Raw genomic sequence first — 899,348 nt, 5'->3', positions numbered from 1 at the left:
GGTAGAAGCCGGCCGCGACACCCGCGGCGGCGAGCACACACAGCGCGAACGCTCCCGGACCCGAGTAGGCGATCGCGTACCGCGCCGTGTTCACGTTGTCCCGGTACAGGGTTCGTGCGCGGGCGATCGCATTGGTGAGGTGATCGTCGAGCGCGCGATAGGCGACCGCCGCGGCATCGGGATCGGTGCCGATCGCGACCCGGGTGGCACCGAGGTAGTCGCCGGTGGCCTCGCGCGCGGCGATCACCTGATGCGCCGAGATCCAGCGCCGGGCGTCACCGCGTGCACCGTCGACGGCGGCCTGGATCTCGGGATCCTGGGTGTCCATCTCCTCGAGTGTCTTCTGCGCCTGGCCGAGCGTCTGTGCGAACGCCTCCGGCGGCGTGCCCCGGCCCGCGCCGCGCTGCACCAACGCCATCGTCTCCATCGACCGCGCCTGCTGAGTGAGGGTGCGCGCCTGGGTGAGCGAGTCCACCGCCGCGGTGCCGCGTTGTTCGGCGCGGATGGAGTACGTCGACGACGCCAGGCCGGCGACCACCACCCAGAGCAGCGCGACGGTGAGCGCCGCGGCCGCCACCACCAGGCCGCGGTTGACCTGTCGCTGGGTGCGGCGTGCGAGATATTGATTGGTGAGGACGACGGAGGCCAGCGTGATCCCCAGGACGCCGTAGATCGCCCATGGCGGCGAGGCGAACTGCGAATGGGTTTCGCGCAGGTTGTCGGCTTCTTCGCGATAGAACGCCTCGGCCGCGGGCAGCAGCGTCTCCTGCATCAACGTCGATGCCGTCGCGAGGTACGCGGCCGCCACCGAGTTGTCGAGGCGGTTGTTGGTGCGCGCGGTTTCGACCAGGCCGGTGTACACCGACAGATTCATCGCGATCGTGTCGAGGTTCTCGTGTGCCCGCGTGTCCTCGGGCGGAAGGCTCGTCGCCGAGGTGACGAGCGACTTGCCCGCGGTGGCCAGTGCGAGGCGGTAGCTGGACTGGATCTCGTCGGCGGGCAGGCCGCCGGCGACGAAGGCGGCGTTCGCTGATTCGTTCGCCGTCGACAGGGAGCTGTAGAGCACCTGGGCGGCATGTGCGCGCGGCTCGTAATCGGCCAGGTTGTTCTGCAGTACGTCCGTGCGGGAGAGCTGGCCGGCCGAGGTGAACCAACCCGTGAACAGGCACATGGTGACCAGCACGATGGCCATCGAAACCAGTTTGCCGGGACTGGAGGTGAAGAACTCGCGGAGTTCGGCGAAGACCGAGGATTCGGGGAAGGACCGGAGGCGGAGCGACGTCAGCTGTCGATTCTTCGACGCCGTGGCCGTCACCTTCGCACCCCTTCCTTCGTGACCGTGGCAGCGGCCCGTTCCGCTGCGCCCGGCTCGTTCGACCCTATCGCGCGGGGCCGCCGATTCGTCGCTCATGGCGCGGCATTTTCGCCGCCCGTCGCCGCTTTCCGTCGGCTACGGTGGAGCCCATGTTGGGTGACGGGAACGGCTGGGTCCGCGACCCGGACGGTTCCCGCTACTGGGGCCGGTTCGGGGCCGCGGGTCTACTGGCGTTGTCGCCGGACGAGTCGAAGGTGTTACTGCAGCACCGGGCGTGGTGGAGTCACCAGGGCGGTACCTGGGCACTGCCCGGGGGTGCCAGGGATTCGCACGAGTCCGCGGCCGACGCCGCGCTCCGCGAGGCGTTCGAGGAGACGGGGCTGCCGCCCACCTCGTTGGAAGTGCTCACCGAGGTGGTCACTGCACGGTCGGAATCGGGCTGGACCTATACGACGGTGCTGGCCCGGCTCGTCGAACCGCGCGACCTCGTGCCGAACGAGGAGTCCACGGCGCTGGAATGGGTACACCTCGGCGCGGTCCCGGACCGCCGGCTGCATCCGGCGTTCGCGCAGAGCTGGCCCGGCTTGCAGGTCGAGGTGCAGGCGCTCAGCGAGCGCTGAGAGCAGCCGGCGAGGACGGGTCACAGGCCCGCGGCCACTCCGAACGGATTGTCGATCACGTAGCGCCACAAGCCGTCGGGGCCGCGGCGGATCACATCGGTCGCGGTGCCCGTGACATCGACCAGCGCCCCGGTGGCCGGAGACTCGCCCCGGATGATCCAATCGACGATCAGCAGCGCCAGTTCGTCCGCGTACTCGTGCACCTGTCGCACCGTGACCTGGATGGGGACACCGAGTGCCTGAAGCCGGGCATTGGTGTCGCGACGGGCCGCGCCGCGCAGTGCGAGCCCCTCACGCGTGATGAGAGGCGCCTCGGGTTCGTACACGGACTCCAGCATGTCGGGATCGCCCGAGTTGAAGGCCGTCGCGAAGGCGTCCGGGTGCCGTGCAGCATCGGTGGTCAGGCGGATATCGTGGGGGTCGTGAGCCATTCCACCACCGTGACAGCCCGCGGAGTAGCTCACCAAACGGTGAGTGCGCAGGGCCCCGAGGGCCCGGTGCGCGATGGAGTGGCGCCCGATGACCTGGTGCCCGACGGGCGGGGCAACCAGCGCCAACCCTCGCCGGACTGCCCGGTCGAGGTGGCGCTGGCGGCGATCTCCGGCAAGTGGACGACGCTGGTGCTCCGCGAACTGAGCCGCGCCGATCTCACCTACGGCGAACTGAAATCGGCCCTGCCGACCGTATCCGACAAGATCCTCGCCGATCGTCTCCATGCGCTGACGGGGCGCGGGCTCGTCGAACGCCGGGTCCGCCGTGGCTTTCCGAACCGGACCCGGTACCTCCTGACCGACGCGGGACGGGCGGTGCGTCCCCTGCTGGTCCAGCTGCACGCCACCGGCACCGAATTACAACGACTCACCCGCTGACCGCGGCGCGCAGAGCGCGCGCTGCGGCTTCGGGGTCGGCCGCCGCGGTGATCGCCCGGACCACCACGATCGCGTCCGCGCCCGCGGCGCTCACCTCGGGCACGCGGTCGAGATCGATACCGCCGATGGCGAACCACTTGCGTGCGGGCGCCGCAGTCGCGGTGGCTCGCACCAGGTCGAGGCCGGGTGCCGTGCGGCCGGGTTTCGTGGGTGTGGGCCAGCACGGTCCCGTGCAGAAATAGTCCACGCCGGTCTCCGTCGCCGCGGCGGTGGCTTGATCCGCATCGTGGGTGGAGCGTCCGATCACCACCTCGTCGCCCACGATCCGCCGGGCCACCGCGACCGGCAGATCGTCTTGTCCGAGATGCAGGACATCGGCGCGCGCCGCGAATGCGATGTCGGCGCGGTCGTTGACCGCTACGAGGGCGTCGTGCGCGTGTGCGATCTCCCGCAACTGCGACACCAGTTCGATCTCCTGCTTCGCCTCCAACGGGCCGTACTCGCGTTCGCCCGCCGAGCCCTTGTCCCGCAGCTGCACGATGTCGACGCCGCCGCGCAGGGCGGCCGCGACGAACTCCGCCAGATCGCCGCGCTCGCGGCGGGCGTCGGTGCACAGGTACAGACGGGCCGAGTCGAGGCGATCGCGCGGGGAGACCATGCGACCAGAGTAGGGTGGACGGCGAACACACGGGAGCCCCGGGCACGCATCGCGGACGAGGGGCTGAGAGTGGGGCACGCGCCGCCCCTGACCGTCAGACCTGATCCGGGTAATGCCGGCGAAGGAAGGACCGTGCGAGTGAAAAGCAATGTCTCCGTGGTGGGTGCGGGCATCGTCGGGCTGACGGTGGCCTGGTCGCTGGCCCGCGCCGGCGCGGCGGTCACCGTGTACGACCCCGAGCCGGGGTCCGGCGCCTCCTGGGTGGCGGGCGGCATGCTCGCGCCCTACTCCGAGGCCTGGCCCGGAGAGGAGCGCCTGCTCGCGCTCGGTGCCGAATCTCTCGCATTGTGGGACGACTTCGCAGCCGCCCTGCAGCCTTACGCCGACGGCACCCTGATCACCGCCCGCGGCACCGTCTGGCTCGCCACCGACGACGGCGACGCCGCGGATCTCGCCACCATCGCCGCGGCGGTCGGCGACGAGGACGTGTTCGAAGCGATTCGTCCCTCCGCGGCCATCCGCGCGATTCCCGGTGCCGCGCCGCGGATCCGAGCCGCCGCACAGGCACCGTCGGAGCTCGCCGTCGACAATCGGCTGGTACACCGGGCCCTGCTCACCGTGGGCGCCGCAGCCGGGGTGACGGTGCGAACCGAAACGGTGAACGCACCGTCACAGCTACCGGGTGACGCCGTGATCGTCTGTGCGGGCGCGGCTTCCGCCGACCTCCTGCCGGACTGTGGAGTGCGGTCGGTGAAGGGCGAGGTGGTCCGGTTGCGGCGCGGGCCCACCTGCTTGCCGCCGCCGACGGTGACCGTCCGCGCCCGGGTGCACGGCAGGCCCGCCTACGTGGTGCCGCGCGCCGACGGGGTGGTGGTGGGTGCCACCCAGTACGAGAACGACCGTGATCTGGCGCCTCGTGTGGGACCCGTCGTCGACTTGCTCGAGGATGCCTTCTCCGTACTGCCGTTCCTGCGCGAGTACGAGCTGATCGAGGTGACCGCTGGCCTGCGTCCGACGAGGCCGGACAATCTGCCGCTCATCGGGCCTGTGGACGGGCGGGTGTTCGCGGCCACTGGTCACGGCCGCAACGGGATCCTGCTGGCGCCGATCACCGGCGCTCGGGCGGTGGATATGGTGCTGAATCAGGAGGTGCACGCGTGGAGTTGACGGTGAACGGTGAGGACCGGCAGGTGCCCGACGGGACATCGGCGCAGGCGCTGCTAGAACTGCTCGGACTGCCCGACAAGGGGGTCGCGATCGCGGTGAACGGGGCGGTGCACCCGCGATCGGCGTGGGACGCAGCACTGCCGTCGTACGCCGACGTCGAGGTGCTCACGGCGGTTCAGGGTGGTTGATCGGCTCGTGATCGCCGGGCAGGAGTTCGGCTCCCGGCTGATCACCGGTACCGGCGGCAGTGCCAATCTTGAGCACCTGCGGGCGGCGCTCGCCGCGTCGGGTACGGAGTTGACCACGGTCTCGTTACGGCGCACCAGTCTTGCCGAGGGCGGGGGAGTACTGGACCTGATCCGCGAGCTGGGGATCACACCACTGCCGAATACCGCTGGCTGTCTGGGTGCGGCGGAGGCGGTGCTGACGGCTCGGTTGGCGCGGGAGGCTCTGGGTACGAACTGGATCAAGCTCGAAGTGATCGGCGACGACGAGACGTTGCTGCCCGACGCCGTGTCCCTGGTCGAGGCGGCCGAGGAATTAGTGGCCGACGGATTCGTGGTGCTGCCGTACACCAACGACGACCCGATCCTGGCCCGCCGTTTGCAGGATGTCGGCTGCGCCGCGGTGATGCCGGCCGGCTCGCCGATCGGCACCGGCCTCGGAATCCTCAACCCGCACAACATCGAGATGATCGTGGCGCAGAGCTCGGTGCCGGTGATCCTGGACGCGGGAATCGGCACCGCCAGCGACGCCGCCCGGGCGATGGAGCTCGGATGCGATGCGGTGCTTCTCGCCTCGGCCGTCACGCGGGCGGCGGATCCCGAGGCGATGGCGCGGGCCATGCGACTCGCCGTCGAGGCGGGCAGGCTGGCGCGCGCCGCCGGTCGGATTCCGCAGCGCCGGTGGGCGCAGGCCTCATCGCCCGTGGACGGCCGTCTGGGTACCTGATCCACCGGTGGGCAGCAGCGACTTCCGGAGTGCTGCCTCCAGCGTCCTAGGCCTCACCGACATCATAGATAAAGTGTTCGAATTGTGTTGCAGTCTCGAAACTTCCGAGTAGAATAGGAAGCGGGAGGGAGGCGGCGATGACCGAGGCGGTGTGCACGTCAGCGCAGTATCTGGATGCGCTCGCCGCCTTCGAACACGCCACTGAAATCCTTGCCTCCACGGACCCGGTGCTGCTGTCCTCCCCCGAAGTGTTGGAGGCGTTGTCGCGGCTGGAAGTTGCGGCGCGGAAGGTGCCGGTGGCGCAGCACGCACTGGTGCAGGTCGCGCACGAGCAGGGCCTGCCCGGCAGCCTCGGCTACACCGGCCTCAAGGAAATGTTGATCGATCGGTTACGGCTCGCCGGCACCGAAGCCCGCGACCGGGTTGCCGGTGCGCGAGGCCGAGCGATCGAGCACCTCCCATCCGGTGTTGCGCAGCCGCGGTTCGCGTTGACGATGGCGGCGCAGCGGCAGGGGGCGATCAGTGAACGGCACGCCCTGGTGATCGAGCAGGTGTTCCGGTCCTGCCCACCCAGTGTGGATCAGCCCGAGGTTCTGGAAGACATTCTGGTGACGGCAGCGCGGGAGGTCACCCCCGAAGACGTAGCCAAGGTCGGCCAGCGGGCGATCGAGTTGCTGGACCCCGATGGAGTGGAGCCGAACCCGGAGAAAGCACGCCGCGCCCGCGGACTGGAAATCGGGCGCCAGGACAAGAATCTGGTCTCCGACTTCGGCGGCACCCTCTCCGCCGAATGCCGGGCGTTGATGGAAGCGGTATTCGCGAAATACGCCCGCCCCGGGGTGCACAACCCGGACGATCCCGACAGCCCGGCTGAGGGCGCCACCGCCGACCAGTTGCACGAGGCGGCGGAGCGGGATCACCGCAGCCTCGCCCAACGCCAACACGACGCGTTGACGCACGCCCTGCGGCTCGCGGTCTCGTCGGGTGAACTCGGCCAGCACCGCGGACTGTCATGCGTTCCGATCATCACCATGGGCATCGATCAGCTCGAATCCGAGGTCGGGGTCGCGACCACCGCCACCGGCGGCAGGCTGTCCATCACAGACGCCATCCGCATGGCGGGCACCAACCCGAAATACGTCCTCCTCCTCGACCTCCACCAACGACCCCTGTTCCTCGGGCGGGAGAAACGCCTCGCCACCGCCGATCAACGGATCGCGCTCTACGGCAGCGAACACGGCTGCACCGCACCCGGCTGTGACGCCCCCGCGACGCGGACGCAGGTCCATCACGTCACCGAATGGCAGAACGGAGGCCGCACCGACATCACCGGCCTCACCCTCGCCTGCGATGCCCACCACAGCAAAGTCTCGCCGGCACTATCCGGGATGGAGACCGTCGTCGTGCCCGCAGGCGACTACGCTGGCCGCATCGGGTGGCGCCGCAACACCACCGCCGGCCCCCACAAGGTCAACCACAACCACCACGCCGCCGAGCTGTACTACCAAGCCCTCGAACGCTGGCACCGCACCCGCGAACAACTCCGCCAGCTATGGCGCACCCACGACCTGCGGGAACAGTACGAGGACCGGATCGGCAGCACCTACACCGACATCGACGCCCTCCTCGACAGCCCCCACGGCCCACCCCTGCTCGAAACACTCCTCGCCGAACACGACGCTGACAATGCCTGGCGCACACGTCCACCCGGCGACGCACCCCGCGCTGCCTGATCTGGTGCAGCAGGTCTGTGCCCCACGCCGTCACCGACACGAACCGCAGATCAACGCGGTGGATCAGACCGAGGCCAGATCGTCATCTCCCGTCGGGGCGGGCTCTTCCGCGGTCTCGACGATGTCGTGATCCTTGGTCTCGACCATGAGGTAGCAACACAGCACGCTCACGGCGGACAGCCCGGCGAGCATCACGCCCACCCACAGCACGTGGCCCTCCTCGACCAGCTTGGCGGCGATCAGCGGCGGGATCGCGCCACCGAGTATGCCGGCGAGGTTGTAGCCGAGACCCGCCCCGGTGTAGCGGTAGCGCTCGTGGAACATCTCCGGCAGCGCCGCACCGGCCGGGCCGTACGCGATCCCGAAGATCACCAGCGTGCCGATCAGGCCGAGTGCGTACATCGCCAGGTTCTTGGTGTCGAGAATCGGGAACAGGACCAGAGCCCACACCACCGCCAGTGCACACGAGGTCATGATCACCTTGCGCCGCCCGATCGTGTCCGAGTACACGGCCGAGGCGGCGATCGAGAGACCGAAGAACACCGCGGCCACCATTCCCATCGCCAGCACAGTGGTGCGCGGGAAGCCGAGATTCTTCGTCGCGTAGTTCGTGAGGAATGCGGTGCCCATGTAGAACAGCGAGAAGAGCGAGGCCAGCGCGCCACCGGCGATCAGGATCTCCTTCCACTGGAAGCGGATCGCATCCAGGAAGGGCAGCTTAGTGCGGTGGATCTCCTGCATCGCGCGCTTGCGGACCTCGGTGAACACCGGAGTCTCTTCGACGGTGAGACGCACCCACAGGCCCACCAGCACCAGCAGTGCCGAGAGCAGGAAGGGCACGCGCCAGCCGATCGTCATGAAGGCACTGTCGGCATCCTTGGTGTTGCCCGCGGTCACGGTGAACAGCAGGAAGGTGCCACTGGAGAGGAAGAACGCGAAGGCCGGACCCAGCTGCGGGTACATGGCGAACTTACCGCGCTGCCCCTTCGGGGCGTATTCGGCGGTCAGCAGCGTGGCGCCGGCCCATTCGCCGCCCACCGCGAAGCCCTGGAGGAAGCGCATCACCACGAGCAGCACGGGCGCCAGCGTGCCGATGCCGTTCGGAAACAGCCCGAAGACGCCGGTCTCGCTGCCGGGCAGCAGCCCGATGACGACGGTCGCGAAGCCCATGATGAGCAGGGTCCACACCAGCGTTCGCTTGCGGCCGATCCGATCGCCGAAGTGCCCGAACAGGATCGCGCCCACTGGCCGGGCGAAGAAGGCGACGGCGAACGTGGCGAACGAGGCCATCGTCGCCACACCCGGGCTCATGTTCGAGAAGAAGATCGTCGGGAACACCAGCGCGGCGGCGGTGCCGTAGATGAAGAAGTCGTAGAACTCGATCGTGGTGCCGATCGAGCTGGCCATCGCGACCCGGCGGAGCCGGGGCTTCGGGACAGTGGGGAGTTCGCGTGCGCTCAACTTCGCTCCTGGGGGTCGAAAGGACGTGCCAGAAACGTAGTGACAGCGGTCACATCAGCGGTACCCCCGAAAGGGGGTAGCCGCCTGTACTCACGGCAGAAGCCCCAGGCTGCGGGCTCGCGTGACCGATTCGAAGCGCGTCCGGGTGCCCAGCTTCTGGCCCGCGCTGCGCAGGTACGCCTTCACCGTCTCGGCGCCGATCGACAGTCGCTGCGCAACCTCGGCGTTGGTGCAGCCGAGGGCTACCTGGGCGAGAACATCCACCTCGCGTGCGGTGAGCGGTCGCTCGGGCGGTGCTTCGTCGGCATGGCGGCCGAGCCTGGAGATGCGCCCGCACGCCGACTCCAACCGGGCGCGCACGGCACCGTCGGCGATCTCCCCGGCGATCGTGCGCAGCTCTGAGAAGACCTCCCGCAACAGCTCCCGGTCGACGCCGCCGAGACCGGTGCGCTCGGCCGCCGCGGCCTCGGCGTACTGCACCCGGCGCTCGACCTCCTCACGGATCCGCAACTCCTGAGCAAGTTCTCGGACGGTGCTCGATACCGCGCCGAGTACGGTGTCTCCGAGTGTGCATTCGCGGCGGTCGGCGGCGTAGAACACGGCGCGCACCGTGTGGTTCACCGTGAGCGGCATCGCGACCATCGAGCGCAGTCCTTCTGCCGCCACGTGCGCGTGATAGTGCTGAGTGATGCCCGCAGTGCTGTAGTCCGTGACCGCCGTGGGCCGTCCGGTGCGCAGGACATGCCCGCCGAGCCCGGCGCCCCGTGCGACGGGCAGACCGTCGAGTGCCGTGGTGCGGAGACCGACCCCGCCACTGAGGATCACCCGGTCGGCGTCGACGAGACCGACGAAGGACACCGGAAGTTCGGTTCGAGTGCGAATGGTGTGAAGGGTCGCCCTCGCCCCGTCGAGATCGACGACCGGCGCGAGGCCGGCGGGGCGGGCGGTCATGAACGGTCTCCGGGGTTACGACATCAGGTGAATCATCATGACATGTCCGAATCTCGCACGTGGTCCGAATCGTGCAGGTCGGGGCGTGTAGACGCGGGCCGACCGGGCAGATCGGCGCAAGCGGCACCCACATCGCCGCGCACCAGCAGTCGTCAGGCACCGGCGGAGGCGGCCGCCGGTTGCTAGCGTGAATTCATGATCGAAGTCTCGGGGCTCACGAAAACGTACGGGGCCGTGCAAGCGGTCAACGACCTGTCGTTCGCGGTGCGGCCCGGCCGGGTGACCGGATTCCTCGGCCCGAACGGTGCGGGCAAGTCGACGACGATGCGGTGCATCCTCGGCCTCGATCGTCCGACTGCGGGCACGGCGACCATCGACGGCCGCGACTACGCCGCCATCGACCGACCGCTCACCCAGGTGGGCGCACTGCTCGATGCGAAATGGGTGCACCCCAATCGCACCGCGCGCAATCACCTGCGGTGGATGGCCGCCGCAAGCGGGCTCCCGGCGAGTCGTGCCGACGAGTGTCTGGCGATGGTGGGCCTGTCCGATGTGGCCGATAAGAAGGCCGGCGGCTTCTCCCTCGGCATGTCGCAGCGACTCGGCATCGCCGGTGCGCTGCTCGGAGATCCGCCGGTACTCATGTTCGACGAGCCGGTGAACGGTCTCGACCCCGAGGGCATCGTGTGGGTGCGCACGTTCATGAAATCGCTGGCGGCGCAGGGACGCACAGTGTTCGTCTCCAGTCACCTACTGGCCGAGATGGCCCTTACCGCTGATGATGTGGTGATCGTGGGACGCGGCCACCTGGTGTGGAACGGCACCATGGCCGACTTCATCGCGCAGAACTCGGAACACGCGGTGCGCGTGCGCAGTCCGCGGGAGAAGGAACTCGCCGAGGCGCTCACCGCCCGCGGCCTGAACGTGGCGGTCGCGGCGGAACCGGCGCCCGGAGGTGGTGGCCGCACCGTGCTCACCGTGCAGGGAGCGACCAGTGACGCGGTCGGAGAGATCGCGGCCGCCGCGGGACTGCCGCTCAGTGAACTCGCGCCGCAGACGAGTTCGCTGGAGCAGGTTTTCATGCAGCTCACCGGTGGTGCCGTGGAGTACCGGGGCCTGGGAGGTGCCGCATGATCGTGCGTGCCGCCCGCGCCGAGTGGGTCAAACTGTCCACCGTCCGCGCTACCAGGTGGACACTGGCGGCGTCGATCGCCTTCGGCCTGTTCATCGTGGTGCTCGTCGCGCTCGTGACCCGCAACAGCGAGTCCACGACCGAAGACGGGATCCATCTGGCTCTCGCCCCGTTCACCGGGCTGGGCGGCATCCCCGGCATCGCAGTGATCTTCTCGGCGGTGATCGGCATCCTGTCGGTGACCAGCGAGATCCGGTTCAACACCATCCGCACCACCTTCCTCGCGGTCTCGCATCGGCCGGTGGCGCTCGTCGCCAAGACCGTCGTCGTGGGCGTGGTCTGCGCGGTGGCCTTCTTCCTCGCGGAAGTGGTGGCGATGGCGGTGTTCCTCATCCTCGGCGGAGGCGGCGCCGGATTCTCACCCTTCGGTGACGGCGCCAGTGTGTACATCACGCTGCCGATCGCCGCGGCCCTCGCCTCGACACTGGGCCTCGCCGTGGGCACCGCGGTCCGCAATGCCGCCGGTGCCATCACGCTGCTCCTCGCGTACATGATGGTGGTCGAGTCCGTCATCGTCACGGTCCCGCAGACCCGAGGTGCGGCGCCGTACCTTCCGATGACGAACTTCGAGAACTTCCTCGGCACCGCGACGGCGACATCGGCGATCGACTTCCCATGGCCACCCGTCGGGTCGCTGGTCTACCTCATCGTGGTGATCGGACTGCTATGGGTCGGTTCCGTCGCCCTCATCACGCGCCGCGACGCCTGACGATGTGACCCGCGTCGCCGTACGGCGTGCGGAAAAACGCACGCCATGGCCCATGTGAGGATCACGTGAACTTCCGTCCCGCCACCTTTCGATAGATCGTTCGCAGTGCTACATAGGAAGGGTGACCGCGCAGCCGCCCGTCGTCGAGGAGGTGCCGCCGGCGACCGCCGATTCGTCCGGCGCCGCCGAGCGGCCTACCCCGACCCGCGCGAGTCGGCTCACGAAGGCGTGCACCGGGCGCGTCCCCCGCTACCTCGCGGTCGTGCTCGTCGCCTGGGTCGCGGCCGAACTGGCCGCGCTCTTCGGGGTACCGGCACCGTCGTTGCTCGCGGCCCTCGCCCTCGGGGCCGGGTTGCGGATCGCCCTGGGCCGGGAGATCTCCGTCCCCGCCGACGCGAGCAAGTGGACGCAGGCCTTCATCGGCGTCATGCTCGGCAGCTACCTCAACCTCGAGGCCATCCGCACCGTCGGGCCGGTGATCGCGCCCTTCCTGCTGATCTCGGTCTTGACCATCGTGCTGTCGATGTTCACCGCGTGGGCGCTCAGCCGCGCCGTGACCGCCCTCGACCAGCGGACCGCGACTCTGGGGCTCATGGTCGGTGGATCATCGGCGGTGGTCACCCTGTGCGACGAGCTCGGTGCCCGCAAAGACGTGGTGGGCGTGATGCAGTACTCCCGAGTGCTGCTAGTGAGCCTCACCGCCCCGTTCGTGATGACGGCGCTCGCCGGTACCGCCGCGGCCACCTCGCGGCAACGTGTCACGGATCTGCAGATCGTGGGACGAGGCGACCAGATCGCCGGCCTGTCGATCGCGATCGTTTTCGCCATCGTGGGCATGTGGCTCGGCCGCAAACTCCGATTGCCGGGCGGCGGCCTGATCGGTCCGATGCTGGTGGCCGCCGTGATCGGCGGCGCCCAACTCACCCGCGGCTTCGCCCCGCAGGGTGCGTTCAAGGAACTGCTGCTGATCGTCGTGGGCCTGGAAGTGGGGCTCATGTTCGACCGACGGATGCTCCGCCGGCTCGCGCACCTGCTGCCAGCCATCGGTGTGGGCATCCTCTTCCTGTGCGGTGTCGTGGCGTTGCTGGCCGCGGCGGCCGCCCGGATCACCGGGGTGCCGCTCGCCGACGCCTACCTCGCGACCACACCGGGCGGGATCAATGCGGTCGTCGCCAGCGCCGCGGGCAGCGGCGATGCGAACATGGCATTGATCGCGACCGTGCAGAGCTTGCGCCTGATCATCGTGGTGCTGGCGCTGCCGCTGATCGTGGTGGCGATGAACCGGTTGGCGATGCTCAAGCGTCCGGGCGCAACCGCCACGAAGCATTGACGGGGCCGTGGCCCGCACCGACCGGGTACGCGGCGGCCAGCGAACGGGTCACCCACTCCTTGCCGAAGGCGATCGCCTCGGGCACGGATCGGCCGTGCGCGAGCGCGCATACGGCGGCCGCGCCCAGGGTGTCGCCCGCACCGTGATCGTGGCGGGTATCGATCCGCTGGGCCTCGAACTCCACGAAGTCGGTGCCGTCGTAGAGCACGTCGGTGCTGGTGACCGCGGTTCGCAGATGTCCGCCCTTGACCAGCGCCCATCGCGGACCCAGATCGTGCAGCGCGCGAGCGGCGTCGCGCTGCGTGGCATCGTCGATCACCTCGATCCCGGTGATCAGCCGCACCTCATCGAGGTTCGGGGTGACCACCCACGCCAGCGGGAACAGTCGCCGCAGCAGTGTGTCCAGCGCCTCCGGCGAGAGCAGCGGATCGCCGTGCTGCGAGGCACACACCGGGTCCACGAGGAACGGGATGTGCTCGCCGATACCCACATCGGCGGCGGTCCCGGCGATGGCGTCGATGATGCCGGCGTTCGCGAGCATCCCCGTCTTCACGCCGCTCACCCCGATATCAGCCACCACCGCGAGGATCTGACCCGCCACCGTTTCCGGCGGAATCGCGTGGAAACCGGTGACTCCCAGGCTGTTCTGCACGGTCACGGCGGTCACGGCGCTGGTGCCGTGCACCCCGGTGAGCGCAAAGGTCCGCAGGTCCGATTGCAGGCCCGCGGCGCCGCCGGAATCGGAGCCGGCGATGGTCATCACGCGCACCGGCGTCTCGCCGGATCCGGGCAGGGGCAGGTGTTGCATGACCCTCAGGCTAGAACTCGGGCGCGATATCGACGCGCCACAGCGGGTTGACGGGACCGTGGCCCGCCCCGAGCGGATACGACCACCGCAGCCCTTCGGTGACCCAGGCCTTGCCGAACTCGACGGCTTCGGGCACCGCACGGCCGTGCGCCAGTGCCGCGGTGATCGCCGCGGCCAAGGTGTCGCCCGCGCCATGATCGTGGCCGGTGGGCACGCGGGGGCACACCAGTTCCACGAAGTCCTCGCCGTCGGTCAGCACGTCGGGGCTGTCGGGGCAATCGCGCAGGTGTCCGCCTTTGATCAAGGCCCACTGCACGCCCAGGTCCAGTAGTGCCCGAGCCGCATCGCGCTGCGACGCGCCGTCGCAGACCTCGATTCCGGTGATCAATCGCACCTCGTCGAGATTGGGGGTGGCCACGGTGGCGCGGGGCAGAAGGAGGGTGCGCAGCGCATCGAGTGCGTCCGTCGCCAGCAGCGGGTCGCCGTGCATCGACGCCGCGACCGGGTCGACCACCAATGGTGCGCCCCGTCCCTTCCCTATGTCCTGATCGTCAGCGGCGGCAGCGACCGCCTCGATGATCGCAGTGGACGCCAGCATTCCGGTCTTCGCCGCCTCCACTCCGATATCACCGGCGACCGAGCGGATCTGGGAGCCCACGATCGCCGGGGCGACCTCGCTGAAGTCCTGCACACCCACGCTGTTCTGCACCGTGATCGCCGTGACCGCCACGCAGGCGTGCACGCCGAGCATCGCGAAGGTGCGCATGTCCGCTTGAATCCCCGCGCCACCACCGGAATCCGATCCGGCGATCGTGAGCACGCGGTGCGGAGCGACGCCGCGCGCCGGGGTCGGCAGGGTCGACGGTGCGCCGACCGCCACCCGGCGCGGCCCGGTCACCGCTGCGCGGTCTCGAGCGGGATGTACACCCGGCCACCGGCGTCGGTGAATTCCTTCGACTTCTCCGCCATATCGGCGGCGAGCTTGGCGGCGATGTCCTCCTGCGTCACCAGGTTGTGCTCCTGCGCGTAGGCGCGCACATCGGCGCTGATCCGCATGGAGCAGAACTTCGGGCCGCACATCGAGCAGAAGTGCGCCGTCTTCGCCGGTTCGGCGGGCAGTGTCTCGTCGTGGAACTCACGGGCGGTGTCGGGGTCCAGCGATAGGTTGAACTGGTCCACCCAGCGGAACTCGAAGCGCGCCTTGGAGAGTTCGTCATCGCGGGACTGCGCGCCCGGGTGGCCCTTCGCGAGATCGGCCGAGTGCGCGGCGATCTTGTACGTGATCACGCCGGTCTTCACATCGTCGCGGTTCGGCAGGCCCAGGTGCTCCTTCGGCGTCACGTAACAGAGCATCGCCGTACCGGCCTGCGCGATGATCGCCGCGCCGATGGCCGAGGTGATGTGGTCGTACGCCGGCGCGATATCGGTGGCGAGCGGGCCGAGCGTGTAGAACGGCGCCTCCTCGCACAGCTCCTCCTCCAGGCGCACGTTCTCCACGATCTTGTGCATCGGCACGTGTCCGGGGCCCTCGATCATCACCTGCACGCCATACGACTTCGCGATCTTCGTCAGCTCACCCAAGGTGCGCAGTTCGGCGAACTGCGCCTCGTCGTTGGCGTCCGCGATGGATCCGGGGCGCAGGCCATCGCCCAGGGAGAAGGTCACGTCGTACTCGCGGAGGATCTCGCACAGCTCACCGAAGTGCGTGTACAGGAACGACTCCTCGTGGTGCGCGAGGCACCAGGCCGCCATGATCGAACCGCCGCGGCTGACGATGCCGGTCACCCGGTTCGCGGCCAGCGGAACGTAGCGCAGCAGCACACCCGCGTGCACGGTCATGTAGTCGACGCCCTGCTCGCACTGCTCGATCACCGTGTCCCGGTAGATCTCCCAGGTGAGCTTGGTGGGATCGCCCTTGACCTTCTCCAGGGCCTGGTAGATCGGCACCGTGCCCACCGGGACCGGTGAGTTCCGCATGATCCACTCGCGGGTCTCGTGGATGTCCTTGCCGGTGGAGAGATCCATGATGGTGTCGCCGCCCCAGCGGGTGGCCCACACCATCTTCTCGACCTCCTCGCCGATCGAGCTGGTGACCGCCGAGTTGCCGATGTTCGCGTTGATCTTCACCGCGAACGCCTTGCCGATGATCGCGGGTTCCAGTTCGGGGTGCTTGTGGTTCGCCGGGATCACCGCGCGACCGGCGGCCACCTCGGCACGGACGAACTCAGGGTCGAATCCCTCACGGGCAGCGACGAACCGGATCTCGTCGGTGATCACACCGGCGCGTGCCCAGGCGAGCTGGGTGCGGGCGCCGGCACCGCCGTTCTCGGTGGCCACGGGCTCGGGTTTCGCCCATTCATCGCGTGTCTTCGGCAGGCCCGCCTGCAGGTCGTGCAGCTGATCCTCCGAGGCGTACTGGGTGTACGGACCGGAGGTGTCGTAGACGTCGTGATGGTCGCCGTTGGTCAGCGAGATCCGCCGGAAGGGCACGCGCAGAGTGCCATTGCTTCCCGCGATAGCGCGATAACCCTTCTCGGATCCCTCGATCGGGCCGACGGTGACGGTATCGACGGGTGCGGAAACAGAGGGGGACATACGGGACTCCTTCTCCCTACGCCGGCATTACCCGGACAGGTTCGTTCGGTCGACGCCCGCGTCAGGCGTCCTCTCAGCTCGATGCGACGAGCTCCCGTGTGGTGTGCGCTTTCGAGGGTAACGCACATGGAGTCGGGTCTCAGGCGATACGCACGCCCCGTGGCAGGTTCCCCGCCGGAACCCGCAGGCGGCGGGCGGCGAAGGCCAGCCCGATTCCGCCGAGTGCCAGGTTCGCCAGCAGTCCCCAGTACCAGGTGCTTCCGACCGCGGACAGGTCATCGCGATAGCCGTAATAGTCACCGGTGCCGGAGGGAGAGTCGGTGGCACAACGCCGCTCCGGCGGGATCCGCTCGCCCGCGCGGAAGGCCGCCGCGGCATCGGCGACTTCGCCCAGTGCGGTCTCGCGCTGCAGAACGCGCCCGTCCCCGTAGGGGGATCTGAACCAGGTCTCGGACCGCCCGGGATCGTTCGCGCTCGCCGAGTCCGCTACGACCACCAGCGCGTTGGGGGCGACGATCCACCAGATGCGGTTCGTGTGCGCGACCTCCCGGGTGTACGGGTACTCACGGCAGGTCGAGCGGCCGGTGTCGCGGTCGTAGTCCCATTCGGTGCTGATCGTGGTCACCCGCTCGGTGGTGGTCGGAATGAGCACCGCGGCGACCGCGGGAAGCCCGATGAGCAGGAACAACATCGTCAGCTGGGTGATGGCGGCGGAACCGATCGGCCGGGCGAAAAGGGCCGAGAAGCCCAGCCCGATGCCGCAGTAGGCGAGGAATAGCAGTGCAACCACCACGATGCCGAGGATCGATCGCCACACCGGGTACGGCGCCTCGACCACGGCCCACACCAGGAACGGCGTCGAGATCGCCAGCAGCGCGCACGATGCGACCCAGGCGCCGAGCAGCTTTCCCATCGCGAGCTGCAGTCCACTCGCCGGCGTGGCCTGGACGACGGCGAGGGTGGCGTCCTTGCGATCGCCGTTGATCGACGTGGCCGTCATCGTCGGGGAGATCACCAGGCCCAGGAAGCCGACGAATCCGAGGACGAAAAAGTAGAGATTGGTGCCCCACTCGTCGCCCGGGGTGCCGTTGTTCCCCGTCGCGCTGAACCAGCGGGAGGCGAATACCACCAGGGCCACCGCCAGGAAGAAGGCACCGAGCAGGACGCGCCAGCGGGTGGCGCGGGTGCGCTGGCGCAGCTCCAACCCGACGAGCACGCCGACGGTCCGCCACCAATTCGTGAAGCGGCTCATGTGCGATCGGCCTCCAGTGCGAAGTACGAATCCTCCAGGGCGTTGGTGGCACGGGCGAACTCCACCACGTGCACCCCACCGGCGATCTGCTGCGCCAGGTGCGCCGCCGCGTCGGCCTCGGTATCGAAGGTGAGAAAGGTTCCGGCCCCGGCCGGTTCGCCGAGCTGCCGGATGCGCCACGTGCTCCGCGTGTTCTCCGGCGGCGGTTCGGTGCGGCCGCGCGCCATCATCACGACATCGTCGACCATCTCGCCGAGCTCGGAGAGGATGTGCGAGGAGACCAGCACCGCACAGCCGCCGTCGGCGAGCGCGCGCAGCGAATCGCGCAGCTCGAACCTGGACCGCGGGTCCATGCCGGAGGCGGGCTCGTCGAGCAGCAGGATCGGCGGCGAGTGCACCATCGCGCGCGCGAATCCGAGGCGTTGCTTCTGCCCGCGGGAGAGCACTTGCGCCGGCCGGTCGGCGAACTCGGCGAGGTGCACGCGTTCCAGCAGCTCGCGTGCCCGCGCCGTCGCCGCGCCCGTGGGCATGCCGTAGAGCTTGGCGAAGGTGGTGAGGATCTCAGTGGGAGTGAGGGAGTCCCACGTGCCGAACACGTCCGGCATCCATCCGACGCGAGTACGGAGGTCCTCAGGGACGATTGGCGCACCGTCGAGTTCGAGGGTGCCGCTCGACGGTCGGAGCAGGCCCGCCAGCATCAGCAGCAGAGTCGTCTTACCCGCGCCGTTCGGCCCGACGAGTCCGGTGATCCGCCCCGGCGGCAGCGTGAGGGTGGCATCCGCCACCGCTACATGCTGCTTGAAGGTCCGCGTCAGATTGCGTGCGACCAGCGACATTCGTCCACAGTAGCGTGCTGCGACATTCACGATCGAGAAATGTGACGGCTGTGAAAACACTCCCGTCGAGTTCGGCGGGATGTCAGAGTGTCGGCGTACGGTGAAGTGATCCGCATCACAGATGGAGGTCTCCATGCCTGACACGGTCGACGTTCCGCCGCCCACCTTGGAACTGGGCGAGCTGCGGCTCTACGACAATCCCGTGCGTGACCGGTATGAACTCTGGTCGCGCGATGAATTGATCGGTGTAGTGGGCTACGAACTCACCGACCACGGTGACGTGATCCTGCTGCACACCGTGGTGATGGAGAAATTCGGTAAGCAGGGCTTCGCTCGCGCCATCGTCTCCGGCGTGCTCGACGACGCCCGGTCGCGGGAGCGGCAGGTGATCCCGGTCTGCACCTACGTCCGTGGTTTCCTGACCCGGTTCCCGCAGTACCAGGATGTGGTCGTCTCCGCCCGCGCCTGAGTCAGCGCAGCGCTCGCAGGTAGCGGCGGCGGGCGATCAGCTGCGCGATCCGGAGCGCCGGATACGCCGTGCGCCAGAAGCCGCGTGGCGCCGGGCGCGTCAGGGAACGCACCGTGAGCACCACGTCGTCGCCGTCGCGATGCACCACGAACGCTTCCTCGCCGCACACGGGATGTCCGGGGAGAGTGCGGTAGGAGAACCCGACCCGGTCGCGGGCGTCGACCACGTCGACGACCTCGACCGGTTCGGTCACGGTGATGCCCGCGATGCGAGCGGTCACGGTGACCGGCTGTCCCGGGGCGACGGGCTCGTCGGTCGAGACCGCGAAGCCGCTCGCCGTCTTCACGCCCCACCGCAGGACATCGTGGGTGGCGCGGGTCCAGACTTCGTCGCCGGTGCCCACGCGGGCGCTCACCTCGGATCGCCGGTAGCCCGACGGGGCGCCCACCCACACCGGCTCGGCCGGCCGCGTCACGGTTCGGTCCAGTAGCCGTAGCCGTGATGCGCCACGAATCCGAGGCCCCGGTACAACGCGGAGGCAGCCGCATTTTCACGCTCCACCTCGAGGTAGAGGCGATCCGCACCGGCCTCGGCGGCGACGCCGCTCAACACGGTCATGATCCGCGTCGCCAGGCCCCGCCTGCGGCGATCTGGTGCGACCGCGACCGATGCGATCCCGCCCCATCGATTGCCCGCCGCATCGGCGGTCACCGCCAGCCGGCCGGCTGCCACCGTAGTCCCCGCGTGCCTGATCGAGGCGAACAGTGCCGCGCCGTCGACCGCGGTGACCAGCGATTCATCGGCCGCGGTGGCGGCGAGCCAGGCGGAATCAGGCCGGCTCTCAACGTCGACGCCCGCGTCGGACCCGCCGATCGCCGGACGCGTGAGAACGTCGGTCAGGTGACCGAGCTCCGGCGCCCCGCGAATCAGGCGATCGGAGAGCGACAGTCGGAGGGGCAGGCCGCGGGCGGCGAACCAGGCCCGCGGGCCGTCGAGCCGGGCGAGAGTCGCATCCGGGTGTAGGGGAGTGGCACAGTTCGCGCGATGTCCGGCGATCCCTGGGGCGGCGCGGCACAGCCAGCCGTCGATCCACTCCCGCTCGACCGACCACCACCCTCGCGCCCGGGCCAGGTCCAGCGATCGGATCTCGCTCGCCCGCACCGGCCTCGGCGGCACCGTCTTGATCGCGATGATGGCGGAGCGGCTGATCACGTGCTCCGCACCGTCGCGTTCGACGATCACCGGGTCACCGTCGTCAACCAGCCGACCGATCACATCAGTGGCCGCGCCGGTCTGCAGGAGATGGCGGACCACCACCCGGTCGCCGGGGGCCGGGGACATCAGTCGTCGTGCCCGAACGGATCGTCGACGGTGCCGGGCACCCAGGTCAGGCCCGGCGCGTTCCAGCCCTGCTTCTTGATGAATTTCTTCGCCTGCCGGGCGTACCGGCCCACCAGCACATCGGTGTAGAGGAAGCCGTCGAGGTGCCCGGTCTCGTGCTGCAGCATTCGTGCGAAGAAGCCGGTGCCCTCGATCTCGACCTTCTCGCCGTTGCGGTCGGTGCCGACGACCTTGGCCCAGTCCGCGCGGCCGGTCGGGAAGGACTCGCCGGGGACGGAGAGGCAGCCCTCCCAATCGTCGTCGGGATCGGGCATGGTCTCGGGGATCTCGGACGTGGTCAGAACGGGGTTGATCACCTCGCCGCGCCGCCGCTCGTGGGTCTCCTCGTCGGGGCAGTCGTAGACGAACAACCGCAGATCGCGGCCCACCTGATTGCCGGCGAGGCCCACGCCGTTGGCACGGTCCATGGTCTCGAGCATGTCATCGAGCAACGCGACGATCTCGGCGTCGGGCCGACCGTCGGCATCGAGCTCGACCGGCGTGGTCGGGGTGTGCAGGACAGGGTCGCCGACGATGACGATGGGAAGTACGGCCATAACCTACAAACTTAGTCGCCTCTCTCGGCGACACGCCCCCGCAGCCCCGTCGCGGCCCCCTCGGCCGTGGTTAGATTGTCGCGAACTACAGCAGTGTTATTTCGAATGCGAGGGGAACGCATGGAGGGCGCCGGCGCGGCCGCGCAGAACTTGGCCAATACGGACGCGCACTCCGACCAGCATCGTGGCGAGGACGGCCTGACCCGCCGCGAACACGACATTCTCGCCTTCGAGCGGCAGTGGTGGAAGTACGCCGGTGCCAAGGAGGACGCGATCAAGGAGCTCTTCGGGCTCTCCGCGACCCGCTATTACCAGGTGCTCAATGCCCTGGTCGACACCCCGGAGGCGCTCGCCGCCGACCCCATGCTCGTCAAGCGCCTGCGCCGCGTGCGCGCCAGCCGGCAGAAGGCTCGCGCGGCCCGCAAGCTCGGCTTCGAGATCACCTGATCCCGTACAGTTCAGTGTTGTGAGCAGTACTCCTAACAGCCGCCCCGTGCCGATCCGTGCGATCGTGATGATCCTGATCTCCCTGGCGATCCTGTTCGCCGCGATCGGTGTGCACGGCTTCGCGACCCGGGACGACGATCCGCAGGCCGCGCTGAACGCGCAGGAGGACAAGCTCAACGCGCAGGCGACCGGGGCCGCCGCGGCGCCCGCGGGTGAGAAGGGTGACAAGCCCGTCGTGTGCCTGATCGCCGTGAACCGGGCGCCCCTCGGCGATGCCACCGATCGCCTCACCAAGGCGGGTATGCCGCCTCGGGAGGACACCGACGTATGGCCGGCCCGCCCTGCGGCTCCCCGTGCCACCACCGTGTACTTCGACGAGGGCGGCGAGGATCAAGCGAAGACCGTGTCGTCCGTTCTCCCCGGATCGACCACCGTTGCCCGGCCCGATGGGCTCGCGGCCTGCGCGAACAGCATCGCCGTCGCGGTCGTGCGCAAGTAGTAGGTCCTCACCGCACCGGCCTAATCGGGCCCCGATATGATTTGCGCAAGCTCAGCCCAGGTAGCCGTTGCATAAGGAGTCTTCGATGACGAAGCGCCAGTACCTCGCCCCGATCGCGATCCTCCCGGTGGCGGCGCTCGCCCTCACGGGCTGTGTGAACAGCGAGAAGTCCGCAGGTGCGGGCGTGGGTACGACGCCCGCGGTCGTCAGCGGTGCCACTGTGCCCGCGGAGGGTCCGGTCCTGAGCAACGCACCGGGCCACGGTGAGGAGAAGCCCGGCGAGGGCGGCGCACCGTCGGCCGGGGCCGCCGAGGCTTCGCTCGTCAAGCCGGACGGCACCAGCGCGGGCAAGGCCACGTTCACCGAGAAGGACGGCGTCGTGGTCATCGACGTTCGTGTCACCGGACTGCCCGCAGGCTTCCACGGCATGCACATCCACGAGGTGGGCAAGTGCGAGCCCAACTCGGTGGCCAAGAACGGCGCTCCCGGCTCCGCCACCAACTTCGGATCCGCCGGAGGCCACTGGCAGAAGGCCGGTGCTACCGGCCACCCGATGACCGGTGATCTGGTCTCGATCTACGTCAATGCCAACGGCACCGGACAGACCGTCACCAGCACCGGCGCGTTCACCCTCGCGGATATCAAGAAGAACGCGGACGGCAACGCGCTGATGATCCACGAGAAGGCCGACAACTTCGGCAATGTGCCCGCGACGAAGTACGCGAACATCGTTCCGGGCCAGCCCGTGCCGGACGAGCAGACCCTCATGACCGGCGACGCGGGCGGCCGGATCGCCTGCGGCGTGATCAAGGTCGGTTAATCATCGAGCCCGTCGCCTTCCGGGCGTCGCCGCGGCCGACGATCGGCGTCGAGTGGGAATTCGCCCTCGTCGACCGGGAGACCGCGGATCTGGTCAGCCGCGCCGACGAGCTGTTCGACGGTGTGCGCGACGCCAGTGAAGAGATTGCGCCCCAGGTGCACTCGGAGATGCTGCGTAACACCGTCGAGGTGGTGACCGGGGTCTGCGAGAACACCGCCGAGGCGATGGCCGATCTGGCCTCCACGTTGACGGTGGTGCGCGGTGCGGCCGATGCGATGGGCGTCGACTTGTTCGGAGCGGGAACGCACCCGTTCGCGCAGTGGAATGCGCAGCAGCTCACCGACAATCCGCGCTATGACGAACTGATCGCCCGCACCCAGTGGTGGGGTCGGCAGATGCTCATCTGGGGCGTGCACGTGCACGTCGGCGTGAACCACCGGGACAAGGTGTTGCCGATCATCTCGGCATTGCTCAATCAGTACCCGCACCTGCTGGCGCTGTCGGCGAGCTCGCCGATGTGGGGTGGCCACGACACCGGCTACGCGAGCACCCGCGCGATGATGTTCCAGCAGTTGCCCACCGCAGGCTTGCCCTTCCAGTTCGAGCAGTGGAGCGAGTTCGAGCGCTTCGTCCACGATCAGAAGACCACCGGGATCATCGATCACCTCAACGAGATCCGCTGGGATATCCGGCCCGCCTGCCACCTCGGGACCATCGAGGTTCGGGTCTGCGACGGGATGTCCACCTTCGCCGAGCTCGAGGCGGTGGTCGCCCTGATCCACTGTCTGGTGGTGTGGCTCGACGGCCGGCTCGATGCGGGGGAGCGCCTGCCCACGCTGCCGCCCTGGCACGTCCAGGAGAACAAGTGGCGTGCGGCGCGATACGGGCTCGACGCCATCATCATTCAGGACGCCGACAACAACGAGCGACTGGTGACCGAGGACCTCGACGATCTGCTGGAGCAATTGACCCCTATCGCTCGTGGTTTGGGTTGCGAGCGGGAATTGCGAGCGGTACAGGATATCCCGCGACGCAAGGCCTCCTATCAGCGGCAGCGCGCCGTGGCCGGCGGGATCTGCAACGTGGACACCTACCGCGATGTGGTGCGCTCGGTGACCGGCGACCTCATCCTGCCGTGATCGCCGCCCACCTGCCTTCCGGCAGGCAGGGTTTCATAGTCGCCTGGTTCGCTCACGTTTCCATAGACGCATGCGTCTTTGTTTAATGATAATCATTATCGTTATCTTGTTGGGGTGAACCCCTCCCGTGCCGCCCGGCACCGCGCACCGCTGCTGGCCGGCGCGCTCGCCGTCGCCCTCGTGCTTTCGGCGGTGTTCGCGGTGTCCCACGGCGCCGCCACGATCCCGTTCGGCGATGTCCCCCGGCTGATCTGGGCCGCCGTGACCGGGGGGCTGCTGCAGCCGGAGGACCGCACCGCCTACTCCGTTGTCTGGGAATTGAGGGTGCCCCGCGTTCTGCTCGCGGCCCTCGTCGGCGCGGGACTGTCGATCGCGGGTGTCGCCTGCCAGGCTCTCGTGCGCAATCCGCTCGCCGATCCGTTCATCCTCGGTATTTCCAGCGGCGCCTCGGTCGGTGCGAGCCTGGTGGTCACCACCGGCGTCGTCGCCGGGCTCGGGATAGCCGGGACCGCCGGCGCGGCGTTCGGCACGGCGCTGCTCGCGTCCGGTCTGGTCTACCTGCTCAGTCGCTCGCCCGGCGGCGCGCTCAGCCCGGTCCGGCTGGTGCTCACGGGTGTGGTGCTCGCGTTCGCCTTCCAAGGCCTGGCCGGCGCGATCGTCTTCTTCGACCCCGTCGGTGACGCCGCACGATCGGTGATGTTCTGGCTGCTCGGCGGGCTGGGCGGCGCTCAGTGGTCGGTGCTCCCGCTGGTCGCCGCCGCGGTGCTCGCGGGCGCTCTGATCGCGGCACGGCTGGCCGGGACACTCGATGTGCTCGCCCAGGGCGACGAGGCCGCCGCCTCGCTGGGCCTCGACCCGCATCGTGCCCGGCTTCGGCTCTTCCTTCTCGTGGTGGCCATGACCTCCGTCCTCGTGGCGGTCGCCGGCACGGTGGGCTTCGTCGGCCTGGTGGTCCCGCACGCGGTGCGGATGATCTTGGGCCCCGGTCATTCCCGCGTATTGCTGCTGGCGCCCCTGGTGGGTGCGCTGCTGCTGGTCTGGGTCGACCTGATCAGCAGGCTCGTCGTGGCGCCACGCGAGTTGCCGCTCGGCATCGTCTCGGCGCTGGTCGGCGTCCCCGTGTTCCTCTACCTGCTGCGGCGACGCGATGGACTCCTCGGCGGTGCCGCATGAGGATCGACATCGACGGCGTGACGGTCGCACTGGGCGGTCGGACGGTGCTCAACCGCGTCCGGCTCGAGGTGGAACCCGGTGCGCACGTGGGACTCATCGGTCCCAACGGCAGCGGAAAATCGACACTGCTGCGCTGCCTCTACCGCGCGCTGACTCCCGACGCGGGGACCGTGCGCATCGGTGGCCGCGACCTTGCGACGGTCCACCGGCGCGAGGGTGCGCGCCTCGTCGCGGCCGTCACCCAGAGCGAAACCGGGCACCTCGGGTTCACCGCCGCGGAGACCGTCCTGCTAGGGCGATTCCCGCACGGCGACGCGGGTACGCCGGGGGCGCGCCGGGCGGTCGCCGCGGCGATGGAATCGACCGGCACCGGCCATCTGCGCGCGCGCAGTGTGCTCGACCTGTCCGGCGGCGAACGCCAGCGCGTCCTGATCGCGCGGGCGCTCGCGCAGGACACCCCGGTGCTGCTGCTCGACGAGCCGCTCAATCATCTCGACGTGCGGCATCAGATCGACCTACTGAGGTACGTGCGCCGCACCGACAAGACGACCGTCATGGCCATCCACGACATCGACCTGGCCGCCCAGAGCTGTGATCAGCTCGTGCTGCTCGATCGCGGCTCCGTGGTCGCGGCGGGTTCCCCGGCATCCGTGCTCGACCCGGAACGACTCTTCGCCGTCTACGGCATCCGACCCACCATCGTGCCCACCGCCGAGGGGCGGCCGCGCGTGAGCTTCGAGCTCTGACCCGAAAGGACACCATGCCCTCCCGTTCCCTGCTCGCCGCAGGCTTGGCTGCGATCATCGCGGTCACCGCCGCCTGCGGCGCCCGTACCGCCGACAACGGCGCCGATCGTATCGAGGTCACCAACTGCGGTGTACGCCAGCAATACCCGTCGCCCACGGCGGCCGTACCCTACGACGTCTCGGCCATCGAGAAGATGTTCGCACTCGGTCTCACCGACCGGATCAAGGGCATCGTCCTTCCGAAGACCGTCCACGGTGTGATCGCCAGGTCGCCGTACCGTGCCGAGTACAGCAAGGTGCCGATCCTCAGCGACGGCGTGCTTACCCAGGAGCCGCTCGTCGCGGCCCAGGCCGACTGGGTGTTCGCGGGCTGGCAGGCCGGCTTCAGTCCGGCCCGCGGAGTGACCCCCGAATCCCTCGGCAAGCTCGGCATCAACAGCTACATGCAGGAGGAGACCTGCTACAACTACGGTGACCGGCCCACCGCCCGCGACGCGAACCCGCTTGCCGATACCTACGCCGATCTGATCAATCTGGGTGCCGTGTTCCGCGTCCCCGACCGGGCCGCATCGCTGGTGGACAACCTGCGTGGCCGCGAGCGGGCTCTCCGGGAACGCGCCGACCGTAAGGAGGTGAAACCCTCCGTCCTGGTGTATGACTCGGGCACCGCCGAGCCCTACACCGCCGGTCGTCGAACCGCGGCCGACCAGGTGGTTTCGCTCGCCGGTGGGCGGTCCGTGACGCACGATGTCGATGCCCGGTGGACAGCCGTCGGTTGGGAATCGGTGGTCTCGGCACAGCCGGAAGTGATCGTGATCGTCGACTACGACAAACAACCCGCACAGCAGAAGATCGACTACCTGCGCACGCAGTCGCCGATCAAGGATTCACCCGCGGTGCGCGAGAACCGGATCCGTGTCATCGACTACGCCGAACTGGTGTCGGGGCCCCGCAACCTGGATGCAGCGGCGTCCCTCGCCGACTACCTCGAACAGAGCGGAGCCGCCCGATGACCGCACCCGCAACCGTGGCCCAGGTGGTCGAGTCGGCCCGGGAGGTCGCGGGCGACGAGGTGGCTCGCAGCGTATTCTTCGTGACCCACGGAACCCGTCTCGCCGGTAGCGCGCACCGCTACCGCAATCGGTACGTACTGGTGCGGGTCGCCGATGCCTTCGGCGCCTGTGCTTTCGAAGAGGGCGAACTCGACAGCAGCGTCGCCGACCTCTCCGGTGAGCCACTGGCCGCCTTGCTGGAGCATCGATCGCAGCCCGTGCGAATCGCGGCGGCCGATGCCGCGCTCGGGGCTCGTGCCCCGCACCGCGACGACCCCCGCGCCGAGCTGCGCGTTCTCCCCACCGGTACCCCCGATGTCCGCGCCGAGGCCCGCGACGCCGCCGTCGCCGAACTGCTCACCTTTCCCGCCGGCGCCCGGGTCGCGCTGATCGGGGTGGTCAACCCGCTCGTCGCGGCGATCCGTGAGCGTGGCGGTGAGCCTCTGCTCGCGGACCGGAACCTGGAGCGCACGCAGTGGGACGATCGCGTTTTCGCCGACCACCGTGAGGTGATCGAGCGGGCGGATGCCGTGGTGGCCACGGGAATGACACTGGGCAACGGCACTTTCGATGAGATTCTTGCGACGTGTCGCGCCCGCGACATCCCTCTGGCCGTCTACGCGCAGAGCGGCGCCGCGGTCGCACGCGCCTTCCTCGGCTCCGGCCTGTCTGCATTGTCGGCCGAGCACTTCCCGTTCTCCCAATTCTCGGCCGACGCCTCGCCGATGTACCTGTACCGGGGTGCGCGATGAATGCCCCCACCGCCGGGCCACTGCCCGATCGAGTGCTCGTCCGCGCGATCTGGCCGATACTCGCCGCCGCCGCGCTCGGACTCGTGCCGTTCACCATCATGGCCAACTTCCTCGTGGCGATCGCCGCCGACGCCCACGCCGGGGTCGACCTGATCGGCGGTCTCCGAGGGCTCGGCGGGGTCGCCGCGCTGGTCGTGGGGGTCGCTGCCGCGCCCCTGCTGGACAGGCTCTCCCGCTCTGCCGTCGCGGCGCTCGCGGTGCTCGTCCTCGCCGTGGGCTGCGCTCTTTCGCTGCAGGGCAGCACCACCGCGTGGGTCGCGTTCTGTCTGCTCATCGGGGCAGGGACCGCAGTGCTGAATCCGGCCCTGTCGGCGATGGCCGCGGATCGGTTCGACTCCGAAGCCGCGTCGGCGCGTGCCGCTACCCTGGTCTCCTCGACGATGACGCTCACCGCCGTGCTCGCCGCGCCGGTGCTCGCCCTGCCCGCCGTCCTGTGGGGATGGCGCGCCGATATGGCGGCGACCGCTGCGGTGCTCCTCGCGGTCGCCGTGCTCCTCGCCCGCCGCCGTGATCCGAACGGCGGGAACACCAGGGTGAGCTACCTCGAGGCGTTCCGCGCCGTCCGTTCGATTCCCGGTGCACCGCAGGTGCTCTCGATCTCCCTGCTGCGCACCCTCGCCTTCATGGGGTCACTGGCCTACATCGCGGCGGCCTTCGGCGAGCGGTTCGGCATCGGCACCGGTTGGTTCTCCCTGGTCTGGGCGACCAGCGGCCTCGCCTTCTTCCTCGGGAACTTCTTCGGGGGCAGGGTGATGCAGGATCGGAGTGCGCGCACCCTGCTCCGGTTCGCGGCCGCGGCCGTCATCGTCGCATCCGCCGCGATGACGCTCCTGTACACCGCCCCGATCGTCCCGGTCGCCTGGGCGATGGTCGCCGTGGTATCCGCGTCCCACGCCGTCATCGCGGCCGCCGTCACTACGACGTTGGTCAGGACCGCCGGTCCCGTGCGGGGGACCGTCCTGTCGCTCAACGGTGCGGCGCAGAGCATCGGGGTGTTCGCTGGAGCCTCCCTTGCGGGCGCCGCCCTCGCCGCGGGCGGCTGGACCGGGGTCGGGCTGGCCCTCGGTGCGGCCACGCTGCTCGCCTTGCTGTTCGCCTGGCGCGCGGTGCGCCGAATGCCGCTGTCGGAGACGATCTGATGGCGGGCGCCCGCGGCCGTGGTGTGGGACGCAGCACCGGCCACCACGGCGAATTCCTCCAGGGACGCTTCCACTGCACCGCGATCGGCGAATGTCCCGGCCTGGTAACTGTGCCGGTGCGCAGCCTCACCTCGGTCGCCGAATTCGTACCCGACCACACCGGCGCAGTCCGCGCACATTGTGCCCCCGGCGGAACGCGCCGCCTGCACAAGGCCCGCGCCGCGGCCCGGGCGACGATCGCGCACCTCCGCGAACGCGGTGAGATCCGTTTCACCGGAGGAGAACTGCGCATCGACAGAACGATCCCGGTCGGAATGGGACTCGGCTCATCGACCGCCGACGTGCTCGCCGCGGCACGGGCCGTCGCCGATGCTGCCGACGTCGAACTCGACACGCAGGCGCTGGCATTGCTCAGCGTCGCGGCCGAGGGGGCCTCGGATCCGCTCTGGTCCGACCGGCCGGTGCTGTTCGCGCACCGGCACGGACACGTGATCGAAGATCTCGGCGAGGCCCTCCCCGCCATGCTCCTGGTGCACTGCCGGCTCGGGGGCCCCGTGGACACGCTCGACCTGCCGCTGGCCGGCGCCGCCGGCATCACGGTGTACGAGGAGCTGCGTGAGGAACTTCGCGCGGCGGTCCGTGCCGGTGACGCCCGCGGAGTCGGCGCCGTCGCGACCCGGAGCGCCCGGCTCAACCAGAGCCGTCACTACAAACCCGGACTGGAGACCCTGATCGCGGTGGCGGACAGCGGCGGCGCACTCGGCGTCCAGGTGGCTCATTCCGGCAACGTCGCCGGTGTGCTGTTCCCGCATACGCATTCCTCCGAAGGTCTGCGCCGCACCCGGATCCGCGCCGCGGAACAGGGGCTGCGACTCGGTCCGCGGCCCGTCCCGATCGGAGGTGCGGCGTGAAGGCCGTCGGGCATATCGCTGCGGCGCTCAGCAATCCGGCGTTGATCCGGGCGCGCGACGACGGGTATCTGCTGCGCTTCGAATCGATGAAGGTGGCATCCGCTCGCGCGGCGCTCGCGGCGGCGATCTCGGCGGGGCGGGTGGCGCCGGGCGGCACCGTCATCGATTCCTCGTCGGGGATCTACGCCTACGCTCTCGCGCTGGCCTGCCATGAGGCCGGGATCCGGTGTCGGATAGTGGGATCGACCACGATCGATGAGACACTACGGCTTCAACTGATCGCACTGGGCGTCGACCTCGAACAGATGCCGCCGTCCGCCTCTCTCAAGCTGGATCAGGACCGCCGGGTGCAGCGCATCCGCGAATTGCTCGCCGAGAACCCGTCGCTGCACTGGATGCGGCAGTACCACGATCCGGTGCACTATCTCGGGTATCGCGACATCGCTCGCTCGGTCGCGGCCGAACTGACCCGCGCCGGTGCGGCCTCGGTGCGGTTGGTGGCGCCCGTCGGTTCCGGGGTCTCCAGTGGCGCGCTACGTCTGGGCTTCGAGGACGCCGGGCTCACCGTCGAACTGGTGGGCGTGCAGCCCTTCGGCAGTATCACGTTCGGGTCGGAGCACGTCGACGACCCGGACATGCTGATCGCCGGGATCGGATCGTCGATCCGGTTCGACAACGTGCGCCACAGGCTGTACGACGTGATCCACTGGATCTCCTTCGAGGTGGCCCGTTCCGGTACCCGCGCCCTGCTCTCCGAACACGCGGTGTTCGCCGGATTGTCCTCGGGTGCGGGCATGATCGCGGCCGGCCACGAACGGATCGCCGAGGACGGACCGCCCGTGGACGTCACCGTCCAGGTGCTGCCGGATACAGGGCACCGATACGCACCGGTGCTGTCGGGAGAGGTCGGGTCCGTACCCGCGGGGCCGGCCCTGGTGCAGCGCCCCGAGGATGTGGTGCTGCCGTGGTCCCGGATGCGGTGGGCCGGTCGCGCCGCGCCCCGCTAATCCCGGGCGCCGGTCTCCATATCGTCGACGGCGATCGTCTTGTCGCGTAGGCGCTGCTCCTGGTAGGCCACCCGTCCCACCCGGTGCGCCACCACCGGGGCGGTCAACAGGGCGAACAGTCCGGCCAGGATCAGCATCCACACGTCCACCGAGTGCCGCAGTAGCACCGCGGAACCACCGAGCAGGAGCAGCAGTCCCATGGTCTGCGGTTTGGTGGCCGCGTGCATGCGGGTGAGGGTGTCCGGGAACCGGACGATGCCGATCGCCGCCGTCAACGCGAACACGGCGCCGGTCAGCATGAGGGCCGCTGCGATCACGTCGAGAACCATCAGCGCTCACCGTCCTTCGGACTCTCGGGCTTGGCGGTACCGGCATCGTCGGGCACACGGAACCGGGCGACCGATGTGGAGCCGACGAATCCGATGAGCGAGAGCGCCACCACGCCGGGGATCACCGACGAGTTGCCGCTGTACGCCGCCCACACCGCGAGGCCGCCCATGGCGATCGCGACCAACGCGTCGACGGCCACCACTCGATCGAGAGTGTTGGGGCCCACCAGGAGCCGGTAGGCGGTGATGAACGCCGCGGCCACGAGGATCACGCCGGTCACTACGAAGACCACGGTCATGACTGCCCCTCCTGGGTCGCGCCGTTCTCCTTCTTCCGGCGGTAGTCGATCTCCGGCTGCGCCATCGCACGGGCGTCGAGCCGGGTCCGCTCGGCGAGCGAGACGCGGTGGTACTCCTCGTCGTCCACACCGTGCATCGGGCTCGCGTGCCACTCGTTGTCACGCTCGAAGGCGCTGATGCACAGCCGCTCCAGCCGCGCCGTGCTGCGGTAGAACTGCCGCACCGCCTTCTCACTGCTGACATCCACCACGTGCACGTACAACAGTCGGCGCTTGGTGTCGATGTCGAGCACCATCGTGCCCGGGATCAGGTTCATCATGTCGACCAGGAGTGTGAGCACCAGATCGGACTTGACCTCCACCTTCGCGCGCAGCACGGCGCTCATCGGCGGCGGTCCCGGCCGCAGCGCGAGCCACGCCACCTGCACCGACGACTTGATCATGTCGCCCACGAAGACGATCACCAGCTTGAGCAGCGAGCCGATGTGCACGCGGCCCTCCACCGGCACCGGCGGCAACGGTAGGAGCAGCAGGATCGCTGCACCCACCAGGAGGCCGGCCGCGATGTTGCCGGGCGTGATCCGGCCCCACAACATCACCCACACCGCGTCCAGCCACACCAGCTGTGCGAGTTTCGCGAGGACGGCCCGGCCGTCGTGCAGGTCGGGCAGGATCCGATTCACCAACCGCTTAGCCATGCCGCTCACCCGCCTGTCGACCTTCGGCGGGCACCACGGGCGTCCCGTCGGCGTACTTGAGCTCGCGCACCGCGTCCGGTCCGAGGACCGCCGCGACGTAGTCGGCGCGGCCGATGAGCTGCTCTGCAGCGCGGTTGGTCACGTCGAACATCGGGCCGGCCCACACTGCGATCGCCAGGCCCACCGCGAACAGTGCCGCCGTGGGCGCCACCATCCCGATCGGCATCCGGCCCGGGTCTTCCCGGTCGGCGAATTCGATCACGTCGCCGTCGTCGAGCAGGGCCTCCGGATGCGCCACCGCCAGCTGGCCCTCCGGTGCGTCCGCGCGGGCACGCCAGAACGCCTTCGTCCACACCCGGGCTACCGCGTACAGGGTCAGCAGGCTGGTGATCACGCTGCCCGCGACCAGGATCCACGCCAGCACCGAACCCACCTGCACGCCCGCCTCCAGCAGGCCCACCTTGCCGATGAAGCCCGAGAACGGCGGAATACCACCGAGGTTCAGGGCGGGCAGGAAGAACAGGATCGCGAGTACCGGGCTGGCCGCCGCGATACCGCCCAGGCGGCGCAGCGATGCGGCACCAGCCTGCCGTTCGATCAGTCCCACCACCAGGAACAGTGTGGTCTGCACCAGAATATGGTGCGCCACATAGTAGATCGCGCTACTGAGGCCCAGCGGTGTGGACAACGCGATACCGAAGATCATGTAGCCGATGTGACTGACCAGGGTGAACGAGAGCAGACGTTTGATATCGGTCTGCGCGATGGCGCCCAGGATGCCCACGATCATGGTGAGGAGCGCGGCCACCAGTAGGACATCGTCGACGGCGCCACCCGGGAACAGCAGCGTGTGAGCGCGGATGATGGCGTACACGCCCACCTTGGTCAGCAAGCCCGCGAACACAGCGGTTACCGGCGCGGGTGCCGTCGGATAGGAGTCGGGTAGCCAGGTGGACAGCGGGAACACCGCCGCCTTGATGCCGAACGCCACGAGCAGCACCGCGAACAAGGTGGTCCTCGTCCCCGACGGCAGGTCCTGCAGCTTGATCGCCATATCGGCCAGATTCAGCGTGCCGGTTGCGAAGTAGGCGTAGGCGATGCCGAGGAGGAACACCACCGAGGAGACCATCGACACCATCACGTACGACACGCCGGCCCGGATGCGGTCGGCACTGCCTCCCACGGTGAGCAGGACGAAGCTCGCGGCGAGCAGCATCTCGAAGGAGACGAACAGGTTGAACAGGTCGCCCGAGAGGAAGGCGTTGCACACGCCCGCGGCCAGCACCAGGTAGGTGGGGAAGAAGATCGACACCGGCTGGTTCTCGTCGCCGTCGCGGATACCCTGTCCCACCGAGTACACGAGCACGCCCAGCAGCACGACCGTGGAGACCAGCAGCATCATCGCCGACAACTGGTCGGCCACCAGCGTGATGCCGAGCGGGCTACCGCCGCCGTCCCGGTCGCCCCAGCCTCCCATGTTCAGCGCGATCGTGCCGTTGCGGTCGGTGTAGTAGAGCATCAACGCCGAGACCACGACCAGCGCGGTGAGCGAGATCAGCGCGACCAGCCGCTGCAACCGCGGATGCCGGCCGACCACCAGGCTCAGCGCCGCGGCCACCAGCGGCAGCACCGTGGGCAGCGGGAGCAGGCTCCGCATGAACTCTTCGGTCATCGGTCGTCCTCCTTCCGCTCTGCTGGTTCCTCGTGGATACGTGCCGGGATCGGCATCGCCCCCGTGTCCACCGCGTCGACCCGCGCCTTGCGCAGCTCCTCGGCGGTGAGCGGCTCACCGTCGGGACCGAATGCGTCGCCGAGTGCCGACGGTGCGCCAGTGATCGGGTCGTCCGAGGCGTCGAAGTCGGGGTCCTCCGATGCGCGATCGACATCGCGTTCGAGCACCTTGGTGTCTTCGGGGTCGTCGTCGACCTCGTCGTCGGTGTTGATGGTGAAGGAACGGTAGGCCAGCGCGAGGATGAAGGCCGCCATACCCATGGTGATCACGATGGCCGTGAGGATCAGGGCCTGCGCCAGCGGATCGGCCAGGGAATCGCGTCCCTCGGAGAAATAGCCCATGATCGGCGGGTTCCCGGGCGGGGAAGCCAGTGAGAGCAGAAGCAGGTTCACCGCGTTGCCGGCGAGGATGATGCCCATCAGCATCCTGGTCAGGCTGCGGTCCAGGATCAGGTACACGCCCGTGGCCATCATGACGGCGATCGCCGCGAACAGTCCGATGTCGACGATCATCGCGCACCTCCACCGGTCGCGACGGGCAACGGCGAGGTCTGGTCGGCGGGGGAGCCCTCCAGGTCGAGGCGGGCCCCGAGGCTGCGCAGCACATCGAGCACGAGGCCGACCACGATGAGATAGACGCCGGCATCGAAGATGAGCACCGTCACGAACTTCACGTCTCCGAAGACCGGCAGATGGAATTCGAAGGCCTGCGACGACATCGCGGGCGCGCCCACCAGGATCGAGACCACGGTGCCGCTCGCTGCCAGGAGCAGTCCGGTGCCCAGCACCTTGCCCGCGTCCAGGGGAAGCGTCTCACCGATCTCGTACCGGCCGCCGGCGAGGTACCGCAGGACCAGCGCGAGGCCGGCGGTCAGGCCACCGGCGAAACCGCCGCCCGGAGCGTTGTGCCCGGCGAAGAAGAAGTAGATCGACACCACCATGATCGTCGGGAAGACCATGCGCGAGGTGACCTCCAGGACCAGCGACCGGTGCCGCGGATCGCGCAATGCGCTGCCCCGCAGCCATGTGGTGCCCGGTGCCTCCGCCGCGGCGGCCGTCGCCTCCGACGACATCCGCGGCGCCGAGCCGAAGCGCCGATTGCGGAAGACCAGTGAGGCCACGCCCGTCGCCGCCACCAGCAGCACCGAGATCTCGCCGAACGTGTCCCAGGCTCGGATGTCGACGAGGGTCACGTTGACGGTGTTGTTGCCGTAGCCGAATTTGTAGGCCTGATCCGGCAGGCGTTCGGCCACCGGCGCGGCCACACGTGCCGCGCGGGCGGCGATGCCCACCACGACGACCATCGCGGCCACGCCGATGCCCAACAGCACGCGCATGGCCCGGGTCGGGCGGCTACCCGTGATCGGGGCTTCCGCCGGCAACTTGCGCAGCACCAGCACGAACACGACCAAGGTGATGGTCTCCACCAGGAACTGCGTGAGGGCGAGGTCGGGGGCGCCGTAGATCGCGAAGATCACGCCGGTGCCGTAGCCCGTGACGCTGACCACGAGCACCGTCGCCAGGCGGTTGCGCAGCACGACGGCCGTGAGCGAGGCGACGCACATCAGCACCGCCACTGCCATGAAGACCGGCGAGGCCTCGATCCGCAACTGCGGCTTGGCCCGCGCGCCCAAGGCGTACATGGCCATCGGCAACAGGATGAGGGTCAGCAGGATCGTGCCCTGGGTGAGCGGCAGCGAGCCTCGCTGCGTGGTCTGCGTGATGCGCAGCGAGACCACGTCGGCGGCGCGCAGGGTGGCGTCGTAGAGCCGGTCGGCGTTGCCGAGCAGCAAGCTGTTTCGGCGGCGCAGCCGGGAGAACGGGCTGTTCGGCTGCACGATCAGGATGCCGGTCGCCACGATCAGCACGGTGAGCAGCAGCGGTAGCGTGAAGCCGTGCCAGAGTGCCAGGTGGTACGGGTCGTCCGCGGGTGGGAACTGCGAATCCGGGTAACCGCTGAGCACGTGATCGAGCCACGGCGATGCGAAACCTGCCACCAGGCTCAGCACCGCGAGCAGAGCAGGGCCGGCGAGGAAGATCGGGCCCGGGGCATGCAGTTCGGCGACGGACCGGGTCGGCGCCACCTGCCCCTTGCGTCCGAAGGCGCCCCACAGGAAACGGATGCTGTACGCGACGGTGAGCGCGGAACCCGCGCACAGCCCGATCACCAGCAGCACCGGCAGTGGTTTCGGCAGGTCGGCGTGCAGCATCGATTCGAGCATCGCCTCCTTACCGACGAAGCCGTACAGCGGCGGCAGGCCCGCCATCGAGGCGGCGGCCAGCGCCGCGATACCCGCGAGCACCGGCTGCTTATCGCCGAGCCGGGCCAGGCGGCGGATATCGCGCGTACCGGCCGCATGATCGATGATGCCGACCACCATGAACAGGGTGGCCTTGAACAGCGCGTGCGCGGTGAGCAGAGTGATGCCCGCCAGCGCGACATTGCGTTCGCCGGTTCCGACCAGCACGAGCAGCATGCCCAGCTGGCTGACGGTGCCGAAGGCGAGGATCAGTTTGAGGTCGAATTCGCGCAGCGCGCGCCAGCCGGCCAGGATCATCGTGCTGATACCGAGCCCGAAGACGATCACCCGCCACGAGGTGAGGTGCGAGAACGGGGGCGCGATGAGGGCCACCAGGAAAATGCCGGCCTTCACCATGGCCGCAGCATGCAGGTAGCCGGACACCGGAGTCGGCGCCGCCATCGCGCCGGGGAGCCAGAAGTGGAAGGGCGCGATCGCCGACTTACTGATCGCGCCGATCAGGATGAGCACGACGCCGATCTCGACGCCGATCGAGATGGTCGACGGGTCGGCGACCGCCTGTGCGATCACCTCCGAGAACAGATAGGTGCCGTAGTGCTCGCCGAGCTCGATGATGCCGACCAGCATCGCGAGGCCGCCGAGGGTGGTGACCAACAGGGCCTGCGTCGCGGCGCGGCGGCTCGTCGCGCGTTCGGCGTAATAGCCGACCAGAAGGAAGCTCAGCACCGATGTGAGCTCCCAGAAGACGTACATGGCGAGCATGTTGTCGCTCACGACGAGACCGAACATGACCGCCATGAACGCCACCAACTCCGCCGCGAAGGTGGGGAGCTTGCGCGTATTGGAGGTGTCGGTGAAGTACCCGGCGCAGTACACCAGGATCACCGCGCCGATGCCGAGCACGAGCACGGACATCACCGCGGCCAGCGGCGTGAGCCGCAGGTCGAAGTTCATATTGAGCGCCTGGACCCAGCGCAGGGTCTCGGTGCGATCGGGTTCGCCGGATCGCGGCCACTGGGTGAGGATCCACACCAGGGCCGCGGCGGGCACGACAGCGAGGCCGAGGAAGCCGCGCGCGCCGAACCGGCCTACCACCACGGGGGCGGCTAAGGTCGCCAATGACAAGCAGATAAGGATGACAAGCAAGGGCACTCCGTCCTGTTTGAGCGGGGTGTCGTTCGCTTTGGCATCCTACCGGTGCAGTATGTCGGGAGCTGAAGGGACCAGATGACGGATCGTCCGACCACACGTTCGCGGGTAGCCGCTCGCCACCGGCCGCGCCGCGCGACGCGGGGCCTTGCGGCCGTCATGGCCGCCGGCGCGGTGCTCCTGAGTGCGGGATGCGGCGACGAGCCGGCGCAGCCCGCGACCTCGGTCTCGCTCCCCGCGTCGTTCCCCAAGGACGAGGTTCCGCTGGTCGACGGGACGCTCATCGACGCCGGTGAGCGTGCCCAGGGCGGCACCACCGTGTACAACGTGACCGTGCAGGCGCAGCCCGGTGGCTTCGATGTGGCGAAGAAGAAACTGACCGATGCGGGCTATCTGGCGCTCGGCGACGGTCCCGAGGGGGGCAGCCGGTCCGCTCAGTTCTCCGGCAAGGGCTATGTGGTCACCGTGAGCACCGTGGACGGCGGAGCCGTCCCCAATGCCGTCTACTACCTGATCAGCAAGGGCTGACCGCGTCAGAAACCGGCGATAATCTGGTCGCGCTGCTATTTGCGCTGTGACCTCGGATAGTGCCGGTTTCGGTAACCGGGCCGTGCACAGCGAAGCGTATGGAACCTCGTTTCTCCACAGCCCGTCGCCCCAGGCGTCCGATCGATGGTGTACCAGAGTGACGATCGATTCATGGACGCGAGGAATCTGGTGGTGCAGTGCGCAGCGGCCGACGGAGGCGTGGTCTCGCGCCGACGTCTCATCCAGGTGGGCATAGACGCATCTATCGTCGATGAACTGCGCAGACGTGGGGACCTGCGGGTGATTCGTCGCGGCTGGTACCAACTGCCCGGAGCGAGGTCCGATGTCGTCGCGGCGGTCCGTGCGGGTGCGGTGCTCACTTGCGTCTCCGCTCTCGCGTACCGCACCGGCGTATGGATTCCACCGCGGGACGGCCGACTCCACGTGCGATGGTCCGAGCACCGTTCCCGCCCACGATTTCCCCGGCAATGCCGTTCCTTCCACCCGTTGCGAACGCCGACGCGAGCGGTGGACCCGCTCGGAATCGCTCTGACGTGCGCGGCGAACTGCCTGCCCGCGGATATCCTCGTCGCCGTCCTGGATTCGACCTTGCGGATGCCTGTCCCGTTCACTACCGAGAATCTGCGCCGACTCTTCGCGAACGCGCCGCAGCGGGTGACCGGGCTGTTGGACCGGTTGGACCCGTACGCTGGTTCGGGCACCGAGTCGATCACCCGATTCCGATTGCAGCGCGCCGGCATTCGGGTGCGGAGCCAAGTTCAGATCCCGGGTGTGGGGCGTGTCGATCTCCTCGTAGGCGACAAGCTCATCATCGAGTGCGACAGCGAGGCCTATCACGGTGGGGCGCAACGCCGGGCGGATATCCGACGCGACCGGGCGGCCACCGTGGGGAACTATCGGATTCTCCGGGTGGACTACCACGACGTGATGGGTGGTTGGGACGGCTTCTTCGCCGAGGTCACCGCTGTGATCAAGCGCCGCCGACATCGCGGGGCACCCGACTTCTGAAACCGGCGCAATCCAGGCCGCAGTGACGCATATTTCCGCGAGTCCTCGAAAATCGCCGGTTTCAGAACGCTACGTGCTCCGGCGGTCCGCGTAGGCCTGGAGATCGGCGACCTGCGCCGGGTCCAGTGACGGACGCACCACCCGTCTGGCGGCTTCGACGTCGTCGGCGGTCACGGTGGCGGTGTCCATGTCCCGGCGCATCGCGGTGAGTGCGGCCTCTCGGAGCAGGGCGGTGCAGTCGGCAGCCGAGTAGCCGTCGAGTTGCTCGGCCAGGGCGGATAGGTCCACGTCCGCCAACGGAATTGCCCGCGACGCCGTTCTCAGGATCTCGGCACGTGCCTCGGCGTCCGGCGGCGGCACGAAGATCAGCCGCTCCAACCGACCCGGACGCAGTAGCGCGGGATCCACCAGATCGGGACGGTTCGTCGCGCCCAGCACCACCACGTCGCGCAGTGGTTCCGCGCCGTCGAGCTCGGTGAGCAGGGCGGCCACGACCTTGTCTCCCACACCGGAATCCGAGGACTGGCCGCGCCGCGGGGCCAGGGCGTCGACCTCGTCCAGGAAGATCAGCGACGGGGCGCTGCCCCGGGCCCGTGCGAACAGATCACGCACCGCCTTCTCGGATTCGCCGACCCATTTGTTCATCAGCTCCGCACCCTTGACCGCGTGCACGGACAACTGGCCGGAGGCGGCCAATGCCCTGACCACGAAGGTCTTTCCGCACCCGGGCGGACCGTAGAGCAGGACGCCGCGCGGCGGCTCCACACCGAGCCGGGCGAAGGTATCGGGGTGGCGCAGCGGCCACAGCACCGTCTCCGTGAGGGCCTGCTTCGTCTCGACCATATCGCCCACATCGTCGAGAGTGATCGATCCGACGGAGACCTCCTCCGCCGCCGACCGCGACACCGGGCGGATGACGCCGAGCGCGCCCACCAGATCGGGTTGGGTGATCGAGACCTTCTCGTCGGTGCCCACCACGCGGGCGGCGGCGCGGAGCGCACCCTCTCGGCACAGCGCGGCGAGATCGGCGGCCACGAATCCCGGTGCCTTGAGCGCCACCTCGTACAGATCCACATGGTCGGTCGGGGCGTCCTGGAGCAGGAGCGCAAGCAGTCGCTCGCGCTGCTTCGCATCCGGGAGGTCGATCGCCACCGTCCGGTCCGCCAGATCGGGTTCGCGCAGCCGCGAATCCACCTCACTCGGCGCGGAAGTGGTGGCGAGGAAGGCCACCCGCGGTGTCGCCACCGCCTTGCGGAGCTCGTCGAGAATCATGGTGGACACCGGCTCCCGCTGTGCCGGCAGCAGGGCCTCGATATCGCGGACCAGGAGCGCCGCTCCCGAACCGTCGACCGCGGCGCGCACCCGCGCGACCGCATCGCGGACCCGGGCGAGCCGGGCCTCGGGCTCCAGCGCTCCGGTGAAGGCACCGTCGAGCTCGATCAGCGGGCGCGGCGCGACGACGGAGCGGGCGACGGTGGCCTTACCGCCGCCCGTGGGGCCGGTGATCAGCACGCCGAGCCGGGCGGGCGCGCCGAGGGTGGCGAGCAGCTCCGGCTCGTCGAGAGCCAGGCTGAGCCACTCGGTGAGCCGCTTGACCGCGGTGTCGGCGCCCACCAGATCGGACACGGGGCGCACCTGCGCGGCATCCGCCTCGGCCTCGGGAAGTGGCTGTTCCACAGTGACCGTGACCTCGCCGCCCGCCGGCGCGGCACCGGCGTCATCGGCCCACAGCACCGCGGAATTCGGCTGTACCGACACCGGTCCCGGCGCCGGATCCACGGAGACCACGGTCAGCAGCTCGTTCGTCCACGTGATCCCGACCAGTCGCGAGAGCTGCTGCGTCGCATCCGCGTTCGACGTTCCAGGGCCCAGATCGCGGGGGAGCAGGGAGACGCTGTCGCCCGGCATCATCACCTTGCCCAGCAGCGCCTGCCGGAGCGCGGCACCGTCGAGGGCGTTGCGTGTGAGGGTCGAACCTCGCAGCAGCACCCGCTTGGCGCCGTACACGGTGGCGGGCGAGATCACCACCGTCGCGTCCTCGCGGAGCCCGCAGTTGGTGATCGTCAGCTCGTCGAGCAGGGCGGTTCCGGGTGCGGTGCCGGACGGGGCCGCTGCCACGACGGCGGCGGTGCGACGCGAGCCGAGGAGTTCGATCCCGTCCCATTCCCGCAGGCCGAGCGCGGCCAGCGCTTCGGGGTGGATCCGGACGATGCCCCGTCGGGCCTCCAGCGCGGAGGTCTGCAGGCGGACGGTGAGCGAAAGGTTCGGCACAGTGTCAACAGTAGAGCCCGCAGCGCAGCGTCGTCAGTCCTCGCGGGTGGGCCGGCGCAGGCCGAGGCGCGCGGCGGAGCGTCGCGTGCCCTGGTGGGCGGCCCGGCGCCGCGGGCGCACGGGTCGGCGCTGTTCGCGGCGCATGGCGCGCCGCTCGGCCGGTTTGCTGTCCCAGGCCGACGGCCGGGCCGCAACCCAGCGCTGCGAACGCCACGCGAACGGGATGTGCAGCAGGTAGACCGCCACCACGACCAGCAGCGCGATGTACGGATAGGTGAGGATCAGCGCGACCAGTCCCGCGACCGCGATCAGCACGCCTGCCGCCTTGGCGGGCTGCACCGTCATCGTCTTGAAGCTGGAGGTGGGGATCCGCGAGACCGTGAGCGCAGCGACGAACAGCGTCCATCCGCCCACCACCGGCGTACTCGACCACCAGCCCTCGCCCCATTCCTGGCGGGCGGCCAGCGGAGCCAGTACCAGCATCGCACCGGCCGGCGCGGGCACCCCGACGAAGAAGTCCTTGGTGTACGCGGGTGCGGTCGGATCGGCGGCGAGGGTGTTGAACCGGGCCAGCCGCAACACCATCGCCACCACGTAGACCAGCACCACGATCCACCCGGCGGGATTGCCGGGGAAGCACACGAAATACAGCATCAGCGCCGGAGTCACGCCGAAGTTGATCGCATCGGCGAGCGAATCCAGCTCGGCGCCGATCTTGGTGGACGCACTCAGCAATCGCGCCACGCGTCCGTCCAGGCCGTCCAGGATCGCGGCCACCACGACCAGTGCGATCGCCAGGTCGACCTTGCCCTCCGCGGCGAACCGCACTCCGGTCAGGCCCGCGCACAGGCCCGCCACCGTCAGGATCGACGGCAGGAGGAGGACACCGATGGGGCGCTGGGGGGTGTCGGCCGGCCCGGATTTCGTGGTCACGGCAGGTGCGCGATCACGGTCTCCGCGGCCACCGCGCGCTGACCGCTGTAGGCGGTGAGCTCGGTGCCCGCCGGGAAGTAGGTGTCGACCCGCGAGCCGAACCGGATGATGCCGTAGGTCTCGCCGCGCTCGAGTTGGTCGCCGACGGCGCAGTCGGTGCGGATGCGGCGCGCCACCAGACCCGCGATCTGCACGACGCCGACGGGGCCGTGCTCGGTGGCGAGCCGGACCGTGGTGCGCTCGTTGGCGTCGCTGGCCTCGGGGAGGTCGGCGGAGAGGAAGGCGCCGGGAGTGTGCACGACGGCATCGACGACACCGGCGAGCGGTGCGCGCTGAACGTGCGCGTCGAACACCGAGAGGAAGATCGACACGCGCGGCAGCGGTTGGTCGCCGAGGTCGAGCTCGGCGGGCGGCACGTGCGTGTCGACCAGCGTTACCTCGCCGTCGGCGGGTGCCACGGCGACGCCCTCGGCGGTCGGAGGCACGCGCGGCGGGTGCCGGAAGAATCCGGCGCACGCGGCGGCCGTGAGCAGTGCGGGGACGCGGATCCAGCCCTTCCGGTAGCCCACCGCCGCCACCGCGAGCGACCCCGCGATGAACGGGGTGCCCGCGGGGTGCAGGGGTGGGACGGTATGACGGATCAGCTCGGTGACGTGGCCCAGCCCGGTGGAGTGCTCGGTGAGCTGGCCGTCGACCGGCGTCTGGGGGCGACGCGCCACCTCGGTTCCTCTCGATTCACGGTCATGGTCGGGTCACAGTGTCTCACCCGAGGGGGTCAGCCTTTGCGACCGGTGACCAGCTTCACGACGAAGAGCAGGATGCAGGCACCGACCAGCGCCGTGACGAAGGTGAGGAACCAGCCGAACCCGCCGGTCTGCACGTCGAAGAGGCGCAAGACGTAACCCCCCAGCCAACCGCCGACGCAGCCGACCACGACGTTGAGGATGATGCCCTGTGACTTGTCGGTGCCCATGATCTTGCTGGCGATCCATCCGGCGAGGCCGCCGATGATGATCCACGCGAACCAGCCGGGGCTGAAGTTCTTCGACGCGAGCATGACGGTATCGGCGGTGTACTGGGTGATCATGACTGCCTCCTGAGGTCAGCGGGTCAGGTCGATGACGTCCACCGGCTCGCCTGCGGCCAGATGTTCGACCGCGGGCGGGATGTCCAACAGACAATCGGCCTTCGACAACCATCGTAGGTAGTGCGACCCCGGCCCACCGACAACCGAGACCGAATCGGTACCGTCGGCTCCCCGGACCAGCCGTCCGCGCTGGAATTGGCGCTTCCCGGGCACGGAATCGACTGCTTCTGCAAGCACGGCACGCCGCCGTGGACGGTCCGCCGGCAGGCCCATCGCCGCCCGCAGGGCGGGCCGGAGGAAGACTTCGAAGGACACCAGGGCACTGACCGGGTTACCGGGGAAGGTGACCACGGGGACGCGGACGCCGCCCAGGTCGACGGTGCCGCATCCCTGCGGCATCCCGGGTTGCATGGCCACCTTCGTGAACTCCAGGCCGCGCCCGGTGAAGGCGTCCTTGACCACCTCGTAGGCGCCCGCACTGACACCGCCCGTGGTGACCAGTAGGTCGACTCCACCGCGCGCCACCCGCTCGGCGAGCCGGGCGAGCAGCACGTCGGCGGAGTCCTCGACGAAGTGCAGGACCTCCGCGTCGGCCCCGGCCTGCGCCAGGGCTGCGGCCAGCATCGGCGCGTTGGACTCGTAGATCTGTCCCGGTGCCAGGGTGCCGCCGGGCTCGACCAGTTCGGAGCCGGTCGAGAGGACGAGCACGCGCAGAGGTGCGAGTACGGGCACCGTCGTGAGCCCGAGAGCCGCGGCAAGTCCGACGGCCGCGGGTCCGACGACCTCTCCGGCCGTGAGCGCGGTCTCGCCCGCGGCGATGTCGTCGCCGGCACGGCGCAGGAACCGGCCGGCCTGAGGCGCCACGTCGATCCGGACTTCGTCGGTTCCGCCGTCGGTGTGCTCGACGGGGACGATCGCGTCGGCACCATCGGGCACCGGGGCGCCGGTCATGATGCGGTGCGCCGTCCCGGGAACGAGCGGCGGTACATCGGTACGGCCGGCCGGAATGTCTGCGGCGACGGGAAGGACCGCGGCCGCGATCGCATCCTCGGTGCGCACCGCGTACCCGTCCATCGCGGAATTGGTGAACGGCGGCAACGAGATCGGCGCCGCGACATCCCGCGCAAGCGCCCGGTCCAGGGCGTCCGACGGAGCCGCCTCGATGGTGCGCGCGGCCGGGATCAGCGCGGCGACCGCGGCCCGGTGTTCGTCGACTGGTTTCACAGCGAGGTCAGCAGGATCGCCTCGGCGAGCGCGGTCCGCTCCAGTTCGCGGGGGTCGACCGATTCGTTGGGTGCGTGGATCCGGCACAGCGGCTCCTCGACGCCGAGCAGCGCGATCTCGGCGGACGGCGCGGCCTTGCGCAACCGCGTACACAGCGGGATCGAACCGCCCTGGCCACTGGTGACCACCTCGGCACCGTCGTAGGCCTCGGTGAGGGCGGCGCGCAGGGCGTCGTAGCCGGGGCCGGTGGTGTCGGCGGCGAAGGGCTCGCCGGTGGACTCCACCTCGGCGTCGACGTGCGCACCCCACGGCGTGTGCGCCTTCAGGTGCGCGACCAGCAGGTCGCCCGCGGCGCGGGGATCGGTGCCCGGCGGTACCCGCAGGTTCAGCAGCGCGGCGGCGCGGGGCGCGATCGCTGCTGCCGCAGTGGCGGTGGCGGGGGCGTCGAGGCCGATCACGGTGACGGCCGGTCGCGCCCAGAGTTGATCGCCGATCAGGCCGGAGCCGAGTATCTCGGTGCCGTCGACAAGCGCGGCGTCAGCGCGGAAGGCAGCCTCGTCGTAGGGCTCGCCGGCCCAGCGGGCGGAGGTGTCGAGGCCGTCGATCGTGGTGTTCCCGCGTTCATCGCGCAGCGTCGCCAGCAGCGCGATCAGTGCCGCGAGCGCATCGGGGGCGGCGCCGCCGAATTGGCCCGAGTGCAGGTCGGATCGGCCGGTGGTGAGTTCGACCCGCACGCTCGCGACCCCCCGCAGCGAGGTGGTCAGCGTCGGACGTCCCACAGCGACGTTGCCGGTGTCGGCGATGAGGATGAGATCGGCGTGGGCGAGGTCGGGACGCTGCGCGATCAGATCGTCGAGGCCCTCGCCGCCGCCCTCTTCGGACCCCTCGACGATGACCCGTACCCCCACCGGCAGGCCGCCCGTGGCCTCCCGCACGGCGCGCAGGGCGGTGAGGTGCGCGACCAGGTTGCCCTTGCAGTCGGCGGCGCCGCGCCCGTACCAGCGCTCGGCCCCGGCACCCGGGCCCGGGCGCGAGGTGAGGGTGAACGGATCGGATTCCCACTGCTCGCGGGGGCCGGGCGGCTGCACATCGAAGTGGCTGTACAGGAGCACGGTCTTGGCTCCGGCGGGCGCCGGGGTGTGGCCGACCACCGCGATCGATCCGTCCGATGTCGAGATCTGCTCGATGTTCTCGATCCCGGCGCCGCCGAAGGCGTCGGCGACCCAGTGCGCGGCGGCCCGGTTCGGTTCCTCGCCGAATTCGGGAGAGGCGTGCACGGAGGGCAGCGCGACCAGTTCCGCCAGATCGGCGCGGGCCTGCGGGAGAAGTCCGCGGACGATGTCTCGAACGCTGGTCTCGGTCATGGGGAAGCCTCCACCGTCGCAGGGAACCGTAGTCGGGCTCACGATAGCGCGGCTTAAGCCGCGCGTTGGTGCCCGCTGTTTGCATGGTCGCACCGCACCGTGTGCAACCGTACGGCGGTCGATGCGGTTCACCGTCGAATATCCTGCGTGCAGGTCGCACGGATCGCGAGGAGTGAGGGGACTCGATGAGGAAAGCGTATGCAGCCGTGGTGGCGCTGGCGGGGCTCGCTCTCGCCGGATGCTCGACGACGGTCGCCGGAACGGCCGTCGAGGATCCGTCGGCGGTGCCGCGGCCGGACACGGGGACATATCCGACGACGCCGCGGCAGGTGGGTCCGCCGAGCGCCGATATGGCACTGGCGTTGGAGGGGCGCCGCATGGCTGAGACGGCGCCGCGGATCAGCGATATCGATTCGGCCATTCGCTACGGCGGCAGTAGGTTCGCCGCGGGCAGGCTCATTGCCGGGCCGTCGAGTGTGCGCTCCACCTTCGGGCCCGTCGCGGACGGTGCGCTGGACCGACGCGAGCTGGGCTTCCTGATGGGCGCGAGCAACGTCCACAGCGGTGGGGCCGTCGATCCGAACGTCAAGAACCGCGCGGTGACCGCGGGTGTATTCCGTATGCCGGACGGCGCCGCGGCCGCGGCCGCGGTCACGCCACGGCTGCGCGATAAGGACAGTGCCTCCACTCCGGATCGCAACCCTGTCGACATCCCCGGCTACTCGGCCGCGATCGCGTACACGGCGGACTACAAGCTGATGAACCAGGACCCGTCGACGGTGGCCTTCCTCGCGTACAAGCAGTACGTGATCGCTGTCTACGGCAACTGGTCGCCGGATCAGGTCCGCGCGTACTTCGACCGACAGACGAAGGGACTCGACGGATTCACCCCGACACCGCTGGACAAGGTCGCGCAGCTCCCGATGGACGAGGCCGGGGTCGCCAAATACACGCTGGCACCCCCGCAGTCCGATCCGACCCGGGACGGCAGCATGCCCGCTACCGTCGCCCTCCTCGGACAGTCGGACCTCATCGCGTCCAAGAAGGACTTCGACGAGGCGGGGGTCGACGTCGTCGGTCAGGGCAGTAACACCGTGTACCGCGCCAGGGACGCCGCCGGTGCGACGCGGTTGAAGGATGCCTTCATCGCGGAGACGAACAGCGCCTACGGGGAGAAGCAGCCGGTGACCGCTACGGGAGTGCCCGGCTCCGCATGCCTGCGCCTGTCGCCGTACCCGGGCTCCGATTCCAGGTTCACCTACTGCGTCGTCGCCGTCGGGCGATATCTCGCGGAGGTGTCCGCCGTGCAGCAGAACCAGGCCTTCCAGGCACTGGGCGCTGGCTACCTGATGCTCAAGGACGCCCAGTGAGCTCAGCGACAACGCGAATGCGATTCTGCAGCACCGCGATCGCCGTCTCGGCCCTGGTTCTCGTGGGGTGTTCGACCACGGTCCGGGGAACCCCGGTAGCCGATGAAGCAGCGGTCGCCGCGCAACTCGACGTGGGCTCCTATCCGAAGAAGCCCCGCACCATTGCGACCCCGAACGACTCCACCGCGCGGGCTCTGGAGGCCAGCAGGCTGGCGGATACCGTTCCCTTGCTGCGCGAGATCGATCCCGCATTGCGGTACGGCGGAGGTGGATATCTGGGAGATCGCGGTGCGCTCAAGCTGTCCCTGTCGGTGTCGTCGTCGCTGAGCGATGCGGTCGGCGATTTCGAGCTCGGCGCCACCTTCTCGGCGAACGATCACAAGCCGGGCACGACTGGTAATCGAACCCGGGAGCTCACCGTCGCCGTCGTGCGGATGGCGAGCAGGGAAGCGGCAGCCAAGGCCGTCGCCTCGCCCGAGTTCCTGAAGCCGGGCCGCTATCCGGACACGGAGGAAAGGCCCGTATCGCTTCCCGATCGTCCCTCGGCGGTCGCGTTCTCCACGGAGTGGAAGACGCTGAAGAACTGGTCGGTCGAGGCGATCATGCAGGTCGGTGAGTACGTCGTCGGCGGGTTCGCCGCGGCGCCGACGGTAGCCGAATCTGCGAAGTATCTGTCCGATTTCCTTGGCCGGCAACAGAAGAACCTGGAGACCTTCGCATCGACCCCGCTGGACAGACTGGGCACGCTCAAGGCGGACCCGGAAGGTATCGTCCGCCTGACTCTGCCGTCCACGGCGGCCGGGGTGTGGGCAACGTCCGTGTCCGCCCTGGGGCGTTCGACCGATATCGAGTTCGCGCAAAGGGCATTCACGGAGACCGGCGTCGATCTCGTGGGATACGGCGGCAACTCCGTGTACCGCACCCGCGACGCTGCGGCCGCCCGTGTCCTCGCGGATAAAGAAGACGAGTGGAACCGCAGCACCTATCCGGCGGGCTCCGTGCCGACCACCATCACGGTCGCACCGGGCGCACGGTGCTGGACCCACCCTGAGTTCGAGGGGAGTAAGGACACCACGACCCAGTGCGCAGTCGCACGCGGACGGTACGTGGCATTCATCACCGACGGGCAGACGACGAAGGCGCTCCAGGCCGCGAACGCCTCGTATCTCGTCCTGGGGGAAGCGGACTGAAACACGGAGGGCGCGCGAGAATCCTCGCGCGCCCTCCGTGGTGTCCGTCCGCTATGCGGCTTCGGACTCCGTCTTGATGTGCGAGAGCGTCTGCTTCATCCCGACGAGCAGCCCGCGCTCGAAGTCCTCGTTGCCTCCGAGGAGCGCGCCGACCAGGATGCTGCTCACCGCGGTGGTCCTGCCGCCCGCGGCCTCGCGACGCTCGACGACGGTGACCTTGCCGTCCTCGGGCACCAAGGTGAAGCTCCACACGGTGTGGTTCTCGGCGACGCGGAAGGCGATCCGCTCGTTCTCCTTGAACTCGATGACCTTGGTGTTGGTGGGCCACACGCGCCAGCCCTGCTTGTTGATGTTCAGCATCCGGGTGCCCTCCTTGATGGGGCCGCCGAAAACGAAAACCTTCTTGCACTGCGGGCTGCGCTTGCCCATGCCTTCGAGGTCGGAGACGACCGACCAGACCTTCTCGATGGGGGCGTCGATCACGACGCTCGACTCCAGTACGGGGGTTGCCATGGTCGGATCCTACCCGGCGGTAGGAAGGCGCTGTGATCCATGCCGCAGCACGGTGCGGAGCCGGACCCGTGCGCCGCGCGCGCTGCGGCGGCTACCGGCCCTCCGTGGACGAACGTCTTCGACCTTGCACTCGGCACCGTCGAGTGCTAGAAACGACTTAGCACTCGGATTACGTGAGTGCTAGGTCGGGAAGGTGAGACCGGGCCCTCCGCGCAACCCGCGGGGGTGACACGCCGGGTCGTCCGTCGCGGGCATCGAATCGACCTAGAAGACGTGTCCAAAGTACGGGCCGAAACGGGCCCCTATCTGGAGGAATCACTTCGCAATGGCCAAGATCATCGCGTTCGACGAAGAGGCCCGCCGCGGTCTCGAGCGGGGCCTGAACGCCCTCGCCGACGCTGTCAAGGTGACGCTCGGCCCCAAGGGCCGCAACGTCGTTCTGGAGAAGAAGTGGGGCGCACCCACGATCACCAACGACGGTGTCTCCATCGCCAAGGAGATCGAGCTCGAGGATCCCTACGAGAAGATCGGCGCCGAGCTCGTCAAGGAGGTCGCCAAGAAGACCGACGACGTCGCGGGCGACGGCACCACCACCGCCACCGTTCTGGCCCAGGCGCTCGTGCGCGAGGGTCTGCGCAACGTGGCTGCGGGTGCGAACCCGCTGGGCCTCAAGCGGGGCATCGAGAAGGCCGTCGAGGCCGTGACCGAGCACCTGCTCAAGGAGGCCAAGGAGGTCGAGACCAAGGAGCAGATCGCTGCTACCGCGGGCATCTCGGCCGGCGACCCCGCCATCGGTGAGCTCATCGCCGAGGCCATGGACAAGGTCGGCAAGGAAGGCGTCATCACCGTCGAGGAGAGCAACACCTTCGGTCTCCAGCTGGAGCTCACCGAGGGCATGCGCTTCGACAAGGGCTTCATCTCCGGCTACTTCGCCACCGACGCCGAGCGTCAGGAGGCCGTGCTCGAGGACGCCTACATCCTGCTCGTGTCGAGCAAGATCTCGACCGTGAAGGACCTGCTGCCGCTGCTGGAGAAGGTCATCCAGTCGGGCAAGCCGCTCGCGATCATCGCCGAGGACGTCGAGGGCGAGGCCCTGTCGACGCTCATCGTCAACAAGATCCGCGGCACCTTCAAGTCCGTCGCCATCAAGGCCCCGGGCTTCGGCGACCGCCGCAAGGCGATGCTGCAGGACATGGCGATCCTCACCGGTGGCCAGGTCATCTCCGAGGAGGTGGGCCTCTCGCTGGAGACCGCCGGCCTGGAGCTGCTGGGCCAGGCCCGTCAGGTCGTGGTCACCAAGGACGAGACCACCATCGTCGACGGTGCCGGTTCGAAGGAGCAGATCGAGGGCCGGGTCTCGCAGATCCGCGCCGAGATCGAGAGCAGCGACTCGGACTACGACCGGGAGAAGCTGCAGGAGCGCCTCGCGAAGCTGGCCGGCGGCGTCGCCGTCATCAAGGCCGGTGCCGCTACCGAGGTCGAGCTCAAGGAGCGCAAGCACCGCATCGAGGATGCCGTGCGCAACGCCAAGGCCGCCGTCGAGGAGGGCATCGTCGCCGGTGGTGGCGCTGCTCTCGCGCAGTCGGGCAAGGTCTTCGAGACCCTCAACCTCGAGGGCGACGAGGCCACCGGCGCGAACATCGTCAAGGTCGCGCTGGACGCCCCGGTCAAGCAGATCGCCATCAACGCCGGCCTCGAGCCCGGCGTCGTGGCCGAGAAGGTCCGCAACTCGCCCGCTGGCACCGGCCTCAATGCCGCCACCGGCGTGTACGAGGACCTGCTGGCCGCCGGCATCAACGACCCGGTGAAGGTCACCCGCTCGGCGCTGCAGAACGCGTCGTCGATCGCGGCCCTGTTCCTCACCACCGAGGCCGTCGTCGCCGACAAGCCGGAGAAGGCCGGTGCCCCGGTCGATCCGACCGGTGGCATGGGCGGCATGGACTTCTAAGTCCCGCCACCCGGCTCGTAGCGAAAGGGCCCGGGCACCGATTTCACGGTGCTCGGGCCCTTTTCTATGCCCGGGATCCGTTCGTGCAGAAGAAGTTTTGGCATAATCGACGGTGAGTGATTCCGGGGAGACGAGAGGAAACGTCGTGACCACACAGACCCTGCAATTCCAGGCCGAGACCGATCAGCTGCTGTCGCTGATGATCCACTCCGTGTACTCCGAGAAGGACATCTTCCTGCGCGAGCTGGTCTCCAACGCATCGGATGCCCTCGACAAGCTGCGGCTCGAGGCCTACCAGGACAAGGATCTCGATGCCGATGTCTCGGACCTGCACATCGACCTGATCCCGGATGCCCAGGCGCGCACCCTCACGATCGCGGACAACGGGATCGGTATGACTCGCGACGATGTCGTCGAGCTCATCGGCACGCTCGCCAAGTCCGGCACCGGTGAACTCCGGCAGAAGCTGGAGGCCGCGAAGCAGGCCAAGGAACAGGGTGCGTCCGCCGAATTGATCGGTCAGTTCGGTATCGGTTTCTACTCGGCGTTCATGGTGGCCGACCGAGTCACGCTGGTGACCCGCCGTGCCGGTGAGAACACTGCCACCCGATGGGAATCCGAGGGACACGGCAGCTACACCATCACCGATCTCACGGGCGACGACGTCCCCCCGGCTCACGGCACCACGATCACACTGCATCTGCGCGCCGAGGACGACGACGACAGTCTGCACGACTACACCTCCGCACAGGTGCTGCGCAGCATCGTCCGCCGGTACAGCGATTTCATCGCGTTCCCGATCCGTCTCGTCACCGCCGCCCCGGAGGCCCCCGCGGAGGATGCCGACGAGGCCGGCGACACCGGACCCGAGACGCTCAACTCGATGCAGGCGCTGTGGGCCCGTCCCAAAGACGAGGTGACCGACGAGGAGTACGCCGACTTCTACCGGCACGTCAGCCACGCCTTCGATGAGCCGCTGGAGACCATCGCGGTCCGCGCCGAGGGCACCTTCGAATACCAGGCGCTGCTGTTCATCCCGACGATGCCGCCGTTCGACATGTTCTACCGGAACACGAAGCCGGGGCCCGCGCTGTACGTCAAGCGCGTGTTCATCATGGACCACTGCGAGGCATTGCTGCCCGGCTATCTCCGGTTCGTGACCGGTGTCGTGGACGCGCAGGACCTCTCGCTCAACGTCTCCCGCGAGATCCTGCAGAACGATCGCCACTTGGTGATGATCCGCAAGCGCCTCGTCAAGCGGATCCTCCAGACGATCACCGCGATGCAGGAGAACGAACGCGAGAAGTACGACACCTTCTGGTCGTCGTTCGGCGCGGTCCTCAAGGAGGGGTTGCTCGACGATCACGACAACCGTGACACCCTGCTCAAGGCATCGTCGTTCGCGTCGACCTTCAGCGCGGACGGAACCACGGGGCTGGCCGAGTACGTCTCGCGCATGCCCGAGGGGCAGGACGTGATCTACTACGCCACCGGTGAGTCTCGCTCGCAGCTCGAATCCTCGCCGCATCTGGAGGCGTTCGCGGCGAAGGGGTTTGAGGTACTGCTCCTCACGGATCAGGTCGATGAGCTGTGGACGCCCGGCGCCGAATTCGATGGGAAGCGGTTCGTGTCCGTCGCCAAGGGCGAAGCTGATCTCGGCGATGACGCACCGCAGGCCGAGGGCTTCGAGCCGCTCACCGAGTGGCTGGCCGGTGTGCTGGAGGACAAGGTCTCGGGTGTGCGGCTGACCTCGCGGCTCACCACGTCACCCGCCTGCCTCGTGGGTGGCGAGTTCGACCTCACGCCCCAGCTCGAGCAGATGTACCGGGCCAGTGGTCAAGAAGTGCCCCGCACTCGCCGGACGCTGGAGTTGAACCCGGACAACGATCTGGTGAAGTCGCTGCGCGATCGGGTTGCTGCCACCGAGAACGCAGGAGAGGACGAATCGCTCGCGGACGCCGCCGAGGTCCTGTACGGCACCGCGGTGCTCGCGGAGGGCGGCAGCGTCGCCGACCCGGCGGAGTTCGCGACCGTCCTCGCCCGAACCCTGGCGCGCACGGTGAGCTGAGCTCGTAACACAACGGTCAGGAGGTGCGCGCCACACGGGCGACGAGCGCGTCGATCGCTCGAACCGAGGGCGTGCCCTCCCTGGCCTGGTAGGCGACGACGAGTTGTCCGGGGGCAGCCGCGACCTCAAGAGTCGACCACTCCAACTCCAGCACCCCGAGGTCGGGATGCGCGATCACCTTGCCGCCGTTGGTCTTCGCTTGGACCTCACCTTCGCCCCACAATCTGGCGAAGAGATCGCTGCGTATAGACAACTCGCCGACGAGCTCGACGAGCCGCGGGTGCGATGGATTGGCGCCTGACAGCGCCCGCAGGTTACCGACGCTTTCCCGGGCGACGGTGTCGTAGTCCACGAAGACCGCCTGAGAACGCGGATCCAGGAATAGGGATCGAGCCATATTGTCGCCGACCCGCAGCCCGATTCCGCGGTGCAACTCCTCGCCCGCGGCGTTCGTTCCTATCAGGTCGAGCAGAGAATTGGTCACGATTGTCGGATTCGGCCATGAGTCGAGCAACCGACGCAACATGGGCGAGATGTCGTCGACCACGTCGCCGCCGCGATCGACGGGAAGAGCAGCGAGCCGCGCCAAGTGCGCGGCACCGTCGCCGTCGAGCTGCAGAACGTCGGCGAGCGCGCCAACCACGGCGGCAGAAGGCCTTCGGTCCCGTCCGCGCTCCAGGCGTACGAGATACTCGACACTGATCCCGGCGCGGGCCGCCACCTCTTCACGTCGCAAGCCGGGCGTTCGCCGTACGCCCATTGCGCGCAAGCCGAGTGTCGCTGGGTCGACCCTCTCGCGACGGGCCCGGAGGAACTCGCCGAGCAGGTTGTCGTCCACGCTTCTCACGCTACCGAATCGCCCGGGGGCAGCCAGGTAGCACGACTACCCCGTAGTGTCCCGGTCTGCCACCGTTGGTGCGGACCAGGCAACGTCCCCTGCCATGACCTACGACTTGCAGAATCGCACAGCACTCGTCACCGGCGCCGGATCCGGGATCGGAGCCGCTACCGCCGCCGCCCTTGCCGCGGCCGGAGCTCGCGTCGCCCTCGTCGGCCGCCGCGCAGATAGGCTCGCCACGGTAGCAGCGGAAACCGGCGGCGCCTACGCCGTCGCCGACGTCACCGACCGAGCTGGACTGGAGACAGCGGTCGCCGACCTCAGGCGTGAGGTAGGGCCGTTCGATCTCGTCGTCGCCAACGCGGGCACCATGCTGGCAGCCCCCTTCGACGCTGCGGACCCCAGCGAATGGGACCGGATGATCGCTACCAATGTGACGGGCCTGCTCAGCACCGCACGGGCGGCTATCAACGATCTGAGCGCCGCCGCACAGGAGGGGCCGGCAGATCTGGTGCTGATCAGTTCCATCGGCGCCGACGTGGTCATGCCGGGGTACGCGGTGTACTTCGCGACCAAAGCGGCCGTCACCCACCTGACGACCAATCTTCGCGCCGAGTTCGGCCCGCGCGGGGTACGCGTGCGCGCCATCGAGCCGGGGATGACCGCCTCCGAACTGGGACACGATATGGCCGATCAGCAAGCCCAGGAGTCCTTGCGACAGTTGGTGGCCGAGATTCCGCCGATCTCCGCCGCCGCGATCGGTGACGCTGTCGTGTGGAGTTCGGCGCTTCCTGTGAACGTCAACGTCGCATCGATGATTGTGCTGCCCACGGTGCAGGGTTGATCGGCGTACCGTCGAGGTATGGATGACGCCACCGCAGCGCGGGATGTCCTCATTGATGCGTTCGGTCGGCTTCTGGAGCATGCGGAGGCGGTGACCGGAGGTCTGGATACCGACATCGCGAATCGGCGGATCGTGCCGGGGGCGAACACTATTGCCTGGCTGGTGTGGCACAGCGCCCGGGTGATCGACGCGCAACTGGCGCCGATCGCCGGTGTCGAGCAGGTCTGGACCGGAGGAGACTGGTACGGCCGGTTCGGGCTCGACCTGCCGCCCGACTCCACCGGCTACGGGCATTCCCGCGCGGAGGCCGCGCAGGTCCACGCCGGCGAGCCACTGCTCGCCGGATACTTCGAGGACGTCTCCGCGATGGCGCGCCGGTACCTGGCCGGCGTGGGCGTCGAGGAGCTCGCCCGTGTGATCGACCCTGCGTGGGATCCGCCGGTCACCGTCGCCGTTCGGCTGGTGAGCATCGTCGACGACTGCGCCCAGCACCTGGGCGCAGCCGCCTTCCTCCGCGGGGTTCTAGAGCCCGGCGACCTGCGGTAACACCTCTGCACCGATCCATTCGACGTGCGCGAGGTCGCTCTGATCGAGCACCTGAAGGTACACGCGCTCGGCACCGGCCTCGGCGAACGTGCCCAGCTTGTCGACGATCTCGGTGGCGGAACCGGTGAGACCGTTGCTCCGCAGCTCGGGTAGCTCGCGACCGATGGTCGCGGCGCGGCGCGCGACCGTCGCCTCGTCGGGCCCACCGCACACCACCTGCGCAGCCGATTTCACGATCGACTGCGGATCGCGGCCGGCTGCCTCGGCGGCGGCATCGATTCGGGCCCACACCGCCGCGGCCTCCTCGACCGGGACGAAGGGCGTGTTGTACTCATCGGCGAACCGGGCCGCGAGCGCTGCGCTGCGCTTCTTTCCTGCGCCGCCCAGCACGATCGGTACGTGCGCCTGCGCCGGCTTGGGAAGCGCGGGGGAGTCGACCACCGAGAAGTGCTCGCCGCGGAAGGTGTACGGCGCTGTGGCCTCCCACAGTCCGGTCACGATCTCGAGGGTCTCCTCGAACCGCGCGAATCGCTCCTTCACATCGGGGAAGGGGATCGCGTAGGCGGCGTGCTCCTCGGCGAACCATCCCGCACCCAGGCCGAGTTCGACACGGCCACCGGACATCTCGTCGACCTGAGCCACCGAGATCGCGAGCGGTCCGGGGAACCGGAACGTCGCCGATGTGACCAGGGTGCCCAGCCGGATCGTGGAGGTCTCCCGGCCGATGGCGCCCAGAGTGATCCACGAGTCGGTCGGGCCGGGCGCACCGTCGACGTTCATCGCGACGTAGTGATCGGAACGGAAGAACGCCCCGAACCCGGCCGCCTCGGCGGTCCGGGCCACGGCGAGCTGATCGGCGTAGGTGGCGCCCTGCTGGGGTTCGACGAAGATGCGTAGCTCCATACCCCCACTCTGCCGCACCGCGGTCGACCGTGGGCGGCAGGCGGTCTGTTCCCTGACCCGTCGCTCATGGTTTGATAAGGCTGTCCTAAATTCTTGGAGAAGGGTGAACTATGACCAGGCATGTGCGGTACCTCGCCGCCGTTCTGTGCGCGGTGGGGCTGGTTGCGGGATGCGGAGACTCGGGGACCTCGAACGACTCGAAAGGGCCCGCGACCCGCACCGTGAGCACCGTCAAGGGCGACGTGCAGGTTCCCGCTGCGCCCCGGCGCGTGGTGCTGCTCAACTACAACCTGGCCGGCTATCTGTACGACCTGGGCCTGCCCGTCGTCTCCGTGGTCACCGAATACACCGACCGCGATATCACCACCGCCACGCCCTATCCGGCGTGGGCGGACGACTTCGCCAAGCAGGGTACGACGTTCATGAACTGGCCGGCGGCCGGGTACAACATCGAGGCGGTCGCGGCCGAGAAGCCCGACCTGATCATCGGCGGCGGTCTCGGCTTCCCGTTCAAGCAGGGCAACGACGCCTACGACAAGCTGACCGCGATCGCGCCCACCATCCTGGTGGACAACAAGCTTGAGAGCTGGCAGCAGCAGTACGAGTATCTGGCGAACGCCTTCGGCAAGCCGCAGGTCTTCCGCGAGGCCGTGACGAAGTACGACGCCCGCATCGCCCAGGTCAAGGCCAACATCACCCCGCCGCCCGGACCGGTGGCGTACCTATCGATGACCGCGCAGGGCAAGGCCTACGGACTGATCGAAAATCGCGGTGTCCCCGCCGAGTTCGCCAAGGTCGGCATCGAGGCGGCTCCCGTCTTCGCGACCGGCAGGTTCAAGCCGTACACCGCGGGCGGCGATTCGTACGAGATCACCCCGGAGCAGTTGCCGGCCACGATCACGCAGCCGTCGGTGTTCATCATCGGTTTCAGCGGGCAGACCTACACCGCGGATGCGCTGCGCGCACAGCCGGTGTACGCCGCGCTGCCGGCGTTCGCCGCGAACCGGGCCTTCGACCTGCCCTACTGGGTGCAGCGTCCCGATTTCGACAAGGCGATCGACACCCTCGGTGTGGTGGAGAAGCTGTTCGCGAAGTAGTTCGTCGTCCGCTCCCGGTTCGTGATCGGGCATTGCCGGGCACGCCGGGGTGAGGGGAAGGCGCGCGGGCGCTCGGCATTCGAGCGCCGCAGAACCGACCGATGGGAGTAGTGCATGAAGTGGAACGATTTCGTCCTGACCGTCGCCGAGACCGCGCAGGTCTCAAAGAGCCTGCTGCGCCTCGAATTCGACGTGGATCCCGCAGCGGGACAGGGCTATCAGCCGATCACGCCCGGCGATGAGTCCATCGCCTTCTACCTCTCGACCGATGGTGACGAACTGCGCACCCGGCGGTCGGACGATCCGTCGGCCCTCGGGGGGTGGGAGATCGTGGACACCGAGCGCAGCCAGGGGCACCGCAATTACACGGTGCGCCACTACGACCCGGCCGGTCGCCGGATGGTGGTGGACATCGCCGAGCACGATCACGGACCCGCGATGGACTGGTTCCGTGCCGCCCGTCCGGGTTGGCGACTGCTCGCCGCAGGCCCCCGATCCTGGTATTCGCCGCCCGCCGACGCGGGTCGGCACGTTCTCGCTGGCGATCTCGCGGCGCTGCCGGCGCTGGCCCGCATCCTGGAGCACACGCCACCGCAGATCCCGGTGACGGTGCTCGCCGAGGTGCTGGACCCGAGTGACACCGACTACCTGCCCGACCGGCCCAACACCGAAGTGATCGAACTGCTCGGCTCCGGCAATGGTGCCGGCCCCAGTGGATTGGCGGCCGCGCTCGGCCGCGTCGAGTTGCCCACCGACGCCTATCTGTGGCTCTCGGGTGAAGCGGCCGACACCCGCGCCGCCAAGAAGCACGTCCGCGGGCTGGGGTGGGCGCGAGGACGCGCCGACATCGTGGGCTACTGGCGGTACAACGCCGAGGAGTGGACCCAGCGATTCGAGGCCAGTGGCGGCGAACGGCTGCGTCAGGTGTTCGCCGACGCGCTGGCCGCGGGCAAGTCCCGGGAGGAGGCCACCGACCTCTACGAACGGGCGCTGGAGGCGGCCGGCCTCTAGGACGATTCTGGAGAAACGGCGAGGGCCCGGGAGCAGCAGTGCTCCCGGGCCCTCGGCGTACGGATGTCAGCCCGCGTTCTTCGCCGCCGTCTGCAACAACGGAACGTAGCGCTCCACCAGCCACGGCAGGTCGAGCACGTTCGGCGAGCTCACCGCGAACACCAGCGGCGGGTCGGTCAGCGGCACGTAGGCCTTCTTCTGCACCGCGGTCAGACTGGTGAAGACCGGGTTGGCCTCCACGCTCTGCTGGGTAGCGTCGAGGTACCACGAGGTCAGCACGTCAGCGTTGTACTTCGATACGTTCTCCCAACTCACCGGTGCGGCGAACTTGCCCGGCTGGGTGCTCTCCCGCAGCTGGGTGAGCGCGGGCAGCGGAGTGAAGCCGAAGCCGGCGAGCAGCTTGATCCGCGGGTCGGTATCGAAGTACAGGTTCAGGCCATCGGGCGTGGTGCCGCTCGCGGCGACCACCGTCTTACCGGCGAATCCGGGGTTCGCGGCCTTGACGTCCGCGATCTTCTTGTCGGCGTCCTCGATCAGCTTCTTGGCGTCGGCCTCCTTGCCGAGCGCCTTGCCGACGAGGGTGGTCTGATCCTGCCAGGACGTTTGCCAGTTCTTGCCGGGCTGCGCCACCGTCGGCGCGATCTTGCTCAGCTGTGCGTACTGGTCGGGCGTGAGGCCCGACTGCACCGACAGGATCACGTCCGGCTTGAGCGCCGCGATCTGCTCGATCGGAATCGACTTGCTGCTCTCCGGGAGCAACTCGGGTTTCGCATCGCCCAGTTTGTCCTTCACCCACGGCAGGATGCCGTCGACCGTGCCGGAGTCGGACTTCATATCGCGCATGCCCACCGGGATGACCCCGAGCGCGACCGCGGCCTCGGTGCTGCCCCAGCCGAGTGTCACGACGCGCTGCGGCTTCGACCTGATCTCGGCGGTGCCGAGCGCCGATTGGATGGACACGGGGAAGCCCGCATCCTGCGACGGAGCGCTGTCGCCGGACGAGCCGTTCGAGCCGCAGCCTGCTGTGACCAGTACGGCCGCGGCGGCGGTGACGGCGAGCGCAGCACGCGCTCGACGGAATCGAGGTGTCACCGGGATTTCCTTTCTTCTGCCCGCAGGAGTGCGGAGTTCAGGGCGCGCCCGATCTCGGTGATCGGGCCGGGTTGAGTCATGTCCTTGTGCTCGCAGTCGACGTCGTGGTTGACGATCGTGCCGGTGAAGTACGGCTCCCACAGGGGATAGGTCGCCGAGGTCGCGGGATTGCGTGCAGCGGTGAAGAAGAGGAGATCGCCGTCGACGGTGGCCTGATAGGGCTCGGCCTCCAGGGTGACCGCGTTGGCGAAGTTGTCGATCATCGCGTTCGGCGTCACCTCGGTGATCCCGGCCAGGGCACTGCCCTCGGAGCGGAGCACGTCGATCACTGCTTGGCGGGTGATCCCCTTGTCCACCAGGGGCTGCGGGTCGTAGCCCACCATGTAGAGCAGTGCCGCGAGCGCGTCCTGCTCGGTGGGGACGGTGGGCCACGCGTCCGAGGGGAACGAGTCGAGCATCGCCACGATCCCGACCTGCTCGCCGTCCGCCTGCAGTTCGGCCGCGATGGCGTGGGCGACGACGCCGCCGAGCGACCAGCCGACGAGGTGGTAGGGGCCGTGCGGAGCGATCTCGCGCATCCGCTCGAGGTATTCGCGCGCCATCTCCTTGAGCGTGGCCGGCGGACGACCGCCCGTCGCCAGGTTCGACGCCTGAATCCCGTACAGCGGGTAGCGCTCGTCGATGTGCCGGATCAGCCCCGCATAGCCCCAACTGATTCCACCCGCAGGATGGAAGCAGAAGATCGGGGCGCGGTCGCCCTGAGTGCGGAAGGGCAGAACCGTGTCGAGCCCGGAATCGTCCGCACCGTCGCCGGATTCGAGACGTGCGACGAGTTCCGCCACGGTGGGCGCCGCGAACAGGGTGGCCACGGTGACACCCACGGAGAACTCCGCGCCGATCTCCGTCATCAGGCGGGCGGCCAGCAGCGAGTGCCCGCCCAGATCGAAGAAGTTGTCGTCGATCCCCACCGCATCGAGCCCGAGTGCCTGCGCGAACAGGGCGCACATCCGCTCCTCGCGGGGTGTGCGCGGACCCCGTCCGGTGAGCTTGTGCGCCGAGGCGGGTTCGGGCAGCGACTTCGGGTCGACCTTGCCGTTGGGCAGGCGAGGGAACTCGGGCAGCGGTACGAAGATCGCCGGAACCATGTACTGCGGCAACCGCGACCGGGCGCGCCGGGTCAGGTTGTCGGCGTCGAAACTCTCGCCCTCCACGGTGATCACGTAGGCCACGATGCGTTCGCCCGAGACCGTCACCGCGACGTCCGCGACCGCGGGGTCGGCGCCGATCACGGTCTCGATCTCGCCGAGCTCGATCCGGAACCCGCGCACCTTGACCTGGGAGTCCGCGCGACCGGCGAAGTACAGCTGCCCGTCGTCGCCCCACCACACCAGGTCGGCGGTGCGGTACATCCTGCTGCCATCGGCCGCGAAGGGGTCGGGCAGGAAGCTCTGCGCGGTGGTTTCCGGCCGGTGCCGGTAACCCCGGGCCACCGAGGGGCCACCCAGGTAGAGCTCGCCGATCGTGCCGGGCGGCACGGGGCGACGGTGCGCGTCGAGCACGTAGGCCCGCTTGCCCGGGTCCGGGCGTCCGATCGGAACGGGACCGGTGTGCTCGGGGGAGATCGTGGCCAGGGTGGCGTTGACCGTGCACTCCGTGGGGCCGTAGGCGTTGTACAGCGTGCGGCCGGGTGCGAAGCGGGCGATCAGCGCCGGCGTCAGCTTCTCGGCGCCGAGCATCAGGTCGATTCCGGGCGCGAGGTCCGCGTCGGGCGGGAAGGCCGCCGCGAACGATGGCGGCACGCCCACGAAGTTCACCCGGTTCGCTTCGATGACGTCCAGGAGCGGGCGCCCGGGCAGCCGGTCCTCATCCCGCGCCACCACCAGCGTTCCTCCCGAGCACAGTCCCCACATCAGTTGCCAGAAACCGAGATCGAAGCTGATCGAGCTGAAGTGCAGGGCACGGGTGTGCGGCCCCATGCCGATCACATCGCGTTGCAGCACCAGCAGGTCGGCGATGCCGCGGTGCGTCACCTCCACACCCTTCGGCCGGCCGGTGGATCCGGACGTGTAGATCACGTACGCGAGGTCATCGGGTGTCGGCGCAGCACGCCGCACGTCCTCCACGGCAGGCCCGTTCGGTACGGCGAGCGCCGCGCCGGGTGCGAAGGCCCGCACGAAGTCGGCGTCCGAGAGGATCACCTTCGGCCCCGCATCCTCGATCATGTCGGCGAGCCGGTCCTCGGGATACGTGGGGTCGAGCGGAACGTAGGCGGCGCCGGTCCGCAGCACCGCGACCACGGCAGCCACCATCGCGGCCCCGCGAGGCAGTGCGACGCCCACCAGATCGCCCCTGCCGATGCCGAGCGAGACCAGGTGTCCGCCCAGCGCATCGGTCCAGGCGAGAACATCGCCGTAGCTGTAGGAGTCGGCTCCGCACACCAGCGCTTCGGCGTCGGGATCGGTGCGCGCGATCGGCAGGAAGACCGCCGAGAACTCGCGCACCGGCTCGTCGTGCGTGGGGTGCGACCACACGTGCAGATCGGCCCGCTCGGCATCGGTGAAGAGGTCGACGGTGTCGAGCGGCGCCGTCGGGTCCGCGGGGAGCGTGGAGAGCGCCACCAGGTAGCGGTCCAGCAGTCGCTGCGCGGTCGCCGCAGTGAACAGCTCGGTGGAGTACTCGAGTTCGACGTCGACGCCTTCGGCCGTCTCCACGCAGCGGAAGGCCAGATCGAACTTCGCGGTGTCGGTGCGCACGATGTCGGCGGTGAGTGCGGTGTCGCCATCGGTCTCGGCCCAGTGCGAGAGCATCACCTGGAAGAGCGGGTGCCGGCCGCTCACGCGGGGCGGATTGACCGCGTCGACCACGGCGTCGAATGCGGTGCCGGCGTGCGCGAACGCACCCAGATCGCGTTCGCGGGCATGCGTGAGGACCTCGCCGAAGGTGGTGGTCTCACGCAGATCCGTGCGCAGGACGACCGTATTGATGAAGCAGCCGATGAGCGCATCGGTCGCCGGATGGTCGCGTCCGGCGACGGGGGTGCCGATGCAGATATCGTCGCCGGCGCCGAAGCGCTGCAGCGTGACGGCGAGGGCGGCGTGCAGCGACATGAAAACGCTGGCATCGGCGAGCTCTGCCGTTGCGCGCAGGCGGGTGTGGTCGTCGGCGGGGAGGTGGGCGCGCACCGTCGCCCCGGCACCGCTGGGCAGCGCGGGACGCGCATGGTCCGTGCGCCACTGCGGTTCCACGGGGGCATCGCGGAGCGCGTCGGTCCAGTAGTCGAGGTCACGGCGGGTGGCGTCACCATCGGCCCGCTGGCGCAGCCACAGGGTGACATCGCGGTACGACGGTGCGTCCGTGGGCCAGTCGGCCGGTTCGGATCCGCCCGTCCTGGCGGCGTACGCCGCCGCGAACTCCTCGGTGAGCCGTTGTCGGGAGGCCTCGTCTCCGATGATGTGGTGCATCGCGATGCCGATTCCCTCCGGGGAGGCGAAGGTGCGCACCGGCGGGGCGACCGCCAGGTCGAATCCCTCCGCCAGTGCTCCGGCCACGGCGGCCCGGACATCGTCGACGGCCTGCGGCCGCGGCGACCAATCGAGCACCTCCTGCACCGGTGACCCGTTCAGCGCGGGGAATCGAGTGCGCAGGCTCTCCTGGCGCCGCGCGATGTCGGTCAACGCAGCCACCGCCGCGTCCACGTCCAGGTCCGTGCCGTCGGTGGGCCGGAGCACCAGCCCGAGGAGGTAGGCATCGGCACCGTCGAGCCGGGACAGCAACCACAGGCGTTCCTGCGCGGGCGACAGCGGAGTCGGTGCCGTGCCGGCGATTCCGGCGACGGGACCGTCGCCGGCCGGCGCGGAGCCGGTACCGGCGAGCGTGGCGATATCGCGCGGGGTCGGGGTGGCGAAGACGTCGGCGAGGCGCAGCCCGCCCAGGCCCGGGATGGTCGCAAGCCGGCGGACCAGGGTGACCGCCAGCAACGAGTGCCCGCCCAGGGCGAAGAACCCGGCGTCCGGGTGCACGGTCGGCACGCCGGTCACCTCCGCGAAGGCGTCGCACACGGAGGCGAGGGTGCTGTCCAGAGCCTCGTCGGCGGTGTTCGCTGCGACGGTGTCGAAGGCGATGGGGGGAAGTGCGCGCTTGTCGATCTTCCCGTTCACCGTCAGCGGTAGCTCGTCGAGTGCCATCACGGCCGACGGCACCATGTAGGCCGGGAGGCGCCCACGTAGGTGGGTGAGGATCTGCGCTTCGGCACCGAGGGGTGCCAGGACGTAGGTCACGAGGCCGTCCTCGCCACTGGGGAGGGCGGTGAGGATCGTGATCGCGCCGCGCACGTCCGGATGATCGAGGGCGGCGGCGTCGATCTCCGCGGGTTCGATACGGTGTCCGCGCAGTTGGACCTGATCGTCGGTGCGGCCGATGTATTCGAGGTCGCCGTCCCAGGTGATCCGGGCGCGATCGCCCGTGCGGTACATCCGGCCACCGCCCCGGGGATCGGCCAGGAACCGCTGCGCGGTGAGGTCGTCGCGGCCCAGGTATCCGGCGGACAGGCCGGGCCCGGCTACGAAGATCTCGCCGATCCGACCCGGGGGCACGGGGCGCAGGTCGTCGCCGAGGACGTAGGCCCGAAGGTCGGCGAGGGGTCGGCCGATGATCGAGGCCGCGCCGTCGGTCACGCGCAGCGCGTGCTCGGTGACATGCACCGTGGTCTCGGTGATCCCGTACATGTTCACCAGTTCGGGGCCGCTGCCCTCGATACCGGCGGTGACGTGGTCACCGAACCTGTCGAACCACGGCCGCAACCGGGCCGGTTCCAGGCGTTCGCCGCCGAAGATGACGTACCGCAGGCGACGGGCGGCCGCCGGGGCGATCTCGTGCTGCAGTGCGTAGAACGCGGCGGGGGTCTGGTTCAGCACGGTGATGCCGTGCGTCTCGATCAGTCCGGCGATGCGCGTGGGATCGGTGACATCGGCGGCCCCCGGCACCACGACCGCACCGCCGTGCAGCAGTGCGCCCCACAGTTCCCATACCGCGAAGTCGAAAGCGTAGGAGTGGAACATGATCCAGCGGTCCGTCGCGGAGAACCGCAACGAGGTGGCGGTGAACAGGCGCAGCACGTTGTGGTGACCGATCGGGACGCCCTTCGTGGTGCCGGTCGAGCCCGAGGTGTAGATCACGTAGGCCGTGCCGTGCGGGACGCGCGCCGCTCCCGGCTCGGGGGTCAGCGCGCTCACGCGGCCACCCTCGGTGACCACTGCGGTCGGCCCGGCATCGGCGACGATGAAATCGGCCCGGGCGGAGGGAGTCCCGGGGTCGACGGGCAGGTACGCGGCACCTGCGCGGAGTACGCCGAGGATCGCGGTGACCACTTCGGGGCCGCGGGGGAGCGAGATCTGCACCAGATCGCCTGCGACGACGCCCGCCTCGCGCAGGTGCTGTGCGAGCCGCTCCGAGGCGGTGCGCAGTTCGGCGTAGCTGGTGGCGGTCCCGTCGGTCCCGAGCACGGCGAGGGCGTCGGGTGTGGCCGTGGCGCGGTCGTCGAAGACATCGATCAGGGTGCGCTCGCCCGTGGCCGTGGACCATGCCATGGCGTCGGCGGGGGTGAACCACGTGAGATCGGCGACGGGGGTGTCCCGCTCGCGCAGGAAGTCCGCAGCGAACCCGGCGAGCCGGTCGGCATGCGCGGCGACCTCGGTCGCGGTGTAGGCGCTCGGGTTGGCCGCGACGTCGATCCGCAGTCGCTGACCGTCGGCGGTGCGCACGGACTCGACCGCGATGGAGACATCGCCGATCGGGCCCTCGGCGAGAACCTCGTAGTCGGCGGCGTTGTCGCCCAGGGTGAGCGAACCGGCGAAGGGCTTGACGTTCACCAGCACGCCGGGTCCGCAGCGGTGGTATGTGCCCGCGGCCAGCCAGGGCAGTGCGGATTCGGCGGCGGCCGCGACGGCGGCGGGGGTGTCCGACGGTGCGACGGTGAGCGGCAGGGCCGCGATCCAGGCGGCGGAGAGCGTGGACCCCATGGTCGACGGTGCGCGTCCGAGTACCGGAACACCCACGGTGACATCGGTTTCGCCGGTCAGGCGCGCGGTGTAGGCGGCGATCGCGGCGATCGCCCAGGGTGCCCACGGGCGGGGGAGGTCGGCGACGTCGAGGATCCGGTGCGCGCGCAGCGGTCCCGAGACGGCGGGGACGTCGGCGGAACTCCACCGGCTCAGTGCGGTGGGCTCGGTGGTATCGGCCCAGTCTGTCTCGCGTTCGGGACCCGGGACCGCCTCCGCCGCGGCCAGGCGCGAGCGCGGCGCGGTGGAACCCGTCGTCACAGCGGCGTAGTGTTCCGCGATCCGCCTGCGGAGCAGGGCGTAGCCGTATCCGTCGAGCACCAGGTGGTGTGCCCACAGGCACCACGCGACCCGCGGTCCGTCCTCGTCGGCGCGCGGTGCGATCTCGGCGATCACGGCACCGATCAGGCGTTCGCCGGCGGGATCGACCGCCCGATTCGCGATCGCCCGGAACCGCCGCCGGGCGACGTCCTCGTCGTCGACGGCGATCATCTCGATCGCGGGAACCGCATCGGCCCGGCTCCTGCGCGCCGGGATCCCTGCGGTCTCGGTGAATCGCACGCGGGCGGACCCGGACTCGTTGAGGGCGCGGCGGGTGGCCTCCGCGAGTGCGTCGGCGTCGACGCCCGGGCCGAAGAACGCCGTCTCCGCCGTGGTGTAGGGCGCGGGGTCGGATGCCGCATAGTGCCCCATCCACAGGTCACGGGCTGCATCGCCGAGGCCGGCTCCGTGAGCTTGGTGGGTGTCGCTGTCGATCGTGGACATGGCTCCCTAGGCGTCGAGAGGAACGGGGAGGATCGGTCACCCGTCGACCGATCACAGATTTGGTTTGGCTATGCTAACTTGAGACCAGGACTTCGAGCCACTCCCCGAGTGTCGGGAGCGGCGCCAGGTCGGCGAAATCGATATCGTTCCCCGCCGCGCGCCACCCCTCCACCAGGGTCATCATCCGCATGGAGTCGAGGCCGAGATCGGCGAGAACGGCGTCGTCGCCGAGTTCGGTGACGGGGACCTCCAGGATGGTGGCGATGTCCTGGCGGACGTCTTCGGTGGCGATGGGCACAGGGGTTTTCCTCTCCATGAGTGGACTCGGATCGTTCAGGTATGCCTATCCTATCCAGGGTGTGTTTTGTTAGAGAAGGAGACTCATGGCACAGCAAGAGGCGACAGTCGACGTCGTCGGTATCGGCGCCGGACCGTCCAACCTGGCGCTCGCCGCAGCGGTCGATGAGCACAACCGGGCCGGGTTCACGAACCTCGCGATGACGATCCTGGAGCGCAAGCCCCGGTTCGGCTGGCACCCGGGCATGCTGCTCGACGGCGCCACCATGCAGATCGCCTTCCTCAAAGACCTCGCGACCCTGCGCAATCCCCGCAGCCCGTTCAGCTTCCTGAGCTACCTCGAGGCGCGCGGCAGGCTCGTCGACTTCATCAACCACCAGACGTTCTTCCCGACCCGTGTCGAGTTCACCGACTACCTCTCCTGGGTGGCGGAGTCCGTCGATGCGCGCATCGACTACGGCAGCGAGGTGACCGCCGTCGAGCGCATCGAGGAGCCGGGGCCCGACGGTGCGCGCTGGACCGTGCGCTACACCGACTCCGAGGGCGCACACGAGGTGCGGACCCGATCGGTCGTGGTGGCCACCGGCCTCACGGAGCGACTGCCCGCGTGGGCCACGCCGGGCCCCCGCGTGTTCCACAATCATCGGCTGTTGGACCACATCGCCGTCGCCGCGTTCGACGAGGTCGCACCGCACCGCTTCCTCGTGGTGGGCGGCGGCCAGAGCGCCGCCGAAGTCGTGCAGTACCTGCACCGGACCTACCCCAACGCCGTCATCGAATCGGTGTTCAACTCGTACGGCTTCCAGCCGGCCGACGACAGCCCCTTCGCGAACAAGGTCTTCGACCCCGAGGCGGTCGACGACTTCTACGACGCCCCCGACGATGTGCGCGCCGAGCTGATGACCCGCCACGCGACCACCAACTACGGCTGCGTCGACCTCGAACTCATCAACGAGCTGTACGCGATCGAGTACCAGGAGAAGGTGACCGGCAACCGGCGCCTGCGCTTCCGGCCGGTCACCGTCGTGACCTCGGCGTCGCCCTCGGACGACGGCGTGCGGGTCGGTCTGCACAGCCGGATGACGGGCGCCGACACCGTCGAGGACTACACCGCCGTGGTGTGCGCCACCGGATTCCGCTCCCTGGGCGTCACCGAGGTGCTCGCCGGGGTCGCCCCCGAGCGGCAGCGGATCGACCGCGAGTACCGGCTGTCCGTCGACGGCGAGCTCGTTCCCGGTCTCTACATTCAGGGAGCCACACAGGAGACGCACGGCCTCGGCTCCACCCTGTTGTCCAACGTCGCGGTCCGGGCCGGCGAGATCTTCACCGATATCGTCGAGGGCCTGGTGCCCGAATCCACCATCGCATTCTCCAAGGGGGCATGATGCGCGTCGTCACCTTCGGCTTCCAAACCTGGGGCCACCGCACACTGTCCGCCGTCCTCGACGCCGGCCACGAGGTCACCCTGGCAGTGACCCATCCCGTCTCGAACAACCCGTACGAGCAGATGTGGAACGACTCGGTCGAGCAGCTCGCCACCGATCGCGGCGTCCCCGTGTTCCTCGCCAAGCGTCCCGACGCCGGCCTGTTGGAGGCGGTCACCGAGGCACAACCCGACATCATCGTCGCCAACAACTGGCGCACCTGGCTGCCGAAGTCGATCTACTCCCTCCCGCGGCTGGGCACGCTCAACATCCACGATTCACTGCTCCCGAAGTACGCCGGATTCTCCCCGCTGATCTGGGCACTCATCAACGGTGAGACGCACGTCGGCGTCACCGCGCACCTGATGGACGAGGGCCTCGACACCGGCCCGATCATCGCGCAGGAGTCCATCGCCGTCGGGCCGGCCGACCGCACCGTGGACCTGTTCCACCGCACCGTGGACCTGATCGGTCCGCTGGTGGCCCGCTCGCTGCGCGAGCTGGAGGCCGGCACCGCCGTCGCCGTGCCGCAGGACCCGGCCGCCGCCACCTACTTCCACAAGCGCTCCGACGACGACAGCTGCATCGACTGGACCTGGCCGGCGGACGCCATCGAGCGCCTGATCCGCGCACAGTCCGATCCCTACCCGAACGCGCACACCGTCTTCCGTGGTGAGCGGCTCGCGATCACGGCCGCCTCGGTGTCCACCAAGCGGTACGGCGGCACCCCCGGCCGCGTGTGCGTGCCCGACGGTGACGGCATCGCCGTGGTCGCCGGACCCGACGCCTGGCGCGGTGGCAACCCCGCCGTGATCATCGAACGCGTCCGCACCGCCGACGGCGCCGAGCACCCCGCCGCGAAGATTCTCGGAGACTCCGGGGCGTATCTCGGCTGATATGACCGACCACCGAACCACCCGCGCCGACAGCGTCGTCAGCGTCCCCGAGGTCGATGCCGACACCGGCCCCCGGACGCTGCTCTGGCGCAGCATGACCGCGCATCCGCGCTACATGATTCCGGCGGTGGCACTGTCGGCACTGCACCAGCTGGGCGAGATGCTCGTCCCGGTGATCGTGGGGCGGGCGATTGACCGCGGCGTCGCCACCGGCGACGGTGCGGCCCTGGTGCGCTGGATCCTGTTGCTCGCGGCCACCTTCGCGGTGCTCTCGTTCAGTTTCCGCTACGCCTCGCGGCTCGGCTGGATCGCGATGAACTTCGTCGACCACGGGCTGCGGATGCGGATCAGCGACCGGATCCTGGACCCGCGCGGATTGGGCGGGCCCCGCCGGATGCCGGGCGAACTGCTGTCGATCTCCTCGGCCGATACCAACGCCGTGGCGCGGACCAAGGGCGTGCTGATCTACCCGGTGGGCAACCTCGTCGGCATCGTGTTCGCCGCCGTCGTGCTGCTCACCATCTCCTGGCCGCTCGGGGTCGCCACGCTGGTCGGAGCGGTCGGTGTCGTGGTGCTCTCGGACCGCATCGGAGGGCCGCTGTCGAAGCGGGTCGCCGGCCAGCAGCGCGAGGCCGCCGGGGCCGCGGGCACCGCCGCCGATCTCATGCACGGCGTGCGGGTGGTCAAGGGCCTCGGAGCCGAAGACGCGGCGGTGCAGCGATACCGGCTGCGTTCGCAGAGCGCGCTCGCCGCCACGCTGCACGCCAATCGAGCCTCCGCGCGGCTCTCGGGGACGCTCACCGTGTTCGGCGGAGTCTTCGTGGCCGCGATCGCCGTGGTGGCCGGCGTGCAAGCCGTGAGCGGTGCCATCACCGTCGGTGAGCTCATCACCGTGGTCGGCCTCGCCCAGTTGCTCACCGAGCCCATGAACTTCATCGGCAAGGTCGCCAGCGTCTTGTGGGCGTCGGGAAAGGCCTCCGCCGCCCGAGTGCTGTCGGTTTTGCAGGCACCGTCGCTGCTGCCCGACCAGGGCGATGCGACGGTGCCCCCGGGCGCGCTCACCCTGCGGATCGGCGGAGACGACGTGCACGTTCCCGAGCGGGCACTCACCGTTCTCACGGTGCCGGCCGCCGATGCCACCGCCGTGACATCCGCGCTGTCGCTCAATGAGCCGCCGCCCGCCGGGCTCGCCCGCATCGGCGGCACCGACGTCGGCGATATCGCCCCGGACCGCCTGCGCCACGCGGTACTGGTGGCACCGCACCTGGGCGACCTGTTCGAAGGAAGCGTGCGCGACAACGTCGAGCTCGGCGGCGTCCACGAGCGCCGGCCCGACAGCCCCGTCACCCTCGACGCGGCAGTGCTCGCCGCCGGACTCGACGACCTGATCGCCGACGACGCCGACGGCGGAGCACTGAACGCCGATGTGGGAGAGGGCGGCACAGCCCTGTCCGGCGGGCAGCGCCAGCGCGTCGCCCTCGCCCGCGCGCTCTACGCCGACCCCGATGTGCTCGTGCTCGACGACCCGACCACCGCGGTCGACTCCGTCACCGAGGCCACGATCGTCGATCGGGTGACCCGGCTGCGCACCGGCCGCACCACGCTCGTGCTCACCGGCTCACCCGCCTGGCGGGCCGCCGCCGCGCAGCGGTCCGGTCCGACCGCCGAGGGGGTGCGGACATGACCACGACGGACTCCCGGCAGCATCTGACAGTGGCGAGCACCCGCCAGGTGCGGGCCGTCGTCGGTGCGGCCGCGCGGCCGCACCGCGCCCGGATCGTCGCCGCATTCGTGCTCCTCGTCGGCGGGGCCGGTGCGGCACTCGTGACGCCGCGGTTGATGGGCTCGATCGTGGACCTGGCGCAGTCGGGGACCGCGGTGTTCGGGCAGACCGGCACGGCCGCCGTCTGGCTGGCGGGAGCCGCGATGCTCATCGCCACGGTGCTGTCGGCGCTGCTCACCGCCATCGGTTTCGTGCTCATGGCGGGCGCGGTCGACCGGGTGATCGCGCGCCTGCGCGAGCGCGTGATCGACAGTGGCGTGCACCTGCCGCTCGGGCGTCTGGAGAAGGTGGGGCCGGGCGATCTGATCGCCCGCACCACCGACGACGTCACGGTGCTGACGCAGACCGTCAACGAGACCCTGCCGTCGATCACCGGCGCGGGATTCGCGGTCGCGGTGACGCTCGTGGGAATGGCCGCGCTCGACTGGCGGTTCTCTCTCATCGTCTTCGCGCTGGCGCCCGTCTACTACTTCGCCCTGCGCCGCTACCGCCGGCAGGCGCCGGAGAAGTACCTCGAGGAGCGCCGGCGGCGCGGCCGCCGGGCCGCCGAACTGCTGGCCTCGATCCGGGGGCTGCCGACGGTCCGGGCCTTCGGCCTGCAGAACGAGCGGCGCGCCCTCATCAGTGAGCACTCCTGGGCGGTGGTACGGCTCGCCGTCGTCATCCGGGTGATCAACAACCGGCTCTTCGGGCGCGTCAACTTCGCCGAATGGCTGGGGATGGCGCTGCTCCTGGGCATCGGTTTCCAGTTGGTGCGCATCGGGGATGTCACGGTCGGTATGGTGACCGCCGCGACACTGTACTTCCTCCGGCTGTTCGGGCCCATCGGCCAGCTCATGCTGGTGGTCGACCCCATCTCGTCAGCGACGGCGTCGCTGCAGCGTGTGGTCGGCGTGATCGTCGAGGCGGACGAGCTCACTGACGGACCCGTCGCGGCACCGGTGGAGCGAGCCCGCGGCGATCTGCGTGCCGAGCGCATCCGGTTCTCCTACGGCGGCCGCGACGTGCTGCACGATGTGGATCTCGATGTGGCCGCGGGGAGTACGGTGGCCGTGGTCGGCGCATCCGGCGCGGGCAAGTCGACGCTCGCGGCGATCCTCGCCGGTGCCCGACCCGCGGGTAGCGGCACCGTCCGGCTCGACGGCGCCGACACCGCGGGACTCGACCCCGCGCAGCGCGCCCGGCAGATCTGCCTGGTGACGCAGGACGTGCACGTCTTCGCCGGACCGCTCCGCGACGATCTGCTGCTCGCGCGGCCCGAGGCCGGCGACGACGAGCTTCTTGCCGCCCTGGACATGGCCGGCGCACGCACCTGGGCCGAAGAACTCGAGGGTGCGGGCCGCACCGGTCTCGACGTCGTCGTCGGTGCGCAGGGCGTCGCACTGACCCCGGTGCAGGCGCAGCAGGTTGCGCTCGCCCGCGTGGCCCTGCTCGACCCGCCGGTGGTGATCCTCGACGAGGCCACCGCCGAGGCGGGGTCGGCCGGTGCGGCCGAACTGGAGGACGCCGCGGAGCGGATCACCCAGGGGCGCACTGCTGTCGTGATCGCGCACCGGCTGGCGCAGGCCGCCCGCGCCGATGAGGTGGTGCTCATGAGCGGCGGCCGGATCAGTGAGCGCGGCCCGCACAGCGAGCTCGCCGCGGCCGGCGGCGCGTACGCCGAGCTATGGGCCGCATGGTCCCGTGGCCGGGCCGACGCCGATACACCCGATGAGGAGCTGACATGACCGCACGTGTGGATCACCGTGCCCGGCACCGGGAACGGATCGAGGAGGTGCTGGCCGGCGCTACGATCGGCGCCGACCGGGTGCCCTACCCGATCGGGCTCCGTGATCTGGAGGTACTGCGCACCACCCGGATCGGTTCCGCACTGATCCGGGTGACGCTCGGCGGCGAAGAACTCGACGGCTTCCTCACGTACGCCGCCGACGATCACGTGAAGTTCGTTCTCCCCGGCGAGGATGGCGTGCTGCGCCTCCCGCAGCGCAACGGCCTCATGCTGTCCTGGCCGCGCGACGCGCGGCCCGTCACCCGCGAGTACACCGTGCGCCGGTATGACGCGGCAGCGGGCGAGCTCGATATCGACATCGCCCTGCACGACGGCGGACTCGGATCCACCTGGGCCCAGACCGTGACCCCTGGGGAGCGCCTGCATGTGGCCGGCCCTCCCGGCGGTGTGGTGGTGCCGCCCGTCTACACCCGCTACCTGCTGGCCGGCGATATCACGGCGCTGCCCGCGATCGACCGGTGGCTCGAAGAGCTCCCGCGCGATGCGGCGGGCTGGGCGCTGATCGAGGTCGCCGATGCAGGCGAGGAGATCCCGCTCGATCCGCCGTCCGGTTTCGAGGTGCACTGGCTGCACCGCGGGGCCGCCGCACCCGGCACCTCCGATGTGCTCGAACGAGCCGTCGCCGCGCTCCCGCAGAGCGTGCCCGAAGGGGAGCGCTGGTACTGCTGGCTGGCGGGTGAAGCCGGCACGCTGAAACCGCTGCGCCGCTGGGTCGCCGATGCCTGGAAGCTGCCCCGGCACGACACCGACATCACCGGCTACTGGAAACGCGGCGTCGCCGACTTCGATGAGGACGATCACTGATGGCCCACACCTTCATCACCGGTGCCGCCTCCGGTATCGGGGCGGCGACCGCTCTGCGGCTGGCTGAGCACGGCCCCGTCGCCCTCGCCGATCGCGACGCCGACGGCCTGGTCGTCACTGCCCGGGCCGTGGCCGCCGCAGGTGGCGTCGCGACCTCCCACGTGGTCGATGTGTCCGACCGGGCGGCGGTGGTCGCGGCGCTGGACGCCGCGGAACGCACCACCGGCCCCGTCGACCGTGTTGCGCACTGTGCGGGCGTCCTCGTCGCCGGCCCGGTACTGGATGCGACGGAGGCCGACTGGGACACCGCGATCTCGGTGAACCTGGCGGGCACGGTCGCGGTGCTGACCGCTGCTGCCTCGCGGATGGCCCAGCGCGGCAATGGTTCCGTGGTCGTGGTGGGTTCCAATGCCGGTAACGGCCCCCGCGTGGGCCTGGGCGCGTACGGCGCCTCGAAGGCCGCCGCGCACTCGGTGACGCTCACGCTGGCGCTGGAGGTGGCCGACCGCGGGGTGCGAATCAACGTGGTGGCTCCCGGCTCCACCGCCACGCCGATGCAGACCGCTTTCGGCGGCGAGGCCGCGGTCCGCTCCGCGGTCGCCGGCGACCTGTCCCGGCACCGGCTGGGGATCCCGCTGGGCCGGATCGCCGATCCGGAGGACATCGCCGGCGCCATCGACTACCTGCTCTCGCCCGCCGCCCGGCACATCACGGCGCAGATCCTCACCGTGGACGGAGGCGCCACCGTATGACCGCTGACAACGACCTCACGACCGAGTACTTCCCGGCCGATGTCGCGGCGCGCTACCGCGCCGCGGGGTACTGGACCGACGACACCTTCGCCGATTTCCTGCCCGCCGCGGCGGCCCGCTTCGGTGATGCGGAGGCACTGGTCGGACGGGACCACCGCGGCGCCGCCGCGCGCCTGACCTACCGCGAGATCGACCGCGCGGCATCCGCCGTCGCCTCGGGTCTGCGGGCCCGTGGCCTCGGGCCGGGCGATCGCGTCGTGGTGCAACTGCCCAATATCGTCGAGTTCGTCCCGCTGCTCTTCGGCGTCTTCCGGATCGGAGCGATCCCGGTCTTCGCGTTACCCGCGCATCGTCGCAGTGAACTCGTGCACTTCATCGAGACGTCGGGCGCGAAGGCGTTGATCACCGCGGGCCGCGCAGCGGGCTTCGACCACCGCGACCTCGCCCGCGACGTGCTCGCCGAGCTCGACGGCCCGGGCCCGCTGGTGATCGTCGCCGACGACGAGCCGGCGGAGTTCGTGGGCCTCGCCGACCTCCTGGAGGGTGGACGCGACGCCGACGGCGCGCCCGCCGCGGTCGCCGCCGGCGCCCTCGCCTTCTTGCAACTCTCCGGCGGCACCACCGGTGTGCCCAAACTGATTCCGCGCACGCACGCCGACTACCTGTACTCGGTGCGCGAATCCGCGAAGATCTGCGGTCTAGGGCCCGACACGCGGTTCCTCGTGGTGTTGCCCGTGGCGCACAACTTCCCGATGAGCTCGCCCGGCATCCTCGGCGTGCTGTGGGCCGGCGGCACCGTGGTGTTGGGCAGCGACCCCGCTCCGTACCGCGCCCTGCCGTTGATCGAGGCCGAGCGGATCACCATGACCTCGCTGGTGCCGCCGGTCGCGATGCTGTGGCTGCAGGCCAGGCCCACCACCGATGCCGATCTGAGCAGCCTGCAGGTGTTGCAGGTGGGCGGCGCCAAGTTCCCCGTGGAGGCGGCGCGCCGCGTGCAGCCCGAGCTCGGCTGCCGCCTGCAGCAGGTCTTCGGTATGGCTGAGGGCCTGGTCAACTACACCCGCGACGACGACCCCGACGACCTCGTGCTCGGCACGCAGGGCCGTCCCATCTCGCCCGACGACGAGGTCCGGGTGGTCGATGACGACGGCGCACCGGTGCCCGCCGGTGCGGCGGGACACCTGCTGACCCGGGGCCCGTACACGATTCGCGGCTACCTGGGCGGTGTGGACGCCGCCTCGTTCGACGCCGAGGGCTTCTACCGCACCGGCGACATCGTGCGCCGCCTGCCGAGCGGCCACCTGGTGGTCGAGGGCCGGGCGAAGGACCAGATCAACCGCGGCGGCGAGAAGATCGCCGCCGAGGAAGTCGAGAATCACCTCGTCGCCCACCCGGCCGTGATCGACGCCGCCGTGGTGGCCGTCGCCGATGAATTTCTCGGCGAGCGCACCTGCGCGGTGATCCTCGGCGCACCCGGCGAGGACCGCCCCACCGTCCCCCAACTCAAGAAGTTCGTCCGCGAGCGCGGCGTGGCCGCGTACAAAGTGCCCGACCGGATCGAGTTCGTCGATGCGTTCCCCACCACCGGCGTCGGCAAGATCAGCCGGCGCGAACTGCGGCGCGCACTCGCCGACCTGGTCGCCGCGCGCACCGATACCGAGGAGAAGAAGTGAGCCTGCCGAAGACGGTCGCCTACGACCTGCCCGAGGTCGACTGCGCCGACACCGTCGAATGGACCCCCGACCCCGCCCGGGCGGTGCTCCTGATCCACGACATGCAGGAGCACTTCGTGCGGCCCTTCGAACGCGATCAGCAGCCGCTCGCCACTGTGGTTCCGAACATCGCAGCCCTGCTCGACGCGGCCCGCGTCGCCGGCGTGCCGGTGGTGTACACGGCACAGCCGGGCGATCAGGATCCCGAGGAGCGGGCGCTACTCATCGACTTCTGGGGCCCCGGCCTGTCCCCGGAGAACGAGGCGATCATCGACGAACTGGCGCCCGCGGACAGCGACGTGCTGCTGACCAAGTGGCGCTACAGCGCCTTCGCCAAGTCCGATCTCGCGGACCGGATGCGGACCTGGGGCCGTGACCAGCTGGTGATTGCGGGCATCTACGCCCACATCGGGATCATGACCACCGCGCTCGATGCCTTCATGCGCGATATCCAGCCCTTCGTGGTCCGGGACGCCGTCGCGGACTTCTCCGCCGACGAACATGCGCGAGCACTGCAGTACGTGGCCGGACGATGCGGCAGAGTGGAGACCACGGACAGCGTGCGAGAGGCACTTCGATGACCGATAGGACCGCCGACGGTGCGCGGCCCCACTTCGTGTTCGCCACCGGCGGCGCGGAGCGGGTGGGCACCGGCGTGGCCGCGGAGTACACCGACCCCCGGGTCGCGGCGGAAGCGCTGCGCAGCGGGATCGGCCGCGGATCGGGTGCCGTGGTCGGGGCATTGCCCTTCGACCTCACCGCACCCGCTGCGCTCACGGTCCCCGAGGCCCTCAGTACCCGCCATGCCCCCGACCTCCCGACGGCGCCGGACCTGCCGGAGCTGCCAGCGCTCACCCAGCTGGCCGAGATCCCCGCACCGGACGAGCACATCGCCCGGGTGCGCCGCGCTGTGGACCTGATCCGCCGCGGTGACCTGCAGAAGGTGGTGCTGGCACGTGCCGTCGACTTCGCCGCGGCCGAGCCCATCGACCCGCTGATCCTGGCCGAGGTGCTGCGCTCCCGCGACGCCAACGGCAACGGCTTCGCCGTGGACCTGAGCCCCGCCGGAACCGGCTTCGCCGGCCGCTGGCTGGTGGGCTCGACGCCGGAGATCCTGGTGCGCCGCGACGGCGACCGCGTGTCCTGCCATCCCTTCGCCGGTACCGCCACCGAGCCCGACGGCCTCCTGGAGTCGCCGAAGGATCGCGAGGAACACGCGTACGTGGTCGATGAGATCGCCGCCGCGCTGGGCCCGCTGTGCACCGCGCTCGACGTGCCGGCGGCACCGTCGGTGAGCCGCGCCGGGCCCGTGTGGCACCTGGGCAGCATGATCGTCGGGCGACTGAAGGACCCGTCGATCACCGCCCTCGACCTCGCGCTGGCGTTGCACCCCACGCCCGCGGTGTGCGGTTCCCCCCGCCTCGCCGCCGCCCGGACCATCGCCGAGCTCGAGGGCGACCGGGGCTTCTACGCCGGTGCCGTCGGATACACCACCGCGGACGGTGACGGGCACTGGCGCGTGACCATCCGCAGCGCGGAGCTCGACCCGGCCGGGACCCGGCTGCGGGCCACCGCGGGCGGCGGCATCGTGGCCGGGTCCGAGCCCGACGCCGAACTCGACGAGACCCGCAACAAGCTGCGCACCGTGCTGGGGCCGTTTCCGGTCACCGCGCTCGTGCCTTGACCGGCGCCGGGAGAAGGTGCGCCGGGACGGGATTCACGCGCCGTGGAAGGCGCGGTAGATCGCGGAGCCGTAGAACTCACCGATCCGGTCCGAATCGCCGCGCCACTGCGGCCCGGCGTCGTCGGGACGGTCCGCCAGCATGGTGCGCACCGCCGCTTCGCACGCGGAGACGAACAGCTCCATCAGCATCGGCAGCTTCTGGTCCAGATCCTGCATGTCCCACCAGCGGATCAGGGCCGGGCGGATCCAATCCTCGGCCTGTTTCGCGAGCGTGGCCCGCGCGCCCTGCACGCGGTGCACCACCTCGGGATCGGTGATCCCGGAGAACAGCAACTGCCAGGTGTCGGCGCGCTCGTTCACGGCCGCCAACAGGCCTTGCACGCCGATGATGAAGGCCCGCTCCGGGTCTTCGCCGTGCGCGTTGTGCAGCGAGGTGAGCACATAGGCCATCATCTTCTCGGTCTCGCGGTCGAGCAGCTCGGTGATGAGCGCGACCCGGTCCGGGAAACAGGAGTAGATCACCGGCCGGGTCACCTGCAGTCGATCGGCGACGGTGCCGATGGTCACCGCGGCGAGGCCGTCGCGGGCGGCGATCTCCAGCGCGGCGTCCAGCACCTGGGGACGGCGGCGCTCCGGGCCGAGGTGCTCGGCGCGGCGGCGGGATCCGGTGGTGGTCGACATCAGATCCACTTTACTCGGTACTCGCCACCGGGAACGTCTCGCGTTCACGCGGTGTTCACTCGTCCGACGGACGCCGACCGTAGCCTTCCGCGCGTGATGGATCTGGATCTGCCCGTGGGTATCGATTTGAGTGCCGTGAGCGGCCGCGAGGCGCTGCAGAAGATCGTGGATCTGCGGGCTACCGACGGCTTCACCGTCAACGACGACGATGACGACGATCCGGTGCTGCTGACGCCGGAGCGGCACGTGGTGGACACCTGGCGCGAGGGCTACCCGTACGGCGAACGGATGCGCCGCTCCGACTACGAGCGGGAGAAGCGGCTGCTGCAGATCGAGCTGCTCAAGTTGCAGCGGTGGGTCAAGGACACCGGTCAGCGTCTGGTGATCGTCTTCGAGGGGCGCGACGCCGCCGGCAAGGGCGGCACCATCAAGCGCTTCATGGAGCACATGAATCCCCGTGGCGCGCGGGTGGTGGCGCTGGTCAAGCCCACCGACCGCGAGGCGGGCGAGTGGTATTTCCAGCGGTACATCGACCACTTCCCGACGAACGGCGAGATCGTTCTGTTCGACCGGTCCTGGTACAACCGCGGCGGGGTCGAGCGGGTGATGGGTTTCTGCAGCGATGAACAGCATGAGCGCTGGGAGCATCAGGTTCCCCTGTTCGAGCGGATGCTGATCGAGGACGGCATCGACCTCACCAAGTTCTGGTTCTCGGTGACCCAGCTCGAACAGCGCACCCGTTTCGCGATCCGTCAGATCGACCCGGTGCGGCAGTGGAAACTCTCGCCGATGGACCTGGCCTCGCTCGACAAGTGGGACGACTACACCGCCGCTAAGGAGGAGGTGTTCAGCGCCACCGACACCGATCACGCGCCGTGGACCGTGGTCAAGAGCAACGATAAGAAGCGTGCTCGGCTCAACGCGATGCGCTACATCCTCAACAAGTTCGAGTACGACAACAAGGACCACGATGTGGTCGGGCCCACCGATCCACTGATCGTCGGCCGCGGCAAGGACCTGATCAGCGACTGATCCGCGGTCGCGGCGAGCTCGTCCAGTACGTTGGCATCCGTGCGTTCCTTCACGGCCTTCCTGCTGGTGCTGGTGGCGATCCTTGCCACCTTCGTCGCGGTGCCCGCGAACTGGGCCAAGCGCGAGGTTCTCGACCGCGACCGGTTCACGGCGCTGATGGAGCCGCTCGGTCGCGACCGTGCGGTGCAGGACGCGATGGCGCAGGAGATCTCCGAGCAGGTGCAACGGCTCCTCACCGAACAGGGCGATGCCCGGCCGCCGCTGGACTCGATCACCCCGTACGTCACCGCGTACACCCGCAGCCCGCAGTTCCCCGGTGCGTTCACCCAGGCCGTGGGGCAGGTCCATTCCTGGCTGTTGGTCGAACCGACCGCGGATCAGCGGATGAGCGGCGCGACCACGGCGGAGATCGACTTGGCGCCGATGATCCGGGACGTTGCGGCCGCCAACGGCGTCAAGGTCGCGGTGCCCGAGAAGGTGACCATCGACCTGTCCGGGACCGGCGCGAACCGTGACCTGTTCCGGGCCGGACGGTACGCGTCCGTCGCCGATACCGTGCGGCAGGCCGCATGGATCGCGCCACTGATCGCCGTGGTCGCCGGACTGCTCGCGCTGCTCGCGGCGCACCGCCGCGGGTTCCTCATCTTCTACCTGGGCCTCGGTATCGCCGTCGCGGCCGGCGTCACCTGGCTGCTGGGGGTGGCGGCACCGTCGTACCTGTCCGGACAGAGCGGTGCGGGCGCGCTGAGCCCGGCCGTCTTCGATGCGGCGATAGCCCAGATCGACCGCAGCATGCGCCCCTGGATCCTGACCGAGGCCGCGGTGGGCGGCGCGCTGGCCGCCGTGGGCCTGGTGTTCGGTGGACTCGGCGCGATCGCGGATCGCCGCGCCGCTCGGCGGGACTGGTGACCTCGCCGGCCCGGCGGCCCACGGTCGCCACGCTCACGTACCGGGACGGCGCCACGAATCCCGTCCGGATCTTCCGGGGGCCGGATCCGGCGGCGCCGTGCCTGATGATCTGGCCGGGGGTGAACGTGCCGGCCGGATACTTCGACGATCTGGGTCGGGCGCTGGTCGATGCCGGCTACAACGCGGTGGTCTCCGAGTTACGCGGGCAAGGTGATTCGCGTCCTCGTGGTGCCACCGGTGCGCACGGCTTCCAGGATGTGGTGGTCGAGGACTACCCGGCGGTGTCCGCGTTGGTCAAACAGAAGTTTCCGGATGCCAAGCGAATCCTGCTGGGGCACAGCCTTGGCGGCCTGATGGGCACGATGTACGCGGCCCGCGCTCGGCGCAATCTGGCCGGGGTCATCCTGATCGCCTGCGGTACGGGATATTACAAACTCGACGGACTGTCCGGAGCGGCGCGCCGGATCGGCACCTCGGTGGCGGCGCGCGCGGCGGCCCGGCGGGGGCACTGGTCGGGCCCCGACGGTCTGGGGGAGGTGCCCAAGGGCATCGTCCGCGATTTCGACCACCTGGTGCAGACCGGAGACTTCAATGTGGACGGCGCCGACGTGGACTACGAGGCCCGGCTGGCCGGAACCCGCACGCCGGTACTCACCCTGGCCGTCGCCGGTGACGAACTGGTCAGCGACCGGCAGTCGCGGTACGTCGGGGAGAAGTTCCCCGCCGAATCGGTGACGCACGAGCGTATTCCGGACCGGCTCGGCCACAATCAATGGATCGTCGAGCCCGATAAGGTGGTTCCCGTTCTCGACCGCTGGATCCGCGCCCTCGCCTAGGTCGGTCGAGCCTCCCGGGATCAGTTCGCGAGACCGGTGACGAGAACGGGATTGAAGGCGGGGGAGAGCCACGTGAGCAGCGAGATCATCCCCTCGCGGCTGATCGCCACGCATCCGAGTGTGGGCTGGCCGTCGCTCACGTGCAGGAACATCGCGCCACCCTTGCCCGGTGTGTGCGCGGGGTTGTTGTCGAAGTGGACGGCGTAGTCGTACACGGGACCGATGTCGTAGAGGTTCTCACTCTCCGGGCCGGGGCTCTGCGGCTGCACCACCATCCGGTCGTAGGTGGGGGAGTCGACGTTCCCGTCCCACCAGTGCTGATTCGTCACCTTGGTGTACGGCAGGGCGGTCCCGGGGTTGTCCTGCCGGCCGAATGCGAGATCGAGACGGAAGACGCCGAACGGGGTGCGCGGCACACCATCGGCGCCCTCGCCGATGCCCTGCTGCCCGACTTTGCCGGGTACGGGTCCGAAGACTCGGGTCCAGCCCTGCTCCAGTCTCGCCCAGGCGGAGACCTGGACGTCGGTCGAGCGCAGCGACGGTGCGGCCACGGTGATCACCTCCTGCGTCTCGGGCACGCCCGCCACCGCGGCATCGCGCAGCGCGCTATCGGCCTCGGCCGCAGCGGCGTGCGGAACGCTCAGCGATGACAGCGCGACGAGGGTCGGCAGAGCTCCCGCCAACCCCATAAGAAACTTCCGCCTCCTGAGCAACATGCGCCACAGTATGACACGGCGGCGCTGCGTGAACCAGGTCGATCCATTCGCTCCCGCGGAGGTTTCTCACTCCACCCGGGGTTGTAACTCCCGCACGAGGAGGAAACCTCCGCAGGAAGGCGGAAGGAGCACAGTACGGTCGGTGGGGTGACTACTGCCAGGGATCTGTGGCTGCTCGTGGCGCGGGCGAGTGTCGGGGTGATGTTCTTCATCAGCGGCTGGGGCAAGGCCGCGAACCCGAAGAAGTTCGCCGCCGACTTCGCGGCCTGGGGAATACCGGAACCGGACCTCGCGTCCACCGTCACCGCCTGGGCCGAGCTGATCCTCGGCGCGCTCCTCGTGCTGGGGCTGCTCGCTCGCATCGCCGCCGCGGGACTCGCGATCACGATGGCGGGTGCCATCTTCTACTCGGTGTGGCCGACGGTGATGGGCGCGTCGACCACGCCCACCGGATTCCTCAGCCAGTTCTTCTACAGCCCGGAGTGGCTGCTGTTACTGGTGCTGCTCGCCCTCGCAGGCGCCGGACCCGGCCGCTTCGCCCTCGACGAGCCGCTCGGCATCGAGGCCAGGTTTCAGCGCAGGTGATGTTCGACCCGCTCGACCTTCGCGGCGAGCTGGTCGGTATAGCCGGGGCGGACATCGGCCTTGATCACCAGCGAGACCCGCGGCGCGGTTTCGGCGAGCCGGTCGACGCAGGCCTTGATCACGGCCATCACCTCGTCCCACTCGCCCTCGATGTTGGTGAACATGGCGTTGGTCTCGTTCGGCAGGCCGGAGGCGCGGACGATCGCGACGGCCTCGGCGACCGCCTCCGCCACACCGCCGTCCGGCCCCTCCTCGCCGCCCATCGGGCTGATCGAGAACGCTGCGATCATGACAGCTCCTTCCACAGGAATTCGTAGGCCAGGGCCGCCATGAACGCCGCCTGCTTGTTATCGGCCGCGCCGCCGTGGCCGCCCTCGATGTTCTCGTAGTAGTTCACGTCGATCCCGCGCTCGCGCAGCGCCGCGATGAACTTACGGGCGTGCCCGGGATGCACGCGATCGTCGCGGGTCGACGTGGTGACCAGCAGCGCGGGCCGGTACCCGGCCGCGTCGTCGGGCAGGTTCTGGTACGGCGAGTACTCGCTGATGTACTTCCACTGCTCGGGATCGTCGGGATCGCCGTACTCGGCCATCCACGATGCTCCCGCCAGCAACAGATGGAACCGCTTCATATCGAGCAGCGGCACCTGGCAGACGATGGCGCCGAACAACTCCGGGTACATCGTGTACATCACGCCCATGAGCAGGCCGCCGTTGCTGCCGCCCATCGCGCCGAGCTGATCGCGGGTGGTGATACCGCGCTCCACCAGGTCCCGGGCCACCGCCGAGAAGTCCTCGTAGCAGCGCATCCGGTTCTCCTTGAGCGCCGAGGTGTGCCAGGTGGGCCCGTACTCGCCGCCGCCGCGGATGTTCGCCCGCACGTACACCCCGCCGCGTTCGATCCAGGTGCGGCCGGCACCCGCGAAATAGCCCGGCGTCAAGGAGATCTCGAATCCGCCGTAGCCGTACAACAGGGTGGGTTGCGGGCCGTTCGCCGGCTTGCGCACCACGAAATAGGGGATCTGTGTCCCGTCGGCGCTGGTGGCGAAGAATTGCTCGGCCACCACACCGTCGGCGTCGTACATCGCGGGCGTGGACTTGAGCGGTTCGACGGTGCCGCCGGCCTCGCCGTACAGCAGGCTGGGCGGCAGGGTGAACGAGCTCGCGGAGAGGAATACCTCGTCGGATTCCCGTGGATCGGTTCCGGCGACGCCGATCTCGGCCAGCGGAGGCAGCCCGGCCGTGGTCACCTCGGACCAATCCTTCGGGTCGAGCGTGCGCAACTCCGAGCGCACATCGTGCAGCGTCGCCAGCAGCAGGTACGACTTCGTCCAGGCGTAGCCCTGCAGGCTGGTGTGCGCGTCCGGGGCGAAGATCGTGGTGAACGTGCGCCCGCCCGCCCGGTACGCATCGAAGTCGAAGGCCACCAGAGCGCCCGGGTCGACCGTCCCCGACGGCAGCTGCCACGGCGACTTCGGCGACACCAGGAGGAGGTCGTGATGCACATCGGCCTCGGCGTCGGTGGGCACGTCGATCAGCTCCAACGCACCCGATCCCGGATCGAGCAGGTACTCCTCGTGGTTGTAGAAATCGGTGCTGCGACCCACGAAGTGCCGCTCGTAGCCCGGGGTGTCGTCGTACACGGCGCCCACGGAGACATCGGACTCCGCGCCCTCGTAGACGGTGACCGCCTCGGACAGCGGCGTGCCACGGTGCCACCGCTTCACCACCCGCGGGTAGCCGGAGTCGGTGAGCGAACCCGGCCCGAAGTCGGTGCCCACGTACACGCTGTCGGCGTCGATCCAGGAGATCCGGCTCTTCGCCTCGTCCAGGGCGAAGCCGCCGGCGTCGGGATCGAGGAACTCGCGGCGCGAGATGGAGAACTCCCGCACCACGGTCGCGTCGGCACCGCCGCGCGAGCGCGACACCAGCGCGCGGTCCCAGGGCGCACCGTCGGGCGACTCGCCGCGCAACACGGCGGCGCCGCCCCAGACCCAGTTCTCGCCGTCCTGCTCGCGCAGGGCGTCCAGGTCGATCACCACGTCCCACTCGGGAGAATCGGTGCGATAGGACTCCAGCGTGGTGCGCCGCCACAGGCCGTACGGGTGCTCCCCATCGATCCAGTAGTTCCACAGCCACTCGCCGCGCCGGCGCACCGACGGGATCCGCTCATCCGAATCGAGGATCGCGAGCACTTCGGACTCGATCGTCTCGAACCGCTCCCCGGCCAGCCGCGCCGCCGAATCGGCATTGCGTTCGCGCGCCCAATCCAGCGACGTGTCGGATTCCACTTCTTCGAGCCAGAGGTACGGGTCCATGATCTCCACACTAGGACTAGGCTGAATTCCGTGGCTGATCACTTTGACACTGTTGTTCTCGGCGCCGGCCCAGGAGGCTACGTCGCCGCAATCCGCGCAGCCCAACTCGGGCAGAAGGTCGCGGTCATCGAGGAGAAGTACTGGGGCGGTGTGTGCCTGAACGTGGGCTGCATCCCGTCGAAGGCGCTTCTGAAGAACGCCGAGCTGGCGCATACCTTCACGCATAAGGCGCAGCTGTTCGGCATCTCCGGCGATGTCTCGTTCGACTTCGGGGCGGCGTTCGACCGCAGCCGCAAGGTGTCGGAGGGGATCGTCAAGGGCGTTCACTTCCTGATGAAGAAGAACAAGATCACCGAGATCAACGGCTACGGCACCTTCGTCGACGCCAAGACCATCCAGGTCGGCGATCAGACGGTGACGGGCGACAACATCATCATCGACACCGGTTCGACGGTGCGCCTGCTCCCGGGCGTCACACTCTCGGACAACGTGGTCACCTACGAGGAGCAGATCCTCACCCGCGACCTGCCCGAGTCGATCGCCATCGTGGGCGCCGGCGCCATCGGCATGGAGTTCGCGTACGTGCTGAAGAACTACGGCGTGGACGTCACCATCATCGAGTTCCTCGATCGCGCGCTGCCCAACGAGGACGCCGATGTCTCCAAGGAGATCGCCAAGCAGTACAAGAAGCTGGGCGTGAACATCCTCACCTCCACCAAGGTCGAGTCGGTCGACGACCAGGGCTCGCAGGTGGTCGTGAAGTACACCGGTCCCAAGGGGCCGGGCGAGATCACCGTCTCCAAGGTGCTCATGTCGATCGGCTTCGCGCCGCGCGTCGAGGGCTTCGGCCTGGAGAAGACGGGCGTGGCGCTGACCGAGCGCGGCGCCATCGCCATCGACGACTACATGCGCACCAATGTGCCCGGCGTGTACGCGATCGGCGACGTCACCGCCAAGCTGCAGCTGGCGCACGTCGCCGAGGCGCAGGGCGTCGTGGCGGCGGAGACCATCGCCGGCGCGGAGACCCAAACCCTGGGCGACTACCGCATGATGCCGCGCGCCACCTTCTGCCAGCCGCAGGTCGCCTCGTTCGGCCTCACCGAGCAGCAGGCCAAGGACGAGGGCTACGACGTCAAGACCGCGACGTTCCCGTACTCGGCGAACGGCAAGGCGCAGGGCCTCGGCGACGCCGTCGGCTTCGTGAAGCTGGTCTCCGACGCCAAGTACGGCGAGCTGCTCGGCGGTCACCTCATCGGCCCCGACGTCTCCGAGCTGCTGCCCGAGCTGACCCTCGCGCAGAAGTGGGACCTCACCGTCAACGAGCTGGCCCGCAACGTGCACACGCACCCGACGCTGTCGGAGGCGCTGCAGGAGTCGATCCACGGCCTCGCCGGCCACATGATCAACCTCTAGGAGCATCCGTTCCACGGCGGCCCGGCACCGAGTTCGACGGTGCCGGGCCGTTCCCGTACAGCCACGCGTCAGTCATCGCAGGAGGAGACCGATGTTCCACGCCACGCCCGGGAAACTGCCCGCCGCCGATGCCCGCGAGCTCGCCGGGATCACGCTGCCGCCCGGCCGGATCGTCACCGCGGAGGAAGGCGACGGCGGCCCCGTCGCCTGGATCAGCGACGAGCTCCTGCCCACCGACGAGATCGACGAGCTGATCCGCGATCTGGCCGCGGTCTTCGAGCAGACCGGGCTGTGGCCGCTGCGCGCCAACGGGCTCGACGACAACGACCTCGCTCGTCCCTGGTTCGACGGTGAGCTCGACGGCAAGACCGCCGACGGTGCCATCCCGCAGGACGCGCTGACGGTGCTCACCCGCGGCGACGCGGAGTTCGCCGCGGAGTACCCGGATACCCAGCTGTCGGTGCCTCGCGTCACCGGCCTGGCGCCGGCGCAGCCCGGCCCCGACCCGGTGGCTGGGGAACTCGCGACCGGAGCCGACGGCGGGTTGATTCTGGTCCCCGTGGTCCGGCCGGCTGACGCCCCGGAGGCGCTCGGCTGGTGGGGTGCGACGAACATCGACTACGCCGGTGCCGATCTCGCCGCGGTGCTGCGGTCGTGGGAGGAGCGGTTCGGCGCGGTACTCGTGGGGATCGGCTTCGACACGCTGCTCGTGCAGGTGGGGCGGCGGCCCGAATCGGCCGCCCAGCTGCAGGCGTTGGTCTCGGAGCATTACGCCTTCTGCCCCGACAACATCGAGCAGGGACTCGAGCCCGACGAATACCGCGAGGGCCTCACGGAGTGGACCCACTGGCACTTCTGGTGGGACTGACCGGCGTTGTTGGACAGCCGGCGGTGCCCCCTGGCATCGTCGTGGGCGCGGCGTGGCGGAATCCACGGCGCCGGGTCAGGAAGGGGCATCGGTCACCGTGAATCCGTCTGCGCCGCGAAGGCATGCAGTGCACACGCACTGCCGGACGGAAGGTATCGATGAACAGTTCTGCGACATTGACCGACCGCTACCCCACGCGGCTGCCCGAGGCCGGCGCCGTCATGGATCGGCCCGACCCGGTGGTCTGGCCCGGACGCGACGGGCCGTGGGACGACGAGGCCGTGAACTTCTTCGGCGACAACGGTTACCGCACCGTGGAGGATGTGCTCGACACTCCGGACCTCGCGCAGGTGCGATCCGAGATCGACCGCCTGGCCACCGAACTCGGTGACGACGAACGCCTGATCCGGGAGAGCTCCAACGGTGATGTGCGCTCGATCTTCTCCGTGCACACGCTGAGCACCGAGATCGCGCGGATCATCGCGCGCGACGACGTGGCCGGAGTCGCCCGGCAACTCCTCGGCGACGATGTCTACGTGCACCAGAGCCGGGTGAACCTCAAACCCGGCTTCGCGGGAGGACCGTTTTACTGGCACAGCGATTTCGAGACCTGGCACGCCGAGGACGGCATGCCCACCCCGCGGGCGGTGAGCGTCTCACTGGCGCTCACTCCGAACACCCGGTTCAACGGGCCGCTGATGATCCTGCCCGGCTCACACCGCCGGTTCGTGCCCTGTGTGGGCGAGACACCGGGCGACTACCACCGCGAATCGCTCAAGTCCTACCGGCCGCCCTTCGGTACCCCGGAGGAGAGCGATATCGCCGCGATGGCGCAGCAGTACGGCATCACCCAGGTGACCGGCGGCGCGGGCAGTGCCCTGTACTTCGACTGCAACTGCCTGCACGCCTCCGCCGGAAACATCTCGCCCTTCCCGCGGTCGAACCTGTTCGTGGTGTTCAATGCGGTGTCCAATGCGCTGGAGGAGCCGTTCGCCGCGCGGTCGCGGCGACCGGACTACCTGGCCGCGCGGTAGTTCGTCAGGTCAGTGGTGGCCGACGACGTTGACCACGGTGCCGTCGGGGGCGCGGACGAAGAACCGGCGCGGTCCCCACTCCTCGCTGGTGAGCGGGTGCACGATCTCATACCCCGCTTGCAGTGCTTCGGAATACGCGGCGTCGACGTCGTCGGTCATCACCGAGATCGCCGAATCGGCCTGCGCGGTCTTGTCTCCGGTCACCAGCTGCACGCTCGCGGCGTGGTCGGGGGAGGAGAACCGGGCCACCCAGCCGAGGTTGAACTCCTCGTCGGACAGGCCGAGGAAATCGGCGTAAAACCCACGCGCGGAATCGATATCGCTCACCGGGATGTTCGTGATCACCTTGTGTACTCGCATGATCAGCGCTCCGGAGTGATGCCGAGGACGTCGATGGTGGTGGCGAGGCCGTCGTAATTGGTGGCCAACAGCACGATCTCGACGAGCTTGCGGTCGGTGTAGAACTCGGACAGGCGCGCCCACGTGTCGTCGGTCACGGCCTTGGTCTCGACCAGCTCGGTCACGGCGGCCAGCAGCGCGGCACTCTTGTCGTCCCATCCCGTGCCGTCGAAGATCCGCTCGAACTGGGTGTCGGTGAGACCGGCCTGCGCGCCGATCCGGCGGTGATGGCCCAGCTCGTAATCGCTGTCGCGCAGGTAGGCGACGCGCACGATCACCGTCTCCGATTCCGAGCGCCTCAGCGCACCGAACGGCATCAGCATCCCGGAGTAGCCGAGCCAGCCGAGGAACACCCGGCGGCTGCGGCCGAGAGTGGAGAACAAGTGCATGTCGTCGGCGCGGATCACCTTCGCACCGATCCTGCTGATGGCGTAATTGATCGGGCCGAGCTGGCGGAGACCGCCGGGAGTCACACGCGTCATGATTCGACGCTACTTGACCAGGTAGGGGCTCACCGTCGAGCGGTGCTCGTCGATATCGAGTGCTTTACCGATGGCGGGGAAGGCGCGTTGCGAGCAGCCGGCGCGCTCGCACACCCGGCAACCGGCGCCGATCGGGGTGGCGTTGGCATCGGAGAGGTCGAGACCACGGGCATACACCAGCCGGTGTGCATGCCGCAGTTCGCAGCCGATGCCGATCGCGAAGGTCTTGCCGGGCTGTCCGTACCGCGCCGCCCTCCGCTCGACGGTGCGCGCCACCCACAGGTAGTTGCGCCCGTCGGGCATCTCCACGATCTGGGTGATGATCTTGCCCGGCCAGGCGAACGTTTCGTAGACGTTCCACAGCGGGCAGGTTCCGCCGGATGCCGAGAAGTGAAAGCCCGTGGAGCTCTGCCTCTTGCTCATGTTCCCGGCGCGGTCGACGCGGACGAACGACAGCGGCACCCCGCGCAGGTTCGGGCGCTGCAAGGTGGACAGCCGATGCGCGATGGTCTCGTAGCTCACCGAGAAGAACGCGGAGAGTCGCTCGATGTCGTACTGGAACTCCTCGGCGGCGCCATGGAACTGGGTGTACGGCAGGACGACCGCGGCGGCGTAATAGTTCGCGAGCCCCAGTCGCGCGAGGCTGCGCGCCTCGTCGGAGCCGAACCCGGCACCGTCGATCAGGGCGTCGATCTCGCGTCCGCACTCCAGGAACGCGAGCTCGGCCGCCATCTTGAAGACCTGCTGCCCGGGGGACAGGTGCAGGTTGATCTCCAGCACCCGGGTGCGCGGGTCGTACCGGTGCAGCACCGTCTCGCCCAGGTCGACGCGGCGTCGGATGGAGACGTTGTGCACGGCCTCGAGACGGGTGACGATCTCGGTGCGCACATCCGAGCTGTGCATCCGCATCCGGGCGGTGAGCTCCTCGGCGGCGGTGTCGAGGTCGTGGAAGTAGTTCTGCTGCTGGTAGAAGAAGTCGCGCACCTCCTCGTGCGGGTTGGGGATCGCGCCGCGCGCGCCGGGATCGTTGCGGCCGTCGGTGACCTGGGCCAGTTGGTCGGCGGCACCGAGGTAGCGGCGGTGCAACGCGACCATGGCGCGGGCGAAGCCGGGGTGGTCCCGGGCGAGGTCGGACAGTTCCTCGGTGCTGGTCGGAGCGTCCACATCCATCGTGACCTCACGCAGCTCGGCGATGAGCCGGGTCTGGTCCTGCGAATTGAAGAAGCTGGTGTCCACGCCGAAGACGTCGGTGATCTTGAGCAGCACCGGCACGCTGAGCGGTCGCACGTCGTGCTCGATCTGGTTCAAGTACGACGGAGAGATCTCCAGGGCCTCGGCCAGCGACGCCTGCGACAATCCGCGCTCCTTGCGCAGACCGCGGAGCCGGGCACCGACGAAGGTCTTGGACATGCGGCGAATTTTAGCGGTGGACGCCCAGCTACCGGTGGGTTCGTCCGGTTCCGAGGCGTCTTCGCAGTGATGTGCATCACTGGGGCGACCCGGCGGCGGCGCTCGACGGCTACCGAACGGTAGCCCTGGGTCGCGGATCCCCTCGGCGGCCGTCGGCGACAAACTCCCAGTACGCGCGTACTTTTTCGACGAGCCCCGCCGGGGCGTCTTCGCAAGATTCGCAACTTCTCCCTGATTTCATGGCTTGATTTGGCATCGACGACCGTCTTGGCCTGCAGCTTTAGGTGTGGCACAGTGTGTGAAGGCGTTACGCCGGACGAGCGAATCGGGTTAGCGACATGCCCGAATCGCCGCGCTCCATCCCTCGGGGCACCGGCTGCCTTTCGATCACTGACGCAACTTTGAGAACGGGGAGCCAATGAGCACCGTCGGACAGCCCAGGACCGCCGCCGAGATCCAGCAGGATTGGGATACCAACCCGCGCTGGAAGGGCATCACGCGTGACTACACCGCCGAGCAGGTCGCGGAGCTCCAGGGCTCCGTCGTCGAGGAGCACACCCTCGCGAAGCGTGGCGCGGAGATCCTCTGGGAGGGCGTGACCAAGGGCGACGACAGCTACATCAACGCCCTGGGTGCCCTCACCGGCAACATGGCCGTGCAGCAGGTGCGCGCCGGCCTCAAGGCCATCTACCTCTCCGGCTGGCAGGTCGCCGGCGATGCGAACCTCTCGGGCCACACCTACCCCGACCAGTCGCTGTACCCGGCCAACTCGGTTCCCGCCGTGGTGCGTCGCATCAACAACGCGCTGCTGCGCGCCGACGAGATCTCCCGCGTCGAGGGTGACACCTCGATCGACAACTGGCTCGTCCCGATCGTCGCCGACGGTGAGGCCGGCTTCGGTGGCGCCCTCAACGTGTACGAGCTGCAGAAGGCCATGATCGCCGCGGGTGCCGCCGGTACCCACTGGGAGGATCAGCTCGCCTCGGAGAAGAAGTGCGGCCACCTCGGTGGCAAGGTGCTCATCCCGACCCAGCAGCACATCCGCACCCTGAGCTCGGCCCGCCTGGCCGCCGACGTCGCGAACACCCCCACCGTGGTCATCGCACGTACCGACGCCGAGGCCGCCACCCTGATCACCTCGGACGTGGACGACCGCGACAAGCCCTTCGTCACCGGTGAGCGCACCGCCGAGGGCTTCTACAACGTCAAGAACGGCATCGAGCCCTGCATCGCTCGCGCCAAGGCCTACGCCCCGTACGCCGACCTGATCTGGATGGAGACCGGCACCCCCGATCTCGAGCTCGCCAAGAAGTTCGCCGAGTCGGTCAAGGCCGAGTTCCCGGACCAGCTTCTGGCCTACAACTGCTCGCCGTCCTTCAACTGGAAGCAGCACCTGGACGACGCGACCATCGCGAAGTTCCAGAACGAGCTGGGCGCCATGGGCTTCAAGTTCCAGTTCATCACCCTGGCCGGCTTCCACGCCCTCAACTACTCGATGTTCGACCTGGCCTACGGCTACGCCCGTAACCAGATGTCGGCCTACGTCGAGCTGCAGGAGCGCGAGTTCGCTTCGGAGGCCCGTGGCTACACCGCCACCAAGCACCAGCGTGAGGTCGGCGCCGGCTACTTCGACCGCATCGCCACCACCGTCGACCCGGAGAGCTCGACCACCGCGCTCAAGGGTTCGACCGAGGAGGGCCAGTTCCACTAAGGAATTGGCGCGGTGACTCCTCGAGTCGCCACGATTGAACTACCGACTTCGGGGGCGGTCCCAACCAGGGCCGCCCCCGAAGTCGTATCACCACGCACTTTTTGAAGACATGGGAATTCTTATGACTGAGACTGTTTCGCGCGTCGGCGTCGTCGGCGCGGGCCAGATGGGCGGCGGCATCGCCGAGGTGTCCGCCCGCGCGGGTGCCGATGTGCTGGTCTGGGAGGCCACCGAAGAGCTGGCTGCCGGCGGTCGCGCCCGCATCCTCAAGTCGTTGGACCGCGCCGTGTCCAGCGGCAAGATCACTGAGCGCGAGCGCGACCAGGCCGCTGAGCGGCTGACGTTCACCACCGACCTCACCGATTTCGCCGACCGCCAGCTGGTGGTCGAGGCGATCGTCGAGAACGAGGCCGTCAAGGCGGAGATCTTCGGCACGCTCGACGAGGTCGTCACCGACCCCGACGCCGTGCTCGCGTCCAACACCAGCTCGCTGCCGATCCAGCGGATCGCCACTGCTACGAAGAACCCCGGCCGCGTGCTGGGCCTGCACTTCTTCAACCCGGTGCCCGTGCTGCCCTTGGTCGAGGTGATCAGCTCGCTGTCGACGTCGGAGACCGCGGCCGCTCGCGCCGAGCAGTTCGCGTCCGAGGTGCTGGGCAAGCAGGTCGTCCGCGCGACGGACCGCTCCGGGTTCATCGTCAACGCGCTGCTCGTGCCGTACCTGCTCTCGGCGATCCGCATGTACGAGTCGGGCTTCGCGACCGCCGAAGACATCGACAAGGGCATGATGCTCGGCTGCGCCCACCCGATGGGCCCGCTCAAACTGGCCGACCTCGTCGGCCTGGACACGGTGAAGTTCATCGCCGACGCGATGTACGCCGAGTACAAGGAGCCCACCTACGCCGCCCCGCCGCTGCTGCTGCGCCTGGTGGAAGCCGGCTACGTCGGCAAGAAGTCGGGTCGCGGCATTTACGAGTACCCCGCGAAGTAGGAAGTAGGTAGTCCCCTCGGGGTGTTGCCGAACCGGCAAGGAAACTTGCCGGTTCGGTCGTTGGTGGAGCACGGTGGATCCATGAACGAAACGCAGATCCTGGACACCGTTATCGTCGGCGGCGGGGCGGCCGGGCTCACGGCCGCGCAGGTCCTCGGCCGGGCGCGACGGGCCGTCACCGTCGTCGACGCGGGCGCGCCCCGCAACGCCCCGGCCGAGCACATGCACGGCTACCTCGGCCACGACGGCCTCGATCCCGCCGAGCTCCTGGCGATCGGCCGCCGCGAGGCGCAGGCGTACGGCGTGCGCATCCTGTCCGGCGTCGCGACCGCCGTGCGCCGCGATGGCGATCTGATCGAGGTGATCGTCGGCGACGAGGTGCTGCGCGCCCGCACTCTGCTGGTGGCGACCGGCCTCACCGACGTGCTGCCCGACATCCCCGGCGTCGCCGAGCGGTTCGGCCGCGACGCCATTCACTGCCCCTTCTGCCACGGCTACGAGGTGCGCGATCGGCCGCTCGCCGTACTCGGTGGCGAGAACGCCGCGATGTCGGTGCACCAGGCGCTGATGATCCCGCAGTGGTCGCGCGACCTGATCTTCTTCACCAACGGACTCGACATCACCGCCGACGACCGCGAGAAGATCGAGGCCCGCGGGGTGCGCATCGTCGACGGCACGGTGCACGACGTGATCGCTGACGACCGGCTCCGCGCCGTCCGACTCGCCGACGGCACTCAGATCGAGCGCGAGGCCGTCTTCGTCGCGCCGCGGTTCGTGCCGCAGGACGGACTGCTCCTGCAGCTGGGAGCCGAGCGCGGTGAGAACGGTTTCGTGCCGGTCGATCCGATGGGCCGGGTGCTGCCCGGAACGTGGGCCGCGGGCAACGTGGTCAACCCGATGGCACAGGTGATCGTGGCGGCCGGTGCGGGTTCGGTTGCCGCCGCTGCGATCAGCGCCCACCTTCTCGAGCGCGACATCGAGGCGGAGCTCGCCCGGGCGCGCCGGTAGTGGACTAGCCTCGGCGCCATGAACGCAGGGGTGCTCGACCAGGTGGAATCGATGCTCGACCGTGGTCGCCTGCGCCGTGCACCGCGGCGCGTGCACGGTTACCTCGACGTGCTCGGACCCGACGTGGAGCGGCCCACCGGACTCAGTCACGTGCTGATGAATGCGCCGGCGGTCGCGGCGGTGTACGAAAAGGCTTGGCGTCCGGCCTTCACCCGACTGTTCAGTCTCGGCGGCACGGGAACACTGAGCCGGCAGGACGTGCTGCTCGACGAACTCGGCTCCGGCGGAGACCGCCGCATCCTCGACGTGGCGTGCGGCCCCGGCCTGTACACGCGTCCGCTGGGCCGCAGGCTCACCGGCGACGGTGTCGCCGTCGGCCTCGATGTGTCCGAGCCGATGCTGCGGCGCGCGGTGCGCGATAACTCCGCCGATCGGGTCGCCTACGTTCGCGGTAGCGCCCTCGACCTGCCGTTTGCAGACGGGACCTTCGACACCGTCGTCTGCCTGGCCGCGCTGTACCTGATTCCCGCACCGCGGATCGCGGTCCGGGAGATCGTGCGCGTCACCGCGCCGGGTGGGCGAGTGGCCCTGTTCACCTCCCTGCAGACCCCACTGACCTCGGTGTTCGGGGCATCTGCCGAGAGGGCAACCGGGTTTCGATGGTTCGGCCGCGACGAGATCACCGGCTGGCTGCGCGAGGAGGGGCTCGCCGATGTGCAGCAGACCCTCAGTGGGCAGGGCCAGTTCGTGACCGGGGTGGCTCAGTCCGGATAGGCGGCGAGCAGTGCGGACCGCAGCCGATTCCGGGTGTACGGCAGCCACAGTGCCTGCAGCGGTACCTTCGGCGCATCGCTCAGATCACGGACGAGGACCTGTCCGTCGAATTGTTCGCCGACCGGGTCGGTCACGAAGGCGACGGCCCGCGGTTGGGTCAACACCGCGGTGACGGGTGGGGTTCCCTGCACCCGATTGACCACCAAATCGGGTTCGAATCCGGCTCGGCGGCATTGCGCTGCGAGAAAATCGGTATACGACGACGCGTGTTGCGGTGCCCATACCGTGATCGCCGAATCGGCGAGATCTGCCAGTTCGAATGAATTCCGCTGCGCCAGTGGATGATCGCGATGGAGCGCGATGCGCAGTGCGTGGTAGGTGAGCGTGGCCCCTGCCAACTCATCCGGGATGGTCGCGCCGCGTCGGACCACCAGGTCGACAGTGCCCTGCTGCAACTCCCGCGCCATCGCGGAGGGGAACAGTTCGCGCACGGTGATCGACGGTGAATCCGGATGGGCGATCAGGGGTTCCAGGAGTGCGTACGCCTCCTGTGCGGTGACCGCGGGGCTGCGCCCGACCACGAACGGTGGCGGGGCCGCGGCACTCGCCTTGCGCGCGGTGAGCGCGAGCTGGCGAGCGCCCGCGAGAAGGGTCGGCGCACCGTCGTACAGGGTGCGAGCGGCCGCGGTGGGCGAGAGGCGCCGACCCGAGCGCACGAACAACTCCACGCCGAGTTCGCGTTCGAGTTGTTTCAGCGCCGCCGACAGCGCCTGCTGGCTAAGGTGGAGCCTGGCGGCCGCGGTCGACAGGGACGGTTCCTCCATCGCGGCCACGAACTGCTCCAGCCGGCGGAGGTCGGGGACGCTATCTGCGGCGGGCATACTGTCATCCTTGCACAACCTCCTATTGTGAATTATCCAAGAAGTCTCGATTGTTGTTTGTTTAGCCCGCGCCTACGGTTGGAATCGCAAGACTTTCGACGAAACCGATGAACAGGGAGAAAGCACTATGAGCATCCTCACGGGCAAGTCCGCAGTCGTCGCCGGCGGCGGCAAGAATCTCGGTGGCCTGGTCAGCCGGCATCTCGCCGACCTCGGCGCGAACGTCGCCGTGCACTACAACAGCGCGTCGTCGGAGGCCGAAGCGCGCGAGACCGCCGCAGCGGTCGAGGCCGCCGGCGGCAAGGCGCTGCTGTTCCAGGGCGATCTCACCAAGCCGGCCAAGGTCACCGAGCTCTTCGACGCAGCCAAGCAAGCCTTCGGCGGGATCGATATCGCGGTCAACACCGCGGGTAAGGTGCTGCGTAAGCCGATCTTGGAAACGACTGAGGCCGAGTATGATTCGATGTTCGACATCAACGCCAAGGCCGCCTACTTCTTCATCAAGGAGGCGGGCCGCACGCTCAACGACAACGGCTCGCTGGTCACCGTGGTGACCGCACTGCTCGGTGCCTTCACCGACGGCTACTCCACCTACGCGGGCGGTAAGTCGCCGGTCGAGCACTTCAACCGCGCGGCCGCCAAGGAGTACGGCGTGCGCGGGATCAACGTCAACGCCATCGCGCCCGGCCCCATGGACACCCCGTTCTTCTACGGTCAGGAGACTCCCGAGCGCGTCGAGTTCCACAAGTCGCAGGGCATGGGCAACCGGCTCACCCTGATCGATGACATCGCGCCGATCATCGATCTGCTGGTCACCCCGGGTGGCCACTGGATCACCGGACAGACGCTCTTCGCGAACGGCGGCTACACCACGCGCTGATCGGCGTCGTCGCTTTACGATTGGGCGTCTTATCGTCGCCCATGAAGGAGGCACGAAGGTGACTGAAGGTCACGCACCGTCGGCGCTGCGCCACCGCCTGACCCGGATGACGGGCCGCGACCCCGATGAGGAGGGGCGCACCGCTACCACGCTGGAGCTGTTCTTCGACCTCACCTTCGTGGTGGTCTTCTCCCTGGCCGGCGTCCAACTGGCCGACGCCGTCGCGGAGGCGCACTACCTGACCGCCTTCTTAGGCTTCGGGTTCTGCGCCTTCGCGGCGATCTGGGCATGGATCAACTTCACCTGGATGGCGTCGGCGTTCGACACCGACGACTGGCTCTTCCGCGTGGTGACGATGCTGCAGATGCTGGGCATCTGCGTCCTCGGTCTCGGTGTGGCCCCGTTCTTCCAGTCCGTGACGGCCGGGGTCACGCCCGATAACGGCGTCATCGTGCTCGGGTACGTGATCATGCGCATCGCGCTGCTCGCGCAGTGGGCCCGCGTTGCGATCCAGTCCCCGCAGTACCGGCAGGCCGCGATCACGTACATCGTGGCCATCGTCATCGCGCAGATCGGCTGGATCATCTCGGCGCTCGCACCACTGACGTTCGGACAGTTGATCGTTGTCGGGCTGGTGCTCTACGTGGTCGAACTCGGCGGTCCGTGGATCGCCGAGCGCAAGCAGCGCACGCCGTGGAACCCGCATCACATCGCCGAGCGGTACGGTCTGCTGACCATCATCACCCTCGGTGAGGGTGTGGTCGGCACCGTGGTGGCGATGCAGGCGCTGGTCAAGGCGCAGAACTGGAGCTTCGATGTCGCGGTCTTCGGGATCGCCGCACTGGCGCTGAACCTGTGTCTGTGGTGGATCTACTTCTCCATCCCGGTCGCGCACGCGCTCGCGGCCAACAAGAACAAGTGCTTCCCGTGGGGCTACGGCCACATCGTGATCTTCATGGCGGTGGCCGCGGTGGGTGCAGGGCTGCACGTCGAGGCTCTCGGTGTGTCTCGCGAGGCGCACGTGAGCAACCTCGTGGTGGCCTCCGCGGTGGTCCTTCCGGTGGGGCTCGCCGTGCTCGGAATCGCCGTGATGGACGCGTATCTCACGGGATTCGACGGTAAGCGGGCGGTCACCATCGCGGTGACTCTCCTGCTGCTCGCCGCGGGCCTGGTCGCGGTGCACTTCGGCGCCACCCCGCTGGCGGTGGTGGTGTGGAGCGCCGTGGCCCTGGTGGTCCAGGTGCTCGCCGAGGAATTCTGGTCCACCGAGCGACGAGCCGAACGTATGGCCGCGTAGCGGTTTCCAGGATCGAGAAGGCGCGGCGGCGCGGGGCTCAGGCCTTCGCCAGCCGCGCCTTCTCCGCTTCCACATCGAAGTCGGCCGGCGGCCAATCCAGGTTCAGCTTCTCCAGCGCCTCGATGAGCAGCTCGGTGATGGCCAAGCGGGAGAACCATTTCCGGTCGGCCGGGATGATGTTCCACGGCGCACCGTCGGTATTGGTGCGGTCCAACATGGCCTGGTAGGCCTCCTGGTACCTGGGCCAGTAGCCGCGCTCATCGATATCCGCGGGGTTGTACTTCCAGTACTTGTCGGGCCGGTCGAGCCGCTCCGCGAGCCGCTGCTTCTGCTCGTCGAGCGAGACGAACATGGCGCACTTGACGATGGTGGTGCCCGCTGCGATCAGGTCCGCCTCGAAGTCGTTGATGATGTCGTAGCGCGGCTCCCAGACGGACGGCGGCACGAGATCGTGCACGCGGACCACCAGGACGTCCTCGTAATGCGAGCGGTCGAACACGCCGATCTGGCCGCCCTGCGGCGTCTGCTTGTGGATGCGCCAGAGGAAGTCGTGTGCGAGTTCCTCCTCGGTCGGCTTACCGAACGAGGCGGCCTTGACCCCCTGCGGATCGACCATCCCGATGACGTGCCGCACGATGCCGCCCTTGCCGGCGGTGTCCATGCCCTGCAGCACCAGCAGGATCGAGCGGTGATCGCCCGAGCGACCGTTCGCGTAGAGCAGTTCCTGCAGTTCGGAGAGTCGTTCACCGCGCTCGGACAGCAACTTCTCGCCGAGCGCTTTGTCACCGTCGAACCCGGGCTTGCCGCTCGTGTCGATCTCGGTGACCTGCGATCCCGCGCGCCAGCGCAGGGCCTCCGACGCGGATGTCTGCCAGCCCTCGTTCTTCGCCATTCCACAACACTAGCGGCACCCTTGACGCCCCCCACGCCTAAGTTTCGGGCAAGATCGACTCGTGACGGTGGCACCTGGGGCGACGAAACCCGCGTCGAGCCCGTTCGGCACTCCGGACGAGGCGAAGCGGCGGGACCTGCGCAAGATGAAGGCGGTCGCGCTCGGCTTCCTGCTGGGCGCGGCAGTGATCTATCTGTTCTGCGAGTACCTCGACACCTACGGCTCGGATCTGCCGATCGCCGGCCCCTGGGTCGGCTATGTGAAGGCGGCCGCCGAGGCGGGCATGGTGGGCGGCTTCGCCGACTGGTTCGCGGTCACCGCCCTGTTCCGGCATCCGCTCGGCCTGCCGATTCCGCACACCGCCATCATCAAACGCAAGAAGGACCAGCTGGGCGACGCGCTCGGCGGCTTCGTCGAGCAGAACTTCCTGACCCCGGATGTGATCGCGGAAAAGGTGGGCTCGCTCGAGCTCACCGACCGGGTCGCGAACTGGATGGCCGACCCGGACAATTCGCAGAAGCTCGGCGCCGAGGCCGCGAAGCTGGTCAAGGTGATGAGCGAGGTGCTCCGCGATGAGGACGTCGAAGCGGTGCTCAACAGCACCATCATCAAGCGGCTCGCCGAACCCGAGTGGGGACCGCCGATCGGGCGGCTCGTCGAGACGCTGCTGCAGGAGCAACGTCACCTGCCGCTGATCAATCTGCTCGCCGAGCGCGCGCATCACTGGGCCCTGGGCAGCCAGGGCGTGATCGACAAGATCGTCGATACCGACGGTCCGCAGTGGTCGCCCAAGTTCGTCAACTCGCTGCTGGGCGAGCGCATCTATCGCGAGCTCGTCGAGTTCACCTGGAAGGTGCGCAGCGACCCCGATCATGAGGTGCGGCACGCGATGAGCACCTTCCTGTGGGACTTCGCCTCCGACCTGCAGCACGATCCGCGCACCATCGCCAAGGTGGAGGACGTCAAGGCCGAGCTGATGGGCCGTGAGGAGGTGCGCACCGCGGCGCAGGCGGCGTGGCGCGCGGCTAAGCGCATGATCGAGGCCTCGGTGGAGGACCCGGATTCGACCCTGCGCTCGAAGTTCAGCGAATCGGCCGCCCGGTTCGGCGTGCGGTTGCGCGACGATCCGTCGCTGCGTGGCAAGGCCGACTACTGGGTGGACCGCTCCGTGCGTCACCTGGTCGCCAATTACGCCGGTCAGATCACCTCGATCATCACCGATACCGTCGCGCGCTGGGACGTCGACGAGGCCTCGGAGAAGATCGAGCTCCAGGTGGGCCGCGATCTGCAGTTCATCCGCATCAACGGCACAGTGGTCGGCTCCATCGCCGGCCTTCTGATCTACACCATCACCCAGTTGTTGTTCTGATTGCAATCATCGTGCTAACAAACTGCTTGCAAGAGTTAGCACTCGGTGTTAGCGTGGTGTCAGCCGCGCAGACGGGAGACCGGATATGACGGACCAGGCCGAACCGCAGGAGAAGTCGAGCGGGGAGGGTCTCGGCGAGTTCATCCGGGCGCAACGCATCGCGGCAGAGGTGTCCATCCGGCAGCTGGCCGAGAAGGCGGGAGTATCCAACCCGTATCTCAGCCAGATCGAACGAGGGCTCCGTCGACCGTCCGCCGATGTGCTGGGGCAGATCGCCAAGGCGCTGCGGCTGTCGGCCGAGGTGCTCTACGTGCAGGCCGGGATCCTCGAGGAGCGCCCGGAGTCCCCGGTGCGCGACGCGCTGATAGCGGACACGGCCATCACCGAGCGGCAGAAGCAGGCACTTCTCGAGATATACGAGAGCTTCCGCCGCGAGAACGAGACTGCACTGAAGGAGATCAACCATGACTGAGCAGACCCTGAAGACCCCCCTGTTCGCGACGATCGGCGCCGGCGACTACGCCTACGAGGCCGTGTCCGAGGTCATCGAGAAGTTGCGTGCCGCCGCGACCGACGCGTCGAAGGACTTCGACACCCGCGTCGCCGAGGCCAAGGCCAAGGTCGAGGAGGCCGCCGGTACCGCGACCGCCAAGCTGACCGACGCCAAGGACGGCCTGCCCAAGGACGTCGACGAGCTGCGCGCCCGGTTCACCTCGGACGAGCTGCGCAAGGTCGCCGCCGCGTACATCCAGGTCGCCACCGATATCTACGAGTCGCTCGCCGAGCGCGGCGAGTCGGCCTTCGAGCGCCTCACCTCGGGCTCGATCGTCGAGGACGCCACCGGCCAGGCCACCAAGGCCTACAACCAGGCCGTCGAGCTCACCGAGTCCTCGCTGGGCCAGGTCGCCGACGCCGCCAAGCAGGTCGGCGAGCGCGCCGCCAAGCTGGTCGGTCGCGCCAACGAGGAGGCCGCCGAGGCTGCCGACGAGGTCGCGAACAGCAAGTAATCCGCATCACTGATGGATGAGTCCGGGCGCCCGGCGGCATTGCCGCCGGGCGCCCGACCCTTACTCTGGTGACATGAATACTTTCTGGACGGGCTACTTCACCATGACCTCGGTCGCGCTGACCCTCGTCCAGTTGCTCGTGGTGGGTGCGGGACTGTTCGCGCTGTTCCACGCCGCCCGCACCCCCGCCGATGCCTTCACCGCCGCGAGCAAGTGGCAGAAGAACTACTGGATCATCACCCTGGTCGTGTGCACGCTGTTCGCGATGGCCTATCTGAACGGCACCGGTGTGATCATCGGTGCGATCGGCTCGCTCGTGTACCTGCTCGACGCCCGCCCCAAACTCGACGAGGTCCGGCGTCCCCGCTATTGAGTTTTAGTTAGTAGGGTTGGTTCCATGAAGAAATCCAGCAAGATCGCCCTCGGTGCACTCGGCGCCCTGGGAGTCGGCGCCGCGGGCGTCGCCGCGGGCGCCGCGGCCTTCGTACTGCGCGCCCCCGCCGTGCCGCAGGGCGCGAAGCTGATCGAGGACTACGCCGGCCCGCGGGACGACGGCTTCGTCGTCTCGGGCGACGGCACCCGGCTGCATGTGCGCAGCTGGGGCCCCGTCGACGGCCCGGTGGCCGTCTTCGTCCACGGCTGGACCTGCAACGTGGCGAACTTCCCCGGACAGGTCGAGCACTTCGTCGGCCGCGGCTACCGGGTGATCAGTTACGACCAGCGCGGCCACGGTGAGTCCGAGCCCGGTGCCTTCGCCTACACCACGGGCGTGCTCGCCGACGATCTGCACGCGGTGCTTGGTGCGGCCGTCCCCAAGGATCGCAAGGCGTTGCTCGTCGGGCACAGCATGGGCGCCATCACCATCATGGCGTGGGCGGGCAAGTACACCGACGAGGTCGCCGAGCGCGCTCATCACGCGGTCCTGGTCTCGACGTACGCGCGTGATGCCGTCCCCGGCTTCATCGGCGCCACCCTGCTCGCGCCGGCGAACCGCTTCGCACCGCGCGCCGTCGGCCGTCTCGGCGCGTCGGTGCTGGGATCGCCGATCAAGGTGCGGCACAACCGCCTCCACACCGCCGTCCTGCGCTACACCGCCCTGTGCGGCTACTCCTCGTACGGTGCGGTCCGCTACACCGAGGACATGGTCGCCACCTGCCCGTCCGACGTCCGCGCCGAATGGGGGCGCGTGCTCGCCGGTCTCGACGTGACCGACGGCCTGCAGAAGCTGACCATCCCCACCTCGGTGGTGGTGGGGCAGTTCGACCACCTCACTCCGCCCGCCGATGCCGAGACCATCGCCGCCGAGTTGCGCCTGACCGGACACCTCGACCGGTTCGCGGTGATCCGCGACGCCGGGCACATGCTGCCCATCGAGCAGCCCGAGAAGCTCAACGCCCTCCTCGACTCCATCGTCGACGAGGAGATCCCCGCCCCCGCGTAGGTCGAGAACCTACGCCGCCGCGGCCGTCGCGGCCGGTGCGGTCTCGGCTGGTGCGGTCTCGGCCGGTGCTGCCGCGGCCGGTGCGGTCTCGGCCGGTGCTGCCGCGGCCGGTGCGGTCTCGGCCGGCGCTTCGGTAGTCTCTTTAGTAGCCGTAACGGCTGCCGTCGCGCTCGGGGCGGCGGTGACACCGGCCTCCGTCGTGACCTCGCGTGCGGTGTTCTCCTGTGCGCTGCTCTTCCGCGCGGAAGTCTCCGCAGGGGAAGTCTCCCGCTCGGCGGGAACGGTCGGCTCGGAGGAGGTCGGCGCGTTTGCGCTCCGATCCGGCACCAGCGCCGCGTCCACCCGGGTGAGCAGGTCACGGACCGCCACGAAGGCCCCGTCGACCAACCCCGGAGTCTTGCTGACCGGAACGCCCATCCAGGATTCGAGCACCCAGCCGTCTTCGGGATTTCCCGACACGGTGACCGTCCCCGTGTTCTTCGGGAAGTTGGTGAGAACGGTGAACAGGCTTGGGTTCTTCACGTTCATCAGAGTCCAGATCAGCATAGTGCCGCCGTGCGTGAAGGCCACCGGGTGTTGCGCTCCGGAATCGTAGATGGTCTGGATCGCACCGTTGACGCGGCGCTCGAACGCGCGGCCGTTGGCGTCGTAGTCGCCGCCCGGCATCGGCACCGCACGCAGGCCGACGGTCCACAGTGCGGGTATCGCCATGACCACCGTTGCAGGCGAGATGATGCTGTGTCCCTGCGCGGGGCCCGCACTGATCTCACGCAGACCGGGGAGCACCTCCACCGCAAGTCCGGTCCGCTTTGCGAGCGGGCGCGCTGTCTCCCAGGTACGGGCGAGGTTCGAGGCGAAGATCCGGTCCACTCCAACCGCGGCGAGTGAGTCGACCACCGCCGCAGCCTGCTCGCGGCCGGTCGCGGTGATGCCCGGTCCCGGAGCCTCGGAATCGTGCACGCCCTTCCCCAAGAAGCCGCCGGCATTGGCCTCGGACTGAGCGTGCCGCACGAACGTGATCACCACGTCCCGGGCGGCCCACGCTGGGAACGCCCCGACGATCAGGAACAGCACGGCCAGGCCTGCTGCCAGCGCGGAGCGGGTGCGCTGGATCCCGTACTTCTGTGCCGCCATGGCCGTCTCCTTCGATCGCGCAGCAGCGTAGCTGCGGCCGCCGACGGCGACGGAGACTTCGGGTTAACTCGCGCGGTGCATCAGGAGAACACGACGGTCTTGCGACCGTGGACGAGGACGCGGTTCTCCAAATGCCAGCGCAGACCGCGGGCGAGGACCACCTTCTCGATATCCCGGCCGCGGAGCACCATGTCGCTGGCCTCGTCGGAATGGTCGACCCGGGTCACGTCCTGCTCGATGATCGGGCCGGCGTCGAGGTCGGCGGTCACGTAGTGGCAGGTGGCGCCGATCAGCTTCACCCCGCGGGCGAAGGCCTGGTGGTACGGCCGGGCACCGATGAACGAGGGCAAGAAGCTGTGGTGGATGTTGATCGCGCGGCCGGCCCAGTCCGCGCACAGGTCCGGTGGCAGTACCTGCATGAATCGTGCCAGCACCACCGCGTCCGGACGCAGCGCGTTCGTCAGCCGCGCGACCTCCGCGAAAGCGGCCGACTTGTCCTCGCCCGCACCCGGGAAGGGTACGTGGTGGAACGGAATGCCCAGACGCTCCACGAAGTCGCCGAGCTCGGGGTGATTGCCGATCACCGCGGCGATGCGCGCATCCAGCTCGCCGGTGGCGACCCGGCCGACGAGGTCGTGCAGGCAGTGCCCCTCCTTGCTCACCAGGACGACGATGTCCTTGGTTTCGGCGGTGGAGGTGAGCTGCCATTCCGTCTCGGGCCCGATATCGGCCGCGACCTCGGCGAACCGGGCGCGCATCTCCTCGAGCGGGATGCGGACGCTGTCGGCGCGCACGGCCTGGCGGGTGAAGAACCAGCCGGTATCGGCGTCGGAGTGGTAGGCGGCCTCGACGATCCATCCGCCCACATCGGCGAGGAAGGTCGAGATCCGCGCGACGATGCCCGTGGTGTCGGGGCAGCCGAGAGTCAGGACGTAGCGGGTGTCGCGGGTCACGACCGGTATCGTCTCAGACGTGCTCACCCGATCCGAAGTCGCCGCCCTCGTCGACCACACGCTGCTCAAGCCCGAGGCCACCGAGGAGGCTGCGGCTGCGGCCTACCGCGAGGGTGCGGAGCTCGGCGTCTACGCCGTCTGCCTGTCCCCGTCGATGCTGCCGCTGCGCGCCGCCATCGACGCTCAGGAGGCCGCGGCGGCGGACGGTCGCTGGGTACCCCGCACGTGTGTCGTCGCCGGATTCCCCTCCGGCAAGCACCACTCCCTGATCAAGGCCGCCGAATCCCGGATGGCGATCGAGGAGGGGGCGCACGAGGTCGACATGGTGATCGACGTGGGGCTCGCGCTCGCCGGCGACCTGGACCGGGTCTTCGCCGATGTGCTCACCGTGCGCGAGGCGATCGGCGCCGACCCGGTGCTCAAGGTGATCGTGGAGTCGGCGGCGCTGCTGGAGTTCGGCAGTGCCGATCTCCTCACCGAGGTGTGCAAGGTGTCGGTCAAGGGCGGGGCGTCGTTCGTCAAGACCTCCACCGGATTCCACCCGTCGGGTGGTGCCAGCGCGGAGGCCGTGTCCATCATGCGTGCCGCGGTGGGACCGACGGTGGGCGTCAAGGCATCCGGCGGTATCCGCACCGCCGATGCGGCCCGCGCCATGATCGACGCCGGCGCGAACCGCCTCGGCCTCTCGGGCACCCGCGCGGTACTCGACGGCTTCCCGGAGTAGTTCTACAGCCGCGCCGGCAGCGACGAGTAGCCGTACAGCGTCGAGAGCCCGCGCGGCGTGCCGGCACCGTCGAGCGCGAGATCCGGGTACCGCTCGAACAGCGCCCGCAACGCCACCGCGCCCTCCATCCGCGCCAGCGCCGCGCCGATGCAGGCGTGGATGCCGAAGCCGAAGGACACGTGCTTCTTCGCCTCGGGCCGCGCCACGTCGAACACCGCGGGATCGGCGAAGACCGCCGGATCGCGGTTGGCACCGGCCAATTGCAGCGAGATCATGGTGCCCGCCCGCACCGGCATCCCCAGTACCTCGGCGTCTTCCGCGGCGATCCGGGCCGTGCGTTGCACCGGGCTGGAGTAGCGCAGGATCTCCTCGACTGCGTTGGGCCACAGGTCGGGTTCGGCGCGCAGCCGCGCCAGTTGCTCCGGATGGTCGAGCAGCGCGACGATGCCGTTGCCGATCAGGTTCACCGTGGTCTCGAATCCCGCGCCGATCAGCAGCGCGGCGTTCGTCACCAACTCCCGGTCGGTGAGTTCGCCGCTCGCCGCCAGCAATGCGAACGGGTGATCTCCGCCGCTTTGCGCCGTGACCCGCGCGAAGTGCGCGGTCAGGTAGTCGTCGAGGCCACGCAGTGCACGGACGGCGCGCCAGTACACGGGCCACGACAGTCCCGGGTCGAGCAGGGGTGCCGCGGCCTCGCCCCACTCCAGCATGTAGTCGTCGTCGGCCTCGGGCAGACCTAACAGGCGTCCGATCATCGCGACGGGCAGTCGCGCGGCGTAGTCGATCACCAGGTCGGGTGAGTCCTTGGCCGCCATGGCATCGAGCAGCTGTGCGCTCACGGTGCGGGCCCGGTCGGTGAGCTGTTCGATGGCCTTCGGCGTGAAGCTGCGCGCGATGGGGTGCCGGTAGGCGGTGTGCGCGGGTGGTTCGCTGACCAGCATCGACGGCGGCTCGACCGGGTTCGGCAGGCCCAGTTCGGTGAGCTCCAGGACCCGCCGCAGGGGTCCGGGGAAGCCGAAGTCCGTGGGCTGGACGGTGCGGAACCGTTTGTCCCGCAGAATCTCCCGGCAGGCATGATGGTCGGCGGTGGTGATCCCGACCTCGCTGCGCACCAGCGTTCCGGCTTCCCGCAGCCGGTCGAACTGGGCGTACTGGGAGCCGGGTTCGGCGTAGCCGAGCAGCATCTGCGCCATCACATCCCCGCGCGCCGCGCGGCGGGGCAGGGCGTACCGGGGCAGGCCGTGCATGATCGCCCAGCGCACGCGCGTGGTGAGCGCGACGGCCGCCCCGGTTCGCATCAGATCACCGAACAGCTCACAGAACCCATATCGCCACTGCTCTCGATGTCCTTGGGCAGCACGTTCTTACCGGTGTAGGTCACCGAGACTCCCTGATCGGTCATCTTCAGATCGGAGGCGGTCAGGCCCTGCGGGGTGGGGATGTCGGCGATGGCACTGATCAACTGCTGCGCCAGATCGTCCGGCACACCGACACCGAGGATCGACGCCTTGCTCGCAGTGAGCACCACCTTGTTGTCCTTGAGGGTGGGCTTGAGGTTCACCGTGATCGGCACGATCAGCGCAGTGCCGGTGATCTCGATCTGGCTGGCGGATGTGTTGAGATTCACCGTGGGGTTGGTCAGCACACCCGTCTGCGAGACCTTGTTCTTGATGCCGTCGGCGGTGAAGGTGCCCTGAATGACGGCCTCGTCGACCCGGTTGTCGCCGCCCGGATCGACGCCCTTGAGCAGGATGTTCGCGTTGAGCCCGTCGGTGGCGTTGAGGCCCTGGGCGTCGATGTTGATCGACGGGATCTTGCCGCTGAGCTGCTGCAGCACCATCGGTGTCTTGGAGAAGCTCACCGAAACGTTGTTGGCCTTGGTGCCGTTCTTGACGTTGTCCTCCAGGCAGCTACTGACGCTGTTCCGGAAATACAGTTCGGAGCCGACGAGGATGATCACCAGCGCGGCGACGAGTCCCGCCGCAGTGAGACCGATGATCTTCGACTTCGACTTCTCCGAGCGCTGTGCGGGTGGCTGCGAGGGGCCCACATTCATCGGGCCGGGGTTGCCCGGACCGCCGGGACCGCCGGGGCCGGCAGGCGGAGTGGCCGCGCTCATCGGCACCGTCTGCTGCGGCGGGACCTGCTGCGGGCTGGCCGGCAGCGGCACCGTCTGATCCGAACCCGGCTGGGGCTGCGCGTGCCGCCCGGGCTGTTCCGGCTGTGGTCCGCCGATCCGCTCGGGGCCCGGCTGCTGCGGCTGCCGTGGCGGCTGCTGCGGGCGCTCCCAACCGCCGGGCGCGGGCTGCTGCCCGGGCTGGAACGGGCCGGAGTTATCGGGGATCTGCGGCTCAGGACGCTGCGGGTCGTTCGGGTTCGTATCCATCGGCTGCGATTGTTCCTCATTCATCGAAGGAAGGTGGGTAGGTACGGGACGGTCCGTCAGTCGACGGTGAAGTCCCTGCGGTTGGCGAGCACCGGGAGCGCCGCGCGAACGGTGTCGATCCGGTCGAGCGGAAGGTCGACGACGAGCAGTTCCGGCGCGTCGCCCGCGGCGGCGAGCACGGCACCGTCGGGCGCGACGGCGAGCGAGCCGCCCACCCCGCGAGGGGCTCCGTCGGGGTCCGGTGCCGTGGGCCGCGCCTGGTCGACGGCGACCACGAAGCTGGTGCTGTCGAGCGCGCGGGCGCGGGCGAGCGTGGTGAAGGCGTCGAGCTTGCCGGGGCCGTCGCCCCACGAGGCTGGCGCCACGATCACCCGTGCGCCGGCGTCGGCGAGGCTCGTGAACAATGTGGGGAAACGCAGGTCGTAGCACGTGCTGAGCCCGACAGTGACACCGTCCACGTCTACCGTGACCGCGCGGTCCCCGGGTTCGACGGTGCGTGATTCGGCGAAACCGAAGGCATCGAAGAGATGGATCTTGTGGTAGCCGGTGCGGCTGCCGTCGGGGGCGGCGCAGAGCAGGGTGTTGCGCACCCGGCCGTCGGATCCGGGGGTGAACATTCCCGCGATCACGTGTACCCCGGTCCGCGCCGCGGCGGCCGCGATCCGCTCGGCCCAGGGGCCGTCCAGCGGCTGCGCCACCGGCCCCAGGGGAACACCGAACCGGCACATCGTGGCCTCGGGGAAGACGGCGAGTCCCGCCCCCGCCTCCGCGGCACGGTGCAGGCCGTCCTCGACCAGCCCGGCGTTGGACGCCGGGTCGGACGTGGCCTCGATCTGCGCCAGCGCGACGGTCAGCGTTGTCATGCGCACCACACTACTGACTCGTGTTCGATAGGGGATCGTCGTCTGCGTTCACGAATTCTGTTGGTGCCGTCGCAGGCGAGGCCGCGTCCAAGCCCTGGAAGGCGACGCCGCGCGCCACTACGGTGCGACGAACGACCAGTCGACGGTGAGGAGGTTGTCGCGGACCGGGCGGCGCGGAGGCCGTGCTGCGCCGCCGGTCCGTTCCGCCAGCGCGGCCCCGGCGGCGCGCCAGCGGACCCGGTTGCCGTACGGCGCGTACCCGGCGGCGTGGTCCCAGCATTCGTCGGCCAGCGAGAACAGGGTGTGGATCCGTTCGTCCGGGACGTTGTGGTGGATCAGGGCCTTCGGCAGCCGCTCGGCCAGCTCCGACGGGTGATCGGTGTACCCGGGATGCCAGGCCAGCGTGAGGGTGCGCGGCCCGGACGAGTCGAGGGTGATCCAGCAGCATCGCCGGCCCAGTTCGTCGCACGTTCCCTCGATGAACACGCCGCCCGGGGCGAGCCGGTCGATCACCATCGACCAGGCCCCGCGCACTTCGGCCTCGTCGTACTGGCGCAACACATTGAAGGCGCGCACCAGGTTCGGGCGCAGCCCGGCCAGCTCGAACCCACCGCGGGCGAAGTCGACGCCGTCGCGGCCCGGGACCACCCGCTCCGGATCGATCTCCAACCCGGTCACCCGCACCGACGGGCTCACGCGCCGCAACCAGGAGGCCCATTCCAGGGTGGTGTTCGGACGCGCACCGTAGCCGAGGTCGACAGCCAGCGGCGCAGGCCCGTCGAGCGCGCGGGCCACGGCAGGGGAGTGCGCCGACCAGCGGTCGCTGCGGCGCAGCCGGTTGAGCCCGGTGGTGCCGCGAGTGATCCGTCCCTCGGGGGAGGGCACGCCGCTCAGTTGTTCTTATCGACCCAGTACTTGAGGTACTCGGCCTCGGCGCGGAACAGGTCCACCAGGTTGATCAGGATCAGTTGCTCCAACTTGGTGCCCACGAAGGGCACGAACACCTTCACCACCGTGGTGTACCGCATGGTGCAGCCGGTCTCGGTGTTGAACAGGTCGCACTCCCCCTTGAGGGACCCGGGGCCCGCGGGGATCGACGCCTTGTAGTCGCCGAGCGAGTGCTCGCCGTCCCATGCGCCGTAGAACTCCTGGCGCGTGATGATCATGTCCTTCTTCACCACGCCCTGCGCGATCGGCGGCAGGTACTCGTGCGGCAGGTTCTGCTTCTGGACGACGGTGATCCCCTCGTCGTCCACGTCGTCCACGTCGAACTCGGAGATCTCCGAGAGCGGGGTCAGGTTCCGGAAGTCCGTCATCTTCTCGTCCCAGTACTCCTTGGACGAGTACGCGTTGTAGAAGACCTCGGCGGGGAACGGGAAGCGCGCCGAATAGCTGAGACGTCGTGCCATGTCCGAGAACCTTACAGCTCAGGGGTGGTCAGCGATCCACTGCAGCGTGAACTCGCGCTCGTTCTCCATGAGCTCCTGCAGGTTCTCGATCACCAGCGACTCCACCTTGGAGGCGACGAACGGGATCGACACCGATGCCTCGCCGGCGGCGGTGATCCGGGCGGCGGAACCGTCGGAACCGGGAACCGCCTCCAGAACGGCGCTGCCCGACAGATGCGCCGGCACACCGTCGATGGTGGCCGAGAAGGTGCCCGCGCACCGGGCACCGTCGAACGGTCCCCACTCCTCGATCCGCTCGATCTGCAGGCCGCCGGGCTTGATCGCGGTGACCACCGACGGCAGCTTGTCGGCGCCGATCGTGTACGTGACCACCACGCGCGCCGACCGGCCGCCCGGGTTCGCGGCGTCGCCGGTCACGGCGAGCTCGGTGATCTTCGCGTCATCGCCGCCCACCTCGGCCACCCGCGCGGGCCAGTACTGCTCGTCGGTGAATGCGGCGTGCAGGGCGGCCGGGCTGGTGGCGTAGTCGAGCGAGCGCTCGAGGCGGGTGGTCATGGCAGTACACGTTACCGTTGCGGGGTGTCGATACTGCTGTCGGACTTGACCACGCTGCGCCTCGGCGGGCCGGCGCGGGGATACGTGCGGTGCACCACCGGCGCCGAGGTGGCCGCCGCGGTCGCGCGCTGCGACGCCGCCGGAGAACCCGTTCTGGTGGTGGGGGGCGGCTCGAATCTGGTGATCGCCGACGCGGGTTTCGAGGGCACCGTCGTGCACCTCACCGGCCGGGGCGTCGCGATCGACGGCACCAGGGTGACCGCGTTCGCCGGCGTTCTCTGGGACGAGGTGGTCGCAGCCACGGTCGGTGCTGGGCTCGGCGGCCTGGAGTGCCTGTCCGGTATCCCCGGCTCCGCGGGCGCGACCCCCGTGCAGAACGTGGGCGCGTACGGGGTCGAGGTCTCGGCCTGGCTCGACGCCGTCGAGCTGTACCACCGGGCCACCGGTGAAACCGCCTGGGTGCCGCCCGCCGACCTGCGACTGGCGTACCGCACCTCGCGACTGAAGGCCTCCGACTCCGACATCGTGCTGTCAGTGCGCTTCGCCCTCACCGACGGCGCCAGCGCCCCCATCCGGTACGGCGAGCTGGCCCGCGCTCTCGGGGTGCAGCCGGGCGCCACCGTGGACCCGCACGCCGCCCGCGAGGAGGTCCTCGCGTTGCGCCGCGGCAAGGGGATGGTGCTCGACGAAACCGACCACGACACCTGGAGCGTGGGCTCGTTCTTCACCAACCCGGTGCTCCCGGCCGTGGACGCACCTCGGGTGATCGACCGGATCGAGGCCGCCACGGGGCAGACGCCACCGCAGTACCCGGCCCCGGACGGGGTGAAACTGTCCGCCGGATGGCTGATCGAGCGAGCCGGATTCGGCAAGGGCTACTCTGGCGGCCGCAGCGGTGTCTCGCTGTCCACCAAACACACTCTTGCGCTTACCAACCGGGGCGCCGGCAGCACGGCCGAGTTGCTGTCCCTCGCGGCCGAAGTCCGAGATGGGGTATTCGCCCGATTCGGAGTCGAGCTGCATCCGGAGCCGGTCCTGGTCGGCAGTGACCTCCCAGCAACGCCCGGTAGAATCCATTAGATGTTCGACATGCTTCGCGCGCCCCTCGGGCGGCGCGCATTCCTCGGTGTCTCCGTCGCCTCGGTCGCCGCTGTGGCCGCCGCGTGCACCCGGTCCGGCGGCTCCGTGGAGTCGAAGGCGCAGGCACCCACCCTCAGTTACACCCCGACAGGCGACACCAAACCCGGACCGCTCAGCACCGTCTCCGTGAAAGCCGAGGGCGGCACGCTACGGCCCGGCGTGGCGCTCACCAACATCGCCACCGGCAAGTCGGTCAAGGTCGCCGCCACGCCCGACGGCACCACCTACACCGCTGCCGAGCCGCTCGGCTACGGCGCGACGTACCGCTGGTCGGGATTCGCCGACGGTCCGGGCGGCACCTGGACCACGCTCGACCACACCGTCTCGGTGGTCGACCCGGACTCCACCATGTCGGTGGTGGTCAACGTGGCCGACGGTGCCGAGGTCGGGATCGCGGCGCCGCTGATCCTCAAGTTCTCCGGCACCGTCCGCGACAAGGCGGCCGTCGAACGTGCCCTGAAGGTGACCACCACCCCGCCGACCGAGGGCGCCTGGGCCTGGCTCCCCGAGGACAACGGATCCCGCGCGCACTGGCGGCCCAAGGAGTACTACGCCCCCGGCACGAAGGTCGCCATGCAGGGCGCCCTGTACGGCCTCGACCACGGCGATCAGGTGTACGGCGCCGCCGACGTCACCAGCGAATTCACCATCGGCCGGGCACAGATCGTCAAGGCCTCGGCACCGTCGCACCGGATCCGGGTGATGCGGGGCGACCAGGTGTACCTCGACCTGCCCTGCTCCTACGGTGAGGCCGACCTGCCGCGCAACGTGACCCGCTCCGGTATTCACGTGGTGAGCGAGAAGCACGAGGACTTCGCCATGTCGAATCCCGCTGCCGGCTACTTCAACGTGCGTGAGCGCTGGGCGGTGCGGATCTCCAACAACGGCGAATTCATTCACGCCAACCCGCAAACCGTGGGCAACCAGGGTGCGTCCAACGTGACCAACGGCTGCATCAATCTGTCGTTGGCAGACGCCGAGTCGTATTTCCGCAGTGCGATCTACGGCGATCCGGTGGAGGTGAGCGGCACTTCGATCGAGCTGTCGGCCGCCGACGGAGACATCTACGACTGGGCCATAGACTGGCCCACATGGCAATCGATGTCGGCTCTGCACCGCACCTAGGTCCCGGGCGGACCGTCTCCGCCGATGTCGCGTGCACCGTGCTCGCGCCCACCGTGCTCGAGTACCAGGTGACGCTGGCCCGCGTCCCCGGTCTCGAGGTCCGGGAGTCCTTGCGGCTCACCGTCGACGGTGCACCGCACCCCGTGCACGAGGTGGACGGACCGCACGGCGCCCGTATCCACCGCGCACACGTCAGTGGCGGTGAGGCGCACCTGGAGTACCGTGCCGATGTGACCGGGCGGGCCCTGCCCGAACCGCATGACGACTACCTGCACTCGCTGTATCTGCGTCCTTCCCGGTATGCCCCCGTGGATCGCTTCTTCGGCTTTGCCGGCGCACAGTTCCCGGACCTGACGACCGATGCGGAGAAGGCGATCGCGGTGCGCGAGTTCGTCGCCCAGCGACTGGACTACCTGCCGGGTGTGAGCACCCCGCTCGACGGCGCCGCGGAAACGCTGCTCGCCTCGGCCGGGGTGTGCCGGGACTACGCTCACCTGACGGTCGCGCTGCTGCGAGCGCTGAAGGTGCCGGCGCGGATGACCGCGGTGTTCGCTCCGGGCTGCGATCCGATGGACTTCCACGCCGTCGCTGAGGCGCTGGTGGACGGTCGGTGGTACGTGCTCGACGCCACCGCCCTCGCGCCGCGCGCCACCATGATGCGGATCGCCACCGGTCGCGATGCGGCCGATATCGCCTTCCTCGACAACCACGGCGGCTCCATCCGGCTGGATCGCCTCACCGTCGATGCCACCGCGGAATTCGCTGCCCCGCCGGATGATCCGACGGCGCTGGTGGCTATGTCCTGAGCGTCAGCAGCTCGTCGAAGACGGCCCGGACGGCCTCCGGGGTATCCACGCGGAAGCGGGCTGCGGTCGCGCCGTCGCCCACCTTCACCGAGACGTCATCGGACGCGGTGAGCACTGCGAAGGCCTTTTCATCGGTCACGTCGTCGCCGAGATAGAGCACGGCATCGGCGCCGGTGCGCTCGCGCAGCACCGTGAGGGCCCGGCCCTTGGAGGCCTCCAGCACCGTCAGTTCCAGCACCGCCTTGCCGTCGGTGGCGTGCACGCCGGGCAGGGCGGCGGGGCCCCGTCGAGCGCGGTCGATCGCCTCCGAGCCGTTGCCGGCCGCTACGTTCCGTACGTGCAGCGCCCCGCCCAGCGGCTTGGGCTCGACGGCCGCGCCGGGGAAGTCCGCCGCGATCTCCCGGAGCTGCGCAAGCACCACCTCGCGGCGTTCCCGGGCGGCGTCGTCGAGGGCGCCCTCGAGTCCGTCCTCCCACTCGGCGCCGTGGCTGCCGACGGTGGTGATGGGCGAGGTGACGCCGGAAAGTCGTGCGAGCGTTGCCCGGTCGCGACCGGAGATCAGCGCCACCGCGACACCGGTGCGACCGGCCAGAGCGGTGAGAGCGTCCACGGTGCCCGGTAGCGGGAACGCGGCCGCCGGATCGGAGACGATCGGGGCCACCACGCCGTCGTAATCGGTGGCCACGAGCACCGTGGGCAGTGCGGCGAATTCGGCGAGCGCCGCGCGCAGCCCGGTCGCTGCGGCGGTCACTTCGGTGGGGCCTCGTCGACTTGACCGGACAGGGTCTGCAGGAAGGAACGGGCCCAGCGGTCCACGTCGTACTGCAGCACCTGGCGGCGCATGGTCCGGATGCGACGCTTACCGTCCTCCGGATCCTGATGCACGGCCTCGTCGATGGCGTTCTTCACACCCTCCAGATCGTGCGGGTTGCACTGGTACGCCTGACGCAGTTCGGCTGCGGCACCGGTGAATTCGCTGAGCACCAAGGCGCCCGACGAATCCGTGCGGCAGGCCAGGTATTCCTTGGCCACCAGGTTCATACCGTCACGCAGCGGTGTCACCAGCATCACGTCGGCAGCGCCGAAGAAGGCGACCAGCTCATTCCGCGGCACCGGCTTGTGGATGTAGTGCACCACCGGGTGCCCGACGCGCCCGAAGTCGCCGTTGATGCGGCCCACCTGCCGCTCGATGTCGTTGCGCATCGCCTTATAGGACTCGACCCGCTCGCGCGACGGGGTGGCCAACTGCACGAAAACGTGGCGTTCCGGATCGAGGCGGCCCTCCCGGTAGAGCTCACCGATCGCGCGCAGCCGCACGTCGATGCCCTTGGTGTAGTCGAGCCGGTCGACACCGAGCATGATCTTCTCGGGATTGCCGAGTTCCTTGCGCAGCCCCCGGGACCGTTTGCGGGTCTCCGGCAGCTTCGAGGTGGCGGCCAGTTCGGCGGAGTCGATGGAGATCGGGAAGGCGCCGACGCGCACGGAGCGGAAGCCGACCGTGACCACGCCGAACTTCGAGCGCACGCCGATGGTGTTCTTACTGGTGGGGTAGCCGGCCAGGCGGTTGGCGAGGTAGAGGAAGTTCTGCGCGCCGCCGGGGAGGTGGAATCCCACCAGATCGGCGCCGAGGATGCCCTCGATGATCTCGCGCCGCCACGGCATCTGCATGAACAGTTCGACGGGCGGGAACGGGATGTGCAGGAAGAACCCGATCTTCACGTCGGGGCGCAGCATCCGCAGCATCTTCGGGACGAGCTGCAGTTGATAGTCCTGAACCCAGACGGTGGCGCCCTTCGCGGCGACCTTGGCGGTCTCCTCCGCGAACCTGCGGTTGACCTCGACGTAGGTGTTCCACCATTCGCGGTGGTACTCGGGTTTGACGATCACGTCGTGGTAGAGCGGCCACAGGCTGCCGTTGGAGAAGCCCTCGTAGTGCTCCTCGACCTCCTGTGCGCTGAGCTTGACCGGGACCAGGAGCATGTCCTCGCCCTCGATGGGCTCGCCGCCGACATCGGGCGAACCGGGCCAGCCCACCCAGGCGCCGTTACGGGCGCTGAGGATGGGCTTGAGCGCGGTCACCAGGCCACCGGGGGCCTCTTTCCAGGTCAGGGTGCCGTCGGGCGCCCGTTCCACGTCGACGGGGAGCCGGTTGGCCACCACGATGAACTCGGCACCTTCGGGGGAGATCTCAGCGGCGGCCACGGTGGCTTAGGCCTCCTTGGGGCCGATGCCCAGCATCGACAGCAGCATCCGGCATTCGTCGGCGTCCTCCGCGTACGCGGCGACGACCCGCTGGGCCTGATGGGCGGTCTCGTCGGCTACGGGCTCCAGATCCTCGTCGCTGATATCCGTCGTCTTCGGGGGCATCTGCACACCTTCGCTAGTAATTGACAACCGGAAACAGTTTACCCGCGGACGCGTCGGAACGTGATTTTGGCGATCCGCGGCCGCCGGATCGTGCGGGCCGCCCACTCACCGAAGGTGACGCCGGCGGCCAGCGCACAGCCCACGGCCAGCGCGGTCGCCATGTTCGACAGCGCGGCGGTGGTCTGCCCCGCCATCAGTTCGGACAGACCGCGGTAGACGGCCAGACCGGGTACCAGCGGCGTGATGCCCGCGACGGCCACGATGATCGGCGGGACCACCGCGCGGCGGGCCAGGAGGCCACCGGCGAGACCGACCACGCTGGCGGCGGCGGTGGACGCGACGATCGGCCCCAGCCCCAGGTTGAGCATCGATCCGGCCACCAGGGCGCCCGCGCAGCCCGCCAGGAACGACGTGGTCAGGGCCCGCATCTGGGCGTAACCGGCCAGTGCGAACGCCGCGGCGGCGACACCGCCCGACACCACCAGGATCGGCAGCGGCGCGTAGTCGAACGGTGCCTGCTGCAACGGAGGCAAGGTGGCGCCCAGCTCGGAGGTGACCCGCAGTGCCATACCGACGCCCGCCACGACGCCGCCCGTGAACACCACCACCTCGAAGAACCGCGCGGCGCCGGTGACGGGTGCGCCGGTGATCGCGTCCTGCACGGAGCCCACCAGCGAGAGGCCCGCCATGAGAACGATGATCCCCGAGACGATGATCCGGTAGGGCTCGACCTCCCAGCCGTAGGCCAGCGAGAGCCGGTAGATCAGCGCGGCCGGCAGTGTCGCCAGGAAACCGCCGACCACCTGCTGGAAGAAGTACGGCAGTCCGAGCTGCCCGAGGCGCACGTTGACGGCGTAGATCAGCGCGGTGGAGACGAACGAGACCGCGGCCAGCGTCGCGGCGCCGCCCAGCAGCAGAGTCAGGGCTCCGGCCATGAGGGCCCAGCCCAGCGTCGCGACGGCACGGGGGTAGGGGTGCCCTGCGGTCATGATCGTCTCGAGCTCGCGCTGCGCCTCGTCGGGCCGGACGACGCCGCGGCCGATCCGCCGGACGAGAGTGTCGACCTGCGCGAGCCGGGTGTAGTCGAGGGAGCGGTGGTACACCGTGCGCAGGTAGGTCGACGGTGGCAGGCCCCGCCCGCGCTGCACGGACACGGTGATCGCGTTGTAGGTGACGGTCACGGTGCAGTCGTCGATGCCGTATGTCGCGGCCACGTAGCGCACCTGGGCCTCGGTATCGACGGCGCCCGTCCCCGAATCCAGCAGCACCTCGCCGACCTTCATCGCCACCTCCAGGACCTCGCCGACGGTCTCCGTGTCCCGGAGGTCGATGGGCTGGAGGGGAGTGACGACGGGCATCCCGGCCGTGTCCGCGGTGGCGGCGCGCCGGCCGGTGAGGGCCTGGACGCCGTGGGCGAGACGGTTGCGGAGGGCGAGCTTCACCTTCGGGGGACCTCCTCGATCGCTGCAGTACCGACCGTCAGCGTCTCACCCCACAAACACCGTTGTCACCCCCGGGGCGGTCAGCGCGCATCCTGGCCGTTTTCGCGGCTGGTCGGGTCGAGCGGCATCTGCTGAGGCTGCGCTCCACGCGTTCGGATCGAATCGCGAAACGCGTTGGTTGCCGCGACGTGTTCCTGCGCCGCCGTCAGGAGCTTCTCCCGCGCGAGCGCGTATGACTCGCGTGGCTCTGACGCGGTGAGTGTGCCCTCGAGATCGGTCATGAGCGTCAGTACGTCAATCGCCTGGCTGTGAAGATTGGTGAACTGCTGTACGAGCGCCTCATCAGTGATGAGGGTGCGCGCCCGTCCCAGGGATTCCTCGACTGCTTCGCCCCAGTACCGAACGTAGACGGACAGCGCTTCCTTGGATCCCCGAAGTTGTTGCTCTTCGGTGAATCGCCTTTCGGGCAGGTGTTCCGAGCACATGTGCTGGAAGCGGCTGTCGACGAGCGCTAGCGACCTGATGCATCGGTCGGCCTCAGTCATCATGGCACTGGCACGCGCTTCTCGCGCGATCGCATTCGCCTCGCTCGCTAGGCGATTTGCTCGGTTTGCTTTCCGGGATGATGAGGTCGCTCCGGCTGCAGCTACGACAACGGCGGCGATCGCTCCGACTGCGGAGAGCAGATTCCAGATCATGGACGAACCCTATTCTCCTTCGGAAGCTCGACTCCGGACTTCAGCGTGGCTCGCGGTGCCGACTCATCGGTGGAAGAGCGGCTGCGACGAGTCGGCAGCCAGCGTGTGGCGACGAAGCTGTGGAGCCCCCCGTCGGGATTGAACCGACGACCTTCGCTTTACAAGAGCGGTGCTCTACCACTGAGCTAGGGAGGCATGTGGCCGTGCGGCCACTGTTGCACAGCATATCGTTACCGCCATGACTGATTCGTATCAGACCATCAGCTGGAGCATCGACGACGACGGCATCGCCACGCTGGTGCTCGATCGGCCGGATGAGCTCAACGCGTTCAGCGTGACGATGGCGCGTGAGCTGACGGAGTTCTTCGAGGTCCACGCGCGGAGCGATGAGATCCGCGCCGTCGTGGTCACCGGCTCCGGCCGTGCCTTCTGCGCCGGCATGGACCTGACCGGTGAGGGCAACGTCTTCGGCCTGGACGAGACCATCGACCCACCGACGCCGGAGGCGTTCGCCGCCGCGTACGACGAGCCGCCGTTCCAGGACGGGGTGCGCGATACCGGCGGCAAGCTGACGCTCGCGATCTACTCGCTGCCCAAGCCGGTGATCGCCGCGATCAATGGGCCGGCCGTCGGCATCGGCGCCACCATGACGCTGGCGATGGACACCCGCCTGGCATCCACGAAGGCGCGAATCGGCTTCGTCTTCGGTCGGCTCGGCATCGTGATGGAGGCGTGCTCCAGTTGGTTCCTGCCCCGCATCGTCGGGCCCGCGACGGCGCTGGAGTGGGTGTACTCCGCCGATATCCTCACCGCCGAGCAGGCCCGTGAGGGACGGCTCGTCCGCAGCGTCCACGAGCCCGACGAGCTGGTGCCCGCGGCCCAGGAACTCGCGCGGTCGTGGGTGAAGGGACGATCGGCGGTCGGCGTCGCGATCAACAAGCAACTCATCTACCGCGGCTTGGGCGCCGCGACCCCGCTGGAGCAGCACCTCGCCGACTCGCTGGGCATGTATTACACGTCGATCGGCGACGGCAAGGAGGGAGTGGCGGCATTCCTCGACAAGCGTGTTCCGGAGTTCCGGTCCCGCGCATCCGAGGTGCCACGCATCGTCGCAGACTGACGATCCCGACACCACGGTTGTGGCGTGACGGTTCGGTGAAGGTCTGTCGGGGCAGAGGCGTGCCGCGGCGGGCGCCGCTATCGTCGAGGTATCCCACCCGGGGGATACGAGACGATCGGAGGCCGCTGTTATGGCGCACGCTGGAGACCTGCCCGAACCGCCGATCCTGGGCCGCATCCGCGACAGCCTCATCGGTGACGATCAGGTCTTTCCGGGGCCGTTCGGTCCGCGGCGTGTGACCTACGCCGATTACACGGCATCGGGCCGGTCGCTCACCTTCATTGAGGACTTCATCCGCAACGAGGTGCTTCCCCGGTACGCGAACACGCACACGGAATCGAGCGGAACCGGTTTGCAGACGACACGTTTGCGTGAGGACGCACGCCGTATCATCCGGGATGCGGTCGGCGGTGACGACGAGACGGTCGTCATCTTCACCGGCTCGGGCTGCACCGGGGCGATCGACAAGATGGTCGGCGTTCTCGGGCTGCGGATCCCCGACGGACTCGATCGCCAGTACGGGCTTACCGATCGGATCCCCGCCGCGGAGCGCCCCGTCGTCTTCATCGGACCGTACGAACACCACTCCAACGAGCTGCCCTGGCGAGAATCGATCGCCGACGTGGTGGTGATCGGACAGAACGCCGACGGACACATCGATATCGACGCCCTCGCCGCGGAGCTCGACCGCTACGCCGACCGTCCACTGAAGATCGGCTCGTTCTCGGCAGCGAGCAATGTGACCGGCATCCTCAGCGATACCAGCCGCATCAGCGCCCTACTGCATGCGCACGGAGCGCTCTCGTTCTGGGACTTCGCGGCCGCCGCCCCGTACGTGAACATCGAGATGTACCACGGGGACCCGGAACGGGCGCTATCGACCGGCGCGTTCAAGGACGCGATCTTCCTCAGTCCGCACAAGTTCGTCGGTGGCCCCGGCACGCCGGGCGTTCTCGTGGTCCGCCGCGAGCTGCTGAGCAACCGTGTCCCCGTCGTTCCCGGCGGTGGCACGGTGACCTATGTCAATCCCGATGACCATCGCTACGTCGACGATCCCGCCCAGCGCGAAGAGGCGGGCACCCCCGCGATCGTCGAATCCATCCGCGCGGGCTTGGTTTTCGGCCTCAAACAGGAGGTGGGGGTGGATGTGATCCACGCCCACGAGGAGAACCTGTTGCGGCGGGCCGTGCGGCGCTGGGAGGCGGAACCGGCGATCGAGATCCTGGGCAACCTCGACGCCGACCGGCTCTCCATCCTGTCCTTCGTGGTGCGCTCGCCTTCGGGGAAGTTCCTGCATCACAACTTCGTCGTGGCGCTGCTCAACGATCTGTTCGGGATCCAGTCCCGCGGGGGCTGTTCCTGCGCCGGACCGTACGGGCACCGGCTGCTGGGCATCGACCTGGACCATTCCCGCGAGTTCGAGCAGGAGATCTCGCGAGGCTGCGAGGGCATCAAGCCCGGCTGGGTGCGCGTGAACTTCAACTACTTCATCTCCGAGCAGGTCTTCGACTACCTCGTCGAAGCGGTGCTGATGGTGGCTCGCGAAGGCTGGCGTCTGTTGCCCGACTACCGGTTCGAACCCGACTCCGGCCTGTGGCGGCACCGTCGCGGTGCGATCGAGCCACCCGTTCGGCTCACCGACGTGGGCTACGACGAAGCGGGCCGGATGACCTACACCCAGCACGACGACCGTGCACCGGAGAGCGCGCTCGCGGGCTATCTGGCCGAGGCGCAGGCGATCTTCGCGGTATCCACTCCGGATATCAGCGCATCGGCCGCATTGTCGGCTGATTTCGATCACCTGCGCTGGTTCGACCTGCCGACGGTCTGCGTCGACCGGTGATCGCCGTCGCCGTCGCCGGCGCGAAGGCATACGATGCACGGCATGGAGATCCGTGACGCCCAGCCCTCCGACCTGCCGGCGATTCTCGTCATCCACAACGATGCCGTGGATAATTCCACTGCCATCTGGTCCGAGGAGAAGGCTGATCTGGCCGAGCGCACGGCCTGGCTCGCGGAGCGACGCGCGGGGGGTTTCCCCGTCCTGGTCGCGATCGTCGATGGCGAGCTCGGCGGCTACGCCAGTTACGGTCCCTTTCGCAGCAAGACGGGCTACCGGTACACCGTCGAGAACTCGGTGTACGTGGCCGACGGCTTCTACCGGCGCGGCATCGCCGAGGCCCTGATGAACGCGCTCATCGAGCGGGCGCAGCAGTCCGACGTGCACGTGGTGGTGGCGGCGATCGAAGAGTCGAACCACGCGTCCGTCGCGCTGCACCGCAAGCTCGGTTTCCGAGTAACAGGCCAAATGCCGCAGGTGGGCATCAAGTTCGGGCGCTGGCTCGATCTCGTTCTGATGCAGCGCATCCTCTGATCACTCCGACGGATGCGCCGTTGCGTTCTCAACGATCAGCTCGGCGAGTTCGTCGGGTCGCTCGTCGGGGATCCAGTGACTGACACCGTCGAGTACGACGAGCCGGAACGGGGCGTCCACGTACTCCTGCGCGAGTTCTGCCCCCTTGCGACTGAGTGCGATGTCACCGGAACTCCACACGTGCGTCGTCGGGCTGGTCACCGAGGTATTCGGCGGACGTGTACCCACGAAGGGCATGCCGCGATACCAATTGAGTCCGCCGCCCAATAGTCCGGGCGAGACGATTTCGTCGAACACCAGATTCAGGGCTTCCTCGGGCATTCCGGAGCGGCGGAGGAAGCGCGCGAACAGGTCCGGCCGCCGCGCTGCGAGCAGTTCCGGGAGCACCGGGATCTGGAAGAGCACCATGTAATACGAGCGCAGCGCCTGATCAGAACTGATGAATGAGCGCAGGAAGGCCATCGGATGGGGCACCGAAACGGTGGTGAGCGTGCGCACCGCCGCGGGGTGCTCGGCAGCCACCTGCCACGCGGTCGCCGCGCCCCAGTCGTGTCCCACGAGGTGCGCAGGCCCGGTCAGCCGCAGTAGTCCGGCGATATCGGCCACCAACTCCGAGCTGCGATAGTTGTAGCGGCGCTTCGGCTTCGCCGTCGCGGAATATCCACGTTGCCAGGGGATCACGGTGCGGTAGCCGCGTTCGTGGAGCGCCGCCGCGGTGCCCTCCCAGGACGTGGGCGTCTGGGGGAAGCCATGAAGCAGCACCACGATCTCGCCGCCGATCGGACCGGTGTCGACCACCGGGAAGGTCAGTCCCGCGCGTTGGAAGCTGGTGATCCGCTCTGTCATGAGCACCACTCAACCATCCGGGAGCGGCTTCGGCATCCGTCCCGGGGTGGACACTCGGTGTCGCGGATGGCGGGCATCCGGATCACGCCACGGTCGACCGGTCCCGGCCGCTGCCGGCCGTCTTCCGCACCTCGTAGCCACTCACGATCGATAGCCGGTTGAAGGCGTTGATCGCGATGGCGGCCCAGATCAGCGCGGCGGTCTGCTCGGTATCGAGTACATCCGTCGCGCGGTCGTACGCGATATCGGCGGCGTGGTGCGGCGGAAGGTTCGTCACTAGTTCGGCGATCTCGAGCGCCGCTCGTTGCTGATCGTCGAACAGTGCCGGGGCGTCGCGCCACGCGGGCAGCACCGCGATCTGCTGCTCCGTGAGGCCCGCCGCGATCCCGGCGTCGTGGTGCAGCGACAGGCAGTACGCACAGCCGTTGATCTGCGAGCACCGCAGATTCACCAGCTCCACCACCGTCCGGCTCAGGCCCGCGGCCGCAGCCGCCGCGCCGACCTCGGTCGACACCTCGATCAGCTTCTTGTAGGTCTCCGGTGAGGCCTTGTCGATCCGAACGCGTTCCGCTGCCATGCCTCTAGGCTAGTTCCATGAGCAACGTGGACCCGGATCCGCAGGAGATCGAATGCACCGCCGGGGGCGGTGCGAGCACGGTCGAGGTGATCGCCGCCCGCGAGGTCCCGCTGGGCGGTCCCAGAGCGATGACGGTGCGGCGCACCCTGCCCACCCATGAGCGGTCGATGATCGGCGCGTGGTGCTTCGCCGATCACTACGGTCCCGACGATGTGAGTGCCACCGGCGGTATGAACGTCCCGCCGCACCCGCACACGGGATTGCAAACCGTGAGCTGGTTGTTCGAGGGTGAGATCGAGCACCGCGACAGTGCGGGTGTGCACGCGCCGGTGCTCCCGGGCGAGCTCAACCTCATGTCCGCCGGCTTCGGTATCAGCCACTCCGAGGTCTCCACTCCGGCCACGCAGCGCCTGCACGGAGTACAGCTGTGGCTCGCTCTCCCGGACCGGGTTCGCGATGCACACAACGGTTTCCAGCATTACGCGCCGCCCACTGTCGTCCTGCCCGACGTCCGTGTCGAAGGGCCCGGCGGAACGGTCAAGGTGTTCATCGGTGAGCTCGCGGGAAGCGCAGCCGAGGTCTCGACCGCGACGCCGCTGCTCGGTGCCGAACTCGTACTCGCCCCGGGCGCGCGGGTCGCGCTCGCGGTGAATCCGGACTTCGAGCACGGCGTCCTGCTCGACACCGAGCGCCTGCTGTTCGACGGTGTCGCTCTCACTCGCGGTGATCTCGGCTACGTGGGCACCGGACTCGGGGGAATCCGGGTGCACAACCCCACCGATGAACCCGCCCGCGCTGTGCTGCTGGGCGGCACTCCGTTCGGCGAGGACATCGTGATGTGGTGGAACTTCGTCGGCCGCAGCCACGAGGACATCGCCCGCTACCGCGAGGAATGGCAGGCGCGGGACGCGCGTTTCGGCAGTGTGGACGGCTGGCGAGACGATCAGTATCTGCCCGCCCCGCCGCTGCCCACCACCCGACTCAAGCCACGAAAGAGGAGCCCCCAGTGACCGAATCGCAGGACCAGAACGTCGTCACCCGCAACGACGATGCCGGGCGCTACGAAATCACCGTGAACGGCGAACTCGCCGGGTTCACCGTTTTCATCGACCGCGGTGAGCAGCGCATCTTCCCGCACACCGAGCTTGACGAGAAGTTCTCCGGCCGTGGGCTCAGTTCGATTCTGGTGCACGACGCGCTCGTCGATACCCGGGCTGCTGGACAGCGTGTGGTCGCGGTGTGCCCGCTCGTGGCCAAGTACGTCAGCAAGCACGACGAGGTCGCCGACCTCGTGGACCCCGTGACTCCGGAGATCCTGCAGTTCCTGCGCTCGCGCGCATGATGCTCGGGCTGCGGCCGGCGGGCCGTGGCCCCGAACGATGTGGACCGGTTCACAGGAAACTGCCAGCGACCTGTCAGACCGCTCGGCGGGCGCGGGGGCACGATGGCGGTGTGTCCAGTGCGCAACATGACTTCCAGCCGCGGGTGCTCGTCGTCGACGACGAGCAGAGTATTCGGGAACTGCTGCAGGTGAGCCTCAAGTTCCAAGGATTCGACGTGACCGTGGCCCAGGATGGGCCGTCGGCGCTCGACCGGGTGCGCACGTTCCACCCTGATGTGATGGTGCTCGACATCATGATGCCGGGCATGGACGGCCTGGGCCTGCTCAAACGGCTGCGGCAGGACGGCATCGACGCGCCCGCGCTGTTCCTCACTGCGCGGGACTCGGTGGAGGACAAAGTCGCCGGCCTCACACTCGGCGGCGACGACTATGTGACCAAGCCGTTCAGCCTCGAAGAAGTCGTGGCCCGGATCAACGTGCTGCTGCGGCGCAGTGGGTTCGGGCAGAAAGAAGAGATCACCCGGTTGAAATTCGCCGATCTCGAACTCGACGATGAGACGCATGAGGTGTGGAAGGCCGGGGAGCTGGTCTCGCTCTCGCCCACCGAGTTCACCCTGCTGCGGTACTTCATGGTCAATGCAGGTGTCGTACTGTCGAAACCGCGGATCCTCGATCACGTGTGGCACTACGACTTCGGTGGCGACGTGAACGTGGTGGAGTCGTACGTGTCGTATCTGCGCCGCAAGGTCGACACCGGTGAGCCACGGCTGATCCACACGCTGCGCGGTGTGGGGTACGTGCTGCGTGAACCGCGGTAGCTCGATGGCCACCCGAGCCGGACTGGCCGCCCGGATACCGCTGCGCTTCTCGCTGGTAGCGGTGGTGGTGGGGCTGGTCTTCCTCGGACTACTGGTATCCGGTGCCGCACTCACCGCAGCGATGAAAGATCAACTGATCGCCCGCGAGGATCAGGCGCTGCGGCAGGCCGCCGACACCTGGGCCCGCCCGAAGCCGCGGAACTTCCCTGAACCGCCGCGCGGGGGGCCGCCCACACGCTTCTTCCAGGCGACCTTCCTCCCCGACGGCAGCCAGTTGCAGATCAGCAACCCCGATTTCACCGATAAACCGGACCTGACCGGTATCGACGACCTCGGCGGCGACGCGGTCACCGTCGACTCGGTGCGCAAAGACGGCCCGCAATGGCGCGTGGTGCAGTCACATTCGCAGTTCGGCGTCACCTTCGTCGCGGTCACGCTCACCGAAGTGAACTCCACGCTGAACACGCTGGTCGTCCTGGAGTTGCTGATCGGCGGCGGAGTGCTCACCATCGCGGGCGGTGTCGGCTACCTGGTGGTGCGCCGCTCGTTGCGTCCGCTGGAGCAGGTCGAAGCCACGGCCGAGGCGATCGCGGCGGGCGATCTGACCCGACGTGTGCCGGATGCGCCGCCGAACACCGAAGTGGGGCGGTTGGCGGCCTCACTCAACACCATGCTGCACCAGGTGCAGGACTCGTTCGGTCAGGTCGCGGCGTCGGAGGAACGGGCCCGCGCCGACGAGGAACGCATGCGGCGGTTCGTGGGCGACGCCTCGCACGAGCTGCGCACCCCGCTCACATCGATCCGAGGATTCGCCGAGCTGTACCGTCAAGGCGCCTCCGGCGATATCGACTTCCTCATGTGCCACATCGAATCCGAGGCTCAGCGCATGGGCTTGCTCGTGGAGGATCTACTGCTGCTCGCGCGCCTGGATGCGCGCCGGCCGCTCGCCTCGGAGCCCGTCGACCTGGCGGATGTGGCGGGGGATGTGGTGCACGCCGCGCAGGCCCGAGAACCGGGGCGCGACATCGACATCGAGATCGCCGGTGCTGACCCCGCCGGAGCCGTCACCGTCCGTGGTGACCGTGACCGGCTACACCAAGTGGTCACCAACCTGGTCTCGAACGCCTTGCGGCACACTCCCGACGACGCCGCGGTCCGTGTGCGGATCGCCGCCGACGATGCCTGCGCGCAGGTGCAGGTCGCGGACACCGGACCGGGCATGGAGCCGGGCGAGGCGTCCCGTGTCTTCGAGCGGTTCTACCGCACCGACTCGTCCCGCAGTCGCGGCAGCGGCGGTGCGGGACTAGGGCTCTCGATCGTGCACGGCATCGTCGACCGGCACGGAGGTACCGTCGCCGTGGACACCGCACCGGGCGCGGGTGCCACCTTCACGGTGCGGTTGCCGCGCTAGCGGTCAGACCGCCGCGAGCGCCTCGACGATCTTGGTCTGCGCCTCGTCGAGCGACTCGGGCGACGGGTTGGGATCGGCCTGGCCGAAGTCGAAGTCGTTGAGGGTGTACGCGGGGAAGACGTGCACGTGCAGGTGCGGGACCTCGAGGCCGGCGATCACCATGCCCGCTCGCGGGGCGTCGAAGGCGGCCTTCACGGCGCGGCCGATGCGCCGGCTCACCTCACTGATGTGATTCCACAGCGCGTCGTCGACGGACTCCCAGTGGTCGACCTCGGCGCGCGGCACCACCAGCACGTGGCCCTGCGTGAGCGGCGCGATGGTCAGGAACGCCACCACCTCATCGTCCTGGTACACGAACCGGCCGGGGAGCTCGCCAGCGATGATCTTGGAGAAGACGGATGCCATATCGCCAGGCTATCGGAGCAGCCCGCCGATGTCCGCCGCGGTGAGCAGAGCGACCAGCGCGGGTACCACCTTCTGCGGTGCCACGGTGTAGCTGCCACGTGTCTGCTTCTCGATCACGTTCGCGGCGACGAGCGCGCCGAGGTGGTGGTAGAGCTGGCCCTTCGATCCCGCGTCGACCAACTCCAGCAGTTCGGCAGCGCTGCGTGGGCCGCGAAGCAGTACCTGCACGATCTCGATCCGCGCGGGGTGTCCGAGCGCGCCGAGAACGGAGGCGAGCCGGTCTGCGGGCAGCGTGGTCGCTGCCCCGGCGGAGTAGTCGATGCGCCAGTTGACCTCGCCGTACAGAGCCACCTCGCCGGCGTAGCCGACGGTGCCCGTATCGGCCGGCGCGGGCTCGTCGGGCGACGTCCCGAGGGTCGCCTCGAGCGCGGCGACCCGGGCTTCGAGGTCGGCGAGGCGAGCATCGTCGGTCATGAGAGCAGATTACGTGCGCAGAGCGTAGGCCACGCGAGCGCGGGCCGCCTCGTTGGTCATCGCACCCAGCAGCATCTGCTGGTGCGCGCCGCTCGCCTTCGCGTCCTTGCGGACATCGTCGGCGGCGGCCCCGCGCACCATGAGCACGCCCACGGTCACGGAACCGTCGGGGCGGCGACCCTCGAAGGCCCCGGTGAGTACGCCCGGCAGCGAACCGCCCTTGAATCCGAGTGCGGACAACCCCTCCGGTGCCGCGCCTCGGAATTCGAGGAAGGAGCGTGCCGCCTCGGATCCGGGACCGAAACGGCCCGTGGCGAGGTCGCCGATCAGCCGGGCGAACGACGAGGCGGGCGCGGAATAGGTGCGATCCACGGCGGCTTCGATCGGTTCGCCGGCGCCGACGCTCGCGAGGAGCCCGTCGTAGAGGCCCTTGAGGGAGGGGATCGGTTCGGGCATGCCGTAGCGCGTCATCACCTCCCGCAGCGCGGCGTCGCCGAGCCGCGCACGGATCGCGTCGGGTGCGGCGCTGTCGGAGAACCGGATCATCACATCGGCGAGCTGATGCAGGGAGACGGTGCCCGACGCATCGTCGGGGACGCCGTTCGTCGCCGGGATGCCGAGGTAGTCGAGCGCTGTGATGTGAGCACCGCCGTCCAGTGGCGTGCCGCGGTAGGCGACGTACCACCTCTGCCAGTCGGCGACGGGGATGCGCTCGTTGAGGTCGATCCCGCCGGTGGCCGCGCGGCCGGTGAGCGCAGCGAGGTGGATCAGTTTCAGCATCGACGCGGTCGGCATGGCCACGTCGGCGCGGTGCGCGACGGTGCCGCCGCGCCCGTTGTCGATGACGAGCGAGACTTCGGCGCGGTGCTGCGCGAGGTATCCGGTCCAGCCGGCCGCCGTGCCGGTGTCTGCGGCGGGAGGTGCGGAACATGGTGCGGCGCTCGCCGTGGGGCCGGGGACGGTGACCAGTACAGCGGCGGCGATGAGGGCGATCGAGGTGCGGCGCATGATGCCTCCATGATTGACAAAACGGAATTCCGGAATAACGATACCCGTGCTGGTGTCGGGTGTACAGCCGCGCGCCGGTAAGGTCGGCGACGTGCGAGTACTCGTCATCGGCACAGGCGGCCGCGAACACGCCCTCCTCGACGCGCTGTCGCGCGACCCACAGGTCACCGAGCTGCATGCCGCCCCCGGTAATCCCGGCACCGCGGCGCTCGCCACGAACCACGACGTCGACGCCTCGTCGGGCGACGAGGTCGCGGGTCTGGCGCAGCGGCTCGGTGTCGATCTCGTGGTGATCGGTCCCGAGGTGCCCCTGGTCCTCGGCGTCGCCGACGCCGTCCGCGCCCGCGGTATCGCTGCGTTCGGCCCCTCCGGGGAGGCCGCGAAGATCGAGGGTTCGAAGGCCTTCGCCAAGGACGTGATGGAGGCGGCCGGCGTCCGCACCGCGCGCAGCGAGATCGTCGACAATCCCGCGCACATCGATGCGGCGCTCGACCGGTTCGGCCCCACCTGGGTGATCAAGGACGACGGTCTCGCCGCGGGTAAGGGTGTGGTCGTGACCGCCGACCGCGCCGCGGCCCGGGCGCACGCCGCCGACCTCCTCGAGTCCGGGCGACCCGCGCTCTTCGAATCCTTCCTCGACGGCCCCGAGGTCTCGCTGTTCTGCCTCGTCGACGGCGAGACCGTGGTCCCCCTGCTGCCGGCCCAGGATCACAAGCGCGTCGGCGACGGCGACACCGGCCCGAACACCGGCGGTATGGGCGCCTACGCTCCACTGCCCTGGCTCGCCGAGGGGGCGACCGAGGAGATCGTCGAGACCGTGGTGCGCCCCGTCGCCCGCGAAATGGTGCGCCGCGGTGTGCCGTTCTCCGGTCTGCTCTACGCGGGACTGGCGATGGGGGCCGAGGGGCCGGCCGTGGTCGAGTTCAATTGCCGTTTCGGCGACCCCGAGACTCAGGCGGTGCTGAGCCTGCTGGAATCGCCTCTCGGACAGGCGCTGAGCGCCACCGCAACCGGAACCCTTGCCGAGTTGCCGCCGCTCCAGTGGCGCGATGGTGCCGCGATCACCGTGGTTCTGGCGGCCGAGAACTACCCCGGTGCGCCCCGCAAGGGAGACGTGATCTCCGGCGCCGACGGGGCCGGGATCTATCACGCGGGCACTGCCCGCGACGCCGACGGTCGGCTGGTCTCCCATGGTGGCCGCGTGCTGAACGTGGTCGGTGTCGGTGATGACCTAGCCGCGGCTCGCGCGGATGCCTACGCCAAGCTCGACCGGATCAAGCTGCCCGGCAGTCACTTCCGCACGGACATCGGTCACCAGGCGTTGTAGCGACTGCAATCGGCGGATCGGCAGGGCCGCCGGTTCGACGATTTGCGCGAAACCGGCTTTGCGAGCCGGGAGCCCTGGCACCATGTCCAAGGTGACAGCCGCGACCACACCCAAGGGCGAGCGCCGGCGCGCGGCTCTGGTGGCCGCGGCCGGTGAGCTACTCGTGGAAGGCGGCTTCGAATCGGTGCGTCATCGCGCCGTCGCCCACCGCGCGCACATCCCGCTGGCGGCCACCACCTACTACTTCGAGTCACTCGGCGATCTGCTGTCGAATGCCGTGGCGTACGCGGGCGATCACGACATCGCAGCCGTCCGGGCACGGGTCGACGGCGTCAGTCGTCGGCGCCGCGGCGATGCCGCCCTTGCCCGGCTGATCGCGACCGTCTTCTTCGCCTGCGAGAGCGAGGCGGAGCGCAGCGCCCTCGTGTCGCGGTACGAGCGGCTCGTGGTGTGCACCCGTGACCCGCACCTCGCGCAGATGCAGGCGCAGGTGCGAGGCACGCTCGCCGAACTGCACGTCGAGGTCCTCGATCGGTCCGGGCGCCGCACCGATCGGGCACGCATCGAACGGTTGATGGCGATCGAGGACGGCGCCGCACTGGCTGCGTTCACCGATCACGGCACTGATGTGGCCCGCGCCGTTCGCGACGCCGTGGCCGCCGTGATCGATGATCTGGCGGCCCCGCTTCCGTGACGGGCGCCTCGCCGGTGCATGAGAGAATCGGTGCGTGAGCACCCCCCGTATCCCGAACGTCCTCGCCAACCGGTACGCCAGCCCGCGCATGCGGGAGCTATGGTCGCCCGAGTACAAGATCGTGCTGGAGCGCCAGCTGTGGATCGCCGTGCTCAAGGCCCAGCGCGACCTCGGGATCGACGTGCCCGACGGTGCCATCGAGGCGTACGAGGCCGTCGTCGATCAGGTCGACCTCGACTCCATCGCCGAGCGCGAGCGGGTCACCCGGCACGATGTGAAGGCGCGGATCGAGGAGTTCAGCGCGCTCGCCGGCTTCGAGCAGATCCACAAGGGCATGACCTCGCGCGATCTCACGGAGAACGTCGAGCAGCTGCAGATCCTCCGCTCGCTGGAATACGTGCGTGATCACGCGGTGACGGTCGCGGTGCGGCTCGGGGAGCGCGCGGCGCAATACTCGTCCGTGGTGATGGCCGGTCGCTCGCACAACGTCGCGGCCCAGGCCACGACCCTCGGAAAGCGCTTCGCGTCGGCCGCGAACGAGCTCCTGGTGGCCATCGCGCGCGTCGATGACCTCCTCTCCCGATACCCGCTACGCGGCATCAAGGGGCCCATGGGCACCTCGCAGGACATGCTCGACCTGCTCGGCGGCGATCCCGACAAGCTCGCCGAGCTGGAGGCGCGGGTCGCCGCGCACCTCGGGTTCTCGAAGTCCTTCGTCTCCGTGGGGCAGGTGTACCCGCGGTCGCTGGACCACGATGTGGTCAGTGCCCTCGTGCAGTTGGCGGCGGGACCGTCGTCGATGGCCACGACGATCCGGCTGATGGCCGGGCACGAGCTGGTCACCGAAGGGTTCCAGCCCGGCCAGGTGGGCAGCTCCGCGATGCCGCACAAGATGAACACCCGCTCGTGCGAGCGGGTGAACGGGCTGACCGTGATCCTGCGTGGCTACGGTTCGATGGCGGCCGAGATGGCCGGTGTGCAGTGGAACGAGGGTGACGTCTTCTGTTCCGTGATCCGCCGCGTGGCCCTGCCCGATGCCTTCTTCGCCATCGATGGACTGTTCGAGACGTTCCTGACGGTGCTCGCCGAGTTCGGTGCGTACCCGGCGGTGATCGAGAACGAACTGAACCGTTACCTGCCCTTCCTCGCCACCACCCGCGTGCTCATGGCCGCAGTGCGCAACGGCGTCGGTCGTGAGGTGGCGCACGAGGCGATCAAGGAGCACGCCGTCGCGGTGGCGCTCGCCATGCGCGAGGAGGGCAAGGAGCCCGACCTGCTCGACCGCCTGGCCGCGGATGATCGCCTGGGCCTCACCCGCGATCAGCTCGACGCCGCCCTCGCCGACCGTGCCGCGTTCACCGGCGCCGCCGAGGCCCAGGTCGCTCAGGTCGTCGCCGATGTCGAGGCTCTCGCCGCCGCATACCCCGACGCAGCGAACTACTCCCCGGCCCCGATCCTCTAACCCGATTGAACACTGTTACCGCGGCGCCGAACTGGGGCTTTCCTCGCGGTAACGGTGTTCAACGCGCGTCGCTCACCCCGCGGCGGGGAGCCGCAGCGGTGGGATCGAGGGCGAAGGTCCCCGCCACCCACGGGATCGCAGCTCCTTCTCGGTCCGGGCGAGGAAAGCTGGACGATTGCGCAGCAGCGTGTCGGAGGTGACGCGAATGATGCTCCACCCGAGACCGGTGATCGTGTTCCAGCGCGCGATGTCCACGCGCTGCTGCGGCACGGAGCGGTGGTAGGCCCCGTCGTATTCGATGGCGATCGCGTACTTCGACGATCCCAGGTCGACACGATAGGAGGTTCCCGGGATCGGTTGCTGGGGAACGAACATGTCGAATCCGGCGCGGTGGACGACGAGGCGGGAGTACGTCTCCCAAGGGGATTCGGCCCCGATGCTGGCCTCGTCGAGCACGGCGCGGACGCGCCGCCCGGCATAGAACCGTGGGTGATCGTCGAGGTACCGGATCATGTCGCGCTTGGTCGTGACGGACTGACCGGCCGAGTCGGTTCGCAAGCATTGATCGACGGCGACGATCGCCTCGTCTCCGGGCACGAAGCGGGCGAGGTCGATCGCGGTCCGAACCGCCGAAGTCACGTACCGATGCGACCGGACGTCGACGTCCGACGGTGCGAGATGACCGCACCGCACGACGATGCCCTGGCGCCTGCGCTGCTCGCGAAGCCAAATCTCCGGAGGATGCCCATCGGAGTAGGGGACTGCGTGCAGCGCTGCCGCCGTCCAGCCCGCGAAGACGGCTTCGGGGTAGGCGACCTGGAGTGCGTCGAGGATATCGCCGCCGGACGGTCCCTCCGTTCCCTCGCGCCGGACGCCGCGGATCACCGACACAGAGGCCCCGCGCAGCGCATGCTCAGTCGCCTCGCTGAGGAGGTCGTGTGTTCGCCGCATCATGTGAATTGGACGCGCAAGCGAACGGTCCGGATCCCTGCCGTCGCGATTGAACACCGTTACCGCGAGTCCGACCTGGGAAAACAGTCGCGGTAACGGTGTTCAATTGGGGAGGGGTGGGGGAGATAGGCTGGGGGAGTGCGTCCTGAACTGAGCGAATACACGCCGATCTATTCGGGCAAGGTCCGTGAGCTCTACGCGGTCGACGACGAGCACCTGCTGCTCGTCGCCAGTGATCGGATCAGTGCCTACGACTACATCCTGGACTCGCAGATCCCCGATAAGGGGCGCGTGCTCACGGCGATGTCGGTGTTCTTCTTCGACGCGCTGGGAGTGCCGAACCATCTCGCCGGCCCGGCCGACGATCCGCGGATCCCCGAGTCGGTGCTCGGTCGCGCGCTTATCACCCGACGCCTCGACATGGTGCAGGTCGAGTGCGTGGCGCGTGGTTACCTCACCGGCTCCGGTCTGAAGGAGTACAGGGCGAACGGCGAGGTGTGCGGGGTTCCGTTGCCCGCCGGGCTGGTCGACGGCAGTCGCATCGATCCGCCGATCTTCACTCCCGCCACCAAAGCGGCCGTGGGCGATCACGACGAGAACGTCTCCTTCGAGCGGGTCGCCGCCGACGTCGGCATCGACCTCGCCACGCGGCTGCGCGAGCTGACTCTGGACGTGTACTCCCGCGGCGCGGATATCGCCCGCGACCGTGGGATCCTTCTGGCCGACACCAAGTTCGAGTTCGGTCGCACCCCGGGCGGGGAACTCCTCCTCGCCGACGAGGTGCTCACTCCGGACTCGTCCCGTTACTGGGACGCTGCGCTCTACCAGCCGGGGAGGGCGCAGCCCAGCTTCGACAAGCAGATCGTCCGGGATTGGCTCACCGGGCCCGATTCCGGCTGGTCCACCGATTCCGGCACTCCGCCACCGCCGCTGCCCGACGATGTCGTGGCGCGCACGCGGACCCGATACATCGAGGCCTACGAACGCATCTCGGGTCTGAGCTTCGCCGACTGGCCGGGAGCCGCCGCATGACCGACGCCGTCCAGCCCGTCGCCAAGAAGGTTCCCAGTGAACGGACCTTCCACGGCGACACCGTGACCGACGACTACGCCTGGCTCGCCGACACCTCGAACGAGGAGGTGCTCGACTACCTCCACCGGCACAATGCCTACACCGAGGCTGCGACGGCGACGCAGGAGCCGCTGCGCCAGAAGATCTTCAATGAGATCAAAGCGCACACCCAAGAGACCGATATGTCGGTCCCGCAACGTCGCGGTGGCTATTGGTACTACGCCCGCACCAAGGAAGGCGCCCAGTACGGCATTCACTGTCGTGCACCGATCACCGGACCCGACGACTGGTCGCCGCCGATCCTCTCCGATCAGCCGCTCCCCGGCGAGCAGGTGGTGATCGACCTCAACGTGGAGGCCGAGGGGCATGAGTACATCGCCCTCGGTGCCGCGTCCGTCTCCACCGACGGCGAGTTGCTGGCGTACTCGCTGGACACTTCCGGTGACGAGCGATTCACCTTGCGCGTGCGCAACATCGGCACCGGTGAGGTACTACCCGATGTGGTCGAGGGCGTCTTCTACGGCGCCACGTGGGCACCCGATTCGCGGCACCTCTTCTACACCACCGTTGACGATGCCTGGCGCGCCGACAGTATCTGGCGCCACGAGATCGGTTCCGGTGCAGAGGATGTACGCGTCTTCCACGAGACCGATCAACGGTTCGGTGTGGGCGTCGGGCTCACCCGCAGCGAGCGCTATCTGATGATCGCCGCATCGTCGACGTTGAGCTCCGAGACCTGGGTCCTCGAGGCGACCGATCCGACCGGCGAGTTCCGCGTGCTCATCCCGCGACAAGAAGACGTCGAGTACTCCGCGGAGCATGCCGTGCTCGACGGCGAAGACCGGTTCCTCCTGCTGCACAACCGCACCGGCATCAACTTCGAGCTGGTCTCCGCGCCGGTCGACGCACCCGAGGACTGGACCGTCGTCGTGCCGCACCGAGACGACGTGCGCCTCGAGTACGTCGACGCCTACGCGCGCACCCTGGCGCTCGGCTACCGCCGCGCAGGCCTGCCCCGCCTCGCGCTCGCCGAAGCCACGACAGCACCGTCGTTCACCGAATGGGATCCGGGCGAACCGCTCGCCAACGTGGGCCCCGCGGCGAACCCCGAATGGGACGCGCCGCGCCTGCGCCTGGCGTACGAATCGTTCGTGACGCCGGGCACGGTCTTAGAACTCGACGCCGCGACCGGGGCGTCGACGGTGCTCAAGCGCGTCAACGTGCCGGGCTACGACTCCGCGCTGTACACCGCGGAACAGATCTGGGTGAGTGCGCGCGACGGCGCCGAGGTCCCGGTCTCGGTGGTGCATCGCAAGGACATCCCCGCGGGCGCCGCTCCGACCCTGCTCTACGGCTACGGCTCCTACGAGGCCACCCTGGATCCGTGGTTCTCCGTGGCCCGGCTCTCGCTCATGGATCGCGGCGTCGTGTTCGCCGTCGCCCACATCCGCGGCGGGGGCGAAATGGGGCGCGCCTGGTACGAGCACGGCAAGCAGCTGGAGAAGACCAACACCTTCACGGATTTCGTGGATGTGGCTCGGCATCTCGTCGACGCGGGGCGCGCGGCCCCCTCGAAGCTGGTCGCCATGGGCGGCAGCGCGGGCGGTCTTCTGGTGGGTGCCGTCGCGAACCTCGCGCCGGAATTGTTCTGCGGCATCGTCGCCGACGTTCCCTTCGTGGACCCGCTCACCTCGATCCTCGATCCGTCGCTCCCGCTGACCGTGGGGGAGTGGGACGAATGGGGTAATCCGCTGGAGAGCGCCGAGGTGTACCGCTACATGAAGGCCTACTCGCCGTACGAGAACGTCGAGGCCAAGGCCTATCCCGCGCTGCTGGTGACCACCTCGCTCAATGACACCCGCGTACTCCCCACCGAGCCGGCGAAATGGGTCGCGAAACTCCTCGATCACACCACCTCCGGTGAGCAGATCCTGCTCAAGACCGAGATGGTCGCCGGCCATGCGGGCGTCAGCGGGAGGTACGCCAAGTGGCGGGAGACCGCGTTCGAGTACGCCTGGGTCCTCGACAGGCTGGGTGCGGCCCAGTAGCTTCGTTCCCATGAAGTCTGCATTCGCAACAGTCCTGGCGGGTGCGGCCGTGCTCGCGGTCGCCGTGCCCGCCGCGGCGGCCCCGTCGCCGAATCCGGCACCGACGCCCACGGTGCCGCATCCCGCTGGCCCCAAGGTCACGTACTCCTACATCGGGCCGTCGACGGCTCCCGACTACCATCGCGAGTACAGCATCGTGGTGCACGACTCGAACGCGACGGTGCTCGCCGGGGGCTACGGCACCGTCGACCGCTCGGAGAAGCCGACCGCGACCGACAGTAAGCGGCTCGATTACCCCACGATCCGCGCACTGGTGCAGTCCGCGGGATCGCTGCCTCCGTCGGCGACCGGTACTCCGTGCCCCGGCGCCTCGACCTACCGGGTGAAGTACGAGATCGGCAAGGCGGCGCCGCGGGAGACCGTCGCCTACAGCTGCGCGATCGGTGACGCCGGGAACGTGGAGGCGCTCAAGCGCTACATCGCGCCGGTCGAGTCGAAATTCGATATGGAGCGCCTGCTGAAGTAGGCCCGCCGACGAGAAGTGCCCGGCCCCTTAGGGGACCGGGCACTTTTCGTATCAGGCGATGATCAGTGCGGGACGACCATCTGGCGCTCGGCGGCACCGGTGTCGGCGTCCTGCGTGCGGGGCAGGAAGAACGCCGGGATGATGCACAGCGCCACCAGGACCGCGGCCACGAAGTACGTGTTTCCGAAGGCCTCCGCCGCGAACGGCAGGTTCTTCTCGAGGAAGGCGTGGAAGCCGGGCTCCGTCATCTGGGCGATGCCGGCCTCGCGGGCCGCCGGAGTCGCGTTCTGGCCGAACGCGGCTGCGCCCGACGCGACCTCGCCGCCGGTCGGCAGCGGCATCTTCGGTCCCGCGTTCGAGAGCCAGTTGGTGAACAGCACCGAGAAGATCGCGGTACCGATCGACGCCGAGACCTGCTGCACGATATTGGTCAGCGTGCTGCCTCGCGAGATCGATTCCGGTGCCAGGGTGCGGATCGCGGCCGACATCGTGGGCATCATCGTCATACCCATACCGAGGCCCTGCACCAGCAGCGAGCCGCAGATCAGCCAGTAGCTGGTGTCCACCTCGAGCTGGGTGAACACGACCATGCCCAGGGTGATCAGGGCGAGACCGGTCATGACGAACTTGCCCGGGCCCATCTTGTCGGTGAGCACGCCGGCGACCGGCATCGTCATCATCGCGCCGAGACCCTGCGGTGCCAGCAACAGGCCGGCCATCAAGGTGGTCTCGCCACGGATGCCGATGAAGTACTGCGCGTACAGGATCGAGCTGCCGAAGAAGGCGATCGCGAACATGGCGAAGGTGATCATGGCCACCGTCATGTTGCGGTTCTTGAACAGCCGCAGGTCGAGCAGCGGCAGTTTGGCGCGCAGCGCCCAGAACACGAAGCCGATGATCAGCACCAGGCCGATGACGGTGGTCCAGATGACCCGCGGTGTGAACGCGGTGCCATCGATCCGCTGCGCCTCCGGGATGGAGGAGACACCGAACAGGAACAGCGCGAGACCGGGCGAGAGCAGCAGGAAGCCCACGAGGTCGAACTTCTCACCCTGGGCCGGCTCGTCCTTGGGCAGCACGAACCAGGCGTAGGCGATCGCGAGAACGCCGATGGGCAGGTTGATCAGGAAGATCCAGTGCCACGAGAAGGCCTCGATCAGCCAGCCGCCCAGGATGGGGCCGCCGATGGGGCCCAGCAGCATCGGGATGCCGAGGACGGCCATGACGCGGCCGATGCGCTCCGGGCCCGCAGCCCGGGTCAAGATCATCATGCCGAGCGGCATCAGCATGCCGCCGCCGAGACCCTGGATCACGCGGAACAGGATCAGCATGTCGATCGAGGTCGCGGTGGCGCACAACACCGAACCGGCGACGAACATCGCGGTGGCCGCCATGTAGAGGCGCTTGGTGCCGAAGCGGTCGGCGGCCCAACCAGTCAGCGGGATCACCGCGGCCAGGGCCAGGGTGTACCCGGTGATGGTCCAGGCGACCGTGGCCGGGTCGCTGCTCCACTGGGACTGGAAGGTGTTCTGGGCGACACCGACGATCGTCATATCGAGGATCGACATGATCGCGCCGAGGACGACCACGCCGGCCACCATCAGCACGCGACGGTCGAGACCCTCACCCGCGTGCGGGATCTGGCTCTTGTCGAGCGTGTTATCGGTACTCATGCGTTCTCTTTCATAGCGGTGAAAAAGGGGTTCGGGGGGATCAGGCCCTGGTCGAGGATCTCGGCCATCACGTCGTGCAGCCGCACCCGGAGCTCCTCGGGGAGGCGCTCCGCGAAACCCAGCACCTCACGGTGCTTGTCGCTGATCGCGGCCGCAAGTGTTTTTCGGCCGAGATCGGTGATGGTCAGATTCTTGATCCGGCGGTCCGAGGCGTCCTCACGCCGATCCACCATCTCGAGCTGAACAAGCTTCTCCACGTTCCGTCCCGTCGCGGCCACGGAGAGTCCCAGATCATCGGCGATGCGGTTGATCGGCTGGGGCTCCTCGGAGCCGGCGAGTTGGAGCAGGATGTGGAACTGGTGCGCGGTGATGTCCGAGGACAGCATCGTGCCCAGGCTCTCCTGCGTGACGTTGCACATGAGGCGGCCCATGAACTCCGCGAAGACCTCGGTGAGGGCCTCGGGAGACACGTCCCTGGAAGTTGCTTGCACCCCAAAACGGTAACTCTGGCGCAACCATTGCGCAAACGAGATAGATGTGTTCTGCGTTACATCCGGCGTACTGTGGCGGCCATGACCGCCCTGGATTCCATCGCTCTGACCTCTCTCGACGGTTCCGCCACCTCGCTCGCCGAGTACGCGGGACGCGCCGTGCTGGTGGTGAACGTGGCCAGCAAGTGCGGGCTGACCCCGCAATACGCGGGCCTGGAGGCACTCGCGACTCGGTACGCCGACCGTGGGCTGACTGTGCTCGGCGTGCCGTGCAACCAGTTCGCCGGGCAGGAGCCGGGCTCCGCCGAGGAGATCGCCACCTTCTGCTCCACCACCTATGGTGTGACCTTCCCGCTGCTCGAGAAGACCGACGTCAACGGTGACGCGCGTCATCCGCTCTACGTGGAGCTGGCCACGACCCCCGACGCCGAGGGGGAGGCCGGCGACATCACCTGGAACTTCGAGAAGTTCCTCATCGCGCCGGATCACGTCACGGTGCAGCGGTTCCGGCCGCGCACCGAGCCCGAGTCCGACGAGGTGGTCGGCGCGATCGAGGCCGTCCTCCCGAGCTGACCGCGCGCCGTTCAGCGACGCGCAACCTTTCGGTCCCCGAACAGAAATCTGGGCGGCCCACACTACGGCCATGAGCTCGCCGCTGTACGTCTCCGTTTCCAGCCTCTCCGACTCGACCCGACGCGAGGCCCAACGGTTCGCGGAACAGATGGACGAGCGAGGTGTTCGTGTCTCGCTCCTGGTCGCGCCGCGGCTGAAGGGCAAGTACCGGCTGCTCGACGATCCCGCGACCCAGGCTTTCCTGCGCGAGCGCCGCGCGGCGGGTGACGCGATCGTGCTCAACGGCTACGACCAGGCCGCCACCAAGCGCCGCCGCGCCGAGTTCTCCACTCTCGGCGCACACGAGGCGAAGCTCCGACTCGCCGCCGCTGATCGGGTGCTCGAACAGATCGGCCTGCGTACGCGCGTGTTCGCCGCGCCGCGGTGGAACGCCTCGACCGGTGCCCTGCTCGCGTTGCCGGGCGCGGGGTTCCGGGTGAACCTGGGCTACACCGCGATCACCGACCTCACGACCGGGACAGAGGAGAAGGCCCGCGTGCTCGGTATCGGCGACGGATTCCTCAGCGAGCCCTGGTGGTGCCGAGCCCTCCTCACGCAGTCCAATCGCATCGCCCGACGGGGCGGAACGCTGCGGCTCAGCGTGGATGCCCGGCGGCTCGCGTCGTCGACCGTCTCACGCACCGTGCTCGATGCAGTCGACCTGGCGCTGCATCACGACGCGGTTCCGCTGGTGTACGAGCACCGCGCGCGGGCCCTCGTTGCGGCCTAGAGCCTAGAAATCGGCCGACTCCTCTGTGCCCACCCGGACCACCTCGGCACCGTCGGGCCGCATCTCGGTGAGCCGGCCGAGGTAGATCCCGTCGCCCTCGGCGGAGAGCAGCGCGTCGTGGATCGGAACCGCGGCGGTCGGCGCGACCGCGCGGAAGAAGTCGATCGTCTCGCTGATCTTCGCCCACGGCGCACTGACGGGAAGCCCGAGAACGTCGACGTGCACGTCCTCGGGCACGTGCAGCGCGTCGCCCGGGTGGTAGAACCGCGCCGGCCGGGTCTCGTCGCCGAGCAGGAACGACGTGTTGTCGATCTGCGGGATGTCCGGGTGGATGATCGCGTGCCGGCCACCGACCGCGCGCGCGATGAGATTGCCGATGCCGTAGTCGTGGCCCGGGACCGCGGCGATCCAGCGACCGCCGCGCTGCGCTGCGGTGGTGGGGTCGGCGAACAACTGAGCCTGCGGATTCGCGTCGACGAGCGCGTCGATCCGCGCCGGATCGATGTGATCCGGATGCTGGTGGGTGACCACGATCGCGTCGAGTCCGGTGATCCCCTCGAAGCCGTGGGAGAAGTTGCCCGGATCGAAGAGCACCCGGGTCTCGGACATCTCCACGAGGACGCAGGAATGGCGGAAGTGGGTCAGGCGCATGGTCCCAGTATGCGCCGGTAAACTAACGCCGGACAGCGCGATCGACACCCCGAGCGCGTTTCGATACTTCGTGAGGAGCCGCACGTGGCGCGGATTGTGGTGGACGTGATGCCGAAGGCCGAGATCCTGGACCCGCAGGGGCAGGCGATCGTGGGCGCGCTGGGCCGCCTCGGATTCCCCGGGGTCTCGGATGTGCGGCAGGGCAAGCGGTTCGAGCTGGAGGTCGAGGGCGATCTCAGCGACGAGCAGCTGCAGCAGATCGCGGCCGACGTGCTCGCCAACACCGTGATCGAGGACTTCACCGTCACCCGGGTGAACGCATGAGTCCCAAGGTCGGCGTCATCACCTTCCCCGGGACGCTCGACGATGTCGACGCCGCGCGGGCGGTCGAGCGGGCCGGTGGCGAGGCCGTCGCGCTCTGGCACAAGGATCACGACCTCAAGGGCGTCGACGCCGTCGTCGTCCCGGGCGGCTTCTCGTACGGCGACTACCTGCGCGCCGGCGCCATCGCCTCGCTGGCACCCGTGATGACCGAGGTCGTCGAGGCCGCAGGCAAGGGGATGCCCGTGCTGGGCATCTGCAACGGCTTCCAGATCCTGTGCGAGGCGGGCCTGCTGCCCGGTGCCCTGGTCCGCAACGAGGGGTTGCACTTCATCTGCCGCGACGAGTGGCTGCGTGTCGATAACACGAACACCGCGTGGACCTCGCGCTACGAGCCCGGGGCCGACATCCTCATCCCGCTCAAGTCGGGCGAGGGACGGTACGTGGCCGATGAGGCCGTGCTCGACGAGCTCGAGGGCGAGGGCCGCGTCGCCTTCCGGTACGCGGGCGGCAATCCCAACGGTTCGATGCGCGCCATCGCCGGTGTCACCTCCGCGAACGGTCGCGTCGTGGGTCTCATGCCGCACCCCGAGCACGCCACCGAGGCGCTCACCGGCCCCTCCGATGACGGGCTGGGCATCTTCTATTCCGTCCTGGACGCGGTGCTCTCCGTCTGATGGCTGCCACCGCCGAAGGTCTGTGCGCGTTCGTCGACGCGTCACCGTCGCCGTTCCACGTCGTGCAAACGGTGTCGCTGATGCTGGAGGAGGCGGGCTTCACCCGGCTCTACGAGCACGACCCGTGGTCCGACCTCGGCAGGCACTACGTGATCCGCGGCGGCTCGATCATCGCCTTCGACGCAGGCGCGGCCGATGGCGAACGGTTGCTGCCGTTGCGGATCGTCGGCGGACACACCGACAGTCCGAATCTACGGCTCAAGCAGCACCCGGACCTCGTCTCCGAGGGCCTCGCCCAGGTGCGCCTGGAACCCTACGGCGGGGCGTGGCTGAACTCCTGGCTCGACCGTGACCTGGGCCTGTCGGGTCGGGTGGCGACGCCCGACGGTGAGCTGCTGGTCCGGATCGACGATGCGTTGCTGCGAGTGCCGCAGCTCGCGATCCACCTCTCCGAGAACCGTAAGGGTGTCGAGCTCGATCCGCAGCGGCACGTGAATGCGATCTGGGGCCCGGCGACGGGCACCGGATTCCTGGACTTCCTCGCGGACGCGATCGACGTCTCCCGCGGCGATCTGCTCGGCTTCGAGCTGATGACGCACGATCTGGCACCGTCGGCCCTGGTCGGCGCCGCAGGCTCGCTGGTTTCCGCGCCGCGCCTGGACAATCAGTGCACTTGCTACGCCGGCACCGCGGCCCTCATCGCGGCGGCGGGCGGCGATCAGGCCGTGCCCGTCCTCGCGCTGTTCGACCACGAGGAAGTGGGCTCGGGCTCCGATCGCGGCGCGGGCTCGGAATTCCTCCCGACGGTGCTCGAACGACTCGCCCTGGCGCTGGGACTGGACCGCGAGGACTACCTGCGGATGATGAGCGTGTCGGTGTGTGCATCGGGTGATATGGCGCACGCGACGCATCCGAACTACCCCGATCGGCATGAGCCCGGGCACCGCATCGAGATCGGCGGCGGCCCGGTGCTCAAGGTGAACCAGAACCTCCGGTACGCCTCGGATTCGGTGGGCGAGGCCGTGTTCGCACGCGCCGCGCAGCAGGCCGGGGTGCCGCTGCAGCGGTACGTGCACCGCGCCGACCTGCCGTGCGGATCGACGATCGGTCCGATCACTGCGACCCGCACGGGCCTGACCACGGTGGACGTGGGCGCGCCGCAGCTCGCGATGCACAGTGCCCGCGAGCTCATGGGAGCCGCGGACGTGCCGCTGTACGCGGCGGCGCTGGCCGGATTCCTCGCTCCGCAATGACTGCGGCGCTCCCCGAGTGATCTGGGTCTCCGGCGCGTCGATTAGTGTTCTGAGGCATGACTTCTTCGCCGCAGACACCTGCGACACCGTCGAGCCCGGACGATGGTGAGCACCTGACCCGTGCCCTGAGCAACCGCCACATCCAGCTCATCGCGATCGGCGGCGCCATCGGCACCGGTCTGTTCATGGGCTCCGGCAAGACCATCTCGGTGGCGGGGCCGTCGGTCATCCTCGTGTACATGGTGATCGGCTTCATGCTGTACTTCGTGATGCGGGCCATGGGTGAATTGCTGCTCAGCCGTACCGGTTACCGCAACTTCTCCGATTTCGCCGGAGACATCCTCGGCCCGTGGGCGGCGCACTTCACAGGGTGGACCTACTGGTTCTGCTGGGTGGTCACCGCGGTGGCCGACGTGGTGGTGATCGCGTCGGTGTACATCACGTTCTGGGCCAAGGATATTCCGCCGTGGATCCCGGCAGTCGTCGTGATCGTGCTGCTGATCGGCCTGAATCTGCCCACGGTGCGGGCGTTCGGTGAGACCGAGTTCTGGTTCGCGATGATCAAGATCATCGCCATCGTCGCGCTCATCATCGTAGGTGCCGTGCTCATCATCACCGGCTTCGAGCACGACGGTGCCCGTGCTTCGCTCGCCAACCTGTGGGAGCACGGCGGTGTGTTCCCGCAGGGCTTCATGGGGTTCGTGGCCGGCTTCCAGATCGCCGTCTTCGCCTTCGTCGGTATCGAACTCGTGGGCACCGCCGCCGCTGAGACCAAGAATCCCGAGAAGAACCTGCCGCGCGCGATCAACGCGATCCCGATCCGCATCCTGCTGTTCTACGTGGGCTCGCTGATCGTTCTCATGTCCGTGGTGCCCTGGGACCGATTCAGCAAGGACGAGTCGCCGTTCGTCATGCTGTTCACTCTCGCCGGGCTCGGCGCCGCCGCGCACCTGGTGAACGCCGTCGTGCTCACCTCAGCCATGTCCTCGGCGAACTCGGGTATCTACTCCACCTCGAGGATGGTCTACGGGCTCGCCACCGAGGGCGATGCACCGCGCATGTTCGCCAAGCTCTCCAGCCGCAAGGTGCCGCAGAACGCCCTCTTCCTCACCGGTGTGATGCTGCTGTCGTCGGTGGTGCTGCTCGGTTTCGGCTTGGACAAGTCCGCGGGCTTCACCGTGGTCACCACCGTTTCGTCGCTGTGCTTCATGTTCGTCTGGACGATCATCCTGGCCAGCTACCTGGTGTACCGATCACGGCGGCCGCAGGCGCACGCGGAGAGCAGGTTCAAGATGCCCCTCGGCACCGTGATGCCGTGGGTGGTGTTCGCCTTCTTCCTCTTTCTGCTGTGGGCCTTCACGCGCGAGACCGACACCCTGCAGGCCATGCTCGTGACACCGATCTGGTTCCTCATCGTGGGTATCGCGTACCTGATCCTGCGTCGCAATCCCGAACATCAGGCCGCTCGCGAGGCCTTCGCGGCGAAGGTCGAGGAGGAGAAGCGGGCCGCAGAGCAGTGGCGCGCAGCCAACGCCTGATCAGGTATGCGCCGCACCGGATTCGGCGGGTGCGGTGTGTTCCGCGGTGGCCACCGGCGTCACCCGCACCCAGGTGTCGTTGACGGCGGAGTTACCGGAGATGCGATCCACGCGGGAAGGATCGTGCAAGAGGTTCACGTTCTGTCCGGCCAATGCACCCGCCACGCGCCATCCGGTGCCGCGGTGGCCCCAGCCGTGCGGGATGGCCACTGTGCCGCTCCGGATCTCGTCCGAGATCTCGAGTGCCACGTCGATCGTCCCGGTGGTCGAGGTGACGGTCACCGTCTCCTCGTCCGTGACTCCGCAGCGCTGCGCATCGTCGGGATGCATGAGGACGGTGCACCGGTTCGATCCGGTGACCATCGTGGGCACGTTGTGCAACCAGGAGTTGTTGCTGCGCATCTGTCGGCGCCCGATCAGCTTGAGGTCGAAACCCTCATCGGCGCGCGTGTGCGAGCGCCCGGCGAGCGCATCGGGCAGGAGTCGCTTCGCCTCGGCGAGAAAGGACTCGGGCGCCAACTCCACTGTGCGGCTGCGGGTTGCGATCACGTGACGCAGACGGGGTTTGAGAGCGCCGAGGTCGATCCCGCCCACGCTCTCGCGCATGCGCTTGATGGTGAGGCCGCGGCGGCCGCGCCGGAGCACCCCGTAGGGGCCGAGCGCGATGGGCAGTGCCAGCATCCGCTCGGGGGTGAACAGGTCGGTGATCCGGCGCAGCGGTCGGCCGAGGAACCGTCGCGCCGGGACCGGCAGCACCTCCAGGATCAGCCGGTTGAGTATCTGCCAGTCGTCGAGGCCGCCGGCGGGCTTGTCCAGGATCTGATGGGTGTACCGCGCGTTGTCCCGGACGCTGAACGCCGCCACTAGTAGGTTGAAGCCGCCCCGTTCGAGGTGGGAGATCGGCGGCAGGATGAAGTCCGCGTGCCGGGTGGTCTCGGTGAGATAGATGTCGACCGAGACCATCAGGTCCAGGTCTGCGAGCGCCGCGTCGAGGCGCCCGCGGTGGGGGACCGACGAGACCGGGTTGCCGGCGTAGGTGATCATCGATCGCACCCGACCGGGACCCGGCACCGTGAGTTCGTCGGTGAGCGCGGCGATCGGGAGTTCGCTGCGGAACGCGGGGTAGCGGCCCGAACGATCGGTCCACCGGCCGTAGGCCACGGGGATGAACTTGGCGAAGCGCGGCACGTCGACCGGCGGTGTCGGGAACATCATGCCGCCGGGCCGGTCCAGGTTGCCGGTCACCACGTTGATCGCGGAGATCAGCCACGTCACCAGGGTGCCGGTCTGCTGCTGGCAGATACCGATTCGGCAGTACATCGCGGCCGAGCGCGCCGCCGCGTGCTCGCGGGCCAGTTGCATGATCGTCTCGGCGGTGACACCGGCGAGCGGTGCCATCGCCGCCGGTGTCGCCTCGGCGACGAGCGCCCGAAGGTCGGCGGCGCCGCGGGTCGATCGGGCGAGAACGGTCTCATCGCAGAGATTCTCGGCGAACAGGACATGCAGCACTGCCATCAGCAGGTACACATCGCCGCCCGGTTCTACGGCGACGTGCTGATCGGCGAGTTTCGCGGTCTCGGTGCGGCGGGGGTCGATCACGACCACCTTCCCGCCCCGGTCGCGGACGGCTTTGATGCGTCGCTTCGCGCCCGGCATCGTCGAGAGCGAGCCGTTGGAGACCGCGGGGTTGGCGCCTACGATCACCAGCCGGTCGGTGCGGTCGATATCGACGACGGGCACCAGCACATTCGAGCCGAGCATCCGCCAGGCGGTGAACTCGTGTGGGTACTGGTCGATCGACGAGGCGGTGTAGAAGTTGGGCGTGAGCAGGGCGAGTCGCAGCGCGAGGCCGTTGGCGACGCTGGTGTTGTGAGCTGCGGGGTTGCCGAGGTACATCGACAGTGCACGGAGGCCGTGTTCCTTGCGGATCGCGCGCAGCCGCTGCCCGATCTCGTCGAAGGCCTCGTCCCAGCCGACCGGTTCGAACTTCTCGCCCACGCGGCGCAATGGCGTGCGGAGTCTATCGGGGTCGTGGTGCAGGCCGCCCATCGCTGTGGCCTTGGGGCAGATGTAGCCCTTCGACAAGATGTCGTCCGGATCGCCCGTGATGCGGGTGACCTGGTCGTTCTCATCGGTCGTGACCAGAATTCCACAGTGTGCCTCGCAGAGGCAGCAGTGCGTGGGACGGGTGGTAGTGGGCATGGCTACTCCTTGGTCTGCCGCATCCACGGTAGCCGCCCGATGGGCGCGCCGTAGCCGATATGTTAGTAAGCGTTCTCAGTCCTGCTCGGTGAGCATCGGGGCGTCCGGGCCCAACGGGCGGTGCAGCAGCGAGCCGCGCGTGACGGCCGCGCGGCCGAATCTGGTGCGCAGCGCATCCATCGCGAGGTCGAGGTCGGCATCGTGCTCGCCGCCGTCGAAAGGGAGAGTGAGCTGGACCGCGCCGTGATTCTCCAGGTTCGCCAGCGACAGGCCGATCAGCGTGCATCCACGCTCCCGGATCAGTGGCATCGCCTCGTCGAGGAGCGCCCGCGCGGTGGCCAGCACGACCTCGGTGTGATCGGTGGGCTCGCGCAGTGATCGCGACCGGGTGATGGAGGTGAAATCGTCGAACCGCAGCCGCAGTTCCACCGTGCGGGTGACTCGGCCCGCGGCGCGCAGCCGCTCCCCGAGTCGGTCGATGATGGCGAGAGCGGTGCCCTCGATCTCGTTCTCGGACGTGATCCTGCGGCCCAGGGCACGCTGCGCGCCGATCGACTTGCGGCGCCGACCGGTGTCGATTCGCCGCGGGTCGTGCGCCATGGACAGTGCGAACAGGTGTCGGCCGGTGCCGCGGCCGAGCAGTTTCGCGAGCCGCTGCTCGCCCAGTGCCGCCATCTGCCCGACGGTGGTGATGCCGGCCTCGTGTAGCCGCGCCTCCGTCTTCGGGCCGACGCCCCACAGTCGGCGCACCGGGAGGGGGTGGAGGAATTGCAGTTCGCTGCCGGGCTCCACCACCAGCAGTCCGTCGGGCTTGCCGACTGCACTGGCCACCTTGGCCAGGAACTTGCTGCGCGCCACGCCGACGGTGATCGGCAGCCCGACTTCACGGCGCACCCGCTCGCGCAGTCGCTGTCCGATCTGGGCCGGCGTTCCGTCGATCCGGTGCAGCCCGCCGACGTCGAGGAAGGCTTCGTCGACCGACAGGCCTTCGACCAGCGGTGAGATGTCCCGGAAGATCTCGAAGACGCATCGGCTGGCCTCCATGTAGGCGTCGAACCGGGGCGGCATGGTCGTGGCGGTGGGGCACAGTGCGAGAGCCTCCCGGTGCGGCATGGGTGAGCGCACGCCGCGGGTCTTCGCTTCGTAGCTCGCGGCAAGCACCACCCCGGAACCGACGAGGACGGGACGGCGGCGCAACCACGGGTGGTCGCGCTGTTCGACCGACGCGTAGAACGAGTCCAGGTCGGCATGGAGGATCGTGGCCTCCGTCCGCTCCTGGTGCTCGATGTGCATTCGGTGATGATGCCGCGAGGGACTGACAGGTGTCGATCACTGCAGGAAAGAGGTGATAGCTGGTGAACTGACTCTGTAGTAATCTTACTCGCAAGTCAGATGCCCGTTCGCCCGCTTGAGGAGCTGAATGTGAATACCTACCTGGTCACCGGAGCAACCGGATTCCTGGGCCGCTGGATCGTGCCCCGACTGTTGGACCGCGACCCCGACGCCGTGGTGTACGCCCTGGTGCGGCCGCGGTCTGCCTGGAAACTCGACGAGTGGCGCGGCCGCTATGGTGATGATCGAGTGATCCCCCTGCACGGTGACCTCGCCGCCCCCGCCCTCGGGATCGACGGTGAACCGCCCGCCGCCGATGCGATCCTGCATCTCGGCGCCGTTTACGACATGTCCGCGGGCGACGCCGTCAACGACCGCATCAACGTCGAGGGTACGCAGTCGGTGATCGACCTCGCGACGAAACTCGGCGCCGAGCTGCACCACGTCTCGTCCGTCGCTGTGGCAGGCGATCACCCCGGCACCTTCAGTGAGCGGGATTTCGATCTGGGGCAGGGCTTTCCCTCGCCCTACCACCGCACCAAGTTCGAATCCGAGAAGCTGGTCCGCGACACCGACGGGCTGCGCTGGCGGGTGTACCGCCCCGCCGTCGTGGTCGGCGATTCACGGACCGGCGAAATGGACAAAGTCGACGGCCCGTACTACTTCTTCACCGCCTTCGCGGCGATGGCGAAGGTGCCCTCCGTGGTCCCGATGGTGTTGCCGGACACCGGCGATACCAACGTGGTCCCCGTCGACTACGTCGCCGACGCGCTGGTCGAGCTGATGTTGCGTCCGGGCGGGCAGGGCGAGGTCTATCACCTGGTGAATCCGGAACCGCAGAGTGTGCTGGAGTTGTACCGGGCGATCGCTCGTCCCGTGGGCGCGCCGCCCGCCATCGGCCGCATCCCCCGCAGGCTGGTCGACGGTGCGATCCGCGCCAGCGGTTCGCGGCGCACCCGCGTCGCCCGGGACACCGCCCTCAAACAACTCGGGATTCCACCGAAGGCCTTCGAGAACCTGGGCTTCACCGCCACGTACACCTCGGAACTCACGCGGAAGGCCTTGGCGGGCAGCGGTATCACCGTCCCGGACCTGCGTGACTACGGTCCCAAGCTGTTCACCTACTGGCGTGATCATCTCGACTCGTCGCGGCTGCGCCGCCGCGACGGCCTGGAGGGCCGCAACGTGGTGATCACCGGTGCCTCCTCGGGCATCGGCAGACAGACCGCGATCGACCTCGGTGCCCGGGGCGCGCGGATGATCCTGCTTGCGCGCAACGGCGATGAGCTCGTGGCGACCGCCGAGACCATCCGCGAGGCGGGAGGTGAGGCCTACACGTACCTGTGCGACGTGACCGACGGCGACGCCGTCGACGCCACCGTCGACCGCATTCTGTCGGATCACGGCCACGTGGACTACCTCATCAACAACGCGGGCCGCTCGATCCGCCGCTCGGTGCGGGCCTCCACCGGCCGGATGCACGACTTCGAGCGCACCATGGACGTCAACTATTTCGGCGCGGTGCGGATGATCCTGGCGGTTCTGCCGAGCATGCGGGCCCGCGGTTTCGGCCACATCGTCAACGTCTCCAGCATCGGCGTGCTCGCCCGCGGCCCGCGGTTCTCGGCCTACGTCGCCAGCAAGGCCGCGCTCGACGCTTTCACCGATGTCGCGGCCACGGAGACGCTCTCCGAGCACGTGACCTTCACCAACGTCCACATGCCCCTGGTGCGTACCGAGATGATCGCCCCCACCGAGGCGTACGCGAACGACTCGAGCGTGATCAGCCCGGAGCGGGCGTCGCGGATCATCATGCGGGCCATGCGTCGCCGCCCCACCCACGTCGACACCCCGGTCGGGGCCATCGCCGCCATAGGGAGGGCCTTCACCCCGCGCATCACCCGCCGGGTCCTCCACTTGGAGTACCTGTCGTCCGCGGATTCCGCCGCAGCGAAGGGGATCACGGCCACGCCGAAACCGTCGAAGGAGCTGTCCGCGGGTTAGGTCGACCGCGGGTAGGACAACCGGCGCAGAAGCCGTTCGGCCGGACCGTGCTCGCCCGCGCGTTCGAGCCGAACGGCCAGTGCCACTGAGACCAGCCAGGTAGCGACCGCCAGCAGCGCCACGGACCAGCTGCTCAAATGCTGGCCGAGGCCGAACCCCCAGGCGCACAACAGCGGTGCGAAGACCACGGACTGGAACAGGTAGAAACTCAGCGAGCGCTTCCCGACCGCTTGGACGGCCCACGGCACGCCGGCCTCGCGGCGCCGGCCGTTCGCCTCCACATGTGCTGCCGCCAGGCCGAACAGCGCGACGTAACCCACTCCGCCGAACAGGCCGCCCACCGAGTGGGCCTCGACGAAGGCGAAGTCGTAGCCGCGATCGATTCCGAGGCCGCCCACGTTCTGCAGCGCCACCACCAGGCCGCTGCCCCAACCGATGCCCAGGCCGACGACGGCCGCGCGGCGCAGCATCGGCAGGTGGCGAGCAGGCTCATCCAGCAGACGATGCCGCGCCGCCAGCATGCCGAGCAGTACCGAAACCGGAATGATCAAGCCGAACAGCGCGGTCGGCAGTCCGTAGACCGCCCACGCCGCGATCCGTGCCCACGCAGCGGCCAGCAGGTCGGGCTCGGCGTTCGCGGTGAGCGGCCACTCGTCGATCACGGACACGCCCCGTCCCGGTCCCTCGGCCGCGATCGCGGCCAGTGCAGGCCCGGCCGCGAGCAGTGCCAGCAGTGCGACGAGCACTCCGATCCATATCCGGAGGGTGCGGTCAGCGCGATCGAGGAACAGTCGCACGAGAATCAGGCCGATCAGACCGTAGCCGCCGAGAATGTCGCTGTACCACAGCAGCGCGGCATGAACGAAGCCGAACGCGACCATCCACCAGTGTCGCCGGCGCAGTAGTCGGCGCGCCTCGGTGTGGGGGACACCCGCCACCGTCTGCCGTCGGTAGAGCTGGACGATGCCGTAGCCGAACAGGAACGCAAACATCGGGTACACGCGGCCGTCGATGCCGATGATCGCCACCGTCTGTGCCACCCGGTCGGCGACGGAGCCCTCGGCGGTGTGGTTGCCAAACGAGCCCCGCGCCCCACCCCACAGGAAGGCCGGTGCATTCGCCACCGCGATCAGGAGCAACATCAAACCCCGGGCCAGGTCCGGCGCGACGCTGCGGCCCGTCATCGCGGTGGGCGCCGCGGCGGGAATCGGTGAGCTCATGTGGTCAACGTAAAGCCTGCCCCTAGGGCACGGTCAACATCACGCCTAGGATCGGCGGAGACGAAAGGACATGCGTATGGCCGAGCCCTCCATGACCGGCAGGATCGTCGCCGTCACCGGGGCGGGCGCGGGTATCGGCGCCGCCACCGCCCGGCTGCTGGCCGCCCGCGGTGCACGGGTGGTGCTGGGCGATCTCGACCGGGATGCGGCCGAGGCCGTTGCCGCCGAGATCCGCGAGACAGGAGGGCGCGCCGACGCGGTCACCCTCGACGTGACCGATGAGGCCTCGTTCGCCGCCTTCCTCGATATCGCCGAATCCGGCGGCACGCTGGACGTGCTGATCAATAACGCCGGCGTGATGTGGGTGGGCCCGTTTCTCGATGAGACCGCCGGGTCGGTGCAGCGGCAGGTGGCGGTGAACTTGGTCGGGCCGATCACGGGCACCCGGCTGGCGGCGCGAAGGATGCTCTCGCGCGGCCGCGGGCACATCCTGACGGTGGCCTCCGCCGCCTCGAAACTCAGCCCGGCCGGAGAAGCCACCTACAGCGGCACCAAGCACGGTGTCTACGGCTTCCTCAAGGCTGCGCGGCGTGAGTTGCGCGGCACGGGTGTGGAACTGAGCGTGGTGATGCCTGCTGTGGTCGACACCGCCCTCGCCGCGGGAACCACCACGGGCGCGGCGGCGATGCTCACCCCGGAGGCGATCGCCGCCGCCATTGCGGATACCGTGGCACGGCCCCGGTTCGAGGTGCACGTGCCGCGCACCGTCGGGCTGCTGCACCGATTGCAAACCGCCGCACCGCAGCCGGTCAAAGATGTACTCGATCGGTTCTTGGTTCCCGACCAAGTACGCTCCGCAGATCGCGCAGTCCGATCCGGTTATGAGCGTGACGCCCTCGGTGGCGCCGACTGAGTTTCGCTCATCCGGTCTGCAACGGTAGCGCGTTCGCGCCGCGCCGTGTTGAATGCTCGGATGGCAGCGCTGGGGGTCGGCCGCGCACGGGCCGGGTGGCTCGTGCGTCGAATGGGCGTCGCCACCCTGACCCTGCTGCTGGCCTCCGTGGTGATCTTCGCCGTCCTGCACGCGGTCCCGGGCGATCCCGCGGTAGCACTGGCCGGCGCCGATGCTTCACCCGCGACGCTCGCCGCATTGCGCGCCGAACTCGGCGTCGACCAGCCGCTGATCACGCAGTACCTGCGCTGGCTCGGCGGCGCGGTGAGTGGCGACCTCGGATCGTCGTATGTGATCGGTGGGCGGATCGATTCCCTGCTCGCCGACGGGTTGCGGAACACCGCCGCACTCGCTCTCGCCGCGTTGGCGATCGCTGCGCTGATCGCCGCGCTCCTCTCGTTCGCCACCGTCGCCTCGTCGGCGCGATGGCTGCGCGCTGCCGTCGCCGGATTCGAAGTGCTGGGAATAGCCTTGCCCCCCTTCGTGACCGGCGTACTGCTGGTGGAACTTTTTGCCGTGGTATGGCCGGTCCTGCCGGCAGGAGGCATCCCACCGCGAGGCTATTTCGCGGATCCGGGCATCACTGTGCAGTACCTCCTGCTTCCGGCCGTGTGCCTCGGTATCCCCGTGGCGTCCACCCTGACCAGGTTCTTCTCCGAGGCGTTGCGGACCGAGTGGGCCAAGCCCTACGTGCTCACCGCGCGCGCCGCGGGTGTCCCCACTCGGCGGATCCTGGTCCACGGCGCCGCACGCAACGCGCTACCGCCGGTGATCACTGTGTTCGGGGTCCAGGCCGGACAACTGATCGGCTCCGCCGTCCTGGTCGAGGCCATATTCGCGTGGCCGGGCCTGGGACAATTGCTCGGGCAGGGGATCGCCGCCCGTGACTACCCGGTCGTGCAGGCGGTACTGCTAGTCGCGGTAACCGCCTTCATCGTGATCGCACTACTCACCGATATCTCCTACCGGATTCTCGATCCCACGCGGAGAACCGGATGAAGCCCCCGCGCACGCTGATAGCGGGTGCGGTGCTCCTGATCGTCGTGGTTCTGGCCGGGCTACTGGCACCCCTGCTCGGCCTTGTCGACCCGCTGCATCAGATCCCCGGCGCGAATCTCCTGCCGCCCGGAGACGGCCACCCGCTGGGAACCGACGAACTCAACCGGGACGTGCTCAGCCGTGTGCTCTACGGTGTGCGGACCAGTCTCATCGTGACTTTCAGTGCCGTGCCGATCGCCGCTCTCGTCGGCATCGGGCTGGGGTTGTCGAGCACCGTCAGCCGTGCCCTCGACACCGTCCTGGCGCGGCTGTCGGATGTGGTCCTGGCCTTTCCCGCTCTGATGCTCGCCATCCTCATCACCGCACTGCGCGGGCCGGGCACCGTGACCGTGGTGATCGCGATCGCCGTCGCCGAGATTCCCGTCTTCCTGCGCCTGACCCGCGCCGAGGTGCTTCGGCTGCGGGAGACTCCGTACGCCGAGGCCGCACGCATCGCCGGGGCGTCCCAGGGCTGGATACTCACCCGGCACGTACTGCCCAATGCACTTGAACCGCTTGCCGTCCAGACCGCGCTCGCGCTGTCGTTGGGAGTCTTCGTCGAAGCGGGCCTGAGCTTCGTCGGCGTCGGTGTACGACCCCCGGAGCCCTCGCTCGGTTCCGTTCTCGCCGGGGCGGTCCACAACTGGGACGCGAACGCCGGATACGCCTGGGGGCCGCTCGTCGCGGTCGTCGCGCTCTCTTTGGCGCTCTTGCTGGTGGCGCGTGGATTCGCGGGGTGGCGTCGATGACCGATCCCGTGCCACTGTGCATCGAGCACCTCACCGTCAGCGGGCCCCAGGGCACGACCCTGGTGGACAGGCTCGACCTCGACATCGCGGCGGGCGAGATCGTCGCCCTGGTCGGCGAATCCGGCTCCGGCAAGTCGCTCACAGGACGCGCCATCCTCGGACTCCTACCCGACGGTGTGCACGCCACCGGCAGCATTCGGCTCCTCGGCCGGCAGGTGATCGGGCTCGCGGAAGCCGAACTGCGCGAGCTTCGGGGACCGGGTGCCGCCGTGGTGTTCCAGGAACCGCAGACCGCACTGAACCCCTCGCAGCGGATCTGGCGGCAGATCCACCAGGTGCTCCGGGCACACCGAAAGGTGAGTAGCCGGGTGGCGAAGCGACGAACCGTGGAACTCCTCACCGATGTGGGAATCCCCGACCCGGAGATCCGGGCGAAGCAGTATCCGCATCAACTCTCGGGCGGCCAGAAACAACGCGTGGTGATCGCGCTCGCGTTGGCGGCAGACCCGAAGCTACTGATCGCCGATGAACCCACCACCGCACTCGACGTGACCGTGCAGGCTCAGATCCTGCAACTGCTTCGAGATCTGCGCGACCGACGCGGCCTGGCCGTGCTGCTGATCTCGCATAACCTCGGCGTCGTCGCCGATCTGGCCGACCGGGTCACCGTGGTCCGGGCCGGGGCCACCATCGAATCAGCAGCCGTCGATGAGCTGTTCACCTCGCCGCGCGAGGGCTACACGCGCGAGCTTCTAGCCGCCGTCCCGCGGCTTCCGTCGAGTCCGGGCGCCGCGGCCGAGACCGTCGCGGCGCCGGTCGCGGACGTCCGCGACCTCCGGGTCGCGTTCGGCGGTGTACACGCGCTGGACGGTGTCGACCTCACCATCGGAGCGGGTGAGGTAGTCGGGTTGGTCGGAGAATCCGGCTCGGGGAAGACCACGTTGGGCCGAGTGCTGCTCGGCCTGGAGCGGGTCGGCGGCGGCGCCGTCGACATCGCCGCGCGTCGGCTCGCGGTGATTCACCAGGACCCCTACGCCGCACTCGATCCGCGCTGGACGGTGGAGCGGATCGTGGCCGAGCCGCTGCGCATCGGTGGCGAGCGCGACCGCGCAGTGCTCCGGGCCAGGGCGGCCGAGCTGATCGATGCTGTCCGACTCCCCGCCGAGGTGCTACGACGGCGCCCCCGAGAGCTGTCCGGTGGGCAACGTCAGCGGGTGGCCTTCGCCCGGGCGCTCTCGATGTCCCCCGAGCTGTTGGTGGCCGACGAGCCGACCAGCGCCCTCGACGTCTCGGTGCAGGCCGACGTCCTCGATCTGTTCCGGGACCTACAGGCGGAGTTCGGGTTCGCGTCGGTGTTCATCACGCACGACCTCGCGGTGGTCGGCCAGGTGGCGGACCGCGTGGTGGTGCTGCGGCGCGGGCAGGTGGTGGAGGAGGGGCCTGCCCGGGCACTGCTGGCGACGCCTCGATCGGACTACGTGCGTGAGCTGGTCGCAGCGGTCCCGCAGCCGGATCCTGGTGCCCAGCGAGCACGGAGAGAGAGGCGGGAGTGAGCGGAATCAGTCGCAGGACGGTGCTGTTCGCGGGATTCGGTGCCCTCGGCGTGAGTGTTCTGGGTTCGTGTTCCTCCGCCGTCGACCAGGCGCGCGAGGCGAACTCCGCTCCCGGGTCCGACGGTGGAACCCTGGTTCTGGGATCCCTATCCGATATCGACCCCAAGTCGATCTACAGCCAGTCCGTGACCACGATGGCACTCGGGCTATTGGTGTGGGACACCCTGATCCGCTACGACCGCGTCACCCGCACCCCGCGGCCCTCGGTGGCTCGCGCGTGGGCGTTCGCCCCCGATGGCCGGAGCCTGACGTTGCACCTGCGCGACGACGTGCGATTCCACAGTGGCCGTCTGCTCACCGCGAAGGACATCGCCTACGCGGTATCGGTGTACGCCTCCGATGCCGCGGGATCCCAGTTGCAGGGCGTCGCCAAGGCGATCGCCGCGGTGGACAGTCCCGATCCGCACACGGCGATCCTGCGGTTATCCCGGCCGGTGCCGAATCTGTTCGACCTACTGGAGTTCATGCTGCTCGTCGATTCGGAGACCGCCGCCGAACTGCGTGCGGGTACACGCTTCATCGGCACTGGACCGTTCCGCTTCGCCGACCGCGAGATAGCCAGTAGCGCCCGGTTGGTGCGCAACGGCGACTACTGGCGTGGCCCGGCTCGGCTCGACGGTGTCACGCTGCGCGTGGTCCGCGACTCGGGAGCATTGCTCACCTCGATCCGCGCCGGCCAATCCGATCTCGTGCTCGACGCCTCTCCGCAGGCACTGCGCCAATTCCGTGACGAGTCCCTGTATCGGATCACTACCGGCGACGTGTACGACGCCGCCTACTACGTGGGCGTCAATACGACTGATCCATCGCTCGCGGATAAGAGAGTGCGGCAGGCGATCTCGTACGCGGTGAACCGAGAGCGGATCGCGACGGAAGTCTTCGGCGGCGTGGCTCAGCCGAGTTCGGCGCCCTGGGCGCGGAGCTCGCCCGCCTACGATCAGGAGGACACCGGTCACTACCGCCGCGACCTCGAACGAGCCCGTGCCCTGCTCGCCGGGGCGAACGGGCCTCGTCGCCTCACGCTGAGTTACCCGACGGGCCTGGCCGTCGCGCCGGCCATCGCGGCGATCGTGCAGAACGACCTCGCCGACGTCGGGGTCGCAGTCGAGCTGGATCCTCGTGAACAGGCCGCATTCTCGCCCTTCCTCCGCACCGGAAAGGCTCAACTGTGGTTGGGCCCGCACGGGTTCGGGCAATCGGATCCCGCGACGCTGGCAGGTGGCGCCGCACCCTTCAAACCCGCCGGAAACCTGTCGAAATTCACAGCGCCCGAATACACCGCACTGGTGGCGCGGCTGCAGGACGGCGACGCTACTGCGCGGCCCGGCGTACTGCGCGAGTACACCGGGTACCTACTGGACCAGCAGTTCGTGATCGACCTCGTGGTCTCCCCGGCGACCTACGTCTCACCGGCGCGGGTGAAAGGTCTGGACTGGAACCTCTACAAGTACATCGACCTGCACGGCGTCACCATCCGCTAGAACCGCGCGCGCACCCCCGCGTCGGTGAGGCCGTAATCGGCTAGGGAATAGGTGTGATTGGGGCGGCGGGCACCGGTGCGGCTGGCATCGTGCATCGCCGACATCGAATCACGCGCGGCATCGGTGAGATCCAGGCCGAACGCATCGTAGATTCCGGCGACGGTGCCCAACGGGTCGCCCACCAGATCGCGGTAGTCCACGTCCACGAACTGATCGCCGCGACCCGCTGCCGTCTGCCGGGCGCGGGAATCCTCGAAGGCGGTGAGGCCGCGCGCCCAGGTGTCCAGCTGATCGGCGCCGATGGTCTCGGCGGTGAATGCCGTGGACCAGCCAGCGGTGGCGTGCTGGGCCAGTGAGCACACCGAGGCGATGATCGTCTCAGGGGCACGGTGCGTCTGCACCACGAGTGCGTCGGGGTACACCTCGAACAGCGCGTCCAGGGCGAACAGATGGCTGGGATTCTTGAGTACCCAGCGCTTGTCGGGTTCGCTCGAGCCGATCAGCTGCAGATTGCGCTTGTGCCGCCGGTACGCCGGAGCCCAGTCCTGGCGGGCCAGCCAGCGCGCGTACGACGGCACGTGCGCCAGGCACTCGTACGAGACCGAGTGCAGGGATTGTCGCAGCAGCTGCCAGCACTCCTCGACCTCCGAGGCCGACATGTAGTGCAGGCCCATGAATTCCGGGTGCTCGGTGTGGTGCTGTGCGTACTGCTCGTCGAGCAGGCGGTAGACCGGATCCTCCGCCCAGGTCTCTCGCGGTGGCCGGGCCTGGGGCACCTCGGCGAGCCACATCTGCAGGCCCTGATTGCCGGGATCCGCGTCCAGCAGGCGGTGCAGTGCGGTGGTCCCGGAGCGGGGGAGTCCGGTCACGAAGATCGGCCGGTCGATCGTGACCTCGGCGTGCTCGGGATGTGCGGTGAACGCGGCTTCGCTGATCAGCCTGGCCGAGAGCGCCCCGCGCAGGAAGACGCGGGAGATCTTCGACCCCTCGGGCGTGAGTCGGGCCTCGTCGCGGTAGGAGTCGAGCAGCACCTGGAGGGCGTCGCGATAGCCGTCGGACGAGTCGCCGAAGTCGCTCAGTCCGGTGCGGCGCATGGCGGATTCGTGAAGATCATCGACGGTGCCGACATCGGTTCCGGCATGGGATGTGGTCATGATGCGTCCTTTCAGGCGTGGTATTCGCCGCAGTTGACGTCGAGCGTCTGCCCGGTGATGCCGGACGCGGCGGGAGAAGCGAGGAACAGGACGGCGGAGGCCACCTCGTCCTCGGAGGGGAGTCTTTTCAGATCGGACCCCGCAGCGGCCTCGGTGTACTGGTCGTCGAGGCTCGGGCCGCCCTCCTGGGAGGCCCGGTACTCGAAGTAGGCGCGCAGGGTGTCGCCCCAGATCCACCCGGGCACCACGGAATTGATCCGGATGCCCTGCGGTCCGAGCTCGGTGGCCAGCGACTGCGCGAGCGCGAGCTGTGCAGTCTTTCCCGCTTTGTAGCCGCCGTAGCGTAGGTCGGAGTGGCGGATCACCATCGAATTCACGTTCACCACCGCGCCCTGCGCCTGCGCGAGGGCCTCCCGGAACGCCAGTACCGTGCGCAGCGCACCGAGCGCCATCAGGTTCACGCTCTCCAGGATGTGCGCGGGGTCGGTCTTCACCAGCCGTTGCATGGCGGGATAGGTGAAGGCGTTGTTGATCAGCGCATCGGTGCGGCCGAAGCGCTCGCGCACCTGCGCCGCGAGCGCGGCGAGCGACACCTCATCGGTGATGTCGGCGGTGATGGCGACGGCACCGTCGATCTGCGCTGCGGTGGCCTCGAGTCGTTCCGCCGTTCGGGCGACGAGTACGACCTCGGCGCCTTCCGCCGCGAACCGCTGCGCCAGGGTGGTGCCGAGTGCGGGTCCCGCTCCGGCGATCACGACAACCTTCTCAGCCAGGCCCAGCCCGCTCATCAGCCCACCATCCGCTCACCGATGAGGCGCTGCCGCTCCGCGATCCGCGCCCGCCAACGGTGCTCGTCGATCGTGTTCTGCGCGTGGAAGGGCAGATGCCGCGCCACGTCGTCGAGCGGGACCACGTGCGCGGTGGGGCCTTCGGTGACCGGACCGGAGGTACGTTGCCAGCGGAATTGCAGGTAGCCGCGGCGGTGTCCCACGGTCTCGATCCAGTTGGTGATGCCGGGGTTCTTGCCGGAGACCACGATCCGGATGTTCCCATCCGGGTCTACCTGCGCTTGGCTGCCGTTGAGCGAGGTCTGGTGGTTGATGTAGTCCAACGAGATGTACCAGAGACTGCCGAGCTGGAAGCCGACGTAGGGCGCGTCGCCACGGGGAACGGTGATGATCAACGCCTGGTCGTCGGCGAGATGGTAGTGGCCCACGGACGAGTACTGGGTGGCGAGGCCGCCCGGGGTGAGGCGCGGCGCGGAGAGGGTGTTCACCGGCAGCGGATCGTAGAACCACCGCGGGAACTGCAGCCAGGTCTTCACGCGGTTGACCAGTTGGGTGCCCGCGGCGGCGTAGCGCTTGCGAATGAGCTCGTCGGTGAGCGGCGGCGGGGCGGTACCGGTGGTGTCGGTGCGAGTGATCGCGAAAGTACTGCGCTGGGCCGACCAGTCGTCGAAGACTTCGCGGATCACCAGTTGTGCCTTACCCGGTGGCAGGTGGTAGTAGTCCGGCCCGGCTCGGCCGGGCCCGAATCGCACCGCGAACCGGCCGTCGGCGCCGATGGTGAGCTCGCGGTCGTCGAAGGCGACGGTGCTGGCGGGCACGTTCTCGTCGGTGTATTCGCCGCCTCCGAGTACCTGGAAGCTGATGTCTGCGGTGGTACCGCGACGGCCGGTGACCAGGTACTCGTGGGAACCGTCCACGCGTGCACCGAAGTACAGGGTGTCGGGATTGTCGAGCCCCATCTTGGTGAACGGTCCGGTGCCGCTGAGCAGGAACGGGTGGTCCTTGTCGAAATGGAAGGCGCCATGAATGCACGCGGCCACGCCCTGCGCCAGGTACTGCAGGCCTTCCAGGAGATCGGCCTCGGATTCGATGTGCGCAGCGGCGGCGACGAGAGCCTCGGCCTCGGCGATCGCCGAGGTGAGCGGTTCGGAGTACATTCGCACCTCAGGGGCTGGTTCAAATATGGACCAATGTGGTAGAACTTGTTTCAAAACCGTAGGCCCACGGAGCGGAGGGTGTCAAGGATGACGGAAACCGGCAGGACGTCGCCTCCGGCCGAGCGGGTGGTGGCCGTACTGGAGTTCCTGGCTCGGCACGAGACCGAGCGATTCGGCCTCTCCGAGCTCGCGCGTCGCGTCGGCCTCAGCAAGCCAACGTGCTTGGGAATCGTTACCACCCTGGTGGATTCGGGCTACTTGCTTCGCGACGAACGGGATAAGAGTTATCGGCTCGGCCCCGGTCTGATCCCGATCGGGCGGGCCGCCCGGAAGTCGCTGCGCGCCGACCCCGCGGGCGGCGACATCCTGGCCGGGCTGTGGTCGATGTTCGGCCATCCGGTTTCGCTGTCGGGCGTGGTCGGCGATCGGGTGACGGTGCTCGACGTAGCCGTCGATCCCGACCGGCCCGCCATCGTCCGGGTGGGAGACAGCTACCCGTTCACCCCGCCGATCGGCCTGATGTACGTGCTCTGGGACCGCACCGGGCGCCTGGAGGCGTGGCTCTCCCGAGACGTGTCCCGGCCAGATGGCGACCGGCTGGCCCGGGTGATCGAGACCTGCCGCGCCGACGGCTACCTGGTGGAGCTGCTCACCCCCGCGGGGCAACAGCTGTACCGGCTCATGGCGGGCGTGCCCGGTGACATTCCGGCGGAGCTGCGTGCCGTGCTCGGCGAAGTGGTGGCGGGCATCGGCGATCGGGTGTACCTGCGCGGCGAGAGTGAACCGGGTGAGCACACCGTGAGCGTGATCTCAGCCCCGGTCTACGACGGCGAGGGGGCCCAGGCCATGGTCGCCAGTCTCTACGTCAGCGCCGACCTCGACGAGGCCGGCATCGCCGAGCGTGCCGCGGCGCTCACGGCCGCGGCGGCCCGCATCACGGCGCGGATCGGCGGCGGTTAGAGCCAGCGATAGCGAACCTCCGGGCGCCCCCGACCGCCGTAGTCGGTGATCCGTTCGACCACCCGGTCATCGGCGAGCCGCTCCAGGTACCGCCAGGCGGTCACGCGGGATACTCCGGTCCGGCTCGCCACCTCGCCCGCGCCGAGGGCCTCGCCGGCATCGCGCACGGCAGCGGTGATCAGGCCGAGGGTCGACGCGGCCAGCCCCTTCGGGGTCGACGGCGCCGGAGCCGGATCGCGGAGCGCGGCCAGCGCCGCGTCGACATCACGTTGGTCCACATCGCCGCCGCCCAGCGTGCGACGGAAGTCGCGGTAGCGCTCCAGCTTCGCCGCGAAGGCCGCGAAGGTGAAGGGCTTGATCAAGTACAGCATCGCGCCGCGGGCCACCGCGGTGCGCACGGTGTCGATATCGCGTGCCGAGGTGATCACGATGACATCGGGCCGGGGTGACATCGCCGCGAGATCGCCGGCCAGGTCCAGGCCGCTGCGATCGGGGAGCCCCACATCGGCCAGCACCAGGTCTACCGGGTTCCCGGCGCCGGCGGCGCGGGAGACCGCGCGTATCCCGTCGGCCGCGGTGCCCACTGCACCCGCCACCTCGAAGCCTTCGATCCGGCTCACGTAGGCCACGTGCGCCTCCGCGATCCGCGGTTCGTCCTCGACGATCAAGACCCGCAGCTTCATCGCGTACTCCCCGGAGGCAGATGGACTTCGACGGTCGCAGGATTGCGGGTGGCGGTGATCGACCCACCGTATCGGCGCACCAGTCGATCGACCAGTGCGAGCCCGAGTCCGCGTCCATGCACCCGGCCGCTCGCGTCCTTGGTCGAGTAGCCGCGGGTACGAGCCCGCTCGAACTCCGCGGGGTCCATGCCGGCGCCGCTGTCGGCGACCGCCAGCGCCCATCCGGTCTCGTCCGGGCCGCCGGATATCTCGACCCATCCCTCCGGCCCCGCGGCGTCGACCGCGTTGTCGATGAGATTGCCGAGCACAGTGAGCATCTCGGATGCATCGAGCGGACCGCCGCCGAGTTCGGCGCCCTCGGCCACGGTGAGCTCGACGCCCGCGGCGGCCGCGTCGGCGATCTTGCCCACCAGCAAGGCGGTGACCGCCGGTTCGGCCGCGGTCGCGAGCCGGTCGATCAGGCCCTGAGAGGCGGCGAGATCGGCTGTGGCCACCTCGACGGCATCGTCGCCGCGCCCCAGCTCGATCATCGTCACCACCGCGTGCAGCCGGTTCGCGTTCTCATGCGCCTGCGCGCTGAGTGCCTCGGCGAAGGCGCGCACCGAGTCGAGTTCGCCGAGCACGCCCTGCAATTCGGTGCGATCACGCAGGGTGGTCACAACGCCGACGCGCCCCGTCGGGCCGGTCACCGGATGCCGGTTCACCAGGAGAACGCGGTCGCCGGTCACATGGAGTTCGTCGGTGAGGCCGCCGTCGCCGCGCAGTGATTCGGGCAGATCGGTGGCGTGCACGGCACCGTTCGGCAAGCCGAGAAGACGCCGGGCCTCGTCATTGACCACCGCGGCCGGTCCCGCCGGTGCGGAGTCGTCGAACACGATCACCCCCTCGGTGAGGGTGTGCAGGACCGCATCATGATGTTCGTACAGCTCGCGCAGAGCGGCCGGGGCCAGGCCGAGCGTCTGCCGCCGCACCCGGCGCTCGATCAACCACGATGCCGCGATCGCGAAAGCCAGCGCCAGCGCCGACACCAACAGCACTCCCGGCAGGGTCGCCGCGAGTTGATCGCCCAGCCGTGCCCGGGTCACGCCCGCGGAAACCAGGCCGACCAGGCGGCCGCCGTCGTCGTACACCGGCGTGACCGCGCGGATCGACGGGCCCAGCGTGCCGGTGTAGGTCTCGGTGAAGGTCTCCCCGGCCAGTGCGCGGTCGATGTTGCCGGAGAAGGGTTGCCCGATGCGCTCGGGATCGGCGTGGGTGTACCGGGTGCGATCGGGGGCCATCACCACGATGAAGTCGACCCCGAGCCGGCGAGCGAGGGCCGAGGTGCGCTCTTGCAGCGCCGCCGTCGGATCGGGCGAGGCGATCGCGCGTGCCGTCTCCGGCGAGGTGGCGACGGAGACCGCCACCGCTGTGGTCTGCTGCTGCGCGGCTCGGTCGCGCTCACCGCGATCGTCCCACACCACCAGGGCGGTGACCAGCACGGCGACGGTGATCAGCAACGCGACCTGGGCCAGGAACACCTGGGTGGCGAGCGACGGGGACCGTCGGGAATCCACTCGCGCACTCACCGCCCGTCCGCAATCCGTGCACCCGTTTCGTGCACACAATGAACACAAGCGTGTTCCAGGTCACAGTGTGCCGCACGATCAGAACTCGTCAAGCACGACGAAGGAGATCGCCATGACGGCAGCAACGGACAACGATACTTCCGGCGGGGCGGTGCGCCGCAAGAAGGACAAGACGCACTACCTGTACATCGCCGTGATCGTCGCGGTGATCGCCGGTGTGATCGTGGGAATGGTGTTCCCCGACTTCGGCAAGAGCCTCAAACCGCTCGGCGACATCTTCGTCGACCTGATCAAGATGATGATCGCTCCGGTCATCTTCTGCACCATCGTGCTCGGAATCGGCTCGGTGCGGGCGGCGGCCTCGGTCGGCAAGATCGGCGGTCTGGCGATGGGCTACTTCGTGCTCATGTCGACCTTCGCCCTCGGTATCGGCCTGGTGGTGGGCAATCTGCTCAAACCGGGCACCGGACTGAATCTGCCGTCGGAACCCGGCGGTGGCGCCAAGTACGCCGATCAGGCGCATGAGGCAGGCGGGACGTGGGACTTCATTCGCGGCATCGTGCCCGACACGATGTTCTCGTCGCTCACCTCGGGCAGTGTGCTGCAGGCGCTGCTGATCGCTCTGCTCGTCGGGTTCGCGCTGCAGGCCATGGGAGGTGCCGGAGAGCCGATCCTGCGCGGGATCGGCCTGATGCAGAAGCTGGTCTTCCGGGTGCTCGTCATGGTGCTGTGGCTCGCGCCGGTCGGTGCCTTCGGTGCCATCGCCGCGGTGGTGGGCGCCACGGGGTTCGAGGCCGTCAAGCAGCTCGCCTGGCTGATGGTGGCCTTCTATGCGACCTGTCTGCTGTTCGTCTTCGTGATCCTCGGACTGCTGCTGCGCTTCGTGGCGAATCTGTCGGTGTTCAAGATGGCCCGCTACTTGGCGCGGGAATACCTGTTGATCGTTGCCACCAGCTCCAGTGAATCCGCGCTGCCGCGCTTGATCGCCAAGATGGAGCACGCCGGTGTCGAGAAGTCGACCGTGGGCATCGTGGTTCCCACCGGATACTCGTTCAACCTGGACGGTACGGCGATCTACCTCACCATGGCCTCGCTGTTCATCGCCGACGCGATGGGGGCGCCGTTCTCCCTCGGTCAGCAGTTCTCGCTGCTGCTGTTCATGATGATCGCGTCGAAGGGCGCCGCAGGTGTGACCGGTGCGGGTCTCGCGACCCTGGCCGGTGGCCTCCAGGCGCACCGGCCCGATCTGCTCGACGGCGTCCCGGTGATCGTCGGCATCGACCGGTTCATGTCCGAGGCGCGCGCGCTCACCAACTTCTCCGGCAACGCCGTCGCGACGCTGCTGATCGGAACCTGGACCAAGACCATCGACCGTGACCGCGCGGTGGCCGTGCTCGACGGCCAGGTCCCGTTCGACGAGGCCACGATGGTCGACGATCACGATCCGACCGCAGCGGTCGAGGGAGGTTCGCCGGACGGTCGGGTGGAGGCCGGCGCCCGCCGTTGACAGTCGACGAGAACGCGTTCTAATCTCCTGGTATCACTAATGGACCGCTATGGTCCAAATATGAACCAATAGGAGAGTGATGAGCGCTCCCGCTGCATCGGTGTCGCGCACGATTGCCGCCCACCTCGCCCAGCTCGAAGCGGAGGCGGTGTACATCTTCCGAGAGGTCGCCGCCTCCTTCGAGCGCCCGGTGCTCCTCTTCTCCGGCGGCAAGGACTCGGTGGTCATGCTGCACCTCGCGGCCAAGGCCTTCTGGCCGGCCGCCATCCCGTTCCCGGTGCTGCACATCGACACCGGACACAACTTCGACGAGGTGCTCGCCTTTCGCGACACCCTCGTCGACAGGTTGGGGCTGCGTCTGGAGGTGGGCCGGGTGCAAGACGACATCGACTCCGGCGCCGTCGTCGAGCCGACCGGCCCCGGCGCCACCCGCAACCGGCTCCAGACGCACACCCTGCTGCGGAGCATCGCCGAACATCGCTTCGATGCCGCCTTCGGCGGCGCCCGACGCGACGAGGACAAGGCCCGCGCCAAGGAGCGCATCTTCAGCTTCCGCGACCGTTTCGGGCAATGGGATCCGCGCGCACAGCGCCCCGAGCTGTGGAACATCTTCAACGGCAGGCATGCCCGCGGCGAGCATATCCGCGTCTTCCCACTGTCCAACTGGACCGAACTCGACATCTGGCAGTACATCGCCGCCGAGTCGGTGGATCTGCCCGCGCTGTACTACGCGCACCGCCGTGCGGTGATCGAACGCGACGGGATGTTGCTGTCGACGGGGCCGCTGGTGCGCCCCGGGCCGGGGGAGACGTCCGAGATCCGGATGGTCCGCTTCCGCACCGTTGGCGATGCAACGTGCACGGGCGCGGTCGAATCCGCGGCGACCGACGCCCGTGCCGTGGTCGAGGAGGTGGCTGCCACCCGGATCACCGAACGCGGCGCCACCCGCGCCGACGACCGGATCTCCGAGGCGGGCATGGAAGACCGCAAGAAGGAGGGGTACTTCTGATGGAGATGGTGCGGATCGCGACGGCCGGAAGCGTGGACGACGGCAAGTCCACGCTCATCGGAAGACTGCTCTACGAATCGAAGTCGGTCTTCGAAGACCAGCTCGCCGCCGTTGCCGCGACCACCCGCGCGCGCGGTGAGGCCGGAGTCGACCTGGCGCTGCTCACCGACGGCCTGCGGGCTGAACGCGAACAGGGCATCACCATCGATGTGGCACACCGCTATTTCGCCACGCCCGCGCGCAAGTTCATCGTCGCCGATACTCCGGGGCACGAGCAGTACACCCGCAACATGGTGACCGGCGCATCCACGGCCGACGTCGCCCTGATCCTCGTCGATGCCCGGCACGGCCTCACCGCGCAATCGCGACGGCACACCTTCCTCATCTCCCTGCTCGGCGTGCAGCATGTGGTGCTGTGCATCAACAAGATGGACCTCATCGGATTCTCCGAGGAGAGATTCGACGAGATCCGCTCGGAATTCACCGCTTTCGCCGCCAAGCTCGAGGTGCACGACGTGCAGACGATCCCCGTCTCCGCGCTCCTCGGCGATAACGTCACCGAGCGCTCGGAGAACATGCCGTGGTACGCCGGGCCGTCGCTGCTCCATCACCTGGAGAACGTGCACGTGGTGAGCGATCAGAACCTGATCGACGCACGGTTGCCGATCCAATACGTGATCCGCCCGCGGGACACCGATTTCCGCGGTGTGGCAGGCACCATCGCGTCGGGCGCCTTCGCCGTGGGCGACGAGGTGGTCGCCCTCCCCTCAGGCTTCACCACCACCGTGGCGGAGCTGTACCGGCCCGGCGGCGTGCCGGCGGCCGAACTCACCGCCGGTGACGCCGTGTGCGTGCGGCTCGCCGATCAACTCGACGTCGGCCGTGGCGATATGCTGTGCCGCCCCGCCAACCGGCCGCAGTCCGCGGCCGAACTCGACACCATGATCTGCTGGTTCTCCGACACGGCACCGCTCGACACCGGGGCCGAATACCGGATGCTGCACGCGAACTCGACGGAGCTGGTGCGCGTCACCCACCTCGACTACCGGCTCGATACCACCACGCTGCATCGCGACACGTCCGCGACGAAGCTGCGGCTCAACGATATCGGCCGGGTGCATATGTCCGCGCGGCGTCCCATCCTGTTCGATCCGTACCGGCGCAACCGCACCACCGGTAGCTTCGTGCTGGTGCATCCGCAGACCAATGAGACCGTCGCGGCCGGGATGATCTCGGGTCCCACCGCGGCGAACTCGGCGGTGGTCTGGCACGGCGGCGCTGTCGACCGCGCCGAGCGCGCCACCCGTGGCGGCACGCTGTGGCTCACCGGACTCTCGGCCTCCGGCAAGTCGACCGTGGCCGCCGAAGTGGAACGGATCCTCGTCGCGCGCGGCATCCCGGCCTACCGGCTCGACGGTGACAACCTCCGGCATGGACTCAACGCCGATCTCGGCTTCTCCGCCGCGGACCGCGCCGAGAACGTGCGGCGGGTGGGCGCGGTCGCCCAACTCCTCGCCGATGCCGGGACCGTCGCGGTGGCCGCGCTCATCAGCCCGTACCGCGCCGACCGCGAGAAGATCCGGCGCGCGCACGAGGAAGCAGGGCTGCCCTTCTTCGAGGTCTACATCGACACCCCGCTCGAGCAGTGCGAACGCCGCGACCCCAAGGGCATGTACGCCCGGGCACGGGCCGGGGAGGTGGCCGACTTCACCGGAATCAGTGCGCCCTACGAGGCCCCCGTCGGCCCCGAACTCGTGCTCCACCCATCCGACGGCGGCCCCCTGGAACAGGCGCGGCAGGTGGTGGCGCGGTGGCTCGCGTTCAGCACCTCTAAACTGGGCGGGTGCACGTAGACACGGTCTCTGAAGCCGCCTCCACGCCCGACGTCGACCAGCCCTACCGCGAGCTCGGCCTCAAGGACGACGAGTACCAGCGGATCCGCGAGATCCTGGGCCGCCGCCCCACCGACGCCGAGCTCGCCATGTACTCGGTGATGTGGTCGGAGCACTGCTCGTACAAGAGCTCCAAGGTGCACCTGCGCTACTTCGGTGAGACCACGACCGACGAGATGCGCTCGGTGATGCTCGCCGGCATCGGCGAGAACGCCGGCGTCGTCGACGTGGGCGACGGCTGGGCCGTGACCTTCAAGGTGGAATCGCACAACCACCCGTCCTACGTCGAGCCCTACCAGGGCGCCGCCACCGGCGTCGGCGGCATCGTCCGCGACATCATGGCCATGGGCGCCCGCCCGATCGCCGTGATGGATCAGCTGCGCTTCGGCCCCGCCGACGCCCCCGACACCCGCCGGGTGCTCGACGGTGTGGTGCGCGGTGTGGGCGGGTACGGCAACTCCCTGGGCCTGCCCAACGTGGGCGGCGAGACCGTCTTCGACGCCTCGTACGCCGGTAACCCGCTGGTCAATGCGCTGTGCGCCGGTGTCCTGCGCACCGAAGACCTGCACCTGGCCTTCGCCTCCGGCGTGGGCAACAAGATCATCCTGTTCGGCGCCCGCACCGGGCTCGACGGCATCGGCGGCGTCTCCGTGCTCGCCTCCGAGACCTTCGACGAGGGTGAGAAGCCGAAGAAGCTGCCCGCCGTCCAGGTGGGCGACCCGTTCACCGAGAAGGTGCTCATCGAGTGCTGCCTCGACCTGTACCGCGAGAAGCTGGTCGTGGGCATCCAGGACCTCGGCGGTGCGGGCCTGTCGTGCGCCACTTCCGAACTGGCCGCCGCCGGCTCCGGCGGTATGCACATCGACCTGGAGAAGGTGCCCACCCGCGCCACCGGGATGACGCCCGCCGAGGTGCTCTCCTCCGAGTCGCAGGAGCGCATGTGCGCGGTGGTGACCCCGGAGAACGTCGACGAGTTCATGGCCGTCTGCGCCAAATGGGACGTGCTGGCCACCGTGATCGGCGAGGTCACCGACGGCCCGCACCTGCAGATCACGTGGAACGGCGAGACCGTGGTCGACGCGCCCGCCCGCACCATCGCCCACGACGGCCCCGTGTACGAGCGCCCCGTCGAGCGGCCCGCGTTCATGGACGAGTTGATCGCGAACACCACCGCCGGCCTGCGCCGCCCCGCCTCCGACGACGAGCTGCGCGCCACCGCGCTGAAGATGCTCGCCTCGCCCGCACTGTGCTCGCGCAAGTTCATCACCGAGCAGTACGACCGCTATGTGCGCGGCAACACCGTGCTCGCCGAGAACGCCGACGGCGGCGTGCTGCGCATCGATGAGTCGACGCAGCGGGGTATCGCCCTCTCGACCGACGCCTCGGGCCGCTACACCTACCTCGACCCGTACGAGGGCGGCCGGCTGGCGCTCGCCGAGGCCTACCGCAACGTCGCCGTCACCGGCGCCACTCCGAAGGCCGTCACCGACTGCCTGAACTTCGGCTCGCCGGAGGACCCGGGCGTGATGTGGCAGTTCCAGCAGGCCGTGCACGGCATCGCAGACGGCTGCGTCGAGCTGGGTATCCCGGTGACCGGCGGCAACGTGAGCTTCTACAACCAGACCGGCAGCACCGCGATCCTGCCGACGCCGGTGATCGGCGTGCTCGGCGTGATCGACGACGTCCGCCGCCGCATCCCGACGGGCCTGGGCACCGAGCCCGGCGAGACCCTGTACCTGCTGGGCGAGACCCACGACGAGTTCGACGGTTCGATCTGGGCGCAGGTCGAGCACGAGCACCTCGGCGGCGTGCCGCCCAAGGTCGATCTGCAGCGCGAGAAGCTGCTCGCCGACGTGCTCACCGCCGCCTCGCGCGACGGCCTCGTCTCGGCCGCCCACGACCTCTCCGAAGGCGGCCTGTGGCAGGCCGTCGCCGAGGCCGCACTGGCCGGAGAAACCGGCTGCCGCCTGATCCTTCCCGAGGGGGCGGATGCGTTCGTGCAACTGTTCTCCGAGTCGACCGGCCGCGTGCTGGTCGCGGTGCCGCGCACCGAGGAGACCCGGTTCGCCGCCATGTGCTCCGCCCGCGGTCTTCCCGCCGAGCGGATCGGCGTGGTCGACCAGGGCAGCGATGCGGTCGAGGTGCAGGGCCGGTTCTCGGTGCCGCTCGCCGAGCTCCGCGCGGCCCACGAGGGCACCCTCCCGGCGCTGTTCGCCTGATGACGGCACCGTCGAACCAGGACTCGTCGACCCCCGGGGCGCCCGACCCCGGGCTGCACACCGGCCTGCGGGCCCGGCACCTGATCATGATGAGCCTCGGCTCCGCGATCGGTGCGGGCCTGTTCGTGGGTTCCGGGCAGGGCATCGCCGCCGCCGGCCCGGCCGTGCTGCTCGCCTACGCGGTGGCCGGCCTCGTGGTGATCGCCGTGATGCGGATGCTCGGCGAGATGGTGGCGGCGGACCCCAACCCCGGCGCCTTCTCCTACTACGCCGGCCGCGCGCTCGGCCCCGGCGCCGGCTTCGCAGTCGGCTGGCTGTGGTGGGTGCAGCTGTGCCTCGTGGTCGCCGCGGAGGCGGTCGCGGCAGGCACCATCCTGCGCGGCCTGATCGGCGGCGGCCCGCCCGTATGGGTGTGGGCACTGCTGTTCATGGTCGTGCTCACCGGCCTCAATCTCGCGGCGGTTCGCGGTTTCGGCGAGTTCGAGTTCTGGTTCGCCCTGATCAAGGTCGTGTTCGTGGCGGTCTTCCTGATCATCGGCGTGGCCTTCCTGCTCGGATGGACGAGCGCCGCCTCACCCGGCCTGAGCAACCTGTCCGACTTCGCGCCGCACGGGGTCAGCGGCGTCGTCGCCGCGCTCCTGGTGGTGGCCTTCGCCTTCGGCGGCATCGAGATCGTCGCGGTCGCAGCCGCCGAGACCGAGGATCCGCAGCGCACCGTGGGCCGCGCCATCCGCGCCACCGTCTGGCGGATTCTCGTGTTCTACGTGGGCAGTGTCGCGGTGATCCTACTGGCACTGCCGTGGAACGACCCGGAGGTCAAGGAACAGCCTTTCGTCGCAGTGCTCAACGCCGCCGGCCTCAGCGCCGCCGGGAAGGTGCTCGGCGTGGTCATCGTGGTGGCGCTGCTCAGCTCGCTCAATGCGAACCTCTACGGCAGCTCACGGATGCTGTACTCGCTGGCCGAGCGGCGGATGGCGCCCGCCGCGGCGGGACGGGCGAACGCGGCCGGTGTGCCCGTCGTGGCGGTTCTCGCCAGCTCGGTGATCGGATTCCTCGCGGTGCCGGCAAGTTACCTCTGGGGTGCCGATGTGCTCGACCGGCTGCTCGAGGTGGTCGGCTCGACGTTGATCGTGACCTGGTTCGCGACGATCGCCTCCGAGATCGTGCTGCGCCGCCGGGCCGAACGCGACGGCACCCCGCTGCCGCTGAAGATGTGGGGCTACCCGTACCTGTCGTGGGCCGTGGCTGCACTGTTGTTCGGCATCGTGGTCCTGGCGATCGCGAACGACGGTGTCCGGGGCCAGGTTCTGTCCACCGCCGTCGTGGTGTTCCTGCTGTGGTTGGCGGGCACCGTGCGCGCCCGCCGTCAAGACCGCCTGGCGTCCTTGGAGCGGTAGAGCCCGGGGTCGGCGGCCGCGATCAACACCTCCACCGTGGTCCGCTCCGGCGATGAGGCGGTGACACCGACGCTGGCGCCGATGCGCACCGGCACGGTCACGTAGTCGCCGCGTGGCCCCGAGGCCTGCACATCCAGCGGGCGCGCGAGCGTGCGCTGTACCACCTCGACCGCATCGCGGGCGTGGAAGGGCGGCAGCACCAGCACCGCGAACTCGTCTCCGCCCACTCGATACAGTGCGCCCTTCCCAGCGAGCGCGGACTGCAATCGCCGGGTGACCGCGATGAGCAGTTGATCGCCCGCCGCGTGGCCCAGCCGGTCGTTGATGGACTTGAAGTCGTCGAGATCGACGAGGCAGAAGCCCACCGGGCCGGTGCGCACGGCCTGCGCGACCGCGGCCTCGAGGCTGCGCCGGTTCGGGATCCCGGTGAGCGGATCGTGGTGCGCGAGATGGTCGAGCTTGGCGTGCATCACGCGCAGTTCGGTGACATCGTGTCCCACCCCGACGATGAGGGCCGGGCGGCCGTCGTGCGACCGCACCCGGCTCAGCGCCCACCGGCCGACACTGATGTCGCCGTCGCTGATCAGGGTGCCGTGTTCCAAGAACCGGGTCGCGGATTCATCGTCGAGCTCCGATAGCTCGTCGAGCGTGCGCGCCACCTCCCGGGGATCGTCGGCGAGCAGGCGGCGCACGTCGTCACCATCCGGACCGAGCAATGCACGGTTCGATTCCATCAGCGCGGTCATCATCGGACTCGCCTCCAGGACCCGGCCCTCCTCGTCGGCGATGAAGATGGGGGAGCCGGCGTGCTCGAACATGATCCGGGTGCGGGCCTGCGCCTGCCGCGCGCCCTCCTCGGCGGATCTGCGGGCGAGGTCCGCCGCCCCGTAGACCAGTGCCTGGCCTTCGAAGATCCGGTCGGTCAGGGCCGAGGCGTAGCCGCCGGTGAACTCCGCGATGAGCTGCGCCGCGCGTCGCCGCGACCGATCCGACGGCTCGGGCGAGAGTACGTCGGGGACAGCGGCCACGATGCGGGCACAGGCGGTGGCGCCCAGCGGTTTCGTCACCTGTAACGCCACCAGGAGTTCGCCCAACTCGCGCCCGGCATCGACGGCGAACTCCTCTGCCTCCACGGCGTCGAGTATCCGCTCGAAGCCCTCGGTGAGTGCGGCTCGGTACTCCGATGCCGCGATCGGCAGATACACGTGATCGATCACGGCGTTGATGAACTCGTCCGCGAGGTGTTCGGCGATGTGCCCGCGTTGCACCAGGCCGCTGAGCGGTGGCACCGACTCCGGCATCGCGTGAACTCCTAGCGCAACTCGAACGCAGTGGTGGTTAACTTGCCAACATCATGACAGAGCCCGAGCAGTTCGCCGATCAGACGCCGGACCGGCTACAGATCTTCGGCGTCGGGCAGCCCACCCCGTCTCGGTTGTACGACTACTTCCTCGGCGGCACCAGCTACTCCCTGGCCGACCGTGCCGCGGGCCGCGAAATCGAGCGCCGCGCACCCCACTGGGCCATAGGAACCCGGCTGAACCGCTCCTACGTGCGCCGGGCCGTGCAGCTCATGGCGGATGCGGGCATCGACCAGTTCATCGACCTGGGATCCGGTATCCCCACCGGCCGCACCGTGCACGATGTCGCGCGGGGTATCCACCGAGACGCTCGCATCGTGTACGTCGCATCGGACCTCGTCACTTTCCAGACGGTGCAGTACCTCCTGGACGGCCACGATGGAACCGCCGTCATCCCCACCGATTTCCGCGACCAGGAATCCATCCTGGCGCACCCCGCCACGCGGAACGTACTGGACCTCGCACGGCCCGTGGGCCTGATCCTGGTGGGGGTCCTGCTGTTCATGCCCCCGGAGGAGGCGAAGGAGATGATCCAGCGCTACCTGCGAGCACTGGCCCCGGGGAGCTACATCGCGATGCTGGTGCTCACCGAGGATTTCTCCGACCCGGAGGTGGCGGCCGAGATCGACTGGGTGCGTGAGCAATACGAACTGACGGCGACCCCGTTGCACCCGTACACGACGCAACAGGGACGCGATCTCCTGGCGGGCACCGAGCCGGTGGAGCCGGGCTTCGTCCGGCACCCACTGTGGCGGCCGGAGCTACCGCCGTCGGCGGAGCAGCTGCGCTGCGGCCACACCTACGTGTGCGTGACCCGGGTTCCCTGACGTCCGGCCTCGTTCCGACCTTCGACGGGAATCAGGTCGCGGCGATCGGCAGTGTCGCCACGATTCGTCCGGACGGTGTCGCCGCCCCGCCCGGCGCCTCGATCGAGATGCCGAACGTGGTGGCACCGTCGAGCTGTGCGACCGTGGCCGTGGTGGTCGGCCGGACGTCCTGCTGCGTCATGGTGCCGCGCGAGCGCGCGCCGCCACCCGGGTCCATCAGCCACATCTGGTACACCGTGCCGTCCTGCGGCGGCGGGACGTCGTTCATGAGCACCACGCCCGCGTTCTTCTCGCGCGAATAGACCAGGGAGATCGTGGCATCGCCGATGCGCGCCTGCGTGGTCCGGGCGTCCGGTGCGGCGAGTACCGCGTTCGAGTCCGGCGCCCCGGGCGCGGAGTCGGTGCCCAGACCCCGTCCGACGAGTACGCCGACGGCGACCGCGACGATCACCATGGCGGCTGCGGCGAATGCCTGCACCCGGCGCCGGGAGCGAGGGGCCCCCGCCGCGGCGGACGGTGCGCGCAGTGGTGTGGCACCCGGCTCGGTGACGAGGCCGCCGAGGATGCGATCGAAGGTCTCCGGGGCGGGTTGTTCGGCGAAGGTCTGCGCCTGTGCCGCCATGGTCTCGCGGACGTCGCGCACCCGATCGTCGAAGTGCCTGAGGGTATCGGCGTCGGTCGTCTCCAGCGAGGCCTCCACCTGCCGGATCTCGTCCGTGTCGAGCGCGTAGAGCGCGTACGCCTCGGCGAGGTCCAGCAACTCGTCCGGAGGCAGGGACTGGGTGGGGTTCACGCCGGATCACCCGCCAGCGGGCCGAGGCATCGGCGCAGCCGTGCGATGCCGTCGCGGATCCGCGTCTTGATCGTGGGCAGCGGGGTATCCAGCTGCTCCGCCACCTCCCGGTAGGTGTGCCCGCCGTAGTACGCCAGCGTCAGCGCATCGCGCTGTGAGGAGCTGAGGGTGTCGAGGCAATCGACCACCGCGGTCGCATCCTCGTTGCGTTCCGCCGCCTCCGAGACCGTGTCGTGCGGGCGCTGGTAGGCGTCGGTGGCGAAGGTGTTCTCCCGGTCGCCGCGGGCGCGTTCGGCCCGCACCCGGTCCACTGCCCGACGGTGCGCGATGGTCACCAGCCAGGACTGGGCGGAGCCGCGCGCCGGATCGAAGTCCGATGCCTTGTGCCACGCCTCCAGGTAGACCTCCTGGGTGATCTCCTCGCCGTAACCACGGTCTCCGATCACCCGCACGGCGGTTCCGTACACCAGGTGTGCAGTCCGGTCGTAGAGATCGCGGAAGGCGCCGACGTCGCCGCCGGCCACCCTGGGCAGCAGCGCATCCGCATCCGATCGAGCTCGGGCCATCGACGCCCCTCCTTCGTTGCACCGAAGGGTACCGGGCGCCCGCCGCGCGGGCACCCGCACGGTGCGGAACGGGGGACGGCGCCGCGGCCGGGTCAGCGCCGTTCACGACGGGGTGGAAGGGGGACGAAGAAGGACGTGCGTGCGGCGTACTCGTCCCAGCCGGGGCGCTGGCTCATGAATCGCTCGAGCAGGCGGGCGCCCGTGGCGTGGACGAGGAAGTAGGTCATCAGAGCGGGCGACGCCACGGTGAGCACACCCGGCCACGCGCTCGCCGCGATCAGCCAGACGCCCCACCAGGTGCAGGCATCGCCGAAGTAGTTCGGATGCCGAGTCCACGCCCACAGGCCTCGGTCCATGATCGCCCCACGGTGCGCCGGATCTGCCTTGAACACCCGCAACTGGTGATCACCGACCGCTTCGAAGCCGATGCCCACCACCGCGGCCGCCAGACCGGCGGCCGCCACGATCAACGCCACCCCGGTCGTGGAGCCGGTCACCGCGGACACCTGCACGGGCAGCGAGACGAACCACTGCGCCGCACCCTGGACGACGAAGATCTTGCGGATCACCGTGCCGATACCGCCGCCCCCGGCGCGATCGAGCAGGTCCACGTAGCGCGGGTCCTCCCCCTTGCCCGCGGACTTGATCCACATGTGCCAGGACAGGCGCACGCCCCACACCGTGACGATCGCGGTGATCACCGCACCACGGATGCGGTCGCCGTCACCGAGGAACAGCGCGATCCACGCGACGGCGACGATTCCCGCGCCCCACGCCACATCCACCACGTTGTAGCGGCCGATCGCCCGGCCCACCGTGAACGTGATCGCCTGCACGGCGGCCAGAGCCAGCACCGACCACGCGGTGACCACCAGGAATCCGCTCATCGTGCGGCCTCCTCGGTGAGCACGATCTGCTGCACGTCCAGGTATCCCGAACGGAAGCCCGCCTCGCTGTACGCGAGGTAGAACTCCCAGAGCCGGCGGAACTCCGGGGAATCCGCGGGCGGCGGCAGGGTCTGCGGTTCGGTGCGGAAGCGCTCGCGCCAGAGCCGTAGCGTCTGGCCGTAGTGCGCACCGAACCGGTGCCGGGCGCGCACCGTCAGCCCCGCCCGGCCCGCGGCCGCGGCGATCGCCTCGGTGGAGGGCAGCATTCCACCGGGGAAGATGTACTTCTGGATCCAGGTGTACGTGTGCAGGGTGGCCAGCATCCGGTCGTGCGGCATCGTGATGGCCTGCAGGGCGATCCGGCCGCCCGGCGCGAGCACCCGGGCGAGCACGGCGAAGTACTCGTCCCAGTGGGCCGCGCCCACCGCCTCGATCATCTCCACCGAGACCACCGCGTCGTACCGGCCGCGCACGTCGCGGTAGTCCCGCAGCTCGATCTGCACGACATCCGACAGGCCCGCCTCGGCCATCCGGCGCCGGGCCAGGTCGCGCTGCTCCACCGACAGGGTCACCGACCGCACCGTCGCGCCTCTGCGCGCCGCCCGTAGACACAGCTCGCCCCATCCGGTGCCCACTTCCAGGACCCGGCTGCCCGGCCCTACCCCCGCAGCGTCCAGGAGCCGGTCGATCTTCGCCCGCTGGGCGTCCGCGAGGACGGCGTACGCCGGCTCGGCGACCTGTGGGGCGCGGGTGACGCCGGGCTCGCTGTCGGGAAGCTCAGTGGTGCAGAACAGCGCACTGGAGTAGGTGAGCGTCTCGTCCAGAAACCGGGCGAACAGCTCGTTGGAAAGGTCGTAATGGTGGGAGATGTTGTCCTGCACATGATCTTCCGTACCGACCTCGGTGTGCGGCCGGGCCACTGCGGCCAGCGGTCGCAGGAGTTGCACCCAGCGCGGGACGAGAGCCGGCATCCGCTCGGCGAGGGCCGTCAGTGCCGCCGCGAGGTCGGGGGAGTCCCACTCGCCCGCGACGTAGGACTCACCGAAACCGATGAGCCGGGCGGTGCCGATCCGCCGCGCCACGGCGTCCGGATCGATCAGCGTGAGAACCGGTCCCGCCGGGACCGGGTCGCCGGGCCGGATGAGATGCACGCCGGATCGGCGTGCGGCCCTGCGGAGCAGGATCCGCGCGCCGCGGCCGAGCACGGCGGCGCGAAGCCCGGTGGGCGCCGGGACGAAGGCGGTAGGGGCGGTCGAGCGTCGAGCTTCGAGTTCTGCGGTCACGGATTCGCTTCCTGTTCGACGGGTCCGGAACGGTGTGATGGTCCTCGCGCGCCGGGTGCGCGCGGGACGATCGGCAGGCCCTTGGCCCACAGCCGGATTCCGTGCCACCGGATCCGGGCGGCGAGTACCAGGGGGACGAGCGGTGCCCTCAGCTGCGCCCGCACGATATGCGGCACCGACGCTGGGCGCCGAGTGCCGCGCCAGGTGGCGACGAACGGGGCTTGGCCGGTGCGATCGAGCACCACGTCGATGGCGAGGCGCTCGGCGGGCTCCGGCGTGCGCAATCGGTAGCGGCCCTCGACGGGGTTGAACGGGGAGACGTAGAAGTCCTTGTCCACCACCGTGCCCGATGCTGCGTCGGCGCCCAGGACATAGGCATGGCGCCCACCGTAGGTGTTGTGGACTTCGGCGATCACCGCGCGCACGGCACCGTTGCGGTCGTGGCACCAGAACACTGTCAGCGGATCGAAGACGTAGCCGAGGCACCGCGCGTTGAGCAGGGCGGTGATCCGCCCCCCGGGCGGCAGGACGCCGTGCCCGCGCAGGGCGTGCTCGGCCCGTCCGCGGAGCGTGTCGGGGCCGCTCGGCACGGGGCCCAGGTGATCGTGTGCGCGGAATCCCACGAAGGGCCGCAGCCACCACGGCACCTCGGGTGGCGCGTCGACGTCGATGAACCAGCTCGCGCTCCGATACCGGAAGGTGTGCATCACCGGTGTCCTTCGGGCGTGGGTGATCTCGGTGTCGTAGAGTGCGGTGGTCATCGTCGCCCGTCCAGGATCGTGGTGGCGGCCCGCAGACCCGATGCGGCGCCGTCCTCGTGGAAGCCCCAGCCGTGATAGGCGCCCGCGAACGCGATCGTCGGGCCCGAGATCTCGGGGAGGCGCCGGGCCGCCGCCACCGACTCCGTGGTGAAAGCCGGGTGTTCGTAGTCCAATTCGGCGATCACCCGGCGCGGGTCCACCCGGTCGGCCCCGCCGAGTGTCACCAGCACCCGCTCCCCGGCCGTGGGCAGTCCCATCAGCCGGGTGAGGTCGTAGGTCACCGATACGGTGCCGGTGTCCCCGGTCGCCAGGTAGTTCCACGACCCCCGCGCGTTCTCCCGGCGCGGGAGCAGCGAGGCGTCGGTGTGCAGCAGACCGGGATTCGGTGTGTACGCGATCGCACCGAGGATCGACCGCTCGGCCGTCGTCGGAGCGCCGAGCAGTGCGAGAGCGTGGTGGGGGTGCACCGCGATCACGGCGGCGTCGAACTCGTCGGTGCGGCCCGCATCGTCGACGATCCGGACTCCGGTGCCGTGGCGGCGCACGCTGCGTACCCCGGTTCCGAGCCGCACGTCGGGCACCTGCGCGACGATCCGCTCGACGTATCGCGCGGAGCCGCCCACCACTGTGCGCCATTGCAAAGATCTTCCCACCGAGAGCATTCCGTGATTCGCCAAAAACTCGAACAGGTATCGCGCGGGGTAGGCGCCCACGTCATCGGGGGGACACGACCACACCGCCGCCACCAGGGGGAGCAGGAAGTGCCGCACCAGCCGGTCGCTGAGCCCGGTCCGGCGCACGAACTCGTCGAGCGGAAGGTCGGCTGCGGCGTCATCGGCCAGGTGACGCCGGGCAGCGCGGTGGAACCGCGGCACCTCTGCGAGCAGGCGCAGGTGGCCGAGGTCGGCGAGGTGTCGCGCCGAGGGGAGCAATCCGCGGACCCCCTTGCCGCCGGCGAACTCGACCCCGTGGGCGTCGTCGCGGATCGACATCGACATCTCGGTGTCACGGGTGGCCACATCCAACTCGTCGAACAGGCTGCACAGCACCGGGTAGGTGGTGTCGTTGTGCACGATGAACCCGGAATCGACGGACACCGGATCGCCGACGCCGATGTCCACGGAGTGGGTGTGCGCGTGCCCGCCCGGACGCGGGTCCCGCTCGTACAGCGTGACCGCGGCGTCGTGGCGCAGATGGTGTGCGGCCACGAGCCCGGATACCCCGCTCCCGATCACCGCGATCCGCCTGTTCTCGGTTCTCATGCCCGGTATTCGGAGCCGAGCGATCAGTGGATGGGCCCGGACGGCGTGAGATTTCCGACCTGTCCCGGATCGTCTGGCGAGGCTACCGTGAGGTCATGGGTATACGGCGATCAGCAGTCATCGAGGCACCCGTCGACGAGGTCTTCGCGTGGTTCTCCCGGCCCGGGGCGTTCGCCCGACTCCAGGCACCATGGTTGCCGATGCGGCTGCGGTCCCAGGCATCCTCACTCGCCGATGGTGTCACCGTGATCGATCTTCCCGGAGGCCTGCAATGGTTCGCGCGGCACGACCCCGCGGCCTTCGTTCCCGGGCGCCGGTTCGTCGATGAGGTCGCGGCCGATGGCCTGCGCTCGCTGCCCGTGGGCGTGTTCCCGTGGCGCCACGTCCACGATTTCGAACCCGTCGACGCCGCGCGCACCCGGGTGATCGACGAGGTGCGCACCCCGGTCCCCGAGCAGTTGCTGTCCGAGGCGATCGAGTTCCGGTACCGACGGCTCGCAGGAGATCTGGCAGCGCACCGCCGAGCCGCGCAGGCGGGTCTGCCGCCCTCGACGGTGGCCGTGACCGGTGCGTCGGGACTCGTCGGATCAGCGCTCACGGCGTTCCTCAGCACCGGGGGCCACCGGGTGCTCTCCTTGGTGCGGGGGGAGCCGCGCTCGGAGTCCGAGCGCGCGTGGGATCCGGCGGCGCCCGACCCGGCGGCGCTGCGCGGCGTGGATGCCGTGATCCACCTCGCCGGCGCAAGCATCGCCGGCCGATTCACCGACGCCCACAAGACGCTGATCGCGGACAGCCGTATCGAGCCCACCCGGCTGCTGGCCCGCGCAGCGGCACAAGCCGGTGTGCCGGTGTTCGTGAGCGCCTCCGCGGTCGGCTGGTACGGCCGGGACCGGGGCGATGAGCTGCTCACCGAGGACGCGGCCCCGCCCGAGGCTTCCGACTTCCTCTCCGACCTGGTGCGCCGATGGGAGGGCGCCGCCCATGACGGCGCCGGCGCCGACACTCGCGTGGTCACCGTGCGCACGGGCATCGTGCAATCCCCGCAGGGCGGCACCCTGAAACTCCTCTTGCCGCTCTTCCGGGCCGGCCTCGGCGGACGGCTCGGCAGCGGGGAACAGTGGCAGCCCTGGATCGGCATCGATGACCTCGTCGACATCTACCACCGGAGCCTCTGGGACGGTGGGCTTTCCGGACCGGTCAACGCCGTCGCGCCCGGCGTGGTGCGCAATAGTGCGTACACCCGCGAACTGGGCCGTGCGGTGCACCGCCCCACCCTGCTGCCCGTGCCCTCGTTCGGTCCGGCCTTGCTCCTCGGCCGCGAAGGGGCCGAGGATCTCGCGCTCGCCTCGCAACGGGTGCGGCCGACCGTCCTGGAGGACCGCGGACACCCCTTCCGGCACCCGGATCTCGGTGGCGCCCTGCGGCATCTGCTGGGAGGCTAGGCTCGGCGCATGCGCCTCAAGCCCGGTCGCCCACGCCTCGCCGACCACCGTAGGTACTTCGACGAGCCGCCCGCGACCCCCTCGGCGCCGGTCACCGTGACCTGGGCGGGCGTGACCACGCTCGCGTTCAGTGACGGCGACTCCGCGGTGATGACCGACGGATTCTTCACTCGCCCCTCTCTCGTCGCCGTAGGGCTGGGCAGGCTGTCCCCGTCGCGGCGCCGGATCGACGCCGCCCTGTCGCGACTGTCGATCGATGAGCTCGACGCCGTGGTGCCGGTCCACACCCATTTCGATCACGCGATGGATTCTGCTGTCGTCGCCGAGCGGACCGGGGCCGTCCTGGTCGGTGGTGCATCGGTCGCCCACCTGGGGCACACGCTCCCCGACGGGCGCGTCCACGTGGTCACCGACGCACAGGCACATCCGTTCGGTGCCTTCGATGTGACCCTCATCCCGGGCCGACACTGCCCGCCCGACCGCTACCCGGGCGCGATCACCGCGCCGGTGATACCGCCGGTCCGGGCGTCCGCCTATCGGTGCGGCGAGGCCTGGTCGATGCTGGTGTGCCACCGCCCGACCGGCCGCACCGCGCTCGTGGTGGGCAGCGCCGGATTCGTGCCGGGCGCGCTCGCCGGTCGCACCGCCGACGTGGTCTATCTGGGCGTCGGCCAGCTCGGGCTGCAGTCGCCCGAGTACATGCGGCAGTACTGGGCGGAGACCGTGCGCACCGTCGGCGCCCGGCGGGTGGTGCTGACCCACTGGGACGACTTCTTCCGGCCGCTCGACCACGAACTGCGCGCCCTGCCCTACGCCGGGGACGATCTGAACGCGACCATGGCGGTGCTCACCGGAGTGGCCGCCGACGACGGTGTCGCGCTGCACTTCCCGGAGCCGTTCCAACCGACCGATCCGTGGCGACCGGTGTAGCTCACCGCACCTCGATCCGGATCGAGGTGGGACCGGCCACGGTGCGTACCGCAGTACCACGGGCGCCGAGGAAGGACTGCTGCTGGTCGCCGTGCGAGGGATACGTGGTGACATCCGCGATCAACGATGGTGCGTCCCGGTCGATCCGGGCCGGGGGACCGGCACCGTCGCGCGCCTTGGCCGTGGCGAAGTCGACCTGCACGATGCACCGTCCGATCACCGGGACCTGTTCATCGACGCCCGTGCGAATGGCGACGTCGACCCGTGCAAGCCGCCAGTGCACCACCCCGTCGCCGGTGAAACCGTAGGTGGCGGAGTCGGAATCGACGACCACCGGCTCCGCGTGCAGCCACTGGTCGGCGTTCGATGAACCGGGGTGTGGCGCACCCGGGATCACCCGGGGGAGGGGGCCGCTGGGACCGACGGCATCCGGCAGCGGGTTGCCGATGGTGAGTTTCCCCGAGGTGGGACTATTCACGACACAGGGTGCCGATCGTGGCGGTGGGGCGATATCCCCGGCCCACGGACCGATCCCGCATCCGGCGAGGAACGCCGACAGCGACAGTGCCGCAATGCCGAGGCCGGTTCGCCACGCGGACCTCGCCATATCCCGACGGTACGCCCGAACGCGGCACGCGGTGGACGACTGTCGAAACCCTTCCCGGGAGAAGCGCCGTCACACCTCCCAGGTGTGCACCGGCGCCCCCTCGTGCATCAGCTCGACGTAATCGGCGAGCATGCCGCGCAGGGCCCGATCGCGAGACTCGCCCGCGGCTTCCCGCGCCGCCACCGCCGCGCGCTGCCAGGAGGAGCCGGTCTGCCGCTGCACACACCGTCCCTCCAGCAGTGTGAGGTAGCGGTCGCGCGAACGGGAACCCACGCCGTAGGCCCGGAGCCCCTCGTCGACCAGGGGCAGCAGGCGGCGAAGCACCAATTCGTCGGGCCGGATCCAGCCCACATTGGGCCAGTACAGACCCGCGTCGAAGCCATCCCGCGCACCGGAATGCAGGTTCTCGGTGGCAGCGTCGAAACTCATCTGCGTCCAGATCGGGCGGTCGGCCTCGACCAGTGCGCGCACCGTCCCGTAGTAGAAGGCGGCGTTCGCCATGGTGTCCACCACGGTGGGCCCCGCCGGCAGTACCCGGTTCTCCACGCGTAGGTGGGCGTGCCCGTCGACCACGTCGTACACGGGGCGGTTCCACCGGTACACGGTGCCGTTGTGCATGCGGAGCTCCGGCAGTTCCGGTGCCTCGCCGCGGTCGACCACTTCGAGCGGATCGACGTCGGTGCACACCGGCAGCAGCGCGGGGAAGTAGCGGGTGTTCTCCTCGAACAGGTCGAAGGTGGAGGTGATCCACCGCTCCCCGAACCACACCCGCGGGCGCACCCCCTGATTGCGCAACTCGATCGGCCGGGTGTCGGTGGCCTGTTCGAACAGGGGGATCCGCGACTCGTGCCACAGCGCCTTCCCCGCCAGGAACGGTGAGTTCGCCGCGATCGCCACCTGCACGCCCGCGATCGCCTGGGCCGCGTTCCAATGCGCCGCGAAGTCTTCCGGGGCCACCCGCAGGTGCAGTTGCAGTGAGGTGCACGCCGCCTCGGGAAGGATGGTGTCCGAGGTGATGTCGAGCCGCTCGCCCACGATCGCCCCGGGCATCGGCGCGCCCTCGATGTCGATCTCGATGTCCTCGCCGCGTGCCGCGAACACCTGCTCGTTGAGCAGGTCGTAGCGCGGATTCGCCGAGAACCACTGTTTCGCGAAGTGCTCCTCCCCGAGGGTCGGGAGCATCCCGATCATCACCAGGTGCGCGCCGCGCTCGCGGGCCCGGTCGTCGGCGCGATTGAGCGACGCGCGCAGCGAATCTTCGAGACTGATCGTGTGCTGGTCCACGAACGGCCGCGGCGCCACGTTGATCTCGATGTTGAACTGACCCAATTCCGTCTGGAAGTCCGGATCGGCGATGGCGTCGAGCGCCTCCGCGTTCGCCATCGCGGGTTCCATCGCGTCATCGACCAGGTTGAGTTCGACCTCCATCCCCAGCAGTGGTTCCGGTGGCGCACCGTCATCGGTGAACAGCCCCTCGGCCAACATGCGCGCGATGGCGTCCGTTCCGCGCTGCACCTGCCTGCGAAACCGCATCCGATCCTCGCGCGTGAAGTCCCTTGCGTCGACGTCCGCTCCCATGTCCGAAGCCTGACAGAACGGCTGCGCACGGAGGGGGAAAACCACGATCCCGCCGCCCGGCGGGTTCACAGCACTACAGGGCCGGTGTTAGGTTCGTTAATGTCGCTCACAGCTTCTACTCATCGCGTTTCGGGAGGAACCCACATGCACGCACTCCGACGGTCGGCGGTCGTCGTCGCCGCTCTGGCCATCGCAGCACCCGCCGGGGTCGCCCAGGCCGCTCCTGCGCCGGCGCCCGGTAAGCCGGCCACCCCGGCCGCCCAGTTGCTGCTGACCCAGGCCGAGTTCCCCGCCGGCTACGAGGTGCAGCAGGTCTCGGCCAAGGATCTCGCCGACGTACTGCGCGATGTGGGTAGCGGCCTGAACAAGGCCAAGGTCACGCCCGCGCACTGCGCACCGGTGGTCAACCGCGCCGACTTCGAGCGGTCGAGCAAGCTCCCTCTGGTGGTCGGTGTCAACAAGGCGAAGAAGGCCGCGATCTCCGAGGTTCTCGCCGAGGGTCAGAGCATCGACAAGGCGCTCGCGAACCCGGCCGGCTGCGACAAGGTGCGCGTGGAGATGAACGACATCGCCGGCACCAAGGACCGCGTCGTCCTGGACATCACCTCGACACCGGTGAACCTCCCGGGCGCACCCGCCGGCAGCAAGGCCGTGCTCGCCACGTCGACCGGCACCGTCACCGTCGATGGCAAGGCTAAGCCGATCAAGCAGGAGCAGTTGCTCGCGGGCGCGAACGTCCGTGGTTACGCGCTGCTCATCACCGGTTCGGGCGCCGGACCGAACCCCGTCGCCGACCGCGACGGTGTCGCCAAGGCTCTGGCCACCGGCATCAATAAGGTGCGCACCGCGCGCTAGATCCGCAGAAGGGGCAATAGGTGGGCCACCTCGCCCGCCCGCGAGCCGCTTGCCTGCACCTGAGCCGCCTCGGCGGCACCGTCGAAATCGATGGCACCGGTCACCAATCGGAGCCATACCCGCGGCACGCACTCGACCACGTTCGGGGGCGTGCCGCGGGTGTGCCGGGGCCCGTCGATGCACTGCACCGCCACGAACGGCGGCACCCGCACCTCGACCGACCCACCCGGCGCGTCCTGCGCCAACGTCCGCGCGGTGGTCCGCACGGCCGCCGCGACCGCTGCCCGCGGGGGCTCCGGCGCATCGTCGTTCTCGATCCAATCCCGCACGGCGAGCACGGCCGCCCGCATCTGGGCAGGGTCGATCTTCTTCGCCATGGCGGAAAACCTACTCGTCGATTCGATTCGGAGGCCTTCGCACCCGTAGAATCGGAACCGGCCCGCCCCAGCCAGCCTCAGGAGTCGCCGTGCAGCAGCTTCCGCTTACCGTCGTCGGACAGGATCAGGACGAGCAGGAGCCCCGCGAGGAATGCGGAGTCTTCGGCGTCTGGGCCACGGGGGAGGACGTCGCGAAGCTCTCCTATTACGGCCTGTACGCCCTGCAACACCGTGGCCAGGAGGCCGCGGGTATTGCCGTGGGCGACGGCCAACAGGTGCTGGTGTTCAAGGATCTCGGCCTCGTGAGCCAGGTCTTCGACGAGCAGACCCTGAGCTCCATGCCCGGCCACGTGGCCATCGGCCACTGCCGCTATTCCACGACGGGTTCCACCACGTGGGAGAACAGCCAGCCGATCTTCCGCACCACCAGCGCCGGCAACGGTGTCGCGCTGGGGCACAACGGCAACCTGGTGAACACCGCCGAGCTGGCGCAGCGCGCCACCGAGCTGGGCATCTCCGGGCAGGCCCCCGGGAACGCCGCCTCGTCCGACTCCGATGTGGTGGGCGCTCTGCTGGCCCACGCCGCCGCGGACCGCACCCTGGAGCAGGCCGCGATGGAACTGCTGCCCACGCTCAAGGGTGCCTTCTGCCTCACCTTCATGGACGAGCACACGCTGTACGCGGCGCGTGATCCGCACGGGGTGCGCCCGCTCTCGCTCGGCCGCCTGGACCGCGGCTGGGTGGTCGCCTCCGAGACCGCCGCCTTCGACATCGTCGGTGCCTCGTTCGTGCGCGACATCGAGCCCGGCGAGCTGCTCGCCATCGACGAGGACGGTGTGCGTTCCACCCGGTTCGCCGAGCCCACCCCGAAGACCTGCATCTTCGAGTACGTGTATCTGGCTCGCCCCGATTCGGTGATCCACGGCCGGTCGGTGCACTCGACCCGCGTCGACATCGGTCGTCGTCTGGCCCGCGAGCATCCCGCCGAGGGCGATCTGGTGATCCCGGTCCCCGAGTCCGGAACTCCCGCAGCTGTCGGCTACGCCCAGGAATCCGGTATTCCGTACGGCCAGGGCCTGATGAAGAACGCCTACGTGGGCCGCACCTTCATCCAGCCCAGCCAGACCATCCGGCAACTCGGCATCCGGCTCAAGCTCAACCCGCTGCGCGAAGTGATCCGAGGAAAACGCCTTGTGGTGGTGGATGATTCGATCGTCCGCGGCAACACGCAGCGGGCGCTGATCCGGATGCTCCGCGAGGCCGGTGCCGCCGAGATCCACGTGCGCATCGCGTCGTCGCCGGTGAAGTGGCCGTGCTTCTACGGTATCGACTTCGCCTCCCCGGCCGAGCTCATCGCCAACGGCGGCGGCGACGATTCGATGGAGGCGATGGTCGAGTCGGTGCGCGCCGCCATCGGTGCCGACAGCCTGGGGTACATCTCGCTCGACGAGATGACCGCCGCGACGGAGCACGAGGGCAGCTCGATGTGCCGCGCCTGCTTCGACGGGCAGTACCCGATCGCGCTGCCCGAGTCGACGTCGATGGGTAAGGCCGTGCTGGAGAACATGCTCAAGGCGGGTTCGCCCGAGGGTGATCCGCTGCGCGCCGAGAACGACAACGCCTCCGCGCTCCGACGTCCCTGACAGTGGGGTCGGGTAGCCTATGACCCCGTGACGGATTCCACTAACCAGCCCCCGCAGGGCGCCTCGTACGCCGCCGCCGGAGTCGACATCGAGGCCGGTGACCGCGCCGTCGAGCTGTTCAAGCCGCACGCCAAGCGCGCCACCCGGCCGGAGGTTCTGGGCGGTCTCGGCGGATTCGCCGGACTGTTCGCCCTCAAGAAGTACCGCGAGCCCGTGTTGGCCGCCTCGACCGACGGCGTGGGCACCAAGATCGCCGTCGCACAGGCCATGGGCAAGCACGACACCGTGGGCATCGATCTAGTGGCGATGGTCGTCGACGATCTCGTCGTGACCGGTGCCGAACCCCTGTTCCTGCAGGACTACATCGCTGTGGGCAAGGTGGTTCCCGAGACCGTCGCCGAGCTCGTCGGCGGCATCGCCGAGGGCTGCGTCCGCGCCGGCTGTGCCCTCCTCGGCGGCGAGACCGCTGAGCACCCCGGCCTCATGGCCGAGGGCGAGTACGACCTGTCCGCGACCGGCGTCGGCGTGGTCGAGGCCGACGAGGTGCTGGGCCCCGACAACGTCCGCGCCGGCGATGTGGTGATCGCCATGAAGAGTTCGGGCCTGCACAGCAACGGTTACAGCCTGGCCCGCAAGGTACTCCTCGACTGGGGCCACATGGACCTGGGCGGCTACGTCGAGGAGTTCGGCCGCACGCTCGGCGAGGAACTCCTCGAACCCACCGCCATCTACGCCCTCGATTGCCTGCGGCTCACCCAGGAGACACAGGTGCGCACCTTCTGCCATGTGACCGGTGGCGGCCTGGAGGCCAACCTCGCCCGCGTGATCCCGGACGGTCTGGTGGCCGACCTCGACCGCAACACCTGGAGCCCGTCGGCCGTGTTCGCCCTGATCGCGCAGCGCGGCCGGGTCGAGCAGGCCGAGATGGAGAAGACCTTCAACATGGGCGTCGGCATGGTGGCGATCGTCGCGCCCGAGGACGTCGATCGTGCGCTGGCCGTGCTCACGGCACGCCACATCGACAGCTGGGTGCTGGGCTCGATCAAGAAGTCCGACGGCTCGTCCACCGGTGCGGTGCTGAGCGGCTCGCACCCGAAGTTCTAGGCAGGCCGCGTTCGAGCGCAACGCTGTGAGGAACCGCGTCCCGGCTGGGGCGCGGTTCCTTGTGCGTTACAGGATGTGAGCGGTGGCGCGCGTCAGGCGCGGCGCCACTCCTCCTCGCGGTACGGCTCACCCGCGACGTCGCTCCACTCGGGGTGAGAGGCGAGCACATCGGCCTCGTCGTTCCCGCCACCCGCCAGCTCGTCTTGCAGCCTCTTCAGGTCGGTGCTGGGGGAGCTGTACTTGAGCTCCCGTGCAACCTTGGTCTGCTTCGCCTTTGCTCGGCCGCGGCCCATGGGGGACCCCCTTGCGCAATGAAGGGGCGGCCAGCTACCGGTTTGCCCGGTGGGTGGCGGCCCCTTTCTCCGTGTACAAATTCTTCCTGGGGTCCAGTTTAGCGTGCGATCGGCGATGGTGCTGCCGCCTGGGTGTCACTTTGCTCGATTGAGCGCCCTGCGGGCGTCCCGCTCCACCTTCGGTGGCAGGTCACGGCCGGTCAGGAGCGTTTCGAGCCGGTCCGGCCGTGTCGCACGGAACAGATCGCGCACCGTGGCGCCGTGTTCCGGGACGTGGATTTCGGTGACGGGGTCGCCGGCGGCCACCGGACCGGGGGTGAGCACCCGGAAGTAGGCGCCGGTGTCGGCCCGGGCGGTGAACCGCTTGAGCCAGTCGTCCTCGCCGGACCAGAGCGCGAAGGTCCGGCAGGGTGTGCGGGGGATGGTGGCCTCGAGTTCGAGGGTGTCGCCGATCCGCAGCCGGGTGCCCACCACGAGGTCGGTGGTGGGTCCGTCGACGCGCAGGTTCTCGCCGAACCAGCCGTGCGGCAGCGCGCGGCCGAGCTCGTCGGCCCAGCGCTCCGCCTCGTGCTGGGAGTACGCGTAGACGGCTTGCTCTTCGCCGCCGTGATGTCTGCGGTCGCAGACGTGGTCGGTGACCGGTCCCAGTGGCCCGACCTCGATGGGGCCCTCGGACGGACGCTTATCGATGGCGGTCCGCTGTTCCGGCTTGCGGGCGTCGAGCCGGTGCTCCGCGGCCACGACGCACACCGCGAGAATCCGGCTCACCGGTCGGCTCACCGGCCGCGCAGCCGGTCGACGGCGGACCGTCCGGCTTGCTCGGCGGTGTCGGCGGCGGGCGTGACGTCCGCGTCGATCGCGGCCGCGGCGCCACCCGCCTCGAGCTTCGCGTCGTCCGGGATGGTCCGTTTGATCAGAGCGAGTGCGATCGGGCCGTAGTCGGCGTGTTCGACCACGGTGCCGAGCCGCCCGACGGTGCGACCGTCCACCGTCACCGGGTCGCCGGTGGCGGGCGTGGCGTCGGCGGAACCGTCGAGATGCAGCAGCACCAGCCGGCGCGGCGGGCGGCCGATGTTGTGCACCCGCGCGATCGTCTCCTGCCCGCGGTAACAGCCCTTGTCCAGGTGGACCGCAGTGCCGATCCAATTCACCTCGTGCGGAATGGTCTTGTCGTCGGTGTCGAGTCCGGCACGAGCGTGTGCGGCGGCGACGCGGCGGGCCTCGTACGCCCACGTCCCGACCGGGCGGGCGCCCGCGGCGACGAGCGTGGTGATCGCGTCCGGGACGGCCGCACGCTCGATGATCAGGTTGACCTCGTCCGGCTCGCTGCGCCGCACGCCGGGCACCGCCTCCGCGACGGTCGCGGCGTCGGGGCCGAACACGGTGAGCACCGCGAGGTCGTCGCGCGCCTGCACCTGCACGTCGGCCCGGAACACCATCCGCTGCAGGTACGTGCCCAGATCAGGGGAGAGGGGCGCCTCCTTCGGCGCGAGCGTCGCGGGCTCGGTGTCGAGGTAGGCGGTCCCGTCGGAGTCGGTGACCCAGAAGTGGTCGAGTACCCGGCCGCTGCCGTCGAGGTTGAGGTTCTGTACCGACCCGCCGTCGGGGAGGGCGGTGAGGTGCTGACTGGTGATCGAGTGCAGCCAGGACAGCCGGTCGGGGCCGGTGAGCGTGATCACCCGCCGATTCGACCGGTCGACCACCGCGGCACCGCGTTCAGCAGCCCGTTGCTCACCGAACGGATCGCCGTAATGCCAGGTCACACCCGCATCCACGGCGTCCTCGGGATTCGCTATACCGGACACGACATGTTCGGAATCGACCACTACTCGACTCTACGCCCGCCGCCCGCACGGCCCGATTCCGCGTGCCCTAACCTTGCGGCCATGGCCGACGCTTCCGTGGTGGTGACCCTCGACGGTTCCGCCCACGATCCCGATACGCCACTGCTCTACGCCGACGATCTCGGGGCCGTCCGCGGGGATGGCTGCTTCGAGACGGTGTTGGTGCGCGGGGGTCGCCCGCTCAAGGCGCGTGCGCACCTCGACCGACTGGCCCGCTCCGCCGCCGCTCTCGGCCTTCCCGCGCCGAACGACGGTGCCTGGTGGGCGGCGATGGAACGCGCTGCGGTGCTCTTCGCCGAGAAGGCCGGGGAGAGCGTCGAGGGTGCGCTGCGGCTGGTCTACACCCGCGGTCGCGAATCCGATCCGCAGTCGCCGACCGCGTACCTGACGGTGGCGCCGGTGCCGGAACGGGCGCTCACGGCGCGGCGCGACGGTGTCTCTGCGATCACCCTGAACCGGGGCTACTCCACCGCTCTGGCGACGGACGCACCGTGGCTGCTACTGGGAGCGAAAACGCTGTCGTACGCGGTGAACATGGCGGCCACCCGGTACGCGGCCGACCAGGGCGTCGACGATGTGATCTTCACCTCCAGCGAGGGCCGTGTGCTGGAGGCGCCGCGTGCCACCGTGGTGGTGGCCCGGGGCCGTACGCTGGTGACCCCGCCCGACGAGCAGGGCATCCTGCCGGGCACCACCGTGGCGGCCCTGTTCGACGCCGCACAGGACAAGGGCGTCGCGACCGCGGTCGAGCCGCTGTTCCCGGTGGATCTGGTGATGAACGACGGGGTGTGGCTGATCTCGTCGATCACGTTGTGTGCGCGGGTGCACACACTGAACGGTCGTGCGCTTCCCGATGCGCCGATGGACGAGACCGTCCGGTCGTTGCTTGAGCTGGGTATCGAGAACACTCCCTGAAATCGGTTCGCGCGCGGGCATTTCCGGACAAACCCGGCAAGTCCAGCGGTATCGGCGTCGCGGGGCTAATGTGCCGTGGATGAATACGCAGGTCACCGACCGCTCGGGCGGTAACGAACTGGGGACGAGCCTTAAACCCCGGCACATCACGATGATCTCGATCGCGGGCGTGATCGTCGCGGGTCTGTTCGTGGGCTCGGCGAACGCGATCAAGCTGGCGGGCCCGGCGGTGCTGATCTCGTACACGCTCGCCGGCCTGTTGGTGATCCTGGTGATGCGGATGCTGGGCGAGATGGCGACGGCGCAGCCGGACACGGGCTCGTTCTCCACCTATGCGGAGCGAGCCCTCGGGCGCTGGGCGGGGTGCAGCATCGGCTGGTTGTACTGGCTGTTCTGGGTGCTGGTGATCCCGGTGGAGGCGACCGCCGCGGCGGTGATCATGGCCAAGGTGGTGGGCGGCCCGCAATGGTCCTGGGCGCTGCTCGTGGTGGTGCTGCTCACCGTGACGAACCTGCTGTCGGTGGGCAACTACGGCGAGTTCGAGTTCTGGTTCGCTCTGATCAAGGTGCTCGCGATCGTCGCTTTCCTGGTGCTCGGCGTGCTCGCGATCCTCGGCCTGCTGCCCGGTTCCGGTGTGTCCGGCGTGCATCACCTGTGGGATACCGGCGGCTTCATGCCGAACGGGGCGAGTGCGGTGATCGCGGCGATGCTCACCACCATGTTCACGTTCATGGGCTCGGAGATCGTGACCATCGCCGCCGCCGAGTCGCCGGAACCGGCGAAGGGGATCACCCGTGCGGTGAATTCCGTGGTGTGGCGGATCTGCCTGTTCTATCTGGGCTCGATCTTCGTGGTCGTGGCGCTGGTGCCGTGGAACTCGCTGGACTCGGCCACCGGCTCGTACCAGGCGGTGCTCACGGCGATGAACATCCCGGCGGCCGCGGGGATCATGGATGTGGTGGTGCTGGTCGCGGTCGCGTCGTGCCTCAATAGCGCGCTCTACACCGCGTCGCGGATGCTGTACTCGCTGGCACAGCGCGGCGACGCTCCCCGCGCCGCCGGCCGGACTACCTCTCGCGGGGTTCCAGCGGTGTCGGTGCTGGCGTCGATGCTGCTCGGATTCCTCGCCGTGATCGGCAACTACGTGCTGCCGGAAAAGCTGTTCGGTTACCTGCTCGCGACCACCGGCGCGGTGGCGTTGTTCGTCTACCTGGTGATCGCGCTCAGCCAGATCGCCCTGCGCCGCCGGGCGACGGAACCTTCGCCGCTGCGGATGTGGTTCTTCCCGTGGGCCACCTACGCAGTCATCGCCTTCATCGTGTTCATCATCGTCGCGATGATCATCGACCCGAGCCAGCGCAGCGCGGTGGGCCTCTCGACCGGCCTCGCGGTGTTCGTCGTCGCGGCGAGCCTGCTGCACCAGCGCCGCATGGAGCGACGGTCCGCCTCGGCCTCGTCGTAACGGGGGCACATTCGGTGCCTGCGGGTGGCGACGTGTGCTTAGTCTCAGTGCTTGGGATCGCGTCCGCTGGCTACTACCATTCGTAGTAGCTACTACGAGTTGTAGTAACCCGGGTCGGTGATGGCCGACCCGCCCTCAGCCCAGGGAGCGAGCACATGAGCGCACTGGACATCGCGCGCTGGCAATTCGGTATGACCACGGTGTTCCACTTCATCCTGGTCCCGCTCACGATCGGCCTCGCCCCGATGGTCGCCACCATGCAGACCCTGTGGCTGGTGACCGGCAAGAAGGCGTGGCTGCGCGGTACCAACTTCTTCGGCAAGCTCTTCCTCATCAATTTCGCCCTGGGCGTGGCCACCGGCATCGTGCAGGAGTTCCAGTTCGGTATGGCCTGGAGCGAGTACAGCAAGTTCGTGGGTGACGTCTTCGGCGCCCCGCTCGCGCTGGAGGGCCTGGTGGCCTTCTTTATGGAGTCCACCTTCCTCGGCCTCTGGATATTCGGCTGGACCCGGCTCCCCAAACTCGTACACCTGGGCTGTATCTGGATGGTCGCGGTGGGTGTGAACGCCTCCGCCTACTTCATCGTGGCCGCGAACTCGTGGATGCAGCACCCCGTGGGCGCGACCTACAACCCCGAGACCAGGCGCGCCGAGCTCACCAGCATCTGGGAGGTGCTCACCAACTCCACCACCTTGGCGGCGTTCCCGCACACCGTGTTCGGCGCCTGGCTCACCGGCGGCACCTTCGTCGCCGCGATCGGCGGCTGGTGGATGGTGCGCGGTATGCGCCGGGGTGATCCGGACGCGCTGGAGCTCGCCCAGATGTTCCGCCCGATCACCCGGTTCGGCCTCGGCGTCATGCTGGTCTCCGCCGTGGGCCTCGCGATCACCGGCGACGCGCAGGCCAAGCTCATGTTCGAGCAGCAGCCCATGAAGATGGCCTCCGCCGAATCGCTGTGCCCACCGAGACCGGGGCCAGTTTCTCGCTGCTCACCATCGGCACCCACAACGACTGCGAATCGGTGCAGCACGTGCTCTCGGTGCCCTACCTCACCTCGTTCCTCGCCAACGGCGATCCGAACTCGACCCTCAAGGGCGTCACCGAACTCCAGGCCGAGGCCGTCGAGAAGTTCGGACCGGGCGACTACCGGCCCAACCTGTTCGTCTCGTACTGGGCCTTCCGCGCGATGATGGGCTGGTCTGTCGGCTCGGGTGTTCTCGCCCTCGCGGGCCTGTGGGTCACCCGGCGCAAACGGATACCCGACCAGAAGTGGTTCAGCCGGATCTGCCTGATAGCGCTGCCGACGCCCTTCCTTGCGAACACATCGGGCTGGGTGTTCACCGAGATGGGCCGCCAGCCCTGGGTGGTGGTGCCGAACCCGAACGGCGACCAGTCGATCCGGCTCACCGTCGCCGATGCGGTCTCCGGCCATTCGACGCTGATGATGGCGTTCTCGCTGGTGACGTTCGCCGCCGTGTACGGGGTGCTGTACCTGCTGTGGTTCGCGCTGTTGCGCCGGTACGTGATCGAGGGGCCGCATTTGCACGACCCGGACGACCACGACGATGCCGACGACGAGGGCGTGGGTACCGACGACGATCCCGACGGTGCGCCGCCGGGTAGCGCCGGTAAGCCCGCGGACCAGCTGTCCTTCGCGTACTAGGAGTCAGACATGACACTTCCCGACTACTGGTTCCTCGCCATCGCCTTCCTATTCACCGGCTACTTCGTCTTGGAGGGCTTCGACTTCGGCGTCGGCATGCTCATGCCGATCATGGGGAACCGCCGCCGCCACCCCACCGACTACGACACCCGGCGACGGGTGCTACTCAACACCATCGGGCCGGTCTGGGACGGCAACGAGGTGTGGCTGATCACCGCCGGCGCGGCCATGTTCGCCGCCTTCCCGGTGTGGTACGCCACCGTCTTCTCCGGCTTCTATCTGGTGCTGCTGGCGATCCTCGTCGGCTTGATCGTGCGGGTCTGCGCCATCGAGTGGCGCGGCAAGATCAACGATCCGCGCTGGCGCGGCTGGGCCGACTTCGGCATCGGACTCGGCTCCTGGATCCCCGCCTTCGCCTGGGGGCTGGTGTTCGCGAACATCCTCGCGGGTGTGGAGCTCACTGAGCGCGGCAGGATGACATCCGAGGTCTGGGATCTGCTCAACCCGTACGGGCTGCTCGGCGGTATCGCTCTGCTCGGACTGTTCCTGCTGCACGGCGCGATCTTCGTGGCGCTCAAGTCCGACGGCGCGGTACGAGTGGACGCCCGCAGGCTCGCGAGCCGGATGTGGTTGCCGGTCACCGTGATCGGCGCGGCATTCGCGGTCTGGACCCAGCTCGCCCACGGCAAAGCGTGGACCTGGGGCGCGGTCGTCGTGGCAGCCACCGGACTGATCGCCGCGGGCCTGTTGATCCGGCGAGGCCGGGAGCTGGCCGCGTTCCTGTCCACCTCGGCCACGGTGGCCGCGGTGAGCGTACTGATGTTCGGCTCTCTCGCACCGAACGTGCTCAACGCCACCGACCCCGCACGGTCGATCAGCATCGCCGACGCCGCGTCCTCGCACTACACCCTGGTGGTGATGTCCTGGTGCACCATCGTCCTGCTCCCGATGGTGATGATCTATCAAGCGTGGAGCTACTGGGTGTTCCGCAAGCGAATCTCGGCCGAGCAGATCCCGCCGTCGATCGGCCTCAGTCCCCGTGTCTGAGACGGCGGTCGTCGAGACCGGCGCCGAGGGCACTGCCCGCAAGGGGCCCGTCGACCCGCGACTGCTGCGCTACGCCCGTGCATCCCGCGGACTCCTGGCGATCGTGGTGGCATGCGGCGTCGTGGACACGGCCGCACTCATCGCGCTGGCCTACGGCGTCGCCACGGTGCTCGCCAGATTGGTGACCGGCGCGACCGCGATGACGGAGCTGCGCGGCCCGGTGATCGCGGCCGCGGTCGCGGCCGCCGTCCGAGTGGCCGTCGCCTCCGTGCGCGGCCGCATCGAACGGCGTGCCGCCGACCGCACCGTCTCGCAGCTCCGGTCCGCCGCGCTGGGTGCCGTCGGGCCCGGCCGCCTGCCCGTGGGCGCCGACCGGGACGAACTGCGGACCGCACTCACCCGCGGCCTCGACGATTTGCCGCCCTATCTCACCGGATACCTCCCCGCACTCGCGCTCAGCGTGATCGCCACGCCCGCACTGGTGCTGGTGATCTTCCTCGCGGACCCGGTCTCCGGCGCCATCGCGCTGGGCACTCTGCCGCTACTGCCGATCTTCATGGTGCTCATCGGACTGCTCACCCGCGATCGCACCCGGCGTCGGCTGGCCGCGATGTCCCGGCTGTCCGCGCGGCTCCTCGACCTGGTGGCCGGCCTGCCGACACTGCGTGCGCTGGGACGCGAGCGCGGACCCGAGCGGTCGGTCCGGGAACTGGGCGATCGCAACGCGACGGAGACGATGGGCGCCCTGCGCATCGCCTTCCTGTCGTCGATGGCGTTGGAACTGCTCGCCACCCTGTGCGTCGCGTTGGTCGCCGTGAGCATCGGCCTGCGCCTGGTGTTCGGGAACATGGACCTGCTTCCCGGTGTGTTCGCCCTCATCCTCGCCCCCGAGGTGTACCGCCCGCTGCGCTCGGTGGGGGCCCAATTCCACGCCGCCGAACAGGGACTCGAGGCCACGTCCCGGGTGTTCGCCCTGCTCGACGCGCCGGCGCCCGCCGCCGGTCCCGGGACCGCTGTGACCGGGGTGATCGAGATCCGCGGCGTCACCGTGTGCGGCCGGGACGGTGCGGCCCCGTCGGGATTCTCCGCGGTACTGCGGCCCGGTACGGTCACGGTGCTCACCGGTCCGAACGGATCCGGTAAGTCCACGCTGCTCACTGTGCTGGCCGGGCTCACCCCGCCGGATGCGGGCACGGTGACCGTCGACGGTACGCCCCTCACCGGCGGCCCCGACTGGTGGAACCGGGTGGCCTGGTGCCCCCAACATCCCTATCTCGAACCCGGAACGCTGGCACACAATTTCACGCTGCTCGGTGCGCCGGGACCGGCGACGGTGCCGGGCGTCGTCGAGGAGACCGGTCTCGACGAGGTGGTGGCCGAGGCTGGCTGGGGGCGGCCCGTCGGCGTGGGCGGTTCGGGGCTCTCCGCCGGGCAGCGGCAGCGATTGGCGCTGGCCCGCACGCTGGCCGTGGGCCGCGATGTGCTGCTGTTCGACGAGCCGACGGCGCACCTCGATCCCGCCCACGCGCAGCGGGTGCTCGCCGCGCTGCGCACGCGTGCCGCGGGCGGCGCGCTCGTGGTGATCGTCGGGCACGACGCGCAAGTGCTCGCCGCCGCCGATCACGTCCTGGAGGTGAGCCGTGCGTGAGCTGCTGATCTGCCTGCGCGCCTTCCGGATCCGGCCGCTCGCCGTGGCCGGTGCCGTCGGTGCGGGTGTGCTCACCGCGGGCAGTGCGCTGGCCCTGGCGGGCCTCTCCGCGTGGCTGATCACCAAGGCATGGACCATGCCCCCGGTGCTCACCCTGTCGCTGGCGGTCACGGCGGTCCGAGCGCTGGGTATCACCCGTGGTCTCATGCGCTACGTGGAGCGCCTCGCGACCCACCGCATGGCACTGTCCGGGCTCACCGAGCTGCGCGTGGCGCTGTACTCCCGGTTGGCCGCGGCGGCCCCCGCGGAAACCGTTCGCCGCACCGACGGCGAACTCCTGGCCCGCACCGGATCCGATGTCGATGCCGTCGGAGACGCCCTGGTGCGCACGATCATTCCCGCCGCCGTTGCCGCGACCGTGTCCCTGGCCGCGGTCGGCTGGATGTGGTTCGTCGACCCCGCCGCCGGCGCCGTGCTCGCGGGCTGCCTCGTGCTGGCGGGCCTGCTCGCCCCCTGGCTCGTGGTGCGTGCAACGCGGGCCCGCGCCGCCGCCGAGTCCGCCGGCAGCGAGGCCTTCGGCGCCGCGGCTTCCGCGGTGCTCGACCACGCGGGCGAGCTCGCCGTGGTCGGCCGCCTCGACGAGATCCGGGCCCGCGCCGAGCGTGCCGAGACAGCCCGACGGTCCGCCGTCGACCGCGCCGCCCGGATCGGCGCCCTCGCCGATGCCGCGCTGCCGCTCGCCATCGGGATCGCCGCGGTCGCCGCGCTGCTGCTGGCCTCCGGCCGCGCCGGTCACGCGGATGCGACCACGCTGGGCATCCTGGTGCTGTTGCCGCTCAGTGCCTTCGAGGCACTCACGCCGCTGCCCGACGCCGCGCGACAGTATGTACGCTCCGCGGACGCCGCATCACGTCTCGCGCCACTGCTGACGCTGCCGCCGGTGCCCGGCGGGACGCTCCCAGCGCCCTCGCACCCCGCGCTCCGGCTGGGTGGTCTCACGGTGGCGCCGGGCGAGCGGCTCGTGGTCCGCGGTGATTCGGGCGCGGGGAAGACCACACTGCTGCTAGCGCTGGCCGGCCTGGACGATCGCGGCGGTGAGGTGCTCGTCGACGGCCGGCCCGCTGCCGACTTCGCGGATCTACCTGCTGCCGTGGCCTTCTTCGGCGAAGACGCACACGTCTTCGCCACCTCGATCCTGGAGAACTGCCGGGTGGCCCGCGGCGATGCGACCGAGGAACAGGCGCGGCGCGCGCTGGGTGCTGTCGGGCTGGGCGAGTGGATCGACGCGCTGCCCGACGGAGTGCGCACCCCGCTGGAGCACGGTACGGAGTCACTCTCCGGCGGCCAGCGCCGCCGACTGTTGCTGGCACGTGCCGTGGTCAGTAGTGCGCCCGTCGTGGTGCTCGACGAACCGACCGAACACCTCGATCGCGCCGACGCCGCCCGGCTGCTCGCCGAGATCCTCGAACCCGCCGGGCTCTTCCCCGGCCGCACCGTGGTCGTCGCGGGACACGCCGAACCGCCGGCTGGGGTGCCGGTCCACGAGGTCAGGCGGTGATGCCGGCGATCGCGGCGTCGACGGCGGCCTCGGCGAGCGGCCACTGCGCGTCGCCGGGGAGATGGTGCAGTGGTCCGCGGAGCGCCATCTCGGCGAATCCGTGCACCATCGACCAGCAACTCCAGGTGGCGGTCCGGCGATCCTCGGGGCGCAGCAGGCCTGCGTGCACCATGAGATCGAGGGCGTCGGAAAGTGCCGCGTACGGCGCGATGCCGGCGAGCGCATCGGGCGCGGGCGCCTCGTCGCCGAAGAAGCAGACCGAGAACCAGCCGGGTTCGGCGAGCGCGAAGGCGATGTAGCCCAGCCCCACCGCGCGCAGTCGTTCGACCGGGCCGCTACCGTGACCGATCGCATCCATGGCGCCGGCCATCCGTGCTTCGATCGCGGCGCTGACGGCACGCAGCAGCGCCAGCCGGTCCGGGAAATGCCGGTAGGCGGCGTTCGGGCTGACGCCCACTCGGCGGGTGACCTCACGAATGGTCAGTGCCGACGGTCCGCCGGTGCGGGTGACCTCGAGACCCGCCTCGACCAGGGCTGTCGCCAGGTCTCCGTGATGATAGGCCATTCCCTTGTGTCTCCTCCGCCGCAAGTGTACGGTGTGAACATAACAGATGTGTACGCTGTGAACATTTAGAGGAGTCCGTCATGACCACCACCTCACCCGCCCTTCCGCCCGTGGTCGACCAGCAGGCCTGGCAGGCCGCGATCGACGCACTCCGGATCCGCGAGAAGGCCGCGACCCGGGAGCTCGACGCCATCGCAGCGGAGCGCCGCAAACTGCCTGCCGTCGAGCTGCCGGAGTACGTGCTCACCGCCGAGGATGGCAGCAGGGTGACCCTCGCCGACGTCTTCGATGGTCACTCCCAGCTGCTCACCTACCACCACATGTGGACCGATGGGAACGACTGGCAGTGCCCGGGGTGCACCGGATTCACCTCGCAATACACCCGGCTCGACGCGCTCGACGCCTGGGATGCCCGGTTCGTGATCATCACCAACGGCCCGATCGACGAGGCGGTCGCCTACAAGAAGCGAGTGGGCAACCGCATGGATTGGTACTCCGCCGCGGGCAGCAGCTTCGGTGCCGATGTGGGTGCCGCACCCGGAGAGGGCTTCGCGCTCAACACCTTCCTGCGTGACGGGCAGACCGTCTATCGGGTGTGGAACACCGGCAGCCGCGGTACCGAGCAACTCGGCTTCCTCTTCGGCATCCTCGACGCGCTGCCCTATGGCCGACAGGAGCAGTGGCAGGACGTCCCGGACGGCTGGCCGCAGGGGCCCACCTACAGCAAGTGGGCGAGCTCGCAGGACATCGCCCGCTGGTACGGGGCCTGACCTGCGGCGACGCCCAGAGAATAATCCGTTGCCGGGCTCGCTGCCCGGGCGTAGCGTCGAGGACGTCAACGGAAAGGAGGTGATCCAGGAAATGGTGAATTTCAGGATCAAGGAGGTGGCTGACCGCTAGGCGGCCACCCACCTGAGATGACGGGAACCCCTTCGGCGCGTGAGATTCACGCCCGGAGGGGTTCTCCGTCTCGCGGCTTATCCAGGGCACGACGGCGTGAAATCCGTAGATCCCCGGAGCAATCCGGCGATCCAGCCCAGCCAGAGATCGGTCACGGCGGCCGGTGCCTCGTGCCCGCCGGGCACCACCACGTCCCGGACCGGCGTTCCCAGCGCGCACATCCGCGCGACCCCCTCGGCCGTCCAGGGCGTCGATACCAGGCGGTCGGCGTCGCCGCGGACCACGTATGTGGGCACGCGGTGTCCGCGCCGCGGCACATCGGTGCGTTCTTCCATGTTCCGGAACGTCCGCTCCGCCTGTGCCGAGGCGAATCGCGCATCACCGGCGCGGGCGGTCGCCGCGTCGGCCGGATCCGCCTGCCCGGTGCACTGTGCCGCGAGGCGGGGCGCGGCGGCCAGCAGATCGCCGCCGAGGAGCTGGTCGAATCCGAATCCCGGATCGCCGTAGCGCGCCGCCGACACCAGATACGGGAGAACCAGATACTGCTCCGGGGCGTTCAGGGTTCCGGCCGAGACGGCGTCCGCGAACCGGGTGATCAGTCCGGGGGAGAGCAGCACCGACCCCCGCAGATCGAGCTCCGGCGCGTATTGCGCCGCCGATTCCGCGGCGGATTCCGCGGCCCGGCCGCCCTGGGAGACTCCGACGAGAATGGTCCGATCCGCCAGGGGAAGCCCCGTCGCGCGGGCTGCGCGCACCGAATCGAGCACGTCGTAGCCCGATGAGACGGCATCGCCGTAGGGAGCCGCTCCAGGTCCGTCCAATCCCTGATAGTTGGTCATCACCACCGCGGCGCCCTGGCGCACCAACTGGGCCACGACCGGCGCCGAACCGAAGAGCGTGGGGGACGAGGTCGGGGCGCAGGAATTCGCGACGCCGGAGGTGCCGTGGCCGAAGGCCACCACCGGCCAGCCGCCCGCCGGAGCGGCCCCGGCCGGGAGGAAGAGCGCACCGGAGACCTCCACGGGACCCCCGGACGGTGCCGTCGAGCGGTATCGCAGGTAGGTCATCGAGCCCGCCGACACGGTCGCGGGATCGACTCCGGTGAGCGGCCGCTGGGTGAGCAGGGCACCCGGAGCCGGCGCGGCACTCGACGCCGACGGGCTCGGCGGCCCGCCGGGCGTCGTGCACGCACTGATGGACAGGCCCATGACGAGCGCGGTCGCGGCCACCCCGGCCCGGACGAGGATGCTTCGACTACCCACCCTCTAAGTTTATGCCCGTTCTCAGACGTGTGAGAGCTGGTCCAGGCGATCGCGGAGCAGGGAGAAATAGGTCCGCACCGATGCCTCCGCGGTAGGATTGCCGGGGTACATCGCCCGGAAATCGAGCCCGTCGGCGTCGCGATTGATCCACATGTACACCTCGCGCATCGGCGTCTCATTCGCGAATATGGAAACGTCGTGACTGCGCGCCAATTCGGCACCCGGAGTTCGCGTGATATCGATATACGACAGCATCGGGGCATCGAAACCGTGGTCCACCGGGAAGTCCGGGTCGTCGCGCAGCACGTCGATCACCGGGAACACCGGGAGCCGCTCGAGTTCCCGCGCGGTGGTCAGGGCCTGCTGAGCCGCCTTGACCAGGTCGGGGAAGTCGCCTCGTGTGGAGAACTGCACCGGGACCAGCGTGATGTACCACCCGACGGCCATGAGGTCCGTGGGGTCGGGGCGGTGCGACCGTGGCGCCATCATGGTGAAGAGATCGCTGCCCGTGAGCTCGCGTTCGAGTTCGGCCTGCACTGCCAACAGGGCGCTGCCCATGGCGCCACCGCACTGCTTCGCGGTGGCGGCGAAGGCGGCCACCCGCGCGGGGTCGAGGAACGCCGTTTCCACGGCGATCTGCGGTGCGATGCCGCGACCCGATTCGAGGCCCAGCGGAAGCGGGAAGCGGGGCATCCCACCGGCTCGCCGGACGATTTCGCGCCAGCGCGTCACCTCGGGATGGTCCGGGTGTAGGCCCCGTGCCCGTTCCCGCTGCTCCGCGCTGAAATCGCGGTAGGAGCGTACGGGGGGAGCCACGTACTCCCGGCCCGCCCGGATCGCGGCGTAGCGGGAGACCAGTTCGTAGAAGGAGATCGACAGCGAGATCGCATCGGTGAACAGGTGGTCGGCCGCGATCAGCACGGTGAACTGCGGGGCCGGCGAGTCGTCTTGCGCCGCCTCGATACCGGTGACTCCGAAGGCGAACGAGGACCACTCGTCGAGATCCGGGAGGGCGGTTTGCAGATAGTCCTTCGCGGTGACACCGGGGCCCGTGGTCTCGGAGGTGGCCACCACCTCGAGCTCCATGTCTTCGGGGCGGATGTACCGCGCTCGGTAGCCGCAGTCGCACTTGACGTACTGCGCGTGATAGCTGCTGTGCTGGCGCGCGTATTCGGTGAAGGCCTGCTCCATCGCCTTCGCGTCGTACACATCGTTCATCGTGAAAGTGACGTAGACGAGTCGCTGAATGGACTGTTCCTCGTCGGTGCCGCTCCGAAGGTGATCCTCTTGAATGAAAGACGGTTCGTTATCGGTCAATTCGGCCGCATTCATCGCCTCTCGTGAACGGCGGCTCGGAGCCCACACCGCCCATTCACCCAACGCGCAATCCCATTGCTGTGTCAGACCGGACATCATGCGACCGAGTGTGAGTCTGCTTACTCGCCGCCGCACTCCGGGGGCCCCGATGTGTGCGATAGTTCACATGAGAAACGGTCTTAACCCGGACATTTCTCGGGCCATTGAAGTTAGTCGCGGTTCTTATCGCTGAAGCGGCGCTGCGCGTGCGCCTGTCAGCCCGCGTAGCGGTTGAGTTTGGCCGACAGTCGGGGAATCAGTTCACCGTCGGCGTCGACGCGCTCCTCGACGTAGGCCAGCGCGCCGCCCTGCTCGACCAACCCGTACAGCCGTTTCGCGGCGCCTGCCAGCGGCGAGGTCTTACTTCGGATCACCACGTCGGTTTCGAGTTCCCAGGCGGTCTGCGAGACGGGCTTGCCGTAGTACAGCTCGACGATGCCGCTCGCATGGGTGACCAGCAACTCGATCTCGTCGTCGTCGCCGATCCGCCAGAAACCGGATTCGCGGAGGTCGGGCTCGGAGAACTCGCCCTGGTCGTTCAGCTTCCACGACCGCGATTCCCAGCTGAGGTAGTTCTGGCCGTCGTGGCTCACGATGATCTGCTGGCCGTAGTGGTAATCACCGGCTTGGTCGTGGCCTTCGCCCTCGCCGCGCCACACGCCGACCAACGGCAGCAGGCCGAGCAGACCGGGATGCAGATCGGGGCCCTGGCGCAGGTTGGCGGTATCGTCCGCCAGCGGTAGGCCGGGCAGATTCGCGATGTTCCGCGACGAGGTGGTCTCGGCGCGCTCGATCGCAGCGTCGAGCGCCTCCTGACCGGTGCCGGGAACGGCGTCGGACTGCTGCTCGTCGCTCACGGCGCTTACTGGCCGTCGGTGAGGACGCGGAAGATCACGAAGATGGCGAACGCGAAGATCGCGACCGACGCCACCGCCATCAGGATCTCGAAGAAGATGACCATGGACTCGATACTAAACCCCACCGCCGAGGCGTTCACATCCGCATGAGTCACGGTGATGGAACGCCGTGGGAACACGCTCCACGCGCCGCGGTCCGTCGAAGCCGCCGATCCGTTCGACCAGCAGGTCCACGGCCCTGCGCCCGATCGCATCCACGTTCTGTGCCGCCGCGGTGAGTCCGGGTGAGAACAGGTCGGACCATTCGAAGTCGTCGTAGGCCACCAGTGCCACGTCATCGGGCACGCGCAGTTGCAGCTCACGCAGCGCCCGCATCGTGCCCACGGTCATCTCGTTGTTGAGCACCACCAGCGCGGTCGGTCGCGGTGCCCGCGCCCGGAACATCGCGAGCGTCTGCCTGCGGGCCTCGTCGGCGCGGGAGTCGCCGCAGCGGATGTGGCGCGGTGCGGCGCGCAGTCCGGCCGCGGTCATCGCGCCGGTGAAGCCCTGGATCCGCTCGATCGTGGACTGGATACCGGGGTGTCCGGTGAGCACCCCGATGCGCCGGTGTCCGAGCTCCGCGAGATGTGCGGTGAGCCGGGCCACGGGCTCCGCGCCCTCGGAGGCGACCTGGTCGACATCGGCCGGGGAGAGCCGATCGATGAGTACCAGCGGCGTGCCCGCTCGGCGCACCGTCGGGATCGTCCCGGCCTCCGAATGGGGCGCCGGGGCCAGGATCATCCCGTCCACGCGGCGGTCGAGCAGCGATCCGACGAGCCGGGTCTCGATCTCCGGATCGTCGTGCGAATCGCCCATCATGAGTGTGTATCCGAGTTCGCTGGCCCGCGATTCGATGGCGCGCATCAGCGGTCCGAAATACGGGTTGCGGCCCGCCGAGATGCTCAGTGCCAGAACGCCCGAGCGGGACGTGGCGAGCGCGGTCGCGAGGGCGTTGCGGCGATAGCCCGTGGATTCGATCGCGGCGAGCACCGCGTCGCGGGTGCGGGGATCCACGCGCCGGGTTTCGTTGAGCACGTGCGAGACCGTGCTGATCGAGACGCCGGCGGCGGCGGCGACATCGGCCATGGTCCCCATGCATCGATTGTGCACCAGCTTCGGCACCGCGCAAGCGTTTGCGCAAACCCTTGCGCGGTGTTCAGCGGCGGGTATAGCGTCCGAATTCAGAACCGTCGTGTGACCCACGACACACCATCGTCGATCGGAGATCCCATGCCCAGCCGCAAGAGCGTCCGCGTGACAGCGATGTGCTGCGCGCTCACCGTCGGTCTCACCTCGGTCGCCGCCTGCAACCGGGACGGCGGCTCGTCGGGCGGTGACGGGGTGAAGGTCGGCCTGATCACCAAGACCGACACCAATCCGTTCTTCGTGAAGATCCGTGAGGCCGCGAAGGCGCAGGCCGATGCGAAGGGGGCGAATCTGGTCGCCCTCGCGGGCAAGTTCGACGGGGATAACGAGGGCCAGGTCGCGGCGATCGAGAACCTGGTGAGCCAGGGCGTCAAGGGCATCCTGATCACCCCCAATTCGTCGACCGGCATCCTCGCCGCGATCAAGAAGGCGCGCGATGCCGGCGTCGTGGTCATCGCGCTCGACACCGCCACCGAACCCGCCGATGCCGTGGACGCGACCTTCGCCACCGACAACACCGAGGCCGGCCGCCTGCAGGGCGCGTGGGTCAAGGGGGCGCTCGCGGGGGCCGCACCGAAACTCCTCATGCTCGACGGCACCGCCGGCAGCACCGTCTCCGACTTCCGGCACAAGGGCTTCCTCCAGGGCATCGGGCTCACCGAGAACGCCCCCGAGATCGCGGGCACGGAGAATACCAACGGCGATCAGACCAAGGCGCAGACCGCGATGGAGAACCTGCTGCAGCGCGTCCCGGATGCCAACGCGCTGTACACGATCAACGAGCCGGCCGCGGCCGGCGGCTACCAGGCCGCGAAGAAGGCGGGCAAGGCGGCGCAGCTGACCATCGGCTCGATCGACGGCAGCTGCGCCGGTGTGGACAACGTCAAGAAGGGCATGATCGGCGCTACCGTTCTGCAGTTCCCGGCGAAGATGGCGCAGCAGGGCGTCGACGCGGTGGTGGCCTTCGCCAAGGATGGCACCAAGCCGAGCGGTTTCGTCAACACCGGCTCGCAGCTGGTGACCGACAAGCCCGTGGCCGGAGTCGATTCCAAGGACACCGCGTGGGGTGCGCAGAACTGCTGGGGCCAGGCGTGACCCTGACCCGCCCGACCCTGGCGCGAGTCCTGCGGGAACCGCTCGCCGGACCGCTGGCGGCGCTGATCGTCGCCTGTGTGGTCTTCTTCATCCTCACTCCGCGCTTCGCGACGGGCTACAACATCTCGCTGATCCTGCAGCAGTCGATGGTGATCGGAATACTCGCCGTCGCACAATCACTGATCATCCTCACCGCGGGTATCGACTTGTCGATCGGAGCCACCTGCGTGCTCGGCACCGTGATCCTGGCGAAGGTGGCGGGCACCGACCCGGTACTCGCGATGGTGATCGCACTCGGCGCGTGCGTCGTGATCGGTGCGGTCAACGGGGCTCTGGTCACGCTGCTCAAGCTGCCGCCCTTCATCGTGACCCTGGGCATGTTCACCATCGTCGCGGCCGCCACCCAGCTGTACGCGGGGTCGCAGACCTACCGGGTGGCCGACGGGCCGCTGACCGCGCTCGGAACATCGTTCGACGTCTTCGGTTTCCCCCTGACGCTGGGACTGGTGGTCCTGCTTCTGGTGTACGGCGCCGCGTGGTACATCCTCACCCGCACGGCCACCGGACGGCACATCTACGCCGTGGGCGGCAATCCGGTCTCGGCGTCGCTCGCGGGAATCAAGACCACCAAGACGGTGTTCGGTGTGTACCTGGTGTCCGGTGTGATCGCCGCGATCGCGGCGTGGGCGGCCCTGGGCCGCATACCCACCGCCGATCCGAATGCCTTCCAGACCGCGAACCTCGACACGATCACGGCCGTGGTGATCGGCGGTACCAGCCTGTTCGGTGGGCGGGGCGCGATCCTCGGCACACTGGTCGGTGCGCTCATCGTCGGTGTGCTGCGCAACGGGCTCACCCTGGTCGGCATCGACAACCTCTATCAGAACATCGCCACCGGTGTACTCGTGATCGCTGCCGTTGCGCTGGACCAGATCTCGCGTCGGAGACTGCAATGACCGCCACCGTGTTGCAGGCCCGTGGCCTGGTGAAGAACTACGGACAGGTGCAGGCCATCGCGGGCGCCGACTTCGAGCTCCGCGCGGGCGAGGTGCTGGCGGTGATCGGCGACAACGGCGCCGGAAAGTCCAGCCTGATCAAGGCGCTCTCGGGCGCGCTCATCCCGAGCGAGGGCGAGATCCTGCTCGACGGTGCGCCGGTGCACTTCCGCAGTACCCTGGACGCCCGCAACGCGGGCATCGAGACCGTGTACCAGGATCTCGCCGTGATTCCCGCGCTCGATATCGCCGCGAACGTGTACCTGGGCAGGGAGATCCGTAAACCAGGAGTGCTCGGCACCGTCTTGCGGCAGCTGGACCGCAAGGCCATGCGCGAGGCCGCGGCGGCGCACCTCGCGGACCTCAAGATCGGCATCACCTCGCCCACGCAAGCTGTCGAGACGCTCTCCGGCGGCCAGCGGCAGGGCGTCGCGGTGGTGCGCGCCGCCGCCTTCGGGAAGAAGGTGATCATCATGGACGAGCCGACCGCGGCGCTGGGCGTACGCGAATCCGGGCAGGTGATCGACCTGATCCGGGAGATCCGCGACCGCGGCACCCCGGTGATCCTGATCAGTCACGATATGCCGCACGTGTTCGAGGTCGCCGACCGGATCCACGTGCACCGGCTGGGGCGCCGCGCCGCCGTCGTGGATCCGAAGCAGCGCAGCATGTCCGAGGTGGTCGCGCTCATGACGGGCGCCCTGGAGCCGACCGATGTGGAGGCGGCGGGTGGGCCGTGACACCCCGCAGGGGTTGTTCGTCGGGCTCGCCACCGTCGACGTGATCCAGCGGGTCGACGAGTTGCCCCGGCCGAACGCGAAGGTCACCGCGATGCGCCAGGATGTGGCCGGCGGAGGTCCCGCTCTCAATGCCGCTGCGACCTTCGCAGCCCTGGGGGGCGTCGCGGTGCTGGCGGCGCCCGTCGGTGACGGCCCGCTCGGCCATCTGATCCGGGACGACCTGCGGCGGTGCGCCGTCGAGTTGATCGATCTGGCGTCCCACGGTTTCGAGCCGCCCGTCTCCGCGATCACCGTGGACGCGCACACGGGCGACCGGCAGATCGTTTCCTACGACGGCTCGGGTTACCCGGACGTGGTACCGACGATCTCCGCCGACGGCTTCGATGTGGTGTTGCTCGACGGTCACGGCCCCGCGGCCGCCCGGTCCGCGCTCACCGCGGCGGTCGCCGCCGGGGTTCCCACGGTGCTCGACGCCGGCCGGTGGCGCCCCGTCTTCGCCGACCTGCTGCCGCGCGCCACCCATGTGATCTGCTCGGCGGACTTCATCGCACCCGAACCGATCTCGGGGCCGCGCACCGTCGCGGTGTCCGACGGGGCCGGGCCCATCCGATACGTCACCGACGGCGTCGCAGGCACGGCGCCGGTGCCGTCGGTGGCGGTGATCGATACGCTCGGCGCGGGCGATGTCTTGCACGGCGCCTTCGCGGCAGCGATCGCCCGGGGCGCCGCCGTCCCGGAGGCGCTGCATTCGGCCGCCGGGCACGCCTCCGACAAGTGCCGGCATCCGGGTGTGCGGGAATGGCTCGACACGGTGAGGAGGACGCGGTGACGGACACCTTCGAGCGACTGCTCGCGGACGCCCGTGCTCTCACCTCCCGGCCCGGCCGCACGATCCTCGGCATCACGGGGGCGCCCGCATCGGGAAAGTCCACCCTGGCGGAGCGTCTCGTCGAGGAACTCGGTGACGCGGCGGCGCTGGTGCCAATGGACGGGTTCCACCTCGACGACGCCGTGCTCCGCGCGCATGGCAGTTGGGGACGCAAGGGGGCCATCGACACGTTCGACGGGGCCGGCTATGCGCATCTGCTGCGGAGGCTGCGCGTGGCCGAGCACACCGTGTACGCGCCGCGCTTCGACCGCGGCCTGGAGGCCTCGATCGCCGGCGCCGTCGAGATACCGCCGACGGTGCCGCTCGTCGTCACCGAGGGCAACTATCTTCTCGCGGACACCGGTCCGTGGCCCGCGGCCCGCGCAGCCATCGACGAGGTGTGGTTCCTGCGGATCGACACCGGAATCCGCCGCGAGCGGCTGATCGAGCGGCACCGCCGGTTCGGCCGTTCGCTCGACGATGCTCGCGAGCGCGCGCTGGGCAGCGATGAGAACAACGCCGAACTCATCGAATCCGGTGCCGGGCGGGCGGACCGGATCGTCGTCCTGGACTAGCGGCGTGGTCAGCGCAGGATGTAGCCGAAACCGCGCACGGTGCGGATGTGCGACCAGCCGGCGGTGTCGAGCTTGCTCCGAATGCTCTTGATCGTACTGTCGACGATCCGATGCCGGGAGGCGTGACTGCCCACCGACTGGATATCGCAGAGCAATTCGTCGCGTGAGTGCGCGATACCGCGGTCGGTCGCGAGGGTGCACAGCACCCGGGCCTCGGTGGGAGACAGTCGCACCCGCATGCCTCGACGCGTGACCACACGGCTTTCGAGATCGATCCGAGTGTCGCTCTGCGGAATCGAGATGACCGTGCCGACGGTGCCGGGCGGCGGACCGTCGCCCCGGGCGCTCCGCCGTGCGACGGCGTGGATCCGGGCGTCGATCTGTCGTGGGGAGAGCGGAGTCACCAGATAGTCGTCGGCACCGGCGGCCAGCACAGTGCACACCGTGCCGTCATCACGGGAGTCGGCGTACCCGAGGATGGGAAGGTCGGTGAGCGAGCGCAGTCGCCCCACGGCCTCGATCGCGTCCGCTGTATCGCACTCCACGATGACCGCTTCAGCCTGCGGCAGAAAGGATCCCAGGTGTTCGAGGCTGGTCGACTCGTGGATCACGGTGAAGCCGAGCGAACGCAGGCCGCTCCGGGGGATCCGGGTGTCGTCCGAGATGTCGGAGATGTGAAGGATCTTCAGCATTGTCGCCTGATCGAGATGAGGTGCGTGCGACGGAGACGGATCGGGCGGAGGCCGGGGCGCATTGCGGCGTCTCCCCGGTCCTCCGCCCGTGATCGGTGGAGATCACGCGAAGCGCATGACCTCGCTGTAGACCGTCTTCATATCGTCGAAGGCGCGCGACGAGACGGTGAGGGTGGAGTAGGCGACGGCGTCGACGCTGCCGATGCAGCCCTCGATGCTCACGCGCTTCTCACCGAACCGGACACCGAAGTTCTCGCCGGGCTTCGGCTTCTGGATCGTCTTCGAACCCACGGGCAGATACACGATGCCGCCCGGCGCGGTCTTGATGACCTGGTTCTGAGTCAGGCCCAGCGAACCGCCGACGCCGACCAGCGCCGCACCCGCGGCGGGGATGCTGCCGGCGATCGCGCCCGCGGCGCCGATCGTCTGGTTCGAGCCGATCCAGGACTCGAAGCCGCCGTCCTTGACGCCGCAGGCGACGACGTAGCCGACCTCGACGGTGGCGGCCTCGATCTCACCGGGCGCCTTGGTGATGGTGCCCTCAGCCTTGCCGTCCACGTAGGCCAGGCGCGACTTGTTGTCACCGGCCAGCGGCGGGAACAGCCTCGCCTTGAGGTCGAACAGCGCGATCTGCGCATTCACGCCCTCGGACTTGATCGTCTGCTTACCGCCCTTGACGGGGCCGGACGGATTCTGCGGGGTGATCTGAGCGGAGGCGGGCCCCACGGACATCACCGAGACGGCGCAGGCCGCAGCGGCCGCGGCGGCCATACCAGTCTTGATTCGACGCACTTGTTCGACTCCTCTACACGGGCCTTCGTACGGCCACGACGCATTGACGAATTGAACCCAACCAGCCATAGCTGGATTTGCCAACCGCAAACTATGGTTCTTCATCATGTCGTCATAAACGCGGTCTATGTCGTCGCTGATGCCCCGAAGTCATCGCGCAGACCCGTCTCGCGCAGAGTCAGATTGACGCGGCCGTGGTTCAGGCCGCACCCCTCCGGCGCTGTTCCGGGGTGGACTGCCGTCACACCGTGAAAGGCCAACCGGGCCGGGCCTCCGAAGACGAACGCGTCGCCCGAGTGCAGCGGCACGTCGATGTAGGGCCGATTCCGATTCTCGGTGTTGCCGAACCGGAACGTGCAGGCATCGCCGATCGACAGGGAGACGACCGGTGCGCGAGAGACCTCATCCCGGTCCTGATGCATACCCATTCTGGCCCGATCGTCGTAATAGTTCACCAAGGCCGTATCCGGCGCGTATCCCTCGGCCTCGGCTGCCGGGTAGCCGGCGTCCGCGAGGACGCGGCGGCCGAGACGTGCCAGCCACGGCGGGAAGGCCAGCACACGTGCATCATTGACGTCCGTCGCACGCCGCGAGTATCGATAGGGTTGCCAATGCCAGCCCAGACACACCGTCTGCACCGACATCGGACGGCCGCGCACCGTCGCCGACCTGATCGGTACCGGTCCGCGTGCCCACTCCCGGAACCGATCGATGATCCAGGCCTGACTGTCGAGGTCGAGCCATCCTGGAATCAGCTGTGCGCCCGGCGAAATCGTCACAACATCGCTCACGCCGCGTCCAACTCCAACGCAGTGGCCTTCGCCTCGACGCAGCCCACGTACTGCCCGACGCCGCCACCGGATTTCACCACGCGATGGCACGGAACCACCACGGGCAGCGGATTGGTCGCACATGCGCTACCCACGGCGAGGACCGCGCCGGGATTGCCGACGAGCTCAGCGATCTCCCGATGGCTGCGGGGCTCGCCGTAGCCGATCTCGGGGAGATGGCGCTGCACCGGCTGCCGGAAACTCTGCGAGAGGGACAGATCCCGATCGAGGTCGAATGCCTTCCGGGGATGCTCGAAGTATTCATCGAGCTCTCGGGCCGCCCGGTCCAATCGGTGCGGGGCTGGCAGGATCCGGGGGACTGACCCGCTGAGCCGGGAAAGTGTGCTGGAATCGGCTGGAGCCGAGAGTAGTTCGGTGCTCTTCTCGCTCATGAGAGGTCCTCCCGTGAATGCGTGGTGCGCAGGTTCTTCAATCCGTCGGGGATCTCGGCGACCCAGACATCGGCGTCGGCCCGTGCGGCTCCGTCGGCGACGAGAAGGGCGCGCACCCGAGATCCGGGTGCGCGCCCTTCTGCAGGGGTCCGTTCGACTACGCCGAGACGGTGATGTCCTGGTTGTACACGCCGTTAGACTCCGGCGTGACCTGGATGTCGCCGTTGCCCACGGAGGACAGCGCGCGCAGCGTCCAGGTACCCGGTGCCGCGAAGAAGCGGTAGTCGCCGGTGCCCGAGGCCACGACCTCGGCCGTGAACTCGCCGGTGCCGTCCAGCAGCCGGACGAAGGCGCCCGCCACCGGGTTACCGGTGCCGTCGAGAACCTGACCGGTCAGCACGGTCTCCTTCTCGACATCGACGCCCGCGGGCAGATTCTGTCCCTGCTTCGGTGCTCCACACATACTTGATTACGCTCCCAGTTCGACCGGCACGCCGACCAGCGAACCGTATTCGGTCCAGCTGCCTTCGTAGTTCTTGACATTCTTGTGGCCCAGCAGCTCCTGCAGCACGAACCAGGTGTGCGAGCTGCGCTCACCGATGCGGCAGTAGGCGATGGTCTCCTTCTGGCCGTCCAGGCCGGCCTCCGCGTACAGCGCGGCCAGATCCTCGTCCGACTTGAAGGTGCCGTCCTCGTTGGCGGCCTTGCTCCACGGCACGTTGATCGCGCCGGGGATGTGACCCGGACGCTGGCTCTGCTCCTGCGGGAGGTGCGCCGGCGCCAGGATCTTGCCCGAGAACTCGTCGGGCGAGCGGACGTCCACGAGGTTCTTCACATCGATGGCCTCGACGACCTCGTCGCGGAAGGCTCGGATCGCATTGTTCGGCGCCTGCGCGGTGTAGGTGGTGGCGGGCCGCGAGACCGCGTCCGCGGTCAGCGCGCGACCGTCGAGCTCCCACTTCTTGCGACCGCCGTCGAGCAGCTTGACGTCCTGGTGGCCGTACAGCTTGAAGTACCAGTAGGCGTACGCCGCGAACCAGTTGTTGTTGCCGCCGTAGAGCACCACGGTGTCGTCGTTGCCGATGCCGCGCTCGGAGAGCAACGCGCCGAACTGCTCGGCGTTGACGAAGTCGCGACGCACCTGGTCCTGGAGATCCTTCTTCCAGTCCAGCTTCACGGCGCCGGCGATGTGTCCGCCGTCGTAGGCGCTGGTGTCTTCGTCGACCTCGACGAAGACGACACCCGGGGTGTCGAGATTCTGCTCAGCCCAGTCTGCGGAGACCAGGACGTCGGAGCGAGCCATGAGGATCCCTTTCGTTGATTCCATGGACGTATGGGTGAAGGGCGAAACCGGAGGGTTCGCTGCTTCGAATGTGCGCGGATGCGCTGGGAGGGCGGGGAGGAATGCACTGTTTGCGACGAGTGTGCGCCCGGCCCGGGATAGTTCGGGTCTAGCCCAGACAGCGACAACCGGCCATACGGCACAGATCGACCGCCAGGCGGCGGGTGAGCAGCAGCTCACAGTGGTTGCGCATGCGGCCAGAATACCGAACCCGCGATGATCGCGTCATGGGAGGTCCATCTCACGCCGCGGGACGGTAGAAACCGCCCGGGGTCACCGTGACATCGTCGGCCTCACCGAGCAGGACGACATCGGCGTTCTCGCCCCGGGCGCCGGTCGCCGCCACCGCGAAGGGCAGCGCCATCGCGGGCAGCGTGCGGGTGAAGGCCGCCAGTACCGCTGGTTCCTCCCCGGGCAGGAGATCGGCCTTCGCATGGTCCTCCGGGCCGGTGTAGATCCGCGTCGCCTGCACGTGGATCGCCTGACCCACCGCCGAGAAGTCCGCCGCCACCGAGATCAGCACCGTGCGTGCGGGTTGCTGCGGCGTCGGCAGCGGGATCTCGCCCGTCAGCACCACGCCCGTGGCCGACTTCACATAGCCGTCCGCCGGACTGCCCGCACCGGCCCGCTTCGGTGCCGGAGTGTGCACCTGGAGATCGACGATGCCCAGGTACCGGCCGAAGGTCTTCTGATCGAGCCGTACCCGCGACTCGATGTGTCCCGCGCGGATCGGAGTATCAGCGGTGAAGGTCGGCAGCACCGCCCCGGGGAGATCCACGGCGGTCAGTTCCGCCTCGATGCGCGCCTTCTTCGGATCCTTCGGGTCGCCCACCTGCGAAGGAACCGCGATCGTCAGCTTCGGGTGGTGCCCGCCCGAGGTGAGGTACGGGAACCCGCCGACGGTGACCTCGGGATCGGAATCGAGGTCGGCGGCCGCGCGCAGTTCTCGGGAGAGCCGGTACTCGGCGGTCGCCGCCGTGCCCAGTTCCGCGAGGAACAGAGCCACCACCAGTACGGCCAGTGCGATGAGTCCGCGCCGAATCCAGGACCGCCCCGATACCTGCGCCACACCGTGCCTCTCGTCGTCCCGAACCGCGTCCGGGCACTCCGTCCACGCACCGTGCCCTGACCACCGCTATTCTGACACCTGTTGTTTCGTCCGCCGTCATGCACCGGGGAGGGCTCGTTGGATCTCATCCTGCTCACGTCCGACCCGAATCCGGACGGAGTGTTACCCGCGCTGTCGCTGCTCGCGCACACCGTGCGCCCGCTGGCCGCAGACGTCTCCTCGCTGCTCGAGGTGGGTCCGGCCGACGTCGCGCTGGTCGATGCCCGCACCGATCTGGTGGCGGCCCGCGGTCTGTGCCGGCTGCTCGGCACCACCGGTGGCGGACAGATCCCGGTGGTCGCGGTGCTCACCGAGGGCGGTCTGGTGGCGGCGAACGCCGACTGGGGTCTCGACGACTTCCTCCTTCCGGCCACCGGCCCCGCGGAGATCGACGCGCGCCTGCGGCTGGTCGCCGGGCGGCGCATCGGCGGCGCCGAGGACGAGGTGGCCGACAAGATCACGCTCGGCGAACTGCTCATCGACGAGGGCACCTACACCGCGAGGCTGCGCGGCAAGCCGCTCGACCTGACCTACAAGGAGTTCGAACTCCTGAAGTTCCTCGCGCAGAACGTGGGCCGCGTGTTCACCCGCGCCCAATTGCTGCAGGAGGTGTGGGGCTATGACTTCTTCGGCGGCACCCGCACCGTCGATGTGCACGTGCGGCGCCTGCGCGCCAAGCTCGGCGCCGAGCACGAGGGCATGATCGGCACGGTTCGTAACGTGGGCTACAAGGCCGTGCGGCCCGCCCGTGGAAAGAACGACCGCGGCGATGACACCGGCGAGGAGTACGAGGAAGCCGAGGAGGCCTGATGGCCGAGGTGGTGCACGGACCCGTCGCCGATCCCGGGGCGGTGCTCGCACTCGTCGCCGAGGCCCAGGCGGCCGACGGAATCGGCCCCCTTTCCGAACAGTTCCGTCTCGGCGTCGCCGGCCCCGGTCCGCATGTGGTCGCCGAGGGTGGCTACGCCGGCATCGTGATCCCGCCCGCCGGCGGGCCCGGCGCCGTGGAGGCCGTGGTGGCACCGTCGCACCGCGGACGAGGCCTGGGCCGCGAGCTCGTGGCCACCGCGCTCGACGTGGCCGGGGCGGGCGCGACAGTGTGGGCGCACGGCGATCTGACGCCCGCCCGCGCCGTCGCCGCGCGGCTCGGCCTGACCCCCGTGCGCACCCTGCTCAACCTGCGCCGCCCTCTGGCCGACCTCGACCCGGCGCCGTCGGCCCCGGACGGGGTGACGGTGCGCACCTACGCCGGCCCGGCCGACGACACCGCGCTGCTGGCCGTGAACAACGCCGCCTTCGCGTGGCATCCCGAACAGGGCGGCTGGGGGCCCGAGCAGATCGCGGAACGGACCGGCGCCGACTGGTTCGATCCGGCGGGCCTGTTCCTCGCCATCGGCAGTGGGAGCGGGTCGGACGAAGCCGACGGGCGGCTGCTGGGTTTCCACTGGACCAAGGTCGCCGACCCGGCCACCGGACTCGGTGAGGTGTACGTCGTAGCGGTCGCACCGGAGGGACAGGGACGTGGTCTCGGGCGCCTGTTGACCTCCGTTGGCCTGCATTATCTGGCGGATCGCAAACTCGATACCGTCGAGCTGTACGTGGAGGGCGATAACGCTGCGGCCCTGCACACGTACACAAAACTAGGTTTTTCGGAACACGAAAGACATGTCGCGTACGCGCACTCGTAAGCCAGTCGACCGGCGCTGTTTCCTGTTCGTTCACCGCGCACACCCGAATCGGACACCCGGTGTCCCTAGGTTCGAGGCAACACCCGCATCGTGGTGCATCCGTCATGACCCCTAACCGGAGGAACTCGGTGAACTTCAAGCGTGGAACCATCGCGGCCGTGGCCGCGGGCGCAGCCCTGACCCTGACCCTCAGTGCCTGTGGCAGCGAGGAGTCGAGCGGCGCGTCCGGCAGCTCCGCCGCCGCCGGCGGCTCCGGCGTGCAGTGCGACGGCAAGCTGCAGCTCAAGGGCAGCGGCTCGACCGCGCAGGCCAACGCCATGACGGTCTTCAAGAACACCTTCGCCCAGGACTGCTCCGGCGCCAACGTCGACTACAGCGGCAACGGCTCGGGCCAGGGCATCACCGAGTTCACCTCCGGCCTGACCAATTTCGGCGGATCCGACTCGCCGCTGAACGCCGACCAGGCCAAGAAGGCGGAGGAGAAGTGCGGCGCGCCCGCCCTGAACCTACCGCTCGTCTTCGGCCCGATCGCCGTGGCCTACAAGCTGCCCGGTGACGTCGCCGTGAACCTGTCGGCCCCGACGCTGGCGAAGATCTTCAGCGGTGCGATCACCACGTGGAACGCCCCCGAGATCGCCGAGGAGAACAAGGGCGCCACGCTGCCCGACCTGCCGATCACCGTGGTCTTCCGCTCCGATGAGTCGGGCACCACCGAGAACTTCCAGAAGTACCTCGGTTCGGCCGCGCCCGCCGAGTGGTCCGCCGATAAGAAGGGCAAGGCCTTCAAGGGCGGCACCGGCCAGGGCGCCAGCGGCAACGCCGCCGTCGCGGCCACCGTGAACAAGGCCGAGGGCACCATCACCTACGCCGAGTGGAGCTTCGCCAAGGCGCAGAAGCTGCAGGTCGCGAACATCATCACCTCCGCCGGCCCCGAGGCCGTGAAGCTCTCGAGCGAGTCGGTCGCCAAGACCATCGAGGCCGCCAAGTTCAAGAACCCGGGCAGCAAGGACCTCGTCATCGACACCGAGGGCTTCTACAAGCCGACGGCCGCCGGGGCGTACCCGATCGTCCTGGCCACCTATGAGATCGTGTGCTCGAAGTACTCGGACGCCGAGCTCGCCAAGGGCATCAAGACCTTCCTCAAGGTCGCCGCGAGCAAGCCGGCGCAGGATCAGCTCGACGGCCAGGGCTACGCGCCCATCCCGGACTCGTTCCGGACCACGCTGCTCGCCTCGGTCGACTCGATCCAGTAGCGGGACTTCACAGTCAGCGTCGGACGAGGCGTCGCGCGTGACCCGCGCGACGCCCCGTCGGGCGGGAAGGTAGCTATCGTGATGGCGGAACAGGGACAGATGGCAACGGAAGATTCGGCGACGCGCGACGCGGAACCCGAGACGACATCCCACGCGGACACGGACACTGTTGTCGTGGGCGAGAAAGTGGACTTCACGGAATCGGCCGACTCCGGGCGGATGGAGAAGCTGTTCCGATGGGCGGCCTACGCCTCCGGTGCCCTTCTGGTCGCCGTCATCGCGCTGATCTTCCTGCAACTCGTCGTGCAGGCGATTCCCGCGCTGACCAAGAACAACGTCAACTTCCTCACCAGCTCGGAATGGCAGACCAACCCGAGCAACATGCGGTTCGGCATCCTCGAACTGTTCAAGATCACCGTGCTCTCGTCGGTGATGGCATTGATCCTCGCGGTCCCGGTGGCCGTGGGTATCGCCACCTTCCTGGTGCAATACGTGCCGGCGCGCCTGTCGCGGCCGCTGAGTGCCGTGATCGACCTGCTGGCCGCGGTACCGTCGATCATCTACGGCCTGTGGGGCATCTTCGTGCTCGCGCCCTTCCTGGTGCCGCTGCAGCGCTGGCTCAACGAGAACCTCGGCTGGTTCTTCCTGTTCAAGACCGGCAACGTGGAACTGTCGCTCGGGTCGACGGTGTTCACCGCCGGCATCGTGCTGGCGATCATGATCCTGCCGATCATCACCTCGATCACCCGTGAGGCGCTGCGCCAGACCCCGGTCGCGCACCAGGAAGCCGCGCTTGCCCTGGGCGCCACCAAGTGGGAGGTCATCCGGCTCACCGTGTTCCCGTACGGGCGCTCGGGCATCGTCGCCGGCTCCATGCTGGCCCTCGGTCGTGCCCTCGGCGAGACCATCGCGGTGCTGATCATCCTGTTCGCCGCCACCAAGAACTCCATCTGGTCGCTGTTCGACAGCGGCTACACCTTCGCATCGAAGATCGCTTCCGCCGCCGCTGAGTTCGACAACGTCGATCAGCGCGGCGCCTACATCGCCGCCGGCCTCGTGCTGTTCGTGCTCACCTTCGTGGTGAACGCGGTCGCCCGCTGGATCGGCGGGGGACGGGTGAACGGATGACCACCGCAGACCTGGATTCCGTCGCCAAGACGGACGTCGTCTTCCACCGCACCTCCACGTCGCGGCGGATCAAGAACAATGCCGCGGCGATCATCTTCGGCGCGTGCTTCCTCCTCGCGCTGGCCCCGCTGGTCTCGCTGCTGTACATGGTGATCGCCAACGGTCTGCCCGCGATCCTCGATCCCGAGTGGTGGACGAAGTCCATGACCCGGGTGGCGCCCGACTCCTACGCCGGCGGCATCCGGCACGCGCTGTACGGCACGCTCGTCCAGGCCGGCGTCGCCACCCTGTTCTCGGTGCCGATCGGTGTGATGGTGGGCATCTTCCTCGTCGAGTACGCCGAGGGCACTCGGCTCGGCCGGATCACCACCTTCATGGTCGACGTGCTCGCGGGCATCCCGTCGATCGTGGCCACCCTGTTCATCTTCGGCGTGTGGATCACCACCTTCGGCATGCCGCAGTCCGCGTTCGCGGTGAGCCTGGCCTTGATCCTGCTCATGGTGCCCGTGGTGGTCCGCTCGACCGAGGAGATGCTCAAACTGGTGCCGCACGAGCTGCGTGAGGCCTCCTACGCGCTCGGCGTTCCCAAGTGGAAGACCATCGTGCGGATCGTGCTTCCGACGGCCGCGTCGGGCATGGTCTCCGGCGTCTTCCTGGCCATCGCCCGCGTGGTCGGCGAAACCGCACCGGTGCTGCTGCTGGTGGGTATCAGCGACCGTATGAACTACGACATCTTCAACGGCAACATGTCGTCGCTGCCGCTGTTCATCTACGACCAGTACCGCAACAACCCGGGCGCCGTCGGCGAGTACCGCGCCTGGGGTGCGGCCCTGACGCTGGTCATCCTGGTCGGTATCGCCAGCGGTCTCGCGGCCCTGATGTCCCGGCTGCTCGCCCCCAAGACGAAGTAACAAGGAGAACAGTCATGGCGAAGCGCCTCGACATCAAGGACCTGAACATCTACTACGGCGCGTTCCACGCGGTGCAGGACGTCTCCCTCTCCGTCCCGCCGAACTCGGTGACCGCGTTCATCGGCCCGTCGGGCTGCGGTAAGTCCACGGTGCTGCGGTCGATCAACCGCATGCACGAGGTGACCCCGGGCGCCCGCGTCGACGGCCACATCACCCTCGACGGTGCCGACATCTACGGACCCGGCGTCGATCCGGTGGGCGTGCGCAAGACCATCGGCATGGTCTTCCAGCGGCCGAACCCGTTCCCCACCATGTCGATCCGCGACAACGTGGTCGCCGGCCTCCGGCTGCAGGGCATCCGCAGCAAGGCCAAGCTCGACGAGGTGGCCGAGCAGTCGCTGCGCGGCGCCAATCTGTGGGGCGAGGTCAAGGACCGGCTGAACAAGCCCGGTGGCGGCCTCTCCGGCGGTCAGCAGCAGCGCCTGTGCATCGCCCGCGCGATCGCGGTGAGCCCGGATGTGCTGCTCATGGACGAGCCCTGTTCGGCGCTCGATCCGATCTCGACGCTGGCGATCGAGGATCTGATCGGCGAGCTCAAGCAGAAGTACACGATCGTCATCGTCACGCACAACATGCAGCAGGCGGCCCGCGTGTCCGACCAGACGGCCTTCTTCAACCTCGAGGCCACCGGTAAGCCCGGACAGCTGATCGAGATCAACCCCACTGAGAAGATGTTCGCCAATCCGGAGCAGCAGGCCACCGAGGACTACATCTCCGGTCGATTCGGCTGATCCACGCTGTTCAGCGGTGCCCGGGGCCACGGCCGATCCCGGACCGCGACGGTCCACCGACCCGGCGGTACGGTGGGCGGATGACATCGCAGTACAGCACCGTGCTCCCGGGAGACCGGGTGGTCGCCCGGGTCCGGGACGCGGTGCTCGTGGTCGACGCGCCCGCGGTCGGCGGGCCCGACGAGGTGGCGGCACTGACCGCCGCGCTCGACACCGACGACGACATCACCAGGGCGGTGGCGGCGATCTCCGGCCCCGCGTTCGTGGTGGTGCAGGTGACCGAGTCCACCGTTCGCGCGCTCATCCACGGCGTCGCAGGCACACCCGTGGATCAGGCGCTCACCATCGCCATCTTCGGTTCCGCCGCGGCGGCCGCGCCACTGCACGCGCTGCGCGCCGAGGAGGGCTTCGTCGAGCGGGTCTCGCCGCTGCCGCCCGGCGCGGTGGTCACGGTCACCACCGGGCCGCCGCCGCCACCGGGCCCGGTGTGCGGGCCGACAGCCCTGCACCTGCTGCGGGGCGCCGTCCCCGGCGCGGGCGCGGTGCTCTGGTCGGATGCCTCCCTCGACGCCGGCGCCGATATCGATGCCGCGACCGATGTGTTCCCGGGCGATGCCCCGACCAACGAGGAGCCGACGGGCGTGAGCCCGCTGTTCGCGGCGACCGAACACGAGGTGGAGGTCGCGTCCGACGTCCCTGCGGCGGGACCGCTGGTCGAAGGACGGCGCTGCGCGTTCGGTCACCTCAACGCGCCGTTCGCCGCCTACTGCGGTCGGTGCGGCGCGCTGGTCGATCGGCGTGCGCCGCTGGAGACGGGGCCGCGCCCGCCGCTGGGCATGCTGGTCGCCGATGACGGTGCCGCCTACGTGGTGGAGGCCGATATGGTCATCGGCCGCGACCCGTCCGCCTATGTCGCGCAGCGTGGCGGCCGCTCGTTCGACGGCGCCGGCCGACTCGCGTCGGTGGTGCTGCAGGACCGCACGGGCGCGTTATCGCGCGCACACGTGGAGATCCGGATCGACGGCTGGCAGTTGCTCGCGGTCGATGTGGGATCGGCGAACGGCACGTGGATGCGGCCACCGGCCGCTGCCGCGCCGCTGCGGCTGCCGCCCGGTCAGCCGGTGCCGCTCACGCCGGGCACGGAATTGCACCTGGGCGGCCGGATCCTGCAGGTGCAGGATGGTGCGAGCGCCTGAGCCGGCTCAGTTGGAGATGTCGGCGGTGGGCTCGGCGTTGCCGGTGGCCTGGAAGATGACGCGGCGGCCGATCTCGACGGCGTGGTCGGCGAACCGCTCGTAGTAGCGGCCCAACAGGGTCACGTCGACGGCGGCGGCCACACCGTGCTTCCAGTCCCGGTCCATCAGCACCGTGAACAGGTGGCGGTGCAGATCGTCCATCGCGTCGTCCTGCTCCTCGATCTCCGCAGCCTGCTTCGGGTCCTGCGTGAGCAGCACCTCGCGGGCGGAGTTGGCGAGCTCGACCGCGAGGCGGCCCATCTCCGCGAAGTAGCCGTTGACCTCCTCGGGGAGCGTCTTATTCGGGAACCGGCGACGGGTGACCTTCGCGACGTGCAGCGCGAGCGCGCCCATCCGGTCGACGTCCGCGACGATCTGGAAGCCGGAGACCACGACGCGCAGGTCGCTGGCGACCGGCGCCTGCAGCGCGAGCAGGGAGAAGGCCTCCTCCTCGGCGCGGCGGCTCAGCCGGACGATCTCGTCGTGACCGGAGATCACCTCTTCGGCGAGCTCCAGGTCGGCCTGCAGCAGGGCGTTGGTGGCCTTCTCCATGGCCACACCCGACTTGCCGCAGATGTCACCGAGAATGTCATTGAACGCAGCCATCTGCTGGGTGTACGCGGTACGCATGAGCGCAGTATAACGCCCATTTCTGACGGTTTGTCGCTGTCAGCTGAGCGGTAGGTGAATGCGAAGTGAACGCGGCTTCACCCGCCGCTGGTCTCCGTCTCGGCGCCGGGCATGGCGGCCGCGTCGGCCTCCCACGGATCGTCGAGCCAGCCGTCCGGGAGCACCACCTTGCCGGGGGTGCCCTGCCGGCCGCGCGGACCCTCGGCGTCTTTCGGGAAGGGGACATCGCGCGGCAGCGTGTCGAGCAGCGCGCGCAGGTCGGTGAGTGTCTTGACGGTGGCGAGCCGGGTCCGCAGCTCGCCGCCGGCGGGGAAACCGCGCAGGTACCAGGCGACGTGCTTGCGGATCTCCCGCATGCCCTTGTCCTCGCCGTGGTGCGCGGCGAGCAGCTCGCCGTGCCGGTACATGATCTCGGTGACCTCGCCGAGATTCGGCGGCGTCGGCATCGGGGTGCCGTTCAGCGCCGCCGACAGTTCGGAGAACAGCCACGGGCGGCCGAGACAGCCGCGACCCACGACCACGCCGTCGCAGCCGGTGCGGTCCATCATGGTGACGGCGTCCTCGGCGGCGAAGATGTCGCCGTTGCCGAGTACCGGGACGGCGTCTCCGAAGTGATGGTGCACGTGCTCCTTGAGCCGGGCGATCTCATCCCAGTCGGCCTGCCCCGAGTAGCGCTGCGCGGCGGTGCGGGCATGGAGCGCGACGGCGACCGCGCCCTGTTCGGCGGCGATCCGGCCGGCGTCGAGGTGGGTGTGGTGCTCGTCGTCGATGCCGATGCGGAATTTCACGGTGACCGGGATGCGCCCGCCCTGCCCTCCGTCTTCGATGCCGCGCACGGCGGCGTCGACGATGCTGGCGAACAGGTTCCGCTTGTAGGGCAGCGCCGAGCCGCCGCCGCGACGGGTGATCTTGGGGACGGGGCAGCCGAAGTTCATATCGAGGTGATCGGCGAGGCCCTCCTCGGCGATCATCCGCGCGGCCTCATAGGTGTAGTGCGCATCCACGGTGTACAGCTGCAGGCTGCGCGGATCCTCGTCGGGGGCGAAGGTGGTCATGTGCATCGTGACCGGGTGCCGCTCGACCAGCGCACGAGCCGTGACCATCTCGCACACGTACAGCCCGGCCACGGTGCCGGTGCGTGCGCGCTCCAATTCGCGGCACAGGCTGCGGAACGCCACATTGGTGACGCCCGCCATCGGCGCCAGCACGACCGGCGAGTCGAGCTCGAACCGGCCGATGCGCAGCTTCGGCTGGGTGGCGGTGGTCATCGGTGGTGCTCCCTTAACGCGTTCACCTCCCGACGCCGGAGACGTCAGGAGGTGAGTGCGGTGATCGCGGAAGGTCAGGCGCTGGCGCCGGCCTTCTCCTTGGCGGCGGCCTTCTCCTTCTTCGCGGCCTCGCGAGCCAGCGACCGGTCGCGCATCTCCTCGAACTTCACGGCCGCACCCTCGAGCTCATCGAGGAAGGCCGCGAGCTCCTCGCGGGTGCGCTCGCCCTCGGGGCCGAAGTCCTCGCGCTCGAACACCTTCCACTTGCGCAGGACGGGCATGACGACCTCGTCCTTGTGCTGGCGCAGGTCGTAGATGCCGTGCTTGGCCATGAGCACGCCGTTGCGGCGGAAGTCGGGCATACCGGCACCGGGCATCTCGAAGTGCTTGATGGTGTCGGTGATCGCGCGAATCGCCTGGTCGGGGACCAGGTCCAGACCGGCGGCCGAGATGTTGCGGTAGAAGATCATGTGCAGGTTCTCGTCGGCCGCGATGCGCTGGAGCATCTTATCGGCGACGGGATCGGCGCACACCTTGCCGGTGTTGCGGTGGCTCACGCGGGTGGCCAGCTCCTGGAAGGTCACGTACGCCACCGAGTGCAGCATCGTCATCTTCTGCTCGGTGTGCTGTGCCACCTTGCCCTGCGGGTCCCAGCCGTTGGTCATGTGGATCATCCGGGCCTCTTCGAGCTTGACCGGATCCACGCCGCGGGTCACCACGAGGTAGTCGCGCATGGCGATGCCGTGACGGTTCTCCTCGGCGGTCCAGCGGCCCACCCAGTGACCCCAGGCGTCATCCATGGAGAAGTTCGCCGCGATCTCGCGGTGATACGTCGGAAGGTTGTCCTCGGTCAGGAGGTTGGTGATCATCGCGGCCTTGGCGACCTCGTCGAGCTTGCTCTCCTCGGGGTCGTAATCATGACCGCCGAGCGCGGCGTAGTTGCTGCCGTCCGCCCACGGGATGTAGTCGTGGGGGTTCCAGTCCTTGGTCATCGAGAGATGGCGGTTGACGTTGTCCTCGGCGACGCCCGACAGCTCCTGCAGGAGCTCGAGCTGAGTGAGTGGACGGGTCGACATCATTCCTCTTCCGACGTATTTCTGTTTCGAACTATCCGACAAGACTACGCAAATCACACTGTGGACTCAACGTAGCCGGAGGTTATGCGCTGGCTGCGGCCTGTTTCACCTGCCGGTCGCGCTTGGCGGCCTCGCGGGCGAGCGACCGGTCGCGCATCTCCTCGAACCGGCTCGCCTGCTTGTCGAGATCCTCCAGGTACGCGGCCAGTTCCTCCCGCGCTTTCTGGCCCTCGGGGCCGAAGTCGTCGCGCTCGAAGATCTTCCACTTGCGCAGGACGGGCATGACGACCTCGTCCTTGTGCTGGCGCAGGTCGTAGATGCCGTGTTTGGCCATGAGCACGCCGTTGCGGCGGAAGTCGGGCATACCCGCACCGGGCATCTCGAAGTGGGTCAAGATGTCGGTCACCGCACGCAGGGCCTGATCGGGAACCAGATCGATCGCCGCGCCGCAGATGTTGCGGTAGAAGATCATGTGCAGGTTCTCGTCGGCCGCGATGCGCTGGAGCAGCTTGTCGGCGATGGGATCGTTGCAGGCCTTGCCGGTGTTGCGGTGGCTCACGCGGGTGGCGAGCTCCTGGAAGGTCACGTAGGAGACCAGGTGCAGGATGCTGCGGGCCTCCGGGCCGGCGCCCGAGTGCCCCTGCGAGGAGACGCCGTTGCCCATGTGCGTCATGCGGAACTCTTCGAGCTTGACCGGGTCGACCGCGCGGGTCACCAGGAGGTAGTCGCGCATGGCGATGCCGTGCCGGTTCTCCTCGGCGGTCCAGCGGCCCACCCAGTGGCCCCAGGCGTGGTCCATGGAGAAGTTCTCGGAGATCTCGCGGTGGTAGCTGGGGAGGTTGTCCTCGGTGAGCAGGTTGGTGATCATCGCGGCGCGGGCCACGTCGGAGAGCTGCGACTGCGACGGATCCCAGTCCTGGCCGCCGAGTGCCGCGTAGTTGCTGCCCTCGTCCCACGGCACGTAGTCGTGCGGGTTCCAGTCCTTGGTCATCGACAGGTGGCGGTTGACGTTCGCCTCCGCCACACCGGAGAGCTCGTTGAGCAACTCCAGGTGAGTGAGTTCGCGTTGCATATTCCTCCGTCGCTCGGCGCACGGGCCGATTCGAGACACGTCCGGTTGGGATTCGCACACCGTGGTCTCGGTGTTACAGCGCATGGCCCGCTTCCTGCCGAAATACGCCGTGAATGTGTCCAAGGTAACTCCACGGCGCGGTTTGCCGAAGCACATTGCGGATCGGGTGACCGGTCGCACATTCTTCACCGGCGTCAGATCCAGCCGCGCTCCCGGGCCCGGAGGGTGGCCTCGTAGCGGTTGGCGACGCCGAGTTTGGCGACCGCCGACGACAGATAGTTGCGCGTGGTTCCGGGGGTCAGGTGGGCGCGGCGGGCGATCTCGTCGACCGAGGCGCCGTCGGCCGCGAACTCCAGGACATCGGCCTCGCGCGGCGTGAGCGGGGAGTCACCGGCACTGATCGCCTCGGCCGCCAGCTCCGGGTCGACGTACCGGCCGCCGTCGTGGACGGTGCGGATCACCTGTGCCAGCGTGGCGGCCGGGGCTGTTTTCGGCAGGAAGCCTCGGACTCCGATGGACAGGGCGCGTTTGAGATAGCCGGGGCGCCCGTGGCTGGTCACGATCAGGGTGCCCGCCCCGGGGGTCAGGCGGAGCAGTTCGGCGGCGGTGTCGATCCCGTCCATGCCCGGCATCTGCAGGTCGAGGACGGCGACCGCGGGCGGTAGTCCCTCGTCGATCCGGCGCCGCCACCGGGCCAGCAGCTCGGTGCCCGACCCCGCTTCGGCGGCCACGTGCAGGTCGTCCTCCAGGTCGAGGAGGGCCGCCATCGCCGTGCGGATCAGGTGCTCGTCGTCGGCGAGCAGTACGTCGATCATCGTTCCTCCCAGGTCACGGTGAGTACGAAGGCGCCGTCGCCGGCGGTGGTGTCGAGCCGTGCGCCCACGGTGTGCACGCGCTCGGCGAGTCCCGCCAGGCCCGACGGTGCGCCCCCGGGGGCCTCGGGCGCACCGTCGTTGCGCAGTTCCAGGCCGTTCGCCCGGAGCGCGAGCGTCGCGGATCCGGCGGTCGAATGTTTGACGATGTTCGTGGTGCCCTCGCGGACCGCCCAGGCGGCGGTCTCGTGGAAACGGGTGGGTACATCGTCCGGTGAGCCCTCGACGGTGAGCCGGCAGCCGGCGGCGGAGAGGAGGGAGCGGGCGCCGGCGACCTCGCCGGCCAGATCCACATCGCGGTAGCCGCGCACCAGCGATCGCATCTCCTCCATCGAGGTCACCGCGAGCGACTTCACCTCGTCCATCTCCGCGGCGGCGCGGTCGGTGGCGCCGGCGCGGGCCAGGGTGGCGGCGAGCTCGCTCTTGACGGCGACGGCGGAGAAGCCGCGCCCGACCACGTCGTGGAGATCGCGGGCGAAGCGCAGGCGCTCCTCGGCGACGTGCAGTTCGGCCGCCATATCCCGGCTCTCCTCCACCTCGGAGAGGATGTTCAGGCTCCACACCGTGGCCCTGGTGGTCCACATCAGCGCCACGGCCAGCGGTAGGGCGACGGCGAGGCGGAGCAGGGTGTCGGCGTCGCGCATGAGCACGGCGATGATCACCGCACCTGCCACGAGCAGCGGCCACGGGTGCCGTACGAAGGGCAGCACCGATCCGGCGGCGATCAGGTAGGTCAGAAAGGCGGTGACCGCGGCGTCGTTCGCGACCGGGCTCGGCGCCGCAAGGGCCGCGACCGCCACGGAGACCGTGAACACCGCGGCCTGCGCGAGCACGGCGAATCGCCAGGCGATGCGCCGTTGCTTGTCGTCGGCGCGCATGGACAGTTCGGGCTGGGCCTCGACCGCGGCGAGGGCGGCGATCCCGACGATGAGGATGCCCGCGAGTGACCAGGCGCGAATCCCGGTGACCGCCAGCATGATCAGGACGCTGACCAGAGCGCTCTGGAGCACTGCCCGGGTGTAGAGACGGAACTTGTCGGGCCCCGGCATGGCGTTCCACCATGCCGAGACCCGACGCAGCGGGGACGGGATCAACCGCGATCGTCCCAGCGGAACAACTGGTGAACCAGAGCCACCGAGATCACCGTCCATATGACCAGTGTGGCAAGCGGACGCCCGGTTTCGGCGAAGGTCGCCGCGAAGTCGAGGGCGGCGGCGTCGGTGGGCGCCCCGGGCGCGAGGCCGGCTTCGCCGAGCCGGATCAGGTCGGCGACGGCGGCGAAGGGAGTCCAGTCCGCGATCCGAGCCAGCTGGTCCGGGAGGATCGGGCGGATACCGGCCAGGCCGACCATCGAGAGCACCATGACGGGGATCGAGGTGATCTGCGCCGCCTCGGCGTTCTTGGTGACGGCACTGGTGGCCAGCGCCAGCAGCGTGAAGATCACCAGGCCGCCGATCAGCGCGATCAGCAGGAGCAGCGGGTTCACCGGCAGCGGTCCGCCGGCCGCGAACAGGGCCCCGGCCACGATGACGGTGCCGAGCAGCGTGAGAGCGGCACCCGGGACGGCGGGCGCTGCCAGGATCTGCAGGTCGCTGGCTTCGCCGGTGCGCAGGCGCTTGAGGACGCCCTCGGATCGGCGGGTGGTCACCATCGACAGCACCGAGTAGTACTGCACCATCAGCATGGCGGTGAGAGCGAACATCTCCAGGGTGTTGGCCACGCCGAGCGCGGTGCGTGGGCCGTCTCCGCCGCCGATGAAGAACAGCAGTAGCGGCAGGCCGATGGGGAACACGGTGCCCATGAACAGCAGCGTCTTGTTCCGTCGGAACTGCAGGTACTCCGCGTGCGCGAGGGCGCGCAGGGGGTGGCGGCCGTAGCCCACCCCCGGCCGGGTCGTCGAGGTGGTGGTGGACGTGGCAGTCATCGGGGGTCTCCGTTGGTCGCGTCGGCTACGGACAGGAACACCGATTCGAGCGACGGTGCGTGTGCCTGCAGGCCGGTGAGGGGCAGGCCGCGATCGGCGGCCCAATCGAGCAGGGTGTGCAGGTCGGGCTGGAGCCGGTGGGTTTCGACGGTGAGCCGCCGCGCACCGTCGGAACCGACGGCGCTGACCCGCGCGCCGGGCAGGACCGGCAACGCGGCGCCGGGATCGTCGAAGGCGATCACCGCGGGGTGGTCCTCGACGATGTCCCGCAGGGTGCCGAGGCGGGCGATCTCACCGCGATGCATGATCGCGATCCGGTCGGCGAGAGCCTCCGCTTCATCGAGGTAGTGGGTGGTGAGCACCATGGTGACGCCGTCGGCCTTGAGTTCGGCGAGCAGCCGCCAGGTGGCGCGCCGGCTCTCCGGGTCGAGTCCGGTGGTGGGCTCGTCGAGGAACAGCAGTCGGGGCTGGCCGATCAGGGCGCAGGCGAGGTCCACGCGGCGTTGCTCGCCTCCGGAGAGGGCGCGCACGCGCACATCGGCCCGGTCGGTGAGGTGGACCCGGGCCAGCACCGAGTCGGAGTCGGTGGGATTGCTGCAGGTCCCGCGCCACATCTGCAGGGTCTCGCGCACGGTGAGCTCGGCCGGGAGGCCACCGGACTGCAGCATGATGCCGCACAGCGGGCGCACCTCACGGCGATCGCGGAGCGGATCGCGTCCGAAGACGGTCAGTTCGCCCGCGCTCGGGGCGGCGAGTCCCTCCAACAGGTCGAGAGTGGAGGTCTTGCCGGCACCGTTGGTGCCGAGGAGGGCGAAGACCTCGCCGTGCCGGACGTCGAGGTCGACGCCGCGGACGGCCTCGAAAGCGTCGTTGCCGCTGCCGTACGTGCGGCGCAGGCCGGTCGCGGCGATCACGGTATCGGTGGTGGTGGCGGGCTCGGCCCGCAGGGCGGTCACGCGTGACCCCACGTGCGGCTGCCGAGCACCCAGCGCACGGCCATGTGGGCGGCGATCACCGCGGCGACGACGGCGGCGAGTGCGAGCGGCGGCTGGAATGCCGCGAACCCGACCGCCAGCACCACGAGTGTGATTACGATCACGACGATCTCGCGGCTGCGGGTGGCCGCCGGGCCGAACCGGACGGTGTCCATGAGCAGGTCGTGAGGGCCGGTTGCCGTCGAGCGGTGGTGCCGCTCGGGTGTCGATGAGTGGGAGAGGTGTCCGTAGTGACGATCTGTGGCGTTCATGTCTTCGAGCCTGGCCGGTCTTCGGTGCCGCCAGTAGTGCGCGCTGTCATGAGTTCCGCCGCGGTCGTCATGGGTCGGCCATGACATCCGTCATGGGGTGCGGCCCCACGCAGACATCGCATCGTCATCGAATCGTTGCTGTTCGTTCGCGTTCTCGACGCACGAGTGTCGGAACCTACACGCTGTGACGGCCGCATCGACCGAGATCGTGGAGCCCACAGCGGAGAAGGGCGTGCGCGCGAATCTCAGGCTGCGGGACAATGTGTTGTTCCTGCTGTTCGTGGTGCCGAACCTCGCGTTGCTCGCGGTGTTCACCTACCGGCCGCTGATCGACAACGTATTTCTGAGTTTCAAGGACTGGTCGCTGGCAAGTCCTGATCCGGCGACATGGATCGGGCTCGATAACTACCGCGAGTTCTTCACCAAGGCCGAGAGCTGGCAGGTGGTCTCGGTCACGCTGATCTTCACCGTGAGCGCGTTGGTGATCTCGATGGTGCTGGGGCTGGCGCTGGCGATGCTGCTGGATCAGAACCTCAAAGGCCGCAATCTTGTTCGCTCAGCGGTGTTCGCACCGTTCGTGATCTCGGGTGCGGCGATCGGTGCCGCCTTCTACTTCGTGTTCAACCCGCAGTTCGGTGCCGCGGCATCGATTCTGAGCTGGTTCGGCATCACCAGCCCGGATTTCTATCAGGAGCCTGGGTGGGCGCTGTTCCTGGTGACCTTCACCTACATCTGGAAGAACCTGGGCTACACCTTCGTCATCTACCTGGCCGCGCTGCAGGGCCTCAACAAGGACCTCGACGAGGCCGCGGCGATCGACGGGACGCCCACCTGGCGCAAGTTCTGGCGGGTCACCTTCCCGCAATTGCGCCCGGCCACCTACTTCTTGTCGATCACCGTGCTGCTCAACAGTCTTCAGGTCTTCGACATCGTCAACATCATGTTCCCGGACGGCGGCCCCCAGGGCGGCACCACGACCATGGTGTTCGACATCTACTGGCAGACCTTCCGCAACCAGCGCGCCGGCTACGGCGCCACGATCGCCACCATCATGTTCCTGGTGCTGCTGATCGTGACCGTGGTGCAGGTGCGAATGATGGACCGGGGGAACGACAAGTGAGCGCATCTCCCACCAGCAGCGCGGGCAGGAAAGCACTCGGCTATCTCGGCATGCTGGCCACCCTGGCGCTGGTCGCGGTGCCGGTGTACTTCATCGTGATCACCTCGTTCAAGGACCGGCCCGACATCTTCGTCTCGCCGGCCACGTGGTGGCCGCCCACCTGGTACCCGGACAACTACAGCTATGTCACGCAGGAGATCCCGTACTGGGACTACCTGCGGAACTCGGTGATCATCACCGCGGTGACCGGCGGTATCAAGTTCGTGCTCGGCGTCACCAGTGCCTATGCCCTGGTGTTCCTGCGCTTCCCATTCAAGAAGGTGCTGTTCGTGGTGATCATCGCCGCGCTCATGGTGCCCAACCAGATCACGGTGATCTCGAACTACGCTCTGATGGCCGACTACCGCAACACGTTCGTCGGTATCATCCTGCCGCTCGCCGGCGTGGCCTTCGGAACCTTCTTGCTGCGCAACCACTTCCTTTCACTACCGCGGGAGATCGTGGAGGCCGCGCGGATGGACGGTGCCGGGCACCTGCGCCTGATGTTCCGGGTGATCCTGCCCATCTCGATTCCCACCATGGTGGCCTTCGCGGTGATCACCCTGGTGAACGAGTGGAACGAATACCTGTGGCCCTTCCTCATGTCCGATAACGCCGCCGTGGCACCGCTGCCCGTGGGTCTGACCCTGCTGCAGAACACCGAACAGGGCGTGAACTGGGGCCCGGTGATGGCGGCCACGCTGCTCACCGCTCTGCCCATGCTCATCGTCTTCCTGGTCCTGCAGCGGCAGATGATCAAGGGACTCACCTCCGGCGCCGTCAAGGGCTGACCGGCGCACCACCGACGATCGAAACCATCCACCGAATCACCAAGGGAGCACTCATGGCCGACCTCAGCAGACGCGGATTCCTCGCGACCAGCCTCGCCGCCACGGCGGCCTTCGCCGCCGCCTGTGCGGGTTCCGGCGGGTCGGGCGGTGGCGGCAACTCGGGTGGCAGCGGCGGCGGTATCAAGCTGCAGTTCCTCACCAACCATCCGGGCAGCTCGAAGGCGATCGAGCAGAGCATCATTGACGAGTTCCAGAAGGCCAACTCCGGCATCACCGTCGAGCTGCTCGACGGCGGCAAGGACTACGAGGAGGTGGCGCAGAAGTTCCAGACCTCGCTGACCGGCGGCACGAAGCCCGACATCATCGTGGTCTCCGACGTCACCTGGTTCAACTTCGCGCTGAACAAGCAGATCGAGCCGCTCGACGGCCTGTTCGCCGGTGCCGGCCTCAACCCTGCCGACTACGTTGACTCCCTGCTGGCCGACGGCAAGTTCGACGGCAAGTACTACACCATCCCGTTCGCCCGCTCGACGCCGCTGTTCTACTACAACAAGGACGTGTGGAAGAAGGCCGGCCTCGAGGACCGCGGCCCGAAGGACTGGGACGAGTTCGTGGCCTGGGCGCCGCGCATCCAGGAGGCCATCGGCGGCGATAAGAAGGCCATCGTGCTGGCCGACTCGGCGAACTACATCGACTGGGTCTTCGAGGGCTGGAACTGGTCCAAGGGCGGTGCCTACTCGGACGGCTGGGACCTGAAGTTCACCACGCCCGAATCCGTTGCTGCCGCGCAGCAGCTCAAGGACGTGATCGGCAAGTGGGGCCGGCTGACCAGCAAGCCGGAGAACGACTTCGGTGCCGGCCTCGCCGGCGTCACCCTGCAGTCGACGGGCTCCCTGAAGACGATCACCACCACCGCGAAGTTCGAGGTGGGCACCGCCTTCCTGCCCGGCCCGCAGGGCAAGTCCTGCCCGACGGGCGGCGCCGGCGTGGCGATCGCCGCGGGCATCTCCGACGACCGCAAGGCCGCCGCGATGAAGTTCATCGAGTTCCTCACCAATGCCAAGAACTCGTCCACCTTCTCGCAGGGCACCGGCTACATGCCGGTGCGCAAGTCCGCGGTCGACGATCCGTCGATGAAGGAGTTCATCGCGAAGAACCCGAATTTCGGGACCGCGGTCAAGCAGCTCCCGTTCACCCGCAGCCAGGACAACGCCCGGGTGTTCGTGCCGGGCGGTGGTCGCGACATCGGGCAGGCGTTGCAGCAGATCGCGACCGGAGGTGACCCGGCGGCGGTGCTCGGCGCGCTGCAGAGCACGATCCAGGGCAAGATCGACTCGCAGATCACGCCGAAGCTGCCGAAGTAGTCCGGCGGTCGCGAACAAGGAGTAGGGAACACCATGGCAACGGTGCGTTTCGACGGTGCGTCGGTGCAGTACCCGGGGGCCGAACGGCCTTCGGTCAGCGCGCTCGACCTCGACATCGCCGACGGCGAATTCGTGGTACTGGTTGGGCCTTCCGGATGTGGGAAGTCCACCAGCCTGCGGGCTCTCGCCGGGCTTGAGGCGGTGACCGACGGCCGCATCCTGATCGACGATGTGGACGTCACCGCGGTATCGCCGAAGAAGCGCGACGTGGCCATGGTGTTCCAGAATTACGCCCTGTATCCGAATATGACAGTGGCGCAGAACATGGGATTCGCGCTCCGTAACGCCGGAGTCTCCAAGGAGGACACGGCGAAGCAGGTCAATGAGGCTGCGGCCATGCTGGAACTGGAGCCCTTGCTCGACCGCAAGCCCGCGCGGCTCTCGGGCGGGCAACGCCAGCGCGTGGCGATGGGCCGCGCCATCGTGCGGCATCCCAAGGTGTTCGCGATGGACGAGCCGCTGTCGAATCTCGATGCGCGGCTGCGGGTCTCGACTCGCTCGCAGATCTCCGCGCTGCAGCGCCGGCTCGGTGTCACCACACTGTACGTGACCCACGATCAGGTCGAGGCCATGACGATGGGCGACCGGGTGGCGGTGCTCAAGGACGGTCTGCTGCAACAGGTCGCACCGCCGCGTGAGCTCTACGACGATCCGGTGAACACCTTCGTCGCCGGATTCTTGGGTTCGCCGGGTATGAATCTGGTCACGGTACAGCGTGATTCCGATGGCGCGAAGCTGGCCGGTGCCACCGTGGCGGTACCGCGCACCGTCGGCGGTGAGACGCTCACCGTCGGCTTGCGGCCCGAGTCGCTCGATGTGGTGTCGCCGGACGCCGCTGGAGCGGCGCGGGGCACGGTACAGCTGGTCGAGGAGCTCGGCGCCGAGGCGCTGGTGTACGTGGCGGTCGACGGGCAGGACAAGCAGCTGGTCGCCCGGGTGGACCGGGCCAGCTCGCTACGTCCCGGCGACGCGGCCGGCCTGATCCCCGCGCCCGACCAGGCGTTGTTCTTCCACGCGGAGTCGGGCGACCGGCTGCGCTGAGCGGTCGGCGCGGAGGAAGGCGCGGCGCTGGGCGGTGGCCCGGTGCACGTCCAGCATGGTGTGCACCGCGCGGTCCCAGGTGTACTCCTCCGCGCGGGCGCGGGCGGCCGCGCCGTAGCCGCCGCGTGCGAGGACCGCGCGCACCGCGGTCGTGAAAGCGGCGCCCGTATCCGCCGATGGGAGACCGCAATCCGCGCGTGCGATCTCGGCCAGCGCCGAGTTGCGGGAGACCACGATCGGAGTGCCGGAGGCGAGTGCCTCCATCGCGGAGAGCCCGAACGTCTCGTGCGGACCGGGGCAGATCGCCACATCGGCGGCGGCCAGCAGATCGGCGAGGTCGCCGCGGTCGGCCAGGTGCCCGGTGAACGTGACCGGGAGGCCCGCGGCCTGGCGCCGGAGCTCGTCGAGCATGGCACCGCCGCCCGCGATCACCAACCGTGCCGATGCCCCGTCGGCGATCAGCGCCCGCAGCACCTCGATCCCGCGCGCGGGATGTTTCTCCATCGAGAGCCGACAGGATTGCACGAGCAGGATCTCGGCGGGCTGGTCGCGATGCGGCCCGCTCGCTGCGCTCCCGGCCCCGGTGGCCCAGCGTGTACGCGTGGTGGGGGTGGCTCGTTCGGGCCGGAACACGTCGAGGTCCACGCCGAGCGGCACCGTTGCCACATTGGGTGCATGGATGCGCGCGAACTCCTCGCCGGCGAAGGCGGTGGTGCAGACGACGGTGTCGTAGCTGCGGGCGGTGCCGAGGTTGGCGATATCCGAGGCCCAGCCGGCCAACCGCGGCGCGCCCAGGGCGATCATCCGATCGAGCCGCTCGTGGCTGATCATCACCGCGCCGATACCGCGAGCGCGAGCCCACGGCCCCATACCGCGCAGGGTGAGCCGATCGGAGACTTCGAGACTGTCGGCGCCGAGGCGGGGGAGTAGGCGGCGGATCCGCACCGGGTTGGCCGCTCGGTAGCCCTCGACCCGGAAGAACTTCGCCCCCGGCACGGTGATCCGCCGGACACCGGATTCGAGGAGCTCGTCGCAGTGCGCCGCGCCCGCCACGACCAGGGTCGCGCGGTGGCCGCGGGCCACGTATCCGGCGCCCAACCGGTCGACGGCCGTGCGCAGCCCGCCCGACCGGGGGCCGTAGAAGTTCGCCAACTGGACGATGTGCATTCCGCCAGGCTGCCCGGGTGGACAGGCGTAGGGGTGAACGCCCGGGAGCGGTTGGGCGAACTGTTCGAACTTGTCGGGCCCGAGGGGCACAATCCTTCCCATGACCGTTCGCCTGAATCCGTACATCAGCTTCGCCGACAACGCCCGCGAGGCACTGGAGTTCTACCGCGATGTGTTCGGGGGTGAGCTCGAGATCTCCACGTTCGAGGGTATGCCGCCGGAGATGGGAATCGATCCGTCCGAGGCCACGAAGGTGATGCACGGCCAGCTCACCACACCGGACGGCTTCACGCTCATGTGTGCCGACACGCCGGCCGGGATGCCGCGCACCGTGGGCGACGATGTGAGCGTCTCGCTCTCCGGAGACGATCTGGCCACGCTTACCGGGTGGTGGGAGAAGCTGTCGGCCAGCGGCTCGGTGACGGTGCCTTTCGTGCAGGCACCGTGGGGCGACACCTTCGGTATGTGCGTCGACGGGTTCGGCATCCACTGGATGGTCAACGCCGCCGCGAGCTGATGATGCGGCGCTGTTAGTCTCTTCCGTGGCGCCCCCCTAGCTCAATTGGTCAGAGCAGTGGACTTTTAATCCATTGGTTGTGGGTTCGAGTCCCACGGGGGGTACAAATCCCCGTCGCTATCCGCCGTACGGCGCCAGGGCGAATCGGCCCCAGGCGATGACGGCGAAGGCGGCGATGAACACCACGTCGCCGGCCATGTAGCCCCATTCGTCGCGGCGGAAGCGCGTGGTGGCAGCGCCCGCCATGAACAGCGCGAGCCCGCATGCGGCGATCGGTGACAGCACGTCGGCGACGCCCACCAGTGGCGGCAGGATCAGGCCGAGGGCGCCGGTTACCTTGATCGTGCCGATCGCCGTGAGGTGTCCGTCGCCGAAGTCGTCCACCCAGTGTTGATTCGGCCCGAGCGCGCGATACCGCTCCCGCGGGAGTGCCAGCAGTGCGGCCCCGCCGGCGGCGAATCCGGCCGCCAGGACGCCGGTGATGATCCACAGTGCGATGTTCATATCGGTCCTTTCGTTACGTTCGCCCGTTCGGGCTCGTCACTGTGCTGACGGATCATCACGTGGAAAGGTAACGACGATGGAACGACCAGCTCAGGCCGAGCGGTTCGAGGAACACCGCCCGCGCCTCACCGCTGTTGCGACGCGCGCTCTGGGGTCGCCGAGTGAGGCCGAGGACGCCGTCCAGGAGGCGTGGTTGCGGCTCGACCGGTACGACGGTGCGCCCATCGAGAATCTCGGCGGCTGGCTCACCCGCGTGGTGGGCCGGATCTGCATCGACATGCTGCGCAGCCGCACGGCGCGGGCGGAGTCCGAACTCGATGATGCCGCCGATCCGATCGTCACCGATGACGATGGGCCCGAAGACGTTGCGGTGGAGTCGGAGGCCGTAGGCCTTGCCCTGCTCGTGGTGCTCGACTCCTTGCGCCCGGAGGAGCGCCTGGCCTTCGTGCTGCACGACCTGTTCGCGGTGCCGTTCGCGGAGATCGGTCCGATCGTGGGGCGGACTCCGGATGCGGCGAAGATGCTCGCCAGTCGTGCCCGGCGCCGGGTGCAGGCAGGTCCGCGGCCGGCCGGGGAACGTCGCGAGCAGCGAGCGGTGGTCGACGCCTTCCTCGCCGCCGCTCGTGAGGGCGACTTCGACGCGCTCCTGCGCCTGCTCGACCCGGATGTCACGTGGACGGTCCACACCGCGCGGGGGCAGAGCGCGACCGTCGGCGCGAACGCGGTACTCGACGTCGCGCGGCGCGGTGACCCGAGCCGGATCACCGCCCGCCGCGTCAGCGTGAACGGCAGCCCGGGAATCCTGGTCTGGGGCCCGACGGGCCGTCCGGTCGCCCTCATGGCCTGTACGGTCGTGAGCGGTCGCATCGTCGATCTCGTATCGATCGTCGACGCAGCCCGTCTGGGACGGATGTCGCTTCCGAACCGGCCCGACGGTGCCGGACGCTGATTTCTGGCGCTTGACCAGGCGATTTGGGAAGTTGCTAGGATGTGCCATAAGCTATCCCAGCTCCCAACGGAACGCGGAAGCGGTGCGGCGAGCGGCTTCGGTCGCCCGAAGCGAGCCCCCTTCGTTTAGTGGCCTAGGACGCCGCCCTTTCAAGGCGGTAGCGCGGGTTCGAATCCCGTAGGGGGCACGTCGTAAGACGAAAAATTGCATATGGCCCTGTGGCGCAGTTGGTTAGCGCGCCGCCCTGTCACGGCGGAGGTCGCGGGTTCGAGTCCCGTCAGGGTCGCCATCCGAGTTCATGGACTCGGCGGTGACGGTACAGCCGGCACCGGACGGCCAGGTAGCTCAGTTGGTACGAGCGTCCGCCTGAAAAGCGGAAGGTCGCCGGTTCGATCCCGGCCCTGGCCACCACGAAAACCACCTGAGCAGTCAGGTGGTTTTTCTGCGTTCCGGGGTAGGCCGTGTTCGTGCGCGAGGCGGTGTGGCTCTATCCGCTGGATCTCGGTGACTGGCATTCGAACGCGGTGGTGGGGTGTGGACGTGATTGATGTGAGCAGTCTGCCGGGCATGCATGCGCGCTAGGGACACGAGGTGCGTATTCGGTCCGCGCGGGATGGGTGAGCAGGGATAGTGAACGTCGCCGTGGCGAGGGGAACCGGACGATGCTCGTCCGTCTGGAGTGTCCCGCCCGATTCGCAGCGAAGGAGGCAGCGGCATCGGGAGCGATGGAGCGGTAGGTATCGCCGGACGGGGTGATGTCCTTCACTCAGGAAGCGTCCGCAACCAGCTCACGAATGGCTGGGATCACCTCGCTCCACACCGATGGCGGCGGAACCTCGTGCCCCACCCCGTCGAGGCGGAGCAGGCGCGCACCGGGAATCATCGCGGCGAGCGCCTCGCCATGGGGGAGCGGGAACATCGGATCGTCAGCGCTGTGGATCACTAAGGCCGGCTGCGCGATCGACGACGGATCGGTATCACCCGCGGGTGAGGCGAGGAAGTGGTTGTTCATCGACGATTCCATGGTCCGGGTGCGCCGCACCTCGCGAGTGGCGATCTCCCGGACCCGGGCCTCGTCGAACCGGCCCACGGCCGCGTAGGGCCGCTCGACGTCCACCCGGTAGTCGATTACCGCGGCCTCGTCGGACCAGTCCACCGCGGGCGGGGGCTCGGTGAAGGTCACCGCCACCACCGGCAGGGGCGGCGGTAGCGGGCCCGGAGCTCCACCTGCCGGACTGGACTCCACCAGCGTCACCGACGCCAGTCGCTGGGGGGCTCGCACCGCCAGGGCCTGAGCGATCCCGCCTCCCATCGACATTCCCACCACGTGCGCCCGCTCGATCTCCAGGGCGTCGAGGATGCGTAGCGGGTCGGCGGCCAGATCATCGCCGGTGTACTCGGGATGTCCGGGCGGTGAGCTGCTCGACCCACCGCAATCGCGATGGTCGTAGCGGATCACCTGGAGGTCGGCGCCGCGCAGCTGGTCGCAGAACTCCGGTGTCCACCAATCCATCGACTGGCCGCCTCCGGCGATCAGCAGCACCGCGGGTGCGTCCGCCGGTCCGCGCCGGTCGACCGCGAGGTCCACGCCAGTGAGGTGAAGTGTCTGCATCGCCGCTCCCGTCGTCGCCTTCACGCTAGCGCTGACGCGCGCGATCAGTCGGTGAATCGGAACCGTACCGTCGCACCGATCGGCAGTTGCGCCAGCGCATCGAGATGATCCGGTGCCACGACTCCGATCACCGGGTACCCACCGGTCGTCGGGTGGTCGGCCAGAAAGGCAACCGGCAGGCCCGAGGGCGGAACCTGGATGGCGCCGGTGACCATCGCCTGGCTCTCCATATCGCCCGAACGCCGATCGAGTGGCTCTCCGGCGAATCGCACACCGATCCGGTTCGAGTCCGGTGTCACCGTCCACTCCCGGGAGGTGAACGCCGTCAGAGCCTCCGCTGGAAACCACTCGGAGTCCGGGCCGGCGATCACATCGATGACGGTGCCCACGGCACTCGGGACCGGTGCGGGGGCCTCGGGGGCACCGACCGCGGTGCGGGGCTGCCGGCCCACGGGAAGAACGTCTCCCGCTTCCACAGGGTCCGGACCGAGCCCGGACAGGACATCGGTCGCGCGGCTGCCGAGCGTGGTCGGAACATCGATGCCGCCGCGCACGGCGACCACGACGCGGAGCCCCGCCTCGGGGGGATCGATCTCCAGTACCTCCCCGGCCCAGAGCGGGAAGGCGCTGGCGCGTGGCACGACTCGATATCCGGCTTCCGTGGTCACCGCCACGAGGCTATCGGCACCGGTCACCGCGAGCACCTGGTCGACGGCGGAAGCAAGGACGAGGCCACCACCGGTGTTCTCCAGCACCGCCGCGCCGGCATCGTTGCCCACCAGCCGGTTCGCCTGGTCCGCTGCGCCGCGGTCGGCGACGCCGGAGCGGGTGATACCGAGCGGTGCGAGTGCGTCACGTCCGCGATCTTGGATCAGAGTCTGCGGGCCCACGGCATGGATACGCAGGCCCGCGGCATCGACAGCGGCGACCGGGCCCCGGGTGGTGGCCGGGACGGCCGCCACCGCGCGCACGGCTCGGAATCTGACCCGGGTGCCGGGCACGAGCATCGCGGGTGGGTCTCGATCCACGTCCCACAGCGGGGCGTCGGTGTGCCCGATCAGTTGCCAGCCGCCGGGGGAGGGACGAGGGTAGACCGCCGAGTACCCGCCCGCCACGGCGACCGTGCCGGAGGGCACGCGGACCCGTGGCGTCGGCCGACGCGGAACCACGGGACTCTCGAGATCGCCTCGCAGGTAGGCGAACCCGGGGGCGAATCCGACGAAGGCCACGTGCCACTGCTGCGCGGTGTGCCGCTCGATCACCGCCTGCGTGCCGACGCCCGTCAGCCGGGCGACTTCGTCGAGATCTTCGCCGTCGTACACCACGTCGATATCGACGATCGGTCCCGTCGATGGAACGTGTGGCGGTACGGGAAGTTCCCGTAGCGCTCGCGCCGCGGCCACGGTGGCGGCCGCGCTGGAGAACGTGACCGAGACGGTGGCGCCGCCCGCGACCACCGCGCGCTGTCCGGGGAGCGGCGCATCGGCCAACCGCTGTCGCAATGCTTCCACGGATCCGGCCGGGACTCGGATCTGCAGAGCCGTCCCGCCGAGACGGCGAATATCAATGGGCAGCATCGGTCTTAAGCGCGTCGGCCATGAGGTCCAGATCCGCGTGGTCGTCGGGGTCCCGGCCGAGGAACATCCCTGCGATCGTGACGAGCGCCGCGACGCCGACATACGCGGCGATCGACACCCACGTCTGCGTGTTCTTGTAGATCACGGTGAACAGCAGCGGAGCCATCGCACCGCCGACCACCCCGGCGAATGTGTACGCCAGCGAGCTACCGGAGTACCGCAGGCGGGCCGGGAACTGCTCGGTGATGAACGCGGCCTGGGGCCCGTACATGACGGCGTGCAGCATCATGCCGACGACGATGCCGAGCGTGAGCAGTGCGCGATTGTGGTTGTCCAGCAGGATGAACAGGATCGGTACCCAGATCGCGGTGAGCACCGCGCCGATGCCGTATACGAGCCGGCGGTTGACCCGGTCGGTGAGCCAGCCCGAGAGGGGCATCACGATGATCTGGGTGGCCGAGCCGATCATCACGGCAGTGAGCACCTCGCTGGTCCGGAAACCGAGCTGTTTGGTGGCGTAGGTGGCGAGGAAGACCGTCAGCAGCGAGTACAGCACGTCCGGGCAGACCCGGGAGAAGGCGGCGGCGACCAGGGCGCGGGGGTGCGTCGTGACCACCTCGGTGACGGGCGCGGCCGGCGGCTCTTCGCGGGCCATGAGCGCCTGGAAGACGGGGGTCTCCTCCAGCTTGAGCCGAATCATCAGGCCGAAGGCGACGAGGATCGCGGAGGCGAGGAAGCCGACGCGCCACCCCCAGTCCTGGAACGCGGCGTCGCTGAGGAACGCGGCGAGCGCGGCGAGCACACCGTTGGCCATGAGGTTGCCGACGGGGACACCGATCTGTGCCGCAGACGCCCAGAATCCGCGACTTCGCGGGTCGGCGAATTCGCTGGAGAGCAGGACGGCCCCGCCCCATTCGCCTCCCACGCCGACACCTTGCGTGAAACGCAGTAGCACCAGGATGATCGGCGCTGCGATACCCAGCGTGTCGTGGCCGGGGAGCAGTCCGATGAGTACCGTCGCAACGCCGATCAATAACAGCGTGGCCACCAGGACGTTCTTGCGGCCGATCCGGTCGCCCAACCGGCCGAAGACGATGCCGCCGATGGGCCGGGCGAAGTAACCCACCGCGAACGTGGAGAAGGATGCCACCAGGCCCATGTACGGGTCGTCGGAGGGAAAGAAGACGGCCGGGAAGACGACGGCCGAAGCCACGGAGTACAGGGCGAAGTCGTAGTACTCCAGGGAGGTGCCGGTGAGGCTGGCGATGTACGCCTTGACGGCGCCGGGTGGCCGGTTGGTCGCCGGTTCGGTACTGGTCATGAGGGATGGCCTTCCTCCGAGGGGTAACCGTATGTGTCGTCGGTTGCGACCAAACTAGGTGATTGTTGAACAATCCGCGCGCTGTATGGTCGGATTTGTTCAACAATGCGAGGTGGGGAGTGGGTCGTGGATACGGAACGACGGCGCGGCCACGCTGCGGCTCGCGCCACCGACGCACTGCGTTCGGCCATCGTCGGTGGCGAACTCCTCCCCGGTGACCGGTTGCGGGAGGAACCGTTGGCCGCGGACCTCCAGGTCTCCCGTAACACCCTGCGCGAGGCGATGCGGATCTTGGCCCACGAGGGCCTAATCGTGCATGAGGCGAACCGCGGCGCCACCGTCACCGTTCCCACCGTCGAATCGATTCGCGACCTCTACCGTGTGCGGCGCACCATCGAGGTGTACACGCTGCGCGAAGCCGATCCCGCGCATCCGGCCGCTGACCGCATGCGCGCCGCCGTGGACGCCGCCCTCGCGGCGGCCGCGACGAAGGACTGGCGCGCGGTCGGCACCTGCGACCTGACGTTCCACCGGGCGATCGTCGCCCTCGCCGACAGCCCCCGGCTGGATGCGGTGCTGCAGTCACTGCTCGCCGAGCTTCGCCTCGCGTTCGGCGTGGTCGACGATCCGCAGGCGCTGCACGCGCCCTTCCTGGCCGATAACGAGCGAATACTCGACCTGTTCGCCGCGGGTGCGTCGGATCGCGCCGCCGACGAGTTGGCCGATTACCTGGGGCGCTCCGAGGCCTTCCTGATCGGTGCCCAGAAGGAGCGTTCGCTCAGCTGAATTCAGCCTCGCACTCGTCCGTCTCGGGCAGGGACTGGCAGGCGAGGCGCACCCCGTTGTTCAGCTCATGATCATCAAGAGTGTCGTTGACCAGCATTCGTACTTCGCCGCGCCGGAGCGTGAAGGCGCAACCACCGCAGTTCCCCTCGCGACACACGTACGGGGCGTCGATACCGGCCGCCAGGAGGGTGTCGAGTAGGACCTGTTCCCGGGGCCAGGGCAAGGTGGTGCTGGCCCCGTCGAGAGTGACCGTGACGGTGGCCCCGTCGTCCGACGGTGCCGGTGCGGCAGGGGCGGCCACGTCGAACGGGTCGGCGGTGAGCGAGGTGAAGGTCTCGCGGTGGATCCGCCCCGCGTCGATCCCCGCCGCCTCGGCCGCGGCGGCCGCTGAATCCATGAAGCCGGCGGGACCGCAGATGTACGCGGCCCCGGCGGTGGGTGGAACGACGTCGCGGAGCGCGGCGGCCGACGGAAGACCGCGGTCGGTCTCGAACCAGTGCACCACGCGTAGTCGATCACCCTGCGCCGCAGCGAGATCGGCGAGTGATTCACGGAAGATCACCGATGCGGCGTCTCGGTTCGCGTACACGAGCGTCACACGCAGGGGCGACGACGCGAGCGCGGTGCGCAGGATCGACATGATCGGCGTGATTCCGCTGCCGGCGGCGAACAGAACCGGCTCCGTGGTGTGATCGCGCACTGTGAATGTGCCGCCGGGGCGGAGCGATTCGATGGTCAGGCCTGGTTTGGCGTTGTCGCACAGCCAGTTCGATGCGTAGCCGCCGGTGACGCGCTTGACGGTTACCTGGAGCTGGTCATCGAGCCCGGGAGTGCTGGAGAGGGAGTAGCAGCGCGGCGCCCATGATCGGCCGTCGTCCGGGGTGCCGGGGATGCGCAGGGTGAGGAATTGCCCGGGCCGGTAGTCGAACCGGTCCGTCCCAGGATGGGCGAAGACGATCGAGACCGCGTCGTGGGTCTCCTCGATGACGTCGATGATTTCGAGCTGGTGCGACCGGCTCGTGTCTGCTTCCACGGAGGAATCCCTTCTTTGCGGTCACCGCGAACGATACATTTCTAACCGTGCCATTGACAACTGGCACGGTTAGTGGTGGTCTAACGGCATGGACAAGGAAGTCGCGGCGCCACCGGTACCGTCCCGGGCCACGCGCCGCTCCGCGCTGACCGCCGTCGCCACCCGCTACGGATTGGGCGTGGTCAGTGGCCTGATCCCGATGAACCAGTCCGGCGTGTGGGTAGCTCGTGGGCTGGTCGCCGCGATCATGGGGGCCCTCGGCTCGAGCCCGCGGGGCACACGCGCCACCGCGGTCCGCACCCCGACGGTGCCCGGCGACTGGGTACTCGGGCCGGGCGTCCGATTCGGTCGGCGCGCCGTCTACTACATCCACGGCAGTGCCTATGCGATCTGCTCGGCGCGTACCCACCGCAGTCTCGCCGCTCGGCTCAGCGCCGTCACGGGCCTGCCGGTCTTCGTCGTGGACTACCGGCTCGCCCCCGAGCATCCGTTCCCCGCCGCGGCCGACGATATCGCGGCGGGCTTCGACTGGCTGCTCACTCAGGGCTACGCCGCCGGCGACATCGTGCTCGCCGGTGACTCCGCCGGCGGACACCTGGCGGTCGACCTCGTGGTGCAACGCGCCCGCGAGGAGGCGTCCCAACCCGCCGCCGTGGCCCTGTTCTCGCCGCTCATCGACCTGACCTTCGGGCTCGCCGCCGAGCAGGAGCGCACGCGCCGCGATCCCGCGATCACGGCGGCCGCGGCACGCCGCCTCGTCGACCTGTACACCGCAGGGATTCCCGATGATCACCCGCGTCTGCGCCTGGACCTCGCGTTCGCGGATCGTCTGCCGCCGTTCCTCATTCAGGCGGGCGGTGCGGAGATGCTCTCCGCTGACGCCCGGTACCTCGATCGCGAGCTCCGCGAGAACGGCGGCACCAGCACGCTCGAGATCTGGCCCGGTCTGATGCACGTCTTCCAGGCACTGCCCCGTCTTACACCCGAGGCCGACAACGCGCTGCTACGGGTGCGTGACTTCCTCGCCGCGACCGATCCCGTTGCGGCTGAAACCGACTCGAAGGCGGTCTCCTGATGTTCGGTATCGATCGCATCCTGCGCCGCCTGGTGCGCAATCCCGTCTCGGAGGACGCCCGCGCGGTGGTGACCGGCGCAGGCAGCGGCATCGGCCGCGCGTTCGCTGTGGAACTCACACGCCGCGGAGGCGAGGTGATTTGCGCCGACATCGACGAGACCCGGGCGAAGGAGACGGTGGCCCTGATCGCGACGAAGACCGGCCGGCCCGCGCACGCCGTGGCATGCGATGTCGCTGATCGTGCCCAGGTCGAATCGCTCGCGGTACTGGCACGCTCCGTGTTCGACGGTCCGCCCACCCTGGTCATCAACAACGCCGGAGTCGGCATCGGCGGCCGGGCCGTGGGCGAGATCGGTCTCGACGACTGGGACTGGGCCCTGGGCATCAACCTGTGGGGCGTGGTGCACGGCTGCGAGTTGTTCGCGCCGATGCTCCGCGAAGCCGGGCGCGGCGGCGTCATCAACGTTGCCTCCGCCGCCGGATTCGCCGCAGCACCGGCGATGGGCCCCTACAACGTATCCAAGGCGGGAGTCATGTCGCTCTCCGAGACCCTCGCCGCCGAACTCGCGGGCTCGGGTGTCAACGTGACCGTGCTCTGTCCCACCTTCGTCAAGACCAATGTAGCCAGGGACGGTCGCATCACTTCCGGCAGTAAGGATCTCGCCGGAAGACTCATGGAACTCACCGGGTTCTCTCCCGATTCCGTCGCCGCTCAGACCCTCGATGCCAACGACCTCGGACGTCTGTATGTGCTTCCGCAGTTCGACGCGAACGTGGTCTGGCACCTCAAGCGCCATTTCCCGGTCCCGTATGCGCGGGGCCTCGGACTGATCAACCGTTTCCTTCCCGCCTCCTGAAAGGACGACCCGCCATGGCCATGGACTTCGACACGATGCTGCAGATGATCAAGGACAAGCAGTGGGCGCTCGCCGACATCGACTGGGATGCGCCCGGTGCCGAGTTGATCGAGCCCGAGCTGCACGCCAAGCTCAAGCCCTTCCTCTCCGACCTGATGTGGATCGAGAACGTCGGAGCCCGCGGCTTCGCCGCGATGGCGAAGAAGGCGCCCACCCCCACGCTCAAGAGCATCTACGAGCACTTCCACGCGGAGGAGCAGAAGCACGCCAACGCGGAGCTGGCGCTCATGCGGCGCTGGGGCATGCTCGACGGCGACGAGATCCCGTCGCCGAACATCAACGTGCAGTTGGTGATCAACTGGCTCGATCAGCACTCGGACGGGATGTCGCTGTCCTTCCTCGGCACCGTGATCCCGATGCTGGAGGTGGCCCTCGACGGTGCGCTGATCAAATTCATCACCGACGAGGTGAAGGATCCGGTCGCGCAGGAGGTGTTCAAGCGGATCAACGCCGACGAGTCCCGGCACCTCGCCGTCGATTTCGAGGTAATGGACCTGCTGGGCCACGCCGACCTGCGCAAGCGTGCCATCGACTTCGTGGGCGGCTGGGTCAAGCCCTCCCTGCTCGTGGGCTTCCTCAGCTACGTGCCGCTGCTGAACAAGATGCGCGACAACATCGTCGACATGGGCGTCGACGAGGAGCGACTGTACGGCGCCATGCGGCGGTACAAGAACGTGGGCGAGCGCAGTGAATTCGTGCGCCGCCTGCCCATGTACCGGGTGGTGGCCTGGCACGGCGGTTGGGTGATCAACCGCTCCAACCGGCTCTATCACGTCCCGGCCGATGCGCTGGTCAAGGCCACCGCGCTGATCCCCTTCCCGCTGGTGCACCGCAAGCCCACCTGGTCGCAGGAACTGACCTACGAGCCCACCGCCTGACAAGGACCTCAGCCATGAGCATCTCCGTAGCCATCATCGGTGCCGGCTTCGCCGGGATCGGCGCCGCGATCCGCCTCCAGGACAAGGGCGTCGACGACTTCGTCCTGTTCGAACGCGACACCCGCGTGGGCGGCACCTGGCGCGACAACACCTACCCCGGTGCCGCCTGCGACATCCCGTCGCGCCTGTACTCGTACAGCTTCGCGCCGAATCCGGAGTGGTCGCACACCTACTCCGGCAGCGGCGAGATCCTCTCCTACATCGACACCATGGTCGAATCGGCGGGCCTGCGGTCACGGATCCGATTCGAGCACACGGTGACCGGCCTGGTGTACGACGCGGACGCGGGGGAGTGGACGATCTCCTTCGCCGACCGGGACCCGGTGCGCGCCCGCACCGTGATCGTCGCATCCGGCCCGCTCGCCAACGCCTCGTTCCCCGATATCCGCGGTATCGAGGACTACCAGGGTCACATGATCCACAGCGCCCGCTGGGACCACGACTACGACTTCGCCGGCAAGAAGGTCGCCGTCGTCGGCACCGGCGCGAGCGCCGTGCAGATCGTGCCCGAGGTGGTGAAAGAGGCGGCCTCGGTCAAGGTCTTCCAGCGCACGCCCGGTTGGGTCCTGCCCCGGATCAACACCGAGACCGGCGAATTCACCAAGCGGATCTACCGCAGCGTCCCCGGTGCCCAGCAGCTCGCCCGCGCCCTGTGGTTCTGGGGCCACGAATCGGTGGCGCTCGGCGTGGTCTGGAACACCCCGCTCACCCGCGTCGTCGAGGCCGTCAGCAAGCTGCACCTGCGGGCCCAGGTCAAGGACCCGTGGCTGCGGCGCCAGTTGACCCCCGACTTCGCCGCCGGATGCAAACGCCTGCTGATGACCAGCGACTACTACCCGGCCCTGCAGCGCGCCAACTGCAAGCTGGTGACCTGGCCGATCGCCCGGATCGCGCCGCAGGGGATCCGCACCGTCGAAGGGGTGGAGCACCGTTTCGACTGCATCGTCTTCGCCACCGGCTTCGACGTCTCCAAGGCCGGCACGCCGATCCCCATCACCGGCCTGGACGGCCGGGTGCTCGCCGACGAGTGGAGCGGCGGCGCCTACGCCCATCGCAGCGTCGCCGTCTCCGGATATCCCAACCTGTACTTCACCTTCGGCCCGAACTCCGGGCCCGGGCACAGCTCGGCCCTGGTGTACATGGAGGCGCAGATCGACTACATCACCGATGCCGTGTCCCAGTTGCTCACCGAGGACTGGAAGGCGCTCGACGTGCGCGCCGAGGTGCAGGACGCGTACAACCGCGACATCCAGCGCCGGCTCACCGCCACCACGTGGAACTCGGGCTGTCAGAGCTGGTACCTCACCGACGACGGCTTCAACGCCACCATGTTCCCCGGATTCGCCAGCCAGTACGTGCACCAATTGCGCCGCGTGGATCTGCGCGATTTCCGCATCCTGGTCCGCGAGGACGCCGAAGCGCCGGTGCCGGCCGGATAAACTGCAGGGATGACCGAGTACCGGATCGACGACCTGGCCCGCGTGTCCGGGACGACGACGCGCAACATCCGGGGCTACCAGGAACGCGGCCTGCTGCCCCAGCCGCTGCGGCGGGGCCGGGTCGCGATCTACACCGAGAAGCACCTGCGCAACCTGAAGGCCATCAACAAGCTGCTCAGCAGCGGGTTCACGCTCAAACACATCGCCACCTTCCTCACCAATCCCGGTGCCCGGATCGGTGATGCGCTGGAGCTCAACGAGATCCTCGACGAGCCCTGGTCGGCCACCGAGCGGCCGCTGCTGCGCCGCGACGAGTTGGAGGAACGGCTCGGGCCGCTCGACGACGCCGCGCTGGCCGGGCTGATCGCGGCGGGCATCGTCACCGAGACCGTGGAGGACGGCGTCTACGAGGCGGCCGATTCCCGGATCATCGGCAACCTGGGCCGCCTCGTGGACCGCGGCATGGAACTCGCGGTGCTGGCCGACGTGCACCAGCGGTTCGCGCAGAAGGTGACCGAGGCGGCCGAGGTCTTCATGACCGCGGCCCACGAGGAGGTGGACCGGCGGCGCGGCCCGGGCTGGTTGCCCGAGTCGGACGACGATGTGGCCTGGGCCGTCAGCCTTTTCGGCGCCATGCGCCGGGCGGGCACGGAGAACGCGCACGCCGCCCTCGACCGCGCTCTCGACGCCGCCCTCGACAGCGAGCTGCGGGCGCACCAGAACGCCGTCGATCACCGCGCCTCCACCGACGAGGCGGCGGGCTGAGCCTCACGCCGCGTAGCTGAGCGCGGCGGCCGCGACGGTCACCGTCGCGAGCGCCCCCGCCTCGGTACCGATCGAACGGCGGGTCCGCCGCACGGGCGTCGTCCCCGCTCGCACCGTGGTCACCCGGCGCTGCCACAGGCCCACCGCGAGCAGTGCCGCGAGGGCGCCCGCCTTCACCACCACCAGCACGAAGGCGGCGGAACCGGCCGCCGGGTGCCGGATCACGGCCGCCGCGCCGCCGCTGATCCCCAGCAGTGCGACCGCCGCGGGCGCCCACCGGCCGAACTCGCCCAGGGCCCGGGCCCATTCGTCCCGGCCGCGCAGCACGATCGGCATCGCGGCGAGGCCGCCGAACCACCAGGCCGCGGTGAGCACGTGCACCGTGACCACGGCCGCGCCGACGGCCGAGAGGCCGAGGTGCCCCGTCGCGGGACCGGCGGCCAGGCCGATCGCCGCCGCACCGACCGCGGCCCCGGCGGGGAGCCGGGAGCCGAGCACCCCGAGGAGCACCGCGACGGCGATGGTGACCGCGGTGGCGGGCACCGCGCGGATCTCGGCGACGAGCCCGGCCAGATCGACCCGCCACAGCGGCGCCCCGGTGCGGTCGGCGGCGGTCGCCACCAGGTTCAGGGCGGCGCACACCGCCCACGCCGCCGCGAGCCGGGGCATCGGCCCGGCGCTGCGCGACCGGCCGTCGGGCAGCCCGGCGAAGGCGCGGAGCACCAGCACACCGAGCAGGAGCATCCCGCTCAGATCGGCGGCCGCACGGAACCCGGCCGCGACGATCACGACGGCGAACGGTCGCGCCGGCGCCACCGCAGACCCGCCGCGACCGCTGCCGCCGCGAGGCCGACGGCGGCCGCGATGCCGAGCACCGGCGCGCCCCGATCCGGCTCGTCCGCGGGAGCCGCCGGACCCGCGCCGCCGTCGGCGGTGAGGGTGAAATAGGTGCTGCCGGAAACGGTGTGACCGTCGGCGGAGGTCACCCGGTAGCCGATGGTGTACTCACCGGCCGCACCGAGCCCCGTCAGGTCCGCACGCAGCGTCGTCCCGCTCACCACACCCGGCCCTGACGACCACACGTCGGCGGCGGCACCGGGGCCGGTGACCACCACCTCGCGGGCGCCGTCCTGGAGCGGCTCGTCGAATCGCAGCGTCACCGCGGACGGGGCCGCCGCGACGGTGGAACCGGTTGCGGGCGTGGCCTCGACGAGGGCGGCGTGCGCGGATGCGGACGGCAGCGCGAGGCTCATCTCGAAGGCGATCAGCAGGAGGGCGGCGAAGCCGCGGGCGAGGGATGTCATTTCATGTCTCCGTTCGGGTGGCCGGTGGTTCCGGCCGCGGTACGTGGGGAGGTGCCGTCGGCGGTGACCAGGAACTGGCCCATCATTCCGGCGTCCTCGTGGGTGAGCAGGTGGCAGTGGAACATGTAGGAGTACAGGGGATCCGAGTAGTCGGCGAAGCGCATCACCAGGGTGGCGCGATCGCCGGGAGCGAGGTACACGGTGTCCTTCCAGCCGCGGAGCGCGGGCGGCGGGGCGGAATCGTTGAACGAGGTCACCTGGAACTGCACGTCGTGCACGTGGAAGTTGTGCGGCCAGTTGTCCACGTTGCGCACCTCCCACGCCTCGGTGGCGCCCTCGCGTACCGCGAAGTCGATGCGGTTCATGTCCATCCGCAGGCGGTTGATCATGTGCCACTGCAGGTCGAACCGGCGGCGTTGCCCGGCGTCACCGGCCGCCAGGGGCGTGATCGCGGCGAGTGCCGCGGGCAACGGCGGCGAGGGACGTACCGCGCCGGAGCGCAGGGTGAGCACGTCGAGGGTGTCGTCGAATCCGAAGCGGGCGGCGATGTCCCGGTCGATGCGGCCGCGCTGGGCGGCGCCGGCCGGGAACGACCGGAGCACCACCGCATCGTCGGCGGCCATCTCGACCACGATCTCGGCGCGCTCGCCGGGGCTCAGGAAGATCCGGTCGAGCGGCAGCGGGCTGGGCAGCAGGCCACCGTCGGTGCCCACCAGGCTGAACCGCCGACCGTCGGAGAACCCCAGGTTGTAGCTGCGGCCCGACGATCCGTTGAGCAGCCGCAGCCGGATGCGGCTGCGCGGCGATGCGAGGTAGGCGCCCGCGATGCCGTTGGTGACGATCGTGGGACCCGTCATGCCCACGGCCTGCGTCAGGGTCTCGTCGAGCTGCCCGGCCGGGGTGAGCCGCCGGTCCTGGATCACCACCGGCACGTCGTCGACCCCGTACTCGGACGGCAGGCCGGAGGGCGCGGCACCGTCGAGCAGGAAGAAGCCGGACAGGCCGCGGTAGACGTGCCGTTCCGTGGTGCCGTGCGGATGCGGGTGGTACCAGAGCGTCGCCGGATCCTGGCGGACCGTCCACTCGGTGGTCCAGGTGGCGCCGGGCGCGATCGGCTGGTGCGGGCCGCCGTCGGCGCGCGCCGGCAGATGCATGCCGTGCCAGTGCACCGTGGTCTCCTCGGGCAGCGTGTTGTGCACCCGCACGCGCACCTTCTCCCCGTTCCGGGCGCGCAGGGTGGGGCCGAGGATCGCGCCGTTGAAGCCCCAGGTGCGGGTGGCGCGTCCCGGCGTGATCTCGGTGGTCCCGGCACCGGCGGTGAGCTCGAACAGCCGCGCGCCGTCGGCGTCGGTGCGCGACGGGGCGAGCGGCGGCACCGGCAGGGGACGCAACCCGTCGGCGGGCGGCGCGGTACCGGCGGGGGCCGCCGGGAAGCGCACCAGCGAGCACGCGCCGGCGAGCGCCGGAGCCGCGACCAACGCGGTGAGCAGTGATCGTCGCGTGACCGTTCGGCCTGCGGCGGAGGTGATCTCGTTCATGACCTCCATCGTCGGCCGCGGTGGGCCCTCGATTCCTCCGACCGCGGTACCGGCGCGGAGCGGTGATCTCCTCCCCGTGGCCCCTTGTGGACGGGTACGGGATCTGCTACCGAGCCGGTACGGTCGATTCGTGATGGACGCCATGGACGGGATCCGCCGGATGCGGTGGGTGCGCTGGGTGCCGCTGGTGGTGACCCCGGTGCTGCTGCTCGCCAGCACCTATCCAGAGCGGTTCCACGTGACCCCGCTGTACTGGGTGCTCTCGTTGCTCGCCGCGGCGATCTTCGCGGTCGGCGAGCGGTATCCGCTGGCCACCTCCCTCGCGGTGTCGGTGATCGGCGGTGTGCTGCTCACCCAGGAGGCGTGGGGGATGTCGGGCCTGGTCCCGTACCTCGCCGTGATCGCCCTGCTCGACCTCGCCGCCCGCGGCCGCGACGGTCGCGCCATCGCCCTCGGCGCCGTCGTCTGGGCCGGCGCGGTGACCGTGGACGCGCTCACCGACCCGTACGGCCGGTCGGGTCCGGCGCAACTCGCGGTCCAGTTGCTGGCGTACGTGGGGCTGCCGCTGGCCGCCGGGCTGTACCTGCGCAGCCGGATCCAGCTCGCCGAACAGGACCGCCGACGGATCGCCGCCGAGCTGACCGGCGCGCAGCAGACCGAGCGCGCGGCGCTCGCGCGCGAGCTGCACGACCTGGTGGCGCACCACATGGCGGCGATCATCATGCGGGTGGGGGTCGCCCGCACCCGCACCGCGGACGCCCAGTCGAAGGCGGTCCTCGACGACGTGCACGAGACGGCGTCCCAGGCGCTGGGCAACATCCGCAGCCTGCTGACCGCGATCCGGACCGATCAGGTCGGCTCGCCCACCGAGATCGACGATGTGCGCGGCGAACTGCGCGACGCGGTGCAACGCACCCGCGCAGCGGGATTCGCGGTGACCGACTCCGTCGACCTGTCCGGCGAAGCGCTGGACGCGATCGGCTCGCTCACCCTCGTCCGCGTGACCCAGGAGGCACTGACCAACGTGATGAAACACGCCGCCCCCGGCACCGCCGTATCGCTGACGGTCGCGCAGACGCCCACCGAGGTGATCGCCCGGATCCACAGCGACCTGCCTGAGCCGCACGGGAACCGCGGTGCGGGACACGGTCTCGACGGCATGGCCGAGCGGGCCAGGCTGGCCGGCGGCATCCTCGACGCGGGTCCGGTGGACGGCGGCTGGTCGGTCCGGCTGGTCGTACCGACCCGGGAGGCACGACAGTGATCCGGGTGCTGATCGTCGACGACCAGCGGTTGATCCGCGACAGCCTGCGCATGCTCTTCGACGGCGTGGACGACTTCGAGGTGGTGGGCGAGGCGCGCGACGGGCAGCAAGCCGGAGACGAGTTCGCCCGCACCCTGCCGGATCTGGTGCTGATGGACCTGCGGATGCCCGGCGCCGACGGGATCGTGGGGATCGAGCGGATCAAGGCGCAGGACCCGGATGCGGCCGTCGTGGTACTCACCACCTTCGACGACGACGATCATCTGTATCCCGCGCTGCGGGCCGGGGCCGCGGGCTTCCTCGCCAAGGACATCGCCCCCGAGGACCTGCTGGACGCGGTGCGCCGCACCCTGGCCGGCGACGTTCCGCTCTCGCCCGCCACCGTCAAACGACTGATCGGTCAGGCGCTGGTGGCCCGCACGGATGCGCCGGCGCCGGCCGCCGCTCCGGCCGAGTACTCGTTGACCGCCCGCGAGCGCGAGGTGCTCGCGCTGATCGGGCAGGGCCTGTCGAACGCCGAGATCGCCGCCGAGCTGCACCTGGCGGTGACCACGGTGAAGTCACACGTGACCAACCTGCTGGCGAAGACCGATTCCAGCACCAGGTTGCAGCTGGCCCTGCTCGCCGCTCACGGGTAGGGCAGCGTCGCGGCGCCGCGCGCGGTGAGCTGCATTGCCATCATCTGCACCTCTTCGGTCTGCTCCTTGACCATCGACATCGCGCGCTGGCGCACCGTGGGGGAGGCGCTGCTCTGCTGCACCGCACCGGCCATATCGATGCCGCCCTGGTGGTGGCGCGTCATCAGCTGCAGGAACAGGGTCTCCTGGGGCGCTCCGGTGGCATTGGCCAGCGCGGTGAGCTCCTCGCTCGACGCCATCCCGGGCATGCTGCTCGTACCCGGCATCTGATGCCTGGACGGCATAGCTGCCATATCGTGGCCGCCCGCGCTGGGGGCCGCGCTCGCCGGGGTCTCCGACATCCATGCCATGGGGTTCTGGTTCTGGATCGGCTGGCCGAGGATCTCCAACCAGCCCATGAGGATTCCCGACTCCCGGGACTGGGACTCCTTGATCTGCTGCGCGATGCCGCGGATATCGGGCGCGAGATCGGGGCGCAGCAGTTCGATCATCTGGGTGGCCTGCTGATGGTGCATCAGCATGTCCTGGGCGAAGCCGATATCGGCGGCGCTGAGCTGCTGCGGGCTGCCCGGGGCCTGCGGTGCGGGCCCCGGATCGCGCGTGGTGGAGGTGCCGATCGCGTAGCCGATCAGGGCCGCCACGATCGCCGCGGCCACGACGACGGCCACGCGCCGTGCGGACGGGGAGAGTGAGTTCATTGCGGGGAGTAGGCCTTCGGGTCGATGCGCAGCCGCATGAAGCCGTTGTCCATGCAGCTGACCATAAGATCGTTGCCGCGGAACTCCGGGGGCGACATGCACCAGTCCGCCGAGAGGTCGGCCCCCAGCAGGCGGCTCTGATCGTTGATGATCCCGTTCACGGGCGCCTGGCCCTGCAGGATCGACCGGGCGATCTGCAGCGTGTTCAGGATCGGCGGCGCCACGATCGAGCCGAGCAGCGCGTGCGTGGAGTTCGGCAGCTGCAGATTCTTTCCGGTCTGCGCGGGCGGGTTGAAGTAGGCGATCTCGCGGATCCTGTCGGGATCACGGATGTCGAAGACCCGGATACCGGATTGGATCCAGCCGCACGCCATGGCGGTGGGATCGTCGGGGCGGTCGATGGTGCAGTAGTGCGCGTCGTAGCCGAAGACGCCGTTCGAGGTGGCGCTCTGCGCCCACCGGTTCGCGTTCTTCGGGAGGTTGATCTCGAGCTTGATCTGGTTGCGCAGCTTCAGGTTCGACAGGTCGCTCAGGCTCAGGAGTTTGACGCCGCCGGAGCCGGCCTCGTCGACGACGTAGGCATAGGGTTTGCCGCCGTAGCTCGCGTAGATGGTGTGCTGGGTGATGATCCCGTCCAACCAGAACTGGCGCCCCACGTGCGGCACCGGCGCGGTGACCACGGTGCGGGGCTTGCGGTCCTGGATCGCCGAGACGTCGATCACGGTGATCCCGGCGACGGTGGAGGCGTACAGCTGGCGGCCGTCCGGGGAGAAGCCGACGCCGTGACCGAAGATGCCGGTGATGCCCGACCACACCACCATCGGGTTGGCGGGGTCGGTGATGTCGACGGCGCTGAGGTGACCGGCGACGGGGCCCGAAGCCCAGTAGGTCTTGCCGTCGGGGGAGAAATCGCCCTCGTGCGTGGTGATCGGGATGGGCATCCCCAATGCCGTCCCGGCACCGGGATTGAGCAGACGGGGTTTGGTGCAGTCCTGGGAGATGTCGTAGATCGCCATGTACCCGAACCCCGCGAGCAGCGGTACCGACGTGCCCACCAGCAGTCCGCGCTTCGCGTTGACCTTGAGCGACTCCCACGTGCCGGTGACCACGCCGAGCTCGTTGAGGACGGCCGTCTGCCGCGGATTCTTCGGATCGGAATTGTCGATCACCCGCACCCCCGGCCCGCTGCTCCCGGCGAAGTTCGTGGGGAAGGTGGTGGAGATGTAGGAGCAGTTCTTGTAACTCGGGCTGACGATGCCGGCACCGTCGCCCTGATACCGGCCGACCAGGTCGATGTTGCAGTTGTACCCCTGGGTGCTGCGACCGCTCTTGCGGTCCTCCAGCGGCACGTCGCCCTGGATGCCCTTCTCGGCGCGGTCGCCGGGGCGGCAGTCGGCCTTGGGGACGGACTTGTCCCACACATCGACCCACTGGTTGTAGCCCTGCGGCGCGGCCTGCGCCTGCGGCCCGACGGCCAGCAGCGGCAGGAGCAGGATCGCGATCAGCGCGAACCGGAGCGCGCCCCGTCGCGCGTTCGGGCGGGTGGATGCGGATCGTCGCCCCCGAGTAGCACCGTGCATGCGTCTCCATCGTCCCCAGTCCGTGCACGCCATCACCTGTGGCCGGGAGTGAGATTACGGCGCTGGGGGTTGGCTTTGGGGCGAACCGCAAAACTTCTTACTGAGGAGTCAGTTTCATCGCGGGGCGTCGTGCGCGGTTCAGTACAGGGCCTCGGTGTCGACCTCGTCGGCCTCCGCGGCGAGGGTCTCGGCGTCGGGCGCACCGTCGGGCTTCTCCCGGCCGGTGAGCAGCGACGCGACTGCGCCGATCAGGCAGACGACCGCCGCGAACGAGAAGGCGAGCTCGAGGCCCGACCGGAACGATTCGGAGATCAGGTGGGGGAAGAACTGCAAGCCGGTCAGGTGCTGGGACTGCTCGGCGGTCAGGTTGAGTTGAGCGAGGTGCGGGCCGAGCAGCTGCTGGATCGGGTTGTAGCCCAGGAAGGCTGCGAACAACACCGCGACCGGAGGTAGTGCGGCGATCTCGCTCGCGTACTGCGCGGGCACGCCGTTCGCCTGGAGCCCCGTCGACATGGCACCCGGCAGCGACCCCGCGAGCCCGCCGATCATCAGCGAGAAGAACAGGCCGATCGAGAGCACCATGGCCGCGTTCTGGAACGTGGTCATCATTCCCGATCCCGAGCCGCGCGACGTGGCGGGTAGCGAGTTCATCACCACGGCGCGGTTGGGTGAGCCGAACATCCCCATGCCGATCCCGTTGACGAAGAGGATCAGGGCGAACGCCCAGTACGGGAAGTCGACCGGCAGCGCGATCAGCGCGAGGAATGTGAGTGCGGTGATGAGCAGACCCGCAGCGCTCAGTGACCGTCCGCCGATCCGGTCCGACAGGGCGCCCGCGGCGGGGGCGGAGAGGAGGAACCCGACGGTGAGCGGGACCATGTAGATACCCGCCCACAGCGGGGTCTGCGTGTAGTCGTAACCGTGCTGTGGCAGCCAGATTCCCTGCAGCCAGATGATCAGCATGAACTGCAGACCGCCGCGGCCCAACGATCCGCACAGGTTCGCGACGTTGCCCCACAGGAAGTCCTTGCTGCGGAACAGGTGCAGGTCGAACAGTGGAGCCGGCACGCGTAGTTCGATGTAGCAGAACACCGCCAGCACCGCGGCACCGCCGATCAGGCAGGACAGGACGAACGGCGAACCCCATCCCATCGCGTCACCGCCGTAGGGCTGGATGCCGTAGGTGATGCCCACCAGCACCGCGATCAGTCCGACCGCGAAAGTGGTGTTGCCCCACCAGTCCATGGTGGCGGGGACTCGTTCGCCGCGATCCTCGAGCTTGAGATACGCCCAGATCGTGCCGACCACGCCGAACGGCACCGACACCAGGAACACCAGGTGCCAGTTGACGGGCGCCAGGACGCCGCCGATCACCAGGCCGAGGAACGAGCCGGCGATCGCCGCGACGCCGTTGATGCCGAGCGCGAGACCGCGCTGATTCTGCGGGAAGGCGTCGGTGAGGATGGCCGAACTGTTGGCCATGAGGAAGGCGCCGCCCACACCCTGCACCACGCGCCAGGCGATCAGCCAGAGTGCGGCGGCGGGGCCGTCGAACCAGGTGACCGCCAGGAATATCGACGAGACGGTGAAGATGGCGAAGCCCATGTTGTACATGCGGGCGCGGCCGAACATGTCGCCGAGTCGGCCGAAGGCCACCACCAGCACTGCGGTGACCACGAGGAAACCCATCATCATCCACAACAGATAGCTGGTGTTGCCCGGTTCCAGCGGGTTGAGGTGGATGCCCTTGAAAATGTCCGGCAGCGCGATCAGCACGATGGAACTGTTGATCGTGGCGATCAGCATGCCCAGGGTGGTGTTGGAGAGCGCGATCCACTTGTAGCCGTCGCGGGTGTCGATATCGCGGAACGCCAAGACTGAGTCCTTAAATTAGAAGAACTTATTTTCTTGGCCAGTCTAGGGATCGCCCCGCATGCCGTCTCGGCGGACCCGGGTCAGGTGCGCCATTCGACCTTTTCGACCTGTTTCGGCGGGAAGGGGGCCGGTGGCCCGAAGGGCTCGCCCGGGAGGGGGATCACCGAAATCGCTGCCGCGGGCTTCGGGTCGGGCACGCCGTCGGTGTTCAGGCGGAACAGCCATTGACGGTAGCCCTGCTCGTCGCGGCGGCTGCGCACCTGTACCCGCGAGCCGAGAGGCAGTGGCGCCAGGTACTCGATGATCGCCCGATGCGGGGCCAGCAGGATCGGATCGCCGTCGAGGTCGTCCTCCACCAACTGCCAGTACGAGGCGTTGTTCAGGTGCTGGAACGGATCGTAATCGGTGGCCCGGAGTGCGACCTCACGATCGGTGTCCGACGGCACCGGTGGCGCCTCGGTGTTGAGCGCCTTCCATCGCAGCCTGGTCTCCGCGACGTGCTTGCTCAGATACTCCATGCCGCCGTCGCTGATGTGCGTGGGCATTCCGGTATCGGCGTTGAACCGGATCCAGAAACTCTCCGTCTCCACATGCCCGCCTGCAGTGTCGCGCAGGGAGATCCGCATATTGCACCAGCGCGAGCTGGTCGACTCGCACCACCGGGTCAGCGTCACATCGGCCGGCCAGGTGAGCGGGGCCACCACATCGATGATGGTGCGCCGCACCAGCCAGTAAGGGTCGGTGGTCTCGAAGCCGCGATGAAACATCTCGTCGTTCGCCATGTCCTGCAGATAGCGAGCGACACCGTCGAGCCGCACCCGGCGCTCGGGATTCACATCGCCCGTGCGCACCGGCCAGGTCCGGGTGAACGACGGTCCGGGCGGTGCGTCCTGGAGAAACGTGTAGTCCGACGGTGTCGCGGCAGGCTTCGTCACCCGGCCGACCCTAGTCCTCCCGGGACGATTCCGGGGTGCGACGCCGCGTGATCAACAGTTGCGAGGTGCGCGCGCACAGCACACCGGCGGCGTCGGTCACCGTGACCTCCACGCTGAGCACCGTGCGCCCCAGTTTGAGCGGCTGGGCGACGGCGTTCGCCGTGCGATCGAGCACGGGGCTCAGGAAATGCGTGTGCGACTCCACCGTGGTCCAATCGCTGCCGTCCGGGAGGTTGAGGCCGACGAGCACGGCCGCAGCCAGGTCGCACAGGCTCATGATGGCGCCGCCGTGCAAGCCACCGCCCATTGTGGACAGTGGCGGTGCGAGATCGAGTTCGGCGCGGACCTCCGCGGTGTCGATCGCGGGGAACCTCACTCCCAAGGTGCGTGCGAACGGTGCCATCGCAAAGATGTCGTCGTCGGTCAATCGCATGGTGGTGCTCCGTTCTCTTCAATTCCTAGAACGATCGTGACAGAAATGGCAGGATGCGGGAAAGGATTCTCAATGAAGCTGTCAAGCAGCCGAGGCCGTGATTTGCGGTGCGGTGGGCTGCCAGGTGCGGTTGTCGCGGATGAGGGCGTAGAGAACGTTGACGCGCTTTCGGGCCAGGCAGATCGTCGCGGGAATGTGTTTCTTTCCCTGGGACCGTTTGCGTTGGTAGTAGGCCCGGGATTCGGGGTCGCAGCGGGTGGCGGTGACCGCGGACATGTACATCACTCGTCGCAGTCCGCGGTGATAGCGCTTGGGGGTGCACAGCCTGCCGGTGCGCTTGCCGGAGTCCTTGGAAACCGGGGCCAGGCCGGCCCACGCCGCGAGGTGATCAGCGGAGACGATTCGGCTGGGATCTCCGACGGCAGCGAGGAATTCAGCACCGAGACGAAAGCCCATGCCGGGCAGGCTCACGATCGCTTCGGCCAGAGGGTGTCGGCGAAATCGCTCCTCGATGGCGGCATCGACGTTCTTAATCCGCGTATCGAGGTCGATCACCCCCTGCGCGAGCTCAGCAACCAGCGCGGCGGCGACATCCTCCCCGGGCAGTGCCACGGTTTGCGCTTTCGCCGCCTCGACTGCAGCTTCGGCGATCTTGCCGGCGTTACGCACACCAGCGTCGGAGAGCATGCGGGTCAGCCTTACGACACCAGTTCGGCGCAGCACTTTCGGGCGCTGGTAGCGGGCCAGCAGCCTCACCCAGCCACGGTCGGCAGTCGGTTCCGCGGCGCGCTCGAGCGCGGGACTTACCGAGACCAGCTGCTGACGCAGCCGGTTGATCGTGCGGGTGCGGTCCGCGACCAAATCCGACCGGTGGGCGGTGAGCATCGCCAGCTCCGTGACCAGGCCATCAGCCGGAGTCAGCAGTGGCAGATCATCACCACGCATCCGTCCCTGATCAGCGATGACGCGGGCGTCTTTGGCATCGCTCTTCGCTTCGCCGCCGCGGTAAACCACCGATGCCTGCCACACCGCGCGGCCGGTCAGGTACCGCACCGAGTGCCCTGCGGCGGCGAGCATCGTCAACAACAACGTCGCATAGGGGCTGATCAAGTCCACAGTCCACGACACCGTTCCGCCGCGGCCATCAACCTCGGCGATCACCGTGGCGATCGCAGCTTCGTCGTTGACCACCTTGCGGGAGGAGACCACCTTGCCGGCGTCATCACAGACCGCGACCCAGTGGAACTCCTTGCCGACGTCAACTCCCACCCACCATCGATCCGGACCGGCCATCTCTGCGCTCCTATTCGCTTGTCTACCAGTGAGAACCCGATGGACAACCTCGCCAGCATTTCCTTAAACAAGCGATCACTCGCAGATCTCAATCAGCGGCCCGAGGACGTCCAGGCAGGCCGGGCGGCCAATCCTTTCAAGCCGCACCACGACAGGCCGGCAAAGCAGCAACGGCCACACCCGGCCCACCCGGGCTACAGCCGAACGTAATTCATCACGAATCAACTGCACCTACAAACTTAAGGAATCCGCAAGGAGGTTCGATGGGTCGGCCCGTGGATCACGCGCGTCGCGCACAGCTGCTCGACGCCGCTGTCGATGTGGTTGTCGCGCACGGTCTCGCGGACCTTTCGTTGCGCCCGCTCGCCGCCTCGCTCGGGGTATCCACCAGCACACTCACCCACCATTTCGGTTCGAAGGAACAGCTGGTGCAGGCAGTACTCGACCGGATCCGGAATCGCTTGAGCCTGGACGTGATCGACGGTGAGCCCGGACTCCCCGCCGCATTCCGGCGGGTGTGGCGGTACGGATCGGCCCCGGAGAACGAGGCCTACTTCCGCACCTTCTACGCCGCCTATGGACAGGCATTGCAGCACCCGGACCGATTCGACGACTTCCTGGGCCACGTGGTCGATGACTGGCGGATCGCCCTCGCCGCCGCGGCCCGTCGTGCGCCCGGCGACACCGCGATCACCTTGGCGATCGCCACCTTCCGCGGCCTTCTCCTGGACTTGCTGACCACCGGCGACCGGGAACGCGTGTGTGAGGCCGCCGATCGCTACGCCGCGACACTGCCGCTGTGCGAGACTGACCGGCGTGTCTGATGTGACGGTGGTGGGCGCCGGTGTGATCGGGTTGTCCTGTGCGGTGCGGTTGTTGGAAGCCGGGCATACCGTACGGGTATACGGCCGCGACCTCGCCCCCGACCTCACCTCCGCCGTTGCTGCGGCGGTCTGGGAGCCCTACCTCGTCGAACCGCGCGACCGGGTCGCCGGCTGGTCGGCCGCCGCGCTCGCCGAGTTCACCTCCCTCGCCGAGCGCGGAGCCGACGGCGTGGTGATGACATCCGGCACTGAGATCTTCCGGCAGCCGGTGGGAGAGCCGTGGTGGAGCGTTGCGGTTCCCGAGGTGCACCGGGTCGCCGAGCCCCGCCCCGGCTACGCGGAGGGCTGGAGCTTCGTCGCGCCCGTGATCGAGATGCCGATCTACCTGCCGTGGCTCGCCGGGCGGGTGTGTGAGCTGGGCGGCACCGTCGAACAGCGGACCGTGACTTCGCTCGACGACCTCGACGGGCCGATCGTCAACGCCACCGGTCTCGGCGCCCGTGATCTCGTGGGCGACGCGTCGATGGAAGCCGTACGTGGGCAGGTCGTCTATCTCGAACAGATCGGACTGGACCGCTGGTGGATCGACGACTCCTCTCTCGACTCCGGCGTGACCACCTACGTCATCCCGCGCAGCCGCGACATCGTGGTCGGCGGCACCGAGGACCACGGTGCCGAAGACCTGACCGTCGACCCGGTGACCGCCGAGGCCATCGTCGAGCGCGCCCGCACCCTTGTTCCCGAACTCGCCGGGGCGCGGGTGATCGGGCACAACATCGGCTTGCGCCCGGCTCGGCCGACGGTCCGCCTCGAACGCGTGGGCGAGGTGGTCCACTGCTACGGCCACGGCGGCGCCGGCGTCACCCTGAGCTGGGGTTGTGCCGACGAGGTGACGGCACTGATCGGCTGACGCGCGGCCGCGCCGGGACTACCGTCGAGGTATGTGCCGGAACATCACTGAACTGCGGGGACTCGAACCCGCCGCCACCGACGAGGAGATCGAGGCCGCCGCGCGGCAGTACGTGCGCAAGGTCTCGGGCGTGCAGAAGGTGAGCGATGCCAATCGCGAGGCCTTCGAGAAGGCCGTCGCGAAGGTCACCGCCGCCACGGAGGAACTGCTCGACGCGCTGCCCGCACGGCGCCAGCCGCCCAAGACGGTGCCGCCGCTGCGCCGCCCCGAGGTACAGGCGCGCATCGCGGCCCGCGCCGCCGGGGCCTGACGCATCGGAGTTGCGGGTGAGCGGTGGCGCCGCGTTCTCCACCCGGATCTCCACCCGGCGATGGAGGTGCGGGCGTCGCTGACCGCCCAGAATCACTTCCATGACCAGTGCCTACAGTGCCTTCGCCGGTGTCGCTTCCGGCGTGGCAGCCCTCGACATCCGTGGACTCACCAAGGGATTCACCACGACCGGCGGCGAGCGATTCCTCGCTGTCGACGGCATCGACCTCACCGTCCAGCCCGGAGAGGTGGTGGCCTTCCTCGGCCCCAACGGCGCTGGAAAGAGCACCACAATCGATATGATCCTCGGTCTGACCCGGCCCGACGCCGGTCGCGTGCAGGTCCTCGGGCTCACGCCCGAGGACGCAGTCCGGTCCGGCCGCGTGGCCGCCGTGATGCAGTCCGGTGGGCTGCTTCCCGCTCTCACCGTGCAAGCCACCGTCGACGTGATCGCCTCACTGTTCCCCGGCGCCGATTCCGAAGAAGTGATCCGCCGCGCCGGCCTCGATGAGGTGCGGCAGCGCACGGTGTCGACGTGCTCCGGTGGCCAGCAGCAGAGCCTGCGATTCGCGCTCGCATTGCTCTCGGACCCCGATCTGCTGATTCTCGACGAGCCCACCGCCGGTATGGATGTCGATGCTCGCCGCCGGTTCTGGGCCGATGTGCGAGCCGACGCCGCGCGGGGTACCACGGTGCTCTTCGCCACCCACTACCTCGACGAGGCGGACCACTTCGCCGATCGCGTCGTGATGGTGGCCCGGGGCCGTGTCGTCGCCGACGGCACCACCGCCGAGGTCCGCGCCCGTACCTCGGGGCGGGCCGTCTCGGCGGTCGTCTCGCGCGCCGGTGCCGATGCCGCGCTGCACACCGTGCCCGGCACACGAATAGTCGAAATCCGAGGCGACCGTACGGTGTTCGCCACACACCGACACGGCTCCCCGGGAAAGGCATCGTCGGACGATCTGGTGCGTTTCCTTCTCACCCGGACCGATGCGCGCGAACTCGAGGCGGTGAGCCTCGGCCTCGAAGAGGTCTTCGTTCAGCTCACCGCCGACGGAGAGGTAGCCCGATGACCGCCGATCACGCGGCACGTACCGGCCTCAACGCCCGATTCCTGCAGTTGGAGGTCCGCCGCCTGCTGCGGAACCGGCAGACTCTGATTTTCACCCTTGCCCTGCCCGCCGTGCTCTACCTGGCGCTGTATAAGCAGCGCTCCGGATTCGACGCGCAACTCGCGCACGGCGACTTCGCCGCCTGGATGATGATCGGCATGGCGGTCTACGGCGCCGCGGCCGCCGGTACCACGACCGCGGCGGCGGTCTCCGTCGAGCGCTCGGTGGGCTGGATGCGCACGCTGCGCCTGACTCCGTTGCGTCCCGAGGCGTACATCGCCACCAAGATCGTCAGCTCGATGGCGGTGGCCGCGCTACCGGTGATCGTGGTCGCAGTAGTGGGCGCCGCGACCGGGGCGCATGCGCAGCCGCAGGTGTGGGTGCTGTCGCTGCTGGCGGCGTGGATCGGCTCGGCGGTCTTCGCCGCGCTCGGCCTGGCGCTCGGTCTCGCCTTCAAGCCCGAGATCGTGCTGCACATGCCGGGTCTGCTGATGACGGCGCTGGCCCTCGCCGGAAACCTGTTCCTCCCGCTGTCGGGTGCCGCGCTCGCGTTCGCGAAGCTCACGCCGATGTACGGGGTGGCGACCCTGGCCAGGTACCCGCTCAACGAGGGCGCGCAGTTCTCGGGCGAGCACGTCTCCCTCCTGGGAGCGATCGCCAACGTCGCGGTGTGGCTGGCGATCTTCGGCGCCGCGGCGGTGGTGTTCTACCGGAGGGGCGGGGGCAGGCAGTAGAGGTCGATTGCACACCCTGCGGGATATACTTGGTGCGTGCCACGAAATGTCGATGCATCTCAACGTCGCGCTGAGATCGACCAGATCGTTTGGGAGATCATCGCCGATGAAGGGATCGCGGCGGTCACGCTCCGGTCGATCGCCAATCACGGTGGAATTTCGATGGGACGGGTACAACATTACTTTCGTTCGCGTGACGAGATTCTGCGGCATTCTCTGGAATCCTTGATCAGGCTCGCCCAGGATACGCTCACCGAATCGTCGTCTCCGCGTGATTCGCTCAACCGCCTCCTCACCCACGCGATTCCTCGTTCGGAAGCGGAAAGGCGGGGATCGAAGGTCTGGTACACGTATCTCGCCGAGGCCATCACGGACCCGTCCATCAGTGCGATCGTGAACACCGTCCTACAGGGCACGGAGGATCACGCGACCGCCCTGCTCGACGGCGATCGGATCCGCGCCCGCACCGTGCTCGCGGCCGCGGACGGGATCGCCTACCGCACGCTGGTGGGGCAGTTGACCCCGGCGCAGGCCGAGGATGCCATCGAGGCCCTGATCGGTCCCGCGTAGGCCGCTGCTACGGGCTCGGACGCGGCGCATCGGTGTCGAGCGCCCGGCCGTCAGCGGTCGAGCGCGTGAAGAAGAGCAGTGTTGCCGTACAGGCGTCGAGGGCGAACGTGGGGTCGGCGTGCGATTCATTGATCAGCGCATCCACGACGCCCCCGAGGGCGACTGCGTGCGCTCGGGGGTCGATCGACGGCGAATACTGGCCACTCTTCTGGGCCTGGGTGATCAGTTCCGCCAAGGGGCCCCAGCGGCCGGCGCTGTTGCGCGACACCCCTACCCCCGAATCCGAGACCTCGAGCCACCGCACGAGGAACCGAGCGCGTTCCGGACTCGTTGCGAAGTACCCCACCATCGAGGTGACGTACGCCTCCACCGCATCCGCGGGCGAACTCGCGGCCGCGACGGCTTTCCCGACGCTACCGGTCAGATCGGCGAGGACGGTGTCATAGGCCGCGCTCACCAGTTCGTTCTTGTTGGAGAAATGGTAGAGAACGGTCGCCTTGGAGATCGATGCCGCATCCGCGATTCGTTGCAAGGAGGTGTACGCGTATCCGTGTTCGGCGATCAAACTGATCACCGTCTGGATGATTTGTTCCTGGCGCGGTATTGAATCCGGGGATTGCACCGATGGCCTCATTCGCAGTTGTTTCCGAGTCGTAACACAATTGACGGATACGTCGTTGTTTTCGCAGCACTTCCGCTCGGTTCATCATACATGTGGTAATCGCACCAATTCCGCGCCTCGGTCATGTCAGGTCGAAGGTCTTTCCCCAAAGATTGAGATTCACCTCGGAGTTGCCGACCCGGACGGCGGCTACGGCGAAGAATTTCGCCTGCGCCCGCCCCAGACACCCGTCCACGCCGATCGTCTGATCCTGATACGTCAGCGAGCCCGTCGGCCCGAAGAAGAAGTAGCCCGGGCTCGCGGCACCCCACGGAGCGGTGGGCACCACCTCGGCGCCCGCGCGGGGTGCGGTCGGCGGGTCGTAGGTGAGGATCTGGGCGCCCACCGTGCCTGTCGCGAGCGCGACGGTGCCTCCCGTGCGTGCGGTGGCAGTCGGCCGGATCGAGCCTCTGCCATCCGTCCATTGCGCCCCCGAGTCGACGTTGGCCGTGAGAGAAGCGGTTGCGGTACCGATATCGGCCTGGCACCCGATCAGGTACCCGGCGACCAGTGTGCCGGAGATCGGTGCGGTTCCGCTCCGGTCGACCTTCACCGCCAGAGCCCCGGACACCCAGGCGTTGCGCGTGCTGGGAAGCGCCACCATCGCGGGCGCGGCGGTCGAGAAGTGGTTGGTGAGGGAGAGGGTGACGGTGACGCCGCCGATCCTCTGATGTGCGGTCGCGCTTCCCAGATCGCGACCGGGTGCGGCGTTCGCCTGGCCCGGGCCCGGCGATGCCAGTGTGAGCGCGATGAGGAGCGGGAGAAGGCCGGTGCGCCGTGTCATGCGCTCATCCGTTCCGGTGTGGCCTGACGACGCTCGATGACCCGTAGTACCGCCATTCCGGACCGCTCAATGGTGCGGAAACTCAGGTAGGCCAGGGCAATCGATATCGGAGCGACTATCGCCGTCGAGATCAGCCAGTCCCACCGACCACCCATCTGGGGTGGGAGAAGGTGCAGCCAGCGTAGGAGCCGGATCACCGGTTCATGGAGCAGGTAGAGCCCGTAACTCCACGTCCCCACGGCCACGAGCGGCCGCCAGTGCAGCCACCGCGGCGACACGCCCGCAGGGGCCAGCACGATGGCACCGATGATGAAGAATGCCGCGACGGCATGGAAGTTCAGGAAGAACGACGCTTCCACCGTGTTCACGTACAGTTCGTCCGGCCTCGGGTTCACCTTCGGTGGTTGCATCGCGCTGGCGGACATCACCACGATCAGTGTCCCGAACACGAACATCGTCCCGCGCCAGAGCGGACGGCGCACCACGCCTCCGCTGGCGACGATGAGGGCGAGTGCGCACCCGAGGCCGAAGATCGCGGCCTTGGAGAGCGGGCCGAACCACATCGAATCCGATGTGCCCAACCGATACCGCGGACCCACGAAGGACGCCCACCACACCCCGACGGCGATGAGTCCCACGGGCACTGCCCACAGCACCCCGAATCTCCACCGCCGCGGCAGCCGCGTGCACGCCCACGCCAGCAGGGGCGTCGCGAGGGCCATCGCCAGGTAGAAGTGGAACTCCACCGCCAGCGACCAGGCGGGGCCGTTGATGGAGAAGATGCTGTCGTCGCGGTAGACCTGCAGCATCGTCAGATGCAGTGCGAGATCCGTCCAGCGGCCCGGCAGCACCGGATTGGTGACCACCCAGACGGCGACGATCACCGCGATGTAGAGCGGCAGGAGGCGGGCAACGCGGTGCAGCATCAGTCGACGCCCGCTGCGCAGCGGCTTTCCCGCGAGCGCGTTGCGGGCAAGAGGCAGGAAGATCACGAAGCCACTGATCACGAAGAACATCGACACTGCGAAGTCGCTGGCCTTGGCGATGCGATCGCTCAGTTCCACCGTGGTGGCGATGCCCCCGATGATGCCCGAGCGCTGATTGTCGTAGCAGTGGTAGGCGAGAACCCAGAGGCCGCCGAGTGCGCGCACGACGTCGAGCGGATACCGGGTTCGGTTGTGCGCCCCGGGTGCCGCGGCGGCGATCGGCCCCGCGGGGCGATCGGTCGTTCCCGCGGCTACCCGCTGGACAAGGGTGGTCAACGGTCCCGCGACCACGAATGCCACGACTCCCAGGACGAAGACGGCGGAGTAGGGGATCACCGCGTGGTCGTTGATCAGAACGAATCCCCAGAGCGTGAACAGGAACACGTACAACAGGACGAGGTCCACGCGACGAGTCCGCTGCTCGTGGGTGATGCGCGACCACGACCACAGAGCCACCGATGCCTGGGCGAGCCCGATCGCGCCGAGCGCCCACCAGGTGGTGTCCAGTCCCGCGAGGTCGACGACGAGCAGGCACACCAGGCCGGCCGCGAGGGTGATGAGGACCGCACCGGTACTCGTCCGCCACCGCGGGATTGCGCGGATCATCGGCTACGCGGACGACGCGCGTTCGACGGCGCGGCGCTCGGCCAGATAGGCACGAGACTCCGGCCGGGCGAACAGGATCAGGATCACCACAGCCGCGATGACGAACGGGACCTGCACGGGGATCAGGGCTGACGGTGCCGTCGCAATGGTGAATCCACCGAAGATCAGTGACAGGACCTGAGAGATGATGATGATGCGCACGACCCGTGGCCGTCCAGCGGGCAGCTTGATCGCATAGATCGCGCACACCACCACGAGGAGCAGGTGGAACGAGCCCGTGCGGATGAGCTCCAGGAGCACCATCCGAGAGGCCTCGGTGGCGGTGTACTCGGGATGCGCGAGCACGATGTCCGCTCGGATCGATTCCCGGAGCGCTATCACGGCCACGATGGCGGCGGCATGCCCGATCGATACCGCGATGAGGAGCCATCGCGCCCACCGCAGGGCACGCGGCATCGCGTGCGGGGATACCGCACCGTCTGCGCCTGCGCGCCGGATCGTGTTCTCAGTCATGGCTCACCTCACACGTCGGTCCGGGAAAATCTGCGCCATGCCAGCAGGCTGAAGACGGCGATCCAGCCCACGAGGACGGCGACACCGCCGAGGGCACCGATGTCCTCGGTGCTGCCGGGTACCGGCGTCCCCGCGATACTGTGCAGCGCGGCGACGGGGGTGAACGGCTTCAGAGCCGCGTCCACGGCGGTCGGCATCGCCCGGAGCAGAAGCGGGATGACGGCGAAAACCCCGACGGTGGCGCTGATTCCCCACCCGAGGCTGCGGTGGATCAGAACGACGAGCGCGGCGAAGACGGAATAGAACACCGGCTGTAGCGAGAACCAGAACGCGTTTCGGACGAGGCCGTTTCCGACCACATCGAGCTCGCCGCCCGTGGCCGCCGTGCCGATCGCCACGCAGATCGCGACGGCGAGCAGCCCGACGGCCCAGCTCAACACAGCGATCACCGCGATCTTCGCGACGAAAACACGCCCGCGTCGCGGGGTGATGATGGCGGTGGTGATGGCGCCCTTCGTCGAATACTCGGAGGACACCACCAACGCCGCGAAGACGAACATCACGATCGTCACCGCGTACGCGCCGTAGAGGAACGCCGCCAACTGATTCGCCGGCGGGTAGTCCGACAACGACTTCCCCGTGGTCTGCGGCAGCGTGGTACCGCAGACCAGGGAGATGATCGCCGTGATCACGGGGGTGGACAGCAGGATCCACCGGAAGCTGCGCACCGAGACGATCTTGAGATACTCGCTGAGCATCACGTCCCAGAGCCCGGGGCTGCGGGTGGCCGGTGCGGGGACCGTGGACTGCGCCTGCGGCGCCGACTCAGACATCGTGGCTCCGGAGTCTACGAACAGCGAGGAGCCACGCCACGACGAGCCAACCGGCCATCATGAGCAGGGCCCACCAGACCGGAACATGTTCCGGCGCCCCGATCTTCGCCACTCCGGCGAGCGTGTCGAACCCGGCGCGGGGGAGCAGGGGGGCGACGACCTGCGCGATCTGGCCGGGCAGAGCGCCGGCGATCGCGGGCGCGACCAACATGACCACGAAGCCCAGACCGATCGCTCCCGCCGAGGACCGCAGAGCTACGGCGAACAGGCCGACGAGGACTGCGTAGTACACCGGCTGAAACGGCGTCGTGAGCAGGAGCCGGACGGCAGCGGGGTCACTGAGCGGCAACTGTTGTGCACCCGTGTGCGCCCCGATCGCACGGCCCAGCGAGACCGCCACGATCGCATCGACGATGCCCACGACGATACCGACGGCGACGGTGACCACGACCTTCGCGACGAGTACACGCACCCTGCGGGGGGTCACGGCGAAGGTCACCGTTCCCTGTCGCTTGGTGAACTCCGCACCGAAGAACGCCGCGGCTCCGATGAGCAGCACGATTCCTGCCGCGTCGAGACCCAAGAGCGGCACGGTGAAGACGTCGACCGCGGGGATGGAATCCACCGGCTCGGTCCGGGTCACGCTGAGTGTGGAACTCACCACCGCCGCCACCGCGGCACAGACGAACACTGCGAAGAACAGATTCACCTTCGATGCGCGCAGGGTCGAGTACTTCGTGAACTCGGAGGCGATCGTCTGCGGCAGGCCGGGAACTCCGCCGGATGCCGCAGGCCGCGCCTGCGCCGACGCCGCGGTCACGCCGGACCGCCCGGGACGCCGACCTCGTCGGATCGCGGGCTCACCCCTGCGGGTGCCGGTCCGCGGTCCAGATTCTGGGTCATGGCCAGGAACTGGTCCTCGAGGCTCGTGGCCCGCGGAGTCAATTCCTCGAGGACCACGCGCTCGTCGAGGGCGATCTCGCCGATCGTCAGCGGAGGGATCCCGGTCACCGATAGTCCGCCGGGTATTCGGCTCACGTCCGCTCCTGCGTGGCTGCGCAGCACCGGCTCCAACCGGTCGATCTGTGGGGACTTGATGGTCACCGATGTCTCGGCCCGGCGTTCGAACTCGTCGAGGGACTCGCTGACGACGAGCCGGCCCTGGGCGATCACGATCACGTGATCGGCGGTCTTCTGCATCTCGTTCATGAGATGGCTGGAGATCAGAACCGTTCCGCCGGCGGCAGCATGGCGGCGAAGCAGATCGCGCAGCCACACGATGCCTTGCGGGTCGAGGCCGTTCAAGGGCTCGTCCAGGATGAGGATCTCCGGCTCGTCCAGGATCGCCGCGGCGATCGAGAGGCGTTGCCGCATCCCCAACGAGAACTCGCCGATCCGCCGGTCGGCGGCGTCCGCGATGCCGACCGTCTCGAGCGTCTCGTCGATGCGGCTCTTGGGGATTGCCGCAGCACGCGCGATCCACGACAGGTGTGCCCGGGCGGTGCGTCCGGTGTTCACCGCTTCCGGGTCGAGGAGCGCGCCGACGTACTTCGTCGGATTCTCCAGGTCGCGGTACTTCCGGCCCGCGACGGTCGCTTCGCCGGCAGTGGGCGCGTCCAAACCGAGAATCATCCGCATGGTGGTCGATTTCCCAGCGCCGTTGGGCCCCAGGAATCCGGTGACGCGCCCCGGTTCCACGTCGAACGTCAGGTCGTCGACCGCGACGACGTCGCCGTATCGCTTCGTCAGACCACGTGCGCTGATCACTCTGATGATCCTCTCTCGCGCCAACAACGAACGCCGCACCCGCAAGGGCGTAGTGTCTACGCACGCTACCCCTGACCGATCGGTCAGTCAAGGGTCGCCAGCGGTTGCGAGGCACGAAGTACGCGGTTATAAGTAGTAGGCAATCACCCTCGCGCACAAGGTCACACGCGGCGCACAGCGGTACGCCCTTCCTCCGCTCCCGCAGCGCACCTCAACCGGTCAGGGAATCGAAATGAAGATCCTGTTCGTACCATCCGCCGAGCCCTCCCACGTGGTGGCCATGGCCACCACGGCGTGGGCGGCATGCGTCGCCGGACATGATGTGCGGGTCGCGGCATCGCCCGCGGTCGTCGACACGGTCGTCGGCGCCGGTCTGACGGCGGTCGAGGTCGGCGCCGACCACGGCATGGGAGAGATCCTGCAGACCCACGGCGCCGCCATCGAGAACGAGATCGCCGATTGGAGTGAGCCGTTCATCGACCGGCAGGACTGGGAATCAGTCCTGATCAAGTATCAGGTCGCGATTCCGTACGGCTTGGCGCTGTATGCCGAGCCGGTGCTCGACGACCTCGTCGCCTTCGCCCGGAGCTGGCAGCCCGATCTGGTGGTGTGGGATCAATTGGCGTACGCGGGACCGGTGGCGGCGCGTGCCTGCGGTGCGGCCCACGCCCGGCTGCTGTGGATGGTCGACGTCTATTCGTCGATGCGTGAGACCTTCCTGGCCTTGGCCGCGCAGCAGCCCTCGACGAGAACCGAAGATCCGCTGCGGGAATGGATCACCGGACTGCTGTCCCGGTACGGTCTGGACTTCGACGATGCGGTTCTCACGGGCGACGTCACCATCGACCAGATTCCGCCGAGCATTCAATTGCCTTCGGACACCGACCGGGTGATGATGCGGTATGTGCCCTACAACGGGCGATCAGTGATTCCGAATTGGCTACTCTCCCCACCGGAGCGCCCCCGCGTGTGCATTACCGGGAGCACCTCGTTCGGCACCGACACCGGCGGCGGGTTCCTCCCGTTCAGTGAATGCCTCGCGGCGCTCGCCGATATCGATGCCGAGGTGGTCGTGACGCTCGGCCGGACGGATCGATCCGAGATCGGGCCGGTTCCGGCCAATGTCCGGGTCGTCGACTTCGCACCGTTCAGCGCGCTGCTTCCTACCTGCGCAGCGGTGATCCACCACGGAGGGTTCGGTACATGGGCGACTGCGGCGAGCTCAGGAGTTCCCCAGTTGATCATCCCGATTCGTCACGGCGACTTGTGGATCCGCGGCGAGCGCACAGCCGCTGTGGGTGCAGCAGTGAACCGCCATCCCTCTGCCCTGACCGCGGCGGATCTGCGCGAATCGGTGACCCGTCTCATCGATCCCGATGGTGACCACCGCCGCGCCGCTGTCGCGCTCGCTGACGAGATCGCCGGTCTGCCTGCGCCCGCCGCTGTCGCGGAACGCTTCGGGTCGCTGGTCGAGACCGCGGTATGAGAGCGCTGACGAGATCACGCGCAACGTTCTGGTCCTTCGCGCTGCTCGCCGTGTCGCTGCTCGTCAGGCACGCCGCGGGAATGCTCGCTCCGATCGACTACGGGTACGCCGACCTCCATGTGTACGTGCGAGGCGCACAGGAACTGTTCACCGGGGCCCTGTACACCTTCGGTCTCGAAGGTTTCGGCCCGTTCCCGTTGGGGGGCCTGCTGCACGGGTAGGTGACATCTGATCTGTGGTGCCGAGGGGTGCCGCTGGAAGGATGTGCACTGTGCCTAAGCCGTATCCGAAGGAGTTCCGCGACGATGTGGTCCGTGTCGCGCGTAATCGTGAGCCGGGAGTCCGTCTCAAGCAGATCGCTGCCGACTTCGGCATTAGCGAGTCGTGCCTGATGAACTGGGTGAAGACCGCCGATGTCGAGGCCGGCTCCAAGTCCGGGAGCAGTGCGGCGCAGTCGGCGACCGAGAGGCAAATGCGTAAGCGGATTCGGCTCCTTGAGCAGGAGAATGAGGTCCTGCGTCGTGCGGCTGCGTATCTGTCGCAGGCGAACCTGCCGGGAAAATGATGTACCCGCTCGTGAAAGAGCTCGCCGACGACGGTGTTCCCGTCACGGTGTCGTGCCGGGTTTTGAAGCTCTCCCGTCAGCCTTACTACCGTTGGCTCGCCGCCCCGGTCCCCGCGACGGAGCTGGTCTAGGCGTATCGCGCGAACGCCCTGTTCGACGCCAGCGTTGATGATCCGGAGTTCGGTCACCGGTTACTCGCAGACGAGGCCCGCGCTGCCGGTGAGCCTATGGCGGACCGCACTGCGTGGCGGATCTGCCGCGACAACCGGTGGTGGAGCGTCTTCGGAAAGAAACGCTCGAGCAAGGGCGGCAAACCCGGGCCCGCGGTCCACGACGATCTATGCACCGTCACCGACGAGCACGGCAGGACTCGTCACCGGTTCACCGCAGATGCACCGAATCGGTTGTGGCTCACAGATATCACTGAACACAGGGCTCGGGAAGGGAAGCTGTATCTGTGTGCGATCAAAGATGCCTACTCCGGGCGGATCGTCGGCTACTCCGTCGACTCGAGGATGAAGGCCCGGCTCGCCGTCAACGCCCTCAACAACGCTGTCGCGATGCGCGGTGATGTCACCGGATGCATAGTTCATAGTGACAGAGGATCGCAATTCCGGAGCCGAAAATTCCGACGTGCCTTGGAATATCACGGACTACGCGGATCAATGGGCCGAGTCGCCTCCTGCGGCGACAATGCCGCGATGGAGTCGTTCTTCAGCCTGCTGCAGAACAACGTCCTCGACCGCCACTGCTGGGCCACCCGGCAGGAACTGCGGACCGCGATCATCACCTGGATCGAACGGACCTACCACCGCCGGCGCCGACAACGCCGCCTTGGACGATTGACACCCATCGCATTCGAGTCCACCATGAACCCGGCCGCGCCACACGCGGCCTGACCAACTTGTCACCTACCCGTGCAGCAGGCCCGGGCTTCACCTATCCGCCGTTCGCGGCGTTGGTGTTCACCCCTCTGTCATGGCTGCCCTTCGGGATCGCCGTGGCAGTCATGCAGGTGCTGACCGCGGGGCTGATGTTCGCGGGGATCGGGATCGCCCTCAGGATGATCGGGGTCGCCGCGACGCCTCGGCGCGTCGCACTGTGCACCGCGGCCGCGGTCTGGGCCGAGCCCGTGCGGCTCACATCCGACTACGGCCAGATCAATGTGGTTCTGGTGTTCCTGGTTCTGCTCGCTGCGTACCTGTCCCGCAGCGGCGCGTCCGGTGCACTCGCCGGCGTCGCTGCCGGCATCAAACTGACGCCGGCGATCACCGCTGCGTACTTCCTCCTATCCCGGCGCTACTGGGCGGTCGTGTGGACCGTCGTGAGCTTCGTCGCGACGGTCGGCGTGAGCATGCTGGTGGTTCCGCGGGAAACGCGTCTGTATTTCACGACCCTTGTTCATGACACGAGCCGGATCGGCCCGGCGACCAATGTGGTCAACCAGTCGCTGCGCGGCGCTGTGTCGCGCTTCGCCGGAACCGACATCGGCGGCGGGCCGGTCTGGCTCATCGCTGTCGCGCTGGCCGCGGTCGTCTGCGGCATCGCGTTCTACGCCGTGCATCGCCGCGACCCGCTCATCGGCCTGATCGTGGTGCAGCTGTTCGCACTTCTCAGCTCGCCGATCTCCTGGGCGCATCACTGGGTCTGGGCAGTGCTCCTCGTCGTGTGGCTCCGGTTCGGCGCGCTGCGCTCGTGGCGGCCGGCGAGGGTGATGAGCTGGTTGTGGATCGCTTACCTGCTGCTGGGCTGCAACATCTTCGAGATCACTGCTCGTGCGTTGGGAAGCAACGACGGTGATTTCCTCTACGGTGTGATGACCTGTCCCGAGGTCCTGCTCACCGTGGCCACGCTCGCCCTGCTAATCCGATCCCGGGACTACGTCGAGCCACGAGGCGAGAGCGGAACCCACGCCGCCGTGCAGTCCGGTTGGCCGCCGATACGCACGGCGGGCGGCTAGGCGGGGACGTACTTGTCCAAGATCCGATCGAGATAGTCCACCCGGGTGGTGTGGGTGAGCACGGGAACCGCGGCGTGCAGCTTCGCGACCGACACCACCGTCCGGGTCGGTGGCGCGTCCTGGACATCGACCAGCGGCTCGGTACCCATCCGCTGGGCGATTCCGCGCACGATATCGGGGACCGGTACGGGATTGCCGGACGCCACGTTGACGACGTCGTCCGCGACCCCGGCCGTGAGGAGCCCGTCGATCGCGGTCACCACGTCCTGGACGTCGATGACATCCCGGTGAGCGTGCGGCTGCACCCGCACCTGGCCGCCGCGGATCTGCTCGATGAGCGCGGGCAACAGCTGGTGAGGTCTTTGACCTGCGCCCATCACGTGACTGAGTCGCAGGATCAGGAACGGAATCGCCGAATCCGCCACCACGTGCTCGAGGTCCTGCTTGTGCAGACCGTAGGCGGAATCCCGCACCACCGCATCCGTTTCCCGCGCCGGCTGGGACGTATTGCCGTACATGGCGTGAGACGCCGTCGAGAGCAGTACCAGACGCCGGTCCTCTCGCCGGCACGCCTCGATGCTGTCGAGCACGAGGCGGCGCTCACGGGCGAACTGCTCGCGGTATCCGCCAGCGATGCTCGATACCCCGGCCGCGAGGACGGTCGCCGTGGTGTGCCGGTTCTCCAGTCGGCGTAGGTGTCCCGCGATGAATCCTCGTCCGATCACGTGCACGATCGCCGGCCGCCTAGACCGATACCGGTGTGCGGACGCGGCGGGCGTGTTGGGCGATCTGCTCGATCAACTCCGCGGTGCGCACCGTGCTCGCTGCGTCGCCGGGCCGATCGGGTGCGGGGTTCCCGGATTCGGCCGCGCGCACCGCTGCGACGAACGCTGCGACGGCGTTCGCGAACTGATGCTCGGCCGCGAGGAGCGTTTCTTCGATGTGATCCTGTTCCTCGATGCGAATCACCGGTCGTGCCTCGGGCGCAGGAGTGAATGCGCGATCGAGGGTGAGCCGGGCCCCGGATCCCCAGAGGCCGTACCGGGACCCGTACGCGTGCCGGAATCCGAAGGAGAGGTTGGCGATCACTCCATCGTCCGAGACGAGAAGGGCGCTGCCCGCGAGGTCCACGCCCGTCGTCGAGTCCGTGTCCAGCACCGCACCCGCCACCGTCAAGGCGTCTCCGAGAAAGTACTGTGCGGCCCGCACCGTGTACACCCCGACGTCCAACAGCGCTCCGCCGCCGAGGTCTGCTCGATAGCGCACATCGTCGGCGGCCAGAGGCGGAAAACAGAACTCGCTGTGGAAGTGCCGGAGCTCGCCGATGCGTCCCTCGTTCACCAACGCTCGTACGGTGCGGTGTTGTCCGTGCCGGAGGAAGGCGAAGTTCTCCTGCAGAACCAGGCCGCGCGCCGCAGCCAAGTCGACCAATGCCGCAGTGGCGCCGGCCGATGTGGTGAGCGGCTTTTCGGCGAGGACGTGTTTGCCGCTTTCCAGGCACGCCTCGATCCAGTGGTGGTGCAAGGCATTCGGTAGGGGTACGTACACGGCGTCGATGTCATCGCGGGCGAGGACCGATTCGTAGCCGACCAGAGCTTCGGCGCCCACGTTCTCCGCGTACTGCGCTACCCGGTCGCGATCCCGGCCGGCCACCGCGACGAGGACGGCGTCCGGCGCAGCGGAGATGGCGGGGATCGTTCGTCGTGCGGCGATCGACGATGTACCGAGCGAGGCGATCCGCAGCGGTGCCTCCGTCACGAAGCGCTCCGGTCCACCGGCGTGCGGTTCGACGCGCCCCACAGGCTGTACAGGCACGCCACGAGTGTGCGCGCCTGGACGTTCACGTAGTGGCTGTGCCGGATCAGATCGTCGAGCTGGTGCAGCGTCATCCACCGGAAGTCTTCGCCTGCCGCGGGTTCCAAGTCTTCCGGTGCCTCGACCAGGAGATAGCGATTACGGGCCCGGTAGAAGCGACCGCCCTCTTCCGACAGGACGGTGTCGAAACGGATCCGCTCCGGCGGCGCGGCCAGTACCGCGTCTGCGTAGGGCGGCAGCGCCTCGGCGGGAAGGTGTGCGTAGTTCTCGGGTGTGAACTGGACCGTTGGCGCCAGTTCACTGACATCGAGGTAGCCCGGTTCGGTGCGCGCATTCACCAGGACGTGCAACACATCGGCGACGTCGCGCACCAGGAAGGCGATGATCCCGGTGCCCACCGGATCGATCATCGGCTGCGTCCAGCCCGAAACCTCCCTCCGCTGTACTTCGACCTCCACGGCCATGACATCGAAGAACGCCCCCGAGGTGTGCGAGATCCGGTCGTCGGATCGCTCCCAATCGACGACGTCGTCGAGATTCATCCGGACCGCCGATACTTCGGCACGGCTGCGGGATTCCGTTACCCAGCTGAGGATCTCGGCGGTGGTATGGATGGCGCCGCGGTCCTTGCTGCTCGATCGTGCCAGCGCGGCGTCGAAGGCGCCGACCGCGAGTGGGTACATGCTCGACAATCCGTTGCCCGAGAACGGAAGACAGGACAACACCGTCCTGGAGTCCATGTTCACCAGATCGTCGACCAGGAGCAGCGAGTGCAATTGGCCTATGGTGAGCCAGCAGAAGTCCTCCAGCAGCGGAACATCGTCCGTCACCTCGACCACCACATTGCGGTTGCGCTTCTGGTAGAACCACGACCCCTGCTCGGATTGAAGGACATCGGCGATCACCCGGTGTCCGTGGGGTTGTCTGAAGTACTCGAGGTAGGGCACGGCATTGCCACCGTGCACGCGGGTGTAGTTGCTCCGGGTCGCCTGCACCGTCGGCGACAATTGCACACCGTTGCAGTTGCCCGGCTCCATCTTCGCCTGCATCAGGCAGTGGAGAACCCCGTCGAATTCCTTGATGATGATCCCGAGAATTCCTATCTCGGGCTGGTTGATGATCGGCTGTGACCAGCGGGGGACCGGCGCATCCGATTCCACGCTGACGGCGAGGCCCTCGACGGTGAAGAATTTCCCACTGGTGTGTCCGAGATTTCCCGTCCCGGGATCGAAATTCCACCCCTTCAAATCATGAAATGGGATTCTTTCGATATGGCTGCGGAAATTCTGTTGCGTTCATCGAGCCACGTCCAGAATTGGGCCTGAGTAGTGATGATCCCATCGACCGCCCACGCCGACTGAGCGATACGGATGGGTAAGGCTCTGTCATCCGTCCGCAGTTTGGTGACGCCTCGTTCTGGCCGCTCCACGCTCACTGGGAAGCCACCTTCCATGGGTCGAGAACCGCGGCTCGTGTGGATCGACGGATCCAACGACACAGGCCAACATAGTCAACCGATCGGTCAGGCGCAATAGTTAGGTTGCAGCACGATGCGTGCTCATGCGGCGGTCAGGCGAGGCTGGCAAAACGGACAGGAGGGGAGGAGTCGACGGGCGAAAATGAGCCCCAGATGTATTTTTCGGTCCTAATTATTAACGTCTAGTTAAGTCTGAGTGGACTCGAGGTCAACTCGCCAGGCCGATGGGATCGGGGTCACGGACTGTCCGATTCGTGGCGATTTCATCTGTAGCGGCGCAGAGTTTCTTGTCCTAGCATCGGTTCACGTTCGACCGCCTGTACTACGTACGGCCCGCAGCCCATGACCGGCACGACGATGTTCCCGGATAGGTTCATGCATGTGTAGTTCCCGCGCGCGTCTTCGCACGCCCCGATGCCCGGCGACGACCCCTGTCGCGGGGGCGGAGGGCGGCGGCCTGTGGTGGGTGGAGAACCCGGCGTGGGAGTGGCGATGGTGACCACGGAGAAAGTCGCCGTCGTGGGTATCTCGTGCACCTTTCCCGGCGGGGATTCCCCGAGTTCATGGTGGTCCTTCCTGGAGACCGGTGCGGAGGGCGTCGCCGACGCCGAGACGCTGGATGCCTTCGACGCGTGGCGGCTCGGCGCACCCCGCGGAGGCCTGATCGATGCGGTCACGGACTTCGATGCCGCGTTCTTCCGGATCTCGCCCCGCGAAGCGCGCGCGATGGACCCACAACAGCGAATCTTGCTGCAGTCCAGCTGGAAACTGCTGGAAGACGCACGGATCACGGATGCCGACCGGCGCGCGAACCGGATTGCCGTGTACGTGGGCGCGATGAGCTCCGACTACTCCGCCCTGGCGGCGAGGAGCGGCCGGGTGACCGATCGCCACACGCTGACGTCGACCGCGCGGTCGCTGCTGGCCAATCGCCTTTCCCACGCGCTGGGTCTCGGTGGCGAGAGTCTGACGGTGGACACCGGACAGTCGTCTTCACTCGCGGCGGTGCACCTGGCCGCGTCGGCGGTCGCACGCGGCGACACCGATATCGCCCTCGCGGGCGGAGTGAACCTGATCCTCGATCCGCAGGGAACCGAGACTGCGGGCGCATTCGGCGCGCTCTCGCCCGACGGTCGGTGCTTCACCATGGACGAGCGGGCGAACGGCTATGTCCGTGGCGAAGGCGTCGGCCTGATCGCGCTGAAGAGCCTGTCACGGGCCCGGGCCGACGGCGACCGCATCTACTGCGTGATAGACGGTTCCGCGATGCGCAGCGACGGCGCCGACGATGCCCTCACCGTGCCTGCGAGAGCGGGGCAGGCGAGAACGTTCCGCGCGGCCTACGAGAACGCGGGAGTAGATCCGGCAACCATCGAGTACGTCGAATTGCATGGAACGGGCACCGCGGTCGGAGATCCGATCGAAGCCCACGCACTGGGCGAGGTACTCGGTACGCCGCGCCGCGCTGCGGGGCGGGATCCGCTGCGCGTGGGATCGGTCAAGACGGTCATCGGACACCTGGAGGGCGCGGCGGGTATCGCGGGATTCATCCGGACCGCCCTCGCGATCCACCACGGCGTCCTGCCTCGAAGCGCGAACTTCGTGACTCCGAATCCCGCTGCGGCGCTGCATGAGAATCACCTCGCCGTTCAGGTGACGCCCGAGATCTGGGCCGGTCCCGGCCGCCGCGCCGCGGTGTCCGCGTTCGGTATGGGCGGCACCAATGTCCACGTCGTACTGTCCGCCGTACCGGCGCAAGCGGAGGAGGCGGCGGCCGGCGCGGACGACGGTTCCGGCGGTGCCCCCTCGGCACCGGACGCGACCGTCGTGCCCCTGCTGCTATCCGGCCCCGACGACGCCGCGCTGGCCCGGCAGGCCCGTACGTGGCACGACTGGCTCTCCGGTCGTTCCGACCGGGAACGCTCCGACGCCGCCCGCATCTCCCTGCTCCGTCCGCGGCTCGGCCGCACCGCCGTGATCGCGGAACCCAGCACCGCGGGGTGCACCGCCGAACTGGCGGCGCTGGCCGATTCGATCGCGGGCCCGTCGACCAGCGTCCTCGGGCAGGCCACCGGTGATGGCGCCGGCGCGGGCTCCGTGTCCTGGGTGTTCTCCGGCCAGGGCACGCAGCGCGCAGGCGCGGGCGCGGGCCTGTACTCCCAGCACCCCGTCTTCGCGAAAACCGTCGACCGGATCACGGAAGCGTTCATCCCGTTGCTCGGCGTCGACCTCCGTCGGTACCTCCTGGCCGAGCCGGACAGCCCCCTCTCCGCCGAACTGACCGACACCAGAATCGCCCAGGCGGCCGTGTTCACGGTCCAATCGGGACTGGCGGCTCTTCTCGGGGCGTACGGCGCCCGGCCCGATTCCGTGACGGGCCACTCGGTCGGGGAGTACGCGGCCGCCGTGGTGGCCGGGGTGATGTCCGAAGCCGATGCCGTGTACCTGGTCGCTCACCGGGGCCTGCTCATGTCGGCGCTTCCCTCCGGCGGCGGCATGGTCTCGCTGCGCGCAGACGCCGACGCGGTGGCCGAGCTGCTCGGCGCGGGCGACACCCCGGTCGAGATCGCGGCGGTCAACGCCGCCGATAACATCGTGCTGTCGGGAGAGAGCGACGCGATCGCCGAGGTGATCGCCGCGGCCGCCACGCGCGGCATCTCCGCCAAACCACTGCGCGTCAGCCACGCCTTCCACAGTCGCGCGATGGACCCCGTACTCGCCCCGTTCCGCGAGCACGCGACCGCTGTCACCCTGGCGGAGCCGACGATCCCGTTCGTGTCGACCGTGTCGGGGCGCGCCATGACGACCGAGCTCGCCGACCCCGAATACTGGGTGCAGCAAATCCGCCAGCCGGTGGCCTTCCACGCCGCCGTCACCGCCCTCGCGCAGGCCGGCACCAGAGGATTCATCGAGATCGGTCCGCAGTCCTCACTGACCGCCGTGATCGGCGAGACCGTCCCCGACGCCACGGCCGTGATTCCGGTACTGCACCACAGCAAGTCGGAACAGCAGACCCTGTCGACGGCGCTCGGCGTTCACGCGGTGACGACCGGCACCGGCCGGCGGACGTACGAGTTGCTCCGAGTCCACGGACAACCCCTGGTAGAGCCGCCGACCTACGAATTCGACCGCCGGCGCTACTGGGCCTTCGACGCCGAGACCTCCTCCGCAGAGACCGATCCGGGTGCGGCCGTGTTCGTCGGTTCGCCCGCACCGGACGCCCATGCCCGCCCCGAGCCCACAGCGGACCACGCCTCGTCGGATGATCCCGATGCTGTACCTCCCAAGACCGTTCGCGCCGCCCTCGCCGCGGTCCTCGGCGCCGATGCCGGCGAACTCGACCTCACTGCCACATTCACCGCGCTGGGACTCGATTCGATGGGTGCGGTGGAATTGGTGCAGCGGCTGCAGCCCTTCACCTCCACGCGGCTCACTCCCTCGGTGGTCTTCGATCACCCCACTCCCGCATCGCTCATCGCGTATCTCGGGTCCACCGATGGGGCCGCGGAGACATCGACGGCCGCGATCGCTTCCACCGCCGCGGATGACCCGGTGGTCGTCATCGCGATGGACTGCCTCCTCCCCGGCGGGGCCGACGGGCCCGCCGCGCTCTGGCGACTACTGATCGACGAGGTCGACGCGATCGGGCCGTTCCCCGACGATCGCGATTGGAACACCGAAGGACTGTTCGCCGACGACCCGTCGGTTCCCGGGACCAGCTATGCGCGTGAGGGCGGATTCCTGGAAGCCGCAACCAGTTTCGACCCCGCCTTCTTCGGACTGTCGCCGCGTGAAGCGACCGCGATGGATCCACAGCAACGGCTCCTGCTCCAACTCACCCATCGGGCTTGGGAGCGCGCAGGTCTGACCGAGGCAGACCTCCGCGGTAGTGACACGGGAGTGTTCGTCGGCGCCATGGCGCAGCCCTACGGCCCACCGATGGATTCAGCGGCGCCGGAGACCGAGGGGTATCTACTCACCGGAGTCTCTCCGAGCGTGCTCTCCGGCCGCATCGCCTATCACTACGGACTGACCGGCCCCGCACTCACCGTCGATACCGCGTGCTCGTCGTCCCTGGTCGCCGTGCATCTCGCCGCGCAGGCGATCCGGTCCGGCGCGTGCTCGCTGGCCCTCGCCGGCGGCGTCACCGTGATGCCGACGCCCGGAATGTTCGTCGAACTCTCCCGGCAGCAAGCGCTGTCGCCGAGTGCCCGGTGCCGTGCCTTCTCGGCGGACGCCGATGGAACCGGCTGGGGAGAGGGCGCCGGCCTGGTGCTGCTGACCCGCGCATCCATCGCGCGCACGCGCGGGATTCCCGTCCTGGCGGTGATCGAGGGCAGCGCGATCAACCAGGACGGCGCCAGCAACGGGCTGACCGCGCCCAGTGGAACCGCGCAGCAGCGGGTCATCGACGAGGCCACCCGGGCAGCCGGTGTCGACCTCGCGTCGGTCGACGCCGTGGAGGCCCACGGCACCGGTACCAAGCTCGGCGACCCGATCGAGGCGAATGCGCTGATCGCCACGTACGGGCAGCGTCCGGACACCGCCGACCCGCTGTGGCTCGGCTCGCTGAAGTCGAACGTGGGTCACAGTCAGGCGGCCGCCGGTGTGGTCGGGCTGATCAAGATGGTGCTGGCGCTCGGAGCGGAACGACTGCCGCGCACGCTGCACGTCACCGCGCCCAGCCCGTTCGTCGACTGGTCCGCGGGCCGGGTCGAGTTGCTCACCGAGCCGCGCCCCTGGCCCGTCACCCCCGGCCGGACCCGCCGCGCCGGTATCAGTTCGTTCGGTATCAGCGGGACCAACGCCCACCTGATCCTCGCGGAGCCCACCTGGCTCGAGGCCGATGACACTGCGGCGACCGCACTCCCGGCGCCGGCGAACCCCGGGGCCGATCGGCTTCACCTGCTCGCGGTGACCGCGCCGGATGCCGCCGCGCTCAGCCGGCGATGCACCGATCTGGCCGACTTCCTCGAGGGAACCGCCACCGATCTCGGGGATCTGGCGGCCGTGCTCGCGACGACCCGCACGCACTGGGCGCACCGGGTGGTGGTGCTCGCCGCGGACACGCCGACCGCCGTCGCAGCGCTGCGTGCCGCGGCGACCGGCGATCCGTTCTCGGGCTGCCGGGGTATCGCCGCGCCGGGCGAGACCACCTTCGTCTTCCCCGGCCAGGGCGCGCAGTGGCCGGGGATGGCGGCGGGGCTGATCGCGAGCGAGCCCGTGTTCGAGGCCGAACTGCGGCGGGCGGATGCCGTGATCGCCGAGCTCGCGGGCTGGTCGGTGATCGATGTGCTCACCGGAGCCCCCGGCGCACCGGACCCGGAGCGCATCGACGTCATCCAACCGGTGCTGTTCGCGACGATGGTCTCCCTCGGTGCTCTGTGGCGGTCCTACGGGGTCCGGCCCGACACGGTGATCGGGCATTCTCAAGGGGAGGTGGCCGCCGCGTACTTCGCAGGCGCACTGAGCCTGCGTGACGCGGCGACCGTGATCGTGGTGCGCAGCCGTGTCTCGCGTACCGCCGACGGTACCGGTGGCATGCTCTCGATTCTCGCTCCGCGCACGGAGGTTGCGACGCTATTGCGCGAATCCGGTGCGGCACTGGACATCGCGGCGGTGAACTCATCGCGATCGACCACAGTGGCGGGTCTGGCCCGGGATCTCGATACCTTCGCGGAGACCGTTGCCGCAGCCGGTTTCGACTGTCGACGGATACCCGGTGTCACCATGGCGGGACACTCACGGGTGTGCGAGCCGCTCCGGGAGGACCTGCTCGCGGGGCTCCAGGCGATCCGCCCCCGCCCGGCATCGGTCGAGATGCTCTCGACGGTGACCGCCGCCGAGGTGGACGGTGCAGCCCTCGACGCCGACTACTGGTACCGGAATCTCCGGGAGACCGTGGACTTCCACGGCGCGAGCCTCGCCCGGCTGGCCCAGGGACGCAGTGTCTTCATCGAGGTGAGCACCCATCCGCTCCTGGTCAACGCGCTCAGCACCACGATCGAGGAATCCTCGGCCGCGGGTGCGGGGGTCGGCACCCTCAGCCGCGGTGCCGGCGACCGGGCCACCTTCCTGCTCGCTCTCGCGCAGGCGTTCGTCTCCGGTGTGCCGGCCGACCTGCGGACGCGCGACGGCGACGGAGACCCGCTCGGTTTCCGGGACCGGGGTCTCCCGGCGCGACTACCCGCTTATCCGTTCGCGCGTACGCGATTGTGGTTGCCCGCCACGCCCGCCGGTGCGGTGGACGCCGCGGCACTCGGGGGCTCGGACGTGGCCGGCCCTCTGGTGACCGCGCGCCTGCACACTCCGGGTGCGGGAGGCGAGGTGTTCACCGGGCGGATCGCGGTCGACGACCCCGCCGCAGCAGTCGGTCTGCTGGTCGAACTCGCGCTCGAAGCCGGCGACGAAGCCGGATACGCTCTCCTCGCTCGGCTGGACGTCACGGGGCCGCTGCCCCCTGCGCGGGAATGCATCGCGCAGGTTCATCTGGCCGAGGTGGGCGGGGAGCGCACCGCCTTCACGATTCACGTCAGATCGACCGGTGGAGAAGACGACTGGGTCCAGGTGGCCGAGGGAGAATTGCGGGACAGTCCCGCGGTCGCCACCGTCCCGGACCCGCTGCCGGCGTCGGCGACCGTCGACCCCGAACTCGTCACCGGAACCGTCCATACGGGCGGCGCAGGTCCGGACGAGTCGCCGGTGTCGATCGCCGCGGTGCGGAGGGGCCCGGAGGCCCTGGACGTCGACCTGGACCTGCCTGACGACTCCGACCACCCGGACTCCGCCGCCGCGATTCTGGCGCCCGCACTGCTCGGTGCAGCGGGGACGCTGGCCGGCCACCTGCTCGATCCGGACGGTGCGGCCGCCCCTCTCGCCGTGTTGCGCGTCGAAGGCCTGGGCAGCCTGCTGCAAGGGGTGCGCGCCGTCCGGATCGCACTGCGCATGCGCGGCGGAACCGAGTCCGGAGCAGTGGTCGACATGACGATCACCGACCGCACCGGCGCACCGGTCACGCCCACCGCGACCTTGACGCTCGGCACCCCGAGGACGATGGCCGCATCCGCGATCGAGGCCCGGCGGACGATGTACGTCGTCGACTGGCGCGACGCCGCTCCGCACGACGTCGCAGTCGGCACGGGACAGGAGCGAGGGCCCGAGCCGTACCTCGTGCCCGACGGTACCGATGCAACTGCCCCGCAACGGGCACGCGAGGTGACCGAGACCGTGCTGGAGCGGCTCCGTGAGCATCTGGCCGCCGATGATCCAGAGGCCGTGCTGGCGATCCACACGCGGCATGCCGTGGTGACGGGACTCGAACACGAGGAAGCGAATCCCGTCCACGCCGCCGTCTGGGGGCTGGTCCGGTCCGCGCAGACGGAGACTCCCGGCCGCTTCGTCCTCATCGACAGCGACGGCCACCCGGATTCGGCGGCCGCAGTGTCGGCAGCCGGCCGCGCCGGCCATCCGCAGGTCGCCGTGCGTGCCGGCAGGCTGTGCCTGCCCCGGCTCCGGCGGTATTCGGAGCATCCGTCGGATTCGCCACGGCCGGCGAACAACGGCACCGTTCTCGTCACCGGTGCCACCGGCGGACTCGGCCGCATGGTGGCCGAACACCTGGTGCGAGAGCACGGAGTTCGCGACCTCGTGCTGGTGAGCCGCGGTGGACCGCGGAGTTCCGGCGCGGACGAGCTGATCGCGAACCTGATCGACCTCGGCGCGCGGCCCGAACTCGTCGCCTGCGATGCCGCCGACCGCGACGCCATCGCCGAGGTGATCGCCGGGATCACCGCCCACCGGCCGCCGCTGCGCGCAGTGATTCACACCGCCGGCGTGCTCGATGACGCCACCATCGCCAACCTCACCAGAGAGAAGATCGACGCCGTGTTCCGGGCGAAGGTCGACGCCCTGGAGCACCTCGACGAACTCACCGCCGATCTCGACCTCGACTACTTCCTGGTGTACTCGTCGATGGTCGCCTCGTTCGGCAATCCGGGGCAGGCCAACTATGCGGCGGCCAACGCGTACATGGAATCCCTGATCAGCAGGCGACGGCGACGCGGTCTCGCCGGTACGGCGATCGGCTGGGGCTACTGGGCCACCGACTCGGCGATGAGTGCTCACCTCTCCGAACTCGACATCAGCCGGATTCGGCGAACCGGTGTGATCCCCCTCGGCGCGGACCAGGGCATGGCGGTCGTCGATACGCTGCTCGCCGCGCCGGGGCAGGACGCACCGCCCGCGGTACTGGCGGTGCCCTTCGATCCCACCGTGATCACGAGCAGGGCAACCGATCCCGAACTCTCGCCGCTCATCCGATCGCTCGCGCCCCCGTCTCGCCGTCGTGCCGTCGCGACCCGAACGACTACCGGCACCGCCCTGCAGCGACTTCTCGCCCGCGCCCTGCCCGCCGAGTGGCGGCGCCTCACAGCGGAGCTGGTGCGTACCCAGGTTCGGACCGTACTCGGCACCGCTCCCGACTCCCCGCTCGACGGCGGCCGCGCTCTCCGGGACATCGGGTTCGACTCGCTCACCTCGGTCGAGCTCCGCAACCGGCTCGCGGCGGAGACCGGTCTGGCCCTGCCGACCACCCTGGTCTTCGACCACCCCACACCCGACCATCTCACCGACTACCTCCTGCGGCAGGTGGCCGAGGACGAGGAGGCGCCGGACGGTGTGGATGATGCCGCCCCCGACCGGCCGGACGCGTCGCCGCGGTCGCTCGACGACGACCCGATCGTGATCGTTTCCATGGCATGCCGCCTCCCGGGCGGGGTGCGCTCGGCCGACGACCTCTGGAACCTCGTGGCGCACGGGCGCCACGGGATCGGACCGTTCCCCGAGGACCGCGGCTGGCCGGCGGAGCTGTATCACGCCGATCCGGCGGCGAAGGGGCACAGTTACACCCGCCACGGTGGATTTATCTATGACGCAGCAGAATTCGATGCCGGATTCTTCGGGATGTCACCCCGGGAGGCGCTGGCCACCGATCCGCAGCACCGCCTGATGCTGGAGACCGTCTGGGAGGCGCTCGAGGAGGCCGCGATCGATCCGCATTCGCTGCGCGGCGCGAATGTGGGGGTGTACATCGGGTCTGTGGGCCAGGACTACGTCCATCTCGGTGACCGGGTCGACGAATCGCTCGAAGGATTCCTGGTGACGGGGCGCGCTTCTTCGGTCCTGTCCGGCCGGGTGTCCTACACCTTCGGATTCGAAGGGCCGGCGATCACCGTCGACACCGCATGTTCGTCGTCCCTCGTCGCGCTCCACCTCGCCGTCACCGCGCTCCGCCGGGACGAATGCGAGATGGCGGTCGTCGGCGGGGTGAGCATCATGGCCGACCCGGGGCTCTTCATCGAGTTCTCGCGGCAACGCGGGCTCGCCGCCGACGGCCACTGCAAGACCTTCAGCGAACAAGCGGATGGAACCGCCTGGGCGGAGGGCATCGGCGTGCTGCTCGTCGAACGACGCTCGCACGCGCTCCGGTACGGCCACCGGATCCTCGCCGAGGTCTCCGGTACGGCGATCAACCAGGACGGTGCCAGCAACGGGCTCACTGCCCCCAGTGGCCCGGCCCAGCGCCGGGTGATCGCGGCGGCACTCGCGGACGCGGGAGTCGCGCCGTCCGAGATCGACCTGGTCGAAGCGCACGGCACCGGAACTCCGCTCGGTGACCCGATCGAAGCCGGCGCGCTGATCGAGGCGTACGGCGAGCACCGTGACGGCGCCGCACCGCTTTACGTGGGTGCCTTGAAGACGAACACCGGGCATACGCAGGGCGCCGCGGGGATCGCCGGAGTCATCAAGACCGTTCTCGCGCTGCGGCATCAACTGATGCCCCGGTCGCTGTGGGGCCGCAACAGGTCCTCGGCGGTCACCTGGCAGGGCGTCGAGCTGCTTCCCGATGAGCGCCCGTGGCCGCACGGTGAGCGGCGGCGGCGGGCCGGCGTCTCCGCCTTCGGGATCAGCGGCACCAACGCGCACGTCATTGTTTCCGAGCCGGTGGTGCCGTCCGATACGCCGCACCGGGCGCCCGAGGGCGTGGCGCCGGAGGAGCTCGGACTGACCGTGTGGCCGGTGTCCGCGGACGATCCGGACGCGCTGTCGGTGCTACTGGAATCGGTGCCGCACGCACTGGAGCACACCGCGGATCCCGCCGATGCCGGCGCGGCGCTGACGACCGGGCGCGCGCAATTGACGCACCGTGCCGTACTCCTGCCCGGCGAACCCGAACCGATCGCGCGCGGTGCCGTCACCGATGCGGGCACGGTCTTCGTCTTCAGTGGTCAGGGCGGCCAATGGCTCGACATGGGACGTGCGCTGGCCGAGGCCAGCCCCACCTTCGCCTCCGCACTCGACGACGTCTGTGCAGCCGTTGATCGGTACCTCGACAGGCCGATTCGGGACATCATGTGGCACAGTGATTCCGGAGATTCCGGCACGGACGCTCTGCTCAACGACACGCGGTACAGTCAGCCCGCGATCTTCGCGATCCAGGTAGCCCTGCTACGTCTGGTCGAGGCGCTCGGGCTGCGACCCGATGCCGTGATCGGACACTCCGTCGGCGAGGTCGCCGCAGCGCACGCGGCCGGGATCCTCGGACTGGACGCGGCCGCCCGCTTCATCGCCGCACGGGGCACCCAGATGAGCGCAGCCCCGGCAGGCGGGGCGATGGCGGCGATCGCCGCCCCGCCGGACCGCGTGCACGGGCTGATCACCCGCGACGCGTCCCCGCATCATGGCACCGACCCCGTCGTGATCGCCGCGATCAACGGACCAGCCGCCGTGACGGTCTCGGGCTCCGCCGCCGCGGTCGCGGCGGCCGTCGACGCCGCCACCGCCGCCGGGATACGGACCAAGACGCTCCAGGTCTCGCACGCCTTCCACTCTGCGCAGATGGCCGCGGCCGCTCATGGACTCGCAGGCGTCGCCGACGAAATCGACTTCCAGAAACCGCGGATCCCGTTCCTCCCCACCGGCGGTCGATCACGGGCAGTGCACAACCCGGCGTACTGGACCGAACAGGTGACCGCGCCGGTCGACTTCCTCGGTGCGGTGAACGAGGCCGCCGAACGGGGACCCGCCAGATACCTGGTGCTCGGACCCGATAGTGCTCTCGTCGCCGCACTACGGGAGGCGACGAACGGATCCGTTGCCACCGCACTCATGTCCCCCAAGACCGGAACCACAGCGCAGGGTGCGGCCCGCGACGCCGCGACGGCGCTCGGCCGTCTCTGGGCCGACGGCGCACCCGTCACCTGGGCAGCCCTCTACCGCGACCGCGATCCGCACGCCGTGCGCATGCCCTCCTACCCCTTCCAGCGCAAGCATTACTGGATCATCCCGGACCGCCGCTCGGCATCGGCGCCCCCGACCGGACTGTGCTACGAATCCAGCTGGATCCCCATTCCGGCGGCGGCCGGCGGCGCTCCGGTCGACCGGGTGGTCCTCGCGGTGGCCGCCGACACCCACACGGATGTGGTCGACACCGTGCGGAAGGCCCTCCTGGAGGCCGGGCACGAGCCGATCGTGGCCACCGTCGACGAGATCGAGCGATCAACCATCGTGTCCGGTGCGACCACGGTGCTGGCCCTGCTCTCGTTCACCGATTCGGAGCGGGCACCGGAGGACACCCTTCGACTCGCCCAACTCGCCGAACGGTCCGGCGCCGCACTGGTGGTCGTCACGGGCGCCGACGGCGGCGCGCACACCGCCGTCGCCGCGCTGGCGCGCACCATCGGCCTCGAGGCCCCGCACACCATCAGCACGATCGTTCAGATCGCCTCGCCCACCGACCTTGCCCAGGCCGGCCGACTCGCCGGGATCATCGGTGGATCACCCGAGCGTGAGATCGCCGTCTCCACCGAATCCGGCATCGCCGGAAGGCGGCTCGTCCGCGTCGACTCCGCCGATACCGCACCGTTCCGCCCGAGCGGCACCGTCCTGATCACCGGCGGCACCGGAGGGCTCGGCTCCGAGATCGCCCGATGGTGCGCCCGGAACGGCGCGGAGCGGGTGGTGCTCGCGAGCCGCGGCGGTGAGCGATCCCCCGGCGCCGCGTCGCTCGTCGCGGAGCTCGACGAGCTGGGCACCGACTGCACCGTGCTCACCGCGGACTGCGGAGACCGTCCCGCCTTCCGCTCGGCCCTGTCCGCATTCGAGGGAGCGAGCGGCGGCGAGATCACGGCGGTCTTCCATGCGGCAGGAATCGTCGACTTCACGAGTTTCACGGCAACGGAGCCGGCTGATGTTCGCAGGCTGGCGGCGGGAAAAGTCACCGGCGCCCGTGTCCTCGACGAGTACTTCCACGACCGGGAACTCGACGCCTTCGTCCTGTTCTCATCGATCGCCGCCACCTGGGGCAGTGCGGGGCAATCCGCGTATTCCGCGGCGAACGGATACCTGGACGGGCTCGCGGCACAGCGGCGTGCGCGGGGGCTCGCCGCGATTTCCGTCGCCTGGGGACCGTGGGCCGAGGTCGGCATGATCACGACGGACGGCGTCGCGGACGCCCTCGACAAGCACGGTCTGATCGCGATGCCGGCCGCCGCTGCGATCGCCGCCCTCGCCGACACGCTGGGCAACCCCACGGTGGGCGCCGCGGTGGTGATCGCCGACGTCGACTGGCGGCGATTCCTCCGCACCTACTCCGCGACGGGCGACACCTGCCTGTTCGAGCTGGTGGCGAACGACCACGACGGCGAATCGGCCCGGCCGGACGACCGCAGCGACCATCCACGCCGGACACCGCAGACGCTGTTGGACCGCCTCGCCCAGTCACCCGTCGAAGCGCGCGACGCCGCAGTTCGCGAGGTGACGGACAGACTGGTCGCCGAGGTTCTCGGCGCCGCTACGCACTCCCGGATCGATGGCACGCGCGCATTCCGCGACCTCGGTTTCGATTCGCTCATGACCGTAGAGCTGCGGGACCGGCTCATCGCGGAGACCGGACTGGCGGTGTCGGCGATGACGATCTTCGACAACCCGAGCCCGCACGAGCTGCACCGCCATCTGCTCGGTCTCGTCAGCGCCGCGCTCGACCCCGACCCGCTGTCCCAGCTCGACCAGTTGGAGACCGGATTGAGCGCGCTGGCCGAGGACGATGCCCGCCGCACCGAACTCGCCGCCCGACTGCGCGACCTGGCGGACCGTTTCGCCGAGCCCCGGGCGGCGGCCGACGAACCGGCACCGGCGGAATTGGCCGATGCCGACGCGGACGCCGTGATCGCATTCCTGGACGGACTGGAGTCATGAGCGAAGCCTCCGAGATCACCGCAGCACAGCTCCTCGACCGCCTCAAGAAGGCGGCGGTCGACCTCAAGCAGGCCCGCGACGATCTCCGCGGGCTCCGTGCCGCCGCGAACGAGCCCATCGCCATCGTGGGAATGGGCTGCCGCTTCGGCGGAGGTATCGACTCGCCCACAGATCTGTGGGAGGCCGCGTGTGCGGGCGAGGAAACCGTCGAGAACTTCCCGACCGACCGGGGCTGGCCGGAGTTCGACAGCGCGAGCCGGCGCGGATCCTTCCTCCGCGACGCCGCGGGCTTCGACGCAGGCTTCTTCGGCATCGGCGGATACGAGGCGACCGCCATGGACCCGCAGCAGCGGCACGCGCTGGAGATCGCCTGGGAGGCCATCGAAGACGCGCGCATCGACCCACGGTCGTTGCGCGGCAGCCGAACCGCGGTGTACCTCGGCGCCACGTCGTTCGGCTACGGTGGCGACTACCTGGGCGCCGGCGACGGTCTCGCCGGACACCTGGTGACCGGCAACGTGACCAGCGTGCTGTCGGGCCGGATCAGTTACCTCCTCGGTCTGACCGGACCGGCGGTCACACTCGACACCGCATGCTCCTCGGCGCTCTACGCGGTGCACCTGGCCATGGCGGCGCTGCGATCGCGCGAATCCGATCTCGCGCTCGCAGGTGGAATCACGGTGATGTCCACCCCCGGCGTCTTCGCCGAGTTCACCCGACAGGGCGGGCTGGCCGCCGACGGGCGCTGCAAGTCCTTCTCCGCGACCGCGGACGGAACCGGATGGGGAGAAGGCGCCGGAGTCGTCGTCCTGCAGCGACTCTCGGATGCCATGGCCCAAGGACGCCGGGTTCACGCGGTCATTCGCGCCGGCGCCGTCAACCAGGACGGCGCCAGTAACGGTATGACGGCCCCGAGCGGGGCGGCGCAGCGGGCGGTGATCACGGCCGCTCTCCACGCTGCGGGCCTGGCGGCCGAGGACGTCGACGCCGTCGAAGCGCACGGCACGGGAACTGTCCTGGGAGACCCGATCGAGGCGTCCGCGGTGCTGGGTACCTACGGGCAGGGCCGCCCGCCCGGACGTCCCCTGTGGCTCGGGTCGATCAAACCCAACATCGGGCATACTCAGGCCGCCGCAGGTGCTGGGAGCCTGATCAAGGCGGCGTTCATGGTCGGTACCGGCGTCCTGCCCCCATCGCTGCACAGCGGTACACCCTCGGGCGTCGTCGACTGGTCGTCCGGGGCCGTCGAACTGCTCACCCGGGAACAGCGATTCCCGGATGCGGGCCGGGAGCGCCGAGTGGGCGTCTCCGGCTTCGGAATCAGCGGCACCAACGTGCATCTGATCGTGGAACAGGCCCCCGGCGATCCGATCGGCGACGCCGGTGTCCAGGCCGTGCCCCGAGCGATCGTACCGGTGGTCTACTCGGGCCGCACCACCGCGGCAGCGCGCCGCGCCGCGCAGGCGCTCGCCGCACGCCTTTCGGAAGCAGCCGGAGCCGAAGGGGCGGGCCTCCTGCGCGATCTCGCCTTCTCTCAGATCACCACCCGGGCGCATCACGAGGAGCGGGCAGTGGTCCTCGCGGATTCCGCTCCCGCGGCCGTCGCCGCCCTCCGAACACCACCGGCCACCGTGCGCGCGCTCGCCGAACCCCGGCCGGTCTTCCTCTTCCCCGGCCAGGGTGCGCAGTGGGCCGGTATGGGAACCGACCTGCTCGAGGGGTCCCCGATCTTCGCCGAACGGTTCGCGCAGTGCGCGGCCGCCCTCGCCGAATACACCGATCACTCGCCCTACGAAGGGCTTCGGGCCGCCGCCACGGTGGACACCGTCCAACCCACGCTCTTCGCCATGATGGTGTCGCTGGCCCACTTGTGGGCCGCACACGGGGTGCGGCCCACCGCGTTGATCGGCCACAGCCAGGGTGAGATCGCCGCCGCCGTCGTCGCCGGAGCCCTGTCCCTGGACGACGGTGCCCGTATCGTTGCGGTGCGCAGTCGCGCCCTGGTACCCGCCTGTGGGAACGGCGGTATGGCGGCGATCGCAGCCGCTCCGGGCGTCGTCGAGGACCTGCTCGCGTCCCGCCACTGGGACATCGATATCGCAGGCCGGAACGGACCCACCTCGACGGTGGTCTCGGGGCCATCCGACCAGCTCGAGCGGCTGCGCAGCGAACTCCTCGCCCGCGACATCCGGTGCTGGATCATCGATGTGGATTACGCCTCCCACGGGCGACAGATGGACCAGCTGCGCGAGCGGCTGCGCCGGGACATCGGCCCGGTCACGGCCCGCTCCACGGCGACCCCTTTCTTCTCCACGGTCACCGGAACGGAGATCGATACCGCCCGAATGGATTCCGACTACTGGTTCGCCAACCTGAGGAACCCGGTGCTGCTGCAGGACGCCGTGACCGCCGCCCACGACCGCGGCCACCGCGCCTTCGTCGAGATCAGCCCCCACCCCGTGCTCAACATCGCCCTGCTGTCCACCTTGGAGCAGTGCGCATCGACACCCACCGCGGTGCTGGCCACCCTGCGCCGTGATCAGGGCTCCTCCGACGACTTCCTCCGCTCACTCGCCGATGCCTACTGCGCCGGTCTCCCGGTCGACTTCGCCGGATACCTCGCCGGCGGACGACCGACCGATGTGCCGCACTACCCGTTCGAGCACCGCCGGTACTGGTACACCCCACCCCGTCGCACCGGCGGCGAAGGAGGCGACGACATCGGCGGCGCCGCCACGCTCGACCTGCCGGAGCCGGACGATTCCGGTTCGGAGAGCTCCGATCACGAAGCTGCCGCGTTCGCCGCGGAAATCCGGAGTCTCGGTGCGGCCCGTGGCCGGCGCGCGGTGGTCGCCGTCGTCCTGGAGGCGCTCGCGAGCGCGCTGGGAGCCGATGCCGCATCCGATCTCGCCGCCGACCGCTCGTTCCTCGACCTCGGGGTGGGATCTCTGGCCGCAGTGGCACTGCGCACCGCGCTCAGCGCGCGAACCGGACTCGCGCTGTCGACCACGATCGCCTTCGAGTTCCCGACTCCCGCCGCCCTCGCAGAGCACGTTCACAGCCGTCTCACCGGAGAAGCCGACGCTCCAGCGGCCGGAACCGAATCGAGCGCGACGGAGCAAACCGGTGCATCGCGCAGCCAGGATGCCGCGATCCTCGCCGAGTTGGCGCAACTCACCGAGGTCGACGACGACGACATCTTCGCCGCCCTCGACCGAGAGTTGGGATGACCCATGAGCGAGCAGGAAGCCAAGCTGCGCGACTACCTCAAGCGCACTCTCGCCGAACTGCGAGTGGTGCGCCGCGAACTCGCCGAGGCCACGGCGGGCGGCGGTGACGGCCGCCGGAGTGAATCTGGCGATCCCATCGCGATCGTCGGGATCGGCATCCGGTTCCCCGGCATCCACGGACCAGCGCAGATGTGGTCGGCACTGGAGCGGGGCGCCGACCTGGTCGGCTCGTTCCCCACGGACCGGGGATGGGATCTCGCCGGCCTGTACCGGCCACCGGCGGGGGATGACCCGCGCTCCGGTGAGCGGGAGCCCGGCACCAGCTACGTGGACGCAGGCAGCTTCCTGTCCGATGTCGCGGAGTTCGACGCCGAATTCTTCGGGATCTCGCCCCGTGAGGCGCTCGCCATGGATCCGCAGCAGCGGCTCCTGCTGCACACCGGTTGGGAGGCCATCGAGCACGCGCGCATCGACCCCACCTCCCTCGCCGGTGAGCGGGTCGGCGTCTACCTGGGCGCCACTGACCACGACTACGCGCGGGACCGCGCCACCTGGCCCACCGATATCGAGGGCAACGCGATGATCGGCCGCTCCGGGGCTGCCTCCGCCGGGCGCATCTCCTACACCCTCGGCCTCACCGGCCCGGCGATCACCGTCGACACCATGTGCTCGTCATCGCTGGTGGCGACGCACCTCGCCGTGCGGGCACTGCGCCAGGGCGAGTGCACCATGGCGCTCGTGGCCGGCACCACGGTGATGTCCACCCCCGAGGGCTTCACCGAGTTCAGCGCGCAGGGGGCGCTGAGCCCCAGCGGTCGCTGCCGGTCCTTCTCGGACGACGCCGACGGCACCGCATGGTCCGAGGGCATCGCCGCCGTCGTGCTCCAGCCTCTGAGCGAGGCCCAGCGGGACGGCCGCCGGGTGCTCGCGGTCATCGAGGGCTCCGCCGTCAACCAGGACGGTGCGAGCAACGGCCTCACCGCTCCGAGCGTGTCCGCGCAGCGCGATGTGATCACCGCGGCCCTCCGCGACGCCGGCCTCGACCCGGCGGACATCGATGCGGTCGAGGCGCACGGAACGGGCACGGTCCTCGGTGATCCGATCGAGGCGACCGCCTTGCTCCAGACCTACGGTGCGGCACCTGCGCGCCGTCGCCCGCTGCTGCTGGGATCGTTCAAATCGAATGTCGGGCACTCGGCCGCCGCTGCCGGTGTCGCCGGACTCATCAAGATGACCCTCGCACTGACCCACGGGTCTCTGCCCCGCACACTGCACGTGGACGCGCCCAGCACCAAGGTGGACTGGTCGCAGGGCGCCGTCGAACTGCTCACCGCGCCCCGCCCGTGGTCCGCGACGCCCGGGCGTCGTCGCCGCGCCGGTATCTCCGCCTTCGGCGCCAGCGGGACCAACGCGCACGTGATCGTCGCCGACGCCCCACCGGTCCCCGAGCCCACCGGACCGGATCCCGAGATACTGTCGTCCACCGGGGTCGGACGCGGCGCTCTGGCGTGGCCACTGTCGGCCCGGTCCGCGGCCGCCCTCCCGGCGCAGGCGCAGGCGCTGCTCACCGAGGTCGATTCCGCCTTCGCCGCCGACCATCCGGACGACGACGTCGCGCGGGAACGCTATTGCGCCGATCTGGCGCTCTCGCTCGCCGGCCGCACCCAGCACCCGCACCGCGTCGTGATCACCGGCGGCCCAGCACGACTCCGCGAGCGGCTCGCCGGACTCGCCCGCTCCGAGGCCGTTCCCGAGCCCGGCGTGGTCGCCGTCGACACTGCGCGCGACCGCCTCGGTCCCGTTTTCGTCTTCCCCGGCCAGGGCGGCCAGTGGGCCGGTATGGCCGCGGGCCTGCTGCGTGACTGTCCGGCGTTCGCCCACCGGTGGGAGCAGTGCGCCGAGGCGCTCGCACCGCACGTCGATTTCGACCTCAGCGACACCGTCGCCGATCCGGAGGGGGCGTGGCTCGAGGACGTGAGCCGCGTGCAACCGATCCTCTGGGCGACCATGGTGTCCCTCGCCGAGGTGTGGGCGGCGGCCGGGGTGCGCCCGGCCGCCGTGATCGGCCACAGCCAGGGCGAGATCGCTGCCGCCTGCGTGATCGGTGCGCTCTCGCTCGCCGACGGTGCCCGCCTGGTGGCCACCCGCAGCCGCCTTCTGACACGGCTGTCCGGTCGGGGAGGGATGCTCGCCCTCGGTGCGAACCGGGAGGAAGCATTGCGTCGGCTGATCCCCGGCGTCCAGCTCGCCGCCGAGAACGGTGCCGGGTCGGTGGTGCTCGCGGGTGCTGCCGACGCGTTACGACGCTACGCCGATACCGCGGAAGCGGACGGCATCCGCACGCGGATGATCCCGGTGGATTACGCCTCGCATTCCGAGCAGGTCGACGAGATCGCCACCGCCCTCACCGCCGCGACCGGTGACATCGTCGCCCGGGACGCGCCCGACTCCGAGTTCTACTCCACGGTGGCCGGCCGCACCGGCGAGCCCATCGCCACCGAGGCGCTCGGCGGCGGGTACTGGTTCGAGAATCTCCGGAATACAGTCGAATTCGCGACAGCAGTGCGCCGAGCGATCACCGACGGCTACGGACTCTTCATCGAGGTCAGCCCGCATCCGCTGCTGCTCACCGCGATCGGCGAGACGGCAGACACACTCGGCGGAGCGGACGATGTGGCGGTCGTGGGCACTCTCGCCCGCGACCGGGGCGGTCTCGACCAGATCTGGTACTCGCTGGGACAGGTGCATGCCGCCGGCGGTGCCGTGGACTGGGCGCGTGCGCTCGCCGCGTACGCGCCGCGCATCGTCGACCTACCGACGTACCGGTTCAGTACTCGCCGGTACTGGCTTCCGGACGGACGCGCGGCCCTGAACCGGTACGCGCCCAACCCGATCGGATCCGTCGACGAGTGGCGCTACCGCGTCGCCTACCTGCCCGTTGCGGCATCGACCGGATCACTGCCCGGCACCGTGACCGTGATCACCGATCACCACCGCACCGGCGCGGCCGACGCACTGCGGGCCGCGGGTGCCGCCGTCACCACCTGCCGGATCGGCGAATGGCGAACGGATGCACCCGCTGCCGATGCATCCCTGGTGCTGCTCGGCGGCGAGGCTGAGCCCACGGCCCACGGCGGCGCACAGTCGGTTCCACCGGCGCTCGCCGAGGCCTTCGAACTGGTGTCCCGGCACATCCGGGGACCCGCTCATCCGCTCTGGTTCGCCGGTGACGAAAGCGCCCCGGACGTCGCCGCCGCGTTCGCGCTGATCCGCGTCGCCGCTTTGGAATTCCCGAACCACATCGGTGGCACCGTCGATCTGCCCGACGGCGCCCTGGACGCCGACCGACTCCTCGCGGCTCTGAGGGGTGAACACGATCAGGTCTCGCTGCGCACGCCATCGGCCGGCGAGATCGGGGTGCGCCGCCTGCTCGCCGGGCCGTTCCCCGGGAGCGGACCGCGAACCGGTGACTGGACGCCACGCGGGACCGTCCTGATCACCGGCGCCACCGGTGGCATCGGTGGCCAACTCACCCGCTGGCTGGCCGCCCGCGGCGCTCCACGGATGATCCTGCTCAGCCGCCGGGGTGAGGCCGCACCCGGCGCGGCCGACCTGGCCGACGAGCTCGCCGCCGCAGGTGCGCAGCCGCGGATCGTGGCCGCCGATGCCTCCGATACCGACGCGCTGGTCCGGATCCGCGACGAGTACGCCGCCGCCGGAACGCCGATCACCTCCGTCTTCCATCTCGCCGGTGGCGGGACCCTTGCGGATCTCATCGACACCGACGCGGCGGAGTTCGCAGCGACCGCGCACGCGAAGATCGACGGTGCCCGGGCCCTGGACGCGGTGTTCCCGGATGTCGAGGACTTCGTGCTGTTCTCCTCGATCTCGGCGGTGTGGGGCAGTGGATCCCACGGCGCCTACGCCAGCGCCAACGCCTACCTCGATGCGCTCGCGCGCGGTAGGCGTGCCGCCGGACGAGACGCCGTATCGATCGTGTGGGGCATCTGGGACCCGGCGGACGGCGGAGGGATGGCTGCGAATCTGGTCCGTGAGCAACTGGCCGCCCGGGGGATCCCATTCATGGATCCGTCCCGATCACTGCGCGAACTCGGTGCCGTTCTCGGTGGCGACCCGCAGCCGGTCGAGGTGATCGCGGCCGTCGACTGGGAACGGTTCCTGCCGGTCTTCACCTCTGCCCGCTCCAGTGGCCTCTTCGACGAGCTGCCCCGCGGCGGTGTACCGGATGCCGGCGAATCACGTTCCGGCGGAGAACTGCCCGATCTCGCGCGCAGGGTGCTCGACCTGCCGGATCGTGAACGCGATGCAGTCGTCAGCGACGTGGTCCGCGACACGATCGCCGCGGTGTTGCGTCTCGATCCCGGCGAGGTCGATACCGAAAGGGCCTTCCGGGATGTGGGCATCGACTCGCTGACCGCGATCGACACCCGCAACCGGCTGCGCGCAGCGACCGGTATCCCGCTCCCCGTGACCATGGTCTTCGACCACCCCACGGTCACCGCGCTGGCCCGGTACATCACAGGGCGGCTGCTTGAAGGCAGCGAGGAGCCCACCGCACCATCGGTCGACCGAACGGCCCCATCGCCAGGTCGGGGGACGTCGGTGGACCTCACGACGCCGGCGGACGACCTGCTCGACGTGGACGAGATGGACATCGCGGACCTGATCCGCGCCGCGAACGACGCAGAGGAGGCGGCCCGATGACCGAGCACAACGCCGAGATCGTGGAAGCGCTGCGCAACTCGCTGAAGGAGACCCGCCGGTTACGCGCGCGGAACGCCGAACTCACCGACGCCGCCGGCCAGCCGATCGCGATCGTCTCGATGGCATGCCGCTACCCCGGCGGAGTCACCACACCCGAGGCGCTGTACGAGCTCGCTGCGGCGGGTCGGGACGTGGTCGGACCGTTCCCGGGGAATCGCTTCTGGGATCTCGACGGGCTCTACAGCGACGACCCGGACGAGGGCGGCACCTGCTACACCCGCAGCGGCGGATTCCTCTACGACGCGGACCGATTCGACCCTGGATTCTTCGGCATCTCGCCGCGTGAGGCGGCGACGATGGACCCCCAGCAGCGGATCAGTCTCGAGGTGGCGTGGGAGGCATGCGAGCGCTCGGGCCTTCCGCCGGAACGGATCCGGGGCTCCGCCACCGGCGTCTACGTCGGCTCCGCCTACCAGGGGTACGGCGAGGGCTGGAAAGACGTGGACGCGTCGATGCAGGGCCAGCTGGTCACCGGGATGTCCAATAGCATCGTCTCCGGGCGCCTGGCCTACACGCTGGGGCTCACCGGGCCCGCCATCACCGTCGACACCGCCTGCTCGTCCTCGCTGGTCGCCGTGCACCTCGCGGTCACCGCCCTGCGCCGCGGTGAGATCGACATGGCGCTCGCCGGGGGTGTCGCCGTGATCGGTGCCCCCATCGGCATCGTCGGCTTCGCGCGGCAACGCGGACTCGCCGCCGACGGGCGGTGCAAGGCCTTCGGCGCGAGCGGAGACGGCATGGGCTTCGGCGAGGGCGCCGGACTGCTGTTCCTGGTCCGGCTCTCGGATGCGGTGCGCGACGGCCTCCCGATCCAGGCCGTGATCCGGGGGAGCTCGATCGGCCAGGACGGAGCCAGCAACGGCCTTTCCGCGCCCAACGGGGTCAGCCAACGTGCCGTCATCGAGGCCGCCCTCGCGGACGCCCGGCTCCACCCCGACGACATCGACGCCGTCGAAGCGCACGGTACCGGAACGAAACTGGGTGACCCCGTCGAAGCCGACGCGTTGATCGCGACCTTCCGCGGGCGACCGGGGGACCGGCCGCTCTACCTCGGATCGGTGAAGTCGAACATCGCGCACGCCCAGGCCGCTTCCGGTGTCGCCGGGATCATCAAGATGGTGGGCGCCATGCAGCACCGCACGCTGCCCGCGACCCTGCATGCGCACGAGCCCAACCCGCTCGTCGACTGGGACGGCAGCGGTCTCGCGCTGCTCACCGAGACGCGTGCGTGGCCCGAGCGCGAAGCCCCTGCCCGCTGCGGTGTCAGCAGCTTCGGACTGTCGGGTACCAACGCGCATGTGGTCTTGGAGGCCCCCGCGGACTCCGGGGAACCGCAGGCGGCGCAGCCCCCGGCGCACCCGACGAGCACGGCGGTGGCCCTGCCGGTCTTCGCCCGCACACCGGGCGCCCTCCCGGGGCAGCGCGCGCGGATCGCCGAGATGGTCGGCGGTGCGGAGCCCGCCGACGTCGCGCTCTCACTGGCCCGCACCAGGGTCACCGGCGACCACGTCGCGATCGCGATCGGCACCGCGGCGGCGGACCTCGCCTCCGCCCTCGAACCCGCCGAGCCCGCAGGCGTCGCCTCGTCCGGGGCGACGCTCGTCACCGGATCCGCGCGCCGCCGCGGGGGACTGGCCTTCGTCTTCCCCGGACAGGGATCCCAGTGGCCCGGTATGGCGGCCGAACTGCTCACCGCCGAACCGGTGTTCGCGCGGGCACTCGCAGACTGCGACGCCGCGCTCGCGCCGCACCTCGACCGCACCATCACCGACCTGCTCACCGGGGCCGACGAGGAGTGGCTCGCTCGGGTCGACCTGGTGCAACCCGCGCTCTGGGCGGTCATGGTCTCACTCGCCGAACTGTGGAAGTCGTACGGAATCACCCCCGACGCGGTGATCGGACATTCGCAGGGGGAGATCGCCGCAGCCGTCGTGGCCGGTGCGCTGTCCCTCGACGACGGTGCGCGTGTGGTCGCCCTACGCAGTCGCGCGATCCTCGCGATGACCGGCGCGACGTCGATGCTCTCACTGCGCCTGACCGCCGAACAGGCCGAGGAGGCGATCGCCGGGTACGACGACGTCTTCCTGGCCGCGGTGAACTCACCGGAGTCGGTGATCGTCGCCGGTGCGCGCGCCCAGGTCGAAGACCTCGCCGCGGTGATCGCCGAACGCGGCGTCCGCGCGCGCCTGGTCAACGTGGACTACGCCTCGCACACGCCGTTCATGGAGCCGCTGGCAGCGCCGATCCAGCAAGTGCTCGATTCGCTCGCCCCGGTCGCCGCTGCGGTGCCCTTCTACTCCGCGCTCACCGGCGGCAAGCTCGATGGAGCCGAACTCGACGGCGACTACTGGTACCGGAACCTGCGCAACACAGTGCGGTTCGACGCCGCGACGCGAGCACTGGTGGATGCCGGCATCACCGATTTCATCGAGATCAGCGCCCATCCGGTACTGCGCGATGCGGTGGAGGAGACGGCGTTCACCGCGAGCGGTGAGGAGCGGCTCGCACCGAGCATCGGATGCCACGTCACTCTGCGCCGGGATACGGGGCATGCTCAGTTCCTCACCGCCGTCGCCGGGCTCGCCGCTGTGGGATACCCGGTCGATTGGGAACGTCAACCCGGTGTCGCCGGCGCGCGGGTCATTCCGCTGCCCACCTACGCCTTCGACCGCCGTTCATACTGGCTCGCGCCGCCGCAGCCCGCCCGGCCGGTCGCCGGCACACCGGCCCAGGCCGATTCGCGTCACTACCGGGTGCGCTGGGAACCCACGGTACTGACGGCACCGGCCCGGCCGGCCGGACGCTGGCTCATCATCGGCGACGGTTCGGAGCACGCCAAGACCTACGGCCACGCCCTGGCCGACCGCATCAGCGCAACCCTGGTGCACCCGGACGGCGGCGCCGGCGTCGCGGTCGATTGGGAGTCGGCGCTCCGCGAACACGCGGGCACGCACTGGAGCGCGGTCGTCATTCTCGCCTTCGACGCGGATCCGGCTGCGGTGTCCGGACGGTCGAAGGCGTTCGGCACCACCGTGGACATCCTCCGGGCGATCGGCACCTGTGGTCTGCACCAGCCCCTGTGGGTGGTCACCGCGAACGCGGTCGCCGAGGGCCTGCCCCCGGCGGCGACGATCCGGCCCGGCGCGGCACAGCTCTGGGGCCTGCGACGGATCCTGTTCGCGGAGGAGCCCGGCCGCGGCGGCGGCATCGTCGACCTCGCTCTGGACGACGCGGCCCCGGACGACCCCGCCGGCGATGCGGCCGAGATCGACTCCCTCGTCGCGGTGCTCACCGCCGACGAGACCGAGACCGGCGAACGGCAGATCGCGGTGCGCGCCGCGGGTCCGCTGGTCCGCCGGCTCGTACCGGCCCCGGCCCCGGCCCCGCACCGCCCCTGGACGCCTCGCGGAACGGTGCTGGTGACCGGCGGGGCAGGCGGCATCGGCGCCCACGTGGTGCGCGAGCTCGCGGCCCGCGGAGCCGAGCGGATCGTGATCGCCTCCCGCCGCGGCGCGGACAGCGCGCAGGCGCGTGCCCTCCGAGACGAGCTCGCCGACGCCGACGCCGAGCTCGACTTCGTGGCCTGCGATGTCTGCGACCGTGCGGCCGTCGCCACACTCGTCTCCGGGATCGACCGCTCCGGACCGGCGCTCACCGCCGTCGTGCATGCGGCCGGTGTGCTCGACGATCGTCTCCTGGCCGATCTCACACCGGAATCCGCCGATGTCGTCTTCGGCGCCAAGGCCGGCGGAGCGATCGCCCTCGACGAGGCGTGTGGCGACCGGCGCCTCGACGCCTTCGTCCTGTTCTCGTCCCTCGCCGGTTCCGCAGGGGGAGCCGGACAGGGCAGCTACGCCGCCGCCAATGCCCACCTCGACGCCCTGGCGGAGGCCCGGGCGGCCCGGGGCTCAGTGGCGACCTCCATCGGCTGGGGAGCGGTGGACGCCGGACTCGTGGACGCCGAGACCGCGGCACGACTACGGCGGGGCGGCGTGATCGCCATGCCGCCGGCCCAGGTGGCCGCCGACGTCTTCTCCTGCGCCGGCGGATCGTCGGCCACCGGAATCGTCGCCGATATCGACTGGCCCGCACTGATCTCCGTCAACCCCGACCTCGTGACCGACGCCGCGTACTCGGCCATCCCGGCGGTGCGCAAGGCACGCGCGGCCGAGTCTCCTGCGGTCGTAGACGTGGGCGCCGTCAGCAGCCGCGCCGACGTGGCGCCGGCGGTGACCCGGATCGTCGCGGAGGTGCTCGGGCTCGACTCCACCGATCAGGTGTCCGCCACCCGGTCGCTCCGGGACAGCGGCGTCGACTCCGTGAGCGCAGTCGACCTCCGCAACCGGCTGGCCGCACTGACCGGACTGAAGCTGGCCGTGAGCCTGGTCTTCGACTACCCGACCGTGACCGACCTCGCCGATCATCTCGCCGACCGGCTCTTCGGTGGGCGGGACGTCGCGGCTGCGACGGACCCGGTGCCGGCGATCCGGGACGACGCCGACGACCCGATCGTCATCGTCTCCATGGCGTGCCGCCTCCCCGGAGGCGTCGACAGTCCTGAGGCGCTGTGGTCCGCACTGACCGATGAGATCGATATGGTGGGCCCCTTTCCCGACGACCGCGGCTGGGACTTCTCGCGCTACGACCCCGATCCCGCGGTGCCGGGTACGTACTACGTCGAGGGCGGGGGCTTTCTTTACGATTGCGCCGATTTCGATCCAGCACCGTTCTCGCTGTCGCCCCGTGAAGCGCTGGCGATGGATCCGCAGCACCGGCTCCTGTTGGAGACCTCCTGGGAGGCCTTCGAACGTGCGGGGATCGATCCCACCGCGTTGCGCAATGAACTCGGCGGCGTCTACGTGGGAGCGAGCTACAACGACTACGGTTCCCGGAGCGGCACGGCCGCACCGGAATTGGAGGGCTATCTGGCGCTCGGCAGCGCATCGAGCGTGCTGTCCGGGCGGATCTCCTACACCTACGGGCTGCAGGGGCCATCCCTGACGGTCGACACCGCGTGCTCGTCATCGCTGGTGGCGCTGCACATGGCGGCCGAGTCGGTGCGCCAGGGCGAATGCGATTTCGCACTGGCGGGTGGCACCTCGGTGATGTCCACGATGGACACCTTCATCGAGTTCTCCCGGCAGCGGGTGATCTCCCGGGACGGGCGGTGTCGTGCCTTCTCCCGCGACGCCGACGGAGCGGGCTGGGCCGAGGGAGTCGCCGTCGTCGTGCTGGAGCGACGCTCGCGGGCCGTGGCTCTGGGGCACCCGATCCTCGCGGAGATCGCCGGGAGCGCAGTGAACTCGGATGGCGCCAGCAATGGTCTCACCGCCCCGAACGGTCCGGCGCAGCAACGCGTCATCACCGCGGCGCTGCGGCGATCGGGTTTGCGCACCGACGATGTCGACGTCGTCGAGGCGCACGGAACCGGTACACCGCTCGGTGACCCGATCGAGGTGGGCGCCCTGAGCGCCACCTACGGAGCCGGACGGCACCCGCAGCGCCCGCTCTATCTGGGTGCGCTCAAGGCGAGCACCGGCCACACTCAGGCGGCCTCCGGCCTCGCCGGTGTCGTCAAGACCGTGCTGATGCTCACTCACGGGACGCTTCCACGATCGCTGCACTCGGAAGATCTCTCGGACGTCATCGATTTCGACGGAGTCGCCGTACTACAGCAGGCGAGGCCATGGCCGGAGGTGAATCGTCCGCGGCGGGCCGCGGTCTCGGCCTTCGGGGTGAGCGGCACCAATGCGCACGTCATCCTGGCCCAACCCGGCACACCCGTTCCTGCGCCCTCCGACACCGTCGCCGCGGCACCGTCCGCCGCCACCCGTCCGATCCCGGTATCGGCCACCACCGCGGCCGCGCTGACGAAGGCGGTGGCGCTCGTGCGCGAGAGCGCGGACCGGCTCGGTGCGTCGCACGATGCGCTCGCGGCGGGCCTCGCCAGGCACCGGCCGGCGCTGGCACACCGCGCCGCGCTCTGGAAGGACCGGCTGATCACCGACGTCGCACGTACGCCGCGGGTGGGATTCGTTTTCAGCGGCCAAGGAACGCAGTGGACAGGCATGGGAGAGGCACTGGCGCAGCACTATCCGGCGTTCGCGGCCGCTCTCGACGAGGTAGCCGAGGCCTTCTCCGGGCTGCTGCCCAAGCCCCTGCTCGAGATCCTGCGCGAGCGCGACATCGATGACACCGCGCACGCACAGCCCGCGGTGTTCGCCGTGGAGGTGGCGCTGGCCCGGCTCCTGGAATCGTTCGGAGTGACCGCGTCCGCGGTGTGCGGGCACTCCATCGGTGAGGTCGCTGCGGCACATATCGCCGGGGTGCTCTCACTCGACCACGCGGCCCGGCTCATCGCCGACCGCGGCCGGCTGATGTCGGACCTCCCGGCGGGCGGAATCATGGCCGCGGTCGCGGCCCCGGAGGACCGGATCGTCGACCACCTGGCGCAGCGCTGGCCGGATGCCGGGACGCGGCCGGTCGCCATCGCCGCCGTGAACGGCGCCGCCGCGTGCGTCCTCTCCGGACCGGCCGACGCCGTGCGCTCCGTGACCGCCGAGTGGCGCGACCGGGGAGTGAAGACCACCGAATTGAGCGTCTCGCACGCCTTCCACTCACCGCTGATGGCACCGATGCTCGCGGAGTTCGGCGCGACGCTCGACGAGTTGGAATTCCACGACTCCACGATCCCGGTGGTTTCGTCCGTGACCGGTGGCACGCACCCGGTGGATTCCGCGGACTACTGGTCGCAGCACGTGGGGGCAACCGTGCGATTCGCCGACGCTGCGGACCGGCTGCGCTCCGAGCACGCGATCGACACCTTCATCGAGGTCGGGCCCGATTCCCGTCTCGCCGCACTGCTTCGTACCAGCTTCTCCGATCCCGGTAGTGGTGCCGCTGCGGACCTCGCGATCGTCGGACTGATGACGGCACGCACCGACGACATCGACCTGTTCGCCGAAGCGCTCGGCAGGCTGTGGACCCGCGGCGCACCCGTCGATCTGACCGCCCAGCCCACGGCGCCGGCCGTCGGCCCGCAGGCGCTGCCCACCTACGCCTTCGACCGGAGCCGGTACTGGCTGGAGGCCACCGCCGTCCCCGTGGCTCGCAGCGGACACCCGATTCTCGGCCAGCGGATCCGGCTGGCGGACGGTGCCGACGTCTACCCCGCGACGATCCGCGCCGCCGATCCGTCGCTCGCCTGGATCGCGGACCACACCATCCAGGGCTCCGTGATCTATCCGGGAACGGGACTGGTCGACCTGATGATCGCGGCGGGCACGGCGATCGATCTGCCTGTGCTCGACGAACTCACACTGCGATCGCCGGTGCGGGTGACCCCGGGATCCGATGTCGAACTGCAGATCCGGATAGCACCGGAGGAACGGAGCGTCGAGGGCCGCGCGTTCACCCTGCACGTCGCCACCGACAGCGGTGCCTGGACGGAGGCGGCCCATGGCCGACTCGCGCCCGTCGATCCGGCCCGGGAGTGCCCCGACGCCTCCGCGCCGACCGTCCCCGACGAGCCGGGGATCTCGATGCGGGCGCGGTACGCCGAGATGGCGGAGAACGGATTCGACTACGGACCCGCCTTCCGCGGACTCGACGCCGTGCACGTGTCCGAACCCGAGACCGGGATCACACAGGTGACCGGCACCGTGGCCCTGCCGGAGGGCGTCGGCGTTCGCGGATTCAGCATCCACCCCGCGCTGCTGGACGCCGCGCTGCACACGATCGCGTTCGCGGATCTGGACGGCCTCGACGGCGGACTCGTCCCGTTCTCCTTCTCCGCGACGCGGGTGCATCGCACCGGTGCCCGCACGGCGCGCGTGCGGCTGACCGCACTCGGGCCACGCACCGTCGCGGTGGACCTCTACGACGAGGCCGGCCAATCCATCGGCACGATCGGCGAACTCGCACTCCGGCCCGCGGCAGCGCTCACCCCGCCCGCCCGTGACCGGCCGCAGATCTACGACACCGTCTTCGAACCGCCGCAGGAGCTGCCGGACGCCCCCGGTAGCGCGGTACCGACGATCGCCGTCCTGGGGCAGCTCCCCTCGCAGGTCGACCTGGGTGAACCGGAACCGCGGACGTTCGCGGACATCGCCGAGATCCTCGAATCCGGCGCCGTGCCCGACCAGGTGCTGATCGCACTCCCGGGTGGGAGCACCGCAGAAGCCGACCCGGAGATCGCGACCGCGACCCACGCGGCCGGCACGGCCACGCTGGCTCTGATCCAGCAGTGGGCCGCAGCCGACGCGCTCTACCCGGCCACGCTGATCGCCGTTGCCACCCACTCGACGGACGGGGCCGACCCCGCCGCGTCCGCCGCTGCAGGATTGTGGAGGTCGGCCATCAACGAGTACCCGGGACAGTTCGGGATCATCGACATCGACGACGGGCCCATCCCGGCCGACACCGTCCGGACGGCGCTCACCCTCACCTCCGCCGAGCCGAACCTGGCGATCAGTGATGGCACCGTGCGGGTTCCCCGGCTACGGCCGGTATCCGACACCGAGACGGCGTCACCGGCGCGTCTCGATCACGGCACCGTCGTGATCACCGGGGCCTCGGGCACGCTCGGCGAAGCGCTGGCACGGCACCTCGCCCGCGAGCACCGGACACCGTCGCTACTGCTGGTCTCCCGACGCGGAGCCGATGCCCCCGGTGCCGCCGCGTTGGCAGAGGAGCTCGCCGGTCTCGGCACCCGCGCCGAATTCATCGCCGCAGACGTGGCCGACGCGGACTCCGTGCGCGCGATGCTCGCGCACGTGCCGACGCACGCCCCCCTCTCCGCGGTCGTCCACGCGGCGGGGGTCCTGAGCGACGGCGTGCTCTCGGCCATGACGCCGCGCCGACTCGCCGAGGTGTATCGCGCCAAAGTGGACGCCGTTCTCACCCTCCATCGCGCGACACGTCATCTGGACCTGGATGCCTTCGTGGTCTACTCGTCGATCGCCGGCGTCGTCGGAAGCGCGGGACAGGGCAACTACGCCTCGGCGAACGCCTTCCTCGACGCCTTCGCCCGCGGACCGCACAGTGGAGGCCGGACGGTCTCCGTGGCCTGGGGACTCTGGGCCGAGGCCAGCGGTATGACATCGGTGCTCGATGAGACCGACCGCGAACGCGTCTCTCGCGCCGGCCTGACCGGTATGTCCACCGCGGATGCGCTCGCACTCCTCGATGCCGCGCTCCCCGCACGTGATGGCGCGACTATCCGGTCCGCGCCGGTCATCGCGTCCTTCGACACCGCACAACTGGGCGAATTGGCCCGTTCCGGGGACATCCAGCCGGTGTTCCGTGCACTGGCCCCCGGCCGCCGCCGCGAACCGGTCGCGCCGCCCTCCCTGGCGCAGCGGCTCACCCGGGTTGCCGAGGAGGACCGGCTGGAGCTGGCCACCGACGCGGTGGCGGAGGTGGCCGCAACCGTTCTCGGTTACCGCAGCGCAGCGGAATTGGACACTCGGCGGGGGCTGCTGGAGCTCGGTTTCGACTCGCTGACGGCGATCGAGCTGCGGAACCGCCTCGGTGCCGCCACCGGCCTCCGGTTGCCCGCGACGCTGATCTTCGACTACCCGTCGGCGGCGGCGATCGCCGCGTACCTGATCGAGCAAGCGGTGCCGCAGGCGCAGATCGACGAGAGTGCCGCGCCGGGCGCCGCCGCGGGTGCGGGTGATCCGGACGGCCCGGACACGGGTGTCGAGGGTCCCCTCGCCACCGAGGTCCTCGCCGATGCGAGCGACGACGAGATCTTCCGGTTCATCGACAGCCTCGGTTAGGCCGGCATCCCCATGAGTGAAGAGAAGCTCCGCTCCTACCTGCTCAAGGTCACCGAGGACCTGCAGAAGACCAAGCGCGAACTGGACCGGACCCGTGCGGAGGCCACCGAGCCGATCGCGATCGTCGGTATGGGCTGCCGCTACCCGGGAGGAGTGGACACCCCCGAAGGTCTCTGGCGCCTCGTTCGCGACCGGGTCGACGCGGTCACCCCGTTCCCGGCCGACCGCGGCTGGGATCTCGACGGCCTGTACGACCCGGACCCGGATGCTGTGGGCACGTCGTACGCGCGGGAGGGTGGATTCCTCGCCGATGTCGCCGGATTCGACGCCCCGTTCTTCGGCATCTCGCGGCGGGAAGCCATCGCGATGGACCCGCAGCAGCGCCTGCTGCTCGAGGTCGCATGGGAGGCCCTCGAGCACGCGGGCATCGCACCGGCCTCCCTGGCGGGCACTTCGACCGGTGTCTTCGCCGGTGTCATGTACCAGGACTACGGTCGGCGACTGGCGTTTCCTCCGCCTGAGGTCGAGGGCTACCTCGGTGCAGGCGGGTCCGGCAGCATCGCCTCGGGGCGAATCGCGTACGTGCTCGGACTGGAGGGTCCCGCGGTCACGGTCGACACCGCGTGTTCGTCCTCGCTCGTCGCGGCCAGGCACGCGATGACCTCGCTCCGGCAAGGAGAGTCCTCGCTGGCGTTGGTCACCGGGTCCATGGTGATGTCCACACCGGTGGCCTTCGTCGACTTCGCCCGCCAACGCGGACTCGCCGCGGACGGCCGATGCAAGGCATTCTCGGACGGAGCCGATGGCACCGGTTGGGGCGAGGGGGTGGGCGTGCTCGTACTGGAACGCCTATCCAGCGCCCGTCGCAACGGCCGCCGGGTGCTCGCGCTGCTGGAAGGCGCGGCCATCAACCAGGACGGCGCATCGAGCGGGCTCACCGCGCCGAGCGGCCCGTCGCAACAGCGGGTGATCCGGGCCGCACTGGCCGATGCGCGGATCACGGCCGACGACGTGGACGTCGTCGAAGGGCACGGCACCGGCACGAGCCTCGGTGACCCGATCGAAGCCCAGGCAGTGCTCGCCACCTACGGCGCCGGCCGATCAGCGGGACTCCCGCCGCTGGTGCTGGGATCCCTCAAGTCCAATATCGCCCACACCCAGGCTGCCGCTGGGGTCGGAGGCATCATCAAAATGGTGATGTCGCTGCAGAATGCGACGATCCCGGCGACGCTGCACGCGGATACCGCGTCGACGCGGGTCGACTGGGATTCCGGCCGAGTCGAGCTGGCCACTGAAGCGAGGCCGTGGCCGGCTCACCCGGACCGGCCACGCCGGGCCGCTGTCTCGTCCTTCGGGTTCTCCGGCACCAATGCGCACGTGATCGTGCGGGAGGCACCCACTGACGACGCCGCGCCTCCGGCGCCCGAACCGACTCCGGACGCGGTACCGGAGGTGGAACCACCGGCGGTACCCCTGATCGTATCGGGTAAGGGGCAACGCGCACTGGCCGCACAACTCGACAAGCTCGCGGATTTCGTGACGGGAGAGGCGACCTCGATTCCGCCGGACACCCGGGCCGCCGATATCGCCTACTCGTGCGCCACCACCCGGTCGGCACTCAGTCACCGCTGGGCCGCCACCGTGCCGGTGGGCGCCTCGCCCGCCGTGATCGCCGAGAGGTTGCGTGCGGGCGCCGACGAGATCCGTAGCGCACCACCACGTCAGGTTCCGCCCTCCGGTCGAACGGCGTACCTGTTCTCCGGGCAGGGATCGCAGGCCGTCGGTATGGGTGCCGAATTGGCACACACCTACCCGGTGTTCGCGGCCGCCGCCGAGGAGATCGGCGCCGAGATCGCCCGCCAGACCGGAATCGACATCGCGGCAATCATGTTCGGTGATCCGGCGGTGTACGCCGCGGAGCTGGCGAGCACCCGGATCTCACAACTGGCGCTGCTCACTCACGAGGTCGCGATGTACCGGCTCCTCGAGTCCTGGTCGCTGACGGCCGATTACCTGATCGGGCACTCCATCGGAGAGATCGCCGCGGCGTACGTCGCCGGCGTGTTCACCCTCCCGGACGTGGTGAAGGTAGTGGCGGCGCGAGGCGAACTGATGGGCAGTACGGCGCCGGGAGTCATGGTGTCCGTCCGGGTCGACGAGCGCGAAGTCGCGGACGCCCTCGCCGCCGCAGCCCGTACCGGCGCCCCGGGCGTGGCGATCGCCGCCGTCAACGGCCCGCGCGCCACCGTGATCTCCGGTGCGGCGCAGGACGTTGCCGCGGTTCTCTCGCAGCCCGTGGCCGCGGCGTGGAAGACGAAGCGACTCGACACCGCGCACGCCTTCCACTCGCCGGCCATGGAGTCGGTGGCCGAACGGTTCGGCGAGATCCTCGCCGGAGTGACGATGTCCGCACCCCGGCGCAAGGTGATCTCCACGGTGACCGGCGCACCGGCGGCCGCGGCGGACGGAGACCTGGTGACACCGGAGTACTGGGTGTCGCACCTGCTGGGCAGCGTGCGATTCGGTGCCGCCGTGACCTCCGCCCTCGACAACGGCGTGACCCGGATGCTCGAAGTGGGGCCCGATGCCGCACTCACCTCGCTCGCCCGCGCGGCGGACACCGAGCGGCCACTGACCGCGCACCCGACGCAGAAGCGGCATCAACCGCAGGCGGTACAGCTCCTCGATGCCGTCGGTGCGCTCCACGCCTCCGGAGCCGATGTGAACTGGGAGGCGGTCTTCGGGCCGCACCACCCGCGGCGGGTGCCCCTGCCCACGTACGCATTCCAGCGCGAACGCCTGTGGCTCGAGGACGGTGGCGCCGACCACGTCGGGGGTCGGGAGCGGCTGGCGCATCCGATCCTCACCTCGGCGACGGAGCACCCGGGTAGCGGCGACATCATTGTGTCGGGAAGCCTGAGCCCCACCCGTATCCCCTGGCTACGCGAGCATGCCGTGGCAGGCACCCCCATCCTGCCCGGTACCGGGTTCCTCGACCTCGCCCTCAGCGCGGCGACGCATATCGGTGCCGATGTGATCGAGACTCTGACCATCGCTGCGCCGCTGTCGGTGGCCGACGAGGTGAGCATCCGGATCGTGATCGCGCCACCCGACGCCGACGATGCACGCCGTGAGGTTCGGATCTACTCCCGCGATCCCGGGCCACTGGCGGCCGAGCCCTGGCGACTGCACGCCACCGGTGTGCTCGGCGGCAGTGCCGCCCACGACGGCGACGTGGATTCCGGGGGCGGCGAGGGAAAGCGGCTCGCCGTCGAAGGCATGTACCAGCGCTTCGCCGACAACGGATTCGACTACGGTCCCGCGTTCCGTGCGGTGGTGGACGCGAGCGAAACCACGGGCGTGGTGCACGCCACCGTGCGGCTCGCGCCCGGCCTCCCGCAGGCCGGGCACGCCCTGCATCCCGTCTTCGCCGACGCGGCTTTGCATCCGATCGCGCTCTCGACCGCGCTGCTCAGCGTTACCGACGGGCGTGGCCGGATGCCGTTCGAGTTCACCGGGGTACGGCGCTACGGGCACCCGTCCGGTGCGACACCGACATCGGGCCGGGTCCGGCTCGAGGCCACCGGCCCCGACTCCGTCGCAGTGCGCATCGCCGATGATCACGGCGCGCCGGTGGTCACCATCGAATCGCTCGTGCTGCGCGCCGCAAGCCCCGCGGCGACCGGTGACGGCGCCGTCGGCGAGTTCTTCACCGTTGCGCAACGGCCACTTCCGGACGCGCCGGCCTCCGGGGCCGCTCGGATCGGGGCGCTCGGTCCCGATCCGGCAGGAATCGGCGAACTCCTGGACCGCTCGGGCGTGCACGTGGAGGCGTACGCCGATATCCCGGTGCTCATCGACATCCTGGGCACCGGAGCCCTGCCGCCGCCCGCGGTGTACGCGGTGATCGACCTGGCGGACCGCGGAACCGCCCGTGCGCGACAGCTGCGCGAGCGGCTCTGCGAGACCGCTGACCTCCTGCGCGCCTGGGTGACCACGGAGGAACTGGCCGCCACCCCTCTGGTTCTCGTGATCCCGCCGAGCGGGGACTCCGCGCTCGTCGCCGGGGTCCGCGGCCTGATCCGCAGTGCGCAGAACGAGAACCCCGGGCAGATCAGGGTGGTGACGCTCGACAGTGTCGAACGTCTCGGGGCGGCGCCCCTGCTCACCGCGCTCACCGCCGCCGAGCACCCCGAACTCACGATCGCGGACGACGGCACCGTCCGAGCGCCCGAACTGGAACCACTGGCTGTATCCGCTACAGGATCGTCGGCATGGGCCACCCGCTGGTCGGTGGGCACCGTCGTCGTCACCGGAGCGAACGGTGCTCTCGCGACGGAACTCGCGACGCACCTGGTGCGCGAACATCGCGTGACATCCCTGGTCCTGTGCAGTCGCAGGGGCGGATCCGCACCGGGCGCGGCTGGGGCGGCGACGACACTGAGCGAGCTCGGCGCATCGGTCCGGCACCTCGCCCTCGACGTCGGCGATGCCGATGCCGTGGCCACCGCGCTGGGGCCACTGGCGACGGAGATCACCGCCGTGGTGCATGCCGCCGGAGTGATCGACGACGCCACCCTCGCCGGCGTGGACGCCGACCGTCTGGACCGGGTTCTCACACCGAAAGCCGATGGTGCACTGGCACTCCGATCCGTCCTACCGCATGCCGATCTCGTGTTGTTCTCCTCCGCGGCCGGGACGTTGGGGGGTGTGGGGCAGGGCGCGTACGCGGCGGCCAATTCGTGGCTCGACGGATTCGCCGCCGATCCACCGGCGGGTGCCGGCCGCGTGATCTCGTTGGCCTGGGGGCCGTGGTCGGATGATCACGGCACCGATCCCGACGATGCGCCCCGCCCGAACCGATCGGGATTGCGGGCGTACACGGTGCCCGGCGGCCTCGCCGCGTTCGACGGTGCGCTCTCCCATGTGCACGGCACCGGACAGGGCGGCGCTCTCGTCCTGCTGCGGGTGGACCGGGCCGGCCTGCGGGCGAACAGCGGGTCTGCGGTGCCGCTGCTCGCCCGGATGGTCCCGCAGCGTCGCCGCACCGTGCCCCGTAGCCACGAGGCCGCGGCGGCCGAGAAGAAGCGTCCGAGCGACGTGCTGCACCGCGAGCTCGCGGTCGTGCTCGGTTTCGCACCCGACGCGGAGGTCGAAGCGGGCGCGGCGCTGTCCGACCTCGGATTCGACTCGCTCACCGCCGTCGACCTCCGGAACCGGCTCACCCGCGAGCTCGGCGTGCGCCTGCCGGCGACCTTGGTGTTCGACCACGAGACCATCGACGACCTCGGTACGTATCTGGACGGACTGATCGACGATACGAGCACGAGCGGCACATCGCCGGCGACCACGAGCGGTGAGGACGTCGCCGCCGAGCCCGGAGGCGGCCTGCTGCTGCCGATCTACAACCAGGTGTTCACCTCGGGTAAGTGGACGGAGACCTTCGCGTTCCTCCGCTCGGCGGCGGCCCTGCGCCCCGAGTTCAGCGGCCCCGCGGACATCGCGGAGGGACTACCCCGCATCGCGACCCTGGCGCCCGCGGTAGCCGGTGCCGCCCACCTGTACTGCCTGCCGTCGTGCATCGCCATGGGCGGGATCCACCAGTACGCGCGGATCGCATCGGCCTTGCGCGGGAAGCGGGGGGTCTCCGCCGTAGGCATTCCCGGATTCGGTGTAGGAGAATCGATCCCCGCCAGCATTGACGCTGTCGTGGCCGTGCAGGGCGAGGCCATCGCCGCGCACGCGCAGGCCGTCGGTTCCGATCCGGTGCTGCTCGGCTCGTCGGCGGGGGGCTGGTTCGCAGCGGCGGTCGCGGCCTATCTGGAGAACACCGCCCGGACCGTGGCCGGCGTCGTGCTCGTCGACACCTACCTGCCGCAGAGCAACCTGGTCGACCAGTTCGGCCTGGCACTGATGGACGGTATGGCCGAACGCGAAGGCACGTTCGTCACACTCACCGACGAGCGTCTCTCCGCGATGGGCTGGTACCTGGACATGTGGAAGCACTGGCAGCCCGATAGCCTCTCGACGCCGACCCTGCTTGCCCGGGCGACCGAACCGCTCTCCGCTGGGCTCGCCGAACTCGGCACCGACTGGCGCGCGAGTTGGCCGCACCGTCATCACGCGATCGACATTCGCGGCAATCATTTCTCGATGCTCGAACAACACTCCGCCGACAGTGCTGCGGCCATCGACGAATGGATCAGCAGCGCGGTCGACGCCGACCGGAAAGGCAGGGTGCTCTCGTGAGTATCGATCCGCTGTGGCTGCGCAACTATCACGACACACCGTCCTCGGCCCCGGTCGTGGTGTTCTTCCCGCACGCGGGCGGTTCCGCGAGCTACTTCCACCCGATCTCGGCCGCGCTGGCGCCCGCCGTGCGCTCCTTCACCGTGCAATACCCCGGCCGGCAGGACCGGATGCGCGAGCCCCTGATCGATTCGATCCCCGAACTCGCCAGCCGGGTGGTACCCGCGGTGGCAGAGGTGCTGGCGCTACCCGATGCGCGGTCGGTGACCTTCTTCGGCCACAGTCTGGGCGCCAGCGTCGCCTATGAGGTGACCCGCCTGCTGGAGGCCGGTGGCGGCCCGGCACCGGACCATCTCATCGTCTCCAACCGCGGGACACCGGACGATCCGCGGAATCTGGGTATCCATGCCCTTGCCGACGCCGATCTCGTCGCCGAGGTCGATATGTTGGCGGGCACCGCGCGGTCGGTGCTCGCGGATCCGGAGATCCTGGCGATGTTCCTGCCGGCCATTCGCAACGACTACCGGGCCGCGGAGACCTATGTCGGCCCCGCGACCCCGGTCCGGGCCCGCATCACCTCGATCGTGGGCGCGACCGACCCTCGGGTGAAGGAGACCGATATGGCGGGGTGGTCGCGCTACACCACCTCCGAGTTCGGCCATCGCCGCGCCGCGGGCGGGCACTTCTACCTCTCCGAGGATCCGGCCGCCTTCGCCGAGCTCATCACCGATGTGGTCACCTCCGCCGATCGCGATGCCGTTGCGGCTTCCTCGCGCGGATCCGATGGCGCGGCCCGGCCGCAATGACACCCGTCTCGTACCCCGTTCGTTCGAGTGAAGAGGAAGCCCGATGACCCGACTGTCCGAAGTAGCCGTCCTCACCGGGGACGAGATCGCGAATCTGACGCTCCCCGAGTCGTACCGGGCTGTGACCATCCACGCCGACGAGCAGGACATGTTCGACGGGGTAGACCCGTCGCAGCGCGACCCGAAGAAGTCACTGCATGTGGACGAGGTTCCGATTCCCGAGCTGGGCCCGGGAGAGGCCCTCGTCGCAGTGATGGCGAGCGCGATCAACTACAACACGGTGTGGTCGGCCATCTTCTCCCCGATCAGCACCTTCAGCGCGCTCAAGCGATACGGAGCGAAGTCCGATCTGACCAAGCGGCACGATCTGCCCTACCACGTTCTCGGTTCGGACCTGGCCGGCGTGGTGTTGCGGGTCGGACCCGGTGTCACCAAGTGGAAGCCGGGCGATCGAGTGGTCGCGCACTGCCTGCAGGTGGACCTCGAAGGCCATGAGGGACACGATGACTCGATGCTCGACGAGGATCAGAAGATCTGGGGTTACGAGACCAACTTCGGTGGCCTCGCCGATGTCGCTCTGGTCCGCGCGAATCAGCTGATGCCCAAGCCCGCCCACTTGACGTGGGAGGAGGCGGCCTGTTGCGGCCTGGTCAATTCCACGGCGTACCGGCAGTTGGTCTCACGCAACGGAGCGAACATGAAGCAAGGTGACACCGTGCTCATCTGGGGCGGAACAGGTGGCCTCGGATCGTTCGCGAACCAGTACGCGCTCAACGGAGGTGCGATCCCGGTCGCCGTGGTCTCCAGTCCCGACCGGGTCGCGCAATGTCATCGAATGGGCGTGGAGCGGGTCATCGATCGCAGCGCGGAGGGGTACCGGTTCTGGGACGGCGACGAGCCGAACTACAAGGACTGGAAGCGGTTCGGATCGCATATCCGAAGCCTGACCGGTGGCGATGATCCGGATATCGTCTTCGAGCATCCGGGGCGGGAGACCTTCGGAGCGTCGGTCTACGTCGCGAAGCGCGGTGGCACGATCGTGACCTGCGCCTCGACATCCGGATTCCGCCACGAGTTCGACAACCGGTACCTCTGGATGAACCTGAAGAGCATCATCGGAACGCATTTCGCGAACTATCGCGAGTCCTGGCTCGCGAACCGGATGGTGTGCAGGGGAACCATTCACCCCACCTTGTCGAGGACGTACGGACTCACGGACGCCGCGGACGCCGTGGCGGCCGTCCGATCCAATACCCATCAGGGCAAGGTCGGAGTCACCTGCCTGGCGGCGGCGCCGGGGGAGGGCGTCACGGACTTCGAAACCCGGACCAGGCACGCGAAGAAGATCGACCTGTTTCAGGGGCTCTGACGCGAGCATCTTCACCCCCGACAGCGGCGGTGTGCGTTCCCGACTAGGATTTCGCGCGTTGGAACAGTTGCTGGACTTCCTGATTCAGCTCGGACGGATACTGCATGGGCAGGGAGTGTGTTCCCTCGGGCCAGATCCGGACGGTGCTCGCCGGTAGCTTCTCGGCGGTCCGTGCCGCGGCGTCGGCGTCCGTCACAGAGCTCTTCGCCCCCAGTCCCACGAAGGTGGGCATGGTGAGGCGGGCGAGATCGTCGGAAGTCAGCTGCATCGGGGTGGGTAGCTTCGCGCGGAACCCTTCGGTGGCGGCATCGATCATGCGGCCGAGGGGCGAGTCCTCGGTGGACTCGGACCCCTGGGCACCCCCGATCACGGCGAGTCCCTTCTGACGCCAGGACTTGGGGAGGAAGGGGATCGACGATGGCAGCGTCGCGAGATACATCTGCCACCGCAATCCCGCGAAGACCAGGATCGGTTCCCACAGGCTCAACGTCGCGACGCGATCCGGGTGACGCGTTGCGTAGTTGGCGGCAGTCCATCCGCCGAACGAATGGCCGATCAGGTTCACCCGGGTGAGCCCCAAGCCGTCGAAAGTCTCGTTCAGCCAGGTGGCCTGGTCCTCGCCGTCGCGGATCGGCCCGATTTGCGCGCTCATCCCGGCGTCGCCGAGCGCATCGATCGCGTACACCATGTGTCCGGCGAGCAGACCGGGCAGATTCTGCGACCACATCGGTACGCCCGAGGCGCGGCCGGGAACGAGGACGATCGGATCGGTGCCGGGCCGCGACTCGCCGAACCGGTACACCCGCACGAACCCGTAACTCGTTCGCACATCCCGAGTCTCGGCTGCGGGTGGCAGATCGCCGAAGGCCTGCCGGTAATCGGTCAGATACGCCTCGCGGGCGGACGCCGAGCGCCAATAGCCCACTGGGCTCGGATCGCGGAGCAGATACAGCCCGGTGGCGCTGAGCGCCACGGCGATGACGGTCAACGCCGTTTTTTTGAGCCACCTGCGCATATCGGGCCTCCAGACGTCCGTGACTCCACGCTAGCATGGTTACGATGCGCTTGCATTGTGATGTTGTGCCGATCGGGGGATTCCTCTGTCCCGCCGTTACCGCGCTGTTCATATGGCGCCGTTAATCTGCGCACATGCGCGGAATCATCCTGGCTGGAGGCACGGGGAGCCGCCTGCATCCGATCACCATCGGCATCAGCAAGCAACTGACGCCCGTCTACGACAAGCCGATGATCTACTACCCGTTGTCCACGCTGATGTTGGCGGGAATCCGGGAGATCCTCGTCGTCACGACACCGGGTGACGCCGAGCAGTTCCGCCGCTTGCTCGCAGATGGATCCCAGTTCGGGATCGATATCCGGTACGCGGTACAGGAGCGCCCCGAGGGGCTCGCACAAGCGTTCACGCTGGGCGCTGACTTCATCGGGGACGAGAACGTGGCTCTGATCCTGGGCGACAACATCTTTCATGGCCCCGGTCTGGGGGCGCAATTGCGGCGGTTCGCCGTGGTCGACGGTGCCACGGTTTTCGCATACCGCGTCGCCGATCCGAGCGCGTACGGCGTGGTCGAATTCGATGGTGCCGGGCGGGCGATCGGCCTGGAGGGGAAGCCGAGCCGTCCGCGGTCCAAATACGCGGTGCCGGGCCTGTACTTCTACGACTCATCAGTGGTGGACGTGGCGAGGTCGCTGCGACCCTCCGCGCGGGGCGAGTACGAGATCACCGATGTCAATCGGCACTATCTGGCTCGCGGCGCCCTCGCTGTCGAGGTGCTGCCGCGCGGTACGGCGTGGCTGGACACGGGAACCTTCGATGCCCTCGCCGACGCCACGAGTTTCGTGCGCGCTGTGGAACAGCGGCAGGGAACGAAGGTGGGTGCGCCGGAGGAGGTGGCGTGGCGGAACGGCTACATCGACGACGAGCAGTTGTCCGCGCTGGCCGATGGGCTGTCGAAATCCGGGTACGGCGACTACCTTCGCGAGCTGCTGGACCACGATCGAGGGATGTGAATTACATCACATCGGCGTAGCCTGGAGGTATGTCCACTTCAACGGTTCGGACGCGTCCGAACATCCTCGAACGGGTGGAGTACCTCTGCGGGAAACACCTCCCTGATTCCATGCGCGAATGGGTGGTCCGGGACGCCACGGGGCCCGGACACAACCGCCGCTATTTCGTCCGTGGCACCCTCATGTTCCTGCCCTTCGCGGTGGCGCTCATGGTTCTGCCCTCCCCGTGGTGGGTGAAGGCCTCGTTGGCGGTCATGGTGCTGCTTCCGGCCCTGTACTTCTTGAGCGCGCTGCGCGCGGCGTATCTGCAGGAGTTGCTCGCCGATAACGACATCGATCCCCACACGCAGAGCGGTCGATGGCAGGTCGAGCACGACCGGCAGGCCGCCGCCTATGCGCAGAAGTACCGGGCCGGCGGCTAGCCTCGCCGGGTGACGGCCGAGCGATCATGGGAACCGGGCCACCTCCTGGACCTGCACGGCACCGTCGGCGTCCTGCGTCGCGGGCCGCGCGACCCCGCGTTCGCCCGCACCGCCGACGGTGCGCTCTGGCGCGCTGTGCACACCCCCGACGGTCCGGGAACGATCCGGATCCGCCAGGCGGGTGGCACCGTCACCGCGCAGGCGTGGGGGAGCGGGGCGCACTGGCTGCTCGATAGGGCACCCGCCCTCGCGGGCGCCGCTGATGATCCGTCAGCGTTGATCCCACGACACGACGTGGTGGCCCGTGCGGTCGCCGCATCGCCCGGCCTGCGGCTGACCCGGACCGACCGGGTGTGGGAGGCGCTCGTCCCCGCCGTTCTCGAGCAGAAGGTGGTGGGAGCCGAGGCCTGGCGGGCCTGGCGCTACCTGCTCCGGCGCGCGGGCACCCCCGCACCGGGGCCGGGCGATGGGGCCCCCGCCCTGTGGGTGCCGCCGCGTCGCGAGGACTGGGCGGCCATCCCGCCATGGGAGTGGCACCGCGCCGGCGTCGAACCCGTTCGCATGCGCACCGTGATCGGTGCCAGCGCCGTCGAGGTCGAACACCGTGCGGAGCGACTCGCCGCCCTCCCCGGCATCGGGCCATGGACGGTGGCCGAGGTCATCGGGCGCTCGCACGGCGACCCGGATGCCGTCCCCGTCGGTGACTACCACCTGCCGAGGATGGTCGGAATAGCGCTGGTCGGTGAGGCGTTGGACGATGCCGGAATGCTCGAGGTCCTGGCTCCGTACGCGGGACAGCGCGGGCGCGTGATCCGGCTCTTGGCCCGCGCCGGGGTGGACCGCGAACGCCGCGGCCCACGGGTGTCGGTCCGCGACTACCGGCGGTGGTGAACCGGGTCCGCGATCGGCGGAGGCGAACACTTTTGACCACTATGAGTTCATCCAGGTAAGCTTGGTCGCCGTGCCTGGTGAATGCCAGGACGATCGCTCGTGCCCATACTGCAGGCCGGACCTCCGGGACCACGTACGGACACGCGACACGCCCGACCTCGGGGTACGTGCGAGGCGGGTAGCTACTTCCCGGAAACGGGACTGACCAGCAGAGACGGCGAAAGCCGGAACTGCCGGTGGGGCCGCGCTGCGGAAGTCGCACCCTCGATGAGGGACGGCTTGCCCGGAGCTACAACCGCAGCAGTAGAGCCACCGGCCGGACGGCCGATGGCAGCCGAAACGAAGTAAGGAACCTGCGCTTCTATGCCAACTATCAACCAGCTGGTCCGCAAGGGCCGCCGGGACAAGGCGTCTAAGACGAAGACGGCCGCCCTCAAGGGCTCGCCGCAGCGTCGTGGCGTCTGCACCCGCGTGTACACCACGACCCCGAAGAAGCCGAACTCGGCGCTCCGTAAGGTCGCCCGCGTGCGTCTGACGAGCTCGGTCGAGGTCACCGCGTACATCCCCGGCGAAGGCCACAACCTTCAGGAGCACTCGATGGTGCTCGTCCGCGGCGGTCGTGTGAAGGACCTCCCGGGTGTTCGCTACAAGATCATCCGCGGCTCGCTCGACACCCAGGGTGTCAAGAACCGCAAGCAGGCGCGCAGCCGCTACGGCGCGAAGAAGGAGAAGGGCTGATGCCTCGTAAGGGACCGGCGCCCAAGCGCCCCGTCGTCAATGACCCCGTCTACGGCTCGCCCGTCGTCACCCAGCTGGTGAACAAGGTGCTGCTGGACGGCAAGAAGTCCACCGCTGAGCGGATCGTGTACGGCGCCCTCGAGGCGACGCGCGAGAAGACCGGTACCGACCCGGTGCTCACCCTCAAGAAGGCGCTCGACAACGTCAAGCCCTCGCTCGAGGTGAAGAGCCGTCGCGTCGGTGGCGCCACCTACCAGGTGCCGATCGAGGTGAAGGCCGGTCGCGCCAACACCCTGGCCCTGCGCTGGCTGGTGACCTTCACGCGGCAGCGTCGCGAGAAGACCATGATCGAGCGTCTCGCCAACGAGATCCTCGACGCGAGCAACGGCCTGGGCGCTTCGGTGAAGCGTCGCGAGGACACCCACAAGATGGCCGAGGCCAACCGGGCGTTCGCGCACTACCGCTGGTGATCTGATTCCGCGGGCCGGTCGCACCGGCCGGCCCGCGGAACACCGGAGCACCTGCTGCCGCTATCGCGGCGGAGTTCCAACCATCCTCTAACGAGAACGAGGCTTACCACCGTGGCACAGGAAGTGCTTACCGACCTCACGAAGGTCCGCAACATCGGCATCATGGCGCATATCGATGCCGGTAAGACCACCACTACCGAGCGCATCCTCTTCTACACCGGCGTGAACTACAAGATCGGTGAGACCCACGACGGTGCCTCGACCACCGACTGGATGGAGCAGGAGAAGGAGCGGGGTATCACCATCACCTCCGCCGCCGTGACCTGCTTCTGGAACGGCAACCAGATCAACATCATCGACACGCCGGGCCACGTCGACTTCACCGTCGAGGTGGAGCGTTCGCTGCGCGTGCTCGACGGCGCCGTCGCCGTCTTCGACGGCAAGGAGGGCGTCGAGCCCCAGTCGGAGCAGGTGTGGCGTCAGGCTGAGAAGTACGACGTCCCGCGTATCTGCTTCGTCAACAAGATGGACAAGCTGGGCGCCGACTTCTACTTCACCGTGCGCACCATCGAGGAGCGCCTCGGCGCGAAGCCGCTGGTCCTGCAGCTGCCGATCGGTGCCGAGGACGAGTTCGACGGCGTCGTCGACCTGCTCGAGATGAAGGCCATCACCTGGCGCGGCGTCGTCGAGATCGGCGCTGAGCCGACCATCGAAGAGATCCCCGCCGACCTGGCCGACAAGGCCGCCGAGTACCGCGAGAAGCTGCTCGAGACCGTCGCCGAGTCCGACGAGGCTCTGATGGAGAAGTACTTCGCCGGCGAGGAGCTCTCGCTCGACGAGATCAAGGCTGCGATCCGCAAGCTCACCGTCTCGCGCGAGCTGTACCCCGTGCTGTGCGGCTCGGCGTTCAAGAACAAGGGCGTGCAGCCCATGCTCGACGCCGTGATCGACTACCTCCCCAGCCCGCTCGACGTGCCCTCCATCGAGGGCCACGCCGTGGGCGACGAGGAGAAGATCATCTCGCGCAAGCCCAGCAAGGATGAGCCGTTCTCGGCTCTCGCGTTCAAGATCGCGGCGCACCCGTTCTTCGGCAAGCTGACCTTCGTCCGCGTGTACTCGGGTCACATCGACTCGGGTACGGGTGTGCTCAACGCCACCAAGGGCAACAAGGAGCGCATCGGCAAGCTCTTCCAGATGCACGCCAACAAGGAGATGCCCGTCGAGGATGCGACCGCCGGTCACATCTACGCGATGATCGGTCTGAAGAACACCACGACCGGTGACACTCTCTGCGATCCGGCGAACCCCATCGTCCTCGAGTCGATGACCTTCCCGGACCCGGTCATCAACGTCTCGATCGAGCCGAAGACCAAGTCCGACCAGGAGAAGCTCGGCGTCGCGATCCAGAAGCTCGCCGAGGAGGACCCCACCTTCTCCGTCGAGCTCGACGATCAGACCGGCCAGACCGTCATCGGCGGCATGGGCGAGCTGCACCTCGACATCCTCGTCGACCGTATGCGCCGCGAGTTCAAGGTCGAGGCCAACGTCGGCAAGCCGCAGGTGGCCTACCGCGAGACGATCCGCAAGACCGTCGACAAGCACGAGTTCACCCACAAGAAGCAGACCGGTGGCTCGGGTCAGTTCGCGCGCGTCATCATCAAGCTGGAGCCGTTGGAGGATGCCGAGGACGGCGCCACCTACGAGTTCTCGAACGCCGTCACCGGTGGCCGCGTCCCGAAGGAGTACATCCCCTCGGTGGACGCCGGTGCCCAGGATGCGCTGCAGTACGGTGTGCTCGCCGGCTACCCGATGGTGAACGTCAAGGTCACGCTGCTCGACGGCGCGTACCACGACGTCGACTCCTCGGAGATGGCGTTCAAGATCGCGGGTGCGCAGGCCTTCAAGGAGGCCGCGCGGATGGCCGGACCGGTCATTCTCGAGCCCATCATGGCTGTCGAGGTCACGACCCCTGAGGATTACATGGGTGACGTGATCGGCGACCTCAACTCCCGCCGTGGCCAGATCCAGGCCATGGAGGAACGCAGTGGTGCCCGTGTCGTCAAGGCACAGGTTCCGCTGTCGGAGATGTTCGGCTACATCGGCGACCTCCGGTCGAAGACCCAGGGCCGAGCGAACTACTCCATGGTTTTCGACTCGTACGCCGAGGTTCCGGCGAACGTGTCGAAGGAGATCATCGCGAAGGTGAACGGGGAGTAATTTCCTCCCCGCTCTCCGGAGCGTGGCGCCTCGGCGCCAGACTTCACGGCCCCGCCGTGGTGTCGAAAAACAACCGAAAGTAAACACCCTTGCCGGGCAACCGGTCCGGCAAGCACTCAAGTCCAGGAGGACATCAAGTGGCGAAGGCGAAGTTCGAGCGGACGAAGCCGCACGTGAACATCGGCACCATCGGTCACGTCGACCACGGCAAGACCACCCTGACGGCTGCCATCACCAAGGTTCTGGCCGAGAAGTACCCGGACCTCAACGAGGCCTCGGCGTTCGATCAGATCGATAAGGCGCCCGAGGAGAAGGCTCGTGGCATCACGATCAACATCTCGCACGTCGAGTACCAGACCGAGAAGCGCCACTACGCTCACGTCGATGCGCCGGGTCACGCCGACTACATCAAGAACATGATCACCGGTGCCGCGCAGATGGACGGCGCGATCCTGGTTGTGGCCGCCACCGACGGCCCGATGCCGCAGACCCGTGAGCACGTGCTGCTCGCGCGTCAGGTCGGCGTGCCCTACATCCTGGTCGCCCTGAACAAGTGCGACATGGTCGACGACGAGGAGATCCTCGAGCTCGTCGAGATGGAGGTCCGCGAGCTGCTGGCCTCGCAGGAGTTCGACGAGGACGCCCCCGTCGTCCGCGTCTCGGGCTACCAGGCGCTGCAGGGCGATGCCAAGTGGGTCGAGTCGATCGTCGAGCTCATGAACGCCGTCGACGAGTCCATCCCGGACCCCGAGCGTGAGACCGACAAGCCCTTCCTCATGCCCGTCGAGGACGTCTTCACGATCACCGGTCGTGGCACCGTCGTCACCGGTCGTGTCGAGCGCGGCATCATCAACGTGAACGAGGAGGTGGAGATCGTCGGCATCCGCGAGAAGTCGACCAAGACCACCGTCACCGGCATCGAGATGTTCCGCAAGCTGCTGGACTCGGGTCAGGCGGGCGACAACGTCGGTCTGCTGGTTCGTGGCCTCAAGCGTGAGGACGTCGAGCGTGGCCAGGTCGTCGTGAAGCCGGGTACCACCACCCCGCACACCGATTTCGAGGGCCAGGCGTACATCCTGTCGAAGGACGAGGGTGGTCGTCACACTCCGTTCTTCAACAACTACCGCCCGCAGTTCTACTTCCGTACCACGGACGTGACCGGCGTCGTGACCCTCCCCGAGGGCACCGAGATGGTCATGCCCGGCGACAACACCGAGATGACCGTCAAGCTCATCCAGCCGGTCGCCATGGACGAGGGCCTGCGCTTCGCGATCCGCGAGGGTGGCCGCACCGTCGGTGCCGGCCGCGTCACCAAGATCATCGCCTGATCTCGGTAGTCAGCCGTAAGCGGCGCCTCTCCCTTTCGAGGGAGGGGCGCCGTTTCGCGTTTCCGGGGACCGAAGGGCAGCGGTGGGCCGGACCTGCGGAATCGGGGTCCGCCGACGCTGTGCATCGGCGATAATCCGTTCTACATGTGGGCGTTGCCCACCCGGCGGAGGAGACGAGGCAAGGATGTCGAAGCTGACGAGGGGGCTGGCCGCGGTGGCTGTGGCAGTCGGACTGGCCACGGCGATGCAGGCACCCGCCCAGGCGGACGGCCGCCTTGATGAGGGGCGGTTCCTGGTGGTCACCAGCAACCTCCACGATTTCACCAAGCCCTTCGGTCTCGCCACCACCGATGCCCAGATGATCCGATTCGGCTACCAGGCGTGCGCGGCGCTCGATCGGAACCCGGCCAGCACCGTCGCGGCGACGCGGGCGTTGTACAACGACGAGCGTGCCTTCCCGCTGTGGGAGCGGCAGCAGCTGGTGTTCTACGCCGTGCAGTACCTGTGTACCCGGCATTGGGATCGGTACAAGACCTACCCGGACGGGTGGCGACCCACTCCGGCTCAGCGCTGACGGATCAGGGAGCGAGCGAAAGTCCAGGCGTAGACCGTCGATTCGAGATCACCGTCGATCGCGGCGCGCGTAGCCGATACGGCGGCGCGCTGGAGGAGCAGGTGCCGTAGCTGCCGCCCGTCGGGAGCGGGGCTATCGGCCGAGAGAGCGCGCGGCGATGTCCGGTCGGCGCGGAGTGCATCCACCAGCTCGTCCTCCACGAAGGCCAGGTGGTGACGGACCGCCGCAGGCAGCGGGCGCCGGGCGCGCAGGTAGCGACCGGCTTCTGCGAGCGTCTCGTCGAGGCCGGGCACGGGCCCGGGGCCCGCGACCAGTCGCTCCAGATCGCGGAGGAGGGCGCGCGCCTGCCGGGCGGCGTGATCGTCGTCCAGAGCCCGGATGAGAGCGACCCGTTCGGCGGAGGACACCACCGCGAACCGGTTCGCGCCGCCGTCGAAGACGGGGCCGAGGCGGCGCTCGCCCACGAGCCGCCCGGGGTCGGCCGGGTCGTAGTGCACTCGGCTGGGGTGGGTGGTGGCGATGCCGCGCACGGCGTAACCGGCGCCGGCCGCGTATTCGAGGAGTTGCCGCACCGGATCATCGACGGTGGCCCACGCGGTGGCGGCCGGTACGTTCCACAGCACTCGGACGCCCGACGGGATCAGGACCCCCGGTGGTAGCCACCCGGCGTCGGTGGTTGCCACGGCGATCACGTTCTCGTCCGCCGAGGAGAGATACGCTGCGGCCCAGTGCAACCCGGAGTCGGGTAGGTGCGGTCCGTCGCGCAGTGAACCGAGGATGGACGCGACCACCGCCCGGGCCTGCAGTACCGCCGGCGACGGGGTGAGCTTCTCCTCCGGTGCGATGTACCGGACGATCGGGACGGGTATGAGCACCGGTATGTCGATGATCGCCCCCTCGTGGTCGTGTGCGATCGCGAGTCTATCGGTCAGTCGGCGGCGACCGAGGTGAAGAAGTCCAGCAGCGTGCCCGGGGCGCCGTCGCCGAGCAGGAGATCGAGCATTCGGTTCGCCTCCGCCGCCGCGTCGGCGCTGCGCACGAACATCTCCGCCTCGTAGGCGGCGAGCGCGGATTCCGGGTCGCCGGGGTGCGCGACGATCTCCTGCGCGAGGCGCGCACCGTCGTACATGGCGAGGTTCGCCCCCTCCCCGGCGGGTGGCATGAGGTGCGCCGCGTCGCCGATCAGGGTGACGCCGGGGACGCGGTCCCAGCGGTGGCCCACGGGCAGTACGTGTAGCGGGCGGACCACCGGATCGGTGTCTGTCTCGGCGATCATCGCGACCAGCTCGGGTGCCCAGCCGGCGAACTCGTCGATCACCTGGAGGCGCACGGATTCCGGGGTGGCGGAGGTGATCCGGTCGAGCTGGTCGATGTCGTAGGCGAGCTGGAAGTAGGCGTGCACGATGTCGTCGGGTTCGCGGTGCGCGCCGATGCCGCGGCCGGGCGTGGGGGCGAACAGTGATCCGGGACCGACCACCGCCGCGGTGGCGGGATGCCGCGCCTCGACATCGTGCAGCTGCGTCTCGACGAAGGCCACGCCCGAGTACGTGGGGGAGATCGCTGAGACCAGCGGCCGGACCTTGGACCAGGCTCCGTCGGCCCCGACCAGCAGAGCCGTGGTGACCGAGCTGCCGTCCGCGAAGTCCACCTCGTGGCGGCCCGCGCCGAGCGGCCGGACACCGGTGACCTTGGCGCCCCAGCGCACGGTTCCCGGTGACAGGGAATCGAGCAGAATGCGGCGGAGCTCGCCGCGCAGGACCTCGGGGCGGCCTCCGGTGCCGTCGTCGGGCTCTTCGAGGAGGACGGTGCCGCGCGTATCGACCATGCGCGAGGCTTGCGCGCCATGGTTGACCAGCGCGAGGAATTCCGTGGTCAGGCCGGCGGCATCGAGCGCGGCCTGCCCGTCGGCCTCGTGGATGTCGAGAAGTCCGCCCTGAGTGCGGGCCAGGGGTGAGGTCTCGGCCTCGTACACGGCGGTGTCGATGCCGTGGACGGCCAGGACGCGGGCCAGGGTGAGGCCGCCGAGCCCCGCTCCGATGATGGTAATCGGTGTAGTCATGATGCTCTCCCTTCGATTGGCTGGAACAGCGTTCCAATGAAGAGAAGTATGGAACGGCGTTCCAGATGTGTCAAGATGGTGCCCATGGCCGGATCGGTGCGCCGGAGCGAGGCGCTGACCAAGGACGCGATCGTGACGGCGGCGATCGAGATCCTCGACCGCGAGGGCGAGACCGGGCTCACGTTCCGAGCGCTCGCCACCCGGCTGGAGACCGGCGCCGGCGCGCTGTATCACCATGTGGCGGGCAAGGACGAGTTGCTGGCCGCCGCGGCGGACCGGGTGATCGGCGCCGTCCTCGCCGAGGCGTCGGACCGGGACGATCCCGCAGCGGAAATCCGGGGATTGGCCCTCGGTCTCTTCGACGCCGTGGACGAGCACCCGTGGGTGGGGGCGAGCATGTACCGGGACCCGGCACAGAACGGTGCGCTGCGCGTCTTCGAGGCGCTCGGCAGCCGGATCGTGCGGCTCGGGCTGCCCGACGGTGCGCGGTTCGACGCCGCGACCGCCCTCCTCAATTACATCGTGGGGGCGGGCGTGCAGAACGCCGCGAATGCGCGTGCGTCCGTGGGTGGTCCGAGGCGGGAGGAGCATCTGGGCGCGATGGCGGACCGCTGGGACGCGTTGGACCCCGCCGAGTTCGCCTTCACCCGCAGTGTGGCCGCACGGCTGCGTGAGCACGACGACCGGGAACAGTTCGTGGCCGGGGTGGATCTGATCCTGGCCGGCGTGCGCGCAAGCTGACCCGGACGCGACGACGCCCCGCTGACCGGTGGTCAGCGGGGCGTCGGGCGATCGGTCTAGCCGCTCTTGCGGCGGAACTGCTGCTGGTGACTCTCCGATCCGTGCGGAGCCTGCGGCTTCGCGGCCCCGTCGAGGTGGGCGGATCCCTTGCGATTGGTCGCGTTCTTCCGTTCGAGTGCTTCCTTGAACTTGTCGGCGATACCGTCGTTCGTCATGGTGTCTCCTCTCGTCGGTGGAATCACGCTAAACCGGACACGCGAGGATGTCACCCGAGTTTCGCGGATCGGTTCGGTGGAGAGGGGAGTCAGGCCATGGGTGTGTACGTGATCACGGGGGCCGCGTCGGGTCTGGGGGCGGCCACCGCCGATCGGCTGCACGCTGCCGGGCACGGCGTGATCGGGGTCGACCTGTCGGGCGCCGATGTGGACGCCGACCTCGGCACCTCGGAAGGGCGGTCCGAAGCGGTCACCCGGATCGGCGAGTTGGTGGGGGAGAGTCCGATCGACGGCTTCGCCGCGTTCGCGGGGCTCGGCCCCGGGGCGGGGCGGACGGGATCGTCGCTGGTGTCGGTGAACTACTTCGGGGCCGTCGACCTGCTCGCCGGGATCCGGCACCTGCTGGCCCGCTCGCTCGCCTCCTCGGCGATCCTGGTCAGCTCGAATTCCACTACCACGCAACCTGGATGGCCGATGGAGCTGGCCGATGCCTGCCTCGCCGGCGACGAGGCACTCGCACGCGGTATCGCGGACTCCTACGGCGAATACGGCTCGGTACCCACGTATCCCGCGACCAAGGCGGCCCTCGCATACTGGCGGATTCTAGGGATCGTCGCAACACCGAGCCTGGTAGGGCCCACCATACGGAAGTGCTCCGCTGAGTATTCCAGCGGAGCGCTTCTGGGATCCGCGGTGCTCGTTGCATTACGTGCACGCATTCGCATATAATCATGCCTATGACGATGACGCGCACTGAGCACCTGGCACACGACCACTCCGACCATGCCCATGGACCCGACTGCGGCCACGAGGCTATCCAGCACGGCGATCACGTGGACTACGTCCACGATGGGCACCGTCACGCTCCGCATGGTGACCACTACGACGAGCACTGATCCAAACGCCGCACGATGTCCTACGCTCGCGATACGAGCGCGGGGCATCGGTGCTAGCGAGCTGTAATGAGGTCACGCAAACGCTCGGCTGGTGTCTTCCAGCCGAGCGTTTTGCGTGGTCGGCGATTGAGTTTCTGGGCGACGAGTTCGAGGTCTTCGCGGCCGTAGGCGCTCAGGTCGGTGCCTTTCGGGAAGTACTGGCGCAGTAGTCCATTGGTGTTCTCGTTGCTTCCGCGCTGCCAGGGTGAGTGGGGATCGCAGAAGTAGACCGGAACCCCGGTGGCGACCGTGAATTGTTGGTGGGCGGCCATCTCGCAGCCCTGGTCCCAGGTCAGTGATCCCCGCAAATGTCCTGGGAGATTTCCGATCAACGAAACCAGCACGTCACGGACTTCTTCGGCGGAGTGGCCGCCAGGCAGGTGGCCGAGCATGACGTAGCGGGTGGAGCGTTCGACGAGTGTGACGATCGCGGACTCGCTGCGAGTACCGACGATCAGGTCACCTTCCCAGTGGCCTGGCACGGCTCGATCCTCGACCTCGGCGGGCCGGTCGGAGATCATCACCATCTTGTCGACGAATCGTCTGGTGCGATGTTCGGCGCGGCGGTGGGGCTTGCGGCGGGTGCGGCCCGTTCGCAAGGCCATCGCGACTTCACGGCGCAGGCCGCCCCGAGCCTGAACGTAGATCGACTGGTAGATCGTCTCGACGCTCACACGCATACTTTGCTCGTTGGGGAACTCGGTCACTAGAGAGTGACATATCTGCTCTGGGGACCACTGGTCCTGCAGTTTGTTCTCGACGTAGTCCCGCAGCGGACCGGCCTGGGCCAGTTTCGCTGGCTTCGGCCGTGACCGGCTCTTTTCCCACCTGCGGTGCGCCTGATGCGGGCGATAGGCACCGTTGACAACGCCAGCGTCGATCTCCCGTTTGATCGTCGATGCTGGCCGGCCGAGCTCCCTGCCGATGGCCCGCAGCGATGCCCCCTCGCGGCGCATGTCAGCGATAGTTTCCCGCTCGGTCAAGGTCAGAAACCGTGGATGCAGGCTCCGCTGCCTCGGTGCATCCGATTCCACTCCGACCCACGTGACCGCACCTGTCAGGTAATCGATCTTGCGTCCGTCGGGATGGATACGAGTATCGCCAATCTTGCGCACCCCTCGATCCCAGTCCCCAGCAGTGCGAACGCTGACACCGACACGCCGAGCAGCGTCCGGCCGCAGCACCCCCTCACGGCGAAGCCGGTCGTACTCGGCCCGGCCGGGATGACCACCATTGCTAGTGCTCCCACGTCCACGCAGGCCCGCCCTGCGCATCCATCCAAACGCCGTATTCACTGTCACCCCCGCCGCCCTAGCAGCGACCGACACATTGCCGTCAGACACGTCCAATTCCTTGAAGAACCTCTTCTTCACCATCGGTGAATGCACGATCCCCGCAACTCCTTGCTATCCGCGGTGTTGCGGGGATCGCTAGAACCCACGACTTCGTGCGCGGCAACGCGGCCGAGTACATCCGGCACGGCATCCGGCTCAACGCGATCGCGCCCGGGTTCATCGATACCCCGATGACCAGGACCGGTCGCGAGGATCCGCAGACGGGGGCTGCGATGGATCAGTATCTGAAGCTGATTCCTGCCGGTCGTGCCGGGCGGCCCGATGAGATCGCCGCTCTCACGAGCTTTCTTCTCGGCCCCGACTCCGCGTACATCGTGGGCTCGGTGGTCTTCGCCGACGGTGGCCTGGACGCACAGCAGCGCCCGAAGGACTGGCCGCGGCCTGCGGTGTCGCCCGAGTAGGTACCTAGCCCTGGAGCTTCGTCAGGGCGGTCTCGACTGCCCTTCGGACGCGCGGGTTCTCGTCGTCGGCGTAGGCGGTGATGGCGTCGATGTCGTCGGCGGTGCCGATCTTGCCGAGGGCGCGAATGGCCTCCTGCTGAACGAACTCGATGGGTAGATACGAGAGCGCGACTTCACGGGATTCGGGGCGCCGGAAACGTCCGAGGTAGCGCACGAGCGCTATTCGCTTGCCGGTATCGAGGTCCGGCCGGCGAGCGAGCACGAGCATCCGGTCGTAGTCGTTCTTGGTGCCGATCCGGGCGAGAATCTCCATCGCGCGGATCTGCATGTGATTCTCCAGGGGTGGCGATGTCCGCTGGAGTTGGGCGTACACCGCGTCGGCAGCGGCTCGATTCCCCTTGGCGGCCGGATCGTCGAGCGCCGTGAGCAAGGACCGACGTAGGGCCGACCTGTGCGGCGTCTCCTCGCCGGGTACGCGGTCGTCGAGGTGGTCGAGCCAGTCGACGAAGACCGGGATGGCGGGCGGGACAGATCTCGCCGCTCGGTTCAGGTCGCCCACCGTGTACGCACGGACGCCGACCTCGTTGAGGTCCTGCATCAGCCTGATATCGAAGGAGTCCTTGCCGTTGACCAGATTTCGGCGATCGTAGTGCTCCATCCAGTCATCGCCCTGGGGCATGCCGTCGTACTCGAAGCTCATGGTGTCGGTACTCCTGTTCGTATCGAGTCCTTCGGAGCCGTGGGATCAGACGGCGGTGGAACCCAGGTGGGGTCCGGGATGAACGGTTGCGGCTCCTGGCCTCCCAGATTCTCGTCCAATTCCATGCGCAGCACGGTGATCTTGCCCTCCGATCGCAGCTTCTCAACGTCGGGGGACAGTTCCGTTCTGTGGTCGGTGATCAACGTCATGGTGTAGCCGTTCTCCTGCGCCCAGTTCGCCTCGTCGGTGATTTGCTTGTCATCGCGCCTGCTGATCGCGTTGACGTTCTTGACTTCGGTGAGTTGTTTGTTCGGTTCGTCCAGGAAGTCGGGAATGCGATAGCCCCCGCGACCGAGTGGGTTGCGCGGGTAAATTCGTTCCTTCTTGACACCGGGTGGGATTCCGGCGCGTCGCTCACCTTCGGCGCCCCGCCGGCGGTTACCTCCGTTGCCCGAGACGGGCTTGTCTGGTCGGGCGTAGCGGCCCAGCAGGGGCGCGAGATTGAGTTGGACAAGGCTGGTCACGTTGCCTTTGTTGGTGATCAGTGTGAGGTTGTCCGCCGCCTGTGCGACGAACCCGTCGAGCTCGTTCAACAGAGTCGTGACGTCGTTCGCCGCTTGATCCTTGAACTTCTCGACGGCGAAGTCCGCGGCGGCACTCGTCGCCGGTCCGCCGGGGAGATTCTCGAGCACGGCGATAATGATCCGCGCGTTGAGCAGGATGGCCTTGATCTGCTGCCGTTCGATATCGGACTTGCTCTGGGTGTGATCGCAGGAGCTCGCGATGCACTCTCCCCAGAGTTTCACCTCCTCCAGCGTCCTCGTCACGCGGTTCACGGCCTTGTCGATCTTCGGCACCTCGGCGGGAGGATCGGGGGTCTGGTTCATCGGCGGGACGGCGTCGATCAACTTGTCGAGGTTACCCGCGCTGGCCTTCCACGCGGTGCCCGCCGCCGCGATCTTCGCGACATCGCAATCGGCCCACTTCTTCTCGATCCGGCCCTCGATGATGCTCCAGTCGTCCGGGGTGTCGTTGAGACCGCCGGTCGAGCGCACCGTCGGATGGAGCGCGATGCTCAGTCCGCTGCCTGCGGGCAATGCGGGAGCGGTGGCGGCCGGGCGTCCCGGCGAATTCTCGTTCTGCACACGCACTCTCTCGGCACCGGCCTTGTGCGTCATCTCGCCGAGGTTGTCGGCGGCGATGGCGGTGAGCGAGGCGGCTTCGAAGACGTCGGACGCCGCCTGATCGTAGGCGGTGGCCCAGGCATGCCCCGCCGACGTGTGATTGCCGGCGGAGTTCGCCACGGTGGAGAGTTTGCCCTGCAGTGCCGTCAGCTCCGCCGCGATGTCCTTCCCCAGCTTCCGCATGGCGGCGGCGGTGTCGAAGTACCACTGCGGATCCACGTCCGTCATCGTCGGACGATCTCCAGGTTGTCCAGCATGGTGGCGAGATCGGCGTCGAATTCGGTGGTCTCGTCGGAGATCTGGACCGATGCCTCGATCATGTAGAGGGTTTCGTCGACCCGATCTCCGACCAGTGACAGTTGCATCGTCGATCCGGCCAGGAACCGAAGGCTCCCCTCGGCGTCGTCGTGGCGGGTCGCCTGGCCGACACGGATAGTGGCGGCGATGTCGAGAGCTCTTTCCGGCTGCCGGGTGATGACCGAGAGCTCGTCCGGCCCGCTGCTGTCCGCGGTTGACCACCGCGGCAGCTTCGGAATCTTCACCGTGATCGGGGCGTCGAGAGTGAACGCCTCGCCCGTCGGTTTCGTCGCATCGCAGCTCGACCGCTCGGGACCGTCGGCAGCACGCGGCTCGTGCGTGCCGCACGAGGTGACCAGAAGCGTCATCGCCACGAGCAGCCCGACGGCGCGGTGCCTCATGCGTCGAACATCTTCTGAATCACGCGATCGGCTTCCTCGTAGTTGCGTTTGCAGGTGGCCACGTGGTTGCGCAACGCCTGGAGTTCCTTGATGCGAGCCGTCATGTCCGACCGCCACTGCGCCTGGGTGGTATCGAAAGCCGTTGCCGCATCGCCCTTGTAGCCTTTGAGTACATCGTCTGCTGCGGAGCCGACTTCGGCGCATCCGGCCGTGATATCGGCGATCTGCTTGTCCAGAGCTTCGACGAAGTCACCCATCGCGGCGAGGTCGTACTTGTACCGCACGTCTACATCTCCAGATTGAGGACGCTGCCTCCGCCGGCGGTCTGGATATCGTCGCTGTTGTTCGACTCGGTCGTGGTGTACTCGGCGGCGGTCGAGGTCAGGAGTCGTGCGTACTCCTCCAGCTTGGCCACGTGCTTCCCGACGCCGGGGACGTGCTCCTCCCAGCGCTCCTGCATGACCTCGGCGGCCGACCCCTCCCATGTGCCCTGTAGGTCCGCGTGGGCGCGCTCCGCCGCGGTCAGCAGCGACTCGATCTGCGCCCGCTGGGCGTCGAATCTCGTCCCGCCCGTGCGCAGATCCGCCGGAACCACCTGTAGTCTCGTGTTCATTCTCGGCCCCCCAACCGATTGGTGGAACGACATGAGCTGGCGAGACGAAGCCTCCCCGCAGACTCAAGCCGATCTCGATTCCCTGTTCAACGATAGCGTGGAAGCTGCCGCCGATGTGCTCGAACGCGGCAATACTCTTACACCGTTTAGCTTGGTGATCACGGTCGATGGCAGTCGTTCGATGCGCCGGTTGGACGCCTCGGTCAGCTCGACGGACGAGGAGACCAACAGTGCGCGGCTGACCCTTCCGGACGACCGCGATCTGCTCCGCGCTCGGGCAGTGATCCTCGATGTGCGCGTGGTCGGTGCCGACACCGACGCGCTGAAGATCATCATCGAGCATCGTGACGGGCAGGCCCTCGACGCCGTGGTGCCGTACACCAACAGCGACGATGCTTTCCTGATCGACACCGACTCGATCACGATCGCTTTAGGCACGCAGCGTCTTTGGCGTCCCCGGGGGGCCACACCCAGCGAGTGACGACGAGGTCGCGCTCGCCAGGACCGCTACCGGGAGAGGAAGCCGCCCGGCCGTTCCTCCAGCGGCTGGCCCGCATACCGGTCGCTGCGGCGGGCCACCGGGGTCGGCTCGGATTCCGACGGTGGTCGCCGGGAGGACGCCACGAACTCATCGACCGCGTCGCCGAGGCGAACGTCGTCGTGGTTCAGTCCGGCCGTCAGGCGACGGCGGGCGTCCTCCGCCGCGGACAGCCGGCGGTGCATCTTCTCCTGCACCTGCTGCAGCGCACGATTGGTGGTCTGGGCGATGGACGCACCGAGTGCTTCCGGCTCCAGGTGCCGGCTGACAGGGTGCAGGGTGACGCGGCGGACCGTCCCGTCGCCGGATACGCACACCGTGACGGCCTGGTCGGGTGACCTGATCTCGGCAGTCATTGACTCCAGCTCCGACCGCATCGCCTGGAACGTCGCCGCCTGCGCCTTCAGGTTCTCGGCCATCGACGCGAAGAAGTCGTCGGTCATGAGCGGAGTCTTTTCAGTGCGGTGCGGGCCGCGCGGCGCACGTGGGGGTCGTCGTCGTTCTCGTACGGGGCGATGACGGCGATGTCGTCCGGGTTGCCGATCTTGCCGAGCGTGCGGATCGCTTCGGCCCGGACGATCGGCCGGTCCATGCTGGACAAGGCGGCCTCGCGGGATTCCGGGCGACGGAATCGACCGAAGTAGGCGACGATGGCCGAACGGCCGCCGTCGTGTATATCGGGTCGGTTGAAGAGGTCCATCATGCGCTGGTAGTCGTCTTTGGTGGCGATGCGCGCCAGGCTGGTGATAGCCCAAATCTGTGCGTATTCGGGGAGGGGGGGATCGGACCGCTCGATCTGAGCCGACAGTGCCTCGATCGCGGCTTGGTTGCCTTTCGCGGCGGGATCGTTGAGAAGGTTGATGAGACTGTGGCGTATCCCCTGTTTGTGCCGGGTTTCATCGCCGGGGATCCGCTCGTCGAGGTGGGTGAGCCAGTCGGCTGCTACGCCGACCGCGGGTGGAACGGTGGGCAACCCCACGATGTGATCGAGGTGGGTCACGCGGACGCCGACTGCGTCGAGGTCGTCGATCAGGCGTCGATCGAACCCGTCTTTGCCGTGGACGAACGACTGGGGATACCGGTCGAAGATCTCTTTCCAGTCCTCGCCCTCGGGCATCCGCGAGTATCGGAACAATTCGTCTGCGCTCATCGGGCCGGCACCCCCATCGGGCCGATTCCATCCGGCGACCTAACGGGGGCCGGATTCGTCGGTGACGGATCCGGGAGCGTGGGTTGCACTGGACCGGCGACGAGGTTCTCATCGAGCTCCATCTGCACGACGGTGATCTTGCCTTCGGAGACCAGCTTCTGCACGTCTTGCGAGAGAACTGTGCGGTGATCGGTGACCAGCGTCATGGTGTATCCGTTCTGTGCGGCCCAGTTTGCCTCATCGATTATCTGCTTCGAATCTTTACTCTTGATGTCGTTGACATTCTTGACTTCGGTGATCTGTTTCGTCACGTCGTTTCTGCCATCGGGAATGCGGTACTTCGGCTTCCCGACGGGATTCTGCGGGTAGATTCTCTGTTTGCCAGTAGCCGGATCTATCCCAGCCCGGCGCTCACCCTCGTTGCCGCGCGCGCGATTTCTTTGGTTGCCCTGGACGGGCACCTGTGGCCGCGCTTCTCGCCCCAGCAACGGTGTGAGGTACTTCCCGACAGCTGTCGTCACGTTCTCTGTAGGTGTCGTCATCGATGAGGGCGCGGTGTTGATCATCGTGAATTTCTCATCGGTGGTGCTTTGTACGGCCTTGTCTAACTCCTCTAGTTTCACATCGACCCATTCTGCGGTGTCCAGTTTTGCTCTTTCCTTTGCTATTGTCTCGTTCATCTGGCCGGCGGGTCCGCTGCTGCCGGTATTGAGCGTTGCGAGCATGAATTTCATTGTGCTGAGGAAGCCCGTGATCGATTGTCGAGTGGAATCGGACTTCGCCTGAACACTGTTGCATGCATGACCGATCGCGATCGACCATTGGGTCGACTTCTCCAGCATCGTGACGATGTTCGCGACCGCGGTGTTGATTTTGGCGACCTCGGCTGGAGCGTCGGGCGTATCGTTCGGCGTCCACGATAAGGACAGTTGGGCGTCCTGGATGCCGCGGTAGCTCGCCATCCACGATTCGCCGGCGATCCTGATCTTGTCGACATCGCAGTCGGCCCACTTCTTGGAGACGATGCCCTCGATGAGGTCCCAGTTCTCCGGCGGGTCGTTCAGTCCGCCGGTCGACCTGAACGGGGGATGTATCGACATCTCGAGCCCTCCGCCCGGTGGCAAAGCCGGAACATCGACGTCCGGCTTTCCGGGAGAGTTGGTGTTCTGCACGCGAACCCGCTCGGCGCCCGCCGCGTGGATCATCGCGCCCAGGTTGTCCGCAGCCATTGAGGTGAGCGAGATCGCCTCGAAGACGTCCGACGCCGCCTGGTCGTACTTCGTCGCCCAGGTGTGACCCGCAGACATGTGGTTTCCCGCGGAGTTGGCCACATTGAGCTTGTTCTGCAGGTCGGTGAGGCCGTTCGCCAGGTTCACGGACACCGCACGGACCGCGGTAGCGGCGTCGAAGTACCACTGCGGATCGACATCGGTCACCCCACACACCCCCAGCGTGTGCTCCGATGACCCCACTGCCGCCTCCCCGCGGACCGGAGGTCATCCCTCCGTGTTGTTCGTCAATGCTATCGGAGGCTTTGCGATCGTTCCAGCAATCGCGGCGCGCAGTCAGAAGGTGATGATCTGGCGGACGGCGGTGCCGTCGGCGAGGGCGTCCATGCCCTCGTTGATCTGATCGAGGGTGATCACACCGGAGATCAGCTTCTCGACCGGTAGCTTCCCGGCTCGCCACAGCTCGACGTAGCGCGGGATATCGCGCTGCGGCACAGCCGATCCCAGATAGCTGCCGATAATGGTGCGGGCCTCGGCGGTGAGCACCAGCGGGCTGATCTCCGAGCGCGCACCGGGATTCGGTAGGCCGACGGTCACCGTCTTCCCGCCGACGGCGGTCGCCGCCACCGCGGATTCGAACGCCCGAGGGTGCCCGGCGGCCTCGATCACCACCGGCGCGCGCACCCCGGCTTTAGTCAATTCCGCAGGGGTGTAGGCGGCATCCGCACCGAGTGCGCGCACCTGCTCCAGTTTCGCGGGCTGCGCGTCCACCCCGATCACGCGGCCGACGGCACCGTCGGCCTTGAGCGACAGGGCGGTGAGCACGGCGGCCATGCCGACGCCGCCCAGACCGATCACGATCACATCGTCGCCGTCGGTGGGTGTGCCGGCATTGAGCACGGCCCCACCGCCGGTGAGCACCGCGCAGCCGAGGACGGCGGCGATGTCCGGCGGCACGTCGGCATCCACGCGGGTCACCGAGCGCGCATCGACCACGGCGTGCGTCGCGAACCCCGAGACGCCGAGGTGGTGCTGGATCGGCTCGCCGTCGCGGGACAGTCGACGGCCGCCGCCCAGCAGCTCGCCCGCATTGTTCGCGGCGCTGCCCGGCGTGCACGGAAGTTGGCCGTCCGTACGGCAATGAGCGCATTCTCCGCAGCGGGGAAGGAAGGCCATCACCACACGATCGCCGACGGACAGACCGGAAACACCCGTGCCGAGCGATTCGACGATGCCGGCCGCCTCGTGTCCCAGCAGCATCGGAACAGGCCGCACCCGGTTACCGTCCACCACCGAGAGGTCGGAGTGGCACAGGCCCGCGGCCTCGATGCGCACCAGCACCTCGCCCGGGCCCGGATCAGCCAGGTCGAGCTCGGACACGGTGATCGGATGTGAGTCGGAATAGGGCCTGGCCCTGCCGATCTCCTCCAGCACGGCCCCGCGGATACGCATCAGTACTCGACCTCCAACTCCGGCGAGGTGGGCTTCGCCTGGCACCCCAGAATGTAGCCGTCCTCGGCGTCGTCGGGGTCGAGTCCGTCGGTCACGGCCATATCGACGGTGCCCTTGGTGAGTTTGCACAGGCATGTGGCGCACTCGCCGGACTGGCACGAGTAGGGCACGTCATGGCCGTTGTTGATCAGCACATCAACGAGGCTGTCCCCTTCGGGCCAGGCAACGGTGAACGTGGCTCCCAGGTTGTAGACGGTGACCTGGGGGGAGTCAGCGGTCACCTCCACCTCGTGCGGGACGATATCGGCGAAGGCATCGCCGGTGAGCGAGGCGTAGATCTCCTGATGGACCTGTTCGCGGGGGGTGCCGATCACCTTCGCGGCCTCCTTGCAGGCGGCCATGAACTCCTCGCGCCCACACAGGTACGTGGGCCGCGAGTGGTACGGCGTGAGCAGGGCGGCCAGCATGTCGGCGTCCGGGATGCCGCGTTCGGACTCCATCCACCAGATCACGGTGAGCCGCTCGTGTTCGGCGTCCAGCCGGGCGATCGCGTCGCGGAAGATCGTGGAGTCCGGATCGGCGTTGGCGTACAGCAAGGTGATCGGTTGCGTCCCCGCGGTGAGCGCCGCGGACAGGATCGACATGATCGGCGTGATGCCGCTGCCCGCGGCGAGCAGCAGGATCGGTACGTCCAGGCTCTCCGGTACGAACACCCCCGACGGTGGCAGCACCTCCAGTTCGGACCCCGGGGAAAGGTTGTCGCACAGCCAGTTCGATGCGTACCCGCCCTCGGTGCGCTTGACCGTGACGCCGGGCTGTCCGGTATCGAAGGGGGAGGTGTACAGGGAATAGGACCGTGCCACCGAGCCGGTCTGCTCGGACGGCACCCGCACGGTGATGAACTGGCCCGGCCGGTAGTCCCACTCCGCGTCGAAGACGAAGGACTTCGCCAACGCCGTCTCCTCGATCACATCCGTGACGGTGACGATCTGGCTACGGCTCGAATGGGGGGTCAGGCTCATGCCCTCCAGGTTATCGGGGCCCGGTCAGCGGACGAGGCGTGTGCCCTCGCAGGCGCCCGGGAGCGGGAAGCCGATGTTGGCGGTCGACCGGACCTTAATCGAGATGGTGCCGGAACCGGTGGCCACGAACGGGAAGTACGCCGATCCGCCGCCGGACCCGAGCGCGGCGACCTGATGCATCGTGCCGCTCGCGCCGGTGCGGGTGTTGCGCCAGTCCACGGTGACGTCCAGATTCGATCGGGGAGGTGGCGGGAACAGCGTCGCCGAGCGGCTGACCGACATCGCCATCTGCTCGGGGACCGCGACGGGCTTACCGTCGGGCCCGCTGCGCCACGCCTGACCGGCGGTGACCAAGATGGCATTCGGGTAGCCGCGGCAGACCTCGGTCTGCGCGACGGGGTCCTCCGCGTGCGCGGGGGCGGTGAGGAGCCCGGCTGCCACTGCGGTGGCGGCGCCGGCCGAGAGGATGATGCGGATGCTGTTCATATCGATCTCCTTCCTGGGAAAGAGATCGCTACGACCCGACGTGGCGTTTCACTCCCGGCGCAACCAGGCCGCGTGTTCGCGGCCCAGCTCCGTCGCCGGGGCGTCGCCGTAGATCCACTCCCGGCAGATCGCGTGCCAATCGGCCGACGATTCCAGGTTGCCGATCATCCCGAAGGTGAGTAGCTCGGCCCGGCGGGAGAACGTGTGTGCCGCGGGCATCCGGAGCGGGGGATCAGCGGGCGGCGGGGTGGTCGCGACGGCGACCGCGCGTTTGACCTCGGCCGGTGTGATGGTCGAGACGCCGGGCCGCAGGTGCCAGGGGGCCGAGAGCCGGAAGTAGCGCAGCAGGGTGTCGGGGTCGGGGCCCTCACCGCGCAGCGCGCCCACCGAACGCAGCAGGGCGGCGAGTTCGTCTCCGCGGCCTGCGTCGGCAGCCGTGAAACAGTCCCGCTCGAATGCCCCCGATTCGGGGCCCAGCGTCTTGTACAGCCCGTAATCGAGGAAGGCGAGGCGGCCGTCCGGGCATACCAGCACGTTCCCGGCGTGCGGATCGCCGCAGAACTCACCATCGCCGAACACGCCACCCACATAGAACCGGTGCAGGATCTCGCCCGCCCGGTCCCGGTCGGCTCGGGGTGCGGCCTCCAGGGAGCCGAACCGCTCGCCGGTGACGAACTCGGTGACCAGTACCCGCGGGCCACTGAGCTCGGGCAGCGGCGCGGGCACCCGGATGAACGGGTGATCCGCGTACCGTCGGGCGACCTTCGCCTGTGCGGCGCACTCACCCTGGTAGTCCAGTTCGGCCAGGATCGTCTCGCTGATCTCCATGAGTACCGACTCGGTGCGGATCGCGGTGGCGCGGCGGCCACGCCACATGGTCAGGAGGAGGCCGAGGTTCTTCAGGTCGGCGCGGATGGCGGCCTCGATGCCCGGGTACTGCACCTTGACCGCCACGTCGCGGCCGTCCGCGGTGACGGCGCGATGCACCTGCCCGATCGACGCCGCGGCCATCGGCTCGGGATCGATCTCGGCGAACGCCCCGCGTGGGCAGTCCGCGGCGATCACCGCGTCGATCTCACCGAACTCGGCGCCGGGAGCGCGGTCGGTCAGGGCGGTGAGCTTCTCCTGGAAAGCGGGCAGCGCGTGCTCGGGGACCAGGCCCAGGTCGACGGTGGCGAGCGCCTGCCCGACCTTCATCGCCGCGCCGCGCATCGACCCGAGCACCGCGACCAGGCGGTCGGCGGCGCGCAACGCCGCCTTCTCCTCGGCCGCCGCCCGCTGTTCCGGGGTGGTCGACCGCGTGGTCGCGCGGGTCACCGTCCGGTCGACGGCCTGGCGCGCCACCGCGCCACCCAGCTTCGCCCCGCGCCGCAGTCGCGTTGCCGGGTCGTCTTCGCTCATGCGCCCAGGGTAGTCGCGCATTGAAATCTCGCGGTATTCGAATACCATCGGTATCTATGACGCATGACGTGATCATCGTGGGCGCCGGCTTCGGCGGTATGGGCGCCGCGATCGAGCTGGGCCGGATGGGCATCGACGACGTGGTGATCCTGGAGCGTGAGGACGATCTCGGCGGAACCTGGCACGTCAACCACTACCCGGGACTCGCCGTGGACATCGCTTCGGTGACCTACTCCTACTCCTTCGAGCCGAACCCGAACTGGTCCCGGCTGTACGCGCCGGGGAGCGAGCTCAAGGCCTACGCCAGTCACGTGGCCGACAAGTACGGCCTGCGCCCGAAGATGCGCTTCGGCGTTGACGTCACGGGGGCGAGCTGGGACGCCGAGGCCTCCGAGTGGGAGGTCCGGATCGCCGGCGGTGAACCGCTGCGCACGCGGTACCTGGTGACCGCCACCGGATTCCTCAGTCAGCCCAAGCTCCCCGATATCGAGGGCATCGACGATTTCGCCGGCACCGTGATCCACAGCGCCAAGTGGGACGACGAGGCCGACCTCGCGGGCCGCAGGATCGGCGTGATCGGCACGGGTGCGACGGGTGTTCAACTCGTTCCCGAGCTCGCCAAGGTGGCTCGGCAGCTCACCGTGTTCCAGCGCACCCCGATCTGGGTGGTGCCCAAAGTCGACTTCGCGGTCCCGGCTCCGGTTCGCGGTCTGTTCGGTGCCGCACCTTTCACTCAGCGTCTCGCCCGTCTGGTCAACTCGGCAGTGCTGGAAGTGCTCAGCACCGTGGGCGTACTGAACTACAAGTACGGGCACCGGTTCAATGCGATGGCCGCCCAGCTCGCCAAGGCGCACTTGCGGGCGCAGGTGCCCGACAAGCGGATCCGTGCCGCGCTCACCCCGGACTACTCCTTCGGGTGCAAGCGACCCACGTTCTCCAACACCTATTTCCCGACGTTCTCACGAGAGAACGTGACGCTCGAGCCCACCACGATCCGCCGGGTGCTTCCCCGCGGAATCGAGATGGACAACGGCACCGTCCACGAGATCGACACCTTGGTATTGGCCACCGGGTTCTCGCTGTGGGAGAAGAACTTCCCCGCGATCGACGTGACCGGTCGGGACGGACGCAACCTCGGACAGTGGTGGCGTGAGAACCGATTCCAGGCCTACGAGGGCATGGCGGTGCCGAAGTTCCCCAATTTCTTCAGCCTGCACAGCCCGTACAGCTACACCGGACTCTCGTACTTCTGGACCATCGAGGCGCAGATGGTGCACCTGCGCCGCGTCCTCGAAGAAGCGCGTACGCGCGGGGCCCGCACCGTCGAGGTCACCGAACGGGCCAATGCCGAGTTCCTGGACACCATGAGTGATCGCCTGGGGCGCTCGGTGTTCCAGCTCGGATCCTGCGAAGGCAGCCGGAGCTACTACTTCGATCCGCACGGCGAGGCGACCCTGCTCCGCCCCAGCTCGGTGATCGGAGCACGCCGCGACGCCCGCACCTTCCCGATCGACGACTACGCGTTCAACTGAACCGGACAGCCCGGCTCGTGCCGGTCACGGGAGGTTGATGCCTCGCGGTCGGCGATGCGCGATACCCGATGACATTCACAATGTGATGTTTGAATTCGGTTCCGCGGGGAATAGATGTATGTGCAATTGCATCAGGCCCGTGCGTGTGCAGGTTTCGCCTTTGGCATACTGTGGCGATGCTCGCCGATCGGTACGATCCGAAATTCAACGCGTTCAACGCCATCCGTCTCCTGATGGCTCTGGGTGTGATTTTCTGGCATTCGTTCCCGCTGACCGGTCGTTCGATTTCCAATCCTGCGATGCATCAGCTCATGGATAGCGTCTGGGTCGACGGCTTCTTCGCGGTGTCCGGATTCTTGATCACCGGCAGTTGGGTGAGTCGGCCGCAGGTCCGCGCATACGTTGTTGCGCGCCTGTTGAGGATCGCCCCGGCGTTCTATGTCTGCCTGATCGTCACGGCCTATCTGGTAGCGCCGCTCGGTTTGTACCTTCAGCGTCGGGATTGGATGGCGCTGCTGACCAGCGATGCCCCCCCTGCAGTACATCTGGGCGAACATCGCGATCTGGATGATGCAGTTCGACGTCGGAGGTACGCCGGCGGACATCCCCTGGAGCGGCGCTTGGGACGGATCACTGTGGACGCTGGGGTGGGAATTGCTGTGCTATCTCGGCGTTCTCATCGCGGGGGTGGGCGGTTTGCTGAAGAGCTCACGCACCCGTTCCTGGGTCATAGTCGGGCTCTTCATCGCATCGTGGTTCGCGGTACTGCTCAAGACCGTCACCGAGGTGCACTGGACCGTGGCGTTCGGCTCGCGATTCGCCCTCATGTTCATGGCCGGAGCTGCGATCTATCAGTTCCGGCACCGGATTCCGTGCTCGTATCCGTACGTTCTGGTCGCCATGGTGATCACCGTGCTGTCGATGTGGCTTCCCGACTATCGCCTGGTCGGCGGAATCACCTGGGCGTACGTCGTGCTTGCGGTCGGAGTGCTGGTGAAGGTCTCCTGGCTGCGATTCGAGCGTTGGGACGTCTCCTACGGGGTGTACATCTATGCCTTCCCCATCCAGCAGTTGCTCGTGATCGCCGGTTTGGCATCGTTGCCGGTCCTGATATTCGGGATCGTGGCCACTGTCCCGACGTTGGTGGTGGCCCTGATCAGCTTCCTGGCGGTCGAACGCCCGGCACTTCGCCTCAAGAAGCGGTTGAATGCACGACCGGAGACTACGCGTTCAGCTGATCCAGCGCCGCGATGACGGCGTCGGCGGCCTTCGCCGGTGCACCCGATTTCGCCGGTGCCAGGTCGTGCGCCGCGGACACTTCGACCACGGTGGTGGGGCCGGTGACGAGCGCTGCGGCATCGGCCAGCTCGTGCGATGTGGCGAACGGATCGCGCTTGCCGTGCACGAACACGGTCGGAATCGCGATGTCCGGCAGATGGGCCGTGCGTGCCTTCTCGGGCCGGCCGGGCGGGTGCAACGGGTACGAGGACAACAGCAGCACGTCGGGGCGATCGGGGCCCTCCGCGACGGCCATCGACGCCATGCGCCCGCCGTAGCTGTGCCCGCCCCAGATCACGGGACCGTCGATCTCCAGTAGGCGTGCGGTCTCGGCGAAAGCCGCACGATCGGCGGCCTGCCCGGACGGTGACGGCGGACCCTTCGGGCGCACCCGGCGATAGGGCAGGTCGATGCGCAAGGTGCGCACCGCGCGTTGCGCCAATTCCTCACCGAGCAACCGCAATACGGCCGCGTCGCGGTTACCGCCCGCGCCGTGCGCCAGGATCAGCGTCGCCCGCACCGGGCCGTCGGGATCGTGAATAGAGAGCCACGTCACCCGCTCAGCCTACGGGCAAGTTAACGTGCATTCATGACGCAGACGAAGCAGGGTCCCCTCGCGGGCCTGAAGGTGATCGAGTTCGCAGGTCTGGGCCCCGCCCCACACGCGGCCATGCTGCTGGCCGACCAGGGCGCCGACGTGGTGTCGGTGCAGCGACCCGGCGTGGGCGTGGCCGGCCTCACGGGCAAGCCGCAGATGGTCAAGCGCGGCCGCACCATCGTCGAGGCCGACCTGAAGAATCCGACCGACATCGCCCAGATCCTCGAGCTGATCGATCGCGCCGATGTGATCGTCGAGGGTTTCCGGCCCGGTGTCATGGAGCGCCTGGGTCTGGGACCCGACGTGGTGCTCGAACGCAATCCGCGGATCGTGTTCGCCCGGATGACGGGCTGGGGCCAGGAGGGGCCGTTCGCGCAGCGCGCCGGCCACGATATGAACTACATCTCGCTCACAGGTCTGCTGCACGCGATCGGCCGCCAGGGCGAGCGTCCGGTGCCGCCGCTGAACCTGGTGGGCGACTTCGCCGGCGGCTCGATGTTCCTCGTGTTCGGTGTTCTCGCCGCTCTGTACGAGCGGAACACGTCCGGTAAGGGGCAGGTGATCGACGTCGCGATGGTCGACGGTGCCTCGCTCATCGGCCAGATGCAGTGGGACTTCCGAGGCCAGGGCATCTGGAGCGACGAACGCGGCGTGAACACCCTCGACGGCGGGGCGCCGTTCTACGACACCTACGAGACCTCGGACGGCAAGTACGTCTCCGTGGGCGCGATCGAGCCGCAGTTCTTCGCCGAGTTGCTCGCCAAGCTGGGACTGAAGCAGGAGGACCTGCCCTACCAGCTCGATCAGGCCCGCTGGCCCGAGCTGCGCGCCGCGCTGGAGGCCGCGCTCAAGACGAAGACCCGCGACGAGTGGGCCGAGATCTTCTTCGACTCCGACGCCTGCGTCGCGCCGATCCTCACCTTCGAGGAGGCGCCGAAGCATCCGCATATGGCCGCGCGAAACAACTTGCCGGAGGTGGGCGGCGTCACCGCACCGGCTCCGGCGCCGCGGTTCTCCCGCACCCCGGCGGCTGCCCCGGAACCGCCATCGGTGGATGTCGCGGACCCGTCGACCCTCTGGCGCTAGCCGGATCCGGGCAGTGGGCGCTAGCCGACGACGAGCGCGAGACCGGCGGCGTTGAGAGCGGCCGAGACGTCGTAGAACAGCGAGCCGTTGGGCTTGGACGCGCCGTCGAAGGTGGCGGCGCGCGAAGCCAGGCCGAGGGCGGCGTTGTCGGTGCTGCGCACCAGCGGGCCGCCGCTATCGCCGACCTGGACCCCGATGGTGGTGGCGATGTAGCCGTTGTCCACGCTGATCACCGTGCCGCAGCGCCAGCCCGAGCTGACGCCCTGGCTGCACACGGGGTCGCCCGGCTTGGCGACGCCGACGCTCGCCGGGCGAATCTTGCCTCCGGGGGTGGCGCGGGCGACGCGCGGATCGAGTTCGAAGACGCCCCAGTCCGGGGCGTTGGGCACGACGAAGGTGTCGGTCTTGGTCAGTGCCGGAGCCGAGGAGGCGACGTTGACGCCGGCGATGCGGCCGTCGACGACCACCCGCTGCCCCTGGGCGCCGCAGTGGCCGGCGTACACGCCGACCCGGGTGCCGTCCTGACGCTGACCGATGAAGCCGACGGTGCAGCCGCGGCCGTCGGCCACATTGCCGGTCATCTTGGTGACCGTGAGTACCGAGCTGCCGGGGGTGACCGAGGCGACCGGCTCAGCATTCGCGGCGGCGGGCACGAGCGCGACGACGGCGGCTGCGACGGCGAGGGACGCAGCGGAGGTCCGGGCGCGGGGCGCGGGGGTGCTACGCATGTCTCTCCTCGGTTCGGGGCGGTGCCCCGTCGGGGCGGGTGCGGCAAGCCTGTGCGACGGTAGCGTGCCACAGCCAACGCCCCGTGTAAACCGAGTTGCCTCTGTTAACTATAGAGACGTGTGTGATTGAAGAGGTAGAAAACGTCTACTTCGCGGGCTTTGGTGTGACCCAGGTGGTGATCTGGGCGTGCACCACCTCGGTGCCCTTGTTGTCGCGGATCGCGATGTCGACCACCACGTCCTGGCCCGCGGTGATCGCGTCCCAGTCGACCGGCTCCAGGAAGCTGGCGGTCGCCGTGAGCGACGATTCCGCCTTGGCCAGGTAGTCCACCTTCATCGACTTCGGCAACCAGCGATGGCTGGCCGGGGTGGACGCCTCCATCACCATCCCCATCCCGACCTCCGCCAGGTTGCAGGCGGCGATCGCGTGGAAGGTGCCGATGTGGTTCTGCACGAACCACCACTTCGGACCCTTGACCACGGCGTGGCCGTACTCGAGCTCCGCGACGTACGGCGTCACCGAGGCGAAGTAGGGGGCCTTGAGGGAGGCGCCGGCGGAGAAGGCGAGCTTGCCGAGCGGCTTATCGCTGAGCTTGCGCCACAGCTTGTACGTGCCGGTGGTGTCAGTCATGATCGCTACCTTACTCTGCGGTAAGTTCGAGCGTCGCGCGAGGAGATGTGCTCCACTTGAGAAAACCGAGCGACGGGGGACTACGGTGAGCGATCCGAATCAGTACGGCGGCGGTCCACAGCAGCCGTACGGCCAGAATCCGTACGGGCAGCAGCCGTACGGGCAACAGCCGTACGGGGCGCCGCAGGGTGGACCGCCGAACTACGGGTACCAGCAGCCGTACGCGCAACCCGGCTACCCCGGCTATCCCCAGCCCGGATATCCGCAGGCGGCGGGGCAGCCGGTGCCCATGGCTCGCCCGACCACGGTGCTCGCGGCGGCGATCGTGCTCATCGTGATCGGCGGCATCCTCGCGCTGCTGCAGGTGATCACCCTGATCGCCGGGCCCGCGGATTCGACCACCCCGGGCCTGGACGCCTCCACGGCGACCGCCATCGTGGTGGTCGCGGGGATCATCGGACTGGTCATCTCGATCGGTGGTATCGCGTCGGGCGTGCTGCTGCTGCTCAAGCGCAGCAAGGCCGTCGCCATCCTCGCCACTGTGGCGTCGGCGCTGATGCTGCTCACCTGCTGGGGCGTCATCGCCACCATCGCCGTCCCGATCCTGCTGTGGGCGCCGGCGGCGTCGAAGGCGTGGTTCGCCAACACCTGACGCCGATCAGCGCGGCGGCTGCGGGGCGTTCGCCGCCAGATCGTCGAAGCCGCGCGTGGCCAACCGGACGATCGTGTCCTCGATAGTGGGCCACCACTGCGATTTCACGTTCACCGGCGTGCCGTGGGTCGCGCCGTCCAGCGAGACCAGCAGTGCCTTCTCTCCGGCAGCCTGAGCCTTCTGGACGAAGTCGGTGGACTCCTGGGCCGGGACGATGCCGTCTCGGGTGCCGTGGATCGCGACCGCGGGCATCCCCGGATCGATCCGTTGGATCGGATTGGCCAGTGCGTACCTCTCCGGCACCTGATCCGGCATGCCGCCCAGCGCCATCCGCACGTGGTCGTTCATCCGCGACGATGTGCGCATGTCGAGCACGCCGGCCATCGACACGAATGCGCGCGGTACCAGCGCGGGCGCGCCGCCCGGCGGCCAGGTCACTCCGGGGGCGCCCGGCGGGAGCGTGCGCCGGGTGGCCGCCCACGCCGCGAGCTGACCGCCTGCCGAGTGGCCCACGAAGATCACGTTCGTCGGATCGAGCGCGGGCACCCGCTGTGCCAACGCAGGGATGAAGTCGGCGGCGTTGCCCACATCGGTGAACGTGGTGGGCCACCCGCCGCCCGAGCCCACGCGCCGATACTCGATGTTCCACACCGCCAGCCCCGCGGACTGCAGCTGGCGTGCGACATCGGCCATGTACCGCTCGGTGGCACGGGCCTTCCAGCCACCTCCGTGGATCAGCATCACCACCGGCAGACTGCGTGCATCGTGCCGGCCCGGTGGCAGGTAGAGCTTCCCGTAATTCTGTGCGGGGTCGGCGTTCGGGGCCGGGTAGGCGTAGCGCACGGCGTCGTCGCGCACGGGGGCCCGCGACGCGGACGCTGGAGCGGCCGGCGACGACGGTGCGGGATCGACGGTGCCGATGGTGCAGCCCGCAACCCCGGCGCACAGTGAACCCACGAGGATCAGCGCGCCCAGCTTCTGCGCGGCGCGCTGCTTGGTCATACTCGAATTGTTCCAGAGCGCGGCACCCCATGCGTGTGACGTTCGTCGGCCACGGGGGGGTGGACCGCCTGCGGATTTGAACCTGAGGCGGATCCAGTGCATACTGGTCAGGTTGCCTTCCGCGGGCGGCGTGGTCTGTTGCGACCGCGGCGTGTGCGAGAAGGTATCGCTTGGCACCCCTCGCGGGAGCCATCCGGTCCGAAAGGGCCCGCCCCACAGGGATAAGGCCCGGGGTGGAACCTGAGCGGCAGCGCGACACGCCCGACCGCGTGGACCGGAGCAATTTGACACATGAACAGCGTCGATCGACTCATCGAACCCGTGGAAGAGTGCGGGGGATTCCGCCCGCGGGCGGGGTTGTAAAGACCTGTGAAGTGTGCTGGCAAAACGTGAACACTTGACGGAAGAGGACACAGCGTGGCGGGACAGAAGATCCGCATCAGGCTCAAGGCCTATGACCATGAGGCGATCGACGCGTCTGCTCGGAAGATCGTCGAGACCGTGACCCGCACCGGCGCTCGTGTCGTCGGTCCCGTGCCGCTGCCGACGGAGAAGAACGTGTACTGCGTCATCCGCTCGCCGCACAAGTACAAGGACTCGCGGGAGCACTTCGAGATGCGCACCCACAAGCGGCTGATCGACATCCTGGACCCGACGCCGAAGACGGTCGACGCGCTCATGCGTATCGACCTGCCGGCGAGCGTCGACGTGAACATCCAGTAAGCGGCTGCGGAGAACTGATAATGACTGAGAACAAGATCAAGGGAATCCTGGGCACCAAGCTCGGCATGACCCAGGTCTTCGACGAGAACAACCGGGTCGTCCCGGTCACCGTCGTCAAGGCCGGGCCGAACGTCGTGACCCAGATCCGTACCGAGGCCACCGACGGCTACGACGCCGTCCAGATCGCCTTCGGCGCCATCGACCCGCGCAAGGTGAACAAGCCCGTCTCGGGCCAGTTCGCCAAGGCCGGCGTCACCCCGCGCCGCCACATCGCCGAGCTCCGCATCGCCGACACCTCCGAGTACGAGGTCGGCCAGGAGCTGGGTGCCGATGTCTTCTCCGGCGGCGAGTTCGTCGACGTGACCGGCATCAGCAAGGGCAAGGGCTACGCCGGCGTCATGAAGCGCCACGGCTTCGCCGGTCTCGGCGCCAGCCACGGCGCCCAGGCCGTGCACCGTGCCCCCGGTTCCATCGGTGGCTGCGCCACTCCGGGCCGCGTCTTCAAGGGCGTCCGCATGGCCGGCCGCATGGGCTCCGACAAGGTGACCACGCAGAACCTCACCGTGTTCAAGGTGGACGCCGACGCCGGCGTCCTGCTGATCAAGGGCGCCATCCCCGGTCGCAAGGGCGGCCTCGTGATGGTCCGTACCGCTGTGAAGGGTGGTGCTCGCGCATGAGCAAGCTGACTCTCGATGTCAAGACCGCCGATGGCAAGACCGACGGCACCGTCGAGCTCCCCGCCGCGATCTTCGACGTGGAGCCCAACATCTCGCTGATGCACCAGGTGGTCATCGCGCAGCTCGCCGCTGCGCGTGCCGGCACGCACTCCACCAAGACCCGCGGCGAGGTCCGCGGTGGTGGCCGCAAGCCGTACCGCCAGAAGGGCACCGGCCGCGCCCGTCAGGGCTCGACCCGCGCGCCGCAGTTCGCCGGCGGAGGCACCGTCCACGGACCGCAGCCGCGCGACTACAGCCAGCGCACCCCGAAGAAGATGAAGGCCGCCGCTCTGCGCGGTGCCCTCACCGAGCGGGTCCGCGAGGATCGCATCCACGTCGTCACCGAGCTGGTGGCCGGCCAGGAGGCGTCGACCAAGACCGCGCGCCTGTTCCTCGCCCAGCTGTCCGAGCGCAAGAAGTTCCTCGTGGTCGTCGGCCGCGAGGACCTGACCGCGCAGCGCAGCGTGCAGAACCTGCCGAACGCGAAGTGGATCTACCCCGACCAGCTCAACACCTACGACGTCCTCGACGCCGATGACCTGGTGTTCAGCCGCGAGGCTCTGGGTTCGTTCATCGCGAGCGCATCGAAGACCGAGGAGGCGAACGCCTGATGGCTACCGCAACCATCCCCGCCGACCCGCGGGACATCCTGCTCGCTCCGGTGATCTCCGAGAAGGCCTACGGCCTGATCGAGGACAACACGTACACCTTCCTGGTGCACCCGGACGCGAACAAGACGCAGATCAAGATCGCCGTGGAGCAGGTCTTCGGCGTCAAGGTCGTCAACGTGAACACCCTGAACCGCACGGGCAAGCGCAAGCGCACTCGCGCCGGTTACGGACAGCGCAAGAGCACCAAGCGCGCCATCGTGACCCTGAGCGCCGACAGCAAGCCCATCGATATCTTCGGAGGCGCGAGCTAAATGGCTATCCGTAAGCACAAGCCGACCACTCCCGGTCGCCGCGGCTCGTCGGGCTCGACCTTCGACGAGATCACCCGGTCGACCCCGGAGAAGTCGCTGATCCGTCCGCTGCACGGCCGTGGTGGCCGTAACGCGCACGGCCGCATCACCACCCGGCACAAGGGTGGCGGCCACAAGCGCGCCTACCGCGTCATCGACTTCCGTCGCCACGACAAGGACGGCGTCAACGCCAAGGTCGCGCACATCGAGTACGACCCGAACCGCACCTCGCGGATCGCGCTGCTGCACTACCTCGACGGCGAGAAGCGCTACATTCTCGCGCCGAAGGGGCTGGGACAGGGCGACGTCGTCGAGTCGGGCCCGAACGCCGACATCAAGCCGGGCAACGCCCTGCCGCTGCGCAACATCCCCGCCGGCACCGTGATCCACGCCGTCGAGCTGCGTCCCGGTGGCGGAGCCAAGATGGCCCGCTCGGCCGGTGCCAGCATCCAGCTGCTGGGCAAGGAGGGCGCGTACGCGACCCTGCGTATGCCCTCCGGTGAGATCCGTCGCGTCGACGTGCGCTGCCGCGCCACCGTCGGCGAGGTGGGCAACGCCGAGCAGAGCAACATCAACTGGGGCAAGGCCGGCCGCATGCGGTGGAAGGGCAAGCGCCCGACCGTCCGTGGTGTCGTCATGAACCCGGTCGATCACCCGCACGGCGGTGGTGAGGGTAAGACCTCCGGTGGCCGCCACCCGGTGAGCCCCTGGGGTAAGCCCGAGGGCCGCACCCGTAAGAACAAGGCGAGCGACAAGTTGATCGTCCGTCGTCGCAAGTCCGGCAAGAACAAGCGCTAGGAGGGAGTTAGAGAATGCCACGCAGCCTCAAGAAGGGCCCGTTCGTCGACGACCACCTCCTCGCGAAGGTCGACGTGCAGAACGACAAGGGCACCAAGCAGGTCATCAAGACCTGGTCGCGTCGCTCGACCATCATCCCCGACTTCATCGGTCACACCTTCGCCGTCCACGACGGTCGCAAGCACGTCCCGGTGTTCGTCTCGGAGAACATGGTCGGCCACAAGCTCGGAGAGTTCGCGCCCACGCGGACCTTCAAGGGCCACATCAAGGACGACCGGAAGGGTAAGCGCCGCTAATGAGCAACGACACAGTCGAAACCAACGCTGCGCCCCAGACCGCGTCCGCGACCGCCAAGTTCGTGCGCGTCACGCCGATGAAGGCCCGCCGCGTGATCGACCTGGTCCGCGGTAAGGACGCCGAGCAGGCGCTCGCCATCCTGCGGTTCGCGCCGCAGGCGGCCAGCGAGCCGGTCGCGAAGGTGCTCGCCTCGGCGATCGCCAACGCGCAGAACAACCTGGGTCTCGACCCGCGCACCCTGGTCGTCTCGGAGGCGTACGCCAACGAGGGCCCGACCATGAAGCGCATCCAGCCGCGTGCCCAGGGCCGTGCGTACCGGATCCGCAAGCGCACCAGCCACATCACGGTCGTGGTGGAGTCGCAGGAGTCCAAGAAGCCCGCCGCCAGCCGGAACCGGAAGGGAGCGTAAGCATGGGACAGAAGATCAACCCCCACGGCTTCCGCCTTGGCATCACCACGGACTGGAAGTCCCGCTGGTACGCCGATAAGCAGTACGCCGAGTACGTCAAGGAAGACGTCGCGATCCGCAAGAAGCTGACCGACGGCCTCGAGCGCGCCGGCATCAGCAAGATCGAGATCGAGCGCACCCGGGACCGCGTGCGGGTGGACATCCACACCGCGCGTCCGGGCATCGTGATCGGCCGCCGCGGCGCGGAGGCCGACCGCATCCGCTCCGAGCTGGAGAAGCTGACCGGCAAGCAGGTTCAGCTGAACATCCTCGAGGTGAAGAACTCCGAGGCTGACGCCCAGCTCGTCGCGCAGGGCATCGCTGAGCAGCTGAGCAACCGCGTGGCGTTCCGCCGCGCGATGCGTAAGGCGATCCAGTCGGCGATGCGTCAGCCGAACGTCAAGGGCATCCGGGTGCAGTGCTCGGGTCGCCTGGGCGGCGCGGAGATGAGCCGCAGCGAGTTCTACCGCGAGGGCCGCGTGCCCCTGCACACGCTGCGCGCCGACATCGACTACGGCCTGCACGAGGCGAAGACCACCTTCGGGCGGATCGGCGTCAAGGTGTGGATCTACAAGGGCGATGTCGTCGGTGGCCGGCGCGAGCTGGCCGCACCGTCGAACAACGATGACCGTCGTGGCCCGCGTCGCGAGCGCCCGCAGCGCCCGCGTCGCAGCGGCGCGTCGGGCACCACCGCCACCAGCACCGAGGCCGGCCGCGCCGGCGACGAGGCTGTGACGGCGGCTCCCGCTACGACCAACCAGGAGGGCTGAGATCCATGTTGATCCCCCGTCGGGTGAAGCACCGCAAGCAGCATCACCCCAAGCGCTCCGGCGCCGCCAAGGGTGGCACCACCGTGGCGTTCGGTGACTACGGCATCCAGGCCCTCGAGCCCGCCTACATCACCAACCGCCAGATCGAGTCCGCTCGTATCGCCATCAACCGCCACATCAAGCGTGGCGGCAAGGTCTGGATCAACATCTTCCCGGACCGCCCGCTCACCAAGAAGCCGGCCGAGACCCGCATGGGTTCCGGTAAGGGTTCGCCCGAGTGGTGGGTGGCGAACGTCAAGCCCGGTCGCGTGATGTTCGAGATGACCTACCCCAATGAGCAGATCGCTCGCGAGGCCCTGCGCCGCGCGCAGCACAAGCTCCCCTGCAAGACCCGCATCGTGACCCGAGAGGAGCAGTTCTGATGAGCAACACCGTCGCCGCTGATCTCCGCGGTCTCACCGCGGACGAACTGGTGGAGAAGCTGCGCGAGGCCAAGGAGGAGCTGTTCAACCTGCGCTTCCAGATGGCCACCGGACAGATGAGCAACAACCGTCGCCTGCGCACCGTGCGTACCGACATCGCCCGGATCTACACGATCCTGCGCGAGCGGGAGCTCGGCCTGGCGTCGGGTCCGGAGGGTGACGCCGCATGAGTGAGAACGGAAGCAATGTGACCACTGAGCAGCGCAACAGCCGCAAGGTCCGTATCGGGTACGTCGTGTCCGACAAGATGGAGAAGACCATCGTCGTCGAGCTCGAGGACCGTGTGAAGCACGCCCTGTACGGCAAGATCATCCGCACCACCTCCAAGGTGAAGGCGCATGACGAGGACGGCGTCGCCGGTGTCGGCGACCGCGTCCGGATCATGGAGACCCGTCCGCTGAGCGCCAGCAAGCACTGGCGCCTGGTGGAGGTGCTGGAGAAGGCCAAGTAAGGCCGGTTCCACCACCGCACAGACTCGAAGCCCCCGGCTCTTCCGCGAGGAAGGGACCGGGGGTTTCGTCGTTCAGCCGTCGTTGATCTCGTTGCAGGTGGCGTTGCGGTCGTGCACCGCGCAACCGGACCTACCCGCAGGCGCTCCGCAGCGCTCGTGCTGACGACGCCAGCGCGGCCTCGGCCGGACCGGCCTTGGCCCACGTCTTGTCCTCCGTGCCGCGGGTGATCCGGTCGGCCTTGAGTCCGTCGCCGTAGGCGTCGAGCTTGGTCTTGTAGTCCACCAGCAGGCCCCGGATGTTCGGGTTCGGGTCCGCGGTGGTGATGATCCCGGGCAACTTGCCGGACTCGGTCGCGATCGCCGCGATGTTCGCATCGAGGGTGGGCGTGATGCCGTCCCAGTTCGCCCCGGGGGTGCGGGTGTAGTCGGCCATCGCCTTGGTCGCCGCGAATCGGGTGTCGTACCCGGTGCGCCACGACGCGCACGCCGACTTCGCGGCGGAGGCGGCAGCCTCGGCCCGCGACGAGGCGAGCGTCGATTCGTAGGCCTGCACGGCCGTGGGGTCTGCCGAACCGGTGCCGGGTACCGTCGCGCATCCCGTCAGCGTCACGGTCCCGGCGGCGAGCAGTGCTGCCGCGATCCGCCTCGTCTTCCCTGCCATCGTCTACCTCCCCCGAGTCACGCGCAGATGCGTGCCTGTTCCCACATTCTTACCCATCAGCGCGGTGTCGGGAAGCTCCGGGGGCGTCACCACGCGCGCGGATGCGGGCCACGAGATGGACCTTTGCTATGCTGGTAGGTGATGCGGAACGCTAACGTTCCGCGCCGTCGTAGGGCTCCCGGGCCCACAGCCGTCTCGCCGCCCGCGGTTCGCAGACGCCTCCCGGTTCTTTTCTTGCGGCGAACGGACGCGGCCACCGCCGCCTTCGCCACCCACCAGCGTTAGGTACATCTCCGCCTTGACCACCTCTGTGACCACTTCTGTGTCCGCACCTTCCTTCACCGACCTCGGCGTGCCCGCCGGCGTCGTCGACGCCCTCGTCGCGATGGATCGGCCCACCCCCTTCCCCATCCAGGCCGATACCCTGCCCGACACCCTCGCCGGCCGCGACGTGCTGGGCCGCGGAAAGACCGGCTCCGGCAAGACGCTCGCCTTCGCGATCCCGCTGGTCGTGGCGGTCGACGAGGCTCGCGGCTCGCGCCGCCGGCCCGGCCGCCCCGTGGGCCTGGTGCTCGCGCCCACCCGCGAGCTGGCCACCCAGATCACCGCCACCGTGGAACCGCTGGCCAAGGCCCTCGGCCTGACCGTGACCACCATCTTCGGCGGGGTCAAGCAGTCCCGTCAGGAGCAAGCGCTCGCGGCCGGCGTCGATATCGTGGTGGCCTGCCCCGGCCGCCTCGAGGACCTGATGCGTCAGCGCATCGTCGATCTGTCCGACGTGGCCGTCACCGTGCTCGACGAGGCCGACCACATGGCCGACCTGGGCTTCCTGCCCGTGGTCACCCGGATCCTCGCCGCCACCCCGTCCGACGGGCAGCGCATGCTGTTCTCGGCGACGCTCGACAACGGCGTCGACAAGCTGGTGCGCAAGTTCCTCTCCGAGCCCGTGATGCACTCCGTCGATCCGGAGAACTCGCCGGTCGCCGATATGACCCACCACGTCTTCGAAGTGAGCGGCAAGGACGACAAGTCCGAACTGGTGCGCGTGCTCGCCTCCGGCATGGGCCGACGCATCCTGTTCACTCGCACCAAGCACCAGGCCAAGAAGCTGGCCAAGCAGCTCACCGCGCAGGGCATCCCCGCCCGCGATCTGCACGGCAACCTGAGCCAGCCGCAGCGCGACCGGAACCTGGAGGCCTTCAGCACCGGCGCCGCCCGCGTGCTGGTCGCCACTGATATCGCCGCCCGCGGCGTGCACGTCGACGACATCGAGCTGGTCGTGCACGTCGACCCGCCCGCCGAGCACAAGGCCTACCTGCACCGCAGCGGCCGCACCGCCCGCGCGGGCAGCGCCGGCACCGTGGTCACCGTGATGCTCACCGAACAGAAGCGCGACACCGTGGCCCTGCTCAAGAAGGCCGCGATCAGTGCGCGTCCCGTCGCGGTCACCGCGACCGCGCCCGTGGTGACCGAACTCGTGGGCGCGCCCGCACCGTTCGTCAAGCCCGCGCCGGAACCCGCGCCGCAGCAGCAGCGCCGGGCCGGCGGCGGACACGCGCCGGGCCGGGGTCGTGCCGGCCGCGGCAAGGGCACCGGCCCGCGGTCCGACGCAGCCGGACGCGGCCAGGGCGGGCAGGCCCGCGGTGGCCAGCAGCGTTCCGGGCAGCGCCAGGCGCCGTCGGGCCAGGGCCGGCCGCAGAGTCAGGGGCGCGCCCAGCAGCCCCGCCGCCGCGCCACCCGCCCCGCGGGCTGACCCACGGGGCTCCCGCGGCCGCATCCCTCATCGTCCCCTCCTCGACGTTCACACCCCCGGGCTCAGCCGCGGGGAACGGACGCCGGCGAGGGGACGACGCGTCGGGGCGACGGCTTATCCCTCCCGGCTGATCCGGAGCACCTCGTCCTCGGTGGGCGGAGTGGCCGGGTGGTGGCTCAGGCACATCGGCGCACGCAGCCGGAGTGTGTCGCTGCCCGCGCCCAGGTAGAAGTCACCGGGACCGAGACCGCCGATCGCATCGATCCGGCCACCGCGCGCGGCCGCCAGATCCTTGGCGGCCTGGATCTGCACCGGCGCATTGAGTTTGCCGTACAGGTGGGTGGCGCTGTTGCCCACGATCTTGTTGTGCAGGCCGGTCGGTGACTGCGTGGCGAAGACCAGCCCCAGACCGTACTTGCGAGCCTGCGAAGCCAGCAGCAGCGTCGACTCGGTGGACGGTTTCACCGCTCCCGACGGCGCGATCTGCTGCGCCTCGTCCATCACCAGCAGAGCCCCCAGCGGCCGGTCGCCCGCGGGATGCCGCTTGATCCAGGAGAACAGGGCCAACTGCAACTGGGAGACGAAGGTCTGCCGCTGCGTCTCGTCGGGCAGCCCGATCAAGCTGATCACCGAGACCCGCGCCCGCTTCCCGGCGCTCGGCGTGAGCAGTGCCGACGGGTCGACCGCCTGGCCTTCGCCGCCGAGCAGCGGATTGTTGATCAGCGCCGCCTGCAGGTTGTTCGCCATATCGGGTGCGAGTTTGTCGGCGCTGGGCAGAGTGCTGCGCGTCGAGTCCCATGCGCGCAGGAAATCGGCGAAGCCGCGGATATCGGAGCGCGTCACCTGCCGCCCGTAGCCGTGCAGCGCCTCGCGAAGGATAGCCCGCTGTTGCTCGCGGCGCTGACCAGACAGACCTATGTGCTGTTCGAGTGCGCCGGCGCACGCTTCGACCGCCATGTCGAAACCCTCGCGGGCCTCCTGTGCCTCCAGGTCGTCGCCCTCGATGCCCGACCGCAGCGCGGCGAAGTCCGGGATCGGTTGTAGCACCAGCGGTCTCGCCGAAGGCCGGTTCGGCGTCCACACCACGACGTCGGTGCCGGCGAGATAGGAATCGGCCCGCTCCCGGTCGCCGGGCCACCACCCTGCGGGCGGCTGTGGCCACGCCTCGCCGAGCCGGGACAGATCGTTGTTGGGGTCGAGAACGATCGCCGACGTGCCGCGCAGAGCGCACTCCTCGATCAGCCTGCGGATGAGCACCGTTTTGCCCGAGCCGGATCCGGCGAAGATCGCGATGTGCTTACGAAGATCGTTGGGGGACACGGTGATCACGGCGTCGTCCGGTGCGAGCCCCAGGCTCACCGGTTGTCCCGGTGCGGGTGACAACGGACCCGCGGGCGCGTCGCTCGACGGTGCCTGCACCCCGGTATCCGGTGCCGTCGCTGCGCGTGCGGGCTCCGGGCGAGCCGGCGCCGGGGCGCCGGAGAACATGAGATCGGCCATCGCGCTGGATAATCCGCCGATCTTGCCGACGGCGTCGCCCGGCACCAGTGCGCGGGCCCGGCGGGCCGCGTTCGAGGCGGCATTCGCGGTGGTCATGGGCTTGGCCTCGAGGCCCGCGAACAGTCGCAGCCCGTGCGCCGGGCGGCGCGCCGCGAGCCACTCGTCCAGGCCGTCGGGTGCGCGCTCGATGAGCCGACCCAACGCTTCCAGAGTCGCGAGATCGCCCTCGTCGAGCGGCAATTGCTGCGCGCCGCGCTCGACCGCGTCGGCGATCACCGCGGAGGCCTTCGGGCTGGTCGGCCACGGCGTGGACCGCAGCAGGAACAGCTGGCGGCGGTCCTGCCCGGCCACCAGGCCGGCACCGATCGCGGCCGACTGCACCCGGTTGGTCACCGCCACCGGGTTCGAGGCCGGCACCGCACGGAACGCCCAGTGTTGCTCGTCCTCGGTGCGCCCCGGAATCCGGCGCCGAAGCCGGGCATCGAGTTGCCTTCCGCCGCGCTCGATCTGGAAGCCTTCGCCGCCGTCCTCGCGGGTCCACGCCCGCAGCCCCGCGTCCAGCAGCCGCGCCATGGCACCGTCGGCCGCGGCCTGATCGGTGGCGACTTCGCCGACTCGGGCGCGCACCCGCAGCGCCTCGAAATCGGCGTCCAGCTTCGTCAGCAGATCCTCGGGGGCCGCCGCCGGTTCGACGGGCCGCGCCGCCGTCGCTGCCGGTGCGGGGCGAGCGGCACCGTCCTCGAACGTGGTCAGCTCGAACACCGACTGCGTCGCCAGACACGACCGGATGTGGCCGTCCACGCGGGTCAGCAGGTCGCGCGGGGTGTGGTGCACCGCCGTCGCGAAAGCCTCCGGCGCGACCGGCCAGGTGGGATGCGGTGGCGTGAAATCCTTCGCCCGATAGGCCGCGGTGAGGCGGCGCTCGACGATGGCGCGCGCCACGGCACCGTCGGGCAGCGATTTGAGCGGGCCCACGACGCGGAACCGATCGGCGACCGAGGCGGTGGCGCGGGTCTGCAGTGTCTCCCACGCGGTCGGCAGCATGCACGCGATCGTCACGGTGCGGTACAGCCCCTGCCGCAGCGCCATCAAGCCGTGGCCGATCTGCTCGACGACGTCGTTGTCGCCGGGCGCGCCGTCTGCGCCGGGGGCACCGAGGGTGGCCGCAGATTGCGCGAGCAGGGTGTCGATCTGATCGACCGCGAACACCGTCGCCCCGGTCTCGGCGAGGAACGCGGAGATCGCGCGCACCGTCTCGACCGCGGCGAATCCGTGCGCAGGCAGGCCCCAGTGCAGCCGCTGCGCCGCGGTCTCCTCGACCTCGATGTCGTCGAGGAAGGCCGATCCCAGGTCGGCGAGCCGGGAATCGGGAGAGGCGAGCAGGACCAGTGCGCGGAGTACGCCGTGGTACTGCCGGACCTGCGGCCGGCGGTTCGACATCGCAGTGACCAGCGCGTCGAGAGTGTCCGGGGTAGGTGCGGCGTCGCCGGAGAACTCGCGCCGCTGCGCTCGCGACAGGCCCGCTTCGTCCGAGAGTAGCCAGATCAGTTGCGCCAGCTGCGTCGGATGGTCGCGGGCCGGGCGCAGGAGCGAACTGCGCAGCGACGTCAGCGCCGCACGCCAGAAGTCGGACGAGTCCAGCAGTTCCAGCAGCACGAAATAGTGGCCGTGACTTTGCACCTCGTCGCGGAACCGGGTCAGCAGATGGGTCTTGCCGGTGCCCGCGTTGCCGGTGATCACCAGGCCGGTGGGGCACGGGCCGGTGGAGGCCACGGCGTCGCCCAGCGAATCCTCGAGATCGTCCCAGACATCGGTGTGCAGGCCGTCGACGTGCAGGTCGGTCGCCGAGTCCCACACCTCCTCGTAGGTGGGCGCCCAGTTCAGCCGGACGGAACGCAGCGCCGCGCGCTGGACGTCGGTCAGGCTCATCGGGTCACTCGGATCGCGTGCAGCTCGCGGCCACCCAGGATCAGCGCGGCGCCGCGATCATCGGCGGTGAGCGCCTTGAGGTTGTCCTCGGCCACGATGTCGACCCCCGGTTCCGGATACAGCTCGCGCAGCGCCGCGTCGACGGCATCGCGTGGCAGGTCGGGCAGGTTCGCCCGCAGTTCGCGCAGCGTCAGCCAGGCACCCGGACGAGGCGCGGCGCGCTGATAGGCGGCGCGGATGGTCTCGCCGGTCACGGCGCCGCTCGCTCCGGTCGCGGGCAGCAGAACCTCGCCCAGCGCGAGCGATTCGCGGCGCAGGTAGCGGCCCAGTCCGCCGGCCAGGGTGAACAGTGCCCGGGTCGACGGAGTGCTGCGCGCCGGGGGAGCGGACTCCATGAGCTCGGCGGCGGCGGCCCAGCCACGGTCGGTGAGGGAGAGCACCTTCGAGCGCCGCGGGCCGTCGGTCACCTCCAGCAGGCCGCGCCGCGTCAACTTGGCGCGCGAGGGCGCTTCCAGCGCGGGCCCGAGCTCCTTGAGGTCGGGATTGCGGACGGGGCCGGCGACCGACGCCAGTACCAGCAGCACCGATGCCTCGGTCCCGGTGAGCCCGGCGGTCAGGTCGCTCATCTCATCCCCTTCGGCGCGGTCTCGGTCACCGGAATTATGGCGGGTCCGCACTCGGCCCCGCACACGCACCCGTGAGCCCGACGGTACGCGGCCGGCCCATCGCGGACCGTCCGACGGGGGTCAGGCGCGGATTTGAAACTGACCTGCGGTTTCGCCTATCATGGACCGGTTGCCTGACGGCAGCACCGTGGTGTGCTGTCGCAGGTGGCGGACCGCGCGTGCTCGGGTCGGTAATCCGGCACGTATGAAAATCCAGGTCTGAGGAGACAAGCTAGTGATTCAGCAGGAATCGCGAGTGCGCGTCGCCGACAACACCGGTGCCAAGGAAATCCTGTGCATCCGTGTCCTCGGTGGCAGCTCGCGCCGCTACGCCGGCATCGGCGACATCATCGTCGCCACCGTCAAGGACGCGATCCCCGGCGGCAACGTCAAGCGCGGCGAGGTCGTCAAGGCCGTCATCGTGCGCACCGCCAAGGAGCGCCGTCGTCCGGACGGTTCGTACATCAAGTTCGACGAGAACGCCGCTGTCATCATCAAGAACGACAACGACCCTCGCGGCACCCGCATCTTCGGCCCGGTCGGCCGCGAGCTGCGCGACAAGAAGTTCATGAAGATCGTTTCGCTGGCTCCGGAGGTGCTCTGACATGAAGGTGCACAAGGGAGACACGGTCATCGTGATCTCGGGCCCCGATAAGGGCGCGAAGGGCAAGGTCGTCGAGGCCTTCCCGAAGGCTGACAAGGTCCTCGTCGAGGGCGTCAACCGGATCAAGAAGCACACCAGCACGTCCGCCACCGCGCAGGGTGGGATCGAGGTCAAGGAAGCCCCGATCCACGTCTCGAACGTGATGGTCGTCGACTCGGACGGCAACCCCACTCGGGTGGGCTACCGGACCGACGAGGAGACCGGCAAGCGCGTGCGGATCTCCCGCAAGAACGGGAAGGACATCTGAGATGACCACCTCTGAGAAGACCCAGCCGCGCCTGAAGGCGCGCTACCGCGCCGAGATCAAGGACGCGCTGAACAGCGAGTTCGACTACGCCAACGTGATGCAGATCCCCGGCGTCGTCAAGGTGGTCGTGAACATGGGTGTCGGCGACGCCGCCCGCGATGCCAAGCTCATCAACGGCGCCGTCAAGGACCTCGAGCTGATCACCGGCCAGAAGCCGGAGATCCGCAAGGCCCGCAAGTCCATCGCGCAGTTCAAGCTGCGTGAGGGCATGCCGATCGGTGCGCGCGTCACGCTGCGCGGCGACCGCATGTGGGAGTTCCTCGATCGCCTGACCTCGATCGCGCTGCCCCGTATCCGCGACTTCCGCGGCCTCAACGGCAACCAGTTCGACGGCAACGGCAACTACACGTTCGGCCTGAACGAGCAGTCGATGTTCCACGAGATCGACGTGGACTCCATCGACCGCCCGCGCGGTATGGACATCACCGTCGTCACCACTGCCACCAACAATGAGGAAGGCCGCGCACTGCTCAAGCACCTCGGCTTCCCCTTCAAGGAGAACTGAGCCATGGCAAAGAAGGCGCTGGTCAACAAGGCCAACAAGAAGCCGAAGTTCGGCGTTCGCGCGTACACGCGGTGCAACAAGTGCGGCCGCCCGCACTCGGTGTTCCGCAAGTTCGGTCTCTGCCGTGTGTGCCTGCGCGAGATGGCGCACGCCGGCGAGCTCCCCGGTGTGCACAAGAGCAGCTGGTGAGTGCAGCCCGGGCCTGACCCGGGTGAACTGACGCAGACGAAGGGCACGCATCCCCCGGTGGGATGCGTGCCCTTCGCTGTCGGCTGGGTATCACCGCAGACCAACCCGGGTTCGCGATCGCACAGAGAATGCGCGAGATGCGTCACGAAACGGCGAACAGACTTTCCCCGTTACCGCTGGGTTAACTATGATTTCACCTCATGTTGGTGCGTGCAGACCAGGCGCTACCACGCGGGCCGCGTGGGGAGCGGCCCGACCGTCGCTGGGGGCGGCGCGAGTGGACCTGGGTGGTCGTGGTCATGGTGGGCTTCGTGCTCGCCGTCGAGGCCGCCGCGATCTACTACGACCTGCGCGGCCCGGTGCGCCTGCTCAGCGATGACTTCTTCGGGCGCCCGGTGGCCGGTGAGGTGAAGGTCGCCGGTCTGGCGCTCGCCGTGATGTGCATGCCGCGCCGGTTCCGAGGGTGGTTCCTGGCCACCGTCGTCGGCGTGGAGATCCTGTTCAACATCCAGCGCTATCTCGCCGGCGAGCACCTGCACTTCGGCAACGGCGTGATGTGGGCGCTGGCCGGTTTGGCCGTCTACGCGCTGTGGCAGCTCAAGGGGCGCGATCAGGAGGTCACGCTCAAGGCCGTCGGCATCGCCGCGATCCTCATCGTGACCAGTCGGGTCGCCGGGGTGTGGCTCGAACTGACGATGCAAGCGCTGCCGTTCGTCGCCGACTGGTTCGTCGAGGTGGCCGACCGCGCGCTGGGGAGCCCGTCGTGGGTGATGGGCCGGTTCGTGAACGAGCACGAGTGGTACCTGTGGCTGATCACGAAGGTGTACACCTACCTGCCCGTGGGGGCGGCGGTGGTCGCATACTTCCAGCTGCGGCGCAGCTCCACCGAGGGCTTCCCCCGGCACCACATCGTGCGCTCGTTCATTTTGATCGGCGCGATCGGCCCGGTCGTCTACTTCCTCTTCCCCGTGGTCGGCCCCGCCTACGCGTTCGGCGGTCAGGTGCCCGGCGCCGCGTGGCTGGACGTGTGGCCGAACGTGGTGCCCACGTCGCTGGAGCCGATCTCCGCGTATTACAGCCAGCTCGCCCCGCGCAACTGCATGCCCAGCCTGCACACCGCCTGGGCCACGGCCATCCTGCTGCACGCGCTCCGCGGCCCACGGCTGCTCAAGGCCTTCGGCGTCTTCTGGTTCGTGTGCACCCTCTCGGCCACGCTCGGTATCGGCGCGCACTACGGCATCGATCTGGTCGCCGGTTTCGTCTTCGCGCTCACGCTCGAGACCGCGCTGGTGCGGCCGGAGGACGGCTGGCACCGTCGCCGGTTGCTCACCATCGCCGGGGGTGCGGGCACCTTCGCGGCGATCCTGGTGGCCACCCGCTACCTCAGCGTGCCGATGGCGCAGAGCGGTCCGGTGGCGGCGGTCCTGCTGCTCGGCAGCGCTGCCGCGATGGCCTTCGCCTACTACCGCGTGGCATTTCCGTCGAGCGGGGCGGTGCGCCTCGGAGCCGTGGTCGACGGTGCTGTGCCGACCGTGCTGCCGGGAGCGGTGGAGGCGCCGCGCCTGCGCGCGTGATCACGCGATAGGTTCTCCTGGTGAGTGGGAGTCGGCGGCGGGCGCGTGGACCGGTCATCGCGATCGTCGCCGCCGCCGCACTTCTCGGCCTCATGGCGGTGCGCCCGTTCGGCCCGATCCCGTTGCTGTTGCTCGGCGGTGTGGCCGCGGTGGCCATCATCATCGGCGTCTCCGGCGGGGGCAACCCCACCGCCGGTACGGCCGATCCGGTGCAACCTCGGCGCGCTCCCCGTCCGACTGCGCGTCCGTCGGCGCCGGCCGCTGCGCCCGCCCCGACCGCCCGGGAGCGGTGGGAACGCGCCCGCGCTCGGCACGACGAAGTCCTCTCCGAATACGGCGCGTACGAGCTGGATCCGGAGATGCTGCTGCGCTTCCCCGCGATGTGGGATCTGGGCGCCGCGAAGGTGATGGCCTTCCACGACGCCCTCGATCACGCGGGGTCGCTGCGCACCGACGACATCCCCGACGAGGCCCGCGCCGACGCCTACGCGAAGGCCGTCACCGACCTGCGCATCACCTGGATCGCCGCCGACCGCTACGCCCGCAGCACCGGTCGCGACAACCTCGCCGCCGAGGACGTCCGCGATCTGGACCGCGGGCTCAAGCTGTACCGGCATGCGCAGGCCGCCGAATCCGCGGAGCGTGCCGCGTATCTGGAACAGGTGGTCGCGACCATGGACCGGCTGGTCGACCGCGGGGTCCTCACCCGTACCCCGGTGATCCGCGCCGAGCTGGAGGGACGTGCGCGGAGGGCGATCGAAGGCTAGCCGTCCCGACGCGCCCGATGTCCAGTTTGTGACTGAAGTTGTAAATGGTGCGTATGGTATTGGTGTGGATATGACGCGCAGAGCGATGCTTGCCATGGCGGCGGCCACCGTCCCGGCGACGATGCTCGCCGCGCGAGCCGCGGCCGACCCGGGGTCGGGTGCGGGCTCGGGTGGAACGGTACCGGGGACCCCGGGAGCGGTGCCGTCGGTTCCCGCGACCCGGTGGACTCCCGAGCGGGCGCAGCAGTGGCGCGAGCAGGCCGGCTGGATGGTGGGCTGCAACTTCATCAATGCGAACGCGGGCAACCAGTTCGAGATGTTCCAGGCGCAGACCTTCGATACCAACCGGATCAACACCGAGCTGGCGTGGGCTCGCGGCCTCGGGATGTCGGTGATCCGGGTTTTCCTGCAGGACCAGTTGTGGACCGCTGACCCCGCCGGGTTCACGCAGCGCCTGGACACCTTCCTGTCGATCGCCTCGGCCAATGGCATCCGCACCATGTTCGTGCTGTTCGACTCCTGTTGGGACCCGAACCCCAAGCCCGGGGTGCAGCGCGAGCCCACACCCGGCGTGCACAACTCGACCTGGGTGCAGAGCCCGGGGGCCGCCGGCCTCACCAACGCCGACACCAGTGCCCTGCAGGCCTATGCCACCGGTGTGGTCAAGGCCTTCGCGAACGACCCGCGCGTGGTCGCCTGGGACGTGTGGAACGAGCCGGAGAACCTCGCGGACTCCTACCCGCTGAGCCCGCCTGACAAGGTGGCCCGCGTGGCGCAGTTGCTGCCCAAGGCGTTCGAGTGGGCCCGTGCCGGGAACCCGTCGCAGCCACTCACCTCCGGCGTGTGGGCCGACACCCGGCCCGAGATCCGCACGATCCAGCTGGAGCAGTCCGATGTGATCAGCTTCCACAGCTACGATCCGCCGGAGAAGTTCCGCTCGATGGCCGCAGACCTCGCCAAGGAGGGGCGCCCGCTGCTGCTCACCGAGTACATGGCCCGCGCGCAGGGCAGCACCATCGAGACCATCCTGCCGATCTGCAAGGAACTGAAGATCGACGCGATGCAGTGGGGCTTCGTGGCCGGCCGCAGCCAGACCTACTATCCGTGGGACTCGTGGAAGCAGCCTTATGTGGGTGCCCGCCAGCCGCGCGAGTGGTTCCACGACATCCTCTGGCCCGACGGTAGGCCGTACCGTGACTCCGAGGTCGCGACGATCCGGCAGCTCACTGCGGGCACCACTGCGCCGGCTCCCGCAACCCAGGCGCCCGCGCAGCCCGCGCCACCGCAGCAGCAGGCCGCCGCCCCGCAGGCGCCACAGCAGCCGCCCACGGCGCAGTAGCGGTCAATCCGCGCGGACGAATGTCCCGTCGAGCCGGTAGTAGGCATCGCTCGACGGGCCGAGCCCGAGATGGAGGACGGGTGGCGGGTTGCGCTGCCGGAGGGCGGACGACGAGGCGTCCTGGCCGATCTCCAGGCTGATGGCGTGGGTGTCCACCGTGGCGACCTTCCGCCGCTGCACCAGGTCGGCCCGCGCGGTGTCGATTCCTCCCGCGGTGACCGCGGTCAGGGCGAAGGCGGAGGAGGCGCTGCCGGTATCGGGTTCGAGCCGGACCACCGGGAACGTACCCACCGTCTCTTCGAGGGAGCCCGACCGGCCCCCTCCTCGGATGTCGATCTTCACGGTGCCGGGATCGGTGTGCGGCACCGCATCGGCCGTGGGCTTGTACACCGCGTACGACAGGCCGCCGAGCACCGGCTGCCTGGGATCGATACCGTTGCTGCGCAGCAGCTTCTCGGCGGCGGGCAAGAACCCGTCGACGCTGACCAAGCCCAGGTTGTCGGGGAGCGCACCGGTGTGATCGACCTCGACCTCCTCGCCGGACATGCTGAACGCGGCGACCAGCTTCCGGTCGGAACTGCGCCGCTGCACCTCGATGCCATCGGAAGCGTGCCGGAAGGAACGGTCGATGCCGATCCGGTCGGCCGCGGCCGTCACCGCCGCGGCGGCGCGGGTCAGGTCGAGGTGCGCGAGATCGGCGCGGCGGAACGTCGATTCGCCCCGGTCCCGGGACGGAGTCCGGCTCGGGTCGTACCACCGGTCGCTCGACCGGGAGTAGTTGGCGTACACGGATTGCCCTGCCGCCAGATCGAGAACGTAGACCTGCGTGGAGGTCTCGTCGATATCGATGCGCAGCACCGAGTCCGCCCCGCCGGGCAGGAGCTCGTCGGCCTTGTCGAGCGCCGCGCGCATCTCCGAGTTCGGGTCCGGCACGGGGCTGGCGGCGTGCTCGGCATCGACCGCCGGGGTGGACGACGAGCCGCGTGATTCCGAGATCACTGCGACGGCGGGAAGGCCCGCAGACAGCACCACGATCCCGGTGATGAGCAGGGTCACGGCCACCGTTCCCGACGGTGCGCGCCGCATCCGGTACGCGAGCCCCACGATCGCGGCGACGGTGCCGATCGCCCAGATCACCGCGGCCGTGCCGCTGCTCACGGATGCACCCACCAAGCCGACCGTGGTGGTCAGCACCAGGGCCACGGAGGCTGCGGACGCCTGCTTCGCGGTCAACTCGGTTTCGGACACGCGGATCAGCCTATCGGTCACGGGCGCACAGGAATCAGCGTGAGCCCAACACGTGTGTTCGCGAGTGCACCGAACCTACCGTCGCGCTATCGGGGCCGTCCGGCGCCGGGCACACGAGGAGACCGCCATGACCGCATCGACCACCGGCGCGCTGACCGCCATCATCGACGTCACCCGCGACGCCGTCACCCGCAACACCGCCAACGCCCACGTCGTCTTCTCCGCCTCCGCAGTGCCGAAGGGCACCGTCGGCAGCGTGAGTACCGCCCGCCAGCACACCCTCGCCGTCGATGAGCCGCCCACCCTCGGTGGCGAGGACACCGCGATCAACCCCGTCGAGGCCTACCTCGGCGCGCTGCTGGCCTGTCAGGTGGTCACCTACCGCTTCTACGCCGACAAGCTCGGGGTCACGATCGACGAGCTCGCACTGAGCGCTGAGGGTGACCTCGACGTACGCGGCTTCTTCGGCCTGGAAGACGGTGTGCGCCCGGGCTTCACCGCCGTCCGGGTGACGGTGAACATCTCCGGGCCGGATTCGGCGGATCGCTACCGAGAGCTCACCGACACCGTGGACGCGCACTGCCCGGTGCTCGATCTCACCCAGAACCCGACGCCCGTCACCACCACCCTCGTGGTCGGGTAGGCGCCGCGCCGCTACGCGGCGGGAGCCGCATTCGCCGCACCCGCTCCGCTCGACTCCGGGCCGGGAGCGGCACGTGTTTCGGCGGTCGTTGCCGGTTCGGTAGGTGCGGTCGCGGAACTCGGCGACGGCGTGGTCTGCTCGGTCGCGCCGACGGCGGGATTGGAATCCTCGGTCGTGCTCGGTTCCGGCTTCGCCGTGGACGGATCCGCGGCAGTCGTCTCCGGTGCGCGACCGGCCGCGTGGTCGGAGGGCGTTGCAGGGCTGGAGCTTTGGGTCGCCACCGCGGACTCCGGAATGCTGCTGGTCGCGGTGGATGCCGGGCGTGCATCGGCACCGTCCGGATCCACGTCCGCCGTGATACCGGCGGCGAGTGCGGCCGGTGCGGGCTCAGGGTCAGTCGCGGGTGTCTCCCGAGGCGCGAACACCGGCCGGGGCACCACCGAGACGGCGTCGACGTTGGGGCCGGGAGTGGACAGCAGGCGATTGAGGTCGGTATCGGGGATGGTCGGACCCGTGACCTGCGGGGAGGCGATCCGCATCCTGGTGACGAAGTCGCGCACGGGCTTGAGGTAGTCCACCGCGGTGACGGCCGTCTCGGGTGCACGGGTGATGTCAGTGGTGCCGCTGGCCAGGTAGTCGAGCACCGCGCGGTCCACGGTGGTGTTGCCGATGCGGAACACTCCGTGATCCCCGCCCTCGACGGTGATCAGGTGGCCGCCGAGTGCCTCGGCGAGACTCTCACCGCCACCGGTGGCGGGGTCGGTCAGGCTCTGCAGGAGCAGGGGCGCGGTGGTGAGACCGTCGCCCGACCAGGGTGCCGGATTCACGTAGCCCCAGCTCATATAGGTGAAGGCGCGCGCGATCGCCGCCTTGGCCCGGAGGGTGGGGGTCGACTCACCGGCGGCGCGCGCCCGCTCGAGATCCTGCAATGCTTCGTCGCGCAATGTCACGAACTTCGGATCAGGGGTGTCCCGGACGCTCCCCGTGCGCCCGAGCTCGGCCGAGCTGGCGTTGACCGCCACTCCCTGTGTCGCCGACAGGCCCTCCGCGGCAGTCGTCCCGGCGTGCCCGACGTACGGGGAGAGGGCGCCGACGCCGCGCAAGAGCGCCGTTGCCGCCGGATTGATCGTTGTGGGGTCCGCGAGCCGCGCCAGCGCCTTGGTATCGATGGGCCGCAGCACGAGATCGATCTGATCGGCGTACAGCGACCAGTTCCGGCGGGTGTACATGAAGGTCGTGGCGTTCACCAGGAGTGGGCTCTCCGGGTAGCCACCGGCCACGGCTGTGCTCGTGACTTCGCCCCGGCTCGCGGCGGCCGCGAGGCGCGCGGCGAAGTCACGCTTGGACGTGTCCCGGATCGTGGCGTTGAGATCGGGAAGGATCGCGTTCGCATCGGCGCGCATCGCCGGCGGCAGATCGTTCGCGCGCAGTTCCGGGGGAAGGTAGTTGAAGACCCACGACTTCGGGTCCTCGACGAGCCGGGCGCTGTTCCAGGCCGAGTACACCTTGTACGGAGTGTCGCCGAGTCCGAAGACGGAGTTGTTCGCCGCCGCCCAGTCGAAGAAGTCGTACAGGCGTCGCTCGAAGACCTCTTCGGCGCGGGCGTTCGCGAGCTCGCCGGCCCCGACGCCGCGCGTCACGGGGTCGATGTTCGAGTCCAGGATCATCTTGTCGACGTTGCGCGGGAACAGGGTGGCGTACGCGGCACCGAGTTCGGTGCCCCAGGAGGCGCCGTAGTAGTCGATCTTCTCGACGCCCAGCGCTTTGCGGAGTTCGTCCATATCGCGGGCGATGTTCTCGGTGGTCAACGTCTTCTTGTACGCGTCGTCGGCGAGGTCGGTGCAGGTCTGCGCCGTGCTGCACTGCAGGCTGGTGCCGTGCAGCAGGCCGCGCGGCTGCAGCCCGATCAGGATGTAGTCGCGGAACAGCTCGCGCGGGGTGGCGAACGTGTCGCCCCAGAAGTCCAGTGCCGAACCTCCCGGCCCGCCCGGGTTGCCGAAGATCACGCCCTTGGGGGTGCCGGCGGGGATGAACCCGGTCGCGAGGATGTCGAAGGATCCCGCCGCGGGATCCTGGTAGTCCACCGGCACGCGGATGGTGGTGCACTTCGCGACGGCACCGTCCGTGTTGACCACCTTGACGTCGCTGGGGCAGTCGCCCCAGGCGACGGAACTCGTCCCCGTGCTGGTGGTGGTGGCCGACGCGGTGAACGAGGTGACGCCGGGGGCGAGGGTGACGACCACGGCGACGGTGAGCGCGAGGCCGGCCGGTCGGCCGGATCCGCGGGCGAAGGGAGATTTCCGAGCGAACATGCGATTCCTTCACATGGGGCTGACAACGATTGTTTGCAGTTGTGGTTGTAGCACAACGTCGGTCTGAATTTCTCCCGATCGCGTCCGTATCGCACCCTTCGGCTCACCGATTCCGTCATATCGCCCCGTGTCGCCGATCAGGTGCGGCACGCGGTGCTCGTGTTACTCGCGCGTTAAGCCCTTGTTGCGGGTTGGGTCCGCGCCCGGGCGTGGTGCCAGAATCTCGGCATGCACCTGACCACGGGCGACACGGAGAAGCTGCTGCTGTCCGTCGCCGGCATGGTGGCCCGCGACCGGCTCAGCCGCGGCGTGGCCCTCAACCACCCCGAAGCCGTCGCGCTGCTCAGCACCTGGGTGATCGAGCGCGCCCGTGAGGGCCGTTCGGTGCCCGAGCTGATGGACGAAGGCCGCCGGGTCCTGACCCGCGACCAGGTGATGCCCGGCGTTCCCGAGATGATCACCGACGTCCAGGTCGAAGCCACGTTCCCCGATGGCCGCAAGCTGGTCACCCTGCACCATCCCATCGACTGAGGCGGCTGATGGCACACACGAGTGACTCCGGCCCGGGCGCGATCCGGGTGCGGCCCGGCACCGTCGAACTCAATCCCCGGCCCGACGGCGAGCGGATCACCCTGGTCTTCGTCAACACCGGCGACCGGCCCGTCCAGATCGGCTCGCACCTGCACCTGCCCGATGCGAACTCCGCGCTGGAATTCGATCGCAGCGCAGCGCACGGCTACCGCCTCGACATCCCGTCGGGCACCTCGCAGCGGTTCGAGCCCGGCGCCTCCCGCACGCTCGACGTGGTCACCATCCGCGGACTGCGCCGCGTGCCCGGCCTGCAGATCGGCCGCGACGTGGAGCTGGGGGCGATCTGATGCGCATCGACCGCGAGCGCTACGCCGCGATCTACGGACCCACCGCGGGCGATCAGGTGCGCCTCGCCGACACCGACTTGTGGATCGAGATCGAGAAGGATCACACCGTCGGCGGCGAAGAGGCCGTGTTCGGCGGCGGCAAATCGATCCGCGAATCCATGGCCCAGTCCGCCGTCACCCGCGCGCAGGGCGCGCTGGACACCGTGATCACCAACGCGATCCTCCTGGACTGGTGGGGCATCGAGATCGCCGACGTCGGAATCCGCGACGGCCGGATCGTCGCGCTGGGCCGGGCCGGAAACCCCGACGTGGCCGACGGTGTGCACCCGGATCTGGTGATCGGGCCGTCGACCGACGTGATCTCCGGCGAGGGCAAGATCCTCACCGCCGGCGCCATCGACTCGCATGTGCACCTGCTCTCGCAGTCCCAGCTGCACGAGGCACTGTGCACCGGTATCACCACGGTGGTGGGCGGAGGCACCGGTCCGTCGGAGGGCTCCAAGGCGACCACGGTGACCCCCGGCGCCTGGCATCTGGCTGCGATGCACCGTGCGCTGGACGGTATTCCGTTGAACATCCTGCTGCTGGCCAAGGGCAACACCGTCTCCGCGGAGGCTCTCAGGGAACAGGCCCTCGGTGGCGCCGCCGGATACAAGGTGCACGAGGACTGGGGCTCGACCCCGGCCGCGATCGACGCCGCCCTGCGCGCCGCGGACGACTGGGGCCTCCAGGTCGCGCTGCACTCCGACTCGCTCAACGAGGCGGGCTTCGTGCAGTCCACGATCGATGCCATCGCGGGCCGCTCGATCCACGCTTTTCACACCGAGGGCGCCGGCGGCGGACACGCGCCCGACATCCTCACCGTGGCCTCGCTGCCGCATGTGCTGCCCGGCTCCACCAACCCGACGCTGCCGCACACGGTGAACACCGTGGCCGAACACCTCGACATGCTCATGGTGTGCCACCACCTCAATCCCGCCGTGCCGGAAGACCTCGCGTTCGCCGAATCCCGCATCCGCGCCACCACGATCGCTGCCGAAGACGTGCTGCACGATATGGGCGCGCTGTCGATCACCAGCTCCGACGCGCAGGCGATGGGCCGGATCGGTGAGGTGGTGTGCCGCACCTGGCAGGTGGCGCACGTGATGAAGCACCGCCGTGGCAGCCTCGGCGGCGCTGCCGACAACATCCGTGCCAAGCGGTACGTCGCGAAGTACACGATCAATCCCGCTGTGGCGCATGGTATCGACCACGAGATCGGCTCGGTGGAGTCGGGCAAGATGGCCGACCTTGTGCTGTGGGACCCTCGCTTCTTCGGCATCCGGCCCGAGGTGGTGGTCAAGGGCGGCGCATTGGTGTGGGCCGCGCTCGGCGACCCGAACGCCTCGATCCCCACGCCGCAGCCGGTGCTCATGCGCCCCACCTTCGGCGCCGACGCCGGAGCCGATCACGCCGTCACCTTCGTCTCACCCGCGGCCCTCGACGACGGCCTCGCCGATCGGCTCGGGTTGCGCCGCAGGCTACTTCCGCTCGCGCCCACCCGCGCGGTCACCAAGGCGCAGATGCTGGGCGGCAACGATGCACTGCCCGATATCCGAGTCGAGCCCGATACGTTCCGGATCACCGTCGACGGTGACGAGATCCTGCCCGCTCCCGCCGCCGAGCTGCCACTCGCACAGCTGTACTCGATGTTCTGATGATCGGTACCCTGCCCTCCGGGGTGCTCGCGATGACGCTGGCCGACGCGCGGCTGCCGTCCGGGGGACACGCGCACTCCGCGGGTATGGAACCCGCTCTGCTGGCGGGGCTCCCCGCCGCCGAGGCGCTGCCGCTCGCGTTGGCACGCGCCCGCACCACCTCACTGGTCGAGGCGGGAACCGCCGTCGTGGCCCGGCATCTCGCCCGGTCCGGTGAAGACCTCGCGCCGGTCGAGGCGGCCTGGGCTGCGCGCACCCCGGCACCGTCGATGCGGGATGCGGCGCGCGTGCTTGGGCGCGGTTACCTCCGGCTCGCCCTGCGCCTGTGGCCCGACGATCCGGCGCTGCGCTCCCTGCCCCGCACCCCGGCCCGCGCGGTGGTGATCGGTGCGATGGCCGCCGCCGCCGGAACCGGCGCCGACGAGCTCGTGCGTACCGTGGTCTACGACGAGGCCGCGTGCGCGGCGGCCGCCCTGCTCAAACTCGAGCCGGGGGATCCGGTACTCGCCACCGAACTGGTGCTGCGCGTGTGCGCCGCCACCGAACCCGAGGTGAGCGCCGTCGCCGCGCTCACGGACCCGGCGGACATCCCCGCCGGGTCGACCCCGCAAGCCGAGGAGTGGGCGCAGGTCCACGCCGTGACGAACAAGAGGTTGTTCCGTGCCTGACCAGCTGCCCGATACCCAGAACCCCCCGCGCGCACTGCGGCTCGGTGTCGCCGGACCCGTCGGCACCGGCAAGAGCTCGCTCATCGCCACCATCTGCCGCACGCTGGCCGATCGGCTGCGTCTGGGCGTGATCACCAACGACATCTACACCGACGAGGACGCCCGGTTCCTGCGCTCGGAGGGGGTGCTCGAAGCCGACCGGATCCGCGCCGTCGAGACGGGTGCCTGCCCGCACACCGCCATCCGCGACGACGTCACCGCCAACCTCATCGCCGTCGAGGACCTGGAGGCCGACCACGGCCCGCTCGACGTGGTGATCATCGAGTCCGGCGGCGACAACCTGACCGCCACCTTCTCGCCCGCCCTGGTCGACGCCCAGATCTTCGTGCTCGACGTGGCCGGCGGCGGCGACGTGGCCCGCAAGGGCGGCCCCGGCATCGCCCGCGCGGACCTCCTGGTGGTCAACAAGACCGACCTCGCGCAGTACGTCGGCGTCGACGTGCCGCAGATGGTGGCCGACGCCACCGCTGCCCGCGAGGGCGGCCCGGTACTCGCGCTCTCCCGCACCGATTCCGCCTCCGTCGCGGAATTGGGGGAGTGGCTGCTCGGGCTGCGCACCCAGTACCTCGGCGGTGATCATGTGGCCGTCGACCCCGGGCCGATGGCTCCGCACTTCCACGCCGATGAGGAGCACGATCACGTGCACCCGCACGAACACGATCACGCGCACCCGCATACTCACTAGGTGAGCGCCGCAGCAGTCGCGGTCCGTGCCGCGTCGCCACGCGCGCACGTCGACCTGGTCGGGGGCACGGTCGTGCCCCGGCTGGTGTCGCGTACCCCCGCCGGCGCTCGCATCGCCCTGGTGGCCGGCGGCGCACTCCTGCTGCCCGGCGACGAGGTGCGGATCGACATCACGGTGGGCGCCGGCGCGAGCCTGGAGCTCGAGGACATCGGCGGCACCGTCTGTTACGGCGAGGCCGACGGTAGCGGACCCTGGTCCCGCTGGACGGTGCACGTCAGCGTCGAGGCCGGTGGGCGATTGAGGTGGGACGGTTTGCCACTCGTCGTGGCCGACGGTGCGCGGGTGCACCGTCGGACCTGCGTGGCGCTCGCCGAGGGCGCGACCGTCGTGCTCCGCGAGACCAGCGTGCTCGGACGCTCGCACGAGCGCGGCGGCGAACTGCGTGCCGAATTCGTCGCCGAAGACGGGATGCCCCTGCTCGTCGAGGATCTGCGCGTGCGCGGCGAAGCGCCCGAACCCGGCGTCCTCGGTGGGCGCCGCGTGTACGACACCGTGACCGCCCTCGGCTTCCGTCCGCCGGCGGTCCCCGGGCTCGATGTGCTCGACCTCGACCGGCCCGGCACCGTCGCCCGATACCTGGGCGATGAGGCGCACCGGAGCCCGCTCGAGGGCGTCACCGCTGCCTGGACAGATGGCTAGAGCAACGAAGAAGTATGCCCCGACCTGCAACTTCTCGCGAATGTAAACAGATCCCGGTGTGGAGTTAACTCGGCGTAGCGTGCCGGAAACATCAGCGCGGCGCGAGCGCAACACCACCTTCCTACGTTTTCCGCCAGGCGGCGATGCCGCACGGAAACGGAGGATCAGATGACCGATCAGCTGACACCGAAGGACACCGCCACGGCGATGCCTTCGGCGGAGCAAAGCGCGCTGCGGGAGACGCTCGAGGACTACACCCTGCGATTCGCCCCGCGCAGCTACCGCAAGTGGGGACCCGCGGTGGTCGCGACCTCGGCTCTCGGCGGCATCGCGTATCTCGCCGACTTCGCCATCGGCGCCAACATCGGCATCGCGGGCGGCACCGGCAACGCGCTCATCGGCATCGGCTTCTTCGCCCTGGTCATCGTGCTCACCGGCTACCCGCTCTCCTACTACGCGGCCCGGTACAACATCGACCTCGACCTGATCACCCGCGGTAGCGGCTTCGGCTACTACGGCTCGGTGCTCACCAACGTGATCTTCGCGAGCTTCACGTTCATCTTCTTCGCACTCGAGGGCTCGATCATGGCGCAGGGCCTCAAGCTGGGCCTCGGCATGCCGCTGTGGCTGGGCTATCTGGTGAGCTCGGTGATCGTGATCCCGCTGGTGATCTACGGCATGAAGAGCCTGGCGAAGCTGCAGGTGTGGACCACTCCGCTGTGGCTGGTGATGATGGTGCTGCCCTTCGGTTACCTGCTCTTCCAGCACCCCGACGCCATAGAATCGTTCTTCGCCTACAGCGGCACCGACATCGTGCGCGACGCCTCGGGCACCGTGATCTCCGCGACCCCTGCCGGCCACGGCGTCTCTTTCGCCGGCGCCATGCTCGCCGCCGGTGTGTGCCTGTCGCTCATCGCGCAGATCGCCGAGCAGATCGACTACCTGCGGTTCATGCCGCCCAAGACCGCCGAGAACAGCCGCAAGTGGTGGATCGCCGTGATCACCGCCGGCCCCGGCTGGGTGTTCTTCGGCGCCATCAAGCAGATCGTGGGCCTCTTCCTCGCGGTCTACCTGATCGCCCAGACCGCCGAGAACGCCGGTATCGCCAACGAGCCCGTGCACCAGTTCCTGGAGATCTACAAGGACTTCATGCCCGGCTGGCTCGCCATGACCCTGGCCGTGATCCTCGTGGTGATCAGCCAGATCAAGATCAACGTGACCAACGCCTACTCCGGCTCGCTGGCGTGGACCAACAGCTTCACCCGCGTCACCAAGACCTACCCGGGCCGGCTCGTGTTCGTCATCTTCAACGTGGCGATCGCGCTGGGCCTGATGCTCGCCGACATGTTCAGCTTCCTCAACAGCCTGCTGGCCTTCTACGCCAACTGCGGTATCGCATGGATCGTGGTGGTCGCGAGCGATATCGCGATCAACAAGTACCTGCTGAAGATCTCGCCGAAGGTGCCCGAGTTCCGTCGCGGCATGCTCTACAACGTCAACCCCGTGGGTTTCGTCTCGGTGATCGTTGCCGCGGGCCTGTCGATCATGGTGTTCTTCGGCCTGCTCGGGTCCACGCTGCAGCCCTACTCGCCGCTGGTCGCGCTGGTGCTGGCGCTGGTGCTGCCGCCGGTCCTGGCGCTGGCCACGCAGGGCAAGTACTACCTGCGGCGCACCGACGACGGCATCGATCTGCCGATGTTCGACGCCGACGGCAACCCGTCGGACGCGAAGCTGCTGTGCTGTGTGACCGGTATCGAATTCGAGCGGCCCGACATGATCGCCTCGAACGTGCCCGGCCCGAACGGGGAGAAGCAGTACATCAGCTCGCTCGCGCTCTCCTGCGACAAGTCCGGCGAGCACGTGCTTCCCGCGCAGAAGTAGCGGGCCACCGCTCCCAGCCGGGAGCTGGTGTCCCCGCACATCCTCGGCCTCCCTCATGCAGGTTCATGGGGGAGGCCGAGGCATGTGAGGGAGGCGTCACGGGTTCGACGGTGCGCGCGGCGGGCCGGACGCCGCAAGCGCGGCGTAGAAGGTCAGCAGCGAGGAGGCTCCGACGAAGTTGAAGCGCAGGTCGCGCGCCCGGAGGTGCGCGCCCACCGCCACGCTGAAATACAGCGTGAGCATCGTGGTGGTCACGCGGCCGAGCCGGGGGAATCTGGGCGCCGCCGCGAGCCCGACCGCCGACGCGGCCTTGACCAGCGGGAAGAACCAGCGATGCTCCTGCGGCCAGTGGACATCGTCGAGGCACCGGCGTACGTACGGGATCGGCGGCACGCAGATCGCCGCGTCCGTCGCCTGCAGGGCCGCAGCGAGCCGGTACAGCCGCGGATCGCGGAGAACGTCAGTACCTGTGCGCATGACCTCACGGTAGGCCGCCGATGCGGCCGTTCCGGGGCATTTCGCTGGACGTCCCGCCATCGTCGCCCCCGCGCCGCACCCATCCGCGGCTCCGGCGTGGCGTCCCCCATCGGACGATGCTCCGGGGGTGGGGGAGGAAACGCCAGCCGCTCCCCTCGGCGTCCCCCGCGCGGCGGACGGGTCGCGGATGGGCGGCGGCGACGGTGACGATTCGACTCTGACCGGCAGTTTCTCTACACTAGTGAGGTTGCCTGTCGTGCGTGAGCACGGCCGGCGCACCTCCCTGAACCGGCACGGATTCGTCCCGCCGGTCCGGAATCCCTGCGGGGCAACGGCTTCGCAGGACGGTTTGCTTCGTAGTAGGCCCACCGTCGGACGCATCAGGCCCGCGTATCCCGTGAGGATTGGCTGGCACCAGTGCGCCGTCGTTGCATGGGAACCGCTGCGAGAAAGGTAGACGAATCTGTCATGACCATGACTGATCCGATCGCAGACTTCTTGACCCGTCTGCGCAACGCCAACTCGGCGTACCACGACGAGGTGACGCTCCCGCATTCGAAGATCAAGGCGAACATCGCCGAGATCCTCAAGTCCGAGGGTTACATCACCGACTTCCGTACCGAGGACGCCGAGGTGGGCAAGAGCCTCGTCGTTTCGCTGAAGTACGGCCCCAGCCGTGAGCGTTCGATCGCCGGCCTGCGCCGCGTGTCGAAGCCCGGTCTGCGCGTGTACGCGAAGTCCACCAACCTGCCGAAGGTCCTGGGCGGCCTGGGCGTGGCGATCATCTCCACGTCCTCGGGCCTCCTCACGGACCGTCAGGCAGCCAAGCAGGGCGTGGGCGGCGAAGTCCTCGCTTACGTCTGGTAAGGGGACAACAAACATGTCGCGTATTGGTAAGCACCCCGTGGTCGTTCCCACGGGTGTCGACGTGCAGATCGCCGGCCAGGACGTCACCGTCAAGGGCCCCAAGGGCCAGCTGGCGCTGACCGTTTCCGAGCCGATCTCGGTGTCGAAGAACGATGAGGGCGCCATCGTGGTCGCCCGTCCCGACGACGAGCGGCGCAACAAGGCGCTGCACGGCCTGTCGCGGACCCTGGTCGCCAACATGGTGACCGGTGTGACCGAGGGTTACACCAAGAAGCTGGAGATCTACGGCGTGGGTTACCGCGTGGCGCTCAAGGGTAAGGACCTCGAGTTCTCCCTGGGCTACAGCCACCCGGTGCCGATCGAGGCGCCCGAGGGCATCACTTTCGCGGTGGAGAGCCCCACGAAGTTCTCCGTGTCCGGCATCGACAAGCAGCAGGTCGGCCAGATCTCGGCGGTCATCCGTCGTCTGCGTCGCCCCGACCCCTACAAGGGCAAGGGCGTGCGGCACGAGGGTGAGCAGATCCGTCGCAAGGTCGGAAAGACGGGTAAGTAACTCATGGCAACTCAGACTGAGAACATCAAGCGTGTCCCGGTGGGCAAGGACGTCTCGACTCGTCGTCGGACGAGCAAGGCCCGCCGCCACTTCCGCCTGCGCAAGAAGATCGAGGGCACCGCGGTTCGTCCGCGCCTCGCCGTCAAGCGCTCCAGCCGGCACATCCACGTGCAGCTGATCGACGACCTCAAGGGCCACACGCTGGCCTCGGCGTCGACCCTCGAGGCGGACGTCAAGGCCGCGGGCGGCGACAAGTCCGCTCAGGCCAAGAAGGTCGGCGAGCTGATCGCCGCCCGTGCCAAGGCCGCCGGTGTGGATGCCGTGGTGTTCGACCGTGGTGGCAACAAGTACCACGGCCGCATCGCCGCGCTCGCGGACGCCGCTCGCGAAGGCGGGTTGACGTTCTGATGCAGACCACCACCAAGTACTCCACCGAACGAAAGGCAGCCTGATGCCCGGACGTCAGCGTCGTGACGGCGGCAACAACGGCCCCGCCGGAAACAACGGTCCCGACAACAACAGCAACGACCGCCGCGGCGGTCGTGGTCGCGATCGCGACCAGCGCGGTGGTCGTGAGGCCGAGAAGAGCAACTACATCGAGAAGGTTGTCACCATCAACCGTGTCTCGAAGGTCGTGAAGGGTGGTCGTCGCTTCAGCTTCACCGCCCTCGTGATCGTCGGCGACGGCCAGGGCATGGTCGGCGTCGGTTACGGCAAGGCCAAGGAAGTTCCCGCGGCCATCCAGAAGGGCGTCGAGGAGGCTCGGAAGAACTTCTTCCGCGTCCCCATGATCGGCAACACCATCGTGCACCCGGTTCAGGGTGAGGCCGCGGCCGGCGTCGTGCTGCTGCGTCCCGCCAGCCCGGGTACCGGTGTGATCGCCGGTGGCGCCGTGCGTCCCGTGCTCGAGGCGGCCGGCGTCCACGACGTCATCGCCAAGAGCCTCGGCTCGGACAACGCCATCAACGTGGTCCACGCGACCGTCGCCGCTCTCAAGGAGCTGCAGCGTCCGGAGGAGGTCGCGGCTCGTCGCGGCCTGCCCATCGAGGACGTCGCTCCCGCGGGCATGCTGCGTGCGCGTGCAGGTCAGGGAGCGTAATTCATGGCACAGTTCAAGATCACCCAGGTGCGCGGCACGATCGGCACCAAGCAGAACCAGCGCGACAGCCTGCGGACGCTCGGCCTGAAGGGCATTCGTAAGAGTGTCGTTCGCGAGGACACCCCGCAGAACCGCGGCCTGATCCAGGTCGTGTCGCATCTCGTGGAAGTGGAGGAGGTGTAACCAATGGCTATCAAGCTGCACGATCTCCGTCCCGCCAAGGGCGCGAAGACCGAGAAGACCCGTGTGGGTCGCGGTGAGGGCTCCAAGGGCAAGACCGCCGGTCGCGGTACCAAGGGCACCAAGGCGCGCAAGAACGTCCCCGTGGCGTTCGAGGGCGGCCAGATGCCGCTGCACATGCGGCTGCCGAAGCTCAAGGGCTTCAAGAACCGCAACCGGGTCGAGTACCAGGTGGTGAACGTCGGCGACATCGCTCGCCTGTTCCCGCAGGGCGGCACCATCGGCATCGACGAGCTCGTCGCTGCCGGCGCGGTTCGCAAGAACCGCGTCGTCAAGGTGCTCGGCGACGGCGAGATCAACGTCAAGGTGGACGTGACGGCGACCAAGGTCACCGGCGCCGCCAAGGCGAAGATCACCGCTGCCGGCGGCTCGGTCACCGAGCTCGCCCCCTCGGCCGAGGCGTAGTCCGCCTCGTTCGACTAGCGTGAAGACCGCGGCAGGCGCCGGAAACGGGGCCTGCCGCGGTTCTTCTTTCACGACCGGTCGTCTCGTCCGCCTCCTGCCGGGCGACACCGCCGTGAACAGCCGCGATGGGTGCGGCTGTTAGAGTTCTAACGTTTGCAGGATTACCGATGAGGACACGCCGCTCCCGCCTGCGGGTGTAGCGCGTGTCCATGAGCGTGGGGTGGCCCGCCCGGGCCACCCGGCTGCCAGGAGGATGTGTGCTTTCGGCCCTAGTCCCGATCTTCCGGACCCCCGACCTGAGGCGGAAGATCCTGATCGTCCTGGGCATCCTCGTGCTCTACCGGTTCGGCGCCACCCTGCCGTCCCCGGGCGTGAACTTCCGCAACGTCAGTGAGTGCGTCGACGATCTCGCCAACGGCGCCAACGCCGACGTCTACTCGCTGATCAATATGTTCTCCGGCGGCGCTCTGTTGCAGCTGTCGGTGTTCGCGATCGGCATCATGCCGTACATCACGGCTTCGATCATCGTGCAGCTGCTGATGGTCGTGATCCCCCGCTTCGAGACTCTCCGCAAGGAGGGCCAGGCGGGCCAGGCCAAGATCACGCAGTACACCCGTTACCTCACGGTGGCGCTGGCGCTGCTGCAGGCCACCGCGATCGTGGCGATGGCCTCGCGCGGCAGCCTGCTGCAGGGCTGCACCAAGCCGATCCTCGATAAGACCGACATCTTCTCGCTGATCGTCATCGTGATCACCATGACCGCGGGCGCCGTCCTGGTCATGTGGTTCGGCGAGCTGATCACCGAGCGCGGCATCGGCAACGGCATGTCGCTGCTGATCTTCGCGGGCATCGCTTCGCGCCTGCCGGCCGACGGCCAGAACATCCTGCAGAGCCAGGGCGGCCTCACCTTCGGCCTCGTCCTGTTCGCGGTGTTCCTGATCATCATCGCGGTGGTCTTCGTCGAGCAGGGCCAGCGCCGGGTCCCGGTGCAGTACGCCAAGCGCATGGTGGGCCGCAAGATGTACGGCGGCTCGTCGACCTACCTGCCGCTGAAGGTGAACACCGCCGGCGTGATCCCGGTGATCTTCGCGTCCTCGCTGCTGTACCTGCCGCAGCTGATCATCCAGCTCGTCTCCGGTGGCCAGTCCACCGCCGGCTGGGTGCAGTGGATTCAGACCAACCTGGTCAACCCCGGCAGCTGGGTCCACATCGCCGTGTACTTCGCGCTGATCATCTTCTTCACCTACTTCTACGTGGCGATCACCTTCAACCCGGAGGAGCGCGCCGACGAGATGAAGAAGTTCGGCGGCTTCATCCCGGGCATCCGCCCGGGCAAGCCCACCGCGGACTACCTGAACTACGTGCTGCAGCGGATCACGCTGCCGGGCTCGCTGTACCTGGGCATCATCGCGATTCTTCCGAACCTGTTCATCGAACTCACCGGTAGCGGATCGAACATGAGTAACCTGCCCTTCGGTGGCACGATGGTGCTCATCATCGTGGTCGTGGCCCTCGACACGACGAAGCAGATCGAGAGTCAATTGATGCAACGCAACTACGAAGGATTCCTCAAGTGAGACTGGTTATTCTCGGCCCTCCCGGGGCGGGCAAGGGTACGCAGGCGGAGAAGCTGTCGGAGAAGTACGGAATCCCTCACATCTCCACCGGGGATCTGTTCCGCGCGAACATCAGCGAGGGCACCGAACTCGGTGTCGAGGCCAAGAAGTACATGGACCGCGGCGAACTGGTCCCGTCGTCGGTCACCGTCGACATGGTGCGTTCGCGTCTCGACGAGCCCGACGCCGTCAACGGCTTCATCCTCGACGGCTTCCCCCGGTCGACCGATCAGGCCGATTCGCTCGCCGAGATCCTGGTGCCGCGTAACGAGAAGCTCGACGCCGTGATCTCCTTCGAGGTCCCCGAGGACACCGTGGTCGAGCGCATGCTGGCCCGCGGCCGCGCGGACGACACCGAAGAGGTCATCCGCAACCGCATGCAGGTCTACGCCAAGCAGACCGCCCCGTTGCTGGACTACTACGGCGACTTCGTCACCCACATCGACGCCGTCGGCACCGTCGACGAGGTGCTCGCGCGGGTGACCACCCAGCTCGATAAGTGAGCAGGTTCCGCCGCAACAAGACCGTGCCCTTCCGCTCCGCGGGAGAGCTCGACGCGATGGCCGCCGCGGGCGCCGTCGTGGGCCGCGCGCTCGTCGCGGTCCGCGAGGCCGCCCGCGTCGGCGTTTCCACCCTCGAACTCGACGAGGTCGCCGAGACGGTGATCCGTGAGGCCGGCGCGACCCCCTCGTTCAAGGGCTACCACGGCTTCCCCGGCTCGATCTGCTCCTCGGTCAACGACGTGGTCGTGCACGGCATCCCCGACCGCTCGACGGTCCTGGCGCCGGGAGATCTGGTCTCGATCGATTGCGGCGCCATCCTCGACGGCTGGCACGGCGACTCCGCGTGGACCTTCGGCGTCGGCGAACTCGCCCCCGAAGACGAGGATCTGTCCGAGGCGACCCGACTCGCCATGGAGGCGGGGATCGCCGCGATGGTCGACGGTGCACGCCTGACCGACGTCTCGCACGCCATCGAGACCGCCACCTACGCGCAGTCCGCCCGGCTGGGCCGTGACTTCTTCATCGTCGACGGCTACGGCGGGCACGGCATCGGCCGGGAGATGCACATGGAGCCCTTCCTCGCCAACGAGGGCGACCCGGGGAAGGGGCCGCGGCTCGTCGTGGGCTCCACTCTCGCCATCGAGCCGATGCTCACCCTCGGTACCGCGGATACCTCCGTGCTGGAGGACGACTGGACCGTCGTGACCGACGACGGTTCCCGGTCCGCCCACTGGGAGCACACCGTCGCCGTTACCGCCGACGGTCCGCGCATCCTCACACCGCGTCCCTGACCTGCGGCGAGGACGGCGGGACCGACCGCGTATCGGTCGTGTCGGTGGGTGAGGGCTCGGCGAAAGGCAGCTCCGGCACCTCCTCGCCGTTCATCACTTTCCGCATCCGCTCGGTATCGAGCTGCCCCTCCCACTTCGCCACCACGAAGGTGGCCACGCAGTTGCCCAGCAGGTTCACCGACACGCGCATCGAGTCCATGATGCGGTCCACCCCCAGCAGCAGCGCGACCGCGGCGACCGTGATCTCGGGATGCCCGAGCGCGGTGACGGTGGCGGAGAGCGCGAGGAACGACGATCCCGGCACCCCGGCCATGCCCTTCGACGTGAGCATCAGGATCAACACCGCGGTGATCTGCTCACCGAGGGAGAGGTCGACGCCGAGCGCCTGAGCGAGGAACATCAGGCAGATCGCGAGATAGAGGGTGGCGCCGTCGAGGTTGAACGAGTACCCCGTGGGCACCACGAGTCCGGTGGCCGCGCGGGAGCACCCCGCATGGGTCAGCTTCTCCATGATCTTCGGCATCACGGCCTCCGTGGAGGCGGTGCCGAGCGCGAGCAGGAATTGATCTTTGGTGTACCGCAAGAACTTCCAGAGGTTGAGTCCCACCGCGAATCGCGCCACGAGCGCCAGCACGAGGATGAACAGAGCGGCGGCCACGTAGCAGGCGAGAATCAGTTTGCCGAAGCTGGCGAGGGAGGCGATGCCGTACTTGCCGATGATGCTCGCCATCGCCCCGAAGGCGCCTATCGGCGAGAGTCGCATGATCGCACCCATGATGGTGAAGAAGATCTGGCCGAGCTGTTCGATCGTGCGGCCGACGATGGTCGGGCCCGCCGTGCTGAACGTGGCGAGCGCAAGCCCGAACAGCACGGAGAAGAACAGCACCTGCAGGGTGTTGTTGGTGGCGAAGGCGTTGATCACCGACGAGGGGATCACACCCAGTAGGAATTCTGCGAAGTGCGGGAGAGAGCCGTCCTTGGTGGCCTTGTCGATGGCGGCGGCACCATCGGACAGGGTCGCGGGGTCGATCCGGAAGCCGGCGCCGGGGCGCATCACGTTGCCGACCACGAGGCCGAAAACCAGGGCGAACGTGGTCACCACTTCGAAGTAGAGCAGGGCTTTGATGCCGATCCGGCCCACCGACTTCAGGTCGCCGACGTGCGCGATGCCCACCACCACGAGACAGAAGATGATCGGCTCGATCACCATCTTGATCAGCGCGAGGAATCCGTCCGAGAAGGGCTTCATGGTCGCGCCGAACGCCGGCGCTAGCCATCCGACGAGGATTCCCGCCACGATTCCAACGATCAGCTGAGGGAACAATCGCCGGTAGATCGGCGTGCGTGACGGTGTGGGGGCGGCGTCCATCCCGGCACCGTAGGGGCGGCGTGTGTCGCTGCTATTGCGTCCCGGTTTCCCAGGCGGACAGTGTATTCGCGATCGCATCGCCCAGGGCGAACAAGGTGCTCCGGACAGCGGTACCGTCAGGTCGGGCAGAGAGCGCAATCATTGTCGCTTGACCCTCACGCGACGTGAGGGCAGAAGGTGATCGGTGTGAACGACGGGAAGCAGCAATTCCACACGGTGGGCGCGATCGCGCGCCTGACCGGAGTGAGTGTTCGCACGCTGCATCACTACGACGACATCGGGCTGGTGCCGCCCTCGGGGCGCACCGGCGCGGGATACCGCGTGTACTCCGATGCCGATGTCGAGCGTCTGCACCGGGTACTGACGTACCGGGAGTTGGGCTTCCCCCTCGAGCAGATAGCGACCCTGCTCGACGATCCGTCCGCCGATGCGATGGCGCACCTGGAGGAGCAGCGCAAGCTGCTCTCCGAGCGGATCGACCGTTTGCACCGGATGGTCGCGGCTGTGGAGGAGATGATGAACAGGAAGAGGGGCGGAATCACGCTCAGCGCTGAGGACCAGGCCGAGATCTTCGGTCACGACTGGCTCGGCGAGGGCTACGCCGAGGAGGCGGAGCAGCGCTGGGGCGACACCGACGCCTGGAAGCAGAGCGCCGAGCGCACCGCGAAGCTGAGTAAGGACGACTGGAAGCGGCTCAAGGCCGAGGGTGATGCCCTGGAGGCGGCACTGGCCGACGCGCTTGCGCGCGGCGTCGTCCCGGGCTCGCCGGAGGCGAACGCGCTGGCCGAGCGACACCGCGAGGGCATCAATCGCTGGTACGACTGCGATCACGCCATGCACGTGTGCGTGGCGCGGATGTACGTCGACGATCCGCGGTTCCGTCAGCACTACGAGGATGTCGCGCCGGGGCTGGCCCGGTACGTCTACGACCTCGTCGTCGCGAACGAGTAGTCGTGTCGGGCCGTTCGGGTGCTGTTCGCGGCACCCGAACGGCCCGAAACTTCGCGCTAGGCTGGCTGCGTGGAGTGGTTGCTACACAACTGGTGGTTGTTCTTCGTCTTCGGTGGCTCGATCAGCGCCGGTGCGAAGGGCGTCGCGGCCTGGAACGAGCGTCGCGCGAACCGCCGCCTGGAGCGCTACCGCATCAAGCAGGAGACCAAGGTCGCGATGGCGCAGGCCAAGGGAATGGGCCGGATCGACGCGGCGCAGGCCAAACGCGAGCTGGAACGCGTCACCGCCGAACACGATGCGGTGGATACCCGCTGGTTCGAGTACGAGACCGATCTCGCGACCATCCTCGACTATCCGATGATGATCGACCTGCGCGAGCCGCTCACCGTCGAATTCCACACCGCCAAGCGGCGCGCCGACCTCCTGCGTCCCGCGACCCCGGAGCAGAGCACCGGCATCGAGGAGTACCGGAACGCGGTACACGCCTACGCCGCCGCATTCGATGTGGCCGAGCAGGAGGCGCAGCGCCGCCGCCGCGGTGACTTCGATCCGATGGAGCAGGAGCGTCTGGCCCGGGCACAGCGGCTCCTGGCCGTCGCCCTCAACGGCGGCGCCACCGGGGCGGAGCGGCAGCAGGCCTACCAGCGGGCCCGGAAGGAACTCGAGGGCCTGCTCAACCTACCGCTGCCCGCAACCGTCGCTCTGGAGCGGCAGGTGCGGGCAGCGTTGGAGAGCTCGAACTAGTCGCGGCTAGGTGCAACCGCGGCGCACCGCGGTGGTCCAGGGGCCGTCGTCGGTGAGGACGGTCCGGATCGCGTGCCCCAGCCACCGCAGCGCGCGCATCACGTGCCCCCTACGACGCGCCGGCCGCGGCGGGAACCTGCGCTGATGCCGCGGCGGCGAGGCCCACCCGCAGATCGGCGAGGATGTCGTCGATGTGCTCGATGCCCACCGCGAGGCGCACCAGGCCCGGCGTGACGCCGGCCTCGAGCTGCTCCTGCTCGGTGAGCTGCGAGTGGGTCGTCGAGGCCGGGTGGATCACCAACGAGCGGACGTCGCCGATGTTCGCGACGTGGCTGTGCAGTTGCAGGGCGTCCACGAAGGCCTTGCCCGCGGGGACGCCGCCGGACAGCTCGAAGGCGACGATGGCGCCGGCGCCCTTGGGCAGCAGCGACTTCGCGCGCTCGTAGTACGGCGACGAGGGCAGCCCGGCGTAGATGACCTCGGTGACGCCGTCCTGACCGGAGAGGAACTCGGCCACCTTCTGCGCGTTCTCGACGTGCCGCTCCACCCGCAGGCTCAGCGTCTCGATCCCCTGCGACAGCAGGAAGGCGTTGAACGGGGAGATCGCCGGGCCCAGGTCACGCAGGAGCTGCACGCGGGCCTTGAGCGCGTAGGCGGGCTCGCCGAGGTCGGCGAAGACGACGCCGTGGTACGACGGGTCCGGCGTGGTGAAGTTCGGGTGCCGGCCTTGCGTCCAGTCGAACTTCCCGCCGTCCACGATGACGCCGCCGATCGCCGAGCCGTGGCCGCCGAGGTACTTGGTGGCCGAGTGCACCACGATGTCGGCGCCGTGCGCGAGCGGGTTGAGCAGGTACGGGGTGGCCACGGTGTTGTCGACGATGAGCGGTACGCCGTTCTCGTGCGCGACACCGGCCACGCCGGCCACGTCGAGCACGTGTCCGCGCGGGTTCGCGATCGTCTCGGCGAAGAAGGCGCGGGTGTTGGGGCGGACGGCGGCGCGCCACTGTTCCAGGTCGTCGGGGTTCTCGACGAAGGTGACCTCGATGCCCAGTTTGGCGAGCGTGTAGTGCAGCAGGTTGTAGGTGCCGCCGTACAGGTAGGGGGAGCTCACGATGTGGTCGCCCGACTCCGCGACGTTGAGGATCGCGAGGGTCTCGGCGGCCTGGCCCGACGCCACGAGCAGCGCCGCGACGCCGCCCTCGAGAGCGGCGATCCGCTGCTCGACCGCGTCCTGGGTCGGGTTCATGATCCGGGTGTAGATGTTGCCCGGCTCGGCCAGCCCGAACAGCGCCGCGGCGTGATCGGTGTTGTTGAACGTGTACGACGTGGTCTGGTAGATCGGGAGCGCACGCGCGTTGGTCGCACCGTCGGGCGTCTGCCCGGCGTGGATCTGCGTGGTCTCGAAGTGCCAGGCGGGGCTGTCCGGAGTACTCATGGGTGCGATCCAAGTGCAACCGCCGCTCACCGTAAAGACTTTGGCTCATACAGTAGGGAAATGGCCGGCGATGAGGTGGTGGCGCTCTACGACGACGCGGGGCGCCCGTACGGTGCGGCGACCCGCACTCGGGTGCGTGCCGCGAACCTGCGGCACGGCACCACTGCGATCCTGGTCTTCGACAGCGCCGACCGCATCTACGTGCACCGTCGCACCGCGGTCAAGGACGTCTACCCCGGTCTGCGTGACTTCTGCGCGGGTGGGGTGCTCCTGGCAGGGGAGTCGCCCGACGACGGTGCCGCGCGGGAGGCCTTCGAGGAGCTCGGGGTGCACGGCGTCGAGCTGGTGCGGGTCGGTACGGCCGATTACGCCGATCCGATGACCCGGTTCGTGTGCTTCCAGTACGTCTGTACCTACGACGGTGCGATCGTCTGGCAGCCGGAGGAGGTGTCCGGCGGTGAATGGATGACGCGTTCCGACCTGCTGGCGGCGGTCGCCGCCGACCCGGGCGACTTCGTGCCCGACTCGGTCGAGACCGCGCTGCACCTGGTGAAGGGTGGGGTGGCGCCGACGACGGGTTTCGGCCGGGATTCGTCCGACGAGTAGTCAGCGAGTAGAATGGGCAGGTAGCGCGGCGTTCGGTACATCATCGGCGCCGCATTCCCGGTGCAACCGGCACTGGGACCAAGACACAGGATCGTGGAGGGTATGGCGAAGAAGGACGGAGCCATCGAGGTGGAGGGCCGCGTCGTCGAGCCGCTCCCCAACGCAATGTTCCGCATCGAGCTGGAGAACGGGCACAAGGTGCTCGCCCACATCAGCGGCAAGATGCGACAGCACTACATTCGTATTCTGCCCGAGGACCGGGTCGTCGTGGAGCTCTCTCCGTACGACCTGACCCGCGGGCGCATCGTGTACCGGTACAAGTGATCCGGTAGCGCGCAGACGACGAAGGCCCACCCCGGCGGGGTGGGCCTTTTCTCGTCGCGAGTCCTCGGCGGCGGGTCAGACCGCGAGGCGCAGGCCGCCGGCCGCGCCGAAGATGAAGCCGAGATCCAAGTACTGGGACTGGCCGGCCGAGCTGCCGTCCTTGAACGAGCTGGTCGCGATGCCGAGCACGGCACCGTCGGCCATCCGGATCAGCGGCCCGCCGCTGTCGCCGTGATCGCTGCGCACATCCGACAGGATGCGGTTGCCGGCCACGTCGATCACCCTGCCGCACTGCCAGCCGGTGGTCCGGCCCTGCCGGCACACCTGATCGCCTACCACGGCGCGGCCGACGATGCGCGGGTTGACGGTGCCCTGCCGGTTGGTCAGCGGCACGCCCGGCTTGAACGCCAGGGTGGCCCAGTCGGGCTCGTTCGGGTCGATGACGCGGTCGTCGTCGGAGATCCGCGGGGACGCCGACCTTTCGACCTTGCCGACGTCGGCGATGGTGCGATCGCGGCCGGGCACCGGAACGGCGACGGTCTGGCCGGCGTTGCCGCAGTGTCCGGCGGTCACGCCGACGCGGCGGCCGTCCGGAGTGAGGGCCATGACGCCGAGCGTGCACGCCTGCACCTCGATGCCCTTGTCGGTCTCCTTCTGCACCACGTCGATCTCGGAGCCGGGGCCGATCACGATGTTCGGGGCGGCGGCGACGGGGCCGGCGGCGATCAGCACGGATGTGGCGGCACCGAGGGAAGCGGCGGCCACGACGCCGAGGCGCCGGGCGACGGAGAACTGCATGCTGGTCCTTTACGTCTTCGGGGCGTCAGTCCAGTGCGACGGGACGCAGATCTCCCGCTGAGCGATGACGATCCAGACGGTAGCACGATGCCCACCTCCGCGGATTTGGGCGCGCGGGCTTCGGCGCGTACACTGGATCATCGCGTGCGTGCGCGGGTCTTCGCGTGCGCCGTGACGCTGTGCCGGGCTCCCGGTGCGGCGCCGAAAAACACTGAACACAAGGGATAGGACTGACGTGAAGGTCAACCCCAGCGTCAAGCCGATCTGCGAGAAGTGCAAGGTGATCCGCCGCAACGGTCGGGTCATGGTGATTTGCGACAACCTGCGCCACAAGCAGCGTCAGGGCTGATCACCCGCGCTTTGAGCGGTTCGCCGCTTGAACTGCAGTTTTGATGAACTCTCCGCACCAGCGGGGGCAGACGAGCCCCTGTAGGACCCCCGGCGCGGAGGCCGGGGCCTCGGCCGGCGTGAAAGCGCCGGAACCACCGAGGACGGACGGGGAGCAGACCTCCGACGAAGAAGAAGGAAACGCCAACAATGGCACGTCTCATGGGTGTCGATCTCCCGCGCGAGAAGCGCATGGAGATCGCACTGACCTACATCTACGGCATCGGCCGTACCCGCGCGACTGAGATTCTGACCGCTACCGGCGTGAGCCCGGATCTGCGCAGCAAGGACCTCAGCGACGAGGACCTCACCAAGCTCCGTGACTTCATCGAGGGCACGGACTACAAGGTCGAGGGTGACCTGCGCCGTGAGGTGCAGGCCGACATCCGTCGCAAGATCGAGATCCAGTGCTACCAGGGCATCCGCCACCGTCGTGGCCTGCCCGTGCGTGGCCAGCGCACCAAGACCAACGCTCGCACCCGTAAGGGTCCGAAGAAGACCATCGCCGGAAAGAAGAAGTAATGCCTCCCAAGTCGCGCGCCGCTTCCGGCGCCAAGAAGGGCGCTTCGCGTCGCCGGGAAAAGAAGAACGTCCCGCACGGCCACGCCCACATCAAGAGCACGTTCAACAACACGATCGTCTCGATCACCGATCCCGCCGGCAACGTCATCTCGTGGGCGTCGTCGGGCCACGTCGGCTTCAAGGGCTCGCGTAAGAGCACCCCGTTCGCCGCGCAGCTCGCTGCCGAGAACGCCGCCCGCAAGGCGCAGGAGAACGGCGTCAAGAAGGTCGACGTCTTCGTCAAGGGCCCGGGTTCGGGTCGCGAGACCGCCATCCGCTCGCTGCAGGCCGCAGGCCTCGAGGTGGGCACGATTTCCGATGTGACCCCGCAGCCGCACAACGGTTGCCGTCCGCCCAAGCGGCGCCGGGTCTAGGGAAGGTAGGAGAGAGAAACCATGGCTCGTTATACCGGCCCTGTCACCCGTAAGTCCCGTCGTCTGGGCGTCGACCTCGTCGGCGGCTCGGAGGCCTTCGAGCGTCGTCCTTACCCGCCCGGCCAGCACGGCCGCGCCCGGGTCAAGGAGAGCGAGTACTTGCTGCAGCTCAAGGAGAAGCAGAAGGCCCGCTTCCTGTACGGCGTGATGGAGAAGCAGTTCTCCCGCTACTACCAGGAGGCCAAGACCGCCTCGGGTAAGACCGGCGATGCTCTGCTGCAGATCCTCGAGACCCGCCTCGACAACGTCGTGTACCGCGCCGGCCTGGCCCGTACCCGTCGTCAGGCCCGCCAGTTGGTGACCCACGGTCACTTCACGGTGAACGGCGTCCGCGTGGATGTTCCCTCGTACCGCGTCTCGCAGTACGACATCATCGACGTCCGTCCGAAGTCGCTCGGCACCACGCCGTTCCAGATCGCCCGGGAGACCGTCGGCGAGCGGACCCCGGCGGCGTGGCTCCAGGTGGTTCCGTCGACCCTGCGCATCCTCGTGCACCGCGTGCCCGAGCGTGAGCAGATCGACGTTCCGTTCCAGGAGCAGCTCATCGTCGAGTACTACTCGAAGTAAGTAGTGCAGGCCTGTCGGCGGATTCGCCGCCGGAGGCCATCAACGGGCGTCAAATAGCGGACGCCCAGAGAGAAGGAAACTCAATGCTCATCTCGCAGCGACCCACGCTCAGCGAAGAGGTCATCTCCGACGCGCGCTCGAAGTTCGTCATCGAGCCGCTGGAGCCGGGCTTCGGCTACACGCTGGGCAACTCGCTCCGCCGTACGCTGCTGTCGTCCATCCCGGGCGCAGCCGTGACCAGCATCCGCATCGACGGCGTGCTGCACGAGTTCACCACGGTTCCGGGCGTGAAGGAGGATGTCACCGACATCATCCTGAACCTCAAGGGCCTGGTCGTCTCGTCGGAGGATGACGAGCCGGTCACCATGTACGTGCGCAAGCAGGGTCCGGGCGCCGTCACCGCGGGCGACATCGTTCCCCCGGCGTCGGTCACCGTGCACAACCCCGATCTGCACATCGCCACCTTGAACGACAAGGGCAAGCTCGAGATCGAGCTCGTCGTCGAGCGGGGCCGCGGCTACGTGCCGGCCGTGCAGAACAAGGCGTCGGGCGCCGAGATCGGCCGTATCCCGGTCGACTCGATCTACTCGCCCGTGCTCAAGGTGACCTACAAGGTGGAGGCCACCCGTGTCGAGCAGCGCACCGACTTCGATCGCCTGATCCTCGACGTCGAGACCAAGAACTCGATGACCGCGCGGGACGCGCTGGCTTCGGCCGGTAAGACCCTGGTGGAGCTGTTCGGCCTCGCTCGCGAGCTGAACGTCGAGGCCGAGGGCATCGAGATCGGACCGTCGCCGGCCGAGGCCGACCACATCGCGGCGTTCTCGCTGCCGATCGAGGACCTCGACCTCACGGTGCGTTCGTACAACTGCCTCAAGCGCGAGGGTGTGCACACCGTGGGCGAGCTGGTGGCCCGCACCGAGTCCGACCTTCTCGACATCCGCAACTTCGGTCAGAAGTCGATCGACGAGGTCAAGGTCAAGCTGCACGCGCTGGGTCTGGCCCTCAAGGACAGCCCCGCGTCGTTCGATCCGTCGCAGGTCGACGGGTACGACCCGGCCACCGGTACCTGGAGCGACGAGCCGTCGTTCTCGGGCGACGCCGATGGCGATCAGGACTACGCCGAGACCGAGCAGCTCTGAGCTGACAAGCTCGTCAACACCCCACAGGAGAAACAATGCCTAGGCCCACTAAGGGCGCCCGCATGGGCGGCTCGGCCTCGCACCAGAAGCACATTCTGGCGAACCTCGCGACCGCGCTCTTCGAGCACGGCCGCATCGAGACCACCGAGTCCCGCGCCAAGCGCCTGCGTCCCTACGCGGAGAAGCTGATCAGCCATGCCAAGCACGGCAAGCTGGCCAACCGCCGCGAGGTCATGAAGGAGATCCGCAACAAGGACGTCGTGCACGTGCTGTTCGCGGAGATCGCTCCGGCCGTCGCCGACCGTCAGGGCGGCTACACCCGGATCATCAAGACCGAGAACCGCAAGGGCGACAACGCCCCCATGGCCGTCATCGAGATCGTGACCGAGCAGCTCGCCGCCACCGAGGCGTCGCGTGCCACCCGCGTCGCCGCCTCGCAGGCAGCCGCCAAGTCCGCCGCCGTCGAGGCGGAGGAGATCACGGAGTCCGCGAAGGGCTCGGAGGCTGACGCTTCCGAGGCTTCGGATCTGCCGGCCGGTGCGCATGCGCCGCTGGAGGATCCGAACGAGGCTCCCGAAGGCTTCCCGATCAAGGGCAACGCCGATTCGAAGCTGTACCACAAGCCGGGTACCCGGTTCTTCGACTCGACGGTCGCCGAGATCTGGTTCGCCGACGACGCCGCCGCCGAGGCCGCCGGTTACTCGCTGCCCAAGTCGCAGCAGACCGACTCGGAGTAAAGCACCACAACGAAACCCGCCGCACCGCCAGGTGTGGCGGGTTTCGTCGTCTCTCACCCCGCCCTTCCCGACTCAACAGCGTTAGCCCATAGCGCGACCTGGGACTTCCGCTGCATCCGGTGCTACGTACGTGCGGGTCAGGTGCGCGTCGCCGCGACGACGGCGTCGATCGTGGCCCGCACCGGCGATGAGCGTGACTCGCCACCGGTAGAGTCTGACCGCGACATGACTCGCTATCGCCTCGACATCGCCTACGACGGAACTGACTTCAGTGGTTGGGCCCGCCAGCCGGAGCGGCGCACCGTGTGCGGTGTGGTGGAGGAGGCCATCGGCACCGTTCTGCGCACACCCGTGCAGCTCACCGTGGCCGGCCGGACCGATGCGGGCGTGCACGCCACCGGGCAGGTCGCGCATGTCGACACCGATCTGGCCCTGCCCGAGGGCCTGGTGCGCCGGCTCGCGCGGATGCTGCCGCAGGATGTGCGGGTCACCGCGATCGCCGAGGCACCCGCCGAGTTCGATGCGCGCTTCTCGGCGCTGCGCCGGCACTACGAGTACCGGCTCACCGACGCTCCGTACGGCGCGAATCCGTTGCGTGCCCGGGACACCGCGCCGTGGCGGCGGCCGGTCGACGTGGAGCGGATGCAGGCGGCGAGCGATGCCCTGCTGGGCCTGCACGATTTCGCCGCGTTCTGCCGGCGCCGGGAGGGTGCGACCACGGTGCGGGAGCTACAGCGCTTCGCCTGGCGCCGGGACGCCGACGGGGTGTGCACCGCCGAGGTCTCGGCCGATGCCTTCTGCTGGTCGATGGTGCGGTCCCTGGTGGGCGCCGTCGCGGCCGTGGGGGAGGGGCGACGTTCCGTGGAATGGGTGGCGGGGCTGCTCGACGAGCGCGAGCGTTCCAGCGCGATCAACGTGGCCGCGGCGTGCGGGCTCACCTTGGTCCGGGTCGACTACCCCGCCGACGATGAACTCGCCGAGCGGAATCGGATCACCCGCGAGAAACGCGAGGTCGACGGCGCCGCGGGCGGCTGCTGCGGAGATTAGACCGCGGAAGTCGTCGGGGGTGCGGGCGACGAGGACGCCAGGCGCGCGCTGGGACGTCCGGACAGACGTTTGCCTTGAGTTCACGGTGCGGTCGCACGTGCCCTGGATACTCGGATGGCGTGAACCCCTTCGATGTCACCGGCTTCCTCGGGTCCGCGGGCCTGATCGGCTTGATCGTGCTGATCTTCGTCGAGACCGGTCTGTTGGTGGGCTTCATCTTCCCGGGCGACTCGATCCTGTTCACCGCGGGCATCTTCGCCGCGCAGCCGCAGCCCTTCGCTCAGCTGTGGCAACTGCTGGTGTTCCTGCCGCTCGCCGCGATCGTCGGCGACCAATGCGGATACGCGATCGGCCGATATGCGGGGCCGAAGGTGATGCGCGGCCGGGTGATGAACTTCATCGGCCAGGGACCCGTCGATAAGACGTACGAGTTCTTCGACAAGTACGGGCCGTTCACGGTGCTGTTCGCCCGGTTCATCGGCATCGTGCGCACCCTGGTGCCGGTGCTGGCCGGGTTCTCGAAGATGGACCACCGCAAGTTCACCCTGTTCTCGGTGCTCGGCTCGCTGCTGTGGTGCGACGGGATCGTGCTCCTGGGCTATTTCCTGGGCGGTATCCCGCTGTTGCGCGACAACCTCGAAGTGCTGTTCATCGGCTCCGCGATCACCATCATCGTGCCGATCGCGATCACCGTGATCACCCGCCGCCGGGCCCGCCGCCGCGAGGAAGCGGCACGGGAAGTCGCGGAAACCGCCCCCGCCGACCGATAGCGCGCTACCCTCCGTCGCATGATCGGGTTGGGGGACCCGGAGCGCATCGTCATCGACTGCGCGGGGGACGACTGGTACATCCACGGGGTCGACGGTGCCGTGCGCACGATCAGCGCGCCCGCCGACGTGGCCGAATTCGTCGCGCCCGCCGAGTCCGTGCGCCGGTGGACCGGATGGTTGTCCGAAGCGGTGTCCGGCGGACCTCCGGTGCGGGGCTGGACGGTCCTCGCACCGAGCGTCTTCGGTGCGCCCCGACGGGGCATCGTGGCGACGGCGACCGCGGCGCTCGGTGCGGATGCGACCGTCATCGCCCGCGCGGAGGCGCTGGTCCGTTCCAGAGGCGTGCTGTACTGCCGCCGCGCCCTCGTCGTGGAGTGTCGCGCTCCGGTGGCACAGGCACACGTCCTCGACCTCGTCGATGGGCACTGGCGCGCCGTCGCCGCGGCCTCCCACCCCGACCCCGCGACCGCGGCCCGGGCGGTGCTCGACGACGATGTCGATCAGGCCCTCATCGATGCTCCGCCGGATATCGAGGCGGTGGTGCGCGAGGCCCTTGCGGCAGCGGGTCTTTGGCGGGTGGTGCGGATCGACCCTACCGCCTCGGAGCCGCTCCTCACCCGGCCGGCACGGGAGCCCGGGCCCGAGCCGGACCCGGGCGAGCCGGAGCGGAACCACCGCGGCGCCTTGCGGATCGGCGTCGCGGTCGCCGGTGTGGTCGGTGTCGCCGCCGCTGCTGTCGCCTGTCTGCCCACCGGTGCGCCGAGCACACCCGAACGGCCGGTGAACCCGCCGGAGGCCTTCCAGCAGGTCGCCTTCGACGGCACCGTCGTCGACCTGCCCCGCGGCTGGACCATCACCGAACCCGCGCGCGGGCGCCGCGTTGCCGAAGCCGGCGACGGCCGCCGGGTCACGGTGGTCCATACCCGGCTGCGCGCGCCCACCGATCGCGCGACGGTGGCAGCTGAATTGCGCACCGCACTCGATCGTCGTGACGATCAGCGGATCTCGGATCTGGATCCGGCGGGTACCGTCGCCGGTCGTGACGTGATCGGCTATCGCGAGCGGCTCGCCGCCGACCGGATCGTGGACTGGTACGTCGTCGTCGCCGACGATGCGCAGCTCAGTGTGGGGTGCGAAGCGGGGCGCACGGCCGCGCCACTGGCCGGTCCGTGCGAGCGCGCGGTCAGGTCCGTGCGCGCGGATCCGAGCGATTCGCCCGATTCGTCCGGCGCGCGCCCCGGATCGGGGTTACGGTGACATCGCTTCGGGTCTTGGGGGAGACACGGACAAGGGGGAATTCATGAGTATCGCCACGTCGACCAACGGCGGGCTGCGGGTGCGCGCGAACGATCAGGGCACGCCACTGCAGATCACCATCGAACCCGGTGAGCTGCGCCGCGAGCCGCAGGAACTCGCGAACGCGATCGTCCGGCTGTGCGCCGAGGCGGCCACCTCGGCGGGGCTGGCGCGCCGCGCGGAGCTCGAGCGTGCGGGCGTCGCGGAGCCGGTGTTACGGGCGCTGCGATTACCCGAGCCGCCGCCCCGGACGCCGTCGGCCGTGGTGGACGAGGGGATCGACAGCTGGCTGCGGAGGGGCTGAGATGAGCGCGGAGATGGATCGCATCGAGGCCCGCGTCGTCCACCAGCTGGGTGTCATGCGCACGGCCAGTGAGGATCTCGACGAGGTCCGGGTCACGGTGTCCAGCCCTGACGGCTCGGTCCGGGTGGAGCTCGACGGCGTGTGCGCCCTGGTCGGGCTCACGCTGACGCCGGCGGCGCTCCGGCTCGACGGTGCCGTACTCGGCCGCCGGATCGTCGACACGTGTGCCGTCGCGGCGCGCGAGGTGGCGGCCCGGCGGGGTGCCGTGATGGAACGTTTTCACACCGATTTCGCCGAACCGGGATCCGAATCGCCCGTCCGTGCGTCCAACTTCTAGACGACCGAATCGAGAGGCAAGCACATGTTCATGGCCATCAACTCGGCGATCGCGGCCTTCGGGGCCGCGAACGCCGGTATCGGGATCTCCGTCGCTACGGCGGGTTCGGTCAACGCCGCGGCCAACGTCGCGGCTCTCAATCCCGCGCTGGGGCTGATCGGACAGGACTTCCTGGCCGCGTTCACCGCGGCGCAGACCAGCTACACCACCTCGGTGGCCGAGCTCGCCACCGTCTACGGCGGCATCGCGGCATCGTCCGCCGGCACCGTCGCCGCCTACACCGCGACCGAGGCCGGCAACGCCGCCACACTGCTCTCCACTGTGGTGTAGCGGTGGCGGAGCCCACGACGCCCGGTCCCACGGCGCCGGGGGTCGCCCTGGATCCTGAGATCCGGGCGATGCTCGATCGACCGGTGAACGAGGTCCTCGCCGCGCTCGGGTTGCCACCGGTGCCGGTACCGCCCGAGAACCCACCGCAGCAGGAGCTGCCCGCCGCGCCGAAGGGCGTGCCCGAGGCACCCCAGGTTCCAGGATTCGACGTGGCCGGTCTCGTCAAACCGATGACGGACCTGCTGTCCACGTTCGGATCCGGCAAGTTCTCGGGACTCGATCCGTCCAAGGCGCTCGAGGGTGCCTCCAAGGCGTTGGAGCAGGGGATGAGTGCCGGGATGCAGGCCGTGAGCGCGCTGAGCCAGGCCTGGCAGGGGCCCGCCGCGACCGCCGCCGCGGGTAAGGGGACACAGGCCGCCGCCGGTACCGGGATGGTCGCCGAGCAGGGAGCCGAACTGTCCACCGCGGTCGGTGAAGCCGCCGCGGTGGTCGGCCAGGGGGAGGCGGAACTGCAAGCCATCATCGATTCGTTCATGGCGGTGATCTCCGCGCTGGGTCCCTCACTGTGGCTGCCGCCGGGCCAGATCGCCGCCGTCACCGCCGCTCAGGAGCACACCGACCATGCGCTCGCCGTGGTCTCCCGGGTGAAGGCGCAACTGTCCGCACTCTCGACTCAGGTGGGCGCGGCCGGGCGCAAGGTTCCCGTCACCGCACCACCCGCCGCGGCGGCGACGGCGGCCGCGGAGGTGGCGAGCGCGGTGATACCCGCTGTGGTCTCGGCGGCCACCGGCGCAGTGTCATCGGTGGGCAAACTGGCGACCGACACGGTGAGCGGCGCGGTGCAGACCGTGGCCGGAATCGCGAGCTCGGCGGGTGAGGCGGTCACCGGCCTGCTCGAGGACCAGGCCGGCGATGAGAACGATATCGGCGGAACCGATTCCACGGATACTGCCCGCGGCGACTTTCCGGTGACGGGTGTGTCCGGGAGTGCCGGCGTTGGCGGTGCCGGCGGTGGAGGCGGCGGCGTGGGCGGTCTCGGCGGCGCGGGGGCGGTGAACGCCGCACTGGCTCCGGCTTCCCCGCAGTCCCCGGCCGGACGCACCCCGGCGGTCGAGGGCGGGGCCCGCACCGTTGCGACGAGCGATGTGGTCACACGCGGCGGTACGGGCGGCGCAATGATGCCGATGGGCGCCGCGGCCGGTGCGCGGCCCTCGCAGGGCGGCGATCACTCGGTGCCCGACTATCTGGTGACCGGTCACAACGGCGAGCAGGTCGTGGGTGAGCTGCCGCTGGTCGGACCGCAGGTGGTGGGCGATGCCGACGGCGCGACCGCCGTCTTCGATGAGCTGCCCGATGTGGAGCTGCGGTTGTAGCCACGATCGGACGGAACCGCACCGGACTCCGGTGCGTCTAATGACTGGAACGACTTCGGGGGGAGTGGAACACCATGAGCGACAGCAGACTCAGCATGGCGCCGCAGGAGGTCCGTGACGTGGCGCGGGGCATCGAGCGGATCGTCGAAGACCTGCGCGGTGCGCAGGAGCGGTTCGCAGCGCATGCCGAGCCCGCCGCCACCGGGCGTGACGAGGTCTCGACCGCGGTGGCGCGCACGACATCCGAGATAGGGGTGGCGCAGCGCGCGCTCGGCGAGACCGCCGTGACCGACCTGCGGGTGCTCGGTGAGGCACTCACGCGCCACGCGGATACGGTGCAGCGGCAGGACTCCGACCTCGCCGACACGGTGCGCCTGGAGATCTGACGATGCAGTCCGACCCGCAGCCGCCGGGCTTCACCGGCGTCGACTGGTATTCGCGCCCCACGGAGCGGCTCGCCGCCGAGCTGACGGGCGGAGCCGGAGCGGGTCCGCTGTCCACGGCGGCCCAGGAGACCGCACGCCTGGCCTCCGCCTACGGGGCCGCGGCCGTCGCGCTGGACAAGCTCCTGGTCAAACTGGACGCCTCGCTCGATGCCGGAGGCGTGACGGATGCTCGCGCGCGGAGCGGAACGGAGGCCGCTGCGGCCGCCGCCGACAAACAGCGCCGCCGCACCGGGCCGTTGCCCGAATACGCACGGTGGCTCGCCCGGCACGCGGCAGACCTCGCCGAATACGCGGCGAAGCTCGCCGGGCAGGCGGCGGCCTACGAGACCGCGGCCCGCGCGATGCCCTCGGTCGCCGATGCGGAACGCATGCGGACCGACCGGGAGACCGCGCAGGCCGCTGCTGCGGCGGGCGGCGCAGATCCTGCCGTGGCCGCACTCGCCGGTGCCGCAGCGGATTCGGAGCGGGTCGAGCAGCAGGCGCACGGTACGGCGGCTGCGGTGATGGTCGGATTCGAGAAGGCGGCCGTGCCGCTGAGCAAGGCCTGGCGGTTCACCGATGCTCCGAAGCTCAAGACCGCGGACAAGGCGCGGGAGAAGGGCAAGAGCAAGGCGGGGTCGGGAACCGGTGGTGCCGGCGGCGGAGGAGTGGGTGTTCCGCCCACGCCGCTCGGCGGGTACGCCGCGACCACACCACACCGCGAGCAGGGCGGTACTGCGACGCGGCCCGTCGCGGCGTCATCGACCGGGAACACCGGCCGCGGCTTCCCGATGATGCCGGCCGGCATGCTCGGCGCCGGTGCGGCGGCGGGAGCCGCGACCAGATCGTCGGTGCATCCGTCGGGAGCAGTGCCCTCGCACTCGGACGACGACCTGCCCGAGGCGTTCGTGGTGCACACGGCTCCCGGCGTGCTCGGCGACCAGGGCGATGAGATGGTCGAGGAGGCACTGTGACGGTGCATGCGGTATCCGCGCTCCGGGCCCGGTTCGGTACGGAGATCCCACCGGTGCTGTGGTCCCCACCGGATCCGAGAGTCGGATCAGAATCGTCCGCAACGCCTCCCGACATCGAGCTCTCCGATGACGAACTCGCCGCGTTGCACGTGCTCGTGCTGCCCGAGGTGCGGATCGAGGGGCGGGCCACCGGCGAACTGGGCGCCAAACTGTGTCTGGCACGGGCGCGCGAGATCACAGCGCGGGTGGTGCGCCGGGCGGGTACCGCCAGCGTCGACCTGCCGTATTGCGACGGCTCCGCGACGCAACTGGCCCGGCTGGTGGAACCACTGCTCGGCGCAGCGCCCGCCGCAGATCCGGTCGTGGCGGCGTCGTTCGCCGCGGGCCCGGGGCATACGGCTCTCACGTGCGGGGGCGATGCTGCCGAGATCGCGTCGGAACTGCGCCGGATCGGCGTGGAATCCGAGTCCGCGCGGCTCATCGGCCGCGCCTTCGCCACCTGCGTGCGGGCCTGTGAATTCACCCTGCATGTCGGTGAGCGGCGGCTACCGGTGACGGTCGCGGTGATCGACGGCGCCCCGGGCCGGATCGTCGCACTGTCGGCGAACGACGGACCCGGTGGGGACGGATGGATCGCGATCGCGGAGGGCACCGCCCACCGTATCGGCAAGGCGCTGCGGCGCGCCTGCGAAGAACTTCCCGGTGGCGGCTGGATGCCGTAGCGGGGGACGGACTGCGCCATCGGGGCGAGGTCCGACGATGCCGGCCCGGCCGGTGGGAGGAGAAGGAAAATGGGGACATCAGCCGAACTGGCCGAGATGAAGGCCGGCGCCGATTCGCTCGAGGAGCTCGGTGCGCAGATGAACAGCGTTCTCGCTCAGCTGCGCTCCGACGTGGAGATGACGCGCAGCGCCTGGGTGGGAACGGCGCAGATCGCGTTCAACACCGTGATGACGCGGTGGGACGAGAACACCATGAAGCTCAACACCGCGATCAACGACATCAGCTCGATGCTCGCCGGAAACACCGTGAGCTACAACACCACCGAAGCCGAGAGCGAGCAGGACTTGAACTCGATCGGCGCGACGCTGTCGCTCTGATCACGACCGAATACAGAAGGAGGAGAGATCATGTCCGGTGACTTCATCAAGTACAACTACGACGAGATCCGCAGCGGTCTCGACGACATCAACCGCAAGTACGGCCTACTCACCCAGCAGGGCGATTCGATTCGTCAGGTGCAGAACAAGTTCGACAACGCCTGGCAGGACGAGCAGTCCGCTACCGCGTACCAGGCGGTGCAGGCGAAATGGAACGACAGCTTCGAAGAGATCAATCGTTTGCTCAACAGCGTGAGCATGGCGGCGAGTAACGCGGTCGACAACATGCAGGCCACGAACCAGAAGGCGGCCAACGGCTGGCAGTCGGCCTAGTGGCGCGATGACGGAGCCCGGCGATCACGGTCGCCGGGCTCCGTCATTGTCTCGGCTCCGCTCAGGCCACCAGGCGGACCGTCGCCGCGCCGCCGTCGGTGCGTACCGTGAGCATGCCCGGCTGCGGCTGGCTGAGCACCACGTCGGCCTCCATCACGGGGGAGATGCCGAGCGTCTCCATCCGCCATACCGTGCCGGTGGGCTCCATCGAACCCGGTGTCAGGCCCGCTGCCGTCCCGTCCAACACCGTGACCGTGTAGTCGGCCGGTCCGAGTGCGGAGAATTGCGGGGCGGCCGGATACCGCCAGCCCGAGATCCACAGTGCCTCTGGGGCATTGGCCCATTTCACCAGGGGTGCCCACATCGCGGGCCGGCCGGTGACGATCAGCACGCGCGCCCCGGTCGCGACGGCTCGCTCGACGAGCTGCCGCGCGGGATCGTCGGCAACCGAGGCCCAGACCGTGCGCACGCCGGCCCCGTGCAGCCGAGCGGCGACCGGACCGCCGAAGGTGTCGGCGCCGAGCAGCTGGCCGCATCCCGCCAACGGAACGTGGAGCGCGCGTAGGGCAGCCGTAGCGCCGGTGACCTCGCTGTTGCCGGTCCGCTCGGCGGAGCCGATGGTGGCGGCGGGGTGCAACCATGCCGCGACCCGGACGCCCGACGACCGGCGGTCCCCGCGGTCGTCGCTGCGGCGCAGAGTGATACCCGCCGTCGCGTACGGGTCGGCACGGATCAGCAGATGGTCGAGATCACCCGCGGCGAGCGCATCCGGGTCGGCGTGCACTGCACCGGCGGGCTCTGTGACCACGAGTGTGGACAGCTGCGCGGCCCCCACGGGGATGGTCGCGATTCCCTCTGCCGCCAGTGCATCCGCGATCCGGCGAGCGGCGAGGGCGACCACGGCGCTCTCGTCGCCTCGCCGGCGCGCGATCGCCGCTGCACAGTCGGACGGGTCGATGGAGACGGCGATCCGCAGGTCGCTGAGCGCCCACCGGGCGATCGGGCCGAGCAGCGCCTGGTAGCGCTGCCGTGGTCCGACCGGGTTCGACGGTGCCCGGCCGCCGGCGAACACGACGTCGATCCTGGCGGCGGGGGTGTCGGCATGCCGGAGGGCACGCGAGAGCACATCGAGTGGTACTGCCGGGTCATCACGACCACGCAGTGCTATCACTCGCGCGGCGCCGGGTACCGGCGCGAGAACCGCAGTGAGCAGACCGTTCTCATGGCGAACGCCGATGTCACCGCCGCCGGGATAGGGTGCGGCGCCGGTGGCGTGGACGACCTTCGGCGGGCGGTGCAGACGCTGCGCCACCCACTCGGCAGCGGAGACACCGTGGCGCCGGGTGAGGCTGGCACCGCCGACCGCCAGGGCGGCGGTCGCTGCCGCCCAGTGCGGTGCGCCCGCCGCCGCCGCGCCGAGGCCGACGGCTGCCGCCGAGCCCTCCGCGAACAGGACCGCACCCGCGGCAGGCCATCTCCGGCGTTCCCACCGTGGGGGTGCCGTGAGCGCTGCGGGTGCGGTACTCGGCACCGAATGCGCGACGCCGGTGGTCCGTGACGAGAAAGTCTGTTCCATGAATCATCCCCCGATCCGGCCGTCTCCCCCGAAACGTGCCGCCGTGGCGACAAAATACCGTACTGTTCGGATCGCAAGGCTCGCTTTGGGGAAAGCGGGCCACGGTGCACCTTGGGGGAGGGGTCGAATCGATGCGACGTCAATTGACCACCCGTGCGCAGGTCAGCGGGTACCGCTTCGTGGTGCGCAGGATGGATCACGCACTATTGCGTCGCGATCCTCGGATGATCTCCGATCCGATGTCCTCGCAATCGCGCTCACTGATCGTCGGGCTGATCCTGGCCCTGGTAGTGACAGGCGGCTGCGGGTTGCTGGCACTGATCCGGCCACAGGGAGCGGTCGGCAACTCGAAGATCGTGCTCGCGAAGGAGTCCGGGGCCCTGTACGTACGGTCCGACGATGTGTTGCATCCGGTCACCGGACTCGCCTCCGCGCGGCTGGTGGTCGGTGAGGCGGCTTCGCCCGCCCAGGTCAAGGACAAGCGCCTGCAGAGCTATCGTCGCGGCCCCGAGGTGGGCATCATCGGTGCGCCGGCGCAGATTCTCGGACCGAGCGCGGCGTGGAAGGAGGGCGCGACCCCGTGGCTGTTGTGCGACCGGACCACGCCGGCACCGGTCGACAAGCCGGCGGAGCGCGACCGTCTGGACACGCTGGTGACATCGGTCGCCTCGGGGGACGCCGACGACGGCGCGCTGTTGGTGAGTCGGGAGGGGAAGTATCACCTGCTGTTCGGGGGCGTCCGTGCCGCGGTGAGCGTCGACGATCCCGTGATCCGCAGGGTCGCCGGCCTCGACGGTGCAAGCGCCCGATCGGTGAGTGCCGCACTGCTCAACGCCTTCGCCGAGACCGACCCGCTCGCCGTGCCCCAGATCGCCGGCCGGGGGCAGCCTTCCGCCGTGATCGCCGGGAGCGCCGTCGGCGATGTGGTCAAGGTGGCCGACGCCGACCGGGAACGGCTCTACGTGGTGCTGGCCGACGGGGTACAGCCGGTGGGACGGTGGGCGGCCGATCTGATTCGTGCCGGAGACGCCCGGGCCACGTCGATCGAGACCGTACCCGCGGCCGTGGTCGCCGCCGCGAAGACGGTGCGCAGCGTACCGGTGCGCGATCTGCCCGACCAGCGGCCGAAGATCCGTGGTCTCAAGGATGCCCCGGTGGCCTGCGTAGCCGCGGGCGCCGATGGAAAAGGCGGTGGCACAGTAGAACTTCGTACTTTCCGGGCGCTACCCACGCCCGGTGCTCCGGTCACGCTGGCGGCGGCCGATGGTGCCGGTGACGACCTCGACCTCGCCTATGTGCCGCCGGGTACCGGCGAATACGTGCTGGCGGCGCAGCCGGGTGGCGATCGTCGCGACGGCCTGTTCTACGTCTCCGATTCCGGTGTCCGATACGGTATTCCGAATGCCGAGGTGGCACAGATGCTGGGACTCATGCACCAGGCCAGACCGGTCGCCTGGTCCGTACTCGGTGCCCTGCCGGAGGGGCCTGACCTGGATCCGAAGTCGGCCGCGATGACTCGCGACGGAACGCCGATCACCATCAGTCGCTGATGATGTGGCAGGAATCGATCGCCTCCTCGGCCGGTTCATCGCCTCGCGGCCGTGGTCCGATACGAAGCGGGTAGTCCAACCGGGGCCCGCACGGATGGTCCATGCGGGCCCCGGTGTGGTGTTCTACTACCGGGGATTCCGACCGCGTCCCGGCTCAGCGACACAGCTCTTCTTCACGGACCAGATGGCCTGGATGTCTTCCAGACGGAATCGGCGGGTTCCACTGGGAAGGTCGACTGCGGGGAGCTTGCCGGAGGCCGCCCACCGATTGATGGTGCGGGGCGACACGCTGAGCATCCGAGCTGCATCGGAGGTGGAGACGAGCCGCGGAACTTTACTCACGGTCCGGTGCCTCGATGGTGGATCTCACCGCTACGCGAGTCGGATGATTTCGCTGTACGCCGTCTTGGCGTCGTCGAAGTAGCGGGTCGACAGTTTTCCGGTCGCATAAGCGACTGCGTCCACGCTGCCAATACATCCTTCGACACTGATTCGCTTCTCGGCGAATCGTACGCCGAATTTCTCGCCCGGTTTCGGATTCGCGATCTCTTTGACGCCAACAGGGAAGTATTGGATGGTTCCGGGCGCGGTCTTGATGACCTGGTTCTGACTCATTCCGAGTTGACCGTTGACCGAGCCTCCGACTCCTACGCCGCCCCAGGGGAATGGTCCGCCGAAACCGCCCCCGGCTCCTGCTCCGACCGTCGATCCAATCGATTGATTGGTGCCGATCCACGACTCGAAGCCTCCGTCTTTCACTCCGCACGCCACGACGTATCCGACTTCGATCGAAGCGGAGGTGAGCCCTTCGCCGGCGGTGATCGACGTTTCCGCCTTCCCGTCGACGTACGCCAGGCGTGATTTCTGGTCACCCGCCAGGGGTGGGAATATCCGTGCCTTCATGTCGAACAATGCAATTTTCGCGGCAGCGCCCTCGGAGTTCTTCAGGTACTGCACCGCCCCCTTGACGGGGCCTGAAGGCTGCTGCGGTGTCACTTGAGCTGCTGCGCCGCCGGCCGCGGCGGTTGAGGCGAACAATCCCACCAGCGCTGCGACGGTCGCAACGCGCGTCCGATACGTCAAGGTGAACCCTTCCTTTAGCTACGATTAGAGGCTTGCGAATAGTTTCGTGGGGGGACGGGGTAAGCAACTCGGTGCACTCGTCGAAATATGTAGATGACCTTCGCAACTTCTGCATTTCCGCATTTCACACACGTGCGCCCTCTGCGACGAAGGGTGTTTCATGATCTGCGTCACGGGTAACGAGCGCTGTGACCACTTGGCGCACCTGTCTGAATTGGGAGATCAGTCCCGGGATCGGAATCGGCCGAGACTGGTGAATGCGGCGCATTGCTCGCGCTGCGGTCCGCGGCTGAGTGCTCCGGGATTCTCCCGTCCTGCGCGTCTCACAGCGGCGATTTCCGCGGCGCCGTAGCCCGGGCGCGCAGGAAAAAATGCGGTGAATTCCGGTATTTCACGGTCGGCTTTCGAGCCGCATCGTCGTCCCGTGAATTGTGCGCGGCCGTGCGGGCGCGGAATTGTTCCTACGGCCGTCGGAGAGGGAGAACCGCGCGCTATTCGCTGATGGCCTCGCGCGGGCCGGTCGCCTCCGCGACAGCCTTCGCGGCCTCTCTGCCGGCGCGGTTCGCGCCGATGGTCGAGGCGGAGGGGCCGTAGCCCAACAGGTGCAGCCGGGGCTCGCCGGCCACCTCGGTCGCCAGCCGGCCGGTCATCACGATCCCGCCGCCCGGAGCCCGCAGGTTCAGCGGCGCCAGGTGATCCATCGAGTACCGGAACCCGGTGCACCACAGGATCACGTCCGCGCGCACGAGCGTGCCATCGGCGAGCAGCGGACCGTCGGGCGTCAGAGAGGCGAACATGGCCCGCCGCACCAGGATTCCGTCCGCGATGCCCCGGCGGATCGCATCATTGACCGGTAGGCCGGTCACCGAGACCACCGAACCGGGCGGCAGACACGCCCGCACCCGCTCGTCCACCCGGGCCACCGCGCGCCGACCCTTGTCCGGATCGAACGGCGTCTCGTCCCACTGCACCTCGCGGCGCGTGAACCACGCCGTATCCGCCACCTGAGCGATCTCCAGCAACAACTGCACCGCGGTGATACCGGCGCCCACCACCGCCACCGTCTTCCCCGCGAAGGGCTCTGCCGTGCGGTAGTCGTGGGCGTGCAATTGCTGTCCGGCGAACGTGCCGGCGCCCGGCACCGTCGGCCAGAACGGCCGGTCCCAGGTGCCCGTGCAGTTGATCACCGCCCGCGCGGTCTCGGCGTAGGGCGCACCGCCCAGCGTCCCGGACACCAGGAAGGGCGCGTCAGCGTCACCCGTGCGCGTGATCGACGCGACGTGCGCGGGCCGCCGGACCGGCAGCGCGAACCGCTTCTCGTACTCCCCGAAGTACTCGGCGACGCCGGTGGAAGCGGGGATGTCGTCGCACTGGTTGCCCAACGCGTCATGCAAACCCCAGCCCGGCAGATCGTGCACGTGGTTCGCCGCTTTGAGCGTGAGCGAGGGCCACCGCAGCCGCCAGGCGCCGCCCGGACCCGAATTGTGATCAAGAACCTCGAAATCGTTGATCCCGAACCTCGGGAGGAAGTAGGCGGCCGAGAGACCGGCCTGGCCTGCACCGACCACGACGACATCCTTCACCCTCGTAGCGTAGATTGCGGGCCATGATCGGATACACGTTGGAGGACCGGGTCGCCGTCATAGAGTTCCAGCGCCCGGAGGCGCGGAACGCCCTGAATCCCGAGCTCATGGATGGCCTGGAGGCGGCATTCGATCGCGCGGAGGCCGACGAGGCCTTCGTGATCGTGCTCACCGGCCAGGGCACGGTGTTCTCGGCAGGGGCGGATCTGCGGTCGGGGGCCGTGCTCGATAAGGGGTTCATGGCGCGGGTGATCCGGTTCTACCAGCGGGTCGAGAACATGAAGCAGATCGTGATCGCCGCGGTGAACGGTCCCGCGGTGGGGGCGGGTGTGCAGATGGCCATGGTCGCCGATCTGCGCGTGCTCGACCCCAGCGCCACCATCGCGATCCCCGCGGCCAAGCTCGGCGTGACCATCGACAAGTGGACGCTGCGCCGGCTGGTCGATCTGGTGGGCGGGGGCCACGCGCGCAGCGTGCTCATGGCGGCCGAGAAGCTGGGCGCCGAGCAGCTCGCCGCGCTCGGGTTCGCCAATCGCATCGGCGACCGCGAGGCGGCCCTCGACTACGCGCGCGGCATCACCAAGCTGGCGCCGCTGTCGCTGCAGAATTACAAGGCGCTGTTCAAGAACGACGTCGCCCGTGAACCGCTGACCGACGCCGATGAGGCCAGGTTGCACGCCGTCTGGGACTCCGAAGATCTGCGCGAGGCGCTCACGGCCCGATTCGAGAAGCGCGAGCCGCGCTTCTCGGGGCGCTGACATGCCGCGCCGGCGGTCCGCCGCCGCGCTCGCCGCAGGCACGGTGGGCGGAGGCCTGATCGGTGCCACCGGCGTGTACCTGCTGCGCGCCGGACGGGGCCTGAGGCGGTCCATGGGGGCGCAGGCCGACACCGTGTACACCAATTCCGATCCCGACAGTCCGCACGAGCGGTTCGAGCCGGGGAAGATCCTGCGCGGCGTTCTCGGCCGCGCCCGGCACGGCCAGGGGCGCCCGTCGCGGCCCATTCCCCTGGTCGCGCCGCTGAGCCCCGTGGACGCCGCGGATCTGGCCGTCACCTGGTACGGGCACTCCTCGGTGCTCATCGAGATCGACGGCTTCCGGGTTCTGGCCGATCCGGTCTGGGGTGAACGGGTGTCACCGTCGCCCACCATCGGCCCGTCCCGGCTGCATCCCGTTCCCGTGGCGCTGAGCGCGTTGCCGCCGATCGATGCGGTGATCATCAGCCACGACCACTACGACCACCTCGATCTGCCGACCATCGACGAGCTCACCCGCGACCGGGACGTGCCCTTCTGCGTGCCCATCGGCGTCGGCGGGCACCTCCGGGCGTGGGGTGTGCCCGAGGACCGGATCATCGAACTCGACTGGGACCAGAGCCACACCCTCACGCGCGACGACGGGCACGACGGCACCGACGAGCTCAAGGTGGTGTGCACCGAAGCACGGCACTTCTCCGGCCGCGGGCTGACCCGGAACTCCACCCAGTGGGCGTCGTGGTCGCTGGTGGGGCGGAAGGCGTCGGGCCAGGGGCACTCCGTGTTCTTCGGGGGCGACACCGGGTACACGGAGCGATTCAAGCTGATCGGCGACCATTTCGGCCCGTTCGACCTCACGCTGTTGCCGATCGGTGCCTACGATCCGCTGTGGCCCGATGTACATACCAATCCGGAGGAGGCCGTCGCGATCCACCAGATGATCGCGGGGCCCAAGGCGCCGCTGGTACCGGTGCACTGGGCCACCTTCAATCTCGCCTTCCACGACTGGTCGGAGCCGGTCGAGCGACTATTGGTGGCCGCGAAGGACGCCGGTATCACCACGGTGGTTCCCAAGCCCGGTGGCAGGGTCGACGGCATCGCGGCGGCGGCGGGCCGGATTCCGCAGGTAGATCACCACAGTGGAGATTCTTCGGGAACGCGAAGCAATGGAGACTGGTGGACCGAGGTCGGCTAGCCTGTGGCCATGGATTTCAAGGACATCGCAAACAAGGCCAAGGACGCACTGGGGAAGAACCCGGGTCTCATCGACAAGGCGGGTGACTTCGTCGACAGCAAGACCGGCGGCAAGTTCTCCGAGCAGGTGAACAAGGCGCAGGACGCCGCCAAGAAGTTCATCGACGACAAGGAGATTCAGGTCGAGCAGGAGGCGCGCGATCCGCAGGCGGATCAGCCGAAGCCCGATCAGCAGTAGTAGCTCTTTGTCGAGAAAGTAGCGTCAACGACTCATGGGTCGCCATCACGCCCCCGGTGCCACACCGGCGGCAACCCCGCGCGGCCGCACCTATCTGCGGTACGCGCTGGCCATCGGTCTGGTCGCCCTGCTGGTCGCGGGACTCGTCGCCATCTTCGGCGGCAAGGTCGTCAGCTGCGGCGAGAAATCCACCTTCACCGTGATGGCCGATCCCGCCCTCGTCCCGGCCGTGCGCGCCGAAGCGAAGGCGGTCACCGACAAGTGCACCAGTTTCACCGTCCGTGAGGTGCCCGATGCGCAGGTCGCGGGGCATCTTACGGGCGGCGGCGAGGTCTCCGATCTGTGGCTCGCACCGTCGCACACCCGGGTGGCCGCCGTCTCGGCCCAGCTCGGCCGCGACCTGCCCACCACGGAGGTGGCCAGTTCGCCGATCGTGCTGGCCGGCGCCAGCATCCCCGAGCCCACCAGTTGGCTCGACGCGCTGCAGGCGGCAACGATCCGCGCCGTCCCCGCCGATTCGCCGTACGCCACCGCGCCGGTGACCGCCGGGGTGTCCGAGGCGCAGCAGCCGGGCGCGAACCGGCAGGCCCTCACTGCGGCCCTGGCCCAGTACGCGCAGGCCGCCAAGCGCGTCGACGACGATCCGGTCCGCTCCGCCAAGGCCCAGGGCGGGGTCGTCGTGGTCCCCGAATACGCCTACCTCGCAGCGAAGAAGGACGAACCGGGCGTCTCCGCCGTCGTCCCGAAGAGCGGCGCCCCGCGCGACGATCTGCTGCTCACCGTGACCGCGGGCGGCGACCGCGCCACCGCCGCCAAGACCGGCGCCGACACCCTCGCCGCGGCCTTCGCGTCCGAGAAGGGCATCGTCGCGCTCGGTGAAGCCGGCTTGCGCGGCAAGGACCTGAGCCCTGCGCCGCCCGACGGCATCGGGAAGGTCGCCGGGCTGCCCGAACCGAACACCGACGAGCTCACCAAGGCCGAGCAGGCCTACGCCACTCTCGCAGTGCCGCTCAAGGCGCTCGTCGTGGTCGACACCTCCGGTTCCATGAACGAATCCGCCGGCGACACCACCCGCATCGGCATGCTCGCCTCGGGCTTCACCAAGGTGGTCACCCAGATCCCGGACGCCAATGCCGTGGGACTGTGGACCTTCTCCATCGGCAGCGCCACCCGCCCCGACTGGACCGAGGTGGTACCCACGGCGCGGCTCGACGCGCGCCGCGGTGACAAATCTCAGCGCCAGGCACTGCTCGACGGGGTGAACGCACTGCCCCGCAAGGTCGGCGGCGCGACCGGCCTGTACGACACCACACTGGCCGCGTATCGCCGCGCGGTGGAGAACTTCGACCCGGCGTACTCGAACTCGCTGATCCTGCTCACCGACGGCTCGGACGAGAAGCCGGGCGGGATGTCGCTCGATGATCTGGTCGCGCAACTGCGCACGCTGGTCGATCCGGCGCGGCCGGTGAACATCCACACCGTCGGAATCAGTAAGGACGCCGACTTGCCGGCCCTCAAGCGGATCGCGGACGCCACCGGCGGCACCGCGCAGGAGGCCGACTCCGAGCAGCAGATGCTCACCGACTTCGTGACGGCGATCGCCAAGCGCGCCAAATAGGCGTTGGTGCCCCCGACACGAATCGAACGTGCGACCTGATCTTTAGGAGAGATCCGCTCTATCCAACTGAGCTACGAGGGCGTGCGGCCACAGTTTAGCTTCGCTCGAACCATCGAAGGGAATCGGCGTGCCGTCCGGTATCACTGCGCTCCTCGTCGTCGTCCTCGCGGCACTGTTCCTCACGTACCGCCGGATCGTCGCGCGATGGGCCTCCCCCCGGGCGCGCACCGTCGCCACCGTGGGTCTCAGCGCCGCCGGGCTGCTCACCGTCGCGACGGCGGTCGGCCTGCTCGCGGGTGCCGGGGTACTGCCGCCCGGGCCGGTGCGCTGGATCAGCGCGGCCGGCCTCACCTGGCTCGCCGTGGTGTTCTACCTACTCATCGCCCTGCTGATCCTGGGCATCGCCTGGATCGGGGTGCGCGTCGCGGTGCGGCTGCGCCCGGGCTCCGCCGATGCCGGCCGGCGCCTACTGCGCACGCTCGCCGCCGCGGGACTCGTCGTCGCGGTGACCACCACGACCTACGGTCTGTTCGAGGCCGCGTCGCCCCGGATCACCCGCACCGACATCCCGTTGGCGGCGATGCCGTCCGATCCCGGCGCCCTGCGGATCGCGCTCCTCACCGACCTGCACGTGGGCCCGGTGCGTACCCGCGCCTTCACCCAGCGCGTGGTCGACGCGACCAACGCCCAGGAACCCGACATCGTGATCCTCGGCGGCGACCTGATCGACGGCACCGTCGACCGGATCGGCGACTACCTCGCACCCCTGAAGGACCTGCGGTCCCCCTTCGTCTTCGCCGTGACCGGTAATCACGAGTACTACGCCGACGACGCCCGGAACTGGGTGCAGCGCTGGCGCGAGGTGGGCGTGCGGCCGCTGCTCAACGAATCGGTCCGGATCTGGCGCGACGGTGCCCGCGGGGGATCGTCGATCAGGATCGTCGGCGTCAACGACCGCAAGGGCACGCCGCCACTGGCGCCCGATTACGACGCCGCCTTCGCGGGCATCGCCCCTGAGGAGTTCACGATCGCCGTGGCGCACGAGCCCAAACAGGCCGCCGAATTCGCCCGCCGCGGTGCCGATCTACAGCTCGCCGGGCACACCCACGGCGGCCAGCTCTGGCCCTTCCGCTACCTGGTCCAGCTCGACCAGCCGACCATCTCCGGCCTGGAAGAGGTCGATGGAATGCCGGTGTACACCAGCCGCGGCGCCGGTGCTTGGGGGCCGCCGGTGCGGGTGGCCGCGCCCCCCGAGATCGCGATCGTGAACATCACCTCGCGCTAGCCCCTCCGAGGCGGCATCATGAGCTTGCTCGAGAGAGGAGCCCCGATGGCCGACAGCGCGTCTCCCTTCGTCGATCCGGACTATCGCCGCCTGTTCGCGGCGCAGGTGGTGGGCCTGTTCGGCTCCGGCTTGACGACGGTGGCCCTGAGCCTGCTCGCGTATGAGCTCGCCGGCGCCGATGCGGCGGGCGTGCTCGCCACCGCTCTCACCATCAAGATGGCGCTGTACGTGGTGGTCGCGCCGCTCGTCGCCGCGCAGGCCTACCGGTTGCCGCGCCGCGCACTCCTGGTGGCCCTGCACGTGATCCGCGCCGCCGTCGTGCTCGCCCTTCCCGTGGTCACCGAGATCTGGCAGATCTATCTGCTGGTCGCGCTGCTCCAGGCCGCGTCCGCGGCCTACACCCCGACCTACCAGGCCGTGATCCCCGATCTGCTGCCCGACGAGCGGCAGTACACCCGCGCGCTATCGGCGTCGCAACTGGCCACCACGATGGAGACGTTGCTCAGTCCCATGTTGGCCGCGGCGGCCCTGCTGGTGATGAGCTACCAGTACCTGTTCGTGGGCACCGCGATCGGCTTCCTGCTCGCGGCGGCACTGGTGCTGCGCTCGCGAGTGCCCAATCCCGATGCGGCGCCGGAGGGCTCGTTCCTGCAGCGGCTCGGCTCGGGGACGCGGATCTTCGTGGCCACGCCGCGGCTGCGCGGGCTGCTGGGTCTGAATCTCACGGTGGCGGCGGCCGGTGCCATCGTCATGGTGAACACGGTGAACTTCACCCGTGACGAGCTCGCCGGGACCCAGGCGGATATGGCGCTGGTACTGGCCGCCAACGGCCTCGGGACGATGGTGGTCGCGCTGATCGTGCCGCGGCTGCTGGACCGGACCCCGACCCGCACCGTCATGCTCACCGGCGGTGCCGTACTGCCGCTGGCGTTGGCCGCCGCGGTCGGATTGTCACTGGCCGGTGACGGCACCTGGCGGTGGGCGGCGCTCGCCACGATCTGGTTCGCGATCGGCGCCGGGACCGCCGCGGTGGTCACACCGTCGGGACAGGTGCTGCGCCGCTCATCGAACGATGCCGACCGGCCCGCCGTGTTCGCGGCGCAGTTCTCGCTCTCCCACGTGGCCTGGTTGATCACCTATCCGCTGACCGGATGGCTCACCGGCTCGGCCGGGCTCACCGTGACGTGGTCGGTGATGCTGGTACTCGCCGTGACCGGCCTGGTCGTAGCAGCGCTCTCGTGGCCGCGTCAGGATCCGGTGGAGATCACCCACGCCCATCGCGAGGGCGACGTGGACCCGGCCGTGATCGCCGATGCGACGCCGGTGGGGGACGGCTGGTTCGAGCACACTCACGCCTACGTGATCGACGGTGCGCATCCTCGCTGGCCCGACCCCGACGGTCGGCTCATCGGCTAGAGAGCACCCTCAGCTGTCGCGGGCCTCGGCCGCGCCGCGAGAGGCGAGCTGATCGGCGAGCTCATTGCCCTCGTTGCCCGCGTGCCCCTTCACCCAGCGCCAATCGATCTCGTAGCGCGCGGCCACCTCGTCGAGCCGCTGCCACAGCTCCACGTTCTTGACGGGCTGCTTGTTCGCGGTCTTCCAGCCGTTGCGCTTCCAGCCCTCGACCCACTTGGTGATGCCGTTCTTGACGTACGAGCTGTCGGTATAGAGCACCACGGGGAACGGTTTGGTGATGGCCTCGAGCGCCGAAATGGCGCCCATCAGCTCCATTCGGTTGTTGGTGGTGTCCTTCTCGGCGCCGTACAGCTCCTTGGTGTGCTCCCCGAAGCGCAGCACCGCGCCCCAGCCCCCGGGCCCGGGGTTGCCCAGGCACGCACCATCGGTGTAGATCACGATCTCGTCCGCCACGATGATCAAGAGTATTCGGAGGTGGGCGCTACGGTGAAACCGTGCCGAACAATCACTACCACCACCTCGTCTTCGGTGACGATGCGCTGGCGCGACAGCGGGACAACGGTAGCTACGTGGCGTACGGCGCGCAGATGGAGCGCGGCGATGACGGTCCCCAGGAACTGTCCGACCGGGAGCTGCTGATGATCTCTCGCGCCGATCAGTTCTGCCTCGCCACCGTGACCCCGAACGGCTGGCCCTACCTTCAATACCGCAGTGGTCCTGCCGGATTCGTGCATCATGACCCCGCCAGTGGGAAACTGCGCTTCGTCGACCTGCCCGGCAACAACCAGTTCGTCACGCTCGGCAACCTCGCCGCCGACGACCGCCTGGCCATGTTCTTCGTGGACTACCCGCGGCGGATCCGGCTCAAGGTGTTCGGCCGCGGCACGGTGCTGCAGCGGGGCGAGGCCCGCGCCATCGAGATCACCGTCGAGGCCTTCGATTGGAACTGCTCACGCAGCATCATCCCGCGCTACGACCGCGCCTACCTCAAGGAACTCTCGCTCGCGCACCAGAAGGCGGCCGACGAGCGCGAGGCCGGACTGCATGCCGAGATCGCGCGGCTGCGCGCCCGCGTCGCCGAGCTCGAGGCCGGCAAATAGCAGGTCACAGGGGTTCGGTGGGCCCATCGTAGGTGTTCTGGCGCGGAATCGCCGTGGTCTGCGGATTCGGCGACACCCGCACCGGTCGCGGCGGCCGCTTGACCACCTGCGTCTCCTGCTGCGACGGGGTCACCGGGCCGGGCTTCGGGGGCACCAGCCCCGGCCAGTTCCGGTCCCACTCCGGGTCGGGCCGCCGCCGCGCCACCGGGGCGGCCACGGTGTCGTGCTGCTGGGCGGGCGGCGCCGGGACCGGGTTCGACGGTGCGCTCCGGGGCGACGGTGCCGGCGCTGCGGGCCGCGCCCACCGGGCGTCGGGCGCGAGGTGCGGCAGCGGCGGCGGAACCGGCTGCTGGACAACGGGCGGTTGGGCCGGCATCACCGCCGTCTGCGCAAGCGATTCGCCGGTCCGGCGCGCGATCAGCAGTAGGAGCGCCCCGGCACCGATCGCGGCGGCACCCGCGATCACCACGAACGGACCTGCCGCGGCGGCCACGTCGAGACCGAGCGAGACGCCCTGCACCTGCACCGACCGGCCGCCGGTCAGTGCGGTCAGCGCGTAGGCTGCCACCGCCGCACCCACGAGGCCGCACCCAGCGGCGATCGCGGCGGCGCACCGTCGCACCGTCCGGGGCGAGACGGTCGCCGCGACCGCGGCCAGCGCGATCGCCACCGCGCCGACGACGATCACCACCCATCCGGCCCAGGCCCCGTCGTTCGGGACCTGCGCGGCCACGTCCACCCCTCCCACCGCGGGTGCGGAGACATCGCCCAGCCCCGTGACCTCGGCGCGCACCTGTGCGGGAAGGCCCGGAAGCGAGGGCAGCGCGGCCGTCACCGTGAACCACGGGAGGAATGCCGAGGAGATCATCGCGGCGCCTCCGGCCACGGCGGCCGCGAGCCCCACGATCCGCGGGACGGCGGACGGGGCGGGCATCGAATCGGGCATTGTGGACCTCCTGTGGCGCGGTGCCCGCAACGCTAGGAGCAGCGGGTTGGCGGTCGCTGAAGTCGCGCCAAAGCCGTCGCGCCGCGCCGGTACACTGATCGAATGACACAACGTCCGAAAATCTGTCCCGCTGTGGTGCTCGGGTGACCGCCGCGGTGCAGTCGGGCGAGGAGACCCCCGACGCGAAGGGACGCGCCAAGACCCGCCGCAAGCTGATCCGGGCGGCGTACTTCGTGTTCGCGCAGAACGGTTACGGCGCCACCACGGTGAAGATGGTGTGCGATGCCGCCGGATTCACCCGCGGCGCTTTCTACTCGAACTTCACCAGCCTCGAGGAACTGTTCATCGAGGTCTGGCGCTACCACGTGCAATGGATCATGGATGTCATGGCGAAGGTGGTCGACGCCCACGTGGTCAAGGGCGCCGACTACGGACAGCTCATCGAGATGGCGGTGCGCGCGATCCCCGTGAACGAGCGCTGGCAGCGGGTGAACGGCGATTTCGTGGCCCTGTGTACCCGCACGCCGGAGCTCAACCAGACCGTGCGGGACGCACAGCAGATGTTGCTGGCCAATATGATTCCCACGGTGATGCACGTGCTGGAGGCCGCGGGCCGCAGGGTGACCGCGCCCGAGGCTCTGGGGTATGCGTTGCTCGCCGTGCACGAGGGCACCGCCAGTTACTGCGTCATCGATCCGGACAACGAGACGCTCAAGCAGAACCGGATCGATCTGCTCACCGCCACCCTGAACATGTACAGCGAGCCGATCGCTTGAGTCGCGCCGCGCTGCTGATCGGGATCGGCGTGGGCGATCCCGGCCACGTGACCATCGCCGCCGTCGATGCGATGCGTGCATCCGATGCGATCTTCGTCCTGGACAAGGCTTCCGCGTCCTCGCTGACGGGTATCAGGCAGGAGATCGTCGATCGGTACGCGCCCGGCACCGAGCTGGTCCTGGTCCCGGATCCGCCGCGCGACCGGTCGGCGGAGCGCGGCACCGACCGGCCCGACGACGCCTACGCGCGCAATGTGGATACGTGGCACGCGGCCCGCGCCGCGGCCCTCGCCGCGGCGATCACCGAGCACGTCGCAGACGGCGGCACGGCGGGCTTTCTGGTGTGGGGTGATCCATCGCTCTACGATTCCACCTTGCGGGTGATCGAGCGAGTCGGTGCGACAATGGATCTCATCCCGCGCGTGATCCCGGGGATCACCAGCGTCCAGGCGCTGACCGCGGCGCACACGATCCTGCTCAACCGGGTGGGGGAGCCGATCCACATCACCACCGGACGCCGCCTGGCCGACGATGACGGTCGCAACACGGTGGTGATGCTCGACGCCGACTGCACTTTCCGGGAAACCGCCGAGCCCACCGATCACATCTACTGGGGCGCCTATCTCGGCACTCCCGACGAGATCCTGATCGACGGTCCGGTCGGCGAGGTGGGCGAGCGCATCGCTCGCACCCGCGCGCAGGCCCGCGAGCGGCACGGCTGGATCATGGACGTCTACCTGCTCCGTCGACCGGTCTGAATCCGCTCGCGTACCGTCCGCCGGGGGAGCGGCCCCATCTCACCGCACCCACCCGCCCTGGTGAACGGCACGACGAGCTGTGCGCGGTACGAGCTGGGATAGTCCGGTTTGGCGGCCATCCCCAGGTCGGCGCTGGTGAAACGGCGGTGGCGATCCAGCACGAATGTTCCGAAGGCGTGATCCCAGATCAGCGTGAACAGGCCGAAGTCCACATCGCCCGCGCCCGCGTCGCGCTGATGGTGGAACCGGTGGCCCTCGTTGAGCGCGAGCACGTACCGCAGCGGGCCCACTCGGTAGTCCGCATTCGAGTGCTGCAACAGCAGCTGCACCGCGACCATCGCCGCCAGCGCCGAGGCGACGGATGCGGGCATCCCCAGCACCAGCAGCGGCGCGACACCGCCGAGGGTCTCCAGTGTCTGGTGCAGCGGGTGCTTCATCAATCCGTTGAGCCCGTAGCAGCGGGTCACGCTGTGATGCACCGCGTGCAACCGCCACAGCCAGCCGAACCGGTGGCTGGCCATGTGCACCACGGTGATCCCCAGATCGGCCACCAGTACCGCCAGCAGCACCTGTATCCAGAAGGGCAGATCGTGCGGCCACCACAGGCCCGGCCCACGGATCGCCGCCACTAGCGGGATCATCGCGAGCGAGGCCAGCATCAGCGACTCGTTGACCACCACGTGCGCCGCATCGCGTCCCGCATCGTCGTGGGAGCGGTTCCAGTACTCCTCGTACGGAATCAGCCGCTCGACTGTGAACGACAGCGCGATCGCGGCGAGGACGACGGCGATCAGCACCACCTTCGGTGCACCCGATCCGGCCAGCGCGATCACCGTGCCGTTCACGCCGACTATCATGAGCAGTGGATATCCATAGCGGACAAGGTTCTTCATACCGTCCAGATTCGCTCCGGACCCGGCCGAAGCGCTTGAACGGATCGATCGGGATCAGCCGAGTGCGGCGAGTAACTGCTGTGGTGAGAGCCCGAACATCTCTCGGCATACCCGGCTCGCGTGCGCACCGTCGGCGAAGCCCGCCGCATGGGCGGCATCGGTGATCGACGCCCCGCCCTGCACCCGGTCGGCCATATCGCGCAGCCGCGACCATCGCACCCACGCCGGGAAGGCGAGGCCCAGATCGCGCCGCCACAGCCGGCTCAGATGCGAGGGCGATACGCCGATCTCAGCGGCGACCTCGGTCAACGACAGCGCCTCGGATCGGCGCCGCGCCACCGCGTCCAGCGCCGATCGCACGTACGGATGGACGGGCCGCAGGCCGTCGTGCGCGGTCGCGAGCGCGTGCAGCTCCGCTGCGGTGGGCTCCTCCGGCAGGGTGACCGGAACGGCATCGGGATCGAGATACACGGTGAATCCGGCGGCGTCCGGTGCGACCGGTCCGATCGCGTGCTCCGTACCGGCCGGAATCACGAAGGCGGTCAGGCCATCCCGGACGATCGGCGGACCGTCGGACGGCCAGACGGTGACGGTCACGGTACCGGTCCGCAGGGCCAGCAACTGCCACGCCGCATGCCGGTGCCGGCCGGTGGAGCCCACGGCTCCGTCGTAGGCGAGGGCGCCCACGCCGAGGTGCACCGAGCCGGTCCAGCCGCTCCCGGCCCGGTTCCGCATCAATTGAGCGCGGACAGGACCCGGTCGGCCAGCTCGGGGCGGCACACCACGAGATCCGGCAGGTACGGGTCGGGATTGTTATAGGTGAGCTCGCTGCCATCGAGGCGACTGCAGTGCAGGCCCGCCGCCCGCGCCACGCCGACGGGAGCGCAGGAGTCCCACTCGTACTGGCCGCCCGCGTGCAGGTACACATCCACCTGCCCGGTGACCACTGCCATCGTCTTCACCCCGGCCGAACCGAGCGAGACGGGCTGCAGTCCCAACTGATCGGCCACCCGGAACATCCCGGGGGTGGCACGACTGCGGCTCAGGGCCAGATTGCCGGTGAGCGCACCGGTCGGCGCTGTCACCGTGTCGGAACGGAACACGGCGTCCATGGCGGGCAGCGAGACCGCGCTGTGCACGGGTTGCCCGTTCTGGGTGAGCGCGACGTGCACCGCGTAGTCCGGCCGGTGCGCCGAGTAATCACGGGTGCCGTCCAGTGGATCGATCACCCACACCCGGTCGGCGCGCAGGCGCTCGGTGGAATCCGGGGCCTCCTCCGAGAGCACCGCATCCTGCGGCCGGTAGCGGCGCAGGACCCGGGCGATCCAGGCCTGCGCGAGCCGGTCTCCGGTGTCACCGAGGATGTCGTCGTCGAGCAGTGATCCGTGGCGGATGGCCTGCAGGATGCGCCCGGCACCGTCGGCGATCTCCGCCGCGAGCTCGATGTCGGACAGTGCGCCGCCGCCGGAACGGCTCGAAAAGGTCATACCCCCACCCTAGAGTGGTGCCATGCCGGAGCTTCCCGAGATCACCGCCATCGCGCAGTACGTGGCCGAGAAGGCAGTGGGAACCACCGTCCGCCGCGTCGATGTGGCGGCCCTGTCCGTGCTCAAGACGTTCTCGCCCGGTCCGCACGAGCTGGTGGGAGCCACCGTGACCGGCACCGATCGGATCGGCAAGTACTTCGTGCTGTGGACCGAGAAGGAGGGCGCCAGAGTCGCACTCGTGGTGCATCTCTCACGCGCCGGGTGGTTGCGCTGGTCCGAGAAGCTCGCGCCCACCCCGCTGAAACCGGGTGGAAAGTCGCCGATCGCGCTGCGGGTGCACGTCGGGCCGGAGGGCGAGGGCTTCGATCTCACCGAGGCCGGCACGCAGAAGCGGCTCGCGGTGTGGATAGTCCACGATCCCAGCGAGATCGAGATGGTGGCCACCTTGGGGCCGGATGCACTCACGGTGAGCCGAGCGGAGTTCGGAGCGATTCTCGCCGGGTCCCGGGCGCAGCTGAAGAACCTGCTCCGCGATCAGCGCACGATCGCAGGCATCGGTAACGCCTACTCGGACGAGATACTGCACACCGCCAAGCTCTCGCCCTTCGCCGGCGCGAAATCGCTCGATGAGGCACAGACCGATGCGTTGTACGCCGCGATGCATACCGAACTCGACGATGCGGTGGCGCGCTCCGTGGGCCAGCACGTCGCCACCCTGAAAGCGGAGAAGCGGTCGGGGATGAAGGTGCACGGCCGCACCGGCAGCCCCTGCCCGGTGTGCGGAGACACCGTGCGGGAGGTGTCCTTCGCCGACCGCTCGTTCCAGTACTGCCCCACCTGTCAGACCGGCGGCAAGATCCTCGCCGACAGAAGGTTATCGAAGCTACTGAAATAGCCGCTGAACTGCGCAAATCGCCCTTTATGTAGGTGGCACCGGACTCGGCGAGAAGGAATGCCTTACCTTCTTAACCATGAACTGGGGTGATGCCGTCCCGAACTTCCTGATCGGCCTGCGAGAGGGTCTGGAAGCGGGACTGATCGTGAGCATCCTGCTGGCCGCCGTGAAGAAGTCGGGTGGTTCGCGGGTGCCGGTGTGGTTGGGTGCGCTGGGCGCGGCCTCGTTGTCGGTGAGTTTCGGCGCGGTGCTGACCTTCACCACGTCCGAGATGTCCGCGACCGCGCGCGAGGTCGTCGCAGGCACACTCAGCGTGGTCGCGGTGATCCTGGTGACGATCATGATCTTCTGGATGCGGCGCACTGCGGCCACCCTGTCGAAGGGGTTGCGTGGCGATGTCGAGGCCGCGATGGCGCTCGGCGCGGGCGCCCTGGTGCTCACCGCGTTCTTCGCCGTGGCCCGCGAGGGCCTGGAGACCACGCTGTTCCTGTGGACCGCGGCCCGTGCCTCGGGCGACGCCGTGGGCCCGGCCGTCGGCGCCACGCTCGGCCTGCTCGTCGCCTTCGGGCTGTGCGTTCTGCTCTACCGGCAGGCGGTCCGTCTCGACCTGGGGAAGTTCTTCGGGTACACCGCGGTCCTGCTCATCGTGGTGGCCGCGGGTGTGCTCTCCTACGGCCTGGGCGACCTGCAGAACGCGGGGGTACTGCCGGGACGCACCTGGATCGCCTTCGATCTGACGGGCACCGTCAACCCCGACGCCTGGTGGGTGGCGTTGCTGTCCGGGATCACCAATCTCGCGCCGAAGATGACGGTGCTCCAGGTGTTCGCCTGGCTCGCCTACCTGGTGGTCGTGCTGTGGGCCTTCCTGCGGACCACACCCGCGCCGCCCGACGCGCATCGCAAGAGTCGGTTCGAGACCTGGGCCGAGAGCCTCGCGGGCCGGCAGGTGTGGCCGGTGGCCGCGGTCATCGTGGTGGTGCCGCTCCTGGTGGCCGGTCTGATCATCGCCGTCCTGCCGTCGAAACCGGCCGTCGCCGAGTCGGTGACGGTGACCGCCGAGGACTGCGCCCGCGAGTTCAGCGGCGCGGGCCCGGGTCTGCAGCGGATCTCGGTGACCAATAAGTCGGGGAAGTCGGGCGAGATCAACCTCGTCGACGGCGGGGGAGCCGTGGTCGGCGAGATCGAGACCATCGGCCCGGCTACCACCGCCGACCTGTCCGCGACATTGGGCAACGGCACGTACCAGTTCGTCTGCTACCTCGCGGGCCAGCAACCCACCCGGTCGGCCCAATTCACCGTGACCGGCGGCACGGGCGAGGCGCCCCGGGCCGTCGACCGGGTGACCAAGGCTGATCTGGAGGGAGTGAACGCGAAGTACCAGGACTATGTGCTCGAGGTCCTCCCCGCGGTCGAGGCGGCGCTCGGCCGCGTCCGGTCCGCGTTGGCCGCCGGCGATGTCGACGGTGCGAAACGGGCCTGGCTCGACACCATGACCGCATGGGAGCGGGTCGGCGCCTCGTACAACAGCTTCGGTGCTGCCGGGACCGCTGTCGCGGGTCTGCCCGACGGGTTCGCCGGCGGGGTTCGCGATCCGGAGTTCTCCGGTATCCGGCGCATCGAGTACGGGCTCTACCGCGGTGAGACCCCCGCGGGCGTGATCGCACAGGTCGACAAGACCTCGGAGGGGCTGCAGAAGATCCGTGCCGATCTGCGCACCGACGACATCGCGGGCGATCCGGTGACGCTCACCAAGCGTGCACAGGAGATCCTGGAGGACGCGTTGCGCGACCACCTCACCGGAGTGAGCGATCAGGGTGCGCACGCGGGCTACGCTGCCACCGCCGCGAACGTCGACGCCACCCGTGCAGTGCTGCGGATCGTCGAGCCGCTGCTGGTGACGCGCGCCCCCGACCTGGTGCCCACCGCACGCCGTGAGCTCGACGAGGTGACCCGGGCCCTGGACGCGGTGAAGCGCCCGGACGGGACCTACCCGCCCATCGACGCCCCGCCGCTCGCCCTGCGACAGAAGATCAACGGCACCGTCGGCCAGGCGTTGGAGACGCTCTCGGCCGTGCCCAACCTCCTGGAGATGCCCAAGCATGAGCGATGACAACAACGACGGCGGTAGCAGCTCGGTCGGCCGCCGGAGGTTTCTGCAGGGCACTGCGGCCGGTGCGGCCGGTGTCGCCGCTGTCGGTGCGGTGCTGGCCGGTGGCGCGCGCAGCGACGCCCGTGGCACGGGCCCCGTGGTCAGCGATGCGTACCCCTTCGAAGGGGCACATCAATCAGGTGTACTGACGCCCGACCCGGCGAACAAGCAAGCGTCTCTCATGATCGCGGCGTTCGACGTCATCGCCCCCGATCGCGCAGGCCTGGAGTCCTTGCTCCGCACCGTGACCGAACGGGCGCGGTTCCTCACGCGGGGCGGTACTCCCGCCGACCTCGGAGTCGGAAAACCGCCGGCGGACAGCGCGGTGCTCGGCCCGGTGGTCCCGGCGGACGGGCTGACGGTGACCCTCGGCGTGGGCGACAGCCTGTTCGATGGCCGGTTCGGACTGGCCGGGGTGAAGCCGAAGCGGCTCACTCCGATGACGACCTTCCCGAACGACCAGCCCGATCCCGCGCAGTGCCACGGCGATCTGGTGATCGCGCTGTGCGCCAACAATCCCGATACCGTGCACCACGCGTTGCGTGACATCGCGAAGCACACTCGTGGCGCGATGCAGCTGCGATGGAAGATGCAGGGCTACGGCGCGCCGCCGCGACCGGGCGGGTCCCCGCGAAATCTGCTGGGTTTCAAAGACGGCACGGCGAATCCGACCGGTGGGCAGGCCGAGTCGTTGATCTGGGTCGAAGGTGGTGGCGATGAACCGGCCTGGACCGAGGGTGGTACGTACCTGGTGGTGCGGCTGATCCGCATGCTCGTGGAGTTCTGGGACCGCGTCTCGATCGCGGAGCAGGAGGGCATGTTCGGCCGGCGCCGCGACAGCGGCGCCCCGCTCGACGGTGCCGAGGAGTTCGATGAGCCCGACTACTCGAAGGATCCCGAAGGCGATGTGATCCCGGTGGATTCGCACATCCGCCTGGCGAATCCACGTGAGGGTGAGAAGACCGAGAAGCAGCGTTTGGTGCGCCGGTCGTACAACTACGACCTGGGTCTGGATGTGAACGGCAACATGGCCTGCGGACACGTCTTCATCTGCTTCCAACGCGATATCCAGGCGCAGTTCGAGGAGGTGCAGAAGCGGCTGATCGACGAGCCGCTCACCGACTACGTGACCCCCTTCGGCGGTGGATACTTCTTCGCGGTGCCGGGAGTGAAGGACTCGTCGGACTTCTTGGGCAGCGGGCTGTTCCGCTGACAACTCCGCCGCCGGACCGTGGGTGATGGTCCGGCGGCGGGGTTGTCGTACGAGCGGCCGGTGAGAGCCGCTACCGCGGCGTCGACTACTTGATCAGCTTGTCGGCGCCGTCGTTCGAGCCCGTCTCGGGGTCGTAATCGCCGAGCAGGAAGTCGCCTTCGGCGGCCTCGGACTCGATCTCCTCGGAGACGGCCTCGGCCTGTGCGAGAGCGGCGTTGCGTCGGGCGATGGTGACCGCGCCGCCGGCGACGGCACCACCGAGCGCGAGCGCGGCGAGCCACGGACGGTTCACGCGGTCGCCAAGCAGGTGGTCCACGGAGAACCGTCCGGGGCCGGTGAGGGCGAGCGCGGCGGCGGCGACGCCCAGCGTGACGGGGTACTCGTTGCCGCCGGCCTGCGCGTTGAAGCCGTTCGGACGGTGCACCTCGGAGGCGACCAGCATGGCACCGACGCCGCCTGCGGCTGCCAGTGGAGTCGCCGCGCCGAGGGCCAGGGCGGCACCGGCCAACTCGCCCGCGCCGGCGAGCGCGGCATTCGGCTTGCCGGGGGCGAAGCCCATCGACTCGAAGCCCTGTGCGGTGGCGTCGAGGCCGTGTCCGCCGAACGCGCCGAACAGTTTCTGCGCGCCGTGGTAAGCGAGGGCGCCTCCGACCGCGGTACGCAATGCCAGGAGGCCGAGATCGCGTGCGGTGTTCTTCTGTCCCATGTTCTGGTTCCCTTCGGAGAGGCTCGGTGACCGTGCGTGGTTCTGCGCGGTTCAACCGGACCGTGGTCCGAGTCATTCCTCTCGCCGCCGAATATGTCGCACATCACAGCCGCGCCATTCTTGAGGCCGTATTGTCGATCACGAATTCTCGGGGGTGGTTATGCGGCGGGGTAACCGAATCGTCGTCCTGGTCGTCGTGGCGGCGGTGTTGTCGAGCTGCGCCTCGGAGACCATCTTCTGCGGGGCTTCGGCACCGCAATCGTCGACGCCCACTGGCCACGACGATGCCGGTTCGCTCGCGGGCGATTACGGAGGGCACGGGCGTGGGCTCACGATCCGTGCTGACGGTACGGGTACGGGCTGGTTCACGAGTGTCTGCGGCCCGGACGGTGGCGGCTGTGTCGCCAATGTCTATTACGACGTCGTCGTCGAGAACATCCAGGCGAAGGCGGCAGATGCGAGTGCCGATCTGGCGATCATCGCCGCGCGGCCGGACCGAGCGCGAGCGATGTTGCCGCAGCGACAGCGGATCGTGCGTGATCCGACGAAGGACGAGATCATCGTCGGCGATGTCAGGTTCTGTGGGCCGAGGGCCGCACCCTTCGCCTGCGGCGCGTAGCGGCTACACCACCAGCTGGCCGGCCAGGTCGGGGGTAGCGCCCGCGCCGCCGGTGGCGTGGCGGTACGCGGCGCCGACGAGGTCGATCGCTCGGGACAGCTGGCCGACCGGGAGGGTGTACGGAATGCGGATGTTGCGTTCGAGCGCACCGTCGACCCCGAAGGCCGAGCCGGCGGCGATCCGCACCCCGAGCCCGGCCGCCGCAGCCGCCGTGGCGGTGCCCACCGGCCGCGGCAACGTGACCCACAGGCAGAGTCCGCCGACGCCGGCGGCGACCGTTGCACCGGGCAGGTGTTCGGCGACCCCCTCGAGCGCGACCGACCGTGCCAGGCGAAGGGATTCGAGTCGAGCGGGGAGGAAGTCGTCGAGGTGATCGAGGGCGTAGCCGGCGGCGAGTTGCTCGAACACCGCGCCTGCGAGGTCCATGTCGTAGCGGGCGGAGGTGAGTCCGTCGGGAGGTGTCTCGGTGCGGATCCAGCCCACCCGCAGGCCGGCCCAGACCGTCTTACTGGCCGAACCGATGGAGATGATCTGCGCGCCGCGTGGGGCGAGCGCCGCGAGAGGTGGGGGAGCGGGGACGTCGAGGCCCAGCTCGGCCATCGTCTCGTCGACGACGAGTGGCACTCGATACCGCGCCGAGATCTCGGCCAGCCGGGCGCGACCGGCTGCATCGAGCAGCAGTCCAGTGGGATTATGAAAGTCTGCGATGGAGAAGATGATTCGCGGATTCTGCTGCTTGACCACCGCCTCGAACTGATCGAGATCCCATCCGTGTGCGGGATGCAGTCCCACGGCGACGGGCCGCGCGTTGTGCCGGCGGATCGCCAAGATCGTGCCGTGGTGGGTGGGCTGTTCGATGAGCACGCGATCGCCGGGGTGCACCAGGGTGTCGAGCACGATGCGCAGGGCGTGCTGGGCGCCGGACGTGACGAGCACCTGCTCCGCCGCGGTCGGCAACCCGCGGTCGGTGTACCGCCGGGCAATCGACTCACGGAGGGCGCGGATCCCGCCGGGGTACAGGCCGATTCCCGCGAGATAGGGCGGGGCGCATTCGAGGGCGTGGCGATACCCGTCGTGCACGATCTGGTCGGGGGCCGACGGTGCCGCGATGTTCAGCCGGATCAGGTCGGCTTCGGAGCCGGTGTCTGCGGGTTCGGCCGGAACGGTGTGGGGCAGCGTGAGTACGCTGCGCGCCCCCTGTCTTGACTGCAGGTGTCCGCTGTCGCGCAGCTCGGCGTAGGCGGCGGTCACAGTGGTGCGGCTGACTTCCAGATGCGCGGCCAGCGCGCGTTCGCTGGGCAGGGCCGTACCCACCGATACGCGGCCGTCGAGTACCAGTAGGCGCAGTGCTTCCGCCAAGGCGAGATATGCCGGACGTCGGCCGTCCGGCCGCCAGGCCCCGAGTTGGCGCGTGAGTGTGGCGGCCCCGATGGTGCCAGTTGCCGAGAACATGGGGCCAGTATCGCAGAACTGGCTATGTATTCAAGATCCAATCATGGTCATGCTGAGTGTCATGATGGTGCGACTGATCAAGCTGTTCGTCGGTTTGTGGCTCTACGGGACCGCGATGGCCGCGATCCTGCGTGCGGGCCTGGGCAACATGCCGTGGGATGTTCTCCATCAGGGGATCGCCGACAGAGTCGGCATCTCTGTGGGCGCCGTGATCGTGGTGGTGGGCGCAGTGGTGCTGTTGGCATGGATCCCGTTGCGCGAGCGGCCGGGCTTCGGCACCGTCGCGAATGTCTTCGTGATCGGTATCGCGTTCGACGTGATGTCACCGTTGTTCCCGTACCGCCCGGCATTGGTGATCGCCGTTCCCCTGATGCTGCTCGGCATCGTCGGCAACGCTTTCGCGACGGTCCTCTACATCGGTGCCGAAATGGGCCCCGGCCCCCGCGACGGCCTGATGACCGGCCTGGTCCGCAAGACCGGATGGTCGGTACGGGTGGTGCGCACGTCGATGGAGGTCACGGTGGTGGCCATCGGATTCCTGCTCGGCGGAACGCTGGGCGTGGGCACCGTTCTGTACGCGGTCGGAGTGGGGCCGCTGATCCAGGTGTTCGCTCGCACCGGACTCGGTGGCCCACAGCTCGCGCGCCCCGCCGATAAGGTGGAGCAATGCGCATCCTCATCACCGGAGCCAGCTCGGGGCTAGGCGAAGGCATGGCCCGCACCTACGCCGAACGCGGCGAGGACGTGGGCCTACTGGCTCGCCGACTCGACCGGCTCGAGGCCCTCAAGGCCGAGATCTCGGCGGTGCCGGGCTCCGGCGCCGTCGAGGTCGGCGCGCTCGACGTCACCGACTTCGGTGCCGTGCCCGGCGCGATCACCGAGGTGGTGGGCCGGATGGGCGGCCTCGACCGCGCCATCATCAACGCAGGCATCGGGAAGGGGGCGCCGCTCGGCACCGGCAAGCCGCACGCCAACCTGGAGACCATCCAGACGAACCTCACGGGCGCGGTGGCCCAGATCGAGGCGGTGCTGGAGATCTTCCGTGCCCAGGGACGCGGGCACCTGGTGCTGATCAGTTCCATCGCCGGGCAGCGCGGAATGCCGAAGGCGCAGACCGCCTATTCCGCGAGTAAGGCCGGACTCACCGCTATCGGTGAGGGCCTCCAGGCCGAGTTCGCGGGCAGTGACATCACAGTGACCGTCATCAAGCCGGGCTTCATCGAGACTGACATCAACAAGGGCGTGAAGACCTCGATGAAGTCCTCCCTGGGCGATGGTGTGAAGGCACTCGTCAAGGCCATCGACCGTGAGCCTAAGGAAGCCGCCGTCCCCAGCTGGCCATGGGCGCCGCTAGGCGCCGTGCTTCGGCACGCGCCCGATGAACTGACGCGCCGCCTGATCTGATTTCTCACGCCGCCTGCGGTGGTGCGGTGGATCGGTGGAGATGTCCTGTCGGGGTGCGGGTTTCGACGGTGTGCCGTCCGCTGTCGTCGTGGACGGTGCGGCTGGTCCACCCTGTTGCTTCTTTGGCGTAGTTGCAGGCCGCGCACAATCCTTGCCCGTTGTCCAGGCTGGTTGCGCCGCCGTGGGCGTGCGCGGTGACGTGGTCGGTGTGCGCGATCGGTGCATCGCAGTACGGGGTCCGGCAGTACCGATCCCGCGCCGCGATCAACTCGGCGAGTCCGGAAGGGAACAGTCGTGACCGGGAATCCAGCCCGACGACGGCACCCGACTCCGGTTGCACATACAGCCGTTTGACCCACGCGACCGCGTGCTCCGACGCCCGCCCGACCAGATGCCGCGCGATCTCCGCGGGCAGCGTGCCGCCGCCGGAGAGGTGCGCGGTGCCAGGCTGATCGCCCAGCAGAACAGAGGCAGGGACGGTCAGGTGCACCGTCACCGGTTGCCCTTCTGCCGCCTCGCGGCCGGTGATCCGCGCGAAGGCGGTATCGGCCATGATCTGGGCTCGGCTGCGTGGTTCGCCGGGAGTGCCGACCGCAGCATCGGCGGCGGCCTTCACGGCGGCGTACACACCGACCGCTTGGGCGACCGGCAGCAGGATCGATACCCGCGCCATGCAATCCGGCGCCGGCCGGATCGTCACCCGACGATCCTTCGCTGCCAGCGCCGCACGATCCACGGTGGCCTGGGCGTCGAGCCGGTACGCGACCTGCTTGACCTGATCCTGCAACCGCTTCACGCCCAAACCGGCGGCGGCGAAAGATTCGCCGCACAACTCCGCATCGGCCTTGGACTTCAGCCGTGGCTCCAGATGGGAGAGGCCAGCGAGGATCACCTCCACCGCCTCCGGCGAAACATCACCGTCGCGCAGCCGCCCGAACGTCGCCGGCAGATCCTTCACGAGCGTCCGAGCCCGCGACAGCATCCCCGCAGCCCGATGCGGCGACACCCGCAACGCCAACGCGACCTCCGCCGCCACCCCCGCCTCCCACCGGTCCTGCGCCACCCCGGCCGCGATCCGCTCACACACCCGCACTCGCAACAACTCGGCGATCAACCGATACTGATCGAACACCACCCGCGCACGAGCCCGCTCCAACGCACCCAAACCGGCAATGGCATCGCCGCTCCTGTTGCAGCTGAACCTGATTCGTACTCCCCATCCATGCTCCAACGCTACGTCGGCCCACTGACAAGTTTTCGCACTGAGCGGAAGAATCAAACGTGTGTTCATGATGTGGTCGTAAGTACCCCGAGTCGACCCTGATGTGTCCCAGCTGGATCCCGGGGAACGATCCGGGGCCAGCCCGGATGTGCCGGACCTTCGAGATTCGTAGCGTCGAAGGCGTCGAAAGGTGGTGCGAAATGCGCACATTCATTCAGTCCCTCAGTGTGGCAGCCCTTGCTGCAACAGCCCTGATCGCAGGCACCGGCATGGCCGCCGCGACCCCCGACGATTACGACTACAAGAAGGGGAGTCGCGGCGCCGCCTGTTCCTACGCCGATGGCACCCTGGGCCTCGACGTGGACGCCGGTTTCGTGATCACCTGCCAGGGCGGTGTCTGGAACACTCCCAAGTCCTCGTGAACCGCACCGTGAGAACCGGTGCCGCGTACCTCGCTGCGCTCGTTGTGACCACCGGATTCGCAGCTCCGGCTCTAGCGCAGCCGATCTCGCCCGCTGGACGCCAGTCCGTCCAGCGGGCGCTCGACGCAATGGTCTCCGCGGGCTACCCCGGGGCGCAGGTCGTCATCACCGAACGCGGACGGGACTGGATCGCGAGCGCCGGCGTCGGCGACGCCGACCGGCGCACCCCGTTCCCCGCCGACGGTTACGTCCGGATCGGCAGCAATACCAAGGCCTACGTCGCCGCGGTGGTGCTGCAACTGGTCGCCGAGAACCGCATCCGGCTCGATGCGACGGTCGACAGCATCGCCCCCGGGATGCTCACACCGGGGCCTCCGGCCCCCGACGGCAGCAGGGTGGACGCGACGCGGATCTCCGTCCGCGACCTGCTGCAGCACACTTCCGGTCTGCCCGACCATCTCGATCTCCCGGAACTCGAGTCCGACGATGCGGCGAGCACGACCTACCAGCCCGCCTACCTGGTACGGCGGGCCCTGGCTACGCTCGCGCCGCGATTCGCTCCCGGCACGCGCGCCGAGTACAGCAACATCAACTACGTCGTGCTGGGAATACTGATCGAGAAGACCACCGGGAGAAGTCTTTCCGACGAGATCCGCACCCGCATCCTCGAACCGCAGGCGCTGCGGAAGACCTACTTCCCCACACCCGGCGACGCCGCGGTCCGCGCGCCGCACGCCATCGGCTATGCCGTGGAGAACGGGCGGCGGGCCGATATCACCTCGTTCGATCCGTCCTGGGCGGGTGCAGCGGGGGCGATGATCGCCACCCCGTCGGATGTGAACCGATTCTTCCTCGCCCTCCAGAACGGGAAGGTGATCACGGCGTCGCAGTTCACCGAGGCGCGACGGGCCCCGCGACCGCTCGTCAATCGTGACGGGCTGCGATACGGCCTCGGCCAGGCGGAACTCTCCACGCCGTGCGGCACCGTCTGGGGGCACGGCGGTTCCATACCCGGCTACCGGACCTATAACGGAGCCACATCCGCGCGCGCGGTGACCGTGGTCGCGAACCAGCAACCCGCCACCCAGGCGCAGAAAGACGCGATCGCGGCGGCGTTCGGCGCTGCGATCTGTGCCCGGTAGATCTAGACCGCGCGCCCTCGTTCGGCGCGGTACCAGCGCACCTGTGCGTCCGTCGATGAATCCTGATCCGGCTGCGGTGCAGCGTCGCCCGCGATCACCGGCAGCAGCGCGTTGGCCTGGGCCTTGCCCAGCTCAACGCCCCACTGGTCGAAGCTGTTGATGCCCCACACCGCGCCCTCGGTGAACACCTGGTGTTCGTACAGTGCGATCAGTTGGCCCACCACGGACGGAGTGAGCTTCGGCGCGAGGATGGTGGTGGTGGGCCGGTTGCCGGGCATCACCTTGTGCGGGACGACCGCGGGATCTGTTCCTTCAGCGCTGATCTCGTCGGCGGTCTTGCCGAAAGCCAGCACCTTGGTCTGCGCGAACAGATTGCTCATCAGTAGGTCCTGCATCGTGCCCACACCGTTGGTGGTGGGCAGATCGTCGGTCGACTCCGCGAAACCCAGGAAATCCGCCGGCACCAGTCGCGTTCCCTGGTGCAGCAACTGATAGAAGGCGTGCTGACCATTGGTTCCCGGTTCGCCCCAGAAGATCTCGCCGGTGTTCACCGTGACCGCGGTGCCGTCGACCCGCACCGATTTGCCGTTCGACTCCATCGTGAGCTGCTGCAGATATGCCGGGAACCGGGCCAGGTCGTTGGCGTAGGGGAGCACCGCCCGCGACTGCGCCCCGAAGAAGTCCGAGTACCACAGGCCGATGAGCCCGAGCAGAATCGGCGCATTCTGTTCGATCGGTGCGCTGGCGAAGTGCTCGTCCACAACCCGGAATCCGGCCAGGAACTCGCCGAACCGCTCGCGGCCGATCGCGCACATCACTGACAGGCCGATCGCCGAATCCACCGAGTACCGGCCGCCGACCCAATCCCAGAAGCCGAACATGTTCGCGGTATCGATGCCGAAGGCCGCGACCCGCTCCGCATTCGTGGAGACCGCGACGAAATGCTTGGCAACGGCTTCGTCGCCCAACCCCAGACCGTCGAGCAGCCAGGTCTTCGCCGCGTGCGCGTTGGTGAGCGTCTCCAGCGTGGAGAAAGTCTTCGACGCCACCACGAACAGCGTGGTGGCGGGATCGAGCCCGGACAATGTGGCCACGATATCGGCGGGATCGACATTGGAGACGAAATGGCAGCGCAAACCCGGCTGCGCATAGGCGCGCAGCGCGCGATAGACCATCGCGGGGCCGAGGTCGCTGCCTCCGATGCCGATGTTCACGACGTCGGTGATCGCCTCGCCGGTAGCGCCGCGCCACTCGCCGTCACGCACCCGGTCGGTGAAATCGCCCATCCGGCCGAGCACCTCGTGCACATCGCCGGTGACATCCTGGCCGTCCACGGTCAGCGCCCCGCCCGACGGCGCACGCAGTGCCGTGTGCAGCACGGCTCGGTCTTCGGTGGAATTGATGTGCGCGCCCGAGAACATGGCATCGCGCTTACCCTCCACATCGGCGGCGCGGGCCAGTTCGGCCAGCAGCGCCAGCGTCTCGCGGGTCACACGGTGCTTCGAGTAATCGATGTACAGATCGCCCACCCGCAGCACCAAGTCGGTTCCCCGCGCGGGATCGTCGGCGAACAGATCCCGCAGGTGCAAGGGGGCGACGGCGCGATGGTTCGCGTCCAGGGCTCGCCAGGCGGTCGTCGTGGTGATGTCCAGCGTGCTCATGCACATCAGCCTAGTGTCCTGCGCGCGTTCTCGCCGGGCGGTTATCGTGGCTTGCATGGCTACCGCGCAGCGCGTCCGTGACCTGCTCGAGAAGATCCCCACGGGAATCTTCGTGAATGGGACGTTCCGTGACTCCAGTTCCGGCGCAACCTTTCCGGTGCACGACCCGTCGACCGAGGAGGTGCTGGCCGAGGTGGCGGACGCCACCGCCGCGGATGGTGCCGCCGCTCTGGACGCCGCCGTCGCCGCCGGTCCGGCCTGGGCCGCGACCCCGGCTCGCGAACGCGGAGAGATCCTGCGCGCCGCCTACGAAGGGCTGCACGCTCGCGCGGACGACTTCGCGCTGCTGATGACCCTGGAGATGGGCAAGGCCCTCCCGGAATCGGCGAACGAACTCAAGTACGGCGCCGAATTCTTCCGCTGGTTCTCCGAAGAGGCCGTGCGCATCGCCGGCCGATACACCCCGGCACCGGCCGGCACCGGCCGCATTCTGGTGAGCAAGGCACCCGTCGGCCCGTGCCTCGCGATCACCCCGTGGAACTTCCCGCTCGCCATGGGGACCCGCAAGATCGGCCCCGCCCTCGCCGCCGGTGCCACCATGCTGGTCAAGCCCGCGGGACTCACCCCCCTGACGATGCTGCTGCTCGCCGAGGTGCTCCAGGACGCAGGTGTTCCCGAGGGGGTGATCTCGGTGCTCCCCACCTCCACGTCATCAGCACTCACCGCGCCGCTGCTCGCCGATCCGCGGCTGCGCAAGCTCACCTTCACCGGCTCCACCGGGGTGGGCGCCGCGCTCATCGAGCAATCCGCCCCCGGCATCCTGCGCACGTCGATGGAACTGGGCGGCAACGCCCCTTTCGTGGTCTTCGACGACGCCGATATCGACCACGCCGTCGGGCAGGCGCTGCTCGCGAAACTCCGCAACGGCGGCGAGGCGTGCACGGCCGCCAACCGGTTCCACGTGCACGAGAGCGTGGTCGCCGAGTTCACCGACAAGCTGGTGGCGAAGATGGGTGAGTACGTCGTGGGCCCCGGCATCGATGAGGGCGTCACCATCGGCCCGCTGGTCTCGGCCGATCAGCAGAACATCGTCTCCGAGCTGGTGCAGGACGCCGTCGGTAAGGGGGCATCGCTGCGGCTCGGCGGTGTGGCGCCCGAGGGCAAGGGCCACTTCTTCCCGCCGACGGTGCTCGCCGACGTCCCCGCCGATGCGCGGATCCTCCGTGAGGAGGTCTTCGGGCCGGTCGCGCCGATCGTCGCCTTCGCCACCGAGGACGAGGCCGTCGCCGCCGCCAATGACACCGAATACGGCCTCGCTTCGTACATCTTCACGCGCGACCTGGACCGTGCGTTGCGTGTCGCCGACCGCATCGACAGTGGCATGGTGGGCGTCAACCGCGGCGTCATCTCCGATCCTGCTGGCCCGTTCGGCGGCGTCAAGGCCTCCGGATTCGGCCGCGAGGGTGGCAGCGAGGGTATCGAGGAGTATCTGGAGACGAAGTACATCGCGCTGCAATAGGTGGGTTCTCGGTTCACTGTGAGCGCAAATCTCGCCGGATCACAGGTCTGTGTGACAGCGTCGTAGGGTGGCACACCTACAGGAGAGCACCGGCACGCGGGAGAACGTGATCCTCGTGCACTGGCACGACCTGGGACGCCACCTCACCTGTTACGGCGCGGAGGGCGTGGTCAGCCCGCACCTCGACCGCCTCGCCGCCGAGGGCATCCGATTCACCGATGCGCACGCCACCGCGCCCCTGTGCTCGCCCGCGCGCGGCTCGCTGTTCACCGGTCTGCACCCTCACCGCAACGGTCTCGTCGGGCTCGCCCACCACGGTTTCGAATACCGGGCGGGCGTGCAGACGTTGCCGGCGCTGCTCGGCGCCGCGGGCTATCGCACCGCGCTGTTCGGCATGCAGCACGAGAGCGCCGACCCCTCCCGTTTGGGTTTCGACACCGCCGACGTCTCTGATTCGCTGTGCGGCTACGTGGTCGCCCAGTCTCAGCAGTGGCTGACCGATGCCGCCGCGCGCGACGAGCCGTTCTTCCTGACCGCCGGATTCTTCGAGACCCACCGCCCCTACCCGGCCGATCAGTACGAACCCGCGGACCCCGAGGCGATCGGTGTGCCCGGCTTCCTCCCGGACACCCCACAGGTCCGCGAAGACCTGGCCGGCCTGCACGGCAGCATCACCGAGGCGGATGCGGCGGTGGGACGGTTGCTCGACACCGTCGACGAGCTGGGGCTGGCCGAGAACACGTGGATCGTCTTCATCACCGACCACGGGCTGGCCTTCCCCCGTGCCAAGTCCACGCTCTACGCCGAGGGCACCGGTGTGGCCCTCATCGTGCGCCCGCCCCGCGGTCGTGACCTGCGCCCCCGCGTCTACGACGACCTGTTCTCCGGCGTCGATCTCACCCCGACGGTGCTGGACCTGCTCGGCGTGCCCCTCCCGGACGATCTCGACGGCGAGACGCACGCCGCGGAACTGACCGAACCGGCGGGAGACACGGTGCGCGCCGGGCTGTTCACGCAGAAGACCTATCACGACGCCTACGATCCGATCCGCGCCGTGCGCACCAAGCAGTTCAGCTACATCGAGAACTACGCCGACCGGCCCGCGCTGCTGTTGCCGCTCGATATCGCCGATAGTTCCTCTGCCGGCTCACTCGACCCCTACGAGGTCGCCGCTCCGCGTCCCCGGCGTGAGCTCTACGACCTCGTCGTCGATCCGTACGAGCGGCACAACGTGATCGATGAGCCGGCGTATCAGTGGGTGGCGCGCAGGCTCGGGGCAGTGCTCGCCCGCTGGCGCGCGGAGACCGGTGACGTGCTCCCGACCGAAGCCGAGGGCACGGCGATCGCCGAACGCTTCATGGCCGAGTTCTTCGCAGGCCGCGCGAAGCCGGACGCCGACGCGGTGCCGCTGCCCTCGCGCCGTCCGCAGGGCGCCCGTCGTGAACTCACCGCCCGCGAACGGGCCGAGCAGGTCCGCGATGAAGCGGGTGACCGAGTCCGGGCGGTCAACCACTGACGGTGCGGAAACCGATGTTGCTCGCCGAGGACGACGGGGTGTTGCGGCTGCGGGCCGCCACGCGGTAGCGGTAGCAATACGAGTCATGGCACAGGTGGCTGCCACCGCGGAGCACCCGGGCAGTGCCCCGATCCGGTCCGCCGGGGGAGTCTGTGGGGGAAACCCGGTAGTAGCGAGCGGAATAGCGGTCCGAACACCACTCCCACACGTTTCCCACCGCCTGGTACACGCCGTAGCCGTTGGGCGCGAAGGACTGGGCGGGAATCGTCCCCACCGGTCCGGTCGGCGCATCCGGGAACGATCCGGTGAAGATGTGGCAGCGCTCTCCCGGTGCGGGATGCTCGTTCCCCCAGGGATAGCGCGCACTCTCGAGACCCCCGCGCGCCGCGTACTCCCACTGCGCCTCGGTCGGCAGGGCACGACCCGCCCACCCGCAATACGCCAGCGCATCGGTGTACGAGACGTGCACCACCGGATGCTCGTCCAGCGCGACGCTGCCCGGCCCACCCGGAGTGCGGAAATCCGCGCCCGGCACCGTTCGCCACCACGGAGTTCCATCGACCGGGGTGCCCGGCGCTGAGGCGCTGGCCTGGAAGACCGCCGAGGCACCGAAGCGCTCGGCGTCGGTGATGTAGCCGGTGGCAGTGGCGAACGCGGCGAATGCGGCCACCGTCACGGTGGTCGCATCGATCTCGAAGTCCGGCAACGAGACCGGGTGCACGGGCTGCTCGCCGTCGGCGCGGTAGCCATCGCCGAGCGCATCACCCATCAGATACGTTCCAGCCGGGATCCGGGCTTAAGGAACCGGGTGCACGCCGCCGCGCCACCCGGACCCGCCGCGTTCGGGCAGGTCCGGACCGTCGGGCGTGCAGCAGCTCACGCGTCCAGTATTCCGCGTTCCACCAGTAGCGCGATCACCCGCTGGGCGAGCTCGTCGGTGTCGGCGCCGGTGGTGTCGAACTTGAGGTCGGAATGGTCCGGCTTCTCGTACGGGCCGTCCACCCCGGTCAGGCCGCGCAGCTCGCCGCGGTCGGCCCGGGCGTACAGCCCCTTCGGGTCGCGCTTGCGGCACTCCGACACCGGCGTGGACACGTGGACCTCCACGAAGTCGATGTCGGCGGCCACGTTCAGTTCGCGGGCGATCTCCCGGTCCGAACGCAGCGGGGAGACCAGTGAGGCGATAGCGATCACTCCCGCATCGGCGAACAGGCGCGTCAGATGTCCCACACGGCGGATGTTCTCCGCACGGTCGCCGGGCGAGAACCCCAGATCGTCGGAGATCCCGTGCCGGATGTTGTCGCCGTCGATGAGGTAGGCCACCCGCCCCTGCGAGACCAGCGCCCGCTCCAGCGCCACCGCCACCGTCGACTTCCCCGATGCCGGCAGCCCGGTGAACCACACCGTCGCGCCGCGCTGCCCCGTCTTGGCCCACCGTTCCGCGCGGCCCAGTGAACTCGGATGCCACCGGATGTCGTTGCGGGTCGCCTGCCCGGGCACCACCTCCCGGGCCTCGGCGATGGTGCCCGCACCGACCGTGTCGTTGCTCGCCTCATCGATCAGGATGAACGCGCCGGTATCCCGGTTCTGCGCATACGGGTCCGCGACCACGACCGAGCTGGTGCGCAGGGTGATCGTGCCGATGTCGTTGAGCGCGAGCTCGCTCGGCCCCACCTGTTCGATCAGCGTCTCCGGGTCCAGGCGGCGCTCGAGCGACTGGATGGTCGCGCGGACCGTCGACGTCGCGTGCTTGAGCGCCACCCGGTCACCGGCGCGCAGCGGCTTCTCCGCCAGCCAGCACACGGTGGCCTCCAGCTCCCGCGCCGCGACCGGAAGATGCGCATCGGCGGCACCGGAGACGAGCACATCGCCGCGGCCCACGTCGATGTCGTCGGCCAGTTCCACCGACACCGACAGCGGCGCGACCGCGACCGCGCGGTCGTCGTCCAGAGTGTCCAGCGCGGTCACCGTGCTGCGGCTGCCCGAAGGCAGCGCCAGCACCGCATCGCCCACCGCGAGCGTGCCCGCCGCGATCCGGCCGGTGTACCGGCGACGACGGTCGGCGGTGGGACGCGAGACCCACTGCACCGGCAGCCGGAGTTCCTGCGGCTGCGCCGAGGGTGCGCGCAGTTGCACGCCCTCCAGATACTCCAACAGCGTCGGCCCGGTGTACCAGGGAGTGCGCTCGGACCGGTGCACCACATTGTCGCCGAGCTTGGCGGCCAACGGGATCGCCGGGATCTCGGGCAGGCCGAGCTGCGTGCCGAGCTCGGCCAGCTCCGCCTCGACCTCGGCGAACCGGTCGGCCGAGTAATCCACCAGGTCGATCTTGTTCACCGCGGCGATCACGTGCGGCACGCCGAGCAGGGTCGCGATCCGCGCGTGTCGGCGGGTCTGGCGCAGCACTCCCTTGCGTGCATCGACCAGCAGGATCGCCACGTGCGCGTTCGATGCGCCGGTGAACATGTTGCGGGTGTACCGCTCGTGCCCCGGGGTATCGGCGAGCACGTAGCTGCGGGTGTCGGTGGAGAAGAAGCGGTACGCCACATCGATCGTGATGCCCTGCTCGCGTTCGGCCCGCAACCCGTCGGACAGCGCCGCCAGGTCCACCTCGTCGCCGTCGGTCACCGCTTCGAGATGATCGGTGGGCAGGCTGCCCGTATCGTGCAGCAGCCGACCGATCAGCGTCGACTTACCGTCGTCGACCGAGCCCGCCGTAGCGAGCCGCAGCAGCTGCCGCGTTGCGGTGGTGGGTGCCAGGAGCTCCGTCATCAGAAGTAGCCCTCTTTCTTGCGGTCCTCCATGGCGGCCGCGGACGTGCGGTCGTCGGCGCGGGTCTCGCCCCGCTCGGAGACGGTGGCGGCGGAGATCTCTTCGATCACCGCTCCGATATCGGTGGCGCGGCTGCGGACCGCGCCGGTGATCGTCAGGTCACCGACGGTGCGATAGCGCACCCATTCGGTGGACGCGGTCTCGCCGTCGCGCGGCTGCGTGAACTCCGAGACCGCGAGCAGGATGCCGTCGCGTTCGAAGACCTCCCGCTCGCTCGCGTAGTAGATCGACGGCAGTTCGAGGCCCTCGAGCTCGATGTACCGCCAGATGTCGAGCTCGGTCCAGTTCGACAGGGGGAACACCCGGACCGACTCCCCGCGCCGGATGCGGCCGTTGTACAGCGACCAGGGCTCGGGGCGCTGCGCCCGCGGGTCCCACTGGCCGAACTCGTTGCGGAAACTGAACACCCGCTCCTTGGCGCGGGCGCGCTCCTCGTCGCGCCGGGCGCCACCGAAAGCTGCATCGAAGTTCCCGGCCTCCAGGGCATCGAGCAGCGTGCGGGTCTGCAGCCGGTTCCGCGAACCGGACGCTTCGGTGGACTCGGCGACGCGGCCGGTATCGATGGATTCCTGCACCGAGGCGACGATCAGCTCGATGCCGTCCGGATTCTCCGGTGTCGGCGCCACACGGCGGTCCCGGAACTCGATCACTTCGTCGAAGTTGTGGCCGGTGTCCACGTGCAGGATCGGGAAGGGCAGGGGCGAAGGCCGGAACGCCTTCTCCGCCAACCGAAGCAGCACGATCGAGTCCTTACCGCCGGAGAACAGCAGCACCGGGCGTTCCAGCTCGGCGGCGACTTCCCGGATGATGTGCACCGCCTCGGATTCGAGTACGCGCAGTTCGTCCACTGCTGTCAGGCTGCTCATGCGGGGTATCCATTCTGTGCGGCATCGGCGCGGTACCGCTGCGCCCATTCCTTGGAGCGTTCATTGGACTGCGGTTTCAGTGGCGGTGGGGGTGCGAGCGCGGGGTCCTGGCCGAGGGCCTCCAGGACTCGCGCCGTGCTCGTGCGCGGATCCGCGATGAGCTCGGTGAAGTCGATCTCGAGCGGCTCGATCGCTTCCGCGGCGAACCAGGCGCGCCACGCGCGTTCCTGCTCCAGCAGAATCCCGGCCAGGTGCGCGATGCCCTCGGCGCGGTACACCGCCCGTTCATCGCGTTCACGGTCGTGGTCGGGATCGTCGCGCCAGGTACGTGTCTGTACCGCGCGCCACATCGACACCGCCTGGGGCACCACGTCGGGCCGGAAGACGTGCACGTAGACGGGGTCGGCCCCGTCGAACAGAGAGCGCACGGCGGTGCGCAGTGACCCCGAGGCCACCCGGGTGCGGGAGATCAGGATCGGCGTCTGATTCCACATCAGTTTGCCGCCCCATACCCCGTTCGAGGTGCGGCCGGAGGTGAGGACATCGGCCCGCCACTGCTCCTGGGTCCGCGTATCGACGGTGCCCGCTTCGGTCGGGTCGAGGAGGGCGAGCAGATCGGGATCGTCGACGCCCGCGAACCATTCCCGCGGCTGCGGCGAGAGCGACGACGAGGGGAAGTATTGGAAGAACTCCTGCGGATTCCCGGCCACCCCGGTGGCGGCGAGGGATTCCACGAGCAGAGTGCTACCGCTGCGCTGACTGGCGCACACGAGGTAGCTCGGAGGCTGCGACATGCGGGCCAGTGTAGCGGCGAAGAAACCGGCCGCAACCTGGGGTTTTACCTCACTGTGCGCCGGGGCCTTGACGTCATCCGCGGGGTGTGCTGGACGCTAGCGGCCGAGTGGCCCGCGCCCGAGGCGCAGCAGCAGCATCGCCAGGGTGTGCCCCTCGCGGCCGAGTTCGGAGAAGCGGTCCAGAACCTTCATCTCGCGCGAGTGCACCAGTCGCGGACCGCCCGACGCCATGCGGGTGCGGCCGATGATCCGGGAGACCTCGGTGCGGCGCTTGATCGCGGCGAGGATCTCGGCGTCGAGACGATCGATCTCCTCGCGCAGCGCCGCGATCTCCTCCTCGGCCAGCGGCGTGCCGCCGCCGGTGCTGTCAGGTGTGCTCATGGGTTGAAGTTTTCCACAGGTGCGCCGCATACGATCGGGGACCGTGTCCCGTCGCCTCCGCCTACCGACATCGCCGTCCCACCGGCTGCTGTGGATCGGCGCGGCCCTGCTCGTCGCCGTCCAGCTCGCCGTGCGCGGCTACGTGCTGGCTCGCGGGAACTTCTACTGGGACGACGTCGTCTTCTTGAGCCGGTCGGGCCGGCCCTTGCTGGACCCCGGGGCATGGTTCGTCGACTACGACGGGCATCTCATGCCGGCCGCGTTGTTCACCGCCGCGGTCACCACCACGCTCGCCCCGCTGAGTTGGCCGGCCGCGGCGGCCTCCCTGCTGCTCCTGCAGCTGGTCGCCGCGCTCGCCACGCTGCGTGCACTGGTGATCGTGGCCGGCCGCCGCCCGATGGTATTGGTGCCGTTCGTGTTCTACCTGCTGGCACCGCTGACGCTGCCCGCGATGGCGTGGTGGGCGTCGGGACTGAATGCGCTGCCCCTGCAGATCGGCCTGGCCGTGGTCGTCGGTGAGACGGTGCGGTATCTGCGCGGGAACCGGCGGTCGGGGCTGTGGGCGGTGCTGGCGTTGCTGGTCACGCTGCTGTTCTTCGAGAAGGCCATCGCGATCCCGTTCGTCGCCGTCGCCGCGGTCATACTCGCGCGGTATCTGCGGGGTCATCCCGTGCGGTCGGCGCTGCGTCGCGGCCGGTGGTTGTGGCTGGCGTTCGGTGTGATCGTGGTGGGCTGGTTCACGCTCTGGTCGGTGCTCACCGCATCGCGTCCGGGGGAGCACACCGTCTCGTTCACTTCGTACGCGCTGTACCGGTCGGTCGAGTCGGTGCTCGCCCCCGCGGCACTCGGCGGGCCGTGGTCGTGGACACGGGAGAACCCGGGGCCTCCGGTCGCCGTGCCGAACGTCGTGGTCACCGTGATCGGGCTGCTCGCCATCGCGGTGATCCTCGCGGTCACGTGGCGACGAGCGCCCCGCGGGCTGGCCGCCTGGGGTGCCGCGGCCGCCTACTTCGTGGCCTCGCTGGCCCCGGTGTTCTTCCTGCGCAGCTCGGAGTTCACCAGCGCGTTACTCCCACTGTCGCTGCGCTACTTCGCCGACTTCGCGTGGGTGCTCACGCTTGCCGGAGCTCTCGTGCTCATCGCGCGCCGCCGGCGCCGCGGGATCGATCCGCGGGCCTGGGTGGCAGTGGTGCTGGCCTTCGCAGTCAGCGCGAGCGTCGCGACCGTCCGGTTCGCCACGGTCTGGTCGGACAATCCGACCGGCTCCTACCTCGCCCAACTCCGCGACGGTGCGCGGGTATACGCGGACCGACCCGTGCTCGATCAGGAGATCAGCACTGAGGTGATCGCGCGCCTGGCCTACCCCGACAACACCCTCTCGCACGTCCTGGCCACCCTGCCCGAGAAGCCGCGGTTCGGGACGTCGTCGGCCGAGGCCACCGTCGTCGATAAGCAGGGCCGATTCGTGCCCGGCCGGGTGAGCCGCGTGCGGTCGGTCCCCGTCGGGGATCTGCCGGGCTGCGGAACCCGGGTCGACGGTACGCAGACCCTGCTGCGCTACGAAGGGCCGCTGGCTTATTGGGAGTGGGTGGTCGAACTCAACTATCTCGCCTCGGCCGACGGTGTGCTCGTGCTGCAGCAGGAGCGGGCCGGGACGTCGGTCCGGGTGCCGGTACAGCGCGGACCGCATACCGTCTACGTCCGGGTGCCGGGTGCGGGTGGAGGACTCCAGGCCCGCGCCGAGTCACCGGGGCTCTTCGCGTGTGTGACCGGGGGCCCCGTCGGGCTGCTCATCCCGGCCTCCTTTCCGGAGCGCTGATACCGGGGAATTCGGCGTCAAGAATAGTCTTTCTTTACCTGTATATGTCTCGTGAACTGCGAAGTTGTCGCCCGCTGCGACACTTAGCCGTTTGGTGTCGCAAAGCTTCGGCGATTGTCGCCCGAAAGAACCACGACGGGGATATTTTCGCGATGTCCGATTCCTCTGTGATCGGCATCACCTCTCCTTCGAAGGGCTTGTTCATGAATGTTGCAGGTCAAAACCTCGTCTCCACGCGCTACGCCGGCGCCGGCGTCGCGATGGTCACCGCGGCGACCCTGGCCGTCGTACCGATGACCGCGTCGGCGGCCGGGATCACCGCACCGTCCCTCCCGCCGATCGTCAAAGACATCGGGGGAGCGGCGAGCGCGCTGGCGAACTGGGCCACCGCATCCGGGGTCGCCTTCATCACCGATCCGCTCACCGGCGTGATCAAGCTGGTGCAGAACCAGGTCGGCAATGTCACGGTGATCGGCGGCGCGCTCGCCGACGGTGCGCAGCAGATCTTCTCCAGCATCAGCGCCGACCTACCGAAGGCGCTCGAGAAGGCGCAGGCGCTAATCGCGACGGGCAAGCTCGGCGACGCCTGGCAGGAGATCGCCAACACCCTGACGGGGCCGCTGCTCGGCGCCCTGCTCAACGGGATGACACCGATCATGAACCAGCTCGGCCCCCAGATCGGCCCACTCGCCGACGCCTTCCAGGCGGCGCTGATTCCGATCATCGGCCTGGTGCTGCCGCCGATCTCGACCTTCGTCAACTTCCCCGCTCTCGTGCTCGACGGGATCGGCGCCGCCGGTAAGGCCTTGGCCGTGGGTGATCCCTTCGGGGCGCTCAACGCGCTGGTCGGTGCTGCGGGCAAGATCGGCACGTTCGCCGTCGACGCGGTGTTCGGCGAGTACGGCGTTGCCAAGGGGCTCGTCGGGCTGGTGCCCGCGATCCTCTCCGGGCTGGCCGGATCCGAGTGGGCGACGAAGGGGCCCTTCGCTACCAAGGACGGCACCACGGTCTCCTTCGTCGCGGCCGATCCGGCGCGGGCCGCGGGCCCGGCGGCGCTGCCGGCATTCCCCGGGCTTCCGCAGTTGCAGCAGATCGGCGCGATCTGGCAGAACACCCTCACCACCGTGTTCACCGGGCTCACCGGCGAGTACGGACTGCCCTCGCTCATCGAGGTGCTCACCAAGAACCTGCCCAAGGGTGAATTGGCATTCAGCTACACCAAGATCCACGGTGTGATCGGTGCCGCCGTTCTGGGGCTGGGGGCCGGGATCCTGGAGACCGGGACCGTGCTCAACCCGTTCCTCGGTCCGCTGGGTAAGGGCTTGGAGAACGCCTCGGGCGACCTGCTGCGGCTCACCCTCGGCGCATACAACTACACCAAGGATCTCGGTGCGGTGCCGCTCGCGGCGCTGGAGAAGGTGGGGAAGGCAGTGCTCGCGGGCGATGCCTTCGGTGCGCTGCAGGCACTTTCGGCCGGCATCGCCGCTACCGTCGGGACCGCGGTCAACGGCATCTTCGCGCCCGGCGAGATGTTCTCCCCGGGCTTGCTCCCCGCTCTGCTCGACGTCACCAAGTCGTTCATTGACGGCGTGACCGGCAAGGCGCCGGCCGCGAAGTCGTCCGACTCCGTGACCGCGGTGGCCTCCACCGACGTTCTCGCCGATACCGCGAAGTCCGAGGTCGCGGTGTCGACGGGGTCGAGCCCGGTTGTGGACACTCCGAAGGCAGAGGTGCCCTCGACGGGGTCCCCTTCGACCGGGACGCCCGCCGAGACACCCTCGACGGGGTCGCCTTCGACCGGCACGCCTTCCGCCGAGACGCCCTCAGTCGAGACGCCTTCGACCGGGACGCCCTCCGCCGAGACGCCCACTGCTGAGGCGCCGAAGACGGAGACCCCCGAGACTCCCGGCACCGGATCGCCCTCCGCCGGCGGTGACACGGATTCGGGCTCCAGCGCGGGCTCCGACGCCGGCTCCGAGTCGGGCTCTGAGGCCGGCTCGGCGGTGGAGACCGCGGCCGCCGCCTGATTCATTTCGCGAAACTGCGCCCCAGCGGGCGGCCGCGACCATAGTGTCGACGGCTCCCCGCTGGGGCGCAGTTTCGCGCCGGGTCGCACAGGCTGCGCTAGTTTGATGTGGTGAATACGCGGTTGCGAGATGGCGCGAAGATCGGCGGTGCGGTGCTGCTCCTCGTGCTCGCCCTGCTGGCCAACGGCCTCGCGACCAACGCGATCTTCGGTTCCCCGAAGGACGGTGACCGCACCCTCGCCGCGTGGTCCTACCCGCAGCCCCTCTGGCCGGTTCCGGGGTAACACCACCGTTCCACGTCGCGGGTGGAGTCGCAGCCGGAACCTGTAGGACCCGGCGGCTAGGCTGGATGGGAGATGAATGAAGCAGCACCGCAGCAGTCAGGACTCCGCCAGCGCAGGCCCTTCTCCCGCCCGGAGGAGAAGCAGGAACGAGGGCAGGAGCTGCTGGAGGGGCTGAACCCCCAGCAGAAGGCCGCGGTGCTGCACGAGGGCTCGCCGCTGCTCATCGTCGCGGGCGCCGGCTCCGGCAAGACCGCGGTGCTCACCCGCCGGATCGCCTATCTGCTGCGCGCCCGGGGCATGCATCCCGGCCAGATCCTCGCTATCACCTTCACCAACAAGGCCGCCGCCGAAATGCGTGAGCGCGTGGCCCAGCTCATCGGCCCGCGTGCCAACACCATGTGGGTCTCCACGTTCCACTCCACCTGCGTGCGGATCCTGCGGGCACAGGCAGGCCTGCTGCCGGGCATGAACTCCAACTTCTCCATCTACGACGCCGACGATTCGCGGCGCCTGCTCACCATGATCGTCAAGGAGATGGGGTTGGATGCGAAGAAGTTCGCGCCCCGTGCCCTCGCCACCCAGATCTCGAACCTCAAGAACGAACTCATCGGCCCGGAGGATGCGGCGGCCGATGCCGCGAAGACCGGCGAACCCTTCGCGGTCACCGTCGCCGAGGTGTTCGGCACCTATCAGGCCCGGCTGCGCAGCGCGAACGCCTTCGACTTCGACGACCTGATCGGCGAGACCGTGGGCCTGCTGCAGTCCCACCCTAATGTGGCGCAGTACTACCGCCGCCGGTTCCGCCACGTGCTCGTCGATGAGTACCAGGACACCAACCACGCCCAGTACATCCTGGTGCGCGAGCTGGTCGGCCTGGAGGAGGACGAGGACGGCGTCACCCCCAGTGAACTCTGCGTGGTGGGCGACGCGGATCAGTCGATCTACGCTTTCCGCGGCGCCACGATCCGCAACATCGAGGAATTCGAGCGCGATTTCCCCAACGCGGAAACCATTCTGCTGGAGCAGAACTACCGATCCACTCAGACCATCCTCTCGGCCGCCAACGCGGTCATCTCCCGCAATGCCGGCCGCCGCGAGAAGAAGCTGTGGACGGACCAGGGAGACGGGGCGCTCATCACCGGCTACGTGGCCGACAACGAGCACGACGAGGCCAGCTTCGTGGTCTCCGAGATCGATGCGCTCTCCGACAACGGGATCAAATACAGCGACGTCGCGGTCTTCTACCGCACCAATACCGCCGCCCGGGTGCTCGAAGAGGTCTTCATCCGTCACGGCGTGCCCTACAAGGTGGTCGGCGGCGTGCGCTTCTACGAGCGCAAGGAGGTCCGCGATCTGGTCGCCTACCTGCGCGCCATCGACAACCCGAACGACACCGTCAGCCTGCAGCGCATCGTCAACACGCCGCGCCGCGGCATCGGTGACCGCGCCCAGGCCTGCCTCACGGTGCACGCCGAGAACCACGGCACCAACTTCGGTGGCGCGATCGCGGACGCCGTCGAGGGCGGCGTCGCGATGCTCAATCCGCGCTCGCGCAACGCGATCGCCACGTTCTCCGGTCTCATGACCGAATTGCGCCGGATCGCCGACGACGACGAATCCGATATCGGCGACCTGCTCGACGCCGTGGTCGAGAAGACCGGTTACCGCGCCGAACTGGAGGGGTCGTCCGATCCGCAGGACGGTGCGCGGCTGGATAACATCGAGGAACTCATCAGCGTGGCACGGGAGTTCTCCGCGCAGGACTTCACGGATGTGGTCGCCGACGAGGGGGCGCCCGAACCCGGTTCGCTGGCCGCGTTCCTCGAACGGGTTTCGCTGGTGGCCGACGCCGACCAGGTGCCCGACGACGATGCCGGTGTGGTCACCCTGATGACCCTGCACACCGCGAAGGGGCTGGAGTTCCCGGTCGTGTTCGTCACCGGCTGGGAGGACGGCCAGTTCCCGCATATGCGTGCCCTGGGCGACGAGAACGAACTGGCGGAGGAACGCCGGCTCGCCTACGTGGGCATCACGCGCGCTCGCGAGCGGCTGTACGTCTCCCGCGCGATGATCCGTTCCACCTGGGGCGATCCCATGCAGAACCCGGAATCGCGGTTCCTCGCCGAGATCCCGCAGCACCTCATCGACTGGCGCCGGCTCGAACCGCAGCGCACCCAGTTCGGCGGCTCCCGTGGGATATTCGGCGGCGATCGCGAGTCCTGGGGTGGCCAGCGCACCTGGGGGGAGAAGCGCGGCGGCTCCGATGCGGCATGGAAGAGCAAGAAGTCACCGAAACCCACGCGACGGGCCAACAAGCTATCGCTGGTGATCGGCGACCGGGTCTCGCACGACTCGTTCGGTCTCGGCACCGTGACCGCGATCCAGGGCGCGGGACCGCTGGAGCGGGTCACCTTCGATTTCGGCACCGCCGGCACCGTCACCCTGATGACCTTCGGCGGTCTGCCGATGGAGAAGCTCTAGCTACCGAATAGTCAGGCGCCCCGGGAGAATTCCCGGGGCGCCTGATGAAAGTCTGCTGCGCGGTTAGACGTTGACGCCGCGCTCGGCGAGCCAGCGTTGCGGGTCGAGCTTCGCGCCGGCGGCCGAGTGCACCTCGAAGTGCACGTGCGGGCCGGTGGAGTAGCCGTTATTGCCCACCCAGCTGATCAGATCGCCGGCCTTGACCTGCTGGCCGGCCTGGACGTTCACGTTGTACATGTGGCCGTAGACCAGCACGGTGCCGTCGGAGAGGCGGATCTTGATCCAGATGCCGAAGCCCTGTGCCGGGCCGGCGTCGGTGACGACACCGTCCGAGGCGGCGAACAGTGGGGTGCCGAGCGGCGCGGCGAGGTCGAGACCACCGTGCATAGCGCCCCAGCGGGTGCCGAAGTTGGACGTCAGGGTGGCGCCGACCACGGGCAGCGTGACCTTCGGGCGCATCGAGTCGATGACCTTGCGGTCGTCGTCGTCCTTGCGAGCCTTACCGGCACCGAGGGCGGCGGAGAACTGGTCCATGTCCTGCGCGGCCGGTACCGGGGCCTGGCGCGCGATGTTGGACTCGGGTCCGCCGGCCGGGGGCACGACGGGCTGCTGCGAGGTGGTCGGTCCATCGGTCGACGACGATGCGACGGCGGCACCGGCGACGCTGGCGCCGGCGGCGAGCGCGATCAGCGCCGCGCGTCCCTTGAGCGCGTGCGGCGGGGCCGCGACGCGGTGCTTACCGCCCTTGCGGACGGGCGCCGTCGCCGGGACGAACTCGGGGGCGGCTTCCGGGGCCGGGGCGAGGAGCGCGGTGTCCTCGTCATCCTCGACCGGGGCGTCGAACCGCGGGGTGCCGGTGAACAGCACCTCCGGGATCATCAGATCCTGGGTGAGCTCCGAATGCGTGGGGCGGTAGCCGAGGGCGGACTCGCCCTCGGGCGCGTCGGCCCAGCTCTCCGCGTAGGCGGCCTCGAGCCGGGCTTCGATCTCATCGAGTGGAATGATCGCGGTGATCGACTCATTGTCGAGAACCTGCGTGGAGCTGCTGAAACGCACCTCGCCGGCTTCCTCGCGACTCCGTGTCATACTCGCCCTACTCCGCTCGTGAAACCGCTTGTCAACGACCTCGAAGTGACCGGGCGATGTCTCCATCGTGACCGCTTCGTGATCCGCGTCCCGTCGACGATAACGAAATGATTGCGACGAGACAACCTATTGCCTATCCGAGTGTCGGAATGTGGCTTCGGTCACAATACGGTCTCGGCCTTCGGATCGAGCCGGATCCGGTCGTCATCGGCGTCGTAGTCGTAGAGGCTGCCGTACCGGCCCCAGTCGATCGCGATCCGCATCTGCCGTTCCGCGTCCTCAGGGCCGAACCCGCGGCGCAGCAGGTCCAGGAAGAAGCCCAGACGCAGCGCACCGTCGCTCGTACTCCGCAGTGCTCGCAGCACCGTGCGCACCAGCGGCGCGCGATGCGCGGCTTGCCGGGCGAAGACATCGGAGGCCTCCGACAGCGGCACCTCGACGAAGGTGAGTCCCTCCTCGGTGATGCTGATGTCGTTCCCGGCGACCTCGACGAAACCGAGCATCGCCGCGGCGTCGACCAGCGGCATGATGTCGTCGAGCTCGAAGTTGAGGTCGGCAGCGAGGTCGGGCAGATCGGCGTGGTCGTGGTGCATGTGCACCAGTTCGACCAGACCGGCCAATCCGCCGACGGTGGCGTCCGGCAGGGGGCGGCTCACCGGTGTGGCCTCACCCGGGTCGGGTGCGTGCTCGATCTCGGCGGTGCGCCCGGTGAGCGCCTCGTACAGCTCGTCGACGATCGCCTCGAACTCGGCGGAGGCGCGGTTGCGCGGGCGCGGCAGCGCGATGCGGGCTTCGTGCACGATCCGGCCGGGCTTCGAACCGAGGACGACCACCCGGTCGGCGAGCAGCACCGCCTCCTCGATGTTGTGCGTCACGATGCACACGCTGCGGATCGGGAAGTCGTCCTGCGCCCACAGCTCGATGAGCTCACCGCGCAGGTTCTCGGCGGTCAGAACGTCGAGCGCGGAGAACGGCTCGTCCATGAGCAGCAGATCGGGCTGCACCACGAGCGCGCGTGCGAAACCGACGCGCTGGCGCATACCGCCGGACAACTCCCGCGGGTACGCGGACTCGAAGCCGTCGAGGCCGATGGTGTCGATCGCCGCGATGGCGCGGGCCTCGCGTTCCTCCCGCGGGACGTTCCGCGCGGCCAGTCCCAGTTCCACGTTGTCCTGGACCGTCAACCAGGGCATCAGGGCGAAGGACTGGAAGACCATCGCGGTCCCCGGGTTCGGCCCCCGCAGCGGCGCACCGGCGGCCTCGACCGTGCCCGAGGAGGGCGGAATGAGTCCGGCGATGATGCGCAGCAGGGTGGACTTGCCTGATCCCGAGCGGCCCAGCAGCGCGACGATCTCACCGTCGCCGATGGTCAGGTCGATATCGTCGAGAACGGTGAGGGTATCGCCGGCGGCGCCCTCGAAACTCTTGGTGAGGTCCGCGAGGCGGATCAGCGGTGCGGCGCCGGGCCGGGTGACGGTGGTCATGGGCGGTACTCCTGAGGGAAAGGGCTACTAGTAATAAGGGGTCGGTGCTACAGCGAGTAGCGGCGTTCGGCCACCCGATAGAGACGGCGCCACAGCAGCGCATTGGTGCCCACCACGAACAGGCACATCACGCTGATCCCGAGCAACAGGTTCGAGGTGTGCGCCGGACCGGTCGCCGCAGTGGCGTCGGCGATGTAGTCGCCCAAGCCGAACGCGTGATACGTCTGGCCGTCGTACGAGACCACCTCGGCCACGATCGACGCGTTCCAGGCACCACCCGCGGCGGTGATCCCGCCGGTCACGTATCCGGCGAAGACACCCGGCAACAACACGTACCGCCAGCGCATCCACCGCGGCAGGCTCATATCGTCGGCCGCTTCGAGCAGATCACCGGGGATGGCGCTGGCCGCGGCGATCACGTTGAACAGGATGTACCACTGCGTGCCCAGTGCCATCAGGACGACGCCGCCGAGATCGAGTGGGATGTTCCCTGCGATCAGGACCGCGGTGATCAGGGGGAACAGGAAGTTGGCGGGGAAGCTCGCGAACACCTGGATAACGGGTTGCAACGCCCGGCTCAGCTTCGGGTTGAGCCCGATGATCACGCCGATCGGCACCCACACCACGGTCGCGAACAGCATCACCAGGGCCACGCGCCCCATGGTCGCGAGTCCGAGCAGGAAGACGTGTCCGACCTCGGCGATACCGGAGGTGCTCAGGATCGTCTCGGCCGCCCGCCACAGTCCGTAGCCGACCACGGCGACCACCACGATCCCGAATGCCAGGTCACCGGCGCGGCGTCGTGCGGGCGTCACGTCGTGCGACGGTGCCGACCGGCCGAAGACACCGAAGAAGCGGTCGGTGAGCGCAACGATCGGCGACATCAGCCGGCCGAACGCCTCACCGGCGTGCGAGCGGCGCAGCACGGTGAGTACCACTGACTTCGGCTCGCGGCCGGTCGCGGAGTCCTCCAGGCGGAACCGCTCGGCCCACGCCGTCAGCGGGCTCCAGAACAGGAAGTTGACCCCGATGATCACCACGATCATGGTGCCGATCGCCCAGCCGACCAGGCCCAGATCACCGTCGGCGGAGGCGGAGGCGACGTAGGCGCCGATGCCGGGCAGGGCGTACTCGTTCCCCGCCACGGACACCGCCTCGGAGGCGGTGAGGAAGAACCATCCGCCACCGAAGCTCATCATCGCGTTCCAGACCAGTGGAATCATGCCGCTGGGTACGTCGAGCCGCCAGAACCGCTGCCATCGCGACAGTCCGATGTCCTCGGCCGCCTCGCCGAGATCGCGCGGCTGGCTGATCAGGGACTGGTAGAACGCGAAGGTCATGTTCCACGCCTGTGAGGTGAAGATGGCGAAGATCGCGGCCAACTCCAGGCCCAGCGTGGAGCCGGGGAACAGGGCGATGAACAGCGTCACCGTGATCGACAGGAAGCCCAGGATCGGGACCGACTGCAACACGTCGAGAAGCGGCATCAGTACCGCCCGTGCCCGCCGGGAACGGGCGGCCAGGGTGGCGTAGGCGAAGGTGAACACGATCGACGCGCCGAGGGCGAGGAACATCCGCAGCAGTGATCGGGCCGCGTAATAGGGCAGATTCGCGGGATCGGTGTCGACGCGGGCGTCCGCGTGCTGCAGGTCGATCGGGGTGTCCATGCCCTGGCCCACTCGGATCACCAGCCAGATCATGGCCGCCGCGCCGGCCACGACGAGCACGTCGGCGACGATGCCGGCTCCGCGGCGCCCGCTCTCGGCCCGTCCGCGGGCCGAGAGGAGCGAACCCGCGAGGGGAGTGGTGCTCACAGATCGGCCTCCTGTGGCTCCGGCAGGACGTCCCAGCGCACCGCGGTGACCGAGGGCTCCATGCTCAGCTGGCTGATCGCGGATTCCAGTGCGCGATCGTCACGGCCGTCGGCGGTGAGCGTTGCGCGCACCTCGACCTGACCGTCCTCGATGTTGGTGCTGCTGATCGATTGCAGGTGGAAGGCGGTGCGAGTAAGGGCCTGCACCAACAGGACCCGCACATGCGACTCGTTCTCGTCGCGCGTGACCGCGACGAACTCGTATCTGCTCGGCGCCTCCTTGCCGGTGTCCGGGGCCCGATCGACGGCGTGGCCGACGGTGCGCAGTGCGGTGTTGACCACGATCACTACGACGGTGCCCATGACGGCGGGGAGGAATAGTCCCGCACCGCACAGGGCGCCGACGGCCGCCGAGCACCAGAGCGTGGCGGCGGTGTTGAGGCCGCGCACGGTGAGTCCGTCGCGCAGGATCACACCACCGCCGAGGAAGCCGATGCCCGAGACGATCTGGGCCGCCACACGGGTGGGATCACCGCCCGCGAACCCGTAGGCGGAGAGCACGACGAACAGGGCGGAGCCCACGGAGACAAGCGCATTGGTGCGCAGGCCCGCCATGCGGGCGCGGTACTGCCGTTCGATGCCGATGGCTGTACCGCAGGCGAGGCTCGCGAGAATCCGGAGCAGGATGTCGATCGAGTCGACGTTGGTGGTGACGTGCATGGGCGAAGGGCCTCCCTGCCGAGGGCATGCATCGATCCGCCACTGCACGGAGTGACGGTGAACTGCCTGCGATTTCAGCCGGATCAGGTGTGGAACGTCGCAGATCCGCGACGATTGCTACGGATTCGCGACAAACCTGTCCGATGAGCGTTGTGGCTCAGCGGGTTCCCGTGATGCGAACGCCGCCGAGCCGAGGACTATGACTGTCGTCGGGCATTGCATCACCTCCATGAATCGAATCTCACGCGCCGGTGAAGGGGAGGTGAACAGATCACGCCCCTCCACGTCAGACCTTCAGCACTTCGCGGCGTGAACCCGCACGCGCAGTGCGGGAGCCAATCGGGGCGCACCCTTAAGCCGGATGCACCTGTCCTGACCCGGGGCGTCTCTCGACGTTCGGGGTCGCTGGCCTGTTTCCGCGAAGGAGCCTCAGCGAACGATTGGCGCCTTGCGGGACAAGGATGGCACGCGCGCTGTCGCAGGGCAAGCCGAGTACTCTGCCGCCATGGAGGTTGGTACGGCCGGTGCCTCGGGCGCCCGTGATGCGGAGACCGGCACGGCGAGGGAGCGCGCCAAGGCAGCGCGGCGGCGGGAACTGCTCGCGGCGGCGGCACGGCTCATGGCCGAGCGCGGTTTCGCGGGCGTGCGGCTGGAGGACATCGGCTCTGCCGCAGGGGTTTCCGGTCCTGCGATGTACCGCCACTTCGCCGGCAAGCAGGACGTTCTCGCGGCCCTGCTGGTGGAGATCTCCGAATACCTCTACGACGGCGGCAAGCGGGTCGCCGCCGAGCACGCCGACGATCCGCGACGCGCGCTCCGCGATCTGGTCGACTTCCACGTCGATTTCGCCACGTCCGAGCCGGATCTGATCCGCGTGCAGTATCGCGACCTGTGGTCCCTGGTTCCCGAGTCCGCGCGGCGAGTGCGCCGACTGCAACGCCAGTACGTCGAGCTGTGGACCGACCAGGTGAATCGTCTCGGCGGCGATCCGGTCGAGAACAGGGCGCGTGTGCACGCCGTCTTCGGCCTGCTCAACTCCGCGCCCAGCCTGCCTGCGCTCCCCGCGGCGCGGCTGCGCGCCGTGCTGCGCGAGCCGGCGCTGGCGGCGCTCGGCATCGCGGACTGACCACGCCGGGCGGGCGAAAAGCGCACACTCTTTACAGGTGACCCGGATCACCCCTATTCTGATTGTCAGTTAGTGGCGATTAACTCAAAGGAGTCTTCAGTGGCGTTCCGTGAGGAGCACGAGGCGAACCTCGCCGACCTGCGCGCGCGACTCGATCGCGTCGCCCAGGGTGGCGGGGAGCGGGCGCGTGAGCGCCACGAGGGGCGCGGCAAACTGATGGTTCGCGAGCGGATTCGCCGCCTCCTCGACGTGGGCAGTCCGTTCCTCGAGGTCGGTGCCCTCGCCGCCGAGGACATGTACGACGGCAAGGCGCCCTCCGCGGGGGCTGTGGCCGGAATCGGCACCGTCTCCGGGCGGCAGGTGATGATCGTCGCCAACGATGCCACCGTGTCGGGCGGCACCTACTACCCGATCACCGTGAAGAAGCACCTGCGCGCGCAGGAGATCGCGATGCAGAACCGGCTGCCCTGCGTCTATCTGGTGGACTCCGGCGGCGCGATGCTGCTCAACCAGGATGATGTGTTCCCCGACCGCGAGCACTTCGGCCGCATCTTCTACAACCAGGCGAACATGAGCGCCGCGGGCATCCCGCAGATCGCCGCCGTGCTCGGTAGCTCCACTGCGGGCGGCGCCTATGTCCCCGCGATGAGCGATGAGACCATCATCGTCCGCGATCAGGGCACCATCTTCCTGGCGGGCCCGCCCCTGGTGAAGGCGGCCACCGGCGAGGACGTGACCGCTGAGGACCTCGGCGGTGGCCTCATGCACTCCACCAAGTCCGGCGTCACCGACCACCTCGTCGACTCGGACGATGAAGCCCTGGAGAAGGTGCGGCAGATCGTGGGGCGGCTCGGACCCGAGGGCGAACGCCAGTGGGACGTGCGCTCCGCCGTACCTGCGACCCGCCCGCAGACCGACCTCTACGACGTTGTTCCCACCGACCCCAAGATCGGCTACGACGTGCGACGGCTCATCGAGATCGTGGTCGACGGAGCCGAATTCGATGAGTTCAAAGAGAATTTCGGCACCACCCTGGTGACCGCCTTCGCCCGCATTCACGGCCACCCGGTGGGGATCATCGGCAACAACGGCGTGCTCTTCGCCGAGGCCGCACAGAAGGGCGCGCACTTCATCGAGCTGTGCGATAAACGCCGCATCCCCCTGATCTTCCTGCAGAACATCACCGGCTTCATGGTGGGACGCCAGTACGAGGAGGGCGGTATCGCCAAACACGGCGCCAAGATGGTCACCGCCGTCGCCTGTGCCCGGGTGCCCAAGTTCACCGTCATCGTCGGCGGTTCCTTCGGTGCCGGTAACTACTCCATGTGCGGCCGCGCGTATTCGCCCCGCTTCCTGTGGATGTGGCCGAACGCCCGGATCTCCGTGATGGGAGGGCCGCAGGCCGCCGACACCCTGGCCTCGGTCCGCCGCGACAAAGACGGTATCGAGGACTTCAAGGAGTCGGTACGCGACCAGTTCGACCGGCAGTCGCAGGCCTACTACTCCACGGCCCGGCTGTGGGATGACGGCGTGATCGACCCCGCCGACACCCGCACGGTGCTCGGTCTGGCGCTCGAAGCCGCGTCGCGCGCGCCGCTGCCCGAGGTCTCCTACGGCGTTTTCCGGATGTGAGGGAACATGATTGAGAAGGTCTTGATCGCCAACCGCGGCGAGATCGCCTGCCGTGTCATCGAGACACTGCGGGAACAAGGGATCGCCAGCGTCGCCGTCTATTCGGACGCCGATGCCGACGCGCGGCACGTCCGGCTCGCCGACGAGGCCGTGCGCCTCGGTCCCGCCGCGGCCACTGAGAGCTACCTGCGGATCGATGCCGTGGTCGACGCCGCGCGCGCCACCGGCGCCGACGCCGTTCATCCGGGCTACGGATTCCTCTCCGAGAACGCGGCATTCGCGCGAGCACTTGACGCGGCCGGCATCGAATTCCTCGGCCCACCCGTGGCAGCAATCGAGACCATGGGTGATAAGATCACCGCCCGTGCCGCCGTTGTCGAGCGTGATGTGCCGGTGGTCCCCGGAATCAGCCGTCCCGGCCTCACCGATGCCGACCTGATCGCCGCCGCCGACGATATCGGCTTCCCCGTGCTGATCAAGCCGAGCGCGGGCGGCGGCGGCAAGGGCATGCACCGGGTGCAGAACCCGGCGGATCTCCCCGCCGCGGTCGCCGCCGCACGGCGCGAGGCCGCCGCCGCCTTCGGTGACGACACGCTGTTCATGGAGCATTTCGTGGATACGCCTCGCCACATCGAGGTGCAGGTGCTCGCGGACAAGCACGGCAACGTGATCCATCTGGGCGAGCGGGAATGCTCGCTGCAGCGCCGCCACCAGAAGGTGATCGAGGAGGCCCCGTCGGCGTTGCTCGACGCAGCCACTCGCGAGCGGATCGGCCGGGCGGCGTGCGACGCCGCGCGCTCGGTCGGGTACACCGGTGTGGGTACCGTCGAGTTCATCGTCTCGGCGCACCGGCCCGACGAGTTCTTCTTCATGGAGATGAACACCCGTCTGCAGGTGGAGCACCCGGTCACCGAGCTGGTGACCGGAATCGATCTGGTGCAGCAGCAGATCCGCGTCGCGAACGGGGAGAAGCTCGGCATCGCGCAGGACGAGATCACGCTCACCGGGCACGCTGTCGAGGCGCGCATCTACGCCGAGGATCCGGCCGCCGGATTCCTACCGACCGGCGGCACCGTGACCGGTCTGCGCTACCCGCGCGGCGACCGCCGCGGCCCGATCCGGGTGGACACCGGCATCGTCGACGGCAGTGTGGTGGGCAGCGATTACGACCCGATGCTGGCGAAGGTGATCGTGCACGCCACCGATCGCGAGCAGGCACTGCGACGGCTCGACGAGGCGCTCTCGGCCACCCAGCTCACCGGTCTGCGGACCAACGTCGACTTCTGCCGGTTCGTGCTCGACGACGCCGATGTGGTGTCCGGCAACCTCGACACCGAACTGCTCGATCGTCTGGCGCCCACGTACACCCGGCCCGAACCCACCGCCCGCGCCTACGCGGCGGCCGCGTTGCGCGCCGTCGCGGACTCTCGCTCCGAGGGACCGTGGGGTACCGAGACCGGCTGGCGGATCGGTGGCGCAGCGCCGGTCATCATTCGCTTCGCTGGTGCCGGTGCGGCCGAGGCCGTCACGGTCTCTGTTCTCGGCGATACGGTCACCGTGCACGGGGGCGGGATCGACTGGGACGGAACCGCCCGCCTCGACGGTGAGCGGCTCACCGTCGACGGCCGCACCTCACCGGTCACCGTGGCTGTGACGGGCGGGACGTACTGGGTCAGCGGTGTCGACGGTTCCTTCGAGCTGTCCTTGGCCCGCAGCGCCTCGAAGGACCGCGACGGCGCTCACGACGGCGAAGTGACCAGCCCGATGCCCGGTGCCGTGGTCGCTGTGCCGGTCACGGACGGTCAGGCCGTGAGCAAGGGCGAGACCGTAGTGATCATCGAGGCCATGAAGATGGAGCAACCGCTGACCGCGCCGCACGACGGCACGGTGACCCTGGCGGTTCGCGTGGGAGAGAAGGTGAACGCCGCGCAGGTACTGGCGGTGGTCGCACCGGAACAAGCGGGAGAGAACTGACGATGGAACTGACCAGCGAGTACGCCGACCTGCGGGACACGGTGCGCGACTTCGCGAACCAGGTGGTGGCCCCCGTGTCCGCCAAGCACGACGAGGAGCATTCGTTCCCGTACGAGGTGGTCGAGCAGATGGGCCAGATGGGCCTGTTCGGTCTGCCCTTCCCCGAAGAGTACGGGGGTATGGGCGGCGACTACTTCGCCCTCGCTCTCGCCCTGGAGGAACTGGGCCGCGTCGACCAGTCCGTCGCGATGACCGTCGAGGCCGGTGTCGGCCTCGGCGCCATGCCGATCTACAAGTTCGGCACCGACGAGCAGAAGCAGAAGTACTTGCCCGCGCTCGCCGCCGGCGAGAGCCTGGCTGGCTTCGGCCTCACCGAGCCGGGATGCGGGTCCGATGCCTCCGGCACCGCCACCACCGCCAAGCTGGACGGTGATACCTGGGTGATCAACGGCTCCAAGCAGTTCATCACCAACTCGGGCACCGATATCACCAGCCTGGTGACGGTGACCGCGGTGACCGGAACCACGCCCGACGGCCGCAAGCAGATCTCAACGATCATCGTCCCCAGTGGTACTCCCGGATTCACCGTCGAGCCCGCCTACAACAAGGTCGGCTGGAACGCTTCCGACACCCACCCGTTGAGCTTCTCCGATGTGCGCGTGCCCTCGGAGAATCTGCTCGGCGAGGAGGGCCGCGGCTACGCGAACTTCCTGTCCATCCTCGACGAGGGCCGCATCGCCATCGCCGCCGTCGCCACCGGCGCCGCGCAGGGCTGCGTCGACGAGTCGGTGAAGTATGCCAAGGAACGCAACGCCTTCGGTAAGCCGATCGGTGAATTCCAGTCGATCGCATTCGCCATCGCACGGATGGAGGCGCGGGCGCACACCTCGCGCGTCGCCTACTACGAGGCGGCCCGGCTCATGCTGGCCGGCAAGCCCTTCAAGAAGGAGGCGGCCATCGCCAAGATGATCTCCTCCGAGGCGGCGATGGACAACGCCCGCATGGCCACCCAGATCCACGGCGGCTACGGATTCATGAACGAATACCCGGTGGCGCGGCACTACCGGGACTCGAAGATCCTCGAGATCGGTGAGGGCACCACCGAGGTCCAACTCCTGCTGATCGCGCGCTCGCTGGGGCTGACCGCGTGAGCGCGGCGAACCCCGACGGGGAGATCGGCGGCGAGCCGGTCAAGCACGTCGTTCAGCGAGGCCTGTGGTTCGACGAGTACGAGGAGGGCGTGCTGTACCAGCACCGCCCCGGTGTCACCGTCACCGAGGCCGACAACGTGCTGTTCACGAAGCTGACCATGAACACCCAGGCGCTCCACCTGGACGCGCACTGGGCCGGGCAGCAGCCAGGCTTCGGCGGGCAGCGCCTGGTGAATTCGATGTACACACTCTCCACGCTGGTCGGGTTGTCGGTCGCGCAGCTCACCCAGGGCACCCTGGTGGCCAACCTCGGCTTCTCCGAGATCGCTTTCCCGGCACCCGTGTTCGCCGGAGACACGTTGTACGCCGAGACCCTGTGCACCGGCAAGCGCGAATCCAAGTCGCGGCCGGGGGAGGGCATCGTGAACCTGCGGCACACCGCCCGCAACCAGGACGGTGTCGTCGTCGCGGTCGCCGAACGATCCACGCTGGTGCGTAAGGCACCACCGGAAGGAGCGAACTAGATGTTCCACCATGAGGATCTCAACGCTCCTGCCTGGCAGCCGCCCGGACCCGCGATCCTGTTCTGCCCGGCCGATCGGCCCGAGCGCTACGCCAAGGCCGCCGACCGCGCCGATGCGGTGATCCTCGATCTCGAGGACGCGGTGACGGCCGCCGCGCGGCCCGCCGCCCGCGAGGCGCTCCTCGCCACCCCGCTCGACCCCGCGCGGACCATCGTCCGGGTCAATGCCTTCGGCACCCACGACTTCGCCCAGGACATCGAGACCCTGCGGCGCTCGCCGTATCGGGTGATCATGCTCGCCAAGACCGAGTCGGCACACCAGCTCGACAAGGTGGCACAGGTCGACGGTCTCCAGGTGATCGCGCTCATCGAGACGCCGCTCGGCGCCGTCAACGTGAACGAGATCGCCGCGCACCCGCGCTGCATCGGCATCATGTGGGGCGCGGAAGATCTGGTGGCCGCCATGGGGGGACGGTCGAGCCGCTTTCCCGACGGCACCTATCGCGATGTGGCCCGCCACGTCCGCTCCTGCGTGCGTCTCGCCGCCGCCGCGCACGGCAAGTTCGCGCTCGACTCGGTGTACATCGACATCGGCGATACCGACGGGCTGACCGCCGAGGCGCTCGACGCGGTGGCCCTGGGATACGCCGCCACCGTGTGCATCCACCCCTCACAGGCCGCCGTCATCCGCGCCGCCTACCGACCCACCGACGACGAGATCGACTGGGCCCGCGAGGTGCTCGCTGCAGAGGCCGGGAACAACGGCGTTTACCAGGTGCGGGGCCAGATGATCGATGCACCGCTGCTCGCCCAGGCCCGCGCCATCGTCGCCCGACTCGACTGATTTCGTGGAGGAGACCGAGATGACCACCCCGTCCTACGACTGCGGCGACGCCGACCCCGCCCTGCTCACTCTCACCATCGGCGCGCAGCTCGAGCTCACCACCGACCGATACGGTGACCGCACCGCGCTCGTCGATGTGCCCTCCGGGCGGCGCTGGACCTACGACGAACTGCTCGCCGCTGCCCGTTCCTTCGCGGCCGGACTGGTGCGCAAGGGAATCCGGCGCGGCGATCGTGTCGGCGTCTGGGCGCCGAACACCCCCGAGTGGGTGATCGTCCAGTTCGGAACCGCGCTGGCCGGCGTGATCCTGGTCAACCTCAACCCGTCCTACCGGCAGCGCGAACTGGAGTACGCGCTGAACCAATCGGGGATCGTCGCGGTGTTCACGATGACCGCGTTCAAGACCTCCGAGTACGCCGCCATGCTGGAGGCCGCCCGCCCGGAGGCGCCCGACCTGCGCGATGTGGTCACCTTCGATGGCGCGGCCTGGGCCGAGTACCTGGCGGCACCGTCGGACGACGAGCTGGCCGACCTCACCGATCTGGGCGACCAACTCAGCGCCGACGACGCGATCAATATCCAGTACACGTCCGGCACCACCGGATTCCCCAAGGGCGCCACCCTCACCCACCGCAACATCCTCAACAACGGCTACCTCGTGGGCGAACTCCTGAACTACACCGAACAGGACTCGATCTGCATACCGGTGCCCTTCTACCACTGCTTCGGCATGGTGATGGGCAACCTCGCCGCCGTCACGCACGGGGCGGCCATGGTGATCCCCGGTCCCGCGTTCGTACCGCAGGACGCGCTCGCCGCCGTGGCCGCCGAGAAGTGCACCAGCCTCTACGGCGTTCCCACCATGTTCATCGCGGAACTCGCTCTGGCGGAGTTCGACTCCTACGATCTATCGAGCCTGCGCACCGGCATCATGGCGGGTTCCCCGTGTCCGGAGGAGGTGATGCGCAAGGTGGTCGACCGGATGGGCATGACCGAGGTCTCGATCTGCTACGGCATGACGGAGACCTCGCCCGTGTCCACGCAGACCCGCATCGACGATGCGCTCGAGTTGCGCGTGGGCACCGTCGGGCGGGTGGGACCGCACCTGGAGATCCGGGTGATCGACCCGATCGACGGCACCGTGATGCCCCGCGGCGAGGTCGGGGAGCTGTGCACCCGGGGCTATTCCGTGATGAAGGGCTACTGGAACAACGAGGAGAAGACCGCCGAGGCGATCGACGCCGAGGGCTGGATGCACACCGGCGACCTCGCGACCATGGACGATGCCGGCTACGTGCGGGTGACCGGCCGGATCAAGGACATGGTGATCCGCGGCGGCGAGAACATCTACCCGCGCGAGATCGAGGAGTTCCTCTACACCCACCCCGACATCCTGGACGCCCAGGTGATCGGCGTACCCGACGAGAAGTACGGCGAGGAGCTCATGGCGTGGATCCAACTCCGCGAGGGCGTGGATTCGTTCACCGTCGAAGACCTGAAGGCCTTCGCGGAGGGGAAGATCGCGCGGCATAAGATCCCGCGGTACGTGCACGTGGTCACGGAGTTCCCGATGACGGTATCCGGAAAGATCCGCAAGGTGCAGATGCGTGAGGAGTCCGTCGAGCTCCTCGGTCTGGGAGAGTAGGCCGATGTTCGCGATCGACCGATTCGCCGAGACCGTCGGCATCGTTCCCGGCGATTACGAGGCGGTGCATCGCTTCTCCGTCGATGAGCCGGAACGGTTCTGGGGCGCGGTGTGGGACTTCTTCGATCTCGGTGAACGCACCGGCCCGGTGCTCGTGAGCCGCGAGATGCCTGGCGCGCAGTGGTTTCCCGAGGTCCGTCTGAACTACGTCGACCAGGTGCTGAAGTGGTCCTCGCAGCCGGGGGATGCCCTCGTGGGCCTGTCGGATGACGGTACGCGCGTGGCGATCCCGTGGTCGGAGCTGCCGGCCCGGATCTCGGCGACAGCGGAACTGCTGCGATCGCTGGGTGTCGGCCCAGGCGATACCGTTGCCGCCTATCTGCCCGACGAGCCCTTTGCCGTGATCGCCTTCCTCGCCACCGCGTCGATCGGCGCGATCTGGTCGGGGTGCGGGCAGGACTACGCGCCCGAGGGCGCGGCCGGCCGGATGGCCCAGCTGAAGCCGGTGGTGCTCTTCGCCCGCGACGGCTACCAGTTCGGCGACAAGGACGTGGACAAGCGTGCCGACACCGCCGAACTCGCGCGGCTGCTCGGGGTACCGGCATCACACGTGATCACCGCGCTCCCCGATCCCGATGCAAAGACGCCCGCGTTGGAACCGGTGGACGTGCCCTTCGATCATCCGTTGTGGGTGCTGTTCAGCTCCGGAACCACGGGCAAGCCCAAGGGCATCGTGCAGGGGCACGGCGGCATCCTCGTCGAACACGTGAAGGTGCTGGGACTGCACAACGAGATCGGTCCCGGCGATGTGTTCTACTGGCATACCGCGTTGAGCTGGATGATGTGGAATTACCAGGTGGCCGGCCTGCTCGTGGGCGCCACCGTGGTGTGCTTCTCCGGGCACCCGCTGGCGCCCACCGCCGATCGGCTGTGGCAGATCTGCGAGGACGAGAAGGTCACCTTCTTCGGTACCAGCCCCGGCCAATTGCAGGCCTCGCGCAAGGCGGATCTCGACCCCGGTACGCAGCATGCGCTGGTGCTCAAGACCGTGGGCAGCACCGGGTCGCCGCTGGCCCCCGACCTGTTCACCTGGGTCGACCAGCATGTGGCGCACGGGCTCCCGGTCAGCTCCGTCTCCGGTGGCACCGACGTGTGCAGCGCCTTCTGCGGCGGCACCGCCTCGGTTCCGCACGTTCCGGGAGAGCTGACGGTGCGCTACCTCGGCTGCGCATTGGAGGCCTGGGGCCCGGACCGGACGCCGCTCATCGGCGAGGTGGGCGAGATGGTGATCATCCGGCCCATGCCGTCCATGCCCACGCACTTCTGGAACGATCCCGGCGATGCGAAGTACCGCGCCGCGTACTTCGAGCACGAATGGGTCGATGGGATCGCGCCGAACGTGTGGCGGCACGGAGATTGGGTGGAACTCACCGACCGCGGCTCGATCACGATCCACGGCCGCAGCGATGCGACGCTGAACCGCAACGGCATTCGCATGGGCTCCGCTGACATCTACGAGGTGGTCGAGGCGGTGCCCGAGGTCGCCGAGGCGATGGTCGTGGGCGTCGACGGGCCCGACGCGAAGTACTGGATGCCGATGTTCCTGACCCTGATCCCAGGCGCGGAGCTGACCGACGAACTGGTGCAACGCATCCGCACTGACGTGCGCACGCGCCTCTCACCCCGCCACGTTCCCGACGAGATCATTCTCGCGCCGGGAATTCCGCACACGAAGACCGGGAAGAAGTTGGAGATCCCGGTGACCGGCATGCTCGCCGGTCGTGAGGTGAACGTGGACCCGAAATCCGTCGATGACCCCGGCCTGCTCGGCTGGTACCAGGACGCGGGGCGCCTGCACACTTGGTAGTGATGACCCGCGTCGATGCGAGAGCATCGGTAGGTTGGTGGTGTGAGATCTCCAGGTAAGCGTTGGTTCACTGCCGTTGCCGCGCTGCTCGTCGTGGTTGCCGGTTCACAGGTGGGCGGGGGTGCTGCCACCGCGGCTCCTGCGCTGCCGCAGACGGCCCCGGTCGCCGTCGTCGACCTTCTGGGCCAAAGGCTGGCGCTGGCGGAGGAGGTCGCGGCGACGAAGTGGCGTGAGCGGCGCCCGGTCCGGGACGCCGCGCAAGCCGACGCCGTGGTGCGTTCAGCAGTCGCCCAGGGAAGGCAGCGCGATCTCGACGAGCAGTACGTCACGGCGGTCTTCTCCGATCAGATCGCTGCGAGTGAGTCGGTGCAGTTCGCCTTGCACGGGCGCTGGTCCATCGATCGGACCGCAGATCCCAAGCCGGGCGATCTGGTCACAGTGCGGTCCACGTTGGCGGCACTCACACCGCGCATTCTCGATTCCCTCCGTGCCCTCGAGACCGACGCTCGCGGTGTCGGCGCCTGCGAGGCCGATGTGCGATCGGCAACGCAACAGCAGATCGACGCGAGGCGATGGAGTGACGAGCGCGGTGCCGCATTACGATTCGCCGTGTCGCGGCTTTGCCCGTCGCGGACTGCCTAACTGCGTTCCTCCCCGTCAGCCGTGGTTCGAGGTGCAGGCCCAGGTGTAGATGTAGCCGCCGTTGCGCAGGGCCCGATTCTGGGCGACCCCCAGGGTGTCGCCGACGTTGCCCCAGTAACTGGTGCGTGTCTTCGCCACGGCGCCACAGCCGTTGACGAACGAGGCCAGGATGCGACAGTTACCGTCGCAGTAGCTGAGGGCGACGCGCTCCGCGGTGGCCCGGTTGCCGTAATCGAGGGCGCGGCCCCAGGCGCCGTTGCTACCGACGGCGATCGCGCCGTAGAAGACGCCGGGCTCGGCGTTGGAGGCGACGGGCGCCACGGTGGACAGACCGGTGGCGATGCCGATCACGGCCAGGCCTCCGGCGGCGATGCGCTTGCTGCGTGAGATCGTCATGATGGTTCCTTCCGGGAGAATGGTGTGAGATCAGTTGCCGTCGAGGGACTTCTGGTCGCCGCCCTCGGCGGGCGTCGGTGCGGCCACATCGGGCTTGGTGACGGTCACCTTCTCGCCCCACTTCGAGAACGTGAGCGAGAGCGTCGCGTCTTTGACCGGGATCACGGAGATCTTCACCAGCTGGTGATCGCCGCTCGACTGGATCCAGACCGTGGTGCCGACCGCGGTGCTCGCGCCCTCGGTGGTGACCCGTGAGCCACTGATCGCGGCGATGTCCGACGCCGGAACGGTGCCGGTGATCTTCTCTGTCTTCTGCCCGTCGACCGTCTCGCTGCCGGCCGGCTTCGGATCCTTGAGCTTGGCCAGGATGTTGGGGATGCCCTTGGCGGGGTCGAACAGGGCGCTCACGTCGTAGATCGAGTCACCCCGGCCGTAATCGGTGTACTTGCCGCCCGTCAGATCGGCATACATCCGGCCGTCGATGAACACGAACTTCGCCTCGACGGTGCTTCCCGCGTTCACGGTCGCGGTGCCCTTGGCGGCCACGGTCGGCTTGTTCTGCAGGTCGCCGCTCACGGTGGTGACCGGCAGATCCGGGATCGTGCCCGTCGTGGCGAGCTCGAAGTGCGCGCTGGTGACGTTCTTGGACGCCTCCGATGCGCTCGTCACCAGTCCGGCCGCGTCGATGTTCGACGAGGAGCTGCCGGCCGTTGTCTCCGAACCGGACGTGTCCTTCGTGTCCGAGCACCCGGTCAGAGCGACGGTGAGTGCCATCGCCGCGGAGGCGGCGACCAAAGCGGGGCGGGAAGTCATCTTCATGGTGTGCGATCTCCTTCTGTTCGATGGGAGAAACCATCGATGAGGGCGCTTAACCCGGGCTTGCCGATGTCTGAATCCCGACTGTTCCCGCAGGTGGTCGCCGACATCGCCCGGAACCTACTGATCGGTAGGTTCCGGGCGGCGATATTCCCAGGTCACGCCCCATGAGGTGTCCGGATCCGCGACGCTGGGCAGTGAGATACGCCATTTGCAACGGGTCCCCGTCAGCGCTGATCGGGCGGGGCATAGAGTCGAACCCGGACCCGTGTGAATGCGGGTGGACCGAGTAACCAGACAGATGGTGAGCTGATGGATCTCTTCGAATACCAGGCGAAGGAACTGTTCGCTAAGCACGGTGTGCCAACCACGCCGGGCCGAGTGACGGACACCGCCGCTGATGCACGCGCGATTGCTGAGGAAATCGGCAAGCCCGTGATGATCAAGGCGCAGGTGAAGGTGGGCGGCCGCGGTAAGGCCGGCGGCGTCAAGTACGCCCCCACCGCCGACGACGCGCAGACCCACTCGGAGAACATCCTGGGGCTGGACATCAAGGGCCACGTGGTGAAGAAGCTCCTGGTGGCCGAGGCGAGCGACATCGCGGAGGAGTACTACATCTCCTTCCTGCTCGACCGCGCGAACCGCACCCACCTCGCCATGTGCTCCGTGGAGGGCGGCGTGGAGATCGAGGTGACCGCCGAGGAGAACCCCGACGCGCTGGCCAAGGTCGCCATCGATGCCACCAAGGGCGTCGACTTGGCACTGGCCCGCGAGATCGCCGAGAAGGGCAAGCTCCCCGCCGAGGTGCTCGATGCCGCGGCCGTGACCATCCAGAAGCTCTGGGAGGTCTACGTCGGTGAGGACGCCACCCTGGTGGAGGTCAACCCGCTGGTGCGCACCCCCGACGATCAGATCCTCGCCCTCGACGGCAAGGTGACGCTCGATGAGAACGCCGACTTCCGGCATCCCGAGCACGCCGCCTTCGCCGACGCCGGGTCCACCGACCCGCTCGAGCTCAAGGCCAAGGAGAACGACCTCAACTACGTCAAGCTCGACGGTCAGGTCGGCATCATCGGCAACGGCGCGGGCCTGGTCATGTCGACCCTCGACGTGGTCGCCTACGCCGGAGAGAAGCACGGCGGCGTCAAGCCCGCCAACTTCCTCGACATCGGCGGCGGCGCCTCGGCCGAGGTCATGGCCGCAGGCCTCGACGTGATCCTCGGCGACGAGCAGGTCAAGAGCGTCTTCGTCAACGTCTTCGGTGGCATCACCGCCTGCGACGCGGTCGCCAACGGCATCGTCGGCGCGCTCAACACCCTCGGCGACACGGCCTCCAAGCCGCTCGTCGTGCGCCTCGACGGGAACAAGGTCGAGGAGGGCCGGGCGATCCTGGCCGCCGCGAACCACCCGCTGGTGACGCTGGCGCAGACCATGGACGAAGGCGCCGACAAGGCCGCCGAGCTGGCGAACAAGTAAGGGAGACAACGACAACATGGCTATCTTCCTGACCAAGGACAACAAGGTCATCGTCCAGGGCATCACCGGCGGCGAGGGCACCAAGCACACCGCGCTGATGCTCAAGGCCGGCACCAACGTGGTGGGCGGTGTGAACGCACGCAAGGCGGGCACCACCGTCTCGCACACCGATAAGGACGGCAACGCCGTCGAGCTGCCCGTCTTCGGATCGGTCGCCGAGGCCATCGAGAAGACCGGGGCCGACACCTCCATCGCGTTCGTGCCGCCTGCGTTCTCCAAGGACGCCATCATCGAGGCCATCGATGCCGAGATCCCGCTGCTCGTGGTGATCACCGAGGGCATCCCGGTGCAGGACTCCGCGTACGCGTGGGCCTACAACGTCGATAAGGGACAGAAGACCCGCATCATCGGCCCGAACTGCCCCGGCATCATCACCCCGGGCGAGGCACTCGTCGGTATCACCCCGAACAACATCACCGGTACCGGTCCTGTCGGCCTGGTGTCGAAGTCGGGCACGCTGACCTACCAGATGATGTACGAGCTGCGCGATTTCGGATTCTCCACCGCGATCGGCATCGGCGGCGACCCGGTGATCGGCACCACCCACATCGATGCCATCGAGGCCTTCGAGAAGGACCCGAACACCAAGGTGATCGTGATGATCGGCGAGATCGGCGGTGACGCCGAGGAGCGTGCCGCCGACTACATCAAGGCGAACGTCACCAAGCCGGTGGTCGGCTACGTGGCCGGCTTCACCGCCCCCGAGGGCAAGACCATGGGCCACGCCGGTGCCATCGTCTCGGGCTCCTCGGGCACGGCCGCCGCGAAGAAGGAGGCCCTCGAGGCCGCCGGCGTCAAGGTGGGCAAGACCCCGTCCGAGACCGCCGCTCTCGCTCGCGAGATCCTGCAGTCGCTGTAACACAGCGCATTCGGTCCACCGCCCCGTCGTCCATCCGGACGGCGGGGCGGTCCCGTTTCTAGGCCGACGGTGCGGTTTCGACCCTCCGGAACGCCAGGTAGAGCACGAGGGCGGCGCCGGCGAGTCCCGAACCGAGCAGGCATGCGCCGGTCCAGCCCGCGAGTGGCCATAGCGCGGCCGTCGCAGCGGAACCCAGCGTGCCACCGAGGAAGAACGTGCCCATGAACACGGCGTTGATCCGTCCTCGTGCCTCCGGTCGCAGTGAGAAGACCACCGCCTGAGACGAATTCAGTGCGGCCTGCTGGCCGATACCCATCAGGACCAGACCGGCGATCAGCGCCGGTAGCCCGATCACCCCACCGGCCGGGATCATCAGCAGCCACGCGATCGCCTGCAGTGCCAGTCCACCCGCGGTGATCCGCGGACCGTGCCCCCGATCGACGAAGCGTCCGATCGTGGGCCCCGACAGTGCGCCGACCGCGCCCAAGAGACCGATCGCGCCGATCGCCGCCGGCGTCCAGCCGAACCGGGAACCCGAGAGCAGGAACGTCACGGCAGCGCCCTGCACCATGAACGACCCCAGCGCCAGGCCGATCAGCACCGCCCGCAGCCGGAGCACCGGAAGATCGCGGATCAACCCGGCCATCGACGACAGCAACGCGCGGTATCCGGCCGCCGTGAGTCCGGGCCGCCCCGGATCGTGCCGGGGGAGCGCCCGGGCGAGTGCCACGGTCACCAGCACGATCAAGCCCGCGAGGACGAGATACGGGGTGCGCCAGCCCGCGAGATCGGACAGCACACCCGAGAGGAACCGGCTCACGACCGTACCCAGGACCAGGCCACTCATCACGATTCCCACGGCACGTGCCTGATGCTCCGGCCCGGCGAGCTCCGCCGCGTAGGGAACGATCACCTGCGCGCCCACTGAGGTGATCGCGGCGGCGGTGGCCGCCACCAACAGGACCGTGCCCGACGGTGCCGCACCCGCGGCCACCAGGGCGGCTGCGGTGATCACCAACAGCGTGAGCGCGAGGGGGCGGCGGCGCACCGCATCGGCCATCGGCACCAACAGCACCAGCCCGACCGCGTAGCCGGCCTGTGCGGCGGTCACCAGCAGCCCGGCGGCGGTCTCGGACATGTCGAGCCGCTCTTGAAGGAGGCCGAGGATCGGGTGAGCGAGGTAATTGCCGGCGACGGACAATCCGGTCGCGAGGGCCATCAGGCGCAGCAGACCGGACGTGGTGGCGCTGGGCGCTTCGGCGGTTGACGTGGTCACGCATCGACTATCGTCGGCGGCGAGCAATGAGTCCAACACATGATTTCGATTGAATGATCTACTGGAGTGATCGATGGAGTTGCAGCAACTGCGCTATGTGATCGCGACCGCCGAGACGCTCAACTTCACCCGCGCCGCGGAGCGCTGCCACGTGGTGCAATCCGCGCTCAGCCACCAGATCGCCGCGCTCGAACGCGAGCTCGGCGCCCGGCTCTTCGATCGAACCAACCGCGCCGTCCGGCTCACCGCGGCCGGGGAGGCCTTCCTGCCACAGGCCCGGGCCGCGCTCGCCGCCACCGAACGTGCCGCCGACGAGGTGGCCTCGACGCTCGGAAGCGTCCGCGGCACGGTGACTGTGGGCATGATCCCCACCTTCACCGTCTTCGACGTGGTCGACGTGCTCCGACGGTACCGCCGCGCCTACCCCGATGCGGCGGTCCGCGTGCGCAGCGGCGCGAGCGAGATTCTCCTCGACGAGGTGCGTCGCGGCACGCTCGACCTGGCCTTTCTCGGCGTCCCGGAGGGCTTCTCGACCGCCGGGGTGATCGCGCGCGAGCTTCGGTTCGAGCGGCTCGTGCTGGTCGCCTCCCAGGCGCGCGGACTCGTCGGGCCGCTCGCCCTAGCGGACCTGGCGGACGAGCCCTTCGTCGACTACCCGGCGGGCGGCGCTGGACGCGCCGAGACCGACCTCGCCTTCGCCGCCGCGGGCGTGCACCGCTCGGTCCCGTTCGAAGTGGACCGCTCCGAAACCATGCTCGCGCTGATCGCCGCCGGCCTCTGCGTGGGGACGGCAGCGCTCGGAACCGTGCCTGACGGTGCCGGGCTCGCCACCGTCGACCTGCTCGACGGACCGACCCGCACCCAGTACCTGGTGCACTCGAAGCTGCTCAGCCCCGCCGCCCGCGCTCTGCTGTCGATCGTGGACCGAACGCTCAGTGAGGTGAACCACAGAACCGTCGGTGATGGTGTATAGGGTGGTGACGTACTGGTCCCTCGGGGCCGATTGTCGACCGTTCGGGGAGATGACTTCATGACCTATTCAGGCGGATACGGGCAGCAGCCGGGCCAGGGGGGCTACGGTCAGCAGCCCGGCCAGCCGGGGCAGCAGGGCTACGGCCAGCCGAGTTACGGCGAGCAGCAGGGCCAGGGCGGCTACGGCCAGCCCGCCCCGCAGCAGGGTTACGGCCAGCCCGCGCCGCAGGGATACGGCCAGGCCCCGCAGGGCTATGGCCAGGCGCCCCAGGGATACGGACAGGGCTACCCGCAGCAGGGCTACGGCCAGCAGTACGGCGGCTACCAGCAGCAGGCACCCGCCGCCCCGGCGAAGCCGCTCGACTTGGCGCTGGTGCTCTCCATCGCCACCGCCGCGCTCGGCGTGATCACCTTCCTGCTCGGCTTCCTCCCGTACGCCAAGGGCACGAACGTCTACACGGGTTCCACCGCGACTGCGAACGCCTTCGAGATCATCCTCAGCGGGCCGCTTCTCGCGCTCGCCCTGCTCCTCGCGGGTGGAATCTCCGCCGGGCTCAGCCTGATCTCCAAGGGCAACACCGGCCGCACCCCGGCTGCCGCGCTCTCCATCGCAGGCTTCCTGGTGCTCCTGTTCGGCCTGTTCTCCTGGGACGGCCTGGCATTCGGTTTCTGGATCGCGCTGGTGTTCGCGCTGCTGACCGCGGCCGCCGCCACCGTGCTGGTGCTGGTCGATTCGGGTGTCATCACCAACCCGGCCGACGCCGCCAAGAACTCGGACGCCGACGCCAGCGCGTCGACCGCCCCGCAGGCGCAGCAGGCCCCGGCCGCGGATCAGAACGCCCCCGCGCCGCAGCAGGCCCCCGTCTCGTCGCCGTCGCAGCCCGCCGCGCAGTGGCCCAGCTACGGCAGCGGCTACCAGTCGAGCGCGACCCCGTCCGCCCAGGCGCCGGCCGCGTCCGGCTACCCGGCCCCGTCGGCCCCGGGCGCCTCGGCGTCGAACGACGACGTGACCACCGCGTTCAGCCCGGGCGCGCCCAGCACGCAGTCCTTCGGTTCGCCGACCCACGGCAGCCACTCCGCCGAGGGCGACGACAAGCCGGGCCAGCAGAACTGACCCGTCTGCGGCGCGCCTGAGACGCCGTCGGCCGCTCCGATGACAGAGTGGATCCGATGACCGATTCAGCGCGCGCCGCCGGACCGGGCCCGAGCGAGACCCGGCCGCTGTTCGTCGTGGCCTTCGGGCCCTCGCTCGTGACACTCGCGTCGGCCCTGGTGGTCGGCGCGATCGTGCTTCTCAGCGCCGGTACCGACCTCGCGGCGCTGGTCCCCACCGTCGCGGGACTCTGGCTCGCGGTGCACCAGGTGCCCGTGACCATCAGCGACATCACCCTCGGCGTGCTGCCGCTCGTACCCACCGTCGCCTTGGTCTGGGGGGCCGCCCGCGCCGCCCGCCGCGCCGGGGGAGAGGGTCGCCCCCTCGCCGAACTGCGGTCCGTGCTGCTCTGCGCCATCGCCGGACCGGCTCTGTTCACCGCGATCTCGCTGGCCGTGGTCAACGATGCCGCGGGCCGGTTCACCATCTCCACGCCGTCGCCGCTCACCGCTTTCCTGTGCACCCTCGCGGTGCACCTGGGCGGTGCGCTCCTGGGCCTGGCTCCCGCCTACTGGCCCGCGGTGGTGCGCTACCTGGGCCTGCCCGGCTGGGTCACCGACAGTGCGCGGCTCGCGGGCACAGCGCTACTCGTGTTCTTCGGCGTCGGGCTCGCCATCGTGCTGGTGCGGTTGATCTGGCAGTGGCAAACCGTGTTCGAACTGGTTCGATCCGGAAACGACGCGGTCGGGATGGTCGCCCTGGTCGTGCTCTCGCTGCTGTATCTGCCCAATGTGGTGATCGCCGCCGCCGCATTGCCGCTCGGCGTGAGCGTTCAGCTCGGCCCCATCTCGATGAGCCTGTTCTCCGCCGCTCCCGGTCGCGCCCCGGGTATCCCGATCCTCGCGGTGCTCCCGCAGGGCGAGAGCCCCTGGTATCTGCTGCCTCTGCTCGCCGTGCCGGCGGCGGTCGCGATCTGGATCGGTCGACGGTGCGCCTCACGCACCCTCATCCTCGGCCCCACCGTGGCCTCCGTTGCCACGACCGCGCTGTTCACCGCGGCCGGTTTCACGGTGGCCGCGTTCGCCGCGGGCGGCACCCTGGGCGGGTTCGGCTACGCCGGTGTCGACTTGCCGCAGCTCTTCGGTTTCACCTTCGCCTGGATCGCGTTGATCGGCGTGCTCGCGGCGCTGGTACTGCAGCAGTTCGGCGACTCCCAGTGGGTACGCGCCGCCCGGCGCGCCGATGAGCACGCCGCCTCCGGATACACCACGTACGCCGACGAGGACGATGTGGTCGACGACAGGACCGCCGCCGCGGAGACCGTCGAGATCGTCCCCGCCGACCGCGACTCCCGTACCGGGGCGACCGATGAGGTGACCGAGGAGCTCACCGTCGACCCCGACGACGGACGGTCGGGCCCGGCCGACGACGAGGCGGATACGGGCGACTTCGACGCCGTCGCCGACCAGCCCACCAGCCGCGTGCGGCAGGCCCGCGGCGCTCGCGCGACGAACCGCGACCGGGCGATATCCGACATCGAGGAACTCGACAGCTACACCTTCGGTCAGTAGCCGAGAGCGGCGGCGTTAGGCTGAAGCCGCATCGTCCCCCTTGCGAGGAGAACATCCTGACCACGCCCAGCCCCACCGTGGTGGTGCCGCCGTGCGCGCCGGCGCGGATCGTCGTGCTGGCCTCCGGCACCGGCTCGCTGCTCGAAGCACTGCTCGCGGCGTCCGCTGAAGAGGGGTATCCGGGATCCGTGGTGGGCGTCGTCGCCGATCGCACCTGTCGCGCGCTCACCGTGGCCGACGATGCCGGCGTGCCGTCGGCCGAGGTACCGCTCGCCGCGTACGACGACCGGGCGGCGTGGGACGGGGCGCTCACTGCGGCGGTCGCCGAGATGGAGCCGCATCTCGTGGTGGCCGCCGGGTTCATGAAGATCCTGGGGGCGCGGTTCCTCGCCGCGTTCGGCGGGCGGGTGATCAACGCGCACCCCGCACTGTTGCCCGCGTTCCCCGGCGCTCACGCCGTGCCCGCCGCGCTGGAGCACGGCGTCAAACTCACCGGTTCCACGGTGCACCTGGTGGATGCGGGTCTCGACACCGGCCCGATCCTGGCCCAGCGCGCCGTCCCCGTGGAACCGGGGGACACCGAAGAGACCCTGCACGAACGCATCAAGATCGTTGAGCGGCACCTCCTCACCGAGGTCGTCGCCGCGGTGGCCCGAAGCGGCTACCGCACGGACGGACGAAAGGTCACGATTTCATGAGCAACATCCCCATCAAGCGCGCTCTGATCAGCGTGTACGACAAGTCGGGTCTGGTGGAACTCGCCACCGGCCTGGCGCAGGCGGGGGTGGAGATCGTCTCGACCGGCTCGACGGCGCGCGTCATCGCCGACGCCGGCGTGCCCGTGACCCGCGTCGAGGAGGTGACCGGCTTCCCCGAGTGCCTCGACGGCCGGGTCAAGACGCTGCACCCGAAGATCCACGCGGGCATCCTCGCCGACACCCGGCTGCCCGAGCACCTCGAGCAGCTGCGCGAGCTGAACGTGAAGAAGTTCGAGCTGGTGGTGGTGAACCTCTATCCCTTCAGCGACACCGTTGCCTCCGGCGCCACCGAGGACGAGTGCATCGAACAGATCGACATCGGCGGACCGTCGATGGTGCGCGGCGCGGCGAAGAACCACCCGTCGGTCACGGTGGTGGTCTCGCCTGATGACTACACCGCCGTGACCGACCGGGCGCGCACCGGCTTCTCGTTGGAGGAGCGGAAGCAGTTCGCCGCGAAGGCCTTCCGGCACACCGCCGACTACGATGTGGCCGTTGCGTCCTATCTGACCAATGTGGTCGCTCCGGAAGCCGACACCGGCTTCCCGGCGTGGATGGGCGGAACCTGGAACCGCGATGCCGTGCTGCGGTACGGCGAGAACCCGCACCAGGGTGCCGCGCTGTATGTGGGCGGCTCCACGGCCGGACTCGCGCAGGCGCAGCAGTTGCACGGCAAGGAGATGAGCTACAACAACTACACCGACGGTGACGCCGCGTGGCGCGCCGCCTACGACTTCCGCGAGCCCGCCGTCGCGATCATCAAGCACGCCAACCCGTGCGGTATCGCCATCGGCAAGGACGTAGCGCAGGCGCATCGCAAGGCGCACGCCTGCGACCCGGTGTCGGCGTACGGCGGCGTGATCGCCGCCAACCGCGAGGTGAGCCTGGAGATGGCCGAGCAGGTCTCGGAGATCTTCACCGAGGTGATCATCGCCCCGGCCTACGCCGATGGCGCCGTTGCGGTGCTGCAGCGCAAGAAGAACATCCGCGTGCTGCTCGCCGAGCCCCCCGTGCTCGGTACCGAGATCAAGCAGATCACCGGCGGCCTGCTGGTACAGCGCTCGGATGCGATCGACGCCGAGGGTGATGACCCCGCGAACTGGACCCTGGCCACCGGCGAGCCAGCCGACGAGGCCACCCTCGCGGACCTCGAATTCGCCTGGCGCGCCTGCCGGGCGGTGAAGTCCAACGCGATCCTGCTGGCCTCGCGCGGCGCCTCCGTCGGTGTGGGCATGGGCCAGGTGAACCGCGTGGACTCCGCACAGCTCGCGGTCAAGCGCGCCGGCGACCGAGTGCTCGGGTCGGTGGCCGCATCCGATGCCTTCTTCCCGTTCCCCGACGGCCCGCAGATCCTCATCGACGCGGGCGTCAAGGCGATCGTGCAGCCCGGCGGCTCCATCCGCGATAAGGAGGTCGTCGAGGCGGCCGCCGAGGCCGGCGTGACGATGTACTTCACAGGTACCCGGCACTTCTTCCACTGATCGGTACGGCTTCGGGCCGTTCGGGTGTTACGCGTGGCACCCGAACGGCCCGAAGGTCAGTTCAGCGCCCGGGCCAGAGTGCGGACCACCTCGGCCGGTTGTTCGGTGATTTGCTGCCAGGTGAACCGCAGCAGGGTCCAGCCCGCCAACGCCAGCCGGGTGTGCTTCTCGGCGTCGTTCGCGAATCGCTCGTGGGAGCGGTGGTAGGCCCAGCCGTCGATCTCGATTGCGATGCGCCGCCCGGGGAACGCGACATCGATCCACCATCGTTCGAAGCGGTGTTGTTGATGCCACCCGGAGATCCCGGCGGCCCGGAGAAGCGCTCGAAATCTGCGTTCGGCTTCGGAGTGAGTGTCGCCGTTCGCGCTCGCGAGCAGTGTGCGGCCCGCCGCGAGTCCGTGGCAGTGCCGGTAGCGACCCGCCGTGGTGGCGAGTTCGGCGAGGGTCGTGCGGCGGGTGCGGAGGGCATCGTCGAGCGTGTGTACGTCAGCGAGTTCGAGGACGGTGAGCGCGACAGAAGTGGTCAAGAGCCCACGGATGGAGACGATGTCCGCGCCGTCCAATCGGCGCCGACGAGGGTGCATCGTGAACGGATTCGATGCGGGGACGCGGTGATTGCGCGGCACGGTCGCTTCGAGGAACGGCGGAAGGTCGCGGCGTAGGCCGTGCCAGAAGGCTGCGCTCGACCGGTCAGCGATACCCGCGGCGACGAGCATCCCGGCGCGGAGACGGGAATGCTCGGTCAATCGATGGCCGGTGGGCGTGTAGACGCCGCGGTGCAGGCGGATGAGCGTCCCGGCGTCGAGCCTGCGGCGAACCGCACGGGCATCGAGGCCGCACGCGCGCAGATCAGCGGTGGAGAGGATCCCGTCCTGCTCGGTGCTCAAGCGGTGCATTCGGATCGCGTCCATACCGATTGGACGCGCGGACGATGCCCCTGGTTCCTGCGCGCCACGGTTCTGGGCCGTTCAGGTGTCATCAGTGGTACCCAGACGGCCCAGGTCGTCGAGGAGGGAGACGGCGGCGCGGGCGTATTCGCCGATCCAACGGTCGTGAATGCGCTTGATGGGGACGGGAGCCAGCGTCAGGTGCCGCTCGCGCCCCACCTTGCGGCCGATCACCAGTTCGGCGCGTTCGAGCACACGGAGGTGCTGGAGCACCGTGGTGCGGTCCAGATCGGGGAACTGCGCACACAGGTCGCCGGTGGTCCGCGGTGACTGCTTGAGCACGTCGAGCATGCGCCGCCGGGTGCTGTTCGCGAGTGCCTTGAACACGAGGTCGTCCCGATCGTGCGCGGCGCCGACCGCACCGGACGGGGAGTCCGGAGTCGGTTCGCCCTTGCGGCCTTCCGTAGACATGTTGTAGTTTTATCACATGTCCGAACTCAACGAACTCTCCTTCACCGTCTCCGGCTGCGTGGCGCGCCCCACCGCACAGGTCTACGAGGCCGTCGCCGATCCCGCGCAACTGTCCAAGTACTTCACCACCGGCGGTGCCCGCGGCCGCCTGGAGGCGGGTGCCGAGGTCACCTGGGACTTCGCCGATTTCCCGGGTGCCTTCCCGGTGCAGGTGGTCGAGTCCACGCCGAACTCCAAGATCGTGATCCGCTGGGATGCCGTCGAGGCGTCCGCCGCCGACGGCCACACGACCACCACGTTCGAGTTCGAGCCCATCGACGACGACTCCCGGACCCTGGTCACCATCACCGAATCGTCGTGGGTGCCCACCGAGGCCGGTGCCAAGAGTGCGTTCGGCAACTGCATGGGCTGGACCGGCATGCTCGCCGCCATGAAGGTGTGGGTCGAGCACGGCATCAACCTGCGTGAGGGCTTCTACAAGTAACCCGCCATCGACAACCGGCCGCCGCCCTGACACTGTGAAGGGCATGTCGGACACCGCAATCGCCCTCGCTCGCCGCGCATACGAGACCGTGGAGCCGTTCCACGTGGTCGCCTACTTCAACCCCGGGATCCGGGACGCTCAGCGCGATCTCGGTCTCGACGGCCACGCCTTCTACGTGGGCGCGCGGGCGGCGCCGATCGGAGAGTCGCGACCGGCCGTGGTCACCGCCGCGTTCTACAACTTCGCCCCCGCCTTGATCGACGACGCCTGGCCCCAGGCGATCGACGCCGGGCTCGCGGAGATCGACGAGCGCCGGTACGTGATGCTCGCCGAGCAGTACCGCGAGATCCTGGCCGGAATCGATGCCGGCGAGCTCGCCGCACTGGCAGCCGGCTTCGGCGACCTGGTGCGCGAACTCCCCATCGCCGGCCGCACCCTGGCCGCCGCCTGGGCCTCCTCGGAGATCCCCGACGATCCGGCCCTCGCGCTGTGGCGGCACATCACCGTCTTGCGAGAGTGGCGCGGCGACAACCACCTCGCCGAACTCGTCCGGCACGGCCTCACCGGCCTCGAGGCGGGCGTCCTGCACGAGGCCGACCTTCCCGACCCGACGGTGCGCCGCCGGGTGATGGGCCGGCGTTTCTTCCGCATCACCCGCGGCTGGAGCGAGGACCAGTGGAACGGCGCCGTCGCCCGGCTCACCGAGCGCGGCCTGGTCGAGGGCGAGCCCGAAGAGCATCGGCTCACCGCCGACGGTATGGCCACCTACCTCGATATCGAGGCCGGTACCGATGCCATCAGCGCCGCTGCCTTCGCGGATGGCTCGGCCGATCTGATCGAGCGGGTCCGCCCCGTCACCAAGGCCGTCCTGGACGCCGGAATCATCCCCGGCACCAAGAAGTCCTAGCCCGCGGATATTCCCGGTTTCGCTGCGGGCGTAGTCCGTCGAGCGCGCGGGGCAGATCGGCGTCGCGTGGACGGCGTGACTTCCGCACGCGCTGATCTGCCCGCAGAGTTCCCCGCTGAATTGCCCGCCACGCTCGGCGAACTGAAGGCCTCCGGCCACGTCTACCGCGGCATCAAGGACGAGCTCCGGCACAACCTGCTCACCGCGCTGCGCGCCGACACCGACCCCTGGGACGGCATCCAAGGGTTCGACGACACCGTCATCCCGCAGCTCGAACGTGCCCTCCTGGCCGGCCACGACGTGGTCCTGCTCGGCGAGCGCGGACAGGGCAAGACGCGGTTGATCCGCACCATCGTCGGCCTGCTCGACGAGTGGACCCCCGTGATCGACGGTGCCGAGCTCGGCGAGCACCCGTACCACCCGATCACTCCCGCCTCGATCCGCCGCGCGGCCGAACTCGGTGACGATCTACCCGTCGCGTGGCGTCACCGCGACGAGCGCTATTCGGAGAAGCTGGCCACGCCGGACACCTCCGTCGGCGACCTGGTGGGCGACGTCGACCCCGTCAAAGTGGCGCAGGGGCGCAGCCTCGGCGATCCCGAGACCATCCACTTCGGCCTCATCCCGCGGGCGCACCGCGGCATCGTCGCCGTCAACGAGCTGCCCGACCTCGCCGAGCGCATCCAGGTGGCGATGCTCAACGTGATGGAGGAGCGCGATATCCAGGTGCGCGGTTACACGCTGCGCCTGCCGCTGGACGTGCTGCTGCTGGCGAGTGCCAACCCCGAGGACTACACCAACCGCGGCCGCATCATCACGCCGCTCAAGGACCGCTTCGGCGCCGAGATCCGCACGCACTACCCGCTGGACCTCGAAGACGAGGTGGCCGTCATCGAGCAGGAGGCCGACGTGGTGGCGTCCGTGCCGCAGTACCTCACCGAGGTGCTGGCCCGGTTCACCCGCGCTCTGCGGGAATCCCCCGCGGTCGACCAGCGCTCCGGCGTCTCCGCCCGGTTCGCCATCGCCGCTCAGGAGACCGTCGCGGCGGGCGCACTGCACCGTGCCGCCGTCGGGGGAGAGGAGCTGCCGGTCGCCCGCGTCGTCGACCTGCAGACCGTGCCCGATGTGCTGCGTGGCAAGGTCGAGTTCGAGGCCGGTGAGGAGGGACGCGAGCTGTCGGTACTGGTGCATCTGCTGCGCCGCGCCGTCGCCGAGACCATCGGCGAGTACCTTCTCGGCGTCGACCTGACGCCGCTGGTCGAGGCCATCGAAGCCGGCGGGCCCGTGGTCACCGGCGACGATGTGACCGCCGCCGAACTCCTCGACAACCTGCCCGAGGTGCCGGTGCTCGCCGAGGTCTACCGGCGCCTGGAGGCCGAATCGCCCGGCGAACGCGCGGCGGCAGCGGAGTTCGCGTTGGAGGGGCTGTACCTGTTGCGCCGGATCGGCAAGGAATCCGACGATGACGGACAGACCGTCTATGGCTAGAGGCTCGCGTCGGCGCCATCTGGCGCAGTACCGCCGCTATACCGGCGGGCCGGATCCCCTGGCGCCGCCGGTCGATGTGCGCGATGCTCTCGATGAGATCGGCCGCGACGTGATGAACGGCGTCTCGCCGCGCCGCGCCCTGCAGGAGTACCTGCGGCGAGGCAGCGCGAACCGCCGCGGCCTCGACAAACTCGCCGAGGCCGCCAACCGCCGGCGCCAGGAACTGTTGCACCGCAACAATCTGGGCAAGACCTTCGAGGACATCCGCGCACTGCTCGACGAGGCGGTGCTCGCCGAGCGCAAGGAGCTGGCGCGCGCCCTCGACGACGACGCCCGGTTCCAGGAGATGCAGATCAACGATCTGCCCCCGTCCGCGGCGCAGGCCGTGCGCGAACTCGCCGACTACCCGTGGCGCTCGCCCGAAGCGGCGCAGAAGTACGAGCAGATCCGGGACCTGCTCGGCCGGGAGCTGCTCGACCAGCAGTTCGCCGGAATCAAGCAGGCACTCGAGGGCGCGACCGACGAGGACCGCGCGGCGATCCAGAAGATGCTCGACGACCTGAACACTCTGCTGGACAAGCACAACGCGGGCACGGCGACGCAGAACGACTTCGAGGAGTTGATGGCCGAGCACGGTCAGTACTTCCCGGAGAACCCGCGGAACATCGACGAGCTCATCGATGCCCTCGCGCGGCGAAGCGCCGCGGCACAGCGGCTCTACAACAGTCTCAGCCCGGAGCAGCGCGCCGAACTGGAGGAGCTGTCGCAGGCCGCCTTCGGTTCGCCGCAGCTCTCCCAGGCGCTCGGCGATCTCACCAGCAAGTTGCAGCAGGCCCGGCCCGGGGAGGACTGGAACGGTAGCCAGGAGTTCGACGGTGAGCAGGGCATGGGTCTCGGCGACGCCACGCAGGCCATGCAGGACATCGCCGATCTGGAATCCCTTGCCGAACAACTGAGTCAGCAGCACAACGGAGCCGCACTCGACGACATCGACCTCGACGCCTTGCAACGCCAGCTCGGCGACGAGGCCGTCGCCGACGCCCGCACCCTCGCCGAACTGGAGAAGGCGCTCAAGGACCAGGGCTACTTCTCCCGTGACCCCGACGGCGCGCTGCGCCTGTCGCCCAAGGCGATCCGGCAACTCGGCCAGTCCATCCTGCGGGACGTCGCGCACCGGCTGACCTCGCGCGGCGGCGAGCGCAACACCGCCCGCAGCGGCGCCACCGGCGAGGCCACCGGCGCCAGCCGGGAGTGGCGCTTCGGCGATACCGAACCCTGGGACGCCACCCGTACCGTGCTCAACGGCGTACTGCGCCAGGCGGGAGAAGGGGTCTCCGGCCCGGTGGCACTGGACGCCCGGGACATCGAGGTCACCGAGACCGAGGCGCGCACACACGCCGCCGTCGCACTACTGGTGGACACCAGCTTCTCCATGGTGATGGAGGGCCGGTGGCTGCCGATGAAGCGCACCGCGCTCGCCCTGCACCAGCTCATCTCCACCCGCTTCCGCGGCGACAAGCTGGCCCTGATCAGCTTCGGGCGGCATGCCCGCACGCTCACCGTCGATGAGCTCACCGGCCTCGACGGCGTGTACGAACAGGGCACCAACCTGCACCACGCACTCATGCTGGCGCAGCAGCACTTCCGGGCGAACCCGAACGCCCAGCCGGTGTTGCTGGTGGTGACCGATGGTGAGCCCACGGCGCACCTGGAGCGGGACGGCGAGGCCTACTTCGACTACCCGCCGCACCCGCGGACTCTGGCGATGACGGTGCGCGGTCTCGATGCCGCCGCGGCGGCGGGAGCGCAGATCACCGTCTTCCAGCTGGGCGATGATCCGGGCCTGACCCGGTTCCTCGACGCCGTGGTGCGGCGCGTGGGCGGACGGCTCGTCTCCCCCGATCTGGACGGGCTCGGTGCGGCCGTGGTCAGCGACTACCTGGGTAGCCGCCGCAAGCGCGGCTGACTACTTCGTCTTCACCTCGACGCCACCCCAGAAGGCGAACCCGGTGACCCTGATGCGGGGGCCGGACCCGTCGCCCACGTGCTGCACCTTGTTCTCGAAGGCGCCCATGATGGCGAGGCCGTCCACCTGCACGATCGCACCGCGCGGCACGATGATCTCCACCCCGCCCATCACCGCGTAGGCGTTGATCGTGACATCGCGGGCGAGGAAGGTGGCTTCGCGGAGGTCGAGTTTGACACCGCCCCAGAACGCGGATGCCGAATGTTCGGCGCCCACGGCGATCGGGCCCCGCACGTTCGTGCCCGACATGATCGCCAGCTTGTGATCACCGAGGCGCGGCAGTCCCTCCGGCGGGATCGCCGGGGGCTGGTACGCGGGAAGTGCGGGTGCGGGCGGATTCACCGACACCGCGGGCAGATCCACGACGAGGCGGTCGAGGTCCGCGAAGGTGCGAGCCTCGACCGCGTGTCGAGAGCGTTCCTCGTACTCGGGAAAGGTGATCTGCCCCTGGCCAAGAGCGTCGGAGAGCATCGTGACTACGCGATTGCGGTCGTGGTCGGAAGCCCGGAGGGCGTCGCGCCGCGGCTCGAGTTCGTCGGACATGCCTCGACTCTAGGGGAGAACCGGCGCCGAGCCGATCCCCTTTAAAGCAGCCGGCCGACCACGGGGATGCGCTGCAGCAGGCTCTTCTGCTTGCCCTTGCCCTTGTTGTCGCCGTCCTTCGGCGCATCCTTGCCCGCGGTCTTCGCGGCAGGCGAGGCTGCCTTCGCGGGGGCCTTCTCCGCCTTCGCGGCAGGCTTGGCCGCAGGCTTCGCCGCGGACCCGGTGTCCTTCTTCGGAGTCACCGAAGCGGGCGCCTTGCTCTGCGCGGCGGCCTCCTTCTGCGCGGCGATCGGCGTGATCTTGGCCTCCGAGGCCTTCACCGGAGCCTTCGCGGCGGTCTTCTTCGCGGGAGCCTTGGCCGGGGCCTTGGTCGCCGCCTTCGCGGGGGCCTTCTTCGCCGCCGCCTTCGACGCCGCAGCCGACTTCACGGCCGCGGCCTTCTTGGCGGGCGCCTTCTTGGCCGCTGCGGCCTTGGTGGCGGCGGTGGATTTCACGGCGGCCTTCTTCGCCGCCGCCTTCTTCACCGGCGCCTTCACCGCCTTCTTCGCAGCGGTGCGCTTGGCCGCGGTCTTCTCGGTTGCCTTCTCGCCGATCTTCTCGACCGTCTTCTCGGCGGCCTTACCGGCCACCTTGCTCGCGGCCTTCGCCGTGGTGTCGATGACGGCCTGCTCGGCGTTCTTCGTGGCCTTGGTGACCCTCGCACCCAGACCACCGAGGCCGATGAGTGCCCAGTCGTCCTCCCAATCGGCGACGGCGTCGGCGGTGACGGCCAGGGTGGTGGCGGCGGTGAGCGGCTTGCCGGGGTTCTTCGACTCCCAGGTGGTGACCAGCTTGGCCACGTGCGCGGCGTAATCCTCGGCGGAGACCAGGGCGATCGGCGCACCGTCGGACAGGTCGACCAGAGCCCACGCGGTGACCGGGGCCTTGGCGACCGTGGCCTCGCTCTTGCGGGCCTGCCAGGCGTCGTCGTCCGTGCCCTTGACGCGGAGGGTGGTGACGACGTCGCCCGCGGTCACGGTGACGTGCGTGATGATGCCCTTCGTCGTGACCTCTGCCTTGCCCCCACGGGACTCGACGGCAGAGACGAACACGTCGACGGCACGCGCTGCGGCGGTCTTAGCCATGAGTACTCCTGCACATGTGCACGCGGCGTAGCGGAATGCGCCGCTGGTGGCCTCATTAACCCACGAGTAGCTTCGCGAACCCAAGCGGAAACGGGCGTCACACGCGTAATGTGACCGGGTCGTGCGTCACATTCTTCAGGTGAGAAGCACCGCGATCAGCATGATCGCCGGGATGGACAGTGCCGTCGTGATAAGCCCGGTGTCGCGGGCCAGGATCACGCCCCGGTTATAGCGCAACCCGTAGACCAGCACGTTCTGCGCGGTAGGGAGGGTCGCCGTCACGGTTTGCGCGAACAGGGCGTGGCCGGTCTGCCCGAAGGCGTACCGCGCCATCGCACAGGCCAGCACCGGCATTGCGATCATCTTGAGCGCGGAGGCCAGCACGATGTCCCGGCGTGGAGCCTGACCCTTCTGCATCACGGTGACACCGCCGAGGGAGAGGCCGAACACGATGAGCGCCATCGGCACGGAAGCATCGCCCATCAGCTTGACCGGGCTCATCAGCCACTGTGGTGGATGCCAGCGGGTGAGCGAGATGACCAGCCCGATCAGAGCGCCGGCGACGATCGGGTTCAGCAGCGGGGTGGCCACCGTGCGCCACACCGGTTGACGAGCGCCTCGCCGCTCCGACAGATCGAGCATGGTGAGCGCGATCGTCGAGAAGATGAGGATCTGGAAGAGCAGCAGCGGTGCGACGTACGAGGTGTCCTTGAGCACGAAGACCGCGATGGGGATGCCGAGATTCGACGAGTTCACGTAGCTCGACGCCAGCGCGCCGATCGTGGCGTCTCCCATGGTGCGGCGCCAGAAGACCCGGACGAACACGTAGTAGACGGCCGCGATCGCCAGCGCCGATGCCGCACTCACCGCGAGCCGCGAACTGAACAGCACCGCGACGTCGGTGGTGGCCAGCGCGTGCAGCAACAGAGCGGGAGTGAGCAGGTAGAACACGAGCAGGGAGAGTTGGCGCTCGGGCTGCTCTCCGAGTACTCCGAGCCGGCCGAGTATCCACCCCGCCGCGACGATGATCGCGATCACGGCGAAGCCGGCGAGTACGGAGGTCACGGCTGGACACGGTACGCCTCGCGAAACTGTTCGCCAGCGGGCCGAGGCGGCCACTGTCTCGATGCGGCGCCGCTGACGGACAGTTTCGCGACGGCCTCAGCGGCGCGTGGCGTAGGGGAGGAGGGCCATCTCGCGGGCGTTCTTCACAGCGAGCGCGAGCGCACGCTGGTCCTGCGGGGAGAGCCGGGTCACCGCGCGCGAGCGCAGCTTGCCGCGCTCGTTGAGAAAGGTGCGCAGGTAGGTGACGTTCTTGTAGTCGAGGGCGCCCTCGGGAACCTTGATGAGGCCCTTCCGGGCGGCCGGCGTACGGACGGACGTGCGGCGAGGTTTCGTCATGCCGGTCACCAACTCGACTTCCGGACGCCGGGAAGCTGACCGTCGTGCGCCATCTGCCGCACCCGCACCCGGGACAGGCCGAACTTGCGCAGATGCCCGCGCGGGCGGCCGTCGGCGGCATCGCGGTTGCGCACACGCGTGGCCGAACTGTCGCGCGGGAGCTTCGCCAGCGCGGAGACGGCCGCGGCTCGGGCGTCGGGATCGGTGGACGGGTGTGCGATGACGCGCTTGAGCTCGGCCCGCCGCTGCGCGTACCGCGCGACCAATTCCTTGCGCCGCTCGTTCTTGGCGATCTTCGCGGTGGTTGCCATCAGCGCTCCTCGCGGAAGTCGACGTGCTGCCGGACCACGGGGTCGTATTTGCGCAGCACCATGCGGTCGGGATCGTTGCGGCGGTTCTTGCGGGTCACGTAGGTGTACCCCGTTCCCGCGGTGGACTTGAGTTTGATGATCGGCCGGATCTCGTTGCGGGCCATCAGATCTTCTCCCCTCGGCGTTGGATGTCGGCGACCACCGCGTCGATCCCGCGGCGGTCGATGGTCTTGATGCCCTTGGCGCTGACGCGGAGCACGACGGTGCGGCCCAAGCTGGGCACGTAGTAGCGACGGCGCTGGATGTTCGGGTCCCAGCGGCGGCTCGTGCGCACATGGCTGTGCGAGACCCGCTTGCCGAAGCCGGGCGCGCGACCCGTGACCTGGCAGTGTGCGGACATGGTTCTCCCTGAGTTGGATTCGCGGCTCGCCGGTGTGGATCCACGGCTCGTCGCGGTCTTGCGAACGGTTGTCAATAAGGTAACGTACTAGAAATGGGAATCATTTCCAATAGAACCCCGGTCCTGCTCGTGACCGGCTTCGGTGGGCAGGAGCGCGCGCTCGAACTCGCCGAACCCGGCACCGTCGTCGTGCATCACGACCTGTCCGGCCTGCGCCAGGGCATGGTGGTGCGCAGTGAGAGCACCGTCCGTCCCGACGGTGTCGCGGAGGAGCGGGTCGCCCTGCTCGAACTCGCGCACGGCTGCGTCTCCTGCACGCTGCGCGAGGATCTGCTGCCGCTGCTGCGCGCGCTGCACCGGCGTGCCGGGGTGCGCCGCATCGTGATCCGTCTCGACCCCACGCTCGAAGCAGAGGCGCTCATCGACGCCATCGAGCACGTGGTGGTCGAGATGGTCGGTGAGGTTCCCGGGCCCGCCGCTCGCGATGTCGAGGTGGCCGGCGTGATCGGTTTCCTCGACGGCGCCACCTGGCTCGATGACGCCCTCGGTGAGGAGGACCTCGTCGAGCGGTTCGCGGTGGTCGACGGGGACGAGCGCACCGTCGCGCAGCTCGCCGTCGGGCACGCCGCCCACGCCGACCTGCTGGTGGTCGACGGGGACAGCCCCGATCCGGCGCGGCTGCGCGCGGTGCTCCGCAGGCTGGCGCCCGGTGCCCCCATCGTCCGCGAGCGAGCCCCGCTGGATCGGCTCGTCGCGCGGATCGGCGCCCGCCGTCCTGCGGCCGGACCTTTCGACCCGCTGCTCCTCGGCTGCCCGCCGCTCGAGCCCGACGGTGATGTGCGCATCGTCGAGTTCACCGCGCGCCGCCCCCTGCATCCCGGCCGGTTCCATGAGGCCATCGACGTTCTGCTCGACGGTGTGGTCCAGGCCCGCGGCCGGGTCTGGCTCGCCACCCGTCCCGACGAGGCGCTGTGGCTCGAGTCCGCCGGTTCCGGGCTCCGCGTCGGGCCCGCCGGTCGCTGGCTCGCCGCCGGTGGCGAGGGCACTCCCGAGCGCTGGGCGATGGCCTCGGCCGCATGGGACGACGAGCACGGTGATCGCGCGAGCGACATCGTGGTGTTGCTCGCCGGCGCCGAACCCGACCGCGTGCTGGAGATGCTGCGGTGGGCAGAGCTCACCGAGTCCGAGCTCGCCGCCGGATCGACGGTGTGGGCGGCCTGGCCCGACCCGTTCGGTGACCTCCATGCGGACCCGTGTGAAGACCTGGCCCCGGGCACCCGCCCGGAGGCCGATCAGGAGGAGATGCAATGAAACAGGGAATCCACCCCGAGTACCGCCCCGTCGCCTTCCGTGACGCGTCCACCGGGAAGCTGTTCGTGACCCGCAGCACCGCCACCTCGGATCGCACGATCGAGGTGGACGGCGCGACATATCCGCTGATCGTCGTGGACGTGACGTCGGATTCGCACCCGCTGTGGACCGGCAACCAGCGGATCGTCGACACCGCAGGCCGGGTGCAGAAGTTCCAGGAGAAGTACGCGCGTTTTGGCGGGCGGGCCGCGGGACGGTAGACTTCAGTGCTTGTGACGTTGGAAGCTCTCTGAGCTCGCGTCGGAGAAGCTTTTACGTCAAGACCGATAGGAAGAATCATGGCTGTACCGAAGCGCCGTATGTCGCGGGCGAACACGCATGCCCGTCGCTCGCAGTGGAAGGCGAACAACCCCGAGCTGCAGGCCGTGCAGGTCGGCGGTCGCACCCACCTGGTGCCGCGTCGCCTCGTGCGCGCCGCCAAGCTGGGCCTGGTCGATCTCGACCGCCGCTAACAAGAACTGACCGCGGGAGCGGGCCGGCCATCGTGGCCGGCCCGCTCTTCGGTCTATCCGGGCCACCTGAAGAGGGACACACGTGTTGCTCGCCGTGCTGAACTACGCGGGGATCGCGGTCTTCGCCGCATCCGGCGCGCTGATCGGTGTGCGCAAGCGGCTGGACCTGTTCGGTGTATGGACGGTGGCCGCGCTCACCGGCGTCGGCGGTGGCGTGGCCCGCGACCTCCTGCTCGGCATCACCCCACCTGCCTCCTTCCAGGGCTGGGAGAATCTCACCGTGGCGACGGTGGCCGCGGCCTTCGTCTTCGTCTTCCACCCGCAGTTCGGGCGGCTGAAGAATTCGGTGCTGGTGCTCGACGCGATCGGCATGGGCGTTTTCGCCGCCACCGGCGCGCTCACCGCGCTGCACAACGACGCCAGCCCGTTCGCCTCGGCGCTGATCGGCATCACCACCGCGCTCGGCGGCGGTGTGCTGCGCGACATCCTGGTCAACGAGGTTCCGCTGCTCATTCAAGAGCGCGATCTCTATGCCATTCCGGCTCTCACCGGTGCCTTCGCCACGGTGCTCGCTTCGGAGTGGGGCGCCACCGACGCTCGGTCGTTGGTGGTGGGCAGTGTGCTCGCCTCCGGGTTCCGGCTGGTCGCGCTGTGGCAGGGCTGGCGGGTGCCGGTCGCGCCGGAGGATGTGGCCGGTCGTTTCGGGCGTGCCTGTCGTCGTGGCTTGCGGTTCCGGCGCCGCCCGTGAGGGTGAGTCCGATGCCGCCCGTGAGGGTGAGTCCGATGCCGCCCGTGAGGGTGAGTCCGTCGGCTCTCGCGGCCGGTTTCGCTCTCGGCGCAAGCACCCCTTAAGGGATTTCACACCCGGTTTGGGTAAGACTGGTGGTTATGCGGATTCTGGTGGTCGACGATGACCGTGCGGTTCGCGAGTCGCTGCGGCGCTCGCTCACGTTCAACGGGTACCAGGTGGACACCGCGGTCGACGGGCAGGACGCGCTGGATCACATCGCGAGCAACCGGCCGGACGCGCTGGTGCTCGACCTGAACATGCCCCGTCTGGACGGGCTCGAAGTGTGTCGCCGCCTGCGCAGTGCCGGCGACGATCTGCCGATCCTCGTGCTCACCGCGCGCGACGGCGTCAGCGATCGGGTCAGTGGGCTCGATGCGGGCGCCGACGACTACCTGCCCAAGCCCTTCGCGCTCGAGGAGTTGCTGGCGCGGATGCGGGCGCTGTTGCGTCGCGCCGTGCCGGACACCGCTTCGGATAACGAGGTGCTGCGGTTCGAGGACCTCACGCTCGATCCGGCCACCCGCGAGGTGAGCCGCGGCGATCGGTCGATCAGCCTCACTCGTACCGAGTTCAGCCTGCTCGAGATGCTTATGGGCAACCCCCGCCGCGTGCTCACCCGTAGTCGCATCCTGGAGGAGGTGTGGGGCTACGACTTCCCGACTTCGGGCAATGCGCTGGAGGTGTACGTCGGGTACCTGCGCCGTAAGACCGAGGCCGACGGTGAGCCGCGCCTGATCCACACCGTCCGGGGCGTGGGCTACGTCCTGCGCGAGACTCCGCCGTGACGGCGGGACATCCGGGGCGGTGACCGTGCCGCGGCAACGTACCGATCCGGCGCAGCGGCGGCCGATGCGCGACCCGAACCCGATCACCCGCAATGTCAGCTTCCGGTGGCGAGTGACGCTGCTGGCGGCCGCGGTGGTGGGTGTGGCCGTCGCGGTGATGGCCGCGTCCGCCTTCTTCGTGGTGAAGCGGGCCATGTACGCCGATGTCGACGACCGCCTGCACCAGCAGATGGATTCGGTGGCGCCGGCGATGAGCACGCCGGTCACGCAGTTCACCACCGTGATGATGATGCTCATGTTCCGGCCCGATATGGCGGTGAACCGGACCATGGTGATCTACCCCGACGGGACGCCGTATCACTCGGGCGCCGTGCCGGTGGGCGATGCGGAGCAGAAGGTGATCGAGGGGCGCGCCTCGGAATCGCTGCGATCGGTGGGCGACGACCGGGTGTTGGCCCGCCGCCTGGACAACGGCGTCACCATCCTTCTGGCCGAGGATCTGACGCCGACCAAGAAGCTCCTCAGTGAGCTCGCGACCGTGCTCATCGTGGTGGGCGCCTGCGGGGTGGTGCTGGCCGCCGTCACGGGCACGGCGGTCGCCCGCGGCGGCCTCAGACCGGTGCAGCGGCTCACCGAGGCCGCGGAACGCGTCGCCCGCACCGACGATCTGACCCCGATCCCGGTGACCGGCCGCGACGAGTTGGCCCGCCTGACCACCAGCTTCAACGCGATGCTGCAGGCACTGGCCGAATCCCGGGACCGACAATCGCGGCTGGTGGCGGACGCGGGACACGAACTCCGCACGCCCCTGACCAGCCTGCGTACCAACGTCGAACTGCTCATCGCGGCGAACCGCCCCGGCGCGCCCGCGATCCCGGAGGAGGACGTCCAGGAACTCTCCGACGATGTCATCGCCCAGGTCGAGGAGCTGACCACGTTGGTCGGCGATCTGGTCGACCTGGCCCGCGAGGATGCGCCCGAGGCGGTGAACGAGGAGGTCGACCTCGACGAGGTGCTGCAGAAGGCGGTCGAGCGGGTGGAGCGCCGCCGGCCGGAGGTGACGATCGAGGTCGACAGCGCCCCCTGGCATGTCTACGGCGATCACGGCGGCCTGAGCCGGGCCGTGATCAACGTGCTCGACAACGCCGCGAAGTTCTCGCCGAACGGTTCCACGGTGCGCGTGACGCTCGCCGACACCGGCGTCGACCGCGCCGCGCTCACCGTCTCCGACAGTGGACCCGGCATTCCCGAGGAAGACCGGGAATTGGTGTTCGAACGGTTCTATCGCTCGATGGCGTCGCGGTCCATGCCGGGATCGGGACTCGGTCTCGCGATCGTGAAGCAGGTGGTGGAGCGGCACGGCGGCACGGTGACCGTCGGGGCGTCGGAGTCCGGCGGCGCCGAGATCCGGCTGGAGTTCCCCGGCAGCCCGGTCGCGGGTGGCCGCGCGCCCCAGGTGGTTCCGCGCGAATCGCGGCTGCCGCTGTGGCGCGGCCGGTGATCTGCGCCGAACCGACACCTGACTCACAGCGACCTCACAGCCTGCACCGGCATCGTGGTGCTCAGTCGAAAAGGAGGCGCCTGTCATGACCGAGGGTCCGCAGAACCCGTACCAGCCCGGGAACCCGCCCGGTGGGCAGTCCGGATACCCGGGCCAGCAGCCGGGTCAGCCGTCTGTGCCCGGGCAACCGCCCACGTACCGGCCTACGCAGCAGTTGCCCGGATACGGGCCCGCGCAGCCCGGCGGCCCGGTGGCGGTGGCACCGAACCGCGCACCGTCGCGCCCCGGGGTCGGTGCGCTGACGGCGATCGGCGTGGCCATCGCGTTGGTCGCGTCGCTGCTCTCGGTGACCGGTGCGTATCTGGTGTGGGGCGGCGACTCGTCGAAGGCCTCGTCGCCGGTCTCGAACTCGGCGCCCGCGCCCAAGGGATCGGTGCAGGAGGTCGCGCAGACCGTGCTGCCCTCGGTGGTCTCGATCGACAACAGGGCCGCCACCAGTGAGTCCTCGGGTTCGGGCGTGGTGATCAGTGCCGACGGCAAGATCGTCACCAATAACCACGTGATCGCCGGGAACGGTGCCCTCACGGTGACGTTCTCGGACGGTTCGACCAGTAGCGCCGACCTCGTCGGCGCCGATCCGGTCACTGACCTCGCTGTGATCCGGGTGCGCAAGGGCGGCCTCAAGCCCATCACGTTCGGTGACAGCGGCAAGCTCGCCGTCGGACAGGATGTGGTCGCGGTCGGTGCTCCGCTCGGCCTGGCGGGCACCGTCACCAGCGGCATCGTGTCCGCCCTGAATCGCCCGGTGGCCACCAGTGGCCGTGATTCCGACCAGGCGACCGTGGTCAACTCGGTGCAGACCGATGCGGCGATCAACCCCGGCAACTCCGGTGGCGCACTGGTGGACATGCAGGGGCAGCTGGTGGGAGTGAACTCGGCGATCGCCTCGCTCGGCTCGTCGCGCGCGGGCGGCCAGCAGTCGGGCAGCATCGGCCTCGGCTTCGCGATCCCCTCGGACCTGGTCAAACGGATCACCAATGAGCTCATCACCACCGGTCAGGCGACGCACGCCGCCGTCGGCGTCCAGGTGTCGCCGGGCCAGACCTCGGCGGCGGAACCGGGCGCCGTGATCGGGGCCGTGTCGCCGACCGGGGCGTTCGGTCGCGCGGGGATCCCCGAGGGATCACGGGTCACCAAGATTGACTCGCTGCAGATCTCCGACGGCATCGGCTTGATGGGGGCGGTGCGGTCGTACTCGCCCGGGGCTACTGTGACCATCACGTACGTGGCGCCGGGGAGTTCCTCGGCCGCCACCAAGCAGGTGACGCTCGACAAGTTGGATCGATGACGGGAGCAGTGGACATGACGCAGGGTAGGGGCGCAACGGCGCCCGAGTGGCTGACGGACGACGTGCTCGACGCTCCGGTCATCGAGGAGCCTTCGCTCGACGGTGCTGTGACCGACGTGGTCGGCCGCGCCCTCGTCGTGGTGGTCGACGATCACGTGCAGCCGGGCGGCGTTCCCGCCGCAGCGGGGAAATCGGTGGGAACACTGGTCACCGAGCTTCTCGAGGAGGCTGACTTCGAGGTGGACGCCGTGGTCGTGGTGCCCGCCGAGGAGGTCGCGGTGCGGAACGCGCTGAACACCGCGGTGATCGGCGGTGTCGATCTGGCGGTGACCATCGGCGGTGTCGGCGTGGGTGCGCGCGATGTGACGCCCGAGGCCACCGAGGAGATCCTCGACAAGAAGCTGCCCGGCATTTGTGAGGCGTTGCGCGCCTCCGGCCTCGCCGCCGGTGCCTCTGATGCGGGACTCTCGCGCGGACTCGCAGGCGTCTCCGGCAGCACCGTGGTGGTCAACCTGGCGAGTTCGCGTGCGGCGATCCGCGACGGCATGGCTACGCTCACTCCGCTGGCGGCGCACGTGATCCGGCACATCGCGGGCGGGGATGACCAAGCCCGATAGGCCCTCTGAGGGCAAGAAGTACTCCGCGCGCGATATCGAGCGCATCTTCGGCGATGTTCTTCCGGCGCAGACCAAGGACGATCGCCTCGACGACGGTGCCGCACCCGGCTCGGGTGCGGCACGTCCCGTTCCCGGGGCCGACGGTGACCCGAGCGAGCGGTGGTACCGGGAGAACCGGCCGCCACATCACGGCGGCTGAGGTGCTCTCCCGGCCATCTATGTGTATCCGTACGAATAGTGTTGCGATCCCACTGTCACAGGGGGCTTCTCTGCATGTCAGCGTAGGTGTGAGCAAGACCACGTCGGCGCATTTTTACCGCCAGGTTACAAGTTTGCGTTGCCTGAGTGAATTCTAAAGGGAAGGCCGCCCTTACTCAGGTGCAGGTCAGGCGCGCAATGTGTGCAAGCTTCCCCTAAGAAGTCCTGGTACGGACTCTGCGTCAGAGTTCAAAATTGCAATATGGAATATTGCGAAGTCGAATTCGTGGCGGTTTCATCTATTGCGGGCGACCGAAACCTGTGGATATGCTGCGGCGCGAACCGGGGGCCAGTCATGGCCTCCGGGGAGATGAAGTGCCCTAGGTTCGCTTAACCGCAACCCTAGGCGAGGATCGCGGCAGGGTGAGTCGCGAACCGGTGCCCCTGATCCGGGGTGGCACGCGACGATTCCTGGTGAGGGGAACGAATGAGCAAGATGAGCAAGGTCGCAGCGCGCGCAGGCGCCATCGCGGTCGCGGTCGCCGCGGCGGGTGCGGTCACGGCCGGCTCCGCCAGTGCCGGTCCGCTGCCGAATGGTGAGCGGGTTGTTCCGGCGCCGGATGGTTGGTCGGTGGTGTTGAAGTCGACGGGTAATTCGACGGCGATTCAGCCGTCGATGGCGACGCCGCAGTCGCGGACGGCGTGGGTGTCGTCGAACGGTTCGGTCTCGGTGAAGGCTCCGGCTGATGCGAAGATCGAGGGCAAGCTGGGTGTCGGTTTGATCGTGGGTTGCCAGTTCCCGGGCCAGATCGGTGCCGGCGTTGACGTGTCGGGTCCGAGTGCAGGTCTGGGTATGTCGGGTCCGAGTGTGGGCCTCGGTGGCGTGTCGGGTTCGCTGGGTATTCCGTTGACGCCGGGTGCGACGAACAGCGTGACGGGGTTTGGTCGTGGTGATCAGCCGGGTTCGATCGATTCGATCAAGTTCTCGAAGGCCGGTACGTACAACGTGGCGATCAAGGATCACAACGTTGACATCAAGTTCTGCTCCGGTTATGCGCAGGCTCGTGTGGTGACCTGGGTGGAGATCAAGGGCGGCAACCGGATTCAGGGTTTCCTGTACGGCGCACCGTTCTCCCTGGGCTGATCGATCTCCTTCGACCGCGCGCCTGTGGGCGCGACAACCAACTCTCACAAGGATGAATTCATGAACAAGCTTGCGATGCGCGGCGCGGCCGTCGCCGCAGCTGGCGCTGTGCTCGGCGCCGCAGCGGTCGGCCCGGCCGTCGCGGATACGGTGATCCCGCTGGGTGTTTCGACCACGACGCAGAAGGTGGGCGATGCCAACATCACGGTGACCGTGAAGGATCATTCGGCGCGTCTGTCGCCGGGGATGGTGTCTCTTCCCACCACTCGCAACGCGTGGGTGTCGGGTCTGGTGTCCGCGAAGATCAATGGCGGTAAGGCCGACGGTGGTTCGATTTCCGCCGGGTATGCGGTCGGTTGCCAGGTGGATGTGGGCGCTGCGCAGGTCAACCTCGGCGCTAGGGCGGGGGTCAACAACAAGGACGGCAACATCGTCGATAACACCGGTTACGTGGGTGCTCCTTCGGTGTCCGGGTCGACCGGTGGCAGCTTGAAGCTGGCCGCGGGCAGCATCGGTACCCAGATGCTGACCTACGACCGCTCTACCTGGCCCTCTCCGGGGGACGAGGTCTCGTCGGACTGGGCTGACCCGAGCACCAGTTTCAAGTTCTCCGGTGCGAATGGTTCGCTGAGCTTCCAGGATCAGACGATCGGTGTGGATGGCTGTGCGGGCTACGCGCAGGCCAAGTTCTTCGCCAAGGTTAAGGCTAAGGTCGGCAACACCGAGGGGTATGTGATTCTCTGGGGCAAGCCCTTCACGCTGGGCTGAGAACCTTCGTCGACCGCAGGGGCGGTACCCGGGGCGATGTCGCCGGGTACCGCCCTTGCGTTTCGGAGGCGCACCGCTTGTGGTCGTCGTCTCCCGCGCGGAGCCGATTATGTTACGACTTCGCGAATCCGTTAAATCGGTGTTACCGGGCCCGGAATTCGCCGAATCTTCATGTTAATGTTCTTGCACTGCCGCGCCTCGAGTGCGCGGAGCGGCGCTGAACTGCGCAGATACGATATTTCGTTCGACCGGGATGCAGCCGCGTATCTGCCTCGGGCCGAGACACTCCGTTGCCTGTGACTACGGCGGCGGTGCAGAAAGGAAGACAGACAATGGCCTCGACTCGTATTCGCAAGGCATCGATCGGCGCGCTGGCGGCAGCGGCGGTGATCGGCCTGGTCGCGCCGGTGGCGACCGCGGGAGCAGATACGGTGATCCCACTGCGCAACGCGACCTCTAGTAACAAGATCGGATCGGGCGGTTCGATCACCGTTACCGTCAAGCAGCAGAAGGCACGGCTCTCGCCGGGGATGGTCGCGCTGCCCACCACCCGCAACGCGTGGGTGTCGGGCGTGGTCAGCGCCAAGATCGATGGAGCGGACCCGAGCGGCGGTTCCATCGAGGCCGGGTACGCGGTCGGATGCCAGATTGACGTCGGGAGCGCGAGCATCAACGTCGGGGCCGAGGCCGGCGCGAACAACGACAGCGGCAACATCATCGACAGCACCGGATATGTGGGTGCGCCGTCCGTGAAGGGTACGACCGGTGGCTCGCTCTCCCTGGCGGCGGGTTCGATCGGTACCCAGTCGCTTACGTACGACCGGGCTACCTGGCCCAAGCCGGGTGACGAGGTCGCATCGGACTGGTACGCCCCCGCCACCGATTTTGCTTTCGATGGCGCCACCGGCAGCTTCACCTACACCGACCAGACGATCGGTGTTGACGGCTGCGCCGGCTATGCCCAGGCCCGTCTCTACGTGATCGTCAAGGGCACCGTCGGTAATTCGAAGGGCCGTGTGGTCCTCTGGGGTGACACCTTCACCCTCGGCTGAGCTCGTTCCGCGGGCCACAGACCGCGGAACGTAAGAAGGGCGGCCCCACTGCGGGGGCCGCCCTTCGTCGTGTTCGGAGGTGGCCGCGGGCGTGCCATTACGTCTATTCCGATGAGAACATTGCTACTTCGCGACGGTTTGGTACGCGCGCACGTGCACGGGCTGAATTCACGCTGAAGTTTCGATCGAAAGCCTGCGAAGCGGGTTCATCGCTGCAATAGAACGCATACCTTGAGATGTGTAGTTGTCCATCGAAAGGAATGACATGAAGACTACACTCGCGAAACTCTCCGTTGTCGTCGCCGTGGTTTGCGGCGGCCTTATTGCAGGTCAGGGTACCGCCGCGGCGGCCCTGTGCAAGGTCACGAGCTATGCAAGCATTTACGACTCGCCGGGGGCGTTCCTCTCGACGGGATCGGTGTCACCCGGCGATTCCTGGTGGGAGGACACCACCTCGTTCCAGTTCGGGAAGTCGTGGAGCAAAGGCTCGGATCCGTACAGTGGTATCAAGTCAGGATGGATCGAACGGTCGGCGCTGAATTGCAACTAGTTCAACATTGAAACTAGTTCAACGTTGAATCGGTCGCAGCCGGCTCAACGAGAAGGGCGGCCCCACTGCGGGGCCGCCCTTCGTCGTGTTCGGTCTGAGCCGACTACTACTGCTTCGGCTGCGTCGGGAACTGGCCCGTGGGCGGCAGCGCGGCGTGGGCACCGCCCTGGGGGGTACCGGCCTGCGAGGCCAGGAGGTCGCGGATCTCCACCAGCACGTCCACCTCGTCCTCTGTGGCGGCCGTACCGGCGCGGTTCTTCAGCGTCTCGTACGGCAGGATCAGAACGAAGTACACGACTGCGGCCACCAGGATGAAGTTGATGCCGGCGGTGATGACGGCGCCAAGGTCCACGGTGGTGGCGGGGACGCCCGGTCGGATCTGCCAGGCGAGGCCCTGCACGTCCTTGCCGCCACCGATCGACGCGATGAGCGGCTGCACGATGTGGTCGGTGAACGCGGTGACGATCGCGGTGAACGCGGCACCGACGACCACGGCGACCGCGAGATCGAGCACGTTCCCTTTGAGAAGAAAGTCTTTGAAGCCCTTGAGCATTGCTGTCCATCCTTTGCGATTCCGCAACCAGTGTTACGCGTGAGACAACTCTGACGAATATGCTAACCACATGAACCGTTCCCGTGCAGTCGACGCGGGCGTTTCGGCGGGTGTGATTCTCGCCGTGGGGGGATTGGCAGCAGGGTGGTTCGGAGTCGAACGCGCCGTGCCCACCCCGAGGACGCCGGTGACCGACCAGATCTACTCCGTAGGCTCGGGCCCCGGCGGACGTGTGGAACTGCGCGCACCGTCGGGCTGGGACCGTGTGCCCACAGGCCGGGCAGACGTCCTGCGGTTCGTCCATCCGCGCGGCGGCGTCCTCACAGTGCGACTGACCACCGGCATGAAGGACTTCGCCACCGCTGCGCCCCGGCGCTTGCGCGAACTCGACGTGGGCGGCGTCGACGCCGCCTTCACCGGCGACCTGCGCGGCGAGAGGTTCTCCGGCAGAAGCTGTGTTGCCTCGGTGGGCGACCGGCGTGGTGAGTGCGCCGTGGTGGCCGACGCCGAACTACTGGTCACGGTGCTCACGCTCCGCGCAAGCGACGGTCCGCTCGCCGACGTCCCGGCGCTCGTGCGAACGTTGCGGATCGCGTGATGGCGCAGTGGACCCGGATGATCAGCGCCTGGGTATTCCTCGTCGGCACCATCCTCGGCGCCCTCGTGCTCGCACGTGACCTCCCCGACCGGATCGCCGCATCCTGGCGAGGCGTCGCCGCCGCCCTGCCGGTGATCATCGTTGCGGCGGCACTCGTCGCCGTGATCATCGTGGTGCTCGACCGCTCGCACGCCCAGGTGCGGTCGGCATGGGGGCTGGCCTTCCTCTGGGGTGCCGTCGGCGCCTGCGGAATCGCCCTCCAGATCAACGGTTTCGCGTCCGACGCGGTATTGGACGTGCTCGACGATCCCGGAGCCACCACGTGGAGCGCCGCTCTCATCGGTCCGCTCGACGAAGAGACCATCAAGGGGGCGGGTGTCGCTCTACTGCTTGTGATGTACCGCGATCGATTGCACCGTCCCCTGCAAGTGTTCGCGGTCGGCGCTTTCGCCGGACTGGGATTTCAAGTGGTGGAGAACATCTCGTATGCGGCCACCTTCGCGTTGCGGGATGCGCAGTCCGATGTCACCGGCGCGCTCACCGTGTCGATCCTGCGGACGCTGTTCGGGTTCCAATCGCACTGGGTGTACACCGGTCTGTTCGCCGTGGGGCTGATCCTGCTTCGTTCCCGCTCCGTGTTCGGCGTGGTCGGTATCGCTCTGGCGTACCTCCTGCACTTCTGGTGGAACGCGCCGAGCGGCGAGAACCCCGGCGTGATCCTGCTGCTGATCCTTCTCAAGTGCCTGGTCACCGTGTCGGTGCTGGCCGGGGTGTGGGTTTGGATGGTGTTCGACCAGCGGCGTTGGCTCTCGTCCGCGATCGCGTCCCCTGCGGCGGCGCAGCTCGCGCCGCCGCAGGAACTCGCGACCCTGCCCACCCGGGCGCTGCGCCGGAACGCCGAGCAGTACATGCGGTTCTACTACGGCCCGGCTGTCGCCGATGTCACCCGCCAGCGCCAGCAGTGGCTGCTACGCGAGCTGACATACCGGGCGGGCTGACCGCGGCGTTCATCGGAAAACCACCGATAGAGGCGAACTGAGCGCCGCTGCGGCAACCGCGTGCGCCTCGGTCTCGGTCATCGCCAGCATCGCGGTGCGCGCCTGCTGACGCGGTCCCTGCGCCGCTGCCGCGACCGCCACCGTCGCCGAGCGAGCGAGGACGAGCGGCGTACCGTCGTCCTCCCGCTCGCCGGCGCGTGCCTTACGCTGCGCCACCACATCGACCACATCGCCGGGGCGTAGCAGGTCCATCGTCGCCGCATCCTGTAGCGCTACTGGCACGAGCCTCGATCCGGGCCGGATCTGACCGGCGGTGCGATCGGTGAGGACCCGGCGGTCGGTCAGGATCTCGCCCGCCCCCACCGGCCCGGTCACCGATCGGCCCACCGCCTGCCCGGTGGAGGTGAGCGCATCCGGTGGAGCCAACTCGGCCGGGACCGTGGTCAGCCGTAGGTCCGCATCGGCGAGCCTGCCGCCGGGGCCGAGTTCCCTTGCCGCCGTGAGCACCTCTGTCTGCGGCCCACTCGGCTCGCTGGTGACGGCGACCACCAGTGCGAGCACGGTGAGCACCCCGGCCGCGGCCCGGCGTGCGGTGAGGGTGCGCGCCCAGCCGGGGCGCAGCGCAGCGCGGATGCGTTCTGCGCCCGTCGGTTGCAGTGAGTTCATGCCCGGACGCTACGACGGCGCACCGTCGGGAACGGGTGCGCAAGCCGTCCGGCGGAGCGGCCTGTGGAAAACCCCGAACCTGTGGAGGAACGGGCCCGGATCAGCCCTGCGGATCCTTGTAGTAGACCAGTTGGTGTGTGGTCGCCAGCAGTGTGCCCGAACGACTCCAGACCTGCGCGTACTGGTCGAAATGACCGTGCCCGAATCGGGCCGCTGTGGCCGTGCCGAGCAGGTAGTCGTCGCCCTGCTCGGCGAGTTCTGCGGAAGTCGCGTGGAAGTACGTGGTCAGCGAGATGGTGCCCGCCGGGAGGTACGTGCCGCGACGCAGGAAGACCCGCGGGAAGAAGGCGTCGGCGATGGATGCGAGCGCGGGATAGTCGAGGTCGCGGCCCGGCCGGTCGCGCAGCCACAGCGTGGTGGTCGACGCGGGCTGCGGGCCGTCGATGTCGTTCAGGCCGCCCTCGACGAAGCGCTTCTCGTAATTGCGGGGCCACGCGATGAACTCGGGGAACTCCTGCTCCGCGTAGTCCTCGGGGGCACCGACTGTGGGGACGGTGATCTCGGTGTCGCTCCAGGTGTCGCGACGGGTGCCGAACACCGCGGTACCGGAGGCGACGGGGCCCGAACCCTGTGTGATCAGGTACGTGAAGTGCTGGTTCGTGCGGTTGGTGCGCAGGACCGTGACCTCGATGTCCCACGCGCCCTCGGCGATGGGGGCGGCGTAGTTGATCGTCATCGACAGCGGGTCGCCCTGGGCGTCCGGGTGGTGCTGCAATGCGGCGATCACGGTTGCGGCGGTGATACCCCCGAACGGGCCGACCATGTTGTTGTAGGCGGGGTGGGTGTGCGCCCGGAAGAGACCGGGGGACACCTGCTCCACGGCGGTCGCCTCATCGAAGACGTGCGTCATGAGAGCAACCTAGCGCAGCTAGGAACCGGCGGAATTGGTGGCCTTCTCGACCTTCGCCGCCGTATCCGACGATGCGGACTTCGGCTCCGTCTTGGCGGTGGTATCGGCCTTCGAGCTGCGGGAATCAGTGCGGTAGAAGCCACTGCCCTTGAACACCACACCGACCGAGTTGAACAGCTTGCGCAGGGGGCCGCCGCAGTTCGGGCAGACGGTCAGCGGATCATCCGAGAAGGATTGGACGGCGTCGAAGGCCTCGCCGCACTCCTTGCACGCGTATGAGTATGTAGGCACCCACTCATATTACCGCGCGTTTAGCACTCAGACGAGTCGAGTGCCAACGGTGTGAACCGATACGATACCGGTATGACGGTTTCCCCGGCTGCGCACGTCGGCGCCCAGCGAACCCCGTCGCCGGCGCGACGGATCGTGGACGCCGCGCGCGAGGTGATCGCGGCGAACGGCATCCCGGGCGTGAGCATGGATCAGGTCGCCAAACAGGCGCACGTCTCCCGCAGCACGCTCTATCGGATCTTTCCCAATCGCGATCAGCTGATCGCCCGCGTGGTGGCGATCGAGATCCGTACGCTGCGCCGCCGGCTCGACAAGACGATCGTCGGATACACGCCGCAGCAGACGCTGGTCGAGGTCTTCGTACTGAGCATCGAGCAGGCGGCGGCCAATCTCGCGGTGTCGAAGGTGCTGGCCGCGGAGCCCGAATACTTCCTGCGCATCCCTCGCGGTGTCTGGGACTTGTTGATCCAGGGCATCGTGATCCGGCTGCGCAATTCGGGTGCGGAGCAGGATTACGCCGAGCTGTGCTCGGTCACCGACCTGATGCTGCGCGTGACCGGGTCGCTGCTATCGAACCCGCCCACCGGCCTCGACGTCGCCGATTCCGCCGCACTGCGGGCCTACGGCGAGCGCTATATCGCCCGCCTGTTGATCTAGGCCTCGCGAAACTGTCACTGAGCGGCGCTGCGAGGACATAATGGCTGCGTACGCCCTGTGGAGAACAGTTTCGAGAACTGCGCGCCGAAACGGGCATCCATCCACAGGCTGCTGCGCAGTCCGCCGGTTCCGTCCGCGGCATCGCGCACCCTGAAGGCATGGATACCGCAACGGCCGTGCAGCAGCTCGCGGCGCTCGATAGCGGAGTGGTCTCGCGGCAGGTGCTGCTCTCGTGCGGCGTCGCGGCCGAGGAGATCGAGCGCGCGGTGCGGCATAGGCACCTCACGGTGATCCGCCGCGGTTGGTACGACGCGGGTAACTCCGATCCGGCGGTGGTCGCCGCGGTGCGATCCGGTGCCGTGGTGACCTGCACCAGTGCGCTGGCCCGCCGCGACGGGATCTGGGGCGTGCCCGATGCCCGCCTGCACGTCCGCCGGTCCCGGCATCTCCGGACGGCGCACGAGCAGTGTTCGGCCTACCGGCCGCTGCCGACGCCCCGGCGCGCCGTCGACCCGATTCCGGAAGCTCTGGCCTGCGCGGCGCGGTGCGCATCGGCGGAGGATTTCGTCGCGATCTGCGATTCGGTTCTCCGCAGGCCGGAGTGGTCCGTCGGCGATATCGCTCCGTTGCTGATCCGTGCGCCGCTGCGCGTGCAGCGGTTGCTGCGGGAGGTCGATCCGCGGGCCGACTCAGGTATCGAGTCCCTGGTGCGGTTTCGCCTGCGCCGCCGCGGTATCCGGCTTCGCACGCAGGTATCCCTTCCCGGTGTCGGATTGGTGGACATGGTGGTCGGCGACCGATTGATCATCGAGTGCGATGGGAAGCGACACCACCTCGGGCAGCAGTTCGGCAAGGACCGGTGGCGTGACCTGGTCTCGGTGGCCGACGGATATCTGGTGATGCGGCTGACCTATGCCAATGTCGTGCATCAGTGGGACGAGGTGTTTCCCTTCATCCGCGCGGTGATCCGCCGCGGTTCACATCGGGACCGCTGCGGGAAACTGTCGCGCAGCGGCTGACCGCGTGCACTATGTCCGCGGCGGCGCGCTCAGTGACAGTTTCACGAGAACGCGACCAGGCCCGACGGGGTGAGCGCCGCGTGCACCGGCACATCGGTGGGTTCCGCGGGCAGTTCGTCGACCAGTTCGTGGTCGTAGACCACCGCGATCAGCCGGGCATCGCCGCGGAGCGAACGGTCGTAGTACCCGGCGCCGCGCCCCAGCCGCACCCCGCCGCGGGAGACGCCCAGAGCGGGAAGCAGCACGGTGTCCACCGAGGTGAGCGCGTCGACGCCGAGTCGGTCGCCGGTGGGTTCCAACAGACCGAACGGTCCCGGCGCCAGCTCGCCGCGGTACACCGCCCAGTCGAGGCCGCCCGGTGTGTCGGGGGTCACCGGGAGCAGGATGTCGCCGCGGATCGCGGCAAGCAGGGAGGTGCTCCCCGGTTCGCTTCCCACCGGTACGTAGGCAGCCACTCGGGCCCCCAGGTCGAGGCCCGCCACCAGCTTCGATAGTGCCGCCGCGGCAGCGCTCCGGTCACCCTCGGTGAGGGCCGCACGCTGTGCCCGCAGCCGTGCCCGCCACGCCCGCTTCTCCGCCGCCACATCGGGCCCACAGCTCATGGAGTCCATACTCACATCGTTACCCCAGCGTGACCTACCCTATGGTGGGGGAATGAACTCGCCGTCACTCCCGAAGACCGCGGTCGTCCCCGCCGCCGGCCTCGGCACCCGCTTCCTCCCCGCGACCAAGACGGTCCCCAAGGAACTCCTCCCGGTGGTCGACACCCCGGGCATCGAACTCGTCGCCGAAGAAGCCGCTGCCGCGGGTGCCGAGCGGCTCTGCATCGTCACCAGTCCCGGTAAGGACGGCGTCGTCGCCCACTTCGTCGAGGACCTCGTCCTCGAGGGCACGCTCGAGAAGCGCGGCAAGAAGGCGATGCTCGACAAGGTCCGCCGCGCCCCCAACTTGATCCACGCCGAAGCCGTGGTCCAGGACAAGCCGCTCGGCCTCGGACACGCCGTCTCCTGCGTCGAGCCCGTGCTCGACCCCGACGAGGACGCGATCTCGGTGCTCCTGCCCGACGATCTGGTGCTGCCGATCGGCGTGCTCACCACCATGGCCAAGGTGCGCGAGAAGCGCGGCGGCTCGGTCCTGTGCGCGATCGAGGTCTCGCCGGAGCAGATCAGCAGCTACGGCGCCTTCGATGTCGAGATCGTTCCCGACGCCGCGAACCCGGATGTGCTCAAGGTCAACGGCATGGTCGAAAAGCCGAAGGCCGAGGACGCACCGTCGAACTACGCGGCGGCCGGCCGCTACCTGCTGGACCGCGCCATCTTCGATGCGCTGCGCCGGATCGAGCCCGGCGCCGGCGGCGAACTCCAGCTCACCGATGCCATCGCTCTGCTCATCAGCGAGGGGCATCCGGTGCACGTGGTGGTGCACCGCGGTACCCGACACGATCTCGGAAATCCCGGTGGCTACCTCAAGGCTGCGGTTGACTTGGCCCTGGACCGTGACGACTACGGACCCGACCTGCGAGGCTGGCTGCAGGACCGACTGAATCGATAACTACCGGGAGGCCCCAGAACATGCGCTCCGTTGAGGACCACCTGGCACGGGTCACGGCGGCGGCGGTGGCACCGCGTCCGGTGCGAGTGGGCATCTCGGAGGCGCAGGGCATGATGTGCGCCGAAGAGGTCGTGGTCGAGAACGCGCTTCCCGCGTTCGACCAGGCCGCCATCGACGGGTACGCCGTGCGCTCGGTCGACGTGGCCGATGCCGGCGCCGCGGACGACGAGACGGGCGAGCAGATCATCGTCTCCCTGCCCGTGGTCGGCGAGGTGCGCGCGGGCAACCGGCAGCCGATCCGGCTGCAGCCGGGCCAGGCCGTCAAGGTCGAGACCGGTGCGCCGCTGCCCACGCTCGCCGACGCCGTGCTCCCCGACAAGTGGACCGACGGCGGACTGTCGAAGGTCAAGGTCGGGCACTCCGTCCGCTCGGGCCAGTACGTGCGCCGCACCGGTGATGACGTCCAGCCGGGGGACGTGGCCGTGCGGCGCGGCACCGTGGTCGGGCCGGCCCAGGTGGGCCTGCTCGCGGCCGTCGGCCGGGACAAGGTCTCCGTGCACCCGCGGCCGCGGGTCGCGGTGATCTCGGTGGGACGCGAGCTGGTGGACATCGACCGGGAGACCGGCGCCGGCCAGGTGTACGACGTGGCCTCCTACGCGCTCGCCGCCGCGGCCCGCGACTGCGGCGCCGAGGTGCACCGGGTGGGCATCGTGTCGGGTGATCAGGCACAGCTGCACGACGCCGTGGAGGCGCAGTTGCAGCGCTCGGAAGTCGTGGTCATCACCTCGTCGCTGGGCGGTACCGCCTCGGACGAGATCACCGCCGCTCTCGCCGATCTCGGTGATCTGGCGGTCGAGCGGATCGCGATGCACCCCGCTTCGGTGCAGGGATTCGGCACCCTGGGGCCCGACGAGGTCCCCACCTTCCTGCTGCCCTCGAACCCGATGAGCGCGCTGGTCGCGTTCGAGGTGATGGTGCGTCCGCTGGTGCGGATCGCGCTCGGGAAGCGGCAGCCGATGCGGCGGCTGGTGACCGCGAAGAGCGCCGCCGCCTTCGAATCACCCGCGGGCCGACGCGGATACGTGCGTGGTCAGCTGATGCGCGACGACGAATCCGGCGAGTTCATGGTGGCGCCGATCCCGGACAACGGCTCGCACCTGCTGGTGAGCCTGGCCGAGGCGAATTGCCTGATCGTGGTGGATCCGGAGGTGACGGAGGTCCGCGCCGGCGATGATGTGGTCGTCGACTTCCTCGCGCAGCGCGGCTGACCGTGCTGTTCGGGGCCGATTGGCAGGTTCGATTAGGGCCGCTGCGGACGGCGGCGGGCACCGTCGAACTGCGGCCGATCCGCGCCCGTGACGCTCGGCAGTGGTCACGCCTGCGCCTGCTGAACCGGGCGGAGTTACAACCCTGGGAGCCCTCGGGCGAGGTGGACTGGACCCGTCGGCACGCGGCCTCGGCGTGGCCGCCGCTGTGCTCGTCACTGCGCTCGCAGGCCCGGTCGGGCACGTTGGTTCCGCTGGTGATCGAAGTGAACGGGGAGTACGGCGGGCAGATCACCATCGGCAACATCACCCGCGGTCAGCTGCAGAGCGCCTGGGTGGGCTACTGGGTGGACCGCCGATTCACCGGCCGCGGTGTGGCGACCACCGCCGTGGCCCTCGCCGCAGACCACTGCTTCCATCGGCTGGGCCTGCACCGCGTGGAGGCAACGGTACGCCCCGAGAACGCGGGATCGCGTGCGGTGCTGTCGAATTCCGGCTTCCGGGAAGAGGGTGTGTTGCGCCGGTACCTGCATGTGGACGGGGCGTGGCGCGATCACCTGCTGATGGGACTGACCGCCGAGGAGATCCCGGATTCGATGGTGGCGCGGGTGGTTCGATCCGGACGCGCGTGGTTCTGACACCTGTGACTCGTGTGACGAAACGAGATTTTTGAGGTTCCGCTACGGCGCGTCGGACCGGTTCGGGTGCTCGGGTGAAATAGCCTGGACCGCGACTTACACGGATGTGATCCGTGCTCGACGAACTGCCGGAGGGAGCCGACATGATTCCCCAAACACTGCTGTGGGTTGGGCTCGTCGTGGCGTGGCTGGTGGTGCTGGTGCCGATGCTCGTCGCGCGCCACCCCAAGGTGAACACCGTGACCGATGCGACGCTCAAGACCCGACTGCTGCACCGCGGCGGCTCGGCCACGCTGGCGCTGCGCCGCAAGATCAGGCCGTCCGGCACCGTCGACGGCGAGCGTGCCGACGCCGGGCGCGACGAGGACGATCTCGACGCCGAGCTCGACACGCCCGTCCGCCGTCGCACCGACGCCGAGGACCTCGATGAACTCGAAGAGGCGCACGCGTTCGTCGATTCCGATGTCGATGACCTGCGTTCGGCCGGGCCGCTCGACGGCGACACGGTGCCGATCGTCGCGGTGAACCGTGCCGAGATGACCGCACCGAAGGCCCGTATCAAGAATCTGCCCGAGCCCGAGCCCGAGTTGGATCTCGATCTCGATCTCGATCCGCGGAAGCCCGACGAGACCGAAGGCGAGGTCGTCATCGCACCCGCGCCGTCCGACGTGGTGGCAGCCGAGGTCGACGAGCTCGCTACCGAGGAACTCGCTCCCGTCGCCCGCGATCGCGCATCCGATCCCGCACCGGTCGAGGCGGAGGTCGAGGATGTCGAGGAGGCCGAGATCGCCGCCGAGGCAGCCGATCTCGACGAGGTCCCTGCCGACGAGGCGCTCACCGAGGAGGTCTCCCCGGTGTCCCGGGCCGCCGTCGAGCGGGTCGAGCCCGATGCCTCCATCCCGTCGCGTCGCCGCGGCGGCTTCGATCCCGAGAACGACGCCCGGCTCACCGAGGCCCGCTACCGCTTCCGTCAGCGCGTCACCCTCGCGCTCGGCGTGCTGGCCGTCGTGGCGCTGGGTGCGGGCCTGATGAACGTGCCCTTCGCCTGGTACGCCCTCGGCGCGCTCGCCGTCGCCCTCGTCGGGTACCTGGCCTATCTGCGCCGCACGGTACGGATCGAAACCGAGATCCGTCGCCGCCGCATGGCCCGGCTCGAGCGCGCCCGCCGGGAGCGTGAGCGCGAGTCCGAGGTGGTCGACGGTGTGCCCGCCCACCTGCGGCGCGGCGGCTGCGTGGTGATGGAGATCGACGACGAGGACCCCGCTTTCGATCACCTCCCGCGTTACCGCGCCGAGGAGTTCGACTTCCTTCGCCCGAGCGATGACCTGCAAGAACCGCTGCAGCGGAAGGTCGGTTAACAGTTCTGCGACGGCCCTTGCTAGAGTGGTCGAGTTCCGCCGAGGGGCTATAGCGCAGTTGGTAGCGCGCCTCGTTCGCATCGAGGAGGTCAGGGGTTCGATTCCCCTTAGCTCCACTCCAGGAATACAACGAAGACCCCCTCCGTGTGCGGAGGGGGTCTTCGTTGCTAGGTCGAGGTCGGCCGACTCAGGCCGCCACGATGCTGCGCTTGGCCAGCCCGATCCAGAAGCCGTCGATCGGTTCGGCCGGCGGTTGTTCCGGATCGGTCGCAGCGCCGAGGGTCACGAACAGCGGCGCGAAGTGCTCGATGCGTGGGTGCGCGTAGGGCATTCCGGGCGCCTCCGTGCGGAACCGGAGCAGTCCCTCCAGATCGCCGGCGGCGAACCTCTCGTGCGCCCAGGCATCGAACTCCTGCGACCAGGTGGGTGCGGGCGCGTCCGGCCGCGGGTCGGTGAGGAAGGGCAGACCGTGCGTGGTGAAACCGGAACCGATGATGAGCACGCCTTCGTCGCGCAGCTCCGCGAGGCGCCGTCCCAGGTCGAACAGCGCCTCGGGTTCGAGGGTGGGCATCGAGACCTGGAGCGTGGGAATGTCCGCCTCCGGATACATCACCGTGAGCGGCACGTAGGCGCCGTGATCGAGGCGCCGGGTCTCGTCGCGGTGCACGGGCTGATCGTCGGGCGCCAGCGCCGCCACCCGGTCCGCCAGGTCCGGTGCTCCCGGTGACGCGTACCGCGTGCGGTAGTACTTCTCGTCGAACCCGCCGAAGTCGTAGGTGAGCGGAACGCGAGAATCGGTGGCGCCCACCGTGAGCGGCGCCGCCTCCCAGTGCGCGGAGACCACCAGGATCTGCTCGGGACGCGGCAGGCCGGCGGCGAGCCGTTCCAACTGCGCGACCCAGCGGGCGTCGTCGACCAAGGGCGGCGCGCCGTGGCTGAGAAACAGCGCGGGCATGCGCTCGGTCATCACGCCCCCCGTTCGACCGCGGGCATCGCCGCCTCGACGGCCAGCGCCAGGTTGCGGACCGCCGCGGCGATATCGCGGCCGGTGTCGGTGAGCCGGTACTCGGTGCGCGGGGGATTGGTGCCCGCCGAGTACCGCGCCACGAGTCCATCACCGACCAGGGTGCGCAGCGTCTGGGTGAGCATCCGGTCGCTGATGCCCTCCACCTGGCGCCGGATCTGCCCGAATCGTTGCGGTTCGACGGTGAGCCGCCCCAGCACCAGTGCCCCCCACCGTCCGGTGACATGGCTGAACACCTGGCGAGAGGGGCAGTTCCGCGCGAAGACGTCGAAGTCTGCCATTGCTTTTACCTTACACGTACGTATCTATTGCGCTTACCAATCGTATGTGCTTCTATAGTAGCGACAAAAGCTTGAAGCTTCAACCACTAGAGGAGATCTCCATGCTCAAGAAACTGGTAGCCACCCAGTTCACCCTGCTCACCCTCGCGCGGGTGATCCTCGGCATCACGTTCTTCGCTCACGGCTGGCAGAAGGTGGTCACCAACGGCCTCGGCGCCACCGCCACCGGCTTCGAGAAGACGGGCGTGCCCGCGCCCACCCTGTCCGCCTGGTTCGCCGGACTCGCCGAGCTGCTCGGCGGCGCCCTGCTGATCGTGGGACTCGCCGTTCCCCTCGTCGCGCTCGTGCTGATCATCGACATGCTCGGCGCCATCTTCACCGTGCACATCGACAACGGCTTCTTCGCCCAGGGGGGCGGCATCGAACTGCCACTGGTGCTGATCGCCGGTCTCCTCGCCGTCGCGGCCGTACCGCAGACCTCGCTGGGCGTCGATGCCCTGGTCCTGAAGAAGAAGCTGGAGGGCGCCAAGTGAAGGTCGTCGTCTTCGGAGCGTCGGGTTACTCCGGCGCCAACATCACCGCTGATCTGGTCTCCCGTGGTATCGACACCGTCGGCGTCGCGCGGTCGATCGACAAGGTTCCGGCCGGCGCCACCGCCGCCTCGGGCGATGTCACCGACGCCGATTTCGTTGCGGACGCCACCACCGGCGCCGACGTGATCGTCTCCGCGCTGCCCACTGCGGCACCGGCGGGTGAGGGCGTCGACCTGCCGACCTCGCTGGTCGGCCTCGTCGCGGCCGCCCGCGCGGCCGGTGCCCGGCTCGGGGTGGTCGGCGGCGCCGGGAGCCTCCTGGTGGCCGACGGTGGTCCCAAACTGGTCGAGACGCCCGGCTTCCCCGAGGCCGTGAAGCCGATCGCGCTCGAGCACGATCGCGCGCTCGACTATCTGCGCACCGTCGACGATGTGGACTGGTTCTACCTGAGCCCGGCCGCGAGCTACGGCTCGTTCAACCCCGGCACCAAGCGCGGAACCTACCGCACCAGCGGCGACCTGCTGCTCAGTGATCCCGAGGGCAACTCCGAGATCTCCGGCGAGGACTACGCCACCGCATTCGTCGACGAGATCGTGACCCCCGCGCACCACCGCGAGCGGTTCTCCGTCGCGTACTGACAACCGCACACGACTCGCGCTGTGCCGTCGTATTCTGGCCCCGGCTACCGAGAGCGGCCGAGGGAGGACGATGGCGCAGCGCGAGCTCGTTTTTCGGGCGGTGGAAGTCCTGGCGAAGGGGATCGTCGGGGCACAGGGACTGAGGATCGACTACCGCGGAGTGCAGAACATCCCCCGCGAGGGCGGCGTCGTGCTCGCCGTGAACCACACGTCCTACGTCGACTTCCTCGAAGCGGGGCTCGTCGCCCGCCGCGCCGGCCGATGGCCGCGCTACATGATGAAGGCGGAACTGCGGCAGAACCTCGTCATCGGCTTCCTCATGAAGCACTGCAAGGCGATCGGCGTCGACCGCGAGCACGGTGCCGAGAGCTACCACGAGGCGGTCACCGCTCTGGAGGCCGGCGAGGCCGTGATCGTCTATCCCGAGGCCACCATCAGCCGCAGTTTCGAGCTCAAAGAGTTCAAGTCCGGGGCGGCGCGGATGTCCCTCGAAGCCGGTGTCCCGATCGTGCCCATCGCGATCTGGGGCACGCAGCGGATCTGGTCCAAGGGCACGGACCGACGCCCAGGCAGGCACAGGTACCCGGTGGTGGTCCAGGTCGGCGAACCCATCGATCCGCACGGATCGCCCGACGATCCCGCGGCCGTCATCGCGCTCACCGAACGGCTGCGCGCGGCCATGGGCGAGCAACTCCTGCTCGCCCAGACGGGATTTCCCGCCCCGGCCGGGGAGAAGTGGGTCCCGGCCCGGCTCGGAGGCGGAGCTCCGACGCCCGACGTTGCCGCTGAGCTGGAGCGGGAGGAATTCGCGCAGCGCCGGGCACGGCGCGAGGCACGCGGTCGATGACGCTCCGGTGAAGGCCTATGGCCTGGGTCACCGCGAGTTGGTAGGTTTGCCGGGATCGTATGCCAGTGACGGAGGAGACCTATGACGCAGCCGCCGAACAACCCCGGTGACAATCAGGGCGGCTTCCCGCCGCCGCAGGATCCCCAGCAGCCGGGCGGCTTTCCGCCGCAGGGCCAGGGCTTCCCGCCCCCGCCTCCGCCCGGCCCGGGCTTCCCGCCGCCGCAGGGCGCGCAGGGATTCCCGCCGCCCACTCAGCCGGGACCGGGCTATCCGCCCCCGCCCGCCGGCGGCTACCCGCCCGTACAGGGTGGCTACGGTGCGCCGTACGGCGGCGGCCCGCAGAAGTTCAACCTGGGCGACGGATTCTCCTGGGCCTGGAACAAGTTCACCAAGAACGCGGCGAACCTGATCTTGGCGTTGGTGGTGCTGGGCATCATCGTGAGCATCGTCGGTTTCCTGGTGTCCGCGATCTACGGCGCCCTGTTCGGCCAGACGGCCGATGACGGCAGCTACACCGTGTACTATTCGCCCGGCACGCTGCAGGGCGCGGTCTTCACACTGATCACGGGCATCGTGGCGTACATCGCTCAGGCGGCGTACTTCTCCGGTGTGCTCGACATCGCGGACGGCAAGCAGATCGGCTTCGGCTCGTTCTTCAAGCCCCGCAACGTCGGTCAGGTGGCGCTGGTGTCCGTGCTCGTGTCCGTGGTCAATGCGCTCCTGAGCTTCATCCCGTACGTCGGTTCGCTCCTGAGCATCATCGTCGGCTTCATCGCTGCGTTCACCTTGCTGGTGGTCGTGGACCGCGGCGTCTCCGCCGTCGACGGTGTCAAGCAGGCCGTCGAGGTGATCCAGAAGGACATCGGCAACGCCATCGTGGCGTACATCATCGCGGGTCTGCTGGTGATCGCGGGTGCGATCCTGTGCGGCGTCGGCATGCTCGTGACCGTCCCGCTCGCAGCGCTGCTGATGGTGAACGCCTACCGCCTGATCTCCGGCGCTCAGGTGGCCCCTGCGACCGCGTAGCGACGAACCACACCGGCCCGTCCCGATTTTCATCGGGGCGGGCCGTTTCGTGTCGCCATCCTGGTTCGCGGCCTTCGTCATTGATAGGTTTGCCGAGACAAATAGTTAGTAACCGGAGGAGACATCATGACGCAGCCGCCGAACAACCCCGGCGACAACCAGGGTGGCTTCCCGCCGCCGCAGGATCCGCAGCAGCCGGGTGTCCCGCCCCAGCAGCCCGGCGGATACCCGCCGCCGCAGGGCGCGCAGGGCTTTCCCCCGCCCGCCGGTGGCTACCAGCCCGCACCGGGCGGCTACGGCGCACCGCAGGTGCAGCCGCAGTACAGCGTGGGCGACGCGTTCAGCTGGGCGTGGAACAAGTTCACCAAGAACGCGTGGCCGCTGATCGGCGCGATGCTGGCCTTCGCGATCATCATGGCGATCGTGAGCAGCCTGGTCTACTGGGTGTTCTCGCTCACTGTCACGAATGTGCAGGACGTCACCTACAGCGACGGAACCGAGGGGCCCACCTTCGATCTCACCGGCTGGTCGTACGTAGTAGGGATCATCGGCGTTGCGGTGATCATCTACCTCGCGCTGCTCATCCAGGCCTCGTACACCACCGGCGTGCTCGACATCGCGGACGGCCGTAAGGTCACCGTCGGTTCGTTCTTCAAGCCGCGCAACTTCGGTTCCGCCGCGGGTGCCGCGATCCTCACCACGCTGGCGATCTACGTGGGCTTGATCATCTTCATCGTCCCGGGCATCGTGCTGGCGTTCTTCCTCGCCTACTCGGTGCTGTTCGCGGTCGACAAGAACATCGGCGGCGGCGGAGCGCTCAAGGCGAGCTGGAACGCGGTCAAGAGCAATGCGGGCAACTCGATCCTCACCACCTTCCTCGCCGGCCTGGTCGCGGCCGCGGGCGCGGTGCTGTGCTACATCGGTGCCCTCGTCACCGGGCCGCTGGGCCAGCTGGTGCAGGTGTACGCCTACCGCACCCTCACCGGTGGGCAGGTCGCACCGAAGACGCAGTAGTCGCGGCAGTCGCACACGGCCCGCTCCACTTCGGTGGGGCGGGCCGTTCCGCGTTCTCAGACCAGGAAATCGAGGACCGCGCGCTGGAACCGCGCCGGCGCCTCGCGGTGCACCGTGTGCCCGCCGCCCAACTCCAGGAATTGACCGAGCGGCAGGGCGTCGGCGACCAGGCGCAGATACTGGGGCTTGAGGAAGTCGATCGGACCGCCCGAGATCACCAGCGCGGGCTGCGGCGTCGCCGACACTCGATTCCACCACACGGGATCCGGGGCGAACTGCGGCAGCACCGAATCCATCATCGTCCTATCGAAGGTGAGCAGCGCCGCCGGCGACTGCACCACCTGTTTGATGGCCAGCCGTACTCGGCGCGGTGTGATCGGCGCATCGATCGACTCGGGCACCTGATCGGGGTGCTGCGGCAGCGGCGGCATCTCCTCCAGCACGAGCCGGCGCACCGCATCCGGCCGCCGCCACGCCAGCCGCAGCGCGGTCTGTCCACCGAGCGAATGTCCGACCACGTCGAACCGGTCGAGTCCCAGCCCGTCGATCACGCGCTCGGCGTCCGCCGCCAACTCGTCGAGCAGGTAGTCGGGGGAGTGATCGCTACCTCCGTGTCCACGCTGGTCGAAGGTCACCGTCGGGCGGCCCGCGGCGCGCAGCGCTCGCGCGGTGCCGCGCCAGGTCCGGTGATCGGCCGCCATCCCGTGGATCAGCACGACCGGTGGGCCCGACGGTGCCGCCACCGCGCGCCACTGCACCCGCAGGCGGACGTCGCCGGAGCGGATGAACTGGTGTCGCACCCGGTCCATGGTGCCACTCAGGCCAGGGCGTAGCTCAGCGCGATGCACGCAGCGGTCCCGGCGATGATGCTGAGCACGGCGTTCCGGCGCGCCAGGTGGACCGCCGCCGTCACGGCCACGCCCGCCAGTTGCGGAATCCCGTGCGATGCCGCGGCGTAGTCGACCGATGCCAGGCAGTACACCGCGAGCACGATCGCCGCGCCGGCCGGCATCCAGCGGCCGAAGTCCGCGAGCAGGGGCGACCCGCGCAGCGCGCTCGCCAGGGCGAACGGGGCCAGCCGCAGCGCGAAGGTCACGCCCGCGGTCACCGCGACCCCGGCGAGCAGATACGACGCGCTAGGCATCGACCATCTCCGTGTGCTCGTTCGCGGACGCCGAGCGTCGTGCCAGGAAGTGCCGCATCACCACCAGGCCCGCGAACGTTCCCATCGCCACCAGCAGCATCGCACCCGGTGAGGCGATCACGCCCAGCAGTGCGGCGCCGACGGCGAGTGCGGCGGTCATCCGATCCCGATCGGCGCTGTAGGCGTCGATCACCAGCACCACGAACAGCGCGGTGAGAACGAAGTCCACGCCGGGGACGTCCCTGAGGTAGGCGCCGCCCGCGAGTGCGCCGCAGAGCGATCCGGCCACCCAGGAAGCGTGCAATCCCGCCTGGGTCAACAGGATCCGGCGCCCCGTGACCGACTGCGACGGTGCGGTGGTCACCAAGACGTACGCCTCGTCGACGAGTGCGAAGACGCTGTAGGCCTTGGCGAGCCGGCCGCGCACGGCCTGGATCGGGAAGGTGAGTCCGTAGAACAGGTGCCGCGAGTTGACCAGGAAGGCGGTCGCGGCGATCGCCGCCAATGGTGTTGCGGCGGCGAGCATTCCCACCAGGAGAAACTCCACGGAACCCGCGAGCACCACTGCCGAGGTGATCGGGGCCATCCACCAGGGGAGGCCGTGACTGGTGACGACGACGCCGAAACCGAGTCCGAGAACGAACAATCCGAACCAGACGACCGCGACACGGGAGGGAACCTTCACGAGAACAATCGTATTTCGAAGTGCGCGCAATAGGGTTGCCAAATTTCGCCGAGAGTGCGCTATGTGCGCAATAATAGTGCGGTGGATTCCTTGGATCGAGCAATATTGGACGAACTGGTCAAAGACGGACGTCTGACCAATCAGGAACTGGCGCATCGCGTCGGCCTGACTCCTGCGCCGTGCCTGCGCCGGGTGCGCCGCCTCGAGGCCGACGGTGTGATCACCGGGTACACCGCCGTGCTCGACCCCGCCGCACTCGGTAGGGGATTCGAGGTACTCATCAACGCGGATCTCACTGCCAACGACCGGGCGTCGGTGGAGGCCTTCGAATCTCGCGTCGCCGCGATGGACGAGGTGATCGAGGTGCGTCGCATGTTCGGTCTGCCCGACTACCTGATCCGGGTGCGCGTCGCCGATACGGAGGCCTTCGAGAAGTGGCTCACCACCCATCTCATGGGTGATCCTTAAGTTCATAGGTGCAGGCGAGCGCGATGGATTACGTTCGGCTGCAAGCCCGGGCAGATCGGGCGAGGCTAGTTAGGGTGTTGCCGGCCTTACGGTGCGGCTGGGCCGGATTGGCTACCCGATCTGTCTGGGTGTCCTCGGGCCGCTGATTGAGATCTGCGAAATCGATCGCTTGTTTAAGGACCTGCTGGCGAGGATGCCCATCGGGTCCACCTCACAGGGCTAACAAGCGAACAGGAGCGCAGATGGTGAAGAGCGAAAGTCGTTGGTGGGTAGGGGTAGATGTTGGCAAGGAGTTCCACTGGATGGCTGTCTGCGACGACGCCGGAAAGGTGATCTCCTCTCGTAAGGTTGCCAACGATGAGGTCTCGATCGCTGCGGCGATCACCGAAGTTGAATCTCGCGATGGCACCGTGTCGTGGACGGTGGACCTGACCACCACTTACGCGACCCTCCTGCTGACGATGCTCGCCGCAGCCGGGCATTCCGTGCGGTATCTGACTGGTCGCGCCGTCTGGCAGGCCTCGGCGATCTACCGAGGCGGCGAGGCAAAGAGCGACGCCAAAGATGCGAGGGTTATCGCAGACCAGGGGCGCATGCGGGGCGATGATCTTCCGCTGCTGCGCCCCAACGATGACCTGGTCACCGAGCTATCGATGCTCACCGCTCACCGTGAGGATCTGGTGGCCGACCGCACCCGCACGATCAATCGGCTGCGGCAGCAGCTGGTCGCCATCAGTCCTGCGCTGGAGCGGGCTGCACAGCCTTCCACCGATCGCGGGTGGATCGCGCTTTTGGCCCGCTACCAGCGGCCCCAGGCAATCCGCCGATCGGGGATCACACGGATCACCCGAGTCCTAGCCGATGCAGGGGTGCGGAACGCAGGTCCAATCGCCGAAGCCGCCGTCACCGCGGCTAAGGCGCAGTCGATTACCCTGCCCGGCGAGGCCATCGCCGCAGATCTGGTAGCCGAGCTTGCACAGGGGGTGATCGACCTCGATAAGCGGATCAAGGCGGCCGACGCCGCCATCGAGGAACGGTTTCGCCGCCATCCGCTCGCCGAAGCGATTGTGAGCCTGCCCGGCATGGGATTTCGCCTCGGCGCCGAATTTCTAGCCGCCGTCGGCGATACCTCACGGATTCTCTCCGCAGATCATCTCGCGTCGTGGGCCGGCCTCGCACCCGTCACGAAAGACTCTGGCAAACGGACCGGACGCTTATGCACGCCCCAGCGCTACCACCGCGGACTGCGCAGAGTGATGTATCTGTCAGCGGTGAGCGCTGCTCGCTGGGATCCCGCCGCCAAAGACTACTACCAGCGAAAACGCGCTCAGGGAAAGAAGCACGTCCCCGCGACTATTTGCCTGGCACGCCGCCGCGTCAACGTGCTCTACGCCCTCATCCGCGACAACCGAACCTGGCAGCCAGCCGCCCCGCAAATCACCGCGGCCGCCGCTTGACAGGATCATTGAGAATCCGGCCATCGTCCGCGTGGACTCCAGGATGACGATGAAGGTGGTGAAGTGACGCGGGCCCCGGATCGGGACATCGCGGCCCGCCTGCTCGCTCCGGTCTGGCCCGGTGTCACTGTCGAGCCTCTCCTGGAGAGCGAGAACGCGACCTTCCGCGTGCGCGGCGGTCCGCGCGCCGCGGTATTACGGCTGCATAGGCCCGGCTATCAGAACGATGCGGCCATCACCTCCGAACTCGACTGGATCGAGGCGCTGCGCCGCGATACCGGCGTCCCCCTCGTCGAACCCCTGCGCACGAACGCGGGGCGGGTGCTCGCCGATCCGGTAACCCGCCGCCGGGCCGTGCTCTTCGCGGAGCTCCCCGGCGGGCCCGTTCCCGAGGAGCAGCTCGACGCGGCCCACTTCACCGCGCTCGGGGACATCGCCGCGACTTTCCACGATCACGCCCAGCACTGGGACCGGCCGGCCGGTTTCACCCGCTTCTCCTGGGACGTCGACGATACGATCGGCCGGCGCCCGCGGTGGGGCGACTGGCGTGCCGGACTCGGTGTCACGCCGGGACATCGCCGGGCCATCGCCCCCGCCGCCGCCCGAGCGGCCGAACGTATCGATGCGCTCGGCCGCACCCCCGACCGGTACGGTCTGATCCACGGTGACCTGCGCGCCGCGAACCTCATCACCGCCGGGCCGGGCTTCACCGTGATCGATTTCGACGACAGCGGATTCGGCTGGCACCTGTTCGAATTCGCGGCGGCGGCCTCCTTCGTGGAAACCGATCCCCGATTGTCCGAGTGGGCGGCTTCCTGGACGGCCGCGTACCGTCGGCGCCGCGCGCTACCGGACGACCACATCGCATTGCTCCCCGACTTCGTGATCCTCCGGCGTTTGCAACTGCTCGGCTGGCTGGGTACCCACGCGCAGGTACGGGAAGCGGATCCCGGATTCGCCGACGGCACCGTCGAACTGGCGCAGGCGTACCTGGCCGGGCGGCTACTCTCGAGCACGTGAGCTTCTCGGAATCGGTCGCCGCGCACGTGGTGCGCTACGGCGGCACCTTCGCGCCCCTGCCCATCGACCGTGCCGCGGGATCGTACGTCTACTCGGGGGATCGGCGCTGGCTCGACTTCACCTCGGGGCAGATGAGCGCCATTCTGGGGCACAGCCATCCGGCCATCGTGGCGACGGTGCAGCGGGAGATCGCGACGCTCGACCACCTGTTCTCGGGCATGCTCTCGCCGCAGGTGGTGATCCTGGCCGAGCGGCTCGCGGCAACCCTGCCGGACCCGCTGAGCCACGTCCTGCAGCTGACCACCGGCGCCGAATCCAACGAGGCCGCGCTGCGGATGGCCAAGCTGTACACGGGTAAGCATGAGATCGTGAGCTTCTCGAAGTCCTGGCACGGTATGACCGCCGGTGCCGCCGCGGCGACCTACTCGTCGGGGCACAAGGGCTACGGGCCCACCGCGCCCGGTAACTTCGCGCTGCCGACGCCGAACGCTTACCGATCCCGGTTCGTCGACGCCGCGGGCAAGTACGACTGGGAGTCGGAGCTGGACTTCGGCTTCGAGCTCATCGACGCGCAGTCGACGGGCTCGCTGGCCGCGTGCCTGGTGGAGCCGATCCTCAGCTCCGGCGGCATCGTCGACGTGCCCGTCGGGTACCTCGCGGCGCTGAAGCGCAAGTGCGAGGAGCGGGGCATGCTGCTCATCGTGGACGAAGCGCAGACCGGCCTCTGGCGCACCGGCGCCGCCTACGCCTTCGAGCGCGACGGCATCGTGCCCGACATCCTCACGCTGTCGAAGACGCTCGGCGCGGGCCTGCCCATCGCCGCGGTGGTGACCTCCGCCGAGATCGAGCGCGTGTGTCACGAGCGCGGCTTCCTGTTCTTCACCACCCATGTCAGCGATCCGATGGTGGCCGCGGTTGCGACGACGGTCCTGGACGTACTGGGCGACGGTGCCGCGGAGGGCGTCGCGAGCGAGGTCGCTGCCCGCGGTGCGCGGCTGCGAGCGGGACTCGACGAGCTGGCGGCGCGGCACGAGGCGATCGGCGATGTCCGCGGCCGCGGCCTGATGCAGGGCATCGAACTGGTCACCGACCGCGACACCAAAGAACCCGCCGACCACCTCGGCAAGCAGGTGACGCAGCGCTGTTACGACCGCGGTTTGCACATGAACGTGGTCCAGCTACCGGGGATGGGGTCGATCTTCCGGATCGCGCCGCCGCTCACCGCGACGGACGCCGAGATCGACGAGGGGCTGGAGATCCTCGATTCGGCCCTCACCGGGTAGTCGAGAAAAATATTCTGTCGAAGCGATGAGTTCCGCCGCGCAGACCGGTCTAACCATGTGACGGCATTCGAGAGCGGATGCCACGACACCAGGAGAGACACCATGCACAAGATGATCTTCGTGAACCTGCCCGTCGCCGATGTCCAGCGCTCGCGCGACTTCTTCACCGCGGTCGGTTACACGATCAACGAGAACTTCAGTGATGAGAACGCGCTCGCGGTCGAACTGGGTGAGAACATCGCGGCCATGCTGCTCACGACCGAGTTCTTCGGCACCTTCCACGAGGCCACCACCGCCGTGCCCGGGCACAAAGAGGTGCTCGTGGCACTGAGTGCCGAGAGCCGTGAGGAGGTCGACGCCGTGGTGAACCGGGCCGTCGCGGCCGGCGGTAAGGAGGGGCGCTCCGAGGATCACGGCTTCATGTACGGCCGTTCCTTCGACGATCCCGACGGCCACGGTTGGGAGATCATGTGGATGGACCCGGCCGCCGCCGAAGCCGGCCCCGAGCACGTGGCCGCGCAGGGCTGATGACCGTCGCCGACGCGGGCTTCGACGAGCTCACCGCACCGTTGCGCGCTGAGCTGCTCGCCCACTGCTACCGGATGTCCGGATCGGCGTCCGACGCCGAGGACCTGGTGCAGGAGACCTACCTGCGGGCGTGGAAGGCGTTCCACCGCTTCGAGGGCCGGTCGTCGGTGCGCACCTGGATGTACCGCATCGCGACCAACGTGTGCCTCACCGCCTCCCAGACCCGGCGGGTGCTCCCCGTCGGGCTGGGCGGTGAACCGGCCGATCCGCTGGAGCCGGTGGCACCGTCGACCGAGGTGTTGTGGCTCCAGCCGCTCCCGGATGCCGCGCTCGGCGATCCGGGGGAGAGCATCATCGTGCGCGAAAGCATAGGGCTGGCGATGGTCGCGGCACTGCAGGGCCTGCCCGCGAAACAACGCGCGGCTCTCATCCTGCGCGATGTGCTCGACTTCTCCGCGGCGGAGACGGCTGCCGCGCTGGAGACCACCGTCGCGTCGGCGAACAGCGCGCTGCAACGTGCCCGTGCCTCGATCGGCGCGGGCGCTCCGCAGGAGGGACGCAAGGCCGCCGAGCTCGACGATCGCGAGCGGGCGGTGTGGCAGGAGTTCTGCGCCGCCTTCGAGCGGCACGATATCGACGGCGTGGTGCGGGTACTCGCCGCCGACGCCACCTGGGAGATGCCGCCGATCCCGGGCTGGTACCGCGGCGCCGAGGAGATCGGCATGCTTTCGCGTACCCAGTGCCCCGCACAGGCCGCGGGCGATCTGCGGATGATCCCCACGGTGTGCAACGGCCTTCCCTCCGCCGCCATGTACCTGCGCGATGGCGGCAGCGATGTATGGCGGCCCTTCCAGCTGGATGTGCTCACGTTCACCGACGGCGCCCTCACGCACGTCTCGGCGTTCCTCGATCCCGCGGAGCTGTTCGTGCTCGCCGGGTTGCCGGCATCGTTGGGGCCGGCCGACCCGCGCTGAAGGACGGCGTTACGGGATGAAGCGGTACCCCATCCCGGGCTCGGTGACGAAATACCGGGGGTGCGCGGGGTCGGGCTCCAACTTGCGGCGCAGCTGCGCCAGGTACACCCGCAGGTAGTTCGTCTCGCGCGAGTACGACGGGCCCCACACCTCGTGCAGCAGGGTCTGCTGCGAGACCAGGCGATCGGCATTGCGCACCAGCACGTCCACGATCTTCCACTCGGTGGGCGTGAGCCGCACGGGCTTACCGTCGCGAGTCACCGTCCGCGCCTCGAAGTTCACCTCGAAGGCATCGGTGACCACCGGCGCCGGCGCATCCACCAGTCCCGTCCGCCGCACCTGCGCCCGCACCCGGGCGAGGAACTCGTCCATACCGAAGGGCTTGGTCACGTAGTCGTCGGCACCGGCGTCGAGCGATTCGACCTTGTCGTCGCTCCCATGCCGCGCCGACAGCACGATCACCGGTGACGCGCAGAACTCACGCAGCTTGGACAGCACCGTCACCCCGTCGATGTCCGGCAGACCGAGATCGAGGATCACGACATCGGGCGTCCGCTCGCGGGCGATCTGCAACGCCGACCGGCCATCGGTCGCCGTCTCCACCTCGTAGCCTCGGGCCTTGAGATTGATCCGCAGCGTCCGGCAGATCGCCGGCTCGTCGTCGACCACCAACACGAACGTCACGACATCTCCTTCGGTTCCGGCGAGACCGGTTGCGCCGCCGGTAGGTCGACGATCATGGTGAGGCCGCCGCCGGGAGTGTCCTCCGCGGTCAGCGTGCCACCCATCGCTTCGGTGAGGCCGCGCGCCACCGCCAGGCCCAGTCCCACACCGTTCCCGGCGGGGGCGTCGCCCATCCGCTGGAAGGGCGCGAACATGGCCTCACGCTGCGCCTCCGGGACGCCCGGACCGTGATCACGCACGTGCACCTGCAACCGGTCGCCGGTATCGGGCGTGTGCACTCCCGATACGCCCACCGTCACCGGTTTGCCGTCCGAATGGCGCACCGCGTTCTCCACCAGATTCGCCAGAACCCGTTCCAACAGTCCGGGATCGGCGTACGCGGTGGGAGCGTCGTCGGCGAACTCGAACGACAGGTCCGCATCGGGCAGAGCCGTCCAGATCGCGGGCAGTACCTCCTCGATGCCCACCTCGCGGGTGAGCAGCGTCAGCGAATCCGACTCCAGCCGCGACATGTCCAGCAGATTGCCCACCAGCGAATCGAGCCGGTCCGCGCTCTCCTCGATGGTTTCGAGCAGCTCCGCCTCGTCTTCCTCGGACCATTCGACGTCGTCGCTGCGCAGCGAGGTGACCGCCGCCTTGATCCCGGCGAGCGGCGTCCTCAGGTCGTGTGAGACGGCGCTGAGCAGCGCCGTCCGTGCCCGGTTGCCCTCGGCCAGCGCCCGCGCCCGGCTCGCTGCCGCCGACAGCGCCTCCCGGTCCAGGCGGGCCGCGGCATGCGCCGCGAACGCCACCAGCAAACCGTGCTCCGACGCCGACAGCGGCGGACCGTTCACCGCGAGCGCCACGGTGTCGCCGATGAGCGAGGAATCGGTTGCCTCCTCCGGGGTCGACGGGGCGTCGCCCTCGGCGGCCACCACCGTCCACGGATCCGACGGTGCCTCGCGGCGCAGCAACGAGGCGCCGCGCAGGCTGAAGGTGGCCACGGCCTGATCGAGCAGAGCGGGCAACACCGCCTGTCCTTCCCGATCGGCGGCGAGCAGGGTGTCCGCCAAGCCGGAGAGCACATCGGCCTCGGCCCGGGCCCGAGCCGCGCGGGCCGTCTGCCGGGCGGCGAGCGAGACCACGCTCGCGACGGCGATCGCGGTGAGCACGAACATCACCACCGCGAAGACGTTCTCTCCCGACGAGACGGTGAACGTGTACAGCGGCGGCGCGAAGTAGTAGTTGAGCAGCACGGACCCGAGCAGCGCCGCGGGCACCGCCGGCCGGATGCCGCCGACCAGGGCGACCGCCACCGTCAGCATCAGATAGAGCATCAGCTCGGTCGCGAAGGAGTGATAGTCCCGGGTATTGGCGAGCACGGCGGTCAGTGCCGGGGGACCGGCGAGCGCCAGCACCCACCCGGCGATGGTGCGCCGCGTCCCCAGCAGCGCCGAATCGGAGCGATCGAGCCGCGGCAGGCCGCGGCGGCGCTGCGAGACCGCCCGCTCGTGCGTCACCACGTTCACATCGATATCGCCCGAACCGTCGATCACCGCGTCCGAGACCGAGCGCCGCAGTAGCGAGGCGACCGGCCGGTGCCGGGACTGGCCCAGCACGATCCGAGCCGCATTGATCGACTGCGCGTACTGCAGGATCGCCGCTGCCACATCGTCGCCGGTGACGATCTGGAAGGTTCCGCCCAGCGATTCGGTGAGCTGCCGCAACTGGGTGAGCGCGGCGGGCGAGGCTCCGGAGAGCCCGTCGCTGCGTGCCACGTACAGCGCCTTGAGTTCGCCGCCCGCACCCTTCGCGGCCAGTCGGGCGCCGCGGCGCAGGAGCGTCGCACCCTCGGGGCCTCCGGTCAGGGCGACGACGGTGCGGTCGCGGGTGGGCCACACGGTCGAGATGCCCTGAGCACTGCGATACTGCTCCAGCTTCTCGTCGACCCGGTCGGCCAGCCACAGCAGAGCGAGTTCCCGCAAGGCCGTGAGGTTTCCGACGCGGAAGAAGTGGGAGAGCGCGGCGTCCACCTTGTCCGGGGCGTAGATGTTGCCGTGCGCCATGCGCCGGCGCAGCGCCTCCGGCGTCATGTCCACCAGCTGCACTTGGTCGGCGGCGCGCAGTACCGCGTCCGGGATCGTCTCGCGCTGGCGCACGCCGGTGATCGATTCGACCACGTCGCCGAGCGATTCCAGGTGCTGGATGTTCACCGTGGTGATCACGGTGATCCCCGCCTCGAGCAGCTGGGCGATGTCCTGCCAGCGCTTGTCGTTCCGCGATCCCGGTGCGTTGGTGTGCGCGAGCTCGTCGACCAGGGCCACGGTGGGGTGCGCCGCGATCACCGCGTCGGTGTCCATCTCCTCGAGCACGGCGCCGCGGTAGTCGACGCGTCGGCGTGGGATCACGTCCAGGCCGAGGACCTGTGCCTCGGTCTGCGGCCGGCCGTGGGTCTCGACGTAGCCCACCACCACCGACGTACCGCGGGCGGCCCGGCGTGCGCCCTCGGTGAGCATGGCGTAGGTCTTGCCCACGCCCGGAGCGGCGCCGAGGTAGACGCGTAGCTGCCCCTTCGGCATCGCTCCTCCGTTACTCGTTCCGGTCCGCTACTTCGAGCTCAGGGCCAGGTTCAGAGTCACCACATTAACCCGTTCCTGCCCGAGGTAGCCGAGCTGACGGCCCTGCGTGTGCTCACCGACCAGCGCGGTGACCCGCTCGGCACTGAGGTTGCGCGCCTGTGCGACGCGCGCCACCTGCTGCCGCGCGTACGCGGGGGAGATGTACGGGTCGACGCCGGAGAAGCTGGCGGTCACCGCATCGGCGGGAACCTCGGCGGGCGCCACGGGGTTTCCGGGAACGGAGTCCTCCGCCGCGATCCGCGCTCGCCGCTCCTCGATCTGCGCCACCAGCTTGTCGCTGAACGGGCCGAGGTTGGAGCCGCCGGTCGCGGTGGTGTCGTAGTCGGATGCCGAGGGCCGCGCGTGGAACCACTGCGGACCGTCGAACTCCTGCGCCAGCAGCTTCGAGCCGACCACCTGGCCGTCACGCTCGATCTGCGAGCCGTTGGCGGCATTGGAGAAGGCCACCTGTCCTACGCCCCAGATCACCAGCGGGAAGATTCCGCCCAGGATCACGGTGAGTACGGCGAACATGCGCAGTCCGGCGAGGAGCTGACGCGGTGCGGTACTGAAGACGTCGTTCATGTCTTTTCTCGTCCCTTCCTAGGACAGGCCCGGCAGCAGCGAGACCACGAGGTCGATGAGCTTGATTCCGATGAACGGCACCACGATTCCACCGAGGCCGTAGATCGTGAGGTTCCGCGCGAGCAGCTTGTCCGCCGCCTTGGCGGTGTACTTCACGCCGCGCATGGCGAGCGGGATCAACGCCACGATGATCAGCGCGTTGAAGATCACCGCCGAGAGGATCGCCGACTGCGGACTGGACAGCCGCATCACGTTGAGCACGTCGAGCTGCGGGGCGAGCGGTACGAACATCGCGGGGATGATCGCGAAGTACTTCGCCACGTCGTTGGCGATGGAGAAGGTGGTCAGCGCACCGCGGGTGATGAGCAATTGTTTACCGATCTCCACCACGTCGATCAGCTTCGTCGGGTCGGAGTCCAGGTCGATCATGTTCCCGGCCTCCTTCGCGGCCGAGGTGCCCGTGTTCATCGCGACGCCCACATCGGCCTGCGCCAGCGCGGGCGCGTCGTTGGTGCCGTCGCCGGTCATCGCGACCAGCCGGCCGCCCTCCTGCTGCCGCTTGATCAACGCCAGTTTGTCCTCCGGAGTGGCCTCGGCGAGGTAGTCGTCGACGCCGGCCTCGTCGGCGATGGCCTTCGCGGTGAGCGGATTGTCGCCGGTCACCATCACGGTGCGAATGCCCATGGCGCGCAACTGCGCGAACCGCTCGGCCATGCCTTCCTTGACCACGTCCTTGAGGTGCACCACGCCGTGCAGGTGCGGCGCCGCGCCGGGTTCGGCGTAGGCCACCACCAGTGGGGTGCCGCCGGATGCCGAGATCTCGTCGACGATCAGCCGTATGTCTACCGCGCCCAGCGTCTCGGTGCTGCCGTGCTCCGCCGCCACCCAGGCGAGCACGGCGGCGGAGGCGCCCTTGCGGATTCGGGTGCCATCGGGCAGGTCCACACCGGACATGCGGGTCTGCGCGGTGAACGGCACAACGGTGCCGAGCTGCACCGTCGGGACCTCGTGCCCCTGCGCCTCGGCGAGGTCGACGATGGAACGGCCCTCCGGCGTCTCATCGGCCAGCGAGGCCAGGAGCGCGTTCCCGGCGAGCGTGTACTCGTCGACACCCGCGACCGGGTGGAAGGACGTGGCCCGGCGGTTGCCGTAGGTGATGGTGCCGGTCTTGTCGAGCAGCAGCGTCGACACATCGCCGGCGGCCTCCACGGCGCGTCCGGATTTGGCGATCACGTTGCGCTGCACCAGCCGGTCCATACCGGCGATGCCGATCGCCGAGAGCAGCGCCCCGATCGTGGTGGGGATCAGGCACACCAGCAGCGCTACCAGCACCACGATGTCGATCTGGCCGCCGGAGTAGATCGCCATCGGCTGTAGCGTGGCCACGGCCAGCAGGAAGATGATGGTGAGCACCGTGAGCAGGATGTTGAGCGCGATCTCGTTGGGCGTCTTCTGCCGGTTCGCGCCCTCGACGAGGCCGATCATCCGGTCGATGAAGCTCTTGCCGGGTTCGGTCTTGATCTCGACCACGATCCGGTCCGACAGCACCCGGGTGCCGCCGGTCACCGCGCACCGGTCGCCGCCGGATTCGCGGACCACGGGTGCGGATTCGCCGGTGATCGCCGATTCGTCGACGGTGGCCATACCCTCGACGACATCGCCGTCGCCGGGGATCACTTCGCCCGCTTCGACGATCACCAGATCGCCCACGTGCAATTGGGATCCGGCGACCTGCTCCTCACCGGTCGCGGTCTTGCGGCGGGCCACCGTCTCGGTCTTCGCCTTCCGCAGCGATTCGGCCTGGGCCCGGCCGCGTCCCTCGGCGACGGCCTCCGCGAGGTTCGCGAACAGCACCGTCGCCCAGAGGAAGACGGTGACCGACCACGCGAACACCGACGGGTTCACGACGGCCAGCGCCGTGGTGTACACCGAGGACAGCCACACCACGAACACCACCGGCTGGCGGATCTGCGTGCGGGGATCGAGCTTGGCGACCGCGCGGGGGAGCGCGGACTTCAGTTCAGCCGGGCGCAGCGCAGCGCTCACCGGGTCACCTCCGAGATCGGCGCGAGCGCGAGGGCGGGCACGAACGTCAGTCCGGCCACGAGCACCACGACGCCCACGGTGAGGCCCACGAACAGCGGGCGGTGGGTGGGGATGGTTCCCGCGGTGGTCGGCACGGGATGCTGCTTCGCGAGCGCACCGGCGAGCGCGAGGATCGCGACCATCGGAGCGAATCGGCCGAGCAGCATCGCGGCGCCGAGGGTGTAGTTGAACCACGGGGTGTCCACGGACAGCCCGGGGAAGGCGCTGCCGTTGTTGTTGGCGGCGGAGGCGAAGGCGTACAGCACCTCCGACAGTCCGTGCGGACCGTCGTTGGCCATCGCGGCGGTGCCCTGGTCCTGGATCACGGTCGATGCCGTGCCCACGAGGACCAATGCCGGCATCACCAGGATGTACAGCGCCGCAAGGGTGATCTCCTGCCGGCCGATCTTCTTGCCCAGATACTCGGGGGTGCGGCCCACCATGAGGCCGCACAGGAACACGGTGAGTACGGCGATCACCAGCATGCCGTACAGGCCCGAGCCGACCCCGCCGGGACTGACCTCGCCGAGCAGCATGTTCACCAGTGCGGCGCCGCCGGCGCCCGGGGTGAGACTGTCGTGCGAGGCGTTCACCGCACCGGTCGAGGTACTCGTCGTGGCCGTCGCGAACAGCGCTGTGCCCCACTGCCCGAACTGCAATTCCTGCCCCTCCAGCGGTGCGCCCGCCGCACGCGGCGCGGTGCCTTGTCCGGCTAGCTGCGACCAGGTCGAAATCGCCAGGGAGATCGAGAAGATCACCCCCATCGCGCCGAGGATCGCGTAACCCTGCCGGTGACTGCCGACCAGGTTGCCCAGCATCCGGGGCAACGCCACCGGGATCAGCAGGATCAGGAAGATCTGGAACAGATTGGTCGTCGCCGTCGGGTTCTCGAACGGGTGCGCCGAATTCGCGTTGAAGTAGCCGCCGCCGTTGGTGCCCAGCAGCTTGATCACCTCCTGGGAGGCGACCAGGCCACCGGTGAGCACCTGCTTGCCGCCGTCGATCGTGGCGATCTCGGTGCGCTGCCACAGCGTCTGCACCACGCCCTGCGCCAGCAGGATCACCGCACCGATCACCGAGATCGGCAGCAGCACGCGCACTGTGATGCGGGTCAGGTCCACCCAGAAGTTGCCGAGCCGGTCGGTGCGCGAGCGCACGAAGCCACGGATCAGTGCCACCGCGACGGCGATGCCGACCGCCGCGGAGACGAAGTTCTGCACCGCCAGCCCCACGGCCTGCGCGACGAGGTTCGCCATCGATTCGCCGCCGTACCACTGCCAGTTGGTGTTCGTGACGAACGAGATCGCCGTGTTCAGAGCCTCATCGAAGCGCCACTGCCGCGGGTGGAAGCCGGGCAGCAGGCCCTGGGCCAGCAGCAGGATCGTGAGCGCGATGATGCTCACGGCGCTGAACGCCAGGGCCGCCACCGCGTACGTGCGGTATCCCTGCTCGGCCTCGGGGTCAGCGCCGACGATCTTGTAGACGGCGCGCTCGACCCGCCAGTGCCGGGTCGTGGTCACCACGTGAGCGAGGTAGTCGCCCAGCGGGCGGTAGCAGATCGCCAGGGCGGCGACCAGCGTCACGATCGTCAGGATGCCCGACGAGGTGTTTCCCATCAGAACTGCTCCGGGCGCAGCAGCGCGTAGAGCAGGTACGCGAGGGTGAGGATCGCGGCCGCGAGGGCCAACGCGTTGGAGATGTCCATGGGCTCCACCAGACACCTCGAATCGGACGACAACGGCCGTCGTTAACGGCCCCCATGCGGGTCTTAACGCCTTCTTGACGGATAATTCTTCGGTGACCGAACCCACCGCCAGCCCGACCCCACGGCAGCGGATCCCGGCGGAGGTGTGGGTGCTGGTCGCGGCCAGTTTCGTGATCGCCCTCGGCTACGGCGTCGTCGCGCCCGCCCTGCCCGCGTTCGCCCGCACCTTCGATGTCAGCATCACCGCGGCCTCCGCCGTGGTGAGCGTGTTCGCCATCATGCGGCTCGCCTTCGCACCCGCCACCGGCCCGCTGGTGCGCCGCCTCGGCGAGCGATCGGTGTACATGGCGGGCCTGCTCATCGTGGCCGCCTCGACCCTCGCGGTGGCCTTCGCCCAGACCTACTGGCAGTTGCTGCTCTTCCGCGGCCTGGGTGGCGTCGGTTCGGTGATGTTCACGGTGTCGGCGATGGGACTGATGATCCGGATCGCCCCGGCGGAGATCCGGGGCCGGGTGGCCGGGGTGTACTCCTCGAGCTTCGTGGTCGGCAGTATCTGCGGGCCGCTGCTCGGCGGCGCCCTCGTGGGCTTCGGCCTGCGCGTGCCCTTCGTGGTGTACGCCGTGGCTCTCGTGGTCGCCACCGCGGTGGTGTGGCTCGCGCTGCGCAACTCCCGGCTGGCCCAGCCCGCGGCAGAAGATTCGGGACCGGGGACAACGGTGCGTGCGGCGCTGCGCGACTCCGCCTACCGGGCGGCGCTGTTCACCGCGGTGACCTTCGGCTGGGTGTATTCCATGCGGGTCTCGCTGCTCCCGCTCTTCTTCGCCGATGTGCTCGGTCAACCCGCCGCCATCGCGGGCTACGCGCTCGCGGCGTACGCACTCGGTGACGTGCTCGCGATGTTCCCGGCGGGCCGGGCGTCCGACCGGTTCGGCCGTCGCCCGTTCATCGTGACCGGCATGCTGGTGATCGCGGTCGGTACCGCCGCGCTGGGATGCACCGATTCGGTGGTGGTCGCGTTCGCGGTGACGGTGCTCGCCGGTTTCGGCACCGGTCTCGTCGCTCCGACCATCCAGGCCTCGCTCGCGGATGTGCTGCACGGCAAGGCTCGCGGCGGCAGTGCACTCTCGTCGTACCAGATGGCGCAGGATGCCGGAACCATCAGCGGCCCCCTCCTGGCGGGCGTGATCGCCCAATACTTCGGTTACACCTGGGCGTTCGTGGTCACCGCGATCCTCTGCGTGCTCGCCGCCGTGGCGTGGCTGCTGGCCCGCGAGACCAGGGTCGTCGTCACTGCGTGACGCGCCGCTACTGCCAGCTCGGTAGCCACAGCTCGAGCCGCCACCACCACACCGGAATCGGCGCCGCCGTGAGGATCGGCCACAACCAGGCGAAGTTGAGCACCACCAGCGTGGTGTACAGGACTACCACCCATTGGCCCAGTTGCCGGCGCTCGACGCCGAAGTACTGCGACCGGCCGTCCAGCCCCATCACCTCGCGGCAGATCAACGCGATCATGATGCACAGGAAGGGCATCAGGGTGAGTGCGTAGAAGTAGTACATCTGCCGGTCGAGATTGATGAACCACGGCAGGTAGGTGGCGAAGTACATGGTGACCGGCGCGGCGTAGGCCCAGTCGTGTTTGACGACCATCTTCCACAGCGCCCAGAGCACCACCGGCACCGCGATCCAGGTGAGCGCAGGTGTGCCCACCGCCATCACCGCGCGCACACACGGCCCGTCGCCGCACATCCCACCGGCCTGATCGGAGGTGTAGTGGTAGAGCATCGGACGCAGGCCCATCGGCCAGGTCCACGGCTTCGACTCCCACGGATGGTGATTGCCCGCCGAATTGGTGAGGCCGTCGTGGAAGCTGAGGATCGTCTGCTCGTAGTAGATCAGTGAGCGCAGCGAATCCGGTAGCCAACTGAGAGCACCGCCGGTGGGCACCTGATTGCCCACCGCGTACCGGAAGACCGCGGTCTCCGACGCGAACCAGGCCCAGAAGGTACCGAGGTACACCAGCACCGGGGTCACGGCCAGCGACATGCCCGACGGCACCACATCCCGCAGCAGGGTGCCCAGCCACGGCTTCTGCACCCCGTAGGCGCGCCGGTTCGCCACATCGAAGGCGAGCGAGAGCGCCAGGATGCCGATCAGGAAATACAGGCCGGACCACTTCACTCCGCACGCCAGCCCCACCATCAGGGCCGCCGAGAACCGCCACCAGCGAAAGCCCAGCCGCGGTCCGTACGGAGAATCGTCGATCCGACCTTCGGTCGCCGCCCGGTGCAGCCGTTCGCGCATCCGGTCGCGGTCCACCAGGATCATCGAGAACGCGGCGAAACCGAAGAACACCAGGAAGATGTCGAGCAGGGCCACCCGGGACGAGACCATGGTCAGGCCATCGCACACCAGGAACAGGCCGGCGAGGCCGCCGATCAGGCTCGACCGGGAGAGCCGGCGCGCCGCACGCACCACCAGGAACACCAGGCCGATTCCGCAGACCGCGGACATCACACGCCAGCCCATCGGGCCGTAACCGAAGAGCCACTCTCCGATCGCGATCATCCACTTACCCACGGGCGGGTGCACGATCAACCCGAAGCCGGGGTTGTCCTCGATCCACCGGCCGCTGTCGAGCACTTGCCAGCCCTGGGGTGCGTAGTGCTTCTCGTCGAAGACCGGGGTCTGTACCGCCCGCGTACCGAGGAAGCCGTCATTGCTCGGGTAGTTCAGCATGAACAGCCGCGTCGCCGCGGCCAGCGCCGTCACGGCCAGAGTCACCACCCAGCCGAAACCGCGGTCGCTCGCGCCGAAGACGGCAGGCGGCAGCGTCGGGCCCGGGCTCACGACGGCCCGTACTGGAGGGCGCTCGTCAGCGGGCGTTGCCAGTGCGGTCACCCGCCCCATCGTAGGGTGTAACTCGTGGGATCCCCGGAGGTGCAGGGCGGTGCGGGTGTTCTGGTGGTGGCCGGGGTACCGATGGGTAACCCGGGTGATGCCACCGCGCGACTGATCGCGGCGCTGGGCGAGGCCGACATCGTGGCGGCGGAGGACACGCGGCGCGCCCGCACCCTCGCCGCTGCGCTCGGTGTCGAGCTCCGCGGCCGGGTACTGAGCTTCTACGACCACAACGAGCAGGGCCGCATCCCGCAGCTTCTGGACGAGATCGCGGGCGGCGCCCGCGTCCTGCTCATCACCGACGCCGGCATGCCGTCGGTGTCCGATCCCGGATACCGCCTGGTCGCCGCGGCCGTCGACGCCGGGCATCCGGTGACGTGCCTGCCCGGGCCGTCGGCGGTCACCACCGCGCTGGCGTTGTCGGGACTGCCCGTCGAACGGTTCTGTTTCGACGGTTTCGCCCCGCGCAAGCCCGGCGCGCGCCGCAGCTGGCTCAGCGAACTCGTCACCGAGCGGCGTGCGTGCGTCTTCTTCGAATCGCCGCACCGCATCGCCGAGACGCTCGCCGATGCTGCCGAGGTGCTCGGTGCCGACCGCCGGGCGGCGGTGTGCCGGGAGCTCACCAAGACCTACGAGGAGGTGCGGCGCGGCGGTCTCGGCGAGCTCGCCGCGTGGGCGGCCGACGGAGTGCGTGGCGAGATCACCGTGGTGATCGCCGGTGCCGCACCCGCGTCGACCGACCCGGCGAATCACGTCGCCGAGGTGCTCCGCCGGGTCGCTGCGGGGGAGCGCCTCAAGGACGCCTGTGCGGCTGTCGCCGCGCAGATCGGGGCATCACGGCGCGACCTCTATCAGGCGGCACTCGCCGCGCGCTGAGTCAGGATCAGTCGCAGCAGCCCAGCCACCACGATGGCGCCGACCGCGAGGTCCAGGTAGTGGCAGGCCATCGCGCCGAGGTAGCTGGGACCGCCCCACGCGTTCACCGTGAAATTCGGGTCGAGTCCGGCGAGCACCTGCACGCCGGCGCGGAAGGCGGCGAACACCAGTAACCCGAGCAGCGGCAGCGCCACCGTGATCCGCAGTGCCGTCAGCGCCGGGCGGCGCGGCTGCCAGCGGTGCCGCACGACGTAGACGACGAGCGCCGCACCGATCGCGGCCACGGCGGCGTGCTGCGGCCACGCAGCGGTCCACCCGACGAACCCGGCGACCTGCGGATCGCGGTGCATATACAGCCATCCGCCGAATGCCAGTCCCGTGAGGAAGGCGACGCCGAGCACGAGGAGAACGGTGCGCACCGCACCGTCGCGGAAGTCGATCATGGTTCGAGCGTGCGGGCGACGAGCGCCGCCCGTCATCCCTCCTGAGAGGGATATCCCACGATCGACGACGCCTTGTCCAGGCACTCCCGCCACTCCGCGTCGGGGTCCGAGTCGATCGTGATCCCGCCGCCGACCCCCAGCCGCAGGTGCCCGTCGCGGATCTCGACGGTGCGGATCGCCACGTTCAGGTCCAGACCCGTGCTGGGATGGTCGATGCCGATCGCGCCGCAGTAACTGCCGCGGGTGTGCTTCTCCCAGTCGGTGATCCGCTCGCGGGCTGCGAGCTTCGGGGTGCCGGTGACCGACGCGGGAGGGAAGGTCGCGTCCAGTAGATCGGCACGGGAGGCGTCGCTGCGGCGGCGCGCGGTCACGGCCGAGACCAGGTGCCACACCCCGGGCGCGGCCTCGATCCGCAGCAGTTCCGGGGTACGGACGGTGCCGGTTTCGGCGACCCGGCTCAGATCGTTGCGCACCAGGTCCACGATCATCACGTTCTCCGCGACGTCCTTGATGCTGGCACGCAACCGTTCCGGTGGCTGGTGCAGCGGAAGTGTTCCCTTGATCGGGCGTTCGGTGAGCAATCCGTCCCGCTCGGTGAGGAAGGTCTCGGGCGAGAACGAGGCCACCGCGCCCCAATCACCTTCCAAGTACGCAGCTTTCGCGGGCGAGGTGTGAGCGGCTATATCGGCGAACAGGTCCAGCGGATCGCCGTCGAGGTCGCCGTCGAACCGGGTGCACACGTTCACCTGGTACACATCACCCGCCCGGATCGCCTCCTGGCAGGCCAGCACCGCCGCCCGGTGATCGCGCCTGGGGGGCGTCCGCCACGCGGCCGACCACGGCGCCGCGGGGCCCGGCACCGTCGGGATCCGAAAGGTGGGATCGGTGCTCTCCCAGGTGCCGTCACCGCGCCGCAAGAGCAAGGGGCCGGGGTCGCCGCCGATCACCTCCGGCAGCAGGCGGCGGTCGCTGTGCACCTGGTCGGGATATCCGATCAGCCCGAGCCACGGCGCACCGTCGGGTAGGCGGCCGGGGGCGAGTACCGGGGTGGGCGCCACCACCGCGGTGAATCCGCCCCACGATCCGAGCAGCGCCGCGGGGCGCAGGCCGCGCCCGCGCAGCGCCCGCAACAGCTCGACCGGATGCACCGCGCCATCGTGCCATGCCGTCTCAGGGCGGATATGGGTGGTTCTCCCGATGTGCGCGACCCGCCCGGGGCGAGAGGGTGGAGACGAACTTCGAATGGCCGACATGAGCAGAGGGTGACCATGAATCGCGTGATCGACGGAGGTGCCGCGCTGGGCGGCCGGCTGACCTGGGTGCACGTGGCGCACGGCGGCGCCCGCAGCCAAGTGCGGTTCTACGTCGACGGCGAGAGCGCCGGCACCGCGGCATCCGAACCCACCGCGGATACCACCGTGATCGGCGTGGACCACGGCGTGGTCTACGTCCAGTACGGCCGCGATATCGCCCGCTTCCGGCTCACCGCCGACGGTGCCGTCGAGAGCCTCGACGCGGTGCCGGTGGACGGCGTCCTCTCCGCCTGAGCAGGTTCGAATCGGGGTGGGTGCTGCGCAAACGGGCTTGCGGCACCCCGATAAGCTGGGCCCATCATGGCTGCAGACAAGGCTTTCTACGTCACCACGGCGATCGCGTACCCGAACGGCGTGCCCCACATCGGGCACGCCTACGAGTACATCGCCACCGACACCATCGCGCGGTTCAAGCGGCTCGACGGTTTCGACGTCTTCTTCTTGACGGGGACCGACGAGCACGGCCTCAAGATGCAGCAGGCCGCCGCCAAGGAGGGCATCGAGACCAAGGCGCTCGCCGACCGTAATGCGGCCGCCTTCGAGGCGCTGCAGCGCGCGGTGGGCTCGACGTTCGACCGGTTCATCCGCACCACCGACACCGATCACTACGCGGCCTCGCAAGCGATCTGGGAGAAGCTCGCCGCACGCGGAGACATCTACCTCGACACCTTCGCCGGGTGGTACTCGGTGCGTGACGAGGCGTACTACGCCGAGGACGAGACCGCGCTGCTGGAGGACGGCACCCGCGCCGCGATCTCGACCGGTACTCCGGTGGAGTGGACGGAGGAGGCCTCGTACTTCTTCCGCCTGTCGGCGTACCAAGACAAGCTGCTGGAGCTGTTCGAGACGAATCCCGGGTACCTCGAGCCCGCGACCCGCCGCAACGAGATCGTCAGCTTCATCAAGGGCGGCCTGAAAGACCTGTCGATCAGCCGCACCACGTTCGACTGGGGCGTTCCCGTGCCCGGCGACCCCGATCACGTCATGTACGTCTGGGTCGACGCGCTCACCAACTACCTCACCGGGTCCGGCTACCCGGACACCTCGTCCGAGCAGTTCGCCCGGTACTGGCCGCCGCGCCTGCAGATGATCGGCAAGGACATCATCCGGTTCCACGCCGTGTATTGGCCGGCCTTCCTGATGAGCGCCGGGATCGAGCTGCCCGAGCGAGTCTTCGCCCACGGATTCCTGTTCAACAAGGGCGAGAAGATGAGCAAGTCGGTCGGCAACGTGGTGGACCCGTACCAGCTGATCGCCGCCTACGGCCTCGACGCGGTGCGCTTCTTCCTGCTCCGCGAGGTCAGTTTCGGCCAGGACGGCAGCTACAGCCACGAGGCCATCGTGGGCCGGATCAACGCCGACCTAGCCAATGAGCTCGGCAACCTGGCGCAGCGGTCGCTGTCGATGATCAATAAGAACTGCGCCGGAACCGTCCCCGCTCCGGGCGAGTTCACCGCCGACGACACGGCGCTGCTGGCCAAAGCCGACGACCTGCTCGCGACGGTGCGGCGCCACGTCGACCAGCAGGCGCTGCACCTGTACCTGGAGTCGATCTGGGCCGTGCTCGCCGACACGAACCGCTACTTCTCGGCGCAGGAGCCGTGGAAACTCAAGGCGTCCGATCCGGCGCGGATGGCGACGGTGCTGTACGTGACCGCCGAGGTGGTCCGCCAGGTTGCGCTGCTGCTGCAGCCGGTGATGCCGGAGTCGACGGAGGAACTGCTCACCCTGCTGGAGCAGCCGCGCGACGAGCGGACCTTCGAGGCCGTCGCCACCCGGCTGCGGCCCGGGACCGCCCTACCGAAGCCGCAGGGCGTGTTCCCGCGCTACGTCGAGCCGGACGCCGACTAGGCCACACCTCGCCCGGGTTACCGCGCGTTCGCCAGAACGGCGAACTGCGCGGCGCCCATCTGCTTGGCGATCGCCTCGTTCCGTGCGTTCACAGTGCCCAGGTAGCGGCCGACCGGCACGTAGCAACGGAAATAGCCGGAGGCGGTGTCGTTGCCGCAGATCACCGTGGACGGGAGTCCGGCGATCTGGGCGATCGGCTTGTCCTTCGCCGCCAGCGACCTGGCGAGAGCGATAGCCGCCTGGTCGTCCTTCGTGCGATACACCACGCTGCCCGCCTGGGCGACCAGGTCGATGCCGGCGTCGCGGTAGCGGCCGGCCTGGGAGATGTCCGGAATCCGGTGCAGCAGACCATCGAGGCCGAAGTACCCGGTCGACAGCTCGGGATCCTGTTCGCTGCTGGCGAGCGGCAGGGTCCGGCTGAGCACGCCGTCCTTATCGGCGGGGAGGGCGGCGATCTTGTCGTTCGGCGTAGGTGTGAAGGAGCGGAGCTTGGGAAGTTCGAGCTGGTAGGCCTTGTTCACGAAGGCGGTAGCCGCGTCGGTGGTGGGCCCGGTGCCGCTGACGTTGATCACGAACTGTCCCTCGGCGAGGTAGCTGTCGACGGTGCCCTTCTTGAACTCGCTGGCCAGTACCTTCGGCGCGCCGGTGATGGTCACCGGCGGCGCGGCCGTGGTGGCCTTCCGGATCGCCTCGACGGCCTTGATCGCGTTCTGCGGGCTCTCGAACCGGTACAGGCCGACGCGTACCGCGACCGTCGGGTTCTCGAGTGCGTCGCCGCGGGTGGTGGTCATGCCCACCTGCATCTGGTTGTCGGTGAACGCGTCATAGGTCGCGTCGGGAACACGTTGGTTGAGCTGGATGCCGCTGAGCACCGGGAACGAGCGCAGCGCGGCGCCGCCGATGGTCAGGCGCGGATCGATCTGGTCGACCTGGATCAGTGCGTCCGCCATCCGGTTACCCTCGACGATCCGCGCGGTCTCGTTCGACGCGGGCGCGATGGTGCGGGGCGTGGTCGGGTAGGTGCCGGTATCGAGGCCGGCGGGTACCGCCACCGACGGTGCGGCCACGGTGGACGACGAGGCGCTCGGCGCCGCGCCGGGTTCCCCGGTGACGGTGGTGCCGCACGCGGCGAGCACGGCGCTCGCGACGACCAGCACCGGCAGGACGGACTTCTTCATGGGATGTGCTCCTCGGTTCGGTTGCGCCGAGTCGACCAGCTACTGCTTCGCGGGCGCTTAACACCGGATTAAACAGGAACGGATCGAAACAGTCCCCGTGTCGGGCGCAGGCGTACGTGGGGGAACAATGACAGGCATGGGGAAGAAGAAGCCGCCGCCTCCGCTGCCCGAACCGCTGCGCGGTCTGGTCGATGCCCACACGCACCTCGACGGCTGCCGGGCTCGCACCCCCGAGGACGTGCGCACCCTGGTCGACCGCGCCGCGTCGGTGGGCGTGGATCGTGTGGTCACCGTCGCCTGTGACCTGGAGCAGGCCCGGTACGTGATCGACGCCTCGCGCTGGGACGAACGGGTGTACGCGGCGGTGGCTCTGCACCCGACCGACGCGCACCAGCTGGAGTTGGACGGCGCGCCGGAGGAACTGGAGCGGCTGGCCGCCGACCCGCGCTGCGTCGCCATCGGAGAGACCGGCCTCGACTGGTACTGGCTGGGCAAGCGCGAAGACGTGGCGACACCGGATCAGCAGCACACCGCCTTCGCATGGCACATCGACCTCGCGAAGCGGCTCGACAAGCCGCTGATGATCCACAATCGCGATGCCGATGCCGACATCCTGGCCGACCTGGAGCGGTTCGGTGCGCCGGAGACGGTGATCTTCCACTGCTTCTCCGGCGATGCGGCGATGGCCCGTGAGTGCGTCGAGCGCGGCTACGTGCTGAGCTTCTCCGGCACCGTCACCTTCTCCAACGCGACGGACCTGCAGGAAGCCGCGCGTCTGGTGCCCGACGATCAGTTCCTCGTCGAGACCGACGCCCCCTATCTCACCCCGCACCCGTTCCGTGGCACTCCGAACGAGTCCTATTGCATCCCGTACACCGCGCGATTCCTCGCGGAGCTGCGCGGGAGCACCCCGGAGGAGGTTGCGGCCTCGACCACCGCGACCGCCGAGCGTGTCTTCGGGCCACGCTTCTGACCTGCGAATATGAATGGAGACTGGCATGGCGCCAGCTTCTCCGTTACCGTACCGTGATGTAACGGCGACCGAAACGTCGCCACGTGATCACTCGCAGTCCACCATCCGGGAAGTCATAGTGCCTGAGCTCGACGCAGACAACACCACAACGGCGGATCAGCGAGACGGCGCCCAGTCGGGCCCCGAAGTCCTCCCCGCCACCGGTCAGCGCACCGCGGAATTCGATGTCGCTCGCGTGCAGCGGCGCATCTCCGGAATCGACGGCAGCACCGTCGACCTCCAGGTCGACCAGGAGATCCTGGACCTCGAGGCCGAGGTCTACGGCGACGAGGCCGCCGACATCGCGACCGCCGAGGCCGAGCCCGCCACCGTCGAGGAGCCCGCGACCGTCGAGGAGCCCGCGACCGACGAGGCGCCCGAGACCGAGTCGGCACCGTCGAAGTCCCGTCTGCAGGGCGTAGCGACCCGCCTGGAGAACGGCCCCGTCCGCGCCCTGACCGGTGCGATGCTGGTGGCCGTGATGGCCGGCGGCGGTACCGCGGCCGCGATGTACACCGAAGTCACGGTCACCGTCGACGGCCAGCCGCGTGAGGTCTCCACGATGAGCCGCTCGGTGAAGTCGATCCTCAACTCCGCGGGTATCGCCGCCGGCGCGGACGACAAGGTGACCCCGGCGCTGAACCAGTCGGTCTCCTCCGACCAGCCGATCACCGTGCAGCACGCCCGCGATATCGCGGTCAACGTCAACGGCACCGTGCGCACCGTCAAGACCACCGACCTGTCGATGGGGGCGGCGCTCGCCTCCGCCGGCCTGGGGGATCCCAAGAACTTCGTCTCGGTTCCCGCCGACGCACCGGTCCCGCTCGACGGTGCCGCCGTCTCCGTGGTCACCCCGGTTCCGCTGGTGGTCACCGATAGTGGCACGAAGGTCGAGGCCTCCGCCGCCGGCCGCACCGTGGGCGAATACCTCGCCAAGATGGGCGCCCCGCTGATCCAGCAGGACTCGGTGACTCCCGCCGCGTCGGCCCCGATCCGCCCCGGCATGACCATCAACGTGGTCCGCAACCGTGTCACGGACGTCACCGTCTCCGAGCCGTATACGGCGCCGCCGAAGAAGATCGACGATCCGAAGCTGACCAACGGCAAGACCGAGATCAAGGATCCGGGTAAGCCCGGTAAGCAGGACGTGCAGTACCGCGAGCACGTGGTGAACGGCAAGGTCGTCTCCCGCGAGAAGCTCTCGTCCACGGTCACCGAGCCGGGTGTCCCGGGCGTGACCGCCGTGGGCACGGCCCCGGGTGCGCCGTACGTGCCCCAGGGTTCGGTGTGGGACAAGCTGGTGCAGTGCGAGTCGACCGGCAACTGGTCGATCAATACCGGTAACGGCTTCTACGGCGGGGTGCAGTTCGACTACGGCACCTGGCTGCGGCACGGCGGCGGCAAGTACGCGCCGCGCGCCGACCTCGCGACCCGCGAGGAGCAGATCGACATCGCGCGCAAGACGCTCAAGGCGCAGGGCTGGGGCGCGTGGCCGTCCTGCTCGTCGAAGCTGGGCCTGTCCGGCAACTCGGAGTAAGTAGACTCAGCCGTTGTGACCGGCGCCGAATTCAAGAATCAGGCTCGACTGCTCGGCCCCGCGGAGATCCGCGGCCTGGCCGGGCAGTTGTCCGTTCGGCCCACCAAGCAGCTCGGGCAGAACTTCGTCCACGACCCGAACACGGTGCGCAAGATCGTCGCCGCCGCGGGCGTGCGACCCGACGACATCGCCCTCGAAGTCGGTCCCGGCCTGGGCTCCCTGACCCTCGCGCTGCTCGACGCCGCCGCAGCGGTGACCGCCGTCGAGATCGATCCCGTACTGGCGCAGCAACTTCCGCAGACAGTGGGCGACCGCGCTCCCGAGCTCGCCGGCAACCTCACGGTGATCGGCGAGGACGCGCTGAAGGTGACGGGTGAGCAGCTGGTCGCCGCGACGGGCCGTGATCGCGGTGCTCCCACGGTGCTGGTGGCGAACCTGCCGTACAACGTCGCGGTACCGGTGTTGCTGCACCTGCTCGCCGAGGTGCCCACGCTGCGTACCGTGCTGGTCATGGTGCAGCTCGAGGTGGCCGACCGGCTCGCTGCCGGCCCGGGCTCCCGGGTGTACGGCGTCCCGTCGGTCAAAGCGGCCTACTACGGCGCCGTGCGCAAGGCCGGTACCGTCGGGCGGGCGGTCTTCTGGCCCGAGCCCAATGTGGAATCGGGGCTGGTCCGGATCGATCTGCACGACCCCGCCGACCGGCCCGATGTGCCCCGCGCCGACCTGTGGGCGGCGATCGACGGTGCATTCGCGCAGCGCCGCAAGACTCTGCGGGCGGCGCTGTCCGGCTGGGCGGGTTCCCCCGCCCTCGCTGAGGAGGCGTTGGTGGCCGCGGGCGTCGACCCGCGTGAGCGCGGCGAGAAGCTCACCGTCGACCAGTTCGCGGCGATCGCGCGAGCGAAGAACGAGCGGACCGGCTTCGGCGACGATCGGGCCTGCGCCCCGTAGTCTGGACCGCGTGCTGTCCGTGGTACCCCCGTCGCTCACCGTTCGCGCGCCCGCGAAGGTGAACCTGCATCTCGGCGTCGGCGATGTGCGCCCCGACGGTTTCCACGAGTTGCAGACCGTCTTCCAGGCGTTGTCCCTGCACGACGAGGTGTCCCTCGCGCGCGCCGACGAGCTCAGTCTGCACGTGTCCGGAGAGGGCGCGCGCGATGTGCCCACCGACTCCACCAATCTCGCCGCCCGCGCGGTCGCCGCGCTCGCCGAGCGGTACGGACTCGACCCGGCGGTGCGGATCGAGATCGCCAAGGGGATTCCGGTCGCGGGTGGGATGGCCGGCGGTTCGGCGGATGCGGCGGCTGCGCTCCTCGGCGCAGCCACCCTGTGGCACCTCGACCTGTCCCGTTCCGAACTCGATGAGATCGCCGCGACACTCGGCTCCGATGTGCCGTTCTCGCTGCACGGCGGTACCGCACTGGGAACAGGTCGCGGCGAGCAACTGATTCCGGCGTTGTCCCGCGGGGAGTTCCACTGGACCTTGGCGCTGGCCCGCGAGGGTCTGAGCACCCCGGCGGTCTATCGCGAACTGGACCGGCTGCGCGAAGCCGGCGACCCGCCTCGCGCCGGCAGCCCCGACGATCTGCTCGCGGCCGTCGCCTCGGGCGATCCGAACCGGCTCGCGCCGTTGCTCGCCAACGATCTGCAGGCCGCCGCGCTCTCGCTGCAACCGGGCCTGCGCCGCACCCTGCGCGCGGGGATGGAGGCCGGGGCGCTCGCCGGTATCGTCTCCGGCAGTGGCCCGACGTGCGCCTTCCTGTGCATCAACGGTGAATCCGCCGTCGAGGTCGGCTCGGAGTTGGCCGGTGCGGGCGTCTGCCGGACGGTGCGCGTCGCCTCGGGTCCGGTGCCCGGCGCCGAAGTGCTGCGCTGATGCCGCTCAGGCGTCGAGCGCCTCGGTGAGCTCGAACCAGCGGGTCTCCTGATCGGCCAGCTCGTCCTCCAGCGCGGCGATCTTCTTCATCTCGTCGGCGAGACCGGCGTAGTCGCCCTGGTCGTGATCGGCGAGCGCGATCTTCGCCCGGTCGATCTGCTCGGTGAGCTTGGCCATCCGGCGCTCGACCGAGGTGACTTCCTTCTGGGCCGCGCGCAGCTCGGCGCCGCTCAGGCCCGACGGCGCCTTCTCCGCGGGTGCCGCGGCCGCGGCCGACACCGTGTTCTGCTGTGCGCGACGCAGCGCGAGGTACTCGTCGACGCCGCCCGGCAGGTGCCGCAGCCGTCGGTCGAGGATCGCGTACTGCTGATCGGTCACCCGCTCCAGGAAGTACCGGTCGTGGCTCACCACGATCAGCGTGCCGGGCCACGAGTCCAGCAGGTCCTCCATCGCGGCCAGCATGTCGGTGTCCAGGTCGTTGGTCGGCTCGTCGAGGATGAGCACGTTCGGCTGGTCGAGCAGGATCAGTAGCAGCTGTAGTCGGCGCTTCTGCCCGCCCGAGAGGTCCTTGACCGGCGTCGAGAGTTGCGCCGCGGCGAAGCCGAGGCGTTCGAGCAGCTGCGAGGGCGTGAGTTCCTGCGCCTTCGATCCCGAGCCCACCGTGAAACTGGTGGCGAGGTCCGCCAGAACCACCCGTACCGGATCGTCCCAGTGATTGGCTATGTCAACTGGGAGTGGCCCCACTGGGACGGTTTGATTTGGCCCCGGGCGTAGTCTGGTTCGCGGTGGGGCGGGTTGTGTCGAGTCCTGGTTGACTGGGGGGCATGGTCGAGGATCTGTCTGCTGTGGCCCGCGAGTATGTGGAGGGGCTGAGCCCGCAGGAGAGACGGGTTGTGCTTGATGCGGTGGTGAACGCGCGGTTCGCTGCAGAGGTCGATGCTCTGACGCGGGTGCGGCAGCCGACGCTGCTACCTGTGCCTGACCGGGTGGTCGGGTTTCGTGTCCGGTTGGATCTGCATGGCGCGAAGCCTCCTGTGTGGCGGCGGCTGGAGTTGCCCGGCGATCTGACACTTTCTGCTGTGCACGAGGTGATCCAGGCGGCGATGGGCTGGTACGACTGTCACCTGCACAAGTTCAGGACAGGCAGCGATCATCGTTCTCCGGCCTTCCTGACGGCATTCGATGTCAGCGAGGGCGAGGAAGGGGTGCTGGAGCAGGATGTCCGGCTCGATCAGGTCATCGCGGGCGTGGGTGACGAGCTGTGGTACGAGTACGACTTTGGCGATGGCTGGGAGCACAAGCTCAAGGTTGAGCAGGTCCTCGACACCTGTCCGTCTGCGTCGCTGTGTGTGGCGGGGAAGAACGCGTGCCCGCCTGAGGACTGCGGTGGTCTGGGCGGGTTCCATGAAGTAGCACTGTGGGTTCGCAAGGGTAGGGACGCGGCGCACCTTCCTGACAGTTTCGGCAGCGCGGAGGAGGCGAACGACTGGCTCCCTGGGGGCTGGGACCCGGATGTCTTCGACGTCGATGACGCCAATGCCGCCATCACGCTCGCTCTTTTCGATCCTGCTTCGGTTCTGGCTCCAGGCCACGGTGAACTGGGGCAGATCGCCCATCGGCTGACGATGCAGGGCAGCTCGTTGTTGCAGGGGGTGCTCGCGCGGCCGCAGTCGCACGGCCAGGCCAGTGTGTCCGCCGCGGAAGCTGAACGGCTCACCGAGCCTTACCGTCTGCTGCTCGAAGAAGTCGGTGAGGGGGTCAAGCTCACCGCCGCGGGTTACCTCCCGCCTGTTGTGGTCGAGCGGTTCGCGCAGCGCAGTGGCATCGCGAACTGGTGGATGGGAAAGGCGAACCGGGAGGATCTCACGCCTCCGGTGGCGACGGTGCGTGAAGCGGCGCAGGCGGTGGGGCTACTCAGTGTCCGCAAGGGCAGGATCAGCCCAACCCGGGCTGCTCGTCGCATCGGCGGTGACCCCACAGCGTTGTGGGAACACATCGTGGGACGGCTTCCTTGCGGTACCAAGGATTTCGATCGTGAGGCCGGATGGCTCCTGCTTGCCGTGGTCGGGAGCGGAACACCGGTGGAGAACTGGCGAAAAGAGGTCAGTGACCTGCTCTACGCAGCAGGATGGAGAACCGGCGGCGCCAACCGCTACCCGATGATGCTGCCCGTGACGAGCCCGACCTACACGATCCTCGAGAGCATGACCGATACGCACCGCGATAGATGGCACGTGCGCGGAACAGACGACGGTATCGCTGCTACCGCCCGCGCAGTGCTCAACCAGCGATAACACCGCTGGTCAGTGCTGGCACCCGGTTACTGGTGGTGGGTGGCTGCGATCATCTCTGCCAACGTCAGCGGCAGATCCGCAGGCGTGTATAGCAGGGCTGTGCGAGGTTCGATTCCCATCAACTTGGCCACCCGCTCAATTTCGGCGTTGAGGATCTGATCGATCACCTCGTCGGTGACCGCAATCCCCCGTCGCCGGGCAGCGGCTTGCGTCTGCTCCGCCAGCAGCGCGAACCGCTCGGTGCCTCGCGTTATCGCCATACCCGCCACCGTATCGAGTGCCGTTGAAGTCAGCGAGTCATGCCCGTCTGTCAGAACTCTGCCGCCCCCTCGGTGTGTGCGAGTCGGTAGCTGTGGGTGCCGGTTTCGATGATGGTGCCGCGGTAGGTCAACCGGTCGACGATGGCGGCGCAGAGCCGGGGGTCGGTGAAGGTGTCGGTCCAGCCGGAGAAGGATTGGTTGGAGGCGATCGCGACGCTGTTCTTCTCCTCGCGTTCGGTGAGGACTTGGAAGAGCAGTTCGGCGCCGCGGCGGTCGAGTTCCATGTAGCCGAGCTCGTCAATGATGAGCAGGTCAACGCGGCCGTAGCGGTTGATGGTCTTGGCGAGCTGCTTGTCGTCAGCGGCTTCGACCAGCTCGTTCACCAGTTTCGTGGCGAGGGTGTAGCGGACTCTAAAGCCCTGCTCAGCGGCGGCGGTTCCCAATCCGATCAGCAGGTGGGATTTGCCGGTTCCGGAGTCGCCGATCAGGCAGAGCGGCAGGCCGTGGCGGATCCAGTCGCCGGTGGCGAGCTGGTGGATGGTGGCGGCCTCGATGTCGGGGTTGGCGTCGAAGTCGAAGTCCGCCAACCACTTATCCCTCGGGAACCCGGCGGCTTTCACGCGGCGAACAGTCGAGCGCCGGTCGCGGTCATCGACCTCCGCCAGGAGGAGTTCGGCGAGGAACCCCTGATACGAGAGCTGTTGCTTGGCCGCGGCGGCGAGGTGCTGGTCGATCATCGACCGCACCGTCGGTAGCCGCAGGCGTCGGCAGGCTTGGTCAACGGCAGCGATCGCGGCTTCTTCGGTGAGACCTCCGCGGCGCCGCAGTGATGGCGCCAGCGTGGTGGCCTGGGACTTCGAGGTGGTGGTGCTCATGGGTGCCTTTCCGGAGTCGGTGGTGGTGGAGCGTCTGAGGCGGTGCGCCGACGGAGGAGCCGGTCGTAGGCGGCGACCGTCGGTAGTGGCCGTCGGTCAGGTGGGAGGCCGGCGATCACCGCGGCCGGGTCTGCGAGGCGTCGTTGGGTGAGGCTGACAACTCGTTGCTCACGCCGATCAGCGTGGCGAACGCGATGACGACCCGAGCTGGCCCCACCCGTCATGTCGCTAGTGGTCAGCAGTGCTGCGTCTGCGCGGCGGGCCTCCACCGCGACCACCTCGACGGTCACCGCCCCGACCCGCAATGCAGCGTCGATGCCGGCAGTCACCGCGTCCGCGGGCAGGCTGCGGTGCAAGAGCAGCACGTCGATCAGCTCGCTGGTGCCGTCGACGTCACCGTTCACTCTTCGGGCTGCGGCCCAGAACGCGTCGTGGCTGGCGGTGAACACCCCCGCTGCGCGGGCTTGAGCCAACGCTGTTGATCCCGGCAGGGCGCCGGGTTTGAACTTGAGAACCTCGAGGTAGTGGTCGAGGTCGACCTTCGCGATACCGCGGCCGGCGACGCGCTGGTGCCGCGCGACTAGGGCGCGGCCGTCGTAGACCAGCAGCTGAGAGGCCTGCAGGGAGACGCGGACTCGGCGGCCGATCAGATGCGCCGGCACCGAGTAGCGGACCATCCGAACGGTGATCATCGCCGAGCGGTCCACCCGCGGTGTGAGGACCAGACCAGGGTCGAAATCCTCCACCGGCAACGGAGCCAGCGCAGCCCGGTCGTGCTGGTAGTCCTGGCCGACGGTCCGCAGTCGGCCGTCGATACGCCGGCCCTCATCGCGCGCTTCCCAAGTTTTGATCTGCTCGTTGAGCTCATCAAGGGACTCCACCTGCGGCATCGGGGTCAAACGGTTGCGGCGAAACCAACCGACCTCGCCCTCAACGCCACCCTTCTCATGCGCCCCGGCGATACCAGGCTGGCAGTAGAACGGATCGAACCCGTAGTGCGAGTGAAACAACGTCCAGCGCGGGTTCTCCTGCCGGCGCCGGTCCCCGCCCTGCAGCACCGCGACCACCGCCGAGGTCAGGTTGTCGTAGCGGATGTGCCGGGTCGGGACCCCACCGAGCTCGCGGAACGCCTCCACGTGTCCTTCGAGGAACGCTTCCTGCCCGCCGATCGGATAGACCCGGTGAATGGCCTTGCCCGAATGCGAGAGCCGGTAGACGAACATGTGGCACTTGGTCTTGACCCCGTTCAGGATCACCCAAACCTCGCCGAAGTCGACCTCCGCCTCCGCACCCGGCGCGTGATCCTGAGCGATGAACACCTCCGTGCGCCGTCCGGCCTCCACCTCGATCTGCGCCCGCCGAACCCGCACGTAGTCCCGCACCGTCGAATACGACAACTCGACCGCGCCGTGCTCGATCGCCAAACGTTCCCGGATCCGCGTCGCCGTATGCCGCTGCTTCCGAGGAGCCTGAAGATCCGACCGCAGCATCGCATCGATCGCCGCCTTGAACGGATCCAACCGCGGCGATGACCGCTCCGGCGTCTTCCGCGGCGGCGGCTCCGCCGACGACAACGCCTGCCGCACCGTCCGACGATGCACACCATGTTTCCGGGCTAACGCCCGGATACTCATGCCCTCGACCCGGGCATCCCGCCGAATCTGCGCGAACAGCTCCACCTTCGATCCCATCATCGACCACCACCTGCTTCAGCTCGGAAACGATGTTCACGAGCAACCATCAGATGGGGCCAGATCAAACCGCCGCAACACCACCGGCGAGTCGCAAACGGGTCCAAGTCAAGCCGTCGAACCGGGGCCTACCCAAGCTGTCACAACCAAGTGATCTTCCAACTCATCGAGTCGCTGCGTGAGTGTCTGCACCTTGACGGTCTTCCCGCGCTTGACGGTGCCGGAGGTGGGCTCGGTGCCGCCGTCGACCAGCCCGAGCAGGGTGGACTTGCCGGCGCCGTTCACGCCGAGGATGCCGGTGCGCTCGCCCGGCGCGATGCGCCACTCGATATCGGAGAGCACCTGCTTATCGCCGTAGCTCACGGAGACGTCCAGGATGTCGACCACGTCCTTGCCGAGGCGCGAGACCGCGAGCGAGGCCAGCTCGGTCTTGTTGCGGATCTCGGGCACATCGGCGATCAGCGCGTTGGCGGCGTCGATCCGGAATTTCGGCTTGCTGGTGCGGGCCGGGGCGCCGCGGCGCAGCCAGGCGAGCTCCTTGCGCGCCAGGTTCTGCCGCTTCTGCTCGATCGAGGCGGCCTGCCGGTCGCGCTCGACTCGCTGCAGGATGTACGCGGCGTAGCCGCCCTCGAAGGGCTCGACGATGCGGTCGTGCACCTCCCAGGTCGCGGTGCACACCTCATCGAGGATCCACCGGTCGTGGGTCACCATCAGCAGGCCGCCCTGGTTCGCGGGCCAGCGGGTCTTGAGGTGTCCGGCGAGCCACTCGATCGCTTCGACGTCGAGGTGGTTGGTGGGCTCGTCGAGCGCCAGCACGTCGTGCTCGCCCGCGAGCAGCTGCGCGAGCTGGACGCGCCGCCGCTGCCCACCGGACAGTTCGCCGAGGCGGGCGTCCCAGGGCAGGTCGGCCAGCAAGCCCGCGAGGATGTCGCGGACCGTGGGGTCGCCCGCCCACACGTGTTCGGGCGTATCGCCCACGACCGCATGTCCGACGGTGTCCTCGTCGTCGAACAGGTCGGTCTGCGTGAGCACGCCGACGCGGACGCCGCCACGCCGGGTGACGCGGCCGGAGTCGGGTTCGCGGGTGCCGGCCAGCATGCCGAGCAGGCTGGACTTGCCGTCGCCGTTGCGGCCGACGATGCCGATCCGGTCGCCCTCGTTCACGCCGAGGGAGACGGAATCGAAGACCACTTTGGTCGGGTACTCGAGGTGGAGCGCATCCGCGCCCAGAAGATTCGCCATCGCGGTTCCAGATTACGCGGGCGCCTGTCAGACTGAACTAGTTGGATATCCGAGTAATTCTGAAGGACGTGCAGTGACGGACATCGAGACCGCCGACATCGTGACCACCGTGTCCGGGGGCACCGGACACATCGAACTGAACCGGCCCGCGGCGCTCAACGCGCTCACCACGGACATGGTGCACGCGATCGATGCGGCGCTGCAGGCCTGGGAGTCCGACGATGCGGTGACCCGCGTCCTCATCACCTCCGCTTCGCCCAAGGCCTATTGCGCCGGCGGCGACATCCGGGCCATCCGCGACCAGGTGGTGGCGGGGGAGGACTTCACCCCGTTCTTCCGCGACGAGTACGAGATGAACCTGCGCCTCGCGGAGTTCCCCAAGCCCGTGATCGCCCTCATCGACGGCGTGAACATGGGTGGCGGCGTGGGTGTTTCGATCCACGGTTCGCACCGCGTGGTGTCCGAGAAGGCGCTCATCGCGATGCCCGAGGTGGCGATCGGCTTCCTGCCCGATGTGGGTGCTACCTACCTTCTCGCGCGTCTCCCGCAGGGAGTCGGCGAGCTGATGGGGATGACCGCCGCGCGTCTCGGCGCCGGTGACGCGCTCGCCGTCGGCCTCGGCACGCATTTCGTGCCGTCGTCGGCCATGCCGAACGTCGAGGCCGCGCTGCTCGCAGGGGAGGACCTCGACGGTGTCCTCGCCCGCTTCGGCGATACCGCGCCCGCCTCGACCCTGCCGCTCGACGAGATCGCCGACGTTTTCGGCCGCGATTCGGTGACGGAGATCCTGGCGGGGCTCGCCACCTCGTCGGGTGCGTGGGCCGATACCGCCCGCGAGCAGCTGTCGACGGCCTGCCCCACCTCGGTGTTCGTCACGTTCGGCCTGATTCAGCAGGCGCGTGAGCGGACATTGGCCCAGTGCCTCGCCGAGGAGGCCGTGGTGGGCGCGCGCATGATCCGCCGCCCCGACTTCGTCGAGGGGATCCGCGCGGTGCTCGTCGACAAGACCCGCGATCCGAAGTTCTCGCCCGCGGCCATGGGCGACGTCGAGGACGCGGAGATCGAGGCGATCCTCGGCTCCTGATCCGCCAGCTCGCTGCGCTCGTGGCGCTCTCTAGCGGGGCAGTCACCTCCCCAGGTCCATGGACGTGGGGAGTGCACGACACGCGGAGGTGCTGCACCTCCCGCTAGGGAGGCTCCGTAGATCAGCCGCGGCCGGCCGCGTTCGCGAGGAAGTCGCGCAGCGCGATGCTGTCGCGGAGGTACCGCTCGTACGGGAAGTCCTGTGCGGTGAGGGCTTTTTCGAGCTGCGCCGCGTAGTCGGTGCTCGACGCGTGGAACTGCTCCGCTCCCTTCTCGGTCAGGCGCACCAGGCGCCGCCGCGCGTGCTCGGGATCGGGTTCGACGGTGACCAGCCCCTCCGGTGCGAGTGTGGCCAGCATGCGGCTGACGGCCGCGTCGGACACGAGCATCGCCTGTGCGAGCTCGTGCTGCGTGGCGGGCTGCACCTCTTCCAGTGTGCCGAGCAGCCGCATCCGGCTGTAGCTCAGCGCGCCGGGAGTGCCGTGGTCGCGGGTCACGATGCCGAGCAGCATCGTGATGTGGTTGAGCACGTCGCCCAGGCCCTCGTCGGGTTCGTTCATGCGTCCAGGTTACAGGAGTCTTGACCAGTTAATATTAACGTGTTAAGACTGAGCTATGAACGCATCGACGCAATTCCTCCTCCACACCTCCACCCCGCTGATCTTCCCGGTCGCCGCGGCGATCTGGGCGACGTTCCGGTCCGTCCGCCGGCCCGGCGAGCGCCTCGAGACCTGGCAGCGGGCCATGCTCGTCGCCGCCGGTCTGGGCGCCGCCTGGGTGGGCGCCTTCTTCCTCCTCGCGCCGGACGCGATGGCGAACGAGATCGGCTTCCCGGCAGGCAATCCGTTCCAATTCGAAATCGCCTTCACCAACCTCGGTTTCGCGGCGATGGCCTTCGTGCTGGTCCGCCGGCATCGGGACTTCCGCCTCGCCTACGGCGTTGGCTACGCGATCTTCCTGTGGGGCGCCGCCGTCGGACACCTCGACCAGTGGTTTGCGCACGGCGATCACCAGCCCGGCAACACGGGCGGCATCCTCCTCGTCGACATCCTCGTTCCGGCGGCGATCATCGCGCTGGCGATCGCGGACCGTCGACGTGCGCGGTCGCACGGTTCGCCCGCGGCCGTCGCTGCGGCGGCCTGACTGCAGGCCAGTCACACTCGACTGGCTCTGTACGGTGCCGCAGCCCGCCGCCAGGATCGATCCATGATCGTTTCGTGGACCGCGGTGGCGGGAATGGTGGTGACGGCGTACGCGAACGTGAGCGTTTACAACCGGAGGCGCATATGATGCAAGTATGCAGGTACGAGGACTGTGAGAGGCCCGTGCGGTTGAAGCAACTGTGCAATTCTCATTATCAGATGCAGCGACGCGGTGAGGCACCTCGCCCGTTGAAGCCTCAGCGCAGCCGTGCGCAGCGCAGGATCGACGCACGAGAGGGAGAACAGACCTGCTCCGTGTGCCACGAGCGGAAGCCCTTGGCCGAGTTTGGTCGCGTGAACGGCAAGCTGAAGTGGCGATGCAAGGCATGCGCATGGGCGATCGCGCGTGACCTCAAGTGGGGTTTCGAGCCCGGTGGTTGGCAGCGCATGTTCGAGGCTCAGGGCCGCGCGTGCAAGCTCTGCGGCACAACCGAACCAGGGCGCTCAGGTTGGCAGACTGACCACGACCACACGTGTTGCCCTGAGCGTCGATCGTGTGGGAAGTGCGTTGGGCATCAACGACGAGTATCTGTCCACCGATGCGAGCAAGCGTCAGGTGACCAAGTACCTCCGTGAGTGCGGGGGGCCTTACCCCCTGTTCTTGGACACGTGTAATCCAGCACATGGCTGGGGGAAGTGAGAATCCAAGGATGGCCAGGAAGAGTTACACCGATGAGTTCCGGTGCCGGGCGGTGGACTTGTATGAGTCGACGCCGGGTGCGACGTTGCAGGGGATCGCGGCGGATTTGGGTGTGTCCCGGGGATCGTTGAAGGGGTGGGTCGACAAGCTCGGCTCCGGGACGAGGACCGCGTCGGCTGCGGCGGGGGTGTCAGTGGGGCGGCGGGAGTCGCAGGCGGCGAGGATCACGAGGCTGGAGGCCGAGAATGGGGTGTTGCGGGTCGAGCAGGCAAAGCTTGCTGAGGAACGCGACATTCTCCGTCAGGCGGCGAAGTATTTCGCCGGGGAGACGAGTTGGTGAACCGCTTCCAGTTCGTTGAGGACCACAAGGACGCCTACGGCGTGAAGCGGTTGTGCCAGGTGATTGGGATCGCGCGGTCGTCGTTCTACGCGTGGCTCGCTGCAGCGCAGGGGCGGGCCGCGCGGACGGCGGCTGACTCGGTGCTGGCGGGCCGGATCCGGGTGCTGCAAGACCCGAAACAGGGCGGGGATCGTGCTTACGGAGCGCCTCGGATCACCGCTGACCTCAACGCCGGCGCAGCCGAGAGTGAGCGGGTCAACCACAAGCGCGTGGCGCGCGTGATGCGTGAGCACGGCCTGGCCGGAATCCGGCTCCGCAAGCGTGTGAAGACAACCGTCCCGGATCAGTCCGGTCGACGCTTCCCAGATCTGATCGGCAGGAACTTCAGCACCGGCGGTCCTGGTCGCCGCTACGTCGGCGACATCACCTACCTGCCCATCGCCGACGGCAGCAACCTCTACCTCGCGTCGGTCATCGACCTGGGCTCACGCAAGCTGGCAGGCTGGTCGATGGCCACTCACATGCGCACCGAGCTCGTCGAAAACGCACTACGGGCCGCGCAGCGCGAACGCGGCACCCTGGCTGGGGCGATCTTTCACTCCGACCACGGGTCGGTCTACACCTCGAAGGCCTACACCGCCCTCTGCGAGCACTTCGGCGTGACCCAGTCGATGGGAGCGATCGGCTCGTCCGCGGACAACGCCCTCGCTGAGAGCTTCAACGCGACCCTCAAACGCGAACTCCTCCAAGGCCGACCAGCGTTCGGCGACCAGGCCACGGCCTACCGGGCCGTGTTCCGGTGGGCCAACCGCTACAACACCCGCCGCCGGCACTCCGCGATCGGCAACATCACACCAAACACCTACGAAACCGCCTACCGCGCTACGCTCACGCAAGCGGCATAACCGAAATGACATCGTGTCCAAGATCCAGGGGCAAGGCCCGGGGTCCGGTCGAACGACACGCGCATGTGGGAGCGATACCACGAGGTCGTCCAGGCGCTCGATACGGTGCGTGACGATGCGTAAGACTCAGCGGTGCAAAACCGGTTCAAAACGTGGTGCAATACCGACGGTGATTAGAAAAACCGCAGGTCAAAACGTGGTGCAGAACCACATATAGGCGCAGCCAATATGTGTATTGACTCGGTTTAGAACCAGCAGGCCCATCCCAAGAATAGTTTTCGGGGTGGGTCTTGCTGTAGGTTTGAGGCGTGTCAGGTCTACCCCCACGGGGGGGTACCCCGAGCGAGAGTGCGTGCTCAACGACTTGGCTTAGGCGCTGCCGGACCGTCTGAAACCAGTTCGAGAATGCCTGGCGCCTAGCTACCACTCTGGACCCCGAACGATCGAGGCCCAGATGGTGGGTGTTCCCGTCAGTCTTCGGGGGTCGCGTCGTCGGCCTTGGTGCGCTTGGCCTCCTGCTCGTAGGCCGCGTACTGGCGCTTGAGCGCGGTCACGTCCTTCGAGTCGAACGCGTAGCGGGCACGCCCTTCCTCAGCGCGCTTGTCGTAGCCCACGCTGCGGAGAAACTTGCGAAACGTCTTGGCGTCGGGAGCCCCGACCTTCTCAGCAGCCTCGACGGTGGGAAGTTGTTGGCAGCCATGATGATTGGTCCTTTCAGTGTGGTCGTGCGCGTTGCTCACGATTGAACGTGAGGACCATAAGAGACCCGGGCCGGCTGTCCAAGGTCGTAGGCCAAAGAGCCATGTCAGCGCTGTAACCAGCTACGACACGTGCAGCACGTCCACACGGGTGCCTGAGCGCGACTATGGACGACCGACTGCGCGATGCGCGCACATCGACGTGCACACGCGTACGCGAGGCGCACGGGACGACTTGGTAACCCTTCTACCTGAAGAGTATGCCGACGATATCCTCGATGTGCGCTTTCGCCTTGTGTTCCCCCGGACGATACTTATTGGGGTGTCCGGACGAGTTTCTGAGCGTCAGGCAACCGGCAAGGATTTGCTTCTCATTCTTGTCGAGAACACCCAAGTCCTGCCCTATCTGAAGCAAGAGCTCCTCGTTGTACTCGACGAGATCGTCCCTCTTTTTAATCGTCTTTGCCTTGGGGTTGTGCTTTTGTGCTGCAGCGGTGATCTCGGCAGGGGTTGAGCTTGCGAAAACCCGCTCCTGAATCTCGTGAACTGCTGCAACCCACATAAATACTATGGCTGCCCGATGAGCTTCGGCTTCTAGGCAGTCGACCGCCTCGTTGGCATATTCTTTCGCGTTTTCGTCCGAGATGCACGAGACTACCGAACGAATCTGTTCTATGTCTGCGTTCCGACGGCTACTTGACTGGGTAGCACCCACCCATGTCAGGTCGGCGAAGGATGCAACATGGTCGTAGCCGCTGGGCGTAAGTCTCCAGAGCTTTCGCCCGTTCTCGTCCAATCCTGCGAGTTCGACGTATGCGCCCGCGTTAGTGAACGCGGCGGGGACGTTCCAAGTCTTCGCCCCGGGCACCCGCGCGTTGACTATCGCGTCCTTCACTGTCGCTGAATTGACAGGTGTGTCTCCCAGCGCGGCGTCCAGATAGAATGTAGTGGCGAGGACGCGCTTAACCCTGGATTCTTTCGAGATGGCTGAGAGGAACTCGGTCAGTGTCATTCAGGGGCCGCGCCCCGGATCTTCGTCACCAAGGCTTGCAGGCTTTGGTGAGAGCTGGGCTTAACTCGAGCGACTTTTCCTCGTGGCGGTCCAGTGTACACGAGGGTGGAGAGGCCGCCCATTACTTTTGCCCAGTTCCCCTTCGGGTCACATTTCAGTCGCTGGCACTCTGCCCTCAGAACCTCGTCAGTTGTTTCGGTCTCGTCAAGGGCGTAGTTGCGTGCGGTCGTAATCGCCAATGCGACCGCCTGCGCCTGGTCCTTCGTGGTAGACCCGAACTTCGAACGAGGGCCCATCAGGTGGGGGCCGGACTCATCGAAGTAGTAGACCTCCTGCAGATCGTCCACGGAGATCGACGCCTCTTCCGAGAACTTGTCGAAGAGCGAGGCGTCGTTGGACTTTTGTCCTGCTGGGGGACCTGACGCTGCAGGCTTCCCAGTATCGTCAGCGGTCACCGAAGCCGGAGAGGTGGGCGTCGATGGCGCAGGCGCCGCGCCCGGCGCTGAACGTGTCAGGAAGTCGATTGCCTGCTTGAATGCCAGCTCTTGGAGGGGTTCAGGCACTCCTGCGTCTCTTACTGCCCCCCACGCACGGGCAATCAGTTCTTCAACTTCCAACACAAGCCTCCTCCGGTAGGTCCCTGGATCATAGTCCTCGTCCTCCATGAACTGGGCGATTCCCGACACAGGTCTGGACGCGCAGGAGGTGCAACAGCAGGACCGACGCGATAGGCGCGATAGGGTATGAATCGCGAACGTTCGATTTGGCGATGGTGCTCACGCCCGGGCCGAACATGATCTACCTCGTCTCGCGCAGCATCAGCCAGGGCCGCACGGCGGGTCTGATCTCGCTGGCGGGCACCGGGGTGGGCTTCGTCGTCTACCTCGTCCTCGCGAACGTCGGGCTCGCCGTCGTCTTCGTCGCGGTGCCGTGGCTGTTCATGGGCATCAAGGCGGCGGGGGCGCTGTACCTGGGCTACCTCGCGTGGCAGGCGCTGCGCCCCGGAGGCCGCGGGCTGTTCGAGACCGACGACCTGCCGCGCGATCCCGCCGGGAAGCTGTTCCGCAGAGGGCTGCTCACCAACCTGCTCAACCCCAAGGCGGCGATCATGTACCTCGCGCTGATCCCGCAGTTCATCGAACCCGCGCGCGGGCACACGGCGGCGCAGGGCTTGTTGCTGGGCGGCGTGCAGATCACCGTCTCGATGCTGGTCAACGCCGCGATCGTGGTCGCGGCCGGTGCCGTGGCGGCGCTTATCGCGCGCCGACCTGCCTGGGCCACGTGGCAGCGGCGGATCACCGGAACCCTACTCGGTGCCGTCGCGCTGATGCTCGCCCGTGAGGTCCCGCAGCGCGCCCGTCTGTAAGTCAGTGCAGGGAAGCGTCCGCGGCGGACCGTTCCCACCGCGTGAATCGCACGGTGAGACCTACACGCATCGGCGCCGCTAGGAACGGGCCGGCGGATGCCGCAGCCTCGCCGTCGAAGGGCGCGACCCGCACGAGCCGCCACTGCTCACCAGCGGCGCGGGCCCGCACGATGACGGCATCCGGCCACCTGCTCACGCGCACCGTGATTTCACTGTCGCGCCACTCGTCCACGTGCCCGACGGACCAGTCGGAGCGGACATCGGTCACGACCGCGCCGAGGCCGAGGTGGCCGTCCGCGAACTCGATGCCGGTCTTGATCCAATGCTCCTCGTCGACTCTGACGAAGACGCCGGCCTGGTCGAACTGCCCATCCCACGGGCCGCGGAACGAGACCTCCATGGCCTCGCCGACTGCGAGGGGGGCGAGCAGGGCGTGCTCCGTATCGTGGACGAAGCCGTACGCGGTGCGCCGCCAGGCGTCACTCCCCTCGGCAGCGGTGACGTCGAGGTCGCCGTCGGCGAGGTGAACCCGTGCGGGTTCGTTGGTCCAGGTTCCATCGGCCCAGTCGATGGGCTGCGATTCGGTCACGGCGACAGATTACGACCACCTGGCTCGCAGGTCGGCGAATTCGCGGGTGTGCGTATCGCCAGCGCGACCACCGCCCGCGGCCGTCCGTCAATCGGCCGCGGCGACCAGGGGCTCCAGGGTGAGGTCGGGGTGCTCCTTCTCGATGTACTGCAGCCGCCACTTATCCGAGAACAGAGCGAGCAGGGCACCGTCGGTGCGCTCGAAGACCTCCACACCGCGCTGCCGGTTCAGCTCATCGGCGCTGGCGGCATCGGTGCGGCGCGCCACCGAATATCCCAGATGCTCGACCTGCGCGGCCACATTGAACTCGGTCTTCATCCGTGCGACCACGACCTCGAACTGCATCGGGCCCACGGCGGCCATCACCGGTGAGGCATCGCCGCGAACATCGTTGCGCAGCAACTGCACCACGCCCTCGGTGCCCAGCTGCTCGATGCCCTTGCGGAACTGCTTGTACTTCCCCGCGGAATCGGCACGGACCACCGCGAAGTGCTCCGGTGCGAACGAGGGGATCGGCGGGAACTGCACCTTGGCGCCGTCGTACAGGGTGTCGCCGGGGGCCAGCGCGTTCGCGTTGACCAGGCCCACCACGTCGCCCGGGTAGGCGGTCTCGACCGTCTCGCGGTCGCGACCTACCACCGTCATCGCGTATTTGGTGGCGAACGGCTTGCCGGTCTGCGCGTGCTGCACCACCATGCCGCGCTCGAACTCGCCGGACACGATCCGCATGAACGCCAGCCGGTCCCGGTGTGCCGCGTCCATTCCCGCCTGCACCTTGAACACCACGGCGCTGAACGGGTCGGTCACCTCGCGCTCGGACTCGTCGACCGCGGCACGCGCGTGCGGTGCGGGAGCCAGCTCGACCAGCGCCTCCAGCAGCTGGCGCACACCGAAATTCAGGATCGCCGAGGTGAAGATCACCGGCGAGGTCTGGCCCGCCAGGAACATCTCCTGATCGTGGCCCTGGCCCATCTCCGTCATGAGTTCGGTCTCCTCGACCGCCTCGGCCCACACATCACCCTCGCGGTCGAGCGCATCGTCGGTCGAAAGATGTTCCTCCGGAGCGATCTTCGCGCCACCGGCGGTGCGGGTGAAGTGCACGTACTCGTCCTTGCGCACATCGCGCAGGCCGCGGAAGTCGCCGGCGATGCCCACCGGCCAGAACAGGGGAGTGGGCGTCAGGCCGATCCGCTCGCTGATCTCGTCGAGCAGCTCCAGCGGCGTGCGACCGGGCCGGTCCCACTTATTGATCACGGTGATCACCGGGATGCCGCGATGCCGGCACACCTGGAACAGCTTGAGTGTCTGCGGTTCCAGGCCCTTCGCGGCGTCGATCAGCATCACCGCCGCGTCGACCGCGGTCAGCACGCGATAGGTGTCCTCGGAGAAATCGGCGTGGCCGGGGGTGTCCACCAGGTTGATCACCGCGGGCTCGTCGCCCTCTGCCGCGCCCGACGGCGTGTAGTTGAACTGCAGCGCCGTCGAACTCACCGAGATGCCGCGGGCCTTCTCCATCTCCATCCAATCGGACACGGTGGACTTGCGACCAGCCTTGCCGTGGATGGCGCCGGCCTCGTTGATCACCCGGGCATGCAGCGCGAGCGCCTCCGTCATCGTCGACTTGCCCGCGTCGGGGTGGGAGATGATGGCGAACGTACGGCGACGGGCCACCTCGTCGGCAATGGTGCTGGCACTGGAACTCACGAAGAGTCAGTCTACCCGTTCGCGCAGGTAGACCACGTGGTCGGGCGGGTCGATCGGATTCTCTGGCGTGATGTCGACGTGGCCGATGAGCGTGAAACCGGCACGCTCCAGCGCGCGCCAGGAGCGTCGGTTCCCGGCGGCCACACAGACCACGACCCGCGCACCGTCGAGCTCGTCGAAGATCTGCGAACACATGGCCCGGATCATCGCGGTACCCAGCCCGCGGCCCGTGGCGTACTGGGAGCCCACCAGATAGTCGATGCCGTAGTCGCGCGGGCCCAGGTCCACCAGCCGGCCGACCGCGGTGGTCTCGTCCTCGTCGGGGTAATCCAGCCAGCGCTGCCGCTGGATCAGGCCCACGGGCGTCCCGCTCCCGGCGTCGCGGTGTTGATCGGACCCGCTCGCTCCGCTCCCGGCGTCCAGGGCGAGGAAGTCGAGAGATGGCTCGGCACCGTCGACCGACGGCCCGAAGTCGCGCTCGATCGCTTCCCGAGAGGTCTCATGGTTCCACCAGCGCCGATTGTGCGGCTCGGAGAGCCAGACCGCGAGTAGCCCGAAGTCCTCGCGAGTGACACGGCGGAACGTGATCACCAGGCGTGCACGGTATTCTGCGCGGACTCCAGGTCGAGGTCGCGCGAGATCAACAGCTCGACCGCGTCGGCGGCATTGGTGACCAGTAGCGGCACCTCCGTGCGTTCGGCGGAGGCGAAGGGCTTGAGAACGTAGTCCGCGGGATCCTGGCGACCGGGAGGACGCCCGATGCCCGCGCGCACGCGCAGGTAGTCCTTGGTGCCCAAGTGCTGGGTCAGCGAGCGCAGGCCGTTGTGACCGCCCTCGCCGCCGCCGCGCTTGAGCCGCACCAGACCGAAGTCGATGTCGAGCTCATCGTGCACGGCGATCACATCGGTGGGTTCCACCGAGTAGAACCGGGCGAGCGCGGACACGGGCTGCCCGGAGAGGTTCATGAAGGATTGCGGTTTCGCCAGGTACACCGGGCGGCCAGCGAGCCGCGCGCCCGCGACCTCCGCTCCCGACTTCTTGTGTCGGGAGAAGGAGGTGCGGGCGCGTGTCGCGAGCTCGTCCACCACGTCGAAACCGATGTTGTGGCGGGTACCGGCGTACTTCTCGCCGGGGTTACCCAGCCCCACGACGATCAGCGGCCGGTCGGTCACAGCAGTTACTCGGCGGCCTCGGCAGCGGGCTCGTCACCCTCGGTCGCGTCATCGCCCTCGGTCTCGGCGGCGGCGATCTCGGTGATGTTGACGATCAGCGCCTCGGGATCGGTGAGCACGGTGACGCCGGCGGGAACCTCGAGCTGGCCCGCGGCGATCTGGGTGCCGACCTCAAGGTTGTGCACGTTGACCACGATGTTCTCGGGGATGCTCAGCGCGTCGGCCTCGATCTCGACCTCGTTGAGGTCCTGCGCCACCTGAGTGCCGCCGGCCGGGTCGCCCTCGACGATGACGGGCACCGAAACGGTGACCTTCTCGCCCTTCTTGATGACCAGGAGGTCGGTGTGCTCGATGTAGTTGCGCAGCGGGTGCACCACGACCTGCTTGGTCAGCGCGAGCTGCTCCTTGCCGTCGATGTCCAGGCTCAGCACGGCGTTGGTGCCGTCCTTACGCAGGATGGTGGCGAAGTCGCGGGCCACCACGGTGAGGTGCTGGGGCTCGGTGCCGTGGCCGTAGAGGACCACGGGGACGAGGCCATCGCGACGGGTGCGGCGGGCGGCGCCCTTACCGAACTCGGTGCGCACGGACGCGGTGAGCTTGTTGGTGTCAGACATGATGCTCCAATGGGGGTGGTGCGGCCTCGGCGATCCGAGGCGGTCTGCACCCGACGCACACGGAGCGGTCCGCGGAGAAGGTGTGCCGTTCGCGTCGATCACGGCGGCCGGAGCCGCCCTCGCCGAGAAGGTCGCCGGTCAGTCTACCGAACGCCCCGGTCGAGAGCGAAATCGAACCGGTCAGGCGAGCGCGGCGACGGGGAATGTTTTCGCCAACGCGTCATGTCCAGTTCGCCCTGCTGCTACGCCGCGCCCGGAACATGGTGCCGTGAACAACTCCCCGCTGTGGTCGCCGCACGACGTCGCCGAGCGCTTCGTCGAGGCGCTGGGCAGCGGCGATTTCGAGATCGCCGAACAGCTCCTGGCGAAGGACGTGGTGTACACCCGCACCTCGTGGCGCACACTGCGCGGCCGCCGGGCCGTCTCCCGCAACTTCCGCCGCCACGAGCACTCCCGAGTCCAGCTGCACTCGGTGTTGATCTCCGCCACGGCCGATGACGCGATCGCGCTCACCGAACGGGTGACCTCCCTGGTCTACGGTCCGCTGCGGCTCCAGTTCTGGGTTTGCGCCCGGTTCGACGTGCGCGATGGCCGGATCGTCGCGTGGCGCGACTATTTCGACTTCCTCGACATCGCCAAGGCGGCGGCGCGGGCGCTGGCCGGGGCGGTGTACGCACCGGTACGGCCGGAACTGCCACGCGCCGCGGTGTGAAGGATTGCGCGCACGCCGGTCGTGAGGGAAGGCTCCGCGGTCCCGCGGTGTTGCACGGGGCATGACGAATCTCGGCAAGCTCGGAATCTGGCGCGCGGCGACCCAGGCCGACGGTGACTTCGCGCGGCGCGCGGAGGCCCTCGGCTACGGAGCGGTCTGGCTAGGCGGTTCTCCCGGCGGCGATCTGGCGGTCGCGGAGCAGGCGCTGGACGCCACCGAGAACCTCACCGTCGCCACCGGCATTCTCAACATCTGGCAGGACACACCGGCCTCGGCGGCGCAGGCGTTCCACCGCATCGAACGGGCGCACCCCGGCAGGTTCCTGTTGGGGATCGGTGCGGGCCACCGCGAGGCCACCGCCGAGTACCGCTCGCCGTACCGCGCACTCGTGGACTTTCTGGACGGTCTCGCCGGCGAGGGTGTCCCGTCGGATCGGATCGTCCTGGCGGCACTGGGGCCGAAGGTCCTCACGCTGGCCGCCGATCGCACCGCGGGCGCGCATCCGTACCTCACGACCGCGGAACACACCCGGCAGGCGCGGCGGATCCTCGGCGACGGCCCACTCCTCGCGCCCGAGCAGAAGGTGGTGCTCGACGAGGACGATGCGCGTGGCCGGGAGACCGGACGCAAGACGGTGACGTTCTACCTCGGCCTGCGGAACTATGTGGCCAATCTCCAGCGCCTCGGCTACTCGGACGCCGATGTGCAATCCCCGGGGAGCGACCGGCTGATCGACGTGCTGGCCGTCCACGGCGACGGTGACGCGATCGCGGCGGGAGTGCGGGCGCACCTGGACGCGGGCGCCGATCACGTGGTGGTGCAGGCACTCGGCGCTGATCCGTGGCCTGCCCTCGAGGCGATCGCGCAGCGCCTGCTCTGACCGTGCGGCACTATGGTGCCGTGGACGTGAAAGCGCAAGCAGCAGAAAATATCGCCGACTTCGCCGTCGAGCAGTTCGCAGCGAACGGGACCACGCACGACGTGTACCGCAAGGGCACCGGCCCCGCGGTGATCGTCATGGCGGAGATCCCCGGCATCACCCCGAAGGTGCTGGAGTTCGCCCGCCGGCTGGTGGACGCCGGATTCACGGCCGTTCTGCCGCACCTGTTCGGTATTCCCGGATTGGACGCGAATCCGAAGGTCACGGGCCTCAAGGGCACGGCGACCGCGATCGCATCGACCGCCCCGATCTGCGTGAGCCGCGAGTTCACCATTCTCGCCACCGGCAAATCCTCGCCGGTGATCACCTGGTTGCGGGCGCTGGCGAAGCAGGAGCACGGGCGCTGCGGCGGCAAGGGCGTCGGCGCCGTGGGAATGTGTTTCACCGGTGGTTTCGCGCTCGGCATGGCGGTCGACGATGTGCTGCTGGCGCCGGTCCTGAGTCAGCCCTCGCTGCCGCTGGGCATCACGCCGAGCCGCCGGCACAACATCGACATCTCGCCGGAGGATCTGGAGACCGTGAAGGTGCGCTGCGCCAAGCAGGGCCTCAAGGTGCTGGGCATGCGATTCACCGGTGACAAGATGGTGCCCGGTGAGCGCTTCGACTTCCTCCGCGAGCAGCTGGGCGATGCGTTCATCGCGGTCGAGATCGACGATGCCGACGCCAATCCGGAAGCGCCGACGCCGCCGCACTCAGTGCTCACCGAGCACCTGATCGATGAGCCCGGCCAGCCCACCCGGGAGGCGCTCGATCAGGTCATCGACCTGATGCGCACCACGCTCGTCTCAGCGCAGGCCTAGGTGGAGGGCCGCCCACCCACGAGGTCGTCCCAGCGTTGCCGCACCGGATCCCATCGCCGGTCGAACGCGGCCGCGCGTCGCGCCGCCCGTTCCGTCGTGGTGGGGGAGTAGAACCACCGAGCCCACGGCGACGTGGGGCGGGCGAGCCGGACCGCTGAGAACCACGCGATCGGGCCCGCGACCAGGGCGAGCAGCGCGGTGGGGTACTTGCCCTTCAACGCGGTGACGGCCACGAGCACGAAGTGCACCGCGAGCGCAGCGAGCAGCCCGCCGCGCACCCAGCTCTCGGTGCCGCCGAGGCCGGTCACGTTCACCGGTGACACCCCGACGGCCGCGAGACCCACGCACGCCGCGGCAAGCGTCACCACGTTCACCGACAACTGCCCCTCCTGGGACCAGTACACGTCCTTGAGGTGGAAGAGCATCGCGAACTCGTCGAGCACCAGTGACGCGCCGATGCCCACCAGCGCCGCCGCGAGATACGACCACGGCGCCCGCCCCACCGCACCGACCGCGGAGAACGCTCCGGCCACCAAGAGCAGCAGGCCCGGCGTCGAATGATGCAGGTGCACACCGCCGCTGCTGAGGTTGTGGAACGGCCCGCGTCCGGCCCGGATCATTCTGGTCACGGTGCGGGTGGCGGCGAACGTGATCACGAAGGCGACGAAACTGAGCAGCAGTGGCCCCTTCTGGGCGCCGATCACCTCGGCCTGCCACCACTGCGCGAACCACTGCGTCACCGATGCAGCTTATTCGAGGCGCTTGTCCTCTTCGCGCTCCAACCGATCGCGCTCCTGCTGCTTGCGCTTCTCCTCCTGCTCGATCGCCTGTTCGCGGGCGTTCTTGTCGCTCATGCCTTCTTCTCCTCGTCGTCAGTGGGAGCCGGCTCGGCGTCGGCGGTGGGCACGCTGCTCTCGGTCACGGTGCCGTCCTTGCTCACGTCCACGACGGTGATCACCAGACCGTTGTCGTCGGCGTCCACGCGAACCGTGTCGCCGGGCACGATCTCACCCTTGAGCAGCATCGACGAGAGGCGGTTATCCAGTTCCTTCTGCACCGTACGGCGCAATGGCCGAGCGCCGAACTGGGGCTGGAAGCCCTCCTCGGCGAGCCAGTCCTCGGCCTTCTCGGTGACGTCGAGCTGAACGTCCTGGCCGCGCAGCAGGCCGCGCGTACTCTCCAGGATCAGCTCGACGATGTTGCGGATCTGTTCCTTGTCCAGGCGGTGGAAGATGACCGTGTCGTCGATGCGATTGAGGAACTCGGGCCGGAAGTGGGCATTGAGCCGCTCCTTGACCTTCGGGACCACCGACTCCCAATCATCCTCGGGCGCTTCCAGGATCAAATCGGCGCCGATGTTGCTGGTGAGGATCACGATGGTGTTCTTGAAGTCGACGGTACGACCCTGCGCGTCGGTCACCCGGCCGTCGTCGAGCAGCTGCAGCAGGATGTTGAAGACATCGGGGTGCGCCTTTTCGATCTCGTCGAACAGGATCACCGAGTAGGGCTGGCGGCGCACCTTGTCGGTGAGCTGTCCGGCCTCCTCGTAGCCCACGTAGCCGGGAGGCGCACCGACGAGCCGGGAGACGGTGTGCTTCTCCTGGAACTCGCTCATATCGAAGCGGATCAGGCGGTCTTCGTCGCCGAAGACCGTGGCCGCCAAGGCCTTCGCGAGCTCGGTCTTACCGACGCCGGTGGGGCCGAGGAACAGGAACGAGCCGATCGGGCGGCTCGGGTCCTTGAGGCCGGCGCGGGCCCGCCGGACCGCTTCCGAGACGGCGATCACGGCCTCGTCCTGCCCGACCACCCGCGCGTGCAGGTCGTCCTCCAGGCGCAGCAGTTTCTCCTTCTCCTCCGACGTTAGGTCGGCGACCGGGATACCCGTGCGTCGCGAGACCACCTCGGCGATGTCGGTCACCGTCACCTCGGGATCGTTGGGCTCGCCGTCGGCCGCGGCGATGTTCTTGAGCCGCTCCTCGGCTTCGGAGATCTTGAGCTTGAGTTCGTCGGCCGTCTTGTAGTCCTCGGCGGCGACCGCGCTGTCCTTCTCCCGGTTCAGTCGCGCCAGTTCATCCTCGACGGTGCGCGTGCCCTGATCGGAGGTCTTGGTGCGCAGCCGGACCCGGGCTCCTGCCTGGTCGACGAGGTCGATCGCCTTATCGGGCATGAACCGATCGGTGATGTAGCGGTCCGAGAGCTCGGCGGCGGCGATGAGAGCGTCGTCGTCGTAGTGCACCTGGTGGTGCTCCTCGTAGACATCGATGAGGCCGCGCAGGATCTCGATGGTGTCCTCGACCGTCGGCTCGCTCACCATCACCGGCTGGAACCGGCGTTCGAGCGCGGCGTCCTTCTCGATGTACTTGCGGTACTCGTCGATCGTGGTGGCACCGATGGTATGCAGCTCGCCACGGGCCAGCGCCGGCTTGAGCATGTTGCCGGCGTCCATGGAGCCTTCGCCGCCGCCGCCCGCGCCGATGATCGTGTGCAGCTCGTCGATGAACACCACCAGTTCGTCCGAGTGCTCGCGCACCTCGTCGAGCACCTTGGTCAGCCGTTCCTCGAACTCGCCGCGGTACTTGCTGCCCGCCACCATGGAACTCAGGTCGAGCGCGATCACGCGGCGTCCGGCCAGTGTCTTCGGCACATCGTCGTTGACGATCCGCTGGGCCAGCCCTTCGACGATGGCGGTCTTACCGACGCCCGGGTCGCCGATCAGAACGGGGTTGTTCTTGCGGCGGCGGGAGAGGATCTCGATGGTCTGCTCGATCTCCTCGGCGCGGCCGACCACCGGGTCGACCTTGCCGGCGCGAGCCTCCGCAGTGAGGTCGCGGCCGTACTCATCGAGCGTTGGCGTGCTGCTCGGTCCCTGTGCCGCCTGCGCCTGCTGTCCCGGCTTCCCGGCCTTGCCGCCCTTACCGGGAACCGACTGGCCCGAGGAAATGCCGCCGCCCGCAAGGGTTTGTGCTGCAACGGTATCCGGATTGTCGGCGATGCCCAGCAGAATGTGTTCGGGGCCCACGTACGACTGTCCGGAGTGCGCCGCCTGTTGCTGGGCCACACGCAGCGCGCGCCGCGAGGCCGGGCTGAGCGACGGTGCGCCGTCGGCGCCCTCGGGATTCGCGCTCGCCTTCGCTGCAGTCTCCATGGTGGAGGCGACACGATCCGGATCGAGCCCGACCCGGACGATGATCTCGCGGGTCGGCTCGTTCACGGCGGCCGCGTACAGCAAGTGCTCCGGGGTGATCTCACTGTTGCCCCAGTCCGCCGCCGCCACCTGGGCCTCGGCGAGCAGGTTCTTCGCCTGGTCGTTGAGGAGCCGGTTCAGGTCAACCCGCTGCACGGACGGGCGTCCCACCGAGTTCCCGAAGAACCGCTGGAAGATGTCATCGAAAACGCCGTCGAGATCACTCATTTCACTGCTTTCTTGTTCATCGGAAGGTGGCGGAACGGGTGGAGCGTGAGATCAGGCGGTGAGCGGCACCGCGGCTTCGGGGGTGTAGGCCAGGAAGGTGAAGGTCTCCTGCAGGTACAAATCGACGGTGTCGGCGGTGTGCGAGAGGTACCCGATCTCCACGTCGGTGCCCAGCCGGAGGTCGAAATCGCCGCCGCGAGTAGTGAGCACGAAGGCGCCGTCGATGGCGGGCGCCCAGATGATGTCTCCATCGACCAGGCGGTTGAGGTGCTCGCGGACCGGGTAGCCATGATCCGAGGTCTCGCTCACCCGGGTGTACACGTCGGCCGACAGCAGTACGGAATACGGGCCGTCGACACCGGCGAGCCGCAGGTCGGAGAGGGCCTGCGAGACCACATCGGGGATATCGCGCGGATCGTCGGGCAGCTTGAGATCGCTGCCGGCGGCGGTGGTGCGGATGCCGGGGATCGAAGCATCGGGGTAGCCCTCGAAGATGGCGCGGTCCTCCGCATAGGCCAGGCTGCGTGCTGCATCCTTGACCGGGTCCCAGTCGGCGTCCTGTGCGCCCCGCTCGACCGAGTCGATCGCTTTGCGGCTCAGTGTGAACGGGACACGCAATCGCACCAGCGGCCGACTGTCGCGCAGATGGGCTTGCACGCCTTCGGCGGGACCGCCGACCTCGAGCAGGTGTCCGGTGCCCACCGCGCTGGCGGTGGGGCCGAGCGGATCGCCGAGGTCCACGACGCGGCGGCCGGCGATATTGCGTTTGAAGGTGCGGGTGGCCTCGGTCTCGATCTCCGACCACGCGGCGGAGGTGACGGGGGCGAGGTCGCGGTACAGGTTGTTCATCGATCGCTTCCTTTCAGGCTGCCGATCTGGAGGGAACCGTCCGGGTTCTCCGGTTCGGTGGGGGAGTTCTCGTCGGCCTCGGCCGGCGCGGGCGGCGGATCGTCGAGGAAGTCTGCCGGTGGTGTGAAGAACAGGCACCCGGTGTGCGCGGTGGAGAAGTCGAGCACGCGGTCGGTGTTGCCGGGAGGGTCGCCCAGGAACATGTTGCGCAGCATCCGTTCCGTGACCTCGGGGTCGCGGGCGTAGCCGATGAAGTAGGTGCCGAACTCGGCGGTGCCCACCTGCCCGAACGGCATGTTCTGTCGAACGATCTTGAGTTCGTTGCCCTGCTCGTCGGTGATCACGTTGAGCGCGATGTGCGAGTTCGCCGGTTTCACGTCGTCGTCCATCTCGATGTCCTCGAGTTTGGTGCGGCCGATCACCTTCTCCTGGTCCTCCACACTGAGCGCCCGCCAGGCCGCCATGTCGTGCAGGTACTTCTGGACGTGCACGTAGCTGCCGCCCGCGAAGTCGGGATCCTCGTCGCCCACCGTGGTCGCGGCCACCGCCACCTCGCCCGATGGGTTCTCGGTGCCGTCGACGAAGCCCAGCAGATCGCGGTTGTCGAAGAACCGGAAGCCGTGCACCTCGTCGATCACAGTGATCGCACCGTCGAACGCAGCGACGATCCGCGACGACAGCTCGAAGCACATGTCCAGCGATTCGGCCTTGATGTGCAACAGCAGATCGCCCGGGGTCGACGGGGCATGGTGCCGCGGACCGTCGAGAGCGACGAACGGGTGCAGCCCGCGCGGTCGTGGTCCGGTGAACATGCCGTCCCAGGCGTCGGAGCCGATCGAGGTGATGAGAGCGAGGCGTTTGTCCGGATACCGGAACGAGACCGACCGCACGAGACCCGAAAGGTCGCCGAGCGTATCGCGGACTTCGGCGGATCGCCCTTGCTCGATGGTGGCCACGAGGAACATCGCCGCCGTGGACAGCGGTGTGAGAACCGGTTGAGGGCGCGTCACATTTTTCACACTAACCGAGCCTTTCGTCAGGGGCAGGGGGAAGCGATCGACCGCGACAAATCGATGCCGTGCGATGATGATCGCAAGGGAGGCTGTCGCTCGTCCTCCCGGCCGGATGCGGATGGGAGACGATGATGACCTGGATCGCTGTGGTGCTGTTGGGGATCGCCGCACTCGCCGGCCTCGGGTTCGCGTGTGCGATCTCGACGCCCCGCCGTCCCGCTTCCGATGCGACGTACACCAGCAACGCCCTGATCGCCGCAGGCGCGGTCACCGGTTCGGCGGTGTGCGCCATCGTGGCGGCGGTACTCACCGCCGGTATCTGACACCGCCCGCGCGTCCGCTGGTGCGGTTGTCCTGGCGCTCCGCCGTCGAATCCATGCCGGCGCGCTACCGGCCCGATCTGCGTGACGGCGGCCATGCCTTCCGGGTGGCGCTGGCATTGCTCGTGCCGGGACTGCTGCTGATCGCATGGGGCCGCCCTGAGTTGCTCGTCTATGCGGTGTTCGGCGCGTTCGCCGGGATGTACGGTCGCGGTGAGTCGGGCCGCCCGCGGATCGTGCACCAGATACAAGCCGGCGGCCTGCTCACGCTGGGCGAACTGCTGGGCGTCATGCTCGCGCATCAGCACGCGCCGCCGTGGGTCCTGGTGGTGGTCGGTGTCGTCTTCGCCACGTTCTGCTCCGTGCTGGCCGATGCGGTGCGACTGAGGCCCGCAGGACCGTTCTTCTTCCTGTTCGCGATGGGAGCCACCGCCACCCTGCCCCCGTCGCTTGCACCGCCCGGCCAGGCGGTGGCGATCTGCCTCGCTACCGTGCTGTTCGCGATCGTCGTCGGAGCCATCGGCCGCCCGGATCCGTTCCGCGGCCGTCCGTGGTGGGACGGGATCGCCCTGGTCGTCCGGCGTCCCGCTCGGGGCGTGGGGACGCACGCGTTGCGCTACGCCCTGGCCGTGGGGCTCGCCGGCGGTATCGGGATCATGTTGGGCGTCGACCACGCGAACTGGGCGATGGCCGCGGCCGCGGTTCCGCTCGCGGTGATCGATGCGGGTAGACCGTCCGATTCGGAGTTCCGGCTGGTGTCGGGGCGGGCGATGCACCGGATCGTGGGGACCTTCGTGGGTCTACTGGTGGCCGCCGGTCTCCTGGCCTTGGACCCCGGGCCCGCCGCGCTCGCGCTGGCGGCGATCGCCCTGCTGTTCCCGACGGAGCTGTACATGGCGCGGCACTACGCCGTTGCGATCGGCTTCTTCACCCCGCTGGTCATGCTGATGACCGAACTGGCCTCGCCCACCGACCCGATCCGAATGCTCACCTACCGCGGTGTGGACACGGTGATCGGGGTCAGTGCCGGCATCCTGGTGGCGTTGCTGGTGCGTAGCCGGCCCCGCCGGGCCGGGCTCGGTCGCCCGGCCTGACGGGGTGGTGGGCCGGACTCAGGCTCCGGCGCCAGGGCTGGCCTTGCCGTCCGCGGTGTACGAAGCCGCGCCGACTCCGGCGAGCGCACCTCCGTCGACGATGAGGTACTCGTCGCGGATCGGGGACCCGGCGAAGAAGTCCTCCAGGATCTCCCGGGCACCGGCCGCATACCGGGCCTGCGCCGACAGCGTGGTGCCGGAGACGTGCGGGGTCATGGCGTGGTGGGGCATGGTGCGCCACGGGTGGTCGGCGGCCGGCGGCTGCGGGTACCAGACATCGCCGGCGTATCCGGCCAGGCGGCCCGATTCGAGGGCGGCCACCACATCGTCGCGGACCATGATCTCGGCGCGCGCGGTGTTCACGATGTACGAGCCGCGGCGCATCGTGGCCAGCAGATCGGCGTCGAACATGTGGTAGGTCGACGGGTGCAGGGGAGCGTGCACGTCCACCACGTCGACGGAGGACACCAGGGATTCGACCGAATCGTGGAAGGTGAGATTCAGCTCCTGCTCCAGCTCCAGCGGCAGCCGTCGGGTGTCGAAGTAGTGCAGCCGCACCCCGAACGGCGCCAGCCGGCGCAGGACCGCCTGGCCGATGCGGCCCGCCGCGATGACACCGACGTCCATGCCCTCCAGGTCGTAGGCGCGTTCCACGCAGTCGGCGATGTTCCAGCCGCCCTCGATGACCCACTTGTACGAGGGGACGAAGTTGCGCACCAGCGTGAGGATCTGCATCACGGCGTGCTCGGCCACGCTGATCGAGTTGCTGTAGGTGACCTCGGCCACGGTGATACCGGATTTGATCGCGGCATCGAGATCGACGTGGTCGGAACCGATTCCGGCAGTGAGGGCGAGCTTGAGGTTGGGTGCCTTGGCGATCCGCTCGGCGGAGAGGTAGGCGGGCCAGAAGGGCTGTGAGATCACCACTTCCGCGTCCGCGAGGTGGCGCTCGAACTCGGCGCCGTCCTTGTCGGAGGTCACGACCAGTTCGTGGCCCGCGGCCTCCAGGTACTTCCGCAGGCCCAGTTCGCCGGAGACGCAGCCGAGGAGCTCACCCGGGGTGAAGTCGATCGTGGCGGGGGAGGGCATCGGCTGCCCGTCGGGGTAGGCCTCGACCATCGGAATGGAGTCTCGGGCGTACTCGGGCGGGTAGCCGGTAACCGGGTCGGGGTACAGGACACACAGAATCTTCGCCATGATCACTCCTTGAATCGGCGAGGGGGAGAACCGATTTCGTCCCTCTGAAACCACTCTCCCGCCGATCCGCGGGCACGTCCAATACCGGTTTCCGCTCGCCCGATAGGCGGCGCCGATCACCCCAGCCCGGGGGTCAGCCGCCGTTCGGGGCGCTGTCCGCGAGCGCTCGGGCGAGCACCGATTCGGGCTCCCCAGCCTGGCGCACCAGGGCCACCCGTGCCGCGAGCTCGGCGCGATCGCCCAGCTCGCCGGGCGGTGCGGCCAGTTCGACCACCCGGGTGTCCGACGGTGCGCGGTAGGTCGCGAGCCAGGCCCGCGGCACGATCGTGGCCCACCGGCCGGCGCCCACCATCGCGACGAGCGTGGCAACGGAATCCGATTCCAGGCGCGGCGCGAACCGTACGCCGTGTGCTGTGGCCACCTCGTCGATCAGGTCTCGACCGCGCATTCCGCTGTGCAGCAGGCACATCGGTAGTTGGGCCGCATCGGACCACGAGAGCGCACCGTCGCCCTCGGGTAGCAGATCCTCGTGGGCGAGCACGACGTGCCGGTCGGTGTACAACGGTGTCACGGTGAGCCCGTCCGCATCGATCCCGTCGGGGTAGATGATCCCGGCATCCAGCTCGAACCGGCGGATCCGCTCGACCACATCGGCCGAGCGCAACCCCGCCCACATCCGCACCCGGACCAGGGGGTGCGCGGCGCAGAACGGGTCGGTGAGTTGGGTGGCCGATGTCGCGGCCGCCGGGATCACCCCGAGCGTGAGTTCCCCCGTCAACCCGGTGCGTAGCGCGGTCACCTCGTGTTCGAGTGCATCCCGGTCGGCCAGGATGCGTCGCGCCCAGGGGACCAGCCGTTCACCCTCGGGGGTCAGGCCCTCGAACGAGGAGCCGCGAAGCACCAGCGGCACGTCGAGCTCGCGTTCGAGCTTGCGGATCGCTTCCGACAGCGCGGGCTGCGAGACGTAACAGGCGCTCGCGGCACGGGCGAAGTGACGCTCCCGGGCCAGGGCGACGAAGTACTCGAGCTGCCGGAAAAGCATCGGCCTTCGCTAGAGGATCTCGTCGATCGCCTCGGTGGGGCGGGCCATCCGGGTGCCCTTGCCGGTCACCACGAAGGGCCGCTCGATCAGCTTCGGGTGCGCGATCATTGCGTCGAGCAGTTGATCGTCGGTGGCATCGGCCAGCCCGAGGTCCTTGTACTCGGCCTCGCGGGTGCGTACCGCCTGCCGCACGGTGAGCCCGGCGTCCTCGATCAGCGTTCTCAGCTGCGCCTTGGACGGAACCTGGTCGAGGTACTTGACCACGGTCACCGTCGCCCCGGCCTCCTCCAGCCGGGCGAGTGCCTGGCGGGACTTGGTGCAGCGGGGGTTGTGGTAGATCGTCGCATCCATGCTCGCCACCTCGTCCGGGCGCCTACGCGTTGCCGTTGAACAGGCTGGTCACCGAGCCGTTCTCGAACACCTCGCGGATGGTGCGGGCGAGCAGCGGGGCGATCGGCAGCACGGTGAGCGTGGGGAAGTGCTTCTCTGCCGGGATCGGGAGCGTGTTGGTCGCGATCACCTCGCGCGCGCCGCAGTTCGCGAGCCGCTCGGTGGCGGGCTCGGAGAAGACGCCGTGCGTGGTCGCGATGATCACGTCCTTAGCGCCGGCCTCCTTGAGCACGCCGACGGCGCCGGCGATCGTGCCGCCGGTGTCGATCATGTCGTCGATCAGCACGCAGGTGCGGCCGGCGACGTCGCCCACGACGCGGTTGCTCTTGACCTGGTTGGCGACGTTGGGGTCACGAGTCTTGTGCACGAAGGCCAGCGGCGCACCGTCGAGCGCGTCGGCCCACTTCTCACCCACCTTGACGCGACCGGCGTCGGGGCTCACGACCACCATGTTGTCGGTGCCGTAGTGCTCGCGCACGTAGTCGGCCAGCATCGTCTGCGCGTGCATGTGGTCGACGGGGCCGTCGAAGAAGCCCTGGATCTGGTCGGTGTGCAGGTCGACGGTGATGATCCGGTCGGCTCCCGCGGTCTTGAACAGGTCGGCGATGAGGCGGGCGGAGATGGGCTCGCGGCCGCGGTGCTTCTTGTCCTGGCGGGCGTACGGATAGAACGGCAGGATCGCGGTGATCCGCTTCGCCGAACCGCGCTTGAGCGCGTCGATCATGATCAGCGTCTCCATGACCCACTGATTGACCGGGTACGGCGCGCTCTGCAGCACGAAGGCGTCGCTGCCGCGCACGGACTCCTCGAATCGGACGAAGATCTCGCCGTTGGCGAAATCGCGTGCCGTCTGCGGGGTGACCTCGACACCGAGCTCGTCGGCGACCTGCTGCGCCAGCTCGGGGTGGGCACGGCCCGAGAACAGCATCAGGTTCTTCTGGTTATCGATCCAGTTGTTCACTGCTCGTCAATCCTCGCGATAGCCTTCTGGGCTGCGTCGGCTGAGCTCGTGCCCGGGCGCCGGCGAAGTACCCATTCCTCGATGTTTCGCTGATCCGCGGCGGAGACCGCCAGGGCTCCCGGCGGCACGTCGCGCTTGATCACGGTACCCGCCCCGCTGTACGCCCCGTCGCCCACCTCCACCGGCGCGATCAGCATCGTGTCCGAGCCGATGCGCACATGGTCGCCGATCACGGTTCGATGTTTGTTCACCCCGTCGTAATTCACCGTCACCGTGGCGCATCCGATGTTGCTGCCCTCGCCGATGGTGGCATCGCCGATGTAGCTCAGGTGCGGGATCTTGCTGCCCGTCCCGATCCGCGCGTTCTTCGTCTCGGCGAAGGCGCCGATCTTTCCCTTGGGGCCCAGGTCGGTGTTGGGCCGCAGGTAGCTGAACGGTCCGACGGTGGCGTTCTCGCCGATCACGGACAGGTGCACCTCGCTGCGGAGCACGCTGGCCCCGGCGCCGACCTCCGTGTCGACCAGGGTGGTGTCGGGACCGATCACCGCGTCCTCGGCGATCGACGTGGCGCCGCGCAAGTGCGTGCCGGGCTGGATCACCACGTCGGGCGCGATCTCGACATCGACGTCGATGTAGGTGCTCGCCGGGTCGACGACGGTGACGCCGCCCAGCTGGTGCCGCTCGACGATCCGGCGGTTCAGTTCCCGGCCGAGCTGGGAGAGCTGGATCCGGTCGTTGCATCCGGCCACCAGCATGTCGTCGTCGATGTGGTCGCCGCGCACCAACTGGCCGGACGCGCGGGCGATGCCGATGACGTCGGTGAGGTACAACTCGCCCTGCGAATTGTCGGGCCGCAGCTGAGCCAGTGCGGCAACGAGCTGGGCGTGATCGAAGGCGTACACACCGGAGTTGATCTCCGTGATCGCGAGCTGTTCGGGCGTCGCGTCCTTCTGCTCGACGATCTGGGTGACCTGTCCGTCCTGCGTGCGCAGCACGCGGCCGTAGCCGGTGGGGTCGTCGACCGCGGTGGTGAGCACGGTGACGGCGGCGCCGTCACCGGAGGTGTGCGTGACGAGCAGCTCGGAGAGTGTCGCCGTGTCGAGGAGCGGTACGTCGGCGGCGGTCACGATCACGGTGCCCGAGAAGCCGGCGGGTAGCACCGACAGGCCGGCCTGCACGGCGTCGCCGGTCCCGCGCTGCTCCTCCTGGACGGCGACCAGGATCTCGTGGTCCAGTTCGGAGGCGGTCCCGAGGGCCGCCTCGGAGACCCGCTCCCGGTCGTGGCCGACGACCACGACCAGGTGATCGGGGCGGGTGCCGGACGCGGCGTGCAGGGCGTGGCCGAGCAGGGTGCGCCCCGCGATGACGTGGAGCACTTTGGGGGTCTTCGAGCGCATCCGGGTGCCCGCGCCTGCGGCGAGGATCACTACCGCCGTGCCGTTCGTCATCGGATGGCTCCTCGGGGTTCGCTGCGCGTCTTCATCGGGTGCGATCCTACGAGAACGCCGAGCGCGGGCGGGCGTGGCACAATGCTTGGCGGTGGCCGCGCGCGTGTCGCGGGGCCGGCGGTCTCCCGTGGTGTAATCGGCAACACTTCTGATTTTGGTTCAGACATTCCAGGTTCGAGTCCTGGCGGGAGAGCTTCGGCTATGCGGTGGAATTGCAATTCTCGTCTTCGTGTTGCGACATTCTAATTTTCTTGCATAACCTGATGTGCATGTCAGAGCCTGCATTGTCAGACCAGGATCAATCCTCCGGCGAAGAATCACGCAGGAATCGCAACGATCTCCGGAATCTGCTCAATCAACTGGGGCACAACGCTGCGAACAGTGGCGATCCCGAGGGCCACTACCGGCGCGCCCTCGGCTCGTTGCTCTACGACTTGGCCGCGGATCTCCATATTCACGCCGATAAGCTCGGGATGGCTCCGGGGGAACTCCAGGCGGTGATCACCGATGCGAACGCCGAACTGGTCGCGGCGGGTAATGCCGCCGGGACCGCGCGCTCTCTCGAATTCCGGCTGGCGCACTGATCCTCGCCATCAGTTCGGCTCTTCCCAGTCGTAGCCGGTGCCGACATCCGTGGCGACGCACTCGAGCGTGTCGCCCGAGGGGGTCGTGATCCGCTGCCCCTCCAGGGTGGCAGCGCACGGGTCGTACATCTGCGGCGTGTCTGCGGACGCGGCGGCGGGAACGGCGAGGCCGGTCAGCACGATAATGCCGGCGACGAGGGCTTTGGCTGTGTTCGACATACCCGAATCCTGCGATGTGATCCTGGGAATCCGGTGCCAGCACCGTGCGGGTGCGCTGGGAATCAGGGCTGGACGTTCACCGAGTACGCCGCGGCGGCGTCACGTACGTCCACGAGGTACTTGCGCGACTGGTTGTAGACCATCACGCCCTTCTCCCATCCCCGGGCAGTGGTGAGGTCGCCGCCCGATACGCACAGGTACCGGGCTGCGGTGAGTGCGGCGTCGTCGATGTTGTCGGGATCCGGCCGACCGTCGCCGTTGGCATCCACGCCGAACCGCTTCCAGGTTTCGGGGATGAACTGGAAGGGCCCCATGGCGGCGTCGTACTTCGCGTTCGGCCGGTGCGGGTCGGTGCCGGTGGCCAGGATCTCCTGGTTACCGTTGGTGCCGTCGAGCGGTACGCCACGGATCGGCGGCGACACCTTGCCGTCGGGCGCGACGGTGGCGCCGCGGAAGGTCCCGTGCTTGCTCTCGATGAAGGCGATCCCGGCGAGCGTCGTCCACGCGATCCCGCACTCGGGGGTGCGCTGGCGCATCGCTTCGGCGGCATTGCCGTAAGCCTCGAGCGAGATCCGGGGGATGCCCGTCGCCACGCTGATCGGCGTCGCCCAGTCGCGGAGCAGTTCCGCGGTACGGCCGGGACCGTTGACGTTGATGTACGGCACCGGGGCACCGGGGCCGGGCGGGATGCCGTCGGGGATGTCTATGCGCTGACCGATAGCTCCGCACGAGGCGAGTGTCATCGCCGCGACCGCGACGACGGCCGCGCGCACGCGGGTACTGATCATGCTGTGGTCGAGCTTCCTTGTGTCCGAATATCGGATCAACGTCCGGCGGGGCCCTCGGGGTTCCCGGTGGGAGCGTCATCCCAGGCTGAGGCCCACGAGTCTACCTCGCCGGATGCCATCCGGGCCTCGGCCGAACGTACTCGAGCCACGAAGTCGAGGAGCCGCTCGCGATACTCCAGCTCCGCCGACCGGTCCTGGGCCGCCGGGTCTACGGTGATGGTCCGCACATACTCGGGCACCAGCTCGGCGGGGAAGCCCGCGGACCGGAGCCGCTCGAAGATTTTCCCGGCCAGGGCGAGCGCGGGCTGCCCGAGCGAAATGGAGTCGAGCACGGACGCCTCGTCGCGCTCCTGCTTCTCGAGTTGCTTCTGTCGTTCCCAATTATCGGCCTGGGTCGCCACGTCAACCTCGGTCCCATCGGCCAGGTGCGGGGTGCGGCGGCGCACCTTCGCGGTCAGGGTGCGCGCGACCTCATCGATGCCGAAGGGGCCGCGGCTCGCCTCCTGCGCGATCCGCGCGTGGAAGATCACCTGCAGCAGCAGGTCGCCCAGCTCGCTGCGCAGCTCGGCCCGCTCGGCGTCCCCGGACTCGGAAGTCTCGAGCGCGCTCACCGCGTCGGCGAGTTCGTAGGTCTCCTCGACCAGATAGCGCAGCAGGCTCGCATGGGTCTGCTCCGATTCCCACGGCCCGACGGTGCGCAGCGTATCGATCAGGGCGACCGCGTCGAGCACATCCAGCCCGGCGGGCCGGCGGCCGGTGATCACATCGGCACCCGCCGCCCGGAGCGTGACAACCGCGGGATGCTCGGGGTCGGACGAGACGATGACGGCGTCCGCCGGCACGGCACCGTCGAGCACCGGGCGCGCGCCGGGCAGGTTCCATGCCACGCGGACGGGAAGCTCTTCGGTGTAGAACACCGATCCGGCGCTCAGGTGGGCGACGGCCTCGATCGGTACGTAGCCGGGGAGGGCCGGGTCGAGGAGGACGATGGTGCCGCTCATGCACCGGCCTCCGCCGGTGCCGCGGCGCGCGGTGGCTGATCGAGGCGCCAGTAACCCGCGCCCTTGCCGTCCATCGCCGCCAGGAAGTCCGCGACCACCTGGAGCAGTGCGATATCGCGTACTCGCTCGCTGCCGACGCCGCCGCCTTCGACGCGGGGGATCGGGAAGGTGACGGTGCGTGTGGTGGCCCGGTACGAGCCGCCCGGATAGAGCCGTTTGAGCCGGAGCTGTTGTGAGTCCCGCAGTTCCATCGGAGAGACGCGAACGGTGGTGCCGCTCACGCTGACCTCGGTGACGCCGGCGGCCCGGGCCAGCGATCGCAGTCGGGCGATCGCGGCCAGCCGTTCCACCTCGACCGGGGGCGGCCCGTATCGGTCGGTGAGCTCGGTGAGTACTTCGGCGACAGCCGAATCATCGTGCGCCGCTGCCAGCTTGCGGTAGGCCTCCAGGCGGAGTCGATCGCTGGTGACGTAGTCGGGTGGGATGTGCGCATCCACCGGCAGGTCGATGCGCACCTCCTTCTGCTCTTCCGGGAGGGTGATCGGCGTTCCGTCGGCGGCTGCACGGAAAGCTTCGACCGCTTCGCCCACGAGGCGCACGTAGAGATCGAAGCCGACACCCGCGACGTGTCCGGACTGCTCTGCGCCCAGCACGTTTCCGGCGCCGCGGATCTCCAGATCCTTCATCGCAACGGCCATGCCGGCGCCGAGCTCGTTGTTCTGCGCGATGGTCGACAGGCGATCGTAGGCGGTCTCGGTGAGTGGCTTCTCCGACGGGTAGAGGAAGTACGCATAGCCGCGTTCGCGGGAGCGACCCACACGTCCGCGCAACTGATGCAGCTGGGAGAGACCCAGGTTCTCCGCGCGCTCCACGATGAGGGTGTTCGCGTTGGAGATGTCCAGGCCGGTCTCGACGATGGTGGTGCACACGAGCACGTCGAACTCGCGGTTCCAGAAACCCTGCACCGTGCTCTCCAGCGCTTCCTCGCCCATCTGGCCGTGCGCCACCACGACGCGCGCCTCGGGAACCATATCCCGGATCTGCTTGGCGGCCTTGTCGATCGAGCTGACGCGGTTGTGCACGTAGAACACCTGGCCGTCGCGCAGCAGCTCGCGCCGGATGGCGGCGGCCACCTGCTTGTTGTCGTACGGGCCCACATAGGTGAGCACGGGGTGGCGCTCCTCCGGTGGGGTGAGAATGGTGGACATCTCGCGGATGCCCGCCATGCTCATCTCCAGGGTGCGGGGAATGGGGGTGGCGCTCATCGTGAGCACGTCGACGTTGGTGCGCAATGCCTTGATGTGCTCCTTGTGCTCCACCCCGAACCGCTGCTCCTCGTCCACGACCACGAGCCCGAGATCCTTCCACCGCACGCCGGTCTGCAGCAGTCGGTGCGTGCCCACGACGATGTCCACGCTGCCGTCGGCCAGGCCTTCGAGGACCTGCTCGGTCTCGTGCCTGTCGGTGAAGCGGGACAGGCCCTTCACCGTGACCGGGAAGCCCTGCATCCGGTCGACGAAGGTCTTCAGGTGCTGCTGTGCGAGCAGTGTGGTGGGCACGAGCACGGCCACCTGCTTGCCGTCCTGCACGGCTTTGAACGCGGCGCGTACGGCGATCTCGGTCTTGCCGTACCCCACGTCGCCGATCACCACCCGGTCCATCGGGACCGCCTTCTCCATATCGGATTTCACATCGCCGATCACCGTCATCTGGTCGACCGTCTCGGTGAACGGGAAGGCGTCCTCCATCTCGCGTTGCCACGGACTGTCGGGCGCGAACGCGTGGCCGGGCGCCGCGTTGCGGGCGGCGTAGAGCTGTACCAGCTCGCCGGCGATCTCCCGAACGGCCTTGCGGGCCTTGCGCTTGGTGTTCTGCCAATCGCTGCCGCCCATCTTCGACAGCGCGGGCATCTCGCCGCCGACGTACCGGGAGAGCTGGTCGAGCGATTCCATGGGCACGAACAACTTGTCGCCGGGTTGGCCGCGCTTGCTGGGCGCATATTCGATCACCAGGTACTCGCGGCGCGCCCCGGCCACGGTGCGTTCGATCATCTCGACGAACTTCCCGATGCCGTGTTCGTCATGGACCACCAGATCGCCGGCCGTGAGGGCGAGCGGGTCTACCTGGTTGCGGCGCTTGGCCGGAAGCCGGCGGCCGTCACCGACGCCCGCCACCCGGTTACCGGTGAGGTCGGGTTCGGCGAGCAGTACCAGCTGCTGCGAGGGCACCGTCAAGCCGGTCTGCAGGCTGCCGCGGAGCACGCCGACGGTGCCCGGGCGGGGCCCCTCTCCCGCCTCGAGTTCGGAGGCGGGCACCTCGGCATCGCGCAGCCGCTCCAGAATGCGGGCCCGGGTTCCCCGCCCGGCCACCACGATCACACCGCTGCCGCCGGATGCGGCGTGGGCGCGCAGTGTGGCGAACAGCTTCTCCGCCTCGGCTTCCGAGCCGCGGGGTGCGGGGGCGTGTTCGGCGTGCACGGTGAGGTGATCGTCGTCGGTGTCCGGGCCCGCGGCGAGCGGCGAGATGGTCCACCACGGGTGGCCCTGCGCAGATACGGAGGCGTGCACGTCGTCCAGGCCGCGGTAGGCGCTGGCGCCGAGGTCGATGCCGCTCGGGTCGAGCGGAGCGGAGGATCCCAACGCCGCGGCGGTCCAGGAGGCTTCCAGGAACTCCTGTCCGGTGCGTGCGAGATCGGCTGCGCGGGTGCGGATCTTCTCGGGATCGAGCAGGACGGTGTGGGTGCCGTCGGGGAGCACATCGGTGAGCAGTTGCAGTTCGCCCGGTACCAGGGCGGGGATGAGCGCCTCCATGCCCTCGACGGGGATGCCCTGCGCGAGCTTCTCCAGCATCTCGGCGAGCGCGGCGTCGGATTCGTGCTCCGCCTTGAGCGTGGCGGCGCGGTCGCGCACATCGGCGGTGAGCAACAGTTCGCGGCACGGATACACGTGCACCGTGCCCACCTGCACCTCGGGCTGGCTGCGCTGGTCGGCAACGGAGAAGGCGCGCAGGTCGGTGATCTCGTCACCCCAGAATTCCACGCGCACAGGGAGATCCGTGGTCGTGGGGAAGATGTCGAGAATACCGCCGCGGACCGCGAACTCGCCGCGCTTGCCCACCATGTCGACGCGGGTGTACGCGAGTTCGACGAGGGTTTCGATGAGCTCCTCGAAATCGAATTCCTCGCCCTCGCGCAGGGTGACCGACGGGGCATCGCCCAGCCCCGGTGCCATGGGTTGCACCAGGGAGCGGACGGTTGCGACCACGGCGCGCAGGGGCGCGCCGTACTGGGCGTCATCGGGCCAGGCGAGGCGGCGGAGCACCTGCAGGCGGCGGCCGACGGTGTCGGCGCCGGGGGAGAGGCGCTCGTGCGGCAGGGTCTCCCAGCTCGGGAACTGGGTGACGGCGTCCGCGCCGAGGGTTTCGCGCAGTTCCGAGGTGAGATCGTCGGCCTCGCGGCCGGTGGCGGTGACCACCAGGACGGGCGCCTGACCGGCCAGCGCCGAGAGGAGGAACGGGCGGGCCCCGTCGACGGCGGTCACCGTGAGGTCGGGGCGTCCGGCCGCGCCGGCGAACGCGACGACGTCCGGGTCCGCGGCGACCGCCCTGGTCAATCCGGAGAGTGCGGGGGTAGGCGCGGAGGCGGCATCAGACACCGAATCAGTCTAGGTGCCGAGTCCGACGGGCAAAAACAACCCTTGACAGGTGACATACCTCACCATACGTTGTTCAGGTGAAAATCGACACACGCGCGTTCCGGATGACCGTTCGCCGCGCCGCACTCCTGGTCACTGCAACGATCGTGCTCTCGGCGGGCGTGATCGCAGCGCCCTCCGCATCGGCGTTGCCGCCGATCGTCGAGCCCGCCCCGCCGGCGGACGCGTTCTACGCCAAGCCGGCGAACCTGGCTTCCTTGGCGCCCGGCACCGTGGTCCGTAGCCGCACCACTTCGGTGCGGTCGCTCCAAGTGATGCCGGTCAACGTCGACGCCTGGCAGCTCGCCTACCGCACGAGCGACGCCGACGGTGCGCCCGATCTGACCGTGACCACCGTGCTGGTTCCGCGCGGGAAGAAGCCGACCAAGCTGCTGTCCTACCAGGCGGCCACGGATTCGACGCTGCGTGTGTGCCAGCCCTCGTACGGGTTGACCAGTGGCGGGCCCATCGACCTGGGCAGTCCGGCGGGGCCGTTGACCTTCGCGATGCCTGGCGCCGAGATGCTGTTCGCGACGCTCGGATTGAATCAGGGATGGGCGGTCGCGATGCCTGATCACGGTGGTGGCGACAATCGGTTTCTGACGCCCCGCCAACCCGCGTACGCCGTCCTCGACGGCATCCGCGCTGTCGAGAACTTCTCCCGCCTCGGCATGTCGGCGAAGACACCGGTCGCGCTCTGGGGCTACTCCGGAGGCGCCATCGCGAGCAGCTGGACCATCGAGATGCAGCCGGAGTACGCCCCCGAGCTGAACATCCGTGGTGCCGCATTCGGTGCCCCCGAGCGCGATCTGGAGGCTTCGCTGAAGAGCGTGAACACGGCGCTGCTCGGGGGGCTCATCCCCCTCGCTCTCTCGGCGATCGGGAAGGATTCTCCGGAATTCCGCGCGGCGCTGGATAAGTTCCTCACTCCGGAGGGGCGGATCAGGGTCAACGAGACGCGGCGACACTGCATGCCGCAGAACGTGCTGGCCAACCTGTGGTTCGACTACAACCGGTACCTCACCAAGCCGGTCGACGAGGTGCTCAGAGTGCCGGTGATCAAGAAGGCGATCGCCGAACGCGGCGTGAGCGGCAGGGTGCCGACCGTCCCGGCGTACGTCTACAACGGCATCACCGAAGAGGTCGCACCGATCTCGGGGACCGACAAGCTGGTGAACTCCTACTGCGCGGGTGGGGCTTCGGTGACGTACCGGCGCGAGGAGTTCCCGCCGAATCCGGTGAAGCAGATCATGACCACGCACGGTGTCGTCGTGGTGACGGGGGCGGGTGGCGCCTTCGATTGGCTCATACAGAGGATGGATTCCACGGGGCCTGCACCGAAGGGGTGCGATATTCGCAACGTGTTCAGCAGTGGTCTCGAGCCCGCAGCGGTCCAGGCCTTCGGGCAAGGCGTCGGCGCCATCGTCGCCGGACTCGTCGGTGCTCCGATCGGAAGCTGATCGTGGTCGAAAACCGCTGTTCAAGTTGAGGTTTCAAGCCAAAACTTGTCAGTGGGAGGACCTAGCGTGCGGGTATGGAAGAGGGATTGAACGCTCGTGCCGGCGATGGCGGTGACGTCATCGCCGAGCTCGGCGAACTGGAGCGGTTGCGGGCACGGGTCGCCTTCGATCAATACCGGTTGATCGCCGAGTTGCTGCGGGTGCGGGTGTGTGAGCGGATCGCCGCCGGTGCGGCGCAGGATCGCTGGGAGGCCGGTGTCGCGTTGGAGATAGCACTTGCGCTGCGGGTCTCGACCAATCGGGCCACGGCGATGCTGTCGCGGGCGAAGGTTCTGGAGCGGGATCTGCCGGCTACTTTCGCGCGGTTGCGTGAGGGTGATGTGTCGCCGGAGGCGGTGGAGGTGATCGTCGCCGGGGTCTCCCATCTGGAACCGCGCCTGAAAGCCGAGGCGGACACCACGCTGTGCGGCGAAGTTTTCGCGGCTTCCGGACTCGGCTTGAAACGCTTGCAGGACACGGTCAAACAGGTCGCCTACCGGTTGGATGCGCAGGCCACAGTCGATCGTGCGGCGCTGGCGGCGAAGGACCGCCGCGTCACCATCAGGCCCGCGCCGGATTGCATGGCGCGGGTGTCGATCCTGCTGCCGGTTGCGCAGGCGGTGGCGGTGTACGCGGCGGTGAAGGCCGCCGCTGACGGCATCGTCGGTGCACCGGGTGAGTCGCGTAGTCGGGCGCAAGTCATGGCTGATATCGCGTTCGCGCGGATCACCGGCCGCGATGTCGCCGAGGGCGTACCGGTCGCGGTGAATCTGACCATGCCCGCCGCTGTTCTCCTCGGCGACCAGCCCGGGACTGCGCACCTCGCCGGTGGCGGCGCCCTGCCGGGGGAGATCGCCCGTCATCTGGTCGGGCGGGCGACCGAGCAGGCGGTCGCGTGGGTCAAACGCCTCTACGTGCAGCCGGAATCGGGTGCGGTGGTCGGGTTGGATTCCCGCTCCCGGTTGTTTCCCACCGGGCTGGCGGAGGTGATCGCGGCGCGGGATCGGTACTGCCGCACTCCGTACTGCGATGCTCCGATCGCGCATACCGATCACGTCGTTGCGCATGCGCAAGGCGGGGCGACGAGCCTGGAGAACGGGCAGGGGCTGTGTGCGGCGTGCAACTACGCCAAGGAGGCGGCGGGGTGGTCCAGTCGCACCGTCGACGACCCCACCGGGCGGCATACTGCCGAAACCCGCACCCCGACAGGGCATGTGCACCGTTCCACCGCACCACCCCAGGCGGCGTAAGTCACTCGATGCCGGCGAGGCGCAGGACTGCGGCGGTACCACCCGCCGCGAGGATCACGAGCGGCAATGGCGCACGTCGCCATGCCAGCACGCCCGCGACGGCAACGCCGGCTAGGCGCGCGAACCCGCCGAAATCCCGGCCGTCGGCGACCGCCGAGGTCGCCATCACCCCGGCCAGGAGCGCCAGGGCGCACAGATCCACGATGCGCCGGGCCCGCGGACTTAGCTCGAACCGGCCCGCCACCACCGGACCCACCGCCCGGAAGGCGAGCGTCACCACCGCCAGAGCCGCACCTGCCCACAGGATCCCGGTCACGACCAGGAGCCCCGCACCAGGCGCATCGCGGGCAGCGCGAACAGCGCGATGACCGGTGCCAGCCCCGTCGGCGCCCACGGCACCGCGGCCAGGGCGAGGAGGGCGGCCACCACCAGCGGGCCGCGCGTCCTCGCCTCCCGCAGCGCCGGGATCAGCAGCGCCAGGATCACCGCCGGGAACACCGCATCCAGGCCCAGCGCCTCCGGCGAGATCACCGATCCGACCGCCGCTCCCGCCGCCGCACCGAGCGGCCACGCCAGCGCGATACCGGCTCCGGCGTACGTCAGGCCCCGCCGCCCGGCATCGACATCGCGCTGCGCCAGTGCGAGCGCCACCGACTCGTCGTTGATCAGGTGTATCCGGGCCCACCGTGCGGGCCCCGACCCTAGATACGGTGCCGCCGCCAGTCCGTACGGCAGGTGTCGGGCGTTCACCAGCGCCCCGGCCGCGAACGCGACGATCGGCGCTCCGCCCGCCGCGATCAGCCCCACGAACAGCATCTCCGACGATGCGGCCAGTACCGTCACTGCGAGCGCCGGTGCGAACCACCAGGGCAGGCCCGCGGCCACGGTCTGCGCTCCGTAGGCGAGTCCGATGCACGCCACCGCGACCGAGAGCAGCGCAGCGGGCCTTACCAGGGGATCCCCACCGATCGTTCGCCATGTCGTACTCATGTCCATTACGATGGACTCACGCCCTACTGTTCGTCAAGTCGAACGATTGGAGGTTCTGCCGAACATGTCGAGTGTGCCGATCCTCGCCATCGCCGCCGGTATCCAGCGCGAGCGCACCCGCGCCGGCTGGAGCATGGCCGAACTCGCCCGCCGCGCGAACATCGCCAAATCGACTCTGTCGCAACTCGAGGCGGGTACCGGAAACCCCAGCGTCGAGACGCTCTGGGCGCTCGCGACCGCGCTCGAGATCCCCTTCGCTCAGCTACTCGGCGGCGGGAACGTCGAGGTCACGGTGGTGCGTGCGGGCGAAGGCGCGACCGTGCCGTCCGATTCGGCCGATTACGCCGCCACCCTGCTCACCGTCTCCCCACCCGGAATCCGCCGGGACATGTACCGCATCGACGCCGAACCGGGGTCGCGCCGGGAATCGGCGGCGCACGTGCTCGGCACCGTCGAGCACGTGCTGTTGTGTAGCGGCGAGGCGCGCGTGGGGCCCCTCGATCAGCCGGTCACGCTCGCCCCGGGCGACTTCATGACCTATCCCGGCGATGCGCCGCACGTCTTCGAGGCCCTCGCTCCGGGAACCCGCGCGGTGTTGATCAGCGACCAGCGCTGACATCCGCGTCGGCGATCGGGGCCAGCGGGCTCAGCTCGATCGCCACCGGGTTGTCCTTCAACCCCGCCAGGCCGTACCAGGACAGATTCACGATGTGCGCTGCCACCACCTCCTTCGGAGGATGGCGCACCTCCAGCCACCACTGGGCCGTCATCGCGACCATCCCCACGAGCGCCTGCGCGTACAGCGGCGCCAACTCGCGGTCGAATCCGCGCTCGACGAACTCGCCCTCGAGGTTCACCTCCACCTGGCTCACCAGGTCGTTCAGCAGAGTCGAGTAGCCGCCCGCATGCTCGACGGAGCTGTTGCGGGTGAGGATGCGGAAACCATCCGAACGTTCCTCGACGTAGGTGAGCAGCGCCAGCGCGATCTGCTCGATCCGTGACTTCGACCGATCCTCGAGCATGGCGCGGGAGAACACCTCGAGAACCATCTCCATCTCGCGATCGACGACCACCGCGTACAGCCCCTCTTTGCCGCCGAAGTGCTCGTACACCACGGGCTTCGAGACCTCCGCCTTCGCGGCGACCTCCTCGATCGTGGCGGCCGCATAGCCGCGGTCGGCGAATACCGAACGGGCGGTGTCCACCAGCTGACTGCGGCGCTCCGCGGCCGTCATTCGCTTGCGCGGCTTCGCGGTGGTCACTTCGTGTCCGCCTCCCGGGCGGTATCGCTCGTGGGGGCGGGGTCGGTGGTCGGAGCCGGACCGACGGCGGTCTGAGCGGCGTCCGCCTCGGCCTTCTGCTTCTGGTACGGCTCCTCGGCGCGGGCGTACTGATTCTTGATGGTCCGGCTCGCGAAGACGAGGCCCACGAAGAACAGGACCTCGAAGACGATCGCAGAGATGTACAACACGCGTGCGGTAGTCGACGTGGCATCGGTCAGACGCCAGATCAGCACGCCCAGCACCAGCAGCAGGACGGCACCCATCGACTTCAACTGCAGGCCGTTGCTGAACGGAAGCGGCTTCTCACTCATGAACATCGATTGTAGTGCCGTGCGAACACCGTCTCACCAGCCCAGCAGCGACAGGTCACCGAAGAGGTCCAGCAGCGGCTGCGGGAACACCCCGAGCACCACCACTGACACCGCGCCCACGCCGATCGCGAACCGGACGAGCGGATCCACCGGCGCCACGACGGGCGCGAACTCGTGGTCGGGTGCGAAGTACATGGTCACGATCACCCGCAGGTAGAACACGGCAGCCACCGCACTGGCGAGCACGCCGATCACCACCAACCAAGTACCACCCCGCTCGGCCGCCGCGGCGAACACCGCGAACTTGCCGACGAAGCCGCTGGTCACCGGGATCCCGGCGAAGGCGAGCAGGAACAGTGCCATGGCACCCGCGAGCGCCGGCCGCCGCCGCCCGAGGCCGGCCCAACGATCGAGCTCACTGACCTCGGCGGTCGAGCCGTCGGGCCGCGCCTCGCGGACCGCGCCCGCCACCGCGAATGCACCGACGGTGCTCAGCGCGTACACCGCGAGGTAGAAGCACACCGCGCCCATGCCGCGCACCGTCCCCGCGAACACCCCCACCAGCAGGAAACCCGTGTGCGCGATCGCCGAATAGGCCAGCATCCGCTTCACATCCGACTGCGTCACCGCGGCGATGGACCCCACCGCGAGCGTGCCGACCGCGACCACCGCCACGACCGGTCGCCACGGCACGTCGTCGAAGCCCACCATCGTGATCCGCACCACCGCCCCGAACGCCGCGATCTTCGTGGCCGACGCCATGAAGGCGGTGACCGGGGTGGGCGCTCCCTGGTACACGTCGGGCACCCAGGAGTGGAAGGGCACGGCGCCCACCTTGAACAACAGTCCGACCCCGATCAATGCGGCGCCGACGGCGCCGAGCACCGCATCCTGCGGCACCGCCGCGATATCCGTCGACCCGGTGGCCGCGAATCGCAATGCCACACCGAAGAGCAGGATGGCGGAACTGAACGCGCCCAAAATGAAGTACTTCAGTGCCGCCTCCAGTGGCAGCAGATCGCGATGCCGTGCCAGTGCACACATCAGATACAGCGGGAGCGAGAAGACCTCCAGGGCGACGAACAGTGTGAGCCAATCGTTCGCCGAGACGAAGGCCATCATGCCGCCGAGGGCGAACATCGCCAGCGGCACGGACTCGCTGTGCGTCAGGGGGTTCCCGCGCGCCACCATCAGGGCGAGCGCCGGCAGCGCCGCCACCAGTAGCAGGCCCTGCAGTGCCAGGGACAGCCCGTCTTCGGCGACCGAACCGAGCACGACGGTGCGCGGTGGCGCATCGTCGTTCGCCAGCGCGATCACCGCCGCGAGGGCCGCGACCACCGCTGCCCCGCTCAGGGCTCCGTGCACGACCGTGCGCGACCCGGCGGGCGCGAACGCCTCCACCAGAACCCCGATCACCGCGGCGCCCAGCACGATCAGCGCCGGCGCGATCTGGGAGTACTCGATCGACGGCGCCGCGAACGCGGCGAGCATCTGCTGATTCATCGCACGGCCTCGCTGGTCGCGGCGACGGACGGGTTGATGGCGTCGAGCACCGGAGCGGGAAACAGGCCCAGCGCGAACAGCGCGACGATCAGCGGCACCAGGAAGGCGAGCTCGCGCGGCTTCGCCTCATCGACGGTGCGCATCACCGCTTCCGGCGCCGGGCCGGTGAACATCCGCTGGTAGGTCCACAGCACATACATCGCCGAGAGCACCAGCGCGGTCACCGAGACGACGGCGGCGACGGCCCATCTCGGGTACGTTCCGACGATCACCAGCAGCTCGGAGACGAATGGTCCCAGACCGGGAAGCGACAGCGTCGCGAGCCCCGCGATGAGGAAGATCGCGCCCAGCTTCGGCGCGCGCGACCAGGCGCCGCCGAAGTCCGCGATCCGCCGGCTCCCACGCCGTGCGACCAGAAGCCCCGCCACGAGAAACAGCGCGGCGGTCGCCACGCCGTGGTTCACCATGTACAGCACCGAACCGGCCTGCGAATCGCCCGTGCGGGCGAAGATCCCGAGAATGATGAAACCGAAGTGGGAGATCGACGTGTACGCGATCAGCGCCATCACATCGCTCTGTCCGATCGCGAGCACCGCCCCGTAGACGATCCCGATCACCGCCAGCGCCGCGACCCAGGGCGCGAATTTCGCGCTGGCATCGGGGAACAGCGTCAGGCAATAGCGCAGCATGCCGAAGGTTCCCACCTTGTCGACGATCGCCATCATGAGTACCGCGGTGGGTGGGGTGGTCTGCACCGCCGCCCCGGGGAGCCAGGTGTGCAACGGCCAGAGCGGAGCCTTCACCGCGAACGCGAACAGGAAGCCGAGGAACATCAGGTTCTGCGCTGCACCGGGGTCGATGGTTCCGGCCAGCACGCGCAGGTCGAAGGTTCCCTTCGCGGCGTAGAGGCCGACTACGGCGGCGAGCATGATCAGACCGCCGATAAGGTTGTACAGCAGGAACTTCACCGCGGCACGCGAGCGCCGTCCCGGTTCGCTGTCGGTGCCGCCGTACCCGGCGATCAGGAAGTACAGCGGGATCAGCATGGCCTCGAAAACCAGGTAGAACAGCAGGACATCGGTGGTCACGAAGCTCAGCAATACACCCGCCTCGACCGCGAGGGTGAGCGCCACGTACGCGCCGGCCCGCCGACCTGTGCCCTGGGGTGCGGTCTCGCGCCACCCGGCGAGGAGCAGGATCGGTACCAGGGCCACGGTGAGCAGCACCAGCACCAGCCCGGTCCCGTCGAGCGCCAGCCGGTAGCCCGCGCCGAACGACGATATCCACCGGTGCGTTTCGGCGAACTGGAAACCGCCAGCGGTATCGAAACCCGCGGCGAGGCCGAGCCCGATCCCGAGAGCTCCGAGTGTCGCCGTGTATCCGATCCACCGCGCGGCCCGGGGCACCGCGGCGGCCGCGACGGCGCCCACCGCGGGTACCGCCCACAGCAACGTCAACCAGGGCGCGCTCATGAGACCCACACCGCCACCGCACCGACCAGCACCGCCGCACCCGCGAGCATGGTCAGCGCGTAACTGCGCGCGTATCCGGTCTGCCAGTGCCGCAGCACCCCCGAAGCGCCGCGTACGCCCTCGGGGACCAGGCCGACGGCACCGTCGAGCGCCTTGTCTTCGAGGGTCACCAGGGCCGCCGTCGCAGCCTGGCCGGGCTTCATGAACACCGCCTCGTTGAGGTCGTCACCGTAGAGGTCCCTGCGCGCGGCGCGGGTGAGAGGCGAGATGTCTGTGGGTGCCTCGACCGGCACCGTCCGGGTGACGCGGACCGCAAAGGCTACGCCGATCGCGACCGCGGCGAGCACGAGCGCAGTGACCGCCCACGCAGGCAGGAGGTGGTGTGCTTCGGGCGCAGGGCCCACCGCCGGCGCGAGGAAATCGGCGATCCGCCCACCGAGCATCAGAGCCGCGCCGGCGCTGACGCTGCCGACCGCCAGTACGATCATCGGCGCCGTCATCACGCGCGGCGACTCGTGCGGGTGCGCGTCCTCGCGCCACCGCGGGGTGCCGAAGAAGGTGAGCACCATGACCCGGGTCATGTAGAAACCGGTGATACCGGCACCGAGGATCATGGTGCCGCCCAGCACGATTCCCCAGAATCCGCCGCGTCCGAACGCGGCCTCGATGATGCCGTCCTTGGTGTAGAAGCCGGACAGCGGTGGCACTCCGATGATCGCCAGATAGCCGAGACCGAAAGTGATCGCGGTGATCGGCATGACCGACCGCAGCCCGCCATAGCGGCGCATATCGGTCTCGTCGTTCATACCGTGCATCACAGAACCGGCACCGAGGAACAGGCCGGCCTTGAAACAGCCGTGCGCCAACAGGTGTGCGATCGCGAGCGCGTACCCGGCGGGTCCGAGTCCGGCGGCGAGCACCATGTAGCCGATCTGGCTCATCGTCGACGCGGCGAGCGCCTTCTTGATGTCGTCCTTCGCGCAGCCGATTACGGCACCGAAGAGCAGCGTCACCGCGCCGACCGCGAGCACGAACCCCTGGGCCACGGGTGCGGCCTCGAAGAGGGGCCCGGTGCGCACGATGAGGTACACGCCTGCGGTCACCATCGTGGCGGCGTGGATCAGCGCGGAGACCGGGGTCGGGCCCTCCATAGCGTCGCCCAGCCAGCTCTGCAACGGCACTTGCGCGGATTTGGCGCATGCCGCCAGGAGCAGAAGCAGGCCGATCCAGGTGACGGTGCTCGACTCGGCCTCCGCGGCCTGCGGCAGGAAGCCGCCGAACGACGTGGTGCCGAAGGTCGCGAGGGTCACCGCGACGGCGAGCGCGAGGCCCATATCGCCGACGCGGTTGACGATGAACGCCTTCCGCGCCGCCGTGGCCGCCGAGGGCTTGTGCTGCCAGAACCCGATGAGCAGGTACGAAGCGAGGCCTACGCCCTCCCAGCCCAGATACAGCACCACCAGATCGTCCGCGAGGACCAGCACGAGCATGGCGCCGAGGAACAGGTTCAGGTAGCCGAAGAAGCGGCGCCGCCCGGGATCGTCGCTCATGTAGCCGATCGAATAGATGTGGATCAGCGTTCCCACCCCGGTGATCAGGAGCGCGAAGCACACGGACAGCTGATCGAGCCGGAAGGCGAGATCGACCGAGAGCGAACCGCCTGAGAACCAGTGATAGAGCACGGTGCTCACCGACCGGGCACCGGCATCACGGCCCAGCAGCTGGGCGAACAGCACGGCCGCGACCACGAACGACACGGCCGCGACGAGCGTCCCCAGCAGGTGGCCCCAGGCATCCGTGCGCCGCCCGCCCAACAGGAGGACCGCCGCTCCGGCGAGGGGGATCAGCGGCAGTGCCGCAAGCAGTGTGCCCACGGGTCACCGCCTCAGCAGGTGCGGTTCATCGACGGACACCGACCGCCGGGAGCGGAAGATGGCGATGATGATCGCCAGGCCCACCACCACTTCCGCGGCGGCGACCACCATGGTGAAGAAGGCGAGGACCTGTCCCTGTCCGCTCGCGTGCATGCGTCCCGCGGTGACCAGTGCGAGGTTCGCGGCGTTGAGCATCAGCTCGACGCACATGAACACCACGATCGCGTTGCGGCGCAGGAGCACCCCGGCGGAGCCGATCGCGAACAACAGCGCTGCGAGGTACAGATAGAGGTGCGGGTTCACGGTGCCACCTCGCTCGTGACCGGATCGTCGTCAAGGGTGCGGCCGCGGCCGGGCAACTCACGGCGTTGTCCGGGCGTGCGCGGGGTCAGCGTGCGATTCACCGAATCCGGTGCAGGCGAACCGTCGGGCAACAAGGCCGGCAGATCGACCGCGTTGCCCCGCGCGTACACCCCGGGGTTGGGCAGCGGAGTAGCGCGACGCCCCTCCCGGAATCGGAGGATGGACTGCTCGCGCTGCGAGAGGGGCGCCGTGAGCTTCTCGCGATGAGCGAGGATCATCGCTCCGAGGGTCGCTGTGATGAGCAGTGCGGCGGTCAGCTCGAAGGCCCACACGTAGCGCACGAAGACGGTGTCGGCCAAGGCCTCCACCGAGTTCGGCGGGTACTGCGGGGCCACCCCGTCGACGGGGCGCGGCACCGGCAGCACGGCCCGGGCCAGCAGCGTCACCAGCAGCAGGCCGAATCCGGTACCGGCGACCGCCGCGGCCACCCGGTGTCCGCGCAGGGTCTCCACGAGTGAGTCCGACGAGTCGACACCCACCAGCATCACCACGAACAGGAACAACATCATGACGGCGCCGGTGTAGACCACGACCTGGACCACGCCGAGGAACATCGCGCCCTGCGAGAGATAGGCGACGGCGAGCAGGATCATGGTGGCCGCCAGGCACAGTGCGGAGTACACGGCCTTCGACGCCACCACCACGCCCAGCGCGAACAGCACCGCGGGCACGGCGACGACCCAGAACGCGACCTCCTCACCGGTCATTGGTCCACCTCGCCGCGGTAGTAGTCGGCAGCGGTGGTGCCCGGGCGCATGGCATGCGGCGGCGGCTCCTCTCCGGGCTGGAGCGGCGCGAGCAGGTGGTCCTTGTCGTAGATCAGTTCGGCGCGTTCGCCGTCGGCCATCTCGTAGTCGTTGGTCATGGTGAGCGCGCGGGTGGGGCACGCCTTCACGCACAGCCCGCAGCCGATGCACCGCAGGTAGTTGATCTGGTACACCCGTCCGTACCGCTCGCCCGGCGAGAACCGCTCCTCGTCGGTGTTGTCGGCGCCCTCCACGTAGATCGCATCGGCGGGGCAGCTCCACGCGCACAGCTCGCAGCCGATACATTTCTCCAGCCCGTCCGCGTACCGGTTCAGTTGGTGCCGGCCGTGATACCGCGCGGCGGTGGGCTCCTTCTGCTCCGGGTAACTCTCGGTGACCGGCTTGCTGAACATCGTGCGCAGGGTCGTGCCGAATCCGCCGAGGCCGAGGGGATCAGCCATGGGACACCTCCGTGGACGTGTGTTCGGGAAGGTACTGTCCCGGCAGTGGCGGCACAGGGAAGCCGCCGGCCATCGGGTCGAAGGGCAGCGAATATGTCTGCGGGTCGGGCGGTTCCGGTGGCGTCTTCTGCTTGCGGTGCCGTACCGCGAGAACGCCGATCACCGCGAGGGTGAAGGCCACCGAGACCACGGGGGCGAGCACGGTCGTGTCGTGGCCCGCCAGTGCCCAGGCCTGCACGCCCCCAGCCACCAGGATCCATACCAGTGCGCTCGGGATCAGCAGCTGCCACCCGAACCGCATGAATTGGTCGTACCGCAGTCGCGGCAACGTGGTGCGCAGCCAGATGAACGCGAACAGGAACACCCACACCTTGGCGACGAACCACACCACCGGCCACCATCCGGAGTTCGCACCATCCCACAGGTTCAGTGGCCATGGCGCATGCCAGCCACCGAGGAACAGTGTGGTGGCGAGAGCGGACACCGTGGTCATGTTCACGTACTCGGCGAGCATGAACATCGCGAACTTCAGCGAGCTGTACTCGGTGTGGAAACCTCCCACCAGCTCGCCTTCCGCCTCGGGCAGATCGAATGGGGCGCGGTTCGTCTCGCCCACCATGGAGATCGCATACACCGCGAACGAGGGCAGCAGGAGGAAGATGTACCAGGTACCGTCCTGCGCGGCCACGATGCCCGAGGTGGCCATGGTGCCCGCGTAGAGGAACACGGCGGCGAAGGAGAGGCCCATCGCCACTTCGTAGCTGATCACCTGGGCCGTGGAGCGCAGCCCGCCGAGCAGCGGGTAGGTCGACCCCGACGACCATCCGGCGAGCACGATGCCGTACACCCCGATGCTGGTGACGGCCAAGATGTAGAGCACGGCGACGGGAAGGTCGGTGAGCTGCAACGGCGTCCGGGTTCCGAACACGGACACCTCCGGGCCGAACGGGATCACTGCGAACGCGAGGAAAGCGGGGATCGTCGCGATGATCGGTGCCAGCAGGTACACCGGCCGGTCGACGCCGCTCGGCGTGATGCCCTCCTTGAGGGCGAGCTTGATGCCGTCGGCGAGGGACTGCAGGATGCCGAACAGCCCCAGCCGGTTGGGGCCGTAGCGATGCTGCATCCGCGCCATCACCTTGCGTTCGATGAGGATCGCCGCGAGCACGGTGAGTACGAGGAAGGCGAAGACCGCCACCGCCTTGACCAGGATCAGCCACAGCGGATCGCGGCCGAACGCCGACAGGTCGACGTTCTCGTGCGGTCCCAGCGCGCGGAAAGTCATGATGGCGTGCCGATCCGCACGACTGCTCCCCAGCCGACGCCCAGCGTCTCGTCCACCGTGCTGCCCGGGGAGTTCCGCGGGAGCCACACCACCCGGTCGGGCATATCGGTGATGCTGAGCGGCAGCGTGATCGCGCCGCGGGCGGTGGATACCGTCACGGAGTCCGAGGCGCCGATCTCGGCAGCGGTGCCGGCGGACAACCGGGCCACCGGCGGGCGGGCGGTGGCGGCGAGATTCGGCAGACCGTCCTGTCCGCGTCCCAGGTCGAGCAGCTGTCGCCAGGTCGCGAGGAGTGCCTCCCCGGTGCCGGGCAGGGCCATCGGCTGGGCCGCCACCGGTTCGATGGTCCGCACTGCGTCGACGGTGCCGAGATCGCGTAGGGCGGCAGCGGCCCCGTCGGCATCGGTGAAGCCGAGGTTCGTGCCGAGCGCCGCGGCGAGCACGGCCAGGACTCGGGCATCCGGCAGTGCGCCGGGAGCGGGGAGCGCGGCGGGAAAGCGACGATCACGACCCTCCCAGTTCCGGAAGGTTCCGGCCCGCTGTGCCACCGACGCGACCGGCAGAACCACATCGGCCCGCGCCGTGACCGCGGAGGCCCGCAATTCGAGGCTCACCACGAAGGCCTTCTCCAGGGCCCGCCGCGCGGCGTCGGGATCGGGGAGATCGGAGACTTCGACGGCGCCGCACACCAACGCCTGAACCTCGCCCGATTCGGCGGCGGCCAGTATCGCGGCGGTATCGCGGCCCGGCTCGATCGGCAGCGCAGTGTCCCAGAACCGTTCCAGCTCGGCGTGATGCGTAGGATCGGCGGTGACACGGCCACCCGGTAGCAGATTGGGCAGCGTGCCTGCCGCGACGCCACCGGGTTCGCCCGCGCGACGCGGTATCCAGGCCACACGAGCCCCGGTCGTGGCGGCCAGCCCGGCGGCGGCGGAGAGTGCGCCCGGCGCCTCGCCGAGGCGCTCACCGATCATGATCACCGCGTCCGGCGGGATCTGTTCTGCCAGGCCGGGGTCGGTGAGTGCCGCGGCCTCGGTGCCGGGACGGCAGGCGATCAGCTCGCCGTGCAGGCGGCCCAGGCCGCGGGAGGCGAACGGCGCGATGGAGAGCACCCGGGTGGCACCGGAGCGGACCGCTTTGCGCAGCCGTAGGTGCACGATCGGCGACTCCTCCTCGGGCTCGAAGCCCACGAGCAGCACCACGGGCGCGGCCTCCAGATCGGCGTAGGTCACGCCGCCCGCCACTCCGGAGCCGAGGAACGCGGCCTCCTCGGCGCTGTGCGCGCGCGCCCGGAAGTCGACGTCGTTGGTGTGCAGGGCTACTCGCGCGAAGGCTGAGTACGCGTACAGGTCTTCGACGGTGCCGCGCCCGCCGGCGAGCACTGCCGCGGAACGGTCGCGCAGGCCGGCCGCCGCGACGGCGATCGCCTCCGGCCACGACGCCGGGGCCAGCACCCCATCGGATCCGCGCACCAGCGGTGTGGTGATGCGGTCGGGCAGCGTCGGGTAGCGCATCGCCCAGCGGCCCTTGTCGCAGTTCCACTCCTCGTTGACATCGGGATCGTCACCGGCGAGGCGGCGCAGCACCTCGCCGCGGCGGTGGTCGACCCGCAGCGAGCATCCACTGGCGCAGTGCTCACAGGCTGACGGGGTCGAGGTGAGGTCGAACGGACGGGCGCGGAACCGGTAGTCGGTCGAGGTGAGGGCACCCACCGGGCAGATCTGCACGGTGTTGCCGGAGAAGTACGAATCGAGTGGCTCATCGCCCGCGGTGCCCACCTGTTGCAGCGCTCCACGGTCGAGCAATTCGATGAAGTCGTCGCCGGCGATCTCGTCGGCGAACCGCGTGCAGCGGGCGCACAGCACGCAGCGTTCGCGATCGAGTACCACCTCGGCGGAGATCGGGATCGGCTTGGGGTAGGTGCGCTTGTCGGCCGCGGGGAACCGGGACTGCGCGCGACCGGCCGACATCGCCTGATTCTGTAACGGGCACTCACCGCCCTTATCGCACACCGGGCAGTCCAGCGGATGGTTGACCAGCAGCAGTTCCATCACACTGCGCTGGGCCCCGGCCGCCGCGGCCGAGGTGGCCTGCGTGCGGACCACCATGCCGTCGGTCACCGTCGTGGTGCACGAGGCCAGTGGTTTGCGTTGCCCCTCCACGTCGACTAGACATTGGCGGCAGGCACCGGCCGGCGCCAGCAGCGGATGATCGCAGAACCGAGGGATCGCGATGCCGAGCTGTTCCGCGGCGCGGATCACCAGAGTGCCGGGTGGCACCTCGATCTCGATCCCGTCGATACTCGCCTTGACGGTGGGCGGGGCGGTCACCGCGCGCCTCCCGCTACCGGCGCCTCGCGCAGGGAGGCGGCGGGATCGAACGGGCAGCCGCGCTCGTGCACGTGCCGTTCGTATTCCTCGCGGAAGTACGTCAGCGAGCTCTGGATCGGGCTTGCGGCGCCGTCGCCCAGGGCGCAGAAGGCTTTGCCCAGAACGCCGTCGGCCACGTCGGCCAGGGTGGTGAGGTCTTCCGGTTCGCCCTCGCCCTGCTCCAGCCGGCGCAGCAACCGCACCAGCCAGTAGGTGCCCTCCCGGCACGGTGTGCACTTCCCGCAGGATTCGTGCGCGTAGAACTCCAGCCAGCGCAGCACCGCTCGCACGACGCAAACCGTGTCGTCGAAGATCTGCAGCGCCTTGGTGCCCAGCATCGATCCGGCCCCGGCGACCCCCTCGTAGTCCAGGGGCACGTCCAGGTGCTCGGCCGTCAGCAGCGGCGTCGACGATCCGCCCGGCGTCCAGAACTTCAACTCGTGCCCCGGTCGCACCCCGCCGGCCAGCTCGAGCATCTCCCGCAGCGTGATGCCCAGCGCGGCCTCGTACTGTCCGGGCCGCACCACGTGGCCCGAGACCGAGTACAGCGTGAATCCGGGCGACTTCTCGCTGCCCATGGTGCGGAACCAGTCGGCGCCGTTGGCCAGGATCGCCGGCACGCTCGCGATGGATTCGACGTTGTTGACGCACGTGGGTGAGGCGTACAGGCCGGCGACGGCGGGGAAGGGCGGGCGCAACCGGGGTTGCCCGCGGCGGCCCTCCAAGGAGTCCAGCAGGGCGGTCTCCTCGCCGCAGATGTAGGCGCCGGCGCCACCGTGCACGACCAGATCAACAGTGAATCCGTTCTCACCGAGCGGCTTCCCGAGGTAGCCCGCCGCATAGGCCTCCGCCACGGCGGCCCGCAGCCGGCGTTGCACGCCGAGCACCTCCCCGCGGACGTAGATGAAGGCCTGCCGGGCCCGGATCGCGTACGAGGCGATGATCACGCCCTCGATCAGGGTGTGCGGCGTGGCGAACATCAGCGGCATGTCCTTGCACGTACCGGGCTCGGATTCGTCGGCGTTGACCACCAGGTAATGCGGTTTGTCCGCCCCCGGCTTCGGTTCTTCCCCCGCACGCAGCTGCGGGATGAAACTCCACTTCAGGCCGGTGGGAAACCCCGCGCCACCGCGACCGCGCAAACCGGCCTCCTTCACCAGTTCGATCACCTGGTCGGGTGTCATGGCGAGGGCCCGGTCGATCCCGGTGTAGCCACCGCTCGCGCGGTACGAGGCGAGGGTCCACGGCTCCGGGGTGTCCCACTGGGCCGACAGCACGGGTGTGAGGCGGGCGGTCATGTCTGCGCCTTCCTGAGTCCGGCCAGCGTCGGTTCGCCGCCCACCCCTGAGGCGGCCACGGCTCCGGACCGCGCGTCGTCGAAACCGGCGAGCAGTCGGGCGGTTTCGCGAAAGGGCAGCAGCGGCGCGCCCCGAGTCGGCAAGGGTGCTGTTCCCGTGCGCAGCCCGTCGACCAGTGCGCGAGCGCTCGCCACGGTCTGATCGTCGAAGAACTCCCAATTCACCATCACCACGGGCGCGTAGTCACAGGCCGCGTTGCATTCGATCCGCTCCACGGTGACCCGGCCGTCGTCGGTGGTGCCGCCCGGCTCGATGCCGAGGTGTTCGCACAGCGCCGAGAGGATCGCGTCGCCGCCGAGCACCGCGCACAGCGTGGTGGTGCACACGCCCACGAGGTACTCGCCCGTCGGACCGCGCCGGTACATCGAATAGAAGGTGGCCACCGAGATCACGTCGGCGGCGGTGAGTTCCAGAGTGCGGGCGCAGAATTCGATCCCCGCGGGCGTGATGTATCCGTCCTGCGATTGCACCAGGTGCAGCAGGGGCAGCAGCGCTGACCGCGGCTCGGGGTAGCGGGCGACGAGGACAGCGGCGTCGGCCGCCAGCCGCTCGGCGACCTCGGCGGAGTATTCCGTGGGCGCACCCGGGCGATACAACTGCACGGACTCCTCCGGCCGGGCACCGAATTCGAGGAAGACGGGTTCGCTCATCGGTCCACTCCTCCCATCACCGGGTCGATGCTGGCCACCGCGGCGATCACATCCGAGACCATGCCGCCCTCGCACATCGCCGCCACCGCCTGCAGATTCGTGAACGACGGGTCGCGGAAGTGCACCCGGTACGGCCGGGTGCCGCCGTCACTCACGGCGTGCACCAGCAGCTCGCCGCGCGGCGCCTCCACCGAAACGGCGACCTGGCCGGCGGGTACCGCGAAGCCCTCGGTGACCAGTTTGAAGTGGTGGATCAGCGACTCCATCGACTCGCCCATGATCTCTGCGATGTGGGCGCGCGAGTTGCCGAGACCGTCGGGCCCCACGGTGAGATCGGCCGGCCAGCCCAACCGGGCATCGTCGATCATCACCGGCCCCGGCGCGAGACGGTCCAGGCACTGCTCGACGATGCGCAGCGACTGCGTCATCTCGTGCACGCGGATCAGGTACCGGCCGTAGCAGTCGCATCCGGTATCGGTGATGACGTCGAACTCGTAGTCCTCGTATCCGCAGTAGGGTTCGCTGCGCCGCAGGTCGTGGGGGAGCCCGGTGGACCGCAGCACCGGCCCCGTGATGCCCAGTGCCATGGCTCCGGTGAGATCGAGGTAACCGACGTCCTTGGTGCGGGCCATCCAGATGGGATTGCCGGTGAGCATTCCCGCCATCGAGTCCAGTTGCGGGGGCAGGGTGCGCAGCAGCTCCCGGATCTGCGGAAGCGCGTCGTCGGGCAGGTCTGCGGCCACGCCGCCCGGCCGGATGTACGCGTGGTTCATCCGCAGCCCGGTGATCGTCTCGAACACGTTCAGGATCTGCTCGCGGATCTCGAACCCCTTGAGCATGGGCGAGACCGCACCCAACTCCATACCGCCGGTGGCGAGCGCCACGAGGTCGCTGGTGACCCGGTTGAGTTCCATCATCAGGACGCGGATCACCGTGGCGCGTTCGGGGATCTCGTCGGTGATGCCGAGCAGCTTCTCCACCGCCAGGCAGTACGCGGTCTCGTTGAACAGGGGCGCCAGGTAGTCCATCCGAGTGACGAAGGTGGTGCCCTGGGTCCAGGTCCGGAACTCCAGATTCTTCTCGATCCCGGTGTGCAGGAAGCCGATGCCGCACCGGGCCTCGGTCACGGTCTCGCCGTCCAGTTCGAGGATCAGACGCAGCACCCCGTGTGTGGACGGGTGCTGCGGGCCCATGTTGACCACGATCCGCTCGTGACCGACGGCCTCCGCGGCGATCTCATCCCAGTCCGAGCCCATGGCGGTGTAGCTGGCGGTCACGAATACGACCTCCGCGAATCCGGCGGCGCCACCTGAGCGCCGAGGAACTCGACCCCGATCCCGCCGAGCGGGTAGTCCTTACGCTGCGGGTGCCCATCCCAGTCGTCCGGCATCTCGATCCGGGTGAGCGAGGGGTGTCCGTCGAAGACGATGCCGAAGAAGTCGAAGGTCTCCCGCTCGTGCCAATCCACCGTGGGATACACCGAGATCAGGGAGGGAATGTGTGGATCTGCTTGCGGGCAATGGGTTTCAAGTCGCAGCCGGCGTCCCCACGTGATGGACTGCAGATGGGTCACCGCGCGCAGTTCCGCGCCGGTGTCCTCGGGGAAGTGCACGCCGGAGGTGCCCAGGCACATCTCGAATCGCAACGAAGGATCGTCGCGCAGCAGACGGGCCACCGCGACCACGTGTTGGCGGGGCACCCGGAGCGTGACCTCGCCGCGGTGGACCACCACGGAGCGGACCGCTTCGGCGAACGGCGGTGCACCCTGGTGCTCGTCGAGTGCAGTACGCAGGCGAGTCAACACCCCGTCGTATCCGTCGGGCATCGGCTCGTCGCCGGGGCCCGGCATGGTGACGGGGCGCGTGATCCGGCCGTAGCCCGAGGTGTCGCCGCTCCCGGCCGAGCCGAACATGCCGTGCCGGGTGCGTACCACCTCGGGCGGCGGGCCCACGGGTTCGACGGTGCCGTCGGGATCGTCGGTCATCGCAACAATCCCTTCAGCTCGATGGTGGGGCGGGTGTTGAGTGCGGCCTCCTCCGCCGCCCGCCGGGCCTCTTCGCGGTGGCTGCCCATCGGGGTGTCGGCGACCTTGTCGTGCAGGGCGATGAGTGCGTTGAGCAGCATCTCCGGACGGGGTGGGCAGCCGGGCAGGTAGATGTCCACCGGCACCACATGATCCACGCCCTGGACGACGGCGTAGTTGTTGAACATGCCACCCGAGCTGGCGCAGACTCCCATGGCCAGTACCCATTTGGGTTCGGCCATTTGGTCGTACACCTGCCGCAGTACGGGCGCCATCTTCTGGCTGACCCGGCCGGCCACGATCATCAGATCGGCCTGCCGGGGGGAGGCACGGAAGGCCTCCATACCGAACCGGGCGATGTCGAACCGAGGGCCGGTGGTGGCCATCATCTCGATCGCGCAGCAGGCGAGGCCGAAGGTGGCGGGCCACAGTGATCCCTTCCGCGCGTACCCGGCCACCGTCTCCAGAGTCGAGAGTAGGAAGCCGCCGGGGACCTTGTCCTCTAGTCCCATTCGAGACCGCCTCGGCGCCACTCGTAGGCGTAGGCGACGGTGACGTTCACCAGGAACAGCGCCATCGCGGCGAGGCCGTACGCGCCGAGCACATCGAAGTGCACCGCCCAGGGATAGAGGAAGACGATCTCGATGTCGAAGATGATGAACAGCATCGCCGTCAGGTAGAACTTCACCGGGAAGCGGCCACCCCCGGTGGGATGCGGGGAGGGATCGATACCGCATTCATAGGCTTCGAGCTTGGCCCGATTGCGGCGACGCGGCCCCACGTACTGTGCGACCCCGACCGAGAACACGGCGAAGGCCGTCGCGATCGCCCCGAGTACCAGGATCGGCACGTACGGATTCACGGCCCTGCTCCCTCCGCTGTGTGTGCGAAAAGCCGAAGGAGAGAACCGGTTAGGCCACCCTGACTTCGTTTGTGAGCTACATCACAACCCTATAGTCGCGAGCGGGGGTACGGGTTCTATTCGAGGAATTCAGCGGCGGTGTGTCGCTCCACGGTCGTCGCGAGCAGGCTCGCCGCCGCGGCGGCCACTTCGAAGGGATCGAGCGGGTGCGAGACCCACGCGTCGGCGTGTGACCACGTCGCGAGCCATCCGTCCGCCCGGCGCGCGGTGATCACCAGCAGCGGCGGACAGGGATCGATCTCGTCGCGCAACTGGCGGGCCAGGCCGAGGCCGCCGGCGGGGGAGGCTTCGCCGTCGAGGATCGCGAGATCGATTCCGCCCTGGTCGAGTCGGGCCACCACGGTGGGAGCGGTCGCCGCCTCGGTCACCGTGATCGGCGGGAGGGCAGGAGAGGGGCGCGTGCCCAGCGCCGCCGCGATCTCCGCGCGGTGACGCGCGTTGGAGCTGTAGATGAGGACGAGCGGGGCGGCGCCGGTCATGCCTCCACGATAGGTTCCGCCGTCGCGCTGGGAGACCGATTCGGATAGTGCCGCGCCGCGACGTCGGGGTGCGCTCGCAGCCTGCTCTTCCACGCGTTCTCGCCGTAGGTGTCGAAGATCGGGTTCTCCGGATCCACGGTGACCCCCGAGCGCAGCCCGGCGGGGAGGGGGAGCTGCGGCATCCGCGCATGCACCGACGGATTGAAGAAGTACGGCACCGAGATCCGGTCCGCACCGGCACGGCGATTCACCACGCGGTGTTCGGTGGCGCGCAGGTAGCCCTCGGTGCCCACTTCCAGCATTTCGCCGATATTGACGATGAATGTTCCGGGTTGCGGTGGTACGTCCACCCATTCGTCGGCGCCGGGCGGGAGCACCTGGAGTCCCTCCGAATCCGGGTCCGCCAGCAGCAGGGTGAGCACGCCCGAGTCCTTGTGCGCGCCCACGCCCTGCTCGGTGTCGGTGCCCGCCGGATACCGGACGATCTTGATCAGTGTCGCCGGATCGGTCGTGAAGGCCTCGTCGAACACCCGTGGGTCGGCGCCGAGCGACCGTGCCCAGGCGGTCAAGAGATCCAGCGCGATCCGTGAGAGGTCGGCATCCCAGCGCTCGATCACGGTGCGCAACTCCGGCAGGTTCGCGGGCCACTGATTCGGGCCGACCAGGTTGCGATGGTCCGGCCCGGGGCCCGTCGGTGCGGCCCGCTCCGGCCCGATGTCGATCTGCTCGCGCCAATCGACGGCGCCTCGGGTGAGCTCGCCGCCGAGCCGGGTGTAACCGCGGAAGTGCGGCGAGTTCGCCATCGCGATGGCGTCCTTCTCCCTCTGCGGGAGTGCGAAGAACCGCCGCGCTACGGCGAGTATCTCGTCGATCCGGTCGGCGCCGAGGCCGTGCCCCGTGAGGTAGAAGAAGCCCACGTCGTGTGCGGCCGTACGGACCAGTGCGTCGAACTGCTCCGGCGCGGTGTCCAGGAGCGAGAGGTCGAGAACGGGCACCACGGTCATGCCCGCAGGGTAACTCCGGCGTGGCCGTGGTCACCCGGTTCGAATCGGCCTGATTCGCCCCGTCCGCGCGCCGAGCTTCGCGTCGTTGTGGGCGGGCATTAGGCTGGGCGCCGAGATTGTCGTGAGCTCGGCCAGTGCATAAGGAGAGACCGTGTCCGAAATCATCCAGGTAGGCGCCCGAGAGATCCTCGACTCCCGTGGCAATCCCACGGTCGAGGTCGAGATCGTGCTGGCCGACGGCAGCTTCGCCCGCGCCGCGGTGCCGTCGGGTGCGTCGACCGGAGAGCACGAGGCGGTCGAGCTCCGCGACGGCGGCGAGCGCTACGGCGGCAAGGGCGTCACCAAGGCTGTCGAGGGCGTGCTCGAGGTGATCGCGCCCGAGGTCATCGGCATCCCCGCCGACGAGCAGCGAATCATCGACCAGACCCTGCTGGACCTGGACGGGACCCCGGACAAGAGCCGGCTCGGGGCCAACGCCCTGCTGGGCGTGTCGCTGGCCGCGTCGAAGGCTGCCGCCGAGTCGGCCGCGCTACCCCTGTTCCGCTACCTGGGTGGCCCGAACGCGCACATCCTGCCGGTCCCGATGATGAACATCCTCAATGGCGGCGCGCACGCGGACAGCGGTGTCGACGTGCAGGAGTTCATGGTGGCCCCTATCGGCGCCGAGACCTTCAAAGAGTCGCTGCGCTGGGGCACCGAGGTGTACCACTCGCTCAAGTCCGTGCTCAAGAGCAAGGGGCTCAACACGGGGTTGGGCGACGAGGGCGGCTTCGCCCCGTCGGTCGGTGGCACGCGTGAGGCCCTGGAGCTGATCTCCGAGGCCATCGGCAAGACCGGCCTGAAGCTGGGATCCGATGTCGCTCTCGCGCTCGACGTGGCCGCCACCGAGTTCTACACCGCGGGTAGCGGCTACAAGTTCGAGGGCAAGGTGCTCAGCGCCGCCGAGATGGGCGAGTTCTACGCCAAGCTGATCACCGAGTTCCCGCTGGTCTCCATCGAGGATCCGCTGTCCGAGGACGACTGGGAGGGCTGGGTCGACCTCACCGATGCCGTCGGCGACAAGATTCAGCTGGTGGGCGATGACCTGTTCGTCACGAACCCGGAGCGGCTCGAAGACGGTATCGCCCGCGGCGCCGGTAACGCACTGCTGGTGAAGGTCAACCAGATCGGCACGCTGACCGAGACCCTGGACGCCGTCGCTCTCGCGCACAACAACGGCTACAAGACGATGATGAGCCACCGTTCGGGCGAGACCGAGGACACCACGATCGCCGATCTCGCCGTCGCGGTGGGCAGCGGCCAGATCAAGACCGGTGCCCCGGCTCGTTCGGAGCGCGTCGCCAAGTACAACCAGCTGCTGCGCATCGAGGAGGAGCTGGGCGACGCCGCGCGTTACGCCGGCGACACCGCGTTCCCGCGCTTCGAGTTCACCAGCTAGACCGAGACGACCGAGGAGCACAGCACCGTGAGCAGAACCCGCGTCGTGACCGGGCGCATCCCCCGGGACGGTGACCGCCCCGACTCAGGGGGTGCCGGTCGCGTGGTCGTGCTGTTCGTGGTGCTGTGCGTCCTGGTACTCACCCTCGCTGTGCCGGTGCGGACGTACCTGTCCGAACAGGCACGCGAAGACAAGGTGGCGGCCGAGCACTCCCAATTGCTCGCCGATATCGCCCGCCTCGAGGATCAGAAGCGACTTCAGGACGATCCTGCGTACATCAAGCAGCAGGCCAGGATCCGGCTGCAGTACGTGATGCCCGGGGAGACCGCGTACCGGGTGCAGTTCCCCGGTGCCCCGGCGCCCACGCCCGAGCAGATCGAGGCGGAGCAGTCCAAGCAGAACCCCTGGTACACCAACGTGTGGCGAACGATCGCCGTGCCGCACTGATGGGCGCCGACGACGCCGTGCCGCAGGCAGACCTCGATCGGGTCGCCGAGCAGCTCGGTCGCACACCGCGCGGTGTGCTCGCCGTGGCCTACCGCACGCCCGACGGTGAGCCGGCCGTGGTGAAGACCGCGCCCCGCCTTCCCGACGGAACGCCGTTCCCCACGCTGTACTACCTGACCGATCCTCGGCTCACGGCCGAGGCCAGCCGGCAGGAGAGCGCCGGCGTGATGCGCGAGATGGAGGCGCTGCTCGCCTCCGATCCCGAGGTCGCGGCGAACTACCGCGCCGCGCACGCGCACTATCTCGCGTCGCGGAATGCGCTGGACGACTTGGGCACCGACTTCACCGGCGGCGGCATGCCCGACCGGGTCAAATGCCTGCACGTGCTCATCGCGTACGCACTGGCCGAGGGGCCGGGCACTGTCTGGTTAGGCGACGAGGCGGTGGCGCTCGCCGCCGCGGCCGGCCTGCGCGGGAGCGCGATCCCCGCGGACTGGCCGGAGTCCCGCTACCCCTGGGGCCAGCAGTGACCGCTGCCGTCGGAACGACGGTGGCCGCGATCGACTGCGGCACCAACAGCATCCGCCTCTACGTCGCGCGGCAGGAGCGCGACGGTCTCATCGAACTGACCCGCGAGATGCGGATCGTCCGGCTGGGTCAGGGGGTGGACGCCACCGGGAGGTTCGCCGATGAGGCCCTCGACCGGGTGCGCGCGGCGCTCGACGACTACGTGGACACCGCATTGCGCCTCGGTGCCGGTGCCGTTCGGATGGTGGCCACCTCCGCCGCCCGTGACGTGTCCAATCGCGACACCTTCCTCGCCCTCACCGCCGCCGCGCTGGGCCGGATCACGCCCGGTGCGCAGGCCGAGGTGATCGCCGGGACCGAGGAGGCAGAATTGTCGTATCTCGGTGCCACCGCGGGACTCTCGGCGACCGATCCGGTACTCGTGGTCGACCTCGGTGGCGGCTCCACCGAACTGGTCTCGGGTTCTGCGGGCGTCGTCGCCGATGCCTACTCGGCGAACATCGGTTGCGTCCGGATCACGGAACGGGCCCTGCCGTCCGATCCGCCCACCGATGCGGAGATCGCCGCGGCGCGCGGCGTGATCGACGCCGCGCTCGACCAGGCGACCGAGGTCGTTCCCCTGACTGGGGTCCGCACCTGGATCGGCGTGGCCGGAACCTTCACCACGCTCGCGGCGCTCGATCTCGGCCTCGCGGACTACGACCCGGCCCGGATCCACGGTGCTCGGGTGCCGCTCGACCGGCTCGTCGATCTGTGCGCCCGGCTGGTCGGCATGCCTTCGGCGCAGCGGCTCGCGCTGGGCCCGATGCATCCGGGACGCGCCGACGTGATCGGCGGCGGTGCGCTCGTGGTGATCGCGCTCGCCGAACGCCTCGCGGCGGCAGGTGTGACGGAGCTCATGGTGAGTGAACACGACATTTTGGACGGTGTCGCGATCGGGCTTCTTCGCGGTTGACCTGCGAAAACGTTGGTTGTTGCTTCTTGTTAACGAACTGTTGACACGTTCACAGCGTTCTGGCGGCGCCGCAGCGGGATTCACCGCTTACGGTGATCTCGTACCGGCGGGGAACACCCGCACCGGCGAAGGGAGCAGGACATGGAGAACGTTTCCGTCAAGAGCGTGGTCGTGGTGCTGGACGGCACGAAGGCCACGGTGGAGCTGGTGGGTGACCTGACTCGTGCCGGAACCCGGGTGACAGCGGTGGGCGAAAACTTCCGCGACGTCGTCGCCGTGCTCTCGGGCGAGGTGTACGCCCTCGTCGCCGACCTGAGCGACCCCGAGCAGTGGGACACCGCCCTGCTGCGCGCGGAGCAGCGTCACGGCGCCGTCGAGCAGGTGCTCGACCCCGCAGGCCGACTCGCCCCGGTAGCAGCCTGACGATCTCCGGGGCATCCCGGAGGTCGCGGCAGTGGGCCCGGCCTAGCGTTCGTCGCATGGTCACGTCGGCTCCCGCGCCTCGGATCGAGCCCCTCGACGCACTGCGCGGATTCGCGCTCGGCGGCATCTTCGCTGTCAACATCATTCGCCGCCAACCGATTCCGGTACGGACCCGCCGAGTGGTTACTGCGGATCGCGACCTACGGCGGCGTGCGCGCGGTGGCCGCGCACACGCGCGGCGCACCGTCGAACACGGTCAGTGCGCGAGTTTGAGCCCGACCACGCCGCCCACGATGGCGACGATGCACAACACCTTGATCAGCGTCGCCGGTTCTTCGCCGGTGAGCATCGCGTAGACCACTGTGAGGGTGGCGCCGATGCCCACCCAGACGGCGTAGGCGGTGCCGGTCGGCAGGTCGCGCATCGCGTACGCCAATCCCGCCATGCTGGCGATGAGAGCCGCCACGAAGACGACGGTCGGCGTGGTCTTGGTGAAGCCCTCGGACTTGCCGAGCGCGGTGGCCCAGACGGCCTCCAGGACGCCGGAGATGATCAGAACGATCCATGCCATGATGTGAACCTCCTTGGTTCACACCGTCTTTTCGCTGGCCGGGTACGGTGTGCCTCGTCCGGATGTCTGATTGCGACGATATCTAGATTATCGAATCGGCCCGCAGTGGCAAGCTCCCTCCCTCGGTGGTGAGGAAGTTCACCACCGATTCGGAGCCGTCAACGGTCTCGATCTTCATCGTCCGGCCGTCATGCACAGGATTCCTGGTCGCGATCGGCGTCGATCGCGCCTGACGGTGCCGCTGAAGGGTGAACAATGGTCGCATCCGCCCCCCGACGAGGAGATGCCGATGCGCCGCGTGACCTATTCCCTGACCACCTCGGCGGACGGGTTCATCACGGCTCCGGACGGCGGGCTCGACTGGGGGCAACCCGACGAGGAGCTGTTCCGGTTCGCCACCGACGAGGTGCGCGGACTCGCCGTGCACCTGCTCGGGCGTCGGCTCTACGAGACGATGCTGTACTGGGACGACGCGGAGCAGACACAGCCGCTCGACGAGGACGAGAAGGTGTTCGCTCGGCTGTGGAAGGCGCTCCCGAAGGTGGTCTTCTCCACCACGCTCACCGAGGTGCGCGGCGCGAACACCCGGCTCGCCACCGGCGATCTGGCGAGCGAGATCGCGGAACTGCGGGATCAGCCGGGGGAGGGGAACATCGGTATCGGCGGCGCCGAACTCGCTGCCGAGGCGGCGCGGCTCGACCTTCTCGACGAGTACCGCGTGCGCGTGCATCCGGTGCTCCTCGGCGGCGGTATCCCGTACTTCCCGCAGCAGGGCAGGATGACGGAGCTGGAACGCATCGGCTCCCAATCCTTCGCCTGCGGTGTGCAATTCATGCACTACCGAGTGGTTCGCTGACGATGGGTTCCTCGCGTAGCCCTGCCCGTGTGCCTGGGAAGGCGGCCAGTGGTGCGAGCACGAGTCCTGATGGGCATAGCTTGTCGGACTGGCGTCGTACTCTCCGCTGCATGAGCACAGGAAAGGCGATCCGCAACTACCTGCCCAAGAAGGCAGGTCCCGGCTGGCTGGCATCTGGCCTCATGGCCATGGCTTCAGCATTGATTGCGGTGGTTCCATCCGCGATGCTTGCGTCTCACTACACGGCGAAGCAGTACGCGAGTACGCAGCGTACCGATGGATATTTGAAGGCACTCGACTCGATCTCGGCCGTTCATCACGCGATCGAGCGCTCGGCTGCCGAGTATTTCGGTCCGTCGGTGACTCGTGATCCGTTGCAAATGAACCTCGACCCGCGCGCTGCTGATGACCTGTGGGCGTCGCAAGCAAAAATAGGCGAGGCCACCAATCGGGTGTTGGTGTTCCAGAGCGCCAATTCCGATACGCGCAAGCTGGCAAACGAACTGACGATCTACTACGCCGATGTGGCGGTCATGCTTTCAGAGATGAACCGACGGGCACCTCAAGTGCGATCGGATCCCGACGGACTTGCGGGGGCAGGAGTGACCAATATCGTTGTGTTCACCGCTGTCCGAGATCGAATGATCAACCGTTTCGGATTCGTGGGTGAATGCGAGATCGACGAGCCAGCGGAAGAGTGTCAAGTCGACGATCTATTATCGCGCGGCGGCCTCAGTGACGATCGACGGCGTGAATTGCAAGCTCAGCGAGACCCCGGTGCTCTGCTGAAGAGGCTCCGAAGCCAGGTGAGGGCTGAAGCTATCGATTAGGCCTGGTTGTTGTGCCCCCAGTCGGACTCGAACCGACACTGTGCGGATTTTAAGTCCGCTGCCTCTGCCAATTGGGCTATAGGGGCGCGCCGACGAGCGTAGCGCGTGCCGCGCACCGTCGAACCTGTCAATCTGTGTTGACAGCCTAGTCGTGTCAACGTAGATTGACGTTGTGAGCTCACCACCCACCCTCGTCGGATCGGCGGCATCGGATGACCCCGCAGCGGGGCTCCGCGCCGTCGTCGCACTGCGCAAACTGGCCGATCAGCTCGAGGCGGTCCAGGTGGCCAACGCCCGGAACCTCGGCTGGTCCTGGCAGGACATCGCCGCACACCTCGCGGTCAGTCGCCAAGCGGTGCACAAGAAGTACGGCAAGTAAGCCGGGAAACAGGACGTGACATGTTCGAACGGTTCACCAAGAGCGCCCGCATCGCCGTGGTGCTCGCCCAGGAAGAGGCCCGCGACGCGGGCGCTGACCGGATCACACCCACTCATCTTCTCCTCGGCGTACTCGACTGCGCCGACGACGATCTCAAGCGCGAACTCACCGATGTCGGTCTCACCACCGACGCGGTCCGCGCCTCCGACGCCGGCCGCGTGATCACTGAGGGCGACGCCGCCGCACTCAAGGGGATCGGCATCGATGTCGGTGCGATCGCGGACGCGGTCTCGTCCAAGTTCGGCTTCGACATCTTGCGGCCGATCCGCAAACGCTTCGCCACCGGGCACATCCCGTTCGCGCCCGGCTCGAAGAAGTCACTCCAACTCGCACTCCGCGAATCGACGCACCGCAAGGACCGCAGCATCGGTGCCGCGCATGTGCTGCTCGGCGTGATGCGCAGCGACGACGAAGACGCTCTCGCCGCCATCGCCTCCGCGATCGCGCCCACCGAGCTCCGGCAGCGCCTCTACGACCTGCTCGATCGACCCGCCGCCTGATTCGCTTCTGCGGGAGCGCCGCCGGGTGGGTAAGCTGTTCGTAAAATGACGTGTCCGAATCGGGAACCTCCGGGCGGTCGCGATCGTTGGACAGTACGTAGGTGCACGTGACCAAACGAAAGGACAGCACGGTGCGCGAAAGCAGCAACCCGATCCTGCGGGGAATGACGCGCGGGAATCAGCAGCCGGCGGGCGTACCGCAGCAGGGGTATCCGCAGGGCTATAACCAGCAGGGCTTCAACCAGGCGGCCGGATTCGGCATGGGTGCCGCGGGTGCGGCGCAGGGCATGCAGTACGGCCAGCCGCAGGCCCCGTACGAGACCACCACCGGTGGCCGCACCATGACGGTCGACGATGTGGTCACCAAGACCGCCGCCACCCTCGGCGTGCTCATCGTTTTCGCGGCCGCCTCGTACTTCCTGGTGGGCGCGAACCCCGGCCTCGCCACGCCGCTCACCATCGTCGGCGCCATCGGTGGCCTGGTGCTGGTGCTCATCGGCACCTTCGGTCGCAAGATGGACAACCCGGCGATCGTGCTCTCCTACGCCGCGTTCGAAGGCCTGTTCGTCGGTTCGATCTCGTACGTCTTCGCCAACTGGGTGATCGCCGACGGTATCAACGCCGGCGCCTTCCTCTCGCAGGCCATCCTGGGCACCTTCGGCGTGTTCATCGGCATGCTGGTGGTCTACAAGACCGGCGCGATCCGCGTGACCCCGCGCTTCACTCGCATGATGTTCGGCATGCTGATCGGCGCCATGGTGCTCGCCCTGGGCAACCTGGTGATCGGCCTGTTCTCGGGCGGTGCGGGCCCACTGCGTGACGGCAGCACTCTGGCGATCATCTTCTCGCTGGTGATGATCGGCATCGCGGCGTTCAGCTTCCTGCTGGACTTCGACCAGGCCGATCAGCTCATCCGCGCGGGCGCTCCGGCCAAGGCCGCATGGGGCGTCGCGTTCGGCCTCACGATCACCCTGGTGTGGCTGTACGTCGAGATCCTGCGACTGCTCAGCTACTTCTACAGCAACGACTAGTCGCTGACCTGAAACGAAGGCCCTCGCCCCGGCGGGGGCCTTCGTCGTGCGCGGTTCACGCACCGATCGGCCGTCGCCGTGGCACGGTTGCGTCGCAACGACGGCTCAGCCGCGACCGAACAGCCGACGCAGCCGGGCCGAGATCCGTTGCGCGTCCGCCGCCTCCGAGACCTCGGGTGGGGACGGCAGCGGTCCGTGCCACTCACCGAGCGCGGCCAGCACCTCCGGCAGGACCAATCGCGCCGCGAGTTCGTAGCCCGCCGCGGAGGGGTGGAAGTTGTCGGGCGAGAACATCCTCTCGGGCGCCTGCAAGAACTCCGGCGTCAGCGTGTCGGCGAACGGCACGGGATGCCCGCCCGCCGCCAACACCTGGGCCTTCTGCCTCGCTGCGAGTTGCAGGCCGTACCGGCGGATCACCGACCGCAGCGGCTGCGGAATCGCCGTCACCACCCCGATGTCCGGACACGTGCCCACCACCACTTCGGCGCCCGCCTCCCGCAGTTGCCGCACCGCATCGCCCAGCCTGCGGGCCGAGGATTCGATCCCGTTGAGTGCCGTGACGTCATTGCCGCCCACGATGATCACCGCCACATCGGGGATCTGCTTCGCGATGAAGGCCGCCTCGATCTGGCCGGCCAGCCCCTTCGACGTGGCACCGACGATCGCCTTGCACGCGTACTGCACCGTACGACCGGTCTCGGCGACGATCCCGCGCGTAATCAGCACGCCGGGGGTGTGCTCCGCATCGTCGACCCCGAGGCCGGCGGCAGTCGAATCACCGAACACCATCAGCTTGACGTCAGCCGGATGCGCCGGGCCCGGGCGCTCGACCGCTTCTCGGCCGGGGGAGTAGACGCCGTCCTTCGACGGTGCCTTGTCGGTGCGGTGCGGAATCACGGTGCGCGCGGTACGCGCCTGCTTGTTCAGCAACGCGTACGCGCCCCAGGTTGCTCCGGCGCCACCGGCGGCGGCTGCAGAAGTACGAAGGGCGTCACGCGCGAACCGGCGCCGGGTGTAACCCATGAGGCCAATCTACTGGCGATCCCGTACACCGGCATGCAGCCGCGGGCGGGCGTTCTGGGACGATAGAGCCATGCGCATCGCAGGACACGTCAGTGAGTTGATCGGCGACACCCCGTTGGTGCGCCTGAACTCCGTGGTCACCCCCGGATCGGGCCTGGTCGCGGCGAAGATCGAATACCTCAATCCGGGTGGGTCCAGCAAGGACCGGATCGCGGTGAAGATGATCGACGCAGCGGATCAGTCGGGCGAGTTGAAGCCCGGCGGGACCATCGTCGAACCCACCTCCGGAAACACCGGTGTGGGCCTCGCGATCGTCGCGCAGCAGCGCGGCTACAAGTGCGTCTTCGTGTGCCCGGACAAGGTCAGTGAGGACAAGCGCAACGTGCTCAAGGCCTACGGCGCCGAGGTCGTGGTGTGCCCGACCGCCGTCGCGCCCGAGCATCCGGATTCGTACTACAACGTCTCCGATCGGCTCACCCGCGAGATTCCCGGCGCGTGGAAGCCCAACCAGTACTCCAACCCCAACGGTCCGGCGTCGCACTACGAGACCACCGGCCCGGAGATCTGGCGCGACACCGAGGGCAGGATCACCCACTTCGTGGCGGGCGTCGGCACCGGCGGCACCATCACCGGCACCGGCCGCTACCTCAAGGAGATCTCGGGCGGCGCGGTCAAGGTGATCGGTGCCGATCCCGAAGGGTCGGTCTACTCCGGCGGCACCGGTCGCCCGTATCTGGTCGAGGGCGTGGGCGAGGACTTCTGGCCCACCGCCTACGACCCCGACATCCCGGACGAGATCATCGCCGTCTCCGACGCCGACTCGTTCGAGATGACCCGGCGCCTGGCCCGCGAGGAGGGCCTGCTCGTCGGCGGCTCGTGTGGCATGGCCGTCGTCGCTGCGCTGCGCGTGGCCGAGCGCGATCCCGATGCCGTGGTCGTGGTGCTGCTGCCCGACGGCGGCCGCGGCTACCTGTCGAAGATCTTCAACGACAAGTGGATGAGCAGCTACGGCTTCCTGCGCACCCCGCTGGACCCCAACGAGCAGGAGGCACTCGTCGGTGACATCCTGCGCGGCAAGAAGGGGGAACTGCCCGACCTGGTGCACACCCATCCTTCGGAGACCATTCGCGACGCCATCGAGATCCTCGCCGAGTACAACGTCTCGCAGATGCCGGTCGTGGGCGCCGAGCCCCCGATCATGGCGGGCGAGGTGGCGGGTGCCGTCACCGAGCGCGAGTTGCTCTCAGCCGTCTTCGAGGGCCGGGCGAATCTCGCCGATCCGGTGAGCAAGCACATGGGCCCGGCGTTCCCGCTGATCGGAGCGGGTGAGCCGATCAGTGCCGCGAACAAGGCGCTGAGTGACTCCGACGCTCTCATGGTGATCGATGACGGCAAGCCCGTCGGCGTGATCACCCGGCACGACGTGCTGAACTTCCTCTCCCACGGCAAGTAGAAGGGCCAGCGACATGAGTGAGCAGAAGAGCGCCATCGACAAGCATGCGGCGCAGGGCTTCTCGACCCGCGCGATCCACGCCGGCTACGAGCCCGACCCGCTGACCGGCGCCGTCAACGTGCCGATCTACGCCAGCTCCACCTTCGCCCAGGACGGCGTCGGCGGCATGCGCGGCGGATTCGAGTACGCCCGCACCGGCAACCCGACCCGGCGCGCCTACGAGGCCAACCTCGCCGCGATCGAGGACGGCACCTTCGGTCGCGGTTTCGCCTCCGGTATGGCCGCCACCGACACCCTGCTGCGCGCCACGCTCCGCCCCGGAGATCACCTGATCATCCCGGACGATGCGTACGGCGGCACCTTCCGCCTGATCGATAAGGTCTTCTCGCAGTGGGGGATCGAGCACACCCCGGCACCCGTCACCGACGTCGACGCCGTGCGGGCGGCGATCCGCCCGAACACCAAGCTGGTGTGGATCGAGACGCCGACCAACCCGCTGCTCAACATCGGCGATATCGCCGCGCTCGCCGAAGTGGCGCACGCCGGTGGCGCGAAGCTGGTGGTGGACAACACCTTCGCCAGCCCGTACCTGCAGACGCCGCTCACCCTGGGCGCCGATGTGGTGTTGCACTCGGTGACCAAGTACCTGGGCGGGCACAGCGACACCGTGGGCGGCGCGCTGATCACCAACGACGAACAGCTCGACACCGACTTCGCGTTCCTGCAGAACGGCGCTGGCGCGGTGCCCGGCCCGTTCGACGTCTACCTCGCGCTGCGCGGAATCAAGACGCTCGGCGTCCGGATGGACCGGCACTGCGATAACGCGGAGCGGATCGTCGACTTCCTCTCCGGCCGCCCCGAGGTGTCGACGGTGCTGTACCCGGGCCTGGAGAGCCACCCGAACCACGCGGTAGCGGCCAAGCAGATGAAGCGCTTCGGCGGCATGATCTCCGTGCGCCTGGCCGGCGGCCGCGAGGCCGCGCAGCGATTCTGCGCGCGGACCGAGGTCTTCACCCTCGCCGAATCGCTCGGTGGCATCGAGTCGCTCATCGAGCATCCCGCCGCGATGACCCACGCGTCCACGGCCGGTTCGCAGCTCGAGGTGCCGGAGGATCTGGTGCGGCTGTCGGTGGGCATCGAGGACATCGGCGATCTCATCGCCGATCTGGAGAACGCGCTCGGTTAGGCGGTGCGTTCGAGCCGATAGTGCAGGTGGAGCGCGGGGTGCGAGCGGACCGACAGGCGGTGGTCCGTGCGGAGCACGCCGTGCTCGTCGACGAAGACACGGAACTCCTCGCGCAGCGGCAGTCGCGCGGCGTACCACGAACCGCCTGAACGCACCGTGACGTAGGCGCCATCGCGTCCGAACGACTCGCCCCGCGAATACAGGAGCAGCGCCCCGTCGCGATCGGCACGGGGCGTCAGGAACACCTGGATGTTCCCTTCCTCCAGGGGGAAGCTCACGTGCACCTGTGGCTGCGGATCGGCGGGCACCCGGCCGATCCGGTAGTAGCCGCTGTACACCGACGATCCATCGGCGGCGAGGGTGCGCAGCCACGCCGTGCCGTTCCGGCGCCCGTTCTCATCGGTGATGGGACGCACCCGACTGGTCATGCCGCGGCTCACGGCGAGTGGTTGGACAGGCAGCGCGAGCTGCTCGACGCGGCGCCCGAAGAGCCGCGCGACCGCTTCGCCGCCGGGTGCGAACAGTGCGTTCCACTGCGACCAGACGTCCATCCGATACGCCCCGGTGTGCTCGTAGAAGTCCCGGACCTGCGGAGCCAGATCAGCCGATCGGAAGTCGGGGCCATCGAGCGCCCGGATATCGGGTAGCAGGCCGTCGTCGAGCGCTCCGGCGCCTACCTGCCCCGAGCGCTCCCACGGCCGGAGCCAGGCGTCACCGCCGGCACCGGGCGGTGAGCACGGCGCCGCGAGCCACGCGTCGGCCCCGTCGGGCTCGATCCGGCGGCCCGTCGCGCGCCAGAACAGGCGTGTTCCCCGGTCGATCGAACTCCATACGGCCCCCATGTCTTGATGATCCGGTGCCGCCGAACGAGCGGCAACACCGGGTCGGCCTGTAACGACTCGGTCACCATCGGTGGCCACGACTTCCCGTCTGTGCCTGATGGGACTATTGTTACTAATGTTGTAGAAGATGACACAAGTGTCTGGAGTGTGCTCTTGAGGCCCAAACAGAGCCGAAAGGTCCGCAACTATGCGGTCGGCGGAAGTGCGCTGGTGATCGCCGGCGCCATCGTCGGCGCATGCACGGTCAACGGGACGTCCACCGACCGGGCCGGATCGAGTCTGACCTTCGACCCGTTGCCGTCCAGTACACCGTCCGCCGCCCCCGGCGCGGGACTGAGCCCCGGTGCGTCGGCGAGCCCGCAGCCGAGCTCCGCGGCATCGTCTCCCGCCCCGCGGACCATGACCGTGGTGGTACCGCCGCCGGCCCCGACCGCGCCGAACCCGAACGCCGGAGCCGCGCCCGCGGCTCCCGCTCCGGCCCCCACCGTCCAGGCACGGCCCGGCGATGCGCCGCCCGCGCCCGCCCGGGCCGCGGCGCCGAGCCCCACCGACGTACCCCGTGCGGTGTCCAAGCCCGTGTACCTGCCGGACGGCACCGTCGACTGCGCCCAGAGCAAGTGCGTGGCGCTCACCTTCTCCGGCGGCCCCGGGCCCGCGACCAGGCAATTCCTGCAGACGCTCGACCAGCACAATGCGCGCGGCACGTTCTTCGTGACCGGTGCGCAGGTGACGCTGAATCCCGACATCATGGTCTCGATCGCCGGCACCGGCAACGAGGTGGCCAACGGCACGTGGTCGCAGCCCGATATGACCACACTGTCGGCGGCCGAGCAGGACACGCAGCTCGCGCAGACCAACCAGGCCGTGAAGCAGACCGTGGGCATCACGCCGACCCTGTTCCGGCCGATGGGCGGCCACACCTCGCAGGCGGTCGTGGATGCGGGGAAGAAGCAGGGACTGAGCCAGATCCTCTGGGACCTGGACACCCAGGACTACAACTACCAGGGAAATCCTGACGGCCTGACCCAGGTGCTGATGACGATGAAGCCCGGCCAGATCGTCATGCTGCACGACACCTTCCTGGCGTCGGCGACGGCTCTGGACCGGGCTCTGGCGGACCTGTCGAAGCAGGGGTACGCCTTCGTCACCGTCAGTCAGCTCCTGCGCACGCGTTCGGCGGGGTAGGCGAGACCAACGACGACGCGGGCTCACTCCGACGGAGTGAGCCCGCTTCCATCTCTTACGAGTGGTACGGCTCCGCGCTCACCAGGGTGACCTTGATGGTGGCGCCGCTGGGGATCGTGTACTCGCGGCTCTCGCCCACCTTCGCGTCGATCAGCGCAGCACCGAGCGGGGAGTTCGGGGAGTACACCTCGAGCTCGCCGTCCTGCGCGCCTTCTTCGCGGGTGGCGATGAGGAAGGTCTCGGTGTCCTTCTCGTCGCCGTCGTAGTACACCTTCACGACCGAGCCGGGCAGGGCCACACCGGACTGGGTGGGCGCCTCGCCGACCTTCGCGTTGTTGAGCAGTTCCTGCAGCTGGCGGATGCGCGCCTCCTGCTGGCCCTGCTCCTCGCGGGCCGCGTGGTAACCGCCGTTCTCCTTGAGGTCGCCCTCTTCGCGGCGCTCATTGATCTCGGCGGCGATGACGGGGCGGTTGGCGATCAGCGCGTCCAACTCGTTCTTGAGGCGCTCGTGCGACTCCGGGGGCAGCCACGTCACCTGAGTGTCCGTCATGTCACTTCCGTTCGTCGTAGTGGTTCAAGGGCCGCATCCGGGCGACGTGCCCGAACGCGGTCCGGCCCCGGTCGGTGCCGGGGCCCGAAATGCAGCAATACACGGCTCCAGCGCGGAACCGTGTATCCCGCAATCTTACCATGACTATCGGCATGGTGCCGTGGATCACGTCCTGAGCAGGGCTTCCTGGTACGTGGGTTCGCGGCGCTTGAGGAACGCGCAGGCCGCGTAGCTCAGCGGCATGATGGCCACCTCGACGAGTGTCTTCCAGACGAAGCCGATGATCGTGTACGCGACGAACTCCGATCCGGTCCAGCCGATCGCGGGCGCCGCGATCGAGCAGAACACCACGGTGTCGAAGAACTGGCCCACCACGGTGGAGCCCAGCAGCCGCGACCACAGGTGCTTCTCGCCGGTCCAGGCCTTCATCTTGACCAGGACGTAGGAATTCATGAACTCACCGACCACGTAGCCCGCGAGGCCCGCGAGCAGCAGCATCGGGACCACGGTGGCTACTGTGTCGAACGCGGCCGCGGTCTCCTTGGCGTCCTCCGGGGCCGGCAGCAGGCTGGTGATCCACATGCACAACGCGGCGAGCGTCAACATGGCGAAGCCGACGGCGATCACGCGGCGCATCGCCCGGAATCCGTAGACCTCGGAGATCACATCGCCGAGGACGTAGGCGAGGGGGAAGAGGTAGAACGCGCCGTCGGTGGGCAGGCCGTCGAAGGTCAGGCCGAGGATCTCGAAGTGCAGCGACGACGCCCACAGGCTGACCGCCTTGGTGCCGGTGATGTTCGAGATGATCATGACGCCGACGAAGGCGCCGACGAGCGCGGGGAAGTAGGGACTGGAGATCCTGGCGAAGGCCGGGCCGCGGGTGCGGGCCGGCCGCCCAGACTTCGGTTCGGTTCCGGAGGTGTTGTCAGTGCTCACGAACGGTCAAGGTACGCGGGCACGTCGGTTCCGCAACCGAAGACGTCCCCGACCGCGGCCGGAGCGGTGGTGCGCACCTCACTGCTGACCACCACGACGGGGTCCGACGACGGCGGCACGTAGAACTCCCGGCGCCCCAGCTCGTCGCCGGCCTTGTTCTTCGCTCGCACGATGCAACTGACCGGCTGCGAGGCGTCCTTGCGGGTGACGGTGACCTGCACTTCGACCGTGGAATCGGACACCACCGAGTATCCGGCGGTCTCGCCCGTGACCGGCTTTCCCGCGAACTTCGAGTACCCCAGGTAGGCCAGGCCGACACCGAGGACCACCACCACGACGAGCCCGATCACCAGCAGGCGCCGCGTGCGGTGGGGATCCTGCTCGTCGGGATACCGATCGGACGGCCGGGCGGGGACGGTGGACATGTCCTCCATCGAAGCACACCCGGCGCGGCGTCCCGTCGGCCGATCAGGAAGACTGGAGCGCATGACCGGATACCGGCTACTCGCCGTTCACGCACACCCGGACGATGAGTCGAGCAAGGGCGCCGCGACGATGGCGCGCTACGCCGCCGAGGGCGACGACGTGCTCGTCGTGACTCTCACCGGCGGCGAACGGGGCGACATCCTCAATCCCGCGATGGACGTCGCCGGAGTCAAGGACCGCCTGCCCGAGGTCCGCCGTGAGGAGATGGCCAAGGCCGCCGCGATCCTCGGCGTGCAGCACCAGTGGCTCGGATTCGTGGATTCGGGCCTCCCCGAGGGCGACCCGCTGCCCCCGCTGCCCGAGGGCAGCTTCGCGCTGGAGCCGCTGGAGATTCCCGTCGAGCGCCTGGTCCGCGTGATCCGCGAGTTCCGTCCGCACGTGATGCTCACGTACGACGAGAACGGCGGCTACCCGCATCCCGACCACATCAAGACCCACGAGGTGTCGATGGCCGCCTACGAGGCCGCCGCCGATCCGCAGCAGTTCCCCGAGGCCGGCGAGCCCTGGCAGATCTCGAAGGTCTACTACAGCCACGGTTTCCTGCGCGGCAAGTTCCAGGCCTTCGCCGACGAGTTCGAGAAGGCGGGCCTGGACAACCCCTACGCCGAGTGGCTGGAGCGGTGGAAAGACGAGAAGAACGACATGATGGCCCGCGTCACCACGCAGGTCGAATGCGGTGAGTACTTCCCGGTCCGCGACGACGCGCTGCGCGCCCACGCCACGCAGATCGATCCCAACGGCCCGTTCTTCGCGGTGCCGATGGAATGGCAGCAGCGACTGTGGCCCACCGAGGAGTACGAGCTCGCGAAGACCAATGTGAGCACGCGGATGCCCGAGACGGACCTGTTCAGCGGAGTCGAGAAATGATGAGTGTGCTCCAGTTGGCGTCCGACGCCGTCATCTTCCTGGCCGACGATCCGAAGCCCAAGGGACCGGAATTCGGCAAGGCCACCCCGCTCGGCCTCGCCGTGATCGTCGCCCTCCTCGCGGTCACGTTCCTGCTGATCCGGTCGATGAACAAGCACGTGAAGAACCTCCCTGAGTCCTTCGACGACGAGCAGCCCGGCGAGGGCGACGAGGCCGGCGGTACCGACCACGCCGGCGTCGAGCATCGCGCGGATTCCGGGACGCCGGACGATCCGGGGCGCGACCGCACCCCGTAGGCCTCACAGCCACCTCCCAGCCGGTCCCACGGCCCCGCCCAGGGCGATCGGCGAGATTCAGGGGGTGAAGCATCTGACTCCGCGGCGCGCCGGCGTGGCCGCGCTGCTCGCCCTGACGGCGATCCTTTACTGCTGGAACCTGTCGATCAACGGCTACGGCAACGACTTCTACGCGGCTGCGGCGCAGGCGGGCGGGCTCGACTGGAAAGCCTGGCTGTTCGGATCGCTCGATCCGGGCAATGTGATCACCGTCGACAAGCCGCCCGCCGCGCTGTGGGTCACCGGGCTGTCGGTGCGGATCTTCGGGCTCTCCTCGTGGTCGGTGCTCCTGCCGCAGGCGCTGATGGGCGTGGGCACCGTGGGCCTGGTGTACCTCACCACCCGGCGGCTGCTGGCCTCGCTCACCGACCGGATCGCCACCGGCGGTGCGCTGCTCGCCGGGGCGGTGTGCGCGCTGACCCCGGCCGCGGTGCTGATCTTCCGGTTCAACAACCCCGATGCGCTGCTGGTGCTGCTGATGACCGCGGCGGCGTACTGCACCGTACGGGCCTGCCAGGCAGCGTCGTGGCGCTGGCTCGTGGCGTGCGGCGCCGTGCTCGGTTTCGCGTTCCTCACCAAGATGTTGCAGGGCCTGCTGGTGCTCCCCGGTTTCGGCCTGGCGTATCTGCTCTTCGCGCAGACCCCGTGGCTGCGACGGGCTCGTGACCTCGCGTTCGGGACGCTCGCCGTGGTCGTCTCGTCCGGCTGGTACGTGCTGCTGACGGTGCTCTGGCCCGCGTCCTCGCGGCCGTACATCGGCGGGTCGAAGGACGGCACGTTCATGGACCTGGTGCTGGGCTACAACGGGCTGGCGCGGATCGTCGGCAACAGCGGGGGATCCGATGGATCGGGTGGCTTTCCCGGCGGCGGGAGGGGGCCGGGCGGCGGTGCGACGGGCACGTCGTTCGGCGGCACTCCCAGCCTGGCGCGATTGTTCAGCAACGAGTTCGGCAACGAGATCTCGTGGCTGCTGCCCGCGGCACTGCTGGTGCTGGTGGTGGGCATCGCCCTCGTGGCACGCCGGCGCCTCGAACGCGATCTGGCGTTGGGCCTCACGGTGTTCGGCACGTGGCTCGTGGTGACCGGCGTGGTGTTCTCCTTCATGAGCGGCACGGTGCACCCGTACTACACGGTGGCGTTGGTGCCCGCGATCGCAGTCCTGGTCGGCGGCGGCGCCGCGGTCGCCTGGAGCAGGCGGTCGACGGTGCCGGGGACGGCCGCTCTGGTGGCGCTCGTCGTGGCCGCGGGCGGCTGGGGCGTCGTGCGGGCCTGGCGTGCGGGCTACGCGTGGCCGGCGCTGGGGATCGTCGTGGGGGTGCTGACCGTGGCCGCGGTGGTGGCACTGGTCGTGTCACGCTCGGGTGGCCGGCGGGCGGTGGCGGCGTCGTTGACGCTGGCGCTGCTCGCCGGTGGCATCGCCACCGCGGCCTTCAGCATCTCTACCGCGGGAACCGCACACAGCGGCGGCGTACCGACCGCGGCGCAGACGGCGAAGGCGGGCAACGGTTTCCCGGGCGGTATGCGTCTCGGCGGTGACGGCGCCGACGGTGGTGATCGTCCGGCGGAAGCCCCCGACGATCGGCCGGACGGGGGAGTGCCCGGCGAACGCGGGGCCGATGCCGCGGTCGTCGCGCTACTGAAGACCACCGGCACCGACTGGGCGGCAGCGGTGAGCGGTGCCCAGAGTCAGGGTCCGCTGCAATTGAACTCGGGCCGCCCCGTGATCGCCATCGGCGGCTTCAGCGGATCCGATCCCGCGCCTACGCTCACGCAGTTCCAGCAGTGGGTGCGCGATGGCCGAATCGGCTACTACATCGCGGGCGGCGGATTCCGGCGCGGCGGCGGCGAATCGGCGATCGAGACCTGGGTGAAGCAGAACTTCACCGCGACCACGGTCGGGAGTTCGACGGTCTACCAGCTCGCCCGATAGCGGCCTACGCTGGTGGCGTGAGTAATCGACTCGGCGCGTCCACCAGCCCGTATCTTCGCCAGCACGCCGACAACCCGGTGCACTGGCAGGAGTGGTCGGATGCCGCGCTGGCCGAAGCGGCGGAGCGCGACGTGCCGATCCTGCTCTCGATCGGCTATGCGGCGTGCCACTGGTGCCATGTGATGGCGCACGAGTCGTTCGAGAACGAGGCCATCGCGGCGCAGATGAACGAGGGCTTCGTGTGCATCAAGGTCGACCGCGAGGAGCGTCCCGACCTCGATTCGATCTACATGAACGCCACCGTCGCGATGACCGGACAGGGCGGCTGGCCCATGACCTGTTTCCTCACCCCCGGCGGTGCCCCGTTCTACTGCGGCACCTACTACCCGCCCGAACCCCGCAACGGGCAGGCGAGTTTCCCGCAGTTGCTCGACGCGATCACCGATACCTGGCGCGAGCGCCGCGGCGACGTCGACCGCGTGTCCGACCAGGTGGCCGGGCATCTGCGCCAGGCCTCGTCGGGCCTGCCCGACGGTGCGCCGCCCAGCCCCGGCGACCTCGCCACCGCGGTCGCGACTCTGGTCGCCGACGAGGACCCGTCGGGCGGCTTCGGTCGGGCACCGAAGTTCCCTCCGTCAGCCACCGTCGAAGCCCTGCTGCGCCACCACGAGCGCACCGGCGACGCCGCGGCCTATGCCGTGGCCGTGCGGTGCGCCGAGGCGATGGCCCGCGGCGGCATCTACGACCAGCTGGGTGGCGGTTTCGCCCGCTACGCCGTGGACGCCGACTGGGTGGTGCCGCATTTCGAGAAGATGCTCTACGACAACGCCTTGCTGCTGCGGTTCTACGCGCACCTCGGCCGCCGCACCGGCTCGCCGCTCGCGTTGCGGGTGGCCGATGAGACCGCCGACTTCCTCGTTCGAGACCTGGGCGTCCACGGTGCGTTCGCGTCGTCGCTGGATGCCGATACCGAGATCGACGGCCATGGGGTGGAGGGCGCGACGTACGTGTGGACGCCGTCTCAGCTGGCCGAGGTGCTCGGCGACGACGACGGAGCCTGGGCCGCTGAGGTTTTCGCGGTCACCGACGGCGGCACTTTTGAGCACGGCACCTCCACCCTGCAACTGCGCGGCGATCCGGACCCGGCTCGTCTCGCCGACGTGCGCCGAAAGCTGTTCCACGCCCGTCAGTCCCGCCCGCAGCCCGCACGAGACGACAAGGTGGTCACGGTGTGGAACGGGCTCGCGATCACCGCACTCGCCGAAGCGGGCCGCGTTCCCGACGCCGCCGCGTGCGCTCGCTACCTACTGGAGAAGCACTGGAACGGTGCGACTCTGCGACGCAGCTCGCTCGACGGTGTTGCGGGCGAGGCGCAGGGCATGTTGGAGGACTACGCCGCCCTCGTCACCGGGCTGCTCGCGTTGCGTCAGCGCACCGGTGACACAGCGTGGTCCGACGATGCCGCAGTGATCCTCGATGCGGCGATCGACAAGTTCGCCGACCCGGACGCGTCCGGCGGCTGGTACGACGCACCGTCGGACGGTGAGGCCCTGCTCACCCGCCCGCGGGACCCGGCCGACGGCGCCACTCCGTCGGGCGCGAGCCTGATCGCCGAGGCGCTCACCTACGCCGAGGTGTTGCTGGGGGAACGGTACGCGGGCCTCGCCGCCGCCACCCGCGCCCGGTCGGGGGAACTGCTCCGCCGCGTGCCCCGCGGGGCAGGACATCATCTCGCCGTGGCCGAGCAGGCGACGGCCGGCCTGCAGATCGCGGTGGCAGACGGTGCCGGCGCCGCAGCGCTCACCGCCGAGGCTCGGCGGCTCGCGCCCGGTGGCGCCATAGTTGTTGCTGGAGCTAAAGACTCGCAGGTGCTACTCGAGGGGCGCGGCCCCGTGGACGGTCGTGCCGCGGCCTATGTGTGCCGCGGCACCGTCTGCTCCCTGCCGGTGACCGACGGTGAGACGCTCGCCATAGAGCTCGCCCCTTAGGCTGTGCTACTTTCCTTGATGTGGATATGAACGCGCACATGTATTGGCGCTTTACCGAGGCTCCGGGTGGAGCCGGCGGTGAAGCGCACATGCGCGGATAACGTCAGCCGCACACAACCCGGAGCCCAGGCAGCGAGATCTCTCGCTGCCTTTTTCATTGGCACCGGGCGTTCCCTCTGGTGCCGCACGACACCAGGAAGGTTCACATGACCATCGAGCTTGAGAGTCCGGCGTCCACATCGAATCGTCGGGTCGCCGCGTTCCACGCCATCCCCTCGCCCGTCGCGCTGATGGACGAACTGCCGCTGGCGGCGCGTCTGGCCGCACAGGTCGAGGCCGACCGCACCGCCATCGCCGATGTGATCGCCGGCCGCGACGAGCGGCTGCTGGTCGTGGTCGGGCCGTGCTCCGTCCACGATCCCGAGGCCGCCCTCGACTACGCGCGCAGGCTCAAGCCGATCGCCGATGAGCTCGCCGACGAGCTGCTGATCGTGATGCGCGTCTACTTCGAAAAGCCACGCACCACGGTGGGCTGGAAGGGCCTGATCAACGATCCCGGTATGGACGAGAGCTACGACGTTCCGCGCGGCCTGCGTACCGCACGGCAGCTGCTGCTCGACATTCTGGAGATCGGACTGCCGGTGGGCTGCGAATTCCTCGAGCCCACCAGCCCGCAGTACATCGCGGACACCGTGGCGTGGGGCGCCATCGGCGCTCGCACCACCGAATCGCAGGTGCACCGCCAACTGGCGTCGGGCCTGTCCATGCCGATCGGTTTCAAGAACGCCACCGACGGCAATGTGCAGGTCGCGATCGACGGCGTCCGCGCCGCCGCCGCCCGCCACGTGTTCTTCGGCACCGACGACGAGGGTGTCGCCGCCATCGTCGAGACCGCAGGGAACGACAACTGCCACATCATCCTTCGCGGCGGGCGCATCGGTCCGAACTTCGACGCCGATTCGGTGACCGCCGCCGTCACCGCGCTGGAGAAGGCCGGTATCGCACCGTCGCTCATGGTGGACGCCTCGCACGCCAACTCGGGTAAGGATCACGTCCGGCAGGCTGAGGTGGCGCGTGAGATCGCCGCCCGGATCCGCGGCGGAGAGAAGGGCATCAGCGGCATCATGCTGGAATCCTTCCTCGTCGCCGGCGCGCAGCAGCCCGGCCCGGGGCCGCTGGTGTACGGCCAGTCCGTGACCGACAAGTGCATGGACTTCGCCACCACTGATTCGGTGTTGCGCGATCTGGCCACAGCGGTGGCGCAGTAGATTCGGGGTGTGGCGATCACACCGGATTCCAAGGACTGGACGTGGGTGATGGAGCGGGCGTGCCCGGAATGCGGGTACGACCCGGCAACGGTGCGCCGCACCGACGTCGGTGATCGCATCGCCCGCTCCGCTGTCGATTGGGACACCGTGCTTGCACGACCCGATGCGGGTGTGCGCCCTGAGGAGGGCGTCTGGTCGGCGCTGGAATACGGCTGCCACCTGCGCGATGTGTACCGGATCATGAATGCGCGCCTGCATCTGATGCTGGGTTACGACGAGGCCGCTGCGGACGGCGCCCGGTTCGCCAACTGGGATCAGGACGCCACTGCGATCGAGGACGATTACGCCGCCCAGGACGCGGCCGAGGTGGCCCGCGAACTGGCGTCGGCCGCGGCGGTGTTCGCCGACTCCTACCGCTGCGTGCGCGAGGACCAGTGGAAGCGGCGGGGCCTGCGTAGCAACGGTTCCGCGTTCACTGTCGACTCCTTCGCCCGATACGCCCTGCACGATGCCGAGCATCACCGATGGGACGTGGGGCTGCCCACGGCGTTACGGTGATCGGTGTACCGCGAGTCCGTACCGCCCGCCGAGCCGAGGAGTACCCGTGAGTGAAGTCGCCGTCGTCACTGGAGCGAGCAGTGGGATCGGGGCCGCGACTGCGCGACACCTCGTGCGCGCGGGATTCGACGTCGTGATCGGGGCCCGCCGGCTCGAACGCCTCGAAGACCTCAAGGCGCAGCTGGAAGCCGAGTTCCCCGAGCGGATCGTGACCGCGCTGCCGCTGGATGTGACCGACGTGGAGTCGGTGACGGCCTTCACCGACGCGATTCCCGCCGTCGACGTGCTCGTCAACAATGCCGGCGGCGCCATCGGCACCGAGACGATCGACGCTGCGCACGAAGCGGACTGGCTGCGCATGTACGACATCAACGTGCTGTCGATCCTGCGCGTCACTCAGCGGTTGCTGCCCAAGCTGCGGCAGTCACCGTCGGCCAGCGTGGTGACCATCGGCTCCATCGCCGCCCACGAGGCCTACGCCACGGGGGCCGGGTACAACGCCGCGAAGTTCGGTGCGCGCGCCGTGACCCGCGCCCTGCGGCTCGAACTCAAGGGCGAGCCGATCCGGGTGATCGAGATCGACCCCGGGCTGGTCGAGACCGAGTTCTCGATCGTGCGGCTCCGCGGTGATGTGGACGGGGCCGCCAAGGTCTACGAGGGTGTCGACAATCTGCACGCCGACGACATCGCCGACGCCGTCACGTGGGCCGTGACCCGTCCCCCGCACGTGAACATCGACAACATCACGATCCTGGCGAGGGATCAGGTGAGCGCCCGCGACGTGCACCGCAGGAACGTCTGAGCGGGGTCTCAACCCAATCAGATCGAAACCCTGTACCAGGGGATCGGGATCTGGAAAGGTCACGTCACCGTGCCGCCCGACGCGGGTAGGCCGGACCGAGAGGACGTTCATGGCTGGAGAGCCCCCGCTGCTGCGGGTGAAGAACGCCGTGATCGAACCCCTCCCGGAGGCGGTCCGTTCGTGGCTCGTGCGGATCATCGCCCTGCTCGCGTTCCTCGCGGTGTGGTGGCTGATCAGCGGTCTTCACCTGATCGACGAGAAGTTCCTCCCCACACCGAAGGCCGTGTGGGACGCAGCCGTCCGTGCGAGCACCTGGCATCAGGTGGCGCCCGGCGTGCCGCGTGAGGTACTCGGCGAACAGAACTACTTCCTGTGGGAGCACCTGGTCGCCAGTCTGCAGCGGATCTTCGCCGGCGTCGGTGCCGCGATCATCCTGGGCCCGCTCCTCGGCTTCGCGATGGGCACCTCGAAGACGATCAACACCATCATCGAGCCCTACCTGAACTTCTTGCGCGCACTACCGCCACTCGGGTACATCGGCCTGCTCATCGTGTGGTTCGGCATCGGCGACACCTCGAAGATCTGGCTGCTGTTCCTCGCCGCTTTTCCCGCCATCGCCATCTCCACGGTGAACGGCGTCCAGGGCGTGAGCGTCGACCAGATCAACGCGGCCCGCGCGCTCGGCGCCAACCGGTTGCAGACCGTGCGCGGCGTGGTCGTCCCGGCCACTCTGCCCGAGGTGATCAACGGCATCCGGATCGCCGTCGGCTTCGCCTGGACCACCGTGGTCGCGGCCGAGCTCAACAACGGCATCCCCGGGATCGGCGGCCTCGCTTACCTGGCCGGTCAGCAGCTCAACACGCCGCTGACCATCGCCTGCATCATCGTCATCGGCGTCACCGCGCTCGCGCTGGACGCACTCATCAAATGGATCGGCGTGCTGCTCGTTCCGTGGAAGGGGAAGGCATGATCCGCCGCGCCACCGGGGCTAGCACCGGAGCCCTGAAGGCCGCCGCTCTCGTCGCCATCGGGCTCACGCTCTCGGGCTGCATCGTCGAATCCGGACGGCCCGAGCAGTCCCGGTCGATCGGCGGCGCCACGCCGTGCCCCGTCGCGCCCGATCCGTCGGTCACGGGGACGGTCCGCATCGGCTGGCAGGAGATCCCGAACGGTGACCTCATCGTCAAGGACACCGGCCTCCTGAACACCTGCCTGCCCAACGTGAAGACGGTGTGGAGCAAGTTCTCCTCCGGCGGCGACGTGATCCAGGCCTTCGGCGCCAACTCCCTCGACATCGGGCTGCTGGGGAGTGCGCCCGCCGCGAAGGCCTTGTCGGCGCCGCTCAACATCGACATGAAGGTGATCTGGATCCAGGACCGGATCGGCGCCGCGGAATCGCTGGTCGCCAAGGACCCGGCCGTGAAGACCGTCGGGGATCTGAGGGGTAAGCGGATCGCCGTGCCCTTCGCCTCCACAGCGCACTACAGCCTGCTCACCGCCCTCGACAAGGCCGGTGTCACCGACGCTCAGGTGATCAACCTGGCCCCCGATGCCATCCGCGGGGCCTGGAGCGGTGGGCAGATCGACGCCACCTACATCTGGGAGCCCACGCTGAGCCAGCTCAAGGGAAACCCGGTCACCGACAGCGCGAAGGTCGCGGAGCAGGGTGCACCGACCTTCGACCTCGAAGGCGCGCGCGGGGACTTCGTCAAGGACAACCCGGCCTTCCTCAAGGCCTGGAGCGCGGCCCAGGGATGGGCGGCGAACCTGCTCAACACCGACCCGAACAAGGCCGCCGAGCACATCGCCGGCCAGCTCGGCGTGCCCCTGGAGCAGGTGCTCACGCAGATCAAGGGCTACGCCTACTTCGACCGGGCCACGCAGGCCGGCCCCGACTATCTGGGCGGCCAGCTCGGCGCCGACATCCGCAAGACCGCGGAGTTCCTGCTCCAACAGGGCCAGGTGCAGGGCGTCGGCCCGGCGCAGCACTACACCGACGGTGTGTACGGGGAGGCAGTGAAATGAGCGAGACCGAACGGGTCGAGCTGACCGGTGTGGGCAAGACCTACGACACCGCCAGCGGCAAGACCGTCGCCCTGCAGCCCACCGATCTGACGATCGAACCGGGCGAGTTCGTGTCCATCGTCGGCCCGTCGGGGTGCGGTAAGACCACCCTGCTGCGGCTCATCGCAGGTTTCGAGGACCCCACCGCGGGCATCGTCGAGGTGGGCGGGTCGAAGGTCACCGCACCGTCGGCCGACCGCGGAGTGGTCTTTCAGGCCCCCACCCTGTACCCGTGGCTCACGGTGCGCGGCAACGTCGAGTTCGGGCCCAAGGTGAGCGGAGTCGGCAAGACCGAGCGCCGGGAGCAGGCGCAGAAGCTGCTGGATCTGGTGGGGCTCGGCGACTTCGGAGACAAGCGCCCGTACGAGTTGTCCGGCGGCATGCAGCAGCGGGCGCAGATCGCCCGGGTGCTGGTCAACGATCCTGCGATCGTGCTGATGGACGAGCCGTACGGCGCGCTCGACGCGCTCACCCGCGAGCGGCTGCAGGTGGACCTGCTCAAGATCTGGCGGGGCGCCGGAAAGACCATCGTCTTCATCACGCACTCCGTCGACGAAGCAGTCTTCCTGAGTACCCGGGTCCTGGTGATGAGTGCCCGGCCCGGCCGCGTCGTCATCGACCGGAAGGTGGAGCTGCCGGGGGACGGGCCGGATGTGGTGCGTGATCCGTCCGTGACCGGTACGCCCGAATTCCAGGCCCTGCGCACCGAGCTGGCCGCGGCCATCTACGCCGCGCACGACTGAAGCACCTGGGAACCCACAGGTTCCAGCGGTAGGGTTGCTCGCGTGGTGAGTGCCCCCAGACTTCCCGCGTCGCTGCGCTCCGTATCGCTCCCGACCGGGCCCGCACGCAAGCTCGTGGCCCCCGCATACGCGCTCTACGAACGGCGCCTGATCAGCGATCTGACGGCCGCGTACCGCGACGGTGCGCAGCGTCCCCGGCACGTCGCGGTGCTGTGCGACGGTAATCGTCGCTGGGCTCGGGCAGCCGGATTCGATGACGTCAGCCACGGTTACCGCATGGGCGCGAAGAAGATCGCCGAGATGCTGGAGTGGTGCGACGAGGCGGGGGTCGAGCTCGCCACGATCTATCTGCTCTCCACCGAGAACCTGCGCCGCGACCCCGAGGAACTTGCGGCCCTGCTGGAGATCATCACCGATGTGGTCGAGGAGATCTCCGGACCCGACAAGAACTGGTCGGTGAAGATCGTGGGCGCTATGGACCTGCTGCCCGAGGCCGCGGCTCGCCGGTTGACGGCCGCCGCGGAGGGCACCAAGGGCCGTACGGGCGCTCACGTCAACGTGGCGGTGGGGTACGGCGGCCGCAAGGAGATCGTGGACGCGGTGCACTCGCTGCTCGATGAGAAGCTCCGCGAGGGCGCATCCGCGGAGGAACTGGCCGATGCCGTCACCGTCGAGGGCATCGACCAGCACCTGTACACCTCGGGTCAGCCCGATCCCGACCTGGTGATCCGTACCTCGGGGGAGCAGCGGCTCTCCGGCTTCCTGCTGTGGCAGAGCGCCTACAGCGAGATCTGGTTCACCGAGGCCTACTGGCCCGAGTTCCGGCGGGTCGATTTCCTGCGTGCGCTGCGTGACTACGCGGCCCGGCACCGTCGGTTCGGTGCGTGAGCGGGCAACACACCTGAGGGGAATGCGAAAGATTTCTATCATTCCGCGTGGTGATGCGCGCCACTCGCTGTTACGATTCAGGCATAAGTTGTAACAGAGGAGGCGTCATGACGCAGGTGGAAACCCCCGAGCGCGAACTCGTCCCGGACCACGGGACCGCGCCCGCGCCGGACAGATACGGCCCGGCATCGCCGTTCGTGGACCCGCTGGGGATCAGTGGCACCGTCGCCGGGCAGTGGTCCTTCCTGCCGATCAATGGCGCCGCCTTCGTGATGCAGCTGATGCACCCGGTGATCGGCGATATCGTGGGCGAGTTCAGCGTGGCCTACACCGACCCGGTCGGCCGCGCCATCCGCTCGATGGACTCGGTGCAGCGCTGGTACTTCGGAGAGGATGCGGCGGTCGAGGAGGGCTACCGGCTCCGCGCTCAGCATCAGCCGCTGCAGATGCGCAATGCCGAGGGGCAGCACATCAGCGCCCTCAATCCGGAGGCGTACGGGTGGGTGATCGCCACCGGAACCATCACCGGCATCGACTCCCTGCCGCGGAGCCTGGGCCGCCCGCTCACCGATGCGGAGATCGACGAGCTCTTCGACGACTCGCGCAAGATCGCCGCGATCGTCCAGGTGCCCGACGGTGCCGTCCCGTGGGAGCGGGAGGCCTTCGCCCAGTACTACGAGGACATGCTGCCGACGCTGACAGCGCATCCCGGCGCCCTGCAGTTCCTCGATGATTTCGCGCACGGCCGCCCGCCCCTGCCGCCGGAGGCGGGCCCGTTCCTCCGCGCGATCGAACCCGCGCTCACACCGCTCGGGATGTCCGTGAACCGCGCGGTGTACCTGCTCACCGTGGGTGTCCTGCGGCCCGAGGTTCGCGAGATCCTGGGCGTCACGTGGAGTCGCCGCGAGGAGCTCGCCTACCGCGCCGTGACTGCTGCGATCCGCCAGGCCTACAAGGTGATTCCCGAGCGGGTCGGGTACACGCCGCTGGCCTACTACGCGCGTGGCAAGGCCCGCGCGCTGCGCGCGATGAAGGCCCGGGATCTCCCCGACTTCACCGCATTCCGGCGCAATCGCGAGGCCCGCGCCGCGTCGGGATGCCCGTTCGGCTGACCCTTGTCGCTGCGCGGGCCGGTCAGTCGACGGCCAGCGGTACGAGCGCCGTGCGCGCGTAGGCGCGTGCGGCCCCGTCGTCCTCCAGGTCGAACGGCGCGGGCGCGATGGCGAAGCAGGCGGCGGTGATGCGCACCAGCGCATCCGCACGAATCTCGGTGTGGCCCTCCGGGACCGCGTCTGCACCGTGTTCCTGCGCCATGATCGCGGTGACGAACCGGATACCGTGCCCCACCGGATCGAGCCGCTCATCGGCGAAGAGGGCGGCGCGCTCCTCGGGCGACGAGATCGGCAGCAGAGTGCGCCCGAATCGACAGCAGAGCACGAACACCTCCTCGATCCGCTCGGCCACATCGGGGGTGCGGGCCACCACCTCCGCGGTCTGGGTGAACAGTCGCCCCAGCGACCAGGCGAGCGCGGCGGCGAGGATCTCGTCCTTCGAGCCGAACCGGCGGAACAGGGTCATCCGGTTCATACCGGTTTCGGCGGCGATCGCTTCGACGGTGGTCTTCCGGGTTCCGGCGGTGCCGAGCACCGTCAGTGCCGCACGGTAGACCCCGGCGTCGGCATCGCTGACATCGGTGCGGGCACCGGCCTTGAGCAACAGCTCGGACAGCGAGGCGCCGGGACGGGTCATGACAGCTGATCGTAGGCGGGTGATCAGAGTTTGCGCAGCCGCACCCGGTTGATGGAGTGATCGGAGTCCTTGCGTAGCACCAGCGTCGCCCGCGGCCGGGTCGGCAGGATGTTCTGCACCAGATTGGGCCGGTTGATGCCCGCCCAGATGCCCTCGGCGCGGTCGCGCGCCTCGATGTCGGACAGGCCGGCGTAGTGGTGGAAGTGCGACGCCGGATCGGCGAACGAGGTGGTCCGCATCGAGAGGAACCGGTCCACGTACCAGCGCTCGATGTCCTCGATCCGCGCGTCCACGTACACGGAGAAGTCGAACAGGTCCGAGACCATCAGCCGCGGACCGGTCTGCAGTACGTTGAGGCCCTCCACGATCAGGATGTCGGGCCGCCGCACGTGGATGAACTCGTTCGGCACGATGTCGTAGAGCTGGTGCGAGTACACCGGCGCGGTCACGTCCTCGGCGCCCGACTTCACCGCCGTCACGAACCGCAGCAGGGCCCGCCGGTCGTAGGACTCGGGGAATCCCTTGCGGTGCATGATGCCGCGGCGTTCCAGTTCGGCGGTGGGATAGAGGAAACCGTCGGTGGTCACCAGATCGACCCGGGGGTGTGAATCCCACCGCGCCAGGAGTGCTTGCAACACGCGCGCAGTGGTCGACTTGCCCACCGCCACCGAACCGGCGACGCCGATCACGAAGGGCACCTGTCCCTCATCGCGCCGCTCGCCGAGGAAGGTCGCGGTGGCGGCGTACAGCCGCTGCCGGGCCGCCACCTGGAGGTGGATCAGACGGGAGACGGGAAGGTAGACCTCGGCGACCTCCGCGAGGTCGATCTGTTCGCCCAGGCCCCGCAGGTGATTGAGATCTTCTTCGGTCAGCGACAGCGGCGTCGACTGCCGCAGCTCGCGCCACTGCGTGCGGTCCAGCTCGATGTACGGACTCGGTTCGCTCACGCGACGACTCCGCGACACGCCGGGGCTGACATGTTCCCAGTCTGGCACGACCGGTGCGGGGCGTCCGCACGGCAGTATCCTGCGGGCATGCGCGAGCTCACCGTCACCGACCGCTACCTGCGTCTCGGCCTGCGATTCGACCGGATCGAGGAGGGCTTCGTCGACGCCTACTTCGGCGACCCGCAGCACCGTCGGGCCGTCGCCCAGGAGGCACCGCCGATCCCGTCCGAACTCGCCTCCCAGGCCCGCGACCTGCTGCGTGAGATCGACGCCGACACCTCGCTCGGGGAGCAGCGACGCGCATTCCTCCGCGGGCACGTCGCCGCGCTCGAATGCTCTGCGCGCAAGTTCGACGGCGCGCCGGTCGGTTTCGTCGATGAGGTGAAGGCGTATTTCGACGTCGACATCGCCCCGCACGACACCGCCGAGTACGAAGCCGCGCATGCCCGGCTCGACGACCTGCTTCCCGGAGCCGGGCCGCTCCAGGAGCGGATGGCCGACCAGCGCGCCCGGTTCGCGACACCCGCCGAACGCGTCCCCGAGGTGGTCGAAGCGCTGGCCGGAGCGCTGCGCGAGGTGGTCCGCGAGCGCTATCCGTTGCCCGACGCCGAGACGGTGTCCTTCGAGATCGAGCACGACAAACCCTGGTCCGGCTTCAACTACTACCTCGGTGGCTACACCTCGCGGGTGGCCGTCAACGGCGACCTGCCGCAGTACCTGTCCTCGCTACCGCACCTGATCGCGCACGAGGCCTATCCGGGCCATCACACCGAGCACTGCCGCAAAGAACAGCGGCTGGTACACGGCGAGAACCAGCCGGAGCAGACGATCTTCCTGGTGAACACCCCGCAGTGCCTCATGGCCGAGGGCCTGGCCGATCACGCGCTCGGCGCCGCGATCGGACCGGGGTGGGGGCGGTGGGCGCAGGAGATCTATGCCGACCTCGGCCTCGCCTTCGACGGTGAGTTGGCGGAGGCGATCTCGGTGGCGTCGGCCGGGCTGCTGCACGTGCGGCAGGACGCCGCCCTGTTGCTGCACGACCGCGGGGGCACCGACGACGAGGTGGTCGCCTACCTTCAGCGCTGGGGGCTGGCGACGGAGAAGTCGGCGCGGCAGTCGCTGCGGTTCCTCGGCTCGCCGCTGTGGCGCGCCTACATCAGCACCTACGTCGAGGGCTTCGCACTGCTCGGGACGTGGCTGGAGCTCTCCGAACCGGGCCCCGCGCGGCTCGACCGGTTCCGCAGGCTGCTCGACGAACCGCTCACCCCATCGGCACTGCGGCGCGAGACCGCGGCGGGCGGTCCCGCGATAGCACCGGCCGCCGGGTGACGAGAGCCACGCGGCGCTTAGGATGAGCTCATGAGCGACTCCAGCGTGAACACAGCGTCCCTCGCCGAACTCGATCCCGAGGTCGCAGCCGCCATGAACGGCGAGCTGGCACGCCAGCGCGACACGCTGGAGATGATCGCCTCGGAGAACTTCGTACCGCGCGCCGTGCTGCAGGCGCAGGGCTCCGTGCTCACCAACAAGTACGCCGAGGGCTACCCGGGGCGTCGTTACTACGGTGGCTGCGAATACGTCGACGTGGTCGAGGATCTGGCCCGCAACCGTGCCAAGGAGTTGTTCGGCGCCGAGTTCGCCAACGTCCAGCCGCACGCCGGTGCACAGGCCAATGCGGCCGTCCTGCAGGCATTGATGGAGCCCGGCGAGACCCTGATGGGCCTCGACTTGGCGCACGGTGGCCACCTCACCCACGGCATGCGCCTGAACTTCTCCGGCAAGCTCTACGAGAACGTTTTCTACGGCGTCTCGAAGGAGGACCACCGGGTCGATATGGACGAGGTGCGCAAGATCGCCCTCGATTCCAAGCCCAAGGTGATCGTCGCCGGCTGGTCCGCCTACCCGCGGCACCTCGACTTCGCCGCGTTCCGGTCGATCGCCGACGAGGTGGGCGCGCACCTGTGGGTCGATATGGCGCACTTCGCGGGCCTCGTCGCCGCAGGTCTGCACCCGAGCCCCGTCCCGCACGCCGATGTGGTCAGCTCGACCGTGCACAAGACCCTCGGCGGCCCCCGCTCGGGCATCATCCTGGCGAAGCAGGAGTGGGCCAAGAAGCTCAACTCCGCGGTCTTCCCCGGCCAGCAGGGCGGTCCGCTGATGCACGTGATCGCGGCCAAGGCCGTGGCGCTCAAGGTCGCCGGTACCGAGGAGTTCCGCGAGAAGCAGCAGCGCACTCTCGAGGGCGCGAAGATCCTCGCTGAGCGGCTCACCGCACAGGACGTGGCCGACGCCGGCGTCACCGTGCTCACCGGCGGCACCGACGTGCACTTGGTGCTCGTCGATCTGCGCAACAGCGATCTCGACGGACAACAGGCCGAGGATCTGCTGCACGAGGTGGGGATCACGGTCAACCGCAACGCCGTGCCCTTCGATCCGCGTCCGCCGATGGTCACCTCCGGCCTGCGGATCGGTACCGCAGCGCTCGCGAGCCGTGGCTTCGGCGCCGCCGAGTTCACCGAGGTCGCCGACATCATCGGAACCGCGCTGGCGCTGGGGAAGGCCGCCGACCTGTCGGCGCTGCGCGCCCGCGTCTCGGCGCTCGCACTGGAGGTGCCGCTGTACGACGGCCTGGAGGACTGGGGCCTGCTGTCGCGCTGAACCCTGGTTTCGGGTACCTGTAGGGCCCTACCTGGGATTTGAAGGCCGGGTAGCGGCTGCTCTACAGTGTCCGGGTGACTTCCACCACCACCGAGGACGACCTGAATCTCGCCATCGACAAGGCGCTGCCGGACATCCGTGCCGCCTACGTCGAGGCAGGTGATGCGTGGCAGCCGCACGACTACATCCCGTGGGACGACGGTCGCAACTACGCCTTCCTCGGCGGCGAGGACTTCGATCCGGCCGATGTGAAGGTGCACCCCGTCGTGGCGCACGGGCTCGTGCTCGGCCTGCTGACGAAGGATCACCTGCCGTCGTTCCACCGCCTGCTCGCCCAGCACCACCTGATCGATTCGGACTGGGGCAAGTTCGTCGGCCACTGGACCGCCGAGGAGAACCGACACGCGATCTCACTGCGCGATCATGTCGTCGTCAGCCGCACGTTCGATGTCGAGCAGCTGGAGGCCTGGCGCCTGGAAGCCGTCACCCGGGGTTACCGCCAGTACGAGGGCACCCGCGATGAGCTGCACGTGGCTGAGCAGATAGCCATGGTGATGACGCACGAGGTGCTCTCCGCCGACTACTTCGACCGGCTCGCCGACTTCGCCGAGAAGACCGACGGCACCCCGGCCGGCCTGGTGACCACCCTGCGCAAGATCGCCCACGATGATCGTGTGCAGCTGCAGTACTGGACCGAGCTGTTCGCCGTGGCGCTCGACGTCAACGAGGGCCATGCCAAGGACGCCCTGCTGGGCCAGGCACGGGCGGTGTCGGCGATCGGTGCCGAGACCGCCGAGGGACTCGACGAGTCGCGCCGGATCGTGGTCGAGGCCGAGATCGGCACTCCCGAGCGTGACCGCGAGTTGATCTCCGGGCTGCTCGAGCGGTGGGCTCTGGCCCTGTAGTACGGCCGTAACGAACTGTTCACGAACGCGCCGCGCAGCCTCCGGGCCGCGCGGCGCGTTCGGCGTTAGTTTGGCGGTGACGGATTGCGGGGAAGCATTTCGTCCCGGGAGGTTCCAACCGTGACTGGATCACCAGTTCTCACGAGAGGGCCGGCCCCGGTCCTCGTCCTCGAGGCGTAGCCACCTACGCATCGACGGCGTTTGGAACCGGCCGGCCGCAGCTACACGCTTGCGTGGGCGCCGCGCAGGCTAGGAGCGTCACCGTGTCTACTACTGGGACCACACGCACGTACGTGCTCGACACCTCCGTCCTGCTGTCCGATCCCTGGGCCATCACCCGCTTCGCTGAGCACGATGTGGTGCTCCCGCTCGTGGTGATCAGTGAACTCGAAGGCAAGCGTCACCACGCCGAACTGGGCTGGTTCGCTCGCGAGTCGCTGCGCATGCTCGACGATATGAGGCTCGAACACGGCCGCCTCGACCAGCCGATCCCCACGCCGGGCGGCGGAACCGTGCAGGTGGAGCTCAATCACATCGACCCCACCGTGCTTCCGGTCGGCTTCCGCACGGAGACCAACGACGCCCGCATCCTGGCATGCGCACTGAACCTGCGTGCCGAGGGCAAGCTGGTGACGCTGGTGTCCAAGGACATCCCGCTGCGCGTCAAGGCGGGTGCCGTGGGCCTCGATGCCGACGAGTACCGCGCCCAGGATGTGGTGACCTCCGGCTGGACCGGCATGGAGGAGCTGGAAGTGGGTTCCCAGGTCATCGACTCCCTCTTCGCCGACGGTGTGGTCGACCACGATGCGGCCCGCGAACTGCCGTGTAACACAGGCGTGCGGCTGCTCGGCGGCACCTCCAGCGCTCTCGGCCGGGTCACGGCCGATAAGCAGGTGCAGCTGGTGCGCGGAGACCGGGAGGCCTTCGGGCTGCACGGCCGCAGCGCCGAACAGCGCGTCGCGCTCGATCTGCTGCTCGACGAGTCGGTGGGCATCGTTTCGCTCGGCGGTAAGGCCGGTACCGGTAAGTCGGCGCTGGCCCTGTGCGCCGGCCTGGAGGCGGTGCTGGAGAAGCGAACTCAGCGCAAGGTGGTCGTGTTCCGGCCGCTGTACGCCGTGGGCGGCCAGGATCTGGGCTACCTGCCGGGTACCGAGAACGAGAAGATGGGGCCGTGGGCGCAGGCCGTCTTCGACACCCTCGATGGGCTCGCCTCGCCCGAGGTGATGGACGAGGTCATGTCGCGCGGGATGCTGGAAGTACTGCCGCTCACGCACATCCGCGGCCGGTCGCTGCACGATTCCTTCGTCATCGTCGACGAGGCTCAGTCTCTGGAGCGCAACGTCCTGCTCACGGTGCTGTCACGCCTGGGCGCCGGATCCCGGGTGGTGCTGACCCACGATGTGGCGCAGCGCGACAACCTGCGCGTCGGCCGGCACGACGGTGTCGCCGCAGTGATCGAGAAGCTCAAGGGGCATCCGCTGTTCGCGCATGTCACGCTGACCCGGTCGGAGCGCTCGCCGATCGCAGCGCTGGTCACCGAGATGCTGGAGGAGTTCGCGCCCGGCGCCTGATTCTCCGGCCCGGCCGTTGCCATACCTAGAACCGCAAGGTATATGTTGTACCTAGCGGTTCTAGGTATGGAGGTCGTCGTGCATATCGATAAGGATCTGGTCGCCGCGTCGGCGACCCCGTTGGTGCTGAGCATCCTCAGCCGGGGCGACAGCTACGGCTACGCGATCCTCACCCGCATCCGGGAACTCTCCGGTGGGCGGCTGGAATGGTCCGACGGGATGCTGTACCCGCTGTTGCACCGGCTCGAACGTCTCGGGCTGGTGGAGGCCCGGTGGGAGGTCGCCGACACCGGACGCAGGCGCAAGCACTACGCCATCACGCCCGCCGGCCGCGAGGCCCTCGCTGAGCGCCGCGACCAGTGGCGGGTCGTCAGCGCCGCCCTCGACGGTCTCTGGTCCGACGGTGCGCCGCAGCCGGGGCTCGCATGAGCGGCACCGTCGACGCGCAGATAGTGCAGTGGCGCGGCTATCTGGAGGGCCGGCGCCGGATGCGGGCCGACGAGGTGGACGAGCTCGAATCCCACCTGCGCGATCAGATCTCGGATCTCGAAGCGCGCGGCCTCGACGGCGAGGAGTCGTTCCTGGTGGCGGTCAAACGGATGGGTGCCGCCGACGCCGTGGCACACGAGTTCGCCCGGGAACACTCCGACCGGCTGTGGAAGCAACTGGTGCTCGGCAGCGCCGACGAGAGCTCCGGGCGCCGCGGCGAACTCCCGGTGGTGCTCGCCCTCGGTGCCGGTGCCGGGCTCGCGTTGCTGGTGCTCCTGCACCTGCTCGGTGACGCCGCCCCGCGCTTCGTGGGTTTCGCGGTCGCGCCCTTCCTCATGGGGTACTTCGCGTGGAAGCGAGCGATGCCGGTACGCCTCGCTGCCGCGGTGCTCGCCGGCTTCGCCGTGCTGGCGGCATTGCTCGCCGCGTACCCGTTCGTCGCCGGCGGCTCCACGGAGACCCTGTCCGTGATGGCCGCGCCGGTGGTGCTGTGGTTCGGCGTGGGCGTCGCCTACACCGGTGGGGCCTGGCGATCGGCGCCGCGGCGGATGGATTTCGTACGGTTCACCGGCGAGTTCCTCATCTACTTTCTGCTCATCGCGCTCGGCGGCGGTGCCATCACCGCTCTGACGATCGGCGCGCTCGCCACCGTCGGGCTCGACGCGGAGGTGCCGGTCACCGAATGGGCGCTCCCGGTCTGCATCGGCGGCGCGGTTCTGGTGGCGGCATGGTTGGTGGAGGCGAAACAGGAGGTGATCGAGAACATCGCGCCCGTGCTGACCCGGATCTTCACTCCGATCACGGTGCTGATGCTGCTCGTGGTGCTCGGTGCCTTCGCCTCGAGGCCGGGTCTGATCGGTGCCGACCGCGATCTGCTGGTGCTGATGACTGTGGTGCTGGTGCTGGTGGTGGGGCTGCTGTTGTACGCGGTCTCGGCGCGCGATCCCCGGCGCCGCCCTGACGTCTTCGACCGGTTGCAGGTGGCGCTGGTGGTCGCGGCGGTCGCCGTGGACCTGATAGTGCTGGTCGCGATGGTCACCCGGACCGCGGAGTTCGGCACCTCACCCAACAAGGCCGCGGCATTGGGGCTGAACCTGATCCTGCTGGTGATCCTCGTGCGGGCGGCGGTACTGGGCTTCGGATTCGTACGGGGGAGCAGGGACTTCGCCGCGATCGAGCGGTGGCAGACGACCACGCTGCCCGCCTACGCGGCGTGGGCGGCGATCGTCACGCTCGCCTTCGGCCCGCTCTTCGGGTTCGTCTAGCGTTCCCCTTCCCGACGGTGCGCCCGAGGGGGATGCTGATAGCCATGACGATGCACGCGCTGCTCGTGGCGGCGGCCCTGGTCAATGCGGTGCTGGCCGGCTTCTACTTCGCGTACGCCACGGTGATCGCCGGTCAGCGCGGCCAGGCCGACGGCGGCGCTGCGATGGTCCGGATGAACGCGGCCGTGGAGCGGCCACCGTTCATCGCCCTGTTCCTCCTGGCCCCCGTGCTCGCCGTCGCAGCGGCGCTCTGGTGCCTGGTGGCCGGCGGACCCGACGCCCCCGCGATCGTCGCGCTGATCGCCGCGGTGTGCGCGGTGGCCGCCTGCGTCTCGACGATGGCCGTGAACGTGCCGCTCAACCAGCGGCTGGCCGCGGGGACGGTCGACTGGGCGCAGTACGCCGGCACCTGGGGTACCTGGAACGTCGCCCGGACCTGGCTGTGCGCCGCCGGCGCAGCGGGGCTGGGCTTCGCGGCGCTGGGGTGAGGCGCACCGTCGAGCCTGGTTCGCGCAGGTAGGGGAGCCTAACCCGACCGGCCGATACGCCGGGGAATACCCTCGATGGGTGACTTCGACCAGCCCCGAATTCATCTATTCCGACCTGCTCCCCATCGGTCCCGATACGACGCCGTACCGGCTCATCACGACCGAAGGCGTCGAGACCTTTGAGGTCGACGGGCAGACGTTCCTCAAGGTCGCGCCCGAGGCGCTGCAGCAGTTGACCGCGGAGGCGATGCACGACATCAGTCACTACCTGCGGCCCGCGCACCTGCAGCAGCTGCGGAAGATCATCGACGATCCCGAGGCGTCGGGCAACGACCGCTTCGTGGCGCTCGACCTGCTCAAGAACGTCAACATCTCCGCCGGTGGCGTGCTGCCGATGTGCCAGGACACGGGCACGGCGATCGTCATGGGCAAGAAGGGCGAGGGCGTGCTGACCGGCGTGGACGACGGGGAGTGGATCTCCCGCGGCGTCTACGACGCGTACACCAAGCTCAACCTGCGCTACTCGCAGAACGCCCCGATCACCATGTACGAGGAGAAGAACACCGGCACCAACCTGCCGGCCCAGGTGGAGATCTACGCCACCGAGCAGGGGCCGAAGGGGCCGGAGTACAAGTTCCTGTTCATGGCCAAGGGGGGCGGCTCGGCCAACAAGTCCTTCCTGTTCCAGGAGACGAAGGCGATCCTCAATCCGGACCGCATCCTGACCTTCCTCGACGAGAAGATCCGCTCGCTGGGCACCGCGGCGTGCCCGCCGTACCACCTCGCGATCGTGATCGGCGGCACGTCGGCCGAGTTCGCGCTCAAGACCGCCAAGTACGCCTCGGCGCACTACCTCGACGACCTGCCGGAGACGGGATCCATGGCGGCGCATGGCTTCCGGGACAAGGAGCTGGAGGAGAAGGTCTTCGAACTGACCCAGTCCTTCGGTATCGGCGCGCAGTTCGGCGGCAAGTACTTCTGTCACGACGTGCGCGTGGTGCGCCTGCCGCGACACGGCGCCTCGCTGCCCGTCGCGATCGCCGTCTCCTGCTCGGCCGACCGCCAGGCCCTGGGCAAGATCACCGCCGATGGTGTCTTCCTGGAGCAGCTGGAGACCGACCCGGCGCAGTACATGCCGGACGCCGGTGTGGCAGAGGACATCGAGGGCGGTGCCGTGGTCGAGATCGACCTGAACCGGCCGATGCCCGAGATCCTCGCCGAGCTGTCGAAGTACCCGGTGAAGACCCGCCTGTCGCTCACCGGCCCGCTGGTGGTCGCGCGCGACATCGCGCACGCCAAGATCAAGGAACGCCTGGACGCGGGCGAGGAGATGCCGCAGTACCTGCGCGATCACCCCGTGTACTACGCCGGTCCGGCCAAGACCCCGGAGGGGATGGCGTCCGGATCCTTCGGGCCCACCACCGCCGGACGCATGGACAGCTACGTCGATCAGTTCCAGGCTGCGGGCGGCTCGATGGTGATGCTGGCCAAGGGAAACCGGTCCAAGCAGGTCACCCAGGCGTGTGACAGCCACGGCGGGTTCTACCTCGGCTCGATCGGCGGTCCGGCCGCCCGGCTCGCACTGGACTGCATCAAGAGCCAGGAGATCATCGAGTACCCCGAGCTCGGTATGGAAGCGGTGTGGAAGATCGAGGTCGAGAACTTCCCCGCCTTCATCGTCGTCGACGACAAGGGCAACGACTTCTTCACCGATCCCTCCGGTGAGGTGTCGATTCCGCTCAGCGGCATCCGCGTTCGTTCGAGGGAGCGCTAGCCGACCTGCGGCGGGTCGCGGAATCGGCAGCGCTACGCCGGTCGCAGGATCGTGACCGCGAAGTCCGCGTCGGCGTGCCAGGGCTTGACGTCCCACGTCGCCAGCCGAAGATCGGTGCGCAGTCCGGCGTCGGCGGCGTAGCGGTCGAGCTGCTCCGGACGGAGGCCGCGGTTGGTGTGGAAGCCCACGACCGCGAATCCATCGGGCTTGAGATGGTTCCGGAAATTCCGCAGCACAGCGGTTTCCGTGCCTTCGGCCACGAACACCAGCACGTTGCCGGCGCACACGATGGCATCGAAAGGGTCCGCTTCGCCCTGCGCCGGAAGGTCCAGCTCTGACAGATCTCCGACGAGCCAGCGCGGGCCCGGATGGTCGGCTTCCGCGGCCGCGATGAGCTTCGGATCCACATCGACGCCGACCACGTCGTGGCCCACCGAGTGCAGGTAGCCGCCGACCCTGCCGGGGCCGCAGCCCGCGTCCAGGATGCGCGAGTGCCGACCCACCATGGCATCCACGAGCCGTCCCTCGCCGGACAGATCCGCGCCCTCGCGGGCCATCGAACGGAACCGCTCGATGTACCACTCGCTGTGCCCGTCCTGCGTATCGGTGAACCACCGCGGAGTGCTCATGGGCTCGAACCTACCCGCGGAGCCGAGACGAGCGCCGGGCCGCAGTCGCTCTCCGGCCCGGCGCTCGACGATACGGCGGACTACTCGCCGTGCAGGACCTCGATGGCCTTCTTCTCGATATCGGTGTCGGTGGCGGCACTGAGGTCGATGTAGCCCGACCCGGCGAGGCGCTCGGCCACCTGGGGGTGGTGGCTGCGCAACCGCGCGATGAACTCCGCGCCGATGTCCGACTTTCCGCCGCCGTGCCCGAGCACCACGAACGACTGCTCGTCCTCGGCGAGAGTCGCGGCGATCTTGTCGAAGTAGGTCACCAGCACCTGCTCGTCGTCGTTACCGGTCTTGCGTTCGACCGCGCGCATCCGGCGGGCACGTGGATCGCTGTTGCGTAGGTCCTTCTCCTGCGTGGAGGTGCGCGCGGAATCGAGGTCGTAGTCGATCAGTCGCGCCCGCTTGGTGTCGATCGCCACCACCAGGAGTGTTCCCGCGTCCGAGGTCTCCTGGGTGGCGCGCAGCAGCGGCCGGGCGCGCTCGATGTCGTCGATGGGCACGACGTCGTTGTGGGGACGGTGGAGCACCACGCGCTCGTTGTTGATGTGGACCACCAGCCGATCGCCCTTCTCGTACTCCACGCTGTCGGCGACGTCGTCCCACACCTGGACGAAGTCCTTCCACTTGAGCTGGCGCGGAGCGGGGTTGGACAGGATCTTGGCGATGGTCTTACGAGTATGCGCGTTCACGGTCACCCTTCGATCGGTTGTTTGCGATCCAATCTAGCGCCCGGTCTGCGTTCGGGCGACCGCGCGTACCCCTCCCTCGCTAGGCTGGCCGCGTGAGAGCAAGACGTCGCCTCCTCCCGGCGCTGTGCGGGCTCGCCCTGGCGGTCGTCGGCTGCGGGGCGCAGACCTCGGCGGGAAGCAGCCGAGTACCGGACTCTCGCACCGTGCAGCGGTCGGACGGAGGCGCCGCAGCGGATCGCACGACCCCGACGGGGACCCCGCTGCATACCCGGCTGTCGGCGGCGAACGCGCTCGGTCCCACCGGACAGGCGCTCACCGCCGTGTTGGGTGGAGTCAGCTATCAGGGGGCTACCGGTATCTGGGTCGGATGCGACGGTGCCGCGTCCTCCGCCGTCTACCGGTTGGCCGGTGAGTTCAGCACGCTCGGCGGTGTGCTCGGCCTACAGCCGCACACTCCCGAGGGACTCGTGGTGCGCATCGGCATCGCGGTCGACGGCGGGCGGGCGGAGACCGCCCTGCTCCGTCGCGACGATCCGCCGATGCCCGTGTCGGTGTCGGTGCGTTCGGCGCAATCGGTCACCATCAGCGCCGTCGCCGAGGCGGGAGCGTGCATCCCGTCCGGCATGCCCTACGCCGCCATCGGGGCCGGTTCGCTCACGTGAGAGTCCGTCAGCGCTTCCGGTCCAGGTTCGCCATCTTCAGCACGTCCAGCCGCTTATCGAGTTCGTCGACGGAGAGCGCATCGCCGATCAACCCGCGGTCGATCACCGCCTGCCGGATCGTCGTGCCGTCCTTGAGTGCCTGCTTGGCCACGGCCGCCGCTTCTTCGTAGCCGATCGCCGAATTCAGTGGCGTCACGATCGACGGCGACGATTCGGCCAGCGTGCGCAGCCGTTCCTCGTGCGCCTCGAGCCCGGCGATGCACTTGTCCGCGAACAGGACCGAGACGTTGGTGAGCAGCTTCACCGATTCCAGCACGTTGCGCGCCATCATCGGGATGTACACATTGAGTTCGAAGGCGCCGTTACCCCCGCCCCAGGCGACCGCGGCATCATTGCCGATCACCTGCGCCGCCACCTGCGTGACCGCTTCGGGCAGAACCGGATTGACCTTCCCGGGCATGATCGAGCTTCCGGGCTGCAGATCGGGGAGTGCGATCTCGCCGAGACCGGTGAGCGGCCCCGAACCCATCCATCGCACGTCGTTGGCGATCTTGGTCAGCGAGATCGCGACGGTGCGCAGCGCACCCGAGAGCTCCACCAGTCCGTCGCGGGCGGCCTGTGCTTCGAAATTGTCCTTCGCCAGCCGGATGTCCTGCACCCCGGTCAGGCGGACCAGTTCGGCCACCACCAGCGAACCGAACCGGTCGGGGGCGTTGAGCCCGGTGCCCACGGCGGTGCCGCCGATCGGGACCTCACCGACGCGGGGCAGGCAGGCGCGTACCCGCTCGATGCCGGCCTCGACCTGCCGGGCGTAGCCGCCGAACTCCTGGCCGAGCGTGACCGGGACGGCATCCATCAAGTGGGTCCGGCCCGACTTCACCACGGTGCGCCACTGCTCGGCCTTCTCGGCGAGCGCGGCGTGCAGCTGCTCCAACGCGGGGATCAAGCCCGTGACCGCAGCCTCGGTCGCAGCGACGTGCGTTGCGGTGGGAAAGGTGTCGTTGCTGCTCTGCGACATGTTCACATCGTCGTTCGGATGCACCGTGACGCCGTGCCCCGCCGCGATCGAGGCGATCACCTCGTTGGTGTTCATATTGGAACTGGTGCCGGAACCGGTCTGGAAGACATCGATCGGGAACTGGTCGTCGTGGCGGCCGTCGGCGATCTCCTGGGCGGCCGCGATGATGGCGTCGGCCTTGTCCGGCGCGAGCAAACCGAGATCCTTGTTGACCTGAGCGCATGCGGCTTTGAGCAGCCCCATGGCGCGGATCTGGGGGCGTTCGAGCGGACGGAAGCTGATCGGGAAGTTCTCCACGGCGCGCTGGGTCTGCGCGCGCCAGAGAGCGGCTGCGGGGACCCGCACCTCGCCCATCGTGTCGTGCTCGATCCGGAACTCGCCCTGCGGCGAACCATCGTTCTTAGCCATACCTAACACAGTAACCCCGGCGCGGCGGCCGGGGTCACTGGATGTGCGCTACTTCTCGTCCGAGCGGATCACTTCTCGCCGAACATCGGCGCGTAGGTCTTGAGCTTGCCGAGGCGGTGCGTCGCGTCGACCATCCGGACGGTGCCGGACTTGCTGCGCATCACGATCGACTGCGTGGTGGCGCCGTCGGCGCGGTACTTCACGCCGCGCAGCAGATCGCCGTCGGTGACGCCGGTGGCAGCGAAGTAGACGTGCTCGCCGCGCACCAGGTCGGTGGTGGTGAGCACTTCGGTCGGGTCGATGCCGAGATCGGCCAGGCGCTGCTTCTCCTCGTCCGAGCTCGGCGCCAGCGTTCCCTGGAACTCGCCGCCCATGCAGCGCAGCGCGGCCGCGGCGATGATGCCCTCGGGGGTACCCCCGATACCGACCAGGATGTCGGTCTTCGCCTCGGGGCGGGCGGCGGCGATGGCGCCGGCCACGTCGCCGTCGGAGATCAGGCGCACGATCGCACCGGTCGCCCGGATATCGGCGATGAGCTGCTCGTGCCGCGGCCGGTCCAGCACCGTCAGCGTGACGTCGGAGACCTTGATGCCCTTGGCCTTGGCGACCTTGGCGATGTTGTCCGCGATCGGGGCCTGGATGTCGATGACGCCGGCGGCCTCGGGGCCCACGGCGATCTTGTTCATGTAGAAGACGGCGGAGGGGTCGTACATGGCGCCGCGCTCGGCGACCGCGAGCACGGCGATCGACCCGGGCATGCCCTTGGCCATCAGGGTGGTGCCGTCGACCGGGTCCACGGCGACATCGGTGGACGGACCGAAGCCGTTGCCCACCTCCTCGCCGTTGTAGAGCATCGGAGCCTCGTCCTTCTCGCCCTCGCCGATCACCACGACGCCGCTCATCGAGACGGTCGAGACGAGCTGTCGCATGGCATCCACGGCGGCGCCGTCGCCCGATTCCTTCTGCCCGCGCCCCACCCAGCGGCCCGCGGCCAGCGCGCCCGCCTCGGTGACCCGGACCAGCTCCATCGCGAGATTTCGATCCGGCGCGATGGGGTTCGAGGTGGTGCCGTCGGCGTGCGTATCGGACATGCGGATCCCTTCGGAGGTTGACGGTGACGCGCTCACGCGCCACGGCTCGCCGCTGATTCTTCCATGTCCACATCGATGCCGCCTCGACGGCCGATCCGGGCTTTCGGGATACTGGAGTCCGTGGCACAGAAACCCCGTATCCTGCAGAGCCGTCGCGACCTGGTGCTCACCATGGTGCCGCTGGTCGCGCTGTGCCTGCTCGCCGTCTTCGCATCGCAGAACTTCCTGTTCGGCTTCGGGGCCGACCCGAAGGATGAGAACGTCGCGGCGATCGATCCCAAGCCGGTGTACGAGCTCTCCGCGGGCAATCTCGCCTTCCCGGTGCGGATGCCGGCCGGTGAGGGGATCACCGGTGGCGTGCCCGAGGGGTGGAAGGCCACCGCCACCCGCGATCAGAAGATCGCCGCAGGCACGGTGTTCACCGTCAATTACGTGACGCCCGAGAAGAATTCGCTGCAGCTCTCGCAGTCCGATGCGCCGGTCGATGCGGTCGTGGAGTCGGTCTACGGTGGGAAGACCAAGCCGACCGGAACCATGCCCATCGGCGGCCGCACCTGGCAGGTGTACGGGCCCAACGATAAGGGGCGCAACGCCTGGTCGCTCCAGCTCGACGGTGCCGTACTGGTCCTGTACGGCGGCGCCACCGTGCCGCGGTTCACCGATCTCGCCACCGCTGTGCAAGACCAGGCGCCGCTGCCGCGCACCGATCCGGCACCCGCTCCCGGACCGCGGTAGCGATCTCTACTCGGCTTCGCCGAGCGCCTTCTCGATCCGCTGCCGGGCACCCGCGAGATGCTCCTCGCAGCGCTTGGCCAGCGCCTCACCCCGCTCCCACAGGCCCAGCGACTCGTCCAGATCGAGCCCGCCCTGCTCCAGCATCCGCACCACCTCGGCCAGCTCGTCCCGGGCCTCCTCGTAGCCCAGCTCGGCCACGGGCGTCACATCGTCGCTCACTCGTCCGTCTCCTCGGTCGTCGTCGCCAGTCTTTCCACACCCATCACGGCCGCCCGCGCGGCACCGTCGGGCAGACGGACCCGCAGCTGGGTGCCGGGCGCGATCTCGTCGATGCCGCGTACCACCGGGTTCTCGCCGTCGGGGGTCACCTTCTGTACCACCGCGTAGCCACGGGCCATGGTCGCCGCCGGTCCCAGCGCGGTGAGCCGGGCAGCCAGGTGGCGCACCCCGTCGGCCTCCCGGTCGAGCAGCCTGCGCACGTCCCGCCGACCATCGCGCCGCAACCGGTCGATATCGTCGGCGCGATCGTCGATGAGCCGGTACGGATGCGCGAATACCGGCCGCGAGCGCAGCGATTCCAGCGCTCGCACCTCACGGGAGACCCAGCCGCGCAGTGCCGCAGCGGCGCGATCGCGCAGTTCGGCGACCCGGTCGCGCTCGGCGAGCACATCGGGCACCACCCGTTTGGCGGCATCGGTGGGGGTCGCCGCCCGCACGTCGGCGGCGAAGTCGCACAGCGGGTTGTCGGGCTCGTGTCCGATCGCCGAGACGATCGGCGTGCGCGCCGCGTGCACGGCGCGGCACAGCGCTTCGTCCGAGAAGGGCAGCAGGTCCTCGACGCTGCCTCCGCCACGCGCCAGGATGATCACGTCCACATCGGGGTCGGCGTCCAGGGTGCGCAGCGCCGTCACCAACTGGGGTACCGCGGTCGGGCCCTGCACGGTGGAGTACTCGGCGCGGATCTTCACATCGGGCCACCGGTCCTCGGCGATGGACCGGACGTCGCGCTCGGCGGCGCTCGCCCGTGCCGTCACCAGCCCGACGGTGCGCGGCAGGAAGGGCAGGGGCCGCTTGAGTCGCGGGTCGAACAGGCCCTCCGCGTGCAGCAGTTGCCGGAGCCGCTCGATGCGGGCGAGCAGCTCGCCCACGCCCACCGCACGGATCTCGGTGATCCGCAGCGACAATGTGCCCCGGCCGGTCCAGTACGTGAACTTGCCGCGCACGATCACCTGGGTGCCCTCGGTGAGCGGTACCTCGGAGCGGTCGAGCACCGCAGGCAGGCATGTGACTTGAAGCGAGACGTTCGCCGATGGGTCGCGCAGCACCAGGAACGCGGTGCCGCCGCCGCGTCGGTTGAGCTGGGTGATCTGGCCCTCCACCCAGACCTCGCCGAGGCGGTCGATCCACTGGGCGACTTTCATCGAGACCACGCGGACGGGCCAGGGCGACTCCGCGGTCGAAGCGCCGCCGCTCGGCGAAGCGGGAGTCGTCACCGATTCAGGCGGTTCTCGAGCATCGTGAGGAACGGTGCCCGCGCCTTGTGCTCGCGTTCGAACGCGAGCAGTGCCGCGAGATCGTCGTGCGACAGGCTCGTGAGCCGGCCGCGGAGCTGCGCGAGGGTCAGCTCGGGGTAGTCGATCCGGCGCACGGCGTCGGGCAGGTCCAGGTCTGCGGTGTCCGGCCCGGAATCGCCGGGCGTCGGCGCGGGGGAGCTGTAGAGGGCGTACCGGCCGGTGCCCGACGGTGCGGTCTCCTCCGGCTGCTCGGGCGACTGCGCCGTGTCCGCGGCCTTCTCGGTAGCGGGCCGGACGGTGCCGAACGGTGCGGTGGGCGGGGCCGGGAGATCGACGTCGAGATCCTCGTCGTCGTCGAAGGTGGCCCATGCGGGCTGTTCCTCCGCCTTCGGCGGGAAGAGGGTTTCGAGGGTCGCATCGCCGCGTACGGCGAGTTCGGCCAGATCCTGCTGCACCCGGATGAACGCCTGCGCCGACTTGCTGCCCAGCGTGATCGGTGCGCTCGCCGCGCCCGTGGCGATCTCCTGGCCCTTCTCGGCGGCGAGCGCCACGGCGCCGACCGCGACGCGGAGCACGAACGGTAAACGACTCATGCCCTACAGGGTGCCTCATCGGGGGTCTCCCCACATCGCCAGGTGCCGTAGCCTGGAGACATGACTTCTGGCAAGCGCGTCCTGTTGGCCGAGCCGCGCGGCTACTGTGCCGGCGTCGATCGAGCGGTGGAGACTGTCGAGAAGGCGCTCGAGAAGCACGGTGCCCCGGTGTACGTGCGGAAGGAGATCGTGCACAACCGGCACGTCGTCGAGACGCTGCAGGACAAGGGCGTGATCTTCGTCGACGAGACCGACGAGGTGCCCGAGGGATCTCTGTTGGTGTTCTCGGCGCACGGCGTCTCGCCGGCCGTGCACGCCGGTGCCGAACAGCGCAGCCTGCGCACCATCGACGCCACCTGCCCGCTGGTCACCAAGGTCCACCAGGAGGCGAAGCGATTCGCCCGCGATGATTTCGACATCCTGCTCATCGGCCATGAGGGACACGAGGAGGTCGAGGGCACGGCGGGCGAGGCACCTGAGCACGTGCAACTCGTCGACGGCCCCGACGCCGTGGATGCGGTGCAGGTCCGCGACGAGGAGAAGATCGTCTGGCTCTCGCAGACCACGCTCTCGGTGGACGAGACCATGGAGACGGTGCGCCGGCTGCGCGAGAAGTTCCCCAAGCTGCAGGATCCGCCCAGCGATGACATCTGCTACGCCACCCAGAACCGGCAGGTCGCGGTGAAGGCGATGGCGCCCGAGTGCGATCTGGTGATCGTGGTGGGCTCGCGGAATTCCTCGAACTCGGTGCGGCTGGTCGAGGTGGCCTTGCAGGCCGGCGCCCGCGCCGCGCACCTCATCGACTTCGCCCGCGAGATCGACCCGGCGTGGTTGGACGGCGTACAGACGGTCGGCATCACCTCGGGCGCGTCGGTGCCCGAGATCTTGGTCAAGGGAGTCGTGGAGTACCTCGACGGGGAAGGCTTCCACGATGTGAAGCCCGTGACCACCGCGAACGAGACTCTCGTCTTCGCGTTGCCTCGGGAGCTGCGCCCGCGCGCCAAGGCCTGACCGATAGACACCTTCGCCAAGCCGCCGATCGGCAAGCGCGGCGACAACGAGGATCAGGTCGACCCGTCCCTCGACGACGTCGAGTACACCTTGCGTGACCTCGACGCGCGACTGGCGCGCTACGCGGGCGGTCAGTCCTTGTAGCGGTGCCGCCGGATCGGCCGCGGCGCTGGCTCGGACTTCGCATCGTCCTCGAAATCGGCACGGAAGTCGGTTTCCGCGGGCTTCTCGTCCGACAGCGGGCGATACCGGGGGGCGCGGTAGTGCTCGTACTTGCCCGGCAGGGAGGGCGTATCGGCTGCCCGGCGTGGCGCCCGCTCGGTATCGCGCGACAGGCTCGGCAGGTCGGGCTGTGCGGCCGTGCCGCCGGATACCCGAGGCAGCGAGGCGTAATCATCGCGGGGTAGCCGCGGCCGGTCGCGTTCGGGGCGCGACGTCGGCGGCGGGGGAACCTCGCGGGCGCGGTCGAGATTGCGGGCCTCGCGCCGGTAGTCGCGCGACTCCGGACGGGGCACCGCCCGGCGTGGCCCCGATTGCGGATCCCGGGCCGCTATCGCGTCCCGGTCGGCGTCGCGGAACCGGGGCGGACGCGGCTGGTCGCGCTGAGCGCGACGCTGCGCCTCGCGGATCTCGCGCGGGTCACGGTCGCGCAGGGGATCGCGGCTCGCCGCCAGGGGACCGTCGGTGATCGGCCGCGGGCGGGGCCGCGGCACGCGGCCCGAATCGGCCCTGCGGTCGTCCGGGCCCGGACGCGGCGCCACTGGGCGGCGCGGCGGCGCGGAGTCGGGGCGCACCACCCGGTTCTGCTGGGTCGACGGTGCCGTCTCCTCGCGCCGGGCGGAGCCGCGGCGGGGCGGCGCAGCCTCATCCGCGAGTGCGGCGGCACGCCGGCTGGACCGATGCGGCGCCGACGCGGCGGCGCGGCTCTGGTGCCGTTCCGCACGCCCGCCGGTGGCTGCGGTGCCCGCCAGTGCGGCGCTCGCGGCTCCGGTTGCCGCAGTGGGGCGCAGCCGGTTGAACGCGGCGCGGAGCCGGTCTCCCCACGGGAGCCCCGCGGATTCGGGCTTGCGATCTCCGGCCGCGTCCTTGGCGGTCGCCTTCGTCTTCGCGTTCGTCTTCGTCGTGCTCCGGGCGGCACCGGTCGATGCGCCGCGCTGCGCGCTGCGGGCGGCGGCGGTGAGGCGGCGGTAGAGCACCAGTCGCGCGGCGCCCACGGCGAGCACCACCACGGTGATCCAGAACATCCACGGGAACAGCGAGACCAGCGGGAACATCACTTCGGTGAGGATCTTGCTGGTGCTACGCGGCTCCGGCATCGCGTACCAGCGGTAAGCGGGAATCGCCGTGGCCATCACCAGCGGGGGCTGCACCATGGCGGTGAACAGTGACCGGTTACGGACCGCGAGAACGGCCAGCACGGCACCCACGGCGATCGCCAGCACGCCGGCATTGCTACCGGCGAACCGATCGGACACGAGTGGCCCGATCGCAGTGAAGGCGAGCAGGGTCAGGATCGCGCCCCACCAGGGCAGCCCCGGGACGGTCGCGAGCACGGACCGCTCGTCGACCGGTACCTGGGAGCGAGACGGGGGGAACTTCGACACAAGAGAACCGTACCGGCTACGGCTGTGAGATCCGAGAATGCGCACCGTGTGGGACTGCGCGCGGCGCAGCGTCGAGCCCTGGATGATCATCGCGCGCACCGTCGGGCATGGACGCCAGGTCCGCCAGCCGGCGGGCCGTGACGCCCACCCTGGCGTTGTAGGAGCCGACGGTGGTGTTGAACGCATCGACAGCCCTGGTCAGGGCGGATCCGAGGGAGCTGAAGTGGTTGTTGAGCACATCCAGGCGCTCGCTGAGCTCACGGCCGAGCGCGTGGATCCGTTCGGCGTCCTCGCCGAGGGCGTGCTGGCGCCAGGCCAGCGCCACCGCGCGCAGCATCGCGACGAGCGTGGTAGGTGTGGCGAGCACCACATTGCGGTTCAATGCGAATTCCAGCAGATCCGGGTCTACCTGCAGTGCGGCGTCGAGGAAGGCCTCGGCGGGGACGAACATCACCACCAGCTCGGGCGAGCCGACGGCGTCCCAGTACCGCCTGCCCGCGAGCTGCACGACGTGCGACCGGAACCGGCGGGCATGATCGGCGAGCAGCGCCGCATGCTCGGCGGGTGGTGCCTCCAGCACCTGGAGATAGGCGTCGAGAGGCACCTTCGCATCGACCACCAGATCGCGGCCGCCCGCAAGATGCACCACTACATCGGGGCGCACGCGATCATCGCCGACCACGCCCGCGACCTGGGTGGAGAAGTCGCAGTGCCGGCTCAGTCCCGCCAGCTCGACCACCCGTTCCAGTTGGAGCTCACCCCAGCGACCGCGCACCGTCGACGACTTCATGGCCGAGCGCAGCGTGGCCGTCTCGGCGCGCAGTGCCTCGCTGGTGCGGGCGACCGTGCCGATCTGCTCCCGCAGCCCGGCGAAGGCCGCGACCCTGCTGCGCTCGGCGACGGCGAACTCGTGACCGAGGGCGTCGAGCGTCTGCCGGAGCGGGGCGAGCATGGCGCCGACCGGGCCGGCGATCGCCTCGGGTGCCGGCGGACCACCGTCCCCCCGTGCCGGCCGGGCCGGCAGGTACCGCGCCAGGATCACCCCGGCGGCGAGGCCGACCAGCAGCGCCAGGAGCGCGACGAGCAGGCTGAGGAGGTCCATACCGCCAGCATGACGATCCCGACTGACAAGTTTCGGTCAGGACTTCGCGGGCCCAACCGGATCGAGATCGGCATCGGCGGCGGGCTCCGACTTGCGAAGCTTGCCCAGCACCCTCTCCCGGAAACCGGGTTTGGCCGGTGCTTCGGGCTCCGGCGGCGGGGTCTCGCCGGTCTTGTCGTCGACGAGTTCTCCGAGGTAGCGGAACAGCACCGCGAGTGCGGCGGCCACCGGAACGGCGAGGAAGGCCCCGATGATGCCGAACTGGGTGCCGCCGAAGGCGATCGCCAGGAGCACCACCACGGGGTGCAGGTTCATCGACCGGGATTGCAGCATCGGCGAGAGCACGTTGCCCTCGAGCTGCTGCACGGCGATCACGACGAGCAGTACCAGCAACGCGGTGGTGAAGCCATTGGTGACGAGCGCGACGACCACGGCCAGCGCACCGGCCACGAAGGCACCGACGATCGGAATGAAGCCGCCGAGGAAGGTGATCACGGCCAGGGCGTAGGCCAGCGGCACGTCGAGGATCACCAGGCCGAGGCCGATGAACACCGCGTCGATGAGGCTCACCAGTGCCTGGGTGCGAATGAATCCGCCGAGGGTGGCCCAGATCCGGCTCAGCAGCTCGACGAGGTGCTCGGAGATCGGAGTGCCGGAGTGGCGTCGCATCCACGGCAGGAATTTGTCGCCGTCCTTGAGGAAGAAGAAGGTGAGCATCGCGACCATCACCACCGCCACCACCACGGAACCCGCGGCGCTGACGCCGGTGAACACGCCCGACGCGATGGACTCCGCGCTGGACTGCAGTTTCTGGGTGATCGAATTGACGAAGTTGCTGATCTGCTCGTCCTGCAGATTCAGCGGCGGGCCCTGCACCCACTCCTGGATCTTCCGGACGCCGGCGACGGCGCTGTCGGCGATCTGTTGGGACTGGCTGGTGATCGACGGTGCGATGGCACCGATGATGCCGCCGAGGATTCCCAGCGCGAGGAGCAGCACGGTCGCCGTGGCCAGCGCGGGTGGGAACCCGCGGTCGCGCAGCCACCGCACCGGCGGCCACAGCACGGTGCAGAGCAGTACCGCCAGCATCACCGGCAGCAGGATCGACCAGAATTCGCCGATCACCCAGACGACCACGAACAGCATCGCCGCGACGGCGACGATGCGAATGCTCCACGAGGCGAGCCAGCGGCCCGCTTCGCCGTACACCTCGCTGCGGGTGGGTTTGGCTTCCGGAGTGTCCGGCGTCGTCGGGGAGTCGCCCTCGCTGTTTTCGCTCACGTTGCGATGGTAAGTGCCTCGTGGCGCAGCAGCCATTCCTTGACGGCGAGTCCCCACCGGAATCCCCCGAGAGTCCCGTCGGTGCGCAGCACCCGGTGGCACGGCACGAACAGTGCGGCGGCGTTGCGGGCGCACGCCATGGCCGCGGCCCGGACCGCCGCGGGGCGGCCCGCGAGCCCGGCGTATTCGGTGTAGGTCACCGGCTGCCCGGGTTCGACGGTGCGCAGTACCTCCCAGGCGTGTTCGACGAAGACCCCTGAGCGCTGTCGCACGGGGATCCCGTCGATCGCCGTCACCTCACCCGCGTGGAAGGCGGCGACCGCCCGGGTGACGGCCCCGAGATCGGCCCGCTGTGTCACGGCGGCCGGGCGCAGCCCGGTGTGGATGACGGGGAGGAGGGTCCCGAGGTCTGCGGTCCAGCCGGAGGCGAGCACGGCACCGTCGGCGTCGACGATGGCGGTGAACGGCCCAGCGGGCGTGTCGAGGGTGGAGCTGTAGGCGGTCACGGGGTGATCCTCCGGTCGGTGGTGAGGGAGTGGTTCCACAGGTGCAGTGAGACGTAGCTGCCCCAGGGGCTCCAGTGGTTGGTCGCGATGTCGAGGTCGAGCGCGGCGGCGCCTTTGGCCACCACGAGATCGGACGAGAGCAGGGTGTCGGGATCAGCGAGCAGCCGCATGGCCACGTAGTCGGCGGTCCACGGACCGACGCCCGAGAGGCGTAGCAGCACGTCGCGGGCCTCCGCGCGGGTCATGCCGGGGTGCAGGGTGAGCCGTCCCTCGGCGATCTCCACGGCGACCGATCGGATCGCCGTCACGCGTGCCCGGGGGCCGGTGAGCACCTCGTGACCGCGCTCGGCCACGACGGCGGGCGAGGGGAAGGCCCGGCTCACGCGTCCGGTGGGGTCGTCGACCGGCTCGCCCAGTGCCTCGACGAGCCGCGCCTGGTGGGTGGTGGCCGCGGCGATGGAGATCTGTTGCCCGATCATGGTGCGGAGCAGCAGTTCCGCTGGGTCCACGCAGCCGAACAGCCGGATTCCGGGCGTGGCCGCGACCAGTGGCGCGAGCCGCGGGTCGGTGGAGAGCGCCTCATCGACGGTGAGCGGATCGGCGTCCAGAATCTCAATGACGTTGTCAACCCGGGCAGGACGATCCACTTGACCTCAAGCGGCCATGACGGCGCCCTCCGGCGCGGCCCCGGTGTAAGGGCGCTCGTCGCGTAGTACCGCCCACAGGACATCAACTTGACGGCGCGCGAGCGCCAGTGTCGCCTGCGTATGCGTGCGATTCTCCGATCGTTTTCGGTCGTAATACTGGCGCGACCTACTATCGGGGTCTTTCAGGCTGGTCATGGCCGCGAGGTAGAAGACACGACGCAATCTTCGATTGTAGCGGCGCGGCCGACGCATGTTCCCCGATATTCGGCCTGAATCGCGCGGGACCGGCACCAAACCAGCGTAAGAGGCGAGTTTGCCGGCGTTGGCAAAGTTCCGGATATCACCGTTGAGACAGACCAATAGCTCGGCGCCGAGTTGCGGTCCGAGTCCTGGAATCGACTCAATCAGGGCAGCATGGCGATGCTGTCGGAACAACTCAGCGATCTGCTTGTCGAGCAGCTTCCGTTCATCGAGAAGCAACAGCAGCCGGGAGGCCAATCGCATTGTAAGAGCTGCGATATCACTCTCTCCAGCTCCACGAACGGATTGATGCCTGGCCGACTCCATCGCGGCCGCGGCTAGGCGTGCAGCGGAGTTCCGGTAGACCCCGGCGGTCAGCAAAGCCTCGTGGACGCCCTTTTCGCCGGCCTCGATCACGGCGGTGGGCGTGCAGAACATCGAGACGAGGATCAGCGGGAATTTGGTCGACAGGTCAAGCTGCTGTTCCAGACCAGGAAAGATACTGGTCAGGATTGCGCGGAGCCTGTTGATGTTGGCGACCCACTCTGCGGCTAGGTCAGATCGATAGGAAGTCAGCGTTGTCAATGCCGCTGTCGCATCATCACGCAGAGACACTGTCCTCAGAGATCGTCGTAGGCGACCGAGCTCCGCGATAACCTTCGCGTCTCTGGCGTCGGTTTTACCCTCACCGACAAAGGATTTCGACATCGCCGATACGGCCGCGCCCGGTACATACCGCACCACATGGGCAACCTCACGTGCGGCGAGGATCGCCAGCAACAGCGCCGAGATCTCCGAGACAACGTCGATCACCCAAACCGCTGCACCTTCAGCTTGCCGTTCGACTTCGGCGGCGATCGCGTTCAAGTCGCTCTCGCTGTTGAGCACCTGCCTGCTCAGCAGAACGCTTCCCGTAGCGTCGATGACGCACGCGTGGTGAAACCGCTTTCCGATGTCGACGCCGACGTAAATCGGTTGCACTATTCGCTCTCCGCTCATTGGTCGAGGGCGGCCCGAGGTTCACCCAGCCGCAGCATTTCCCTAAGCAGCGGATCATCTTCGCAGCGGATCTCAATTAGCGGTCAAGGTGACCACAGGCGGGTGGGCGAACCGTTCTGGGCAAGCCGTAACTGTGGCAGAAGGAGGTAAGTCAATCCCACCCACCTGGGCCGTCCGGGAGTAGATCCCGGACAAGACCAACTTAGGGGTCGAGGAGGTGCCGTAGCCGGGTCACCGCCACCGACAGATCGCTCATCGTGGCCAGCACCAGGGTGGCGCGGACGAATCCGTCCGGGGCGGTGGACAGATCGATGGTGGCGATGCCGTGGCCGCCGGGCAGGTTGAGTACCCGGGTGTAGCGGTCACCGTCGGCGTGCTCGAGCCCGGGCACCGCGTGAGCAGTGAGGAACCAGCGCACCCAGCTCGCGGCGTACGGACCGCGGAGGGCCAGCCGCAAGGTGAGTTCGCCGGTTCCGGGCGGAGCGCCCCTGCCGGCTGCGCGCAGTTGCGACGGTGTGCGGGCGAAGACCTCCCGGATGGTGTCGTTGAACTGGCGGATCGAGGAGAAACCGGCAGCGAAAGCGATGTCGGAGAAGGACATCGCCGAGCCCTGGATGAGGATGCGGGCGGTGGTGGCGCGGTGCGCCCGGGCGAGCGCGAGCGGGCCGGCGCCGAGCTCGGCGGTGAGCACGCGGCTCAGTTGTCGGGGGCTGTATCCCAACCGCTCGGCGAGCCCGGGTACGCCGGCGCGGTCGACGGTGCCGTCGGCGATGAGTCGCATGGCCCGTGCGGCGAGGTCGGATTCGAGGTTCCACCGCGGTGATCCGGGCACGGCATCGGGGAGGCAGCGTCGGCACGCGCGGTAGCCCTCCGATTGGGCGGCGGCCGCGGTGAGGTGGAAGCTCACGTTCTCCCGCTTCGGTGTGGTGGCCGGGCAGGAGGGGCGGCAGTAGATGCCGGTGGTGGCGACGGCGGTGTAGAACTGCCCATCGAATCGAGCATCCCGGCCGGCGATCGCCCGGTAGCACCGGTCGAAGTCGAGGTGGGGCGAGCTGGTGTTCACGCCTTCGACTCTGGCAGCCCGCACGGGGACACGCTAGCGGGTTTCAGACACCACCGTGCTGTCGCTGCTCAGCAGCAACGGGCGGTCACCGTCGTCCCGTCGTGCCGGGCCTTCCAGTACTCCCGCTCGGTCATCACCGGTTCGTCAGGATGCGTCGCCCGGCGGTGCGCGAGGTACCTCTCGTAGTGGTTGTCACCCATCACGGAGGCGACGTACCAGCGGACCGCCTTCAGTGCCCGGACGACCGGGCGAGGCCTTGAGCGTCCCACTGCGCCTGCACCTCCTTCTCCGCGGGGGTCGGTATCAGGCCGCTCGGAGCGAACAGGTGACTGGGCACCGGCTCCTCCTCGGTGAGTGGGCGTCCGTTGCCGGTCACGGTGCGATAGATGGTCCAGGCGCCCATGATCACCACGATGAGCACCATGACGGCGAACACGATCGACAAAGTGCCCTGGATGAAGGTGTTGCGGACCACTGCGTCGATGGCCGCAGGGGTCTTCGCCGATCCGTAGGACTGCAGGCCCTGTTCGGCGGCGGCCTTGAAATTGCTGTGCTGCTTCCAATACCCGACCGCGGGATCGCCGCTGAAGATCTTCTGCCAGGAGGCGGTCATGGTGATGATGAGGTCCCACACGAGTGGTATCGCCGGTATCCACACCCACTTGTAGTAGCCCTTCTTGACCACCACCACGACCACCACGGTGAGCGCCATCGCGGCGAGCAGTTGGTTGGCGATGCCGAACAGCGGGAACAGCGTGTTGATGCCGCCCAGCGGATCGGTCACGCCCATCAGCAAGATGCTGCCCCAGGCGGCGACCACAAGGAGCGAGGCGGCCCAGGCGCCCACCCGCCAGCTGGGGTCCTTGAGCCGCTGGAACGGTCCGCCCAGGTTGCTCAGCGCGTCCGAGACCAGGAAGCGAGCCACGCGGGTACCGGCATCGACGGTGGTGAGGATGAACAGGGCCTCGAACATGATCGCGAAGTGGTACCAGAAAGACTTCATACCGGAGCCGCCGAACACCTGGTGCAAGACCTCCGACATGCCGAAGGCGAGGGTCGGTGCGCCGCCGGTGCGGGAGACGATCGATTCCTCGCCGATGTCCTTGGCGGCCTGGGAGAGTTCTTGGCCGGAGATCGGATCACCGCTGAGCCCCAGCGAATTGACGTAGGTGGCCGCGGTCTCCGCGGTACCGCCTGTCTTGGCGATCGGGGCGTTCATGGCGAAGTAGAAGTGCTGGTTGATGATCGATGCGGTGATCAGCGCCATGATCGCCACGAAGGACTCAGTGAGCATGCCGCCGTAGCCGATCAGCCGCATCTGGCCCTCCTTCTCCAGCAGCTTCGGTGTGGTGCCCGAACTGACCAGGGAGTGGAAACCGGAGAGGGCGCCGCAGGCGATGGTGATGAAGAGGAACGGAAAGAGCGATCCGGCGAACACCGGTCCGTCACCGCGGGTGGCGAAGTCGGAGACGGCGGGCGCCTCCATCATCGGCCGGGCGATGAGGATGCCGACGGCGAGCAAGACGATGGTGCCGACCTTCATGAACGTCGACAGGTAGTCGCGCGGCGCGAGCAGCAGCCACACCGGCAGTACCGAGGCGGCGAATCCGTAGATGATGATCGCCCAGCTCAGCTGGACCGGGGTCAGCGTGAACAGGTCTTTGCCCCAGCTGCTTTCGCCCACGTAGCGGCCGCCGATCACCGCCGCCAGCAGCAGGATGCAGCCGATCAGCGAGACCTCGGACACCCGGCCGGGCCGCAGGAACCGCAGGTACACACCCATGAACAGCGCGATGGGGATGGTCGCGGCGATGGAGAACACGCCCCACGGGCTGTGCCCGAGGGCCTGGACCACTACGAGGGCGAGCACAGCGATGAGAATCGTCATGATGGCGGCGATGCCGATGATCGCGGCGGCGCCTCCGATGGGGCCGAGCTCGTCACGGATCATCTGGCCGAGCGAGCGGCCCCGTCGCCGGGTGGCGACCCAGAGCACCAGGTAGTCCTGGACACAGCCCGCGACGAGTGCGCCCACGATAATCCAGATGGTGCCCGGTAGGTAGCCCATCTGTGCCGCGAGCACCGGGCCCACGAGCGGTCCGGCGCCGGCGATCGCAGCGAAATGGTGGCCGAACAGCACGCGCCGGTCGGTCGGGAGGTAGTCGGTGCCGTTCTCCAGCACTTCCGCGGGCGTCGCATGATCGTCGCGGGGGCGCACCACCTTCAGCTCGATCAGCCGGGCGTAGAAGCGGTATCCCACGACGTAGGTGCACACCGCGGCGAGGACGAACCACACGGCGTTGACCGATTCGCCGCGCGAGAGGGCGATGAACGCCCAAGCGACTGCGCCCAGGATCGCGACGGCGCCGAAGATCAGCTTGTGCCTCGTGGTGATCGGGCTGCGGTCGATGATCGCGACCGGCGGTTGGTCCGGGTTCGTGCGGACGTAGGTGATGTCGCCGTCGGTCTCCGTGGTCGACGGAGCTGTCGGAGCTGACACGAGGCCTCCAGTGGGGGAGTCGGGGTGGTGCTGCGCAAGGGTCATCGTTTCATCCGGGCGCTCCGGACGTCGCGGAATCGGTTGCCTTGAGTAGCCGGCCGCCGGCTCGGACCGGGGCTGCGCGTCCGGTTGATGGTGGTCCCCGAACATCAGATGTGTGTGCGGCTTCGACGCGTGATCGGCCATGTTTCTCCGCGTTCTACGCCCTATTGACACGCAAACATCCGATGTCTGCTGTGATCCAGCACACAGAGGAGTTGCATGTCCACCCTGACCGAAGAAGATGCGCCCCGTCGCATTCCCTTGATCCGGATGAGCGGCGTCACCAAGCGGTTCCCGGGCGTCGTCGCGCTCGACGGCGTCGACCTGGAGGTGTACCCGGGTGAGCGGGTGGCGCTCGTCGGCGAGAACGGTGCCGGCAAGTCCACACTGATGAAACTGCTCAGTGGTGTCGAGTCCCCGGACCAGGGGACGATCGAGATCGACGGTGCACCAGTGGAGTTGACTTCCCCCGCGCAGGCCCGATCGCTGGGGGTGAGCATCATCCATCAGGAGTTGGGGCTCGTTCCCGATCTCACCGTGGCGCAGAACATCTTCCTCGGCCGGGAGCGCACCCGGTTCGGCGTACTGGATCGCCGCGGCTGCGTTCGCGATACCTCCGCCCTGCTCGATCGCCTCGGCATGGTGATCGACCCCGACGCCCGGGTCCGCGACCTCACGGTCGGTAAACAGCAGATGGTCGAGATCGCCCGGGCGCTGTCCGAGGACGCGCGGCTGCTGATCCTCGACGAGCCGACCGCGGCGCTCAATGAGGCCGAGGTGCAGACGCTCTTCGAACTCATCGACCGGTTCGTCACCGACGCCACCGGCGTCATCTACATCTCGCACCGAATGGACGAGCTTGCGCGCATCTCGGACCGCATCGTCGTGCTGCGGGACGGCGTCTACGTCGGGCAACGTCCCACGGCGACCACGCCGATGCGGGAGATCATCGAAATGATGGTGGGCCGTGAGGTCGCCGATGAACAACGCCCGACGATCCCCGAGAAGCAGGGGGAGGTGGTGCTGAAAGTCGAGGGACTCTCCAGTAGCCATCCGCTGCACGACATCTCGTTCGAACTGCACCGCGGAGAGATCCTCGGGTTCGCGGGGCTGATGGGGGCCGGCCGCACTGAACTGGCCCGCGCGATCGTGGGCGCCGACCCGATCACCGCCGGCCGCATCGAGGTGGCCGGCACCGAGCGGAAGATCGACTCACCGGCGACTGCGGCGAAGTACGGCATCGGTTATCTCTCCGAGGATCGCAAGAGATTCGGCGCCGTGGTCGATCAGACGGTGCGCGACAACATCGCGCTGTCCTCGCTCGACGCGCACGCGACCCTCGGCGTGATCCGCGACCGTGAGCTGAGCACTCTGGCGACCGATATGGTCACCCGGCTCCGGATCAAGACGCCATCGATCCGGCAAGCGGTGCGCAACCTGTCCGGCGGGAATCAACAAAAGGTGATCATCGGCAAGTGGCTTGCGCGCGATTGCGACATCCTCATCGTCGACGAGCCGACCCGCGGTATCGACGTGGGCGCCAAAGACGAGATCTACCGGCTCCTGGAACATCTCGCGGCCTCGGGCAAAGCGATCATGGTGATCTCCAGCGACCTTCCCGAGGTACTGAGGCTCTCGCACCGCATCGCGGTGATGGGCGAGGGCCGCCTCGCCACCATTGTCGACAGTGACAACGCCACCCAGGAGACGATCATGCAGAACGCCACCCGATTCCATGAGACGGCGGTGAAGTGATGAGCACGACCACCGCGCCGCGCGCCACGGAGGATCAGCAGGGCGGGAGTATCGCCCTCGGCTGGGTCCGTGGACAGATGCAACAGTTCCTCGCTTTCGTCAGCCTCATCGTGATCGTGATCTTCTTCTCCTTCGCGAGCCCGAACTTCCTGACCGCCAGCAATCTGACTGGCATCCTCGTCGCCTCGGTGACGATCGGCTTGCTGGCGCTGGGCACCACCGCGGTGATCATCACCGGCGGCATCGACCTGTCGATCGGCACGGCGATGATCCTGTCCGGCGTCATGACGGGCGTTTTCCTGGTGCACTGGAACCTTCCCCTGTGGGTGGGGGTGATCGGCGGCGTCCTGTTCGGCGCCGTCATCGGGCTTGTGAACGGGCTCGTGGTCTCGTACCTCGGAATCCCGCCGTTCATTGCCACGCTGGCGATGATGCTCGTGACTATCGGTGCGTCCCTGGGTGATCTCGGGGACAGAGCCGATCCGGTTCACCAGTGTCCCCGGATTCAGCGATATCGCCAACACGTCGCTGGTCTCCGGCGCCCGCATCCCGATCAGCGTTGTACTGCTGGCGCTGATGGCCCTGATCGCGGGATTCGTCCTGACCAAGACCCGGATGGGCCGCTACGCGTATGCGATCGGCAGCAATGAGGAGGCCACCCGGCTCTCCGGTGTGAACGTGCGGTCCTGGAAGGTGGCCATCTACACCTTCTCCGGTGTCTTCGTCGGCCTCGCGGGTGTGCTGGCCGCTGCCCGGCTCAACTCCGCGCAGCCCACCGGCGGCCAGGGACTCGAACTGGAAGCGATCGCCGCGGTCGTGATCGGCGGCACGTCGCTCGCCGGCGGTCGCGGCACCATCACCGGCACGGTGATCGGGATCCTGATCATGAGCGTGCTCACCAACGGCCTGCGCATCATGTCGATCCCGCAGGAGTGGCAGTCCATCGCCGTGGGGGCCGTCATCCTCGTCGCCGTGTACATCGACATCGTCCGCAAGCGTCCCTGAGCCTCGTTCTGATCCACCTACCAAGGAGATTTCGCGTGTTCACACTGTCTTCCACGCCATTGCGGCGCATCGCCAGAGCGGCCACCGTCACCGTGGCCGCGGTCGCCACCGCCACGGCGCTCACCGCGTGTTCGAGCGGCGGCTCGTCGGGCAACGGCCAGATCGCGATCATCTCCAAGGGCTATCAGCATCAGTTCTGGAAGGCCGTGAACAAGGGCGCCGAGGAGTCGGCGAAGGAACTCGGCAAGACCATCACCTTCGAGGGGCCCGACAGCGAGACGCAGGTCGAGAAGCAGGTGCAATTGCTGCAGACCGCGCTCGATCGCAATCCCTCGGCTATCGCGATCGCCGCCCTCGATTCCTCTGCCGTCGCGCCGATCCTGCAGCAAGCCAAGGACAAGGGCATACCGGTGATCGCCTTCGACTCCGGTGTGGACAGCGATATCCCGGTGACGACGGCGTCCACGAACAACTTCGCGGCGGCGGGCGAGGCGGCCAAGCGGATGGTCGAGTTGATCGGCGGCAAGGGGGAGATCGGTGTCGTGGCGCACGACCAGACCTCGAAGACCGGTGTGGATCGCCGCGACGGATTCACCGACTGGATCAAGAAGAACGCGCCCGGAGTGAAGATCGTCGACGTCCAGTACGGCGGCGATCCCGCGAAGGCCGCCGATCTCACGTCGACGATGCTGGAGGCCTACCCGAATCTGGCCGGGCTGTACGGCACCAATGAGGGAGCGGCGACCGGCGTGGTGAACGCCGCGCAGCGCAGTGGAAAGAAGAACATCACGATCGTCGGGTTCGATTCCGGTGCGGCCCAGATCGACGCGATCAAGTCGGGCCTGATGGCCGGGGCGATCACCCAGAACCCCTTGGGCATCGGGAGGGAGACGGTGGCAGCGGCGGTGAAGGCGATCAATAAGGAGAGCCTGCCGAAGACCATCGACACCGGCTACTACTGGTACGACAAGACGAACATCGACGATCCGAAGATCTCGGGCAGCCTCTACCGGTGAGGGTGGCGGCGCCCCGGCGGCGCGGATGCGGGTTGTCCGCGCCGCCGCGGGAGTGCCGAGGTCGGCACGTAGAATGAGGCCCCGTGAGCCTTACCCTCGGAATCGTCGGACTGCCCAACGTCGGCAAGTCCACCCTGTTCAACGCCCTCACCAACAGTGAGGTGGAGGCGGCGAACTACCCGTTCGCCACCATCGAGCCGAACGTCGGCGTGGTGAACCTGCCCGACCCGCGCCTGGACCGCCTGGCCGAGATCTTCTCCTCGGAACGGATCCTCCCGGCAACGGTGTCGTTCGTCGATATCGCCGGCATCGTCAAGGGTGCCTCCGAGGGCGAGGGCATGGGCAACCAGTTCCTCTCCAACATCCGCGAGGCCGACGCGATCTGCCAGGTGGTGCGCGTGTTCTCCGATGAGGACGTGGTGCACGTGGCGGGCAAGGTCGATCCGCTCGCCGATATCGACACCGTGGCCACCGAGCTGATCCTCGCGGATCTCCAGACGCTGGAGAAGGCGCTGCCGCGGCTGGAGAAGGAGGCGCGCAAGAACAAGGAGGTCGCCGAGACGCTGGAGGCCGCGAAGGCCGCGCAGCTCGTGCTCGAGGACGGCAAGACCCTGTTCGCCGCCGGTTTCGACACCACGCCGATCCGCGAGCTGCACCTGATGACCGCCAAGCCCTTCCTGTACGTCTTCAACTCCGACGAGGGCGTGCTCACCGATGCCGCTAAGCGGGCCGAACTGGCCGCCGCGGTGGCGCCCGCCGATTCGGTGTTCCTCGACGCGAAGATCGAGTCAGAGCTGTTGGAGCTCGATCCCGAGGATCAGGCTGAGATGTTGGAGTCCATCGGCCAGGACGAGCCGGGCCTGGATTCGCTGGCGCGCGCCGGTTTCCACACCCTGGGCCTGCAGACCTACCTCACCGCCGGCCCCAAGGAGTCGCGCGCCTGGACCATCCGCAAGGGCGACACCGCCCCCAAGGCCGCCGGCGTGATCCACACCGATTTCGAGAAGGGCTTCATCAAGGCGGAGATCGTCTCCTTCGCCGACCTCGACGCGAACGGCACCATGGCCGCCGCCAAGGCCGCCGGCAAGGTCCGGATGGAGGGCAAGGACTACGTCATGGCCGACGGTGACGTAGTGGAGTTCCGCTTCAACGTGTAGTTCAACGATCGCTGGTCTGCGGGCCGGGATCGCGGAGGACGTCGAGCGCGGCTTTCGGGCGCGACAGTCCGATCTCTCGAACCCAGTTCCGCACCGTCAGGTAGACCCCGGCGTCCGAATCCGCCTCGATACCCGCGGCATCGATGCCCTCTGCGCGACACAATGCGACCGCGCGCCGCAGATGGAAGTCTTGCGTCACGAGAATCGCCGAGTCGATTCCGAACACCGTCCTGGCGCGGGCGCAGGTGTTGTAGGTCGTCACGCCGAAGCGGTCGTCGGTGATCTTCCCTGGATCCACGCCGTGCTGGATCAAGTAGGTGCGCATCGCGGCGACCTCGTCGCCCTTCGTCGATGCGGCGTGCCCCGACACCAGTGCGCGTCGGGCGCGGTTCTCGCGCAGAACAGCGAGCGCGGTGTCGAGGCGTTCCCGCAGGTACACCGACGGCTCTCCATCGACCACGCGATCGCCCAACACGATCACCCAGTCGCGGGAGGCGTTCTGATCGATCCGCGAACGGCTCTCCCACTGCACCCACGTACTGGATGCCGCGACGATGACGATGAGCACGATCACTACGTACCGAATCGACCGGCGCAGTATTGCGAACACCGGACCGAGCGTACCGATCTCCGTGGGGAGGCTCCTCCCGATGCGCCGTCGCGAAACCGGCGAAATCTCGGCTGCGGAGCTCGTATCCACTGGTAGGCGCGCCGAACGCCGGTTTCTCAACCGCGGCGCCGAGGGTGATGTCGAAAAACCTGTCAGGCGTTCGTCGTAGGTATAACGGCGACGATCCCGAGTCGTCGGAAAACGACTATGAGGAACACACCATGACCACGCACACTGATCCCATGGACCATCCCCCCACCGACCTGACGAAGCCCGTCGACGAACGGACCGAGCAGGCCGGGCGCACGCCGCTGGTGATCAAACTGCTGGTCGCAGCCACGTTCGTGGTGATCCTCAACGAGACGATCATGATCAACGCGATCCCGCGGCTGATGACCGACTTCCACATCGACGCCCGCGCGGCGCAGTGGCTCTCCACCGTCTTCATGCTCACCATGGCCGCGGTGATCCCGGTGACCGGTTGGTTCCTGCAGCGCGTCAGCACGCGCACGGCGTACGCGGTGGCCATGGCCACGTTCAGCGCCGGAACCGCGCTCGCCGCGGTCGCGCCGACGTTCGAGGTGCTGCTCGCGGCCCGCGTGGTGCAGGCGGGCGGTACCGCGGTGATGATGCCGCTGCTCATGACCACCCTGATGACCGTGGTCCCGGAGAGCGACCGCGGCCGCGTGATGGGGCAGGTCACGCTGGCCATGTCGTGCGCGCCGGCGCTGGGGCCGGCGGTGTCCGGTGTGATTCTGCACTTCGGCTCGTGGCGGCTGATCTTCGCTTTCGTCCTGCCCATCGCTGTGCTCGTCGGCATCGCCGGGATGCGGCAGTTGGAGAACGTCGGCGAGACCGAGAGCACGCCGGTCAGCTGGCTCAGCGTCGCGCTCGCTGCGGGCGGCTTCGGCAGCCTCGTCTACGGGCTCAGCGAGATCGGCACCGGCGGTTGGACCGGGCCGGTCCTCACGGTGCTCGCGGGCGTCCTGCTCATCGCCGCCTTCGCCGCGTACCAGGTGCGCCTGCAGCAGCGCGAGATGCCGCTGCTGGACCTGCGCACCCTGGGCCATCGCACCTACGCGGTGTCCCTGCTGCTCATGACCGCCGCGTTCATGGCGTTCCTCGGCTCGATGATCCTGCTGCCCCTGTACCTGCAGGACCTCCGCGGCCTGTCCGAGTTGCAGACCGGTCTCCTGGTGATGCCGGGTGGACTGGCGATGGGGCTGCTCGGCCCGCAGGTCGGCAAGATCTACGACAGGGTCGGTGCGCGACCGTTGGTGATTCCCGGCTCGATCGGCATCGTCATCGCCCTCGCCGCGCTCAGCCGGATCAGCTCGACCACTCCCTACCCGGTCATCGTCGCCATCCACATGGCGCTCATGGCCTGCCTGGCTGCGGTGTTCACCCCGGTCTTCACCGTGGGACTCGGCGACCTCCCGGAGCACCTGTATTCGCACGGTTCCTCGTTGCTCGGCACGCTCCAGCAGGTGGCGGGGGCGATCGGCACGGCGGCGCTCATCGTGGTCATGTCGAATCGCACCGCACAGCTCACCGAAGCGGGCGCCTCCCAGCCGGAGGCCTTCGTCGGCGGCTTGCAGTGGGCCTTCGTGGCCGCAGCGCTCATCGGTGTGGTGGTGGTCGCCGCCGCGCTCCTCCTCCCCTCCCGGGTCCATGGGGCCGCCACCTCCGGTCATTAGCGGCGCACAGCGGGTGGGGCTACGCTGCGGACATGCTTCTGCACGCCGCACCGCAGCGTCGTCTCGGTGCGGCACCCGGCGAGGCGGCACTCCGAATCGCCCCCATCGACGCAGCGAACGAGTACTCGGATCGGACTCTGTTTCATCGATCGAATCCGGTCTTCGGATTGTCGTTCTGGTGCGGCACCTGTCCGTTCCTGTTCGAGCGCACCGCGGATGAGACCACGCCGATTACGATTGGGCCCGAACCACTGGCGGCCTTGGAACGCGGACTCGACAGTGTTTCCGACGAGGTGATCGACGCATTCGCTCCGCTACTGCCAATCGGCGATTACGTCCCGCTGCTAATCGAGGTCCACCCTGAACTAGTCGACCCGCGAGCGGATCGCGACTACTTCACCCATGAGCAGCTGGATACCTGGGCGACGTACAGCCTCTGGGGAGGTCGCCCGCACGATCCGCGGTGTTCCTACTACCGGACCTACGAGACCGCGATCGACCCCGAGGCGCACCTCTACGAATTCGCGGTCCCCATGGTTCCTCCCGCGTGGAACGACGAGCCGCGAGTTCGGCATTATCTCGACCTTCTCGCCGAGGGGACGACGCCGACCGCGGTAGCGTTGTCGATCCTCGACGTGCGCCAGCCGGCGGTGGAGTACGACGGTTCCGACTATTACTCCCATTGGGCGCTCACCCATTATCTCCTCGACGGACATCACAAGTTCGAGGCGGCGGTGCGGGCCGGTGCGGCGGTGCGGGTGCTCACGCTGGTCACCGTCGACGAGAGCGGTGCGACGCCGCAGGAGGTGGCCCGGCTCGGCGAACTACTCGCACGGCCGCGATCGCAGAGACTGGCCCGGCATTGATCCTCTCGCTTCCGGCAATAGCATCCACCTCCGCGCCGCGGTGGCGGATGCCGATATCGGAGGGGAGAAGGCGCGGAAATAGGTCGTGAACTGACCGCCTCGCTGGCTATGGTTGCCGCATGGCTGAGGTCAGGCAGATTCAGGTGACGTTCGACTGCGCGGATCCGAAAAAGGTCGCGCTGTTCTGGTGTGAGGTTCTGGGATACGTTGTGCCGCCGCCACCTCCGGGGTTCGACTCGTGGGACGCCTTCGAGCAGACGCTGCCGCCCGGGCAACACGGCTCCGTGTTCGCCTGCGTCGATCCCCACGGGGTCGGCCCGCGTCTGTTCTTCCAGCGGGTGCCCGAGGGCAAGGTGGTGAAGAACCGTGTGCACCTGGACGTGCGCGTGGGCACCGGCCTCGTCGGTGCCGAGCGCCTGGCCGCTCTCGAAGCCGAATGCGCGCGTCTCATCCCACTCGGCGCCACGCGTTTCGAGCTCCTCGAAGCCGACGGGGTGAACGAGTCCTGCCTCGTCATGCAGGACATCGAGGGCAATGAGTTCTGCCTCGACTGACGGCCCCGCGCGGGTCCTCGTCGTCGGCTGCTCCGGTGCCGGGAAGTCAACCCTCGCGGCGCGGCTCGCCCGCACTCTGGCCGTTCCGCACATCGAACTCGATGCGCTGCACTGGGGTCCGAATTGGACCTCCCTCGGTGAGGCGGAGTTCCGTGACGCCGCGAGCCGTGTGACCGCCGCCGGCGGCTGGGTGGTCGATGGGAACTACCACGGCAAGCTGGGCACCCTGGTGTGGGATCGTGCCGACGAGGTCGTCTGGATCGACCCACCGCGCTGGCGGGTGATGTGGCGGGTGTGCCGGCGCACCGTCAGTCGGGTGCTGCGGCGCGAGCAGCTGTGGAACGGCAACCGGGAGTCGATCGCCGGATTGTTCTTCTGGCGAGGTGACGACACGGTCCTCGGCTGGGCCTGGAACTCCCATCCCCGTGTCCGCGCCCGATACGCGGCAGCGGCCCGCATCCACGGTCCGAAGATCCGCCGCCTCCGCACGCGCGGCGCCGTCGACCGGTTCCTCGCGGAGCGAGCGTGCCGTTCCCGCCCGCGACCGACGCTGCAACCGGATACTGGGACCGGTGAGAGGAGTAGTCGTGGATCTGTTCGCCCGTATCGCCGTGAGCAACCTGTCCGAGTCGATCGCCTGGGGCGACAAGCTCTTCGGACCGGTCGAGACCTTCGCACCGAACGACACCGAACACGTTTGGACGCTCGCCGAGCACTGCCATGTCTACGCCGAAGTGCTGCCTGTGCACGCCGGTCACAGCTCGGTGGCGCTGTTCGTCGACGATCTGGATGGCTTCCTCGCCGCCGCCGCAGACCGCGGTCTCCGGCCGGATTCGCAGGAGGTGTACGACAACGGCGTGCGGAAGACGATCTTCCGCGACCCCGATGGCAACGAGTTCGGTGTGGGCGGCGGACCGTCGGATCAGGGAGCATGACGACATGTCCCTCACCGTGCACACCACTCTCGAACCCACCGGACCGGCCACCGCCATCGTGCTCACCGAAGCCCAGGTCGACGAGCTCGGTGGCGGTAAGCGAGCAGCGGTCCGAGTCACCATCGGCGAACGCTCCGCACGGCTGCGCCTGGCATCGATGGGCGGCTGTTTCATGATCGGGATGTCGAAGGCCGCACGGAAGGAGCTCGCGGTCGAGATCGGCGACACCGTCGATGCGACCATCGAGCTCGACGATGCCGAGCGCACCGTCGACCTTCCCGAGGACCTCGCCGCTGCGCTCAACGCCGACCCGGCGGTGCGCGCCGCCTTCGACGCCCTCAGTTACACCAAGCGCAAGGAGTACGCCCGGGGTGTGGCGGAGGCCAAGCGTGTCGAGACCCGCGAGCGGCGGGTAGCGGCCGTGGTCGACGCGCTAGCGTTGGGGACATGAAACCCGGAGACAAGGCCCCCGAGTTCGAGCTATCCGATCAGCTCGGCCACCCGCGCAAGCTCAGCGACCTGCTGGCCGATGGCCCCGTCGCGCTGTTCTTCTACCCCGCGGCGTTCACGCCCGGCTGCACCAAGGAGGCGTGCCACTTCCGCAACCTGGCGGCGGAGTTCGCCGAGGCCGGCGTGCAGCGCATCGGCATCAGCCGCGACGCAGTGGCGAAGCAGCAGGAATGGGCCGCGAAGCACGAGCTCGGCTACCCGCTGCTCTCCGACGCCGACGGCGCCGTGGCATCGGCCTACGGCGTGCGCCGCGATGGCCTGCTCAAGCTCGCCGGTATGCCCACCAAGCGCACCACGTTCGCTATCCGGGCCGATGGCACCGTCGCCGATGTGATCGCCTCCGAGGTGAACATGCAGGTCCACGCCGACCGGGCGCTCGCCGCGCTGCGGAACTGACCTCGCCGTCTGCTCACGGCTGATCGGCACTGGCCGAGACGGCCTCCGGCGTGGACACTGGAATGAGAGAGCAAACGAACCAGGGAGTCCACCATGGCAGGGAACGAGAATCCGTTCGGATTCGGACCGGGCGAGTTCGACGATATCGCCCGGGAGGCCCGCGACATGCTGGGCCGGATCGTCGGCGGTGCCGCAGGCGGTCGCGATGTCTTCGGAAGCCTCTTCGACGAGGCAGGCCGCCGCACGCGACGCGAGCCCGAGACGGCGGGGGAGGCGGGCGACGGCGTGTGGGCCATCATCGCCACCGCCGACGACGGTGGCGCCCGCGTCGAGCAGGTCTTCAAGACCGAGATCGAGGCGCTGCGCGCGCATCAGCACAACACCGACGCCACGCGGAAGGTCCGCTTCCTGCCCTACGGCATCGCCGTCAGCGCCCTCGACGACTGAGCTCAGAAGCGGTGGTAACCGCCGTCGATCACGAGGTGGTCGCCGTTGTGATAGCTGCGGGCCCGCGACAGGAGATGGACGGCGATGCCCGCGAAGTCGGCAGGATCGCCGAAGCGGCGCACCGGAACCCGTGACGACACCGCTGAAGCGAGCCGGCTGTTGCCGAGTGATGCGGCGGTCATTTCGGTCTCGATCCAACCCGGCATGATCGCATTGGCCGTGACGCCGTACCGCGCGTGCTTTGTCGGAGATGTCGCAGGTGAGCAGCAGGTCGCCGGTCATCGTGCCTCCAGGGTCAGCGGTCCCCGTGCTCGACGAGCCAGTCGAGGAGAGGTGCGCTCTCGCGCCAGTGCTTGCGGATCTGCGCGACCAGCTTGTGTGAATGGATGATCTCGCCGAATCCGTAGTCGCGCATGGCGGTCAGCGATTTGTGGCGGAGCAGTTCGATCCGGGGATGATCGGCGTCCCACCCGCGCGGTGCCGTCTTGAGCGTGTCGCCGCCGATCTCCCAGCCCTTGCGGCCCAGCTTCGCGACGATCTGCTCCAGTTCGGGCCCGTACCGCTCGTGGTCGATGGCCTTGCGGAAGGCGGCGAGGCGGGTGGGACTGGCGTCGTAGAATCCGGCGCCCACCCGCACGCCCGGCGCTCCAATCTGCACGTAGTAACCGGTTGCCGGGCCCACCGCGATGAACGCACCCTGATGTGTCTTGTAGGGCGTCTTATCCTTGGAGAAGCGCACGTCACGATACGGCCGGAAGATCTTGGCGGTCCCGAACTCGTCTGCCAGCTCCTCGGTCAACGCGGTCATCGGCTCGGCGACGGCCGACCGGTAGGTGTCCTTGTGCGCCTCCCAGAACACCTTCGAATTGTCCGCCTCGAGGTCGTCGTAGAAGTCCAGCGCCGCCTCGGGGAATCCGGTGAAGCTCATGTCGCGACAGTACCGCCGGCAAGGAAATCCGATCGCATCAGCCGCGACGGATCGGGCACAATCCCACTCGTGATCGAGCTGCGCGAAGCCTCCGGCCCCGACGAGTACCCACGACTCGTGCGGATATGGCGCAGTGCCGTCGATGCGACACACCACTTCCTCGCCGATGCCGACCGGGACAGGATCGAGCGCGATCTGGCGGGGGTGTACTTCCCGCAGGTGCGGCTCACCGTCGCCGATCTCGACGGCCACTCGGTGGGGTTCGCAGGCACCGCCGGGGGTGATCTGGTGATGCTCTTCGTCGACGCCGCCGCCCGCGGAAGGGGAATCGGTTCCGCTCTGGTGGACCACGTCCTCGCCGAGCAGGGCGTGCGCACCGTCGACGTCAACGAACAGAACGACCAGGCCGTGGGCTTCTACGCCCGCAAGGGCTTCGTCATCACCGGGCGAAGCGAGACCGACGGCGAGGGCCGTCCGTACCCACTGCTCCACCTCGCGATCGAGGCCTAACCGTCACGGGAGGTGCGCGCGACGATCGCCACGGCGCGCCGCAAGGCCTGGGCGTCATCGGGGGAGAGCGGACCCAGCAGTCGCGCCTCGGCCGCCCCCACGGCCGCGCTCACATCGGACAACGCAGCGAGGCCTGCTGCCGTGGGCACCACACGCCGCGTCCGACGATCGGTCGGTGAGGGCTCGCGGGTCACCAGTCCGGCGGCCACGAGATCGTCCACCACGTAGGGCATGACGGATTTGTCGATCATCAGGTATTCGGCGAGCGCCAACTGCGTCGGCAGATCGTAGGTCGCCGCCGCGTACAGCGTCTGATAGCCGCGCACCCCGCGGGGCAGCCGTTCCAGGATCGGCGCCACCTCGTCGGCGTACGCCTTATTGAGCACTCCGAGCGACCACCCGAAGTCGCAGGTCTCCTCATGTTCCGCCACCGACCGATTGTATCAACGCTTCACATATTAATTGCAGAACAACTGATATGTGATACGTTTGAGTTGTCGTGCAAACAATAAGGAGTGGAACATGAGCAACATCCTGGTCGTCACCACCAGTGTGCCGTCGTACCGCGTGAGCGGGCGCCGCACCGGCCTCTGGCTCGGCGAGTTGACGCACTTCGTTGACGCCGTCGAGGCTGCGGGTCACACCACCACCATCGCCAGCATCGACGGCGGCTTCGTTCCGATCGATCCCGAATCGCTCGGCCACGAGGTGCTCGCGCAGGGCGGTACCCGCGCCCGGTACGACGATCCCGCATTCATGGCGCGCATTGCGAATACTCCTTCGCTCAACGACATCGACGCCTCCGACTTCGACGCGATCTACCTCACCGGCGGCCACGGCGTCATGTTCGACTTCCCCGACGACGCGCGCCTGGCCACCCTGCTCCGCGAGTTCGACGAGGCGGGAAAGGTCGTGTCCGCCGTCTGCCACGGCACCGCCGGTCTGCTCGGCGCCACCAAGGCCGACGGTGCGCCGCTCATCGCAGGCCGCCGCATCTCCGGCTTCTCCTGGAACGAAGAGGTCCTGGCCGGGCTCGACGCCATCGTCCCGTTCAATCTGGAGGAGCGGATCGCCGAGCGCGGTGCGACCTACATCGAGGCCGACGAGGCCTGGGCTCCGTTCGCCGTGACCGACGGGAACGTCGTGACCGGGCAGAATCCCGCGAGTGCTCACCCGGTTGCGCAGGGCGTCCTGACGCTGCTCGACAAGAAGTAGCGCACAGCTGTCGATTCCTCCGCACGTCGATCGTCATCACTGTGCCCCACCCTGGGGCAGAGTGGACATCAGGAGGAACCATGCACTACGCACTACTGCTCAACAACGCCGAGCCCACCGACGGGACATCCCTACCGAGGCGCTACTGCAGATGCAGCAGGCCATGGCCGACTACACCGCCGCGCTGCACGCCGCAGGCGTCTTCGTCGGCGCCGAGATCATGGAGCCGGTTGCGCGGACCGTCACCGTCACCCGCCGCGAAGGCGATCTGCGGATCCAGGACGGCCCGTTCGCCGACACCCGCGAGGTGCTCGCCGGTGTCTTCATCCTCGACGTGCCGGATCAGGACGCCGCGATCGCCTGGGCGCAGAAGCACCCGGCCACCCAGTACGCCGTGATCGAAGTCCGGAAGGTCGCCGCGGCCTGCGAGGACGGCGTGTGGAACGCCGCGGCCTGCACGGACTGATGGATGCCGGCGCGACGGTGCGGGCGGAGAACGCCGCCCGCACCTCGTACGGTCGACTGCTGGCCCTGCTCGCGGCCCGCACCCACGACCTCGCCGCCGCGGAGGATGCGCTCGCCGACGCCTTCGAGCGCGCCCTCACGCGGTGGCCGGTCGACGGGGTGCCCGACGATCCCGACGCCTGGCTGCTCACCGTCGCACGCAACCGCCAGCGCGACCACTGGAAGTCGGCGGCGCAGCGCAGCACCGTCCCGCTCGATGACGTGCACGACGGCCCCGCTCTGCCGGACCAGCCCGACCAGCGCTTCGAGCTACTCCTCGTGTGCGCCCACCCCGACGTCGCCGACGCCGCCGTGCCGCTCATGCTCAACACCGTGCTCGGCTTCACCGCTGAACAGATCGGCCGCGCATTCCTCATCCCCACCGCCACCATGGCTGCGCGACTGACCCGCGCCAAGAAGCGGATCCAGCGCGACCAGGTGCCCTTCACGATCCCCGAGGGCGCGGAGGTCGGCGCCAGGATCGACGCGGTCCTCGAGGCCGTGTACGGCGCGTACAGCCTTCAGTGGCCCACGCCGCCGCGCGAGAGACACGCTCTTCTGCTCGGCCTCGTCGAGACGATCACCGATACCGCACCCACCGTCGCCGAAGCCCACGGTCTCGCGGCGACGCTGTACCTGAGCAGCGCCCGGCTCCCCGCACGGCTCGCGGGCGACGGTGGTTTCGTTCCACTGCCGCAACAGGATCCGCGTCGTTGGGACCGAGATCTCATCGCCCTCGGACACCGTCACCTGCGCGCGGCGCACGCACTGGGCACCGTTGGACGATTCCAGCTCGAGGCTGCTATCGGCGCCGTGCACTGTGCCCGGGCACCCGGCGCGGCACCGGATTGGCGCACGCTGCACGGGCTGTACGGCTCGCTGCAGGCGATCGCACCGACCCGCGGTGGGGCCGTCGCGCTCGCCGCGGTCACCGGTGAGCTCGACGGTGCCGAGGCCGGCTTGGCCGCGCTCGACGCGATACCGGATACCGAACGGCTGCAATCGGCCTGGGCGTTGCGGGCCCACCTCTTACGCCGCCTCGGTGACCCGCGCGCGGAATCCGCGTACGACAAGGCGATCTCACTGACCACAGATCCCGGCGAGCGGGCGTACCTCGCCGCGCGGCGCGGGTAGCTCGCCGGTACTGCGCCGCCGCGCGGCGATCCGCACTAGGGTGGGGTTCGCGCCGCACCAGCAAGGGAGCCCTATGTCCGACGTCTGGCCCATGGTGCACGCCGAACGGCGCGCACTCATCGACTTCCTCTCCACCGTCGACGAATCCCGCTGGGACACCCCGTCGCTCTGCCCGGGGTGGAGCGTGCGCGATGTGACGGCACACCAGATCTCCACCGCGAAGACCACCCGACTCGGCTTCGTGCGCGGGATGATCACGGCTCGATTCGACTTCGACCGAGACAATCTGAACGGTGTCGAGCGGGAGCGCGGTACCGCCGCGCAGATGCTCGCCGCCTTCCGTGCGGTGGCGGACGCGACCGCCACCCCGCCCGCACCGCTCGATACGCGGCTGGTCGAGGCGATCGTGCACGGTGAGGACATCCGACGGCCCCTCGGTGCGATCGGCGACTACCCCCTCTGGGCCGTCATTCGCGCGCTGCGACTGCAGGCCCGCACCAGCACGGCGATGGGCGGTGCCAAACAACACCTCACGGGCCTGCGCCTCGTCGCCGACGATTCGGATCTCGTGTTCGGCGACGGTGCGGAGGTCGCCGGACACACGCTGGCGCTGCTGCTCGCAGTGAGCGGCCGCACCATCGCCCTGGCCGAGCTGACCGGTTCCGGTCTCGCCGAGCTCTCCTCTCGCGTCGGGCGGCAATGATTCAGCGCCGCGATTTCGACGGTGCGCAACGAGGTCGCCAGCGGTGACTCAGGCGGCGTCGTCGGTGCGCCCTGCGCGGCGTGCGATCGCCGCGGCGCGCGATCGCGCAGTCGCATCGCGGGCGGCGTGCGCGGCGGCATCGGTGGACTCGCCGTCGTACAGCAGCACCAGCTCGGAATCCGCTGCGCCCATGTAGCCGGCCAGGCCGTCCACAAGCTGGGCGTGCATCCCGGCCTCGTATCCGTGCTTGGTGTAGGTGGCCTCGTTCGTGGCTCCGATTCCGAAGAAGTACAGGCGCTTCGGTGCCGACAGGGCAGTGCCCGCGCCGGTATCGTCGTATGCCCAGCCACGGGTGAAGACCCGGTCGATCCACCCCTTGAGTGCGCCGGGCAGGGTCCACCAGTACACCGGGAAGACGATCGCCACCGCGTCGTAGCGCTCGAGTCTGCGCTGTTCGGACCGGACGTCGGGCGGGAGTCCGGCGGCACCGTCGCGATAGGCGGCAAGATCGGCCGCGGCGAACCGTGGGTCGAAGGCGAGGACGTCGTGCGCGTCGACCGCGAAACCGCCGTCACGGAAACCGTCCGCGACGGCCCGCGCAGCGCGCCCCGTCACGGAACCGGGGTCGGGATGTGCCGTGACGATGAGAGTGCGGAATCGGTCGGGTGTTTCAGTCATACTGACAAGCATGAACTCTGACATCAGTGTCATAGTCAAGGCCGGGCTCAAGATGCGTGATCTGTGCGCCCGGACCGGGGCGACGCCGCGGATGATCCGGCACTACGAGGCCACCGGCATCCTCGCGCCGGGTCGCGAGGCCAACGGCTACCGCGTGTTCACCGAGACCGATGTGCGGACCGTCAACGATGCCCGCTGTCTCATCGAGGCCGGCCTGTCGGCGGCGGAGACGGCCGAACTCGTCGGCATCGTGTGCGGTGAGGCACCGGCGTCGGCCGACGAGGTGGATGCGGCGCTGGCCACGATCCGCGAACGCCGCGGTGTGCTGGACGCCCGGATCCGCGAGTTGAACGCGGCGCGCCGCAAACTCGACGAGCTGCGCGACTACGTGCAGGACAATCGCTGACGTCGCAGCCGTTCATCGCGCGGACCCTCGGCAAGCCTCGATCAGCCGGAGGGCAACTGCAACGCCGCAGACCCGAGGGGTTTCGGACCCGGCGCACGGGGGCTACCGTCGAGTCATGGCTGCGATCATCATCGTTGGAGGCGGCCTTGCGGCTGCGAAAGCCGCGGAGGCTCTGCGGGATCAGGGTCACGACGGTCCACTCACCGTGATCGGCGCGGAGCACCACCGGCCCTACGAGAGGCCACCGCTGTCGAAGGGCTATCTGCAAGGCACGTCCGATCGCGACGACGTGTTCACTCTCGATGAGCAGTGGTACGCCGAGCACGATGTGGCATTGCGCACCGGTGTCCGGGTCACCGAGATCGAGCGGGCCGAGCACACCGTGACGCTCGCGAACGGCGAGTCCCTGCGGTACGACAAACTGCTTCTCGCGACGGGTTCCCGTGCGCGCGAGCTGCCCGGTGCCGACGGGGGGCACTACCTGCGTACCCTCGACGACAGCGACCGGTTGCGTGAGGTCTTCGCTCGCGGGGGACACCTCGGTGTCGTCGGGGCGGGATGGATCGGACTGGAGGCCGCCGCCGCAGCACGCGGAGCCGGGCTCGAGGTCACTGTGGTCGAGCCGGCCGCCCAGCCCCTCGTGGGGGCCCTCGGTCCCGAGCTCGGACAGGTGTTCGCGGACCTGCATCGCGCGCACGGCGTCGATCTGCGCACGGCCACGACCGTCGAATCGGTGCTCCCGGGCGGTAAGGGGCTCGTGCTCGGCGGCGGAGAGGAAATTGCGACCGATGCGGTCCTGGTCGGTATCGGGGCCGAGCCCAACGTCGACCTCGCGGCCGACGCGGGTCTCCCGATCACCGATGGCGGAGTCGACGTCGATGCCGGCCTGCGCACCGCCGATCCCGACATCTTCGCCGTCGGCGACATCGCTGCCGCCGACAATCCGCTGCTGGGCAGGCGGATCCGGGTGGAACACTGGGCGAATGCACTCAATCAGCCCCGCGTCGCCGCGGCCAACATGCTGGGCGGCGCCGAGGTGTACGACCGTCTCCCGTACTTCTTCACCGATCAGTACGAGCTCGGTATGGAATATGTGGGCCTGTCGACCGGCTACGACTCCGTGGTGATCCGCGGCGATCTCGACGCCACCGAATTCGTCGCGTTCTGGCTCGCCGACGGTCGGGTGATCGCCGGTATGAACGTCAACGTCTGGGATGTGGGCGACGATGTGCGCGCGCTGATCACCTCGCGGCGCATCGTGGATTCCGCCCGGCTGGCCGACCCCGGAGTATCCCTCGGCGAGCTCTGATCCGATCGCTCGTCCGGCGGGCGGTACCCGCTCTAGACTGACACCGCAGATCTGCTGGGCGAATGGAGAACCACGCGATGACCGATCGGCAGCACGCACGGTCGGCCCTGGTCGGCGTGATGCTCGTCGCGGCTGCCGCGGTGGGCGCCACAGTCGGCGCCGCGCCGGTACGGGCGAACCCATCGCACTACTGCGGTGTCAGCGCGTTGAGCCGATCCGAGAACGATCGCATCATCGCGCGTTCGGACCTGCGGGGCACCCGGGGGGATCCGACGTTCGCGACTCTCGATGATCTCACCGCCCGGCAGCGCGACATCGCGGATATTCTGGCCGCGCATCGCGATTGGCGCGGCCTGTTCGGCGTCGGCATGGACGGGGTGATCGGGGACGCGGTCATCCCGACGCAGCGCGACGAGGCCGGACTCAACGATCCGCACTACGCCAAGGCGCTCTCGATCGATCTGGTGAGCCGCTATCTGTTCGCGATCCACGCGCAGTGGACTGGCGCAGCGGTGCCCTCCTGGTGGGCGAACTACTTCCGGCTGGCCGGACGATGCGACCTCCCACCCGGGCGAGTCGCGATGGCGGGATACAACGCGCACATCACCGTCGACCTCGCGCACAGCGTGGCAGTCACCCGCAGTACCCCGCGCAACGCCCTAGACTTCTACCGGATCGTCGATGCGATCGCGAAGAACGGCAACGTGATTCCGGAGCGGAGCAAGCGGATCTACAACGCCGATCTGTGGGGGCTGTGGACCTTCTACTTCTTCGGTCAGGGCCTGGACCGCCTGGTCGGGGCCGGTGTCGCATCGAACCTCATGCTGCGCGCCGCGGACGACGGTTACAACACCCTCACCTTCGCCAACGGTCTCGCACTCCAGAGTCCCGGGGCGCGCCCCGCTGCCGACGGTGCCGTGCTCGCGCTGTGGCAGACCGGGGAGATCGCCTTCGACGTGCTCTCCGGGCTCGGTGGCCTCGGCGCTCCCGTGGCTCCGCCGCCGACGCGTCCCGCACCGTCGTCTCGCTCCGCGTCCGCCCCGGCACTCGGCGCGGGATCGCCCGCGCTGGTCGTGCCCTCCTAGTCGTCGGCGTCGGCGGATCGCGACCGGACCCGTCGCAGAACGCGGTAGCCGCCGTAGAGCACCAGCAGTACGGCGATCCACGGCAGGAGGGCGCCGGCGGCCACCACCAGCCAGCGCCCGGCCGTGGTGAAGGCGGTCCAGCCGGAGCGCAGGCCATCGGAGAACCCGCTGCGCGCCGGTTGCTGCTCGGCGGTGATGTTCACCGTCACCGTGGAGAGCGCGACCTGCTCGCCGATCATCGCGCGTCGCGACTGCAGGCTCTCCAACTGCTGCTGCCGTTGGGTGAGTGCGCCCTCGGCCTGGACCACCTGGTCGGAGGTGCTCGCCTGGGCCAGGATCGCGGTGAGCCGGTCCACGGACAGCTGGGTGGCGCGGATGCGGGCGTCGAGATCGACCACCGTTCCCGTCACGTCCTCGTGCTGAAGTTGTACCGAACCGACCTCGCCGAGCGAGGACATCTTCGCCACCGCGTCGTTGACCCGGTCGGTGGGCAGACGCACCGTCAGGCGGGCGGACTCGTTCTCGCCACCGGTCTCGGAGCGCTCATCGATCCGGCCCCCGGCGCGCTCGACCTCGGTGACCACGTCCCGGGCGGCCTGAGCGGGATCGGCGGCCGTCAGGTCCACCGACCCCGTCGTGATCACCTGCCTACTGGTCGGACCCGGAGTGGGCGATTCGACCGGCGTCGGAGCGCCGGCCGCCGCACCGGAAGCGCCCTTCGGTGCCACGGGCTCGGCACCGGTGACCGGCGCACTACGCGTCTCGGTGGCCGGGGGTGCCGCGAAGCCTTGGACCGGTGAGGATGAGGTGTTTCCGGCGGTGAGCACGCCGGCCAGGACGCCGCCACCCACGCCGACCACAGCGACCGCCGCCGCCGCGGAGAGGGCCAGGGTGCGCTTGCGGCGGGCGTCTCGGCGACTCCGTACGTCCCGGTTCACCTCGTTCATCACGGTGCGGCGCATGGCGTCGATCCGGTCGTCGGTCAGGATCGTGTCGGCGGTGTTCATGACTGCTCCCTCAGGGTGCTCAGGTCGGCGCGCAGGCGGGTGCGTAGCCGGGAGACGCGATTACGGACGGCGGCGTGCGTCACGCCCAACTCGTTCGCAGCGCTGTCGTAGGTTCGTTCGCCCTCCACGCAGAGGTGATAGAGGCGTTGGTCGATGGGCGAGAGTGCCGCGACGGCGCTGTCGATCCGATGCCTGACCTCGCTCGCCAGCAGCGCATCCTCGGGTGACGGAGCCGGGTCTGCGACGGAACCATCTCCGTCGAGCGGCGCTGACCGGTCCCGCACGACGGACAGCCGCCGGCCCGCGTTGAGCGCCGTGTACCGGGCGGTGGCAAGGAGCCACGGAAGTACCGATTCGTCGACCACGCGTACCTCCTCGATCCGCCGCCACAGCGTGAGGAAGGTGTCCTGGCCCACCTCCTGCGCGGCGTCGGCGTCACGCAGGACCGCGTAGGCCTGCCAGTACACGGGTCTGATGTGCCGGTCGTAGATCGCGGCGAACGCGTCGGCGTCACCCGTACCGGCACGCGCGAGCAGGGCGCGGTCGCCGGTCTCGTCGATGCTCATTGTGGACGTCACACCCTGTCTATGTCGCCGGGCCGACCATCCGTCTCATCCGGGGTCCAGGAGCCGGTCAGAGGCGCACGTGAATACCCGCGTCATCGACGGTGACGCCGACCCCGGTCAGGTCGTCCACCTGCGCGTCGGGAGACAGGCGCGCCGCCTGCGCGCCCACCCCGACCACCCGCATTCCGGCGGCCTTGGCTGCGGCGATACCGGCCTCCGAGTCCTCGAAGACGATGCAGTCGGCGGGAGCGACCCCGAGGAGCGCGGCGCCACGGAGAAAACCCTCCGGGTCGGGTTTGCTGGCGCGCACGTCTTCGGCGGTCACCCGGACCGCCGGCAGAGGTAGACCCGCCGCGCTCATGCGCGCCGTCGACAGTGCGACGTCCGCGGAGGTCACCAGGGCGTGCGGCGCACCGTCGAGCGCGGCGAGGAAGGCGGGCGCGCCGGCAATGGGGACGATGCCCTCGGTGTCGGCGGTCTCCTGCGCGAGCAGTGCACGGTTCTCTGCGAGATTGACCTCGACGGGGCGATCCGGCAGCAATTGCGCCATCGTGGCGTGGCCCTGCCGGCCGTGCGCGACGGCCAGCACCTGAGCGGGATCGAGGCCCTTCTCCCGTGCCCATCGGGTCCAGCACCGCTCCACCACGGCGTGCGAATCGACCAGCGTGCCGTCCATGTCCAGCAGTAGAGCGCGACCGGTGAGCATGCAGTTCCTCCTGGGATGGGCTGTCGGGCCCACGATACGGACCGGTGGCCGCCACGCGGCCCCGATGTCGTCAGCGGGGCACGACGAGATCCGGTGAGAGCTCGCTGATGCACGTGGCCCCGGCCAGGCCCATGGAGTGCCGGAGTTCGTCCTGCAGCCCGGTGAGAACGGAGCGGACGCCGTCGGCGCCGGCGGAGGCCAAGGCCCAGAGGATCGGCCGTCCCACGAAGACCGCGTCCGCGCCGAGCGCGAGTGCGGCCAGCGCATCGAGACCGTCGCGCACGCCGCCGTCCACGAGGACCGCGGCATCGGATCCGATCGCCGCCGCGATCGCGGGCAGCGCCCGCGCCGGCTCGATGGCACGGCCCAGTTGTCGCCCGCCGTGGTCGCTCACCCAGACGCCCGCCGCGCCGGCATCGACGCACCGCCGAGCCTCGTCGGCGCGCAGAACGCCCTTGACGATGACCGGTAGCCCGGTCAGGTCGGCCAGCCGTCCGATGTCGTCGACGACGGCTCCGGCGTTCTGCTCGATGGACTCCCATGCGTCGGCACCGGGAGCGAGGTGCTGCGCGACGTTGACCAGCGCGAGGGCATCGTCCAGCGGCGGCAGCCCGCGGCCGCCGGAGCGACCCACGTACGGGGTGTCGCCGGTAAGCACCAACGCCGTTGCTCCGGCTGCCGCGGCACGCTGCACCAGGGCATCGGTGATTCCGCGGTCGCGCATGAGGTACACCTGCTGCCACCAGGGGCCGCCTACCGCGGCCGCCACCTCTTCGATCCGTGTGGTGGCGCGCATGGACAGCACGAACGGGGCGCCGCACTCGACCGCGGCACGAGCGGACGCCGTCTCGCCGCCGGCATGGACGAGGCGATGGAAGGCAGTCGGAGCGACGCCGATGGGCGAGCGCCAGGTGCCGAAGAGGCTGGTCGAGGTGTCGATCGATCGCACATCGCGAAGCACCCGTGGAGCGAACCGCCAGTTTTCCCATGGGGATTCGCCGCGCCGCGCGCCGCGCATCAGATAGGCCCACACGTCCGGCGCGAGTGTCTGCTCTGCGCGCTGGGCGAGTTCGATCATCCGTCGTCCCCTGGTCTCGTGGCGTTGCCGCTCTCGGGCACCCGGCGGCTCACGTGGACCGGGCACCAGGGCTTCACGATCTCACACGTGAACCTAGAAAGGATTCGGAATGGAGGCCGCCGGCACGTCAATTGTGGTGCGGAGCACAGTGTTCCCGATCACTATTAAGCCTATTGCTTAAGGATTGGCACTCCGATCCACGGCTCGGTCTACTGGTGGCATGAGCGAATTCCGTCACCACCACAATCTCGCGATCGACCCGATGACCGCGTCCGTCTACGCCCGCCTCGCGGACCTGCACGACGAGGCTTCCCGCCCCGCAGGTGCGCCCCGCCCCGCGGGCCTCGCCGCCGCAGTGCGTTCGGTTCTCACGCGCTTCGTCGCTTCCCAGCCCGAGTACACCGGCCCCGCTTACCTGCGCGCCTGATTCGCGTCAGGACCGGTGGCCGCGAGCCAAGCGTTCACCGTCGGGTGACCGCCGGTACAACACCTCGCGGCCGCTGCGGGCTCGATCGATCAACCCGTTCTCGTGGAGCACGCGCAAGCTCTGGGAGACCGCAGGCGGCGTCACGTCGAGACGCCGCGCCAGTTCACTGACCGAGACCGCCTCGTCGAGCGCGTGCAGAACATCGGCCTTCGCGCCGCCGATCAGCCTGCGCAGTGCTCCGGGCGGCACCGTCCGCATCGATTCCGTGAGGGTGGCGCTGCCGCGGGCCGGGTAGCCCACGTGCGGCGCCGCGAACTCGGGGGAGTGGGCGCTCACCAGGCGGGTGACGAAGACGCTGGGAATCAGTGTGAGTCCCCTTCCCGCCGCTGAATATTCGCCCGCGTTCCGGGCGTAGGCCAGATCGAGTCGCAGGACGCCGTCGCGGTCCCAGCTCACATGCGGGGTGAGCGAGGTGAACAGCTGTGTGGGTCCGCCCAGGGCCAGCTCCCGGCCGCGGAAGGTGATGTCGGACTCCAGGATCCGATTCACCGCCGGCCAGACCGGCGCGATCGTCACCCGGTGGTAGCGCTCCAGGGCGTCGGCGATCCGCGCGCCGGCATCGTCCGCGTCGAGCAGCCTGGCCAAGGCGGGGGACGGCCGCTGCCCCTCCCGTAGCTCGTCGAGTTGCGCGTGCACCACTGCGGGATCGGTCGCCGCGACCGCATGGAGGCCGTCCGCCAAGGAGGGCCGGGCGACGCCGGTGTCGGGCATCGGCGTGAGGAAGTCCGGGATCGCATTGCCCGACGGGGCGATCAACGCCCGGATCAGTCGATGATCGTACAGATCGCGCTGCGCCTGCGCGTTCTCGTGCCAGCGCCGCAGGTGCGGGGCGGTCGCACGTTCCTGGTCGAGGTGGAACAGGCTGAAGGCGGTCTCGTTGAGCGGGGCCAGCACGAACCGCACATCCGACAGGTCCCGGACATCGAGTACGTACGTGAGCATGAGCCGGACAGTATGCGGATCGGCTCGAACGCGCCACGGATCGACGGAATGCGTCAGCCGCGAGTCACCTGGTACTGGATCAGATCAGGGCGATCGACCAGCCGGCGGGTCGCGACTCGTCCGCCCCACCACCAGCCGACGGCACCGAGGACGACGGCGAGCAGCACACCGAGCCAGCGGAAGGGCGCCGGTAACAGCGCTGCCAGCAGTGCGCACGGCACCGTCGTCAGGACCAGGACACCGAGTGCGCCGAAGGTCCAGCCGATGGCCGCTCCGCCAGCGGAGTTCCGCGTCGAGAAGGACATCATCTTCTTCGCATCCGGTACCGGGTACGGCACGGTGGCCGAGCCTGCGATCATCGCTCCGGCGCCTACTCCGAGCATCACCACGGTCACCGCGATCGGCACCTCGATCCGGTCCCACGGATCGTCGCCGAACAACCGCACCACCACCGCCGAGACCGCAGCGATCGGCAGCGTGACGGCGGCCCACGCGATCTGCCGGCCGCGAACATCGGCGGAGGCCGCTGCGGGCACCATCGCGAGATGCCAGAAGGTCTTGCCGTCCAAGCCGTACAGGTTCATCGCGCCCATGATCGCCATCATCAGGACGAAGTAGGCGCCCCAGCGGGCGTTGAACGGGAAGTCCGGCAGAAACAGCGGCATCACCGCACTCATCACGGCGAAGGCCAGGGTGGGGAGGAGCTGGTACAGGCGCCGTACATCGCCCCGCCACGCCGAGAGCTCCCGCGCGATCACCGCGCCGCGTGGGCTCGCGCGCCAGCCCTGGCGTCGATAGTTGGTGCGGCTGCGCGCCGACCGCTCGGCCGTCGGCGGCGCGACCCGGCCGTCGAAGAGCCTGCCCACCAACGCCTGCCAGGCCAGCAGGAGTAAACCGCACAGCGTCGCAAGTGCGAGCAGCGCGCAAACCGCGATCAGCCACTGGCCCTGAGCGGCCCGCTCGACCGCAGTGATGCCCCAGGCGAACGGGATCGCGTACGCCGCACGAGGACCGCCGCTGTCGATGGTCTCGCCGATGCGCTGGTTGAGAATGAATTGGCCCGCGTAGAGCACGCAGAACACCACCACGAAGGCCAGCATCGCCAGCTCGCGGCCGCGGCGCGACCGGATCGCCTGGGAGAGGCCGAGCGAGATGACCCGGGACAGGGCCACGAACAGCAGCGCCGTGAGGGGGACGGCGGGCAGGGCCACCAGCAGCGTGATCGGCGCCCGGCCGATCGCGTACCCCACGATCAAGCAGCAGGCGAGAACGGTGATGGGAAAGGGCATCCCGATGAGGGAGGCGAGGAACAACGCGCGGGCGAACGGGCGCGGCCGCAACGGGAGCAGGGTGAACTGGCGCGGTTGCAGAGTGCTATCGGAGAATCCCGACAGCGCGGGCAGGTAGGCCCACATCGCACCGATCCCGGCGAGCGCGGCGGCCATCCACGCACCGCCCGCAGCGTCGCCGCTGACACCGATCGCCACGGATCCCAGCACCAAGCCCAGTGCGACGAGGGTGGCGACGACTCCGACGATGATGTTCAGTGCCAGCCGGCCGCCTCGGGCGCGCCGTTTGTACAGGGTCCACTGCATCTGCGCGACGGTGCGATTGAGGCCCGCCGCCGGGGCCGCGGCGGCGTTCGCTCCGGTCACGACTGCATCCAGGACAGTCCGCCGGTGTGCGCGGCGCCACCGACGAGTCGCACGAAAGCCTCGTCGAGAGTGCCGCCGGCGCGCACCTGATCGACCGTGCCCGCGGCCACCACCCGGCCCGCGTTGATCACGCCCACGTGTGTGCACAGCTCGGAGACGGTGGCCATGACGTGGCTGGAGAGGATCACCGTGCCGCCGCTGTGCACGAAGTCCACGAGAATGGCGCGGATCGACGTGCTGGAGACGGGATCGACGGCCTCGAAGGGCTCGTCGAGCACCAGCAGCCGGGGGCCGTGCAGCAGGGCGGCGGCCAACCCGATCTTCTTCGTCATGCCCGCCGAGTAGTCCGCGATCACGGTGCCGCCGGCATCGGCGAGACCGAGTACGGAGAGCAGTTCGTCGCGGCGCTGCGCGATCACGGATTCTGGCATCCCGCGCAGGCGGCCGAGGTAGGTGAGGAGTTCGGGCCCGGTGAACTGATCGGGCAACGCGAGCCCGTCGGGGAGCACGCCGATGAGCGGCTTCGCGGTGAGCGGATCGCCCCACACGTCCACGCCGAACACCAGACTCCGCCCACGGCCCGGCCGCAGTAGGCCCACGGCCATCGACAGCGACGTGGTCTTGCCCGCGCCGTTCGGTCCCACCAGGCCGAACATCGATCCCTGCGGCACCCACAGTGACACGCCCGACACCGCCTCCTTGTTCCCGAAGGCGAGGTAGAGGTCCTGCAGGAGCAGGGCGGGTGGCGCGGGAGTCGTCATGTGCTGCAGGTTAGTTCATGATGCGAAACACGGCAATCACTATCGGTCGCGCGACGAGGTCACGCCTTGACGTCGTCCTCGCGGAACTCCTGCGAGGTGAGGCCCTGCTCCTCGGCCTTGCGCAACTCCACCCGGCGGATCTTGCCACTGATCGTCTTCGGCAGGTCGGCGAAGGCGATCCGGCGCACGCGCTTGTAGGGGGCCAGGTGTCCGCGGCTGTAGTCGAAGATCGACCGCGCGGTCTCATCGGTGGGTGCGTACCCCTCGGCGAGCACGATGTACGCCTTCGGGACCGCGAGCCGCAGCTCGTCGGGTGCCGGGACGATCGCCGCTTCGGCGACCGCCTCATGTTCCAGCAGAACCGATTCCAGCTCGAAAGGACTGATCTTGTAGTCGCTCGATTTGAACACGTCGTCGGTGCGGCCCACGTAGGTCAGGTAGCCCTCCGCATCGCGTGAGGCCACATCGCCGGTGTGATAAACCCCGCCCTCCATCACCTTCGCGGTCTTCTCCGGGTCGCCGTGGTATCCCACCATCAGGCCGAGGGGCCGCGGATCGAGCCGCAGACAGATCTCGCCCTCGTCGACACCCTGTTCGCCGGTCGCGGGATCGACGAGAACCACGTCGTAGCCGGGGCACGGGCGGCCCATGGAACCGTCCTTGAGCTGCTGGCCGGGCGTGTTCGCCACCTGGACGGTGGTCTCGGTCTGGCCGAAGCCGTCACGGATGGTGACGCCCCAGGCATCGCGGACCCGCGAGATCACCTCGGGATTGAGCGGTTCGCCGGCGCCCACAACCACCCGGGGTGGTGACGTCAGCGCGCCGAGATCGGCCTGGATCAGCATGCGCCACACCGTGGGCGGTGCGCAGAAGCTGGTCACACCGGCGCGCTGCATCTGGCTCATGAGGGCTGCCGCGTCGAACCGGTTGTAGTTGTAGATGAACACACACGCCTGGGCGATCCAGGGGGTGAAGACATTGCTCCATGCGTGTTTGGCCCAGCCGGGGGAGCTCACGTTGAGGTGCACGTCGCCGGGGCGCAGGCCGATCCAGTACATCGTGGACAGGTGCCCGACGGGGTACGACGCATGGGTGTGCTCGACCAGCTTGGGCGCGCTGGTGGTGCCCGAGGTGAAGTAGAGCAGGAGGCTGTCGTCGGCGTGCGTGGTGTGCGTGGGGGTGAACTTCTCGGAGGCGGTGTACGCGGACGCGAAGGTCTCCCAACCGGGAACCGGCGAGCCGATGACGATGCGGCTCACATCGGCATCGGCGGGCACGCGGTCGGCCAGCTCGCTGCGCACGATCACGTGCTTGGCGCCGCCCCGAGCGATGCGGTCGGCGATATCGGCCTCCGCGAGCAGCGTGGTGGCGGGGATGACCACCGCACCCAGTTTGATGGCTGCGAGCATGACGTCCCACAGTTCCACCTGGTTGCTCAGCATCAGGAGAATGCGATCGCCCGGGTTCACGCCACGCTCCCGGAGCCAATTGGCCACCCGATTGCTGCGGGTGCTCATCTGGGCGTAGCTGAACTTCGACTCGGATCCGTCCTCCTCGACGATCCACAGTGCCGGTGCGTCGTTGTTCTCGGCCACCCGGTCGAACCAGTCCAGGGCGAAATTCCACTCGTCGAGCTGCGGCCAGGCGAACTGCTCACGGGCCGCGTCGTAGTCCTCCGCGAGCTCCACGAGCAGGTCGCGCGCGGCCAGGAAGTCCCGATACCCCTGTGCACTGGTCACTTTCACGCCTTCCGGTTGATTACTTGGATATCCAAGTATATAGTGATGGGCAACACATCGCGCAAGGGTTCGCGATGGACTTCCCACAGATCGAGAGAAGGACTGAGCATGGCGACACGGGCGATCCCGCACTTCATCGACGGCCGGCGCGTGGAGGGCACCGGCCGTACGGCCGAGGTCTTCGACCCCAGCACCGGTGCGGTCCAGGCGACGGTCCCCCTGGCCACCACCGCCGAGGTCGACGATGTGGTCGCCCGCGCGAAGGAGGCGCAGAAGGTGTGGGCCGCCTACAACCCTCAGCGCCGCGCCCGCGTCTTCATGAAGTTCATCGAACTCGTGCACCAGAACATGGACGAGCTCGCCTCGCTGCTGTCCAGCGAGCACGGCAAGACCCTCGCCGACGCCGCGGGAGACATCCAGCGTGGCATCGAGGTCATCGAGTTCTCCATCGGCATCCCGCACCTGCTCAAGGGTGAGTACACCGAGGGCGCGGGCACCGGCATCGACGTGTACTCGATGCGCCAGCCGCTCGGCGTGGTCGCCGGGATCACCCCGTTCAACTTTCCCGCCATGATTCCGTTGTGGAAGGCCGGCCCCGCCCTGGCGTGCGGTAACGCCTTCGTGCTCAAGCCCTCCGAGCGCGATCCCTCGGTCCCCGTCCGCCTCGCCGAGCTCTTCATCGAGGCCGGTCTTCCCGAGGGCGTCTTCCAAGTCGTCCACGGCGATAAGGAGTCGGTGGACGCGCTGCTGAACAACCCCGACATCAAGGCCGTCGGCTTCGTCGGCAGCTCCGATATCGCGCAGTACATCTACGAGACCGCCGCGAAGAACGGCAAGCGCAGTCAGGCCTTCGGTGGTGCCAAGAACCACATGATCGTCCTCCCCGACGCCGATCTCGATCAGGCCGTGGACGCTCTGATCGGTGCAGGCTACGGCTCCGCCGGCGAGCGCTGCATGGCGATCTCCGTGGCGGTGCCCGTCGGCGAGGAGACCGCCAACCGGCTCCGCGAGCGGCTCGTCGAGCGCGTGCAGCAGTTGCGTGTCGGCCACAGTCACGACCCGAAGGCCGACTACGGACCACTGATCACCCCCGCGGCCGTCGAGCGCACCCGCAGCTACATCCAGCAGGGTGTGGATGCCGGCGCCGACCTCGTGGTCGACGGTCGCGAGCGCGCGAGCGACGAGCTGACCTTCGGTGACGCCGACCTCTCCGGCGGCAACTACCTCGGTCCCACGCTGTTCGACCACGTCACCAAGGACATGTCGATCTACACCGACGAGATCTTCGGCCCGGTCCTGTGCATCGTGCGCGCCAAGGACTACGAGGAGGCCATCGCACTGCCCACCGAGCACGAGTACGGCAACGGCGTGGCCATCTTCACCCGCGACGGCGACGCGGCCCGCGACTTCGTGGCCCGCGTCGAGGTCGGCATGGTGGGCGTCAACGTCCCGATCCCGGTTCCCGTGGCGTACCACACCTTCGGCGGCTGGAAGCGTTCCGGCTTCGGCGATCTGAACCAGCACGGCCCGCACTCGATCCTGTTCTACACCAAGACCAAGACGGTCACCTCGCGCTGGCCGTCCGGCATCAAGGACGGTGCCGAGTTCTCCATCCCGACGATGCGCTGACGGGGAGATCGCAGACCGATGCCTTATCCCGTATTGACCGGCGACGACCGCGCCGTCGTCGACATGGCGCGTGATTTCGCGCGCAAACGCCTCGCGCCGTACGCACTCGAATGGGATGCCACCAAGCACTTCCCCGTCGAGGAGATGAAGGAGGCGGGCAGCCTGGGGATGGCCGCCATCTACACCCGCGAGGACGTGGGCGGTTCCGGGCTACGTCGCCTCGACGGTGTGCGCATCTTCGAGGAGCTGGCCAAGGGCGACCCCGTGACCGCCGCCTTCCTCTCGATCCACAACATGTGCACCTGGATGGTGGACACCTACGGTTCGCAGGAGCAGCGGCAGGAGTGGATCCCGAAGCTCGCGCCGATGGACATCATGGCCAGCTACTGCCTCACCGAGCCGGGCGCCGGATCGGATGCGGCCTCGCTGACCACCAAAGCCGAGCGCGACGGCGACGACTTCGTGCTCAATGGCACCAAGCAGTTCATCTCGGGTGGTGGAGCCTCCGACCTGTACGTGGTCATGGCCCGGAGCGAGGGCGAGGGCGCCCGGGGCATCTCGACCTTCCTGGTGGACAAGGGAACCCCTGGCCTCTCGTTCGGACCCGCCGAGGTGAAGATGGGCTGGCACAGCCAGCCCACCACGCAGGTGATCTTCGAGAACGTGCGCATTCCCGCCAGCCGCATGCTCGGCGGGCCCGAGGGCGCAGGCAAGGGTTTCGGCATCGCCATGAACGGGCTCAACGGCGGACGCCTCAACATCGCCGCCTGCTCGATGGGTGGCGCGCAGGCCGCGTACGATCTGGCGCTGCAGTACATGACCGAGCGGGAGACATTCGGCCGCAAGCTGATCGACGAGCCGACGATTCGTTTCACGCTGGCTGATATGGCCACCTCACTGGAGGCCGCGCGGCTGATCCTGTGGCGCGCGGCCACGGCCCTCGACGAGAACGACCCCGACAAGGTCGAGCTCTGCGCGATGGCCAAGAAGTTCGTCACCGAGACCTGTTTCCAGGTGGCCGATCAGGCGCTGCAACTGCACGGCGGGTACGGCTACCTGCACGAGACCGGGGTCGAGAAGATCGTCCGCGATCTGCGGGTGAACCGGATCCTGGAGGGCACCAACGAGATCATGCGGATGGTGATCGGCCGCGCCGAGGCCGCCCGCATTCAGGGCAAGTAGGAGGAACACCGTCATGAGCACGATTGCATTCCTCGGTCTCGGCCACATGGGCGGGCCGATGGCGAAGAACCTGGTGGCCGCCGGGCACACCGTGCGCGGCTTCGATCTTGTGCCCGAGGCGCAGGACGCCGCCCGCGCGGCCGGCGTCACGGTGATCGATACCGCCGAGGAGGCCGTGGTCGGTGCCGAAGCGGTGGTCACCATGTTGCCCAACGGGGCCATCGTGAAGTCCGTGTACGAGGCGGTGCTCCCGCATGCGGCCGCCGGCACGCTGTTCATCGACAGCTCCACCATTTCGGTGGACGACGCCCGCGCGGTGCATGCCCTGGCCGAGGCCGCGGGGATGAAGCAGGTGGACGCCCCGGTCTCCGGCGGCGTCAAAGGGGCCGACGCGGGCACCCTCGCCTTCATGGTCGGCGGCGACGAGGTCGCGTTCGCCGAGGCGCAGCCGGTGCTCGACCCCATGGCGGGCAAGGTGATCCACTGTGGCGGCTCCGGCAACGGCCAGGCCGCCAAGGTGTGCAACAACATGATCCTCGCCGTGCAGCAGATCGTCGTGGGCGAGGCCTTCGTCCTGGCCGAGAAGCTGGGCCTCGCGGATCAGGCGCTGTACGACGTGGTCACCGGTGCCACCGGCAACTGCTGGTCGCTGCACACCAACTGTCCCGTGCCGGGGCCGGTGGCGGGCGCACCGTCGGGCAACGAGTTCAAGCCCGGGTTCGCGACCGCGCTGATGAACAAGGATCTCGGGCTGGCGATGGACGCGGTGGCTTCCACCGGGGCATCGGCACCGCTCGGCACCCACGCCGCGCAGCTGTACTCGGCGTTCGCCGAGAACAACGGGGGCTTAGACTTCAGCGCGATCATTTCGACGTTGAGGTAGGGGACTCCTTGGAGACACCGGACGACAGGGACCCGATCGCGCTCGCCCGCCGCAACTGGGAGGACGCCGGTTGGGGCGGCGCGACCGCCGTCGGCATGGAAGCGGTGACGTCGGTGATGCGGGCGCATCAGATCCTGCTCGCCCGGATCGAGGCGGCCCTCAAACCTTTCCAGCTGTCGTTCTCCCGGTTCGAGTTGCTGCGTCTGCTGGCCTTCACCCGGCAGGGCGCGCTCCCGATCTCCAAGGCCAGTACCCGGCTCCAGGTGCACGTCTCGTCGGTGACGCACGCCATCGACCGACTCGGTGAGGCCGGGCTGGTCGAGCGGCGGCCGCACCCCACCGACGGCCGCACCACCCTGGTCGCGATCACTGACGAGGGCCGGGAGGTGGTCGAAGAGGCCACGCTGGTGCTCAACGACGTGTTCGCAGACCTCGGCATGCCCGACGACGAATCCGCGGATCTGGTCAGCGCGATCCGCAGTCTGCGGCGATTCCACGGCGACTTCTGATTCACTCGCGCGCCGGCACGAGTTCGCCGGTGATCGCCGGACGGTCGCGGTGCAGGCTGCACGCACACAGCGCGAAGGCGGCCGCGAGTGCCGCGTGCACGAGCAGGATCACGGCGAAGGCGCGCTGCGCAGGCATCTCGGTCGCGAGCGCGGTGTAGCCGGTGCCCAGGGTCGCCACGCCGAGGGCGAGCGCGGCTTGCTGCCCCGTGTTCACCAGCCCGCCGGTGAGGCCCGCGATCCGGTCGGGCACCGCACCCATGATCGTGGAGACGAGGGGACCGAACTGCATCGCCTGCGCGGCGCCCACCACGACCAACGCGGGCTGCACCGCCCACGCCCACCCGTGCGGCGCGCACCCACCGGCCGCGAGCGCGAGCAGCCCCGCGGCGTTCACGGCAGCACCGACCGGCATGGTGCGGGTACCCAGGCGACGGTGGATCGCGGGCTGCCGCAACGAGACCGCCACGAAGGCCACCCCGTAGGGCAGCAGCGTCAGACCCGATAGGGCTGGGCTCATCCCGAGTGCGTGCTCGGTCACCAGGGCGTACTCGTAGACCAGGGCGCCGTAACCGGAGAAGAACAGCAGCGCCATGAGCAGGCCCACGCGGATCGGGCGGTGCGCGAACACCGACGGCGGGACGAGCGGGGCCCCGCCCGCGGCCTCCACCCGGCGCTGCGCGGTCCAGAAGGCCCCGCCCGACAGCACGGCCAGGCCCAGGAGCGCCCACGACACCGCGGGCCAGCCGAGCGTGCTGCCGATCGCGAGGCCGACCAGGAGGGCGAGCAGGGCCACCGTGAGCAGCGCCGCACCGCGGTAGTCCAGCGGCAGCCGCCGATCGGCCCGGGTGTCGGGCACCGCGCGCCCGGCCAGCGCGGCGGCGAAGGCGATCGCGGCGGCGCACCACCACACCGAGCGCCAGCCGAACCCGCCCGGATCCCAGGCCAGCAGCGCGCCGCCGAGCACCTGTCCGCCGCAGAATCCCACTCCGGCGGTCGCGGCGATCACCGCGACGGCGCGACGGCGCTCCGCACCGGTCGAGGTCGCCTGGATGGTCGAGAGGACCTGCGGGGTGAACGCGGCGGCGGCGATGCCCTGCCCGCCGCGCAGCACGATCAACGAGGTGATATTGGGAGCGAACCCCGCTGCCACCGAAGTGATTCCGACCGCGCCGAGGCCGATCATCAATACCCTGCGCCTCCCATGGTTGTCGCCGAGCCGTCCGAACAGGATCAGTGCGGTCGCGAACGTGGCCGAGAATGCGGCCAGCACGAGCGACTGCTGGGCCGGTGATGCGGACAGGTGCTCCGCGATGCTCGGCACCGCGATAGTCGCCGAGGCGAACAGGAATGTGGTGAGGAAGTACGCCAGGCCCAGAACGGCCAGGCCGGCGCCCGTCAGGCGCGGAGTGGGGGAATCGGTCATGACGCGACCCTGCTCCTGCAGTATCCGGGTATCCAGAGCGCACGGATCCTAGTAGTGAGACCACCGGGCTGGCGGCCCCTTCCGGTGCGGACGCGGGGGATACTCGGGGCATGGCCACCCGCAACAACGCCGAACTGGCGCGCTTCCTGCGCACGCGTCGGGAGCAGGTGACGCCGCAGCAGGTGGGGCTCCCGATGGGTGGGCGACGCCGAACCCCCGGGCTTCGTCGCGAGGAGGTCGCGGCGCGGGCCAATGTGGGAACCACCTGGTACACGTGGGTCGAGCAGGGCCGGGATGTGAACCCGAGCCCGGAGGTGCTGTGCGCCGTGGCCGACGCCCTGCTGCTGGATGCGGGGGAGCGAGATCACGTACTGCGATTGGCCGGGCACCAGCCCGGTCCGCCGGTCGACACCGGCGCGGCCTCCGCGGTGCAGCCGGTGCTCGATGCGCTGCTGCCGAACCCCGCCGTGGTACTCAACGCTCGCGGCGACATGATCCGGTACAACCGCGCTTTCCGGTTCCTCATCACCGATGTCGAGGAGTTCGCGCCGGAGGACCGGAACTGCCTGTGGCTCGACTTCACCGACGAGCTGTGGCTGGGAGCCTACGCCGCGGATCGCCAGGAGCTGGAGGCAGTGGTGGCCCGAACGCGTGCGATCTACGCCGACAGTCACGCCGATCCCGCGTGGGAACCCCTGCTGGCCCGGTTGCGAGCGGCATCCCCGCTGTTCGCCCAGCTGTGGCACGCGGGCCTGGTGCTGGACGCCGCCGATTGGGAGAAGACGATCCGCAATCCGCGGGTAGGTGAGCTGCACCTGCAGGTGAGTACCTTCAACCTGCGGGACCGGCCCTCATTGCGGATGCTGACCTACCTGCCGCGCGACGAACGCACCCGCGAGCGACTCACGCGACTGGTGCCGGCGGAGCACCGACAAGGCTGAGCAGGCCGGCGAGGTGCGAGCGACTCCGCCCTGCGGCGGCCTCGGCGTCGCGTCGTGGTGCTCGCCGCCGACCGGGGCAAGTGACCCGCCGGTAACGTCGCAGCGGTCCCGGGCAGGCAATAGGCTTGGCTGTCGTGCACGCCACCGGAACCTTCACCGTCGAGCCCGTCTATCCCGAGACGCTCGCGCCGCTCGCCGAACTCGCCCTCAACCTGCGCTGGGTGTGGCACGGCCCCACCCAGGATCTGTTCGCCGCGCTCGCACCCGAGGCCTGGGCCGCCACCCACGATCCGTTGGCCGCGCTCCGCGGTGCCGATCAGGCGCGAGTCGCGTTGCTCGGCGACGATCCCGAGTACGTGGCCCGGGTGCGGGCGGTCGAGGCGGACCTGCACGACTATCTCGCCCGCCCGGCATGGGCGGACGGTCTGAAGGACGGCGCCCGCGCCATCGCGTACTTCTCGATGGAGTTCGGTATCAGCCAGACCCTGCCCAACTACTCGGGCGGCCTCGGAGTGCTCGCCGGCGACCATCTCAAGGCAGCCTCCGATCTCGGTCTACCGCTGCTCGCGTTGGGGCTGCTGTACCGGCACGGCTACTTCCAGCAGTCGCTCTCCGCCGACGGGTGGCAGCTGGAGCAGTACCCCGTCCTGGACCCGAAAATGCTTCCGCTGAAACCGGTTCAGCTCTCGGACGGGCAGCAGCTCACCGTCTCGATCACCCTCGCCGAAGGCCGCGTGCTGCACGCCGCGGTGTGGCGGGCCTTCGTCGGCCGCATCCCACTGCTGCTGCTGGACACCGACATCGACGTCAACGACGCCGATCTGCGCGGTGTGACGGACCGGCTCTACGGCGGCGACGCCGAACACCGGCTCCGGCAAGAGCTCCTGCTCGGCATCGGCGGCGTCCGTGCCGCCCGAGCCTTCTGCGACCTCACCGGGCATCCCGGCATCGAGGTCTTCCACGCGAACGAGGGGCACGCCGGATTCCTCGGCCTCGAACGCATCCGGGAACTCATGGCCACCGAGGAACTGACCTACGAGGCCGCCAAAGCCGTTGCCCGCACCGCCACCGTCTTCACCACCCACACACCGGTGCCCGCCGGGATCGACCGGTTCCCCGCCGACCTGGTGCGCCGGTACTTCGGTGACGGTGGGCAGATGTGCTCGCTGCTGCCCACCGTGCCCCTCGATGAGGTGATCGCGCTCGGCGCCGAAGCCGATCCGAACGTCTTCAACATGGCCCACATGGGATTCCGGCTTGCTCAGCGTGCGAACGGCGTCTCCGCGCTGCACGGTGTGGTGAGCCTTGAGATGTTCTCCGGCCTGTGGTCCGGTTTCGAACCGAGCGAGGTGCCGATCGGCTCGGTCACCAACGGCGTGCACCGCGGCACCTGGGCGCACCGGCTGGTGCAGGAACGTGCATCCGATCCGCTCGCCCTGCCTGATGAGGCGCTGTGGCGCCTCCGTGGCGCGCTGCGGTCCCGGCTCGTCGACGAGGTTCGTGACCGCACCCGAGCGGCCTGGCGTGAGCGCGGCGCCGTCGACGCCGAACTCGGTTGGACGGAAAGGATGTTCGACCCCGATACGCTCACCATCGGTTTCGCCCGGCGGGTCTCCACCTATAAGCGGCTCACCCTGATGCTCCGCGATCCCGACCGCCTGCGCGCACTGTTGCTCGACCGGGATCGTCCCGTCCAGGTGGTGATCGCAGGCAAGAGCCACCCCGCCGATGACGAGGGCAAGCGATTGCTGCAGCAGCTTCTGGCTTTCACCGACGACCGCGCCATCCGGCACCGGATCGCCTTCCTGCCCGACTACTCGATCGGCATGGCGGGATACCTCTACCACGGCTGCGACGTCTGGCTGAACAATCCGCTGCGCCCGCTCGAGGCGTGCGGAACGTCGGGCATGAAGAGTGCCCTCAACGGAGGCCTCAACCTCTCCGTGCTCGACGGCTGGTGGGATGAGCTGTACGACGGCCAGAACGGTTGGGCCATCCCTTCGGCGATCGGCATCGACCCCGGCCGGCGTGATGACATCGAGGCCGATGCCCTCTACGACCTCCTCGAACACGAGGTGGTCCCCACGTTCTACGACCGGCGCGAACCCGGCGATGCGCCGCCGCGATGGATGGCGAAGGTGCGGCACACACTCGCCGTTACCGGTCCCGAGGTGTCCGCCGATCGGATGGTCCGTGAGTACGCCACCGACTACTACCGCCCCGCGGCCCGGTCGGCGCGCGCCGTCCGCCCCCTCGTCGACGAGTTGGTCGACTACACCCGCCGAGTCCGGCAGGGCTGGGACGCGGTGCGCGTCGGGGCGTCCCAGGCGCAGGTGGTGCCCGACGGCGTGGACCTCACCGCCGAGATCGACCTCGGCGACCTCGAGGACGGTGACGTGCGCGTCGAGGCCGTGATCGGCGGCGTCGATGACACCGGAAAGCTGGTGGGCGGCGCGCCCGTCCGGTTGCACTTCGACGGCAGCCGCTACCGCGCGGTACTTCCCGCACATGTGGGCCGGTTCGGCTTCGCGGTGCGGGTACTGCCACAACACCGCCTCCTCGCCGGCCCCGCCGAGCTCGGCCTCGTCAGGTACGCGCGATGACGGTGCTCGCCGTGGACCTCGGCGGGACCAAGGTGGCCGCTGCACTCGTCACGCCCGAGGGCGCGGTGATCGAGGAGACCCGGCGCCGCGCCCCCACTGCCGCGAGGCCACGACCGCGGAACTGGCGGAGCGGATCACGGGCGTCGTCCGGGACGCTCTGGCCGCCGCTCCCGACGTCGAGGTCACGGCCGTCGGCCTCGCCTCCGCCGGCCCGGTCGATGAGGCCGCCGGCACCACCGCCCCGATCAACATCGAGGCCCTGCACGGATTCCCTCTGCGCGACACCGTCGCGGACGCTGCTGGTGGGCTGCCCGTGGAGTTCCGCCGCGACGGGGTCGCCATCGTGCTCGCCGAGCACTGGCTCGGTGCCGGTCGCGGACATGACGATGTGCTGGGCATGGTGGTCTCCACCGGCATCGGTGGCGGACTCGTGGTGAACGGACGGGTGCTCGGCGGCAACGCCGGTCATATCGGGCAGGTGGAGCTTTCGGGTTTCACCGGCTCGGACAGCCTGGGACGCACCACCATGCTCGAATCCGTCGCCTCCGGGCCGCATACCGTGGAGTGGGCCCGGACGCAGGGATTCGCCGGTACGACCGGTGAGGAGCTCGGTGCCGCTTACCGGGTGGGCGATCCGGTCGCGGTCGCCGCGGTCCGACGGTGCGCCGCCGCCCTCGGCCAGGGGATCGGCAGCGCGGTCGCCCTGGTTCCGGTCGAGGTGATCGCCCTCGGCGGCGGATTCTGCAACGTCGCAGATGATTTCGTCGACCAGGTGCAGGCGGAACTGGCGCAGCATCCGCTGCCGTACGTGGCCGCCGCCCGCGTGGTGCCGGCCGGTCTCGGCAAGGATGCGCCACTGGTCGGCGCCGCGGGACTGGTCTACCGGCGCGATCTGCTGCCGTGAGCCCGCTGCTGTCCCCGCGCGACGCCCGCACCCACTGGGCGTCGGCGGTGATCCCCAGCGACCAGTTCCTGCTGTACGCCTTCGATCACGGTGAGGGACCCGCGCCGACGGCTGCCGAGGTCGCCGACGTCGTCTTCGCCCGCGCGCCGTCGATCCCGGATCTGCGGATCCGGGTGGCGCCGGCCCCCTTCGATGTGGAACGGCCGTCCTGGGCGCCGACCGAGGTGGTCGACGTCCGGGAGGGGATCGCGCACACCTGGGAGAGGATCCCCGCGGCGGTGGCCCGCCTATTCACCCGCCAGGTCGACGCCACCGTAGCGCCGTGGCGTCTGCACGTTTTCCCGTCCGTCCGCGGTGTGCCGCGGTGCACCGGCGTCGCGACTGTGCTGGTACTGCAGGTGGCGCACTGCCTCGCCGACGGGCGCCGCACCGCGGAGATCGCCCGCGCGCTGTTCTCGTCCGCGCCCGCCGGACCCGCCGTCGTGCCGACTGCGGCCGCCCCGGACGCGGTGCGGGTGATCCGTGGCCTCGCCGGGTTCCCGGTCGATATGGCGCGCACCGTGATCCGGGGCATGCGTGTGCAGTCGGCCCGGGACCGCATCGCCGCGCGGACCGCCGCGGGAGCACTGCCGCCGCCCGTGCCAGGCTGCCCGATCACCCCGCTCAACGCCCGCCCCGATGCCGGCCGCGATGTGCGGATGTTGGTGCGTGATCACGCCGGACTCGCCGCCGCCGGGACCGTGACGGTCGGCGCGCTCACGGCCGTCTCGCTCGCGGTGGAGCGGTACCTGCGGGTGCGGGGCGCTGGGGTGCCGGACACGCTGTGCGCGGAGGTGATGGTCGCGCGGGAGCGGAAACCGGGGGAGCGCAATGCCTTCGGCAATGTCTCCGTTCCGCTGCTGCCCGGTGTGCCGGTCGCGCAACGGCCGCACCGGATCACGGCCGCCCTGGCCGCCGCGCGCGCCCGCGCTGCGGACCCGCTGTGGCGCATCGTCTCCGCACCCGACGATGCGACGCCCGCGCCGCTCGCGCGGTTCGGTGTGGACGCCTTCGATCCGGAGCTGCGGCCCGAGACGATGGCCGGCGCCACCGTGGTCTCCAGCGTGAACCGGGGGCCGGCCGACCTCGAACTACTCGGCGGCCGTGCGGTGTTCACCGCCGGCTTCCCCGCCCTGTCGCCCGCGATGGGGCTCACCCACGGCGTGCACGGCCTGGGAGACACGGTGACCCTGTCCGTTACCAGCTCACGCACCGCCGTCCCCGATCCGGACGACTACGCGACGCTGCTCGATGAGGCGCTGCGCGAGGTGGCTCAGCTCCGCTGAGGCGCCGGACCGGTGGTATCGCCGAGCACGAGCTCCACCGGCATGGCGGTGGTGGGCAGCGGCGCACCATCGAGCGAGGCGAGCACCGCTTCGGCGGCGAGGCGTCCCATCTCGACCAGGGGTTGCCGAATCGTGGTGAGCCGGCGGGCGAATCCGTCCACTCGGATGCCGTCGAACCCGGTGACCGAGAGATCTTCGGGTACTCGCAATCCTCGGCTCTCCGCGGCGCGGACGACGCCGGCGGCGAGGAGATCGGATTGCGCGATGATCGCGGTGAGGCCGGGATTGCCGTCGAGCAGCGCGCCGCCGGCCCGGACTCCCTCGTCGATGGTGCTGTCCGCGGCGGACACCGAGGGTGCCGCAGGGTAGGCGGCGAGTGCGGCACCGGTCCGGGCGACCTCGACCGTGCTCGGACTGAGTTTGACGATGCCTACCGCGCGGTGTCCGAGGTCGGACAGGTGCGCGGTGAGCCGGGCGGTGGCGGCGCGATTCTCGACGCCCACACAGCCGAGCTCATCGACTTGATCGCCGGCGGTGACCACGGGGAGTTCCCGGCGCGCCATCGCTTCGCGCAAGGCGGCGAGGTGCGGAGAACAGCCCGCGGCGATCACCCCGTCGACCGGAAGGGCGCGCAGTCGCTCCGGAGGAACCGAATCCGGTATCAACAGAACCGAATTGGGGCTGTCCGCCAGAGCGCTGGTGACTCCGTCCAGGATGCCGATGATCACCGGATCTCGGAAGGCGCGTCCGGCCTCGTCGTCGATCTGTACCCCGATGATCTCGGTGCGGCCGCTGCGCAGCGACCGGGCACGGGGGTCGGGGCCCTCATAGCCGAGCTCGGCTGCGGCCGCGAGGACGCGGGCGCGAGTGGCCTCGCTGATCGGCTTGTCGATGCCGAAGGCGTGCGAGGCCGTCGATAGCGAGACGCCGGCCGTCTCCGCGACGTGGACCAACGTCACGCGGTTTGACCCTCGTGCCATGGGCACCTAGCCTAGCAGTAGTGTTCGAAACGTTTCGAAAGGTTGATCGTGAGCGTGGATTTCCAGGAGAGAAAGGCGCAGGCCGCACCGGGCTCGGTGCTCGCGTGGCGCAACGGCGTCTTCGTGATCTTCGCGCTCAGCGGCCTGACGTTCGCCAGCTACCTGGGCCGATTGCCGCAGGTCCGCGACGATCTCGGCGCCACCACGCTCCAGGTGAGCCTGCTCACCTTCGGGCTCGCCGTCGGTTCGGTGGTGGGCCTGCTCGGTTCCGGGGCACTGGCGGCTCGGTTCGGCGCGCGCCGGGTGATGGCCGTGACCGTACCCGCGCTCGGCGTCACCATGATCGCGGCTGCTGCGGGCGCGCAGTCGGGCGTGTACCTGCTGACTCTGCTGCCGCTCGTGCTGGTCGGCCTCTCGCACGGAGTGACGGACGTATGCATGAACCTTTCCGGAGCCGAGAACGAGCGGGCGTTGGGCCGCACCGTGATGCCGGCCTTCCATGCCGCGTTCTCGCTGGGCACCGTCGCCGGCGCGCTGACCGCGGCGGCAGCACAGGCGGCGCACGTACCGCTGCTCGCGCACCTGCTGGTGGTGAACGCGGTACTACTGATCGCGGGCTGGTTCGCGCTACGGCAGGTGCCCTACGAGGCGCATGACGCCGCCGACCACGCGCCCGTCTCGCGCCGCGAACGGCTCGCCGTCTGGCGCGAGCCGCGCACGCTCGTGATCGGGCTCATGGTTCTGGGTATGGCTCTGACCGAGGGCAGCGCGAACGACTGGCTGGCGCTGGCGATGGTCGACGATCACGGCACGTCGAAGACCGTCGGCACACTCACCTTCGCCGTCTTCGTGACGTTCATGACCATCGGACGGTTCGCCGGCACCAAGGTGCTCGACCGGTTCGGCCGCGTGCCCACCCTGCGCGCGTGCGGTGTGCTGGCCTTCGCCGGCCTGTCGCTGGTGATTTTCGGTCCCACCTGGGCCGCCTACGTCGGTGTCGCGCTCTGGGGTCTGGGTGCCTCGCTCGGCTTCCCGGTGGGTATGTCGGCCGCCGCCGATGATCCGCGAATGGCCGCGGCGCGGGTGTCCGTAGTTTCGACCATCGGCTACCTCTCGTTCCTCGCCGGCCCACCGATCATCGGCGCCCTCGGTTCGCGGATCACCTTGCTCTCCGCGCTGATCGTGGTGCTCGGTGCCGTCGCCGTGGCGATCGTCGTGGCTCCCGCCGCCCGCGAACCCGCCCGCGCCTCCCGCTAGGGGCGCACCGTCGCTCTCCCGTGAGGGACGCACCGTCGCTCTCCCGCGAGGGACGCACCGTCGCTCTCCCGCGAGGGACGCACCGTCGCTCTCCCGCTAGGGGCCTGCTGCTCCCTCTGTCAGCGGGCACTCCCTCGGTCCCTGGACCGGGGGAGCGCACACCCCCGCTAGGGAGGGTGGCGGCGGCACACACGAATGGATCAGGCAAGCCCCCTGTGGATGACGCCGGTTCTGTGGATGAGCGGGGTATCGGCAGTTGCTCACGGAGCGGATGGGTGACACGTGTGCGCCAGGATCGGCCTCGTGGGGGAATTGCTGACTCGGGATCTACTGCTGGCCCAGGGATGGACCCGGAACGGGATCCGGCAGGCGATCAGGACCAGGAAGCTACGAATGCTGTGGCCGACGGTCTACACCGACCTGCCGGTCGGCGAGCCCTGGACGGAGTACGCGCGCATGGTGCGGGCCGCAGGGACCGTGGGCGGATGGGGCGTGCTGAGTCACCAGAGTGCGGCCGTCCTGTGGGGCCTGCCGATGCTCGATCCCGACTTCAGCCGCGTGCACAGCACGATCGACCATCGACACCGCGGCGGTTTCGTGAGCGCCAAACGGCACGTCCATCCGCGCCCACTCCCGCCGCAGGACGTGGTGGTGCTCGAGGGGCTCAGACTGACGTCGCCCGCCCGTACCGCCGTGGATACCGCGTTGGCGGGGAACTATGAGCAGGCGCTCGCCGTTTTCGACGGTGCGCGTCGTGCGTCACGGTTCCCGACGCAGGCCAGCCGGCCGAGCGTGCCTCTCGCGGATCTGATCCGGGTGATCGAGGAGCTGGGACCTCGGACCGGACGGGAGACCGCGCTGCGCGCGCTCCGGGACTCGGTGCAGAGCAGCGAGTCGGTGGGCGAGTCGTGGTCCCGCGCACGGATGATCGAGTGGAAGCTGCCGATGCCCGAGCTGCAGCGCAGGTTCGTCGTGGCCGATCGGGTCTATTACGCCGACTTCCGATGGGGTCCACTCGTCGGGGAGTTCGACGGGGACGGCAAGTACGAGCGCGACGCGGACCGTCGGCGTTACGAGAAGCGCCGCGACAGCGACTTCGCGACCCTGGGCATGGTCGTATGCCACTGGAGCTGGGCCGACCTCCGCAGCCGTGAGCGGTTCTACCAGGTGTTGACCACGGCGATGTTCCGGGCCGGCGTGATGCGGTCGATCCCGCGCTTTCCGGGCTGATCCGTCCCCGCCCGCTCGTCCCTAGCGGGAGCGTCTTCTCCCTAGGGCGGTGTGCGCTCCCCATGTCAATGGACCTAGGGACGTGTGCTCCCCGCTAGGGAGCGCGGCCCGAGCGAAGCGAGGCTCGGGGAATGGTCAGCGCAGGAGCTGCCAGGCGAAGGCGGCGGCCAGCGCGCCGGCGCCGTTGAGGCACCAGTGCAGCGCGATGGGCGCGATGAGAGAGCCGCTGCGGGTGCGCAGCCAGGTGAAGACGTAACCGGCGAGCGCGGTCGCGAGCACCGCTCCGGCGATTCCCGCGATCTGTGCCAGGGGGCCGCTGCCGAGGATCTTGGTGAGCCCGGCGTTGCCGGCGGTGAGACCGAGTGACGAGGCGATGTGCCAGAACCCGAAGAGCAGCGAACCGGTCACCACCACCCAGCGGAACTTCATCGCCCGCGACAGCGTGCCGTGCAGTGCGCCGCGGAAGGCGATCTCCTCGGGGATCACCGTCTGCAGCGGGATGATCACCATCGACGCGATGATCGCCGTGGAGAACGTCGCGTAGCGGTCGTTGAGGAACAAGCCGCGGGTCACCGGGAGCAGCGCGCCCACGATGATCACGGTGGCGACGATGAACACCGCCGCGGCGGCGTACTTCGCGCCGGAACGCCAGTGCTCGCGGCCCAGCCCCAGCTCGTGCCAGTCCAGGCCGCGGTAGCGAGCGATGCCCAGCAGCACCGCCGCCGAGATCGGGACGGCCAGCAGCGCGGCCCAGCTGCCCGTGAAGTGCGCCACCAGGTTGGTGGCCACGAGTACGCCGACGACGACCGCGATGTCGACGTAGGCGCGGACCCCGGAAACGGCCGCACGCAGAGCGGACTGTTCGGGGACGGCGGGCTGGGCTGCTGAACTCACCCGCTCCATGGTCCAGACGGTTGGCGTGTCGCGCAATGGCGTGTGACCGGGTTCGCCGTTCGCCGATGGTGAACACCGACGTCACGGGCCCGCCGGTCGACGGCGCGACGCAGGTAGTCTGGTGCCCCGTGACGACGTCCGACCACTCCGGCCCGACGTCCCGCGGCACCCTGCGCCGTTGGGCGCTCGCGGTGTTCCTGCTCTCGCTGGCGGCGAGATTCGTGTGGATCGCGGCAGGCCAGCACAACTTCAACTTCGTCGACCTGCGGGTGTACTACGAGGCGGCGCAGCGTGTCGCCGATGGGACGCTGTACGACTTCGCGCTCACCGATTACACCCCGCAGCAGCCGCTGCCGTTCACCTATCCACCGTTCGCCGCGCTGTGCTTCTACCCGCTGAAGTTCCTGCCGTTCCCGGTGGTCGCGGTCGCCTGGGTGCTCCTCACCGCGGGGCTGTTGTTCCTTGTGGTGCGGATGAGCCTGGCGATCCTGGCGGCCGGCCGCGGCGCCCCGTCGCGCCTGGGCGACGTTCCCGTCGAACACGCCCTGTTCTGGACCGCCGGTGCGCTGTGGATCGATCCCGTGCGCACCAATCTCGACTACGGCCAGATCAACGTGGTCCTCATGGCGCTCGGCGTGTGGGCCGCGTACCTGATCGCGCGCACCGAGGCGGGCCCGCCCGCGCTCGTGCTGCGGCCGCAGCGGGTCGACGGTGCCTCGGGCGCCCTGATCGGGATCGCCGCCGGCATCAAGCTCACCCCCGCCGTGGGCGGGCTGTTCCTCCTCTCTCGCGGCCGACCCTGGGCCGCCGTGTTCTCGGGCCTCACCTTCGGCGCTACCGTCGGCTTCAGCTACCTGCTGCTGCCCTCGGAGACCCGGCGCTACTTCACCGTGCTTCTCGGCGATACCGGACCGATCGGCGACCCCGCCAAACCCGACAACCAATCGTTGCGCGGCGCGATCTCCCGGTTCGCCGGCCACGACGTGGGTACCGGCGCCGCGTGGATGGTGGGCCTCGCCGTTGCGGCACTGCTGTTGTTCGCCGCCTGGTGGGTGGTGCGCCGGGGCGACGCCCTCATCGCTCTGGTGCTCGTGCAGTTGCTCGGGCTCCTGGGGTCGCCGATCTCGTGGATCCACCACTGGGTGTGGATCGTGCCGCTGCTGATCTGGGTGGTGCACGGCCCGCTCGGCCGACTTGGCGACCACCGGTTCAGCGGCGCGGGCGCCGGATACACACCGTGGTCGACGGCACTCGCGGGCACATTCGTCGTGGTCGGACTCGTCGGGGTGCACTACACCGACGATGTGCTCGGCTGGCTCGGGCTGAGCGACGGTCCGGTGTGGGCCCTGTTCATGGCGCAGGGTCTGGGCGCGGCGATCGGTCTGATCGCCCTGATCCTCGCGCAGCGCCGACGCCTCCAGGCCGTAGTCTGAGCCGATGAAGAACCTCGCGCGGATCGGCCTCGTCCTCACGGCGGCGACCCTGGCGCTGAGCGCCTGCGCGACGGATACCGCACCGTCGGCGCCGAGCGGCGCACCGGCGGCCACCGGGACCGTCACTCTGGTCACCCACGATAGTTTCAGCCTGCCCGACGACGTGACCGCCGAGTTCACCCGGCAGACCGGCCTGGAGCTGAAGACCGTGGCCCTGGGCGACGGCGGTGAGCTGGCCACCAAACTCGCTCTGACCCCGGGGAATCCGCCCGGCGACGTGGCCTTCGGCGTGGATAACACCTATGCGGCCCGGCCCGCTCGCGCCGGTGTCTTCGACGACTACACCTCACCCGCCGCCGCGAACGGGGCGGCGGACTACGCGCTCGACGGCATCGGCGGACTCACCGCGATCGACTTCGGCGACGTCTGCGTGAACATCGATACCCGCTACTTCCAGGACAAGGGACTGCCCGAGCCGGCGACCTACCGGGATCTCGCGGACCCGAAGTACCGCGGCCTCACCGTGGTCGAGCATCCCGAGACGGCCTCGCCGGGAATGGCCTTCCTCGCCGGCACCGTCGCCGCGCTCGGTGACGGCTGGAAGGACTACTGGACCGCACTGCGGGGCAACGACGTCTCCGTGGTCCCGAACTGGAGCACCGCCTACTCCACCGATTTCTCCGGATCGTCGGGCAGGGGTCCGCGGCCGATCGTGGTGTCCTACGCCAGCTCGCCCGTCGCGGAGGTGGGCAAGGACGGCGCACCGCCGCCCACGAAAGCCCTGCTGGACACCTGCTTCCGGCAGGTCGAATACGCCGGTGTGCTGCGCGGTACCAAGAACCCCGAGGGGGCGCGCAAACTGATCGACTTCCTGCTCACGCCGCGCGCGCAGGGAGCGATACCGGATGCGATGTACGTGTACCCGGTGACTCGTGAGGTGCCGCTGCCGGCGTCCTGGCAGAAGTTCGCGCCCGTGCCGCAGCGTCCGGCCACGCTCCCGGCCGATCGGATCGCCGACGAGCGCGACGGCTGGGTCCGCGACTGGCGGCAGATCATGGGACGGTGAACCGGCTGATGGAAACCGGCCGGTGACCCGGGCGCGATACGCCCTGATCGCGGCGCCGCTGCTGTTCATCGGCGTCTTCTTCCTCTGGCCGGTGGGCGCGATCATCGCCCGCGGTCTCACCACCGACGGACCCCCGCCCTGGGACGGATTCACCGGCGCCGGCGGTGTCGGTCTGGTGTGGTTCACCATGTGGCAGGCCGCCGCGTCGACCCTGCTCACCGTGGTCCTCGGCCTGCCGCTGGCGTGGCTCACCGCTCGCGCCCGGTTCCGCGGTCAGTGGATCGTCCGGGTGCTGGCGACGGTGCCCTTCGTGCTGCCGACGGTGGTCGTCGGCGTGGCCTTCCGCACCCTGTTCGCCGCGGAGGGCGGGCTCGGTTTCCTCGGCCTGTCCGAGACGGTCTGGGCGGTGCTCATCGCGCACGCCTATTTCAACGTTTCGGTGGTGGCGCGCATCGTCGGTGGGGTGTGGGCCGGCCTCGATCCGCGTGCGGCGCAGGCGGCCCGGACGCTGGGAGCGAACCCGGTCCGCGCCTTCATGACCGCGACGATGCCGGCGCTGGCCCCCGCGATCGCCTCGGCGGCGTCGGTGGTCTTCCTGTTCTGCGCCACCAGCTTCGGCATCGTGCTGGTGGTGGGCGGTAGCCGATTCCGCACCCTGGAGACCGCGGTCTACCAGGAGGTGGTCGGTGCCTTCGACCTGCGCACCGCCGCGCTACTCGCACTGGTGCAGATCGCGATCGTGGTGATCGCCGTGCTGGTGAGTGCGGCACTGCGGCACCGCGGCAGCCGGCCGGCGTCGTCGGCCGCACTGCCTTCCCGGCCCGGTCGAGGGACCCGGATCGCCGTGCTCATCGGCGTGCCCGTGTCGACCGTACTGCTCGCCTATCCGATGGTCTCGCTCGTGCTGCGCTCGCTGCGGCCCGACGCCGCAACAGGTCTGAGTCTCGGTGCCTACCGGCGCCTGGGTGAGAACGTGAACGGCGTGGTGCCGCTCAAGGCCCTGCAGATGTCGCTGCTGACCGCGATCCAGGCGGGGGCGATCGCGCTCATCGTCGGTGGACTGGCCGCCATCGCCATCTCGCGGTCGTCGGGTCTCCTCAGCCGGTTCGCCGACGCCGTCGTGATGCTCCCGCTGGGGGTGAGTGCGGTGACACTCGGCTTCGGCTATCTGCTGGCGCTGCAATCGCTCCCGGCAATGCGCGAATCCCCGGCGGTGTTGCCCTTCGTCCAGGCCCTGGTCGCGGTACCACTGGTAGTACGGGTGCTGGTGCCCGCGCTGGCCGCCGTCGATCCGCGGCAGCGACAGGCCGCCGCCGTCCTCGGGGCCTCGCCGGTGCGGGTCTTCACCACGGTCGATCTGCCCGTGATCGGCCGATCCGTGGCCGTGGCAGCCGGGTTCGCGTACGTGGTGACCCTGGGGGAGTTCGGTGCGGCGAGCTTCCTGGTGCAGCCGGGCCAGATGACGCTACCGGTCCTGATCGGTCGCATCATGGCCCGGCCCGGCTACGAGAGCGCCGCGCTCGCCGCGGCCTGCTCGGTTCTGCTCATCGCGGCCACCGTGGCGGTGATCGCTGCGGTCGAGGCACTCCGGCGCGACGGTGCCGGCCAGGCGGAATTCTAAGGAGGCGAACAATGCTCACGATCGACGAGGCCACGGTCCGCTACGGCTCCCGCACCGCGGTCGACGAGGTCTCGCTCGCCGTCGGCGTGCCCGGCGCCCCGGTGACGGCGTTGCTCGGACCGTCGGGCTGCGGGAAATCGACCCTGCTGCGCGCCGTCGCCGGACTGGAACCGCTCTCGAGCGGCCGAGTCCTCTGGGACGGTGACGATCTCGCGCGGACCCCCACCCACCGCCGCGGTTTCGGCATGGTCTTCCAGGACGGCCAGCTGTTCGGGCACCGGGACGTCGCCGGCAACATCCGCTACGGATTGCAGCGGCACCACTGGAACCGCGACGACGCCGATGCCCGGGTGACCGAACTGCTCGAACTGGTCGGGCTGCCGGGGCTGGGATCGCGACCCGTGGGCGCGCTGTCCGGTGGGCAGCAGCAGCGCGTGGCACTGGCCCGGGCGCTTGCGCCGCGCCCGCGGCTCCTGCTGCTCGACGAGCCCCTGTCCGCCCTCGACCGACAGCTCCGCGATCGCCTCGCGGGTGATCTGCGCCGCATCCTGCGCGACACCGGTACCCCGGCCCTGATCGTGACCCACGACCACCACGAGGCCGTCGAGCTCGCGGACACCGTGGCCGTGATGACCGCCGGGCGGATCGTGCAATCCGACGAGCCCACTCGGTTGTGGCGGCGGCCCAAGACGCCCGAGGTAGCCAGGTTCCTCGGCTACTCGACGCAGATCGACGCCCGCGTCGAAGCGGGCCACGCACAGACCGTGCTCGGCCCCATTCTCGTCGACTGCCCGGACGGCACGTTCGCGCTGGGGCTGCGTCCGGGGTCGGTGGTGATCCAGGCGCGCGGGGTTCCGGCACTGGTCACGGGCTCGATGCCCACCGCCGACGGGGTGCGGATCACCGTCGCCGTGGACACTGGCGACGGTGAGCTCCGGGTGGATGCGTACGGTGACACCGCCCCGCCCGATGGCGACACGGTGCAGGTTTCGCTCAACCCTCGACGGGTTGCTGTGATCGGATAGGGGTGTGACCTCAGACACGTTCACGCCCCGTCAGGCCCAGGCGCTCCTCGCGATCGCGGAGACCCTCGTCCCGGGAGGCGACGGTGCGCCCGCTCCCCGCGATCTCGACTACATGGCGACAGTGACGCGTACCGCCGAGCACAAACTGCTGCCGGGTGAGCTCCGGGAGATGAAGATCTTCCTCGATCTGTGGGACACCCCAGGGATGGGGATGGTGCACGGGATCGGCCCGCGGCGATTCTCCGCCGTCTCACCGGCCGAACGCGAGGCGGCCCTGCTGCGCTGGGGCTCGTCGTCGGTCGGAGCGAAGCGATCGATCTTCCAGGGGCTGCGTTCGCTGCTCATCGGTGCCTACTACATCGCGCCGGATGCCACCGCGGTGCGCGCCGCCATCGGGTATCCGGAGGCCTTCGGTCCGCTCCCCGATGCGCCGCCGCGGCCGATCACGCCGTTGGTCGTGCCGCCGGGCGGCGCCGCGCTCACGGCCGATGTGGTGATCGTGGGGTCGGGCGCCGGTGGCGGTACCGCGGCCGCCGTGCTCACTGCCGCGGGGCTGGACGTGGTGGTGCTGGAGAAGGGCGGCTACCACGATGACCGGGACTTCGGCGCGGGCGAACTGGAGGCGCTCACGTCCCTGTACGCGGGCCCACCCGCCGCGACGAAAGAAGGACAGCTCTCGCTCATGGCGGGCGGCACCCTGGGTGGCGGAACCGTGGTCAACTGGACAACGTCGTTCCCCACCCCGGATCACGTGCGGGCCGAATGGGCCGGGCTCGGCGCCACCCAGTTCGCCGGCGAGGAGTACGACCGCGCGCTGGCGGCTGTGCAGCAGCGACTGTCGGTGAATACCGATCACGACCGGATCGCGCACCGCGACGCCGTGATGGAACGCGGGCTGCGGGCGCTGGGTTGGCACTGCGATGCCATGCCGCGCAACGTGGTCGGCTGCGATCAGGGAGTGGAATGCGGACGATGCGGCTACGGCTGCCGGATCGGCGCCAAACAGTCGACTGCGAAGACCTGGCTGCAGGACGCCGCCGACGGTGGAGCACGCATCGTGGTGGGGGCCGACGTGCGGCGAGTGCGGGTCGAGCGGGGCCGGGCGACCGGCGTCGAGGCGGTCATGTCCGACGGTGCGCCGCTCATCGTCGCGGCGAAGGCGGTCGTGGTCGCGGCGGGGACGCTCCAGACGCCGGCACTCCTGCGCCGGTCGGGACTGCGTAACAAGCAGATCGGCGCGAATCTGCGGCTGCATCCGGCGACCGCGGTCGCGGGCCGATTCGACGAGGACATCCGGCCCTGGGAGGGCGGCCTGCAGACGCGATACTCGACCGAGCACGCCGATCTCGACGGCCGCGGGTACGGCGTGATCTACGAGACCGGTCCGATGCATCCCGGCGCGGCTGCGATCTTCCAGCCCTGGCACTCGGCGGAACAGCTGGCGGAGGAGATGCGTGCGCTGCGCAATCTCGGTGTGGTGGGGGTGATCACGCGCGATACCGGGAGCGGTCGGGTCGCCGTGGGGCGGAACGGTGAACCCGTGGCGCATTACCGGATCAACGATCACGATGCGGCGCACATGCACCGCGGCATCGTCGGGGCCGCCCAGATCCTTGCCGCGGCTGGAGCGAGCTCGGTGCGGTCGGCGCACCAGGTCCGGGTGGCGGCCACGCTGCCCGGTCCGCTCGACGGATTCGCCGCCGCCGCACAGGAACAGGGGTATGCGCCAGGTCGCTGTTTGATGGCCGCTCTTCACATCATGGGCACCGCGGCGATGGGCGGGAGCCCGAAGACATCGGCCACGGATCCCGACGGCGCCACCTGGGAGGTGCCGAACCTGGTGGTCGCCGATGCGTCGTGCTTCCCCACACCCAGCGGGGTCAATCCGATGATCTCCGTGGAGGCGATCGCGTACATGAACGCCTGCCGCCTTGCCGCGCGGATGACCTGAGTTCCCGGTGTCGGCCGGTGTGGTGCGAGGGTGCCGCCGGACGCCGGCGGCTCGCTGTGCGGGCAACCATCGGATGGCGCTCGGTCAGATCGTTGATCATCACTGCTAGACGCTTCAGCGTGGCCGCGCTCGACGCATGCCGAGGGCATCGGGACACTCTTTCAAAAGCATTGGTTGAGTTGAGGTTACAAGTTGAAAACTTGTCAGTGGGTGGTCGTAGTGTTCGGGTATGGAAGAGGAAAACAGCGACTCAGGGCCTGGCGGTGATGTGGTCGCCGGGCTGTCCGCGTTGGAGCGGTTGCGTGCGCGGGTGGTGTTCGATCAGTACCGGTTGATCGTCGAGTTGCTGCGCACGCGGGTGTGTGAGCGGATCGCGGCGGGTGTCGCGCAGGAGCGGTGGGAGGCCGGTGTCGCGTCCGAGGTGGCGCTCGCACTGCGGGTCTCGCCGCATCGGGCCGCGGCGATGCTGTCGCGGGCGACGGTGTTGGAACGGGACCTGCCCGCCACGCTGGGTCGGTTGCGTGATGGTGACCTCTCACCGGAGGCGGTGGAGGTGATCGTGTCCGGGGTCTCGCACCTGGAACCCCGCCTGAAGACCGAAGCCGACAACGAGTTGTGCGGGGAGAGCTTCGTGGCGTCCGGGCTCGGGCTGAGACGGTTGCAGGATCAGGTCAAAGAGGTGGCTTATCGGCTCGATGCCCGGGCCACGGTCGATCGTGCGGCGCTGGCGGCGAAAGATCGTCGCGTCACGATCCGTCCGGCACCGGACTGCATGGCGCGAGTATCGATCCTGCTGCCGGTCGCCCAAGCCGTCGGCGTCTATGCGGCGGTGAAGACGGCCGCCGACAGCATCTTCGGCACCCCAGGCGAGAGCCGCAGTCGCGGACAGATCATGGCCGACACGGCTTTCGCCAGGATCACCGGCCGCGACATCGCGGACGGTCTGCCCGTCACGGTGAACCTCACCATGCCCGCAGCGGTGCTGCTCGGCGACCAGCCGGGAACCGCGCACCTGGCCGGTGGCGGCACACTGCCGGGTGAGATCGCACGGCACCTCGTCGGGCGAGCCACTGAGCATGCGGTGGCGTGGGTCAAACGGCTCTACGTGCGACCGGAGTCGGGTGCCGTGGTCGGGCTCGATTCCCGGTCGCGGCTGTTCCCGGCCGGATTGGCGGAGCTGATCGCCGCGCGGGATCGGTACTGCCGCACCCCGTACTGCGACGCCCCGATCGCCCACACCGACCACATCATTCCGGACGCGCACGGTGGCCGCACCAGCCTGGAGAACGGGCAGGGGCTGTGCGCGGCGTGCAACTACGCCAAAGAAGCAGCGGGCTGGTCCAGCCGCACCGTCGACGACAGCAGCGGGCGGCACACCGTCGAAACCCACACCCCGACAGGACATCTGCACCGGTCCACCGCACCACCGCAGGCGGCGTGAGAGGTCACTCTTCGGTGGCGGCGGGGCGGGAGCCGTCGGCCGAATACTGCGACCAGGAGCCGGGATACAGCTTCCCGCCGGTGAATCCGGCGTGCTCTGCCACCACCAGGTTGTGGCACGCAGTCACCCCCGAACCGCAGTAGGCGATGTATTCGCCGTCCGGTGTGAGACCGGCGTCGGTGAAGCGTGCCCGCAGCGCGTCAACACGAAGCAGGCGGCCGTTGTCCAGGTTCTCGCGGCACGGCACGTTCCGGGCACCGGGAATGTGCCCCGGGCGAGGGTCGATCGGTTCGAGGTCCCCGCGGAAGCGCTCGGCGGGGCGGGCGTCGATCACCGGAGCAGCGCCGGATTCCGCTGCGGCGGCGGTCTCATCGATGGAAGCGAGCTTCGCTTCCGGCCACGGACGCGGCGTGAACGCGGCGAACCGCGCCGGCGGAGCCTCGGTGGTGAGCGGTGCCACCGCCTCGGGCGGACCGTCGAGCAGCGCGGCATCCTCCCCGAGAGCGCGCAGCAACCAGACGAGACGCGCGGCCATCACGCCGCCCTCGTCGTCATAGGCGACCACGGTGGCGCCGTCGCCGATGCCTGCGGCGGACAGGCCCTCCGCGAAGGTTTCGGGCGTCGGCAGCGGATGGCGGCCGTCGGCGGGAGAGGGCGGGGCGGCGAGGTAGGCGTCGAGGTCCACGTACACCGCTCCGGGGAGGTGGCCGGAATCGTACGCGGCGCGCGTGGACCGCCCATCCAGGTAGCAGCGGGCGTCCGCGAGGATCACTCGGTCACGATGGTTCCGGACCCAGTCGGCGTCCACGATCGGCTCGATCATGACCACAGCCTACGATGGTGAGCGTGGCGAAGCTCAGCTTGACCGTGCCCCCGCTCCTGTCCCGCTACCACGTCGACCGCGCCGACGAACTCCGCGCCGACGAGGCCGCTCTCGATGCGGCCTGGCCCACCGCGAAAGTACTGCGCATCGATCCCCGCGGCCGGTTCGACCTCGACGGCACGGCACTCGTGTTCGCCCGCGGCCACGAGGTCGCAGGCGAGCGGCCGGCCGACGCGGTGCTGCTCGGCAGGGTCGACGGCGCGCCGATCTTCGCGCTCCGCGTCGAGAAGTTCGACGGCGCCGATCTGCGGATGCGTGGTCACCTGCTGTCCGCCGTCGACGCCGCCCTGCTCGCCGAGGCGTTGGGGATTCTCAATTGGCATGCCGGGGCGGTCTTCTCGCCGGTCGACGGCCGCGCAACGGTGCCTGGACGGGCCGGATGGGTGCGCACGGTCGAGGGTGGCGGGGATGAGTTTCCCCGTACCGACGCCGCGATGATCACGCTGGTGCACGACGGCGCCGATCAGGTGCTGCTGGGGCGCCAGCAGCAGTGGCCGGAGCGACTGTTCTCGCTGTTCGCCGGGTTCGTCGAGCCCGGGGAGTCGCTGGAGCAGTGCGTTGCCCGGGAACTGTACGAGGAGATCGGCATCGCGGCCGACGAGATCACCTACGTCGCCAGCCAGCCGTGGCCGTTCCCACGGTCGCTCATGCTCGGGTTCACCGCTCGCGCCGACCGCGAGGCCGAACTGGTCTTTCGCGACGGTGAGATCGCCGAGGCCCGCTGGTTCAGCCGTCGCGAGGTTCGTGACGCCCTTGCGGCGGGGGACTGGAGCACCGATGCCCCCGATGCTCCTCTACTCCTGCCTAATTCGATCTCCATCGCCCGCGCCATCGTCGAGGCCTGGGCTGGAGTGCACTAGCGCATGACCGCGACACTGCGGATCGCGTTCGCCCCGCACTGGGTGAACGCGTGGTTCGTCCGGATTGTGTACCGTCCGTGGGTTCAGCTCGACGACGGTGTGCCGCACCTCGCCAGGTGGCGTGCGCCGATCGACATCCCTGTCGTGGCGGGTCACCGCACGGTGACCACGTTCCTGCGAAGGCGTTGGCAATCGGGAGCGAGCCCCCGCATCTCTCAACGCGCGATCACGGTGGACGTTCCCGAGGGAACGATGCTGGTGCAGGTCCGTAACGGTCCCCTCAACCACAATCCGTTCCTACCCCGAGTGGCGGGCTGATCAGACTCCGAGCTTGCGCTTGACGTCGGCGAGCGAAGGGTTGGTGGCCGTGCTGCCATCGGAGTACTTGACCGTCGGCACCGTCTGATTACCGCCGTTCACGCCCTGCACGAACTCGGCGGCCGACGGATCTTCCTCGATGTTGATCTCGGTCCACTCGATGCCGTTCGCCTTCAGGCCGGTCTTGAGGCGGTTGCAGTATCCGCACCACGAGGTGGTGTACATGGTCAATTGGCTCATACCGCTACTCAACCATGCACGGTTCGCAGTTCTTCCCCGCGCCTGGCGGCTGCGCCGGGCATCACATCGCTGGATTTGGCACACTGAACACCATGTGGGGATGGGTGAAGCATAAGGCTGGACTCGTCGGCGCCCTCGTGCTCCTCTGCGTTGCGGGTCCCCTGATTGTGATCTGGCTGGGTATCGCAAAGGTGGCGCACTGGTTCGGACTCGACGCGTACACCTTCCTTCTCCTTTTCGTCGCGACTAATGCATCGATGGATCTCATCACCACCGTCTCCGACCGCGGTGCCGCCGCGGCGGGGCCGTTCGCCTGGATCGTCGGGGGCCTCGGCACCGTCGTCGTAGTGCCGCTGGCTGCATACGTGCTCGCACACTGGTGGGGTCTGCTGTTCCGTCGGCAGGAGAACGTGGAGGCGTGACCCCGTCGAACACGACCTGTCGGACCCGACTGGAATACTCGGCCCCGTGATCGAAGCACTGGACCCGGAGCAGCAGGAAGCGGTACTCGCACCGCGCGGACCGGTCTGCGTGCTGGCGGGCGCCGGCACGGGCAAGACCCGCACGATCACCCACCGCATCGCGCACCAGGTCTCCACCGGCCACGTCGCGGCAGGTCAGGTTCTCGCCGTCACCTTCACCTCCCGCGCCGCGGGGGAGATGCGGGCTCGGCTGCGCGGCCTGGGCATCGGCGGGGGCGACGGGACTCCGGGTGTCCAGGCCGTCACCTTCCACGCCGCCGCGATGCGCCAGCTCCGCTACTTCTGGCCGCGGGCAGTGGGCGACACCCGCTGGGAGTTGCTCGACAACAAGTTCCCCATCGTGGGCCGCGCCGCGCGCGACTGCGAGCTGCGCCCCGAGACCGACACCGTGCGCGACCTGCTCGCCGAGATCGATTGGGCGAAGGCCTCACTGGTCACCCCCGAGACCTACGCGCAGGCCGTCGAACAGGCCGGCCGCACCGCCCCGATGGCACCCGGCACCGTCGCCGATGTCTACGCCGCGTACGAGCGCCGCAAGACCGACCAGGACGGCAACCGGCTCCTCGACTTCGACGATCTGATCCTGGTTACCGCGGCGATCCTGGAGGACAACGCCGTGGTCGCCGACGAGTTCCGCGACCGCTACCGCAGCTTCGTGGTCGATGAGTACCAGGACGTCACCCCGCTCCAGCAGCAGCTCCTCAACGCCTGGCTGGGCGACCGCGACGATCTCACCGTGGTCGGCGATGCGAATCAGACCATCTACTCCTTCACCGGCGCCACCCCGAACTACCTGCTCGACTTTACCCGCCGGTTCGAGGACGCGGTGATCGTCCGCCTGCAACGCGACTATCGCTCCACCCCGCAGGTGGTCTCCCTGGCCAACAAGGTTATCGGCGCTGCACAGGGCCGCGTCGCGGGCACTCGGCTCGAACTCATCGGCCAGCGCCCCGACGGTCCGTCCCCGATCTATGCCGAGGCCGACGACGAGCCTGCCGAGGCGAAGCTGGTGGCCAAGCGCATCCGAGAACTCATGGCCTCGGGCGTACCCGCCAGCGAGATCGCCATTCTGTACCGGATCAACGCGCAATCGGCCGTCCACGAAGCCGCGCTCACCGAGGCCGGCATCCCGTACCAGGTGCGGGGCGGCAGCGCCTTCTTCGAACGCCCCGAGATCGGGCAGGCCGTCCGCGAACTCATGTCGCGCGCGGGGCAGTTCGGCGGCATCTCGGGCGACGAGTTGATGTCGATGGTCGAAGGTGCGCTCGAACCGCTGGGGCGCACCACAGAGCCGCCCGACGGTGCCCGTGCGCTCGAGCGGTGGCAGGCCCTCAACGCTCTGGTCGAGCTGACCGCCGACCTCGCGAAACAACGACCCGGCCTGACCCTCGCCGAGCTCATCGGTGAGCTGCGCGCGCGGGCCGAGGCCAAGCATCCGCCCACCATGGAGGGCATGACACTTTCCTCGCTGCACGCGGCGAAAGGCCTGGAATGGGACGCGGTCTTCCTCGTCGGTCTCACCGAGGGCTCCGTTCCGATCGCGCAGGCCATCGCCAAGGGAGACCCCGAACCGATCGAGGAGGAGCGCCGCCTGCTGTACGTGGGCGTCACCCGCGCCCGCGAACACCTGCATCTGTCTTGGGCGCTCGCGCGGAACGAGGGTGGCCGCAAGACCCGCAAGCGCACCCGCTTCCTCGATGTGGTTTCCGCGCAGGCCGATGCGGGCCGTCCCCGCGTGGCGGATTCGGGGCCCTCGAAGGGGAAGCGGCGCTCCTCTGATATCTGCCGCGTGTGTGGCGGCATCCTCGACACCCGTGAGGAGAAGCTGCGCTCTCGCTGCGACGACTGTCCGTCCGACCTCAACGATGCGTTGGTCGAGGCGCTGAAGATCTGGCGCACCGGGCAGGCGCGCGACCAGCAGATCCCTCCGTACACGATCTTTTCCAACGCCACCCTCTTCGCGATCGCCGAACACCAGCCGCGCAGCCGTGCGCAATTGGTGCGGATCAACGGGATCGGTGCGACGAAGGCGGAGAAGTATGGCGACGAGGTGCTGGCTCTCGTCGCCGAGCACGGCTGAAACCGATCGAGAAAATCGGATAACCGCAGGTCAAAAATAACTTGTGCTCGATCTTTCTTCGGCATACTGTGGATCTCGACCGCACGGGATGACGCGCGAGGTACACCCTCGCCGCCGGAACGTGATTGACCATCGCGCGAAAGGAGGCAAACGAAATGAACAACGCAGTAATCAACGCAGACCAGTTCACCGCAGCAAAGGGTGGAGTGTTCGCTGCAACAGCGGTTCGTGACGGTGCCTCCTACACGCTGCCCGCGATGATGACGCCCCGACTGTGGCGTCTCCGCGGCGCGAAGCCGATTCACGGCGTCGATCACGAACCGCTCAAGCGCCCCGTGTGTCATATGCGACGAGGTTAGGTCTCAGACCCACCTTCTTCACATTCACCACGGGACCCGCAGCCGCGCGGAACCCGTGGTTTCCCGGTACCTGAACAGCCCCGCACCGTCGGGTCTCTCGCCAGGCCACCGCCCCACACGGTTCGCGCACTCGACCGAGAACATCCCGTGCGCCTCACCAGGCGCCGCTACCGAGGCCACCTGAACGAACAGGTGGAAAGGTGACCAGAAGTGCCGACCATCCTGGATGACAGACCCGTCTGCTCCGTAGAACCCATCAATATCAACATCACCGGCAAGAGCCGCATCCCTTGCCGTGCAGGCGATCCCGATCTGTGGTTCGCCGAGACCCCGTCGGATCTCGAGCGTGCCAAGCAACTGTGCGAGACCTGCCCCCTTCAGCGTGCCTGCCTGGCCGCCGCGCTCGAGCGCGCCGAGCCCTGGGGCGTGTGGGGAGGCCAGATCTTCGATCAGGGCGTCGTGATCGCCCGTAAGCGGCCCCGCGGCCGCCCGCGCAAGAATGCGGCCTGACGGCAGTGAGCCCCGATCCGAAAGGATCGGGGCTCACTCGTTTCCGGGGAGCGCGCGGCCCCGACGCTACCCTCCGCCCCTTGTCCGATGTGCTTTCGCAAGGCAGAGTGAACCAGGCTGATAGTGATCTGAATCACACTCCGGGAGGCGTCATGACCGATAAGACCACCGAAGACCTGGCGGAGGGGATCGCGCGCTCGCGCGGCACCGACTACCTGCACATGCGGGAGCTGATCACCGACGATGAGGCGGCCCTGCTACTCAAGGTTCGCGAGTTCGGTGAGCGCGAGTTGCTCCCCATCGTCAACGATTACTGGGAGCGCGGCGAATTCCCCTTCGAAATCCTCCCGGGCCTGCGGGAACTGGAGATCGTCGGTGACACGATGCAGGGATACGGCACCACTCCCATGACCGCCGTGGGCCAGGGCCTGGTCTCGTACGAGCTCGGTCGGATCGACGGCAGCATCGGCACGTTCATCGGTGTGCACGTGGGCCTGGCCATGCAGTCGATCTACATCCTGGGCTCCGAGGAACAACGTCAGCGATGGCTGCCCGCCATGGCTCGGCTGGAGAAGATCGGTGCCTTCGCGCTCACCGAACCGAACCATGGATCGGATTCGGTCGCGTTGGAAGCCACCGCCACCCGGGACGGCGACCACTGGGTGATCAACGGCGCCAAGCGATGGCCAGGTAATGCCGTCTGGTGCGACATCATCATCGTCTTCGCGCGCGACACCGCCGACGGCAAAGTGAAGGGCTTCGTCGTCGAGAAGGACGATCCCGGCTACCGCGCCACCAAGATCGGCGGCAAGGTGTCACTGCGCATGGTGCAGAACGCCGATATCGTGCTCGACGATCTGCGCATCCCCGACGATCGTCGACTGGTGAACTGCAACGGTTTTCCGGACGTCTCGAAGGTGCTGATGGGCACCCGGAATCAGGTGGCATGGGCGTCCACGGGCCACGCCGTCGCCGCCTACGAGATCGCCCTCAATTACGCGCAGAAGCGTGTGCAATTCGGCAAACCCATCGCGAACACGCAGGTGGTGCAGTCCAAGTTGGTCGAGATGCTCGGCGAGGTCACCGCGATGCAGCTGTACTGCATCCGCCTCGGGCGCCTGCTCGACGAGGGTGCGGTCACCGACACCATGGCCGCGCTCGCCAAGTACTTCTGCAGCGTCAAAGCTCGGCACGTCTGCCGCCTCGCCCGGGACGTGCTGGGCGGCAACGGGATCACGCTCGAATTCCACGTGATGCGGCACCTCTGCGATATGGAGGCCCTGGTCACCTATGAGGGCACCGCCGAGATCCAGTCGCTGCTCGTCGGCCGCGAGATCACCGGTGGGGGAGCGTTCGTCTAGACGTCAGTCCTCGTCGTCGAGTAGCGGTACCCAGTGCTCGACGATGCCGCGGTACGGCGCCTCCGCCTCCATCTGCGAGCAGATGCCCACCATCCCCAGGAGCACCCGGAACAGCATCACGTACTCGGTCGGCAGCGACAATTTGCGTCCCGTCTGGAACTGCTCGCTGCGCACATCGGTCGACGTGTTCGCCACCCGCATCAGCCATTTGCGGGTGAAGTGGAAGCTCTCCGATCGCAGCGGGTCGACATACGGCGCGAGATAGTTGCGGATGTCCTCCGGCGACAGGTCGAGCCGCGGCGGGATGAAACCCTGACTGCGCAGCAGCGGGAACAGGGCGTCGTAGTCCTCATCGCGGGCAAGGCGCAGTATCTGTCCCACGGCCGGCGGGATGCCGCCCGGGTACTCGGCGACGGCACCGAAATCCAGCGCGATCAGGCGGCCGTCCGGCGCGATCATGAAGTTGCCGGGATGCGGATCGCCGTGCAGCAGGCCGGTGCGCGCCGGCGCGCTCACTTCGAACTCGGTGAGCTTGGCGGCCGCATCGTCACGTTCGGCCTGGGTGCCGTTCGCGATCACGTCCCGCAGCGGCCGACCGGTGACCCACTCGCTGATGATCACCTTCGGTGCGCTCGCGATCACCTTGGGCACCAGCACGTTCGGGTCGCCGTCGAAGGCTTTGGCGAATTTGCGCTGGTTCGTCGCCTCGTACCGGTAGTCCAGCTCGGCCTCGGTGCGGTCCGTGAGCTCCTGCACCAGAGATTTGATATCCGTGCCCGGGGTCAGCGGCTTGATCACCGAGCTGAGCCGGCCGAGCGCCTTGAGGTCGGCACGCAACGCCTCGTCGGCACCCGGGTACTGCACCTTCACGGCCACGTCGCGCCCGTCGCCCCACACACCGCGGTGCACCTGGCCGATCGAGGCGGACGCCGCCGCGGTGTCATCGAAGGACTGGAACCGCTCGCGCCATCCGGTGCCCAGTTGCTGGCTGAGCACCTTGTGCACGGTGGCCGCGGGCATGGGCGGTGCCTCGTTCTGCAGCTTGGCGAGGGCTTCGCGATAGGGCTCGGAGAACTCCGGCGGGACCGCGGCCTCCATCACACTCATCGCCTGGCCGAGTTTCATCGCCCCGCCCTTGAGCTCGCCGAGCACAGCGAACAACTGTTCCGCGGCCTTGGCCTGCAGTTCGGCGTTCACGTCATCCTTATCGGCGCCGGCCAGCCGCTTACCCCAACCGACCGCGGTGCGGCCCGCCATACCCAGTGGCAGGCCCGCCAGCTTGGCGGTGCGCTTCGCGCCGCCACGGGTGATCTCGGACACCTGGCCTCCTGGACGTCATCCGGTCGCGTGCGCTGCGGCATCGGACCTTCCGCATCCGCATGCCGGATTCATGAGCCATCGCCGGACGGCGATACCGCAGCCTTCGACCTCCAAAGTACAGCCGAGGACCGCGGGGTCGTCGCTGCGCGCGCCGAACTCGGCACCGTCGTCGCCCGAGCCGGACCCGCTCGCGCCCGGCCCGCGGCGAGCGATGGCCTGCACCTGGAGCGCAGCGACCGCGGCAGTCATCCGCAACACCTGCGACGATGCCCGCCCCGACCGCCCGAACAACTGGCACGCCAGAGACGGCCAGCCGGGGTCGGCATCGGTGCGCGTCCGGTCCAGGCACCGCAGGCACGGCGAGGCGCCGGGCAGAACGAGCGGCCCGATCACGCCGGCACCGTCGCGCACCACCACCGGCAGGTGCGGTACCCGCGCCCGCATCAAACGGCGTACCAGCACCGGGTCCGGGGACAGGACATCGGTGAGCAACACCAAGTCGAGATCGCGGCCCTCCGGCGACCAACTGCGCGAGGTGCCCGCCGTCACCTGCACACCGTCCAGGTCGGCGACCTCGTTGAGCACCGCGTCGGTGACATGGCCCCGGCCGTGCAGGTGCACTCGGAGACTCGATGCTGCGAGCTCGGTCTCCAAGAGATCGAAACCGCGTAGCACCGACAACAACTCGGCGACGTCGCCGTCGGTGAGACCGGCATCCGCAGCCCGGCGATGCACTTCGGATGCGGTGCGGAAGCGCTGCAACCAGCGCAGCAGGCCCGCAGCCGAATCCGGGGCCAGCCACGGCGGCGGCCGCAGCACGGGAGCGCCCGTGGCGGACGCGCCGAGCTGCACGAGCGTGGGCGGCCGCACCACCAGCGTCAGATGCGGATCGAGCCGCAGCCGATTCTCCATCCCCGGACTGTGTCACGCGCGATCCGTCCCGGGACGGGTTCAGGCCCCGTTATCCACAGGCGAAAATGCGAATTGATCAGCGGAAACGTGCGCCCCGGCGAAGTGGCTCGCGTGGACCACTTATTCCGGGCTGCCCTTGTCCTCGTCCGCGTCGCGCTGCATCTGACGCTCCAGAGCGGCGATGGGATCGTCGAGGTCGGAGGCATCGCCCAGCATCCGATCGATGAAGCCGGCGGGCGCATCGAGATCGGAGGAATCCGGAATCAGGTCGGGGTGCTCCCAGACGCCGTCCCGCTGCTCCATGGAGGTGGCCGCGAGCAGCTTCTCCCACAGCGCGGCAGCCTCGCGCACCTTGCGCGGGCGCAGCTCCAGGCCCACGAGTGTGGCGAAGGTCTGCTCCGCGGGACCGCCCGAGGCGCGACGGCGGCGCATCGTCTCGCGCAGCGCGGCCGCACTGGGCAGGCGCTCCCCGAGGGCGTCGTTGACCACCGTCTCGACCCAGCCCTCGATCAACGCGAGGAGGGTTTCGAGCCGCTCCAGCGCCGCCTTCTGCTCCGGTGTGGCCTTCGGCTGCATCGCGGCGTTCTGCTGCGCCATGAGCTGCTCCAGCTGCGCCGGATCCGACAGCGCCGACGGATCCAGGTTGCGCGAGATTTCCTCGATCCCCGACATGTCGAACTGGATACCGCGCGCGTACTGCTCCACCGCATCCAGGACGCGGGCGCGCAACCAGGGCACGTGCGAGTACAGCCGCTGGTAGGCGGCCTCACGGGCGGCGAGGAAGACCAGGATCTCCTGGTCCTTCTGCTCCAGGTCCTTACCGAACTCCTCGATGGCCGCGGGAAGGAGGGCCGCGGTGTCGTCGGGCCCGAGCGGTAAGCCGATATCGGTGCTGGTGAGCACCTCCTTCGACAGTGTGCCCAGGGCCTGGCCGAGCTGAGTGCCGAAGGACATCGACCCGAGCTGGCTGAACATGCCCATCATCGGGGCCGCCATCTCGCGCGCCTCCTCCGGGAGACCGCCGAGCCACGCCCCGGAGACCTTCTCGGCCACCGGATTCACCAGCCGCTTCCACGTGGGCAGCGTCTTCTCCTGCCAGTCCACGGGGGTCCATGCCGCCGTCTTCTGCGGACCGGCCGGCAGTACCGTGGCCTCGTCCAGCCATAGCTGTGCCAGGTGCATGGACTCGTCGACCGCGTGGCGCTGACCGTCGGTGACGGGCTCGTGCCTGCCGAGCGTCTGCCGGGCCAATTGCGAGGCCACGGTGTAGTTCACCGGGTCACCGCCGGCGGCGCCGGGCGCCGTCATTCCCGACCCCATACCGGAGATCATCTGGCCGAGCTGGCTGAGCATGTCGCCGAGCTGACTCATATCGAAGGGCTGATTCGCGCCGAACGGCTTGTCACGGCCGTCGCCGTCGTCATCCCGCTGGGAGAAACCGAAGGGCAAATCGTTCATATGCCCACGGTACTGCCCGCGGCGGCCCCGCGCCGTCGGCTCCGTCACGCTGTGCGCGAACAGCCGCGACTACTGTGTGCTGCGTGACGGAACGCAGGATCACGACGGTGCTCGCGGCGCTGATACCGCTGCTGGTGCTCGCGCTGCTGGGGATGTTCGTGACGGTGCCCTATGTGTCGGTGGGCCCCGGCGACACCGCGGACACCCTCGGCGACTACCAGGGCAAGCAGGTGGTCACCGTCAAGGGTCTGCCCGTGCATCACCCCGCGGGACAGTTGCGCTTCACCACCGTCGCCGTGACCGACGGTCTCAACCTGTACGGCGCACTGGGTATGTGGCTCAAGGGCAATCAGCTCGCTCCGCGCGACGCGTACTACCGCCCCGGCGCTTCGCGGGAGCAGATCGAAGAGGGCAACCGCGAGCAGTTCGTCGGCTCGGAGAACTCCGCCACCGTCGCCGCGCTCCGCTACCTCAAGGTGCCCACCGCGATCGGCGTGACGGGCCTCGTCAAGGACGGCCCCTCGGACGGCAAGCTGCGCAGCGGCGACGTCCTCGAATCCGTCGACGGTGCGCCCGTCACCGCCCCGGACACGGTCTCCAAGGCGATCGAGGGGAAGAAGCCGGGCGACACGGTGACGCTCGCGGTACGCCGGGCCGAGGGCCCGGCCCAGGTTCCGGTCGTGCTGGGCGAGAAGGACGGTAAGGCGCGTCTCGGCGTCGTCGTGGGTCAGGTACCCGCCGATCCGAACGTCCAGGTGGACTTCGGGGTCGAGAAGGTCGGCGGCCCGTCGGCGGGCCTCATGCTCACGCTCGGCATCATCGACATGGTCGAGCCGGGAGACCTCACCGGGGGCAAGGTGGTCGCGGGAACCGGCGAGATCGCGTCCGACGGTGCCGTGGGCCCCATCGGGGGCATCACTCACAAGCTGGAGGGCGCCAAGCGCGACGGCGCGAGCGTGTTCCTGGTGCCCGCACGCAACTGCGCGGAGGCCACCACCTCACCGCCGAAGGACCTGCAACTGGTGAAGGTCGACAACCTCGACGGTGCCCTCACTGCGCTCGCCGATATCCGCGAGGGGCGCCCGGCACCGTCGTGCTGATCAGTCCTCGTCGAACGTGGCGAGCAGCCCCTGGATCAGACCGGGTGCGAGCTGATCGGCGCGGAGTAGATCGTTCGAGGCGAACGGATTGTCGTCGTCCTCGTCGGGACGGAGCGTCAGCAGCGTAATCCGGTGACCGTCGCGCAGCACCGCCGCGACCATCCGCGCGGTGCGGCGCTCGGGATGGTTCTCCGCAGCCTCGCGGCCCGCGCGGTCGGACGCTTCCTTGTCGGCCAGGTGGGGTTCGAGGGCACCGTCGAGATCGGACTCCGCGGTGGGCGGCAGCACGATGATCTCCTGCACCAGGGCGCAGCCGACGACCTCCTCGGGCCAGGTGGTGGTGGCGAGTACACGGTCGAGTTCGGCGCTGCCGCCCTCGGGGTCGCCCGGAAGCGGCTCCTGCTCGATCACCGTGAGCGAGGCGCCGTCGTCGAGCATGTCGGCCCACTCGGGCTGACTGGTCGCGAGGAGAGCGGTGGGCACGAGTCCGAACAGCTGTGGGGGTTGGCCCCAGCCCTGCGGCTCCACGAACTCGATCGCCTCCTGCGCCGCGCGGCCCAGCGCCGCCTCGTCGAATGCCTGGTCCGTCTCGTCGCCCGTCACGTCCCCCATGATCGCATCCGAGGGTCGATGCGGCCTGGAGCCGCCCCTTCTTCAATTCCGTCAAATCCGTACAGTGGAACCCGTGACGACTCCTCGTGCTGCGAGCATCCCCTCCTTGTCGAGGCGGGCCAAAATCCTCATCGGGGTCGCGGTGGCGCTGCTCGCGCTGCTGCTGATCGGCCCCCGGGTGGTGGACGTGTACACCGCCTTCCTCTGGTTCTCCTCTCTCGGACATGCGGACGTGCTGCGCACGGTGCTGTTCACCCGGATCGCGTTGTTCGTGGTCACGGGGCTGATCATGGCGGCGTTCACGTTCGCCGGGCTGTGGCTGGCGTATCGCGTGCGCCCCGCCTTCCTGCCCTCACCCACCGACGATCCGGTGGTGCGCTACCGCGCCGTGGTCACCAGCAAGCTCAAGACCTTCGCCATCGTCCCGCCGCTGCTGGTGGGCTTGATCGGCGGCATCTTCGGACAGTCGGCATGGCAGCAGGTGCTGCTGTTCCTCAACCGGCAGCCGTTCGGCACGACCGACCCCGAGTTCGGTAAGGACATCGGCTTCTACGCCTTCACTCTGCCCTTCATCGAGTTCGCCCTCGGCTTCGTGTTCGCCGGCCTCGTGGTGATGTTCCTCGCGAACGTGCTGGCGCAGTACGTGTTCGGTGGTATCAGGCTCGCGGGGCGCGACGGCTCGCTCTCCCGTGGCGCACGCATCCAACTGGCCTCGATCGCCGGTGCCTTCCTGCTCGCGAAGGCCGTGGCGTACTGGTTCGACCGGTACGCGCTGGTGTACTCGGAGCGCTCGAACATGTTCACCGGTGCCGGATACACCGACATCAACGCGATGCTCCCGGCGAAGGCGATCCTCACCGGTATCGCGATCATCTGCGCCGCCGCCTTCTTCGCGGGCATCGTGATGCGCGACCTCCGCGTCCCGGCGATCGCCACCGTGCTCATGCTGTTCTCCTCGCTCGTCGTCGGCGTCGGCTGGCCCAAGGCGGTGCAGACCTTCACCGTGGGCCCCAACACCGAGCGTGAGCTGCCGTACATCGCCCGCAACCTCGAGTCGACGAAACAGGCGTACGGCCTCACGGACGCCAAATACGAGAAGACCGACTCGAAGGTCACCGACGAAGTGCTCCAGACGCTCACGCCCAAGGACGCACCGTCGCTGCAGAACGTGCGCCTGCTCGACCCGAACGTGGTCTCGCGCGCCTTCTCCACGCTCAACCAGCTCAAGGAGTACTACCGCCTGCCGGATCAGCTGGCGGTCGACCGCTACGACGTGGGTGGTCGCCAGACCAATGTGCTCATGGCGCCGATCGAGCTGAATCCGGAAAAGACGCCGACCGACTGGACCTCGCGGCACATGGTCTACACCCACGGGAACGGTCTGATCACGGCTCCCGCAGGTGAGGTGAACCAGGTGGTGACAGAGGCCGGACGCGATGCGGTCAACACCGCCGGCGGCCAGCCCGTTTTCACCCGCGACGGCGTGGGCAACAAGCAGACGGTCAAGCAGAACCGCATCTACTACGGCGAGATCATCGGTTCCGACCCGAACTTCTACTCGATCGTCGGCAGCAAGGGCGAGCCGCGGGAGTACGACAGCGATACCGAGAAGTCCCGCTACGACGGCGGCGGCGGCGTGAACGTGGGCTCGTGGCTGCCGCGACTGGCGTACGCGATCAAGTTCACCGAGCGGAACATCCTGCTGAACCCGAACATCGGTGAGGATTCGAAGATCATCTACCAGCGCGATCCGCGCGACCGGGTCAAGCAGATCGCGCCCTTCCTCACGGTCGATACGAAGACCTACCCGGTGGTCGACTCGAAGTCGGGCCGCATCGTGTGGGTGGTCGACGGCTACACCACGCTGCCGAAGTACCCGTACGCACAGCAGACCTCGCTCTCCGATGCCACCGGCTCGCGACAGCAGGTGGCGCCCGGGCAGCCGCAGCAGCGGCGCCAGCCCGACGAGAAGGTGGGGTACATCCGCAACTCGGTCAAGGCCACCGTCGACGCTTACGACGGCTCGGTGAAGCTGTACCAGGTCGACAACGACGACCCGGTCCTCAACGCCTGGAAGCAGATCTTCCCCGGGGTCGTCCAGAACGGTGACGCGGTGCCCTCGGAGATCCGGGAGCACTTCCGGTACCCGCAGGACCTTTTCGAGGTACAGCGCTTCCTGCTGCAGAAGTACCACACCAGTGATCCGAACACCTACCGCCAGCAGAACGACGTGTGGCAGGTGGCCGGTGCGCCGGCGGACACCCCCGACAAGGACGGACTGCAGGCGCCGTACTACTCGGTGGCTGCGGCGCCGGGCGGCGGCGCGACGCAGTTCCAGCTCGCCTCGCTGCTCCAGCCACGCGATCAGCCGTATGTCGCGGCCAGGGTGTCGGTCTCGTCCGACGGTGACGACGCCAACCGGATCATCGTGCGCGATATGCCTCGTCGTACGCCGGGGCCGAGCCAGGCGGCCGATCTGATCAAGGGCTCGCCGCCGTACACCGCCGATAACGCGAACATCAAGGCGCTCAATCCGCGCTTCGGCAATCTCCAGGCCCTCGGGCTGGCGAACGGCGGCCAGGTGTACGTGTGGCCGATGTACGCGCAGAGTAGCGAGCAGAACACCCCGCCCAAGCTGATCAAGGTGCTCACCCTGAACCCGGTCACCTCCGGTGCCGGTTACCAGCCGACGGTGGCGGCCTCGCTCACTCAGGCCGGTTTCCGCGGCGTCGACGCGGCACTCGCCGCCGCCGCGCCGGGCGTCAGCGGTGGCGGGCCGAACGAGACCGTGCCGGGCGGTACGCCGGCAACGCCGGGAACGCCCCCGGTGCCGGCGACGGTGCCCGGCGGCGACACTCCGGAGATCCAAGCCGCGGTGAAGGCCGTGTCGGATGCCTGGGGAGCCGTGCTCAGCGCCCAGCGCAACGGCGATCAGGTGGCTGTCGGGCAGGCCATGCAGCGGCTCGGCGATGCCGTGTCGAAGCTGCAGGATGCCGAGACGAAGTCGCGGGGCGGCAACTGATTTCGGCTCCCGGGCCGGCGCGTGAGCGACCGCGCCGACCCGGGAGACGGGCATCACGTTCAAACGATTTGCACTTCGTGAGCAGGTTCCAGTAACGTGGTGTTCACCCAACGCGGGGTGGAGCAGCTCGGTAGCTCGCTGGGCTCATAACCCAGAGGTCGCAGGTTCAAATCCTGTCCCCGCTACTAGGTCGAAGACCCCCGGAGAAGTCCGGGGGTCTTCGCATTTCTCGGTCAAGACCCACGTTCACCCCGGTGGAAAACCGTCTGCAAGACAGCGCGCAACCGGATGTAGCGTCGGGGCATGCCTGATGGATCTGCGGTCGCTGTCATCGCCCATCGCGGTCTCGCTGCTGACGCGCCGGAGAACACTGTCGCTGCAATCGAACGTTCAGCCGAACTCGGCGTCGATGGGGTCGAGGTTGACCTCCGGGTTACTGCAGACGGGCACCTTGTCGTGATGCATGACGAGACAGTGGACCGAACAACCGATGGACGCGGGCGTGTAGACGAACTCACGCTCGATGAGGTCATGTCCCTGGACGCTGGAAGTCATGCAGGACGGCGGTTTCGCGGCGAGCGTGTGCCGACTCTCGCCACGGTGCTTCAGACGATAGCGTCGACGGATTTGCACGTCTTACTGGATATCAAGGATTGCCCGGACAGCGTGAAGCGAGATGCGCTGGCTCTGGTCGAACGGATGGCACTTGCGGAGCGAGTCATTCTCGGCCCACGGACGTTGGCCGATCTAGGCGAGTTCACCGCGATTGACCGTGGCCTACGAACCCTCGCGCTGGTGCCGGGGCGTACCGACCTGCCTCCGGACTTCTCCGAGATCGACGCGTTTGTGCGGGGCGGTGCGGATATGGTCCGCCTGTGGCCGTCATGGATTCTCACCGATGATGACAGCGGGGCCGAACTTGTCGCGCGGGTTCATCGGAGGGGAAAGTCGGTGTGGACGTGCGCAGACACGTTGTATGGCGACATCAGCGCAGACGACCCTGTGTCCGATTTTCGGCGACTCGTGGGTATCGGCGTAGCGGGGATCATGACCAATCTTCCGAGTGTGTTGCAGCCCATCGTTGCTGACGTCTCCTAGAGGGGAGCGGCGGGCGGCTCAGGCCGTCCGAGAGTTCGAATCGAACGATTGGGTGGTGGCATTCACCTGCCACTACGTCTTCGCGTTGCTCAGAAGCCGCGGAAGACCCCGTCGGCGTCGAGGGCGCCGAGAAAGTCCCACCAGTCCATGTTCGCGATGTCGATGTTGTTCTCGACGGACCAGACTTCTGAGGGGACCAAGCGGAACGGAACCAGTTCGGGCTCGTCGACGCCGAAAACGAACGAGGAGACCATCACGGCGGTTGCAAGTGGGGAGCATACTGCTCAATCGTCGGTACGGTCGGGGAGTGAGCAATGCGCAGCGGATGCTGAGCGGAGAGCGCTATCTCGACAGCGACCCCGAGTTGGTCGCGATGCGGAAGGCCTGTGGGCGCCTGCTGGACCGGTTCAACGCGACCGGGGCCGATGAGGACGCTGAGCGCGCCGCGATCCTGCACGAGCTGCTGGGCGGCCTCGGCGCGGGCTCCTGGATCATGCCGCGTTTCCAGTGCGATTACGGCACGAACATCACTATCGGCGCCAACAGCTTCCTGAACTACGACGCGATACTGATGGACTGCGCGTCGATCACCATCGGTGACGACTGTTCGATCGGTCCCCGGGTGCAGCTGCTCACTGCCGTGCATCCGGTCGAGGATCACGCGGCGCGCCGGGCGCGCTGGGAGACCGCGGAGCCGATCACGATCGGCGACAACGTGTGGTTCGGCGGGGGAGTGATCGTGTGCCCCGGCGTGACGATCGGGCGCAACGCCGTCGTGGGGGCCGGCAGCGTGGTGACGCGCGACCTTCCGGACCACGTCGCGGCCGTCGGCAATCCTTGCCGGGTGGTTCGCACGCTTCCGGAGGAGCGCCCCCGCGAAAACTGATTGCGCGCACTAAAGGCCTGGTCGCGGGCGGTATTGCGATCACGGTGAACCGGATTGTTCCGCTCCGGCGGGCGCGGCGGCACAGTGGCGTGTCATACGCGGACGAGTCCCCTCGTCCGGTGCGCAGCCTCGAGGAGATCACCCATGCCTACCCTGCTCATCGTCGCGTTCGTGGGCCTGCTCGGTCAGCTCGTGGACGGCAGTCTCGGAATGGCGTTCGGCGTCACCGCCACCACCTTCCTGGTGGCACTGACGACGCTGTCGCCCGCCGCCATCAGCGCGACGATCCATTTGGCGGAGATCGGCACCAGCGCCGTCTCCGGTGCCTCGCACTGGCGCTTCGGCAACGTCGACTGGAAGGTGGTGCGCCGCATCGGTATCCCCGGTGCGATCGGCGCCTTCGTCGGTGCGACGGTGCTCTCCAATCTGTCCACCGAGGTCGCGAAGCCGCTGATGTCGGTGATCCTGCTACTACTCGGTCTGTACGTGTTGCTGCGCTTCACCTTCCGCGGGATCGACACCAAGAACTTGGGGCGCCCGCTCAAGTCCCGGTTCCTGGCTCCGCTCGGACTGTTCGGCGGTTTCGTCGATGCCACCGGCGGCGGAGGCTGGGGGCCGGTCGGCACGCCCGCCCTGCTGGCCTCCGGCCGAATGGAACCGCGCAAGGTGGTCGGCACCATCGACACGAGTGAGTTCCTCATCGCTCTCGCGGCCTCACTCGGCTTCCTCGCCAACCTCGGCAGCGAAGGCGTGAACTTCGCCTACGCCGGAGCGATTCTCGCGGGCGGCGTGATCGCTGCTCCGATCGCGGCGTGGCTCGTGCGGCACTTCCCGCCCCGGTTGCTGGGTGCCTCCGTCGGTGGCCTGATCATTCTCACCAACGCCCGGACCCTGATCGGCAAGAGCGGTCTCGCGCTGGACCCGGGCCTGCAGCGCGTGGTCTACGCCGTGATCGTCGCCGGATGGATCGCGGCCTTCGCGTACTCCTTCGTTCAGTACCGCCGTGACGCGAATCTCGAGTCCGCGGATTCGATCACCGAGATCGCCGAGCGCAATGCCGGCGAGCGCCGAGCCGGCGACGAAAAGGCCACCGTCCCCGCCTGATCCGTCAGCGCGCTGGTCGCGGAATCCACGTGGTGAGTGATGCCGGGCCCGCCCCGCGGTCCAACGACCGGACGAACACGAGGCACCCGAACCCGGACAGCACCGTCGCCACGGAGAACACCACGGGATAGCCGAGGACGTCCCCGAGCGCCGCGGCCGCGACCCCGGCGATGCCCTGCGCGCCGACCACCGCGCACGCCAGCAGGGTGTAGTCGGCGCCCGCGTGTTCCTCCTCGCTGGCGTCCATCATCAGGGTGAACAGTGCGACGGTCGCGGCGCCGCCGAGGATGTGTTCGGCGAGCGACGCGGTGACGATCAATGCGTAGCCGCCGATGCCGATGGCGGCGGCGATGTAGAGCAGGATCGCCGCGGTCTGAAACACCCCGCCGAACACCAGGGCGGGGCGGCGTCCGTACCGGAACGCGAGCCACCCGCCGGCGGCCGATCCCGCCAGTGCTCCCGCGGAGCTCAATGCTCCGTTCACGAGGGCTATCTGCTGCAACGTGAGTCCGGAGTCCTTGAGAAACGGTCCCGCGACCGACGAGGCCATGGCGTTACCGAACTTGTAGGCGGCCAGGAGTGCGATGAGGGCCACCACACCGGGTCGGCGAAGGCGCTCCCACCACGCGCTCGCGAGGTCCGCCCGTCGGCTGTCGCCGACGGGGCGTGCGACCGGGTCGTCGTCGCGCACCAGGAGGACGACGGGGACCGTGCACAGCAGGATGAGGCCGCCGAGGCTGAGCAGCAGGACCCGCCAGCCGGCCTCCGCGTACACCCACAGCAGTGCGCCGCCGCCCACGATCATTCCGATGCGGTAGGCGCCGGTCTGGATGGCATTGCCGAGTCCCCGCTCGCGGGGACCCAGCATGCGCACCGCGAGGCCGTCGGTGGCGACATCCTGGGTGGCGGAGAGGAGGTTGATCACCGCGATCGCGACGAACAGCCAGCGCAGCGACGCCGACAGGTCGGCGGTGGCCAGGAGGAATGCGGTTCCCGCTGCTCCGAGCTGCGTCGCGAGCAACCATCGCCGCCGGGTGCCGAACCGATCGACGGCCGGGGCCCAGAGGAATTTGACGCCCCACGGCAGGTACAGCAACGAGGTGAGGCTGATCGCGGTGAGCGAGTAGCCCGCATCGCGCAGCATCACGGGGACGGCCTGCGTGAAGAAGCCGAAGGGGAGGCCCTGCGCGAAGTACAGGCTCGTCAGCAGGATCAGGACGCCGGGACGGACCACGCGCACGATTGTGTCAGGTCACGAAAACGCCTGTGGCGGTCGATTCCGGGGAATCGACCGCCACAGGCGTGGGGGAAGCGTATTAGCCGCGACCGCCGCAGCTCGGCCATGCGCCGATGCCCTGCGAGGCCAGAACGTTCTCGGCCACGCGGATCTGCTCGGCACGCGAGGCGTTGTGCGGCAGGCCCGAGCCGCCGTTGGCGCGCCAGGTGGACGGGCTGAACTGCAGGCCGCCGTAGTAGCCGTTGCCGGTGTTGGTCGACCAGTTACCACCCGACTCGCAGGCGGCGATGGCGTCCCAGTTGACGCTGCCGGCATTCGCGGCGCCGGTGCCGAACGCAACCGGAGCGGCGACGATCGCGCCGGAGATGGCCATCATGCCCAGGGTCTTGCGGATGTTCTTCAAGGGGTTCCTTTCGCCTTGCGCACGCCAAGACACAGCCCGATTGGGGCAGAGGTGTCGGGGAAGATATGGACCGTGCCTTCTCTGTCGGGCACGGCAGTGGGCTGACAAGACTCGGTCAACCGACGGATCGACGTGGTGCGTCGCATTCCTCGGTCCGGCGCCGGGATCTCGATCACTTCGGCGGCGGGCCCACTCACACGCGGGTTCGTGGATTCAGTTTTGTCCCGCCGAGCGGGTCGAGAGAGACACTAGGTGCTGGACGCGCGTCCGTCATCCCGCCGCGAACCGGTCGCGGTTTGGTAACGGTCCGGTCACGATTGCCTGTGATTCCCCTTAGGTCCAGGTCAGCTCGACGAAACGCAGGAGACCTTCGCGTATGCAATGACCTGCGGAAAGTGACGGGACTCACAGGAAAAAAGTGATGCCGGTCACTCCGGAGTGATGGTCACGGACAGGTGAACGACGGGACGCCGACGGCACTCACTTGCCCCGGACTGTGCCGTACCGCGCCAGCGTCACCGCGCGCTCCTCGGCGTGGTCGACGATCGGGGCCGGATACCCGTGCGCGTAGCCGTCGGTGTGCTTCCACGGCGCGAGCGCCGCCGCACCGTCGAGATGCCGCAATTCGGGGACGTACCGGCGCACGTAGTCGCCGCGTGGATCGAACTTCTCCGCTTGCGTGGTGGGGTTGAACACGCGGAAGTACGGTGCGGCGTCGGTGCCGGTACCCGCCACCCACTGCCAGCCGTGCGCGTTGGACGCGGGATCTCCGTCGAGCAGCAGGTCCAGGAAGTGTGCGGCGCCGTGTGGCCACCAGACGTGGAGGTCCTTGCTGAGGAAGCTCGCCACCACCATCCGTACCCGGTTGTGCATCCAGCCCTCGGTGCGGAGCTGTCGCATGCCCGCGTCCACCAGTGGGTATCCGGTCGCGCCGCGCTGCCACGCCGTGAAGTCGGCGCCCGGCGGCGTGTATTCCAGGCCGGCGAGGGCCTTGGTCAGATCGGTGCGGAGCGAGTCCGGATGGTGGTAGAGCACATCGGCGTAGAAGTCGCGCCAGCACAACTCGGAGGCGTACTTCGCGGCGCCGTCGCTCGACCCGAGTCCGGTGAGCAGGGTGCGCGGATGTACGGCACCCACCTTGAGGTACGGCGACAATCGCGACGAGGCGTCGTGATCCGGCCGGTCCCGATCCTGCGCGTAGCGCGCCAGTTCGTCGGTGCGGAAGCGGTGCCACCGGTCGAGCGCCGCGCTCTCGCCCGCCGGCGGCAGTGGCACCGGGGAGGCCTCCACCATCGCCGCTAATGAACGACGCTCCGCCGCGCCGCCGGCAGGTGGCCTCGCCCAGTGCACCCGGTCGGGGAGTTGTGCGGGTGCGGGCCACCGGTGTTCACGCCATGCCCGCTGGAAAGCGCCGAACACCCGGTACGGCGTGCCGTCCGATTTGACGATGCGCCCCGGAGTGACGGCGTACGGTGATCCGGTCTCGACCCAATCGATCCCGTGCTCCGCCAAGCGGTCCCGGATCGACGCATCACGACGGCTCCCGAACGGGGTGGTCTCACGGCTCACGTGTACCGCGGTCGCTCCCGTCTCGAGCGCGACGGCGAGCACCTCCTCCACGGGGGACCCTGACCGGAGGCACAGCTCGCCGCCCAGCTGATCGTCGAGGGCGAGCACGTTCGCCGCGTACCAGGCCTCGCGCGGACGCGCACCGTCGTGCAGCAGAGCGGGATCGAGCACCACCAGCGGCAGAACCGGCCCCGCCGCCGCAGCCGCGCACAGCGCGGGATTGTCGCCCAGGCGAAGATCCCGCCGGGCCCACCAGATCACCGTCACAGGGCAGACCTCCGGATGCGCACAGGGTAACGCTACAGACGACGAACGGGGCGCCGCCAGACGGCGACGCCCCGTAGGTCCTCTACCCCGGTCTACTTCAGCTGCGAGCTGTTCAGGTCCAGGTGCCGGCGGGCGATGATCAGCTGCTGGATCTGCTGAGTGCCCTCGAAGATGTCGAGGATCTTCGAGTCGCGGGCCCACTTCTCCAGCAGAGTCCGCTCCGAGTAGCCCAGGGCGCCCGCGAGTTCCACGGCCTTGAGGGTGACATCGGAACCGACGCGGCCGGCCTTGGCCTTCGCCATCGAGGCGTTCATCGAGTTCGGGATCTTGTTGTCGGCCATCCAGCCCGACTTGAGCGTGAGCTGGTACGCGGCCTCCCAGTCGGACTCGAGGCGGATGAACTCGGCCGCGGCGTGCGGCAGCGTGTTCACGGGTGCGTCGTAGTCGATCGCGATGCCCGCATCCTCGAGCACGGTGCGCAGTTCCTCAAGCGAGGCCCGGGCCACACCGATCGCCATGGCGGCCACCAGCGGACGCGTGTTGTCGAAGGTCTGCATGACCCCGGCGAAGCCCTTCTCGACGTTCACCTCGGGGCTGCCCAGGATGTTCTCGAACGGGATACGGCAGTCCTCGAACCGGATCTCCGCGGTGTCGGAGGCCTTGATGCCCAGTTTGTGCTCGAGTCGGGCCACGGTCACACCGGGGTGCTCGCGGGGAACCACGAAGGACTTGATCGCGGCGCGGCCGGCACTCTTGTCCACGGTCGCCCACACCACGATGTGGTCGGCGCGCGAACCCGAGGTCACGAAGATCTTGGTGCCGTTGAGGACCCATTCGTCTCCGTCGCGGGTCGCGGTGGCGGAGACGGCGGCCGAGTCGGAACCGAAGGAGGGCTCGGTGATCGCCATCGACGCCCACACCTTGCCGAAGCGCTCGAGCTGCTCATCGGTGGCGACCGCAGCGATCGCGGCGTTGCCCAATCCTTGATACGGGAAGGCGAGCATCAGACCCGCATCGCCCCAGCACATCTCGATCGCATTGATGATCGATTCCATGGTGCCGCCGTTGCGGCTACCGGCGGTCACATCGGCCGGCTTGGCTTTGGGGGCCTCCTCGTCCTTCTGCCGATCGCCGCTCGCCGCCGACGGGGCCTGGCCCGCATCGGCCAGTCCGTCGTAGAGCGCGGCGACCGTGTCGAGCTCCTTGGGGTACTCGTGCTCGGCGAGGTCGTACTTGCGTGAGATGGGTCGGAAGATCTCCGCGGCGGCCTGGTGCGACATCTCGGCCGACGCCTTGAGCTTCTTGGGAAGTTCCAGATTGATTGCCATGGTGGTTCTTTCAGTGTCAGAAGTCGAAGAGGCCTAGAGGACGACGACGCCCTCGGCGATGCCCACGCCGCGCAGGTCGCGGTACCAGCGCTCCACCGGATGCTCCTTGGTGAAGCCGTGGCCGCCGAGCAGCTGCACGCCGTCGAGGCCGATGCGCATGCCCTTGTCCGTCGCGAACTTCCGCGCCAGCGCGGCCTCGCGGCCGAAGGACAGGCCCTGCTCGGCGCGCGAGGCGCCGCGCCACACCAACAGCTCCAGCCCGTCGATCTCGGTCGCCATATCGGCTACCGCGAAGGCGACGGCCTGACGGTGCGCGATCGGCTCACCGAAGGCCTCGCGCTCCTTGACGTACGGGGTCACGTAGTCGAGCACCGCACGCGAGGTGCCGAGCGCCAGCGCCGACCAGCCGAGGCGGGCCAGGCGCACCACGTCGGTGTAGTTCTGGGTGGCGGTGTCGAGGTCGACCTCGCCCAACAGAGCGCTCGACGGGACCTTGACGTTGTTGAGGTTCAGGCGGCCGAGCGACGCGGCGCGCAGGCCCATGCTCGGATCGCCCTCGATGATGACGCCGTTCGTGCCCGACTCCACGATGAACAGCGCGGGCTTACCGTCCAGCTCGGCGCCGACGACGAACAACTCGGCGCTCGCAGCCTGGGGGACCATGGACTTGACGCCGGTCAGCACGTACCCGCCCGCGGTGCGGGTGGCCTTGGTGGACAGCGCGAACGGATCGAACAGTGCGCCGGGCTCGGCGATCACCACGGAGGACTGGGGCACCTTCTCGCCCGCGTACTCCTTGAGGTAGGTCTGCTGCTGGCCGTCGGAGCCGAACTGCGCCAGCGTGACCGCCACACCACTGGGTGCGAGGATCGGTAGCGCGAGGCCCATGTCGCCGTACGACAGCGCCGATGCGACGAGTGCGTTGGTCACGGCGCCGCGGTCGGAACCGGCACCGTCGAGCTCCTCCGGCACGTTGATCAGCGTGATGCCCAGCTCGGTGGCCCGCTCGAGGAGCGAGTCCGGTGCGGCGGTCGCGGCGTCCGCGTCGAAGGCCGCGGGCCGGACGATCTCGGCGGCGAAGTCCTTGACCGTGTCCACGATCATCTTCTGCTCGTCGTCCGGGGTCAGGTCGTAGTTGGACTTCGACGTCGAATTCAGGCGCTTGGGCTTGCCCGTGCTGGTGACCGCCTGGAAGGTGCGATTGGCGGCGCCGAGTGCCTTGAAACCGGTCTTGGTGCCCTCATAGGCGAAGCGGTTCACGAGATCGTGCAGGCCACGGTTCTGTACGAACGGGGTCTGGACCACGGCCATCAGGGCGCGGATCAGCTGGCCTGTCGGGTTCCGTCGGATCGGGTTCTTCCCGATGGCGCTGGTGTCCCGGGGTTCGGTTGACGTGCTCATCTCCACCATCTTGTCGTCGTGGCGGCCTCGCTGCGGGGAGCTGTTCCCAGCCCGTCGGCCGCCAACTTACTCTTGAGTCAGGTACGACCTTACTCCGCGGTAAGATAACTGCCAAGAGGTGGGACGAAACAGGTGTCGGTGTGTCAGTCGCGCAGGCGGGCGAGCACTTGCGGATGCAACGCGGGGTTGGCCGCCACGGCGGATCCGGCGTGCGGTCCCGGAGTGCCGTCGGTACCGGTGAACAGGCCGCCCGCCTCCCGGACCACGATCTCCACGGCGGCCAGGTCCCACAGTGAGACCTCGGGCTCGACAGCGACGTCGACCGCGCCCTCAGCGACCAGGCAGTAGCTCCAGAAATCGCCGTACCCCCGCAGTCGCCAGGCATCGTCGGCCAGCGCGAGGAAGCGGTCGCGCGCCGCCCGATCGGCGAAATAGGACAGATCGGAGAACGAGATCGATGCGTCGGCGATCCGCAGCACGCCCGAGACGGAGATCGGGACCGGCGTGCCACCGTCGAACTGCGCGAAGGCGCCGGCCCCGGCCGAGGCGAACCATCGCCGGCGCAACGCCGGTGCGGAGACGACGCCGACCGTCGGCACCCCGTCCTCCAGCAAAGCGATCAGGGTGGACCACACCGGGACCGCGCGGACGAAGTTCTTGGTGCCGTCGATCGGGTCCAGCACCCACTGCCGCCCGGCGAACACGGCTTCGCCGCCGAATTCCTCGCCGAGCACCGCATCACCGGGTCGGTCCGCCGCGAGCCGCTCCCGGATCAGCGTCTCGGTGGCGAGGTCGGCATCGGAGACCGGCGTCAGGTCGGGCTTGGCGTCCACCTTCAGGTCGAGCGCTCCGAAGCGCGCCATGGTCAGTGCGTCGGCGGCGTCCGCGAGGGCGAGGGCCAGCTGAAGGTCGGGATTCGGGTTCGACGGTGCACTCGGCATAGGTGCACGGTAATCGAGTCGATGGCCCCGGTTCGTCGCGCGCCCCACAGCGGTGCGCACCGTCGGTAATCTGGACATCATGGAGTTCATCTGGATCGCGTTCCTGGCCGTGGTGGTCGCCGCGCTGGTCATCGGTTGGCAGCGCTCGAAGAAGTCCGCCGCCGGTACCGCGCCGGCCGGGCCGGGCCTCGAGGACGGTGTGCTCACCCTCAGTGGGGTCAGTCCGCGTCCGGTCGAGGCCGATCAGAAGGGGCAGGCGTTCGTCACCGTGTCCGGCAGCATCGCCGGGCCGAGTACGGCGCCCACCGCGGTCTACCGCCAATTGGTGGTCGATTTCGCTCAGCGCTGGCCCGAGGTGGGCGACCAGTGGCCCGTCTACTACAAGGTGGGCAAGGTCGATAGCTCGTGGCAACTCGGTAGTCTTACGCCGCCGCCGGACTCGTATGGCCCGCCCGAGCAGTATCCTGGATAACTGTGCAACCTGACGTGATCGCTGACATCGAGAGCCTCGAAACCACCCTGCAGACGGTGGAGAAGGTGATCGACCTCGACGAGCTGCGCCGCCGCGTCGACGAACTCGAGCACAAGGCCTCCGATCCGGAACTGTGGAACGACCAGGCCAACGCCCAGCAGGTCACCAGCCAGCTTTCGCACGCGCAGTCCGAGCTGCGCCGGGTCACCGATCTGCGGCAGCGGCTCGACGACCTGCCCGTGCTGTACGAACTGGCCGAGGCGGAGGAGGGCGACGACCTCGCCGCCGCGCTCGAAGACGCCGATGCCGACCGTGCCAAGCTGCGCGGGGAGATCGAGGCCATGGAGGTCAAGACCATGCTCTCGGGTGAGTACGACGCCCGCGACGCACTGGTCAATATCCGTGCGGGCGCCGGCGGCGTCGATGCCGCGGACTGGGCCGAGATGCTCATGCGGATGTACATCCGGTGGGCCGAGAAGCACGGCTACGGCGTGGAGGTCTACGACACCAGTTACGCGGAGGAGGCGGGTCTGAAGTCCGCGACCTTCGCGATCAAGACCGACTACGCCTACGGCACGCTCTCCGTGGAGATGGGCACCCACCGCCTGGTGCGGATCAGCCCGTTCGACAACCAGGGGCGACGGCAGACCTCGTTCGCCGAGGTCGAGGTGCTGCCCGTCGTGGAGACCACCGACCACATCGATGTCGACGAGAACGAGGTGCGCGTCGACGTGTACCGAAGCTCGGGTCCGGGCGGCCAGTCGGTCAACACCACCGACTCCGCGGTCCGCCTCACGCACATCCCCACCGGCATCGTGGTCACCTGTCAGAACGAGAAGAGCCAGCTGCAGAACAAGGTCGCCGCCATGAAGGTGTTGCAGGCCAAGCTGCTCGAACGTAAGCGCCAGGAGGAGCGGGCCCAGATGGACGCGCTCAAGACGACCGAGGGCGCATCGTGGGGCAACCAGATGCGCTCCTACGTGCTGCACCCGTACCAGATGGTCAAGGATCTGCGGACGAACTACGAGGTCAACAATCCGTCGGCTGTGCTCGACGGCGACCTGGACGGCTTCATCGAGGCCGGTATCCGATGGCGAATGCGTGGCGATGACGACTGAGACGCTCGAACTCGCGATCACGTTCCCCGATTCGACGGGGTGGCGGTTGCTGATGTTCGAGCGGGTTCTCCCGATAGCCCTGTGGTCGATCGCGGCCGTCCTGGCGAACCGCTTCGTGAACTGGGCTTCCGCGCGTGTCACCATGCGGATCGACGCCGAGTTCAAGAACAGCGACTCACTGGTCCGTTCCGAATCGGCGAAGCATCAGCACGCCGTGATCCAGGTGATCAGCTGGGTGGCGATCGCCGCGATCTATCTGCTCGCGGGGTATCAGATCATCGTGGCGCTCGGCGTGCCGATCACCGCGCTGGTCGCCCCCGCCACGGTGATCGGCGCCGCGCTGGGCTTCGGCGCGCAGCGCGTGGTGCAGGATCTGCTCGCCGGGTTCTTCCTGATCACCGAGCGGCAGTACGGGTTCGGCGACGTGGTGAACCTCGCGCTCACCGGCGGTTCGACGGCGGAGGGCACCGTCGAGGACGTGACCTTGCGCGTCACCAAGCTGCGCAACACCGACGGCGAGGTGATCACCGTCCCGAACGGACAGGTGGTCAAGGCCACCAACCTGTCCAAGGACTGGGCGCGTGCCGTGGTCGACATCCCGCTGCCCACCACTGTCGATCTCGGCAAGGTGAACGCGCTGCTGCACACCGTGGGGGAGCGCGCCTTCCAGGATCCCTACATGTCCACCCTGCTTCTCGATGAGCCCAGCGTGATGGGCGTCGAGTCGATCGACCTCGACCAGGTGAACATGCGCATGGTCGCGCGGACGCTGCCCGGCAAGCAGTTCGAGGTGGGCCGGAATCTGCGCGAGCGGATCGTGCGCAGCCTGGCCACCGCGGGCATCTCCGTCGAGCCGCTGACCGACACCGTCGATCCACGCACCGAGACACCGCAGGGCGGGGAGAAGGCGGCCACATGACCGACCAGAAACCGCTTTCGCCGCCCCTGTGGGACCGGCTGCCGAAGTACATCCGCGGCACTCGTATTCGCACCAGCACGGCCATCCTGGTGGTGCTGTTCGTGGTGCTGATGTGGTGGTATCAGGATCTGCGCACCCAGTTCGTGCCGGCGGAAGAACGCCGGACCGGTCAACCGCCGGCCTCCACATCCACGGAGCCGACGCCGCCACCGTGGTTCTCCGAGACCACGACCTACAGTCGCCCCGTCAGCACGCCCGCCTCGTCGTCCCGGCCGTCCGGTTCACCCTCGTCCGGGCCATCGGTCTCCGGCAGTGCCGCTCCGCGCTCGGGTGAGTCGACGGTGAGCGGCACGGCACCGTCGGGCACCACGACGGTGACCAGCGCCCCGAACCCGGCCACACCGCCGCCGTTCCCCGGGCCCGGGCCCGAGACCACGACGCCCGGCGGCGCACCGACAACAACGGTTGCACCGAGTTAGGGCCCGTCGTCAGTACACTGGGCGACCGTGATCACGCTCCAGAACGTCACGATGAAATACAAGGCGTCGGCCCGGCCGGCGCTGAACGACCTGTCGCTGAGTATCGGCAAGGGGGAGTTCGCCTTTCTGATCGGTCCCTCGGGATCGGGCAAATCGACGTTCTTCCGGCTGCTCCTCAAGGAGGACAAGCCCACCGCCGGCGACGTGTACGTGGGCGACTTCCACGTCAACAAGCTGTCGGGCCGTAAGGTGCCGCAGCTGCGGCAGTCGCTCGGCTGCGTGTTCCAGGACTTCCGTCTGCTGCAGCAGAAGACGGTGGCCGAGAACGTGGCCTTCGCCCTGGAGGTGATCGGCAAGCCGAGCAACGTGATCGACCGGACGGTGCCGCAGGTGCTGGACTACGTGGGCTTGGGCGGCAAAGCCAATCGCATGCCGAACGAGTTGTCGGGTGGCGAGAAGCAGCGCGTGGCCATCGCCCGCGCGATCGCCAACCGGCCCTTGCTGCTGCTCGCCGACGAGCCCACCGGCAACCTCGACCCGGATACCTCCGCAGAGATCGTGGACGTGCTCGACCGCATCAACCGGTCGGGTACCACCGTGGTGATGGCCACCCACGACCGCCACATCGTGGACTCGATGCGGCGCCGCGTGATCGAGTTCCGCCTGGGCGACATCGTGCGTGACGACGCCACCGGCGTGTACGGCCTCGGCCGCTGACCGCCCGCTGATTTCAGACGAATCCGAAGGACTGATTGCCGTGCGTGCCAGCTTCATCACCAGCGAGGTCGCTACCGGCCTGCGCCGGAACGTGAGCATGACCATCGCCATGATCCTCACCACCGCCATCTCGCTGGGCATGTTCGGCGGCGGCCTACTGGTGGTCCGGATGGCCGATAAGAGCCAGGACATCTTCCTCCAGCGCGTGGAGATCCAGGTGTTCGTCGACGACAAGGTCGCCGCCGACGACCCCGACTGCCAGAAGGCCGTGTGCCAGGCGATCGAGACCACCCTCAAGCAGCAGCCTGGCGTCGATTCCGTGGACTACATCTCGCAGGCGCAGGCTGTGAACACCGCGAAGACGAAGACCTTCGCGGAGCAGCCCGACCTGGCGGAATTGGTGCGTCCCGGTGTGCTCCCGGCGTCGTTCAAGGTGCGGGTCGACGATGATTCCAAGTTCTCCGCGGTGATCGACACCGCCAAGGCGCAGCCGGGCGTGACCGATGTGCAAGACCAGCGCAAGCTGGTCGAACGGGTCTTCTCCGTGCTCAACGGCGCCCGCAATGCCGCCTTCTTCATCGCGCTGATCCAAGCTGTGGCCGCGGTCCTGCTGATCGCCAACATGGTGCAGGTGGCCGCGTACACCCGGCGGACGGAGGTGTCGATCATGCGCCTGGTCGGCGCCAGCCGTTGGTACACTCAGCTCCCGTTCCTGCTGGAAGCGATGTTCGCCGCCGTGATCGGTGCGGTACTCGCCATCGGCGGGCTGTTCGCCGGCAAGACCTTCTTCTTCGACCGGGCGTTGCGTGAGTTCTACGGCGTCAACATCCTGGCGAGGATCACCACCACCGATGTGTGGCTGGTGTCCCCGTGGCTGATCCTCACGGGTGCGCTGGGCGCCGGGCTCACGGCGTACCTGACGCTGCGCTTCTACGTGCGCGAGTAGCCCGGAGCGAAACTCGCTTTCCCGCCGTCGGCGGCCGCCCGTAGAATGGGTTGGTTGTCCGCCACGGGCATCGTCCGTATGAGATCGAAAGGGAACACGAGATGGCGAAGGAGAAGGGGCGCTCGGTGATCGCGAGCAACCGCAAGGCGCGCCACAACTACGCCATCCTCGACACCTTCGAGGCGGGCGTGGTGCTGGTGGGTACCGAGGTGAAGGCCCTGCGTGAGGGTAAGGCGTCGCTGGTCGACGCGTACGCCACGATCGACGACGGCGAGGTGTGGCTTCGGGGCCTGCACATCCCGGAGTACGGGAACGGCTCGTGGACCAATCACACGCCGAGACGCACCCGGAAGCTGCTCATGCATCGCCGCGAGATCGACTCGCTGACCGGCAAGGTGCGCGAGGGGAATCAGACGTTGGTGCCGCTGTCGATGTACTTCAGCGACGGCCGAGTGAAGGTCGAGTTGGCGCTCGCCAAGGGCAAGCAGGATTACGACAAGCGGCAGGACATCGCCCGCCGCACCGCGGAGCGCGAATTGGTGCGTGAGTTGGGCCGTCGCGTCAAGGGGATGCGCGGATAAATATTCAGCGGTCGCGCTTGGGCGTGGCGCGTTGCCTCGGCGACCGGTGGGGCGTTCACTAGAGGACAGAGTTACTCATGTGACTCCTGTGACTCGGGTGGAGGTGTCCGATGAGCGTCGAGAACAAGATCAAGATCAAGTCGTGGGCGCGTCGAGCCGGAGCGGTGCTACTCACCGTGCTCGCCAACATGACCGCCTCGTCGACCAGCATGCGAGTGCGCCTGACCTGAGCGTCTCCTGTTCGCCGGCGGGAAAACCGGTGGACGCGTCGCGGGTCGGGTGGGGTACTCTGGAGTCTCCACCCCGCAAGGGATGGGCTTCCGCTGAGGCGGACGATGAGGGGCCGATCGGTTTCGACTTCGTTTGTTGACGCGGGGGAAGCGTGCCGGTGCAGGCTGGAGACCACCGTAAGCGTCGCAGCAACCCTATAAGCGCCGATTCCAATCAGCGCGACTTCGCTCTTGCTGCCTAAGTAGCAAAGCGAGTCTGTCAGCCCGGGTTCGCCCTCGGCCCGGTTCCTGGCATCAGCTAGAGGGATTCACCTCACGGTGCGGTCGCGGCATCGTGAGGGACATCAAACAGCGACTGGGATCGTCATCCTTGCTCGTCCGTGAGACTGGGAGATCCGAGTAGAGACACAGCGGACTGCGCACGGAGAAGCCCCGTAGAAATGACGGAGGACCCGGGTTCAATTCCCGGCGGCTCCACGAGAGTGCCCCCGGCCCCAGGTCGGGGGCACTTTCATGTCGGGCCTCAGAGCAGGGCACTCCGTCGCGGTCCAGCTTCGGTCGGAGGCGACGGCCCGGCCAGGCAATCTCCAGCGTGTACATCGTTGTATTCGTGGGTGAGCTCAGTCCGAATGGCATGGCAATGAGATTCGCTCACGAGGCGGCCGTGCCGCGACGCGGGCGATCGCCGAGCTAAGACGACCGGCGGTCAGGCTTGGTGCAGCTCGGCGGCCCGGTCTCGACGAGTCAGGCGTCCCGGTCCGAGCGGGTAGCGAGAGCGATTTCGCCCTGTTCGGCTCTGCTCACCTTGAGCACACTGTCGAGCAGGCCGGGGAATCGGTCGTCGAATTCTGCTCGTCGCAGTGAAGCGCTCTGTTGCTGCCCGTTGTGGGTTCGTCGAATCAGGCCGCACTCGCGCAGCACGCGGAAGTGGTGCGAGGCGTTCGACTTGCTGATGCCTAGAGTCTCGTAAATCCGCCAGCACTCCATCTCGCCCTGATCGCCGAGCAGTGTGACGATTCGGAGCCGGAGGGGGTCGCTCAGGCCGTTCATGACCTGGGCGAGCGACACCTCGCTGAGTTCTGCGTGGAACGGATCTCTCACACGTACTAACCTAGCACTCGGACGATAGTTCAAAAACGTTTGAACCCCCTCCGTTCGACGACGTAGCGTGGTCGGCATCACAATTCTTTCTATTTCAATGGTTCAACGACTGTCATACCGTTAGCTCATGAACCCTAGAATCTATCTCCTCGCCTTCGGTACCTTCACCGTCGGCACCGAGGGCTATGTGATTGCCGGAATCCTGCCTGAAGTCGCCGCCGACGTTCATGCCTCGGTGGCGCTGTGTGGTCAGCTCGTGACCGTGTTCGCCCTGGTGTACGCACTCGCGGGGCCGCCGCTGATCGCGCTCTTCCATCGTGTTCCGCCGAAGACGCTGCTTGTAGGAGCGGCGATCGGCTTCGCCTTGTCGAACGTTCTCGCGGCAGTCGCGAGCAATTTCGCCGTGCTCACCGTCGCCCGCGTGGCGGCTGCGGTGACCGCGGCGCTCTTCGCCGCTCCGGCGGCCAGCGCGGCCGCCGCCCTGAGCAAACCGGAGGACCTGCCGCGAGCCATCGCGGTCACCGCGAGCGGGAACGCTCTGGCGCTCACCGTCGGCGCCCCGATCGGAACGGTGATCGGCGCGCTCGTTGGCTGGCGTGGCGCCTTCTTGTTCGTTGCTGGATTGGCCGTGGTGTCGGCAGTCGGGGTGTTCCTCTGGTTGCCGACGGTGCCGGTCCCGGCAGCTTCGACCGGGCGGCTCAATCTCCTGCGGAGTGCCCCGATCAGGTGGGGTCTCGTCACTACGTTCGGACTGTTCTTGGCCGCGTATTGCACGTACACATACCTCGCGCCCATTGTGGGTGGTTGTGACAGCTTGGGTAGGCCCCGGTTCGACGGCTTGACTTGGACCCGTTTGCGACTCGCCGGTGGTGTTGCGGCGGTTTGATCTGGCCCCATCTGATGGTTGCTCGTGAACATCGTTTCCGAGCTGAAGCAGGTGGTGGTCGATGATGGGATCGAAGGTGGAGCTGTTCGCGCAGATTCGGCGGGATGCCCGGGTCGAGGGCATGAGTATCCGGGCGTTAGCCCGGAAACATGGTGTGCATCGTCGGACGGTGCGGCAGGCGTTGTCGTCGGCGGAGCCGCCGCCGCGGAAGACGCCGGAGCGGTCATCGCCGCGGTTGGATCCGTTCAAGGCGGCGATCGATGCGATGCTGCGGTCGGATCTTCAGGCTCCTCGGAAGCAGCGGCATACGGCGACGCGGATCCGGGAACGTTTGGCGATCGAGCACGGCGCGGTCGAGTTGTCGTATTCGACGGTGCGGGACTACGTGCGGGTTCGGCGGGCGCAGATCGAGGTGGAGGCCGGACGGCGCACGGAGGTGTTCATCGCTCAGGATCACGCGCCGGGTGCGGAGGCGGAGGTCGACTTCGGCGAGGTTTGGGTGATCCTGAACGGGGTCAAGACCAAGTGCCACATGTTCGTCTACCGGCTCTCGCATTCGGGCAAGGCCATTCACCGGGTCTATCCGATCGGCGGGCAGGAAGCGTTCCTCGAAGGACACGTGGAGGCGTTCCGCGAGCTCGGTGGGGTCCCGACCCGGCACATCCGCTACGACAACCTGACCTCGGCGGTGGTCGCGGTGCTGCAGGGCGGGGACCGGCGCCGGCAGGAGAACCCGCGCTGGACGTTGTTTCACTCGCACTACGGGTTCGATCCGTTCTACTGCCAGCCTGGTATCGCCGGGGCGCATGAGAAGGGTGGCGTTGAGGGCGAGGTCGGTTGGTTTCGCCGCAACCGTTTGACCCCGATGCCGCAGGTGGAGTCCCTTGATGAGCTCAACGAGCAGATCAAAACTTGGGAAGCGCGCGATGAGGGCCGGCGTATCGACGGCCGACTGCGGACCGTCGGCCAGGACTACCAGCACGACCGGGCTGCGCTGGCTCCGTTGCCGGTGGAGGATTTCGACCCTGGTCTGGTCCTCACACCGCGGGTGGACCGCTCGGCGATGATCACCGTTCGGATGGTCCGCTACTCGGTGCCGGCGCATCTGATCGGCCGCCGAGTCCGCGTCTCCCTGCAGGCCTCTCAGCTGCTGGTCTACGACGGCCGCGCCCTAGTCGCGCGGCACCAGCGCGTCGCCGGCCGCGGTATCGCGAAGGTCGACCTCGACCACTACCTCGAGGTTCTCAAGTTCAAACCCGGCGCCCTGCCGGGATCAACAGCGTTGGCTCAAGCCCGCGCAGCGGGGGTGTTCACCGCCAGCCACGACGCGTTCTGGGCCGCAGCCCGAAGAGTGAACGGTGACGTCGACGGCACCAGCGAGCTGATCGACGTGCTGCTCTTGCACCGCAGCCTGCCCGCGGACGCGGTGACTGCCGGCATCGACGCTGCATTGCGGGTCGGGGCGGTGACCGTCGAGGTGGTCGCGGTGGAGGCCCGCCGCGCAGACGCAGCACTGCTGACCACTAGCGACATGACGGGTGGGGCCAGCTCGGGTCGTCATCGCGTTCGCCACGCTGATCGGCGTGAGCAACGAGTTGTCAGCCTCACCCAACGACGCCTCGCAGACCCGGCCGCGGTGATCGCCGGCCTCCCACCTGACCGACGGCCACTACCGACGGTCGCCGCCTACGACCGGCTCCTCCGTCGGCGCACCGCCTCAGACGCTCCACCACCACCGACTCCGGAAAGGCACCCATGAGCACCACCACCTCGAAGTCCCAGGCCACCACGCTGGCGCCATCACTGCGGCGCCGCGGAGGTCTCACCGAAGAAGCCGCGATCGCTGCCGTTGACCAAGCCTGCCGACGCCTGCGGCTACCGACGGTGCGGTCGATGATCGACCAGCACCTCGCCGCCGCGGCCAAGCAACAGCTCTCGTATCAGGGGTTCCTCGCCGAACTCCTCCTGGCGGAGGTCGATGACCGCGACCGGCGCTCGACTGTTCGCCGCGTGAAAGCCGCCGGGTTCCCGAGGGATAAGTGGTTGGCGGACTTCGACTTCGACGCCAACCCCGACATCGAGGCCGCCACCATCCACCAGCTCGCCACCGGCGACTGGATCCGCCACGGCCTGCCGCTCTGCCTGATCGGCGACTCCGGAACCGGCAAATCCCACCTGCTGATCGGATTGGGAACCGCCGCCGCTGAGCAGGGCTTTAGAGTCCGCTACACCCTCGCCACGAAACTGGTGAACGAGCTGGTCGAAGCCGCTGACGACAAGCAGCTCGCCAAGACCATCAACCGCTACGGCCGCGTTGACCTGCTCATCATTGACGAGCTCGGCTACATGGAACTCGACCGCCGCGGCGCCGAACTGCTCTTCCAAGTCCTCACCGAACGCGAGGAGAAGAACAGCGTCGCGATCGCCTCCAACCAATCCTTCTCCGGCTGGACCGACACCTTCACCGACCCCCGGCTCTGCGCCGCCATCGTCGACCGGTTGACCTACCGCGGCACCATCATCGAAACCGGCACCCACAGCTACCGACTCGCACACACCGAGGGGGCGGCAGAGTTCTGACAGACGGGCATGACTCGCTGACTTCAACGGCACTCGATACGGTGGCGGGTATGGCGATAACGCGAGGCACCGAGCGGTTCGCGCTGCTGGCGGAGCAGACGCAAGCCGCTGCCCGGCGACGGGGGATTGCGGTCACCGACGAGGTGATCGATCAGATCCTCAACGCCGAAATTGAGCGGGTGGCCAAGTTGATGGGAATCGAACCTCGCACAGCCCTGCTATACACGCCTGCGGATCTGCCGCTGACGTTGGCAGAGATGATCGCAGCCACCCACCACCAGTAACCGGGTGCCAGCACTGACCAGCGGTGTTATCGCTGGTTGAGCACTGCGCGGGCGGTAGCAGCGATACCGTCGTCTGTTCCGCGCACGTGCCATCTATCGCGGTGCGTATCGGTCATGCTCTCGAGGATCGTGTAGGTCGGGCTCGTCACGGGCAGCATCATCGGGTAGCGGTTGGCGCCGCCGGTTCTCCATCCTGCTGCGTAGAGCAGGTCACTGACCTCTTTTCGCCAGTTCTCCACCGGTGTTCCGCTCCCGACCACGGCAAGCAGGAGCCATCCGGCCTCACGATCGAAATCCTTGGTACCGCAAGGAAGCCGTCCCACGATGTGTTCCCACAACGCTGTGGGGTCACCGCCGATGCGACGAGCAGCCCGGGTTGGGCTGATCCTGCCCTTGCGGACACTGAGTAGCCCCACCGCCTGCGCCGCTTCACGCACCGTCGCCACCGGAGGCGTGAGATCCTCCCGGTTCGCCTTTCCCATCCACCAGTTCGCGATGCCACTGCGCTGCGCGAACCGCTCGACCACAACAGGCGGGAGGTAACCCGCGGCGGTGAGCTTGACCCCCTCACCGACTTCTTCGAGCAGCAGACGGTAAGGCTCGGTGAGCCGTTCAGCTTCCGCGGCGGACACACTGGCCTGGCCGTGCGACTGCGGCCGCGCGAGCACCCCCTGCAACAACGAGCTGCCCTGCATCGTCAGCCGATGGGCGATCTGCCCCAGTTCACCGTGGCCTGGAGCCAGAACCGAAGCAGGATCGAAAAGAGCGAGCGTGATGGCGGCATTGGCGTCATCGACGTCGAAGACATCCGGGTCCCAGCCCCCAGGGAGCCAGTCGTTCGCCTCCTCCGCGCTGCCGAAACTGTCAGGAAGGTGCGCCGCGTCCCTACCCTTGCGAACCCACAGTGCTACTTCATGGAACCCGCCCAGACCACCGCAGTCCTCAGGCGGGCACGCGTTCTTCCCCGCCACACACAGCGACGCAGACGGACAGGTGTCGAGGACCTGCTCAACCTTGAGCTTGTGCTCCCAGCCATCGCCAAAGTCGTACTCGTACCACAGCTCGTCACCCACGCCCGCGATGACCTGATCGAGCCGGACATCCTGCTCCAGCACCCCTTCCTCGCCCTCGCTGACATCGAATGCCGTCAGGAAGGCCGGAGAACGATGATCGCTGCCTGTCCTGAACTTGTGCAGGTGACAGTCGTACCAGCCCATCGCCGCCTGGATCACCTCGTGCACAGCAGAAAGTGTCAGATCGCCGGGCAACTCCAGCCGCCGCCACACAGGAGGCTTCGCGCCATGCAGATCCAACCGGACACGAAACCCGACCACCCGGTCAGGCACAGGTAGCAGCGTCGGCTGCCGCACCCGCGTCAGAGCATCGACCTCTGCAGCGAACCGCGCGTTCACCACCGCATCAAGCACAACCCGTCTCTCCTGCGGGCTCAGCCCCTCCACATACTCGCGGGCCACAGCAGACAGATCCTCGACCATGCCCCCCAGTCAACCAGGACTCGACACAACCCGCCCCACCGCGAACCAGACTACGCCCGGGGCCAAATCAAACCGTCCCAGTGGGGCCACTCCCAGTTGACATAGCCATGTGGGGGCCGCCGCAGGAATGGGAAGCCACGGCGTCGCGGCCCTCATGATCGTGTTCGGTGCTGGCGGGTTCCTGGCGGGACGCACCATCGGGCGGGTCCTGCAGTCGGTTCCGATCAAGCGGGTTCTGATCGTCGTGTTGTCGACGATGACCGTTCTGCTCGGGATTCTGGCGTGGCTCACGGCGATCGAGGTTCACCCGCTCGCCGCGATCGTTCTCTTCCCGCTGCTGTTCGCGTTGGGCGGTGCGTGGTGGTCGGGTGGGATCTCGCAGCAGACGCGTATCGCCGGACATGCGCCGGCACAGCGCTCCCAGGCGATCGGCCTGCACTTCTCCGCGCAGTTCTTGGGCGTTGCCGTGGGCGGTGCGCTCGGAGGCCTGGCGCTGGACAACTCCGGTCCTGTGGCCGTCCCGGTGGTCAGCGCGCTGATCGCAGCGGCCACGATCCTTTCGGTGCGAATGGTGGCGCCCGTCGCCGGTAGCGGGGCTCCGGGGGCCGCAGACGCCCGGCATACCGCCTTCGCGCCGTCGTAGGTCGCGATGCCGCAGTCTTCGATGTGTGAGCACTTCATCGTCTTATAGAACAAGTTCTACAAAACGGGTTTGCGAAATCGCAACGTCGGTTACCGTGCGATGGCATGAGCCCTCGCACCCTCGTCCGCCGCGCCGTCGGTGCCGTCTTCGCGCTCGTGTTGGTGATCATTGCGGTCCCGGCGCAGGCGGCACCGCCGCTACCGGAGAACTTCAACTTCTTCGGCGGCATACCGTCGGAGCTGACAAACCCCAACGGTTCGCTTCCCGGAACCAATGACTACGCCTGCAAACCAACTGCGCGGCACCCCAACCCCGTCGTCCTGGTGCACGGGACGGGCGGCGGTTCGCAGACCAATTGGGGCGCCTATGCGCCGCTGCTCAAGAACAACGGCTATTGCGTCTTCAGCTTCACCTACGGCGCTCTGCCGGGTGCGCCGTGGCCGGTGAATCAGATCGGCGGCACGCGCCCGCTCGCAGACAGCGCCGAGCAACTCAAGGCGGTGGTGGAACGCGTTCTCGGATCCACTGGCGCGCGCAAGGTCGATCTGATCGGGCATTCGCAAGGCACACTCATGCCCTCGTACTACGTGAAATACCTCGGTGGCGCAGACAAGGTGGGCAGGTACGTCTCCCTCGCCCCGCTGTGGCGCGGCACCGGGGCCGATATCGGCCGCGCCGTGTCAATGTTCGCGCGCGGTCTGAACCTGCCCGACCCGTACTTTCCGGTCTTCGAATCCATCGGCGACATGCTGCCGGGATCCCGCTTCCTGGAGAAGATCTGGGCCGGCGGCAGTCCGTACGCCACCGGCGTCGAGTACACCAACATCTCCACCCGGTACGACGAGCTGGTGTTGCCGTACACCAGCGGCCAGCTCGCGGGAAGGGCGGTCACGAACATCGTCGTGCAGGACACGTGCGCCCAGGACTTCTCCGATCACCTCGCGATCGCGGGCTCCCGTCGCGCCGCCTACTTCGTTCTCAACGCCCTCGATCCAGCACACCCACGGACGGTGCCGTGCTACGTGGTGCCGCCGTTGTTCGGTGCGTGATCGTCAGTGGCGCTCGAGGTGGGCCGGATGATCGGAACCTGCGCCGTTGCAGGGGCGCCGCCCGTCGCTGACCCGGGCTCCTCCGAGCGATATGTCTCGCCATGCGGCTCGTCGCAGTGGTCCGCTTCGCCGACGTGGTCGACCTGCAGGGTGGCGTGCTCGATGTCGTAATCGTCGTGCAGGCGCTGCGCCACCGTCGCCCGGACGGCGTGACAGTCGGCGCCCGGTGTCACGAGGATGTGCGCCGACATGGCCGCCTGGCCAGAGGTGATCTCCCAGATGTGCAGGTCGTGCACCTCCTCGACGGATGGGACCGAGGCGATATCGGCGCCGACCTCCGCGGGGTCTACGCCCTCGGGCGCAGCCTCGAGGAAAATGCGGCCCGATGCCTTCACCAGGCCCCAGCCCGCCTTCAGCATCAGTCCGGCAACGACCAGTGCCGCGATCGCATCGGCCTGACCCCAACCCGTCGCCCAGATGATGGCGCCGGCGATCGCGGTCGCGATGAACGCGTAGAGGTCGTTGAGGATGTGCTGGTACGCACCTTCGACATTGAGGCTCTGCCGGTTCGCGCGTCGGATGCACCAGGTGGCAGCGATGTTCACCACGCATCCGGCGAGGGCGGTGAAGAACACCAGCTTTCCATCGACGTCCGGGGGCGAGATCAGGCGGGAGATGCCTTCGTACACGAAGAACGCGGCGAGAAGGAGCAGCGTGATGCCGTTGGCCTGCGCGGACAGGATCTCCGCCCGCTTCAACCCGTAGGTGTATCCGCCCTTGGCTGGTTTGGCCGCGATCTTGATCGCGAACAGCGCCAGCACGATGGCCGCGGCGTCGGTGAGCATGTGCGCCGCATCGCTGATCAGCGCCAGCGAGCTGGCGATGATGCCGATCGTCACCTCGATCGCCATGAAGGCGACGATCAGTGCCAGCGCCAGGCTCAGCCAGCGCTTATCCGCATCTGCCGAGACTCCGTGATCGTGCCCAGCGTGTGAGTGCCCGTCCGCGCCCATGTCACGCCCCCTTCCGGTCCGGGCGAAAGATTACATCCAAACATGCGCATGTATCAATAGAGACCGGTTGGCGCTGTGAGCGGACTCTCAGTCGAGTGCGGCCAGGGCGTCGATCTCGACCAGCATCACTTCGTGCGGCAGGTCGACGAAGACAGTCGTGCGGCACGGCAGCGCCGATCCCTCGGGGACGTTCTCCGCGATGAAGGCGCCGTACACCTCATTCATCGCGGCGAAATCGTCGCGGGTGGTGAGATAGACGCGGAACATCAGGACGTCCGCGATCGACGCACCGCCGGCCTCGATGATCGCCTTGACGTTCTGCAGGGTGCGCAGGGTCTGCGCCTTCACGTCCCCCTCGGCGATGTACTGATTGGTCACCGGGTCCATAGGGCCCTGACCGGAAACCTGGAGCAGGTTGCCGCGGCGCACTCCCTGGCTGAAGAAGTGGGCGGGAGCTGGTGCGTCGGTGGTCGAGATTGCGGTGGCGGGCATGGATTCTCCTCTGTGTCGGGTGATTCGGTGTGTCTCCGGGGTCTCCGGGAGGTTCTCAGCGCGGTCGGTAGCCGCAGTCCGCGGAAATGGCCGCGCACGTCGCGCGCAGCGGGTCCAGCAGATCGAGTAGGTCTTCGAAAGGCAGCACCACATCGGGTACCGATACCGACACCGCGGCCACGGTTGTACCGGAGGCATCCCGGACCGGAGCCCCGATGCAGTTGATCGAAGGCTCGTTCTCCTCGCGGTCCGTCGCCCAGTCCTGTTCCCGCACGCGCGCGATCTCCGCCAGATACTCCTGAGGGGTGACGATCGTGTTGGCGGTGCGGCGGGTGAAGTCCATGGTCGCGACGATCGGCTTCAGTTCTGCATCCGGCAGCGAGGCCAGGAGAAGTTTGCCCACGGCACTGGAATTGAGGTTCGCCTCCATGCCGACGCGGGAGTACATCCGGATCAGATCGCGTGATTCGAGTTTGTCGATGTACACGACCGCATCGCCCTCGCGCGCCGCGAGATGAGTGGTCCGCCCGTACTCACGGTTGAAGGCGATCAGGTGCGGTGCGGCGATGCTGCGGATGCTGCGCTGCTCGGAAGCTCGTGCCGCCAGGTCGAACACGCGAGATCCGAGGTGATAGCGATGCTGCTCATCGTGATACGCGAAGCGGGCATCGACGAGTGGTCGCAGCAGGCGCAGCACGGTGGTCTTATGTACTCCGAGCGAGTCCGCGAGGTCGTCGAGCGAGGCCGGTCCCTCGCCCAGCAGGGTGAGGATATCGAGAGCGCGAGTCAGGCTCTGGCTCATGCGGTCCCACTTTCCGACGGTGGCGGGAACGTCGTGCCGCCCACGCGTACGCCATCCGGACCGACCTGCGCGCACGCCCAGGTCTCGTCGTCACAGGTGAGCAGAGCGTGAAGCGCCTCCGTCGGCAACAGTGCGAAATCCGCACGGACCGTGAGGGTCGCTGCGGCGCCCGCGTGGCCGCGGCGCAGGCAGGTCCGGAGATCCTCGCCGTGGGCGAGGCCGTTGAGGAATCCCGCGGCGAACGAGTCGCCGGCTCCCACCGGCTCGACCACCTCGACGGTGAGCGCGGGAACCGCGGTCTGCATTCCGTCTCGGGAGAGGGCCACGGCGCGCGCGGCGCCGTCCTTGACCACGACGGTGTGGGGTTCGGGGAGAGCGTGGCGCACGTGCGCCGGATCGCCGGTGCCCAGCACTCGTTCGGCCTCATCGGATCCGACCAGAACCACGTCCGCACTGCGCGCGAGGTCGATGACGAGGGTCGGATCACCTGCCGGCCACAGCTGTTCGCGCCAGTTGATATCGAAGGTGACGGTGCCCGTCACACCGTGGCGATCGCGGAGCAGTGCAGTGACCAGATCTGCGCATCCGGGCGATAGAGCCGCGGTGATGCCGGAGGTGTGCACGAGCGTCGCCCGGCGAAGGACGTCGGCGACCACTGGCTCGTCGAGGAAGCGCGAGGTCATGGCGGACGCAGCGGATCCTGCGCGCCGGTAGGTGCTGGCGGTGACCGGTTCCCCGGCTTCGTCGACGCCTTCGGTCTTGGCGTAGCGGCCGGTGAACGCGGTGGGGTCGGCCTCGACCGCGGCCACGTCCACGGCGTGTGAGCGCAAGTGGTCGATGATTCGGGCGCCCTCACGATCGCCACCCACGCGGCCGATGAAGGCGGCCGCCGTTCCGAGCGCGGCGATACCGGTCGCCACGTTGGCTTCGGCCCCACCGGTGTGCATCGACGGTGCGGATGCATCGAGGTCGCCGACCGCGACCAGTGCCAGCGGTTCGCCGACGCACGCGATCAGTGGTTCCGTCACCACGCCTCCGGTTTCAGTGGTTGTGCAGGTGCTGCGCCCGATGCTACCGTCTGTGACACGCATCACGCAACAGTGATTGCAATATACGCAACATAGCAGATTGGGGAAGTCGATGAGCAGGGGGATCGGGGCGCGACCAGACACTCTGAGCATGGTCGACAAGGCTGTCCCGGCGTGGGCCGACGGTCTCGACCGGGCGGAGTTCCTGGCGCGTGGACCGCGCTTGAGTGATCTCTCGACCCCGGTTCTGGTGCTCGATCGCGCGGCGATGGATCGCAACGTGGCCGAATTCGCCCGGTGGACGGCTGCCCACGATCTCGACCTCGAGCCGCACGGTAAGACCACGATGGCGCCCGCGCTGTGGCAGGACCAGCTCGACGCCGGTTGCACCGCCATCACCGTCGCCAATCTGCCACAGCTCCAGGTCGCGGTCGCCGCCGGATTCCGGGATCTGCACGTGGCCAACGCCATCGCCGATCCCGCCGGACTGCGCTGGCTGGGTGCCGCACTCGATGCGGACCCGGAGTTGGCCGTGACGCTGTGGGCCGACGGTCCGAGCACCGTCGACGCCCTGGAGCGCGGACTCGCGGGTGCCGTCCGACAGCCCACGGTGCTCGTCGAACTCGGTGGCCCCGGCGGCCGCACCGGGGCTCGCTCGATCGACGACGCCTACGCGACCGGCGAGCGGGTCGCCGCGTCCGACCGGCTGCGCCTGGGCGGCGTCACCGGCTACGAGGGCGCCTTCGCGCACGACACCTCCGCCGCATCTCTCGCCGCTGTCGATGAATACCTGAACAACATTCTCGCCCTGCACGAACGACTCCGCCCCCTGTACCCGGAGGGTCGGATCGTGCTCTCCGCGGGCGGAAGCGCCTACTTCGATCGCGTCGCCGCCGTGCTCGGCGGAGTCGAGGGCGCGCGCGTGGTCGTCCGATCCGGGGCGTACATCATCCACGACGACGGCTTCTACCGGTTCATCACGCCGTCGGGACGCGAGGCCGGCGCACCGGAACTGCGCTCCGCCATGCACATCTGGGCCCGCGTCATATCCCGGCCGGAACCCGGGCTCGCGCTCCTGGACGTTGGTCGACGCGACGTCTCGTTCGACGAGGGACTGCCCGAGCCGCAGGCCGCGGCGGGCAACCTGGGGGAGGAGCCGCGCCCCCTGAGCGCCGAGATCTCCGCCGTCAACGACCAGCACGCGTTCCTCCGCCTTCGCGCGGACGACCCGCTCCAGGTTGGCGACGTCGTCCGGCTGGGTCTCAGTCATCCGTGCACCGTCTTCGACAAATGGAGGGTGATCCCGGTCGTCGCCGACGACGCGACCGATCCGATCGTGGTCGATGTCATCTCCACCTACTTCTGATTACGGGAACCTCATGCACGACTTCGTGATCCGCGGTGCCGCCGTGATCGACGGCACCGAGACGCCGCGGTACACCGCCGACGTGGCCGTCACCGATGGCGCTATCGCCGCCATCGGCGCCGACGTGGGCGCGGCGCATCGAGTGATCGATGCCGACGGGCTGGTGCTCACCCCTGGTTTCATCGACATGCATGCGCATTCGGACCTTCAGGTTCTCCTCAACCCCGCGCATCCGTCCTGGATCACCCAGGGCGTCACCTGTGAGGTGATCGGCCAGGACGGCCTGAGCTATGCGCCGGTGACCGACGAGACGCTCGCCGCGGTGCGGAAGCAGATCGCCGGCTGGAACACCGATCCGGACGACTTCGACTTCTCCTGGCGCACCGTGGGCGAGTACCTGGACCGGCTTGATGAGGCGGGCACCGCGACCAACCTCGCCTATCTCGTGCCGCACGGCCTCCTGCGTGCACTCACGCGGGGCTTCGACGACGGCGTCGCGACCCCGTCCGAGGTGGTACGGATGCAGGAGATCCTGACGCAGGGGCTTCGCGAGGGGGCCGTGGGACTCTCGACCGGCCTCACCTACACCCCGGCCATGTACGCAGACGGCGCCGAACTGGATGCGTTGCTGCGCACCACTGCGCGGCACGGCGGCTACTTCTCGCCCCACCACCGCAGGTACGGAGCGGGCGCGATGGACGCCTACCGGGAGATGATCGATCTCTCTCTTGCTACCGGCTGCCCGCTGCACCTCGCGCACGCGACCCTGAACTTCGGGCCGAACAAGGGGCGCGGCCCGGAGCTTCTGGAACTGCTCGACGCGGCGATCGCCGACGGCGCCGACATCAGCCTGGACACGTACCCGTACCTTCCCGGTGCCACCACACTCTCGGCGATTCTGCCCAGCTGGGTCGCGGCCGGCGGAACTGATGCCGTCCTCGGCAGGCTACGCGATCCCGAGGCGTTGGTCCGGATCCGGGAACACCTGGAACACAGCGGCTCCGACGGCTGCCATGGTGTGACCGCCGAGTGGGACACCATTGAAATCAGTGGCGTCGGCAATCCGCGACTGGCCGGGTATGTGGGGTGCACCATCAGTCGGATCGCGACGGCCGAGGGCCGTGATCCGTTCGATGTGTGCGTGGGCATCCTGCTCGACGACAGGCTCGCCACCGGCATCCTGCAACACGTCGGGCACGAGGAGAACGTGCGCGCGATCATGCGCCACCGCACCCATACCGGTGGCAGCGACGGACTGCTCGTAGGCGCCAAACCGCACCCGCGAGGCTGGGGCACCTTCGCTCGGTATCTCGGTCACTACAGCCGCGATCTGGGGCTGATGAGCCTCGAGGAATGCGTCGGCCACCTCACCGGCCGGGCCGCCCGCCGACTGAAACTGGTGCGTCGCGGCCTGATCCGCGAGGGCTTCGCCGCCGACCTGGCACTGTTCGACCCCGATACCGTGATCGACCGCGCCACGTACGAGTCTCCGCGGACACCTGCCGCGGGTTTCTCGCACGTCTTCGTGCGCGGCGTCCTCGCGCTCGACGATGGCGCTCTCACCGGCGCCCGCGCAGGCGGGGCGCTCCGGCTCACCGACGAAGGAGTCCTGTGACCACCTCCCTACTCGACGATCTCCGCGCCGACCGCGTGCTCACCGTCGTCCGCGCTCCCGATCTGCCCGATGCGGCGGCGCTGTGCCGGGCGCTCGCCGCCGGCGGCATCCGCACAGTGGAACTCACCTTCACCACGCCCGGGGTGCTCGACCATCTGGAGCGGGCCGCGACCGTCGTCGAAACCTGCCTCGGGGTGGGCACCGTGCGGACATCGGCGCAGGCCCGGGACGCGGTGAACGCGGGCGCCCGATTCCTGGTGACCCCCGATGTGAACGAAGACGTCGCGCAGACCGCGCGCGACTTCGGCATCCCCGTCTTCCTCGGGGCGCTCACTCCGACCGAAGTGGCACGTGCCGCCGCACTCGGCTCGGTAGCCGTGAAGATCTTCCCCGCCCGCGCCTTCGGGCCGGGCTACCTCAAGGACCTGCACGGTCCGTTCCCGGGACTGCCCCTGCTACCGTCCGGTGGCGTCAGCGAGAGCAATGCCCACGAATTCCTGGACGCGGGCGCGGTCGCCGTCTGCGCCGGCACGTCCGTCGTGCCACCCGCCACCGTCGCCGCCGGCGACTGGGCCGATATCACCACGCGTGCCGCGCGTTTCGTGGCCGCTCTCGGATAGGAGACGCCGATGTCCTCGGTAGTTGAATGGTTGCAGCACGATACCGGCGGGCTGCTGACCCTGGCGGCGGTCTCGATCGCCGTGCTGCTGTTGCTGATCATCAAGGTCAAGCTCGAACCGTTCATCGCCTTGATCATCGTGTCCGTGGGGCTCGCGCTCGTGGCCGGCGTTTCGGTGGAGAAGCTGGTCGGATCGCCGCAGAAGGGTGCCGCCCAGTCGATTCTGGAAACCGGGTTCGGCGGCATCCTCGGTCACATCGCCCCGATCATCGGCCTCGGTACGGTCCTGGGCGCCCTGCTCGAAAGATCAGGCGGCGCTGATGTTCTCACCAACTGTCTCCTGCGGCTGTTCGGGCCCAAGGGCGCACCGCTCGCCATGGGTGTCACCGGTCTCATCCTAGGTATTCCGGTGTTCTTCGACATCGGCATCTTCATCCTGGCGCCGCTGGTGTACGTCTGCGCCAAGCGCGGCGGCAAGTCCCTGGTGATGTACGCGCTGCCCATGCTCGCGGGACTATCGATGACACACGCCTTCCTGCCTCCGCACCCCGGACCAGTGGCCGCCGCAGGCCTGCTCCACACCTCGCTCGGCTGGATCATCCTGATGGGGATCATCTGCGGCATCCCCGCCTGGTTCGTCTCCGGCATCGTGTGGGGCACCTGGATCGGCAAGCGCGTGATCGTCGAGGTCCCTGAGGACTTCGTCCCCGAGGAGGAACACGCCAGCAAGACCCCGCCGCCGCTGGGCCTGATCGCCTTCATCATCGCCGTCCCGATGCTGCTGATCCTGGGCGGCACCTTCGGGTCGGTGATCCTCGAACCGGGCTCGCAGCCCTATTCGATCCTGGTGTTCTTCGGCACACCGGCGATTGCGCTCACGCTGGCCGTCGTCCTCGCCTTCTACCTCCTGGGCATCCGCCGCGGGATCAACGCCAATCAACTCGCGGAGATGACGGGCAATGCGCTCAAGCCGATCGGCATGATCCTGCTCGTCGTCGGTGCAGGTGCCCTGTTCGGTGCGGTCCTTCGGGCCACTGGCGTGGGCACCGCGCTCACCGATTCGATGTCGAACCTGGGGTTGCCGCTCATCGTCTCCGCGTACCTGGTCAGCTGTGCGCTGCGGATCGCGCAGGGGTCGGCGACGGTGGCCATCACCGCGACCGCCGGGATCATCGGCGAGGCGGTGGCGTCGGGCGGGTACTCGCAGGCGCAGATCGCCCTGATTGTGATCGCCATCTCAGCGGGCTCGATCATCCTCAGTCACGTCAACGACGGTGGCTTCTGGATCGTCGCGAAGTACTTCAACATGACTGTCAAACAGACGCTGATGACCTGGACTGTTCTCGAGACGATCCTCTCGGTGGTCGGCTTCGCGATGGTGCTGCTCCTCTGGGCCTTCGTCTAGCTTTCGTTCCCCGCGCGCCGAGCGGGAGTCGGGGATACGTTGGACGTGCTGTTGTGCAACCTGCAACAGCACGTCCACGCTCGATGAAGGGGTGACACCGATGGCTCATGCGCGTGCCGGACAGCCGGCGCTTCCCGAAGACCTGATCGACGTCGATGCCGTTCATACGGCATACCATTCGGAGCATCCGGACCCTGGAGACCCCGATCAGCGGGTCGTCTTCGGGACCTCGGGCCATCGCGGCACATCGCTGAACGGCAGCTTCAACGAGGACCACATCCTGGCCACTACTCAGGCCATCGTCGAGTACCGCACCGCCCAGGGGATCCGAGGCCCTCTGTTCCTGGCCAAGGACACACACCTGTTGTCTGGGCCGGCGTGGGAGTCCGCCGTCGAGGTTCTTGCCGCCAATGGCGTCGAGACCCTGATCGACCTCGACGACCGCTACACGCCGACACCCGCTGTGAGCCACGCCATCCTCACCTTCAACCGGGGACGCACCGATGTGCAGGCCGACGGTATCGTCGTGACCCCGTCGCACAACCCGCCGGCCGACGGCGGCTTCAAGTACAACCCGCCCAACGGCGGCCCCGCCGACACCGACGCCACCGCCGCGATCGCCGCACGGGCCAATGAGATTCTGGCCGGCGGCCTGCGCGAGGTGAAGCGCATCCCGATCGACCGCGCACTCGCCTCGGATGTGGTGCGCCGCTTCGACTACCTCGATTCGTACGTAGGCGACCTGCCCTCGGTGCTGCACCTCGACACGATCCGTGACGCGAGTGTGCGCATCGGGGCCGACCCACTCGGCGGCGCCGCGGTCGGCTACTGGGGCGCCATCGGCGACCGGTACAACCTGGACCTGACGGTGGTGAACCCCACGGTCGACCCGCAGTTCGCGTTCATGACCCTCGACACCGACGGCAAGATCCGGATGGACTGCAGCTCACCCAACGCGATGGCCTCGCTCATCGCGAACAAGGACCAATTCGACATCGCGACCGGCAACGACGCCGACTCGGACCGGCACGGCATCGTCACCCCCGACGGGGGCCTGATGAACCCGAATCACTACTTGGCCGTCGCGATCGACTATCTCTTCGCGTCCCGTAAGGGCTGGCGCGACGATGCGGCCGTAGGCAAAACCCTGGTCAGCTCGTCCATGATCGACCGAGTGGTCGCGGAGCGCGAGCGCACGCTGCTGGAGGTTCCCGTCGGATTCAAATGGTTCGTCCCGGGCCTCCTCGACGGCAGCGTCGGCTTCGGCGGCGAGGAGTCCGCCGGTGCCTCGTTCCTCCGGCACGACGGTGGCGTGTGGACCACCGACAAGGACGGCATCATTCTTGCGCTGCTCGCTGCCGAGATCCTGGCCGTGACCGGCAAGACCCCGTCGCAGCACTTCGCGGTGCTCGGCGAGCAGTACGGCGTGCCCGCATATGCGAGGATCGACGCCCCCGCGGATCGGGAACAGAAGGCGGTGCTGGCGAAGTTGTCCCCGGAGCAGGTCGCCGCCGACGAGTTGGCGGGGGAGCCGATCACCGCGACCCTCACCCGAGCCCCCGGCAATGGTGCCCCGATCGGCGGCCTGAAGGTGACCACCGAGAACGCCTGGTTCGCCGCCCGGCCTTCGGGTACGGAGGACGTCTACAAGATCTATGCCGAGTCGTTCCGCGGACCCGAACATCTGGCCCTGGTGCAGGCGGAAGCGAAGGCCCTCGTGGACGACGCACTATCTTCATAATCGCTTGACCTGCTCATAGTCCGAGTCCCGCTATGGTGTGGGGGTGAGCAAGGGTAAGAACGCCAAATACGTTCCTGTGAAGCAGTCCAACACCATGACCTACGTGTTGGGCGGAATCGCCGTCCTGGTGGTGATCGTGGTCGTGATCGGCGGCGTGCTGCTGCTGAGTAAGAAGGAGGGCACGCCGGCTGACAAGGTGACGGCCGCCATCAATGGCGCGACCCCGGTGTTCGTGCTCGGCAAGGACGACGCCAAGACCAAGCTGACCTTCTTCGAGGATCCCTACTGCCCTGCCTGCGGCAACATGGAGCGCAATTACGGCGAGCAGATCACCAAGGGCATCGAGGACGGGAGCCTGCAGATCAAGTTCTTCATGCTGTCGTTCCTGAACCAGCAGAGCCCGTCCCGCGACTACTCCGACCGTGCCGGCGGCGGCCTTCTGGCGATCGCCAAATCGTCACTGCCCGACGACCAGAAGCAGAAGGCGTGGCTGGGCGCGCATAGCGCGATGTACGCGCAGCAGCCGCAGGAAGGTTCGGGTGACCGCGACAATGCCGGTCTCGCCACCGTGATGGCCGACGGTGCGAAGTCGAAGGGGGTCGAGTTGCCCGCCGATGTGATCGCCGCGATCCGCGACGGCAAGTACACCGCTGAGTCGGCCACCAACGCCGCCGCAGGCAGCAAGCTCATGCAGGAGATCGGTAGCACCGGTACTCCGACTGTGGTCAAGGACGGCGAGCTGCTCAAGGTCCAGGGCGATTGGCTCACCCAGGCTATGGCCTGACTTCGGTTCTGACCTGCCGATTTGGTGGCCGGTGCGCGCCTCCTGTAATGTTCTCCGGGCGGGAAACCGCAGGTGAACAACTTGATACGGGGCTATGGCGCAGCTGGTAGCGCACCACACTGGCAGTGTGGGGGTCAGGGGTTCGAGTCCCCTTAGCTCCACAGAAGGCCGCCCGGTCTCGCGATATCGCGAGACCGGGCGGCTTTTTCGATATCGTCACCGTCGTTGGTGCCTGAGGGCGGCAATCGAGGAAACCGAAGCGGCAGAGGGTACTCCTGAGTATCGCGTGGCAGCGACCGGCACTCGCCGCCGCCATCGGCCTACAGTGGTCCTCATTCGTTCGGGTACGGCACGTGACGACGCCCGATCACACGCGACCACTGAGGAGACACCCCATGACAGTGCTCGTATCCGCCGTTGTGAAGCCGACCGCCGAGGGGCGGGCCGCAGTACGCGAGGCGATCGCGACCGCCCTCCCGCTGGTCCGGCAGGAACCCGGCTGCATCTCCTACGACGCCGCCGAGAACGAGTCCGAGTTCTTCTTCATCGAGCAGTGGGAGAGTCCCGAGGCGCTCACGGCGCACTCCACGTCGCCTGCGTTCACCGCAATGGTCCAGGCCGTCGGTCCGCACCTGTACGAGCCACTTCAGGTGCGTACCGGCTCGTCACTGACGTAGCCGCCCGCACGGGGCATCGTCGTTGCGGGTCCTGTCGCTGGCGCGTCAAGTTCTGGCGACAGTGATGAGAATCACGCCCGTGTAATCACCACCTCTCAGGTCCGCTGCCTGCAATGATAGGCAGACATGATGTATGTCCTAGGACGAATTGATTTGTCCAATCAATCGCGCGGACCTAACCTCGAATTCGAACCCAACAGGTACCCGAACGAAACGAGGAAGCACGTGTCGCTGATCAACAAGCAGATCAAGCCCTTCACCGCCGAGGCATTCAAGGACGGCAACTTCGTCACCGTCTCCGATGAGGACATCAAGGGCAAGTGGGCCGTCTTCTACTTCTACCCGGCCGACTTCACCTTCGTCTGCCCCACCGAGCTCGGCGACCTCGCCGACCACTATGAGGAGCTGCAGTCCCTCGGCGTCGAGGTCTTCTCGGTCTCCACCGACACGCACTTCACCCACAAGGCGTGGCACGCCTCGTCGGACACCATCGCCAAGATCAAGTACGCCATGATCGGTGACCCGAGCCTGCAGATCAGCACCGACTTCGAGGTGCTCCGCGAGGGCCAGGGCCTGGCGGACCGGGGCACCTTCCTGGTCGACCCCGACGGCGTGGTCCAGTTCACCGAGGTCACCGCCGAGGGCATCGGCCGCAACGCCGCTGAGCTCGTCCGCAAGGTCAAGGCCGCCCAGTACGTGCGCTCGCACCCCGGCGAGGTCTGCCCCGCGAAGTGGGAAGAGGGCGCCGACGCCCTCGCTCCGTCGCTGGAGCTCGTCGGCAAGATCTAAGGCCTTGTCGCCACGACTGTGGGGCGGGGCTCACCTCCCGCCCCACAGTCGTTTTCATCCCTGTCGCTTCTCCGGAGGAACGGATCACCATGCTCGAAGCCTCGCTCGCCACTCAACTCAAGTCCCTGCTCGCGAACGTCACGATGCCCGTCGAGCTGGTTTCGACGCTCGATGACGGCCCGAAGTCGGCCGAACTCGCGGAGCTGCTCGACGAGATCGCGGGCATGTCCGAGCACATCACCCACGACCGGACCGGCGATGACCCGCGGACCCCGTCGTTCCTGATCCGGCGCGCAGGCACCGACATCGCGGTGCAGTTCGCCGGAATTCCTCTGGGGCATGAGTTCTCGTCGCTCGTGCTCGCCCTGCTCCAAGTGGGTGGTCATCCGTCGAAGGAGGCCGCCGAGCTGCTGGAGCAGGTCCGCGAGCTCGACGGCGACTACCACTTCGAGACCTACTTCTCGCTGTCCTGCCAGAATTGCCCGGACGTGGTTCAGGCACTGAACCTCATGTCCGTGCTCAACCCGCGCATCACGCACACCGCGATCGACGGCTCGCTGTTCCAGGACGAGGTCGATAGCCGCCAGGTGATGGCCGTGCCGACCGTCTTCGTCAACGGCGAGCCGTTCGACTCCGGCCGCATGACTCTAGAGCAGATCGTCGGCAAGCTCGACGACGGTGCCGCCGAGCGCACCGCCGCCTCGCTCGCCGAGAAGGACCCGTTCGACGTGCTCGTCGTGGGCGGCGGTCCCTCCGGTGCCACCGCTTCGGTGTATGCCGCCCGCAAGGGGATTCGCACCGGTATCGTCGCCGAGCGCTTCGGCGGCCAGGTGCTCGACACCATGGCCATCGAGAACTTCACCTCGGTCAGCTACACCGAGGGCCCGAAGTTCGCGGCCGAGCTCGAGAACCAGGTGCGCCAGTACGACGTCGAGATCATGAACACCCAGCGCGGTGCGCACCTGCGCCGCGACGAGGCGACCGGCATGATCTCCGTCGAGCTCACGAGCGGCGCTGCGCTGCAGTCGCGCACCGTCGTCATTTCCACGGGCGCCCGGTGGCGTTCCATGGACGTGCCCGGCGAGGCCGAGTACCGCAACAAGGGCGTCACCTACTGCCCGCACTGCGATGGCCCGCTGTTCAAGGGCAAGCGCGTTGCCGTGATCGGCGGCGGCAACTCGGGTGTCGAGGCCGCGATCGACTTGGCGGGCATCGTCTCCCACGTCACGCTCATCGAGTTCGACTCCGAACTGCGCGCCGATCAGGTGCTCCAGCGCAAGCTGCGCAGCCTGCCCAACGTCGATGTCCTCGTCAGTGCGATGACCACCGAGGTGCTCGGCGACGGCGGTAAGGTCACCGGCCTCACCTACACGAGCCGCACCAGCGATGAGTCTCACACGCTCGAGTTGGACGGGGTCTTCGTGCAGATCGGCCTGCTGCCCAACACCGAGTGGCTGGAGGGCACTCTGGAATTGAGCGCCCGCGGCGAGATCGTCGTCGATGAGGCGGGCCGCACCTCGGTGCCCGGTGTGTTCGCCGCCGGCGACTGCACCACCGTGCCGTTCAAGCAGATCGTGGTCGCCGCAGGTGCCGGCGCCACGGCCGCGCTGAGTGCCTTCGACCACATCATCCGTACCGACGTCCCGGCCGACGTCGTCGCCGGCTGACGTCCGCCCGTCAGAGTGCGACGGCGCGGAAGCGCGGTTTGACGATGCCGTTGACGAACCGCCCCGTGGACTCGGCAGCGAGAAGATCGTCGAAGACCTCTGGCGGGACCTCGTAGTACAGATAGGTGGCTCCGCCGGTGAATCGGAGGGCCAGGATCTGTTCTGCGGGGTCGTAGCCTGCTGCTTCGATCGCGCTCGATTCGACGGGCTGCATCGGCGGTAGCTCCACGAGTCGTCCCTTCCGTCGGCCGGGCGTCACCGTCGACGGTACGGGGCCCGTCAGTTCAGGTGCTGCATCCAATCGGCCGGCACCCGACCGTGTGGGCCCGGCGCCGGCTGATCCGTGGGATGACTCGTGGGTTCTGCCAGATCGGGGCCCTCGAAGACGAGCTGGGTACGAAAGTCCCAGAACCAGTCCTCGCCTGGTTCGAAGCTCTGCATCACCGGGTGATCCGTCTCCAGGGCGTGCCGACTGGCATGCCTGCTGGGTGATGAGTCGCAGCAGCCCACGTGCCCGCACTGGGCGCAGCGCCGAAGATGGAACCACCACCCGCCAGCGGCATCGCACTCCTGGCAGCCGGTGCCGCTGGGTTGGGCCGTGAGATCGATTCCACTCATGCGGAGGTGCCACCGTCGGGGGAGTGGGATGCGGAGATCGCTTCCCCGCGGCTCTCGTAGAGATGCGGTGCCAGGCCCCGATCGGCAAGATGATCTGCCAGTTTGAGCCTGAGGAATGCCGAGGTCGTATAGCGAGTCACGGTCTCACAGTATCGATTCGTGGTGCGGACGCACGCTGCGAAGCTATCCGCCAATTCGGGCGGCAGTGAGAAGTTGTCGTAGTTGACCACCATGTTCACCTGACGCCCGATGGCCGCGAGTCGCTGATCGATCTCGACGAATGCGCCTTGAATGTCTTCTTCGGTACGAACCGCGATTCCCTCCAGATTGAGGAAGAAGATGTTGCGCTTCTCGTCGTAACTGAACCGCGCCTCGAGCGGAACGGTCAGCAAGTCATCACCGAGTCCCATCGGCTGGTCACGGAAGATCCTGGCGTCCATGGTGACCGGTGGCGTGTCCATGACCGGTTCGAACTCGATGAGGTCCAGAACATCGCGCTGGAGGTCCACTCCGGGTGCGATCTCGGTGAGTTCCATACCGCGTTCGGTGAGTACGAAGACGCAGCGTTCGGTGATGAACATGACGGGCTGGCCGCTGCGCACGGCGTATTCGCCGGAGAAGGTGCGCTGATCGACGTCTTTGAGGAATTTCGGAGCCGCTGGTCCCTGCGTGGTGACGATGGCTCCGTCCACCACCTCGGTGTGTGCGGGAGCGAGGAATGTGCCGAGGAAGTAGACCGCCTTCGCGTTCTGGCTGATGTTGATGAATCCGCCGGCGCCTGCGAGCCGCGGGCCGAAGCGGCTGACGTTCACGTTGCCGTGTTGATCGGCCTGCGCAAGGCCGAGGAAGGCCGCGTCCAGGCCACCACCGTCGTAGAAGTCGAATTGCGAGGGTTGTGCGAGGATCGCGTCTGGATTGACCGCCGATCCGAAATCAGTTCCACCGGCGGGCATCCCGCCGATCACCCCGGGCTCCGCCGTCAGTGTGAGGTAGTCCAGGATGCCCTCTTCGGTCGCGACGGCGGCGACCCCCTCCGGCACCCCGATGCCCAGGTTCACCACGGAATTGGGGCGCAGTTCCATCGCCGCGCGGCGGGCGATCACCTTGCGAGGATCGAGGGGCATCGCGGCCACCCGGGACATGGGCTGGCGGATCTCGCCGCTCATGCTCGGGTTGTACTGCGATCCCCAGGACTGGGTGTGCCGCTCGGGAGAGGTGGCGAGGACGACGCAATCGACCAGAACGCCGGGGATCTTCACATCGCGCGGGTGCAGCGACCCGCGTTCGGCGATCCGCTCCACCTGCACGATCACGAGGCCACCCTTGTTGTGCACCGCGATCGCGATCTCCAACGCCTCAAGCGTGAGCGATTCTTTCTCCATCGTGACGTTGCCCGCGGGATCCGCGGTGGTACCGCGAAGAAAGGCGACGTCGAGCCGGTCGAAAGCCTTGTAGAACAGATACTCTTCGCCGTCGATCTCCATGATCCGGACGCGATCCTCGACGGTGATGTCGTTGACCTTGCCGCCGCCCAGGCGCGGATCGGCGAAGGTGCCCAGGCCCACCCGGGTGAGCAGGCCCGGTTTGCCGGCGCCGGTATCGCGGACCAACTGAGCGAGCACGCCCTGCGGCAGGTTGTAGGCCTCGATTCCGCCGGAGACGGCGAGCTTCTGCAGCGCGGGCGCCATACCGTAGTGACCACCCATAGAGCGCTTGAGCATGCCGTCGTGGCACAGGTGGACGAAGCCGCGATCACCGCGGTCGCCCTGAGCCACGGTGAACACGAGCGAGAGATCCTTCGGGTTGCCGCTGGCGAGATATCGGCGCTCCAGTGCGAGCACCAGTTCTTCCGCGTAGCCCTGGCCGGCGAATCCCTCCACCACGAGGTAGTCGCCGTTGCGGATGAGGCGTACGGCTTCGTCGGCGGTCACCACCTTGTCCCGGATCGGTGAGGCGCTGGTGCGGGTCAGAACCGGATCGATCGTCATTTGCTCCCTCATTCCTGGTGTGACCTCCGTCACCGCTCGATTGGTACTCTAGCCCCACGGGAACCTGTTCCGGGGGCGAAAATCCGCCGAATCAGTGGCAGGATCGGGACATGACCGACGATGCGATCCACACCCGCATTCAGCACCTCATCGACACCGAACACGAGTTGCGGCGCAAGCTCGCGGCGGGCGAGATCGACGCCGAACAGGAGAATGCCGAGCTGCAGGGGCTGGAGCAGCAGCTCGATCAAGCCTGGGATCTGCTGCGACAGCGGAAGGCGAAGCGTGAGTTCGGCGAGAACCCCGACGATGCTGCGGTGCGGCCGGCGCCGGTGGTCGAGGACTACCGCAACTAGGGGACGGGCGTGAGCATCTGATGACGCTCGCGCAGTGCCGCCGCGATGGGAAGCGGCGTGAACAACACGGCCCGCTACATCGGCTCGTCGCTCGGGGTGACGATCGCCGGGGTGCTGGCTACCGGTTCCGCGAGCGCGATCGTCGGCTGGAACACGGTTGCCTGGGCGGCCGCAGCGGCATCGCTGGTGTGCGTCGTCGTGGTCTGGGCTATGCGCTCAGGTGTGCGCGCAACCGATCCAGGAACGCTCCCTGCGCCTTCACCAGCTTCTCGGCCGCCTGGTCGAGGCTGAACCACCCGGCCCGGTCGACTTCCGGGAAGCTGCGCATCCGGCCAGATCCGCGCGGCCACTCGATGTCGAACTCGTTCGAGCTGATGTGGTCGGCGTCGAAGTCGCCCTGGCGCGCGAAGACCGTCACCGTCTTGCCGCTGGACTGGCGTACCGAGCCGAGCGGCACCGTCGGGCCTGAGGGCGCGGGTGATCCGAGCTCCTCGGCGAACTCGCGCTCGGCCGCGGCGAGTGGCTCTTCGTCGGTGTACAGGCCTTTCGGAATCGACCAGCCGTGCCGGTCCTTTCGGCTCCAGAAGGGACCGCCCATGTGTCCGATCAGCACCTCGGGCTCGCCCGTACCGATGATGCGGTACAGGAGTAGTCCGGCACTGGTGGCAGTCACTATTGCAGCCTAGCGACGGCGCGCGAGCGTCGCGTTCGCCACACCGGCGCTGAGCACGACGAGAGCGGCGACCACGGGCGCGGCCTGCGCTGCGGCGGTACCGACGTTCTCCGCGAGTAGTCCGTTCACGGCCGAGGCGGTCGACTGCCCGAGTATGACCGCCGATCCCATGATCGTCATCACGGTGGCGGAACGGCCTACCGGGCTCCGGTCGGCGCCCAGGCTGAAGTTGGTGACCAGAGTGGGCCCCACGCCGATCCCGGCGACCGCCAAACCGAGCACCAGCCAGGGGAGCGAGGGCGCGAGGGCCATGACGGTGGCACCCAGCACCAGCACGGAGGCGAACGCGACCCAGCGGGCCGCGAGGGTGAATCGCTGAGGTAGGAGTGCCGAGCCCAGCGCGAGGGCGGCTGAGCCCACGCCCATCACGCCGTAGTAGAGCCCGGCCGACTCGGCATTGCCGGCGTCGCGCATGAAGGCAGTGAGGCCGGTGAGGGTCGAGCCGAAGAACAGCCCCATCCCGAAAACGCCCACCACGACGACGATGACCGCGGGGCGCAGCAGTTCGCGTGCGGGGGCCTGTACAACCGCGCCGCTGGCCGCCGCGGGAACAGCACGACCGCTGGGGTGCAGAGCGAAGGCGGTCACGAAGATCGCGGTGAGCACTGCGGCGCCGACCATCGGGGCCGCGACGTTCATGGTGGTCGCGAGCAGGCCCACGATCACCGGCCCGAAGACGAAGATCACTTCGTCAGCAGCGGACTCGTAGGCCATGGTGGACAACAGGGTTTGCGCGCGTCGCCGCACAGGTAACCGAGTGGTGATCATCGCGACGAGGCGACTGCGTGACATCGGGCCGACCTGCGGCGCCGATGCGCCCACGAAGGCGGCCGAGGCGAGTACGGCCCACCCGGGTAGCGAACTGAAAACGACCCACGTCATCAGAAGCAGCGCAAGGCTGTTGACGATCCCGGCGGCGAGCACGGCCCGGCGCTGCCCGAAGCGGTCGGCGGCGGCGCCGACGAGCGGCCCGACGGCTGCGGCGCCGAGACCGACCATCGCGGAGCTGAGGCCGCCGAAGGCCAGCGATTCGCGGCCGGCGACGACGAGCGTCAGCACGCCGACGACCATCATCGCGAATGGCAGCCGCGCGACGAAGGCGATGGGGAAGTAGGTGGGCCCGGCGACGGAGAGGAGCGAGGGGCCGGTCTGCGTGGCTTCGGCCTCGGGCGCGGTACTGGTGGCGGTCACCGGGGGTATCCTTCCCGCGGCTGCATCGCCGCGACGTTGCGTGCCGCCTTGGATGCCCGCAGGCCGTGCCAGGTAGATACACGGAGATCAGAACGAGTGGCCGCAAAGAACCACTAGTTGAGGATACCAACCACTGTCAAGACGACAGGGTCGGCGTGCTGCTATCGGCGTGGTGGCGCAAGGACATCGTCGAGGGTGACCAGCTGGAGGTTCCGGGAGCGGATGATCTCGGCCAGCTGCGGGTAGACCCGAGTCACCGTCGGGTGGTTCGCGTGCCCGATGACGATCGCCTGCTCGCGGAAGTACTTGCGAGCGCAGTCGAGCAGGTATTGCTCGGTGATCAGGCCCGAGTCGGACAAGGACCCGAACCACAAGGCAGGCACCGTGAATCCGAGGTCGGCGGCGATGGCGTCGACTGCGGCGTTGCGGTAGCCGAACGGCGGCCGGTAATAGGGGGTTCCGTCCACGCCGAACTGCTGACGCAGAAAGTCCTTGGTGCGGTTCAGTTCGCGGGCGACGCCGGTGCCCGACAGTGTGAGCAAGGACGGGTGGCTCCAAGTGTGATTCACCAATTGCACCTGCCCCGCATCGACGAGGGGGCGGAGCGTGTCCCGGTGCGCCGTCCAACCCGGAAAGCTCCCGGTGACGAAGAACGTGAGGCGCGCACCCGTGTCCCGAGCGAATCGGGCATATGCGCCGACGACATCGGCATTCGCGCCGTCGTCGACCGTGAGCGCCAGGCTGCGGCCGGGACCGGGGAGGCGAGTGATCGGTGCTGACGGGATGGGCGTCCGCGGCGTGCCCGGCGCCGGCGGGTGGAACAGCGGTTCCCCCGGCCCCGGAGCCGGCGGCGAGGGCGGTGTGTCGTCCTCGGTGATCGCGGGCGCCGATGCGGCACATCCGGAGAGAACGCTGATCGTGCCGGCGGCGAGGAGCGCGAGGAGGCCACGCCGATCGACGCCGCGTACGCCGGTCAACGGTCGCTCCCGGTCGCGATCACCTCGAGGGGCACCGTGCGGGTGTGCACGAATCCCATCGATTCGTACAGCGACCGCGCGGGATTGTCGTCGGAGGTGTGCAGGAAGGGCACCTCCCCCCGGGCGCGGATGCCGTGGGCGACGGCGCGGATCAGTCGCGAGGCGAGACCGCGGCCGCGGGCTTCGGGCGTGGTGCACACGGCGCTGATCTCCGTCCACCCCGGTGGGTGCATGCGCTCTCCCGCCATGGCGATGAGTGAACCGCTCGCGTTCCGCAGGCCCAGGTACGTGCCCAGTTCGACGGTGCGCGGCAGGAACGGTCCCGGATTGGTCCGTTCGACCAGCGCAGTCATTTCCCCGACATCGTCGGTGGTCAGCCTGAGGGCGGCAGGATCGGGCTCGCCCAGGACGTGCTCGCCGCTGTATTGGACAAGGCCCACCGTCTCCATCACGCGCCACGCTGCGGGTAGGGGCGTCGTCCGATCGCGGAGCAGCACGATCCCCCGGCGGTCAGCGAGCCGGGCGACATCGGCGTAGTCGGCCTCCGTCAGGTCACGCGGGTGTCCGAAGAAGACCGAAACATCGGGGTCGTATCGGCTGATACGCCCGCTCGTTCGGCGGAATCCGCGGTGCGGCCCATCGAGCGAAGCGTTCACCGGATCGGACAGGACGCGTTTCTCGGTCACGCCCAGATCATTCCAGACGGCGCGTTCGTCAGGCGGCCTCGGCGGTGGCGGCGAGACGGGGGAGGACCTCGTCTCGCCACCTCGGTCCCATACGTTCGAACGCTGCGGCCATTCGCTTGTCCTGGAGGTCGAAACCGCTGTGTTCCAAGAACAGCCGTGTCCCGTTGCCCTCGGGTTTCAGATCCCATGTGAGAGTCCATGCGGTGGTGAAGGTGTAGCTGAATCGAATCGGTCGTACCGACTCGATCACACGGCACGGTTGCGCGCCGAAACCGGGCATATCGAGCGTGAACTCGTGGCCCGCCTCGTCGGAGATGTCTCCGGACGCCCACCAGCGCTGTACCAGTTCGGGTTCCGTAATGGTTCGCCAGACCGACTCCGGGGTTGCGGCCACGAACTGGTCCAGGGTGATGCTCGTCATTCCAACTCCTCGGCGACGGTGGCGAGCGCGGATAGGCGTGCGCGCCAGAACTTCTCGAAAGGGTGCAACCATTCTTCGAGTTCCGCGAGCGGCTCGGCGGTCAGGCGGTAGATCCGCCTGCGGCCCGACGGTTCGTCCACGACCAGGCCGGCCTCACGCAACACTTTGAGGTGTTCTGTCACCGCGGGCCGGCTGAGAGTGAAGCGTTCGCTCAGTTCGCCGGCGGCGAGCGGTCCGGTCCGGAGGATTTGGAGCAGTTCGCGGCGTATCGGGTTGGCAAGCGCGACGAAGACGCGGTCGGCGCTCTCGGTGGTCACGACGAGAGAATATGTCGGAAGAACCCGACGTGTCAAGAATTTCCGACACGTTGCGGACTCGGCGTACCTGACCCCGGCCGCGACGCACTCAGCGAACGCGGTGAATCTCGACTTCAGCCGAGGTCGGCGCCCTCGAAGTCCTCCGGCGTGTAGTCGCGATGTTCGACCAGCACCATCCAATTGCCCGAGTTATCGCGCATGATCGCCTCGACTCCGTACGGTCGCTCTTCGGGCGGCTGGATGAACTCGACGCCCTTCGCCGAGAGCGCCTGGTGGGTGGCCCGGCAGTCGTCGACGGCGAGGCCGAGTCCGGGCAGCCCGCCCTCGGCCTGGGCCCGCTGCATCGCGGCGATCAGGTCGTCCGAGAGCGGTTTCGACGGGGTGGTCAGGTGGATCTGGAGCTCTGGCTGAGAAGGGTGCGCGATGATGACCCACCGGAAATCCGGGCCCATGCTGATGTCGTCGCGGGGCTCGAAGCCCATGATCTCGGTGTAGAAGGACAGGGCCGCATCGAGATCGCGAACCCAGAGGGAAACGAGAGAGATGTTCTTGATGAGCATGGATCGACCCTAGGCGGGCGCGGGACCATCCGGCTTCTCCTCGCTTGCGGTGACATGGCGCTCCGCCAAACCCGCCATGAAGATGTAGCAACTGGGGATGCGCGGCGCCCCGTCGGACCACCGGAGGCGGAACTGCGTCGGCGACTCGCCCACCAACTCCCGGAACCGGCTGCTGAAGGACCCCAGGCTGGTGAAGCCGACCGCCGTACACACCTCGGTCACCGTGAGATTGGTGGCGCGCAGCAGGTCCTGGGCGCGCTCGATCCGGCGGCGGCTGAGGTGCTCGGCGGGCGAGAGGCCGTACGTGGCGGTGAACAGCCGCTGGAAGTGGAACTTGCTGACGCCGGCGATCGCCGCGAGTGTCGCCAGGTCGAGCGGTTCGGCGTAATTGCGATCGGCGTGATCACGCGCGCGTCGCAGGTGCGGCAGCAGGTCGTCCGGAGCGCGCGGGGTCACCGCCTCAGTATCCGGCCGGCAACGTCGCAATGAGTGAATTAGTGCAGATTCCTCTCACTCGTCCGCCTACGATGCCCGGTATGGATCTGAAGGGCTTGGTCACGGCGCCGCTTCGCGTCGCATTCTCCACCGCCGATGCCGCGATGGCGGCCGTCGAAGGCGGGGTCGCCGTGACCCGCTTCGCGGTGCAGAACGTGGAGTCGGAGGTGAACAACGCACTGCATGTGGAGGGTGAGCACGGCACGCTGTCTCCGACGCAACTGCTGCAGAGGTTCGCCGCCATGCTCGAACCGGACCGGCCGATCGGCATCATCATCAAGCGCGGTGGTCCGCTCGATCGGGTGCTCAAGCCGGGCGGTGTGGTCGACCGCCTGACCGAGCCCGGCGGCATGCTGGAGAAGCTCACCGCGCCTGGTGGCCTGCTGGATCAGGCGACCAAGGACGACGGGCCGATCTCCCGGCTGACCAACGAGGGTGGTCCCCTCGACCGGCTCACCCGGCCCGGCGGTGTGGTCGATCAGATCACCGACTCGGAGGGCGTGCTGGAGCGGCTCACCTCCGAAGGCGGCGTGATCGACAAGCTCACCGCGCCTGACGGCGTCCTGGAGAAGCTGATGTCGAAGGACGGCGTGCTGGACAAGCTCACCGAGAAAGGCGGTGTGCTCGACAAGTTGGCGGCCAAGGACGGCGTGCTGGACAAGATCACCGGTCAGGACGGACTCATCGACAAGCTCACCGAGAAGGGCGGTGTGATCGACCGTGCCATCGAGGACGGCGGTCTGGTCGATCAGCTACTGGGGCAGCAGGGCGCGATCGAACGCGCGGTGGCGCCCGGCGGCACTCTCGACGCCGTTTCGCAGCTGCCCGACGTGGTGGCCGAGCTGAATGAGGCGGTTGCGCTCATGACCGCGGCCGTGAACCCGATGAGCGACCTGGTCAACCGCTTGCCCAAGCGCATTCTCAAGGGGCGGGAGGGCCGGCGCGGCCCTACTGCTGAGGACACCGCCGCTCCGGGCGACGCGGAGTAGCCACCGGGGGAACACGGTGTGGCCGCCGGGCGAACGCCGTGCGGCGTGGTCGCCTCTCGCGTGAATCCCTGCATAACCCTTGCCGAACTCGGGCTCGGCGACCTTCCGTGTCGCGGCCTGCGCGACCTACCTTCGGCGCATGAAGATCACAGTGCTGGGTACGGGATACCTGGGAGCCACGCACGCGGCGTGCATGGCGGAGCTGGGCCACGCGGTGCTCGGCGTCGACGTGAACCTGAGCAAGATCGCCGCCCTCTCGGAGGGCAAGGTGCCCTTCCATGAGCCGGGCCTGCCCGCCGTGCTCAAGCGCAACCTCGAGGCGGGGCGTCTGCGGTTCACGGACTCGTACGAGGAAGCGGCCGAGTTCGGTGATGCGCACTTCATCGCCGTCGGAACACCGCAGCGCAAGGGTGAGTTCGCCGCCGACCTGACCTACGTGAACTCCGTGATCGATTCGCTGGTGCCGCACCTACGCCGCGACGCCGTCATCCTCGGTAAGTCGACGGTGCCGGTGGGCACCACCGACCTGCTACGCGCTCGAGCCGCCGAGCTGGCCCCCGCCGGAATCGGCGTCGAATTCGCCTGGAACCCGGAATTCCTCCGCGAGGGGCACGCCGTCAAGGACACCCTCGAGCCCGACCGACTGGTGCTCGGCATCGAGCCCGGCGGCCGGGCCGAGCAGGTCGCCCGAGAGATCTACGCGCCCATCATCGCCCGCGACACCCCGTTCTTCGTCACCGACACCGCGACAGCGGAGCTGGTGAAGATCTCGGCGAACGCTTTCCTCGCCACCAAGATCTCGTTCATCAACGCCGTCTCCGAGGTGTGCGAGGCGGCAGGCGCCGATGTAGTCGCGCTCGCGGATGCCATCGGAGTGGACTCGCGTATCGGTCGCCGATTCCTCGGTGCCGGAATCGGATTCGGTGGCGGCTGCCTGCCCAAGGACATCCGTGCCTTCATGGCCCGCTCGGGCGAATTGGGTGCCGGTCACATGCACGGTCTGCTCCGGGAAGTCGATGCCATCAACATGAGTCGCCGCACCCGCATGGTGGATCTGGCGCGGGACGCCTGCGGCGGTTCGCTGCTCGGTGCGAAGGTCGCCGTGCTCGGTGCCGCGTTCAAGCCCGATTCGGACGACGTGCGTGATTCTCCAGCGCTCAACATCGCCGGCCAGATTCAGTTGCAGGGCGCCGCGGTCTCGGTCTACGACCCCGAGGCGATGGATAATTCGCGCCGGGTGTTCCCGACGCTGGACTACGCAACCACCGCACTGGAGGCCTGTGAGGGCGCCGATGTCGTGCTCGTGCTCACCGAGTGGAAGCAGTTCCGCGAGCTCGACCCCGCCGCCGTCGGCACTGTGGTGCGCCGCAGGTCGCTCCTGGACGGCCGCAACTGCATGCCGGCGCAGCAGTGGCGCGCTGCCGGGTGGGACTACCGCGTCTGACTGTTCGACAGATTTGAGTGCACGACTGTACACTCAAGTTCGATGAATACTGTCGATGAGCGCGGTCGCGCCGAGGTCAAGGCCCTGGCCGCGCTCGGCGGTGTCGAGATTGCGGGCGCTGTGGGGGGAATTCACAGCGTGCACCGGGCGATATCGGACCGGGTCTTCTCCGCGGTCCGCCTCGGTGTCGGGCCCGCGGTCGTGCCGGTTCGTGCACTCCACAACGGCATCACTGACGGGGTGTATGCCGGCATCGGCATCGCCGCGCGCACCGCGGGACGTGTCGCGGCCGTCGGTGCCGCGTGGCCCGGGGATCGTCCGCCCTCCGAGACCCCACGAGGCGCTGCCCTGATCGGCGCGCTTCTCGGCCTCATCGGAGACGACCTCGACGCCGCCGGATCACCGCTAGCCGACGAGCCGATGACCATCCGAGTCGATGGTGCGGTCGTGCACCTCGGCGAGGGGCGCGCGCCCCTGGGCCGACTCGATCCGGGCGAGGTATTCGACGGCGCTTCCGGCCGGGTGGTGGTGTTCCTCCACGGCCTCTGCGAGACCGAACACGCGTGGGGCCTGGGCGGGCTCGACGCGGATGACTACGGTGTGCGGCTCGCGGTGGACCTCGGTGCGACACCGGTCTACGTGCGCTACAACAGCGGCCGGCACATCAGCGATAACGGCGATGCGCTCGCCGATCTCCTGGAGCGCCTGGTCGCCGTCTGGCCGGTCGCGATCACCGAGCTCGTGCTCATCGGACACTCGATGGGCGGTCTGGTGGTCCGCGGTGCGGTGCACCGCGCGCAGTCGCGCGGTGCGGCCTGGCCGGACGTGGTGACCGCCACCGTCAGTCTCGGGACGCCGCACCTCGGTGCGCCGCTGGAACAGGCCGCGCACTACGGGAGTGCGGCACTGGCCGCCGTACCCGAGACCGCCCCGTTCGGTCGTCTGTTGCGTCGGCGCAGCGCCGGGATCCGGGATCTGCGCGGCGGTTCCGTGGTCGACGAGGACTGGCGCGGCCGGGATGCAGACGCCCTCGGAGGTGCCATCGCCGCCGAGGTGCCGCTCATGGCCGGCGCCGAGCACTTCTTCGTGGCCGCCACCGTGACGCGCGATGCCCGGAACCCGTTGGGGCGCATTATTGGTGATGGCCTCGTGCTGGGTCCGAGCGCCGCCGGCGGTGCCGCTTGCGGGGCGGATCATGGTCGCGGCAGAACTCGTCGCATCGGATTCGCGGCGGAGGCCGGCATGCACCTCGGCGGAGCGCACCATTTCACGCTGCTCCGCTCCGACGCGGTGTACACCCAGCTCCGCGAGTGGCTGACTCAGCCGCGCTGCCGAGCTGGCGTCACAGGGGAGTAGTCCGACGCATCTCCCTTGAGTGCCACACCCTCACGGCCGTCGACGCCGACGGGGAGATCGCCGGCCAGGGTGACGCGGCGCAGCAGACGCTTGTGGTCGCCGTAGTCGTTGATGCCGAAGTGCTGCGTCGACCGGTTGTCCCAGATCGCTACGTCGCCCGGCTGCCAGGCCCACCGCACCGTGTTGTCCGGGTTCTCGATCCGCCGCTGCAGCAGCGCCAGGATCGGTGCCGAATCCTGCGAGCTCAGGCCCGCGAACTTGCTGACGAAGTGTCCCAACAGCAACGATCGGCGGCCGGTCTCGGGGTGCATGCGCACCACCGGATGCTCGGCCTCGAAGATGTTCCGGATGAACTCCTGGTGGTACTCCGCGCGCTGGTAGGTCGAGTTGTGGCCCGCGTAGTCGTAATCGTTGGTGTGGATCGCACGCAGGTTCTCGGCGAGCACCTTGAGCGGTTCCGGAAGCCGGTCGTAGGCGCGCGTGGTCGACGCCCAGGTGGTATTGCCGCCGTGCGGGGGCAGCGTGACCGGGCGCAGGATGGACGCCTTCGGCACCCGGTCCACGAAGGAGACATCGGTATGCCAACTGTTCGCGGCGCCCTCGATCGGCAGCAGATCCGAATCCGAACGCACCGTGGGATGCGGTGTGGTGGGTACTCCGATCCGGCCGGCGAAAGCGTGCTGGCCCGCGTCATCGAGGTGGTGCTGGTCGCGGAAGAAGATCACCTCGTACTCGGCCAGGAGATCCAGGATGCGTTCGGCGGTCGCATCATCGATATCGCCGCCCAATCGCACGCCGTGCACGATCGCCCCGATGTGTTCGCTCAGCTTCGTGACGGTGATCTCGGAAGTGGCGGTGGTGGGTTCGATCGTCGCGGTCATGAGGGCCTCCTGGGCGGATGGTGGATCGTGTCGCTTCAGAACACCCGACCGAGCCCGTCGTCGCCAGGGTTGAATTCACCGCAAGCGCAATGCGATCAGTCCGCTTCCTCCTCGGCTTCCTGTTCGAGCCGCTCGATATCGCGGTCGGGAACCCCGATCGGGCCCGGTCTGTATGTCACGGATCGCACTACGCCCGAATAGGGGAAGGTGCCGCGCCGCTCGCGCAGGTCCCACGCCACCGGGCCGCGGGCGTCGAGTCCCACCGAGATACCCGTCCACGGCGCCATGCCGATCAGTTGCACCTGGTTCGGAAGGTGCGCGGCGGGGGCTCCGTCGATGCTGAGTAGCAGGTCCCAGCGCAGCCCCGGGCGAACCGTTGCGGCCAGGTCGATCCGGTGCTCTCCTGGCTCGATCGGTGCCCTCGCCTCGTGATACCGGCCGTAGGCGTTGTAGCCGACCACGATCTCGCCTGCTTCGACATACACCAGGTATCCGCCCAAAGCGTCGCCGTGGGCCACCAGCACGCCTTCGTCGGCGATCCCGACAGCGGCATCGATCTCCACCCGGAAGTCCCGGTACTGCACCAGTTTCGCCGATCGGTACCGCTCCAGGACCGGCGTGCCCGGGAGCAGGCGCACCGGCTCGGCGAGGCGGCGTTCGGCGGGGTTGCGCGCGGAGCCGTCGATCACGATGGGGAACACGGTGTTCCGCCAGGCCTGCTCCTCCCACTCCGCGGCGAGCTCGGCCACCAGGGCGGGACGCTCGGCAGCCAGATCGCGAGTCTCCGCCGGGTCGGTGCGATTGTCGTACAGCTCCCATCGCGGGCTCACCGGATCGTCACCGGGGTCGAAGCGGCTCAGCAGTTTCCAGCCGTCGCGGTAATACCCGCGGTGGCCCCGGAACTCCGAGTACTGATGTGATCGCGCCGACGGTGCTGTCGGGTCCGACCAGGCGGTTCGCTGTGAGAGTCCATCGCGTTGCTTCGCGGCGATGCCGTTGCGGGTGCCCGGAGTGCCGACCCCGGCGAGGTCCAGCAGCGTCGGTGCCACGTCGGTGACGAAGGAGTACTGGTCGCGCACGCCACGGGCGTCCAGTCCGCCCGGCCAGGACAGCACGAGCGGAACGCGGACGCCGCCGGCGAATGTCTGTCCTTTGTAGAACCGGAACGGGGTGTTCGAGACTTGTCCCCAGCCCCGTGGGTAGTGCACGCCGAGTCGGGCGGATCCGATGAGTTCCTCGGGGTGGTCGACGTCGCCCTCCCAGCCCTCGGGTGCGGTGCCGGAGGCGAACTTCGCGAATTCGGCGAAGTAGCTGCGCGTTCCCTCCGGACCGCCCTCTGCGGTGCCGCCGTTATCGGAGCTGAACACCACGATGGTGTCGTCGAGTTCGCCCAGCTCGTCGACTGTGGCGAGCAGCCGGCCCAGGCTGTCGTCGACGGTGCGCACCATCGCGGCGTACACCTGCATGTACTTCGCGAACCGGCGCTGCCGGTCGGGGGTGAGCTCCTCCCAGGCGGGCACGTCGTATCCGGGCTCACGGTTGCGACCGGCGGGTTCGACCCCGTCGCCCCACAGCCCGAGTTCGCGTTGCCGAGCGAACCGTCTCTCCCGCACGATGTCCCAGCCGCGGGCGTAGTCCACGTCGCCTCGGAGGAGGTCGGATTCCTTGACCTGCAGTGGTCCGTGCATCGCGATGTGGGCGAAGTACAGGAAGAAGGGTTTGTCGGCATCGTGCGCGCGCAGGTCCTTGAGCCAGCTCGTCGCGGTGTCGGTGAGTGCGTCGGTCACGTAGAAGTCATCCGGGTACTCCGTGACCGGATCGGCGGTGTTGTCGCGTACCAGCTGGTTCGGGTGGAAGAACGAGTTGAGTCCCTCCAGGGAGCCGTAGTAGTGATCGAATCCCCTTTGCAAAGGCCATGATCCGCGGTCCGCGTCCGGGCCGAGCCGGGAGTCCTTCGCGAGATGCCATTTGCCCACGGCGTAGGTGGCGTAGCCGGCCTCACGGAGGATCTCGGGCAGGGTCAGCACGTCATCGGCCAGGCTCAGGCGCAGATTCGGGTAGCCCGGATCGGAATTGGCCACCGAAGCGTAGCCCGCCCGGTGCGGATTGATACCGGTGAGCAGAGCTGCGCGGGCGGGTGAACACACCGGGGTGGTGTGGTGGTTGACGGATCGGATTCCGCGTGCGGCCAGGGCGTCCAGATGCGGTGTGGGGATCTCCGAGCCGTACGGCCCGATATCGGAGAAGCCCATATCGTCGACGAGGACGACGATGATGTTGGGAGATCCGGGGCGAGCGCGGCGCTCGGCCGGCCACGCCGGTTCGGACTCCGCCTCCGTCCGCCCGATCCGTCCCGCGAATCCTTCGTAGCCGCGAGCGTAGTCGGGGATCGTCATGCGGGCGCGGTCACCGGCTCGGGCTCGCGCTCCACACCGAGCGCATCGAGGAGCCGGCTGCGAAGCTCTGCGAATCCGTTCTCGCCCGGTCGGCGGCCCGTTTCGTCGGAGAGTTCCAGATCGACCGAGAGAATGCCGTGATCGAGCACCAGGATCCGGTCGGCCAGGACGATGGCTTCGTCCACGTCGTGGGTGATCAGAAGCACACCGGGCCGGTGTCGAGCGACCAGCGCGCGCAGCAGATCGTGCATCTTCAGTTTGGTGAGCGCGTCGAGCGCCCCGAAGGGCTCGTCGGCCAGGAGTACCGCCGGTTCCCGGACCAGGCTGCGAGCCAGCGCCACTCGTTGCTGCTGTCCGCCGGAAAGCTCCTTCGGCCAGGCCTTCTCTCGTCCCGCGAGGCCGACCTCCGCGAGCAGTGCGCGGCCCACGTCCTTGGCGTCGGCGCCGGTGAGGCCGAGCACCACGTTCTCCAGCACACGCGCCCAGGGCAGCAGGCGCGAGTCCTGGAACACCACGGCGCGGCTCGGATCCACCTCCAGCAGGCCCGAACCGGGCACACCGTCGTCCAAAGCGGCGATAGCGCGCAGGAGCGTCGACTTGCCCGAACCGGACCGGCCCAGCAGAGCGACGAATTCGCCCCGGCGAATCGTCAGGTCGACGCCGCGCAACACCGCCCGGCCGTCGAACCCGCGCACCAGGTTCTGCGCGACGATCACCGGCTCGTCGGCGGGGGAATCGTTCAGTGGGCCAACGTGCTCTGCCATGAGAGTGCCTTTCGGGAGAGGGTGCGGACGGCGAGATCGGTGCCGAAGCCGAGGACCGCGTACACCGCGAGACCCACCACGATCACATCGGTGAGGCCGTACAGCCGCGCCTTGTACATGAGATAGCCGATGCCGTCTGACGCCCCGACCTGCTCGACCACGACCAGCGCGAGCCAGGCCACCGTCGCTCCGAGGCGCAGGCCGGTGAAGAATCCGGGCAACGCACCGGGAATCGCGATGTGCCGGACGAAGGCGGCGCGGCGCAGGCCCACCGTCTCGGCGAGCTCGACGTACTTGCGGTCGATGCCGCGGAGCCCGGCATGGGTGTTCAGGTACACCGGTGTCGCTACGGCCAGAGTGATCAGCACGATCTTCATCTCCTCGCCGATGCCGAACCACACGATGAACAGGGGCAGCAGTGCGAGCGCGGGGATGGCCCGATAGATGGTGACCGTCCCGTCGATGAGCGCTTCGCCGGGCCTGGTGAGACCGGAGAACAGCGCGAGCACCACCGCCAGGGCGACCCCGAGTACACCGCCGACGATCGCGCGCTGTGCCGAAGCCAGAATGTTGGACCACAGCGAACCATCGAGCGCCAGAGTCCACGCCGTCCGCAGCACGGTCCACGGCGCGGACAGCACGGTGTCGGGAATGACCCCGGTGGCCGACCCGACGGCCCACAGCGCGATCACCAGGGCGGGGCCCGCCAGGATCCACGCACCAATGGGCCGCGAGTCCACGAGAGCGCGACGGGTGGCGGGGCGGGGGAGCAATTCGTGGTCAGGGTCCAGGGCGCCGGGTCGTTGTTCGGGAACGGCGTCGCCGCCGAGCCCGCTGCCGAGCCGGCCGAGCGGTGTGCTGGTCATGAGGGTTCCTTGTCGGTGTTGAAACGGAAGTCAACGGACCCCTCGGCGGAGACACGGCCGCCCGGGATCTCGTTGAAGTCCGCGAGGATGTCGATGGTGTCTTGCTGCCGCTGCACGAGCGCCCGATCGACCGGGAGCGGGCGCCAGCCGCCGCCGCCCTCGTAGGCGATCCGCCCCACAGCGGCGGGGATCTTCAACGCGCCCGCGTAATAGGTCTGTACCCAGCGCTCCTTGTCGGCGTCCACCCATGCGCGCGCCCGGTCGAGCGCGGGGGACAGCTTGCGTAGTGCGGACGCAGTGGCCGGATCCGCCAGGGCGGACTGCGGCGAGTAGAGGAACATCAGGCCGGATTGGGCGGCCTGCGTGACGTCGTCGGGCAGCGCCTGGGCATCCGGGTGGGTCTTGCGGTACTTGGTGTTGATCGGCTCCATCAACGGCGCGATGTCGATCTGTCCGGCGCCGAGCGCCTCACCGACCTCGGTGAGTTGAAGCGGCACGAGCTGCACATCCGTCTTGGACAGGCCGGCGATGCGAAGCAGGCGCAGCACCATCGCCTGGTGCGCCGTGCCCTCGGCGTAGCCGATCTTGCGGCCGCGCAGGTCCGCCGGGGTGCGCAGGGGTACGCCGGGGCGCGCGACCATTGCGACTCCGCCGCGTTCCTGCTGCCAGGCCTTGATGATCGGGCTGGGGAAACGCGCGATGCGGGCGTGGATCGGCGGGACATCGGCGACGACCGCGACCTGCGCCGCTCCGGCGCGGAACGCCTCCAGAATCGCCGGACCGCCGGCGAAGTCCGCGAACTTCACGGAGAACGGCAGCTTCTCCAACTCGCCCGATGCGGTGAGCATCGTCTTGAGGATGGATTGCTGATCGGCCACGGTGATCGAGGTGCCGGCAGGCACCTCGGCGGCGATCGGAGCGAGCGGGTCGTATTCCGGACCCGCCGGGGCCGAGCACGCGGTGACGGCGACAGCCGTGACGAGGGCCGCGACAAGGCGCGGCGGGCGAAAACGCATGGGAGACAGTGTTCGGTTCGGCCCCGCCCTGCGAAACCCTTGCACGCAGTCTGAGCCGAACGCCGCGTCGATAGAATGGCGGTGTCATGGGCAAGATCGTGCTGTTCTACGTGTTCACCCCGCTGGCCGATCCCGAGGCGATCCGGCTGTGGCAGCGGGCGCTGTGTGAGGCGAACGGCCTGCGTGGCCGGATCCTGGTGTCGCCGCACGGGATCAACGTCACCGTCGGGGGCGAGATCCGGGCGGTCAAACGCTACGTGCGCGCTACCAAGGAATACCGGGCCTTCGCGGGAGCCGATATCAAGTGGTCCGACGGCTCGGCCGAGGACTTCCCGAAGTTGTCGGTGCGGGCCCGCGACGAGATCGTCACCTTCGGCGTGCCCGATGAGATCGTCGTCGATGCCGACGGGGTGCGCGACGGCGGAACCGCACTCAGCCCCGAGGAGGTGAACGAGCTCGTACGGCAGCGCCCGGACGCCGTCTTTTTCGACGGGCGCAATGCGATTGAGGCCGAGATCGGACGCTTTGCGGGCGCGGTGGTGACCCCGGCCAAGACCACGCGCGACTTCGTGGGTCTCCTGGACTCCGGTGAGTACGACCACCTCAAGGGCCGCCCGGTGATCACCTACTGCACGGGGGGCGTGCGCTGCGAGGTGCTCAGTGCGCTCATGCGCAACCGCGGGTTCGGCGAGGTCTATCAGCTCGACGGCGGCATCGCCCGGTACGGCGAACGGTTCGGCGACGGCGGCCTATGGGAGGGCGCGATGTACGTTTTCGACCGCCGCATGAGCGTGTCGTTCTCCGACCGCAGCAAGCGCATCGGCCGGTGTGCGCAGTGCGGGACGCCCACGTCGAACGTGGCCAACCTGCCTGAACCGCGCGACCGTGAGCTGGCCGTGCTGTGCGAGGACTGCGCATCGTGAGCCGGCGCCCGGTGCCGGTGGTGGTGGTCGCCGGATACCTCGGGGCGGGCAAGTCGACGCTGCTCAATCACCTGTTGTCCAATGCCACGGGAGCCCGGATCGGGGTAGTGGTCAACGACTTCGGTGCGGTCAACATCGATGCGATGCTGGTGGCGGGCGGGAGTGGCTCCGGCGCAGTACAGACGGTATCGCTGAGCAACGGGTGCGTGTGCTGCACCGTCGATGACGACGAGCTCGAGGACGTGCTCGGCGCGTTGGCCGCACGTGACCTGGACGTCATCGTGGTCGAGGCCTCCGGTCTCGCGGAGCCCGCCGCGATGGTGCGCCGCGTCGTGCTCGCCTCCGATCCCCGGATCGACTACGGCGGGTTGGTGTACGTGGCCGATGCAGCGCACCTCGATGAGACCATGCGCCGGCACCCGTCGCTGCGGCACCACTTGGCGCTCGCCGACCTGGTGGTGCTCAACAAGATCGATCTCGCTGACGAACCGGACCGGGTGGCCGCCGTCGTACGTGGATACGCACCGTCGGCCCCGCTCGTCCGGACGGTCGACGCGGCCATGCCCACGGCCCTGCTCGTCGATCCGCAGGTGCTGGCCGACCGCGCCGCCGCGCGCGACCGCATCGCACGCCAGCTCACCCTCGATGAAGCGTTGCGGGCGCAGGCGCACCACGACCACGGTGAGCACGACGGCGATCACGAGCACTTGCACGATGCCTATGCCGCTGTCGACGTCGCCGCGGGACCGGTCGACGCGCGGCGGATGGCGGATCTGCTGTGCGATCCGCCGCCCGGGGTGTTTCGGGTGAAGGGCTTCGTGACCGTCGCCGACGGCACCCGGCTCGAGGTGCACACGGTGGGTCGGCACGTGCGCACCGGCCTGGAGCGTGGTCGCCGGACCGGGGAGCCCACCGTGCTCGTCTTCCTGGGTGTGGGTCTCGATGGTGACGATCTCCGGGCCCGGGTCGAGGCGTGCGCGGCGACGCCCGAGTCGATCGCTGATACCGCGGGTGTGCTCTCCCTGCTGCGCTTCTCCGCTGCAGCCCAGGAGGATTCGACCATCACCGAGGTCTGACCACCGGCGCGCGGAAGATAACGGAACGGTAACGATCGCCAGGCGGGTTTCCCTAAAGTCTCAATTAATGGTTCACTGTTTCTCGTGTGACTGATGTGACGAAAGTTGCACAAGAGACTTGGAAGGAGAGCGGCACCACTTCCCCGGTGCCCAGCTGCCATGAAGAAGACCAGTGTCCTCGCGGGCCCGCTGGCTGTCGCCGCCGTCGCCCTGTTCGCGACGCCCGGCCTCGCCGCCGCAGACCCCGCTCCCGCCCCTGCCCCCGCAAAGCCCCTCGACGGTAAGACGGTGTTCCTCGATGCCGGCTCGTCGGTCTCGTCGGCGATCGATCAGGCGAGGAAGGTCGCCGACGGTCGCGGCGGATCCGTCCCGTGCGTGAACCCGGTGGCCATCGCGGCCAACGGAACCCCCGATCACAAGATCAACTTCGCCGTCACCAAGATGGTCGAAGCCGCGCTGCAGAGCCAGGGCGCCAAGGTGATTCTGTCCCGCGCCGACGACGCCGGCTTCGGCGGCTGCATCGACGAGCGCGCCACCAAGGCGAACGCTTCGGGCGCCGATCTCGCCGTGAGCATCAACAACGTGGTCCAGGACGCGGCCCAGCGCGGCTTCCTCTTAGAGACCCCGGCCGCAGGCGCCAAGGATGCGAAGGTCGGCGATGCGCAAGCCGTCAGTGCGCCCGCAAGCACCGTCGTCCGTGATGCACAGCGGGTCGGCGGCTTCGTCCCCGCGCAGTACCTCGGTGGCAAGGACGGCCTCGCGCAGACCGTCAGTGCCCTGCCGTCGCTGGTCACCATCCCGCTCGTCTACGCCAACCTCGGCAACCTCGCGAACCCGGAGGACGCCGCGCTTCTCACCTCGCCCGATGGCCAGGTGCAGTACGCCGCCACGATCGCCAACGGCGTGATCTCCCAGCTCACCGGCAAGCCGGTGGCAGGGAAGGCCGTCGCCGAGCCCGTGCAGGCGCCGGTGCAGACCGATCCGGGTGCCATCCCGCAGCCGCCCGTCGGCACCGCGCCCGCGGCGCAGGCCCCGGCCGCGACCGCGCCGGCCGCGCAGGCTCCGGCTGCCCCCGCTCAGACTCCGATCGTGCCGGCCGTGCCGGGTGGCGGCACCGCCACCACGCCGGTGAGCCCGGTGACGCCCGGCCAGCCCGGAACCTCGCCGATCGTCTCCGGTGTTCCCATGCTCCAGGGCGGCGCCCCGGCGGGGACGCAGCAGGCGCCGACGGCCACCGTGCCCGGCGTGCCTCAGGTCGCCGCGCAGCAGCCGGCACCGTCGGTCTCGATCCCGGGTGTGGGCCAGCTGACACTGCCGCAGCTTCCGCAGATCACCATCCCCGGCCAGAGTCAGCCCCTCGGAATCAACACGCTGTTCGAGATGGGGCCGAAGGCCGTCGAGTTCCTGTCCAGCCCGCAGGGCTCGCAACTGGTGAGCACGCTGATGTCGAGCCCGCAGGCGCTCGCATCGCTGCAATCGGCCCAGGGGCCCGCAGCAGCGGCCGACATCCTGAAGTCGATCCTGGGCGCCGGAGCACTGCTTCCGCGCTAGTACCCCTCTGCTTCCGTCGGGGACGTCACGCCCCGACGGGAAGCGGTAGCGCGGCCGGTTCTGGCAAGCTGGCGATATGGCACTTCGCGATATCGTCCGGCTCGTCCACATGGCTCCGCCGATCAAGGACCTGAAGGGGAAGAAGGTCCTCGTCACCGGCGCTGCCAGTGGGATCGGGCGCGCTACCGCGAATCTTCTCGCGGCGCACGGCGCCGAGCTCGTGTTGACCGATATCAACGCCGAGCAGCTCGACGCCGTCACCCGCCACGTCACCGCCCTGGGCGCCAAAGTCATCGCGTCCAGGGCGTTCGACGTCTCCGATTACGACGCGGTCGTCGCCTTCGCGGACGAGGTGCACGCCGCGGTGGGCTCCCTCGACATCGTGATGAACATCGCCGGGATCTCGGTGTGGGGCACCGTGCAGAATCTGACCCACGAGCAGTGGCGCAAGACCGTCGACATCAACCTCATGGGGCCGATCCACGTGATCGAGTCGTTCGTGCCGCCGATGATCGCAGCGGGCCGCGGTGGACAACTTGTCAACGTCGCCTCCGCCGCAGGCCTGCTCGCCCTGCCCTGGCATTCGGCGTATTCCGCCGCCAAGTTCGGTCTGGTGGGAGTTTCCGAGGTGCTGCGATACGACCTGCGGCGCTACAACATCGGCGTCAGTGTCGTGTGTCCCGGTGCCGTACAGACCGGGTTGGTCAAGACCGTCGAGATCAACGGGGTCGACCGCACCAATCCGAAGGTGAACGCGGGCATCGACTCCTTCCCGAAGGTCTCCCCGGAGAAGGCGGCCCGCGCCATCATCGCGGGCGTGCTCAAGAACAAGTACCTCGTGTACACCTCGTTCGACACCCGATTCGGCTACTTCTGGAAGCAGAAGTTCGCGCCGCCCTACGAGATCGCGATGCGGATCGCCAATGACCGCTTCGCCTACCTGGCGAAGATCTCCGAACGCGGCCAGGCCGTCCCGGCCGAGGAGCTCTCAGAGAGCGGTCAATAGTCGTACATGCTCTGACCACACCGAGTCCAGCGTCTCCTGCGAGACGCCGGAGGCGAGCTGGTGTAGCACCCAGGCGGGACTCAGCGTGGACATCAGTGCAGCAGCCCACACATCGGCCTGCGCGGTGCGGCCCGCTGCCACCAGCATGGATCGCACGGTCATCGCGGACACCCGCCACGGAGGCTCGTCGTACGGATCGCGGGCGGCCTGTTCGGCGCCGCGGAGCAGGTCGCCGTGGCGCGCGATCATCTGCATCCGGGCCTTGCCGTATTCGACGAGGCGCTCCGTCGGATCTCCACCGGGCCCCAGAGGTGGCGGACCGAACATGAAGGTCTGCTGCAGTTCGATCTCGTCGTGGTCCAGAAGGGCCTGGAGCAGGCCCGCGCGGGAACCGAAGCGGCGGAAGACGGTGCCCTTGCCCACCCCCGCCGCCTGCGCGACCGCGTCCATGCTCACCGCATCCACGCCGTGCTCGGCGAACAGACGCTGTGCGGCATCGATCAGCAGTTCGCGATTGCGCGCGGCATCGCGCCGCGGGCCGGCCTGCGGCTGGGCGAGGGGGATCAGTGGACCGGTCATCGAAAGTGAGCGTACCGGGCGCGATTTCCACTCACCATGATCTCGGGGAAGAAATACGGACCGAAGTCCGTTAGCTTCAGGTGGAAGCGGCCCGCCCGGGCCGACGATCCGGCCTGCGAACTGAGGAGTTCAGAACATGTCCGATATCACCGTCCTCGCGATCGTCGGATCGCTGCGGAATGCATCGCTCAATCGCGAGCTCGCCGAAGTGATCGCCGAGAACCCGCCGCACGGTGTGCGGGTCGAGATCGCCGACGGCATCGCCGAGGTGCCCTTCTACAACGAGGACATCGACGGTGCGCAGGCGCCTGCCGCCGCGGTGGCGCTCCGGGAGCGGATTCGTGCGGCGGACGCGCTGCTGCTGCTGGCGCCTCCGAACAACGGCACGCTGAGTGCCGTGCTGAAGAACGTCATCGATTGGGGCTCGCGGCCCTACGGCGACAGCGTGCTGTCCGGCAAGCGCGTCGCGCTGGCCGGAGTGGGGCATCGGCTCGACACCACGCTCGGTGACGCCGAGCGGGCCGTGACGATCGCCGGTGGCGAAGTTCCCGAGGGGCTCGTCGAGGAGTTCCCGATCTCGGGCCTGGACGGTAAGTCGCCCCGCGAGCACGACGAGGCGGTGCGACGCGCCGGGGACCTCGTCGAGCGGCTCGTGCAGCCGGTGCGATAGCGCCGCCCGGCGTGTCGCGCGCACGCGGCGTGTCCTGGGGATTCACGATGTACAAGGAGTGACCGGCAGCCTTACGACCTGGTAATTTCACAAATGTTGTTCGCAAGTGGTTGTGTCGCTTCCTAGTGACGACCACTAGGTGTAGTGTTCTGAGCACTGCGCGAGCGGGCGCCCTCACCGGGCGAACGGACGGCTCCACGGGCATCGGAAGACGCCTCGGCGGGCGGAACGAGTTCACGCAGGCAAACGCCGTACCGGCGGATGCGGGCGACGAAGAACTTGTCAGTCCACAGGTCCATAATCGAGTTCCAGGCGCCGCCGGGAACTCACATCCGATGAAGGGGAGCCGTCCCATGAGCCAGGTCGAGATCACCGTCTACACCAAGCCCGCGTGTGTGCAGTGCAACGCCACGTACAAGGCGCTGGACAAGGCCGGCCTCGAGTACCGGCTGGTGGACATCACGGAGGAGCCGGAGGCGCGGGACTACGTGATGGCCCTCGGCTACCTGCAGGCGCCGGTCGTCGTCGCGGGCGAGGATCACTGGTCGGGCTTCCGCCCCGATCGGATCAAGGCACTCGTCGCCGCCACGGCCACGGCTTAGACCATGTCGGCCCCGCTCGTCGTCTACTTCTCGTCGGTGTCGGAGAACACGCACCGATTCGTGAAGAAGCTGGGTCTGCGCGCCAAGCGCATCCCGGTGGCCCGAGCGGGCGAGCCGATCACCGTCGACGAACCCTTCGTCCTGATCACCCCCACCTACGGCGGTGGGAAGCAGGCCACGGCGGTCTCCGGCGGGGGATACGTCCCCAAGCAGGTGATCCGGTTCCTCAACGATGCGCACAACCGTTCGCTGATCCGGGCCGTCATCGCGGCCGGCAACACCAACTTCGGCGAAGAGTTCTGCTACGCGGGAGACGTCATCTCCCGCAAGTGCAAGATCCCCTACCTCTACCGGTTCGAGCTCATGGGAACCGCAGAGGACGTGGATCGCGTCCGCAGCGGGCTCACTGACTTCTTCGCCGCCCCCGAACACCGCACCACCGACCGCAAGGAAACCGCGCGCTCATGACCGCAACCCAAGAAGACCTCGCACCCTCCGTCAGCCAGTCCGGCGTCCACGCCGGTCCGGGCGGCCACTCCGAGCTCGACTTCCACGCGCTCAACGCGATGCTGAACCTGTACGACCGGGACGGCAACATCCAGTTCGACAAGGACCGAGAGGCGGCGCGGCAGTACTTCCTGCAGCACGTCAACCAGAACACGGTGTTCTTTCACAACCTCGACGAGAAGCTCGATTACCTCGTCGAGGAGAACTACTACGAGCCCGAGGTGCTGGACAAGTACAGCCGCGCCTTCGTCAAGAACCTCTTCGATGCCGCCTACGCCAAGAAGTTCCGGTTTCCCACCTTCCTGGGCGCGTTCAAGTACTACACCAGCTACACGCTGAAGACCTTCGACGGTAAGCGGTATCTGGAGCGCTTCGAGGATCGTGTGTGCATGGTGGCGCTCACCCTCGCCGATGGCGACGAGAAGCTGGCAACAAGCCTGGTCGACGAGATCATCGCGGGCCGCTTCCAGCCGGCCACCCCCACCTTCCTGAACTCGGGCAAGAAGCAGCGTGGCGAGCCCGTCTCCTGCTTCCTGCTGCGCATCGAGGACAACATGGAGTCGATCGGCCGCTCCATCAACTCGGCGCTGCAACTGTCCAAGCGCGGCGGTGGAGTGGCGCTGCTGCTCAGCAACATCCGCGAGCACGGCGCGCCGATCAAGAAGATCGAGAACCAGAGCTCCGGCGTCATCCCGATCATGAAGCTGCTGGAGGACTCCTTCAGCTATGCCAACCAGTTGGGCGCCCGCCAGGGCGCGGGCGCGGTGTACCTGCACGCGCACCACCCCGATATCTACCGCTTCCTCGACACCAAGCGCGAGAACGCGGATGAGAAGATCCGCATCAAGACGCTGAGTCTCGGCGTGGTGATCCCCGACATCACCTTCGAGCTGGCCAAGAACAACGACGACATGTACCTGTTCTCGCCGTACGACGTGGAGCGCGTGTACGGGGTTCCCTTCGCGGACGTCAACGTCACGGAGAAGTACCACGAGATGGTCGACGACTCGCGGATCCGCAAGACCAAGATCAACGCCCGCGAGTTCTTCCAGACGCTCGCCGAGCTGCAGTTCGAGTCGGGCTACCCGTACATCATGTACGAGGACACCGTGAACCGGGCGAACCCGATCGCGGGCAAGATCACTCACTCCAACCTGTGCAGCGAGATCCTGCAGGTGTCCACGCCGTCCACGTACAACGACGACCTGTCCTATGCCGAAATCGGCAAGGACATCTCGTGCAACCTGGGCTCGCTGAACATCGCGAAGACCATGGACAGCCCCGACTTCGGCGCCACCATCGAGACCGCGATCCGCGGCCTCACCGCGGTCTCGGACCAGACCGCCATCACGTCGGTGCCGTCGATCGAGCACGGCAACAACCTGAGCCATGCCATCGGTCTGGGGCAGATGAACCTGCACGGCTACCTCGCCCGTGAGCGCGTCTTCTACGGTTCGGAGGAGGGCGTCGACTTCACGAACATCTACTTCTACACGGTGCTCTTCCACGCGATCCGCGCCTCGAACGCCATCGCACGGGAGCGCGGTCAGTCCTTCGGAGGCTTCGAGGACAGCAAGTACGCGTCGGGCGAGTTCTTCGACAAGTACATCGATCAGGAGTGGAAGCCGGCCACCGACAAGGTGATCGGGTTGTTCGCCGACTCCGAGATCCGCATCCCCACGCAGGACGACTGGCGCGCGCTCAAGGCCGATGTGCAGCAGTACGGTCTGTACAACCAGAACCTGCAGGCCGTGCCGCCCACCGGTTCGATCAGCTACATCAACCACTCCACCAGCTCGATCCACCCCGTTGCGGCGAAGATCGAGATCCGCAAGGAGGGGAAGATCGGCCGCGTCTACTACCCGGCGCCCTACATGGACAACGACAACCTGGAGTACTACCAGGATGCCTACGAGATCGGGTACGAGAAGATCATCGACACCTACGCCGCGGCCACGCAGCACGTGGATCAGGGCCTGTCGCTGACGCTGTTCTTCAAGGACACCGCCACCACCCGCGATGTGAACCGTGCCCAGATCTACGCATGGCGCAAGGGGATCAAGACCCTGTACTACATCCGCCTGCGGCAGATGGCGCTCGAGGGCACTGAGGTCGAGGGCTGCGTCAGCTGCATGCTGTAGTCAGCGCGCACGGCGAACGGGCGCCATCCGGATTATCCGGGCGGCGCCCTCCGTCGTCTTCGCGAGAGGCCTCCGCACGACGTCGTGGACGGCCGTCCGGCGCCTGATGCGTGTCAGCGTCTGTCCGAGCTCGCCCGCCACACTCGATCCCGGGACAAGGGCAGCGTCCGGATCGGCGTGCCGATCGCGTCGGCGACGGCGGCGGCCAGTGCCGGGGCCACCGGGTTGTACGGCGCTTCACTCATCGACTTCGCGCCCAGTGGGCCGAGCTCGTCGTGCGTCTCTGCGAAGACCACCTCGGTGTCGGGGGCATCGCCGATCTGGGGCACGTGGTAGTTCCGCAGCTCTGGATTCTCCACCGCCCCGGACTCATCGATCCGCATCTCCTCGTACATCGCCGTGCCGAGCGCCTGCACCACCGCGCCTTCGATCTGCCCCCGCAACTGTTCGGGATTGAGTACCGTCCCGGCATCGGCCGCATGCACGGACCGCAGGATCCGCACCTCGCCGGTCTCGCGCCGCACGGCCACCGTGAAACCCTGCACATTGAAGGCCAGCGAGCGCGGCGTACCGTCGTGCCGCCCGCGTCCGACCGTCCCGGCGAAGTCCCGCAACGAGATTCCATCGAGCGGTGCCTGCGGTCCGAGACTCAGGGCGGCGCGCACCTGTCCGGCTGCGTCCTCGGCGGCGGCGAGCACCGCCCGCCCCGCCACGACGGTGCCCGCGGATCCGAAGGCGCCCGTGTCGTGCCCGACCGCGTCGGTATCGGACTGCCGGATCGTCACCTCGTCCGGGCGGCAACCGAGCGACCGGGCCACGAGTTGTCCCAACACGGTAGTGGTGCCGTTCCCGAACTCCGCCGTGCCCACCGAGAGCACCGGCCCCTCGGTCGTCAGCTCGACGGTGGCATCGGCGACGTGCCCCCGCGGCGGCAGTGTCGCGATCATCGCAAGTGCGGCGCCACGGCCGATCGCCCACCCGGGCGGACCGTCCGCCGGCGTGCCCAACCGCCGGTCCACCGCGTCGAGACACTGGTCCAGTCCGTAGCTGCCGCCGTAGGTGAGATCACCGTGTTCCGGATCCGGGCCGGCCACGTGGAAGTCCACCAGCGGGTCTCCGGGGCGGACTACATTGCGGCGCCGGAACTCCACCGGATCCAGCCCCGCCTGCACCGCCAGTTCGGTCATCGCACCCTCGATGGCGAAGCCGACCTGCCCCAGCCCGTATCCCCGGAAGGCGCCGGACGGCAGCGTATTCGTGTACACCGCCCGCGCTTCGATCCGCTTGTTCGGGCATCGATACACCGCGACGGATTCGCTGCAGCCATGGAACATCACGCCTGTCGAATGATTGCCGTAGGCACCGGCATCGGCGAGCACATCGATGTCGAGCGCGGTGAGCACGCCGTCGCTATCGCAACCCGCGCGGACACGCACCCGCATCGGATGCCGCGAGGGCGCGGAGACGAACTGCTCGCGCCGGGTCATCTCGCATTGCACCGGAACGCCCAGACGGAGTGCGGCGTGCGCGACGTAGGCCTCCAGCAGCATCTCCTGCTTCCCCCCGAAACCGCCACCGACCCGTCCCGTGAGCACGCGTACCCGGTCCCGGTCGAGACCCAGCACCAGCGCCAGCTCGTCACGGACGAGGAAGGGCACCTGCGTGGAACTGCGCACAGTCAGGCGGCCGTCGTCGGCGACCCACGCTCGGGCGCAATGGGTCTCCAGATGGACGTGCTGTACTCGCCCGGTGCGCCATACCTCGTCCACCGTGTACGCCGCCGCATCGAGCCCGTGCTCGACGTCTCCGGTGTGCGCCGAACCAGCGGCCACGAGATTGCGCCCGGCGTCGGCGATCCGAGAGGCGGCGCCCTTGTCCCCGTGCACCAGGACCGTCGAGCCCATCGCCGTTTCCGGGTCGAGCACCGGGGGCAGGACCTCGTACTCCACCATCACCGCCGCGGCGCCGCGCTCGGCCGCCCGCGGATCGTCCGCGAGGACGGCGACCATCCGCTGGCCCACGTACCGGGCGATGCTGTCGTAGAGCACCGTATCGTCGGGATCGTCCTCGCGATGATGGTGACGGGCCCAGGAATGCAGCACACCGGGATCGTCGTCCGGGCCGAGCACCGCGCGCACACCGGCGATCGCCAGCGCGGGTGTCGCATCCACGGTGAGCATCCGGGCGTGCGCGTGTGGGCTCAGCACGAATCGCAGGTGGAGGGTTCCCACGGGTGGCGCCTCGTCCAGGGTGAACGCCGCCGTCCCGGTCGCCACGGGGTGCGCCGCGGGCGCCCGCGGACACTCGGCGCCGGCCTCGCCGGCGAGCGCGCTGCGGATCGACCGGTAACCCGTACACCGGCACAGGTTGCCTTTGAAGGCCTCCGATTCGTCGCGGGGGCCCTGCCCTTGGCGGTGCGCGGTCGCCGTGACCACCATTCCCGGCGTGCAGTAACCGCACTGGAATCCCGCCGCAGCGACGAAATCGCCGGCCACAGCGCCGGTCTCGCCCGCCGGGGCCAACCCCTCGGCGGTGACGATCTCCGCACCGTCGGCCCGGAACGCCGGAGTGATGCATGAGTGCCGAGCGATGCCGTTCACCAGCACGGTGCACGCTCCGCAGTCGCCGTGGTCGCAGCCGCGTTTGACCGCGTGGGCACCCACATCGCGCAGCACGGTGCGCAGGCAGCGGCCGGGGCCCGCGTCGACCTCGACGGCGCGACCGTCCACGGTGAGCTTCACGACGCCCAGCCCAACTCGGCGGCGGACCTCGGCGGCGAGGACCCCGACCACCGCACGCCGCCAATCGGCGGCCCCGTGGACATCGTCGACGAACAGCTCGTCCGGAATCGTCGAACCCGCCGACGCCCACGGGGTTCCCGAGCCGAGGACCACCGGCCGGTGCGTGGCCGCCGTCACCACGAGCCGCGGAGTTCCGTCCGGTTCGGTGCGGCCGATCACCAGCACTCCAGAACGTCCGCGATCGGCCATCGCGGCTTTCCGTAGCGCTGTGGGCGCGGCGAGAGTGGCGGCCGGAAAGAGCAGACTGCGGATCACATCGCCGGGTTCGAGCACGGTGCGACCGCTCCAGCGCACGAAGTCCTCCGCCGCAACCACGTCGACGGTGCCGGCGGCCCGCCAGATGAGCACCTCGGCCTGCAGCGCCACCGCGACCGCGATCATGGCCCCGGCCGGGTAGGCCAGCGCGAGATTCCCGCCGATCGTCGCGGCACCGAGCACTTTGAACGAGGCGAGCAGGCACTGCGCGGCCTCCCCGAACAGTCGCGTCGCCGGCCAGTCGCCGGGGAATGCGAACGTCGCCAACTCCTCGAGGGTCGCGGTGGCCGCCACGTCCACGCCGTCGGATCGCACAGTGACCGGCCGCCAGCCCAGGGCCATCAAGTCGACGAGCGTGGTGTGTTCGAGCTGCGGCTCGGAGAAGACCCAGGTGCCACCCGCGACGAGCAGCCCGGATCCGGGGAGCGCGCCCCGCTCGCCGGGGGCGATCACGGTGGCGATGGTGGGGAGGTCCATGGGTCGATTCAACGGGCTTCCGCAGTCCGAGGACACCGCTCCGGCTACGAAATCCTGTGGTTACACGGCGACCTTATTGTGGGAATCTACGACGGAAGGAGTGCGCCGTGCGGCTGGGCCAGCTGATCGACGACCCGGAGTTCCGGCTGCGCCTGCTCGTCGACCCCGGTGACGCCCGCGCGATCGAACTCGGCCGTGTCTTCACTACCGACCAACCCGTTCCCGAGCGGTATCTCAGCGGCGGCGAACTCGTGCTGACGGGGCTGTTGTTCCACTCGGGGGACGCGGCCGAGAGCGTGCGGTTCGTCGACTCCGCTGCTGCCGGCGGTGCCGTCGCGATCGGCGCGGGTATGGATCACTTCGGGGCGGTACCCGACCATTTCGTGGACGCCTGCGCCCGAGCCGGGATGGCCCTGTTCGCGGTGCCGGCCGATGTCTCCTTCGGTGATCTGACCCAGGCGTTCATCCACGCCGCCCAGCGGCAGGCGGAGCAGGTACACGCGGCCCTCGACCGGTCCCGCAAGTTGCTGGCGGCGCTCGCGGAGGGTCGCGCGCTCGACGAGATCGCGGCCTCGGTGGTGGCGGCCACCGGAATCGGTTGCCAGCTGATCACCGCGGCCGGGAAGCGGGTCGCGGCGGTGGGGCTCGCGACCACCGATAACCAGCTGGACGAGATCGCCGCCGCCGCGCGGACCACCCGGAGCTTCCCGCTCGCGGTCGCGGGCGGCACGCTCGTCCCGGTGGGATCGCGCCGGAATCTCGCGTCCGCGTGGTACCTGTTCCTCGGAGCCGTCCCCGCTGCGATCGGCCGCGACGCATGGGACGCCTATGACGAGTTCATCGCGATCACCACGTTGGTGCGCGCCCGGGAGTCCGATGTCGCGAGACTGGTGGACGCGGACGGCGATGCGGCCGTCGCGGCTATGGTCGGCGGCGACGGTGCGCTCGGTCCGGGCAGCGTCGTCGTGGTGCGTGGCCGCGATCCCCGGGTGCTCCGCGGGCTGGTGCGCGATGGCCTGGTATCGCTGGCACGGGTCACCGTCGGCGTGGACACCGGTGACGTGATCGCGCACGTGCCCGGTGGAGCGGTCGCGGCGGCCTGTGCCGAGCTACGCCGACACCTGGAGCGGGTCGCACCGATCGTGGACGGGCGCATACGCATCGGTGTCTCCGATCCGTCGCCGGCCGAGGGGGTGGGCGGCGCCGTGCGGGCCGCGCGACTGGCCGCCGATCTCGGGGACGGCGACTCCGTGAGCATGCACACCGCCGCTGAACTGAGTTCGGCCCGTGCGTTGTTCGCCTACGTCCCCGATCGGGTTCGCGAAGACTTCGTGGCCAGGGTTCTCGGTCCCGTCATCGAGCACGACCAGCGGTCCGGTGCGGAGCTGGTGGCTACACTACGAGTGTTCTTGGCGACCGGAGGCTCGTGGGTACGGACCGCCGACGAGCTGCACCTGCATCCGAACTCCGTGCGCTACCGGATCGGTAAAGCCGCCGAGTTGAGCGGCCGCGATCTGGCGGACAACCGGGCCCGGGTCGATGTCTCGCTGGCGCTCGAACTGCTCTGAGCTAGGGGGCGTGAACCCGCCGCCCACGCACGTGGGTCGAGGCCACGGCGTCCTCGCGCATCGTCATGAGCAGGGTGAACACCTCCGCTTCGGCCCCATTCCCGCCGCTGTGCTCGAGCTGATCGCGTAGCCCCGGCGAGCGGTCGGGATCGATCACCACGAAGTCGGCGTCCATGCCCACATCCAGGTTTCCGATGCGATCATCGAGATCGAGGGCTCGGGCACCTGCGTGGGTGCACAGGTCGAGCAAGGTCGCGGCGTCGAGTGCGATCGAACCCTCGCCGTCGCTGAGGTGCACCTTGTACGCGGCGTTCGCGACGCGGGGCAGGAGCCACTCGTCGCCGGCACCGACATCGGTGCCCAGTGCCACGGTGACGCCGGCGTCGGCGGTGCGCCGCCACGGCATCGTGCCCGACCCGAGGAAGAGCTGCGAGACGGGACAGTGCGCGATCGACGAGCCCGCCCCGGCCAGACGGGCGAGTTCGTCGTCGTGGCAGTGCACGGCGTGGGCGAAGACCGAACGGCGGCCGAGGAACCCGGTGTAGGCGTCGAGGTAGTTCGCGACCCCGTAGGTGCGGCGCACGGTAGCCACCTCGCCGTCAGGGCCCGAGTCGTTCTCCGAGAGGTGGGTGTGGAAGTAGACGCCCCGCCCTCGAACCTCGTCGTAGAGCGTGGCGAGTCGTTGCATATCGGCGGGAGCCAGCGACAGCGCGAAGCGCGGAACCACGGCTGCGCCGATCAATCCGCCACCGGCCCCGTGCCACTCATCGATCTCATCGCGGCACAGGCCGAGTGCGGTATCGAGGTCGGTCAGCAGCGGACCGGCCGCGGGCGGCCCGAGCGTCTGCACACCGCGCCCGGAGACGGTGCGTAGCCCCCACGCGAGCGACCGCGTGTACAGCGCCTTCTGCGCCTGTGGGAAGGCCGATCCGAACACCAGGGCGGTGGTGGTGCCCACCGCGGCCCGGCGCGCGCAGAATGCCTCGGCGGCGACCTCAGCGAAGGCGGGGTCACGCAGGCGCGCCTCCGCCGGGAAGATGCAGCGTTCCAGCCAGGTGAGCAACCGACCTCCGCCGTAGGCACCGGTCGAGAAGACCTGCGGGAAGTGCACATGGGTATCCACGAACCCGGGGCGCAGGTAGCCCCGGCGATGGTCGGTGACCGGTGCCGCCGAGTACTCGGCGGGCAACCGGGACCACGGGCCGCGGTAGCCGATCGTTCCGTCTGGGCGCACGACGAGCGCACCGTCGGGCTCGATCCGCAGCTCGGGGCCGTTGGCACCGGAGACGGTGTCGACCAGCCGTGCCCGGAAGACACTCGTGCGCACGGGCATCACCACCGACGCTCGATCGCCGGACCCGCCCCGAGCGCCGAGGCGATCGGGTTCGCGTTCGCCACGGTGTCGTCGAACCGGTAGTTGACGATCTTGGCGACCTCGACCACCGCGAAGGCGCGTTCGGTGGCCGCAGAGTTCTCCAGGCGTTCGCGCCCCGATCGCAGGACCCGGTCGTAGTGCGCGATCTCCCGGGCGCACACCACCAACGGGAAGCCGAACTGGTCGCGGTAAGCCACCGCCAGTGCGTCGACTTCGGCCCGCTCTTCGGGACCGAGCTCGGCGAGGGCGACGTGATCGGCCGCCAAGGCCTCGCCGTCGGAGCTTCGTGCGCCGAGATCGGGAAAGGAACGGATGAGATCGGTCTTCTCAGCATCGGATCCGCCGAGGATCGCTTCCGCGAAGGCGGCGCGCAGTGCTCCGGTATCGGCGAACGGCGCCTCGGCGAACGCGCGGTCCAGAACCCAATCGTTGTTCTGCACCACCGATCCGAAGACCTCGCCGAACCGCTGTCGCGACATGCGGTTGACTTCCGGGAGCGTGATAACCCCCACCGCCGGGCCTCCTGCGACCGCCGGTCCCTCGCGTCGGCCGACGTGGAAGAACAACACGTTCAGGGCGATCGCGGTGACGCTGCCGAGCGTGATCCCCGATCCGAACAGGATCTCCAGCCACGGCGGTACCGCCTCGGAGATCTTCGGGTAGGTGGTCACCAGCAGTCCCATTCCCAGCGACGTGGCGACGATGATCAGATTGCGGTGATCGGAGAAGTCCACCCGTGAGAGCACTTGGATACCGATCACCGCAACGGTGGCGAACAGGGTGAGCGCCGCGCCGCCGAGCACGGGCGCGGGAATCGCCGCCACCGCGGCAGCCCCCTTGGGCAGCAGGCCCAGCACGATCATGATGCCACCGGCCGCCGCCACCACCCAGCGGCTCTTCACGCCGGTCAGGCGCACCAGCCCGACATTCTCCGAGAAGCAGGTGTAGGGAAAGGAATTGAAGACTCCACCGATGATCGAGGCGACCCCGTCGGCGCGGACGGTGGCGGCGATCTCCTCCTTGCCGATACGTTTGCCCACGATGTCGCCGGTGGCGAACACACTGCCGGTCGATTCGACCGCGATGATGAGCATGACGACGATCATCGAGATGATGGCGATCGGGTCGAACCGGGGCATACCGAAGACGAACGGATGCGCGAAGCCGATCGCGTCGGCGCGACCCACCTCGTCGAAGGAGGCGTCGCCGAGCAGGAAGGCGACGGCGGTGCCGCCCACGAGGCCGATCAGGACCGCGACCGTCTTCATGAAGCCGCGGAAGAAGCGCTGGATCAGCACGATCACCGCGATCGTGCCGAGTGCATACAGCAGCCACCGGGCGTTCGCGGGGTCTTCTTGTCCGGTATGTGGATTCGTGACGGCATCGCGCGCACCCACCGGCAGCAGTGAGATGCCGATCAGCGTGAGCACCGTGCCCGTGACCACCGGAGTGAAGAACTTCAGCAGGCGCGCGAAATACGGCGCGATCAGGAAGGTGACGATCCCTGCGACGATGACGGCGCCGTAGGCGTACAAAAGGCCCGCGGTTCCGCCGCCCTTACTGAGCGCGATCGCCACCACCGGGCTCACGCACGCGAAGGTGACACCCTGCAACAGGGGCAGTCGCACGCCTACCTTCCAGAAGCCCACAGACTGGATGATCGAGGCGATACCGCAGGTGAACAGGTCCGCCATGATCAGTAGGCGCAGCTCGTCGGCCGACAAGCCGATCGACCGCGCGATGATGATGGGGACCAGCACCGCCCCCGCGTAGAAGGCGACGACGTGCTGTGCGCCGTACGCGACAAGCCGACCGGCGGACGGCACCCGGTCAACGGGGTGCGTCGTGGCGGCACGCGTGGGCGAGAGGGATGCGGTCATGGCACCAGCGTGCTCGCGGTGCGCGCGTCGCGCCTGCGCCGGAGAAACGAAAAGTACGGCGCGCACGGGCGTGGCTTTGGAGGATCGCACAGGTGCCGCGCGGAGGCGGGGAGGTCGTGCCTACACTGCGGCGATGCACGACCGACAGGCCGGTGAGGACGCCGGATTCCGCCCCACCGGAGTGCTGCTCGCCGCCGGTGCGGGCAGCCGATTCGGCATGCCCAAGGTGCGCGCGGACGGCGGTCGCTGGGCGGACTCCGCGGTACGGGCGCTCCGAGCGGGCGGGTGCGGCAGCGTGCTCGTCGTTCTCGGGGCCGACCCGTCGGCGCGGATCGCCGGGGCGCGGACCGTGCTCGCCCCCGATTGGCAGGTGGGTTTGAGCAGGTCGGTGGCGGCGGGGCTCACGCGCGCCGACGGTGCGGTGGTGCTGATGCCCGTCGACACTCCGGATGTGAACGCCGAGTGCGTGCGGCGGGTGATCGCGGCAGGGTGTTGCGCATCGTCGGGTATCGCCCGCGCTGTCTACCGCGGGACGGTGGGGCATCCGGTATACGTCTCGGCGGAGCATCGCCGTCCGCTGGCGCGGGCGCTTCGCGCCGCTGGACCGCTGCACGCGGATCACGGTCTCGGACCGCACCTTCCGGGGGCGACGGTGCGGGTCGAATGCGGCGACATCGCGACCGGACGGGATATCGATCGTCTCGCTCCTGGAGTCGGACCGTGAGACACGCACTCCCGCAATCCTTCCGCCTGGCTGTGAGCGCGCTCCCTGGGCCATTCGCCGTGGCGACGATCGACGAGGTCACCCGGCCCGCGCCGCTACCGGTGGGTGAACAGCTGCTGGTGTGGGAAGGCGGAGCGGTGGGCTCCATCTCGGCCGGATGCGTCGAGAGCGATGTGATCGCGGTCGCCCACCGGGTCCTCGCGGACGGTAGGCCGCGCACCCGGACGTACGGCCCTGAGGGCGCGCCCTTCGCGGCGACCACCTGCGGTGGAACGCTGCGGGTAGGGATTGAACCGGTCACCGCCGGAGGCGATCCGGACCAGGTTCTCGCCGCCATCGCCGAGCGAGGTCGGCGGGCCGCGCCCACGCGCCGGCTGTTCCTCGTGGGGGCGACCACGCTCGCGGCGTCGCTCGCGTCCATCGCAGGTCCACTGGGGTATCGAGTGGTGGTGATGGACCCCCGGCCGGCCTTCGCCACCGCGATGCAGGTCGCTGATGCGGATGAGGTGATCTGTGGATGGCCCGACAGAGAACTCGGACGCGCAAATCCGGGGCCGCACGACGCGCTCGTTCTGCTGACCCACGACGAGCGATACGCCACGGCGGTGCTCGCGGCGGCGCTGCGCGCCGGCGTCGGGTACGTCGGTGCTCTCGGGTCGGTCACGACCGCGGAGAGGCACCGCACCGCCCTCGCTGCCGCCGGTGTCGCCGGAACCGCCATCGCGGCTCTCCGCTCACCCGTCGGGATCGCGATCGGGGCGAGCGGGCCGGGTGAGATCGCGGTGGCCATCGCCGCCGAGGTGATCGCACACCGGTGATCAGGCTCCGAGCACGCCGCCCCCGAGGTTGATCGGGCTGTCCTCGATGTTTCCCACGATGCCCCGGATGATTCCAGCCCCGTCGGTACCGCGGAGGCTGTCGTACCAGGCCTGCGTGATCGCGGGGTCGAAGGCGTGTGTCTCGTCGCCGCGTCGCCGCGCTCGCAGCACCAGTTCGCCGGCGCGCTCCGAGCGGATCCGCTGGTACCGCAACAGTGAGTCCTCGACCGACACGGTGTTGGTGGCAACGGTGATCCCCAGGGCGAAGGCGTCTTCGAGCGCGGAGCACGCACCCTGGCCGATATCGGGCGCGGTGTTGTGTGCGGCGTCGCCGAGGATCGCGACGCGGCCCTTGACCCAGGTGTGGAAGGGATCGACGTCCCAGATCTCGACCCGATTGAGCGAGGACGCCGGGTCGATGGCGTCCAACAGGGTCTGCACACCCGGCGCCCAGCCGGCGAATGCCGCGCGCAACGGGGCGATCCCGTCGTCGGGATCGTGGGCCAGGCCTGCGGGCTGCGGAACGTCGAACCAGAAGTAGAACCGGCCGCCCGCGATCGGCATCACCGCGGCCCGTTTCCCCTCGGCCACATAGGTGGTCCACTGATCCGCCGGCCCGATATCCGCATCGAGTGCGACCAGCCCGTTGAAGTTGGTGTAGCCCGAGTACTTCCGCTCGATCCGCGGCGCGCCGTCGCGGGTCACGTAGTCACGGATCGTGGACCGGGCCCCGTCGGCTCCGATCAGCATGTCGGCGGTGTCGGTGCTGCCGTCGGCGAAGGTCGCGGTGACGGTGGTGCCGTCGTCGTGCACCTCGGTCAACCGCATGCCCAGGCGGATGTCGTCCACGCCGAAGGTCCGCATGAGGAGCGCCTGAAGATCCGCGCGCGCCACCGGATACGGTTTCTGCCCGGTCATGGTGGTAACCGGAGCGAGGCTGAACCGGCACAGCTGCTCGCCGCTGTGCCCGTCGTGGTACGCCATGGTCGCCATGTCTCCGCCGAGCGCGGCGACCTGCTCGGCGAGGCCGAGCCAGTTCAGCACCTTCACACCGTTCGACCACAGCGACAGCGCCGCACCCACCGGCTTGTTCTCGCGCATCTTGTCGTAGATGGTCACGTCGTGACCGAGCCTGCGCAGGGCGATACCGGCACTGGTCCCGCCGACGCCGGCGCCGATGATGATGACCTTCATGCTTCGGCACGCTATGCGGGCCGTGTCACGCGAGTATTTCCGATCCGGCCCAGCGGATTACGGCGGTGTTTCGCGTCGGTCAGCTTCCCCGGTACGTGGTGTACGAGTACGGGCTGAGCAGCAACGGCACGTGGTAGTGCGGGGCGTCGGCCACGGTGAAGGCGATGGTCACGGACGGATGGAAGCTCGCGCGGCCGGATTCCGCGAAGTAGCGGCCGGTGTCGAACCGGAGTTGGTAGTCGCCGTCCGGCAGATCGTCGGGACCGAGAGCGAGGCGTCCGTCCGCGTCGGTGCGGCCCCGGGCGATCTCGGGACCGCCGGGCCGCGCCAGCACGGTTTCCACGCCGGCGGCGGGGCTGCCCTGAACGGCGTCCAGGATGTGCGTGGTGATCCGGCTCATGCCGGTGCCTCCTCGGTCAGATCGGAACGGATTCGGAGCAGGGCGATCTCGTTGAGCGCATCGAGCGCCTCGCGCAGCTCGGCATCGTCGTCGTTACCGAGCCGCCGGTGCGCCTCGCCGAGGATCTCCGCGGCAGTCCGGCCTGCCGCACGGACCAGAAAGACACGGCCGAACCGGGACTCGTACGCGGCGTTCGCATCCGTGATCGCCGCGTGCAGTGCTGCCGTCGCGTCCGCGACCGCGGCCTGCTCGGACGCTGAGGCGCGGGCGTCGGCGCCGTCGCCCTCCGCGCGCTGACCGATCCGGGGATGGTGAGCGAGCGCGGCATCCAGGTCGCGGTCCGTCCACGCCGCGGCGAGTCCGGTAGCGGTGGCTTCGAGATCACTGATCGTTCGGTACGGACGGCCGGTGACCACCCCGTCGACCCATGCGGGAATCGCGGCCCACACCGCCGCGATGCGGGCCGCCTCGGCGGGGGAGAGGGCGTTGAAGTCGGTCAGCTGCACCGCTTCAGCGTAGTGACTCCCGAGCGATCACACCCGGTGGCGCGCCTACCGGGACACCGCGTGCCTCACGCGTGCCTCACGCCTTGGCGGGCCACCAGATCCGATTGCCCGCGATGGCCATCACCGAGGGCAGGAGGTAGGTGCGCACCACCGTGATGTCCAGGACCAGGCCGAGCGCGATGGTCGAGCCGATCTGCAACAGGTTGATCACGGTACCGCCCATCAGTCCGAGCATGGTGAGCGCGAAGACGATTCCGGCGGTGGTGATCACGGAGCCCGTGCTACCGAAGCCGCGCAGGATGCCGCTGATCATGCCGGAACCGGATTCCTCCCGAATCCGTGCGGCGAACAGCATGCTGTAGTCGGCGCCCACCGCGACCAGTGCCATGAACGCGATCGGCAACACGCTCCAGTCCAGGTCGATCCCGATGATGTACTGCCACACCAAGGTACTGACGCCCGCCGCTGCGGCGAACGAGACGATCACCGCCGCCACCATCACCAGAGGGGCTACCAGGCTGCGCAGCAGTACGCAGAGCAGGATCAGCACCGCGAGCACCGCGATCACACCGAAGGTGGCGAAGTCCTTCCACACCTGATCGCGCATCTGCGCCGAGAGTGAGGTCAGGCCCGAGGTGCGGACCTCCGATCCCTCGAGACCGGTTCCCACCAGTGCATGACGGGCCGCGTCGGTCAGTTGCGGCACCTCGTCGAGCGCCTCGGAACCGTACGGATTGATCTTCCACACCGCGAGCATCCGGGCGCTGCGGCCATCCGGCGACATCAACAACTGGGAACCGGTCACGAAGCGAGGGTCGGTCAGACCCTGTTCCGGGAGGTAGAAGCCGCGGCCGGCGCCCGCATCGGTGCCCGTCTGCACGCCGCGCAGGTAGTCGACGGCCTGCTGCAACCCGGCCTGCAGAGCGCCGGTCATGGTGAGCATCTGCCCGGTCCCGGCACGCACTTCGCCGAGTCCCGCGGTCAGCCGGGCCATCCCGGACTGCAGCTCGCCGACGCCCGCACTGAGGCGCTGGAGCTCGGCCCGGACCTGTTCGGGGCTGCGGTCGCCGAGCTGGTCCATCAGGCCGCCCAGGCTCGCGATCGCCACCTGGACCTTGTCGATGACGGTGCCCAGTAGGGTGACCGCGCCGACCGGCTGTAGAGCGACGGTCTGTTCCAGAACGGGTCGCGCCCGGCCGCCGGTGGCGGCGTCGAGCTCGGCCAGAGCGGCCCGGGCGCGCATGCAGGCACCGTCGGCCCGGCACGCGGCGGACGGTTCGCCGGTGACCAGCGGCCCGAGGACCGACCGGGCATCGCGAGCCAGTGGGTCGACCTGCGTGGCCAGCCTGGTCAACGCCGGTAACGTCCCGCGCACCGCGTCGATGGCGCCGGTGGCGGTCGCGAGTGCTTCGCGACTGCCGGCGCGCCCTGACGAGGCCGTGCGCACCACGTCTTCGACGGCGCCGTACGCCGACAGCACGCCGTTGGCGAGGGCAACCACCTGGTCGGTTCCGGCCTTGAGCTCCGGAAGGCGGTCACTGGCCTGCTGCGCGCCGTCGTGCAGTTCGGCGACTCCGGACGCCAGCCGCTTCAATTGCGGTGTGGCATCGGCGATCTGCTTCTCGCCGCCGGCCAGCCGGTCGGCCACCTGGCCGGTATGGAACCCGACCGCCGATTCGGCGATCGGTTGACCGTCGGGCCGGGTGATCGATCGCACGTACGCGATCTGGGGCAGGCTCGCCACCTGGGCGGCCGCGAGTTCGAGGGCGGCCAGGTCCCTGGTGTTACGCATATCGCGGTCGGACCTGATGAGGATGTACTCGGGGCTCACCTCGTTGACGCCCCAGTGCTCGTAGACGCGGTCGTAACCGACCTTGGAATCGGTGCTGCGGAGCTGCATGCTGTTCTCGTCGAAGCCGATTCGCAGGGTAGGCAGCACGGAGGCCGCCGCCACCAGGATCGCGAGGCACACCACCGTGATCGGCACGGCATGTCGCACGATGCGGGCGCCCCGGTGGCGCCATTTGCGCTCGTCGAGCGGGCGGGGCTCGGCCTTGCCGCGTTCACCCAGCAGCCGCAGCAGCGCGGGCGGAACCGTCAGTGCCACGAGCAAAGTGACGGCCACCGCGATCGCGGTCGGCGGCCCCGCAGTGCGGAACATGCCGATCTCAGTGAACGCCATCGAGCAGCACGCAGCGGCGATGGTGAGCGCCGAAGCCACCAGAATGGTGGACATCTTCAGCGAGGAGTACGCGGCGGCCTCACGTGCCGGTATCCCGCGCCGGCGCCCCTCGTGGTAGGCCGCGATGGCGAAGATGGCGTAATCGGTACCGGCGCCGAGCACCAGCGCGGTGCCGATGGCGATCGTGAAATTGGATATCGAGAGAACCTCGTTCATCCCGAGGAGGCCGATGATCGGCCGGGACACCGCGAGTCCCAGCCCGATCGTCACGAGCGGCACCATCGCGGTCCACAGTGATCGATACACCACGAGCAGAACCATCGTGATGAGCAGGACCGAGATCACGGTGATGATCAGCAGCGAATAGTCGATGGCGGAGAACAGATCTGCGAGCGTGGGGGACGGCCCGGTGTAGTGGACCTCGGTGCCTTCCGGCGCCGCGGCGTCGTCGACCATCGCCCGTACCGCGGTGGTGGCGTGGTGCGCCTGCGTGGAACCGGCGTCGCCGGTGACGGCGAAGACGAGGTTGATGGCCTTCCCGTCCGGTGACAGACCGACGGCGCGGGTCTCCGGCTTCGAGTACGTGTCCAACAGCCAGGCCACGTTCTCCCGATCGGCCTGCAGTTTCTCCAGTAGCCGCTGGTAGTACGCGCGGTCGGCATCGGAGATTCCAGCGGGATTGGTGATCACCACGGAACCGATCCCGGTGGTGGGCACGGTGCCGAAGTCTGCGGCCATGGCCCGCAGGTTGTCGACCGCCTCGAGATTCTGCGCGACGAACGGCGCCGAATGCTGCGAGACCACCTTCTCCAACTGGGGCACGGCGACGTTCAGCACGCCCGCCAGTGCCACCCAGAGCCCGAGCACGAGCCACGCGTGGCGAGCACACCATCGGCCCAGTGCCTCGAAACGCTTGCTCTCGTGTTTCACCGCGCGCCTCCGCCGTCATTCGTTACACCGATCGGTCTACCGAGGACGCTAACTGAGTGATAGTCAATAGCGCAAGTTCTATCGGCCGATTGGGGTGAACTTTGCGATCGCCGTATTCGGTTCCGGCGCAGTCGATGCCGCCTATCGGTCGGCGCGGATCACGCGGGTCGTAGTGCCGTGCGTCACGAGTGGCCCCTCGGCTCGTCTCTCCGTGCACGCGAATCCCGCGCCGGCAAGTATACCGATCGGTATAGTGGCGTATCGGAGGGGCCGCGCGCAAGACTCGCGGAGGCCGACGACGGAGCGAGGCGGAGAGATGACATCGAGGGATGACTTGATTCGCACCACCATCGATCTGATGCGTGAGCGTGGTGTAGCGGGTACCGGTATCGCCGACATCCTTGAGGACAGCGGGCGATCGCGGCGCACGGTCTATCTGAACTTCCCCGAGGGGAAGGCGGAGCTCGTGGAGGCGGCCACACGCGCTGCCGGCGGCTACATCACGGCGCTGATCGAAACGGCGGTCGCGAAGTCCACCGGTCGTACCGACATGCTCGAACACGTGGGATCGATGTGGCGCAAGGTGTTGGTGTCCTCGCGCTTTCGGTCGGGCTGTCCCATCGTCGCCGCGACATTGGGGCGCGCGGAGTCGGCGCCGGCCGCCGATGCCGCCGGAGAAGCTTTCGAAACGTGGATCTCTCTGCTCGCGAGCAGGTTCGAGGACGATGGTGGTCAGCCGCTCGCGGCTCGTCAGGCGGCCACCACTATCATCGCCGCCATCGAGGGCGCGGTGATCGTGAGTATCGCGACGCAATCCTCGCAGCCGCTCGACGATGTCGAGGCCTCGCTGCTCGCGATGTACGGCGACCGGCCTTAGGGTCGATCAGTCCGCATCGGTGAAGGTGATGCGCACACTGATCGGATCCGAGGCGAGCGCTCGAAACGCGGAGGTGGTGACACCCGCCAGGGCGGCATTCGGCGCGAAGGTGCGCATGCGCGCGATGGCGTCGTCATCCGGCCGGAATTCGCCGACGCCGGCGCGCCAGGTCTCGCCCTGGAAGATCCGAACCGCCGGGTCGGCGGCCACGTTGATGGCCCATCCCGACCGTCGACCGTGCTGGCTCACGATCCACGCGCCGTCGTCGTCGAACGTGGCCGCCACCGGGACCGTGCGGGGCAGTCCTGATCTGCGTCCGGTGGTCTCCAGTGTGGTGGCGAGTGTGGTTCGTACCCCGAGCCGGTGCAGGCCGCGCACGATGGGGTTGGCGACGTACCGGCCGATCAGTCTCTCGCGGTGGAACTTCCGGACCGCACGTCGCCGCTGTTCCTGATCTTCGCGTGGTGTCATGACACTCTCCGGTCGGTGGATCTCGCTAGGTAGACCATACGGTCTACTCGACGGATCCGCTACTGCAGCTGGAACTTCAGGGTGGCGATCAGGTCGTCCAGTGCGTCGGTCAGCACGTGGACGCGATCCGCCGGACCCGGCGCTGCCAGCGCGCGATACCGGTCGACATCGGACAGCGGGAGAGCGCGAGCGAGAAGATAGCTGCGCTCCACCGGATGCTCGGGCAGCGTGAGCTTCGGCCACGAGCGCGGCTTCCCGCCCCGGCGCCGCGTGAGTTGTGCCGAGAGCCGCTCGATCTCGTTGCGCTTGTCGAGCAGGGGGATCAGGTCGACGGCGGGCTGTGACTCGTCGGGCCACGGCGCCGCCTCGGCGAGCGGAAAAGGATCGTCGGGCAGCCAGTGCTGCACCGCGATCCGTTCTGCTCCCTTGCACACCAGCGTGAATTCGCCGCCCGTCCGGCGCACGTACCGGTCGATCTGGGCGATGGTGCCGACATCGGTCCGCACATCGCCACCGCCCACCTCGCTGCCCCGTTCGATCAGCACCACCCCGAAGCGGCCGTCGGTGGCGAGGCAGCGCTCCACCATCCGCCGGTAGCGGGGTTCGAAGACGCGCAACGGCAACTCCTCGCCCGGCAGGAGCACGGCGCCCAGCGGAAACATCGGCAGTTCGGTCACGTCTCCAGCATGCCTCCTCGCCGGTATCGTCGCGCACATGATCACGCCGACGGACTGGATCGATGCGCTGGAACGGGATGGCGGTGCGGTGGCCGCGACACCGCCCGACCGCCTCGACCTCGGCGTGCCCAGCTGCCCCGGCTGGACCGTACGCGACCTGATCGTCCACCTCGGCGCCGTGCACCGGTGGGCCGCGGCGTTCCTCGCTGCCGGACCCGACTCCGAGGAGCGCGTGCCCTTCGCCGACGACGACGCCCCGTGGGTTCTAGCGATCCCCGCAACACCGCGGATAGCAAGGAGTTGCGGGGATCGTGCATTCACCGATGGTGAAGAAGAGGTTCTTCAAGGAATTGGACGTGTCTGACGGCAATGTGTCGGTCGCTGCTAGGGCGGCGGGGGTGACAGTGAATACGGCGTTTGGATGGATGCGCAGGGCGGGCCTGCGTGGACGTGGGAGCACTAGCAATGGTGGTCATCCCGGCCGGGCCGAGTACGACCGGCTTCGCCGTGAGGGGGTGCTGCGGCCGGACGCTGCTCGGCGTGTCGGTGTCAGCGTTCGCACTGCTGGGGACTGGGATCGAGGGGTGCGCAAGATTGGCGATACTCGTATCCATCCCGACGGACGCAAGATCGATTACCTGACAGGTGCGGTCACGTGGGTCGGAGTGGAATCGGATGCACCGAGGCAGCGGAGCCTGCATCCACGGTTTCTGACCTTGACCGAGCGGGAAACTATCGCTGACATGCGCCGCGAGGGGGCATCGCTGCGGGCCATCGGCAGGGAGCTCGGCCGGCCAGCATCGACGATCAAACGGGAGATCGACGCTGGCGTTGTCAACGGTGCCTATCGCCCGCATCAGGCGCACCGCAGGTGGGAAAAGAGCCGGTCACGGCCGAAGCCAGCGAAACTGGCCCAGGCCGGTCCGCTGCGGGACTACGTCGAGAACAAACTGCAGGACCAGTGGTCCCCAGAGCAGATATGTCACTCTCTAGTGACCGAGTTCCCCAACGAGCAAAGTATGCGTGTGAGCGTCGAGACGATCTACCAGTCGATCTACGTTCAGGCTCGGGGCGGCCTGCGCCGTGAAGTCGCGATGGCCTTGCGAACGGGCCGCACCCGCCGCAAGCCCCACCGCCGCGCCGAACATCGCACCAGACGATTCGTCGACAAGATGGTGATGATCTCCGACCGGCCCGCCGAGGTCGAGGATCGAGCCGTGCCAGGCCACTGGGAAGGTGACCTGATCGTCGGTACTCGCAGCGAGTCCGCGATCGTCACACTCGTCGAACGCTCCACCCGCTACGTCATGCTCGGCCACCTGCCTGGCGGCCACTCCGCCGAAGAAGTCCGTGACGTGCTGGTTTCGTTGATCGGAAATCTCCCAGGACATTTGCGGGGATCACTGACCTGGGACCAGGGCTGCGAGATGGCCGCCCACCAACAATTCACGGTCGCCACCGGGGTTCCGGTCTACTTCTGCGATCCCCACTCACCCTGGCAGCGCGGAAGCAACGAGAACACCAATGGACTACTGCGCCAGTACTTCCCGAAAGGCACCGACCTGAGCGCCTACGGCCGCGAAGACCTCGAACTCGTCGCCCAGAAACTCAATCGCCGACCACGCAAAACGCTCGGCTGGAAGACACCAGCCGAGCGTTTGCGTGACCTCATTACAGCTCGCTAGCACCGATGCCCCGCGCTCGTATCGCGAGCGTAGGACATCGTGCGGCGTTTGGATCAGTGCTCGTCGTAGTGGTCACCATGCGGAGCGTGACGGTGCCCATCGTGGACGTAGTCCACGTGATCGCCGTGCTGGATAGCCTCGTGGCCGCAGTCGGGTCCATGGGCATGGTCGGAGTGGTCGTGTGCCAGGTGCTCAGTGCGCGTCATCGTCATAGGCATGATTATATGCGAATGCGTGCACGTAATGCAACGAGCACCGCGGATCCCAGAAGCGCTCCGCTGGAATACTCAGCGGAGCACTTCCGTATGGTGGGCCCTACCAGGCTCGGTGTTGCGACGATCCCTAGAATCCGCCCCCCGGTGGGGCCGCACTCACCGCGTGGTACCGCGACCGCCTCGATGGTCTCGTCGGCGAACTGCGTCGTCACGAACCCGATGAGCCGGCCCGCTCGTTCGCCGGGCGCACTACTGCGCGGTTCTGGATGCGCAGGCAGGCACACGAGACGGCGGTGCATCGATGGGACGGTGAGAACGCCGCTGCCGCAGCATTGCCCGTCGATGCGCGGCTCGCGTTCGATGGTGTAGGGGAGTGGGCCGAGGTGTTCGCACCCCGGTTCCTTGCGCGAGGTGCGGGGCTGTCGGACCAATTCGTGGGGCGCACCGTGCACCTGCACGGCACCGATCGTGACGACGCGGAGTGCACGTTCACCCTCGCGCGCGACTCGCTCGCGATCACGCGCGGGCACTCCCGGGCCGATGTGGCACTCCGGGGCTCGGCGTCGGATCTGTACCTGACTCTGTGGCGCCGGAAGCCGCTGGCGGCTCTCGACGTCCGTGGCGAGACTGCGGTCGCGGAGGCGCTGCTCGACGCCGTGCAAGTCACGTAGCCTCCGCGTGACTAGTCGTGGAACGGGCTGCGTGCTCTAGCGGACCCGCAGTTCCCGGATCACCGCGTCGACCTTGCCGCGGGCATCGGCATTGTTCTTGTTCGAACCACCCAGGAAATACGACGGGGGAATCGTGTCGAGGGCGATGATCGTGAACCAATCCGTTTCGGGTGCCTTGTTCTTCGCCGGATCCGCGGCGCTGTTGATGTTGAGATCGAGCCGGGTTCCCTTGACGCCGCCGATCTGGATCGGCACTGCTTTGCGGTCGGTCGCCGAGCGGGACTTGTCTGCGGAGAGGGTCGCATCGGGGAAGCGGCAGAGCGAGAACAGTGTTGCCATCCCCATGGTGTCGTGGTCGTTCTGCGTGATCCGCAGCCGTCCGACCTCGACGAGGTTCATGACGTGGCCGCCGGGGGAGTAGCGTGCCGACGCCGTGGTCTCTGCGCCGCGCGAGAAGCCGCTGCCGAGGTCCCAGCCCGCGACCAGTGGGGCGGGGAAGGTCAGTGGCGCGGTGCCGAACAGGCCTCCGGCGGTCGAGGGTGCGCCGACGTCGGGCGATGACGCGCACGAGATGCTGGCGCTGGGAGCGGCCTGAGCCATGGCGGGTACGAGGGCGAGTGCGGCGGCACTCGCGATAAGGCCTGCGGCGAGCGAGCTGATCTTCACCATGTCCCCATTCTTGATATTGAATATCGAGTGTGACGGTAGCAGTGTTGCGGCCTATGGACGCGGGAACGGTTGATCTGAACCCCGATGCGACGGGCGGAGCGCTCGTAGGGTCGGGTCATGACCACATCCCTCTGGTTCGACTCCATCGCCGCCGATGGCGCCCGGATCGCCGCCACCGATCCCGCGGTGCTCGACCGGCCGGTACCCAGTTGTCCCGGGTGGACGGTCCGCGATCTGGTGATCCACACCGGTGCGGCCAACCGCTGGGCGACGATGTTCTTGCAGGCGGGCCCGGATTCGAAGGAGCGGTTCGCCCCCGACGTCTCCGATGCACCTGATGGTGCCGCGCTGCTCGACTGGTACTCCGGCGTCGTCGCCGCCCTGCTCGACGAGCTGCGTGCGCACGATCCCGACGAGCCGGCCCGTGCCTTCATCGGCCGGACCCGGGCGCGCTTCTGGATGCGTCGCATGACGCAGGAGGTATCGGTGCACCGGTGGGACCTGCAGAACTCACTCCCCGGCGGGGCCGAGCCGATCGACCCGGCCGTCGCCGCCGACGGCATCACCGAGCTGACCCAGATGCAGATGCCCCTGATCATCGGAAAGCAGGGCCTCGGCGACCATCTCGACGGGGCGACGATCGCCGTCGTCGCCACCGACACCGGCGACGAATGGGTGCTCCGGCTGCGGAAGGACGGCGTGGACGTGCTCGGTGGTGAGGACGCCCTCGCGCCGGCCGATGTGACGCTGCGTGGCACCGCATCGGATCTGGAGCTGGTGCTCTGGCGCCGGTTGCCGGTCGACACCGTCGACCTGCGTGGTGAGCGGTCCATTCTCGATGGCCTCCTCGATACCCTGGTGATCTGACCTCGGCGGACCCTGCGAGCGACACGCCGAACTGGTCTGATGGCACAACACCTTGCGTTCCCGGGAACTGTCAGACCCAAGGGGTAGTATCAGGGGCGTCGAAATCCAGACCCGCGAAAACTGAGGTGTCATGTCTGAAACCGCCGCTCACAGCCCCGCCGACGGCGCCCCCGTCAAGCTCGTCAGCCGGGTCTCGGCGATCAACTGGAACCGTGTTCCGGACGAGAAGGACGCCGAGGTCTGGGATCGCCTGACGGGCAACTTCTGGCTGCCCGAGAAGGTGCCGGTCAGCAACGACATCCCGTCGTGGGGCACGCTCACCGACTACGAGAAGCAGCTCACCATGCGGGTCTTCACCGGCCTCACTCTGCTCGATACCATCCAGGGCACCGTCGGCGCCGTCAGCCTGATCCCCGACGCCACCACCCCGCACGAGGAGGCGGTGCTCACCAATATCGCGTTCATGGAATCGGTGCACGCCAAGAGCTACAGCTCCATCTTCTCCACGCTGTGCAGCACCCGCGAGATCGACGACGCCTTCCGCTGGTCGGAGGAGAACGAGCAGCTGCAGCGCAAGGCGCAGATCGTCATGGACTTCTACCGTGGCGACGATCCGCTCAAGCGCAAGGTGGCCTCCACCCTGCTGGAGTCGTTCCTGTTCTACAGCGGCTTCTACCTGCCGATGTACTGGAGCTCGCGGGCCAAGCTCACCAACACCGCCGACATGATCCGCCTGATCATCCGCGACGAAGCGGTGCACGGCTACTACATCGGCTACAAGTACCAGCGTGGCCTGGAGACCGAGAGCCCGCAGCGCCGCGAGGAACTCAAGGACTACACGTTCGATCTGCTCATGGAGCTGTACGCGAACGAAGAGGACTACACCGAGTCGCTGTACGACGAGGTGGGTCTGTCCGAGGACGTCAAGAAGTTCCTGCGCTACAACGCCAACAAGGCGCTGATGAACCTGGGCTACGAGGCGTTGTTCCCCAAGGACGCCACCGACGTGAACCCGGCGATCCTCTCCGCGCTCTCACCCAACGCCGACGAGAACCACGACTTTTTCTCCGGTTCCGGCTCGTCGTACGTGATCGGCAAGGCCGTCAACACCGAAGACGAGGACTGGGACTTCTGACCCCTTTCGTAGCGAAGCAGCGGCTCACCATGGGTGTGCTGCTGCTCTACTTCGTCGCGTTACCGCTGTTCGCCCTCATCGCGGTCGCGATGATCGGGTCGCCCGATTCCGAGATTCGCGGGTACTTCTCCGCCCCGGTGATCGGCGCGATCGTGCTCGCCTTCTGCGCGGTGGCGTTCGTGTTCGTAGTGGCGACGCTCACGGTGCGCCGCACGGTGCTGATCGTCGACGATCGAGGGATTCGTTCTCCGCGAAGCGGGTTCGCCTTCGAATGGTCGTCGATCGAGGCGTTATACGTCGGGAGTTACCAGGGCGGCAGATTCGGCCCGACGATCTACGTGCTGGGCGTGCAAGGCGTGCCGTGGAAATCGGGCTGGCGGCTGCCGTTCACGGGGTTCAACGCGGCCATGATGGGGTTGCCTTCGACCGCCCGCCGGCACCGTGTGACGTGGCAGATCGGCACTCGTCCACGTTTTCCGGAGGCGATCAAGGCCATCCGTGCGGCTTCCCCCGACACCCCCATCTTCTAGCACCATGACGCGCGAGGACTACCAGACGGGCTCTCCGCTCCGAAGGCCGGCCGTCGCGATCGGAGTCGCGCTCGGCCTTGTTTTCGGTTTCCTGGTCGCGCCTCCGCAACTCATGGGTCGCGACTTCGGTGATCGGGCACGCCGCGAATTCCCGCCGTACATCATGGGCGGGCGCGCAGATCTCACAGCCGGGCTGCGGTCGCTCGTGGACGACTGGACGCGGTACCACCTCATCAAGGTGGTCTTCGCGGTACTGCTCGTCGCGCTCGCGCTCTATCTCGGACACCGGGCGCTGGCGCTCATCCCCGCGGTCGCGCTCATCGCGAACGTCCAGGGAGCAGTGGCGCCGCTGTCGTCGGCGTTCTCGCTCGTGGGCGATCGCTTCGCCGAGACCGACGGTGAACTCGCAGCTGCCCTCGGCACCATGCGGGGCCAGCTCGCCGGAGGGGAGTGCTCACCCGCGGTCGGTGCCCTCGTCGATGACTTCACCTGGTACCACCTGGTGTTAGCCGTCATGGCCGGGGCGCTGACCATCGTGATGCTCGCGTATGGCGTCGTCGACGGGAGGCGGAATCGTCGGCGTTGGGCGGGCGCGACTCTCGCCGGGGCCGCTGCGGCGGCGGTGGTCACCGCGGCGAACATCTCTACCGCGTTGCAGCCGGTCCCGGGGCTCCTCGGCTTCGTCCAATCCACCTAGGACGCGACGGCAGGCAATCGTCCGCTAGTCGGGTGTCACCTCGTGCAGACGGCCCGTGGCCACGTCGAATACGAATCCGCGCAGCGAGGTGGTCGCGGGAATGAACCGGCTGGACGAGATCCGCTTGATCGACTGCCGCACATCGGCTTCCAGGTCGTCGAATGCCTCCGCGGCCCACGCCGGTTTGATCCCGGTGTCTGCAAGGATATCGGCCTTGAACTGATCGTCGGTGAAGGTGAGCATTCCGCAGTCGGTGTGATGGATCAAGATGATCTCCGTGGTGCCGAGTAGGCGCTGACTGATCGCGAGTGAACGAATCTGATCCTCGGTGATCACTCCGCCCGCGTTGCGGATCACATGCGCCTCACCTTCTTTCAAGCCCAGCACGCGGTAGACATCCAGGCGAGCGTCCATGCACGCGACCACGGCGACATGTTTGGCGGGAGGCAAAGGGAGCGGCCCGGAGAAGGACTCGGCGTAAGCGGCGTTGTTCGCGAGGAGTTCGTCGGTGACGGTCATGGACTCATGCTCGGCGTCGCATGGACGGCTGCCCACCGTTCGGATCGATCTGATTCGGAGCTAGTCGTCGGGGAGGCCGTCGCGGTCCGCCCACTCGATCAGCGGCTCGAGGGAGAAGGCCTCCTCGTCGATCTCGGCATGCAGGTCGCCCACTTCGGCGAAGCGGGCGGGCAACGTGCGGATCGTGAAATCGTCCGGGTGCACGTCGGGCACCTCGTCCCAGGTCACCGGGGCAGACGCGGTCGCGATCGGCGTGCCACGCAGGGAGTACGCGCAGGCGATGGTGTAATCGCGGGCGTTCTGGTTGTAGTCCACGAACACCGCCGCCGGATCGCGTTCCTTGCGCCACCACGCGGTCGTCACATCGTCCGGAACGCGGCGTTCCACCTCCTGCGCGAACGCCAGCGCCGCCCGCCGCACCTGCGAGAAGGTCCACGACGGCGAGATCCGCACGTAGATGTGCAAAACCGAGCCGCCGGAGGTCTTCGGGAAGCCGCGGATGCCCAGCTCGTCGAGCACCTCGTGCACCACGCCGGCCACCCGCTGCACCCGCTCCCACGGGCAGTCCGGCATCGGATCGAGATCGATCCGCCATTCGTCCGGACACTCCAGATCGGTGCGGCGGCAGTTCCACGGATGGAACTCCACCGTGGACATCTGCGCCGCCCAGATCACGGTGGCGAGCTCGGTGACCACCACCTCGTCGGCCGTCCGTCCGAACCGCGGGAAGTAGATCTCCACTGTCTCCAGCCAGTCCGGGGCACCCGCGGGAATCCGCTTCTGGTGCACCTTCGGGCCGTCGACGCCCTTCGGGTAGCGATGCAGCATCGTCGGCCGCTCGCGCAATGCCCGCACGATGCCCGGGCGCACCGCCTCGTAGTAGCGCACCACGTCGAGCTTGGTGGCGCCGATCCGCGGGTAATACACCCGATCCGGGCTGGAGATGCGCACGGTGCGCTCGTCGACGGTCAGCTCGACCGGTTCACCGTGCGCTGCGGAGGCCACGGCCTGAACACTACGCGCCGAGGAACCGGCCCAGGGCGCGCTTGCGCTTGCCCCGCGAACTCAGCGGCCGGCCCGTGACCACACCGCTGACGACGTCCTCGGCGAACCGCTCCACCGTCTCCTGCGAGTCGGTCTTGTTCGTGCCGATGAATCCGTTCGGGCCGCGCTTGATCCAGCCCGTCACGTACACGCCGGGGATCGGCGCGCCGTCGTCGCCGAGCACCCTGCCGGCCTCGTTCGGCAGCACCGCCCGACGCTCGTCGAACGGGAGCCCCTCGACGGGCACGCCCCGGTAACCGACCGACGTGAACACCATGCCGACCGGAAGCTCGATGGCCTCGCCGGTCTCGGAGTGCTTGGCGTGCAGCACCAGCCCGTCGCCGGTGTCCTCGATCGACTCCGGCGTGGTGAGGAATCGGAGCCGGATGCGGCGCGAGGCGTCGGACTGCGTCTCCAGCGACTCCAGGAGCTGAAGCTTATGCGAGACCAGCTCGGAATCGCTGCCGGCGACCAGGGACTCGGCGACATCCGGGTCCGGATGCACGATCACGGTGCGCTCATCCGCGAGGCCGAGCGCCTCGGGCAGGGTGAACGCGGCGTGCTCGGGCCCGCGGCGGGCCACGATCACCACCTCCTCGACCTTCGAGTTCTTCAGTGCCGCGAGCGCGGCGGGCGAGATGGTGGTGCCTTCGAGCTCCTCCGGCTCAGCGGTGAGGATCCGGGCCGCATCCAGCGCCACGTTGCCGTTGCCGATGATCACGATGCGGTCGTGACTGAGGTCCACGTCGTCACCGCGGTGCTCAGGATGGCCGTTGTACCAAGCCACGAAGTCGGTCGCGCTGCGCACGTTCGGGAGTTCCTCGCCCGGAATACCCAGCTTCTTATCGGTGCTCGCCCCGACGGCGACGATGATCGCGTCGTGCCGGCGGCGCAGCTCCTCGAGGGAGATGTCGCGTCCCACCTCGGTGTTGAGGTGGATGTGGAAGTTCGGGTCGGCCGCCACCTTGTCGAACAGCCCCGACACCTTGCGGGTGCGGGTGTGGTCGGGCGCCACGCCGAAGCGGGCCAGGCCGTAGGGCGTCGAGAGCTTCTCGTAGACGTCGACGGTGACGCCCTCCCAGCGCAGCAGTTCATCGGCCGCGTACATGGCGGCCGGACCACTGCCGATCACGCCCACGCTGACCACGGTGCCATCGGGGATCGGGAGCTGCTTCGGGGGAACCGTATGCGCCATCGGCGGCCGGCTGCGGGCCTGCGGGTTCGGGCCGCCGAGCGAGGAGTTCGCCGGATCCGCCGCGGCCAACGACCGGTTGATCTCGATGTAGACCTTGTGCTCCTCGGGCAAGCGGTGCGCGGGCCCGATCGCGTCCACCGGGCACGCCGTCACGCATGCGCCGCAATCGACGCACGTGGTGGGGTCCACGTACAGCATCTCGGCGGTGGCGAAGCCCGGCTCGTCGGGCGTCGGGTGGATGCAGTTCACCGGGCAGGCGAAGGTGCAGGCCGCGTCGCTGCAGCAGGACTGGGTGATCACGTGGGGCATGGTTCGCCTCTCCGGTTTTCTCCGGTCATACGGGTCCGGCTCGGCGGATGACCGCCGAGCCGGATTGTTGGGGCTGAGTCGGGGCTACTGCGCAGCGTAAGACGGTTCGCTGCGGAAACGCGAGACCCGGCCGTGAATTCCGAGCACGCGCCACAGGATGCGCGAGACCGGGTTCAGCAGGTTGGTGCGCTCGGCCAGCAGCCGCACATCGCCGAAGACCTCCTGGCGCATGGCCTTCGACTCGGGCGAGCGCCAGAAGATGTCCTTCTTGACCGACCGCGGGATATCGAAGGTGTCCCAGAACTGGCGCGGCGGAACCATGATCGCGCCGAGCAGGATGCGCATCACCAGAGGCAGTGCCAGTGACAGCAGGAAGCGGGGGATCGGGCCGCGGGTGGGGATCTTGTGCTCGAGCAGTTGGTGCGCGAACGAGATGTGGCGGGCCTCCTCGGCCACGTGGATCTGCATCACCGCGGTCATGGCCGGGTGCTGCGTATCCGCAGAGCGCAGGAACTGCTTCTGGAGGTGGTCGATCGGCTCCTCGCCGCCGAGCACGCCCATGTAGAAGATGTTCGGGAACGTGGTGGCCGCCAGCGGGATGATCGGCGACAGGCGTCGGAACCACCACGCGCCACCGGGCACATCCATGCCGGTGCGGTTGACGAACTCCTGGAACATCAGCGTGTGCTGGCACTCCTCTTTCGCCTCGTGCGTGGCGTAGCGGAACTCGGGGGAGTTGTTCGGCTGCACAGCGGTGTACTGCATGATGCCGCGGATCAGGATCGACTCGAACTGCAGGCCGACCTTCGCGACATTGGCCTGACGCCACATGCCGATCTCGATCTGCTTCTCCAGCGGCTGGGCCTGGTACCAGGGGTGACGGCCGATCGGGTCGAAACGCGGGTTGCACACCCAGCGCGGATCGTCCGGGGTGATCGCCAGCTCGGGCGAATCCCAATCGATGTCGACGTACGGGTCGAAGTTGCGCCGCACCGACGCTTCCGACAGGTCGTTGAGCGTCTGCTCGTACTCGGTCTGACCCGGGAACGAGCGACCACGCATACGGGCCATGTGCGTCACTCGCGGCATGTTCAGCAGAGCCATCATCGGTCCTTTCCTGATACACGCTGCGGCTCGTGTGCCTGCACTTTTCCCTGTGATCCTGTGGGGAATCCCACAAGAGTTTCTGCAGGTAGAAGCCGTGCGTGAGATTGAACTGCCCTCAGGCTATCACTTGCGACAAGCATGAATGAAGGGTCTTGCGCGCTGAAACCGTGAACACATGTACACCGAGCTTCGGGCCAGCGCTTTTACCGCAGCGCTGTGAGGCGCGTCACGGGGAAAATGTGACGAGTCGCGATGTCAGGATGAGGCTTTGATGGTGTTCGTGACGTCGTGGACCACGATCCCGGCTGCCACCGGGCCGCCCGCCGAGAACCACGACGAGTCCTCCACCAGGAGCTGGCGCTTCGCGGTCACCGCGCGCAGGTCCTTCCAGGACTTCGAGGTCATCTGCTCCATGCCGAAGTCGCGACCCTGTTCGCCCTGATACCCCACGTAGATGAGGTCGCCTTCGGCGGCGGAGAAATCACCGTCACGCATGAGCACGGGCTCGGCCTTGCGTTGCGGTTCGGGGCGTGCCACCCGCAGATCCGAGAGCACCTGAGCGGCCAGCGGCGCCGTCCCCTCGGCCAACGACCGCTTGTCGGCGGTGAACCGGACGAGCGAGACCACGTTGTGGATGGCGTCGATCTTGAGCGTCGCGTCGGCGACGTCCCGCTGATAGCGGTCCAGCACACTTCGCGCCTCGGCCGGCAAGCGCACCGCATCGGCCAGCGCGAGGAAGCTGCGACGCCAGTCCGCGCTCGGGGACGGCACGACAACGGCACGACCAGCCCTGCGGTTCGCCTCCCCCGACCGGTCGGTCCCCACCACCAGGTCCGCCTGTGCACCGTCGCCGAGCTGCGGGACCTTCGCGAGCGTGCCGCCGAGATACGACGGGACCGCGCCGCCCACTGCCTTCACCCGGTTCTGCAGGCCGAGGGCGCAGAGACCATCGAGCAGATCCGGATCCGCGACGACGATGCTGGCCGGGGCCGCGGTGCCCGCGAGGGGAGCGGCGCACGCCTGATCCGCCTTGCGGTCGAGCCCGATGATGTTCGCCGAGGCGAGTCGGGTGGTGGTCGTCGCGATCGAGGCGAAGGGCTGCTGGATGGGCTCCTGGCCGCCGCATGCGGACACTGCGGCCATCGCAGCGGCAGCCATCGCGACCATCCGCATCGATCTACTCGCCCTGCTCACGGCACCGCCCTCACCTGTCGTTCCGAACGTGCGCCACGCTAGCAGGAGCGGCGTCGTCCGCCCCCGATCCCGCTCCGGCGCGACGCGAGTACGACGCAGAGTAGGACCGCAGGGACAAGTGCGGGGGCGAGGGGCTACGCTTACCCGTGAAGCGTGGCGTCCGCCGTGAGCGAACGTCCCGCGATAGACCTGAATGAAGAGGCTTTAGGCCGGTACCGACAGCCGCGGTATCGACCGGCCCAGGGCAGGAGGATTTGTGACCGCGCAAGCGCATCGTCCGGCAGTCGAGGTGACCGCCGAGCGTCCGTATCCGCAGCGGACCGGGCCCAAGGGGTCGTTCATCTACAAGCTGGTGACGACGACCGATCACAAGACGCTGGGCATCATGTACATCGTCACGTGCTTCGCGTTCTTCCTCATCGGCGGCCTGATGGCGCTGCTGATGCGCGCCGAGCTCGCCGAACCCGGCCTGCAGTTCCTCTCCACCGAGCAGTTCAACCAGCTGTTCACCATGCACGGCACCGTGATGCTGCTGCTGTACGCGACCCCGATCGTGATCGGCTTCGCGAACTTCGTGCTGCCACTGCAGATCGGCGCGCCCGACGTGGCCTTCCCCCGACTGAACGCCTTCGGCTACTGGCTGTTCGTGTTCGGCGCGATCATGGTGATCTCCGGCTTCATCTCCCCCGGTGGTGCCGCCGACTTCGGCTGGACCGCCTACACCCCGCTGACCGACGCCCTCCACTCGCCCGGCCCCGGCGCCGACCTGTGGATCATGGGCCTCGCGGTCGGTGGCCTCGGCACCATCCTCGGCGCCGTCAACATGGTGACCACCGTGGTCTGCATGCGCGCCCCGGGTATGACCATGTTCCGTATGCCGATCTTCACCTGGAACATCCTGGTGACCTCGGTGCTGATCCTCCTCGCCTTCCCGCTGCTCACCGCAGCGCTCATGGGGCTGGAGGCCGACCGCCAATTCGGCGCCCACATCTACGACCCCGCCAACGGCGGCGTGATCCTGTGGCAGCACCTGTTCTGGTTCTTCGGACACCCCGAGGTGTACATCATCGCGCTGCCCTTCTTCGGCATCGTCTCGGAAATCTTCCCGGTGTTCAGCCGCAAGCCGATCTTCGGTTACAGCGGCCTGGTGCTGGCGACCCTCGCGATCGCCGCGCTGTCCGTGGCAGTGTGGGCGCACCACATGTACGCCACCGGCGCCGTGCTGCTGCCCTTCTTCAGCTTCATGACCTTCCTGATCGCCGTGCCAACGGGCGTGAAATTCTTCAACTGGATATTCACGATGTGGAAGGGGCGGATAACTTTCGAATCGCCGATGCTGTTCTCCATCGGCTTCGTCGTGACCTTCCTCTTCGGTGGTCTGACCGGTGTGCTGCTGGCCTCGCCGCCGCTCGACTTCGCGGTCTCCGACACCTACTTCGTGGTTGCCCACTTCCACTACGTGCTCTTCGGCACCATCGTGTTCGCGACCTACGCCGGCATCTACTTCTGGTTCCCGAAGATGACGGGCCGCCTGCTCGACGAGGGGCTCGGCCGCTGGCACTTCTGGCTCACCTTCATCGGCTTCCACATGACCTTCCTGGTCCAGCACTGGCTGGGCGCCGAGGGCATGCCGCGCCGTTACGCCGACTACCTCGCGTCCGACGGTTTCACCACGCTCAACCGCATCTCGACCGTGGGTGCGTTCATCCTGGGCGCCTCGACCCTGCCCTTCGTGTGGAACGTCTTCAAGAGCTACCGCTACGGCGAGGTCGTCACGGTCGACGACCCGTGGGGCTTCGGCAACAGCCTCGAGTGGGCCACCAGCTGCCCGCCGCCGCGGCACAACTTCACCGAGCTGCCCCGGATCCGTTCGGAGCGCCCGGCGTTCGAGCTGCACTACCCGCACATGATCGAACGGATACGGACCGAGGCCCACGTGGGACCCGGCCACAAATCCGAGATCGACACCGAACGGGTCAGCAGCGGCAAGGGCGACATCTAGCCCTGCGCACGCACTCAGCGAACGGCGCCTCCCACTGCGGGAGGCGCCGTTCGGCGTTTCCGGGACGGCCATCCGCGCGTCACCCGATGCCGCTAGCGTCCCGACGGTGCGCACACAGAAGCTTTTCGTCGCCCTCGCCACCGCGACCGTGATAGCCGGGTGTGGTGCGGGGTCGGCGGACGACGGTGCCGCGGCCTCCTCGTCGCCGTCGGCCGCCCGCAGCGACGGCACCGTTCGCATCGCGACCTACAACGCAAGCCTCAACCGCAGCAGAGAGGGAGAACTGGTCGCGGATCTCGGTACCCGGGACAACCGGCAGGCCCAGGTGATTGCTGAGATCGTCCAGCGCAACAACCCGGACGTGCTGCTGATCAACGAGTTCGACTACTACGCCGACAACGCCGCCGCCGACCTGTTCCGCAGCAACTACCTGCGGGTGGGGCAGAAGGGGCAACACCCGGTCGACTACCCGTACGCCTGGGCGCCCCCGGTGAACACCGGCGTCCCATCGGGCCGCGACCTGAACGGCGACGGCACGACCGACGGTCCCGACGACGCGTACGGCTTCGGCCAGTTCTCCGGCCAGTACGGCCTGCTGGTGCTGTCGAAGTTCCCGATCGACACCCAGGCGATCCGCACCTTCCAGAACTTCCTGTGGAAGGACCAACCCGGCTCCATGCTGCCCCGCGACTACTACGGCGCCAACGCCGACGCGCTCCGGCTGTCCTCCAAGACCCACGCCGACGTGCCGGTCACCATCGACGGGCAGCGGATCCACCTGTGGGTCTCACACCCCACACCGCCGTCCTTCGACGGCCCCGAGGACCGCAACGGTCGCCGCAACCACGACGAGATCCGGCTCTCCGCGGACTACCTCGCGGGCGGCGACCGCGCCTCCTACCTCTACGACGACCGCGGCGAGCGGGGCGGCCTCCCGGCCGGCGAACCCTTCGTCCTGCTCGGCGACCAGAACAGCGACCCCGAGGACGGCGATTCGGTCCCCGGAGCGATGCAGCAAGTCCTCGATCTGACCCAGGATCCGAAGCCCACCTCCGAGGGCGCGGAACAGGCCGGTGCGGGGTCGAATCACAGGACCCCGTCGCGCTACGACACGGCGGACTTCAGCAAGCCCACACCGGGCAACCTGCGCGTCGACTACGTGCTCCCGTCGAAGGGGCTCACCGTTGCCGGCACGGGTGTCTTCTGGCCCGCAGCCGGGCAGCCCGGCGCCGAGCTCATGCCGCCGAGAACCAGTTCGGATCACCGGTTGGTGTGGCTCGATCTGACGACCTCGTGACCGTGGTCTTCGACGGTGCCGTCTACGCTTCTCGCGTGCACGATTCCTCGGCCCCCACGATCCTCATCACCGTGACCGGCGGCGATAAGCCCGGCGTGAGCTCCGTCCTGTTCGGCGTCCTCGCGCGGAACGCGGTCAGCATCCTCGACGTCGAGCAGACCGTGATCCGCGGCCGGCTCACCCTGGGCGTGCTCGCCTCGGTCGACGGCGACCCGGAGCACGTGCAGGAACTCGTCGAGCAGTCGATGGCCACCGTCGGGATGGACGTGGCGGTCGAGATCTCGGGTGAGCAGCCGCAGCGCCCGCCGGTCCCGACCCACGCCGTGGTGCTGCTCGGAGCCCCGATCACCGCGAAGGCCTTGTCTGCGGTCGCCGCCACCCTCGCCGCGGGGAGCGTGAACATCGAATCCATTTCCGGTATCGCCGACTATCCGGTGACAGCGCTGGAGCTACTGGTCACGGTGCCCGATGTGCCCGGCGGCGATGCGCGCCTGCGCGCCGATCTGGCCGCGGTCTCGAAGGAGCAGGGCGTCGACATCGCCACCTCGCGCGCCGGTATCGCGCGCCGCTCGAAGCGGCTGATCTGCTTCGACGTCGATTCCACCCTGGTGCAGGGCGAGGTCATCGAGATGCTCGCCGCCCGCGCCGGCAAGGAGGCCGAGGTCGCGGCGGTCACCGAGGCCGCGATGCGCGGCGAACTCGACTTCGAGCAGTCGCTGCACGCCCGTGTGCGGGCCCTCGCCGGACTGCCCGCCTCCGTGATCGACGAGGTCGCCGCCGAGCTGCAATTGACCCCCGGAGCTCGCACCACCATCCGCACCCTCAAGCGGCTCGGTTACCGGTGCGGTGTGGTCTCCGGCGGTTTCACCGCCGTGATCGAGCCCCTCGCCGCCGAACTCGAACTCGACTTCGTGCGTGCCAACACGCTGGAGATCGTCGACGGTGTGCTCACCGGCCGGGTGATCGGCGAGGTCGTCGATCGACCCGGTAAGGCCCGCGCGCTCGGCGAATTCGCCGCCGCCTACGGTGTGCCGGTGGACCAGACCGTTGCGGTGGGCGACGGTGCCAACGACATCGACATGCTCACCGCCGCAGGCCTCGGGGTGGCGTTCAACGCCAAGCCCGCGCTGCGCGAGGTGGCCGACACCGCCCTCTCACATCCGTACCTCGATGCGGTGCTGTTCGTTCTCGGCGTGACCCGCGACGAGATCGAGGCCGCCGATGCCGTCGACGGTCACGTGCGCCGCGTTCCGCTGGCCTAGCCCGCGGCCGCTCACGCCTCCTGGAAGACCAGCACGGTGGGGCCGGTGAGGGTGACCTCGGCGCGCGCGGCGAACCGCGGGTCGCCCGCGGGTTCACCGGTGGGCTGCGCCGTGTCGACGATGAGTTCCCATCCGTGCGAACACGATTGCGGTGCGCCGAGCGTCACCGTGGTCGCCTCGTCGCCCGAATGCCACACGATGAGCGCGTCCTTGTCGGGCACCGACCGGTCGTGGCTGGGGGAGCGGACATCGGAACCGTCGACCCAGGCCTGCAGGGTGCGCTCATCCGGTGATTGCCAGGCGTCGCCGGGCATCTGCGCGCCGTCGGCACCGAACCACGCGAGGTCGGGCTCCCCGCTCCGGGTGAGCCGGCCGCCGAAGAACTCGTGTTGCCGCAGCACCGGCGTCGCGCGGCGGACCGCTGTGACCCGGGCGACGAACGCGGTGAGGTCGGAGTCGGCGGCGTCCCAATCGATGGCGTAGGCGTCGGCCGCCGCGGCATCCTCGGGCACGCAGTAGGCGTTGTTGTTGCCGTACTGGGTGTGCCCCATCTCGTCGCCGCCGAGCAGCATCGGGGTGCCGGTGGACAGCAGCAAGGTGGCCAGCAGCGCACGCACATGCCGGGCGCGCGCAGCGAGGATCGCGGGATCGGTGGTGCCGCCTTCGAATCCGTGATTGACCGAGTGGTTGTTGTCGGTGCCGTCCCGGTCGTTCTCGCCATTGGCCTCGTTGTGCTTGCGCTCGTACGAGACCACGTCGCGGGCGGTGAATCCGTCGTGGGCGGTGACGAAGTTGATCGAGGAGAACGGGGTGCGTCCCGGCGCCCCGAACAGGTCCTGACTGCCGGACACCCGGGAGGCGAGGTCGCCCACGGTGCTACCACCGGCGAAGAAGGCGCGCACCGTGTCGCGGTAGCGGTCGTTCCATTCCGCCCATACCGGCGGGAAGCCACCTACCCGGTAGCCTTCGGCGGTCGCATCCCACGGCTCGGCGATCAACTTGCGGGTGGCGAGCACCGGATCGGCGGCGATGGCGGACAGGAGCGGAGCGCGGTGATCGAACGGAATCGCCGGGCCCTGTGGGCCGGTCGCCGTGCGACCGCGGCCGAGCACGCTCGCGAGGTCGAACCGGAATCCGTCCACTCCGAAGCTCTGGCACCAGTACCGGAGGCTGTCGAGCACCATCCGCAGTGCCGCAGGCGAGGCGCAATCGACGGTATTGCCGCATCCGGTGTAATCGAGGTCCTCGCCGCCGTCGAGCAGGTAGTAGCCGGGGGCGTCGAGACCGCGCCAGGACAACGACGGACCATCGGCCGCCGATTCGGCGGTGTGGTTGTAGACCACGTCGAGGAGCACTTCGAGGCCGGCCGAATGCAGGGCCGAGACCATGGTGGCGAACTCCTCGACCTCACGTCCGGGCTGGGCGGCGAACCGCGGATCCGGGGCGAAGTAGGCGCCCGTCGAATAGCCCCAGTGGTTTCGCATGCCGCGGGCCCGCACGCCGGGTTCGGTGAGGCACGCCTGGACGGGCAGCAGTTCGACGGCCGTGACCCCGATGCGGCGTAGGTGGTCGAGCACCGCGGGCTGTGCGAGGCCGAGGTAGGTGCCGCGCAGTTCGTCGGGGACGCCGGGATGCCGCGCCGTGTAGGAGCCGACGTGCAGCTCGCAGATCAGCGTGCGGTCCCAGGGCACGCGCGGCCCGGCCTCCGGCGGCGCGGGAGGACCGGTGACCACGGACAGGGGGATGTCCGGGAGCGAGTCGATGGCCGACGGCGCGCCGTCCTGGTCGTGCGGGAGCAGGGCGGTCGCATCGCCGAGCCGGCCGCTGATGCGACGGGCGTACGGATCGATGAGGGCCTTGTTCGGGTTGAACCGTATCCCGCGCTCGGGTGCCCATGGACCCGCGGCTCGCAGGCAGTAGCGCGCGCCCTCACCGATTCCGGCGACGAAGCCATGGTGGACGCCCGCAGTCTGCGCGGGCAGCCGTAGCCGGCGTTCGGCACCGTCGTCGTCGATCAGCCCCACCCACACGTCGGTGGCGTCGGGCGCGTGGACGGCGAAGTTCACGCCGCCGGGCTGCGGAGTGGCGCCCAGTGGGGTGTGTGCGCCGGGGGACAGGTGTTGGTCGGTGGACACGGGACCATCCTGCCCGCCCGGCGGGGTCGCCGTGGGGCAGGATGGAGATGTGTCCGACCCCGCCGCTTCCGCCGCCGCCTCCGTTCCCGATCAGGACCTGTTGATCGACTTCGCCGACGTGCTCCTCACCCGCGACGGCCGCACGCTGGTGGGGCCGATCGACTGGCGCGTCGAGCTCGACGAGCGCTGGGTGGTGATCGGTCCCAACGGTGCCGGTAAGACCTCGCTCATGCGGTTGGCCTCCGCGCAGGTGTTCCCCACGTCGGGGCGTGCGCACATCCTCGGTGAGGTGCTCGGGAAGACCGTGGTGCAGGATCTCACCGCCCGGATCGGCGTGTGCTCCGCGGCCCTGGCTTCACGTGTCCCCGACGATGAGCTGGTGACCGACCTGGTGGTCTCCGCCGGGTACGCGGTGCTCGGCCGGTGGCGCGAGAAGTACGACGAGGTCGACATCGGCCGTGCTGTCGACGTGCTCGAGTCGATGGGCGCCGAGCACCTCGCGAACCGCCGATTCGGCACGCTCTCCGAGGGCGAGCGCAAGCGGGTGCTCATCGCCCGCGCGCTGATGACCGATCCCGAGCTGATGCTGCTCGACGAGCCTGCCGCGGGACTCGACCTCGGCGGCCGTGAGGAACTGGTCGCGCGGCTCGATACCCTCGCCCACGATCCCGACGCCCCGGCCACGGTGCTGGTGACCCATCACGTCGAGGAGATCCCCCCGGGCTTCACCCACGCGTTGCTGCTCAAGGAGGGTGGCGTGGTGGCGCAGGGCCTGCTTGGGGACGTGCTCACCTCGGAGGTGTTGTCGGAGACCTTCAGCCAGCGCATCCTGCTCGACGAGGTGGACGGCCGCTACTTCGCCCGGAGGGCCGCGCGCCCCGGTCGCCGGCGGTTGCAGGCATGAGCGGCTCCGGCGCAGTGCCTTCGCAGGGCCACGAAAGCGGTGCTGGATCGTCGGCGGGCGGTCGTGGTCAAGGTGCCCATCACCCCCGCTCACTGGCCGACGTCCCGATCCGGCCGGCGGCCACCGTCGTGCTGTTGCGGACCGCACCGTCGGGTCTGGAGGTGTTCTTGCAGCACCGGGCGAGCGGGATGGAGTTCGCGCCCGACGTGACGGTGTTCCCGGGCGGCGGCATCGAACCCGCCGACGACGGCGACCTCACCGTGACCGCGGCACGGGAGACGATGGAGGAGTGCGGGGTGCGTCTCGATCCCGACGATCTGGTGCCGCTGTCGCGCTGGATCACCCCGCCCGGACGGCCGCGGCGCTACGACACCATGTTCTACCTCGCCGCGCTGCCCGCGGGGCAGGAGGCCGACTGCCGGACCACCGAGGCGGTGTCGGCGGGCTGGTCGAGCCCGCGCGCCTCGATCGATTCCTGGCTCGCGGGCGAGCACAAACTGATGGCGCCCACCTATTCGCAGTTGTTCCAGCTGCTGCCCTTCGAGACCGTCGAGGACGCACTGGGCTGGGCCGCGGAGAGCGCGGATCTGACGCCGGTGGCCATCACCGACGGGATGACGCGCGAGGACCGTCGGTTCCCCGGGTACGCCGAGTACGCGGCTGGTTCCACCATCTATTGAGGGGCACGGTAACGTCCGGTGGCATGACTGAATTCGTGACCCTGGACACCTCCGACGAGCACCCCGGCATCGGGACGATCCGGCTGAACCGGCCCCCGATGAACGCGATCAACGGGCAGGTCCAGGACGAGCTCATTCAGCTCGCCGCCGAGGTCAACAAGCGTGACGACATCAAGGCCGTGGTGGTCTTCGGCGGCCCCAAGGTGTTCGCGGCCGGCGCCGACATCAAGGAGATGCAGGCGATGGGCTACACGGACATGAGCGAGGCGATCGCGCGCCTACAGGGAGGCCTCTCCGCGATCGCCACGATCACTAAGCCCACCGTCGCGGCGATCACCGGCTACGCCCTCGGCGGCGGCCTCGAGGTGGCCCTCGGCGCGGATCGCCGCATCGTCGGCGATAACGCCAAGGTGGGCGTCCCGGAGATCCTGCTCGGCGTGATCCCGGGCGGCGGCGGCACCCAGCGCCTGGCTCGCCTGGTCGGGCCGGCCAAGGCCAAGGACATGGTGTTCACCGGCCGGTTCGTCGACGCCGAGGAGGCCCTGCAGATCGGCCTGGTCGACCAGGTGGTGGCCCCCGACGAGGTCTACAACGCCGCCCTCGCGTGGGCGAAGCAGTTCACGGGTGCCGCCTCGCAGGCGCTGCGCGCCGCCAAGCAGGCCATCGACCAGGGCCTGGACACCGACCTCAGCACCGGCCTGGCCATCGAGCGGCACCTGTTCGCGGGCCTGTTCGCCACCGAGGACCGCACCATCGGTATGACCTCGTTCGTGGAGAACGGCCCGGGCAAGGCGAAGTTCGTCGGCAAGTAATACGGGCGAGGAGCGGGGTTGGGTTCGGACCTGACCGGACGGTAACCTTGGCTGGAATATCTTCGAAAGGCTCAGATGACCGACCAGCAGCCGGCCCCGAACCCGCACGCCACGGCGGACGAGGTTCAAGCCGCATTCTCTGATACGAAGCTCGCCCAGGTGCTCTACCACGACTGGGAGGCGGAGACCTACGACGAGAAGTGGCACATCAGCTTCGACGAGCGGTGCATCGACTACGCCCGCGACCGGTTCGAGGCAGCCACCGGCGGCGAGAACGAGAAGCCCTACGGTCGCGCCCTGGAGCTGGGCTGCGGCACCGGCTTCTTCCTGCTGAACCTCCTGTCGGCCGGTGTCGCCGAGACCGGTTCGGTGACCGACCTCTCGCCCGGCATGGTGAAGGTGGCGCTCCGCAACGGCGAGGCCCTCGGCCACCAGGTGGACGGCCGCGTCGCCGATGCGGAGACCATCCCGTACGAGGACGATACGTTCGACCTGGTGGTGGGTCATGCCGTGCTGCACCACATTCCGGATGTGGAGCAGTCGCTGCGCGAGGTGCTTCGGGTACTCAAACCCGGTGGCCGGTTCGTGTTCGCGGGAGAGCCGACCACCATCGGCGATTTCTACGCGCGGTGGCTGGGGCGGCTCACCTGGGCGGCCACCACCAATCTCACCAAACTGCCCTTCCTGGCCGACTGGCGTCGTCCGCAGGCGGAGCTCGACGAATCCTCGCGCGCCGCGGCGCTCGAAGCGGTGGTCGACATCCACACCTTCGATCCGGACGAGATGGAGGCCATGGCCGCCCGCGCCGGCGCGGTGAACGTGGAGGCCACCACCGACGAGTTCACCGCAGCTTTCCTGGGCTGGCCGGTGCGCACCTTCGAGGCGGCCGTACCGCCCGAGAAGTTGGGCTTCGGGTGGGCCGGGTTCGCATTCGGCGGTTGGAAGAAGCTGTCGGCGCTCGACGAGAACGTGCTGCGCCGTGTGGTGCCGCGCAAGTTCTTCTACAACCTGGCGATCACCGGTACCAAGCCCGAGTAGGTGGATAGGGCGGGCCTCGACTTCCTGCGCACGCCGGAGGGTGGCGCAGCGCTCGCGGCCGCCGATCGCCTGGTTCTCTCGGATGCGTCGCTGATCGGTGATGTGGCGACGGTTCGCGCGATCGCGGGCGAGCACGCTCCCGCCGTGATCGAACAGGTCCGGGCCCGGCGCCGGGCCGCAGCCAAGTTGCGCGATGTCGATGGTTGGCTGCTCACCGACGAGGCGGTACAGCAGGCAACGCCCTCGGCGGTCGCCGAGCACCGTGCGCGGCGCCTGGCGTGGTTGTCGGTGCATGACGTGACCTGCTCCATCGGCGCCGAGCTCCAGGCGCTGGTGCAGGTGTGCCCGCGGGTGGTGGGCAGTGATCTGGATCCGCTGCGCGCCCGGATGGCGGCGCACAACGTGCCGCGCGCGCTGGTCTTCATGGCCGATGCGCTCGCACCCACGTCGACCGCCGATGTGGTGATCGCCGATCCCGCGCGGCGCGCGGGCGGGCGCCGGATCGTGGATCCGGAGCAGATGTCGCCCGCGTTGTCGGAGTTGCGGGCCACCTATGCGGGAAGGTCGTTGGCGGTCAAGACCGCGCCGGGGATCGACTACGAGGGGCTGCGCCGCAAGGGATTCGACGGGGAGGTCGAGATCGTCTCCCTCGACGGCGGGGTCCGCGAGGCGTGCCTGTGGTCGGGCCCGGTCGCGGTCCCCGGCCTGACGCGCGCGTCGGTGCTGCGCGACGGCGGCGGATTCGAGGTGTTCTCCAACGATCCGCACGATGTGGATCCGGGGGAGCCGGGGCGGTTCCTCATCGAACCCGACGGTGCCGTGATCCGCGCGGGACTGGTGCGGCACTACGCGGCGAAGCACGATCTGTGGCAGATCGATCCGCACATCGCCTACCTCACCGGCGATGTGGTGCCCGACGGTGAGCGGGGATTCGAGATCCTCGACTCGCTGAAATTCACCGAGAAGTCGCTCCGTGCCGAGCTCCGTGCCCGTGATGTGGGTGCCGTCGAGATCCTCACCCGCGGCGCTGGAGTCGACCCCGACGTGCTGCGGAGGAAGCTCAAACTCCAGGGCACTCGGCCGATCACGGTGGTGATCACCCGGATCGGCCGCGAAGTGGTGGCCTTCCTGACCCGTCCGACGCGCTAGAGCACCCGGAGCTGCGGGAAGGCGAGCATATCGTCGAAGATGTTCATCGCCACCGGATCGACGGTGACGGTCGCGGCGTCGCCGGTGAACAGGTCCAGGACCTGCTTCTGCAAGGTCTGCGATGCGTCGTTCTCCTCGGCCGCCTGCTCCACCAGCCGGTAGCCCAGCGTGGAGTGGAAGGTGTACGTGTCGAACCCCTTCGAAGCCATCTGCAGCAGGTCCTGCATGCGGCGCCGGAAGTCCCGCAGCGCGGTCTCGGTGGCGGCGTCGACGCTCACCAGTTTCACGCCGAATCCCTTCGACAGCGGCTGAACCAGTCCATCGACACGCATCGTGATCGGCCGCGGCGCGACGATGTTCGCCCGCGTCACCGCGTCCAGCACTGCGACATGTGCGGCCTGCATCTCTTTGCCCGCCAACCACGCCGGCCAGTCGGGGGTGCCGAGCTGGCTCTGGTTGACGCCCTCGAACACCGTCATGTGCATGCTGTTGTGCGGAAGCAGAGCGAAGTGATCACGGAACCGGGATTCGCGCACCAGCCGCTGCGCCTGGTTCTCCGCGCGGAAGAACGCGGAGTTCTGCGGGATGGGGCTGACGAAGGTGTTACCGGTGAACCGCTGTGCGTTCCCCTCGATGTCCCACTTCTTGCCGGGGCCCGCGGTCAGCGGAGTGCGGCCGTCCACGGGATAGGGGGCCGAAAGATCCGCGGGGGGCAGGATTCTGTGCGCTGCCGCAGCCCGCGAGTGCGGCTCCCGCGCCCGCCGCGAGTAGGCCGGCCAGGGCGGAGCGGCGTCCGATGGTGCCGTGCGTGGTCATACGTTCGGACGCTACGGCGCGCGAACCAACGTGCGGAAGCCCACGCGTGAAATCTAGGGGGTCATGGTTCCCGGTGCGGCGGAAAGCCCATGAAACGATGGACCGCATGCAGGAGTCACGCCGGTCCGATGTCGAGATGTTCCACGTCATGGACGTGCTGGCCGCAGCGGCGCGGCGTCGCGAGACCCACGGCGACGTGATCTCGCTGGCGGCGGGACAGCCCAGCGCCGGTGCACCGAAGCCGGTGCTCGCGGCCGCGCATGCCGCGCTGGATGCTGGACCGCTCGGGTACACCGAATCGTTGGGCATCGCACCGCTGCGCGAGACCATCGCCGCGCACTACGCTCGCACCTACGGCCTGGACGTGTCGCCCGAGGCGGTCGCGGTGACCACCGGATCGTCGGGTGCGTTCACGCTGGTGTTCCTCGCCGCGTTCGATCGGGGCGACACCGTCGTCATGGCCCGGCCCGGGTATCCCGCCTACCGGGACACGCTGAAGGCCCTGGGCTGCACCGTGATCGAGCTCGACTGCGGTGCGGAAACCCGGTACCAGCCCACCGTGGCGATGTTGGAGGCACTCGAAACACCGCCGAAGGGGCTCATCGTGGCGAGCCCGGCGAACCCCACCGGAACGATTCTGGCACCGTCGGAACTGGCCGATCTGGCGCGCTGGTGCGAGGCGCACGGCACGCTGCTCATCTCCGACGAGATTTACCACGGCGTGAGCTACGGTCGGACCACCGCGTGCGCCTGGGAGTTCTCCCGTGAGCAGGTGGTGATGGGTTCGGTGTCGAAGTATTTCGCGATGACCGGATGGCGCCTCGGTTGGATGCTGCTGCCCGAGTACCTGCGCCGGCCCGTCGAGCGGCTCACCGCGAACATGACCATCTGCCCGCCGGCGATCAGCCAGCATGCGGCGATCGCTGCGTTCTCCGATGAGGCCCGCGCCGAACTGGACGGTCATGTGGCGGGGTACGCACGGAACCGGGAGATCGTGCTGGCCGGGCTGGCGGAGCTCGGCGTCACCGAGCTGGCGCCGCCCGATGGTGCCTTCTACGCGTACGCCGATATCGGGCACCTGACCGACGATTCGCTCGCCTGGTGCGCCGCGGTGCTCGACGAGACCGGGGTGGCGATCACCCCGGGCCTGGATTTCGACACGGCCCGGGGTGATCGCACCATCCGGCTCAGCTTCGCCGGGGCGACCTCCGAGATCGAGGAGGCGCTGCACCGGCTGGCGCCGGTGTTTCGGCGCTGACCGCTAGACGCCGAGCGCGCGGCGCAGGGCGAGCACCGCCAGATCGATCCCCGCCTGCGCCCCGCGGGTCTCCCGCAGGGCGTTGAGCATCATGAAGTCGTGGATCACGCCGCCGATCCGCACGGCGGTCACCTCGTTGCCGGCCTCGCGGAGTTTGGCGGCGTAGGCCTCACCGCCGTCGCGCAGTACATCGGCCTCGGCAGTGATGATGGTGGCCGGCGGCAGGTCGGTGAGCTGCTCGACCGTCGCGTTCAGAGGCGATGCGAAGATCTCGGCGCGCTGCGCCTCGTCGGTCGTGTACTGATCCCAGAACCACTGCATGGCGTCGCGGCGCAGGAAGTACCCCTCGGCGAACTCCCGATACGACTCGGTGTCGAAGTTCGCATCGACCACGGGGTACAGCAGGACCTGCGCCGCCAGCTTCACATCGCCGCGGGCTTTGGCCTGCAACGCGAGCACTGCGGACATATCGCCACCCACCGAATCGCCGGCCACGGCAATACGAGCGCCGTCGAGGTTCTTCTCGGCGCCCGACTTCACGACCCACTGCGCCACGGTGTAGTTCTGCTCGATCGCGATCGGGTACCGCGCCTCGGGGGAGAGGTCGTACTCGGGGAAGACCGCTGCCGCGCCGGTTCCCACGACGAGCTCGCGGACGAGGCGATCGTGGGTGTGGGCATTGCCGAACACCCAGCCCGCGCCGTGAATGAAGAAGATCACCGGCAGCACGCCGGTCGCACCCTTCGGCCGGACGATACGGGTGCGGACCTCGCCGGTGGGGCCGCCGGACACGGTGATCCACTCCTCATCGACCTCGGGGAAGGTGACACCCTCGCCGGACTGCACGTCATCGACGGTCTTGCGGCCCTCGACGGGGCCAAGATCGAACAGGTACGGCGGGTTGGCGGTGGCCTCGGAGAAGGCGCGGGCGGCGGGCTCGAGGGTGACGCTCATGATGTTCCTCCTGTGTCGTCGGTGCGGAGAACGTTCGTTCTCAACGCTGCCTGTTACAGTAGGGGAACGATCGTTCTCGCGCAAGGGATAGAAGAACAATGGATGCTGAACAGCAGCGGACAGCCGTGCTGGACGCCGCGGAGAGGTTGTTCTACGGCAAGGGGATCCAGGCCGTGGGGATGGACGAGATCCGTGCCGCCGCGGGTGTCTCGCTCAAGGCGATCTACAAGCTGTTCCCGTCGAAGGATCTGCTCGTTGCCGAGGTGCTGGCGATTCGGGACCGCCGCTGGACAGACGGCCTGCACAAGTACGTCGACCGCGCAGACACTCCGGAAGATAAGGTGCTCGCAGTCTTCGACTGGCTCGACGAGATGTTCGCCGAGAACGACTTCCGCGGTTGCTCGTTCATCAACAGCTACGGCGAACTCGGTGCTACGTCACCCACCGTCGCGCAGGCGGCACAGCACAACAAGTCCTGCTATCAGGACGAGGTCAACGCCCTGGTCGCCGACGCCGGGCTACCGCCGACCGTCGCCGTGCAGGTCGGCTTGCTCACCGAAGGGGCGCTCGCAACGGCGGCCATTCTCGGCCCGGACGGCGTGGCCGACGGTGCGCGGCAGGCCGCGAGAGTGCTGATCGGTGCTCAGCGCTCGGTGGGGGCTCGCACTGCCGAGGAGTGAGAACGCTTCTGTTCCTGGTCGATGAGGTCCAGTCGTTCGCCGCCCGGAAGGCGATCGCGGTCAGGCGGGTGCGGTGAGGATGCGCGGACCGTCTTCCGTGATCGCGACGGTGTGCTCGCTGTGCGCCGCACGTGAGCCGTCGGCGGAACGCAATGTCCAGCCGTCCGGGTCGAACGTGATCTTGTCGGTGGTGGCGCAGAACCACGGCTCCAGTGCGAGCGTGGTGCCCGTCTGGAGGAGCAGGCCCTTGCGCGCTTTGCCGGTGTTCGGTACGTGCGGGTCCTCGTGCATCGTTCGGCCCAGGCCGTGTCCGCCGAACTGGGTGTTCACCGGGTAGCCGTACTTCTTCGCGACCTCGCCGATCGAGGCGGAGACGGTGCCCAGTCTGGTGCCCGGGCGCATGTGGTCGATCGCCGCATCGAGCGCGTCCCGTGTGGCCTGGATGAGCCGGGTGTCCTCGGGCCGCGGGGTGCCCACACTCACGCTGCGCGCGGCATCGGCCACCCAGCCGTCGATCGAGACGGCGATGTCGACGGTGAGCAGGTCTCCGTCTTCGAAGACGTATTCGTGCGGAAGTCCGTGCAGGCAAGCGTCGTTCACCGAGAGGCACGTGACATTGCGGAACGGACCACGGCCGAACGAGGGTGCGTAGTCCCAGTAGCAGGACTGGGCACCGCGATCGTCGATCATCTTCCGCGCCCGGTACTCCAACTCCATGAGGTTCATACCGGGCTCGGCCATGGTGGTGAGCTCCTCCAGCAGTTGCGCGATGAACGCGCCGGTGGTGCGCATCTTCTCGATCTCGCCGGGGGTTTTGAGCTCCATCATGGTATTAAAATACCACGCACTATCCGGTGGGGCTGAACCGCTCCGCGTCCAGGTACTCGGCCGCCAGGCCGTCCAGGGGCTGGCCGAGCACCGCGGCCAGCGCGACGACGGTGCCGAACGCGGGCGTGGCCATCCGCCCGGTCTCGATCTTGCGCAGCGTCTCCGGGGAGATGCCCGCGGCGCGGGCCACCTCGTCGAGCCTGCGAACGCCCCGCGCCTCGCGCAGCCGCGCCCCCAGGCGCCGACCCGCGGCTATCTGTTCGGGGGTGAGGGGCTGGCGGACCATGGCCCCAGCTTAACCGCTCAGGGCGACGAAGAACGCGAGCGCTCTCAGTTCTTGGCGACGCTGTCGCCGGTGCGTCGACCCGAGGTGAAGGCGTACACGTCGCCCTCGTTGCCGACTGTGACGAGCTCGCCGTCGGGTCCGATCGAGACGCCCGACGTGGATTTGATGCCGTCGGGCAGGTCGAAGGTGCGCAGCGTGGTGCCGGTGTCGGTGCGGAACTCGATGAGCTGTGTCTGCACCCCCGCCCACGACCGGGTCACGGCGTAACCGATACCGCCGCGGATCTGGGTGGCCGGCGAGACCATCGCCACGTCGGTGCGTTTGAACACTTCACGCACACTGTCGCCCTGATCCTGGAGGGCGACGAAGGAGCCGCGCTGCAGCCCAGGGGCCGCGGGAATGATCGTGCCGTCGGGGGACACCGACGGGGGGACCGAGGTCTGGTAGCCCAGGTCGTGGGTCCACTTCGTGGCGCCGGTCGCCGCGTCGAGCGCCGCCAGCTTCTTCGAGCGCAGGTTCACGTACAGCGTCTTGCGGTCGGCGGACAGCGCGGGTGAGCCGATGACGCCGTCGGCGATGTCCTTGCGCTCCCAGGCGTACCGCAGGTCGTGCCGCGAGCTGCCGTCCTTCTTGCCGTAGTCGACCGCCATCACCTTCGACGGTGCGCCCGGGGGCGCCACCACCACGAAGGCGCGTTCCGAGGCGGTGTCCACGGCGGGCGGCCCGGTGACCAGGCAACCGGGGCCGTTCGTCGCGCAGTCCTCGATTCCGGCGCCGTTGTCGTTCGCGGAGACCTTCGGCACCAGGCCGATCGCGGCGCCCGCAGCGTCACCGTCGTGCGAATTCACCAGCACCATCTGTCCCAGGTGGGTGATGGCGAGAACGGTGTTGTCGCCGGCCAACTTGATCCACAGAGGTGTGCCCGCCGTGGGGTAGCGCCAGCGCACCTGACTGTCGGGATTGAAGGTGTACAGCCAGCCCGGGACGCCGAGATAGGTGTATTCGAACTGGTCGACCACGGGAGCCTGGAGGTCGGCGCCGGGTGCGTCGCGGCGACAGTAGGTCTTGCGGCCCACGGTCAGCTCCAGGCTGAAGGTGGTGCACCCGGTGTCGGGCCGCGCGGTCACCGAGATCACTCCACGATTGGAGATCGCGGGCTGCGCGAGGTTCGGGCCGTGCAGGGGTCGGTTCCAGGCGGGAACCAGGGTCTCGGCGGCCGCACGGTCGGTGTAGGAGTTGTTGCGGGAGTCGCCGTACATCCCAGGCCAGGCCGCCGAATCGTCGGCGAAGACCCAGGTGTTGTCGGGTGCGCAGGACGCCAGGACCGCGGTGGCAGCCACCGTCGCGCCCAGCATGAGCGCGCGCCTACCCAACCGCATGTCTCTCCTTCTCGCCGACCGTGGCACCGTTGATCGCCCCACAGACTATCGCGGTGGCCGTGCGGGACCGCCGGGGCGCACCGCCCGATAGGCTTGTCCGTTATGACGAGCATGTGGAACGCCCCGTATCGGACGCGGTGGCGGCACGCGCGATCGGCCGATGCGCAGGCGCGATTCCTGACCCTCGCCTCGTTGCGCTGGGTCCTGAAGAACAAGGCCTATACCCCCTGGTACCTGGTGCGGTACCTGCGACTCGCGAAGTTCCGGATCGCCAACCCGCACATCATCCTCAAGGGCATGGTGTTCCTCGGAAAGAACGTCGAGATCCATGCGACCCCGGGACTCGGCCGGATGGAGATCGGTCGCTGGGTCCACATCGGAGACTCGAACAAGATCCGGTGCCATGAGGGTTCGCTGCGGATCGGCGACAAGTCCGTCTTCGGCCGCGACAACGTGGTCAACTGCTATCTCGACATCGAATTCGGGCCCGCCTCGCTGGTCGCCGACTGGTGCTACATCTGCGATTTCGACCACAAGATGGACGACATCCACATCCCCATCAAGGATCAGGGCATCGTCAAGGGCCCTGTCCGGATCGGCGGCGACACCTGGGTCGGCACCAAGGTCACCGTCACCCGTAACACGCTGATCGGGCACGGCAGTGTGCTCGGAGCGCACGCCGTGGTGCGCGGCGAGATCCCGCCCTACTCGATCGCCGTCGGTTCGCCCGCGAAGGTGATCAAGAACCGCAAGGAGATGTGGGACGCGAACGTTGCCGAGCGTGCCGAACTGGAGCGCGCTTTGGCCGATATCGAGCGGAAGAAGGCCGAGGCCCGCGGCCTGCCGCAGGAGACCGATCAGAGCTCGTAGAACGGCCGTGGGTAGCGGAACTCACCGGTGAGGTCCGCGGTGTAGGAGGTGAGCGGGCGGGCTAGGAAGGAATCGCCGGCCCAGTCGGCGACATCCGGCCGGATGCCCAGGTCGGCTGCCGCGACGAACCCGAACCGCGGGTAGTACCCCGCGTGGCCGAGCAGCACCACGAGCGGCTCGCCGAGCGCATCGGCGGCACTGAGGGGAGCATGCATCAGCGCCGAACCTGTTCCGCCGGACTGCGCGTCGGTGCGCACCCCCAGCGGGCCGAGCGCGAGAACCGGACGGTCGTCGACGGTGCCGCGGGTAAGACATACATGCCCGACGACGGTGCCTGCGGCCTCGGCGACCAGCGACAGCTCGGGTATCCACGCACTCGAATCCCGCAACGCCGCGACGAGCCCCACCTCGACCGGTGTCTCATGATCGGGTGGCGCCAACGCTGCGAATGCGCTGCGATGCACCGCGGCGATCGCCGCTATGTCGCCGGGTAGCTCGCGCCGGATCAGCACGCGTCGACGATGGCCCTGATTCGTGGCGAGACCGGGGTGAACACGTCGAGCACGCCGATCGCCCGCAACTGCGGAACGGCCTCGGTGAGAGCGGCTTTCAGTTCAAGCGCGTCGGCGGACTCGTCCGGCAGCTCTAGGTACCGCTGAGCGTTGCGGATGAAGGCGGCGACGGTGCCCTTGCGTAAAGCGAGGCCGCCGAAATCGGCGGAATCCTGATCATCGGGGAGCACGTCTTCGGGGCGCACGGTCATGGCGACCACGCTACACCGGGTGCGTGGAATTCATTCGGGCGCTTTGGTGATGGCGAGGGAGGCGAAGGCGATCGCCTTTTCGCATTCGACGGTGCGGCCGGGGGATGGGTTGACCGGTTGTCCGGCACGGGTAATAACGACCGCAGCTTCAGAGGCGAAGACGGCGAGACAGTAGTCGTTCTCGGTCGCGACTGCGATTGAGCGCCTGTTAACTATGCGATCGGTTTGCCAGGGCAGCATGCGGTACTTCCGTTTGTAGGTGTCGAGCGATTTCTCGTCTCCGGTGATTTGGGAGTAGAGGATGCCCTTGCCGGTGGCGGTGCTATAGCCGATTGATTGCCAATGGCAGCCGCGGTAGTTGGCCGAGTCCACTTGTGCGGCGTCGCTGATGGTGGCGGGGTCGATGCCTAGGGTGCGCAGTTCTGTATCGGTGTAGGCGCTGCAGGGTTCGAAGGTGGTGCCGTTGGTGCGGTCGTTGGTGCGGTTCTTGATGGTGGGGGTGAACGGCAGAGGCTTGGGGGATGTTCGCGGTGACCACAGCGCGGATGTCGGCTCGCCGGAGATCGCGGTCGCGCAGCCAGCGGTCCCCAGGATTACGAGGCCGGTCGCGGCGGTAGTGGCGAGCAGTCCCCGGTGTCGGCGCGTCATGGGCTGATCACGCGTCCGCCGTCATCCGTCGATGCACTCGCTTCGGTGTGGTTGTCACGCGGGGGCTTTGGTGATGGCGAGGGAGGCGAAGGCGATCGCCTTCTCGCACTCGACCGTGCGCCCGGGCGATGGGTCGACCGGTTGTGCGGCAATCGTGACGACCACAGCGAATTCCGACATGAACACGCCGAAGCAGTATTCGCTCTCGGTAGCCACGGCCAGCGGGCGCCCCTCGACGGTGCGGTCGGGTTGCCACGGAAGGTCCTTGTACTTCTGCTTGTAGCTGTCGAGAGACGCTTCATTGCCGACGATTTGGGAGTATTCGATGCCGCGCCCCTTGGTGTAGCCGATGGAATCCCAGCGGCAGCCGCGGTAGTTCGCTGCGTCGACCTGGGCGGCGTCGCTGATGGTGGCGGGGTCGATGTCTAGAGCGCGCAGTTCTGTATCGGTGTAGGCGGCGCAGGGTTCAAAGGTGGTGCCGTCGGTGCGGTCGTTTGTGCGGTTCTTGATGGTGGGAGTGAACGGCAGCGGTTTGGGGGAGGTGCGGGGGGATGACAGTGCGGACGTCGGTTCCCCGGAGATCGCGGTCGCGCAGCCGACGGTTCCAGCGATAGCGACGATTGTTGCGACCGTGAGAGCGAACGGGGCATTGAGGCGACGCGTCACTGGCGGATCAGGCGATCTATTTCGTCCGCGCTGACACCCTCGGTGCGCAGGATCCGCCGTCCTGTCGCTCGGATGCTCTCGGCAAGGGCGCGCGCTTCGGTTGCCTGGGCCAGGTAGGTGCTGCGGAGAGATTGCTCGTGCTCAACGGCGCCAAGCCGGATGTTGTAAGTGGCGGCCTCGCCCTCGACAGTAGGGCCGAGGTAATTGATCCTACCTACTTCGCGCAGCCCCTTAGCGGCCTCAGTGATCCTCTCCGCATGCCGTTCAAGCGCGCGTGCAAGCTCTTCATGGGGATTGCCGTCCATGACCATGTTCGGCCGGTCGGCGATCGCCGCCTGCGCTTCGTCCATGATCTGTCCGAGTGTTCCGTCTGACATGCCGCTCCTTCGCCGGGAAAGCTCTGCTACGCATTAGACGCACCAGCGCGGCGATCGGTTCCCCCGGATCAGAGCGGATTGGTGGGATCCCGTTCGGGCAGCGGGCGCTCGTCGATCACCCTTCGCCCCAGCGGATTGCGTGGGCGGCGCTTCGCCGCGAGATACACCTGCGCGGTCTCCCCGGCGACGGCTTCCCACGTGAGCGCCTCCACCTCGGACCGGGCGGCCGCCGCCCACCGATGTGCGGAAACCGGATCGTCGAGTACCCCGCGGATCGCGGCGGTGAGACCGGCCACGTCGGCGGGATCCACCGAGACACCGGTCTCGCCGGCCCGGATGAAATCGGCCAGTCCGCCGGCGGTGGTAGCGATGATCGGGATGCCGGTGGCGGCCCCCTCCAGCGCGACGATCCCGAACGGCTCGTAGCGCGACGGGATCACCAGGGCATCGGCCGAATGCAACTGTGCCACCAGCTCGTCGTGATCGAGCGCCCCGGTGAACTCCACCGCGCGCATCACCTTCTGCTCCCGCGCGACGCCGCGCAGCCACTCCGCCTGGGTACCGTCGCCGGCGATGGTGAGGGTGGTGCCGGGATGGGTGCGGCGCACCCGGGCGAGCGCTGCGATGAGGTCCTGTACGCCCTTCTCGTATTCGAGCCGGCCAACGTACAGCAGGCGGGGCGGCCCCGACCGGGCGCTGACGATGGCGCGGTCCCGGTAGGGCCACAACTCGACGTCGATGCCGTTGGCGATGGTGTGCAGTTGCGCGATGCCGGGGCCGAAGAGCCGGTTCACTTCGTCCGACATCGATCGCGAGCAGGTGATCACCGCATCCGCTTCGTTCGCGAGCCACCATTCGGTCGAATGCACCTGCCGGTTCACCGGTCCCGAGACCCAGCCGCTGTGCCGGCCCGCCTCGGTCGCGTGGATCGTCGCGACCAGCGGAGCGTCGAAGGCCTCCGCGAGACCGACCGCAGCGTGCGCTGCCAGCCAGTCGTGGGCGTGCACCACATCGGGTACCCAGGGGCGGCCGACGGTGCCGGCGCCATGGCCCACGTCTTCGCCGGCTGTCGGGTTGAAACCGGCCAGCCGCAGTCCCGCCCGCAGCATCGAATGTCCCATCGACAACACCCACGGCATCATGTCGGTGCCGAATTCCAATGCCAAGGGGTCCTCGGCGGCCATGATCACGCGGATGCCGTCGATCCGCTGATCGGAGGTGGGGTTGCTGCGCGGATCGGTGCCGGTGGGCTGACGTGAGAGGACCACCACGTCGTGGCCCTGGTCGCGTAGTTGCAGCGCGAGGTGGTGCACATGCCGGCCGAGGCCGCCGACCACCACGGGCGGGTACTCCCAGGAGACGAGCAGAACGCGCATCAGAACCCTCCCACGGGATCGAGCCGTGCGGGCGGAAGACGACGGGCGTCGAGGCCGGGGAACGGATCGTCGGCCTGGCGCCAGCTTCGGGCGAGCATCGCCGCGCGCGCCTCGTCGCCGCGCTCGGCGGCGTCGGCGATCTCGCGCAGGGCGTGCGCATGCTTGTAGGCGCGGTCGCGGGCGTACGCGGCGGCGGTGTCCTTCGAGACCATGAACGGCCAATCGGATTGCAGGCACATGAGTGCCTCCTGCAGGACCTGGTCGCTGACGCGGTCGCGCTGCCGCCCGGCGCGCTTGTCGAGCACCCGCAGCGTCGTCGTGGTGATCTCCTCATTGAGCTCGACGAACTCGCGCACCTGCGGGCCCTCCCAGACCCGCCAGTCCTTACCGGATCCCCAGGAGCTGGCAGCGATCTCACGCGGAGCACCCACGTACCCGGCTTCGGCGGCCGAGCGCAGCGTGCCTACTCGCACACCGGCCTCGGGCAGCGCGCGCAGCACCCGTTCCAGCCAGATCGGGCCCTCGTACCACCAGTGCCCGAACAGCTCGGTGTCGAAAGCCGCCACGACCAGGGCGTCGCGGCCGATCCGGGAGCTCTCGGACCGGAGGCGCTGCACCACGGTCTCCACGAAGTCGGCGACGTGTTTGTCGATCGCGGCGTCGGCGCGCTGCGGGTCGTACGGGGCCTTCTCCTGCTCGGGCACGTTCTTGCCCGTCACCCGGCTCGGCTTGAGGCCGGTCGAGTGATCGTGCGCGTAGAAGTCGCGGTAGGCGGCGTGCCCGGGATACCCGGATTTCGGTGACCAGACGCGGTAGCTCACCGGAAGGTCGCGGCCGAAGGCCAGCACCGTCGAATCGCCCACCGGGCGAGCCAGCGCGGTATCGCCCCCCAGGGTGGGCCCGTCGACCATGAAGTGGGTGACGCCCGCGGCCTGGTACCCGTGTTCCATGCCGGGTGCGTACGCGCACTCGGGAGCCCAGATGCCGGCCGGATCCTGACCGAGACGGGCCTTGCCGTACGCGAGGCCCTCGCGCAGCGACAACTCGCGGAGCCTCGGGTGCAAGAGCGGTTGGAAGGGGTGCGCGAGCGGTCCGCCGAGCAGTTCGACGGTGCCCGCATCGGCGAGACGGCGCAGCACCGGGGTCCCGCCGTGCCGCCACTGCGATTCGAAGAGACGCAGCGCGTGCGCGGCGTTACGGTGTTCGCGTGCACCGAGTTCCGCGCTCGCGGGCCGGCCGGACAGGGCCGCCTCGTGTGCCCGCAACTGCCAGTTGCCGAGGTAGTGGTGCATGGCTTCGAGGCAGTAGGGGTCGTCGAGCTGGGCGGCGAGCACGGGGGTGATCCCGAGGGTCAGCTGCTCGGTGCGGCCCTCGTCGGCGAGCCGGTCGAGTACCTCTGCGACGCGGAGATAGGACGCCGCCCACGATTGGTAGAGCCACTCCTCGCCGACCGGCCACGCGCCGTGGTGCGCGAGCCACGGCAGGTGCGAATGCAGGACGACGGCGATCATCCCGGGTTCGCGAGGGCTTCCGGTCACGGTGTGGACTTCCGTGCGTAGAAGAACAGGTCGAGGCTGTCGGGGGCGTCGGGGCGTACGTCGAAGTCGGTGGCGGCCACGCCGGCCACATCGCGGGAGAGCTCCTCGGGCCAGGGCTCACCGGCCAGCGACCGATCGATCTGTGCGTCGATGAAGCTGCCGCCGTGGTGCCGGTCCAATTCGGCCAGGCGGGCGCCGTGATAGACGCCGAGCTTCTCGGTGACCTCGAGTCCGGCGCCCTCGAGCAGCTCAGTGAGCTCGTCGGAGTTCAGTTCCCGGGTGTGGAAGGGGTTGAGCGGGGTGTCGCGGCCGGGGGAGAAGGTGACGCGGTTCGGTGTGGAGATCACGAGCTCGCCTCCCGGGCGCAGCACGCGGGCCACTTCGCGGAGGAACTGCGGCTGATCCCACAGGTGCTCGATCACCTGGAAATTCACCACGGCATCCACCGAGGCGTCGTCCAGCGGGAGCTCGGCGAGGTTGCCGTGCAGCATCGTCACCTTCGGGTAGGTCGAGCGCACGTGGGCGACGGCCGACTCGTCATAGTCGAGGGCGGTCACCGTCGCGCCCTCCTCGGCCAGAAGGGCGGCGCCGTAGCCCTCGCCGCTTCCCGCCTCGAAGACGGTCCGGCCGGCGTACCGGTCTGCGATCGCCAGGTACGCGATCTCGTGCCGGCGGAACCAGTAGTTCTCCTCGGGGATACCGGGAACCGTCCGCTCGCCGGTCAAAGGCAGCGCGTCACACATTCTGTCGAGCCTAGTCTGCTTCGTCGGGTGGGCCAGCCCACATGGACAGTTACTGCCCGGTAACTTACTCTGGCGTTAAACAGTGTCGTGAGGCGGTGCTAAGTTCGAGTGGCTTAGCCTGCCGGGGGCGAGGTCATCAGGCCCCGACGGCAGTGTGAGAATGTGCCCTACGAGTATCCGATGATCCAGGAGGTCGACGAAGACCAATGACGAACGTAGTCGTACTGATCAAGCAGGTCCCTGACACCTACTCCGAGCGCAAGCTCACCGACGGTGATTACACCCTCGATCGCGAGTCGGCCGACGCCGTCCTCGACGAGATCAACGAGCGCGCCGTGGAGCAGGCGCTCCAGATCAAGGAGGCCGACGGCGGCGAGGTGACCGTGCTGTCCCTCGGGCCTGCCAGCGCCACCGATGCGATCCGCAAGGCGCTGTCGATGGGTGCCGACAAGGCCGTCCACATCCAGGACGACGCCGCTCACGGCTCGGACGCCATTCAGACCGCATGGATCCTGGCCCGCGCGCTCGGCACCATCGAGGGCGTCGAGCTGGTCATCGCCGGTAACGAAGCCACCGACGGCCGCGTCGGCGCCGTGCCGGCCATCCTGGCCGAGTACCTCGGTCTCCCGCAGCTCACCCACCTGCGGAGCCTGACCATCGACGGTCAGACCCTCAAGGGCGAGCGCGAGACCGACGAGGGTGTCTTCGAGGTCGAGTCCTCGCTGCCCGCCATCGTCTCGGTCAACGAGAAGATCAACGAGCCCCGCTTCCCCTCCTTCAAGGGCATCATGGCCGCGAAGAAGAAGGAAGTGAACGTGCTCACCCTCGCCGAGATCGGCGTGGAGAACGACGAGGTGGGCGGCGCCAACGCGGGTAGCCAGGTCTCGGGTGTCACCCCGAAGCCGCCGAAGGCCGCGGGCGAGAAGGTCACCGACGAGGGCGACGGCGGCAGCAAGGTCGCGCAGTTCCTCATCGGCCAGAAGATCATCTAAGACCCCCTCACACTCAAAGGAGAGAATCCGATATGGCAGACGTACTCGTTCTCGTCGAGCAGGCTGAGGGCAAGATCAAGAAGGTCACGGCCGAGCTGATCACCGCCGCGAAGGCGCTCGGTGAGCCCGCCGCCGTCGTCGTGGGCGCCCCCGGCACCACCGACGCGATCGCCGATCAGCTCAAGGCCGCCGGCGCCGCGAAGATCTACCGCGCGGAGTCGGCCGACGCCGACAACTACCTCGTCACCCCCAAGGTCGACGTGCTGTCCTCGCTGGCCGAGTCGGTGGCCCCCGCCGCCGTCCTCACCGCCGCGACGTTCGAGGGCAAGGAGGTGTCGGGCCGCCTCGCCGCGCGTCTCGGTTCCGGTCTGCTCGCCGATGTCATCGAGGTCAAGCCGGCCGGTGCCGGTGTGCACTCGATCTTCGGTGGCGCGTTCACCGTGGATGCTCAGGCCGGGGGCGACGTCCCTGTCTACTCGGTGCGCCCCGGCGCCATCGAGGCCGACGGCCAGGCCGGTGCCGGCGAGGTCGTCGACGCGGAGGTCCCGGCTCAGGCCGAGAACGCCGTGAAGATCACCGCCAAGCACCCGATCACCGGCGGCAGCCGCCCCGAGCTCACCGAGGCTTCGATCGTGGTCTCGGGTGGCCGTGGTGTGGGTTCGGCCGAGAAGTTCTCGGTGGTCGAGGAGCTCGCCGACGCCCTGGGCGCAGCCGTGGGTGCCTCGCGCGCCGCCGTCGACTCGGGCTACTACCCGGGCCAGTTCCAGGTCGGCCAGACCGGTAAGACCGTGTCGCCGCAGCTGTACATCGCCCTGGGTATCTCGGGCGCCATCCAGCACCGCGCCGGCATGCAGACCTCGAAGACCATCGTGGCCGTCAACAAGGACGAAGAGGCACCGATCTTCGAGATCGCCGACTACGGCATCGTGGGCGACCTGTTCGACGTCGCTCCGCAGCTCACCGAGGCGGTCAAGGCTCACAAGGGCTGACACACGCTCGATCGAAACGCGCCCCGTCCGGCATCCGGACGGGGCGCGTTCGCGTCTGCTCCCCACCGATCGGCGGGGGCTGATGCATCCGCTCGGAGACGCTCCGCGGCTGCCCGGAGGATTGCGATCGCGAACACGCGGCGACGAGGCTCGATGCAGGCGACCGAACGCGGTCGGCGACAAGGAGCGAGGTAGCGGACATGCAGGAAGACGACTCTCGAACCGGGCGACGGGACACTACGGGCCGCCCCAAGGGTGGAGTCGACCGACGTCGATTCCTGCTCGGCTTGGGCACCGTCGCCGGCGCGGGTGTACTCGCCGCGTGTGGCGGCACGGGTACACCCGGCGGGCCATCGACGACGCGCCGGCCGTACAGTTCGCTCACCGGTCCGGACATGTCGGGCGCAGCGCCCGGGGTCCGGGTCCAGGACGACCTCTTCCGGCACGTCAACGGTGCCTGGTACGACTCCTTCCAGATCCCTCCGGAGAAGCCGAGCGGGGGCGGGATGGAAACGCTGACCGACCAGGTCGAGAAACAGCTCCGAGAGATCATCGAGTCGATTCGCGATGCCAAGGCGGGCAGTGACGAGGCGAAGATCCGCGACACCTACCGGACTTTCATGGACACCGCCAAGATCGATGCGGTGGGTACCGCACCGCTGCGGTCGACGCTGTCTGCGATCGACGGCGCCGCCGATCGAGCAGCCCTCTTCGATGTGGTCGGTGCGCAGCAGCGTACCGACGGTGGCTGGGGCGTCGTCGGGGTCTCCGTCAGCCCCGACCGGAAGAACTCCACCCGCAATCTCGTGCACCTGACCCCGACGATGGGGGGCTTGCCGTCGAAGGCGCACTACCTGGATGCGCAGATGCAGGACGTCCGGGACAAGTACCGCGAGTTCATGCGGAAGACGGCGGAGTTGGCGGGCTTCGCCGACCCAGCGGGTACGGCCGATCGGGTGATCGCCGTGGAGACCAACCTGGCTCGGGCGACGTGGGAGCGGGAGAAGTATCGCGACGACAACGCCACCTACAACCTGTACCAGTGGACGCAGCTCGCCGATCTCGCGCCCGGATTCGATTGGCTGCGTTGGCGTGATCTGCAAGGGCTGACATCGGAGACGTCCAAAGAAGTGGTGGTGATGCAGCCGGACTTCCTGCCCGCCGCCGCCACGATCTGGGCGAAGACCGATATCGAGGCGCTGAAAGATTGTGCCCGCATGGGGATCATCTCCACCTATGCCGATGTATTGCCGCAGGCCTTCGGAGACGCCCGGTTCGAGTTCTACGAGCGGACCCTCGATGGTGCCCAGAAGCAGGAGGAGCGCTGGAAGATGGGGGTGACGATGGTCAATACGACGCTGGGCGAGGCGCTCGGGCGCCTGTACGTGCAGAAGCACTTCTCGGCCGAATCCAAACGACAGGTCGAGAAGCTGGTCGAGAACCTCAAATCCGCCTACCGCTCGGCTTTCGAACGCTCGCAATGGATGTCGCCGCCCACGCGGACCGCCGCAATCGCCAAGCTCGACAAGATGACCACCAAACTGGGCTACCCGGACAAGTGGGAGGACTATTCGACGTTGGAGGTGGGGACATCGTCGGCGGTCGAGAACACCCGAGCCGTGATCGCCTACACCGAGCAGATGACATTGGACCAACTGACCAAACCGGTCGACCGGTCCAAGTGGAACATGCTGCCGCAGTCGGTGAATGCGTCCTACGTCCCGACCAGCAACGAGATCTGCTTTCCCGCGGCCATCCTGCAGGCACCGTTCTTCTCCGTCGACAATCAGGCCGCCGTGAACTACGGGGCGATCGGCGCCGTGATAGGTCACGAGATCGGCCATGCCTTCGACGATTCGGGATCGAAGTACGACGGCGACGGCAATCTCAAGGACTGGTGGGCTCCCGCCGACCGTGCCGAATTCGACAAGCGCACCAAGGCGTTGATCGCGCAGTACAACACTCTGGTGCCGATCGGAGCCGCGCCCGGGAGCACGGTCAACGGCGCGATGACTGTGGGGGAGAATCTCGCTGACCTCGGCGGCCTGGGCATCGCGGTCGAAGCCTTCCGCCTCGCCGTCAAGAACCGTGACGCGGGAACGGAGTTCGCGGATCAGAGCGGCTCGGCGACACCGTCCGCGTCCGGCCCGCAGGCCGAGAACGCTGCGCTGGTGCCTCTGTTTCTCAGCTACGCGCGGAGCTGGCAGAACAAGACCCGTCCCGAGGCGGTCCGGGAGTCCTTGGCGACGGCGATGCACGCACCACCGGAGTTCAGGACGAACCAGGTGGTGAAGAACGTCGATACGTTCGCGGACACCTTCGGCGTGCGGCCCGGTGACGGCGAGTGGCTCGAACCCAAGGACCGGGTACGTCTGTGGTAGTCGAAGCCCTCGTGGTGACGCGATAACAGGGTGCGACCTACGGCGGCGCGACCGAGCCCGGCGGTGCTGAGCGAGGCGAATGTGTCCGCTATGGTTAATATTCATGAAGGCGAAATTCGTTGGCGTGATGGTGTTGACTGCGGTTCCGCTCCTCGCGAGCTGTTCGTTGCTCGGGACCACCCTCGACTATTCGAAGGCGGAATCGGAAATCGCGAAGTCCCTCAACGAGGCGTATGGGGCGGACGGCGTCAAGGTCGATTCGGTGGCGTGCGACCAGGCGGGTAAGCGGCCGAAGCCCGGCTCGACGTTCCTGTGCAAAGCCGAGATCGGGGCCGCGACCGTGCCCGTTGAGGTGACGGTCAAAGACGAGGATATGAACATCGCGTACAAGCCCACGAAGAAGCTCTACGACCTGGCCAAGGTGGGGCCGACCCTGCAACCGGACGTGCAGAAGCAGGTGAAGGTCCCAGTGACCATCAGCTGCGGTACCGGGATGAAGGCCGCCGCCCCCGGTGAGACGTTCCCGTGTGAGCTGACGGACGGCACGGGCGAGAAGGCCGGGCTGAACTACAAGGTCGGACCGATGGACGGCGCCGACAGCTGGGCACCGCGACAGGACTGATAGCGACCGTGTAACGACCAACCAAACCGGACACCTGAGCGGCCTCCTCGGATACCGTGACGCAATGTCCTCGAACGTCGACACCCCCACCGCGCCGCCGCATCCGAAGGCGGCCGCCACCGTCGTCCTGGTGCGGGACGGTGTCGACGAGGTCGAGGTCTTCTTGCAGCGCCGCGTGCAGCAGATGGCCTTCGCCGGCGGCATGACGGTGTTCCCGGGGGGCGGCGTCGACCCGCGCGATGCCGAGATCGACATCGCCTGGCAGGGGCCGGAACCGTCCTGGTGGGCGGAACGATTCGGAACCGTCGAGAGCAATGCCCGGCAGCTGGTGTGCGCAGCCGTGCGCGAGACCTTCGAGGAGTGCGGCGTCCTGCTCGCTTCCGAGCCCGACGGGGCGTCCTCTGATGCCACCGCGCTGGCGCCGGCCCGCGCCGCGCTCGAGGCCCGCGAGTTCGGCCTCGCCGAATTCCTGCGCGAGCAGAACCTGGTCCTTCGCGCCGACCTGCTGCGTCCGCTCGCACACTGGATCACTCCGGAGAACGAGAAGCGTCGCTACGACACGCGCTTCTTCCTCGCCGCGCTCCCCGACGGCCAGGAGGCGGACGATCGCACCAGCGAGGTCGACGAAGCGTACTGGCGCACCGCATCGGGGGCATTGGCGGACTGGTCCGACGGGAAGTGCTTCCTCCTCCCACCCACGTGGTCCCAACTGCGCTCGGTCGCCGCCTACGGAACCGTCGCCGAGTTGCTCGCCGCCGAGCGGACGATCGAACCCGTTCAGCCCGACCTGCCGCCCGGCGGAGGCATCGAAACCCTGTCCTTCGGCGACGCCGCCGAGTACTTCGCCTCCATGCCCGCCACCGTGCCGCGCCCCAAGCTGTAGCCCGCTATTCACCCGCGTTCTCACAGGATTCACCGACGCGCTCAGGCGGGGTTCACCGGCGAGTCGCCTAGTGGGCGGACCGTGAGGCCCATGAGTACACCGGGAACCCTGGTCACCGACCGTCACCCCGCATCCGAAACGCTCATTCACGGCGACGAGTACGAGGTCGTGCTCACCACCCGGGCCGAGGACATCGACACCGTCCAACGCCTGCGCTACGAGGTGTTCGGGACCGAACCGGGATTCGAGGCCTCGATGGCGGCCGTCACCGACGGCCGCGATGCCGACGAGTTCGACCGGCACTGCGATCATCTCGTGATCCGGCATCAGCGCTCCGGCCGCATCGTCGGCTGTTACCGCATCCTGCCGCCGCCCGGTGCGATCGCCGCCGGAGGCCTGTACTTGGCCACCGAGTTCGAGCTCGGCGAGCTCGACCACCTTCGTCCGCACATGCTGGAGATGGGCCGTGCCTGTGTGCACGCCGACCACCGCACCGGCGGTGTGCTGTGCCTGATGTGGGCAGGGCTGCTGGCCTACAGTGATCTGCGCGGCATCCGCTACGCGGTGGGCGCGGTCAGCGTGCCGATGCAGTACGAGGGCTACGAGCGCGGTGCGACGGTCCGGGCCGTCCGCGAGCTGGTCGATGCCAAACACCGCGCGCCCTGGACGGTGACGCCCCGTAACGCCGTGCAGGAGATCACCGCGGAACCGGCCTCTCGGCGCACGTTCCCGCCGCTGGTCACCGGCTACCTGCGGATGAACGCCAAGATCCTCGGCGCCCCGAGCTTCGACCCGGTCTTCGACGTGGCCGACTTCCCCATGATCATCGACCGCACCGAATTCAACGAGCGGTACCTGGAACGACTGCAGCAGGCTGCGGGGGCGGTGGGCTGACCGTGATCCCCGTCGGCACCTTGCCCCGGCACGCGTGGCAGCAGCAGTCCCCGTGCGACACGGCCTGTTCCGCCGATGAGCCGCGGACAGCGCCCCGCTGGTTGCGTGCCGTCAAATGGTGCGCCTTCGTCACGGTGGTCATCGTCGGGATCCTCACACTGGCGCTCGCCTACCCGCTCGGTAGCCGGGCCCGTCGACTCGTGATCCGCGGCGGCGCCCGATCGATGCTGTTCGCACTCGGCGTGCGTGTCGAGCCCGTGGGCAATGTGCCGTTGCGGGCTCTGGTCGTGGCGAATCACCAGTCCCTGCTCGATATCGTCGCGATCGCCTCGATCGCGCCGGCGGCCTTCGTCGCCAAGGCCGACATCTTCGACGCGCGTCCCGTCGCGGTCCTGATGCGTGCCTTCGGAGCCATCCCGCTGCGGCGCGAAAGCCTGCACGAGCTTCCCGCCCGGGTCGCCGATGTCGCCGCACGATTGCGCCGCGGCAACACCGTGGCCGTCTTTCCCGAGGGCACCACGTACTGCGGCGCCCATCGCGGTGAGTTCCGGCCGGCCTTCTTCCAGGCCGCGATCGATGCGCGGGTGGACGTGGTCCCGGTGTCACTGCGGTATTCGATGCGATTGAGCGGTCCGGTGCGCGGTGCTCGGCAGAGTGCGGTGGCAGCCTACGTGGGCGCCGACACCGAGCTCGACACGCTCGCCCGTGTAGTGGGTGCTCGCGGCGTCGCGGTGCGCGTGCACGCCACCGAGACCATTCCCGCGCTCGAGTGGGCGGCCGCCGGCCGTCGCGCCCTCGCGGCGCGCGCGGAGGCCGCGGTGTTCGCCGACAGTGAGTTCCTCTCGGCGCCCGCCGAGCGCGTCCGCGCGCCCCTCGCGGCCTGAGGGTCCGCGCGAGTCGTTCCGGGCGGGGCCCGCGGCGTATCCTTGGGACGCGATGAGCCCTGACCGCGAGAACCCGATTTATCTCGACCACGCCGCGGACACCCCCATGGTCCCCGAGGCACTGGCCGCGATGGCGCAGGCCTCGGCACGGCCGGGTAATGCGGCATCGTTGCACGGATCGGGCCGCCGTGCCCGTCGGGTCCTGGAGGAATCCCGGGAGTCGATAGCCCGCGATCTCGGGGCCCGGCCGTCCGAGGTGGTCTTCACCGGCGGCGGGACCGAATCGGTGAACCTGGCAGTGAAGGGCATCTTCTGGGCCCGCCGGGAGGCGGATCCCGCGCTGACCACCGTGATCACCACGGCCGTCGAGCATCACGCCGTCCTCGACGCTGTGCAGTGGCTCGGCGAGCATGAGGGCGCCACCGTGGTGTTGCTGCCGGTCGACGGCCTCGGCCGGGTCGATCCGGCCGATCTGCGATCCGCGCTCGACGAGGCGGCGGGCACCGTGGCGCTGGTCAGTGTCATGTGGGCGAACAATGAGGTCGGCACCATCGAGCCGATCGCGGAGATCGTCGCCGAGTGCGCCCGCGCGGGTGTTCCTCTCCATTCGGACGCCACCCAGGCGGCCGGTCACGTCCCCATCGACTTCGACGGTAGCGGGCTCGCGGCTCTGACCGTGGCCGCGCACAAGTTCGGAGGCCCGCAGGGCGTCGGCGCGCTGCTCATCGGCCGGACCGTGGCGTGCGTGCCGCTCGCTCACGGCGGCGGCCACGAGCGCGATCTGCGCTCGGGGACCCCGAACGTCGCCGGTGCGGCGGGGATGGCCGCCGCTCTCGCGGTGGCCGTCGCCCGGATAGACGAGGAGTCGGCCCGGCGCGCGGCGCTGCGGGACCGGCTCATCGCCGGGGTCGCAGGTATCGAAGGGGCCGTCGTCAACGGCGCCGCCGGTACTGGCGCGGCCGCGCTGCCCGGGATCGCCCACGTCTCGTTCGTCGGCTGCGAGGGCGATTCGCTGCTCATGCTTCTCGACGCTCGGGGGATCGAGGCTGCGAACGGCTCGGCGTGCAGTGCCGGGGTTGCCCGTCCCAGCCACGTACTCGAGGCCATGGGCACACCCGCGGAGGCTGCACGAGGCTCGCTGCGCTTCTCCTTCGGGCCGGAATCCACCGACGCCGATGTGGATGCGGTGCTCGATGCTCTCGGTCAGGTCGTCGAGCGAGCGCGTGCGGCCGGTCTCGCATCGACGGGGGCCCGCTGATGCGGGTGCTCGCCGCGATGAGCGGCGGTGTCGATTCGGCGGTGGCCGCGGCGCGTGCCGTCGAAGCCGGCCATGACGTGGTCGGCGTCCACCTCGCGCTGTCCGAGGCGCCCGGCACCCTACGGACCGGTTCACGGGGCTGCTGCTCGAAGGAGGACGCGGGCGACGCCCGCCGCGCCGCCGACGTGCTCGGTATCCCGTTCTACGTGTGGGACTTCGCAGATCGGTTCCGCGAGGATGTGATCGACGATTTCGTCGCCGCGTACGCGGCCGGGGAGACGCCGAACCCGTGCCTGCGGTGCAACGAGAAGATCAAGTTCTCCGCGCTCGCCGAACGTGCCTACGCACTCGGCTTCGACGCGGTCGCGACCGGCCACTACGCGCGGCTGCAGGGGGGCGAGCTGCGTCGCGCCGTGGACCCCGATAAGGACCAGTCCTACGTGCTCGCGGTGCTCACCGCCGAGCAGCTTTCCCGCGCGATGTTCCCCGTCGGAGATACGCCGAAGCCGCTGATCCGCGAGGAGGCCGCCCGGCGCGGCCTCGCCGTCGCCGATAAACCGGACAGCCACGACATCTGCTTCATTCCGTCGGGCGATACCCAGGCATTCCTCGGTGCCCGGATCGGGGTGCGCCCGGGCGCGGTGGTCGATGCCGCGACCGGTGAGCGGCTGGGGGAGCACGGCGGCGTGCATGAATTCACGATCGGCCAGCGCAAGGGGCTGGGGCTCCCCGGACCGGGGCCCGACGGTGCGCCGCGCTATGTGACCGCGATCGACGCCGCGTCCGGCGAGGTCCGGGTGGGGCGGGGCGAACAGCTCGACGTCACCCGCATCGTCGCCGACGGTGCCGTGTGGACCTCGGGTAGCGTGCCCACACAACCGATCGAGGCGATGGTGCAGGTCCGGGCGCACGGTGGCCTGGCGCCCGTGACGGCGCGCGCCGAGGGCGACCGGATCGTGATGGACCTCGCCGAACCACTGCGCGGCGTCGCTCCCGGCCAGGCGGCGGTGCTCTACGCACCTGACCAGGACCGGGGCGATCTCGTCGTGGGCTCGGGCACGATCCGTTCGACCGCACACGCCACGGCGGACGTCTGACGATGCCGGAGGCGCTCGCGCCGTTGACCGGTACTACGACCGGCATCGGCTCTCACCCGGGCACGGACCCGCGCGAGGCCGCCGCCACTGTGGTGGGGGAGCTGGCCGTCCCCTACCTGCCCGAGCTGCCGAACCGAGGCCTCGGGGCCGATATGATCGGCCGCTCCGCGGGATTCCTGACCGGTATCGGCGTCGACATCTCGACCACCGGCTATCGCATCGGCGTTCCGGACGGGCACGTGGCCCGGCTCATCGGCGACCATCTGCAGCGTGATCTGGATTCCTTCGAGGAGGCGTACGAGGTGGCCGGGCGCCGCGGCGGGGGCCTGGTCAAAGTCCAGGCGGCGGGCCCGCTCACCCTGGCCGCGGGTCTGGAGCTGCCCAACGGACATCGGGTGCCCCGCGACCGCGGTGCCCTGCGCGATATCGCGGAATCCCTCGCCGAGGGCCTGCGCCAGCATGTTTCGGACGTGCGCCGCCGACTCGGCGCCGAGGTGGTGGTGCAGCTCGATGAGCCGTCGATGGCGTCCGTCGTGCGGGGCACCGTCCCCGCACTGACCCGTCTCGACCCGATCCGCGGGGTGCCGGCGCCCGAAGCGGCGGAGCTGCTGAGCCGGGTCTGTGAGGCCGTCGACGTCCCGGTGCTGCTGCACCTGTGCGGCCCGATCGAGTGGGACGTGGTGCGCCGTGTGCCGATCGACGGTGCGCTGTTCGACGCGACAAGGCTCGCCGTCGCCGATTACGAGGGCTTCGGGATGCTCGCCGAGGCGAGCGCCGTGGTGGGTCTCGGGCTCGTACCCGCCACCGGGACGCAGCGACTCGATCCCGAATCGCTGGCCCGGACCGCGATCCGGCTGTACGACGAGATCGGGCTGCCGCGACGCACGCTGGCCGATGCGACGGTGACCCCGGTGTGTGGACTGTCCGGTTCGCCCGATGACCGAATTCGCCCGATTCTGGGCGCCTGCAAGACAATTGCGTCGGTACTCCAGGAGGCATCGGCCGTCTAGCGGATATGCTTCCGCAATGTTTCCGACCACCGGCCCGGTGAACGGCGCCGACACCGCGTGGCTGCTGGCCGCCTTCGCTCTGGTGCTGCTGATGACACCGGGGCTCGCCCTGTTCTACGGCGGCATGGTGCGCAGCAAGAGCGTGCTGAACATGATGATGATGTGCCTCACCGCGATTCCCGTGGTCTGGGTATTGTGGCTGGCCTTCGGATACTCGATGGCCTTCGGCGCCGACAAGGGCGGCGTGGTCGGCGATCCGACCACCTTCGCGGGGCTGCGTGGCCTGCTCGGTGCGTTCACTGCCAGCGGCGGTGACGACGGCGCGGTACCCCTGGTCGGTCAGGTTCCCGCACTGTTGTTCGTGGCCTTCCAAGCGGGATTCGCCATGGTGACCGTGGCTCTGATCGCCGGTGCGGTGGCCGATCGCATGCGCTTCGTGTCCTGGCTGGTGTTCGCGGCGCTCTGGGCCACCCTGGTGTACTTCCCGGTGGCGCACTGGGTGTTCTCGATCCCCGGCCTCACCGCCGAGCACGGTGGTTGGATCGCCGAACATCTCAAGGCGATCGACTTCGCCGGAGGCACTGCGGTGGAGATCAACTCGGGTGCGTCGGCACTGGTGATGGCATTGCTGCTCGGGCGCCGCGCAGGATGGCCGCGGGATCCGATGCGCCCGCACAACCTGCCCTTCGTGATGCTCGGGGCCGGATTGCTGTGGTTCGGCTGGTTCAGCTTCAACGCCGGATCGACGCTGGCGGCCAACGGCGCCGCCGCACTGATCGTCGTCAACACCCTCGGCGCGGGCGCGGTCTCGATGGTCTCCTGGCTGATCGTCGAGAGGGTGCGCCACGGCAAGCCCACCTCGTTCGGTGCCGCATCGGGTGTGGTCGCGGGGCTCGTGGCGATCACCCCGTCGTGTTCGGCAGTCACCCCGATCGGGGCACTGGCCATCGGTGCCGCTGCAGGCGCTATCAGTTCCTACGCGATCGAGCTGAAGTACCGCTGGCGTTACGACGACTCACTCGACGTGGTGGGCGTGCATCTGGTGAGCGGCGTCGTGGGCATGCTCATGATCGGGCTGGTGGGCAGTGCCGCCGCGCCCGCGGGGAAGGACGGCCTGCTGTACGGCGGCGGCGTCGATCAGCTCTGGCGGCAGGCGGTGGCGGTGATCGCGGTGCTCGGCTACGCGGTGGCGGTGACCGCGGTGATCGCGGTGCTGCTCAAATGCACGATCGGGCTGCGCGCCGACCCGCAGCACGAGGCCGACGGTCTGGACGACGGGCTGCACGCCGAGTCGGCGTACGACTTCCACATGGCGCGCGGCGGGCGCCTCGAACCCGGGCGATGAGCGGCCGGCGGGCGTACTGTGCGGCATATGACCGTTTTCGTTCGTCATTGCACAGGCGCTGTCGCGGTGCTGCTCATGGCTGGAGCAGCCGCGGGCTGCTCCAGCGGCTCGGACGGCGGTTCAGCCGCCGGTCCGGCCGCCACCGCATCGGTCGCGTCCTCCTCGGCCGCCGCCTCGGGGTTGGCGGCGCCGATCCCGGCGAACGTCCCGGGTACCTACAGCAACGGCGACTGGGTGGTGCGGCTCAAGGCCGACGGCACCTGGGAGGAAGACCTCTCCGGCCGCACGAACGCGTACGGCGGCGTCTACACCGTGAACGGCGCCACCATCGTGCTGCGCGATCGCGGCGGGTCCAGCGAGACCGCCACCCTCAGCGGCGACGAGCTGACGCTCCCGTCGATCACTCTGCGCCGCCAGTAGCGGCGTCGAGGGCCGCGATCGCCCGCTTCGGGGCGATCTGGCGATAGCTCGCGTCCAAGAGCTCGCGGACCTCGGCCCAGTCGACGGTGCCGATCGTGAGGTCGAGCCCCAGCCATCCGGCTCCGGCCATGTAGGCGGGCAGGTAGATCCGTTCGTCCTGAACGAGCGCCTCCCGCTCGGACGGGTCGGCGATGAACAGGACGCTGGTGTTGATCTGACGGTGCGGCTGGGTCGCGGTCTTCTTGGTGCCGCCGCCGTACATGCCGAACATCTTGCCGCAGCGGAAGGTCGGGCGGCCGTGGGCGATCTGCTCGGTGGCCTCGGGGAACGCGAGCGCGACGTCGCGCAGCCGGGCGAGCACCGGATCGTCGTCGGAGAACATGATCGGATGAGGCATGCCGCCGAGCCTAGTGCTCGGCGGCATGCCTGATCGGGATGTTCACGTCCGCTATGCGGCGCCCTTCTCCGTGCTCGCGGCGTCGGCGGACGTTGCCTTATCCGTCGTCGTCGACGACGCGTCGGCGGCGGTCGCGGACTCGGTCGTCGGCGCGGGCGTGGTCTCGGGCTTCGACTCCGTCGTCGGGGTCTGCGACGTGGTCTCCTTCGTGGGCTTCTCCGGCTGCGGGGTCGACGTCGTACTCGTCTCGGCCGTCGGCGCCGTCGTCGCCTCAGCCGGAGCCTCGGCCACCGATCGAGGCGAGCGTCCCGCGCGCGGCTCGGAGGCAACGGCCGTCACATCCGACGCGGAGGCTCCGGCGGCCACGGCTGTGACCGGCACGGCACCGTCGGTCTCGGTCTTGGGGGCCGGGGTCTTCGGCAGCGCCGCCGTGACCGCGGGCAGCACCTCGCGGATGCGGTTCACATCGTCCTTGAGCGTGATGCTCTTGGTCCACGAGCTGAAGGCGCCGAGCGGATCGAAGGGCAGGATCGGCAGAGTACCCAGGCCGAACGGGTTGTCCAGCTCGATCAGGCCGATGCGCGGGAGCAGGCTCGGGGTGCCGTCGGCGATCTTGGTGATGGTGGGCAGGCCGAGGTAGTTCGGGCGCACGGTGCCGTTCACCTCGGCGGTGGGGAACACCGTCAGTCGGTAGCCCAACCAGTCCACGGTGATCGGCGACCGCAGGCCGTAGTCACTGGTGAGCAGGTAACTGGTCTTCGATGTGGACGAGGTCTGGACTTGTGGCTTGCCGTCCGGGCCCAGCACCGGGACCCCGTTCTCGTCGACCACCGGATGGGAGGTCTCGGTGGTCTTGACGTCCTTGGTGAAGCGGACGAAGTCCTTGGTCAGCTTGAGCCGCTTCTCCTCGGAGAGCAGCGCGGCGATCGAGTCCTTGACGAACGGATTCTCCAGCAGGCCGGTGAGCTCGTTGAAGGGCACCTTGCTGAGATCGCCACCGGCGACGGCGGTGAGAAGTTGGAGCACGCCGGGCGTGAGTACCTGGCTGAGCGCGTTGCCCTGGCCGAGCACCAGCGACGTGGGGTCCGTGAGCCCCCATTGCGTCTGGCGGCTCTGGCCGTCGACGGTCTTGCGGAGGTCCTTGTAGTAGTCGAACGTGCCGAGGTAGTTGCCGCATTCGCCGAGGCCCGACGCCGAGGCCGATGTTCCCACGCCCAGGCAGCTGACCTCCTTGACGTCGGGGAGCTTGAGCTTCTGGATGGTGTCCATCGCGTTGTTGATCGTGGCGGCATCGAGATTCATGCCTGCGGGCAACATGTTGAAGGTCTTCGCGAGGTTGAGCACCTTGTCGATGACCTGCGAGTCCTTGATCTTGTCGAACGCCAGAGGCGACCCGAACCAGTCAAGCCCCATCGTGCTGGTATTCATGTTCAGCGCGAGCGCCAGGCCGAGGTTCGCATAGGCCTTCGACGCGGCGTCGGCGCCGTCCGCGCCGGCCAGTGCCAGGGCCAGCTTGTTCTTGGTCTCCGCCAACGCTGTTCCCGCGTTCCGGGAGAACGCGAAGGTGAAGCCGTCGCCGAGAATCGTCGATGTGCCCCGCACCAGGATCTGCGGATCCAGGACCGTCGGCTTGGTGAAGTCATAGGTGCGGCCGCTCAGCTGTCCGGCGATCTTCAGCGCTTCGGTCCGGGCGCCCAGGTTCGAATCCACGTCGCGGTACTTCCAGCCGCCGAAGATGCAGGTGATCTTGTCGCAGTAGCGTTCCTGGACCAGGTTCACCGGAAGTGCGGCGCCGTTCTTGACGTCGTCGAGCGTCTTGTACTTGCCCATGGCGGTCGGATCGATGTCCTTGATCCCGAGTGCTCCGAGACCGAGGCTGACCAGGCCGGTCGGCGGCACGGCGAGAACACTGAGTACCCCGAACGGTGTCTGCACTCCCATCGGCACGTAGACACCGAGCGCTCCGACCCGCGGGCCGAGGTCGATCGTCACCTGATCCGCGATCGCGGCGAGGTCGAGTCGATCGGGGAGCACGACCGCGGCGCCGGTGCCGGTGGCGCCCGCGCAGTCCACGTTCGAGCCGCCACCACCGCTACCGAGAGCGCCGGTGCGGCATGACTCGACGATCTTCGAGATCGCTGGATTGTCGAGGAGCCCGAGCACCTTCTGGAAGTCGATCCCGCTGAGGTCGGGATTGGAGAGGTTGAGCTTGGTGATGTCGATGCCCACGTCGCGCAGACTCGTGCCGCCGATGGTGATGTCGAAGGGTTGGCCGGCGGTGTCGGCCGCGAGGGCCATCGGGGCGGCTGCGGTGCCCATCAGCGTGGCGGTCGCGGCGACGGCGGCGAATCCGCCGCGCCATGCCGCCGTGTGACGGCGTGCCGAGCGGCGGCGGGGCACCCGGGAGCGGCGGCGGGCTGCGCGATTCTCGGGCGCGGGGGTGGATGGACGCTCGAATTCGATCGACATGGGGTTTCCTTGACTCGACGTACCCAAAGGGAGAAGACGGTGACAGCGGGCGCTGTCGGTTTGCTATCGTAGAAGGTCTTTGTGATGTGTATCATGTTTTCCTAACGTTCCTGTCAGCTGCGACGATTCTGCGACGAACCGCCGCCCTCCCTGTGTGTAACGTGTTCTACTACGGTGGTGGTTGACCAGGACGTTCGGGTAGGAATCGTACAGTTCACATCGGATCGAGGGCTGCCGCCCCAGGTGCTCGCGCCACTGATCGAACGCGCGGGTTTCGCGTCGTACTTCGTGCCTGAACACGGCCACATCCCCACGCGACGAGACGCGGCTCATCCCGGTACCGGAACGTCCGAGCTTCCCGACGATCGGTACCTGCGGACGTTGGATCCGTGGACCGCTCTCGCCGCCGCCGCGGCTGTCACGACGACGATCGAACTCGCGACCGCGGTCGCGCTCCCGGTTCAGGCTGATCCGATCACTTTGGCCAAGACGATCGCCACGGTCGACCATCTGTCGCGCGGGCGGGTGGCATTCGGGGTGGGCTTCGGATGGAACCTCGACGAGCTCGCCGACCATGGAGTCCCGCCTGCGCGGCGTAGGACGATGCTGCGCGAGTACGTAGCGGCCATGCGCGCATTGTGGCGCGATGACGAAGCCTCCTACGAGGGGGAATTCGTCTCGTTCGGGCCGAGCTGGGCGTGGCCCAAACCGCCGGGGCCCGTCCCGGTTCTCCTCGGGGCGGGTGCCAGCGAGAAGAACTTCGCCTGGATAGCGCGGCACGCGGACGGGTGGATCACCACGCCGCAGGATCGGGGGATCGGGGAGGCGGCGCGGCGCCTCGCGCAGGTATGGCGCGAGCACGGGCGTGACGGTGCGCCGCGCATCGTCGCGCTGGACGGCCGCCCCGATCCGGAACGGTTGGCCCGCTGGGGTGAGGCGGGTGTGACGGATGTGCTGTATCCGGCTGTCGACTCCAGCGAGGAAGCGGCCGCCGGGCATCTCGACGGCCTGGCCGGAGTTCTTAGCGTGCGTTAGATTCGGTTCATGAATCGGAAATTCTGGTCAGTGGCCATTGCTGTCGCGGTGGTGGTCGGCGGGCCCGGCGTCGCCTCGGCCGAACCCGCGCCGCGTCCGACTCCGAAGCCGCCCGTCGCCGACCAGCCGGTCACCGTGGCCCCGGGCGCCACCATCAGTCCGAAGCAGCTGGAGGAAGCGCGTGCTCGGACAACGATGGTGTACCTCGAGAACCTGACGGGAAAGTCCGTCGCCGATACTCGCCGCGCACTCCGGATGGCAGTGAGAACACCGGCCGCACTCGATGGCACCCCGCCGATCCGGCTGCGCGTACTGCCCACGTATCCCGGCAGTGAGCTGGTGAATCCGGCGATCGTTCCGCCGGATGATCTGGTCGTGGTCACGTCGGTGGTGTACCGAGGCACCCTCGAACTCGCCGTTGTCCCGCGCTCGGCCGTGCCGCGGGTCCGGTATCTCGCCGAGGCGGTCGAGGCGTCCCGCACGGTGCCGCTCGATGTGCAGCTCACCATGGCCGGCGGCAGCGAGGGTGCGGCCTACTTCGCTCTGTATCGCGCTGCGGGCGAAGGTTATCGGCCACTGTACGACGCCGTGGGCATCCGGTTCGATGCCAACGGCGTCCCGCAGATCCCCGGGGGAATGGTCGTCGGCATCGCGGTGGAGAAGAACTGAACCGGCGGTAGCGCCGGGACATGACTGCGTTCGGCGGGCCCACGGTGACGGTGACCGACCCGCCGGTCGACCAGCTCAGGTTCACCCCGGCACTATGAACGGAATGCGAAGAAGTGCTTCGCTTTCTCGAATTTTGCGATTGAACATGGCAGGCTCGTCGCATGAATTTCACACGCACTCACCACGTACTCAAGACGGCCGGCGTGACCCTGGCGGCCGGTGCGTTGGTGTTCGTCGGGGGATGCGGCGGTGGCGGTGACAAGGCTGCGACCACGTCGGCGTCGTCGAGCGCCAGTTCCGCGGCCGTCACCCCGGTGGCCGGGACCACCGCCGAGCAGCGCGGCACCGCTGTCACGGGGACCCCGAAGCCGACCACCGCGCAGACCCCGGTCAAGACACCGGCGAAGACCCCGGCTCCGGCGCCGAAGCCGGCGAGCCCCGGTTGCTACGACAAGGACGGCCACGGTCCCGACGGTGCCGACCGCCCGTGCCCCGAGCCGACGCAGCCCAAGCCGCCGGCCCCCGCTCCCACGACGGTGACCGACGCCCCGTGCACCGACGAGAACGGCCACGGCCCGGACGGTGCCACCGGTCCGTGCGCCGGGGTGACACCGCGCCCGTAGTCGTCGTCGCCGTCAGTGCCTGCGACTAATCTGAGCGCATGTCGAAGGAACTGACGGAGGACGATCGCCGCGCCTGGCAGGAGCTCGCGGAGGAAGTCCGCGGGCACCAGTTCCGCTACTACGTGCAGGACGCGCCGGTACTCTCGGACGGCGAGTTCGATGCACTGCTCAAGCGGCTCCAAGCGATGGAGGACGCGTTTCCGGAACTGGCGGTTCCGGATTCGCCCACGAAGCTGGTCGGCGGCGGATTCTCCACGGAGTTCACCGCGGTCGACCACCTGGAGCGGATGTACTCGCTGGACAACGTCTTCGACGAGGGTGAATTGCGCGAGTGGATCGCCCGTGTCCAGCGAGACGTGGGGGAGTCCGTCACCTTTCTCACTGAGCTGAAGATCGACGGTGTCGCGCTCAACCTCGTCTACGAGGACGGTGCGCTCGTTCGTGGCGCCACTCGCGGCGACGGGCGCACCGGTGAGGACGTCACCCTCAACGCGCGGACTCTGCGCGACGTACCGCACCGGCTCACCCCGTCGGACGAGTTCCCGATCCCGGCGGTGCTCGAGGTCCGTGGGGAGGTCTTCTTCCGCCTCGCCGACTTCGAGGAACTCAACGCGGGACTGGTCGCGGAGGGTAAACCGCCCTTCGCGAACCCGCGCAACTCCGCCGCGGGTTCACTGCGGCAGAAGAATCCGCAGATCACCTCGCGGCGCAAGCTCGGCATGATCTGCCACGGCCTCGGCCGGATCGAGGGGGGCTGGTCGCCCGCCTCGCTGCACGAGGCGTACCGGGCACTGGCGGCCTGGGGGCTGCCCGTATCCGCCCACACCAAGCAGGTGGTGGGCGCCGATGCCGTGGTCGACCGGGTCTTCTACTGGGGTGAGCACCGGCACGATCCCGAGCACGAGATCGACGGTCTGGTGGTGAAAGTCGACGAGATCGCTCTGCAACGCCGCCTCGGTGCCACCTCGCGCGCTCCGCGCTGGGCGATCGCCTACAAGTACCCGCCGGAAGAGGTCACCACCAAACTCCTGGACATCCGCGTCAACGTGGGGCGTACCGGCCGGGTCACGCCGTACGCATACATGGCGCCGGTCACCGTCGCCGGGTCCACCGTCGAATTCGCCACGCTGCACAACGCTTCCGAGGTGCAGCGCAAGGGTGTGCTCATCGGTGACACCGTTACCATCCGCAAGGCCGGCGACGTCATCCCCGAGGTTCTCGGCCCGGTGGTCGACCTCCGCGACGGTACTGAGAAGGCCTTCGTCATGCCGGTCACCTGTCCGGAATGCGGTGCCGCACTGGCACCGTCGAAGGAGGGCGATGCCGACATCCGGTGCCCCAACACCGAGACCTGCCCCGCGCAGCTGAGGGAGCGGCTGTTCTACCTCGCGGGCCGCACCTGTTTCGACATCGAGGGCCTGGGCTACGAGGCGGCCACCGCGCTCACCGCCTCGCCCGTGCTGCACAACGAGGGTGATGTCTTCTCGCTCACCGAGGCCGACCTCACGCAGGTTCCACTGTTCACTAACGACGGCGGCGCCCTCTCGGCGAATGCGCAGCGATTGTTGACGAACCTCGATGTCGCCAAGACCAAGCCACTGTGGCGAGTGCTCGTGGCACTGTCCATCCGCCACGTGGGCCCGTCGGCCGCCCGGGCGCTCGCCCAGGAACTCGGCAGCCTGGAGGCGATCGCGGCGGCGGACGTCGATCAGCTCGCCGAGGTCGACGGTGTGGGCCGGGTCATCGCGGAGGCGGTCGTCGAATGGTTCACCGTGGGCTGGCACCGTGAGATCGTCGAGAAGTGGCGTGCCGCAGGCGTCACGATGGAGGACGAGCGGGACGCGTCGGTACCCAGGAACCTGGAGGGGCTCTCCATCGTGGTCACCGGCTCCCTCCAGAACTTCTCTCGGGACGGGGCCAAGGAGGCCATTCTGGTCCGCGGCGGCAAGGCTGCGAGCAGCGTGTCCAAGAAGACCGCCTTCGTGGTGGTCGGCGACGCCCCCGGATCGAAGGCCGACAAGGCCGAACAACTCGGCGTTCCGGTCCTCGACGAGGCGGGGTTCGAGAAGCTCCTCGCCGAGGGCCCGGAGGCCTTCGCGCACTAGTTACTTGACCAGGACCGTCGCGACGATGCCCGCAAGGTAGCCGAGGCGCGCCACCTCGGACGGGCGGAAGTCGGGTCCGCCGGGGCGGCCCACCAGGACCACCTTGCCGATCGCGCCGAGCGGCGCGCCCGCGAGCTTTGTGTCGAGCTGTTGCCAGGCTTCGGGGACCCAGTCCGCCTCGGGATCCAGCGCCACCGGACCGCCCAGCGGGAGGAAGTCCAGCGACGTCGGCGGCGTCTCGGGCAGGCCCGACGAGCCGAACGCCGGCCAGGCCGCATCGGGCGTGTTCGAGAGCACCGCGCACCACCCCACGCGCAGTACTCGCGGCACCTGGTCGACGAGCATCTGCAATTGGTCGTGGCCGGCGCCGGCGACGTGATCGATGAGCTCGAGCTCGCGGTGGGTGTCCAGGACATCGGAGTACGGGCGGATCGAATCGACCGTGATCCCTTCGAGCGCCTCGGCGGCGGTGATCAGTGTGTCCGGTAGAGACTGCGGGCCCAGGTCGACGACGAGATCATCGACTGCGTACCCGTCGCCGCGCTCGACGACGTCGAGCGAGAGGATGTCGGCACCTACCGAGCCGAGGGCCACGGCGAGGGAGCCCAGGCTGCCAGGCCGGTCCGTCAGGCGTACACGCAGGAGATAAGACACGCACTGATTGTGGCACCAGCCCTCACCGGGTGCAGATCGCGGTGCGGACCGGGCGTGACGAAGCCGTGAAGACTTTGCATTTGCACTGGCGCCACGCGCGCGTCTTCGGAGAATGGAGCGGGTGCCCCTCCGGGCGATGGAAGAACTGCTGGAAGGCGGAAACGACATGACCATCTCAGGATCTGCTCGCACGATCGGGTTCCTTGTGGCCGTCACGGCCCTCACCGCTCCCGCTGTCGCGACGGCGGCGCCCGGCAAGCCCGCGCCGACGTCGCCGGTGATCCGCAACTGCGTCAGCGAGCCCACGGTGAAGCCGAAGACGATCGTTCTCGCGTGTGCCGATGCCAACGCGCGCATCGACGGCATCACCTGGGATACCTGGACGAACGATTCGGCGTTCGGCGTCGGCACCGTGCAGGAGAACACCTGCAAGCCCGACTGCGCACGGGGGAAGTGGACCGCACGCAAGGTCACCGTCACCGTGCACACGCCCGTCGGGAAGGGCGCCGACCGCCGGTTCACGGTGGTCACCTACGGCACCAAGGGTGACTTCCGAGACGCGGACCTGCCGCGCTGACCCGACGTCGGCAAGATCACACCTGCTCGGTTGGTGCGATGGGGTCGCGGCGCCGACACTGGTACGCATGCCTCACACCGAAACCCGGGCGGAGGCAGGAGCGGCCCACAAGGCCTCGCTGACCTCCGTCGCCCGACGCATCAGTCCCGGACGCGAACACGACTTCGTGGCCTGGACCGATGCCGGGATCGCCCTCGCCCGAACGTATCCCGGATTCCTCGGTGGCGGGTGGGTGCGCTCCGCCCACCAGGCCGATGAGTACTTCGTGATCTACCGCTTCGAGTCCGAGGAGCATCTGCAGCAATGGCAGGGCTCGCGGGTCCGCAAGCACTGGCTCGAGCGTGGCGAGGGCATGGCGGTCGAGACCGCGACGCATCGCCTGTCCGGTATCGAGGGCTGGTTCGATCCGCGGCCCGACGGCGCCGGCCCCGTTGCCGCGCCCGTCGCCACGGTGCCGCCCCGCTGGAAGCAGGCGGTGGCGATCTGGCTCGGCTTCTTCCCGCTCTCGCTACTGATCAACTTCCTGGTGCTGCCGCACCTGACCTTCCTGCCGGCGCACGGGTGGGGGCTGGCGGGCCGCACCCTGATCGCGACGCTGATCAACACTCCGTTGATGGTGTTCCTGGTGCTGCCGTGGATCACCGCGCGGCTCAAGCCGTGGCTGGAGCGCCGCTGACCGCCTCCGCGTCGACGCGCCTGTTGTAGGCGTCGAACGCGTCGTAAGCGCGGTAGAACACGAACATCTGCACGCCCCAGGACGCCAGGGCGAGGGTGTAGAAGATGGTGTGTTCTGCATCGTCGCCGGGGAGAGGGACGAAGTCGTAGATCGCGGCGATGAGGAAGCTGCAGAACGTCGAGATGCCGGCCCAGACCGCGTGCTTGTGCTCACCGATGCGCCACAGTCGCGTGGCGAAGTAGATCAAGAAGATGCTGGTGAGCACGTTGACCACGATGAAGAAGATCTTGATGGGTGTCGCGTAGGCCGATTCCTGGTACCCGACCAGAAGGAAACCGCATACGGTGGCCAACGCGAACGAGCCGATCTCGACCGGCAGGGTCGGCTTGTACCGATGCGTCACTTGCATCAGGCCGAGCACCAGGATCAGCGTGATGCCGATCGACCGCGAGAACGCGTCGAAGAACGAGGCGATCGTGTACAGCACGCTGTCGTGGCTGGACTTGGTAGCGGCGAACAGCAGGAAGTTCGTGCACGAGGTGGCCACGATGATCCACTCGAGCCCCAGCAGGTAGTTGTGGTGCTTGCGAATGAACTTGATGCCGTAGGTATAGCCGACGATGATCGCGAACGCATCGGCGATCATGAATAGCATTTCCTTCATGGTGTCTTCCTTGTCGATCAGTTGGTGAGTGCTGCAAGACGATCGAGGGTGCGGTCGGCGAGCCAGCCGGCGTACAGCGCGGGTCCGTTGACGACGCTGGGCCAGAAGCGTTTACGGCCGTGCCAGATCGCGTCGAGGTCGGGATGGCGCGGTGCTCCGCCGATGTGGTCGGCGAGGAGATGGCCCACGTACTGCGCCTGAGCGAAGCCGTGACCGTTGCATGCCTGGGAGTACAGGACGTTGTCCGAGGCCTCGCCGGCGGCGGGCATCCACGTGCCGCTCATGGAGATCCAGCCGCCCCACACGCTGCGGAATCCGACGTCACCCAGCCCGGGGAAGCGCTCCCGGAATCCTCGGACCAGGTCACCGGCGACGGCGTGGGACGGTGCGCGTTCGGGGAGGGGGTTGTGGCCGGCTTCCACTCTGCGGGTGCCGAAGACGATCGTGCCGCGCGGGGTGACGCGGTGGTTCTCGAGGATCATGTGCAGCGAGACCATGGGGGCGCGGCTGGTCCAGCCGATCTCGTCGAGGCGCTCGGGTGCTACGGGGTCGGTCTCGAGGAGGCAGGTGTACGAGGGGGTCGCGAGGTTCTTCGGGGCGATAGAGAAGGCGCCGTTGTCCGCGTTGGTCATCAGCAGGGCGCGCCGGGCATGGACGGTGCCGCCGGGAGTGTCGACGGTGACGCCGTCGCCGGTGTCGGTCACGTCGCGGGCCGGGGTGTACTCGTACACGCGCACTCCGGAGGCGATAGTGGCTGTGCGGAGACCGAGGACGAACTGACCGGGATTGACAGTACCGCCGACCTTTTCGCGAACACCGCCGAGGAAACCCTCCGGTAGTCCGGCCTCGCGGCCGTCGACGAATTCGGCAGCCGCGCCGTTCTTCTGGAGCACTTTCGCGATCCGGCCCGCGCGCCGCAATTGGCCCTTGCTGACCGCGGCCATGACGATGCCGGTCTTGACGTGTCCGCATTCGATGGCGTGCTTGTCGATGGTGTTCTCGGCGAAGTGGACGGCGTTCTCCGCGTACCGGTATAACGCGCGCAGGCGATCCGGTGCGACGAGATGGTCGAGCAGCTCGGGATCGGCGGCGATCGAGTTGGTGATGTAGCCCGCGTTGCGGCCACTGGCGCCTGCGCCGAGGGTGCGGGACTCGAGCAGGACGACGTCGGTGCCGTTCTCTGCCAGGCGGATTGCGGCGGCCATGCCGCCTCCACCGCCGCCGATCACGACGACATCGCAGCGCACGTCACCGGTCAGCTGCGGTTGGGCGGCGGCCGGGGGTGCGGCCCAACCGGTGTCGTACAGAACTTTCATTGCAGTGCCTCCGTGTCCGGCCAACTCATGATCAAACGTCTTGGTCATATGACCATGAAATGAGAATGACAGTGTTGCGGATCACAGTCAAGCCTGCTTGGGATGGTTGCTTCGTCGATCAAGTCGAATGACCGGAATGCCCAGGATCGGTCAGGTACTCTCAGCAGTGACCCGGCTGAAGCGCCGTGGTCCCACCGTTGGGAGTCTGCACATGGCCCGCATCCCTGCCGCCGAGCGTCGCTCAGAGCTCGTCGATGCCGCCGTCCGCGTGATCGCGATCCACGGGGTCGATGGCGCCACGACCCGCAGGATCGCGGACGCGGCGAATGCTCCGCTCGCCACGTTGCACTACTGCTTCTCCTCGAAAGAGGAGCTGTTCGCCGAGGTGTTTCGGCACGTCGCCGGGCAGTACCGGGACGTACTCGCGCGCAACGACTGCCACGGCGATGTGAAAGAGACCGCGCGCTCGCTGATGCGCGGGGTGATGCAGTGGTACGTCGCGAATGAAGACTTCGGACGTGCGATCATCGAGCTGATCAGCTGGGCGCGGCGACAGGCGAATGAACAGGCCGTCATGGTGTACACCGAGGCGAATGCCTCGCTCCGGGGCATTCTGGAGGCCGACGCGGCGGCGGCGGGACAATCGCCGTCCGACGAGGCGATCGATGAGCTGGCGTATGTGGTCACGGTCCTCACCGACGGCTTCGCCATGAACTGGTTGGTATTCGCGGACCGGGATGCCGCGTCGGCGCACATGGACCTCGCCGTACGCACGCTGGACGCGTGGATGGACGCGAACCTGGACCCGGGCGATAGCCGTTCCCCGGCATCCGCGGGAGCGCTCCTGTCGTGGGTTGACGTGGACTGAGCAAGAACGGTCAAGCGGTGGCGGGCCCGGGCGGTCGATACTGGCTCCCATGTCCGAAGCCGCCGATCCGCTGCGCCGTCTCCTCGAGGCCGTACTCGCCGAGCCGCACCAGCGTCTCGATGCCATGGCCGAGGGGGCGCACAGCTCGCTGCATCACTTCGCCCGGCAGGTGCGCGCCGGTGCGGGTGAATCGCCCATCGCGCTGCGCCGGCGCGTGTTGCTCGAACGCGCCGCCTGGCAACTGCAACGCGGTTCGACAGTGACCGACGCCGCCTTCGCCGCGGGATACGAATCCGTCGAGGGGTTCATCCGGGCCTTCGCCCGCGCCTACGGGCACTCGCCATCGCAGCTTCCGGCCACCGTCGGACACTGGTTACCGTCACCGAACGGCCTGCACTTCCACTCGCCGACGGTGCTCTATGTCGCGGACGGGCACGAAGAATCCACGGGTGACGTGCTGGCGCTGCAGGTGCAGCACGACGCGGCCGATACCGGCGCGCTCCTGGCGGCTGTCGGTGGACTCTCGGCGGAGGAGTACCGCAAGGTCCGGCTCCCCGGATCGTCACCGCGGCATTGGGACGGTCCGGACGAGTCCCTCGCTCAGGTGATGTGGCACCTCGTGCACAGCGCCGAGCCGTGGCTCGCCACCGTGGCGGGCGATCCCGAACCCCGGCGTGATCCCGACGACGATCCCGATGTCCTTCGCGCCCAGCACGAGCTCATCTCGCCGCGGTGGCTGGGGCTCATTCGCGATATCGAGCGGCGTGGTGCGTGGGGTGATCGCGTGATCGACGCGCTGTGCGATCCGCCCGAATCCTTCCTGCTCTCGCAGATCGTGGTGCACGAGCTGACCTTCTCGACGCATCGTCGGTTGCTCGCACGCTGGATGCTGGCCGACGCCGGCGTCGGCCTCGACACTCCCGAACTGGACCCCGACCCCATCATCTGGCACCGCCGCGTCACCGGAGGAATCGCATGACCGCGTACTCGTACTACACCGCCTCGACCCTCGACGGCTTCCTCGCCGACGAGCACGACAGTCTGGATTGGCTGCTCAGCCAGCCCATCGACGACGGCGGGCCGATGAACATCGAGGAGTACATGACCGCGGTGGGCGCGATCGTCATGGGCTACACCACGTACCAGTGGGTGGTGGACCATGAGACCGGTTCCGGTGCCGAGTGGCCGTACGCGCAGTATCCGACATTCGTCTTCACGCACCGTGACATCGAGCCGGTCCACGAGACGGTGACCGTCGTCTCGGGAGAGCCCGCGGCGCAACGCTCACGTCTCGAACGGGTCGCGGGAGAGAAGGGCGTGTGGGTGGTCGGTGGCGGAGACCTCGCCGCGCAGTTCGCCGAAGCGGGCATGCTCGACGAGGTGGTGATCAGTTACGCACCCGCCACCGTCGGGTCGGGACGGCCGTTGTTCCCGCGCGCCTTCGACTTCGAGCTCGTCGAGTGGGCGCGCAATAGGGCCTTCCTCTGCGGTCGTTACCGTGTGATCGGCAGCCGCACATGATGATCGGAGCTGGTGTGCATGTTGCACCGGTGCCGCACGGAAGATGGAGCACTGTGCGGTAGCTCACACGCGGGGCACGCGGGCATCGTCGAAGCATCACAGCTTCGACCGTCACGGAAGGCCCCACGATGAATGCATCGACCACGCAGACCGACGATTTCGATCTCGTCATCATCGGTGCCGGTATCGCCGGTATCGGCGCCGCGAAGTACTTCACCGAGGCCTTCCCCGGCAAGCGGATCGCGATGCTCGAGGGGCGCGCGAACATCGGCGGCACGTGGGATCTGTTCAAGTACCCCGGGATCCGCTCCGACAACGGCCTGCACACCTACGGCTACGAGTTCAAGGCATGGACGGACCCCGACGCCATCGCCGAGGCCCCGAAGATCCTGAACTACCTGCAGGAGACGGTCGACGAGTACGACCTGGGCGGGCTCATCCGGTTCGAGCACAGCGTGCAGCACGCGTCGTGGTCGTCCGCCGACGCCCGCTGGACGCTCGATGTGCGTACCCCGGAGGGCGCGAAGAGGATCACCACGAAGTGGGTCTTCGCCGGTACCGGCTACTACCGCTACGACGAGGGCTACACCCCGCACTTCGAGGGCCGCGAGGACTTCCAGGGCGACATCCTGCACCCCCAGCACTGGCCCGAGGACTACGACTACGCGGGCAAGAAGGTCGTGGTGATCGGCAGCGGCGCCACCGCCGTGACGATGATCCCGTCGATGCTGAATCACGCGGGTGCCGCCGCGCACGTCACCATGCTCCAGCGCACCCCCACGTATGTGGTCGCCTGGCCCAAGGTCGACTCCACAGCGCTTCTCTTCACCAAGTGGTTCGGCGAGAAGCGGGGCTACGCCGTCACCCGGTTCACCAGCATCTGGGCCGAACGCGGCCAGGTGAAGTTCATGCGAGCCTTCCCGCGAATCGCGCGCGCACTGGTCCGCCTGCAGAACAAGTCCCGGTTGCCGCAGGACTACGCCGTGGACACGCACTTCAACCCGCCGTACGACCCGTGGGATCAGCGACTGTGCCTGTCCCCCGACGGGGACTTCTTCGCGGCCCTGAGCGGTGGCGACGCATCCGTCACCACCGACAAGATCGAGCGATTCACCGAGACCGGGATCGCACTCGAATCGGGCGAGCACCTCGACGCCGACGTCATCGTCACCGCGACCGGCCTGAACATGCGCCTGCTCGGCGGGATCGAGTTCGACGTCGACGGAGCCCCCGTCAGCATCCCGGATACCGTCGCCTACCGCGGCACGCTGCTAACCGGACTGCCCAATCTGTCGATCGCGATCGGCTACACCACGTCCGCCTGGACGCTGAAGATCGGGATCGTCGCCCGGTACATCTGCGACCTGATCAAGCACATGGACGCCTTCGGCTACGACAGCGTGCGCGTGGAGGCCGACCCCGCGATGGAACGCCGGCCGATCCTGGACCTCGATTCGGGCTACGCCCAGCGCGCTCGTGATGTGATCCCGAAGCAGGGGACGGGCATGTTCCAGATGTCGATGTCGTACCAGCAGGACGCGAAGATCCTGCGCGGCCCCCTGCTCGACGACGCCCTGCAGTTCGGTTCCACCCGCGACGAGGGTGCCGGCGCACCGACGAAGGAGCGGGTCGATGCCTGAGGATCTCGACCGGTTCGCGGTCCTGCCCGGCGGAACCCGCATCTGTTTCCGCGTCGACGGACCCGCCGGCGGCACACCGGTCCTGCTCGTCGCGGGCCTCGCCGAGGACCTGACCACCTGGTCCGACCGGTTCGTCTCGGCGCTCGTCGCCACCGGGTTCCGGGTGATCCGGATGGATAACCGCGACTGCGGACGGTCGAGCTACGCCACCATGCCGCCGCCGAACATGCTGCGCCAGCTAGCCGCCCGGCCGCGCCGGGACGCCTACACGCTGGCGGATATGGCCGCCGATGCGGCGCAGCTGATCGACCACCTGGGTGTCGGCCCCGTGCACCTCGTCGGACGGTCGATGGGCGGCATGATCGCGCAGACCGTGGCCGCCCGGTACCCGCACCTGGCCACGACCCTCACCTCCCTGTACTCGACCACGGGGGATCCGAAGGTGGGCCAGCCGGCACCGTCGACCTGGGCGCTGATCGCCGCCCCGCCCCCGCGCGATCGGGTGGGCGCCGTCCGCGCGCACCTGCGCATGACCGCGCACCTCGCCGGCACGGCGTACCCGATCGACGAGGCGGAAGAGGCCGCGCACGCCGTCGCGACCTTCGAGCGCACCGCCGGCGACGCGGTCGCCGGCACCTCCCGCCAGATCCAGGCGATCCAGGCCTCCGGTGACCGCGCCGCGGAGCTCGCCCGGATCACCGCGCCCACACTCGTCATCAACGGCGACCGCGACCTCATCGTCGCTCCGTCCGGAGGCGAGGCCACCGCGGCCGCGACCCCCGACGCCCGGCACATCGTGATCCCCGGTATGGGGCACCACCTCCCGGACGCGCTCGCCCTGCGCATCGCCGACCTCGTCGTCGGCCATCTCGAGCGGGCCGCGCCGCCCTCGCGTGACCCGCAACGCCGCACTGCCTGAATCCTCTCCCCTCGCATCACGAAGGAATCCCATGAGTACCACCACGTTCCCCGCGGAACAGGCGACGTCAGTGAGCGTCACGATCGACGATGACGCCACGCCCGTGGTGCGGCTGATCGGCCGCACCCTGCGTGACGCGGTGCGCCTCGGTCATGCCCCCGATGTGCTCGGGCGCGGCACCGGCACGGTAGCCGTCCACTCCCACGCGACCCCGCAGGCCGCCACCGTTACCTTCTCCGAGGGCGCCGTGACCGTCACGGGCGGTGTGTTCGCCCCGACCGATGCGTCGGTCACCGTTGACCTCCACTCCCGGTTCGCCTGCCGAGCAGAGGATGGTGACGGGGAGCTCGCCGCCGCCGTTCTACGCGTCCTACACGTGCCGCTGCCCGACTGGCGCGACGCGGCAACACGCTTCTGGGACATCACTCGCGGGATCCGCGGAGTGCCCGACGTGCTCGTCGCCGTGGCGACCGGACCGCACGGCCGCGAGGAGGCCCGCTTCGGCACGGGCGTGACCACCTACCGCATGGTCGGTACGCCCGACGCCCTCGCCGGCGTCTTCACCGGCGCCGATTTCCTGTTCACCGCCCTGGAACGCGGTCTGGGCGTCCAGGGCAGCATGGCCCAGCTCTCGGCTATGACCGCCGCCTCCTGGAAGGCCCGTTACGATGTCTGACCCGATCGCTCCCGCTACCATCACCGGCCAGCCGGTCAAGGCCTATCGCGTGGAGGCCACCAACCACGACGGCAGCTTCATGGGTAAGAACGTCACGCCCGCGAAGTTCGCCTCCGGCAAGGCATCCGGGTTCGCCTTCGCCGATGTGCTGTTCGCCATCGACATGGGCACCGACGTCGTCTTCGGCGACCCGTACCCGCAGTGGCGCGGCAACCTCTACGACATCGCGCTGCTGCCCGACATGGACACCCTCGTGGAGTGGAAACCCGGCGTGCACTCCGTGATCGGCGACTTCTGGCTGAAGGACGGCAGCCCCAATCCGATCTGCCCGCGCAACCTCGTGCGCCGGCAGATCGACCGACTCGCCGCCCTCGGCTACACCGCCACCGTTGCCGTCGAGATCGAGACCACCCTGTTCGAGGAGCCCATCCAGGAGGCCCGGGCCCGTGGCTACCGCGGCCTGACACCGCTCGGCGGCGAGACCGGCGCGACGTACAACCTCGCGCGGTCTTCGGACTGGATCGACTACATGGAGGCCGTCACCGACCGGCTCGACGAGCTCGGCATCGTCTGGGAGGCGTGGACCGACGAGGCCGCCCCCGGCCAGACCGAACTGAACATCGCCCCCGGTGCGCCGCTGGCGGTCGCCGACGCGTGGGTGCGGACCAAGCAGGTGATACGCGAGATCGCCTGCGAGAAGGGACGGTCCGTCACCTTCATGGCCAAGCCCACCGCGGGCTTCGGGCAGGGTGCACACCTGAACGTCTCGCTGCAGCGCGACGGCGTGAACCAGTTCTACGCCCCGGACGGCCCCTCCGAGCTCATGCTCGACGCGGTCGGAGGCCTCATGGCCACGATGGCCGGCGCCACCTTGATCTCGCTGCCGCAGATCACCTCGTACCGCCGCCTGGTCGACGTCTCCGGCCCACCGACCACGATCAGCTGGGGCGTCAGCAACAAGACCGCGGCGCTGCGCGCCATCGCGGGACATCCGAAGTACTCCCGGCTGGAATACCGCGTTCCCGGCTCCGACGTCAACCCCTACTACGCGCTGGCGGTCGTGCTCGCCGGCATCGTGGCGGGAATCGAGAAGAAGGTGGCCCCGCCGCCGCAGGTCGATGACATGGCCTGGTGCCTGCCTGACGACTGCGGCGTCGAGCGGATCCCCGACTCGATGACGAAGGCGATCGCGGCGCTCGACGCCGACGTGCTCCTGCGCGAGTACTTGGGCGACGAGTTCGTCGACTTCTGGACGGCGTCACGCCGGTGGGAGTGGATGCAGTTCCACACCACGGGAGGCGACCCGTACGTCGAACTCTCCGAGTGGGAGTCCCGTCGATACTTCGAGTTCTCATGAACGGCAAGGCTTCCGGACGCAAGCCGCTGGTCGGTATCACCGGCCGTCGATTCCAGCTCAGTCTGCTCGCCAGCGCCGACCCGCGGTACGGCAAGGCGTGCATGGACTCGTTCATGTCCGCGTTCGCCACGCGCATCGCGCAGGCGGGCGGCGTGCCCGTGCACCTGCCCTACGACGCCGACCCCGCGGATGTCTGCGAATGGCTGTCCGGCGTGGTGATCACCGGCGGGCAGGACGTGCACCCGGACCGGTGGGGCGGCGACGCCTCCGTGGTCCGCGGCATCGACCCCCGCACCGACACCCAGGCGCACGACCCCGAGCGCGACGAGTACGAGTTCGCACTCACCCGCGCCGCGATCGACCGCGGCATCCCGCTGCTCGGCGTGTGCCGCGGCGTGCAGGTGCTCAACGTCGCGCTCGGCGGCACGCTGATCGCCGACCTGCCGCCGGGGCCGGTACCGCACCTGTCGCAGCAGGGTGCGCCCACCGACGGCGACGCCGAGCACGTGGTGACCTTCGAGCCCGGCTCGACCGCGGCCCGCGTCTTCGGCCCGAGCATGCTGACCAACTCGTGGCACCACCAGGCCCTGGACCGCTGCGGCACGGGGCTCGTGGTCACCGGCCGGATTCTCAATGATCCTGTCAAGCGGCGGCCGCGGTGATTTGCGGGGCGGCTGGCTGCCAGGTTCGGTTGTCGCGGATGAGGGCGTAGAGCACGTTGACGCGGCGGCGTGCCAGGCAAATAGTCGCGGGGACGTGCTTCTTTCCCTGAGCGCGTTTTCGCTGGTAGTAGTCTTTGGCGGCGGGATCCCAGCGAGCAGCGCTCACCGCTGACAGATACATCACTCTGCGCAGTCCGCGGTGGTAGCGCTGGGGCGTGCATAAGCGTCCGGTCCGTTTGCCAGAGTCTTTCGTGACGGGTGCGAGGCCGGCCCACGACGCGAGATGATCTGCGGAGAGAATCCGTGAGGTATCGCCGACGGCGGCTAGAAATTCGGCGCCGAGGCGAAATCCCATGCCGGGCAGGCTCACAATCGCTTCGGCGAGCGGATGGCGGCGAAACCGTTCCTCGATGGCGGCGTCGGCCGCCTTGATCCGCTTATCGAGGTCGATCACCCCCTGTGCAAGCTCGGCTACCAGATCTGCGGCGATGGCCTCGCCGGGCAGGGTAATCGACTGCGCCTTAGCCGCGGTGACGGCGGCTTCGGCGATTGGACCTGCGTTCCGCACCCCTGCATCGGCTAGGACTCGGGTGATCCGTGTGATCCCCGATCGGCGGATTGCCTGGGGCCGCTGGTAGCGGGCCAAAAGCGCGATCCACCCGCGATCGGTGGAAGGCTGTGCAGCCCGCTCCAGCGCAGGACTGATGGCGACCAGCTGCTGCCGCAGCCGATTGATCGTGCGGGTGCGGTCGGCCACCAGATCCTCACGGTGAGCGGTGAGCATCGATAGCTCGGTGACCAGGTCATCGTTGGGGCGCAGCAGCGGAAGATCATCGCCCCGCATGCGCCCCTGGTCTGCGATAACCCTCGCATCTTTGGCGTCGCTCTTTGCCTCGCCGCCTCGGTAGATCGCCGAGGCCTGCCAGACGGCGCGACCAGTCAGATACCGCACGGAATGCCCGGCTGCGGCGAGCATCGTCAGCAGGAGGGTCGCGTAAGTGGTGGTCAGGTCCACCGTCCACGACACGGTGCCATCGCGAGATTCAACTTCGGTGATCGCCGCAGCGATCGAGACCTCATCGTTGGCAACCTTACGAGAGGAGATCACCTTTCCGGCGTCGTCGCAGACAGCCATCCAGTGGAACTCCTTGCCAACATCTACCCCTACCCACCAACGACTTTCGCTCTTCACCATCTGCGCTCCTGTTCGCTTGTTAGCCCTGTGAGGTGGACCCGATGGGCATCCTCGCCAGCAGGTCCTTAAACAAGCGATCGATTTCGCAGATCTCAATCAGCGGCCCGAGGACACCCAGACAGATCGGGTAGCCAATCCGGCCCAGCCGCACCGTAAGGCCGGCAACACCCTAACTAGCCTCGCCCGATCTGCCCGGGCTTGCAGCCGAACGTAATCCATCGCGCTCGCCTGCACCTATGAACTTAAGGACACCCGACGGGGTCATCGAGGCGGTGGAGGTGCCCGGCGCACCGATCCTAGGCGTGCAGTGGCACCCCGAATGGATGGAGAGCGACGACCCGGCCATGAGCTGGATCGTCGACGAATCGAGACAACGACAGGAGGCTTGGGGATGACCATCGACACGACCCCGGCCGTCGCCGCTGACGACATCGGCGCCACCCCTCGCGTACGGACCATCACGGGCCTGCTCGCCGACGGTGCCGCCCGAACGCCCGACGCCGAATTGCTCCGCTTCGGCGACGAATCCTGGACCTACCGGAGGTTCGACGAGGCGTCGTCGCGGCTCGCGCACCGGCTCATCGAGACCGACGGCATCGCTCCCGGCGACCGCGTGGCGATCATGCTGCCCAACATCGCGGGTTGGCCGCTCACCTGGCTGGCAGCGCTGAAGGCAGGCGCGGTCGCGGTGCCCGTCAACTCCGCCTACCGCGCGGCGGATCTGCAGTTCGTGCTCACCGATTCCGGCGCCCGGGTGATCGTGACCGATGGCGATCACCTCCCGCTGGTGCGCGAGGTCATCTCCGGCGATCCTGCCCTCGCCGGCGTCGCCGTGCTGGACATCGCGGAGACGGCCGACGCGGCGTTCCCCGCGACCGCACCGGAGGTCTCCGTCGGACCCGAGACGCTCGCGAACCTGCAGTACACATCGGGCACCACGGGATTCCCGAAGGCGTGCATGCTGACCCACGACTACTGGACCCGGATCGGTTGGGTGTGTGCGGGATCCGTCGGGCTGGGGCCGGACGACGTGCTGCTCACCGCGCAGCCCTTCTCGTACATGGATCCGCAGTGGAACACCGTCCTGGCCCTGACCACCGGGGCACCGCTCGTGGTGCTGCCGCGCTTCTCGGCATCGGGATTCATGGCCGACGTGCGCAGCCACGGTGCCACCTTCTGCTACGTCCTCGGCTCCATGCCGACGCTGCTGTTCAAGCAGCCGCCCGGCCCCGAGGATCGGGACAACCGCCTGCGCGCGGTGTTCTGCTCCGCGATTCCCCAGGCCCTGCACGCCGACCTCGAGGAACGCTGGGGTGCGCCCTGGCGTGAGGTCTACGGGATGACGGAGAGCGGGATGGACCTCTACAGCCCGTTCCACGACGTCGACGCCGTCGGCAGCGGCACGCTCGGACACCCCGTGCCCACCAAGCAGATCCGGATCGTGGATGCCGATGGCACCGAGGTGGCCGCCGGCACGCCGGGTGAGCTCACGGTGTCCGGGGCCCCGATGATGCTGGGCTACTGGAACCGGCCCGAGGCCACCGCCGAGACGATCCGCGACGGCTGGCTGCACACCGGCGACCTCGCCGTGGTCGACGAGCACGGCGGCATCCGTCTCGTGGGCCGACTCAAGGACATGGTGCGGCGCGGCGGCGAGAACGTCGCGGCCGTCGAGGTCGAGGCCGCCCTCGAACACGACGATGCCGTTGTCGCGTCTGCCGTTGTCGCCGAACCCGACCCGGTGCTCGGTGAGGAGGTCAAGGCGTTCGTCCAACTGGGCCCGGGGATCGCCGCCGAGCGCGCGACGGCCGCGGCGATCGTCGCGCGCGTGGCCCAGCGGCTCGCGAAGTTCAAGGTGCCGCGCTACATCGAGTTCGTCACCGACTTCCCGCGCACCCCGTCCCAGCGGGTCGCGAAACCCACCCTCAAGGCCCGTGCCGCCGAGGTGCCCGGCACGGTCTTCGACCTGCGCGCTTCGTCGAGCATCCCGGCACCGTCGAACAAGGAGAATCCCGTGGAGCACAACAACGATCCCACCGAGCAGGTGCTCGTGGAGATGGTGCGCGAGGTCGCCGTCATCACGCTGCGCCGCCCCGACAAGCTCAACGCCCTGACGGTGGGCATGCGCCGCCGCCTCGCCGCCCTCATCCGCGAGTACGGCACCGGCGAGCTCGCCCGCGGTATCGTACTCACCGGTACCGGGCGCGCCTTCAGCGCCGGCGAAGACCTCTCCGCGCCGCCGACAGATTTCGACGGTATGCGGGACAGCTTCGAGAGTTTCCACGATGTGACCCGCGCCGTGATCGAGACCCGCGTGCCCGTCATCGCCGCGGTCAACGGGATCGCGGTCGGCGGCGCGTCGGAGATCACGTTGTGCTGCGACGCCCGGATCGGCGCCCACGAGGCGCGGTACTACCAGCCGGAAAACTCGCGCGGACTCACCATCTCGAACGCGTCGAGCCTCCTGCTCACCCGGATCGTCCGCGGCCACGCCATGCGGATGATCCTGGGGTCCGAGAAGATCGGCGCCGAGGAGGCGCTGCGGATCGGGCTGCTCGACGAGGTCGTGGAGCAGTCCGCGCTCGTGGACCGCGCGGTCGAGACGATCCATGCGTGGACCCCGGAGGGCGCGAACACCACGGCCCTGCACCTGGGGCTGTTGCGGCCGACAGTCGACGAGATCGAGCGCGCCTTCGCCCGCGAGGACGCCGCGGCGGACGAGGCGTGGAACAGCGGCGCCCTGACCGCCGGCGTTCAGAGCTTCTGGGACGCCCGCACCACACCCGCCACCGCCACCACCGGAGGAACCCGATGATCACCACCCGCGCCGCCGTGCTCACCGCCGTGGGCGAGCCGATGCAGCTGACCGACATCGTGGTCGACGATCCGCAGCCGCACGAAGTCCGCATCGCCGTCACGCACGTCGGCCTGTGCCACAGCGATCTGCACTACATGACCGGCACCGTCCCCACCGAGCTGCCCGTCGTGGTCGGGCATGAGGTTGCTGGAGTCATCGAGGCCGTCGGCTCAGCGGTTGCCGGATTCCGCCCGGGTGACCGCGTGACCGGTGCGCTCACGCCGGCATGCGGCGAATGCAGGAACTGCGACGCCGGCCACTCGACCCAGTGTCAGCGGCTCGATGAGATCCGGCGTCGCCCGCGCCCCGCGTACACACTGCCGGACGGAACTCCGGTGGCCCGGCTGGGCGATGTGGGTGCGTTCTCCGAGCACATCCTGTTGCGGGCCAACGCCGTCGTGAAGCTGCCCGACGAGGTGTCGACCACCGTCGGCTGCCTCCTATCTTGTTGCATCGTGACCGGCGTCGGCGCCGTGTTCCGCGGAGCCCAGGTGCGGGCCGGCTCCACCGTCGCCGTGATCGGCTGCGGCGGTGTCGGTTCCGCCATCATCCAAGGCGCCCGCCTGGCCGGCGCGTCGGCCATCGTCGGCATCGACCTCGACGATGCGCGCCTGGCGGCGGCGCGCTCCTACGGCGCCACGCACACCGTGCACGGCGCCTCGGACGTACCGGCGGAGATCCGCGAACTCCTCGGCGACGGCGTCGACTACGCCTTCGAGGCGGTCGGTTCCGCCCGCACCGCGTCCACCGCATTGGCTGCGGTCCGCGGCACCGGCACCGCCTGCCTCGTGGGCATCGCGCCGATGGGTACCGAGCTCGCCGTGCCCGCGCATGACTTCTTCTTCACCGAGAAGAAGCTGATCGGCTCGTACATGGGTTCCGGACAGGCGCGCGAGGACATCGCCCAGTTCGCCCGCCTCTACCAGCAGGGTCGGCTGCTGCTCGACGAGATGGTGACCGAGGTGATCCCGTTCGAGCAGATCAACGAGGGCTTCGAGGCCATGAAATCGGGCGACGTCACCCGCATCGTCGTCGCCATGCCCGCCGCCTCGGACGGCCCCGTCCGAGCCGACATCCGACCCGAGACCGCGGAGGCGACCCGATGACCACCATGAACACCACGCTCACGCAGCCGCGCAGCTACATCGCCGGCGAGTGGGTCGACTGCACGACGCTCGATGCCTGGAACGTCGACCCCAATACGGGGGAGCCCGTCCACCGGATGGTGACCACCGCTCCCGCCGACCTGGAGCGGGCGCTTCAGCTCGCGGAGCGGGTCTATGAGGCCACCGACTTCACCGCCGACCAGTTCCGTCTCGAGCGCGCCGATGCCCTCGAGCGCGCCGCAGCGAACGTGGAGGAGCGGGTCGAGGAGATCGCCCGCATCGACGCGCTCACCAGTGGCACCGCCATCAGCGCCACGCGCACGGTCGCGGCGTTCCTGCCGTACCGCTTCCGTGGCGCCGCCGCCGAGGCCCGGAGCATCGCCCGTGTCACCCCGCTCGCCGCGGACGGCCGCGACGTTCGGCTGCACCGGATTCCGTGGGGCCCCGCCGCGATCCTCACGCCGTGGAACGGGCCCAGCTTCATCCCCGCGGCGAAGACCGCCAGCGCGATCGCCGCCGGCTGCCCCGTCATCCTCAAACCGTCCGAGCACGCACCCGCGAGCGCGCAGATCATCGTCGAGTGTTTCGCCGAGGCGGGGCTGCCCGAGGGCTCGCTGCAGTTGGTGCACGGGACGGGTGACATCGGCGCGGCGCTCACGGGCGACCGTCGGGTCCAGGTGGTGTCGTTCACGGGCGGCCCCGGTGCCGGCCGGGCCATCGCCCGCGCCGCCGCCGAGAACTTCACGGTGCTCCAGTTGGAGCTGGGCGGCAACAATCCCGCGCTCGTCCTCGACGATGCCGACGTGGACGTGGCCGCGGACGGAATCCTCACGGGTATGACGAATCTCAACGGACAGTGGTGCGAGGGGCCGGGCAAGGTGCTGGCGCCGCACCGGTTGGTCGGGCCGCTCCGGGAAGCGTTGTCGGAGCGGATCGCGAAGCTGCGCATCGGGCATTCGCTCGACGAGAGCACCGACATCGGCCCGATCTCCAACGAGCCGCACTACCGGACGCTGCTGCAGCGGATCGACGGCCTGCGCGCCCTGGGCGCCGAGATCGATCAGCCGGGCGACTTGCCGGGGCTCGCCGGCTACTTCATCTCCCCGACGATCGCCACCGGCTCCGACCCCGATCGCACCACTGCTGAGTTGTTCGGCCCCGTGATCTCGCTGCACGGCGTGGATTCGGACGAGGAGGCGCTGCGCGCCGCGAACGAGCACCCCTCGGGCCTGGACGCCTACGTCTTCGGTACCGACACCGATCGCGCGATCGCCATCGGGGCGCGCGTCAAGTCCGGCGAGGTGCGGGTGAACGGCGCGAAGGTCCTGGACCTCGGCGACGACTCGGCGCAGAGCTTCTGGGGGCCGTCCGGCATCGGCGGGCACGGGCCCGCCGAGTCGGTCCGGGTGTTCTGCGGCGACCGGGTGGTCGGGGTCGACTCGCCCGACCTACCCATGTGACCGGAGGTGGCCGCCCTCAGTCGCGCAATTGCACCAGCATGAGGGCGGCCACCACGCTCGCCGCATTGTCGGCGAGCGGAGCGGGGAGGAGCTGATCGACCCGCGCCAGTCGTCGTTCGACGGTGTTGCGGTGGGTGTACAGCTTGTCCGCCGCGGCGGATGCATTGAACCGTTCCCGGACGTACGTGAGCGCGGTGTCCCGGAGAGTGGCGTCCGCCGTGGCGAGATCACCAAGGGTGTCGCTGACGAATTGATCCGCCTGCGCCATATCGGCCGTGAGAACGGAGATCAGTGCGACGTCCTCGTAGCGCACAACCCGCCGCGCGGAACCGACTCGTGCCAGCACGCGTTGCGCGGCCGTGGCGTCGAGGTGGCTGCGACGGAAGCCGTCGAGATCCTCACCGGGCCGCCCGAACGCCACGTGGATTCCGGTTCGATCCGCGAGTACCGCGTCCATGTCCTCGACCGTGGGAACCGACCCCGCCGGTGCCCACACCCACAGCGCCGACGCACTCGCATTGAGCGTGAGCCGCCGGGGTGCGCCGCAGGCCCGCATCATCGCCTCGGCCGCTGCGTCCAGCCCCGCCGCTGCGTCGGCGCAATCGCTCCAGGTGATCGCCGCGACATGACTTCCCGTCAGCGCATAGCCGAGCCGGGACTCGGCGCGTGCCCGCCCGATCGGCGCGCCCTCCAGGAGGAGCTGGACGGTGGCGTGCCGCTCCGCGCTGGCTCCCCGTGCGAGCTCCGCACGCTCCTGCTCGACGTACTCATCGAGCGCCGCGATCGAGTCGTCGATGAACGTCGACATCGACCGCTCGGAGATCTTCATCAGCTCCCGCAGCTCGTCCAGATCATCGGTCACCGCGAAGCACTCGTCCACCCACGCGGACCACGCGCCGTGCTGGGCGCCGCGCCACGAGCCGAGATCGTGCATGTCCAGTCCGCGCCGCACCACGTCGCGGGCGAGCTGCAGGATGTCCGGGTCGTTGCTCGGCGGCACCCGTGCGCCGGGATCCTGCAGATTGGCCGACAGCCAGTGCAGCATGTTGGTTCTGTTCATCCGGCGGTCCGCGGCGACGAGCTGCGGGTCTTCGAGCACGGCGCGGTAGTCGGCCGCCGCATGTGCCGCGGCGTTCAGTTCGTCGACCGCGGCGTCGGACGAGGCCAGCAGACGTTCCGCGACCTCCCGGATCAGCGCCGCGATGCGCCGCTCGGGGCGCGGCCAAGACGAGTCCATCGTCGCACTGTAACCGGCCCGGGGCCGTCGCCGTGCCGGTCGCGAGGGGCGAGGCGGCTGTGGCCGCACCATGACGGCCGTGTGCGGGTGACGATCAGCGCCGCCTAGGATCTATGGCATGTCTGCCATCTCCCGGGACGAGGTCGCCCACCTGGCGCGCCTGTCGCGCCTCGCCGTCACCGACGAAGAGCTCGACGTCTTCGCCACGCAGCTCGATTCGATCCTCGAGCACGTCCAGGTGGTGACCGACGTCGCAGACGCCGACGTCGCGCCGCTGACCCTGCCGGTCGGCACTGTGAACGTCAACCGCGCTGACAGTCCCGTCGGCGGTCTCACCCCGGCGGAAGCGCTCGCGGGTGCTCCGAACCGCGAGGGTGACCGATTCGCCGTGCCGCGCATCCTGGGGGAGGAGTGACCATGGCCGAGAACACCGCTCTGCGTTCGTTCACTGAGATCACCGGCTCGACCGCGGCCGACCTCGCCGCGAAGATCGCCTCCGGTGACCTCAGCTCCGTCGAGGTCACCCAGGCGCACCTCGACCGGATCGCCGAGGTCGACGGTGACCTCGGTGCATTCCTGCACGTCGGTGCAGATCAAGCCGTCGCGGCCGCGCGCGCGGTTGATGAGGCCCGGGCCCGGGGCGAGCAGCCGGCATCCGCTCTGGCCGGGGTGCCGCTCGCGCTCAAGGACGTGTTCACCACCACCGACGCGCCGACGACCTGCGGATCGAAGATCCTCGAGGGCTGGACCGCGCCGTACGATGCGACCGTCACCGCGAAGCTGCGGGCGGCGGGCATTCCGATCCTCGGCAAGACCAACATGGACGAGTTCGCAATGGGCTCGTCGACCGAGAACTCCGCGTACGGAGTAACCCGCAACCCGTGGGCGCCCGATCGCACTCCGGGTGGCTCGGGCGGTGGCAGTGCGGCGGCGCTGGCTTCCTACGAGGCGCCGCTCGCGATCGGTACCGACACCGGCGGGTCGATCCGCCAGCCCGCATCACTGACCGCCACCGTCGGCGTCCGTCCGACGTACGGCGCGGTCTCGCGCTACGGATTGGTCGCGTGCGCCTCGTCGCTGGACCAGGGCGGGCCGTGTGCGCGCACCGTGCTCGACACCGCGCTACTTCACGAGGTCATCGCCGGACACGACCCGCGCGACTCCACCTCGCTCGACGCCGCGGTGCCCGATGTGGTGGCCGCCGCACGGGCCGGTGCCGCCGGCGATCTCAGCGGAGTTCGGGTGGGGCTGGTGAAGGAATTCGGCGCCGAGGGCACCGAGGCGGGCGTGCAAGCGTCGTTCGAGAAGGCCGTGCAGCAGTTGCGCGATCTGGGCGCCGAGGTCGTGGAGGTATCGCTCCCCACGCTGCAGTACGCGCTCGCGGCGTACTACCTGATCCTCCCGTCCGAGGTCTCGTCGAACCTGGCCCGGTTCGATGCCATGCGTTACGGGCTGCGGACCGGCGACGACGGCACGCACTCCGCCGAAGAGGTCATGGCGCTCACCCGCGAGGCTGGATTCGGCCCGGAAGTCAAGCGGCGCATCATGATCGGTACCTACGCGTTGAGCTCCGGCTACTACGACGCCTACTACGGCAGCGCGCAGAAGGTGCGCACGCTCCTGGCAGCCGACTTCGCCAAGGCCTACGAGCAGGTCGATGTGATCGTCTCGCCCACCACCCCCACCACGGCGTTCACCCTGGGGGAGAAGGTCGGCGATCCGCTGGCGATGTACCTGTTCGACCTGTTCACGCTGCCGACGAACCTCGCCGGTCACTGCGGTATGTCGGTGCCCTCGGGGCTCTCCGCGGACGACGGTCTCCCTGTCGGCCTGCAGATCCTCGCGCCCGCGCAGGCGGACGACCGTCTCTACAAGGTGGGCGCCGCCTACGAGGCGGCCCGCGGCCCCGTCGCCTAACCGACTTAACAGCGTTAGCCCACACCGTTTCTTGGGATTCTCGCTGCATTGCGTGCTTGCTACCCGGCGGTAGCTATGTCGGCGCCGTGGTCGAGCATGGCGCTGCGCACACGGCGTATCAATGCGTCGGGGCGGTTCATGAGCGGTCCGGCGGTCACGACGATCAGTTTCCAGCCCAGGTCGCGCTGGAGAGTGTTCCACCGCTCCACGTCGCGCTCGTGCTGCTTCGCGTCGCGATGGTGGGCACCGTCGTACTCGACGCCCACCTTGTGCTTCGCATCGGCGAGGTCCAGGAAGTAGGTACCGTCAAGCACGGGCACCTGCGGTACGAAGCCGGTGAGGCCCACGCGGTGTAATGCGAGGCGGGAGAAGGTCTCCCAGGGTGATTGCGAGCGACCGTCGGCCTCAGCGAGAACCGCGCGGACGCGGCTTCCGCGCCACCACGCTCGACGATCCAGCTCGGCCTCGATCGCGGTCCGCGTGGTCATCGCGGGCCGCGTCACCCAGCCCGCCCGGCTCACCGTCGCCGGGCGGCCGTGGACGCGAAGGCACTGGTCCATTGCCGCGATCGCCTCGTCACCGGGCACGTACCGCGCGAGGTCGATCGCCGTCCGCAGGCCCGACGTACACGGCAGCCCGAAGCGCTCGACCACCTCGTCGCGCTCGAACCCCGCGGTGCGGCTGATCACGCCTCGCCGCCGGACCTGCTGCGGCCCCAGCAATTCCACCCGCTCGCGCGATGCCGCCATCATGTGCCCGTGCAGGCGCGCCGCGGTCCACCCGCACAACACCGAGCCGGGGTAGACGCGAATGATCGCTGCGGCCAAGTTCTCGACGGCCGGGCCCGGCGCGTTGCGGGGGATCCGCACCCCGGGGGTAGGGCACAGGTAATCCTTTTCCGCCGCGTAGCGGCCCTGCGCGGCGATCAACTCGCTCGACAGGTAGATCTCGCGCTCGTAGGGCTCCATGTGAATTGGACGCACCGGCGGGTCGGTCCGGTTCCGTCGGTGCGTCCATCCGCTGTACTGCCGAGTAGGGAGCACTCGATGCAGCGAAAGTCCCGGGAAAGGGTGTGGGCTAACACTGTTAAGTCATGAGGTGGCGGGGTGGAGATGGGTGGTGATGCCCAGCATGTTCCAGGTGTTGATGGTGCCGACGGCGATCAGCAGGTCCGTGCGGCGTTCCTCGCCGAGGAGGCGACCTGCCTCGTCCCACAGGGCATCGTCGACGGCGTCGATGCCGCCGGTGAGCCGCTCGGCGAAGGCCAGGCCCACGCGCTGGGTCTCATCGAAGAACGGGCTCTCCTCCCACGCTGCGACACCGTAGATGGTGCGGGTGGGAACGCCGCGCTTCTCCAGGTCGACGCTGTGCATATCGACGCAGAAGGCGCAGCCGTTGATCTGCGAAGCGCGCAGTTTCACCAGGTCGTACAGCACATGGCCGAGTGATTTTCCGAGCCGGCCGTCCAGGGCGATCAACGCCTTGTAGGTCTCGGGCGACGACGTGGCTCCGTTGGTGCGGGGCATGATGACTCCTTAATAGTTGGATAAACAGTGTCCAGGTTTAGGTCTGTCGTGATGGTCCGGAACGGCTTTCAGGCTCCGCGGAAGTGGCGCCGCGCGGCGTCGGCGACGTGCCGTGGTGTGCCGGCCGCCAGGTCGGCGATCGATGTGGCCGCCAGCTCGCGGCGCCAGCTCAACTCGGCGCCCCGCATCGCATGGGCGATACCGCACGGTGCGGTGAAATCGCTCCGAGGGTTATCGGAGTTCATGCCACGTTGTCGGATCTCGGTGCACGCGAAGGCGTCCGACGGTCCCTCGATGGCGGAGACCACGTCCATCAGGGTGATCTCGGCGGTGGAGCGGGCGAGGCGGATACCTCCGCGCCGTCCGGGCAGCGACTCGGTGATCCCCGCTCGCGCCAGGGCTTGCAGTTGCTTGCCGAGGTATGCGGGCGGTAGGTCGTAGGACTCGGCGAGGCGGGACGCGGGGACCGGTGTCAGGTCACCCTCGTCGAGCCAGTGCAGCAGTACGCACACGTGTGCCGCCCACTCGACGCCCTCGTTCATCCGCATAGCCCACTCCTTAACCTGGATATAACGTATCCGGTTAAGCGGATTTCGGCAAGCCGGCGCCCCGTACGAGATCGGAGCCCTGGTGTTCGTCGTAGCGATGTCCGAGTCCCGGCGGCGGCGCCGTGGCTCCCAGCAGATCGATCGTCGCCTGCAGGAAACCGACCACCGGTAACCACGGCGGCCGCCGGGTCGCGCGTCCCGGCTCAGTGGCGCCGCGATCGGGTGGCGCGAACAGCAGTCGCAGCGACCAGACCCCCACCGGATCAGAGGAATTCAGCTGTGCCGGCCCGTCCAACGGTACGTCGGCCGGGGTGCCCGACTGCAGGGTTGCCGCTACCGGCTGGCCCAGTTCGATCGCGCGGCGGTGCGCCGCGACCACGCCCACCGTCCCCAGGCTCTGGCCGTACAGGTAGACAGGCGTCGACGGTGCCCGCCGGTGCAGTGCTTCGACCACCGCCACGGTGCTCTCCGCCGCCGCATCGCGGTGGAACAGGAAGGACTGCCAACTGGGCTGTTCGGTGTACTGGGCCACCACGATCGCGCTGTCGCCGCGCAGAGTCTTCTCCACGCCCCGCACGAAATGCGGGTCCACCCACCCTGACCCTGTGGGCACCGCGATCACCACCGCACGCTTGCGCAACCCGCCGGCGGCCACCAACCGCGCCACCGCATCATCGGCGCGCGCGGGAGGGGAGGCACCGTCGGACAGTGATCCGTACACCCGGATTCCCGGTGCGGGGGAATCGATCCCGGTGAATCGCTCGGCATAGGACTGCTGCGCCGCGGCATCGGCCGTGGCCACCGGAACCAGGACCGCGGCGACACCGACCACAGCGGCGAGCACTGCCGTCCGGGCCCGGGTGCGCACCGAGTTCAGCAGCGCGACCAGATAGGGCGCACCGATCACCCCTGCGGCCAGCAACCCGAAATCGAGCGGCGATACCGAGGCGAAGGCAGCGCCGTCGCGCACCACGCCCTGCCACAGGAGCCATACCGCCAGCGACACCGCGGTCACCTGCGCCGAGACTCGGCACACCGCCCCCGACGCCGCGCCACACCCCAGCCTCGCTGCGACGAGCCCGCCGAGCAATGCGCCGAACACTCCGAACACCGCCACCACCAGCAGTTGCACCAGCACCGAACGGGGCAGCATGTTCGGGTACAGCGCGAGCACGACCCCCGCCGTGTAGCCGATCAACGGACCCGCCGCCGGACGGATCGCGGCGTTCACAGCCGGCCCCCGGCCGTGAGCCAGCTGACCGCGAGCTCACCCGCGGACTCGGCGCGCGGCGGACCGTCGTGCTGGCGCCAGGTGTTGGCGCGCACCGCCAGCACCGCCATCACTGCGACCTGCCGGCATTCCCGTTGCTCCGAGGTGGGCCGGTGCGTGCACGTGGCGCGCAGCCGGTCTGCCAGCGCGTCGTCGATCCGCTGCCGAGCCCACGAGCCGAGCGGCCGGCCCGCCGAATCGGCGTAGCGCAGCAGGTCGTAGCCCAGGTCGTGTGCCTGGCACGGCCCCGCGAAGTAGTCGGGCAGCCGCACCATCGACGAGCAGTCGCCGGACGGATTCACCGCGTAGCCGTCACCCGCGGTGGCGCGGTACCCCAGATCTGCGGGAACGGCGCCGACCTGCGCGGCGGCCGAGAGATCGGGGTCGGTGACGGCGCGCACGGCGGCGGCCGCGGCGCGGTCCTCGGCGGGCGCAGCGGCCCGCGCGCTCGAAACGGTGGCGGACGGTGCCGGTGCGGCGGTGGCGGGGATCGCCACCGCGACCGGCAGGACGATCGCCGCGGCGGCGACAAGAGTTCGTCGGTTCATGGCCGTGACGCTAGGAACCGATCATCGCGCCGCGGATCGGCCGAGCGAGTGGACCGATATCACTCGGAAGTATGAGGACAGTCCGCGACGTCTAGGCCTAGCGTTCGGAGCATGTTGAAGACCAGCAAGATCGAGAGCCTCGGCCGGGCGACGGTGCGCGCGGGCCGCTACCTCGACCAGCAGAGCGCGCTGCACATCGCCGATCCCGACGGATCGCTGCACGACACCCCGCTCGGAACCTTCCTCTCGCGGCGGGTGAACTGGCTGTTCCTGTTGATCGCGTTGATCATGTGGGCGGTCGCGTGGCCCACCCTGAACGAGCAGTTCACCGTTCCGGCGGCTTTCCTGCCCCTGTTCAGCGGGCTGTCGGTGCTGCCTCTGGCGATCGCATGGGCGCACCCCCGAGCCGCATGGGCGATCATCGCCGGCACCGCGGCGGTCTTCCCGCTGTTCTTCTGGTTCACCCCGAAGAACGACTGGCAGTGGAACTGGCAGGTCTCCCTGATCATCGCGATGCTGGTCTCCACCGTGATGGTGTACCTGCGCGCCAAGCCGCTCGACGCCATCGTGGTGGCTGCGGCATCGTCGCTGTTGTTCTGGATCAACGCCCAAGACGGTACCGGCGGCGGCTGGGTCGCCGGGCTGCTCGTAGCCCTCGCCGTCTGCCTGCTGTTGCGGTTGGCCCTGCAATCGCGCACGCGGCTCGAGGAGCAGACCGAGGTCAGCGAGCTCGAACGGGGTCGCCGCGCGATCCTGGAGGAGCGCACCCGGATCGCGCGCGATCTGCACGACATCGTCGCGCACCGGATGTCTCTCGTGGTCGTGCAGGCGCAGACCGCCCAGTACCGCGTGCCCGATGTGTCCGAACGGGCCCGCGCCGAATTCGACGGGATCGCCGTCTCGGCCCGCGAGGCCCTCAACGAGGTCCGCTCGCTGCTCGGGGTCCTGCGCCTCGACGACGCCTCCGCCGATCTCGCCCCGGCGCCAGGTCTGGGCGGGGTCGATGAACTGATCGACGGTGCCCGCGCCGCCGGCGTCACCGTCGAGTACCTGCCGCTACCCGACCCGACGGCGGTCGGGGAGTCCACCGCGCTGGTGGCCTACCGGATCGTCCAGGAATCGATCGCCAATGCCACCCGGCACGCACAGGGGGCACCGATCACCGTCGCCCTCACACTCGACGCCGCGACGCTGAACCTCCGCATCGAGAACGGCCCCCGCACCTCCGACGCCGACCTCGGCGGGCCGGGACTCGGGCAGGGAATCCCCGGCATGATGGAGCGCGCCCGGACGGTCGGCGGATCACTCGCCGCGACCCCCGTGGCCGGTGGCGGATTCGCCGTTCGAGCGTCGCTGCCCGCTCGGGCCGACGCCGCCGCCTAGGCTGAGCGAGTGCCGATCACCGTCTTCATCGCCGACGATCAGGCCATGGTCCGTCAGGGCTTCGGCGCCCTTCTCGGTGCTCAGCCCGACATCTCCGTGGTCGGTGACGCGCCCGACGGCAGGGCCGCCGTCACCGAGGTCGCCCGTCTACTGCCCGATGTGGTGCTGATGGACGTCCGCATGCCCGAGATGAACGGGTTGCAGGCCGCCGAGGAGATTCTGCGTCGGCACGACGGCGTCCGGGTCCTGATGCTCACCACGTTCGACATTGATGACTACGTCTACGAGGCGTTACGCGTTGGTGCCTCTGGTTTCATGCTCAAGGACGCGCCCGCGGAGGAGCTGGTGCGCGCCGTCCGCGTGGTGCATGAGGGCCAGTCGCTGCTGGCTCCGTCGGTAACCCGACGGATGATCGCCGAGGTCACCGCGGCTCGGTCCCGGCGGCGTCCGGCCCCTGCCGAGCTCGGCACCCTCACTCCGCGTGAGCGGGAAGTGCTCGAAGCCGTGGCGGCGGGCCGGTCCAACGCGGAGATCGCCGAGACTCTGTTCGTCTCCGAGCAGACGGTGAAGACCCACGTCAGCAAGGTGCTGCAGAAGCTGGGACTGCGCGACCGGGCGCAGGCCGTGGTCTACGCCTACGAGACGGGTGTTGTCACGCCCGGGTGAACGACCGGTGCGTTGTCATGACAGGTCGGGGTCCGCGCGGGAAGAATGGACAGCATGAGCCTGCGAATCGGAGTCCTGACCGGCGGTGGCGATTGCCCCGGCCTCAACGCGGTGATCCGTGCTGTGGTGCGCACCTGCGATTCCCGCTACGGCTCCTCGGTGGTGGGTTTCCAGGACGGCTGGCGCGGCCTGCTCGAGAACCGGCGCATCCATCTCGCCAACGACGACCGCAACGACCGTCTGCTCACCAAGGGTGGCACCATGCTCGGTACCGCCCGTACCCACCCCGACGTGCTCCGCGACGGCCTCCCGCAGATCAAGCAAACGCTGGACGACAACGGAATCGACGTGCTGATCCCGATCGGCGGCGAGGGAACGCTCACCGCCGCGTCCTGGCTCGCCGACGAGGGCGTCCCCGTGGTCGGCGTGCCGAAGACCATCGACAACGACATCGACTGCACCGACGTCACCTTCGGCTTCGACACCGCGCTGACCATCGCCACCGACGCCATCGACCGGCTGCATTCGACCGCCGAATCCCATCAGCGGGTGATGCTGGTCGAGGTGATGGGCCGGCACGCCGGCTGGATCGCGCTGAACTCCGGACTCGCCTCGGGGGCGCACATGATCCTCATCCCCGAGGTGCCCTTCGACGTCGAGGAGCTGTGCCGGCTCATCAAGCGGCGATTCCAGCGAGGACACTCCAGCTTCATCGTGGTGGTCGCCGAGGGCGCCAAACCCGCTGAGGGGTCGATGGAGCTTCGGGTTGGCGGCACCGATGAATTCGGCCACGAACGATTCACCGGGGTCGCGCACCAGCTGGGCGTCGAGATCGAGAAGCGGATCAACAAGGAGGTCCGCACCACGGTCCTCGGCCACGTGCAGCGCGGCGGTACTCCGACACCGCACGACCGCGTCCTGGCCACCCGCTACGGCGTGAACGCCGCCGACGCCGCGCACGCCGGGAAGACGGGCCAGATGGTGTCGCTGCGCGGCACCACGGTCGGGCTGGTTCCGCTCGCCGAGGCGGTCAAGCAGCTCAAGCGGGTGCCGCGCGAGCGGTACGACGACGCCGCGGAGTTCTTCGGCTGAGTCGTCACTGGCGATCGGGAAGCGGCCGTTAAGCGACCGCCCGCAGGCTGGTCGCCATGAACCACACTCCTCCCGCCACTCCCGACCCGAGCAATCCCTACGGTGCGACACAGCTGCGACCCACCTGGCGATCGGGTGCGGCGCCGCAGTACGGTACGCAGCCGCCGTTCGGTCCCGCGGAACAGGTTCCGCCGCCGGCGTATTCGGTGCCCTCGTACCCGCCGCCGGTCCCGCCCAAGGCGCCTCGTCCGCGTTGGCTCCTGCCCACGATGATCGGCGGCGGCGTGGTACTCGTGGTGATCGTGCTCATCGCCGCGGTGGCAATCGTCGGCGGCGCCGGCGGTGCGTCGGATTCCCCGGGCGCCACCGTGAAAGCCTATTTCGCCGCGCTCCAGGCCGGTGACGCGAAGAAGGCGCTGAGTTATGGCACCGAGGCGCCTGCCACGACCGATCTGGTGACCGACGAGGTGCTGCGCAAGCAGATCGCGATCGCTCCGATCAAGGATGTGACCATCGTCAGCGAATCCGACGCCGGTATCGGCCAGGTGCACCTCACCGTCACCATCGGCGACGTCGCCTACGACGAGAAACTGATGATGGACAAGTCCGGCGACACCTGGAAGCTCAAGACCGCCGCCGTGAAGATCGACCCTTCCGCCGCGTCCGAGGCCGACAAGAAGAACATCACCATCCTCGGAAAGCCGCTACCCGCTTCGGGTGTCGCCTATGTCTTCCCGGGGGCGCTCGACCTCGGATCGTCGAACAAGAACCTGCAGGCACGTCCCTCGAAATACAGCATCGGGGGCGATAAGGGGCAGGCTCCGGTGAACGGGCTCTCCGCCTTCGCGATCGGCGGCTCGATACGCGTCGAATTCGGTCTCAGCGACGCCGCGAAGACCGCGGCGTGGCAGCAGATCGCCGATAAGTACGCGGCGTGCGCCGCCTCGAAGGACGGCATGCCCGGCGACTGCCCGCAGTCCTCGTTCCTCGGTGTCGACGGCTCGTACACCTGGACCGCGCCGAGCGCCGAGCAGATCGATCTGTCCGACGAGGTCCGCGACGGATCGATGTCGTTCCGCGATACGCGGCCCTGGTCGTACACCGCGACGGCGCGCGACGGTCGCCCGCTGACCGGCACCGACACCACCTTCACCACCGGCACCGTGAGCGTGACGCCGGACGCGGTGGCCGTCTCCGTGCGCTGACCCGCGGACGATTAGGCTGGAGGGCATGAGTGCCGAGCTTTCCGAGATCGACCTTCCCGAGTACGCGGACGTCGTCGCCCGTTACGAGCCCGTCATGGGTATGGAAGTCCACGTCGAACTCGGCACGGCCACCAAGATGTTCTGCGGTTGCCGCACCGAGTTCGGTGCGGCGCCGAACACTCAGGTGTGTCCCACCTGCCTCGGGATGCCCGGCGCGCTGCCCGTCGTCAACGACGAGGCGGTGCGCTCGGCCATTCGCATCGGCCTGGCGTTGAACTGCTCGATCCGGCCGTCGTCGCTGTTCGCCCGGAAGAACTACTTCTACCCGGACCAGCCGAAGAACTACCAGATCAGCCAGTACGACGACCCGATCGCGCACGACGGCTACGTCGACGTCCCCCTGGAGGACGGCACCGTCTGGCGGGTGGAGGTCGAGCGCGCGCACATGGAGGAGGACACCGGCAAGTCGACGCACATCGGCTCGGCCACGGGCCGCATCCACGGGGCGTCGCACTCGCTGCTCGACTTCAACCGGGCGGGCGTGCCGCTCGTCGAGATCGTCACCAAGCCCATCGAGGGTGCCGGGGAGCGGGCGCCGGAAATCGCCCGTGCCTACGTCACGGCCCTGCGCGATCTCTTGGCCTCGCTCGATGTCTCCGATGTCCGAATGGATCAGGGTTCGATGCGCTGCGACGCCAACGTCTCGCTCAAGCCCAAGGGCGCCACCGAGTTCGGCACCCGCACCGAGACCAAGAACGTCAACTCACTCAAGTCGGTCGAGGTGGCCGTGCGGTACGAGATGCGCCGCCAGGCCGCCGTGCTGGACGCCGGTGGCGAGGTGACTCTCGAGACCCGCCACTTCCAGGAGGGCGATGGCACCACCACGCCGGGCCGTCCCAAGGAGAGCGCCGAGGACTACCGCTACTTCCCGGATCCCGATCTCGCTCCCGTCGCGCCCGCTGCCGAGCTGGTCGAGGAACTGCGCGGCACCATCGGAGAACTGCCGTGGCTGCGTCGCGCCCGCATCCAGCAGGAATGGAGCCTGTCCGACGAGGTTATGCGCGACCTGGTCAACCTGGGGGCGATCGACGCCATCATCGCCACAGTCGACGCTGGCGCCACCCCCGACGCCGCCCGGTCCTGGTGGGGCAGCTTCCTGCCGCAGCAGGCCAACTCTCGTGAGGTCGAGCTCGACGCCCTGGCGATCACGCCCGCGCAGGTCGCCCGCGTCATCGCCCTGGTCGAGGAGGGCAAGCTCACCAGCAAGCTGGCACAACAGGTGATCGTGGGTGTCCTCGACGGTGAGGGCGAGCCCGATGAGGTGGTCGCGGCCCGCGGCCTCGAGGTGGTCCGCGACGACGGTGCCCTGCAGAAGGCCGTCGACGACGCGCTCGCTGCGAACCCCGACATCGTCGAGAAGATCAGGAGTGGCAAGGTGCAGGCCGCAGGCAAGATCGTCGGCGATGTCATGAAGGCCACCCGCGGTCAGGCCGACGCTGCCCGCGTCCGGGAATTGGTGCTCGCCGCCTGCGAGTAGGCGCTAATCCTCGCCGGAGGCGGCGTCCCCACCCGGGAGGGGGAGCAGCACGACGCGATCGTCCGTCGGGGCGACGGGGCCGGTGGCCTTGTTCGTGGTCACGCCCTGCGGCAGCCCCTTCGGCCCGGTCGCGAGCCGACCGAAGACGCCGTACCGCTTGCGATCGAGCATCGGCAGCGGTTCCTTATCGGCGGTCGTCGAACCCTTGGGCAGCACAACGAATTCCACGCGGCCGGCCCGGCTGTGACTGACCACCACACCACCGTCGACCACGGCGCACCCGGCGATCCCCGGACGGTCGGGCCAGGTCCAAGCGACGCCGGTGGGCGACCCGGGGGTCACCACCCGCAGGCGGTCCTCCGTGGCGCCTTGGTCGGCGACGAACACCGGTCCCTTCGGCCCGGCCTGGCACAGTGAGGCGCGTATTCCGCCGTCGGTCGCCAGTACCTCCGGCACGGTCGGTGTGACGGTGCCGGGTGAGGGCAGCAGCAATACCTTGCCCGCCAAGGACCGCGGATCCCGTGCGGCGGCCTGATCCCCGGCGTTACCGGTGGCGACGATGAGATCACGGCCCACGAACAGCAGTGATCCCGCATTGCCCAGCGGCCCCTTGGGTATGCCGGCGAGGATCACCTTCGGCTCGTCACCCGGTGTCACCCGCACCACCCGATTGTCGGTGGGAGTGCTCACGTAGGCGTAGTACAGCCGGTCCTGGTCGTAGGTGGGGGAGAGTGCGATCGAGGTGAGGCCGCCGTCGCCGGCCGTGTCCACGCCGATCCGCAGCACCTCCCGGCTGGCCTGATCGGTGGTCGTGTACTGGACGGTGCCGCCGCGTTCGGCGACGTAGGCGTGCTCGAGGTCCGGAGTGGTGATCAGCGACGTGGGGTCGGTGAGGCAGGTGGCGAGCACCAGCGGATCCTGGTCGATGCACGGTCCGGGTGGTTTCGGAGCCGCACTGGTGGGCAACTGCGGCGGTGTGGTCGTCGGCGCTCCGCCGGTGGGCGGTCCGGTGAAGGGCGCCGACTCGCTGCCGCTGAAATCGGCGCACGCCGAGATCAACAGCACGGCGGCGACCGACGCGGCCAGCGCGGTGCGCCGCGCCGTCCGGGACCCCTCACTCATGCCGCCACCCTACCGATTGGGAGTGAGCGCGGTTCGCTCCCGGCCGGGAGGCGGCGCGCGCTCTACGCTGGGTGGCGTGAGCGACAAGGACGGAACCGAGAAAGAGTCGACCGACGCCCCGCAGTCCCCGCTGGACACTTCGTCCACGGGAGATCTGCCGCGGTTCGGTGAGCGGCACCCGACCGGTGGGTTCGTGCTCGACCCCCATGACGATTCGGATATCGGCCTCGGGCCGGTGCTGCCGCGCTACCGCGACGAGCCGACCACCACCGATGCCGGTGCCGCGAGCGCCACGCCCGCGAGTGGGGCGGATCCCGCCGTGACGGATGCCGCGTACGGCGCCGAAACCGCCTCGACGTCGGTCCCCGACACCAGCGATTTGGCGGCGGCGATCGCCGCTGCGAACGCCGCGACCGAGGCCATCTCGACGAGCGGTACGGCACCGTCGGGCGAGGAGACCGCACTCTCGAGCGAACAGCGCGACGAGTTCGGCAAGCTGCACAACCGGCGCAAGGGACGTGAGCGCGCGGCCCAGGCCCGTGCCGAGGCCGAGGGCATTCCCGCCGGCGCCGCAGCGACCGACGTCCTCGAGCCGCCCCGCGGACGCCGATTCGGCAAGCCCGTCGGCGATGAGAGCGAGGAACTGCGCGCGGCCAAGCAGGCGGCCAAGCGCGGCACCACCGACCTCGGGCTGCTGGTGCTGCGCGTGGCCGTCGGCGTGATCCTCGCCGCCCACGGTGCGCAGAAGCTGTTCGGCATCTGGGGCGGTCCCGGTATCGACGGCTTCACCAAGTACCTGCAGAACGGTGCCGATCCGTCGCTCGGCTTCGAGCGGTTCACCAAGGTGATCGCGGTCTCGACCGGCGTCGTCGAGCTCGGCAGTGGTGTGATGCTGATCATCGGCCTGCTCACTCCGATCGCCGCGGCCGGCGCGGTGGGCGTGATGCTCTCGGCGACGTTGTTCAAGCTGACCACGCTCGGTAGCGGCTTCGTGTTCTTCTCGCAGGACAAGGGGGTGGAGTTCGAGCTGCTGCTGCTGTTCGCCTCCGTCGCGATCATCCTCACCGGCCCGGGCAAGCTCTCGCTCGACTTCAACCGGGGATGGGCACGCAGACCGCACATCGGATCCTTCGTGTGGCTGGTCATCGCAGTCGCCGCAGCGGTCACCGTGTGGATCCTGCTCAATGGCGCCAACCCCTTGGTCAAACGCTAGATCCGCCGACAACGATGAAGCCCCGGTCCGTTTCGGACCGGGGCTTCATCGTCACAGGGTGCAGCGGATCACGGCACGTGCCGCACGGCGCCGCGATCGGCCGAGGTGGCCAGGGCTGCGTAGGCGCGCAGCGCGGTGGTGACGGTGCGCTGGCGGTCCTTGGGCTGCCACGGCCGCTCCGAGGCCTCCATCTTGGCCCGGCGGCGGTCCAGCTCGTCGTCGTCGACCAGCACTTCCAGGGCGCGGGTGTGCACGTCGATCCGGATGCGGTCACCGTCCTCCACCAGGCCGATGACGCCCCCGGCCGCGGCTTCGGGGGAGATGTGGCCGATGGACAGGCCCGAGGTGCCACCGGAGAACCGGCCGTCGGTGATCAATGCGCACAGCTTGCCCAGCCCGCGGCCCTTGAGGAAGGACGTGGGGTGCAGCATCTCCTGCATGCCCGGGCCACCCTTGGGGCCCTCGTAGCGGACCACCACCACGTCGCCCGGCTTGATCTGCTTGCCGAGGATCTTCGAGACCGCCTCCTCCTGCGATTCGACCACCACGGCCGGTCCCTCGAAGGTGAACAGTTCCTCATCGATGCCCGCGGTCTTGAGGATCGCGCCGTCGACGGCGATGTTGCCGCGCAGCACGCACAGCCCGCCCTCGACGGTGTAGGCGTGCTCGATGTCGCGGATGCAGCCGTTCACCTGATCGGTGTCCAGGCTCTCCCACTGGTTCTTCGTGGAGAAGGGCTGCGTGGTGCGCACGCCACCGGGGGCGGCGTGGAAGAGTTCGAGCGCCTCGTCGGTGGCCTTGCCGGAACGGATGTCCCAGTCGTCGAGCCACTTGTCGAAGGACTGCTCGTGCACGGTGTGCACGTCCGTTTCCAGTAGTCCGCCGCGGCGCAGCTCGCCCAGGATGGCGGGGATTCCGCCGGCCCGGTGCACGTCCTCCATGTGGTAGTCGCTGTTCGGCGACACCTTCGACAGGCAGGGCACCTTGCGGCTGATCGCGTCGATGGTGGACAGGTCGAAGTCGACCTCACCCTCCTGTGCGGCGGCCAGCGTGTGCAGCACGGTGTTCGTGGAACCGCCCATCGCCACATCGAGGGCCATGGCGTTGCGGAACGCGGCGGGGGTGGCGACGTTGCGCGGGAGCACCGATTCGTCGCCGTCGCGGTAATAACGCTTGGCCGCCTCGACCACGACGGTGCCGGCCCGCTCGAACAGCGCGCGACGGGCGGCGTGGGTGGCCAACGTCGAACCGTTGCCCGGCAGGGCGAGGCCGAGCGCCTCGGTGAGGCAGTTCATCGAGTTGGCGGTGAACATGCCCGAGCAGGACCCACAGGTGGGGCACGCGGACCGCTCGACCTCGCTGAGGCCGGCGTCGTCGATCGCGTCGTTGGCCGATGCGGAGATCGCGGTGATCAAGTCGGTGGGTGCCTTGGCGATCCCGTCGACGATGACGGCCTTACCGGCTTCCATCGGGCCCCCCGAGACGAACACGGTGGGGATGTTCAGGCGCATCGCAGCATTGAGCATGCCCGGGGTGATCTTGTCGCAATTGGAGATGCAGACCAGCGCGTCGGCGGTGTGGGCGTTCGCCATGTACTCCACGGAGTCGGCGATGATCTCGCGGCTGGGCAGGCTGTAGAGCATGCCTCCGTGGCCCATGGCGATGCCGTCGTCCACGGCGATGGTGTGGAACTCGCGGGCGACGCCGCCCGCCGCGCGGACCGATTCGGCGACGATCTCGCCCATGTCCTTGAGGTGCACATGGCCGGGAACGAACTGCGTGTACGAGTTGGCGATCGCCACGATGGGTTTACCGAAATCGCTGTCCGTGAGGCCGGTGGCGCGCCAGAGCGAGCGGGCGCCCGCGGCGTTGCGGCCGACGGTGGTGGTGCGTGAACGGAGCGGTGGCATTGGACGTGAGCCTCGGATCTGAACTAGTGGCTGAGTAGCGGATTCCCTCTACACAGAAGGAGCCTGTGCGGGGGCGTTTTATTCCCCGGTGATGTCCGGAATGCGCCCACCGGAGGCGGTTGCGACGCGGGGGAGCTGGCTCAGGGTCACGGCGGGTAGGCGCACCTCGGAGCCGTCGGTGCGGACGGCGTACACCGCACCGTTGTTGGCGAGTCTAATCCCCGATAGATCCTCCCAGGCGATCGAGTCGCTACCGGCGACCCGCACGGAACGGATGCCGTCGGGGCCGATCACGGTGCGTACCCGCAGGATCCACACCGCGAACAGGATGGGTACCAGGAGCAGGGCCCAGCCGAGTACCTGCAGGCCGACGCTCGCGTTACCGCCGTCGATCGCCCGGCCCACGGTCCACGGTCCGACGATGGGCGCGAGGCACACGGCGAACAGGGCGACGCCGAGCAATGCGATGCCCGGGTGTTTGAAGACGACGCGATCGCCGGCCTCGATCGGCACGTAGGTGTCCGAGGTGTGATCGGTGGTCACGATCCGGGTCGAGTCCTTGGTGGCGGGGCTGTCGCTCATAACACGCATTGTCGCACGCGTCAGCAAGATCTCAGAATGTGAGACGAGGGTGCCCACCGGTTTGACGCAGGCGTACGTGGGGGCCTACTTTCACTGGTGTGAAACACAGCTACCAGCTCCTCGTAATCGGTCGGCGCGTCGCCGCCTGAACCGGTTACATCCGTTTCACACCAGCATCGACGCGCCACCCTCGCTCAGCCACCGCTGACGGGGGTTTTTTGTTGCCCGGATGGACTTCCGGGCGACGCCGCGAGTCGAACCGTCCATAACGCAGAAGATCTCCACGAGCACGAGAAGGTCAAGCCGTGAGTGCACCTACCGCTCGGCCCCACCCAGGGCAGAAGCCCGGGGCCCGCAAGCCCGGCGCCGGAATCCCCGGCGCGCACCCCGCCGCCTCGA

The 899,348-nt window shown here is 68.7% G+C and carries 876 protein-coding genes, 11 tRNA genes, 1 other RNA gene, 11 pseudogenes and 3 riboswitches (2 of these 902 cut by a window edge); of the genes and pseudogenes, 513 read left to right on the top strand and 386 right to left on the bottom strand.

Features of this window, described 5'->3' with window-relative positions; all coding sequences use genetic code 11:
* Positions 1–1,315: the 5' portion of a hypothetical protein gene (locus TPAU_RS18770; RefSeq protein WP_013128327.1), read on the bottom strand. 23 nt of this gene lie to the left of the window's left edge; 1,315 of the gene's 1,338 nt are visible here — the first part of the coding sequence; it begins with the start codon at positions 1,313–1,315; its stop codon lies off the left edge, out of view.
* Between the two features lie 149 nt (positions 1,316–1,464).
* On the opposite strand from TPAU_RS18770, the gene TPAU_RS18765 reads away from it, so the two are divergent.
* Positions 1,465–1,935 carry an NUDIX hydrolase gene (locus TPAU_RS18765; protein WP_013128326.1) on the top strand — a complete coding sequence of 157 codons (471 nt, stop codon included), beginning with the start codon at positions 1,465–1,467 and terminating at the stop codon, positions 1,933–1,935.
* Between the two features lie 20 nt (positions 1,936–1,955).
* Here TPAU_RS18765 and TPAU_RS22740 read toward each other — a convergent pair whose 3' ends face one another.
* Positions 1,956–2,366 (bottom strand): YybH family protein, encoded by a 411-nt coding sequence (locus TPAU_RS22740; RefSeq protein WP_013128325.1) that lies wholly within the window; start codon positions 2,364–2,366, stop codon positions 1,956–1,958.
* On the opposite strand from TPAU_RS22740, the gene TPAU_RS22735 reads away from it, so the two are divergent.
* Positions 2,358–2,804 (top strand): winged helix-turn-helix transcriptional regulator, encoded by a 447-nt coding sequence (locus TPAU_RS22735; protein WP_218022118.1) that lies wholly within the window; start codon positions 2,358–2,360, stop codon positions 2,802–2,804. The genes TPAU_RS22740 and TPAU_RS22735 overlap by 9 nt on opposite strands.
* Here the strand turns inward: TPAU_RS22735 and thiE are convergent.
* On the bottom strand, positions 2,794–3,462 hold the full coding sequence (thiE, locus tag TPAU_RS18750; RefSeq protein WP_013128323.1) for a thiamine phosphate synthase: 669 nt from the start codon (positions 3,460–3,462) through the stop codon (positions 2,794–2,796). The genes TPAU_RS22735 and thiE overlap by 11 nt on opposite strands.
* A 132-nt stretch (positions 3,463–3,594) precedes the next feature.
* Between thiE and thiO the strand changes: the two genes are divergently transcribed.
* From thiO to TPAU_RS18730, 4 genes are all read left to right on the top strand, one after another.
* Positions 3,595–4,629, top strand: coding sequence for a glycine oxidase ThiO (gene thiO, locus TPAU_RS18745; RefSeq protein ID WP_115329692.1), 1,035 nt, complete (start codon positions 3,595–3,597; stop codon positions 4,627–4,629).
* Positions 4,620–4,817, top strand: a complete 198-nt coding sequence (gene thiS, locus TPAU_RS18740) for a sulfur carrier protein ThiS (protein WP_013128321.1) — start codon at positions 4,620–4,622, stop codon at positions 4,815–4,817. The genes thiO and thiS overlap by 10 nt, the downstream gene beginning before the upstream one ends.
* A complete protein-coding gene (thiG, locus tag TPAU_RS18735) occupies positions 4,810–5,580 on the top strand; it encodes a thiazole synthase (protein WP_013128320.1) in 771 nt (256 codons plus the stop codon). Before thiS ends, thiG begins: the two co-directional genes overlap by 8 nt.
* Positions 5,581–5,717: 137 nt before the next feature.
* Complete coding sequence (locus TPAU_RS18730; RefSeq protein WP_013128319.1) at positions 5,718–7,313, top strand: HNH endonuclease signature motif containing protein; 1,596 nt, start codon at positions 5,718–5,720, stop codon at positions 7,311–7,313.
* A 63-nt stretch (positions 7,314–7,376) separates the two neighbouring features.
* Here TPAU_RS18730 and TPAU_RS18725 read toward each other — a convergent pair whose 3' ends face one another.
* Together TPAU_RS18725 and TPAU_RS18720 are read right to left on the bottom strand one after the other, a co-directional pair.
* Positions 7,377–8,720, bottom strand: coding sequence for an MFS transporter (locus tag TPAU_RS18725; RefSeq protein WP_083773891.1), 1,344 nt, complete (start codon positions 8,718–8,720; stop codon positions 7,377–7,379).
* Positions 8,721–8,864: 144 nt separating this feature from the next.
* Entirely contained in the window at positions 8,865–9,725 is an 861-nt protein-coding gene (locus TPAU_RS18720) for a LuxR C-terminal-related transcriptional regulator (protein ID WP_013128317.1), read from the bottom strand.
* Between the two features lie 195 nt (positions 9,726–9,920).
* On the opposite strand from TPAU_RS18720, the gene TPAU_RS18715 reads away from it, so the two are divergent.
* The 3 genes from TPAU_RS18715 to TPAU_RS18705 all read left to right on the top strand — a co-directional run bounded on the left by TPAU_RS18715 (position 9,921) and on the right by TPAU_RS18705 (position 12,956).
* Positions 9,921–10,859, top strand: coding sequence for an ABC transporter ATP-binding protein (locus TPAU_RS18715; protein ID WP_013128316.1), 939 nt, complete (start codon positions 9,921–9,923; stop codon positions 10,857–10,859).
* Entirely contained in the window at positions 10,856–11,626 is a 771-nt protein-coding gene (locus tag TPAU_RS18710) for an ABC transporter permease (protein WP_013128315.1), read from the top strand. Before TPAU_RS18715 ends, TPAU_RS18710 begins: the two co-directional genes overlap by 4 nt.
* A gap of 121 nt (positions 11,627–11,747) precedes the next feature.
* The gene (locus TPAU_RS18705; RefSeq protein WP_013128314.1) at positions 11,748–12,956 is read left to right on the top strand and encodes an AbrB family transcriptional regulator; all 1,209 of its coding nucleotides are present in this window, start codon (positions 11,748–11,750) and stop codon (positions 12,954–12,956) included.
* On the opposite strand, the gene thiD (TPAU_RS18700) is transcribed toward TPAU_RS18705, so the two are convergent.
* The 5 genes from thiD (TPAU_RS18700) to TPAU_RS18680 form a co-directional block, all read right to left on the bottom strand.
* Positions 12,922–13,764 carry a bifunctional hydroxymethylpyrimidine kinase/phosphomethylpyrimidine kinase gene (gene thiD / locus TPAU_RS18700; protein WP_013128313.1) on the bottom strand — a complete coding sequence of 281 codons (843 nt, stop codon included), beginning with the start codon at positions 13,762–13,764 and terminating at the stop codon, positions 12,922–12,924. The two genes, TPAU_RS18705 and thiD (TPAU_RS18700), sit on opposite strands and share 35 nt — an antisense overlap.
* A 10-nt stretch (positions 13,765–13,774) precedes the next feature.
* Positions 13,775–14,662: a bifunctional hydroxymethylpyrimidine kinase/phosphomethylpyrimidine kinase gene (gene thiD / locus TPAU_RS18695; protein WP_013128312.1), complete on the bottom strand. Its 888-nt coding sequence runs from the start codon at positions 14,660–14,662 to the stop codon at positions 13,775–13,777.
* Entirely contained in the window at positions 14,659–16,359 is a 1,701-nt protein-coding gene (gene thiC, locus TPAU_RS18690; protein ID WP_013128311.1) for a phosphomethylpyrimidine synthase ThiC, read from the bottom strand. Before thiC ends, thiD (TPAU_RS18695) begins: the two co-directional genes overlap by 4 nt.
* Positions 16,356–16,467: riboswitch (TPP riboswitch) on the bottom strand. (Overlaps the previous gene by 4 nt.)
* Before the next feature lie 31 nt (positions 16,468–16,498).
* The gene (locus TPAU_RS18685) at positions 16,499–17,611 is read right to left on the bottom strand and encodes an ABC transporter permease (RefSeq protein ID WP_013128310.1); all 1,113 of its coding nucleotides are present in this window, start codon (positions 17,609–17,611) and stop codon (positions 16,499–16,501) included.
* The gene (locus TPAU_RS18680; RefSeq protein ID WP_013128309.1) at positions 17,608–18,447 is read right to left on the bottom strand and encodes an ABC transporter ATP-binding protein; all 840 of its coding nucleotides are present in this window, start codon (positions 18,445–18,447) and stop codon (positions 17,608–17,610) included. The genes TPAU_RS18685 and TPAU_RS18680 overlap by 4 nt, the downstream gene beginning before the upstream one ends.
* Positions 18,448–18,580: 133 nt before the next feature.
* Here TPAU_RS18680 and TPAU_RS18675 point away from each other — a divergent pair, with 133 nt between their 5' ends.
* The gene (locus TPAU_RS18675) at positions 18,581–18,916 is read left to right on the top strand and encodes a GNAT family N-acetyltransferase (protein WP_013128308.1); all 336 of its coding nucleotides are present in this window, start codon (positions 18,581–18,583) and stop codon (positions 18,914–18,916) included.
* Between the two features lies 1 nt (position 18,917).
* Here TPAU_RS18675 and TPAU_RS18670 read toward each other — a convergent pair whose 3' ends face one another.
* From TPAU_RS18670 to TPAU_RS18660, 3 genes are read right to left on the bottom strand one after another with little or no spacing between them, the layout of a single operon-like run.
* A complete protein-coding gene (locus TPAU_RS18670) occupies positions 18,918–19,391 on the bottom strand; it encodes a DUF1990 family protein (RefSeq protein WP_013128307.1) in 474 nt (157 codons plus the stop codon).
* Positions 19,388–20,257 (bottom strand): GNAT family N-acetyltransferase, encoded by an 870-nt coding sequence (locus TPAU_RS18665; RefSeq protein ID WP_013128306.1) that lies wholly within the window; start codon positions 20,255–20,257, stop codon positions 19,388–19,390. Before TPAU_RS18665 ends, TPAU_RS18670 begins: the two co-directional genes overlap by 4 nt.
* On the bottom strand, positions 20,257–20,853 hold the full coding sequence (locus TPAU_RS18660; protein WP_013128305.1) for a peptide deformylase: 597 nt from the start codon (positions 20,851–20,853) through the stop codon (positions 20,257–20,259). The genes TPAU_RS18665 and TPAU_RS18660 overlap by 1 nt, the downstream gene beginning before the upstream one ends.
* A 120-nt stretch (positions 20,854–20,973) precedes the next feature.
* On the opposite strand from TPAU_RS18660, the gene napA reads away from it, so the two are divergent.
* From napA to TPAU_RS18605, 11 genes are all read left to right on the top strand, one after another.
* Positions 20,974–21,300: a nucleoid-associated protein NapA gene (gene napA / locus TPAU_RS18655; RefSeq protein ID WP_013128304.1), complete on the top strand. Its 327-nt coding sequence runs from the start codon at positions 20,974–20,976 to the stop codon at positions 21,298–21,300.
* Positions 21,301–21,319: 19 nt separating this feature from the next.
* Complete coding sequence (locus TPAU_RS18650) at positions 21,320–21,799, top strand: hypothetical protein (RefSeq protein WP_147291115.1); 480 nt, start codon at positions 21,320–21,322, stop codon at positions 21,797–21,799.
* Positions 21,800–21,884: 85 nt separating this feature from the next.
* Positions 21,885–22,619: a superoxide dismutase[Cu-Zn] gene (gene sodC / locus TPAU_RS18645; RefSeq protein ID WP_013128302.1), complete on the top strand. Its 735-nt coding sequence runs from the start codon at positions 21,885–21,887 to the stop codon at positions 22,617–22,619.
* Entirely contained in the window at positions 22,619–23,758 is a 1,140-nt protein-coding gene (locus TPAU_RS18640; RefSeq protein ID WP_013128301.1) for a glutamate--cysteine ligase, read from the top strand. The genes sodC and TPAU_RS18640 overlap by 1 nt, the downstream gene beginning before the upstream one ends.
* A gap of 114 nt (positions 23,759–23,872) precedes the next feature.
* Positions 23,873–24,931, top strand: a complete 1,059-nt coding sequence (locus tag TPAU_RS18635) for a FecCD family ABC transporter permease (protein WP_013128300.1) — start codon at positions 23,873–23,875, stop codon at positions 24,929–24,931.
* Positions 24,928–25,677: an ABC transporter ATP-binding protein gene (locus TPAU_RS18630; RefSeq protein WP_013128299.1), complete on the top strand. Its 750-nt coding sequence runs from the start codon at positions 24,928–24,930 to the stop codon at positions 25,675–25,677. Before TPAU_RS18635 ends, TPAU_RS18630 begins: the two co-directional genes overlap by 4 nt.
* Before the next feature lie 14 nt (positions 25,678–25,691).
* Complete coding sequence (locus tag TPAU_RS18625) at positions 25,692–26,690, top strand: ABC transporter substrate-binding protein (RefSeq protein WP_013128298.1); 999 nt, start codon at positions 25,692–25,694, stop codon at positions 26,688–26,690.
* Entirely contained in the window at positions 26,687–27,481 is a 795-nt protein-coding gene (locus tag TPAU_RS18620) for a Rossmann-like domain-containing protein (protein ID WP_013128297.1), read from the top strand. The genes TPAU_RS18625 and TPAU_RS18620 overlap by 4 nt, the downstream gene beginning before the upstream one ends.
* Positions 27,478–28,680 (top strand): MFS transporter, encoded by a 1,203-nt coding sequence (locus tag TPAU_RS18615; protein ID WP_013128296.1) that lies wholly within the window; start codon positions 27,478–27,480, stop codon positions 28,678–28,680. Before TPAU_RS18620 ends, TPAU_RS18615 begins: the two co-directional genes overlap by 4 nt.
* On the top strand, positions 28,680–29,591 hold the full coding sequence (locus TPAU_RS18610; RefSeq protein ID WP_013128295.1) for a GHMP family kinase ATP-binding protein: 912 nt from the start codon (positions 28,680–28,682) through the stop codon (positions 29,589–29,591). The genes TPAU_RS18615 and TPAU_RS18610 overlap by 1 nt, the downstream gene beginning before the upstream one ends.
* Positions 29,588–30,598, top strand: a complete 1,011-nt coding sequence (locus tag TPAU_RS18605; protein ID WP_013128294.1) for a pyridoxal-phosphate dependent enzyme — start codon at positions 29,588–29,590, stop codon at positions 30,596–30,598. The genes TPAU_RS18610 and TPAU_RS18605 overlap by 4 nt, the downstream gene beginning before the upstream one ends.
* Here the strand turns inward: TPAU_RS18605 and mnhG are convergent.
* Genes mnhG through TPAU_RS18575 form a run of 6 tightly spaced genes read right to left on the bottom strand, consistent with a single transcriptional unit; the run spans position 30,595 to position 37,062 of the window.
* Entirely contained in the window at positions 30,595–30,927 is a 333-nt protein-coding gene (gene mnhG / locus TPAU_RS18600; protein WP_013128293.1) for a monovalent cation/H(+) antiporter subunit G, read from the bottom strand. The genes TPAU_RS18605 and mnhG overlap by 4 nt on opposite strands.
* Complete coding sequence (locus TPAU_RS18595; protein WP_013128292.1) at positions 30,927–31,226, bottom strand: monovalent cation/H+ antiporter complex subunit F; 300 nt, start codon at positions 31,224–31,226, stop codon at positions 30,927–30,929. Before TPAU_RS18595 ends, mnhG begins: the two co-directional genes overlap by 1 nt.
* Entirely contained in the window at positions 31,223–31,924 is a 702-nt protein-coding gene (locus TPAU_RS18590; protein ID WP_013128291.1) for a Na+/H+ antiporter subunit E, read from the bottom strand. The genes TPAU_RS18595 and TPAU_RS18590 overlap by 4 nt, the downstream gene beginning before the upstream one ends.
* A complete protein-coding gene (locus tag TPAU_RS18585; RefSeq protein WP_013128290.1) occupies positions 31,917–33,596 on the bottom strand; it encodes a Na+/H+ antiporter subunit D in 1,680 nt (559 codons plus the stop codon). Before TPAU_RS18585 ends, TPAU_RS18590 begins: the two co-directional genes overlap by 8 nt.
* On the bottom strand, positions 33,593–34,168 hold the full coding sequence (locus TPAU_RS18580; RefSeq protein ID WP_013128289.1) for a Na(+)/H(+) antiporter subunit C: 576 nt from the start codon (positions 34,166–34,168) through the stop codon (positions 33,593–33,595). Before TPAU_RS18580 ends, TPAU_RS18585 begins: the two co-directional genes overlap by 4 nt.
* On the bottom strand, positions 34,165–37,062 hold the full coding sequence (locus TPAU_RS18575; RefSeq protein WP_041945262.1) for a Na+/H+ antiporter subunit A: 2,898 nt from the start codon (positions 37,060–37,062) through the stop codon (positions 34,165–34,167). Before TPAU_RS18575 ends, TPAU_RS18580 begins: the two co-directional genes overlap by 4 nt.
* Positions 37,063–37,143: 81 nt before the next feature.
* Between TPAU_RS18575 and TPAU_RS22045 the strand changes: the two genes are divergently transcribed.
* Complete coding sequence (locus tag TPAU_RS22045) at positions 37,144–37,593, top strand: hypothetical protein (RefSeq protein WP_147291114.1); 450 nt, start codon at positions 37,144–37,146, stop codon at positions 37,591–37,593.
* Between the two features lie 528 nt (positions 37,594–38,121).
* Positions 38,122–38,622 (top strand): hypothetical protein, encoded by a 501-nt coding sequence (locus TPAU_RS22040; RefSeq protein WP_049825899.1) that lies wholly within the window; start codon positions 38,122–38,124, stop codon positions 38,620–38,622.
* A 69-nt stretch (positions 38,623–38,691) separates the two neighbouring features.
* Here the strand turns inward: TPAU_RS22040 and TPAU_RS18560 are convergent, their stop codons facing one another.
* From TPAU_RS18560 to TPAU_RS18535, 6 genes are read right to left on the bottom strand one after another with little or no spacing between them, the layout of a single operon-like run.
* A complete protein-coding gene (locus TPAU_RS18560) occupies positions 38,692–40,893 on the bottom strand; it encodes an AAA family ATPase (protein WP_013128285.1) in 2,202 nt (733 codons plus the stop codon).
* Between the two features lie 33 nt (positions 40,894–40,926).
* Positions 40,927–41,826 (bottom strand): CDP-alcohol phosphatidyltransferase family protein, encoded by a 900-nt coding sequence (locus TPAU_RS18555; protein WP_013128284.1) that lies wholly within the window; start codon positions 41,824–41,826, stop codon positions 40,927–40,929.
* Positions 41,823–42,545: a phosphatidylserine decarboxylase gene (locus tag TPAU_RS18550; RefSeq protein ID WP_013128283.1), complete on the bottom strand. Its 723-nt coding sequence runs from the start codon at positions 42,543–42,545 to the stop codon at positions 41,823–41,825. Before TPAU_RS18550 ends, TPAU_RS18555 begins: the two co-directional genes overlap by 4 nt.
* A 56-nt stretch (positions 42,546–42,601) precedes the next feature.
* Positions 42,602–42,913 carry a GlsB/YeaQ/YmgE family stress response membrane protein gene (locus tag TPAU_RS18545; protein ID WP_013128282.1) on the bottom strand — a complete coding sequence of 104 codons (312 nt, stop codon included), beginning with the start codon at positions 42,911–42,913 and terminating at the stop codon, positions 42,602–42,604.
* A gap of 15 nt (positions 42,914–42,928) precedes the next feature.
* On the bottom strand, positions 42,929–44,137 hold the full coding sequence (gene moeA, locus TPAU_RS18540) for a molybdopterin molybdotransferase MoeA (RefSeq protein ID WP_013128281.1): 1,209 nt from the start codon (positions 44,135–44,137) through the stop codon (positions 42,929–42,931).
* A complete protein-coding gene (locus tag TPAU_RS18535) occupies positions 44,134–45,501 on the bottom strand; it encodes a dipeptidase (protein ID WP_013128280.1) in 1,368 nt (455 codons plus the stop codon). Before TPAU_RS18535 ends, moeA begins: the two co-directional genes overlap by 4 nt.
* 185 nt (positions 45,502–45,686) lie before the next feature.
* Here TPAU_RS18535 and TPAU_RS18530 point away from each other — a divergent pair, with 185 nt between their 5' ends.
* On the top strand, positions 45,687–46,871 hold the full coding sequence (locus TPAU_RS18530; RefSeq protein WP_013128279.1) for a DUF7373 family lipoprotein: 1,185 nt from the start codon (positions 45,687–45,689) through the stop codon (positions 46,869–46,871).
* Positions 46,868–48,061, top strand: a complete 1,194-nt coding sequence (locus tag TPAU_RS18525) for a DUF7373 family lipoprotein (RefSeq protein ID WP_147291113.1) — start codon at positions 46,868–46,870, stop codon at positions 48,059–48,061. The genes TPAU_RS18530 and TPAU_RS18525 overlap by 4 nt, the downstream gene beginning before the upstream one ends.
* Before the next feature lie 51 nt (positions 48,062–48,112).
* Here TPAU_RS18525 and TPAU_RS18520 read toward each other — a convergent pair whose 3' ends face one another.
* The gene (locus TPAU_RS18520) at positions 48,113–48,574 is read right to left on the bottom strand and encodes an SRPBCC family protein (RefSeq protein ID WP_013128277.1); all 462 of its coding nucleotides are present in this window, start codon (positions 48,572–48,574) and stop codon (positions 48,113–48,115) included.
* 325 nt (positions 48,575–48,899) lie between these two features.
* On the opposite strand from TPAU_RS18520, the gene groL reads away from it, so the two are divergent.
* Positions 48,900–50,522: a chaperonin GroEL gene (gene groL / locus TPAU_RS18515; protein ID WP_013128276.1), complete on the top strand. Its 1,623-nt coding sequence runs from the start codon at positions 48,900–48,902 to the stop codon at positions 50,520–50,522.
* A 145-nt stretch (positions 50,523–50,667) separates the two neighbouring features.
* Entirely contained in the window at positions 50,668–52,590 is a 1,923-nt protein-coding gene (htpG, locus tag TPAU_RS18510) for a molecular chaperone HtpG (RefSeq protein WP_013128275.1), read from the top strand.
* Positions 52,591–52,606: 16 nt separating this feature from the next.
* Here htpG and TPAU_RS18505 read toward each other — a convergent pair whose 3' ends face one another.
* Complete coding sequence (locus TPAU_RS18505; protein WP_013128274.1) at positions 52,607–53,428, bottom strand: helix-turn-helix transcriptional regulator; 822 nt, start codon at positions 53,426–53,428, stop codon at positions 52,607–52,609.
* Between the two features lie 103 nt (positions 53,429–53,531).
* Here TPAU_RS18505 and TPAU_RS18500 point away from each other — a divergent pair, with 103 nt between their 5' ends.
* Together TPAU_RS18500 and TPAU_RS18495 are read left to right on the top strand one after the other, a co-directional pair.
* On the top strand, positions 53,532–54,272 hold the full coding sequence (locus tag TPAU_RS18500) for an SDR family oxidoreductase (RefSeq protein ID WP_013128273.1): 741 nt from the start codon (positions 53,532–53,534) through the stop codon (positions 54,270–54,272).
* Between the two features lie 18 nt (positions 54,273–54,290).
* Positions 54,291–54,818, top strand: coding sequence for a mycothiol transferase (locus TPAU_RS18495; RefSeq protein ID WP_013128272.1), 528 nt, complete (start codon positions 54,291–54,293; stop codon positions 54,816–54,818).
* Here the strand turns inward: TPAU_RS18495 and TPAU_RS18490 are convergent.
* On the bottom strand, positions 54,795–55,721 hold the full coding sequence (locus TPAU_RS18490) for an LLM class F420-dependent oxidoreductase (RefSeq protein ID WP_013128271.1): 927 nt from the start codon (positions 55,719–55,721) through the stop codon (positions 54,795–54,797). The two genes, TPAU_RS18495 and TPAU_RS18490, sit on opposite strands and share 24 nt — an antisense overlap.
* 110 nt (positions 55,722–55,831) lie before the next feature.
* Between TPAU_RS18490 and TPAU_RS18485 the strand changes: the two genes are divergently transcribed.
* Together TPAU_RS18485 and TPAU_RS18480 are read left to right on the top strand one after the other, a co-directional pair.
* Positions 55,832–56,818: a Fe2+-enterobactin ABC transporter substrate-binding protein gene (locus tag TPAU_RS18485; RefSeq protein WP_013128270.1), complete on the top strand. Its 987-nt coding sequence runs from the start codon at positions 55,832–55,834 to the stop codon at positions 56,816–56,818.
* 114 nt (positions 56,819–56,932) lie between these two features.
* Positions 56,933–57,829, top strand: a complete 897-nt coding sequence (locus TPAU_RS18480; RefSeq protein WP_013128269.1) for a siderophore-interacting protein — start codon at positions 56,933–56,935, stop codon at positions 57,827–57,829.
* Positions 57,830–57,895: 66 nt separating this feature from the next.
* Here TPAU_RS18480 and TPAU_RS18475 read toward each other — a convergent pair whose 3' ends face one another.
* The 3 genes from TPAU_RS18475 to TPAU_RS18465 all read right to left on the bottom strand — a co-directional run bounded on the left by TPAU_RS18475 (position 57,896) and on the right by TPAU_RS18465 (position 66,040).
* Positions 57,896–58,921, bottom strand: a complete 1,026-nt coding sequence (locus TPAU_RS18475) for an iron-siderophore ABC transporter substrate-binding protein (RefSeq protein ID WP_013128268.1) — start codon at positions 58,919–58,921, stop codon at positions 57,896–57,898.
* Positions 58,918–65,742 carry a non-ribosomal peptide synthetase gene (locus TPAU_RS18470; protein WP_013128267.1) on the bottom strand — a complete coding sequence of 2,275 codons (6,825 nt, stop codon included), beginning with the start codon at positions 65,740–65,742 and terminating at the stop codon, positions 58,918–58,920. Before TPAU_RS18470 ends, TPAU_RS18475 begins: the two co-directional genes overlap by 4 nt.
* 73 nt (positions 65,743–65,815) lie before the next feature.
* Positions 65,816–66,040, bottom strand: coding sequence for a phosphopantetheine-binding protein (locus TPAU_RS18465; RefSeq protein ID WP_342611672.1), 225 nt, complete (start codon positions 66,038–66,040; stop codon positions 65,816–65,818).
* Positions 66,041–66,125: 85 nt separating this feature from the next.
* Between TPAU_RS18465 and TPAU_RS18460 the strand changes: the two genes are divergently transcribed.
* From TPAU_RS18460 to TPAU_RS18420, 9 genes are read left to right on the top strand one after another with little or no spacing between them, the layout of a single operon-like run.
* Positions 66,126–67,424: a lysine N(6)-hydroxylase/L-ornithine N(5)-oxygenase family protein gene (locus TPAU_RS18460; protein ID WP_013128265.1), complete on the top strand. Its 1,299-nt coding sequence runs from the start codon at positions 66,126–66,128 to the stop codon at positions 67,422–67,424.
* The gene (locus TPAU_RS18455; RefSeq protein WP_013128264.1) at positions 67,424–68,359 is read left to right on the top strand and encodes a methionyl-tRNA formyltransferase; all 936 of its coding nucleotides are present in this window, start codon (positions 67,424–67,426) and stop codon (positions 68,357–68,359) included. Before TPAU_RS18460 ends, TPAU_RS18455 begins: the two co-directional genes overlap by 1 nt.
* A 1-nt stretch (position 68,360) precedes the next feature.
* On the top strand, positions 68,361–70,043 hold the full coding sequence (locus TPAU_RS18450; protein ID WP_013128263.1) for an ABC transporter transmembrane domain-containing protein: 1,683 nt from the start codon (positions 68,361–68,363) through the stop codon (positions 70,041–70,043).
* Positions 70,040–71,869, top strand: a complete 1,830-nt coding sequence (locus tag TPAU_RS18445) for an ABC transporter ATP-binding protein (protein WP_013128262.1) — start codon at positions 70,040–70,042, stop codon at positions 71,867–71,869. The genes TPAU_RS18450 and TPAU_RS18445 overlap by 4 nt, the downstream gene beginning before the upstream one ends.
* Positions 71,866–72,735 (top strand): siderophore-interacting protein, encoded by an 870-nt coding sequence (locus tag TPAU_RS18440; RefSeq protein WP_013128261.1) that lies wholly within the window; start codon positions 71,866–71,868, stop codon positions 72,733–72,735. The genes TPAU_RS18445 and TPAU_RS18440 overlap by 4 nt, the downstream gene beginning before the upstream one ends.
* Positions 72,735–73,487 (top strand): SDR family oxidoreductase, encoded by a 753-nt coding sequence (locus TPAU_RS18435; protein WP_013128260.1) that lies wholly within the window; start codon positions 72,735–72,737, stop codon positions 73,485–73,487. Before TPAU_RS18440 ends, TPAU_RS18435 begins: the two co-directional genes overlap by 1 nt.
* Entirely contained in the window at positions 73,484–75,160 is a 1,677-nt protein-coding gene (locus TPAU_RS18430; RefSeq protein WP_013128259.1) for a (2,3-dihydroxybenzoyl)adenylate synthase, read from the top strand. Before TPAU_RS18435 ends, TPAU_RS18430 begins: the two co-directional genes overlap by 4 nt.
* The gene (locus TPAU_RS18425) at positions 75,157–75,780 is read left to right on the top strand and encodes an isochorismatase family protein (RefSeq protein WP_013128258.1); all 624 of its coding nucleotides are present in this window, start codon (positions 75,157–75,159) and stop codon (positions 75,778–75,780) included. Before TPAU_RS18430 ends, TPAU_RS18425 begins: the two co-directional genes overlap by 4 nt.
* The gene (locus TPAU_RS18420) at positions 75,777–76,883 is read left to right on the top strand and encodes an isochorismate synthase (protein ID WP_013128257.1); all 1,107 of its coding nucleotides are present in this window, start codon (positions 75,777–75,779) and stop codon (positions 76,881–76,883) included. Before TPAU_RS18425 ends, TPAU_RS18420 begins: the two co-directional genes overlap by 4 nt.
* A gap of 33 nt (positions 76,884–76,916) precedes the next feature.
* Here TPAU_RS18420 and TPAU_RS18415 read toward each other — a convergent pair whose 3' ends face one another.
* Positions 76,917–77,564 carry a TetR/AcrR family transcriptional regulator gene (locus TPAU_RS18415; protein ID WP_013128256.1) on the bottom strand — a complete coding sequence of 216 codons (648 nt, stop codon included), beginning with the start codon at positions 77,562–77,564 and terminating at the stop codon, positions 76,917–76,919.
* Positions 77,565–77,660: 96 nt separating this feature from the next.
* On the opposite strand from TPAU_RS18415, the gene ppk2 reads away from it, so the two are divergent.
* From ppk2 to TPAU_RS18400, 3 genes are read left to right on the top strand one after another with little or no spacing between them, the layout of a single operon-like run.
* Complete coding sequence (gene ppk2, locus TPAU_RS18410) at positions 77,661–78,596, top strand: polyphosphate kinase 2 (RefSeq protein WP_013128255.1); 936 nt, start codon at positions 77,661–77,663, stop codon at positions 78,594–78,596.
* Between the two features lie 39 nt (positions 78,597–78,635).
* Positions 78,636–79,505 carry a hypothetical protein gene (locus TPAU_RS23250; RefSeq protein WP_013128254.1) on the top strand — a complete coding sequence of 290 codons (870 nt, stop codon included), beginning with the start codon at positions 78,636–78,638 and terminating at the stop codon, positions 79,503–79,505.
* Complete coding sequence (locus TPAU_RS18400) at positions 79,502–80,341, top strand: alpha/beta fold hydrolase (protein ID WP_013128253.1); 840 nt, start codon at positions 79,502–79,504, stop codon at positions 80,339–80,341. The genes TPAU_RS23250 and TPAU_RS18400 overlap by 4 nt, the downstream gene beginning before the upstream one ends.
* Positions 80,342–80,361: 20 nt before the next feature.
* On the opposite strand, the gene TPAU_RS18395 is transcribed toward TPAU_RS18400, so the two are convergent.
* Positions 80,362–81,030, bottom strand: a complete 669-nt coding sequence (locus TPAU_RS18395) for a L,D-transpeptidase family protein (RefSeq protein WP_013128252.1) — start codon at positions 81,028–81,030, stop codon at positions 80,362–80,364.
* 174 nt (positions 81,031–81,204) lie between these two features.
* On the opposite strand from TPAU_RS18395, the gene TPAU_RS18390 reads away from it, so the two are divergent.
* The gene (locus TPAU_RS18390) at positions 81,205–81,642 is read left to right on the top strand and encodes a DoxX family protein (protein WP_013128251.1); all 438 of its coding nucleotides are present in this window, start codon (positions 81,205–81,207) and stop codon (positions 81,640–81,642) included.
* Here the strand turns inward: TPAU_RS18390 and TPAU_RS18385 are convergent.
* Positions 81,630–81,932, bottom strand: a complete 303-nt coding sequence (locus tag TPAU_RS18385; RefSeq protein ID WP_013128250.1) for a thiamine-binding protein — start codon at positions 81,930–81,932, stop codon at positions 81,630–81,632. The genes TPAU_RS18390 and TPAU_RS18385 overlap by 13 nt on opposite strands.
* Positions 81,929–84,001 (bottom strand): prolyl oligopeptidase family serine peptidase, encoded by a 2,073-nt coding sequence (locus TPAU_RS18380; RefSeq protein WP_281054793.1) that lies wholly within the window; start codon positions 83,999–84,001, stop codon positions 81,929–81,931. The genes TPAU_RS18385 and TPAU_RS18380 overlap by 4 nt, the downstream gene beginning before the upstream one ends.
* Here TPAU_RS18380 and lpdA point away from each other — a divergent pair.
* The 3 genes from lpdA to thpD all read left to right on the top strand — a co-directional run bounded on the left by lpdA (position 83,990) and on the right by thpD (position 87,274).
* Positions 83,990–85,372, top strand: coding sequence for a dihydrolipoyl dehydrogenase (gene lpdA, locus TPAU_RS18375; protein ID WP_013128248.1), 1,383 nt, complete (start codon positions 83,990–83,992; stop codon positions 85,370–85,372). The genes TPAU_RS18380 and lpdA overlap by 12 nt on opposite strands.
* 91 nt (positions 85,373–85,463) lie before the next feature.
* Positions 85,464–86,240, top strand: a complete 777-nt coding sequence (locus TPAU_RS18370) for a DUF4253 domain-containing protein (RefSeq protein ID WP_013128247.1) — start codon at positions 85,464–85,466, stop codon at positions 86,238–86,240.
* A 158-nt stretch (positions 86,241–86,398) separates the two neighbouring features.
* Positions 86,399–87,274, top strand: coding sequence for an ectoine hydroxylase (thpD, locus tag TPAU_RS18365; protein ID WP_013128246.1), 876 nt, complete (start codon positions 86,399–86,401; stop codon positions 87,272–87,274).
* Positions 87,275–87,283: 9 nt separating this feature from the next.
* Here the strand turns inward: thpD and TPAU_RS18360 are convergent, their stop codons facing one another.
* From TPAU_RS18360 to ramB, 3 genes are read right to left on the bottom strand one after another with little or no spacing between them, the layout of a single operon-like run.
* Positions 87,284–87,634, bottom strand: coding sequence for a VOC family protein (locus TPAU_RS18360; RefSeq protein ID WP_013128245.1), 351 nt, complete (start codon positions 87,632–87,634; stop codon positions 87,284–87,286).
* 2 nt (positions 87,635–87,636) lie between these two features.
* Positions 87,637–88,155: a carboxymuconolactone decarboxylase family protein gene (locus TPAU_RS18355; protein ID WP_013128244.1), complete on the bottom strand. Its 519-nt coding sequence runs from the start codon at positions 88,153–88,155 to the stop codon at positions 87,637–87,639.
* A 9-nt stretch (positions 88,156–88,164) separates the two neighbouring features.
* Positions 88,165–89,565, bottom strand: coding sequence for an acetate metabolism transcriptional regulator RamB (ramB, locus tag TPAU_RS18350; RefSeq protein WP_013128243.1), 1,401 nt, complete (start codon positions 89,563–89,565; stop codon positions 88,165–88,167).
* A gap of 418 nt (positions 89,566–89,983) precedes the next feature.
* On the opposite strand from ramB, the gene aceA reads away from it, so the two are divergent.
* The 4 genes from aceA to TPAU_RS18330 all read left to right on the top strand — a co-directional run bounded on the left by aceA (position 89,984) and on the right by TPAU_RS18330 (position 94,049).
* Positions 89,984–91,276: an isocitrate lyase gene (gene aceA / locus TPAU_RS18345; RefSeq protein WP_013128242.1), complete on the top strand. Its 1,293-nt coding sequence runs from the start codon at positions 89,984–89,986 to the stop codon at positions 91,274–91,276.
* 121 nt (positions 91,277–91,397) lie between these two features.
* Entirely contained in the window at positions 91,398–92,267 is an 870-nt protein-coding gene (locus tag TPAU_RS18340) for a 3-hydroxybutyryl-CoA dehydrogenase (protein WP_013128241.1), read from the top strand.
* An 81-nt stretch (positions 92,268–92,348) separates the two neighbouring features.
* The gene (locus TPAU_RS18335; protein WP_013128240.1) at positions 92,349–93,275 is read left to right on the top strand and encodes an NAD(P)/FAD-dependent oxidoreductase; all 927 of its coding nucleotides are present in this window, start codon (positions 92,349–92,351) and stop codon (positions 93,273–93,275) included.
* A gap of 18 nt (positions 93,276–93,293) precedes the next feature.
* Positions 93,294–94,049: a class I SAM-dependent methyltransferase gene (locus TPAU_RS18330; protein WP_013128239.1), complete on the top strand. Its 756-nt coding sequence runs from the start codon at positions 93,294–93,296 to the stop codon at positions 94,047–94,049.
* Here the strand turns inward: TPAU_RS18330 and TPAU_RS18325 are convergent.
* Positions 94,037–94,930, bottom strand: a complete 894-nt coding sequence (locus TPAU_RS18325) for a LysR family transcriptional regulator (protein WP_013128238.1) — start codon at positions 94,928–94,930, stop codon at positions 94,037–94,039. The genes TPAU_RS18330 and TPAU_RS18325 overlap by 13 nt on opposite strands.
* Positions 94,931–95,057: 127 nt before the next feature.
* Here TPAU_RS18325 and TPAU_RS18320 point away from each other — a divergent pair, with 127 nt between their 5' ends.
* Both TPAU_RS18320 and TPAU_RS18315 read left to right on the top strand, forming a co-directional pair.
* Complete coding sequence (locus TPAU_RS18320) at positions 95,058–95,810, top strand: SDR family oxidoreductase (RefSeq protein WP_013128237.1); 753 nt, start codon at positions 95,058–95,060, stop codon at positions 95,808–95,810.
* Between the two features lie 58 nt (positions 95,811–95,868).
* Positions 95,869–97,107, top strand: coding sequence for a low temperature requirement protein A (locus tag TPAU_RS18315; protein WP_013128236.1), 1,239 nt, complete (start codon positions 95,869–95,871; stop codon positions 97,105–97,107).
* A gap of 37 nt (positions 97,108–97,144) precedes the next feature.
* On the opposite strand, the gene TPAU_RS18310 is transcribed toward TPAU_RS18315, so the two are convergent.
* On the bottom strand, positions 97,145–97,999 hold the full coding sequence (locus TPAU_RS18310; protein ID WP_013128235.1) for a polyphosphate kinase 2 family protein: 855 nt from the start codon (positions 97,997–97,999) through the stop codon (positions 97,145–97,147).
* A 61-nt stretch (positions 98,000–98,060) separates the two neighbouring features.
* Between TPAU_RS18310 and TPAU_RS18305 the strand changes: the two genes are divergently transcribed.
* From TPAU_RS18305 to TPAU_RS18285, 5 genes are all read left to right on the top strand, one after another.
* Positions 98,061–99,368 (top strand): DUF445 domain-containing protein, encoded by a 1,308-nt coding sequence (locus tag TPAU_RS18305; protein ID WP_013128234.1) that lies wholly within the window; start codon positions 98,061–98,063, stop codon positions 99,366–99,368.
* An 85-nt stretch (positions 99,369–99,453) separates the two neighbouring features.
* On the top strand, positions 99,454–99,840 hold the full coding sequence (locus tag TPAU_RS18300; RefSeq protein ID WP_013128233.1) for a helix-turn-helix domain-containing protein: 387 nt from the start codon (positions 99,454–99,456) through the stop codon (positions 99,838–99,840).
* Positions 99,833–100,375, top strand: coding sequence for a hypothetical protein (locus TPAU_RS18295; RefSeq protein WP_013128232.1), 543 nt, complete (start codon positions 99,833–99,835; stop codon positions 100,373–100,375). Before TPAU_RS18300 ends, TPAU_RS18295 begins: the two co-directional genes overlap by 8 nt.
* A 73-nt stretch (positions 100,376–100,448) precedes the next feature.
* Positions 100,449–100,748: a DUF2516 family protein gene (locus tag TPAU_RS18290; RefSeq protein ID WP_013128231.1), complete on the top strand. Its 300-nt coding sequence runs from the start codon at positions 100,449–100,451 to the stop codon at positions 100,746–100,748.
* Positions 100,749–100,772: 24 nt separating this feature from the next.
* Positions 100,773–101,816 (top strand): alpha/beta fold hydrolase, encoded by a 1,044-nt coding sequence (locus TPAU_RS18285; RefSeq protein ID WP_013128230.1) that lies wholly within the window; start codon positions 100,773–100,775, stop codon positions 101,814–101,816.
* A gap of 9 nt (positions 101,817–101,825) precedes the next feature.
* On the opposite strand, the gene TPAU_RS18280 is transcribed toward TPAU_RS18285, so the two are convergent.
* Positions 101,826–102,950 carry a histidine phosphatase family protein gene (locus TPAU_RS18280; protein WP_013128229.1) on the bottom strand — a complete coding sequence of 375 codons (1,125 nt, stop codon included), beginning with the start codon at positions 102,948–102,950 and terminating at the stop codon, positions 101,826–101,828.
* Between the two features lie 80 nt (positions 102,951–103,030).
* A complete protein-coding gene (gene purU, locus TPAU_RS18275; protein ID WP_013128228.1) occupies positions 103,031–103,903 on the bottom strand; it encodes a formyltetrahydrofolate deformylase in 873 nt (290 codons plus the stop codon).
* Between the two features lie 7 nt (positions 103,904–103,910).
* On the opposite strand from purU, the gene deoC reads away from it, so the two are divergent.
* Positions 103,911–104,627: a deoxyribose-phosphate aldolase gene (gene deoC, locus TPAU_RS18270; RefSeq protein ID WP_041945246.1), complete on the top strand. Its 717-nt coding sequence runs from the start codon at positions 103,911–103,913 to the stop codon at positions 104,625–104,627.
* A 2-nt stretch (positions 104,628–104,629) separates the two neighbouring features.
* Here deoC and TPAU_RS18265 read toward each other — a convergent pair whose 3' ends face one another.
* From TPAU_RS18265 to TPAU_RS18240, 6 genes are all read right to left on the bottom strand, one after another.
* The gene (locus tag TPAU_RS18265) at positions 104,630–105,925 is read right to left on the bottom strand and encodes a cytochrome P450 (RefSeq protein ID WP_013128226.1); all 1,296 of its coding nucleotides are present in this window, start codon (positions 105,923–105,925) and stop codon (positions 104,630–104,632) included.
* Positions 105,925–107,013: an LmeA family phospholipid-binding protein gene (locus TPAU_RS18260; RefSeq protein ID WP_041944496.1), complete on the bottom strand. Its 1,089-nt coding sequence runs from the start codon at positions 107,011–107,013 to the stop codon at positions 105,925–105,927. The genes TPAU_RS18265 and TPAU_RS18260 overlap by 1 nt, the downstream gene beginning before the upstream one ends.
* A gap of 56 nt (positions 107,014–107,069) precedes the next feature.
* Positions 107,070–107,867: a carbon-nitrogen hydrolase family protein gene (locus tag TPAU_RS18255; RefSeq protein WP_041945244.1), complete on the bottom strand. Its 798-nt coding sequence runs from the start codon at positions 107,865–107,867 to the stop codon at positions 107,070–107,072.
* 126 nt (positions 107,868–107,993) lie between these two features.
* On the bottom strand, positions 107,994–108,761 hold the full coding sequence (locus tag TPAU_RS18250) for an O-methyltransferase (RefSeq protein ID WP_013128223.1): 768 nt from the start codon (positions 108,759–108,761) through the stop codon (positions 107,994–107,996).
* Between the two features lie 5 nt (positions 108,762–108,766).
* Entirely contained in the window at positions 108,767–109,285 is a 519-nt protein-coding gene (locus TPAU_RS18245; RefSeq protein WP_013128222.1) for a DUF2505 domain-containing protein, read from the bottom strand.
* A gap of 18 nt (positions 109,286–109,303) precedes the next feature.
* Complete coding sequence (locus TPAU_RS18240; RefSeq protein ID WP_013128221.1) at positions 109,304–109,840, bottom strand: DUF2505 domain-containing protein; 537 nt, start codon at positions 109,838–109,840, stop codon at positions 109,304–109,306.
* A gap of 24 nt (positions 109,841–109,864) precedes the next feature.
* Between TPAU_RS18240 and TPAU_RS18235 the strand changes: the two genes are divergently transcribed.
* The 3 genes from TPAU_RS18235 to TPAU_RS18225 are packed head-to-tail and all read left to right on the top strand — an operon-like array spanning position 109,865 to position 112,911.
* The gene (locus tag TPAU_RS18235; RefSeq protein ID WP_013128220.1) at positions 109,865–110,920 is read left to right on the top strand and encodes a UDP-N-acetylmuramate dehydrogenase; all 1,056 of its coding nucleotides are present in this window, start codon (positions 109,865–109,867) and stop codon (positions 110,918–110,920) included.
* Positions 110,921–112,105 (top strand): L,D-transpeptidase, encoded by a 1,185-nt coding sequence (locus TPAU_RS18230; protein ID WP_013128219.1) that lies wholly within the window; start codon positions 110,921–110,923, stop codon positions 112,103–112,105.
* Positions 112,072–112,911 carry a transglutaminase-like domain-containing protein gene (locus TPAU_RS18225; RefSeq protein ID WP_013128218.1) on the top strand — a complete coding sequence of 280 codons (840 nt, stop codon included), beginning with the start codon at positions 112,072–112,074 and terminating at the stop codon, positions 112,909–112,911. Before TPAU_RS18230 ends, TPAU_RS18225 begins: the two co-directional genes overlap by 34 nt.
* Here the strand turns inward: TPAU_RS18225 and otsB are convergent.
* The 6 genes from otsB to TPAU_RS18200 all read right to left on the bottom strand — a co-directional run bounded on the left by otsB (position 112,901) and on the right by TPAU_RS18200 (position 117,613).
* Positions 112,901–113,662, bottom strand: a complete 762-nt coding sequence (gene otsB, locus TPAU_RS18220) for a trehalose-phosphatase (RefSeq protein ID WP_013128217.1) — start codon at positions 113,660–113,662, stop codon at positions 112,901–112,903. The genes TPAU_RS18225 and otsB overlap by 11 nt on opposite strands.
* Positions 113,659–115,113, bottom strand: a complete 1,455-nt coding sequence (locus TPAU_RS18215; RefSeq protein WP_013128216.1) for an alpha,alpha-trehalose-phosphate synthase (UDP-forming) — start codon at positions 115,111–115,113, stop codon at positions 113,659–113,661. The genes otsB and TPAU_RS18215 overlap by 4 nt, the downstream gene beginning before the upstream one ends.
* A gap of 6 nt (positions 115,114–115,119) precedes the next feature.
* Positions 115,120–115,278 carry a hypothetical protein gene (locus TPAU_RS23245; protein ID WP_013128215.1) on the bottom strand — a complete coding sequence of 53 codons (159 nt, stop codon included), beginning with the start codon at positions 115,276–115,278 and terminating at the stop codon, positions 115,120–115,122.
* A 38-nt stretch (positions 115,279–115,316) separates the two neighbouring features.
* Positions 115,317–116,720 carry a threonine/serine exporter family protein gene (locus TPAU_RS18210; protein WP_013128214.1) on the bottom strand — a complete coding sequence of 468 codons (1,404 nt, stop codon included), beginning with the start codon at positions 116,718–116,720 and terminating at the stop codon, positions 115,317–115,319.
* Between the two features lie 80 nt (positions 116,721–116,800).
* On the bottom strand, positions 116,801–117,418 hold the full coding sequence (locus tag TPAU_RS18205) for a hypothetical protein (RefSeq protein ID WP_147291111.1): 618 nt from the start codon (positions 117,416–117,418) through the stop codon (positions 116,801–116,803).
* A 120-nt stretch (positions 117,419–117,538) separates the two neighbouring features.
* Positions 117,539–117,613: transfer RNA gene (locus tag TPAU_RS18200), tRNA-Thr, on the bottom strand.
* 43 nt (positions 117,614–117,656) lie between these two features.
* Between TPAU_RS18200 and TPAU_RS18195 the strand changes: the two genes are divergently transcribed.
* The 3 genes from TPAU_RS18195 (at position 117,657) to TPAU_RS18185 (ending at position 120,912) form a co-directional block, all read left to right on the top strand.
* Positions 117,657–118,538, top strand: a complete 882-nt coding sequence (locus tag TPAU_RS18195) for a crotonase/enoyl-CoA hydratase family protein (RefSeq protein WP_013128212.1) — start codon at positions 117,657–117,659, stop codon at positions 118,536–118,538.
* A gap of 130 nt (positions 118,539–118,668) precedes the next feature.
* Entirely contained in the window at positions 118,669–120,381 is a 1,713-nt protein-coding gene (locus TPAU_RS18190; protein ID WP_013128211.1) for an aminotransferase class V-fold PLP-dependent enzyme, read from the top strand.
* 42 nt (positions 120,382–120,423) lie between these two features.
* On the top strand, positions 120,424–120,912 hold the full coding sequence (locus TPAU_RS18185) for a GNAT family N-acetyltransferase (protein WP_041944494.1): 489 nt from the start codon (positions 120,424–120,426) through the stop codon (positions 120,910–120,912).
* Here the strand turns inward: TPAU_RS18185 and TPAU_RS18180 are convergent, their stop codons facing one another.
* Together TPAU_RS18180 and TPAU_RS18175 are read right to left on the bottom strand one after the other, a co-directional pair.
* Complete coding sequence (locus tag TPAU_RS18180) at positions 120,913–121,758, bottom strand: alpha/beta fold hydrolase (protein WP_013128209.1); 846 nt, start codon at positions 121,756–121,758, stop codon at positions 120,913–120,915.
* A gap of 82 nt (positions 121,759–121,840) precedes the next feature.
* The gene (locus TPAU_RS18175) at positions 121,841–122,335 is read right to left on the bottom strand and encodes a carboxymuconolactone decarboxylase family protein (protein WP_013128208.1); all 495 of its coding nucleotides are present in this window, start codon (positions 122,333–122,335) and stop codon (positions 121,841–121,843) included.
* 17 nt (positions 122,336–122,352) lie between these two features.
* Here TPAU_RS18175 and TPAU_RS18170 point away from each other — a divergent pair, with 17 nt between their 5' ends.
* From TPAU_RS18170 to TPAU_RS18155, 4 genes are all read left to right on the top strand, one after another.
* Complete coding sequence (locus TPAU_RS18170; RefSeq protein WP_013128207.1) at positions 122,353–123,345, top strand: pirin family protein; 993 nt, start codon at positions 122,353–122,355, stop codon at positions 123,343–123,345.
* On the top strand, positions 123,342–123,677 hold the full coding sequence (locus TPAU_RS18165; RefSeq protein WP_013128206.1) for a GNAT family N-acetyltransferase: 336 nt from the start codon (positions 123,342–123,344) through the stop codon (positions 123,675–123,677). Before TPAU_RS18170 ends, TPAU_RS18165 begins: the two co-directional genes overlap by 4 nt.
* Before the next feature lie 110 nt (positions 123,678–123,787).
* The gene (locus TPAU_RS18160) at positions 123,788–124,495 is read left to right on the top strand and encodes a response regulator transcription factor (protein WP_013128205.1); all 708 of its coding nucleotides are present in this window, start codon (positions 123,788–123,790) and stop codon (positions 124,493–124,495) included.
* Between the two features lie 4 nt (positions 124,496–124,499).
* Positions 124,500–125,906, top strand: coding sequence for a sensor histidine kinase (locus TPAU_RS18155; RefSeq protein ID WP_013128204.1), 1,407 nt, complete (start codon positions 124,500–124,502; stop codon positions 125,904–125,906).
* Between the two features lie 3 nt (positions 125,907–125,909).
* On the opposite strand, the gene TPAU_RS18150 is transcribed toward TPAU_RS18155, so the two are convergent.
* The 3 genes from TPAU_RS18150 to TPAU_RS18140 are packed head-to-tail and all read right to left on the bottom strand — an operon-like array spanning position 125,910 to position 127,793.
* Positions 125,910–126,311 carry an HIT family protein gene (locus TPAU_RS18150; protein WP_013128203.1) on the bottom strand — a complete coding sequence of 134 codons (402 nt, stop codon included), beginning with the start codon at positions 126,309–126,311 and terminating at the stop codon, positions 125,910–125,912.
* Positions 126,312–126,320: 9 nt separating this feature from the next.
* Positions 126,321–126,785: an ArsR/SmtB family transcription factor gene (locus TPAU_RS18145; protein ID WP_013128202.1), complete on the bottom strand. Its 465-nt coding sequence runs from the start codon at positions 126,783–126,785 to the stop codon at positions 126,321–126,323.
* Between the two features lie 9 nt (positions 126,786–126,794).
* The gene (locus TPAU_RS18140; protein ID WP_013128201.1) at positions 126,795–127,793 is read right to left on the bottom strand and encodes a serine hydrolase; all 999 of its coding nucleotides are present in this window, start codon (positions 127,791–127,793) and stop codon (positions 126,795–126,797) included.
* A 91-nt stretch (positions 127,794–127,884) separates the two neighbouring features.
* On the opposite strand from TPAU_RS18140, the gene purD reads away from it, so the two are divergent.
* From purD to purB, 3 genes are all read left to right on the top strand, one after another.
* The gene (gene purD / locus TPAU_RS18135; RefSeq protein WP_013128200.1) at positions 127,885–129,120 is read left to right on the top strand and encodes a phosphoribosylamine--glycine ligase; all 1,236 of its coding nucleotides are present in this window, start codon (positions 127,885–127,887) and stop codon (positions 129,118–129,120) included.
* Between the two features lie 82 nt (positions 129,121–129,202).
* Positions 129,203–129,814: a TetR/AcrR family transcriptional regulator gene (locus TPAU_RS18130; protein WP_013128199.1), complete on the top strand. Its 612-nt coding sequence runs from the start codon at positions 129,203–129,205 to the stop codon at positions 129,812–129,814.
* Between the two features lie 34 nt (positions 129,815–129,848).
* On the top strand, positions 129,849–131,276 hold the full coding sequence (gene purB, locus TPAU_RS18125) for an adenylosuccinate lyase (RefSeq protein WP_013128198.1): 1,428 nt from the start codon (positions 129,849–129,851) through the stop codon (positions 131,274–131,276).
* Positions 131,277–131,348: 72 nt separating this feature from the next.
* Here purB and TPAU_RS18120 read toward each other — a convergent pair whose 3' ends face one another.
* Positions 131,349–132,284 carry a DUF559 domain-containing protein gene (locus TPAU_RS18120; RefSeq protein ID WP_148227403.1) on the bottom strand — a complete coding sequence of 312 codons (936 nt, stop codon included), beginning with the start codon at positions 132,282–132,284 and terminating at the stop codon, positions 131,349–131,351.
* An 81-nt stretch (positions 132,285–132,365) separates the two neighbouring features.
* Here TPAU_RS18120 and TPAU_RS18115 point away from each other — a divergent pair, with 81 nt between their 5' ends.
* From TPAU_RS18115 to TPAU_RS18105, 3 genes are read left to right on the top strand one after another with little or no spacing between them, the layout of a single operon-like run.
* On the top strand, positions 132,366–133,259 hold the full coding sequence (locus TPAU_RS18115; protein ID WP_013128196.1) for a phosphoribosylaminoimidazolesuccinocarboxamide synthase: 894 nt from the start codon (positions 132,366–132,368) through the stop codon (positions 133,257–133,259).
* Positions 133,256–135,346: a S9 family peptidase gene (locus TPAU_RS18110; RefSeq protein WP_013128195.1), complete on the top strand. Its 2,091-nt coding sequence runs from the start codon at positions 133,256–133,258 to the stop codon at positions 135,344–135,346. Before TPAU_RS18115 ends, TPAU_RS18110 begins: the two co-directional genes overlap by 4 nt.
* A 10-nt stretch (positions 135,347–135,356) precedes the next feature.
* Entirely contained in the window at positions 135,357–135,872 is a 516-nt protein-coding gene (locus TPAU_RS18105; protein ID WP_013128194.1) for a hypothetical protein, read from the top strand.
* Between the two features lie 62 nt (positions 135,873–135,934).
* On the opposite strand, the gene TPAU_RS18100 is transcribed toward TPAU_RS18105, so the two are convergent.
* Together TPAU_RS18100 and TPAU_RS18095 are read right to left on the bottom strand one after the other, a co-directional pair.
* On the bottom strand, positions 135,935–137,545 hold the full coding sequence (locus TPAU_RS18100) for a DHA2 family efflux MFS transporter permease subunit (RefSeq protein WP_013128193.1): 1,611 nt from the start codon (positions 137,543–137,545) through the stop codon (positions 135,935–135,937).
* Positions 137,542–138,036, bottom strand: coding sequence for a MarR family winged helix-turn-helix transcriptional regulator (locus TPAU_RS18095; protein WP_147291109.1), 495 nt, complete (start codon positions 138,034–138,036; stop codon positions 137,542–137,544). The genes TPAU_RS18100 and TPAU_RS18095 overlap by 4 nt, the downstream gene beginning before the upstream one ends.
* An 81-nt stretch (positions 138,037–138,117) precedes the next feature.
* On the opposite strand from TPAU_RS18095, the gene TPAU_RS18090 reads away from it, so the two are divergent.
* Both TPAU_RS18090 and TPAU_RS18085 read left to right on the top strand, forming a co-directional pair.
* Positions 138,118–138,609: a glutathione peroxidase gene (locus tag TPAU_RS18090; protein ID WP_013128191.1), complete on the top strand. Its 492-nt coding sequence runs from the start codon at positions 138,118–138,120 to the stop codon at positions 138,607–138,609.
* Positions 138,610–138,679: 70 nt separating this feature from the next.
* The gene (locus TPAU_RS18085) at positions 138,680–139,378 is read left to right on the top strand and encodes a DUF2334 domain-containing protein (RefSeq protein WP_013128190.1); all 699 of its coding nucleotides are present in this window, start codon (positions 138,680–138,682) and stop codon (positions 139,376–139,378) included.
* Positions 139,379–139,381: 3 nt separating this feature from the next.
* Here the strand turns inward: TPAU_RS18085 and TPAU_RS18080 are convergent, their stop codons facing one another.
* On the bottom strand, positions 139,382–140,029 hold the full coding sequence (locus TPAU_RS18080) for an MBL fold metallo-hydrolase (protein WP_013128189.1): 648 nt from the start codon (positions 140,027–140,029) through the stop codon (positions 139,382–139,384).
* A gap of 84 nt (positions 140,030–140,113) precedes the next feature.
* Here TPAU_RS18080 and purS point away from each other — a divergent pair, with 84 nt between their 5' ends.
* From purS to TPAU_RS18060, 4 genes are read left to right on the top strand one after another with little or no spacing between them, the layout of a single operon-like run.
* Entirely contained in the window at positions 140,114–140,353 is a 240-nt protein-coding gene (gene purS / locus TPAU_RS18075; RefSeq protein ID WP_013128188.1) for a phosphoribosylformylglycinamidine synthase subunit PurS, read from the top strand.
* The gene (purQ, locus tag TPAU_RS18070) at positions 140,350–141,027 is read left to right on the top strand and encodes a phosphoribosylformylglycinamidine synthase subunit PurQ (protein ID WP_013128187.1); all 678 of its coding nucleotides are present in this window, start codon (positions 140,350–140,352) and stop codon (positions 141,025–141,027) included. The genes purS and purQ overlap by 4 nt, the downstream gene beginning before the upstream one ends.
* A complete protein-coding gene (locus TPAU_RS18065; protein ID WP_013128186.1) occupies positions 141,027–142,280 on the top strand; it encodes a M18 family aminopeptidase in 1,254 nt (417 codons plus the stop codon). The genes purQ and TPAU_RS18065 overlap by 1 nt, the downstream gene beginning before the upstream one ends.
* Before the next feature lie 56 nt (positions 142,281–142,336).
* Positions 142,337–143,818: an amino acid permease gene (locus tag TPAU_RS18060; RefSeq protein WP_013128185.1), complete on the top strand. Its 1,482-nt coding sequence runs from the start codon at positions 142,337–142,339 to the stop codon at positions 143,816–143,818.
* Here TPAU_RS18060 and TPAU_RS18055 read toward each other — a convergent pair whose 3' ends face one another.
* Both TPAU_RS18055 and dinB read right to left on the bottom strand, forming a co-directional pair.
* Complete coding sequence (locus TPAU_RS18055) at positions 143,819–146,020, bottom strand: molybdopterin-dependent oxidoreductase (protein WP_013128184.1); 2,202 nt, start codon at positions 146,018–146,020, stop codon at positions 143,819–143,821.
* 75 nt (positions 146,021–146,095) lie between these two features.
* On the bottom strand, positions 146,096–147,313 hold the full coding sequence (gene dinB, locus TPAU_RS18050) for a DNA polymerase IV (RefSeq protein ID WP_013128183.1): 1,218 nt from the start codon (positions 147,311–147,313) through the stop codon (positions 146,096–146,098).
* 129 nt (positions 147,314–147,442) lie between these two features.
* Here dinB and TPAU_RS18045 point away from each other — a divergent pair, with 129 nt between their 5' ends.
* Positions 147,443–149,356, top strand: coding sequence for an SDR family oxidoreductase (locus TPAU_RS18045; RefSeq protein ID WP_013128182.1), 1,914 nt, complete (start codon positions 147,443–147,445; stop codon positions 149,354–149,356).
* Here the strand turns inward: TPAU_RS18045 and TPAU_RS18040 are convergent.
* The gene (locus TPAU_RS18040) at positions 149,353–150,576 is read right to left on the bottom strand and encodes a DUF418 domain-containing protein (RefSeq protein ID WP_013128181.1); all 1,224 of its coding nucleotides are present in this window, start codon (positions 150,574–150,576) and stop codon (positions 149,353–149,355) included. The two genes, TPAU_RS18045 and TPAU_RS18040, sit on opposite strands and share 4 nt — an antisense overlap.
* Positions 150,577–150,652: 76 nt before the next feature.
* Between TPAU_RS18040 and TPAU_RS18035 the strand changes: the two genes are divergently transcribed.
* The 5 genes from TPAU_RS18035 to TPAU_RS18015 are packed head-to-tail and all read left to right on the top strand — an operon-like array spanning position 150,653 to position 156,409.
* A complete protein-coding gene (locus tag TPAU_RS18035; protein ID WP_013128180.1) occupies positions 150,653–151,489 on the top strand; it encodes an SDR family oxidoreductase in 837 nt (278 codons plus the stop codon).
* 60 nt (positions 151,490–151,549) lie between these two features.
* Entirely contained in the window at positions 151,550–152,527 is a 978-nt protein-coding gene (locus TPAU_RS18030; protein WP_013128179.1) for an ABC transporter permease, read from the top strand.
* A complete protein-coding gene (locus TPAU_RS18025) occupies positions 152,524–153,315 on the top strand; it encodes an ABC transporter permease (RefSeq protein ID WP_013128178.1) in 792 nt (263 codons plus the stop codon). Before TPAU_RS18030 ends, TPAU_RS18025 begins: the two co-directional genes overlap by 4 nt.
* Positions 153,312–154,868 (top strand): ATP-binding cassette domain-containing protein, encoded by a 1,557-nt coding sequence (locus TPAU_RS18020; protein ID WP_013128177.1) that lies wholly within the window; start codon positions 153,312–153,314, stop codon positions 154,866–154,868. The genes TPAU_RS18025 and TPAU_RS18020 overlap by 4 nt, the downstream gene beginning before the upstream one ends.
* Entirely contained in the window at positions 154,865–156,409 is a 1,545-nt protein-coding gene (locus TPAU_RS18015) for an ABC transporter substrate-binding protein (RefSeq protein WP_013128176.1), read from the top strand. Before TPAU_RS18020 ends, TPAU_RS18015 begins: the two co-directional genes overlap by 4 nt.
* Here TPAU_RS18015 and TPAU_RS18010 read toward each other — a convergent pair.
* Genes TPAU_RS18010 through TPAU_RS18000 form a run of 3 tightly spaced genes read right to left on the bottom strand, consistent with a single transcriptional unit; the run spans position 156,406 to position 159,508 of the window.
* Complete coding sequence (locus TPAU_RS18010) at positions 156,406–157,563, bottom strand: sulfotransferase family protein (RefSeq protein ID WP_013128175.1); 1,158 nt, start codon at positions 157,561–157,563, stop codon at positions 156,406–156,408. The genes TPAU_RS18015 and TPAU_RS18010 overlap by 4 nt on opposite strands.
* 11 nt (positions 157,564–157,574) lie before the next feature.
* The gene (locus TPAU_RS18005) at positions 157,575–158,351 is read right to left on the bottom strand and encodes an SDR family oxidoreductase (RefSeq protein WP_013128174.1); all 777 of its coding nucleotides are present in this window, start codon (positions 158,349–158,351) and stop codon (positions 157,575–157,577) included.
* Positions 158,351–159,508, bottom strand: a complete 1,158-nt coding sequence (locus tag TPAU_RS18000) for a hypothetical protein (RefSeq protein ID WP_013128173.1) — start codon at positions 159,506–159,508, stop codon at positions 158,351–158,353. The genes TPAU_RS18005 and TPAU_RS18000 overlap by 1 nt, the downstream gene beginning before the upstream one ends.
* Before the next feature lie 87 nt (positions 159,509–159,595).
* On the opposite strand from TPAU_RS18000, the gene TPAU_RS17995 reads away from it, so the two are divergent.
* Positions 159,596–160,468 (top strand): helix-turn-helix domain-containing protein, encoded by an 873-nt coding sequence (locus TPAU_RS17995; RefSeq protein WP_013128172.1) that lies wholly within the window; start codon positions 159,596–159,598, stop codon positions 160,466–160,468.
* Here TPAU_RS17995 and TPAU_RS17990 read toward each other — a convergent pair.
* Both TPAU_RS17990 and TPAU_RS17985 read right to left on the bottom strand, forming a co-directional pair.
* Positions 160,465–161,151, bottom strand: coding sequence for a response regulator (locus TPAU_RS17990; protein ID WP_013128171.1), 687 nt, complete (start codon positions 161,149–161,151; stop codon positions 160,465–160,467). The two genes, TPAU_RS17995 and TPAU_RS17990, sit on opposite strands and share 4 nt — an antisense overlap.
* On the bottom strand, positions 161,148–162,707 hold the full coding sequence (locus tag TPAU_RS17985) for a sensor histidine kinase (RefSeq protein ID WP_013128170.1): 1,560 nt from the start codon (positions 162,705–162,707) through the stop codon (positions 161,148–161,150). Before TPAU_RS17985 ends, TPAU_RS17990 begins: the two co-directional genes overlap by 4 nt.
* 124 nt (positions 162,708–162,831) lie before the next feature.
* Between TPAU_RS17985 and TPAU_RS17980 the strand changes: the two genes are divergently transcribed.
* The 5 genes from TPAU_RS17980 (at position 162,832) to TPAU_RS17960 (ending at position 170,743) form a co-directional block, all read left to right on the top strand.
* Entirely contained in the window at positions 162,832–164,226 is a 1,395-nt protein-coding gene (locus TPAU_RS17980; protein ID WP_013128169.1) for a C4-dicarboxylate transporter DctA, read from the top strand.
* A gap of 79 nt (positions 164,227–164,305) precedes the next feature.
* Positions 164,306–165,235 (top strand): sulfate adenylyltransferase subunit CysD, encoded by a 930-nt coding sequence (gene cysD / locus TPAU_RS17975; protein WP_013128168.1) that lies wholly within the window; start codon positions 164,306–164,308, stop codon positions 165,233–165,235.
* Positions 165,235–167,088: an adenylyl-sulfate kinase gene (gene cysC, locus TPAU_RS17970; protein WP_013128167.1), complete on the top strand. Its 1,854-nt coding sequence runs from the start codon at positions 165,235–165,237 to the stop codon at positions 167,086–167,088. The genes cysD (TPAU_RS17975) and cysC (TPAU_RS17970) overlap by 1 nt, the downstream gene beginning before the upstream one ends.
* Positions 167,079–169,346: a phosphoribosylformylglycinamidine synthase subunit PurL gene (gene purL / locus TPAU_RS17965; protein ID WP_013128166.1), complete on the top strand. Its 2,268-nt coding sequence runs from the start codon at positions 167,079–167,081 to the stop codon at positions 169,344–169,346. Before cysC (TPAU_RS17970) ends, purL begins: the two co-directional genes overlap by 10 nt.
* Entirely contained in the window at positions 169,346–170,743 is a 1,398-nt protein-coding gene (locus tag TPAU_RS17960) for an amino acid permease (RefSeq protein WP_013128165.1), read from the top strand. Before purL ends, TPAU_RS17960 begins: the two co-directional genes overlap by 1 nt.
* Here the strand turns inward: TPAU_RS17960 and TPAU_RS17955 are convergent.
* The gene (locus TPAU_RS17955; RefSeq protein WP_013128164.1) at positions 170,713–172,044 is read right to left on the bottom strand and encodes a sensor domain-containing diguanylate cyclase; all 1,332 of its coding nucleotides are present in this window, start codon (positions 172,042–172,044) and stop codon (positions 170,713–170,715) included. The two genes, TPAU_RS17960 and TPAU_RS17955, sit on opposite strands and share 31 nt — an antisense overlap.
* 53 nt (positions 172,045–172,097) lie before the next feature.
* Between TPAU_RS17955 and TPAU_RS17950 the strand changes: the two genes are divergently transcribed.
* Positions 172,098–172,931, top strand: coding sequence for an SAM-dependent methyltransferase (locus TPAU_RS17950; protein ID WP_013128163.1), 834 nt, complete (start codon positions 172,098–172,100; stop codon positions 172,929–172,931).
* A 31-nt stretch (positions 172,932–172,962) separates the two neighbouring features.
* On the opposite strand, the gene TPAU_RS17945 is transcribed toward TPAU_RS17950, so the two are convergent.
* The 6 genes from TPAU_RS17945 to TPAU_RS17920 all read right to left on the bottom strand — a co-directional run bounded on the left by TPAU_RS17945 (position 172,963) and on the right by TPAU_RS17920 (position 178,483).
* The gene (locus TPAU_RS17945) at positions 172,963–173,724 is read right to left on the bottom strand and encodes an anti-sigma factor (protein WP_013128162.1); all 762 of its coding nucleotides are present in this window, start codon (positions 173,722–173,724) and stop codon (positions 172,963–172,965) included.
* A complete protein-coding gene (gene sigK, locus TPAU_RS17940) occupies positions 173,721–174,290 on the bottom strand; it encodes an ECF RNA polymerase sigma factor SigK (protein WP_013128161.1) in 570 nt (189 codons plus the stop codon). The genes TPAU_RS17945 and sigK overlap by 4 nt, the downstream gene beginning before the upstream one ends.
* A 92-nt stretch (positions 174,291–174,382) precedes the next feature.
* The gene (locus tag TPAU_RS17935) at positions 174,383–175,177 is read right to left on the bottom strand and encodes a DUF1295 domain-containing protein (RefSeq protein ID WP_013128160.1); all 795 of its coding nucleotides are present in this window, start codon (positions 175,175–175,177) and stop codon (positions 174,383–174,385) included.
* The gene (locus tag TPAU_RS17930) at positions 175,174–176,460 is read right to left on the bottom strand and encodes an SAM-dependent methyltransferase (RefSeq protein ID WP_013128159.1); all 1,287 of its coding nucleotides are present in this window, start codon (positions 176,458–176,460) and stop codon (positions 175,174–175,176) included. Before TPAU_RS17930 ends, TPAU_RS17935 begins: the two co-directional genes overlap by 4 nt.
* Positions 176,457–177,221, bottom strand: coding sequence for a DUF1365 domain-containing protein (locus tag TPAU_RS17925; RefSeq protein WP_013128158.1), 765 nt, complete (start codon positions 177,219–177,221; stop codon positions 176,457–176,459). The genes TPAU_RS17930 and TPAU_RS17925 overlap by 4 nt, the downstream gene beginning before the upstream one ends.
* Positions 177,218–178,483, bottom strand: a complete 1,266-nt coding sequence (locus tag TPAU_RS17920; protein WP_013128157.1) for an NAD(P)/FAD-dependent oxidoreductase — start codon at positions 178,481–178,483, stop codon at positions 177,218–177,220. Before TPAU_RS17920 ends, TPAU_RS17925 begins: the two co-directional genes overlap by 4 nt.
* A gap of 95 nt (positions 178,484–178,578) precedes the next feature.
* Between TPAU_RS17920 and TPAU_RS17915 the strand changes: the two genes are divergently transcribed.
* Both TPAU_RS17915 and TPAU_RS17910 read left to right on the top strand, forming a co-directional pair.
* The gene (locus tag TPAU_RS17915; protein WP_013128156.1) at positions 178,579–179,925 is read left to right on the top strand and encodes a TIGR01777 family oxidoreductase; all 1,347 of its coding nucleotides are present in this window, start codon (positions 178,579–178,581) and stop codon (positions 179,923–179,925) included.
* Between the two features lie 9 nt (positions 179,926–179,934).
* A complete protein-coding gene (locus TPAU_RS17910; protein WP_013128155.1) occupies positions 179,935–180,855 on the top strand; it encodes an MBL fold metallo-hydrolase in 921 nt (306 codons plus the stop codon).
* A gap of 1 nt (position 180,856) precedes the next feature.
* Here TPAU_RS17910 and TPAU_RS17905 read toward each other — a convergent pair whose 3' ends face one another.
* Both TPAU_RS17905 and TPAU_RS17900 read right to left on the bottom strand, forming a co-directional pair.
* Positions 180,857–181,462, bottom strand: coding sequence for a hypothetical protein (locus TPAU_RS17905; RefSeq protein ID WP_013128154.1), 606 nt, complete (start codon positions 181,460–181,462; stop codon positions 180,857–180,859).
* Positions 181,463–181,531: 69 nt separating this feature from the next.
* The gene (locus TPAU_RS17900; RefSeq protein WP_013128153.1) at positions 181,532–183,040 is read right to left on the bottom strand and encodes a glutamate-cysteine ligase family protein; all 1,509 of its coding nucleotides are present in this window, start codon (positions 183,038–183,040) and stop codon (positions 181,532–181,534) included.
* A gap of 144 nt (positions 183,041–183,184) precedes the next feature.
* Here TPAU_RS17900 and TPAU_RS17895 point away from each other — a divergent pair, with 144 nt between their 5' ends.
* Positions 183,185–183,895: a nickel-dependent lactate racemase family protein gene (locus tag TPAU_RS17895; protein ID WP_013128152.1), complete on the top strand. Its 711-nt coding sequence runs from the start codon at positions 183,185–183,187 to the stop codon at positions 183,893–183,895.
* On the opposite strand, the gene TPAU_RS17890 is transcribed toward TPAU_RS17895, so the two are convergent.
* Entirely contained in the window at positions 183,892–184,272 is a 381-nt protein-coding gene (locus TPAU_RS17890; protein WP_013128151.1) for a sterol carrier family protein, read from the bottom strand. The two genes, TPAU_RS17895 and TPAU_RS17890, sit on opposite strands and share 4 nt — an antisense overlap.
* Positions 184,273–184,361: 89 nt before the next feature.
* Between TPAU_RS17890 and purF the strand changes: the two genes are divergently transcribed.
* Positions 184,362–185,915, top strand: a complete 1,554-nt coding sequence (gene purF, locus TPAU_RS17885) for an amidophosphoribosyltransferase (protein WP_013128150.1) — start codon at positions 184,362–184,364, stop codon at positions 185,913–185,915.
* A 27-nt stretch (positions 185,916–185,942) separates the two neighbouring features.
* Entirely contained in the window at positions 185,943–187,019 is a 1,077-nt protein-coding gene (gene purM, locus TPAU_RS17880; protein WP_013128149.1) for a phosphoribosylformylglycinamidine cyclo-ligase, read from the top strand.
* Positions 187,020–187,111: 92 nt separating this feature from the next.
* Here the strand turns inward: purM and TPAU_RS17875 are convergent, their stop codons facing one another.
* From TPAU_RS17875 to ygfZ, 3 genes are all read right to left on the bottom strand, one after another.
* The gene (locus tag TPAU_RS17875; RefSeq protein ID WP_013128148.1) at positions 187,112–187,312 is read right to left on the bottom strand and encodes a DUF3073 domain-containing protein; all 201 of its coding nucleotides are present in this window, start codon (positions 187,310–187,312) and stop codon (positions 187,112–187,114) included.
* Positions 187,313–187,447: 135 nt separating this feature from the next.
* A complete protein-coding gene (locus TPAU_RS17870) occupies positions 187,448–188,080 on the bottom strand; it encodes an MOSC domain-containing protein (protein WP_013128147.1) in 633 nt (210 codons plus the stop codon).
* Positions 188,081–188,088: 8 nt separating this feature from the next.
* Entirely contained in the window at positions 188,089–189,138 is a 1,050-nt protein-coding gene (ygfZ, locus tag TPAU_RS17865; RefSeq protein WP_013128146.1) for a CAF17-like 4Fe-4S cluster assembly/insertion protein YgfZ, read from the bottom strand.
* A gap of 60 nt (positions 189,139–189,198) precedes the next feature.
* Between ygfZ and TPAU_RS17860 the strand changes: the two genes are divergently transcribed.
* From TPAU_RS17860 to TPAU_RS17835, 6 genes and pseudogenes are all read left to right on the top strand, one after another.
* Entirely contained in the window at positions 189,199–190,071 is an 873-nt protein-coding gene (locus tag TPAU_RS17860) for an aminodeoxychorismate lyase (protein WP_013128145.1), read from the top strand.
* 79 nt (positions 190,072–190,150) lie between these two features.
* Complete coding sequence (locus TPAU_RS17855; protein WP_013128144.1) at positions 190,151–191,533, top strand: amino acid permease; 1,383 nt, start codon at positions 190,151–190,153, stop codon at positions 191,531–191,533.
* Between the two features lie 155 nt (positions 191,534–191,688).
* A pseudogene (locus TPAU_RS17850) lies at positions 191,689–193,196 on the top strand (cytochrome ubiquinol oxidase subunit I).
* Between the two features lie 9 nt (positions 193,197–193,205).
* Positions 193,206–194,243: a cytochrome d ubiquinol oxidase subunit II gene (gene cydB, locus TPAU_RS17845; protein WP_013128143.1), complete on the top strand. Its 1,038-nt coding sequence runs from the start codon at positions 193,206–193,208 to the stop codon at positions 194,241–194,243.
* Positions 194,236–195,891: a thiol reductant ABC exporter subunit CydD gene (cydD, locus tag TPAU_RS17840; RefSeq protein ID WP_013128142.1), complete on the top strand. Its 1,656-nt coding sequence runs from the start codon at positions 194,236–194,238 to the stop codon at positions 195,889–195,891. The genes cydB and cydD overlap by 8 nt, the downstream gene beginning before the upstream one ends.
* Complete coding sequence (locus TPAU_RS17835) at positions 195,884–197,449, top strand: amino acid ABC transporter ATP-binding/permease protein (RefSeq protein ID WP_013128141.1); 1,566 nt, start codon at positions 195,884–195,886, stop codon at positions 197,447–197,449. The genes cydD and TPAU_RS17835 overlap by 8 nt, the downstream gene beginning before the upstream one ends.
* Here the strand turns inward: TPAU_RS17835 and TPAU_RS17830 are convergent.
* On the bottom strand, positions 197,439–198,014 hold the full coding sequence (locus tag TPAU_RS17830) for a TetR/AcrR family transcriptional regulator (RefSeq protein WP_013128140.1): 576 nt from the start codon (positions 198,012–198,014) through the stop codon (positions 197,439–197,441). The genes TPAU_RS17835 and TPAU_RS17830 overlap by 11 nt on opposite strands.
* Before the next feature lie 80 nt (positions 198,015–198,094).
* Between TPAU_RS17830 and TPAU_RS17825 the strand changes: the two genes are divergently transcribed.
* Entirely contained in the window at positions 198,095–198,784 is a 690-nt protein-coding gene (locus tag TPAU_RS17825) for a DUF899 family protein (RefSeq protein ID WP_013128139.1), read from the top strand.
* Positions 198,785–198,991: 207 nt separating this feature from the next.
* On the opposite strand, the gene TPAU_RS17820 is transcribed toward TPAU_RS17825, so the two are convergent.
* The 4 genes from TPAU_RS17820 to TPAU_RS17800 form a co-directional block, all read right to left on the bottom strand.
* Positions 198,992–200,176 (bottom strand): alpha/beta hydrolase, encoded by a 1,185-nt coding sequence (locus TPAU_RS17820; RefSeq protein WP_147291108.1) that lies wholly within the window; start codon positions 200,174–200,176, stop codon positions 198,992–198,994.
* A 21-nt stretch (positions 200,177–200,197) separates the two neighbouring features.
* A complete protein-coding gene (locus TPAU_RS17815; protein ID WP_245537809.1) occupies positions 200,198–201,394 on the bottom strand; it encodes a condensation domain-containing protein in 1,197 nt (398 codons plus the stop codon).
* Positions 201,395–201,747: 353 nt separating this feature from the next.
* Positions 201,748–202,389 (bottom strand): heme-binding beta-barrel domain-containing protein, encoded by a 642-nt coding sequence (locus TPAU_RS17810; RefSeq protein ID WP_013128136.1) that lies wholly within the window; start codon positions 202,387–202,389, stop codon positions 201,748–201,750.
* Between the two features lie 114 nt (positions 202,390–202,503).
* On the bottom strand, positions 202,504–203,523 hold the full coding sequence (locus TPAU_RS17800) for a LacI family DNA-binding transcriptional regulator (RefSeq protein WP_013128134.1): 1,020 nt from the start codon (positions 203,521–203,523) through the stop codon (positions 202,504–202,506).
* Positions 203,524–203,658: 135 nt separating this feature from the next.
* Here TPAU_RS17800 and TPAU_RS17795 point away from each other — a divergent pair, with 135 nt between their 5' ends.
* From TPAU_RS17795 to TPAU_RS17775, 5 genes are read left to right on the top strand one after another with little or no spacing between them, the layout of a single operon-like run.
* Positions 203,659–204,669 (top strand): substrate-binding domain-containing protein, encoded by a 1,011-nt coding sequence (locus TPAU_RS17795; RefSeq protein WP_013128133.1) that lies wholly within the window; start codon positions 203,659–203,661, stop codon positions 204,667–204,669.
* Positions 204,666–205,625, top strand: coding sequence for an ABC transporter permease (locus TPAU_RS17790; RefSeq protein ID WP_041944489.1), 960 nt, complete (start codon positions 204,666–204,668; stop codon positions 205,623–205,625). Before TPAU_RS17795 ends, TPAU_RS17790 begins: the two co-directional genes overlap by 4 nt.
* Positions 205,622–206,404, top strand: a complete 783-nt coding sequence (locus TPAU_RS17785) for an ATP-binding cassette domain-containing protein (RefSeq protein WP_013128131.1) — start codon at positions 205,622–205,624, stop codon at positions 206,402–206,404. The genes TPAU_RS17790 and TPAU_RS17785 overlap by 4 nt, the downstream gene beginning before the upstream one ends.
* Complete coding sequence (locus TPAU_RS17780; protein WP_049825896.1) at positions 206,394–207,233, top strand: PfkB family carbohydrate kinase; 840 nt, start codon at positions 206,394–206,396, stop codon at positions 207,231–207,233. Before TPAU_RS17785 ends, TPAU_RS17780 begins: the two co-directional genes overlap by 11 nt.
* Positions 207,230–207,847 carry a nucleoside/nucleotide kinase family protein gene (locus TPAU_RS17775; RefSeq protein ID WP_013128129.1) on the top strand — a complete coding sequence of 206 codons (618 nt, stop codon included), beginning with the start codon at positions 207,230–207,232 and terminating at the stop codon, positions 207,845–207,847. Before TPAU_RS17780 ends, TPAU_RS17775 begins: the two co-directional genes overlap by 4 nt.
* 8 nt (positions 207,848–207,855) lie before the next feature.
* Here TPAU_RS17775 and TPAU_RS22035 read toward each other — a convergent pair whose 3' ends face one another.
* From TPAU_RS22035 to TPAU_RS17740, 7 genes are all read right to left on the bottom strand, one after another.
* Positions 207,856–208,539, bottom strand: a complete 684-nt coding sequence (locus tag TPAU_RS22035) for a winged helix-turn-helix domain-containing protein (protein WP_013128128.1) — start codon at positions 208,537–208,539, stop codon at positions 207,856–207,858.
* A 102-nt stretch (positions 208,540–208,641) separates the two neighbouring features.
* The gene (locus TPAU_RS17765) at positions 208,642–209,331 is read right to left on the bottom strand and encodes an MspA family porin (RefSeq protein ID WP_013128127.1); all 690 of its coding nucleotides are present in this window, start codon (positions 209,329–209,331) and stop codon (positions 208,642–208,644) included.
* A 125-nt stretch (positions 209,332–209,456) separates the two neighbouring features.
* Entirely contained in the window at positions 209,457–210,122 is a 666-nt protein-coding gene (locus TPAU_RS17760) for an alpha-ketoglutarate-dependent dioxygenase AlkB (RefSeq protein ID WP_013128126.1), read from the bottom strand.
* Positions 210,119–210,553: a methylated-DNA--[protein]-cysteine S-methyltransferase gene (locus TPAU_RS17755; RefSeq protein WP_013128125.1), complete on the bottom strand. Its 435-nt coding sequence runs from the start codon at positions 210,551–210,553 to the stop codon at positions 210,119–210,121. Before TPAU_RS17755 ends, TPAU_RS17760 begins: the two co-directional genes overlap by 4 nt.
* Positions 210,554–210,710: 157 nt before the next feature.
* Positions 210,711–211,016 (bottom strand): DUF1416 domain-containing protein, encoded by a 306-nt coding sequence (locus TPAU_RS17750; protein ID WP_013128123.1) that lies wholly within the window; start codon positions 211,014–211,016, stop codon positions 210,711–210,713.
* Between the two features lie 6 nt (positions 211,017–211,022).
* Positions 211,023–211,856: a sulfurtransferase gene (locus tag TPAU_RS17745; RefSeq protein WP_013128122.1), complete on the bottom strand. Its 834-nt coding sequence runs from the start codon at positions 211,854–211,856 to the stop codon at positions 211,023–211,025.
* A gap of 280 nt (positions 211,857–212,136) precedes the next feature.
* Entirely contained in the window at positions 212,137–212,964 is an 828-nt protein-coding gene (locus tag TPAU_RS17740) for an LmeA family phospholipid-binding protein (RefSeq protein WP_013128121.1), read from the bottom strand.
* Between the two features lie 117 nt (positions 212,965–213,081).
* On the opposite strand from TPAU_RS17740, the gene TPAU_RS17735 reads away from it, so the two are divergent.
* The 7 genes from TPAU_RS17735 (at position 213,082) to TPAU_RS22030 (ending at position 219,970) form a co-directional block, all read left to right on the top strand.
* The gene (locus TPAU_RS17735) at positions 213,082–213,813 is read left to right on the top strand and encodes a winged helix-turn-helix transcriptional regulator (RefSeq protein ID WP_013128120.1); all 732 of its coding nucleotides are present in this window, start codon (positions 213,082–213,084) and stop codon (positions 213,811–213,813) included.
* On the top strand, positions 213,813–214,691 hold the full coding sequence (gene mshD, locus TPAU_RS17730; protein ID WP_013128119.1) for a mycothiol synthase: 879 nt from the start codon (positions 213,813–213,815) through the stop codon (positions 214,689–214,691). The genes TPAU_RS17735 and mshD overlap by 1 nt, the downstream gene beginning before the upstream one ends.
* Positions 214,692–214,795: 104 nt before the next feature.
* Positions 214,796–215,944 carry a phosphate ABC transporter substrate-binding protein PstS gene (gene pstS / locus TPAU_RS17725; protein ID WP_049825894.1) on the top strand — a complete coding sequence of 383 codons (1,149 nt, stop codon included), beginning with the start codon at positions 214,796–214,798 and terminating at the stop codon, positions 215,942–215,944.
* A 219-nt stretch (positions 215,945–216,163) separates the two neighbouring features.
* Positions 216,164–217,072 (top strand): phosphate ABC transporter permease subunit PstC, encoded by a 909-nt coding sequence (gene pstC, locus TPAU_RS17720; RefSeq protein WP_245537938.1) that lies wholly within the window; start codon positions 216,164–216,166, stop codon positions 217,070–217,072.
* Positions 217,069–217,983: a phosphate ABC transporter permease PstA gene (gene pstA / locus TPAU_RS17715; RefSeq protein WP_013128116.1), complete on the top strand. Its 915-nt coding sequence runs from the start codon at positions 217,069–217,071 to the stop codon at positions 217,981–217,983. Before pstC ends, pstA begins: the two co-directional genes overlap by 4 nt.
* A 14-nt stretch (positions 217,984–217,997) precedes the next feature.
* Complete coding sequence (pstB, locus tag TPAU_RS17710; protein WP_013128115.1) at positions 217,998–218,774, top strand: phosphate ABC transporter ATP-binding protein PstB; 777 nt, start codon at positions 217,998–218,000, stop codon at positions 218,772–218,774.
* A gap of 80 nt (positions 218,775–218,854) precedes the next feature.
* On the top strand, positions 218,855–219,970 hold the full coding sequence (locus TPAU_RS22030) for an FHA domain-containing protein (RefSeq protein WP_013128114.1): 1,116 nt from the start codon (positions 218,855–218,857) through the stop codon (positions 219,968–219,970).
* 6 nt (positions 219,971–219,976) lie between these two features.
* On the opposite strand, the gene phoU is transcribed toward TPAU_RS22030, so the two are convergent.
* The 9 genes from phoU to TPAU_RS17660 form a co-directional block, all read right to left on the bottom strand.
* Entirely contained in the window at positions 219,977–220,639 is a 663-nt protein-coding gene (gene phoU / locus TPAU_RS17700; RefSeq protein WP_013128113.1) for a phosphate signaling complex protein PhoU, read from the bottom strand.
* Between the two features lie 77 nt (positions 220,640–220,716).
* A complete protein-coding gene (dusB, locus tag TPAU_RS17695) occupies positions 220,717–221,907 on the bottom strand; it encodes a tRNA dihydrouridine synthase DusB (RefSeq protein WP_013128112.1) in 1,191 nt (396 codons plus the stop codon).
* A 74-nt stretch (positions 221,908–221,981) separates the two neighbouring features.
* Positions 221,982–222,986, bottom strand: coding sequence for an acyl-ACP desaturase (locus TPAU_RS17690; RefSeq protein WP_013128111.1), 1,005 nt, complete (start codon positions 222,984–222,986; stop codon positions 221,982–221,984).
* Between the two features lie 79 nt (positions 222,987–223,065).
* A complete protein-coding gene (locus TPAU_RS17685; RefSeq protein ID WP_013128110.1) occupies positions 223,066–224,055 on the bottom strand; it encodes an acyl-ACP desaturase in 990 nt (329 codons plus the stop codon).
* A gap of 194 nt (positions 224,056–224,249) precedes the next feature.
* Positions 224,250–224,870: a response regulator transcription factor gene (locus TPAU_RS17680; protein WP_013128109.1), complete on the bottom strand. Its 621-nt coding sequence runs from the start codon at positions 224,868–224,870 to the stop codon at positions 224,250–224,252.
* Positions 224,867–226,021 carry a sensor histidine kinase gene (locus TPAU_RS17675; protein WP_245537808.1) on the bottom strand — a complete coding sequence of 385 codons (1,155 nt, stop codon included), beginning with the start codon at positions 226,019–226,021 and terminating at the stop codon, positions 224,867–224,869. Before TPAU_RS17675 ends, TPAU_RS17680 begins: the two co-directional genes overlap by 4 nt.
* Positions 226,018–226,851: an ABC transporter permease gene (locus TPAU_RS17670; RefSeq protein WP_013128107.1), complete on the bottom strand. Its 834-nt coding sequence runs from the start codon at positions 226,849–226,851 to the stop codon at positions 226,018–226,020. Before TPAU_RS17670 ends, TPAU_RS17675 begins: the two co-directional genes overlap by 4 nt.
* A complete protein-coding gene (locus tag TPAU_RS17665) occupies positions 226,848–227,807 on the bottom strand; it encodes an ABC transporter ATP-binding protein (RefSeq protein ID WP_013128106.1) in 960 nt (319 codons plus the stop codon). Before TPAU_RS17665 ends, TPAU_RS17670 begins: the two co-directional genes overlap by 4 nt.
* Entirely contained in the window at positions 227,804–228,097 is a 294-nt protein-coding gene (locus TPAU_RS17660) for a hypothetical protein (RefSeq protein WP_041944487.1), read from the bottom strand. The genes TPAU_RS17665 and TPAU_RS17660 overlap by 4 nt, the downstream gene beginning before the upstream one ends.
* A 184-nt stretch (positions 228,098–228,281) precedes the next feature.
* Here TPAU_RS17660 and TPAU_RS17655 point away from each other — a divergent pair, with 184 nt between their 5' ends.
* Genes TPAU_RS17655 through TPAU_RS17640 form a run of 4 tightly spaced genes read left to right on the top strand, consistent with a single transcriptional unit; the run spans position 228,282 to position 232,512 of the window.
* Positions 228,282–229,217 carry a carbohydrate ABC transporter permease gene (locus tag TPAU_RS17655; RefSeq protein WP_013128104.1) on the top strand — a complete coding sequence of 312 codons (936 nt, stop codon included), beginning with the start codon at positions 228,282–228,284 and terminating at the stop codon, positions 229,215–229,217.
* Positions 229,214–230,047: a carbohydrate ABC transporter permease gene (locus tag TPAU_RS17650; protein ID WP_013128103.1), complete on the top strand. Its 834-nt coding sequence runs from the start codon at positions 229,214–229,216 to the stop codon at positions 230,045–230,047. The genes TPAU_RS17655 and TPAU_RS17650 overlap by 4 nt, the downstream gene beginning before the upstream one ends.
* A gap of 53 nt (positions 230,048–230,100) precedes the next feature.
* Positions 230,101–231,411 (top strand): ABC transporter substrate-binding protein, encoded by a 1,311-nt coding sequence (locus TPAU_RS17645; RefSeq protein WP_013128102.1) that lies wholly within the window; start codon positions 230,101–230,103, stop codon positions 231,409–231,411.
* Positions 231,412–231,444: 33 nt separating this feature from the next.
* Positions 231,445–232,512: an ABC transporter ATP-binding protein gene (locus TPAU_RS17640; RefSeq protein WP_013128101.1), complete on the top strand. Its 1,068-nt coding sequence runs from the start codon at positions 231,445–231,447 to the stop codon at positions 232,510–232,512.
* Here the strand turns inward: TPAU_RS17640 and TPAU_RS17635 are convergent.
* Positions 232,426–233,679, bottom strand: a complete 1,254-nt coding sequence (locus TPAU_RS17635) for a glycosyltransferase (RefSeq protein ID WP_013128100.1) — start codon at positions 233,677–233,679, stop codon at positions 232,426–232,428. The genes TPAU_RS17640 and TPAU_RS17635 overlap by 87 nt on opposite strands.
* A gap of 100 nt (positions 233,680–233,779) precedes the next feature.
* Between TPAU_RS17635 and TPAU_RS17630 the strand changes: the two genes are divergently transcribed.
* Entirely contained in the window at positions 233,780–234,196 is a 417-nt protein-coding gene (locus TPAU_RS17630; RefSeq protein WP_013128099.1) for a VOC family protein, read from the top strand.
* Between the two features lie 30 nt (positions 234,197–234,226).
* Positions 234,227–234,300 (top strand) — tRNA-Lys (locus tag TPAU_RS17625).
* Positions 234,301–234,313: 13 nt separating this feature from the next.
* Here the strand turns inward: TPAU_RS17625 and TPAU_RS17620 are convergent.
* Positions 234,314–234,700, bottom strand: coding sequence for a DoxX family protein (locus TPAU_RS17620; protein WP_013128098.1), 387 nt, complete (start codon positions 234,698–234,700; stop codon positions 234,314–234,316).
* 76 nt (positions 234,701–234,776) lie between these two features.
* Between TPAU_RS17620 and TPAU_RS17615 the strand changes: the two genes are divergently transcribed.
* The 4 genes from TPAU_RS17615 to TPAU_RS17600 all read left to right on the top strand — a co-directional run bounded on the left by TPAU_RS17615 (position 234,777) and on the right by TPAU_RS17600 (position 236,060).
* Positions 234,777–235,649 (top strand): sigma-70 family RNA polymerase sigma factor, encoded by an 873-nt coding sequence (locus TPAU_RS17615; protein WP_013128097.1) that lies wholly within the window; start codon positions 234,777–234,779, stop codon positions 235,647–235,649.
* A gap of 114 nt (positions 235,650–235,763) precedes the next feature.
* Positions 235,764–235,836 (top strand) — tRNA-Glu (locus tag TPAU_RS17610).
* 25 nt (positions 235,837–235,861) lie between these two features.
* A tRNA-Asp gene (locus tag TPAU_RS17605) sits at positions 235,862–235,938 on the top strand.
* Positions 235,939–235,983: 45 nt separating this feature from the next.
* Positions 235,984–236,060, top strand: a tRNA-Phe gene (locus TPAU_RS17600).
* A gap of 355 nt (positions 236,061–236,415) precedes the next feature.
* Here TPAU_RS17600 and TPAU_RS17595 read toward each other — a convergent pair.
* From TPAU_RS17595 to TPAU_RS17585, 3 genes are read right to left on the bottom strand one after another with little or no spacing between them, the layout of a single operon-like run.
* Positions 236,416–237,261, bottom strand: a complete 846-nt coding sequence (locus TPAU_RS17595) for an alpha/beta fold hydrolase (protein WP_013128096.1) — start codon at positions 237,259–237,261, stop codon at positions 236,416–236,418.
* 44 nt (positions 237,262–237,305) lie between these two features.
* On the bottom strand, positions 237,306–238,838 hold the full coding sequence (locus tag TPAU_RS17590) for a 5-oxoprolinase subunit B/C family protein (protein ID WP_013128095.1): 1,533 nt from the start codon (positions 238,836–238,838) through the stop codon (positions 237,306–237,308).
* A complete protein-coding gene (locus TPAU_RS17585; protein ID WP_013128094.1) occupies positions 238,825–240,159 on the bottom strand; it encodes an MFS transporter in 1,335 nt (444 codons plus the stop codon). The genes TPAU_RS17590 and TPAU_RS17585 overlap by 14 nt, the downstream gene beginning before the upstream one ends.
* Before the next feature lie 126 nt (positions 240,160–240,285).
* On the opposite strand from TPAU_RS17585, the gene TPAU_RS17580 reads away from it, so the two are divergent.
* Positions 240,286–240,945 carry a GntR family transcriptional regulator gene (locus TPAU_RS17580; RefSeq protein WP_013128093.1) on the top strand — a complete coding sequence of 220 codons (660 nt, stop codon included), beginning with the start codon at positions 240,286–240,288 and terminating at the stop codon, positions 240,943–240,945.
* On the opposite strand, the gene TPAU_RS17575 is transcribed toward TPAU_RS17580, so the two are convergent.
* Entirely contained in the window at positions 240,938–241,978 is a 1,041-nt protein-coding gene (locus tag TPAU_RS17575) for a ferredoxin--NADP reductase (RefSeq protein WP_013128092.1), read from the bottom strand. The two genes, TPAU_RS17580 and TPAU_RS17575, sit on opposite strands and share 8 nt — an antisense overlap.
* Before the next feature lie 88 nt (positions 241,979–242,066).
* On the opposite strand from TPAU_RS17575, the gene TPAU_RS17570 reads away from it, so the two are divergent.
* Genes TPAU_RS17570 through TPAU_RS17550 form a run of 5 tightly spaced genes read left to right on the top strand, consistent with a single transcriptional unit; the run spans position 242,067 to position 247,112 of the window.
* Positions 242,067–243,053, top strand: a complete 987-nt coding sequence (locus TPAU_RS17570; RefSeq protein WP_013128091.1) for an alpha/beta hydrolase — start codon at positions 242,067–242,069, stop codon at positions 243,051–243,053.
* Positions 243,053–243,910, top strand: a complete 858-nt coding sequence (locus tag TPAU_RS17565) for an SDR family NAD(P)-dependent oxidoreductase (protein ID WP_013128090.1) — start codon at positions 243,053–243,055, stop codon at positions 243,908–243,910. Before TPAU_RS17570 ends, TPAU_RS17565 begins: the two co-directional genes overlap by 1 nt.
* Positions 243,911–243,924: 14 nt before the next feature.
* Positions 243,925–244,848 carry a hypothetical protein gene (locus TPAU_RS17560; protein ID WP_013128089.1) on the top strand — a complete coding sequence of 308 codons (924 nt, stop codon included), beginning with the start codon at positions 243,925–243,927 and terminating at the stop codon, positions 244,846–244,848.
* 14 nt (positions 244,849–244,862) lie between these two features.
* Complete coding sequence (locus TPAU_RS17555) at positions 244,863–246,347, top strand: flavin-containing monooxygenase (RefSeq protein ID WP_013128088.1); 1,485 nt, start codon at positions 244,863–244,865, stop codon at positions 246,345–246,347.
* Positions 246,348–246,356: 9 nt separating this feature from the next.
* A complete protein-coding gene (locus TPAU_RS17550) occupies positions 246,357–247,112 on the top strand; it encodes a MerR family transcriptional regulator (RefSeq protein WP_013128087.1) in 756 nt (251 codons plus the stop codon).
* Between the two features lie 3 nt (positions 247,113–247,115).
* Here TPAU_RS17550 and TPAU_RS22025 read toward each other — a convergent pair whose 3' ends face one another.
* The 3 genes from TPAU_RS22025 to TPAU_RS17535 are packed head-to-tail and all read right to left on the bottom strand — an operon-like array spanning position 247,116 to position 249,963.
* On the bottom strand, positions 247,116–247,928 hold the full coding sequence (locus tag TPAU_RS22025) for a CopD family protein (protein WP_013128086.1): 813 nt from the start codon (positions 247,926–247,928) through the stop codon (positions 247,116–247,118).
* Positions 247,898–248,416: a copper resistance CopC family protein gene (locus TPAU_RS17540; RefSeq protein WP_013128085.1), complete on the bottom strand. Its 519-nt coding sequence runs from the start codon at positions 248,414–248,416 to the stop codon at positions 247,898–247,900. The genes TPAU_RS22025 and TPAU_RS17540 overlap by 31 nt, the downstream gene beginning before the upstream one ends.
* Positions 248,413–249,963 carry a multicopper oxidase family protein gene (locus tag TPAU_RS17535; protein ID WP_013128084.1) on the bottom strand — a complete coding sequence of 517 codons (1,551 nt, stop codon included), beginning with the start codon at positions 249,961–249,963 and terminating at the stop codon, positions 248,413–248,415. The genes TPAU_RS17540 and TPAU_RS17535 overlap by 4 nt, the downstream gene beginning before the upstream one ends.
* Before the next feature lie 124 nt (positions 249,964–250,087).
* On the opposite strand from TPAU_RS17535, the gene TPAU_RS17530 reads away from it, so the two are divergent.
* Together TPAU_RS17530 and TPAU_RS17525 are read left to right on the top strand one after the other, a co-directional pair.
* Positions 250,088–251,218: a sensor histidine kinase gene (locus TPAU_RS17530; protein WP_013128083.1), complete on the top strand. Its 1,131-nt coding sequence runs from the start codon at positions 250,088–250,090 to the stop codon at positions 251,216–251,218.
* Entirely contained in the window at positions 251,215–251,856 is a 642-nt protein-coding gene (locus TPAU_RS17525) for a response regulator (protein WP_013128082.1), read from the top strand. Before TPAU_RS17530 ends, TPAU_RS17525 begins: the two co-directional genes overlap by 4 nt.
* Here TPAU_RS17525 and TPAU_RS17520 read toward each other — a convergent pair.
* The 6 genes from TPAU_RS17520 to TPAU_RS17495 all read right to left on the bottom strand — a co-directional run bounded on the left by TPAU_RS17520 (position 251,847) and on the right by TPAU_RS17495 (position 258,670).
* Positions 251,847–252,554 carry a DUF305 domain-containing protein gene (locus TPAU_RS17520; protein ID WP_013128081.1) on the bottom strand — a complete coding sequence of 236 codons (708 nt, stop codon included), beginning with the start codon at positions 252,552–252,554 and terminating at the stop codon, positions 251,847–251,849. The genes TPAU_RS17525 and TPAU_RS17520 overlap by 10 nt on opposite strands.
* On the bottom strand, positions 252,551–254,134 hold the full coding sequence (locus TPAU_RS17515; RefSeq protein ID WP_013128080.1) for an LVIVD repeat-containing protein: 1,584 nt from the start codon (positions 254,132–254,134) through the stop codon (positions 252,551–252,553). The genes TPAU_RS17520 and TPAU_RS17515 overlap by 4 nt, the downstream gene beginning before the upstream one ends.
* A 138-nt stretch (positions 254,135–254,272) precedes the next feature.
* Entirely contained in the window at positions 254,273–256,009 is a 1,737-nt protein-coding gene (locus TPAU_RS17510; protein ID WP_013128079.1) for an MFS transporter, read from the bottom strand.
* 80 nt (positions 256,010–256,089) lie between these two features.
* Positions 256,090–256,944, bottom strand: a complete 855-nt coding sequence (locus TPAU_RS17505) for an acyl-[acyl-carrier-protein] thioesterase (RefSeq protein WP_013128078.1) — start codon at positions 256,942–256,944, stop codon at positions 256,090–256,092.
* A 10-nt stretch (positions 256,945–256,954) separates the two neighbouring features.
* Entirely contained in the window at positions 256,955–257,377 is a 423-nt protein-coding gene (locus TPAU_RS17500) for a PaaI family thioesterase (RefSeq protein WP_013128077.1), read from the bottom strand.
* A gap of 81 nt (positions 257,378–257,458) precedes the next feature.
* Positions 257,459–258,670, bottom strand: a complete 1,212-nt coding sequence (locus TPAU_RS17495) for an IS110 family RNA-guided transposase (protein WP_013127436.1) — start codon at positions 258,668–258,670, stop codon at positions 257,459–257,461.
* Between the two features lie 263 nt (positions 258,671–258,933).
* Between TPAU_RS17495 and TPAU_RS17490 the strand changes: the two genes are divergently transcribed.
* From TPAU_RS17490 to TPAU_RS17465, 6 genes are all read left to right on the top strand, one after another.
* The gene (locus tag TPAU_RS17490) at positions 258,934–259,494 is read left to right on the top strand and encodes a TetR/AcrR family transcriptional regulator (protein ID WP_013128076.1); all 561 of its coding nucleotides are present in this window, start codon (positions 258,934–258,936) and stop codon (positions 259,492–259,494) included.
* Positions 259,487–260,404, top strand: a complete 918-nt coding sequence (locus TPAU_RS17485) for an FAD-dependent oxidoreductase (RefSeq protein ID WP_013128075.1) — start codon at positions 259,487–259,489, stop codon at positions 260,402–260,404. The genes TPAU_RS17490 and TPAU_RS17485 overlap by 8 nt, the downstream gene beginning before the upstream one ends.
* Positions 260,405–260,435: 31 nt before the next feature.
* Entirely contained in the window at positions 260,436–260,714 is a 279-nt protein-coding gene (locus TPAU_RS17480; RefSeq protein ID WP_013128074.1) for a DUF2277 domain-containing protein, read from the top strand.
* 100 nt (positions 260,715–260,814) lie between these two features.
* On the top strand, positions 260,815–261,786 hold the full coding sequence (locus tag TPAU_RS17475) for an ABC transporter ATP-binding protein (protein ID WP_013128073.1): 972 nt from the start codon (positions 260,815–260,817) through the stop codon (positions 261,784–261,786).
* On the top strand, positions 261,783–262,559 hold the full coding sequence (locus TPAU_RS17470) for an ABC transporter permease (protein ID WP_013128072.1): 777 nt from the start codon (positions 261,783–261,785) through the stop codon (positions 262,557–262,559). The genes TPAU_RS17475 and TPAU_RS17470 overlap by 4 nt, the downstream gene beginning before the upstream one ends.
* A gap of 36 nt (positions 262,560–262,595) precedes the next feature.
* Entirely contained in the window at positions 262,596–263,129 is a 534-nt protein-coding gene (locus TPAU_RS17465; RefSeq protein WP_013128071.1) for a TetR/AcrR family transcriptional regulator, read from the top strand.
* A 7-nt stretch (positions 263,130–263,136) separates the two neighbouring features.
* On the opposite strand, the gene TPAU_RS17460 is transcribed toward TPAU_RS17465, so the two are convergent.
* The 7 genes from TPAU_RS17460 to TPAU_RS17430 form a co-directional block, all read right to left on the bottom strand.
* Entirely contained in the window at positions 263,137–263,703 is a 567-nt protein-coding gene (locus TPAU_RS17460; RefSeq protein WP_049825891.1) for a TetR/AcrR family transcriptional regulator, read from the bottom strand.
* A 169-nt stretch (positions 263,704–263,872) separates the two neighbouring features.
* Positions 263,873–264,574: an MspA family porin gene (locus TPAU_RS17455; protein ID WP_013128069.1), complete on the bottom strand. Its 702-nt coding sequence runs from the start codon at positions 264,572–264,574 to the stop codon at positions 263,873–263,875.
* A complete protein-coding gene (locus tag TPAU_RS22020) occupies positions 264,571–266,166 on the bottom strand; it encodes an acyltransferase family protein (RefSeq protein ID WP_013128068.1) in 1,596 nt (531 codons plus the stop codon). The genes TPAU_RS17455 and TPAU_RS22020 overlap by 4 nt, the downstream gene beginning before the upstream one ends.
* Before the next feature lie 3 nt (positions 266,167–266,169).
* Complete coding sequence (locus TPAU_RS17445) at positions 266,170–266,679, bottom strand: hypothetical protein (protein WP_013128067.1); 510 nt, start codon at positions 266,677–266,679, stop codon at positions 266,170–266,172.
* A gap of 8 nt (positions 266,680–266,687) precedes the next feature.
* Positions 266,688–267,512 carry an ABC transporter permease gene (locus TPAU_RS17440; RefSeq protein WP_013128066.1) on the bottom strand — a complete coding sequence of 275 codons (825 nt, stop codon included), beginning with the start codon at positions 267,510–267,512 and terminating at the stop codon, positions 266,688–266,690.
* Entirely contained in the window at positions 267,505–268,332 is an 828-nt protein-coding gene (locus tag TPAU_RS17435; protein WP_013128065.1) for an integral membrane protein, read from the bottom strand. Before TPAU_RS17435 ends, TPAU_RS17440 begins: the two co-directional genes overlap by 8 nt.
* A complete protein-coding gene (locus tag TPAU_RS17430; RefSeq protein ID WP_013128064.1) occupies positions 268,329–269,279 on the bottom strand; it encodes an ABC transporter ATP-binding protein in 951 nt (316 codons plus the stop codon). The genes TPAU_RS17435 and TPAU_RS17430 overlap by 4 nt, the downstream gene beginning before the upstream one ends.
* A gap of 232 nt (positions 269,280–269,511) precedes the next feature.
* Between TPAU_RS17430 and TPAU_RS17425 the strand changes: the two genes are divergently transcribed.
* The 4 genes and pseudogenes from TPAU_RS17425 (at position 269,512) to TPAU_RS17405 (ending at position 273,290) form a co-directional block, all read left to right on the top strand.
* Entirely contained in the window at positions 269,512–270,765 is a 1,254-nt protein-coding gene (locus TPAU_RS17425) for an activator-dependent family glycosyltransferase (RefSeq protein ID WP_013128063.1), read from the top strand.
* The gene (locus TPAU_RS17420; protein WP_041944485.1) at positions 270,762–270,986 is read left to right on the top strand and encodes a hypothetical protein; all 225 of its coding nucleotides are present in this window, start codon (positions 270,762–270,764) and stop codon (positions 270,984–270,986) included. Before TPAU_RS17425 ends, TPAU_RS17420 begins: the two co-directional genes overlap by 4 nt.
* A 50-nt stretch (positions 270,987–271,036) precedes the next feature.
* A pseudogene (locus TPAU_RS22985) lies at positions 271,037–272,229 on the top strand (IS3 family transposase).
* A 5-nt stretch (positions 272,230–272,234) separates the two neighbouring features.
* Positions 272,235–273,290 (top strand): glycosyltransferase 87 family protein, encoded by a 1,056-nt coding sequence (locus TPAU_RS17405; RefSeq protein ID WP_187290996.1) that lies wholly within the window; start codon positions 272,235–272,237, stop codon positions 273,288–273,290.
* Here the strand turns inward: TPAU_RS17405 and TPAU_RS17400 are convergent.
* The 3 genes from TPAU_RS17400 to TPAU_RS17390 are packed head-to-tail and all read right to left on the bottom strand — an operon-like array spanning position 273,287 to position 276,352.
* Complete coding sequence (locus tag TPAU_RS17400) at positions 273,287–274,015, bottom strand: NAD-dependent epimerase/dehydratase family protein (RefSeq protein ID WP_218022117.1); 729 nt, start codon at positions 274,013–274,015, stop codon at positions 273,287–273,289. The genes TPAU_RS17405 and TPAU_RS17400 overlap by 4 nt on opposite strands.
* Before the next feature lie 19 nt (positions 274,016–274,034).
* Positions 274,035–275,105, bottom strand: coding sequence for a Gfo/Idh/MocA family protein (locus tag TPAU_RS17395; RefSeq protein ID WP_222836876.1), 1,071 nt, complete (start codon positions 275,103–275,105; stop codon positions 274,035–274,037).
* Positions 275,045–276,352 carry an NDP-hexose 2,3-dehydratase family protein gene (locus TPAU_RS17390; RefSeq protein WP_013128059.1) on the bottom strand — a complete coding sequence of 436 codons (1,308 nt, stop codon included), beginning with the start codon at positions 276,350–276,352 and terminating at the stop codon, positions 275,045–275,047. Before TPAU_RS17390 ends, TPAU_RS17395 begins: the two co-directional genes overlap by 61 nt.
* Positions 276,353–277,074: 722 nt before the next feature.
* On the opposite strand from TPAU_RS17390, the gene TPAU_RS22980 reads away from it, so the two are divergent.
* From TPAU_RS22980 to ccrA, 7 genes are read left to right on the top strand one after another with little or no spacing between them, the layout of a single operon-like run.
* The gene (locus TPAU_RS22980) at positions 277,075–289,836 is read left to right on the top strand and encodes a type I polyketide synthase (RefSeq protein ID WP_160160276.1); all 12,762 of its coding nucleotides are present in this window, start codon (positions 277,075–277,077) and stop codon (positions 289,834–289,836) included.
* A complete protein-coding gene (locus TPAU_RS17380) occupies positions 289,833–293,066 on the top strand; it encodes a type I polyketide synthase (RefSeq protein WP_013128057.1) in 3,234 nt (1,077 codons plus the stop codon). The genes TPAU_RS22980 and TPAU_RS17380 overlap by 4 nt, the downstream gene beginning before the upstream one ends.
* 3 nt (positions 293,067–293,069) lie before the next feature.
* Positions 293,070–297,791 carry a type I polyketide synthase gene (locus TPAU_RS17375; RefSeq protein WP_013128056.1) on the top strand — a complete coding sequence of 1,574 codons (4,722 nt, stop codon included), beginning with the start codon at positions 293,070–293,072 and terminating at the stop codon, positions 297,789–297,791.
* Complete coding sequence (locus TPAU_RS17370; protein ID WP_013128055.1) at positions 297,788–307,633, top strand: type I polyketide synthase; 9,846 nt, start codon at positions 297,788–297,790, stop codon at positions 307,631–307,633. The genes TPAU_RS17375 and TPAU_RS17370 overlap by 4 nt, the downstream gene beginning before the upstream one ends.
* A 12-nt stretch (positions 307,634–307,645) precedes the next feature.
* Positions 307,646–313,882: a type I polyketide synthase gene (locus TPAU_RS17365; RefSeq protein WP_013128054.1), complete on the top strand. Its 6,237-nt coding sequence runs from the start codon at positions 307,646–307,648 to the stop codon at positions 313,880–313,882.
* Positions 313,879–314,688 carry a thioesterase II family protein gene (locus TPAU_RS17360; RefSeq protein WP_013128053.1) on the top strand — a complete coding sequence of 270 codons (810 nt, stop codon included), beginning with the start codon at positions 313,879–313,881 and terminating at the stop codon, positions 314,686–314,688. Before TPAU_RS17365 ends, TPAU_RS17360 begins: the two co-directional genes overlap by 4 nt.
* 43 nt (positions 314,689–314,731) lie before the next feature.
* On the top strand, positions 314,732–316,057 hold the full coding sequence (ccrA, locus tag TPAU_RS17355) for a crotonyl-CoA carboxylase/reductase (RefSeq protein ID WP_013128052.1): 1,326 nt from the start codon (positions 314,732–314,734) through the stop codon (positions 316,055–316,057).
* 43 nt (positions 316,058–316,100) lie between these two features.
* Here ccrA and TPAU_RS17350 read toward each other — a convergent pair whose 3' ends face one another.
* Positions 316,101–317,045 (bottom strand): alpha/beta fold hydrolase, encoded by a 945-nt coding sequence (locus TPAU_RS17350; RefSeq protein WP_049825888.1) that lies wholly within the window; start codon positions 317,043–317,045, stop codon positions 316,101–316,103.
* Positions 317,046–317,206: 161 nt separating this feature from the next.
* Between TPAU_RS17350 and rfbA the strand changes: the two genes are divergently transcribed.
* From rfbA to TPAU_RS17310, 8 genes are all read left to right on the top strand, one after another.
* A complete protein-coding gene (gene rfbA / locus TPAU_RS17345) occupies positions 317,207–318,082 on the top strand; it encodes a glucose-1-phosphate thymidylyltransferase RfbA (RefSeq protein ID WP_013128050.1) in 876 nt (291 codons plus the stop codon).
* Between the two features lie 29 nt (positions 318,083–318,111).
* Positions 318,112–318,504: a DUF5313 family protein gene (locus TPAU_RS17340; protein WP_147291106.1), complete on the top strand. Its 393-nt coding sequence runs from the start codon at positions 318,112–318,114 to the stop codon at positions 318,502–318,504.
* Between the two features lie 9 nt (positions 318,505–318,513).
* On the top strand, positions 318,514–319,395 hold the full coding sequence (locus TPAU_RS17335; protein ID WP_013128048.1) for a DNA-3-methyladenine glycosylase family protein: 882 nt from the start codon (positions 318,514–318,516) through the stop codon (positions 319,393–319,395).
* A 363-nt stretch (positions 319,396–319,758) separates the two neighbouring features.
* Positions 319,759–320,133: a 30S ribosomal protein S12 gene (rpsL, locus tag TPAU_RS17330; RefSeq protein ID WP_013128047.1), complete on the top strand. Its 375-nt coding sequence runs from the start codon at positions 319,759–319,761 to the stop codon at positions 320,131–320,133.
* Positions 320,133–320,603 (top strand): 30S ribosomal protein S7, encoded by a 471-nt coding sequence (gene rpsG, locus TPAU_RS17325; RefSeq protein ID WP_013128046.1) that lies wholly within the window; start codon positions 320,133–320,135, stop codon positions 320,601–320,603. The genes rpsL and rpsG overlap by 1 nt, the downstream gene beginning before the upstream one ends.
* A gap of 111 nt (positions 320,604–320,714) precedes the next feature.
* Positions 320,715–322,820, top strand: a complete 2,106-nt coding sequence (gene fusA, locus TPAU_RS17320; protein ID WP_013128045.1) for an elongation factor G — start codon at positions 320,715–320,717, stop codon at positions 322,818–322,820.
* Positions 322,821–322,957: 137 nt separating this feature from the next.
* The gene (tuf, locus tag TPAU_RS17315) at positions 322,958–324,148 is read left to right on the top strand and encodes an elongation factor Tu (RefSeq protein WP_013128044.1); all 1,191 of its coding nucleotides are present in this window, start codon (positions 322,958–322,960) and stop codon (positions 324,146–324,148) included.
* A gap of 184 nt (positions 324,149–324,332) precedes the next feature.
* Positions 324,333–324,722, top strand: coding sequence for a DUF732 domain-containing protein (locus tag TPAU_RS17310; protein WP_013128043.1), 390 nt, complete (start codon positions 324,333–324,335; stop codon positions 324,720–324,722).
* On the opposite strand, the gene TPAU_RS17305 is transcribed toward TPAU_RS17310, so the two are convergent.
* Together TPAU_RS17305 and TPAU_RS17300 are read right to left on the bottom strand one after the other, a co-directional pair.
* Complete coding sequence (locus tag TPAU_RS17305; RefSeq protein ID WP_013128042.1) at positions 324,713–325,597, bottom strand: hypothetical protein; 885 nt, start codon at positions 325,595–325,597, stop codon at positions 324,713–324,715. The two genes, TPAU_RS17310 and TPAU_RS17305, sit on opposite strands and share 10 nt — an antisense overlap.
* 53 nt (positions 325,598–325,650) lie before the next feature.
* On the bottom strand, positions 325,651–326,781 hold the full coding sequence (locus TPAU_RS17300; RefSeq protein WP_013128041.1) for an FAD-dependent oxidoreductase: 1,131 nt from the start codon (positions 326,779–326,781) through the stop codon (positions 325,651–325,653).
* An 84-nt stretch (positions 326,782–326,865) separates the two neighbouring features.
* On the opposite strand from TPAU_RS17300, the gene TPAU_RS17295 reads away from it, so the two are divergent.
* On the top strand, positions 326,866–327,522 hold the full coding sequence (locus tag TPAU_RS17295; RefSeq protein ID WP_041945210.1) for a TetR/AcrR family transcriptional regulator: 657 nt from the start codon (positions 326,866–326,868) through the stop codon (positions 327,520–327,522).
* A gap of 56 nt (positions 327,523–327,578) precedes the next feature.
* Here TPAU_RS17295 and TPAU_RS23240 read toward each other — a convergent pair whose 3' ends face one another.
* Entirely contained in the window at positions 327,579–327,737 is a 159-nt protein-coding gene (locus tag TPAU_RS23240; protein WP_013128039.1) for a DUF5302 domain-containing protein, read from the bottom strand.
* A gap of 96 nt (positions 327,738–327,833) precedes the next feature.
* Here TPAU_RS23240 and TPAU_RS17290 point away from each other — a divergent pair, with 96 nt between their 5' ends.
* Both TPAU_RS17290 and TPAU_RS17285 read left to right on the top strand, forming a co-directional pair.
* Entirely contained in the window at positions 327,834–328,466 is a 633-nt protein-coding gene (locus TPAU_RS17290; RefSeq protein ID WP_049825887.1) for a Rossmann-fold NAD(P)-binding domain-containing protein, read from the top strand.
* A 14-nt stretch (positions 328,467–328,480) separates the two neighbouring features.
* The gene (locus TPAU_RS17285) at positions 328,481–328,633 is read left to right on the top strand and encodes a hypothetical protein (protein WP_041944754.1); all 153 of its coding nucleotides are present in this window, start codon (positions 328,481–328,483) and stop codon (positions 328,631–328,633) included.
* Positions 328,634–328,686: 53 nt separating this feature from the next.
* On the opposite strand, the gene TPAU_RS17280 is transcribed toward TPAU_RS17285, so the two are convergent.
* Complete coding sequence (locus TPAU_RS17280) at positions 328,687–329,946, bottom strand: IS30 family transposase (RefSeq protein ID WP_425358565.1); 1,260 nt, start codon at positions 329,944–329,946, stop codon at positions 328,687–328,689.
* A gap of 173 nt (positions 329,947–330,119) precedes the next feature.
* Here TPAU_RS17280 and TPAU_RS17275 point away from each other — a divergent pair, with 173 nt between their 5' ends.
* Entirely contained in the window at positions 330,120–330,428 is a 309-nt protein-coding gene (locus tag TPAU_RS17275; RefSeq protein WP_049825886.1) for an SDR family oxidoreductase, read from the top strand.
* A gap of 4 nt (positions 330,429–330,432) precedes the next feature.
* On the opposite strand, the gene TPAU_RS17270 is transcribed toward TPAU_RS17275, so the two are convergent.
* Genes TPAU_RS17270 through TPAU_RS17250 form a run of 5 tightly spaced genes read right to left on the bottom strand, consistent with a single transcriptional unit; the run spans position 330,433 to position 333,623 of the window.
* Positions 330,433–331,128 (bottom strand): HEAT repeat domain-containing protein, encoded by a 696-nt coding sequence (locus TPAU_RS17270; RefSeq protein ID WP_013128038.1) that lies wholly within the window; start codon positions 331,126–331,128, stop codon positions 330,433–330,435.
* The gene (locus TPAU_RS17265; RefSeq protein ID WP_013128037.1) at positions 331,125–332,540 is read right to left on the bottom strand and encodes a putative toxin; all 1,416 of its coding nucleotides are present in this window, start codon (positions 332,538–332,540) and stop codon (positions 331,125–331,127) included. The genes TPAU_RS17270 and TPAU_RS17265 overlap by 4 nt, the downstream gene beginning before the upstream one ends.
* Complete coding sequence (locus TPAU_RS17260) at positions 332,537–333,010, bottom strand: hypothetical protein (RefSeq protein ID WP_013128036.1); 474 nt, start codon at positions 333,008–333,010, stop codon at positions 332,537–332,539. The genes TPAU_RS17265 and TPAU_RS17260 overlap by 4 nt, the downstream gene beginning before the upstream one ends.
* Positions 333,007–333,294, bottom strand: coding sequence for a WXG100 family type VII secretion target (locus TPAU_RS17255; RefSeq protein WP_013128035.1), 288 nt, complete (start codon positions 333,292–333,294; stop codon positions 333,007–333,009). The genes TPAU_RS17260 and TPAU_RS17255 overlap by 4 nt, the downstream gene beginning before the upstream one ends.
* Before the next feature lie 2 nt (positions 333,295–333,296).
* A complete protein-coding gene (locus TPAU_RS17250; protein ID WP_013128034.1) occupies positions 333,297–333,623 on the bottom strand; it encodes a WXG100 family type VII secretion target in 327 nt (108 codons plus the stop codon).
* Positions 333,624–333,654: 31 nt separating this feature from the next.
* Between TPAU_RS17250 and TPAU_RS17245 the strand changes: the two genes are divergently transcribed.
* The gene (locus TPAU_RS17245) at positions 333,655–334,104 is read left to right on the top strand and encodes a hypothetical protein (protein WP_013128033.1); all 450 of its coding nucleotides are present in this window, start codon (positions 333,655–333,657) and stop codon (positions 334,102–334,104) included.
* 26 nt (positions 334,105–334,130) lie between these two features.
* Here the strand turns inward: TPAU_RS17245 and TPAU_RS17240 are convergent, their stop codons facing one another.
* From TPAU_RS17240 to TPAU_RS17210, 7 genes are all read right to left on the bottom strand, one after another.
* On the bottom strand, positions 334,131–334,604 hold the full coding sequence (locus tag TPAU_RS17240; protein ID WP_013128032.1) for a YbaB/EbfC family nucleoid-associated protein: 474 nt from the start codon (positions 334,602–334,604) through the stop codon (positions 334,131–334,133).
* The gene (locus tag TPAU_RS17235; RefSeq protein WP_115329905.1) at positions 334,601–335,278 is read right to left on the bottom strand and encodes a HEAT repeat domain-containing protein; all 678 of its coding nucleotides are present in this window, start codon (positions 335,276–335,278) and stop codon (positions 334,601–334,603) included. The genes TPAU_RS17240 and TPAU_RS17235 overlap by 4 nt, the downstream gene beginning before the upstream one ends.
* A 29-nt stretch (positions 335,279–335,307) precedes the next feature.
* Positions 335,308–336,747 (bottom strand): putative toxin, encoded by a 1,440-nt coding sequence (locus TPAU_RS17230; RefSeq protein WP_041944483.1) that lies wholly within the window; start codon positions 336,745–336,747, stop codon positions 335,308–335,310.
* A 129-nt stretch (positions 336,748–336,876) separates the two neighbouring features.
* Entirely contained in the window at positions 336,877–337,992 is a 1,116-nt protein-coding gene (locus TPAU_RS17225) for an alcohol dehydrogenase catalytic domain-containing protein (protein WP_013128029.1), read from the bottom strand.
* Positions 337,992–339,014 (bottom strand): ferredoxin--NADP reductase, encoded by a 1,023-nt coding sequence (locus TPAU_RS17220; protein WP_013128028.1) that lies wholly within the window; start codon positions 339,012–339,014, stop codon positions 337,992–337,994. Before TPAU_RS17220 ends, TPAU_RS17225 begins: the two co-directional genes overlap by 1 nt.
* Positions 339,015–339,038: 24 nt before the next feature.
* Positions 339,039–339,500: a hypothetical protein gene (locus TPAU_RS17215; protein ID WP_013128027.1), complete on the bottom strand. Its 462-nt coding sequence runs from the start codon at positions 339,498–339,500 to the stop codon at positions 339,039–339,041.
* 48 nt (positions 339,501–339,548) lie between these two features.
* The gene (locus TPAU_RS17210; protein ID WP_013128026.1) at positions 339,549–340,901 is read right to left on the bottom strand and encodes an ABC1 kinase family protein; all 1,353 of its coding nucleotides are present in this window, start codon (positions 340,899–340,901) and stop codon (positions 339,549–339,551) included.
* 56 nt (positions 340,902–340,957) lie between these two features.
* On the opposite strand from TPAU_RS17210, the gene TPAU_RS17205 reads away from it, so the two are divergent.
* The 3 genes and pseudogenes from TPAU_RS17205 (at position 340,958) to TPAU_RS17200 (ending at position 343,687) form a co-directional block, all read left to right on the top strand.
* Complete coding sequence (locus tag TPAU_RS17205; RefSeq protein ID WP_013128025.1) at positions 340,958–342,433, top strand: flavin-containing monooxygenase; 1,476 nt, start codon at positions 340,958–340,960, stop codon at positions 342,431–342,433.
* Positions 342,434–342,609: 176 nt separating this feature from the next.
* Positions 342,610–342,897, top strand: a pseudogene (locus tag TPAU_RS23615) (acyltransferase family protein); the annotation flags it as partial.
* A gap of 61 nt (positions 342,898–342,958) precedes the next feature.
* Positions 342,959–343,687, top strand: a complete 729-nt coding sequence (locus TPAU_RS17200) for an acyltransferase family protein (protein WP_049825885.1) — start codon at positions 342,959–342,961, stop codon at positions 343,685–343,687.
* Here the strand turns inward: TPAU_RS17200 and TPAU_RS17195 are convergent.
* A complete protein-coding gene (locus TPAU_RS17195; RefSeq protein WP_013128024.1) occupies positions 343,656–344,267 on the bottom strand; it encodes an alpha/beta hydrolase family protein in 612 nt (203 codons plus the stop codon). The two genes, TPAU_RS17200 and TPAU_RS17195, sit on opposite strands and share 32 nt — an antisense overlap.
* A 33-nt stretch (positions 344,268–344,300) precedes the next feature.
* Here TPAU_RS17195 and TPAU_RS17190 point away from each other — a divergent pair, with 33 nt between their 5' ends.
* Positions 344,301–345,395, top strand: coding sequence for a CaiB/BaiF CoA transferase family protein (locus TPAU_RS17190; RefSeq protein WP_013128023.1), 1,095 nt, complete (start codon positions 344,301–344,303; stop codon positions 345,393–345,395).
* Positions 345,396–345,415: 20 nt separating this feature from the next.
* Here TPAU_RS17190 and TPAU_RS17185 read toward each other — a convergent pair whose 3' ends face one another.
* Together TPAU_RS17185 and TPAU_RS17180 are read right to left on the bottom strand one after the other, a co-directional pair.
* Positions 345,416–346,123, bottom strand: a complete 708-nt coding sequence (locus TPAU_RS17185) for a chymotrypsin family serine protease (protein WP_013128022.1) — start codon at positions 346,121–346,123, stop codon at positions 345,416–345,418.
* A gap of 145 nt (positions 346,124–346,268) precedes the next feature.
* Positions 346,269–346,754 (bottom strand): hotdog fold domain-containing protein, encoded by a 486-nt coding sequence (locus tag TPAU_RS17180; protein ID WP_013128021.1) that lies wholly within the window; start codon positions 346,752–346,754, stop codon positions 346,269–346,271.
* Between the two features lie 85 nt (positions 346,755–346,839).
* On the opposite strand from TPAU_RS17180, the gene TPAU_RS23235 reads away from it, so the two are divergent.
* Entirely contained in the window at positions 346,840–347,406 is a 567-nt protein-coding gene (locus TPAU_RS23235; protein ID WP_013128020.1) for a hypothetical protein, read from the top strand.
* A 6-nt stretch (positions 347,407–347,412) separates the two neighbouring features.
* Here the strand turns inward: TPAU_RS23235 and TPAU_RS17170 are convergent, their stop codons facing one another.
* Entirely contained in the window at positions 347,413–348,408 is a 996-nt protein-coding gene (locus tag TPAU_RS17170) for an alpha/beta hydrolase family protein (protein WP_013128019.1), read from the bottom strand.
* Positions 348,409–348,825: 417 nt separating this feature from the next.
* Between TPAU_RS17170 and rpsJ the strand changes: the two genes are divergently transcribed.
* Genes rpsJ through rpsQ form a run of 11 tightly spaced genes read left to right on the top strand, consistent with a single transcriptional unit; the run spans position 348,826 to position 354,054 of the window.
* Positions 348,826–349,131 (top strand): 30S ribosomal protein S10, encoded by a 306-nt coding sequence (gene rpsJ / locus TPAU_RS17165; protein WP_003938093.1) that lies wholly within the window; start codon positions 348,826–348,828, stop codon positions 349,129–349,131.
* Positions 349,132–349,151: 20 nt separating this feature from the next.
* Entirely contained in the window at positions 349,152–349,808 is a 657-nt protein-coding gene (gene rplC, locus TPAU_RS17160) for a 50S ribosomal protein L3 (RefSeq protein WP_013128018.1), read from the top strand.
* Positions 349,805–350,458 (top strand): 50S ribosomal protein L4, encoded by a 654-nt coding sequence (rplD, locus tag TPAU_RS17155; RefSeq protein ID WP_013128017.1) that lies wholly within the window; start codon positions 349,805–349,807, stop codon positions 350,456–350,458. The genes rplC and rplD overlap by 4 nt, the downstream gene beginning before the upstream one ends.
* Positions 350,458–350,769 (top strand): 50S ribosomal protein L23, encoded by a 312-nt coding sequence (gene rplW / locus TPAU_RS17150; RefSeq protein ID WP_013128016.1) that lies wholly within the window; start codon positions 350,458–350,460, stop codon positions 350,767–350,769. The genes rplD and rplW overlap by 1 nt, the downstream gene beginning before the upstream one ends.
* On the top strand, positions 350,770–351,606 hold the full coding sequence (gene rplB / locus TPAU_RS17145; protein WP_013128015.1) for a 50S ribosomal protein L2: 837 nt from the start codon (positions 350,770–350,772) through the stop codon (positions 351,604–351,606).
* A gap of 14 nt (positions 351,607–351,620) precedes the next feature.
* On the top strand, positions 351,621–351,902 hold the full coding sequence (rpsS, locus tag TPAU_RS17140) for a 30S ribosomal protein S19 (protein WP_013128014.1): 282 nt from the start codon (positions 351,621–351,623) through the stop codon (positions 351,900–351,902).
* The gene (rplV, locus tag TPAU_RS17135; protein ID WP_013128013.1) at positions 351,902–352,312 is read left to right on the top strand and encodes a 50S ribosomal protein L22; all 411 of its coding nucleotides are present in this window, start codon (positions 351,902–351,904) and stop codon (positions 352,310–352,312) included. The genes rpsS and rplV overlap by 1 nt, the downstream gene beginning before the upstream one ends.
* Before the next feature lie 2 nt (positions 352,313–352,314).
* Positions 352,315–353,121 carry a 30S ribosomal protein S3 gene (gene rpsC, locus TPAU_RS17130; RefSeq protein ID WP_013128012.1) on the top strand — a complete coding sequence of 269 codons (807 nt, stop codon included), beginning with the start codon at positions 352,315–352,317 and terminating at the stop codon, positions 353,119–353,121.
* A 5-nt stretch (positions 353,122–353,126) separates the two neighbouring features.
* Positions 353,127–353,543, top strand: coding sequence for a 50S ribosomal protein L16 (gene rplP, locus TPAU_RS17125; RefSeq protein ID WP_013128011.1), 417 nt, complete (start codon positions 353,127–353,129; stop codon positions 353,541–353,543).
* Entirely contained in the window at positions 353,543–353,773 is a 231-nt protein-coding gene (rpmC, locus tag TPAU_RS17120; protein WP_013128010.1) for a 50S ribosomal protein L29, read from the top strand. The genes rplP and rpmC overlap by 1 nt, the downstream gene beginning before the upstream one ends.
* Positions 353,770–354,054, top strand: a complete 285-nt coding sequence (gene rpsQ / locus TPAU_RS17115; protein ID WP_013128009.1) for a 30S ribosomal protein S17 — start codon at positions 353,770–353,772, stop codon at positions 354,052–354,054. Before rpmC ends, rpsQ begins: the two co-directional genes overlap by 4 nt.
* Before the next feature lie 130 nt (positions 354,055–354,184).
* Here rpsQ and TPAU_RS17110 read toward each other — a convergent pair whose 3' ends face one another.
* Complete coding sequence (locus TPAU_RS17110) at positions 354,185–354,715, bottom strand: hypothetical protein (protein WP_013128008.1); 531 nt, start codon at positions 354,713–354,715, stop codon at positions 354,185–354,187.
* Between the two features lie 322 nt (positions 354,716–355,037).
* Here TPAU_RS17110 and TPAU_RS17105 point away from each other — a divergent pair, with 322 nt between their 5' ends.
* Positions 355,038–356,468 carry a DEAD/DEAH box helicase gene (locus tag TPAU_RS17105; RefSeq protein ID WP_013128007.1) on the top strand — a complete coding sequence of 477 codons (1,431 nt, stop codon included), beginning with the start codon at positions 355,038–355,040 and terminating at the stop codon, positions 356,466–356,468.
* 114 nt (positions 356,469–356,582) lie between these two features.
* On the opposite strand, the gene TPAU_RS17100 is transcribed toward TPAU_RS17105, so the two are convergent.
* Positions 356,583–359,897 (bottom strand): helicase HerA domain-containing protein, encoded by a 3,315-nt coding sequence (locus TPAU_RS17100; protein WP_013128006.1) that lies wholly within the window; start codon positions 359,895–359,897, stop codon positions 356,583–356,585.
* Positions 359,894–360,523 (bottom strand): hypothetical protein, encoded by a 630-nt coding sequence (locus TPAU_RS17095; RefSeq protein ID WP_013128005.1) that lies wholly within the window; start codon positions 360,521–360,523, stop codon positions 359,894–359,896. The genes TPAU_RS17100 and TPAU_RS17095 overlap by 4 nt, the downstream gene beginning before the upstream one ends.
* A gap of 274 nt (positions 360,524–360,797) precedes the next feature.
* Between TPAU_RS17095 and rplN the strand changes: the two genes are divergently transcribed.
* The 7 genes from rplN to TPAU_RS17060 all read left to right on the top strand — a co-directional run bounded on the left by rplN (position 360,798) and on the right by TPAU_RS17060 (position 365,907).
* On the top strand, positions 360,798–361,166 hold the full coding sequence (rplN, locus tag TPAU_RS17090; protein WP_013128004.1) for a 50S ribosomal protein L14: 369 nt from the start codon (positions 360,798–360,800) through the stop codon (positions 361,164–361,166).
* Position 361,167: 1 nt separating this feature from the next.
* Positions 361,168–361,473, top strand: coding sequence for a 50S ribosomal protein L24 (gene rplX / locus TPAU_RS17085; protein ID WP_013128003.1), 306 nt, complete (start codon positions 361,168–361,170; stop codon positions 361,471–361,473).
* Position 361,474: 1 nt separating this feature from the next.
* Positions 361,475–362,038, top strand: a complete 564-nt coding sequence (gene rplE / locus TPAU_RS17080; protein ID WP_013128002.1) for a 50S ribosomal protein L5 — start codon at positions 361,475–361,477, stop codon at positions 362,036–362,038.
* Between the two features lie 3 nt (positions 362,039–362,041).
* The gene (locus TPAU_RS17075; RefSeq protein ID WP_013128001.1) at positions 362,042–362,227 is read left to right on the top strand and encodes a type Z 30S ribosomal protein S14; all 186 of its coding nucleotides are present in this window, start codon (positions 362,042–362,044) and stop codon (positions 362,225–362,227) included.
* 200 nt (positions 362,228–362,427) lie between these two features.
* Positions 362,428–363,801 (top strand): phosphatase PAP2 family protein, encoded by a 1,374-nt coding sequence (locus TPAU_RS17070; protein ID WP_013128000.1) that lies wholly within the window; start codon positions 362,428–362,430, stop codon positions 363,799–363,801.
* A gap of 20 nt (positions 363,802–363,821) precedes the next feature.
* A complete protein-coding gene (locus TPAU_RS17065; protein WP_083773880.1) occupies positions 363,822–364,568 on the top strand; it encodes a hypothetical protein in 747 nt (248 codons plus the stop codon).
* 70 nt (positions 364,569–364,638) lie between these two features.
* Complete coding sequence (locus tag TPAU_RS17060) at positions 364,639–365,907, top strand: cellulase family glycosylhydrolase (protein WP_218022116.1); 1,269 nt, start codon at positions 364,639–364,641, stop codon at positions 365,905–365,907.
* A gap of 3 nt (positions 365,908–365,910) precedes the next feature.
* Here TPAU_RS17060 and TPAU_RS17055 read toward each other — a convergent pair whose 3' ends face one another.
* On the bottom strand, positions 365,911–367,155 hold the full coding sequence (locus TPAU_RS17055; protein ID WP_147291105.1) for a hypothetical protein: 1,245 nt from the start codon (positions 367,153–367,155) through the stop codon (positions 365,911–365,913).
* A gap of 127 nt (positions 367,156–367,282) precedes the next feature.
* Between TPAU_RS17055 and TPAU_RS17050 the strand changes: the two genes are divergently transcribed.
* Positions 367,283–367,798, top strand: coding sequence for an OsmC family protein (locus TPAU_RS17050; RefSeq protein ID WP_013127996.1), 516 nt, complete (start codon positions 367,283–367,285; stop codon positions 367,796–367,798).
* An 11-nt stretch (positions 367,799–367,809) separates the two neighbouring features.
* Here the strand turns inward: TPAU_RS17050 and TPAU_RS17045 are convergent, their stop codons facing one another.
* Positions 367,810–370,110, bottom strand: a complete 2,301-nt coding sequence (locus TPAU_RS17045) for an alpha/beta fold hydrolase (protein ID WP_013127995.1) — start codon at positions 370,108–370,110, stop codon at positions 367,810–367,812.
* A 228-nt stretch (positions 370,111–370,338) separates the two neighbouring features.
* Here TPAU_RS17045 and TPAU_RS17040 point away from each other — a divergent pair, with 228 nt between their 5' ends.
* The 7 genes from TPAU_RS17040 (at position 370,339) to TPAU_RS17010 (ending at position 376,678) form a co-directional block, all read left to right on the top strand.
* Positions 370,339–370,641, top strand: coding sequence for an urease subunit gamma (locus TPAU_RS17040; protein ID WP_013127994.1), 303 nt, complete (start codon positions 370,339–370,341; stop codon positions 370,639–370,641).
* Between the two features lie 8 nt (positions 370,642–370,649).
* Positions 370,650–370,988, top strand: coding sequence for an urease subunit beta (ureB, locus tag TPAU_RS17035; protein WP_013127993.1), 339 nt, complete (start codon positions 370,650–370,652; stop codon positions 370,986–370,988).
* Positions 370,988–372,685: an urease subunit alpha gene (locus TPAU_RS17030; protein WP_013127992.1), complete on the top strand. Its 1,698-nt coding sequence runs from the start codon at positions 370,988–370,990 to the stop codon at positions 372,683–372,685. The genes ureB and TPAU_RS17030 overlap by 1 nt, the downstream gene beginning before the upstream one ends.
* The gene (locus tag TPAU_RS17025) at positions 372,685–373,353 is read left to right on the top strand and encodes an urease accessory UreF family protein (RefSeq protein ID WP_013127991.1); all 669 of its coding nucleotides are present in this window, start codon (positions 372,685–372,687) and stop codon (positions 373,351–373,353) included. Before TPAU_RS17030 ends, TPAU_RS17025 begins: the two co-directional genes overlap by 1 nt.
* Positions 373,346–374,098, top strand: a complete 753-nt coding sequence (ureG, locus tag TPAU_RS17020) for an urease accessory protein UreG (RefSeq protein ID WP_013127990.1) — start codon at positions 373,346–373,348, stop codon at positions 374,096–374,098. The genes TPAU_RS17025 and ureG overlap by 8 nt, the downstream gene beginning before the upstream one ends.
* Positions 374,099–374,797: an urease accessory protein UreD gene (locus TPAU_RS17015; protein ID WP_013127989.1), complete on the top strand. Its 699-nt coding sequence runs from the start codon at positions 374,099–374,101 to the stop codon at positions 374,795–374,797.
* A gap of 168 nt (positions 374,798–374,965) precedes the next feature.
* Positions 374,966–376,678: a purine-cytosine permease family protein gene (locus TPAU_RS17010; RefSeq protein ID WP_013127988.1), complete on the top strand. Its 1,713-nt coding sequence runs from the start codon at positions 374,966–374,968 to the stop codon at positions 376,676–376,678.
* A 96-nt stretch (positions 376,679–376,774) separates the two neighbouring features.
* On the opposite strand, the gene TPAU_RS17005 is transcribed toward TPAU_RS17010, so the two are convergent.
* Positions 376,775–377,155: a DoxX family protein gene (locus TPAU_RS17005; RefSeq protein ID WP_013127987.1), complete on the bottom strand. Its 381-nt coding sequence runs from the start codon at positions 377,153–377,155 to the stop codon at positions 376,775–376,777.
* Positions 377,156–377,623: 468 nt separating this feature from the next.
* Here TPAU_RS17005 and rpsH point away from each other — a divergent pair, with 468 nt between their 5' ends.
* From rpsH to map (TPAU_RS16960), 9 genes are all read left to right on the top strand, one after another.
* Positions 377,624–378,022 (top strand): 30S ribosomal protein S8, encoded by a 399-nt coding sequence (gene rpsH / locus TPAU_RS17000; protein WP_013127986.1) that lies wholly within the window; start codon positions 377,624–377,626, stop codon positions 378,020–378,022.
* 13 nt (positions 378,023–378,035) lie between these two features.
* Positions 378,036–378,575, top strand: a complete 540-nt coding sequence (gene rplF, locus TPAU_RS16995; RefSeq protein WP_013127985.1) for a 50S ribosomal protein L6 — start codon at positions 378,036–378,038, stop codon at positions 378,573–378,575.
* A gap of 3 nt (positions 378,576–378,578) precedes the next feature.
* Positions 378,579–378,983: a 50S ribosomal protein L18 gene (gene rplR / locus TPAU_RS16990; RefSeq protein ID WP_013127984.1), complete on the top strand. Its 405-nt coding sequence runs from the start codon at positions 378,579–378,581 to the stop codon at positions 378,981–378,983.
* Positions 378,984–379,026: 43 nt separating this feature from the next.
* Entirely contained in the window at positions 379,027–379,674 is a 648-nt protein-coding gene (gene rpsE / locus TPAU_RS16985; protein ID WP_013127983.1) for a 30S ribosomal protein S5, read from the top strand.
* A 3-nt stretch (positions 379,675–379,677) separates the two neighbouring features.
* A complete protein-coding gene (rpmD, locus tag TPAU_RS16980; protein WP_013127982.1) occupies positions 379,678–379,857 on the top strand; it encodes a 50S ribosomal protein L30 in 180 nt (59 codons plus the stop codon).
* Positions 379,858–379,860: 3 nt separating this feature from the next.
* The gene (gene rplO, locus TPAU_RS16975) at positions 379,861–380,319 is read left to right on the top strand and encodes a 50S ribosomal protein L15 (RefSeq protein ID WP_013127981.1); all 459 of its coding nucleotides are present in this window, start codon (positions 379,861–379,863) and stop codon (positions 380,317–380,319) included.
* Positions 380,320–380,576: 257 nt separating this feature from the next.
* Positions 380,577–381,896 carry a preprotein translocase subunit SecY gene (gene secY, locus TPAU_RS16970; protein WP_013127980.1) on the top strand — a complete coding sequence of 440 codons (1,320 nt, stop codon included), beginning with the start codon at positions 380,577–380,579 and terminating at the stop codon, positions 381,894–381,896.
* Positions 381,893–382,438 (top strand): adenylate kinase, encoded by a 546-nt coding sequence (locus tag TPAU_RS16965; protein WP_013127979.1) that lies wholly within the window; start codon positions 381,893–381,895, stop codon positions 382,436–382,438. Before secY ends, TPAU_RS16965 begins: the two co-directional genes overlap by 4 nt.
* A gap of 56 nt (positions 382,439–382,494) precedes the next feature.
* Positions 382,495–383,229, top strand: a complete 735-nt coding sequence (gene map, locus TPAU_RS16960; RefSeq protein WP_049826008.1) for a type I methionyl aminopeptidase — start codon at positions 382,495–382,497, stop codon at positions 383,227–383,229.
* Here the strand turns inward: map (TPAU_RS16960) and TPAU_RS16955 are convergent.
* A complete protein-coding gene (locus tag TPAU_RS16955) occupies positions 383,213–384,598 on the bottom strand; it encodes a cation:dicarboxylate symporter family transporter (protein ID WP_013127977.1) in 1,386 nt (461 codons plus the stop codon). The genes map (TPAU_RS16960) and TPAU_RS16955 overlap by 17 nt on opposite strands.
* A gap of 186 nt (positions 384,599–384,784) precedes the next feature.
* Here TPAU_RS16955 and TPAU_RS16950 point away from each other — a divergent pair, with 186 nt between their 5' ends.
* Both TPAU_RS16950 and TPAU_RS16945 read left to right on the top strand, forming a co-directional pair.
* Positions 384,785–385,549, top strand: a complete 765-nt coding sequence (locus TPAU_RS16950; RefSeq protein ID WP_013127976.1) for a MerR family transcriptional regulator — start codon at positions 384,785–384,787, stop codon at positions 385,547–385,549.
* A 69-nt stretch (positions 385,550–385,618) separates the two neighbouring features.
* Complete coding sequence (locus TPAU_RS16945; RefSeq protein ID WP_013127975.1) at positions 385,619–386,293, top strand: hypothetical protein; 675 nt, start codon at positions 385,619–385,621, stop codon at positions 386,291–386,293.
* 109 nt (positions 386,294–386,402) lie between these two features.
* On the opposite strand, the gene TPAU_RS16940 is transcribed toward TPAU_RS16945, so the two are convergent.
* Entirely contained in the window at positions 386,403–387,728 is a 1,326-nt protein-coding gene (locus TPAU_RS16940) for a bifunctional o-acetylhomoserine/o-acetylserine sulfhydrylase (RefSeq protein ID WP_013127973.1), read from the bottom strand.
* Positions 387,729–387,788: 60 nt separating this feature from the next.
* Between TPAU_RS16940 and TPAU_RS16935 the strand changes: the two genes are divergently transcribed.
* Together TPAU_RS16935 and infA are read left to right on the top strand one after the other, a co-directional pair.
* Entirely contained in the window at positions 387,789–388,334 is a 546-nt protein-coding gene (locus tag TPAU_RS16935; RefSeq protein ID WP_013127972.1) for an NUDIX hydrolase, read from the top strand.
* Positions 388,335–388,436: 102 nt separating this feature from the next.
* On the top strand, positions 388,437–388,658 hold the full coding sequence (gene infA / locus TPAU_RS16930) for a translation initiation factor IF-1 (RefSeq protein WP_005140011.1): 222 nt from the start codon (positions 388,437–388,439) through the stop codon (positions 388,656–388,658).
* 75 nt (positions 388,659–388,733) lie between these two features.
* Here the strand turns inward: infA and TPAU_RS16925 are convergent, their stop codons facing one another.
* Positions 388,734–389,456 carry a S1 family peptidase gene (locus TPAU_RS16925; RefSeq protein WP_013127971.1) on the bottom strand — a complete coding sequence of 241 codons (723 nt, stop codon included), beginning with the start codon at positions 389,454–389,456 and terminating at the stop codon, positions 388,734–388,736.
* A gap of 235 nt (positions 389,457–389,691) precedes the next feature.
* Here TPAU_RS16925 and rpmJ point away from each other — a divergent pair, with 235 nt between their 5' ends.
* From rpmJ to TPAU_RS16835, 18 genes are all read left to right on the top strand, one after another.
* Positions 389,692–389,805, top strand: coding sequence for a 50S ribosomal protein L36 (gene rpmJ / locus TPAU_RS16920; protein WP_013127970.1), 114 nt, complete (start codon positions 389,692–389,694; stop codon positions 389,803–389,805).
* Between the two features lie 188 nt (positions 389,806–389,993).
* A complete protein-coding gene (rpsM, locus tag TPAU_RS16915) occupies positions 389,994–390,365 on the top strand; it encodes a 30S ribosomal protein S13 (RefSeq protein ID WP_013127969.1) in 372 nt (123 codons plus the stop codon).
* Positions 390,365–390,778: a 30S ribosomal protein S11 gene (gene rpsK / locus TPAU_RS16910; RefSeq protein ID WP_013127968.1), complete on the top strand. Its 414-nt coding sequence runs from the start codon at positions 390,365–390,367 to the stop codon at positions 390,776–390,778. The genes rpsM and rpsK overlap by 1 nt, the downstream gene beginning before the upstream one ends.
* A gap of 21 nt (positions 390,779–390,799) precedes the next feature.
* Positions 390,800–391,405, top strand: a complete 606-nt coding sequence (rpsD, locus tag TPAU_RS16905; RefSeq protein ID WP_013127967.1) for a 30S ribosomal protein S4 — start codon at positions 390,800–390,802, stop codon at positions 391,403–391,405.
* An 83-nt stretch (positions 391,406–391,488) separates the two neighbouring features.
* Positions 391,489–392,547, top strand: a complete 1,059-nt coding sequence (locus TPAU_RS16900) for a DNA-directed RNA polymerase subunit alpha (RefSeq protein ID WP_013127966.1) — start codon at positions 391,489–391,491, stop codon at positions 392,545–392,547.
* A gap of 35 nt (positions 392,548–392,582) precedes the next feature.
* Positions 392,583–393,284 carry a 50S ribosomal protein L17, sunset domain variant gene (rplQ, locus tag TPAU_RS16895; RefSeq protein ID WP_013127965.1) on the top strand — a complete coding sequence of 234 codons (702 nt, stop codon included), beginning with the start codon at positions 392,583–392,585 and terminating at the stop codon, positions 393,282–393,284.
* A 225-nt stretch (positions 393,285–393,509) separates the two neighbouring features.
* Positions 393,510–394,331: a tRNA pseudouridine(38-40) synthase TruA gene (gene truA, locus TPAU_RS16890; protein ID WP_013127964.1), complete on the top strand. Its 822-nt coding sequence runs from the start codon at positions 393,510–393,512 to the stop codon at positions 394,329–394,331.
* A gap of 119 nt (positions 394,332–394,450) precedes the next feature.
* Positions 394,451–395,101: a DedA family protein gene (locus TPAU_RS16885; RefSeq protein ID WP_013127963.1), complete on the top strand. Its 651-nt coding sequence runs from the start codon at positions 394,451–394,453 to the stop codon at positions 395,099–395,101.
* Positions 395,102–395,119: 18 nt separating this feature from the next.
* Positions 395,120–396,358 (top strand): type VII secretion-associated protein, encoded by a 1,239-nt coding sequence (locus TPAU_RS16880; RefSeq protein ID WP_013127962.1) that lies wholly within the window; start codon positions 395,120–395,122, stop codon positions 396,356–396,358.
* Positions 396,359–396,401: 43 nt separating this feature from the next.
* Positions 396,402–396,701, top strand: coding sequence for a hypothetical protein (locus TPAU_RS16875; RefSeq protein ID WP_013127961.1), 300 nt, complete (start codon positions 396,402–396,404; stop codon positions 396,699–396,701).
* A 1-nt stretch (position 396,702) separates the two neighbouring features.
* A complete protein-coding gene (locus TPAU_RS16870; protein WP_013127960.1) occupies positions 396,703–397,038 on the top strand; it encodes a YbaB/EbfC family nucleoid-associated protein in 336 nt (111 codons plus the stop codon).
* A gap of 30 nt (positions 397,039–397,068) precedes the next feature.
* On the top strand, positions 397,069–397,368 hold the full coding sequence (locus TPAU_RS16865; RefSeq protein ID WP_245537807.1) for a hypothetical protein: 300 nt from the start codon (positions 397,069–397,071) through the stop codon (positions 397,366–397,368).
* Positions 397,369–397,370: 2 nt separating this feature from the next.
* Positions 397,371–398,741 carry a hypothetical protein gene (locus tag TPAU_RS16860; protein WP_041944481.1) on the top strand — a complete coding sequence of 457 codons (1,371 nt, stop codon included), beginning with the start codon at positions 397,371–397,373 and terminating at the stop codon, positions 398,739–398,741.
* Positions 398,742–398,815: 74 nt separating this feature from the next.
* Positions 398,816–399,127 carry a PE family protein gene (locus tag TPAU_RS16855; protein WP_013127957.1) on the top strand — a complete coding sequence of 104 codons (312 nt, stop codon included), beginning with the start codon at positions 398,816–398,818 and terminating at the stop codon, positions 399,125–399,127.
* A gap of 2 nt (positions 399,128–399,129) precedes the next feature.
* Positions 399,130–400,140 carry a PPE domain-containing protein gene (locus tag TPAU_RS16850; RefSeq protein WP_013127956.1) on the top strand — a complete coding sequence of 337 codons (1,011 nt, stop codon included), beginning with the start codon at positions 399,130–399,132 and terminating at the stop codon, positions 400,138–400,140.
* Positions 400,137–400,862: an ESX secretion-associated protein EspG gene (locus TPAU_RS16845; protein WP_013127955.1), complete on the top strand. Its 726-nt coding sequence runs from the start codon at positions 400,137–400,139 to the stop codon at positions 400,860–400,862. Before TPAU_RS16850 ends, TPAU_RS16845 begins: the two co-directional genes overlap by 4 nt.
* Before the next feature lie 69 nt (positions 400,863–400,931).
* On the top strand, positions 400,932–401,240 hold the full coding sequence (locus TPAU_RS16840) for a WXG100 family type VII secretion target (protein ID WP_013127954.1): 309 nt from the start codon (positions 400,932–400,934) through the stop codon (positions 401,238–401,240).
* 30 nt (positions 401,241–401,270) lie between these two features.
* Complete coding sequence (locus tag TPAU_RS16835) at positions 401,271–401,573, top strand: WXG100 family type VII secretion target (RefSeq protein WP_013127953.1); 303 nt, start codon at positions 401,271–401,273, stop codon at positions 401,571–401,573.
* 61 nt (positions 401,574–401,634) lie between these two features.
* Here TPAU_RS16835 and TPAU_RS16830 read toward each other — a convergent pair whose 3' ends face one another.
* Complete coding sequence (locus tag TPAU_RS16830) at positions 401,635–403,149, bottom strand: type VII secretion protein EccE (RefSeq protein WP_013127952.1); 1,515 nt, start codon at positions 403,147–403,149, stop codon at positions 401,635–401,637.
* Positions 403,150–403,280: 131 nt separating this feature from the next.
* On the opposite strand from TPAU_RS16830, the gene eccB reads away from it, so the two are divergent.
* Positions 403,281–404,699, top strand: a complete 1,419-nt coding sequence (gene eccB / locus TPAU_RS16825; RefSeq protein ID WP_013127951.1) for a type VII secretion protein EccB — start codon at positions 403,281–403,283, stop codon at positions 404,697–404,699.
* 126 nt (positions 404,700–404,825) lie between these two features.
* Here eccB and TPAU_RS22475 read toward each other — a convergent pair whose 3' ends face one another.
* The 3 genes from TPAU_RS22475 to TPAU_RS16810 form a co-directional block, all read right to left on the bottom strand.
* A complete protein-coding gene (locus TPAU_RS22475; RefSeq protein ID WP_013127950.1) occupies positions 404,826–405,041 on the bottom strand; it encodes a helix-turn-helix domain-containing protein in 216 nt (71 codons plus the stop codon).
* Between the two features lie 30 nt (positions 405,042–405,071).
* Positions 405,072–405,782, bottom strand: coding sequence for an MspA family porin (locus TPAU_RS16815; protein ID WP_115329676.1), 711 nt, complete (start codon positions 405,780–405,782; stop codon positions 405,072–405,074).
* 491 nt (positions 405,783–406,273) lie between these two features.
* On the bottom strand, positions 406,274–407,365 hold the full coding sequence (locus TPAU_RS16810) for an NAD(P)-binding domain-containing protein (RefSeq protein WP_013127948.1): 1,092 nt from the start codon (positions 407,363–407,365) through the stop codon (positions 406,274–406,276).
* 23 nt (positions 407,366–407,388) lie between these two features.
* On the opposite strand from TPAU_RS16810, the gene TPAU_RS16805 reads away from it, so the two are divergent.
* Genes TPAU_RS16805 through TPAU_RS16790 form a run of 4 tightly spaced genes read left to right on the top strand, consistent with a single transcriptional unit; the run spans position 407,389 to position 411,170 of the window.
* Positions 407,389–408,123: an enoyl-CoA hydratase gene (locus TPAU_RS16805; protein ID WP_013127947.1), complete on the top strand. Its 735-nt coding sequence runs from the start codon at positions 407,389–407,391 to the stop codon at positions 408,121–408,123.
* 1 nt (position 408,124) lies between these two features.
* Entirely contained in the window at positions 408,125–409,315 is a 1,191-nt protein-coding gene (locus TPAU_RS16800) for an MBL fold metallo-hydrolase (RefSeq protein WP_013127946.1), read from the top strand.
* Positions 409,316–409,324: 9 nt separating this feature from the next.
* The gene (locus tag TPAU_RS16795; protein ID WP_013127945.1) at positions 409,325–409,552 is read left to right on the top strand and encodes an antitoxin; all 228 of its coding nucleotides are present in this window, start codon (positions 409,325–409,327) and stop codon (positions 409,550–409,552) included.
* 34 nt (positions 409,553–409,586) lie between these two features.
* Positions 409,587–411,170, top strand: coding sequence for a VWA domain-containing protein (locus tag TPAU_RS16790; protein WP_013127944.1), 1,584 nt, complete (start codon positions 409,587–409,589; stop codon positions 411,168–411,170).
* Between the two features lie 4 nt (positions 411,171–411,174).
* Here TPAU_RS16790 and TPAU_RS16785 read toward each other — a convergent pair.
* Positions 411,175–411,251 (bottom strand) — tRNA-Arg (locus TPAU_RS16785).
* Between the two features lie 46 nt (positions 411,252–411,297).
* Here TPAU_RS16785 and TPAU_RS16780 point away from each other — a divergent pair.
* Both TPAU_RS16780 and TPAU_RS16775 read left to right on the top strand, forming a co-directional pair.
* Positions 411,298–412,455, top strand: a complete 1,158-nt coding sequence (locus TPAU_RS16780; protein ID WP_013127943.1) for a metallophosphoesterase — start codon at positions 411,298–411,300, stop codon at positions 412,453–412,455.
* Between the two features lie 45 nt (positions 412,456–412,500).
* Positions 412,501–413,871, top strand: a complete 1,371-nt coding sequence (locus TPAU_RS16775) for an MFS transporter (RefSeq protein WP_013127942.1) — start codon at positions 412,501–412,503, stop codon at positions 413,869–413,871.
* Between the two features lie 9 nt (positions 413,872–413,880).
* Here TPAU_RS16775 and rnhA read toward each other — a convergent pair whose 3' ends face one another.
* A complete protein-coding gene (gene rnhA, locus TPAU_RS16770; protein ID WP_425358558.1) occupies positions 413,881–414,333 on the bottom strand; it encodes a ribonuclease HI in 453 nt (150 codons plus the stop codon).
* A gap of 32 nt (positions 414,334–414,365) precedes the next feature.
* Between rnhA and TPAU_RS16765 the strand changes: the two genes are divergently transcribed.
* Positions 414,366–414,971: a pyridoxamine 5'-phosphate oxidase family protein gene (locus TPAU_RS16765; protein WP_013127940.1), complete on the top strand. Its 606-nt coding sequence runs from the start codon at positions 414,366–414,368 to the stop codon at positions 414,969–414,971.
* Positions 414,972–414,975: 4 nt separating this feature from the next.
* Here the strand turns inward: TPAU_RS16765 and TPAU_RS16760 are convergent, their stop codons facing one another.
* Positions 414,976–415,917: a hypothetical protein gene (locus TPAU_RS16760; RefSeq protein WP_013127939.1), complete on the bottom strand. Its 942-nt coding sequence runs from the start codon at positions 415,915–415,917 to the stop codon at positions 414,976–414,978.
* A gap of 143 nt (positions 415,918–416,060) precedes the next feature.
* Between TPAU_RS16760 and TPAU_RS23610 the strand changes: the two genes are divergently transcribed.
* Together TPAU_RS23610 and cobF are read left to right on the top strand one after the other, a co-directional pair.
* Positions 416,061–416,693: a TetR/AcrR family transcriptional regulator gene (locus TPAU_RS23610; protein ID WP_013127938.1), complete on the top strand. Its 633-nt coding sequence runs from the start codon at positions 416,061–416,063 to the stop codon at positions 416,691–416,693.
* The gene (cobF, locus tag TPAU_RS16750; RefSeq protein WP_013127937.1) at positions 416,690–417,451 is read left to right on the top strand and encodes a precorrin-6A synthase (deacetylating); all 762 of its coding nucleotides are present in this window, start codon (positions 416,690–416,692) and stop codon (positions 417,449–417,451) included. The genes TPAU_RS23610 and cobF overlap by 4 nt, the downstream gene beginning before the upstream one ends.
* On the opposite strand, the gene TPAU_RS16745 is transcribed toward cobF, so the two are convergent.
* The 3 genes from TPAU_RS16745 to TPAU_RS16735 are packed head-to-tail and all read right to left on the bottom strand — an operon-like array spanning position 417,427 to position 419,831.
* The gene (locus TPAU_RS16745; RefSeq protein ID WP_013127936.1) at positions 417,427–418,344 is read right to left on the bottom strand and encodes a sterol desaturase family protein; all 918 of its coding nucleotides are present in this window, start codon (positions 418,342–418,344) and stop codon (positions 417,427–417,429) included. The genes cobF and TPAU_RS16745 overlap by 25 nt on opposite strands.
* A gap of 54 nt (positions 418,345–418,398) precedes the next feature.
* A complete protein-coding gene (locus TPAU_RS16740; protein WP_013127935.1) occupies positions 418,399–419,079 on the bottom strand; it encodes a helix-turn-helix transcriptional regulator in 681 nt (226 codons plus the stop codon).
* Positions 419,079–419,831, bottom strand: coding sequence for a 3'(2'),5'-bisphosphate nucleotidase CysQ (locus TPAU_RS16735; RefSeq protein WP_013127934.1), 753 nt, complete (start codon positions 419,829–419,831; stop codon positions 419,079–419,081). The genes TPAU_RS16740 and TPAU_RS16735 overlap by 1 nt, the downstream gene beginning before the upstream one ends.
* Before the next feature lie 22 nt (positions 419,832–419,853).
* On the opposite strand from TPAU_RS16735, the gene TPAU_RS16730 reads away from it, so the two are divergent.
* The 3 genes from TPAU_RS16730 (at position 419,854) to efeB (ending at position 424,088) form a co-directional block, all read left to right on the top strand.
* Entirely contained in the window at positions 419,854–420,726 is an 873-nt protein-coding gene (locus TPAU_RS16730; protein WP_013127933.1) for a DNA-formamidopyrimidine glycosylase family protein, read from the top strand.
* A 76-nt stretch (positions 420,727–420,802) separates the two neighbouring features.
* Positions 420,803–422,836, top strand: coding sequence for an iron uptake transporter permease EfeU (gene efeU, locus TPAU_RS16725; protein WP_013127932.1), 2,034 nt, complete (start codon positions 420,803–420,805; stop codon positions 422,834–422,836).
* Positions 422,826–424,088, top strand: coding sequence for an iron uptake transporter deferrochelatase/peroxidase subunit (gene efeB / locus TPAU_RS16720; RefSeq protein WP_013127931.1), 1,263 nt, complete (start codon positions 422,826–422,828; stop codon positions 424,086–424,088). Before efeU ends, efeB begins: the two co-directional genes overlap by 11 nt.
* An 85-nt stretch (positions 424,089–424,173) precedes the next feature.
* On the opposite strand, the gene TPAU_RS16715 is transcribed toward efeB, so the two are convergent.
* On the bottom strand, positions 424,174–424,794 hold the full coding sequence (locus tag TPAU_RS16715) for a DoxX family protein (RefSeq protein ID WP_013127930.1): 621 nt from the start codon (positions 424,792–424,794) through the stop codon (positions 424,174–424,176).
* 160 nt (positions 424,795–424,954) lie between these two features.
* Between TPAU_RS16715 and TPAU_RS16710 the strand changes: the two genes are divergently transcribed.
* Positions 424,955–425,413 carry a hypothetical protein gene (locus TPAU_RS16710; RefSeq protein ID WP_013127929.1) on the top strand — a complete coding sequence of 153 codons (459 nt, stop codon included), beginning with the start codon at positions 424,955–424,957 and terminating at the stop codon, positions 425,411–425,413.
* Positions 425,414–425,416: 3 nt separating this feature from the next.
* Here the strand turns inward: TPAU_RS16710 and yczR are convergent, their stop codons facing one another.
* Positions 425,417–426,865, bottom strand: coding sequence for a MocR-like transcription factor YczR (gene yczR / locus TPAU_RS16705; protein WP_013127928.1), 1,449 nt, complete (start codon positions 426,863–426,865; stop codon positions 425,417–425,419).
* Between the two features lie 43 nt (positions 426,866–426,908).
* Here yczR and yczE point away from each other — a divergent pair, with 43 nt between their 5' ends.
* Together yczE and TPAU_RS16695 are read left to right on the top strand one after the other, a co-directional pair.
* Entirely contained in the window at positions 426,909–427,568 is a 660-nt protein-coding gene (yczE, locus tag TPAU_RS16700; RefSeq protein WP_013127927.1) for a membrane protein YczE, read from the top strand.
* Positions 427,532–428,269, top strand: a complete 738-nt coding sequence (locus TPAU_RS16695; protein WP_013127926.1) for an SDR family oxidoreductase — start codon at positions 427,532–427,534, stop codon at positions 428,267–428,269. Before yczE ends, TPAU_RS16695 begins: the two co-directional genes overlap by 37 nt.
* A gap of 4 nt (positions 428,270–428,273) precedes the next feature.
* On the opposite strand, the gene TPAU_RS16690 is transcribed toward TPAU_RS16695, so the two are convergent.
* Positions 428,274–429,500, bottom strand: coding sequence for an HNH endonuclease (locus TPAU_RS16690; protein WP_013127925.1), 1,227 nt, complete (start codon positions 429,498–429,500; stop codon positions 428,274–428,276).
* Positions 429,501–429,691: 191 nt separating this feature from the next.
* Here TPAU_RS16690 and TPAU_RS16685 point away from each other — a divergent pair, with 191 nt between their 5' ends.
* Together TPAU_RS16685 and TPAU_RS16680 are read left to right on the top strand one after the other, a co-directional pair.
* Positions 429,692–429,913 carry a hypothetical protein gene (locus TPAU_RS16685; protein WP_013127924.1) on the top strand — a complete coding sequence of 74 codons (222 nt, stop codon included), beginning with the start codon at positions 429,692–429,694 and terminating at the stop codon, positions 429,911–429,913.
* Entirely contained in the window at positions 429,910–431,055 is a 1,146-nt protein-coding gene (locus TPAU_RS16680) for a serine hydrolase domain-containing protein (RefSeq protein ID WP_013127923.1), read from the top strand. Before TPAU_RS16685 ends, TPAU_RS16680 begins: the two co-directional genes overlap by 4 nt.
* Before the next feature lie 2 nt (positions 431,056–431,057).
* On the opposite strand, the gene pgi is transcribed toward TPAU_RS16680, so the two are convergent.
* Positions 431,058–432,701: a glucose-6-phosphate isomerase gene (pgi, locus tag TPAU_RS16675; RefSeq protein WP_425358569.1), complete on the bottom strand. Its 1,644-nt coding sequence runs from the start codon at positions 432,699–432,701 to the stop codon at positions 431,058–431,060.
* A gap of 70 nt (positions 432,702–432,771) precedes the next feature.
* Between pgi and TPAU_RS16670 the strand changes: the two genes are divergently transcribed.
* Together TPAU_RS16670 and TPAU_RS16665 are read left to right on the top strand one after the other, a co-directional pair.
* Positions 432,772–434,235 carry an NAD-dependent succinate-semialdehyde dehydrogenase gene (locus TPAU_RS16670; protein WP_013127921.1) on the top strand — a complete coding sequence of 488 codons (1,464 nt, stop codon included), beginning with the start codon at positions 432,772–432,774 and terminating at the stop codon, positions 434,233–434,235.
* 67 nt (positions 434,236–434,302) lie between these two features.
* The gene (locus TPAU_RS16665; RefSeq protein ID WP_013127920.1) at positions 434,303–435,751 is read left to right on the top strand and encodes a sulfatase family protein; all 1,449 of its coding nucleotides are present in this window, start codon (positions 434,303–434,305) and stop codon (positions 435,749–435,751) included.
* Here the strand turns inward: TPAU_RS16665 and TPAU_RS16660 are convergent.
* The 5 genes from TPAU_RS16660 to TPAU_RS16640 form a co-directional block, all read right to left on the bottom strand.
* Entirely contained in the window at positions 435,741–436,541 is an 801-nt protein-coding gene (locus TPAU_RS16660; protein WP_281054806.1) for a formylglycine-generating enzyme family protein, read from the bottom strand. The two genes, TPAU_RS16665 and TPAU_RS16660, sit on opposite strands and share 11 nt — an antisense overlap.
* A gap of 86 nt (positions 436,542–436,627) precedes the next feature.
* On the bottom strand, positions 436,628–438,520 hold the full coding sequence (cysC, locus tag TPAU_RS16655) for an adenylyl-sulfate kinase (protein ID WP_013127918.1): 1,893 nt from the start codon (positions 438,518–438,520) through the stop codon (positions 436,628–436,630).
* Positions 438,520–439,446 carry a sulfate adenylyltransferase subunit CysD gene (gene cysD, locus TPAU_RS16650; RefSeq protein WP_013127917.1) on the bottom strand — a complete coding sequence of 309 codons (927 nt, stop codon included), beginning with the start codon at positions 439,444–439,446 and terminating at the stop codon, positions 438,520–438,522. The genes cysC (TPAU_RS16655) and cysD (TPAU_RS16650) overlap by 1 nt, the downstream gene beginning before the upstream one ends.
* Complete coding sequence (gene stf0 / locus TPAU_RS16645; RefSeq protein ID WP_013127916.1) at positions 439,443–440,240, bottom strand: trehalose 2-sulfotransferase; 798 nt, start codon at positions 440,238–440,240, stop codon at positions 439,443–439,445. Before stf0 ends, cysD (TPAU_RS16650) begins: the two co-directional genes overlap by 4 nt.
* A gap of 96 nt (positions 440,241–440,336) precedes the next feature.
* Positions 440,337–440,621: a chorismate mutase gene (locus tag TPAU_RS16640; protein WP_013127915.1), complete on the bottom strand. Its 285-nt coding sequence runs from the start codon at positions 440,619–440,621 to the stop codon at positions 440,337–440,339.
* A 43-nt stretch (positions 440,622–440,664) separates the two neighbouring features.
* On the opposite strand from TPAU_RS16640, the gene TPAU_RS16635 reads away from it, so the two are divergent.
* From TPAU_RS16635 to pcrA, 4 genes are all read left to right on the top strand, one after another.
* Complete coding sequence (locus TPAU_RS16635; RefSeq protein WP_013127914.1) at positions 440,665–442,440, top strand: hypothetical protein; 1,776 nt, start codon at positions 440,665–440,667, stop codon at positions 442,438–442,440.
* A gap of 152 nt (positions 442,441–442,592) precedes the next feature.
* Positions 442,593–444,467, top strand: coding sequence for a hypothetical protein (locus tag TPAU_RS16630; protein WP_013127913.1), 1,875 nt, complete (start codon positions 442,593–442,595; stop codon positions 444,465–444,467).
* Between the two features lie 110 nt (positions 444,468–444,577).
* Positions 444,578–444,751: a hypothetical protein gene (locus TPAU_RS23230; protein WP_160160275.1), complete on the top strand. Its 174-nt coding sequence runs from the start codon at positions 444,578–444,580 to the stop codon at positions 444,749–444,751.
* Between the two features lie 72 nt (positions 444,752–444,823).
* Positions 444,824–447,232, top strand: a complete 2,409-nt coding sequence (gene pcrA, locus TPAU_RS16625) for a DNA helicase PcrA (protein WP_013127912.1) — start codon at positions 444,824–444,826, stop codon at positions 447,230–447,232.
* A gap of 63 nt (positions 447,233–447,295) precedes the next feature.
* Here the strand turns inward: pcrA and TPAU_RS16620 are convergent, their stop codons facing one another.
* The 4 genes from TPAU_RS16620 to TPAU_RS16605 form a co-directional block, all read right to left on the bottom strand.
* Positions 447,296–448,318: a M23 family metallopeptidase gene (locus tag TPAU_RS16620; RefSeq protein WP_013127911.1), complete on the bottom strand. Its 1,023-nt coding sequence runs from the start codon at positions 448,316–448,318 to the stop codon at positions 447,296–447,298.
* Positions 448,319–448,479: 161 nt separating this feature from the next.
* Positions 448,480–449,802 carry an ABC transporter ATP-binding protein gene (locus TPAU_RS16615; protein WP_013127910.1) on the bottom strand — a complete coding sequence of 441 codons (1,323 nt, stop codon included), beginning with the start codon at positions 449,800–449,802 and terminating at the stop codon, positions 448,480–448,482.
* A gap of 47 nt (positions 449,803–449,849) precedes the next feature.
* On the bottom strand, positions 449,850–451,616 hold the full coding sequence (locus TPAU_RS16610) for an ABC transporter permease (RefSeq protein WP_013127909.1): 1,767 nt from the start codon (positions 451,614–451,616) through the stop codon (positions 449,850–449,852).
* Entirely contained in the window at positions 451,613–452,335 is a 723-nt protein-coding gene (locus tag TPAU_RS16605) for an MgtC/SapB family protein (protein ID WP_013127908.1), read from the bottom strand. Before TPAU_RS16605 ends, TPAU_RS16610 begins: the two co-directional genes overlap by 4 nt.
* A 272-nt stretch (positions 452,336–452,607) precedes the next feature.
* A riboswitch (M-box (ykoK) riboswitch) is annotated at positions 452,608–452,783 on the bottom strand.
* 57 nt (positions 452,784–452,840) lie between these two features.
* Here TPAU_RS16605 and TPAU_RS16600 point away from each other — a divergent pair.
* The 9 genes from TPAU_RS16600 to aroQ all read left to right on the top strand — a co-directional run bounded on the left by TPAU_RS16600 (position 452,841) and on the right by aroQ (position 463,739).
* On the top strand, positions 452,841–453,461 hold the full coding sequence (locus tag TPAU_RS16600; protein ID WP_013127907.1) for a TetR/AcrR family transcriptional regulator: 621 nt from the start codon (positions 452,841–452,843) through the stop codon (positions 453,459–453,461).
* A 99-nt stretch (positions 453,462–453,560) separates the two neighbouring features.
* Entirely contained in the window at positions 453,561–455,093 is a 1,533-nt protein-coding gene (locus TPAU_RS16595) for a carboxyl transferase domain-containing protein (RefSeq protein ID WP_013127906.1), read from the top strand.
* Positions 455,094–455,099: 6 nt separating this feature from the next.
* On the top strand, positions 455,100–457,067 hold the full coding sequence (locus TPAU_RS16590) for an acetyl/propionyl/methylcrotonyl-CoA carboxylase subunit alpha (protein ID WP_013127905.1): 1,968 nt from the start codon (positions 455,100–455,102) through the stop codon (positions 457,065–457,067).
* Positions 457,068–457,069: 2 nt separating this feature from the next.
* A complete protein-coding gene (locus TPAU_RS16585) occupies positions 457,070–458,218 on the top strand; it encodes an acyl-CoA dehydrogenase family protein (protein WP_013127904.1) in 1,149 nt (382 codons plus the stop codon).
* Complete coding sequence (locus TPAU_RS16580) at positions 458,215–458,742, top strand: MaoC family dehydratase (protein ID WP_013127903.1); 528 nt, start codon at positions 458,215–458,217, stop codon at positions 458,740–458,742. Before TPAU_RS16585 ends, TPAU_RS16580 begins: the two co-directional genes overlap by 4 nt.
* Complete coding sequence (locus TPAU_RS16575; protein WP_013127902.1) at positions 458,743–459,585, top strand: HpcH/HpaI aldolase/citrate lyase family protein; 843 nt, start codon at positions 458,743–458,745, stop codon at positions 459,583–459,585.
* A gap of 19 nt (positions 459,586–459,604) precedes the next feature.
* Positions 459,605–461,230, top strand: coding sequence for an AMP-binding protein (locus TPAU_RS16570; protein ID WP_013127901.1), 1,626 nt, complete (start codon positions 459,605–459,607; stop codon positions 461,228–461,230).
* 4 nt (positions 461,231–461,234) lie between these two features.
* Positions 461,235–463,097 carry an acetoacetate--CoA ligase gene (locus TPAU_RS16565; protein WP_013127900.1) on the top strand — a complete coding sequence of 621 codons (1,863 nt, stop codon included), beginning with the start codon at positions 461,235–461,237 and terminating at the stop codon, positions 463,095–463,097.
* A gap of 42 nt (positions 463,098–463,139) precedes the next feature.
* Positions 463,140–463,739: a gamma subclass chorismate mutase AroQ gene (gene aroQ / locus TPAU_RS22015; protein ID WP_013127899.1), complete on the top strand. Its 600-nt coding sequence runs from the start codon at positions 463,140–463,142 to the stop codon at positions 463,737–463,739.
* A gap of 15 nt (positions 463,740–463,754) precedes the next feature.
* Here aroQ and TPAU_RS16555 read toward each other — a convergent pair whose 3' ends face one another.
* Both TPAU_RS16555 and TPAU_RS16550 read right to left on the bottom strand, forming a co-directional pair.
* Positions 463,755–464,135 carry a DUF4189 domain-containing protein gene (locus TPAU_RS16555; RefSeq protein WP_013127898.1) on the bottom strand — a complete coding sequence of 127 codons (381 nt, stop codon included), beginning with the start codon at positions 464,133–464,135 and terminating at the stop codon, positions 463,755–463,757.
* A gap of 30 nt (positions 464,136–464,165) precedes the next feature.
* Positions 464,166–464,954 (bottom strand): SCO4651 family lipoprotein, encoded by a 789-nt coding sequence (locus tag TPAU_RS16550; protein ID WP_013127897.1) that lies wholly within the window; start codon positions 464,952–464,954, stop codon positions 464,166–464,168.
* 309 nt (positions 464,955–465,263) lie between these two features.
* Between TPAU_RS16550 and sucC the strand changes: the two genes are divergently transcribed.
* Positions 465,264–466,427: an ADP-forming succinate--CoA ligase subunit beta gene (sucC, locus tag TPAU_RS16545; RefSeq protein WP_013127896.1), complete on the top strand. Its 1,164-nt coding sequence runs from the start codon at positions 465,264–465,266 to the stop codon at positions 466,425–466,427.
* 16 nt (positions 466,428–466,443) lie between these two features.
* Positions 466,444–467,346, top strand: a complete 903-nt coding sequence (sucD, locus tag TPAU_RS16540; RefSeq protein ID WP_013127895.1) for a succinate--CoA ligase subunit alpha — start codon at positions 466,444–466,446, stop codon at positions 467,344–467,346.
* Positions 467,347–467,404: 58 nt separating this feature from the next.
* Here sucD and TPAU_RS16535 read toward each other — a convergent pair whose 3' ends face one another.
* Positions 467,405–468,622 (bottom strand): MFS transporter, encoded by a 1,218-nt coding sequence (locus TPAU_RS16535; protein WP_115329672.1) that lies wholly within the window; start codon positions 468,620–468,622, stop codon positions 467,405–467,407.
* Positions 468,623–468,695: 73 nt separating this feature from the next.
* Between TPAU_RS16535 and TPAU_RS16530 the strand changes: the two genes are divergently transcribed.
* The 5 genes from TPAU_RS16530 (at position 468,696) to purH (ending at position 474,497) form a co-directional block, all read left to right on the top strand.
* Complete coding sequence (locus TPAU_RS16530; protein ID WP_013127893.1) at positions 468,696–469,595, top strand: LysR family transcriptional regulator; 900 nt, start codon at positions 468,696–468,698, stop codon at positions 469,593–469,595.
* 57 nt (positions 469,596–469,652) lie between these two features.
* Positions 469,653–470,708 carry a DUF5336 domain-containing protein gene (locus TPAU_RS23225; protein ID WP_013127892.1) on the top strand — a complete coding sequence of 352 codons (1,056 nt, stop codon included), beginning with the start codon at positions 469,653–469,655 and terminating at the stop codon, positions 470,706–470,708.
* Between the two features lie 56 nt (positions 470,709–470,764).
* On the top strand, positions 470,765–472,258 hold the full coding sequence (locus TPAU_RS16520; protein WP_013127891.1) for a cell division protein PerM: 1,494 nt from the start codon (positions 470,765–470,767) through the stop codon (positions 472,256–472,258).
* Positions 472,259–472,341: 83 nt separating this feature from the next.
* Positions 472,342–472,956 carry a phosphoribosylglycinamide formyltransferase gene (gene purN, locus TPAU_RS16515; RefSeq protein ID WP_013127890.1) on the top strand — a complete coding sequence of 205 codons (615 nt, stop codon included), beginning with the start codon at positions 472,342–472,344 and terminating at the stop codon, positions 472,954–472,956.
* Entirely contained in the window at positions 472,953–474,497 is a 1,545-nt protein-coding gene (gene purH, locus TPAU_RS16510) for a bifunctional phosphoribosylaminoimidazolecarboxamide formyltransferase/IMP cyclohydrolase (RefSeq protein ID WP_013127889.1), read from the top strand. The genes purN and purH overlap by 4 nt, the downstream gene beginning before the upstream one ends.
* Before the next feature lie 56 nt (positions 474,498–474,553).
* Here the strand turns inward: purH and TPAU_RS16505 are convergent, their stop codons facing one another.
* Positions 474,554–475,393 carry a type IV toxin-antitoxin system AbiEi family antitoxin domain-containing protein gene (locus TPAU_RS16505; protein WP_013127888.1) on the bottom strand — a complete coding sequence of 280 codons (840 nt, stop codon included), beginning with the start codon at positions 475,391–475,393 and terminating at the stop codon, positions 474,554–474,556.
* Positions 475,394–475,465: 72 nt separating this feature from the next.
* Complete coding sequence (locus tag TPAU_RS16500; RefSeq protein WP_013127887.1) at positions 475,466–475,855, bottom strand: ArsR/SmtB family transcription factor; 390 nt, start codon at positions 475,853–475,855, stop codon at positions 475,466–475,468.
* A gap of 16 nt (positions 475,856–475,871) precedes the next feature.
* On the opposite strand from TPAU_RS16500, the gene TPAU_RS16495 reads away from it, so the two are divergent.
* The 4 genes from TPAU_RS16495 to TPAU_RS16480 all read left to right on the top strand — a co-directional run bounded on the left by TPAU_RS16495 (position 475,872) and on the right by TPAU_RS16480 (position 480,700).
* Positions 475,872–476,339 (top strand): SRPBCC domain-containing protein, encoded by a 468-nt coding sequence (locus tag TPAU_RS16495; RefSeq protein ID WP_013127886.1) that lies wholly within the window; start codon positions 475,872–475,874, stop codon positions 476,337–476,339.
* 43 nt (positions 476,340–476,382) lie between these two features.
* Positions 476,383–477,246 (top strand): SCO6745 family protein, encoded by an 864-nt coding sequence (locus TPAU_RS16490; protein WP_013127885.1) that lies wholly within the window; start codon positions 476,383–476,385, stop codon positions 477,244–477,246.
* 66 nt (positions 477,247–477,312) lie between these two features.
* Positions 477,313–478,734: a sigma 54-interacting transcriptional regulator gene (locus TPAU_RS16485; RefSeq protein ID WP_013127884.1), complete on the top strand. Its 1,422-nt coding sequence runs from the start codon at positions 477,313–477,315 to the stop codon at positions 478,732–478,734.
* Entirely contained in the window at positions 478,727–480,700 is a 1,974-nt protein-coding gene (locus tag TPAU_RS16480; protein ID WP_041944475.1) for a vWA domain-containing protein, read from the top strand. Before TPAU_RS16485 ends, TPAU_RS16480 begins: the two co-directional genes overlap by 8 nt.
* Here the strand turns inward: TPAU_RS16480 and TPAU_RS16475 are convergent, their stop codons facing one another.
* From TPAU_RS16475 to rpmB, 7 genes are all read right to left on the bottom strand, one after another.
* A complete protein-coding gene (locus TPAU_RS16475) occupies positions 480,701–481,303 on the bottom strand; it encodes a DUF1707 SHOCT-like domain-containing protein (RefSeq protein ID WP_013127882.1) in 603 nt (200 codons plus the stop codon).
* Positions 481,304–481,344: 41 nt separating this feature from the next.
* Positions 481,345–482,427, bottom strand: coding sequence for a hypothetical protein (locus TPAU_RS23220; RefSeq protein WP_013127881.1), 1,083 nt, complete (start codon positions 482,425–482,427; stop codon positions 481,345–481,347).
* A 135-nt stretch (positions 482,428–482,562) separates the two neighbouring features.
* The gene (locus tag TPAU_RS16465; protein WP_013127880.1) at positions 482,563–483,492 is read right to left on the bottom strand and encodes an AEC family transporter; all 930 of its coding nucleotides are present in this window, start codon (positions 483,490–483,492) and stop codon (positions 482,563–482,565) included.
* A gap of 96 nt (positions 483,493–483,588) precedes the next feature.
* Entirely contained in the window at positions 483,589–483,828 is a 240-nt protein-coding gene (gene rpsR / locus TPAU_RS16460; RefSeq protein WP_013127879.1) for a 30S ribosomal protein S18, read from the bottom strand.
* Between the two features lie 5 nt (positions 483,829–483,833).
* Positions 483,834–484,139 carry a 30S ribosomal protein S14 gene (rpsN, locus tag TPAU_RS16455; RefSeq protein WP_013127878.1) on the bottom strand — a complete coding sequence of 102 codons (306 nt, stop codon included), beginning with the start codon at positions 484,137–484,139 and terminating at the stop codon, positions 483,834–483,836.
* Positions 484,139–484,303 carry a 50S ribosomal protein L33 gene (rpmG, locus tag TPAU_RS16450; protein WP_013127877.1) on the bottom strand — a complete coding sequence of 55 codons (165 nt, stop codon included), beginning with the start codon at positions 484,301–484,303 and terminating at the stop codon, positions 484,139–484,141. Before rpmG ends, rpsN begins: the two co-directional genes overlap by 1 nt.
* Positions 484,303–484,539 carry a 50S ribosomal protein L28 gene (gene rpmB, locus TPAU_RS16445; RefSeq protein WP_013127876.1) on the bottom strand — a complete coding sequence of 79 codons (237 nt, stop codon included), beginning with the start codon at positions 484,537–484,539 and terminating at the stop codon, positions 484,303–484,305. The genes rpmG and rpmB overlap by 1 nt, the downstream gene beginning before the upstream one ends.
* 93 nt (positions 484,540–484,632) lie before the next feature.
* Between rpmB and mrf the strand changes: the two genes are divergently transcribed.
* From mrf to TPAU_RS16380, 13 genes are all read left to right on the top strand, one after another.
* Complete coding sequence (mrf, locus tag TPAU_RS16440) at positions 484,633–485,850, top strand: ribosome hibernation factor-recruiting GTPase MRF (protein ID WP_013127875.1); 1,218 nt, start codon at positions 484,633–484,635, stop codon at positions 485,848–485,850.
* Entirely contained in the window at positions 485,847–486,110 is a 264-nt protein-coding gene (locus TPAU_RS16435) for a type B 50S ribosomal protein L31 (RefSeq protein WP_013127874.1), read from the top strand. The genes mrf and TPAU_RS16435 overlap by 4 nt, the downstream gene beginning before the upstream one ends.
* Before the next feature lie 78 nt (positions 486,111–486,188).
* Positions 486,189–486,362 (top strand): 50S ribosomal protein L32, encoded by a 174-nt coding sequence (gene rpmF / locus TPAU_RS16430; protein ID WP_013127873.1) that lies wholly within the window; start codon positions 486,189–486,191, stop codon positions 486,360–486,362.
* 82 nt (positions 486,363–486,444) lie between these two features.
* Positions 486,445–487,110 carry a trimeric intracellular cation channel family protein gene (locus tag TPAU_RS16425; protein ID WP_013127872.1) on the top strand — a complete coding sequence of 222 codons (666 nt, stop codon included), beginning with the start codon at positions 486,445–486,447 and terminating at the stop codon, positions 487,108–487,110.
* A gap of 140 nt (positions 487,111–487,250) precedes the next feature.
* The gene (locus tag TPAU_RS16420; RefSeq protein ID WP_013127871.1) at positions 487,251–487,937 is read left to right on the top strand and encodes a response regulator transcription factor; all 687 of its coding nucleotides are present in this window, start codon (positions 487,251–487,253) and stop codon (positions 487,935–487,937) included.
* 64 nt (positions 487,938–488,001) lie between these two features.
* Positions 488,002–489,438: a HAMP domain-containing sensor histidine kinase gene (locus tag TPAU_RS16415; RefSeq protein WP_013127870.1), complete on the top strand. Its 1,437-nt coding sequence runs from the start codon at positions 488,002–488,004 to the stop codon at positions 489,436–489,438.
* Positions 489,439–489,523: 85 nt separating this feature from the next.
* Positions 489,524–490,786: a S1C family serine protease gene (locus TPAU_RS16410; RefSeq protein ID WP_013127869.1), complete on the top strand. Its 1,263-nt coding sequence runs from the start codon at positions 489,524–489,526 to the stop codon at positions 490,784–490,786.
* Between the two features lie 14 nt (positions 490,787–490,800).
* A complete protein-coding gene (locus TPAU_RS16405) occupies positions 490,801–491,403 on the top strand; it encodes a MogA/MoaB family molybdenum cofactor biosynthesis protein (protein ID WP_049825877.1) in 603 nt (200 codons plus the stop codon).
* Positions 491,387–491,602 carry a hypothetical protein gene (locus TPAU_RS16400; protein ID WP_013127867.1) on the top strand — a complete coding sequence of 72 codons (216 nt, stop codon included), beginning with the start codon at positions 491,387–491,389 and terminating at the stop codon, positions 491,600–491,602. Before TPAU_RS16405 ends, TPAU_RS16400 begins: the two co-directional genes overlap by 17 nt.
* A 486-nt stretch (positions 491,603–492,088) precedes the next feature.
* The gene (locus TPAU_RS16395; RefSeq protein WP_013127866.1) at positions 492,089–492,745 is read left to right on the top strand and encodes an MspA family porin; all 657 of its coding nucleotides are present in this window, start codon (positions 492,089–492,091) and stop codon (positions 492,743–492,745) included.
* Between the two features lie 24 nt (positions 492,746–492,769).
* Positions 492,770–493,513: an MspA family porin gene (locus TPAU_RS16390; RefSeq protein WP_049825876.1), complete on the top strand. Its 744-nt coding sequence runs from the start codon at positions 492,770–492,772 to the stop codon at positions 493,511–493,513.
* Positions 493,514–493,845: 332 nt separating this feature from the next.
* Complete coding sequence (locus TPAU_RS22010) at positions 493,846–494,565, top strand: MspA family porin (RefSeq protein WP_013127864.1); 720 nt, start codon at positions 493,846–493,848, stop codon at positions 494,563–494,565.
* Between the two features lie 265 nt (positions 494,566–494,830).
* Positions 494,831–495,115 (top strand): hypothetical protein, encoded by a 285-nt coding sequence (locus tag TPAU_RS16380; RefSeq protein WP_013127863.1) that lies wholly within the window; start codon positions 494,831–494,833, stop codon positions 495,113–495,115.
* A gap of 106 nt (positions 495,116–495,221) precedes the next feature.
* Here TPAU_RS16380 and mscL read toward each other — a convergent pair whose 3' ends face one another.
* Positions 495,222–495,668 carry a large conductance mechanosensitive channel protein MscL gene (gene mscL / locus TPAU_RS16375; RefSeq protein ID WP_013127862.1) on the bottom strand — a complete coding sequence of 149 codons (447 nt, stop codon included), beginning with the start codon at positions 495,666–495,668 and terminating at the stop codon, positions 495,222–495,224.
* A gap of 70 nt (positions 495,669–495,738) precedes the next feature.
* On the opposite strand from mscL, the gene TPAU_RS16370 reads away from it, so the two are divergent.
* Together TPAU_RS16370 and TPAU_RS16365 are read left to right on the top strand one after the other, a co-directional pair.
* Positions 495,739–496,266 (top strand): hypothetical protein, encoded by a 528-nt coding sequence (locus tag TPAU_RS16370; RefSeq protein WP_013127861.1) that lies wholly within the window; start codon positions 495,739–495,741, stop codon positions 496,264–496,266.
* On the top strand, positions 496,266–497,264 hold the full coding sequence (locus TPAU_RS16365; RefSeq protein WP_013127860.1) for a PrsW family intramembrane metalloprotease: 999 nt from the start codon (positions 496,266–496,268) through the stop codon (positions 497,262–497,264). The genes TPAU_RS16370 and TPAU_RS16365 overlap by 1 nt, the downstream gene beginning before the upstream one ends.
* A gap of 9 nt (positions 497,265–497,273) precedes the next feature.
* Here TPAU_RS16365 and cpaB read toward each other — a convergent pair whose 3' ends face one another.
* From cpaB to TPAU_RS16350, 3 genes are all read right to left on the bottom strand, one after another.
* Positions 497,274–497,930 (bottom strand): Flp pilus assembly protein CpaB, encoded by a 657-nt coding sequence (gene cpaB / locus TPAU_RS16360; protein WP_013127859.1) that lies wholly within the window; start codon positions 497,928–497,930, stop codon positions 497,274–497,276.
* A gap of 100 nt (positions 497,931–498,030) precedes the next feature.
* Complete coding sequence (locus TPAU_RS16355; RefSeq protein ID WP_013127858.1) at positions 498,031–498,840, bottom strand: acyl-CoA thioesterase; 810 nt, start codon at positions 498,838–498,840, stop codon at positions 498,031–498,033.
* Positions 498,841–498,858: 18 nt separating this feature from the next.
* Positions 498,859–499,131 (bottom strand): FmdB family zinc ribbon protein, encoded by a 273-nt coding sequence (locus TPAU_RS16350; protein WP_013127857.1) that lies wholly within the window; start codon positions 499,129–499,131, stop codon positions 498,859–498,861.
* A gap of 72 nt (positions 499,132–499,203) precedes the next feature.
* On the opposite strand from TPAU_RS16350, the gene TPAU_RS16345 reads away from it, so the two are divergent.
* Positions 499,204–499,788 carry a TetR/AcrR family transcriptional regulator gene (locus tag TPAU_RS16345; protein ID WP_041944474.1) on the top strand — a complete coding sequence of 195 codons (585 nt, stop codon included), beginning with the start codon at positions 499,204–499,206 and terminating at the stop codon, positions 499,786–499,788.
* A 158-nt stretch (positions 499,789–499,946) separates the two neighbouring features.
* Entirely contained in the window at positions 499,947–500,807 is an 861-nt protein-coding gene (locus TPAU_RS16340) for an endonuclease domain-containing protein (RefSeq protein WP_013127855.1), read from the top strand.
* 41 nt (positions 500,808–500,848) lie between these two features.
* Here the strand turns inward: TPAU_RS16340 and TPAU_RS16335 are convergent, their stop codons facing one another.
* Complete coding sequence (locus tag TPAU_RS16335; RefSeq protein ID WP_013127854.1) at positions 500,849–501,409, bottom strand: 5-formyltetrahydrofolate cyclo-ligase; 561 nt, start codon at positions 501,407–501,409, stop codon at positions 500,849–500,851.
* Positions 501,410–501,461: 52 nt separating this feature from the next.
* Here TPAU_RS16335 and TPAU_RS16330 point away from each other — a divergent pair, with 52 nt between their 5' ends.
* From TPAU_RS16330 to TPAU_RS16310, 5 genes are all read left to right on the top strand, one after another.
* Positions 501,462–502,358 carry a UTP--glucose-1-phosphate uridylyltransferase gene (locus TPAU_RS16330; protein ID WP_013127853.1) on the top strand — a complete coding sequence of 299 codons (897 nt, stop codon included), beginning with the start codon at positions 501,462–501,464 and terminating at the stop codon, positions 502,356–502,358.
* A 20-nt stretch (positions 502,359–502,378) separates the two neighbouring features.
* On the top strand, positions 502,379–503,626 hold the full coding sequence (gene glp / locus TPAU_RS16325) for a molybdotransferase-like divisome protein Glp (RefSeq protein WP_013127852.1): 1,248 nt from the start codon (positions 502,379–502,381) through the stop codon (positions 503,624–503,626).
* Between the two features lie 2 nt (positions 503,627–503,628).
* Positions 503,629–504,261 (top strand): GNAT family N-acetyltransferase, encoded by a 633-nt coding sequence (locus TPAU_RS16320; protein WP_013127851.1) that lies wholly within the window; start codon positions 503,629–503,631, stop codon positions 504,259–504,261.
* A 113-nt stretch (positions 504,262–504,374) separates the two neighbouring features.
* The gene (gene sepX / locus TPAU_RS16315) at positions 504,375–505,619 is read left to right on the top strand and encodes a divisome protein SepX/GlpR (protein ID WP_013127850.1); all 1,245 of its coding nucleotides are present in this window, start codon (positions 504,375–504,377) and stop codon (positions 505,617–505,619) included.
* 43 nt (positions 505,620–505,662) lie between these two features.
* Positions 505,663–505,735: transfer RNA gene (locus TPAU_RS16310), tRNA-Ala, on the top strand.
* A gap of 71 nt (positions 505,736–505,806) precedes the next feature.
* On the opposite strand, the gene TPAU_RS16305 is transcribed toward TPAU_RS16310, so the two are convergent.
* On the bottom strand, positions 505,807–506,586 hold the full coding sequence (locus TPAU_RS16305; protein WP_013127849.1) for a dioxygenase family protein: 780 nt from the start codon (positions 506,584–506,586) through the stop codon (positions 505,807–505,809).
* Entirely contained in the window at positions 506,586–506,924 is a 339-nt protein-coding gene (locus TPAU_RS16300) for a winged helix-turn-helix transcriptional regulator (RefSeq protein ID WP_013127848.1), read from the bottom strand. Before TPAU_RS16300 ends, TPAU_RS16305 begins: the two co-directional genes overlap by 1 nt.
* A 101-nt stretch (positions 506,925–507,025) precedes the next feature.
* Between TPAU_RS16300 and TPAU_RS16295 the strand changes: the two genes are divergently transcribed.
* From TPAU_RS16295 to TPAU_RS16275, 5 genes are all read left to right on the top strand, one after another.
* Positions 507,026–507,457 carry a DoxX family protein gene (locus tag TPAU_RS16295; protein WP_013127847.1) on the top strand — a complete coding sequence of 144 codons (432 nt, stop codon included), beginning with the start codon at positions 507,026–507,028 and terminating at the stop codon, positions 507,455–507,457.
* Positions 507,454–508,095 carry an NAD(P)-dependent oxidoreductase gene (locus tag TPAU_RS16290; RefSeq protein ID WP_013127846.1) on the top strand — a complete coding sequence of 214 codons (642 nt, stop codon included), beginning with the start codon at positions 507,454–507,456 and terminating at the stop codon, positions 508,093–508,095. The genes TPAU_RS16295 and TPAU_RS16290 overlap by 4 nt, the downstream gene beginning before the upstream one ends.
* 70 nt (positions 508,096–508,165) lie before the next feature.
* Positions 508,166–508,942 carry a lysophospholipid acyltransferase family protein gene (locus TPAU_RS16285; RefSeq protein ID WP_013127845.1) on the top strand — a complete coding sequence of 259 codons (777 nt, stop codon included), beginning with the start codon at positions 508,166–508,168 and terminating at the stop codon, positions 508,940–508,942.
* An 81-nt stretch (positions 508,943–509,023) separates the two neighbouring features.
* Positions 509,024–509,968, top strand: a complete 945-nt coding sequence (locus tag TPAU_RS16280) for a hypothetical protein (protein ID WP_013127844.1) — start codon at positions 509,024–509,026, stop codon at positions 509,966–509,968.
* 126 nt (positions 509,969–510,094) lie between these two features.
* A complete protein-coding gene (locus TPAU_RS16275; RefSeq protein ID WP_013127843.1) occupies positions 510,095–510,982 on the top strand; it encodes a YciC family protein in 888 nt (295 codons plus the stop codon).
* Between the two features lie 56 nt (positions 510,983–511,038).
* Here TPAU_RS16275 and TPAU_RS16270 read toward each other — a convergent pair whose 3' ends face one another.
* The 3 genes from TPAU_RS16270 to TPAU_RS16260 are packed head-to-tail and all read right to left on the bottom strand — an operon-like array spanning position 511,039 to position 512,811.
* On the bottom strand, positions 511,039–511,782 hold the full coding sequence (locus tag TPAU_RS16270) for an alpha/beta fold hydrolase (protein ID WP_160160273.1): 744 nt from the start codon (positions 511,780–511,782) through the stop codon (positions 511,039–511,041).
* 17 nt (positions 511,783–511,799) lie between these two features.
* Positions 511,800–512,126, bottom strand: coding sequence for a branched-chain amino acid transporter permease (locus TPAU_RS16265; protein WP_013127841.1), 327 nt, complete (start codon positions 512,124–512,126; stop codon positions 511,800–511,802).
* A complete protein-coding gene (locus tag TPAU_RS16260; RefSeq protein WP_013127840.1) occupies positions 512,119–512,811 on the bottom strand; it encodes an AzlC family ABC transporter permease in 693 nt (230 codons plus the stop codon). The genes TPAU_RS16265 and TPAU_RS16260 overlap by 8 nt, the downstream gene beginning before the upstream one ends.
* 81 nt (positions 512,812–512,892) lie before the next feature.
* Between TPAU_RS16260 and TPAU_RS16255 the strand changes: the two genes are divergently transcribed.
* The 6 genes from TPAU_RS16255 (at position 512,893) to TPAU_RS16230 (ending at position 518,541) form a co-directional block, all read left to right on the top strand.
* Complete coding sequence (locus TPAU_RS16255) at positions 512,893–513,279, top strand: Lrp/AsnC family transcriptional regulator (protein WP_041945172.1); 387 nt, start codon at positions 512,893–512,895, stop codon at positions 513,277–513,279.
* A 242-nt stretch (positions 513,280–513,521) separates the two neighbouring features.
* Complete coding sequence (locus tag TPAU_RS16250; protein ID WP_013125570.1) at positions 513,522–514,736, top strand: IS110 family RNA-guided transposase; 1,215 nt, start codon at positions 513,522–513,524, stop codon at positions 514,734–514,736.
* Positions 514,737–514,799: 63 nt separating this feature from the next.
* Entirely contained in the window at positions 514,800–515,756 is a 957-nt protein-coding gene (locus TPAU_RS16245; RefSeq protein WP_013127838.1) for a phosphotransferase enzyme family protein, read from the top strand.
* Complete coding sequence (locus TPAU_RS16240) at positions 515,753–517,039, top strand: aspartate aminotransferase family protein (RefSeq protein ID WP_013127837.1); 1,287 nt, start codon at positions 515,753–515,755, stop codon at positions 517,037–517,039. The genes TPAU_RS16245 and TPAU_RS16240 overlap by 4 nt, the downstream gene beginning before the upstream one ends.
* 102 nt (positions 517,040–517,141) lie before the next feature.
* Positions 517,142–517,567, top strand: a complete 426-nt coding sequence (locus TPAU_RS16235; protein ID WP_013127836.1) for a VOC family protein — start codon at positions 517,142–517,144, stop codon at positions 517,565–517,567.
* Positions 517,567–518,541 (top strand): RNA polymerase subunit sigma-70, encoded by a 975-nt coding sequence (locus TPAU_RS16230; RefSeq protein ID WP_013127835.1) that lies wholly within the window; start codon positions 517,567–517,569, stop codon positions 518,539–518,541. The genes TPAU_RS16235 and TPAU_RS16230 overlap by 1 nt, the downstream gene beginning before the upstream one ends.
* 9 nt (positions 518,542–518,550) lie before the next feature.
* Here the strand turns inward: TPAU_RS16230 and TPAU_RS16225 are convergent, their stop codons facing one another.
* From TPAU_RS16225 to TPAU_RS22470, 6 genes are read right to left on the bottom strand one after another with little or no spacing between them, the layout of a single operon-like run.
* Positions 518,551–519,225, bottom strand: coding sequence for a response regulator (locus tag TPAU_RS16225; protein ID WP_013127834.1), 675 nt, complete (start codon positions 519,223–519,225; stop codon positions 518,551–518,553).
* A complete protein-coding gene (locus tag TPAU_RS16220; RefSeq protein WP_013127833.1) occupies positions 519,222–521,783 on the bottom strand; it encodes an ATP-binding protein in 2,562 nt (853 codons plus the stop codon). The genes TPAU_RS16225 and TPAU_RS16220 overlap by 4 nt, the downstream gene beginning before the upstream one ends.
* A 27-nt stretch (positions 521,784–521,810) precedes the next feature.
* Positions 521,811–522,407 carry a potassium-transporting ATPase subunit KdpC gene (gene kdpC, locus TPAU_RS16215; protein WP_013127832.1) on the bottom strand — a complete coding sequence of 199 codons (597 nt, stop codon included), beginning with the start codon at positions 522,405–522,407 and terminating at the stop codon, positions 521,811–521,813.
* An 18-nt stretch (positions 522,408–522,425) separates the two neighbouring features.
* Positions 522,426–524,453, bottom strand: coding sequence for a potassium-transporting ATPase subunit KdpB (gene kdpB, locus TPAU_RS16210; RefSeq protein WP_013127831.1), 2,028 nt, complete (start codon positions 524,451–524,453; stop codon positions 522,426–522,428).
* Positions 524,450–526,108 carry a potassium-transporting ATPase subunit KdpA gene (kdpA, locus tag TPAU_RS16205; RefSeq protein WP_013127830.1) on the bottom strand — a complete coding sequence of 553 codons (1,659 nt, stop codon included), beginning with the start codon at positions 526,106–526,108 and terminating at the stop codon, positions 524,450–524,452. The genes kdpB and kdpA overlap by 4 nt, the downstream gene beginning before the upstream one ends.
* Positions 526,108–526,197: a potassium-transporting ATPase subunit F gene (locus tag TPAU_RS22470; RefSeq protein WP_083773875.1), complete on the bottom strand. Its 90-nt coding sequence runs from the start codon at positions 526,195–526,197 to the stop codon at positions 526,108–526,110. The genes kdpA and TPAU_RS22470 overlap by 1 nt, the downstream gene beginning before the upstream one ends.
* Positions 526,198–526,289: 92 nt before the next feature.
* On the opposite strand from TPAU_RS22470, the gene TPAU_RS16200 reads away from it, so the two are divergent.
* Positions 526,290–527,495 (top strand): MFS transporter, encoded by a 1,206-nt coding sequence (locus TPAU_RS16200; protein WP_013127828.1) that lies wholly within the window; start codon positions 526,290–526,292, stop codon positions 527,493–527,495.
* Positions 527,496–527,502: 7 nt separating this feature from the next.
* Here the strand turns inward: TPAU_RS16200 and TPAU_RS16195 are convergent, their stop codons facing one another.
* The gene (locus TPAU_RS16195; RefSeq protein WP_013127827.1) at positions 527,503–529,107 is read right to left on the bottom strand and encodes a dolichyl-phosphate-mannose--protein mannosyltransferase; all 1,605 of its coding nucleotides are present in this window, start codon (positions 529,105–529,107) and stop codon (positions 527,503–527,505) included.
* 15 nt (positions 529,108–529,122) lie between these two features.
* On the opposite strand from TPAU_RS16195, the gene rsmI reads away from it, so the two are divergent.
* A complete protein-coding gene (gene rsmI, locus TPAU_RS16190) occupies positions 529,123–529,974 on the top strand; it encodes a 16S rRNA (cytidine(1402)-2'-O)-methyltransferase (RefSeq protein WP_013127826.1) in 852 nt (283 codons plus the stop codon).
* Here rsmI and TPAU_RS23315 read toward each other — a convergent pair.
* Together TPAU_RS23315 and TPAU_RS16180 are read right to left on the bottom strand one after the other, a co-directional pair.
* Positions 529,950–530,417 (bottom strand): hypothetical protein, encoded by a 468-nt coding sequence (locus TPAU_RS23315; protein WP_013127825.1) that lies wholly within the window; start codon positions 530,415–530,417, stop codon positions 529,950–529,952. The two genes, rsmI and TPAU_RS23315, sit on opposite strands and share 25 nt — an antisense overlap.
* 32 nt (positions 530,418–530,449) lie before the next feature.
* Complete coding sequence (locus TPAU_RS16180; RefSeq protein WP_013127824.1) at positions 530,450–531,565, bottom strand: aminodeoxychorismate synthase component I; 1,116 nt, start codon at positions 531,563–531,565, stop codon at positions 530,450–530,452.
* A gap of 114 nt (positions 531,566–531,679) precedes the next feature.
* On the opposite strand from TPAU_RS16180, the gene TPAU_RS16175 reads away from it, so the two are divergent.
* Both TPAU_RS16175 and metG read left to right on the top strand, forming a co-directional pair.
* Positions 531,680–531,964, top strand: a complete 285-nt coding sequence (locus TPAU_RS16175) for an LppP/LprE family lipoprotein (RefSeq protein WP_147291104.1) — start codon at positions 531,680–531,682, stop codon at positions 531,962–531,964.
* A gap of 66 nt (positions 531,965–532,030) precedes the next feature.
* Positions 532,031–533,581, top strand: coding sequence for a methionine--tRNA ligase (gene metG, locus TPAU_RS16170; protein WP_013127822.1), 1,551 nt, complete (start codon positions 532,031–532,033; stop codon positions 533,579–533,581).
* 17 nt (positions 533,582–533,598) lie between these two features.
* Here the strand turns inward: metG and TPAU_RS16165 are convergent, their stop codons facing one another.
* On the bottom strand, positions 533,599–534,759 hold the full coding sequence (locus TPAU_RS16165) for a DUF7373 family lipoprotein (protein WP_013127821.1): 1,161 nt from the start codon (positions 534,757–534,759) through the stop codon (positions 533,599–533,601).
* Positions 534,760–534,895: 136 nt separating this feature from the next.
* Here TPAU_RS16165 and TPAU_RS16160 point away from each other — a divergent pair, with 136 nt between their 5' ends.
* The 4 genes from TPAU_RS16160 to TPAU_RS16145 all read left to right on the top strand — a co-directional run bounded on the left by TPAU_RS16160 (position 534,896) and on the right by TPAU_RS16145 (position 539,181).
* Positions 534,896–535,732, top strand: a complete 837-nt coding sequence (locus tag TPAU_RS16160; RefSeq protein WP_041944472.1) for a TatD family hydrolase — start codon at positions 534,896–534,898, stop codon at positions 535,730–535,732.
* A 118-nt stretch (positions 535,733–535,850) separates the two neighbouring features.
* Positions 535,851–537,308, top strand: coding sequence for a resuscitation-promoting factor (locus TPAU_RS23745; RefSeq protein ID WP_013127819.1), 1,458 nt, complete (start codon positions 535,851–535,853; stop codon positions 537,306–537,308).
* A gap of 15 nt (positions 537,309–537,323) precedes the next feature.
* Positions 537,324–538,256, top strand: a complete 933-nt coding sequence (gene rsmA, locus TPAU_RS16150; protein WP_013127818.1) for a 16S rRNA (adenine(1518)-N(6)/adenine(1519)-N(6))-dimethyltransferase RsmA — start codon at positions 537,324–537,326, stop codon at positions 538,254–538,256.
* Positions 538,257–538,266: 10 nt separating this feature from the next.
* On the top strand, positions 538,267–539,181 hold the full coding sequence (locus tag TPAU_RS16145) for a 4-(cytidine 5'-diphospho)-2-C-methyl-D-erythritol kinase (RefSeq protein ID WP_041944471.1): 915 nt from the start codon (positions 538,267–538,269) through the stop codon (positions 539,179–539,181).
* 6 nt (positions 539,182–539,187) lie between these two features.
* Here the strand turns inward: TPAU_RS16145 and TPAU_RS16140 are convergent.
* Positions 539,188–539,907: pseudogene (locus TPAU_RS16140) on the bottom strand (ATP-binding cassette domain-containing protein); the annotation flags it as partial.
* A 98-nt stretch (positions 539,908–540,005) separates the two neighbouring features.
* Here TPAU_RS16140 and TPAU_RS16135 point away from each other — a divergent pair.
* A complete protein-coding gene (locus TPAU_RS16135) occupies positions 540,006–541,475 on the top strand; it encodes a plasmid pRiA4b ORF-3 family protein (RefSeq protein ID WP_041944212.1) in 1,470 nt (489 codons plus the stop codon).
* Positions 541,476–541,501: 26 nt separating this feature from the next.
* Here TPAU_RS16135 and TPAU_RS16130 read toward each other — a convergent pair whose 3' ends face one another.
* From TPAU_RS16130 to TPAU_RS16115, 4 genes and pseudogenes are all read right to left on the bottom strand, one after another.
* Positions 541,502–541,735: a hypothetical protein gene (locus tag TPAU_RS16130; protein WP_013124932.1), complete on the bottom strand. Its 234-nt coding sequence runs from the start codon at positions 541,733–541,735 to the stop codon at positions 541,502–541,504.
* A 50-nt stretch (positions 541,736–541,785) separates the two neighbouring features.
* Entirely contained in the window at positions 541,786–542,610 is an 825-nt protein-coding gene (gene istB / locus TPAU_RS16125) for an IS21-like element helper ATPase IstB (RefSeq protein WP_013124931.1), read from the bottom strand.
* A complete protein-coding gene (gene istA, locus TPAU_RS16120) occupies positions 542,607–544,301 on the bottom strand; it encodes an IS21 family transposase (protein ID WP_041944211.1) in 1,695 nt (564 codons plus the stop codon). The genes istB (TPAU_RS16125) and istA (TPAU_RS16120) overlap by 4 nt, the downstream gene beginning before the upstream one ends.
* Positions 544,302–544,448: 147 nt before the next feature.
* Positions 544,449–545,543 (bottom strand): annotated as a pseudogene (locus tag TPAU_RS16115) (ABC-F family ATP-binding cassette domain-containing protein); the annotation flags it as partial.
* Positions 545,544–545,616: 73 nt separating this feature from the next.
* Here TPAU_RS16115 and TPAU_RS16110 point away from each other — a divergent pair.
* Positions 545,617–546,627: an enoyl-CoA hydratase/isomerase family protein gene (locus tag TPAU_RS16110; RefSeq protein WP_013127814.1), complete on the top strand. Its 1,011-nt coding sequence runs from the start codon at positions 545,617–545,619 to the stop codon at positions 546,625–546,627.
* A gap of 121 nt (positions 546,628–546,748) precedes the next feature.
* On the opposite strand, the gene TPAU_RS16105 is transcribed toward TPAU_RS16110, so the two are convergent.
* Positions 546,749–547,186 carry a MarR family winged helix-turn-helix transcriptional regulator gene (locus tag TPAU_RS16105; protein WP_013127813.1) on the bottom strand — a complete coding sequence of 146 codons (438 nt, stop codon included), beginning with the start codon at positions 547,184–547,186 and terminating at the stop codon, positions 546,749–546,751.
* 55 nt (positions 547,187–547,241) lie between these two features.
* Between TPAU_RS16105 and TPAU_RS16100 the strand changes: the two genes are divergently transcribed.
* Complete coding sequence (locus tag TPAU_RS16100) at positions 547,242–547,769, top strand: DUF6790 family protein (protein WP_013127812.1); 528 nt, start codon at positions 547,242–547,244, stop codon at positions 547,767–547,769.
* Positions 547,770–548,478: 709 nt separating this feature from the next.
* Positions 548,479–549,713 (top strand): IS3 family transposase gene (locus TPAU_RS16090; protein ID WP_086012687.1). Its coding sequence is split into 2 segments (ribosomal slippage): positions 548,479–548,788 and positions 548,788–549,713, totalling 1,236 coding nucleotides; the frame shifts between segments, so codons are not numbered across the junction.
* 470 nt (positions 549,714–550,183) lie between these two features.
* Here the strand turns inward: TPAU_RS16090 and TPAU_RS22975 are convergent.
* The 3 genes from TPAU_RS22975 to TPAU_RS16080 form a co-directional block, all read right to left on the bottom strand.
* A complete protein-coding gene (locus tag TPAU_RS22975; RefSeq protein WP_013127811.1) occupies positions 550,184–550,453 on the bottom strand; it encodes a hypothetical protein in 270 nt (89 codons plus the stop codon).
* A gap of 205 nt (positions 550,454–550,658) precedes the next feature.
* Entirely contained in the window at positions 550,659–551,423 is a 765-nt protein-coding gene (locus TPAU_RS16085; RefSeq protein ID WP_013127810.1) for a hypothetical protein, read from the bottom strand.
* Positions 551,420–552,088, bottom strand: a complete 669-nt coding sequence (locus TPAU_RS16080; RefSeq protein WP_013127809.1) for a hypothetical protein — start codon at positions 552,086–552,088, stop codon at positions 551,420–551,422. The genes TPAU_RS16085 and TPAU_RS16080 overlap by 4 nt, the downstream gene beginning before the upstream one ends.
* Before the next feature lie 104 nt (positions 552,089–552,192).
* Here TPAU_RS16080 and TPAU_RS16075 point away from each other — a divergent pair, with 104 nt between their 5' ends.
* Positions 552,193–552,789: a LysE family translocator gene (locus TPAU_RS16075; RefSeq protein WP_013127808.1), complete on the top strand. Its 597-nt coding sequence runs from the start codon at positions 552,193–552,195 to the stop codon at positions 552,787–552,789.
* 1 nt (position 552,790) lies between these two features.
* Here TPAU_RS16075 and TPAU_RS16070 read toward each other — a convergent pair whose 3' ends face one another.
* The 5 genes from TPAU_RS16070 to TPAU_RS16050 all read right to left on the bottom strand — a co-directional run bounded on the left by TPAU_RS16070 (position 552,791) and on the right by TPAU_RS16050 (position 556,868).
* Positions 552,791–553,378 carry a DUF1349 domain-containing protein gene (locus TPAU_RS16070; RefSeq protein WP_013127807.1) on the bottom strand — a complete coding sequence of 196 codons (588 nt, stop codon included), beginning with the start codon at positions 553,376–553,378 and terminating at the stop codon, positions 552,791–552,793.
* 87 nt (positions 553,379–553,465) lie between these two features.
* A complete protein-coding gene (locus tag TPAU_RS16065) occupies positions 553,466–555,082 on the bottom strand; it encodes a peptide chain release factor 3 (protein WP_013127806.1) in 1,617 nt (538 codons plus the stop codon).
* A 6-nt stretch (positions 555,083–555,088) separates the two neighbouring features.
* Positions 555,089–555,673, bottom strand: coding sequence for a GNAT family N-acetyltransferase (locus tag TPAU_RS16060; RefSeq protein WP_013127805.1), 585 nt, complete (start codon positions 555,671–555,673; stop codon positions 555,089–555,091).
* Positions 555,670–556,254 carry an aminoacyl-tRNA hydrolase gene (gene pth / locus TPAU_RS16055; RefSeq protein WP_013127804.1) on the bottom strand — a complete coding sequence of 195 codons (585 nt, stop codon included), beginning with the start codon at positions 556,252–556,254 and terminating at the stop codon, positions 555,670–555,672. Before pth ends, TPAU_RS16060 begins: the two co-directional genes overlap by 4 nt.
* A 5-nt stretch (positions 556,255–556,259) precedes the next feature.
* Entirely contained in the window at positions 556,260–556,868 is a 609-nt protein-coding gene (locus TPAU_RS16050) for a 50S ribosomal protein L25/general stress protein Ctc (RefSeq protein ID WP_013127803.1), read from the bottom strand.
* 268 nt (positions 556,869–557,136) lie between these two features.
* Between TPAU_RS16050 and TPAU_RS23215 the strand changes: the two genes are divergently transcribed.
* The 3 genes from TPAU_RS23215 to TPAU_RS16035 all read left to right on the top strand — a co-directional run bounded on the left by TPAU_RS23215 (position 557,137) and on the right by TPAU_RS16035 (position 559,320).
* Entirely contained in the window at positions 557,137–557,580 is a 444-nt protein-coding gene (locus TPAU_RS23215) for a limonene-1,2-epoxide hydrolase family protein (RefSeq protein ID WP_013127802.1), read from the top strand.
* 61 nt (positions 557,581–557,641) lie between these two features.
* Complete coding sequence (locus TPAU_RS16040; RefSeq protein WP_013127801.1) at positions 557,642–558,460, top strand: LLM class F420-dependent oxidoreductase; 819 nt, start codon at positions 557,642–557,644, stop codon at positions 558,458–558,460.
* 26 nt (positions 558,461–558,486) lie between these two features.
* Positions 558,487–559,320, top strand: coding sequence for a dienelactone hydrolase family protein (locus TPAU_RS16035; RefSeq protein WP_041945164.1), 834 nt, complete (start codon positions 558,487–558,489; stop codon positions 559,318–559,320).
* Here the strand turns inward: TPAU_RS16035 and TPAU_RS16030 are convergent.
* The 4 genes from TPAU_RS16030 to TPAU_RS16015 all read right to left on the bottom strand — a co-directional run bounded on the left by TPAU_RS16030 (position 559,317) and on the right by TPAU_RS16015 (position 564,600).
* The gene (locus TPAU_RS16030) at positions 559,317–560,060 is read right to left on the bottom strand and encodes a hypothetical protein (protein ID WP_013127799.1); all 744 of its coding nucleotides are present in this window, start codon (positions 560,058–560,060) and stop codon (positions 559,317–559,319) included. The two genes, TPAU_RS16035 and TPAU_RS16030, sit on opposite strands and share 4 nt — an antisense overlap.
* A 110-nt stretch (positions 560,061–560,170) precedes the next feature.
* On the bottom strand, positions 560,171–562,732 hold the full coding sequence (locus tag TPAU_RS16025) for an ATP-dependent Clp protease ATP-binding subunit (protein ID WP_013127797.1): 2,562 nt from the start codon (positions 562,730–562,732) through the stop codon (positions 560,171–560,173).
* A gap of 51 nt (positions 562,733–562,783) precedes the next feature.
* Positions 562,784–563,581 (bottom strand): family 1 encapsulin nanocompartment shell protein, encoded by a 798-nt coding sequence (locus TPAU_RS16020; RefSeq protein WP_013127796.1) that lies wholly within the window; start codon positions 563,579–563,581, stop codon positions 562,784–562,786.
* Complete coding sequence (locus TPAU_RS16015; protein ID WP_013127795.1) at positions 563,578–564,600, bottom strand: Dyp-type peroxidase; 1,023 nt, start codon at positions 564,598–564,600, stop codon at positions 563,578–563,580. Before TPAU_RS16015 ends, TPAU_RS16020 begins: the two co-directional genes overlap by 4 nt.
* 125 nt (positions 564,601–564,725) lie before the next feature.
* On the opposite strand from TPAU_RS16015, the gene TPAU_RS16010 reads away from it, so the two are divergent.
* Together TPAU_RS16010 and TPAU_RS16005 are read left to right on the top strand one after the other, a co-directional pair.
* Positions 564,726–564,917 (top strand): hypothetical protein, encoded by a 192-nt coding sequence (locus TPAU_RS16010; RefSeq protein WP_013127794.1) that lies wholly within the window; start codon positions 564,726–564,728, stop codon positions 564,915–564,917.
* Between the two features lie 26 nt (positions 564,918–564,943).
* Positions 564,944–566,008 carry an FUSC family protein gene (locus TPAU_RS16005; RefSeq protein WP_245537805.1) on the top strand — a complete coding sequence of 355 codons (1,065 nt, stop codon included), beginning with the start codon at positions 564,944–564,946 and terminating at the stop codon, positions 566,006–566,008.
* Between the two features lie 18 nt (positions 566,009–566,026).
* Here the strand turns inward: TPAU_RS16005 and TPAU_RS16000 are convergent, their stop codons facing one another.
* The 5 genes from TPAU_RS16000 to glmU form a co-directional block, all read right to left on the bottom strand.
* Positions 566,027–567,205: an NAD-dependent formate dehydrogenase gene (locus TPAU_RS16000; protein ID WP_013127792.1), complete on the bottom strand. Its 1,179-nt coding sequence runs from the start codon at positions 567,203–567,205 to the stop codon at positions 566,027–566,029.
* Positions 567,206–567,338: 133 nt separating this feature from the next.
* The gene (locus tag TPAU_RS15995) at positions 567,339–568,247 is read right to left on the bottom strand and encodes a LysR family transcriptional regulator (RefSeq protein WP_013127791.1); all 909 of its coding nucleotides are present in this window, start codon (positions 568,245–568,247) and stop codon (positions 567,339–567,341) included.
* Between the two features lie 9 nt (positions 568,248–568,256).
* Positions 568,257–568,598, bottom strand: a complete 342-nt coding sequence (gene arsC / locus TPAU_RS15990) for an arsenate reductase (glutaredoxin) (RefSeq protein ID WP_013127790.1) — start codon at positions 568,596–568,598, stop codon at positions 568,257–568,259.
* A gap of 22 nt (positions 568,599–568,620) precedes the next feature.
* Positions 568,621–569,598 carry a ribose-phosphate diphosphokinase gene (locus tag TPAU_RS15985; protein WP_013127789.1) on the bottom strand — a complete coding sequence of 326 codons (978 nt, stop codon included), beginning with the start codon at positions 569,596–569,598 and terminating at the stop codon, positions 568,621–568,623.
* Positions 569,595–571,046, bottom strand: coding sequence for a bifunctional UDP-N-acetylglucosamine diphosphorylase/glucosamine-1-phosphate N-acetyltransferase GlmU (gene glmU / locus TPAU_RS15980; RefSeq protein ID WP_013127788.1), 1,452 nt, complete (start codon positions 571,044–571,046; stop codon positions 569,595–569,597). The genes TPAU_RS15985 and glmU overlap by 4 nt, the downstream gene beginning before the upstream one ends.
* 121 nt (positions 571,047–571,167) lie before the next feature.
* Between glmU and TPAU_RS15975 the strand changes: the two genes are divergently transcribed.
* Together TPAU_RS15975 and TPAU_RS15970 are read left to right on the top strand one after the other, a co-directional pair.
* Positions 571,168–571,239 (top strand) — tRNA-Gln (locus TPAU_RS15975).
* A gap of 76 nt (positions 571,240–571,315) precedes the next feature.
* Positions 571,316–571,630, top strand: a complete 315-nt coding sequence (locus TPAU_RS15970; RefSeq protein ID WP_013127787.1) for a hypothetical protein — start codon at positions 571,316–571,318, stop codon at positions 571,628–571,630.
* 9 nt (positions 571,631–571,639) lie between these two features.
* Here TPAU_RS15970 and TPAU_RS15965 read toward each other — a convergent pair whose 3' ends face one another.
* From TPAU_RS15965 to mfd, 4 genes are all read right to left on the bottom strand, one after another.
* Positions 571,640–571,849 (bottom strand): hypothetical protein, encoded by a 210-nt coding sequence (locus tag TPAU_RS15965; RefSeq protein WP_013127786.1) that lies wholly within the window; start codon positions 571,847–571,849, stop codon positions 571,640–571,642.
* Between the two features lie 62 nt (positions 571,850–571,911).
* Positions 571,912–572,637 (bottom strand): lytic transglycosylase domain-containing protein, encoded by a 726-nt coding sequence (locus tag TPAU_RS15960; RefSeq protein WP_013127785.1) that lies wholly within the window; start codon positions 572,635–572,637, stop codon positions 571,912–571,914.
* Positions 572,638–572,672: 35 nt separating this feature from the next.
* A complete protein-coding gene (locus TPAU_RS15955; protein WP_013127784.1) occupies positions 572,673–573,638 on the bottom strand; it encodes a nucleoside triphosphate pyrophosphohydrolase in 966 nt (321 codons plus the stop codon).
* Complete coding sequence (gene mfd, locus TPAU_RS15950) at positions 573,635–577,291, bottom strand: transcription-repair coupling factor (protein WP_013127783.1); 3,657 nt, start codon at positions 577,289–577,291, stop codon at positions 573,635–573,637. The genes TPAU_RS15955 and mfd overlap by 4 nt, the downstream gene beginning before the upstream one ends.
* Positions 577,292–577,368: 77 nt before the next feature.
* Between mfd and TPAU_RS15945 the strand changes: the two genes are divergently transcribed.
* Together TPAU_RS15945 and TPAU_RS15940 are read left to right on the top strand one after the other, a co-directional pair.
* Entirely contained in the window at positions 577,369–578,790 is a 1,422-nt protein-coding gene (locus tag TPAU_RS15945) for a lipase family protein (protein WP_245537804.1), read from the top strand.
* Between the two features lie 74 nt (positions 578,791–578,864).
* Positions 578,865–580,079 carry an HNH endonuclease gene (locus TPAU_RS15940; protein WP_013127781.1) on the top strand — a complete coding sequence of 405 codons (1,215 nt, stop codon included), beginning with the start codon at positions 578,865–578,867 and terminating at the stop codon, positions 580,077–580,079.
* 1 nt (position 580,080) lies between these two features.
* Here the strand turns inward: TPAU_RS15940 and TPAU_RS22970 are convergent, their stop codons facing one another.
* Together TPAU_RS22970 and TPAU_RS15930 are read right to left on the bottom strand one after the other, a co-directional pair.
* Positions 580,081–580,395: an AzlD domain-containing protein gene (locus TPAU_RS22970; RefSeq protein ID WP_013127780.1), complete on the bottom strand. Its 315-nt coding sequence runs from the start codon at positions 580,393–580,395 to the stop codon at positions 580,081–580,083.
* On the bottom strand, positions 580,392–581,069 hold the full coding sequence (locus tag TPAU_RS15930) for an AzlC family ABC transporter permease (protein ID WP_041945160.1): 678 nt from the start codon (positions 581,067–581,069) through the stop codon (positions 580,392–580,394). Before TPAU_RS15930 ends, TPAU_RS22970 begins: the two co-directional genes overlap by 4 nt.
* Before the next feature lie 64 nt (positions 581,070–581,133).
* Between TPAU_RS15930 and TPAU_RS15925 the strand changes: the two genes are divergently transcribed.
* A complete protein-coding gene (locus TPAU_RS15925; RefSeq protein ID WP_013127778.1) occupies positions 581,134–581,685 on the top strand; it encodes a helix-turn-helix domain-containing protein in 552 nt (183 codons plus the stop codon).
* Here TPAU_RS15925 and TPAU_RS15920 read toward each other — a convergent pair.
* The 18 genes from TPAU_RS15920 to TPAU_RS15835 form a co-directional block, all read right to left on the bottom strand.
* A complete protein-coding gene (locus TPAU_RS15920) occupies positions 581,669–582,304 on the bottom strand; it encodes a TetR/AcrR family transcriptional regulator (protein WP_049826006.1) in 636 nt (211 codons plus the stop codon). The genes TPAU_RS15925 and TPAU_RS15920 overlap by 17 nt on opposite strands.
* A 23-nt stretch (positions 582,305–582,327) precedes the next feature.
* Complete coding sequence (locus TPAU_RS23210) at positions 582,328–582,663, bottom strand: hypothetical protein (RefSeq protein ID WP_041944466.1); 336 nt, start codon at positions 582,661–582,663, stop codon at positions 582,328–582,330.
* Between the two features lie 33 nt (positions 582,664–582,696).
* Positions 582,697–584,166, bottom strand: a complete 1,470-nt coding sequence (nuoN, locus tag TPAU_RS15910; protein ID WP_013127775.1) for an NADH-quinone oxidoreductase subunit NuoN — start codon at positions 584,164–584,166, stop codon at positions 582,697–582,699.
* A complete protein-coding gene (locus TPAU_RS15905; protein WP_013127774.1) occupies positions 584,163–585,638 on the bottom strand; it encodes an NADH-quinone oxidoreductase subunit M in 1,476 nt (491 codons plus the stop codon). Before TPAU_RS15905 ends, nuoN begins: the two co-directional genes overlap by 4 nt.
* Complete coding sequence (gene nuoL, locus TPAU_RS15900) at positions 585,635–587,512, bottom strand: NADH-quinone oxidoreductase subunit L (protein WP_013127773.1); 1,878 nt, start codon at positions 587,510–587,512, stop codon at positions 585,635–585,637. Before nuoL ends, TPAU_RS15905 begins: the two co-directional genes overlap by 4 nt.
* 3 nt (positions 587,513–587,515) lie before the next feature.
* Positions 587,516–587,815 (bottom strand): NADH-quinone oxidoreductase subunit NuoK, encoded by a 300-nt coding sequence (nuoK, locus tag TPAU_RS15895; RefSeq protein ID WP_013127772.1) that lies wholly within the window; start codon positions 587,813–587,815, stop codon positions 587,516–587,518.
* Positions 587,812–588,582, bottom strand: coding sequence for an NADH-quinone oxidoreductase subunit J (locus tag TPAU_RS15890; RefSeq protein WP_013127771.1), 771 nt, complete (start codon positions 588,580–588,582; stop codon positions 587,812–587,814). Before TPAU_RS15890 ends, nuoK begins: the two co-directional genes overlap by 4 nt.
* Entirely contained in the window at positions 588,579–589,082 is a 504-nt protein-coding gene (gene nuoI / locus TPAU_RS15885; RefSeq protein WP_013127770.1) for an NADH-quinone oxidoreductase subunit NuoI, read from the bottom strand. The genes TPAU_RS15890 and nuoI overlap by 4 nt, the downstream gene beginning before the upstream one ends.
* Positions 589,075–590,367 (bottom strand): NADH-quinone oxidoreductase subunit NuoH, encoded by a 1,293-nt coding sequence (gene nuoH, locus TPAU_RS15880; protein ID WP_013127769.1) that lies wholly within the window; start codon positions 590,365–590,367, stop codon positions 589,075–589,077. The genes nuoI and nuoH overlap by 8 nt, the downstream gene beginning before the upstream one ends.
* Entirely contained in the window at positions 590,364–592,697 is a 2,334-nt protein-coding gene (locus tag TPAU_RS15875) for an NADH-quinone oxidoreductase subunit G (RefSeq protein WP_013127768.1), read from the bottom strand. Before TPAU_RS15875 ends, nuoH begins: the two co-directional genes overlap by 4 nt.
* Positions 592,694–594,034: an NADH-quinone oxidoreductase subunit NuoF gene (gene nuoF / locus TPAU_RS15870; protein WP_013127767.1), complete on the bottom strand. Its 1,341-nt coding sequence runs from the start codon at positions 594,032–594,034 to the stop codon at positions 592,694–592,696. The genes TPAU_RS15875 and nuoF overlap by 4 nt, the downstream gene beginning before the upstream one ends.
* Positions 594,031–594,744: an NADH-quinone oxidoreductase subunit NuoE gene (gene nuoE, locus TPAU_RS15865; protein ID WP_013127766.1), complete on the bottom strand. Its 714-nt coding sequence runs from the start codon at positions 594,742–594,744 to the stop codon at positions 594,031–594,033. The genes nuoF and nuoE overlap by 4 nt, the downstream gene beginning before the upstream one ends.
* On the bottom strand, positions 594,741–596,000 hold the full coding sequence (locus TPAU_RS15860; RefSeq protein WP_049826005.1) for an NADH-quinone oxidoreductase subunit D: 1,260 nt from the start codon (positions 595,998–596,000) through the stop codon (positions 594,741–594,743). The genes nuoE and TPAU_RS15860 overlap by 4 nt, the downstream gene beginning before the upstream one ends.
* Before the next feature lie 17 nt (positions 596,001–596,017).
* Positions 596,018–596,728, bottom strand: a complete 711-nt coding sequence (locus TPAU_RS15855; RefSeq protein ID WP_013127764.1) for an NADH-quinone oxidoreductase subunit C — start codon at positions 596,726–596,728, stop codon at positions 596,018–596,020.
* Positions 596,725–597,279, bottom strand: coding sequence for a NuoB/complex I 20 kDa subunit family protein (locus tag TPAU_RS15850; protein WP_013127763.1), 555 nt, complete (start codon positions 597,277–597,279; stop codon positions 596,725–596,727). The genes TPAU_RS15855 and TPAU_RS15850 overlap by 4 nt, the downstream gene beginning before the upstream one ends.
* Positions 597,270–597,629 (bottom strand): NADH-quinone oxidoreductase subunit A, encoded by a 360-nt coding sequence (locus tag TPAU_RS15845; protein WP_013127762.1) that lies wholly within the window; start codon positions 597,627–597,629, stop codon positions 597,270–597,272. Before TPAU_RS15845 ends, TPAU_RS15850 begins: the two co-directional genes overlap by 10 nt.
* Before the next feature lie 116 nt (positions 597,630–597,745).
* Positions 597,746–598,168, bottom strand: coding sequence for a response regulator (locus tag TPAU_RS15840; protein ID WP_013127761.1), 423 nt, complete (start codon positions 598,166–598,168; stop codon positions 597,746–597,748).
* Complete coding sequence (locus TPAU_RS15835) at positions 598,165–599,172, bottom strand: isopenicillin N synthase family dioxygenase (protein ID WP_013127760.1); 1,008 nt, start codon at positions 599,170–599,172, stop codon at positions 598,165–598,167. The genes TPAU_RS15840 and TPAU_RS15835 overlap by 4 nt, the downstream gene beginning before the upstream one ends.
* A gap of 151 nt (positions 599,173–599,323) precedes the next feature.
* On the opposite strand from TPAU_RS15835, the gene eno reads away from it, so the two are divergent.
* The 5 genes from eno (at position 599,324) to TPAU_RS15810 (ending at position 602,963) form a co-directional block, all read left to right on the top strand.
* On the top strand, positions 599,324–600,610 hold the full coding sequence (eno, locus tag TPAU_RS15830) for a phosphopyruvate hydratase (RefSeq protein WP_013127759.1): 1,287 nt from the start codon (positions 599,324–599,326) through the stop codon (positions 600,608–600,610).
* A gap of 27 nt (positions 600,611–600,637) precedes the next feature.
* Positions 600,638–601,057 carry an FtsB family cell division protein gene (locus TPAU_RS15825; protein WP_013127758.1) on the top strand — a complete coding sequence of 140 codons (420 nt, stop codon included), beginning with the start codon at positions 600,638–600,640 and terminating at the stop codon, positions 601,055–601,057.
* On the top strand, positions 601,057–601,587 hold the full coding sequence (locus tag TPAU_RS15820; protein WP_013127757.1) for a DUF501 domain-containing protein: 531 nt from the start codon (positions 601,057–601,059) through the stop codon (positions 601,585–601,587). The genes TPAU_RS15825 and TPAU_RS15820 overlap by 1 nt, the downstream gene beginning before the upstream one ends.
* The gene (locus TPAU_RS15815; RefSeq protein WP_013127756.1) at positions 601,584–602,540 is read left to right on the top strand and encodes a Ppx/GppA phosphatase family protein; all 957 of its coding nucleotides are present in this window, start codon (positions 601,584–601,586) and stop codon (positions 602,538–602,540) included. The genes TPAU_RS15820 and TPAU_RS15815 overlap by 4 nt, the downstream gene beginning before the upstream one ends.
* Positions 602,541–602,681: 141 nt before the next feature.
* Positions 602,682–602,963: an SDR family oxidoreductase gene (locus tag TPAU_RS15810; RefSeq protein ID WP_013127755.1), complete on the top strand. Its 282-nt coding sequence runs from the start codon at positions 602,682–602,684 to the stop codon at positions 602,961–602,963.
* Between the two features lie 256 nt (positions 602,964–603,219).
* Here the strand turns inward: TPAU_RS15810 and TPAU_RS15805 are convergent, their stop codons facing one another.
* Positions 603,220–603,534 (bottom strand): DMT family transporter, encoded by a 315-nt coding sequence (locus TPAU_RS15805; protein ID WP_013127754.1) that lies wholly within the window; start codon positions 603,532–603,534, stop codon positions 603,220–603,222.
* 17 nt (positions 603,535–603,551) lie between these two features.
* Positions 603,552–603,616, bottom strand: a riboswitch (guanidine-III (ykkC-III) riboswitch).
* A gap of 207 nt (positions 603,617–603,823) precedes the next feature.
* Between TPAU_RS15805 and TPAU_RS15800 the strand changes: the two genes are divergently transcribed.
* Positions 603,824–604,390, top strand: a complete 567-nt coding sequence (locus tag TPAU_RS15800; protein ID WP_013127752.1) for a dihydrofolate reductase family protein — start codon at positions 603,824–603,826, stop codon at positions 604,388–604,390.
* Positions 604,391–604,500: 110 nt separating this feature from the next.
* On the top strand, positions 604,501–605,220 hold the full coding sequence (locus TPAU_RS15795; RefSeq protein ID WP_013127751.1) for a hypothetical protein: 720 nt from the start codon (positions 604,501–604,503) through the stop codon (positions 605,218–605,220).
* A gap of 12 nt (positions 605,221–605,232) precedes the next feature.
* On the opposite strand, the gene TPAU_RS15790 is transcribed toward TPAU_RS15795, so the two are convergent.
* A tRNA-Leu gene (locus TPAU_RS15790) sits at positions 605,233–605,306 on the bottom strand.
* Between the two features lie 86 nt (positions 605,307–605,392).
* Here TPAU_RS15790 and TPAU_RS15785 point away from each other — a divergent pair.
* The 3 genes from TPAU_RS15785 to TPAU_RS15775 all read left to right on the top strand — a co-directional run bounded on the left by TPAU_RS15785 (position 605,393) and on the right by TPAU_RS15775 (position 607,190).
* Positions 605,393–605,599, top strand: a complete 207-nt coding sequence (locus TPAU_RS15785) for a hypothetical protein (protein WP_013127750.1) — start codon at positions 605,393–605,395, stop codon at positions 605,597–605,599.
* A 20-nt stretch (positions 605,600–605,619) separates the two neighbouring features.
* Positions 605,620–606,159, top strand: coding sequence for a Clp protease N-terminal domain-containing protein (locus TPAU_RS15780; protein ID WP_013127749.1), 540 nt, complete (start codon positions 605,620–605,622; stop codon positions 606,157–606,159).
* Positions 606,160–606,290: 131 nt separating this feature from the next.
* The gene (locus TPAU_RS15775) at positions 606,291–607,190 is read left to right on the top strand and encodes a Bax inhibitor-1/YccA family protein (RefSeq protein WP_013127748.1); all 900 of its coding nucleotides are present in this window, start codon (positions 606,291–606,293) and stop codon (positions 607,188–607,190) included.
* A gap of 105 nt (positions 607,191–607,295) precedes the next feature.
* Here the strand turns inward: TPAU_RS15775 and TPAU_RS15770 are convergent, their stop codons facing one another.
* A complete protein-coding gene (locus tag TPAU_RS15770) occupies positions 607,296–608,213 on the bottom strand; it encodes an SGNH/GDSL hydrolase family protein (RefSeq protein WP_013127747.1) in 918 nt (305 codons plus the stop codon).
* A gap of 70 nt (positions 608,214–608,283) precedes the next feature.
* On the opposite strand from TPAU_RS15770, the gene TPAU_RS15765 reads away from it, so the two are divergent.
* Entirely contained in the window at positions 608,284–609,666 is a 1,383-nt protein-coding gene (locus TPAU_RS15765) for a cystathionine beta-synthase (RefSeq protein ID WP_013127746.1), read from the top strand.
* A gap of 13 nt (positions 609,667–609,679) precedes the next feature.
* Positions 609,680–610,852, top strand: coding sequence for a cystathionine gamma-synthase (locus TPAU_RS15760; RefSeq protein ID WP_013127745.1), 1,173 nt, complete (start codon positions 609,680–609,682; stop codon positions 610,850–610,852).
* On the opposite strand, the gene TPAU_RS15755 is transcribed toward TPAU_RS15760, so the two are convergent.
* Together TPAU_RS15755 and TPAU_RS23205 are read right to left on the bottom strand one after the other, a co-directional pair.
* Positions 610,849–611,694: a hypothetical protein gene (locus TPAU_RS15755; RefSeq protein ID WP_013127744.1), complete on the bottom strand. Its 846-nt coding sequence runs from the start codon at positions 611,692–611,694 to the stop codon at positions 610,849–610,851. The two genes, TPAU_RS15760 and TPAU_RS15755, sit on opposite strands and share 4 nt — an antisense overlap.
* A gap of 185 nt (positions 611,695–611,879) precedes the next feature.
* Positions 611,880–612,266 (bottom strand): hypothetical protein, encoded by a 387-nt coding sequence (locus TPAU_RS23205; protein WP_160160272.1) that lies wholly within the window; start codon positions 612,264–612,266, stop codon positions 611,880–611,882.
* On the opposite strand from TPAU_RS23205, the gene TPAU_RS23200 reads away from it, so the two are divergent.
* A complete protein-coding gene (locus TPAU_RS23200; RefSeq protein ID WP_083773870.1) occupies positions 612,259–612,879 on the top strand; it encodes a polysaccharide deacetylase family protein in 621 nt (206 codons plus the stop codon). The genes TPAU_RS23205 and TPAU_RS23200 overlap by 8 nt on opposite strands.
* A gap of 55 nt (positions 612,880–612,934) precedes the next feature.
* Here TPAU_RS23200 and greA read toward each other — a convergent pair whose 3' ends face one another.
* The 3 genes from greA to TPAU_RS15730 form a co-directional block, all read right to left on the bottom strand.
* Complete coding sequence (greA, locus tag TPAU_RS15740; protein WP_013127742.1) at positions 612,935–613,429, bottom strand: transcription elongation factor GreA; 495 nt, start codon at positions 613,427–613,429, stop codon at positions 612,935–612,937.
* A 165-nt stretch (positions 613,430–613,594) separates the two neighbouring features.
* Positions 613,595–614,365, bottom strand: a complete 771-nt coding sequence (locus tag TPAU_RS15735; protein ID WP_013127741.1) for a queuosine precursor transporter — start codon at positions 614,363–614,365, stop codon at positions 613,595–613,597.
* Positions 614,362–614,790, bottom strand: coding sequence for a DUF4307 domain-containing protein (locus TPAU_RS15730; RefSeq protein WP_041944463.1), 429 nt, complete (start codon positions 614,788–614,790; stop codon positions 614,362–614,364). Before TPAU_RS15730 ends, TPAU_RS15735 begins: the two co-directional genes overlap by 4 nt.
* Positions 614,791–614,851: 61 nt before the next feature.
* Between TPAU_RS15730 and mca the strand changes: the two genes are divergently transcribed.
* From mca to TPAU_RS15670, 12 genes are all read left to right on the top strand, one after another.
* Positions 614,852–615,718 carry a mycothiol conjugate amidase Mca gene (gene mca, locus TPAU_RS15725; RefSeq protein ID WP_013127739.1) on the top strand — a complete coding sequence of 289 codons (867 nt, stop codon included), beginning with the start codon at positions 614,852–614,854 and terminating at the stop codon, positions 615,716–615,718.
* The gene (locus tag TPAU_RS15720) at positions 615,715–616,014 is read left to right on the top strand and encodes a hypothetical protein (RefSeq protein WP_013127738.1); all 300 of its coding nucleotides are present in this window, start codon (positions 615,715–615,717) and stop codon (positions 616,012–616,014) included. Before mca ends, TPAU_RS15720 begins: the two co-directional genes overlap by 4 nt.
* Before the next feature lie 64 nt (positions 616,015–616,078).
* The gene (locus tag TPAU_RS15715) at positions 616,079–617,983 is read left to right on the top strand and encodes an ArnT family glycosyltransferase (protein ID WP_013127737.1); all 1,905 of its coding nucleotides are present in this window, start codon (positions 616,079–616,081) and stop codon (positions 617,981–617,983) included.
* A gap of 17 nt (positions 617,984–618,000) precedes the next feature.
* A complete protein-coding gene (locus TPAU_RS15710; RefSeq protein ID WP_013127736.1) occupies positions 618,001–619,971 on the top strand; it encodes a thioredoxin domain-containing protein in 1,971 nt (656 codons plus the stop codon).
* Between the two features lie 206 nt (positions 619,972–620,177).
* Positions 620,178–621,239 (top strand): 3-deoxy-7-phosphoheptulonate synthase, encoded by a 1,062-nt coding sequence (locus TPAU_RS15705; protein ID WP_013127735.1) that lies wholly within the window; start codon positions 620,178–620,180, stop codon positions 621,237–621,239.
* A 9-nt stretch (positions 621,240–621,248) separates the two neighbouring features.
* Positions 621,249–621,797: a DinB family protein gene (locus TPAU_RS15700; RefSeq protein WP_013127734.1), complete on the top strand. Its 549-nt coding sequence runs from the start codon at positions 621,249–621,251 to the stop codon at positions 621,795–621,797.
* 46 nt (positions 621,798–621,843) lie between these two features.
* Positions 621,844–622,599 (top strand): SDR family NAD(P)-dependent oxidoreductase, encoded by a 756-nt coding sequence (locus tag TPAU_RS15695; RefSeq protein WP_013127733.1) that lies wholly within the window; start codon positions 621,844–621,846, stop codon positions 622,597–622,599.
* Between the two features lie 109 nt (positions 622,600–622,708).
* Positions 622,709–623,569 (top strand): ABC transporter permease, encoded by an 861-nt coding sequence (locus TPAU_RS15690; protein WP_013127732.1) that lies wholly within the window; start codon positions 622,709–622,711, stop codon positions 623,567–623,569.
* A complete protein-coding gene (locus TPAU_RS15685) occupies positions 623,566–624,624 on the top strand; it encodes a taurine ABC transporter substrate-binding protein (protein ID WP_013127731.1) in 1,059 nt (352 codons plus the stop codon). Before TPAU_RS15690 ends, TPAU_RS15685 begins: the two co-directional genes overlap by 4 nt.
* Complete coding sequence (locus TPAU_RS15680) at positions 624,621–625,406, top strand: ABC transporter ATP-binding protein (protein ID WP_013127730.1); 786 nt, start codon at positions 624,621–624,623, stop codon at positions 625,404–625,406. Before TPAU_RS15685 ends, TPAU_RS15680 begins: the two co-directional genes overlap by 4 nt.
* Before the next feature lie 114 nt (positions 625,407–625,520).
* Positions 625,521–626,294, top strand: coding sequence for an isoprenyl transferase (locus TPAU_RS15675; protein ID WP_041945154.1), 774 nt, complete (start codon positions 625,521–625,523; stop codon positions 626,292–626,294).
* A gap of 107 nt (positions 626,295–626,401) precedes the next feature.
* Positions 626,402–627,406 (top strand): oxygenase MpaB family protein, encoded by a 1,005-nt coding sequence (locus tag TPAU_RS15670; protein ID WP_013127728.1) that lies wholly within the window; start codon positions 626,402–626,404, stop codon positions 627,404–627,406.
* Positions 627,407–627,428: 22 nt separating this feature from the next.
* Here TPAU_RS15670 and TPAU_RS15665 read toward each other — a convergent pair whose 3' ends face one another.
* Positions 627,429–628,043 (bottom strand): TetR/AcrR family transcriptional regulator, encoded by a 615-nt coding sequence (locus TPAU_RS15665; protein ID WP_013127727.1) that lies wholly within the window; start codon positions 628,041–628,043, stop codon positions 627,429–627,431.
* A 23-nt stretch (positions 628,044–628,066) separates the two neighbouring features.
* Positions 628,067–629,008: a type I pantothenate kinase gene (gene coaA, locus TPAU_RS15660; RefSeq protein WP_245537803.1), complete on the bottom strand. Its 942-nt coding sequence runs from the start codon at positions 629,006–629,008 to the stop codon at positions 628,067–628,069.
* Positions 629,009–629,077: 69 nt separating this feature from the next.
* Between coaA and TPAU_RS15655 the strand changes: the two genes are divergently transcribed.
* The 8 genes from TPAU_RS15655 (at position 629,078) to TPAU_RS15620 (ending at position 638,140) form a co-directional block, all read left to right on the top strand.
* Positions 629,078–630,319, top strand: a complete 1,242-nt coding sequence (locus TPAU_RS15655; protein WP_013127725.1) for a DUF885 domain-containing protein — start codon at positions 629,078–629,080, stop codon at positions 630,317–630,319.
* A gap of 30 nt (positions 630,320–630,349) precedes the next feature.
* On the top strand, positions 630,350–631,648 hold the full coding sequence (glyA, locus tag TPAU_RS15650; RefSeq protein WP_013127724.1) for a serine hydroxymethyltransferase: 1,299 nt from the start codon (positions 630,350–630,352) through the stop codon (positions 631,646–631,648).
* 74 nt (positions 631,649–631,722) lie between these two features.
* The gene (locus tag TPAU_RS15645; RefSeq protein ID WP_013127723.1) at positions 631,723–632,553 is read left to right on the top strand and encodes an acyl-ACP desaturase; all 831 of its coding nucleotides are present in this window, start codon (positions 631,723–631,725) and stop codon (positions 632,551–632,553) included.
* Positions 632,554–632,816: 263 nt separating this feature from the next.
* A complete protein-coding gene (gene phoH2, locus TPAU_RS15640; RefSeq protein ID WP_013127722.1) occupies positions 632,817–634,124 on the top strand; it encodes an RNA 5'-3' helicase PhoH2 in 1,308 nt (435 codons plus the stop codon).
* A 78-nt stretch (positions 634,125–634,202) separates the two neighbouring features.
* Positions 634,203–634,553, top strand: a complete 351-nt coding sequence (locus tag TPAU_RS15635) for a PadR family transcriptional regulator (RefSeq protein ID WP_041945151.1) — start codon at positions 634,203–634,205, stop codon at positions 634,551–634,553.
* The gene (locus tag TPAU_RS15630) at positions 634,550–635,878 is read left to right on the top strand and encodes a permease prefix domain 1-containing protein (RefSeq protein WP_013127720.1); all 1,329 of its coding nucleotides are present in this window, start codon (positions 634,550–634,552) and stop codon (positions 635,876–635,878) included. Before TPAU_RS15635 ends, TPAU_RS15630 begins: the two co-directional genes overlap by 4 nt.
* 44 nt (positions 635,879–635,922) lie before the next feature.
* Positions 635,923–636,366 (top strand): anthrone oxygenase family protein, encoded by a 444-nt coding sequence (locus tag TPAU_RS15625; protein WP_013127719.1) that lies wholly within the window; start codon positions 635,923–635,925, stop codon positions 636,364–636,366.
* A gap of 79 nt (positions 636,367–636,445) precedes the next feature.
* Positions 636,446–638,140 (top strand): fumarate hydratase, encoded by a 1,695-nt coding sequence (locus tag TPAU_RS15620; RefSeq protein WP_013127718.1) that lies wholly within the window; start codon positions 636,446–636,448, stop codon positions 638,138–638,140.
* A gap of 32 nt (positions 638,141–638,172) precedes the next feature.
* On the opposite strand, the gene TPAU_RS15615 is transcribed toward TPAU_RS15620, so the two are convergent.
* Entirely contained in the window at positions 638,173–638,769 is a 597-nt protein-coding gene (locus tag TPAU_RS15615; protein WP_013127717.1) for a class I SAM-dependent methyltransferase, read from the bottom strand.
* Between the two features lie 80 nt (positions 638,770–638,849).
* The gene (locus TPAU_RS15610) at positions 638,850–639,506 is read right to left on the bottom strand and encodes a hypothetical protein (protein WP_013127716.1); all 657 of its coding nucleotides are present in this window, start codon (positions 639,504–639,506) and stop codon (positions 638,850–638,852) included.
* A 92-nt stretch (positions 639,507–639,598) separates the two neighbouring features.
* Between TPAU_RS15610 and TPAU_RS15605 the strand changes: the two genes are divergently transcribed.
* Complete coding sequence (locus TPAU_RS15605) at positions 639,599–640,168, top strand: NPCBM/NEW2 domain-containing protein (protein ID WP_147291103.1); 570 nt, start codon at positions 639,599–639,601, stop codon at positions 640,166–640,168.
* 7 nt (positions 640,169–640,175) lie between these two features.
* Here the strand turns inward: TPAU_RS15605 and TPAU_RS15600 are convergent, their stop codons facing one another.
* Positions 640,176–641,594 (bottom strand): class II fumarate hydratase, encoded by a 1,419-nt coding sequence (locus TPAU_RS15600; protein ID WP_013127714.1) that lies wholly within the window; start codon positions 641,592–641,594, stop codon positions 640,176–640,178.
* Between the two features lie 68 nt (positions 641,595–641,662).
* A complete protein-coding gene (glpX, locus tag TPAU_RS15595; protein WP_013127713.1) occupies positions 641,663–642,685 on the bottom strand; it encodes a class II fructose-bisphosphatase in 1,023 nt (340 codons plus the stop codon).
* 120 nt (positions 642,686–642,805) lie between these two features.
* Between glpX and TPAU_RS15590 the strand changes: the two genes are divergently transcribed.
* Positions 642,806–643,420 (top strand): DUF4245 domain-containing protein, encoded by a 615-nt coding sequence (locus tag TPAU_RS15590; RefSeq protein ID WP_041944460.1) that lies wholly within the window; start codon positions 642,806–642,808, stop codon positions 643,418–643,420.
* Positions 643,421–643,426: 6 nt separating this feature from the next.
* On the opposite strand, the gene TPAU_RS15585 is transcribed toward TPAU_RS15590, so the two are convergent.
* Genes TPAU_RS15585 through TPAU_RS22965 form a run of 3 tightly spaced genes read right to left on the bottom strand, consistent with a single transcriptional unit; the run spans position 643,427 to position 645,527 of the window.
* Positions 643,427–643,639 (bottom strand): exodeoxyribonuclease VII small subunit, encoded by a 213-nt coding sequence (locus tag TPAU_RS15585; RefSeq protein ID WP_013127711.1) that lies wholly within the window; start codon positions 643,637–643,639, stop codon positions 643,427–643,429.
* Positions 643,636–644,913, bottom strand: a complete 1,278-nt coding sequence (gene xseA, locus TPAU_RS15580; protein ID WP_013127710.1) for an exodeoxyribonuclease VII large subunit — start codon at positions 644,911–644,913, stop codon at positions 643,636–643,638. The genes TPAU_RS15585 and xseA overlap by 4 nt, the downstream gene beginning before the upstream one ends.
* Complete coding sequence (locus TPAU_RS22965; protein ID WP_013127709.1) at positions 644,910–645,527, bottom strand: lipid droplet-associated protein; 618 nt, start codon at positions 645,525–645,527, stop codon at positions 644,910–644,912. The genes xseA and TPAU_RS22965 overlap by 4 nt, the downstream gene beginning before the upstream one ends.
* 60 nt (positions 645,528–645,587) lie before the next feature.
* On the opposite strand from TPAU_RS22965, the gene TPAU_RS15570 reads away from it, so the two are divergent.
* Positions 645,588–646,538, top strand: coding sequence for a 4-hydroxy-3-methylbut-2-enyl diphosphate reductase (locus TPAU_RS15570; RefSeq protein WP_013127708.1), 951 nt, complete (start codon positions 645,588–645,590; stop codon positions 646,536–646,538).
* 3 nt (positions 646,539–646,541) lie between these two features.
* Positions 646,542–646,640, top strand: a pseudogene (locus TPAU_RS23860) (DivIVA domain-containing protein); the annotation flags it as partial.
* A gap of 29 nt (positions 646,641–646,669) precedes the next feature.
* On the opposite strand, the gene TPAU_RS22005 reads toward TPAU_RS23860, so the two are convergent.
* From TPAU_RS22005 to TPAU_RS15530, 9 genes and pseudogenes are all read right to left on the bottom strand, one after another.
* Positions 646,670–648,142 (bottom strand): DUF6542 domain-containing protein, encoded by a 1,473-nt coding sequence (locus TPAU_RS22005; protein WP_049825871.1) that lies wholly within the window; start codon positions 648,140–648,142, stop codon positions 646,670–646,672.
* A 16-nt stretch (positions 648,143–648,158) separates the two neighbouring features.
* Positions 648,159–649,244, bottom strand: coding sequence for a DNA recombination protein RmuC (locus tag TPAU_RS15560; RefSeq protein ID WP_013127706.1), 1,086 nt, complete (start codon positions 649,242–649,244; stop codon positions 648,159–648,161).
* A 36-nt stretch (positions 649,245–649,280) separates the two neighbouring features.
* Positions 649,281–650,525: an AI-2E family transporter gene (locus tag TPAU_RS15555; RefSeq protein WP_013127705.1), complete on the bottom strand. Its 1,245-nt coding sequence runs from the start codon at positions 650,523–650,525 to the stop codon at positions 649,281–649,283.
* Entirely contained in the window at positions 650,522–651,031 is a 510-nt protein-coding gene (locus TPAU_RS15550; protein ID WP_013127704.1) for a methylated-DNA--[protein]-cysteine S-methyltransferase, read from the bottom strand. The genes TPAU_RS15555 and TPAU_RS15550 overlap by 4 nt, the downstream gene beginning before the upstream one ends.
* The gene (locus TPAU_RS15545) at positions 651,028–651,678 is read right to left on the bottom strand and encodes a DNA-3-methyladenine glycosylase family protein (protein ID WP_049825870.1); all 651 of its coding nucleotides are present in this window, start codon (positions 651,676–651,678) and stop codon (positions 651,028–651,030) included. Before TPAU_RS15545 ends, TPAU_RS15550 begins: the two co-directional genes overlap by 4 nt.
* A 6-nt stretch (positions 651,679–651,684) precedes the next feature.
* A complete protein-coding gene (locus TPAU_RS15540) occupies positions 651,685–652,917 on the bottom strand; it encodes an IS110 family RNA-guided transposase (protein ID WP_049825741.1) in 1,233 nt (410 codons plus the stop codon).
* Positions 652,918–653,125: 208 nt separating this feature from the next.
* A pseudogene (locus TPAU_RS15535) lies at positions 653,126–653,980 on the bottom strand (bifunctional transcriptional activator/DNA repair enzyme AdaA); the annotation flags it as partial.
* A gap of 68 nt (positions 653,981–654,048) precedes the next feature.
* A complete protein-coding gene (locus TPAU_RS22460; RefSeq protein WP_342612282.1) occupies positions 654,049–654,180 on the bottom strand; it encodes a CstA-like transporter-associated (seleno)protein in 132 nt (43 codons plus the stop codon).
* Positions 654,181–654,209: 29 nt separating this feature from the next.
* Positions 654,210–656,480: a carbon starvation CstA family protein gene (locus TPAU_RS15530; protein WP_013127702.1), complete on the bottom strand. Its 2,271-nt coding sequence runs from the start codon at positions 656,478–656,480 to the stop codon at positions 654,210–654,212.
* A 261-nt stretch (positions 656,481–656,741) separates the two neighbouring features.
* Here TPAU_RS15530 and TPAU_RS15525 point away from each other — a divergent pair, with 261 nt between their 5' ends.
* The 5 genes from TPAU_RS15525 to ychF all read left to right on the top strand — a co-directional run bounded on the left by TPAU_RS15525 (position 656,742) and on the right by ychF (position 661,455).
* Positions 656,742–658,277 (top strand): sugar ABC transporter ATP-binding protein, encoded by a 1,536-nt coding sequence (locus TPAU_RS15525; RefSeq protein WP_013127701.1) that lies wholly within the window; start codon positions 656,742–656,744, stop codon positions 658,275–658,277.
* Positions 658,277–658,927 (top strand): ABC transporter permease, encoded by a 651-nt coding sequence (locus tag TPAU_RS23740; protein WP_281054791.1) that lies wholly within the window; start codon positions 658,277–658,279, stop codon positions 658,925–658,927. The genes TPAU_RS15525 and TPAU_RS23740 overlap by 1 nt, the downstream gene beginning before the upstream one ends.
* Positions 658,824–659,282 (top strand): ABC transporter permease, encoded by a 459-nt coding sequence (locus TPAU_RS23735; RefSeq protein ID WP_281054805.1) that lies wholly within the window; start codon positions 658,824–658,826, stop codon positions 659,280–659,282. Before TPAU_RS23740 ends, TPAU_RS23735 begins: the two co-directional genes overlap by 104 nt.
* Before the next feature lie 35 nt (positions 659,283–659,317).
* A complete protein-coding gene (locus TPAU_RS15515) occupies positions 659,318–660,298 on the top strand; it encodes an ABC transporter substrate-binding protein (protein WP_013127700.1) in 981 nt (326 codons plus the stop codon).
* 83 nt (positions 660,299–660,381) lie between these two features.
* Positions 660,382–661,455 (top strand): redox-regulated ATPase YchF, encoded by a 1,074-nt coding sequence (ychF, locus tag TPAU_RS15510; protein WP_013127699.1) that lies wholly within the window; start codon positions 660,382–660,384, stop codon positions 661,453–661,455.
* A gap of 1 nt (position 661,456) precedes the next feature.
* On the opposite strand, the gene TPAU_RS15505 is transcribed toward ychF, so the two are convergent.
* A complete protein-coding gene (locus TPAU_RS15505) occupies positions 661,457–662,065 on the bottom strand; it encodes a SanA/YdcF family protein (protein ID WP_115329887.1) in 609 nt (202 codons plus the stop codon).
* Positions 662,066–662,286: 221 nt separating this feature from the next.
* On the opposite strand from TPAU_RS15505, the gene TPAU_RS15500 reads away from it, so the two are divergent.
* The 7 genes from TPAU_RS15500 (at position 662,287) to TPAU_RS15470 (ending at position 667,470) form a co-directional block, all read left to right on the top strand.
* Positions 662,287–663,762, top strand: a complete 1,476-nt coding sequence (locus TPAU_RS15500; protein WP_013127697.1) for an MDR family MFS transporter — start codon at positions 662,287–662,289, stop codon at positions 663,760–663,762.
* Between the two features lie 32 nt (positions 663,763–663,794).
* On the top strand, positions 663,795–664,628 hold the full coding sequence (locus TPAU_RS15495; protein WP_013127696.1) for a hypothetical protein: 834 nt from the start codon (positions 663,795–663,797) through the stop codon (positions 664,626–664,628).
* 119 nt (positions 664,629–664,747) lie between these two features.
* Positions 664,748–665,182 (top strand): VOC family protein, encoded by a 435-nt coding sequence (locus TPAU_RS15490; protein ID WP_013127695.1) that lies wholly within the window; start codon positions 664,748–664,750, stop codon positions 665,180–665,182.
* A 587-nt stretch (positions 665,183–665,769) separates the two neighbouring features.
* Complete coding sequence (locus tag TPAU_RS15485) at positions 665,770–666,117, top strand: VOC family protein (protein ID WP_013127694.1); 348 nt, start codon at positions 665,770–665,772, stop codon at positions 666,115–666,117.
* Positions 666,118–666,121: 4 nt separating this feature from the next.
* Positions 666,122–666,568, top strand: a complete 447-nt coding sequence (locus TPAU_RS15480; protein ID WP_013127693.1) for a YdeI/OmpD-associated family protein — start codon at positions 666,122–666,124, stop codon at positions 666,566–666,568.
* On the top strand, positions 666,565–667,023 hold the full coding sequence (locus TPAU_RS15475) for a peroxiredoxin (RefSeq protein ID WP_013127692.1): 459 nt from the start codon (positions 666,565–666,567) through the stop codon (positions 667,021–667,023). Before TPAU_RS15480 ends, TPAU_RS15475 begins: the two co-directional genes overlap by 4 nt.
* 93 nt (positions 667,024–667,116) lie before the next feature.
* On the top strand, positions 667,117–667,470 hold the full coding sequence (locus TPAU_RS15470; protein ID WP_013127691.1) for a hypothetical protein: 354 nt from the start codon (positions 667,117–667,119) through the stop codon (positions 667,468–667,470).
* Between the two features lie 2 nt (positions 667,471–667,472).
* On the opposite strand, the pseudogene TPAU_RS15465 reads toward TPAU_RS15470, so the two are convergent.
* Both TPAU_RS15465 and TPAU_RS15460 read right to left on the bottom strand, forming a co-directional pair.
* Positions 667,473–667,697 (bottom strand): annotated as a pseudogene (locus TPAU_RS15465) (SDR family oxidoreductase); the annotation flags it as partial.
* 68 nt (positions 667,698–667,765) lie between these two features.
* Positions 667,766–668,398: a DUF2461 domain-containing protein gene (locus TPAU_RS15460; protein WP_013127690.1), complete on the bottom strand. Its 633-nt coding sequence runs from the start codon at positions 668,396–668,398 to the stop codon at positions 667,766–667,768.
* 69 nt (positions 668,399–668,467) lie between these two features.
* Between TPAU_RS15460 and TPAU_RS15455 the strand changes: the two genes are divergently transcribed.
* Positions 668,468–668,908, top strand: a complete 441-nt coding sequence (locus TPAU_RS15455; RefSeq protein WP_013127689.1) for an acetyltransferase — start codon at positions 668,468–668,470, stop codon at positions 668,906–668,908.
* On the opposite strand, the gene TPAU_RS15450 is transcribed toward TPAU_RS15455, so the two are convergent.
* A complete protein-coding gene (locus TPAU_RS15450) occupies positions 668,905–669,339 on the bottom strand; it encodes a MarR family winged helix-turn-helix transcriptional regulator (protein WP_013127688.1) in 435 nt (144 codons plus the stop codon). The two genes, TPAU_RS15455 and TPAU_RS15450, sit on opposite strands and share 4 nt — an antisense overlap.
* Positions 669,340–669,430: 91 nt before the next feature.
* On the opposite strand from TPAU_RS15450, the gene TPAU_RS15445 reads away from it, so the two are divergent.
* The 4 genes from TPAU_RS15445 to TPAU_RS15430 all read left to right on the top strand — a co-directional run bounded on the left by TPAU_RS15445 (position 669,431) and on the right by TPAU_RS15430 (position 672,464).
* Positions 669,431–670,123, top strand: a complete 693-nt coding sequence (locus TPAU_RS15445) for a type 1 glutamine amidotransferase domain-containing protein (protein WP_013127687.1) — start codon at positions 669,431–669,433, stop codon at positions 670,121–670,123.
* Positions 670,124–670,274: 151 nt separating this feature from the next.
* A complete protein-coding gene (locus TPAU_RS15440; protein ID WP_013127686.1) occupies positions 670,275–670,589 on the top strand; it encodes a YciI family protein in 315 nt (104 codons plus the stop codon).
* Positions 670,562–671,761: an RNA polymerase sigma factor gene (locus tag TPAU_RS15435; protein WP_013127685.1), complete on the top strand. Its 1,200-nt coding sequence runs from the start codon at positions 670,562–670,564 to the stop codon at positions 671,759–671,761. Before TPAU_RS15440 ends, TPAU_RS15435 begins: the two co-directional genes overlap by 28 nt.
* A 73-nt stretch (positions 671,762–671,834) precedes the next feature.
* On the top strand, positions 671,835–672,464 hold the full coding sequence (locus TPAU_RS15430) for a maleylpyruvate isomerase family mycothiol-dependent enzyme (RefSeq protein ID WP_013127684.1): 630 nt from the start codon (positions 671,835–671,837) through the stop codon (positions 672,462–672,464).
* Positions 672,465–672,512: 48 nt separating this feature from the next.
* On the opposite strand, the gene TPAU_RS15425 is transcribed toward TPAU_RS15430, so the two are convergent.
* Entirely contained in the window at positions 672,513–673,142 is a 630-nt protein-coding gene (locus tag TPAU_RS15425) for an NAD(P)H-dependent oxidoreductase (RefSeq protein ID WP_013127683.1), read from the bottom strand.
* A 10-nt stretch (positions 673,143–673,152) separates the two neighbouring features.
* On the opposite strand from TPAU_RS15425, the gene TPAU_RS15420 reads away from it, so the two are divergent.
* The 3 genes from TPAU_RS15420 (at position 673,153) to TPAU_RS15410 (ending at position 675,942) form a co-directional block, all read left to right on the top strand.
* Positions 673,153–673,548: a MerR family transcriptional regulator gene (locus tag TPAU_RS15420; protein WP_049825868.1), complete on the top strand. Its 396-nt coding sequence runs from the start codon at positions 673,153–673,155 to the stop codon at positions 673,546–673,548.
* Positions 673,549–673,663: 115 nt separating this feature from the next.
* A complete protein-coding gene (locus TPAU_RS15415; protein WP_013127681.1) occupies positions 673,664–674,857 on the top strand; it encodes an NAD(P)/FAD-dependent oxidoreductase in 1,194 nt (397 codons plus the stop codon).
* Between the two features lie 77 nt (positions 674,858–674,934).
* Positions 674,935–675,942: a DUF5995 family protein gene (locus TPAU_RS15410; protein ID WP_013127680.1), complete on the top strand. Its 1,008-nt coding sequence runs from the start codon at positions 674,935–674,937 to the stop codon at positions 675,940–675,942.
* Here the strand turns inward: TPAU_RS15410 and TPAU_RS15405 are convergent.
* The 4 genes from TPAU_RS15405 to TPAU_RS15390 form a co-directional block, all read right to left on the bottom strand.
* Complete coding sequence (locus TPAU_RS15405; protein ID WP_013127679.1) at positions 675,939–676,949, bottom strand: DUF4349 domain-containing protein; 1,011 nt, start codon at positions 676,947–676,949, stop codon at positions 675,939–675,941. The genes TPAU_RS15410 and TPAU_RS15405 overlap by 4 nt on opposite strands.
* Positions 676,946–677,515, bottom strand: a complete 570-nt coding sequence (locus tag TPAU_RS15400) for an RNA polymerase sigma factor (protein WP_013127678.1) — start codon at positions 677,513–677,515, stop codon at positions 676,946–676,948. Before TPAU_RS15400 ends, TPAU_RS15405 begins: the two co-directional genes overlap by 4 nt.
* Positions 677,516–677,582: 67 nt before the next feature.
* Positions 677,583–678,221, bottom strand: coding sequence for an HAD-IA family hydrolase (locus TPAU_RS15395; protein ID WP_013127677.1), 639 nt, complete (start codon positions 678,219–678,221; stop codon positions 677,583–677,585).
* A gap of 70 nt (positions 678,222–678,291) precedes the next feature.
* The gene (locus TPAU_RS15390) at positions 678,292–679,299 is read right to left on the bottom strand and encodes an alpha-hydroxy acid oxidase (RefSeq protein WP_013127676.1); all 1,008 of its coding nucleotides are present in this window, start codon (positions 679,297–679,299) and stop codon (positions 678,292–678,294) included.
* A gap of 220 nt (positions 679,300–679,519) precedes the next feature.
* On the opposite strand from TPAU_RS15390, the gene TPAU_RS15385 reads away from it, so the two are divergent.
* Entirely contained in the window at positions 679,520–679,726 is a 207-nt protein-coding gene (locus tag TPAU_RS15385; RefSeq protein ID WP_013127675.1) for a hypothetical protein, read from the top strand.
* A gap of 6 nt (positions 679,727–679,732) precedes the next feature.
* Here TPAU_RS15385 and TPAU_RS15380 read toward each other — a convergent pair whose 3' ends face one another.
* The 4 genes from TPAU_RS15380 to TPAU_RS15365 are packed head-to-tail and all read right to left on the bottom strand — an operon-like array spanning position 679,733 to position 684,883.
* Positions 679,733–680,728 (bottom strand): ArsR/SmtB family transcription factor, encoded by a 996-nt coding sequence (locus tag TPAU_RS15380; RefSeq protein WP_013127674.1) that lies wholly within the window; start codon positions 680,726–680,728, stop codon positions 679,733–679,735.
* Positions 680,729–680,781: 53 nt separating this feature from the next.
* Complete coding sequence (locus tag TPAU_RS15375; RefSeq protein ID WP_013127673.1) at positions 680,782–682,383, bottom strand: hypothetical protein; 1,602 nt, start codon at positions 682,381–682,383, stop codon at positions 680,782–680,784.
* Positions 682,380–683,144 carry an ABC transporter ATP-binding protein gene (locus TPAU_RS15370; protein WP_013127672.1) on the bottom strand — a complete coding sequence of 255 codons (765 nt, stop codon included), beginning with the start codon at positions 683,142–683,144 and terminating at the stop codon, positions 682,380–682,382. The genes TPAU_RS15375 and TPAU_RS15370 overlap by 4 nt, the downstream gene beginning before the upstream one ends.
* A gap of 59 nt (positions 683,145–683,203) precedes the next feature.
* Positions 683,204–684,883: an AMP-binding protein gene (locus tag TPAU_RS15365; protein ID WP_013127671.1), complete on the bottom strand. Its 1,680-nt coding sequence runs from the start codon at positions 684,881–684,883 to the stop codon at positions 683,204–683,206.
* A gap of 108 nt (positions 684,884–684,991) precedes the next feature.
* Between TPAU_RS15365 and TPAU_RS15360 the strand changes: the two genes are divergently transcribed.
* Genes TPAU_RS15360 through TPAU_RS15345 form a run of 4 tightly spaced genes read left to right on the top strand, consistent with a single transcriptional unit; the run spans position 684,992 to position 689,086 of the window.
* The gene (locus TPAU_RS15360) at positions 684,992–686,512 is read left to right on the top strand and encodes a CoA-acylating methylmalonate-semialdehyde dehydrogenase (protein ID WP_013127670.1); all 1,521 of its coding nucleotides are present in this window, start codon (positions 684,992–684,994) and stop codon (positions 686,510–686,512) included.
* Positions 686,513–686,530: 18 nt separating this feature from the next.
* Positions 686,531–687,694 (top strand): acyl-CoA dehydrogenase family protein, encoded by a 1,164-nt coding sequence (locus TPAU_RS15355; RefSeq protein ID WP_013127669.1) that lies wholly within the window; start codon positions 686,531–686,533, stop codon positions 687,692–687,694.
* A gap of 13 nt (positions 687,695–687,707) precedes the next feature.
* Entirely contained in the window at positions 687,708–688,577 is an 870-nt protein-coding gene (mmsB, locus tag TPAU_RS15350) for a 3-hydroxyisobutyrate dehydrogenase (RefSeq protein ID WP_013127668.1), read from the top strand.
* Positions 688,578–688,585: 8 nt separating this feature from the next.
* On the top strand, positions 688,586–689,086 hold the full coding sequence (locus TPAU_RS15345; protein WP_013127667.1) for a MarR family winged helix-turn-helix transcriptional regulator: 501 nt from the start codon (positions 688,586–688,588) through the stop codon (positions 689,084–689,086).
* A gap of 1 nt (position 689,087) precedes the next feature.
* Here TPAU_RS15345 and TPAU_RS15340 read toward each other — a convergent pair whose 3' ends face one another.
* Positions 689,088–690,509, bottom strand: a complete 1,422-nt coding sequence (locus tag TPAU_RS15340) for an MFS transporter (protein WP_013127666.1) — start codon at positions 690,507–690,509, stop codon at positions 689,088–689,090.
* Between the two features lie 110 nt (positions 690,510–690,619).
* Between TPAU_RS15340 and TPAU_RS15335 the strand changes: the two genes are divergently transcribed.
* From TPAU_RS15335 to TPAU_RS15320, 4 genes are all read left to right on the top strand, one after another.
* A complete protein-coding gene (locus TPAU_RS15335) occupies positions 690,620–691,450 on the top strand; it encodes a helix-turn-helix transcriptional regulator (RefSeq protein WP_013127665.1) in 831 nt (276 codons plus the stop codon).
* Between the two features lie 134 nt (positions 691,451–691,584).
* Positions 691,585–694,053: an alpha-glucan family phosphorylase gene (glgP, locus tag TPAU_RS15330; protein WP_013127664.1), complete on the top strand. Its 2,469-nt coding sequence runs from the start codon at positions 691,585–691,587 to the stop codon at positions 694,051–694,053.
* On the top strand, positions 693,959–694,957 hold the full coding sequence (locus tag TPAU_RS15325; RefSeq protein ID WP_218022112.1) for an ROK family protein: 999 nt from the start codon (positions 693,959–693,961) through the stop codon (positions 694,955–694,957). The genes glgP and TPAU_RS15325 overlap by 95 nt, the downstream gene beginning before the upstream one ends.
* Entirely contained in the window at positions 694,954–696,282 is a 1,329-nt protein-coding gene (locus TPAU_RS15320) for a wax ester/triacylglycerol synthase domain-containing protein (protein WP_013127663.1), read from the top strand. Before TPAU_RS15325 ends, TPAU_RS15320 begins: the two co-directional genes overlap by 4 nt.
* On the opposite strand, the gene TPAU_RS15315 is transcribed toward TPAU_RS15320, so the two are convergent.
* Positions 696,270–697,241, bottom strand: coding sequence for a LacI family DNA-binding transcriptional regulator (locus TPAU_RS15315; RefSeq protein WP_013127662.1), 972 nt, complete (start codon positions 697,239–697,241; stop codon positions 696,270–696,272). The two genes, TPAU_RS15320 and TPAU_RS15315, sit on opposite strands and share 13 nt — an antisense overlap.
* A gap of 69 nt (positions 697,242–697,310) precedes the next feature.
* On the opposite strand from TPAU_RS15315, the gene TPAU_RS15310 reads away from it, so the two are divergent.
* Complete coding sequence (locus TPAU_RS15310; RefSeq protein WP_013127661.1) at positions 697,311–698,519, top strand: MFS transporter; 1,209 nt, start codon at positions 697,311–697,313, stop codon at positions 698,517–698,519.
* Between the two features lie 303 nt (positions 698,520–698,822).
* On the top strand, positions 698,823–699,749 hold the full coding sequence (locus TPAU_RS15305; protein WP_147291102.1) for a hypothetical protein: 927 nt from the start codon (positions 698,823–698,825) through the stop codon (positions 699,747–699,749).
* A 135-nt stretch (positions 699,750–699,884) separates the two neighbouring features.
* On the opposite strand, the gene TPAU_RS15300 is transcribed toward TPAU_RS15305, so the two are convergent.
* Positions 699,885–700,652, bottom strand: coding sequence for a CPBP family intramembrane glutamic endopeptidase (locus tag TPAU_RS15300; protein WP_013127659.1), 768 nt, complete (start codon positions 700,650–700,652; stop codon positions 699,885–699,887).
* 119 nt (positions 700,653–700,771) lie between these two features.
* Between TPAU_RS15300 and TPAU_RS15295 the strand changes: the two genes are divergently transcribed.
* The 6 genes from TPAU_RS15295 to TPAU_RS15270 all read left to right on the top strand — a co-directional run bounded on the left by TPAU_RS15295 (position 700,772) and on the right by TPAU_RS15270 (position 709,180).
* A complete protein-coding gene (locus TPAU_RS15295; RefSeq protein WP_160160271.1) occupies positions 700,772–702,076 on the top strand; it encodes a glycosyltransferase 87 family protein in 1,305 nt (434 codons plus the stop codon).
* 4 nt (positions 702,077–702,080) lie between these two features.
* A complete protein-coding gene (locus tag TPAU_RS15290) occupies positions 702,081–703,142 on the top strand; it encodes a thiamine ABC transporter substrate-binding protein (RefSeq protein ID WP_013127657.1) in 1,062 nt (353 codons plus the stop codon).
* A 22-nt stretch (positions 703,143–703,164) separates the two neighbouring features.
* Complete coding sequence (locus TPAU_RS15285; protein ID WP_013127656.1) at positions 703,165–704,763, top strand: ABC transporter permease; 1,599 nt, start codon at positions 703,165–703,167, stop codon at positions 704,761–704,763.
* 11 nt (positions 704,764–704,774) lie between these two features.
* Complete coding sequence (locus TPAU_RS15280; RefSeq protein WP_013127655.1) at positions 704,775–705,788, top strand: ABC transporter ATP-binding protein; 1,014 nt, start codon at positions 704,775–704,777, stop codon at positions 705,786–705,788.
* Positions 705,789–705,792: 4 nt separating this feature from the next.
* On the top strand, positions 705,793–707,739 hold the full coding sequence (locus tag TPAU_RS15275) for a GMC family oxidoreductase (protein WP_013127654.1): 1,947 nt from the start codon (positions 705,793–705,795) through the stop codon (positions 707,737–707,739).
* 229 nt (positions 707,740–707,968) lie between these two features.
* A complete protein-coding gene (locus TPAU_RS15270) occupies positions 707,969–709,180 on the top strand; it encodes an HNH endonuclease (RefSeq protein WP_013127653.1) in 1,212 nt (403 codons plus the stop codon).
* A 4-nt stretch (positions 709,181–709,184) separates the two neighbouring features.
* Here the strand turns inward: TPAU_RS15270 and TPAU_RS15265 are convergent, their stop codons facing one another.
* Positions 709,185–710,003 carry a sulfurtransferase gene (locus TPAU_RS15265; RefSeq protein WP_013127652.1) on the bottom strand — a complete coding sequence of 273 codons (819 nt, stop codon included), beginning with the start codon at positions 710,001–710,003 and terminating at the stop codon, positions 709,185–709,187.
* A 14-nt stretch (positions 710,004–710,017) separates the two neighbouring features.
* Between TPAU_RS15265 and nudC the strand changes: the two genes are divergently transcribed.
* Both nudC and TPAU_RS15255 read left to right on the top strand, forming a co-directional pair.
* Positions 710,018–710,923: an NAD(+) diphosphatase gene (gene nudC / locus TPAU_RS15260; RefSeq protein ID WP_013127651.1), complete on the top strand. Its 906-nt coding sequence runs from the start codon at positions 710,018–710,020 to the stop codon at positions 710,921–710,923.
* A 3-nt stretch (positions 710,924–710,926) separates the two neighbouring features.
* Positions 710,927–711,241, top strand: coding sequence for a hypothetical protein (locus tag TPAU_RS15255; protein WP_013127650.1), 315 nt, complete (start codon positions 710,927–710,929; stop codon positions 711,239–711,241).
* On the opposite strand, the gene TPAU_RS15250 is transcribed toward TPAU_RS15255, so the two are convergent.
* A complete protein-coding gene (locus TPAU_RS15250; RefSeq protein ID WP_013127649.1) occupies positions 711,242–711,481 on the bottom strand; it encodes a mycoredoxin in 240 nt (79 codons plus the stop codon).
* A 104-nt stretch (positions 711,482–711,585) separates the two neighbouring features.
* Here TPAU_RS15250 and TPAU_RS15245 point away from each other — a divergent pair, with 104 nt between their 5' ends.
* The 4 genes from TPAU_RS15245 (at position 711,586) to TPAU_RS15230 (ending at position 716,273) form a co-directional block, all read left to right on the top strand.
* Positions 711,586–711,903, top strand: coding sequence for a hypothetical protein (locus tag TPAU_RS15245; RefSeq protein ID WP_147291101.1), 318 nt, complete (start codon positions 711,586–711,588; stop codon positions 711,901–711,903).
* A gap of 46 nt (positions 711,904–711,949) precedes the next feature.
* Positions 711,950–714,043 (top strand): ATP-dependent DNA helicase UvrD2, encoded by a 2,094-nt coding sequence (locus TPAU_RS15240; RefSeq protein ID WP_013127647.1) that lies wholly within the window; start codon positions 711,950–711,952, stop codon positions 714,041–714,043.
* Positions 714,044–714,657: 614 nt separating this feature from the next.
* Positions 714,658–714,912, top strand: a complete 255-nt coding sequence (locus tag TPAU_RS15235) for a WhiB family transcriptional regulator (RefSeq protein WP_041945135.1) — start codon at positions 714,658–714,660, stop codon at positions 714,910–714,912.
* 152 nt (positions 714,913–715,064) lie between these two features.
* Positions 715,065–716,273 carry an acyl-CoA dehydrogenase family protein gene (locus tag TPAU_RS15230; RefSeq protein ID WP_013127644.1) on the top strand — a complete coding sequence of 403 codons (1,209 nt, stop codon included), beginning with the start codon at positions 715,065–715,067 and terminating at the stop codon, positions 716,271–716,273.
* A 3-nt stretch (positions 716,274–716,276) separates the two neighbouring features.
* Here TPAU_RS15230 and TPAU_RS15225 read toward each other — a convergent pair whose 3' ends face one another.
* The 3 genes from TPAU_RS15225 to TPAU_RS15215 all read right to left on the bottom strand — a co-directional run bounded on the left by TPAU_RS15225 (position 716,277) and on the right by TPAU_RS15215 (position 719,963).
* Positions 716,277–717,593 carry an ABC1 kinase family protein gene (locus TPAU_RS15225; protein WP_013127643.1) on the bottom strand — a complete coding sequence of 439 codons (1,317 nt, stop codon included), beginning with the start codon at positions 717,591–717,593 and terminating at the stop codon, positions 716,277–716,279.
* Positions 717,594–717,608: 15 nt separating this feature from the next.
* Positions 717,609–718,505 carry a hypothetical protein gene (locus tag TPAU_RS15220; RefSeq protein ID WP_013127642.1) on the bottom strand — a complete coding sequence of 299 codons (897 nt, stop codon included), beginning with the start codon at positions 718,503–718,505 and terminating at the stop codon, positions 717,609–717,611.
* Positions 718,506–718,625: 120 nt separating this feature from the next.
* Entirely contained in the window at positions 718,626–719,963 is a 1,338-nt protein-coding gene (locus tag TPAU_RS15215) for a zinc-dependent metalloprotease (protein WP_013127641.1), read from the bottom strand.
* Between the two features lie 83 nt (positions 719,964–720,046).
* On the opposite strand from TPAU_RS15215, the gene TPAU_RS15210 reads away from it, so the two are divergent.
* On the top strand, positions 720,047–721,063 hold the full coding sequence (locus TPAU_RS15210) for a YlbL family protein (RefSeq protein WP_013127640.1): 1,017 nt from the start codon (positions 720,047–720,049) through the stop codon (positions 721,061–721,063).
* On the opposite strand, the gene TPAU_RS15205 is transcribed toward TPAU_RS15210, so the two are convergent.
* Positions 721,064–721,675, bottom strand: coding sequence for a PPA1309 family protein (locus TPAU_RS15205; protein WP_013127639.1), 612 nt, complete (start codon positions 721,673–721,675; stop codon positions 721,064–721,066).
* Between the two features lie 73 nt (positions 721,676–721,748).
* Here TPAU_RS15205 and TPAU_RS15200 point away from each other — a divergent pair, with 73 nt between their 5' ends.
* From TPAU_RS15200 to TPAU_RS22450, 3 genes are all read left to right on the top strand, one after another.
* Entirely contained in the window at positions 721,749–724,697 is a 2,949-nt protein-coding gene (locus tag TPAU_RS15200; RefSeq protein WP_041945132.1) for a UPF0182 family membrane protein, read from the top strand.
* Positions 724,698–724,808: 111 nt separating this feature from the next.
* Positions 724,809–724,882 (top strand) — tRNA-Met (locus TPAU_RS15195).
* 118 nt (positions 724,883–725,000) lie between these two features.
* Positions 725,001–725,795, top strand: coding sequence for a glycerophosphodiester phosphodiesterase (locus tag TPAU_RS22450; RefSeq protein WP_013127637.1), 795 nt, complete (start codon positions 725,001–725,003; stop codon positions 725,793–725,795).
* A gap of 89 nt (positions 725,796–725,884) precedes the next feature.
* Here the strand turns inward: TPAU_RS22450 and TPAU_RS23195 are convergent, their stop codons facing one another.
* Positions 725,885–726,049: a DUF6924 domain-containing protein gene (locus TPAU_RS23195; RefSeq protein ID WP_222836874.1), complete on the bottom strand. Its 165-nt coding sequence runs from the start codon at positions 726,047–726,049 to the stop codon at positions 725,885–725,887.
* Positions 726,050–726,120: 71 nt separating this feature from the next.
* On the opposite strand from TPAU_RS23195, the gene TPAU_RS15185 reads away from it, so the two are divergent.
* Together TPAU_RS15185 and TPAU_RS15180 are read left to right on the top strand one after the other, a co-directional pair.
* Positions 726,121–726,681 carry a sugar O-acetyltransferase gene (locus TPAU_RS15185; RefSeq protein ID WP_041945131.1) on the top strand — a complete coding sequence of 187 codons (561 nt, stop codon included), beginning with the start codon at positions 726,121–726,123 and terminating at the stop codon, positions 726,679–726,681.
* A 144-nt stretch (positions 726,682–726,825) separates the two neighbouring features.
* On the top strand, positions 726,826–727,785 hold the full coding sequence (locus tag TPAU_RS15180) for a sulfite exporter TauE/SafE family protein (protein ID WP_013127635.1): 960 nt from the start codon (positions 726,826–726,828) through the stop codon (positions 727,783–727,785).
* 4 nt (positions 727,786–727,789) lie between these two features.
* Here TPAU_RS15180 and TPAU_RS15175 read toward each other — a convergent pair whose 3' ends face one another.
* The 6 genes from TPAU_RS15175 to hisN all read right to left on the bottom strand — a co-directional run bounded on the left by TPAU_RS15175 (position 727,790) and on the right by hisN (position 734,931).
* The gene (locus TPAU_RS15175; RefSeq protein WP_013127634.1) at positions 727,790–729,025 is read right to left on the bottom strand and encodes an MFS transporter; all 1,236 of its coding nucleotides are present in this window, start codon (positions 729,023–729,025) and stop codon (positions 727,790–727,792) included.
* 76 nt (positions 729,026–729,101) lie between these two features.
* Positions 729,102–729,425: a transglycosylase family protein gene (locus tag TPAU_RS15170; RefSeq protein ID WP_013127633.1), complete on the bottom strand. Its 324-nt coding sequence runs from the start codon at positions 729,423–729,425 to the stop codon at positions 729,102–729,104.
* Between the two features lie 480 nt (positions 729,426–729,905).
* Positions 729,906–731,261 carry a cryptochrome/photolyase family protein gene (locus TPAU_RS15165; protein WP_013127632.1) on the bottom strand — a complete coding sequence of 452 codons (1,356 nt, stop codon included), beginning with the start codon at positions 731,259–731,261 and terminating at the stop codon, positions 729,906–729,908.
* 92 nt (positions 731,262–731,353) lie between these two features.
* Entirely contained in the window at positions 731,354–732,589 is a 1,236-nt protein-coding gene (locus TPAU_RS15160) for an acyl-CoA dehydrogenase family protein (RefSeq protein ID WP_013127631.1), read from the bottom strand.
* 33 nt (positions 732,590–732,622) lie between these two features.
* Positions 732,623–733,999: an acyl-CoA dehydrogenase family protein gene (locus TPAU_RS15155; protein ID WP_013127630.1), complete on the bottom strand. Its 1,377-nt coding sequence runs from the start codon at positions 733,997–733,999 to the stop codon at positions 732,623–732,625.
* A gap of 134 nt (positions 734,000–734,133) precedes the next feature.
* Positions 734,134–734,931: a histidinol-phosphatase gene (gene hisN, locus TPAU_RS15150; RefSeq protein WP_013127629.1), complete on the bottom strand. Its 798-nt coding sequence runs from the start codon at positions 734,929–734,931 to the stop codon at positions 734,134–734,136.
* Positions 734,932–735,010: 79 nt separating this feature from the next.
* Between hisN and TPAU_RS15145 the strand changes: the two genes are divergently transcribed.
* The 8 genes from TPAU_RS15145 (at position 735,011) to ssrA (ending at position 740,873) form a co-directional block, all read left to right on the top strand.
* Positions 735,011–735,403: a hypothetical protein gene (locus TPAU_RS15145; RefSeq protein WP_013127628.1), complete on the top strand. Its 393-nt coding sequence runs from the start codon at positions 735,011–735,013 to the stop codon at positions 735,401–735,403.
* A gap of 2 nt (positions 735,404–735,405) precedes the next feature.
* Positions 735,406–736,521 (top strand): peptide chain release factor 2, encoded by a 1,116-nt coding sequence (prfB, locus tag TPAU_RS15140; RefSeq protein ID WP_013127627.1) that lies wholly within the window; start codon positions 735,406–735,408, stop codon positions 736,519–736,521.
* The gene (locus TPAU_RS15135; RefSeq protein ID WP_013127626.1) at positions 736,511–737,440 is read left to right on the top strand and encodes a mechanosensitive ion channel family protein; all 930 of its coding nucleotides are present in this window, start codon (positions 736,511–736,513) and stop codon (positions 737,438–737,440) included. Before prfB ends, TPAU_RS15135 begins: the two co-directional genes overlap by 11 nt.
* Positions 737,437–737,919: an Rv3103c transmembrane domain-containing protein gene (locus TPAU_RS22960; protein WP_147291100.1), complete on the top strand. Its 483-nt coding sequence runs from the start codon at positions 737,437–737,439 to the stop codon at positions 737,917–737,919. Before TPAU_RS15135 ends, TPAU_RS22960 begins: the two co-directional genes overlap by 4 nt.
* A 27-nt stretch (positions 737,920–737,946) precedes the next feature.
* Entirely contained in the window at positions 737,947–738,636 is a 690-nt protein-coding gene (gene ftsE, locus TPAU_RS15125; RefSeq protein WP_013127624.1) for a cell division ATP-binding protein FtsE, read from the top strand.
* A 40-nt stretch (positions 738,637–738,676) separates the two neighbouring features.
* Entirely contained in the window at positions 738,677–739,582 is a 906-nt protein-coding gene (ftsX, locus tag TPAU_RS15120) for a permease-like cell division protein FtsX (protein WP_013127623.1), read from the top strand.
* A 101-nt stretch (positions 739,583–739,683) separates the two neighbouring features.
* Positions 739,684–740,163 (top strand): SsrA-binding protein SmpB, encoded by a 480-nt coding sequence (smpB, locus tag TPAU_RS15115; RefSeq protein WP_013127622.1) that lies wholly within the window; start codon positions 739,684–739,686, stop codon positions 740,161–740,163.
* Positions 740,164–740,502: 339 nt separating this feature from the next.
* Positions 740,503–740,873: a transfer-messenger RNA gene (ssrA, locus tag TPAU_RS22445) on the top strand.
* A 264-nt stretch (positions 740,874–741,137) separates the two neighbouring features.
* On the opposite strand, the gene TPAU_RS15110 is transcribed toward ssrA, so the two are convergent.
* Positions 741,138–741,494, bottom strand: a complete 357-nt coding sequence (locus TPAU_RS15110; RefSeq protein ID WP_013127620.1) for an ArsR/SmtB family transcription factor — start codon at positions 741,492–741,494, stop codon at positions 741,138–741,140.
* Between the two features lie 127 nt (positions 741,495–741,621).
* Here TPAU_RS15110 and TPAU_RS15105 point away from each other — a divergent pair, with 127 nt between their 5' ends.
* The 4 genes from TPAU_RS15105 to TPAU_RS15090 all read left to right on the top strand — a co-directional run bounded on the left by TPAU_RS15105 (position 741,622) and on the right by TPAU_RS15090 (position 745,244).
* A complete protein-coding gene (locus TPAU_RS15105; protein ID WP_049825862.1) occupies positions 741,622–742,380 on the top strand; it encodes an MFS transporter in 759 nt (252 codons plus the stop codon).
* 64 nt (positions 742,381–742,444) lie between these two features.
* Positions 742,445–744,139, top strand: a complete 1,695-nt coding sequence (istA, locus tag TPAU_RS15100) for an IS21 family transposase (protein ID WP_041944211.1) — start codon at positions 742,445–742,447, stop codon at positions 744,137–744,139.
* The gene (gene istB, locus TPAU_RS15095) at positions 744,136–744,960 is read left to right on the top strand and encodes an IS21-like element helper ATPase IstB (protein WP_013124931.1); all 825 of its coding nucleotides are present in this window, start codon (positions 744,136–744,138) and stop codon (positions 744,958–744,960) included. Before istA (TPAU_RS15100) ends, istB (TPAU_RS15095) begins: the two co-directional genes overlap by 4 nt.
* A 50-nt stretch (positions 744,961–745,010) precedes the next feature.
* Positions 745,011–745,244 carry a hypothetical protein gene (locus TPAU_RS15090; RefSeq protein ID WP_013124932.1) on the top strand — a complete coding sequence of 78 codons (234 nt, stop codon included), beginning with the start codon at positions 745,011–745,013 and terminating at the stop codon, positions 745,242–745,244.
* A 26-nt stretch (positions 745,245–745,270) separates the two neighbouring features.
* Here TPAU_RS15090 and TPAU_RS15085 read toward each other — a convergent pair whose 3' ends face one another.
* On the bottom strand, positions 745,271–746,740 hold the full coding sequence (locus tag TPAU_RS15085; RefSeq protein WP_041944212.1) for a plasmid pRiA4b ORF-3 family protein: 1,470 nt from the start codon (positions 746,738–746,740) through the stop codon (positions 745,271–745,273).
* A 109-nt stretch (positions 746,741–746,849) separates the two neighbouring features.
* On the opposite strand from TPAU_RS15085, the gene TPAU_RS15080 reads away from it, so the two are divergent.
* Positions 746,850–747,383, top strand: coding sequence for an MFS transporter (locus tag TPAU_RS15080; protein WP_147291099.1), 534 nt, complete (start codon positions 746,850–746,852; stop codon positions 747,381–747,383).
* A 104-nt stretch (positions 747,384–747,487) separates the two neighbouring features.
* On the top strand, positions 747,488–748,432 hold the full coding sequence (locus TPAU_RS15075; protein ID WP_013127619.1) for a lipase family alpha/beta hydrolase: 945 nt from the start codon (positions 747,488–747,490) through the stop codon (positions 748,430–748,432).
* On the opposite strand, the gene TPAU_RS15070 is transcribed toward TPAU_RS15075, so the two are convergent.
* From TPAU_RS15070 to TPAU_RS15055, 4 genes are all read right to left on the bottom strand, one after another.
* Positions 748,402–749,445, bottom strand: a complete 1,044-nt coding sequence (locus TPAU_RS15070; RefSeq protein ID WP_013127618.1) for a cation diffusion facilitator family transporter — start codon at positions 749,443–749,445, stop codon at positions 748,402–748,404. The genes TPAU_RS15075 and TPAU_RS15070 overlap by 31 nt on opposite strands.
* 87 nt (positions 749,446–749,532) lie before the next feature.
* Positions 749,533–749,937, bottom strand: a complete 405-nt coding sequence (locus tag TPAU_RS15065) for a RidA family protein (protein ID WP_013127617.1) — start codon at positions 749,935–749,937, stop codon at positions 749,533–749,535.
* 55 nt (positions 749,938–749,992) lie between these two features.
* On the bottom strand, positions 749,993–750,739 hold the full coding sequence (locus TPAU_RS15060; RefSeq protein ID WP_013127616.1) for an IclR family transcriptional regulator: 747 nt from the start codon (positions 750,737–750,739) through the stop codon (positions 749,993–749,995).
* Complete coding sequence (locus TPAU_RS15055) at positions 750,736–751,767, bottom strand: sugar kinase (protein WP_013127615.1); 1,032 nt, start codon at positions 751,765–751,767, stop codon at positions 750,736–750,738. The genes TPAU_RS15060 and TPAU_RS15055 overlap by 4 nt, the downstream gene beginning before the upstream one ends.
* Before the next feature lie 151 nt (positions 751,768–751,918).
* On the opposite strand from TPAU_RS15055, the gene TPAU_RS15050 reads away from it, so the two are divergent.
* From TPAU_RS15050 to ahpF, 10 genes are all read left to right on the top strand, one after another.
* Positions 751,919–753,133, top strand: a complete 1,215-nt coding sequence (locus TPAU_RS15050; RefSeq protein ID WP_245537799.1) for a type III PLP-dependent enzyme domain-containing protein — start codon at positions 751,919–751,921, stop codon at positions 753,131–753,133.
* A 13-nt stretch (positions 753,134–753,146) separates the two neighbouring features.
* Positions 753,147–754,748 (top strand): N-acyl-D-amino-acid deacylase family protein, encoded by a 1,602-nt coding sequence (locus TPAU_RS15045; RefSeq protein ID WP_013127613.1) that lies wholly within the window; start codon positions 753,147–753,149, stop codon positions 754,746–754,748.
* On the top strand, positions 754,745–755,368 hold the full coding sequence (locus tag TPAU_RS15040; RefSeq protein ID WP_013127612.1) for a bifunctional 4-hydroxy-2-oxoglutarate aldolase/2-dehydro-3-deoxy-phosphogluconate aldolase: 624 nt from the start codon (positions 754,745–754,747) through the stop codon (positions 755,366–755,368). The genes TPAU_RS15045 and TPAU_RS15040 overlap by 4 nt, the downstream gene beginning before the upstream one ends.
* A gap of 9 nt (positions 755,369–755,377) precedes the next feature.
* Positions 755,378–756,772 (top strand): GntP family permease, encoded by a 1,395-nt coding sequence (locus TPAU_RS15035; RefSeq protein ID WP_013127611.1) that lies wholly within the window; start codon positions 755,378–755,380, stop codon positions 756,770–756,772.
* 100 nt (positions 756,773–756,872) lie between these two features.
* A complete protein-coding gene (gene pgm / locus TPAU_RS15030; protein WP_013127610.1) occupies positions 756,873–758,513 on the top strand; it encodes a phosphoglucomutase (alpha-D-glucose-1,6-bisphosphate-dependent) in 1,641 nt (546 codons plus the stop codon).
* Positions 758,514–758,556: 43 nt separating this feature from the next.
* The gene (locus TPAU_RS15025) at positions 758,557–759,297 is read left to right on the top strand and encodes a DsbA family protein (RefSeq protein WP_147291098.1); all 741 of its coding nucleotides are present in this window, start codon (positions 758,557–758,559) and stop codon (positions 759,295–759,297) included.
* An 88-nt stretch (positions 759,298–759,385) separates the two neighbouring features.
* Positions 759,386–759,458, top strand: a tRNA-Ala gene (locus TPAU_RS15020).
* A 234-nt stretch (positions 759,459–759,692) separates the two neighbouring features.
* Positions 759,693–759,974, top strand: a complete 282-nt coding sequence (locus TPAU_RS15015) for a putative quinol monooxygenase (protein ID WP_013127608.1) — start codon at positions 759,693–759,695, stop codon at positions 759,972–759,974.
* A 225-nt stretch (positions 759,975–760,199) separates the two neighbouring features.
* Positions 760,200–760,763, top strand: a complete 564-nt coding sequence (gene ahpC / locus TPAU_RS15010; RefSeq protein WP_013127607.1) for an alkyl hydroperoxide reductase subunit C — start codon at positions 760,200–760,202, stop codon at positions 760,761–760,763.
* Positions 760,764–760,852: 89 nt separating this feature from the next.
* On the top strand, positions 760,853–762,430 hold the full coding sequence (gene ahpF / locus TPAU_RS15005) for an alkyl hydroperoxide reductase subunit F (protein WP_013127606.1): 1,578 nt from the start codon (positions 760,853–760,855) through the stop codon (positions 762,428–762,430).
* A gap of 10 nt (positions 762,431–762,440) precedes the next feature.
* Here the strand turns inward: ahpF and TPAU_RS15000 are convergent, their stop codons facing one another.
* Genes TPAU_RS15000 through TPAU_RS14990 form a run of 3 tightly spaced genes read right to left on the bottom strand, consistent with a single transcriptional unit; the run spans position 762,441 to position 765,036 of the window.
* Positions 762,441–762,659 (bottom strand): KTSC domain-containing protein, encoded by a 219-nt coding sequence (locus tag TPAU_RS15000; protein WP_218022111.1) that lies wholly within the window; start codon positions 762,657–762,659, stop codon positions 762,441–762,443.
* A 50-nt stretch (positions 762,660–762,709) separates the two neighbouring features.
* Positions 762,710–763,048 (bottom strand): UBP-type zinc finger domain-containing protein, encoded by a 339-nt coding sequence (locus TPAU_RS14995; protein ID WP_013127604.1) that lies wholly within the window; start codon positions 763,046–763,048, stop codon positions 762,710–762,712.
* Entirely contained in the window at positions 763,045–765,036 is a 1,992-nt protein-coding gene (locus TPAU_RS14990; protein ID WP_013127603.1) for an acyl CoA:acetate/3-ketoacid CoA transferase, read from the bottom strand. Before TPAU_RS14990 ends, TPAU_RS14995 begins: the two co-directional genes overlap by 4 nt.
* A 110-nt stretch (positions 765,037–765,146) precedes the next feature.
* On the opposite strand from TPAU_RS14990, the gene TPAU_RS14985 reads away from it, so the two are divergent.
* Positions 765,147–765,392, top strand: a complete 246-nt coding sequence (locus tag TPAU_RS14985) for a DUF2630 family protein (RefSeq protein ID WP_013127602.1) — start codon at positions 765,147–765,149, stop codon at positions 765,390–765,392.
* A gap of 208 nt (positions 765,393–765,600) precedes the next feature.
* Here the strand turns inward: TPAU_RS14985 and TPAU_RS14980 are convergent, their stop codons facing one another.
* The 8 genes from TPAU_RS14980 to TPAU_RS14945 all read right to left on the bottom strand — a co-directional run bounded on the left by TPAU_RS14980 (position 765,601) and on the right by TPAU_RS14945 (position 770,733).
* A complete protein-coding gene (locus TPAU_RS14980; RefSeq protein ID WP_013127601.1) occupies positions 765,601–766,065 on the bottom strand; it encodes an NUDIX hydrolase in 465 nt (154 codons plus the stop codon).
* A gap of 9 nt (positions 766,066–766,074) precedes the next feature.
* Positions 766,075–767,316, bottom strand: coding sequence for an MFS transporter (locus TPAU_RS14975; RefSeq protein ID WP_013127600.1), 1,242 nt, complete (start codon positions 767,314–767,316; stop codon positions 766,075–766,077).
* Between the two features lie 161 nt (positions 767,317–767,477).
* On the bottom strand, positions 767,478–768,293 hold the full coding sequence (locus TPAU_RS14970; protein WP_013127599.1) for a polysaccharide deacetylase family protein: 816 nt from the start codon (positions 768,291–768,293) through the stop codon (positions 767,478–767,480).
* The gene (locus TPAU_RS14965) at positions 768,290–768,979 is read right to left on the bottom strand and encodes a GNAT family N-acetyltransferase (RefSeq protein WP_013127598.1); all 690 of its coding nucleotides are present in this window, start codon (positions 768,977–768,979) and stop codon (positions 768,290–768,292) included. The genes TPAU_RS14970 and TPAU_RS14965 overlap by 4 nt, the downstream gene beginning before the upstream one ends.
* A 28-nt stretch (positions 768,980–769,007) precedes the next feature.
* Positions 769,008–769,400, bottom strand: coding sequence for an SRPBCC family protein (locus tag TPAU_RS14960; RefSeq protein ID WP_013127597.1), 393 nt, complete (start codon positions 769,398–769,400; stop codon positions 769,008–769,010).
* On the bottom strand, positions 769,397–769,717 hold the full coding sequence (locus tag TPAU_RS14955) for an ArsR/SmtB family transcription factor (RefSeq protein ID WP_013127596.1): 321 nt from the start codon (positions 769,715–769,717) through the stop codon (positions 769,397–769,399). Before TPAU_RS14955 ends, TPAU_RS14960 begins: the two co-directional genes overlap by 4 nt.
* Positions 769,718–769,830: 113 nt before the next feature.
* Positions 769,831–770,277: a VOC family protein gene (locus tag TPAU_RS14950; RefSeq protein ID WP_013127595.1), complete on the bottom strand. Its 447-nt coding sequence runs from the start codon at positions 770,275–770,277 to the stop codon at positions 769,831–769,833.
* Between the two features lie 9 nt (positions 770,278–770,286).
* On the bottom strand, positions 770,287–770,733 hold the full coding sequence (locus tag TPAU_RS14945; RefSeq protein WP_013127594.1) for a helix-turn-helix domain-containing protein: 447 nt from the start codon (positions 770,731–770,733) through the stop codon (positions 770,287–770,289).
* Positions 770,734–770,813: 80 nt separating this feature from the next.
* On the opposite strand from TPAU_RS14945, the gene TPAU_RS14940 reads away from it, so the two are divergent.
* From TPAU_RS14940 to TPAU_RS14930, 3 genes are all read left to right on the top strand, one after another.
* Positions 770,814–771,761 (top strand): hypothetical protein, encoded by a 948-nt coding sequence (locus TPAU_RS14940; protein ID WP_041944453.1) that lies wholly within the window; start codon positions 770,814–770,816, stop codon positions 771,759–771,761.
* A 139-nt stretch (positions 771,762–771,900) separates the two neighbouring features.
* Entirely contained in the window at positions 771,901–773,205 is a 1,305-nt protein-coding gene (locus TPAU_RS14935) for a UDP-glucose dehydrogenase family protein (RefSeq protein ID WP_013127592.1), read from the top strand.
* A 42-nt stretch (positions 773,206–773,247) separates the two neighbouring features.
* Positions 773,248–774,561 (top strand): esterase/lipase family protein, encoded by a 1,314-nt coding sequence (locus tag TPAU_RS14930; protein WP_013127591.1) that lies wholly within the window; start codon positions 773,248–773,250, stop codon positions 774,559–774,561.
* On the opposite strand, the gene TPAU_RS14925 is transcribed toward TPAU_RS14930, so the two are convergent.
* From TPAU_RS14925 to TPAU_RS14905, 5 genes are all read right to left on the bottom strand, one after another.
* Positions 774,525–775,442: a TauD/TfdA dioxygenase family protein gene (locus TPAU_RS14925; protein WP_013127590.1), complete on the bottom strand. Its 918-nt coding sequence runs from the start codon at positions 775,440–775,442 to the stop codon at positions 774,525–774,527. The genes TPAU_RS14930 and TPAU_RS14925 overlap by 37 nt on opposite strands.
* A gap of 95 nt (positions 775,443–775,537) precedes the next feature.
* The gene (locus TPAU_RS14920) at positions 775,538–777,838 is read right to left on the bottom strand and encodes an arylsulfatase (RefSeq protein WP_013127589.1); all 2,301 of its coding nucleotides are present in this window, start codon (positions 777,836–777,838) and stop codon (positions 775,538–775,540) included.
* Complete coding sequence (locus TPAU_RS14915; RefSeq protein WP_013127588.1) at positions 777,835–778,602, bottom strand: ABC transporter ATP-binding protein; 768 nt, start codon at positions 778,600–778,602, stop codon at positions 777,835–777,837. The genes TPAU_RS14920 and TPAU_RS14915 overlap by 4 nt, the downstream gene beginning before the upstream one ends.
* Positions 778,578–779,468, bottom strand: coding sequence for an ABC transporter permease (locus TPAU_RS14910; RefSeq protein ID WP_013127587.1), 891 nt, complete (start codon positions 779,466–779,468; stop codon positions 778,578–778,580). Before TPAU_RS14910 ends, TPAU_RS14915 begins: the two co-directional genes overlap by 25 nt.
* Positions 779,465–780,484 (bottom strand): ABC transporter substrate-binding protein, encoded by a 1,020-nt coding sequence (locus TPAU_RS14905; protein ID WP_013127586.1) that lies wholly within the window; start codon positions 780,482–780,484, stop codon positions 779,465–779,467. The genes TPAU_RS14910 and TPAU_RS14905 overlap by 4 nt, the downstream gene beginning before the upstream one ends.
* 86 nt (positions 780,485–780,570) lie before the next feature.
* Between TPAU_RS14905 and trhO the strand changes: the two genes are divergently transcribed.
* The 4 genes from trhO (at position 780,571) to TPAU_RS14885 (ending at position 785,040) form a co-directional block, all read left to right on the top strand.
* Positions 780,571–781,407 carry an oxygen-dependent tRNA uridine(34) hydroxylase TrhO gene (gene trhO, locus TPAU_RS14900; RefSeq protein ID WP_013127585.1) on the top strand — a complete coding sequence of 279 codons (837 nt, stop codon included), beginning with the start codon at positions 780,571–780,573 and terminating at the stop codon, positions 781,405–781,407.
* A complete protein-coding gene (locus TPAU_RS14895) occupies positions 781,404–782,483 on the top strand; it encodes a CobW family GTP-binding protein (RefSeq protein ID WP_013127584.1) in 1,080 nt (359 codons plus the stop codon). The genes trhO and TPAU_RS14895 overlap by 4 nt, the downstream gene beginning before the upstream one ends.
* 159 nt (positions 782,484–782,642) lie before the next feature.
* Positions 782,643–784,034, top strand: coding sequence for an N-acetylmuramoyl-L-alanine amidase family protein (locus TPAU_RS22000; RefSeq protein ID WP_013127583.1), 1,392 nt, complete (start codon positions 782,643–782,645; stop codon positions 784,032–784,034).
* Positions 784,035–784,110: 76 nt separating this feature from the next.
* Positions 784,111–785,040 (top strand): SDR family oxidoreductase, encoded by a 930-nt coding sequence (locus TPAU_RS14885; RefSeq protein WP_013127582.1) that lies wholly within the window; start codon positions 784,111–784,113, stop codon positions 785,038–785,040.
* On the opposite strand, the gene TPAU_RS14880 is transcribed toward TPAU_RS14885, so the two are convergent.
* The gene (locus TPAU_RS14880; RefSeq protein ID WP_013127581.1) at positions 785,023–785,619 is read right to left on the bottom strand and encodes a TetR/AcrR family transcriptional regulator; all 597 of its coding nucleotides are present in this window, start codon (positions 785,617–785,619) and stop codon (positions 785,023–785,025) included. The two genes, TPAU_RS14885 and TPAU_RS14880, sit on opposite strands and share 18 nt — an antisense overlap.
* 136 nt (positions 785,620–785,755) lie before the next feature.
* Between TPAU_RS14880 and TPAU_RS14875 the strand changes: the two genes are divergently transcribed.
* From TPAU_RS14875 to nrdE, 4 genes are all read left to right on the top strand, one after another.
* Positions 785,756–786,289 (top strand): NADPH-dependent FMN reductase, encoded by a 534-nt coding sequence (locus TPAU_RS14875; RefSeq protein WP_013127580.1) that lies wholly within the window; start codon positions 785,756–785,758, stop codon positions 786,287–786,289.
* Positions 786,290–786,642: 353 nt separating this feature from the next.
* Positions 786,643–786,891, top strand: a complete 249-nt coding sequence (locus TPAU_RS14870) for a redoxin NrdH (RefSeq protein WP_013127579.1) — start codon at positions 786,643–786,645, stop codon at positions 786,889–786,891.
* A gap of 3 nt (positions 786,892–786,894) precedes the next feature.
* A complete protein-coding gene (gene nrdI / locus TPAU_RS14865) occupies positions 786,895–787,359 on the top strand; it encodes a class Ib ribonucleoside-diphosphate reductase assembly flavoprotein NrdI (protein ID WP_013127578.1) in 465 nt (154 codons plus the stop codon).
* The gene (nrdE, locus tag TPAU_RS14860; protein WP_013127577.1) at positions 787,356–789,539 is read left to right on the top strand and encodes a class 1b ribonucleoside-diphosphate reductase subunit alpha; all 2,184 of its coding nucleotides are present in this window, start codon (positions 787,356–787,358) and stop codon (positions 789,537–789,539) included. The genes nrdI and nrdE overlap by 4 nt, the downstream gene beginning before the upstream one ends.
* A gap of 113 nt (positions 789,540–789,652) precedes the next feature.
* Here nrdE and TPAU_RS14855 read toward each other — a convergent pair whose 3' ends face one another.
* Both TPAU_RS14855 and TPAU_RS23585 read right to left on the bottom strand, forming a co-directional pair.
* The gene (locus TPAU_RS14855; RefSeq protein WP_041945122.1) at positions 789,653–792,280 is read right to left on the bottom strand and encodes a molybdopterin-dependent oxidoreductase; all 2,628 of its coding nucleotides are present in this window, start codon (positions 792,278–792,280) and stop codon (positions 789,653–789,655) included.
* Positions 792,281–792,580: 300 nt separating this feature from the next.
* A pseudogene (locus TPAU_RS23585) lies at positions 792,581–793,072 on the bottom strand (FAD binding domain-containing protein); the annotation flags it as partial.
* A gap of 107 nt (positions 793,073–793,179) precedes the next feature.
* On the opposite strand from TPAU_RS23585, the gene TPAU_RS14850 reads away from it, so the two are divergent.
* The gene (locus TPAU_RS14850; protein WP_013127575.1) at positions 793,180–794,640 is read left to right on the top strand and encodes a helix-turn-helix domain-containing protein; all 1,461 of its coding nucleotides are present in this window, start codon (positions 793,180–793,182) and stop codon (positions 794,638–794,640) included.
* 1 nt (position 794,641) lies between these two features.
* Here TPAU_RS14850 and TPAU_RS14845 read toward each other — a convergent pair whose 3' ends face one another.
* Both TPAU_RS14845 and TPAU_RS14840 read right to left on the bottom strand, forming a co-directional pair.
* Complete coding sequence (locus TPAU_RS14845) at positions 794,642–795,973, bottom strand: amidohydrolase family protein (protein WP_013127574.1); 1,332 nt, start codon at positions 795,971–795,973, stop codon at positions 794,642–794,644.
* Positions 795,973–797,895: a solute carrier family 23 protein gene (locus TPAU_RS14840; RefSeq protein ID WP_013127573.1), complete on the bottom strand. Its 1,923-nt coding sequence runs from the start codon at positions 797,893–797,895 to the stop codon at positions 795,973–795,975. Before TPAU_RS14840 ends, TPAU_RS14845 begins: the two co-directional genes overlap by 1 nt.
* 133 nt (positions 797,896–798,028) lie before the next feature.
* On the opposite strand from TPAU_RS14840, the gene TPAU_RS14835 reads away from it, so the two are divergent.
* Both TPAU_RS14835 and TPAU_RS14830 read left to right on the top strand, forming a co-directional pair.
* Positions 798,029–798,619 carry a nucleotidyltransferase family protein gene (locus TPAU_RS14835; RefSeq protein ID WP_013127572.1) on the top strand — a complete coding sequence of 197 codons (591 nt, stop codon included), beginning with the start codon at positions 798,029–798,031 and terminating at the stop codon, positions 798,617–798,619.
* On the top strand, positions 798,616–799,437 hold the full coding sequence (locus TPAU_RS14830) for an XdhC family protein (protein WP_013127571.1): 822 nt from the start codon (positions 798,616–798,618) through the stop codon (positions 799,435–799,437). The genes TPAU_RS14835 and TPAU_RS14830 overlap by 4 nt, the downstream gene beginning before the upstream one ends.
* Here TPAU_RS14830 and hpxO read toward each other — a convergent pair whose 3' ends face one another.
* The 4 genes from hpxO to TPAU_RS14810 form a co-directional block, all read right to left on the bottom strand.
* A complete protein-coding gene (gene hpxO, locus TPAU_RS14825; RefSeq protein ID WP_013127570.1) occupies positions 799,438–800,631 on the bottom strand; it encodes an FAD-dependent urate hydroxylase HpxO in 1,194 nt (397 codons plus the stop codon).
* Between the two features lie 79 nt (positions 800,632–800,710).
* The gene (uraH, locus tag TPAU_RS14820; protein WP_013127569.1) at positions 800,711–801,031 is read right to left on the bottom strand and encodes a hydroxyisourate hydrolase; all 321 of its coding nucleotides are present in this window, start codon (positions 801,029–801,031) and stop codon (positions 800,711–800,713) included.
* Complete coding sequence (gene uraD, locus TPAU_RS14815) at positions 801,028–801,537, bottom strand: 2-oxo-4-hydroxy-4-carboxy-5-ureidoimidazoline decarboxylase (protein WP_013127568.1); 510 nt, start codon at positions 801,535–801,537, stop codon at positions 801,028–801,030. Before uraD ends, uraH begins: the two co-directional genes overlap by 4 nt.
* 76 nt (positions 801,538–801,613) lie before the next feature.
* On the bottom strand, positions 801,614–804,649 hold the full coding sequence (locus TPAU_RS14810; RefSeq protein ID WP_013127567.1) for an MMPL family transporter: 3,036 nt from the start codon (positions 804,647–804,649) through the stop codon (positions 801,614–801,616).
* 316 nt (positions 804,650–804,965) lie between these two features.
* Here TPAU_RS14810 and TPAU_RS14805 point away from each other — a divergent pair, with 316 nt between their 5' ends.
* Positions 804,966–805,526, top strand: coding sequence for a TetR/AcrR family transcriptional regulator (locus TPAU_RS14805; RefSeq protein ID WP_013127566.1), 561 nt, complete (start codon positions 804,966–804,968; stop codon positions 805,524–805,526).
* Positions 805,527–805,532: 6 nt separating this feature from the next.
* Here TPAU_RS14805 and TPAU_RS14800 read toward each other — a convergent pair whose 3' ends face one another.
* Positions 805,533–805,997: a nitroreductase family deazaflavin-dependent oxidoreductase gene (locus TPAU_RS14800; protein ID WP_013127565.1), complete on the bottom strand. Its 465-nt coding sequence runs from the start codon at positions 805,995–805,997 to the stop codon at positions 805,533–805,535.
* 59 nt (positions 805,998–806,056) lie between these two features.
* A complete protein-coding gene (locus TPAU_RS14795) occupies positions 806,057–806,674 on the bottom strand; it encodes an LON peptidase substrate-binding domain-containing protein (protein ID WP_115329651.1) in 618 nt (205 codons plus the stop codon).
* A 37-nt stretch (positions 806,675–806,711) separates the two neighbouring features.
* On the opposite strand from TPAU_RS14795, the gene TPAU_RS22440 reads away from it, so the two are divergent.
* Complete coding sequence (locus tag TPAU_RS22440; protein ID WP_083773859.1) at positions 806,712–807,038, top strand: maleylpyruvate isomerase N-terminal domain-containing protein; 327 nt, start codon at positions 806,712–806,714, stop codon at positions 807,036–807,038.
* Between the two features lie 61 nt (positions 807,039–807,099).
* The gene (locus TPAU_RS14790) at positions 807,100–808,359 is read left to right on the top strand and encodes an IS30 family transposase (RefSeq protein WP_425358565.1); all 1,260 of its coding nucleotides are present in this window, start codon (positions 807,100–807,102) and stop codon (positions 808,357–808,359) included.
* 53 nt (positions 808,360–808,412) lie between these two features.
* Here TPAU_RS14790 and TPAU_RS22435 read toward each other — a convergent pair whose 3' ends face one another.
* A complete protein-coding gene (locus tag TPAU_RS22435) occupies positions 808,413–808,565 on the bottom strand; it encodes a hypothetical protein (RefSeq protein WP_041944754.1) in 153 nt (50 codons plus the stop codon).
* 155 nt (positions 808,566–808,720) lie between these two features.
* On the opposite strand from TPAU_RS22435, the pseudogene TPAU_RS23730 reads away from it, so the two are divergent.
* Positions 808,721–808,870 (top strand): annotated as a pseudogene (locus tag TPAU_RS23730) (maleylpyruvate isomerase N-terminal domain-containing protein); the annotation flags it as partial.
* Positions 808,868–809,245: a hypothetical protein gene (locus tag TPAU_RS14785; protein ID WP_281054804.1), complete on the top strand. Its 378-nt coding sequence runs from the start codon at positions 808,868–808,870 to the stop codon at positions 809,243–809,245. The pseudogene TPAU_RS23730 and the gene TPAU_RS14785, both read left to right, overlap by 3 nt.
* Positions 809,246–809,281: 36 nt before the next feature.
* On the opposite strand, the gene TPAU_RS14780 is transcribed toward TPAU_RS14785, so the two are convergent.
* Positions 809,282–809,914, bottom strand: coding sequence for a hypothetical protein (locus tag TPAU_RS14780; RefSeq protein ID WP_013127563.1), 633 nt, complete (start codon positions 809,912–809,914; stop codon positions 809,282–809,284).
* Between the two features lie 117 nt (positions 809,915–810,031).
* On the opposite strand from TPAU_RS14780, the gene TPAU_RS14775 reads away from it, so the two are divergent.
* From TPAU_RS14775 to TPAU_RS21995, 4 genes are all read left to right on the top strand, one after another.
* Positions 810,032–810,781 carry a maleylpyruvate isomerase family mycothiol-dependent enzyme gene (locus TPAU_RS14775; RefSeq protein ID WP_013127562.1) on the top strand — a complete coding sequence of 250 codons (750 nt, stop codon included), beginning with the start codon at positions 810,032–810,034 and terminating at the stop codon, positions 810,779–810,781.
* 130 nt (positions 810,782–810,911) lie between these two features.
* A complete protein-coding gene (nrdF, locus tag TPAU_RS14770) occupies positions 810,912–811,916 on the top strand; it encodes a class 1b ribonucleoside-diphosphate reductase subunit beta (protein ID WP_013127561.1) in 1,005 nt (334 codons plus the stop codon).
* Between the two features lie 29 nt (positions 811,917–811,945).
* On the top strand, positions 811,946–812,446 hold the full coding sequence (locus TPAU_RS14765; protein WP_013127560.1) for a hypothetical protein: 501 nt from the start codon (positions 811,946–811,948) through the stop codon (positions 812,444–812,446).
* A 4-nt stretch (positions 812,447–812,450) separates the two neighbouring features.
* Entirely contained in the window at positions 812,451–813,143 is a 693-nt protein-coding gene (locus TPAU_RS21995) for a hypothetical protein (protein WP_013127559.1), read from the top strand.
* Between the two features lie 24 nt (positions 813,144–813,167).
* Here TPAU_RS21995 and TPAU_RS14755 read toward each other — a convergent pair whose 3' ends face one another.
* The 5 genes from TPAU_RS14755 to TPAU_RS14735 form a co-directional block, all read right to left on the bottom strand.
* Positions 813,168–813,662 carry a beta-class carbonic anhydrase gene (locus TPAU_RS14755; RefSeq protein ID WP_013127558.1) on the bottom strand — a complete coding sequence of 165 codons (495 nt, stop codon included), beginning with the start codon at positions 813,660–813,662 and terminating at the stop codon, positions 813,168–813,170.
* 60 nt (positions 813,663–813,722) lie between these two features.
* Positions 813,723–814,667, bottom strand: a complete 945-nt coding sequence (gene ligD / locus TPAU_RS14750) for a non-homologous end-joining DNA ligase (protein WP_013127557.1) — start codon at positions 814,665–814,667, stop codon at positions 813,723–813,725.
* 10 nt (positions 814,668–814,677) lie between these two features.
* The gene (locus TPAU_RS14745; RefSeq protein ID WP_013127556.1) at positions 814,678–816,210 is read right to left on the bottom strand and encodes an FAD-dependent oxidoreductase; all 1,533 of its coding nucleotides are present in this window, start codon (positions 816,208–816,210) and stop codon (positions 814,678–814,680) included.
* 84 nt (positions 816,211–816,294) lie between these two features.
* Complete coding sequence (locus TPAU_RS14740; protein WP_245537931.1) at positions 816,295–817,299, bottom strand: AurF N-oxygenase family protein; 1,005 nt, start codon at positions 817,297–817,299, stop codon at positions 816,295–816,297.
* A 273-nt stretch (positions 817,300–817,572) separates the two neighbouring features.
* The gene (locus TPAU_RS14735) at positions 817,573–818,475 is read right to left on the bottom strand and encodes a TroA family protein (protein WP_147291097.1); all 903 of its coding nucleotides are present in this window, start codon (positions 818,473–818,475) and stop codon (positions 817,573–817,575) included.
* Between the two features lie 292 nt (positions 818,476–818,767).
* On the opposite strand from TPAU_RS14735, the gene ctaD reads away from it, so the two are divergent.
* The 3 genes from ctaD to serB all read left to right on the top strand — a co-directional run bounded on the left by ctaD (position 818,768) and on the right by serB (position 823,072).
* The gene (ctaD, locus tag TPAU_RS14730) at positions 818,768–820,513 is read left to right on the top strand and encodes an aa3-type cytochrome oxidase subunit I (protein ID WP_013127553.1); all 1,746 of its coding nucleotides are present in this window, start codon (positions 818,768–818,770) and stop codon (positions 820,511–820,513) included.
* Between the two features lie 106 nt (positions 820,514–820,619).
* Positions 820,620–821,810: an endonuclease/exonuclease/phosphatase family protein gene (locus TPAU_RS14725; protein ID WP_013127552.1), complete on the top strand. Its 1,191-nt coding sequence runs from the start codon at positions 820,620–820,622 to the stop codon at positions 821,808–821,810.
* The gene (gene serB / locus TPAU_RS14720; protein ID WP_013127551.1) at positions 821,807–823,072 is read left to right on the top strand and encodes a phosphoserine phosphatase SerB; all 1,266 of its coding nucleotides are present in this window, start codon (positions 821,807–821,809) and stop codon (positions 823,070–823,072) included. The genes TPAU_RS14725 and serB overlap by 4 nt, the downstream gene beginning before the upstream one ends.
* 11 nt (positions 823,073–823,083) lie before the next feature.
* On the opposite strand, the gene glgX is transcribed toward serB, so the two are convergent.
* Positions 823,084–825,207 carry a glycogen debranching protein GlgX gene (glgX, locus tag TPAU_RS14715; protein ID WP_013127550.1) on the bottom strand — a complete coding sequence of 708 codons (2,124 nt, stop codon included), beginning with the start codon at positions 825,205–825,207 and terminating at the stop codon, positions 823,084–823,086.
* Positions 825,208–825,256: 49 nt separating this feature from the next.
* Here glgX and TPAU_RS14710 point away from each other — a divergent pair, with 49 nt between their 5' ends.
* The 5 genes from TPAU_RS14710 to TPAU_RS14690 all read left to right on the top strand — a co-directional run bounded on the left by TPAU_RS14710 (position 825,257) and on the right by TPAU_RS14690 (position 829,790).
* Entirely contained in the window at positions 825,257–826,111 is an 855-nt protein-coding gene (locus TPAU_RS14710) for an ABC transporter ATP-binding protein (protein WP_013127549.1), read from the top strand.
* Positions 826,108–826,791: an NUDIX hydrolase gene (locus TPAU_RS14705; RefSeq protein WP_013127548.1), complete on the top strand. Its 684-nt coding sequence runs from the start codon at positions 826,108–826,110 to the stop codon at positions 826,789–826,791. Before TPAU_RS14710 ends, TPAU_RS14705 begins: the two co-directional genes overlap by 4 nt.
* Positions 826,792–826,814: 23 nt before the next feature.
* Positions 826,815–827,603, top strand: a complete 789-nt coding sequence (locus TPAU_RS14700; protein WP_013127547.1) for an enoyl-CoA hydratase/isomerase family protein — start codon at positions 826,815–826,817, stop codon at positions 827,601–827,603.
* A gap of 75 nt (positions 827,604–827,678) precedes the next feature.
* A complete protein-coding gene (locus TPAU_RS14695) occupies positions 827,679–828,641 on the top strand; it encodes a class I SAM-dependent methyltransferase (protein ID WP_013127546.1) in 963 nt (320 codons plus the stop codon).
* Entirely contained in the window at positions 828,642–829,790 is a 1,149-nt protein-coding gene (locus TPAU_RS14690; protein WP_013127545.1) for a THUMP-like domain-containing protein, read from the top strand.
* Here TPAU_RS14690 and TPAU_RS14685 read toward each other — a convergent pair.
* Positions 829,787–830,473, bottom strand: coding sequence for a DUF1868 domain-containing protein (locus TPAU_RS14685; protein WP_013127544.1), 687 nt, complete (start codon positions 830,471–830,473; stop codon positions 829,787–829,789). The genes TPAU_RS14690 and TPAU_RS14685 overlap by 4 nt on opposite strands.
* Before the next feature lie 230 nt (positions 830,474–830,703).
* Here TPAU_RS14685 and TPAU_RS14680 point away from each other — a divergent pair, with 230 nt between their 5' ends.
* Positions 830,704–831,864: a pyridoxal phosphate-dependent aminotransferase gene (locus TPAU_RS14680; protein ID WP_013127543.1), complete on the top strand. Its 1,161-nt coding sequence runs from the start codon at positions 830,704–830,706 to the stop codon at positions 831,862–831,864.
* Positions 831,865–831,867: 3 nt separating this feature from the next.
* Here TPAU_RS14680 and TPAU_RS14675 read toward each other — a convergent pair whose 3' ends face one another.
* Positions 831,868–832,818: an alpha/beta hydrolase gene (locus tag TPAU_RS14675; protein WP_013127542.1), complete on the bottom strand. Its 951-nt coding sequence runs from the start codon at positions 832,816–832,818 to the stop codon at positions 831,868–831,870.
* Between the two features lie 98 nt (positions 832,819–832,916).
* On the opposite strand from TPAU_RS14675, the gene TPAU_RS14670 reads away from it, so the two are divergent.
* On the top strand, positions 832,917–833,498 hold the full coding sequence (locus TPAU_RS14670; RefSeq protein WP_013127541.1) for a TetR/AcrR family transcriptional regulator: 582 nt from the start codon (positions 832,917–832,919) through the stop codon (positions 833,496–833,498).
* Between the two features lie 60 nt (positions 833,499–833,558).
* Here the strand turns inward: TPAU_RS14670 and map (TPAU_RS14665) are convergent, their stop codons facing one another.
* The 3 genes from map (TPAU_RS14665) to TPAU_RS14655 are packed head-to-tail and all read right to left on the bottom strand — an operon-like array spanning position 833,559 to position 835,991.
* Positions 833,559–834,326: a type I methionyl aminopeptidase gene (gene map / locus TPAU_RS14665; protein ID WP_013127540.1), complete on the bottom strand. Its 768-nt coding sequence runs from the start codon at positions 834,324–834,326 to the stop codon at positions 833,559–833,561.
* 19 nt (positions 834,327–834,345) lie between these two features.
* Positions 834,346–834,612 carry a helix-turn-helix domain-containing protein gene (locus TPAU_RS14660; protein WP_013127539.1) on the bottom strand — a complete coding sequence of 89 codons (267 nt, stop codon included), beginning with the start codon at positions 834,610–834,612 and terminating at the stop codon, positions 834,346–834,348.
* A gap of 44 nt (positions 834,613–834,656) precedes the next feature.
* The gene (locus TPAU_RS14655; protein WP_013127538.1) at positions 834,657–835,991 is read right to left on the bottom strand and encodes an outer membrane protein assembly factor BamB family protein; all 1,335 of its coding nucleotides are present in this window, start codon (positions 835,989–835,991) and stop codon (positions 834,657–834,659) included.
* 102 nt (positions 835,992–836,093) lie between these two features.
* Here TPAU_RS14655 and TPAU_RS14650 point away from each other — a divergent pair, with 102 nt between their 5' ends.
* Complete coding sequence (locus tag TPAU_RS14650; RefSeq protein ID WP_013127537.1) at positions 836,094–836,861, top strand: acyltransferase; 768 nt, start codon at positions 836,094–836,096, stop codon at positions 836,859–836,861.
* Here TPAU_RS14650 and TPAU_RS14645 read toward each other — a convergent pair.
* The 8 genes from TPAU_RS14645 to TPAU_RS14610 form a co-directional block, all read right to left on the bottom strand.
* Positions 836,849–837,373, bottom strand: a complete 525-nt coding sequence (locus tag TPAU_RS14645; protein WP_013127536.1) for a GNAT family N-acetyltransferase — start codon at positions 837,371–837,373, stop codon at positions 836,849–836,851. The genes TPAU_RS14650 and TPAU_RS14645 overlap by 13 nt on opposite strands.
* Positions 837,367–837,624 carry a hypothetical protein gene (locus tag TPAU_RS14640; RefSeq protein ID WP_013127535.1) on the bottom strand — a complete coding sequence of 86 codons (258 nt, stop codon included), beginning with the start codon at positions 837,622–837,624 and terminating at the stop codon, positions 837,367–837,369. The genes TPAU_RS14645 and TPAU_RS14640 overlap by 7 nt, the downstream gene beginning before the upstream one ends.
* Before the next feature lie 30 nt (positions 837,625–837,654).
* A complete protein-coding gene (locus tag TPAU_RS14635; protein ID WP_013127534.1) occupies positions 837,655–838,272 on the bottom strand; it encodes a DUF3558 domain-containing protein in 618 nt (205 codons plus the stop codon).
* Positions 838,273–838,326: 54 nt separating this feature from the next.
* Positions 838,327–838,938: a DUF3558 domain-containing protein gene (locus TPAU_RS14630; protein ID WP_013127533.1), complete on the bottom strand. Its 612-nt coding sequence runs from the start codon at positions 838,936–838,938 to the stop codon at positions 838,327–838,329.
* The gene (locus TPAU_RS14625; RefSeq protein WP_013127532.1) at positions 838,935–839,315 is read right to left on the bottom strand and encodes a hypothetical protein; all 381 of its coding nucleotides are present in this window, start codon (positions 839,313–839,315) and stop codon (positions 838,935–838,937) included. The genes TPAU_RS14630 and TPAU_RS14625 overlap by 4 nt, the downstream gene beginning before the upstream one ends.
* Before the next feature lie 68 nt (positions 839,316–839,383).
* Positions 839,384–840,691 carry a glycosyltransferase family 4 protein gene (locus TPAU_RS14620; RefSeq protein ID WP_013127531.1) on the bottom strand — a complete coding sequence of 436 codons (1,308 nt, stop codon included), beginning with the start codon at positions 840,689–840,691 and terminating at the stop codon, positions 839,384–839,386.
* On the bottom strand, positions 840,691–842,202 hold the full coding sequence (locus TPAU_RS14615) for a 1,4-alpha-glucan branching protein domain-containing protein (protein ID WP_041944450.1): 1,512 nt from the start codon (positions 842,200–842,202) through the stop codon (positions 840,691–840,693). Before TPAU_RS14615 ends, TPAU_RS14620 begins: the two co-directional genes overlap by 1 nt.
* 23 nt (positions 842,203–842,225) lie before the next feature.
* Positions 842,226–842,972: a class I SAM-dependent methyltransferase gene (locus TPAU_RS14610; RefSeq protein WP_013127529.1), complete on the bottom strand. Its 747-nt coding sequence runs from the start codon at positions 842,970–842,972 to the stop codon at positions 842,226–842,228.
* A 206-nt stretch (positions 842,973–843,178) separates the two neighbouring features.
* Here TPAU_RS14610 and TPAU_RS14605 point away from each other — a divergent pair, with 206 nt between their 5' ends.
* The 12 genes from TPAU_RS14605 (at position 843,179) to TPAU_RS14550 (ending at position 855,747) form a co-directional block, all read left to right on the top strand.
* Positions 843,179–843,964 carry an electron transfer flavoprotein subunit beta/FixA family protein gene (locus tag TPAU_RS14605; RefSeq protein ID WP_013127528.1) on the top strand — a complete coding sequence of 262 codons (786 nt, stop codon included), beginning with the start codon at positions 843,179–843,181 and terminating at the stop codon, positions 843,962–843,964.
* Between the two features lie 32 nt (positions 843,965–843,996).
* Positions 843,997–844,953: an electron transfer flavoprotein subunit alpha/FixB family protein gene (locus TPAU_RS14600; RefSeq protein WP_013127527.1), complete on the top strand. Its 957-nt coding sequence runs from the start codon at positions 843,997–843,999 to the stop codon at positions 844,951–844,953.
* Positions 844,954–845,153: 200 nt separating this feature from the next.
* Positions 845,154–847,334, top strand: coding sequence for a M13 family metallopeptidase (locus TPAU_RS14595; protein WP_013127526.1), 2,181 nt, complete (start codon positions 845,154–845,156; stop codon positions 847,332–847,334).
* A gap of 103 nt (positions 847,335–847,437) precedes the next feature.
* Entirely contained in the window at positions 847,438–847,956 is a 519-nt protein-coding gene (locus TPAU_RS14590) for a DUF4333 domain-containing protein (RefSeq protein WP_049825855.1), read from the top strand.
* Positions 847,957–848,020: 64 nt separating this feature from the next.
* The gene (locus tag TPAU_RS14585; RefSeq protein ID WP_013127524.1) at positions 848,021–848,839 is read left to right on the top strand and encodes an NUDIX hydrolase; all 819 of its coding nucleotides are present in this window, start codon (positions 848,021–848,023) and stop codon (positions 848,837–848,839) included.
* A gap of 90 nt (positions 848,840–848,929) precedes the next feature.
* Complete coding sequence (locus TPAU_RS14580) at positions 848,930–849,733, top strand: GNAT family N-acetyltransferase (protein ID WP_013127523.1); 804 nt, start codon at positions 848,930–848,932, stop codon at positions 849,731–849,733.
* 2 nt (positions 849,734–849,735) lie between these two features.
* Positions 849,736–850,617 (top strand): lysophospholipid acyltransferase family protein, encoded by an 882-nt coding sequence (locus TPAU_RS14575; RefSeq protein WP_013127522.1) that lies wholly within the window; start codon positions 849,736–849,738, stop codon positions 850,615–850,617.
* A gap of 52 nt (positions 850,618–850,669) precedes the next feature.
* Positions 850,670–851,875: a cysteine desulfurase family protein gene (locus tag TPAU_RS14570; protein ID WP_013127521.1), complete on the top strand. Its 1,206-nt coding sequence runs from the start codon at positions 850,670–850,672 to the stop codon at positions 851,873–851,875.
* Positions 851,875–852,972, top strand: coding sequence for a tRNA 2-thiouridine(34) synthase MnmA (gene mnmA, locus TPAU_RS14565; protein ID WP_013127520.1), 1,098 nt, complete (start codon positions 851,875–851,877; stop codon positions 852,970–852,972). Before TPAU_RS14570 ends, mnmA begins: the two co-directional genes overlap by 1 nt.
* Before the next feature lie 23 nt (positions 852,973–852,995).
* Positions 852,996–853,982 carry a uroporphyrinogen decarboxylase/cobalamine-independent methonine synthase family protein gene (locus TPAU_RS14560; RefSeq protein WP_160160269.1) on the top strand — a complete coding sequence of 329 codons (987 nt, stop codon included), beginning with the start codon at positions 852,996–852,998 and terminating at the stop codon, positions 853,980–853,982.
* Between the two features lie 16 nt (positions 853,983–853,998).
* Entirely contained in the window at positions 853,999–855,327 is a 1,329-nt protein-coding gene (locus TPAU_RS14555) for an ammonium transporter (protein WP_013127518.1), read from the top strand.
* Positions 855,328–855,354: 27 nt separating this feature from the next.
* Positions 855,355–855,747 (top strand): hypothetical protein, encoded by a 393-nt coding sequence (locus tag TPAU_RS14550; RefSeq protein ID WP_041944449.1) that lies wholly within the window; start codon positions 855,355–855,357, stop codon positions 855,745–855,747.
* Here TPAU_RS14550 and TPAU_RS14545 read toward each other — a convergent pair.
* Both TPAU_RS14545 and TPAU_RS14540 read right to left on the bottom strand, forming a co-directional pair.
* Positions 855,728–856,144: an MmcQ/YjbR family DNA-binding protein gene (locus tag TPAU_RS14545; RefSeq protein WP_013127516.1), complete on the bottom strand. Its 417-nt coding sequence runs from the start codon at positions 856,142–856,144 to the stop codon at positions 855,728–855,730. The two genes, TPAU_RS14550 and TPAU_RS14545, sit on opposite strands and share 20 nt — an antisense overlap.
* A 51-nt stretch (positions 856,145–856,195) precedes the next feature.
* Positions 856,196–858,613 (bottom strand): hypothetical protein, encoded by a 2,418-nt coding sequence (locus tag TPAU_RS14540; RefSeq protein ID WP_013127515.1) that lies wholly within the window; start codon positions 858,611–858,613, stop codon positions 856,196–856,198.
* Positions 858,614–858,790: 177 nt separating this feature from the next.
* Here TPAU_RS14540 and TPAU_RS14535 point away from each other — a divergent pair, with 177 nt between their 5' ends.
* The 4 genes from TPAU_RS14535 (at position 858,791) to ligA (ending at position 863,045) form a co-directional block, all read left to right on the top strand.
* Complete coding sequence (locus TPAU_RS14535) at positions 858,791–859,648, top strand: TIGR03619 family F420-dependent LLM class oxidoreductase (protein ID WP_013127514.1); 858 nt, start codon at positions 858,791–858,793, stop codon at positions 859,646–859,648.
* A 9-nt stretch (positions 859,649–859,657) separates the two neighbouring features.
* Positions 859,658–860,317, top strand: coding sequence for a hypothetical protein (locus TPAU_RS14530; protein WP_013127513.1), 660 nt, complete (start codon positions 859,658–859,660; stop codon positions 860,315–860,317).
* 161 nt (positions 860,318–860,478) lie between these two features.
* Entirely contained in the window at positions 860,479–860,940 is a 462-nt protein-coding gene (locus tag TPAU_RS14525; protein ID WP_013127512.1) for a hypothetical protein, read from the top strand.
* A gap of 38 nt (positions 860,941–860,978) precedes the next feature.
* Positions 860,979–863,045, top strand: a complete 2,067-nt coding sequence (gene ligA / locus TPAU_RS14520; protein WP_013127511.1) for an NAD-dependent DNA ligase LigA — start codon at positions 860,979–860,981, stop codon at positions 863,043–863,045.
* Here ligA and TPAU_RS14515 read toward each other — a convergent pair whose 3' ends face one another.
* Positions 863,046–863,699: an ACT domain-containing protein gene (locus tag TPAU_RS14515; RefSeq protein ID WP_013127510.1), complete on the bottom strand. Its 654-nt coding sequence runs from the start codon at positions 863,697–863,699 to the stop codon at positions 863,046–863,048.
* Positions 863,700–863,865: 166 nt separating this feature from the next.
* Here TPAU_RS14515 and TPAU_RS21990 point away from each other — a divergent pair, with 166 nt between their 5' ends.
* Together TPAU_RS21990 and TPAU_RS14505 are read left to right on the top strand one after the other, a co-directional pair.
* Positions 863,866–864,276 (top strand): hypothetical protein, encoded by a 411-nt coding sequence (locus tag TPAU_RS21990; protein WP_147291096.1) that lies wholly within the window; start codon positions 863,866–863,868, stop codon positions 864,274–864,276.
* Between the two features lie 67 nt (positions 864,277–864,343).
* Entirely contained in the window at positions 864,344–864,952 is a 609-nt protein-coding gene (locus TPAU_RS14505) for an antibiotic biosynthesis monooxygenase (protein WP_013127508.1), read from the top strand.
* Here the strand turns inward: TPAU_RS14505 and TPAU_RS14500 are convergent.
* The gene (locus TPAU_RS14500; protein ID WP_013127507.1) at positions 864,927–865,616 is read right to left on the bottom strand and encodes a hypothetical protein; all 690 of its coding nucleotides are present in this window, start codon (positions 865,614–865,616) and stop codon (positions 864,927–864,929) included. The two genes, TPAU_RS14505 and TPAU_RS14500, sit on opposite strands and share 26 nt — an antisense overlap.
* Before the next feature lie 17 nt (positions 865,617–865,633).
* Positions 865,634–866,932, bottom strand: a complete 1,299-nt coding sequence (locus tag TPAU_RS14495) for an NAD(P)/FAD-dependent oxidoreductase (RefSeq protein ID WP_013127506.1) — start codon at positions 866,930–866,932, stop codon at positions 865,634–865,636.
* 211 nt (positions 866,933–867,143) lie between these two features.
* Here TPAU_RS14495 and TPAU_RS14490 point away from each other — a divergent pair, with 211 nt between their 5' ends.
* From TPAU_RS14490 to TPAU_RS14455, 8 genes are all read left to right on the top strand, one after another.
* Entirely contained in the window at positions 867,144–867,800 is a 657-nt protein-coding gene (locus TPAU_RS14490) for a TetR/AcrR family transcriptional regulator (protein ID WP_013127505.1), read from the top strand.
* A gap of 49 nt (positions 867,801–867,849) precedes the next feature.
* Positions 867,850–868,779 carry a helix-turn-helix transcriptional regulator gene (locus TPAU_RS14485; protein WP_013127504.1) on the top strand — a complete coding sequence of 310 codons (930 nt, stop codon included), beginning with the start codon at positions 867,850–867,852 and terminating at the stop codon, positions 868,777–868,779.
* The gene (locus TPAU_RS14480; RefSeq protein WP_013127503.1) at positions 868,776–869,321 is read left to right on the top strand and encodes a dihydrofolate reductase family protein; all 546 of its coding nucleotides are present in this window, start codon (positions 868,776–868,778) and stop codon (positions 869,319–869,321) included. Before TPAU_RS14485 ends, TPAU_RS14480 begins: the two co-directional genes overlap by 4 nt.
* A gap of 128 nt (positions 869,322–869,449) precedes the next feature.
* Positions 869,450–870,961, top strand: a complete 1,512-nt coding sequence (locus TPAU_RS14475) for a flavin-containing monooxygenase (protein WP_013127502.1) — start codon at positions 869,450–869,452, stop codon at positions 870,959–870,961.
* Positions 870,954–871,880, top strand: a complete 927-nt coding sequence (locus TPAU_RS14470; protein WP_013127501.1) for an alpha/beta fold hydrolase — start codon at positions 870,954–870,956, stop codon at positions 871,878–871,880. The genes TPAU_RS14475 and TPAU_RS14470 overlap by 8 nt, the downstream gene beginning before the upstream one ends.
* Positions 871,881–871,911: 31 nt before the next feature.
* Positions 871,912–872,556 carry a hypothetical protein gene (locus tag TPAU_RS14465; RefSeq protein ID WP_013127500.1) on the top strand — a complete coding sequence of 215 codons (645 nt, stop codon included), beginning with the start codon at positions 871,912–871,914 and terminating at the stop codon, positions 872,554–872,556.
* Positions 872,549–873,913 carry a glutamine synthetase family protein gene (locus tag TPAU_RS14460; RefSeq protein WP_013127499.1) on the top strand — a complete coding sequence of 455 codons (1,365 nt, stop codon included), beginning with the start codon at positions 872,549–872,551 and terminating at the stop codon, positions 873,911–873,913. Before TPAU_RS14465 ends, TPAU_RS14460 begins: the two co-directional genes overlap by 8 nt.
* Entirely contained in the window at positions 873,910–874,575 is a 666-nt protein-coding gene (locus tag TPAU_RS14455) for a gamma-glutamyl-gamma-aminobutyrate hydrolase family protein (RefSeq protein ID WP_013127498.1), read from the top strand. Before TPAU_RS14460 ends, TPAU_RS14455 begins: the two co-directional genes overlap by 4 nt.
* Here the strand turns inward: TPAU_RS14455 and TPAU_RS14450 are convergent.
* The gene (locus TPAU_RS14450) at positions 874,556–875,770 is read right to left on the bottom strand and encodes an IS110 family RNA-guided transposase (protein ID WP_013125570.1); all 1,215 of its coding nucleotides are present in this window, start codon (positions 875,768–875,770) and stop codon (positions 874,556–874,558) included. The genes TPAU_RS14455 and TPAU_RS14450 overlap by 20 nt on opposite strands.
* 245 nt (positions 875,771–876,015) lie before the next feature.
* On the opposite strand from TPAU_RS14450, the pseudogene TPAU_RS22430 reads away from it, so the two are divergent.
* The 4 genes and pseudogenes from TPAU_RS22430 to TPAU_RS14435 all read left to right on the top strand — a co-directional run.
* Positions 876,016–876,165, top strand: a pseudogene (locus TPAU_RS22430) (gamma-glutamyl-gamma-aminobutyrate hydrolase family protein); the annotation flags it as partial.
* A complete protein-coding gene (locus tag TPAU_RS14445; protein WP_013127496.1) occupies positions 876,162–878,585 on the top strand; it encodes an AMP-binding protein in 2,424 nt (807 codons plus the stop codon). The pseudogene TPAU_RS22430 and the gene TPAU_RS14445, both read left to right, overlap by 4 nt.
* Positions 878,582–879,733 carry a Zn-dependent alcohol dehydrogenase gene (locus TPAU_RS14440; protein WP_013127495.1) on the top strand — a complete coding sequence of 384 codons (1,152 nt, stop codon included), beginning with the start codon at positions 878,582–878,584 and terminating at the stop codon, positions 879,731–879,733. The genes TPAU_RS14445 and TPAU_RS14440 overlap by 4 nt, the downstream gene beginning before the upstream one ends.
* Positions 879,730–881,193 (top strand): aldehyde dehydrogenase family protein, encoded by a 1,464-nt coding sequence (locus tag TPAU_RS14435; RefSeq protein ID WP_013127494.1) that lies wholly within the window; start codon positions 879,730–879,732, stop codon positions 881,191–881,193. Before TPAU_RS14440 ends, TPAU_RS14435 begins: the two co-directional genes overlap by 4 nt.
* Before the next feature lie 16 nt (positions 881,194–881,209).
* On the opposite strand, the gene TPAU_RS14430 is transcribed toward TPAU_RS14435, so the two are convergent.
* The gene (locus TPAU_RS14430; protein ID WP_013127493.1) at positions 881,210–882,430 is read right to left on the bottom strand and encodes a helix-turn-helix domain-containing protein; all 1,221 of its coding nucleotides are present in this window, start codon (positions 882,428–882,430) and stop codon (positions 881,210–881,212) included.
* A 118-nt stretch (positions 882,431–882,548) separates the two neighbouring features.
* On the opposite strand from TPAU_RS14430, the gene gatC reads away from it, so the two are divergent.
* Both gatC and gatA read left to right on the top strand, forming a co-directional pair.
* Positions 882,549–882,845, top strand: a complete 297-nt coding sequence (gene gatC, locus TPAU_RS14425; RefSeq protein ID WP_013127492.1) for an Asp-tRNA(Asn)/Glu-tRNA(Gln) amidotransferase subunit GatC — start codon at positions 882,549–882,551, stop codon at positions 882,843–882,845.
* Positions 882,846–882,847: 2 nt separating this feature from the next.
* Positions 882,848–884,347, top strand: coding sequence for an Asp-tRNA(Asn)/Glu-tRNA(Gln) amidotransferase subunit GatA (gatA, locus tag TPAU_RS14420; protein ID WP_013127491.1), 1,500 nt, complete (start codon positions 882,848–882,850; stop codon positions 884,345–884,347).
* Between the two features lie 59 nt (positions 884,348–884,406).
* Here gatA and TPAU_RS14415 read toward each other — a convergent pair whose 3' ends face one another.
* The 5 genes from TPAU_RS14415 to TPAU_RS14395 all read right to left on the bottom strand — a co-directional run bounded on the left by TPAU_RS14415 (position 884,407) and on the right by TPAU_RS14395 (position 888,239).
* Complete coding sequence (locus tag TPAU_RS14415; protein ID WP_013127490.1) at positions 884,407–885,315, bottom strand: endonuclease domain-containing protein; 909 nt, start codon at positions 885,313–885,315, stop codon at positions 884,407–884,409.
* Between the two features lie 123 nt (positions 885,316–885,438).
* On the bottom strand, positions 885,439–885,873 hold the full coding sequence (locus tag TPAU_RS14410) for a carboxymuconolactone decarboxylase family protein (protein WP_013127489.1): 435 nt from the start codon (positions 885,871–885,873) through the stop codon (positions 885,439–885,441).
* 68 nt (positions 885,874–885,941) lie between these two features.
* Positions 885,942–886,421 carry an RrF2 family transcriptional regulator gene (locus tag TPAU_RS14405; RefSeq protein ID WP_013127488.1) on the bottom strand — a complete coding sequence of 160 codons (480 nt, stop codon included), beginning with the start codon at positions 886,419–886,421 and terminating at the stop codon, positions 885,942–885,944.
* A gap of 34 nt (positions 886,422–886,455) precedes the next feature.
* The gene (locus TPAU_RS21985) at positions 886,456–887,652 is read right to left on the bottom strand and encodes an alpha/beta-hydrolase family protein (RefSeq protein WP_013127487.1); all 1,197 of its coding nucleotides are present in this window, start codon (positions 887,650–887,652) and stop codon (positions 886,456–886,458) included.
* Positions 887,649–888,239 (bottom strand): phospholipase A2 family protein, encoded by a 591-nt coding sequence (locus TPAU_RS14395; protein WP_013127486.1) that lies wholly within the window; start codon positions 888,237–888,239, stop codon positions 887,649–887,651. The genes TPAU_RS21985 and TPAU_RS14395 overlap by 4 nt, the downstream gene beginning before the upstream one ends.
* Before the next feature lie 111 nt (positions 888,240–888,350).
* On the opposite strand from TPAU_RS14395, the gene TPAU_RS14390 reads away from it, so the two are divergent.
* Genes TPAU_RS14390 through gatB form a run of 5 tightly spaced genes read left to right on the top strand, consistent with a single transcriptional unit; the run spans position 888,351 to position 894,122 of the window.
* Positions 888,351–889,622: a sensor histidine kinase gene (locus tag TPAU_RS14390; RefSeq protein WP_013127485.1), complete on the top strand. Its 1,272-nt coding sequence runs from the start codon at positions 888,351–888,353 to the stop codon at positions 889,620–889,622.
* 9 nt (positions 889,623–889,631) lie between these two features.
* The gene (locus tag TPAU_RS14385) at positions 889,632–890,288 is read left to right on the top strand and encodes a response regulator (protein ID WP_013127484.1); all 657 of its coding nucleotides are present in this window, start codon (positions 889,632–889,634) and stop codon (positions 890,286–890,288) included.
* Between the two features lie 60 nt (positions 890,289–890,348).
* A complete protein-coding gene (locus tag TPAU_RS14380) occupies positions 890,349–891,380 on the top strand; it encodes an ATP-dependent 6-phosphofructokinase (RefSeq protein WP_041945106.1) in 1,032 nt (343 codons plus the stop codon).
* Positions 891,381–891,436: 56 nt separating this feature from the next.
* Positions 891,437–892,585, top strand: a complete 1,149-nt coding sequence (locus tag TPAU_RS14375; RefSeq protein ID WP_013127482.1) for a DUF4878 domain-containing protein — start codon at positions 891,437–891,439, stop codon at positions 892,583–892,585.
* Positions 892,586–892,610: 25 nt separating this feature from the next.
* A complete protein-coding gene (gene gatB / locus TPAU_RS14370) occupies positions 892,611–894,122 on the top strand; it encodes an Asp-tRNA(Asn)/Glu-tRNA(Gln) amidotransferase subunit GatB (RefSeq protein WP_013127481.1) in 1,512 nt (503 codons plus the stop codon).
* A 3-nt stretch (positions 894,123–894,125) separates the two neighbouring features.
* On the opposite strand, the gene TPAU_RS14365 is transcribed toward gatB, so the two are convergent.
* On the bottom strand, positions 894,126–895,244 hold the full coding sequence (locus TPAU_RS14365; protein WP_013127480.1) for a PQQ-dependent sugar dehydrogenase: 1,119 nt from the start codon (positions 895,242–895,244) through the stop codon (positions 894,126–894,128).
* A 76-nt stretch (positions 895,245–895,320) separates the two neighbouring features.
* Between TPAU_RS14365 and TPAU_RS21980 the strand changes: the two genes are divergently transcribed.
* Positions 895,321–896,457 carry a DoxX family protein gene (locus tag TPAU_RS21980; protein WP_013127479.1) on the top strand — a complete coding sequence of 379 codons (1,137 nt, stop codon included), beginning with the start codon at positions 895,321–895,323 and terminating at the stop codon, positions 896,455–896,457.
* 68 nt (positions 896,458–896,525) lie between these two features.
* Here TPAU_RS21980 and ilvD read toward each other — a convergent pair whose 3' ends face one another.
* Complete coding sequence (ilvD, locus tag TPAU_RS14355) at positions 896,526–898,367, bottom strand: dihydroxy-acid dehydratase (RefSeq protein WP_013127478.1); 1,842 nt, start codon at positions 898,365–898,367, stop codon at positions 896,526–896,528.
* A 78-nt stretch (positions 898,368–898,445) separates the two neighbouring features.
* Complete coding sequence (locus tag TPAU_RS22425) at positions 898,446–898,949, bottom strand: PH domain-containing protein (protein WP_013127477.1); 504 nt, start codon at positions 898,947–898,949, stop codon at positions 898,446–898,448.
* A gap of 305 nt (positions 898,950–899,254) precedes the next feature.
* Here TPAU_RS22425 and TPAU_RS14345 point away from each other — a divergent pair, with 305 nt between their 5' ends.
* Positions 899,255–899,348, top strand: partial view of an acetolactate synthase large subunit gene (locus TPAU_RS14345; RefSeq protein ID WP_013127476.1) — the 5' portion only. It continues 1,886 nt past the right edge of the window; the window shows 94 of its 1,980 coding nt (coding positions 1–94); the start codon lies at positions 899,255–899,257; the stop codon falls past the right edge of the window.

Source organism: Tsukamurella paurometabola DSM 20162, from assembly GCF_000092225.1.
Taxonomy (GTDB): Bacteria; Actinomycetota; Actinomycetes; order Mycobacteriales; family Mycobacteriaceae; genus Tsukamurella; species Tsukamurella paurometabola.
Note: the sequence above shows the minus strand (reverse complement) of the source record. Positions and strands in the feature narration are given on the sequence as shown.

What these genes read in the sequence shown, in the direction of transcription:
- TPAU_RS18765 (WP_013128326.1), top strand. Translation starts at nt 1,465, where the DNA reads ATGTTGGGTGACGGGAACGGCTGGGTCCGCGACCCGGACGGTTCCCGC.
- TPAU_RS22740 (WP_013128325.1), bottom strand. Translation starts at nt 2,366, where the DNA reads ATGGCTCACGACCCCCACGATATCCGCCTGACCACCGATGCTGCACGG.
- thiE (WP_013128323.1), bottom strand. Translation starts at nt 3,462, where the DNA reads ATGGTCTCCCCGCGCGATCGCCTCGACTCGGCCCGTCTGTACCTGTGC.
- TPAU_RS18730 (WP_013128319.1), top strand. Translation starts at nt 5,718, where the DNA reads ATGACCGAGGCGGTGTGCACGTCAGCGCAGTATCTGGATGCGCTCGCC.
- TPAU_RS18725 (WP_083773891.1), bottom strand. Translation starts at nt 8,720, where the DNA reads ATGGCCAGCTCGATCGGCACCACGATCGAGTTCTACGACTTCTTCATC.
- TPAU_RS18720 (WP_013128317.1), bottom strand. Translation starts at nt 9,725, where the DNA reads ATGACCGCCCGCCCCGCCGGCCTCGCGCCGGTCGTCGATCTCGACGGG.
- TPAU_RS18715 (WP_013128316.1), top strand. Translation starts at nt 9,921, where the DNA reads ATGATCGAAGTCTCGGGGCTCACGAAAACGTACGGGGCCGTGCAAGCG.
- TPAU_RS18710 (WP_013128315.1), top strand. Translation starts at nt 10,856, where the DNA reads ATGATCGTGCGTGCCGCCCGCGCCGAGTGGGTCAAACTGTCCACCGTC.
- thiD (WP_013128313.1), bottom strand. Translation starts at nt 13,764, where the DNA reads ATGCAACACCTGCCCCTGCCCGGATCCGGCGAGACGCCGGTGCGCGTG.
- thiC (WP_013128311.1), bottom strand. Translation starts at nt 16,359, where the DNA reads ATGTCCCCCTCTGTTTCCGCACCCGTCGATACCGTCACCGTCGGCCCG.
- TPAU_RS18685 (WP_013128310.1), bottom strand. Translation starts at nt 17,611, where the DNA reads ATGAGCCGCTTCACGAATTGGTGGCGGACCGTCGGCGTGCTCGTCGGG.
- TPAU_RS18680 (WP_013128309.1), bottom strand. Translation starts at nt 18,447, where the DNA reads ATGTCGCTGGTCGCACGCAATCTGACGCGGACCTTCAAGCAGCATGTA.
- TPAU_RS18675 (WP_013128308.1), top strand. Translation starts at nt 18,581, where the DNA reads ATGCCTGACACGGTCGACGTTCCGCCGCCCACCTTGGAACTGGGCGAG.
- TPAU_RS18665 (WP_013128306.1), bottom strand. Translation starts at nt 20,257, where the DNA reads ATGTCCCCGGCCCCCGGCGACCGGGTGGTGGTCCGCCATCTCCTGCAG.
- TPAU_RS18660 (WP_013128305.1), bottom strand. Translation starts at nt 20,853, where the DNA reads ATGGCCGTACTTCCCATCGTCATCGTCGGCGACCCTGTCCTGCACACC.
- napA (WP_013128304.1), top strand. Translation starts at nt 20,974, where the DNA reads ATGGAGGGCGCCGGCGCGGCCGCGCAGAACTTGGCCAATACGGACGCG.
- sodC (WP_013128302.1), top strand. Translation starts at nt 21,885, where the DNA reads ATGACGAAGCGCCAGTACCTCGCCCCGATCGCGATCCTCCCGGTGGCG.
- TPAU_RS18630 (WP_013128299.1), top strand. Translation starts at nt 24,928, where the DNA reads ATGAGGATCGACATCGACGGCGTGACGGTCGCACTGGGCGGTCGGACG.
- TPAU_RS18625 (WP_013128298.1), top strand. Translation starts at nt 25,692, where the DNA reads ATGCCCTCCCGTTCCCTGCTCGCCGCAGGCTTGGCTGCGATCATCGCG.
- TPAU_RS18620 (WP_013128297.1), top strand. Translation starts at nt 26,687, where the DNA reads ATGACCGCACCCGCAACCGTGGCCCAGGTGGTCGAGTCGGCCCGGGAG.
- TPAU_RS18615 (WP_013128296.1), top strand. Translation starts at nt 27,478, where the DNA reads ATGAATGCCCCCACCGCCGGGCCACTGCCCGATCGAGTGCTCGTCCGC.
- TPAU_RS18610 (WP_013128295.1), top strand. Translation starts at nt 28,680, where the DNA reads ATGGCGGGCGCCCGCGGCCGTGGTGTGGGACGCAGCACCGGCCACCAC.
- mnhG (WP_013128293.1), bottom strand. Translation starts at nt 30,927, where the DNA reads ATGGTTCTCGACGTGATCGCAGCGGCCCTCATGCTGACCGGCGCCGTG.
- TPAU_RS18595 (WP_013128292.1), bottom strand. Translation starts at nt 31,226, where the DNA reads ATGACCGTGGTCTTCGTAGTGACCGGCGTGATCCTCGTGGCCGCGGCG.
- TPAU_RS18590 (WP_013128291.1), bottom strand. Translation starts at nt 31,924, where the DNA reads ATGGCTAAGCGGTTGGTGAATCGGATCCTGCCCGACCTGCACGACGGC.
- TPAU_RS18585 (WP_013128290.1), bottom strand. Translation starts at nt 33,596, where the DNA reads ATGACCGAAGAGTTCATGCGGAGCCTGCTCCCGCTGCCCACGGTGCTG.
- TPAU_RS18580 (WP_013128289.1), bottom strand. Translation starts at nt 34,168, where the DNA reads ATGATCGTCGACATCGGACTGTTCGCGGCGATCGCCGTCATGATGGCC.
- TPAU_RS22045 (WP_147291114.1), top strand. Translation starts at nt 37,144, where the DNA reads ATGACGGATCGTCCGACCACACGTTCGCGGGTAGCCGCTCGCCACCGG.
- TPAU_RS18545 (WP_013128282.1), bottom strand. Translation starts at nt 42,913, where the DNA reads ATGATCACCCAGTACACCGCCGATACCGTCATGCTCGCGTCGAAGAAC.
- TPAU_RS18535 (WP_013128280.1), bottom strand. Translation starts at nt 45,501, where the DNA reads ATGACCGAGACCAGCGTTCGAGACATCGTCCGCGGACTTCTCCCGCAG.
- TPAU_RS18530 (WP_013128279.1), top strand. Translation starts at nt 45,687, where the DNA reads ATGAGGAAAGCGTATGCAGCCGTGGTGGCGCTGGCGGGGCTCGCTCTC.
- TPAU_RS18520 (WP_013128277.1), bottom strand. Translation starts at nt 48,574, where the DNA reads ATGGCAACCCCCGTACTGGAGTCGAGCGTCGTGATCGACGCCCCCATC.
- groL (WP_013128276.1), top strand. Translation starts at nt 48,900, where the DNA reads ATGGCCAAGATCATCGCGTTCGACGAAGAGGCCCGCCGCGGTCTCGAG.
- TPAU_RS18500 (WP_013128273.1), top strand. Translation starts at nt 53,532, where the DNA reads ATGACCTACGACTTGCAGAATCGCACAGCACTCGTCACCGGCGCCGGA.
- TPAU_RS18495 (WP_013128272.1), top strand. Translation starts at nt 54,291, where the DNA reads ATGGATGACGCCACCGCAGCGCGGGATGTCCTCATTGATGCGTTCGGT.
- TPAU_RS18490 (WP_013128271.1), bottom strand. Translation starts at nt 55,721, where the DNA reads ATGGAGCTACGCATCTTCGTCGAACCCCAGCAGGGCGCCACCTACGCC.
- TPAU_RS18485 (WP_013128270.1), top strand. Translation starts at nt 55,832, where the DNA reads ATGACCAGGCATGTGCGGTACCTCGCCGCCGTTCTGTGCGCGGTGGGG.
- TPAU_RS18480 (WP_013128269.1), top strand. Translation starts at nt 56,933, where the DNA reads ATGAAGTGGAACGATTTCGTCCTGACCGTCGCCGAGACCGCGCAGGTC.
- TPAU_RS18470 (WP_013128267.1), bottom strand. Translation starts at nt 65,742, where the DNA reads ATGTCCACGATCGACAGCGACACCCACCAAGCTCACGGAGCCGGCCTC.
- TPAU_RS18460 (WP_013128265.1), top strand. Translation starts at nt 66,126, where the DNA reads ATGGCACAGCAAGAGGCGACAGTCGACGTCGTCGGTATCGGCGCCGGA.
- TPAU_RS18455 (WP_013128264.1), top strand. Translation starts at nt 67,424, where the DNA reads ATGCGCGTCGTCACCTTCGGCTTCCAAACCTGGGGCCACCGCACACTG.
- TPAU_RS18450 (WP_013128263.1), top strand. Translation starts at nt 68,361, where the DNA reads ATGACCGACCACCGAACCACCCGCGCCGACAGCGTCGTCAGCGTCCCC.
- TPAU_RS18445 (WP_013128262.1), top strand. Translation starts at nt 70,040, where the DNA reads ATGACCACGACGGACTCCCGGCAGCATCTGACAGTGGCGAGCACCCGC.
- TPAU_RS18440 (WP_013128261.1), top strand. Translation starts at nt 71,866, where the DNA reads ATGACCGCACGTGTGGATCACCGTGCCCGGCACCGGGAACGGATCGAG.
- TPAU_RS18435 (WP_013128260.1), top strand. Translation starts at nt 72,735, where the DNA reads ATGGCCCACACCTTCATCACCGGTGCCGCCTCCGGTATCGGGGCGGCG.
- TPAU_RS18430 (WP_013128259.1), top strand. Translation starts at nt 73,484, where the DNA reads ATGACCGCTGACAACGACCTCACGACCGAGTACTTCCCGGCCGATGTC.
- TPAU_RS18420 (WP_013128257.1), top strand. Translation starts at nt 75,777, where the DNA reads ATGACCGATAGGACCGCCGACGGTGCGCGGCCCCACTTCGTGTTCGCC.
- TPAU_RS18415 (WP_013128256.1), bottom strand. Translation starts at nt 77,564, where the DNA reads ATGTCGACCACCACCGGATCCCGCCGCCGCGCCGAGCACCTCGGCCCG.
- ppk2 (WP_013128255.1), top strand. Translation starts at nt 77,661, where the DNA reads ATGGATCTGGATCTGCCCGTGGGTATCGATTTGAGTGCCGTGAGCGGC.
- TPAU_RS18395 (WP_013128252.1), bottom strand. Translation starts at nt 81,030, where the DNA reads ATGGGGTTGGCGGGAGCTCTGCCGACCCTCGTCGCGCTGTCATCGCTG.
- TPAU_RS18385 (WP_013128250.1), bottom strand. Translation starts at nt 81,932, where the DNA reads ATGATCGCAGCGTTCTCGATCAGCCCGATGGGCGGCGAGGAGGGGCCG.
- TPAU_RS18370 (WP_013128247.1), top strand. Translation starts at nt 85,464, where the DNA reads ATGTTCCACGCCACGCCCGGGAAACTGCCCGCCGCCGATGCCCGCGAG.
- thpD (WP_013128246.1), top strand. Translation starts at nt 86,399, where the DNA reads ATGAACAGTTCTGCGACATTGACCGACCGCTACCCCACGCGGCTGCCC.
- TPAU_RS18360 (WP_013128245.1), bottom strand. Translation starts at nt 87,634, where the DNA reads ATGCGAGTACACAAGGTGATCACGAACATCCCGGTGAGCGATATCGAT.
- TPAU_RS18355 (WP_013128244.1), bottom strand. Translation starts at nt 88,155, where the DNA reads ATGACGCGTGTGACTCCCGGCGGTCTCCGCCAGCTCGGCCCGATCAAT.
- ramB (WP_013128243.1), bottom strand. Translation starts at nt 89,565, where the DNA reads ATGTCCAAGACCTTCGTCGGTGCCCGGCTCCGCGGTCTGCGCAAGGAG.
- aceA (WP_013128242.1), top strand. Translation starts at nt 89,984, where the DNA reads ATGAGCACCGTCGGACAGCCCAGGACCGCCGCCGAGATCCAGCAGGAT.
- TPAU_RS18340 (WP_013128241.1), top strand. Translation starts at nt 91,398, where the DNA reads ATGACTGAGACTGTTTCGCGCGTCGGCGTCGTCGGCGCGGGCCAGATG.
- TPAU_RS18335 (WP_013128240.1), top strand. Translation starts at nt 92,349, where the DNA reads ATGAACGAAACGCAGATCCTGGACACCGTTATCGTCGGCGGCGGGGCG.
- TPAU_RS18330 (WP_013128239.1), top strand. Translation starts at nt 93,294, where the DNA reads ATGAACGCAGGGGTGCTCGACCAGGTGGAATCGATGCTCGACCGTGGT.
- TPAU_RS18325 (WP_013128238.1), bottom strand. Translation starts at nt 94,930, where the DNA reads ATGCCCGCCGCAGATAGCGTCCCCGACCTCCGCCGGCTGGAGCAGTTC.
- TPAU_RS18320 (WP_013128237.1), top strand. Translation starts at nt 95,058, where the DNA reads ATGAGCATCCTCACGGGCAAGTCCGCAGTCGTCGCCGGCGGCGGCAAG.
- TPAU_RS18310 (WP_013128235.1), bottom strand. Translation starts at nt 97,999, where the DNA reads ATGGCGAAGAACGAGGGCTGGCAGACATCCGCGTCGGAGGCCCTGCGC.
- TPAU_RS18300 (WP_013128233.1), top strand. Translation starts at nt 99,454, where the DNA reads ATGACGGACCAGGCCGAACCGCAGGAGAAGTCGAGCGGGGAGGGTCTC.
- TPAU_RS18295 (WP_013128232.1), top strand. Translation starts at nt 99,833, where the DNA reads ATGACTGAGCAGACCCTGAAGACCCCCCTGTTCGCGACGATCGGCGCC.
- TPAU_RS18290 (WP_013128231.1), top strand. Translation starts at nt 100,449, where the DNA reads ATGAATACTTTCTGGACGGGCTACTTCACCATGACCTCGGTCGCGCTG.
- TPAU_RS18285 (WP_013128230.1), top strand. Translation starts at nt 100,773, where the DNA reads ATGAAGAAATCCAGCAAGATCGCCCTCGGTGCACTCGGCGCCCTGGGA.
- TPAU_RS18280 (WP_013128229.1), bottom strand. Translation starts at nt 102,950, where the DNA reads ATGGCGGCACAGAAGTACGGGATCCAGCGCACCCGCTCCGCGCTGGCA.
- TPAU_RS18265 (WP_013128226.1), bottom strand. Translation starts at nt 105,925, where the DNA reads ATGCGAACCGGGGCGGCCGTCGCGCTCACCACGCGCGTGCGCTGGGCG.
- TPAU_RS18260 (WP_041944496.1), bottom strand. Translation starts at nt 107,013, where the DNA reads ATGGATACGAACCCGAACGACCCGCAGCGTCCTGAGCCGCAGATCCCC.
- TPAU_RS18245 (WP_013128222.1), bottom strand. Translation starts at nt 109,285, where the DNA reads ATGGCACGACGTCTCAGCTATTCGGCGCGCTTCCCGTTCCCCGCCGAG.
- TPAU_RS18240 (WP_013128221.1), bottom strand. Translation starts at nt 109,840, where the DNA reads ATGACCACCCGCCTCGAGCGCTCGCTCGACTACGCCACCAGCCCGGCC.
- TPAU_RS18230 (WP_013128219.1), top strand. Translation starts at nt 110,921, where the DNA reads ATGTTCGACATGCTTCGCGCGCCCCTCGGGCGGCGCGCATTCCTCGGT.
- TPAU_RS18225 (WP_013128218.1), top strand. Translation starts at nt 112,072, where the DNA reads ATGGCAATCGATGTCGGCTCTGCACCGCACCTAGGTCCCGGGCGGACC.
- TPAU_RS23245 (WP_013128215.1), bottom strand. Translation starts at nt 115,278, where the DNA reads ATGCCCCCGAAGACGACGGATATCAGCGACGAGGATCTGGAGCCCGTA.
- TPAU_RS18205 (WP_147291111.1), bottom strand. Translation starts at nt 117,418, where the DNA reads ATGATCTGGAATCTGCTCTCCGCAGTCGGAGCGATCGCCGCCGTTGTC.
- TPAU_RS18195 (WP_013128212.1), top strand. Translation starts at nt 117,657, where the DNA reads ATGACTGATTCGTATCAGACCATCAGCTGGAGCATCGACGACGACGGC.
- TPAU_RS18190 (WP_013128211.1), top strand. Translation starts at nt 118,669, where the DNA reads ATGGCGCACGCTGGAGACCTGCCCGAACCGCCGATCCTGGGCCGCATC.
- TPAU_RS18185 (WP_041944494.1), top strand. Translation starts at nt 120,424, where the DNA reads ATGGAGATCCGTGACGCCCAGCCCTCCGACCTGCCGGCGATTCTCGTC.
- TPAU_RS18180 (WP_013128209.1), bottom strand. Translation starts at nt 121,758, where the DNA reads ATGACAGAGCGGATCACCAGCTTCCAACGCGCGGGACTGACCTTCCCG.
- TPAU_RS18175 (WP_013128208.1), bottom strand. Translation starts at nt 122,335, where the DNA reads ATGGCAGCGGAACGCGTTCGGATCGACAAGGCCTCACCGGAGACCTAC.
- TPAU_RS18170 (WP_013128207.1), top strand. Translation starts at nt 122,353, where the DNA reads ATGAGCAACGTGGACCCGGATCCGCAGGAGATCGAATGCACCGCCGGG.
- TPAU_RS18155 (WP_013128204.1), top strand. Translation starts at nt 124,500, where the DNA reads ATGGCCACCCGAGCCGGACTGGCCGCCCGGATACCGCTGCGCTTCTCG.
- TPAU_RS18150 (WP_013128203.1), bottom strand. Translation starts at nt 126,311, where the DNA reads ATGGCATCCGTCTTCTCCAAGATCATCGCTGGCGAGCTCCCCGGCCGG.
- TPAU_RS18145 (WP_013128202.1), bottom strand. Translation starts at nt 126,785, where the DNA reads ATGACCGACGATGCTCGCCTCGCCGACCTCGAAGCCCGGGTCGCCGCG.
- TPAU_RS18140 (WP_013128201.1), bottom strand. Translation starts at nt 127,793, where the DNA reads ATGCGCCGCACCTCGATCGCCCTCATCGCCGCCGCTGTACTGGTCACC.
- TPAU_RS18130 (WP_013128199.1), top strand. Translation starts at nt 129,203, where the DNA reads ATGTCCAAGGTGACAGCCGCGACCACACCCAAGGGCGAGCGCCGGCGC.
- TPAU_RS18110 (WP_013128195.1), top strand. Translation starts at nt 133,256, where the DNA reads ATGACCGACGCCGTCCAGCCCGTCGCCAAGAAGGTTCCCAGTGAACGG.
- TPAU_RS18105 (WP_013128194.1), top strand. Translation starts at nt 135,357, where the DNA reads ATGAAGTCTGCATTCGCAACAGTCCTGGCGGGTGCGGCCGTGCTCGCG.
- TPAU_RS18100 (WP_013128193.1), bottom strand. Translation starts at nt 137,545, where the DNA reads ATGAGTACCGATAACACGCTCGACAAGAGCCAGATCCCGCACGCGGGT.
- TPAU_RS18090 (WP_013128191.1), top strand. Translation starts at nt 138,118, where the DNA reads ATGACCGCCCTGGATTCCATCGCTCTGACCTCTCTCGACGGTTCCGCC.
- TPAU_RS18085 (WP_013128190.1), top strand. Translation starts at nt 138,680, where the DNA reads ATGAGCTCGCCGCTGTACGTCTCCGTTTCCAGCCTCTCCGACTCGACC.
- TPAU_RS18080 (WP_013128189.1), bottom strand. Translation starts at nt 140,029, where the DNA reads ATGCGCCTGACCCACTTCCGCCATTCCTGCGTCCTCGTGGAGATGTCC.
- purQ (WP_013128187.1), top strand. Translation starts at nt 140,350, where the DNA reads ATGAGTCCCAAGGTCGGCGTCATCACCTTCCCCGGGACGCTCGACGAT.
- TPAU_RS18065 (WP_013128186.1), top strand. Translation starts at nt 141,027, where the DNA reads ATGGCTGCCACCGCCGAAGGTCTGTGCGCGTTCGTCGACGCGTCACCG.
- TPAU_RS18060 (WP_013128185.1), top strand. Translation starts at nt 142,337, where the DNA reads ATGACTTCTTCGCCGCAGACACCTGCGACACCGTCGAGCCCGGACGAT.
- TPAU_RS18055 (WP_013128184.1), bottom strand. Translation starts at nt 146,020, where the DNA reads ATGCCCACTACCACCCGTCCCACGCACTGCTGCCTCTGCGAGGCACAC.
- dinB (WP_013128183.1), bottom strand. Translation starts at nt 147,313, where the DNA reads ATGCACATCGAGCACCAGGAGCGGACGGAGGCCACGATCCTCCATGCC.
- TPAU_RS18040 (WP_013128181.1), bottom strand. Translation starts at nt 150,576, where the DNA reads ATGAGCTCACCGATTCCCGCCGCGGCGCCCACCGCGATGACGGGCCGC.
- TPAU_RS18035 (WP_013128180.1), top strand. Translation starts at nt 150,653, where the DNA reads ATGGCCGAGCCCTCCATGACCGGCAGGATCGTCGCCGTCACCGGGGCG.
- TPAU_RS18030 (WP_013128179.1), top strand. Translation starts at nt 151,550, where the DNA reads ATGGCAGCGCTGGGGGTCGGCCGCGCACGGGCCGGGTGGCTCGTGCGT.
- TPAU_RS18025 (WP_013128178.1), top strand. Translation starts at nt 152,524, where the DNA reads ATGAAGCCCCCGCGCACGCTGATAGCGGGTGCGGTGCTCCTGATCGTC.
- TPAU_RS18020 (WP_013128177.1), top strand. Translation starts at nt 153,312, where the DNA reads ATGACCGATCCCGTGCCACTGTGCATCGAGCACCTCACCGTCAGCGGG.
- TPAU_RS18010 (WP_013128175.1), bottom strand. Translation starts at nt 157,563, where the DNA reads ATGACCACATCCCATGCCGGAACCGATGTCGGCACCGTCGATGATCTT.
- TPAU_RS18005 (WP_013128174.1), bottom strand. Translation starts at nt 158,351, where the DNA reads ATGAGCGGGCTGGGCCTGGCTGAGAAGGTTGTCGTGATCGCCGGAGCG.
- TPAU_RS18000 (WP_013128173.1), bottom strand. Translation starts at nt 159,508, where the DNA reads ATGTACTCCGAACCGCTCACCTCGGCGATCGCCGAGGCCGAGGCTCTC.
- TPAU_RS17995 (WP_013128172.1), top strand. Translation starts at nt 159,596, where the DNA reads ATGACGGAAACCGGCAGGACGTCGCCTCCGGCCGAGCGGGTGGTGGCC.
- TPAU_RS17990 (WP_013128171.1), bottom strand. Translation starts at nt 161,151, where the DNA reads ATGAAGCTGCGGGTCTTGATCGTCGAGGACGAACCGCGGATCGCGGAG.
- TPAU_RS17980 (WP_013128169.1), top strand. Translation starts at nt 162,832, where the DNA reads ATGACGGCAGCAACGGACAACGATACTTCCGGCGGGGCGGTGCGCCGC.
- cysD (WP_013128168.1), top strand. Translation starts at nt 164,306, where the DNA reads ATGAGCGCTCCCGCTGCATCGGTGTCGCGCACGATTGCCGCCCACCTC.
- cysC (WP_013128167.1), top strand. Translation starts at nt 165,235, where the DNA reads ATGGAGATGGTGCGGATCGCGACGGCCGGAAGCGTGGACGACGGCAAG.
- TPAU_RS17960 (WP_013128165.1), top strand. Translation starts at nt 169,346, where the DNA reads ATGACGGCACCGTCGAACCAGGACTCGTCGACCCCCGGGGCGCCCGAC.
- TPAU_RS17955 (WP_013128164.1), bottom strand. Translation starts at nt 172,044, where the DNA reads ATGCCGGAGTCGGTGCCACCGCTCAGCGGCCTGGTGCAACGCGGGCAC.
- TPAU_RS17950 (WP_013128163.1), top strand. Translation starts at nt 172,098, where the DNA reads ATGACAGAGCCCGAGCAGTTCGCCGATCAGACGCCGGACCGGCTACAG.
- sigK (WP_013128161.1), bottom strand. Translation starts at nt 174,290, where the DNA reads ATGGCCCGAGCTCGATCGGATGCGGATGCGCTGCTGCCCAGGGTGGCC.
- TPAU_RS17935 (WP_013128160.1), bottom strand. Translation starts at nt 175,177, where the DNA reads ATGAGCGGATTCCTGGTGGTCACCGCGTGGTCGGTGCTGGCTCTGGCC.
- TPAU_RS17925 (WP_013128158.1), bottom strand. Translation starts at nt 177,221, where the DNA reads ATGACCACCGCACTCTACGACACCGAGATCACCCACGCCCGAAGGACA.
- TPAU_RS17920 (WP_013128157.1), bottom strand. Translation starts at nt 178,483, where the DNA reads ATGAGAACCGAGAACAGGCGGATCGCGGTGATCGGGAGCGGGGTATCC.
- TPAU_RS17915 (WP_013128156.1), top strand. Translation starts at nt 178,579, where the DNA reads ATGGGTATACGGCGATCAGCAGTCATCGAGGCACCCGTCGACGAGGTC.
- TPAU_RS17910 (WP_013128155.1), top strand. Translation starts at nt 179,935, where the DNA reads ATGCGCCTCAAGCCCGGTCGCCCACGCCTCGCCGACCACCGTAGGTAC.
- TPAU_RS17905 (WP_013128154.1), bottom strand. Translation starts at nt 181,462, where the DNA reads ATGGCGAGGTCCGCGTGGCGAACCGGCCTCGGCATTGCGGCACTGTCG.
- TPAU_RS17900 (WP_013128153.1), bottom strand. Translation starts at nt 183,040, where the DNA reads ATGGGAGCGGACGTCGACGCAAGGGACTTCACGCGCGAGGATCGGATG.
- TPAU_RS17895 (WP_013128152.1), top strand. Translation starts at nt 183,185, where the DNA reads ATGCACGCACTCCGACGGTCGGCGGTCGTCGTCGCCGCTCTGGCCATC.
- TPAU_RS17890 (WP_013128151.1), bottom strand. Translation starts at nt 184,272, where the DNA reads ATGGCGAAGAAGATCGACCCTGCCCAGATGCGGGCGGCCGTGCTCGCC.
- TPAU_RS17875 (WP_013128148.1), bottom strand. Translation starts at nt 187,312, where the DNA reads ATGGGCCGCGGCCGAGCAAAGGCGAAGCAGACCAAGGTTGCACGGGAG.
- TPAU_RS17860 (WP_013128145.1), top strand. Translation starts at nt 189,199, where the DNA reads ATGGCCGACGCTTCCGTGGTGGTGACCCTCGACGGTTCCGCCCACGAT.
- TPAU_RS17855 (WP_013128144.1), top strand. Translation starts at nt 190,151, where the DNA reads ATGAATACGCAGGTCACCGACCGCTCGGGCGGTAACGAACTGGGGACG.
- cydB (WP_013128143.1), top strand. Translation starts at nt 193,206, where the DNA reads ATGACACTTCCCGACTACTGGTTCCTCGCCATCGCCTTCCTATTCACC.
- TPAU_RS17830 (WP_013128140.1), bottom strand. Translation starts at nt 198,014, where the DNA reads ATGGCCTATCATCACGGAGACCTGGCGACAGCCCTGGTCGAGGCGGGT.
- TPAU_RS17825 (WP_013128139.1), top strand. Translation starts at nt 198,095, where the DNA reads ATGACCACCACCTCACCCGCCCTTCCGCCCGTGGTCGACCAGCAGGCC.
- TPAU_RS17815 (WP_245537809.1), bottom strand. Translation starts at nt 201,394, where the DNA reads ATGAACGATGTGTACGACGCGAAGGCGATGGAGCAGGCCTTCACCGAA.
- TPAU_RS17800 (WP_013128134.1), bottom strand. Translation starts at nt 203,523, where the DNA reads ATGGGGACCATGGCCGATGTCGCCGCCGCCGCCGGCGTCTCGATCAGC.
- TPAU_RS17795 (WP_013128133.1), top strand. Translation starts at nt 203,659, where the DNA reads ATGCCCAGCCGCAAGAGCGTCCGCGTGACAGCGATGTGCTGCGCGCTC.
- TPAU_RS17785 (WP_013128131.1), top strand. Translation starts at nt 205,622, where the DNA reads ATGACCGCCACCGTGTTGCAGGCCCGTGGCCTGGTGAAGAACTACGGA.
- TPAU_RS22035 (WP_013128128.1), bottom strand. Translation starts at nt 208,539, where the DNA reads ATGCTGAAGATCCTTCACATCTCCGACATCTCGGACGACACCCGGATC.
- TPAU_RS17755 (WP_013128125.1), bottom strand. Translation starts at nt 210,553, where the DNA reads ATGAGCGAGAAGAGCACCGAACTACTCTCGGCTCCAGCCGATTCCAGC.
- TPAU_RS17750 (WP_013128123.1), bottom strand. Translation starts at nt 211,016, where the DNA reads ATGTGTGGAGCACCGAAGCAGGGACAGAATCTGCCCGCGGGCGTCGAT.
- TPAU_RS17745 (WP_013128122.1), bottom strand. Translation starts at nt 211,856, where the DNA reads ATGGCTCGCTCCGACGTCCTGGTCTCCGCAGACTGGGCTGAGCAGAAT.
- mshD (WP_013128119.1), top strand. Translation starts at nt 213,813, where the DNA reads ATGGCCGAGGTGGTGCACGGACCCGTCGCCGATCCCGGGGCGGTGCTC.
- pstS (WP_049825894.1), top strand. Translation starts at nt 214,796, where the DNA reads ATGACCCCTAACCGGAGGAACTCGGTGAACTTCAAGCGTGGAACCATC.
- pstC (WP_245537938.1), top strand. Translation starts at nt 216,164, where the DNA reads ATGGAGAAGCTGTTCCGATGGGCGGCCTACGCCTCCGGTGCCCTTCTG.
- pstA (WP_013128116.1), top strand. Translation starts at nt 217,069, where the DNA reads ATGACCACCGCAGACCTGGATTCCGTCGCCAAGACGGACGTCGTCTTC.
- pstB (WP_013128115.1), top strand. Translation starts at nt 217,998, where the DNA reads ATGGCGAAGCGCCTCGACATCAAGGACCTGAACATCTACTACGGCGCG.
- TPAU_RS22030 (WP_013128114.1), top strand. Translation starts at nt 218,855, where the DNA reads ATGACATCGCAGTACAGCACCGTGCTCCCGGGAGACCGGGTGGTCGCC.
- phoU (WP_013128113.1), bottom strand. Translation starts at nt 220,639, where the DNA reads ATGCGTACCGCGTACACCCAGCAGATGGCTGCGTTCAATGACATTCTC.
- dusB (WP_013128112.1), bottom strand. Translation starts at nt 221,907, where the DNA reads ATGACCACCGCCACCCAGCCGAAGCTGCGCATCGGCCGGTTCGAGCTC.
- TPAU_RS17690 (WP_013128111.1), bottom strand. Translation starts at nt 222,986, where the DNA reads ATGATGTCGACCCGTCCACTCACTCAGCTCGAGCTCCTGCAGGAGCTG.
- TPAU_RS17685 (WP_013128110.1), bottom strand. Translation starts at nt 224,055, where the DNA reads ATGCAACGCGAACTCACTCACCTGGAGTTGCTCAACGAGCTCTCCGGT.
- TPAU_RS17680 (WP_013128109.1), bottom strand. Translation starts at nt 224,870, where the DNA reads ATGATCGACGTACTGCTCGCCGACGACGAGCACCTGATCCGCACGGCG.
- TPAU_RS17670 (WP_013128107.1), bottom strand. Translation starts at nt 226,851, where the DNA reads ATGACTGCCACGTCCACCACCACCTCGACGACCCGGCCGGGGGTGGGC.
- TPAU_RS17660 (WP_041944487.1), bottom strand. Translation starts at nt 228,097, where the DNA reads ATGAACGCCACAGATCGTCACTACGGACACCTCTCCCACTCATCGACA.
- TPAU_RS17645 (WP_013128102.1), top strand. Translation starts at nt 230,101, where the DNA reads ATGGCCGACCTCAGCAGACGCGGATTCCTCGCGACCAGCCTCGCCGCC.
- TPAU_RS17640 (WP_013128101.1), top strand. Translation starts at nt 231,445, where the DNA reads ATGGCAACGGTGCGTTTCGACGGTGCGTCGGTGCAGTACCCGGGGGCC.
- TPAU_RS17635 (WP_013128100.1), bottom strand. Translation starts at nt 233,679, where the DNA reads ATGCACATCGTCCAGTTGGCGAACTTCTACGGCCCCCGGTCGGGCGGG.
- TPAU_RS17630 (WP_013128099.1), top strand. Translation starts at nt 233,780, where the DNA reads ATGACCGTTCGCCTGAATCCGTACATCAGCTTCGCCGACAACGCCCGC.
- TPAU_RS17620 (WP_013128098.1), bottom strand. Translation starts at nt 234,700, where the DNA reads ATGAACATCGCACTGTGGATCATCACCGGCGTCCTGGCGGCCGGATTC.
- TPAU_RS17615 (WP_013128097.1), top strand. Translation starts at nt 234,777, where the DNA reads ATGGAACGACCAGCTCAGGCCGAGCGGTTCGAGGAACACCGCCCGCGC.
- TPAU_RS17595 (WP_013128096.1), bottom strand. Translation starts at nt 237,261, where the DNA reads ATGCAGACACTTCACCTCACTGGCGTGGACCTCGCGGTCGACCGGCGC.
- TPAU_RS17590 (WP_013128095.1), bottom strand. Translation starts at nt 238,838, where the DNA reads ATGCTGCCCATTGATATTCGCCGTCTCGGCGGGACGGCTCTGCAGATC.
- TPAU_RS17585 (WP_013128094.1), bottom strand. Translation starts at nt 240,159, where the DNA reads ATGACCAGTACCGAACCGGCGACCAACCGGCCACCCGGCGCCGTCAAG.
- TPAU_RS17570 (WP_013128091.1), top strand. Translation starts at nt 242,067, where the DNA reads ATGGACAAGGAAGTCGCGGCGCCACCGGTACCGTCCCGGGCCACGCGC.
- TPAU_RS17565 (WP_013128090.1), top strand. Translation starts at nt 243,053, where the DNA reads ATGTTCGGTATCGATCGCATCCTGCGCCGCCTGGTGCGCAATCCCGTC.
- TPAU_RS17560 (WP_013128089.1), top strand. Translation starts at nt 243,925, where the DNA reads ATGGCCATGGACTTCGACACGATGCTGCAGATGATCAAGGACAAGCAG.
- TPAU_RS17555 (WP_013128088.1), top strand. Translation starts at nt 244,863, where the DNA reads ATGAGCATCTCCGTAGCCATCATCGGTGCCGGCTTCGCCGGGATCGGC.
- TPAU_RS17550 (WP_013128087.1), top strand. Translation starts at nt 246,357, where the DNA reads ATGACCGAGTACCGGATCGACGACCTGGCCCGCGTGTCCGGGACGACG.
- TPAU_RS17540 (WP_013128085.1), bottom strand. Translation starts at nt 248,416, where the DNA reads ATGACATCCCTCGCCCGCGGCTTCGCCGCCCTCCTGCTGATCGCCTTC.
- TPAU_RS17535 (WP_013128084.1), bottom strand. Translation starts at nt 249,963, where the DNA reads ATGGAGGTCATGAACGAGATCACCTCCGCCGCAGGCCGAACGGTCACG.
- TPAU_RS17530 (WP_013128083.1), top strand. Translation starts at nt 250,088, where the DNA reads ATGGACGCCATGGACGGGATCCGCCGGATGCGGTGGGTGCGCTGGGTG.
- TPAU_RS17520 (WP_013128081.1), bottom strand. Translation starts at nt 252,554, where the DNA reads ATGAACTCACTCTCCCCGTCCGCACGGCGCGTGGCCGTCGTCGTGGCC.
- TPAU_RS17515 (WP_013128080.1), bottom strand. Translation starts at nt 254,134, where the DNA reads ATGCACGGTGCTACTCGGGGGCGACGATCCGCATCCACCCGCCCGAAC.
- TPAU_RS17500 (WP_013128077.1), bottom strand. Translation starts at nt 257,377, where the DNA reads ATGCGATTGACCGACGACGACATCTTTGCGATGGCACCGTTCGCACGC.
- TPAU_RS17495 (WP_013127436.1), bottom strand. Translation starts at nt 258,670, where the DNA reads ATGGCCGGTCCGGATCGATGGTGGGTGGGAGTTGACGTCGGCAAGGAG.
- TPAU_RS17490 (WP_013128076.1), top strand. Translation starts at nt 258,934, where the DNA reads ATGGGTCGGCCCGTGGATCACGCGCGTCGCGCACAGCTGCTCGACGCC.
- TPAU_RS17480 (WP_013128074.1), top strand. Translation starts at nt 260,436, where the DNA reads ATGTGCCGGAACATCACTGAACTGCGGGGACTCGAACCCGCCGCCACC.
- TPAU_RS17475 (WP_013128073.1), top strand. Translation starts at nt 260,815, where the DNA reads ATGACCAGTGCCTACAGTGCCTTCGCCGGTGTCGCTTCCGGCGTGGCA.
- TPAU_RS17470 (WP_013128072.1), top strand. Translation starts at nt 261,783, where the DNA reads ATGACCGCCGATCACGCGGCACGTACCGGCCTCAACGCCCGATTCCTG.
- TPAU_RS17455 (WP_013128069.1), bottom strand. Translation starts at nt 264,574, where the DNA reads ATGACACGGCGCACCGGCCTTCTCCCGCTCCTCATCGCGCTCACACTG.
- TPAU_RS22020 (WP_013128068.1), bottom strand. Translation starts at nt 266,166, where the DNA reads ATGATCCGCGCAATCCCGCGGTGGCGGACGAGTACCGGTGCGGTCCTC.
- TPAU_RS17445 (WP_013128067.1), bottom strand. Translation starts at nt 266,679, where the DNA reads ATGACTGAGAACACGATCCGGCGCGCAGGCGCAGACGGTGCGGTATCC.
- TPAU_RS17440 (WP_013128066.1), bottom strand. Translation starts at nt 267,512, where the DNA reads ATGTCTGAGTCGGCGCCGCAGGCGCAGTCCACGGTCCCCGCACCGGCC.
- TPAU_RS17425 (WP_013128063.1), top strand. Translation starts at nt 269,512, where the DNA reads ATGAAGATCCTGTTCGTACCATCCGCCGAGCCCTCCCACGTGGTGGCC.
- TPAU_RS17420 (WP_041944485.1), top strand. Translation starts at nt 270,762, where the DNA reads ATGAGAGCGCTGACGAGATCACGCGCAACGTTCTGGTCCTTCGCGCTG.
- TPAU_RS22980 (WP_160160276.1), top strand. Translation starts at nt 277,075, where the DNA reads ATGGTGACCACGGAGAAAGTCGCCGTCGTGGGTATCTCGTGCACCTTT.
- TPAU_RS17380 (WP_013128057.1), top strand. Translation starts at nt 289,833, where the DNA reads ATGAGCGAAGCCTCCGAGATCACCGCAGCACAGCTCCTCGACCGCCTC.
- TPAU_RS17375 (WP_013128056.1), top strand. Translation starts at nt 293,070, where the DNA reads ATGAGCGAGCAGGAAGCCAAGCTGCGCGACTACCTCAAGCGCACTCTC.
- TPAU_RS17370 (WP_013128055.1), top strand. Translation starts at nt 297,788, where the DNA reads ATGACCGAGCACAACGCCGAGATCGTGGAAGCGCTGCGCAACTCGCTG.
- TPAU_RS17365 (WP_013128054.1), top strand. Translation starts at nt 307,646, where the DNA reads ATGAGTGAAGAGAAGCTCCGCTCCTACCTGCTCAAGGTCACCGAGGAC.
- ccrA (WP_013128052.1), top strand. Translation starts at nt 314,732, where the DNA reads ATGACCCGACTGTCCGAAGTAGCCGTCCTCACCGGGGACGAGATCGCG.
- rfbA (WP_013128050.1), top strand. Translation starts at nt 317,207, where the DNA reads ATGCGCGGAATCATCCTGGCTGGAGGCACGGGGAGCCGCCTGCATCCG.
- TPAU_RS17340 (WP_147291106.1), top strand. Translation starts at nt 318,112, where the DNA reads ATGTCCACTTCAACGGTTCGGACGCGTCCGAACATCCTCGAACGGGTG.
- rpsL (WP_013128047.1), top strand. Translation starts at nt 319,759, where the DNA reads ATGCCAACTATCAACCAGCTGGTCCGCAAGGGCCGCCGGGACAAGGCG.
- rpsG (WP_013128046.1), top strand. Translation starts at nt 320,133, where the DNA reads ATGCCTCGTAAGGGACCGGCGCCCAAGCGCCCCGTCGTCAATGACCCC.
- TPAU_RS17310 (WP_013128043.1), top strand. Translation starts at nt 324,333, where the DNA reads ATGTCGAAGCTGACGAGGGGGCTGGCCGCGGTGGCTGTGGCAGTCGGA.
- TPAU_RS17300 (WP_013128041.1), bottom strand. Translation starts at nt 326,781, where the DNA reads ATGACTACACCGATTACCATCATCGGAGCGGGGCTCGGCGGCCTCACC.
- TPAU_RS17295 (WP_041945210.1), top strand. Translation starts at nt 326,866, where the DNA reads ATGGCCGGATCGGTGCGCCGGAGCGAGGCGCTGACCAAGGACGCGATC.
- TPAU_RS23240 (WP_013128039.1), bottom strand. Translation starts at nt 327,737, where the DNA reads ATGACGAACGACGGTATCGCCGACAAGTTCAAGGAAGCACTCGAACGG.
- TPAU_RS17290 (WP_049825887.1), top strand. Translation starts at nt 327,834, where the DNA reads ATGGGTGTGTACGTGATCACGGGGGCCGCGTCGGGTCTGGGGGCGGCC.
- TPAU_RS17285 (WP_041944754.1), top strand. Translation starts at nt 328,481, where the DNA reads ATGACGCGCACTGAGCACCTGGCACACGACCACTCCGACCATGCCCAT.
- TPAU_RS17280 (WP_425358565.1), bottom strand. Translation starts at nt 329,946, where the DNA reads ATGCGCAGGGCGGGCCTGCGTGGACGTGGGAGCACTAGCAATGGTGGT.
- TPAU_RS17270 (WP_013128038.1), bottom strand. Translation starts at nt 331,128, where the DNA reads ATGAGCTTCGAGTACGACGGCATGCCCCAGGGCGATGACTGGATGGAG.
- TPAU_RS17265 (WP_013128037.1), bottom strand. Translation starts at nt 332,540, where the DNA reads ATGACGGACGTGGATCCGCAGTGGTACTTCGACACCGCCGCCGCCATG.
- TPAU_RS17260 (WP_013128036.1), bottom strand. Translation starts at nt 333,010, where the DNA reads ATGAGGCACCGCGCCGTCGGGCTGCTCGTGGCGATGACGCTTCTGGTC.
- TPAU_RS17250 (WP_013128034.1), bottom strand. Translation starts at nt 333,623, where the DNA reads ATGAACACGAGACTACAGGTGGTTCCGGCGGATCTGCGCACGGGCGGG.
- TPAU_RS17245 (WP_013128033.1), top strand. Translation starts at nt 333,655, where the DNA reads ATGAGCTGGCGAGACGAAGCCTCCCCGCAGACTCAAGCCGATCTCGAT.
- TPAU_RS17240 (WP_013128032.1), bottom strand. Translation starts at nt 334,604, where the DNA reads ATGACCGACGACTTCTTCGCGTCGATGGCCGAGAACCTGAAGGCGCAG.
- TPAU_RS17235 (WP_115329905.1), bottom strand. Translation starts at nt 335,278, where the DNA reads ATGCCCGAGGGCGAGGACTGGAAAGAGATCTTCGACCGGTATCCCCAG.
- TPAU_RS17225 (WP_013128029.1), bottom strand. Translation starts at nt 337,992, where the DNA reads ATGCGTATCCGCGGGGCCGTGCTGGAGGAGATCGGCAGGGCCAGGCCC.
- TPAU_RS17220 (WP_013128028.1), bottom strand. Translation starts at nt 339,014, where the DNA reads ATGAGCCTGACCCCCCATTCGAGCCGTAGCCAGATCGTCACCGTCACG.
- TPAU_RS17215 (WP_013128027.1), bottom strand. Translation starts at nt 339,500, where the DNA reads ATGAACAGCATCCGCATCATCCTCTCGGCCGGCGCCGCCACCGCAGTG.
- TPAU_RS17210 (WP_013128026.1), bottom strand. Translation starts at nt 340,901, where the DNA reads ATGAGCGAAGACGACCCGGCAACGCGACTGCGGCGCGGGGCGAAGCTG.
- TPAU_RS17205 (WP_013128025.1), top strand. Translation starts at nt 340,958, where the DNA reads ATGACGCATGACGTGATCATCGTGGGCGCCGGCTTCGGCGGTATGGGC.
- TPAU_RS17200 (WP_049825885.1), top strand. Translation starts at nt 342,959, where the DNA reads ATGCCCCCCCTGCAGTACATCTGGGCGAACATCGCGATCTGGATGATG.
- TPAU_RS17190 (WP_013128023.1), top strand. Translation starts at nt 344,301, where the DNA reads ATGACGCAGACGAAGCAGGGTCCCCTCGCGGGCCTGAAGGTGATCGAG.
- TPAU_RS17185 (WP_013128022.1), bottom strand. Translation starts at nt 346,123, where the DNA reads ATGCGTAGCACCCCCGCGCCCCGCGCCCGGACCTCCGCTGCGTCCCTC.
- TPAU_RS17180 (WP_013128021.1), bottom strand. Translation starts at nt 346,754, where the DNA reads ATGACTGACACCACCGGCACGTACAAGCTGTGGCGCAAGCTCAGCGAT.
- TPAU_RS17170 (WP_013128019.1), bottom strand. Translation starts at nt 348,408, where the DNA reads ATGACCAAGCAGCGCGCCGCGCAGAAGCTGGGCGCGCTGATCCTCGTG.
- rplC (WP_013128018.1), top strand. Translation starts at nt 349,152, where the DNA reads ATGACTGAGAACAAGATCAAGGGAATCCTGGGCACCAAGCTCGGCATG.
- rplD (WP_013128017.1), top strand. Translation starts at nt 349,805, where the DNA reads ATGAGCAAGCTGACTCTCGATGTCAAGACCGCCGATGGCAAGACCGAC.
- rplW (WP_013128016.1), top strand. Translation starts at nt 350,458, where the DNA reads ATGGCTACCGCAACCATCCCCGCCGACCCGCGGGACATCCTGCTCGCT.
- rplB (WP_013128015.1), top strand. Translation starts at nt 350,770, where the DNA reads ATGGCTATCCGTAAGCACAAGCCGACCACTCCCGGTCGCCGCGGCTCG.
- rpsS (WP_013128014.1), top strand. Translation starts at nt 351,621, where the DNA reads ATGCCACGCAGCCTCAAGAAGGGCCCGTTCGTCGACGACCACCTCCTC.
- rplV (WP_013128013.1), top strand. Translation starts at nt 351,902, where the DNA reads ATGAGCAACGACACAGTCGAAACCAACGCTGCGCCCCAGACCGCGTCC.
- rpsC (WP_013128012.1), top strand. Translation starts at nt 352,315, where the DNA reads ATGGGACAGAAGATCAACCCCCACGGCTTCCGCCTTGGCATCACCACG.
- rplP (WP_013128011.1), top strand. Translation starts at nt 353,127, where the DNA reads ATGTTGATCCCCCGTCGGGTGAAGCACCGCAAGCAGCATCACCCCAAG.
- rpmC (WP_013128010.1), top strand. Translation starts at nt 353,543, where the DNA reads ATGAGCAACACCGTCGCCGCTGATCTCCGCGGTCTCACCGCGGACGAA.
- rpsQ (WP_013128009.1), top strand. Translation starts at nt 353,770, where the DNA reads ATGAGTGAGAACGGAAGCAATGTGACCACTGAGCAGCGCAACAGCCGC.
- TPAU_RS17110 (WP_013128008.1), bottom strand. Translation starts at nt 354,715, where the DNA reads ATGGCAGGGAAGACGAGGCGGATCGCGGCAGCACTGCTCGCCGCCGGG.
- TPAU_RS17100 (WP_013128006.1), bottom strand. Translation starts at nt 359,897, where the DNA reads ATGAGCCTGACCGACGTCCAGCGCGCGGCGCTGCGTTCCGTCCGGCTG.
- TPAU_RS17095 (WP_013128005.1), bottom strand. Translation starts at nt 360,523, where the DNA reads ATGAGCGACCTGACCGCCGGGCTCACCGGGACCGAGGCATCGGTGCTG.
- rplX (WP_013128003.1), top strand. Translation starts at nt 361,168, where the DNA reads ATGAAGGTGCACAAGGGAGACACGGTCATCGTGATCTCGGGCCCCGAT.
- rplE (WP_013128002.1), top strand. Translation starts at nt 361,475, where the DNA reads ATGACCACCTCTGAGAAGACCCAGCCGCGCCTGAAGGCGCGCTACCGC.
- TPAU_RS17075 (WP_013128001.1), top strand. Translation starts at nt 362,042, where the DNA reads ATGGCAAAGAAGGCGCTGGTCAACAAGGCCAACAAGAAGCCGAAGTTC.
- TPAU_RS17070 (WP_013128000.1), top strand. Translation starts at nt 362,428, where the DNA reads ATGTTGGTGCGTGCAGACCAGGCGCTACCACGCGGGCCGCGTGGGGAG.
- TPAU_RS17060 (WP_218022116.1), top strand. Translation starts at nt 364,639, where the DNA reads ATGACGCGCAGAGCGATGCTTGCCATGGCGGCGGCCACCGTCCCGGCG.
- TPAU_RS17050 (WP_013127996.1), top strand. Translation starts at nt 367,283, where the DNA reads ATGACCGCATCGACCACCGGCGCGCTGACCGCCATCATCGACGTCACC.
- TPAU_RS17045 (WP_013127995.1), bottom strand. Translation starts at nt 370,110, where the DNA reads ATGTTCGCTCGGAAATCTCCCTTCGCCCGCGGATCCGGCCGACCGGCC.
- TPAU_RS17040 (WP_013127994.1), top strand. Translation starts at nt 370,339, where the DNA reads ATGCACCTGACCACGGGCGACACGGAGAAGCTGCTGCTGTCCGTCGCC.
- ureB (WP_013127993.1), top strand. Translation starts at nt 370,650, where the DNA reads ATGGCACACACGAGTGACTCCGGCCCGGGCGCGATCCGGGTGCGGCCC.
- TPAU_RS17030 (WP_013127992.1), top strand. Translation starts at nt 370,988, where the DNA reads ATGCGCATCGACCGCGAGCGCTACGCCGCGATCTACGGACCCACCGCG.
- TPAU_RS17025 (WP_013127991.1), top strand. Translation starts at nt 372,685, where the DNA reads ATGATCGGTACCCTGCCCTCCGGGGTGCTCGCGATGACGCTGGCCGAC.
- TPAU_RS17010 (WP_013127988.1), top strand. Translation starts at nt 374,966, where the DNA reads ATGACCGATCAGCTGACACCGAAGGACACCGCCACGGCGATGCCTTCG.
- TPAU_RS17005 (WP_013127987.1), bottom strand. Translation starts at nt 377,155, where the DNA reads ATGCGCACAGGTACTGACGTTCTCCGCGATCCGCGGCTGTACCGGCTC.
- rpsH (WP_013127986.1), top strand. Translation starts at nt 377,624, where the DNA reads ATGACCATGACTGATCCGATCGCAGACTTCTTGACCCGTCTGCGCAAC.
- rplF (WP_013127985.1), top strand. Translation starts at nt 378,036, where the DNA reads ATGTCGCGTATTGGTAAGCACCCCGTGGTCGTTCCCACGGGTGTCGAC.
- rplR (WP_013127984.1), top strand. Translation starts at nt 378,579, where the DNA reads ATGGCAACTCAGACTGAGAACATCAAGCGTGTCCCGGTGGGCAAGGAC.
- rpsE (WP_013127983.1), top strand. Translation starts at nt 379,027, where the DNA reads ATGCCCGGACGTCAGCGTCGTGACGGCGGCAACAACGGCCCCGCCGGA.
- rpmD (WP_013127982.1), top strand. Translation starts at nt 379,678, where the DNA reads ATGGCACAGTTCAAGATCACCCAGGTGCGCGGCACGATCGGCACCAAG.
- rplO (WP_013127981.1), top strand. Translation starts at nt 379,861, where the DNA reads ATGGCTATCAAGCTGCACGATCTCCGTCCCGCCAAGGGCGCGAAGACC.
- map (WP_049826008.1), top strand. Translation starts at nt 382,495, where the DNA reads ATGGCCGCCGCGGGCGCCGTCGTGGGCCGCGCGCTCGTCGCGGTCCGC.
- TPAU_RS16955 (WP_013127977.1), bottom strand. Translation starts at nt 384,598, where the DNA reads ATGGACGCCGCCCCCACACCGTCACGCACGCCGATCTACCGGCGATTG.
- TPAU_RS16940 (WP_013127973.1), bottom strand. Translation starts at nt 387,728, where the DNA reads ATGAGTACTCCGGACAGCCCCGCCTGGCACTTCGAGACCACGCAGATC.
- TPAU_RS16935 (WP_013127972.1), top strand. Translation starts at nt 387,789, where the DNA reads ATGGCCGGCGATGAGGTGGTGGCGCTCTACGACGACGCGGGGCGCCCG.
- infA (WP_005140011.1), top strand. Translation starts at nt 388,437, where the DNA reads ATGGCGAAGAAGGACGGAGCCATCGAGGTGGAGGGCCGCGTCGTCGAG.
- TPAU_RS16925 (WP_013127971.1), bottom strand. Translation starts at nt 389,456, where the DNA reads ATGCAGTTCTCCGTCGCCCGGCGCCTCGGCGTCGTGGCCGCCGCTTCC.
- rpsM (WP_013127969.1), top strand. Translation starts at nt 389,994, where the DNA reads ATGGCACGTCTCATGGGTGTCGATCTCCCGCGCGAGAAGCGCATGGAG.
- rpsK (WP_013127968.1), top strand. Translation starts at nt 390,365, where the DNA reads ATGCCTCCCAAGTCGCGCGCCGCTTCCGGCGCCAAGAAGGGCGCTTCG.
- rpsD (WP_013127967.1), top strand. Translation starts at nt 390,800, where the DNA reads ATGGCTCGTTATACCGGCCCTGTCACCCGTAAGTCCCGTCGTCTGGGC.
- TPAU_RS16900 (WP_013127966.1), top strand. Translation starts at nt 391,489, where the DNA reads ATGCTCATCTCGCAGCGACCCACGCTCAGCGAAGAGGTCATCTCCGAC.
- rplQ (WP_013127965.1), top strand. Translation starts at nt 392,583, where the DNA reads ATGCCTAGGCCCACTAAGGGCGCCCGCATGGGCGGCTCGGCCTCGCAC.
- truA (WP_013127964.1), top strand. Translation starts at nt 393,510, where the DNA reads ATGACTCGCTATCGCCTCGACATCGCCTACGACGGAACTGACTTCAGT.
- TPAU_RS16880 (WP_013127962.1), top strand. Translation starts at nt 395,120, where the DNA reads ATGATCGGGTTGGGGGACCCGGAGCGCATCGTCATCGACTGCGCGGGG.
- TPAU_RS16875 (WP_013127961.1), top strand. Translation starts at nt 396,402, where the DNA reads ATGAGTATCGCCACGTCGACCAACGGCGGGCTGCGGGTGCGCGCGAAC.
- TPAU_RS16870 (WP_013127960.1), top strand. Translation starts at nt 396,703, where the DNA reads ATGAGCGCGGAGATGGATCGCATCGAGGCCCGCGTCGTCCACCAGCTG.
- TPAU_RS16865 (WP_245537807.1), top strand. Translation starts at nt 397,069, where the DNA reads ATGGCCATCAACTCGGCGATCGCGGCCTTCGGGGCCGCGAACGCCGGT.
- TPAU_RS16855 (WP_013127957.1), top strand. Translation starts at nt 398,816, where the DNA reads ATGAGCGACAGCAGACTCAGCATGGCGCCGCAGGAGGTCCGTGACGTG.
- TPAU_RS16850 (WP_013127956.1), top strand. Translation starts at nt 399,130, where the DNA reads ATGCAGTCCGACCCGCAGCCGCCGGGCTTCACCGGCGTCGACTGGTAT.
- TPAU_RS16840 (WP_013127954.1), top strand. Translation starts at nt 400,932, where the DNA reads ATGGGGACATCAGCCGAACTGGCCGAGATGAAGGCCGGCGCCGATTCG.
- TPAU_RS16835 (WP_013127953.1), top strand. Translation starts at nt 401,271, where the DNA reads ATGTCCGGTGACTTCATCAAGTACAACTACGACGAGATCCGCAGCGGT.
- TPAU_RS16830 (WP_013127952.1), bottom strand. Translation starts at nt 403,149, where the DNA reads ATGGAACAGACTTTCTCGTCACGGACCACCGGCGTCGCGCATTCGGTG.
- eccB (WP_013127951.1), top strand. Translation starts at nt 403,281, where the DNA reads ATGCGACGTCAATTGACCACCCGTGCGCAGGTCAGCGGGTACCGCTTC.
- TPAU_RS16805 (WP_013127947.1), top strand. Translation starts at nt 407,389, where the DNA reads ATGATCGGATACACGTTGGAGGACCGGGTCGCCGTCATAGAGTTCCAG.
- TPAU_RS16800 (WP_013127946.1), top strand. Translation starts at nt 408,125, where the DNA reads ATGCCGCGCCGGCGGTCCGCCGCCGCGCTCGCCGCAGGCACGGTGGGC.
- TPAU_RS16795 (WP_013127945.1), top strand. Translation starts at nt 409,325, where the DNA reads ATGGATTTCAAGGACATCGCAAACAAGGCCAAGGACGCACTGGGGAAG.
- TPAU_RS16790 (WP_013127944.1), top strand. Translation starts at nt 409,587, where the DNA reads ATGGGTCGCCATCACGCCCCCGGTGCCACACCGGCGGCAACCCCGCGC.
- TPAU_RS16775 (WP_013127942.1), top strand. Translation starts at nt 412,501, where the DNA reads ATGGCCGACAGCGCGTCTCCCTTCGTCGATCCGGACTATCGCCGCCTG.
- TPAU_RS16760 (WP_013127939.1), bottom strand. Translation starts at nt 415,917, where the DNA reads ATGCCCGATTCGATGCCCGCCCCGTCCGCCGTCCCGCGGATCGTGGGG.
- TPAU_RS16745 (WP_013127936.1), bottom strand. Translation starts at nt 418,344, where the DNA reads ATGAAGAACCTTGTCCGCTATGGATATCCACTGCTCATGATAGTCGGC.
- TPAU_RS16740 (WP_013127935.1), bottom strand. Translation starts at nt 419,079, where the DNA reads ATGCGGAACCGGGCCGGGAGCGGCTGGACCGGCTCGGTGCACCTCGGC.
- TPAU_RS16735 (WP_013127934.1), bottom strand. Translation starts at nt 419,831, where the DNA reads ATGACCTTTTCGAGCCGTTCCGGCGGCGGCGCACTGTCCGACATCGAG.
- TPAU_RS16730 (WP_013127933.1), top strand. Translation starts at nt 419,854, where the DNA reads ATGCCGGAGCTTCCCGAGATCACCGCCATCGCGCAGTACGTGGCCGAG.
- efeU (WP_013127932.1), top strand. Translation starts at nt 420,803, where the DNA reads ATGAACTGGGGTGATGCCGTCCCGAACTTCCTGATCGGCCTGCGAGAG.
- efeB (WP_013127931.1), top strand. Translation starts at nt 422,826, where the DNA reads ATGAGCGATGACAACAACGACGGCGGTAGCAGCTCGGTCGGCCGCCGG.
- TPAU_RS16715 (WP_013127930.1), bottom strand. Translation starts at nt 424,794, where the DNA reads ATGGGACAGAAGAACACCGCACGCGATCTCGGCCTCCTGGCATTGCGT.
- TPAU_RS16710 (WP_013127929.1), top strand. Translation starts at nt 424,955, where the DNA reads ATGCGGCGGGGTAACCGAATCGTCGTCCTGGTCGTCGTGGCGGCGGTG.
- yczR (WP_013127928.1), bottom strand. Translation starts at nt 426,865, where the DNA reads ATGTTCTCGGCAACTGGCACCATCGGGGCCGCCACACTCACGCGCCAA.
- yczE (WP_013127927.1), top strand. Translation starts at nt 426,909, where the DNA reads ATGGTCATGCTGAGTGTCATGATGGTGCGACTGATCAAGCTGTTCGTC.
- TPAU_RS16695 (WP_013127926.1), top strand. Translation starts at nt 427,532, where the DNA reads ATGCGCATCCTCATCACCGGAGCCAGCTCGGGGCTAGGCGAAGGCATG.
- TPAU_RS16685 (WP_013127924.1), top strand. Translation starts at nt 429,692, where the DNA reads ATGCGCACATTCATTCAGTCCCTCAGTGTGGCAGCCCTTGCTGCAACA.
- TPAU_RS16670 (WP_013127921.1), top strand. Translation starts at nt 432,772, where the DNA reads ATGGCTACCGCGCAGCGCGTCCGTGACCTGCTCGAGAAGATCCCCACG.
- cysC (WP_013127918.1), bottom strand. Translation starts at nt 438,520, where the DNA reads ATGACGGAGCTCCTGGCACCCACCACCGCAACGCGGCAGCTGCTGCGG.
- cysD (WP_013127917.1), bottom strand. Translation starts at nt 439,446, where the DNA reads ATGAGCAGCCTGACAGCAGTGGACGAACTGCGCGTACTCGAATCCGAG.
- stf0 (WP_013127916.1), bottom strand. Translation starts at nt 440,240, where the DNA reads ATGTCGCAGCCTCCGAGCTACCTCGTGTGCGCCAGTCAGCGCAGCGGT.
- TPAU_RS16640 (WP_013127915.1), bottom strand. Translation starts at nt 440,621, where the DNA reads ATGAGCACACCTGACAGCACCGGCGGCGGCACGCCGCTGGCCGAGGAG.
- TPAU_RS16630 (WP_013127913.1), top strand. Translation starts at nt 442,593, where the DNA reads ATGTCCGATTCCTCTGTGATCGGCATCACCTCTCCTTCGAAGGGCTTG.
- pcrA (WP_013127912.1), top strand. Translation starts at nt 444,824, where the DNA reads ATGAATGAAGCAGCACCGCAGCAGTCAGGACTCCGCCAGCGCAGGCCC.
- TPAU_RS16620 (WP_013127911.1), bottom strand. Translation starts at nt 448,318, where the DNA reads ATGACACGGAGTCGCGAGGAAGCCGGCGAGGTGCGTTTCAGCAGCTCC.
- TPAU_RS16615 (WP_013127910.1), bottom strand. Translation starts at nt 449,802, where the DNA reads ATGACCACCGTCACCCGGCCCGGCGCCGCACCGCTGATCCGCCTCGCG.
- TPAU_RS16605 (WP_013127908.1), bottom strand. Translation starts at nt 452,335, where the DNA reads ATGCACGTCACCACCAACGTCGACTCGATCGACATCCTGCTCCGGATT.
- TPAU_RS16600 (WP_013127907.1), top strand. Translation starts at nt 452,841, where the DNA reads ATGGAGGTTGGTACGGCCGGTGCCTCGGGCGCCCGTGATGCGGAGACC.
- TPAU_RS16590 (WP_013127905.1), top strand. Translation starts at nt 455,100, where the DNA reads ATGATTGAGAAGGTCTTGATCGCCAACCGCGGCGAGATCGCCTGCCGT.
- TPAU_RS16585 (WP_013127904.1), top strand. Translation starts at nt 457,070, where the DNA reads ATGGAACTGACCAGCGAGTACGCCGACCTGCGGGACACGGTGCGCGAC.
- TPAU_RS16575 (WP_013127902.1), top strand. Translation starts at nt 458,743, where the DNA reads ATGTTCCACCATGAGGATCTCAACGCTCCTGCCTGGCAGCCGCCCGGA.
- TPAU_RS16570 (WP_013127901.1), top strand. Translation starts at nt 459,605, where the DNA reads ATGACCACCCCGTCCTACGACTGCGGCGACGCCGACCCCGCCCTGCTC.
- TPAU_RS16565 (WP_013127900.1), top strand. Translation starts at nt 461,235, where the DNA reads ATGTTCGCGATCGACCGATTCGCCGAGACCGTCGGCATCGTTCCCGGC.
- TPAU_RS16555 (WP_013127898.1), bottom strand. Translation starts at nt 464,135, where the DNA reads ATGACGATCTCACGCAGCAAGCGCATCGCCGCCGGAGGCCTGGCCGTG.
- TPAU_RS16550 (WP_013127897.1), bottom strand. Translation starts at nt 464,954, where the DNA reads ATGAAGATGACTTCCCGCCCCGCTTTGGTCGCCGCCTCCGCGGCGATG.
- sucC (WP_013127896.1), top strand. Translation starts at nt 465,264, where the DNA reads ATGGATCTCTTCGAATACCAGGCGAAGGAACTGTTCGCTAAGCACGGT.
- sucD (WP_013127895.1), top strand. Translation starts at nt 466,444, where the DNA reads ATGGCTATCTTCCTGACCAAGGACAACAAGGTCATCGTCCAGGGCATC.
- TPAU_RS16530 (WP_013127893.1), top strand. Translation starts at nt 468,696, where the DNA reads ATGGAGTTGCAGCAACTGCGCTATGTGATCGCGACCGCCGAGACGCTC.
- TPAU_RS23225 (WP_013127892.1), top strand. Translation starts at nt 469,653, where the DNA reads ATGACCTATTCAGGCGGATACGGGCAGCAGCCGGGCCAGGGGGGCTAC.
- TPAU_RS16520 (WP_013127891.1), top strand. Translation starts at nt 470,765, where the DNA reads ATGACCGATTCAGCGCGCGCCGCCGGACCGGGCCCGAGCGAGACCCGG.
- purH (WP_013127889.1), top strand. Translation starts at nt 472,953, where the DNA reads ATGAGCAACATCCCCATCAAGCGCGCTCTGATCAGCGTGTACGACAAG.
- TPAU_RS16505 (WP_013127888.1), bottom strand. Translation starts at nt 475,393, where the DNA reads ATGCACCGCTTGAGCACCGAGCAGGACGGGATCCTCTCCACCGCTGAT.
- TPAU_RS16500 (WP_013127887.1), bottom strand. Translation starts at nt 475,855, where the DNA reads ATGTCTACGGAAGGCCGCAAGGGCGAACCGACTCCGGACTCCCCGTCC.
- TPAU_RS16495 (WP_013127886.1), top strand. Translation starts at nt 475,872, where the DNA reads ATGTCCGAACTCAACGAACTCTCCTTCACCGTCTCCGGCTGCGTGGCG.
- TPAU_RS16490 (WP_013127885.1), top strand. Translation starts at nt 476,383, where the DNA reads ATGTCGGACACCGCAATCGCCCTCGCTCGCCGCGCATACGAGACCGTG.
- TPAU_RS16480 (WP_041944475.1), top strand. Translation starts at nt 478,727, where the DNA reads ATGGCTAGAGGCTCGCGTCGGCGCCATCTGGCGCAGTACCGCCGCTAT.
- TPAU_RS16475 (WP_013127882.1), bottom strand. Translation starts at nt 481,303, where the DNA reads ATGTCCGACGAACTCGAGCCGCGGCGCGACGCCCTCCGGGCTTCCGAC.
- TPAU_RS23220 (WP_013127881.1), bottom strand. Translation starts at nt 482,427, where the DNA reads ATGGCTAAGACCGCCGCAGCGCGTGCCGTCGACGTGTTCGTCTCTGCC.
- rpsR (WP_013127879.1), bottom strand. Translation starts at nt 483,828, where the DNA reads ATGACGAAACCTCGCCGCACGTCCGTCCGTACGCCGGCCGCCCGGAAG.
- rpsN (WP_013127878.1), bottom strand. Translation starts at nt 484,139, where the DNA reads ATGGCAACCACCGCGAAGATCGCCAAGAACGAGCGGCGCAAGGAATTG.
- rpmG (WP_013127877.1), bottom strand. Translation starts at nt 484,303, where the DNA reads ATGGCCCGCAACGAGATCCGGCCGATCATCAAACTCAAGTCCACCGCG.
- rpmB (WP_013127876.1), bottom strand. Translation starts at nt 484,539, where the DNA reads ATGTCCGCACACTGCCAGGTCACGGGTCGCGCGCCCGGCTTCGGCAAG.
- mrf (WP_013127875.1), top strand. Translation starts at nt 484,633, where the DNA reads ATGGGAATCATTTCCAATAGAACCCCGGTCCTGCTCGTGACCGGCTTC.
- TPAU_RS16435 (WP_013127874.1), top strand. Translation starts at nt 485,847, where the DNA reads ATGAAACAGGGAATCCACCCCGAGTACCGCCCCGTCGCCTTCCGTGAC.
- rpmF (WP_013127873.1), top strand. Translation starts at nt 486,189, where the DNA reads ATGGCTGTACCGAAGCGCCGTATGTCGCGGGCGAACACGCATGCCCGT.
- TPAU_RS16420 (WP_013127871.1), top strand. Translation starts at nt 487,251, where the DNA reads ATGCGGATTCTGGTGGTCGACGATGACCGTGCGGTTCGCGAGTCGCTG.
- TPAU_RS16415 (WP_013127870.1), top strand. Translation starts at nt 488,002, where the DNA reads ATGCGCGACCCGAACCCGATCACCCGCAATGTCAGCTTCCGGTGGCGA.
- TPAU_RS16410 (WP_013127869.1), top strand. Translation starts at nt 489,524, where the DNA reads ATGACCGAGGGTCCGCAGAACCCGTACCAGCCCGGGAACCCGCCCGGT.
- TPAU_RS16405 (WP_049825877.1), top strand. Translation starts at nt 490,801, where the DNA reads ATGACGCAGGGTAGGGGCGCAACGGCGCCCGAGTGGCTGACGGACGAC.
- TPAU_RS16400 (WP_013127867.1), top strand. Translation starts at nt 491,387, where the DNA reads ATGACCAAGCCCGATAGGCCCTCTGAGGGCAAGAAGTACTCCGCGCGC.
- TPAU_RS16395 (WP_013127866.1), top strand. Translation starts at nt 492,089, where the DNA reads ATGAGCAAGATGAGCAAGGTCGCAGCGCGCGCAGGCGCCATCGCGGTC.
- TPAU_RS22010 (WP_013127864.1), top strand. Translation starts at nt 493,846, where the DNA reads ATGGCCTCGACTCGTATTCGCAAGGCATCGATCGGCGCGCTGGCGGCA.
- TPAU_RS16380 (WP_013127863.1), top strand. Translation starts at nt 494,831, where the DNA reads ATGAAGACTACACTCGCGAAACTCTCCGTTGTCGTCGCCGTGGTTTGC.
- mscL (WP_013127862.1), bottom strand. Translation starts at nt 495,668, where the DNA reads ATGCTCAAGGGCTTCAAAGACTTTCTTCTCAAAGGGAACGTGCTCGAT.
- TPAU_RS16370 (WP_013127861.1), top strand. Translation starts at nt 495,739, where the DNA reads ATGAACCGTTCCCGTGCAGTCGACGCGGGCGTTTCGGCGGGTGTGATT.
- TPAU_RS16365 (WP_013127860.1), top strand. Translation starts at nt 496,266, where the DNA reads ATGGCGCAGTGGACCCGGATGATCAGCGCCTGGGTATTCCTCGTCGGC.
- cpaB (WP_013127859.1), bottom strand. Translation starts at nt 497,930, where the DNA reads ATGAACTCACTGCAACCGACGGGCGCAGAACGCATCCGCGCTGCGCTG.
- TPAU_RS16355 (WP_013127858.1), bottom strand. Translation starts at nt 498,840, where the DNA reads ATGACGCACGTCTTCGATGAGGCGACCGCCGTGGAGCAGGTGTCCCCC.
- TPAU_RS16345 (WP_041944474.1), top strand. Translation starts at nt 499,204, where the DNA reads ATGACGGTTTCCCCGGCTGCGCACGTCGGCGCCCAGCGAACCCCGTCG.
- TPAU_RS16340 (WP_013127855.1), top strand. Translation starts at nt 499,947, where the DNA reads ATGGATACCGCAACGGCCGTGCAGCAGCTCGCGGCGCTCGATAGCGGA.
- TPAU_RS16335 (WP_013127854.1), bottom strand. Translation starts at nt 501,409, where the DNA reads ATGAGCTGTGGGCCCGATGTGGCGGCGGAGAAGCGGGCGTGGCGGGCA.
- TPAU_RS16330 (WP_013127853.1), top strand. Translation starts at nt 501,462, where the DNA reads ATGAACTCGCCGTCACTCCCGAAGACCGCGGTCGTCCCCGCCGCCGGC.
- glp (WP_013127852.1), top strand. Translation starts at nt 502,379, where the DNA reads ATGCGCTCCGTTGAGGACCACCTGGCACGGGTCACGGCGGCGGCGGTG.
- TPAU_RS16305 (WP_013127849.1), bottom strand. Translation starts at nt 506,586, where the DNA reads ATGACCGAGCGCATGCCCGCGCTGTTTCTCAGCCACGGCGCGCCGCCC.
- TPAU_RS16300 (WP_013127848.1), bottom strand. Translation starts at nt 506,924, where the DNA reads ATGGCAGACTTCGACGTCTTCGCGCGGAACTGCCCCTCTCGCCAGGTG.
- TPAU_RS16295 (WP_013127847.1), top strand. Translation starts at nt 507,026, where the DNA reads ATGCTCAAGAAACTGGTAGCCACCCAGTTCACCCTGCTCACCCTCGCG.
- TPAU_RS16285 (WP_013127845.1), top strand. Translation starts at nt 508,166, where the DNA reads ATGGCGCAGCGCGAGCTCGTTTTTCGGGCGGTGGAAGTCCTGGCGAAG.
- TPAU_RS16280 (WP_013127844.1), top strand. Translation starts at nt 509,024, where the DNA reads ATGACGCAGCCGCCGAACAACCCCGGTGACAATCAGGGCGGCTTCCCG.
- TPAU_RS16275 (WP_013127843.1), top strand. Translation starts at nt 510,095, where the DNA reads ATGACGCAGCCGCCGAACAACCCCGGCGACAACCAGGGTGGCTTCCCG.
- TPAU_RS16265 (WP_013127841.1), bottom strand. Translation starts at nt 512,126, where the DNA reads ATGCCTAGCGCGTCGTATCTGCTCGCCGGGGTCGCGGTGACCGCGGGC.
- TPAU_RS16250 (WP_013125570.1), top strand. Translation starts at nt 513,522, where the DNA reads ATGGTGAAGAGCGAAAGTCGTTGGTGGGTAGGGGTAGATGTTGGCAAG.
- TPAU_RS16235 (WP_013127836.1), top strand. Translation starts at nt 517,142, where the DNA reads ATGCACAAGATGATCTTCGTGAACCTGCCCGTCGCCGATGTCCAGCGC.
- TPAU_RS16230 (WP_013127835.1), top strand. Translation starts at nt 517,567, where the DNA reads ATGACCGTCGCCGACGCGGGCTTCGACGAGCTCACCGCACCGTTGCGC.
- TPAU_RS16220 (WP_013127833.1), bottom strand. Translation starts at nt 521,783, where the DNA reads ATGCCGAAGGGGCAGCTACGCGTCTACCTCGGCGCCGCTCCGGGCGTG.
- kdpC (WP_013127832.1), bottom strand. Translation starts at nt 522,407, where the DNA reads ATGAACGACGTCTTCAGTACCGCACCGCGTCAGCTCCTCGCCGGACTG.
- kdpA (WP_013127830.1), bottom strand. Translation starts at nt 526,108, where the DNA reads ATGGGAAACACCTCGTCGGGCATCCTGACGATCGTGACGCTGGTCGCC.
- TPAU_RS22470 (WP_083773875.1), bottom strand. Translation starts at nt 526,197, where the DNA reads ATGGACATCTCCAACGCGTTGGCCCTCGCGGCCGCGATCCTCACCCTC.
- TPAU_RS16195 (WP_013127827.1), bottom strand. Translation starts at nt 529,107, where the DNA reads ATGGGGCGGGTGACCGCACTGGCAACGCCCGCTGACGAGCGCCCTCCA.
- TPAU_RS23315 (WP_013127825.1), bottom strand. Translation starts at nt 530,417, where the DNA reads ATGATCGACTTCCGCGACGGTGCGGTGCGCACCGTTCTCCTCGTGCTC.
- metG (WP_013127822.1), top strand. Translation starts at nt 532,031, where the DNA reads ATGGCTGCAGACAAGGCTTTCTACGTCACCACGGCGATCGCGTACCCG.
- TPAU_RS16165 (WP_013127821.1), bottom strand. Translation starts at nt 534,759, where the DNA reads ATGAAGAAGTCCGTCCTGCCGGTGCTGGTCGTCGCGAGCGCCGTGCTC.
- TPAU_RS16160 (WP_041944472.1), top strand. Translation starts at nt 534,896, where the DNA reads ATGGGGAAGAAGAAGCCGCCGCCTCCGCTGCCCGAACCGCTGCGCGGT.
- TPAU_RS16135 (WP_041944212.1), top strand. Translation starts at nt 540,006, where the DNA reads ATGGTCGAGGATCTGTCTGCTGTGGCCCGCGAGTATGTGGAGGGGCTG.
- TPAU_RS16130 (WP_013124932.1), bottom strand. Translation starts at nt 541,735, where the DNA reads ATGGCGATAACGCGAGGCACCGAGCGGTTCGCGCTGCTGGCGGAGCAG.
- istB (WP_013124931.1), bottom strand. Translation starts at nt 542,610, where the DNA reads ATGAGCACCACCACCTCGAAGTCCCAGGCCACCACGCTGGCGCCATCA.
- istA (WP_041944211.1), bottom strand. Translation starts at nt 544,301, where the DNA reads ATGGGATCGAAGGTGGAGCTGTTCGCGCAGATTCGGCGGGATGCCCGG.
- TPAU_RS16105 (WP_013127813.1), bottom strand. Translation starts at nt 547,186, where the DNA reads ATGAACGAACCCGACGAGGGCCTGGGCGACGTGCTCAACCACATCACG.
- TPAU_RS16100 (WP_013127812.1), top strand. Translation starts at nt 547,242, where the DNA reads ATGAACGCATCGACGCAATTCCTCCTCCACACCTCCACCCCGCTGATC.
- TPAU_RS16085 (WP_013127810.1), bottom strand. Translation starts at nt 551,423, where the DNA reads ATGACACTGACCGAGTTCCTCTCAGCCATCTCGAAAGAATCCAGGGTT.
- TPAU_RS16080 (WP_013127809.1), bottom strand. Translation starts at nt 552,088, where the DNA reads ATGGAGGACGAGGACTATGATCCAGGGACCTACCGGAGGAGGCTTGTG.
- TPAU_RS16075 (WP_013127808.1), top strand. Translation starts at nt 552,193, where the DNA reads ATGGTGCTCACGCCCGGGCCGAACATGATCTACCTCGTCTCGCGCAGC.
- TPAU_RS16050 (WP_013127803.1), bottom strand. Translation starts at nt 556,868, where the DNA reads ATGTCTGACACCAACAAGCTCACCGCGTCCGTGCGCACCGAGTTCGGT.
- TPAU_RS16040 (WP_013127801.1), top strand. Translation starts at nt 557,642, where the DNA reads ATGACGAATCTCGGCAAGCTCGGAATCTGGCGCGCGGCGACCCAGGCC.
- TPAU_RS16025 (WP_013127797.1), bottom strand. Translation starts at nt 562,732, where the DNA reads ATGAGTGATCTCGACGGCGTTTTCGATGACATCTTCCAGCGGTTCTTC.
- TPAU_RS16020 (WP_013127796.1), bottom strand. Translation starts at nt 563,581, where the DNA reads ATGAACAACCTGTACCGCGACCTCGCCCCCGTCACCTCCGCCGCGTGG.
- TPAU_RS16010 (WP_013127794.1), top strand. Translation starts at nt 564,726, where the DNA reads ATGACCTGGATCGCTGTGGTGCTGTTGGGGATCGCCGCACTCGCCGGC.
- TPAU_RS16000 (WP_013127792.1), bottom strand. Translation starts at nt 567,205, where the DNA reads ATGGCGAAGATTCTGTGTGTCCTGTACCCCGACCCGGTTACCGGCTAC.
- TPAU_RS15995 (WP_013127791.1), bottom strand. Translation starts at nt 568,247, where the DNA reads ATGCTTTTCCGGCAGCTCGAGTACTTCGTCGCCCTGGCCCGGGAGCGT.
- arsC (WP_013127790.1), bottom strand. Translation starts at nt 568,598, where the DNA reads ATGGATGCGACGATCTACCACAACCCCCGCTGCACCAAGTCCCGCCAG.
- glmU (WP_013127788.1), bottom strand. Translation starts at nt 571,046, where the DNA reads ATGACGAACGGCACGGCGGTAGTGATCCTCGCCGCAGGCGCGGGCACC.
- TPAU_RS15970 (WP_013127787.1), top strand. Translation starts at nt 571,316, where the DNA reads ATGTCAGAGCCTGCATTGTCAGACCAGGATCAATCCTCCGGCGAAGAA.
- TPAU_RS15965 (WP_013127786.1), bottom strand. Translation starts at nt 571,849, where the DNA reads ATGTCGAACACAGCCAAAGCCCTCGTCGCCGGCATTATCGTGCTGACC.
- TPAU_RS15960 (WP_013127785.1), bottom strand. Translation starts at nt 572,637, where the DNA reads ATGATCAGTACCCGCGTGCGCGCGGCCGTCGTCGCGGTCGCGGCGATG.
- TPAU_RS15955 (WP_013127784.1), bottom strand. Translation starts at nt 573,638, where the DNA reads ATGAGCGGCACCATCGTCCTCCTCGACCCGGCCCTCCCCGGCTACGTA.
- TPAU_RS15940 (WP_013127781.1), top strand. Translation starts at nt 578,865, where the DNA reads ATGGAAGAGGGATTGAACGCTCGTGCCGGCGATGGCGGTGACGTCATC.
- TPAU_RS15930 (WP_041945160.1), bottom strand. Translation starts at nt 581,069, where the DNA reads ATGAGTACGACATGGCGAACGATCGGTGGGGATCCCCTGGTAAGGCCC.
- TPAU_RS15925 (WP_013127778.1), top strand. Translation starts at nt 581,134, where the DNA reads ATGTCGAGTGTGCCGATCCTCGCCATCGCCGCCGGTATCCAGCGCGAG.
- TPAU_RS15920 (WP_049826006.1), bottom strand. Translation starts at nt 582,304, where the DNA reads ATGACGGCCGCGGAGCGCCGCAGTCAGCTGGTGGACACCGCCCGTTCG.
- TPAU_RS23210 (WP_041944466.1), bottom strand. Translation starts at nt 582,663, where the DNA reads ATGAGTGAGAAGCCGCTTCCGTTCAGCAACGGCCTGCAGTTGAAGTCG.
- nuoN (WP_013127775.1), bottom strand. Translation starts at nt 584,166, where the DNA reads ATGAATCAGCAGATGCTCGCCGCGTTCGCGGCGCCGTCGATCGAGTAC.
- TPAU_RS15905 (WP_013127774.1), bottom strand. Translation starts at nt 585,638, where the DNA reads ATGAGCGCGCCCTGGTTGACGTTGCTGTGGGCGGTACCCGCGGTGGGC.
- TPAU_RS15890 (WP_013127771.1), bottom strand. Translation starts at nt 588,582, where the DNA reads ATGACCGGTGAGGAGGTCGCGTTCTGGGTCGTCGCCGTGCCCGCGGTG.
- nuoI (WP_013127770.1), bottom strand. Translation starts at nt 589,082, where the DNA reads ATGGCTGATCCCCTCGGCCTCGGCGGATTCGGCACGACCCTGCGCACG.
- nuoH (WP_013127769.1), bottom strand. Translation starts at nt 590,367, where the DNA reads ATGACTTTCCGCGCGCTGGGACCGCACGAGAACGTCGACCTGTCGGCG.
- nuoF (WP_013127767.1), bottom strand. Translation starts at nt 594,034, where the DNA reads ATGACCGCCCGCCTCACACCCGTGCTGTCGGCCCAGTGGGACACCCCG.
- nuoE (WP_013127766.1), bottom strand. Translation starts at nt 594,744, where the DNA reads ATGAGCGAACCCGTCTTCCTCGAATTCGGTGCCCGGCCGGAGGAGTCC.
- TPAU_RS15860 (WP_049826005.1), bottom strand. Translation starts at nt 596,000, where the DNA reads ATGGGCTCGGACTGGGATGAGATCGCCGCGGAGGCCGTCGGTCACGAG.
- TPAU_RS15855 (WP_013127764.1), bottom strand. Translation starts at nt 596,728, where the DNA reads ATGACCGACGATCCCGACGGCACCGTCGAACCCGTGGGCCCGCCGCCC.
- TPAU_RS15850 (WP_013127763.1), bottom strand. Translation starts at nt 597,279, where the DNA reads ATGGGACTAGAGGACAAGGTCCCCGGCGGCTTCCTACTCTCGACTCTG.
- TPAU_RS15840 (WP_013127761.1), bottom strand. Translation starts at nt 598,168, where the DNA reads ATGACCGGCGCCGCCCCGCTCGTCCTCATCTACAGCTCCAACGCGCGT.
- TPAU_RS15835 (WP_013127760.1), bottom strand. Translation starts at nt 599,172, where the DNA reads ATGACCGTGGTGCCCGTTCTCGACCTCTCGCTCCTGGACACCGCGCCG.
- TPAU_RS15820 (WP_013127757.1), top strand. Translation starts at nt 601,057, where the DNA reads ATGGGCGCCGACGACGCCGTGCCGCAGGCAGACCTCGATCGGGTCGCC.
- TPAU_RS15810 (WP_013127755.1), top strand. Translation starts at nt 602,682, where the DNA reads ATGGAGAACGTTTCCGTCAAGAGCGTGGTCGTGGTGCTGGACGGCACG.
- TPAU_RS15805 (WP_013127754.1), bottom strand. Translation starts at nt 603,534, where the DNA reads ATGGCATGGATCGTTCTGATCATCTCCGGCGTCCTGGAGGCCGTCTGG.
- TPAU_RS15800 (WP_013127752.1), top strand. Translation starts at nt 603,824, where the DNA reads ATGCGCCGCGTGACCTATTCCCTGACCACCTCGGCGGACGGGTTCATC.
- TPAU_RS15795 (WP_013127751.1), top strand. Translation starts at nt 604,501, where the DNA reads ATGAGCACAGGAAAGGCGATCCGCAACTACCTGCCCAAGAAGGCAGGT.
- TPAU_RS15780 (WP_013127749.1), top strand. Translation starts at nt 605,620, where the DNA reads ATGTTCGAACGGTTCACCAAGAGCGCCCGCATCGCCGTGGTGCTCGCC.
- TPAU_RS15770 (WP_013127747.1), bottom strand. Translation starts at nt 608,213, where the DNA reads ATGGGTTACACCCGGCGCCGGTTCGCGCGTGACGCCCTTCGTACTTCT.
- TPAU_RS15765 (WP_013127746.1), top strand. Translation starts at nt 608,284, where the DNA reads ATGCGCATCGCAGGACACGTCAGTGAGTTGATCGGCGACACCCCGTTG.
- TPAU_RS15760 (WP_013127745.1), top strand. Translation starts at nt 609,680, where the DNA reads ATGAGTGAGCAGAAGAGCGCCATCGACAAGCATGCGGCGCAGGGCTTC.
- TPAU_RS15755 (WP_013127744.1), bottom strand. Translation starts at nt 611,694, where the DNA reads ATGGGGGCCGTATGGAGTTCGATCGACCGGGGAACACGCCTGTTCTGG.
- greA (WP_013127742.1), bottom strand. Translation starts at nt 613,429, where the DNA reads ATGACGGACACTCAGGTGACGTGGCTGCCCCCGGAGTCGCACGAGCGC.
- TPAU_RS15730 (WP_041944463.1), bottom strand. Translation starts at nt 614,790, where the DNA reads ATGTCCACCGTCCCCGCCCGGCCGTCCGATCGGTATCCCGACGAGCAG.
- mca (WP_013127739.1), top strand. Translation starts at nt 614,852, where the DNA reads ATGACCGGATACCGGCTACTCGCCGTTCACGCACACCCGGACGATGAG.
- TPAU_RS15720 (WP_013127738.1), top strand. Translation starts at nt 615,715, where the DNA reads ATGATGAGTGTGCTCCAGTTGGCGTCCGACGCCGTCATCTTCCTGGCC.
- TPAU_RS15705 (WP_013127735.1), top strand. Translation starts at nt 620,178, where the DNA reads ATGACCATCGAGCTTGAGAGTCCGGCGTCCACATCGAATCGTCGGGTC.
- TPAU_RS15690 (WP_013127732.1), top strand. Translation starts at nt 622,709, where the DNA reads ATGGCTGGAGAGCCCCCGCTGCTGCGGGTGAAGAACGCCGTGATCGAA.
- TPAU_RS15685 (WP_013127731.1), top strand. Translation starts at nt 623,566, where the DNA reads ATGATCCGCCGCGCCACCGGGGCTAGCACCGGAGCCCTGAAGGCCGCC.
- TPAU_RS15680 (WP_013127730.1), top strand. Translation starts at nt 624,621, where the DNA reads ATGAGCGAGACCGAACGGGTCGAGCTGACCGGTGTGGGCAAGACCTAC.
- TPAU_RS15670 (WP_013127728.1), top strand. Translation starts at nt 626,402, where the DNA reads ATGACGCAGGTGGAAACCCCCGAGCGCGAACTCGTCCCGGACCACGGG.
- TPAU_RS15665 (WP_013127727.1), bottom strand. Translation starts at nt 628,043, where the DNA reads ATGACCCGTCCCGGCGCCTCGCTGTCCGAGCTGTTGCTCAAGGCCGGT.
- TPAU_RS15655 (WP_013127725.1), top strand. Translation starts at nt 629,078, where the DNA reads ATGCGCGAGCTCACCGTCACCGACCGCTACCTGCGTCTCGGCCTGCGA.
- glyA (WP_013127724.1), top strand. Translation starts at nt 630,350, where the DNA reads ATGAGCGACTCCAGCGTGAACACAGCGTCCCTCGCCGAACTCGATCCC.
- TPAU_RS15630 (WP_013127720.1), top strand. Translation starts at nt 634,550, where the DNA reads ATGAGCGGCACCGTCGACGCGCAGATAGTGCAGTGGCGCGGCTATCTG.
- TPAU_RS15625 (WP_013127719.1), top strand. Translation starts at nt 635,923, where the DNA reads ATGACGATGCACGCGCTGCTCGTGGCGGCGGCCCTGGTCAATGCGGTG.
- TPAU_RS15615 (WP_013127717.1), bottom strand. Translation starts at nt 638,769, where the DNA reads ATGAGCACTCCGCGGTGGTTCACCGATACGCAGGACGGGCACAGCGAG.
- TPAU_RS15600 (WP_013127714.1), bottom strand. Translation starts at nt 641,594, where the DNA reads ATGGCTAAGAACGATGGTTCGCCGCAGGGCGAGTTCCGGATCGAGCAC.
- glpX (WP_013127713.1), bottom strand. Translation starts at nt 642,685, where the DNA reads ATGTCCGATACGCACGCCGACGGCACCACCTCGAACCCCATCGCGCCG.
- TPAU_RS22965 (WP_013127709.1), bottom strand. Translation starts at nt 645,527, where the DNA reads ATGAGTCGTTTACCGTTCGTGCTCCGCGTCGCGGTCGGCGCCGTGGCG.
- TPAU_RS15570 (WP_013127708.1), top strand. Translation starts at nt 645,588, where the DNA reads ATGACTTCTGGCAAGCGCGTCCTGTTGGCCGAGCCGCGCGGCTACTGT.
- TPAU_RS15560 (WP_013127706.1), bottom strand. Translation starts at nt 649,244, where the DNA reads ATGGACCTCCTCAGCCTGCTCGTCGCGCTCCTGGCGCTGCTGGTCGGC.
- TPAU_RS15540 (WP_049825741.1), bottom strand. Translation starts at nt 652,917, where the DNA reads ATGAGCGGAGAGCGAATAGTGCAACCGATTTACGTCGGCGTCGACATC.
- TPAU_RS22460 (WP_342612282.1), bottom strand. Translation starts at nt 654,180, where the DNA reads ATGGGTGACAACCACTACGAGAGGTACCTCGCGCACCGCCGGGCGACG.
- TPAU_RS15525 (WP_013127701.1), top strand. Translation starts at nt 656,742, where the DNA reads ATGTCCACCCTGACCGAAGAAGATGCGCCCCGTCGCATTCCCTTGATC.
- TPAU_RS23740 (WP_281054791.1), top strand. Translation starts at nt 658,277, where the DNA reads ATGAGCACGACCACCGCGCCGCGCGCCACGGAGGATCAGCAGGGCGGG.
- TPAU_RS15500 (WP_013127697.1), top strand. Translation starts at nt 662,287, where the DNA reads ATGACCACGCACACTGATCCCATGGACCATCCCCCCACCGACCTGACG.
- TPAU_RS15495 (WP_013127696.1), top strand. Translation starts at nt 663,795, where the DNA reads ATGCTTCTGCACGCCGCACCGCAGCGTCGTCTCGGTGCGGCACCCGGC.
- TPAU_RS15490 (WP_013127695.1), top strand. Translation starts at nt 664,748, where the DNA reads ATGGCTGAGGTCAGGCAGATTCAGGTGACGTTCGACTGCGCGGATCCG.
- TPAU_RS15480 (WP_013127693.1), top strand. Translation starts at nt 666,122, where the DNA reads ATGTCCCTCACCGTGCACACCACTCTCGAACCCACCGGACCGGCCACC.
- TPAU_RS15475 (WP_013127692.1), top strand. Translation starts at nt 666,565, where the DNA reads ATGAAACCCGGAGACAAGGCCCCCGAGTTCGAGCTATCCGATCAGCTC.
- TPAU_RS15470 (WP_013127691.1), top strand. Translation starts at nt 667,117, where the DNA reads ATGGCAGGGAACGAGAATCCGTTCGGATTCGGACCGGGCGAGTTCGAC.
- TPAU_RS15460 (WP_013127690.1), bottom strand. Translation starts at nt 668,398, where the DNA reads ATGAGCTTCACCGGATTCCCCGAGGCGGCGCTGGACTTCTACGACGAC.
- TPAU_RS15445 (WP_013127687.1), top strand. Translation starts at nt 669,431, where the DNA reads ATGAGCAACATCCTGGTCGTCACCACCAGTGTGCCGTCGTACCGCGTG.
- TPAU_RS15440 (WP_013127686.1), top strand. Translation starts at nt 670,275, where the DNA reads ATGCAGCAGGCCATGGCCGACTACACCGCCGCGCTGCACGCCGCAGGC.
- TPAU_RS15430 (WP_013127684.1), top strand. Translation starts at nt 671,835, where the DNA reads ATGTCCGACGTCTGGCCCATGGTGCACGCCGAACGGCGCGCACTCATC.
- TPAU_RS15425 (WP_013127683.1), bottom strand. Translation starts at nt 673,142, where the DNA reads ATGACTGAAACACCCGACCGATTCCGCACTCTCATCGTCACGGCACAT.
- TPAU_RS15420 (WP_049825868.1), top strand. Translation starts at nt 673,153, where the DNA reads ATGAACTCTGACATCAGTGTCATAGTCAAGGCCGGGCTCAAGATGCGT.
- TPAU_RS15415 (WP_013127681.1), top strand. Translation starts at nt 673,664, where the DNA reads ATGGCTGCGATCATCATCGTTGGAGGCGGCCTTGCGGCTGCGAAAGCC.
- TPAU_RS15410 (WP_013127680.1), top strand. Translation starts at nt 674,935, where the DNA reads ATGACCGATCGGCAGCACGCACGGTCGGCCCTGGTCGGCGTGATGCTC.
- TPAU_RS15405 (WP_013127679.1), bottom strand. Translation starts at nt 676,949, where the DNA reads ATGAACACCGCCGACACGATCCTGACCGACGACCGGATCGACGCCATG.
- TPAU_RS15400 (WP_013127678.1), bottom strand. Translation starts at nt 677,515, where the DNA reads ATGAGCATCGACGAGACCGGCGACCGCGCCCTGCTCGCGCGTGCCGGT.
- TPAU_RS15395 (WP_013127677.1), bottom strand. Translation starts at nt 678,221, where the DNA reads ATGCTCACCGGTCGCGCTCTACTGCTGGACATGGACGGCACGCTGGTC.
- TPAU_RS15390 (WP_013127676.1), bottom strand. Translation starts at nt 679,299, where the DNA reads ATGATCGAACTCGCCCAGCGCGCAGAGCAGACACTCGCGCCGGACGTG.
- TPAU_RS15385 (WP_013127675.1), top strand. Translation starts at nt 679,520, where the DNA reads ATGAGCGAATTCCGTCACCACCACAATCTCGCGATCGACCCGATGACC.
- TPAU_RS15380 (WP_013127674.1), bottom strand. Translation starts at nt 680,728, where the DNA reads ATGCTCACGTACGTACTCGATGTCCGGGACCTGTCGGATGTGCGGTTC.
- TPAU_RS15370 (WP_013127672.1), bottom strand. Translation starts at nt 683,144, where the DNA reads ATGACGACTCCCGCGCCACCCGCCCTGCTCCTGCAGGACCTCTACCTC.
- TPAU_RS15360 (WP_013127670.1), top strand. Translation starts at nt 684,992, where the DNA reads ATGGCGACACGGGCGATCCCGCACTTCATCGACGGCCGGCGCGTGGAG.
- TPAU_RS15355 (WP_013127669.1), top strand. Translation starts at nt 686,531, where the DNA reads ATGCCTTATCCCGTATTGACCGGCGACGACCGCGCCGTCGTCGACATG.
- mmsB (WP_013127668.1), top strand. Translation starts at nt 687,708, where the DNA reads ATGAGCACGATTGCATTCCTCGGTCTCGGCCACATGGGCGGGCCGATG.
- TPAU_RS15340 (WP_013127666.1), bottom strand. Translation starts at nt 690,509, where the DNA reads ATGACCGATTCCCCCACTCCGCGCCTGACGGGCGCCGGCCTGGCCGTT.
- TPAU_RS15335 (WP_013127665.1), top strand. Translation starts at nt 690,620, where the DNA reads ATGGCCACCCGCAACAACGCCGAACTGGCGCGCTTCCTGCGCACGCGT.
- TPAU_RS15325 (WP_218022112.1), top strand. Translation starts at nt 693,959, where the DNA reads ATGTGGGCCGGTTCGGCTTCGCGGTGCGGGTACTGCCACAACACCGCC.
- TPAU_RS15300 (WP_013127659.1), bottom strand. Translation starts at nt 700,652, where the DNA reads ATGGAGCGGGTGAGTTCAGCAGCCCAGCCCGCCGTCCCCGAACAGTCC.
- TPAU_RS15290 (WP_013127657.1), top strand. Translation starts at nt 702,081, where the DNA reads ATGAAGAACCTCGCGCGGATCGGCCTCGTCCTCACGGCGGCGACCCTG.
- TPAU_RS15280 (WP_013127655.1), top strand. Translation starts at nt 704,775, where the DNA reads ATGCTCACGATCGACGAGGCCACGGTCCGCTACGGCTCCCGCACCGCG.
- TPAU_RS15270 (WP_013127653.1), top strand. Translation starts at nt 707,969, where the DNA reads ATGGAAGAGGAAAACAGCGACTCAGGGCCTGGCGGTGATGTGGTCGCC.
- TPAU_RS15265 (WP_013127652.1), bottom strand. Translation starts at nt 710,003, where the DNA reads ATGATCGAGCCGATCGTGGACGCCGACTGGGTCCGGAACCATCGTGAC.
- nudC (WP_013127651.1), top strand. Translation starts at nt 710,018, where the DNA reads ATGGTGAGCGTGGCGAAGCTCAGCTTGACCGTGCCCCCGCTCCTGTCC.
- TPAU_RS15255 (WP_013127650.1), top strand. Translation starts at nt 710,927, where the DNA reads ATGACCGCGACACTGCGGATCGCGTTCGCCCCGCACTGGGTGAACGCG.
- TPAU_RS15250 (WP_013127649.1), bottom strand. Translation starts at nt 711,481, where the DNA reads ATGAGCCAATTGACCATGTACACCACCTCGTGGTGCGGATACTGCAAC.
- TPAU_RS15230 (WP_013127644.1), top strand. Translation starts at nt 715,065, where the DNA reads ATGACCGATAAGACCACCGAAGACCTGGCGGAGGGGATCGCGCGCTCG.
- TPAU_RS15220 (WP_013127642.1), bottom strand. Translation starts at nt 718,505, where the DNA reads ATGGAGAATCGGCTGCGGCTCGATCCGCATCTGACGCTGGTGGTGCGG.
- TPAU_RS15215 (WP_013127641.1), bottom strand. Translation starts at nt 719,963, where the DNA reads ATGAACGATTTGCCCTTCGGTTTCTCCCAGCGGGATGACGACGGCGAC.
- TPAU_RS15205 (WP_013127639.1), bottom strand. Translation starts at nt 721,675, where the DNA reads ATGGGGGACGTGACGGGCGACGAGACGGACCAGGCATTCGACGAGGCG.
- TPAU_RS22450 (WP_013127637.1), top strand. Translation starts at nt 725,001, where the DNA reads ATGCCTGATGGATCTGCGGTCGCTGTCATCGCCCATCGCGGTCTCGCT.
- TPAU_RS23195 (WP_222836874.1), bottom strand. Translation starts at nt 726,049, where the DNA reads ATGGTCTCCTCGTTCGTTTTCGGCGTCGACGAGCCCGAACTGGTTCCG.
- TPAU_RS15185 (WP_041945131.1), top strand. Translation starts at nt 726,121, where the DNA reads ATGCTGAGCGGAGAGCGCTATCTCGACAGCGACCCCGAGTTGGTCGCG.
- TPAU_RS15180 (WP_013127635.1), top strand. Translation starts at nt 726,826, where the DNA reads ATGCCTACCCTGCTCATCGTCGCGTTCGTGGGCCTGCTCGGTCAGCTC.
- TPAU_RS15160 (WP_013127631.1), bottom strand. Translation starts at nt 732,589, where the DNA reads ATGGCAATCAATCTGGAACTTCCCAAGAAGCTCAAGGCGTCGGCCGAG.
- TPAU_RS15155 (WP_013127630.1), bottom strand. Translation starts at nt 733,999, where the DNA reads ATGGTGGAGATGAGCACGTCAACCGAACCCCGGGACACCAGCGCCATC.
- hisN (WP_013127629.1), bottom strand. Translation starts at nt 734,931, where the DNA reads ATGCCGAGTGCACCGTCGAACCCGAATCCCGACCTTCAGCTGGCCCTC.
- TPAU_RS15145 (WP_013127628.1), top strand. Translation starts at nt 735,011, where the DNA reads ATGGAGTTCATCTGGATCGCGTTCCTGGCCGTGGTGGTCGCCGCGCTG.
- TPAU_RS15135 (WP_013127626.1), top strand. Translation starts at nt 736,511, where the DNA reads ATGACGACTGAGACGCTCGAACTCGCGATCACGTTCCCCGATTCGACG.
- TPAU_RS22960 (WP_147291100.1), top strand. Translation starts at nt 737,437, where the DNA reads ATGACCGACCAGAAACCGCTTTCGCCGCCCCTGTGGGACCGGCTGCCG.
- smpB (WP_013127622.1), top strand. Translation starts at nt 739,684, where the DNA reads ATGGCGAAGGAGAAGGGGCGCTCGGTGATCGCGAGCAACCGCAAGGCG.
- TPAU_RS15105 (WP_049825862.1), top strand. Translation starts at nt 741,622, where the DNA reads ATGAACCCTAGAATCTATCTCCTCGCCTTCGGTACCTTCACCGTCGGC.
- istA (WP_041944211.1), top strand. Translation starts at nt 742,445, where the DNA reads ATGGGATCGAAGGTGGAGCTGTTCGCGCAGATTCGGCGGGATGCCCGG.
- istB (WP_013124931.1), top strand. Translation starts at nt 744,136, where the DNA reads ATGAGCACCACCACCTCGAAGTCCCAGGCCACCACGCTGGCGCCATCA.
- TPAU_RS15090 (WP_013124932.1), top strand. Translation starts at nt 745,011, where the DNA reads ATGGCGATAACGCGAGGCACCGAGCGGTTCGCGCTGCTGGCGGAGCAG.
- TPAU_RS15085 (WP_041944212.1), bottom strand. Translation starts at nt 746,740, where the DNA reads ATGGTCGAGGATCTGTCTGCTGTGGCCCGCGAGTATGTGGAGGGGCTG.
- TPAU_RS15075 (WP_013127619.1), top strand. Translation starts at nt 747,488, where the DNA reads ATGAGCCCTCGCACCCTCGTCCGCCGCGCCGTCGGTGCCGTCTTCGCG.
- TPAU_RS15070 (WP_013127618.1), bottom strand. Translation starts at nt 749,445, where the DNA reads ATGGGCGCGGACGGGCACTCACACGCTGGGCACGATCACGGAGTCTCG.
- TPAU_RS15065 (WP_013127617.1), bottom strand. Translation starts at nt 749,937, where the DNA reads ATGCCCGCCACCGCAATCTCGACCACCGACGCACCAGCTCCCGCCCAC.
- TPAU_RS15060 (WP_013127616.1), bottom strand. Translation starts at nt 750,739, where the DNA reads ATGAGCCAGAGCCTGACTCGCGCTCTCGATATCCTCACCCTGCTGGGC.
- TPAU_RS15050 (WP_245537799.1), top strand. Translation starts at nt 751,919, where the DNA reads ATGGTCGACAAGGCTGTCCCGGCGTGGGCCGACGGTCTCGACCGGGCG.
- TPAU_RS15045 (WP_013127613.1), top strand. Translation starts at nt 753,147, where the DNA reads ATGCACGACTTCGTGATCCGCGGTGCCGCCGTGATCGACGGCACCGAG.
- TPAU_RS15035 (WP_013127611.1), top strand. Translation starts at nt 755,378, where the DNA reads ATGTCCTCGGTAGTTGAATGGTTGCAGCACGATACCGGCGGGCTGCTG.
- pgm (WP_013127610.1), top strand. Translation starts at nt 756,873, where the DNA reads ATGGCTCATGCGCGTGCCGGACAGCCGGCGCTTCCCGAAGACCTGATC.
- TPAU_RS15015 (WP_013127608.1), top strand. Translation starts at nt 759,693, where the DNA reads ATGACAGTGCTCGTATCCGCCGTTGTGAAGCCGACCGCCGAGGGGCGG.
- ahpF (WP_013127606.1), top strand. Translation starts at nt 760,853, where the DNA reads ATGCTCGAAGCCTCGCTCGCCACTCAACTCAAGTCCCTGCTCGCGAAC.
- TPAU_RS14995 (WP_013127604.1), bottom strand. Translation starts at nt 763,048, where the DNA reads ATGAGTGGAATCGATCTCACGGCCCAACCCAGCGGCACCGGCTGCCAG.
- TPAU_RS14990 (WP_013127603.1), bottom strand. Translation starts at nt 765,036, where the DNA reads ATGACGATCGATCCGGTTCTGACCCGCACCAGCGCCTCACCGATCCGG.
- TPAU_RS14985 (WP_013127602.1), top strand. Translation starts at nt 765,147, where the DNA reads ATGACCGACGATGCGATCCACACCCGCATTCAGCACCTCATCGACACC.
- TPAU_RS14960 (WP_013127597.1), bottom strand. Translation starts at nt 769,400, where the DNA reads ATGACGAGCATCACCCTGGACCAGTTCGTGGCCGCAACCCCGGAGTCG.
- TPAU_RS14950 (WP_013127595.1), bottom strand. Translation starts at nt 770,277, where the DNA reads ATGCTCATCAAGAACATCTCTCTCGTTTCCCTCTGGGTTCGCGATCTC.
- TPAU_RS14940 (WP_041944453.1), top strand. Translation starts at nt 770,814, where the DNA reads ATGGATCTGAAGGGCTTGGTCACGGCGCCGCTTCGCGTCGCATTCTCC.
- TPAU_RS14935 (WP_013127592.1), top strand. Translation starts at nt 771,901, where the DNA reads ATGAAGATCACAGTGCTGGGTACGGGATACCTGGGAGCCACGCACGCG.
- TPAU_RS14930 (WP_013127591.1), top strand. Translation starts at nt 773,248, where the DNA reads ATGAATACTGTCGATGAGCGCGGTCGCGCCGAGGTCAAGGCCCTGGCC.
- TPAU_RS14925 (WP_013127590.1), bottom strand. Translation starts at nt 775,442, where the DNA reads ATGACCGCGACGATCGAACCCACCACCGCCACTTCCGAGATCACCGTC.
- TPAU_RS14920 (WP_013127589.1), bottom strand. Translation starts at nt 777,838, where the DNA reads ATGACGATCCCCGACTACGCTCGCGGCTACGAAGGATTCGCGGGACGG.
- TPAU_RS14915 (WP_013127588.1), bottom strand. Translation starts at nt 778,602, where the DNA reads ATGGCAGAGCACGTTGGCCCACTGAACGATTCCCCCGCCGACGAGCCG.
- TPAU_RS14910 (WP_013127587.1), bottom strand. Translation starts at nt 779,468, where the DNA reads ATGACCAGCACACCGCTCGGCCGGCTCGGCAGCGGGCTCGGCGGCGAC.
- TPAU_RS14905 (WP_013127586.1), bottom strand. Translation starts at nt 780,484, where the DNA reads ATGCGTTTTCGCCCGCCGCGCCTTGTCGCGGCCCTCGTCACGGCTGTC.
- trhO (WP_013127585.1), top strand. Translation starts at nt 780,571, where the DNA reads ATGGGCAAGATCGTGCTGTTCTACGTGTTCACCCCGCTGGCCGATCCC.
- TPAU_RS22000 (WP_013127583.1), top strand. Translation starts at nt 782,643, where the DNA reads ATGAAGAAGACCAGTGTCCTCGCGGGCCCGCTGGCTGTCGCCGCCGTC.
- TPAU_RS14885 (WP_013127582.1), top strand. Translation starts at nt 784,111, where the DNA reads ATGGCACTTCGCGATATCGTCCGGCTCGTCCACATGGCTCCGCCGATC.
- TPAU_RS14880 (WP_013127581.1), bottom strand. Translation starts at nt 785,619, where the DNA reads ATGACCGGTCCACTGATCCCCCTCGCCCAGCCGCAGGCCGGCCCGCGG.
- TPAU_RS14875 (WP_013127580.1), top strand. Translation starts at nt 785,756, where the DNA reads ATGTCCGATATCACCGTCCTCGCGATCGTCGGATCGCTGCGGAATGCA.
- TPAU_RS14870 (WP_013127579.1), top strand. Translation starts at nt 786,643, where the DNA reads ATGAGCCAGGTCGAGATCACCGTCTACACCAAGCCCGCGTGTGTGCAG.
- nrdI (WP_013127578.1), top strand. Translation starts at nt 786,895, where the DNA reads ATGTCGGCCCCGCTCGTCGTCTACTTCTCGTCGGTGTCGGAGAACACG.
- nrdE (WP_013127577.1), top strand. Translation starts at nt 787,356, where the DNA reads ATGACCGCAACCCAAGAAGACCTCGCACCCTCCGTCAGCCAGTCCGGC.
- TPAU_RS14845 (WP_013127574.1), bottom strand. Translation starts at nt 795,973, where the DNA reads ATGCCCGTGCGCACGAGTGTCTTCCGGGCACGGCTGGTCGACACCGTC.
- TPAU_RS14840 (WP_013127573.1), bottom strand. Translation starts at nt 797,895, where the DNA reads ATGACCGCATCCCTCTCGCCCACGCGTGCCGCCACGACGCACCCCGTT.
- TPAU_RS14835 (WP_013127572.1), top strand. Translation starts at nt 798,029, where the DNA reads ATGCACGACCGACAGGCCGGTGAGGACGCCGGATTCCGCCCCACCGGA.
- hpxO (WP_013127570.1), bottom strand. Translation starts at nt 800,631, where the DNA reads ATGAAGGTCATCATCATCGGCGCCGGCGTCGGCGGGACCAGTGCCGGT.
- uraH (WP_013127569.1), bottom strand. Translation starts at nt 801,031, where the DNA reads ATGAGCCGGATCACCACGCACATCCTGGACGCCGTTCAGGGCAGCCCC.
- TPAU_RS14805 (WP_013127566.1), top strand. Translation starts at nt 804,966, where the DNA reads ATGACATCGAGGGATGACTTGATTCGCACCACCATCGATCTGATGCGT.
- TPAU_RS14800 (WP_013127565.1), bottom strand. Translation starts at nt 805,997, where the DNA reads ATGACACCACGCGAAGATCAGGAACAGCGGCGACGTGCGGTCCGGAAG.
- TPAU_RS22440 (WP_083773859.1), top strand. Translation starts at nt 806,712, where the DNA reads ATGATCACGCCGACGGACTGGATCGATGCGCTGGAACGGGATGGCGGT.
- TPAU_RS14790 (WP_425358565.1), top strand. Translation starts at nt 807,100, where the DNA reads ATGCGCAGGGCGGGCCTGCGTGGACGTGGGAGCACTAGCAATGGTGGT.
- TPAU_RS22435 (WP_041944754.1), bottom strand. Translation starts at nt 808,565, where the DNA reads ATGACGCGCACTGAGCACCTGGCACACGACCACTCCGACCATGCCCAT.
- TPAU_RS14780 (WP_013127563.1), bottom strand. Translation starts at nt 809,914, where the DNA reads ATGGTGAAGATCAGCTCGCTCGCCGCAGGCCTTATCGCGAGTGCCGCC.
- TPAU_RS14775 (WP_013127562.1), top strand. Translation starts at nt 810,032, where the DNA reads ATGACCACATCCCTCTGGTTCGACTCCATCGCCGCCGATGGCGCCCGG.
- nrdF (WP_013127561.1), top strand. Translation starts at nt 810,912, where the DNA reads ATGTCTGAAACCGCCGCTCACAGCCCCGCCGACGGCGCCCCCGTCAAG.
- TPAU_RS14765 (WP_013127560.1), top strand. Translation starts at nt 811,946, where the DNA reads ATGGGTGTGCTGCTGCTCTACTTCGTCGCGTTACCGCTGTTCGCCCTC.
- TPAU_RS21995 (WP_013127559.1), top strand. Translation starts at nt 812,451, where the DNA reads ATGACGCGCGAGGACTACCAGACGGGCTCTCCGCTCCGAAGGCCGGCC.
- TPAU_RS14755 (WP_013127558.1), bottom strand. Translation starts at nt 813,662, where the DNA reads ATGACCGTCACCGACGAACTCCTCGCGAACAACGCCGCTTACGCCGAG.
- TPAU_RS14745 (WP_013127556.1), bottom strand. Translation starts at nt 816,210, where the DNA reads ATGCCCCACGTGATCACCCAGTCCTGCTGCAGCGACGCGGCCTGCACC.
- TPAU_RS14740 (WP_245537931.1), bottom strand. Translation starts at nt 817,299, where the DNA reads ATGCCGCGAGTGACGCACATGGCCCGTATGCGTGGTCGCTCGTTCCCG.
- TPAU_RS14735 (WP_147291097.1), bottom strand. Translation starts at nt 818,475, where the DNA reads ATGGCTGCCGCTGCGATGGCCGCAGTGTCCGCATGCGGCGGCCAGGAG.
- TPAU_RS14705 (WP_013127548.1), top strand. Translation starts at nt 826,108, where the DNA reads ATGAGCGGCTCCGGCGCAGTGCCTTCGCAGGGCCACGAAAGCGGTGCT.
- TPAU_RS14700 (WP_013127547.1), top strand. Translation starts at nt 826,815, where the DNA reads ATGACTGAATTCGTGACCCTGGACACCTCCGACGAGCACCCCGGCATC.
- TPAU_RS14695 (WP_013127546.1), top strand. Translation starts at nt 827,679, where the DNA reads ATGACCGACCAGCAGCCGGCCCCGAACCCGCACGCCACGGCGGACGAG.
- TPAU_RS14680 (WP_013127543.1), top strand. Translation starts at nt 830,704, where the DNA reads ATGGACCGCATGCAGGAGTCACGCCGGTCCGATGTCGAGATGTTCCAC.
- TPAU_RS14675 (WP_013127542.1), bottom strand. Translation starts at nt 832,818, where the DNA reads ATGAGCGTCACCCTCGAGCCCGCCGCCCGCGCCTTCTCCGAGGCCACC.
- TPAU_RS14670 (WP_013127541.1), top strand. Translation starts at nt 832,917, where the DNA reads ATGGATGCTGAACAGCAGCGGACAGCCGTGCTGGACGCCGCGGAGAGG.
- map (WP_013127540.1), bottom strand. Translation starts at nt 834,326, where the DNA reads ATGATGGAGCTCAAAACCCCCGGCGAGATCGAGAAGATGCGCACCACC.
- TPAU_RS14660 (WP_013127539.1), bottom strand. Translation starts at nt 834,612, where the DNA reads ATGGTCCGCCAGCCCCTCACCCCCGAACAGATAGCCGCGGGTCGGCGC.
- TPAU_RS14655 (WP_013127538.1), bottom strand. Translation starts at nt 835,991, where the DNA reads ATGCGGTTGGGTAGGCGCGCGCTCATGCTGGGCGCGACGGTGGCTGCC.
- TPAU_RS14650 (WP_013127537.1), top strand. Translation starts at nt 836,094, where the DNA reads ATGACGAGCATGTGGAACGCCCCGTATCGGACGCGGTGGCGGCACGCG.
- TPAU_RS14640 (WP_013127535.1), bottom strand. Translation starts at nt 837,624, where the DNA reads ATGACCGTGCGCCCCGAAGACGTGCTCCCCGATGATCAGGATTCCGCC.
- TPAU_RS14635 (WP_013127534.1), bottom strand. Translation starts at nt 838,272, where the DNA reads ATGACGCGCCGACACCGGGGACTGCTCGCCACTACCGCCGCGACCGGC.
- TPAU_RS14625 (WP_013127532.1), bottom strand. Translation starts at nt 839,315, where the DNA reads ATGTCAGACGGAACACTCGGACAGATCATGGACGAAGCGCAGGCGGCG.
- TPAU_RS14620 (WP_013127531.1), bottom strand. Translation starts at nt 840,691, where the DNA reads ATGCGCGTTCTGCTCGTCTCCTGGGAGTACCCGCCCGTGGTGGTCGGC.
- TPAU_RS14615 (WP_041944450.1), bottom strand. Translation starts at nt 842,202, where the DNA reads ATGATCGCCGTCGTCCTGCATTCGCACCTGCCGTGGCTCGCGCACCAC.
- TPAU_RS14610 (WP_013127529.1), bottom strand. Translation starts at nt 842,972, where the DNA reads ATGTGTGACGCGCTGCCTTTGACCGGCGAGCGGACGGTTCCCGGTATC.
- TPAU_RS14605 (WP_013127528.1), top strand. Translation starts at nt 843,179, where the DNA reads ATGACGAACGTAGTCGTACTGATCAAGCAGGTCCCTGACACCTACTCC.
- TPAU_RS14600 (WP_013127527.1), top strand. Translation starts at nt 843,997, where the DNA reads ATGGCAGACGTACTCGTTCTCGTCGAGCAGGCTGAGGGCAAGATCAAG.
- TPAU_RS14595 (WP_013127526.1), top strand. Translation starts at nt 845,154, where the DNA reads ATGCAGGAAGACGACTCTCGAACCGGGCGACGGGACACTACGGGCCGC.
- TPAU_RS14590 (WP_049825855.1), top strand. Translation starts at nt 847,438, where the DNA reads ATGAAGGCGAAATTCGTTGGCGTGATGGTGTTGACTGCGGTTCCGCTC.
- TPAU_RS14585 (WP_013127524.1), top strand. Translation starts at nt 848,021, where the DNA reads ATGTCCTCGAACGTCGACACCCCCACCGCGCCGCCGCATCCGAAGGCG.
- TPAU_RS14580 (WP_013127523.1), top strand. Translation starts at nt 848,930, where the DNA reads ATGAGTACACCGGGAACCCTGGTCACCGACCGTCACCCCGCATCCGAA.
- TPAU_RS14570 (WP_013127521.1), top strand. Translation starts at nt 850,670, where the DNA reads ATGAGCCCTGACCGCGAGAACCCGATTTATCTCGACCACGCCGCGGAC.
- mnmA (WP_013127520.1), top strand. Translation starts at nt 851,875, where the DNA reads ATGCGGGTGCTCGCCGCGATGAGCGGCGGTGTCGATTCGGCGGTGGCC.
- TPAU_RS14555 (WP_013127518.1), top strand. Translation starts at nt 853,999, where the DNA reads ATGTTTCCGACCACCGGCCCGGTGAACGGCGCCGACACCGCGTGGCTG.
- TPAU_RS14550 (WP_041944449.1), top strand. Translation starts at nt 855,355, where the DNA reads ATGACCGTTTTCGTTCGTCATTGCACAGGCGCTGTCGCGGTGCTGCTC.
- TPAU_RS14545 (WP_013127516.1), bottom strand. Translation starts at nt 856,144, where the DNA reads ATGCCTCATCCGATCATGTTCTCCGACGACGATCCGGTGCTCGCCCGG.
- TPAU_RS14540 (WP_013127515.1), bottom strand. Translation starts at nt 858,613, where the DNA reads ATGTCGATCGAATTCGAGCGTCCATCCACCCCCGCGCCCGAGAATCGC.
- TPAU_RS14530 (WP_013127513.1), top strand. Translation starts at nt 859,658, where the DNA reads ATGAATCGGAAATTCTGGTCAGTGGCCATTGCTGTCGCGGTGGTGGTC.
- TPAU_RS14525 (WP_013127512.1), top strand. Translation starts at nt 860,479, where the DNA reads ATGAATTTCACACGCACTCACCACGTACTCAAGACGGCCGGCGTGACC.
- ligA (WP_013127511.1), top strand. Translation starts at nt 860,979, where the DNA reads ATGTCGAAGGAACTGACGGAGGACGATCGCCGCGCCTGGCAGGAGCTC.
- TPAU_RS21990 (WP_147291096.1), top strand. Translation starts at nt 863,866, where the DNA reads ATGACCATCTCAGGATCTGCTCGCACGATCGGGTTCCTTGTGGCCGTC.
- TPAU_RS14505 (WP_013127508.1), top strand. Translation starts at nt 864,344, where the DNA reads ATGCCTCACACCGAAACCCGGGCGGAGGCAGGAGCGGCCCACAAGGCC.
- TPAU_RS14500 (WP_013127507.1), bottom strand. Translation starts at nt 865,616, where the DNA reads ATGAAGGAAATGCTATTCATGATCGCCGATGCGTTCGCGATCATCGTC.
- TPAU_RS14495 (WP_013127506.1), bottom strand. Translation starts at nt 866,932, where the DNA reads ATGAAAGTTCTGTACGACACCGGTTGGGCCGCACCCCCGGCCGCCGCC.
- TPAU_RS14490 (WP_013127505.1), top strand. Translation starts at nt 867,144, where the DNA reads ATGGCCCGCATCCCTGCCGCCGAGCGTCGCTCAGAGCTCGTCGATGCC.
- TPAU_RS14485 (WP_013127504.1), top strand. Translation starts at nt 867,850, where the DNA reads ATGTCCGAAGCCGCCGATCCGCTGCGCCGTCTCCTCGAGGCCGTACTC.
- TPAU_RS14480 (WP_013127503.1), top strand. Translation starts at nt 868,776, where the DNA reads ATGACCGCGTACTCGTACTACACCGCCTCGACCCTCGACGGCTTCCTC.
- TPAU_RS14475 (WP_013127502.1), top strand. Translation starts at nt 869,450, where the DNA reads ATGAATGCATCGACCACGCAGACCGACGATTTCGATCTCGTCATCATC.
- TPAU_RS14470 (WP_013127501.1), top strand. Translation starts at nt 870,954, where the DNA reads ATGCCTGAGGATCTCGACCGGTTCGCGGTCCTGCCCGGCGGAACCCGC.
- TPAU_RS14465 (WP_013127500.1), top strand. Translation starts at nt 871,912, where the DNA reads ATGAGTACCACCACGTTCCCCGCGGAACAGGCGACGTCAGTGAGCGTC.
- TPAU_RS14460 (WP_013127499.1), top strand. Translation starts at nt 872,549, where the DNA reads ATGTCTGACCCGATCGCTCCCGCTACCATCACCGGCCAGCCGGTCAAG.
- TPAU_RS14455 (WP_013127498.1), top strand. Translation starts at nt 873,910, where the DNA reads ATGAACGGCAAGGCTTCCGGACGCAAGCCGCTGGTCGGTATCACCGGC.
- TPAU_RS14450 (WP_013125570.1), bottom strand. Translation starts at nt 875,770, where the DNA reads ATGGTGAAGAGCGAAAGTCGTTGGTGGGTAGGGGTAGATGTTGGCAAG.
- TPAU_RS14445 (WP_013127496.1), top strand. Translation starts at nt 876,162, where the DNA reads ATGACCATCGACACGACCCCGGCCGTCGCCGCTGACGACATCGGCGCC.
- TPAU_RS14440 (WP_013127495.1), top strand. Translation starts at nt 878,582, where the DNA reads ATGATCACCACCCGCGCCGCCGTGCTCACCGCCGTGGGCGAGCCGATG.
- TPAU_RS14435 (WP_013127494.1), top strand. Translation starts at nt 879,730, where the DNA reads ATGACCACCATGAACACCACGCTCACGCAGCCGCGCAGCTACATCGCC.
- TPAU_RS14430 (WP_013127493.1), bottom strand. Translation starts at nt 882,430, where the DNA reads ATGGACTCGTCTTGGCCGCGCCCCGAGCGGCGCATCGCGGCGCTGATC.
- gatC (WP_013127492.1), top strand. Translation starts at nt 882,549, where the DNA reads ATGTCTGCCATCTCCCGGGACGAGGTCGCCCACCTGGCGCGCCTGTCG.
- gatA (WP_013127491.1), top strand. Translation starts at nt 882,848, where the DNA reads ATGGCCGAGAACACCGCTCTGCGTTCGTTCACTGAGATCACCGGCTCG.
- TPAU_RS14415 (WP_013127490.1), bottom strand. Translation starts at nt 885,315, where the DNA reads ATGGAGCCCTACGAGCGCGAGATCTACCTGTCGAGCGAGTTGATCGCC.
- TPAU_RS14410 (WP_013127489.1), bottom strand. Translation starts at nt 885,873, where the DNA reads ATGCCCCGCACCAACGGAGCCACGTCGTCGCCCGAGACCTACAAGGCG.
- TPAU_RS14405 (WP_013127488.1), bottom strand. Translation starts at nt 886,421, where the DNA reads ATGCGGATGAACGAGGGCGTCGAGTGGGCGGCACACGTGTGCGTACTG.
- TPAU_RS14395 (WP_013127486.1), bottom strand. Translation starts at nt 888,239, where the DNA reads ATGAACCGACGAACTCTTGTCGCCGCCGCGGCGATCGTCCTGCCGGTC.
- TPAU_RS14390 (WP_013127485.1), top strand. Translation starts at nt 888,351, where the DNA reads ATGTTGAAGACCAGCAAGATCGAGAGCCTCGGCCGGGCGACGGTGCGC.
- TPAU_RS14375 (WP_013127482.1), top strand. Translation starts at nt 891,437, where the DNA reads ATGAACCACACTCCTCCCGCCACTCCCGACCCGAGCAATCCCTACGGT.
- gatB (WP_013127481.1), top strand. Translation starts at nt 892,611, where the DNA reads ATGAGTGCCGAGCTTTCCGAGATCGACCTTCCCGAGTACGCGGACGTC.
- TPAU_RS14365 (WP_013127480.1), bottom strand. Translation starts at nt 895,244, where the DNA reads ATGAGTGAGGGGTCCCGGACGGCGCGGCGCACCGCGCTGGCCGCGTCG.
- ilvD (WP_013127478.1), bottom strand. Translation starts at nt 898,367, where the DNA reads ATGCCACCGCTCCGTTCACGCACCACCACCGTCGGCCGCAACGCCGCG.
- TPAU_RS22425 (WP_013127477.1), bottom strand. Translation starts at nt 898,949, where the DNA reads ATGAGCGACAGCCCCGCCACCAAGGACTCGACCCGGATCGTGACCACC.